Origin of the sequence: Streptomyces violaceoruber, from assembly GCF_033406955.1 — a bacterium.
Classification (GTDB): Bacteria; Actinomycetota; Actinomycetes; order Streptomycetales; family Streptomycetaceae; genus Streptomyces; species Streptomyces violaceoruber.
This window is the reverse complement of sequence record NZ_CP137734.1, coordinates 224,662-1,139,156: the sequence shown is the minus strand read 5'-3', so window position 1 is coordinate 1,139,156 and position 914,495 is coordinate 224,662. Positions and strand designations below refer to the sequence as shown.

General features: G+C 72.6%; 794 protein-coding genes, 3 tRNA genes, 22 pseudogenes and 1 riboswitch (2 of these 820 only partly in view). Of the genes and pseudogenes, 411 read left to right on the top strand and 408 right to left on the bottom strand.

Going from position 1 to position 914,495, the window contains the following annotated elements:
• The 4 genes from R2E43_RS05270 to R2E43_RS05255 form a co-directional block, all read right to left on the bottom strand.
• Positions 1–1,863: the 5' portion of a type I restriction endonuclease subunit R gene (locus R2E43_RS05270; RefSeq protein ID WP_332055958.1), read on the bottom strand. Its footprint begins 1,320 nt before the window's first position; only the first 1,863 of its 3,183 coding nucleotides appear in the window; the start codon lies at positions 1,861–1,863; its stop codon lies off the left edge, out of view.
• On the bottom strand, positions 1,860–3,188 hold the full coding sequence (locus R2E43_RS05265; RefSeq protein ID WP_332055957.1) for a restriction endonuclease subunit S: 1,329 nt from the start codon (positions 3,186–3,188) through the stop codon (positions 1,860–1,862). The genes R2E43_RS05270 and R2E43_RS05265 overlap by 4 nt, the downstream gene beginning before the upstream one ends.
• Positions 3,185–5,176, bottom strand: a complete 1,992-nt coding sequence (locus tag R2E43_RS05260; RefSeq protein WP_332055956.1) for a type I restriction-modification system subunit M — start codon at positions 5,174–5,176, stop codon at positions 3,185–3,187. Before R2E43_RS05260 ends, R2E43_RS05265 begins: the two co-directional genes overlap by 4 nt.
• Before the next feature lie 161 nt (positions 5,177–5,337).
• A complete protein-coding gene (locus R2E43_RS05255) occupies positions 5,338–7,515 on the bottom strand; it encodes an N-6 DNA methylase (protein ID WP_332055955.1) in 2,178 nt (725 codons plus the stop codon).
• Between the two features lie 197 nt (positions 7,516–7,712).
• On the opposite strand from R2E43_RS05255, the gene R2E43_RS05250 reads away from it, so the two are divergent.
• From R2E43_RS05250 to R2E43_RS05230, 5 genes are all read left to right on the top strand, one after another.
• Positions 7,713–8,939 carry a DNA sulfur modification protein DndB gene (locus tag R2E43_RS05250; RefSeq protein WP_332055954.1) on the top strand — a complete coding sequence of 409 codons (1,227 nt, stop codon included), beginning with the start codon at positions 7,713–7,715 and terminating at the stop codon, positions 8,937–8,939.
• Between the two features lie 114 nt (positions 8,940–9,053).
• A complete protein-coding gene (locus R2E43_RS05245) occupies positions 9,054–9,680 on the top strand; it encodes a hypothetical protein (protein ID WP_319128707.1) in 627 nt (208 codons plus the stop codon).
• A 121-nt stretch (positions 9,681–9,801) separates the two neighbouring features.
• Positions 9,802–11,499 (top strand): hypothetical protein, encoded by a 1,698-nt coding sequence (locus R2E43_RS05240; RefSeq protein ID WP_030871770.1) that lies wholly within the window; start codon positions 9,802–9,804, stop codon positions 11,497–11,499.
• 226 nt (positions 11,500–11,725) lie between these two features.
• Positions 11,726–12,271, top strand: a complete 546-nt coding sequence (locus R2E43_RS05235; RefSeq protein ID WP_234328715.1) for a hypothetical protein — start codon at positions 11,726–11,728, stop codon at positions 12,269–12,271.
• Entirely contained in the window at positions 12,268–14,358 is a 2,091-nt protein-coding gene (locus tag R2E43_RS05230; RefSeq protein ID WP_030871776.1) for an Hsp70 family protein, read from the top strand. The genes R2E43_RS05235 and R2E43_RS05230 overlap by 4 nt, the downstream gene beginning before the upstream one ends.
• A 252-nt stretch (positions 14,359–14,610) precedes the next feature.
• On the opposite strand, the gene R2E43_RS05225 is transcribed toward R2E43_RS05230, so the two are convergent.
• Positions 14,611–14,949 (bottom strand): hypothetical protein, encoded by a 339-nt coding sequence (locus tag R2E43_RS05225; protein WP_234328716.1) that lies wholly within the window; start codon positions 14,947–14,949, stop codon positions 14,611–14,613.
• 189 nt (positions 14,950–15,138) lie between these two features.
• On the opposite strand from R2E43_RS05225, the gene R2E43_RS05220 reads away from it, so the two are divergent.
• From R2E43_RS05220 to R2E43_RS05205, 4 genes are all read left to right on the top strand, one after another.
• A complete protein-coding gene (locus R2E43_RS05220; RefSeq protein WP_210984513.1) occupies positions 15,139–15,693 on the top strand; it encodes a GNAT family N-acetyltransferase in 555 nt (184 codons plus the stop codon).
• Positions 15,694–15,801: 108 nt separating this feature from the next.
• A complete protein-coding gene (locus R2E43_RS05215; RefSeq protein ID WP_106518070.1) occupies positions 15,802–17,313 on the top strand; it encodes an ABC transporter substrate-binding protein in 1,512 nt (503 codons plus the stop codon).
• A 3-nt stretch (positions 17,314–17,316) separates the two neighbouring features.
• The gene (locus tag R2E43_RS05210; RefSeq protein WP_106518071.1) at positions 17,317–19,122 is read left to right on the top strand and encodes an ABC transporter permease subunit; all 1,806 of its coding nucleotides are present in this window, start codon (positions 17,317–17,319) and stop codon (positions 19,120–19,122) included.
• Between the two features lies 1 nt (position 19,123).
• On the top strand, positions 19,124–20,434 hold the full coding sequence (locus R2E43_RS05205; protein ID WP_106518072.1) for an MDR family MFS transporter: 1,311 nt from the start codon (positions 19,124–19,126) through the stop codon (positions 20,432–20,434).
• Positions 20,435–20,436: 2 nt separating this feature from the next.
• Here the strand turns inward: R2E43_RS05205 and R2E43_RS05200 are convergent, their stop codons facing one another.
• Positions 20,437–21,231 (bottom strand): CDP-alcohol phosphatidyltransferase family protein, encoded by a 795-nt coding sequence (locus R2E43_RS05200; protein WP_093457410.1) that lies wholly within the window; start codon positions 21,229–21,231, stop codon positions 20,437–20,439.
• Positions 21,232–21,340: 109 nt separating this feature from the next.
• On the opposite strand from R2E43_RS05200, the gene R2E43_RS05195 reads away from it, so the two are divergent.
• From R2E43_RS05195 to R2E43_RS05175, 5 genes and pseudogenes are all read left to right on the top strand, one after another.
• On the top strand, positions 21,341–22,351 hold the full coding sequence (locus R2E43_RS05195) for a zinc-dependent alcohol dehydrogenase (protein WP_030871790.1): 1,011 nt from the start codon (positions 21,341–21,343) through the stop codon (positions 22,349–22,351).
• 114 nt (positions 22,352–22,465) lie between these two features.
• The gene (locus tag R2E43_RS05190; protein WP_011031076.1) at positions 22,466–22,864 is read left to right on the top strand and encodes a 6-pyruvoyl trahydropterin synthase family protein; all 399 of its coding nucleotides are present in this window, start codon (positions 22,466–22,468) and stop codon (positions 22,862–22,864) included.
• A complete protein-coding gene (locus R2E43_RS05185; RefSeq protein WP_030871792.1) occupies positions 22,861–24,093 on the top strand; it encodes a glycosyltransferase family 4 protein in 1,233 nt (410 codons plus the stop codon). The genes R2E43_RS05190 and R2E43_RS05185 overlap by 4 nt, the downstream gene beginning before the upstream one ends.
• 674 nt (positions 24,094–24,767) lie before the next feature.
• Complete coding sequence (locus R2E43_RS05180) at positions 24,768–25,787, top strand: hypothetical protein (protein ID WP_234308204.1); 1,020 nt, start codon at positions 24,768–24,770, stop codon at positions 25,785–25,787.
• Positions 25,760–26,743: pseudogene (locus R2E43_RS05175) on the top strand (lysylphosphatidylglycerol synthase transmembrane domain-containing protein); the annotation flags it as partial. The gene R2E43_RS05180 and the pseudogene R2E43_RS05175, both read left to right, overlap by 28 nt.
• Before the next feature lie 47 nt (positions 26,744–26,790).
• On the opposite strand, the gene R2E43_RS05170 reads toward R2E43_RS05175, so the two are convergent.
• Positions 26,791–27,594 carry a creatininase family protein gene (locus R2E43_RS05170; protein ID WP_016327815.1) on the bottom strand — a complete coding sequence of 268 codons (804 nt, stop codon included), beginning with the start codon at positions 27,592–27,594 and terminating at the stop codon, positions 26,791–26,793.
• A 53-nt stretch (positions 27,595–27,647) separates the two neighbouring features.
• Here R2E43_RS05170 and ribA point away from each other — a divergent pair, with 53 nt between their 5' ends.
• Positions 27,648–28,313 (top strand): GTP cyclohydrolase II, encoded by a 666-nt coding sequence (gene ribA / locus R2E43_RS05165; RefSeq protein WP_003972340.1) that lies wholly within the window; start codon positions 27,648–27,650, stop codon positions 28,311–28,313.
• Positions 28,314–28,343: 30 nt separating this feature from the next.
• On the opposite strand, the gene R2E43_RS05160 is transcribed toward ribA, so the two are convergent.
• The 8 genes from R2E43_RS05160 to tkt all read right to left on the bottom strand — a co-directional run bounded on the left by R2E43_RS05160 (position 28,344) and on the right by tkt (position 39,800).
• The gene (locus R2E43_RS05160) at positions 28,344–29,573 is read right to left on the bottom strand and encodes a serine hydrolase domain-containing protein (RefSeq protein WP_106518500.1); all 1,230 of its coding nucleotides are present in this window, start codon (positions 29,571–29,573) and stop codon (positions 28,344–28,346) included.
• Positions 29,574–29,664: 91 nt separating this feature from the next.
• Entirely contained in the window at positions 29,665–31,188 is a 1,524-nt protein-coding gene (locus tag R2E43_RS05155) for a membrane-associated oxidoreductase (RefSeq protein ID WP_198653167.1), read from the bottom strand.
• Between the two features lie 71 nt (positions 31,189–31,259).
• Complete coding sequence (gene gnd / locus R2E43_RS05150; protein ID WP_003972337.1) at positions 31,260–32,141, bottom strand: phosphogluconate dehydrogenase (NAD(+)-dependent, decarboxylating); 882 nt, start codon at positions 32,139–32,141, stop codon at positions 31,260–31,262.
• A 1-nt stretch (position 32,142) separates the two neighbouring features.
• On the bottom strand, positions 32,143–33,795 hold the full coding sequence (pgi, locus tag R2E43_RS05145) for a glucose-6-phosphate isomerase (RefSeq protein ID WP_106518496.1): 1,653 nt from the start codon (positions 33,793–33,795) through the stop codon (positions 32,143–32,145).
• Complete coding sequence (gene opcA, locus R2E43_RS05140) at positions 33,788–34,723, bottom strand: glucose-6-phosphate dehydrogenase assembly protein OpcA (RefSeq protein ID WP_003972335.1); 936 nt, start codon at positions 34,721–34,723, stop codon at positions 33,788–33,790. The genes pgi and opcA overlap by 8 nt, the downstream gene beginning before the upstream one ends.
• Complete coding sequence (gene zwf, locus R2E43_RS05135; RefSeq protein ID WP_011031084.1) at positions 34,720–36,498, bottom strand: glucose-6-phosphate dehydrogenase; 1,779 nt, start codon at positions 36,496–36,498, stop codon at positions 34,720–34,722. Before zwf ends, opcA begins: the two co-directional genes overlap by 4 nt.
• The gene (gene tal, locus R2E43_RS05130; RefSeq protein ID WP_011031085.1) at positions 36,495–37,640 is read right to left on the bottom strand and encodes a transaldolase; all 1,146 of its coding nucleotides are present in this window, start codon (positions 37,638–37,640) and stop codon (positions 36,495–36,497) included. The genes zwf and tal overlap by 4 nt, the downstream gene beginning before the upstream one ends.
• Before the next feature lie 63 nt (positions 37,641–37,703).
• Positions 37,704–39,800 carry a transketolase gene (tkt, locus tag R2E43_RS05125; RefSeq protein ID WP_030869605.1) on the bottom strand — a complete coding sequence of 699 codons (2,097 nt, stop codon included), beginning with the start codon at positions 39,798–39,800 and terminating at the stop codon, positions 37,704–37,706.
• A gap of 157 nt (positions 39,801–39,957) precedes the next feature.
• Here tkt and R2E43_RS05120 point away from each other — a divergent pair, with 157 nt between their 5' ends.
• Entirely contained in the window at positions 39,958–40,863 is a 906-nt protein-coding gene (locus R2E43_RS05120) for a helix-turn-helix transcriptional regulator (protein ID WP_003972331.1), read from the top strand.
• Between the two features lie 79 nt (positions 40,864–40,942).
• Here R2E43_RS05120 and R2E43_RS05115 read toward each other — a convergent pair whose 3' ends face one another.
• The 5 genes from R2E43_RS05115 to R2E43_RS05095 form a co-directional block, all read right to left on the bottom strand.
• Entirely contained in the window at positions 40,943–42,343 is a 1,401-nt protein-coding gene (locus R2E43_RS05115; protein ID WP_332055953.1) for a glycoside hydrolase family 16 protein, read from the bottom strand.
• Positions 42,344–42,645: 302 nt separating this feature from the next.
• Complete coding sequence (locus tag R2E43_RS05110; protein WP_003972329.1) at positions 42,646–44,763, bottom strand: MMPL family transporter; 2,118 nt, start codon at positions 44,761–44,763, stop codon at positions 42,646–42,648.
• A gap of 146 nt (positions 44,764–44,909) precedes the next feature.
• Positions 44,910–45,578, bottom strand: coding sequence for a response regulator (locus tag R2E43_RS05105; protein ID WP_003972328.1), 669 nt, complete (start codon positions 45,576–45,578; stop codon positions 44,910–44,912).
• A complete protein-coding gene (locus R2E43_RS05100) occupies positions 45,575–46,792 on the bottom strand; it encodes a sensor histidine kinase (RefSeq protein ID WP_016327821.1) in 1,218 nt (405 codons plus the stop codon). Before R2E43_RS05100 ends, R2E43_RS05105 begins: the two co-directional genes overlap by 4 nt.
• A gap of 31 nt (positions 46,793–46,823) precedes the next feature.
• On the bottom strand, positions 46,824–47,618 hold the full coding sequence (locus R2E43_RS05095) for an IclR family transcriptional regulator (RefSeq protein WP_003972326.1): 795 nt from the start codon (positions 47,616–47,618) through the stop codon (positions 46,824–46,826).
• A 126-nt stretch (positions 47,619–47,744) separates the two neighbouring features.
• Between R2E43_RS05095 and R2E43_RS05090 the strand changes: the two genes are divergently transcribed.
• The gene (locus R2E43_RS05090) at positions 47,745–49,082 is read left to right on the top strand and encodes a 6-phospho-beta-glucosidase (RefSeq protein WP_332055952.1); all 1,338 of its coding nucleotides are present in this window, start codon (positions 47,745–47,747) and stop codon (positions 49,080–49,082) included.
• Here R2E43_RS05090 and R2E43_RS05085 read toward each other — a convergent pair.
• On the bottom strand, positions 49,075–50,235 hold the full coding sequence (locus R2E43_RS05085; RefSeq protein ID WP_003972324.1) for an ATP-grasp domain-containing protein: 1,161 nt from the start codon (positions 50,233–50,235) through the stop codon (positions 49,075–49,077). The two genes, R2E43_RS05090 and R2E43_RS05085, sit on opposite strands and share 8 nt — an antisense overlap.
• 282 nt (positions 50,236–50,517) lie before the next feature.
• On the opposite strand from R2E43_RS05085, the gene R2E43_RS05080 reads away from it, so the two are divergent.
• Together R2E43_RS05080 and R2E43_RS05075 are read left to right on the top strand one after the other, a co-directional pair.
• Positions 50,518–51,405, top strand: a complete 888-nt coding sequence (locus tag R2E43_RS05080; RefSeq protein WP_332055951.1) for a metallophosphoesterase family protein — start codon at positions 50,518–50,520, stop codon at positions 51,403–51,405.
• Entirely contained in the window at positions 51,402–52,082 is a 681-nt protein-coding gene (locus R2E43_RS05075) for a 4'-phosphopantetheinyl transferase family protein (protein ID WP_003972322.1), read from the top strand. Before R2E43_RS05080 ends, R2E43_RS05075 begins: the two co-directional genes overlap by 4 nt.
• Positions 52,083–52,100: 18 nt before the next feature.
• Here R2E43_RS05075 and R2E43_RS05070 read toward each other — a convergent pair whose 3' ends face one another.
• Together R2E43_RS05070 and R2E43_RS05065 are read right to left on the bottom strand one after the other, a co-directional pair.
• On the bottom strand, positions 52,101–52,337 hold the full coding sequence (locus R2E43_RS05070) for a hypothetical protein (RefSeq protein ID WP_003972321.1): 237 nt from the start codon (positions 52,335–52,337) through the stop codon (positions 52,101–52,103).
• Positions 52,338–52,432: 95 nt separating this feature from the next.
• Complete coding sequence (locus R2E43_RS05065; protein ID WP_003972320.1) at positions 52,433–53,089, bottom strand: helix-turn-helix domain-containing protein; 657 nt, start codon at positions 53,087–53,089, stop codon at positions 52,433–52,435.
• A gap of 232 nt (positions 53,090–53,321) precedes the next feature.
• Here R2E43_RS05065 and R2E43_RS05060 point away from each other — a divergent pair, with 232 nt between their 5' ends.
• On the top strand, positions 53,322–53,981 hold the full coding sequence (locus R2E43_RS05060; protein WP_016327825.1) for an MmyB family transcriptional regulator: 660 nt from the start codon (positions 53,322–53,324) through the stop codon (positions 53,979–53,981).
• 20 nt (positions 53,982–54,001) lie between these two features.
• Here R2E43_RS05060 and R2E43_RS05055 read toward each other — a convergent pair.
• From R2E43_RS05055 to R2E43_RS05040, 4 genes and pseudogenes are all read right to left on the bottom strand, one after another.
• A pseudogene (locus tag R2E43_RS05055) lies at positions 54,002–54,364 on the bottom strand (ATP-binding cassette domain-containing protein); the annotation flags it as partial.
• Positions 54,365–54,437: 73 nt separating this feature from the next.
• Positions 54,438–55,379 carry a PDR/VanB family oxidoreductase gene (locus R2E43_RS05050; protein WP_332055950.1) on the bottom strand — a complete coding sequence of 314 codons (942 nt, stop codon included), beginning with the start codon at positions 55,377–55,379 and terminating at the stop codon, positions 54,438–54,440.
• A complete protein-coding gene (locus R2E43_RS05045) occupies positions 55,376–55,546 on the bottom strand; it encodes a hypothetical protein (RefSeq protein ID WP_003972316.1) in 171 nt (56 codons plus the stop codon). Before R2E43_RS05045 ends, R2E43_RS05050 begins: the two co-directional genes overlap by 4 nt.
• Entirely contained in the window at positions 55,543–56,622 is a 1,080-nt protein-coding gene (locus tag R2E43_RS05040) for an aromatic ring-hydroxylating dioxygenase subunit alpha (RefSeq protein ID WP_030869613.1), read from the bottom strand. The genes R2E43_RS05045 and R2E43_RS05040 overlap by 4 nt, the downstream gene beginning before the upstream one ends.
• A gap of 225 nt (positions 56,623–56,847) precedes the next feature.
• On the opposite strand from R2E43_RS05040, the gene lanKC reads away from it, so the two are divergent.
• From lanKC to R2E43_RS05020, 4 genes are read left to right on the top strand one after another with little or no spacing between them, the layout of a single operon-like run.
• A complete protein-coding gene (lanKC, locus tag R2E43_RS05035; protein ID WP_003972314.1) occupies positions 56,848–59,562 on the top strand; it encodes a class III lanthionine synthetase LanKC in 2,715 nt (904 codons plus the stop codon).
• 37 nt (positions 59,563–59,599) lie between these two features.
• On the top strand, positions 59,600–59,728 hold the full coding sequence (ramS, locus tag R2E43_RS05030) for a mycelium formation morphogenetic lantipeptide SapB (protein ID WP_003972313.1): 129 nt from the start codon (positions 59,600–59,602) through the stop codon (positions 59,726–59,728).
• A gap of 35 nt (positions 59,729–59,763) precedes the next feature.
• Positions 59,764–61,698, top strand: coding sequence for an ABC transporter ATP-binding protein (locus R2E43_RS05025; RefSeq protein WP_332055949.1), 1,935 nt, complete (start codon positions 59,764–59,766; stop codon positions 61,696–61,698).
• Positions 61,695–63,503 (top strand): ATP-binding cassette domain-containing protein, encoded by a 1,809-nt coding sequence (locus R2E43_RS05020; protein ID WP_332055948.1) that lies wholly within the window; start codon positions 61,695–61,697, stop codon positions 63,501–63,503. The genes R2E43_RS05025 and R2E43_RS05020 overlap by 4 nt, the downstream gene beginning before the upstream one ends.
• 4 nt (positions 63,504–63,507) lie before the next feature.
• Here R2E43_RS05020 and ramR read toward each other — a convergent pair whose 3' ends face one another.
• Positions 63,508–64,116: a two-component system response regulator RamR gene (gene ramR / locus R2E43_RS05015; protein WP_011031103.1), complete on the bottom strand. Its 609-nt coding sequence runs from the start codon at positions 64,114–64,116 to the stop codon at positions 63,508–63,510.
• A 528-nt stretch (positions 64,117–64,644) separates the two neighbouring features.
• Between ramR and R2E43_RS05010 the strand changes: the two genes are divergently transcribed.
• From R2E43_RS05010 to R2E43_RS04995, 4 genes are all read left to right on the top strand, one after another.
• Positions 64,645–65,523, top strand: coding sequence for a DUF4132 domain-containing protein (locus R2E43_RS05010; RefSeq protein WP_011031104.1), 879 nt, complete (start codon positions 64,645–64,647; stop codon positions 65,521–65,523).
• A gap of 40 nt (positions 65,524–65,563) precedes the next feature.
• Positions 65,564–70,600 carry a DNA-binding protein gene (locus R2E43_RS05005; RefSeq protein WP_332055947.1) on the top strand — a complete coding sequence of 1,679 codons (5,037 nt, stop codon included), beginning with the start codon at positions 65,564–65,566 and terminating at the stop codon, positions 70,598–70,600.
• Positions 70,601–70,680: 80 nt separating this feature from the next.
• Positions 70,681–74,196 (top strand): DUF5682 family protein, encoded by a 3,516-nt coding sequence (locus tag R2E43_RS05000; RefSeq protein WP_332055946.1) that lies wholly within the window; start codon positions 70,681–70,683, stop codon positions 74,194–74,196.
• A complete protein-coding gene (locus R2E43_RS04995) occupies positions 74,193–75,950 on the top strand; it encodes an SWIM zinc finger family protein (protein ID WP_332055945.1) in 1,758 nt (585 codons plus the stop codon). The genes R2E43_RS05000 and R2E43_RS04995 overlap by 4 nt, the downstream gene beginning before the upstream one ends.
• A gap of 54 nt (positions 75,951–76,004) precedes the next feature.
• On the opposite strand, the gene R2E43_RS04990 is transcribed toward R2E43_RS04995, so the two are convergent.
• Complete coding sequence (locus R2E43_RS04990; RefSeq protein ID WP_003972305.1) at positions 76,005–77,306, bottom strand: MFS transporter; 1,302 nt, start codon at positions 77,304–77,306, stop codon at positions 76,005–76,007.
• Positions 77,307–77,477: 171 nt separating this feature from the next.
• Here R2E43_RS04990 and R2E43_RS04985 point away from each other — a divergent pair, with 171 nt between their 5' ends.
• Positions 77,478–79,541, top strand: a complete 2,064-nt coding sequence (locus R2E43_RS04985; RefSeq protein WP_332055944.1) for a phosphocholine-specific phospholipase C — start codon at positions 77,478–77,480, stop codon at positions 79,539–79,541.
• A gap of 53 nt (positions 79,542–79,594) precedes the next feature.
• Here the strand turns inward: R2E43_RS04985 and R2E43_RS04980 are convergent, their stop codons facing one another.
• Together R2E43_RS04980 and R2E43_RS04975 are read right to left on the bottom strand one after the other, a co-directional pair.
• Positions 79,595–80,548: a DMT family protein gene (locus tag R2E43_RS04980; protein ID WP_332055943.1), complete on the bottom strand. Its 954-nt coding sequence runs from the start codon at positions 80,546–80,548 to the stop codon at positions 79,595–79,597.
• Positions 80,545–81,360 (bottom strand): phosphatase PAP2 family protein, encoded by an 816-nt coding sequence (locus R2E43_RS04975; protein ID WP_003972302.1) that lies wholly within the window; start codon positions 81,358–81,360, stop codon positions 80,545–80,547. The genes R2E43_RS04980 and R2E43_RS04975 overlap by 4 nt, the downstream gene beginning before the upstream one ends.
• Positions 81,361–81,535: 175 nt before the next feature.
• Here R2E43_RS04975 and R2E43_RS04970 point away from each other — a divergent pair, with 175 nt between their 5' ends.
• The gene (locus tag R2E43_RS04970; RefSeq protein WP_332055942.1) at positions 81,536–82,150 is read left to right on the top strand and encodes a TetR/AcrR family transcriptional regulator; all 615 of its coding nucleotides are present in this window, start codon (positions 81,536–81,538) and stop codon (positions 82,148–82,150) included.
• Positions 82,151–82,318: 168 nt separating this feature from the next.
• Here the strand turns inward: R2E43_RS04970 and R2E43_RS04965 are convergent, their stop codons facing one another.
• Complete coding sequence (locus tag R2E43_RS04965) at positions 82,319–83,362, bottom strand: DUF2510 domain-containing protein (RefSeq protein WP_093457431.1); 1,044 nt, start codon at positions 83,360–83,362, stop codon at positions 82,319–82,321.
• A 275-nt stretch (positions 83,363–83,637) separates the two neighbouring features.
• Here R2E43_RS04965 and R2E43_RS04960 point away from each other — a divergent pair, with 275 nt between their 5' ends.
• Complete coding sequence (locus tag R2E43_RS04960) at positions 83,638–86,319, top strand: ATP-binding protein (RefSeq protein ID WP_030869635.1); 2,682 nt, start codon at positions 83,638–83,640, stop codon at positions 86,317–86,319.
• A 26-nt stretch (positions 86,320–86,345) separates the two neighbouring features.
• Here R2E43_RS04960 and pcaDC read toward each other — a convergent pair whose 3' ends face one another.
• From pcaDC to R2E43_RS04925, 7 genes are read right to left on the bottom strand one after another with little or no spacing between them, the layout of a single operon-like run.
• Positions 86,346–87,464: a bifunctional 3-oxoadipate enol-lactonase/4-carboxymuconolactone decarboxylase PcaDC gene (gene pcaDC / locus R2E43_RS04955; protein WP_030869638.1), complete on the bottom strand. Its 1,119-nt coding sequence runs from the start codon at positions 87,462–87,464 to the stop codon at positions 86,346–86,348.
• Positions 87,465–87,469: 5 nt separating this feature from the next.
• On the bottom strand, positions 87,470–88,834 hold the full coding sequence (gene pcaB / locus R2E43_RS04950) for a 3-carboxy-cis,cis-muconate cycloisomerase (protein WP_030869642.1): 1,365 nt from the start codon (positions 88,832–88,834) through the stop codon (positions 87,470–87,472).
• Positions 88,831–89,436, bottom strand: a complete 606-nt coding sequence (gene pcaG, locus R2E43_RS04945; protein ID WP_011031115.1) for a protocatechuate 3,4-dioxygenase subunit alpha — start codon at positions 89,434–89,436, stop codon at positions 88,831–88,833. The genes pcaB and pcaG overlap by 4 nt, the downstream gene beginning before the upstream one ends.
• A 6-nt stretch (positions 89,437–89,442) precedes the next feature.
• Positions 89,443–90,216 carry a protocatechuate 3,4-dioxygenase subunit beta gene (gene pcaH, locus R2E43_RS04940; RefSeq protein WP_106518634.1) on the bottom strand — a complete coding sequence of 258 codons (774 nt, stop codon included), beginning with the start codon at positions 90,214–90,216 and terminating at the stop codon, positions 89,443–89,445.
• Positions 90,217–90,234: 18 nt separating this feature from the next.
• Positions 90,235–91,437: a thiolase family protein gene (locus tag R2E43_RS04935; RefSeq protein ID WP_030869648.1), complete on the bottom strand. Its 1,203-nt coding sequence runs from the start codon at positions 91,435–91,437 to the stop codon at positions 90,235–90,237.
• Complete coding sequence (locus tag R2E43_RS04930) at positions 91,434–92,087, bottom strand: CoA transferase subunit B (protein ID WP_332055941.1); 654 nt, start codon at positions 92,085–92,087, stop codon at positions 91,434–91,436. The genes R2E43_RS04935 and R2E43_RS04930 overlap by 4 nt, the downstream gene beginning before the upstream one ends.
• Positions 92,087–92,869, bottom strand: a complete 783-nt coding sequence (locus R2E43_RS04925; protein WP_030869654.1) for a CoA transferase subunit A — start codon at positions 92,867–92,869, stop codon at positions 92,087–92,089. The genes R2E43_RS04930 and R2E43_RS04925 overlap by 1 nt, the downstream gene beginning before the upstream one ends.
• A 209-nt stretch (positions 92,870–93,078) precedes the next feature.
• On the opposite strand from R2E43_RS04925, the gene R2E43_RS04920 reads away from it, so the two are divergent.
• Positions 93,079–93,543, top strand: coding sequence for a MarR family winged helix-turn-helix transcriptional regulator (locus tag R2E43_RS04920; RefSeq protein WP_003972291.1), 465 nt, complete (start codon positions 93,079–93,081; stop codon positions 93,541–93,543).
• Between the two features lie 15 nt (positions 93,544–93,558).
• On the opposite strand, the gene R2E43_RS04915 is transcribed toward R2E43_RS04920, so the two are convergent.
• Positions 93,559–94,536, bottom strand: coding sequence for a DUF3048 domain-containing protein (locus R2E43_RS04915; RefSeq protein ID WP_011031120.1), 978 nt, complete (start codon positions 94,534–94,536; stop codon positions 93,559–93,561).
• Positions 94,537–94,746: 210 nt separating this feature from the next.
• Between R2E43_RS04915 and R2E43_RS04910 the strand changes: the two genes are divergently transcribed.
• A complete protein-coding gene (locus tag R2E43_RS04910; RefSeq protein WP_011031121.1) occupies positions 94,747–95,937 on the top strand; it encodes a zinc-dependent alcohol dehydrogenase in 1,191 nt (396 codons plus the stop codon).
• A 15-nt stretch (positions 95,938–95,952) separates the two neighbouring features.
• On the opposite strand, the gene R2E43_RS04905 is transcribed toward R2E43_RS04910, so the two are convergent.
• On the bottom strand, positions 95,953–97,020 hold the full coding sequence (locus R2E43_RS04905; protein ID WP_011031122.1) for an ATP-dependent DNA ligase: 1,068 nt from the start codon (positions 97,018–97,020) through the stop codon (positions 95,953–95,955).
• Positions 97,021–97,094: 74 nt separating this feature from the next.
• Here R2E43_RS04905 and ligD point away from each other — a divergent pair, with 74 nt between their 5' ends.
• Complete coding sequence (gene ligD / locus R2E43_RS04900) at positions 97,095–98,120, top strand: non-homologous end-joining DNA ligase (protein ID WP_003972287.1); 1,026 nt, start codon at positions 97,095–97,097, stop codon at positions 98,118–98,120.
• A 16-nt stretch (positions 98,121–98,136) separates the two neighbouring features.
• On the opposite strand, the gene R2E43_RS04895 is transcribed toward ligD, so the two are convergent.
• Positions 98,137–100,326, bottom strand: coding sequence for an OmpL47-type beta-barrel domain-containing protein (locus R2E43_RS04895; protein ID WP_030869660.1), 2,190 nt, complete (start codon positions 100,324–100,326; stop codon positions 98,137–98,139).
• A gap of 14 nt (positions 100,327–100,340) precedes the next feature.
• Positions 100,341–102,818, bottom strand: a complete 2,478-nt coding sequence (locus R2E43_RS04890; protein WP_003972285.1) for a ThuA domain-containing protein — start codon at positions 102,816–102,818, stop codon at positions 100,341–100,343.
• Positions 102,819–103,018: 200 nt separating this feature from the next.
• On the opposite strand from R2E43_RS04890, the gene R2E43_RS04885 reads away from it, so the two are divergent.
• Positions 103,019–104,050 carry a multicopper oxidase domain-containing protein gene (locus tag R2E43_RS04885; protein WP_003972284.1) on the top strand — a complete coding sequence of 344 codons (1,032 nt, stop codon included), beginning with the start codon at positions 103,019–103,021 and terminating at the stop codon, positions 104,048–104,050.
• Between the two features lie 186 nt (positions 104,051–104,236).
• Positions 104,237–105,298: a LacI family DNA-binding transcriptional regulator gene (locus R2E43_RS04880; protein WP_332055940.1), complete on the top strand. Its 1,062-nt coding sequence runs from the start codon at positions 104,237–104,239 to the stop codon at positions 105,296–105,298.
• Between the two features lie 105 nt (positions 105,299–105,403).
• Here the strand turns inward: R2E43_RS04880 and R2E43_RS04875 are convergent, their stop codons facing one another.
• On the bottom strand, positions 105,404–106,195 hold the full coding sequence (locus R2E43_RS04875; RefSeq protein WP_332055939.1) for a VOC family protein: 792 nt from the start codon (positions 106,193–106,195) through the stop codon (positions 105,404–105,406).
• A gap of 183 nt (positions 106,196–106,378) precedes the next feature.
• Between R2E43_RS04875 and R2E43_RS04870 the strand changes: the two genes are divergently transcribed.
• Positions 106,379–106,624 (top strand): WhiB family transcriptional regulator, encoded by a 246-nt coding sequence (locus R2E43_RS04870; protein WP_011031128.1) that lies wholly within the window; start codon positions 106,379–106,381, stop codon positions 106,622–106,624.
• Positions 106,625–106,684: 60 nt separating this feature from the next.
• Here the strand turns inward: R2E43_RS04870 and R2E43_RS04865 are convergent, their stop codons facing one another.
• Positions 106,685–106,942 carry a hypothetical protein gene (locus R2E43_RS04865; protein WP_030869672.1) on the bottom strand — a complete coding sequence of 86 codons (258 nt, stop codon included), beginning with the start codon at positions 106,940–106,942 and terminating at the stop codon, positions 106,685–106,687.
• Between the two features lie 38 nt (positions 106,943–106,980).
• Here R2E43_RS04865 and R2E43_RS04860 point away from each other — a divergent pair, with 38 nt between their 5' ends.
• Positions 106,981–107,175 carry a hypothetical protein gene (locus R2E43_RS04860; RefSeq protein ID WP_332055938.1) on the top strand — a complete coding sequence of 65 codons (195 nt, stop codon included), beginning with the start codon at positions 106,981–106,983 and terminating at the stop codon, positions 107,173–107,175.
• A gap of 44 nt (positions 107,176–107,219) precedes the next feature.
• Here the strand turns inward: R2E43_RS04860 and R2E43_RS04855 are convergent, their stop codons facing one another.
• From R2E43_RS04855 to R2E43_RS04840, 4 genes are all read right to left on the bottom strand, one after another.
• On the bottom strand, positions 107,220–108,194 hold the full coding sequence (locus R2E43_RS04855; RefSeq protein ID WP_016327843.1) for an acyl-ACP desaturase: 975 nt from the start codon (positions 108,192–108,194) through the stop codon (positions 107,220–107,222).
• 208 nt (positions 108,195–108,402) lie between these two features.
• The gene (ddaH, locus tag R2E43_RS04850) at positions 108,403–109,179 is read right to left on the bottom strand and encodes a dimethylargininase (protein ID WP_003972278.1); all 777 of its coding nucleotides are present in this window, start codon (positions 109,177–109,179) and stop codon (positions 108,403–108,405) included.
• A 116-nt stretch (positions 109,180–109,295) separates the two neighbouring features.
• Positions 109,296–111,554, bottom strand: coding sequence for an excinuclease ABC subunit UvrA (locus R2E43_RS04845; RefSeq protein WP_326647547.1), 2,259 nt, complete (start codon positions 111,552–111,554; stop codon positions 109,296–109,298).
• 10 nt (positions 111,555–111,564) lie between these two features.
• Complete coding sequence (locus tag R2E43_RS04840; protein ID WP_136209052.1) at positions 111,565–113,199, bottom strand: ABC-F family ATP-binding cassette domain-containing protein; 1,635 nt, start codon at positions 113,197–113,199, stop codon at positions 111,565–111,567.
• 299 nt (positions 113,200–113,498) lie between these two features.
• On the opposite strand from R2E43_RS04840, the gene R2E43_RS04835 reads away from it, so the two are divergent.
• The gene (locus R2E43_RS04835) at positions 113,499–114,170 is read left to right on the top strand and encodes a GOLPH3/VPS74 family protein (RefSeq protein ID WP_016327844.1); all 672 of its coding nucleotides are present in this window, start codon (positions 113,499–113,501) and stop codon (positions 114,168–114,170) included.
• Between the two features lie 55 nt (positions 114,171–114,225).
• Here R2E43_RS04835 and ssgD read toward each other — a convergent pair whose 3' ends face one another.
• Entirely contained in the window at positions 114,226–114,642 is a 417-nt protein-coding gene (ssgD, locus tag R2E43_RS04830) for a spore wall synthesis regulator SsgD (protein WP_003972274.1), read from the bottom strand.
• Between the two features lie 284 nt (positions 114,643–114,926).
• Here ssgD and R2E43_RS04825 point away from each other — a divergent pair, with 284 nt between their 5' ends.
• Both R2E43_RS04825 and R2E43_RS04820 read left to right on the top strand, forming a co-directional pair.
• Positions 114,927–116,015, top strand: a complete 1,089-nt coding sequence (locus R2E43_RS04825; protein ID WP_319122325.1) for a WD40/YVTN/BNR-like repeat-containing protein — start codon at positions 114,927–114,929, stop codon at positions 116,013–116,015.
• 72 nt (positions 116,016–116,087) lie between these two features.
• A complete protein-coding gene (locus R2E43_RS04820; protein ID WP_003972272.1) occupies positions 116,088–116,417 on the top strand; it encodes a hypothetical protein in 330 nt (109 codons plus the stop codon).
• Between the two features lie 9 nt (positions 116,418–116,426).
• On the opposite strand, the gene R2E43_RS04815 is transcribed toward R2E43_RS04820, so the two are convergent.
• A complete protein-coding gene (locus tag R2E43_RS04815) occupies positions 116,427–116,723 on the bottom strand; it encodes a YciI family protein (RefSeq protein WP_003972271.1) in 297 nt (98 codons plus the stop codon).
• Between the two features lie 41 nt (positions 116,724–116,764).
• On the opposite strand from R2E43_RS04815, the gene R2E43_RS04810 reads away from it, so the two are divergent.
• A complete protein-coding gene (locus R2E43_RS04810) occupies positions 116,765–117,466 on the top strand; it encodes an endonuclease V (protein ID WP_011031135.1) in 702 nt (233 codons plus the stop codon).
• Here R2E43_RS04810 and R2E43_RS04805 read toward each other — a convergent pair.
• Positions 117,454–117,648, bottom strand: a complete 195-nt coding sequence (locus tag R2E43_RS04805) for a hypothetical protein (protein WP_003972269.1) — start codon at positions 117,646–117,648, stop codon at positions 117,454–117,456. The genes R2E43_RS04810 and R2E43_RS04805 overlap by 13 nt on opposite strands.
• A gap of 168 nt (positions 117,649–117,816) precedes the next feature.
• Between R2E43_RS04805 and mmpA the strand changes: the two genes are divergently transcribed.
• A complete protein-coding gene (mmpA, locus tag R2E43_RS04800) occupies positions 117,817–117,963 on the top strand; it encodes a morphogenic membrane protein MmpA (protein WP_011031137.1) in 147 nt (48 codons plus the stop codon).
• Positions 117,964–118,028: 65 nt separating this feature from the next.
• Here the strand turns inward: mmpA and R2E43_RS04795 are convergent, their stop codons facing one another.
• A complete protein-coding gene (locus tag R2E43_RS04795) occupies positions 118,029–119,219 on the bottom strand; it encodes a saccharopine dehydrogenase family protein (protein ID WP_038534220.1) in 1,191 nt (396 codons plus the stop codon).
• A gap of 207 nt (positions 119,220–119,426) precedes the next feature.
• Here R2E43_RS04795 and R2E43_RS04790 point away from each other — a divergent pair, with 207 nt between their 5' ends.
• The 3 genes from R2E43_RS04790 (at position 119,427) to R2E43_RS04780 (ending at position 124,100) form a co-directional block, all read left to right on the top strand.
• Complete coding sequence (locus R2E43_RS04790; RefSeq protein WP_003972266.1) at positions 119,427–120,623, top strand: CaiB/BaiF CoA transferase family protein; 1,197 nt, start codon at positions 119,427–119,429, stop codon at positions 120,621–120,623.
• Between the two features lie 11 nt (positions 120,624–120,634).
• Entirely contained in the window at positions 120,635–121,849 is a 1,215-nt protein-coding gene (locus tag R2E43_RS04785; RefSeq protein WP_319349350.1) for an acetyl-CoA C-acetyltransferase, read from the top strand.
• 70 nt (positions 121,850–121,919) lie between these two features.
• Entirely contained in the window at positions 121,920–124,100 is a 2,181-nt protein-coding gene (locus tag R2E43_RS04780) for a 3-hydroxyacyl-CoA dehydrogenase NAD-binding domain-containing protein (protein WP_332055937.1), read from the top strand.
• A gap of 9 nt (positions 124,101–124,109) precedes the next feature.
• Here R2E43_RS04780 and R2E43_RS04775 read toward each other — a convergent pair whose 3' ends face one another.
• On the bottom strand, positions 124,110–124,865 hold the full coding sequence (locus R2E43_RS04775; protein WP_003972263.1) for a MerR family transcriptional regulator: 756 nt from the start codon (positions 124,863–124,865) through the stop codon (positions 124,110–124,112).
• Between the two features lie 222 nt (positions 124,866–125,087).
• On the opposite strand from R2E43_RS04775, the gene R2E43_RS04770 reads away from it, so the two are divergent.
• Positions 125,088–126,557 carry an amino acid permease gene (locus tag R2E43_RS04770; RefSeq protein WP_003972262.1) on the top strand — a complete coding sequence of 490 codons (1,470 nt, stop codon included), beginning with the start codon at positions 125,088–125,090 and terminating at the stop codon, positions 126,555–126,557.
• A gap of 42 nt (positions 126,558–126,599) precedes the next feature.
• Complete coding sequence (locus R2E43_RS04765; protein ID WP_332055936.1) at positions 126,600–127,085, top strand: macro domain-containing protein; 486 nt, start codon at positions 126,600–126,602, stop codon at positions 127,083–127,085.
• A gap of 12 nt (positions 127,086–127,097) precedes the next feature.
• Here R2E43_RS04765 and R2E43_RS04760 read toward each other — a convergent pair whose 3' ends face one another.
• Positions 127,098–128,594, bottom strand: a complete 1,497-nt coding sequence (locus tag R2E43_RS04760) for a M1 family metallopeptidase (protein ID WP_319128634.1) — start codon at positions 128,592–128,594, stop codon at positions 127,098–127,100.
• Positions 128,595–129,025: 431 nt separating this feature from the next.
• Between R2E43_RS04760 and R2E43_RS04755 the strand changes: the two genes are divergently transcribed.
• Both R2E43_RS04755 and R2E43_RS04750 read left to right on the top strand, forming a co-directional pair.
• Positions 129,026–130,324: a M14 family zinc carboxypeptidase gene (locus R2E43_RS04755; RefSeq protein ID WP_332055935.1), complete on the top strand. Its 1,299-nt coding sequence runs from the start codon at positions 129,026–129,028 to the stop codon at positions 130,322–130,324.
• An 80-nt stretch (positions 130,325–130,404) separates the two neighbouring features.
• Entirely contained in the window at positions 130,405–132,141 is a 1,737-nt protein-coding gene (locus R2E43_RS04750; protein WP_003972257.1) for a BCCT family transporter, read from the top strand.
• 32 nt (positions 132,142–132,173) lie between these two features.
• Here R2E43_RS04750 and R2E43_RS04745 read toward each other — a convergent pair whose 3' ends face one another.
• Positions 132,174–133,136, bottom strand: coding sequence for an FAD-dependent oxidoreductase (locus R2E43_RS04745; RefSeq protein ID WP_003972256.1), 963 nt, complete (start codon positions 133,134–133,136; stop codon positions 132,174–132,176).
• Between the two features lie 66 nt (positions 133,137–133,202).
• Here R2E43_RS04745 and R2E43_RS04740 point away from each other — a divergent pair, with 66 nt between their 5' ends.
• Both R2E43_RS04740 and R2E43_RS04735 read left to right on the top strand, forming a co-directional pair.
• A complete protein-coding gene (locus R2E43_RS04740) occupies positions 133,203–134,240 on the top strand; it encodes an oxidoreductase (RefSeq protein WP_106518483.1) in 1,038 nt (345 codons plus the stop codon).
• 13 nt (positions 134,241–134,253) lie between these two features.
• Positions 134,254–135,897: an ABC-F family ATP-binding cassette domain-containing protein gene (locus tag R2E43_RS04735; RefSeq protein ID WP_332055934.1), complete on the top strand. Its 1,644-nt coding sequence runs from the start codon at positions 134,254–134,256 to the stop codon at positions 135,895–135,897.
• Between the two features lie 147 nt (positions 135,898–136,044).
• On the opposite strand, the gene R2E43_RS04730 is transcribed toward R2E43_RS04735, so the two are convergent.
• The 3 genes from R2E43_RS04730 to R2E43_RS04720 all read right to left on the bottom strand — a co-directional run bounded on the left by R2E43_RS04730 (position 136,045) and on the right by R2E43_RS04720 (position 139,610).
• Positions 136,045–138,387 carry a Tex family protein gene (locus R2E43_RS04730; RefSeq protein ID WP_016327854.1) on the bottom strand — a complete coding sequence of 781 codons (2,343 nt, stop codon included), beginning with the start codon at positions 138,385–138,387 and terminating at the stop codon, positions 136,045–136,047.
• Between the two features lie 114 nt (positions 138,388–138,501).
• Positions 138,502–138,633, bottom strand: coding sequence for an LPFR motif small protein (locus tag R2E43_RS04725; protein ID WP_010042827.1), 132 nt, complete (start codon positions 138,631–138,633; stop codon positions 138,502–138,504).
• A 107-nt stretch (positions 138,634–138,740) separates the two neighbouring features.
• Positions 138,741–139,610, bottom strand: a complete 870-nt coding sequence (locus R2E43_RS04720; RefSeq protein WP_030872932.1) for an SCO6745 family protein — start codon at positions 139,608–139,610, stop codon at positions 138,741–138,743.
• Between the two features lie 115 nt (positions 139,611–139,725).
• Here R2E43_RS04720 and R2E43_RS04715 point away from each other — a divergent pair, with 115 nt between their 5' ends.
• Both R2E43_RS04715 and R2E43_RS04710 read left to right on the top strand, forming a co-directional pair.
• A complete protein-coding gene (locus R2E43_RS04715) occupies positions 139,726–140,703 on the top strand; it encodes a GlxA family transcriptional regulator (RefSeq protein ID WP_011031151.1) in 978 nt (325 codons plus the stop codon).
• A gap of 49 nt (positions 140,704–140,752) precedes the next feature.
• Positions 140,753–141,388, top strand: a complete 636-nt coding sequence (locus R2E43_RS04710; protein ID WP_011031152.1) for a DJ-1/PfpI family protein — start codon at positions 140,753–140,755, stop codon at positions 141,386–141,388.
• Here R2E43_RS04710 and R2E43_RS04705 read toward each other — a convergent pair.
• Positions 141,375–142,130, bottom strand: a complete 756-nt coding sequence (locus tag R2E43_RS04705) for an enoyl-CoA hydratase/isomerase family protein (RefSeq protein WP_189285456.1) — start codon at positions 142,128–142,130, stop codon at positions 141,375–141,377. The genes R2E43_RS04710 and R2E43_RS04705 overlap by 14 nt on opposite strands.
• Positions 142,131–142,325: 195 nt before the next feature.
• Between R2E43_RS04705 and R2E43_RS04700 the strand changes: the two genes are divergently transcribed.
• Complete coding sequence (locus R2E43_RS04700) at positions 142,326–142,778, top strand: ATP-binding protein (protein ID WP_016327856.1); 453 nt, start codon at positions 142,326–142,328, stop codon at positions 142,776–142,778.
• 66 nt (positions 142,779–142,844) lie between these two features.
• On the opposite strand, the gene idi is transcribed toward R2E43_RS04700, so the two are convergent.
• Both idi and R2E43_RS04690 read right to left on the bottom strand, forming a co-directional pair.
• Positions 142,845–143,438, bottom strand: coding sequence for an isopentenyl-diphosphate Delta-isomerase (gene idi / locus R2E43_RS04695; protein ID WP_003972247.1), 594 nt, complete (start codon positions 143,436–143,438; stop codon positions 142,845–142,847).
• Positions 143,439–143,714: 276 nt separating this feature from the next.
• Positions 143,715–144,653 (bottom strand): cation diffusion facilitator family transporter, encoded by a 939-nt coding sequence (locus tag R2E43_RS04690; RefSeq protein WP_003972246.1) that lies wholly within the window; start codon positions 144,651–144,653, stop codon positions 143,715–143,717.
• A 478-nt stretch (positions 144,654–145,131) separates the two neighbouring features.
• Between R2E43_RS04690 and R2E43_RS04685 the strand changes: the two genes are divergently transcribed.
• The 20 genes from R2E43_RS04685 to R2E43_RS04590 all read left to right on the top strand — a co-directional run bounded on the left by R2E43_RS04685 (position 145,132) and on the right by R2E43_RS04590 (position 166,328).
• On the top strand, positions 145,132–146,949 hold the full coding sequence (locus tag R2E43_RS04685; protein ID WP_003972244.1) for a DUF5941 domain-containing protein: 1,818 nt from the start codon (positions 145,132–145,134) through the stop codon (positions 146,947–146,949).
• Positions 146,946–147,698: a phosphocholine cytidylyltransferase family protein gene (locus R2E43_RS04680; protein WP_011031156.1), complete on the top strand. Its 753-nt coding sequence runs from the start codon at positions 146,946–146,948 to the stop codon at positions 147,696–147,698. The genes R2E43_RS04685 and R2E43_RS04680 overlap by 4 nt, the downstream gene beginning before the upstream one ends.
• Positions 147,686–148,747: an iron-containing alcohol dehydrogenase family protein gene (locus R2E43_RS04675; protein WP_003972242.1), complete on the top strand. Its 1,062-nt coding sequence runs from the start codon at positions 147,686–147,688 to the stop codon at positions 148,745–148,747. The genes R2E43_RS04680 and R2E43_RS04675 overlap by 13 nt, the downstream gene beginning before the upstream one ends.
• The gene (locus tag R2E43_RS04670) at positions 148,725–149,504 is read left to right on the top strand and encodes a CDP-alcohol phosphatidyltransferase family protein (RefSeq protein ID WP_161270333.1); all 780 of its coding nucleotides are present in this window, start codon (positions 148,725–148,727) and stop codon (positions 149,502–149,504) included. Before R2E43_RS04675 ends, R2E43_RS04670 begins: the two co-directional genes overlap by 23 nt.
• An 8-nt stretch (positions 149,505–149,512) precedes the next feature.
• Positions 149,513–150,385, top strand: coding sequence for a glycosyltransferase family 2 protein (locus tag R2E43_RS04665; RefSeq protein WP_011031159.1), 873 nt, complete (start codon positions 149,513–149,515; stop codon positions 150,383–150,385).
• A 98-nt stretch (positions 150,386–150,483) separates the two neighbouring features.
• Positions 150,484–151,413 (top strand): ABC transporter permease, encoded by a 930-nt coding sequence (locus tag R2E43_RS04660; protein ID WP_003972239.1) that lies wholly within the window; start codon positions 150,484–150,486, stop codon positions 151,411–151,413.
• Positions 151,406–152,194 (top strand): ABC transporter ATP-binding protein, encoded by a 789-nt coding sequence (locus tag R2E43_RS04655; RefSeq protein WP_003972238.1) that lies wholly within the window; start codon positions 151,406–151,408, stop codon positions 152,192–152,194. The genes R2E43_RS04660 and R2E43_RS04655 overlap by 8 nt, the downstream gene beginning before the upstream one ends.
• A 359-nt stretch (positions 152,195–152,553) precedes the next feature.
• Entirely contained in the window at positions 152,554–153,483 is a 930-nt protein-coding gene (gene hpnC, locus R2E43_RS04650) for a squalene synthase HpnC (RefSeq protein WP_030872940.1), read from the top strand.
• On the top strand, positions 153,480–154,430 hold the full coding sequence (hpnD, locus tag R2E43_RS04645; protein ID WP_003972236.1) for a presqualene diphosphate synthase HpnD: 951 nt from the start codon (positions 153,480–153,482) through the stop codon (positions 154,428–154,430). The genes hpnC and hpnD overlap by 4 nt, the downstream gene beginning before the upstream one ends.
• Positions 154,430–154,588 carry a DUF6380 family protein gene (locus R2E43_RS04640; protein WP_037898215.1) on the top strand — a complete coding sequence of 53 codons (159 nt, stop codon included), beginning with the start codon at positions 154,430–154,432 and terminating at the stop codon, positions 154,586–154,588. Before hpnD ends, R2E43_RS04640 begins: the two co-directional genes overlap by 1 nt.
• Positions 154,585–156,021, top strand: coding sequence for a hydroxysqualene dehydroxylase HpnE (gene hpnE / locus R2E43_RS04635; RefSeq protein WP_030872942.1), 1,437 nt, complete (start codon positions 154,585–154,587; stop codon positions 156,019–156,021). The genes R2E43_RS04640 and hpnE overlap by 4 nt, the downstream gene beginning before the upstream one ends.
• 68 nt (positions 156,022–156,089) lie before the next feature.
• On the top strand, positions 156,090–157,154 hold the full coding sequence (locus R2E43_RS04630) for a polyprenyl synthetase family protein (protein ID WP_003972234.1): 1,065 nt from the start codon (positions 156,090–156,092) through the stop codon (positions 157,152–157,154).
• Between the two features lie 116 nt (positions 157,155–157,270).
• Positions 157,271–159,313 carry a squalene--hopene cyclase gene (shc, locus tag R2E43_RS04625; protein ID WP_265701386.1) on the top strand — a complete coding sequence of 681 codons (2,043 nt, stop codon included), beginning with the start codon at positions 157,271–157,273 and terminating at the stop codon, positions 159,311–159,313.
• Positions 159,313–159,954 (top strand): lipoprotein, encoded by a 642-nt coding sequence (locus R2E43_RS04620; protein ID WP_003972232.1) that lies wholly within the window; start codon positions 159,313–159,315, stop codon positions 159,952–159,954. Before shc ends, R2E43_RS04620 begins: the two co-directional genes overlap by 1 nt.
• Positions 159,955–159,960: 6 nt before the next feature.
• A complete protein-coding gene (gene hpnH, locus R2E43_RS04615) occupies positions 159,961–160,983 on the top strand; it encodes an adenosyl-hopene transferase HpnH (RefSeq protein WP_030872948.1) in 1,023 nt (340 codons plus the stop codon).
• A 4-nt stretch (positions 160,984–160,987) separates the two neighbouring features.
• Positions 160,988–162,142 (top strand): flavodoxin-dependent (E)-4-hydroxy-3-methylbut-2-enyl-diphosphate synthase, encoded by a 1,155-nt coding sequence (gene ispG, locus R2E43_RS04610; RefSeq protein ID WP_191851372.1) that lies wholly within the window; start codon positions 160,988–160,990, stop codon positions 162,140–162,142.
• 25 nt (positions 162,143–162,167) lie between these two features.
• Positions 162,168–164,138, top strand: a complete 1,971-nt coding sequence (gene dxs / locus R2E43_RS04605) for a 1-deoxy-D-xylulose-5-phosphate synthase (protein WP_030873152.1) — start codon at positions 162,168–162,170, stop codon at positions 164,136–164,138.
• Positions 164,139–165,524, top strand: coding sequence for an aspartate aminotransferase family protein (locus tag R2E43_RS04600; protein ID WP_332055933.1), 1,386 nt, complete (start codon positions 164,139–164,141; stop codon positions 165,522–165,524).
• A 73-nt stretch (positions 165,525–165,597) separates the two neighbouring features.
• Positions 165,598–166,212, top strand: a complete 615-nt coding sequence (locus R2E43_RS04595; protein ID WP_332055932.1) for a helix-turn-helix domain-containing protein — start codon at positions 165,598–165,600, stop codon at positions 166,210–166,212.
• On the top strand, positions 166,209–166,328 hold the full coding sequence (locus R2E43_RS04590; RefSeq protein WP_011031171.1) for a DUF6126 family protein: 120 nt from the start codon (positions 166,209–166,211) through the stop codon (positions 166,326–166,328). Before R2E43_RS04595 ends, R2E43_RS04590 begins: the two co-directional genes overlap by 4 nt.
• 21 nt (positions 166,329–166,349) lie before the next feature.
• Here R2E43_RS04590 and R2E43_RS04585 read toward each other — a convergent pair whose 3' ends face one another.
• The gene (locus R2E43_RS04585) at positions 166,350–167,147 is read right to left on the bottom strand and encodes a tyrosine-protein phosphatase (protein WP_016327864.1); all 798 of its coding nucleotides are present in this window, start codon (positions 167,145–167,147) and stop codon (positions 166,350–166,352) included.
• Between the two features lie 424 nt (positions 167,148–167,571).
• Positions 167,572–167,731: riboswitch (cyclic di-AMP (ydaO/yuaA leader) on the top strand.
• Between the two features lie 2 nt (positions 167,732–167,733).
• Between R2E43_RS04585 and R2E43_RS04580 the strand changes: the two genes are divergently transcribed.
• Complete coding sequence (locus tag R2E43_RS04580; protein ID WP_193487471.1) at positions 167,734–168,672, top strand: M23 family metallopeptidase; 939 nt, start codon at positions 167,734–167,736, stop codon at positions 168,670–168,672.
• Positions 168,673–168,915: 243 nt separating this feature from the next.
• Positions 168,916–169,701 (top strand): SGNH/GDSL hydrolase family protein, encoded by a 786-nt coding sequence (locus tag R2E43_RS04575; protein WP_003972223.1) that lies wholly within the window; start codon positions 168,916–168,918, stop codon positions 169,699–169,701.
• Between the two features lie 102 nt (positions 169,702–169,803).
• Here the strand turns inward: R2E43_RS04575 and R2E43_RS04570 are convergent, their stop codons facing one another.
• Positions 169,804–170,424 carry a TetR/AcrR family transcriptional regulator gene (locus R2E43_RS04570; RefSeq protein WP_106518767.1) on the bottom strand — a complete coding sequence of 207 codons (621 nt, stop codon included), beginning with the start codon at positions 170,422–170,424 and terminating at the stop codon, positions 169,804–169,806.
• A 150-nt stretch (positions 170,425–170,574) separates the two neighbouring features.
• On the opposite strand from R2E43_RS04570, the gene R2E43_RS04565 reads away from it, so the two are divergent.
• On the top strand, positions 170,575–171,768 hold the full coding sequence (locus tag R2E43_RS04565; RefSeq protein ID WP_030873148.1) for an MBL fold metallo-hydrolase: 1,194 nt from the start codon (positions 170,575–170,577) through the stop codon (positions 171,766–171,768).
• Positions 171,769–171,906: 138 nt separating this feature from the next.
• Here R2E43_RS04565 and R2E43_RS04560 read toward each other — a convergent pair whose 3' ends face one another.
• Together R2E43_RS04560 and R2E43_RS04555 are read right to left on the bottom strand one after the other, a co-directional pair.
• Positions 171,907–172,839, bottom strand: coding sequence for an MBL fold metallo-hydrolase (locus R2E43_RS04560; RefSeq protein ID WP_030873145.1), 933 nt, complete (start codon positions 172,837–172,839; stop codon positions 171,907–171,909).
• A gap of 76 nt (positions 172,840–172,915) precedes the next feature.
• A complete protein-coding gene (locus R2E43_RS04555) occupies positions 172,916–173,602 on the bottom strand; it encodes a TetR/AcrR family transcriptional regulator (protein WP_030873143.1) in 687 nt (228 codons plus the stop codon).
• Between the two features lie 458 nt (positions 173,603–174,060).
• Between R2E43_RS04555 and R2E43_RS04550 the strand changes: the two genes are divergently transcribed.
• Complete coding sequence (locus R2E43_RS04550) at positions 174,061–175,266, top strand: oxygenase MpaB family protein (protein WP_189285516.1); 1,206 nt, start codon at positions 174,061–174,063, stop codon at positions 175,264–175,266.
• 25 nt (positions 175,267–175,291) lie between these two features.
• Here the strand turns inward: R2E43_RS04550 and R2E43_RS04545 are convergent, their stop codons facing one another.
• From R2E43_RS04545 to R2E43_RS04530, 4 genes are all read right to left on the bottom strand, one after another.
• Entirely contained in the window at positions 175,292–176,455 is a 1,164-nt protein-coding gene (locus R2E43_RS04545; protein ID WP_332055931.1) for a TetR/AcrR family transcriptional regulator, read from the bottom strand.
• A gap of 160 nt (positions 176,456–176,615) precedes the next feature.
• Positions 176,616–177,707, bottom strand: a complete 1,092-nt coding sequence (locus tag R2E43_RS04540; RefSeq protein ID WP_332055930.1) for an NAD(P)-dependent alcohol dehydrogenase — start codon at positions 177,705–177,707, stop codon at positions 176,616–176,618.
• Positions 177,704–178,171 carry a DUF4334 domain-containing protein gene (locus R2E43_RS04535; RefSeq protein WP_030873137.1) on the bottom strand — a complete coding sequence of 156 codons (468 nt, stop codon included), beginning with the start codon at positions 178,169–178,171 and terminating at the stop codon, positions 177,704–177,706. The genes R2E43_RS04540 and R2E43_RS04535 overlap by 4 nt, the downstream gene beginning before the upstream one ends.
• Before the next feature lie 22 nt (positions 178,172–178,193).
• Complete coding sequence (locus R2E43_RS04530; protein ID WP_030873136.1) at positions 178,194–178,865, bottom strand: TetR/AcrR family transcriptional regulator; 672 nt, start codon at positions 178,863–178,865, stop codon at positions 178,194–178,196.
• Positions 178,866–179,110: 245 nt separating this feature from the next.
• Between R2E43_RS04530 and R2E43_RS04525 the strand changes: the two genes are divergently transcribed.
• The 6 genes from R2E43_RS04525 to R2E43_RS04500 all read left to right on the top strand — a co-directional run bounded on the left by R2E43_RS04525 (position 179,111) and on the right by R2E43_RS04500 (position 187,850).
• Positions 179,111–180,274, top strand: a complete 1,164-nt coding sequence (locus R2E43_RS04525; protein ID WP_332055929.1) for a CaiB/BaiF CoA transferase family protein — start codon at positions 179,111–179,113, stop codon at positions 180,272–180,274.
• On the top strand, positions 180,274–181,299 hold the full coding sequence (locus R2E43_RS04520; protein ID WP_332055928.1) for an LLM class F420-dependent oxidoreductase: 1,026 nt from the start codon (positions 180,274–180,276) through the stop codon (positions 181,297–181,299). The genes R2E43_RS04525 and R2E43_RS04520 overlap by 1 nt, the downstream gene beginning before the upstream one ends.
• Positions 181,296–182,444 (top strand): long-chain specific acyl-CoA dehydrogenase, encoded by a 1,149-nt coding sequence (locus tag R2E43_RS04515; protein ID WP_332055927.1) that lies wholly within the window; start codon positions 181,296–181,298, stop codon positions 182,442–182,444. The genes R2E43_RS04520 and R2E43_RS04515 overlap by 4 nt, the downstream gene beginning before the upstream one ends.
• Positions 182,445–182,516: 72 nt before the next feature.
• A complete protein-coding gene (locus R2E43_RS04510; RefSeq protein WP_332055926.1) occupies positions 182,517–183,731 on the top strand; it encodes an acetyl-CoA C-acetyltransferase in 1,215 nt (404 codons plus the stop codon).
• A gap of 42 nt (positions 183,732–183,773) precedes the next feature.
• A complete protein-coding gene (locus R2E43_RS04505) occupies positions 183,774–185,975 on the top strand; it encodes a 3-hydroxyacyl-CoA dehydrogenase NAD-binding domain-containing protein (protein WP_332055925.1) in 2,202 nt (733 codons plus the stop codon).
• Between the two features lie 36 nt (positions 185,976–186,011).
• On the top strand, positions 186,012–187,850 hold the full coding sequence (locus tag R2E43_RS04500) for an AMP-dependent synthetase/ligase (protein WP_332055924.1): 1,839 nt from the start codon (positions 186,012–186,014) through the stop codon (positions 187,848–187,850).
• An 80-nt stretch (positions 187,851–187,930) separates the two neighbouring features.
• Here the strand turns inward: R2E43_RS04500 and R2E43_RS04495 are convergent, their stop codons facing one another.
• Positions 187,931–189,070 (bottom strand): acyl-CoA dehydrogenase family protein, encoded by a 1,140-nt coding sequence (locus R2E43_RS04495; protein ID WP_016327870.1) that lies wholly within the window; start codon positions 189,068–189,070, stop codon positions 187,931–187,933.
• Positions 189,071–189,143: 73 nt separating this feature from the next.
• Between R2E43_RS04495 and R2E43_RS04490 the strand changes: the two genes are divergently transcribed.
• Complete coding sequence (locus R2E43_RS04490; protein WP_003972206.1) at positions 189,144–189,740, top strand: TetR/AcrR family transcriptional regulator; 597 nt, start codon at positions 189,144–189,146, stop codon at positions 189,738–189,740.
• 23 nt (positions 189,741–189,763) lie between these two features.
• Here R2E43_RS04490 and R2E43_RS04485 read toward each other — a convergent pair whose 3' ends face one another.
• Complete coding sequence (locus R2E43_RS04485) at positions 189,764–191,269, bottom strand: aldehyde dehydrogenase family protein (RefSeq protein ID WP_030873370.1); 1,506 nt, start codon at positions 191,267–191,269, stop codon at positions 189,764–189,766.
• Positions 191,270–192,019: 750 nt separating this feature from the next.
• On the opposite strand from R2E43_RS04485, the gene R2E43_RS04480 reads away from it, so the two are divergent.
• The 19 genes from R2E43_RS04480 (at position 192,020) to mnhG (ending at position 209,422) form a co-directional block, all read left to right on the top strand.
• Complete coding sequence (locus R2E43_RS04480) at positions 192,020–193,942, top strand: sensor histidine kinase (RefSeq protein WP_189284927.1); 1,923 nt, start codon at positions 192,020–192,022, stop codon at positions 193,940–193,942.
• A 131-nt stretch (positions 193,943–194,073) separates the two neighbouring features.
• Positions 194,074–194,508 carry a roadblock/LC7 domain-containing protein gene (locus R2E43_RS04475; RefSeq protein ID WP_003972203.1) on the top strand — a complete coding sequence of 145 codons (435 nt, stop codon included), beginning with the start codon at positions 194,074–194,076 and terminating at the stop codon, positions 194,506–194,508.
• A gap of 2 nt (positions 194,509–194,510) precedes the next feature.
• Positions 194,511–194,885, top strand: coding sequence for a DUF742 domain-containing protein (locus R2E43_RS04470; RefSeq protein ID WP_003972202.1), 375 nt, complete (start codon positions 194,511–194,513; stop codon positions 194,883–194,885).
• Positions 194,863–195,492 (top strand): GTP-binding protein, encoded by a 630-nt coding sequence (locus R2E43_RS04465; RefSeq protein WP_016327875.1) that lies wholly within the window; start codon positions 194,863–194,865, stop codon positions 195,490–195,492. The genes R2E43_RS04470 and R2E43_RS04465 overlap by 23 nt, the downstream gene beginning before the upstream one ends.
• The gene (locus R2E43_RS04460; RefSeq protein ID WP_003972200.1) at positions 195,489–196,064 is read left to right on the top strand and encodes a GAF domain-containing protein; all 576 of its coding nucleotides are present in this window, start codon (positions 195,489–195,491) and stop codon (positions 196,062–196,064) included. Before R2E43_RS04465 ends, R2E43_RS04460 begins: the two co-directional genes overlap by 4 nt.
• 201 nt (positions 196,065–196,265) lie before the next feature.
• A complete protein-coding gene (tdh, locus tag R2E43_RS04455) occupies positions 196,266–197,294 on the top strand; it encodes an L-threonine 3-dehydrogenase (RefSeq protein ID WP_109028734.1) in 1,029 nt (342 codons plus the stop codon).
• A 39-nt stretch (positions 197,295–197,333) separates the two neighbouring features.
• Positions 197,334–198,527, top strand: coding sequence for a glycine C-acetyltransferase (locus tag R2E43_RS04450; protein WP_003972198.1), 1,194 nt, complete (start codon positions 197,334–197,336; stop codon positions 198,525–198,527).
• A 31-nt stretch (positions 198,528–198,558) separates the two neighbouring features.
• Positions 198,559–199,461: a LysR family transcriptional regulator gene (locus R2E43_RS04445; protein WP_003972197.1), complete on the top strand. Its 903-nt coding sequence runs from the start codon at positions 198,559–198,561 to the stop codon at positions 199,459–199,461.
• A 46-nt stretch (positions 199,462–199,507) separates the two neighbouring features.
• On the top strand, positions 199,508–200,086 hold the full coding sequence (locus R2E43_RS04440) for a helix-turn-helix domain-containing protein (protein ID WP_319218245.1): 579 nt from the start codon (positions 199,508–199,510) through the stop codon (positions 200,084–200,086).
• The gene (locus tag R2E43_RS04435; RefSeq protein WP_011031191.1) at positions 200,083–200,628 is read left to right on the top strand and encodes a GNAT family N-acetyltransferase; all 546 of its coding nucleotides are present in this window, start codon (positions 200,083–200,085) and stop codon (positions 200,626–200,628) included. The genes R2E43_RS04440 and R2E43_RS04435 overlap by 4 nt, the downstream gene beginning before the upstream one ends.
• Positions 200,629–200,658: 30 nt before the next feature.
• Positions 200,659–201,018, top strand: a complete 360-nt coding sequence (locus tag R2E43_RS04430) for an MmcQ/YjbR family DNA-binding protein (protein ID WP_332055923.1) — start codon at positions 200,659–200,661, stop codon at positions 201,016–201,018.
• 152 nt (positions 201,019–201,170) lie between these two features.
• Positions 201,171–202,475: an MFS transporter gene (locus R2E43_RS04425; protein ID WP_011031193.1), complete on the top strand. Its 1,305-nt coding sequence runs from the start codon at positions 201,171–201,173 to the stop codon at positions 202,473–202,475.
• A 120-nt stretch (positions 202,476–202,595) separates the two neighbouring features.
• A tRNA-Pro gene (locus R2E43_RS04420) sits at positions 202,596–202,669 on the top strand.
• 116 nt (positions 202,670–202,785) lie between these two features.
• On the top strand, positions 202,786–205,689 hold the full coding sequence (locus R2E43_RS04415; protein ID WP_030870389.1) for a Na+/H+ antiporter subunit A: 2,904 nt from the start codon (positions 202,786–202,788) through the stop codon (positions 205,687–205,689).
• A complete protein-coding gene (locus R2E43_RS04410) occupies positions 205,686–206,450 on the top strand; it encodes a Na(+)/H(+) antiporter subunit C (RefSeq protein WP_003972191.1) in 765 nt (254 codons plus the stop codon). The genes R2E43_RS04415 and R2E43_RS04410 overlap by 4 nt, the downstream gene beginning before the upstream one ends.
• On the top strand, positions 206,447–208,150 hold the full coding sequence (locus R2E43_RS04405) for a Na+/H+ antiporter subunit D (protein ID WP_332055922.1): 1,704 nt from the start codon (positions 206,447–206,449) through the stop codon (positions 208,148–208,150). Before R2E43_RS04410 ends, R2E43_RS04405 begins: the two co-directional genes overlap by 4 nt.
• Positions 208,147–208,746 carry a Na+/H+ antiporter subunit E gene (locus tag R2E43_RS04400; protein WP_003972189.1) on the top strand — a complete coding sequence of 200 codons (600 nt, stop codon included), beginning with the start codon at positions 208,147–208,149 and terminating at the stop codon, positions 208,744–208,746. Before R2E43_RS04405 ends, R2E43_RS04400 begins: the two co-directional genes overlap by 4 nt.
• The gene (locus R2E43_RS04395) at positions 208,743–209,060 is read left to right on the top strand and encodes a monovalent cation/H+ antiporter complex subunit F (protein ID WP_121710336.1); all 318 of its coding nucleotides are present in this window, start codon (positions 208,743–208,745) and stop codon (positions 209,058–209,060) included. The genes R2E43_RS04400 and R2E43_RS04395 overlap by 4 nt, the downstream gene beginning before the upstream one ends.
• A complete protein-coding gene (gene mnhG / locus R2E43_RS04390; protein ID WP_003972187.1) occupies positions 209,057–209,422 on the top strand; it encodes a monovalent cation/H(+) antiporter subunit G in 366 nt (121 codons plus the stop codon). The genes R2E43_RS04395 and mnhG overlap by 4 nt, the downstream gene beginning before the upstream one ends.
• 13 nt (positions 209,423–209,435) lie before the next feature.
• On the opposite strand, the gene R2E43_RS04385 is transcribed toward mnhG, so the two are convergent.
• The 8 genes from R2E43_RS04385 to R2E43_RS04350 all read right to left on the bottom strand — a co-directional run bounded on the left by R2E43_RS04385 (position 209,436) and on the right by R2E43_RS04350 (position 215,907).
• Positions 209,436–209,963, bottom strand: a complete 528-nt coding sequence (locus R2E43_RS04385; RefSeq protein WP_030870383.1) for an NUDIX hydrolase family protein — start codon at positions 209,961–209,963, stop codon at positions 209,436–209,438.
• An 80-nt stretch (positions 209,964–210,043) separates the two neighbouring features.
• A complete protein-coding gene (locus R2E43_RS04380; protein WP_016327880.1) occupies positions 210,044–211,192 on the bottom strand; it encodes an amidohydrolase family protein in 1,149 nt (382 codons plus the stop codon).
• Between the two features lies 1 nt (position 211,193).
• Positions 211,194–212,594, bottom strand: a complete 1,401-nt coding sequence (gene glnA3, locus R2E43_RS04375; protein ID WP_030870379.1) for a gamma-glutamylpolyamine synthetase GlnA3 — start codon at positions 212,592–212,594, stop codon at positions 211,194–211,196.
• A 112-nt stretch (positions 212,595–212,706) separates the two neighbouring features.
• Positions 212,707–213,552: a hypothetical protein gene (locus R2E43_RS04370; RefSeq protein ID WP_193487202.1), complete on the bottom strand. Its 846-nt coding sequence runs from the start codon at positions 213,550–213,552 to the stop codon at positions 212,707–212,709.
• Between the two features lie 216 nt (positions 213,553–213,768).
• Complete coding sequence (locus tag R2E43_RS04365) at positions 213,769–214,419, bottom strand: endonuclease (protein WP_332055921.1); 651 nt, start codon at positions 214,417–214,419, stop codon at positions 213,769–213,771.
• Positions 214,420–214,421: 2 nt separating this feature from the next.
• Positions 214,422–214,754 (bottom strand): DUF3140 domain-containing protein, encoded by a 333-nt coding sequence (locus R2E43_RS04360; protein WP_003972181.1) that lies wholly within the window; start codon positions 214,752–214,754, stop codon positions 214,422–214,424.
• A complete protein-coding gene (locus tag R2E43_RS04355) occupies positions 214,700–215,020 on the bottom strand; it encodes a WhiB family transcriptional regulator (RefSeq protein ID WP_121710801.1) in 321 nt (106 codons plus the stop codon). Before R2E43_RS04355 ends, R2E43_RS04360 begins: the two co-directional genes overlap by 55 nt.
• A gap of 77 nt (positions 215,021–215,097) precedes the next feature.
• On the bottom strand, positions 215,098–215,907 hold the full coding sequence (locus R2E43_RS04350) for an alpha/beta hydrolase (protein WP_011031343.1): 810 nt from the start codon (positions 215,905–215,907) through the stop codon (positions 215,098–215,100).
• Positions 215,908–216,085: 178 nt separating this feature from the next.
• Here R2E43_RS04350 and R2E43_RS04345 point away from each other — a divergent pair, with 178 nt between their 5' ends.
• The 3 genes from R2E43_RS04345 (at position 216,086) to R2E43_RS04335 (ending at position 219,712) form a co-directional block, all read left to right on the top strand.
• The gene (locus tag R2E43_RS04345) at positions 216,086–217,273 is read left to right on the top strand and encodes a thiolase family protein (RefSeq protein ID WP_106518641.1); all 1,188 of its coding nucleotides are present in this window, start codon (positions 216,086–216,088) and stop codon (positions 217,271–217,273) included.
• A 67-nt stretch (positions 217,274–217,340) separates the two neighbouring features.
• Positions 217,341–218,876, top strand: coding sequence for a long-chain-fatty-acid--CoA ligase (locus R2E43_RS04340; protein WP_106518642.1), 1,536 nt, complete (start codon positions 217,341–217,343; stop codon positions 218,874–218,876).
• 62 nt (positions 218,877–218,938) lie between these two features.
• On the top strand, positions 218,939–219,712 hold the full coding sequence (locus tag R2E43_RS04335; protein ID WP_011031344.1) for a sulfite exporter TauE/SafE family protein: 774 nt from the start codon (positions 218,939–218,941) through the stop codon (positions 219,710–219,712).
• Here R2E43_RS04335 and R2E43_RS04330 read toward each other — a convergent pair.
• The 3 genes from R2E43_RS04330 to R2E43_RS04320 all read right to left on the bottom strand — a co-directional run bounded on the left by R2E43_RS04330 (position 219,639) and on the right by R2E43_RS04320 (position 223,224).
• Complete coding sequence (locus R2E43_RS04330; RefSeq protein ID WP_003972175.1) at positions 219,639–221,759, bottom strand: MDR family MFS transporter; 2,121 nt, start codon at positions 221,757–221,759, stop codon at positions 219,639–219,641. The genes R2E43_RS04335 and R2E43_RS04330 overlap by 74 nt on opposite strands.
• 94 nt (positions 221,760–221,853) lie before the next feature.
• Entirely contained in the window at positions 221,854–222,627 is a 774-nt protein-coding gene (cobF, locus tag R2E43_RS04325; RefSeq protein WP_003972174.1) for a precorrin-6A synthase (deacetylating), read from the bottom strand.
• A gap of 57 nt (positions 222,628–222,684) precedes the next feature.
• Complete coding sequence (locus R2E43_RS04320; protein ID WP_003972173.1) at positions 222,685–223,224, bottom strand: DUF309 domain-containing protein; 540 nt, start codon at positions 223,222–223,224, stop codon at positions 222,685–222,687.
• A gap of 100 nt (positions 223,225–223,324) precedes the next feature.
• Between R2E43_RS04320 and R2E43_RS04315 the strand changes: the two genes are divergently transcribed.
• Positions 223,325–223,398, top strand: a tRNA-Pro gene (locus R2E43_RS04315).
• 67 nt (positions 223,399–223,465) lie between these two features.
• Here R2E43_RS04315 and R2E43_RS04310 read toward each other — a convergent pair.
• The 6 genes from R2E43_RS04310 to iolC all read right to left on the bottom strand — a co-directional run bounded on the left by R2E43_RS04310 (position 223,466) and on the right by iolC (position 229,534).
• Positions 223,466–223,888, bottom strand: a complete 423-nt coding sequence (locus R2E43_RS04310) for an ankyrin repeat domain-containing protein (protein ID WP_003972172.1) — start codon at positions 223,886–223,888, stop codon at positions 223,466–223,468.
• 113 nt (positions 223,889–224,001) lie between these two features.
• Positions 224,002–224,787 carry a GntR family transcriptional regulator gene (locus tag R2E43_RS04305; protein WP_003972171.1) on the bottom strand — a complete coding sequence of 262 codons (786 nt, stop codon included), beginning with the start codon at positions 224,785–224,787 and terminating at the stop codon, positions 224,002–224,004.
• Positions 224,788–224,840: 53 nt separating this feature from the next.
• Complete coding sequence (gene iolD / locus R2E43_RS04300; protein WP_332055920.1) at positions 224,841–226,715, bottom strand: 3D-(3,5/4)-trihydroxycyclohexane-1,2-dione acylhydrolase (decyclizing); 1,875 nt, start codon at positions 226,713–226,715, stop codon at positions 224,841–224,843.
• The gene (gene iolB / locus R2E43_RS04295) at positions 226,712–227,608 is read right to left on the bottom strand and encodes a 5-deoxy-glucuronate isomerase (RefSeq protein ID WP_030870349.1); all 897 of its coding nucleotides are present in this window, start codon (positions 227,606–227,608) and stop codon (positions 226,712–226,714) included. Before iolB ends, iolD begins: the two co-directional genes overlap by 4 nt.
• A 53-nt stretch (positions 227,609–227,661) precedes the next feature.
• On the bottom strand, positions 227,662–228,558 hold the full coding sequence (locus tag R2E43_RS04290; protein ID WP_030870346.1) for a Cgl0159 family (beta/alpha)8-fold protein: 897 nt from the start codon (positions 228,556–228,558) through the stop codon (positions 227,662–227,664).
• 13 nt (positions 228,559–228,571) lie between these two features.
• Entirely contained in the window at positions 228,572–229,534 is a 963-nt protein-coding gene (gene iolC, locus R2E43_RS04285; RefSeq protein WP_332055919.1) for a 5-dehydro-2-deoxygluconokinase, read from the bottom strand.
• 253 nt (positions 229,535–229,787) lie between these two features.
• Here iolC and R2E43_RS04280 point away from each other — a divergent pair, with 253 nt between their 5' ends.
• The 5 genes from R2E43_RS04280 to R2E43_RS04260 all read left to right on the top strand — a co-directional run bounded on the left by R2E43_RS04280 (position 229,788) and on the right by R2E43_RS04260 (position 234,343).
• On the top strand, positions 229,788–230,810 hold the full coding sequence (locus tag R2E43_RS04280; protein WP_003972166.1) for a sugar ABC transporter substrate-binding protein: 1,023 nt from the start codon (positions 229,788–229,790) through the stop codon (positions 230,808–230,810).
• On the top strand, positions 230,810–231,886 hold the full coding sequence (locus R2E43_RS04275) for an ABC transporter permease (protein ID WP_193487212.1): 1,077 nt from the start codon (positions 230,810–230,812) through the stop codon (positions 231,884–231,886). Before R2E43_RS04280 ends, R2E43_RS04275 begins: the two co-directional genes overlap by 1 nt.
• 6 nt (positions 231,887–231,892) lie before the next feature.
• Positions 231,893–232,909, top strand: a complete 1,017-nt coding sequence (locus R2E43_RS04270) for an ATP-binding cassette domain-containing protein (RefSeq protein ID WP_332055918.1) — start codon at positions 231,893–231,895, stop codon at positions 232,907–232,909.
• 2 nt (positions 232,910–232,911) lie between these two features.
• Positions 232,912–233,814, top strand: coding sequence for a sugar phosphate isomerase/epimerase family protein (locus tag R2E43_RS04265; protein ID WP_003972163.1), 903 nt, complete (start codon positions 232,912–232,914; stop codon positions 233,812–233,814).
• Positions 233,815–233,929: 115 nt separating this feature from the next.
• Positions 233,930–234,343 (top strand): VOC family protein, encoded by a 414-nt coding sequence (locus R2E43_RS04260; RefSeq protein ID WP_003972162.1) that lies wholly within the window; start codon positions 233,930–233,932, stop codon positions 234,341–234,343.
• A 38-nt stretch (positions 234,344–234,381) separates the two neighbouring features.
• Here R2E43_RS04260 and R2E43_RS04255 read toward each other — a convergent pair whose 3' ends face one another.
• The gene (locus R2E43_RS04255) at positions 234,382–235,386 is read right to left on the bottom strand and encodes a Gfo/Idh/MocA family protein (protein ID WP_003972161.1); all 1,005 of its coding nucleotides are present in this window, start codon (positions 235,384–235,386) and stop codon (positions 234,382–234,384) included.
• Between the two features lie 68 nt (positions 235,387–235,454).
• A complete protein-coding gene (locus tag R2E43_RS04250; RefSeq protein WP_332055917.1) occupies positions 235,455–236,618 on the bottom strand; it encodes a phytanoyl-CoA dioxygenase family protein in 1,164 nt (387 codons plus the stop codon).
• Positions 236,619–236,747: 129 nt separating this feature from the next.
• On the opposite strand from R2E43_RS04250, the gene R2E43_RS04245 reads away from it, so the two are divergent.
• The 3 genes and pseudogenes from R2E43_RS04245 to R2E43_RS04235 all read left to right on the top strand — a co-directional run bounded on the left by R2E43_RS04245 (position 236,748) and on the right by R2E43_RS04235 (position 238,494).
• On the top strand, positions 236,748–237,794 hold the full coding sequence (locus R2E43_RS04245) for a LacI family DNA-binding transcriptional regulator (protein WP_193487220.1): 1,047 nt from the start codon (positions 236,748–236,750) through the stop codon (positions 237,792–237,794).
• A gap of 99 nt (positions 237,795–237,893) precedes the next feature.
• Positions 237,894–238,097, top strand: a pseudogene (locus tag R2E43_RS04240) (TMEM175 family protein); the annotation flags it as partial.
• 247 nt (positions 238,098–238,344) lie between these two features.
• A complete protein-coding gene (locus R2E43_RS04235) occupies positions 238,345–238,494 on the top strand; it encodes a hypothetical protein (protein WP_155562947.1) in 150 nt (49 codons plus the stop codon).
• Here R2E43_RS04235 and R2E43_RS04230 read toward each other — a convergent pair.
• The 3 genes from R2E43_RS04230 to R2E43_RS04220 all read right to left on the bottom strand — a co-directional run bounded on the left by R2E43_RS04230 (position 238,472) and on the right by R2E43_RS04220 (position 241,324).
• Positions 238,472–239,635: a Gfo/Idh/MocA family protein gene (locus R2E43_RS04230; RefSeq protein ID WP_003972157.1), complete on the bottom strand. Its 1,164-nt coding sequence runs from the start codon at positions 239,633–239,635 to the stop codon at positions 238,472–238,474. The two genes, R2E43_RS04235 and R2E43_RS04230, sit on opposite strands and share 23 nt — an antisense overlap.
• A 116-nt stretch (positions 239,636–239,751) precedes the next feature.
• A complete protein-coding gene (locus R2E43_RS04225) occupies positions 239,752–240,105 on the bottom strand; it encodes a cupin domain-containing protein (protein ID WP_109028770.1) in 354 nt (117 codons plus the stop codon).
• 241 nt (positions 240,106–240,346) lie between these two features.
• Positions 240,347–241,324, bottom strand: a complete 978-nt coding sequence (locus R2E43_RS04220) for a bile acid:sodium symporter family protein (protein ID WP_003972155.1) — start codon at positions 241,322–241,324, stop codon at positions 240,347–240,349.
• A gap of 475 nt (positions 241,325–241,799) precedes the next feature.
• Here R2E43_RS04220 and R2E43_RS04215 point away from each other — a divergent pair, with 475 nt between their 5' ends.
• Both R2E43_RS04215 and R2E43_RS04210 read left to right on the top strand, forming a co-directional pair.
• A complete protein-coding gene (locus R2E43_RS04215) occupies positions 241,800–241,958 on the top strand; it encodes a hypothetical protein (protein WP_332055916.1) in 159 nt (52 codons plus the stop codon).
• Between the two features lie 118 nt (positions 241,959–242,076).
• Positions 242,077–242,150: transfer RNA gene (locus tag R2E43_RS04210), tRNA-Pro, on the top strand.
• A gap of 521 nt (positions 242,151–242,671) precedes the next feature.
• Here the strand turns inward: R2E43_RS04210 and absR1 are convergent.
• Complete coding sequence (gene absR1 / locus R2E43_RS04200) at positions 242,672–243,751, bottom strand: beta-glucuronidase AbsR1 (protein ID WP_011031363.1); 1,080 nt, start codon at positions 243,749–243,751, stop codon at positions 242,672–242,674.
• Between the two features lie 72 nt (positions 243,752–243,823).
• Here absR1 and R2E43_RS04195 point away from each other — a divergent pair, with 72 nt between their 5' ends.
• Positions 243,824–245,650 carry a LuxR family transcriptional regulator AbsR2 gene (locus tag R2E43_RS04195; protein ID WP_193487224.1) on the top strand — a complete coding sequence of 609 codons (1,827 nt, stop codon included), beginning with the start codon at positions 243,824–243,826 and terminating at the stop codon, positions 245,648–245,650.
• Positions 245,651–245,698: 48 nt separating this feature from the next.
• Here R2E43_RS04195 and R2E43_RS04190 read toward each other — a convergent pair whose 3' ends face one another.
• The gene (locus tag R2E43_RS04190; protein ID WP_408649136.1) at positions 245,699–248,887 is read right to left on the bottom strand and encodes a CHAT domain-containing protein; all 3,189 of its coding nucleotides are present in this window, start codon (positions 248,885–248,887) and stop codon (positions 245,699–245,701) included.
• A gap of 216 nt (positions 248,888–249,103) precedes the next feature.
• On the opposite strand from R2E43_RS04190, the gene R2E43_RS04185 reads away from it, so the two are divergent.
• Genes R2E43_RS04185 through R2E43_RS04175 form a run of 3 tightly spaced genes read left to right on the top strand, consistent with a single transcriptional unit; the run spans position 249,104 to position 251,681 of the window.
• Positions 249,104–250,537 carry a S8/S53 family peptidase gene (locus R2E43_RS04185; protein ID WP_003972149.1) on the top strand — a complete coding sequence of 478 codons (1,434 nt, stop codon included), beginning with the start codon at positions 249,104–249,106 and terminating at the stop codon, positions 250,535–250,537.
• Positions 250,538–250,545: 8 nt separating this feature from the next.
• Positions 250,546–251,184, top strand: coding sequence for an RNA polymerase sigma factor (locus R2E43_RS04180; protein WP_173668836.1), 639 nt, complete (start codon positions 250,546–250,548; stop codon positions 251,182–251,184).
• Positions 251,181–251,681, top strand: a complete 501-nt coding sequence (locus R2E43_RS04175) for a hypothetical protein (protein ID WP_093457515.1) — start codon at positions 251,181–251,183, stop codon at positions 251,679–251,681. Before R2E43_RS04180 ends, R2E43_RS04175 begins: the two co-directional genes overlap by 4 nt.
• 34 nt (positions 251,682–251,715) lie before the next feature.
• On the opposite strand, the gene R2E43_RS04170 is transcribed toward R2E43_RS04175, so the two are convergent.
• The 6 genes from R2E43_RS04170 to R2E43_RS04145 form a co-directional block, all read right to left on the bottom strand.
• A complete protein-coding gene (locus R2E43_RS04170) occupies positions 251,716–252,939 on the bottom strand; it encodes a cytochrome P450 (RefSeq protein ID WP_093457516.1) in 1,224 nt (407 codons plus the stop codon).
• Positions 252,940–253,018: 79 nt separating this feature from the next.
• Entirely contained in the window at positions 253,019–253,816 is a 798-nt protein-coding gene (locus tag R2E43_RS04165) for an N-formylglutamate amidohydrolase (RefSeq protein ID WP_011031368.1), read from the bottom strand.
• A gap of 99 nt (positions 253,817–253,915) precedes the next feature.
• Positions 253,916–256,135 (bottom strand): NADP-dependent isocitrate dehydrogenase, encoded by a 2,220-nt coding sequence (locus R2E43_RS04160; protein WP_003972144.1) that lies wholly within the window; start codon positions 256,133–256,135, stop codon positions 253,916–253,918.
• Positions 256,136–256,237: 102 nt separating this feature from the next.
• On the bottom strand, positions 256,238–257,299 hold the full coding sequence (locus R2E43_RS04155; protein WP_011031370.1) for a mechanosensitive ion channel family protein: 1,062 nt from the start codon (positions 257,297–257,299) through the stop codon (positions 256,238–256,240).
• Between the two features lie 172 nt (positions 257,300–257,471).
• A complete protein-coding gene (locus tag R2E43_RS04150) occupies positions 257,472–258,986 on the bottom strand; it encodes an amino acid permease (RefSeq protein ID WP_011031371.1) in 1,515 nt (504 codons plus the stop codon).
• Between the two features lie 31 nt (positions 258,987–259,017).
• Complete coding sequence (locus R2E43_RS04145) at positions 259,018–260,028, bottom strand: hypothetical protein (protein ID WP_003972141.1); 1,011 nt, start codon at positions 260,026–260,028, stop codon at positions 259,018–259,020.
• A gap of 272 nt (positions 260,029–260,300) precedes the next feature.
• On the opposite strand from R2E43_RS04145, the gene R2E43_RS04140 reads away from it, so the two are divergent.
• Genes R2E43_RS04140 through R2E43_RS04130 form a run of 3 tightly spaced genes read left to right on the top strand, consistent with a single transcriptional unit; the run spans position 260,301 to position 264,387 of the window.
• Positions 260,301–261,740: an FGGY family carbohydrate kinase gene (locus tag R2E43_RS04140; protein ID WP_011031372.1), complete on the top strand. Its 1,440-nt coding sequence runs from the start codon at positions 260,301–260,303 to the stop codon at positions 261,738–261,740.
• On the top strand, positions 261,737–263,140 hold the full coding sequence (locus R2E43_RS04135) for an NAD(P)/FAD-dependent oxidoreductase (protein WP_011031373.1): 1,404 nt from the start codon (positions 261,737–261,739) through the stop codon (positions 263,138–263,140). The genes R2E43_RS04140 and R2E43_RS04135 overlap by 4 nt, the downstream gene beginning before the upstream one ends.
• Positions 263,137–264,387, top strand: coding sequence for an NAD(P)/FAD-dependent oxidoreductase (locus tag R2E43_RS04130; RefSeq protein WP_319122185.1), 1,251 nt, complete (start codon positions 263,137–263,139; stop codon positions 264,385–264,387). Before R2E43_RS04135 ends, R2E43_RS04130 begins: the two co-directional genes overlap by 4 nt.
• Before the next feature lie 16 nt (positions 264,388–264,403).
• Here the strand turns inward: R2E43_RS04130 and R2E43_RS04125 are convergent, their stop codons facing one another.
• Positions 264,404–265,303, bottom strand: coding sequence for a lysylphosphatidylglycerol synthase transmembrane domain-containing protein (locus tag R2E43_RS04125; RefSeq protein WP_265700929.1), 900 nt, complete (start codon positions 265,301–265,303; stop codon positions 264,404–264,406).
• A gap of 213 nt (positions 265,304–265,516) precedes the next feature.
• Between R2E43_RS04125 and R2E43_RS04120 the strand changes: the two genes are divergently transcribed.
• Entirely contained in the window at positions 265,517–267,391 is a 1,875-nt protein-coding gene (locus R2E43_RS04120; RefSeq protein WP_030870296.1) for an ABC transporter ATP-binding protein, read from the top strand.
• Positions 267,392–267,458: 67 nt separating this feature from the next.
• On the opposite strand, the gene R2E43_RS04115 is transcribed toward R2E43_RS04120, so the two are convergent.
• The 9 genes from R2E43_RS04115 to R2E43_RS04075 all read right to left on the bottom strand — a co-directional run bounded on the left by R2E43_RS04115 (position 267,459) and on the right by R2E43_RS04075 (position 282,198).
• Positions 267,459–269,240 carry an ATP-binding SpoIIE family protein phosphatase gene (locus tag R2E43_RS04115; RefSeq protein WP_030870294.1) on the bottom strand — a complete coding sequence of 594 codons (1,782 nt, stop codon included), beginning with the start codon at positions 269,238–269,240 and terminating at the stop codon, positions 267,459–267,461.
• A gap of 112 nt (positions 269,241–269,352) precedes the next feature.
• Positions 269,353–270,957: a glycoside hydrolase family 13 protein gene (locus R2E43_RS04110; protein WP_003972134.1), complete on the bottom strand. Its 1,605-nt coding sequence runs from the start codon at positions 270,955–270,957 to the stop codon at positions 269,353–269,355.
• Between the two features lie 144 nt (positions 270,958–271,101).
• Positions 271,102–271,977 carry a carbohydrate ABC transporter permease gene (locus R2E43_RS04105; protein WP_003972133.1) on the bottom strand — a complete coding sequence of 292 codons (876 nt, stop codon included), beginning with the start codon at positions 271,975–271,977 and terminating at the stop codon, positions 271,102–271,104.
• Between the two features lie 18 nt (positions 271,978–271,995).
• On the bottom strand, positions 271,996–272,955 hold the full coding sequence (locus R2E43_RS04100) for a carbohydrate ABC transporter permease (protein WP_003972132.1): 960 nt from the start codon (positions 272,953–272,955) through the stop codon (positions 271,996–271,998).
• 67 nt (positions 272,956–273,022) lie between these two features.
• Complete coding sequence (locus R2E43_RS04095; protein ID WP_003972131.1) at positions 273,023–274,438, bottom strand: extracellular solute-binding protein; 1,416 nt, start codon at positions 274,436–274,438, stop codon at positions 273,023–273,025.
• 151 nt (positions 274,439–274,589) lie between these two features.
• On the bottom strand, positions 274,590–275,603 hold the full coding sequence (locus tag R2E43_RS04090) for a LacI family DNA-binding transcriptional regulator (protein WP_332055914.1): 1,014 nt from the start codon (positions 275,601–275,603) through the stop codon (positions 274,590–274,592).
• A gap of 92 nt (positions 275,604–275,695) precedes the next feature.
• Positions 275,696–279,985 (bottom strand): discoidin domain-containing protein, encoded by a 4,290-nt coding sequence (locus tag R2E43_RS04085; RefSeq protein WP_193487683.1) that lies wholly within the window; start codon positions 279,983–279,985, stop codon positions 275,696–275,698.
• A gap of 258 nt (positions 279,986–280,243) precedes the next feature.
• Entirely contained in the window at positions 280,244–281,254 is a 1,011-nt protein-coding gene (locus tag R2E43_RS04080; protein WP_003972128.1) for a LacI family DNA-binding transcriptional regulator, read from the bottom strand.
• A gap of 38 nt (positions 281,255–281,292) precedes the next feature.
• The gene (locus tag R2E43_RS04075) at positions 281,293–282,198 is read right to left on the bottom strand and encodes an endonuclease/exonuclease/phosphatase family protein (protein WP_003972127.1); all 906 of its coding nucleotides are present in this window, start codon (positions 282,196–282,198) and stop codon (positions 281,293–281,295) included.
• A gap of 781 nt (positions 282,199–282,979) precedes the next feature.
• Between R2E43_RS04075 and R2E43_RS04070 the strand changes: the two genes are divergently transcribed.
• Positions 282,980–284,473: a competence protein CoiA gene (locus R2E43_RS04070; protein ID WP_259334428.1), complete on the top strand. Its 1,494-nt coding sequence runs from the start codon at positions 282,980–282,982 to the stop codon at positions 284,471–284,473.
• Between the two features lie 155 nt (positions 284,474–284,628).
• Here R2E43_RS04070 and R2E43_RS04065 read toward each other — a convergent pair whose 3' ends face one another.
• A complete protein-coding gene (locus R2E43_RS04065) occupies positions 284,629–287,610 on the bottom strand; it encodes a carbohydrate binding domain-containing protein (protein ID WP_332055913.1) in 2,982 nt (993 codons plus the stop codon).
• Between the two features lie 380 nt (positions 287,611–287,990).
• Between R2E43_RS04065 and R2E43_RS04060 the strand changes: the two genes are divergently transcribed.
• The 5 genes from R2E43_RS04060 (at position 287,991) to R2E43_RS04040 (ending at position 293,971) form a co-directional block, all read left to right on the top strand.
• Complete coding sequence (locus tag R2E43_RS04060) at positions 287,991–289,712, top strand: carbohydrate-binding module family 20 domain-containing protein (RefSeq protein ID WP_030865627.1); 1,722 nt, start codon at positions 287,991–287,993, stop codon at positions 289,710–289,712.
• Positions 289,713–289,893: 181 nt separating this feature from the next.
• Positions 289,894–291,009, top strand: coding sequence for a C40 family peptidase (locus R2E43_RS04055; RefSeq protein WP_136207415.1), 1,116 nt, complete (start codon positions 289,894–289,896; stop codon positions 291,007–291,009).
• Between the two features lie 4 nt (positions 291,010–291,013).
• Entirely contained in the window at positions 291,014–291,946 is a 933-nt protein-coding gene (locus tag R2E43_RS04050) for a hypothetical protein (RefSeq protein WP_319706158.1), read from the top strand.
• A gap of 162 nt (positions 291,947–292,108) precedes the next feature.
• Positions 292,109–293,362: a hypothetical protein gene (locus R2E43_RS04045; RefSeq protein ID WP_136207453.1), complete on the top strand. Its 1,254-nt coding sequence runs from the start codon at positions 292,109–292,111 to the stop codon at positions 293,360–293,362.
• A 42-nt stretch (positions 293,363–293,404) separates the two neighbouring features.
• Positions 293,405–293,971, top strand: a complete 567-nt coding sequence (locus R2E43_RS04040) for a GNAT family N-acetyltransferase (RefSeq protein WP_003972120.1) — start codon at positions 293,405–293,407, stop codon at positions 293,969–293,971.
• Between the two features lie 124 nt (positions 293,972–294,095).
• On the opposite strand, the gene R2E43_RS04035 is transcribed toward R2E43_RS04040, so the two are convergent.
• Positions 294,096–295,013 carry a LysR family transcriptional regulator gene (locus tag R2E43_RS04035; protein ID WP_003972119.1) on the bottom strand — a complete coding sequence of 306 codons (918 nt, stop codon included), beginning with the start codon at positions 295,011–295,013 and terminating at the stop codon, positions 294,096–294,098.
• A 71-nt stretch (positions 295,014–295,084) separates the two neighbouring features.
• Between R2E43_RS04035 and R2E43_RS04030 the strand changes: the two genes are divergently transcribed.
• Positions 295,085–295,528 (top strand): tautomerase family protein, encoded by a 444-nt coding sequence (locus tag R2E43_RS04030; RefSeq protein WP_003972118.1) that lies wholly within the window; start codon positions 295,085–295,087, stop codon positions 295,526–295,528.
• A 157-nt stretch (positions 295,529–295,685) separates the two neighbouring features.
• Here R2E43_RS04030 and R2E43_RS04025 read toward each other — a convergent pair whose 3' ends face one another.
• Entirely contained in the window at positions 295,686–296,735 is a 1,050-nt protein-coding gene (locus tag R2E43_RS04025; RefSeq protein WP_063739097.1) for a LacI family DNA-binding transcriptional regulator, read from the bottom strand.
• Positions 296,736–296,873: 138 nt separating this feature from the next.
• Here R2E43_RS04025 and R2E43_RS04020 point away from each other — a divergent pair, with 138 nt between their 5' ends.
• Genes R2E43_RS04020 through R2E43_RS04005 form a run of 4 tightly spaced genes read left to right on the top strand, consistent with a single transcriptional unit; the run spans position 296,874 to position 302,350 of the window.
• Entirely contained in the window at positions 296,874–298,178 is a 1,305-nt protein-coding gene (locus R2E43_RS04020; protein ID WP_003972116.1) for an ABC transporter substrate-binding protein, read from the top strand.
• Positions 298,179–298,188: 10 nt separating this feature from the next.
• Positions 298,189–299,145 (top strand): carbohydrate ABC transporter permease, encoded by a 957-nt coding sequence (locus R2E43_RS04015; protein WP_003972115.1) that lies wholly within the window; start codon positions 298,189–298,191, stop codon positions 299,143–299,145.
• Complete coding sequence (locus tag R2E43_RS04010) at positions 299,142–299,960, top strand: carbohydrate ABC transporter permease (RefSeq protein ID WP_003972114.1); 819 nt, start codon at positions 299,142–299,144, stop codon at positions 299,958–299,960. Before R2E43_RS04015 ends, R2E43_RS04010 begins: the two co-directional genes overlap by 4 nt.
• Positions 299,957–302,350, top strand: coding sequence for a beta-xylosidase/alpha-l-arabinosidase (locus R2E43_RS04005; RefSeq protein WP_093457525.1), 2,394 nt, complete (start codon positions 299,957–299,959; stop codon positions 302,348–302,350). The genes R2E43_RS04010 and R2E43_RS04005 overlap by 4 nt, the downstream gene beginning before the upstream one ends.
• Before the next feature lie 53 nt (positions 302,351–302,403).
• On the opposite strand, the gene R2E43_RS04000 is transcribed toward R2E43_RS04005, so the two are convergent.
• Positions 302,404–302,976, bottom strand: a complete 573-nt coding sequence (locus tag R2E43_RS04000; RefSeq protein ID WP_161270375.1) for a dihydrofolate reductase family protein — start codon at positions 302,974–302,976, stop codon at positions 302,404–302,406.
• A gap of 65 nt (positions 302,977–303,041) precedes the next feature.
• Positions 303,042–304,688: a PucR family transcriptional regulator gene (locus R2E43_RS03995; RefSeq protein ID WP_161270376.1), complete on the bottom strand. Its 1,647-nt coding sequence runs from the start codon at positions 304,686–304,688 to the stop codon at positions 303,042–303,044.
• Positions 304,689–304,839: 151 nt separating this feature from the next.
• Between R2E43_RS03995 and R2E43_RS03990 the strand changes: the two genes are divergently transcribed.
• From R2E43_RS03990 to R2E43_RS03975, 4 genes are all read left to right on the top strand, one after another.
• Positions 304,840–306,108: an aspartate aminotransferase family protein gene (locus R2E43_RS03990; protein ID WP_003972111.1), complete on the top strand. Its 1,269-nt coding sequence runs from the start codon at positions 304,840–304,842 to the stop codon at positions 306,106–306,108.
• A 67-nt stretch (positions 306,109–306,175) separates the two neighbouring features.
• A complete protein-coding gene (locus R2E43_RS03985; RefSeq protein ID WP_011031393.1) occupies positions 306,176–307,615 on the top strand; it encodes an NAD-dependent succinate-semialdehyde dehydrogenase in 1,440 nt (479 codons plus the stop codon).
• 57 nt (positions 307,616–307,672) lie between these two features.
• A complete protein-coding gene (argG, locus tag R2E43_RS03980; protein WP_003972108.1) occupies positions 307,673–309,118 on the top strand; it encodes an argininosuccinate synthase in 1,446 nt (481 codons plus the stop codon).
• A gap of 394 nt (positions 309,119–309,512) precedes the next feature.
• A complete protein-coding gene (locus R2E43_RS03975) occupies positions 309,513–312,908 on the top strand; it encodes a CARDB domain-containing protein (protein ID WP_332055912.1) in 3,396 nt (1,131 codons plus the stop codon).
• 36 nt (positions 312,909–312,944) lie between these two features.
• Here R2E43_RS03975 and R2E43_RS03970 read toward each other — a convergent pair whose 3' ends face one another.
• From R2E43_RS03970 to R2E43_RS03955, 3 genes and pseudogenes are all read right to left on the bottom strand, one after another.
• Complete coding sequence (locus R2E43_RS03970) at positions 312,945–315,227, bottom strand: PI-PLC domain-containing protein (protein WP_011031395.1); 2,283 nt, start codon at positions 315,225–315,227, stop codon at positions 312,945–312,947.
• 59 nt (positions 315,228–315,286) lie between these two features.
• Positions 315,287–315,565 (bottom strand): annotated as a pseudogene (locus R2E43_RS03965) (oligopeptide/dipeptide ABC transporter ATP-binding protein); the annotation flags it as partial.
• Positions 315,566–315,752: 187 nt separating this feature from the next.
• Positions 315,753–317,198: a glyceraldehyde-3-phosphate dehydrogenase gene (locus tag R2E43_RS03955; protein WP_003972104.1), complete on the bottom strand. Its 1,446-nt coding sequence runs from the start codon at positions 317,196–317,198 to the stop codon at positions 315,753–315,755.
• Positions 317,199–317,409: 211 nt separating this feature from the next.
• Between R2E43_RS03955 and R2E43_RS03950 the strand changes: the two genes are divergently transcribed.
• The gene (locus R2E43_RS03950; protein ID WP_003972103.1) at positions 317,410–317,820 is read left to right on the top strand and encodes an SseB family protein; all 411 of its coding nucleotides are present in this window, start codon (positions 317,410–317,412) and stop codon (positions 317,818–317,820) included.
• A gap of 33 nt (positions 317,821–317,853) precedes the next feature.
• Here the strand turns inward: R2E43_RS03950 and R2E43_RS03945 are convergent, their stop codons facing one another.
• Entirely contained in the window at positions 317,854–318,261 is a 408-nt protein-coding gene (locus R2E43_RS03945) for a MarR family winged helix-turn-helix transcriptional regulator (RefSeq protein ID WP_003972102.1), read from the bottom strand.
• A 129-nt stretch (positions 318,262–318,390) separates the two neighbouring features.
• Between R2E43_RS03945 and R2E43_RS03940 the strand changes: the two genes are divergently transcribed.
• From R2E43_RS03940 to R2E43_RS03920, 5 genes are all read left to right on the top strand, one after another.
• Complete coding sequence (locus R2E43_RS03940; RefSeq protein WP_016327912.1) at positions 318,391–318,678, top strand: helix-turn-helix domain-containing protein; 288 nt, start codon at positions 318,391–318,393, stop codon at positions 318,676–318,678.
• A 212-nt stretch (positions 318,679–318,890) separates the two neighbouring features.
• Entirely contained in the window at positions 318,891–319,355 is a 465-nt protein-coding gene (gene crcB, locus R2E43_RS03935; RefSeq protein WP_011031398.1) for a fluoride efflux transporter CrcB, read from the top strand.
• Complete coding sequence (locus tag R2E43_RS03930) at positions 319,352–319,696, top strand: DUF190 domain-containing protein (RefSeq protein ID WP_319706176.1); 345 nt, start codon at positions 319,352–319,354, stop codon at positions 319,694–319,696. Before crcB (R2E43_RS03935) ends, R2E43_RS03930 begins: the two co-directional genes overlap by 4 nt.
• Entirely contained in the window at positions 319,693–320,067 is a 375-nt protein-coding gene (gene crcB, locus R2E43_RS03925; protein WP_121714964.1) for a fluoride efflux transporter CrcB, read from the top strand. The genes R2E43_RS03930 and crcB (R2E43_RS03925) overlap by 4 nt, the downstream gene beginning before the upstream one ends.
• A 39-nt stretch (positions 320,068–320,106) precedes the next feature.
• Positions 320,107–320,943 (top strand): undecaprenyl-diphosphate phosphatase, encoded by an 837-nt coding sequence (locus tag R2E43_RS03920; protein ID WP_003972097.1) that lies wholly within the window; start codon positions 320,107–320,109, stop codon positions 320,941–320,943.
• A 22-nt stretch (positions 320,944–320,965) separates the two neighbouring features.
• Here the strand turns inward: R2E43_RS03920 and R2E43_RS03915 are convergent, their stop codons facing one another.
• Positions 320,966–322,024 carry a fatty acid desaturase family protein gene (locus R2E43_RS03915; protein WP_319706180.1) on the bottom strand — a complete coding sequence of 353 codons (1,059 nt, stop codon included), beginning with the start codon at positions 322,022–322,024 and terminating at the stop codon, positions 320,966–320,968.
• 135 nt (positions 322,025–322,159) lie between these two features.
• On the opposite strand from R2E43_RS03915, the gene R2E43_RS03910 reads away from it, so the two are divergent.
• On the top strand, positions 322,160–323,092 hold the full coding sequence (locus R2E43_RS03910) for a glutaminase (RefSeq protein WP_003972095.1): 933 nt from the start codon (positions 322,160–322,162) through the stop codon (positions 323,090–323,092).
• A 31-nt stretch (positions 323,093–323,123) separates the two neighbouring features.
• On the opposite strand, the gene R2E43_RS03905 is transcribed toward R2E43_RS03910, so the two are convergent.
• Together R2E43_RS03905 and rho are read right to left on the bottom strand one after the other, a co-directional pair.
• Positions 323,124–324,299 carry a D-alanyl-D-alanine carboxypeptidase family protein gene (locus R2E43_RS03905; RefSeq protein WP_162483876.1) on the bottom strand — a complete coding sequence of 392 codons (1,176 nt, stop codon included), beginning with the start codon at positions 324,297–324,299 and terminating at the stop codon, positions 323,124–323,126.
• Positions 324,300–324,423: 124 nt separating this feature from the next.
• On the bottom strand, positions 324,424–325,671 hold the full coding sequence (rho, locus tag R2E43_RS03900) for a transcription termination factor Rho (RefSeq protein ID WP_332055911.1): 1,248 nt from the start codon (positions 325,669–325,671) through the stop codon (positions 324,424–324,426).
• Positions 325,672–325,924: 253 nt separating this feature from the next.
• On the opposite strand from rho, the gene R2E43_RS03895 reads away from it, so the two are divergent.
• Complete coding sequence (locus R2E43_RS03895) at positions 325,925–326,752, top strand: methyltransferase domain-containing protein (protein WP_332057104.1); 828 nt, start codon at positions 325,925–325,927, stop codon at positions 326,750–326,752.
• Here R2E43_RS03895 and R2E43_RS03890 read toward each other — a convergent pair.
• Positions 326,668–327,087 carry a nuclear transport factor 2 family protein gene (locus R2E43_RS03890; RefSeq protein WP_003972091.1) on the bottom strand — a complete coding sequence of 140 codons (420 nt, stop codon included), beginning with the start codon at positions 327,085–327,087 and terminating at the stop codon, positions 326,668–326,670. The two genes, R2E43_RS03895 and R2E43_RS03890, sit on opposite strands and share 85 nt — an antisense overlap.
• 80 nt (positions 327,088–327,167) lie before the next feature.
• Between R2E43_RS03890 and R2E43_RS03885 the strand changes: the two genes are divergently transcribed.
• Together R2E43_RS03885 and R2E43_RS03880 are read left to right on the top strand one after the other, a co-directional pair.
• Positions 327,168–327,755: a PadR family transcriptional regulator gene (locus tag R2E43_RS03885; protein WP_011031405.1), complete on the top strand. Its 588-nt coding sequence runs from the start codon at positions 327,168–327,170 to the stop codon at positions 327,753–327,755.
• 4 nt (positions 327,756–327,759) lie between these two features.
• Positions 327,760–328,485 (top strand): class I SAM-dependent methyltransferase, encoded by a 726-nt coding sequence (locus R2E43_RS03880; RefSeq protein WP_030865670.1) that lies wholly within the window; start codon positions 327,760–327,762, stop codon positions 328,483–328,485.
• Positions 328,486–328,494: 9 nt separating this feature from the next.
• Here the strand turns inward: R2E43_RS03880 and R2E43_RS03875 are convergent, their stop codons facing one another.
• From R2E43_RS03875 to R2E43_RS03850, 6 genes are all read right to left on the bottom strand, one after another.
• Positions 328,495–329,256, bottom strand: coding sequence for a GntR family transcriptional regulator (locus R2E43_RS03875; protein WP_003972088.1), 762 nt, complete (start codon positions 329,254–329,256; stop codon positions 328,495–328,497).
• Between the two features lie 124 nt (positions 329,257–329,380).
• Complete coding sequence (locus tag R2E43_RS03870; protein ID WP_003972087.1) at positions 329,381–330,349, bottom strand: acetylxylan esterase; 969 nt, start codon at positions 330,347–330,349, stop codon at positions 329,381–329,383.
• 117 nt (positions 330,350–330,466) lie between these two features.
• Complete coding sequence (locus R2E43_RS03865; RefSeq protein WP_003972086.1) at positions 330,467–331,051, bottom strand: Rv1733c family protein; 585 nt, start codon at positions 331,049–331,051, stop codon at positions 330,467–330,469.
• A gap of 152 nt (positions 331,052–331,203) precedes the next feature.
• Positions 331,204–331,986 (bottom strand): ferredoxin reductase, encoded by a 783-nt coding sequence (locus tag R2E43_RS03860; protein ID WP_374105162.1) that lies wholly within the window; start codon positions 331,984–331,986, stop codon positions 331,204–331,206.
• The gene (locus R2E43_RS03855) at positions 331,979–332,584 is read right to left on the bottom strand and encodes a sulfite oxidase-like oxidoreductase (protein WP_011031407.1); all 606 of its coding nucleotides are present in this window, start codon (positions 332,582–332,584) and stop codon (positions 331,979–331,981) included. Before R2E43_RS03855 ends, R2E43_RS03860 begins: the two co-directional genes overlap by 8 nt.
• A gap of 50 nt (positions 332,585–332,634) precedes the next feature.
• On the bottom strand, positions 332,635–333,171 hold the full coding sequence (locus tag R2E43_RS03850; protein WP_191850826.1) for a MarR family winged helix-turn-helix transcriptional regulator: 537 nt from the start codon (positions 333,169–333,171) through the stop codon (positions 332,635–332,637).
• A gap of 261 nt (positions 333,172–333,432) precedes the next feature.
• On the opposite strand from R2E43_RS03850, the gene R2E43_RS03845 reads away from it, so the two are divergent.
• Complete coding sequence (locus tag R2E43_RS03845) at positions 333,433–334,275, top strand: putative protein N(5)-glutamine methyltransferase (protein WP_189284613.1); 843 nt, start codon at positions 333,433–333,435, stop codon at positions 334,273–334,275.
• On the opposite strand, the gene R2E43_RS03840 is transcribed toward R2E43_RS03845, so the two are convergent.
• The gene (locus R2E43_RS03840) at positions 334,265–336,373 is read right to left on the bottom strand and encodes a SpoIIE family protein phosphatase (RefSeq protein ID WP_332055910.1); all 2,109 of its coding nucleotides are present in this window, start codon (positions 336,371–336,373) and stop codon (positions 334,265–334,267) included. The two genes, R2E43_RS03845 and R2E43_RS03840, sit on opposite strands and share 11 nt — an antisense overlap.
• Before the next feature lie 276 nt (positions 336,374–336,649).
• On the opposite strand from R2E43_RS03840, the gene R2E43_RS03835 reads away from it, so the two are divergent.
• From R2E43_RS03835 to R2E43_RS03820, 4 genes are all read left to right on the top strand, one after another.
• Positions 336,650–337,546 carry a hypothetical protein gene (locus R2E43_RS03835; protein WP_003972080.1) on the top strand — a complete coding sequence of 299 codons (897 nt, stop codon included), beginning with the start codon at positions 336,650–336,652 and terminating at the stop codon, positions 337,544–337,546.
• 92 nt (positions 337,547–337,638) lie between these two features.
• Positions 337,639–338,010, top strand: a complete 372-nt coding sequence (locus R2E43_RS03830; protein WP_003972079.1) for a hypothetical protein — start codon at positions 337,639–337,641, stop codon at positions 338,008–338,010.
• Between the two features lie 110 nt (positions 338,011–338,120).
• Positions 338,121–340,136, top strand: coding sequence for an NADPH-dependent 2,4-dienoyl-CoA reductase (locus tag R2E43_RS03825; protein ID WP_332055909.1), 2,016 nt, complete (start codon positions 338,121–338,123; stop codon positions 340,134–340,136).
• Positions 340,137–340,200: 64 nt separating this feature from the next.
• Entirely contained in the window at positions 340,201–340,752 is a 552-nt protein-coding gene (locus R2E43_RS03820) for a PadR family transcriptional regulator (RefSeq protein ID WP_265700894.1), read from the top strand.
• 20 nt (positions 340,753–340,772) lie between these two features.
• Here R2E43_RS03820 and R2E43_RS03815 read toward each other — a convergent pair whose 3' ends face one another.
• Both R2E43_RS03815 and R2E43_RS03810 read right to left on the bottom strand, forming a co-directional pair.
• Positions 340,773–341,324, bottom strand: a complete 552-nt coding sequence (locus tag R2E43_RS03815) for a hypothetical protein (RefSeq protein WP_030865689.1) — start codon at positions 341,322–341,324, stop codon at positions 340,773–340,775.
• Between the two features lie 186 nt (positions 341,325–341,510).
• Complete coding sequence (locus tag R2E43_RS03810; RefSeq protein ID WP_011031414.1) at positions 341,511–342,494, bottom strand: fibronectin type III domain-containing protein; 984 nt, start codon at positions 342,492–342,494, stop codon at positions 341,511–341,513.
• Between the two features lie 400 nt (positions 342,495–342,894).
• Between R2E43_RS03810 and R2E43_RS03805 the strand changes: the two genes are divergently transcribed.
• Positions 342,895–343,755 carry a glycoside hydrolase family 75 protein gene (locus R2E43_RS03805; protein WP_265700893.1) on the top strand — a complete coding sequence of 287 codons (861 nt, stop codon included), beginning with the start codon at positions 342,895–342,897 and terminating at the stop codon, positions 343,753–343,755.
• A 57-nt stretch (positions 343,756–343,812) separates the two neighbouring features.
• On the opposite strand, the gene R2E43_RS03800 is transcribed toward R2E43_RS03805, so the two are convergent.
• The 3 genes from R2E43_RS03800 to dhaK are packed head-to-tail and all read right to left on the bottom strand — an operon-like array spanning position 343,813 to position 345,857.
• A complete protein-coding gene (locus tag R2E43_RS03800) occupies positions 343,813–344,223 on the bottom strand; it encodes a PTS-dependent dihydroxyacetone kinase phosphotransferase subunit DhaM (protein ID WP_193487008.1) in 411 nt (136 codons plus the stop codon).
• A complete protein-coding gene (gene dhaL, locus R2E43_RS03795) occupies positions 344,216–344,815 on the bottom strand; it encodes a dihydroxyacetone kinase subunit DhaL (RefSeq protein WP_003972072.1) in 600 nt (199 codons plus the stop codon). The genes R2E43_RS03800 and dhaL overlap by 8 nt, the downstream gene beginning before the upstream one ends.
• Positions 344,816–344,864: 49 nt before the next feature.
• Complete coding sequence (gene dhaK / locus R2E43_RS03790; RefSeq protein WP_003972071.1) at positions 344,865–345,857, bottom strand: dihydroxyacetone kinase subunit DhaK; 993 nt, start codon at positions 345,855–345,857, stop codon at positions 344,865–344,867.
• Between the two features lie 299 nt (positions 345,858–346,156).
• On the opposite strand from dhaK, the pseudogene R2E43_RS03785 reads away from it, so the two are divergent.
• The 4 genes and pseudogenes from R2E43_RS03785 to R2E43_RS03770 all read left to right on the top strand — a co-directional run.
• Positions 346,157–346,351, top strand: a pseudogene (locus tag R2E43_RS03785) (IS5/IS1182 family transposase); the annotation flags it as partial.
• Positions 346,352–346,500: 149 nt separating this feature from the next.
• Positions 346,501–346,656, top strand: a complete 156-nt coding sequence (locus R2E43_RS03780) for a hypothetical protein (RefSeq protein WP_326647232.1) — start codon at positions 346,501–346,503, stop codon at positions 346,654–346,656.
• A 118-nt stretch (positions 346,657–346,774) separates the two neighbouring features.
• Positions 346,775–347,467, top strand: a complete 693-nt coding sequence (locus R2E43_RS03775) for a response regulator transcription factor (RefSeq protein WP_136207431.1) — start codon at positions 346,775–346,777, stop codon at positions 347,465–347,467.
• On the top strand, positions 347,464–348,915 hold the full coding sequence (locus R2E43_RS03770; RefSeq protein ID WP_030865700.1) for a HAMP domain-containing sensor histidine kinase: 1,452 nt from the start codon (positions 347,464–347,466) through the stop codon (positions 348,913–348,915). The genes R2E43_RS03775 and R2E43_RS03770 overlap by 4 nt, the downstream gene beginning before the upstream one ends.
• A gap of 216 nt (positions 348,916–349,131) precedes the next feature.
• Here R2E43_RS03770 and R2E43_RS03765 read toward each other — a convergent pair whose 3' ends face one another.
• Both R2E43_RS03765 and R2E43_RS03760 read right to left on the bottom strand, forming a co-directional pair.
• Positions 349,132–351,282 (bottom strand): MMPL family transporter, encoded by a 2,151-nt coding sequence (locus tag R2E43_RS03765; protein ID WP_037666039.1) that lies wholly within the window; start codon positions 351,280–351,282, stop codon positions 349,132–349,134.
• Positions 351,283–351,742: 460 nt separating this feature from the next.
• Positions 351,743–352,098, bottom strand: a pseudogene (locus R2E43_RS03760) (transposase); the annotation flags it as partial.
• Positions 352,099–352,216: 118 nt separating this feature from the next.
• Here R2E43_RS03760 and R2E43_RS03755 point away from each other — a divergent pair.
• A pseudogene (locus R2E43_RS03755) lies at positions 352,217–352,594 on the top strand (transposase); the annotation flags it as partial.
• Positions 352,595–352,666: 72 nt separating this feature from the next.
• On the opposite strand, the pseudogene R2E43_RS03750 reads toward R2E43_RS03755, so the two are convergent.
• From R2E43_RS03750 to R2E43_RS03740, 3 genes and pseudogenes are all read right to left on the bottom strand, one after another.
• Positions 352,667–353,579 (bottom strand): annotated as a pseudogene (locus R2E43_RS03750) (transposase family protein).
• Positions 353,580–353,717: 138 nt separating this feature from the next.
• A complete protein-coding gene (locus R2E43_RS03745) occupies positions 353,718–354,905 on the bottom strand; it encodes a phospholipase D-like domain-containing protein (RefSeq protein ID WP_030865710.1) in 1,188 nt (395 codons plus the stop codon).
• Positions 354,906–355,677: 772 nt separating this feature from the next.
• Positions 355,678–355,782, bottom strand: a pseudogene (locus tag R2E43_RS03740) (IS5 family transposase); the annotation flags it as partial.
• A 2-nt stretch (positions 355,783–355,784) separates the two neighbouring features.
• Here R2E43_RS03740 and R2E43_RS03735 point away from each other — a divergent pair.
• Together R2E43_RS03735 and R2E43_RS03730 are read left to right on the top strand one after the other, a co-directional pair.
• A pseudogene (locus R2E43_RS03735) lies at positions 355,785–356,074 on the top strand (hypothetical protein); the annotation flags it as partial.
• Positions 356,075–356,095: 21 nt separating this feature from the next.
• A complete protein-coding gene (locus R2E43_RS03730; protein WP_326647225.1) occupies positions 356,096–356,356 on the top strand; it encodes a hypothetical protein in 261 nt (86 codons plus the stop codon).
• 172 nt (positions 356,357–356,528) lie between these two features.
• On the opposite strand, the gene R2E43_RS03725 is transcribed toward R2E43_RS03730, so the two are convergent.
• From R2E43_RS03725 to R2E43_RS03705, 5 genes are all read right to left on the bottom strand, one after another.
• A complete protein-coding gene (locus R2E43_RS03725; RefSeq protein WP_003972058.1) occupies positions 356,529–356,876 on the bottom strand; it encodes a MerR family transcriptional regulator in 348 nt (115 codons plus the stop codon).
• A gap of 22 nt (positions 356,877–356,898) precedes the next feature.
• A complete protein-coding gene (locus tag R2E43_RS03720; protein ID WP_093457540.1) occupies positions 356,899–357,837 on the bottom strand; it encodes an aldo/keto reductase in 939 nt (312 codons plus the stop codon).
• 465 nt (positions 357,838–358,302) lie between these two features.
• On the bottom strand, positions 358,303–358,980 hold the full coding sequence (locus R2E43_RS03715) for a response regulator (RefSeq protein WP_003972056.1): 678 nt from the start codon (positions 358,978–358,980) through the stop codon (positions 358,303–358,305).
• Positions 358,977–360,170, bottom strand: a complete 1,194-nt coding sequence (locus R2E43_RS03710; RefSeq protein ID WP_332055908.1) for a sensor histidine kinase — start codon at positions 360,168–360,170, stop codon at positions 358,977–358,979. The genes R2E43_RS03715 and R2E43_RS03710 overlap by 4 nt, the downstream gene beginning before the upstream one ends.
• Positions 360,171–360,263: 93 nt before the next feature.
• A complete protein-coding gene (locus R2E43_RS03705) occupies positions 360,264–362,510 on the bottom strand; it encodes an MMPL family transporter (RefSeq protein WP_030865718.1) in 2,247 nt (748 codons plus the stop codon).
• Between the two features lie 644 nt (positions 362,511–363,154).
• On the opposite strand from R2E43_RS03705, the gene R2E43_RS03700 reads away from it, so the two are divergent.
• The 3 genes from R2E43_RS03700 (at position 363,155) to R2E43_RS03690 (ending at position 367,563) form a co-directional block, all read left to right on the top strand.
• On the top strand, positions 363,155–364,057 hold the full coding sequence (locus R2E43_RS03700; RefSeq protein WP_136207435.1) for a ribosome-inactivating protein: 903 nt from the start codon (positions 363,155–363,157) through the stop codon (positions 364,055–364,057).
• Positions 364,058–364,422: 365 nt separating this feature from the next.
• On the top strand, positions 364,423–364,551 hold the full coding sequence (locus R2E43_RS03695; RefSeq protein WP_332055907.1) for a hypothetical protein: 129 nt from the start codon (positions 364,423–364,425) through the stop codon (positions 364,549–364,551).
• 213 nt (positions 364,552–364,764) lie between these two features.
• Positions 364,765–367,563 carry an AAA family ATPase gene (locus R2E43_RS03690; RefSeq protein WP_332055906.1) on the top strand — a complete coding sequence of 933 codons (2,799 nt, stop codon included), beginning with the start codon at positions 364,765–364,767 and terminating at the stop codon, positions 367,561–367,563.
• A gap of 111 nt (positions 367,564–367,674) precedes the next feature.
• Here R2E43_RS03690 and R2E43_RS03685 read toward each other — a convergent pair whose 3' ends face one another.
• Together R2E43_RS03685 and R2E43_RS03680 are read right to left on the bottom strand one after the other, a co-directional pair.
• A complete protein-coding gene (locus tag R2E43_RS03685) occupies positions 367,675–368,886 on the bottom strand; it encodes a globin domain-containing protein (RefSeq protein WP_003972049.1) in 1,212 nt (403 codons plus the stop codon).
• Positions 368,887–369,049: 163 nt separating this feature from the next.
• On the bottom strand, positions 369,050–370,006 hold the full coding sequence (locus R2E43_RS03680) for an alpha/beta fold hydrolase (protein WP_003972048.1): 957 nt from the start codon (positions 370,004–370,006) through the stop codon (positions 369,050–369,052).
• A 238-nt stretch (positions 370,007–370,244) separates the two neighbouring features.
• Here R2E43_RS03680 and R2E43_RS03675 point away from each other — a divergent pair, with 238 nt between their 5' ends.
• On the top strand, positions 370,245–370,589 hold the full coding sequence (locus R2E43_RS03675; protein ID WP_003972047.1) for a hypothetical protein: 345 nt from the start codon (positions 370,245–370,247) through the stop codon (positions 370,587–370,589).
• A gap of 28 nt (positions 370,590–370,617) precedes the next feature.
• On the opposite strand, the gene R2E43_RS03670 is transcribed toward R2E43_RS03675, so the two are convergent.
• The 3 genes from R2E43_RS03670 to R2E43_RS03660 form a co-directional block, all read right to left on the bottom strand.
• Positions 370,618–371,103, bottom strand: a complete 486-nt coding sequence (locus tag R2E43_RS03670) for a MarR family winged helix-turn-helix transcriptional regulator (protein WP_016327941.1) — start codon at positions 371,101–371,103, stop codon at positions 370,618–370,620.
• 397 nt (positions 371,104–371,500) lie between these two features.
• Positions 371,501–372,004: a hypothetical protein gene (locus tag R2E43_RS03665; protein WP_030865733.1), complete on the bottom strand. Its 504-nt coding sequence runs from the start codon at positions 372,002–372,004 to the stop codon at positions 371,501–371,503.
• Positions 372,005–372,189: 185 nt separating this feature from the next.
• Positions 372,190–373,092 carry a sigma-70 family RNA polymerase sigma factor family protein gene (locus R2E43_RS03660; RefSeq protein WP_011031429.1) on the bottom strand — a complete coding sequence of 301 codons (903 nt, stop codon included), beginning with the start codon at positions 373,090–373,092 and terminating at the stop codon, positions 372,190–372,192.
• A 257-nt stretch (positions 373,093–373,349) separates the two neighbouring features.
• Here R2E43_RS03660 and R2E43_RS03655 point away from each other — a divergent pair, with 257 nt between their 5' ends.
• Both R2E43_RS03655 and R2E43_RS03650 read left to right on the top strand, forming a co-directional pair.
• A complete protein-coding gene (locus R2E43_RS03655; protein WP_037897433.1) occupies positions 373,350–374,132 on the top strand; it encodes an alpha/beta fold hydrolase in 783 nt (260 codons plus the stop codon).
• A gap of 96 nt (positions 374,133–374,228) precedes the next feature.
• Positions 374,229–375,584, top strand: coding sequence for an NAD(P)/FAD-dependent oxidoreductase (locus R2E43_RS03650; protein ID WP_030865738.1), 1,356 nt, complete (start codon positions 374,229–374,231; stop codon positions 375,582–375,584).
• A 43-nt stretch (positions 375,585–375,627) separates the two neighbouring features.
• Here the strand turns inward: R2E43_RS03650 and R2E43_RS03645 are convergent, their stop codons facing one another.
• A complete protein-coding gene (locus R2E43_RS03645) occupies positions 375,628–376,182 on the bottom strand; it encodes a hypothetical protein (RefSeq protein WP_136207442.1) in 555 nt (184 codons plus the stop codon).
• 194 nt (positions 376,183–376,376) lie between these two features.
• Positions 376,377–376,628, bottom strand: coding sequence for a hypothetical protein (locus tag R2E43_RS03640; RefSeq protein WP_016327943.1), 252 nt, complete (start codon positions 376,626–376,628; stop codon positions 376,377–376,379).
• Between the two features lie 477 nt (positions 376,629–377,105).
• Here R2E43_RS03640 and R2E43_RS03635 point away from each other — a divergent pair, with 477 nt between their 5' ends.
• A complete protein-coding gene (locus R2E43_RS03635; RefSeq protein WP_136207443.1) occupies positions 377,106–377,984 on the top strand; it encodes a sigma-70 family RNA polymerase sigma factor family protein in 879 nt (292 codons plus the stop codon).
• A 42-nt stretch (positions 377,985–378,026) separates the two neighbouring features.
• On the opposite strand, the gene R2E43_RS03630 is transcribed toward R2E43_RS03635, so the two are convergent.
• Positions 378,027–378,953, bottom strand: a complete 927-nt coding sequence (locus tag R2E43_RS03630; RefSeq protein WP_016327944.1) for an RNA polymerase sigma-70 factor — start codon at positions 378,951–378,953, stop codon at positions 378,027–378,029.
• A 381-nt stretch (positions 378,954–379,334) separates the two neighbouring features.
• Between R2E43_RS03630 and R2E43_RS03625 the strand changes: the two genes are divergently transcribed.
• Positions 379,335–379,601 (top strand): WhiB family transcriptional regulator, encoded by a 267-nt coding sequence (locus R2E43_RS03625; protein ID WP_003972036.1) that lies wholly within the window; start codon positions 379,335–379,337, stop codon positions 379,599–379,601.
• Positions 379,602–379,723: 122 nt separating this feature from the next.
• Here R2E43_RS03625 and R2E43_RS03620 read toward each other — a convergent pair whose 3' ends face one another.
• From R2E43_RS03620 to R2E43_RS03610, 3 genes are all read right to left on the bottom strand, one after another.
• Complete coding sequence (locus R2E43_RS03620; protein ID WP_016327945.1) at positions 379,724–380,320, bottom strand: YceI family protein; 597 nt, start codon at positions 380,318–380,320, stop codon at positions 379,724–379,726.
• 108 nt (positions 380,321–380,428) lie between these two features.
• Positions 380,429–381,175 carry an SDR family oxidoreductase gene (locus R2E43_RS03615; RefSeq protein WP_093457546.1) on the bottom strand — a complete coding sequence of 249 codons (747 nt, stop codon included), beginning with the start codon at positions 381,173–381,175 and terminating at the stop codon, positions 380,429–380,431.
• A gap of 154 nt (positions 381,176–381,329) precedes the next feature.
• The gene (locus tag R2E43_RS03610; protein WP_319706202.1) at positions 381,330–383,060 is read right to left on the bottom strand and encodes an FAD-binding protein; all 1,731 of its coding nucleotides are present in this window, start codon (positions 383,058–383,060) and stop codon (positions 381,330–381,332) included.
• Between the two features lie 173 nt (positions 383,061–383,233).
• On the opposite strand from R2E43_RS03610, the pseudogene fdxA reads away from it, so the two are divergent.
• Positions 383,234–383,545 (top strand): annotated as a pseudogene (gene fdxA / locus R2E43_RS03605) (ferredoxin); the annotation flags it as partial.
• A 105-nt stretch (positions 383,546–383,650) separates the two neighbouring features.
• On the opposite strand, the gene R2E43_RS03600 reads toward fdxA, so the two are convergent.
• Positions 383,651–384,148: an Ohr family peroxiredoxin gene (locus R2E43_RS03600; RefSeq protein ID WP_003972032.1), complete on the bottom strand. Its 498-nt coding sequence runs from the start codon at positions 384,146–384,148 to the stop codon at positions 383,651–383,653.
• Positions 384,149–384,270: 122 nt separating this feature from the next.
• On the bottom strand, positions 384,271–385,167 hold the full coding sequence (locus R2E43_RS03595; RefSeq protein WP_003972031.1) for an RNA polymerase sigma-70 factor: 897 nt from the start codon (positions 385,165–385,167) through the stop codon (positions 384,271–384,273).
• A gap of 230 nt (positions 385,168–385,397) precedes the next feature.
• Here R2E43_RS03595 and R2E43_RS03590 point away from each other — a divergent pair, with 230 nt between their 5' ends.
• On the top strand, positions 385,398–386,033 hold the full coding sequence (locus R2E43_RS03590; RefSeq protein ID WP_332055905.1) for a DUF5134 domain-containing protein: 636 nt from the start codon (positions 385,398–385,400) through the stop codon (positions 386,031–386,033).
• 6 nt (positions 386,034–386,039) lie between these two features.
• Here the strand turns inward: R2E43_RS03590 and R2E43_RS03585 are convergent, their stop codons facing one another.
• The 5 genes from R2E43_RS03585 to R2E43_RS03565 all read right to left on the bottom strand — a co-directional run bounded on the left by R2E43_RS03585 (position 386,040) and on the right by R2E43_RS03565 (position 391,537).
• Entirely contained in the window at positions 386,040–387,431 is a 1,392-nt protein-coding gene (locus tag R2E43_RS03585; RefSeq protein WP_319706205.1) for an aldehyde dehydrogenase family protein, read from the bottom strand.
• Complete coding sequence (locus R2E43_RS03580) at positions 387,431–388,531, bottom strand: acyl-CoA synthetase family protein (RefSeq protein WP_093457548.1); 1,101 nt, start codon at positions 388,529–388,531, stop codon at positions 387,431–387,433. Before R2E43_RS03580 ends, R2E43_RS03585 begins: the two co-directional genes overlap by 1 nt.
• Positions 388,532–388,622: 91 nt before the next feature.
• The gene (locus R2E43_RS03575; protein WP_011031443.1) at positions 388,623–389,366 is read right to left on the bottom strand and encodes a PIG-L deacetylase family protein; all 744 of its coding nucleotides are present in this window, start codon (positions 389,364–389,366) and stop codon (positions 388,623–388,625) included.
• Positions 389,363–390,625, bottom strand: a complete 1,263-nt coding sequence (locus R2E43_RS03570; RefSeq protein ID WP_003972026.1) for an NAD(P)/FAD-dependent oxidoreductase — start codon at positions 390,623–390,625, stop codon at positions 389,363–389,365. The genes R2E43_RS03575 and R2E43_RS03570 overlap by 4 nt, the downstream gene beginning before the upstream one ends.
• Before the next feature lie 147 nt (positions 390,626–390,772).
• Positions 390,773–391,537: a class I SAM-dependent methyltransferase gene (locus tag R2E43_RS03565; RefSeq protein WP_030865767.1), complete on the bottom strand. Its 765-nt coding sequence runs from the start codon at positions 391,535–391,537 to the stop codon at positions 390,773–390,775.
• 179 nt (positions 391,538–391,716) lie between these two features.
• On the opposite strand from R2E43_RS03565, the gene R2E43_RS03560 reads away from it, so the two are divergent.
• From R2E43_RS03560 to R2E43_RS03545, 4 genes are all read left to right on the top strand, one after another.
• Positions 391,717–392,655 (top strand): 2-hydroxyacid dehydrogenase, encoded by a 939-nt coding sequence (locus R2E43_RS03560; protein ID WP_332055904.1) that lies wholly within the window; start codon positions 391,717–391,719, stop codon positions 392,653–392,655.
• A 337-nt stretch (positions 392,656–392,992) separates the two neighbouring features.
• Entirely contained in the window at positions 392,993–394,612 is a 1,620-nt protein-coding gene (gene qcrB / locus R2E43_RS03555) for a cytochrome bc1 complex cytochrome b subunit (protein ID WP_193487032.1), read from the top strand.
• A 137-nt stretch (positions 394,613–394,749) separates the two neighbouring features.
• On the top strand, positions 394,750–395,595 hold the full coding sequence (locus R2E43_RS03550; RefSeq protein ID WP_332055903.1) for an alpha/beta fold hydrolase: 846 nt from the start codon (positions 394,750–394,752) through the stop codon (positions 395,593–395,595).
• Between the two features lie 105 nt (positions 395,596–395,700).
• Positions 395,701–396,192, top strand: coding sequence for a GNAT family N-acetyltransferase (locus tag R2E43_RS03545; protein WP_332055902.1), 492 nt, complete (start codon positions 395,701–395,703; stop codon positions 396,190–396,192).
• 90 nt (positions 396,193–396,282) lie between these two features.
• Here the strand turns inward: R2E43_RS03545 and R2E43_RS03540 are convergent, their stop codons facing one another.
• The 3 genes from R2E43_RS03540 to R2E43_RS03530 all read right to left on the bottom strand — a co-directional run bounded on the left by R2E43_RS03540 (position 396,283) and on the right by R2E43_RS03530 (position 401,196).
• Positions 396,283–397,542: a 2-oxo acid dehydrogenase subunit E2 gene (locus R2E43_RS03540; protein WP_332055901.1), complete on the bottom strand. Its 1,260-nt coding sequence runs from the start codon at positions 397,540–397,542 to the stop codon at positions 396,283–396,285.
• A gap of 109 nt (positions 397,543–397,651) precedes the next feature.
• On the bottom strand, positions 397,652–400,339 hold the full coding sequence (aceE, locus tag R2E43_RS03535) for a pyruvate dehydrogenase (acetyl-transferring), homodimeric type (RefSeq protein WP_332055900.1): 2,688 nt from the start codon (positions 400,337–400,339) through the stop codon (positions 397,652–397,654).
• Positions 400,340–400,455: 116 nt separating this feature from the next.
• A complete protein-coding gene (locus R2E43_RS03530; protein ID WP_003972018.1) occupies positions 400,456–401,196 on the bottom strand; it encodes an SDR family oxidoreductase in 741 nt (246 codons plus the stop codon).
• Between the two features lie 278 nt (positions 401,197–401,474).
• Here R2E43_RS03530 and R2E43_RS03525 point away from each other — a divergent pair, with 278 nt between their 5' ends.
• Positions 401,475–401,927, top strand: a complete 453-nt coding sequence (locus R2E43_RS03525) for a cupin domain-containing protein (protein ID WP_003972017.1) — start codon at positions 401,475–401,477, stop codon at positions 401,925–401,927.
• Positions 401,928–402,046: 119 nt separating this feature from the next.
• Here the strand turns inward: R2E43_RS03525 and R2E43_RS03520 are convergent, their stop codons facing one another.
• The 3 genes from R2E43_RS03520 to R2E43_RS03510 all read right to left on the bottom strand — a co-directional run bounded on the left by R2E43_RS03520 (position 402,047) and on the right by R2E43_RS03510 (position 404,702).
• Positions 402,047–402,535: a cupin domain-containing protein gene (locus R2E43_RS03520; protein ID WP_193487040.1), complete on the bottom strand. Its 489-nt coding sequence runs from the start codon at positions 402,533–402,535 to the stop codon at positions 402,047–402,049.
• Between the two features lie 45 nt (positions 402,536–402,580).
• The gene (locus R2E43_RS03515) at positions 402,581–404,116 is read right to left on the bottom strand and encodes an MFS transporter (protein WP_332055899.1); all 1,536 of its coding nucleotides are present in this window, start codon (positions 404,114–404,116) and stop codon (positions 402,581–402,583) included.
• A gap of 115 nt (positions 404,117–404,231) precedes the next feature.
• Entirely contained in the window at positions 404,232–404,702 is a 471-nt protein-coding gene (locus tag R2E43_RS03510; RefSeq protein WP_003972014.1) for a carboxymuconolactone decarboxylase family protein, read from the bottom strand.
• Positions 404,703–405,004: 302 nt separating this feature from the next.
• Between R2E43_RS03510 and R2E43_RS03505 the strand changes: the two genes are divergently transcribed.
• From R2E43_RS03505 to R2E43_RS03485, 5 genes are all read left to right on the top strand, one after another.
• Positions 405,005–405,793, top strand: coding sequence for a DUF427 domain-containing protein (locus R2E43_RS03505; RefSeq protein WP_011031449.1), 789 nt, complete (start codon positions 405,005–405,007; stop codon positions 405,791–405,793).
• A 100-nt stretch (positions 405,794–405,893) separates the two neighbouring features.
• Entirely contained in the window at positions 405,894–406,844 is a 951-nt protein-coding gene (locus R2E43_RS03500) for an alpha/beta hydrolase (protein ID WP_003972012.1), read from the top strand.
• A gap of 18 nt (positions 406,845–406,862) precedes the next feature.
• Positions 406,863–407,582, top strand: coding sequence for an alpha/beta fold hydrolase (locus R2E43_RS03495; protein ID WP_003972011.1), 720 nt, complete (start codon positions 406,863–406,865; stop codon positions 407,580–407,582).
• Between the two features lie 105 nt (positions 407,583–407,687).
• Positions 407,688–408,029: a hypothetical protein gene (locus R2E43_RS03490; protein WP_011031450.1), complete on the top strand. Its 342-nt coding sequence runs from the start codon at positions 407,688–407,690 to the stop codon at positions 408,027–408,029.
• 234 nt (positions 408,030–408,263) lie between these two features.
• The gene (locus R2E43_RS03485; RefSeq protein ID WP_011031451.1) at positions 408,264–411,035 is read left to right on the top strand and encodes a helix-turn-helix transcriptional regulator; all 2,772 of its coding nucleotides are present in this window, start codon (positions 408,264–408,266) and stop codon (positions 411,033–411,035) included.
• A 20-nt stretch (positions 411,036–411,055) separates the two neighbouring features.
• Here the strand turns inward: R2E43_RS03485 and R2E43_RS03480 are convergent, their stop codons facing one another.
• Positions 411,056–411,463, bottom strand: coding sequence for an OsmC family protein (locus R2E43_RS03480; protein ID WP_332055898.1), 408 nt, complete (start codon positions 411,461–411,463; stop codon positions 411,056–411,058).
• A 186-nt stretch (positions 411,464–411,649) separates the two neighbouring features.
• On the opposite strand from R2E43_RS03480, the gene R2E43_RS03475 reads away from it, so the two are divergent.
• On the top strand, positions 411,650–412,393 hold the full coding sequence (locus tag R2E43_RS03475) for an SDR family oxidoreductase (RefSeq protein ID WP_093457556.1): 744 nt from the start codon (positions 411,650–411,652) through the stop codon (positions 412,391–412,393).
• Between the two features lie 24 nt (positions 412,394–412,417).
• Here R2E43_RS03475 and R2E43_RS03470 read toward each other — a convergent pair whose 3' ends face one another.
• Positions 412,418–415,159 (bottom strand): helix-turn-helix transcriptional regulator, encoded by a 2,742-nt coding sequence (locus R2E43_RS03470; protein WP_332057103.1) that lies wholly within the window; start codon positions 415,157–415,159, stop codon positions 412,418–412,420.
• Between the two features lie 206 nt (positions 415,160–415,365).
• Between R2E43_RS03470 and R2E43_RS03465 the strand changes: the two genes are divergently transcribed.
• The 3 genes from R2E43_RS03465 (at position 415,366) to R2E43_RS03455 (ending at position 418,198) form a co-directional block, all read left to right on the top strand.
• Positions 415,366–415,698: a hypothetical protein gene (locus R2E43_RS03465; RefSeq protein WP_003972005.1), complete on the top strand. Its 333-nt coding sequence runs from the start codon at positions 415,366–415,368 to the stop codon at positions 415,696–415,698.
• 106 nt (positions 415,699–415,804) lie between these two features.
• Positions 415,805–417,271 carry an aldehyde dehydrogenase family protein gene (locus R2E43_RS03460; RefSeq protein ID WP_332055897.1) on the top strand — a complete coding sequence of 489 codons (1,467 nt, stop codon included), beginning with the start codon at positions 415,805–415,807 and terminating at the stop codon, positions 417,269–417,271.
• Positions 417,272–417,367: 96 nt separating this feature from the next.
• Entirely contained in the window at positions 417,368–418,198 is an 831-nt protein-coding gene (locus tag R2E43_RS03455; RefSeq protein ID WP_003972003.1) for a helix-turn-helix transcriptional regulator, read from the top strand.
• Between the two features lie 27 nt (positions 418,199–418,225).
• Here the strand turns inward: R2E43_RS03455 and R2E43_RS03450 are convergent, their stop codons facing one another.
• Positions 418,226–418,834: a malonic semialdehyde reductase gene (locus R2E43_RS03450; protein ID WP_003972002.1), complete on the bottom strand. Its 609-nt coding sequence runs from the start codon at positions 418,832–418,834 to the stop codon at positions 418,226–418,228.
• A gap of 112 nt (positions 418,835–418,946) precedes the next feature.
• Here R2E43_RS03450 and R2E43_RS03445 point away from each other — a divergent pair, with 112 nt between their 5' ends.
• The 7 genes from R2E43_RS03445 (at position 418,947) to R2E43_RS03410 (ending at position 426,208) form a co-directional block, all read left to right on the top strand.
• Positions 418,947–419,348, top strand: coding sequence for a winged helix-turn-helix transcriptional regulator (locus R2E43_RS03445; RefSeq protein WP_011031457.1), 402 nt, complete (start codon positions 418,947–418,949; stop codon positions 419,346–419,348).
• A 200-nt stretch (positions 419,349–419,548) separates the two neighbouring features.
• Positions 419,549–422,362: a helix-turn-helix transcriptional regulator gene (locus tag R2E43_RS03440; RefSeq protein ID WP_011031458.1), complete on the top strand. Its 2,814-nt coding sequence runs from the start codon at positions 419,549–419,551 to the stop codon at positions 422,360–422,362.
• A 131-nt stretch (positions 422,363–422,493) separates the two neighbouring features.
• Positions 422,494–423,231 carry a sigma-70 family RNA polymerase sigma factor gene (locus R2E43_RS03435; protein ID WP_332055896.1) on the top strand — a complete coding sequence of 246 codons (738 nt, stop codon included), beginning with the start codon at positions 422,494–422,496 and terminating at the stop codon, positions 423,229–423,231.
• 210 nt (positions 423,232–423,441) lie between these two features.
• Positions 423,442–423,924 (top strand): MarR family winged helix-turn-helix transcriptional regulator, encoded by a 483-nt coding sequence (locus tag R2E43_RS03430; RefSeq protein ID WP_332055895.1) that lies wholly within the window; start codon positions 423,442–423,444, stop codon positions 423,922–423,924.
• Positions 423,925–423,933: 9 nt separating this feature from the next.
• A complete protein-coding gene (locus tag R2E43_RS03425) occupies positions 423,934–424,284 on the top strand; it encodes an ArsR/SmtB family transcription factor (protein ID WP_093457561.1) in 351 nt (116 codons plus the stop codon).
• 240 nt (positions 424,285–424,524) lie between these two features.
• Positions 424,525–425,292: an SDR family NAD(P)-dependent oxidoreductase gene (locus tag R2E43_RS03420; protein ID WP_003971996.1), complete on the top strand. Its 768-nt coding sequence runs from the start codon at positions 424,525–424,527 to the stop codon at positions 425,290–425,292.
• 460 nt (positions 425,293–425,752) lie between these two features.
• Positions 425,753–426,208 carry a VOC family protein gene (locus tag R2E43_RS03410; RefSeq protein WP_003971994.1) on the top strand — a complete coding sequence of 152 codons (456 nt, stop codon included), beginning with the start codon at positions 425,753–425,755 and terminating at the stop codon, positions 426,206–426,208.
• 139 nt (positions 426,209–426,347) lie between these two features.
• Here the strand turns inward: R2E43_RS03410 and R2E43_RS38965 are convergent, their stop codons facing one another.
• From R2E43_RS38965 to R2E43_RS03395, 3 genes are all read right to left on the bottom strand, one after another.
• On the bottom strand, positions 426,348–426,500 hold the full coding sequence (locus tag R2E43_RS38965; protein ID WP_408649109.1) for a hypothetical protein: 153 nt from the start codon (positions 426,498–426,500) through the stop codon (positions 426,348–426,350).
• An 86-nt stretch (positions 426,501–426,586) separates the two neighbouring features.
• Positions 426,587–426,793 (bottom strand): hypothetical protein, encoded by a 207-nt coding sequence (locus R2E43_RS03400; protein ID WP_332055894.1) that lies wholly within the window; start codon positions 426,791–426,793, stop codon positions 426,587–426,589.
• Between the two features lie 349 nt (positions 426,794–427,142).
• Entirely contained in the window at positions 427,143–427,610 is a 468-nt protein-coding gene (locus R2E43_RS03395; RefSeq protein WP_189284593.1) for an RrF2 family transcriptional regulator, read from the bottom strand.
• Between the two features lie 140 nt (positions 427,611–427,750).
• Between R2E43_RS03395 and R2E43_RS03390 the strand changes: the two genes are divergently transcribed.
• Together R2E43_RS03390 and R2E43_RS03385 are read left to right on the top strand one after the other, a co-directional pair.
• On the top strand, positions 427,751–428,983 hold the full coding sequence (locus R2E43_RS03390; RefSeq protein WP_332055893.1) for an NAD(P)/FAD-dependent oxidoreductase: 1,233 nt from the start codon (positions 427,751–427,753) through the stop codon (positions 428,981–428,983).
• 121 nt (positions 428,984–429,104) lie between these two features.
• On the top strand, positions 429,105–429,935 hold the full coding sequence (locus tag R2E43_RS03385) for a siderophore-interacting protein (RefSeq protein ID WP_332055892.1): 831 nt from the start codon (positions 429,105–429,107) through the stop codon (positions 429,933–429,935).
• A 59-nt stretch (positions 429,936–429,994) separates the two neighbouring features.
• Here R2E43_RS03385 and R2E43_RS03380 read toward each other — a convergent pair whose 3' ends face one another.
• Positions 429,995–430,831, bottom strand: a complete 837-nt coding sequence (locus R2E43_RS03380) for a GNAT family N-acetyltransferase (protein WP_193487048.1) — start codon at positions 430,829–430,831, stop codon at positions 429,995–429,997.
• A gap of 198 nt (positions 430,832–431,029) precedes the next feature.
• Here R2E43_RS03380 and R2E43_RS03375 point away from each other — a divergent pair, with 198 nt between their 5' ends.
• The 3 genes from R2E43_RS03375 (at position 431,030) to R2E43_RS03365 (ending at position 434,256) form a co-directional block, all read left to right on the top strand.
• Complete coding sequence (locus tag R2E43_RS03375) at positions 431,030–431,833, top strand: SDR family oxidoreductase (RefSeq protein WP_332055891.1); 804 nt, start codon at positions 431,030–431,032, stop codon at positions 431,831–431,833.
• Between the two features lie 36 nt (positions 431,834–431,869).
• On the top strand, positions 431,870–432,694 hold the full coding sequence (locus R2E43_RS03370) for a hypothetical protein (protein WP_332055890.1): 825 nt from the start codon (positions 431,870–431,872) through the stop codon (positions 432,692–432,694).
• Between the two features lie 143 nt (positions 432,695–432,837).
• The gene (locus tag R2E43_RS03365) at positions 432,838–434,256 is read left to right on the top strand and encodes a sugar porter family MFS transporter (protein ID WP_003971990.1); all 1,419 of its coding nucleotides are present in this window, start codon (positions 432,838–432,840) and stop codon (positions 434,254–434,256) included.
• A 63-nt stretch (positions 434,257–434,319) separates the two neighbouring features.
• Here the strand turns inward: R2E43_RS03365 and ilvC are convergent, their stop codons facing one another.
• Positions 434,320–435,318: a ketol-acid reductoisomerase gene (ilvC, locus tag R2E43_RS03360; protein ID WP_093457566.1), complete on the bottom strand. Its 999-nt coding sequence runs from the start codon at positions 435,316–435,318 to the stop codon at positions 434,320–434,322.
• Between the two features lie 332 nt (positions 435,319–435,650).
• On the opposite strand from ilvC, the gene R2E43_RS03355 reads away from it, so the two are divergent.
• The gene (locus tag R2E43_RS03355) at positions 435,651–436,718 is read left to right on the top strand and encodes a ferritin-like domain-containing protein (protein WP_191851358.1); all 1,068 of its coding nucleotides are present in this window, start codon (positions 435,651–435,653) and stop codon (positions 436,716–436,718) included.
• Positions 436,719–436,824: 106 nt separating this feature from the next.
• Here R2E43_RS03355 and R2E43_RS03350 read toward each other — a convergent pair whose 3' ends face one another.
• Together R2E43_RS03350 and R2E43_RS03345 are read right to left on the bottom strand one after the other, a co-directional pair.
• A complete protein-coding gene (locus R2E43_RS03350; RefSeq protein ID WP_319710009.1) occupies positions 436,825–437,370 on the bottom strand; it encodes a universal stress protein in 546 nt (181 codons plus the stop codon).
• Positions 437,367–438,671 carry a CynX/NimT family MFS transporter gene (locus tag R2E43_RS03345; protein ID WP_093458004.1) on the bottom strand — a complete coding sequence of 435 codons (1,305 nt, stop codon included), beginning with the start codon at positions 438,669–438,671 and terminating at the stop codon, positions 437,367–437,369. Before R2E43_RS03345 ends, R2E43_RS03350 begins: the two co-directional genes overlap by 4 nt.
• A gap of 262 nt (positions 438,672–438,933) precedes the next feature.
• Here R2E43_RS03345 and R2E43_RS03340 point away from each other — a divergent pair, with 262 nt between their 5' ends.
• The 3 genes and pseudogenes from R2E43_RS03340 to R2E43_RS03330 all read left to right on the top strand — a co-directional run bounded on the left by R2E43_RS03340 (position 438,934) and on the right by R2E43_RS03330 (position 444,446).
• On the top strand, positions 438,934–439,371 hold the full coding sequence (locus R2E43_RS03340) for a cupin domain-containing protein (protein WP_003971985.1): 438 nt from the start codon (positions 438,934–438,936) through the stop codon (positions 439,369–439,371).
• A 129-nt stretch (positions 439,372–439,500) separates the two neighbouring features.
• Positions 439,501–442,442: pseudogene (locus tag R2E43_RS03335) on the top strand (SpoIIE family protein phosphatase).
• A 66-nt stretch (positions 442,443–442,508) separates the two neighbouring features.
• The gene (locus R2E43_RS03330) at positions 442,509–444,446 is read left to right on the top strand and encodes an FUSC family protein (RefSeq protein ID WP_011031470.1); all 1,938 of its coding nucleotides are present in this window, start codon (positions 442,509–442,511) and stop codon (positions 444,444–444,446) included.
• Positions 444,447–444,459: 13 nt separating this feature from the next.
• On the opposite strand, the gene R2E43_RS03325 is transcribed toward R2E43_RS03330, so the two are convergent.
• The 8 genes from R2E43_RS03325 to R2E43_RS03290 all read right to left on the bottom strand — a co-directional run bounded on the left by R2E43_RS03325 (position 444,460) and on the right by R2E43_RS03290 (position 453,107).
• A complete protein-coding gene (locus tag R2E43_RS03325; protein ID WP_011031471.1) occupies positions 444,460–445,293 on the bottom strand; it encodes an amidohydrolase family protein in 834 nt (277 codons plus the stop codon).
• 9 nt (positions 445,294–445,302) lie between these two features.
• On the bottom strand, positions 445,303–446,085 hold the full coding sequence (locus R2E43_RS03320; protein WP_011031472.1) for an SDR family NAD(P)-dependent oxidoreductase: 783 nt from the start codon (positions 446,083–446,085) through the stop codon (positions 445,303–445,305).
• A 98-nt stretch (positions 446,086–446,183) separates the two neighbouring features.
• Positions 446,184–447,125 (bottom strand): aldo/keto reductase, encoded by a 942-nt coding sequence (locus R2E43_RS03315; protein ID WP_161270380.1) that lies wholly within the window; start codon positions 447,123–447,125, stop codon positions 446,184–446,186.
• Positions 447,104–447,922: an RraA family protein gene (locus tag R2E43_RS03310; RefSeq protein WP_016327967.1), complete on the bottom strand. Its 819-nt coding sequence runs from the start codon at positions 447,920–447,922 to the stop codon at positions 447,104–447,106. Before R2E43_RS03310 ends, R2E43_RS03315 begins: the two co-directional genes overlap by 22 nt.
• Positions 447,919–449,937: a hypothetical protein gene (locus R2E43_RS03305; RefSeq protein WP_332055889.1), complete on the bottom strand. Its 2,019-nt coding sequence runs from the start codon at positions 449,935–449,937 to the stop codon at positions 447,919–447,921. Before R2E43_RS03305 ends, R2E43_RS03310 begins: the two co-directional genes overlap by 4 nt.
• Position 449,938: 1 nt before the next feature.
• A complete protein-coding gene (locus R2E43_RS03300) occupies positions 449,939–450,715 on the bottom strand; it encodes a carbohydrate ABC transporter permease (protein WP_247704255.1) in 777 nt (258 codons plus the stop codon).
• Between the two features lie 185 nt (positions 450,716–450,900).
• Positions 450,901–451,833 (bottom strand): carbohydrate ABC transporter permease, encoded by a 933-nt coding sequence (locus R2E43_RS03295; RefSeq protein WP_210985234.1) that lies wholly within the window; start codon positions 451,831–451,833, stop codon positions 450,901–450,903.
• Complete coding sequence (locus tag R2E43_RS03290; protein WP_332055888.1) at positions 451,830–453,107, bottom strand: ABC transporter substrate-binding protein; 1,278 nt, start codon at positions 453,105–453,107, stop codon at positions 451,830–451,832. Before R2E43_RS03290 ends, R2E43_RS03295 begins: the two co-directional genes overlap by 4 nt.
• A 135-nt stretch (positions 453,108–453,242) precedes the next feature.
• On the opposite strand from R2E43_RS03290, the gene R2E43_RS03285 reads away from it, so the two are divergent.
• Entirely contained in the window at positions 453,243–453,911 is a 669-nt protein-coding gene (locus tag R2E43_RS03285; protein WP_332055887.1) for a GntR family transcriptional regulator, read from the top strand.
• Between the two features lie 525 nt (positions 453,912–454,436).
• A complete protein-coding gene (locus R2E43_RS03280) occupies positions 454,437–456,797 on the top strand; it encodes a carbohydrate-binding protein (protein ID WP_332055886.1) in 2,361 nt (786 codons plus the stop codon).
• Between the two features lie 43 nt (positions 456,798–456,840).
• Here the strand turns inward: R2E43_RS03280 and R2E43_RS03275 are convergent, their stop codons facing one another.
• The gene (locus tag R2E43_RS03275) at positions 456,841–457,272 is read right to left on the bottom strand and encodes a VOC family protein (RefSeq protein ID WP_003971972.1); all 432 of its coding nucleotides are present in this window, start codon (positions 457,270–457,272) and stop codon (positions 456,841–456,843) included.
• Between the two features lie 319 nt (positions 457,273–457,591).
• Here R2E43_RS03275 and R2E43_RS03270 point away from each other — a divergent pair, with 319 nt between their 5' ends.
• Positions 457,592–457,828, top strand: a complete 237-nt coding sequence (locus tag R2E43_RS03270; RefSeq protein ID WP_003971971.1) for a hypothetical protein — start codon at positions 457,592–457,594, stop codon at positions 457,826–457,828.
• A 305-nt stretch (positions 457,829–458,133) separates the two neighbouring features.
• Positions 458,134–460,860: an ATP-binding protein gene (locus R2E43_RS03265; protein WP_030871862.1), complete on the top strand. Its 2,727-nt coding sequence runs from the start codon at positions 458,134–458,136 to the stop codon at positions 460,858–460,860.
• Here the strand turns inward: R2E43_RS03265 and R2E43_RS03260 are convergent.
• Complete coding sequence (locus R2E43_RS03260) at positions 460,790–461,077, bottom strand: twin-arginine translocation signal domain-containing protein (protein ID WP_259334456.1); 288 nt, start codon at positions 461,075–461,077, stop codon at positions 460,790–460,792. The genes R2E43_RS03265 and R2E43_RS03260 overlap by 71 nt on opposite strands.
• A 314-nt stretch (positions 461,078–461,391) precedes the next feature.
• On the opposite strand from R2E43_RS03260, the gene R2E43_RS03255 reads away from it, so the two are divergent.
• Positions 461,392–461,862 (top strand): SsgA family sporulation/cell division regulator, encoded by a 471-nt coding sequence (locus R2E43_RS03255; protein WP_030871865.1) that lies wholly within the window; start codon positions 461,392–461,394, stop codon positions 461,860–461,862.
• A 39-nt stretch (positions 461,863–461,901) separates the two neighbouring features.
• Here R2E43_RS03255 and R2E43_RS03250 read toward each other — a convergent pair whose 3' ends face one another.
• Positions 461,902–465,663, bottom strand: coding sequence for a S8 family serine peptidase (locus R2E43_RS03250; RefSeq protein WP_259334455.1), 3,762 nt, complete (start codon positions 465,661–465,663; stop codon positions 461,902–461,904).
• A 720-nt stretch (positions 465,664–466,383) separates the two neighbouring features.
• On the opposite strand from R2E43_RS03250, the gene R2E43_RS03245 reads away from it, so the two are divergent.
• Positions 466,384–466,899 carry a helix-turn-helix transcriptional regulator gene (locus tag R2E43_RS03245; protein WP_238363764.1) on the top strand — a complete coding sequence of 172 codons (516 nt, stop codon included), beginning with the start codon at positions 466,384–466,386 and terminating at the stop codon, positions 466,897–466,899.
• A 478-nt stretch (positions 466,900–467,377) separates the two neighbouring features.
• On the opposite strand, the gene R2E43_RS03240 is transcribed toward R2E43_RS03245, so the two are convergent.
• Together R2E43_RS03240 and R2E43_RS03235 are read right to left on the bottom strand one after the other, a co-directional pair.
• A complete protein-coding gene (locus tag R2E43_RS03240) occupies positions 467,378–469,306 on the bottom strand; it encodes an N-acetylmuramoyl-L-alanine amidase (RefSeq protein ID WP_011031484.1) in 1,929 nt (642 codons plus the stop codon).
• A 184-nt stretch (positions 469,307–469,490) separates the two neighbouring features.
• Entirely contained in the window at positions 469,491–469,844 is a 354-nt protein-coding gene (locus tag R2E43_RS03235) for an antibiotic biosynthesis monooxygenase family protein (RefSeq protein ID WP_030871872.1), read from the bottom strand.
• Positions 469,845–470,037: 193 nt separating this feature from the next.
• Here R2E43_RS03235 and R2E43_RS03230 point away from each other — a divergent pair, with 193 nt between their 5' ends.
• The 6 genes from R2E43_RS03230 (at position 470,038) to R2E43_RS03205 (ending at position 475,061) form a co-directional block, all read left to right on the top strand.
• The gene (locus tag R2E43_RS03230) at positions 470,038–470,823 is read left to right on the top strand and encodes an ABC transporter ATP-binding protein (RefSeq protein WP_011031486.1); all 786 of its coding nucleotides are present in this window, start codon (positions 470,038–470,040) and stop codon (positions 470,821–470,823) included.
• Positions 470,820–471,533, top strand: coding sequence for an ABC transporter ATP-binding protein (locus R2E43_RS03225; protein WP_030871874.1), 714 nt, complete (start codon positions 470,820–470,822; stop codon positions 471,531–471,533). The genes R2E43_RS03230 and R2E43_RS03225 overlap by 4 nt, the downstream gene beginning before the upstream one ends.
• A 47-nt stretch (positions 471,534–471,580) precedes the next feature.
• A complete protein-coding gene (locus tag R2E43_RS03220; RefSeq protein WP_016327979.1) occupies positions 471,581–472,453 on the top strand; it encodes a branched-chain amino acid ABC transporter permease in 873 nt (290 codons plus the stop codon).
• Positions 472,450–473,505: a branched-chain amino acid ABC transporter permease gene (locus R2E43_RS03215; RefSeq protein ID WP_016327980.1), complete on the top strand. Its 1,056-nt coding sequence runs from the start codon at positions 472,450–472,452 to the stop codon at positions 473,503–473,505. The genes R2E43_RS03220 and R2E43_RS03215 overlap by 4 nt, the downstream gene beginning before the upstream one ends.
• Positions 473,502–474,692, top strand: a complete 1,191-nt coding sequence (locus R2E43_RS03210) for an ABC transporter substrate-binding protein (RefSeq protein WP_332055885.1) — start codon at positions 473,502–473,504, stop codon at positions 474,690–474,692. The genes R2E43_RS03215 and R2E43_RS03210 overlap by 4 nt, the downstream gene beginning before the upstream one ends.
• 147 nt (positions 474,693–474,839) lie before the next feature.
• Positions 474,840–475,061: a hypothetical protein gene (locus tag R2E43_RS03205; protein WP_231909024.1), complete on the top strand. Its 222-nt coding sequence runs from the start codon at positions 474,840–474,842 to the stop codon at positions 475,059–475,061.
• Between the two features lie 31 nt (positions 475,062–475,092).
• Here the strand turns inward: R2E43_RS03205 and R2E43_RS03200 are convergent, their stop codons facing one another.
• The 3 genes from R2E43_RS03200 to R2E43_RS03190 all read right to left on the bottom strand — a co-directional run bounded on the left by R2E43_RS03200 (position 475,093) and on the right by R2E43_RS03190 (position 481,566).
• The gene (locus R2E43_RS03200; protein ID WP_332055884.1) at positions 475,093–477,102 is read right to left on the bottom strand and encodes a CASTOR/POLLUX-related putative ion channel; all 2,010 of its coding nucleotides are present in this window, start codon (positions 477,100–477,102) and stop codon (positions 475,093–475,095) included.
• A 180-nt stretch (positions 477,103–477,282) separates the two neighbouring features.
• Positions 477,283–481,002, bottom strand: coding sequence for a S8 family serine peptidase (locus tag R2E43_RS03195; protein ID WP_332055883.1), 3,720 nt, complete (start codon positions 481,000–481,002; stop codon positions 477,283–477,285).
• Between the two features lie 300 nt (positions 481,003–481,302).
• Positions 481,303–481,566 (bottom strand): DUF2630 family protein, encoded by a 264-nt coding sequence (locus tag R2E43_RS03190; RefSeq protein WP_011031494.1) that lies wholly within the window; start codon positions 481,564–481,566, stop codon positions 481,303–481,305.
• Positions 481,567–481,881: 315 nt separating this feature from the next.
• Between R2E43_RS03190 and R2E43_RS03185 the strand changes: the two genes are divergently transcribed.
• Positions 481,882–482,769: an aromatic prenyltransferase gene (locus R2E43_RS03185; RefSeq protein WP_011031495.1), complete on the top strand. Its 888-nt coding sequence runs from the start codon at positions 481,882–481,884 to the stop codon at positions 482,767–482,769.
• Between the two features lie 203 nt (positions 482,770–482,972).
• On the opposite strand, the gene R2E43_RS03180 is transcribed toward R2E43_RS03185, so the two are convergent.
• A complete protein-coding gene (locus R2E43_RS03180) occupies positions 482,973–483,719 on the bottom strand; it encodes an SDR family oxidoreductase (protein WP_161270382.1) in 747 nt (248 codons plus the stop codon).
• A 384-nt stretch (positions 483,720–484,103) separates the two neighbouring features.
• Between R2E43_RS03180 and R2E43_RS03175 the strand changes: the two genes are divergently transcribed.
• The 4 genes from R2E43_RS03175 (at position 484,104) to R2E43_RS38960 (ending at position 487,331) form a co-directional block, all read left to right on the top strand.
• Complete coding sequence (locus tag R2E43_RS03175; protein ID WP_332055882.1) at positions 484,104–484,706, top strand: sigma factor-like helix-turn-helix DNA-binding protein; 603 nt, start codon at positions 484,104–484,106, stop codon at positions 484,704–484,706.
• A 216-nt stretch (positions 484,707–484,922) separates the two neighbouring features.
• On the top strand, positions 484,923–485,873 hold the full coding sequence (locus R2E43_RS03170; protein WP_332055881.1) for a Dyp-type peroxidase: 951 nt from the start codon (positions 484,923–484,925) through the stop codon (positions 485,871–485,873).
• A gap of 374 nt (positions 485,874–486,247) precedes the next feature.
• Positions 486,248–487,063 (top strand): SDR family oxidoreductase, encoded by an 816-nt coding sequence (locus R2E43_RS03165; RefSeq protein WP_030871888.1) that lies wholly within the window; start codon positions 486,248–486,250, stop codon positions 487,061–487,063.
• A 94-nt stretch (positions 487,064–487,157) separates the two neighbouring features.
• Entirely contained in the window at positions 487,158–487,331 is a 174-nt protein-coding gene (locus tag R2E43_RS38960) for a hypothetical protein (protein ID WP_189284443.1), read from the top strand.
• A 311-nt stretch (positions 487,332–487,642) separates the two neighbouring features.
• On the opposite strand, the gene R2E43_RS03155 is transcribed toward R2E43_RS38960, so the two are convergent.
• The 5 genes from R2E43_RS03155 to R2E43_RS03135 form a co-directional block, all read right to left on the bottom strand.
• The gene (locus R2E43_RS03155; RefSeq protein WP_003971950.1) at positions 487,643–487,909 is read right to left on the bottom strand and encodes a YrhB domain-containing protein; all 267 of its coding nucleotides are present in this window, start codon (positions 487,907–487,909) and stop codon (positions 487,643–487,645) included.
• Between the two features lie 379 nt (positions 487,910–488,288).
• Positions 488,289–489,077, bottom strand: coding sequence for a potassium channel family protein (locus R2E43_RS03150; RefSeq protein WP_161270384.1), 789 nt, complete (start codon positions 489,075–489,077; stop codon positions 488,289–488,291).
• A 259-nt stretch (positions 489,078–489,336) separates the two neighbouring features.
• Entirely contained in the window at positions 489,337–490,875 is a 1,539-nt protein-coding gene (locus R2E43_RS03145) for an alanine/glycine:cation symporter family protein (protein ID WP_030871896.1), read from the bottom strand.
• Positions 490,876–491,204: 329 nt separating this feature from the next.
• Entirely contained in the window at positions 491,205–491,576 is a 372-nt protein-coding gene (locus R2E43_RS03140) for a hypothetical protein (RefSeq protein ID WP_246551162.1), read from the bottom strand.
• Between the two features lie 532 nt (positions 491,577–492,108).
• Entirely contained in the window at positions 492,109–492,654 is a 546-nt protein-coding gene (locus R2E43_RS03135) for a nitroreductase family deazaflavin-dependent oxidoreductase (protein ID WP_030871901.1), read from the bottom strand.
• Between the two features lie 125 nt (positions 492,655–492,779).
• Between R2E43_RS03135 and R2E43_RS03130 the strand changes: the two genes are divergently transcribed.
• The 4 genes from R2E43_RS03130 (at position 492,780) to R2E43_RS03115 (ending at position 495,613) form a co-directional block, all read left to right on the top strand.
• Complete coding sequence (locus R2E43_RS03130; RefSeq protein WP_003971943.1) at positions 492,780–493,286, top strand: MarR family winged helix-turn-helix transcriptional regulator; 507 nt, start codon at positions 492,780–492,782, stop codon at positions 493,284–493,286.
• A 145-nt stretch (positions 493,287–493,431) separates the two neighbouring features.
• Positions 493,432–494,109: a hypothetical protein gene (locus R2E43_RS03125; protein WP_231909028.1), complete on the top strand. Its 678-nt coding sequence runs from the start codon at positions 493,432–493,434 to the stop codon at positions 494,107–494,109.
• 171 nt (positions 494,110–494,280) lie between these two features.
• Positions 494,281–494,985 (top strand): DUF4396 domain-containing protein, encoded by a 705-nt coding sequence (locus R2E43_RS03120; RefSeq protein ID WP_161270385.1) that lies wholly within the window; start codon positions 494,281–494,283, stop codon positions 494,983–494,985.
• A 484-nt stretch (positions 494,986–495,469) separates the two neighbouring features.
• Entirely contained in the window at positions 495,470–495,613 is a 144-nt protein-coding gene (locus tag R2E43_RS03115; protein ID WP_016327988.1) for a hypothetical protein, read from the top strand.
• A 70-nt stretch (positions 495,614–495,683) separates the two neighbouring features.
• Here R2E43_RS03115 and R2E43_RS03110 read toward each other — a convergent pair whose 3' ends face one another.
• Positions 495,684–495,854 carry a hypothetical protein gene (locus tag R2E43_RS03110; protein ID WP_173943994.1) on the bottom strand — a complete coding sequence of 57 codons (171 nt, stop codon included), beginning with the start codon at positions 495,852–495,854 and terminating at the stop codon, positions 495,684–495,686.
• Positions 495,855–496,034: 180 nt separating this feature from the next.
• Between R2E43_RS03110 and R2E43_RS03105 the strand changes: the two genes are divergently transcribed.
• The 4 genes from R2E43_RS03105 (at position 496,035) to R2E43_RS03090 (ending at position 499,981) form a co-directional block, all read left to right on the top strand.
• Positions 496,035–496,895 (top strand): alpha/beta fold hydrolase, encoded by an 861-nt coding sequence (locus tag R2E43_RS03105; RefSeq protein ID WP_003971940.1) that lies wholly within the window; start codon positions 496,035–496,037, stop codon positions 496,893–496,895.
• Between the two features lie 142 nt (positions 496,896–497,037).
• Positions 497,038–498,144 (top strand): hypothetical protein, encoded by a 1,107-nt coding sequence (locus R2E43_RS03100; RefSeq protein WP_332055880.1) that lies wholly within the window; start codon positions 497,038–497,040, stop codon positions 498,142–498,144.
• Positions 498,145–498,190: 46 nt separating this feature from the next.
• The gene (locus R2E43_RS03095) at positions 498,191–499,051 is read left to right on the top strand and encodes a DUF3592 domain-containing protein (RefSeq protein WP_003971938.1); all 861 of its coding nucleotides are present in this window, start codon (positions 498,191–498,193) and stop codon (positions 499,049–499,051) included.
• 468 nt (positions 499,052–499,519) lie between these two features.
• On the top strand, positions 499,520–499,981 hold the full coding sequence (locus R2E43_RS03090; RefSeq protein WP_003971936.1) for an SRPBCC family protein: 462 nt from the start codon (positions 499,520–499,522) through the stop codon (positions 499,979–499,981).
• 200 nt (positions 499,982–500,181) lie between these two features.
• Here the strand turns inward: R2E43_RS03090 and R2E43_RS03085 are convergent, their stop codons facing one another.
• Entirely contained in the window at positions 500,182–501,921 is a 1,740-nt protein-coding gene (locus R2E43_RS03085; RefSeq protein WP_332055879.1) for a lectin, read from the bottom strand.
• A gap of 18 nt (positions 501,922–501,939) precedes the next feature.
• Positions 501,940–504,756, bottom strand: coding sequence for a PQQ-dependent sugar dehydrogenase (locus tag R2E43_RS03080; RefSeq protein WP_332057102.1), 2,817 nt, complete (start codon positions 504,754–504,756; stop codon positions 501,940–501,942).
• A 737-nt stretch (positions 504,757–505,493) separates the two neighbouring features.
• Between R2E43_RS03080 and rsgA the strand changes: the two are divergent.
• Positions 505,494–506,488: pseudogene (gene rsgA, locus R2E43_RS03075) on the top strand (ribosome small subunit-dependent GTPase A).
• A gap of 17 nt (positions 506,489–506,505) precedes the next feature.
• Positions 506,506–507,252 carry an SAM-dependent methyltransferase gene (locus R2E43_RS03070; protein WP_319119736.1) on the top strand — a complete coding sequence of 249 codons (747 nt, stop codon included), beginning with the start codon at positions 506,506–506,508 and terminating at the stop codon, positions 507,250–507,252.
• A gap of 167 nt (positions 507,253–507,419) precedes the next feature.
• Here R2E43_RS03070 and R2E43_RS03065 read toward each other — a convergent pair whose 3' ends face one another.
• Positions 507,420–508,487 (bottom strand): DUF3533 domain-containing protein, encoded by a 1,068-nt coding sequence (locus R2E43_RS03065; RefSeq protein ID WP_332055878.1) that lies wholly within the window; start codon positions 508,485–508,487, stop codon positions 507,420–507,422.
• A 227-nt stretch (positions 508,488–508,714) separates the two neighbouring features.
• Complete coding sequence (locus R2E43_RS03060) at positions 508,715–509,275, bottom strand: GrpB family protein (protein ID WP_016327990.1); 561 nt, start codon at positions 509,273–509,275, stop codon at positions 508,715–508,717.
• A 375-nt stretch (positions 509,276–509,650) separates the two neighbouring features.
• Here R2E43_RS03060 and R2E43_RS03055 point away from each other — a divergent pair, with 375 nt between their 5' ends.
• The 3 genes from R2E43_RS03055 (at position 509,651) to R2E43_RS03045 (ending at position 512,634) form a co-directional block, all read left to right on the top strand.
• Positions 509,651–510,757 carry a FecCD family ABC transporter permease gene (locus R2E43_RS03055; RefSeq protein WP_332055877.1) on the top strand — a complete coding sequence of 369 codons (1,107 nt, stop codon included), beginning with the start codon at positions 509,651–509,653 and terminating at the stop codon, positions 510,755–510,757.
• The gene (locus R2E43_RS03050) at positions 510,757–511,530 is read left to right on the top strand and encodes an ABC transporter ATP-binding protein (protein ID WP_016327992.1); all 774 of its coding nucleotides are present in this window, start codon (positions 510,757–510,759) and stop codon (positions 511,528–511,530) included. Before R2E43_RS03055 ends, R2E43_RS03050 begins: the two co-directional genes overlap by 1 nt.
• Positions 511,531–511,596: 66 nt before the next feature.
• Positions 511,597–512,634, top strand: coding sequence for an ABC transporter substrate-binding protein (locus R2E43_RS03045; RefSeq protein WP_193487056.1), 1,038 nt, complete (start codon positions 511,597–511,599; stop codon positions 512,632–512,634).
• Between the two features lie 68 nt (positions 512,635–512,702).
• Here the strand turns inward: R2E43_RS03045 and R2E43_RS03040 are convergent, their stop codons facing one another.
• The 4 genes from R2E43_RS03040 to R2E43_RS03025 form a co-directional block, all read right to left on the bottom strand.
• Positions 512,703–513,329 carry a histidine phosphatase family protein gene (locus tag R2E43_RS03040; RefSeq protein ID WP_003971926.1) on the bottom strand — a complete coding sequence of 209 codons (627 nt, stop codon included), beginning with the start codon at positions 513,327–513,329 and terminating at the stop codon, positions 512,703–512,705.
• Positions 513,330–513,431: 102 nt separating this feature from the next.
• Positions 513,432–515,591, bottom strand: a complete 2,160-nt coding sequence (locus R2E43_RS03035; protein WP_003971925.1) for an ATP-binding SpoIIE family protein phosphatase — start codon at positions 515,589–515,591, stop codon at positions 513,432–513,434.
• Positions 515,592–515,794: 203 nt separating this feature from the next.
• Positions 515,795–516,964, bottom strand: coding sequence for a type III polyketide synthase (locus tag R2E43_RS03030; protein ID WP_003971924.1), 1,170 nt, complete (start codon positions 516,962–516,964; stop codon positions 515,795–515,797).
• A gap of 343 nt (positions 516,965–517,307) precedes the next feature.
• A complete protein-coding gene (locus R2E43_RS03025; protein WP_332055876.1) occupies positions 517,308–518,018 on the bottom strand; it encodes a TetR/AcrR family transcriptional regulator in 711 nt (236 codons plus the stop codon).
• 146 nt (positions 518,019–518,164) lie between these two features.
• Here R2E43_RS03025 and R2E43_RS03020 point away from each other — a divergent pair, with 146 nt between their 5' ends.
• Positions 518,165–519,286 (top strand): FAD-dependent oxidoreductase, encoded by a 1,122-nt coding sequence (locus tag R2E43_RS03020; protein WP_003971922.1) that lies wholly within the window; start codon positions 518,165–518,167, stop codon positions 519,284–519,286.
• 141 nt (positions 519,287–519,427) lie between these two features.
• On the opposite strand, the gene R2E43_RS03015 is transcribed toward R2E43_RS03020, so the two are convergent.
• The gene (locus R2E43_RS03015) at positions 519,428–519,883 is read right to left on the bottom strand and encodes a DoxX family protein (protein WP_016327993.1); all 456 of its coding nucleotides are present in this window, start codon (positions 519,881–519,883) and stop codon (positions 519,428–519,430) included.
• Between the two features lie 309 nt (positions 519,884–520,192).
• On the opposite strand from R2E43_RS03015, the gene R2E43_RS03010 reads away from it, so the two are divergent.
• The 3 genes from R2E43_RS03010 to R2E43_RS03000 all read left to right on the top strand — a co-directional run bounded on the left by R2E43_RS03010 (position 520,193) and on the right by R2E43_RS03000 (position 522,511).
• Positions 520,193–520,921: a lytic polysaccharide monooxygenase gene (locus R2E43_RS03010; RefSeq protein WP_332055875.1), complete on the top strand. Its 729-nt coding sequence runs from the start codon at positions 520,193–520,195 to the stop codon at positions 520,919–520,921.
• A 130-nt stretch (positions 520,922–521,051) separates the two neighbouring features.
• The gene (locus R2E43_RS03005; protein WP_030866894.1) at positions 521,052–521,483 is read left to right on the top strand and encodes an NfeD family protein; all 432 of its coding nucleotides are present in this window, start codon (positions 521,052–521,054) and stop codon (positions 521,481–521,483) included.
• A gap of 2 nt (positions 521,484–521,485) precedes the next feature.
• A complete protein-coding gene (locus R2E43_RS03000) occupies positions 521,486–522,511 on the top strand; it encodes an SPFH domain-containing protein (protein WP_030866892.1) in 1,026 nt (341 codons plus the stop codon).
• Between the two features lie 3 nt (positions 522,512–522,514).
• Here the strand turns inward: R2E43_RS03000 and R2E43_RS02995 are convergent, their stop codons facing one another.
• Together R2E43_RS02995 and R2E43_RS02990 are read right to left on the bottom strand one after the other, a co-directional pair.
• A complete protein-coding gene (locus tag R2E43_RS02995; protein ID WP_332055874.1) occupies positions 522,515–524,092 on the bottom strand; it encodes a carbohydrate-binding protein in 1,578 nt (525 codons plus the stop codon).
• Positions 524,093–524,250: 158 nt separating this feature from the next.
• Positions 524,251–525,204: a DUF3152 domain-containing protein gene (locus R2E43_RS02990; protein ID WP_259334434.1), complete on the bottom strand. Its 954-nt coding sequence runs from the start codon at positions 525,202–525,204 to the stop codon at positions 524,251–524,253.
• Between the two features lie 113 nt (positions 525,205–525,317).
• Between R2E43_RS02990 and R2E43_RS02985 the strand changes: the two genes are divergently transcribed.
• From R2E43_RS02985 to R2E43_RS02960, 6 genes are all read left to right on the top strand, one after another.
• Positions 525,318–526,007 (top strand): response regulator transcription factor, encoded by a 690-nt coding sequence (locus R2E43_RS02985; protein ID WP_003971915.1) that lies wholly within the window; start codon positions 525,318–525,320, stop codon positions 526,005–526,007.
• Between the two features lie 26 nt (positions 526,008–526,033).
• Entirely contained in the window at positions 526,034–527,515 is a 1,482-nt protein-coding gene (locus tag R2E43_RS02980; protein WP_332057101.1) for an ATP-binding protein, read from the top strand.
• Positions 527,512–528,147, top strand: a complete 636-nt coding sequence (locus R2E43_RS02975) for a hypothetical protein (protein WP_093457590.1) — start codon at positions 527,512–527,514, stop codon at positions 528,145–528,147. Before R2E43_RS02980 ends, R2E43_RS02975 begins: the two co-directional genes overlap by 4 nt.
• A 146-nt stretch (positions 528,148–528,293) precedes the next feature.
• Complete coding sequence (locus R2E43_RS02970; protein ID WP_332055873.1) at positions 528,294–531,098, top strand: alpha/beta hydrolase; 2,805 nt, start codon at positions 528,294–528,296, stop codon at positions 531,096–531,098.
• Between the two features lie 142 nt (positions 531,099–531,240).
• Positions 531,241–532,917, top strand: a complete 1,677-nt coding sequence (gene ctaD / locus R2E43_RS02965) for an aa3-type cytochrome oxidase subunit I (protein ID WP_016327999.1) — start codon at positions 531,241–531,243, stop codon at positions 532,915–532,917.
• Positions 532,914–533,324 carry a cytochrome c oxidase subunit 4 gene (locus tag R2E43_RS02960; RefSeq protein WP_003971910.1) on the top strand — a complete coding sequence of 137 codons (411 nt, stop codon included), beginning with the start codon at positions 532,914–532,916 and terminating at the stop codon, positions 533,322–533,324. The genes ctaD and R2E43_RS02960 overlap by 4 nt, the downstream gene beginning before the upstream one ends.
• On the opposite strand, the gene qcrB (R2E43_RS39100) is transcribed toward R2E43_RS02960, so the two are convergent.
• Positions 533,300–534,970 (bottom strand): cytochrome bc1 complex cytochrome b subunit, encoded by a 1,671-nt coding sequence (gene qcrB, locus R2E43_RS39100; protein ID WP_016328000.1) that lies wholly within the window; start codon positions 534,968–534,970, stop codon positions 533,300–533,302. The genes R2E43_RS02960 and qcrB (R2E43_RS39100) overlap by 25 nt on opposite strands.
• A 74-nt stretch (positions 534,971–535,044) precedes the next feature.
• The gene (locus R2E43_RS02950) at positions 535,045–535,404 is read right to left on the bottom strand and encodes a DUF6479 family protein (RefSeq protein ID WP_011031532.1); all 360 of its coding nucleotides are present in this window, start codon (positions 535,402–535,404) and stop codon (positions 535,045–535,047) included.
• Between the two features lie 159 nt (positions 535,405–535,563).
• Between R2E43_RS02950 and R2E43_RS02945 the strand changes: the two genes are divergently transcribed.
• The 5 genes from R2E43_RS02945 to R2E43_RS02925 all read left to right on the top strand — a co-directional run bounded on the left by R2E43_RS02945 (position 535,564) and on the right by R2E43_RS02925 (position 541,032).
• Positions 535,564–535,941, top strand: coding sequence for a four-helix bundle copper-binding protein (locus R2E43_RS02945; protein WP_003971908.1), 378 nt, complete (start codon positions 535,564–535,566; stop codon positions 535,939–535,941).
• 40 nt (positions 535,942–535,981) lie between these two features.
• A complete protein-coding gene (locus R2E43_RS02940) occupies positions 535,982–536,884 on the top strand; it encodes an oxygenase MpaB family protein (RefSeq protein WP_003971907.1) in 903 nt (300 codons plus the stop codon).
• 21 nt (positions 536,885–536,905) lie between these two features.
• Complete coding sequence (locus R2E43_RS02935) at positions 536,906–539,143, top strand: serine/threonine-protein kinase (protein WP_332055872.1); 2,238 nt, start codon at positions 536,906–536,908, stop codon at positions 539,141–539,143.
• 60 nt (positions 539,144–539,203) lie between these two features.
• Positions 539,204–540,775, top strand: a complete 1,572-nt coding sequence (locus R2E43_RS02930; protein WP_168715301.1) for a phytoene desaturase family protein — start codon at positions 539,204–539,206, stop codon at positions 540,773–540,775.
• 83 nt (positions 540,776–540,858) lie between these two features.
• The gene (locus tag R2E43_RS02925) at positions 540,859–541,032 is read left to right on the top strand and encodes a hypothetical protein (RefSeq protein ID WP_189284427.1); all 174 of its coding nucleotides are present in this window, start codon (positions 540,859–540,861) and stop codon (positions 541,030–541,032) included.
• Between the two features lie 39 nt (positions 541,033–541,071).
• On the opposite strand, the gene R2E43_RS02920 is transcribed toward R2E43_RS02925, so the two are convergent.
• A complete protein-coding gene (locus R2E43_RS02920) occupies positions 541,072–542,847 on the bottom strand; it encodes a serine hydrolase domain-containing protein (RefSeq protein WP_003971902.1) in 1,776 nt (591 codons plus the stop codon).
• A 173-nt stretch (positions 542,848–543,020) separates the two neighbouring features.
• Here R2E43_RS02920 and R2E43_RS02915 point away from each other — a divergent pair, with 173 nt between their 5' ends.
• From R2E43_RS02915 to R2E43_RS02890, 6 genes and pseudogenes are all read left to right on the top strand, one after another.
• Positions 543,021–544,538, top strand: coding sequence for an acyl-CoA synthetase (locus R2E43_RS02915; RefSeq protein WP_332055871.1), 1,518 nt, complete (start codon positions 543,021–543,023; stop codon positions 544,536–544,538).
• Between the two features lie 69 nt (positions 544,539–544,607).
• Positions 544,608–545,514 (top strand): annotated as a pseudogene (locus tag R2E43_RS38945) (alpha/beta fold hydrolase).
• Positions 545,515–545,550: 36 nt separating this feature from the next.
• Positions 545,551–545,793, top strand: a complete 243-nt coding sequence (locus R2E43_RS02905; protein ID WP_003971899.1) for a DUF397 domain-containing protein — start codon at positions 545,551–545,553, stop codon at positions 545,791–545,793.
• Between the two features lie 84 nt (positions 545,794–545,877).
• Entirely contained in the window at positions 545,878–546,780 is a 903-nt protein-coding gene (locus R2E43_RS02900; RefSeq protein WP_003971898.1) for a universal stress protein, read from the top strand.
• A gap of 36 nt (positions 546,781–546,816) precedes the next feature.
• Complete coding sequence (locus R2E43_RS02895; protein ID WP_206309201.1) at positions 546,817–547,419, top strand: ABATE domain-containing protein; 603 nt, start codon at positions 546,817–546,819, stop codon at positions 547,417–547,419.
• 58 nt (positions 547,420–547,477) lie between these two features.
• Positions 547,478–547,975 (top strand): hypothetical protein, encoded by a 498-nt coding sequence (locus R2E43_RS02890; protein WP_003971896.1) that lies wholly within the window; start codon positions 547,478–547,480, stop codon positions 547,973–547,975.
• A gap of 21 nt (positions 547,976–547,996) precedes the next feature.
• Here R2E43_RS02890 and R2E43_RS02885 read toward each other — a convergent pair whose 3' ends face one another.
• Entirely contained in the window at positions 547,997–549,916 is a 1,920-nt protein-coding gene (locus R2E43_RS02885; RefSeq protein ID WP_011031541.1) for an N-acetylmuramoyl-L-alanine amidase, read from the bottom strand.
• A gap of 310 nt (positions 549,917–550,226) precedes the next feature.
• Positions 550,227–551,369: an aminoglycoside phosphotransferase family protein gene (locus tag R2E43_RS02880; protein WP_003971893.1), complete on the bottom strand. Its 1,143-nt coding sequence runs from the start codon at positions 551,367–551,369 to the stop codon at positions 550,227–550,229.
• Between the two features lie 296 nt (positions 551,370–551,665).
• Here R2E43_RS02880 and R2E43_RS02875 point away from each other — a divergent pair, with 296 nt between their 5' ends.
• On the top strand, positions 551,666–553,174 hold the full coding sequence (locus tag R2E43_RS02875; RefSeq protein WP_030866863.1) for a DNA-binding protein NsdB: 1,509 nt from the start codon (positions 551,666–551,668) through the stop codon (positions 553,172–553,174).
• 19 nt (positions 553,175–553,193) lie between these two features.
• Here R2E43_RS02875 and R2E43_RS02870 read toward each other — a convergent pair whose 3' ends face one another.
• From R2E43_RS02870 to R2E43_RS02855, 4 genes are all read right to left on the bottom strand, one after another.
• Positions 553,194–554,510: a PAS domain-containing protein gene (locus tag R2E43_RS02870; RefSeq protein ID WP_319119767.1), complete on the bottom strand. Its 1,317-nt coding sequence runs from the start codon at positions 554,508–554,510 to the stop codon at positions 553,194–553,196.
• A gap of 272 nt (positions 554,511–554,782) precedes the next feature.
• Complete coding sequence (locus R2E43_RS02865) at positions 554,783–555,811, bottom strand: Gfo/Idh/MocA family protein (protein ID WP_106517228.1); 1,029 nt, start codon at positions 555,809–555,811, stop codon at positions 554,783–554,785.
• A gap of 123 nt (positions 555,812–555,934) precedes the next feature.
• Positions 555,935–557,029, bottom strand: a complete 1,095-nt coding sequence (locus R2E43_RS02860; protein WP_210985030.1) for a baeRF3 domain-containing protein — start codon at positions 557,027–557,029, stop codon at positions 555,935–555,937.
• 81 nt (positions 557,030–557,110) lie between these two features.
• On the bottom strand, positions 557,111–558,760 hold the full coding sequence (locus tag R2E43_RS02855) for an alpha/beta hydrolase (RefSeq protein WP_319709922.1): 1,650 nt from the start codon (positions 558,758–558,760) through the stop codon (positions 557,111–557,113).
• 233 nt (positions 558,761–558,993) lie between these two features.
• Between R2E43_RS02855 and chpB the strand changes: the two genes are divergently transcribed.
• Positions 558,994–559,707, top strand: a complete 714-nt coding sequence (chpB, locus tag R2E43_RS02850) for an LAXTG-anchored chaplin ChpB (RefSeq protein WP_332055870.1) — start codon at positions 558,994–558,996, stop codon at positions 559,705–559,707.
• Between the two features lie 47 nt (positions 559,708–559,754).
• Here chpB and R2E43_RS02845 read toward each other — a convergent pair whose 3' ends face one another.
• Complete coding sequence (locus tag R2E43_RS02845) at positions 559,755–560,240, bottom strand: nucleoside deaminase (RefSeq protein ID WP_003971886.1); 486 nt, start codon at positions 560,238–560,240, stop codon at positions 559,755–559,757.
• Between the two features lie 142 nt (positions 560,241–560,382).
• Here R2E43_RS02845 and R2E43_RS02840 point away from each other — a divergent pair, with 142 nt between their 5' ends.
• Positions 560,383–561,342, top strand: a complete 960-nt coding sequence (locus R2E43_RS02840) for an SDR family oxidoreductase (protein WP_003971885.1) — start codon at positions 560,383–560,385, stop codon at positions 561,340–561,342.
• An 11-nt stretch (positions 561,343–561,353) separates the two neighbouring features.
• Here R2E43_RS02840 and R2E43_RS02835 read toward each other — a convergent pair whose 3' ends face one another.
• Both R2E43_RS02835 and R2E43_RS02830 read right to left on the bottom strand, forming a co-directional pair.
• Entirely contained in the window at positions 561,354–561,623 is a 270-nt protein-coding gene (locus tag R2E43_RS02835) for a GlsB/YeaQ/YmgE family stress response membrane protein (RefSeq protein WP_332055869.1), read from the bottom strand.
• A gap of 136 nt (positions 561,624–561,759) precedes the next feature.
• Positions 561,760–562,203, bottom strand: coding sequence for an SPW repeat protein (locus R2E43_RS02830; protein WP_003971883.1), 444 nt, complete (start codon positions 562,201–562,203; stop codon positions 561,760–561,762).
• A gap of 291 nt (positions 562,204–562,494) precedes the next feature.
• Between R2E43_RS02830 and R2E43_RS02825 the strand changes: the two genes are divergently transcribed.
• The 3 genes from R2E43_RS02825 (at position 562,495) to R2E43_RS02815 (ending at position 564,650) form a co-directional block, all read left to right on the top strand.
• Entirely contained in the window at positions 562,495–562,659 is a 165-nt protein-coding gene (locus tag R2E43_RS02825; protein ID WP_016328011.1) for a hypothetical protein, read from the top strand.
• A gap of 172 nt (positions 562,660–562,831) precedes the next feature.
• Entirely contained in the window at positions 562,832–563,722 is an 891-nt protein-coding gene (locus R2E43_RS02820; protein WP_332055868.1) for a glycoside hydrolase family 19 protein, read from the top strand.
• Positions 563,723–563,750: 28 nt separating this feature from the next.
• Positions 563,751–564,650, top strand: a complete 900-nt coding sequence (locus tag R2E43_RS02815; protein ID WP_189284423.1) for an aldo/keto reductase — start codon at positions 563,751–563,753, stop codon at positions 564,648–564,650.
• Positions 564,651–565,026: 376 nt separating this feature from the next.
• Here the strand turns inward: R2E43_RS02815 and R2E43_RS02810 are convergent, their stop codons facing one another.
• Positions 565,027–565,533: a GNAT family N-acetyltransferase gene (locus R2E43_RS02810; RefSeq protein ID WP_332055867.1), complete on the bottom strand. Its 507-nt coding sequence runs from the start codon at positions 565,531–565,533 to the stop codon at positions 565,027–565,029.
• Positions 565,534–565,622: 89 nt separating this feature from the next.
• Positions 565,623–566,348, bottom strand: coding sequence for an SDR family NAD(P)-dependent oxidoreductase (locus tag R2E43_RS02805; protein ID WP_037666015.1), 726 nt, complete (start codon positions 566,346–566,348; stop codon positions 565,623–565,625).
• 245 nt (positions 566,349–566,593) lie between these two features.
• Here R2E43_RS02805 and R2E43_RS02800 point away from each other — a divergent pair, with 245 nt between their 5' ends.
• Both R2E43_RS02800 and R2E43_RS02795 read left to right on the top strand, forming a co-directional pair.
• The gene (locus R2E43_RS02800) at positions 566,594–566,989 is read left to right on the top strand and encodes a VOC family protein (RefSeq protein WP_011031553.1); all 396 of its coding nucleotides are present in this window, start codon (positions 566,594–566,596) and stop codon (positions 566,987–566,989) included.
• 34 nt (positions 566,990–567,023) lie between these two features.
• Positions 567,024–568,103, top strand: coding sequence for an adenosine deaminase (locus R2E43_RS02795; protein WP_003971875.1), 1,080 nt, complete (start codon positions 567,024–567,026; stop codon positions 568,101–568,103).
• On the opposite strand, the gene R2E43_RS02790 is transcribed toward R2E43_RS02795, so the two are convergent.
• Together R2E43_RS02790 and R2E43_RS02785 are read right to left on the bottom strand one after the other, a co-directional pair.
• Positions 568,085–568,600, bottom strand: coding sequence for a mycothiol transferase (locus R2E43_RS02790; RefSeq protein WP_003971874.1), 516 nt, complete (start codon positions 568,598–568,600; stop codon positions 568,085–568,087). The genes R2E43_RS02795 and R2E43_RS02790 overlap by 19 nt on opposite strands.
• 40 nt (positions 568,601–568,640) lie before the next feature.
• A complete protein-coding gene (locus tag R2E43_RS02785) occupies positions 568,641–569,525 on the bottom strand; it encodes a LysR family transcriptional regulator (RefSeq protein WP_003971873.1) in 885 nt (294 codons plus the stop codon).
• Between the two features lie 128 nt (positions 569,526–569,653).
• Here R2E43_RS02785 and mgrA (R2E43_RS02780) point away from each other — a divergent pair, with 128 nt between their 5' ends.
• Positions 569,654–570,646 (top strand): L-glyceraldehyde 3-phosphate reductase, encoded by a 993-nt coding sequence (gene mgrA / locus R2E43_RS02780; RefSeq protein WP_016328015.1) that lies wholly within the window; start codon positions 569,654–569,656, stop codon positions 570,644–570,646.
• 81 nt (positions 570,647–570,727) lie between these two features.
• On the opposite strand, the gene R2E43_RS02775 is transcribed toward mgrA (R2E43_RS02780), so the two are convergent.
• The gene (locus R2E43_RS02775) at positions 570,728–571,111 is read right to left on the bottom strand and encodes a nuclear transport factor 2 family protein (protein WP_011031557.1); all 384 of its coding nucleotides are present in this window, start codon (positions 571,109–571,111) and stop codon (positions 570,728–570,730) included.
• A 334-nt stretch (positions 571,112–571,445) separates the two neighbouring features.
• Between R2E43_RS02775 and R2E43_RS02770 the strand changes: the two genes are divergently transcribed.
• On the top strand, positions 571,446–571,856 hold the full coding sequence (locus R2E43_RS02770; RefSeq protein ID WP_003971870.1) for a hypothetical protein: 411 nt from the start codon (positions 571,446–571,448) through the stop codon (positions 571,854–571,856).
• A 25-nt stretch (positions 571,857–571,881) separates the two neighbouring features.
• On the opposite strand, the gene R2E43_RS02765 is transcribed toward R2E43_RS02770, so the two are convergent.
• The 3 genes from R2E43_RS02765 to R2E43_RS02755 form a co-directional block, all read right to left on the bottom strand.
• Positions 571,882–573,084 (bottom strand): streptophobe family protein, encoded by a 1,203-nt coding sequence (locus R2E43_RS02765; protein WP_003971869.1) that lies wholly within the window; start codon positions 573,082–573,084, stop codon positions 571,882–571,884.
• 224 nt (positions 573,085–573,308) lie between these two features.
• The gene (locus tag R2E43_RS02760) at positions 573,309–573,728 is read right to left on the bottom strand and encodes a PRC-barrel domain-containing protein (protein WP_016328016.1); all 420 of its coding nucleotides are present in this window, start codon (positions 573,726–573,728) and stop codon (positions 573,309–573,311) included.
• Positions 573,725–574,309: a PRC-barrel domain-containing protein gene (locus R2E43_RS02755; protein ID WP_003971867.1), complete on the bottom strand. Its 585-nt coding sequence runs from the start codon at positions 574,307–574,309 to the stop codon at positions 573,725–573,727. Before R2E43_RS02755 ends, R2E43_RS02760 begins: the two co-directional genes overlap by 4 nt.
• 169 nt (positions 574,310–574,478) lie before the next feature.
• Between R2E43_RS02755 and R2E43_RS02750 the strand changes: the two genes are divergently transcribed.
• A complete protein-coding gene (locus tag R2E43_RS02750; protein WP_003971866.1) occupies positions 574,479–574,934 on the top strand; it encodes an ATP-binding protein in 456 nt (151 codons plus the stop codon).
• 24 nt (positions 574,935–574,958) lie between these two features.
• Here R2E43_RS02750 and R2E43_RS02745 read toward each other — a convergent pair whose 3' ends face one another.
• Positions 574,959–575,846, bottom strand: coding sequence for an RNA polymerase sigma factor SigF (locus tag R2E43_RS02745; RefSeq protein ID WP_003971865.1), 888 nt, complete (start codon positions 575,844–575,846; stop codon positions 574,959–574,961).
• A 207-nt stretch (positions 575,847–576,053) separates the two neighbouring features.
• On the opposite strand from R2E43_RS02745, the gene R2E43_RS02740 reads away from it, so the two are divergent.
• Complete coding sequence (locus R2E43_RS02740; RefSeq protein ID WP_038534195.1) at positions 576,054–576,500, top strand: helix-turn-helix domain-containing protein; 447 nt, start codon at positions 576,054–576,056, stop codon at positions 576,498–576,500.
• A 51-nt stretch (positions 576,501–576,551) separates the two neighbouring features.
• Here the strand turns inward: R2E43_RS02740 and R2E43_RS02735 are convergent, their stop codons facing one another.
• Positions 576,552–577,154, bottom strand: coding sequence for a ClpP family protease (locus R2E43_RS02735; protein WP_003971863.1), 603 nt, complete (start codon positions 577,152–577,154; stop codon positions 576,552–576,554).
• A 1-nt stretch (position 577,155) separates the two neighbouring features.
• A complete protein-coding gene (locus R2E43_RS02730; RefSeq protein WP_003971862.1) occupies positions 577,156–577,809 on the bottom strand; it encodes an ATP-dependent Clp protease proteolytic subunit in 654 nt (217 codons plus the stop codon).
• Positions 577,810–578,027: 218 nt separating this feature from the next.
• Here R2E43_RS02730 and R2E43_RS02725 point away from each other — a divergent pair, with 218 nt between their 5' ends.
• From R2E43_RS02725 to R2E43_RS02705, 5 genes are all read left to right on the top strand, one after another.
• On the top strand, positions 578,028–578,510 hold the full coding sequence (locus R2E43_RS02725) for a VOC family protein (RefSeq protein WP_030866830.1): 483 nt from the start codon (positions 578,028–578,030) through the stop codon (positions 578,508–578,510).
• 139 nt (positions 578,511–578,649) lie between these two features.
• Positions 578,650–579,447, top strand: a complete 798-nt coding sequence (locus R2E43_RS02720) for a VOC family protein (protein ID WP_319214971.1) — start codon at positions 578,650–578,652, stop codon at positions 579,445–579,447.
• Positions 579,448–579,478: 31 nt separating this feature from the next.
• Positions 579,479–580,186, top strand: a complete 708-nt coding sequence (locus tag R2E43_RS02715) for a ribonuclease H family protein (protein WP_121715748.1) — start codon at positions 579,479–579,481, stop codon at positions 580,184–580,186.
• A gap of 108 nt (positions 580,187–580,294) precedes the next feature.
• Positions 580,295–581,554 (top strand): FAD-dependent monooxygenase, encoded by a 1,260-nt coding sequence (locus tag R2E43_RS02710; protein WP_408649108.1) that lies wholly within the window; start codon positions 580,295–580,297, stop codon positions 581,552–581,554.
• A 12-nt stretch (positions 581,555–581,566) separates the two neighbouring features.
• On the top strand, positions 581,567–582,550 hold the full coding sequence (locus R2E43_RS02705) for an aldo/keto reductase (RefSeq protein ID WP_003971857.1): 984 nt from the start codon (positions 581,567–581,569) through the stop codon (positions 582,548–582,550).
• 27 nt (positions 582,551–582,577) lie between these two features.
• Here the strand turns inward: R2E43_RS02705 and R2E43_RS02700 are convergent, their stop codons facing one another.
• Complete coding sequence (locus R2E43_RS02700; RefSeq protein ID WP_003971856.1) at positions 582,578–582,931, bottom strand: hypothetical protein; 354 nt, start codon at positions 582,929–582,931, stop codon at positions 582,578–582,580.
• Positions 582,932–583,163: 232 nt separating this feature from the next.
• Between R2E43_RS02700 and R2E43_RS02695 the strand changes: the two genes are divergently transcribed.
• Entirely contained in the window at positions 583,164–583,589 is a 426-nt protein-coding gene (locus tag R2E43_RS02695) for a DUF6328 family protein (RefSeq protein WP_202494010.1), read from the top strand.
• 88 nt (positions 583,590–583,677) lie between these two features.
• Here R2E43_RS02695 and R2E43_RS02690 read toward each other — a convergent pair whose 3' ends face one another.
• The 10 genes and pseudogenes from R2E43_RS02690 to R2E43_RS02645 form a co-directional block, all read right to left on the bottom strand.
• Positions 583,678–584,106, bottom strand: a complete 429-nt coding sequence (locus R2E43_RS02690) for an SsgA family sporulation/cell division regulator (protein ID WP_332055865.1) — start codon at positions 584,104–584,106, stop codon at positions 583,678–583,680.
• Between the two features lie 93 nt (positions 584,107–584,199).
• Entirely contained in the window at positions 584,200–585,177 is a 978-nt protein-coding gene (locus R2E43_RS02685) for an LLM class F420-dependent oxidoreductase (RefSeq protein WP_003971853.1), read from the bottom strand.
• A gap of 56 nt (positions 585,178–585,233) precedes the next feature.
• A complete protein-coding gene (locus R2E43_RS02680) occupies positions 585,234–586,856 on the bottom strand; it encodes a serine/threonine-protein kinase (RefSeq protein ID WP_191851001.1) in 1,623 nt (540 codons plus the stop codon).
• Positions 586,857–586,997: 141 nt separating this feature from the next.
• Entirely contained in the window at positions 586,998–587,957 is a 960-nt protein-coding gene (locus R2E43_RS02675) for a threonine/serine dehydratase (protein ID WP_003971850.1), read from the bottom strand.
• 25 nt (positions 587,958–587,982) lie between these two features.
• Positions 587,983–588,660, bottom strand: coding sequence for an AIM24 family protein (locus R2E43_RS02670; protein ID WP_003971849.1), 678 nt, complete (start codon positions 588,658–588,660; stop codon positions 587,983–587,985).
• Between the two features lie 11 nt (positions 588,661–588,671).
• Entirely contained in the window at positions 588,672–589,976 is a 1,305-nt protein-coding gene (locus tag R2E43_RS02665; RefSeq protein ID WP_003971848.1) for a CAP domain-containing protein, read from the bottom strand.
• A gap of 91 nt (positions 589,977–590,067) precedes the next feature.
• Positions 590,068–593,034 carry an ATP-binding protein gene (locus R2E43_RS02660; RefSeq protein WP_093457607.1) on the bottom strand — a complete coding sequence of 989 codons (2,967 nt, stop codon included), beginning with the start codon at positions 593,032–593,034 and terminating at the stop codon, positions 590,068–590,070.
• Positions 593,035–593,100: 66 nt separating this feature from the next.
• Positions 593,101–593,454, bottom strand: a complete 354-nt coding sequence (locus R2E43_RS02655; RefSeq protein ID WP_030866816.1) for a UBP-type zinc finger domain-containing protein — start codon at positions 593,452–593,454, stop codon at positions 593,101–593,103.
• Positions 593,455–593,582: 128 nt separating this feature from the next.
• Positions 593,583–593,927, bottom strand: a pseudogene (locus R2E43_RS38940) (ATP-binding protein); the annotation flags it as partial.
• A 1,013-nt stretch (positions 593,928–594,940) separates the two neighbouring features.
• Positions 594,941–596,612, bottom strand: a pseudogene (locus R2E43_RS02645) (FAD-dependent oxidoreductase).
• 210 nt (positions 596,613–596,822) lie between these two features.
• Here R2E43_RS02645 and R2E43_RS02640 point away from each other — a divergent pair.
• On the top strand, positions 596,823–597,695 hold the full coding sequence (locus tag R2E43_RS02640; protein WP_030866806.1) for a universal stress protein: 873 nt from the start codon (positions 596,823–596,825) through the stop codon (positions 597,693–597,695).
• A 16-nt stretch (positions 597,696–597,711) separates the two neighbouring features.
• On the opposite strand, the gene R2E43_RS02635 is transcribed toward R2E43_RS02640, so the two are convergent.
• From R2E43_RS02635 to R2E43_RS02625, 3 genes are all read right to left on the bottom strand, one after another.
• Positions 597,712–598,944, bottom strand: coding sequence for a DUF4032 domain-containing protein (locus tag R2E43_RS02635; RefSeq protein WP_003971841.1), 1,233 nt, complete (start codon positions 598,942–598,944; stop codon positions 597,712–597,714).
• Positions 598,945–598,953: 9 nt separating this feature from the next.
• On the bottom strand, positions 598,954–599,700 hold the full coding sequence (locus R2E43_RS02630) for an MBL fold metallo-hydrolase (RefSeq protein ID WP_193487095.1): 747 nt from the start codon (positions 599,698–599,700) through the stop codon (positions 598,954–598,956).
• A gap of 78 nt (positions 599,701–599,778) precedes the next feature.
• Positions 599,779–600,411, bottom strand: coding sequence for an alpha-ketoglutarate-dependent dioxygenase AlkB (locus R2E43_RS02625; protein ID WP_332055864.1), 633 nt, complete (start codon positions 600,409–600,411; stop codon positions 599,779–599,781).
• 151 nt (positions 600,412–600,562) lie between these two features.
• Between R2E43_RS02625 and R2E43_RS02620 the strand changes: the two genes are divergently transcribed.
• Positions 600,563–601,186: a TetR/AcrR family transcriptional regulator gene (locus R2E43_RS02620; RefSeq protein WP_332055863.1), complete on the top strand. Its 624-nt coding sequence runs from the start codon at positions 600,563–600,565 to the stop codon at positions 601,184–601,186.
• Between the two features lie 39 nt (positions 601,187–601,225).
• On the top strand, positions 601,226–602,899 hold the full coding sequence (locus R2E43_RS02615; RefSeq protein WP_332055862.1) for an FAD-binding dehydrogenase: 1,674 nt from the start codon (positions 601,226–601,228) through the stop codon (positions 602,897–602,899).
• 33 nt (positions 602,900–602,932) lie between these two features.
• Here the strand turns inward: R2E43_RS02615 and R2E43_RS02610 are convergent, their stop codons facing one another.
• The 3 genes from R2E43_RS02610 to R2E43_RS02600 form a co-directional block, all read right to left on the bottom strand.
• A complete protein-coding gene (locus R2E43_RS02610) occupies positions 602,933–603,286 on the bottom strand; it encodes a DUF488 domain-containing protein (protein WP_319130475.1) in 354 nt (117 codons plus the stop codon).
• Positions 603,287–603,347: 61 nt separating this feature from the next.
• Entirely contained in the window at positions 603,348–603,599 is a 252-nt protein-coding gene (locus R2E43_RS02605; protein ID WP_003971835.1) for a WhiB family transcriptional regulator, read from the bottom strand.
• Between the two features lie 124 nt (positions 603,600–603,723).
• The gene (locus R2E43_RS02600; RefSeq protein ID WP_106518609.1) at positions 603,724–604,626 is read right to left on the bottom strand and encodes a LysR family transcriptional regulator ArgP; all 903 of its coding nucleotides are present in this window, start codon (positions 604,624–604,626) and stop codon (positions 603,724–603,726) included.
• Between the two features lie 77 nt (positions 604,627–604,703).
• Between R2E43_RS02600 and R2E43_RS02595 the strand changes: the two genes are divergently transcribed.
• Together R2E43_RS02595 and R2E43_RS02590 are read left to right on the top strand one after the other, a co-directional pair.
• The gene (locus R2E43_RS02595; protein ID WP_332055861.1) at positions 604,704–605,318 is read left to right on the top strand and encodes a LysE/ArgO family amino acid transporter; all 615 of its coding nucleotides are present in this window, start codon (positions 604,704–604,706) and stop codon (positions 605,316–605,318) included.
• A gap of 97 nt (positions 605,319–605,415) precedes the next feature.
• Positions 605,416–606,726 carry an MFS transporter gene (locus R2E43_RS02590; RefSeq protein ID WP_161270393.1) on the top strand — a complete coding sequence of 437 codons (1,311 nt, stop codon included), beginning with the start codon at positions 605,416–605,418 and terminating at the stop codon, positions 606,724–606,726.
• 7 nt (positions 606,727–606,733) lie between these two features.
• On the opposite strand, the gene R2E43_RS02585 is transcribed toward R2E43_RS02590, so the two are convergent.
• From R2E43_RS02585 to R2E43_RS02575, 3 genes are all read right to left on the bottom strand, one after another.
• Positions 606,734–607,189 (bottom strand): cyclic nucleotide-binding domain-containing protein, encoded by a 456-nt coding sequence (locus R2E43_RS02585; protein WP_003971831.1) that lies wholly within the window; start codon positions 607,187–607,189, stop codon positions 606,734–606,736.
• A gap of 354 nt (positions 607,190–607,543) precedes the next feature.
• Complete coding sequence (locus tag R2E43_RS02580; protein ID WP_003971830.1) at positions 607,544–609,022, bottom strand: aminotransferase class I/II-fold pyridoxal phosphate-dependent enzyme; 1,479 nt, start codon at positions 609,020–609,022, stop codon at positions 607,544–607,546.
• Positions 609,023–609,051: 29 nt separating this feature from the next.
• Positions 609,052–609,285, bottom strand: coding sequence for a hypothetical protein (locus tag R2E43_RS02575; protein ID WP_003971829.1), 234 nt, complete (start codon positions 609,283–609,285; stop codon positions 609,052–609,054).
• 164 nt (positions 609,286–609,449) lie between these two features.
• Here R2E43_RS02575 and R2E43_RS02570 point away from each other — a divergent pair, with 164 nt between their 5' ends.
• The 5 genes from R2E43_RS02570 (at position 609,450) to R2E43_RS02550 (ending at position 612,626) form a co-directional block, all read left to right on the top strand.
• Positions 609,450–609,908 (top strand): ATP-binding protein, encoded by a 459-nt coding sequence (locus R2E43_RS02570; RefSeq protein ID WP_003971828.1) that lies wholly within the window; start codon positions 609,450–609,452, stop codon positions 609,906–609,908.
• A gap of 192 nt (positions 609,909–610,100) precedes the next feature.
• Positions 610,101–610,964 (top strand): SigB/SigF/SigG family RNA polymerase sigma factor, encoded by an 864-nt coding sequence (locus tag R2E43_RS02565; RefSeq protein ID WP_106518610.1) that lies wholly within the window; start codon positions 610,101–610,103, stop codon positions 610,962–610,964.
• Between the two features lie 56 nt (positions 610,965–611,020).
• Entirely contained in the window at positions 611,021–611,260 is a 240-nt protein-coding gene (locus tag R2E43_RS02560) for a DUF5133 domain-containing protein (RefSeq protein WP_093457613.1), read from the top strand.
• 60 nt (positions 611,261–611,320) lie between these two features.
• On the top strand, positions 611,321–612,163 hold the full coding sequence (locus R2E43_RS02555) for a DUF1206 domain-containing protein (RefSeq protein WP_093457614.1): 843 nt from the start codon (positions 611,321–611,323) through the stop codon (positions 612,161–612,163).
• 28 nt (positions 612,164–612,191) lie between these two features.
• Positions 612,192–612,626 (top strand): hypothetical protein, encoded by a 435-nt coding sequence (locus R2E43_RS02550; protein WP_003971824.1) that lies wholly within the window; start codon positions 612,192–612,194, stop codon positions 612,624–612,626.
• Between the two features lie 23 nt (positions 612,627–612,649).
• Here R2E43_RS02550 and R2E43_RS02545 read toward each other — a convergent pair whose 3' ends face one another.
• The 12 genes from R2E43_RS02545 to R2E43_RS02490 all read right to left on the bottom strand — a co-directional run bounded on the left by R2E43_RS02545 (position 612,650) and on the right by R2E43_RS02490 (position 631,073).
• Entirely contained in the window at positions 612,650–614,896 is a 2,247-nt protein-coding gene (locus R2E43_RS02545; RefSeq protein ID WP_030866780.1) for an FUSC family protein, read from the bottom strand.
• A 134-nt stretch (positions 614,897–615,030) separates the two neighbouring features.
• Positions 615,031–616,407, bottom strand: a complete 1,377-nt coding sequence (locus tag R2E43_RS02540) for an NAD(P)/FAD-dependent oxidoreductase (RefSeq protein ID WP_030866777.1) — start codon at positions 616,405–616,407, stop codon at positions 615,031–615,033.
• A gap of 208 nt (positions 616,408–616,615) precedes the next feature.
• Positions 616,616–618,358, bottom strand: coding sequence for a PP2C family protein-serine/threonine phosphatase (locus tag R2E43_RS02535; protein WP_106518611.1), 1,743 nt, complete (start codon positions 618,356–618,358; stop codon positions 616,616–616,618).
• Positions 618,355–619,419 (bottom strand): SpoIIE family protein phosphatase, encoded by a 1,065-nt coding sequence (locus tag R2E43_RS02530; protein WP_011031587.1) that lies wholly within the window; start codon positions 619,417–619,419, stop codon positions 618,355–618,357. The genes R2E43_RS02535 and R2E43_RS02530 overlap by 4 nt, the downstream gene beginning before the upstream one ends.
• Entirely contained in the window at positions 619,419–619,859 is a 441-nt protein-coding gene (locus tag R2E43_RS02525) for an anti-sigma regulatory factor (protein WP_003971819.1), read from the bottom strand. The genes R2E43_RS02530 and R2E43_RS02525 overlap by 1 nt, the downstream gene beginning before the upstream one ends.
• A complete protein-coding gene (locus R2E43_RS02520) occupies positions 619,859–620,290 on the bottom strand; it encodes an STAS domain-containing protein (RefSeq protein ID WP_106518612.1) in 432 nt (143 codons plus the stop codon). Before R2E43_RS02520 ends, R2E43_RS02525 begins: the two co-directional genes overlap by 1 nt.
• Complete coding sequence (locus R2E43_RS02515; protein ID WP_003971817.1) at positions 620,287–621,186, bottom strand: STAS domain-containing protein; 900 nt, start codon at positions 621,184–621,186, stop codon at positions 620,287–620,289. Before R2E43_RS02515 ends, R2E43_RS02520 begins: the two co-directional genes overlap by 4 nt.
• Before the next feature lie 160 nt (positions 621,187–621,346).
• Positions 621,347–621,739: an STAS domain-containing protein gene (locus R2E43_RS02510; protein WP_003971816.1), complete on the bottom strand. Its 393-nt coding sequence runs from the start codon at positions 621,737–621,739 to the stop codon at positions 621,347–621,349.
• A 117-nt stretch (positions 621,740–621,856) separates the two neighbouring features.
• Positions 621,857–624,331 carry a SpoIIE family protein phosphatase gene (locus R2E43_RS02505; protein ID WP_011031588.1) on the bottom strand — a complete coding sequence of 825 codons (2,475 nt, stop codon included), beginning with the start codon at positions 624,329–624,331 and terminating at the stop codon, positions 621,857–621,859.
• Entirely contained in the window at positions 624,328–628,323 is a 3,996-nt protein-coding gene (locus tag R2E43_RS02500) for a HAMP domain-containing protein (RefSeq protein WP_079021084.1), read from the bottom strand. Before R2E43_RS02500 ends, R2E43_RS02505 begins: the two co-directional genes overlap by 4 nt.
• A gap of 270 nt (positions 628,324–628,593) precedes the next feature.
• Positions 628,594–629,028 (bottom strand): ATP-binding protein, encoded by a 435-nt coding sequence (locus R2E43_RS02495; RefSeq protein WP_003971813.1) that lies wholly within the window; start codon positions 629,026–629,028, stop codon positions 628,594–628,596.
• 134 nt (positions 629,029–629,162) lie between these two features.
• The gene (locus R2E43_RS02490; RefSeq protein ID WP_332055860.1) at positions 629,163–631,073 is read right to left on the bottom strand and encodes an AMP-dependent synthetase/ligase; all 1,911 of its coding nucleotides are present in this window, start codon (positions 631,071–631,073) and stop codon (positions 629,163–629,165) included.
• A 154-nt stretch (positions 631,074–631,227) separates the two neighbouring features.
• On the opposite strand from R2E43_RS02490, the gene R2E43_RS02485 reads away from it, so the two are divergent.
• Positions 631,228–631,464: a DUF6480 family protein gene (locus tag R2E43_RS02485; RefSeq protein WP_003971811.1), complete on the top strand. Its 237-nt coding sequence runs from the start codon at positions 631,228–631,230 to the stop codon at positions 631,462–631,464.
• Between the two features lie 25 nt (positions 631,465–631,489).
• Here R2E43_RS02485 and R2E43_RS02480 read toward each other — a convergent pair whose 3' ends face one another.
• The 6 genes from R2E43_RS02480 to R2E43_RS02455 form a co-directional block, all read right to left on the bottom strand.
• The gene (locus R2E43_RS02480) at positions 631,490–632,581 is read right to left on the bottom strand and encodes a glutamate--cysteine ligase (protein ID WP_003971810.1); all 1,092 of its coding nucleotides are present in this window, start codon (positions 632,579–632,581) and stop codon (positions 631,490–631,492) included.
• Between the two features lie 72 nt (positions 632,582–632,653).
• Positions 632,654–634,879, bottom strand: coding sequence for a 1,4-alpha-glucan branching enzyme (gene glgB, locus R2E43_RS02475; RefSeq protein WP_332055859.1), 2,226 nt, complete (start codon positions 634,877–634,879; stop codon positions 632,654–632,656).
• 3 nt (positions 634,880–634,882) lie between these two features.
• Positions 634,883–636,244 (bottom strand): maltokinase N-terminal cap-like domain-containing protein, encoded by a 1,362-nt coding sequence (locus tag R2E43_RS02470; RefSeq protein WP_011031593.1) that lies wholly within the window; start codon positions 636,242–636,244, stop codon positions 634,883–634,885.
• Positions 636,245–636,272: 28 nt separating this feature from the next.
• Complete coding sequence (gene treS, locus R2E43_RS02465) at positions 636,273–637,991, bottom strand: maltose alpha-D-glucosyltransferase (protein ID WP_003971807.1); 1,719 nt, start codon at positions 637,989–637,991, stop codon at positions 636,273–636,275.
• Positions 637,988–640,000: an alpha-1,4-glucan--maltose-1-phosphate maltosyltransferase gene (locus tag R2E43_RS02460; protein WP_332055858.1), complete on the bottom strand. Its 2,013-nt coding sequence runs from the start codon at positions 639,998–640,000 to the stop codon at positions 637,988–637,990. The genes treS and R2E43_RS02460 overlap by 4 nt, the downstream gene beginning before the upstream one ends.
• Before the next feature lie 61 nt (positions 640,001–640,061).
• Positions 640,062–640,334 carry a DUF5133 domain-containing protein gene (locus tag R2E43_RS02455; protein WP_003971805.1) on the bottom strand — a complete coding sequence of 91 codons (273 nt, stop codon included), beginning with the start codon at positions 640,332–640,334 and terminating at the stop codon, positions 640,062–640,064.
• A gap of 292 nt (positions 640,335–640,626) precedes the next feature.
• Between R2E43_RS02455 and R2E43_RS02450 the strand changes: the two genes are divergently transcribed.
• Both R2E43_RS02450 and glgX read left to right on the top strand, forming a co-directional pair.
• Complete coding sequence (locus R2E43_RS02450; protein ID WP_003971804.1) at positions 640,627–641,142, top strand: hypothetical protein; 516 nt, start codon at positions 640,627–640,629, stop codon at positions 641,140–641,142.
• A complete protein-coding gene (glgX, locus tag R2E43_RS02445; protein ID WP_003971803.1) occupies positions 641,139–643,286 on the top strand; it encodes a glycogen debranching protein GlgX in 2,148 nt (715 codons plus the stop codon). Before R2E43_RS02450 ends, glgX begins: the two co-directional genes overlap by 4 nt.
• 10 nt (positions 643,287–643,296) lie before the next feature.
• Here glgX and R2E43_RS02440 read toward each other — a convergent pair whose 3' ends face one another.
• Positions 643,297–644,097, bottom strand: coding sequence for a VOC family protein (locus R2E43_RS02440; RefSeq protein WP_030868693.1), 801 nt, complete (start codon positions 644,095–644,097; stop codon positions 643,297–643,299).
• Between the two features lie 119 nt (positions 644,098–644,216).
• Between R2E43_RS02440 and R2E43_RS02435 the strand changes: the two genes are divergently transcribed.
• Positions 644,217–644,588, top strand: a complete 372-nt coding sequence (locus tag R2E43_RS02435) for an ANTAR domain-containing protein (RefSeq protein WP_030868695.1) — start codon at positions 644,217–644,219, stop codon at positions 644,586–644,588.
• Here R2E43_RS02435 and R2E43_RS02430 read toward each other — a convergent pair.
• On the bottom strand, positions 644,536–645,327 hold the full coding sequence (locus R2E43_RS02430; RefSeq protein ID WP_011031598.1) for a SigB/SigF/SigG family RNA polymerase sigma factor: 792 nt from the start codon (positions 645,325–645,327) through the stop codon (positions 644,536–644,538). The two genes, R2E43_RS02435 and R2E43_RS02430, sit on opposite strands and share 53 nt — an antisense overlap.
• A 303-nt stretch (positions 645,328–645,630) precedes the next feature.
• On the opposite strand from R2E43_RS02430, the gene R2E43_RS02425 reads away from it, so the two are divergent.
• Complete coding sequence (locus R2E43_RS02425) at positions 645,631–646,155, top strand: hypothetical protein (RefSeq protein ID WP_030868699.1); 525 nt, start codon at positions 645,631–645,633, stop codon at positions 646,153–646,155.
• A gap of 19 nt (positions 646,156–646,174) precedes the next feature.
• On the opposite strand, the gene hemC is transcribed toward R2E43_RS02425, so the two are convergent.
• The 4 genes from hemC to R2E43_RS02405 all read right to left on the bottom strand — a co-directional run bounded on the left by hemC (position 646,175) and on the right by R2E43_RS02405 (position 650,633).
• Entirely contained in the window at positions 646,175–647,116 is a 942-nt protein-coding gene (hemC, locus tag R2E43_RS02420) for a hydroxymethylbilane synthase (RefSeq protein ID WP_198653240.1), read from the bottom strand.
• A gap of 67 nt (positions 647,117–647,183) precedes the next feature.
• Positions 647,184–647,960: an NPP1 family protein gene (locus R2E43_RS02415; RefSeq protein WP_319119789.1), complete on the bottom strand. Its 777-nt coding sequence runs from the start codon at positions 647,958–647,960 to the stop codon at positions 647,184–647,186.
• A 141-nt stretch (positions 647,961–648,101) separates the two neighbouring features.
• Complete coding sequence (locus R2E43_RS02410) at positions 648,102–649,082, bottom strand: ATP-dependent DNA ligase (RefSeq protein ID WP_003971796.1); 981 nt, start codon at positions 649,080–649,082, stop codon at positions 648,102–648,104.
• A gap of 96 nt (positions 649,083–649,178) precedes the next feature.
• A complete protein-coding gene (locus R2E43_RS02405; RefSeq protein ID WP_011031600.1) occupies positions 649,179–650,633 on the bottom strand; it encodes an MFS transporter in 1,455 nt (484 codons plus the stop codon).
• A 245-nt stretch (positions 650,634–650,878) separates the two neighbouring features.
• On the opposite strand from R2E43_RS02405, the gene R2E43_RS02400 reads away from it, so the two are divergent.
• Positions 650,879–651,550, top strand: coding sequence for a TetR/AcrR family transcriptional regulator (locus R2E43_RS02400; RefSeq protein ID WP_191850862.1), 672 nt, complete (start codon positions 650,879–650,881; stop codon positions 651,548–651,550).
• A gap of 642 nt (positions 651,551–652,192) precedes the next feature.
• On the opposite strand, the gene R2E43_RS02395 is transcribed toward R2E43_RS02400, so the two are convergent.
• Positions 652,193–653,398 carry an MFS transporter gene (locus R2E43_RS02395; protein WP_332055857.1) on the bottom strand — a complete coding sequence of 402 codons (1,206 nt, stop codon included), beginning with the start codon at positions 653,396–653,398 and terminating at the stop codon, positions 652,193–652,195.
• A gap of 123 nt (positions 653,399–653,521) precedes the next feature.
• Here R2E43_RS02395 and R2E43_RS02390 point away from each other — a divergent pair, with 123 nt between their 5' ends.
• From R2E43_RS02390 to R2E43_RS02375, 4 genes are all read left to right on the top strand, one after another.
• Positions 653,522–654,352 carry a helix-turn-helix transcriptional regulator gene (locus tag R2E43_RS02390; protein ID WP_332057100.1) on the top strand — a complete coding sequence of 277 codons (831 nt, stop codon included), beginning with the start codon at positions 653,522–653,524 and terminating at the stop codon, positions 654,350–654,352.
• 32 nt (positions 654,353–654,384) lie between these two features.
• Positions 654,385–654,765: a DoxX family protein gene (locus R2E43_RS02385; protein ID WP_003971791.1), complete on the top strand. Its 381-nt coding sequence runs from the start codon at positions 654,385–654,387 to the stop codon at positions 654,763–654,765.
• Positions 654,762–655,229, top strand: a complete 468-nt coding sequence (locus R2E43_RS02380; RefSeq protein WP_003971790.1) for a peroxiredoxin — start codon at positions 654,762–654,764, stop codon at positions 655,227–655,229. Before R2E43_RS02385 ends, R2E43_RS02380 begins: the two co-directional genes overlap by 4 nt.
• Positions 655,230–655,290: 61 nt before the next feature.
• Positions 655,291–657,663 (top strand): SpoIIE family protein phosphatase, encoded by a 2,373-nt coding sequence (locus R2E43_RS02375; RefSeq protein ID WP_332055856.1) that lies wholly within the window; start codon positions 655,291–655,293, stop codon positions 657,661–657,663.
• A 32-nt stretch (positions 657,664–657,695) separates the two neighbouring features.
• Here R2E43_RS02375 and R2E43_RS02370 read toward each other — a convergent pair whose 3' ends face one another.
• Both R2E43_RS02370 and R2E43_RS02365 read right to left on the bottom strand, forming a co-directional pair.
• A complete protein-coding gene (locus R2E43_RS02370) occupies positions 657,696–658,337 on the bottom strand; it encodes a DNA polymerase ligase N-terminal domain-containing protein (protein ID WP_016328044.1) in 642 nt (213 codons plus the stop codon).
• A 56-nt stretch (positions 658,338–658,393) separates the two neighbouring features.
• A complete protein-coding gene (locus R2E43_RS02365) occupies positions 658,394–659,224 on the bottom strand; it encodes an aldo/keto reductase (protein ID WP_003971787.1) in 831 nt (276 codons plus the stop codon).
• A 112-nt stretch (positions 659,225–659,336) separates the two neighbouring features.
• On the opposite strand from R2E43_RS02365, the gene R2E43_RS02360 reads away from it, so the two are divergent.
• A complete protein-coding gene (locus R2E43_RS02360) occupies positions 659,337–660,335 on the top strand; it encodes a TauD/TfdA dioxygenase family protein (RefSeq protein WP_319705956.1) in 999 nt (332 codons plus the stop codon).
• 30 nt (positions 660,336–660,365) lie between these two features.
• Here R2E43_RS02360 and R2E43_RS02355 read toward each other — a convergent pair whose 3' ends face one another.
• From R2E43_RS02355 to R2E43_RS02345, 3 genes are all read right to left on the bottom strand, one after another.
• Positions 660,366–661,868, bottom strand: a complete 1,503-nt coding sequence (locus tag R2E43_RS02355) for a metallophosphoesterase family protein (protein WP_319705955.1) — start codon at positions 661,866–661,868, stop codon at positions 660,366–660,368.
• A 91-nt stretch (positions 661,869–661,959) separates the two neighbouring features.
• Complete coding sequence (locus R2E43_RS02350) at positions 661,960–662,715, bottom strand: dienelactone hydrolase family protein (RefSeq protein WP_003971784.1); 756 nt, start codon at positions 662,713–662,715, stop codon at positions 661,960–661,962.
• A 49-nt stretch (positions 662,716–662,764) separates the two neighbouring features.
• Positions 662,765–663,385 (bottom strand): L-threonylcarbamoyladenylate synthase, encoded by a 621-nt coding sequence (locus R2E43_RS02345; RefSeq protein WP_016328048.1) that lies wholly within the window; start codon positions 663,383–663,385, stop codon positions 662,765–662,767.
• Positions 663,386–663,532: 147 nt separating this feature from the next.
• Between R2E43_RS02345 and R2E43_RS02340 the strand changes: the two genes are divergently transcribed.
• A complete protein-coding gene (locus tag R2E43_RS02340) occupies positions 663,533–665,062 on the top strand; it encodes a helix-turn-helix domain-containing protein (RefSeq protein WP_189285167.1) in 1,530 nt (509 codons plus the stop codon).
• Between the two features lie 154 nt (positions 665,063–665,216).
• On the opposite strand, the gene R2E43_RS02335 is transcribed toward R2E43_RS02340, so the two are convergent.
• The 3 genes from R2E43_RS02335 to R2E43_RS02325 form a co-directional block, all read right to left on the bottom strand.
• The gene (locus tag R2E43_RS02335; RefSeq protein ID WP_003971781.1) at positions 665,217–666,257 is read right to left on the bottom strand and encodes an NAD(P)-dependent alcohol dehydrogenase; all 1,041 of its coding nucleotides are present in this window, start codon (positions 666,255–666,257) and stop codon (positions 665,217–665,219) included.
• Between the two features lie 68 nt (positions 666,258–666,325).
• Complete coding sequence (locus R2E43_RS02330; RefSeq protein WP_003971780.1) at positions 666,326–667,117, bottom strand: SDR family NAD(P)-dependent oxidoreductase; 792 nt, start codon at positions 667,115–667,117, stop codon at positions 666,326–666,328.
• 10 nt (positions 667,118–667,127) lie between these two features.
• Positions 667,128–667,793, bottom strand: coding sequence for a TetR/AcrR family transcriptional regulator (locus tag R2E43_RS02325; RefSeq protein WP_003971779.1), 666 nt, complete (start codon positions 667,791–667,793; stop codon positions 667,128–667,130).
• Positions 667,794–667,937: 144 nt separating this feature from the next.
• Here R2E43_RS02325 and R2E43_RS02320 point away from each other — a divergent pair, with 144 nt between their 5' ends.
• Both R2E43_RS02320 and R2E43_RS02315 read left to right on the top strand, forming a co-directional pair.
• The gene (locus tag R2E43_RS02320) at positions 667,938–668,261 is read left to right on the top strand and encodes a hypothetical protein (RefSeq protein WP_003971778.1); all 324 of its coding nucleotides are present in this window, start codon (positions 667,938–667,940) and stop codon (positions 668,259–668,261) included.
• A gap of 85 nt (positions 668,262–668,346) precedes the next feature.
• Positions 668,347–669,114: a maleylpyruvate isomerase family mycothiol-dependent enzyme gene (locus tag R2E43_RS02315; RefSeq protein ID WP_332055855.1), complete on the top strand. Its 768-nt coding sequence runs from the start codon at positions 668,347–668,349 to the stop codon at positions 669,112–669,114.
• A 33-nt stretch (positions 669,115–669,147) separates the two neighbouring features.
• Here R2E43_RS02315 and R2E43_RS02310 read toward each other — a convergent pair whose 3' ends face one another.
• Positions 669,148–670,518 (bottom strand): SLC13 family permease, encoded by a 1,371-nt coding sequence (locus tag R2E43_RS02310; protein WP_332055854.1) that lies wholly within the window; start codon positions 670,516–670,518, stop codon positions 669,148–669,150.
• Between the two features lie 242 nt (positions 670,519–670,760).
• On the opposite strand from R2E43_RS02310, the gene R2E43_RS02305 reads away from it, so the two are divergent.
• Positions 670,761–671,288, top strand: a complete 528-nt coding sequence (locus tag R2E43_RS02305; RefSeq protein ID WP_003971774.1) for a hypothetical protein — start codon at positions 670,761–670,763, stop codon at positions 671,286–671,288.
• 47 nt (positions 671,289–671,335) lie between these two features.
• Here R2E43_RS02305 and R2E43_RS02300 read toward each other — a convergent pair whose 3' ends face one another.
• The gene (locus tag R2E43_RS02300) at positions 671,336–672,649 is read right to left on the bottom strand and encodes an MFS transporter (protein WP_332055853.1); all 1,314 of its coding nucleotides are present in this window, start codon (positions 672,647–672,649) and stop codon (positions 671,336–671,338) included.
• A gap of 370 nt (positions 672,650–673,019) precedes the next feature.
• Here R2E43_RS02300 and R2E43_RS02295 point away from each other — a divergent pair, with 370 nt between their 5' ends.
• Positions 673,020–674,060, top strand: a complete 1,041-nt coding sequence (locus tag R2E43_RS02295; RefSeq protein ID WP_016328051.1) for an NAD-dependent epimerase/dehydratase family protein — start codon at positions 673,020–673,022, stop codon at positions 674,058–674,060.
• Positions 674,061–674,183: 123 nt separating this feature from the next.
• Here R2E43_RS02295 and R2E43_RS02290 read toward each other — a convergent pair whose 3' ends face one another.
• The 4 genes from R2E43_RS02290 to R2E43_RS02275 form a co-directional block, all read right to left on the bottom strand.
• On the bottom strand, positions 674,184–674,747 hold the full coding sequence (locus R2E43_RS02290; protein WP_003971771.1) for a hemerythrin domain-containing protein: 564 nt from the start codon (positions 674,745–674,747) through the stop codon (positions 674,184–674,186).
• A gap of 80 nt (positions 674,748–674,827) precedes the next feature.
• Complete coding sequence (locus R2E43_RS02285) at positions 674,828–675,361, bottom strand: DoxX family protein (RefSeq protein ID WP_011031617.1); 534 nt, start codon at positions 675,359–675,361, stop codon at positions 674,828–674,830.
• 155 nt (positions 675,362–675,516) lie between these two features.
• Positions 675,517–676,008, bottom strand: coding sequence for a hypothetical protein (locus R2E43_RS02280; RefSeq protein ID WP_093457633.1), 492 nt, complete (start codon positions 676,006–676,008; stop codon positions 675,517–675,519).
• The gene (locus R2E43_RS02275) at positions 676,005–678,497 is read right to left on the bottom strand and encodes a nitrate reductase (RefSeq protein ID WP_319705952.1); all 2,493 of its coding nucleotides are present in this window, start codon (positions 678,495–678,497) and stop codon (positions 676,005–676,007) included. The genes R2E43_RS02280 and R2E43_RS02275 overlap by 4 nt, the downstream gene beginning before the upstream one ends.
• Positions 678,498–678,606: 109 nt before the next feature.
• On the opposite strand from R2E43_RS02275, the gene R2E43_RS02270 reads away from it, so the two are divergent.
• Positions 678,607–679,350, top strand: coding sequence for a GNAT family N-acetyltransferase (locus R2E43_RS02270; protein WP_332055852.1), 744 nt, complete (start codon positions 678,607–678,609; stop codon positions 679,348–679,350).
• Between the two features lie 32 nt (positions 679,351–679,382).
• On the opposite strand, the gene R2E43_RS02265 is transcribed toward R2E43_RS02270, so the two are convergent.
• Genes R2E43_RS02265 through R2E43_RS02255 form a run of 3 tightly spaced genes read right to left on the bottom strand, consistent with a single transcriptional unit; the run spans position 679,383 to position 681,072 of the window.
• Positions 679,383–680,111, bottom strand: coding sequence for a metallophosphoesterase family protein (locus tag R2E43_RS02265; RefSeq protein WP_093457636.1), 729 nt, complete (start codon positions 680,109–680,111; stop codon positions 679,383–679,385).
• Entirely contained in the window at positions 680,108–680,365 is a 258-nt protein-coding gene (locus R2E43_RS02260) for a BON domain-containing protein (RefSeq protein WP_003971765.1), read from the bottom strand. The genes R2E43_RS02265 and R2E43_RS02260 overlap by 4 nt, the downstream gene beginning before the upstream one ends.
• Positions 680,362–681,072 (bottom strand): nucleotidyltransferase family protein, encoded by a 711-nt coding sequence (locus R2E43_RS02255; protein WP_030868774.1) that lies wholly within the window; start codon positions 681,070–681,072, stop codon positions 680,362–680,364. Before R2E43_RS02255 ends, R2E43_RS02260 begins: the two co-directional genes overlap by 4 nt.
• 147 nt (positions 681,073–681,219) lie before the next feature.
• Between R2E43_RS02255 and R2E43_RS02250 the strand changes: the two genes are divergently transcribed.
• Complete coding sequence (locus R2E43_RS02250; RefSeq protein ID WP_003971763.1) at positions 681,220–681,531, top strand: hypothetical protein; 312 nt, start codon at positions 681,220–681,222, stop codon at positions 681,529–681,531.
• A gap of 37 nt (positions 681,532–681,568) precedes the next feature.
• On the opposite strand, the gene R2E43_RS02245 is transcribed toward R2E43_RS02250, so the two are convergent.
• Complete coding sequence (locus R2E43_RS02245) at positions 681,569–682,882, bottom strand: PP2C family protein-serine/threonine phosphatase (protein WP_011031624.1); 1,314 nt, start codon at positions 682,880–682,882, stop codon at positions 681,569–681,571.
• A 35-nt stretch (positions 682,883–682,917) separates the two neighbouring features.
• On the opposite strand from R2E43_RS02245, the gene R2E43_RS02240 reads away from it, so the two are divergent.
• The 3 genes from R2E43_RS02240 (at position 682,918) to R2E43_RS02225 (ending at position 687,486) form a co-directional block, all read left to right on the top strand.
• Positions 682,918–683,331, top strand: coding sequence for an SRPBCC family protein (locus tag R2E43_RS02240; protein WP_003971761.1), 414 nt, complete (start codon positions 682,918–682,920; stop codon positions 683,329–683,331).
• Between the two features lie 2,215 nt (positions 683,332–685,546).
• Positions 685,547–686,887, top strand: coding sequence for a cation:proton antiporter (locus tag R2E43_RS02230; protein ID WP_210983960.1), 1,341 nt, complete (start codon positions 685,547–685,549; stop codon positions 686,885–686,887).
• 155 nt (positions 686,888–687,042) lie between these two features.
• Entirely contained in the window at positions 687,043–687,486 is a 444-nt protein-coding gene (locus tag R2E43_RS02225; protein ID WP_011031627.1) for a hypothetical protein, read from the top strand.
• A gap of 201 nt (positions 687,487–687,687) precedes the next feature.
• On the opposite strand, the gene R2E43_RS02220 is transcribed toward R2E43_RS02225, so the two are convergent.
• The gene (locus R2E43_RS02220; protein ID WP_332055851.1) at positions 687,688–688,860 is read right to left on the bottom strand and encodes a S1 family peptidase; all 1,173 of its coding nucleotides are present in this window, start codon (positions 688,858–688,860) and stop codon (positions 687,688–687,690) included.
• Positions 688,861–689,123: 263 nt separating this feature from the next.
• On the opposite strand from R2E43_RS02220, the gene R2E43_RS02215 reads away from it, so the two are divergent.
• The 3 genes from R2E43_RS02215 to R2E43_RS02205 are packed head-to-tail and all read left to right on the top strand — an operon-like array spanning position 689,124 to position 692,164.
• The gene (locus tag R2E43_RS02215; RefSeq protein WP_332055850.1) at positions 689,124–689,630 is read left to right on the top strand and encodes an SRPBCC family protein; all 507 of its coding nucleotides are present in this window, start codon (positions 689,124–689,126) and stop codon (positions 689,628–689,630) included.
• Positions 689,623–691,242, top strand: coding sequence for a phytoene desaturase family protein (locus R2E43_RS02210; RefSeq protein WP_332055849.1), 1,620 nt, complete (start codon positions 689,623–689,625; stop codon positions 691,240–691,242). Before R2E43_RS02215 ends, R2E43_RS02210 begins: the two co-directional genes overlap by 8 nt.
• A 43-nt stretch (positions 691,243–691,285) precedes the next feature.
• Positions 691,286–692,164, top strand: coding sequence for an SDR family oxidoreductase (locus R2E43_RS02205; protein ID WP_189285160.1), 879 nt, complete (start codon positions 691,286–691,288; stop codon positions 692,162–692,164).
• 47 nt (positions 692,165–692,211) lie between these two features.
• Here R2E43_RS02205 and R2E43_RS02200 read toward each other — a convergent pair.
• Positions 692,212–692,637, bottom strand: a pseudogene (locus tag R2E43_RS02200) (FAD-dependent oxidoreductase); the annotation flags it as partial.
• A gap of 46 nt (positions 692,638–692,683) precedes the next feature.
• A pseudogene (locus tag R2E43_RS02195) lies at positions 692,684–692,848 on the bottom strand (lycopene cyclase family protein); the annotation flags it as partial.
• A gap of 376 nt (positions 692,849–693,224) precedes the next feature.
• Here R2E43_RS02195 and R2E43_RS02190 point away from each other — a divergent pair.
• The 3 genes and pseudogenes from R2E43_RS02190 to R2E43_RS02180 form a co-directional block, all read left to right on the top strand.
• A pseudogene (locus R2E43_RS02190) lies at positions 693,225–693,521 on the top strand (FAD-dependent oxidoreductase); the annotation flags it as partial.
• 38 nt (positions 693,522–693,559) lie between these two features.
• Positions 693,560–693,652, top strand: coding sequence for a hypothetical protein (locus tag R2E43_RS02185; RefSeq protein ID WP_374105118.1), 93 nt, complete (start codon positions 693,560–693,562; stop codon positions 693,650–693,652).
• A gap of 16 nt (positions 693,653–693,668) precedes the next feature.
• A complete protein-coding gene (locus R2E43_RS02180; RefSeq protein ID WP_003971750.1) occupies positions 693,669–694,160 on the top strand; it encodes an MSMEG_6728 family protein in 492 nt (163 codons plus the stop codon).
• Positions 694,161–694,165: 5 nt separating this feature from the next.
• Here R2E43_RS02180 and R2E43_RS02175 read toward each other — a convergent pair whose 3' ends face one another.
• Positions 694,166–694,888: a hypothetical protein gene (locus R2E43_RS02175; protein WP_381994701.1), complete on the bottom strand. Its 723-nt coding sequence runs from the start codon at positions 694,886–694,888 to the stop codon at positions 694,166–694,168.
• A gap of 243 nt (positions 694,889–695,131) precedes the next feature.
• On the opposite strand from R2E43_RS02175, the gene R2E43_RS02170 reads away from it, so the two are divergent.
• Positions 695,132–696,070: a DMT family transporter gene (locus tag R2E43_RS02170; RefSeq protein ID WP_093458010.1), complete on the top strand. Its 939-nt coding sequence runs from the start codon at positions 695,132–695,134 to the stop codon at positions 696,068–696,070.
• Here R2E43_RS02170 and R2E43_RS02165 read toward each other — a convergent pair.
• From R2E43_RS02165 to R2E43_RS02135, 7 genes are all read right to left on the bottom strand, one after another.
• Positions 696,034–697,521, bottom strand: a complete 1,488-nt coding sequence (locus tag R2E43_RS02165) for an MFS transporter (protein WP_136207915.1) — start codon at positions 697,519–697,521, stop codon at positions 696,034–696,036. The two genes, R2E43_RS02170 and R2E43_RS02165, sit on opposite strands and share 37 nt — an antisense overlap.
• A gap of 137 nt (positions 697,522–697,658) precedes the next feature.
• Complete coding sequence (locus tag R2E43_RS02160) at positions 697,659–698,996, bottom strand: lipase family protein (RefSeq protein ID WP_011031634.1); 1,338 nt, start codon at positions 698,994–698,996, stop codon at positions 697,659–697,661.
• 221 nt (positions 698,997–699,217) lie between these two features.
• Positions 699,218–701,302 carry a siderophore ABC transporter permease CdtC gene (cdtC, locus tag R2E43_RS02155; RefSeq protein ID WP_332055847.1) on the bottom strand — a complete coding sequence of 695 codons (2,085 nt, stop codon included), beginning with the start codon at positions 701,300–701,302 and terminating at the stop codon, positions 699,218–699,220.
• Between the two features lie 7 nt (positions 701,303–701,309).
• Complete coding sequence (gene cdtB / locus R2E43_RS02150; RefSeq protein ID WP_003971744.1) at positions 701,310–702,293, bottom strand: siderophore ABC transporter substrate-binding protein CdtB; 984 nt, start codon at positions 702,291–702,293, stop codon at positions 701,310–701,312.
• The gene (gene cdtA, locus R2E43_RS02145; protein ID WP_003971743.1) at positions 702,290–703,168 is read right to left on the bottom strand and encodes a siderophore ABC transporter ATP-binding protein CdtA; all 879 of its coding nucleotides are present in this window, start codon (positions 703,166–703,168) and stop codon (positions 702,290–702,292) included. The genes cdtB and cdtA overlap by 4 nt, the downstream gene beginning before the upstream one ends.
• A gap of 103 nt (positions 703,169–703,271) precedes the next feature.
• Positions 703,272–703,853: an MSMEG_1061 family FMN-dependent PPOX-type flavoprotein gene (locus R2E43_RS02140; RefSeq protein ID WP_003971742.1), complete on the bottom strand. Its 582-nt coding sequence runs from the start codon at positions 703,851–703,853 to the stop codon at positions 703,272–703,274.
• A gap of 85 nt (positions 703,854–703,938) precedes the next feature.
• Entirely contained in the window at positions 703,939–705,111 is a 1,173-nt protein-coding gene (locus R2E43_RS02135; protein WP_193485915.1) for a spore photoproduct lyase family protein, read from the bottom strand.
• 155 nt (positions 705,112–705,266) lie between these two features.
• On the opposite strand from R2E43_RS02135, the gene R2E43_RS02130 reads away from it, so the two are divergent.
• On the top strand, positions 705,267–705,452 hold the full coding sequence (locus R2E43_RS02130) for a hypothetical protein (RefSeq protein WP_003971740.1): 186 nt from the start codon (positions 705,267–705,269) through the stop codon (positions 705,450–705,452).
• A 33-nt stretch (positions 705,453–705,485) separates the two neighbouring features.
• Here R2E43_RS02130 and R2E43_RS02125 read toward each other — a convergent pair whose 3' ends face one another.
• The 7 genes from R2E43_RS02125 to R2E43_RS02095 all read right to left on the bottom strand — a co-directional run bounded on the left by R2E43_RS02125 (position 705,486) and on the right by R2E43_RS02095 (position 714,707).
• Positions 705,486–706,277, bottom strand: a complete 792-nt coding sequence (locus R2E43_RS02125; RefSeq protein ID WP_003971739.1) for an SAM-dependent methyltransferase — start codon at positions 706,275–706,277, stop codon at positions 705,486–705,488.
• 112 nt (positions 706,278–706,389) lie between these two features.
• Positions 706,390–707,037, bottom strand: a complete 648-nt coding sequence (locus R2E43_RS02120) for a sugar O-acetyltransferase (protein ID WP_003971738.1) — start codon at positions 707,035–707,037, stop codon at positions 706,390–706,392.
• Positions 707,038–707,130: 93 nt separating this feature from the next.
• Complete coding sequence (locus R2E43_RS02115; protein WP_332055846.1) at positions 707,131–709,194, bottom strand: glycoside hydrolase; 2,064 nt, start codon at positions 709,192–709,194, stop codon at positions 707,131–707,133.
• A 127-nt stretch (positions 709,195–709,321) separates the two neighbouring features.
• Positions 709,322–711,367, bottom strand: coding sequence for a beta-galactosidase (locus R2E43_RS02110; protein ID WP_332055845.1), 2,046 nt, complete (start codon positions 711,365–711,367; stop codon positions 709,322–709,324).
• A 26-nt stretch (positions 711,368–711,393) separates the two neighbouring features.
• A complete protein-coding gene (locus R2E43_RS02105; protein ID WP_037897675.1) occupies positions 711,394–712,749 on the bottom strand; it encodes an ABC transporter substrate-binding protein in 1,356 nt (451 codons plus the stop codon).
• Positions 712,750–712,822: 73 nt separating this feature from the next.
• Positions 712,823–713,773 (bottom strand): carbohydrate ABC transporter permease, encoded by a 951-nt coding sequence (locus R2E43_RS02100; RefSeq protein WP_011031642.1) that lies wholly within the window; start codon positions 713,771–713,773, stop codon positions 712,823–712,825.
• 7 nt (positions 713,774–713,780) lie between these two features.
• Complete coding sequence (locus R2E43_RS02095) at positions 713,781–714,707, bottom strand: carbohydrate ABC transporter permease (protein WP_003971733.1); 927 nt, start codon at positions 714,705–714,707, stop codon at positions 713,781–713,783.
• A gap of 192 nt (positions 714,708–714,899) precedes the next feature.
• Between R2E43_RS02095 and R2E43_RS02090 the strand changes: the two genes are divergently transcribed.
• From R2E43_RS02090 to R2E43_RS02080, 3 genes are all read left to right on the top strand, one after another.
• The gene (locus R2E43_RS02090) at positions 714,900–715,958 is read left to right on the top strand and encodes a LacI family DNA-binding transcriptional regulator (RefSeq protein WP_003971732.1); all 1,059 of its coding nucleotides are present in this window, start codon (positions 714,900–714,902) and stop codon (positions 715,956–715,958) included.
• A gap of 108 nt (positions 715,959–716,066) precedes the next feature.
• The gene (locus R2E43_RS02085; protein WP_003971731.1) at positions 716,067–717,869 is read left to right on the top strand and encodes a thiamine pyrophosphate-requiring protein; all 1,803 of its coding nucleotides are present in this window, start codon (positions 716,067–716,069) and stop codon (positions 717,867–717,869) included.
• Positions 717,866–718,909: an SDR family oxidoreductase gene (locus tag R2E43_RS02080; protein WP_332055844.1), complete on the top strand. Its 1,044-nt coding sequence runs from the start codon at positions 717,866–717,868 to the stop codon at positions 718,907–718,909. Before R2E43_RS02085 ends, R2E43_RS02080 begins: the two co-directional genes overlap by 4 nt.
• Positions 718,910–718,912: 3 nt before the next feature.
• Here R2E43_RS02080 and R2E43_RS02075 read toward each other — a convergent pair whose 3' ends face one another.
• Positions 718,913–719,719 carry a hypothetical protein gene (locus R2E43_RS02075; protein ID WP_003971729.1) on the bottom strand — a complete coding sequence of 269 codons (807 nt, stop codon included), beginning with the start codon at positions 719,717–719,719 and terminating at the stop codon, positions 718,913–718,915.
• A gap of 153 nt (positions 719,720–719,872) precedes the next feature.
• On the opposite strand from R2E43_RS02075, the gene R2E43_RS02070 reads away from it, so the two are divergent.
• Positions 719,873–721,030 carry an enolase C-terminal domain-like protein gene (locus tag R2E43_RS02070; protein WP_030868827.1) on the top strand — a complete coding sequence of 386 codons (1,158 nt, stop codon included), beginning with the start codon at positions 719,873–719,875 and terminating at the stop codon, positions 721,028–721,030.
• 19 nt (positions 721,031–721,049) lie between these two features.
• Here R2E43_RS02070 and R2E43_RS02065 read toward each other — a convergent pair whose 3' ends face one another.
• The 8 genes from R2E43_RS02065 to R2E43_RS02030 form a co-directional block, all read right to left on the bottom strand.
• Positions 721,050–721,454, bottom strand: coding sequence for a hypothetical protein (locus R2E43_RS02065; protein ID WP_003971727.1), 405 nt, complete (start codon positions 721,452–721,454; stop codon positions 721,050–721,052).
• A gap of 98 nt (positions 721,455–721,552) precedes the next feature.
• A complete protein-coding gene (locus tag R2E43_RS02060; RefSeq protein WP_003971726.1) occupies positions 721,553–722,776 on the bottom strand; it encodes a cytochrome P450 family protein in 1,224 nt (407 codons plus the stop codon).
• Positions 722,773–724,014, bottom strand: a complete 1,242-nt coding sequence (locus tag R2E43_RS02055; RefSeq protein WP_003971725.1) for a cytochrome P450 — start codon at positions 724,012–724,014, stop codon at positions 722,773–722,775. Before R2E43_RS02055 ends, R2E43_RS02060 begins: the two co-directional genes overlap by 4 nt.
• Entirely contained in the window at positions 724,011–724,652 is a 642-nt protein-coding gene (locus R2E43_RS02050) for a GTP-binding protein (RefSeq protein ID WP_016328072.1), read from the bottom strand. Before R2E43_RS02050 ends, R2E43_RS02055 begins: the two co-directional genes overlap by 4 nt.
• Positions 724,633–724,980 carry a DUF742 domain-containing protein gene (locus R2E43_RS02045; protein WP_003971723.1) on the bottom strand — a complete coding sequence of 116 codons (348 nt, stop codon included), beginning with the start codon at positions 724,978–724,980 and terminating at the stop codon, positions 724,633–724,635. Before R2E43_RS02045 ends, R2E43_RS02050 begins: the two co-directional genes overlap by 20 nt.
• The gene (locus tag R2E43_RS02040) at positions 724,977–725,384 is read right to left on the bottom strand and encodes a roadblock/LC7 domain-containing protein (RefSeq protein WP_003971722.1); all 408 of its coding nucleotides are present in this window, start codon (positions 725,382–725,384) and stop codon (positions 724,977–724,979) included. Before R2E43_RS02040 ends, R2E43_RS02045 begins: the two co-directional genes overlap by 4 nt.
• Positions 725,381–726,991 carry an ATP-binding protein gene (locus R2E43_RS02035; RefSeq protein ID WP_332055843.1) on the bottom strand — a complete coding sequence of 537 codons (1,611 nt, stop codon included), beginning with the start codon at positions 726,989–726,991 and terminating at the stop codon, positions 725,381–725,383. Before R2E43_RS02035 ends, R2E43_RS02040 begins: the two co-directional genes overlap by 4 nt.
• 137 nt (positions 726,992–727,128) lie before the next feature.
• The gene (locus R2E43_RS02030) at positions 727,129–727,839 is read right to left on the bottom strand and encodes a GAF and ANTAR domain-containing protein (RefSeq protein WP_016328073.1); all 711 of its coding nucleotides are present in this window, start codon (positions 727,837–727,839) and stop codon (positions 727,129–727,131) included.
• A 113-nt stretch (positions 727,840–727,952) separates the two neighbouring features.
• Between R2E43_RS02030 and R2E43_RS02025 the strand changes: the two genes are divergently transcribed.
• Both R2E43_RS02025 and R2E43_RS02020 read left to right on the top strand, forming a co-directional pair.
• Positions 727,953–728,405 (top strand): MarR family winged helix-turn-helix transcriptional regulator, encoded by a 453-nt coding sequence (locus R2E43_RS02025; RefSeq protein WP_332055842.1) that lies wholly within the window; start codon positions 727,953–727,955, stop codon positions 728,403–728,405.
• A complete protein-coding gene (locus tag R2E43_RS02020) occupies positions 728,402–730,135 on the top strand; it encodes an MFS transporter (protein ID WP_332055841.1) in 1,734 nt (577 codons plus the stop codon). The genes R2E43_RS02025 and R2E43_RS02020 overlap by 4 nt, the downstream gene beginning before the upstream one ends.
• 89 nt (positions 730,136–730,224) lie before the next feature.
• Here R2E43_RS02020 and R2E43_RS02015 read toward each other — a convergent pair whose 3' ends face one another.
• Positions 730,225–730,662, bottom strand: coding sequence for a hypothetical protein (locus tag R2E43_RS02015; RefSeq protein WP_011031656.1), 438 nt, complete (start codon positions 730,660–730,662; stop codon positions 730,225–730,227).
• A 149-nt stretch (positions 730,663–730,811) separates the two neighbouring features.
• Here R2E43_RS02015 and nsrR point away from each other — a divergent pair, with 149 nt between their 5' ends.
• Both nsrR and R2E43_RS02005 read left to right on the top strand, forming a co-directional pair.
• On the top strand, positions 730,812–731,258 hold the full coding sequence (gene nsrR / locus R2E43_RS02010) for a nitric oxide-sensing transcriptional repressor NsrR (RefSeq protein ID WP_003971716.1): 447 nt from the start codon (positions 730,812–730,814) through the stop codon (positions 731,256–731,258).
• Positions 731,259–731,331: 73 nt separating this feature from the next.
• Positions 731,332–732,528: a globin domain-containing protein gene (locus R2E43_RS02005; protein WP_003971715.1), complete on the top strand. Its 1,197-nt coding sequence runs from the start codon at positions 731,332–731,334 to the stop codon at positions 732,526–732,528.
• A 48-nt stretch (positions 732,529–732,576) separates the two neighbouring features.
• Here R2E43_RS02005 and R2E43_RS02000 read toward each other — a convergent pair whose 3' ends face one another.
• Positions 732,577–732,927 carry a hypothetical protein gene (locus R2E43_RS02000; protein ID WP_093457652.1) on the bottom strand — a complete coding sequence of 117 codons (351 nt, stop codon included), beginning with the start codon at positions 732,925–732,927 and terminating at the stop codon, positions 732,577–732,579.
• Between the two features lie 175 nt (positions 732,928–733,102).
• Here R2E43_RS02000 and R2E43_RS01995 point away from each other — a divergent pair, with 175 nt between their 5' ends.
• Positions 733,103–733,789, top strand: coding sequence for an adenosylcobinamide amidohydrolase (locus R2E43_RS01995; RefSeq protein WP_038534191.1), 687 nt, complete (start codon positions 733,103–733,105; stop codon positions 733,787–733,789).
• A 19-nt stretch (positions 733,790–733,808) separates the two neighbouring features.
• Here R2E43_RS01995 and R2E43_RS01990 read toward each other — a convergent pair whose 3' ends face one another.
• A complete protein-coding gene (locus R2E43_RS01990) occupies positions 733,809–734,069 on the bottom strand; it encodes a hypothetical protein (RefSeq protein ID WP_011031659.1) in 261 nt (86 codons plus the stop codon).
• A gap of 133 nt (positions 734,070–734,202) precedes the next feature.
• Positions 734,203–734,886: a snapalysin gene (gene snpA / locus R2E43_RS01985; RefSeq protein ID WP_003971712.1), complete on the bottom strand. Its 684-nt coding sequence runs from the start codon at positions 734,884–734,886 to the stop codon at positions 734,203–734,205.
• 217 nt (positions 734,887–735,103) lie between these two features.
• On the opposite strand from snpA, the gene R2E43_RS01980 reads away from it, so the two are divergent.
• Together R2E43_RS01980 and R2E43_RS01975 are read left to right on the top strand one after the other, a co-directional pair.
• Positions 735,104–736,090 carry a LysR family transcriptional regulator gene (locus tag R2E43_RS01980; protein ID WP_011031660.1) on the top strand — a complete coding sequence of 329 codons (987 nt, stop codon included), beginning with the start codon at positions 735,104–735,106 and terminating at the stop codon, positions 736,088–736,090.
• A 107-nt stretch (positions 736,091–736,197) separates the two neighbouring features.
• Positions 736,198–736,959 carry a PepSY domain-containing protein gene (locus tag R2E43_RS01975; protein ID WP_011031661.1) on the top strand — a complete coding sequence of 254 codons (762 nt, stop codon included), beginning with the start codon at positions 736,198–736,200 and terminating at the stop codon, positions 736,957–736,959.
• 73 nt (positions 736,960–737,032) lie between these two features.
• Here the strand turns inward: R2E43_RS01975 and R2E43_RS01970 are convergent, their stop codons facing one another.
• The 3 genes from R2E43_RS01970 to mdlC form a co-directional block, all read right to left on the bottom strand.
• The gene (locus R2E43_RS01970) at positions 737,033–738,301 is read right to left on the bottom strand and encodes an MFS transporter (protein WP_011031662.1); all 1,269 of its coding nucleotides are present in this window, start codon (positions 738,299–738,301) and stop codon (positions 737,033–737,035) included.
• A gap of 90 nt (positions 738,302–738,391) precedes the next feature.
• Positions 738,392–739,846: a benzaldehyde dehydrogenase gene (locus tag R2E43_RS01965; RefSeq protein ID WP_030868849.1), complete on the bottom strand. Its 1,455-nt coding sequence runs from the start codon at positions 739,844–739,846 to the stop codon at positions 738,392–738,394.
• A 46-nt stretch (positions 739,847–739,892) separates the two neighbouring features.
• Positions 739,893–741,473 (bottom strand): benzoylformate decarboxylase, encoded by a 1,581-nt coding sequence (gene mdlC, locus R2E43_RS01960; protein ID WP_189284000.1) that lies wholly within the window; start codon positions 741,471–741,473, stop codon positions 739,893–739,895.
• 94 nt (positions 741,474–741,567) lie between these two features.
• Here mdlC and R2E43_RS01955 point away from each other — a divergent pair, with 94 nt between their 5' ends.
• Complete coding sequence (locus R2E43_RS01955) at positions 741,568–742,503, top strand: LysR family transcriptional regulator (protein WP_011031665.1); 936 nt, start codon at positions 741,568–741,570, stop codon at positions 742,501–742,503.
• Positions 742,504–742,513: 10 nt separating this feature from the next.
• On the top strand, positions 742,514–743,254 hold the full coding sequence (locus R2E43_RS01950; protein ID WP_189284001.1) for a Type 1 glutamine amidotransferase-like domain-containing protein: 741 nt from the start codon (positions 742,514–742,516) through the stop codon (positions 743,252–743,254).
• A gap of 41 nt (positions 743,255–743,295) precedes the next feature.
• On the opposite strand, the gene R2E43_RS01945 is transcribed toward R2E43_RS01950, so the two are convergent.
• On the bottom strand, positions 743,296–744,240 hold the full coding sequence (locus R2E43_RS01945) for an alpha/beta fold hydrolase (RefSeq protein ID WP_189284002.1): 945 nt from the start codon (positions 744,238–744,240) through the stop codon (positions 743,296–743,298).
• A gap of 89 nt (positions 744,241–744,329) precedes the next feature.
• Between R2E43_RS01945 and R2E43_RS01940 the strand changes: the two genes are divergently transcribed.
• The 3 genes from R2E43_RS01940 (at position 744,330) to pgm (ending at position 747,271) form a co-directional block, all read left to right on the top strand.
• A complete protein-coding gene (locus R2E43_RS01940; protein ID WP_189284003.1) occupies positions 744,330–744,920 on the top strand; it encodes a TetR/AcrR family transcriptional regulator in 591 nt (196 codons plus the stop codon).
• A gap of 193 nt (positions 744,921–745,113) precedes the next feature.
• Entirely contained in the window at positions 745,114–745,542 is a 429-nt protein-coding gene (locus R2E43_RS01935; protein ID WP_202492592.1) for a hypothetical protein, read from the top strand.
• An 88-nt stretch (positions 745,543–745,630) separates the two neighbouring features.
• The gene (pgm, locus tag R2E43_RS01930; RefSeq protein ID WP_003971701.1) at positions 745,631–747,271 is read left to right on the top strand and encodes a phosphoglucomutase (alpha-D-glucose-1,6-bisphosphate-dependent); all 1,641 of its coding nucleotides are present in this window, start codon (positions 745,631–745,633) and stop codon (positions 747,269–747,271) included.
• Between the two features lie 39 nt (positions 747,272–747,310).
• Here pgm and R2E43_RS01925 read toward each other — a convergent pair whose 3' ends face one another.
• Positions 747,311–748,507 carry a cytochrome P450 gene (locus R2E43_RS01925; RefSeq protein WP_332055840.1) on the bottom strand — a complete coding sequence of 399 codons (1,197 nt, stop codon included), beginning with the start codon at positions 748,505–748,507 and terminating at the stop codon, positions 747,311–747,313.
• Positions 748,508–748,744: 237 nt separating this feature from the next.
• Here R2E43_RS01925 and R2E43_RS01920 point away from each other — a divergent pair, with 237 nt between their 5' ends.
• Both R2E43_RS01920 and R2E43_RS01915 read left to right on the top strand, forming a co-directional pair.
• Positions 748,745–749,482 (top strand): SAM-dependent methyltransferase, encoded by a 738-nt coding sequence (locus R2E43_RS01920; protein WP_189284006.1) that lies wholly within the window; start codon positions 748,745–748,747, stop codon positions 749,480–749,482.
• 101 nt (positions 749,483–749,583) lie between these two features.
• Positions 749,584–750,024 (top strand): ATP-binding protein, encoded by a 441-nt coding sequence (locus R2E43_RS01915; protein WP_003971698.1) that lies wholly within the window; start codon positions 749,584–749,586, stop codon positions 750,022–750,024.
• 444 nt (positions 750,025–750,468) lie between these two features.
• Here R2E43_RS01915 and R2E43_RS01910 read toward each other — a convergent pair whose 3' ends face one another.
• Positions 750,469–751,020 carry a GNAT family N-acetyltransferase gene (locus R2E43_RS01910; RefSeq protein WP_189284007.1) on the bottom strand — a complete coding sequence of 184 codons (552 nt, stop codon included), beginning with the start codon at positions 751,018–751,020 and terminating at the stop codon, positions 750,469–750,471.
• Positions 751,021–751,164: 144 nt separating this feature from the next.
• Between R2E43_RS01910 and R2E43_RS01905 the strand changes: the two genes are divergently transcribed.
• From R2E43_RS01905 to R2E43_RS01890, 4 genes are all read left to right on the top strand, one after another.
• Positions 751,165–753,099, top strand: a complete 1,935-nt coding sequence (locus R2E43_RS01905; RefSeq protein ID WP_332055839.1) for a SpoIIE family protein phosphatase — start codon at positions 751,165–751,167, stop codon at positions 753,097–753,099.
• A 262-nt stretch (positions 753,100–753,361) separates the two neighbouring features.
• Positions 753,362–753,922 carry a hypothetical protein gene (locus R2E43_RS01900; RefSeq protein ID WP_332055838.1) on the top strand — a complete coding sequence of 187 codons (561 nt, stop codon included), beginning with the start codon at positions 753,362–753,364 and terminating at the stop codon, positions 753,920–753,922.
• Between the two features lie 125 nt (positions 753,923–754,047).
• The gene (locus tag R2E43_RS01895; protein WP_161270400.1) at positions 754,048–754,728 is read left to right on the top strand and encodes a class F sortase; all 681 of its coding nucleotides are present in this window, start codon (positions 754,048–754,050) and stop codon (positions 754,726–754,728) included.
• A gap of 151 nt (positions 754,729–754,879) precedes the next feature.
• Complete coding sequence (locus R2E43_RS01890; RefSeq protein WP_003971691.1) at positions 754,880–756,076, top strand: SchA/CurD-like domain-containing protein; 1,197 nt, start codon at positions 754,880–754,882, stop codon at positions 756,074–756,076.
• An 80-nt stretch (positions 756,077–756,156) separates the two neighbouring features.
• On the opposite strand, the gene R2E43_RS01885 is transcribed toward R2E43_RS01890, so the two are convergent.
• Together R2E43_RS01885 and R2E43_RS01880 are read right to left on the bottom strand one after the other, a co-directional pair.
• Complete coding sequence (locus tag R2E43_RS01885; RefSeq protein WP_003971690.1) at positions 756,157–757,185, bottom strand: methyltransferase; 1,029 nt, start codon at positions 757,183–757,185, stop codon at positions 756,157–756,159.
• Positions 757,186–757,249: 64 nt separating this feature from the next.
• A complete protein-coding gene (locus R2E43_RS01880; RefSeq protein WP_003971689.1) occupies positions 757,250–758,320 on the bottom strand; it encodes a right-handed parallel beta-helix repeat-containing protein in 1,071 nt (356 codons plus the stop codon).
• Between the two features lie 143 nt (positions 758,321–758,463).
• On the opposite strand from R2E43_RS01880, the gene R2E43_RS01875 reads away from it, so the two are divergent.
• Positions 758,464–759,258, top strand: coding sequence for a restriction endonuclease (locus R2E43_RS01875; RefSeq protein ID WP_011031675.1), 795 nt, complete (start codon positions 758,464–758,466; stop codon positions 759,256–759,258).
• A 74-nt stretch (positions 759,259–759,332) separates the two neighbouring features.
• Entirely contained in the window at positions 759,333–759,869 is a 537-nt protein-coding gene (locus R2E43_RS01870; protein ID WP_003971687.1) for an isochorismatase family cysteine hydrolase, read from the top strand.
• Between the two features lie 41 nt (positions 759,870–759,910).
• Here the strand turns inward: R2E43_RS01870 and R2E43_RS01865 are convergent, their stop codons facing one another.
• The gene (locus R2E43_RS01865) at positions 759,911–760,402 is read right to left on the bottom strand and encodes a DUF5949 family protein (protein ID WP_003971686.1); all 492 of its coding nucleotides are present in this window, start codon (positions 760,400–760,402) and stop codon (positions 759,911–759,913) included.
• A gap of 228 nt (positions 760,403–760,630) precedes the next feature.
• Here R2E43_RS01865 and R2E43_RS01860 point away from each other — a divergent pair, with 228 nt between their 5' ends.
• Both R2E43_RS01860 and rpfE read left to right on the top strand, forming a co-directional pair.
• A complete protein-coding gene (locus R2E43_RS01860) occupies positions 760,631–760,960 on the top strand; it encodes a hypothetical protein (RefSeq protein WP_332055837.1) in 330 nt (109 codons plus the stop codon).
• Positions 760,961–761,055: 95 nt separating this feature from the next.
• Positions 761,056–761,421: a resuscitation-promoting factor protein RpfE gene (gene rpfE / locus R2E43_RS01855; protein ID WP_003971684.1), complete on the top strand. Its 366-nt coding sequence runs from the start codon at positions 761,056–761,058 to the stop codon at positions 761,419–761,421.
• A 196-nt stretch (positions 761,422–761,617) separates the two neighbouring features.
• Here the strand turns inward: rpfE and R2E43_RS01850 are convergent, their stop codons facing one another.
• The gene (locus R2E43_RS01850) at positions 761,618–762,457 is read right to left on the bottom strand and encodes an ABC transporter ATP-binding protein (protein ID WP_329429518.1); all 840 of its coding nucleotides are present in this window, start codon (positions 762,455–762,457) and stop codon (positions 761,618–761,620) included.
• A 206-nt stretch (positions 762,458–762,663) separates the two neighbouring features.
• On the opposite strand from R2E43_RS01850, the gene R2E43_RS01845 reads away from it, so the two are divergent.
• The gene (locus tag R2E43_RS01845; RefSeq protein ID WP_003971682.1) at positions 762,664–763,734 is read left to right on the top strand and encodes a lipoprotein; all 1,071 of its coding nucleotides are present in this window, start codon (positions 762,664–762,666) and stop codon (positions 763,732–763,734) included.
• A gap of 40 nt (positions 763,735–763,774) precedes the next feature.
• Here R2E43_RS01845 and R2E43_RS01840 read toward each other — a convergent pair whose 3' ends face one another.
• On the bottom strand, positions 763,775–764,503 hold the full coding sequence (locus R2E43_RS01840; protein WP_016328090.1) for a S1 family peptidase: 729 nt from the start codon (positions 764,501–764,503) through the stop codon (positions 763,775–763,777).
• A 169-nt stretch (positions 764,504–764,672) separates the two neighbouring features.
• Positions 764,673–765,425: a sulfite exporter TauE/SafE family protein gene (locus tag R2E43_RS01835; RefSeq protein ID WP_173943926.1), complete on the bottom strand. Its 753-nt coding sequence runs from the start codon at positions 765,423–765,425 to the stop codon at positions 764,673–764,675.
• Positions 765,426–765,757: 332 nt separating this feature from the next.
• On the opposite strand from R2E43_RS01835, the gene R2E43_RS01830 reads away from it, so the two are divergent.
• From R2E43_RS01830 to R2E43_RS01810, 5 genes are all read left to right on the top strand, one after another.
• Positions 765,758–766,960 carry an ATP-binding protein gene (locus tag R2E43_RS01830; protein WP_011031678.1) on the top strand — a complete coding sequence of 401 codons (1,203 nt, stop codon included), beginning with the start codon at positions 765,758–765,760 and terminating at the stop codon, positions 766,958–766,960.
• Entirely contained in the window at positions 766,957–767,358 is a 402-nt protein-coding gene (locus tag R2E43_RS01825) for a roadblock/LC7 domain-containing protein (RefSeq protein ID WP_003971678.1), read from the top strand. Before R2E43_RS01830 ends, R2E43_RS01825 begins: the two co-directional genes overlap by 4 nt.
• On the top strand, positions 767,355–767,732 hold the full coding sequence (locus R2E43_RS01820) for a DUF742 domain-containing protein (protein ID WP_003971677.1): 378 nt from the start codon (positions 767,355–767,357) through the stop codon (positions 767,730–767,732). Before R2E43_RS01825 ends, R2E43_RS01820 begins: the two co-directional genes overlap by 4 nt.
• Positions 767,707–768,300: a GTP-binding protein gene (locus tag R2E43_RS01815; protein WP_003971676.1), complete on the top strand. Its 594-nt coding sequence runs from the start codon at positions 767,707–767,709 to the stop codon at positions 768,298–768,300. Before R2E43_RS01820 ends, R2E43_RS01815 begins: the two co-directional genes overlap by 26 nt.
• A 264-nt stretch (positions 768,301–768,564) precedes the next feature.
• A complete protein-coding gene (locus tag R2E43_RS01810) occupies positions 768,565–769,692 on the top strand; it encodes a tryptophan dimethylallyltransferase family protein (protein ID WP_326647006.1) in 1,128 nt (375 codons plus the stop codon).
• Positions 769,693–769,794: 102 nt separating this feature from the next.
• Here the strand turns inward: R2E43_RS01810 and R2E43_RS01805 are convergent, their stop codons facing one another.
• From R2E43_RS01805 to paaI, 3 genes are all read right to left on the bottom strand, one after another.
• Positions 769,795–771,093, bottom strand: coding sequence for a flavin-containing monooxygenase (locus tag R2E43_RS01805; protein WP_326647005.1), 1,299 nt, complete (start codon positions 771,091–771,093; stop codon positions 769,795–769,797).
• A gap of 111 nt (positions 771,094–771,204) precedes the next feature.
• On the bottom strand, positions 771,205–772,551 hold the full coding sequence (gene paaK, locus R2E43_RS01800) for a phenylacetate--CoA ligase PaaK (RefSeq protein WP_136208965.1): 1,347 nt from the start codon (positions 772,549–772,551) through the stop codon (positions 771,205–771,207).
• Positions 772,548–773,060 carry a hydroxyphenylacetyl-CoA thioesterase PaaI gene (gene paaI, locus R2E43_RS01795; protein ID WP_011031682.1) on the bottom strand — a complete coding sequence of 171 codons (513 nt, stop codon included), beginning with the start codon at positions 773,058–773,060 and terminating at the stop codon, positions 772,548–772,550. The genes paaK and paaI overlap by 4 nt, the downstream gene beginning before the upstream one ends.
• 164 nt (positions 773,061–773,224) lie before the next feature.
• Between paaI and paaA the strand changes: the two genes are divergently transcribed.
• From paaA to paaE, 5 genes are read left to right on the top strand one after another with little or no spacing between them, the layout of a single operon-like run.
• Complete coding sequence (paaA, locus tag R2E43_RS01790) at positions 773,225–774,211, top strand: 1,2-phenylacetyl-CoA epoxidase subunit PaaA (protein WP_011031683.1); 987 nt, start codon at positions 773,225–773,227, stop codon at positions 774,209–774,211.
• Positions 774,208–774,519: a 1,2-phenylacetyl-CoA epoxidase subunit PaaB gene (gene paaB, locus R2E43_RS01785; protein WP_003971670.1), complete on the top strand. Its 312-nt coding sequence runs from the start codon at positions 774,208–774,210 to the stop codon at positions 774,517–774,519. The genes paaA and paaB overlap by 4 nt, the downstream gene beginning before the upstream one ends.
• Positions 774,520–774,528: 9 nt before the next feature.
• Positions 774,529–775,356 (top strand): 1,2-phenylacetyl-CoA epoxidase subunit PaaC, encoded by an 828-nt coding sequence (paaC, locus tag R2E43_RS01780; protein WP_011031684.1) that lies wholly within the window; start codon positions 774,529–774,531, stop codon positions 775,354–775,356.
• Positions 775,350–775,865, top strand: coding sequence for a 1,2-phenylacetyl-CoA epoxidase subunit PaaD (gene paaD, locus R2E43_RS01775; protein ID WP_030868899.1), 516 nt, complete (start codon positions 775,350–775,352; stop codon positions 775,863–775,865). The genes paaC and paaD overlap by 7 nt, the downstream gene beginning before the upstream one ends.
• Positions 775,865–776,971 carry a 1,2-phenylacetyl-CoA epoxidase subunit PaaE gene (paaE, locus tag R2E43_RS01770; RefSeq protein WP_003971667.1) on the top strand — a complete coding sequence of 369 codons (1,107 nt, stop codon included), beginning with the start codon at positions 775,865–775,867 and terminating at the stop codon, positions 776,969–776,971. Before paaD ends, paaE begins: the two co-directional genes overlap by 1 nt.
• Positions 776,972–777,179: 208 nt before the next feature.
• Here paaE and R2E43_RS01765 read toward each other — a convergent pair whose 3' ends face one another.
• Positions 777,180–778,397, bottom strand: a complete 1,218-nt coding sequence (locus tag R2E43_RS01765) for an alginate lyase family protein (RefSeq protein ID WP_265701374.1) — start codon at positions 778,395–778,397, stop codon at positions 777,180–777,182.
• 256 nt (positions 778,398–778,653) lie between these two features.
• On the opposite strand from R2E43_RS01765, the gene R2E43_RS01760 reads away from it, so the two are divergent.
• Positions 778,654–780,147, top strand: a complete 1,494-nt coding sequence (locus R2E43_RS01760) for an alpha/beta hydrolase family protein (protein ID WP_093457667.1) — start codon at positions 778,654–778,656, stop codon at positions 780,145–780,147.
• On the opposite strand, the gene R2E43_RS01755 is transcribed toward R2E43_RS01760, so the two are convergent.
• Both R2E43_RS01755 and R2E43_RS01750 read right to left on the bottom strand, forming a co-directional pair.
• Positions 780,144–781,046 (bottom strand): aminoglycoside phosphotransferase family protein, encoded by a 903-nt coding sequence (locus tag R2E43_RS01755; RefSeq protein ID WP_136208964.1) that lies wholly within the window; start codon positions 781,044–781,046, stop codon positions 780,144–780,146. The two genes, R2E43_RS01760 and R2E43_RS01755, sit on opposite strands and share 4 nt — an antisense overlap.
• Before the next feature lie 33 nt (positions 781,047–781,079).
• Entirely contained in the window at positions 781,080–782,243 is a 1,164-nt protein-coding gene (locus tag R2E43_RS01750; protein ID WP_093457668.1) for an MFS transporter, read from the bottom strand.
• A gap of 38 nt (positions 782,244–782,281) precedes the next feature.
• On the opposite strand from R2E43_RS01750, the gene R2E43_RS01745 reads away from it, so the two are divergent.
• A complete protein-coding gene (locus tag R2E43_RS01745) occupies positions 782,282–782,905 on the top strand; it encodes a CGNR zinc finger domain-containing protein (RefSeq protein WP_093457669.1) in 624 nt (207 codons plus the stop codon).
• Here the strand turns inward: R2E43_RS01745 and R2E43_RS01740 are convergent, their stop codons facing one another.
• A complete protein-coding gene (locus tag R2E43_RS01740; protein ID WP_106518345.1) occupies positions 782,906–783,481 on the bottom strand; it encodes a tellurite resistance TerB family protein in 576 nt (191 codons plus the stop codon).
• A gap of 179 nt (positions 783,482–783,660) precedes the next feature.
• Between R2E43_RS01740 and R2E43_RS01735 the strand changes: the two genes are divergently transcribed.
• The gene (locus R2E43_RS01735) at positions 783,661–784,074 is read left to right on the top strand and encodes a GtrA family protein (RefSeq protein WP_231909031.1); all 414 of its coding nucleotides are present in this window, start codon (positions 783,661–783,663) and stop codon (positions 784,072–784,074) included.
• A gap of 170 nt (positions 784,075–784,244) precedes the next feature.
• On the top strand, positions 784,245–784,652 hold the full coding sequence (locus tag R2E43_RS01730) for a RidA family protein (RefSeq protein WP_332055836.1): 408 nt from the start codon (positions 784,245–784,247) through the stop codon (positions 784,650–784,652).
• A 6-nt stretch (positions 784,653–784,658) separates the two neighbouring features.
• Here the strand turns inward: R2E43_RS01730 and R2E43_RS01725 are convergent, their stop codons facing one another.
• The 5 genes from R2E43_RS01725 to R2E43_RS01705 form a co-directional block, all read right to left on the bottom strand.
• Entirely contained in the window at positions 784,659–785,552 is an 894-nt protein-coding gene (locus R2E43_RS01725; protein ID WP_038535503.1) for a Gfo/Idh/MocA family protein, read from the bottom strand.
• Positions 785,553–785,623: 71 nt separating this feature from the next.
• Positions 785,624–786,826 carry an ROK family transcriptional regulator gene (locus tag R2E43_RS01720; protein WP_166680904.1) on the bottom strand — a complete coding sequence of 401 codons (1,203 nt, stop codon included), beginning with the start codon at positions 786,824–786,826 and terminating at the stop codon, positions 785,624–785,626.
• Positions 786,827–786,844: 18 nt separating this feature from the next.
• On the bottom strand, positions 786,845–787,729 hold the full coding sequence (locus tag R2E43_RS01715; protein ID WP_332055835.1) for a carbohydrate ABC transporter permease: 885 nt from the start codon (positions 787,727–787,729) through the stop codon (positions 786,845–786,847).
• Complete coding sequence (locus tag R2E43_RS01710; protein ID WP_319119816.1) at positions 787,726–788,757, bottom strand: carbohydrate ABC transporter permease; 1,032 nt, start codon at positions 788,755–788,757, stop codon at positions 787,726–787,728. The genes R2E43_RS01715 and R2E43_RS01710 overlap by 4 nt, the downstream gene beginning before the upstream one ends.
• Positions 788,758–788,790: 33 nt before the next feature.
• A complete protein-coding gene (locus R2E43_RS01705; protein ID WP_191850333.1) occupies positions 788,791–790,194 on the bottom strand; it encodes an ABC transporter substrate-binding protein in 1,404 nt (467 codons plus the stop codon).
• Between the two features lie 233 nt (positions 790,195–790,427).
• On the opposite strand from R2E43_RS01705, the gene R2E43_RS01700 reads away from it, so the two are divergent.
• Genes R2E43_RS01700 through R2E43_RS01685 form a run of 4 tightly spaced genes read left to right on the top strand, consistent with a single transcriptional unit; the run spans position 790,428 to position 795,596 of the window.
• Positions 790,428–791,474, top strand: coding sequence for a zinc-dependent alcohol dehydrogenase (locus R2E43_RS01700; RefSeq protein ID WP_161270609.1), 1,047 nt, complete (start codon positions 790,428–790,430; stop codon positions 791,472–791,474).
• 26 nt (positions 791,475–791,500) lie between these two features.
• Complete coding sequence (locus tag R2E43_RS01695; protein ID WP_030868926.1) at positions 791,501–792,301, top strand: sugar phosphate isomerase/epimerase family protein; 801 nt, start codon at positions 791,501–791,503, stop codon at positions 792,299–792,301.
• A complete protein-coding gene (locus tag R2E43_RS01690; protein WP_332055834.1) occupies positions 792,298–793,662 on the top strand; it encodes an MGH1-like glycoside hydrolase domain-containing protein in 1,365 nt (454 codons plus the stop codon). The genes R2E43_RS01695 and R2E43_RS01690 overlap by 4 nt, the downstream gene beginning before the upstream one ends.
• Positions 793,659–795,596 (top strand): amylo-alpha-1,6-glucosidase, encoded by a 1,938-nt coding sequence (locus R2E43_RS01685; protein WP_332055833.1) that lies wholly within the window; start codon positions 793,659–793,661, stop codon positions 795,594–795,596. The genes R2E43_RS01690 and R2E43_RS01685 overlap by 4 nt, the downstream gene beginning before the upstream one ends.
• A gap of 5 nt (positions 795,597–795,601) precedes the next feature.
• On the opposite strand, the gene R2E43_RS01680 is transcribed toward R2E43_RS01685, so the two are convergent.
• The gene (locus R2E43_RS01680) at positions 795,602–796,042 is read right to left on the bottom strand and encodes a hypothetical protein (RefSeq protein ID WP_332055832.1); all 441 of its coding nucleotides are present in this window, start codon (positions 796,040–796,042) and stop codon (positions 795,602–795,604) included.
• A 138-nt stretch (positions 796,043–796,180) separates the two neighbouring features.
• Here R2E43_RS01680 and R2E43_RS01675 point away from each other — a divergent pair.
• Positions 796,181–797,013 (top strand): annotated as a pseudogene (locus R2E43_RS01675) (N-acetyltransferase family protein).
• Between the two features lie 7 nt (positions 797,014–797,020).
• Here the strand turns inward: R2E43_RS01675 and R2E43_RS01670 are convergent.
• Positions 797,021–797,818, bottom strand: coding sequence for a sulfite exporter TauE/SafE family protein (locus R2E43_RS01670; RefSeq protein ID WP_332055831.1), 798 nt, complete (start codon positions 797,816–797,818; stop codon positions 797,021–797,023).
• A gap of 93 nt (positions 797,819–797,911) precedes the next feature.
• On the opposite strand from R2E43_RS01670, the gene R2E43_RS01665 reads away from it, so the two are divergent.
• Entirely contained in the window at positions 797,912–798,691 is a 780-nt protein-coding gene (locus R2E43_RS01665; RefSeq protein ID WP_011031705.1) for an AraC family transcriptional regulator, read from the top strand.
• 190 nt (positions 798,692–798,881) lie between these two features.
• Here the strand turns inward: R2E43_RS01665 and R2E43_RS01660 are convergent, their stop codons facing one another.
• The 3 genes from R2E43_RS01660 to R2E43_RS01650 form a co-directional block, all read right to left on the bottom strand.
• A complete protein-coding gene (locus R2E43_RS01660) occupies positions 798,882–799,532 on the bottom strand; it encodes a GntR family transcriptional regulator (protein ID WP_011031706.1) in 651 nt (216 codons plus the stop codon).
• 124 nt (positions 799,533–799,656) lie between these two features.
• Positions 799,657–800,382, bottom strand: coding sequence for an aspartate/glutamate racemase family protein (locus R2E43_RS01655; RefSeq protein ID WP_003971646.1), 726 nt, complete (start codon positions 800,380–800,382; stop codon positions 799,657–799,659).
• Between the two features lie 97 nt (positions 800,383–800,479).
• Positions 800,480–801,967 carry an NCS1 family nucleobase:cation symporter-1 gene (locus R2E43_RS01650; RefSeq protein WP_003971645.1) on the bottom strand — a complete coding sequence of 496 codons (1,488 nt, stop codon included), beginning with the start codon at positions 801,965–801,967 and terminating at the stop codon, positions 800,480–800,482.
• A 216-nt stretch (positions 801,968–802,183) separates the two neighbouring features.
• Between R2E43_RS01650 and R2E43_RS01645 the strand changes: the two genes are divergently transcribed.
• A complete protein-coding gene (locus tag R2E43_RS01645; protein WP_332055830.1) occupies positions 802,184–803,659 on the top strand; it encodes a family 43 glycosylhydrolase in 1,476 nt (491 codons plus the stop codon).
• A 3-nt stretch (positions 803,660–803,662) separates the two neighbouring features.
• Here R2E43_RS01645 and R2E43_RS01640 read toward each other — a convergent pair whose 3' ends face one another.
• Positions 803,663–804,703, bottom strand: a complete 1,041-nt coding sequence (locus R2E43_RS01640; protein ID WP_106517555.1) for a LacI family DNA-binding transcriptional regulator — start codon at positions 804,701–804,703, stop codon at positions 803,663–803,665.
• A 154-nt stretch (positions 804,704–804,857) separates the two neighbouring features.
• On the opposite strand from R2E43_RS01640, the gene R2E43_RS01635 reads away from it, so the two are divergent.
• The 4 genes from R2E43_RS01635 to R2E43_RS01620 all read left to right on the top strand — a co-directional run bounded on the left by R2E43_RS01635 (position 804,858) and on the right by R2E43_RS01620 (position 809,982).
• Positions 804,858–806,231, top strand: coding sequence for an extracellular solute-binding protein (locus R2E43_RS01635; protein ID WP_030868941.1), 1,374 nt, complete (start codon positions 804,858–804,860; stop codon positions 806,229–806,231).
• 21 nt (positions 806,232–806,252) lie between these two features.
• A complete protein-coding gene (locus tag R2E43_RS01630) occupies positions 806,253–807,194 on the top strand; it encodes a carbohydrate ABC transporter permease (RefSeq protein ID WP_030868942.1) in 942 nt (313 codons plus the stop codon).
• Between the two features lie 2 nt (positions 807,195–807,196).
• Positions 807,197–808,096: a carbohydrate ABC transporter permease gene (locus R2E43_RS01625; RefSeq protein ID WP_011031710.1), complete on the top strand. Its 900-nt coding sequence runs from the start codon at positions 807,197–807,199 to the stop codon at positions 808,094–808,096.
• A gap of 65 nt (positions 808,097–808,161) precedes the next feature.
• Positions 808,162–809,982 carry a glycoside hydrolase family 2 protein gene (locus R2E43_RS01620; RefSeq protein WP_003971639.1) on the top strand — a complete coding sequence of 607 codons (1,821 nt, stop codon included), beginning with the start codon at positions 808,162–808,164 and terminating at the stop codon, positions 809,980–809,982.
• A 52-nt stretch (positions 809,983–810,034) separates the two neighbouring features.
• Here R2E43_RS01620 and R2E43_RS01615 read toward each other — a convergent pair whose 3' ends face one another.
• The 7 genes from R2E43_RS01615 to R2E43_RS01585 form a co-directional block, all read right to left on the bottom strand.
• On the bottom strand, positions 810,035–810,982 hold the full coding sequence (locus tag R2E43_RS01615; RefSeq protein WP_332055829.1) for a TauD/TfdA dioxygenase family protein: 948 nt from the start codon (positions 810,980–810,982) through the stop codon (positions 810,035–810,037).
• A 312-nt stretch (positions 810,983–811,294) separates the two neighbouring features.
• Positions 811,295–812,128, bottom strand: a complete 834-nt coding sequence (locus tag R2E43_RS01610) for a class II glutamine amidotransferase (RefSeq protein ID WP_003971637.1) — start codon at positions 812,126–812,128, stop codon at positions 811,295–811,297.
• Positions 812,129–812,167: 39 nt separating this feature from the next.
• A complete protein-coding gene (locus R2E43_RS01605; protein ID WP_193485955.1) occupies positions 812,168–813,646 on the bottom strand; it encodes a glutamate-cysteine ligase family protein in 1,479 nt (492 codons plus the stop codon).
• A gap of 151 nt (positions 813,647–813,797) precedes the next feature.
• On the bottom strand, positions 813,798–814,295 hold the full coding sequence (locus tag R2E43_RS01600; protein WP_003971635.1) for a peptidylprolyl isomerase: 498 nt from the start codon (positions 814,293–814,295) through the stop codon (positions 813,798–813,800).
• Between the two features lie 49 nt (positions 814,296–814,344).
• Positions 814,345–815,343, bottom strand: a complete 999-nt coding sequence (gene gap / locus R2E43_RS01595; protein WP_003971634.1) for a type I glyceraldehyde-3-phosphate dehydrogenase — start codon at positions 815,341–815,343, stop codon at positions 814,345–814,347.
• A 136-nt stretch (positions 815,344–815,479) separates the two neighbouring features.
• Positions 815,480–816,436, bottom strand: a complete 957-nt coding sequence (locus tag R2E43_RS01590; RefSeq protein ID WP_011031713.1) for a GlxA family transcriptional regulator — start codon at positions 816,434–816,436, stop codon at positions 815,480–815,482.
• Positions 816,437–816,467: 31 nt separating this feature from the next.
• Positions 816,468–817,355 carry an SGNH/GDSL hydrolase family protein gene (locus R2E43_RS01585; protein ID WP_189284024.1) on the bottom strand — a complete coding sequence of 296 codons (888 nt, stop codon included), beginning with the start codon at positions 817,353–817,355 and terminating at the stop codon, positions 816,468–816,470.
• Positions 817,356–817,536: 181 nt separating this feature from the next.
• Here R2E43_RS01585 and R2E43_RS01580 point away from each other — a divergent pair, with 181 nt between their 5' ends.
• The 4 genes from R2E43_RS01580 (at position 817,537) to R2E43_RS01565 (ending at position 822,503) form a co-directional block, all read left to right on the top strand.
• Entirely contained in the window at positions 817,537–818,037 is a 501-nt protein-coding gene (locus tag R2E43_RS01580) for a DUF2975 domain-containing protein (protein WP_003971631.1), read from the top strand.
• A 298-nt stretch (positions 818,038–818,335) separates the two neighbouring features.
• A complete protein-coding gene (locus R2E43_RS01575; RefSeq protein WP_231909032.1) occupies positions 818,336–818,944 on the top strand; it encodes a DUF4303 domain-containing protein in 609 nt (202 codons plus the stop codon).
• Positions 818,945–818,958: 14 nt separating this feature from the next.
• Positions 818,959–820,875 carry a molecular chaperone HtpG gene (htpG, locus tag R2E43_RS01570; RefSeq protein WP_003971629.1) on the top strand — a complete coding sequence of 639 codons (1,917 nt, stop codon included), beginning with the start codon at positions 818,959–818,961 and terminating at the stop codon, positions 820,873–820,875.
• Positions 820,876–821,204: 329 nt separating this feature from the next.
• A complete protein-coding gene (locus tag R2E43_RS01565) occupies positions 821,205–822,503 on the top strand; it encodes a YeeE/YedE family protein (protein ID WP_332055828.1) in 1,299 nt (432 codons plus the stop codon).
• 66 nt (positions 822,504–822,569) lie between these two features.
• Here the strand turns inward: R2E43_RS01565 and R2E43_RS01560 are convergent, their stop codons facing one another.
• The 5 genes from R2E43_RS01560 to ligA form a co-directional block, all read right to left on the bottom strand.
• A complete protein-coding gene (locus R2E43_RS01560; RefSeq protein ID WP_011031717.1) occupies positions 822,570–823,127 on the bottom strand; it encodes a TetR/AcrR family transcriptional regulator in 558 nt (185 codons plus the stop codon).
• 10 nt (positions 823,128–823,137) lie between these two features.
• A complete protein-coding gene (locus R2E43_RS01555; protein WP_319119820.1) occupies positions 823,138–823,719 on the bottom strand; it encodes a sugar O-acetyltransferase in 582 nt (193 codons plus the stop codon).
• 71 nt (positions 823,720–823,790) lie between these two features.
• Positions 823,791–825,005, bottom strand: coding sequence for an MFS transporter (locus R2E43_RS01550; RefSeq protein ID WP_332055827.1), 1,215 nt, complete (start codon positions 825,003–825,005; stop codon positions 823,791–823,793).
• A gap of 68 nt (positions 825,006–825,073) precedes the next feature.
• On the bottom strand, positions 825,074–826,189 hold the full coding sequence (locus tag R2E43_RS01545; protein ID WP_332055826.1) for a serine hydrolase domain-containing protein: 1,116 nt from the start codon (positions 826,187–826,189) through the stop codon (positions 825,074–825,076).
• 186 nt (positions 826,190–826,375) lie between these two features.
• On the bottom strand, positions 826,376–828,466 hold the full coding sequence (ligA, locus tag R2E43_RS01540) for an NAD-dependent DNA ligase LigA (protein WP_332055825.1): 2,091 nt from the start codon (positions 828,464–828,466) through the stop codon (positions 826,376–826,378).
• A gap of 124 nt (positions 828,467–828,590) precedes the next feature.
• Between ligA and R2E43_RS01535 the strand changes: the two genes are divergently transcribed.
• The 4 genes from R2E43_RS01535 to R2E43_RS01520 all read left to right on the top strand — a co-directional run bounded on the left by R2E43_RS01535 (position 828,591) and on the right by R2E43_RS01520 (position 835,288).
• Positions 828,591–831,104 (top strand): ATP-dependent Clp protease ATP-binding subunit, encoded by a 2,514-nt coding sequence (locus R2E43_RS01535; RefSeq protein WP_332055824.1) that lies wholly within the window; start codon positions 828,591–828,593, stop codon positions 831,102–831,104.
• Positions 831,101–831,619: an SRPBCC family protein gene (locus tag R2E43_RS01530; RefSeq protein ID WP_003971620.1), complete on the top strand. Its 519-nt coding sequence runs from the start codon at positions 831,101–831,103 to the stop codon at positions 831,617–831,619. The genes R2E43_RS01535 and R2E43_RS01530 overlap by 4 nt, the downstream gene beginning before the upstream one ends.
• A 63-nt stretch (positions 831,620–831,682) precedes the next feature.
• Positions 831,683–833,977, top strand: a complete 2,295-nt coding sequence (locus R2E43_RS01525; RefSeq protein ID WP_003971619.1) for an FdhF/YdeP family oxidoreductase — start codon at positions 831,683–831,685, stop codon at positions 833,975–833,977.
• Positions 833,978–834,076: 99 nt separating this feature from the next.
• Positions 834,077–835,288, top strand: a complete 1,212-nt coding sequence (locus R2E43_RS01520) for a Cmx/CmrA family chloramphenicol efflux MFS transporter (RefSeq protein WP_093457679.1) — start codon at positions 834,077–834,079, stop codon at positions 835,286–835,288.
• Between the two features lie 15 nt (positions 835,289–835,303).
• Here R2E43_RS01520 and R2E43_RS01515 read toward each other — a convergent pair whose 3' ends face one another.
• Positions 835,304–836,305, bottom strand: coding sequence for a helix-turn-helix transcriptional regulator (locus R2E43_RS01515; protein WP_332055823.1), 1,002 nt, complete (start codon positions 836,303–836,305; stop codon positions 835,304–835,306).
• Between the two features lie 132 nt (positions 836,306–836,437).
• On the opposite strand from R2E43_RS01515, the gene R2E43_RS01510 reads away from it, so the two are divergent.
• Both R2E43_RS01510 and R2E43_RS01505 read left to right on the top strand, forming a co-directional pair.
• Positions 836,438–836,860 (top strand): VOC family protein, encoded by a 423-nt coding sequence (locus R2E43_RS01510; RefSeq protein ID WP_332055822.1) that lies wholly within the window; start codon positions 836,438–836,440, stop codon positions 836,858–836,860.
• Positions 836,857–837,957: a winged helix DNA-binding domain-containing protein gene (locus R2E43_RS01505; protein ID WP_191850314.1), complete on the top strand. Its 1,101-nt coding sequence runs from the start codon at positions 836,857–836,859 to the stop codon at positions 837,955–837,957. The genes R2E43_RS01510 and R2E43_RS01505 overlap by 4 nt, the downstream gene beginning before the upstream one ends.
• 42 nt (positions 837,958–837,999) lie before the next feature.
• Here R2E43_RS01505 and R2E43_RS01500 read toward each other — a convergent pair whose 3' ends face one another.
• From R2E43_RS01500 to R2E43_RS01490, 3 genes are all read right to left on the bottom strand, one after another.
• Entirely contained in the window at positions 838,000–839,076 is a 1,077-nt protein-coding gene (locus R2E43_RS01500) for a MerR family transcriptional regulator (protein WP_332057099.1), read from the bottom strand.
• Positions 839,077–839,153: 77 nt separating this feature from the next.
• Positions 839,154–840,410 carry an acyltransferase family protein gene (locus tag R2E43_RS01495; protein ID WP_332055821.1) on the bottom strand — a complete coding sequence of 419 codons (1,257 nt, stop codon included), beginning with the start codon at positions 840,408–840,410 and terminating at the stop codon, positions 839,154–839,156.
• 103 nt (positions 840,411–840,513) lie between these two features.
• Complete coding sequence (locus R2E43_RS01490; RefSeq protein WP_003971613.1) at positions 840,514–841,353, bottom strand: SGNH/GDSL hydrolase family protein; 840 nt, start codon at positions 841,351–841,353, stop codon at positions 840,514–840,516.
• Positions 841,354–841,528: 175 nt separating this feature from the next.
• On the opposite strand from R2E43_RS01490, the gene R2E43_RS01485 reads away from it, so the two are divergent.
• The 4 genes from R2E43_RS01485 (at position 841,529) to R2E43_RS01470 (ending at position 846,761) form a co-directional block, all read left to right on the top strand.
• Positions 841,529–842,230 (top strand): response regulator transcription factor, encoded by a 702-nt coding sequence (locus R2E43_RS01485; protein WP_003971612.1) that lies wholly within the window; start codon positions 841,529–841,531, stop codon positions 842,228–842,230.
• Positions 842,227–843,741, top strand: coding sequence for a sensor histidine kinase (locus R2E43_RS01480; RefSeq protein ID WP_030864292.1), 1,515 nt, complete (start codon positions 842,227–842,229; stop codon positions 843,739–843,741). Before R2E43_RS01485 ends, R2E43_RS01480 begins: the two co-directional genes overlap by 4 nt.
• Complete coding sequence (locus tag R2E43_RS01475) at positions 843,738–844,301, top strand: GerMN domain-containing protein (protein WP_189284029.1); 564 nt, start codon at positions 843,738–843,740, stop codon at positions 844,299–844,301. Before R2E43_RS01480 ends, R2E43_RS01475 begins: the two co-directional genes overlap by 4 nt.
• Before the next feature lie 240 nt (positions 844,302–844,541).
• Positions 844,542–846,761: an MMPL family transporter gene (locus R2E43_RS01470; protein WP_332055820.1), complete on the top strand. Its 2,220-nt coding sequence runs from the start codon at positions 844,542–844,544 to the stop codon at positions 846,759–846,761.
• Between the two features lie 56 nt (positions 846,762–846,817).
• Here R2E43_RS01470 and R2E43_RS01465 read toward each other — a convergent pair whose 3' ends face one another.
• On the bottom strand, positions 846,818–848,131 hold the full coding sequence (locus R2E43_RS01465; protein ID WP_003971608.1) for an aspartate aminotransferase family protein: 1,314 nt from the start codon (positions 848,129–848,131) through the stop codon (positions 846,818–846,820).
• Between the two features lie 107 nt (positions 848,132–848,238).
• On the opposite strand from R2E43_RS01465, the gene R2E43_RS01460 reads away from it, so the two are divergent.
• Complete coding sequence (locus R2E43_RS01460; protein WP_016328117.1) at positions 848,239–849,186, top strand: LysR family transcriptional regulator; 948 nt, start codon at positions 848,239–848,241, stop codon at positions 849,184–849,186.
• A gap of 13 nt (positions 849,187–849,199) precedes the next feature.
• On the opposite strand, the gene R2E43_RS01455 is transcribed toward R2E43_RS01460, so the two are convergent.
• The 4 genes from R2E43_RS01455 to R2E43_RS01440 all read right to left on the bottom strand — a co-directional run bounded on the left by R2E43_RS01455 (position 849,200) and on the right by R2E43_RS01440 (position 854,394).
• Positions 849,200–849,934: a TetR/AcrR family transcriptional regulator gene (locus R2E43_RS01455; protein ID WP_319119829.1), complete on the bottom strand. Its 735-nt coding sequence runs from the start codon at positions 849,932–849,934 to the stop codon at positions 849,200–849,202.
• Between the two features lie 148 nt (positions 849,935–850,082).
• Positions 850,083–850,754, bottom strand: a complete 672-nt coding sequence (locus tag R2E43_RS01450; RefSeq protein ID WP_011031734.1) for a CBS domain-containing protein — start codon at positions 850,752–850,754, stop codon at positions 850,083–850,085.
• A complete protein-coding gene (locus R2E43_RS01445; protein WP_030864300.1) occupies positions 850,754–852,913 on the bottom strand; it encodes a SpoIIE family protein phosphatase in 2,160 nt (719 codons plus the stop codon). The genes R2E43_RS01450 and R2E43_RS01445 overlap by 1 nt, the downstream gene beginning before the upstream one ends.
• Positions 852,914–853,035: 122 nt before the next feature.
• Positions 853,036–854,394 (bottom strand): family 43 glycosylhydrolase, encoded by a 1,359-nt coding sequence (locus tag R2E43_RS01440; protein ID WP_030864301.1) that lies wholly within the window; start codon positions 854,392–854,394, stop codon positions 853,036–853,038.
• A gap of 236 nt (positions 854,395–854,630) precedes the next feature.
• Between R2E43_RS01440 and R2E43_RS01435 the strand changes: the two genes are divergently transcribed.
• From R2E43_RS01435 to R2E43_RS01410, 6 genes and pseudogenes are all read left to right on the top strand, one after another.
• Entirely contained in the window at positions 854,631–855,896 is a 1,266-nt protein-coding gene (locus tag R2E43_RS01435; protein WP_319218319.1) for an ROK family transcriptional regulator, read from the top strand.
• 94 nt (positions 855,897–855,990) lie between these two features.
• Positions 855,991–856,794: an ABC transporter permease gene (locus R2E43_RS01430; protein ID WP_003971601.1), complete on the top strand. Its 804-nt coding sequence runs from the start codon at positions 855,991–855,993 to the stop codon at positions 856,792–856,794.
• Positions 856,791–857,602: pseudogene (locus R2E43_RS01425) on the top strand (ABC transporter ATP-binding protein). The gene R2E43_RS01430 and the pseudogene R2E43_RS01425 overlap by 4 nt, the downstream one beginning before the upstream one ends.
• A gap of 20 nt (positions 857,603–857,622) precedes the next feature.
• On the top strand, positions 857,623–858,621 hold the full coding sequence (locus R2E43_RS01420; RefSeq protein ID WP_003971599.1) for an aliphatic sulfonate ABC transporter substrate-binding protein: 999 nt from the start codon (positions 857,623–857,625) through the stop codon (positions 858,619–858,621).
• Between the two features lie 56 nt (positions 858,622–858,677).
• A complete protein-coding gene (locus tag R2E43_RS01415) occupies positions 858,678–860,219 on the top strand; it encodes a sulfatase-like hydrolase/transferase (protein ID WP_193486027.1) in 1,542 nt (513 codons plus the stop codon).
• A 32-nt stretch (positions 860,220–860,251) separates the two neighbouring features.
• On the top strand, positions 860,252–861,241 hold the full coding sequence (locus R2E43_RS01410) for a formylglycine-generating enzyme family protein (RefSeq protein ID WP_003971597.1): 990 nt from the start codon (positions 860,252–860,254) through the stop codon (positions 861,239–861,241).
• Here the strand turns inward: R2E43_RS01410 and R2E43_RS01405 are convergent.
• The 4 genes from R2E43_RS01405 to R2E43_RS01390 form a co-directional block, all read right to left on the bottom strand.
• A complete protein-coding gene (locus R2E43_RS01405; protein WP_003971596.1) occupies positions 861,216–861,560 on the bottom strand; it encodes a hypothetical protein in 345 nt (114 codons plus the stop codon). The genes R2E43_RS01410 and R2E43_RS01405 overlap by 26 nt on opposite strands.
• Before the next feature lie 123 nt (positions 861,561–861,683).
• Positions 861,684–862,502, bottom strand: coding sequence for a glycerophosphodiester phosphodiesterase (locus R2E43_RS01400; protein WP_016328123.1), 819 nt, complete (start codon positions 862,500–862,502; stop codon positions 861,684–861,686).
• 205 nt (positions 862,503–862,707) lie between these two features.
• Positions 862,708–862,911, bottom strand: coding sequence for a hypothetical protein (locus tag R2E43_RS01395; protein ID WP_003971594.1), 204 nt, complete (start codon positions 862,909–862,911; stop codon positions 862,708–862,710).
• A gap of 65 nt (positions 862,912–862,976) precedes the next feature.
• Complete coding sequence (locus R2E43_RS01390) at positions 862,977–863,594, bottom strand: TetR/AcrR family transcriptional regulator (protein ID WP_332055819.1); 618 nt, start codon at positions 863,592–863,594, stop codon at positions 862,977–862,979.
• A gap of 99 nt (positions 863,595–863,693) precedes the next feature.
• On the opposite strand from R2E43_RS01390, the gene R2E43_RS01385 reads away from it, so the two are divergent.
• Positions 863,694–864,656, top strand: a complete 963-nt coding sequence (locus tag R2E43_RS01385) for a zinc-binding dehydrogenase (protein WP_038534186.1) — start codon at positions 863,694–863,696, stop codon at positions 864,654–864,656.
• 283 nt (positions 864,657–864,939) lie between these two features.
• Here the strand turns inward: R2E43_RS01385 and R2E43_RS01380 are convergent, their stop codons facing one another.
• Positions 864,940–865,953: a LacI family DNA-binding transcriptional regulator gene (locus tag R2E43_RS01380; protein ID WP_332055818.1), complete on the bottom strand. Its 1,014-nt coding sequence runs from the start codon at positions 865,951–865,953 to the stop codon at positions 864,940–864,942.
• A gap of 336 nt (positions 865,954–866,289) precedes the next feature.
• On the opposite strand from R2E43_RS01380, the gene R2E43_RS01375 reads away from it, so the two are divergent.
• The 4 genes from R2E43_RS01375 (at position 866,290) to R2E43_RS01360 (ending at position 871,122) form a co-directional block, all read left to right on the top strand.
• The gene (locus R2E43_RS01375) at positions 866,290–867,600 is read left to right on the top strand and encodes an ABC transporter substrate-binding protein (protein ID WP_003971589.1); all 1,311 of its coding nucleotides are present in this window, start codon (positions 866,290–866,292) and stop codon (positions 867,598–867,600) included.
• Between the two features lie 104 nt (positions 867,601–867,704).
• The gene (locus R2E43_RS01370; protein WP_003971588.1) at positions 867,705–868,700 is read left to right on the top strand and encodes a carbohydrate ABC transporter permease; all 996 of its coding nucleotides are present in this window, start codon (positions 867,705–867,707) and stop codon (positions 868,698–868,700) included.
• 12 nt (positions 868,701–868,712) lie between these two features.
• The gene (locus tag R2E43_RS01365) at positions 868,713–869,636 is read left to right on the top strand and encodes a carbohydrate ABC transporter permease (protein ID WP_003971587.1); all 924 of its coding nucleotides are present in this window, start codon (positions 868,713–868,715) and stop codon (positions 869,634–869,636) included.
• Positions 869,637–869,682: 46 nt separating this feature from the next.
• Positions 869,683–871,122: a GH1 family beta-glucosidase gene (locus R2E43_RS01360; protein ID WP_003971586.1), complete on the top strand. Its 1,440-nt coding sequence runs from the start codon at positions 869,683–869,685 to the stop codon at positions 871,120–871,122.
• A 113-nt stretch (positions 871,123–871,235) separates the two neighbouring features.
• Here R2E43_RS01360 and R2E43_RS01355 read toward each other — a convergent pair whose 3' ends face one another.
• The 4 genes from R2E43_RS01355 to R2E43_RS01340 all read right to left on the bottom strand — a co-directional run bounded on the left by R2E43_RS01355 (position 871,236) and on the right by R2E43_RS01340 (position 875,001).
• Positions 871,236–872,432: a glycoside hydrolase family 64 protein gene (locus tag R2E43_RS01355; protein ID WP_093457691.1), complete on the bottom strand. Its 1,197-nt coding sequence runs from the start codon at positions 872,430–872,432 to the stop codon at positions 871,236–871,238.
• Positions 872,433–872,568: 136 nt separating this feature from the next.
• A complete protein-coding gene (locus R2E43_RS01350) occupies positions 872,569–873,102 on the bottom strand; it encodes a nucleotide triphosphate diphosphatase NUDT15 (protein WP_189284037.1) in 534 nt (177 codons plus the stop codon).
• A 4-nt stretch (positions 873,103–873,106) separates the two neighbouring features.
• Positions 873,107–874,168 (bottom strand): serine hydrolase domain-containing protein, encoded by a 1,062-nt coding sequence (locus R2E43_RS01345; protein ID WP_189284038.1) that lies wholly within the window; start codon positions 874,166–874,168, stop codon positions 873,107–873,109.
• The gene (locus tag R2E43_RS01340) at positions 874,165–875,001 is read right to left on the bottom strand and encodes an IclR family transcriptional regulator (RefSeq protein ID WP_332055817.1); all 837 of its coding nucleotides are present in this window, start codon (positions 874,999–875,001) and stop codon (positions 874,165–874,167) included. The genes R2E43_RS01345 and R2E43_RS01340 overlap by 4 nt, the downstream gene beginning before the upstream one ends.
• Positions 875,002–875,055: 54 nt before the next feature.
• On the opposite strand from R2E43_RS01340, the gene R2E43_RS01335 reads away from it, so the two are divergent.
• From R2E43_RS01335 to R2E43_RS01315, 5 genes are read left to right on the top strand one after another with little or no spacing between them, the layout of a single operon-like run.
• Positions 875,056–876,633, top strand: a complete 1,578-nt coding sequence (locus R2E43_RS01335; RefSeq protein WP_016328128.1) for an ABC transporter substrate-binding protein — start codon at positions 875,056–875,058, stop codon at positions 876,631–876,633.
• Positions 876,630–877,622: an ABC transporter permease gene (locus tag R2E43_RS01330; RefSeq protein ID WP_011031749.1), complete on the top strand. Its 993-nt coding sequence runs from the start codon at positions 876,630–876,632 to the stop codon at positions 877,620–877,622. Before R2E43_RS01335 ends, R2E43_RS01330 begins: the two co-directional genes overlap by 4 nt.
• Positions 877,619–878,533 carry an ABC transporter permease gene (locus R2E43_RS01325; protein ID WP_016328129.1) on the top strand — a complete coding sequence of 305 codons (915 nt, stop codon included), beginning with the start codon at positions 877,619–877,621 and terminating at the stop codon, positions 878,531–878,533. Before R2E43_RS01330 ends, R2E43_RS01325 begins: the two co-directional genes overlap by 4 nt.
• A complete protein-coding gene (locus tag R2E43_RS01320; protein WP_093457693.1) occupies positions 878,530–879,396 on the top strand; it encodes an ATP-binding cassette domain-containing protein in 867 nt (288 codons plus the stop codon). Before R2E43_RS01325 ends, R2E43_RS01320 begins: the two co-directional genes overlap by 4 nt.
• Complete coding sequence (locus R2E43_RS01315; protein ID WP_408649107.1) at positions 879,393–880,343, top strand: ATP-binding cassette domain-containing protein; 951 nt, start codon at positions 879,393–879,395, stop codon at positions 880,341–880,343. The genes R2E43_RS01320 and R2E43_RS01315 overlap by 4 nt, the downstream gene beginning before the upstream one ends.
• Before the next feature lie 11 nt (positions 880,344–880,354).
• Here R2E43_RS01315 and R2E43_RS01310 read toward each other — a convergent pair whose 3' ends face one another.
• Positions 880,355–881,314, bottom strand: a complete 960-nt coding sequence (locus R2E43_RS01310) for an ROK family protein (protein WP_011031753.1) — start codon at positions 881,312–881,314, stop codon at positions 880,355–880,357.
• A gap of 41 nt (positions 881,315–881,355) precedes the next feature.
• On the opposite strand from R2E43_RS01310, the gene R2E43_RS01305 reads away from it, so the two are divergent.
• From R2E43_RS01305 to R2E43_RS01290, 4 genes are all read left to right on the top strand, one after another.
• The gene (locus R2E43_RS01305; protein WP_011031754.1) at positions 881,356–882,147 is read left to right on the top strand and encodes a creatininase family protein; all 792 of its coding nucleotides are present in this window, start codon (positions 881,356–881,358) and stop codon (positions 882,145–882,147) included.
• A 23-nt stretch (positions 882,148–882,170) separates the two neighbouring features.
• Entirely contained in the window at positions 882,171–883,298 is a 1,128-nt protein-coding gene (locus R2E43_RS01300; RefSeq protein WP_011031755.1) for a mandelate racemase/muconate lactonizing enzyme family protein, read from the top strand.
• Positions 883,295–883,708 carry a RidA family protein gene (locus R2E43_RS01295; RefSeq protein ID WP_189284041.1) on the top strand — a complete coding sequence of 138 codons (414 nt, stop codon included), beginning with the start codon at positions 883,295–883,297 and terminating at the stop codon, positions 883,706–883,708. The genes R2E43_RS01300 and R2E43_RS01295 overlap by 4 nt, the downstream gene beginning before the upstream one ends.
• Before the next feature lie 91 nt (positions 883,709–883,799).
• Entirely contained in the window at positions 883,800–886,796 is a 2,997-nt protein-coding gene (locus tag R2E43_RS01290; protein ID WP_332055816.1) for an FAD-binding and (Fe-S)-binding domain-containing protein, read from the top strand.
• On the opposite strand, the gene R2E43_RS01285 is transcribed toward R2E43_RS01290, so the two are convergent.
• Positions 886,793–887,137, bottom strand: a complete 345-nt coding sequence (locus R2E43_RS01285; protein ID WP_003971571.1) for an STAS domain-containing protein — start codon at positions 887,135–887,137, stop codon at positions 886,793–886,795. The genes R2E43_RS01290 and R2E43_RS01285 overlap by 4 nt on opposite strands.
• Positions 887,138–887,336: 199 nt before the next feature.
• On the opposite strand from R2E43_RS01285, the gene R2E43_RS01280 reads away from it, so the two are divergent.
• Complete coding sequence (locus tag R2E43_RS01280) at positions 887,337–887,483, top strand: hypothetical protein (protein WP_093457697.1); 147 nt, start codon at positions 887,337–887,339, stop codon at positions 887,481–887,483.
• Positions 887,484–887,572: 89 nt separating this feature from the next.
• Here the strand turns inward: R2E43_RS01280 and R2E43_RS01275 are convergent.
• A pseudogene (locus tag R2E43_RS01275) lies at positions 887,573–888,424 on the bottom strand (glycoside hydrolase family 16 protein); the annotation flags it as partial.
• 99 nt (positions 888,425–888,523) lie between these two features.
• Positions 888,524–889,717 (bottom strand): glycoside hydrolase family 64 protein, encoded by a 1,194-nt coding sequence (locus tag R2E43_RS01270; RefSeq protein ID WP_332055815.1) that lies wholly within the window; start codon positions 889,715–889,717, stop codon positions 888,524–888,526.
• A 253-nt stretch (positions 889,718–889,970) separates the two neighbouring features.
• On the opposite strand from R2E43_RS01270, the gene R2E43_RS01265 reads away from it, so the two are divergent.
• Positions 889,971–891,080: a glycoside hydrolase family 43 protein gene (locus R2E43_RS01265; protein ID WP_326646857.1), complete on the top strand. Its 1,110-nt coding sequence runs from the start codon at positions 889,971–889,973 to the stop codon at positions 891,078–891,080.
• A 43-nt stretch (positions 891,081–891,123) separates the two neighbouring features.
• Here R2E43_RS01265 and R2E43_RS01260 read toward each other — a convergent pair whose 3' ends face one another.
• Positions 891,124–891,600, bottom strand: a complete 477-nt coding sequence (locus tag R2E43_RS01260; protein WP_162495308.1) for a hypothetical protein — start codon at positions 891,598–891,600, stop codon at positions 891,124–891,126.
• Between the two features lie 272 nt (positions 891,601–891,872).
• On the opposite strand from R2E43_RS01260, the gene R2E43_RS01255 reads away from it, so the two are divergent.
• Positions 891,873–892,748: a helix-turn-helix domain-containing protein gene (locus R2E43_RS01255; RefSeq protein ID WP_003971565.1), complete on the top strand. Its 876-nt coding sequence runs from the start codon at positions 891,873–891,875 to the stop codon at positions 892,746–892,748.
• 44 nt (positions 892,749–892,792) lie between these two features.
• Positions 892,793–893,608: an SAM-dependent methyltransferase gene (locus R2E43_RS01250; RefSeq protein WP_003971564.1), complete on the top strand. Its 816-nt coding sequence runs from the start codon at positions 892,793–892,795 to the stop codon at positions 893,606–893,608.
• 97 nt (positions 893,609–893,705) lie between these two features.
• Here the strand turns inward: R2E43_RS01250 and R2E43_RS01245 are convergent, their stop codons facing one another.
• On the bottom strand, positions 893,706–895,376 hold the full coding sequence (locus R2E43_RS01245) for a vWA domain-containing protein (RefSeq protein WP_191850291.1): 1,671 nt from the start codon (positions 895,374–895,376) through the stop codon (positions 893,706–893,708).
• 20 nt (positions 895,377–895,396) lie between these two features.
• Positions 895,397–896,614: an AAA family ATPase gene (locus tag R2E43_RS01240; RefSeq protein ID WP_332055814.1), complete on the bottom strand. Its 1,218-nt coding sequence runs from the start codon at positions 896,612–896,614 to the stop codon at positions 895,397–895,399.
• Between the two features lie 136 nt (positions 896,615–896,750).
• Here R2E43_RS01240 and R2E43_RS01235 point away from each other — a divergent pair, with 136 nt between their 5' ends.
• Positions 896,751–898,625, top strand: a complete 1,875-nt coding sequence (locus R2E43_RS01235) for a glycoside hydrolase family 9 protein (protein ID WP_162495309.1) — start codon at positions 896,751–896,753, stop codon at positions 898,623–898,625.
• A 34-nt stretch (positions 898,626–898,659) separates the two neighbouring features.
• Here R2E43_RS01235 and R2E43_RS01230 read toward each other — a convergent pair whose 3' ends face one another.
• The gene (locus R2E43_RS01230) at positions 898,660–899,232 is read right to left on the bottom strand and encodes a TetR/AcrR family transcriptional regulator (protein ID WP_011031763.1); all 573 of its coding nucleotides are present in this window, start codon (positions 899,230–899,232) and stop codon (positions 898,660–898,662) included.
• 60 nt (positions 899,233–899,292) lie between these two features.
• Positions 899,293–899,658 (bottom strand): MerR family transcriptional regulator, encoded by a 366-nt coding sequence (locus R2E43_RS01225; RefSeq protein WP_016328136.1) that lies wholly within the window; start codon positions 899,656–899,658, stop codon positions 899,293–899,295.
• A gap of 116 nt (positions 899,659–899,774) precedes the next feature.
• On the opposite strand from R2E43_RS01225, the gene R2E43_RS01220 reads away from it, so the two are divergent.
• Both R2E43_RS01220 and R2E43_RS01215 read left to right on the top strand, forming a co-directional pair.
• The gene (locus tag R2E43_RS01220; RefSeq protein WP_003971557.1) at positions 899,775–900,848 is read left to right on the top strand and encodes an alkene reductase; all 1,074 of its coding nucleotides are present in this window, start codon (positions 899,775–899,777) and stop codon (positions 900,846–900,848) included.
• Between the two features lie 104 nt (positions 900,849–900,952).
• Complete coding sequence (locus R2E43_RS01215) at positions 900,953–902,320, top strand: phosphatase PAP2 family protein (RefSeq protein ID WP_003971556.1); 1,368 nt, start codon at positions 900,953–900,955, stop codon at positions 902,318–902,320.
• Between the two features lie 70 nt (positions 902,321–902,390).
• Here the strand turns inward: R2E43_RS01215 and R2E43_RS01210 are convergent, their stop codons facing one another.
• The 4 genes from R2E43_RS01210 to R2E43_RS01195 all read right to left on the bottom strand — a co-directional run bounded on the left by R2E43_RS01210 (position 902,391) and on the right by R2E43_RS01195 (position 907,447).
• Positions 902,391–903,311: an SDR family oxidoreductase gene (locus tag R2E43_RS01210; RefSeq protein WP_003971555.1), complete on the bottom strand. Its 921-nt coding sequence runs from the start codon at positions 903,309–903,311 to the stop codon at positions 902,391–902,393.
• A gap of 147 nt (positions 903,312–903,458) precedes the next feature.
• Positions 903,459–904,208, bottom strand: a complete 750-nt coding sequence (locus tag R2E43_RS01205; RefSeq protein WP_030864375.1) for a hypothetical protein — start codon at positions 904,206–904,208, stop codon at positions 903,459–903,461.
• Between the two features lie 264 nt (positions 904,209–904,472).
• Positions 904,473–905,993, bottom strand: coding sequence for a catalase (locus R2E43_RS01200; RefSeq protein ID WP_093457702.1), 1,521 nt, complete (start codon positions 905,991–905,993; stop codon positions 904,473–904,475).
• Between the two features lie 491 nt (positions 905,994–906,484).
• Positions 906,485–907,447 (bottom strand): LysR substrate-binding domain-containing protein, encoded by a 963-nt coding sequence (locus tag R2E43_RS01195; RefSeq protein ID WP_136207621.1) that lies wholly within the window; start codon positions 907,445–907,447, stop codon positions 906,485–906,487.
• Positions 907,448–907,559: 112 nt separating this feature from the next.
• On the opposite strand from R2E43_RS01195, the gene R2E43_RS01190 reads away from it, so the two are divergent.
• The 3 genes from R2E43_RS01190 (at position 907,560) to mgrA (R2E43_RS01180) (ending at position 910,101) form a co-directional block, all read left to right on the top strand.
• On the top strand, positions 907,560–908,453 hold the full coding sequence (locus R2E43_RS01190; protein ID WP_011031766.1) for an NAD(P)H-binding protein: 894 nt from the start codon (positions 907,560–907,562) through the stop codon (positions 908,451–908,453).
• A gap of 71 nt (positions 908,454–908,524) precedes the next feature.
• On the top strand, positions 908,525–908,890 hold the full coding sequence (locus R2E43_RS01185) for a darcynin (protein ID WP_003971550.1): 366 nt from the start codon (positions 908,525–908,527) through the stop codon (positions 908,888–908,890).
• A 164-nt stretch (positions 908,891–909,054) separates the two neighbouring features.
• Positions 909,055–910,101 (top strand): L-glyceraldehyde 3-phosphate reductase, encoded by a 1,047-nt coding sequence (gene mgrA, locus R2E43_RS01180; RefSeq protein ID WP_003971549.1) that lies wholly within the window; start codon positions 909,055–909,057, stop codon positions 910,099–910,101.
• A 23-nt stretch (positions 910,102–910,124) separates the two neighbouring features.
• Here the strand turns inward: mgrA (R2E43_RS01180) and R2E43_RS01175 are convergent, their stop codons facing one another.
• From R2E43_RS01175 to R2E43_RS01165, 3 genes are read right to left on the bottom strand one after another with little or no spacing between them, the layout of a single operon-like run.
• Positions 910,125–911,300, bottom strand: coding sequence for an anhydro-N-acetylmuramic acid kinase (locus R2E43_RS01175; protein ID WP_016328138.1), 1,176 nt, complete (start codon positions 911,298–911,300; stop codon positions 910,125–910,127).
• A gap of 37 nt (positions 911,301–911,337) precedes the next feature.
• The gene (locus R2E43_RS01170) at positions 911,338–912,909 is read right to left on the bottom strand and encodes a sodium:solute symporter (protein WP_003971547.1); all 1,572 of its coding nucleotides are present in this window, start codon (positions 912,907–912,909) and stop codon (positions 911,338–911,340) included.
• A gap of 8 nt (positions 912,910–912,917) precedes the next feature.
• Positions 912,918–913,904: an N-acetylglucosamine kinase gene (locus tag R2E43_RS01165; protein ID WP_332055813.1), complete on the bottom strand. Its 987-nt coding sequence runs from the start codon at positions 913,902–913,904 to the stop codon at positions 912,918–912,920.
• A gap of 207 nt (positions 913,905–914,111) precedes the next feature.
• On the opposite strand from R2E43_RS01165, the gene R2E43_RS01160 reads away from it, so the two are divergent.
• Positions 914,112–914,495, top strand: the 5' end (the start) of a protein-coding gene (locus tag R2E43_RS01160; RefSeq protein ID WP_011031770.1) for a MurR/RpiR family transcriptional regulator. The gene runs 552 nt beyond the window's last position; the window shows 384 of its 936 coding nt (coding positions 1–384); the start codon lies at positions 914,112–914,114; its stop codon lies off the right edge, out of view.

Below are 914,495 nucleotides of genomic sequence, written 5' to 3'. Positions count from 1 at the left end.
GGAAGCCGTGACCACCATGGCCTTGGCCCGGCCGCCGAGCCGGCCGCGGGTGTGGGCGACGAAGTGCTCGACGATCACCTGGGCGTGCTGGGACACCGTGTGCTCGTGCATGAGCGCGAACCGGGCGAGCAGGCTGTTCGCCTTGGAGGGGTCGACCTCCTTCTCGTCGCGGTTGAGGTTCGCGAGCTTCCAGTACGTGTTGTACGTGACGTAGTTGCGCAGTGGGTCGAGGATGAAGCCTTCCTCGATGGCCTGGCGCATGGAGTAGGTGTGGAAGGGCCGGTAGACGGTCTTGCCGTTCTCCACACCTTCCGTGCCGAAGAGTTCGAGGGTCTTGGATTTGGGCGTGGCGGTGAAGGCGAAGTAGGAGAGGTTGGCGGCGTGCGAGCGCTCGACCGCCTTCGCCTTCAGCTTGTCGTCCACGGTGACCGTGGTCGCGCCCTCGTCGTCCGAGTCGGAGTCCAGGCCGAGGTCACGCAGGGCGGACTTCACGGCGGTGGCGGCGTCGCCGGACTGCGACGAGTGTGCCTCGTCGACGATGATCGCGAAACGGGTGCCCTTGATCTCGGTGGGATTGCGCTTGATGTAGTCCAGCAGGGCCGGGAACGAGTGCAGGGTAACGGTGACGATCTTCCCGGAGTCCCGGGAGAGGGCGCGGGCGAGCTGTTCGCTCTTCGCGCCGTGCTTCTCGTCGACCTTGACGACCAGGCCGTCGGTCTGGCTGAAGCTGCCGACGGTCTCCCGGAGCTGGGCGTCCAGGTTGCGTCGGTCCGTGATGACGATGACCTTGTCGAAGACGGGTTCGCCGGGCTTGATGCGACCCTCAGCCAGGGCGTCGGGTGGGAGAACAGCCGGGTCCATGCGTGCGTGCAGGTCGCTGAGGCGGTGGGCCAGCCAGCCGATGGTGTTCGACTTGCCGGAACCGGCGGAGGCCATGACCAGGTAGTTCTGGCCGGCGCCGTGGACGGAGGCGTGCGCGGTGAGCTTCCGGACCACGTCCCACTGGTGGAACCGGGGGAAGATCGTCTTCTTGGTGACACCGCCGCCGGGCGTCTTCTCCTTCTGCTGGTGCACGTAGCGCTGGAGGAGGTCGAGCCAGTTGTCCCGCTGCCAGACCTCTTCCCAGAGGTAGGAGGTGGCGTACTTGCCGTGCTCCATGGGCGCCGGGTTGCCGGCGCCGCCGGGCTGGCCGGGGCCGTTCGAGCCGGTGTTGAACGGCAGGAACTGGGTGCTTTTGCCGCGCAGCTGCGTGGTGACGAAGACCAGGTCCGGGTCGACGGCGAAGTTGGCGATGACACGCCGCGTGAAGATCAGCTCGGTCGGGTCCCGGTCCGTCCGGTACTGCTCCTTGGCTTGCTCGACGCCCTGCCCGGTGAGCGGGTTCTTCAACTCGGCGGTGGCGACGGGGATGCCGTTGAGGAACAGGGTCAGGTCGAGCCGATGACCCCAGTCGGCCTGCTTGGTGGCGTAGGGCAGTTCGCGGACGACGGTGAGGCGGTTGGCCCGGTAGCCGTTGAGTACGGAGTCGGCGGAGATGAGGTTGGGCTTGAAGTAGGCGACCCGGAGGCGGACTCCGCGGTCCTTCACGCCGTTCCGGAGGACGTGGAGCAGCCCGTCCTCGGCGATGGCCCGGTCGAGGCGTTGAGTGAAACCGCGCTGGGCCTCGTTGGTGTCGTTGCCATAGACGGCGAGCAGTTCGTACCACTCATCAGACTGTGTGGCCCCGATGAAGGTGAACAACTCGTTGGTGTCCAGGCCGAGGTCGGTTTGGTAGTCCTCCGGGTTTGCCTCCCGCCACCCCCGCTCGCAGAGGGCGGCAACGATGGCAGCCCCGAAGGACGACTCGTCGTGCACGGGGCTCATGCGGAGACTCCTTCGGTCACGTTGCGCCCGCTGGCGGCGGATACGTCGAACTGGCCCGTTACGGCGGCGGTGATTAGGGTTTGACGGCGTTCTGCGGCAAGCTCACAGGCTGTAGAGATCTTGGTGTCCAAGTCGTCGAAAGTCGCCTGGTTTTGGTTTATCCGCGAGGCGATTGCTTCCTGGATGTGAACCTGTGGGATCGGGACAGGTGTGTTCGCCAAGAGTGGGACGCTAATATTTGGCTGTGCACTTCCCCAGCTCACGAGCTTGAAATATTCTCGGCCGACCCTGGAATTGAGAAATTGGCAGAAGTATTCGGCCGAAAATCCCTCCTTTGGTGTCGTGATTAGCTGGGTGAAGGTTTGCGAGCGATCCATTTTTTGTGGAACCACTGCACTAATGCCTGCATTGCCCGTTCTTACGGTGAGGATGTCGCCAGCCCGCACATATTTCGACTTATTTCGTTCGGCGAACCAGGGTTCGATGTAAAGGAGGTCGTCCAACTCCAGGCGATTCGGTCGAATGTTCATCGACCGAATCAGCGGTGAGCCCGTTGTTGCGTAGGCGTGAGTTGCTGCTTCGGCAATGCCGACGTCAATCCGCGTCGCCGCGTGCTTGAGTCTGCCGATGTGGAAACTCGAGGGGAACGGGGCGCCGCCACTGGATGGCGGTACGCTCTCAGTTTCGTTGCCGTGCAACAGGAGAGACTCGGTGATGCTCTGGTGTTTCTCGCGTAGCTTGCATTGTAGTTTCGTGTATAGGCTCACATAATGGTCGATTTTCGCGGTCTCGATGTCGAGAAATTCAGCGATGCGGAGTTGCTCCGACAATTGCGGCAGTGGAACTGGCGCGTCTGCGAGTCGATCCCGGTTTAGCTCGATCTGATTGGTGGCCCCTACGACCAGCGCGGAATAGACGTACTCCTGGAAGGGCTTCGAAGTGAGCCAGTAGTAGGCGTATCGAGGATTCAATTGCTCGCGTCTAGTGCGGGCAAGTGTTACGTGACTGTCAGCCATACAGGGCAGACCATCCGGCGATCCTGTGAAGTATCCGACGCGACCAAGGGTGCCCGTTCCAGTCGAGTTGATAAGGAGGTCGTCTGGGTGCAGATGGCCCTTCAGGGTGGATGGGATTCCATGGAAGTCGTGAAAGCGTGTACGTTCCCAGTTGATTCCACCGGGTTGATTCGAGGCCTGGCTGACCGCCCGCACAGGTCCTGCATCGGCGTAGTTAGGTGCCGAGCCGCGGTTGAGTGCTGCGGTTACGTGCTTCAGGCGAGTGGCTGACCATTGCGGGGGAAGTGCAATGCCTAGGACAGTGCTCATTCTGTCACCCCTCCCAAAATTCCCTGAATCTCTTCCTGAAGAGCTTTCAACTCGGCATCGATCTCGGCCAACGGCCGTGGTGGTTCGTACACATAGAAGTGCCGCGTGAACGGAATCTCGTACCCGATCTTCGTCTTGCTGTGGTCAACCCACGCATCCGGCGCATACGGGTGGACCTCCCGCGCCAGGTACTCCTCGACATCCTCACCCAGCGGCACGTTCTCGTAGTCCCGCAGCTCCGAGTCCGGTTCGGGCTCGCCCTTGACGAGCTGTACCTCGCCCTCCAGGTCCCGTACCCCGACAACCTCACGCAGCGCCTTATTGAACGGTGCCCCCGTCGGCCACGTCCCGCCGGCCTGCACCACCGCGTCCTTCAGGGCGAGCCAAGCCTCCTGCTTCGTGTCCCAGCTTGTGTCCATCAGGGATTTGAAGGCGTCCGCGAGAGCCGCGGCCTGCGGCAGCTTCTGGATCGGTTTGGACGCCTCCAGTGCCGCCAGGGTCTCCTCCGTCACCTCGAAGCGCAGCTTCAGCGGGCGTTCCACCGTGATGCGCTGGTAGCCGAAGTCCTCGTTGCGGAAGACCTTCACCTTGTCGTGCAGCGGGTGCTCCGTGTTGTCCGCCGCGGCCAGCGCCTCGCCGTACAGTTTGACCACCGTCGCGATGTGGTCCGAGCCCAGCTGCTTGCGCTTGTCGCCGAGCGACTTCCGCATCTTCTGCCACTGGTCGCGCGCGTCCAGCAGTACGACCTTGCCCTTGTGGTCCGGGCTCTTCCTGTTCGTCAGGATCCAGAAGTACGTCGAGATGCCGGTGTTGTAGAAGAGCTGGTCCGGCAGGGCGACGATGCCCTCCAGCCAGTCGTTCTCCAGGATCCAGCGGCGGATCTCCGACTCACCCGAGCCGGCCGCACCCGTGAACAGCGGCGAGCCGTTGAAGACGATCGCCAGACGCGATCCGCCTCCGCCGTTCACATCCACCGGCTTCATCTTGGAGATCATGTGCTGGAGGAACAGCAGAGAGCCGTCGTTGATACGCGGGAGACCCGCACCGAAGCGGCCGGCCTCGCCCAGCGCCTTGTGCTCGTGCTCGACCTCGTCCTTGACCTTCTTCCACTCCACCCCGAACGGGGGGTTGGCCAGCATGTAGTCGAAGGTCTTGCGGGCGTGGCCGTCGTCGGAGAAGGAATTGCCGAAAGCGATGTTCTCCGGATCCTGGCCCTTGATCATGAGGTCGGACCGGCAGATCGCCCACGACTCGGGGTTCAGTTCCTGCCCGTACACCTCCACCGTGGCGTCCTTGTTGAACTCGGTGATCAGGTCGTCCATCGCCGAGAGCATGCCGCCCGTGCCACACGCCGGGTCGAGGACCGTACGCACCGCGCCCGGAAGCTGGAGCGCGTCGCCGTCCGGGGCGACCAGCAGCCGCACCATGAGTTGGATGACCTCGCGGGGCGTGAAGTGCTCACCGGCCGTCTCGTTGGACTGCTCGGCGAAGCGGCGGATCAGTTCCTCGAAGATGTAGCCCATGTTGTGGTTGGGCACGACCTCGGGACGCAGGTCCAGGTCCGTGAACTTGCCGATGACCTTGTAGAGGAGTCCGGCGCTGTCGAGCCGCTTGATCTGCTGGGCGAACTCGAAGCGCTCCAGCACGCCCTGCGCGTTGTCCGAGAAGGCCCCCACGTACACCTGGAGGTTCATCGCCGCGCTCTGCGGATCTTCCGCGATCTTCTTCAACGTCAGGCGGGACCTGTTGTAGAAGGAGTGGCCCGAGGCCCGTCGCAGGAAGCGGTCCGGGTCGATGCCGCTGTCCTTGTGCTGTTCCGCGATCTCCGCGACCTTCTCGCGGGTCGGCGCCAGCACGCACTCCAGTCGCCGCAGCACCGTGAACGGCAGGATGACCTTGCCGTAGTCGGACTGCTTGTAGTCCCCCCGCAGGAGGTCGGCGACGGACCACGCGTGGTTCGCCAACTCCGTGTGCTTGCTGCTGTTCAACTGGATCCCCGGATTCCTTCCGAAATTTCCCAACCCCACCGCCCGAGCCGAGCCGCGTTGAGCGGTCGCTGGAGCGGTCTGCCAATTGTGGTCTATGTGTGAAGGCCTGCGTGCCGAATGGGACGAATCGCCACCAGGCCGCGTACCTCCGGCCGCCTGACTCAGCCGTCTCCCGGCGTTGGCAGCAACTGTCCGCCCGTGAGTCCGCTTACCAGCAATCGTGCCGTCTCCTCCGCCAGCCGCGTCGCCCGCTGAGCCTCCGCACGGAGTCCGTGCACGTGCCGGAACGCCTCCCCGTACCGCCGCTGCTCCTCCAGTGGCAGCAGGGGCACGCGCAGTCGGCCCGGGTTGACGGTAAGGGTCGTGCTGCCCGTCGACGCGCCCGCGATGTTCTCCTCCGCCCCCAGGAACCCGGCGAGGAACCAGGCGTCCAAGCGTGCCGGGTCGGGGCGAAAGAGGTGGACGTGCGGGCCGGGCAGAGCGCCGGCGTCTCCCTCGCCCGCGACTCGGGCCATGGCGCCGTCCGCGCTCGCGACCGCCCGCACGAGGACGTCCCCCACGGCGATCACGGGCGACGTGTCGTCGTACAGCTCCGTCGGCTCTCCCGTGGGCCCCGACCCGGTCGCGATGTCCGAGCCGGTGAGTACCGCCCGCGCCCCCTGGGGCCCGCTCTCACCGCTTACGGCGTGTGCCCGTGTGCGTGCGCTGTCCGGTACCGGGCGAAGCAGAGTGAGTGCTCCACCCCGCGAGAGGTCAGAGGCCGTCGCCGTCCGCCACTCCCGGGCGTCGGCGCCCGCGGCGCTCCACCCTTCGCGACCGGCGGTCCGCGCGAGGGCCTTCGCGGCCTTCACCAGGTCCTGGCGCGTGGCATCCACCTCGGTCGACAGCTTCGCCGGATCGACCTCCGCCCGTGACGCCCGCACCAGCCGCGCGGGGGTCAGGTCCACCACGTCGTCCAACAGGTCCACCACGCCGACCGCGTGAGCGACACCCGGCTCGCCCTCGAAGGCGTCCGGGTCCGCCGTGAACGCCTCCCACGCCTCCAGCGCCCGCGCTGTTACCGCCGCCCAGTCCACGGACGTCGACCGGCCGGTACCCCGCGTCCGCGACAGCGCTGTCGCCGCACCGCGCCCGGTCGCCGTCGTCGGCGTCTCCGCCGCCGTGTCCACGAACAGCACGGACTTGCGCGCCGCGCCCCCCGGCTCGGGGCGCCGCAACACCCACACCTGAAGGCCCACGTGCAGCGGCACCGACGCGCCGACCGGCAACGCGATCACCGCGCGCAGGGCTCCGCTGCGTACGAGTTCCGCGCGTACGCGCCGCCCTGACGCTCGCCCGGCCGTGGCCGGGGGCAGCAGCAGGACCGCGTAGCCGCCCGGCACCAGGTGGGCGAGCGCGTGCTGTACCCAGGCCAGTTCCGACTCCGCGCGGGCCGGGACGCCGTACGCCCAGCGCGGGTCGTAGGCCAGTTCGTCGTGTCCCCAGTCCCGGATGCCGTAGGGCGGGTTGGACAGTACGGCGTCGGCGAGCAGGTCCGGGAAGGCGTCCGCGCGGAGGCTGTCCCCGGCTCGGACGGTGACCGTGGCATCCGGTGCGGTCAGCACTAGGCTGACGGCGCTGCGGCGGGCCTGAACGGGCAACACGTCCTGGCCGTACAACGCGCGAGCGCCGTGCCGGGAGGCCGCCGCGAGGAGGGAACCGCTGCCGCAGGTCGGGTCGAGGACGCTGGACGGAGTCCCGGGGAGCAGTTGGGCGATGAGGTCCGCGAGCGGCCCGGGCGTTCGGTAGGCGCCACTCGCCGCACTGTCCTCCAACTCCCACTCCGCGAGGACGCCCAGTGTGGCCTGGCCGCCTGACTCGCGTACACACGCGTACAGCGCGCGGAGAACCGGGGCGTCCTTGGCCGTGAAGCGGACGGCCCCGTCACCCGATCCCGGGACGGCCTCGGCGACGGCCGCTCTGTCGCGCTCGGCCTCGGAAGCGAGGTCCGCGTCGGACAGGCCGGCGGTCGCCGCCAGCTCGGCGGGGGAGCGGCGGGCTGCTGCGAGAACGAGGAGCAGTAGCTCGGCGGAGTCGCCCGTGGCGCCGCTGCCGGTACGTCCGTGCAGGCGGAGCATCGTCCGGAGTTCCTCCGCCGGACTCGCGGCGGAGGCGTGGCCGCGCGCGGCCAGCCACGCGCGCACCGCCTCCAGGTCGTACAGCGGGCTGCTCTCCGTACCTCCGGAGGGCTCGGGGAAGTCGTCGTGCCGGCGGCGCCAGTTGCTGACGGTGGCGCGCGTGACTCCGGCGATGCGGGAAATCTCGGCTGCCGTCACCTGCGCGGTGGGCTGCTGGGGCATGGCGGTTCCTGGACCTCTCGGTAGCTGACAGTCAACAACCTACAGCACGCGTCAAGCCCGCATGTGTGATTGACATCGCTTTCGCTGTACTGCTTATCTGGTCATGCTTCCGGCGCGGACGGTGTCGATACCGCCGCGCCTACCAGACCGCTCGACCGCTCCAGATGCCGTGCAGGCATCGCCTCAGGGGGAGACCCATGCGCCTGACCATGCCGACCGCCGTCGTCGAGGGCACCCAGCTCACCGTCATGCCGTTCCGCGACGACGCCGTCGTGGGGACGATGGCGGTGCCCGCACTCGTCCAGCTGGTGCCCTCGCCCCGCGCCGAGGAGGATCCGCGCAAGCTAAAGGCGGCGTCGGGCCTGGTGCGTCGGCACGCCGAGCTGCGCGCCACCGTGCAGCGCACGCTGAAGTCCTCGCAGAAGGGCAAGAACGTCCGTCCGTACGCCGAGTACATCGCCGCCGGTATCAAGGGCGAGCTCGGAGCCGCCTGGTCGACGCCGCCGATCACCCTGTGGCACGCTGGACCGCTCGCCGCGCTCAGCGAGGAACTCGTTTTCGGTACCGGTCTGCGTACCTTGACCGTCGCCCCGGGCACGATGGTCGTCGCCATCGACGGCGAGACCCAGACCACGGCCTGGCACGACCTCTACGACGACCCGGAGGCGTACGGACTGACGTATCCGCAGCTCTCGCGCGTGCGCATCCCCTTCGAGCTGTACGTCGACCTGGCCCCGGCGGACGCGCGGCAGATCTTCTACGACCGCAACGTGCAGGGTGTCGCCGTGGCGAAGAACCTCGCCATGTCCATGGACCAGCGGGACTTCGGTACCCGCCTCGCCCATCTGGTCGCCGACTCCGTACGGATCGACGTCGCGGGTCAGCGGGTGCCGTTCGCCCGGCTCGTGAACGTCAGCAAGCGGCAGCTGTCCACCGGTGACCGTGAGGTCGTCACCCTCTCCGCGTTGCGTGCACTCGTCGTCACCACCCTCTACGGGCGGGGCGGGCTCGCACGTTCCGCCGAGTCCGTGCACGAGGACGAGTTGCCGGCGGGCGCCCGCCCCGAGCAGGTGGAGGCCGCAGTCGTACCCATCCTCGGCGACTTGATCGTCCGTCACGCCCGCGAGTTCGCGGAGCGCGGCGCCATCACCGCGCCCGCAGTCCTCGCGGGGCTCGGCATCGCCGTGCACCCCACCATGCCCTGGAGCGAGTCGGGGGCCGTGTTCCGCATGGACGACCTGCTCCGGCTCCTCGACGGCATCCGCTGGGAGCGCGAGGCGAAGTACTGGGACGGCGTCGCCGCCAAGACCGGGACCTCCGGCCGCCTCAACTTCAGCGGCGGGGTCAAGGACTCCGGCGGTCGCGTCGCCGACGCGATCCTCTACCCGGCCACTGAGGCGGGGCGCCAGATCCGCGGTCTCTGAGCCGCATCGACGCCTCACCCCGGCCGCTGCCTGCGAGCGGAACCGACAGCACGAACCTCAGAGCGCCGGTGCGGCACGACGACCCGCCTGTGCGCAGAGGAAACGGAGCGAGACATGAATGACCACAAGCCCAACCCGGGCCTCGGGCCCGACAGCGGCCCCACGACTCAGCCGACCATCGGACCGTACGGCGGCGGACGGCCACACTTCCCGTCGATGCCACCGCACACCCCGGTCGTGCAGCCCAACTCCCGCAACCGGGCGTGGCTGAAGTACGGCGCCGTCGCCCTCGTCTCCCTGCTCGTCGGAGTCGGCATGGGCGCGAGCGGTGACACGGGCAGCGAGGCCGAGGCAGCCGCAGACACGAAGGCCGGCCCTCGCCCGACGACCACGGTCACGGAGACGGCACCGGCCGCCGAGGCCGAACCCGCGCCCACGGTGACCGAGACCGTGACGGAGACGGTGACCGCCAAGCCGAAGAAGACGAAGGAGCCGGGGCCGGCGACCACCTTCTCGGGAGACGGCGAGTATCTCGTCGGCGAGGACATCAAGGCCGGCACGTACAAGACGGCTGGGCCCGAGGACGAGTGGGGCTGCTACTGGGAGCGGGCTAAGGACGCCAGCGGCGAGTTCGGCTCGATCATCGCCAACAACAACCTTGAGGGCACCGGCCGGGTGACCCTCAACAAGGGCGAGTACTTCAAGACCAACCGGTGCCAGGAGTGGAAGCGGGTCGGCTAAGGCAGGCAGGGCCCGCCCTGGGTGACACGCGGCCTTGGCGGGCAGGCCACCTGCGGATATGGATTCCGGGGGAGGGGTAGGTGAAGTTTCTGTGCGCGGCTACTCTGTCGGCGTGTACGACATGACGGACCCGGTCGCCGCCCGCCGAGCGGCGATAGCCGCCGAGAAGGAGCGCCTGGCGAGAGCGCGGGAGCGCCGCGGCCGCGAGCCCGCCGGAGCGAACGGCTTCGCGCAACGGAAGTGGCGTTGGCTCGGTGTCAACGGCGGTGAGGCCGTCGAGGCCGTGCTGGCGATGCTGCGTGACATCGTCGAGGTGCCCGCACTGACGGACGATCAACGCGACACGTTGACCCGGGCTGTCGCCGGGACGCCCGACCGTGAGGCGCTGCTTCCTGCGGTCCGTGCGGGACTCACGGCTCTGAAGCCGGAAGACGTCCTCGGGCACCTGCGTGTTCTGTGGGCCGCCGAGGTGCGCTGGCTCAACGCGCCCGGATCGGAGCGGTGCCGGATCCTGTGCTCGACCGCGCCCGGCCTCGAGTTGGTCGGCACCAGGTCCCGTGCGGTGTCGGGCGGGCCCGCGTTCTCCCTGTTCGCCACCGCCGCCACCCGGGGCGCGATCCCCGTACCGAATGCGGTCCTGGCCCAAGTCCTTCCCTGGGCGCCGCTGTCGGTCCTCGACGATCTCGTGGACCACGGTGGTCTGATGGCCGAGGACGAACCCTGGCAGGCGCGTGACGGTAACGAAGCGCTCTATCTGCGCGCACGCCTGGCCCCCAAGTCGGTCGACCCGCACGAGGCCGAGCGGCTCGGATGGCACGGCATGCTGCGCCGACGGGCGTTCCTGGCGGACGAGACCATCGTGCGGCAGGAACCCGAGGACGTCTGGGACCTGTTGTACGACGTGGTCAGGGATCTTCAGCTGCCGTCCCTGGACGCCCTGGACGCGGCGCTGCCACGCGCCCAGCAGATCGAGTTGCGCGACCTCAGGTCCGGTGCGTTCGTCGGGCAGTGGGACGGCGACACCGTCCGCGACGAAGGACTGTGGAAGCTGATGGCCGCACTGTGGCGGCCGACCGCGCCCGTCGACCCGCGACGCAGCGACTTCTATGCGCTGGTCGCGCTCAACCGGGCGTACGACCTGCTGATGTCCGGCGATCTGGAAGAGGCCGGCCGCCAGGCCGACTCCTTCGTGAGGGAACGGACGAACGGCCCGTCACTGCCCACCGGCCTCATGGACGAGGCGTACACCGTAGCCGCGTACCTCGCCGCCGTCACCTCGACCGATGTCGAGAACGACAGGGTCGCGAGGGAACAGCTGGCCCTCGCGGAGACCTACGCGCAGAAGGCAGCGGTGAACGGCGATCCCGTCGCCGAACGCAACCTCGCGCACGTGCGCACCTGGAGGGGCACCACGAAGAACAAGCGGGGGGAGATGGCGAACCCCTTCATCGAACTCGGTCTCGACCATGGAGCGCAAGGCTGGGAACGGCACTGCCGAGACCTCTTCCGTCAGTACGAGCACGAGGGCGACCAGACGGCGCAGGCCCGACTCAACCGGGCGGAGGGCCGCATCCACGATGCCGAGCGGCACGAGGCCGGATACGACGTCTTCTTCCAGGTGCCTCTCGACCGCGCCCGCTACGAGTTGCCCAACGCGGTGCCCAGGCGACTCGTGCCGCCGCTGAAGCCGATGCCACGCCGCACCACCCTCACCAGTGGCGCGGACCTCGAGTCCATCCGGGCGCTCGCGGCCGTCGAACTGCTCGACGACTTCCGCAGCACCGCACCCCACCTCGACCGTCACGGTCCCACCCGTTGACGGCCCTTTCCGACAGAACGCACGACGGTGAGCGAGGCGCAACCAGTCCATGGCCGGGAACAGGAAGACCACGGAACGCCGTGGTGAGAAGAGAGTCAAGCTCCCCAAGAACGAGCGTGCTCATCGCCCCTGCCCGCACTGTGGGCAGATACAGCCGGGCAGCAACCACACGGATGCGCCGCACAAACCCAGCGGACTAATGCGCCGCAGGGCGAAGCGGCAACAGTTGTCCGAGCAGTCCGCTGCGGTGGATGTCCAGGAAAAGCCCGTGGAGCCGGAGCCGACCGACGCCGAGCGGTCCACCGACGTGAACGACCGGACAGCGCCCGCAGTGCTGGAGCCCGTCGACGCCAAGACGCTCATCCAGGGAGTGGTCGAACGGATCCCCGCTGCTCTGGCGGCCGCGACCGTCGGTGACGCCGTCCCGGCCACCGGGCTCAACGTGGCTGTGCGCAAAGCGGTCTTGGACGAGTTCCGGACGCGTACCCAGTTCGCCGGGCGGCTCGCGGAGATCGACGCACTGCTGTGGGCCCAGCCGGACCATGGCGGTGAGCTCGTCAACGGCTCCCTGGAAGACCATTTGCGACAATTGCGTCTTCGCAGGGTGACCGAGCCGGAGGAGGAGGGGCAGTTCGTCGTCACGGAGGGTGAGGGGGATCGCTTCGAAGTCCTGCGTCCGGCCTACGTGGACGAATTGACCGGCAAGGTTCTGCTGTCCGGGCACCTGCGGAGGGTTCCCGCGGGTGACAGCTTTGTGGGGGAAGAAGAGTGACGACCGGCATCGACTTCGGCACCACCAACTCGGTTGCCGCCCAGTGGAACGGCGAGTACGTCGAAATCCTTGAACTCGGTGGCCAGGGACTTGATGCGGACTGGGAGCGACCCGGCTTCGAGAAGCTCTACCCGTCGGTGGTGGGCACCAGTTCCCTCCGCACAGGGGCCTTGTTCGGCTGGGAAGCCAAACTGCGGTCAGAGGAGGCCGTCGAGGCGTGCAAGCGGCTGCTGCGCGACGAACCACTCGTGACGGTCGGCGGTCGGCGATTCGCCGCCACTACGGCTGCCGCCGGCGTGTTCCGTTCGATGGCCACCGCCGCCGAGGAAGAAGCCGCGACGGAGATCGGTGAGGCCGTGATCACCGTGCCGGCGAACGCCACGGGAGCGGCTCGCTTCCGTACTCGCGAGGCGGCGCGGGCGGCGGGCATCGCCGTCAAGACACTGCTCAACGAGCCCACGGCCGCCGCCATCGCCTACGCGCACACCATGGAGGAGGACGGAGAGTTCCTCGTCTTCGACTGGGGCGGCGGAACCATGGACGCCACCCTGCTGTTGCACGACGACGGATTCTTCGACGAGAAGGCCAGCCGTGGCGTCAACATGCTCGGCGGCCTGGAGATCGACGCGCGACTGCGCCGCATGGTGCTCGACCGGGCACCCGCGCGCAGGACCTGGTCGGAGTCCGAACAGCGGCAGTTCGCCCTCGACATCGAGCGCAACAAGATCCTCCTGTCGACCCAGGAGTCCGTGCGCATCACGACTCCGGACGGCATCGCCGTGGAGATCGGCCAAGACGAGTTCTCCGCCGCGATTCAGGACCTCATCAGCCGGGCTCTGGACCCGGTCGAGGAGTGCCTCGACCAGGCGCGTATCGATCCGAGCGAGCTCAAGGCCGTGCTGATGATCGGCGGAAGCAGCCAGATCCCCGCCGTGCGCGACGCTGTGGCGGAAGCGTTGGACTGCGAACTCGTCGGCGCGGACCTCTGCCACCCGATGACGGCGGTCGCCGAGGGCGCCGCGATCTGCGCGGCCGCCATGGACGGAGAGCTGAAGAGCATCATCCGCGTCGTCAACACACACGCTCTGGGCACCATCACCAAGGACCAGCACGGAAAGCGAGAGTTCAGCTCGCTGATCGATCGCAACCAGCGCCTCCCGCAGCAGCGGAAGAAGTCCTACCAGCCGTCCAGGGACGGCGTGTCCAAACTGACCGTCGAGGTGTGGGAAGGCGACCCCGACCGCCCCGTCGACCACCCAGACAACGTCAAACTTACCGAACTCGTCCTCACCTACCCGCCGCAGCACTCGCGGGCGGCCGAGGACGGCGCGTTCGACCTGGAGTACACCTACAGCAAGGAGGGTCTGCTGACGGTGAAGGCCACGCTCCAGAAGACGGGGCACCCCGTCCTCGACGGAGAGGTGAGGGTCTTCGGTGACAGTGCCGTCTCGCCGGAGATCAAGAACGAGTTGCAGAAGCTCTTCTCGCTGCGCACGACCGGGCGGGAGGCGCCCAGGCCGACGCATCCACAGCCGGTGGTGGCACACGGGGCCGAGGGGCGGGCCGGCAGTGCAGTGGCAAGCAGGCCGACGCCTGCTTCGCTGCCCAAGTCCGTCACGGCCGGCAGGAAACCTGCTGCGGCCCTGGTCGTGGACGGCTCGAATCTCGCGTGGAACGGCCGCCCGCCTCGTTCCGCAGGCGGGCGACCGAGCTTCCAGGCCCTGCAGGCCGCCATCAAGTCGCTTCGGTTCAAGAACTCCGAACGGGACATCCATGTCGTCGTCGATGCCACCCTCCGGCACGATGTCGTGCCGGAGGAACGACCGCTGGTGGAGGAGGCGATCGCCGCCGGCACCGTGGTGCAGCCCCCGGCGGGCACGGAAGGCCGTGGCGACGCCCTGGTGATCAGCATCGCGGACGAGATCGGCGGAGTGATCGTCTCCAACGACAATTTCGCACCCTTCCAGAAGGCCAACCCCTGGCTCCTGGACGACGGCCGGGTGCTGGGCGCCACACACTCCCAGGGACTCTGGGTCTTCAACAGACGCAGGCCCAATGCTGCCGTCCCTGCAGGACGTCGCCGCTGATACCAGTTTCTCCGGTGGTCGGAGGTGTCACCCTTCAGTCCGCCCGTACAACTCTGTAGCGGACGGGCCAGTCCTCCACCTTCATTAATAGGCCTTCGCTCGCGAGGTCCCGCAGGATCCTGCGGGTGTGCTTCGGATGGGCATCGTGTCCTGTGTCGCGTAGGGCACGGAGTCCGCGCTCGGTGTCCCAGAGCCCGCCGAACGTACGTACCGCCTTCTCGAGGTCGGCGCGCTGGCTGGTGCAGTCTTCCGTCACCGTGTCGCTCCTCCGGCCTGCTCGGCGGTGGCGGCGGTCGAGTGCGCCTTCTTCGTGTGGTTGGCGATGCTCGCCGGTGCGCCGACGTAGTCACAGGATCCGCATTTTCGCCACGCTCCCTCGGACACGGCTCGTGCGCTCACCGAGTGGCCGGGGCCGTACCCGTGGCCGTGCAGCAACTGAGCCACGGACGAGCCGTATTCGACCGCGAGGAGGGCCGCCTCGGCCACTTTGTCGTGGCCCGGTGCGAAGAAGGAACCGGGGCCGGTCTTCTTGGCGCAGCCGCACCAGCAGGTGCCGGTGGGAGTGAGGTGGGGAAGGGGATTCGTCGTCATGGCGTCACCGTAGATCAGTGAAGAAGATGTACCCGGTCCCTTGAGTTTTTTTAACCTCAGCTCCGGTGCGTTGCTTCCGGAACCGGGTCAAGGGCGAGGGCGCCGCTGCAAGCGCGACCACGGGGGGCGCGTTGTGCCACAGTCCCCCTACCTGACCAGCACCGAGTCGCTACTGCATATGATGTGCAAGTGCGCACCACCGACTACACCATCAGGACCGCCACCTCCGCCGACGTGCCCCCCGCCCGAGCCGTCATGCTCGACACCGTCTACCGGGATTTCCGCACCGGCTACGTCCCCCGCTGGCACGGCGACGTCATCGACCCGGCCGGGGCCTATCTGACCCCCGCCCGGCACACCCTCCTCGTCGCTGTCGCCGCCGACGGCGAGGTCGTGGGCACCGGGGCCCTCGACTCCCGGGGGCCCGTGCACCCCCCGAACCCCCCGCACGTCGCCGAGCGGTTCCCCTCGGGAGTGACCGCGCAGCTGCGGCGGATCTACGTTCGGCCCGAGCATCGTCGGCGCGGGCTGGCGCGGAGGCTCGTCGACGAGCTGCTGGCGTTCGCCGTCGCCGACGGGGGGTATCGGGCCGTCTATCTGCACACCGACCCCGCCGTCACCGGAGCTGAGCCCTTCTGGCGGTCGTTGGCCAAGGTGGTGCACGACGAGCGGGAGGATGCCGGGGGCGGGCAGGGGATCGTGCACTTCGAGGTGCCCATGGCGGGATGGCGCGGGGCCAGGTAGGCGTGAAAATCGTTTCCATGTAGGCTCCCCGTGCGCTGCCGCACACCCGCCCGACACCCGACGCCCGAAATCCAGGTGCCCGCACCTGACTTGATCGATCCGAGGACCATGCGCTCCCACCGCCGCCCCCGGCTGCTCGCCCCGTTCCTGCTCGTGCCGCTGATGGCCGGCTGCTTCGCCTCCGGAGGGGGCGACGACTCCGCGTCCGGTGACGGTGGCGACGGCGACGGCGCCCGTCTCCGCGTCGCCCTCGCCTTCCCGCCCGCCGAGAACCTGTCCCCGTACGGCGCCGACGCCACCCTGCTCAGCCGGCTCGGGGTCACCGAGGGGCTCACCTCGCTGGACGCCAACGGGTCCGCGGCGCCCGCGCTTGCCGAGTCCTGGCGGCGGGACGGGGACAGGACCTGGGAGTTCACCCTCCGCGACGCCACCTTCCAGGACGGTGGGGAAGTGACCCCCGCCGCCGTGGCCGCGTCCCTCACGCACGCCACCGACGCCGAGCCCGCGCCCGCCGCCCTCGCCGGTGTCACCCTCAGCGCCGAGGCGGGCGGTGACCGGGTCGTCCGCATCACCACGGCCGAGCCCGACCCCGTGCTGCCGCTGCGGCTCTCCAGCCCCAGCCTCGCGATCCTGTCCAAGGGTGCCTACGGGAAGGGCAGCCGTGTCGACCCCGTCGGTCACGCCACCGGGCCCTTCGAGCTGACCAAGGTCAACGGCGCCACCTCCGCCTCCCTCGACCGGTTCGACGACTACTGGGGCGGCCGCGCCCAGGCCTCCGGCATCGACGCGCGCTTCATCGCCGACGGCACCGCCCGTGCCAACGCCCTGCGGACCGGGGAGCTGGACATCGCCGAGGCGGTTCCCGTCGCCCAGGCCGCCTCGCTGGACGAGAAGACCCGGCGCGACACCGCCACCACCCGGACCACCAGCCTGCTCCTCAACGCCTCCTCCGGGACCTTCGAGGACGCCGGGCTGCGGGCCGCCGCGCGGGACGCGCTCGACGCCTCCGTGTTCGCCAAGGACGTGTACGAGGGGTACGGAGATCCCGGTGCCGGTGTCTACGGGCCCGCCGTGACCTGGGCGGAAGGGAAGCGGACCGCGCCCGTCGGGCGGGCGTCGGCCAAGAAGCCCGGGCACGTTGACACCGTCAACCTCGCCACCTACGACAACCGGCCCGAGCTGCCCGAGGTCGCCCAGGTGGTCAAGCAGCAGCTGGAGAAGGCCGGGTTCACCGTCAAGCTCACCGTGCGGGAGTACTCGCGGCTCGAAGGGGACGCGCTGGACGGGAAGTTCGACGCCTTCGTGCTTGCCCGCAACACGCTCCTCGACACCGGTGACCCCGTCGCCGTCCTCGCCAGCGACTACACCTGCGACGGCGGTTTCAACATCGCCCAGCTGTGCGACAAGGGCGTCGACCGTGCCGTCGCCGACGCGGAGAAGATCGCCGACACCGCGAAGCGCCAGGACGCCGCCATGGCCGCCGAGGCACGCATCCTCGGCAGTGACGCCGTTGTGCCGCTCGTGCACCAGCGCATCATCACCGGCGTCGCCGGCTCCGTACAGGGCGTCGTCCTCGATCCGTACGAGCGCGCGCTCGTCGGCACCGGCACCCGGCGCTGAACCATGTGGCAGCGGGTGGCCGGCGCCGGGTGGCGGATCCTCCTCGCGGTCGGGCTCGTGTGCGGGGTCGGGCTGCTGCCCTGGCTCACCCGCACCGACCCCGCGTACACCGTCCTCAAGGCGCGGTCCGCCGAGCGCGAGCCCACGCCCGAGGTGCTCGCCGACATCCGGCGGCAGCTCGGGATCGACGGCGGGCCCCTGGACGTCCTCACCGGCTGGCTGGGCGGGCTCGTGCGCGGGGACGCCGGGCGGTCGTGGATCTCCGGCGCGGACGTCCTGCCCGACGTCACGCGGGCGCTCGGTGTCTCGCTGCTGCTCATGGGTGTCGCGCTGCTCGTCGCCGTGCTCACCGCCGGGCTGATCTGCGCGCGCACCCTGCGGCTCGGCGCCCGGCGGCGGCTCGGCGGGCGGCGCGGGGGCGGGAGCCTGTCCGCCGTACTCGCCTCGCTGCCCGAGTTCCTCGTCGCCTCCGTGCTCGCCACCGTCGTCGGGGTGCAGCTGGGGTGGCTGCCCGCGCTGGGGTGGTACGGCCCCCAGTGGACGCTGCTGCCCGCGCTCGCCCTCGGGCTGCCCGCGGGCGCCGTGCTGGGGCGGCTGCTCGACGATCTGCTGCCCGGTGCCTTCGGGGAGCCGTGGGCGCTGGCCGCCGCGGCCCGTGGGCTGACCGGGCGGTCCATCGCCCGCCAGGCATTGCGGCGGTGCGTGCCCGCGCTGCTGCCCAACTTCGGGCTGTTCGTCGTCGGGCTGACGGGTGGGGCCGTCGCCGTCGAGCAGGTGTTCGACATTCCGGGGCTCGGGCGCACCACCCTTCAGGCCGCCCTCGCGCAGGACCTGCCCGTCCTCCAGTCCGGGACCCTCGCCCTCGTCCTGCTGGCCGGGCTCGCGACCGGCGCCACCCGCGTCGCCGCCCGGCTGCTCACCGGGCCCGCGCTGCGCGACGGCGCCCTGTCCTCGCTGCACCGGCCCGCCCCGCCCGCCGGGGGACTGCTGCCGCTTCTCTACGGTGCCCTGCTGCTCGCCGTCGTCGGGTTCGGGCTCACCCGTGATCCGCTCGCCCTCGACACGGGGCAGCGGCTGCGGGCCCCCTCCCTCGACCATCCCTTCGGCACCGACGCCCTCGGGCGCGACCTGCTCGCCCGGGTCGGCCACGGGGCCCTGGACACGCTGGCCCTTGCCGCCGCCATCAGTGCCGCCGCCCTGCTCGCCGGCGTACTGCTCGGGCTCGTGCCCCGGGTCTCCGCGCCCCTCGTCGACACCGTCAACTCCGTACCGCCGGTGCTCGTCGCGCTGCTCGTCACCGCCGTCGCCGGGAGCGGCGCGGCCACCCCCGCGCTCGCCGTGGGCGCCGTCGCCTGGGCGCCGCTCGCCGCGCACACCTCCTCCCTGCTGCGGCAGGAGCGCGCCACGCTGCACATCACCGCCACCAAGGGACTGGGCGCGGGGCCGGTCCATCTGCTGCGGCACGAGTTGCTGCCCGCCGTGGTGCCGCCGGTCCTCCGGCACGCCCTGCTGCGGCTGCCCGGTGTCGCCCTCGCCCTCGCCTCGCTCGGCTTCCTCGGCCTCGGCGCCCAGCCGCCGTCCCCCGAGTGGGGGCTGCTCCTCGCCGAGAACCAGCCCTACGCCGAGCGCGCCCCCTGGGCCGTCCTCGCCCCCGCCGCCGTACTCGCCCTGCTCGGCGCGCTGGCCGTCAGCGCCGCGGGCGGGCTGCGCCGACGGCCCACAAGATCGTCCCCTCGGCAGACCGACGCGGCCGGGCAGCGGCCGGTGGCGGAGGCGGAGCGGGAACCGGCCGGATTCGGAGCCCGGTGACATGACCTCCACACCCGCCCCCGCCGGCGGGCGGGCCGGCCAGGTGCCCGGCCGTCGTACCGCCCCGTTCGCCACGCTCTCCCCGCTGCTCCGGCTGCTCATCCTCACCCAGCTCGCCTTCAACATCGGCTTCTTCGCCGTACTGCCCTTCCTCGCCGAGCATCTGGGGCAGTCCGTCGGCATGGCGGGGTGGCTGGTCGGGTTCGTGCTCGGGCTGCGGACCTTCAGCCAGCAGGGGCTGTTCGTGGTCGGCGGGGCGCTCGCCGACCGGTACGGCATCCGGCCCGTCGTGCTCGCCGGGTGCGTGCTGCGGATCGGCGGTTTCGCGTGGCTCGGTTTCGCCGAGCGGACCTGGGCCGTCGTGAGTGCCGTACTGCTGATCGGGTTCGCCGCCGCGCTCTTCTCACCGGCCGTCGAGTCCGAGGTCGCCCGGCAGGCCGTCGGGTGGGAGGAGGAAGGGGGCGGGGACCGGACGCGGGTGCTGGCGCTGTTCACCGTCGCCGGGCAGGCCGGTGCCTTCGTCGGGCCGCTGCTTGGAGCGCTGCTGCTCGCCGTCGACTTCCGTACGGCCTGCCTCGCCGGGGCCGGGGTCTTCGTGCTGGTCCTCGCCGGGCACGCGTGGCTGCTGCCGCAGCGCGTTCCCGGGCGGGCCCAGGTCCGGATGAAGGGCGGCGCCCGGCTCGTGCTGCGCAACCGGCGCTTCCTCGCGCTGTGCTGCGCCTACGGCGCCTACCTCCTCGCCTACAACCAGCTCTACCTGGCCCTGCCCGCCGAGGTGGAACGGGCCGCCGGTTCGCAGGCGCCGCTGGCGTGGCTGTTCGCGCTGTCGTCGCTGCTGGTGGTGACCGCGCAGTTGCCGGTGACCCGGTGGGCGGGGGAGCGGCTGGCGCGGCGCCGGTCGATGGTGACGGGGCTGGTGCTGATCGCCGTCGGGTTCGCCGTCGTCGGCCTCGCACGGCCCGCGGGGTGGACGGGGACGGGTGGGCTGCTGCCCGCCGCCGGGTTCGTCGTCCTGCTCACCCTCGGGCAGATGCTCGTCGCGCCCGTCGCCCGCGCCTGGGTGCCGGACCTCGCCGAGGACGGGCGGCTCGGGCTGTACACCGGGGCGCTGTCCTCGGTCTCCGGGCTGATCGTGCTGGCCGGCAGCTCCGCGACCGGCCTCCTGCTGGACACCGGCCTGCCGGTCGCCGTGCCATGGCTGGTGCTGGCCGCCGTACCGCTGGTGGCGGCGGCGACGCTGCCCCGGTGGCCGCACCGGGGCGCCGGAGCCACCGCACCAACCCCCTCCACGGCCGGGTCGGGTCGGTCCTGAGCTCACTGCGCGACGAGTTCCCGCACCGCCGTGACCGGCGCCGCGGGAACCCGGGACCGCCGCCACAGCCACCGCACGTCCCGCCCGAACGACCACACCAGCAGGCCCAGTGCCACCGCCACCACCCCGGCGTTCCCCGGGCGCGGCAGCAGCTCCGCACCCGCGAGGAGCAGCAGGACGCCCTGGAGCGCGGCCACCGTCTTGCGGGCCGTGCTCGGCGGCAGCGGGGCCGTCAGCCACGGCCACGCCCGGGCCGCGGCCACGAACACGTACCGCATGCCGCCGATCAGCAGCACCCACGGGCCCAGATCCAGCGCGACGTACACGCTGAGCACCAGGATCAGGAACGCGTCGACCTCCATGTCGAAGCGCGCGCCCAGCGGTGTCGACGTGCCGGTGCGGCGGGCGACCCTGCCGTCCACGCCGTCCAGGATCAGGGCCACGGCCGTCAGGCCGACGAGGAGGGAGAGGGGCGGCGCGCTGCGGAAGGAGTCCGCGACCAGGGCGGTGACCCCGCCGACCAGGGTGGCCCGGCCGAGGGTGACCCGGTTGGCCGGGCCGAACGACGGCAGCCGGGAGCGGTGCAGGGCCCGGGAGAGCACCGCCCAGCTCGCGAACGCGAACGCCAGGCCGGTCAGCCAGCCCGCCGTGCCCATGCCGATCGCGGTGCCGAGCAGCGCCAGGAGCAGGATCTGCGCGCCCGCGCCGACCGCCGTCTCCTGCTGAACGGACCTCGCGGGACAGGCGTCGTACGCGTCGTACCCGTCGTCCGTGTGGTTCAGGTTGATCAGGGCCACCGAACATCCTCCGGCCGTGTGACAGAGTCGATCAAGGCCGCTACCTTGTGCGCGGCTTGTGCATCCCTCGGTACGTGAGTGGCTTCCCGATCGTTCAGGAGGACTTCCGATGGCACGCATGGCACGTGCGTTCTGGCTCGAAGCGCCGGGGCGGGGCGCGATCCGCGAGGTGGAGCTGCCGGTACCGGGCGCGGACGAGGTGCTCGTGCGCGCCCTCTTCAGCGGGGTCAGCCGTGGCACCGAGACCCTCGTCTTCGGCGGGCGGGTGCCGGAGAACCAGTACACGGCGATGCGCGCGCCGTTCCAGGAGGGCGACTTCCCCGGGCCGGTGAAGTACGGCTACCTCGGCGTCGGCGTGGTGGAGGAGGGGCCGGAGCGGCTCGTCGGGCGCACCGTGTTCTGTCTCCACCCGCACCAGACCCGGTACGTCGTCCCCGCCGCGGCCGTGACGCCGGTACCGCCCTCGGTGCCCGCCGGGCGGGCCGTACTCGCCGGCACCGTCGAGACCGCCGTCAACGCCCTGTGGGACGCGGCGCCGCTGATCGGCGACCGGGTCAGCGTGGTCGGCGGAGGCATGGTCGGCTGCTCGGTCGCCGCCCTGCTGGCCCGATTCCCGGGCGTGCGCGTGGAGTTGGTCGACGCCGACCCGGCCCGGGCGGAGGTCGCCGAGGCGCTCGGTGCCGGATTCGCGTCCCCGGACGACGCCGCGGGTGATCGAGACCTCGTCGTGCACGCCAGCGCGACGGAAGCCGGGCTCGCCCGGTCGCTGGAACTGCTGCGGCCCGAGGGCACCGTCGTCGAACTGAGCTGGTACGGCGACCGGCGCGTCGCCCTGCCGCTGGGCGAGGCCTTCCACTCCCGGCGCCTGACCCTGCGCGGCAGCCAGGTCGGCACCGTCTCCCCGGCCCGCGCCACCACCCGCACCTACGCCGACCGGCTCGCCCTCGCCCTCGAACTGCTCGCCGACCCGGCGCTCGACGCGCTCGTCACCGGTGAATCCGCCTTCGCCGAACTGCCGGAGCTGATGCCGCGGCTGGCCTCCGGCGCGCTCCCCGCCCTGTGCCACCGGATCCGCTACGACGAGGAGGACACCGGCACGGACGCCCGCAGCGGCGCCTGACCTTGCGGGAAGACGTACGGATCACTGAACAGGGGAAGGCATCCAGCCGTAATAGACGGCACCCGCGCAGCGATCGGCGGGGGATCAGACGCGCCACACCTGGAGGGTCGTCCGTTGTTCAGCATCACCGTCCGCGATCACATCATGATCGCCCACAGCTTCCGCGGCGACGTCTTCGGGCCCGCGCAACGCCTGCACGGAGCGACGTTCCTGGTGGACGCCACCTTCCGGCGCGAGCAGCTGGACGAGGACAACATCGTCGTCGACATCGGTCTGGCCACCCAGGAGCTGGGTGCCGTCGTGGGGGCACTGAACTACCGCAACCTCGACAACGAACCCGACTTCGCCGGCGTCAACACCTCCACGGAGTTCCTGGCCAAGGTCATCGCCGACCGGCTCGCCGAGCGCGTGCACAAGGGCGCGCTCGGCGAGGGCGCCAGGGGCCTGGCCGGGCTCACCGTCACCCTGCACGAGTCGCACGTCGCCTGGGCGAGTTACGAGCGTGCGCTGTGACCGGCACGACCGCCGCGGGGCGGACCCGGCTCGCCCACGTCCCCGCCCAGCTGCCGGGGACGGCCCAGGCCCAGGCCCAGGCCCCGGCCTCGATCCCGGTCCCGGTCCCTAGGAACGGGGGGATCGTCCCCATGTCCCTGCGAGCGGTGCACTTCGTCATGCCGGGCGGCGTCGACGACCCGGCCGCGCCCAGTGGCGGCAACGCCTACGACCGGCGGGTACGGCTCGACCTGCCCGGCTTCGGCTGGCGGGTGCGGGGGCTGCCCGTGCCAGGCGACTGGCCCCGGCCGGACGACGCGGCCCGCGCGGAACTCGCCCGCGTCCTGCGGCGGTTGCCGGACGGCGCGGTCGTCCTCCTCGACGGTCTGGTGGCCTGCGGGGTGCCGGAGGTCGTCGTCCCGGAGGCCGAACGGCTGCGCATGGCCGTCCTCGTCCATCTCCCGCTCGGCGACGAGACCGGCCTCGACCCCGCCGTGGCGGCCGGACTGGACGCCCGCGAGCGCACGGTGCTGCGTGCCGTCCCGGCCGTCGTCGCCACCAGCGACTGGGCGGTGCGCCGCCTCGTCTCCCACCACGGCCTCGACCCGGGCCGGGTCCACGTCGCCGCTCCCGGCGCCGACATCGCGCCCCTCGCGCCCGGCACCGACGGCGTCTCGAAGCTGGTCTGCGTCGCCGCGGTCACCCCGCGCAAGGGCCAGCACCGGCTGGTGGAGGCGCTGGCGGCCGTGTCCGACCTGCCGTGGAGCTGCGTGTGCGTCGGCGGGCTCGCACAGGACCCGGAGTACGCCGACCGGCTGCGGTCGCTGATCGCGCGGCACGGTCTCCAGGAGCGGCTGGTGCTCGCCGGACCGCGGGCCGGCGCCGACCTGGACGCCACCTACGCCGCCGCCGACCTGATGGTCCTCACCTCGTACGCCGAGACGTACGGCATGGCGGTGACCGAGGCCCTCGCCCGCGGCATCCCCGTGCTGGCCACGGACGTCGGCGGCCTGCCGGAGGCGGTCGGACGCGCGCCCGACGGGGGCGTGCCCGGCATCCTCGTCCCGCCGGAGGACCCCGTCGCCCTCGCCGCGGAGCTGCGCGGCTGGTTCGGCGAGCCGGACGTACGACGGCGGCTCAAGGCCGCCGCCCGTGGTCGCCGCGCCGCCCTGAACGGCTGGGCGAGCACGGCCCAGAGCCTGGCCGGCGTACTGCACCGGCTGCCGGGCGAACCGAGGAGGGCCGCATGAACACGAGCAGGCCCGCCCCACCGACCGAACGCACCGTCCCGTCACCGGCCGAGAGCGCCGTCCCGGCATCGACGGAGAGCGCCGTGCTGGCACTGACCGAGAGCGCCGTCCTGGCACGGACCGAACGCGCCGCCCCGTCACGGACCGAACGCGCCGTCCCGTCACCGGCCGAGAGCGCCGTCCCGGCATCGACGGAGAGCGCCGTCCTGGCACCGACGGAGAGCGCCGTCCTGGCACCGACCGAACGCGCCGCCCCGTCACGGACCGATAGCGCCGTCCCGGCACCGACCGATAGCGCCGTCCCGGCACGGACCGGAGGCGCCGTCGCGGCACCGGCCGAAAGCGTCGGTCCGTCACCGGCCGGAGGCACCGGTCCGGTCCGGCTCGGCCCCCCGGACGCCACCGGTTCCCGGATCGCCGTCGTCCCCGTCTCGGGCCCGGCCCGCTCGGACGCCGGACGCCCTGTGGAGCGGCCCGCCTCCGGCCTCGGGGGCGGCCCGGGCGAGGGCTGGACGGTCCCGTCCGCCGACCGACTCGAGGGCGGAGCCGCCCGTCCCGCGACGCAGCGGCCGGGCGATGCCGACGAGCGGACGGAGGACCGCGCCGAGCAGCCCTCCGCCGGGCCGGTCGCCGAGGGGCAGGGGCCGTTCGGCGCCGGGCGGTCCTCTGCCGGGCTGGCCGCCGACGGTACAGGGCGGTCTGCCGCCGGGGGGTTCTCCGACGGGCCGGTCGCCGACGGGCAGGGGCGGTTCGGCGCCGGGCGGCCCTCCGCCGGGTCGGTCGCCGACGGCCTCGAGCAGTCCTCCGGCGAGCGTGCCACCGTCCGTCTGCGCGGAGCGCCGGTGCGCGAGCACCCCGCGGAGCCCCCGCGCTACGCCCCCGAGTGGCTGCGGCTGCGCGAGCCCGCCGATGCCGCCGCGCGGGCGCACGACCTGCTTGACCCGCTGCGGATCAGGCTCGCCGGCCTGCCGGGGCGGGCGGACGGACTGGTGGTGCACGACCTGGGCTGCGGCACCGGGTCGATGGGGCGCTGGCTGGCCCCGCTGCTCGACGGTGCCCAGCACTGGGTGCTGCACGACCGCGACCCCTACCTCCTGCACTTCGCGGCCGCCGGCGCCCCGCACACCGCCGCCGACGGCAGCCGGGTCACCGTCGAGACGCGGCGCGGGGATCTCGCCCACCTCACCCCGGACGCCCTGAACGGCGCCGGGTTGGTGACGGCGTCCGCGCTGCTCGACGTCCTCACCACCGAGGAGGTCGGCAAGCTCGCCGCTGCCTGTACGGCGGCCGGCTGCCCGGCGCTGCTGACCCTCTCCGTCGCCGGACGCGTCGACCTCACCCCGGGCCACCCCCTGGACACCGAGATCACCGAGGCGTTCAACGACCACCAGCGGCGCACCGGCATGCTCGGTCCGGACGCCGTCACCGTCGCCACCGAGGCCTTCGCCGGGCACGGCGCCACCGTACGGGCCCAGCCCAGTGACTGGCGGCTGGGACCCGGCGAGGCCGGACTCACCGCCCAGTGGCTGCGGGGCTGGGTCGGTGCGGCCGTCGAACAGCGTCCGGAACTGCGGGCGCGGGCGGACCGGTACCTGGAGGAGCGCCTCGCGGCCTGCGCGGCCGGGGAGTTGCGTGTCGTCGTCCACCACACCGACCTGCTGGCGCTGTGCCGGCCGACGGGCGGGGCCCCGTGAGCGCACCGACGCTGCCGACGGTGTCGACCGTACCGGCGGCGGTACTGCCGACGCCGGTGCGCCCGCACGCCCCGACCGGCGTCGCGGCTCCCCGCCGCCGCGCCCTGCGCGCCCACCTCGGCACGCTCGCCGGCACCGCCGTCCTCGCCGTGCTCCTGTGGCGGCTGGGGACCGGCGCCTTCCTGGACGGGCTGCGCCGGATCGACGGGCCCGCCGTGCTGGCGGCCCTCGGGATCGGACTGGTCACCACGGTGTTCAGTGCCTGGCGTTGGGCCCTGGTCGCCCGCGGGCTGCGCATCCGGCTGCCGCTCGCGGCGGCGGTCGCCGACTACTACCGCGCCCTGTTCCTCAACGCGGCCCTGCCCGGCGGCGTCCTCGGCGACGTGCACCGCGCGGTGCGGCACGGGCGGAGCACCGGGGACCTGCGGCGGGGTGTGCGGGCCGTCGTCCTCGAACGGGTCGCCGGGCAGCTCGCGTTGATCGGGGCCGGGGCGGGCGTACTGCTCACGATGCCGTCCCCGGTGCGCGCCGAGGTACGCCACCTGGCCCCCCTCGTGGCCCTGGCCCTGGCCGGCGCGCTCGCCGTCGTCCTCGCCCTGCGCTGGAACCGGGCCCCCGCACGCCGGGGCCGGGCCGTGCGGACGGCGCTGGGTGAGGCACGGCACGGGCTGCTGTCCCGGCGGAACCTGCCGGGCATCGCCCTCTCCTCCGCCATCGTGCTCGCCGGACACCTCACGATGTTCGTGCTCGCCGCCCGGGTCGCCGGCAGCGCGGCCTCCGTCGCCGTGCTGACGCCGTTGGCCGTGCTGGCGCTGCTCGCCATGGGGCTGCCGCTGAACGTCGGCGGCTGGGGTCCCCGGGAGGGCGTCACCGCGTGGGCGTTCGGCGCGGCGGGGCTCGGCGCGGGCACCGGGCTGGGCGTGGCGGTGGTGTACGGCGTGCTCAGCCTCGTGGCGAGCCTGCCCGGCGTCGTCGTCCTCGTCGGACGCCGGTACGCCGCGCGCTACCCGCGCTCGCCGTCGGAGCCGTCGGAGGCCTCGGAGTCGTCGGAGCCCTCGGACGTGGACGGCGTCCCCGCCGTCTCGGCCGTCAGCAGTGCGACATATTCCCCGAAGGAATCCGCCAGGCTTTCCAGCAGTTCCTTCCCCTTTTCCGCCGATCCCAGTGAAGGACGCCCGATGACACCGGAATCGGTGTAGGCGGACATACCGAGGGAGAGCAGATGACGCCGGTCGTCCGCGACGAAATCGGCGGCCTCGTAACCGGGCCTGACCAATTCGGGATGCTTGTGCAGAAGAATGGAGGTCTCGATTTCCCCCGCGTGCATGTCGGTGAGCAGCGAGGTGACCACCCCCGCCCGCCGACGCGCCGTCTCCCAGTCCTCCGCGGCCGGGAACAGCGCCATCCGCTCACCGCGTGCCGAGGACTCCTGAACGACGTTGCCCAGCACGTAGTTGCCGCCGTGCCCGTTGACCACGACCAGTGCCCCGACGCCCGAGCGGCGCAGGGAGTCCGCTATGTCGCGCACCACCGCGTGCAGGGTCACGGCGGAGATGCTGACGGTCCCCGGCCAGTCCGCGTGCTCGTGCGAGCAGCCGATCGTCACCGGCGGCAGCAGGTGCACCGGGTACGCGTCGGCCACCGCCCGGGCGACGGCACAGGCGACGAGGGTGTCGGTCGCCAGCGGCAGATACGGGCCGTGCTGCTCGAAACTCCCGACCGGCAGCACCGCGACCTGTCGCGGAAGTCCCGAGCCCCGTTCGCGCACATCGTCGCTCGTGTCCGCCGGCACCAGTGAAACATCCATTCCGGCACGGCCTTTCATCTCGGTTGAGCAAACTGTTGAGGAACGCGAGAATCATGACAGAAAAAATCGGTGTACTCGGCAAGAAGACGACCCAGCGCACGGACGTGGAGCGGATCGTGGTGACGCCGCTTCCCACCGTGTACGGGGAATTCCGGGCGTTCGGCTATTTCGACCACGAACGCGGCGACGAGCAAGTGGCCCTCGTGCACGGCGACCTCGGCGCCGAAGACGTGCTCACCCGGCTCCACTCGGAATGCCTGACCGGCGACGCCTTCGGCTCCCAGCACTGCGAGTGCGGCGCCCAACTCGCCAGCGCACTCCGGCAGGTGGCCGACGCGGGCAGCGGCGTCGTGGTCTACCTGCGCGGGCACGAGGGGCGCGGCATCGGCCTGCTCGCCAAACTGCGCGCGATGGCGTTGCAGGCGGAGGGCCTGGACACGGTGGAGGCGAACCTCGCCCTCGGCCTGCCGGTGGACGCCCGGGACTACGGCGTCGCCGCGCGAATCCTCGACGACCTCGGGGTGCGGTCGGTGCGGCTGATGTCCAACAACCCGCGCAAGCGCGAGGCGTTGGTGCGGTACGGCATCCGGGTCGCCGAGCAGGTGCCGCTGCTGATACCGCCGTGCGAGTCGAACATCACCTACCTGCGCACCAAGCGGGAGCGGCTCGACCACCACCTGCCGCACCTGGACGCCGCGATGGCGCACGTCTCGTCCTGACCGCGAGGAGTCGGACACCGCCGGGCCGGATCAGTCCGTGAGGGCCTCGTGCACGAGCCGCTTCAGGTCCGGGTAGACCGCGTGCGAGGACCTCGGCCGCACCTGGGTCATGAACTGCACCGTCAGATCACGGCCCGGGTCGACCCAGAAGGTGGTCGTCGCCACCCCGCTCCAGCCGTAGGTGCCGAGCCCGGAGGGCGAGCGCGTGCGGCTCGGGTCGGTCACCACGGAGACGCCGAGACCGAAGCCGACGCCGTCGTTGCCCGGTTCGTCGTGCGCCGGGCGGCTGCCGAAGGACCGCAGGTCGGCGTCGCCCGGAAGGTGGTTGCGGGTCATCAGGTCCACCGTCGCCGGGGCGAGCAGCCGGACCCCGTCGAGTTCGCCGCGGCGCCGCAGCAGTTCCGCGAACCGGTGCACGTCGTAGGCGGAAGAGGCGAGGCCGCCGCTGCCCGACAGGAACCGCGGCCGGCCCCGCAGCGGCAGCCCGGGCACCGGCGCGATGCCGCCGTCCTCCGTCTCGCCGTACAGCTCGGCCAGGCGGCCCGCCTGCGCGTCGGTGACGTGGAACCCGGTGTCCGTCATACCGAGCGGTCCGAAGATCCGCTCGGCGCAGAACACGTCGAGGGGCTGCCCGGACACCACTTCCACCAGCCGCCCCAGTACGTTGCTGGCCACGGAGTAGTTCCACTCGGTGCCCGGATCGAACTGCAGGGGCAGGCTCGCGTACAGGTCCACCGTCTCGGCCAGGTCGGCACCCGGCCGCACCGAGGACTCCACCCCGGCCGCCCGGTACAGCGCGTCCACGGGGTGGGTGCGGTAGAAGCCGAACGTCAGCCCCGCGGTGTGGGTCATCAGGTGCCGGACCCGCACCGGACCGGTGGCGGGGCGGGTGACGACGTTCTCGCCGGTCCCGCCGACGTACACCCGCGGCTCGGCGAAGGCCGGCAGGTACCGGTCGACGGGGTCGTCCAGCGCCAGCCGGCCCTCTTCCACCAGGGTCAGCACCGCCACGGACGTGACGGGCTTGGTCATGGAGTAGATCCGCCACAGCGTGTCGGCCGTCACCGGGAGTCCGGCCGCGACGTCCCGCAGTCCGTGCACGGTCAGATGGGCGACGCGGCCGCCGCGCGCGACGGCCACCAGGAACCCGGGCAGCCGGCCCTCGTCGACCTGCCGGGCGAAGTGCAGGTCGAGCCGGGCCAGCGCCCCGGGGTCCAGCCCGGCCGCGCCCGCCTCGACCTCCTGCCGCAGGGGTGGCATCGCCATCGCTCTCCTTGATCGTTCGTTCGGGACGCGTCCGGCATACCCCGTACCCGCCCGCTCCGAACTCCCGGCCCCTTTACGGAGATCCTCACTGGCGGCTGACGGTGCGGGTCAGGCCGGTGATCACCGTCGTGGCCAGGATCCAGCCGGTGATGACCAGGACGTAGGAGAGCGTCTGATAGCCGCCCTGGGGCGAGAACGCGCTCTCCTGACCGAAGGAGATCACCGGCAGCAGCAGGTCCAGCGTGTAGAAGACCGGGTTGAAGCCGGGGGCCTCCTGCGGCTTGAGCGGCGGCGGGTGGTGCAGCCCGTAGACGACCGAGCCGACCGCGAGCAGCGACAGCAGCCAGCCGCCCGCACGCAGCGGACGGAAGCCGTACCCGACCGCGATGTCCTGGAGGTGCCCCCACAGGCGGCCGTACCAGGGCAGGGTGCGCCGGCGCCGCCGCTGCTTGGCGAGCTGTACGAGGCGGGCCGCGTCGTCGTCACCGATGCGCCGGTAGGCGGCGGTCAGCTGCTCGTAGGTGAAGGGGAGGTAGCTGTCGCCCTTCTCCAGCATCGGCAGCCGACGCTCGGCGGGTTCGTGCGGGATGAGCGACGTGTACGTGAGGTCGTTGAGCTGGACCCAGGCAGGCACCACCTCAGGTTGGAGGAACAGCACGTCCACCTGGGCGCGGCGCAGGTTGAGCGCCCCCTGCACCGCCGGGCCCTCCCGCAGCCAGAGTTCGCCGATCACGCAACTGCTGGCACGCAGTGCGGTGTTCCCGGCGTTGGCCAGCCGGGCGTGCGACAGGTCCAGCCGGCCGGGTATCCGGGCACCGCGCAGCTCCAGCCGGCCCCGGACGTCCGCGCGCCGCAGCAGCACGTCGGCCTCGGTGGCGAGCGTCTCGGCGTGGACGGCGGTGCCGCCGGGCCGGTCCAGCACCGCGTCGTTGAGGTTGACCGTGCCGGCCACCCGGGCGCCGGTGAGCCGGACCTCGCCAGCCGTGCGCAGCCCCGGCGCCCACAGGTCGGCGCCGAGCACCGCCTGGTTCAGCTGGAGCACCGGCCCCTCGGTGTCCGGCGCCTCGATGCGGGTGCTCTCCAGGTACAGGCTGCCGGTGACCTCCGCCCCCGCGAGCCGCACCGTACCGCTGAACCGGGCCCGGGTCAGCCGCAGTACGCCCTCCACCCGGACCGCGTGCGAGATCAGCCCGGGCAGCACGGACTCGCTCAGGTTCAGCTCGCGCAGCCGGGCCCCGTAGAACCTCGGGGCCTCGTCGAAGTGGCAGTTCCGCAGCCGCACGGGGTGGTCGACCGTCGCGTACTGCACATCCAACCGCCCGGTGACACGGGCACCGGCCAGGCTGAGCGCCGCCACCCGGCCGTCCTCCCGTGGGCCGTCCAGGAGCAGGGACCGCAGCACGCTCGCGCGCACGGTCCGCTCGGGCCCCCAGGTATCGCCGCGAGCGGGGTCGTCGGAGTCCGCGCCGGAAGGGTCCGCGCCGCCGGAAGGGTCCGTGGCGGACGAGCCCGGGGCGGGAGGGTGCGTGGCACGGAAGTCCACGTCGGTGCCCGAGGCGAACGCCCGCCAAAGACGGGACTCGGCCGGTGTCAGGTCGTTGATCTCCATCAGGGAGGGACTCTGACCCGAACCGGCCGAGCACGTCAACGCGCTTTCCGGACCGCCCACTTCCCGGGCGGCTACTTCTTGGCCGACTCCACGGCGTGGCCACCGAACTGGTTGCGCAGCGCGGCGACCATCTTCATCTGCGGCGAGTCCTCCTGGCGGGACGCGAACCGCGCGAAGAGGGAGGCCGTGATCGCGGGCAGCGGCACGGCGTTGTCGATCGCCGCCTCCACGGTCCAGCGGCCCTCGCCCGAGTCGTCGGCGTAGCCGCGCAGCTTCTCCAGGTGGTGGTCGTCGTCGAGGGCGTTGACGGCCAGGTCCAGGAGCCAGGACCGGATGACGGTGCCCTCCTGCCAGGAGCGGAAGACCTCGCGGACGTTGTCCACGGAGTCGACCTTCTCCAGCAGCTCCCAGCCCTCGGCGTAGGCCTGCATCATGGCGTACTCGATGCCGTTGTGGACCATCTTGGAGAAGTGCCCGGCGCCGACCTTGCCCGCGTGGACGTAGCCGTAGGGGCCGTCGGGCTTGAGTGCGTCGAAGACCGGCTTCAGGTCGTCGACGGTCTCCTTGTCGCCGCCGACCATCAGGGCATAGCCGTTCTTCAGTCCCCACACGCCGCCCGAGACGCCCGCGTCGACGAAGTTGATGCCGCGCTTGCCCAGTTCCTCGGCGTGCTTCTCGTCGTCCGTCCAGCGGGAGTTGCCGCCGTCGATGACGGTGTCACCGGGCTTGAGCAGCGTCGCCAGCTGGTCGATGACGTGCTGGGTGGCGCCGCCGGCCGGGACCATCACCCAGACCGCGCGCGGCCGCTCCAGCCGGTCCACCAGCTCGACCAGGCTGTCGACGTCGGCCCGGTCGGGATTGGTGTCGTATCCGACGACGGTGTGGCCGGCGTTGCGCAGTCGCTCGCGCATGTTGCCGCCCATCTTGCCGAGACCCACAAGACCGATCTGCATGTCAGTGCACTTCCTTCAGTTCACGGTAGGCGGCCACCAGCGCGGCCGTGGACGGATCGAGGCCGGGCACGTCCGCGCCCTCGGTGAGGGCCGGTTCGACGCGCTTGGCGAGCACCTTGCCGAGTTCGACGCCCCACTGGTCGAAGGAGTCGATGTTCCAGATCGCGCCCTGGACGAAGACCTTGTGCTCGTACAGGGCGATGAGCTGGCCGAGGACGGAGGGGGTCAGTTCGGCGGCCAGGACGGTCGTGGTGGGGTGGTTGCCGCGGAAGGTCTTGTGCGGGACCAGTTCCTCGGGCACTCCCTCGGCGCGTACCTCGTCCGGGGTCTTGCCGAAGGCGAGGGCCTGGGTCTGGGCGAAGAAGTTGGCCATCAGCAGGTCGTGCTGGGCCTTCAGCTCCTCGCTCAGCTCGTCCACGGGCCGGGCGAAGCCGATGAAGTCCGCCGGGATCAGCTTCGTACCCTGGTGGATCAACTGGTAGTAGGCGTGCTGCCCGTTGGTGCCCGGCGTGCCCCACACCACCGGCCCGGTCTGCCACTGCACGGGCTTGCCCTCGCGGTCGACGGACTTGCCGTTGGACTCCATGTCCAGCTGCTGGAGGTACGCGGTGAACTTCGACAGGTAGTGCGAGTACGGCAGTACCGCGTGTGACTGCGCACCCAGGAAGTCGCCGTACCAGACGCCCAGCAGGCCGAGGAGCAGCGGCGCGTTGGCCGGGGCCTCGGCGTTGCGGAAGTGCTCGTCGACGATGCGGAAGCCGTCGAGCATCTCCCGGAAGCGGTCCGGGCCGATGGCGATCATCAGGGAGAGGCCGATGGCCGAGTCGAAGGAGTAGCGGCCGCCGACCCAGTCCCAGAACTCGAACATGTTGGCCGTGTCGATGCCGAAGTCCGCGACCTTCTCGGCGTTGGTCGACAGGGCCACGAAGTGCTTCGCGACCGCCTTCTCGTCACCCCCGAGGCCGGCCAGCAGCCACGAGCGGGCGGAGGTGGCGTTGGTGATCGTCTCGATGGTGGTGAAGGTCTTGGAGGCGATGATGAACAGCGTCTCGGCCGGGTCCAGGTCCCGGACCGCCTCGTGCAGGTCGGCGCCGTCCACGTTGGACACGAAGCGGAGGGTGAGGGAGCGGTCGGTGAAGGCCCGCAGGGCCTCGTAGGCCATCGCCGGACCGAGGTCGGAGCCGCCGATGCCGATGTTGACGACGTTCCTGATGCGCCTGCCGGTGTGGCCGGTCCACTCGCCGGAGCGGACCCGGTCGGCGAAGCCGGCCATCTTGTCCAGCACGGCGTGCACCTTGGGGACGACGTTCTCGCCGTCGACCTCGATCACCGCGTCCCGCGGCGCCCGCAGCGCGGTGTGCAGGACCGCCCGGTCCTCGGTGATGTTGATGCGCTCACCGCGGAACATCGCGTCGCGCAGCCCGGACACGCCGGTCGCGGCGGCCAGCTCCTGGAGCAGGGCCAGCGTCTCGTCGGTGACCAGGTGCTTCGAGTAGTCGATGCGCAGGTCTCCCACGCGCACGACGTAGCGCTCCGCCCGCCCGGGGTCCTGGGCGAACAGCTCGCGCAGGTCCGGGTGGGGCAGCGTGCCCTTGGCGTGGTCCGCGAGCGCGGTCCACTCGGGCCGCTGGTTGAGCTTCGGGGTGTCAGACATGGACAGGGGTCTCCTTGCCGGCCTTGCCGCGCAGGGCGACGGCGTACATCTCGTCGGCGTCGAGGCGCCTGAGCTCCTCGGCGATGAGTTCGGAGGTGGGGCGCACCTTCAGGGCGACGGAGCGCGAGGGCTGACCCGGCAGGGTCATCGTGGCGAGCGGGCCCTCCGGCCGGTCGACGACGATCTCGCCGTTCGCCGTGCCGAGGCGGACCGCCGTCACCACCGGGCCGTCGGTGACCACGCGGTCCACGCGGACACCGAGGCGGGCCTCCATCCAGCGGGCCAGCAGCTCGGCGGCCGGGTTGTCCGCCTCGGCCTCCACGACCGCGGAGGTCACCGGTACCCGGGCCTGGTCCAGGGCCGCGGCGAGCATCGAGCGCCACAGCGTCAGCCGGGTCCAGGCCAGGTCGGTGTCGCCGGGCGCGTAGGCGCGGACCCGGCGCTCCAGGACCTCCATCGGCCTCTCGACCGTGTAGAGGTCGGTGATCCGGCGCTGGGCCAGCGCGCCCAGCGGGTCCTTCGCGGGGTTGTCCGGCGCCTCGACCGGCCACCACACGACGACCGGCGCGTCCGGCAGCAGCAGCGGCAGCACCACCGAGTCGGCGTGCTCGGACACCTCGCCGTACGTGCGCAGGACGACCGTCTCGCCGGTCCCGGCCTCGGAGCCGACCCGGACCTCGGCGTCGAGGTGCGAGCGGGTGCGGTCGCGCAGATTGCGGGGGTGGCGCTTGATGACGACGAGGGTGCGCGAGGGGTGCTCGTGCGAGGCCTCCTCGGCGGCCTTGGTCGCGTCGTAGGCGTTCTCCTCGTCCGTGACGATGACCAGCGTGAGCACCATGCCCACGGCCGGGGTGCCGATGGCCCGGCGGCCCTGCACCAGCGCCTTGTTGATCTTGCTTGCCGTGGTGTCGGTCAGGTCGATCCTCATGGCCTGCGCCAGCTCCGTCCGTCTCGTGCGAGCATCTCGTCCGCTTCCCGCGGTCCCCAGCCGCCCGACGCGTACTGCGCGGGCTTGTCGTGCGAGGCCCAGTACTCCTCGATCGGGTCGAGGATCCGCCAGGACTCTTCCACCTCCTGGTGGCGCGGGAACAGGTTGGCGTCACCCAGAAGGACGTCCAGGATCAGCCGTTCGTACGCCTCCGGGCTGGACTCGGTGAAGGACTCGCCGTACGCGAAGTCCATCGACACGTCCCGGATCTCCATCGACGTGCCCGGCACCTTGGAGCCGAAGCGCACCGTCATGCCCTCGTCGGGCTGGACGCGGATGACGATGGCGTTCTCGCCCAGCTCCTCCGTCGCCGTGGAGTCGAAGGGGGAGTGCGGGGCCCGCTGGAAGACGACCGCGATCTCGGTGACCCGGCGGCCCAGGCGCTTGCCGGTGCGCAGGTAGAAGGGCACCCCGGCCCAGCGGCGGTTGTCGATGCCGAGCTTGATCGCCGCGTAGGTGTCGGTGGTGGAGGCCGGGTCGATGCCCTCCTCCTCCAGGTAGCCGGGCACCTGCGCGCCGCCCTGCCAGCCGCCCGCGTACTGCCCGCGCACGGTGTGCTCGCCCAGGTCGTCGGGCAGCCGCACCGCCCGCAGCACCTTCAGCTTCTCGGTGAGCAGCGACCGCGCGTCGAAGGCGGCCGGCTCCTCCATGGCGGTCAGCGCCATCAGCTGGAGCAGATGGTTCTGGATGACGTCGCGGGCGGCGCCGATGCCGTCGTAGTAGCCCGCCCGGCCGCCGATGCCGATGTCCTCGGCCATCGTGATCTGCACGTGGTCCACGTAGGACCGGTTCCAGATCGGCTCGTACATCTGGTTGGCGAAGCGCAGCGCCAGGATGTTCTGGACCGTCTCCTTGCCCAGGTAGTGGTCGATGCGGAAGACCTGCTCCGGGTCGAACACCTCGTGCACCAGCGCGTTCAGGTCGCGGGCGCTGTCCAGGTCGTGGCCGAACGGCTTCTCGATCACCGCACGGCGCCAGGAGCCCGCGGGCGCGTCGGTCAGCCCGTGCTTCTTGAGCTGCTGGACGACCTTCGGGAAGAACTTCGGCGGCACGGAGAGGTAGAAGGCGTAGTTGCCGCTGGTGCCGCGGGACGCGTCCAGCTCCTCGACGGCCTTGCGCAGCTGTTCGAACGCGTTGTCGTCGTCGAAGTCGCCGGGGATGAAGCGCATGCCCTCGGAGAGCTGCTGCCAGACCTCCTCGCGGAACGGCGTGCGCGCGTGCTCCCTGACCGCGTCGTGCACGACCTCGGCGAAGTCCTGGTCCTCCCAGTCCCGGCGGGCGAAGCCGACCAGCGAGAAGCCGGGCGGCAGCAGGCCGCGGTTGGCCAGGTCGTACACGGCGGGCATCAGCTTCTTGCGGGACAGGTCGCCGGTGACGCCGAAGATGACCAGCCCGGACGGGCCCGCGATGCGGGGGAGACGGCGGTCCTGGGGATCGCGCAGCGGGTTGCTCCAGTCGAGCGGTGCCACCGGCTCGACGCCCTCCCCGGCCGCGCCCTTGCCCTTCGCCTCCTTGGCGGCGCGGTTCGTCGCGGACTTCTTCGCGCCGCGGGGAGCCTTCGCCCGGCCGGACGCCTTCGCCGCCTCGGCGGCGCGGGCCTCCTCGGCCTCCTCCGCGTGCAGCGGCCCCGCCGCCTCCTGGGCCGTCCGGGTCTCCTTGGCTTCCTTCGTCGCCTTGGTCTCCTGGGGCGCCCCAGCGGGAAGCTCCTCGCTCATTCCCCGTCAACTCCCTTGCTGTCGAGGGACTTCGTCACGGCGGCGAGCAGCTCCTGCCAGGCCGCCTCGAACTTCGCCACGCCCTCCTGCTCCAACTGCTCCACCACCTCGTCGTACGACACGCCGAGCCGCTCCACGGCCGCGAGATCGGCGCGGGCCTGGGCGTACCCGCCGGTGACCGTGTCGCCCCGTACGTCGCCGTGATCGGCGGCGGCGTCCAGGGTGGCCTCCGGCATCGTGTTCACGGTGCCGGGGGCGACCAGCTCCTCCACGTACAGGGTGTCCCGGAATGCCGGGTCCTTCACACCGGTGGACGCCCACAGGGGGCGCTGGGCGTTCGCGCGGGCCCCCGCGAGGGCGGTGAAGCGGTCGCCCGCGAAGACGTTCTCGTACGCCTCGTAGGCCAGTCGTGCGTTGGCCAGTGCCGCCCGGCCGCGCAGGCCGAGCGCCTCTTCGGTGCCCAGCAGGGACAGGCGCTTGTCGATCTCGCTGTCGACGCGGGAGACGAAGAAGGACGCGACCGAGTGGATGCCGGCCAGGTCGATCCCGGCCGCCTGCGCCTTCTCCAGGCCGGCGAGGTAGGCGTCCATGACCTCGCGGTAGCGCTCCAGGGAGAAGATCAGCGTGACGTTCACACTGATGCCGGCGCCGATGACCTCGGTGATGGCCGGGAGACCGGCCTTCGTCGCCGGGATCTTGATCATCACGTTGGGACGGTCGACCAGCCAGGACAGCTGGCGGGCCTCGGCGACCGTCGCCGCCGTGTCGTGGGCCAGGCGCGGGTCGACCTCGATGGAGACGCGGCCGTCGCGCCCGCCGGAGGCGTCGTACACCCCGCGCAGCACGTCGGCGGCGGCGCGGACATCGGCGGTGGTCATCATGCGCACCGCCTCGTCGACGGTGACGCCCCGGGTCGCCAGGTCGGCGAGCTGCTCCTCGTAGCCCTCGCCGGAGCCTATGGCGGCCTGGAAGATCGACGGGTTGGTGGTGACTCCGACGACGTTCTTCGTCCTGATCAGCTCGGCGAGGTTGCCGGACTCGATCCGCCGCCGCGACAGGTCGTCGAGCCAGACGGACACGCCCTGGTCGGCCAGGCGCTGCAGTGCTCCCGCGGTGGCGGTTGCTTCGGTCACAGTGATCATCTTCTCTTTCTGCCCTCGGATCGAGGTCGAAACGGGTCCGGACCGGGATGGGATCCGGTGGGGTCAGCCGCGGGCGGCGGCCAGGGAGTCCCGGGCGGCGGCGGCCACGTGCCCGGCGGTGAAGCCGAACTCGCTGAACAGGGTCTTCGCGTCGGCGGAGGCGCCGAAGTGCTCCAGGGAGACGATGCGGCCCGCGTCCCCGACGAACCGGTGCCAGGTCAGGCCGATCCCGGCCTCCACGGCCACCCGGGCCCGCACGGACGGCGGCAGCACGCTCTCGCGGTACGCGCGGGGCTGCTCCTCGAACCACTCCACGGACGGCATCGACACCACGCGCGTGGCGGTGCCCTCGGCCTCGAGCGTCTCCCGCGCGGCCATCGCGAGCTGCACCTCGGAGCCGGTGGCGATCAGGACGACGTCCGGGGCGCCGGTGGACGCGTCGGCGAGGACGTACCCGCCGCGCGCCGCGTCCGGGTTCGGCGCGTAGGTCGGTACGCCCTGGCGGGTGAGGGCGAGGCCGTGCGGCGCCGGGTGGGTGGAGTGGCGGCGCAGGATCTCGGCCCACACGGTCGCGGTCTCGTTGGCGTCGGCGGGGCGGACGACGTTGAGGCCGGGGATCGCGCGCAGCGAGGCCAGGTGTTCGACCGGCTGGTGGGTGGGCCCGTCCTCACCGAGGCCGATGGAGTCGTGCGTCCACACGTACGTCACCGGCAGCTGCATCAGCGCGGACATGCGCACCGCGTTGCGCATGTAGTCGGAGAAGACCAGGAAGGTGCCGCCGTAGATCCGGGTGTTGCCGTGCAGGGCGATGCCGTTCATCTCCGCGGCCATGGAGAACTCGCGGATGCCGAAGTGCACGGTGCGGCCGTACGGGTCGGCGCCGGGGAGCGGGTTGCCCCCGGGCAGGAAGGACGACGTCTTGTCGATCGTCGTGTTGTTCGAGCCGGCCAGGTCTGCGGAGCCGCCCCACAGTTCGGGCAGCACCGGGCCGAGCGCCTGGAGGACCTTGCCGGACGCGGCCCGGGTGGCGACCGCCTTGCCGGTCTCGAACACCGGCAGGGCGTCCTCCCAGCCCTCGGGCAGCCGGCCCGCGACCACGCGGTCGAACAGCGCCGCGCGCTCGGGGGCGGCGTCGCGCCAGGCGGCGATCCGCTTGTCCCAGGCGGCGTGCGCCTCGGCGCCCCGGTCCAGGGCCCGGCGGGTGTGGGCGAGGACCTCGTCGGCGACCTCGAAGGACCGCTCCGGGTCGAAGCCGAGGACGCGCTTGGTGGCGGCGATCTCGTCCGCGCCGAGGGCGGAGCCGTGGGAGGCCTCGGTGTTCTGGGCGTTCGGGGCGGGCCAGGCGATGATCGTGCGCATGGCGATGATGGAGGGGCGGCCGGTCTCGGCCTTCGCCGCCGTCAGCGCCGCGTGCAGCGCGCGCACGTCCACGTCGCCGCTCTCGGCGGGCTCGACGCGCTGTGTGTGCCAGCCGTACGCCTCGTAGCGCTTCAGCACGTCCTCGGAGAACGCGGTCACGGTGTCGCCCTCGATCGAGATGTGGTTGTCGTCGTAGAGGAAGACCAGATTGCCGAGCTTTTGGTGACCGGCGAGCGACGACGCCTCCGCGGAGACGCCCTCCTGGAGGTCGCCGTCGCTGACGATCGCCCAGATGGTGTGGTCGAAGGGCGACTCGCCCTCGGGGGCCCCGGGGTCGAACAGGCCGCGCTCGTAGCGGGCCGCCATCGCCATGCCCACCGCGTTGGCCACACCCTGGCCCAGCGGCCCCGTGGTGGTCTCCACGCCGGCCGTGTGCCCGTACTCGGGGTGGCCCGGCGTCCTGGAGCCGTGCGTGCGGAAGGCCTTGAGGTCGTCCAGCTCCACCTCGTACCCGGCGAGGAAGAGCTGGGTGTAGAGGGTCAGCGAGGTGTGGCCGGGGGAGAGGACGAAGCGGTCACGGCCGGTCCACTCGGGATCGGCGGGGTCGTGCCGCATCACCTTCTGAAAGATCGTGTAGGCGGCCGGGGCGAGGGCCATGGCCGTACCCGGGTGACCGTTGCCCACCTTCTGCACGGCGTCGGCCGCCAGGATCCGGGCGGTGTCCACGGCACGCCGGTCGAGTTCGGTCCATTCGAAGCGGTCCGCGCCGTCCACTGTCTGCTTGCTCGACTGCGTGCTCATCTTCAAGAAATCCTCGATCGGAGCGAAGTAGCTGGTCTGACGCGTTCAAACTTAAAAGTCTGACTTTTGAGAGTGAAGGTCGTGGTGTGTCAGCCTGTGGTGAAACTGGGACATGCCCCGGCCGCGGGGCACACGGGCGGGACGGTACGAGGCGGACATGGCGGACGAAAGAAGCCAAGACGGCGGCGACGGGATCAGAACGTTCCCCTTCCCGGTCGATCTCAGCCTCCTCGGAGTGGGCATGCAGGTCGGTCCCATGGGCGCCGGCCGCACCTGGCACGCGCAGGCGCCGCTGCACCGCGTGCACCGCATCGACTTCCACATCGTCATGCTCTTCACCGGCGGACCGGTCCGTCACATGATCGACTTCGCCGAGTACGAGGCGTCGGCCGGCGACCTGCTGTGGATCCGTCCCGGCCAGGTCCACCGCTTCGCGCCGGAGGGCGAGTACCGCGGAACGGTGCTCACCATGCAGCCCGGCTTCCTGCCCCGCGCCACCGTGGAGGCCACCGGCCTCTACCGCTACGACCTGCCGCCCCTGCTCCACCCCGACGAGGCGCGGCTCGCCGGACTGACGGCGGCGCTCGAGCAGTTGCGGCGCGAGTACGAGGACGCGACCACGCTCCCGCTGAGCCTGCACACGGCCGTACTGCGGCACACGCTCTCCGCGTTCCTGCTGCGCCTCGCCCACCTCGCGGCCGGTTCCGCGAGGGCGGCGCGTCAGGGGCGGGCGGAGGCGCCGGGGGACAGCACCTTCGTCCTCTTCCGGGACGCGGTCGAGCGGGGCTTCGCCACCAACCACAGCGTCAGCGCCTACGCCGACGCGCTCGGCTACTCCCGCCGCACCCTGGTGCGCGCGGTGCGCGCCGCCACCGGTGAGACGCCCAAGGGTTTCATCGACAAGCGCGTCGTCCTGGAGGCCAAGCGGCTGCTCGCCCACACCGAGATGCCGATCGGGCGGGTCGGCGCGGCGGTCGGTTTCCCGGACGCGGCGAACTTCTCCAAGTTCTTCCAGCAGCACACCGACCAGACGCCGGCCGCCTTCCGGGCGGAGCTGCGCTGAGCAACGCCGCACGGCGCGACGAAGGGGCCCCACGGTGCGTGGGGCCCCTTCGCCTCTCCTGCGGGGGGTCGGTCGCCGCTCAGTGGCCGAAGCCGAACCAGTTCACGTTGACGAAGTCGGCGCTCTGGCCGCTGGTGAAGGTCAGGTAGACGTCGTGGGTGCCGGTCACCGAAGCGATGTTCGCCGGGATCGTCCGCCACGACTGCCAGCCGCCCGTGTTGCCCACGGCGAAGCTGCCGACCGGCGTGCTGGTACGGCTGTCCAGGCGCACCTCGACCAGACCGCTGACGCCGGCTGCGGCACCGCTCGCCACCCGCGCCTTGAACTGGGTCGCCGCGCTCGAACCGAACTCGACGCCCTTGTGCTGCACCCAGTCGCCGTTCGCGAGGGCGCCGAGATTGCTGCCGCCGCCCGAGTCCGAGGTGCCCTCGGTCATCGTGCCGGACTGGGCGTCGTACGACTCCGCCTCGATGGCGCCGTACGCGTCGCGGTCACCCCCGGTCGGGGGCGGCGTGGTACCGCTCCCACCGGCCGACAGCACCTGGACGTAGTCCACGAGCATGGAGTGGCCGGGCTGGGTGCCGCCGTCCGGGCCGCCGCCGAAGGCGTCCGGGAAGCCGCCGCCCATGGCGACGTTCAGGATGATGAAGTAGCCGTGGTTGGTGGCGTTCGCCCAGGTCGTCGCGTCGACCTGGTTGGCGCGGACGGTGTGGAAGTTGTTGCCGTCGACGGAGAAGCGGATCTCCTCGACGCTCGTCGAGCGGTCCCACTCCACCCGGTAGGTGTGGAAGCCCGCCTGGCAGGTGGCGCCGGGACACGGGGTGTTGCCGCCGATGCCGCTGGTCTCGTTGCAGGGGCCGCCGGGCGAGGTGCCGCAGTGCAGCGTGGACCAGACCGTGTTGAGGCCCTGGGTGTTCTCCATGATGTCGATCTCGCCGACACCGGGCCAGTTCCAGTAGTTGCCGCGGTAGGGCGCGCCGAGCATCCAGAACGCCGGCCAGTAGCCCTTGGCGGCGGCCCCGGTGACGTTCGGGACCTGGATACGGGCCTCCACGCGCAGCTTGCCCCCGGCCGGGGGCTCGAAGTCGGCGCGCTTGGTCTCGATGCGGCCCGAGGTCCAGTTGCCGGCGCCGTCGCGCTGCGGGGTGATGCGCAGGTTGCCGCCGCCGTCCAGTGAGACGTTGCTCGGGGACGACGTCATCGTCTCGATCTCGCCGGTACCCCAGTTGGCCGGGCCGCCGGGGTACGAGGTGCCGGTGTCGTACTGCCAGTTCGCGGTGTTCACACCGGAGCCGGCCGCGCCGTCGAAGTCGTCGGCGAAGACCTGCGTCCAGCCGGACGGGGGCGGCGGAACGGCCGCGCCCGCCGACGGGCCCGTGACGGTCGCCGCCGCCGCGGCCAGGCCGAGCGTGCCGACGACGGCCACCAGCGCCCGGCGCAGCGGCCGGCGTCTGGGCGGGTTGCCGGATGTCTGACTCATGTGGGGGTCGCCTCTCGATGCGGGAGTGGGAAGCGCTACGCCCCGAGCGCGCTCCGCGGGGAGACTTCTGAGAGCGCTCTCAGAGTGCGGCCAATGTGCTCCGGGACGCCGCCGCCGTCAAGAGGTGAAGCCGAGAAAGTCCTTGCGGGGCCGGGGAGTTCAGCCCGTGAACGTCGTGAACGTCACGAAAGCGCCGGGTGGGACGGACGTGCCCCGACCGTGGTTCCTCCCCACCCCCGTCGGGGAGGAACCACGGACCGGCCGGGCCGCGCGCCCGGCGTTTCGGTGGCGCGCCCGGCGTCTCAGCGCGCCGCGGGCTGCGGCGGGGCCGGAGCGGGGCCGGGGGCCTCCTCGCGCACCCCGAACCTCTCGTGCGCCCGGCGCAGCGGCTTCGGAGCCCACCAGGCGTGACGGCCCAGCAGCGCCATCGTGGCCGGCACCAGCAGCATCCGGACGACGGTGGCGTCGATCAGCACCGCCAGGGTCAGGCCGAGCCCGATCTGCAGGATCGGCGAGAAGCCGCCCGTCATGAAGGCGCCGAACACCACCGCGAGGAGCAGCGCGGCGCAGGTCACCACCCGGCCGGACCGGCGCAGGCCGGTCACCACGGCCTCCCGGTCGTCGCCGGTCCGCTCCCGGGCCTCGCGCATCCGGGCCAGGATGAACAACTCGTAGTCCATGGCCAGTCCGAAGGCGATGGCGATGATCAGCGGTGGCGCCGTCAGGCTCAGCGCGCCCAGCCCCTCGGCGCCGATCGGCCCGGCCAGATGACCGTCCTGGAACACCCAGACCACCGCACCGAGCGCGGCCCCGAGGCTGAGCAGCGTCGTCGCGACGGTGCGCAGCGGCAGCAGCACCGACCCGGTGAACGCGAACAGCAGCACGAAGATCCCCGTCAGTACGGTCAGCGCCGCCCAGGGCGCCCGGTCGGCGAGCATCTGCCGGAAGTCGACCAGTTGGGCGGCGCTGCCGGTGACCTGGACGGGCGCGTCGCCGCGCAGTTCCCGTACCCGTTCGACCAGTTCGGTGGCCGCCGGACCGTCGGCCGCTCCGCCCGCCGGCAGTTCGAGCACGGTGGTGCCGCCGGGCAGGTCACGGACGGTGGTGCCCCCAGCGATCGCGCCGATCCGGTCGGCCGTCGCGGTGTCGGTGCCGGGCCGCAGGACCACCGTGACAGGTGAGACGCCGGTGCCCGGCGGGAAGTGCGCCTCGATCGCGTCGTACAACTGCCGTGCCTCGGTGCTCTTCGGCAGCTGCCGCGCGTCCCCGAGGTTGATGGACATGCCGGTGACGGGCAGCGCCACGACCAGCAGCGCCGGGACGGCCACTGCCAGGACGGCCACCCGCCGCCGGGCGGCGAAGCGGGCGAGGCGGGCGAAGAGCCGCCCCTCCTCCTCCGGCCGCGCCTTCGCCGGGGGGATCCGGCCGCCGAACCGGGTCAGCAGCGCGGGCAGCAGCGTCAGCGCCGCCAGCATGTCGACGACGACCACCGCGGCCACCGCGAGCCCCATGCTGCGCAGGAACGTGCTCGGGAAGACCAGCAGCCCGGCCAGGCTCACGGCCACCGTCAGTCCGGAGAACAGCACGGTCCGCCCGGCCGCCGCCACCGTGCGGTGCACGGCCTCCACCACGTCCGGGATGTGCCGCCGCTCCTCGCGGAAGCGGACCAGCATCAGCAGGGCGTAGTCCACGGCGAGGCCGAGCCCCAGCATCGTCGTGACCTGGATCGCGTACACGGAGATGTCGGTGACATGGCTGAAGCCGAACAGCGCCAGGAACGCGCCCGCGATCCCCGCGACCGCCACCAGCAGCGGCAGCCCGGCCGCACGCAGCCCCCCGAACACGACGAGCAGCAGGACCAGCACGACCGGCAGCGAGATCAACTCCGCGTTCTTCACGTCCTCCTGGGCACGCTCGCCGAGCTGCTGTCCCAGCAGCGGCCCGCCGCTGACGTGGACCCCGGACACCGCGCTCCCGTCGATCCCGTGCAGCCGGTCGGCCGCGTCGTCCACCGCCGCCTCCTCGGCGTCGTCGTCGAGACCGCCCTCCAGGGTGACGGAGACGACCAGGGCCCGTCCGTCCTCGGCGACCGTGCCGGGCGTGGCGTACGGGTCGGGGACCTCGGCGACGCCCGCGACCTCCCGCAGGTCGGCCACGGCCCGCCGCACCTCGGCCCGTACCGCGGGGTCCGTGACGGCGGCGGCCTCGACCACGCCGGTGATCGAGTCGCCCGCCGGATCGAGGCCGTCCAGGTGTTCGGCGGCGACCTGCGACTCGGTGCCCGGGACGTCGGGCACGTCGTCGGAGAGCCTCCCGAAGACGCCCGTGCCGAGGCCGAAGCCGAGCAGCAGGAACAGGCCCCACAGGAGCATCACGGTCAAAGGGCGGCGGGTCGCCGCCCGGGCGAGTGTGGACAGCACGGTCCCTCCCGGCGATCGGACTCGGTCTGATGTCGTCGCCACCAGAGTCGGGGCCGCCGGGGGTCCGCCGGATCGCCGGAGAGAGCGGTTTGCCGACTCGCCCGCACGGGGGAGAGCGGTCGCCGCCTCACCCGTCAGGGGGAGCGTCACGGGGAGCCGGGAGCCACCAGACCGGTCTCGTAGGCGCAGATCACCGCCTGGACCCGGTCACGGAGACCGAGCTTGCCCAGCACGTTGCTGACATGCGTCTTGACGGTGTGCTCGCTCACGAACAGGGTCGTGGCGATCTCGGAGTTGGACAGCCCCCGCGCCAGCAGCCGCAGCGTCTCCACCTCGCGCGCGGTCAGTGCCTCCAGGCGCTGAGGGGTGACGTCGGCCGCCGCCTCCTCGCGCCGGCGCCGCACGATGTCCGCGACCAGCCGGCGCGTCACCGCCGGGGCCAGCAGCGAGTCACCGGCCGCGACCACCCGCACCGCGTGCACCAGGTCGTCCCGGCGCACGTCCTTGAGCAGGAAGCCGCTGGCGCCCGCGTACAGCGCCTCGTACACGTACTCGTCCAGGTCGAAGGTGGTCAGCATGACGACCTTGCAGGCGGAGCGCGCACACACCCGCCGGGCCGCGTCCAGGCCGTCCATGACGGGCATGCGGATGTCCAGGAGCAGGACGTCCGGCGCGTACCGCTCGACCGCGGCGACCGCCTCCGCGCCGTCCCCGGCCTCCGCGACCACCTCGATGTCCGGCTGCGCCTCCAGGATCATGCTGAACCCGCTGCGCACCAGCTCCTGGTCGTCGGCGACCACCACCCGGACGCTCACCCGAGGGCCGTCCGCCGGACGGCCGCGACGGGCAGGCGTACGACGACCCGGAAACCGCCGTCCGGTCCGCCGCCGGTGACGGCCTCGCCCCCGCAGGCCGCGGCCCGCTCCCGGATGCCGATCAGCCCGTGCCCGCCACCGCCCGTCCCGTCACCCGGGGCCGGACCCCGCCCGTCGTCCGTCACCGTCAGGGTCACCCCGTCCTCCGCCCAGTCGAGCCCGACCACCGCGCAGGAAGCGTACGCGTGCTTGACCGTGTTGGTGAGGGCCTCCTGCACGATGCGGTAGCCGGCCACCTCGGTGTCCGGAGGAAGCGCGCCCGGTTCGCCCGTCGTCCTCAACTCCACCCGCAGTCCCGCCGATTCGCCGACCCGGCGGACCAGCCCCGGCAGCGCGGTCAGGCCCGGCTGGGGCAGCCGCCGCGGCCCCGGCTCGCGTTCCTCCTCCTTCAGTACCCCGAGAATGCGCCGCAGTTGGGTCATCGCGTCCCGTCCGGCCGTCGCGATCGCGTCGAACGCGGCCTCCGCACGCGCCGGATCACTGCGCACGACGACCGGTCCGGCCTCGGCCTGCACCACCATCAGGCTGACCGCGTGCGCCAGGATGTCGTGCATGTCGCGGGCGATGCGGGCGCGTTCCTGCGCCGTGGCCCGCGCGGTGTCGGCCGCCCGCTCGCGCTCCAGGTGCCGCGCCCGGTCCTCCAGTTCGGCGGTGTAGGCGCGCTGGGTGCGGGTGAGCGAGCCGAGCGCGTACGCGCACACGATGCTCAGCAGCTGGAAGGCGTACTCGAAGGGCTCGGCGTCCTCCTTGTGGCTGATGGTGGCGGCGACCCCGACCAGCCAGCCCGCCAGCATCACCCGCCGCTGCCAGGGCCGGGCCAGGGCGGCCAGCGTGTAGAGGACGACGAAGCCGCCGTACATCAGGTCGGGCGGCGGCGCGTGGTGCACCGCCTGGGCCGGGGTGGCCACGGACACGGCACAGGCGGTCGCGAACGGCGCCGCGCGCCGCCACACCAGCGGCACGGCGGTCCCGGCCCCGAGCAGCCAGCCCCGCCAGGACAGCGGATCGTCCCCCTCGTCGGGGAACAGCCACTGCAGCGAGACGGCGAACAGCACCAGCGCGGCGACGGCGGCGTCCACCGCGTACGGGCTGGCCGTACGCAGCCGGGCGAGGACGGGGGCGAGCGGGGAGGACAGCGGGGACCGGGCGGACATGGCGGCTCCTGGGGCACGGGCCGTCCCAGTATCAGGAGGAGTACGGGGGCCCGTCCTCACCGGTGCGAGGGATATTCGGGCGCCAGCCCAGGGCCCGGGAGATGCCGCGGGCCGCCAGCCGGACCGCCGGGACCAGCGCCGGCACCTGCGCGCCGGCGTGCGGCACGACGACCGACACGGCAGCGGTCACGGTGCCGTCCGGGCCGTGCACCGGGGCGGCCACCGAGAGGGCGTCGTCGGTGATCTGCCGGTCGCTCACCGCCGCTCCGGTGCGCCGCACCTCGGCCAGCACCCGGCGCAGGCGTACCGGGTCGGTGATCGTGTACGGGGTGAAGGAGGCGAGCGGACCGGTGCGGTACGCCTCCTGGAACTCCGGTTCGCCGTGCGCGAGCAGGGCGAGCCCGACCCCGGTGGCGTGCAGCGGCCAGCGGGCACCGACGCGGATGTGCACGCCGATGGACGACCGCGCCGCCAGCCACTCGATGTAGACGACCTCGCCGCCGTCCCGCACCGCCAGCTGCACGTTCTCGTGGGTCGCCTCGTACAGGTCCTCCAGATACGGCCACGCCACCTGCCGCAGCGCGAGACCGCGCGGGGCGAGCGCGGCGATCTCCCACAACCGCAGGCCCACGTGGTAGACGCCCGCACCGTCCCGCTCCAGCGCGCCCCACCGGGTCAGGGCGCCCACCAGCCGGTGTGCCGTGGTCAGGCTCAGCCCGGCCCGGCGGCTGATGTCCGTCAGGGACAGGGCCGGGTGCGCGTGGTCGAACGCGGCGAGCACGGCGAGCAGCCGGTCGGGGGCGGTGGGGGTGGCAGGGGCGGTCACCGGGCCGAGGGTAGGGGCCCGCCCGCCCCCTGGACAGAGGAAAGGGGAGGTGCACGCGCGGAGGCACCGGCCGTGCCATGATCGGCGCCGGACGGAAGTGCGGCCGGGCGACGGAAGGGTGCCAACGTGAGGCTGACGATGCTGGGCGGCGGCGGGTTCCGCGTACCGCTCGTGTACGGGGCGCTCCTCGGGGACCGCGGCGAGGGACGCGTGAGCGACGTCGTCCTGCACGACCTGGACCCGGCCCGGCTGACGGCGGTGACCCGGGTACTGGCCGAACAGGCGGCCGGGGTGCCCGACGCGCCGACGGTGACCGCGACGACCGACCTCGACGAGGCGCTGCGCGGCGCCGACTTCGTGTTCTCCGCGATCCGCGTCGGCGGCCTCCAGGGACGCGCCGACGACGAACGGGTGGCGCTCGCCGAGGGCGTCCTCGGCCAGGAGACGGTCGGCGCGGGCGGCATCGCCTACGGGCTGCGGACCGTCCCGGTCGCCGTCGACATCGCCCGCCGGGTGGCCCGGCTGGCACCGGACGCCTGGGTCATCAACTTCACCAACCCGGCGGGCCTGGTCACCGAGGCCATGTCCCGGCACCTCGGCGACCGGGTCATCGGCATCTGCGACTCGCCGGTCGGCCTCGGCCGCCGCGTCGCCCGCGTGCTGGGCGCCGACCCGGACCGCGCCTTCGTCGACTACGTCGGCCTCAACCACCTCGGCTGGCTGCGCGGCCTGCGCGTCGGTGGACGCGACGAGCTGCCGCGGCTGCTGGCCGACCCGGCGCTGCTCGGTTCCTTCGAGGAGGGCCGGCTCTTCGGCGCCGAGTGGCTGCGCTCCCTCGGCGCCGTCCCCAACGAGTACCTGCACTACTACTACTTCAACCGGGAGACCGTCCGCGCCTACCAGGAGGCCGGCCTCACCCGGGGCGCGTTCCTGCGCGACCAGCAGGCCCGCTTCTACGACGAGATGCGCCGCCCCGACGCCCCGGCCCTCGCCACCTGGGACCGCACCCGCGCCGAACGCGAGGCCACGTACATGGCCGAGAACCGCGAGACGGCGGGCGCGGGCGAACGCGAGGCCGAGGACCTGTCCGGCGGCTACGAGAAGGTGGCGCTGGCGCTGATGCGCGCCGTCGCCCGTGACGAACGCGCCACCCTGATCCTCAACGTCCGCAACCGCGGCACGCTCTCCGTCCTCGACGCCGACGCGGTGATCGAGGTCCCCTGCCTGGTCGACGCGAACGGCGCCCACCCGATGGCGGTCGATCCGCTGCCGGACCACGCCACCGGCCTGGTCCGCGCGGTCAAGGGCGTCGAGCGCGACGTCCTGGCCGCGGCCGGGTCCGGCTCCCGCGCGGCCGCGGTCCGTGCCTTCGCCCTGCACCCCCTCGTCGACTCGGTCGACGTCGCCCGCCGCCTCGTCGACGGCTACCGGGCGGTGCACCCGGGACTGGCCTACCTCAGGTGAGCCCCACGGGGGCGGACGACGCCGGTGCCGCCGCCCTCTCTGCCGGTGCCGGTGCCGCTGCCGCTGCCGGTGCGGGGGCCGGTGCCGGTGTCGTCGCGGCCGGGAGGTCCGCGCGCTGGTGCGGCAAGGTCACCGGGCGCAGCGGACGCGGTCCCGACACCACCGCGTAGTCCTGACCCAGGAACGGCGGCTCCAGCTCGCCCGGGTCGTCGCCGAGGGCCAGCCGGACCGCCGCCCACGGCACGTTGACCCCGCACAGCGCCAACTGGTGCAGTCCGCCCGCCGGGCGGGTGTTGACGTCCATCAGGACGGGCCGGTCGCCGTACATCCTGAACTGCACGTTGGACAGGTGGTGCAGCCCGAACGTCTCGGCGATCCGCCGTGCCGGTGTCAGCCACTGCTCGTGCAGGGTGAACCCGCGGCGGCGGCCGTTCTTGGTGCGGCCCACGGCGAGGCGGACCCGGTTGTCCGGCCCGGTGAGGCAGTCCACCGAGACCTCCGGCTGCTCCAGGCGCGGCATCACCAGCCAGTCCACGGGCTCCTCGGCCGCCCGCAGCGCCTCGACGACCAGGGGCAGCGGCACTGACGGGCTCGGGAAGCCGTTGAGGTGGGTCAGGGAGAAGGGGTCCCGGGTGACCATCCGGAAGCCCACGCCGCCCGCGCCGGAGGCCGGCTTGAAGCACGCCCGGTGGCCGCCCGCCTCCAGTTCCTCCACCGCGAGGACCAGTTCGTCGGCCGTGCGCACCCGCCACCACGGCGGCACCGGCACGCCGATCGCGCGGACCGCCTCGTAGGCGATCACCTTGTCCCGGAAGACGGCCACCGCCTCGGGCGGCGGCGCGAGCAGCGCCGTACCCAGCGCCTCGAACTCGGCGCGGTGGGCCACGATCGCGGACTGGTGCAGCCGGGGCACGAACACGTCGATGCCGCGCCGCGCGCACTGGGCCAGGGCGTACTCGACGTAACCGGCCGGGGAGAGCCCCTCGGGCTCCGGTTCCGCGGTGTCCGCGGCGGCCAGCACGGGGGAGTCCGGGTCACCGTGCGTGGCATGGATCTCGACGGCCCGGTCGGCGGGATTTCTCCGCAGCTGATCCATGAAGAAGACGTTCTCCGCGTACGTGCGGTTGAGCCAGACGCGTACGGGAGAAGCCATGCAAGCCGCCTTCCAGGGTTCGCGGGCAGGGCGAAGCGGGCCGTGCCCGGCCAGGGGTTTGGAGGGACACCGAGCCGCTCTGCGCGAAAGGAGAGTCGTGGCGGGGTGTTGGGGCGATCATAGGGGTACGCGCGGCCCCCAGCGCAACGAGCGTCACACGGATGCCCCGGCCCGGCCGTGCGGCGGCCCCCGGGACAGTCGCACGGTCGGGCCGGGTCGCCTTGTGACCCGCCCGGGGATGTGATCTCGTGGCGTCGAACGTGTGTCTGGAAGGGGTGGGGGATGACGACGAGGGCCGGGGCTCCGGGGAAGCTGTGGGCCATCAGCGATCTGCACGTCGGATACGAGGAGAACCGGGCCCTGGTCGAGCGGACGCGCCCCGAGTCCGACGACGACTGGCTGCTGGTGGCCGGCGACGTGGCGGAGACCGTCGCCGACATCCGCTGGGCCCTCGGCATCCTCGCGGACCGCTTCCGCCGGGTCGTCTGGGCCCCCGGCAACCACGAACTGTGGACACATCCCAAGGACGCGGTCGACCTGCGCGGCGTCGCCCGCTACGAGCACCTCGTCGAGATGTGCCGGGAACTGGGCGTGACCACCCCCGAGGACCCGTACCCGGTGTGGGAGGGCGCGGGCGGCCCCGCGGTCGTCGCGCCGCTCTTCCTGCTCTACGACTACTCGTTCCTGCCCGCGGGGTGTGCGACCAAGGCCGAGGGACTGGAGTACGCCCAGGGCACCGGCGTCGTGTGCAGTGACGAGTACCTGCTGCACCCCGACCCCTATCCCAGCCGCGAGGACTGGTGCCGGGCGCGGGTCGCCGAGACCGAGCGCCGGCTCGCCGCGATCCCCGCGGACCTGCCCATGATCCCGGTCAACCACTACCCGCTGCACCGGCACCCCACCGACGTCCTGTGGTACCCGGAGTTCGCCATGTGGTGCGGCACCTCGCTGACCGCCGACTGGCACCGCAGGTTCCGGGTGGAGACCATGGTCTACGGGCATCTGCACATCCCGCGCACCACCTGGCACGAGGGGGTCCGCTTCGAGGAGGTCTCGGTGGGCTATCCCCGCGAGTGGCGCAAGCGGCCCGGGCCGCCGGGGCAACTGCGCCGCATCCTGCCGTCGACGCGGGCGTCCGCGGCACCGTCGCACCAGGAGGTGACCCGTTGATCGAGGAACTGCTGCCCGGCACGGTCGTCGCCGTGGAGGCCTTCGGCCAGGACGACGCCGGTCACCTGCCCCTGTATCCGGAGGAGGAGGAACTCGTCGCGCGTGCGGTCGCCAAGCGGCGCCGTGAGTTCACCGTGGTGCGGTCCTGCGCCCGCCGGGCCATGGAGAAGCTCGGCGTGCCGGCGCAGCCCGTGCTGACCGGCGAGCGCGGGGCTCCGCGCTGGCCCGAGGGGATCGCCGGCAGCATGACCCACTGCGACGGCTACGGCGCCGCCGCCCTGGTCCGCCTGACCGACCTGGCCTCGCTGGGCATCGACGCCGAACCCGACGGGCCGCTCCCGGACGGCGTCCTGGAGAGCATCGCCCTGCCCGCCGAGGTGGCCCTGCTGCGGCGGCTGGGCGGCGCGCGGCCCGGCGTCCACTGGGACCGGTTGCTGTTCAGCGCCAAGGAGTCGGTCTACAAGGCGTGGTACCCCCTCACCGGGCAGTGGCTGGACTTCGCCGAGGCGGACATCGAGATCCGCGTGGACCCGGCCGACCCGCGCCGCGGCACCCTGCATGCCGCCCTCCTGGTGCCGGGACCGACCGTGGACGGCAGGCGCCTGAGCCGCTTCGACGGCCGCTGGAGCGCCCGGGACGGCCTGGTCACCACGGCGGTCACGGTCCCGCGCACCTGAACTGCGCCCGTCCGCCGGTCAGGTGGGCGGGCACCAGTCCCGCAGCAGCCGGAAGAACGCCTCCTCGTTCCCCGTCAGTCCCGCGGCCCGCAGCGCCTGCTCCGCCTCGGCCAGCACGGAGGGCGGGACGACGGGCGGGCGGGGAGAGTCGCCCGGGCCCGTCCCGGTGTCGAAACCCGCCCGCACGGTGTGCAGGAGCCGCAGATAGGCCTGGACGGCGGTGCGTTCGCGGTCGGTCAGTACGGCGGTGGTCATCGGTCGGCTCTCCCCACAACGACGTCAGCGGTCACGCGCCCCCGCACGGCGGCGGCACCCTCCCAGCTTGCCGTCCACCACTGACAATCCCGGCCTCACGACTCGGGCCGCTTGACGCTTTCCAGGAGCATGTCCAGCCACTCGGCGACCTTGTCGCGGTGCTGGTCGGTGGGCAGTTGCGCGGCCCGCCAGGCGATGCCGCGCACGCCGTGGTCCTGGAGCAGCCGCTCCAACGGGTCGTCGGCGGGGGCCGCCGCCTGCCGCTCCCGGTCGGCGAGCTGCTGGAGCAGCTCCTGCTCGGTGCGCTGGAGGGCGCCCGCGAGCGCCTCGGGGTCCTCGGCGGTGAGGAAGCCGGCGTGCACCCGGAAGAAGCGCTGGATGGCGTCGCAGTGCTCCATGGTGGGGCGCCGGTCGCCGTTGATGAGCGCACCGGCCTGCTGCCGCGACATCCCGGCGCCGTCGGCTATCTCCTGCTGGGTGTACTTGCGGCCGTTCGGCTTCAGCCGGGTGCGGCGCAGCAGGTCCAGGCGCTGCACGAACCTGGTCTGCACGTCGGCCCCGCCCGTCGGCCGGCCCCCGAGCAGGGCCCCGACGACGGACTCGGGGACGCCGGAGGCGGCGGACAGCCGGCCCACGTCGAAGACCTCGGCGTGCGGTACGTCGAGCCGGTCCGCGAGGGCGCCGACCCGGGCGACGACGGCGGCCAGCGTGGTGGTCGGCTTGGCGCCCGGACCTTCGAAGCCACCCGTCACCGACAGCTCTCCTACGTCTCTCACAGGCCTCACAGGCTTCTCACAAGCGGTTGCCGTGAACTTCCCGGAGAGTAGCCTGCCGCTCGAACTCACATCCAGGCATCGCCACAACTGTGGCCTATTTCAGCCGTCAACAGGCACGAAATGCCACGATAGTTGACACGCCTCGCGTCGGGGCGACAGGATGCGGACGCCGCGAGAAGGCCGCATAGGCAAGAGGGGTGACCTCCCGATGGCATTTCAGGCAGGTGGGCAGCGGCCGGCGCCGCGGCCCGCCCCCGCGACCCCCGAGGCCCAGGCCTATCTCCAGGACTACACCGCCCTCCTGGAGGCCGTCCCCTTCCCCTCTCTCGTCGTCGACCACCGCTGGGACGTGGTGCTGGCCAACGGCGCCTTCCGGACACTCTTCCAGGGCGCCGGACCGCACCCGACGGCCATGCCGGACGACAACTTCCTCCGGTTCGTCCTCTTCCACCCGGACGCCGCCACGGTCCTCGGCGAGCACGAGTCGAGCTGGTGCCTGCCCATGCTGGCGCACTTCGCCGCCACCCTGGAGCGGTACGGCCACGACCCCGGACTCCAGGCCGTCCGCCGGGACATCGCCCAGGACCCGATCATGGAGGCTGCCTACCGCCAGGGCCTGCCGCACTGGATCCGCGCCGTCGGAGCGCGGGCCGTCGAACACGACGGTGCCGTGCGGCCGCTGCACCACCCGGACCCGCGCCGCGGCACCACCGAGTGCCGGGTCGTGGTCGAAACGCCCGCGTCGCTCCAGGAGCTGGGCTACACGCGGTTGACGCTGGTCCTCAGGGAGCCGCGCCGCGCCGCCCACCGGGCGCCACGTGCCCGCCACACACCCGCCCACCTGAGAGTCGTCCCCGCCGCCGAGTGACGGGTGGTCAGTGCGGGGGGTGGGGCGGCGGACAGTACGATCACCCGTTCGCCCAGGTGGACGGCCTCGTCGATGTCATGGGTGACGAACAGGACCGTGATGCCCCGCTCCCGCCACAGCACCCGGACCAGGTCCCCGAGGCCGGCGCGGGTCTGCGCGTCGACCGCCGTGAAGGGTTCGGCCATCAGCAGCACCTCGGGTTCGTACGCCCGCGCCCGCGCGATGGCCACCCGCTGCTGCATGCCCCCGGACAACTGCCACGGGTGGGCCCCGGCGGCGTCCGCGAGCCCGACCGGCGCGAGCGCCTCCGCGACCAGCTCCCCGCACCGCTCCCTGCTCAACGCCGCGTGCTTCAGCAGAAGTTCGACGTGCCGGCAGGTCCGGGGCGCGGCCCTGGTCCACGCCCGTGCCGAGATGGGCCGTTGAGGTTTCAACCGAGCAGGTGCCGCCGTCGAGTCACAGGTCCAGCACGAGCCGTCGGCCCCGGCACCGTGACACGCAGATGAGCATGGTCTCCCCGGCGGCCCGCTCCTCCTCGGTGAGCACCGAGTCCCGGTGGTCCGGCTCGCCCTCGACGACCTCCGTCTCACAGGTCCCGCAGGTCCCCTCCGTGCAGGAGTAGAGCACCTCGACGCCCGTCTCGCGGACCGCGTCCAGGACCGATGTGCCGGGCGGGACGGCGACCGTACGGCCACTGCGCGCGAGGACGACCTCGAACTCCGGCCCCGCCGGGGCCTGCACGGCAGCCTCCTTCGGGCGGAACCGCTCCACACGCAGGCTCCCGGCCGGGCAGCGCGCCTCGACCGCGTCCAGCAGCCCGCCGGGCCCGCAGCAGTAGACAAGGGTGCCCGGGGCCACGTCGTCCAGCACGGACGCGAGGTCGAGCAGCCCCGACTCGTCCTCCGGGACGATCCTCACCCGGTCGCCGTACCGCTCCAGCTCCTTCGTGAACGCCATCCCGGCCCGGGTCCGCCCGCCGTACAGCAGGCTCCACTCGGCGCCCGCCTCCTCGGCGGCGGCCAGCATCGGCAGGACCGGGGTGATGCCGATACCGCCGGCGACGAAGCGGTAGCGGGGTGCCCGCTCCAGCCGGAAGTTGTTGCGCGGGCCGCGCACCCGGACCTTGTCCCCGGCCCGCAACTCTTCGTGGACGTAGGCCGAGCCGCCCCGCCCGGCCTTCTCGCGCAGTACCGCGACCCGCCACACCGCCCGGTCGCCCGGGTCGCCGCACAGCGAGTACTGACGCTCCAGACCGGGGCCGAGGACGACGTCGACGTGGGCGCCGGGCTCCCAGACCGGGAGCGGTTCGTCCCACGGATGGCGCAGGGTGAGCACCAGCACGCCGTCGGCCGCGGTCTCCCGGCGGCCGACGACGAGTTCGGCTTCGTAGCGGGTCATGAACCGTCCCCGGGCAGGTCGTGTCCTCGCGGGTGCGCGAGCATCCAGTCCCACATCGCGACCGGGTCCTCGGCGGTGTGCTCGGCGCCGCAGTGGCAGGTGCCGTGCAGCACGTCGGTGCCGGGGAACCAGGCGATGCGGTAGATCTCGCCGGTACGCCCGCTCACCGGGCCACCCGCGGCCCGGTCCCGGCGCCCTCGCCCTCCTCGACCAGGCGGGCCAGGATGCGGCGGGCGGCCAGGCCCCCGGTGTCGATGTTGATGCTCAGCTCCTGGTAGCCGGCGCGCTCGCCGCCGAGCGTGCGCTGGAGCAGGTTGAGCGCGTCGACGTCCTGCATGACGACCGTGCGGTTGCTCTTGTACAGGAACTCGGTGACCTCGGCGTCGTCCGTCGCCCAGTCCCGGGAGACCGCCCAGAAGTCGTACACCTTCCCGTCGCCGGACGGCGTGATGGCGTAGGTGATCTCGGTGTGGAAGCCCTCCGGATCACCGCCGTCGGGCGCGGGCAGGGTCCCGGTCGGCGCGACCCTGCTGTGCAGCACGTACAGGCAGGGCGCGTGGTACTCGATGTCCTGCCAGCGGTCGATGCGCCCGACGATGCCCGTCGACCTGGCGTAGAACGGCGGGCATTCGGCGTCGTCCATGTGCCGGCTCACCCGGACGATGCCCGCGCCCTCGTCGACCTCGGTGGTGATCGGCGTCTCGGCGACCTCGGGCGTGCCGATGTGACCGCCGTGCAGATAGGTCTCGTGGGAGAGGTCGAGCAGGTTGTCGACCAGCAGCCCGTAGTCCGCGTCGATCGGCTCCATGCCCCGGACCGTGACCCAGCCCGGCGCGTCCAGGTGCCGGGCCCGCGGCACCGCCTCGGGGTCGGCCAGCGCCGGGTCGCCGATCCACACCCACACCAGGGAGTCCCGCTCGGCCACCGGGTAGGAGGCGACGCGGGCGGTGCGCGGGACGCGCTTCTGGCCCGGCACGTACACGCAGGTGCCGGTCGTGTCGTAGGTGAACCCGTGGTACCCGCACACGATCCGGTCCCCGTCCAGCCGGGTGGGCGCCTCCGAGAGCGGATAGCGGCGGTGCACACAGCGGTCGTGCAGGACCACCGGGCCGCCGTCCTCCTCGGCGCGGTAGAGCACGAGCGGTTCGCCGAGGACCGTGCGCCCCAGCAACTCGCGCCCCACCTCGTGACTGTAGGCGGCGACGTACCACTGGTTCCTGGCGAAGGCGGTCATGTGCGGCATGCGCGGCTCCCGTCGTCCTCGACGTCGTGTGGTCACACCATCGCCACGCCGTCCCGCCCCGGCAACAGCCCTTCCGCCACGCGGAATTCTCCCGCTCCGGGAGTCCCGCCGCCGCGAAGTTACTTGTGCGTTCCGCACCTCGGAGTGGTGACAGCCGCAACTGTCCGAGGCGGTACGCCGCGTGACAGCGTCGTCTCCGTCAGCCACCGGTGGGAGGGAGCAGGCGTGAACAAGGGCTACGCCGTGTACTGCGACGCGGACCCGTACTTCTACGATGCCCCGCACCGCACCGCCGACCGTACCGGGGCCGCGCGTTCCCGGTACGCCGCCGCCTCCGCGCCGGTACCGGAGGGGTGGCAGCGCCACGAGAGCGGGGACTGGCTCGCGCTGCGTCCGGCCGACGCCGACCTGCCCGCCCAGGGGTGGAAGATCCATGTCTCCGCCTGCCTCGACAACGCGGAGTCCGTGCTCGACCGGGTGTGGCGGCACTGCGTCGACGGCGGTACGGCCTTCAAGTTCGTGCCCAGCCGCTATCTGCTGCACCAGCGCAACGCCAAGTACGCGGACCGGGCCGGCAGCGGCAAGTTCGTCACCGTGTACCCGGCGGACGAGGCGGAGTTCGAACGGCTCGTGGGAGAGCTGTCCGAACTGCTGGCCGGCGAGCCCGGACCGCACATCCTGAGCGACCTGCGGATCGGCGACGGGCCCGTGCACGTCCGCTACGGCGGCTTCACCCGGCGCGACTGCTACGACGCGGACGGGGAACTGCGGCCGGCCGTGTCAGGACCCGACGGTGTGCTGGTGCCCGACCTGCGCGGTCCGGTCTTCCGCATCCCGGAGTGGGTCGACCCGCCCGCCTTCCTGCGCCCGCACCTCGACGCCCGCTCCGCGGTGACCGTGACCGGCATGCCGTACACCGTCGAGTCGGCGCTGCACTTCTCCAACGGCGGCGGCGTCTACCTCGCCCGCGACACCCGCACCGGTGCGCGGGTCGTCCTCAAGGAGGCCCGTCCGCACGCCGGACTGGCGGCCGACGGCGCCGACGCCGTGACCCGGCTGCACCGTGAACGCCGGGCGCTGGAGCGGCTGTCGGGGCTCGCCTGCACGCCGGAGGTGCTCGACCACCGCACGGTCGGGGAGCACCACTTCCTCGTCCTGGAGCACATCGACGGCAAGCCGCTCAACACGTTCTTCGCCCGCCGGCACCCGCTCATCGAGGCCGACCCGGGCGAGCGGAGACTGGCCGAGTACACCGACTGGGCCCTCGACGTCCACGCGCGGGTGGAACGCGCCGTCGCGGAGGTCCACGCCCGGGGTGTGGTCTTCAACGACCTGCACCTGTTCAACATCATGGTCCGGGACGACGACAGCGTCGCCCTGCTGGACTTCGAGGCCGCCCACCACGTCGACGAGGCGGGACGGCAGATCGTGGCGAACCCGGGGTTCGTGGCGCCTCCCGACCGGCGCGGGGTGGCCGTGGACCGGTACGCGCTGGCGTGTCTGCGGATCGCGCTGTTCCTCCCGCTCACCAGTCTGCTGGCCGTCGACCGGCACAAGGCGGCACACCTCGCGGAGGTGGTGGCGGAGCAGTTCCCGGTGGACCGGGCGTTCCTGGACGCGGCGGTCGACGAGATCACGCGCGTCGACGGGAGCACCCGCGTCGACGGGAGCACGCGCGCCGACGAGACCACGCGCGCCGACGAGACCACGCGCCTCGACGTGACCACGCGCGTCCATGGGGCCCCGGACGCGGCGCGGCGGCCCGCCGGTCCGGTGGCGCCCGTCCGGCCGGACGACTGGCCGCGCAGCCGGGACTCCATGGCGGCGGCGATCCGCGCCTCCGCGACGCCCTCCCGCACGGACCGCCTCTTCCCCGGTGACATCGCGCAGTTCGCCACGGCGGGCGGCGGGCTGGCCTTCGCCCACGGTGCGGCGGGGGTGCTGTACGCCCTGGCCGAGAGCGGGGCCGGACGGGACGAGGACGGCGAGCAGTGGCTGCTGGAGCGGACCAAGCGACCGCCGTCGGGCATGCCGCTCGGTTTCCACGACGGGCTCGCCGGACTCGCCTGGACCCTGGAGCGCCTCGGCCACCGCGACCGCGCCCTCGACCTCGCCGAACTCCTCCTCGACCAGCCGCTCGACCACCTGGGCCCGGACCTGCACGGCGGCACCGCCGGTCTCGGCCTGGCCCTGGAGTCGCTGGCCGCCACCACCGGTCAGGCCGCGCTCCACTCGGCGGCGCTGCACTGCGCCGAACTGGCCGCCGACGGGTTGCCGGGCGGGAGCGTGCCGGCCGACCGCGTCAGCCGCGGCCGCGCCCGAGCCGGGCTGCTGTACGGCGGCGCGGGGCGGGCCCTGCTCTTCCTCCGGCTCTTCGAACGCACCCGGGACTCCGCCCTCCTCGACCTCGCCCGCGACGCGCTGCGCCAGGACCTCGCCCGCTGCGTCCGCGGCGCGGGCGGCGCGCTGCAGGTCGACGAGGGCTGGCGCACCATGCCCTACCTGGGTGCCGGCAGTGTGGGCATCGGCATGGTGCTGGACGACTACCTGGCGCACCGGGCGGACGAGGAGTTCGCACGGGCCGCGAACGAGATCGTGGCCGCGGCCCAGGCGATGTTCTACGCCCAGCCCGGGCTCTACCGGGGCGTGGCCGGAATGGTCCTGCACCTGGGCCGCACCACGGCCACGGCGCCCGGTACGGGACCGCGGGCCGTACGGCGCCAACTGGACGCCCTGTCCTGGCACGCCATGTCCTACCGCGACCGGCTCGCCTTCCCCGGCGAGCAGATGATGCGCCTGTCCATGGACCTCTCCACCGGAACGGCCGGATGCCTGCTCGCCGTCGCCTCCGTCCTCGGCGACGCGCCCGCCGGACTGCCGTTCCTGCCGCCGCCGCGCCGAAGCGGCGGCCCCCTGACTCGGCCCCACCAGGAGCCGTGAGAAAAGCACACCCCTTGCCGAACGAAAGGAATGCGTCATGAACCTGTTCGACCTGCAGTCGATGGAGACCCCCAAGGAAGAGGCCATGGGGGACGTCGAGACCGGCAGCCGCGCGAGCCTCCTGCTCTGCGGCGACAGCAGCCTGAGCATCACCACCTGTAACTGACACAGGGGTTGACGGCCACGGCGACGTGGTGAGTCATGTCGCCGGCCGCGGGCGCCCCGGGTTCCGGCCCGGGGCGCCGACGCCTGCCGGCGCTCGACGTACGGAGGTTCTCGCCGGTGCGAAAGAGCAGGCCCGTGCCGCCGCGGGCGCCGGGGCGCGCCCTGGAAGTCCTGGTCCTGCTGTGCTCGGTCGCGGCGGCCGTGGCGGCGGTGGCCCAGCCCCTGGCCCTCGGCCGCACCCTGGATCTGCTCCTGCGCGACGGCGACGCCGGATGGTGGCTCCCGCTGAGCGCCGCACTGCTCCTGGGTGAACTGCTGCTGGACAGCGCGACCTCGCTGTTCACCGGCCGCTGCAACGCCACCTGGACGGCGTCCGTCCGCACCCGCGCCCTGCGTGGACTGCTGCGCACCGCCCCCGAGCACGCGCGGCCGTACCCGCCGGGCGACATCGGGACCCGCCTGACCCTCAACGCCGCCGACGCGGGCGGCGCTCCGGCGGCCCGCGCGGCGCTGGCCGCCTCACTGATCACCCCGCTGGGCGCCCTGGTGGCGCTGGCGCTCGTCGACGTGTGGGTGGCGCTCTGCGTGCTGACCGGTCTGCCCGCCCTGGCGCTGCTGCTGCGCTCCTTCGCCCGCGACACCGGCGCCACGGTCGCCGCCTACCAGCGCACCCAGTCCCTGATCGCCTCCCGGCTGCTGGAAGCCCTGGAGGGCGCGGACACGATCGGTGCCGCGGGAACCGGCGAACGGGAGCGGGCCCGTGTCCTGGCACCGCTGGCGGAACTGGCCGCCCAGGGCCGGCACATGTGGGCGCTGCACGGACGGGCGCTCGGCCGGAGCGGTGTCCTGGTCCCGCTGCTGACGCTGGCCGCCACCGCCGTCGGCGGGCTGCGGCTGGCGGCCGGCGAACTGAGCGTGGGGGACCTGCTCGCCGTCGGCCGGTACGCGCAGCTCACGGCCGGCGTCGGCGCGGCGGCGTCCCTCCTCGGGGCGATCGTCCGGGCCCGCGAGGCACGGCGCCGGACCCGGGAGCTGGAACGGATGCCCGCGACGGCGTACGGCACGCGGCGGCTGCCTCCAAACGGTCCGGGAGAGCTGCGACTGTGCGGGGTGCGCGTGCTGCGCGGCGGCAGGGAGGTGCTGCGCGCCGACGGCGTGCGGGTACCGGGCGGCAGCACGGTCGCGGTGGTCGGCCGCAGTGGGGCGGGCAAGTCCGTCCTGGCGGCCGTCGCGGGACGGCTGATCGACCCCGACGAGGGGCACGTCCTGCTGGACGGCGTCCGGCTCGACCGCTTGACGCACGAGGCGCTGCGCACCGAGGTGGCATACGCCTTCGAACGGCCCGTACTGGGGGAGGGCACGATCGCGGAGGCGGTCGCCGACGGGGCACGGCGGTCGTCGCGTGAGCGGGTACGCCAAGCCGCCCGGGCGGCGGGCGCCGACGGCTTCGTACGCCGGTTGCCGCACGGCTACGACACCCCGCTGCCGCGGGCACCACTCTCGGGCGGGGAGCACCAGCGGCTCGGACTGGCGCGGGCCTTCGCGCACGCCGGGCGGCTGCTGGTGCTGGACGACGCCACGTCCAGTCTGGACACCGCCACGGAGCACGAGGTGGACCTGGCGCTGCGTCGCTCGGTGCGGCCGGGGACCAGGCTCGTGGTGGCGCACCGCCCGTCGGTCGCGGACCGGGCCGACCTGGTGCTCTGGCTGGAGGACGGGCAGGTGCGCGCCGTCGGAACCCATCGCGAGCTGTGGCACACGGCGGGGTACCGGGAGGTCTTCGGCGCAGGCGCAGGCGCAGGCGCAGGAGCGGGAGCAGGAGCCGGAGCGGATGCCGGTGCCGGTGCTGATGCCGGTCCCGGTCCCGGTCCCGGTTCCGCTCCCGGTCCCGGTTCCGGTGCCGCCACCGCCGTCGGCGGCAGTGGCCCGGGGCCCGTACGCCGTCCGGAGCCCGAAGAGGCGCGCCCGTGACGTCCACGGAGGCCGGGGCGCTGCGCCGCCTCGCACCGCCGGCCCGCCGCTTCCTCGCCCACCGCAAGGGGGTGCTGATACGGCTCGCGCTCTGGTCGCTGGCCGAGTCGGGGCAGGCCTTCCTGGTCGGCCACGCGGTCGCGCGCTCCGTCGACGAGGGGTTCCTCGCCGGTGATCCGCGCCGGGGACTGCTGTGGCTCGGGGTCGCGCTGGTCGCCGTACTGTCCGGCGCCCGGGTCGTCCGGGGCGTGTTCGCGCAGCTCGCCGGGGTGACGGAGCCGCTGCGCGACGGCCTGGTGCGGCATGCGGTCGACCGGTCCATGGCCCGGGCGGCACCGGGCGGCCCCGGCGGGACGGACCGCGCGGCCGTCTCGCGGCTGACGAACCAGGTGGAGATCGCCCGGGACAGCTTCGCCGGTCTCGTCCTCACCCTGCGGTCCTTCGTCTTCACCGCCGCCGGCGCACTGCTCGGCCTGCTGTCCCTGCACCCGGCCCTGCTCGTGGTGGTGCTGCCCCCGCTGGCGGCCGGGCTCGCGCTGTTCCTGGTCACGCTGCGGCCCATGGCGGCCGCCCAGCGCCGGGCCCTGGCGGCCGACGAGGCGTTGGGCGAGCACGCGGCGAGCGCGCGTGCGGCGTTGCGGGACCTCGCCGCCTGCGGGACCGGGCCCGGGGCGGAGCGGCACGGCGCGGACCTGGTCGCCGACGCCGCCGCGGCGGCCCGGACGCTGGCCGGATGGGCGGCGGTGCGCACGGCGGCGCTCGGCGTCGCGGGCCACCTGCCCGTGCTCGCGCTGCTGGTGGCGGTGGAGTGGCTGCGCGGGCGCGGGGTGAGCGTGGGGGCGCTGCTGGGCGCGTTCACCTACCTCGTCCAGTCCCTGCTGCCCGCCCTGCACACCCTGATGACCGCACTGGGCGCGGCCGGGTCCCGGCTGCTGGTCGTCCTCGACCGGATCCTCGGCCCGGAGCCGGAGCCGGAGCCGGAGCCGGAGCCGGAGTTGGGGTCGGGGCTGGAGCCAGAGTCAGAGCCAGAGCCAGAGTCGGGGCCGAGCACCGCGAGCGCACCGGCGGCGGCATTCGCGGTGCACACCGCCGCGGCCCCGGCGGTGGAGCTGCGGTCCGTCACCCTGTCCTACGGCGTCCGGGCCGAGCCCGTACTCGACGCGCTCGACCTGCGCGTCGCGCCGGGTGAACACCTCGCCGTCGTGGGACCGAGCGGCATCGGGAAGTCCACCCTCACCCGCCTCGTCGCGGGAACGCTCGCGCCGAGCCGTGGCGAGGTACGCGTGGCCGGCCGCGTGGTGACGGGGCGCCCCGCCGCCGAGCTCGCCGCACTCCGGGTGCTGGTCCCGCAGGACGCCTACGTGTTCTCCGGCACCGTCGGCGACAACCTCGCCTACCTGCGGACGGACCCGAGCCCGGCCGAACTCGACGCCGCGGTCGAGGCATTCGGTCTCGCACCTCTGGTCGAGCGGCTGGGCGGGCTGGACGCCACGGTGCGCCCCGCCGAGCTCTCGCCGGGGGAGCGGCAACTGGTCGCGCTGGTCCGCGCGTACCTGTCGCCCGCCCCCCTGCTGCTGCTCGACGAGGCCACCTGCCATCTCGATCCGGCCTCCGAGGCCCGCGCGGAGAAGGCCCTCGCCGGGCGGTCCGGGACCCTGGTCGTGGTGGCGCACCGGCTGTCCTCGGCCGTCCGTGCGGACCGGACCCTGGTGCTGGACGGCATACGGGCGCAGAGCGGAACGCACGCCGAACTGCTGGGCCGTTCGCCTCTCTACCGGGACCTGACGGGACACTGGAACTCGTGACGGGTCAGGTCCAGCCGGCGCTCTGCACGATGCGGATCGCGTCGACGCGGTTGCGGGCACCCACCTTCCGGACCGCCGTGGCCATGTAGTTGCGGACCGTCCCCCGGGACAGGTGCAGGCGCGCCGCGATCTCGGCGATCGGCGCCCCCTGGGAAGCCAGGGTCAGCACGCCCAGTTCCCTCGTGGTCAGCGGCATCTCCGCACCCTTCAGCAGGGCCACGGTGAGCGTCTCGTCCAGGAAGCGTTCGCCCCGGGCGACCGTGTGCACGGCGGTGATCAGCCGGTGGGCCGGGGCGTTCTTGTCGACCAGCCCGAGGGCGCCCCCGTCGAACGCCCGGCGCAGCACTCCCGGCCGCTTGGCGGTCGCCAGGACCACGAGCCGGTCCCCGTACCGGGCCCGCAGGCGTCCGGCTCCCGCGTCTTCCGGCCCCGTCAGGCACTCTCCGTCCACGACACAGACGTCGGCGGGCAATGCCGCACTCAGCTCCGGACCGTCGGCGTCGAGGCAGTGCGAGGACACGTCCAGCGTGTCGTCGGATCTGAGCAGTTGCACCAGTGCCGACCGCAGCAGCTTCTCGTCGTGCACCACGGCAATACGAACCATCTCCCCCACCCCTTGTCAGCGGCGGCCCCGTTCGGGCCACCGGGCTCCGCGCGCCCCCGCGCCCTCGGGCCATGTGCCCCCATCCGGGACGGCGGAACACGACACGTACGCACGTGCGAACCGCATCGGAGGCAATTCGCCGTCGTCAGGGCCTTGTCGGGGGACGGCCGAGACGGGTGCGGCAGCGAAGAAGGGCGAATAACACACCAATCCGCGGACGGCTTCGGCCCGTGCGTGAACCGACGGGAGTCCGCCGTCTTCGCGTCGCGGCCCCTGGCGTCCTGGCCAGGGCGGGTTCCGCTGCCCGGGGCCGGCCGCGCCCGCCGCCCGGGCCCGACCGGCCGACGGTCCGGGCGACACCGGGCCCGGCCGAAAAGCGCCGCTGTCCAATGTGGCGCGAAAGGCACCGCGCGATCGGCTCCCGTGGCTGTCGGTGGGTGCCCCTAGTCTTTGGCCAACGCCACAGCGGAGCGTGCCGATTCAGGGGCCCCGTGTGCTGTGCCGTGTGTTCCTAGTAGTGGGAGAGGCGAAGAGCTGATGGGTTGGCTGGCAGCGGGCGACACCTACGAAGTCGCCCTGGTGGAGGGCCGGGTGGTGGCGCGGTCCGCGTCCGCGAAGTCCCCGGCGGAGGGCAGGCGGGAACGAACGCTGCCCGCGGAGATACGGGAGCGCCCCGAGGTGGTCGAACTCCAGCGCTTCGCCGAGTGGCTGGACCGGCACGCCGCCGAATGCGTGGCGCAGGTCGACAACTGGATGGTGTCCTCGCTCCCGGTGCCCACCGCGCTGCTCGCGCAGGTCTGGCCCGACGAGGCGTGGCAGACGGCCCTGCGGGACATCGTCGTGGTCGGCGAGGGCCCCGACGAGGTCGGCTTCCTGCGCGACGCGGACGAGTCGCAGGGACTGCGGGTGGTGAACCTGGACGGGGAGACCGTCCGCCTGACCTCCCGCACGGTGACCATGCCGCACCCGGTCCTCCTCCCCGACCTGGAGGAACTGCGTACCTTCGCCGCCGAGTCGGGCGTGGTGCAGGGCGTGGAGCAGATCCACCGGGCCACCTGGCCGGCGCCCGGGGACTCCGACGGCGGCGACACCGACGTGGTCACCGAGTTCGCGGGTGCCGAGTACCGCTCGTGGTTCCACCTGTCCGCCCGCGCCACGTCCCTCGGTTACCGGATCTCCGGGAGCCGCGTCGTCGACCGCATCCGGGACGCCGGTCGCGTCTTCACCGCCTCCGTCGGCATGAGCGACCCCTATACGGAGGAGAAGGCCTGGACCGGCGGCCTGAGCTGGAGCCACGGGGACGGGTACCGGAGTCTTCCGCTGCACGAGGTCGGCCCCGTCGCCTATTCCGAGGGCATGCGCATGGCGGCGGCCCTGCACGCCGGCCGCACCGTGCCCACGGACGGCGCCGAGTGAACGCCACCGCGATACGCACACCCACGAAAGGCACGCGATCATGAGCGACGGCACGACACGGCACGGGGCGGCGGAAGAGGTGGCGGAGCTGCTGCGCTCCGGAGCCGTGTTGCCGCCCGGCACCACCGGGGGAGGCGACCGCGCCGTGCCCGTGTTCACCCGGGCCTACCGGCATCCGGGGCTGGACGACCGGATCGTCGTACGTCTGACGCCCGCCGACCCGTCCGGCACGGAACCCGCCGCGGGAGACCCGGCGGGCGGGGACGGTGGCGGATTCCTCGGGCTGCTGCCCGTGGGCGAGCCGGTCGAGGTCGGCGTCGGACAGCACCGGGCCATGGGCTTCCCCGAGTGGGTGCTGGTCCGCCACCCCACCGACGGCCACCTCGCGATGTCCCTGGTCGAGGAGATGAACAAGGTCGCCAGGACGGTGCGCTCCCGGGCGAAGAGGGCCCGCGCCACCTACGAGTCGATCGGCGCCCGCCTCGCGGGTTCCGTGCCGCACTTCCTGCCCACCTTCTACGAGGAGGCCGGCCGGGTGTTCCTGGCCGCCGGCGAGAAGGCCTACGCCTCGCAGATGTTCGTCAACGCGCGCAAGGCCGAGACGGCCCACGCCCTGCCGTTCGACGAGGCCCGCATGGACGCGGTGTTCCTGGAGTTCGCCCTCGCCGACGCCATGCCGACCAAGGTGCTCTCCAGTTACGCCAAGGGACTCTCGTCCCGGGTGCCGGCCGCCACCGCCTACCGGCACCTGCGCGGGCTCTTCGTCCGGCTCGCCGCGCACGGTGTGGCCCCGTCGAGCCCCGGCGCGGGTGACCTGCGAAAGCTGGCGAAGGCCGTCGCGGGCAGGAACGCTCTCGCCGAGGAGATGGCGTACCTGCGCGAGGTGCTGCCGCTGCCCGGCACCCGCAAGGCACCACCCGGCTGGTGGAAGGCCCACCGGGCCGCCCTGCTGGAACTGAGCCGGCGCGAACCCGCCGCCCGCGGCACCCTGCTCGGACTGCTCCCCTCGGAGTGGGAGCACGAGGAGCTGGGGCAGTGGCTCGACCTGCTGGACAAGACCGGCGCCACCGAGGGACTGTGCGACGCCACGCTGCCCGCCGAGGCCCGGTCACCCGACGGCACCGCCGGCTGGACCCGCAGGTTCCTCGCCCTGTGCCGCACCCACGAGCGGTACCTCGCGCCGTCCGAGCTGTACCCCCTCGTGGACCGCATGGCCGGTGCCCTGCGCGCCGAACTGAACGACGAGAACGCTACGTTGCGGCCCCCGGTCGGCGACGTCGACCTTCTCGACCAGCTCCTCGCCCTGGACGTCCCGGTCGGCGACCCCGAGGCCCGCCCGTGGCTCAACCTCCAGGACTGGGCGGCCCGCGACGGACGGCGCGACCTCCTCGCCCTGGCGGCCGACACCCGCTTCCGAGAAGTCTTCCGGAGCGGCTGCCCCACCTACGAGCGCGAGGGCATCGACAAGCGCACCGTGGCCCGGCTGGCCGAGTCGCCGGGCGGCCGCCCGATGCTCGCCGAGTGGGTGGCCGGGGTCAGCCGCGGCTACCTCATCTGCGGACTGGGCGACTTCACCCTCAACAGCGGCCCGTTCCAGACGCTGAACTGGCTGCCGGGCGAGATCCTGGCGACCGCCGAGCAGGAGGTGCGGGACGCGCTGGGCACCGGCATGGCGCCCGTGCTGGGCCGCGCCCTGCGGAACGGCCTGCTCGACGAACTGGGCTGGCCCGCCTGGGACGAGGCGATCGGCTCGTCCGCGTCCCCGGAGCAGGCCCGGGCGACACAGGTGGCGGAGGCCTGGCCGCACCTCGTCGTCCTTCAGGGCACGCACGCGCGGGTGCTCGGCGCGCAGGGCACGGTCCTCAGCCACCAGCTCCGCCTCCCGGACGAGCGGGGCCCGGGCAGCCCCGACGTCCGGTACGTGGACGGCGCACTGCTCGTCTCCTGGTACGTGTCCGCCACATCCACCTCGTACGGCTACTGGTACCACCCCGACACGGGCGTCTCGCCGACCACGGAACTCACCGGCGACGTCCGTTCCTGCTACGCCTGCCACGCGGACGGCAGCGGCGGGACGAACGGCATGCCGCCCGCCTCACTCCCGCTCCCCGGGGGCGGCAGGACCACCGGCCACGGCGTGCTGCGACCCGGGGACACCCACGTTCCGTGGCGGCGCCGGGTGATCGGCGACGGCACCTCGCACTGGGTCTGGATCGACGACTGGTCCCGCGAGAAGAACAGCACCTGGCACGCCTACGAGCCGGCCGACGACACGGCGGGGGAGCGCGACGGCCCGGACTGGTTCGCCGAAGGGCTGCGCGCCGCACCGGAGGGCAGCACTCTCGGCGCCTGCTGGCTGCTGCCCGCCCCGTCCGCCGAACCGGGCCCGGTGTGCGCCCCGGTGGACGGGCTGCTCGGCTGGCGGGTGATCATCGGGCCCGACGGCTCGCGGCACGGACAGGACCTGGCCGGCCACTCGGTCGTCGTACCGCGGCGCGTGGGCGGGAGCCCGGAGAACGCGCTGGTCTTCCCAGGCACCGACCGGGCCGTCACCGTGATGCGATGGTCGAGCGACCTCCAACTGCGGGACTCCGACCAGGCGGTGCTCGCCCACTTCAACCGTGATCAGACAGCCGGTCCCTTCTCCGCGGGCACCCCCCTGCTGCCGCCCCTGCGCTACTGGCACCTGCTCCGGCCCCGCGACCCGCAGGGCTCCGCGGCGCTCCGCCGGGTCGGCGACGACGTCGCGGCGGAGCTGCTGGCGGCGGCCGTCGCCGAGACGACCGGAGACGGGGCGGCGGACCGGGACGCGGTGCTCGGCCCCGTCCGCACGCTCTTCCCGGAGGTCGGCGACGAGGCGCTGCTCCGGGGCATCACCGGCGTGGCGCGCTACGCCGCCGAGCAGCAGCGCGTCCTGGACGGGCTGCTCGCCCGGCTGGACTCGGCGGTCCGGGGCGTCGTCCCGGAGGAACCGCGGCCCGCACTCGGCGACCGCCTGCTCGCCTCCGCGCTGAACGGCGTCGGCCTGACCGAACGCGACGCACGCTGGTACTACGACTTCCAGCACAGCCTCTTCGAGCTTCCGCAGCTCCTCGCCCGGTCGATGAAGGGCCTGGCCGAACCGGCTCCCGCGGGCATCTTTCACCTGTCGCTCGCCAAGCAGGAGCCGTTGGAGCACCTCAACGGGCTGGCCCTGCCCGAGTTGCCCGCCGTACTGGCGCTCCGGGCGGCCTCGGAAGCCACCGAGGAGGAACACCGGCAGGCCCTGGACACCTTCCTCGGCGAACTGGACGCGCACGGGCTGACGGAACTGGACCCCGGCCACTGGCGCCGGGTGCACCTGGCCTTCGACCCCGACACCTTCGACGGACCGGGCGACACACACGGCTACAGGAGAGGGACGGTGCTCAACCTGGAGGGCGGCGCGTTCCTCGTCTTCCCCGACGACTGGTACCAGTTCGTCCGCGAGTACGGACCCCACGAGGTCAAGGGCAAGCACTACGGGGCGGCCTACCACGACCCGTCCGGCCGCTTCGAGACGCCGGCCCCCTACACGCCGGTGTCCGAGGAGCCGTTCGTCCCGGAGCCGACCAGGGCGCCCGGCTGGGTCGCCGCCTTCCGTGCCGAACTGGCCGAGCGCGGCCCGGTGCCCTGGCGCCCCGAGGCCGCCGAGGAGTTCGCCCGGCTCACCGGCGTCACCCCGACCACGGCCCGGCTGGTGCTCGCCGGCATGCCGCAGACCGACGACAAGCGCGCGAACGTGCCCTCCGCGACCCTGAAGGTCATCGGGGTGAAGTCGGCCGACGCCCGTGTGTCCAAGGACGAACTGAGATCGCTCGACAGCGCCGCCCTGCGGGCCGTGGTGGCGGCACTGCTGCCCACCGAACCGTCCCGGCTCTGGACGCACGGCCCCGACACCGCCCGCGCGGCCGAGGTCTGGAACGAGCGGCTGGGCAGACGCACCCCGCTGCCCGAAGACGTGCTGCACGACGCCGTCCGCACCGTCGAACCCGTCGGCTGGGCACCCGCCGACGCCCTGCGGGGCTTCGTGCACCTGGCCACCGAGCCCCGCCTGACGACGGACCTGACCTGGAGCTTCGGCCGCTACTACCTGGAGACCGCCGAGCAGACCCCCCGCTTCGACAGCTCGGTCCTCAAGGGGTCGGTGGCCCTGGCCGCGTGGCTCGCACACCGGCTCCCGTCCGGCGACCCGCTGCGGGCCACCCTGCCGGGCGTACTGACCGCACTGCGCGAGCGACTGGCCCACCCCGGCCTGCTGCTCGCCCTCGACCGGCGCGGGATCGACTGGGAGGCGTTCCGGCGGGCCGCCTCGGACCCCGCGGAGACCGGCGACGACTTCGAACGCCACGGCGCGGTCGTCCTGGGCACCGAGCGGACGGAACCGCTCCCCGCCATCCGGCCGGCGCTGCTGGACGCCGCCGGTCACGACCCCCACCTCGCGGCGCTGTACACCGGTGAGCGGCCGAACGCCCAGGAAACGGCCCTGCGCCTGGTCCACGACCGGCCGTTCGCCGAACTGCTCGCCGACCCCGGCGACCCCCTGGCCGGCGAGCGCGACGCGGACGGGCTGTGGTGGCCCCAGGACCCCGCCCGCTCCGTGCCCGACCTGGTCGGCGAGGCCGCCAAGCGGTACGGCATCGGCGAGGACGCCGCCGTCCTCTACCTGATGCTGCTCGCCATGCCGGACCCCACCGATCGCAACACCGCACGCTGGACCGGCTGGGGCGGGCAGCGCGGCGGCACCGCCCGGCTGCGTGCCGCCCGGGCCGAACTCGCCGCCACCGACCTCGTGGTCGAGGGCAGCCGTTCCAAGGCAGGACGGTCCCTGTTCCTGCCCGGCGGCTGGACCCGGCCGGGCAACCCGCACCTGCCGCTGGAGCGGTGGAAGCTGCCGATGTACGACCTGCTGGAGGGGGAGGCGCCCGTCCTGGGAGTCGTCGTGCCCACCCGGCCCGTACCGGCGGTGTACCGGGAGGCCTGGCAGCGCGTCCAGGACGGGGACGCGCCGCGCCTGGAGGAACTGGAGGTGCCGCGGCCGGGCAGGCGCCGCCGCTGACGTCCGCCACTGGCGGGGACGGCCGTCGGGCGGCCGTCCCCCCGCCTCCCGCCCCCCCGCACACCCACGCACCTGGACCCATGACCGCACGCAAAGAGACCGCCACCGAGGTGGTGGTGCCTACGGCTCGCACGCGGCCGTACCTCATCGGCATACGTCACCACAGCCCCGCGCTGGCGATCGCCGTCCCCCGGTTGCTGGACGCCGCGGACGCCGAGGTCGTCTGCGTGGAACTGCCGTCCGACTTCCAGCCCTGGCTGCCGTACCTCGCCGATCCGCGGACCGTGGCGCCGGTGGCCCTGAGCGGTGCCCACGGGGACGGCCGGCTGGGGCTCTACCCGCTCGCCGACTTCTCGCCGGAGCTGGCGGCGATCCGCTGGGCGCGGGAACGGGGCGCGGAGGTGGTCTGCTGCGATCTGCCGCTGGCGGACCCGGCGTGGTTGTGCGGACCGCCGGACGGAATCACGGCCGACGCCGACGAGTTGTGGGACCGCACCGTCGAGGCACTGGCGCCGGGCAGCGCTCCCGAGGCCGTGCGCCGCGCCGCCCTCGCCTTCGGGCGGGCACTGCGCGACGACAGCGCCGCCCACGCCGGGATCGGTGCCGGTGACCTCGCCCGCGAGGCACACATGCGCCGGATCCTCGCCGCCCGGGGGCAGCGCCGGGTCGCGGCGGTGATCGGCGCCTTCCACGTGCCCGGACTGTCCGACGAGGACGCCCCGGGGACGGTGGCGGAGACCGCGCCGGACGCGGGGCAGAGTTCCCCGGTCGTCACGTCCCTCGTGCCGTACGCCTTCGCCCAGCTGGACCCCGGCTCCGGATACCCCGCCGGCATCCGCGCCCCGCGCTGGCGGCAGGCGGTGCTCGACGCCGGCGGCGACCCCGGACGCGTCCGTGCCGCCGCCGCCCGGTTCCTCACCGAAGTGTGCCGGGAGATCCGCGCGTCCGGCGACACGGCGGGCACCGGTGAGGCCGTCGAGGCCCTGCGGCTGGCCGGCGACCTCGGCACCCTGCGCGGTCTGCCCGCACCGGGCCGCCGGGAACTGGTGGAGGCGGTCACGTCCGTACTCGGCCGGGGCCAGGCCCTCGACCGGGAGCTGGGCGCCGTCCTGGTAGGCACGGAACGCGGCCGCCTCGCGCCCGGCACCCCCCGCTCCGGCCTCGGACCATGGGTGGAGGCCGAACTGGCCGCGCTGCGGCTGCCCGGCCCGGCCGACCCGGGCGGCCGGGACCTCCGGCTCACGCCGCTGTGCTCCACGCTCGACGCCCGGCGCGAGATCCTGCTCCAGCGCCTGAAGGAGTGCGGGGTGGGCTACGCGGAGCCCGTCGAGGTGACCGGGGCCGGGGAGGGCAGCGCGCTCACCACCCGGTGGCGGGCCGCGTGGACCCCGTCGGTCGCCGCCCGCCTCGACCTCGTCGGCGTGCGCGGGGTGACCGCCGCCCAGGCGGCCGACGGCACCCTCCGGGAGAACCACCGCAGGGCGGCCGAGGCAGGGCGGGTCACCTCCGCCCGGGTCGTCGCCCTCCTGGGGGCCGCGGCCCGGTGCGCCCTCACGGACCTGCTCCACGACGGCCTCACCGAGGCCGAGCGCGTCCTGCCGGGCGCCGCCGCACTGCCCGAACTCCTCGCTGCCCTGGACCTGTTGGATTCCGTCCGCCGACGGCACCTGCCCGGCACCACCGAAACCGTCCGGATCCGGGCGGCGCGGCTCGCCGGCCTCCTGCTGGACGCCGCCGTCCGCCTCCTGCCCGGGCTCGCGGGCAGCGACGAGACCCGGGACGCCGTCGCGGTCGTCACCCTCGCCGTCCGCAGCGCCGCGGACCGGCTCGGCCTGCGGCTGGACGGCGAGCTGTACGCGCTCTCCCGCCGTGGCTCCCCGCTCCTCCAGGGCGCCGCCCAGGCCGCCCGGGTACTGCTGGACCTCGACGGCTCGGACCTGCTCGGGACGAGGCTCGCCGGCTGGGTGGACACGGCGACCGGGCCCGACGGACGGCGACGGCTGGAGCGCCGGCTCACCGGGGTGCTGGTCGCGGCCGGATTCCTGATCGAGTCCGCGTCCACCGCCCTCGGCCCGCTGTTCGAGCGCGTGGAGACCATGAGCGACCGCGGCTTCCTCGACCGGCTGTACGCCCTGCGCGGCGGCTTCCGGGCGCTCACCCCGCAGGGACGGAGCCGTGTCCTCGCGGCCGTCTCCGACCGCCTGGGCGACCGGCCCGACCTGCGGCTCCCGGCGCCGGCCGAGCTGGTCGGCCGGTGGGCCGCCGCCGACGGGGAGGGCTTGGCCCTGCTCGCGGAGCTGGGCCTGGCGGACCTGACGAGTACCCCGGCGGCGAAGGACGCCGGGGCGACGTCGGCTCCCGCGCCGCGGACGGAACCCTCCGGCGCCGAGGCCCCGCACGGAGCCGGCGCCCCGCGGCTCGGGCCCGCGGACCGCTGGCGGCTGCTGCTCGGCCGCGACACCGCGGGACTCCCCGCGGCCCTGCGGCCGTACGCCCGGGCACTCGACGAACTCTTCGACCGGGAGGGCGAGGAGGCGGACGAGGAGAGCCGGGAGACGAACGAGGGCGGCGACGGCGGCGAGCCGGAACCCGGCGCGGGCGGGACCTCCGAAGGCAGCGACGACGACCTGACCGGCGGCGCAGCGCGGAGCTTTCCCAGCGTCCGGCACTGGGCCGAGGACCTCCGGACGCTGTTCGGCGCGGAGATCCGGCAGGAAGTCCTCGAACGTGCCGTCGCCGACGGCCGTACGGACGTCATCGCCCTGCTCGACCCGGCCTCCGTACGGCCCTCCGTGGAACTGCTGTCCGCCGTACTGACCCTGGCCAGGGGAATGCCCGAGCAGCGGGTGGCGAGCCTGCGGCCGCTCGTGAAGCGGCTGGTCGAGGAACTCACCAAGGAACTCGCCACCCGCCTGCGCCCCACCCTGACGGGCCTGACCACCCCGCGCCCCACCCGCCGCCCCGGCGGCCCCCTCGACCTGCCCCGCACGCTGCGGGCCAACCTCGCGCACATCCGCCGCCGGGAGGACGGGCGGGTCGAAGTCGTCCCCGAGCGGCCGGTGTTCAGGACCCGGACCGCACGGCGGAACGACTGGCGGCTGATCCTGGTCGTCGACGTCTCCGCCTCCATGGAGACCTCGGTGGTCTGGTCGGCGCTCACCGCCGCGATCCTGGGCGGAGCGCCCACGCTCTCCACCCACTTCCTCACCTTCAGCACCCAGGTCGCGGACCTCACCGGCCTGGTCGCCGACCCCCTCTCACTGCTGCTCGAGGTGAAGGTCGGCGGCGGGACGCACATCGCGGCCGGTCTCGCCCACGCCCGCTCCCTGGTGACGGTGCCCGACCGGACCCTGGTGGTGGTCGTCAGCGACTTCGAGGAGGGTGCCGCGGTCGAGGGACTGCTGGCCGAGGTCGGGGCCCTGGTATCCGCCGGCGTCCGGCTGCTGGGCTGCGCCGCGCCGGCCCACGGGGGAACATCCCGCTACTCCGTGCCCGTCACCCGCCGACTCGTGGCCGCCGGAATGCCGGTGGCCGCCCTCGGCCCGCTCTCGCTCGCCCGCTGGGTCGGCGCGCAGGTCCGTGGAGCCGCCCGATGACCCGTTCCCGCCCGGGCACCGCCCCCTCGCTCCCGCCGGTCGCGCCGGAGGTGTTCGCCGCCGCGGTCGAAGGCCTGTCCACCCGGTTGCGCCGCAGACTCGACGCGGCCGTCGAGTCGCTGGCCGCCACCTCCGCCGACGCCGCCGAGGACGGCACGTACGGCATCCGCTGCGGCGAGGACGCGCTGGTCACCCTGGCCCCCGGCCCGTCCGGCACGATCACCTCACCGGACCAGGCCCGCTGCACCTGCCTCCTGTCCCCGCGCTGCCTGCACCGCGCCGCCGCCCTGGGCGCCGCCCCGGTCGCGGACCCGGCCCCGCCGGCCGGGACGGCTTTGCCCACCGCACCGGTCGCCCTTCCCGCGCGAGGGCCCTCCGCCGGGCAGGTCCGCGCCGCCGAGGGGTTGTGGACGGCGGCCGCGGCCGTCCTGGCGGCCGGGATCACCGCGGCGGGCGCGGTCGCGCGGGCCGAGTTGCTCCGGGCCGCGCACACCGCACGCCTGGCCGGCCTGCACCGTGCGGAGGGCGCGGCCCTCGACGTCGTACGCCACCTGCGCGACGCGCGCGACCCGCAGGGTGCCCACCGGGTCCAGCGGCCCGCCGGGCCGGTCGCCGCCCTGCGGGAGCTCCTCCTCGTCACCCACCGCCTGAAGGCGGCCGACCCCGACCCCGGCCTGATCGGCGCCGCCCACCACCACCACCGCCCCGACGGGCCGCTGCGCCTCCACGGCGTCTGCCGGGAACCGGTCGTCGGACCCGGTGCCCTGGGCGGTGTCCTGACCCATCTCGTCGACGACGCCGGCCGCTGGTACACCCTCCGCGACGTCGCACCGGGGGGACCGGAGCGAGCCCGCCGCGCCGGCACCGCCCACGTCGCCCTCCGGTCCTTCCTGAGCGATCACGAACGGCTGTCCCGCGGCGGTCTGGTCGTCACCGGGGCCGTCGTCGCCCCGGACGGCCGCCTGCTCGCGGAGTCCGGCGTCCGGGCCACGTTCGCCGCCGGACGCCCCTGGGCCGGTTTCGCGCCCGCGGCCGCCGCCGACCGGACCGGGGACGCCCCGCCGCTGACCGGGTGCGACGTGGAGATCGTCGCCGCCGACGGCGAAGGGGTGCTGGCCCGGATCGACACCGGCGACGGTCCGGGGCCGGCCGTCCGGCTGGCCCCGGCCCACCGGCATCCCGCCCTCGCGCACACCGCGAACCTCCGGCGCCTGGGCGCGTGCCCGGGGCTGCGGGTACGGGTGCTCGGACGCGTCGACCCCGACCGGGTCACGACCCTGCGCCCACTGGCCGTCGGTCCGGTTCCCGGCGCCGGGGCGGCGACCCTGCGCCTCCCGGACGAGTGGCGGGACCGCGCCGACCTCGGCTACGACCGGCTGTGCGACGCCCACTTCCCGGCAGCGGCTCCCGGTCCGCCCCCGCGCGCCGCTGCCGACGCCAGTCCGGTCGACTCGCCGCTCCGGCGCGTGCGCGACCTGGTCGAACTGGCGGTCACCGGCGGACGGCGCGCCGCCGCGGAACCCGCGCGCGACGGCGACCGCGGCGCCCACGCCGCCGTGCTGCGCCGCGGCGGGTTCGCCACCGGCGCGGACCTGTACGCCGCGCTCGGCGCGGTGGCCGCCCGCCGTCCCCGGGACGCCTTCGGCCGCCCGGCCGGGGACGACCTGGACCGGTACGCGGCCCAGTGGCTGGCCACCGCCGTCTACCTCAACGGCACGGAGGCGGCCCTGCGGCGCGGCCTCTGGCACCGGTGAGCCGGAGCCCCGGCGGGAAGGCCCGGCGGGAGAGTCCGGCGCGAAGGTCCGGTGTCAGCGCCGCAGTTCCTTGTGCGCCGTCTCCGGCAGCCGCAGGTACACCAGCGAGGACAGCAGGCACAGCACGGCGACGTACCAGGGGAAGATCCCGGAGTGGCCCAGATCCTTGAAGAGCGTGCCCACGTACGGTGCCGTGCCGCCGAACAGCGCCACCGTGAGCGAGTAGGGGAAGCCGATCCCGGCCGCCCGCACCCGGGGCGGGAAGACCTCGGCGTTGACGGCGGCGCTGATGGAGGTGAAGCCGGTCAGCAGGACCATCCCGGCGCACTGCACGAGCAGCAGGACCGCGAAGGAGTCGCGCAGGGAGTGCAGCAGCGGCACGCTCAGCAGGGCGAAGCCCACGCCGAAGAAGAGCAGCAGCGGACGGCGCCCGAACCGGTCGGAGAGCAGTCCGCCGAGCGGCTGGAGCAGCCCGAAGAAGGCCAGCGAGATCGTCCCGGCGAGCAGCGCGTCCGACTTGGCCACGCCCGCGTTCAGTTCGGCGTACGTCGGCAGGTACGACGTCCAGGTGTAGTAGGCGATCGTGCCGCCCGCCGTGATGCCGCAGATCAGCAGGGACTCGCGCGGATGACGGCGCAGTGCCTCGAAGAGGGCCGGACGCGGCGCCCGTTGCTGCTCGGTGCTGCGGGTCTCCTGAGCGCCCTGCCGGATCCAGAAACCGACCAGGCTGAGGACGGCGCCGAACACGAAGGGGAGCCGCCACCCCCAGCCGTTCATCCGGTCCTCGCTCAGCGTGTCCACCAGCAGCGTCGCGATCCCGGACGCCACCAGCTGCCCCGCCGTGGTCGAGACGTACTGGAAGCTGGAGAACAGGCCGCGCCGCCCCGGCCCCGCCGACTCCACCAGGAAGGTCGTCGAGGCCGCGAACTCGCCGCCCACCGACAGTCCCTGGAGCAGCCGCGCCAGGACCAGGACCACCGGGGCCAGCACCCCGGCCGCCGCGTACGTCGGGGTCAGCCCGACCAGCAGACTGCTGCCGCCCATCAGCAGGATGGTGACCGTCAGCGCGGCCCGCCGCCCCCGCCGGTCCGCGATCGCGCCCATCAGCAGCCCGCCGACGGGCCGCATGAAGAAGCCCACCGCGAACACGGCGAACGTCGACAGCAGTGGCACCAGCGAGTTGTCCGCGCCCTTCGGGAAGACCTGGTCCGCGATGTAGGTCGCCAGGAAGGTGTAGGCGTACCAGTCGTACCACTCCACCGCGTTGCCCACCGAGGCGGCGAGGAGCTGGCGTACGGGCCGTCGGGTCGGGGGCGCCGGTGCTTCCGTGTCCATGCCTGTCATGATCGCGACCATCCCCGCGCGGGAGGCCCGGCACACCTCGCGTACCGGTGACTTTCACACCAGCGCCACCGGACCCTTCCCTGACGTTTGCTGCTCCTGGAACACTCCTTTCGCGCGCAATCCGTCATCACCCGGCACCGTCCGACCGGTTGAACCCCCCAAGACGAGAGGTCCCTCACCCCCATGGCCGAAGTGAACCGGCGCAGATTCCTCCAACTGGCGGGCGCCACCACGGCGTTCAGTGCCCTGTCCGCGAGCATCGACCGGGCCGCGGCACTCCCGGCGAACCACCGATCGGGGTCGATCGAGGACGTCGAGCACATCGTCGTCCTGATGCAGGAGAACCGTTCCTTCGACCACTACTTCGGCACACTGCGCGGGGTCCGCGGCTTCGGCGACCCGCATCCGGTGCGACTGGGCGACGGCAGGTCGGTGTGGCACCAGCGCAAGGGCGACGGCACCGAGGTACTGCCCTTCCACCCGGAGGCCGACGACCTCGGTATGCAGTTCCTCGAAGGGCTCCCGCACGGCTGGTCCGACGGCCAGGACGCCTACCACGACGCCAAGTACGACCGCTGGCTGCCCGCCAAGGGCACCACCACCATGGCGTACCTGACCCGCGAGGACATCCCCTTCCACTACGCGCTCGCCGACACCTTCACCGTCTGCGACGCCTACCACTGCTCCTTCATCGGCTCCACCGACCCCAACCGCTACTACCTGTGGTCGGGGCACACGGGCAACGACGGCGCGGGCGGCGGCCCGGTCCTCGGCAACGACGAACTCGGCTACGACTGGACGACGTACCCCGAGCGCCTGGAGGCGGCCGGGGTCTCCTGGAAGATCTACCAGGACGTCGGCGACGGCCTCGACGCGGCCGGCCACTGGGGCTGGATCGACGACGCCTACCGGGGCAACTACGGCGACAACTCCCTGCTGTACTTCAACAAGTACCGGAACGCGAAGCCCGGCGACCCGCTGTACGACAAGGCCCGCACCGGCACCGACGCGAAGCGCGGCGAGGGCTACTTCGACCGGCTCCGTGCCGACGTCAAGGCGGGCAAGCTGCCGGAGATCTCCTGGATAGCCGCCCCGGAGGCATTCTCCGAGCACTCCAACTGGCCGTCGAACTACGGCGCCTGGTACATCTCCCAGGTCCTGGACGCGCTCACCTCCAACCCGAAGGTGTGGGCGAAGACCGCCCTGTTCATCACGTACGACGAGAACGACGGCTTCTTCGACCACGTGGTGCCGCCGCTGCCGCCGAAGTCCGCCGCGCAGGGCCGGTCCACCGTCGACGTCTCCCTGGACGTCTTCGAGGGCAGCGCCAAGCACCGCGAGGGCTTCTACGGGCTCGGCCCGCGCGTGCCCATGCTGGTCGTCTCGCCGTGGAGCAAGGGCGGCTTCGTCTGCTCCGAGACCTTCGACCACACCTCGGTCATCCGCTTCATGGAACGCCGCTTCGGCGTCCACGAGCCGAACATCTCACCCTGGCGGCGCGCCGTCTGCGGCGACCTGACCTCCGCCTTCGACTTCTCCCGCACGGACAGCCGCCCGGCCCGGCTGCCGGACACCGACGCCTACGAGCCGCCGGACCGCGAACGCCACCCCGACTACCGTCCGACGCCGCCCGCGGACCCCGGCATGCCCCGGCAGGAACGCGGGACACGCCCCACCCGGCCGCTGCGCTACGCCCCGCACGTCGACGGCGCCGTGGACACGGCGGCCGGGAAGTTCACGCTGGCCTTCGCCTCCGGGCCCCGGGCCGGTGCCGCCTTCCTCGTCACCTCCGGCAACCGCACCGACGGCCCCTGGACGTACACCACCGAGGCCGGCAAGGACATCGCGGACACCTGGAACTCGGCCTACTCCGGCGGCTCCTACGACCTGACCGTGCACGGCCCGGCCGGCTTCCTGCGGGTCTTCCGGGGTGCCAACGAGGTCGCCGGAGCCGCCGGGCCCGAGGTCACCGCACGGCACCGCGGCGACGACCTCCGGCTGACCCTCACCCACACCGGGACCGGCACCGTTCGGCTCCGGATCGCGAACGCCCACGACGGCCGCAGCCGGTCCGTCACCGTCCGCCCCGGCGCCACCGTGCACCACACCGTCGGCCTCGCGCGCAGCCGGCGCTGGTACGACGTGACGGTCACCTCCGAGACCGACCCGGCCTTCCTGCGCCGCTTCGCCGGGCACGTGGAGAACGGCCGGCCGGGGACCAGCGACCCGGCGATCGTCACGGACTGAGCCGGCGACCATCCACCCGTCAGCCGCGTGAACAACCCTGCGAGTCGATACACCTAGAGCCGCGTGAGGTGCCCCGGCCCCGGCTGCCGGGGCACCACTCCGGGCCCCGCCGGTGCCGGTCCCGTCGGGTCCGTCTCCGTACCCGCGAGCCCCGGACCCGCGAGCACCGGCGCGGCCGTCTCCGGCCGGTCGGGGGCCGCCCGGCTCAGCTGGAGCACTCCCCAGGCGGCCAGCGCCGCACCGGTCAGCGCGAGGAGCACGCCGCCAGCGCCGCCCCGGAGCCGTTCCCCGAGCAGGGAGAGCCCGATCACCGCGGCGGCCACCGGATTGGCCAGGGTCACCACCGCCAGCGGGGCGCCGAGACCCCCGCGGTACGCCGTCTGGGACAGCAGCAGTCCGCCGGTCGCGAAGGCGGCCACCAGCACGGCCACGCCGATCACCTGGACGCTCAGCAGCGGACCCGAGCGGTCGGTGACGGCGACCGTGACGGTCTGGGTGAGCGCCGAGGCCACGCCGGACGCGATCCCGGACGCCGTCGCGTGCCGCAGCCCCGGCCGGGCGCCGGGCCGCGACAGCACGCCGATCAGCGCCGCCGTCGCGCCGGACACCGTCAGCGCCTCCGGCACGCTCAGCACGTCGTCCGGGGCGGGCCCCGAGGCGGTGAGCAGCAGCGCGCCGAGGCCCAGCAGCGTCAGCCCGGTGCCCCGCCACTCGATCGCGCTCACCCGCCGGCCCGCCAGCCGCGCCCCCAGCGGCACCGCCGCGACCAGGGTGAGCGCACCGAGCGGCTGGACCACGGTGAGGGGGCCGTACTTGAGCGCCACCACGTGCAGCAGTGCCGCCGAGGCGTTGAGCGCGACCGCCCACCACCAGGCGCCGGAGGCCAGCATCCGCAGGACACCGGCGCCGGAGGCGCGTGAGGCCAGCCGCTCCTGGGCGACGGCCGCCGCGGCGTAGGCGCAGGCGGACACGAGCGACAGCAGTACGGCGACCAGGGCGGCGTTCACCGGCCCGCCCCGACCAGCTCGGGCCGCTCGGCCGACGACCGGCGCCGGACCTCGGTCCGCCGGTGGGGGAGGGCGCACCGCGGCCGTCCGGGCCGCTCGGGCAGCCGCAGCACGGCGAGCGCGAGGCCGAGCAGGGCCGTGGCCACGATCACGTCGAGCCAGTAGTGGTTCGCGGTGCCCACGATGACCAGCAGCGTGACCAGCGGATGCAGCAGCCACAGCCAGCGCCAGCGGGTCCGCGTCGCGACGATCAGACCGATCGCCAGCATCAGGGCCCAGCCGAAGTGCAGCGAGGGCATCGCCGCGAACTGGTTCGACAACGTGTCGGTGCGCGGCGGCCCGTACACCGAGGGCCCGAAGAGCCGGGCCGTGTCGATCAGGCCGGTGGCGGCCAGCATGCGCGGCGGGGCGAGCGGAAAGAGGAGGTGCAGCACCAGCGCGGCGCCGGTCACGGCGGCCAGCACCCGGCGGGCCCAGAGGTAGTGCGCGGGCCGTCGCAGGTAGAGCCAGACCAGGAAGGCCACGGTGGCCGGGAAGTGGACCGCGGCGTAGTACGTGTTCGCGACGTGTATCAGCGTGTCGCCGTGCAGCAGCAGGGACTGGACCGCGCCCTCGTCGGGCAGCCGGAGCACCCGCTCCCAGTCCCACACGTGGTGGGCGTTGCGGAACGCCTCGGCGGTTTCTCCCGTCGCCAGCCGGCGGCCGAACTTGTAGACGAGGAAGAGCCCGGCCACGAGCAGGAGCTCACGGACGAGTGGTGGGCGCGCGGGCGTGTCCGGCCCCGCTTGTGCAGGCTCGCTGCGGGCATTCATCCCCCGGCCCCTTCGCTGACGGTGGTGCGTGTGGCTGTTCGGGTACGGGGGCGTGTGACGGTTCTCATCGATACGGCCTCGTTCCGATACGCCAGTGTACCGATACGGTGGTGTACCGGTACACTGGCGTATCGATAGACAAACGACACACGGGAAACGGGAAGGAGCGGGGCCGATGACGTCGCAGGACGCGGACCGACCGGAAGTGGCCGGCACCTCGCGCCGCTCCAAGATCACGCCGGAGCGTGAGCAGGAGTTCTTCGACGCCGTGCTCGACCAGCTCCGCTCCTGCGGGTACGACGCCGTCACCATGGAGGGCATCGCCGCCAGCACCCGGTGCAGCAAGTCCACGCTCTACCGGCAGTGGAAGACCAAGCCCCAGTTCGTGGCCGCCGCGCTGCGCTCCAACCGCCGGGTGCGCTTCACCGACATCGACACCGGTTCGCTCGCCGAGGACCTGCGCCAGGTGGCCGCGGCCGCGGGCGAGGGGGCGGGCAAGGACACCGGGCTGCTCCAGGCGCTCGGTCACGCGGTCATGGAGGATCCGGAGCTCAAGTGCGCGCTGCGCGAGGCGCTCGTCGAGCCGGAGATCGCCGCGCTGCGGGCGATCCTCGCGCGCGGTGTGGCCCGCGGAGAGGTGCCGGCCGGCCATCCGGCGCTGGAGTACGTGCCGGCCCAGCTCTTCGGCATGCTGCGGATGCGGCCCGTCCTGGAGGGCGAGCAGGCGGACGCGGCCTACCTCGTCCGGTTCGTGGAGGCCGTCGTGCTGCCGGCGCTCGGCCTCCCCTGAGACTCAGGCCGCCGTCCACGGGATGACTGGACGGTGGCCTGCCCGCGCCGCACCGTGGGGACGGGGGCGGCGCGCACCCCCGGCCGGGCGGGGCACCCTTTGAGCGGAAGGGCGCCCCACCCGGCCGGCAGTCTTTCCGCGGTACCCCTGAAGGCGCCGCCGGGCCGGTCAGACGTCCTGGCCGTTGCCCCCGCCGCCGCCCGAGGTGTCCACCTCGATGCCCTTGGTGATCTCGTCGATGACCGTCTGCTTCTGGTCGGTGTCGACACCGAAGCGGACGACGACGATGCGCTTGGAGTCGGCGGGCGAGGGGAAGGCCAGCGACTCGACGAAGCCGTCGGAACCCTTGGCGGTGACCGCCTTCCAGCGGACCAGGTAGCCCTTCTGCCCGGCGACCGTGACCGCCTCGGAGGCCAGCTCCTCGTGCGAGGTGATCCCGCCGTAGGACTCGCCGCCGTAGGATTCCTCGGCGTTCGCCTCGATGTCGGCCTTCGCGACCTCCTCCGCGGTGTCGCCCTCGGTCTTCAGGAGCACGGCGGGGGCCGAGTAGGCGCCGCCCTTCGTGCACGACTTGGAGGTGTCGCCGGGGCACTTGTAGGCGTCCTCCGACGTCACCTGAGCACCGACCTGCAACTCCTGCCCCGACCAGCCGTCCGGGATGGGCAGGCTGATCCCGCTGAGCGCGTCCGTCACCGAGCCGCTGTCGATCGTCGGCGGCTCCGACCGGTCCGGGGAGTCCGGCGCGGGCGACCGGCCGTCCTCGCCGCCCCCGCCCCCGCCGCCGCCCGAGTCGCCGAAGGGGTCGTTCCGGTCGTCCGGACCGCGCCGGTCCTGCTGCGCGGCGCCCGCGTCGTCGCCGCCCGAGCCGTCGTCGGTCAGCGCGTACACGCCGACCCCGATGCCGGCCAGCACCGCCACGGCCGCCGCGACGGCTATGCCGGCGCGCAGCCGCCGCCGTCGCGCGGACGGGGGCTGGACGGGTATGCCCGGATAGCCCGGGTGCACGGGGTAGGGACCGGCCGCGGTGTCCTGCACCGGTGGCTGGACCGGCGGTTGCCCCGGCGGCTGCGCGGGGGGAGCCCATGCGGCGGCCCCGCCCGCGGGGCGCACCCGGTCGGTCCACGCCGTGCCGTCCCACCAGCGTTCGGTGGCGGGACCGTCATTCTTCTGTCCGGGGTCCGGGTACCACCCGGGAGGAGTCGCCTGCGTCATGTGCCCACCGTATGAGGCGTCGGTGAAAGCCGGATGAGAGGCCCGGCCGACATCCCGGCCGCACCCCGTCCTCGGGACGGCCCGGCGCCCCGCGCCGCGCGAGGTTGACGGGCTCCCGGCCGCACCGCCGCTGATGACGGGCCCGGTCCGTCGTTCACGCTTTACCGCATGTCACCCGTCACGGCAACTGGTCGGCGGAGCGCCCACCACTTGCGCGATCGGAGGGCTAGGCTCAGGCTCTGTACGTCATTCGGGCGACTCGGGGAGGTAGCGGGATGACGGAGGTACGGCGGGCGGGCGCCGTCCCGGCCTCCCTCTGGGAGCGCGACGAGGAAGTCGCCACCATCACGCGTGCGGTGGACACCCTGTGCGCGGACCGCTCGTCCCCCGGCACCCTGCTGGAGGCCCGCGGCGAGGCCGGGGTCGGCAAGACGGCGCTGCTCGCCGAGACCCGCCGGATCGCCGAGGCCCGGGGCTGCACCGTCTGGTCGGCACGCGGCGGCGAGACCCTCAGGTCCGTCCCCTTCAACGTGGTGCGCCAACTGCTCCAGCCCGCCCTGGTGTCCATGCTGCCCGAGGAGGCCCGCGAGTACCTCGGCGACTGGTACGACATCGCGGGTCCCGCCCTCGGCATAGCGGACCCCGGTGAGCGGCAGGCCGACCCGCGGGGCGTGTGCGACGGCCTGGTCGCCGCCGTACGCCGGCTCGCCCGCCGGGAATGGCCGCTGGTGCTGCTGATCGACGACGCCCACTGGGCCGACCAGGAGACCCTGCGCTGGCTCGCCGCGCTCGCCGAACGGCTCGACGAGACCTCCGTCCTGGTCGTCATCGCCCGCCGCCCCGGCGACGTCAGCGGGGACAGCGCCCGTCACCTGGAGGCGGCCACCGCCGTCGGCCGGCCCCTCGCCCCGCTCAACGCCCTCACCCCCGAGGCGACGGCCGGACTCACCCGCGCCACGCTGGGCGCCCACGCCGAGGCCGCGTTCTGCCGCGAGGTGTGGGCCGTCACCGGCGGCAACCCCTACGAGACCGTCGAACTCCTCGCGAAGGTCCAGGACAGCGAATTGCAGCCCGTCGAGGCGGAGGCCGCCGAACTGCGCGACCTGAACCGCTCCGCCCGCGGCGGCGGTCTCGTCGCCCGCCTGGAGCAACTCGGCGTCGACTCCACCCGGTTCGCCTGGGCCGCGGCCATCCTCGGCGGCGGCATCACCGTCGACATGGTGGCCAGGCTCGCCACCCTGGACCGCGCCGACGCCGCCCGCTGCGCCGAGCTGCTCCGGGGCGCCCGGATCCTGGCCGTGCCCGACGCCACCGCCGGACAACCGTCCGCGGGCGACCTGGAGTTCGTGCATCCGCTGATCGCCACCGCCGTCTACAACTCCATCCCCGACGCGCTGCGCACGGCGATGCACGGCATAGCGGCCCAGCTGGTCACCGACTCCGGGCTCGGTGCGGCGGCAGCCTCCCGCCATCTGCTGAAGGTGCACCCCGACGACGACCAGGAAGTCGTGGCCCAGCTGCGCGAGGCCGCCCGCGAGCACCTCGCCGTCGGAGCCCCCGACGCGGCCCGGCGCTGCCTCGAACGGGCACTGCGGGAACCGCCGTTGCCCGAGTCCCACGCACGCGTGCTGTTCGAACTGGGCTGCGCCACCCTCCTCACCGCGCCCGCCACCACCATCGGTCACCTGCGCACCGCGCTCGCCATGCCCGGACTGGAGGGCGAGCAGCGGGTGGACGCCGTCTTCCGGCTCTCCCAGGCACTGCTCCACAACGACCAGCTGGAGGAGGCCGTCCGCACCGTCGAGGCGGAGGCCGCCCGCAACCCCGACCCCTCCGCGCGCCTGCGGCTCCAGGCGGCCCAGTACATGTGGGAGGGCATCCACGCGGGCGAGACCTCCTCGCCGCACCGCTCCGCGCGCCTGGCCGAACTCGCCGCCACCTGCACCGGCCGCGACAACGCCGAGCGCGCCCTGCTCATCCTGCGCGGCTTCGACGCCATGACCCACGGCGAGAGCGCCGAGGAGGTCGTCGAACTGTGCGACCGCGCCCTCGTCAACGGCCGCCTGGCTCCCGGACTCGGCTGGACCGACACCGAGTGGGGCCTGGAACTGCCGATGATGCTGGCCAGCTCCTACGCCTACGCCGACCGGCTCGACCGCGCCGAGGCACTGTTCACCGAGGCCCTGCGCGCCTACGAGAGTGCCGGCTGGAGCGGCGGCCACCTCTCCCTCGCGCACGCCTACGTCGGCCTCGGCCACCGCAGGAGGGGCCGCCTGAGGGATGCCGAGCAGTCGCTGCGCGAGTCCCTGCGCATCGCCGAACGCGTCGGCCGCGGACTGCCGCTGTACTGGTCGGCGACCTGCAACCTGATCGACACCCTGCTCGCCCGCGGCCATGTCGAGGAGGCCCGGACCGTCGCCGAGCAGTACGGCTTCGCACCGCCGTACCCGTCGACGATCGTGCTGCCCGACCCCCGCCCGGTGCGTGCCCGGCTGCTGCTCGCCACCGGCCGCACCAAGGAGGGGATCAACGAACTGGAGGCCGCCGAGAAGGCCGCCGCCGCGCGCGGCCGGCACAACCCGGTGGTCGTCCCCTGGGCGACCGAACTGGCCCGGGCGCTGGCCGGCGAGGACCCCGGCCGCGCCGCCCGACTGGCCACCGACGCCCGCCGCCAGGCCGAGCGCTTCGGCACGGACACCGCGATAGGAGAGGCCCTGCGCTGTGCCGCCGCACTGGAGACCGGCCAGCGCGCGGTCCGGCTCGCCGCCCAGGCTGCCACCTACCTGGAGGCATCGCCCTGCCAGTACGAGCACGCCGCCGCCCGCGTGGAGTACGGCATCGCGGCCCGCTCGGCGGCCGAGCTGAACCGGGGACTGGCGCTGGCCGAGTCCTGCGGCGCCGACGGCCTCGCGGCCCGCGCCCGCGAGGCTCTGGCGGTGGTCGGCCGGGCGGGCTGAGGTCCCTCGGGGCGCGCCGAGGGGATTCACTCCGCGGTGCCGTCCGCCTCCTCGGCCAGCACCCGCTGGGCCGTCGCGAACGCCGAGTTCGCGGCCGGGACCCCGCAGTACACCGCGGTCTGGAGCAGTACCGCGCCGATCTCGTCCGGCGTCAGCCCGTTGCGGCGCGCCGCCCGCACATGCATGGCCAGCTCCTCGTAGTGGCCGTGCGCGACCAGCGCCGTCAGCGTGACCATGCTGCGCTCGCGGCGCGAGAGCGTCTCGTCGGTCCAGATCTCGCCCCACGCGTAGCGCGAGATGAAGTCCTGGAAACGGGCGGTGAACGGCGACTGCCGCGCCTGCGCCCGGTCCACGTGCGCGTCGCCCAGCACCTCGCGCCGCACCGCCATGCCCCGCCGGGCCGCGCCGTCGAAGTGCGCCCGCAGCGCCGTCAGCACCGCCTCGGGCCGCTCGGCCGGCGCCAGGTGCGAGGCACCCGGGATCTCGGTCAGCGTCGCACCCGGCACCGCGTCGGCGATCTCCCGCAGGTGCGAGGGAGGCGTGGCCGGGTCCTCGCGCCCCGCGACCAGCAGGGTCGGCGCGGAGATCTCACCGACCCGCTCCCGCAGGTCGAAGGCGGCCAGCGCGTCGCAACAGGCCGCGTACGCACCGGGATCGGCCTCCCGGTGGTCCCGGACCAGCCGCGGCACGGTGAACCCCGGCACGAACCACCGGGCGTCCGCGCTGTCCGCGAGCCGTGCCAGCCCCTCCGTGCGCACCTGCGCGGCCCGCTCCTCCCACGGCTTCGCGCCGTTGAAGTGCGCCGACGAGCAGACGACCGCCAGGGACGACACGCGCTCCGGGTGGTGCACGGCCAGATGCAGGCCCACCGCGCCGCCCAGGGACACCCCGGCGTGGGCGAACCGCTCCACCCCGAGCGAGTCGGCGAGGGCCAGCACCAGATCGGCCAGGTCCCCGACGGTGGCGCCGGGCCCGATCAGGTCGGCCCGCGAACCTCCGTGCCCCGGCAGGTCCCAGCGGATCACCCGGTGCCGGACGGACAGTTCGGGCGCCACCGCGTCCCACAGCGCGTACGAGGTGCCCAGCGAGGGGCCGAGCAGCAGCGGGGGAGCGGAAGCGGGGCCTTCGGACAGGTGGTTGAGCATGGTCGTCAACGTCGCTCCAGAGCACGGTCGGTGAGGGTGGCGGCGGCGCCCGTGTAGCGAGCGGGGTCGGTCGGGCCGGCCAGGTCGAGACCCCGCAACTCCGGCACCTCGGCCAGGAGTTCACCAAGGTTCCGGTCCTCGGCGTAGGCGCGCGCCGCCAGTTCGGTGAGCAGTTCCCGGGCACGGGCCCGGCCGAGCACCGGCGCCAGCTCGGCCGAGAGCCGCTCCGAGACGATCAGCCCGTGGGTGAGCCCGAGGTGCGCCCGCATCGCGTCCGGGCGCACCCGCAGCCCCTCGGCCAGCTCCGCGGCATCGCGGGCGGCACCCCCGGTCAGCCGCAGCAGGTCCCGCAGCGGCTCCCACTCCGCGTGCCAGGCCCCGGCCGGCCGCTCGTCCTCGGCGGCCAGCGAGCCGTACAGCGTGGCCGCGAGCTGCGGTGCGCGCCGGGCCGCCGCCGCGATCAGCGTGGACCGGACCGGGTTGGCCTTGTGCGGCATCGCCGAGGAACCGCCCCCGCCGCCCTCGGCGACCTCGCCGGTCTCGGTGCGCGACAGCGTCAGCACGTCCACGGCGATCTTCCCGAGCGCCCCGGCGGTGAAGGCGAGGGTCCCGGCCAGGTCGGCGATCGGAGTGCGCAGCGTGTGCCAGGGCAGTACGGGTGCCCGCAGCCCCAGTTCACCGGCGTAGGCGGCGGGCAGCGCGGTCGGGTCCGTCGCGCCGTACGCCTCGAAGGCGGCCAGGGTGCCCGCCGCGCCGCCGAGCTGGGCGGGCAGGGCGTCCCGCACCGCCGTGATCCGGTCCCGCGCGTCCAGCACCAGCGCGCGCCATCCGGCCGCCTTGAGCCCGAAGACGGTCGGCACGGCGTGCTGGGTCAGGGTCCGGCCCGGCATCGGCGTGTCCCGGTGCTCGGCGGCCAGCCGGGCCAGCGCCCGTTCCGTGCGGGCGAGATCGGGCAGCAGCAGGTCCAGGGTGCGGGCGGCGACCAGCATCGTCGCCGTGTCCAGGATGTCCTGGCTGGTCGCGCCCCGGTGCACGTACGGCCCGTACGGCTCGCCGACCGCCTTCGTCAGGTCGGCCACCAGGGGGATGACCGGGTTCCCGCCGTCCCGGGCGCGCTCGGCGAGCGAGCGCGCGTCGAAGGCGGCCGGGTCGGCGGCGACCGCGCCCACCGCGTCCGCCGCCTCGGCCGGGGCGAGCCCCAGCGCGGCCTGGGCGCGGGTCAGCGCCGCCTCCGCGTCGAGCAGGGCCCGCAGATACGCGCGGTCACCGGTCGCGGAGGCGGCCGGCGAGCCCGTCCACCCGGGGGCGAGCAGGCCCGTGTCGGCGTCGGGTTCGCTCCCGGCGGGGTCGGGGACGGCAGGTGATGTCACTGAAACTCCAGGAAGACCGTCTCGCCCTCGCCCTGAAGGCGGATGTTGAAACGGTACGTCCCGTGGCCCTCGTCCCCGGCGACCAGCGTGTCGCGGCGCTCGGCCGGCACCCGGGCCAGCAGCGGGTCGGCCGCCAGTACCGCCTCGTCGCCCGGCAGGTAGATCCGGGTGAACAGGTGCACCAGCAGCCCGCGCGCGAACACGCACACGCTGACGTACGGCGCACTCCGCCCCCGCGCGCCCGGCCGCAGCGTCCGCGCGTACCAGTGGCCGTTCGCGTCGGTCTGGATGCGTCCGAAGCCGGTGAACTCCACGCCGTTGCGGCCCAGGAAGCCGCCGGAGGCGGGATCGCGCCGCATCGAACCGTCGGCGGTGGGGACAGCGCCCCCGGGGTCCGGGCCCCACAGCTCCAGGAGGGCGTCGGGCAGCGGGTTGCCCTCGCCGTCGTACACGTACCCGTGCACGGTGACCGTGTCGGGGTGCCCGGCGGGCGCGATGTCCTCGCCGCCTCGGAAGGGCAGGGCGTACCCGTAGAAGGGGCCGACCGTGTGCGACGGGGTGGGCAGCACCTGCTCCGGGCTGCCGGTGTCGGTCTTCGTCATGGCGGGTCAGCGTCCTTCTTCGATCCAGGTGGCGTTCGGGCCGTCGAGCACGATGTCCCAGTGGTAGCCGAGCGAGAACTCCGGCACGGACAGGCTGTGGTCGTAGGTCGCGATCAGCCGCTGCCGCGCGGCGTCGTCCGTCACCGACTGCAGGATCGGGTCGTACGGGAACAGCGGGTCGTTCGGGAAGTACATCTGCGTGACCAGGCGCTGGGTGAACGCCGAGCCGAACACCGAGAAGTGGATGTGCGCCGGGCGCCAGGCGTTGACATGGTTGCGCCACGGGTAGGGGCCGGGCTGGACGGTGGTGAAGCGGTAGCGGCCTTCGTCGTCGGAGAGGGTGCGGCCCACGCCGGTGAAGTTCGGGTCCAGCGGCGCGTCGTGCTGCTCGCGCTGGTGGGCGTAGCGCCCGGCCGAGTTGGCCTGCCAGATCTCCACGAGCTGCCCGCGGACCGGTTTCCCGTCGCGGTCCAGGAGACGGCCCGAGACGGTGATGCGCTCGCCGACCGGCTCACCGGTGTGCTGCCGGGTCAGGTCGTTGTCGACGTCGGTGATGTCCCGCTCCCCGAAGGCGGGCGAGGCCAGCTCCACCAGCTCCGGGTCCTTGGTGACGTCGATGGTGATCGGCGGCTGCTTCGGGTGGCGCAGCACCGAGGAGCGGTACGGGGCGTAGTCGCGGCGCGGGTGGTGCTCGACGGGCGCGCCGTCGGCGACCCGCTTCCCGTAGGCGGCGTGCTCGGCCGCGATCTCCGCGTCGATGTCGTGCTGGGTGAGAGTCATGGGAGTTCCCGTGGGTGACTAGCGGTCGAGGACCAGGGCGAGGCCCTGGCCGACGCCGATGCAGAGGGTGGCGACGCCGGTGCCGGAGCCCTTGCGGGCGAGCTGGTGGGCGACGGTGCCGGCGAGGCGGGCGCCGGACGCGCCGAGCGGGTGGCCGAGGGCGATGGCGCCGCCCTGCGGGTTGAGGACGGCGGGGTCGAAATCGGGCCACTCGGCGACGCAGCCCAGCACCTGGGCGGCGAAGGCCTCGTTGAGTTCGAGCACGTCCAGGTCGGCGAAGTCCCGTCCGGCCCGGGCGAGCGCACGGTTCACGGCCTCCACGGGGGCGAGACCGAAGTACTGCGGGTCGGTCGCCGAGACCCCGGTGGCCGAGACCCGGGCGAGCGGCTCGCGTCCGGTGGCCTTCAGTCCCTCCTCGTCGACCAGGAGCAGCGCGGCGGCGCCGTCGTTGAGCGGCGAGGCGTTCCCCGCGGTCACGGTGCCGTCGGTCTTCCTGAAGGACGGCTTGAGCTTGGCCATCGCTTCCAGGGAGGCGTCCGGGCGGACGCACTCGTCGGCGGCGAAGTCGACCGGGCCGCCCTTGCGGCGCGGTACCGGCACGGGCGCCAGCTCGGCGTCGAACAGGCCGTCGGCCTGGGCGCGGGCGGCCTTGCGGTGGGAGGCGAGGGCGTACTCGTCCTGCTGCTCGCGGGTGATCCCGTGCTTGTCCGCGATCAGCTCCGCCGACTCGCCGAGCGGGATCGTCCACTGCGGGTCCATCGCCGGGTTGACCATGCGCCAGCCCAGGGTGGTCGAGTACATCTCGGTGTGCCCGGCGGGGAAGGGCCGGTCCGGCTTGGGCAGCACGTACGGGGCCCGGGTCATCGACTCCACGCCGCCCGCGAGTGCGACCGAGGCGTCGCCGACCGCGATGGCACGGGCGGCCTGGATCACCGCTTCGAGGCCGGAGGCGCACAGCCGGTTCACGGTGACGCCGGGGACGGTGGTGGGCAGGCCGGCCAGCAGGGCGGCCATGCGGGCGACGTTGCGGTTCTCCTCGCCGGCGCCGTTGGCGTTGCCGAAGTACACGTCGTCGATCCGGGACGGGTCCAGGCCGGGCGTACGGCCCAGGAGTTCACGGATCGCGTGCGCGGCCAGGTCGTCCGGGCGTACGCCCGACAGGCCTCCGTTGTACTTGCCGAACGGGGTGCGCACCGCGTCGACGAGGTAGACGTCCTTCACTTCAGCCCCTCCGCGCTCTTCGCGACGACGAGCTCGGCATCGGTCCTGGCGACGACCTCGTCGACGCTCACGCCCGGTGCGGTCTCCACCAGGACCAGGCCGTCGCCGGTGACGTCCAGGACGCCGAGGTCGGTGATGATCCGGTCCACGCACGCCTTGCCGGTCAGCGGCAGCCCGCACTCCTCGAGGATCTTCGGCGAGCCGTCCTTAGCGGTGTGGGTCATGACCACGATGACGGTGCGGGCGCCGTGGACCAGGTCCATCGCCCCGCCGATCCCGGTGATCATCTTGCCCGGGATCGCCCAGTTCGCGAGGTCGCCGGAGGCGGAGACCTGCATCGCGCCGAGCACCGCCACGTCGATGTGCCCGCCCCGGATCATGCCGAAGGACAGGGCCGAGTCGAAGAAGGCGGCGCCCGGCCGTACCGTGACCGTCTCCTTGCCCGCGTTGATCAGGTCGGGGTCCACCTCGGCGTCGGTGGGGTACCGGCCGGTGCCCAGGATGCCGTTCTCCGACTCCAGGGTGACCTCGACGCCGTCGGGGAGGTAGTTCGGGATCAGGGTGGGCAGGCCGATGCCGAGGTTGACGTACTGGCCGTCCTCCAGCTCCAGCGCCGCCCGCGCGGCCATCTGCTCACGCGTCCAGGACATCAGGAAGTCACCGTCCCTCGCGCCGGAGGCGCGGAAATCGTACGCCGCTCTATCTTCTTGTCGGTGGCCTGCTCGGGGGTGAGGGCCACCACCCGCTGGACGAAGATCCCCGGCAGGTGCACCGCGTCCGGGTCGATCGCGCCGGGCTCGACCAGCTCCTCCACCTCGGCGATCGTCACCCGGCCGGCCGTCGCGGCCAGCGGGTTGAAGTTCCGGGAGGACTTGGCGAAGACCAGGTTGCCGTGCCGGTCGCCCTTCGCCGCGCGGACCAGCGCGAAGTCCGTGCGGATGCCGCGCTCCAGCACGTACTGGGTCCCGTCGAACTCGCGGACCTCCTTGGGCGGCGAGGCCAGCGCGACCCCGCCCGACCCGTCGTACCGCCACGGCAGCCCGCCGTCGGCCACCTGGGTGCCGACCCCGGCGGGCGTGTAGAAGGCGGGGATGCCCGCGCCGCCGGCCCGCAGCCGCTCGGCCAGCGTGCCCTGGGGGATCATCTCCACCTCCAGTTCCCCGCCGAGGTACTGGCGCGCGAACTCCTTGTTCGCGCCGATGTAGGACCCGGTCACCCGGGCGATGCGCCCGGCGGCCAGCAGGACGGCCAGCCCGGACTCCATCGCCCCGCAGTTGTTGGAGACCACCGACAGGCCGCCGGTCCCGCGCTCGTACAGCGCCCGGATCAGCACGTTCGGCACACCGCTCAGCCCGAAGCCGCCCACCGCGAGCGACGCGCCGTCGGCCACGTCGGCCACCGCCGCACCGGCCGTGGCCACCACCTTGTCCATCCGAGGAGCCCCATCTCTGCCGCGTGCCCCGGAAGCAGATAGTCAGGGCACTGAGTATTTCAGCGAGGTTGCCCACACGCTGCCACCGGTCGGCCGGGGCGTCAAGACCCGCAAAAGTCCGAGGCAGATCGCGTGAGGCGTTCCCGGATGCCGGTGCTCGATGCCATGTATCGTCAGTGCACCTACGAAAGTGACCACCGGGAGTGCACATGGCAGCGGTCGATCTGGCCACCCACCCCGGCCATCTGGCCCGGCGGCTGCAGCAGGCGCACTACCTGCTGTGGAACACGATGGTCTCCGAGGAGACCACCTCGCCGCAGTACGCCGTCCTCAACGCCCTCGTCGCCGAGCCGGGGCTCGACCAGCGCACCGTGGGGGAGCGGGTGGGCCTGGACCGGTCCACCATCGCGGAGGTGGTCAGCCGGCTCGGCCGCCGCGGGCTGCTCGACAAGGTCCGCGACCCGCAGGACGGCCGCCGGTCCCTGCTCCGGCTCACCGACGAGGGCCTGCGCGTCCACCGCAGGCTGGGCGTGCGCATCGCCCGGATGAACCAGGTGTTCCTGGCCCCGCTCGCCGCCGACGAGCAGGCGGTGTTCTTCGACCTGATCCGCCGGGTCGCGGACGCCGCGGAGGGGCTCCGCAACCCGGCCGAGCCGGCGGTGGCACCGGGCTGACCGGGGGTTTCCCGGTCAGGAGCGCCCGGCGAAGACGACCCACACCTGGCCCTCGGCGAAGTTCAGCGGCTTGCCGTCCCCGGTGGTGTAGGTCGTGCCGTCCTCGGCCGCCCCGCGCTTCCAGGTCGCGTCGTACACGCGCCCGTCGCGCAGCACCTCCGCCTCCCCCGAGCCCACCGACTCGACGTAGGGCGAATTGCTGCCGCGGAAGTCGCGGAAGTCCGACTCGCGCACCCTCACGTGCTGCACCACGACCGTGGCCGGTGCCAGCCGCCCGCCGTCGGCCGTGCGGGCCGGGCTGCCGTCCATGGAGACCAGCCACCGGTCCCGGCTGTCGGACCAGGTGAAGGCGAAGCTCGCCGAGGGGTAGCGCACCGTGTGCGAGGATTCCGCCCGGCCGCCCGCGGGAGCCTTGCCGTAGGTGAACCCGGTGGTGAGGGCCGCGGCCCCCGACGGCTTCCCCAGCAGTTCGTCCGGTCGCAGGTAGAGGTTGTGCGGGGCCTGCCGGTCCCCGGCGCGGACGTAGGCGTCGGAATCCTCGCTCGCCGGCTCCGCGCGCAGCGGCGCCTTGTCGATGATCGGCAGCAGTTTGCTCTGCGCCCCGGAGAACGCCAGCACCGGCCGGTCGAACTGGCCGAGCAGCTCCAGGTCGGACTCGCGGGCGCTGCGTACCGGCCCCACCGACTCGGGCAGCTCGGTGGCGTAGATCGCCATCAGCCGGCTCAGTCCCGCCTCCACGGGCTCGGCGTAGACGACGTCCGCGTCCTCCAGGCCCGTCTGCGGGCGGGCCGCGCGCACGTTGTCCACCTTCACGGCGAGCACCGGTCCGGAAGCGGGAGCGGCGCTGTGCGACCGCTCCGGTACCGGCGCGGTCGACGCCCGCCCGTCGTCCTGCGCACCGGGCCCCGCCGTGCAGCCCGCCGCGCCCAGCGAGACCGCCACCGCCGCCGTCAGCAGTGCGGCGCACCGCCCCCTGCGTGTTCCTCTTCGCATCCCGGCCATCCGTCCACCCATCCCTTGTCATTGATTGTGCGCTTCTTGAAGGATTTAGTGCCATACCTGAATGAATCCGATACGGCACACGGAACGGGGCAGATAATCCGCTGTTCGGCCGAAAAGACCGCCGGGTTCGGCGACGGGAGCCCCGGGGTACCCGGCGTGAACGCAGAACCGACGCGCACGGCGACGGAGGGAGCGCGGGCGATGAAGGCAGTGACGTGGCAGGGCAAGCGGGACGTGCGGGTGGAGGAGGTGCCCGACCCGAAGATCCAGGAGCCGACGGACGCCGTCATCCGCGTCACGTCCTCCGGTCTGTGCGGCTCCGACCTGCACCTTTACGAGGTGCTCACGCCGTTCATGACACCGGGCGACATCCTCGGCCACGAGCCGATGGGCATCGTCGAGGAGGTCGGTCCGGAGGTGACCAACCTGAAGCCCGGCGACCGGGTGGTGGTGCCGTTCCAGATCGCGTGCGGCCACTGCTACATGTGCGACACCGGGCTGCCGACCCAGTGCGAGACCACCCAGGTCACCGGCGAGGGCATGGGCGCCCCGCTGTTCGGCTACACCCGTCTGTACGGCGCGATCCCCGGCGGCCAGGCCGAGTACCTGCGCGTGCCCCAGGCCCAGTTCGGCCCGATCAAGGTGCCCGAGGGCCCGGCCGACGACCGCTTCGTCTACCTCTCCGACGTGCTGCCCACCGCCTGGCAGGCGGTCGAGTACGCCGCCGTCCCGCAGGGCGGCAGCCTCGCCGTGCTGGGCCTCGGCCCGATCGGCGACATGGCGTGCCGGATCGCCCGCCTCAAGGGGATCGACAAGGTGTTCGGCGTGGATCTCGTGCCGGAGCGGCTGGAGCGGGCCCGCGAGCGGGGCGTGGAGACGTTCGACCTGCGGTCCTTCGACAACGAGAAGGAACTCGTCTCGGCGATCCAGGACCGGACGGGCGGTCGCGGCCCCGACGCCGTGATCGACGCGGTCGGCACCGAGGCGCACGGCGGCGCCGTGGCCAAGCTGGTGCAGCAGACCGCCGCGGTGCTGCCCCGGGCCATCGGCGGGCCCCTGGCGGAGCGGTTCAGCATCGACCGGCTCGCCGCCCTCTACACCGCGATCGACCTGGTGCGCCGCGGCGGCACCATCTCGCTGTCCGGCGTGTACGGCGGCATGGCCGACCCCATGCCGATGCTCACCATGTTCGACAAGCAGATCCAGCTGCGCATGGGCCAGGCCAACGTACGCCGCTGGAGCGACGAGATCGTCCCGTACCTGACCGACGACGACCCGCTCGGCGTGGACGGCTTCGCCACCCACCGGATGCCGCTGGCGGACGCGCCGCACGCGTACGAGATGTTCCAGAAGAAGCAGGACGGCGCGGTCAAGGTCCTGATGCAGCCGTAGGGTCCACCGCGCGCGTCAGGGCCCGCCGAGGATCTCCGCCAGGTCGTAGCGGACCGGCTCCTCCAGCTGCGCGTAGGTGCAGCTCTCGGGGGTCCGGTCCGGGCGCCAGCGGCGGAAGCGGGCCGTGTGCCTGAAGCGCGCCCCGTTCTCCATGTGGTCGTACGCCACCTCGACCACCCGCTCGGGACGCAGCGGCACCCAGGACAGGTCCTTCTTGCCCGACCAGCGGCTCGGCGCGCCGGGCAGCCGCGCCGACTCGTGCGCCGCCTCCTCGGCCCAGGCGGCCCACGGATGCCCCCGGGCGTCGTCCATGCGCAGCGGTTCCAGCTCCGCCACCAGCTCGGCCCGGCGCTTCATCGTGAAGGCGGCACTCACCCCCACGTGCTGGAGCAGCCCCCGGTCGTCGTACAGACCGAGCAGCAGCGAGCCGACCACGGGCCCGCTCTTGTGGAAGCGGTACCCGGCGACGACGACGTCCGCCGTCCGCTCGTGCTTGATCTTGTACATGGCCCGCTCGTCCTGCCGGTAGCGCAGATCGAGCGGCTTGGCGACGACGCCGTCGAGCCCCGCCCCCTCGTACTGCTCGAACCACCGCCGGGCCACCTCGATGTCGTCCGTCGCCGGCGCCACGTGCACCGGCGGCGTCACCCCCGACAGCGCCCGCACCAGCAGCGCCCGCCGGTCGGCCAGCCCCACGTCGAGCAGGGACGCGTCGTCCAGCGCCAGCAGGTCGAAGGCCACCAGCGAGGCCGGCGTGCGCTCCGCGAGGGTCCGCACCCGGGAGTCGGCCGGATGGATCCGCTCGGTGAGCGCGTCGAAGTCCAGGTGACCGTCCCGCGCGATGACGATCTCCCCGTCCACCACGCACCGCTCGGGCAGCCGCTCCCGCACCGCCACCACCAGCTCCGGGAAATACCTGGTCAGCGGCTTGCCCGTACGGCTCCCCAGCTCCACCTCGTCCCCGTCGCGGTACACGATCGCACGGAAGCCGTCCCACTTGGCCTCGTAGTGCATCCCCGGCGGGATCTTCGCCACGGACTTGGCGAGCATCGGCTTCACGGGCGGCATGACGGGGAGGTCCATGGTCCGATTCTGTACGCCGTCGCCCCGGGACGCCTGATGTGCGAGGCTCCCGCGCTGCGCCTACCGTGGCTCGCATGGCGGAAGCGGTGGAACTGGAGGCGGGCGGGCGGAGCGTGCGGCTGTCCAGCCCGGGGAAGGTGTTCTTTCCGGAGCACGGGTACACCAAGCTGGACGTGGCACGGTACTACCAGGCCGTCGCCCCCGGCGTCCTGCGTGCCCTGCGCGAGAGGCCCACCACCCTGCAGCGGTACCCGGACGGCATCACCGGCGAGTGGTTCTACCAGAAGCGCGCGCCCAAGGGGATGCCCGACTGGATCCCGACCGCGCACATCACCTTCCCCAGCGGGCGCAGCGCCGACGAGATGTGCCCCACCGAGGAGGCGGCCGTGCTGTGGGCCGCCCAGTACGGCACCCTCACCTTCCATCCCTGGCCGGTGCGCCGGGACGATGTCGACCACCCCGACGAACTGCGCATCGACCTCGATCCGCAGCCCGGGACGGATTACGACGACGCCGCCCGCGCCGCCCACGAACTGCGCGCGGTGCTGGAGGAGTTCGGCGGGCTGCGGGGCTGGCCCAAGACGTCCGGCGGGCGCGGCATCCACGTCTTCGTGCCGATCGAGCCGCGCTGGACCTTCACCCAGGTGCGGCGCGCCGCGATCGCCGTCGGCCGCGAGATGGAACGGCGGATGCCCGAGCGGGTCACCATCAAGTGGTGGAAGGAGGAGCGCGGCGAGCGCATCTTCATCGACTACAACCAGACCGCCCGCGACCGCACCATCGCCTCCGCCTACTCCGTGCGGCCGCGCCCGAACGCGCCCGTCTCCGCCCCGCTGACCTGGGACGAGGTGGGTGTCGCGCACCCGCGGGACTTCGACATCACGACCATGCCCGCGCGCTTCGCCGAACTCGGCGACGTGCACGCGGGCATGGACGACACGAGGTACTCCCTCGACGCGCTGCTGGAGCTGGCGACGAAGGACGAGCACGACCACGGGCTCGGTGATCTGCCCTACCCGCCCGAGTATCCGAAGATGCCGGGCGAGCCGAGCCGGGTCCAGCCCAGCCGGGCCAGGAAGAAGGCTCCCGGCCCGGACTGAGCCACGACGCGGACCCCTAGAGGTCCTTGATCCGGACGTCGCGGTACGAGATCACGTCCGACGTGCTGTGCACCTGCAGTCCGACGTAGCCGGAGGCGAACCGCCGCCCGTCCGTGCCCGGGTCGTCCGAGCGCTCGGGGTAGAAGGTCTGCCCGCCGAAGTTGTCGAACTCGTTGATCAGCACACCGTTGCGGTAGATCGAGTAGTGCTGGTCCACCACCCGGATCTCGTAGTCGTTCCAGGTGCCCTTCTCGGTGACGCCCGCGCCGGCCAGGCCGACCCGGTCGAAGCCGTAGACGGAACCGGACTTGTACATGTCGCCGGTCGGGCTGTCGAACGCCTGGATCTCGTGCCCGTACTTGATGGCGACCCACTCCGGACGCGACTCCTCCGGGTGGTCGTGCACCTGCGGGAAGCGCACGAAGACGCCGCCGTTGGTGTTCGCGGTGCCCGCCGCGTCGTCACGCCACTGGAGCTTCAGCGAGAAGTCGCCGTACTTGCGCTCGGGGAACCACAGCATGCCCATGCCGGGCGTGCTGGTGCTGGACGTGATCGACCCGTCCGGGTTCAGCCCGAACGAACCGCCGCCCACCTGCTCCCACTTGGCGAAGGACTCCTGGCTGCCGTCGAGGATCGTGCGGTAGCCCTCGGTCTGGCCGGGCTGACCGATCTTCGACTGCTTGGCGGCCTTGTTGATCGCCCGGTACTCCCGCTTGTCGACGACGCCCTCGTCCAGGAGACCGTCCATGACCTCACGGACGTGCTTGAGGAACAGCGCCTGGGACGTCCACTCCTTCTCGTCCTCGATCATCTCGTTGATCCGGCACCGGTTGTTGGTGACCCGGTTCGGCACCCCCGAGTCGACCGTGCCGACGATCACCGTCTGGCGCTCGTCGTACTCCGGGCAGGGCGGCGGCGGCACCTGGCCCGACACCACCGTGAAGTCCACGGTCAGCGGCTCGGAGGTGTTGCCCGCCTTGTCGCTCGCCCGGTACGCCACGGTGTGCCGGCCCACGCGGTCCACGATCACCGGGTCGGTGTACGCCAGGTAGGGCCCGGCGTCCAGCGAGTACTCCACACCGGCGACGCCGGAACCGCCCTCGTCCGCGGCGTTCACGGTCACCTTCGCGCTGCCGACGTAGGCGCCGTCGGAGTTCTTGGTGCCGTCCACGGTCGCGCCGGTCACCGGCGGGGTGGTGTCCTGCGGGGGAGCGGCGGCCACGGTGAAGGCGACGCTCTTCTCCGCGGCGACGTTGCCCGCCTTGTCGGTGGCCCGGTAGCGCACGGTGTGCTCGCCGACCTCGTGCACCATGACCGGCGCCGTGTACGCCGTCCAGGCGCCGTCGCCGACCGCGTACTCGATGGTGTTGACGCCGGAACCGGTGTCGGAGGCGGTGACGGTCACCGTCGCCATGTCGATGTAGGCGCCCTCGGCGTTCTTCTCACCGCTGACCGTCGCCGAGGTCTCCGGCGCGGTCGTGTCGTCGGTGTCGGGCGCGGCCACGGCGAACGTGACGCTCTTCTCCTCGGCGGCGTTGCCCGCCTTGTCGAACGCCCGGTAGCGCACCGTGTGCTCGCCGACCTGGTCGACGACGACCGGCGTGGTGTACGGCTGCCAGGCGCCGTCGGCACCGAGCGCGTACTCGATCCGCTCCACGCCCGAGCCGCCCTCGTCGGTGGCGGCGATGCTCACGGTCGCGGAACCGACGTACGCGCCGTCGGCGTTCTGCGTGCCGCCCACCTCGGCCGAGGTGGCGGGCGCCGTGGTGTCCTCGCCGCCACCGCCCTCGGTGACCACGAGCACGCCCGTCATCTGGCCGTGGCCCGGGATCGTGCAGTGGTACATGTACGTGCCCGGGGTGAGGGTGACCTCGGCGGTGTGCTTGCCGCCCTCGGCGTCGTTCGGGTTGGCCAGGATGTTCAGCTGGACGTCCTGGTTGTACGCGGGATCGCTGGTCATGAACGTCAGCGTGTGCGGCATGCCGGTGGTGTTGCCGGTGGCCTCACTGTTCTCGAAGACGATCGTGGCCGGACCGGCCACCGCCGTCTCCGGCGCCGACGCGTACTTGGTGATGTCGTCGCCGGCCGTCCAGGTGAGCACCTGGTCGGCGGCGGCCGCGGCGGGTGCCTTTGCGGGCTGCCCGGAGGCGGACGTCGCCTGCAGTCCGAGCACCATCAGCAGGCCGGCCAGCAGCGCGGCCCACATTCTTCGTTGGCGTATCACTCGGTCCCCCTCGCCAGCTGGTTGGCGGCCGGCGTCGGGCCGCCGCCCTCGTAGGTGACCCGCCACAGGGCCGACTTGGAGTCCGAGGTGAAGAAGCCGCGGCCGTAGTCCAGGACGTACAGCGCGCCGTCCGGGCCGAACTTCCAGCCCATCAGGTTCTTGATGCCGTCGTTGCCGACCGGCACGATCTTCTTCAGGGACTCCGAGTGCACCGGCAGACCGCCGTCGCCCTGCGTCTTCGGGTCCATCAGCACCGCGTTGCGCGGCTGGTCGGCGTCGTAGAAGTCACCGACGAACCACTTGCCGTCCCAGTACGCGGGCCACTTGGTGTCACTGGTGCTGTCGGCGTCGTAGCGGTACAGCGGGCCGTTCATCGCGGCCTGGCCGCCGCCCTTGAGCCAGGGCAGCCGGTAGGTGGCCTCGTCCTGCTTGTACGACGGGATGCCGTTCTCGTCGCGCGGGTAGTCGGGGCCGCCGCCCTGCGGCGAGTACCAGATGTTGTTGCCGGTCACCGGCGGCAGGTTGACCAGGCCGTCGTTGTTCGGCGACTCGTTCTTCGGGTGGTCGCAGTCGTACCAGCCCAGCGGCTTCGAGGGGTCCGGCAGGTTCCGGTCCCGGTACGGCTGCTTGTTGCCCATGCAGTACGGCCAGCCGCGGTTGCTCGCCTTGGTGATGGTGGCGAACGTGTCGTACTTGGCCGGACCCCACGTCGGCGACGGGGCGCCGGCGTCCGGGCCGACCCATCCCGCGTACAGGGTGTCGGTCTTCTTGTCGACGGAGATGCGCGCCGGGTTGCGGACGCCCATCACGTAGATCTCGCCCCGCGTCTTGCCGCCGCCCTCGGCGGTCTCCTTGCCGGTGAAGAGGTTGCCCTCCGGGAGCGTGTACGTCCCGTCCGGCTCCGGGTGGATGCGCAGGATCTTGCCGTTGAGGTTGTTGGTGTTGCCGGCCGTGCGGCGCGCGTCGGCGAAGGACACGCCCTTGAAGTTGGGCTGCGGGTTGTTTCCGGAGTAACCGTCGCTGAAACCACTGGAGTTGTTGTCACCGGTGGCGATGTACAGGTTCCCCTTGGAGTCCCAGGCCATCCCGCCGCCCGCGTGGCAGCAGCTGTGGATCTGCACCGGCCACTTCAGCAGCACCTTCTCGCTGCCCAGGTCCAGCTTGTTGGTCGCCCGGTCGAGGGTGAAGCGGGAGACCCGCCGCTCGGCCATGTGGGTGTCCCGGTTGATCTGGGAGTGCGGGGTGTAGTGCAGGTACACCCACCCGTTCTCCTCGAACCGAGGGTCCAGTTCGATGCCGAGCAGGCCCTCCTCGACCTTGGTCAGCTCGTCGCCGCCGCCCTTGTTGCCGAAGACGGTCAGCGCACCGGCGAGGGTGACCTTGTCGGTCTTCGGGTCCCAGACGTGGATCTCACCCGTGCCCTTGCCGACGTTCGGGTCGTTCCAGTCGGTCACGACGGGGTGGGAGGAGTCCGTGCCACCGCGGCCGATGTAGAAGACGCGGCCGTCGGGGGCGGTGACCAGGCCGTGCGGTTCGCCGATCTGGTCGTTCTGGCCGGGCTGGTTGGGGTCGGTGAGCCGCTCGGCCTTGTAGTTGGCGTTGATGGTCGCCTTGCAGTCGGCCTGCGACAGCCGGGTCGTCCACATCAGGGCGCCGCGCAGATGGGTACGGAAGTCGGTCTCGTCGTACGACGACACCGTGCCGCCCATGCCGGTGTAGAACGACCGGCCGCCGTCGTAGTCCCGGCACCAGCTGACCGGGTGGTCGGCCCCGTTGGCACTCGTCCCGGGCGCGTACGTCGACTCGCGCACCCGGGCCACGGTGTGGACCTCACCCGACGGGTTCTTCTGCCAGTTCAGCCACTCGTCGGGGCGCTTCCACTCCAACGGCAGGTCCTTGGTGGCCGGATGCCGCCGGTCACCGACCTCGACGGTGGCCCGCTGGACCTTGGCCGGACTGCCAGCGGCCGGACGGGCGCCGACCAGACCGGTGAACCAGTCCGAGTACGGCTCCGCGCGGGCCGCGTCGTGGACGCCGACGAACCCGCCGCCGGCCTCCATGTACGCTTCCAGACCCGCCTCCTGAGCAGGAGTCAGGACGTCGCCGCCGCCGGTCAGGAACACGACCGCGTTGAAGCGGCCGAGCTTCTTGTCGTTGGTGAAGACGTTGGCGTTGTCCGTGGCCTCGACCTTGAACTGCTCCTTGGCAGGCCCGGAGAGACCGATCCGCTCGATGGCCGAGATGCCGGCGTTCACGACCGGTGACTCGTCCCCGGCCGCGGCGGAACCGTAGAAGATCAGCACCCGTACATTGGCGCCGCCGGGCGGCGACTTGATCGACATCGTTGTCAGGGATGGGTCCGGCGCCGGACGGGCACTGGCGGCAGGGCCGGCCAGCAGTCCCGCGGCGACGAAAGCGGCGGTGGCGCACGCCGCCCACCCTTTTCTTCTCGCGCTCAACCCTCTTAAGGGCATGGGCACCTCCTCGGTCACGGCAGCAGCGCCAAGGAAGCTAGACCTCTTTGCGCGGTACGCCAATAGGTATGACCGCAATCGAACGAACTTTGTCCTGAGTGTGGATAAACACGGCGGCAGCCGGTACGGTCCCACAGGCTCATCACAGCCAATCAGGTCCTGGGTCTGCGCACATTCCGTATCGGCGTGGGGAGTTCGGCATGGACAGGCGAGGCTTCAACCGACGGGTACTGCTGGGCGGCGCGGCCGCCGCGACATCGTTGTCCATCGCTCCGGAGGTCGCGGGCGCCGCCCCCGCGGCCAAGGGGATCACCGCGAGGACGGCACCGGCCGGGGGCGAGGTGAGACACCTCAAGATGTACGCCGAGAAGCTGGCGGACGGTCAGATGGGCTACGGCTTCGAGAAGGGCAAGGCGTCGGTCCCCGGCCCGCTGATCGAGGTCAACGAGGGCGACACGCTGCACATCGAGTTCACCAACACGATGGACGTGCGGGCCAGCCTGCACGTGCACGGCCTGGACTACGAGATCTCCAGCGACGGCACCGCGATGAACAAGAGCGACGTCGAGCCCGGCGGCACCCGCACCTACACCTGGCGCACCCACAAACCGGGCCGCCGCGACGACGGCACCTGGCGGCCGGGCAGCGCGGGCTACTGGCACTACCACGACCACGTCGTCGGCACCGAACACGGCACCGGAGGCATCCGCAACGGCCTGTACGGCCCGGTGATCGTGCGCCGCAAGGGGGACGTGCTGCCGGACGCCACGCACACGATCGTCTTCAACGACATGACCATCAACAACCGCAAGCCGCACACCGGCCCCGACTTCGAGGCCACCGTGGGCGACCGCGTGGAGATCGTCATGATCACGCACGGGGAGTACTACCACACCTTCCACATGCACGGTCACCGCTGGGCGGACAACCGGACCGGCATCCTCACCGGCCCCGACGACCCGTCCCGGGTCATCGACAACAAGATCACCGGCCCGGCCGACTCCTTCGGCTTCCAGATCATCGCGGGGGAGGGGGTGGGCGCCGGGGCGTGGATGTACCACTGCCACGTCCAGAGCCACTCCGACATGGGCATGGTGGGGCTGTTCCTGGTGAAGAAGCCGGACGGCACGATCCCCGGGTACGAACCGCACGAGCACGGCGGGGCGACCGCGAAGAGCGGCGAGAGCGGGGAGCCGACGGGCGGGGCGGCCGCACACGAACACGAGCACTGAGCCGGGGCCGGCCGGCGCCGCCACCGGCGCCGCCGGTCAGCTGTCGTGGACCGTTCTTCTGTACATACGCCCATGCTGACGACCGCACCCGCCCGCGCACAAGAACGTTTTCGGTCCCCGGAGCGCCCCCTCCCGCGCCGCGGCCTGCCGCTATCCTGAGCCGCAGTCGCCGAGGAGGAGCCGCACGTGACCGAGACCGGGCCGCGCCCCACGCTCGAGGCCGTGGCCGAGCGCGCCGGGGTCTCGCGGGCCACCGTGTCCCGTGTGGTCAACGGTGCCCACGGGGTGCGGGACGCGCTGGCCGAGCGGGTGCGGCGCGCGGTGGAGGAACTCGGATACGTGCCCAACCACGCCGCCCGCTCACTGGTGACCAGACGGCACCAGGCCGTCGCCGTCGTCGCCGCGGAACCGGAGACACGGGTCTTCGCCGACCCCTACTTCGCCCAGCAACTGCGCGGCATCAGCAAGGAACTGACGGCCCACGACAACCAGCTCGTGCTGCTGCTCACCGAGGGCCGCGAGGACCACGCCCGTGTCGGGCGCTACCTGGCCGGCGGGCACGTCGACGGTGCCCTCGTCTTCTCCCTGCACCTGCACGACCCGCTGCCCGGCCTGGTCCGCAGCGCCGGGGTGCCGACCGTCTTCGGCGGGCGCCCCGACTGGGACGACGGGCGGGACGACGTGGTCTACGTGGACAGCGACAACCGCGGCGGCGCGCGCTCGGCCGTCCACCACCTGGCCGGGCTCGGCCGCACCCGCATTGCGCACATCACCGGCCCGCTCGACCAGACCTCGGCCGCCGACCGGCTCGCGGGCTTCCGTGACGTCCGCCCCGGTGCCGGCCCGGGGCTGGTCGCGCGGGGGGACTTCACCTCGGGCGGCGGGGAGCGGGCGATGCGGGTACTGCTCGACCGGTGCCCCGGCCTGGACGCCGTGTTCGCGGCCAACGACCTCACCGCGGCGGGCGCCCTGCGGGTGCTGCGCGAACGCGGGCGGCGGGTGCCGGACGACGTGGCCGTGGTGGGCTTCGACGACATGCTGCCCGTCGCCGAACAGACCGACCCGCCGCTGACCACCGTCCGCCAGGACATCGAGGGCATGGGCCGGCTGATGGCCCGCCTGCTGCTGCGCGGCCTGGACCGCGGAGCCGCCGCCGACGCCACCGACTTCGACGCCGCGCGGACACCGACCGCCGCCCCGCCCGGCGTGGTCCTGCCGACGACCCTGGTCCACCGGTCCACGGCGTGAGCCGGTCCCACACCCCCTGAGGCCGGACACCGGTCTCGCCCCGGACTCGAGTGCGCCCGGGTGACGGGCCCGAGGTGACTGCGAGCGGCCGGACGCGCCCCGTGCCTACCCCTGGCGGGGCGCCGGCCTGAGTACCGCGAACCGGGCGCCGTACGGGTCGGCCAGGCGGGCTACGCGGCCGACGCCCTCGATGTCCGTCGCGGGCATCCGCACCGTGCCGCCCAGCTCCGTGGTCCGGGCGACCGCGGTGTCCGCGTCGTCCACCGCGAAGTACGGCAGCCATCCGGCGTCGGCGTCCGTGTCCGCCGGATCCTCGGCGAGCGGGACGAGACCGCCGAACATGGCGTCCTCGCCCTCCCCGGCCGGGTTGACGCAGGTGTAGGAGCCGCCGGGGAAGGAGACGCCGGAGGTTTCCAGGCCCAGCACCGCACGGTAGTAGGCGGCGGCTGCCGCGATGTCCGCGGTGTGCAGCTCGACCCAGCACAGCGCGCCGCTCTCGCCGGTCACGTCCAGGCCGGCGCGCTGCCCCGGCTGCCAGATGCCGAACGGCAGCCCGGCCCGGTCGGCGAGGATCGTCATGGTGCCCTGGTCCATGACGTCCATCGGCTGCACGAGGACACCGCCGTGCGCCTCCCCGGAGGCCTGGGCGGCGGCCCGGGCGTCCGGCGCCTGGAAGTACACGGTCCAGGACGGCGGGCCCTGCTCCTCGGTCGTGCCCATGCCGTCGGCCACGATCCGGCCGTCCAGCTCGAAGAAGCCGTAGCCGCCGGCCTCCGGCCCGGCCGACCGGAACCGCCAGCCGAAGAGGCCGCCGTAGAAGGAGGTGGCGCCGTCGAGATCGGACGTGCCGACGTCGAGCCAGTTCGGAGCGCCGGTGACGAAACGGGTCGTGAGCATGGTTCGCCCTCCTCGCAAGGGTCCCGTTGCCTGCACTGACGAGTCTTCCACCGACCCCCGCTCACCGCTTCCGCGCGCCGCCGTGCGCGGCGGAGGACCATCTGATCTGCTGGGGGTGCCCGGACGCGCGGCGTTGATGCCGCGTTGAGCGAACGTTTTTCGCTTCCCGGCAGGCTGCTGCGCATGCACACCGAGACGACAGCGGCGCCCGACCTCAGCTGGCAGGAGGAGGCGTTGTGCGCGCAGACCGGGGGCGACTTCTTCTTCCCCGAGCCCGGCAGCTCCGTACGGGACGCGAAGCGCATCTGCGCCCTGTGCCCGATCCGCTCGACCTGCCTGGAGTTCGCGCTGAGCAACGACGAGCGCTTCGGCGTCTGGGGCGGCCTGTCGGAGAAGGAACGGCTGGCGCTGCGGCGCACCATCCCCTGAGCGCGGCCCGGTAACGCGCTGTGCCGCACCCGTCGCGCCGGGCAGAACCCCGGCAGGTCTTCAGCCGCCGCACAGCACCGGACCGAGAGCCTGCCGCACGCCCTCGATCCGCTCCCGTCCGCCGCCCGCGCCACCGAGTGGATCGCGGGCCGGATCGCTGATCCCGACCCGTACGTGCGCGGCCACGCCCTGCGACCGGCTGCCGGCCGCCACCCTGTGCCCGGACGCCGACGGCCGCGCCCGGGCCGGGCCGCTGCTGGTCCGCAACGCCGCCCGCTCGGGCGACCCGGCCGCCGTCACCGCCGTACTGGCGGACATGGCACGGCTGCGCGACGAGCAGGACCCGGTGCGGCGCGGTGTGCCGCGCTGCGGGCGGCGTCGCGGCCGCGCTGCTCACCGAGGCGCCCGCCGAGCCTCTGGCCGTCACCGCAGCGCTCGGCGAGTGCGAGGACTGGCCCGCGCCGTGGCGGGAGCTGCCGCGCGCCCCGCGCCGCCACCCGGTCCCCGGCGTGCGCGGCGCGGCACCGGGGGAGATTACGGCCCACGAGTGACGCCGGCCGGGGCGCGGGGCCGGGGAGGCTGGGCCCGGGGGCGGTCAGCCCGCCGCGCGGGCCGCCATCCGGGCCTTGCGCGCCGCCAGCTTCTCGTCGAACTTGGCGGCCTCGGCGTCCAGGCCGCCCATGTACAGCCCCAGTTCCTCCTGGGCCGCCTGCCCCTCGGGACCGAGGCCGTCGATCTCCATGACCTTCAGGAAGCGCAGCACGGGCTGGATCACGTCGTCGTGGTGGATGCGCAGGTTGTAGACCTCGCCGATCGCCATCTGCGCGGCGGCCCGCTCGAAGCCGGGCATGCCGTGACCGGGCATCCGGAAGTCGACGACCACGTCCCGGACCGCCTGCATCGTCAGGTCGGGTGCCAGTTCGAAGGCCGCCTTGAGCAGGTTCCGGTAGAAGACCATGTGCAGGTTCTCGTCGGTCGCGATGCGGGCCAGCATGCGGTCGCAGACCGGGTCGCCGGACTGGTGGCCCGTGTTGCGGTGCGAGATGCGGGTGGCCAGCTCCTGGAAGGCCACGTACGCCACCGAGTGCAGCATCGAGTGCCGGTTGTCCGACTCGAAGCCCTCACTCATGTGGGCCATGCGGAACTGCTCCAGCTTGTCCGGGTCGACCGCGCGCGAGGCGAGGAGGTAGTCCCGCATCACGATGCCGTGGCGGCCCTCCTCGGCGGTCCAGCGGTGCACCCAGGTGCCCCAGGCGCCGTCGCGGCCGAAGAGGCTGGCGATCTCGTGGTGGTAGCTGGGGAGGTTGTCCTCCGTCAGCAGGTTCACCACCAGGGCGATCCGGCCGATCTCGGTGACCTTGGACTGCTCCTTCCCCCAGGCCTCGCCGTCCTCGAAGATCCCCGGGAAGTTCCGCGCCTCGGTCCACGGCACGTACTCGTGCGGCATCCAGTCCTTGGCGACCTTCAGATGCCGGTTGAGTTCCTGCTCGACCACTTCCTCCAGCGCGTACAGCAGCCGGGCGTCGGTCCATTCTGCGGAAGTGCCGAGGTGCGGGGAGACGATCGTCACGAATAACTCCATGGGGACGTACGACAGTGCGGTGCGACCGGCGAGCGGTGCCGGGAACCTACGGGATCGTAGGCTACGAAACCGTAGGTTACGAGACCGTAGGTTAAACGCACTGTAAAGGTCGCTGATCAGCCACCGTCCGGCGGTACCCGACACGGGCCCCGAGACCCGCAGGTCCGGGGCCGGGCGCACGCCCTGCGCACCGTGCTCAGTCGTACAGCTCGCGCAGCCTGACCGAGAGGCACGTCACACAGCCCTCCAGCTTCTCGAACTCCCCGATGTCGACGAGCACCGGCTCGTGACCGAGATCGGCGAGCAGCTCCGCCGTCTTGGGCGCGCTCGCCGCCATCAGCAGCCTGCTCCCGCCGAGCAGCACCACGTGCGCCCCCGACTCCTCCGGCACCGGCAGGAAACGGGGGAACAGCGAGGGCACGTCCGTCAGCGGGATGTGCCCGATCACCGTCCCGTCCGGCAGCGCGGTGACCGCCGACTTCAGATGCAGCACCTTGCTCACGGGCACGGCGACGACCCGGGCGCCCAGCGGCTCGAACGCCGCCCGCAGCTGCTGGACACCGGCCGCGTTGGTCCGGCCGCCGCGTCCCACGTAGATCGTGTCGCCGATCTTCAGGACGTCGCCGCCGTCCAGGGTGCCCGGCTCCCACACCCAGTTCACCGAGCAGCCGAGCCGGGCCACGGCCTCCTCGACGCCGGCCGTCTCCGCGCGCCGCGACTCGGCGCCGGGCCGCGTGATCAGCGCGACGTTGCGGAACACGACGACGGCGTCCTCGACGAAGACCGAGTCCGGACAGTCGTCGGCCGGGTCCACCTCCAGCGTCTCCCAGCCGTGTGCTCCGAGGGCCTCGACGTAGGCGTCCCACTGTTCGAGGGCCAGGCCGTGATCGACCTTCTCCCGCTCGACGTGTGTCACCAGTCCTTCGGCGAGCCTGGGGCTGGGGCGGCGGACGAGGGCCTTCTTGCTGGGCACGCGGGGCCTTTCGTGTCGGCGCGGATCGGCGGGTGTCGACGTCGGCTGTCCGGCGCCGTGACCCGGCGCCGGTTCGCGCCATCATGCAGCGGCGGCCCGCGCCTGCGGAACCCCCGTCAGCGCCTCGTAGCCCTCCTGAGATGCTCGGCGGTGCTGGAGCGGCGGGCCGCGAGCAGTTCGCGCGGGGTGCCCTCGAAGATCACCCGGCCTCCGTCCCGCCCGCCGTCCGGGCCGAGGTCGATCACCCGGTCGGCGTGCGCCACCACGTCCAGGTTGTGCTCGACGACCACGACCGTGTTGCCGGCGTCCACGAGGCGGTCAAGCAGGGCGAGCAGCCCCTCGACGTCCGACATGTGCAGACCGGTGGTCGGCTCGTCCAGGACGTAGACCGCGCCCGTGCGGTGCAGCCGGGTCGCCAGCTTGATCCGCTGCCGCTCGCCGCCGGAGAGCGTGGACAGCGGCTGCCCGAGGGTGAGGTAGGTGAGGCCGACGTCGCGCAGGGCACGCAGCCGACGGCGTACGCCGGGGTCGGAGAAGAAGCCGAGGGCCTGGCCGGCGGTCATCGCGAGCACGTCGGCGACCGACCGGCCGTCGACCGTCAGCCGCAGCACCTCCTCCCGGAAGCGGCGCCCCTCGCAGTCGTGGCAGGCGGTCGTGACCGGGTCCATGAAGGCGAGGTCGGTGTGGATGATCCCGCGCCCCTCGCAGGTGCCGCAGGCCCCCGCCGAGTTGAAGCTGAAGAAGCCCGGCTCGGCACCGGTCTGCCGCGCGAAGACCTTCCGCACCGTGTCCATGATCCCGAGATACGTCGCCGGGGTGGAGCGGGCGGAGATGCCGATGGCCGACTGGTCGACGACCACGGCGTCCGGATGGGCCCCGGTCAGCTCCGCGACCAGCGTGCTCTTGCCCGACCCGGCGACCCCGGTGACCGCGGTGAGCACCCCGGTGGGGAACGCCACCGTCACCTCCCGCAGGTTGTGCCGCTCGGCGCCCTTGACCCACAGCTCGCCGGTGGGCGCCCGCACCGTGTCCTTCACCGCCGTACGCCGCCCCAGGCACCGCCCGGTGAGCGTGTCCGACGCGGCCAGCCCGGCCGGCGTCCCCTCGAACACCACCCGGCCGCCGTCGGCACCGGCCCGCGGGCCCATGTCGACGACGTGGTCGGCCAGCGCGATGACGTCCGGGTCGTGCTCGACCACCAGCACGGTGTTGCCCTTGTCGCGCAGCCGCAGCAGCAGGTCGCCGAGGCGCCCGACGTCACGCGGGTGCAGTCCGACGCTTGGCTCGTCGAAGATGTACGTCATCCCGGTCAGGCTGGAACCGAGGTGCCGCACGGTCTTCAGCCGCTGCCCCTCGCCGCCGGACAGCGTGGCGGTCTCCCGGTCCAGGCTGAGATAGCCGAGCCCGATCGCCTCCACCCGCTCCAGCGCGGCCACCGCGGCGCCGGCGACGGGCAGGGCCACCGGGTCGTCGATCCCCCTCAGTACGGCGATCAGGTCGGTGATCTGCATCCGCGAGCAGTCGGCGATGGAGTGCCCGTCGATCCGGGAGGCGAGCGCGGCCGCGTTCAGCCGGGCCCCGCCGCAGTCGGGGCAGCGGGCCTCGACCAGGAAGCCGCGCACGAGATCCCGGGTCCGCTCGCTCATGCCGGACAGGTCCCGCTTGAGGTACAGCCGTTCGAACCGGTCGGCGAGCCCCTCGTACTCGGTGCTCCACGTCCCGCCCGAGCCGCTCACGGTGACCTTGCTGCCGGGCCGCCCGCGCATCAGGAAGGCGCGCTCGGCCGCCGTGAAGTCGCCGACCGGCTTGCCGGTGTCCAGCTCCTCGGTGTTGGTGTAGGTCTGCCCCTGCCAGGTCCCGGCCGCGAACGGCGGGAAACGGACCGCCCCGTCCGCCAGCGACCTGGCCGGGTCCAGGATCCGGTCCCAGTCGGGCTGCACCCGGCGGCCCAGGCCGTCGCAGCCGGGGCACATGCCCGACGGGTCGTTGAACGAGTACGCCGTCGCCCCTCCCGCGCCGGGGGTGCCGTGCCGGGAGAACAGCACCCGCAGCACCGAGTGGATGTCGGTCATCGTGCCGACCGTGGAGCGGGAGTGGCCGCCGACCGGCCGCTGGTCGACGACGATCGCGGGGGTCAGGCCCTCCAGGGCGTCCGCGTGCGGCCGCTCGTACTTGGGCAGCCGGTTGCGCACGAACCAGGTGAACGTCTCGTTCAGCTGGCGCCGCGACTCCACCGCGATGGTGTCGAACACGACCGACGACTTCCCCGACCCCGAGACGCCGGTGAAGACGGTCAGCCGGCCCTTCGGGATGCGGAGCGTGACGTCCTGGAGGTTGTTCTCCCTGGCCCCGGTGATGCTGATGAACTCGCTCATCCAGCGGACGCTAGGCGGAATACCCGACAGCTTCCGGCGTGATTTCCCGCAGTTCTCCCTCCTCCAGCAGCAGCCAGCGCGTGATGCCCAGCGACTCCAGGAACGGCAGGTCGTGGCTGGCCACGAGCAGCGCCCCCTCGTACGCCTCCAGCGCGCCGGTGAGCTGCCGCACGCTCGCCATGTCCAGGTTGTTGGTCGGCTCGTCCAGCATCAGCAGCTGCGGCGCGGGCTCGGCCAGCATCAGCGCCGCCAGCGCCGCCCGGAAGCGTTCGCCGCCGGACAGCGTGGCCGCCTGCTGGTCGGCGCGGGCGCCCCGGAACAGGAAGCGCGCCAGCAGGGCCCGGATCCGGTTGTTGGTGGCGCCGGGCGCGAACCGGGCCACGTTCTCCGCGACGGTCAGGCCGTCGTCCAGGACGTCCAGACGCTGTGGCAGGAACCGCAGCGGCACGTGCGCCGTCGCCTCGCCCGCCACCGGCGCCAGCTCCCCGGCGACGGTGCGCAGCAGCGTGGTCTTGCCCGCGCCGTTGCGCCCCAGCAGCGCGATCCGTTCCGGACCGTGCAGATCGAGACCGCCCGCCACCCGGGCGCCGTACGCCAGCTCCAGCGCCCGCAGGGTCAGCACGGTCCGGCCCGGCGGTACGGCCGTGTACGGCAGGTCGACGCGGATCTCGTCGTCGTCCCGCACGGCCTCCACCGCGTCGTCGAGCCGCTCCTTCGCCCCGGCGAGCTTCTCCTCGTGCATGATGCGGTACTTGCCGGCCGACTGCTGGGCCGTCCGGGCCCGCAGCTTCATCACCGCACGGGGCTCGCGCTTGGTGTCGTACATCTTCTGCCCGTAGCGCCTGCGCCGGGCCAGGACGACCTGGGCGTCGGCCAGTTCGCGCTTCTGCCTGCGCAGGTCCGACTCGGCGACCCGCACCATGCGCTCGGCCGCCTCCTGCTCCACGGCCAGCGCCTCCTCGTACGCCGTGAGGTTGCCGCCGTACCAGGTGACCGAGCCGGCCCGCAGGTCGGCGATCTGGTCGACCCGGTCCAGCAGCTCGCGGTCGTGGCTGACCACGACCATCACCCCAGGCCAGGACTCGACGGCCGCGTACAGCCGTCTGCGGGCGTACACGTCGAGGTTGTTGGTGGGCTCGTCCAGGAGCAGCACGTCGGGCCGGCGCAGCAGCAGCGCGGCCAGCCGCAGCAGCACCGACTCGCCGCCGGACACCTCGCCGACGGTGCGGTCGAGGCCGATGTGGCCCAGGCCCAGCTCGCCGAGCGTGGCCAGCGCGCGTTCCTCGACGTCCCAGTCGTCGCCGACGGTCTCGAAGTGCTCCTCGCGCACGTCACCCGCCTCGATGGCGTGCAGCGCGGCCCGCCGGCCGTCGATGCCGAGCGCCTCGTCGACCCGCAGCGCGGTGTCGAGCGTGACGTTCTGCGGCAGGTAGCCCACCTGGCCGGCCACCCGGACGGTGCCGTCGGCCGGGGTGAGCCGTCCGGCGATCAGCTTCAACAGGGTGGACTTCCCGGCGCCGTTGAGGCCGACGAGGCCGGTCCTGCCGGGGCCGAAGGCGACGTCGAGTCCGTCGAAGACCTCCGTGCCGTCGGGCCAGGCGAAGGACAGGGACGTACAGGTGAGAGAAGTGGGGGAAGTAGACATACGGGTCTCCGCGGTTGCTCGAAGCGGTCAGGGGCAAACGCGTATCGAGACACCGGAAGCGGGTGACCGCCGTCGGACGAGGGGAGAGCACGAAGGAAGCCCTGCTCCGTCAGAGGCTGGGACGGCTCGAACGCCGAGGTCGCACGCGATGTACCCACGTGGGATACGTGGGACGCGGTGTCTCAGGACCTCAGACGAGCAACGTCCTTCTCCAATCGGCGGCAACAGAAGCGATGTCGAACCTAGATACGACCCGGTTGGCCTGTCAACGCATTTACGCGGAACCCGAGGAGGCCCCCGTGCCCAACGGCTCGCTCTCACTGCCCGCCCGGCTCTGCCTGCTGGCCTGGGACCCCGAGCGGTCCTCTGCGGCCGAGACCGCCCGCGTCCACCACCTGGTGCGCGCCGGTGCGCTCACCGAACTGGCCCAGCGCGGGCTGCTCACCGACGACGAGGGCATCGCGACCCCCGCCGACCTGGACTCCCGCACCGGGGACGCGGTCCTCGACGGCCTCCTTGAACTCGTCCGCGAGTCGCTGCCGCACCGGTGGCGCACCTGGGTGCGGCTGCACGCCCGGGTCACCTTCGACGCCGTGCGGGAGCAACTGGTGGCCGAGGGGTACCTGCGGGCGGAGAAGAAGCGCGTGCTCGGCGTGTTCCCGTCCGTGGAGTACGTGCTCGCGCGGGGCGCCGCGGCGCGGGCGCTGCGCGAGGAGGCACGCCGTGTCCTCCGGGGCCCGCAGCCGGCCGGGGAGGTCTCCGAGCGGGACGCGGCCCTGGCCGCACTGGCGGCCGCCGCCGGACTGGGTGTCCCGGAAGGCACGGTGACCGGAGTGCGCGCACAGGACCGGATCACGGAACTGGCCCGGCGGTGCGCGAGCGCGGCACCCGGCATGCGGAAGGTCGTGAGCGAGGTGTGGGACGCGGTGAGCGACGAGGGCGCGCGGGCACCGGCGTCCGCGCGCGGCTGAGCGGCGTCCGTCACCGCGGGAGCCGGAAGCCGGGAGCGGGGGAGGCGGGAGCCGGTCAGCAGCTCCCGCGCATCAGCTCCGCCAGGTCGTGGTCCAGGTCCAGCTGGAGGTGCTCGAGACCCACCGGCACCAGCTCGCCGGCGGCCTGGAGGAACCGGCGCAGCTCGCCCGAGCGGACGTGGATCACCGCGGTGCCCTCGGGCGCGTGGAACTCCAGGACGGTGCGGTCGTACGCGTACGGGCGCACCCGGACGTCGCCGTGGCCGTTCGGCTCCTGCATCCCGGCGATGAGCAGCTCGCGGGAGAAGGTCCAGCAGACCTCCACGCCCTCGAGGGTGGCCGGGGCCGGGAAGGTCATGCGGACGGCGAACGGGTCGGCGCGGTCGTAGTGCAGGGTGGCGGGAATGCTCGGCATACGCGGCGCGGCGGCGACGAGACGCGCCTCGACGGACTGCTCGATGACGGTGGACAACGCCTTGCTCCCTCGTGACGACTGGACGGGCTTCGCGGGTGGTGCGGGCCGGGCACTGGAAGAGACGTCGGAATCAGCCCATCCGTGCACACGACGAGCGAGTGACCTCTGTCACCGCGTTCATGCCCGGGAGCTCCCAGGAGTGACACGCCTCTCCTCTCGTGCTCCGCAGGGCACTTGCGGCGCGCCCGCACCGCGAGCGCGAGCGGTCGCGGCCCTCTGGACGGCGCGCGGGCCGTGGGCTAGCTTCGCCCGCCATGAGGCGCTTGGGAAGCACGCGACGCATGGGACGGCCCGTTCGAGCCGGCGGCAGACGTACGGGGCGGGTGGCGCTCGCCGGGGCGGTCTGCGCGGCGGCGCTGGCCGCGCTGACCGCCGTACCCGCCCAGGCGCACCAGCGGCCGCAGTGGGACGTGCAGGACACCGGCGTCTTCGACGTCCGGTTCCGGGGGCTCGCCGCCGTCAGCCGGCACACCGCCTGGGTGGCCGGCACCGGGGGGACGGTCCTGCGCACCACCGACGGCGGCGACACCTGGCGCGACGTCTCCCCGCCGGGCGCAGGTGAGCTGGAGTTCCGGGACATCGAGGCCTTCGACGCCCGCCGGGCCGTGGTCCTGGCCATCGGCGAGGGCGAGGCGTCCCGGATCTACCGCACCGACGACGGCGGGGCGACCTGGACCGAGTCCTTCCGCAACACCGACGCCCGGGCCTTCTACGACTGCCTGACCTTCTTCGACCGCCGTCACGGCCTCGCCATGAGCGACCCGGTGGACGGGAAGTTCCGCATCCTGTCGACCGGCGACGGGGGCCGCTCCTGGAAGGTGCTGCCCGACGCGGGAATGCCGGCCGCGCAGCAGGGCGAGGCCGGGTTCGCGGCGAGCGGCCAGTGCCTGGTCTCCGCCGGGCCGAGCGATGTGTGGCTGGCCACCGGCGGGGCCGCACGCGCGCGCGTGCTGCACTCCGCCGACCGCGGGCGCACCTGGACGGCCACCGACGCCCCGGTCCCGGCCGGCGACCCGGCCCGCGGTGTCTTCGCCCTCGCCTTCCGCGACGCCGCCCACGGTCTCGCCGTGGGCGGCGACTACCGCCCCGGGCAGGCCTCCCCGCGGGCCGCCGCCCGGTCCTCCGACGCCGGCCGCAGCTGGCGGCCCGCCGACCGGCCTCCGCCCGCCTACCGCTCCGGCGTCGCCTGGCTCCCGCACAGCCGCTCCGCCGCCCTCGCCGTCGGTCCCACCGGCACCGACCTCACCACGGACGGCGGCCGCACCTGGCGGACGGTCGACACCGGCTCCTACGACACCGTGGACTGCACCCCGGACCTGGGCTGTTGGGCCGCGGGCGAGCAGGGCCGGGTCGCCCGGCTGGAGCGCTGACACCGGGCGGGCCGGGGTGATTGTCCGTAACGTGGGTAACCGTTCGCTGAACGTGAGAGGAAGTGAGCGGACATGCCGAGCGGTTCCAGCCCCAAGCGGGAGCGGCAGTACGAGCACATCAAGAAGAGCGCGAAGGACCGCGGCGAGAGCACCGGCCGCGCCGAGGAGATCGCGGCGCGGACGGTGAACAAGGAACGCGCGCAGTCCGGCGAGTCGAAGACCGCCAGCCGCACCTCGACACAGGACAAGTCGCCGAGCAAGCGCGGCGGCCAGCGGTCCGGGAACCGTCAGGGACCCCAGGGGCCCACCTACGACCAGCTGTACCAGGAGGCCAAGCGCCGTGACGTCCACGGTCGTTCGAACATGAACAAGGGCGAGCTGCGCCAGGCACTGGGCAAGTGAGCCGCGCCGCTACCCGAGCGTCTCCCGGTAGCGCTCCAGTCCGGGCGCCGTCTTCGTGGCGACGAACTCGGTGACGCGGTACGCGCACACACCGGCCCTGACGAACGGGTCGCCCGCGGTGATCTCCTCGATCCGCGCACGGTCCCCCGCGACGGCGAGGATCACCCCGCCCTCGCGGGGCTCCTTGCGCCCGGACGCCAGGAACACGCCCTGCTCGTACAGTCCGTCGAGCCAGGCCACGTGGTCGGGCAGCAGCGCGTCGACGGCTTCGAGCGGGGCGGTGTAGGACAGCTCCAGTACGAACATGATCGCGAGCCTACTCGGGCTCCCGTAGGCTTGCGGCCACCATGACGACCGTGAGCGTGCAGATCCCCGCCGGCTGGCCCGCGACCGAGGAACGGGCCCGGGCGGTCCAGGACGAACTGCGCGCCCGCGTGGTGCTCGACGAGCCCGGCCCGCCCCCCGGCACCGGCCGGGTGACCGGCGTGGACGTCGCCTACGACGACGAACGCGACGTCGTCGCGGCGGCGGCCGTCGTACTGGACGCCGGGACCCTCGCCGTGGTCGCCGAGGCCACGGCCGTCGGCCGGATCTCCTTCCCGTACGTGCCCGGCCTGCTCGCCTTCCGGGAGATCCCGACCGTGCTCGCCGCACTGGAAGCGCTGCCCTGCCCGCCCGGCCTGGTCGTGTGCGACGGGTACGGCCTGGCCCACCCGCGCCGCTTCGGCCTCGCCAGCCACCTGGGCGTCCTCACCGGCCTGCCCACGATCGGCGTGGCCAAGAACCCGTTCACCTTCACCCACGACGACCCCGACACCCCGCGCGGCAGCACGTCCCCGCTGCTCGCCGGTGCCGAGGAGGTCGGGCGGGCGGTGCGCACCCGCGACGGCGTGAAGCCGGTCTTCGTCTCGGTCGGGCACCGGGTGGGCCTCGGCAACGCCTGCGCCCACACCCTGGCCCTGACGCCCGCCTACCGGCTGCCGGAGACCACCCGCAGGGCCGACGCCCTGTGCCGCGCGGCCCTGCGGGACGCCGCCTACCGGGCCTGATCCTCGACGCTCCAGCGGCCCACCTCCCGGTACGCCGAGTCGTAGATCTCGGAACCGTCGCCGGGCCGCAGCGCGTAGTGCTTCAGGTTGCCGCCCCAGTACCGCAGGATCCGCTGCAACTCGCCCGCGGGGTCCTCGGCGAGCGCGCCCTCGTCCATGGTGACTTCGAGAAGGAACTTCATGCCTTCAAGGGTTTCATTGAACTCCTTTTTGGCACTTGGCCGCACATCACGCCCGGTGGCCCGGAGAGAGGCGCCGTGAAAGTCTCAAATCGGCGGATTCGAACACCCAGCGGGATCTGAGTATCCGTACGGATGTGCCATCCCCGCGGTCCCGGCAGGGTGGACGGCATGACGACACACCGTGCACCCAAGTACCCGGCCCGGTCCGGCCGCCCCGTCGAGCGGTCCGTGGTCGCGGGTCTCGTGCTGGCGGTGGGCGCGGGTCTGGCCTGGATCGGCGGGATGATCTACACGATCGCCGGGTGGTCCGGGTAGGTCCCGGACCCCGGAGCGGGTAGGTCCCGGACCCCGGAGCGCCGTACGGCGCCCCGGGCGGCCCGTCAGCGGGCCGCGGCCACCCGGAAGCCGATGCCCGCCGCCCGCAGCCGCTCGGTCAGCGCGTCGCCCATCGCCACGGCCGTGGTCACCTGCCCGGCCGTCGGCGGCAGGGCGTCCAGGGCGAGACAGAGCGCCGCCTCGGCGAACATCTTGGCCGTCTCGTCGTACCCGGGGTCGCCGCCCGCGACCTCGGTGAACACCTGGCGGCCGCCTCCCTCGCCCACGAAGCGGACCGAGAACCAGCTCTTCGCCCGCCGCTCGGCGCTCGGTCCCTCGCCCGGCGCAAGCCGACCGGACAGCCAGCGCCGCGCGGGCGGCACCTGGGCGGCCGCCACCAGCGCACCCACGGCGGCCACCCCGCCCACCGCGACGGGCAGCCGCCGTACGGCCGCGTAGTGGCGGTAGCGGAAGTCCGGGCCGTAGCGATCCAGGGCCTTCGCGGAGCGGCGCACGATCTGCGCGTCCACCGTCGGCAGCGGCAGCGCCCACGCCCCCACCTCCCCGGCGAACCGCGGCGCCCCGGTCGGGGTCACCACGCGGCGGCCCACCAGCCGGGGCTCGTGCCGCCGGCGTTCCAGCGCGGCAGCCCGCAGCGCGCGCCCGCGCGCGAACTGGCCCAGGGCGGAGGCGAACGTACCGCCCGAGAACGTGGCGCCGACCCGCACGAAGCCGTCCACCCTCAGCGGCACGCCCTCCGGCAGCTGCCGCACGGTGAAGTACACGCCGAGGTCGTGCGGGACGGAGTCGAAACCGCAGGCGTGCACCAGGCGGGCGCCGGTCTCCCGCGCGCGGGTGTCGTGGCGGACGTACGCCAGGTCGACGAACTCGGGCTCCCCGGTGAGGTCGAGGTAGTCCGTACCGGCGTCGGCGCAGGCGGCGACCAGCGCGTCGCCGTAACGGACGTACGGGCCGACAGTCGTGGCCACCACGCGCGCGTGCCCGGCGAGTTCGCGCAACGAGTCCGGATCGGACACGTCCGCGAGCAGCACGCCGACGTCCGCCGCGGTGTCCGCCGCGGCGGCCAGCCGGTCGCGCAGGCGGCGCAGCTTCTCCCCGTCGCGGCCGGCGACCGCCCAGCGCAGGCCGTCCGGCGCGTGTGCGGCGAGGTACTGCGCGGTCAGTTCGCCGACGAATCCCGTCGCCCCGAACAACACGATGTCGTACGGCCGGTCGGCCGTCTTCAGCCTGCTCATGACATCCCTCCGTCACCCGTCGGCAACCCCTGGGTCCGCAGCACGCGCCGTTGCCGGTGGCTGAGGCTAGCGTGAGGATCGCGCGGCCCGGCGAGGAGCCTGCACCATAATTGGCTAAGCGCTTGCTCGCCCGGGTCTTGTGCCCAGTGGAACACGTTCTTAGCATCACTGGTGTTACATCGGTTGTGTCACAGAGCTGGGGGCTGCATGCCGGAAGCGAAGACGCCGACGCGGACGCCGGGCACCGAGGGCCCGCTCGCCGGTGTGCGCGTGGTCGAGCTGGCCGGTATCGGTCCCGGACCCTTCGCCGCCATGCTCCTGGCGGACCTGGGCGCCGACGTCGTGCGCGTCGACCGTCCCGGCGGGCCGGGCCTCGGGATCGACCCCGCCCACGACGTCACCAACCGGAACAAGCGCTCCGTGGTCGTCGACCTCAAGGCACCGGACGGCCCGGCCCGGGTCCTCGACCTCGCCGAACGCGCCGACGTCCTGATCGAGGGCTACCGCCCCGGCGTCGCCGAACGGCTCGGCGTCGGTCCCCGGGACTGCCACGCCCGCAACCCGCGCCTCGTCTACGGCCGGATGACCGGCTGGGGCCAGGAAGGCCCGCTCGCCCGGCGCGCCGGGCACGACATCGGGTACATCGCGCTCACCGGCACCCTGGGCATGACCGGCGCCCCCGACGTGCCCCCGGCGGCCCCCGCCAACCTGCTCGGCGACTACGCGGGCGGCTCCCTCTACCTGGTCGTCGGCATCCTCGCCGCCCTGCACCACGCGCGCGAGGACGGCACCGGGCAGGTCGTGGACGCCGCCATCGTCGACGGCACCGCCCACCTCTCGGCGATGATCCACGGCATGCTGGCCGCCGGCGCCTGGCAGGACCGGCGCGGCGCCAACCTCCTCGACGGCGGCTGCCCCTTCTACGGCACCTACGAGACCGCCGACGGCCGGTACATGGCGGTCGGCGCGCTCGAACCGCAGTTCTACGCCGAGTTCATGCGGCTGCTCGGCATCCCCGACCTGGCACCGGCCCGCGACGACCCGGCCCGCTGGCCCGAGCTGCGCGCGGCCGTCGCCGCCCGTTTCAAGTCCCGTACCCGCGACGAGTGGACGGCCGTCTTCGCCGACTCCGACGCCTGTACGGCCCCGGTCCTGTCGCTGCGCGAGGCCCCGCATCACCCGCACCTCGCCGCCCGCTCCACCTTCACCGAGCACGACGGCATCACCCAGCCGGCCCCCGCACCCCGCTTCTCCGCGACCCCCACCACCGTCCGCACCGGCCCCGCCCTGCCCGGCGCCGACACCGAGGCCGTGGTCCGCGACTGGGGGCTGCCCCGCGCCTGGGGCGGCCCGGCCCCGGCCTCCCTCCCGAACCCGAACCCCGCAGTGCACAACCCTCAGTGAAAGGCCTGCCAGTGAGCACCGAAGCGTATGTGTACGACGCGATCCGCACCCCGCGCGGACGCGGCAAGGCGAACGGCGCCCTGCACGGCACGAAGCCCGTCGACCTGGTCGTCGGTCTCATCCAGGAGATCCGCGCCCGGTTCCCCGGCTTGGATCCGGCCGCCGTGGACGACATCGTGCTCGGTGTCGTCGGTCCGGTCGGCGACCAGGGCTCGGACATCGCCCGCATCGCGGCGATCGCGGCCGGGTTGCCGGACACGGTGGCCGGGGTGCAGGAGAACCGCTTCTGTGCCTCGGGCCTGGAGGCCGTCAACATGGCCGCCATGAAGGTGCGCTCCGGGTGGGAGGACCTGGTCCTCGCGGGCGGCGTCGAGTCCATGTCCCGCGTCCCGATGGCCTCGGACGGCGGCGCCTGGTTCAACGACCCGATGACCAACCTCGCCACCAACTTCGTCCCGCAGGGCATCGGCGCCGACCTGATCGCGACCATCGAGGGCTTCTCGCGCCGTGACGTGGACGAGTACGCGGCGCTGTCCCAGGAGCGCGCGGCGACCGCCTGGAAGGAGGGCCGCTTCGAGCGGTCCGTCGTGCCGGTGAAGGACCGCGCCGGTCTCACCGTCCTCGACCACGACGAGCACCCGCGCCCCGGCACCACCGCCGACTCCCTCGCGGGGCTGAAGCCGTCCTTCGCGGACATCGGTGAGCTGGGCGGGTTCGACGCGGTGGCGCTGCAGAAGTACCACTGGGTGGAGAGGATCGACCACGTTCACCACGCGGGCAACTCCTCCGGCATCGTCGACGGCGCCTCCCTGGTCGCCGTCGGCTCCGAGGAGGTCGGTGACCGCTACGGTCTGCGGCCGCGCGCCCGGATCGTCTCCGCCGCCGTCTCCGGTTCCGAGCCCACCATCATGCTCACCGGCCCCGCCCCGGCCACCCGCAAGGCGCTGGCCAGGGCCGGGCTGAGCATTGAAGACATCGACCTGGTCGAGATCAACGAGGCGTTCGCGGCGGTGGTCCTGCGCTTCGTGAAGGACATGGGCCTGTCGCTGGACAAGGTCAACGTCAACGGCGGGGCGATCGCGCTCGGTCACCCCCTCGGCGCCACCGGCGCGATGATCCTCGGCACCCTCGTCGACGAACTGGAGCGCCAGGACAAGCGCTACGGCCTCGCCACCCTGTGCGTGGGCGGCGGCATGGGCATCGCCACCATCGTCGAGCGCATCTGAACCCCTCCCGACGGATACGACGGCCACGACGGCCACGACGGCCACGACGGATCACCTGGAGCACACCCTCATGAGCACCGAGCCCACCACCATCCGCTGGGAGCAGGACGACACCGGTGTCGTCACCCTCGTCCTCGACGACCCCGACCAGTCCGCGAACACCATGAACCAGGCGTTCCGCGACTCCCTGGCGGCGGTCACCGACCGCCTGGAGGCCGAGAAGGACTCGATTCGCGGCGTCATCGTCACCTCCGCCAAGAAGACCTTCTTCGCGGGCGGCGACCTGCGCGACCTCATCCGCGTCACCCCGGAGACCGCGCAGGACCTCTTCGACGGCGGCATGGCCATCAAGCGGAACCTGCGCCGCATCGAGACCCTCGGCAAGCCCGTCGTCGCCGCCCTGAACGGCGCGGCCCTCGGCGGCGGCTACGAGATCGCGCTGGCCTGCCACCACCGCGTCGCCCTGGACGCCCCCGGCTCCAAGATCGGCTGCCCCGAGGTCACCCTCGGCCTGCTCCCCGGAGGCGGCGGAGTCGTCCGCACCGTCCGGATGCTCGGCATCACCGATGCCCTGCTGAAGGTCCTCCTCCAGGGCACCCAGTACAACCCGCGCCGCGCCCAGGAGAACGGCCTGGTCGACGAGGTCGCCGACAGCCGCGAGGACATGCTCGCCAAGGCCCGCGCCTTCATCGACGCCCACCCGGAGTCCGCCCAGCCCTGGGACCGGCCCGGCTACCGCATCCCCGGCGGCACCCCGTCCCACCCGAAGTTCGCGGCCAACCTGCCCGCCTTCCCCGCCAACCTGCGCAAGCAGACGAACGGCGCCCCCTACCCGGCGCCGCGCAACATCATGGCCGCCGCCGTCGAGGGCTCCCAGGTCGACTTCGAGACCGCCCAGGTCATCGAGGCCCGCTACTTCGTCGAACTGGCCGCCGGGCAGACCTCGAAGAACATGATCCAGGCGTTCTTCTTCGACCTGCAGGCGGTCAATTCCGGTGCCAACCGTCCGAAGGGTGTCGAGCCGGGGAAGGTCGCCAAGGTGGCCGTGCTGGGCGCGGGGATGATGGGTGCGGGTATCGCCTACTCGTGTGCGCGTGCGGGCATCGACGTGGTGCTGAAGGACGTCTCCCTGGAGTCGGCGCTCAAGGGCAAGGCGTATTCGGAGAAGCTGTGCGCCAAGGCCGTCGCGAAGGGCCGTACGAGTCAGGAGAAGGCGGACGCGCTGCTGGCGCGGATCACGCCGACGGCCGAGGCGGCCGATCTGGCGGGGTGTGACGCGGTGATCGAGGCGGTGTTCGAGGACACTTCGCTCAAGCACAAGGTGTTCCAGGAGATCGAGCACGTCGTCGCCCCCGACGCGCTGCTGTGCTCGAACACCTCCACGCTGCCGATCACGGCGCTGGCCGAGGGGGTGGAGCGGCAGGGCGACTTCATCGGGCTGCACTTCTTCTCACCCGTGGACAGGATGCCGCTGGTGGAGATCATCAAGGGCGAGCGGACCGGGGACGAGGCCCTGGCCCGGGCGTTCGACCTGGTCCGGCAGATCGGCAAGACGCCGATCGTGGTCAACGACTCGCGGGGCTTCTTCACCTCCCGGGTCATCGGCCACTTCATCAACGAGGGTGTGGCGATGGTGGGGGAGGGCATCGAGCCCGCCTCGGTGGAGCAGGCGGCGGCCCAGGCGGGTTACCCGGCCAAGGTGCTGTCCCTGATGGACGAGCTGACCCTCACCCTCCCCCGCAAGATCCGCGAGGAGACGAAGCGGGCGGTGGAGGAGGCGGGCGGCACCTGGGCGGCGCATCCCGCCGAGGCGCTCATCGACCGCATGGTCGACGAGTTCGGCCGCCCGGGACGCTCCGGAGGTGCCGGGTTCTACGAGTACGGCGAGGACGGCAGGCGGGCCGGGCTGTGGCCGGGGCTGCGCGAGCACTTCACGAAGCCGGGACACGAGATCCCGTTCGCCGACATGCAGGAGCGGATGCTGTTCTCGGAGGCGCTGGACACCGTCCGGCTCCTGGAGGAGGGGGTGCTGACCTCCGTCGCCGACGCCAACATCGGCTCGATCTTCGGCATCGGCTTCCCCGGCTGGACCGGCGGCGTCCTCCAGTACATCAACGGATACGACGGCGGCGTGCCGGGCTTCGTCGCCCGCGCCCGCGAGCTGGCCGACCGCTACGGCGAGCGCTTCACCCCGCCCGCCCTGCTGGTGGAGAAGGCGGACAACGGGGAGGTCTTCACGGACGGCCGCTGAGTCGCGGGATCATTCACCGGCCTCCTTGTCGAGCCACTCCCGCAGCTCCTCGCGCAGCGACCGCTGGAACGTGGTCAGCAGCGCCTGCACCACCAGCGGGTGCATGTGGGCGGAGAGCGACCGCACCTCCGGCGCCTCCCGTTCGGCGACCGCGTCGCGCAGCAGCCGCGACAGGTCGCGCGCGGCGGCGCGGGAGTGCTCCAGGAGGGCGGTGCGGGCCGCGAGCACCGTCTCGGGGGAGAAGGGCACGTCGAGCAGCTCGACGCCGAGTCGGAGCAGCCCGACGTCCACCCGGTAGGCGTCGCCGTCGGGCACCACGACGTCCATCGCCCCCAGCCGGTCCACCTCCTCGTCGGTGAGCGGCCGCCCCGCCCGCCTGCCCAGCTCCTCGCGGGTGACCCGCTCCACCGCCTCCGGCGCCCAGGAGGCCACCACCGCGCGGTGGAGCGCCAGGTCGTGGGGGCTCAGGTCGTCCGGCAGCCGCTTGAGATACCGCTCGATGGCGGCCAGCGTCATGCCCTGGTGCTGCAACTCCTCGATCAGCGCCAGTCGCGCCAGGTGCTCCCGGCCGTAGTGCCCCACCCGGCGGGGACCGAGCACCGGCGGCGGCAGCAGTCCTCTGGTGCCGTAGAAGCGGACCGTGCGCACCGTGACGCCGGCCCGCGCGGCCAGCTCGTCGATCGTCAGGGTCGGCTCCGCGGTGTCGGTCGTCGTCATATGCAGCAGTATCGCTGTCTCACCAACGCTGTGAAACCTCTCGCGCATCTCTCGCGCACCCGTCGCACGTCTCTTGACCGACCCGTGCGGACCATCGGCGGATCTTGTGAGAAGTCACGCTGTGTGACATGAACCACCGCATGCCCACGCAGCGTCGTGGGAAGGTGCCGTCTTGGTCTGTGCCGCGTCATTGGGTGGTGCGGGCCCGAGACACACGTACGGACGACTCGGGCGCACCCCGCCCGAGCGCACCAGAGAGTGGAACCACCCGTGAGCAAGGACGCCGTCGACACGGCACAGGTCGCCGCCCATCCCCAGGCGACCGGGACCATCCCCGCGGACGCGGGCGACGCCGGTTACAGCAAGGACCTCAAGGCCCGTCACGTCAACATGATCGCCATCGGCGGCGCGATCGGCACCGGCCTCTTCCTCGGCGCCGGCGGGCGGCTGCGCGACGCCGGACCGGCGCTCGCCATCGCCTACCTCGTCGCCGGCGTCTTCGCCTTCTTCGTCGTCAAGGCACTGGGCGAGCTGGTGCTGTACCGGCCCTCCTCCGGATCCTTCGTGTCGTACGCGCGCGAGTTCCTCGGTGAGAAGGGCGCCTACGTCGCCGGCTGGATGTACTTCCTGAACTGGTCCACGACCGGCATCGCCGACATCACCGCGATCGCGCTGTACACGCACTACTGGAGCATGTTCACGAGCATCCCCCAATGGGTGCTCGCCCTCGTCGCCCTCGCGGTGGTCCTGGCCGTGAACCTGATCTCGGTGAAGATCTTCGGCGAGATGGAGTTCTGGTTCGCGATCGTCAAGGTCGCCACCCTCGTCGGCTTCATGCTGATCGGAATCTTCCTGCTCGCCACCCAGCACGAGGTGAGCGGGCAGACCCCGGGCATGGGCATGATCACCGACCACGGCGGCATCCTCCCGCACGGTGTGATGCCCGTGGTCCTCGTCATGCAGGGCGTGATCTTCTCCTACGCGGCCCTCGAACTGGTCGGCGTCGCCGCCGGCGAGACCGCCGAGCCGCACAAGATCGTTCCTCGTGCGGTGAACTCGATCATGTGGCGGGTGGCCCTGTTCTACGTCGGCTCGGTCGTGCTCCTGGCCCTGCTGCTGCCGAGTTCGCTCTACTCGGGCGACGAGAGCCCCTTCGTCACGGTGCTGTCGGGGATCGGTGTGCCGGCCGCCGGTGACGTGATGAACCTCGTCGTCCTCACCGCCGCGATGTCGTCGCTGAACTCCGGCCTGTACTCCACCGGCCGCATCCTGCGTTCCATGGCGATGGCCGGCTCCGCGCCGAGGTTCACCGGCGTGATGAGCCGCAGTCAGGTCCCCTACGGCGGCATCCTGCTGACCTGCGCGGTCTGCGTCCTCGGTGTCGGACTGAACTACCTGGTGCCGAGCAAGGCCTTCGAGATCGTGCTGAACGTCGCCTCGCTGGGCATCATCAGCACGTGGGTGATCATCATGATCTGCCACCTGGTGTTCGTCCGCCGGGCGCGTGCGGGCCTGGTCGAACGGCCGGGCTTCCGGCTGCCCGGCAGCCCCGTCACGGAGATCGTCACCATCGCCTTCCTGCTGGCGGTCGTCGGCCTGATGTGGAACGACGAGGAGGTCGGCCGCAAGACCGTGCTGCTGGTGCCCGTGATCGCGGTGATGCTGGTGGCCGGCTGGTTCGGCGTCCGGCGCCGGGTCGCGCACCAGGCCGGGCAGGAACGGCCGGCGCCGAGGCAGTAGCGACCCGGGGCCACTGTCAGTGGTGGCCCGTACGGTGGCGTCATGTCGGAGATCAGCTATGTCCGGGGTGACGCCACCGCGCCGTCGGTCAAGGGCGTCAAGATGATCGCCCACGTGTGCAACGACCTCGGGGGCTGGGGCAAGGGCTTCGTCCTGGCCGTCTCCCGCCGCTGGCCGCAGCCGGAGGCGGCCTATCGCGCCTGGCACCGCGACCGCGCGGCCAACGACTTCGGTCTCGGCGCGGTCCAGTTCGTTCAGGTCGAGCCGTACGTGTGGGTGGCCAACATGATCGGCCAGCACGGCATGAGAACCGGCAGCAAGGGCGTCCCCGTGCGCTACGAGGCCATCGGCACCGCGCTCGGCCGCGTCGCTGACAGGGCGGCCGAGCTGGACGCGTCCGTGCACATGCCCCGCATAGGCTGCGGCCTGGCCGGCGGCACGTGGTCCCGCGTGGAGCCGCTCATATCCGACCGCCTCACCCGGCGCGGCATCCCCGTGACCGTCTACGACCACGGGGACACCGCCTAGGCCGTCCGCGGCTCAGTGCTCGTGCACGTCGTTCGTCGCGGCGATCTTCCGCCAGGAACGGGGCTGCACGGGCGGCGTCGCGGGGGCCTTCGCGAGGGACCGGGTGCCCGCCGCCGGGGCGTCCGGCTTCGACGGCTGGAACAGCCAGGTGTCGAACAGCGCGGCCAGCGGCTTGCCCGACACCTCCTCGGCGTACCGCTGGAAGTCGGCGACGGACGCGTTGCCGTGGGCGTACTTCGCGGGCCAGCCCTTCAGCACGGTGAAGAAGGCGTCGTCCCCGATCGCGTTGCGCAGCACCTGCACGGCCAGCGCGCCCCGGTCGTAGACGGCGCCGTCGAACTGGTTCTCCGGACCCGGGTCACCGGGCTTCACCGTCCAGAACGCGTCGTCGGCCGGGTGCGAGGCGTACGTGTAGTCGGCCAGTTCCTGCGCCGTGCCCTCGCCCTCGTGCTCGGACCACAGCCACTGGGCGTACCGCGCGAAGCCCTCGTTGATCCAGATGTCCTTCCAGCCGCGCACCGAGACCAGGTCGCCGTACCACTGGTGGGCCAGCTCGTGCACGACGACGGACACGTTCGACCCGTTCGCGAACTGCCGAGGGCTGTAGAACGGCCGGGTCTGCGTCTCCAGCGCGTACCCGGTGGTGGTGTTCGGCACGTAGCCGCCGAGCGCGTTGAACGGATACGGCCCGAAGTACTCGCTCAGCCAGTCCGCGACCTCCCCGGTCCGCTCCACGCTGGCCCGCGCCGCGCCGTCGTTCGCGCCCAGGTCCCTGCTGTAGGCGTTGACAACCGGGATGCCGCCCTCGGTGGTGCCGGTGCTGAGGTCGAACCTCCCCACCGCCAGCGTGGCGAGGTACGTGGCCTGCGGCTGGTCCGAGCGCCAGTTCCAGCGTGTCCAGCCGAGCCGTGAACTCGTCGACTGGAGGGTGCCGTTGGAGATCGCCTGGGTGCCGTCCGGCACCTGCACCGACACGTCGTAGGTGGCCTTGTCGAGCGGGTGGTCGTTGCTGGGGAACCACCAGGCCGCGGCCTCGGGCTCGTTCGCGGCGATCCCGCCGTCCGGGGTGCGGTGCCAACTGGTGAAGCCGAACGCCTGCTTCGAGGACGGCACACCGCTGTAGCGGACGACGACGGTGAGGGGCGACCCCTTGTCCAGCGGCTTCTTCGGAGTGATCTCCAGCTCCTGCTCGCCCGAGGTCGTGAACGATGCCTTGGCGCCGTTCACCCGCACCTCGCCGACGTCCAGCAGGAAGTCGAGGTTGAACCGCGACAGGTCGGCGGTGGTGCGGGCCAGGATCGTCGCCGTCCCCTCCAGCCGGTCCGTGGCCGGCTGGTACTTCAGGCGCAGGTCGTAGTGCGAGACGTCGTATCCGCCGTTGCCGTAGGCCGGGTAGTAGGGGTCGCCGATGCCCGGAGCGCCGGGGGAGTGGGCCGCCGCCGACGCCGGGATCGCCAGCATGAGAGAGGCGGCGCCCAGTGCGCCCGGCACGATGAATCTGCGGTGCACGAAAGCTCCAAGTCGTAGGGGCACGAGATCCGTTCGGAATCCGTTCGGAGCCTATTCAGCCCCTGGGCGCACCGTCATGTCCACGGCCACTCCTGTCACACGATCGCCATCCGGCCGTCATGGGCCGCCCTCGGCCCTCTTATGCGCGGGGGTGGACCGATGTACCGTCCGCGCATGCCGATACGCATGCGCCTCACCCTCCGGAGACCGCCCGCGACGGCGGCCCCGGCCCACCTGTCCGCCGTGCGCGTCGACCGGAGCCCCCTCGGCCCCTGCGCCGACACGCCGACACCCCCGCCGGCCCGATCGCGCACGCCGGCCCGCGTACCGTTCGTCGGCGGCACCGCCGCGACCAGGGCCACCGCCGGTACAGGGACCGCCGCTCCGGCACCCGCGCCGCACCCCACGCACCGCGTCCCGAAGGGAGGCCGATGAACCGCCTGCGCACCCTCACCGCGACCACCGCGTCCCTCGCCGCGTCCCTCCTGGTCCCGTCCCTCCTCACCGCACCCGCCCACGCCGACGGCTCCGCACCCCGTGCGCCCCGCACCGGGTTCGAGCGCACCCACGGCGCCCGCTGGACCACCCAGCCGGAGGAACAGGCACTCCTGTCCGCCGCCGACCGGGCGAGCGACCGCGTCGCCCTGGACCGCATCGGCACCACGAAGCAGAACCGCCCCCTCCAGCTCGTGACCATCGGCAGGCCCTCCGCCGCCAACAAGGTCCTCCTCGTGTGCAGCCAGCACGGCGACGAACCCTCCGGCCGCGAGGCCTGCCTGACCACCGTGCGGGACCTCGCGTACGCCACCGACCGCGCGACCCGGCGGTTCCTGGACCGCACCGCCGTGCTGGTGGTGCCCACCGCCAACCCCGACGGCCGGGCCGCCGACACCCGCGGCAACGGCGACGGCGTCGACGTCAACCGCGACCACCTCGCGCTGGCGACGGCCGAAGCCCGTGCCCTGGCCGCCGTCGTCCGCGACGAGCGCCCCGACGTCATCTACGACCTGCACGAGTACGGCGCCACACCCCCGTACTACGACAAGGACCTCTTCGACCTCTGGCCCCGCAACCTCAACACCCGCACGCCGGTCCACGACGAGGCCCGAACCCTGTCCGGCGCGTACGTCCGCCCCGCCGCCGAACACGCCGGGTACTCGACGGGCACGTACGGCATCTGGACCGATCCCGAGACCGGCGACCCCGTCAAGCAGACCGCCGGCGACGGCCAGGAACGCATCCTGCGCAACATGTCCGGCGTGAAACACGCGGTCGGCCTGCTCATCGAGAGCCGTGTCGACGCCCTCACCGACGCCGAGCGTGACGCCCCGGCCCTCAACCACCGGCGCCGGGTGGACTCCCAGCTCGCCGCCCTGGACGGCATGTTCCGCTTCGCGGACGAGCGGCGCGGACGCGTCGAGGCCGCCACGGGCGCCGCCCGCCGCGCGGGCCTGTCCGATACCGGACCCGTCTACCTGGGCGGTGCCGACAACGACCCGGCCGAGGGCTCCGAGGTGATCCAGGACCCGCCCTGCGGCTACCGGCTGACCGCTGCCCAGTACCGGGACGTCGGGGACGAACTCGCTCTGCACGGTGTACGAGTGCGCCCGACCGGGGAGAAGGGCGCCTACGTACCGCTGCGCCAGTCACAGCGTGCCCTGGTGCCACTGCTCCTGGACGAGCGCGCGACGTACCACGTGACCGCGGGTGAACCGGACACCCGCTGCTGAGGGGGTGACTTCCGCGTCTTACGTGGTAAGGGCGTAGCGGTGGAGTATTTTCGGCCTGATCGACTGGAAAGGTGCCACCTGTGACGCAGGACCGACCAAGCGACAAGGAAGAGCACGACAGAGGCACGCTTCCGGGTTCGGAAGCGGGCCTTCCGGGGCAGGAGCACCGGCCCCGGACCGACCGCGTCGTCTTCGGCGTCACGGCCGTCCTGACCCTGGCGTTCGTCATCTGGGGCGCCGCCGCCACCGACTCGCTGGAGGACGTCTCCAGCAGCATGCTCGGTGGCCTGCTGCACAACGGCGGCTGGGCGTTCACGCTGGCCGCCTCCGGCTTCGTGGTCTTCGCCCTCTGGCTGGCGGCCAGCCGCTACGGCCGCATCCACCTGGGGGCCGAGGGCGAGGAACCCGAGTTCCGGACCGTGTCCTGGGTCGCCATGATGTTCAGCGCGGGCATGGGCATCGGCCTGATGTTCTACGGCGTCAGCGAGCCACTGGCGCACTACACCACGCCCCCGCCCGGCACCAGCCCGGCCGACTCCGGCGACCGCATGGCCACGGCCATGGCCACCACCCTGTTCCACTGGACCCTCCACCCGTGGGCGATCTACGCGGTGGTCGGCCTCGGCATCGCCTACAGCACCTTCCGCAGGCGCCGCAGGCAGACCATAAGCGCGGTGTTCACCCCGCTCATCGGCGAGAAGCACGCCAACGGCGCCGGCGGCCGGGTCATCGACATCCTCGCCATCATCGCGACGATCTTCGGCTCCGCGGCCTCGCTCGGCCTCGGCGCGCTCCAGATCGGCTCCGGCATGGAGAAGCTCGACTGGATGGACAAGGTCAGCACCGGCCTCCTCGTCGGCATCATCGCGGTGCTCACGGTGGCGTTCGTGGCCTCCGCGATCTCCGGCGTCGAGAAGGGCATCCAGTGGCTGTCCAACACCAACATGGTGCTGGCCCTGGTGCTCGCCGTGTTCGTGTTCATCGCGGGCCCGACGATCCTCATCCTCGACCTGCTGCCGACCTCGGTCTTCGCCTACCTCGGCGACCTGCCCCAGATGGCCGGCCGCACCGAGATCAGCGGCGGCAAGGGGGTGGCGGACTGGCTGGGCAGCTGGACCGTCTTCTACTGGGCGTGGTGGATCTCCTGGACGCCCTTCGTCGGCATGTTCATCGCCCGCATCAGCCGCGGCCGGACGATCCGTCAGTTCATCGGCGGCGTCATCCTGGTGCCCAGCACGGTCAGCCTGATCTGGTTCGCCATCTTCGGCGGCTCGGCGATGCGGCTTCAGGAGCAGAACCGGCTGGGCGACGACTCGACCCCCGAGGGCCAGCTCTTCGGCGTGCTCCAGGAGTACCCCATCGCCACCGCCACCAGCCTGCTGGTGATGATCCTCGTCGGCATCTTCTTCGTCTCCGGGGCCGACGCGGCATCCATCGTGATGGGCACGCTCTCGCAGAAGGGCGCGCTCGAACCCAGCCGCTGGGTGGTGGTCGTCTGGGGCGTGGTGACCGGCGCGGTCGCGGCCATCATGCTGCTGATCGGCAGCGGTGAGGCGGACGCGCTCACCGGTCTGCAGAACCTCACGATCCTCGCGGCGGCGCCCTTCGTCATCGTGATGATCTTCATGTGCGTCGCCCTCATGCGCGACCTGCGCCGCGACCCGCTCATGGTGCGCGGCGAGATGGCCAACGAAGCCGTCGAACTGGCCGTCATCGAGGGCCACAAGCAGTACGAGGGCGACTTCGAGATCCGGATCGGCCCCGGCCCCGGCACAGACGTGGAGGGCGACCCGATCGGCAAGCACCACAAGGACTGACCCCCGCGGTCCGGCCGACCGGGACACCGGCGTCAGGAGGCGAGCCGGGCCGCCTCCTGAGCGCAGCCCCAGGCCACGGTGACGCCCGCGCCGCCGTGACCGTAGTTGTGCACCAGCCGACGCCCGTCCGGCAGCGTCCCGCGCTCCAGCCGGACCGCGTCCCGGGCCGGCCGCAGCCCCACCAGGTGCGCGAGCACCCGCGCCCCGGCGATCTCGGGACGCAGGGCCGCGCACCGTCGCACGATGGCCGCCGCGACCGCCGGGTCCGGCTCGGTCGACCAGGCGTCCTCCTCGGCCGTGCCGCCCAGCAGGAGCCGTCCCGGCTGCGGAAGGAAGTACGTCGTCTCCCCGGAGTCCGCGTCGGCCGCGACCAGCCAGTTGTGGATGCCTGGGTTCTCCACGACGACCAGCTGCCCGCGCACCGGCCGTACCGCCGGGTCCGGCACCAGCTCCCGGGCGCCCAGGCCGGTGCAGTTGACCACCACCGGCGCGTCCGCCTCGGCCAGATCGGTCACCGCGCGGTCCTCCACCGTGCCGCCCGCGGCCAGCAGCCGCTCCCGCAGCCACGGCAGATGGGTCGACATGTCGATGAGCGGCAGCCGCGCCCACAACCCCGTCCCGGCGTACTCGGCGGCGCTCGCCGCGCGCAGCCCCGGCAGCCGGGCCGCGGCCCACCCGTCCACCTCGTCCAGGCCGGTCTCGCCGAGCACCCCTTCGAGCATGCGTACGCCGGTCTGCCCGGGCCGTGCCGCCAGCTCCTCGTACACGTCCAGGGAACGCAGCGCCCAGGCCTGGGCCAGCGCGACCGGCTCGATCCGGTACGGCCACCACAGCCCGCCCGCTACCACCGAGGTGGTCCGCTCCGCGGGCTCCCGGGTCCACAGCCGCACCCGTCTGCCCCGCTCGGCGAGGACGACGGCCGTCGTCAGCCCGATCACCCCGCCGCCGACCACGACGACTTCGCCATCCCGCTCGTCATCCAGTTCGGTTTCCACACCAGGACGTTAACCGAACGCCCGACGGCGTGCTCCAAGAGGCCCGGCCGAGGGAATACTCACCGCATGGCTGCCGAGTACGCGACCTTCGGTCTGGCCCCGGCGACGCGCGCCGGCGGAGTCCACGCCGACGGCGACTTCCAGGTCCACCGCGACTTCATGGACTTCGTCGTCGACGGGCGCCCCCTCCTGTTCCGGCTCTCCGATCTGGACGCCGTCTCCCCGCTCGCCTCCGACGTACCGCCCGCCATCTTCACCGCGCAGGTCCGCGGCCTGCTCCTGGAGGCCGACGCGCCCCTGCCCGGCGGCCGGTACGTCATCTACGGCTGCCCCGAGTGCGCCGACCTGGCCTGCGGCGCGGTGACCGCCGTGATCCTGCGGGACGGCGACGACTTCGTCTGGCGGGACTTCGCCTGGCAGACCGCCGAACACGCCGACCTGGAGCTGAACGCCTACCCCGGCATCGGCCCCTACCGCTTCTCCGGCGCCGAGTACCGCGCGGCCCTCGCCGGCCTGCTCGACGGCTCCGCGCACCCCGCCCGCCGGGTCCTGCTCATCGGCGCCCGCGTCGCCCTGCTCGCCAGGCTCGCCGCGGCGCTGCGCACCATCGGCATCGGCGCCGACATCACCCAGGACGCCCGCGACGTCCCGGCGGACGAACTGCGGACCTACGACGCCGTCGCCTTCGGCCGCGCGGTCACCGGGGAACAGCGCGCCTCGGTGGGCCGCGCCTTCGCGGACGCCGGGGTGGACGTGGCCCACGTCGACGGCCTCGCCCCGATCGTCCCGGTGCTGGTCGCCCAGATCGAGCACGCCCTGGCCCGGGGCCCGGCCGAGGGCCGCCGCCTGACCCGCCTCACGGCGAGCGCAGCGGGCGCCGAGGTCGAGGTCACCTCGCCCTGCCGGGTGCGACTCACCGCGTACCGCCTCGACCGCCTCCACCGCACGCACGTCCGCGAGGTCTTCGACGGCGTACTCGAACCGGGCGCCCACCGCGTCGCCCTGGAGGCGGGTGCGGTGAAGGGGGAGGCCTTCGTGGTGGCGCGGACGCCGGGAAGCGTGCTGGTGACGGCGGTGACCCGGGGCGTGCCGGGCCGCGGCTAACATCTACGGTCTGATGACTGCCACCCTCGTCGCCAAGAACCTCGCCGCCGGCCACGGCGACCGCTCCCTGTTCACCGGGCTCGACCTCGTCGTCGCACCCGGCGACGTCATCGGTCTGGTCGGAGCCAACGGCGCGGGGAAGTCCACCCTCCTGCGGATGCTCGCCGGGCTGACCAACCCGGAGGAGGGGGAGCTGCGCCTGTCCCCGCCCACCGCCACCGTCGGCCACCTCCCGCAGGAGCCGGAGCGCCGCCCCGGCGAGAGCGTGCGGGAGTTCCTGGCCCGCCGCACCGGCGTCACCGACGCCCAGCGCGCCATGGACGAGGCCACCCAGGCCCTGGTCGACGGCGCCCCGGGAGCCGACGACGCCTACGCCACCGCCCTGGAGCGCTGGCTGGGCCTCGGCGGCGCCGACCTCGACGACCGAGCGGAGGAGACCGCCGACGCGCTGGGCCTGACCGTCGACCTGGACCAGCCGATGACGTCCCTGTCCGGCGGCCAGGCGGCCCGCGCCGGTCTCGCCTCCCTCCTCCTCTCCCGCTACGACGTCTTCCTGCTCGACGAGCCGACCAACGACCTCGACCTGGACGGCCTGGAGCGCCTCGAACGCTTCGTGACCGGCCTGCGCGTCGGCACCGTCGTCGTCAGCCACGACCGCGAGTTCCTCACCCGCACCGTCACCAAGGTCCTCGAACTCGACCTCGCCCAGCGGCAGATCAACCTCTACGGCGGCGGCTACGAGGCGTACCTGGAGGAACGCGAGGTGGCCCGCCGGCACGCCCGCGACGAGTACGAGGAGTACGCCGACAAGCGGGCCTCCCTCCAGGACCGGGCCCAGACGCAGCGCGCCTGGATGGACAAGGGCGTCAAGAACGCCCGGCGCAAGGCGGGCAACGACAACGACAAGATCGGCCGCAAGTTCCGCAGCGAGGCCAGCGAGAAGCAGGCCGCGAAGGCCCGCCAGACCCAGCGCATGATCGAGCGCCTGGACGTCGTCGAGGAACCGCGCAAGGAATGGGACCTGCGCATGGAGATCGCCTCGGCGCCCCGCTCGGGCGCGGTCGTGGCCACCCTGCGCGACGCCGAGGTGCGGCGCGGCGACTTCGTGCTCGGTCCGGTCTCCGTGCAGATCGACTGGGCGGACCGGGTGGCGGTGACGGGAGCCAACGGCGCGGGCAAGTCCACGCTCCTCGGCGCCCTCCTGGGCCGCGTCCCCCTCGACGCGGGGCACGCGGCGCTCGGCTCCGGCGTCCTGCTCGGCGAGGTCGACCAGGCCCGCAAGCTGTTCCACGGCTCCGAGATGCTGCTCGACGCCTTCCGTGCGGCTGTCCCGGACGTGGAACCGGCGGAGATCCGCACCCTCCTGGCCAAGTTCGCCCTGAAGGCCGACCACGTCGTCCGCCCGGCGTCGACCCTCTCACCCGGCGAACGCACCAGGGCCGCGCTCGCCCTCCTCCAGGGCAGAGGCGTCAACCTCCTGGTCCTGGACGAGCCGACCAACCACCTCGACCTCCCCGCCATCGAACAGCTCGAGTCGGCCCTGGACGCCTACGAAGGCACCCTCCTCCTGATCACCCACGACCGCCGCATGCTGAACGCGGTCAAGGTCACCCGCCGCCTGGAGGTGACGAACGGCAAGGTGGTGGAACGTACGTAGCCGCTCGCCCCCCGGCAACTGCGGGCGGTCGCGCCGCTGGGGTGGGCGGTGGGGGCACCTCCCGCTCCAGCGAAGCCGGGAGTGGGGGAGGCACCTCGCACCGCCGGGCTGCGCACCCACCCTCGCCCCGCCCCCGGCGCCGGGCGCCTACGCCAACCCGGCCCGCCGCAACGCGTCCGCCATCGCTCCGTTGGACGCGGCAGGCGCCGACGAAGGCCGCCCCTTACCGCCCCCGGAACCACCCTGCCGCTGCTGCCTCTGCCGGGGAGGCCTCGCCCCACGCTCCTTCTTCGGCTCCCCCTGCGGAGCGGCTTCGTCGTCCAACCGCAACGTCAACGAGATCCGCTTCCGCGGAATGTCGACGTCCATCACCTTCACCTTCACGATGTCCCCGGGCTTCACCACGTCCCGCGGATCCTTCACGAACGTCCTCGACATCGCGGACACGTGCACGAGCCCGTCCTGGTGCACACCGACGTCCACGAACGCCCCGAACGCGGCGACGTTCGTGACGACACCCTCCAGCACCATCCCGGACGACAGGTCGGAGATCTTCTCCACGCCCTCCTTGAAGGTGGCCGTCTTGAAGGCGGGCCGAGGGTCGCGCCCCGGCTTCTCCAGCTCCCGCAGAATGTCCGTGACCGTCGGCAGACCGAACGTCTCGTCCACGAACCGGTCCGGCTTCAGCGACCGCAGCACCGACGTGTTGCCGATCAGGCCGCTCACCTCCTGCCCGGCGGTCTTCACCATCCGCCGCACCACGGGGTACGCCTCCGGGTGCACGCTGGACGCGTCCAGCGGGTCGTCGCCGCCCCGGATCCGCAGGAAGCCCGCACACTGCTCGTACGCCTTGGGCCCGAGCCGGGACACCTTCTTCAGCGCGGTCCGCGAGGAGAACGGTCCGTTCGCGTCGCGGTGCGCCACGATGTTCTCCGCGAGCCCGGAGGTGATGCCGGAGACCCGGGCGAGCAACGGCGCGGAGGCCGTGTTGACGTCCACCCCCACGCCGTTCACACAGTCCTCGACCACCGCGTCCAGCGAGCGGGACAGCTTCACCTCGGAGAGGTCGTGCTGGTACTGGCCGACGCCGATCGACTTCGGGTCGATCTTCACCAGCTCGGCCAGCGGGTCCTGCAGCCGCCGGGCGATCGACACCGCGCCGCGCAGCGAGACGTCCATGTCCGGCAGCTCCTGGGAGGCGAAGGCGGAGGCCGAGTACACGGAGGCGCCCGCCTCGGACACCATCACCTTGGTCAGCTTCAACTCGGGGTGCTTGGTGATGAGCTCACCGGCGAGCTTGTCGGTCTCGCGGGAGGCCGTGCCGTTGCCGATGGCGATCAGGTCGACCGTGTGCTCCTTCGCCAGCCGCGCGAGCTTGGCGATCGCCTCGTCCCACCGGTTGGCCGGGACGTGCGGGTGGATCACGTCGGTGGCCACGACCTTGCCGGTCGCGTCGACCACGGCGACCTTCACACCGGTGCGGAAGCCGGGGTCGAGGCCGAGCGTCGCCCGGGTGCCCGCCGGTGCGGCCAGCAGCAGGTCGCGGAGGTTGGCGGCGAAGACGTTCACCGCCTCGTCCTCGGCGGCCGTGCGCAGCCGCAGCCGCAGGTCGATGCCCAGGTGCACCAGGATGCGGGTGCGCCAGGCCCAGCGGACGGTGTCGCGCAGCCACTTGTCCGCGGGCCGGCCGCGGTCCGCGATCCCGAAGCGGCTCGCGACGATCGCCTCGTACGACGACGGGCCCTCGGTGGCCTCCTCGGGCTCCAGGACGAGGTCGAGCACGTCCTCCTTCTCGCCGCGCAGCATCGCGAGCACGCGGTGCGAGGGCAGGTCGGTGAACGGCTCGGCGAAGTCGAAGTAGTCGGCGAACTTGGCGCCCGCCTCCTCCTTGCCGTCCTTGACCTTGGCCGCGAGCCGCCCGCGCGTCCACATCCGTTCGCGCAGCTCGCCGATCAGGTCGGCGTCCTCCGAGAACTTCTCCGTGAGGATCGAGCGCGCCCCGTCCAGGGCCGCCTGCGGGTCGGGCACGCCCTTGTCGGCGTCGACGAACGCGGCCGCCGCGGCCGACGGGACCGCCGACGCGTCGGCGAGCAGGCCCTCGGCCAGCGGCTCCAGACCCGCCTCGCGCGCGATCTGCGCCTTTGTCCGCCGCTTCGGCTTGAACGGCAGGTAGATGTCCTCCAGGCGCGCCTTGGTCTCCGCCGCGCGGATGCGCGCCGCCAGCTCCTCGGTGAGCTTGCCCTGCTCGCGGACCGAGTCGAGGATCGCCGCGCGCCGCTCCTCCAGCTCCCGCAGATAGCGCAGCCGCTCCTCGAGCGTGCGCAGCTGCGCGTCGTCGAGCATCTCGGTCGCTTCCTTGCGGTAGCGGGCGATGAAGGGCACCGTCGAGCCGCCGTCGAGCAGCTCGACCGCGGCCTTCACCTGCCGCTCCCGTACGCCGAGCTCGTCGGCGATCCTGCTTTCGATGGACCCTACGTCCGGTGTCGTCACGATCCCGTACCGCCTTCTCACTGAGGTTGCGCGGCAATTGTGGCAGGTGACACCGACAATCGGGGATCAGGGCGCCGTCCGGGCCGGTCGCGCGACCGACGCGAAGGGCCCGGGTCAGACCCTGCGGCTCCGGGTGGAGGACGAGGCCCCGCCGAAGAGCCGGGCCAGGGCCCGGAAGGGAAGCGTCACCACGGTGGCGATCGCTCCACCGATCTGGCGCAGAACGTCTGCGATGGCACGGAACACGTGAAGCCCCTTTCGTCTCCCGGCCGACCCGGCCGGGAGACTTACGGGTACCTCGGTCGCGGCCTCGCATGCCTGTCCGTACACTCCGTCCGAGCCCGGGCGTGTCGTCAGCGCCTGGCGAGCAGATCCGCCGGGAAGGCGCCCGCACCGAGCGCCGTTCGCGCGAAGCCCGACGCGAGTTCCGTCAGGCGCGCCACGTCCTCCGCGCCCAGGTGCGCGTACGGGGCCGTGTCCAGCCGGTCCGTCTCCCGCTCGATGCCCTCGCGCAGGGCCGTGCCCTCCTCGGTCAGCCCGCCGGCCGCGTCGACCAGCCCGCGCTCGCGCAGTCGGCCCGCGGCCGCGTCCCACTCCTCCTGGGTCCAGCCCCGGGTGGTGAAGATCCACTTCGGTGCCATGCCCTTGCCGGTCGCCGTGTGCGTCACCAGCGCTTCCAGGCCGTCCAGACCCGCGGTCATCAGCGTGGCGAGGTGACCGTCGCCGCGGTGCTCGCGCAGCAGCGTCGCCGCGTGCCAGAGCGCCAGGTGCGGCGCGTCGGGCGCCGGCAGGTCGGCGTGGGCCGAGTAGAGCGGGCGGCCACTGCGCGTGCAGCCCTCGGCGGCGCGCAGGGCCAGCTCGGCCGCCTCCGCCATCCCGGCCGACGCCACGGCCTCCTCGCCCAGCAGCCGGCGCAGCGTCGCGTCGACGGCGCGCAGCCGGGCCGCCAGGGCCTGCTCCGGCGTGACCTTCTCCCACACGGCGGGCACGTGCCGGGCGACGAGTTCGTGCTTGTAGTTGTAGAACGCCGCCGTCACGGCACCGGCGCCGACCGGACCCAGCGCGGCGGCGCGGGCCGCGAAGTTGACGGCCGGGGCCTCCGTGACCCCGAGGCCGCCCAGTTCCCGGCCCAGGTCGGGGGAGAAGTAGTGCGTCGAGTGCAGTGAGTTGAGCGCGTTGTGGCAGCGGCGGCCCGCGCGTGCGTCGATGGCGGCAGTTGTCATGCCACGCACGTTACCAACCGCTCAGTACGTTGCTTCCGGTCTGCGGGACGCATGGCAGGAAAGGAGGGGTTCTCGTCATTGCGGCCGTACGGCGGCCGGGCGAAGAATCGACGGCATGGCGCGACGAACCGGCCGAACGGGCCGAACCGTTCTGGTCCTCCTCTTCGACGGGGTCCAGAGCCTCGATGTCACCGGTCCCGTGGAGGTCTTCGCGGGCGCCGAGCAGCACACGCCGGGGACCTACCGCATCCGCACGGCGTCGCTGGACGGTGCTCCCGTGCGCACTTCCAGCGGTCTGCACCTCGTACCCGACCAGGCGCTCGGCACCGGGCCGCAGCCGGACACCCTGGTGGTCCCCGGCGGCCGGGGCACCCGCAACCCCGACCCGCGCCTGACCGAGTGGCTGCGCCGGCACGGAACGGGCGCCCGGCGCCTGGTCTCCGTCTGCACCGGGGCGATCCTGCTGGCCCGGGCGGGACTGCTGGACGGCCGCCGCGTCACCACCCACTGGGCCTACAGCGACCGGCTCGCCCGGGACCACCCGGCCGTGGAGGTGGACCCTGATCCGATCTACATCCGGGACGGGAACGTGGCCACGTCGGCCGGTGTCACCTCCGGCATCGACCTCGCGCTCGCGCTGGTGGAGGAGGACCTGGGCCGGGACGTCGCGCTGACCGTCGCCCGGCACCTGGTGGTGTTCCTGCGCCGGCCCGGGAACCAGGCCCAGTTCAGCGCCCAGCTCGCCGCCCAGACCGCCCGACGCGAGCCGCTGCGGGAGCTGCAGCACTGGATCACCGAGCACCCCGGCGACGACCTGAGCGTCGAGTCCCTCGCCGCCCGCGCCAGCCTCTCCCCGCGCCACTTCGCCCGCGCCTTCCAGGCGGAGACCGGCACGACGCCGGGCCGCTACGTCGACCGGGTCCGTCTGGAGCACGCCCGCCGGCTCCTGGAGGACACCGGCGACGGAGTCGAGGAGGTCTCCCGCGCCAGCGGCTACGGCACGCCGGAGGCCATGCGCCGTGCCTTCGTCAAGGCGCTCGGCACCTCACCGGCGGAGTACCGCCGCCGGTTCCGGCCCGCGCCGGTCTCCTGACGCACCGGGACACCCACCCGCCGCACCACCGAACCGAAAGAGGCAGCACGTGCGCACAGCCATCGTTCTCTTCGACCGCTTCACCGCCCTCGACGCCGTGGGCCCGTACGAGACCATGAGCCGCATTCCGGGCGCCGAGACCGTGTTCGTCGCCGAGCGGACCGGGCCGGTCCGCAACGACACGGGGAGCCTGGCGCTCACCGCCGACCGGACCCTGGCGGACGTGCCGGACCCGGACGTGGTCGTCGTGCCGGGCGGCCCCGGGCAGGACGCGCAGATGGGCAACGAGACCCTGCTGGACTGGCTCCGCGCCGCCGACGCCGCCAGTACCTGGACCACCTCGGTCTGCTCCGGCTCGCTGCTGCTCGCCGCCGCGGGACTGCTGAGCGGCCGCCGCGCCACCTCGCACTGGCTGGCCCTGGACCTCCTGAAGCAGTACGGCGCCGAGCCGACCGGGGAGCGCGTCGTCACCGACGGCAAGTACGTCACCGCGGCCGGCGTCTCCTCGGGCATCGACATGGGCCTCACCCTGGTCGGCCGGATCGCCGGCGACGAGCACGCCCAGGCGGTCCAGTTGCTCACCGAGTACGACCCGCAGCCGCCCTACGACGCCGGGTCCCCGGACAAGGCGCCCGCGTACCTCGTCGAGGAGTTCCGCACGCGGAACCGGTTCATCCTGAACTAGGCCCGTTCCAGCCGAATCGCGGCTGCCTGCGCTCCAGGAAGGCGGCGACCCCCTCCGCGGTGTCGCCGCTGCCCCGCGCCTGGGCGGCCCAGTGGGCGTCCCGGTCCGTGCGTCCGGCGGCGAACTCCTTCGCCGCGGCCTGCGTCAGCAGGGAACGCGACACCAGCACCCGGGTGAACTCCGCCACCCGCTTGCCGAGCCCGCCCTCCGGCAGCACCTCGTCCACCAGGCCGGTGCGCAGTGCCCGCGCGGCGTCGATCAACTCGCCGCCGAACAGCAGGTACTTCGCGGTGGCGGGCCCGGTCAGGGCCACCAGCCGCCGGGTCGCGGAGGCCGGATACACGACCCCCAGCTTGGCCGGGGTCACGCCGAACAGCGCCGTCTCCTCGGCGAACCGCAGGTCGCACGCCGCCGCCAACTGCGCCCCGCCGCCCACGCAGTGTCCCCTGATCGCCGCGAGCGTCGGTCTGGGAAACGCGGCGAGGGCCTCCTCGGCCCGCACCGCCAGACCCTGCGCCTCCTCGGCCGACTCGCGCAGGGCCGAGATGTCGGCCCCGGCGCAGAACGTCGCGCCCTCGCCGGTGAGCACCAGCGCCCGCACCCCGGGATCGGCGGCCAGGCCGTCGAGGACGCGGGGCAGCGCCCGCCACATCGCGGTCGTCATGGCGTTGCGCTTGGCCGGGTGGTGGACGACGACGGTGGCGACCGAGTCGGCGACCCGGTGCAGCAGCTGCGGCTCCATGGACCGGATGCTATCCACCGGCCTCTCCGCTTCGAGCGGCCGGGCGGGCGGGACAGGAACGGTCGCGTCTCATGCGCCAACGGTCAGAAACCGCTCGATACATGCTGACTTGTGTTCAGTCCGTGGGGGCGGCGCGGCGCGTTACCAACACTCAGGGGTGTGGTGACAATCGAGCCCAGGGGTGGCGACCGGACGATGGACGAGACCGGGCCCGCCGGGCCGCTGCCGTACGAAGGCGTCTGGCGGTTCACCGCCCCCGCCGTGGACGCCTCGGTCCCGCAGGCCCGGCACGCCGTGCGCGACCTGCTGGTGCGCCAGGGCGTGCCGGTCTCCGACGACGTGACGCAGACCCTGCTGCTGATCGTCTCGGAACTGGTCACGAACGCGGTCCGGCACGCGGCGGTGCTCTCCCCGGTGCTCGCCGTGGAGGTCGCCGTCGGGCCCGAGTGGGTGCGGGTGGCCGTGGAGGACGACCACCCCTACCGCCCTACCGCCCTGGAGACCGACCACGGCCGCACCGGTGGGCGCGGCCTGCTCCTGGTCCGCGAGACGACCCGCGAGGCGGGCGGGGCCTGCGACGTGGCCCACACCGCGAGCGGCGGCAAGGTGATCTGGGCGGCCCTGCCGCTCAAGCACGCCCCGCGCTAGACGCGGCGGGTCCGGCAGCACCCCCGGGCCCGGCAGCAGGCGGCGGGCCCGGCGCCGGGACGTCCCTCACCAGCCCGCGGACGTGCCCGTCAGTTCGCGGACGGCCGGCCGGGCCGCGTCCAGCACCGTCATGAACCACGCCGAGAAGGTGTCCTGCGCGTGCCGCTCGGTCAGCTCGGCCGGGGACACGAAGGCAGTCCCCGCCACTTCCTCCGGGTCCGGGCGCAGCTCGGCCTGCACCAGACCGACGAAGAGGTGGTTGTACTCCTGCTCGACCAGCCCGGAGGCCGGGTCGGGATGGTTGTAGCGCACCGTGCCGGCCTCGGCGAGCAGGGAGGGCGACACCCCCAGCTCCTCGAACGTCCGCCGGGCCGCCGCCGCGAACGGCGCCTCGCCGGGGTAGGGGTGACCGCAGCAGGTGTTGGACCACACGCCGGGGGAGTGGTACTTGCCCAGCGCCCGCTGCTGGATCAGCAGCCGCCCCCGCTCGTCGAAGAGGAACACGGAGAAGGCGCGGTGCAGCCGCCCCGGCGGCTGGTGCGCGGAGAGCTTCTCCGCGGTGCCGATCGTCACGCCGTTCTCGTCGACCAGTTCCAGCAAAATGGCTTCTGCGGTGCCGTTCGACGAGCTGGGCGTCGCGGTGGCAGGAGTGATCGGCATACCCATCCTTCACATCGGTCCTCGCGCCCCAAGTGTGCCGTACGAATCCGGCACTCTCGGCACTTCCCGGCACACCCGCATGTCCCGCCTGCCCGTGCGGGCACCGGGGGCGGCCGGTCGGACACCGAGCAGGGGTCCGAGGGGGCACCGTTCCCGAGGGCGCGCCCCGGGAATCGTCCGGTCCGCGTCTCCTCCAGTGGTGCGGCGGCGGAACGGAGCGTTCAGCGGCGCGTTCCGGTGCGTGCGCGCCCCCGGGCCGTCCGCCGCGTCACGGGCTCAGCGGCACAGTCGCGCCTCGTGCTCCGCGTGACCGCTGGGCTCCAGCTGGAACGTGCAGTGCTCCACGTCGAAGTGGTCGCCCAGACAGCCCTGCAACTCGTGGAGCATCTTCTCGTGGCCGATCGCGCTCAGCGCTTCGCCGTCCACCACCACGTGCGCCGACAGCACGGGCATGCCGGAGGTGATGGTCCAGGCGTGCAGGTCGTGCACGTCCTCGACCCCGTCGAGGGCCAGTATGTGGGCGCGCACCTCCGCGATGTCCACGCCCTTGGGAGCCGCCTCGAGCAGCACGTCCAGGGTCTCGCGCAGCAACCGCAAGGTTCGCGGCACGATCATCAGACCGATCAGCAGCGACGCGATCGGGTCGGCGGGCTGCCAGCCGGTGGCCAGGATCACCAGCGCCGAGACGATCACCGCCAGGGAGCCCAGCGCGTCGGCCGCCACCTCCAGGAAGGCGCCCCGCACGTTCAGGCTCTCCTTCTGGCCGCGCATCAGCAGCGACAGCGACACCATGTTCGCCACCAGACCGATCGCGCCGAAGACGACGGTCGGGCCGGCCGCGGTGTCGGCCGGCGTGACGAACCGGTCGATCGCCTCGTACAGGACGTAACCGCCGACCCCGAGCAGCAGCAGGCAGTTGGCCAGGGCGGCGAGGATCTCGGCGCGGGCGTAGCCGAAGGTGCGCCGGTCGCTCGGCGGTCGGCTCGCGAAGTGCACGGCCAGCAGGGCCATGCCGAGGCCCAGGGCATCGGTCGCCATGTGCGCGGCGTCGGCGATCAGGGCGAGGGAGTCGGCGACCAGACCGCCGACGATCTCGACGACCATGACGGTGAGGGTGATCGACAGCGCCACGCGCAGCCTGCCCCGGTACGCGGCGGTCGCCGTCCCGCCGGCGTGCCCCCCGTGCGCGTGCCCGTGGTCGTGCCCAGCCCCCATGAGAAAGCCGCCTCCTCGTGTGTACCGGCGTCCGGCGACCCGGCGCCCGGATGCCAGTCAACTACGGGTAGGGGGTATCGGGCAACGCGGCACTGAACACCGTTGTCATGTGCCCTGACCTGCGGAAACGTTTCGCAGGTCAGAGTGTTGCGAGGATGCGGAGGGTGCGGCTTCCGCCGTCAGGGGGGACCGGTCCGACGGGGCTCGTCCTGACCCTGTGCGAACAACGGCGGACACTGTGCGATGTCCGCGATGCCCGGTCTGGGGGCGCGGTTTGTCGGGCGGGCCCCGAATCCACGATGATGATCGCGGCAAAGGCGGGAGCAAGTGGCGTCGACCGACCGTCAAACGGGCGGTGAACACGGCGTTCCCGGCATCCGATACCCTCTGCCGACATGCCGCCCGGGTGCCCCAGGCACGGGCGTCCCACCATGCACAGGCCCGGCGTCCAGGCGCCGGCACCAGGGAGTGAGTTCGGTTGCCGACCGCCATCCTCACCGGTCAGCCGGTCCCGGGTTCGTCGATCGAGAGCGAGCTGCGGTCCCTGGGCTTCGACGTGCACCTCGCGGCCGGGGCCGCGGAGACCGAGACCCTCCTCGCCCGGGTCCCCGGCGAGGAGCGGGTCGCCGTCGTCGACGCTCGTTTCGTGGGCCACCCGCACGCGCTGCGCCTCGGCCTCACCGACCCCCGCTTCCCGCTCGCCGCGATCCCGGGCGCGGTGACCGCCCAGCCGGCCGCCCGCCAGACGCTGACCCGCGCGATGGCCCGCGAGAATTCCACGGGCGGCGGCACCGCCGTGGACGTCGACAGCCTCGCCGACCGGATCACCGCCGCCCTCGACGCCGACGGCGCCGGGGTGCACCGGCCCGAACTCGGCAGCCTCGTGGCCGCCGTTCCCGCCGACCCGCAGGCCCGCAACGAGGCGCGGCAGGCCGTCGCCGCCGTCGACGACGAGGCCGTACGCCTGAAGTCGGCGGTCAAGGCCCGCGACGGCTTCGTCACCACCCACTTCATCAGCCCCTACTCCCGCTACATCGCCCGCTGGTGCGCGCGCCGCGGCCTGACCCCCAACCAGGTCACCACCGCCTCGCTGATCACCGCGCTCATAGCGGCCGGCTGCGCGGCCACCGGCACCCGCGGCGGCTTCGTCGCCGCCGGCGTCCTGCTCATCGCCTCCTTCGTCCTCGACTGCACCGACGGACAGCTCGCCCGGTACTCCCTCCAGTACTCCACGCTCGGTGCCTGGCTCGACGCCACCTTCGACCGGGCCAAGGAGTACGCCTACTACGCGGGCCTCGCCCTCGGAGCGGCCCGCGGCGGCGACGACGTGTGGGCCCTGGCCCTCGGCGCGATGGTGCTCCAGACCTGCCGGCACGTCGTCGACTTCTCCTTCAACGAGGCCAATCACGACGCCTCGGCCAACACCAGCCCCACCGCCGCCCTCTCCGACAAGCTCGACAGCGTCGGCTGGACGGTGTGGCTGCGCCGCATGATCGTGCTGCCCATCGGCGAACGCTGGGCCATGATCGCCGTCCTGACCGCGCTCACCACGCCCCGGATCACCTTCTACGCGCTGCTGATCGGCTGCGCGTTCGCCGCGACGTACACCACCGCGGGCCGTGTCCTGCGCTCGCTGACCCGCAAGGCCACCCGCACCGACCGGGCCGCGAAGGCGCTGGCCGACCTGGCCGACTCCGGTCCGCTCGCCGAGGCCGGCGCCAAGGGCCTGCGCACCGCCGCCCGCCGGCTGCCCGGCTTCGCCACCCCCGCCGTCGCCCTCCTCGGCGGTGCCGCCGTCGTCGCCACCGCCGCGCTCACCGACTTCGGCGGTCCCTGGCCGCTCGTCGCCGCGCTCGGGTACGTGCTGACCTCCGCGCTCGCCGTCGCCCGCCCCCTCAAGGGCGCCCTCGACTGGCTGGTCCCCCCGTTCTTCCGGGCCGCCGAGTACCTCACCGTCCTGTTCCTGGCCGCGAAGGCCGACGTGAACGGGGCCCTTCCGGCGGCTTTCGGGCTGGTGGCCGCGGTCGCCTACCATCACTACGACACGGTCTACCGCATCCGTGGCGACGCGGGCGCACCGCCGCAGTGGCTGGTGCGGACGGTCGGGGGGCACGAGGGCCGCACGCTGGTGATCACCCTGCTGGCCGTGCTCCTTACCGCCGCACAGTTCAAGGTCGCGCTCACGGTCCTCGCCGTGGTTGTGGCACTCGTGGTGCTCGTCGAGAGCATCCGCTTCTGGGTCGCCGCCCACCAGGTCGGCGCACCCGCCGTACACGACGAAGGAGAACCCGCATGATCGGCCTCGTGCTGGCGGCCGGCGCCGGACGCCGTCTGCGCCCCTACACCGACACCCTGCCCAAGGCACTGGTCCCGGTCGGCCCCGAGGGCGCGGAGGACAGCATCACGGTCCTCGACCTGACGCTGGCGAACTTCGCCGAGGTCGGTCTGACGGAGGTCGGGATCATCGTCGGCTACCGCAAGGAGGCCGTGTACGACCGTCAGGCGGAGCTGGAGCAGAAGTACGGCGTCAAGCTCACCCTCATCGACAACGACAAGGCCGAGGAGTGGAACAACGCCTACTCCCTGTGGTGCGGCCGTGACGCCCTCAAGGACGGCGTGATCCTCGCCAACGGCGACACCGTGCACCCGGTCTCCGTCGAGAAGACCCTGCTCGCCGCCCGTGGCGACGGCAAGAAGATCATCCTCGCCCTCGACACGGTGAAGAACCTCGCCGACGAGGAGATGAAGGTCGTCGTCGACCCCGACAAGGGCGTGCAGCGCATCACCAAGCTGATGGACCCGGCCGACGCGACCGGCGAGTACATCGGCGTCACCCTCATCGAGGGCGAGGCCGCCGCGGAGCTGGCCGACGCGCTGAAGACCACCTTCGAGCGCGACCCGCAGCTCTACTACGAGGACGGCTACCAGGAGCTGGTCAACCGCGGCTTCAAGGTCGACGTGGCGCCGATCGGCGACGTCAAGTGGGTCGAGATCGACAACCACGACGACCTCGCCAAGGGCAGGGAGATCGCGTGCCAGTACTGACGAGGCTCATCCCGTCGCCGGTCGTCGTGGACATCCGCGCGGGTGCCCTCGACGACCTGGGATGCGTACTCGCCGACGAGCGCATCTCCCACTCGGGCAAGCTCGCCGTCGCCGTCAGCGGCGGCTCCGGCGCCCGGCTGCGCGACCGCGTCGCCCCGTCCCTGCCCGGCGCCGACTGGTTCGAGGTCGGCGGCGGCACCCTGGACGACGCGATCAAGCTGGCCGGCGCCATGAAGGGCGGCCACTACGACGCGGTCGTCGGCCTCGGCGGCGGCAAGATCATCGACTGCGCCAAGTTCGCGGCCGCGCGCATCGGCCTTCCGCTGGTCGCCGTGCCCACCAACCTCGCGCACGACGGGCTGTGCTCCCCGGTCGCCACCCTCGACAACGACGCGGGCCGCGGCTCCTACGGTGTGCCGAACCCGATCGCCGTCGTCATCGACCTGGACGTCATCCGCGCGGCACCGGCCCGCTTCGTACGCGCCGGCATCGGCGACGCCGTCTCCAACGTCTCCGCGATCGCGGACTGGGAGCTGGCCAACCGGGTCAAGGGCGAGAAGATCGACGGCCTGGCCGCCGCGATGGCCCGCCAGGCCGGCGAGGCCGTCCTGCGCCACCCCGGCGGCATCGGCGACAACGACTTCCTCCAGGTGCTGGCCGAGGCGCTGGTGCTCAGCGGCATCGCCATGTCGGTCTCCGGCGACTCGCGGCCCTCCTCGGGCGCCTGCCACGAGATCAACCACGCCTTCGACCTCCTCTTCCCCGAGCGCGCGGCCGCCCACGGCGAGCAGTGCGGCCTGGGCGCGGCCTTCGCGATGTACCTGCGCGGGGCCCACGAGGAGTCCGCCAACATGGCCCGGGTCCTGCGGCGGCACGGGCTGCCGGTGCTGCCCGAGGAGATCGGGTTCACTCCCGAGGAGTTCTTCCGGGCCGTGGAGTTCGCACCCCAGACGCGGCCCGGCCGCTACACGATCCTCGAGCACCTCGACCTCACCACCGACCAGATCAAGGACCTGTACGCCGACTATGTCAAGGCCATCGGTAGCTGAACTACGCCCGGTCGTCCATCCCGCGGGAGTCAAGGACCGGCGCAGCGGTGAGCACTGGGCGGGACGCCTCTACATGCGCGAGGTCTCGCTGCGGATCGACCGCTATCTGGTGAACACCAGGATCACGCCCAACCAGCTCACGTACCTGATGACCGTCTGCGGCGTGCTGGCGGCCCCGGCGCTGCTCGTGCCGGGCATCTGGGGCGCCGTGCTCGGCGTGGTCGCGGTCCAGCTGTACCTGCTCCTCGACTGCGTGGACGGCGAGATCGCGCGCTGGCGCAAGCAGTACTCGCTCGGCGGGGTCTACCTGGACCGCGTCGGCGCCTACCTGACCGACGCCGCGGTCCTGGTCGGCCTCGGCCTGCGCGCCGCCGACATCTGGGGCACCGGCCGGATCGACTGGCTGTGGGCCTTCCTCGGCACCCTGGCCGCGCTCGGCGCGATCCTGATCAAGGCGGAGACGGACCTGGTGGGCGTCGCCCGGCACCAGAACGGGATGCCGCCGGTCAAGGAGGCCGCCTCCGAGATCCGCTCCTCCGGCATGGCGCTGGCCCGCCGGGCCGCCGGTGCGCTCAAGTTCCACCGGCTGATCCTCGGCATCGAGGCGACCCTGCTGATCCTGGTCCTCGCGATCGTCGACCAGGCGCGCGGCGACCTGTTCTTCACCCGCCTCGGCACCGCCGTGCTCGCCGGCATCGCGCTGCTGCAGACCCTGCTGCACCTGGTGTCCATCCTCGCCTCCAGCAGGCTGAAGTGAGCGCGCCCGTGAAGGTCGGCGCCGTCGTCATCACGATGGGCAACCGCCCCGAGGAGCTGCGCGCCCTGCTCGACTCGGTCGCGAAGCAGGACGGCGACCCGGTCCAGGTGGTCGTGGTCGGCAACGGCTCGCCCGTCCCGGAGGTGCCCGAAGGCGTGCGCACCGTCGAGCTGCCCGAGAACCTGGGCATCCCCGGCGGCCGCAACGTCGGCATCGAGGCCTTCGGCCCCGGCGGCAGCGACGTCGACATCCTGCTCTTCCTCGACGACGACGGACTGCTCGCCCGCACCGACACCGCCGAGCTGTGCCGCGAGGCGTTCGCGGCCGACGACGAGCTGGGCATCATCAGCTTCCGCATCGCCGACCCGGACACCGGCGAGACCCAGCGCCGGCACGTCCCGCGGCTGCGCGCCTCCGACCCGATGCGCTCCTCCCGGGTCACCACCTTCCTCGGCGGCGCCAACGCGGTGCGCACCCGCGTCCTCACCCAGGTCGGCGGGCTGCCGGACGCCTTCTTCTACGCCCACGAGGAGACCGACCTGGCCTGGCGGGCCCTCGACGCGGGCTGGATGATCGACTACCGGTCCGACATGGTGCTGAACCACCCCACGACCGCGCCGTCCCGGCACGCGGTCTACCACCGCATGGTCGCCCGCAACCGCGTCTGGCTCGCCCGCCGCAACCTCCCCGCGCTGCTGGTCCCGGTCTACCTCGGCGTCTGGATGGCCCTCACGCTGCTGCGCCGGCCGTCGCGACCCGCGCTGAAGGCGTGGTTCGGCGGCTTCCGCGAGGGCTGGGCCACCCCGTGCGGTCCCCGTCGGCCCATGCGGTGGCGTACGGTGTGGCGCCTGACCCGGCTGGGCCGGCCCCCGGTGATCTGACAAGCTCGTACCCGAGAGTGTTCCGGCCCCGAACGGGGCCACCAGGTCCATGCCAGGCCCGCGAGGCCGAGCATTTTCGAAGACGAAAGTTTCCACCAGTGAGTGAGACAACGCACGACGGCACGGTCGCCATGACCAAGCCCGTGTCGCCCGACGAGGGCCTCACACCGGCCCGGCTCGCCGCCAAGTACGGGCTGTCCGTGAGCGGCGCCCGACCGAGCCTCAAGGAGTACGTCCGCCAGCTCTGGGGGCGGCGGCACTTCATCCTCGCCTTCTCCCAGGCGAAGCTGACCGCCCAGTACAGCCAGGCCAAGCTCGGCCAGCTGTGGCAGGTGGCCACGCCGCTGCTGAACGCGCTCGTCTACTTCCTGATCTTCGGCCTGATCCTCGACGCGGGCCGGGGCATGGAGAAGGACGTCTACATCCCGTTCCTGGTGACCGGTGTGTTCGTCTTCACCTTCACCCAGTCCTCGGCGATGGCGGGCGTGCGCGCCATCGCCGGCAACCTCGGGCTGGTGCGGGCGCTGCACTTCCCGCGGGCCTCGCTGCCCGTCTCCTTCGCCCTCCAGCAGCTCCAGCAGCTGCTGGCCTCGATGATCGTGCTGTTCCTGGTGGTCGTCGGCTTCGGCAGCTACCCCTCGCTGTCCTGGCTGCTGGTCCTCCCGGTGCTGGTCCTGCAGTTCCTGTTCAACACGGGTCTCGCGCTGGTCGTCGCCCGGATGGGGGCCAAGACGCCGGACCTGGCCCAGCTGATGCCGTTCATCATGCGCACCTGGATGTACGCCTCGGGCGTGATGTTCTCCATCCCGATCATGCTGAAGGACAAGCCGGACTGGATCGCCGACGTGCTCCAGTGGAACCCGGCCGCCGTCTACATGGACCTGATGCGCTTCGCGCTGATCGACGGGTACGGCTCCGAGAACCTGCCGCCGCACGTGTGGGCGGTCGCACTCGGCTGGGCCGTGGTCCTCGCCGTGGGCGGCTTCGTGTACTTCTGGAAGGCGGAGGAGAGGTACGGCCGTGGCTGAACAGCAGCAGGACCAGCGGGTGCCGACGGTCATCGCGGACGAGGTGCACATCGTCTACCGCGTCAACGGCGCCAAGACCGGCAAGGGCAGCGCGACAGCCGCCCTGAGCCGCATACTCAAGAAGGGTTCCGACGACGCGAAGCGGGGCGTGCGCAAGGTGCACGCCGTGCGCGGCGTCTCCTTCACCGCCTACCGGGGCGAGGCCATCGGCCTGATCGGCTCCAACGGCTCCGGGAAGTCGACCCTGCTGCGCGCCATCGCCGGGCTGCTGCCCGCCGAGCGCGGCAAGGTCTACACGGACGGGCAGCCCTCCCTGCTCGGCGTGAACGCGGCCCTGATGAACGACCTGACCGGCGAGCGGAACGTCATCCTCGGCGGCCTGGCCATGGGCATGTCCCGCGAGCAGATCAAGGAGCGCTACCAGGAGATCGTCGACTTCTCCGGGATCAACGAGAAGGGCGACTTCATCACCCTGCCGATGCGCACGTACTCCTCCGGCATGGCCGCCCGGCTGCGGTTCTCCATCGCCGCCGCCAAGGACCACGACGTCCTGATGATCGACGAGGCGCTGGCCACCGGCGACCGCAAGTTCCAGACCCGCTCCGAGGAGCGCATCCGGGAGCTGAAGAAGCAGGCCGGCACCATCTTCCTGGTCAGCCACAACAACAAGTCCATCCGTGACACCTGCAACCGGGTCCTGTGGCTGGAGCGCGGCGAGCTGCGCATGGACGGCCCGACCGACGAGGTGCTCAAGGAGTACGAGAAGTTCACGGGCAAGTAGCCCGACACGCCAGGGCCTCGCCGGAACTGTTCCGGCGAGGCCCCGCGTCTGCAAAGGAAGCGTCAACTCCTGGCGTTCTCAGGAATCTTGAAGTCAATCGGTGTGTTGTTGTGATGCGCTGTGCACCCCGACGCACGCCCGTGAGTTGTACAACGTAAGCTGTACCGGTCCCGAAACGCGGCACATGGGGCGATAATGCCCGACACCCTGGAGCGGGCCTGCCGCGCGGGTGGCGGGGCGGCGTGTCCGAAATAGTGTGTATTGGGTCGGCAGTGTAGAACGGGAGATGTGACGGCAATGGCGACGGAAACTCCCCAGCTCCGCGAAGCGTGCGCCGTCCCCGCCCAGGGCAGCCCGCGATGACGGTCACCGACACGGCGCACGCCGTCGACCCGGAGCGCGGCACCCTCGCCAAGGCCGCCGACGAGAACTTCCCCGTCGCCCCCTTCTTCCTGCCCCGCGCCTGGCGCACCGACCTCATGGCCGTCTACGGCTTCGCCCGTCTCGTCGACGACATCGGCGACGGCGACCTCGCCCCGGGCGGAGCGGACGCCCGTCTGCTCGGCGTCCCCGAGGACCGCGCCGACGACCGACTGCTGATGCTGGACGCCTTCGAGGCGGACCTGCGTCGTGTCTTCGACGGCTCCGACGGCTCCGACGGCTCCGACGGTGCGCCCCGCCACCCGCTGCTGCGCCGTCTGGTGCCCACCGTGCGCCGCCGCGCGCTGACCCCCGAGCCCTTCCTCGGCCTGATCGCCGCCAACCGGCAGGACCAGATGGTCGCACGGTACGAGACCTACGACGACCTCCTCGCCTACTGCGAGCTGTCCGCCAACCCCGTCGGCCGTCTCGTCCTCGCCGTCACCGGCACCTCGACCCCCGAACGGATCCGCCGCTCCGACGAGATCTGCACCGCCCTGCAGATCGTCGAGCACCTCCAGGACGTCGCCGAGGACCTCGGACGGGACCGGATCTACCTGCCCGCCGAGGACATGAAGCGCTTCCACGTCCAGGCGGCGGACCTCGCCGCGCCCAGCGCGAACGCCTCCGTGCGCGCGCTGATCGCCTACGAGGCCGCCCGCGCCCGCGACCTGCTGAATGAAGGCGCCCCCCTGGTGGGTAGCGTCCACGGCAGGCTGCGACTGCTCCTGGCGGGCTTCGTGGCGGGTGGCAGGGCGGCGCTGAACGCGATCGCCGCGGCGGATCACGACGTACTTCCCGGCCCGCCCAAGTCAGGCAAGGTCCACTTGCTGCGCGAGGCGGGCGTGGTCCTGCGAGGAGAGGGGTGATCGGGTCCGTGGAGTCGTCAGCGAACATGCCGGCACCGGTGCTCGCCGCCTACAGCTACTGCGAGGCCGTCACCGGTCAGCAGGCACGCAACTTCGCCTACGGCATCCGGCTGCTGCCCACGCCCAAGCGGCGGGCGATGTCCGCGCTGTACGCGTTCTCGCGCCGGGTCGACGACATCGGCGACGGAGTGCTGGCGGACGACGTCAAGGTCACCCGGCTGGACGAGACCCGGGCCGTGCTCGCCCGGATCCAGGACGGCGCGGTCGAGGAGGACGACACCGACCCGGTCGCCGTCGCCCTCGCCGACGCGGCCCGGCGGTTTCCCATCCCGCTCGGCGGCCTCGACGAGCTGATCGACGGCGTCCAGATGGACCTGCGCGGCGAGACCTACGAGACCTGGGACGACCTGAAGGTCTACTGCCGCTGCGTGGCGGGCGCCATCGGACGCCTCTCGCTCGGCGTCTTCGGCACCGAACCGGGGGCGCGCGGCGCCGAGCGCGCGCCCGAGTACGCCGACACGCTCGGGCTCGCGCTGCAGCTCACCAACATCCTGCGCGACGTCCGGGAGGACGCCGAGGGCGGGCGCACCTACCTGCCCGCCGACGACCTCGCCAAGTTCGGCTGCGCGGCCGGATTCAACGGCCCGACACCACCCGAGGGCTCCGACTTCGCGGGCCTCGTGCACTTCGAAGTGCGTCGGGCCCGCGCCCTTTTCGCCGAGGGCTACCGGCTGCTGCCCATGCTCGACCGGCGCAGCGGCGCCTGCGTGGCCGCCATGGCCGGCATCTACCGCCGTCTCCTGGACCGCATCGAGCGCGACCCCGAGGCCGTACTGCGCGGCCGGGTCTCCCTGCCGGGACGCGAGAAGGCGTACGTCGCCGTGCGCGGCCTGTCCGGCCTCGACGCCCGGCACGTCACCCGGCGGACCGTCAGGAGGCGCGCCTGATGGACACACCGGGCACACTCGACACCCGGGACCCGTACGAAACCGGCGGCGGGCAGTGGCGGGCAACCCTGCGCTGGCGGTCGGCGTCCCTGACTGAGACGGTCAGCCGTACGCCGTTCAAACACCGCGGCGGCCGGACAGGGAAGGGCGCACCATGACGCAGGGCAAGGGCACGCGCGAGGGCGGAGTGCTCGCGGACGTCTCGGCCCTCGGCCCCGGCGGGCATGCCGTCGTGGTCGGCGGCGGACTCGCGGGGGTCACCACCGCGCTGGCACTGGCGGACGCCGGTGTGCGCGTCACCCTGCTCGAAGGACGCCCCCGGCTCGGCGGGCTCGCCTTCTCCTTCCAGCGCGGCGACCTCACCGTCGACAACGGCCAGCACGTGTACCTGCGCTGCTGCACCGCCTACCGGTGGTTCCTCGACCGGATCGGCGGAGCCGCGCTCGCACCGGTGCAGGAACGTCTCGACGTGCCCGTGGTCGACCTGGCGAGGACCGAGGGTAACCGGCTCGGCAGACTGCGGCGCGACGCGCTGCCCGTCCCCCTGCATCTGGGGCGCAGCCTCGCGACCTACCCGCACCTCTCCCTCGCCGAGCGCGCCTCGGTGGGACGCGCCGCGCTCGCGCTCAAGGGGCTCGACCTCGCCGATCCGAGCCTGGACACCCAGGACTTCGGCAGCTGGCTGACCGCGCACGGTCAGTCGGCGCGTGCCGTCGAGGCCCTGTGGGACCTGGTCGGGGTCGCCACCCTCAACGCGGTCGCGGGCGACGCCTCGCTGGGGCTCGCCGCGATGGTGTTCAAGACCGGTCTGCTGTCCGACCCGGGAGCGGCCGACATCGGGTGGGCCCGTGTCCCGCTGGGCGAACTGCACGACCGGCTGGCCCGCAAGGCGCTCGACTCCGCGGGCGTCCGTACCGAGGTCCGTACACGCGTCACCTCCGTCTCCGTAAACGAGAACGGCGGCTGGAGCGTTCAGGTTCCCGGCGAGACGCTCGAAGCGGACGCCGTCGTCCTCGCCGTACCCCAGCGCGAGGCCCACGACCTGCTGCCGGACGGTGCGCTGGACGCCCCGGAAAATCTTCTGCGGATCGGCACCGCGCCGATCCTCAACATCCACGTGATCTACGACCGCAAGGTGCTCGCCACGCCGTTCCTCACGGCCCTCGGCACCCCGGTCCAGTGGGTGTTCGACCGCACCGAGGCCTCCGGGCTGAAGGAGGGTCAGTACCTGGCGCTGTCCCAGTCGACCGCGCAGAACGACATCGACGAGCCCGTGGCCGTGCTGCGCGAGCGGTACCTGCCCGAACTGGAGCGGCTGCTGCCGCGCACCCGGGGTGCCGAGGTGAAGGACTTCTTCGTGACCAGGGAGCGCACCGCCACGTTCGCCCCCGCCCCCGGCGTCGGGCGCCTCAGGCCCGGCGCCCGCACCAAGGCACCCGGCCTCTACCTGGCCGGAGCGTGGACCGCCACCGGGTGGCCCGCGACCATGGAGAGTGCGGTTCGCAGCGGTGTCGGTGCGGCGGCCGCCGCGCTCGGCGCCCTGGGCCGGTCCCGCGGCCTCCTTCCCGATTTCTTCGAGGAGGCGGCGTGAAAGCCGATCCGCGCGGGACCGGCTCCCGCACTCCCGGCACCGCAACTGGAGGAAAGACTGTGCCCACTGTGCCCCCGGCCCCGACGGCCGATCGACGGACCACGGTGGACGTGACCGCGCTTCTGGAGCGCGGCCGGACCCTGGCCACGCCGGTCCTGCGGGCGGCGGTCGACCGCCTGGCCCCTCCCATGGACACCGTCGCCGCCTACCACTTCGGCTGGATCGACGCCCAGGGCAACCCCGCGGACGGCGACGGCGGCAAGGCCGTCCGCCCCGCGCTCGCCGTGCTCTCCGCCGAGGTCACCGGCGCCGCCCCCGAGGTCGGTGTGCCCGGCGCGGTGGCCGTGGAACTGGTGCACAACTTCTCCCTCCTGCACGACGACCTGATGGACGGCGACGAGCAGCGCCGCCACCGCGACACCGTCTGGAAGGTGCACGGCCCCGCCCAGGCCATCCTGGTCGGCGACGCCCTGTTCGCCCTCGCCAACGAGGTGCTGCTCGAACTGGGCACCGTCGAGGCCGGGCGGGCCACCCGCCGCCTGACCAAGGCCAGCCGCTCCCTGATCGACGGTCAGGCCCAGGACATCTCCTACGAGCACCGCGACCGCGTCAGCGTCGAGGAGTGCCTGGAGATGGAGGGCAACAAGACCGGTGCCCTGCTCGCCTGCGCCAGCTCCATCGGCGCGGTGCTCGGCGGCGCCGACGAACGCACCGCCGACACCCTGGAGAAGTACGGCTACCACCTCGGTCTCGCCTTCCAGGCCGTCGACGACCTGCTCGGCATCTGGGGCGACCCGGACGCCACCGGCAAGCAGACCTGGAGCGACCTGCGCCAGCGCAAGAAGTCGCTGCCGGTCGTCGCCGCCCTCGCGGCCGGCGGGGCCGCCTCCGAGCGGCTCGGCGAGATCCTCACGGCCGACGCCAAGGCCAGCGACTTCGCGAACTTCTCCGAGGAGGAGTTCGCGGCCCGCGCCGCCCTCATCGAGGAAGCGGGCGGGCGGGAGTGGACCGCCGACGAGGCGCGTCGCCAGCACACCATCGCCATCGAAGCCCTCGACGCCGTCGACATGCCCGACCGGGTGCGGGACCGGTTCACGGCCCTCGCGGACTTCGTCGTCGTACGAAAGAGATGATCATTATCGGTCGAATAGCCCTCGCGTAGTCGCCGGCCGGTGTCGTGGAGACACGAGCACCGGCCGACGGCGGACCCAGCAGACGCACCACATGCACACTGCACGAAGGGGAAGCCATGACAGCGACGACCGACGGAAGCACCGGAGCCTCCCTGCGGCCCCTGGCAGCCTCGGCCAGCGACACCGACATCACGATCCCCGCCGCGGCGGCCGGGGTACCCGAAGCCGCCGCCCGCGCCACCCGGCGTGCCACCGACTTCCTGCTCGCCAAGCAGGACGCCGAGGGCTGGTGGAAGGGCGACCTCGAGACGAACGTCACGATGGACGCCGAGGACCTGCTCCTGCGTCAGTTCCTGGGCATCCAGGACGAGGAGACCACCCTCGCCGCCGCGCTGTTCATCCGCGGCGAGCAGCGCGAGGACGGCACCTGGGCCACCTTCTACGGCGGCCCCGGCGAACTGTCCACGACCATCGAGGCCTACGTCGCCCTCCGCCTGGCCGGCGACTCACCCGAAGCGCCCCACATGGCGCGGGCCGCGGAGTGGATCAGGTCCCGCGGCGGCATCGCCTCCGCCCGGGTCTTCACCCGGATCTGGCTGGCCCTGTTCGGCTGGTGGAAGTGGGACGACCTGCCCGAACTCCCGCCGGAGCTGATCTACTTCCCCACCTGGGTCCCGCTCAACATCTACGACTTCGGCTGCTGGGCCCGGCAGACCATCGTGCCGCTCACCATCGTCTCCGCGAAGCGGCCGGTGCGTCCCGCGCCGTTCCCGCTGGACGAACTGCACACCGACCCGGCCCGCCCCAACCCGCCACGCCCCCTGGCACCCGTGGCCAGCTGGGACGGCGCCTTCCAGCGCATCGACAAGGCCCTGCACGCCTACCGCAAGGTCGCCCCGCGCCGGCTGCGCCGGGCCGCGATGAACAGCGCCGCCCGCTGGATCATCGAGCGGCAGGAGAACGACGGCTGCTGGGGCGGCATCCAGCCGCCTGCGGTCTACTCGGTCATCGCCCTCTACCTGCTCGGCTACGACCTCGAACACCCCGTGATGCGCGCGGGACTGGAGTCGCTGGACCGTTTCGCCGTCTGGCGCGAGGACGGCGCCCGGATGATCGAGGCCTGCCAGTCCCCGGTGTGGGACACCTGCCTGGCCACCATCGCGCTGGCCGACGCGGGCGTGCCCGAGGACCACCCGCAGCTGGTGAAGGCCTCGGACTGGATGCTCGGCGAACAGATCGTGCGCCCCGGCGACTGGTCGGTGAAGCGCCCCGGACTCCCGCCCGGCGGCTGGGCGTTCGAGTTCCACAACGACAACTACCCCGACATCGACGACACCGCCGAGGTGGTCCTCGCCCTGCGCCGGGTCAGGCACCACGACCCGGAACGGGTGGAGAAGGCGATCGGGCGCGGGGTGCGCTGGAACCTCGGCATGCAGTCGAAGAACGGCGCCTGGGGCGCCTTCGACGTCGACAACACCAGCGCCTTCCCCAACCGGCTGCCGTTCTGCGACTTCGGCGAGGTCATCGACCCGCCGTCCGCGGACGTCACCGCGCACGTCGTCGAGATGCTCGCCGTCGAGGGCCTCGCCCACGACCCGCGCACCCGCCGCGGCATCCAGTGGCTGCTCGACGCCCAGGAGACGGACGGTTCGTGGTTCGGCCGCTGGGGCGTCAACTACGTCTACGGCACCGGTTCCGTGATCCCCGCGCTGACCGCGGCCGGACTGCCCACCTCGCACCCGGCCATCCGCCGGGCGGTGCGCTGGCTGGAGTCCGTCCAGAACGAGGACGGCGGCTGGGGCGAGGACCTGCGCTCCTACCGCTACGTCCGGGAGTGGAGCGGCCGGGGCGCCTCGACCGCCTCGCAGACCGGCTGGGCGCTGATGGCCCTGCTGGCGGCAGGGGAGCGGGACTCCAAAGCCGTGGAGCGCGGCGTCGCATGGCTCGCGGCCACCCAGCGGGAGGACGGCTCCTGGGACGAGCCCTACTTCACGGGCACCGGCTTCCCGTGGGACTTCTCCATCAACTACAACCTCTACCGCCAGGTCTTCCCGCTCACCGCTCTCGGCCGGTACGTCCACGGGGAGCCCTTCGCCAAGAAGCCCCGCGCGGCCGACGCCCCCGCCGAAGCCGCCCCGGCCGAGGTGAAGGGCAGCTGATGACCCCGCAGACCGGCCCGTCCCCGCTGCTGATCGCCTGCGCGCTCGGCATCGAGCACCTCGCCCTGCGCACCGGCGACCGCGCCGGCGCCGGCGGGCCGGTCACCGTCCTGCGCACCGGCATGGGTCCCAGGGCGGCCGAACGCTCGGTCACCCGGGTCCTCGCCGACCCGGCGCTCGAGGGCGCCGCCGTGCTCGCCACGGGCTTCTGCGCCGGACTCTCGCCCGGCATGCACCCCGGTGACCTGGTCGTCGCCGAGGAGACCCGGGACCCGCGCTCCACCGTCCCCTGCGTCGCGACCGACCGGCTCGTCAAGGAACTCGCGCGAGCCGTCCCCGGGCGCACCGTCCACACCGGGCCGCTGACCGGCTCGGACCACGTCGTCCGCGGCCCCGAACGCGCCGACCTGCTCGCGACCGGCGCGATCGCCGTGGACATGGAGTCCGCGGCCACGCTCCTGAGCGCCGTCCGCACGGGCCCGCGCCCGGTTGCGGCCGTCCGAGTGGTCGTGGACGCTCCAGAACACGAACTCGTCCGGATCGGCACCGTGCGCGGTGGAATATCGGCCTTCCGTGTTCTTCGATCCGTTCTTCCCGCATTTTTCGAATGGCACCGTTCTTTGTTGCTTCCCCGGAGGTGAGCCCAGATGGCCATGCCGCTGCGCCAGTCCATCAAGGTCGCTACATACCTGGCCGAACAGAAGATTCGCCGACGGGACAAGTTCCCGCTCATCGTGGAGCTGGAACCGCTCTTCGCCTGCAACCTGGCGTGCGAGGGATGCGGCAAGATCCAGCACCCCGCCGGTGTGCTCAAGCAGCGCATGCCGGTCGCACAGGCCGTCGGGGCGGTGCTGGAATCGGGCGCGCCGATGGTCTCCATCGCCGGCGGCGAGCCCCTGATGCACCCGCAGATCGACGAGATCGTCCGGCAGTTGGTGGCCAAGCGGAAGTACGTCTTCCTCTGCACCAACGCCATGCTCATGCGCAAGAAGATGGACAAGTTCAAGCCCTCGCCGTACTTCGCCTTCGCGGTGCACATCGACGGACTGCGCGAGCGGCACGACGAGTCCGTGGCGAAGGAGGGCGTGTTCGACGAGGCCGTGGAGGCCATCAAGGAGGCCAAGCGGCGCGGCTTCCGGGTGACCACCAACTCGACCTTCTTCAACACCGACACCCCGCAGACCATCGTCGAGGTGCTCAACTTCCTCAACGACGACCTCAAGGTCGACGAGATGATGATCTCGCCCGCCTACGCCTACGAGAAGGCACCCGACCAGGAGCACTTCCTGGGCGTGGAGCAGACCCGCGAGCTGTTCAAGAAGGCCTTCTCGGGCGGCAACCGGGCCCGCTGGCGGCTCAACCACTCCCCGCTGTTCCTCGACTTCCTCGAGGGCAAGGTCGACTTCCCGTGCACCGCGTGGGCGATCCCGAACTACTCCCTCTTCGGCTGGCAGCGCCCCTGCTACCTGATGAGCGACGGCTACGTCCCGACGTACCGGGAGCTGATCGAGGAGACCGACTGGGACAAGTACGGCCGCGGCAAGGACCCGCGCTGCGACAACTGCATGGCGCACTGCGGCTACGAGCCCACCGCCGTCCTGGCCACCATGGGCTCGCTCAAGGAGTCCCTGCGCGCCATGCGGGAGACGGTCTCCGGGAACCGGGAGTGACGTCGTGACCGCCATCCCCTTGGGGCTCCCCGGGGTACCGGTCCGGCCGATCGCCGAGCGGCGCGTGTCGCGGCGGATCCAGGTCGGGCCGGTGGCGGTCGGGGGCGGGGCTCCGGTGTCGGTGCAGTCGATGACGACCACCCGTACGTCCGACATCGGGGCCACGCTCCAGCAGATCGCCGAGCTGACGGCGTCGGGCTGCCAGATCGTCCGGGTGGCCTGCCCCACCCAGGACGACGCCGACGCGCTGCCCGTCATCGCGAGGAAGTCGCAGATCCCGGTGATCGCGGACATCCACTTCCAGCCCAAGTACGTCTTCGCCGCGATCGAGGCCGGCTGCGCGGCGGTCCGGGTGAACCCGGGCAACATCAAGCAGTTCGACGACAAGGTCAAGGAGATCGCCAAGGCGGCGAAGGACCACGGCACGCCCATCCGCATCGGTGTGAACGCCGGCTCCCTCGACCGCCGCCTGCTCCAGAAGTACGGCAGGGCGACCCCCGAGGCCCTCGCCGAGTCCGCCCTCTGGGAGGCGTCGCTCTTCGAGGAGCACGACTTCCGCGACATCAAGATCTCGGTCAAGCACAACGACCCGGTCGTCATGGTCGAGGCCTACCGCCAGCTCGCCGCCCAGTGCGACTACCCGCTGCACCTGGGGGTGACGGAGGCCGGGCCCGCGTTCCAGGGCACCATCAAGTCCGCCGTCGCCTTCGGCGCGCTGCTCTCGCAGGGCATCGGCGACACCATCCGGGTGTCGCTCAGCGCCCCGCCGGTCGAGGAGATCAAGGTCGGCATCCAGATCCTCCAGTCGCTGGGGCTGAGGGAACGCCGGCTGGAGATCGTCTCCTGCCCGTCCTGCGGCCGCGCCCAGGTCGACGTCTACAAGCTGGCCGAGGAGGTCACCGCCGGGCTGGAGGGCATGGAGGTGCCGCTGCGCGTGGCCGTCATGGGCTGCGTCGTCAACGGCCCCGGTGAGGCCCGCGAGGCGGACCTCGGCGTCGCCTCCGGCAACGGCAAGGGGCAGATCTTCGTCAAGGGCGAGGTCGTCAAGACCGTGCCCGAGTCGAAGATCGTGGAGACCCTCATCGAGGAGGCGATGAGGATCGCGGAGCAGATGGAGAAGGACGGCGCCTCGGGGGCGCCGGCCGTCACCGTGAGCTGAAACGCGGACCGAAGGGGGCCCGAGCGTGACGATTCTGGAGAACATCCGGGGACCACGCGACCTGAAGGCGCTGTCCGAGGCGGAACTCGGTGAACTGTCCGACGAGATACGTGACTTCCTGGTGCACGCGGTCGCCCGCACCGGCGGTCACCTCGGACCCAACCTCGGCGTGGTGGAACTCACCGTCGCCCTGCACCGGGTCTTCGAGTCGCCGGACGACCGCATCCTGTGGGACACCGGCCATCAGAGCTATGTGCACAAACTCCTGACCGGACGTCAGGACTTCTCCAAGCTGCGGAGCAAGGGCGGCCTGTCCGGCTACCCCTCGCGCGAGGAGTCCGCGCACGACGTCATCGAGAACAGCCACGCCTCCACCGTCCTCGGCTGGGCCGACGGCCTCGCCAAGGCCCGCCAGGTGCAGGGGGAGCGCAGCCACGTCGTCGCCGTCATCGGTGACGGCGCGCTCACCGGCGGCATGGCCTGGGAGGCGCTGAACAACATCGCGGCGGCCAGGGACCGGCCACTGATCATCGTCGTCAACGACAACGAACGCTCGTACGCGCCGACCATCGGCGGCCTCGCCAACCACCTGGCGACCCTGCGCACCACCGACGGCTACGAGCGGGCCCTGGCCTGGGGCAAGGACGTGCTCCAGCGCACGCCCGTGGTGGGCCACACCGTCTACGAGGCCCTGCACGGCGCCAAGAAGGGCTTCAAGGACGCCTTCGCCCCGCAGGGGCTCTTCGAGGACCTGGGACTGAAGTACCTCGGTCCGATCGACGGGCACGACATCGGCGCCGTCGAGTCGGCGCTCCGCCGCGCGAAGCGCTTCCACGGCCCGGTGCTCGTGCACTGCCTCACCGAGAAGGGCCGCGGCTACGAGCCCGCCCTGCGCGACGAGGAGGACCACTTCCACACGGTCGGCGTGATGGACCCGCTCACCTGCGAGCCGCTCGGCCCGGCGGGCGGGCCGTCCTGGACCTCCGTGTTCGGTGAGGAGATCGTCCGGATCGGCGAGGAGCGCGCGGACGTGGTGGCGATCACCGCGGCCATGCTGCACCCGGTCGGTCTCGCCCCTTTCGCCGAACGGTTCCCCGACCGGGTCTGGGACGTCGGCATCGCCGAGCAGCACGCCGCCGTCTCCGCCGCCGGCCTCGCCACCGGCGGACTGCACCCGGTCGTCGCCGTCTACGCCACCTTCCTCAACCGCGCCTTCGACCAGCTCCTGATGGACGTGGCCCTGCACCGCTGCGGCGTCACCTTCGTCCTGGACCGGGCCGGCGTCACCGGCGTCGACGGCGCCTCGCACAACGGCATGTGGGACATGTCCGTCCTCCAGGTCGTCCCCGGACTGCGGATCGCCGCCCCGCGCGACGCCGACCAGCTGCGCGCCCAGCTGCGCGAGGCGGTCGCCGTGGACGACGCGCCGACGCTGCTGCGCTTCCCGAAGGAGTCCGTCGGCCCCGCCGTACCCGCCGTCGACCGGATCGGCGGCCTGGACGTCCTGCACGCCGCCAACCGGTCCGAGGTGCTGCTCGTGGCGGTGGGCGTGATGGCACCCGTCTGCCTCGGGGCCGCCGAACTCCTCGAGGCCCGCGGCATCGGCTGCACCGTCGTCGACCCGCGCTGGGTCAAGCCGGTCGACCCGGCGCTCGCACCGCTCGCGGCCCGGCACCGGCTGGTCGCCGTGGTCGAGGACAACAGCCGGGCCGCCGGGGTCGGTTCCGCGGTGGCGCTGGCGCTCGGCGACGCCGAGGTCGACGTCCCCGTGCGCCGCTTCGGCATCCCCGAGCAGTTCCTCGCGCACGCCAAGCGCGCCGAGGTGCTCGCGGACATCGGCCTCACCCCGGTCGACGTCGCCGGGCGGATCGCCGCGAGTCTGGCCCTCGCCGAGCCGGCCGGGGACCGGGCGGGTGGACCGGCAGTGGAACAGCCCGGCGACGGACGGATGTCCGGCGACGGACGGATCGTCATGCCAGCGCAAGGAGAGAACTGAATGACCAAGGAGTTCGACCTCGCCGCGCTCTTGGCCGAGCGCGGGGCCGAGCGGTACGAGCTGCACGCCAGGCACCTCAACCACCAGCTGCCGCGCATGCTGCACACCATCGGCTTCGACAAGGTCTACGAGCGGGCCGAGGGCGCGCACTTCTGGGACGCGGACGGCAACGACTACCTGGACATGCTCGCCGGGTTCGCGGTGATGGGCCTGGGCCGCCACCACCCGGTCGTCCGCAAGGCGCTGCACGACGTGCTCGACGCCTCGCTCGCCGACCTGACCCGCTTCGACTGCCCGCTGCTGCCGGGCCTGCTGGCCGAGAAGCTGCTCTCCTACAGCCCGCACCTGGACCGCGTCTTCTTCGGCAACAGCGGCACCGAGGCCGTCGAGACCGCGCTGAAGTTCGCCCGGTACGCGACCGGCAGACAGCGGATCCTGTACTGCCCGCACGCCTTCCACGGACTGACGGCCGGCTCCCTCTCCGTCAACGGAGAGGACGGCTTCCGCAAGGGCTTCGCACCGCTGCTGCCCGACACCGCCGTCCCGCTCGGCGACCTCGACGCCCTGGCGCGGGAGCTGAAGAAGGGCGACGTGGCCGCCCTGATCGTGGAGCCGGTCCAGGGCAAGGGCGTGCACGAGGCCCCGCCCGGCTACCTGCTCGCCGCGCAGGAGCTGCTGCACCGGCACAAGGCGCTGCTGATCGCCGACGAGGTGCAGACGGGCCTCGGCCGGACCGGCAAGTTCTACGCCTACCAGCACTCGGACGGGGTGGAGCCCGACCTGGTCTGCGTGGCCAAGGCGCTGTCCGGCGGATACGTCCCGGTGGGGGCCACCCTGGGCAAGGACTGGATCTTCCAGAAGGTGTACTCCTCGATGGACCGCGTGCAGGTCCACTCGGCGAGCTTCGGGTCCAACGCACAGGCCATGGCCGCCGGGCTCGCGGTGCTGTCGGTGATGGAGAACGAGGAGATCGTCGCGAACGCCGCGGCGGTGGGGGAGCGGCTGAAGTCCCGGCTTGCGGAGCTGGTGGACCGCTACGAGCTGCTCGCCGACGTCCGGGGCCGCGGACTGATGATCGGCATCGAGTTCGGCCGGCCCAGGTCCCTGAAGCTGCGCAGCCGCTGGACGATGCTACAGGCGGCGCGGAAGGGACTGTTCGCGCAGATGGTGGTCGTGCCGCTGCTGCAACGGCACCGGATCCTGACCCAGGTGTCCGGCGACCACCTGGAGGTGATCAAGCTGATCCCGCCGCTGATCGTCGACACCGACGACGCCGACCGGTTCGTCGACGCCTTCACGGAGGTGATGGAGGACGCGCACCATGGCGGTGGCCTGATGTGGGACTTCGGGAAGACCCTGGTCAAGCAGGCGGTGGCCAACCGCTGAGCGCACCCTCCGGGTCTTTTGCCTCTGAGGCAAGGAATTTGCCTGGCGGGCAAGATTCGGGCTGAATGGAGGCATGAGCTCCTCCGAGACCGGCCCCGCCGAGGGGGCGGTCGCCGCCGTCGCGCCCCAGCTGCGTGAGCTGCGGCGGCGGGCCGCCCTCACCCTGGAGGCCGCCGCCCGCGCCGCAGGGCTCTCGCCCGCCCACCTCTCCCGCCTGGAGACCGGGCAGCGCCAGCCCTCGCTGCCGATGCTGCTCTCCCTCGCCCGGGTCTACGGTACGACCGTCGCCGAGCTGCTGGGCGAGTCGGCCGCGGACCGGGACGCCGTCGTGCGCGCCGCCGACATGGAACCCACCGCCGCGGGCGGCTGGACGTACTGGCGGGCCGGAGCGCCGGGCTGCGGCATGCAGGCCCTGCGCGTCCAGGTTCCGTACGGCTCCCAGGGCGACGTCGTGCGGGTGCACCCCGGCGAGGAGTGGCTGCACGTCCTGCGGGGCCGGCTGCGACTGCGCCTCGGGGACACCGAGCACCGGCTCACCGCGGGGGACAGCGCCCACTTCGACTCGATGACCCCGCACCGGATCGCCGCGCAGGACCCCGACGGGGTCGAGCTGCTGTTCGTCCACACCCTGCTGCAGAGCCCGACGGCCGCCCTGTGCCTCGGCCCGACCCCTGGAGAGACGCCATGAGCACCATGCAGGAGAAGTTCCCGCGCGCCCTGTGGGTGCGGCTGATCGTCTACATCGCCCTGGGGCACGTCTTCGGCGGCTTCCTCTACCTGCTGTTCGAGGTGGGCGCCAAGTAGCGCCGGGCGCGGGCGGGTGGGTCAGTCCAGCATCCGCTCGCGCAGCCGCTCCCGGGTCGCGGGAGTGAGGCGCAGGCCCTGCTCCAGATAGGCGTCGACGCCGCCCCACGTCTCCTCGACGGTCTCGAAGGCCGCCGCCAGGTACTCGGCGCGCGCGTCGAACAGAGGGCTGAGCAGCTCCATGACCTCGGGGGAGTAGGCCGAGGCCGCGGAACCGCTGCGGCGCACCTTGTAGCGGCGGTGCGCGGCGTTCGACTTCAGGTAGTCCTCGACGACGGCCTCGCGCTCGACACCCAGGGCGAGCAGCGTGACGGCGATCGACAGGCCCGCGCGGTCCTTTCCGGCGGCGCAGTGCATCAGGGCCGGGACGCTGTCCTCGGCGAGCGCGTGCAGGATGCGGGAGTGCTCCGCGGTGCGCTCCGTGACGATCGCGCGGTAGGAGCCGATCATCCGGTCCGCGGCCTTGCCGTCGGCCAGGATCTCGCGCAGCTGGTCGAGGTCGCCGTCACGGACCATCTTCCAGAACTCGGCGCCGTCGGCCGGGTCGCTCAGCGGCAGGTTCACATTGCGCACGCCCGGCAGGTCGACGTCCGGGCCCTCGAGCTTCTGGTCGGCCGCGTTGCGGAAGTCGAAGATCGTGTGCAGGCCCAGCGAGGCCAGGAACGCGGCGTCCTCCCCGGTGGCGTGAGCCAGGTGACCGCTGCGGAACAGCACCCCCTGCCGCACCCGCCGCCCGTCCACGGTCGGCAGTCCGCCCACGTCCCGGAAGTTGCGCACGCCGGTCAGCTCGGGTTCGGTCGACGGGACCTGCTGCGTCACGGGGGCTCCTCCCACTCCGCCCCGCCGCCGCTGCTCGCCGGCGGGCTCCACCCGACGATACGGCATCACCCGGGCGCGAAATGGAGCCCCGAGGGATATTCCGGGCCGATTAGAGCCTTCTGTCCGAATTGGTGGCTTAATAACAACTGGCCCTGAAATGGCGGAGGGTGAAGGTGAGGCGCGTGAGCAGCGTCATATCCGTGACCGTGCGTTGCCCGTCATGTTCACGTAATTCAACTGTTTCTCAAGGGGCTTTAAGCAAAAGCGCGCGACGGAAATCGACGCAGGGTTACCGGATATTCCCGTAAAGGATCAATCGGAACACCTGCCGGGGGAACCCTTCGCTTGTCCCTGTGCGTCTTGGTCCCTTACGTTCACCACCGATCCGGACGGACGCCTAATCCTGCCGCCGACCGGAGCCCGCACTCATCGACCACCCGTACACGGCAGGAGCGGGGGACCCACAGGTAGAACTGCCTGTTCCGGTTCCCGGAACGGCTTGGGGTAAAGCCGCGCTCCGGCGCGGCCGGGCATCTCCAGCCCGCACCCGACAGCTCACCTCGCAGGCGCCGGAGAGGAATTCACCATGCCCGCGAAGGGTAAGCACCGCCGTACCAGGGCCATGCGCCTGACCCGCACCATCGCCGTCGCCGGGACCGGTGGCGCCGCGCTCGCGCTCCCGCTGATGGGTGCCGCCGCCGCCAACGCCGCTCCCGCGCACTCCGTTTCCGAGCAGGCCGTGCAGTCCGTTCCGGCGTCCGCCAAGAAGGCCGCCGCCGAGAAGAACTCCGACTCGCGCACCTACACCGTGAAGAGCGGCGACTACCTCTCGAAGATCGCCGACGAGCAGGACGTCGACGGCGGCTGGAAGAAGCTCTACGCGGACAACCGCGAGGCCGTCGGTTCCGACCCGTCGCTGATCCACCCCGGTCTCAAGCTCTCGATCGACGGCCAGGCCGCCAAGCCGTCGGCGCCGTCCTCCGCGCAGTCGCAGAAGCCCGCGCAGAAGTCCGCCGAGAAGCCTGCGGAGAAGACCGCCGCGAAGCCGGCCCAGAAGTCGACGGACGCCGAGAAGGCCTCCTCCTCGGACACCGGCAGCCAGTCCACGGGCACCACCAGCGGCTACACCTCCCCCGTCGCGGGCGGCACCGTCGGCACCCCGTACCACCAGTCCGGCAGCATGTGGTCCAGCGGCTACCACACCGGCACCGACTTCGTCGTCCCGACCGGCACCTCCCTCAAGGCCGTCGGCGCGGGCACCGTCGTCTCCGCCGGCTGGGGCGGCGCGTACGGCAACCAGGTCGTCATCCAGCTCGCCGACGGCCACTACGCCCAGTACGCCCACCTCTCCTCGCTCTCCGTCTCCACCGGTCAGTCGGTGACGGCGGGTCAGCAGGTCGGCCTCTCGGGTGCCACCGGCAACGTGACCGGCCCGCACCTGCACTTCGAGATCCGCACCACGCCGGACTACGGCTCGGACATCGACCCGCTGGCGTTCCTGCGCTCGCACGGCGTCTCCGTCTGACGACCGGTTCCGCGCGGCCCCCGCGCACCGAAGGCCGGACCCCGATCCCCGGGTCCGGCCTTCGGCGTGTCCGGACCCGGTGCGCGCGCCGTACAGGCCCCTCGCCGTATTCCGGAATTGACGAATACTTTAGGCGTGGCCTTTCTCACCGCCCGTCAATCCCTTCCTACGGTCGCGTAGGTCACATTCCAAGGTGAATCATGGGCCGATGTGGCAGACGATTCGAAGAGTGACAGCAGAGCAGTGATCGGGTCGTACGTGGCGGTGGGGGACAGCTTCACCGAGGGCGTCGGCGACCCCGGCCCCGACGGGGCGTTCGTCGGCTGGGCCGACCGGCTCGCCGTACTGCTCGCGGACCGGCGCCCCGAGGGCGACTTCACGTACACGAACCTCGCCGTGCGCGGCAGGCTCCTCGACCAGATCGTGGCGGAACAGGTCCCGCGGGTCGTCGGACTCGCGCCCGACCTCGTCTCGTTCGCGGCGGGCGGCAACGACATCATCCGGCCCGGCACCGATCCCGACGAGGTCGCCGAGCGGTTCGAGCTGGCGGTGGCCGCGCTGACCGCCGCGGCCGGAACCGTCCTGGTAACCACCGGGTTCGACACCCGGGGGGTACCCGTCCTCAAGCACCTGCGCGGCAAGATCGCCACGTACAACGGGCACGTCCGCGCCATCGCCGACCGCTACGGCTGCCCGGTCCTCGACCTGTGGTCGCTGCGGAGCGTCCAGGACCGCAGGGCGTGGGACGCCGACCGGCTGCACCTGTCGCCGGAGGGGCACACCCGGGTGGCGCTGCGCGCGGGGCAGGCCCTGGGCCTGCGCGTCCCGGCCGACCCTGACCAGCCCTGGCCGCCCCTGCCGCCGCGCGGCACGCTCGACGTCCGGCGCGACGACGTGCACTGGGCGCGCGAGTACCTGGTGCCGTGGATCGGGCGCCGGCTGCGGGGCGAGTCGTCGGGCGACCACGTGACGGCCAAGGGGACGCTGTCGCCGGACGCCATCAAGACGCGGATCGCCGCGGTGGCCTGACGCGGAGGCCGGTGCGGTCCCGGCGCACCGGCGGGCCGGCGTCCCGAGGGGCCGGTATCCCGAGGGGCCGGTGTCCGGGACGGGCCGGCGTCCGGACGGGCGCTAGCGCCGCGTCGGTGTCAACGCCGCCCGCTCCAGGCCCAGTTCCCGGGCCAGGGCGTCGTCCACCCACTCCTGCGCCCGGGCCCGCGACACCGTGCCCGTGTACGAGGTGAGCTGCACCGCCAGCCCGTCCAGCAACGCCGTCAGCCGCAGGGCCGCGGCGTCCGGCTCGGCGCAGGAGAACTCACCGGCGGCCACGCCCTCGGCGATGACCTCGGCGATCGCCGCCTTCCACTGGCGGTCCAGCTCGCGGGTGACCTCCCGCAGCGCGGGCTCGCGCGGCGCCGCCGCCCAGCCCTCGATCCACAGCCGCCAGCCCTTGGCCGGCCCGGTCGGCGCGTACCACCGCACGGCCGCCCGCAGCCGGCGCAGCGCCGACGTGCGACGGGCGAGCAGCCCCCGCAGCTGGGCGAGGTCGTCCTCGGCGGCACGCGTGAACGCGGCGGCGACCAGGCGCTCCTTCGTGGAGAAGTGGTAGAGCACCAGGGCGTTGCTGACGCCGAGCGCCGCGGCCACGTCGGCGATCCGCAACGCCGCCACGCCCCGCGCCGATATCTGCTCGATGGCGGCGCCCAGCAGCTCCTCGCGCCGCTCCGCCACGCTCAACCGCACTCTCCCCACGCACGTCACCCTATACAGGCGCCACGACGTGCGCCGACGCCCTGCCCGGTCGCTGCGGACCGGGGAACACGGATGTCACATCCGTCGTTCGAGGTGGCGTAGGACGAGACGACCATAATGAGAGCCTGAACCACTCCACCTGGAGGTACCGTGGCCGCTTTCCGTTCCCCGAGTCCCGGGTTCAGCGTGCCCCGGCCCGCGGCCTTCGGCGCCGACCCGAGCGGTGAGCGCATGGCGCGCATCCGCAGATCGCCGCACTTCCGCGACGGCGTCTTCCAGAACCCCGGAGGCACGGCACGGACCCGGCCCTCCGGATCGGCCGCCGAATTCGCCAAGATCTACTTCAACAAGGAGGCGCGGCTGCGCCGGTCCCCGCAGGGACCGGTCCCGGTACACGCCACCACCCTGGCCGACCTCGCCCGGCCGCCCGCCACCGGGCTCCGGCTGACCTGGATGGGCCACTCCAGCGTGCTCGCCGAGATCGACGGGCAGCGCGTGCTCTTCGACCCGGTGTGGGGCGAGCGCTGCTCCCCCTTCCCCTTCGCCGGCCCCAAGCGCCTGCATCCGGTCCCGCTGCCACTGGCCGCCCTGGGCCCGGTCGACGTGGTCGTCATCTCCCACGACCACTACGACCACCTGGACATGCCCACCATCAAGGCACTGGCCGGCACGGACACCGTGTTCGCCGTGCCGCTCGGCGTCGGCGGCCACCTCGAACACTGGGGTGTCTCCCCCGACCGGCTGCGCGAGCTGGACTGGCACGAGTCGACGCGCGTCGGCGGCCTCACCCTCACCGCCACCCCGGCCCGGCACTTCTGCGGGCGCGGGCTGCGCAACACCCAGCACACCCTCTGGGCGTCCTGGGTCGTCGCCGGTGCCGAGCACCGCGTGTACCACAGCGGTGACACCGGCTACTTCGACGGATTCCGCGACATCGGCGCCGCGCACGGCCCCTTCGACGCCACGATGATCCAGCTCGGGGCGTACGCCGAGTTCTGGCCGGACATCCACATGACGCCCGAGGAGGGCGTCCGTGCCCACCTCGACCTCCAGGGCGGCGGTCCGCACGGCGCCCTGCTGCCGATCCACTGGGGCACCTTCAACCTGGCGCCGCACGCGTGGGCGGAGCCGGGGGAGTGGACGAAGGACGCGGCCGAGGAGGCCGGTCAGCCGGTGGCGTTCCCGCGGCCGGGGGAGCCGTTCGAGCCGGCGGGGGAGCTGCCGGGGGAGGCGTGGTGGCGGGCGGTCTCCCAGCCGATCGCCCACCCGTGGCGGCGCCTCGAGACCGCTCGCAGTGCGGCCGGGAAGAGCAGGAGCGAGCTCGGGCTCGCGGGCGAGGGCTGACACCGGCCGGGGACGAGCCGGGGAGATGCTCCGGCGCTGGAGTGTCTCCCGGAGCGTGTTACGGAGAAGGACCAAGCTGCCGCCTACCGCCCCTCCGCGTCGCCGCCGGGTCGGGGCGGACCTGGTTGCCCGCCGGGTTCAGCCGCGCGGGAACGCGGCCCATTCGCTGATGGCGAAGCCGTCACCGTCCTGCCGGACTTCGGCGGCTCCGTGGCCGGGCCAGTGGGCCGGGACGACGAGTTCACGCAGCTCGGCAGCGCGGGAGAGGTAGGAGGTGCGGGTCTTGGCCGCGAGCTGGAGGTCGTCGCAGAAGCAACTGTTCCATCCGGGGTTGAGGACTTGGACGGGACTGTGCACCATGTCCCCGACGAAGACGGCGCGGTCCGTGCCCGATCGCAGCGTGACGACGGACGATCCCGGAGTGTGGCCCGGTGCGGCCTCCAGCCGCAGGTTGCCGTCGATGCGGTGGTCGTCCTCCCACAGCACCGCCTGTCCGGCCCGGTGGACGGGGGCGATGCTGTCGTTGTAGACGAGCTTGCTGCCCTCCCAGCGGACGCGTTCGTGCTCGTCGCGTGGTGCCCGGCCGCGGCGGGCGCCTTCCGGGTCGAAGTACAGGTCGTCGGGGCGGGGTATCAGGTAGACGGCGTTGGGGAAGGTGGGGACCCATGCGCCGTCGCGCAACTCGGTGTTCCAGCCGACGTGGTCGTAGTGGATGTGCGTGTTGACAACGACGTCGACGTCTTCGGGTGCGACGCCGACCGCGTTCAGGCGGGCGAGGAAGTCCGTCTTCAGCCCCGCGAACTGCGGAATCTGCGGGCGCTCCCGGTCGTTCCCGATGCCGGTGTCCACCAGAACGGTCTTGCCCTCGCTGCGCAGGACCCAGGTCTGGACGTGGCAGCGGTAGGCATCATCGGCCGGAGTCCAGAAGTCCGGCTCGAGCCACCCCCGGTTACGACGCCATGTCTCCTCGTCGCTGTCCGGAATGATGAAGCGGGCGGTGCGGATGGGGCCGGACCACTCGATGACGCGTGCGATCTCGACGTCGCCGAGGGTAATGGTGTCTGCGGTCATTGCAGGTCCTTGAGCGTGGGTGGGACGGGTCGGGCACGGAATCGGACACCGGTGCCACGGTCGCGCGGCGGGCTGGTCAGACGGACTGCCCAGGCCCGTCTGCCGCGGGTGCGTAGCGGGCCAGGAAGGTGAGTACCGCTTCCTCGATCACCACCTCCGGCGGTGCCTGACCGGCAACCTCCTCCTCGAAGGCCATGACCCTCGGCCAGACGAGGAACTCCTGGACGAGCCCCATGAACTGACGTGCTGCCAGATGAGTGTCCGGGCATCGAAGCAGGCCTCGGCGGACCAGGCTGTCGAGGCAGTCGGCGAACGTGACCACGACCGGCCCCTTCCCCAGCCGGTAGAACTCGTCCGCGATCCATGGCAGGCGTGCGGATTCGGTCACCACGAGCTGGGCGAAACGGATCTGGTCGGTCTCGGTGGCGAAGTGTTGGAGCGACTGGGCGAACCCTCGCAGGACCTCCTCGGCGCTCGCGTCGGGCCCGCACTCGGCGATGTCCCGGCCCGGGCCGGCGAACGCCGACCAATGGTGGCGGACCATCTCCCGGAAGACCGTCTCCTTCGAACCGAACCGGTTGTAGACGGTCTGCCGTGAGACTCCGGCGCGCGCGGCGATCCGCTCCAGGTTGACACCGTCGTAGCGGTCGGCCAGGAAGAGTTCCTTCGCCGCCGCGAGGATCTTCTGCTCGGAGGCCGAGCCACGTCCGGCGGGCTCCTTGCGCCGGGTCTTCGGCCGGTCCGCGTTCAGCTGCTCGGACATGCCATCTCATCCCTCGCTCGTATCCACATCGCCATGACCGGTCGGGGCGTCGCCGCGCCGCCGTCGTACGGCCCTCGGGGTGTCTTGAGGTAGGCGTCGTCCGATCCTCCCCGAGTCGGAATCTAGACTTTACAGTACAGTCTAATTAGATGGTCGGCAAGCCATGTCGCTGTCCATGTCCGACCGCATTCGCGAGACCTTCCCGTCTGCGCCGCGTCGGCGCACCCCGCCCGGCACGGGCCCCTGCCGCGGATCGGGCCGCGCCCGTCGAACCGCCCCCATGCCTGTGACGCGGCCCCGACGAACCCTCCGTCACGCCCATTGCTCACGCCTTCCCGCCTCGCTATGTTAATGAGAAATCACATCACTCGGCAGGACTCGAAGTGTGGTGGTCACTCAACTGACGTGCGAGAACGGCTCACTGAACCGTCTGACCCCCAGGGAAGCGGGTTAAGTCAATGGAGAATCTCAGCAGGCGAGGAGTCCTGTCGCTCGGTGTCGCGCTCGGGCTCGTGGGCGTGGCGGACGGCGCGAAGGCGTGGGCGTGGCCGTCGGCGGACTCGGTGGCCGGCGCCGGCACGGGCGCCGATCCGGAGTACGTGTGGGACAGCGCGACGGACCCCCTGATGGCCGCGCTGCTCGAGAACGGCAGCGTTCCGTCGATCAACACCGCGATGGCCGGGTGGGTGAACAACGCCGACCCGCTGCCCGGCGGATTCCCGGCGGAGCTCACCGCGCATCTGCGGCAGGTCAACCGGCTGCCGTCCTGGGCCGACCGGACCAAGCTGACCCGCGCGGCCGACTTCAACCGGCGCCGGGACACGTACCTGTTCATGCTGTACGGCCTCGGCGGCGGCATCATGAGCACCGTCATCCCGCGCGAGGCCAGGAGCGTCTACTGGTCGGCGGGCGGCGCCGACATGCAGGACCGCGCCGCCAAGACGTTCACCTTCGGCTACGACCTGTCCCAGCTGAAGGCGTTCGAGCCGACCGGGCAGTTCGTCGTCACCGCCAACAAGACCCGGCTGGTGCACGCCGCCGTCCGGCACCTGCTGCCGCGGTCGCCGCACTGGACGTCCGGCGCGGACCAGGACATCCCGATCAGTGCCGCCGACATCCTGGTCACCTTCCACAGCCTGGGAACCTACGTGCGCAGCAAGCTGATCGAGTGGAAGGTCCCGTTCCCGGCCGCGGACCAGGAGGCGTTCCTGCACTCCTGGCAGGTCGCCCTCCACCTGCTGGGGGTGCCGGACGAGTACATCCCCAAGACCTGGGCGGCCGCGGAGGCGCAGTCCGCGCAGGTGCTGACCCCGATCCTCGCCCCGACGACCGAGGGCATCAAGCTCGCCGAGGAGCTGCTCGGCCTGACCGCGCAGATCGACCTCGGCGTCACCCGCGGGTTCCTGAACGAGTTCGTGCGCTACGTCCTCAGCGACGAGGTCGGCGACTGGCTGGGGTTGCGGCGCGACCCGGTGGCGGCGGCCCTGGTCCGCACCGCGTGGCCCGCGTACATCAAGTTCCGGGAGGGACTGTCGCCGATCATGCCCGGCACCTTCTACCTGGTCGACCAGTTCGTGCGCGCCCTGGCCATGCTGTTCCTCAACAAGGGCTCCTCCGGGGCCACCACCCCGATCACCATCCCCACCGGCAACAGGCCGGGCTGACCCACCGGCCCGCCCGGCCGCCCGCTCACAGGCCCAGGGCCGCCACGACCAGCGCGGTCACGGCGCCACGGTGGTCGGGGCCGTCCCGCCAGCGCAGGCTGCGGCCGGCCTCGACCACCACCCCGAACCCCGCGTGCACCAGCACCCGGGCCTGACGCGGGTCGAGTTCCGGACGGGCCAGCCGCAACTGCTGCTCCCAGACGGCGATGTGCTCCCGCTGCGCGTGGATCAGGGGCCGCCGCAGATCCGCGGGCAACCCGGCCAACTCGGCCTCGGCGACGCTGTTGAGCGCGGTGTACTCGAAGCTGTAGGCCACGTAGGTGGCCGCCAGCGCGGCCACGGCCTCGTGCGGGCCGGTCACCTCGCGCAGGCTCCGCTCCACTCCCTGGGCCAGCAGACCCGCCGCCTGGAGGCACGCCGCCGCCAGGATGTCGACCTTGCCGGAGTAGTGGCGGTAGAGCGCCGACGGGGCCAGCCCCACCTCCCGCGCGATCTGGCCGTTGGTGACGTTGGCGAACCCGTCCCGCGCGAACAGCGGCACGGCGGCGGCGAGGATCTCCGCCCGCCGGGTGCGCGGCACCGGCTGGGCGGGCAGTTCTACCGGGCGGACGCCGTCGCCCGCCGCGGCCGGGCCGGCGGCGGCCACGCGCAGCGCCGACGCCGACAACAGGCTCTCCGCCCGGCGCGCGGCGATCGAGGTGCGGTGCATCGTGACGGAACCGATCGCCCCCAGGGCGGCCACGGCCCGCAGCCGCTCGTCGGCCGGCGGGTACTCCCGCCGCACCGCCTCGTCGACCCGCCCGACGATCCGCCCGAACTTCGCCCGCAGGCGCCTGCGGTCCTCACGGTTGAGGTAGCGGGCCTCCCACCGGTACACGCCCCCCGACGCCCGGTACGCGACCGTGACCCCGGCGACGGCGTCGAGCACATCCGTCAGGGGCGCCCCGGGCGGCACCTCGTCGAGCGCGGCCACCAGCCCCTGGGCCATGACGTCGGCACACTCGGCGAAGAGCGCGTACTTGTTCGGGAAGTGCCGGTACAGGGCCGCCGCGGTGATGCCGACGCCCGCGGCGATCTCCTCCATGGACGCCCGGTGGTAGCCGCGTTCGCTGAAGACCCGGCCCGCCGCCTCGACGATGAGCTGCCTGCGGTTGCGGGGCCGGGCGGCCGTGGTCGGATCGGTGGTCACGGCCGGACGGGCGGATGCGGATGCGGGGGCGGGACCATGCGCTTCAGTCAACCACACCTCTCCCGGGCCGCCCCGGCCTTCCCGGCACCTGGTCCGCAGGTCCGCCGCGGCCCCGGCGCCCGTCCCCCGGCGCCCGTCCCCCCGGTCGGCCGTGCCGCCCTCAGGAGAAGGTGAGGACCGGCTTCACCGCGCTTCCGTCGCGCATGGCGGCGACGGCGGCGCCGATCTCCTCGAAGGCGAAGGTGGTGACCAACCGGTCCACCGGAAAGAGCCCCCGCCGGTGCAGGGCGATCAGCTCCGGGACGAAGCGGGCGGGGTCGGAGTCGCCCTCCATCACCCCGTGCAGGCGGACCCCCTTGGTCATCAGGCGCGTCATGTCGAACGTCACCTCACCGCCGAGGCCGAGGAGGGCGAGCGCACCGCGTGGACGCAGCGCCGCGACGGCCCGGTCGAGCATCCCGGGCCGGCCCGTGGTGTCCACCACGTGGTGCGCCCCGCCGTCGGTGAGCTGCCGCACCGCCGCGACGAGAGCGTCGTCCGGCGGCAGGGCGGCCCTGGCCCCGAGTGCGCGGGCCAGGTCCCGCCGGGAGGCGACCGGATCGACGGCCAGCACCGGGTCGCAGCCCACGGCCACCGCGGCCATCAGCGCGCTCAGCCCCACCCCGCCGGCCCCGAGCACCACGAGCGAGGTGCCCGGCTCGGGGCGCAGCCGGTTGAGCACCGTCCCCGCCCCCGTCTGACCTCCGCACCCCAGGGGCGCCGCGAGCGTCGCGGGCAGGTCGGCGGGCACCCTGACCACGCCGCGCTCGTGGACCACGGCGTACGTGGCGAAGCTGGACTGTCCGAAGAAGCCGCCGTGCAGCGGGGCGCCGTCCAGGCGGAGCGGGGTGCTGCCGTCCCCGCGCCCGCCGGAGAGGTTGAGGTCCCGCGCCGCGTCGCAGTACGCGGGATGCCCCGCGGTGCACTGCCCGCACCCGCCGCAGCTGGCGAAGGTGAGGCAGACGGTGTCCCCCGGCACGAGACCGGTCACCTCCGCGCCCACCGCCTCGACCCGGCCGGCGCCCTCGTGGCCGAAGACCATGGGGGTCAGCCGCCGGGGCCAGCCGGCCTGGATGCCCAGATCCGTGTGGCACACCCCGGCCGCGGTCATCCTGACCAGCACCTCGCGCGGACGCGGGTCCTCCAGCTCCACCTCCAGGACGGTGAACGGGGCGCCCGGCTCCCGGACGACCGCGGCACGGGCACGCCTCACGCGCGCTCCAGGAAGAAGTAGTAGTAAGGACCCTCGGCGGGCACGCCCTTGGCGTTCATGATGCCCATGAGGGTGGTGTCGTCCACCCGCTTGAAGTGGTCGAGGACCGGCCGGCCGTCGTAGACCATCGTGGCCGTCGACTCGCCGCGGAACTCCACCGTCCACAGGCTGGCCTCGCCCTTGCCCAGTTCCACGTCGGAGTACAGCTCGCCCGCCGAGTCCCGGCACATCAGCGGCTTGGCGTCGTGCACCGAGGCGAAGGTCTTGCCGTACCAGCCCGCCTTCGCCAGCTCGCCGTTGAGCGGGTGGCCGGTGTCGAACTCGCCGCCCTTCCATTCGCCGAGGATCTCCTCGGGCCGGACGGTGTCCAGTACGGCCCACACCTCGTCCAGCGCGGCCGCCTCCACCCGGCCCTTCGTCTCGCGCAGCGTCTGGAAGCGGGTACGGGCCTGGAGCTGGTCCATGAGGGGCGTCCTCTCGTCGATGTCATCGGGAGCCGTACGGTGCCGGGGCCCGCGGCGCGGGGGCGGGCAGTTGGTGCCCCACGGTGCCCAGGCTCAGCAGGACGTGGCGTTCGGCGACCTGTTCCGCGGTGAGGGGCCCGTCGGGGCGGAACCAGTTGGCGACGCCCTGGCACATGATCAGGACCGCGCGCACGGCGTCGGCCGGGATGTCGGTGGTGAACACGCCCTCGGCGCGCCCGGCTTCGACCGTGTCGAGCAGCATGTGCTGGAGGTAGTCGCGCAGGGCCACGTAACGCGCCCGGTTGGCCGGCTCCAGGCTGCGTATCTCGGTGTCCAGGAACGCCAGCGACCTCCGGTGGGCCATGTAGAGCACGATCGACTCGACCATGCCGCAGAACCGCGCCAGCGGAGCGGGCCCCGCCTCCGCGGCCGCCGCCCGGCAACGGTCCAGGACGTCCTTGATGGACGTCTCCAGCAAGGTGGCCAGCAGGGCCTGCTTGTTCTCGTAGTGGTAGTACAGCGCGGGCACGGTGACGCCGACCCGGCCGGCGATGTTGCGGACCGAAGTGCCGTGGTAGCCGTGCTCGTTGAAGGCCTCCATGGCGTGAACCAGGATCGGGTGCAGATCCAGCGGTCCGTAGGAACGCCAGTGCCGCGCCGTGGCCGTGCTGTCCTGGCTCTGCTCGGTGCTCAACAACGTCTCCTCGGAATCAGTGCCTTCCCCGGGAGCTTAGCGATCGATAAGCGATCGCGGGAGAGGAGCGGCGGATCCACGGGGCAAGTGTGCGACTCCGCCCCCTTCGGCCGTCAAGTACCGGGCGAAGTCCTGTGGTTCAGGGCGTTGACCGATCGACGGGACGCTTCTACGTTCTTAGCGAACGCTCAGTAAGGTCCCGGTCGTGCGGTGGCGAGTCCCCCCGCGCCCCGAGAGAGGAACCCATGAGCCACCGCCCCCCTGATCCCCCCGCCCGGGCCTGCGCCGGTCCGCTGGACGGCGTGCGCGTTCTCGAGCTGGCCGGTATCGGACCCGGCCCGTTCGCCGCGATGCTGCTCGGCGACCTCGGCGCCGACGTGGTGCGCGTCGACCGCCCCGCCCCCGGCCCCCTCGCCGGCGACCCCGCCCACGACGTGACCAACCGCAACAAGCGCTCGGTCCTGGTCGACCTCAAGTCACCCGGCGGACCGGAGACCGTACGGGCCCTGGCCGCACGCGCCGACATCCTGGTGGAGGGATACCGCCCCGGGGTCGCGGAGCGGCTCGGGGTCGGCCCCGAGGAGTGCATGGCCGCCAACCCCGCCCTGGTGTACGGCCGGATGACCGGCTGGGGCCAGCGGGGGCCGCTCGCGCCCCGGGCCGGACACGACATCGGCTACATCGCCACGGCCGGCGCCCTCTCCATGCTCGGGGCACCGGACGGACCGCCCGCCGTCCCCGCCAACCTGCTCGGCGACTACGCGGGCGGCTCCCTCTACCTCACCACCGGCGTCCTGGCCGCGCTGCTCACCGCCCGCACCACCGGCCGCGGCCAGGTGGTGGACGCGGCCATCGTCGACGGCACGGCCCACCTCACCGCGCTCTTCTGGGGCATGCTCGCCGCGGGGACCTGGCGCGAGGACCGCGGGACCAACCTCCTCGACGGAGGCTGCCCGTACTACCGCGTGTACGAGACCGGCGACGGCGGCTGGATGGCGGTCGGCGCCCTGGAACCGCCCTTCTACACCACCTTCGTCACCCTGCTGGGCCTGTCCGGGGACGCCCTGCCGGACCGCTCCGACCCGCGCAACTGGCCCGAGCTCCAAGCCCTGTTCACCGCACGCTTCAAGACCGCCTCCCGGGAGGAGTGGACGGCCGTCTTCGAGGGCACCGACGCGTGCGTGGCCCCCGTCCTCTCCCTGCGAGAGGCGGCGGACCATCCGCACCTGACCGGCCGCGGCACCTACACCGAGGCGCACGGCGTCACCCAGCCCGCACCCGCGCCCCGCTTCTCCGCCACCCCCGGCACCCTGCGCCTGCCGCCCGCCGTACCCGGCGCGCACACCGCCGACGTGGCCCGGGACTGGGGCCTGCCCCACCTGATCGAACCCCCGAAGGACCGCAGCTGATGGAACTGTCCTCACCGCTGAAGTACACGGGCGACCCGCGGACGGCCGTGGACCGGGCGGCCGCCCTGGAGTCCGCCGGACTCGACGCCGTCTGGGTGGCCGAGGCGTACGGCTTCGACTCACCGACGATCATGGGATACCTGGCCGCCAGGACCGAGCGCATGCGCATCGGTTCGGCCGTCCTGAACGTCTACTCGCGCAGCCCCGCCCTGATCGCCCAGACCGCCGCCGGACTCGACGCCCTCACCGGCGGCCGGGCCCTCCTCGGCATCGGCGCCTCCGGGCCGCAGGTCGTCGAGGGCTGGCACGGCCGCCGCTACGACCGCCCGCTGGGCCGCACCCGCGAGGTCATCGAGCTGTCGCGGCGGATCTGGCGACGCGAGGTGATCGAGCACCGCGGCATCACCGATCTGCCCCTGCCACCCGAGAAGGGCGGCACGCTCGGCAAACCCCTCAAGCTGCTCACCCACCCGGTGCGCGACACCATCCCCGTGTACGTCGCCGCACTCGGCCCGGCCAACGTCCGGATGACCGCCGAACTGGCCGACGGCTGGCTGCCGTTCCTCTACGCGCCGGAACACGCCGCGCAGGTGTGGGGTCCGTCCCTGGCCGAGGGCGCCGCCAAGCGCGATCCCGCGCTCGGACCGCTGGCGGTCGTGGCGGGCGGCCTGCTCGCCGTCGACGACGACGCCGAAGCGGTCCACGACCTGATGCGCCCCACCGTCGCCCTGTACGTAGGCGGCATGGGCGCCCCGGGCCGCAACTTCTACCACGACCTGATCTGCTCCTACGGCTACGAGGCCGCCGCGGCCGCCATCCAGGAGCACTACCTCGCGGGCCGCAGGAAGGAGGCGGAGACCGCCGTCCCCGCCGAACTGCTGGCGCGGATCTGCCTGGCCGGCCCCGAGGGCCACGTCCGCGAACGCGTCGAGGCGTTCCGCGAGTCGGGCGTGACGATGCTCAACGTCACGCCCGTCGGAGCGGACCCCGCCCGGCTGATCGAGCGAGTGAGGGGATGGCTGTGACCTTCCGACGAGACCTGTACGGCCCCGATCACGAGGCCTTCCGCGACACCGTGCGCGCCTTCCTCGCCAAGGAGGTGGCGCCGCACCACCAACGCTGGGAACGCAACGGCGTCGTCGACCGCGAAGTCTGGTACTCGGCGGGCCGCCAGGGCCTGCTGGGTCCGGCCGTCGACCAGGAGTACGGCGGTGGTGGCAGCGACGACTTCCGCTACAGCGCCGTCCTCATCGAGGAGTTCGCCCGCGCCGGAGCCTCCGGACTGGCCCTGAGCCTGCACAACGACATCGTCGGCCCGTACCTCACCCGGCTCGCCACCGAGGAACAGAAGCGGCGCTGGCTGCCCGGCTTCGTCTCCGGCGACATCGTCACCGCCATCGCCATGACCGAACCCGGAGCCGGTTCCGACCTCCAGGGCATCCGCACCACGGCCACCGACCGCGGCGACCACTACCTGCTCAACGGCTCGAAGACCTTCATCTCCAACGGCATCCTCGCCGACCTCGTCGTGGTGGTCGCCCGCACCACGCCCGAGGGCGGCAGTGCCGGGCAGAGCCTGCTCGTCGTCGAACGCGGCGCGGACGGCTTCGAACGAGGCCGCAACCTCGCCAAGATCGGCCAGCAGGCCCAGGACACCGCCGAGCTGTTCTTCAACGACGTACGCGTCCCCAAGGAGAACCTGCTCGGCGAGGAGAACCGCGCCTTCACCTACCTGATGGGCAACCTCGCCCAGGAGCGTCTGGCCATCGCGGTCGGCGCCGCGGCGGCGACCGAGGAGATCCTCGACATCACCACGCGCTACGTGAAGGAGCGCGAGGCCTTCGGCCGGCCGCTGGCCAAACTCCAGCACGTCCGCTTCGAGATCGCCGAGATGGCCACCGAGGCGGCGGTCACCCGCACCTTCCTGGACCGCTGTGTCACCGAGCACGTCGCGGGCCGGCTCGATCCCGTGCACGCCTCGATGGCCAAGTGGTGGGCCACCGAACTCCAGAAGCGGGTCGCCGACCGCTGTCTGCAGCTGCACGGCGGCTACGGCTACATGAGCGAGTACCGGGTGGCGCGGGCGTTCCTCGACGGGCGCATCCAGACCATCTACGGCGGCACCACCGAGATCATGAAGGAGATCATCGGCCGCTCCCTCCTGGGTTGAGCCGCCGACCGTCCCCACCGTTGCCCGCGCCGCGACCGCGGGCCGCCACACACCCACTGGGAGGCCCCCGAGGTGAGCACCGAAGCGTACGTGTACGACGCGATCCGCACCCCGCGCGGACGCGGCAAGGCGAACGGCGCCCTGCACGGCACGAAGTCCGTCGACCTGGTCGTCGGTCTCATCCGGGAGATCCGCGCCCGGTTCCCGGGTCTGGACTCGGCGGCGGTGGACGACATCGTGCTCGGTGTCGTCGGCCCGGTCGGCGACCAGGGCTCGGACATCGCCCGCATCGCGGCGATCGCGGCCGGGTTGCCGGACACGGTGGCCGGTGTGCAGGAGAACCGCTTCTGTGCCTCGGGCCTGGAAGCCGTCAACATGGCGGCTGTGAAGGTGCGCTCCGGGTGGGAGGACCTGGTCCTCGCGGGCGGCGTCGAGTCCATGTCCCGCGTCCCGATGGGCAGCGACGGCGGGGCCTGGGCGCTGGACCCGCGCACCAACCACGACACCGGCTTCGTCCCGCAGGGGATCGGCGCCGACCTGATCGCGACCATCGAGGGCTTCTCGTGCCGCGATGTGGACGAGTACGCGGCGCTGTCCCAGGAGCGCGCGGCGACCGCGTGGAAGGACGGGCGCTTCGACCGGTCGGTCGTCCCCGTCGTGGACCGGAGCGGGCTGGTGGTCCTGGACCGGGACGAGCACATGCGGCCCGGCACCACCGCCGAGAGCCTGGCCGGGCTGAAGCCGTCCTTCGCGGACATCGGTGAGCTGGGCGGGTTCGACGCGGTGGCGCTGCAGAAGTACCACTGGGTGGAGAGGATCGACCACGTTCACCACGCGGGCAACTCCTCCGGCATCGCCGACGGCGCCTCCCTGGTCGCCGTCGGTTCCGAGGAGGTCGGTGACCGCTACGGTCTGCGGCCGCGCGCCCGGATCGTCTCCGCCGCCGTATCGGGTGCCGACCCGACCATCATGCTCACCGGCCCCGCCCCGGCCACCCGCAAGGCGCTGGCCAGGGCCGGGCTGAGCATCGAGGACATCGACCTGGTCGAGATCAACGAGGCGTTCGCGGCGGTGGTCCTGCGCTTCGTGAAGGACATGGGCCTGTCGCTGGACAAGGTCAACGTCAACGGCGGGGCGATCGCGCTCGGTCACCCCCTTGGCGCCACCGGCGCGATGATCCTCGGCACCCTCGTCGACGAACTGGAGCGCCAGGACAAGCGCTACGGCCTCGCCACCCTGTGCGTGGGCGGCGGCATGGGCATCGCCACCATCGTCGAGCGCGTCTGACCCGTGCTGCCGCCGCCCGAGACCTCACTGGAGACATCAGTCATGGACACCACCGCACGGCCCTCCACCATCCGCTGGGAGGAGTCCGAGGACGGCGTCGTCACCCTCGTCCTGGACGATCCGGGCCAGTCCGCCAACACCATGAACGCCGCGTTCATCGACTCGCTCGACGCCGTCGCGCAGCGGCTCGTGGAACGCCGTGACGACATCCGCGGCGTCGTCGTCACCTCGGCCAAGAGGAGCTTCTTCGCCGGCGGCGACCTGCGCGACCTGATCTCCGTCACCCCGGCGACCGCACAGCAGTCCTTCGAGGCGGGCATGCGCGTCAAGCGCTCGCTGCGCGCCCTGGAGACCCTGGGCAGGCCCGTCGTCGCCGCGATCAACGGCGCCGCCCTCGGCGGCGGTTACGAGATCGCGTTGGCCTGCCACCACCGCGTGGTCCTCGACACCCCGGCCGCCCGGGTGGGGCTCCCCGAAGTCACCCTGGGCCTGTTGCCGGGCGGCGGGGGAGTGACCCGCACCGTCCGGATGTTCGGCGTCGTGGACGCGCTGCGGACCGTCCTCCTGGAGGGCACCCAGTACGGGCCGGTCGACGCCCTGGAAGCCGGACTGGTCGACGAGGTCGCCGCCGACCCGGACGAACTCCTCGCCAAGGCACGGGCGTTCGTGGCCGCCCATCCGGAGTCCGCCCAGCCCTGGGACCGGCCCGGCCACCGCATCCCCGGCGGTACGCCCTCGCACCCGAAGCTCGCCGCCCAGCTCTCCGCCCTTCCCGCGCTGCTCAGGAAGCGGACCGGTGGCGCCCCGGGCCCGGCCCCGCGCAACATCCTCGCCGCGGCCGTGGAGACGGCCCAGGTCGACCTGGACACGGCCTTCGTCGTGGAGGCCCGGTACCTGACGGAACTCGTCACCGGTCAGACCACCAAGAACATGATCCAGGCGTTCTTCTTCGACCTGCAGGCGGTCAATTCCGGTGCCAACCGTCCGAAGGGTGTCGAGCCGGGGAAGGTCGCCAAGGTGGCCGTGCTGGGTGCGGGGATGATGGGTGCGGGTATCGCCTACTCGTGTGCGCGTGCGGGCATCGACGTGGTGCTGAAGGACGTCTCCCTGGAGTCGGCGCTCAAGGGCAAGGCGTATTCGGAGAAGCTGTGCGCCAAGGCCGTCGCGAAGGGCCGTACGAGTCAGGAGAAGGCGGACGCGCTGCTGGCGCGGATCACGCCGACGGCCGAGGCGGCCGATCTGGCGGGGTGTGACGCGGTGATCGAGGCGGTGTTCGAGGACACTTCGCTCAAGCACAAGGTGTTCCAGGAGATCGAGCACGTCGTCGCCCCCGACGCGCTGCTGTGCTCGAACACCTCCACGCTGCCGATCACGGCGCTGGCCGAGGGGGTGGAGCGGCAGGGCGACTTCATCGGGCTGCACTTCTTCTCACCCGTGGACAGGATGCCGCTGGTGGAGATCATCAAGGGCGAGCGGACCGGGGACGAGGCCCTGGCCCGGGCGTTCGACCTGGTCCGGCAGATCGGCAAGACGCCGATCGTGGTCAACGACTCGCGGGGCTTCTTCACCTCCCGGGTCATCGGCCACTTCATCAACGAGGGTGTGGCGATGGTGGGGGAGGGCATCGAGCCCGCCTCGGTGGAGCAGGCGGCGGCCCAGGCGGGTTACCCGGCCAAGGTGCTGTCCCTGATGGACGAGCTGACCCTCACCCTCCCCCGCAAGATCCGCGAGGAGACGAAGCGGGCCGTCCAGGAGGCCGGGAGGACTTGGGAGCCGCACCCCGTGGACCACATCGTCGACCGCATGATCGACGAGTTCGAGCGCCCCGGACGCAGTGGCGGCGCCGGGTTCTACGAGTACGGCGAGGACGGCAGGCGGGCCGGGCTGTGGCCGGGGCTGCGTGAGCACTTCACGAAGCCGGGGTACGAGATCCCGTTCGCCGACATGCGGGAGAGGATGCTGTTCTCGGAGGCGCTGGACACCGTCCGGCTCCTGGAGGAGGGGGTGCTGACCTCCGTCGCCGACGCCAACATCGGCTCGATCTTCGGCATCGGCTTCCCCGGCTGGACCGGCGGCGTCCTCCAGTACATCAACGGATACGACGGCGGCGCCGGGGCAGGTGCGGGCCTGCCCGGTTTCGTCGCCCGCGCCCGCGAGCTGGCCGACCGCTACGGCGAGCGCTTCACCCCGCCTCCGCTGCTGCTGCGCAAGGCGGAACGCGGTGAGACCTTCGCGGACTTCTGACTCCGGCGTTTCCCACCCACCCGCAAGGAGGCCCCGATGACTCCAGAGCCCCGTACTGCCGGCGAACCGCCCGACGCGTCGGCCCGGCGCACGCTCCCGCGGCTGCTGGCCCGCAACGCCCGTGACCACCCGCGACTGCCCGCTCTGTCCTGGCAGCCGCCGGAGGGAGACGGGAACGGCGACTGGACGACGCTCACCTGGGCGGAGATCCACGAGCACACCGAGCGCCTTGCCGCCGGTTACGCGGGACTCGGCGTCGGCCGCGGCGACCATGTGCTGATGATGATGGCCAACCGGCCCGAGCACTGGCTGTCCGACCTGGCGCTGGTCCGCCTCGGTGCGGTCCCGGTCAGCGTCTACGGCACCGCGGCCCCCGAGCAGATCACCCACATCGCCCGCAACTGCCGGGCTCGGGTCGCGGTGGTGGAGGGGGCGGACCAGGCCCAGCTGTGGGAGCCGCTCCTGACCGACGCCGATACGCCGCTGGAGCGGCTGGTGCTCGCCGAGCCCGGCGCCGAGGGCGGCCACGTCCAGTACGCCGCGCTCCTGCGGGAGCCGGCAGCGGAGCGGTTCGCCGAGGAACTGGACGCCGCCCGCCCCGAGGACCCGCTGACCGTCGTCTACACCTCCGGCACCACGGGCGAGCCCAAGGGCGTAGTTTTGACCCACCGCCAGGTGCTGGCCAACGCCCTCGCGCTGGACGCGGTGGTGGAGCTGCCGCCGCACGTGGAGCACATCTGCTACCTGCCGTTCGCCCACATCGCGGAGCGGATGCTCGGCATCTACCTGCCCTGTCACCGGGCCTCGCACGTCTACCTCTGCGCCGACCCCGCCGCCGTGGGCACGGTCGTGCGCAAGGTGCGTCCCGCGCAGTTCTTCGGCGTGCCGCGAATCTGGGAGAAGCTGTGCGCCGCCGTGCGGGCCGTCCTCTCCCTGATGCCGGCCGAGCAGCGGGAGGTCATCGACGCGGCGTCCGCGGTGGCCCGCGAGCACGTCGGGTACCGCGAGCGGGGCGAGTCGCCGCCCGCCGAGCTGGAGGAGCGCTACGCCCGTGCCCGCGAGGAGGTCCTGTTGCCGCTGCTGGCGGCGGGCGGGCTCGACCGGGTGACCTGGGCGGCCAGCGCCTCGGCGCCGATGCCCGTCGACGTGGTCCACTTCTGGGCCGGGTTCGGTGTCGTGATCATGGATGCCTGGGGGCTGACCGAGACCACCGGCGTGGCCACCACCAACAGCCCCCGCACCGGATTCCGCATCGGTTCGGTGGGACGCCCCGTGGAGTCCGTCGAGGTCCGGCTCGCCGCGGACGGCGAGATCGAGGTGCGGGGCGAGTCCGTCTTCTCCGGCTACCTCAGGCCGGACGGATCGGTGCGCTCGGCCCTGGACGCCGACGGCTGGCTGGCCACCGGCGACATCGGGCGGACGGACGACGACGGCTACCTCTGGCTCACCGACCGGAAGAAGGAGATGATCATCACCTCGACCGGCAAGAACGTCTCTCCGGCCCTGGTGGAGAACGCGCTCAAGGAACACCCGCTGATCGGTCAGGCCCTGGTCCACGGAGACCGGCGCTCCTACCTGGTCGCCCTGCTGGTGCTGGACGCGGAGGCCGCCCCGGCCTGGGCCGCGGCCCACGGCGTCGTGGCGGACGGCACGGTGGCCGGGCTGGTGGCGCACCCGGCCGTGCGGGCCGAGGTGGACCGGGCGGTGGCCGCCGCCAACTCCCGGCTCAGCCGTACCGAGCAGGTGAAGCGGTACGAGCTGCTGGCCGGGGAATGGGGCCCGGCGACCGGCGAGCTGACACCCTCGCTGAAGATGCGGCGCCGGGTGATCCGGGACAAGTACGCCGAGGCGCTGGCCGGGCTGTACGGGGACTGAGCACGGACTCGGCTGCCGGGACCGACGGCGCCGCCCGCCCCCCCACCGGGGCGGGCGGCGCCGCTCGTTCACCGGCCGGCTCAGAGGCCGTACGTCTTGCCGATCACGTCCCGCTGGATCTCGCTGGTTCCGCCGTAGACCGTGGAGACGACCGCGGCCCGCAGGTGGCGCTCCATGTCGAACTCGGTCGTGTAGCCGTAGCCGCCCATCATCTGCATGCCCTCCAGGGCCGCCCGCTTGGCGACCTCCGTGGCCTTCAGCTTGGCCATCGACGCCTCCCTCGGGAACAGGCGGTCGGGCTGGGCATCGCAGTCCAGGGCCACCTCGCGCACCAGCAGCCGGGTGCACTCGATCTCGGTGGCGAGGTCGGCCACCCGGTGCCGCAGCGCCTGGAAGGACCCGACGGGACGGCCGAACTGCTCGCGCTCGCGGACGTAGCCGAGCGCGTCGTCGAAGGCGCGGCGGGCCAGGCCCAGCATGTTCGAGGCGAGGAAGAGCCGCTCGTGGTTGAGCCCGGCCATCAGCTGCCGCCAGCCGTCGTCGACCTGTCCCACCACGGCGTCGGCGGGCAGCCGGACGCCGGTCAGGAACACGTCGTTGACCTCTCGGCCGCCCATGGTGTCGATGCCCCGCACCTCCACGCCCGGGGTGTCGGCGGGCAGGTGGAACATGGTCAGTCCGCCGTGCTTGTCCTCGCCGGTGCGGGCCACCAGCAGGATGCTCCGCGCGCAGTGGGCGTTGGATATCCAGGTCTTCTGCCCGTCGATCAGCCACGTCCCGTCGGCCGCCCGCCGGGCCCGGCAGCGCAGCGCGCCGACGTCCGAACCTGCCTCCGGCTCGGACATGGCGATGGACAGGACGTCGCCGCGCACGACGCCGGACAGCACCTCGTGCCGCTGCTTTTCGGTGCCGAACCGCTCGTAGGCCTTGGCGGCGATGACGGTGGTGATGAAACCGCCGGCCGGGACCATGCCGTAAGAGGTCTCCTCCAGGAAGAGGCAGGCGTCGGCCAGCCCGCCGCCGGCACCTCCGTACTCCTCGGGCAGGCACACTCCGAGCCAGCCCAGTTCGGCGAGCCTGCCGTACAGCCCGGGGTGGTGCGCCCCGCGGCCGTCGCCCGTCAGCGCGTCGCGCTGCTGCCGGGTGCCGCACTCGCGCTTGGCGAAGTCTGCGACGGCCGCGACGAACGCGGACTGCTCTTCGGTGAGACGACTTCCCATCAGGTCCTCCAGAATTCGTGTGACAAAGTGGTGGCAGTTGTTTCTCGATCGCCCGGGACGGAGGTGCCGCTTCGTGACCACGGCCGCGAAGACCGAGACGGAGGACCCGACGGCGCGACGCATCCTCGACGCGGCGCTGGAGCAGTTCACCGTCTTCGGCCTGCGCCGTTCCTCCATGGACGACGTCGCCAAACGGGCCGGTGTCTCCCGCGTCACCGTCTACCGGCGCTTCGGGACCAAGGACGCGCTGGTCGAGCAGACCCTGCTGCGCGAGAACAGCCGGTTCTTCCAGCGACTGGACCAAGCGGTGGCCGCGCTGCCGACCATGGAGGAACGGGTCGTCGAGGGGTTCGTGGTCGCCCTGCGCCACACCCGCGCCCACCCCCTCTTCGGAGGACTGCTGCGGCTGGAGCCCGAGGTGGTGCTGCCGTACCTGACCGTGCACGGCGGGTCCTCGCTCGCCGCCACCGTCGACTACCTGACGGGCCACCTGCGCCGGGCGCAGCAGGCCGAGGGCCGGCCCGGCGACGACCCGCGGCCCGTCGCCGAACTCATGGTGCGGGTGGCCGTCTCCTTCCTGCTCAACCCGGCCAGCTGCATCGAGATGGACGACGAGGACCAGGCCCGCGCCTTCGCCCGCCGTTACCTGGCCCCGCTCCTCAACGCCTGAACGGTCGTGCACCGGCCGGCGGTTCAGTGCCGCAGGTGCAGTGACCGGGCCAGCCGCACCGCACGCTCCCGGGCGGCGGCCGACACCTCGAAGGAGGTCAGTGCGATCGGCGGGGCGAAGCGCTGCACGGTCGTCGACTGCACCGCCGTGAACGCCCGCAGCCCCTCCGCACCGTGGATCCGCCCGAACCCGGAGTCCCGCGAGCCGCCGAACGGCAGCGCCGGCACGGCCGCGAAACCCAGCACCGAGTTCACCGACACCGCCCCCGCGTGCAGCCGGGCCGCGATCGCGGCCCCGGTGCGCCGGCTGCCGCAGAACACCGCGGCCCCCAGGGCGTACCGGGAGTCGTTGGCGCGGGCCACCGCCTCGTCCACGTCGGCCACCGCGTCGACGGCGACGACCGGGCCGAAGGTCTCCTCCGTCATCGCCGCCGAGTCCGCCGGCGCGCCGGTCAGCACGACGGGCGCGACGTAGGGCGCCCGGACCGACTCGGGGCCGCCCAGCAGGGCCCGCGCGCCCGACGACACCGCCTCGGTCACATGCCGTGCCACGGTCTCCAGCTGGCCCGGCAGGGTCATCGGACCGTAGTGCGCGTCCCCGCCGGAGCCGGGCCGCAGCGCGCCGGCGCGCCGCACCACCCGCTCGCACAGCGCCTCGTGGACCTCGCGCACGGCGTAGACGCGCTCCACTCCCGCGCAGGTCTGCCCGGCGTTGCCGAACGCGCCCCACACGATCGCGTCTGCGGCGGCGTCCAGGTCCGCGTCCGCGGTGACGATCACGGCGTCCTTGCCGCCGCACTCGGCGAGGAACGGGGTCAGCGTCTCGGCGCAGACCTCCATCACCTTGCGCGCCGTCCCGGGCGACCCGGTGAACGCCAGCTTGTCGACCCCGGAGCGGACCAGCGCCTCCCCGGTGGCCGCGGCACCGGTGACGACGGTGAACAGCCCGGCGTGCGCGGGCACCGCCTCGTCGAACAGTGCGGCGAGCAGGAGACCGGTGGCCGGGGTCAGTTCGGACGGCTTGAGGACCACCGCGTTGCCCGCCGCCAGGGCGTACCCGACGGAGCCCATCGGGGTGTAGCAGGGGTAGTTCCACGGGCCGATCACGCCGACCACCCCCAGCGGCCGGTGCACCAGCGAGGCCCGTTGGTGGACCGTGAACAGCCCGGTGCGCACCCGCCGCCGGCGCAGCACGCGGTCGGCGTTGCGCGCGGCCCACCCGAGGTGCTCCAGAGTGAGGACGACCTCCAGTCCGGCGTCACCGGCCGGCTTGCCGGTCTCCTCGGCGACGGTCCGGGCGACGGTGCCCAACTCGCGGGCGAGCAGCCGTTTCCAGCGCAGCAATCGCTCCCGGCGCCGGGCCGCGGGCAGCGCGGCCCAGCCCTCCTGCGCCCGCCGGGCCCGCGCCACGGCCCGGGCGACCTCCTCGGGGCCGTCGACCGGATGCTCGGCGAGAGGTTCGCCGGTCGCCGGGGAGCGGGTGGTGAACGTCGTGGCACGGGGTGCGGCGTCCGGGGTGGTGTCGGTCATCGGGCCCCCAGCGAGTCGAAGATATAAAATCCATATACTTGTTTCACGGGGGCGTGGGGGCGTCAATGGGTTCGTCGATACTCGCCGGGCCGCATCGCGGCCGACGAGAACCTGGGCATGGTGCACGTATGTGCGCCCCGCAGGTACAACTCCGTCTCCCGGGAGGAAGCCGCCGTGACGTCCACCGCCTGGTTCGCGCCCTGACAGAACGGCCCGGCGCCAGGCGCACCGGCGCGGCGGGTCGTCGTGAGCGTCGCCCAGTTCGCCCCCGACCGGCCCTGGGTGGCGGTCGGTGTCGGCCTGGCCGGGCTCGCCCTGCGCAGGAACTTGCGGCACGTCGAGGGGGCGTTCGGGCTCTGGCTGTGGACCACACCCGGCCTGCTGCGGCCCCGCTCAGGCTCCGTGCCCCTGTGGCGCCACGCGGACGACCCGGCACGCGGACCGCTTCGACCCGGAGGCCGCGCGGCGGGCCGCGCGGTCCCTGATCGCGCGACGGGGTACCTCCGGCTCCCCGTAGACCGTCACCGACGGTGACCGTTTCTGATCGAGTCCGACTGCTTCGCGGCCATGCCGGAACGGTTGCGTATCCGGCTTATCGGTCTGTCGTACGAGGCCTCATACCAGAGCGGGACGTTGTCCGAGGGACTTTGGCAACTGCCCACCGCACATGAGGGGCAGCCGACTACTGTCAGTGTCCGTCGGGCGACGTAGGGCCGACGGACCAGTACACGGACCAGTACGAGGACACCGATGTCTCACCTCCGCGCCCCGGCCGCGCGAGCAGACCGCCGCGAGGGCGGACGGCACGGCCGGCCGGCCCCGCGTACCACCACCGCGCTGCCCGAGACCCACATACGGCCCCAACTCCTGAGGCTCGCCGTCCTGCCACCGGTCGCGGTCGCCCTCAGCGCCTGCGCGGTCGTCCTCTTCACCGTCCGGTCCACCGGCATCCGGCCCGGCCCCGTCCTGTGGGCCGTACTCGCCGGGGCGCTCTCGGTGACCGTCGCGGCCGTCGTCATCGCGGCCGTCGCCGCCGACCGCGCCGCGCGGTCCGTGCACGACCGTGTCGGCGCACTGCGCCGCAACACCGCGCGCCAGGAGGGCGACCTGCGCGCCGTCGTGGAGGCGCTGCGCCGGGGCGAGTCCCCGGCCCCGCGCACCCCGCGCGGCGGACCGCCGGACGACGCCGACGACTTCGAACTGCTCGCCGCCGACCTCTCCCGCGCCCACGACGGCGCCGTCACCGCCGTCGTCCGCGCCGCCCAGCTCTCCAGCCAGGCGGGCAGCGAACAGAAGCTCGAGGTCTTCGTCAACCTCGCGCGGCGCCTGCAGTCCCTGGTGCACCGGGAGATCTCCATCCTGGACGAGCTGGAGAACGAGATCGAGGACCCCGACCTCCTCAAGGGCCTCTTCCACGTCGACCACCTCGCCACCCGCATCCGGCGCCACGCCGAGAACCTCGCGGTGCTCGGCGGTGCCGTCTCCCGCCGCCAGTGGAGCAACCCGGTCGACATGACCGAGGTGCTGCGCTCGGCCATCGCCGAGGTCGAGCAGTACTCCCGGGTCCGGCTGGTCCCGCCGATCGACGGCACCCTGCGCGGCCACGCGGTCGCCGACGTCATCCACCTGCTGGCCGAACTCGTCGAGAACGCCACCCTGTTCTCCGCGCCGCAGACCCAGGTGCTGATGCGCGCCAACCTCGTCACCTCGGGCCTCGCCGTCGAGGTCGAGGACCGCGGACTGGGCATGCCCGTCGGTGAGCAGGACCGCATGAACGCCCTGCTCGCCGACCCCGACCAGGTCAACGTCGCCCGCCTGCTCGCGGACGGGCGCATCGGACTGTTCGTCGTCTCCCAGCTCGCCAAGCGGCACGGGATCACCGTGCGGCTCCAGACCAACATCTACGGCGGCGTCCAGGCCGTCCTGGTCGTGCCGCAGGCGCTGCTGGGCACCGAGCCGGGTGCGCTGCCCGGGAGTGCCGCCCACCCGGCCACGGTCACCCCTGCCGGACCGGTGACCGCGGCGTCGCCCCGGCAGCAGCCGCGGGCCGTGCCGCCCGCGGTGCCGCAGGCTCCGGAGGTGTCCGCCACGGCGCACGTACCGTCGCTGGACGCACGGGACTTCGGCGCCCCGGCCTTCGACACGTCGGCTCCGGGAGCACCCGCTCCGGCAGTACCCGCTCCGGTTGTACCGGCTCCCGTTGTACCGGCTCCGGTTGTCCCGGCCCCCGTCCCGCCCGGGCCCGCCCCCGTCCCCGCATCCGAGGCGCCCGGCCCGGTCGAGGCCCGCAGGGGCGTCGGTGAACCCGTGCCGCTGCCCGTGCGCGGCACGCACCGGAACCGCGCCACCCCGGCCGCCGCCGTGCCCGGAGTACGGCCCGAGGACCGGGGCGTCCTCGCCGAACACGCGAACACCCCGCCCGTCCCGCGGCTCAGCGCGGTGCGCGGCACCATGGGGAAGCCCCAACTGCCGCGCCGCCGTGCCCAGGAGCACATCGTGCCCCAGTTGCGCGGCGGCCCCGCGCCCCGCCAGGACCCCGAGCCGTACACCGGGCACGACCCGGGCCTGATGGCGGCCTTCCAGCGCGGCGTCGGCCTCGCGGAGGCCCAGCAGCACAGCGAACCAGCGCCCCTGACACCGGCCCAGGGCGACCCGGGCGGGACGGCCGAATGACGACCCCCACCCCCACGACGACCCCCGCCTCCCCGCACGCCCCCGCCCTCACGACCACTACCCCCGCGACCACCCCCACCCCCCTGACCCGCGCTCCCGCAGACCTTCGTACCCCAAGGAGTCGATCCACCATGGCGAGCGATGCGCCGACCGGCCAAGTGTCCGACCTCGACTGGCTGATGAGCGGCCTCGTCCAGCGCGTGCCGCACACCAGCAGCGCGGTGCTCCTGTCCGCCGACGGACTGGTGAAGTCCGTCCACGGACTCGACGCCGACAGCGCCGACCACATGGCGGCCCTGGCCTCCGGCCTGTACTCCCTCGGCCGCAGCGCCGGCGTCCGCTTCGGCGACGGCGGGGACGTGCGGCAGGTCGTCGTCGAACTCGCCTCGACCCTGCTCTTCGTCACCACCGCGGGCTCCGGCACCTGCCTCGCCGTGCTGGCCGGCCGCGAGGCCGACGCGGCCGTCCTCGGCTACGAGATGGCGATGCTCGTCAAGAGCGTCCGCCCCTACCTGGTCACCGCGCCCCGGCAGCACACCGCCGAACCCCCGGCGATGAGGCCTTGACGGTGGCCGCGGCCGGCGACGGGCCCTGGCTCGACGACGCCGCCGGACGGCTGGTGCGCCCTTTCACCGTCAGCAACGGCCGTACCCGGCCCACCGTCGCGCTCGACCTGATGTCCCAGGTCATGGCCACCGGGGCGACCCCCCTCGGCTACCTCGGACCCGAGCACACACAGGCACTCGACCTGTGCCGGGCGCCCCTCCCGGTCGCCGAACTCGCCGCCCACCTGCGGCTTCCGGTGGCGGTCACCAAGGTGCTGCTCTCGGACCTCGTCGACTGCGGCGCGCTGACCACCAAACCCCCCGCCGCGTTCCACCACCACCCCACGGACCGGGCCCTTCTGGAGGCAGTGCTCGATGGACTACGACGACAGCTCTGACCACACGCACGGCGAAGGCGCCGACCCGTTCCCCACCGCCCTGAAGATCCTCGTGGCGGGCGGATTCGGCGTCGGCAAGACGACCTTCGTCGGCGCGGTCAGCGAGATCGCGCCGCTGAGCACGGAGGAACTGCTCACCACGGTCAGCGCCGCGACCGACAACCTCGACGGAATCGAGAACAAACTCGAAACGACCGTGGCCATGGACTTCGGCCGGCTCACCCTCGACCCCGAACACGTCCTGTACCTGTTCGGGACACCGGGCCAGGAACGCTTCTGGTTCATGTGGGACGAACTGTGCGAGGGCGCCCTCGGGGCGGTGATCATCGCGGACACCCGCCGTCTGGAGGAGTCCTTCGCCGCCGTCGACTTCTTCGAGGAACGCGGACTCGGCTTCGTCGTCGCGATCAACGAGTTCGACGGCTCCTACCGCTACGACCCCGAGGAGGTGCGCGCGGCCATGGACCTGCACCCCGAGATCCCGATCGTGCGCTGCGACGCCCGGATCTCCAGCTCCGGCGTACAGACGCTGCTCACCCTCGTACGCCACCTCATCGCCCACACCCCGGCCCCGACGTCCGGGTCCGGCGCCGGAGTCCGCCCATGAGCTACGACCCGCCGCGCCCGGCCGGACGTCTGCTGCTCACCCCCGAGGACCGGGAGGCCCCCACCCGGGTACGGCGGCTGCGCCGGCTCGGCCTGGCGGAACGAGCCGACCCGGCCCTCGACGCCTTCGCCGCCCACCTCGCGGCCCTCGCCGAGGCGCCGTACGCGATGGTCAACTTCCTGGTGGAGGGCGGGCAGTTCTTCGCCGGACTGCGGGTGCCGGAGGTCCCGCCGGTGACGCGGGGCGACGGGACCAGCCCCGAGTTCGGCCGGGTCCAGCCGCGCGACCACGGCTTCTGCCCCCACGTGGTGGTCCGGCGCAAGGCGCTGGTCCTGGAGGACGTGCGCGACTACCCGCGCTTCGCGGGCAACCCCGTCGTCGACGCGTTCGGCATCCGCTCCTACCTGGGCGCCCCGCTCATCGACAGCACCGGGACGGTGCTGGGCACCGTGTCCGCCGCGGACGTACAGCCCCGGACCTGGGGGACCGCGGGCCTGGCCACGATCAAGACGACGGCGGCCGACCTCGTACGGCGCATCGAACGCAGCGCGGAGGACGGGCTCCCGCTGTGAGCGGCGGCAGGCTCCCCGCCGGGCGCACGCGGACCCTCGCCGGGTGCGTGAAGGAAAGCTGCGGCCGGGCTTAAGAAAGGCTCGATGGACCGGGGACGGTGCCGTACGGCAGATTGCTGTGCGATTACCCTCCCCTCCCCGGACGCGGGCCGCTTCGGCATGCCCACGGCCGGGACCTCACCCCCGTCAGGAGCCGTAGCGTTGAAGGCGCTGGTCAAGGAGAAGGCGGAGCCCGGGCTGTGGCTCGCGGACGTCCCGGAGCCCACCATCGGGTCCGGTGACGTCCTCATCAAGGTGCTGCGCACCGGCATCTGCGGCACCGACCTGCACATCCGGGCTTGGGACGGCTGGGCGCAGCAGGCCATCCGCACCCCGCTCGTCGTCGGCCACGAGTTCGTCGGCGAGGTCGTCGACACCGGGCGCGACGTCACCGACATCAAGGCCGGCGACCGGGTCAGCGGCGAGGGCCACCTGGTCTGCGGCAAGTGCCGCAACTGCCTGGCCGGCCGGCGCCACCTGTGCCGCGCCACCGTCGGCCTCGGCGTCGGCCGGGACGGGGCGTTCGCCGAGTACGTGGCCCTGCCCGCATCCAACGTCTGGGTGCACCGCGTCCCCGTCGACCTCGACGTCGCCGCGATCTTCGACCCGTTCGGCAACGCCGTGCACACCGCGCTGTCCTTCCCGCTGGTCGGCGAGGACGTCCTCATCACCGGCGCCGGACCGATCGGCCTGATGGCCGCCGCCGTGGCCCGGCACGCCGGCGCCCGCAACGTCGTCATCACGGACGTGAGCGAGGAGCGGCTGGAACTGGCCCGCAAGGTCGGCGTCAGCCTCGCCCTGAACGTCTCGGACGCCACCATCGCCGACGGACAGCGCGAACTGGGCCTGCGCGAGGGCTTCGACATCGGCCTGGAGATGTCCGGCCGTCCCGAGGCCATGCGCGACATGATCGCCAACATGACGCACGGCGGCCGGATCGCCATGCTCGGCCTGCCCGCCGAGGAGTTCCCGGTCGACTGGGCCCGCGTCGTCACCTCCATGATCACCGTCAAGGGCATCTACGGCCGCGAGATGTTCGAGACCTGGTACGCCATGTCCGTGCTGCTCGAAGGCGGCCTCGACCTCGCCCCCGTGATCACCGGCCGCTACTCCCACCGCGACTTCGAGGCCGCGTTCGCCGACGCGGCGAGCGGCCGCGGCGGCAAGGTCATCCTCGACTGGACCGCGTAAGCCACCCCCGCAACTCCCGTATCCCCAGGAGCCTTAGAGATGTTCGACTCCGTGCGCGACGACCTGCGCGCCACCCTCGACGAGATCCGCGCCGCCGGCCTGCACAAGCCCGAGCGCGTCATCGGCACCCCGCAGTCCGCGACCGTCAACGTCACCGCGGGCGGCCGCCCCGGCGAGGTCCTCAACTTCTGCGCCAACAACTACCTCGGTCTCGCCGACCACCCCGAGGTCGTCGCCGCCGCCCACGAGGCGCTGGACCGCTGGGGCTACGGCATGGCGTCCGTGCGCTTCATCTGCGGCACCCAGGAGGTGCACAAGGAACTGGAGGCCCGGCTCTCCGCGTTCCTCGGCCAGGAGGACACGATCCTCTACTCCTCCTGCTTCGACGCCAACGGCGGCGTCTTCGAGACCCTGCTGGGCCCCGAGGACGCGGTGATCTCCGACGCCCTCAACCACGCCTCCATCATCGACGGCATCCGGCTGTCCAAGGCCAAGCGGCTGCGCTACGCCAACCGCGACATGGCCGACCTGGAGGCGCAGCTCAAGGCCGCCGGCGAGGCCCGCCGCAAGCTGATCGTCACCGACGGCGTCTTCTCCATGGACGGCTACGTCGCCCCGCTCGACGAGATCTGCGACCTCGCCGACCGCTACGACGCCATGGTCATGGTCGACGACTCGCACGCCGTCGGCTTCGTCGGCCCCGGCGGCCGCGGCACCCCCGAGCTGCACGGCGTCATGGACCGCGTCGACATCATCACCGGCACCCTCGGCAAGGCGCTCGGCGGCGCGTCCGGCGGCTACGTCGCGGCCCGCGCCGAGATCGTCGCCCTGCTGCGCCAGCGCTCCAGGCCGTACCTCTTCTCCAACACCCTCGCCCCGGTGATCGCCGCCGCCTCCCTCAAGGTGCTCGACCTGCTGGAGTCGGCCGACGACCTGCGCGTCCGGCTCGCCGAGAACACCGCGCTGTTCCGCCGCCGGATGACGGACGAGGGCTTCGACATCCTCCCCGGCGACCACGCCATCGCGCCCGTCATGATCGGCGACGCGACGAAGGCGGGCCGCATGGCGGAGCTGCTCCTGGAGCGCGGCGTGTACGTGATCGGCTTCTCCTACCCGGTCGTCCCGCAGGACAAGGCCCGCATCCGCGTCCAGCTGTCCGCCGCCCACTCCACGGACGACGTCAACCGCGCGGTGGACGCCTTCGTGGCCGCCCGGGAGCAGCTCGCGGCCTGAAAAGCCCCGGTGACCTGAGAGAATCGATCCCATGATCGAGGCGCGGCGGCTGCACATCCTGCGAGCGGTGGCGGACCACCGCACCGTGACGGCGGCCGCCGCCGCGCTCTACCTCACCCCGTCCGCGGTCTCCCAGCAGCTGGCCGCCCTGGAGCAGGAGACCGGGCACCGCCTGGTCGAGCGCGGCGCCAAGGGCGTACGGCTGACCCCGGCCGGCGAGATCCTGCTCAGCCACACCAACGCCGTCCTCGCCCAGCTGGAGCGGGCCGAGGCCGAGCTGGCCGCCTACGGCTCGGGCGAGGCGGGTACGGTCACGGTCGCCTCCTTCGCGACCGGCATCGCCCTCGTCGTCGCGCCCGCCCTGGCCCGCCTCGCCGAGTCGGCCCCCGGCATCCGGGTCCGCGTCCAGGACGCCGAGGGCGACGCCAGCCTGCCGATGGTCCTCGACCGGCAGGTCGACGTCGCGGTCGCCGTCGAGTACCGCGGGGCGCCGCCCGCCGACGACCCGCGCCTGACCCACGTCTCGCTGTACGCCGAGCCCTTCGACGCGGTCGTCCCGGTCGCCCACCGTCTCGCCGACGCCGACGAGGTGCCGCTCGCGGAGCTGGCCAAGGACACCTGGATCGGCCCCTACCCGGGCAACCCTTGCCACGACGTGGTCGTGCTGGCCTGTGAGAGCGCCGGGTTCCAGCCCCGCCTCGAACACTCCTCGGACGACTTCCGCGCGGTGGTGTCCCTCGCCGCGGCCGACGCCGGGGTGGCGCTCGTCCCGCGCTCGGCGCTGCTCGGCACCGACCTGACCGGCGTGGTCGTCCGCCCGGTCGACGGGGTGGCGCCCACCCGCCGCGTCTTCGCGGCCGTACGGCGGGGAGCGGAGGACCACCCGCTGATCCGCCCGGTCCTCGACGCACTCGGCGACGCGGCCCGGGCGTGAGCCTTCCGTAACACGGGCGTCTCATCAACGGGATAGCGTCCCGGATATGAGAGAAGACGACGTCGTCGCGGACCCGGTGGACGCCCGGCTCGCCGCCCGGCTGGCCGAACTGCGGGCCGAACGCGGCTGGTCGCTGGGAGAGCTGGCGGAGCGCAGCGGGGTGAGCCGGTCCACGCTGTCCCGGGCCGAGCGGGCCGAGACCAGCCCCACCGCCGCCGTACTCAACCGCCTGTGCGCGGTCTACGGACGGACCATGTCCCGGCTGCTCAGCGAGGTCGAGGCGGAACCCGCGCTGCTGGTGCGGGCCGCCGAGCAACCCGTGTGGGAGGACCGTCCCGCCGGGTTCGTACGCCGCTCGGTGTCCCCGCCGCACCCGGGACTGCGCGGCGAACTCGTCGAGGGACGGCTCGCGGCGGGCGCCGACATCGCCTACGACCGGCCGCCGGTGCCCGGCCTGGAGCAGCACGTCTGGCTCCTGGAAGGGGCCCTGGAGATCACGGCGCAGGACGTGGAGCACCACCTCGCCGCCGGTGACTGCCTGCGGATGCGCGTGTGGGGGCCGACGCGGTTCCGGTGCCCCGGGCCCGGCGGTGCCCGCTACGCGCTGGCGGTGGTGCTGCAGTGAACGTGGACCGGGTCGACGAGCACGGGGTGACGGCGCTGCTGGACGGCCTGGCCGGTCTGCTGGCCGACACCGTCGCGGGCGGCGCCTCCGTAGGCTTCCTCGCCCCGCTCACTCACGCGGAGGCCGCGCACTGGTGGCGGGGGCGGGCCGCCGCCGTGGCCGCCGGGCAGCTCGCCGTCTGGGTGGCGCGGGAGGGGGAGCGGGTGACCGGGACGGTGAGCCTCGCCCTGCCGGACAAGCCCAACAGCCGCCACCGCGCGGAGCTGGTCAAGCTCATGGTGTCCCGCTCGGTCCGCGGCCGGGGAGTGGGCCGCCGGCTGCTGGCCACCGCCGAGGAGGCGGCCGCGGCGGCCGGGATCACCCTGCTCCACCTGGACACCGAGACCGGCAGCCCGGCCGAGCACCTGTACCGGTCCGCCGGGTGGACCCGAGCCGGCACGATCCCGGACTACGCGGCGGACCCGGGCGGGGAACTGCGGCCGACGACGCTCTACTTCAAGCAGGTCGGGGAGCGGGTGGGCGCCCACGCCGCCGCCGGGTGATTGTCGGTGGCGGCGGCTACCGTGCCTGTCATGCCGGACGCAGAAGACGTACGCCGTATCGCCCTGTCCCTGCCGGACACGACGGAGAAGACCGCCTGGAGCATGCCCACCTTCCGGGTCGCGGGGAAGATGTTCGCCACGCTGCCCGAGGACGAGACCTCGCTCGCGGTGCGCTGCCCGAAGGAGGAGCGCGACGAACTGGTGCTGGCCGAGCCGGACAAGTTCTGGATCGCCGCGCACGAGGCCCAGTTCGCCTGGGTGCGGGCCAGGCTCGCCGCCCTGGAGGTCGAGGACGAGCTGCGCGACATCCTCGCCGACTCCTGGCGCCAGGCGGCCCCAACCAGGCTGCTGGAGGCCCACCCCCGGCTGGGGCTGCCCGCCGGGGGCTGAAAACCCCTCGGGCGTTGTCAGTGCCCCGTGGCATGATCCGAAGACGTGCGTGACAGCCGGGACCGGAGGGGGGTTCCGGCTGCCGGACGCACGGTGCCACGGGAGGGCAGGCGGGCGCAGGGGTGGGGCGCAAGGGGAGGGGAGAGCACGGGATGGCCGGTACGTCATTGCGGCCGACGGCGGCGCGAGCCGTCTGGTCGCGGGACTTCGCGCTGTTCTTCGCCGCCCGGGCCGTGGCCCGCCTCGGCGACACCATGCTGCCCGTCGCGCTCGCCGCCGGACTGCTCCAGCACGGGTACGGGGCGGGCGCGGTCGGTCTCGCCATGGCCGCGACGGCCGCCGCCTTCGCCGGTCTGGTCGTCTTCGGCGGAGTCCTCGCCGACCGCTTCAGCACCCGCAAGCTCATGATCGGCGCCGACCTGGTACGGCTCGGCACCCAGGCCCTGGCCGCCGCGCTCTTCTTCTCCGGGCACGTCGTGCTCTGGCAGATCTGCGCCATCGGCTTCGCCAACGGCGTCGCGGGCGCCGTCTTCCAGCCCGGCGTCGCCAGCACCGTGCCCCGGCTCGCCTCCGACGTCCAGGGAGCCAACGGCGCGATACGCGTCGCCGAGTCCGCCGCCCAGCTCGCCGGACCCGCCGTGGCCGGCCTCCTGGTCGGCTTCGCCTCACCGGGCGGTGTCTTCGCCGCGCACGCCACCACCTACGCGGTCAGCGCCCTGTGCCTGCTGCTGCTCCGGCTGCCCCCGCCCGCGCCGGGGAGCCGGGCGGTCTCCGGCCGCGGGAGCAAGGCCTTCCGCGCCGACCTGGTCCAGGGGTGGCGGGAGTTCCTCGCGCGCCGGTGGCTGTGGAACGTCATAGCCGTCTGGTGCGTCTACATGATCGCCGTCTGGGGTCCGACCGTGCCGCTGGTCGCCACCGAGGTGGTGGGGGAGCACGGCCCCCGCGCCTACGGACTGGTCAACTCCGCCCTGGGCGCGGGAACCGTCGTGGGCGGCCTCCTCGCCCTGCGGCTGCGGCCGGTGCGCATGCTCCGGGCCGGCGCGATCGCCCTCGTCGGCTTCGCCGCCTTCCCCGCGAGCGTCGGCGCCGGGCTCGGCGTCCCCGCCATGGCGGCCGGCGCCGCCGTCGCCGGGGCCGGCATGTCCTTCTGGGGCGTGATGTGGGCGACCAGCGTGCAGACCCAGGTCCCGCCGGACGTCCTCAACCGCATCCACGCCTACGACGTGGCGGGCTCGCTGGCGATGATGCCGGTCGGCCAGGCGCTCGCGGGTCCGGCCGCCGCCGCCCTCGGCGCCGACCGGGTACTGCTCGTCGCGGGGGTCACCAGCTTCGCCGTGTGCGCCGCCCTGCTCCTGATACCGGCGGTGCGCGGACTGGTGCGGGTGGACGCGGCCGCCGCGGGCTCGAGCGGGACCGCGGCCGCCGCGGCCGAGCCGTCCCGCGCGCAGAAGTGCTGACGTCACCGGAGCGGGCGCCGGCGGACCGCGCCCCGGAAAAGCGGTGCGCGACCACCGGCCCGAGTGCGGTATGGTTTTCCTGCGCGTTCGGCCGGGGGAAACCCCAGGTCAGGCGGGTAACGGGACGTGGCGCAGCTTGGTAGCGCACTTGACTGGGGGTCAAGGGGTCGCAGGTTCAAATCCTGTCGTCCCGACTGGAGACAGTCGTTGATCGAGGGGCGGTTTCGGAGAGATCCGAAACCGCCCCTCGATTGTTCTCCCTGCGGCGTGCCTGGACGCTCAGGCGAGATGCCCGATATATCACTGTCGGGTGTCCGCGCTCATCCTCTGCCACTTCGCGCTCGCGCTGTTCGCCGCGCCGTTGGTGAGATGGTGCGGGACCCGAGCCTTCCTCGTGCTGGCCCTGCCGCCCGCCGCGGCGACCGCCTGGGCCGCCACCCGGTGGAGCACGACGGCCGCGGGCGGCGCCGACACCGCCGTGTGGCGCTGGCTGCCCACCTACCACGTGGACTGGGCGCTGCGGCTGGACGCCCTCGCCGAACTCATGGTGCTGCTCGCCGCGGGCGTGGGCACGCTCGTGCTGGTCTACTGCGCCTCCTACTTCGACGACCGCTCCCGACAGCTCGGCAGGTTCGCCGGAAACCTCCTCGCCTTCACCGGGGCCATGCTCGGGCTCGTCCTCGCCGACGACCTCGTCCTGCTCTACATCTTCTGGGAACTGACGACCGTCTTCTCCTACCTGCTGATCGGCCAGACCAGCGACCACAAGCGGAACCGGCGCAGCGCCCTGCAGGCCCTGACGGTCACCGCGCTCGGCGGACTGACCATGCTCGTCGGCTTCCTGCTCCTGGGGCACGAGGCGGGCACCTACCGCGTCTCGGCGATCCTGGCCGACCCGCCGGCCCCGTCGGCCGCGCTGTCCACGGCGGTCGTGCTGATCCTCGTCGGCGCCCTGTCCAAGTCCGCGATCTGGCCCTTCAGCCTCTGGCTGCCCAACGCCATGGCCGCACCCACCCCCGTCAGCGCCTACCTGCACGCCGCCGCGATGGTCAAGGCCGGCGTGTACCTCGTCGCCCGGCTCGCCCCCGCCTTCGCCGACGTCACGCCCTGGCGCCCGCTCCTGCTCGTCCTCGGTTCGGTCACGATGCTGCTCGGCGGCTGGCGGGCGCTGCGGCTGCACGACCTGAAACTCGTCCTCGCCTACGGCACCGTCAGCCAGCTCGGCCTCCTCACCGTCCTCACCGGCGCGGGCCGCCACGACACCGGCCTCGCCGCCACCGCCATGATCCTCGGCCACGCCCTGTTCAAGGCGCCGCTCTTCCTGGTCACCGGCATCGTGGACCACGCCACCGGCACCCGCGACCTGCGCAAGCTCTCCGGACTCGGCCGCCGGCTGCCCGCCGTGTGCGCCGTCGCCGTGCTCGCCGGAGCGTCCATGGCCGCCGTGCCGCCCCTGCTCGGCTTCAGTGCCAAGGAGGCCGCCTTCCAGGCGCTCCTGGACGGGAGCACCGGTGACCGCTGGGCCCTGGCCGCGGCCGTCGTGGGCTCGGCCCTGACCACCGCCTACACCCTGCGCTACCTGTGGGGCGCCTTCGCCCGCAAGCCCGGCCTCCCCGACACCACCGCGCACCCCGTCCCGGCGGCCTTCCTCGCGCCGCCCGCCGTGCTCGCCCTCGCCTGCCTCGTCCTCGGCCCCGGAGTGTCCTGGCTCCAGGGACTGCTGGGCACCTACGCCGGGCAGTTCCCCGCGCCCGCCCACCCGTACCACCTGGCGCTGTGGCACGGGGCGGGCCTCGCCCTCGGCCTGTCCGGCGCCGCCTGGGCGGGCGGCGTCCTGCTCTTCCTCGCCGCGAGCCCCGTCACCCGGGCCGGTCAGCGGCTCGCCTGGCGTTCCGCGGACCTCGTCTTCGGACGGATGCTGCTCGCCCTGGAGCGCACCGCCCTCCAGTGCACCGGATTCGTGCAGCGCGGCTCGCTGTCGGTGTACCTCGTCACGACCATGAGCGTCGTCCTCGCCGGACAGATCGCCGTGCTCGTCGCGGACGAACCCTGGACGGACGTGCCCGCCCCGCGCCTGTGGGACCACCCCGCCCAGGCCGCCGTCGCCCTGCTGACCTGCGCGGCGGCCCTGCTGTGCCTGGGCGTGCGGCGCCGGATGAAGGCCGTCGTCTTCGCCGGTCTCACCGGATACGGCACCGCGCTGCTCTTCGTCGCCCAGGGCGCGCCCGACCTCGCACTCACCCAGTTCTGCGTGGAGACCGTCTCGATGATCGTCTTCGTGCTGGTGCTGCGCCGGATGCCGGTGCGCTTCGAGGAGAACTTCAGCCGGTGGCGGCGCCTGCTGCGGATGCCGGTTGCCCTCGCGGGCGGCGCCGCCGTCGCCGTCGTCGTCTGGATCATGGCGGGGCACCGCCGGGCCGACAGCGCGGGAGCGGCGATGGTCGAGGAGACCGCGCACCACGGCCTGAAGGACGTCGTCGCGACGATCCTCGTCGACCTGCGGGCCTGGGACACCATGGGGGAGTCCGCGGTGCTCGCCGCCGCCGCGATCGGCGTCACCAGCCTCATCTACCTGCACCGCCGCGCCGACGGCGCCGAACAGCCCGTACTGCCGCTGCCCGGGGACCACCCGCACGCCGGACTGCGCACCGCCTGGCGGGCGAGCCGCTACGAGTCGGCAGGGCTGCCCACCGGCGACGAGGGCGGACCCGAGCGGACCTGGCTCGCCGCCAGCGCCACCCTCGCCCCCGAGCGCCGCTCCCTCGTCCTGGAGGTGGTCGCCCGCCTCATCTTCCACCCCGTCCTCGTCCTCTCCGTCTACCTGCTGCTGTGCGCGGAGAACCTGCCGGGCGGCGGCTTCGTCGCGGGCCTGACCGCGGGCGTCGCCTTCATCGCCCGCTACCTCGCCGGCGGCCGCCACGAACTCGCCGACGCCGTGCCCTTCAAACCCGGCGTGTTCACCGGTCTCGGCCTGTTCCTGTCCACCGGGGTCGCGCTCGGCGGCCTCGGCGAGGGCACCGTGCTGCACGGCTGGACCTGGCACGGCCACCTGCCCGTGTGGGGCGACGCCCACCTGTCCACCGCCGTCCTCTTCGACTGCGGGGTCTACCTGCTGGTGCTCGGCGTGGTCCTGGACATCGTGCGGGCCCTCGGCGCCCGCATCGACCGCCAGATCGAACGGGCCGCCCCGCGCCCGGAGGCGGGCCGCGCATGACCGTGAGCCTGTCCCTGCTGGTGGCCGCCGCCGTCCTCAACGCCGTCGGCGCCACCCTGCTGCTGACCCGGTCCCTGACCCGGATCCTGCTCGGCGCCGTTGTCCTCGGCAACGGCGTCAACCTGCTGGTCCTGGCCGCCACCGGCAGCGCGGGCGAGGCACCCCTGCTCTACCCGCACATCATCCGCAACCGCGTCACCGACCCGCTGCCCCAGGCCATCGCCCTGACCGCGATCGTCATCACCCTGGCCACCACCGCCTTCCTGCTCGCCATGGCCTACCGCAGCCACCAGGTCACCGGTTCCGACGAGATCAGCGACGACACCGAGGACCGGCTGGTCGCCCTGCGCGCCGAGTTCCTCGACCGGCGCGGCGAACTGCGCGACCGCTACCGCGAGGCCCGCGCCGGGGACGGCGGCGCCGACGCCGAGCAGCGCGCCCGCTACCGGGCCGCCCGCAGACGGCTGCGCCGACGGGTCCGCGAGGAACGCGCCTACCAGGCCCGCGCCAACGACGTCTCCGGGAATCTCTGGAACGACATCCTCGGCGCCGACCCCGAGGACTACCGGGAGGGCCGCGAGCTGGGCTCCACCGATGCCGCGGGCCGCCCCGCGCCGGCCCCCGCACGGGTCGCCGGACCCTCCAACGACCCCGAGGAGACCGGCCGCGAGCCCGACTCGCTCCCCGGCGAGGACTCCTGCCACCCGCCGCCCGACCAGCCCGACGACCCGGGCGGCGCCGGCACGGAAGGAACCGGATGAACGCGCTCGTTCCGCTCCCCGTTGTGCTCCCCCTGTGCGTCACCGGCCTGAAGCTGGCCATCGGGCCCCGGCTGCACCGGTTCCAGCGCTTCATCAGCATCGCCGTGCTCGGCGCGGTGCTGGTGCTCTCCGTGGTGCTCATGGTGTCCGCCGACCGCCACGGCCCGCTCAGCGTGCACCTCGGCGACTTCGCACCGCCGGTCGGCATCACCCTGGTCGCCGACCGCCTGGCGGGCCTGATGCTCACCGTCTCCAGCGCCGTCACCCTGCTCGTCCTCGTGTACTCGCTGGGCCAGGGCATGGCCGACCGCGACGACCAGGCGCCGGTCGGCGTGTTCCACCCCGCCTACCTCATCCTCGTGGCGGGCGTCTCCTGCACCTTCCTCGCCGGCGACCTCGTCAACCTCTACGTCGGCTTCGAGATCATGCTCGTCGCCAGCTTCGTCCTGCTCACCATCGGCGGCACCGCGACCCGCATCCGGGCCGGATCGACATACGTGATCATCTCGCTGTTCTCCTCCGTGCTCTTCCTGGTCGCCATCGCCATGACCTACGCGGTCGCGGGCACCGTGAACCTCGCCCAACTCGCCGAGCGGCTCCAGGAGGTGCCGCCCGGCGTGCGCACGCTGCTGGAGGCGATGCTGCTGACCGTCTTCGCGATCAAGGCGGCGGTGTTCCCGCTCGCCGCCTGGCTGCCCGACTCCTATCCCACCGCGCCCGCGCCCGTCACCGCGGTCTTCGCCGGACTGCTGACCAAGGTCGGCGTGTACTCGATGCTGCGCACCCAGACCCTGCTCTTCCCCGGCCACCGCCTGGGCGACCTGCTGATGCTCGCCGCGCTCGCCTCCATGGTCGTCGGCATCCTCGGCGCCGTCGCCCAGACCGACCTGAAGCGGGTGCTGTCCTTCACGCTCATCAGCCACATCGGCTACATGGTCTTCGGCATCGCCCTCGCGGGCGGCGGCGGGATCAGTGGCGCGATCGTGTACGTGGCCCACCACATCACCGTGCAGACCACCCTGTTCCTCGTCGCCGGACTCATCGAGCGGCGCGACGGCACCACGGAACTCACCCGCCTCGGCGGCCTGGCCAGGACGGCGCCGCTGCTCGCCGTGCTGTTCTTCGTGCCCGCCATGAACCTCGCGGGCATCCCGCCGCTGTCCGGATTCATCGGCAAGCTCGGCCTGATGCGCGCGGGCGTCGCCGACGGCGGCGGCTGGGCCTGGGCCCTCGTCGCCGGATCCGCCGCGACCAGCCTGCTCACCCTCTACGTCATGGCGAAGGTCTGGAACCTCGCGTTCTGGCGCGACGCACCGCCCGGGGCCGAGGAGGAGGGCGTCGTGCTGGAGTCGGCCGAGGACGACGACACGGACGACGAGACGGGTGACGACGAGGAGGGGAGGGCACCCGGCTCCGCAGAGACGCCCGGCTCCGGAGAGGCGTCCGGCTCCGGCAGGCCGGCCGAAGCCGGGAGCGGGCTGCCGGTGCCCGCGGGCGCCGTCGTCTCCGCGGGCTTCCTCGGGCAGTCCATCACCACCACCAAGCACCTGCCCTGGCCCATGCTGGTGGCCACCGGGGCCGCCGTCGCCCTCGGCCTGTCCTACACCGTCCTCGGCGGCCCCCTCACCACCTTCACCCAGGCCGCCGCCACCGAGCTCCTCGCCCGTACCCCCTACATCGAGGCGGTGCTCGGCCGGTGAGCAACCTCTTCCGCGACCGTTCCCCCTACAGCTGGTCCTTCCGGGTCGGCCGCGGCCGGCGCGTGCTCGACCTGCCGCTCGTCGGCTGGCTCACCGTCATCTGGCTCCTGCTGTGGGGCACCCCGTCCTGGGCCAACCTCGTCAACGGCGTCCTCGTCGCGGTCTGCCTGTGCCTGGCCTTCCCGCTGCCCGCCGTGGACATCGGCCTCCGGCTGCACCCCCTGGGCGTGCTGCGCCTCGCGGCCTACCTGCTGTTCGACATGTTCTCGTCCAGCGTCGAGGTCACCCGGCAGATCTTCGCCAAGGGCCCCTACCACGCCGCGGTCGTCGCCGTCCCGCTGCGAGTGCGCAGCGACCTCATGCTCACGGCCACCGCGGTCGCCGTCTCCAACGTCCCGGGCGGCTCCGTCATCGAGGTGCGCCGGTCGACGGCCACCCTGTTCCTGCACGTCCTGGACGCGGGCAACCCCGGCGAGATCGAGGGCGCCCAGCGGCAGGTGTGGCGCATGGAGGAACTCGTCGCCCGCGCCTTCGGCACCGCCGAGGACATCGCCGACGCCGCCCGCCCCGTACCGGAAGGTGACCTCCCGACGTGACCACCCTGCACACCGTCGAAGACGCCCTGCTCGTCGCCGCGCTCGCGATGATCCTCGTCGCCGGCGCACTGCTGCTGTACCGCATCTGGTACGGCCCCTCGATGCTGGACCGCGCCGTCGCCCTGGACGTGGCCGCGGCGCTCATCATCGCCGGCATCGGCGTCAAGGCCGCCCACGACCGCGACTCCTTCTACTTCCCCGTGATGCTGGTGCTCGCCTTCCTCGGCTTCACCGGCTCGGTGGGCATCGCCCGCTTCATCGCCGTGCGCGACCGGCCCGCCGTGCGCCCGGACGGCAGGCAGGACCACCGGTGAACGCCTGGGCCGAGGCCGCCGACCTGGCCGGGACCGTCCTGCTGCTCCTCGGCTGCCTGCAGTGCCTCCTCGGTGTGATCGGGATGGTCCGCTTCCCCGACGTGCTCTCCCGCAGCCACGCCGCCACCAAACCGCAGACCCTCGGGATGCTCCTCGTCCTCACCGGGGTGGCGCTGCGGCTGCGCCACGGCACCGACGTGGGCACCCTCGCGCTCATCGCCTTCTTCCAGTTCCTCACCAGTCCGGTCGCCTCCCACCTGGTGGCCCGCTCCGCCTACCGCACCGGGCAGACGGGGTCCCGGGGCCTGCTCAGGGACGATCTGGACCCGCAGTTGAGCGACGGGGACCGGCGCGAGGAGTAGCAGCGGGGAGCGCTCAGCCCACGCAGCCCACGTGCGCCAGCGCCTGCTTCAGCAGCACTCCGTGCCCGCCCGGCATCTCGCTGCGCACCGCCTCGGACAGCGCCTCGCGCGGATCGAACCAGACCAGGTCCAGCGCGTCCTGGCGCGGCCGGCAGTCACCCGTCACCGGCACGACGTAGGCGAGCGAGACCGCGTGCTGCCGGGGGTCGTGGTACGGCGTGACACCGTGCGTCGGGAAGTACTCGGCCACCGTGAACGGCTGGAGCGAGGGCGGCACCCGGGGCAGCGCCACCGGGCCGAGGTCCTTCTCCAGATGGCGCAGCAGCGCGTCCCGGACCCGCTCGTGGTGCAGCACCCGCCCGGAGACCAGCGTCCGGCTGACCGTCCCGTCGGGCCCGATGCGCAGGAGCAGGCCGACGCTGGTGACTTCGCCGCTGTCGTCCACCCGTACGGGCACGGCCTCGACGTACAGGATCGGCATGCGGGCGCGTGCCATTTCGAGTTCGTCGCTCGTCAGCCAGCCCGGCGTGGTTTCGGTCATGTCAGACATCGCTTGATCATACTTTCAGCCGTTCGTGCTTCCCGGGCGGCGCTCCGGGACTGTGACCCGTCCCACGCCGCTCAGCCGTCGTCCGCCGGGCCGCCGGGCAGCCGGTAGACCCGCCGGGCATTGTCCCGTCCGACCCAGCGGACCAGGCGCAACGCGTCCGGGAGGGACAGCTCGTCGGCGTCCAGCCGCTCCTGCAGCAGACCGGCCAGTCCCTGCCGGAAGGCCAGCGCACCCAGGTGGTGGAACTCGGCCAGTCCATAGGCGTCGGAGCTGTGGAGCAGCTTGCGGAACGGCGTGATCTCCAGTGCCTCCGCGAGGACCGCGCCCGCCCGCGCGGGCCCGACGTGGTGCAGGGTGAGCCCCACGTCGAGGTACACCCGCTCGAAGACCGCGCAGAGATAGGCGGCCTGACGCTGGTACGGCCAGCAGTGCAGCAGCAGGACCGGGATGGTGCCGGCGGTCAGGTGCAGCCAGTCCGTCAGCAGGGTGGGGTCCGCCCGGTGCAGGCGGATGTCGCTGTCGCCGAACCCGGCGTGGAGTTGCAGCGGCCGGCCGAGGTCCACGGCGGTCCACAGCAGGTGCCGCACGAGCACCGGGTCGTCGAGCCGGCCGCCGCCGCGCGCCAGCCAGCGTCGGGCGGCCTCGGTCACCTCGGCGGGCGAGGGACGGGCCGGGTCCAGGCCGAACCCGGTGCGGTAGGCCGCCACCGACTTGACGGCCACCACACCCGGCCGCCGTACCGCCTCCCACGCGGCCGTGCGGAACGCGCGCGCGTACGCGTCCGGTTCGACACCGCCGGCCGCCACGGCCTCCGCGACGCCCTCCAGCCGGACCACCTCGTAGGCCCTCGCGCCGGCGGCCTCGGCCAGCTCGGCCGGTGCGGTCACGCGGTGCGGGGCGTACCCCGTGTCCACGCAGAACGCGCCGGTGCGCGCGGCCCGCAGGAACCGCCGGTTGACCTCGGCGGCGCCCAGCTCGGACCGCCGGGCCAGGTACACACCGGCGGGGGAGTGGCGCGGCAGACCCAGCAGGGGCGCGCAGTGCCGGCGTACGGCGAGGCCGACGGGGCTGTCGAAGGGGGAGACGCCGGGCCACGCCTCGCCCTCCGTGAGCAGGGCCTCGAAACCCGCGCGGTCCAGGTCGTCGGTGACGGCGCCGTGGCAGTGGTGGTCCACCAGCTCCAGCGCGGCCAGCCGCTCGGCCACGGGTCCGGCGGCCATCTCAGTACTTCCAGCGGTACGCCGCCGCCACACCGTCGTCGTCCAGCCCCTCGACCGACCCCGCCTCGCCCAGCCGCACGGCGATCACCGCGTCGGCCAGCACCGGACCCAGCGCCTCGCGCAGTACGCCGTCGGTCCGGAAGGCGGCCACCGACTCCGTGAGCGTGACCGGCAGCCGCCGCACGCCCCGGGCGGCGGCCGCGGCGGGATCGAGCCGGGCCGGGTCGCCGGTGATCTCCTCGGGCAGCGGAGCGGACGAGGCCAGCCCGTCCAGTCCGGCCGCGATCACCGAGGCGAGGGCGAGGTACGGGTTGGCGGCGAGGTCGACCGGCTTCACCTCCAGGTTCGCCGCGCGGTCGCGGATCCCGGCGGTGCCGGTCACGATCCGCAGCGCGGCCTCGCGGGTCTCCCGGCCCCAGGCGGTGAACACCCCGGCCCACTGCGAGGGCCGCAGCCGCAGTCGGCTCGCCGGGCTCGGCGCGGTCAGCGCCGTGAGCGCCGGGAGGTGGCCGAGCACCCCGGCCACGAAGGACTCCGCCTCGGCGGTCATCCCGTAGCGGGCGGTCCCGCCCGCGTGCAGGTTCGTCCCGTCGCGCCAGGCGGAGAGGTGGAGATGCCCGCCGTTGCCGACACCCTGTCCGAGGACGGCAGGGGCGAAGGAGACGCGCAGCCCGTGCCGAGCCGAGACCGCCCGGATCGTCTGCCGCACGAGCACGCTGTGGTCGGCCGCCGCCACCGGGCCGAGCGCCCCCACCGAGACCTCGAACTGCCCCGCCGCGTACTCGGGATGGAACTGCTCCACGTCCACACCCTGCGCCGCCAGCGCCGCCAGCAGGTCGGCGGCGCAGTCGCTCAGCTCCACCTGCCGGGCCGCGCCGTACGCCGGTCCGGACACCGCCGGGACGAACGCGTCGCCGTCCGCGTCGCCCCGGCCCACGACCCACTCCACCTCGACGGCGGCCCTGAAGGTGATGCCGTGCCGCTCGGCCGCCCCGGCCACGATCCGGCGCAGCACGGTGCGCCCGCACGCCGGGTGCGGGGCGCCCTCCTGCGTGATCCGGTCCACCGGCGCCCACGCCCAGCCGGGCTGTGCCGCGAGCACGGTCAGCCGGTCGAGGTCGGGGTAGAGGCGCAGGTCGCCGTCGGGGGAGCCGAGGACGTCCGTGCCGACGATCGAGTCGTCGGCCAGGAAGGTGTCGAACACCGGGGACATGCCGACGCCCCAGGCCGTGGCCGCGGCGAGCTTCGCGGTGGGCACGGTCTTCACCCGGGCGATCCCGGCGGTGTCGACGTACGCCAGCACCACGCCGTGCACGCCCTGCCCGGTCAGCTCGCCGCTCAGCGCGGTGGCCCGCTCGACCTCGCCGGGGCGCCCGCCGGGCACGGGGTCGCTCTCGCTCACGTGTCGGCTCCTTCGCGCGTGCGCCGTCCGTCGCACACCATTGTGCCGTCCGGTGATCACCCTGTCCGGGTTTCGCCGGATGTGCGCACGACGCGGTGAAGGCCGCCCGGGGTCAGTCCATGGTGGTCGGCTGCGGCGAGGGGGTCCCGCCGTCCAGGACGGTCTTGAGGCGCTCGGTGCCCTGGCGCACCGCCTGTTCGACCGAGTCCGCCTGCCCGCCGTCGAGGCCCCCGCCCATGACGGTGACGGCGGAGGTGTCGACGCGCACCGCGGCGACGTCCAGGGTGAGCGTGGCGGGGCCGCCGTCGGCGTCCCCCTGGACGCTCACCCGCAGCCCCGCGCGGGCGTCGCCCACCTCGGGCACCGATGCCTCGGTCACCTGGACCGTGCGCTTGGCACCCCCGGCGCCGGTGGCGGTGAACTCGTCACAGGTGTCCGGAAGGGTCCGCAGCCACTTCATCCGGGCGTCCAGACCCCCGCGGTCGTACCCGGCGACCTGCTCCAGCAGGCGGGAGTCGCCCTGCTCGAAGCCGGTGAGCGCCGAGGGCCCCGACGGGTCGCCCAGCAGGCCGTCGCCGTAGAGGGCGTCCAGCAGCGCCTGGCAGTCGGTCGCGCTGGACTTCGCGGTGAGGAAGTCCGCCACGTCCACCTCGCCGACGAGCAGCCGGTCGCGCCACTTGTCCGCGTCCTGGACCTGGTTCCAGCCTCCCTCCAGGTCGGCCTCGGTGAGCAGGGCGGCCTTGGCGCCGGCCTCGGTGAGGGTGGCGGGGGAGGCGCTGGGGGAGCCGGTCGGGGTCCGCTTCGCGGCGTCGGGCCGGGCGACCCCGGCCTGTTCGGCGGCGGTGTCCGAGGCGCTCTGCGACCCGCCGCCGTCCGAACAGGCCGCGGTGGTGAGCAGCGCGCCCGCCGCCAGGGCGGAGGCCAGGAGACGGACGGGGTGGGACGGACGACGGCTCATCGCGGGATGCCTCCTGGGACGGGAAACGGTGTCCTCAGCGCATCACCGGGGCCGGGGCCGCACCAGCGCACGGGCCTGATCGGGTGACCGGCGCCGCCGGGCGCCGGGAGCGGGCGGGACCCTGCCGGGCGGGAGTGGGCGGGACCCTGCCGGGCGGAGCGGGCCGGACCCCGCCGGGTGCCGGGAGTGGGCCGGGTCCCGCCGGGTCCGGCGCACTCAGCCGACGCGGTCGAGGGTGTCCTCGGCCACCTCCTTGTCCACCGCCGCCCGCACCAGGGCGGCCGCCAGGACAGCGGGTTCCGTCTTCCCGGCCAGGGCGAGGAGCCGGTCCCGGTCCCCGGGCAGATCGAGTCGCTCCGCGCCCCGGAGGGCCTTGCGGTCCAGAAGGGGACCCGTCTCCGGCCAGACCAGCTGGGCCTCCCGCAGGAAGATGTCCGCGCCGGTCGGACCCACTCCGGGGAACTCCTGGAGCAGACGCCGCAGCTCGGAGACGTCGCCGTCCGCCTCGTCGCGGAGCCGGCGCAGGTCGCCGCCCCACCGCTCGGTCAGCAGTTCGGCGGCCTCGCCGAGCTGGGTGGCGGTGCGCTCGTCGTAGCGCCGGTAGCCGCCCCGCCCGAGCGCGTCCACCCGCTGCTGCCAGGTGGCCCCGGCCATGCGGCGCGGGTCGCGCAGTCCCGCCTCGCTCAGGGCGCGGGCGGCGGCGACCGCGATGGAGGCGCTGATCCGGGCGCTGAGCAGGTGCGCGAGGACCAGCAGCCGGTACAGCGGCTGCGGGGTGTCCTTCAACCGGATGCCGGCCTCTTCGGCGTACGTCTGCCCGTGCGCGTCGACGAGTTCGCGCACGGTCCGCCGTTGGTCGCGGCCCACGGCTACGGCTTCAGCGGGTCGTGACCGACCGTCATGAGCCGGTGCCGCAGGCGGGTGTCCTCGGCCGCGGGCTCGTTCTCCAGGTCGGTCTGCGAGGTCACGGTGTCCACGACCTTGCGCATGGCGCGCAGGTCGTCCCCGGTCAGGTCGGTGCGCCGCTTCTGCAGGATCGCGAGGACGTGCTGTCCCAGCGGCGGCCCGGCGTCGTCCGGCAGCGGCTCGGTCAGCTCGCCGGAGTCGCGCACCCGGAGCCAGTCCGCGAGTTCCGCGGAGGTCATGTTCACCACGCGGTGGAAGTCCTCCCACAGCGCGTCGAGTTCGAGGGCGTCGGCCATGAGGTGTCCCTCATTTCGTCGTGCGTACGTGCGTACTGCGTGGTCAGCCGGAGCAGCGCGACGCGCTCCGCCTCGTCGGTGCCGCCCCACACGCCCGACGTCTGCCCCGATTCCAGGGCGAAGGCCAGGCACTCGGGGGTCACCGGGCATCTGGCGCAGACGCGTTTGGCGGCCGCCGTGTCCCGCAGGGCGGGTCCGGCGGTGCCCACCGGGAAGAACAGATCGGGGTCCTCATCCACGCAGGCGGCGCGGCGCAACCACTCCATGCGGGCGCGGGTGCCCAAGCGGAGCGGGGGACAAACGCCCGGCGGACCCCGGCACCCGACACCGGGGGCCCGCCGCCTCAGCGGGCGAGCACGCCGTCCAGGAAGCGCGTGACGTCCGCGAAGACCTCCGCCCGGTTCGTCTCGTTGAAGACCTCGTGCCGGGCGCCCGGGTAGATCCGCACGGTCAGGTCGCCGCCGCTCAGCGGTTCCACGCCGACGCGGCTGCCGGGCAGCGGCACCAGCCGGTCGTCGTCCCCGTGCACCCACAGCAGCGGCAGCGGGCCGACGTCGCCGCCCTCGGCCACGGTCTCCAGCGTCCGCACGAACGCCCGGAGCGTCGGCCGCTTCATCGGCCCGTGCCAGACCAGCGGATCGGCCGCGTAGGCCGCTCCCACCGCCGGGTCGCGGGAGAGCGAGGCCGGGCTGATCGGGGTGTCGGGGATTTCCTCCAGGGCGAGCAGCCGGCGCGGCAGCTCCCAGTCGCCGATGACGGGTCCCGACAGCACCAGCGCCGTCAGCTCGCCCGGGTGGCGCTGGGCGTAGCGGGAGGCGATCAGGCCGCCCATGGAGTGGCCGACCATGACGACCGGCAGGCCGGGGTGGCCGGCGCGGGCGAGGTCCGCCACGGCGTGTACGTCGGTGACCACGTCCTCGAAGTCCTCGACGACCACCCGCTCGCCGTCCGAGCGTCCGTGCCCGGTGTGGTCCGGCGCGTAGACGGCCGCGCCGTGGCCGGTCAGGACGCCGGCCACCTCCTCGTAGCGCCCGGTGTGCTCGCCGTATCCGTGGACCAGCAGCGCCACGTAGCGGGGGCGCACGGCGGGCCACTCGCGGACGGCGATCCGCCCCCGGGTTCCGGTCAGCGTGTGCTCGCGGGCCTCGGCCATGGCTCCTCCGGCTGCGTCGGTGACGTTCGTCCGGAGGATCTTCCCAGGACACTGTCCGGCGGTCTATAGTCCAAAACTAGCAGTGCTAATTAAGGCTAGTGCTCATCAAGGTTCGTGGTGGTCGACGCGGCGGCGGTGCGCCGTCCGGTGACCGCGCGACGACGGTCAGGAGTCCCTCGTGCGTCCCGTCCACTTCGCGGCCGCCCGCCGCACCCCGATCGGCAAGCTGCGCGGCGCGCTGTCCACCGTGCGGCCGGACGACCTCGCCGCCGCCGTGCTCCGCGGCCTGGTCGCCGACGTGCCCGCGCTGGACCCGGCCCGGGTCGACGACGTGTACTGGGGCGCCGCCAACCAGGCGGGCGAGGACAACCGCAACGTCGCCCGCATGGCCGCGCTGCTCGCGGGCCTGCCCGAGACCGTGCCCGGCGCCACCGTCAACCGGCTGTGCGCCTCCGGCCTCGAAGCCGTCACCACCGCCGCACGCACCATCGCCGCGGGCGAGGCCGACATCGTCCTCGCGGGCGGCTCCGAGTCCATGAGCCGCGCCCCCTTCGTGCTGCCCCGCCCCGACGAGGCGCTGCCGCACCGCATCGAGACCGCCGACACCCGGCTCGGCTGGCGCCTGGTCAACCCGGCGATGAAGGACCTGCACGGCCTGCTCGCCATGGGGGAGACGGCCGAGGAGGTCGCCGAGCGGTACGGCGTCCCGCGCGAGCGTCAGGACGCGTTCGCCCTGCGCAGCCACCGCCTGGCCGCCGAGGCCCGGAAGAACGGCCGCTTCGACGACGAGATCCTCCCCGTCGAGCGCCCCGACGGCGTGGTCGTCGACACCGACGAGTGCGTCCGCGAGGACACCTCCCTGGAGAAGCTGGGCCGCCTCAAGCCCGTCTTCCGCCCCGGCGGCACGGTCACCGCGGGCAACGCCTCCCCGATGAACGACGGCGCCGCGGGCCTCCTCCTGGTCAGCGAGGAGGCGCTGAACGACCTCGGCCTGGAGTCGCTGGGCCGCTACGTCGCGGGCGGCTCGGCCGGCGTCCACCCCGACGTCATGGGCATCGGCCCGGTCCCCGCCACCCGCAAGGTGCTGGCCCGGGCGGGCTGGAGCATCGGCGACATCACCGAGGCCGAGTTCAACGAGGCGTTCGCCGCCCAGGCCCTCGCCTGCGTCGACCGACTCGGCATCGACCCCGACCTGGTCAACCCGACCGGCGGCGCCATCGCGCTGGGCCACCCGCTCGGCTGCTCGGGCGCCCGCATCCTCACCACCCTGCTCCACCGCATGCGCCGTACGGGGGCCGGCCGCGGGCTGGCCACGATGTGCGTCGGCGTGGGGCAGGGCAGCGCGGTCCTCGTCGAACGTCACTAGGTCCCACCTCGGCCACAGAGCCGCCACCCTCCTGCAGAGCCGCAGCAAGGAAACGGAGCAACACCCCATGGCAACCCTCTCCGTCGCCGCCGTCCTCGCCGAGAACGCCCGGCGCCGTCCCGACAAGGAGGCGCTGGTCGAGGGCGACCTGCGGCTGACCTTCGCCGAGGTGTGGCGGCGGGCCCTCGCCCGGGCCGGCGCCCTCGTCGGCCTGGACGTCCGGCCGGGGGACCGGGTGGCGCTGATGGCACCGAACACCGCCGACTTCCCCGTCGCCTACTACGCCGCCGCCGCGGCCGGCGCCGTGGTGGTGCCGGTGCACCTGCTGCTGTCCCCGGCCGAGGTCGAGCACGTCCTGCGCGACAGCGGTGCCACCCTGCTGCTGTGCCATCCGGCCCAGGCGGAGACCGGAGCAGCCGCCGCGCGGCAGGCGGGTGTACGGACGATCACGCTCGGCGAGGAGTTCGACCGGCTCGCCGCCGACGCCGAGCCCCTGCCCTCGTACGTCACCCGGGACGCCGACGACCCGGCCGTCGTCTTCTACACCAGCGGCACGACCGGAGTGCCCAAGGGCGCCGTGCTCAGCCACTTCAACCTGGTGATGAACGCGACGGTCAACGCCTTCGACGCCAACGACATCCGGCCCGACGACGTGGCGCTCGGCGCGCTGCCCCTCTTCCACGCCTTCGGCCAGACCGTCTCCCTCAACTCCACCTGGCGGGCGGGCGCGACCCTCGTCCTGCTGCCGCGCTTCGACGCGGCGCGCGCGATCGAGCTGATGGTGAAGGAGGGCGTCAACACCTTCCACGGGGTGCCGACCATGTTCGTCGCCCTCGCCGCCGCGGCGGCCGGGGCCGCGGCCCTGCCGGAGCTGCGGGTGTGCATCTCCGGCGGTGCCTCGCTGCCGGTGGCCGTCCTCGAACGGTTCGAGGAGGCCTTCGGGGCGAAGATCTACGAGGGGTACGGGCTGTCGGAGACCTCTCCGGCGGCGGCCGTGAACCAGCCGGTGTTCGGCGCCAGGCCGGGCACCATCGGCCACCCGCTGTGGGGCGTCGACGTGGAGATCGCCCGCGCCGAGGTCGAGAACGCCGTGGAACTGCTGCCGCCCGGGGAACTGGGCGAGGTCGTCGTCCGCGGCCACAACGTCTTCTCCGGCTACCTCGGCCGCCCCGAGGCCACCGCTCAGGCGCTCGTCGACGGCTGGTTCCGCACCGGCGACCTGGGAACCAAGGACGAGGACGGGTTCCTGAGGATCGTCGACCGGAAGAAGGACGTCATCATCCGGGGCGGCTACAACGTCTATCCGCGGGAGGTCGAGGAGGTGCTGATGCGCCACCCCGGCATCGCCCAGGTCGCCGTCATCGGGCTCCCGGACGAACTCCACGGCGAGGAGGTCTGCGCCGTGGTCGTGCGCGCCCCCGGCACGACGCCCGACGCGGTGCCGGACGCCGCCGGGGTCACCGAGTGGTCCAAGCAGCACCTCGGGCGGCACAAGTACCCGCGCCGGGTGGAGTTCACGGACGAGCTGCCGCTCGGGCCGAGCATGAAGGTGCTGAAGCGCGAGCTGAGGGCGGTGTACACCGACCACCGGGGACCACGCTAAGGATCAATGGGCGAGACGGTGCTTACGACGCAGGTGGGGTGCGCATAGCATCGGACCCCGCAATGGACACCATGACGCTCTGGCACCTCACCGGCTGGGAATTCGCCGCCCTCGCCTTCGCGGCCCTGCTCGTCGGCTTCTCCAAGACCGCGGTGAGCGGGGCCAACACGGTCAGCCTCGCGATCTTCGCGGCCGTCCTGCCCGCCCGCGCCTCCACCGGCATCCTGCTGCCGGTGCTGATCGCCGGGGACGTCCTGGCCGTCCTCACCTACCGGCGCCACGCGCACTGGCCCACCCTGTGGCGGCTGTTCCCGGCGGTCGGCGTGGGCGTGGTCGTCGGTACCCTGTTCCTGGTGTGGGCCGACGACGCGGTCGTACGCACGTCGATCGGCGTGATCCTGCTGTTCATGGCCGCAGTGACGGTGTGGCGTCGGCGGCGGGCCGACGCCGACGGGCAGCCGGACGAGGTCACCTCGCGCACCGGCCGCGTGAAGGCCCGTTCGTACGGCGTCCTGGGCGGGTTCACCACGATGGTCGCCAACGCGGGCGGCCCGGTGATGTCGATGTACCTGCTCTCCGCGGGCTTCCGCAAACTCGGCTTCCTGGGCACGTCGGCGTTCTTCTTCCTGATCGTCAACGTCTCCAAGCTGCCTTTCAGCGCGGGGCTCGGCCTGATCGACGGCCACTCGCTGTTGCTGGACGCCGCGCTGGTCGTGTTCGTGGTGCCCGGCGCGTTCCTCGGCAAGTGGGCCGTGGACCGGATCAACCAACGCCTGTTCGAGCGTCTGGTGATCGCGGCGACGATCGTGGGCGGTCTTCAGCTCCTGCTTGCCTGACGCGCTGCGGGAGACCGCTGCTGAGGTCCTCCACCAGCAGGCGCTTGGCGATGGCGTCGACGGCGGCGCGCAGCTCCGTGTCCGTGGGGCGCCCGATGTCCCGCTCCACCCGGTCCTCCAGCCAGGTCGCCCACGCCCGGCCGATCACCAGCGCCTCGCGGGCGCCCGCGTCGGTGTGGGAGAGCAGGGAGCCGTGCCGGGTCAGGAACCCTTCCTCCACCATCCGGTCGAAGACCGGCAGCAGCACCTCCGGCGGCAGCCGTCGGCGGGCGGCGATCAGGCCGAGGCTGGCGTGCCCGACCAGCCGCGTGAACAGGTCCACCTGCATCACCGCCCAGGCGCCGGCGACATCCAGCCGGGTGTCGCTGTCCGCGACGATCCGGCGCGCCGTGTCCAGCTCCGTACCGCCGATGATCTTTCCGACGGAGGCCTCCAGCGTCCGCCTGCTGCTGGCGTCGTGCGGCGAGGCGAAGCCCTCGCCCATGTCCGTGGAACCGGCGCGGGCGCTGTCGCGCAGCTGGACCTGCTTGAGGAACAGCGCGACCAGGAAGCCCAGGGCCGCGACCGGCACGGTCCACAGGAACACGGTCTGGATGGTGTCCGCGTACGCGCCGACGATCGGCGCCGACGCCGGGGGCGGCAGCCGGTGCACCCCCTCCGGACTGGTCGAGGCCCCGGCGATCACCGAGGGGTCGGCGGCCCCGGTGCGGGCGGCCGCCGCGACGCCGTCGCGCAGGTTGGGGCCGAGCGCGTTGGCGTAGATCGTGCCGAACACCGCGGTGCCGAAGGAACTGCCCAGCGTACGGAAGAAGGTGACGCCGGAGGTCGCGGTGCCCAGGTCGGAGTACTCGACCGTGTTCTGCACGGCGATGGTCAGCACCTGCATGGACAGCCCGATGCCCGTGCCCAGCACGAACATGTACAGCGACTCCAGTCCCGCGCCCGTGTCCGGACCCATCAGCGACATCAGGTACAGGCCGACGCCCATCACCAGCGTGCCCGCGATGGGGAACAGCCGGTAGCGCCCCGTCTTGCTGACCACGTTGCCGCTGAACACCGAGGCGATCAGCAGCCCCGCCACCATCGGCAGCGTCCGCACCCCGGAGACGGTGGCCGAATCCCCGTCGACGTACTGCAGATACGTCGGCAGATACGTCAGCGCGCCCAGCATGGCGAAGCCCACGATGAAGCTGAGGATCGAGCAGACGGTGAACACCGGGTTGGCGAACAGCCGCATCGGCAGCATCGGTTCGGCCGCCCGGGTCTCCACCCAGCAGAACAGGCCGAGTGCGATCAGCCCGCCCGCGAACAGGCCGATGATCACGGCCGAGCCCCACGCGTACTCGTTGCCGCCCCAGCTCGTCGCCAGGATCAGCGCGCTGGCGCCGACCGCGACCAGCGCGATGCCCAGGTAGTCGATGACGGGACGGGCGGCCGACTTCACCACCGGGATGGTGCGGGCGGCGGCGATCACCACGACGACCGCGATGGGCACGTTGACGTAGAAGGCCCAGCGCCAGGACAGGTGGTCGGTGAACAGCCCGCCGAGCAGCGGACCGATGACCGTCGCGACCCCGAACACCGCGCCGATCGCGCCCTGGTACTTACCCCGCTCCCGCAGCGGGATGACGTCCGCGATCAGCGCCATCGCCGTCACCATCAGGCCGCCCGCGCCGACGCCCTGCACCGCCCGCCAGAGGATCAGCAGCGGCATGTTGGTCGCGAGCCCGCACAGGAACGAGCCGGTGATGAACACGACCGCAGACACCTGGAAGACGACCTTGCGGCCGAACAGGTCGCCGAACTTGCCGACCAGCACCGTCGCCACGGTCTCCGCGAGCAGGTACGAGGTCACCACCCACGACATGTGCTCGGCGCCGCCCAGGTCCGACACGATGGTGGGCAGCGCGGTGCCCACGATCGTCTGGTCCAGGGCCGCGAGCAGCATGCCGAGCATGATCGTGACGAAGACGACGTTGCGGCGCCGCCGGTCCAGCACGGGCGGCTGGGTGGCGACGGTCCGTGGCGATTCCTCGGCGACTGTCACACGGTCACGATCACACCGGTGCACGGGCCACGCATGCGGGGACGGTCCGCCCGGGTGCGCCCGGGAGCACGGTCGGAAGGCGGCCCGGCCCGGGTCAGCGGTCGCCGGGATTGCGCCGCAGCAGGTAGGTGTCCATGATCCAGCCCTTGCGCTCCCGGGCCTCCGCGCGCAGCCGCTCGATGCGGGGCGCGGCCTCGGCGATCGGGCCGGAGTCGAGTATCTCGTCCGGGGTGCCCAGGTAGGCGCCCCAGTAGATGTCGATGTCCTGGTCCGCGTACCGCCGGAAGGCCTGGTGGGCGTCCAGCATCACGACGACGTCGTCCGCGTCCTCGGGAAACCCCTCGGCCAGTCGCCGCCCCGTGGTGATCTGCACCGGGCGCGCCACCCGGTTCAGCCCCGTCCGGTGCCGGGCGACCAGCGAGGAGACGCTGCTGATGCCGGGCACGACGTCGTACTCGAAGGCGACCGAGCCGCGCTCCAGGATCTCCTCCAGGATGCCCAGCGTGCTGTCGTACAGCGCGGGGTCGCCCCAGACCAGGAACGCGCCGGTCTCGTCCTCGCCCAGTTCCTCGGCGATCAGCCGCTCGTAGATACCGGCCCGGGCACTGCGCCAGTCCCCGACGGCGGGGGAGTACGCCGCGCCGCCCGCGCTCCGGTCCCGCTCGGGATCGCGCGCCTCGACGACCCGGTAGGTCCCCTCCGGTACGTGCGCCTCCAGCATGTCCCTGCGCAGCCGCACCAGGTCGGACTTCGCCTCGCCCTTGTCCAGGACGAAGAACACGTCCGTGCCGCGCAGCGCCCTGACGGCCTGGAGCGTCAGCTGCTCGGGGTCGCCCGCGCCGATACCGATCACATGAATTGTCCGCACGCCACGAGTCTGCCGTACGCCACCGACCGTGCCCCGGCCGGGCCGCCCCGGCCGGGTTCAGCCCCGGAGCCGGGGCGCCCGCGCCGCCGCGTCCACGGAACCGCCGCCCTCCACCTCGCCGGCCAGCTCCCGGGCCCACCCGGCGACCGCGCCCAGATCCATCCCGTACGGCCGCTCCCGCCCGGCCTCCGACGCCGCCCACGCCGTGACGGCACCCGCCCCGCGCCGCAGCAGCCTCGCTCCACCGGTGGCGTTGCCGCGCGCCGAGTGCGTGAGCCCGACGGCGAGCTGGGCCATGCCCCGCCACAGCTCCCGCTCCTCCTCGGGCCCCGCCTTCCAGGCGTCCTCGAAGACCTCGTGCGCGTGGAACGGCTTCCCGTCGTCCAGCAGCCGCTGCGCCTCGGCGACGGTCGCCTCCGGCGCCCGTACGACGCCCTCGGGCTGGCGCGGCACGCCGTTCGCGCCGTACGGCAGCGGGCGTCCGAGCCCGTCCCGCGGCCGGGCGTTGCGAGCCCGGCCCTCGTCGTCCCGGTCCCGCCCCTCCACCGGGCGGTCGGAGGCGGTGCTGTCCACGGGGTTGTCGGCAGGGCTGTCCATACGACCGATTGTCCCTCTCCTGTGCCCGCTTAGGCGTGGCCCGGTCCGTGGGGTAAAGTGCTGTTCGCGTGATCGCGCGGTACACCGCGCGTGACGGCACCGGGACGTGGCGCAGCTTGGTAGCGCACTTGACTGGGGGTCAAGGGGTCGCAGGTTCAAATCCTGTCGTCCCGACGGTGCGAAGGGCCTTCACGGACGCGAGTCCGTGAAGGCCCTTCTTCGTGTCGTCCCCTCCCGGGGGTCAGTCCCGCGGCCGTGCCCCCGCGGCGATGAGCAGGTCCGCCGTCTCCTGGTGCGGTCCGTTGGACGCCCAGTCCAGCGGCGCCCAGCCGGTGCCGTGGTCCTCGCGCAGGTTCGGGTCGGCTCCGTACTCGAGGAGCGCGCGGACGGTCTCGGTGTGTCCCCAGCAGGCCGCCCCGCACAGCGGTGTGCCCTCCGAGCCGATCCCGCTCTCCGTGTCCGGCCGGGCACCGGCCGCGAGCAGTACGCGGACGATGGCGGTGTCCCCGTTCACGGACGCCAGGTACAGCGGGGTGCTCCCGGCCGGGTCCGCCGTCTCGGCGGGCACTCCGGCCCGCAGCGCGGCCCGCACCCGCGCCGGCTCGCCGACGAGCGCGGCGTCGACTAGACGACGGGACAGTTTCTTGTGCTTTCGCCTGTTCACACGAGCCGAGGCTACTGAGTGCTCGGCTTGAAGCGCACTTCGAAATCAAGACCCGCGCCCCCGCCCGCGCGCCCGTCCGGACGCGGTCCACCGGGTCCGGCGCGGTGAACCGCTCAGTTCCTGACCAGCAGTTGGAAGTCGAACGCGTAGCGGGAGGCGCGGTAGACGTGCGTCCCGTACTCGACCGGCCGCCCGGTGTCGTCGTACGCGATGCGCCGCATGGTGAGCAGCGCGGCGCCCTCCCGCTCGCCGAGGCGCTCGGCCTCCTCGCGGGAGGCGATGCGGGCGCCGACGGTCTGGCGGGCGCTGTGCAGGGTGATGCCGCGGGCGCGCATCATCCGGTACAGGCCGGTCGACTCCAGCCGGGCGTCGTCGAGTTCCAGCAGGCCCGCCGGAAGGTGGTTGCACAGCATCGCCACCGGTTGTCCGTGGGTGAGGCGCAGCCGCTCCAGGACGGTCACCCCGGTGCCCTCCGTTACGCCGAGGGCCGCCGCGACCTCGGCGGTGGCCGGGACATCCTCGTTGCGCACCACCCGGGTCCCGGGATCCTGTCCGGCGGCCTCCAGGTCGTCGTAGAGGCTGCTCAGCTCCAGCGGGCGCCTGACCTGGCTGTGCACCACCTGGGTGCCGACCCCGCGCCGCCGTACCAGCAGCCCCTTGTCGACCAGCGACTGGATGGCCTGCCGGACCGTCGGCCGGGACAGACCGAGGCGGACGGAGAGGTCGACCTCGTTGCCCAGCAGGTTCCCCGGTGCGAGGACGCCGTGCTCGATCGCCGCCTCCAACTGCCGGGCCAGCTGGTAGTAGAGCGGCACCGGACTGCTCCGGTCCAGGGCGAAGTCCAGGGTGCCGATCGCGGGCGGGGTCACGGCACGTGCGGGGTCGCCGGTCTTCGCCATGGACGTACCTCCCTTGCGTAGGGGACTGACTGGGTGGCGGGGCGCCGGTGGGGTCAGAGGTGGCGGCGGCGGTCGGCGACCGCGCGCTCGTAGGCCGCACGCGCGTCCGTGGCCGCCTCGCGGGCCGACACCTCGGCCACCGGCACGTCCCACCAGGCCTGGGCGGGGAGTGCGGCCGACGGGGGCGCCGTCTCGACGTATACGCAGGTCGGGCGGGAGGCCGCGCGGGCGGTCGAGAGCGCCTCGCGCAACTCCCGCACCGTCTTGGCGCGCAGCACGTCCATGCCGAGGCTGGCCGCGTTGGCGGCGAGGTCGACGGGGAGCGGGGCGCCGGTGAAGGAGCCGTCGGCGACGCGGTGGCGGTAGTCGGTGCCGAAGCGCTCGGCGCCGACCGACTCGGACAGGCCGCCGATGGACGCGTAGCCGTGGTTCTGGACCAGGACCAGCTTCACCGGCAGGTTCTCCTGCACCGCCGTGACGATCTCGGTCGGGTTCATCAGGTACGTGCCGTCGCCCACCAGGGCCCACACGGGGGTGCCGGGCGCGGCCTGCTGGACGCCGAGCGCGGCCGGGATCTCGTAGCCCATGCAGGAGTAGCCGTACTCCAGGTGGTACTGGCGCGGGGAGCGGGCCCGCCAGAGCTTGTGCAGGTCGCCGGGGAGCGAGCCGGCCGCGTTGATCACCACGTCCTCGTCGCCGACCACCGCGTCGAGCGCGCCCAGCACCTGGGTCTGGGTCGGCACCGCGCCGTCGTCGTCGGCGCGGAACGCCGCCTCGACCGCCTCGGCCCAACGGGCCTTCCCGGTGCGGTACTCCGTCTCGTACGCCGCGTCCACCCGGTGTCCGGACAACGCCTCCGTCAGCGCGGTGAGCCCCGACCGCGCGTCGCACACCAGGGTGCCGCCGGCGAGCTTGTGGGCGTCGAAGGCGGTGATGTTGAGGTTCAGGAAGCGGACGTCCGGGTGCTGGAAGAGGGTGCCGGAGGCGGTGGTGAAGTCCGAGTAGCGGGTGCCGACGCCGATCACCAGGTCCGCGGTGCGGGCGAGGGCGTCGCTCACCGCGGTGCCGGTGTGGCCGATGCCGCCGAGATCCGCCGGGTGGTCGTGGCGCAGCGCGCCCTTGCCGGCCTGGGTGGAGGCGACCGGGATGCCGGTGGCGTCCACGAGTGCCCTGAGAGCCTCTTCCGCCTCGCTGTGGTGCACACCGCCGCCCGCGACGATCAGTGGGCGGGCGGCGGCCCGGACCGCCCGGACCGCCTCGATCAGCTCCGCCGGGTCGGGAGCCGGGCGGCGTACCCGCCACACGCGGTCGGCGAAGAACTCCTCGGGCCAGTCGTACGCCTGTGCCTGCACGTCCTGGGGCAGTGCGAGGGTGACCGCGCCGGTCTCCGCCGGGTCGCCCAGTACGCGCATCGCCTGGAGCGCGGAGGCGACGAGGGCCTCGGGGCGGGTGATCCGGTCGAAGTACCGGGACACCGGCCGCAGGGCGTCGTTGACGGACACGTCGGCCTCGACCGGGTGCTCCAGCTGCTGGAGGAGCGGGTCGGCGGCGTGCGAGGCGAAGTAGTCGCCGGGAAGGAGCAGGACCGGCAGGCGGTTGACCGTGGCGAGGGCGGCCCCGGTGACCAGGTTGGTGGCGCCGGGGCCGATGGAGGTCGTCACCGCCTGTGCGGACAGGCGGTTGAGCTGCCGGGCGTGGCCGACGGCCGCGTGCACCATGGCCTGTTCGCTACGGCCCTGGTGGTACGGCATCATCTCGCGGTACTCCACGAGCGCCTGGCCGATACCCGCCACGTTGCCGTGGCCGAAGATCCCCCAGGTGCCCGTGACCAGGCGGTGCCGCACGCCGTCGCGCTCGGTGTACTGCGCGGCCAGGAAGCGCACCAGGGCCTGGGCGGTGGTCAGTCGGCGGGTGGCGGCGGCGCTCATGCGGACCTCTCCGGTGCGGTGTAGAGGGGGAGTCGGGGGTCGACCGCCTGGCCGGGCCAGGTGTCCCGGATCCAGGCGTGGTCGGGGTGGTCGCAGATCAGCCAGGCGCGTTCGGCCTCCGGACCCGCCATGACGTTCAGGTAGTACATGTGGTGGCCGGGGACCGCCATCGACGGCCCGTGCCAGCCGTCGGGGATCAGCACGACGTCCCCGTCGCGCACTTCGGCGAGGACGTCGGTCCCCTGCCCCTGCCCGGACGGTGAGACGCGCTGGTAGCCGAGGCCTGGGGTGCCGTCGTGGGCCGCGAACTCGAAGTAGTAGATCTCCTCCAGCACCGACTCCTCGCCGGGGCGGTGCTCGTCGTGCTTGTGCGGCGGGAAGGACGACCAGTTGCCGCCCGGGGTGAGCACCTCGACCGCGATCAGTTTGTCGCACTCGAACACGCCCGCCGCACCGAAGTTGTTGACCTGCCGCGAGCAGTTCCCGCTGCCGCGCAGTTCCACCGGCACGGAGGACGCCGGGCCGTAGCGGGCGGGCAGCCGGCGGGTGCAGCGGGCGCCGGTCAGCGCGAACCGGCCGCCGCCGGTGGAGGTCAGGGTCGCGCGGGCGTCGCGCGGGACGTACGCGAAGTCCGTGACACCGCTGAACACGCTGTCCCGGCCGTCGAGTTCGAAGGTCTCCCGGCCGAAGTCGTCGGCGGTCGCGACCGTGCAGCCACCGCTCAGCGGCAGCACGATCCACTCGCTCCCGCCGCTGTCGAAGGTGTGGCTGCCGCCGGGCGGCAGGTGTACCACGCGCAGGCCGGAGTAGCCCCAGCCCGCGCTCTCGGGCGTCACGTCCACGGCGTACGGGCCGTCGGCCGCCGCCCTGCCCGCGGGAAGGTGATACGTCATCGTCCGCTCCTCCGCCTCTCCTCGGTCCCCACAGTCGGGCACGGCGGCCCCGGTCACAGCAGTCCCACGGCCGTGTCCACCGCCTCTTCCACGCTGCCCCCGGCCGGGTAGAGCAGCGAGCGGCCGACCACCATGCCCTGCACGGTGGGCAGCCGCAGCGCCTTGCGCCAGCGTTCGTAGGCCGCGGTCTGGTCCGCCGGGGAGCCCCCTATGTCGCCGCCGAGCAGGACCGCGGGCAGTGTGGAGGTCTCCAGGACCTCGGCCATGTCGTCCGGGTTCCGGGTGACGGGCAGTTTCAGCCAGGTGTAGGCGGAGGTGCCGCCGAGACCGGAGGCGATGGCGACGGAGCGGGTCACGGCCTCGGCCGACAGGTCGTTGCGGACCCGCCCGTCGATCCGGCGGGAGATGAACGGCTCGACGAACAACGGCAGTTCGCGTGCGGCCATGGCGTCCACCGCCCGAGCGCTGGCCTCCATCGTGGTCAGCGAGCCGGGGTCGTCGTAGTCGATGCGCAGCAGCAGCTTGCCCGCGTCGAAGCGCAGCCGGGCGATGTCCTCGGCGCGGTGGCCGGTGAAGCGGTCGTCCATCTCGAAGGCGGCGCCCGCGAGTCCGCCGCGGTTCATCGAGCCCATGACGACCTTGTTCTCCAGCACGCCGAGCAGCAGCAGGTCCTCCAGCACGTCCGCGGTGGCGAGCACCCCGTCGACGCCGGGCCGGGACAGCGCGGTGCACAGGCGTTCCAGCAGGTCGGCCCGGTTGGCCATGGCGAGCCGGCGGTCGCCGACGCCGAGCGCGCCGCGCGCCGGGTGGTCGGCGGCCACGATCATCAGGCGGCCGGAGTCGCCGATCAGCGGTCGGCGTACCCGGCGGGCCGCGGCCTCGGCGATCGCCTCCGGGTGCCGGGCGCGGACCGTGGTGAGGTCCGGGATGCTGGAGATGCTGAGGGACAAGGCGTTGCTCCGTTCAGGGAGTGGCTCGCGCGAGGAGGTCGTCGACCTCCGCCTCGGTGGGCATCGCGGAGGAACAGGCGAGACGGGAGGCGACGAGGGCGCCGGCCGCGTTGGCGTACCGCATGATCCGCTCCAGCTCCCAGCCGGAGAGCAGACCGTGGCACAGGGAGCCGCCGAACGCGTCGCCCGCGCCGAGGCCGTTGACCACCTCGACCGGGACCGGCGGCACCTCGGCCGACCGGCCGTCGCGGTGCACGGCGAGGACGCCCTTGGGGCCCTGCTTGACGACGGCCAGCTCCACGCCGGCCGCCAGCAACGCCTCCGCGCAGGCGCGGGGTTCGCGCACGCCCGTGGCGATCTCGCACTCGTCCAGGTTGCCGACCGCGACGGTCGCGTGCGCGAGCGCCTCGGCGTAGTACGGACGGGCCTGGTCGGGGTCGGCCCAGAACATGGGGCGCCAGTCCAGGTCGAAGACCGTGGTGCCGGACTTCGCGCGGTGGGCGAGGGCGGCCAGCGTCGCCGTGCGGCTCGGTTCCTCGCTCAGTCCGGTGCCGGTCATCCAGAAGATCGAGGCCGCGCGGATCGCGTCCAGGTCCAGCTCCTCCGGGTGGATCTCCAGGTCCGGGGCCTTGGGCCGGCGGTAGAAGTAGAGCGGGAAGTCGTCCGGCGGGAAGATCTCGCAGAACGTCACCGGCGTCGGGTACGCGGCGACCGGGGTGACCCAGCGGTCGTCGACGCCGAACTCCTTCAGCGCGTCGTGCAGATAGCCGCCGAAGGGGTCGTCGCCCGTGCGGGTGATGACCGCCGTGGCGCGGCCGAGCCGGGCGGCCGCGACCGCGACGTTGGAGGCCGAACCGCCGAGAAACTTGCCGAAGGTCTCAACCTCCGCCAGGGGTACGCCCGTCTGCAGAGGATAGAGATCGACCCCGATGCGACCCATCGTGATCAGATCGAAACGCGGGACTGACTCGGCCATGTGCGACGCTCCTTTGGCTGGGCGGGGGCCTGCCGCCTCCCAAGGTGTATGACTCCTGGACGACGCTGTCAATACTTTGTACTTACATTCGGACCTGCGAGTGAAATGATGTCTTGACAAAGTATTGACAGTGGGCGTCCCAAGGACTTGTATCCGGTCCCAGCGCAGCAACAGCCATTCTTCTCGGGTCTGGCACTCGGGTCTGGCACACGGCTCTCCCGTCGCACAGTCGCACAGTGAGGTGCAGGAAAAGATGGACCGCTCTTCGCACGCCCGCTCCCGCAGATTCGCCCCTGCCGTGGCCCTCGCCGCCGCCGCGGCCCTGACCCTCGCCGGCTGCTCCAGCAGCTCGGGCGGGAAGAAGGCCGACGAGGACAGCGACTCGGGCGCCTCCGCGGGCAAGGCGAACACCCCCCGCATGACGGTCGCCCTGGTGACCCACCAGGCCCCCGGCGACACCTTCTGGGACATCGTCCGCAAGGGCGCCCAGGCCGCCGCCGACAAGGACAACGTCAAGCTCGTCTACTCCGCCGACCCGAACGCGGGCAACCAGGCCAACCTGGTGCAGAACGCGATCGACCAGAAGGTCGACGGCATCGCCGTCACCCTCGCCAAGCCGGACGCCCTGCGGAGCGTCCTCGACAAGGCGGAGAAGGCCGGCATACCCGTGGTCGGGCTCAACTCCGGTCTGGCGGACTGGAAGAAGCTCGGCCTGATGGAGTTCTTCGGCCAGGACGAGAGCGTGGCCGGCGAGGCGCTCGGCAAGCGGCTCAACGAGGACGGGGCCAAGAAGGCCGTCTGCGTCATCCACGAGCAGGGCAACGTCGGCCTGACCCAGCGCTGCGACGGCGTGAAGAAGACCTTCGAGGGGTCCATCGAGAACCTCTACGTCAACGGCACCGACATGCCCTCGGTGAAGTCGACCGTCACCGCCAAGCTCAAGCAGGACGGCGGCATCGACCACCTGATCACGCTCGGCGCCCCCTTCGCCATGACCGCCGTGCAGTCGGTGGACGAGTCCGGCAGCAAGGCCAAGGTCGCCACCTTCGACCTCAACAAGGAACTGACCGGCGCCATCGAGAAGGGCGACATCGAGTTCGCCGTCGACCAGCAGCCCTACCTCCAGGGCTACCTCGCGGTCGACGGGCTGTGGCTCTACAAGAACAACGGCAACTACAGCGGCGGCGGTGAGCAGCCGGTGCTGACCGGACCGGCCTTCGTCGACAAGACCAACGTCAAGGCCGTCGCCGAGTTCGCCTCGAAGGGCACCCGGTGATGAGCATGGCCCAACAGGCTGAGCCGGCGGTGACCACACCGCCGGCCCCCGGCCCCAAGCAGACCGACGGGCGCACCCGTGAGCGCTCCATGGCGCTGCGGGTGCTCGCCCGGCCCGAGGTCGGGGTCTTCCTCGGCGCCGTCGCCGTGTTCGTCTTCTTCCTGATCGCCGCGCCCACCCTCCGCGACGGCGGCTCCATGGCGACGGTGCTGTACCAGTCGTCCACCATCGGCATCATGGCGCTGCCCGTCGCCCTGCTGATGATCGGCGGCGAGTTCGACCTGTCCGCCGGTGTCGCCGTGGTCACCTCGGCGCTCACCGCGGGCATGCTCAGCTACCAGCTGACCATGAACGTCTGGATGGGCGTGGTCGTCGCCCTCGTGGCCTCGCTCGCCGTCGGCGCCTTCAACGGCTGGGTGCTGGTGAAGACCGGCCTGCCGAGCTTCCTGGTGACGCTGGCCACCTTCCTGGTCCTCCAGGGCGTCAACCTCGCCGTCACCAAGCTCGTCACCGGCAACGTCGCCACCGACGACATCAGCGACATGGACGGCTTCGACCAGGCCAAGGCCCTGTTCGCCTCGTCCTTCGACGTCGGCGGCGTCGAGGTGAAGATCACGGTCGTGTGGTGGCTGGTCTTCGCCGCCCTGGCCACCTGGGTCCTGCTGCGCACCAAGTACGGCAACTGGATCTTCGCCGTCGGCGGCAGCCAGGAGTCCGCCCGCGCGGTCGGCGTACCGGTCACCTTCACCAAGATCACGCTGTTCATGCTGGTCGGCTTCGGCGCCTGGTTCGTCGGCATGCACCAGCTGTTCTCCTTCAACACCGTGCAGTCGGGTGAGGGCGTCGGCCAGGAGCTGATCTACATCGCCGCGGCCGTCATCGGCGGCTGCCTGCTCACCGGCGGCTACGGCTCCGCCATCGGCCCCGTCTTCGGCGCCTTCATGTTCGGCATGGTGAACCAGGGCATCGTCTTCGCGGGCTGGAACCCCGACTGGTTCAAGGCCTTCCTCGGCGTGATGCTCCTCGGCGCCGTCCTCATCAACCTGTACGTCCGCCGCGCCGCGACCCGGAGGTGATCGGAAATGACCAGCAAGACCCCCGCAGCCCCCGGCACCCACGGCGCCGTCCTGGCCGACCCCGCACCCGAGCAGGACCACCCGCTCGTCGAACTGCGCCGGGCCGGCAAGTCCTACGGCAACATCCGCGCCCTGCACGGCGTCGACCTCGCCGTACACCCCGGCCGGGTGACCTGCGTACTCGGTGACAACGGTGCCGGCAAGTCCACCCTCATCAAGATCATCTCCGGGCTGCACCAGCACACCGAGGGCGAGTTCCTCGTCGACGGCGACGCCGTGCGCTTCGGCACCCCGCGCGACGCGCTGGCCCGCGGCATCGCCACGGTCTACCAGGACCTCGCCACGATCCCGCTGATGCCGGTGTGGCGGAACTTCTTCCTCGGCTCCGAGATGACCAAGGGCCCCTGGCCCGTGCGCCGCCTCGACATCGACCGCATGAAGCGGACCGCCGACGAGGAACTGCGCAACATGGGCATCGTCCTGGACGACCTCGAACAGCCCATCGGCACCCTCTCCGGCGGCCAGCGCCAGTGCGTCGCCATCGCCCGCGCCGTCTACTTCGGTGCCCGCGTCCTCATCCTCGACGAGCCCACCGCCGCGCTCGGTGTCAAGCAGTCCGGCGTGGTCCTCAAGTACATCGCCGCCGCCCGCGAGCGCGGACTCGGCGTCATCTTCATCACCCACAACCCCCACCACGCCTACATGGTCGGCGACCACTTCAGCGTGCTGCGCCTGGGCACCCTCGAACTGAGCGCGGCCCGCGCCGACATCACCCTCGAGGCGCTCACCAACCACATGGCGGGCGGCGCCGAACTGGCCGCTCTCAAGCACGAGCTGGCGCAGGTCGGCGGCGTCGACGTGCAGGCGCTCCCCGACGACGCGGGGACTGCGGCGAAGACCGCCGCACCCGATACTGCAGACAGGACCGACGCCGCATCCGACGCCGCCGCATCCGACGCGGCGGAGTCCGACGCCGCCGCGTCCGACAGCACCGCATCCGGCACCGCCGAAGGGAAGGCCTGAGCATGCCCTCTGCCCTCGACCGCATCCGCGTCGGCTCGGCCCCCGACTCCTGGGGCGTCTGGTTCCCCGACGACCCCCGGCAGGTGCCGTGGGAACGGTTCCTGGACGAGGTCACCGAGGCCGGCTACGACTGGATCGAGCTGGGCCCCTACGGCTACCTCCCCACCGATCCGGCCCGGCTCACCGAGGAGGTGACCCAGCGAGGCCTCAAGGTCTCGGCGGGCACCATCTTCTGCGGGCTGCACCGCGGTCCCGCCGAGTGGGACGCCACCTGGGAGCAGGTCGGCCGCGTCGCCGCCCTGACACAGGCCATGGACGCGAAGCACCTCGTCGTCATCCCGTCCTTCTGGCGCGACGACAAGACCGCCGAGATCCTCGAGCCGCCGGAGCTGACCGGCGAGCAGTGGGGCCACCTCACTCGCGGCATGGAACGCCTGGGCCGCGAGGTGCGGGACACCTACGGCCTGGACATCGTCGTCCACCCGCACGCCGACACCCACATCGACACCGAGGAGCACGTCGAGCGCTTCCTCGACGCCACCGACTCCGACCTGGTGAACCTCTGCCTGGACACCGGTCACTACGCCTACTGCGGCGGCGACAGCGTCAAGCTGATCGAGACCTACGGCGAGCGCATCGGCTACCTCCACCTCAAGCAGGTCGACCCGGACATCCTCGCCGGGGTGCGCGAGGGCGGGGTGCCGTTCGGCCCGGCCGTGCAGCGCGGCGTGATGTGCGAGCCGCCCGGCGGCGTGCCGGAGCTGGGCCCGGTACTCACGGCGGCCCAGGAACTCGGCGTGGACCTGTTCGCCATCGTCGAGCAGGACATGTACCCCTGCGAGCCGGACAAGCCGCTGCCCATCGCGGTTCGCACCCGGAAGTTCCTGCGCTCCTGCGGCGCCTGAGACCGGCCGCACCGGCGGGGGAGCGTCCCGCCGGTGCCCCGCTCGGCGGGCCGTTGTCAGTGGCGCGCGCTAGCGTGCCCAGCACTGACATTTCGTCCCGTTCCGGGAGGCACCCATGTCCTCGCGTCTCAACCCCTACCTCAGCTTCGACGGCGACGCCCGACAGGCGATGGAGTTCTACGGGCAGGTGTTCGGCGGCACACCGGCGCTGAACACCTTCGGCTCGGCCGGCATGCCGGACCCCGCGTACACCGACAAGATCATGCACGGCATGCTGGAGACGCCGAGCGGCTTCACCCTGATGGGCGCCGACACCCCGCCCGGGATGGAGTACACGCCGGGGAACACCTTCGCGGTGAGTCTCAGCGGCGACGACGCGACCGAGCTGCGCGGCTACTGGGAGAAGCTGTCCGCCGGCGGTTCCGTCGCCGTGCCCCTGGAGAAGCAGATGTGGGGCGACGTCTTCGGCATGTGCACGGACCGCTTCGGCGTCACCTGGATGGTGAACATCAGCGAGCCGGCGAGCTGACCGGGCAGCCCGCCGACCGTGAACCCGCCCCGCCCCGCTCAGCCGCGCCGCACCTCGGCGATCGTCACCGGCCGGTGCTCGTGCAGCGACAGCGTGCACGCCTCGGCGATCCAGCCCGCCTCCAGCGCGTCCTCGACCGTGCAGGGCGAGGGGCGGGCACCGGCGACGACCTCGGTGAACGCGGTCAGCTCCGCACGGTAGGCGGCCGTGAAGCGGTCCATGAAGAAGTCGTGCGGAGTACCGGCCGGGAACGTCACGCCCGGCTCGACCGAGCGCAGCGGCAGCCTGTCCTCCAGTCCGACGGCGATCGAGTCGTCGAAGCCGTGGATCTCCATGCGGACGTCGTACCCGCGGGCGTTGTGGCGGCTGTTGGAGACCACGGCGACGGTGCCGTCGTCCAGGGTGAGCACCGCGCCGGTGGTGTCCGCGTCGCCCGCCTCCCTGATGTAGTCGGCACCGCGGTTGCCGCCGACGGCGTAGACCTCGCTCACCTCCCGGCCCGTCACCCAGCGGATCGAGTCGAAGTCGTGCACCGAGCAGTCCCGGAAGATGCCCCCGGAGGCGGCGACGTACGCGGCGGGCGGTGGGGCCGGGTCCAGCGTCGTCGACCGTACGGTGTGCAGCGGTCCCAGCTCACCGCTCCGCACGGCGGCCCGCGCCGCGGCGAACCCGGTGTCGAAGCGGCGCTGATAGCCGATCTGGACCGGCACGTCACGGCCCGCGAGCGCCTTGAGCACCTCCACGCCCTCCGCCATGGTGCGGGCGACGGGCTTCTCGCAGAAGACGGGCACACCGGCCTCGACGGCGGCCAGGATCAGGTCCGGGTGGGCGACGGTCGCCGCCGCGATCACCACACCGTCCACACCGGCGGCGAGCACGGCCTCCGGCGAGTCCGCGACCTCGGCGCCGAACCGCTCGGCGGCGGCCTTCGCGGCGTCCGCGAACGGGTCGGCGACGACGAGCGAGCCGACGGAGTCGAGTCCGGCGAGGGTCTCGGCGTGGAAGGCGCCGATGCGGCCGAGGCCGAGGATTCCGATACGCATGTGCTGTGCTGCTCCTTGCTCGGGGTGTGGGGTGTCCGTGCCGGGGCCCGTGCCCCGTACGCCCCCGTTCACCGGCTCTCTCGTCGTGCCCGGCCCGCCCGCAGTTGTGCGCGGAGCGCCTGAGGCGTCCACTCCTCGCGCAGCGCCCGCCGTACGACGTCCGCCTGCGAGGGCGGGGCCAGGCCGTCGACCGGCGGGTCGCGGTCGAGGTTGGTGGGGAAGGGGTACCCCTCCGCGCTCGCGGCGACCACCTGCTCCAGCCATCGCTCGCCCACGCCCGCCGCCTTCCGCCGCAGCAGCACGGGGTAGACGGCGTTCACCACCGCCTCCCGGTCCACGGTCTCCATGGCCCGGCCGAACGCGGAGGAGACCTGCAGCAGGTTGGCCATGCGGCGGATGCCCGCGGAGCGGTTGGTGCCCGCCGCGTGGAACAGCGCGGGGCTGAAGAAGACCGCGTCGCCCTTGGCCAGCGGCAACTGCACGTGACGCGCCTCGAAGTAGGCCCGGAACTCCGGCAGCCGCCAGGCCAGGTAGCCGGGCTCGTACTTCTGGGAGTGCGGCAGGTACATCGTGGGCCCCGACTCCACGGGCATGTCGCAGTGCGCGACGGCGCCCTGGAGGGTGAGCACCGGGGACAGCCGGTGCACGTGCGCCGGGTAGGCGGCGGCGGCCCGGTCCGAGAGGAAGCCCAGGTGGTAGTCGCGGTGCACGGTCTGGGCGGCGCCGCCCGGGTTGACCACGTTGATCTGGGAGGTGACCTGGTAGCCGGGGCCGAGCCAGGCGCGGGCGACCAGGGCCAGGGCGTCGTTGGCGTAGTAGTCGGCGAACGCCTCCGCATCGCGCAGGGCCGCCTTCTCCAGGGCGTTCCACACCCGGTCGTTGGCCCCCGGCGCGGCGAAGTGGTCACCGGCGGCGGCCCCGGAGGCGCGCTGTTCGGCGATCAGCGCGTCGAACACCGCGGTGGCCCGGTCGACCACCGCCGGGTCCGGAAAGGCGCCCTTGAGGACGACCAGGCCGGGGCCGTCGGCGAGGGCGTGGACGAGTTCGGCCGCCGTACCCGCGTCGTCGCGCAGTTGCCCGGCGTCGTACACGGGCACGTGCTGCTCCACGGCGGCGGCCCGCGGGTAGGCGGCCGGGTCGGTCGGCTGCTCGACCAGCTCGCGGAAGGCGTCGAGGTCGCAGTCGGCTGCGGACAGCCGGGAGCGGTGGGCGGGGACGGGCGCTGCGGGCATCGTCGTCCTTTCGCTGACAGGGGCGACGCGGTGCTGCCATTCTTGTCCTGACAAACGCGTCGAACAACCAGCAGCGGGCCATCAAAAACCCGTCAGGCGCGCCGTGCGGACCAAGCCGAGGAGCCGGTCATGGGGCACCCCTTCCCGATCCGGGAGATCGCCCGGCAGGCGGGCCTGAGCGAGGCCACCGTCGACCGGGTGCTCAACGGCCGCGGCGGCGTGCGGGAGAGCACCGCGTACGAGGTCCGACGGGCCATCGCCGACCTGGACCGCCAGCGCACCCAGGTCCGGCTGGTCGGCCGCACGTTCATGTGCGACATCGTGATGCAGGCGCCGGAGCGCTTCACCACCGCCGTGCGGGCCGCGCTGGAGGCCGAACTGCCCGCCCTGCACCCGGCCGTGGTGCGCTGCCGGTTCCACTTCCGCGAGACGGGCCCGGCCGGGGAGCTGACCGCGACCCTGGACCGGATCGCCCGGCGCGGCTCCCAGGGGGTGATCCTGAAGGCCCCCGACGTCCCCGAGGTGACCGCCGCCGTCGGCCGGCTGACCGCCGCGGGCGTCCCCGTCGTCACCCTGGCGACGGACCTGCCCGCGAGCCCCCGGGTGGCCTACGTCGGCATCGACGACCGGGCCGCGGGCGCGACCGCCGCCTACCTCATGGGCGAGTGGCTGGGCGATCGCCCCGGCAACGTGCTCACCAGCCTCAGCAGCGGCTTCTTCCGCAACGAGGAGGAGCGCGAGATGGGCTTCCGCGGCGTCATGCGGGCCAGGCAACCCGGCCGTGCCCTCGTCGAGATCGCCGAGGGGCAGGGCCTGGACGCCACCCAGTACGACCTGGTGCGGGCCGCGCTAGAACGCGACCCGGACATCCGGGCGGTCTACTCGATGGGCGGCGGCAACATCGCCACCCTGCGCGCCTTCGAGGACCTCGGCCGCCCCTGCGACGTGTTCGTCGCCCACGACCTCGACCAGGACAACACCCGGCTGCTGCGCGAGCGGCGCCTGTCCGTCGTCCTCCACCACGACCTGCGCCAGGACCTGCGCGAGGCCTGCCGCCACGTGATGCGCGCCCACGGCGCACTGCCGCCCGCCGGTCCGGCGCGACCCTCGCCGATCCAGGTCGTCACCCCGCACAACATGCCGCCCGACGTGCCCTTCGACACCGCGACCGGGTGACGCGCGCCGCCGCCCCTACCGGGTGACGCGGCCGTCCACGTCGCCGCTCGTACACGCGGGCGCACGTGGAAACCGACTCCGGCCGGCGGTCCCGAGCGGGTGGTGGCGCCGGCCGACGGCGTCTTCGCGATCGCGATCACCCTGCTCGTCCTGGACTTCTCCGTGCCCAGCGGTCTGGACTCCTCGGCCTGCCACGCGGCTCTGCGGGATCTCGTGCCCAACCTGGGTGCGTACGTGCTCAGTCTGCTGGGGCTCGGGCCCTTCCGGCGCGAGCACCGCCGCATCCTCGGCCTCGTCGAGCGGGTCGACGGCCAGGTGATCACGCTGTCCCTGGCCGGCCCGGGCGTCGCGGCACTCGTTCCCTTCCCGGCCAAGCTCATCTCCGAGTACGGGACGAGCCGGTCTCCGTCGCGGTCCACGCGGCGGCGATCGCCGCCCCGGGCGCCTCCCACGTGGCCCTGCTCGCCGTGCTGGTCACCCGCCCCGGCGGTGCAGCGGCACGGCCCCCGAGGAAGGCTTCCTGCTCTTCGGCCCGGACACGGCGACGACGGTGGTCTTCGCACGGGGCGTCCCGCTCGCCCTGGCCGTCGGTCCCGCGGCGCTGTGGAGCCGGCTCGTCCTGGTCCCGGTCCAGGCCTTGCCGGGCCGGTGGGCGATGCGGGCCCGCCGCGGCGCCGTCACCCGGGCTGCCCGGGACTGACCCAGGTGCCGCGCTCCGCCGACCGCGACATGGCCTCCAGTACGGCCGCACTGTGCACGGCGTCCGACAGGGTGGCGCCGTACGGGGTGCCCTCCGCGATCGAGCGCAGGAAGCGGTGGGCCTCCACCACCTTCAGGTCGTCGTACCCCATGGCGTTCGCGGCCCCCGGCTGGAACGCGGCGAACTCGCCGTCCCCGGGGCCGACGTACACGGTGCTCACGGGCTGGTCCTGGTACTCCGTGCCGCGGCTGACGCGCAGCTCGTTCATGCGGCGGAAGTCCCAGAACACCGCGCCCGTGGTGCCGTGCACCTCGAAGCCGTAGTTGTTCTGCTCGCCGACGGAGACCCGGCAGGCCTCCAGGACACCGCGGGCGCCGGAGGCGAAACGCAGCAGGCAGCTGACGTAGTCCTCGTTCTCGACCGGGCCCGGCTCGCCGCCCGTGGCCCGGGCATGACCGGCGGTGGCGGCGGCGGGGCGGGCCCGCTCCGGCACGAAGACCGCCGTGTCGGCGGTCAGCGAGGCGATGTCGCCGAGCAGGAACCGAGCCAGGTCCGCGCCGTGCGAGGCCAGGTCGCCGAGCACCCCGCTGCCGCCGCGCTCCCGCTCGTAACGCCAGGTCAGCGCACCCTCCGGATGCGCCGCGTAGTCGCTGAAGAAGCGGAGGCGGGCATGGGTGACGGTGCCGATCTCCCCGGCCGCGATCAGGCGGTGGGCGGTCTCCACGGCCGGGGCGTTGCGGTAGTTGAAGCCGACCGCGCCCTGCACACCGGCCCCGGACACGGCGTCCGCCACCGCCCGCGCATCGTCGGACGACAGGCCGACCGGCTTCTCCACCCAGATGTGCTTGCCCGCCCCGGCCATCGCGACGGCGATCTCGCGGTGCAGGAAATTGGGGGCCGTGATGCTCACCGCGTGCACCCGCGGGTCCGCCGCCACCTCGCGCCAGTCCCGGGTCGTCGAGGCGAACCCGAACTGCGCGGCGGCCTCCTCGGCCCGCCCCGGCACCTCCTCGGCGACCGTCACCAGCTCCGGGCGCAGCGCCAGGTGCGGATAGTGGTGGCGGACCCGGGCGTACGCCTGGGTGTGCACCCGGCCCATCCAGCCGAAACCGACGACGGCGACACCGAGTGCCTCGACCATGAGCGCCCCTCTTCGGATCTGTCCGTGATCTGTCCTGCGTGATCTGTCCGAGGCCACCCTGGGCGGGCGTCGGCATCATGTCAACCTTTTGACAGGACAAAGACCGGGGACCCGGCTCACGGACGCCCGAGGTCGATCGCGTACGCCTTGCGCAGCGTCTCGTGCACCGTCCACGTCGTACGGTCGCCCTCGCGCAGCACGGCCAGGTCGCCCGGTCCGACCGTGAGGGTCGGACCGCCCGCCACCTCGATGGTGGCCGAGCCGCTGAGCACGACGAACATCTCGTCCGCCTCCGTGTCGGTGACCACGCCGGGGGTGATCTGCCAGACCCCGCGCACCCGGCGGCCGTCCGGCGACTCCCAGACCACCCTGCCGGTCACCTCGGGCGTGCCGGACACGATCTGGCCGGGGTCGAGCGGCTCGGGTTCGAGCTCGGCGTCGGGGACGTGTACAACGAAGCTGTGGGTCATGGCGCGACGGTAGCCGGGCCGCGCGGGGCGCCGGGGGAGACAGGGTGTGGGGTATCCGGCCCGGCCGGCCGACACTTCGTCGCGGCCGAAGGCGGCCGAAGAACGCGAACAGAATTCCCCAAGGGGGCGCGGGGCTCTGACATCGTGCGGCTCCGCCGCGCGGGTGCGACCAGCCACGACGCACCCGCGGCCGGCCACCGCCTCTGGCGAAACGGCGCTGCCCCGCTCAGCCGACCGCAGGTCACCGCCCCCGGCGCGACAGCCACGCGGCCACCACCGCGCCGGACACGTTGTGCCACACGGAGAAGACCGCCGCGGGCAGCGCCGCCAGGGGGCTGAAGTGGGCGGTGGCCAGCGACGCGGCGAGGCCGGAGTTCTGCATGCCGACCTCGAAGGCCATGGCACGGCTGCCGGGCTCGCCCAGCCGCCCGAGACGTCCCGCCCCGTAACCGAGGGCCAGGCCGAGCCCGTTGTGCAGCACGACGGCGACGAACACCAGCCCCGCGGCCGACTTGATGGCGTCCGCGCTGCCCGCCACGACGACCGCCACGATCACGGAGATCGTCAGCGCGGACAGCCAGGGCAGCGCGGGCAGCGCCCGCTGCACGTACCGCCCCGCGAGCAGCCGTACGACGACGCCCGCGAGGACCGGCAGCAGCACCGTCTTGAGGATGTCGGTGACCATGGACCCGGCGTCCACCGGCAGGTACTCGCCGGCCAGCAGCAGTGTCAGCGGCGGGGTGACAAGCGGCGCGACCAGCGTGGAGACGGTCGCGACGGAGACGGACAGCGCGACGTCGCCGCGGGCCAGGTAGGTCACCACGTTGGAGGCCGTACCGCTGGGCGCGCAGCCCACCAGGATGACGCCGGCGGCGAGCTGCGGCGGCAGGTCGAGCAGGTGGGCGATCGCCCAGCCGAGCCCCGGCATGATGACGTAGTGCGCGACGAGCCCGAGCGCCACCGCCCAGGGGCGCTTCACGACTCCGCGGAAGTCCTCCGGGGTCATCGTGATGCCCATGCAGAACATCACGACGCCCAGCAGGTACGGCACCGCCTCGCTCCACCCGGTGAAACTGCCGGGGAGCAGCAGGCCGAGGGCGCCGGCCAGGAGGACGAGGACCGGGAAGACGGTCACGGCACGCCGCGCGGAGCGGTCGCCGGTGGCGTCGGCACCGAGGTGTTCGTCGTGTTCGTTGTTCGCAGTACTTTCGGTTCGCACCGTGCGAGGTAACGCCTGGTGGGCGGCGTGACGCAAAGGTGTCTCGCGATGTGATCATCCCATCCGCACCGCCGCCGACAGATGCTCCACCGTCCGGCCCGTCTCGGTGAACGTCCGCGTCACGTGGCCCGAGGAGCACACCCACGGGAGGCGCAGCGGCGTGTCCGCCACGTCGCGGAACAGGTGGGGAACGCCCGCTGCCGGACAACGCCGGCGTCACCGCGGACGGCACGCCCACCACCGGCCCCTCGCTCGCCGTCCTGCCGCTCCCGCTCGGCGGTGCCAAGGGATCCGGCATGTCCCTGGCCCTCGAACTGCCGACCAGCGTCCTGGTCGGCGCCAGAACGCCCTGCCGATCGCCCGCGACCCGGCCGCCTTCGGGACTGAGCCCCGGTCCGGGGGCGGGGGCGGCGGGAGCACCGCGGACTTCACGGCCGCCGTCGACGAGACCCTCGGCACCCTGAAGGGCCCGCCGTTGGCGCACGGCGCCGACGGGGTGTACTACCCCGGCGAACGCAGCACCGCCCGCGACGTGGAACGCGTCGCCGACGGGGTACCGGTGGCACCGAAGGTGTGGCGCGACCTCACCGAGCGGGCGGCGCCGTCCGGGATCAGGCCGCCCGGGACCGGGTAGCGCGCCCCCTCCACGTCGCCGGCCGCCCCGGAGGGGAGGGGCCGGCCGGCGACTCCGCCCCGCCGCGCGCATGGGGTAGGCTTGACCAGCGCGATCACGGCGAACCCGGATCGCGCACCGGGACGTGGCGCAGCTTGGTAGCGCACTTGACTGGGGGTCAAGGGGTCGCAGGTTCAAATCCTGTCGTCCCGACGGTTGCGAAGGGTCTTCGCGGGCGAAAGCTCGCGGGGACCCCTTTCTCTTGGCCTCCCCGGCCTCTTCGCGGTGGGCGGACACCTACTTGACGCCTCTTCGGCGCCGCAACCGCCTCCCCTCTCACCCGGCCACGACGACTGTCCGGGCAACGCCGTCGCGCACCGCCTTCTCGGCCTGGACGAAATCTGTCCGGCGACCCTCCTGGCACCGCGCCCCGACTGCCCCGACGGCGGGTACTCCGCCCTGCGGCCGCCGTACGCCGGCCCCGCGGCGCTGCCCGGCGTGCCGGGCCTCCTGGAGCGGCGCCCGACCGCCCGCCCGGCCTTCGGCCGCCACCTCGCGGGCCGTCCCGCCCGACGGGACGAGCGATCCGGAAATCGCCGTGCCCGCCGCCCCCCAGCGGCGGACACGGCGTGTGCCGCGGCGCGCGTCGCCCTCCCCCGAAGGCGGCGCGCGCCGCGACCGGCCCCCGGCGCCGGTCTGTGGCCACGGCGCACGGGTGCTTGTGAGCCGCGCGGTCACCAGTACATGACCGCCGTCTCGCCCGCACCCCACGAGGAGTACAGGCGCACCCGGACGACATAGCGGCGGCCCTTGACGAAACGGGCCCTGATCGTGGCGTTGAGGGGGGTTCCCCCGTCGTCCTGTCCGGCGAAGTAGCGGGGCACACCGTCCCGCTCCTCGAAGACGACGACGACGGCGTCGCTGTCACCGAAGGTGCCCACGGTGTACTCGCGGGTCTCCGGCGGATCCACACGGAAGTCGGCCTGCTCACCGGGCCCGAGCCCCAGCGGCACCGAGCGGAACGGCACCAGCGGACCGGGCCGGCCGGTGGGCGGGTACCAGCGCAGGGCGAACTCCTTGTCGGCGGCGGAGAGCGTACCGGGCGGACGCAGGCCGGAACGGTAGTGCTCGGGCTCCAGTATCAGGCCCGAGGAGAACGGGTACTCCATGATCGACTGCGGGTCCCAGACCGGGCCGTTGGCCTCGTCGCCGTCGAGCTTGCGCAGGATGTTGTGGAAGGTCCGCTCCCGGCTCCAGTGGTTGGGCGGGCCCGCCAGCTCGGCGTAGACGGCCTCGTCGTCCCACAGGATGCCCGCGAACGGGCTCTGGTGCTCGTGCAGCATGCCGAGCGCGTGCCCGATCTGGTGCAGGGCCGTCGCGCGCTCGCCCGGCGCGGTCAGGTCCCAGCCGAAGTTCATCGTACGGTCGTTCAGACCGACCCCGAGCGCGTCCTTGCCCACCGCCGACCAGGACCCGTCGCCGGGCTGGAAGCCGATGCGCAGCTCCGCCTCCGACCGGTCGCGGACCTCTTCGAGGCCGAGCCCGATGCCCAGGTCGCGCCACTCCCGGAAGCAGTCGCGCACCACGTCCCGCTGCTCCTCGGTCCCCGCCCACGAACCCCGCCGCGGCCGTCCGGTGCCCGGCATCGGGACGACCGAGGCGTCGGTGTCCCCGCCGAGGAAGCAGTAGTGCAGCACGGTGGCGTTGGCCCACATCCGCTGCCCGCCGACGAGCGCGGCGACGCGCTCGGCGGCCAGCCCCGGCGGAAGCACCGGGGCAGGCTGCCGCGCGAGCGAGCAGTAGCGTGCGGTCATGGGCATCAGGGTGCCGTCCGGGCCGGTCCCGGCGCCTGAGTCGGGGGGTACTCAAGTCACCCTGTATCAGGGATGAGTATGCCGACTCATGTTGCCGTGACGACTTCTCTGCGGGACGCGAAGAGGCTGGAGACCCCCTGGCCGTTCACCGGGCGGGCGGACGAACTGGAGCTGGTGCGCGGGTCCGTGGCGGCCGGACGGGGCGGCCTCGTGGTGACGGGTCCGGCGGGCGCGGGCAAGACCAGGCTGGTGACGGAGGCCGTACGCGGCACCGACCGCGCCCGTGCCGCCGGGACGCCCGAGACCCGGGACGTCCCCTTCGCAGCCTTCGCCCACCTGCTGCCCGAGGGGATCACCCTGCACCGCGCGGTACACCTCCTGTCCGGCGTACGGCTGCTGCTGGTCGACGACGCGCACCTGCTCGACTCCGCGTCGGCCGCCCTCGTGCACCAGCTCGCCGTGCACGGCCGTACCCGCCTCCTGGTCGTCGCCACCGACGGCGCCTCCGTACCGGACGCCGTGTCCCGGCTGTGGTCCGGTGAGCTGCTGCCGCGCCTCGCCCTGGAACCGCTGCCCCGCGAGGAGACCGCCGAACTGCTCGCGGCCGGCGCGGACACTTCCCTGGAGCCGCTCACCGTCGACCGGTTGCACCGCCTGTGCCGGGGAGACCTGCGGCTGCTGCGCCACCTGCTGGCCGCCGTCCGCGAGAGCGGCCTGCTCGTGCCGGTGCCGGACACGGACCAGTGGGCGTGGCGCGGACCGGTGCCGATCACCCCGGCGGTCCGCGAGCGCACCGCTCAGGTACTCGACCGCCCCCGCACCGAGGAGCGGGAGACGCTCGAACGGCTCGCCTTCGCCGAGCCCCTGCCCCTGGACCTGGACCCGGACGCGCTCGACATACGGATCCTGGAGAACCTGGAGGCCGAAGGCCTGGTCACCGTCGACGACCACGGCGCCGGGCGCCTCGCGCACCCCCTGCACGGACCGGTGCTGCGCGCCGCCGCGGGCCGACTGCGGGCCCGGCGCCTGGCCGTCCGCACCGCGGACCGGACCGGTCCCGCCCTGGAGGCGGAGCGGGCCGCCCTCGCCCTGCGCGTCGAGCAGGCCGACGTACGGCCGGTCGAGGCGCCCGTGGGGGAGTGGCTGGCCGCCGAGGGTGTGCCGCTGCCGGCCGGGTACGCGGCGCTGCGGGCCCGGTTCGCCCGGTTGGGCGGGGGGCTGCGCGACGCCGCGGCCTGGGCCCGCGAGGGCCTGCGGACCCACCCCGACGACCCGGACTGCCGTACCGAACTCGCACTGGCCACCGCGCAGTCGGGCGACGGGGCGCGGGGTGGCCAGGAGGCCGCCGTCGCCTGGGCCGCCGCCGCGCGCGGCGACCTCGACGAGGCGGTCCGGACGGCCGGCCGGGGCGACCCGTACGACGCCGTCCGGCTCGGTGCGCCCGAGCGCGCGGTCGGCCGGCTGACCGGCGTCTTCGCCGCGCACGCCGACGCCCTCGCGCGCGCGGACGGACCCGCGCTCGACCGGGTCGCCGACGAGTTGGAGCGGCGCGGATTCCTGTTGTTCGCGGCCGAGGCGAGCGCCCAGGCGGTCCCCGTCCACCGCGATCCGCGGGCCGCCCGCACCGCGCGGACCCGGGCCGCCGCCCTCGCCCGACGCTGCCAGGGCGCCCGCACCCCCGCGCTGTCCGGACTGGTGCTCGGCGAACTCACCGCCCGGCAGCGGCAGATCGTCACGCTCGCCGCCGCGGGCCTGAGCAACCGGCAGATCGCGGAGCGGCTGACCCTCTCCGTCCGCACCGTCGGCAACCACCTCTACGGCGCCTACACCCGCCTCGGTGCGGGCGACCGCGGCGCCCTGCCGTGGCTCATGGAACTGCCCGAGCCCCAACCCGCCTGACCCGGCGGCCGGGCACCGGGCGGGCTCAGGCCGCCCCGAACGGCGGGCTCAGGCCGCCCCGAACGCCGTGAAGGCCCATCCCGTCGCCTGGTGCACCGCGTCGCCCGGCAGCGCGGCCCGCGCGTCGCGCAGCGCCTCCGCCAGGGACAGGCCGGCCTCCAGCCCCTTGTGCAACGCGAGCATCAGGGGAACCACCGCGGCGTCGTTGACCGGCGCGGTGCACGCCACCACCCCGGCCGTGCCCAACGGCAGCAGCGCGGTGACCAGGCCGAGCAACTCGTCGGCGCCGACCGACGCGAAGCGCGCGGTGTCGCAGCAGGGCAGGATGATCCGGTACGGGCTGCGGTCCAGCCGCTCGAAGTCGTGCACGATGAGCGGCCCGTCGGCCATCCGCAGCGACGAGAACAACGGACTGTCCGCGCGGAAGGTCCCGTGCGCCGCGATGTGCGCCAACGCGGCCCCGTCCAGTTCCCGCAACACGCCGGGCACCCGTGCGTCGTCGCCCTCCAGCACGACGGTTCGGCCCCGCTCGGCGGCGCCGGCCCCGGGGGCGCCGGGTCGCGCCTGCCGGGCGGCGCCGGCCACCCGGCCGACGACCTCCCCGTCGACGCCTGCGCCGACGCCGTCGACAACCAGCGAAGCCCGTCCCCCGCCGCCGTCCGCCGCGGTCGGCTCCCCCCGTCCCCCACGCTCCCACCCACCTCGCGGCGGCACCGCGAGCACCCCGGCGGGCCGCCCGTGTTCGCCGCGGTGGGGCCCGCCCTGCGACGGCACCCGGCGCGTTCCGGTCGACGGTGCGTGTTCGCCGCGGTCCGGCGCGGCCTGCGACGGCACCGAAGGCGCACCGGCCGCCCGTGGGTGCTCCCCGCGACCCGGTCCGTCCGACGCCGGTACTCGGTGCGGCCCGGCCGGTTCGCCGGGCCCACCGCGGTCCGGTGCGGCGGGTGATGGGCCTTGGCGCGGCCCGGCCGGTTCGCCGTTGTTCCCCGGGCGCCGCTCGCCCCGCGGCGGCACCGAAGGCGTGCCGGCAGGCTCCGCGTGTCCACCGCGCTCCCGTCCGCCCCCCGGTGGCGGCCGGTGCGCCCCGGCCGGGGGCCCGGGCGACGGGCTCCCCGCCCCGTTGCTCCCCGGCCGCGCCCCCGCGTACCGCTCGGAGAGTTCCGGCACCTCGGCGCCGCCGCTCGCCAGGCCGGGGCCGCGGACCAGTACCTGGCGGCCGCCGGGCGGGGGAGCGGTGTCCCTCGCGCGCAGCCAGCTGCTCGCCGACGGCGACACGCTGAGAACGCGGTCCCGCAGGACCGGCAGCAGCGCCCACGGCACCCGGTGCAGCCGGCCCGGCGGGACCACGACGACCGGGCCCGAGCCGAGGTGGGCCGCGGCGGGCCCCAGCAGCAACTGCTGGAGGCGCGCGCCCGCCGCCTCCACCAGCGGCAGCCGGGCCTCAGCACCCGGATGGGCCAGCCGCCGCAACCCGGCCTGCACGTGCTCCGCCTCCACCTCCGCCTCGGCCAGCAGCCCGGCCTCGAAGCGCCGTACCCGGCCCTGCCCGCACAGCAGCACGTGCACGCGCCCGTCGAGCACCGCCAGCTCCACCAGCCGCACCTCGTCGCCCAGCCGCCGCAGCAGCCGCCCCACGTCGAACCGGTCGCCGTCGCCGGGCGCCTCGCCCCGCATGTGCAGAGTGCGGGAGCGGATCTCCCGCTCCAGGCGCCGCTGTTCGCGCTCCAGCGCGGGTGCGGGCCGGCCGCCGTCCGTGCGGGCCTCCTCCGCGCGGGCCGCGAGTTCCCGGAACGCCGTCATGGCGGTCAGCAGCACCGGATCGGCCGGCGGCCGGGTCGGCGGCGCCGACAGCACCGTCGCCCGCCAGCGCTCGCTCCAGCCCAGCAGCCGCCGCGGCCCGCCCGAGACCAGCGACGCCCGCTGCGCCAGCGCCGCCAGCTCCGCGCCCTGCGCGGTGGCCCGGGCCCGCAGCTCCGAGGCGCCCAGCGTCATCCGGTGGTCGTCGAGGACGTCCAGACCGCGCCGGCAGGCCTCCAGGACGCCCCGCGCCGACCCCGCCGCCCGCGCCCGCAGCGCCTGCGCCGCCCAGCCCGTCATCCGCGCCAGCGGCGGCCCGCCGTGCCGGCTGCGCGCGGCCACCGCCAGATGCCGTTCCGCGTCCGCGGTCCAGCCGAGGTCCAGCGCGATCCGGCCCGCCAGCAGCGAGGCCTCCGGCGCGGCCGGGGCCCCGAAGGCCGCCAGCCGCTCCGCCACCGCCGCCGCGTCCGCGACCAGCCGGCCCGATCCGCGCCCCGTGGCGACCCGAGCCTCGATCAGCACCAGCCGGGCGTGCGTCTCGTACCAGGTGCGCCGCTGCCCGGCGAACAGCCGCACCGCGACGGCCGCGCGCGCCAGCGCGGTCTGCGGCTCGCCCGCCAGCCGGGCCGCCCGCGCGGCCACCAGCAGCAACTCCGCCTTGCGGGTGGACTGCCCGCCGATCCCGTCCAGCGCCGCCACGGCCCCGTCCGCCTCCGCCAGCGCCTCGGTGGCGAGCCCCGCCGCCATCAGCACCTCGCAGCGCCGGATGGTCAGCATGAACGTCGGCGTGCCCAGCTTCCCGTACCGCTCCTCCGCCTCGTCCAGGAGCCGCAGCGCCGCCGGAACGTCACCCGAACGGAAGGCCGCCAGACCCCGGCTCTCCACCGCGTCGGCCTTGTCGTGCTCCTGGCCCGTGGTGTCCCACAGCGCCTCCGCCGCGGTGAAGTCGGCGTCCGCCCGCTCCACCGATCCCAGTGCCAGGTGCACGGTCGCCCGCAGCGTCAGCGCCCGCGCCGTCCAGATCACGTCCTCCGCCTGCCGCAGCACCGGGATCGCCCGCCGTACGTCCTCCAGCGCCTCCCCGTGCCGGCCGAGGACCCACCACACGTACGCCCGCCGGAACAGCACCCGCGCGCGCGTGTGACCGCTCCCGCGCGCCACGCCCCGCTCGAACGCCTCCAGCCCCGCCCGCGTACGCCCGGCGTGCACCAGCGCGACCCCGAGCGTGGCCAGGACGTCCGCCTCCCGCTCGGCCGAGTCCGCGCGCGCGGCGAGGTCGCGGGCGCGCCGCAGATGGGCCAGGGCGCGCCGGGTGTCGCCGAAGTCCCGCTGCCAGATGCCGATCACCTGATGGGCGACCGAGGCGTGCAGCGGCGAGGGATCGGCGCCGAGCAACTCCTCCGCCCGCGTCAGCGCTTCGCCCGGGGCGGCGAACACCATCGGCAGCAGGTCGAGAACCGAGTCGTTTCGCGCTGTCACCCCACGGATGGTAGTGCTCCGGAACCACGCCACACAGGTTCGAGTCTGTATCAATCGGCCACCCCGGGACTCTGATTGACGACCGCTGCCACCACCGTGGTCACATCCGGGGGCACACCCGCGGTCACGCCCGGGCCCCGGCCGTCGTCACCGCCACCGCCACAGTGGAGGACAAGAATGGCACCACAGCGATTCCGCGAGCAGTTCGACCAGATCCAGCGCTCGATGCCGGACGTCCCGCTGGCGATGGGCCCGGACGACTCGGCCGAGTTCTTCTACGAGAAGGGCGTCGTCCTCGCCCGTGACGGCGAGGAGGCCCGGCTCGTCGAGGACACCGTGCGCGACCACTTCACCACGATGGCCGGGCTCGCACCGGACCACGTGCGCCGGGCGAGCCCCGAGTCCAACCGCACCGGCATCACCCGCATCCAGGTCGCCGACCCCGGGGAGGGTGCCCGCGACGGCGACCCCACCGTCGCCCACGCCCTGCGCTCCCTCAGGACGATGGAGGGCCGCGCGGGCCGCCGGCTGATCAGCCGCAACCACGTCGTCTCCATCGCCGTCAACGCCTGCCCCGGCGACGAGCCCGTGCCCGTCCCGCTGAGCGAGCCGCCCAACCCGGCCGCCGACGGGACGCCGTACGACGCCGGGACCGCCGTCGGCGTCCTCGTCATCGACACCGGCCTCATGCACGACTACCGGTCCTACCCGCTGCTGGCCCACACCGACGGCGACGCCCAGATCAGGGAGTGCGACGACGACGGAGTCCTGTGCCAGTACGTCGGGCACGGCACCTTCATCGCCGGGCTGGTCGCCGCCGTCGCGCCCAACACCGACGTGACCGTCAGCAACACCCTCAACGACGCGGGCGCGATCCTCGAGTCGGAGCTGGGCGAGAAGCTCTTCGAGGCCGTCGACAGCGGCGGCTGGCCCGAGGTCCTCAGCCTCTCCGCAGGCACCTCCAACGGCCGCACCGACGGCCTGCTCGGCGTCCACGCCTTCATGGAGGAACTCCGCGACCAGCGCACCCTGCTGGTCGCCGCCGCGGGCAACAACGCCAGCGCCACGCCCTTCTGGCCCGCCGCCTACGCCACCCTGCCCGGCTGGGAGGACTCGGTGCTCTCGATCGGGGCGCTGCGCTCCGACGGCGAGTTCGGCGCCTGCTTCAGCAACCACGGCGGCTGGGTGCGGGCCTACGCCCCCGGCGAGCGCCTCACCAGCGCCCTCACCGGCTTCGGGACACCCGTGCCGTACGTCTACCAGCACTCCACCTACGACGCCTGCCGGTTCGGCTTCACCTATGCCTGCACCTGCCAGTACCCCCGGCACAACGGGGTGCTGAGCGAGCCGGGCGAGGCGCCCGCCAAGCCGGACCAGGTGATGTTCGAGGGGCACGCGCAGTGGAGCGGCACCTCCTTCGCCACCCCCGTGGTCGCGGGGCTGGTCGCCTCCCGGATGACGGCGCACAAGGAGACCGACCCGCGCGCGGCCGGCCGGCAACTCCTCGCGGCCAACACCGAGTACGCGGAGGTGCGCGGGGCGCACGTGCCCGCGCTGCTGCCGCCCACCTGGCGCCCGGTCCCCGTCGACCCGTCGGAAGGCGGGTCGTGAACGGCCTGCTGGCGGTCGGAACCATCCACTCCACGGCGTACGATGTCAGGTCGTACACGAGGGGTGGGACCGTGGACCGTGCAGATGTCGGGGCGCTCGTCCAGTCGGCGGCCGACGGGGACGCGGCGGCCTGGAAGTCACTGGTGGACGGACTCGGCCCGCTGGTGTGGTCCGTGGCCAGGTCGCACGGGCTGTCCGACGCCGACGCGCACGAGGTGTACCAGACCGCCTGGTTCCGCTTCGCCCAGCACCTGGGGCGGATCCGGGAACCGGAGAAGACCGGCTCCTGGCTGGCGAGCACGGCACGGCACGAGTGCCTGAAGCTGCTCAAGGCCTCCAAGCGGTGGACGCCGACCGACGATCCACAGCTGCTCGACCGGCCGAGCGAGGAGCGTACGCCGGAGGAGTCGGTGCTCGACTCCGAGGAGGCCGCCGCGCAGACCGAGCGCGTACGGCTGCTGTGGCAGGAGTTCGAGGAACTGGGCGAGCGGTGCCGCCAGTTGCTGCGGGTGCTGATCTCCTCGCCGCCGCCCAGTTATCAGGAGGTGTCCGCCGCGCTGGGTATCGCGGTGGGCAGCATCGGCCCGATGCGCCAGCGCTGTCTGCGCCGGCTGCGGGCCCGGCTGGAGGCACGGGGGACGAAATGAGCGATCTCAACGACGACCGCGACGAGCATGACGACCGCGACGAGCGCGACGAGCGCGACGGAGAGCTGCACGACGGTCTGCTGGAGGAGGAGCTGCGGCAGGCCGCCGCGATCCTGGACCCGGTCCCGGCCGAGCTGCGGCGGACCGCCGTCGACGCCTTCGTCCTGCACGACCTGGACGCCCGCGTCGCCGAGCTGACCTTCGACTCGCTGGTGGACGGCATCCCCGTCAGGGGGGAGACGGACCCCCCGCGGATGCTGACCTTCCAGTCGGACGGTGTGACCGTCGACGTCGAGGTGACCGCCGAGGGCCTGATCGGCCAGCTGCTGCCGCCGGGCCCGGCCGGGATCGAGGTGCTGAGCGGCCCGCGGGAGCACGCCCGGCTGACGGCCGACGACATGGGCCGGTTCACCGGCGAGGCCCCGCCCGCCGGTCCGTTCGCGCTGCGGCTGCGGACCGGCCGGGAGGTGGTCGTGACGGAGTGGCTGCGAGCCTGACGCGTGCCGTCCGCCCGGCGCGGGGTGTGCGGGGCTACCAGGTGCAGGGCAGCGTGCGCGGACCCCTGATCATGGTCTTGCGGCGCCAGGCCACCTGCTCGGCCGGGACCGCGAGCCGCAGCCCCGGCAGCCGCTCCAGGAGCGTGTCGACCAGCAGCTCGGTCTGCATCCGGGCGAGCACGGCGCCGGTGCAGAAGTGGTGCCCGTTGCCGTACGCCAGGTGCGGGTTGGGGTCGCGGTCCAGGTCGATGCGGTCCGGGTCGGGGAAGACGTCCGGATCGCGGTTGGCGGCCAGGTACGAGACGTACACCGGCTCACCGGCGGCGATGCGCGTCCCGTGCACCTCGACGTCCTCCAGGGCGATGCGGGCGAGGCCCACCGACGTGCGGTGCGAGATCCAGCGCAGCAGCTCGTCCAGCGCCGTGCCGCGCGCCCCGGGCCGCTCGCGCATCCGGGCCATCAGCTCGCGGCGGGTGAGCAGCAGGTACAGCATCTGGCCGACGTTGTGCGTGACGGCCTCGCCGCCGATCTGCAGCGGCCCCGCCAGCCCGACGGCCTCCGTCTCGCCGACCTCGCCGCGGCCCACGGCGGCCCCGAGCATCGAGTACACGTCGCCGCCCTCGCTGCCGGCCCGGGCGCGCACGGTCTCGGTGATCCACCCGTACAGGCCCTGTTTGGCCCGCTCGGCGGCCTCGGCACCGCCGGAGGTCGAGATGATCTGCCGGGTCCAGGAGTGCACACGCTCCCGGTCGGCGGCCGGCACGCCCATCACCTCGCTGACGACGGCGATCGGGAAGGGCTCCAGGACCCGCTCGACCAGGTCGGCCGGTGGCCCCTCGGCGAGGATCCCGTCCACGAGACCGTCCAGGATCTCCTGCGCCCGGGGCCGCAGCCGCTTCGTGGCGCCGACCGTGAACGCGCCCGCGACCGCGCGCCGCAGCCGGTTGTGGTCGGGCTGGTCGGCGAAGGCGAGCGAGCCGGGCCGCGGCTTGAAGTGCGGGGCGAGACGCGTGATCTGACGTTGCGTCACCTCGGCCCGGCCGAAGCGCGGATCGTTGGTGATCGCCTTCACGTCGTCGTACCGCGTCGCCAGCCAGGCCCAGCCCTCGCCGTGCGGGAGCCGGACGCGGGTCAGCGGCCCCTCGCGCATCAGCTCGGCGAGGACCGGGTCGAACTCCGGGCCGTCCAGGTCGAGGGCGGGCCAGTCCCGCACCGGGGGTGGCGACTGGCCGGTGAGCGTGGTGGTCTCCTGCGTCATCCCCCCACCCTCGCCGCGCCCCCGCCCGGCTGTCGCGCGGGAGTGCTCCAGCCGGTGGGACCGGAGCGGCCGGTCGTCCTCAGCCGGACACGGCGTCGACGAGCGCCGCCAGCGACCCGGCGAGCCGGGACAGCCCCGGCCCGGCCGGACCGCCCGGCTCCGTCATGTAGGTGTCCCGGCGGATCTCCACCATCAGCGCACCGACCTCGCTCCGCGTGCCGTAGAAGTCCAGCGGTACGTACGTCCCGCTGAACGGGCTGTCCAGGCCGGTCTCCCCGCAGGGGGCGAACGCCTCCCGGGCCGCGGCGAGCAGCCCGGGCGGCGTGTGGAAGGCGTCGGTGCCCAGGCAGACGGGCGGGCGCGGGCCCCCGCCGTGCAGTTCGTAGGGGAGCGGCTGGGCCGGGTAGGAGTGCACGTCGACGATCACGGCCCGTCCGGTGGCCGCGAGCCGGTCGGCCACCGCCTCGGTCATGGCCCGCGCGTACGGCCGGAAGTACCGCTCGATCAGCGGCCCGGGGTCCGTGTCCGCACGGCGCAGCTCCTCGCGGTGCGACGTCCGCGTGTACACGGCGCCCATCCCGACGGCGGCCATCTCCTCCCGTTCGTCAGGGAACCGCTCCGGGTCGACCACCAGCCGCGACACCCGGTTCACGAACCGCCAGGGCGTGAGGCCGGCCAGCCCGGCGGCCCGCCCGGCGATCTCCGCGGTGTGCGAGTCGGTCATGTGGTCCAGCTCCCGCTCCAGCTCGGCGTCGGACAGGACGATGCCGCTGCGCACGCCGGCCGGGATCTCGCGGGAGGAGTGCGGGACGTGCAGGATCACCGGGGACGCGGCCGCGCCCGGGACGAGTGCGAACGAGGCGGGGGCGTCGGTCATGAGGAGTGCTCCGGAGGTCGGGGGACGGCAGACAGACGGACACCCCGCCTCCGCCGAACGGAAACGGGGTGCCCGTGGGGTGCGCGGGGCTCCCGAGGATCAGGCGAGGGACGCCAGCGCCTCGTTCCAGGTGGTCGACGGGCGCATGATCTTGGCGGCCTTGGCCGGGTCGGGCTGGTAGTAGCCGCCGATCTCGGCCGGCTTGCCCTGGACGGCGTTCAGCTCCTCGACGATCTTCTGCTCGCTCGCGGTGAGCGTCTCGGCGAGCGGGGCGAAGGCCTTGGCCAGGTCCGCGTCGTCGGTCTGCTTCGCCAGCTCCTGCGCCCAGTACAGGGACAGGTAGAAGTGGCTGCCGCGGTTGTCGATGCCGCCGACGCGGCGGGTCGGGGACTTGTCCTCGTTGAGGAACGTCGCCGTGGCGCGGTCGAGGGTGTCGGCGAGGACCTTGGCCTTGCCGTTGCCCGTGGCCTCGGCGTACTTCTCCAGGGACGGCACCAGGGCGAAGAACTCACCGAGCGAGTCCCAGCGCAGGTAGTCCTCCTTGACCAGCTGCTGCACGTGCTTCGGGGCCGAACCGCCGGCACCGGTCTCGAAGAGGCCGCCGCCCGCCATCAGCGGGACGACCGACAGCATCTTGGCGCTGGTGCCCAGCTCCAGGATCGGGAACAGGTCGGTCAGGTAGTCGCGCAGCACGTTGCCGGTGACCGAGATGGTGTTCTCGCCGCGGCGGATGCGCTCCACCGACAGCTTGGTCGCCTCGACCGGGTCGAGGATCCGGATGTCCAGGCCCTCGGTGTCGTGCTCCGTCAGGTACTGCTTGACCTTGGCGATCAGGTTGGCGTCGTGGGCGCGGCCCTCGTCCAGCCAGAAGACGGCCGGGTCGCCGGTGGCGCGGGCGCGGGTGACGGCCAGCTTCACCCAGTCGCGGATCGGCGCGTCCTTGGTCTGGCAGGCGCGGAAGATGTCACCGGCGGAGACCGTCTGCTCCAGCACCGCGTTGCCCGCGGCGTCGACCAGGCGGACGGTGCCCGTGGTGGGGATCTCGAAGGTCTTGTCGTGGCTGCCGTACTCCTCGGCCTTCTGCGCCATGAGGCCGACGTTCGGGACCGAACCCATGGTGGAGGGGTCGTAGGCGCCGTTGGCGCGGCAGTCCTCGATGACGGCCTGGTACACACCGGCGTACGAGGAGTCCGGGATCACGGCGAGGGCGTCGTGCTCGCCGCCGTCCGCGCCCCACATGTGACCGGAGGTGCGGATCATGGCCGGCATGGACGCGTCGATGATGACGTCCGAGGGCACGTGCAGGTTGGTGATGCCCTTGTCGGAGTCGACCATGGCCAGCTCCGGGCCCTCGGCCAGCTCGGCGTCGAAGGACGCCTTGATCTCGGCGCCCTCGGGCAGGGACTCCAGGCCCTTGTAGATGCCGCCCAGGCCGTCGTTCGGGGTGAGGCCGGCCTTGGCGAGCACGTCGCCGTACTGGGCGAAGGTCTTCGGGAAGAAGGCGCGGACCACGTGGCCGAAGATGATCGGGTCGGAGACCTTCATCATCGTGGCCTTCAGGTGCACCGAGTAGAGGATGCCCTCGGCCTTGGCGCGGGCGACCTGCGCGGTGAGGAACTCGCGCAGGGCGGCGACGCGCAGCACGGAGGCGTCGACGACCTCGTCCTTCTTCACCGGCACCGACTCGCGCAGCACGGTGGTGGTGCCGTCGTCGCCGACCAGCTCGATCCGCAGGGTGCCGTCCTCGGCGATCACCGCGGACTTCTCGGTGGAGCGGAAGTCGTTCTCGCCCATGGTCGCCACGTTGGTCTTGGACTCGCCGGTCCAGGCGCCCATGCGGTGCGGGTGGGTCTTGGCGTAGTTCTTCACCGACGCCGGGGCGCGCCGGTCGGAGTTGCCCTCGCGCAGGACCGGGTTGACCGCGGAGCCCTTGACCTTGTCGTAGCGGGCGCGGATGTCGCGCTCCTCGTCGGTCTTCGGGTCGTCCGGGTAGGCCGGCAGCGCGTAGCCCTGGCCCTGCAGCTCGGCGACGGCGGCCTTGAGCTGCGGGATGGACGCCGAGATGTTCGGCAGCTTGATGATGTTGGCGGCGGGCGTCTTGGCCAGCTCGCCCAGCTCCGCGAGGGCGTCCGGGATGCGCTGGTCCTCGGTGAGGTACTCCGGGAACAGGGCGATGATGCGGCCGGCCAGCGAGATGTCGCGGGTCTCGACCGCGACACCCGCCTGCGAGGCGTACGCCCGGACCACCGGCAGGAACGAATACGTCGCCAGGGCCGGGGCCTCGTCAGTGTGTGTATAGATGATGGTCGAGTCAGTCACCGGGTGCTCCGCTCCACGTCTGCAACATTGCTCGACATCAAGATATCTCGTGACCGTCCCCGGCTCGACAGGGGTCGCACCCAGATTCCGGCCACGCCGCGCTCAGGGGAGCGGGACGACGTCCTCGCCCGCCCGCTGCTGCGGCAGGACCACGGCCCCCTGCTGGAGCGCGACCGTCCGGGCGGGCGACGGGATCCGGATGCCCTCCGCGCGGTAGCGCCGGTGCAGCCGCTTGATGAACTCGTGCTTGATCCGGTACTGGTCGCTGAACTCGCCCACGCCGAGGATCACCGTGAAACCGATCCGCGAGTCGCCGAAGGTGTGGAAGCGGATCGCCGGCTCGTGGTCCGGCACCGCGCCGCTGACCTCCGCCATCACCTCGGCGATCACCTCGGTCGTCACCCGCTCCACGTGGTCCAGGTCACTGTCGTAGGAGACGCCGACCTGGACCAGCACGGTCAGCCGCTGTTCGGGCCTCATGAAGTTGGTCATGTTCGACTTCGCGAGCTGTCCGTTCGGGATCACCACCAGGTTGTTGGACAGCTCGCGCACGGTGGTCTGGCGCCAGTTGATGTCCTCGACGTAGCCCTCCTCGCCGCTGCTGAGCTGGATGTAGTCGCCCGGCTGCACGGTCTTGGAAGCGAGGATGTGGATGCCCGCGAAGAGGTTGGCCAGCGTGTCCTGGAGGGCCAGCGCCACCGCCAGACCGCCCACGCCCAGGGCGGTCAGCATCGGCGCGATGGAGACGCCCAGCGTCTGCAGCATCACCAGGAAGCCGATGGCCAGCACCAGGATCCGGGTGATGTTGACGAAGATCGTGGCCGACCCGGCGACCCCGGAGCGCGAGGTCGTCACCGTCCGCACCAGACCGGCGACCACCCGGGCCGCCGTCACCGTCGCCACGAAGATCAGCAGCACCGTCAGCACCTGGTTGACGCCGTGCTGCACCGCCCGGGTCAGCGGCAGCGCCGCCGCCGCACCGGCCACCCCGGCCGCGACCGCCGCCCACGGCGCCACCGTGCGCAGCGCGGCCACGATCACGTCGTCGCCGCCCCAGCGGGTGCGCCCGGCATGGCCCGCCAGCCAGCGCAGCAGCATCCGCAGCAGGAACGCCCCCAGCAGACCCGCCCCCAGCGCGATGCCGGCGGGCAGCAGATGGTCCATGGTCAGGTCCTCGGTCACCGGCCGCCTCCAACGGAATGCCTACGGAACGCCTACGGGATGTCGGGTACGTGCGATCAGACCGAACCGCAAGACAGTTCGACCGGCGCGAGGGCTCATCCTGCCGTATCCCGGGCGGTGTTCCGTACCGTGCCGAGGCGCGGAACGGGGCGTTTCAGACGATGCCCTCGGCGAGTTCCGCCTGCTCACGGTCGTCGCCGTAGGCGGCGGTCGTCGGCGTGCCGTACGAACGGCGGGCGACGAACCACCACACCGTGGCCAATACCAGTACGACGACCAGGGCCACGACGGCGTAGTTCATCGTGTCGGCCGTCACCGGGGACGACTGGGGGAGGCAGAACAGCACGGTGACCAACGCCACCCACACCACCGCGACCCACCCGACCGGCCTGCTCCACCGGCCCAGGTTCCAGGGCCCCGGCGTGAACCGGTCGCCGGCCCGCAGCCGCAGCAGCACCGGGATCGCGTACGCCGGGGTGATGCCGATGACGTTGATGGCGGTCACCGCGCCGTACGCCGTGGCGGAGTACAGGGACGGCAGCGCCAGCAGACAGGCCACCGCCACCGACAGCCACACCGCGGCGACCGGGGTCTGGGTGCGGGCGGACACCTTGCGCCACAGCGACGAGCCGGGCAGGGCGCCGTCCCGGCTGAACGCGAACACCATCCGGCTGGCGGCGGCCACCTCGGCGTTGCCGCAGAACAACTGCGCCACGATCACCACGAGGAGCAGCGCGCTCGCGCCGTCCGTGCCCAGCCCGTCGAGGAGGATCTGCGCGGGCGGCACCCCGGTCGCGGTGTCGCGCGTCGCGTCGTAGTCCTGGATGGCGAAGGTCAGTCCCGCCAGCAGCACGAAGCCCGCCAGCCACGACACCCAGATGGCCCGCACGATGCCGCGTGCCGCCGACACCGAGGCGTTCGAGGTCTCCTCGGACAGGTGGGCGGAGGCGTCGTAGCCGGAGAAGGTGTACTGCGCGAGCAGCAGGCCGATCGCGGCCACGTACAGCGGGTTCTCCCAGCCGGTGTCGTTGACGAACTCGGTGAAGACGAAGGACGGCGACTGGTGGTGGTCGGGGACGATCACCAGCGCGCCGACGATCAGCGCGACCCCGGCCAGGTGCCACCACACGCTGATGGAGTTGAGCACGCTGACCAGCCGCACGCCGAAGAGGTTGAGGGTGGCGTGCAGCAGCAGGATCACGACGAAGATCAGCATCGTCTTCTCCGGCGTCGGTTCGAAGCCCCACTGCAGGTTCAGGAACGCGCCCGTGAACAGTGCGGCCCCGTAGTCGATCCCGGCGATCGCGCCGAGCAGTCCCAGCAGGTTCAGCCAGCCGGTGTACCAGCCCCAGCGGCGGCCACCGAGCCGGTCGGCCATGTAGTACAGCGCGCCCGACGTCGGATACGCGCTGGTCACCTCCGCCAGCGCCATCCCGACGCACAGCACGAACAGGCCGACGCCCGCCCAGCCCCACAGCATCACGGCGGGGCCGCCGGTGCCCATGCCGAAGCCGTACAGGGTCATGCAGCCGGAGAGGATCGAGATCACCGAGAAGCTGATCGCGAAGTTGCCGAAGCCGCCCATGCGGCGGGCCAGCACCGGCCGGTAGCCGAGTTCGCGCAGGCGCTGTTCCTCGTCGGTGGCGGACGGTTCCAAGGGGCGGGACATGGCAAACCTCCGGGGACGCAAGGGTGGGGGGTCAGGGGCGCCGTCGGCCGTGGCCGCGGCCACGGGCGGCCGAACGGCTGCGCGTGCGGGCCTGGAGGAACACCTCCACCGCCCGCCCGGCCGAACCGTCGCCCGGGGCCCGGCAGGCCCAGGGCAGCGGCGTCCAGTAGGGGCCGAGCGCGTCGAACACCTGGTTCGCCTCCCGGAACCGGAGGGCGCCCCACAGGGCGTGGGCCAGGTGGTTCAGGTCCGGCAGGGAGCGCTCGTCCAGCGGGGAGAGCGTGAACCAGGAGTCGAAGGCCTGCCGGGCCTCGCGGGTGGCGTCCTCCGCCACCCAGTGCAGATCCAGTGCCGCCTCCCGCGCGCCCGAACGGCGGTAGCGCTCCACCCGCACGTACAGCGGCAGTACGTGCAGCGCCGAGCCCGGGGGCGCCGAGCCCGCCGCCCAGTGCGCGAACCCCGCCGCCCGGGCAAGGCGGTCGGAGCCGCCGCGCGGATGGAAGAACTGCAGCATGCGGTGGTGGGCCTCCCGGTTGTACGGGTCGCGCTTGCCGGCCTCGGCGAGCAGCCCCCACGGTCCCGGCGGCAGCATCGGCTCCGGCGGCGCCATCCGGTGCTCCTCCCAGCGCGGGCCCTCGTCCAGCCGGGCCAGCGCCAGCAGGCACACCCACGGCACCGGGTCGTGGGGCGCGGCCCGCGTCGCCGCGTCGCAGGCGTGCCAGGCCTGGAGCCACAGCTCGCGCGTGCGGGGGTGGGCCTCGCGGTGCGCCCGCAGCGCACGCTCCACGACCACCCGGGCGTGCATGACCGCGCCCGCCACACTGTGCGGCTCCTCGGCGAGCCAGGCCCGCACCACGTCCGTACCGGCCGCGGAGGCGGCCAGCACCTGGGTGCGCCGCGTCCACTGCGACCAGGTGCCGGTCTGCTCCAGCAGGATGCGCATCGACATCCAGCGCCCGGCCCGCACCTCCTGGAGGGCGGAGCGCAGCGCCGTGTCGTGGCCGGCGGGGTCGTAGGCGGGCTGTGCTCCGTCTCTGGCCATCACACGCCCGCTGCGACGAGCGGAACGGACCGTACGGCAGCATGGCGTGACAAACAGCCCTCCCCGGGGGCGGTGGTGCGGTGGTCGAGCGGTCGGCGCACACTATAGAGGCGGAGGTTCCGCCTCTGTTCGCTTTTGCCACAGCGGCGCAAAAACGTTGCCACCAGGGCTAACTGACTGACCGTCAGTCACTCTTGACGCGGTGTGTCCGTGCGGGCAGGCTGGCGCGCAGTGATCGCCGAGACCGTCGGCGCGGGAGCCGGGAGGTGTCGATGCCGGACGCGGTACTCGCCGTCGACCAGGGCACGTCCGGCACCAAGGCGCTGGTGATCTGCCCCGAACGGGGCGTCGTCGGCACCGGATTCGCCGAGGTCCGGCCCCGCTACCTGCCCGGCGGCCTGGTCGAGGTGGACCCGGAGGAGCTGTACGGCTCGGTGGTCGACGCCGGGCACCGGGCGCTCGCCGACGCCGGCGAGCCGGTCACCGCGCTGGGCCTGGCCAACCAGGGCGAGACGGTGCTCGCCTGGGACCCGGACACCGGCCGTCCGCTCACCGACGCACTGGTCTGGCAGGACCGCAGGGCGGCATCCCTCTGTGCCGAACTCGGCGACCACGCGGACGAACTGCGCCACCTCACCGGCCTGCCCCTGGACCCGTACTTCGCCGCACCGAAAATGGCCTGGATACGACGGCACCTCACCCGCGAGGGACAGGTCACCACCTCCGACAGCTGGCTGGTCCACCGCCTCACCGGCGCCCACGTCACGGACGCCGCGACCGCCTCCCGCACCCAGCTCCTCGACCTCGACCGCGTCGAGTGGTCGCCGCGCGCCCTGGAGCTGTACGGCCTGACCGGCGAACGGCTCCCGGCCGTCGTGGACAACGCCGCCCACGTCGGCACGGTGCGGGCCTTCGGGCCCGAACTCCCGCTCACCGGACTCGCCGTCGACCAGCAGGCCGCGCTGCTCGCCCAGCGCGTCACCGAACCCGGCACCGCCAAGTGCACCTACGGCACCGGCGCCTTCCTCCTCGCCCACACCGGCGGCACACCGCGCCGGGGCGCCTCGGGCCTGGCCGCCTGCGTCGCCTGGCGGCTCGGCGGCCGCGCCGACCACTGCCTGGACGGCCAGGTGTACACCGCCGCCTCCGCCGTACGCTGGCTCACCGGCCTCGGCGTCATCACCGGCGCCGCCGACCTCGACCCCGTGGGCGCCACGGTGCCCGACACCGGCGGCGTCACCTTCGTCCCGGCACTGGCCGGGCTGGCCGCCCCCTGGTGGCGCGGCGACCTGCGCGGCTCGCTCACCGGCCTCGGCCTGGACACCGCCCCCGGGCACCTGGTGCGCGCCCTGTGCGAGGGCCTCGCCGCCCAGGTCGCCGAACTCGCCGACGCCGCCGCGGCCGACCTCGGCACCCCGCTGACGGTCCTGCGCGTCGACGGCGGCCTCACCCGCTCCGCGCTCCTCATGCAGACCCAGGCCGACCTGCTGCAACGCCCCGTCGAGGTGTCCGCGCTGCCCGACGCCACCGCGCTCGGCGTCGGCACCCTCGCCCGGCTCGGCGCGGACCCCGCCCGCACCCTCGCCGAGGTGCTCCCCGGCGCCGGACCCACCACCGTGTACGAGCCCCGCATCACCACCGACGAGGCCACCGAGCGCCGCACCCGCTTCCGCGGGGCGGTCACCGCGCTGCTCGCCGGGGGCCCCGCGTGAGCGTCACCCGGTCGGGGGCGCCGCCCGTCGAGCCGTACGACGTGGCGATCGTCGGCGCCGGGGTCGTCGGGTGTGCGATCGCCCGGCGGCTCGCACACCACCCGGGGCTGCGCGTCGCCCTCGTCGAGGCGCAGGACGACGTGGGGCAGGGCACCTCCAAGGCGAACACCGCCATCCTGCACACCGGGTTCGACGCCGTGCCCGGCTCGCTGGAGGCCCGGCTCGTGCGCGAGGGCTCCCGCGAACTCGCCGCGTACGCGGCCGAGTCGGGCATCCCCGTCGAACGCGTCGGCGCCCTGCTCGTCGCCTGGGACGAGGAGCAGCTCGCGGCGCTGCCCCGCCTCGCCGAGAAGGCCCGCCGCAACGAGTACCACGACACCCGCGTCCTCGGCGCCGCCGACCTCTACGCCCGCGAGCCCCGCCTCGGCCCCGGCGCGCTCGGCGCCCTGCACGTACCCGGCGAGAGCATCATCTGCTCGTGGACGACGACCCTCGCATACGCCACCCAGGCGGTCCGTGCCGGAGTCGACCTGTACCTCGAAGCGCCCATCACGCACGCCGGTCACGCGGACGGCGTCCACCGGCTCGACACCCCGCGCGGCCCCCTGCACGCCCGGCGGCTCGTCAACGCGGCCGGACTGCACGCCGACACCCTCGACCGGAGCCTGGGCCACGACGACTTCACCGTCACCCCGCGCCGGGGACAGCTCGTCGTCCACGACACGTTCGCCCGCGCCCTGGTCCGCCACATCCTGCTGCCCGTCCCCACCGCCCTCGGCAAAGGCGTCCTGGTCGCCCCCACCGTCTACGGCAACGTCCTGCTCGGCCCCACCGCGGAGGACCTGGACGACAAGGGCGACACCGGCTCGACGGCCGAGGGGCTGCGGCGCCTGCGCGAACAGGGCCGCCGTATCCTCCCCGCCCTGCTGGAGGAGGAGGTCACCGCCGTCTACGCGGGCCTGCGCGCCGCCACCGGGCACGACGACTACCGGATCGCCGCCCACCCCGGCCAGGGCTACGTCACCGTCGGCGGCATCCGTTCCACCGGCCTCACCGCCTCCCTCGCCATCGCCGCGCACGTCACCGGCCTCCTCGCGGACACCGGCCTCGACCTCGGCGCCCGGCGCCCGCTCGAACCGGTCCGCATGCCGAACCTCGGCGAGGCCTTCCCCCGTCCCCACCAGCGCCCCGACCTGGTGGCCGCCGACCCGGAGTACGGCACCCTGGTCTGCCACTGCGAACGCGTCTCCCGCGGCGAGATCCGCGACGCCCTCGCCGGGCCGGTCCCACCCCGGTCCCTGGACGGACTGCGCCGCCGCACCCGGGCCCGGGCGGGCCGCTGCCAGGGCTTCTACTGCGGGGCGGCGGTACGGGCGTTGTTCGAGGAGGCGCAAGGGTGACCAGCCGACAGGCCGACGTCCTGGTGGTGGGAGCCGGGCCCGCCGGACTCACGGCCGCCGCCCGGCTCGCGCGGACCGGCGCACGCGTCGTGCTCCTGGAGCGCGAGCAGTCGCCCGGGGGAGTCCCCAGGCACTGCGCGCACCGCGGCTTCGGCGACCGGCCGCACGCCCTGACCGGCCCCGCCCACGCCCGCCTCCTCGCCGACGCGGCCGCCCGCGCCGGAGCCGACCTGCGCACCGGCGTCACCGCCCTGGACTGGGCGGGCCCGCGCGCCCTCACCACCGTGGGCCCCCGGGGCGCCGAAACCCTCGCCGCCCGCGCGGTGGTCCTGGCCACCGGCGCCCGCGAACGCCCCCGCGCCGCCCGCCTCGTCCCCGGCACCCGCCCCGCCGGCGTGTACACCACCGGCGAACTCCAGCAGGCGGTCCACCTGTACGGGCAGCACATCGGCACCCGCGCGGTGATCGTCGGCGCCGAGGGCGTCTCCCACGCCGCCGCCGACACCGTGCGGGCGGCCGGAGCGGACGTCCTCGCGCTGGTCACGGAGCTGCCCCGGGCCCCCGCCGCCCCCGCGTGGGCCCTGGCGGCCCGGCTGCGGCACCGCACCCCCGTCCTCACCGGCACCAAGGTCACCGAACTCCTCGGCCGCGGGCGCCTGTCGGGCGTGCGGGTACGTCACCGCGACGGCCGCTCCACCGTGCTGGCCTGCGACACCGTCGTGTTCACCGGCGACTTCGTCCCCGACCACGAACTCGCCCGGCGCGGCGCGCTGACCCTGGACCCCGGCACCCGCGGCCCCGCCGTGGACGGTGCCCTGCGCACCTCACGGCCCGGCGTCTTCGCGGTCGGCAGCGTGCTGCACGCCGTCGAGAGCGCGGCCACGGCGGCCCGCGAGGGCGCGCACGCCGCGACCGCCGTACGCCGGTGGCTCCAGGACGGCACGGACCCGGGGGACCCGTACTGGCCCGGCGGCGTCCCCCTCCTCGCCGGCCCGCCGCTGCTGCGCATCGCCCCCAACCGCGTCACCCCGGACGACCGCCTCCCCTACCTCCTGCGCACCGCGGTCCCGCTGCCCCACCCCGCCCTGTACGTCACCCAGGACGGCCGCCCCCTGCACCGCGAGCGGGTCCACCTCGGCACCGCCGTCCCGCACCGCCCGCTGAAGCTCACGGCACGCTGGACGCACCGGGTCGACCCGCGCGGCGGGCCGGTCCACGTCACGGTCGGCCGACCGCACCCGGGATGACCTCCCGGGCCGCCGCTCAGATCACCCGCATCCGCACCAGCGCCGCCAGGGTCAGTGCCCCCGGCAGCAGTGGCAGCCACACCGTCAGCAGCCGGAACGCGAGTACCACCGCCGTGGCCACGGCCGCCGGCCCGCCCGCCGCCACCAGCGCCACGACCAGCGCCGCCTCGACCGAACCGATGCCGCCCGGCGTGGGCACCAGCGCCACCGCGACCGTCGCCGCGAGGTACGCCACGGCCATGTGCCCGGCGGGCAGCGTCAGTCCCAGCGACCGGCCCACCAGCACCAGGGCCGAGGCCTGCAACGCGGGGAAGGCCAGTGCGCCGCCCCACAGCGCCAGCGCGCGAGCCGGCCGGGCGTGCACCGACCGCGCCTCGCCCAGTGCCGTCCGCAGGAAGGAGAGCAGCGCCGCGCGCAGCCGCGGCAGCAGCGCCAGTACCACCGCCGCCATGACCGGGACCGCGCCCGCGACCACCAGCAGCGGCCCGACGGCCCCCTCGGGCAGCAGGGTGCCCAGCCGCAGCGCGCCGGGGAACGCGATCAGCAGGGCGCCCAGTACGGCGAGGCGGCCGACGCTCTCCGCCAGCAGGTAGAGCGCGAGCGCCGCCGAGGAACGGGCCAGCGGCAGCCCGCACACCGTCATGAACCGCAGGTTCACCGCGCTCGCGCCCAGGCCCGTCGGCAGCAGGTGGTTGGCCGCGCCGGCCGCGAACTGGGTGGCCAGCAGCCGCCGCGCGGGCAGCCGCTCCACCACCGCGCCCTGCCGGGTGCAGGCGGCGGCGACCCAGGTCAGACAGGTCGCGCCGGCCGCGGCCAGCAGCCAGGGCCACCGGGCCGTGGCGAGCTGGCCGAAGCCGTCGGCCAGCACGGACCGGTGCCGTACCGCGACCACGCCCACCAGGAGCAGCGGGAGCACACACAGGACCCTCCGGACCGGGACACGGAGCAGAAGTGGCTTCTCGGAGGCGCGAACCGCAGTCGTCACAGCACAAGACATTCCCCCAGGAGCGCCAACTACGGGTGACCGGCGCGCGGAATCCGGCTTACGGACCGCGGACCGTGCCGCCCTGACGGAGCGTGCCGCCTTGACCTCAAGGTTGGTCGAGGTTCTACGGTCATCGGCATGAGTATGGAGACCACGGCGTGGACGCAGCTGTACAGCGTCATGAACGCCAAAGACGAGCGCCGCCCCTTCGCCCGTGCCACGCTGCGCCGCATCGGCGCGTTCGCCCGCCCGCACCGCCGCCGCATCGTCCGTTTCGTGCTGCTCGGGGTGGCGACCGCACTGCTCGCCGTCGCCACCCCCGTCCTGGCCGGAAAGGTCGTCGACGCGATCGTGTCGGACGGCGACGAGGGCACGGTCGTGCGCCTCGCCCTGCTCATCGCGCTCATCGCCGTCGCGGAGGCGGTGCTCGGCATCTTCTCCCGCAGGCTCTCGGCGACGCTCGGGGAGGGACTCATCCTCGATCTGCGGACGGCCGTGTTCGATCATGTGCAGCGCATGCCGGTCGCGTTCTTCACGCGTACTCGTACGGGAGCGCTCGTCTCCCGTCTCAACAACGACGTCATCGGCGCCCAGCGCGCCTTCAGCAACACCCTTTCCGGCGTGGTCAGCAACGTGGTCACCCTGCTGCTCACCCTCGCGGTGATGCTGACCCTGTCCTGGCAGATCACCCTGCTCGCCCTGGTGCTGCTCCCGGTGTTCGTGCTCCCCGCCCGGCGCATGGGCCGCCGCATGGCCCGCATGCAGCGCGAGGCCGCCGCCCTCAACGCCGCCATGGGCACCCGGATGACCGAGCGCTTCTCCGCACCCGGCGCCACCCTGATCAAGCTGTTCGGCCGCCCCGAGGAGGAGTCCGCCGAGTTCGCCGACCGGGCCCGCCGCGTCGCCGACATCGGCGTGCGCACCGCCACCGCCCAGGCCGCCTTCATCACCGCGCTCACCCTGGTCTCCGCGCTCGCCCTGGCCCTCGTCTACGGCCTCGGCGGTTTCTTCGCCCTGCGCGGCACCCTGGACGCGGGCGCCGTCGTGGCGCTGGCCCTGCTGCTGACCCGCCTGTACGCCCCGCTCACCGCGCTCGCCGGAGCCCGGGTGGAGGTCATGAGCGCCCTCGTCAGCTTCGAGCGGGTTTTCGAGGTGCTGGACCTGGCCCCGCTCATCGACGAGAAGCCCGACGCCCGCCCGGTCCCCGACGGCCCCGTGGCCGTCGAGTTCGACGACGTCCGCTTCGGCTACCCGTCCGCCGACAAGGTGTCCCTCGCCTCCCTCGAAGAGGTGGCCACCCTGGACACCCGCGGCGGCGAAGAGGTCCTGCACGGCCTCTCCTTCCGCGCGGAACCGGGCCAGACCATCGCGCTGGTCGGATCGTCCGGCGCCGGCAAGTCCACCATCGCCCAGCTGCTGCCGCGCCTGTACGACACCGACGGCGGCACCGTCCGCGTCGGCGGCGTCGACGTGCGCGAGCTGAGCGCGCGGTCGCTGCGCGACACCGTCGGCATGGTCACCCAGGACGGCCACCTCTTCCACGACACCGTCCGGGCCAACCTGCTCCTCGCCCGGCCGGACGCCACCGAGGACGACCTCTGGGAGGCGCTGCGCCGCGCCCGCCTGGCCGACCTCGTACGGTCCCTGCCGGACGGGCTCGACACCGTGGTCGGCGAGCGCGGCTACCGGCTCTCCGGCGGCGAACGCCAGCGCATGACCATCGCCCGGCTGCTGTTGGCCCGCCAGCGCGTCGTCATCCTCGACGAGGCCACCGCCCACCTCGACAACACGTCCGAGGCGGCCGTCCAGGAAGCCCTCACCGAAGCCCTCCAGGGCCGGACCGCCGTGGTGATCGCGCACCGGCTGTCCACGGTCCGGGCGGCCGACCGCATCCTGGTCGTCGAAGCCGGCCGCATCGTGGAGAGCGGCACCCACGAGGAACTCCTCGCGGTCGACGGCCGCTACGCCCAACTGCACCGCACCCAGTTCGAGCGCCCGGCCCTCGACAAGGCCGCGTAGGGGCGGCCGCAGGTACCCGACGGACGGGGTGCCGCTACGGGCCGGGTGTGCCGAGACGGGCCGGGTGCTACGAGGGGCCGGGCGCCCCGGCCCGCACCGGCAGGTCCTGCTCGGCCCAGACCACCTTCCCGTCGGGCGTGCGGCACGACCCCCAGCGCCGGCACATCATGTTGATCAGCTGGAGACCGCGCCCGCTCTCGTCGCTCACGTCCGCGTGCTGGATCTGCGGCAGGTCGGGTCCGGAGTCGGAGACCTCCACGGACAGCCGCTCGTGCCGCAGCAACCGCAGCTCCCCGGGGGCGTTCCCGTACCGCAGGGCGTTGCCGACCAGCTCGCTGACCACCAGCTCCGTGGTGTCGACCAGCTCCTGAAGGCCCCACCGCTCCAACTGCTCGCGCACCGCCGTGCGGGCCTGCCCGGCGGCCTTGCCGTCCGGCGGCAGCGCCCGCACGTACACGTCGCACTCCGGACCGAGCGGCCGGGCCAGGGCGGCCAGTACGATCGCGTCGTCCGACCGGTCGCCGCCGACCCGCTCGGCCACCGCCCGGCACTCGGTGCCGTCCTCGGGAACGCCGCCGCCCACCACCTCGCGCAGCCGCTCCAGCTGGGTGCCCAGATCCGCCGTGCGCGACCTGATCAGCCCGTCCGTGTACAGCGTCAGCCGGCTCAGCTCGGGCACCGGCCGCTCGACCGGGTCGTACGGGATCACCCCCGTCCCCAGCGGCGCCCCCGCGGGCACGTCCAGGAACGACACCGCGCCGTCCGGCCCGGTCAGCAGCGGCGGCGGGTGCCCGGCACTGGCGATGCGGAAGGTGTTGCCGTACGGGTCGTAGACCGCGCACAGACAGGTGGCGACCTGGTCCTCCTCCAGGTCGCGGGCGGCCAGGTCGAGCCGGGCCAGCAGCCGCTCGGGCGCGATGTCCAGCGCCATCAGGGTCCGGGCCACCGTGCGCAGCCGCCCCATGGTCGCCGCGGCGGCCAGCCCGCGCCCCATCACGTCGCCCACCATGAGCGCGGTGCGGCCGCTGGGCAGCGCGACCACGTCGAACCAGTCGCCGCCCACCGCGGCCGGATCGGCGGCCGGGTCGTAGCACGAGGTCACGGCCAGACCCGGAGTGCTCGGGCTGGACCGGGGGAGCAGCGCCCGTTGCAGGGTGACCACGTGGTCGCGCTCGCGCCCGTAGAGGCGGGCGTTGTCGATGCAGACGGCCGCCTTGGAGGCCAGCTCCATGGCCAGCGCCACGTCGGTCCGGTTGAACGGCGCCCGATGCCCGGCCCGGACGAAGTCGGCGAGCCCCAGCAGCACCCCGCGGGCGATCAGCGGCACCGCCAGGTAGGAGTGGACGCCCGCCCGGCGCATGATGTCCGACGACTCGCGCGAGGGGGCGATCACGGCGAAGTCGGCGCGCGTCATCCGGGACACCAGCACCGGCCGGCGGGTGGTGAGGCACCGCTGCCCCAGCCGGTCGGCGGTGTGCACCGACAGCTCGCCGACGGGATCGGGCGCCAGATTCAGGCCCTCGACCTCCGACACCGCCATGGCCCTGAGCCGCGGTGCCCCGCCGCCCGATACCCGGTCGCCCTCCTGGAACCGCAGCACCGAGTCCAGCAGGTCCACGGCGGCACCGTCGGCCAGCTCGGGCACGGTGAAGTCGGCCAGCTCCTCCGCCGTGCGCCGCACGTCCAGCGTGGTGCCGATGCTCAGGTCCGCGGCGTTCAGCCAGGCCAGGCGGCGGCGGGCGCCGAGCGCCTCCGACATCGACCGCAGCGCGCCCCGTGCCGCCCGGTGCCCGCTCACCAGGGGATTCGGGGGGCGGCGCAGCCCGCCCAGCCACGCTCGTTCCCGCACGCGTCGCCTCCTCCCACGGCCTCCTGTCCTGATTCTGCCCTGCCGCGGGACGACCGGCGACGGCGGACCCCCTTCGGCGTCGAGCCGGCAGGGGGTGCCGCCCGGTGACGGCTCAGGCGCGCAGCCACACCGCCGTGTCCGCCGGCAGCCGGCCCGCCTCGTCCAGCGGCCCGCTGACGAGCAGGACGGCGCTGTGCGCGGGCAGCTCGACCGGCGCCGCGGACAGGTTGACGACGCACACCGGACCGCCCGCGCGCCGGAACGCGAGGACACCGTCCGGCGCGGGCAGCCAGTCCAGGCCGCCGTCGCCGAACCCCGCCGTGGACCGTCGCAGGCCGAGGGCCCGGCGGTAGAGCGAGAGCATCGACTCCGGGTCCGCGCCCTGGCGGTCCGCCGCGTACGCCGCCCAGCCCTCCGGCTGCGGCAGCCAGGGCTCCGTCTCCGAGCCGAACCCGCAGTACGGCGCGTCGGCGGCCCATGGAAGCGGCACGCGGCAGCCGTCCCGGCCCGGATCGACGCCTCCGGAGCGGAAGTGCATCGGGTCCTGGATCCGGTCGCGCGGGATGTCCGCCTCGGGCAGGCCGAGTTCCTCCCCCTGGTAGAGGTAGACGGAGCCGGGCAGCGCCAGCGTCAGCAGCGCCGCGGCCCGCGCCCGCCGGGTGCCCAGGACCAGGTCGGTCGGGGTGCCGAAGGCCTTCTTCGCGAAGTCGAAGCCGGTGTCCGCACGGCCGTACCGGGTCACCGTGCGGGTCACGTCGTGGTTGCAGAGCACCCAGGTGGCCGGGGCGCCGACCGGGGCGTGCTCGGCCAGGGTGTCGTCGATGGTGCGACGCAGCCGGTCCGCCTCCCACGGGCAGGACAGGAAGTTGAAGTTGAAGGCCGTGTGCAGTTCGTCGGGCCGCAGATAGCGCGCGAAGCGCTCGGCGTCGGGCAGCCACACCTCACCGACGAAGACACCCCCGTACTCGTCCGCCACCTTGCGCCAGGAGCGGTAGATGTCGTGCAGCTCGTCCTGGTCGATGTACGGGTGCGGGTCGACGCCCTCCACGAAGTCCGCGAGCGCGGGGTCCTTCGCGAGCAGCGCGGCGGAGTCGATGCGTACGCCCGCCACCCCGCGCTCGAACCAGAAGCGCAGCACCTCCTCGTGCTCCCGGCGCACCTCGGGGTGGGCCCAGTTGAGGTCGGGCTGCTCCGGGGTGAACAGGTGCAGGTACCACTCGCCGTCCGGGACCCGGGTCCAGGTGCGGCCGGAGAACTGGGAGGGCCAGTCGTTGGGCGGCAGCTCGCCGTCGGCACCGCGGCCGGGGCGGAAGTGGAACCGCTCCCGCTCCGCGCTGCCCGGCCCGGCCTCCAGCGCGGCCCGGAACCAGGCGTGCCGGTCGGAGACGTGGTTGGGCACGATGTCGACGATGGTGCGGATGCCCAGCTCCCGCGCCTCGGCGATCAGCTTCTCGGCCTCGCCCAGGGTGCCGAAGGCGGGGTCGATGGTGCGGTAGTCGGCGACGTCGTAGCCGCCGTCCACGAGCGGGGAGACGTACCAGGGGGTGAACCAGACGGCGTCCACGCCGAGTTCGGCGAGGTAGGGCAGTCTCGCCCTCACGCCCGCGAGGTCACCGGTGCCGTCGCCGTCGCCGTCGGCGAAACTGCGGGGGTACACCTGGTAGATGACGGCGTCGCGCCACCAGTCTTCGGCGCGGTGCGAGTTGGGGGCTGCCACGTGACGGTCCTTTCGGGCAGGGTGGATCTTCGCCGCCGGCCCGGACAGAGCGGGGCGTCGGACAGGCCGGCGGCGAAGGTTGACGGGACGAGCCGGGAGGGAGGGGAGGAAGGGCGGGCGGCGGGCGCCCCGGCCCCGGAGCCCTCAGCCCTTGAGCCCTCCGGCGGTGAGTCCGCTCATGATGTTGCGCTGGAAGATCAGGAAGATGACGAGCGTCGGCAGCGAGGCCATGGTGAGCGCCGCGATCAGCACGTTCACGGGCACCCCGTTGGACAGGGAGTAGATACCGACGTTCAAGGTCTGCTTGGACGGGTCGGGCAGGGTCAGCATGGGCCAGAGGAAGTCCTTCCAGACGCCCACGATCGCGAAGATGGACACCACACCGAGGATCGGCCGCGAGATCGGCAGCACGATCGAACGGAGCGTGCGCATCGGTGAGGCACCGTCCATGGAAGCGGCGTCGAGGAGCTCCCGCGGGATCGAGTCGAAGAACCGCTTCAGCAGGAAGATGTTGAAGGCGTTGGTCACCGACGGCAGCCAGATCGCCCACGGCGTGTTCAGCAGGTTGCGCTCGAAGATCGGCACGTCGAGCACCGTCAGGTACTGCGGCACCACCAGCACGGTCGCCGGGATCATCAGCGTCGCCAGCATCAGACCCAGGATGGCCTTGCCGAAGACCGGCCGGAGCTTGGACAGCGAGTAGGCCGCCGCCACGTCGAACACCAGCTGGAAGGCGAGCGCGCCGAACGCGTAGAACAGGGTGTTCCCCAGCAGACTCGCCAGGTCCATGACGTTCCAGGCCTGCGAGTAGTTGTCGGGCTGGAAGGACTCGGGAACCAGGGTCGGCGGGGTCTGCACGACCTCCTGGGTGTCCTTGAACCCGCTGGAGACCATCCAGTACATCGGGCCGAGGAAGACCACGGTGAACAGGGCGACGACGAGGCCGAAGACCACCCAGTACAGCGCCTTGCCGCGCGGGCGGGCGAGCTGGGCCGGTGAGATGAGTGTGCGTGTGGACATCGGTGGTTTCCCCCGGCTCTACTCGTCCTCGGCGCGGCTGAGCTTCACGTACGCCGCCGAGAACCCGGCCAGCAGTACGAGGAGCAGCAGACCGAGGGCCGCCGCGGCACCGTAGTTGTTGAAGTTGAAGGCGTACTGGTAGATGAGGTAGACGACCGTGGTCGTCGAACCCTCGGGGCCGGCGCCGCCGGTGAGCAGGAAGGGCTCCACGAAGACCTGCATGGTGGCGATGATCTGCATCAGCAGCATCAGCGAGAGAATGAGCCGGGTCTGCGGGATCGTCACGTGCCAGATCTTGCGCAGCAGCCCGGCTCCGTCCAGCTCCGCCGCCTCGTACAGCTCGCCCGGGATGCCCTGGAGCGCGGCCAGGTAGATGAGGGCCGCGCCGCCCATGTTCATCCACGTCGACGCGATGACCACCGAGAGCATGGAGAGGTCGGGGTCCTGAAGCCACTGCTGCTCGGGCAGTCCGAAGAACCCGAACACCTCGTTGAGCATGCCGTAGCCGGGGTCGTACAAATACTTGAACAGCAGCACCGAGGCGACCGGGGGCAGCATCACCGGCAGGTAGACGAGCAGCCGGAGGTACCCCTTGCCGTGCCGCAGTTCGTTGATGACGATCGCGACGACGAACGGCACCGCGAAGCCGAGCACCAGGGCCAGCACGGTGAACAGCGCGGTGTTGCGCCACGCCTGCCAGAAGGCCGGGTCGTTGAAGACCGTCTCCAGGTTCTCCAGGCCGACCCAGGAGACCTCGCCCTGGTCCGTCTTCTGGAAGGCGAGGAAGAACTCCCGGACCATCGGGTACCAGGAGAAGAACGCGAAGCAGAGAACCGCTCCGATCAGGAAGCCGTGCGCGGTGAGGTTGCGCTTCAGGCTCCTGCCGAACGCCCCGCCGCGCTGGGGCGGGCCGTCCACCGGCGGCTGGGCGTGGCGGGCACTGGCCGCCTTGCTCGGGGTCAGGCTGGGGGCCGACATCGTCGCTCCTTGGGGCTGATCTCATGGGCCCCGGGGGGCGGTGCGGCCCGCCCCCCGAGGGAGCCGGTCACTGCGTGGCCAGAACCTGGTTGACCTGCTGCTCCGCGGTGGAGAGCAGCTTGTCGACGTCGGCGTCCTCGTTGGTGAGGAGGCCGGACATCACGTTGTCCAGGACCTTGTAGACCTCCTGGGCCTTCGGCGGCTCGGCCAGGCCCGGGACCGGGTTGTCCATGAACGACTTGAAGTTCTCGACCGGCATGGTGGCGTGCTCCAGGCGGGCCGCGTCGTCCTTCTTCTTCGACTCGTTCAGCCAGAAGTTGGGCTGCGGGAGGCCCACCGGCAGCTTGTCGGTCTTCTTGCGGGCCCAGTTGAACTGCCCCTCGCCGACGGTGAGGTTCTGGAAGTTCAGCCAGGCGACGCCGGCCTTGATCTTGTCGGGAGAGATCCCCTTCTTGATCATGTAGTTGTTGCCGCCGGCCAGGGTGTTCTTCGCGCCCGGGATCGGGCCCATGCCGAAGTTCTCGTAGTCGGCGCCGAGCTGCTGCACCATGTACGTGATGTCGTCGGGCGCGGCGAGGAACATGCCCAGCTTGTCGGTGGCGATCTGCTTCTGGAGGTCGCCCCACTTGAGCAGCTGGGTCTTGCCCATGCTCTCGTCCTCCCAGCGCATGGCGTGGAGGTTCTCGGCGACCTCCTTGCCCACCTCGTTGTTGAAGGTCGCCTTCTTGCCGCTCTCGTCCACGACGTCGGAGCCGCGGCTGTACATCTGGGCGGTGAAGTGCCAGCCGCCGGTGTTGCCCGCGCTGTACTCGCCGAAGCCGGCGATGCCGTCGCCCAGGCCGGCGATCTTCTTGGCGGCGGTGCGGACCTCGTCCCAGGTGCGCGGCGGGGAGTCCGGGTCGAGCCCGGCCTGCTCGAAGAGCTTTCGGTTGATCAGCAGGCCCATCGTGTAGTTGCTCGTGGGCAGGCCGTAGAGCTTGTTCTCGTGCTTGAGCGAGCCGAGGACGTTCGGGTCGATGTCCCCCAGCGCCGGGACGGTCTTGTCGTTGACGTAGGCCGTGATGTCCTCGGCACCGTCGTTGTCCAGCACCTGGGGCAGGTCGGTGAAGTACGTGTAGAAGACGTCGGGCTGGGACTTGGCCTTGAGCATCGCGGTGAAGCGCGGCGGCTCCAGACACTGGCCCGGGGTGGAGCGCCCCTCGATGGTGACGTTGGGGTAGGTCTTGTTGAACTCCTTGACGTCCTCCTGCCACTCCTTCAGCTCGGCCGCCTTCGCCTTCGGCGGCATGCAGTCGATGGTGATCGTCACCTTGGTCTTCGGGTCCAGCGGAGCGGCCGGGTCGGAGGACCCGCTGCCGCCTTCGGAACCGCCGCCGTCGTCACTGCTGCTCGTGCCGCAGGCGGCGAGAGCGGTCAGGGTGAGGGCGGAGACGAGCGTGATGGCGCCGGCACGGCGAGTACGGCGGAACCGAGCACTTCTCATGGGTGGTCCCCTTCGGGCATGAACGTGGAAGGCGCCCCACCGCCGATGCGTTGTGGGGCGCCGCTCACTCAACCACCGTGAACAAGTGGGCGCAATATCTCGCGCTGATTTCGTAAATGTTTGACAGGGCATGGAAGATGCCCGGTTCCCGCTACCGGGTGGAAACCTGGGCGGTGGAGCCGCGCACGACCAGTTCCGGCTCGAAGAGCAGCTCCCTGTGGGGGACTTCGGTGCCCTGGATTTGTGCGCAGAGGAGGTCGACGGCGGCGCGTCCCATGGCTTCGATGGGTTGGCGGACGGTGGTGAGGGGTGGTTCGGTGCAGGTCATGAAGGCGCTGTCGTCGTAGCCGACGACGGAGACGTCGTGGGGTACGCGGTGTCCGCGGCGGCGGGCGGCGCGGACGGCGCCGAGGGCGAGGGGGTCGCTGGCGCAGATGATGCCGGTGATGCCGCGGTCCAGGAGGCGGGTGGCGGCGGCCTGGCCGCCCTCCAGGGAGAACATGGCCCGTTCCACGTGGGCGTCGGGCAGGGTGCCGTTGGAGGCCTGTGCGGCCTCGCGGGCGGCCGTCAGCTTCCGCCGGGACGGGATGTGGTCGGAGGGGCCGAGGACGAGACCGATCCGCTCGTGGCCCAGTGACGTCAGGTGCCGCCAGGACTGCTCGACGGCGACGGCGTCGGCGCAGGCGATGCAGGGAAAGCCGAGGTCGGGTATGGAGGCGTTGACGAGCACCACGGGGATGTTGCGCTCGGCGAGCAGCCGGTAGTGGTCGTGCGGGGCGTCCGCCTGCGCGAACAGACCGCCGCCGGCGAAGACGACCCCGGAGACCTGTTGTTGGAGCAGCAGCTCGACGTAGTCGGCCTCGGAGACGCCGCCCTTGGTCTGGGTGCACAGCACCGGTGTGAGGCCCTGCTGGGCGAGGGCGCCGCCGATGACCTCGGCGAACGCGGGGAAGATCGGGTTCTGCAGCTCGGGCAGGACCAGGCCGACCAGGCGGGCGCGCTCGCCGCGCAGCTGGGTGGGCCGCTCGTAGCCCAGGACGTCCAGCGCGCTGAGCACGGACTGCCGGGTCGTCTCGGAGACCCCCGGTTTGCCGTTGAGCACCCGGCTGACCGTGGCCTCGCTGACCCCAACCTTCTTCGCCACCTGAGCAAGTCGTCGCGTCACAAACGCAAGACTAGCGCAAGTCTCGCAAGAGACTTGCGCCAGTCAGTGGCCTGTCCGACAACAGTCGTTGCCGATCCCCGTACGGGCCGGTCCTACGGATTGCGGATGATCTTGAACGTCGACGTGGTGTTGCGGATGTCGACGGCGTTGTCGCCGAGTGCCAGTCCGTTGAAGGTGACCTCACCGACCGCCGGTCCCTGCCCGCTCTCGGGCATCTCGTTGGCCCACAGGCCGAAGCCGGACTTGGCGTCGAACTCGTCACCGCTCTTGTGCGCGCCCGTGACGGAGACGTCGGTGAAGACCGTGTCCTTGATCGGGAACTGCGGCTGACCTCCCACGTAGTTCGTCTGGAACATGATGCCGCTGTAGGTCGGGTCGACGATGTCGACGTTGTTGACCCTGATGCCCTGGAACACCTTGGACGCCGAGAACACCCAGATGCCCGGGAAGGTCTGCCCGCCCCAGAAGTGCCCGCCGGCCCGGACGATCGAGACGTTCTCGAAGGTCGTCGGATCGGTGCCGAACCCGTTCATCGGGTAGCCGAAGTCCAGTGAGCTGATGGTGATGCCCGAGTAGACCAGGGTGTCCGCGATGTGGATGTTGCGGAAGGTGTTGTTGTAGCCGCCGTAGACGGCCAGGCCCGCCGCACGCCAGGTCAGCGTGGTCGTGAGGTTCTCGTACAGGTTGTTCTTCATGTCCGCGCCGCCCGCGTCGATCGCCGAGAAGAGCGCGAAGCTGTCGTCGCCGGTCGCCCGGGCGTCGTTGTTGGAGACGAGGTTGTCGGTCGAGCCGTTGGTCATGTTGATGCCGTCGGCGAACATGTTGCGGATCCGGGAGTTCCTGATCGTCATCCGGTCGGTGTTGGCGCCCCAGTACAGGCACACCATGTGCTCGTTCCAGATGTTGTCGATCACGATGTCCGAGGTGTTGGAGAAGTCGAACACCTTGCCCGGCCCGTCGATGCGGCTCGTGTAGTTGCCGAAGTAGGCGAAGTTCGCGAACGTCGAACCCTTCGCGCTCGCCTCGGCACGGAACCCGATGTCGGTGTTGTCCTGCGTCGTGGGCGCGTGGAACTTCGTGAACCAGGGACCGGCGCCGACCACCTTCACCGCCTTGCCGTACACCTGGAACTTGCTCGACGTCTGGTAGTCGCCGGGCGGCAGGTACACACCCACCAGCTTGCCCGAGGTGTCCATGCGGACCTTGTCCAGCGCGTTCTGCACGTCCTGGTGGGTGAACCCGGCCGGCACGGCGTACGCCGCCGGATCGGGGTTCGCCGTCGCCGAGACCTGCTCCAGGTTGACGAAGTCGATCGCGTAGTCGGAGGTGTTCGCCGCGTCCTTCTGCAGCCGGATCGTGCTGCCCGCCGGGACCGTCTCGCCCAGCATGATGTGCGCCTCGTCGTAGATGTGCCGCGGGGCGCCCGCACCGGGGGAGTTGCCCGGCGACGCCTCGGCGCCGTACAGCCAGGCGTACTTCGACGTCAGCGGCAGCGCCTTCTTCATGACGCCGTCGACGTACACGTCGAGCGTGGCGTCGATGCCGCCGCCGCCCGGCGCGTCCGGGATGGAGAAGCGGGTCACCAGGGTGTTCGTGTCCGCCTTGGTGGTGAACTCGACGTACTCGCCGGTCCTGTCGAGGTGGACGGCCTTGCGCCCGGACGCCTCGCCCGCGATGTCACCGATGGTCCGGTTGGGCCCCACCACCGTGGCACCGCCGCCGACCGTCCCGTCCTCCGCCTCGTACATGTCGTACGGCATGTTCGCGCCGCGTCCGACGAACAGCGGCTGCGTGGAGGTGTTGTTCTCCCGCTTGACCGGCAGCTCGTTCGCGTCGTCGGCGACCGTCACCTTCAGCGAGTACGAGCCGTTGGCCGCCTTCCAGGTGCCGAGGCTCACGGCCGGGGCCGTCGAGCCGGCGGCGATGACACCGGAGTGCGTGCCGGTGAGGGTCTTGACGGTGTCGCCCTTGGAGTCGACAAGTGCGAGCGTCACCGGGTGGCCGCCGCCCGCCGAGTCCTGGGTGCCCTGGTTCCTCAGCGCGACCCTGAACGTCACGTCGTCACCGGCGGCCGGACTGGACGGCGAGGTGGTGACGGCGGCGGCGACCAGGTCGGAGCTCTGGACCGGCTTGACGACCAGCGGATCGGGCCGGGTGTAGGTGTTGTTGGTCTCGTTCTGCTCGATGATCTCGTTCGCCTCGTCGGCGACCGCGCTCAGTTCGTACGAACCGGCCTCGCGGGCCCCGAGGGACGCGCTGACCGTGCGCTGCGCACCCGCCTCCAGGGCGGGGACGTCGGCGGTGGCGACCTTGGTGTCACCCAGCCGGACGGCGACCTTGCCGGCCGGAGCGTCGGCGGCACCGCTGTTGCGCACGGTGGCGGACACCGTGATCTCGTCCGACTCGACGGGGGAGCCGGGCGACGTGGTCAGCCCGGTCACCTCGAGATCCGGGTTGGGCGCCGGGGTGCCGATGACCTGGAACTCGGCGACCTGCCCGGCGGTCGCCCCGGTGTTGGAGGTGACCTTCAGCTGGACGTCCGCGGCCCGTTCGCCGACGGGTATCGTCACGCTGTTGCCGCCGCTCGCGGGATCGAAGACGTAGTCCCTGGCGGCCACCAGGGAGGTGAGGCCGGACGCGTCCTGGGCGCGGCCGAGCACCTCGATGTGCTGGGTGCGCCTGGACCAGCCGGCGTCGGGGTTGAGCTTGAGGACGACGCTGTCGACGTCCGCGTTCGCGCCCAGCTTCAGGGTCAGTGTGTTCGGGTAGCCGCCCGCCGCCCCCTCCCAGTAGGTCGAGGTGCTGTTGTCGTTGGCGTTCTCGGCGACGTAGGTGTGGATGTGGGACGAGGCGGTGATCGGCTTGCCGACGGCCAGGTTCGAGCCGTCCATGGTGCCGCCCCGGAACACGGAGTTGCTGTCGCCCGACTCGTTGCCCGCCGCGTCCTTCGCCCGCACGAAGTAGGTCACGTTCGCCGACGCGGGCTGGGTGTCGGTGTAGGTGGTGACGTTCCCCGCGACGCTCTTGCGGAGCTTGTTGTCGGCGTAGACGTCGTACCCGGTGACGCCCCTGTCGTCGGTTGAGGCGGTCCACGTCAGTTTGACCTGACCGGGGACCGGTTCGGTGAGGGCGAGGTTCGAGGGCGCGGTGGGTGCCTGCGTGTCGCCGGTGTCGGCGCGGCGGGTGACCGAGTTGCTGTCGCCCGACTGGTTGCCGGCCGCGTCCTTGGCGCGCACGTGGTAGGTGACCGTCGTGCCGGCCGGCCTGGTGTCCGTGTACGTGGTGACGTCACCCGCGACCGAGGTCAGCAGATCGCCGTTGGCGTAGACGTCGTACCCCGTGACGGCGGTGTCGTCCGAGGACTCGTTCCAGGTGAGCCTGATCTGCCCGGTGGCGGGCTCGGTGAACGCGAGGTTCGCCGGAGTCGTGGGCGCCTGCGTGTCACCCGTCTCCGGGCCGTAGACCTCCAGCTCGGAGATCTGGGCGGCGGGCTGGCCGGTGTTGGCCGTGACCAGGACCCGGACGTAGCGCGCGGTGGCCGCGTCGAAGGTGACCGTGGCCGACTGGCCGCCCGCCGCGTCGAACGTGTAGGCCTTCGCGGCGGTCAGGTCGGTGAAGTCCGATCCGTTGTCACTGGCCTGGATCTTCAGCGTCTGGCTGCGGGTCGGCCAGCCGTCCGGCAGCCGCAGGACGACGCGGTTCACCCGGCGTGCGGAGCCGAGGTCGGCCTGGAGCCACTGCGGCAGGGCGTTGTTGGCGCTCTCCCAGTAGGTGGCCTTGTTGCCGTCGTTGCCGTTGCCGGGGGTGTACGCGCCCGTGGAACTGCTCGCCGTCAGCCGCCGGCCGGCGGCCAGGTTCACGGACGACTCCCCGGCCGCGTGCACCTCCAGCTCGGACAGCTGGGCCGCCTGCCACCCGGTGTTCGCCGTGATGTCCACCCGCACGAACCGGGTCTGGGTGGCGGGGAAGGCGATGGTGACCGTGTTGCCCGACCCCGGGTCGAAGGCGTAGGTGGCGGACGTCTTGAGCGTGCTGAAGCCCGTACCGTCGGCGCTGCCCTGGACGGAGAGCGTCTGATCGCGGCTCTCCCAGCCGGCGGGCAGTCTCAGGACGACCTCGTCGATCCGCTCGGTGGCACCGAGGTCGGTCTGGACCCACTGGGGCAGGCTGCCGCCGCCGCTCTGCCAGTACGTGCCCTGGTTGCCGTCGGTGATGTTGGCGGCGCCGTACTCACCGTGCGAGCTGCTCGCCGCGGTGGCGTCTCCCACGGCGATGTTGGGGCCACCGGCTGCCGTGGCCGACAGCAGCGGTCCTCCCAACGCCAGAAGACTGGTCGCGACCACGGTGCACAGGGCCCGCGATCTCCAGTTCCGGTTTCTCATCTGTCCCCACATCAGGTAGACACTCAATGTTCTCTGACATTTACGCGGAGCGCTCGCAGAGTTGCAGAGAAATGTTGAGTCGTCTACAGGATGGGCAGCGTGAAGTGGCCGTGCGGCAGGGCCCGGTGGTGTCGGTGAGGGCCGGAGAGGCGTTCGAGCATCCTCGGATCAGCGGCTTTCACGCGCTACGTCGGGTAGCCGCAAACCACTGCCATTTCCCGCAAGGAACTTGCGGTCGAGAAGGGGAACGGGGAGCCGTCAGCGGGCGGCCGGCTGGGCCGTGGAGCCCCGGACCACGAGTTCCGGTTCGAAGAGCAGCTCGCCGTGGGGGACTTCGGTGCCCTGGATTTGTGCGCAGAGGAGGTCGACGGCGGCGCGTCCCATGGCTTCGATGGGTTGGCGGACGGTGGTGAGGGGTGGTTCGGTGCAGGTCATGAAGGCGCTGTCGTCGTAGCCGACGACGGAGACGTCGTGGGGTACGCGGTGTCCGCGGCGGCGGGCGGCGCGGACGGCGCCGAGGGCGAGGGGGTCGCTGGCGCAGATGATGCCGGTGATGCCGCGGTCCAGGAGGCGGGTGGCGGCGGCCTGGCCGCCCTCCAGGGAGAACATGGCCCGCTCGACGAACTCCTCGGGCAGCTCCGCGCCGGCGGCCCGGGCCGCCTCGCGGGCGGCGGCCAGCTTCCGGCGCGAGGGGATGTGGTCGGAGGGGCCGAGCACCAGGCCGATGCGCTCGTGGCCCAGCGACGCCAGGTGCCGCCAGGACTGCTCGACGGCGACGGCGTCGTCGCAGGCGATGCACGGGAAGTCGAGGTTCTCGATCGACGCGTTGATGAGCACCACGGGGATGTTGCGCTCGGCGAGCAGCCGGTAGTGGTCGTGCGGGGCGTCCGCCTGCGCGAACAGTCCGCCCGCGAACACCACTCCGGAAACCTGCTGTTGGAGCAGCAGCTCGACGTAGTCGGCCTCGGAGACGCCGCCCTTGGTCTGGGTGCACAGCACCGGGGTCAGCCCCTGCTGGGCGAGCGCGCCGCCGATGACCTCGGCGAACGCGGGGAAGATCGGGTTCTGCAACTCGGGCAGGACCAGGCCGACCAGGCGGGCGCGCTCGCCGCGCAGCTGGGTGGGCCGCTCGTAGCCCAGGACGTCCAGCGCGCTCAGTACGGACTGCCGGGTCGTCTCGGAGACCCCCGGTTTGCCGTTGAGCACCCGGCTGACCGTGGCCTCGCTGACCCCAACCTTCTTCGCCACCTGAGCAAGTCGTCGCGTCACAGACGAAAGGCTAACGCAAACACCGCAAGCGGCTTGCTTCAGTGCCAGGAGACCTGGGCGACGACGGGAAGGTGATCGCTGCCGGTGGCGGGCAGGGTGCGCAGGGCGCCGACGGTCCCGGCGCGGGCCATCACCTGGTCGATCCGGGCCAGCGGCAGACCGGCGGGAAAGCTGAAGGCGAGGCCCCGCCCGGCCACGTTCAGCGAGTCGGTCAGGGGACGCAGCGCCCGGTCGTCGACCGTGCCGTTGAGATCGCCCAGCAGAACCACCCGCCGCAGCTCCTCCGCATCGAGGGCGTCGCCCAGCAGACCGGCGCTCTCGTCCCGCCGGGACGACGCGAGACCGCCCGCCCCCACCCGGACCGACGGCAGGTGCGCGACATAGACGGCGACTTCGCCCCGCGGCGTGTGCGCCACGGTCCGCAGCCCGCGCTCCCACTCCTCCTCGATGCCCCGCGGCTTGATGTCCAGGGGGCGTGAACCGGAGAGCGGGTACTTCGACCAGAGCCCGACGGTGCCCCGGACCGTCCGGTACGGATAGTCGGGGGCGAGGGTCTTCGCGTAGACCTCCAGCGCCGGCGGCACCAGCTCCTCCAGGGCGACCAGGTCGGGCCCGGCACGGACCAGCGCACGCGCCGTGCCCTCGGGGTCGGTGTTCTCGTCGCTGACGTTGTGCTGCACCACCACCAGGTCGTCGGCGCCGGGCTCCGGCGCGGGCAGGAGCAGCCCGCCGAACAGGTACGTCCAGGCGGCCACCGGCAGCAGCAGCGCCACCAGCGCGAGCGCCGAGCGGCGCACCAGCGCCAGGACGAGCAGCACCACGACGACCACGCCGAGCCACGGCAGGAAGGACTCCAGCAGACTGCCCAAGCCGCCCACGCGGTTCGGCACCGAACGGTGGAACGAGAGCAGCAGAGCGGTGCACACCGCCACCCCGGCGAGCACCCGTCCGCGCCCGCGCGTCCAGCTCGCCCGACCCGGCCCATTCGTCCGCCGAGTCCAACCCGGCCGTCTCACCCACCGTCGCGTCGTCTTCACCACCGAAGCCGCACCACGGCCCACCCGCTCCACCATCGTTTCCCGTCCACTCGTCCTTGCCCCACAGGACGATCCACTGCACTGGTCAGGTTCCCTGGAAAGTCGATCATCGGGCCCGCACCCGGGCGCGTTCTCCTTCATGAGCAGTACGACAAGAGCGGGATGACGTGATCGGCCCGCTCTCCCCGGCTTTTCCTCCCACTGTCAGTGTCAGTCCGTACGCTCGGCAGCGCGGAGGGGAAAGACACGCGAGCGCGGGAGACCGGCGTGGCAGCGGCCGAGCGTGTACACCTGCCTCAGCGCGCACACCTTGAACTGCCGGGCCCGGCCCTGCACGAGATCGGCGAACAACGTTTCCTTGGGCCTGCATACGGCCCCCTCCGGTCCTCGATCGTCCGCCGCCGATTTCGTGCACCGAGTCGACACGTGTGCCGTGCATTGACGTCGAACGCGGTGGGGCCGCGTTGGGGTTCTGTCGGCGATGACATGGATACCACTGGCCCCGGAGCGGGCTCTGCCGGGGGATGGCCGTGACTGGGCGTCCTCCGAACAGCAGCTGGAACGGGGGGCAGCTTGTGAAGTGAATGTGCGGATTACATACTGATGTCGAAATGATCAGTGCGACGCTGCCCCCGACGGGTGCGGACAGTTTCCGGGGGAAGCAGTGAGTGGGCCGGACAGCAGACTCGTGCAGACCGCGGTGATCGGGAGCCCGAACTCGGGACGCGCCATAATTCTGCCGACCGATGCTGACGAACTGCTGCGGTGGCGCCGCGGTCACCGTGCCTCCACATACTGGTGCGGGACGCAGCTCGGCGGCTGTGGCAACGAGCTTTCCGACCGCCTGTACCGGGACAAGGTCTGCCACTTCGCGCACCGGCCCCACACCTCCTGCCACCGCACGGCCACGGGAGCCAGCAGTGCCGACCACCTCTTCATCAAGGACGACCTCGTCGCCTGGACCGGCAGACTCGGGATCAGAGGACGTGCCACCTCACGCGATCTCGGGTCCGGACCCGGCGACGCTGTCGACTTCCGTGCCGGGAAGGGCGGACAGCAGCACGTACGCTTCCAGTTCAGCAAGCTCTCCCACGCCGAGTGGACCAGCACACGTGATCGGCTGACGGGTGAGGCGACCACCCTCGACTGGGTCTTCGGGCCGAGCACCGTGCAACCGGAAACCGTGGAAGCACTGTGCGACGAGTACGGATATCTGTTTCGATTCCGCTTCGAGACACACGGCGCGGCGCGGCACATCCGCCTCCGGGCGGAGGACCCCCGCAACAGCACCGAATGGGTGCCACTCCGGGCCTGCGCCATGACTCCCGAGGGGCTGCGCGTGCCAGGAGCCGAGCTGCGACGCCGTACATCAGGCTCGCGACCTCTCGATGTGGCAGGTGTCGCGGCGGCGCCGAGGTCGCGCGACGACCAGGTCCGGGCGCTGAGGGGGGCGCTGATCAGCGCCGCACGCTTCCGCGCCCGGCCCACCTGGGAGGTGCTGTGCCGCACGGCTGGTGGTGACTTGCTGAAGGTTTCCTCGCAGGACCGGGTCGGCCTGCTCCTCGCCGTTGAACAAGCGGGTGAAGAGGGCGCACCGCTACTGTCGGCCCTTCTGAGAACCGGCGCGGGCGAACCGCCGCCCTATATCCGGGAAGTCGTCGCCGCTGCCGGAGGCGGGGCACCGGCCACGGCACAGGTGTTGAAGCGCTGGTGTCAGCGGGAGACCGACCGGGCTTTCGCCGTGTACGGAATGCCGTCCCGCACCGCTCCGGCGCGTCTGGCGCTCACCACCGACGGACGGATCGCCGCACAGACGGCCGAGCCGGCGACCCGGCGAACCATCGTCCATGTCGAGGCCCGCGCCTCGGCTCTGGAGGTCACACCGCTCTCTGAGGCTCTGCGCGGTGCACGGACGAGGCAGGACGGAAGGCTCGTGGTGGGTCTTCTCGAACAAGCGGAGGACTCGATAGTCACCCTGCCGAAACCCGAACGCACCAAGTTGCTGCGGGAGATGAGGACGGCACGCGACTGGCTGAACAGCGGGGTGACGAAGCGCAGGCGGAAGCGCCAGGCGCCGGCGAATCGGGCGGGGAAGGCGCGGGCGAAGAAGAAGGGCGGCACACTGAGGGACGCCCGTCCGCTGCCGGGCCTTGAGGAGAAGCCCAAGAAGAGGAAGTCGTAGTAGGAAGCCACGCGCTGCTGGGCAGCCGGCAGGAGACTGCGGCGCACCCACCGAGCCCGTCACCGGAACGCGGCGACGTCCTGAGCAACCGTGCAGCGCGACGTGCGGGGCCGACGGCGAACGCTGCCGGCCCCACGTCGGAGGCTTCCGGCGGCCTACTTCAGATACGGACCGTCCGCTCCGATCTTCCCCGGACCGTTCAGGACATACACCCGCAGGTTGCCCTTGCCGGGTGCGGCGACGGTGAGGCGGCCGTCGGTGACGGTGCGGGTGTCGCCGGTGACCGCGTCCCGGTAGGTGCCGTTGGGGATGCCGTCGTAGGCGGCGCCGCCCGAGACGGTGACGAGGGCGAAGCTGTCCGTGCCGCCGTCGGTGTAGCGCCGTTTGAAGGCCATGTCCCCGGTGACGCCGTCCGTGGAGTACTGGCCCATCTGGAGGGCGGGGACGGCCCGGCGGATCTGGTTGAGCCGCTGTACGTGCTTGACCAGGGGCTGTGCCAGTGTCGTGGCGACGGCGCCGGTGGCCGAGTCGACCCGGGAGAAGTCGGAGGCCGTCACGTCGCCGGCGAGGTGGTCGCCGTAGTAGGCGCGACCGGTCGTGGCGAGGGGGCAGGTGGGGCCGCAGTCGATCTTCCTGCCCTTCTGGAACTCGATCTCCGAGCCGTAGTAGAGGGTCGGGATGCCGCGGAAGGTCCACATCAGCGACATGTTCTCGGCCCAGGCGTCGGTGCCGCCGGAAAAGCGCTCGCTGCTCTTGTTCGGGCCGTAGTCGTGGCTGTCGACGTAGACGACGTTGTACGTGGCGTCGTTGTAGCTGTCGTCGGAGTCCTTGCCGTTGTGGAAGGCGTTGCTCGCGTCACCGAAGTTCATGTGCATGCGCATGTCGATGACGTTCATGCCGGAGAAGCGGCTGTGGTCCGGGACGTGGTAGCTGTTGCCCTCCAGGAAGGCGTTGGCCGACGTGGGCTGGTTGCCCGTGCCCTGCTGCTGCTCGTACTCGTACATCTCCAGGGCCGCCTTCGCGTCGTCGGCGCTGTACTCCTTGCGCTCCTTCCACGTGTAGAACTGCGCCGAGTGGTTGACCGAGCCGCGGTTCCACTTGTCGTTGACGAAGGCCGCCACCTCGCCGAAGACGAAGAAGTTCTTCGCGGCCTCGGCGCCGTGCTGCTGGGCGACGCGCTCCTGGATCGCCGGCAGGAAGCGTCGGTTCCAGGTGGTGCGCGGAATGTGCACGGCCGTGTCGACGCGGAAGCCGTCGACGCCCATGTCGATGTACTTGTCGTAGGCGCCGATGAGGTAGTTCTGCACCTGGGGGTTCTCGGTGTTGAAGTCGGCGAGGTCCTCGTGCAGCCAGCAGGAACGGGAGTCCTCGCCCTCCCAGTTGCCGATCCAGCAGTTGTGGTAGAGCGCCTTGGGGAACATGCCGGACGTCGGGCTGGGCCACTGGCAGTCGTAGAGGGTGTAGCCCTCGGGGCTCTTGGCGCCGGTGGGTCTGCCCCAGTTCACGCAGGTGTTGCCGGTCGGCTCGGCGGTGGACCACAGGTCGCCGTTGTAGTACGACTTGCCGCTCTTGGGCTCGACGGTCAGGCCGTCGTACTCGAAGCCGGGCTGCTTCTCGTCGTAGTACCAGCTCCACTGGGAGTCGCGCACCCCGTAGACGGTCGGGGTGAACAGGCCCCTGGCGCCCCACCGGGAGGAGTGGTTGTAGACGACGTCCTGGTAGATCTTCATGCCCTTGGCGTGGGCGGCGTCGATGAGGTCCTGGTAGGAGGCGCCGGCGGACTCCAGGCGCGGGTCGACCTTGTAGAAGTCGTAGCCGTGGTAGCCGTGGTAGTCGTAGTCCGAGCGGTTGAGGACCACGGGGGTGATCCACACGGCGGAGAAGCCGAGGCCCTTGATGTAGTCGAGCTTGTTCACCAGGCCCTTGAAGTCGCCCCGGAACATGGGGTCGTCGTTCGCCGCGTTGCCGGACTTCTCGTGCTGGCTGCCGCCCCGGTTGTTGGTGGCGTCGCCGTCGTTGAAGCGGGCGGTGAGGACGAAGTAGATCGGGTCCTTGCGGGGATCGGTGGCCAGGGGCCTGCCCGCCGCGGGCGCCGGCGGTCTCCTGCCGGTGGTGGCGATCGCGGCGGCCGAGGCCGCGGAGACGTTGCCCGCGGCGTCGGTCGCCCTGACGGTGTAGGTGTAGGTGGTCCTCTCCTCCAGGCCGGTGTCGGAGAAGACGGTGGAGCCGACGTCGCTCACGACTTCCCCGCCGGTGCCGCCGCTGCGGGTCACCTGGTACTTGGCGACGCCCGTGTCGTCGGTGGACGGCTCCCAGGTCAGCACGACGGACACGCCGTCGGCCCGCGCGCTCACCCCGGCGGGGACGGTCGGCGCCGCCGTGTCGGGCACCTCCTCGGCGCACGGGTCGTCGGCGTCGGCGGTGACCGTGTTGTCGGCGACGGTCGTGACGCCGGCCGGCAGGGTGTAGTCGGCGCCCTTGTTGTTGTCCCACACCCCGTTGCCGTTGTTGAAGGCGGCCGTCAACGAGGTGGCCGCGCCCAGGTCGACGTCCTTCTTCCACCAGCCCGCGCAGGCGGCCCGCATGCCGACGCCGGGGACGGCGGTCCAGGAGCCGCCGGCGGGCCGGTAGTGGATGTTGGCGGTGGTCCAGCCGAGGGTACGGGTGGAGTAGTAGACGGTGGCCCGGTTGCCGTCCCCCGGCGTCGGGCCGGGATCCTGCCCCCCGGCGCAGGGGTCGGAGTGCGCGACCACGCCGTCCTTGACCGTGAGGGCTCCGGTGCCGAGGGCGTAGTTCTCGCCCCCGTTGTTGTCCCAGGTGCCCGAGCCGTTGTTGAAGGTGGCCCGCAGCCCCTCGGCGCTGCCCAGGGGGACCGTCCTCTTCACCCAGTCCGTGCACGCGGCCTCCATCGCCACGCCGGGGACCTCGGTCCAGGAGCCGCCGTCGGATGCGTAGTGCAGGTTGTACCGGTCCCAGTTCTTCGTCTTCGTGTAGTAGAAGACGGTCGCCGTGTTCCCGGGCTCGGCTGCCGCCGCGGCGGGGTCCGCGGCGGGGGAGGCGGCGGGTGGGGCGGGCACCGCTGACAGGACGGCGGCGACGGCGACGGCGACAGTCAACGGCCGGCCGAGCCATCGCATACGGATGCGTTCGATGCGCCTCGTACGTCTTGTACGTCCCGTGTGTCTCATGTGTCTTGTGTGTCTCATGCGTTGTCTCCGGGGAGGGGGCGAAGCAGCGGGCGGACGATCGAACGCGAGGGGTTTGAAAGGGTGAACGGAAAGTTGCAGAAATCTCTTACGGCAGCCGGAAGGTACCCGTACGCGGCGGGGTCGTAAAGAGGTCGCGCTTCAACTTTCCGGTGTGCGGGAGGGGTTGACCGTGGTTGAAGGCCGCCCTTACGGTCACGACCGCAACCGCTTGCAGAATTCTTGCTGCAACGCACTGCAAGTACCTGCCGGCTCCCCAGAACCCGTCGGCACCGCACCCGGGACACCCGCACCCTCACACGGGAGACTCCATGCACGGGAACACCAGCCCAGCGCGAAGAATCACCGCCACCGCGCTCGCCCTCACCGCCGGCGTGGCCGGCAGCCTCCTCGCCACCGCGGCACCGGCCCAGGCGTCCCCACCCGGAGACAAGGACGTCACCGCGGTGATGTTCGAGTGGAAGTTCACCTCCGTCGCCCAGGCCTGCACCGACACCCTCGGCCCGGCCGGCTACGGCTACGTCCAGGTCTCACCGCCCCAGGAGCACATCCAGGGCGGACAGTGGTGGACCTCGTACCAGCCGGTGAGCTACCGGATCGCGGGCCGCCTCGGTGACCGCGCCCAGTTCAAGAGCATGGTCGACACCTGCCACGCCGCCGGGGTGAAGGTCGTGGCCGACTCGGTCGTCAACCACATGTCGGCCGGCAACGGCACGGGCACCGGCGGCTCGTCCTACACCAAGTACGACTATCCCGGCCTCTACTCGTCGAACGACCTCGACAACTGCACCTCGCAGATCAACAACTACGGCGACCGCTTCAACGTCCAGGAGTGCGAACTGGTCGGCCTCGCGGACCTGGACACCGGCGAGGACTACGTACGGGGGAAGATCGCCGGCTACCTCAACGACCTGCTCTCCCTCGGCGTCGACGGCTTCCGCATCGACGCGGCCAAGCACATGGCCGCCGCCGACCTGGCCGCCATCAAGTCCAGGCTCAGCAACCCGAACGTCTACTGGAAGCACGAGGCGATCTACGGCGCGGGCGAGGCCGTGTCCCCGACCGAGTACGTCGGCAGCGGCGACGTACAGGAGTTCCGCTACGCACGCGACCTCAAGCGCGTCTTCAACGGCGAGAACCTCGCGTACCTGAAGAACTTCGGCGAGGCCTGGGGCCACCTGCCCTCGGACGAGGCCGCCGTCTTCGTCACCAACCACGACACCGAGCGCAACGGCGAGACCCTCACCTACAAGGACGGCGCCACCTACACCCTGGCGCACGTCTTCATGCTGGCCTGGCCGTACGGCAGCCCCGACGTCCACTCCGGCTACGAGTTCACCGACCACGACGCCGGCCCGCCGAACGGCGGTCAGGTGAACGCCTGCTACAGCGACGGATGGAAGTGCCAGCACGCCTGGCGCGAGATCTCCTCCATGGTCGCTTTCCGCAACACCGCACGCGGCCAGGGGGTGACCGACTGGTGGGACAACGGCGGCGACCAGATCGCCTTCGGCCGCGGCTCCAAGGCGTACGTCGCCATCAACCACGAGGGCACCTCGCTGACCCGTACGTTCCAGACGTCGCTGCCCGCGGGGGACTACTGCGACGTCCAGACGGGCAAGGGTGTCACGGTCGACGGGGCAGGCCGGTTCACCGCCACCCTGGGCGCCGGCACGGCCGTGGCCCTGCACGTCGGCGCCCGCACCTGTGACGGCGGCGATCCCGGCGACCCCGACCCGGTGTCCTCCGGCGTGTCCTTCGCGGTCGACGCCACCACCAGCTGGGGCCAGAACATCTACGTGACCGGCAACCGGCCGGAACTGGGCAACTGGAACCCGGGCGGCGCCCTTCAACTCGACCCGGCCGCCTACCCGGTGTGGAAGCGGGACGTCGAACTCCCCGAGGGCACGACCTTCGAGTACAAGTACCTCCGCAAGGACGACGCGGGCAACGTGACCTGGGAGAGCGGTGCCAACCGCACCGCGACGGTGAACACCACGAAGACCACTCTCAACGACACCTGGCGCAACTGAGTACCGCACGGTGAACAGTTGCGTGTGAGCAAGCCGACACACGTGGGGAGACCGGGGTGGGCCGTTCGGGGGAAGGTAGTGTGTTCAAGGCCCGAACGGCCCACCGCGCGACCCGCGGTGGCGACCGCGGCGGCAGCCGTCCGTCCGGTCCGCCCGCACGCGACCTCTGAGAGTGGAGTTCATGAACGTGTCGACCGGCGGCAGACGGATATGGAGCCGGGGGGCCACAGCGGCCCTCGCCTGCGCGATCATCCTGTTGCCCGGCCCCGGTTACGCGGCCCCGGGCGACCCCGATCCGCACACCGACAAGTCGATCGAGGACATCCGCGACGAACTGGACGGCCTCTACCGCGAGGCGGAGGTGGCCACCGAGGCCTACAACGCCGCGAACGAGAAGGCGGCCAAGCAGGAGAAGCGGCTGACGACCCTCCGCAAGGACCTCACCCGTACCGAGAAGCGGGTGGAGGACCTGCGCGACCTCGCCGGCGCGGCCGCCCGGACCCAGTACCGCGGGGGCGACCTCGCCGCCACCGGCATCCAGCTGCTGCTCGGGGACCACCCGGAACAGGCCCTCGACGAGGCGTCCCAGGCCCGCCAGGCCATGCGCGGCCTGGTCAACGTCTCCGAAACCCAGAAGACCGCGCGCGAGGCCCTGAGCGAGCAGACCGAGGCCGCCTCGAAGGAGCTGCGGGAGCTGAAGAGCAGCCGAGCGGACAAGGCCGCGGCGAAGCAGAAGATCGAGAAGAAGATCGCCTCCGCCGAGCGGATCGAGGCCGGACTCGAGGAGGAACAGACCCGCAGGCTGGCCGCGTTGGAGAGGCAGCGCTCCCGGGAGGCCGAGGCCAGGTGGACGGAGTCCGGCGGCTCCTCCGCCGGCTCGGCCGGCGGCTCGGCCGGCAAGGGCAAGGGCAAGGGGCGCGCGCCGGGCGGCGGGACGCAGGTGAGCGGAGCGGCCGGGAAGGCCGTGGGCTTCGCGATGGCGCAGATCGGCAAACCGTACGTGTGGGGCGCGGTGGGCCCGTCCTCGTACGACTGCTCCGGACTCACCTCCGCGGCCTGGGCGGCGGCCGGCCACCCCATTCCCCGGACCTCCCAGGCACAGTGGGGCGGCCTGACCCGCGTCAGCCTGTCCTCGGCCCGTCCCGGAGACCTGATCATCTACTACAACGACGCCACCCACGTGGGCATGTACATCGGCGGCGGACAGATCGTCCACGCACCGCGGCCCGGCCGCGACATCACCACCGCGCCGGCCGCCTCCATGCCCGTCCTCGGCGTCGTACGACCCGGAGCCTGACCGGATGACCCACTCGCTGACCCCCCGTGACGAGGGGAACCTGCCCGCGCCGGCCGCCCCGCCGCTGATCCGCCTCGACGCCTACGTGGCCGAGGACGGGTCGACGGTGGTCAACGGCCACCTGCTGGAGATGGGCGGCATGCGACCGCCCAACGAGGCGGTCCTCGACGCCGTCGCCATGTTCGCCCGCACCCTGGGCGCCCCGGTCGCGGCCACGGTCATCGACCGCACCGTGCAACAGGTGGCGCGCCTGCGGGTCCACCCCGACGGCTCCAGCCGGACCATCGCAGACGAGGACGACCTGCCGCCCGGGCGGGAGCGCACCGCCGCCGAGGAGGAGGCGTTCCCGCCGCTCGCCCGCGTCGAACGCATCATCCAGCACGCGCAGCGCGAGGAGCTGCACGCCGCGTTCGTCCTCGCCAGCGCACTGCGGGAACACCTGACCCTGCGCCGCGGCGCCGAGGACGAACTCGCCCTGGAAGCACGGGCGATCGAGGCCTACCTCGCCTACCTGCGCGGCGATCACATGCTCTCCACCGTCCTCGCGCTGACCGTCGCCCGCATCCGCTGCCGCACCGACCTGAACCGGGCCGCCCCCGACGTGGCCCGGGCCACCGCGGCATGGCAACGGCTGTGGGACGAGGGCCAGGTGGCCACCCGGGGGCAGGAACTGCTGCACATGTGGGAGCGGCTGTCCGCGGCCGGCCTGCTCCAGGAAGCGTCCCACCACGCCATGGCCCAGGCCGTGCGGACCCGGCTGGAACAAGGTGGCCGTTCCGTACCGCCGCAGTCCGGGCCCGCGGCGGCGGCCCTGCCCGCGGGCAGCGGCCCGGACCCCACCGCCGTCGCTCCCGAGGACAAGCCCCTCAAGCCCGCCCGGCGCGGTCTGCGCCGCTTCACCCGACGGGCCGGCCGGGCGCCCGGACAGTCCTCCTGAGGACAGGGCCGCCCGCCTGGAGGCGAAACCATGTCCATCATGACAGCTCGGAGACGCATTTCGTAGGACGGACGGCACAACCCGCCCGCCTTCCACGGCACTTGGGCGGGGCCGACAATCGTCGTCATGCCCAAGCCCACAGAGGTCGATCAGGACAGCGTCGTGCGCGCGCGGAACATCCTCCTCGCGTCCGGACGACGCACGCCACGCGAGGAGGTCGACGCCTGCCGGGTGCTCGCGCGCGTCAGCCCCGCGGCGTATCTGCCGCGGCTGGCCCGCGCGCTGCGGCATCTCAGCTACGACCGCGTGTACCGGGACCGCCCCGAGGACCGACTCGCCCTGTGCGAGGAGGCGGTGGCCGCCGCACGCGCCCTCGATCCGGCCCACCCCAAGTACGCCGAGGTCGTGTACGACGCCTTCGACGGCTGTCAGCGCGCGCTGTACACCCTCGGCCGCCGGGACGAAGGCCTCGCCGTGCGGGCCGAGATGCTCGCGGTCGGGCGGACGCGGGCCGAGTCGTCCGGCGACGGGGAGGTGTGGGGACTGTCCCCGTGGGCCATCGGACTCCTGGAGGAGGGCCGTTACGCCGAGGCCGCGGACGTGCTGTCGGAGTCCGTGGCCCGCGGACGCCGGCGCGGCCCGCGGGAGGGCGAACTCGCCTGGACGTTCTTGCAGTGGACCGCCGCCCTCGACGGCGCGGGCCGGACCGACGAGGCGCTGACCGCCATGGCGGAACTGGCCACCATGGAGGCGGCCGAGGCCGAGAACGGCGGAGGGCCGCGGGCCTGCCGGCTCTACGTGCTGATCCGGTACGCGCAGATGCTCGACGACGCCCTCCGGCACGCCGACGCGACGGCGGTCCGTCAACAGGCGCTCGCCCTGTTCGAGGAACTGGCCGTCCACGGTCAGGAGGAGGCGAGAAGGTGGAGCGGATACCAGGCCTCGTTCTGGGCCGTCCTGTTCTTCATGTCCGTCGCCGGCAGCGAGCGACCGGCGGCCGGACAACTCCGCCCGCCCGTCGGCACCGGCGTCCACCACTGGTCGCCCGGCGTCAGGGAGCGGTACTTCGGGACCCGTGAGACTCTCCGGGCCGACGTGGACCGAATCGAGCACCGCGCGGCGGACGGCCCGGACGGCCCGGACGGCCCGGACGGCCCGGACCGTCTGGCGGAACAGATCCGGCTGCACCGGATGCTCACCGTGCGCTGGGCCCTCTCCTGGGAGTGCCGCACGGCGCGCGTGCGCGAACTGTTCGACGAGGGTGTGGCCCTGGCCCGGCGCCTGCGCCGACAGGACGCCGTGGCCGGGGACAGAGCCCTGGCCGTGGCCCTGACGAGCAGAGCCACCTTTCAGGTTGCTGCCAAGGAGTTCACCGCGGCCCTCGACGACTTCCGGCAGATTCCGGAACTCCACTGAGGGCCTCTTCAAGCAGCCGGTCGGGTGGGCCAGGATGCAGTCATGACAAAGGGATCACTTTCCGGGCTTCCACGAGAGAACATCGAACTGCCGGACGGCTCGGTACTGCGACGGCGCTCCCTGGTCTCCGACGACGCGTTCATCGACGCGGTCGCCGCCGACGTCGGGCATCTCGGTGAGTGGCTTCGCTGGGCCCGGCATCCGCCCACCCGCGAGGAGACCGAGAGGTTCCGTGCCGAGCAGGACGCGGACTGGGACGCCGGGCGGTCCTTCGTCTACGTGCTGACCCCGCCGGACCGTCACGACCAGGTGCTCGGCGGGGGCGCGATGTTCCCGAACGGCGAGGTGGGCGTCCTGGAGATCGGCTACTGGGTCTGCTCCCCGGCCACCGGCCGCGGACTCGCCACCCGGGCCGCGGCCGCGCTGACCGAGGAGGGCCTGGGGCTCCCCGGCGTCAAGGCCATGGAGATCCACTGCGACCGGGCCAATGCCCGAAGCGCCGCGATACCGCCCCGGATCGGGTACCGGTTGCTCCGCATCGAAGCGGACGAGCCGCAGACCGCCGCGGAGGCCGGACGGAGCATGGTCTGGCGCCACGACGGCGCCTGACCCCGGCGTCGGGGTCCTCGGCCAGATAGGCGGCGACCCGGTACACGGGCCGATGCGGCCTTCGCCCCGGGACTGGCCGAGATCACGGCCCTGCCGGCAGGCATGAGGCCCGGTCGGCCCTGTGTCAGTCGGCCAGGTCGGCGGCGCGCCGTCGCAGGGCGTTGACCAGTGCCGCGGCCGGAGCCGTGAGCCGGCCGGGCAGCGACACCAGGTCGATGCGCCGTACTTCCTCCGCGACGCCCGTGACGTCGACGAAGCGGACGCCGCGCGGGATCACGGGCAGCAGCGCCGGGGAGGCCGTGGTAACGCCCGCTCCGGCCGCGACCAGGTGGAGTTTGGTCAGCCAGTCGCGGGCGGTGTGCGCGACGCGGGGCCGGCCGGGCAGCCCCGGCCAGACGCCGAGCAGCGGCTCGTCCGTGCTGCCGGGACCCGCGATCCAGGGCTGCGCGGCGATGTCCTCGACGTCCGCGGTGCCGTGTTCGGCGAAGCGGCTGCCGGCCGCAACGGCCAGGGCCAGACGCGTTTCCAGCAGGGGTTCGACGTGCAGGGGAGGGTCGTCCGTGTCGGGCGAGCGGTGCGGGGGCCGGGAGGTCAGGAGCGCCAGGTCGAGGGTGCCGCTGCGCAGCGCGCGCACCAGCGCGGGAGTGCTCCCCTCCCGCGTCGTCACCCGCGGGCGGGAGCCTTCCCGGCGCAGTGCCGACAGGGCGTCGGCCACGAGCACCGCGCCGGCGGCGGGAAAGTACCCCAGCCGTACCCGGCCGGTGGCGTCCCGCACTCCGCGCAGTTCCCGGTCGGCCGCCTCCAGGGCGTCCAGCGCGGCGACGGCGTGGCGCAGCAGGGCGCGGCCCGCGCCGGTCGGCCGTACACCGCCGGGGAAGCGGTCGAACAGGCGGGCCCCCGTCGCCTGTTCCAGCGCGGCCATCTGACGGGAGACCGCCGACTGCGTGTAGCCGAGGCTGTGCGCGGCCGCGGTGAAGGTGCCGCGCTCGGCCACCTCACGCAGCACCCGCAGCCCGGCCAGCGTCACATCTCCCATGCCCATGAGCACACAGCATATCCGGCATGCCAAACATTCGCTGTCGGAATGCCCCCCGGACTCCTAGCGTCGGCGTCATGCCTCTGATCACCGTTTCCCTGCGGCAGGGAACCACGCCCCAGTACCGTCGCCTCGTCTCCGAGGCCCTGCACAAGTCCATGGTCGACGTGCTGAAGATTCCGCAGGACGACCAGTTCCACGTCTTCCACGAGGTCACGGACGACAACTTCGTCATGCAGCCGGTCGTGTTCGGCCTGCGGCGCACCTCGCGCACCCTGTTCATCCAGTTGTCGTTCAACCGGCGCGGCGTGGAGCAGAAGGCACGACTGTTCCGGGCGATCGTCGCCAACCTCAGGCTGTACGCGGACGTCCCCGAGGAGGACGTCATGCTGGTGGCCTTCGAGACGGCCAGGGAGAACTGGTGGGCCGCCGGCCGCGTCGTCGACCCCGCCACCGGCTACGACGAGCGCATGACCGACGTGCCCGCCCTGCCCGATGTGTCCGAGGAGCCCGGCCGGTAGGAGCCGTCCCGGCCCCTCGCCAGGCGTCCGCGCGGCTCCTCGTCATGGGTCCGTGCGGCTCCTCGCCAGGCGTCCGCGCGGCTCCTCGTCATGGGTCCGTGCGGCTCCTCGCCAGGCGTCCGTGCGGCTCCTCGTCACGGGTCCGCGCGGACCCTCGTCAGGCGTCCGCGCCGCCGGGCGCCGCCGCGGACCCGCCCGGCGGCGCCGTGCTCTGCCGTACGACGAGATGGGTCGCCAGCTCGATGCGCCGGCCGGCCCGGCCGGGCTCGTCCGGCCGGAAGAGCATGCGGGTGGCCTCCTCGGCCATGTGCCGCAGCGGCTGGTGGACGGTGGTCAGCGGCGGGCTCGACCACTGGGCCAGTGGCACGTCGTCGTAGCCGACGACCGAGAGGTCCTGAGGGACCCTCAGGCCCCTGACGCGGGCCGCCTCCAGTACCCCGAGCGCCTGGAGGTCGCTGCCCGCGAAGACCGCCGTCGGCCGGCCGGGACCCGCGAGCAGGTCCATGCCGTGCTCGAAGCCGCTCTCCACGCTGTAGTCGCCGTACCGCACCAGGGCAGGGTCGATCGGCAGGCCCGCCATCGTCATCGCCGAGCGGTAGCCGTCGAGCCGGGCCAGTGAGCACAGCATGTCCTCGAACCCCGTGATGATCGCGACGCGTTCGTGTCCGTGGTCGGTGAGGTGGCGGGTGGCCGCCAGGCCCCCGGCCCAGTTGGCCGAGCCGACCGACGGGACGTCGGGGTCCGGGTCACCGGCCGGGTCGACGATGACGAAGGGGATGTTCCAGGACCGCAGCCGCTGCTTGACCTCCGCGGGCAGCGAGGAGAACACCAGCACGACGCCCAGCGGCCTGCGTCGGAGCACGCCTTCGATCCAGTCCGGCGCGGGTGCGTGCCGGGTGCCGCTGCGGGTGAGTACGACCTCGGTCCGGTTGGCCTTGGCGACGTCCTCCACGCCCCGGACCAGCTCCATCGCCCAGACGCTGTCCAGCTCGTGGAAGACGAGTTCGACCAGCGGCGAGCGCGGCGGGCTCGCGTTGCGGCGACGGTAGCCGTGCACCTCGAGAAGCCGCTCCACCCTGGCCCTGGTGGTGCTGGAGACATCCGAACGACCGTTGAGGACCTTCGAAACTGTCGGGGCAGAGACCCCCGCCTCTTTCGCCACCTCGGCCAGGGTCACCCGGGCGCCCACCTCAACTTCATCGTGCATGCAGGAAGGATAGGCCATGCGATCGATAACGTTTTGAGTCGGCAGCCGCACGGCCATTGACCAGAAATCCGGTCTCACTTTACTGTCCGACCAGCATGGACTTTCGGTGATGGTGCCGAAACTTTCGAAAGGCGAACGATGAAGACACGTGCGCGCTTGCCCAGACTGGTCGCCACCGGTGCGACGCTCGCCCTGGCGCTGAGCCTGTCGGCCTGCGGTGACGGGGACGGCGGGGCGTCGTCGGACGACGGCAAGATCCATGTCCTGGTCTACGGGGACGCCAGCAACAAGATCGAACAGCAGATCGTCGACACCTTCAACAAGACCTCCGACGTCAAGGCGGTCCTCGACACCATCCCCGGTGCCGACTACCAGACGAAGCTCCAGACGATCATCAACACCCCGCAGGCCCCGGACATCTTCTACAACTGGGGCGGCGGCAGCATCAAGCCGTTCGTCAAGGCGGACCTGCTGCTGCCGCTCGACGACTTCATCAAGAAGGACCCGGGCCTCAAGGACAACTTCCTGCCGTCCGTCTTCAACAGCGCCGTCGTCGACGGAAAGCCGTACGGCATACCGATGCGCGGCACCCAGCCGGTCCTGCTCTTCCACAACAAGAAGGTCCTCGAGGACGCGGGCGTCCAGCCGCCCAAGACCTGGGACGAACTGCTCGCCGCGGTGGGCAAGCTCAAGGACGCGGGTGTCACGCCGATCGCGCTCGGCGGCGGCGACGTGTGGCCGACCCAGATGTGGTTCCAGTACCTCTACGACCGCATCGCCGGTCCGGAGCTGTTCGCGAAGGCCATCGGCGGCGACAAGAGCGCCTGGGAGAGCGCGGACAGCAAGAAGGCCCTGGACATGATCAGCGAGCTGGTCGACTCCGGCGCCTTCGGCAAGAACTACGACTCCGTCAAGTACACCAACGGCGGCTCGGTCCAGCTGGTGGCCTCGGGCAAGGCCGGCTTCGAGCTGATGGGCTCCTGGTACTACTCCCAGCAGCTCACGGACCACAAGGAGTTCGCCGAGAAGGACCTCGGCTACACCGCCTTCCCGACCGTCGAGGGCGGCAAGGGCGACCCGGGCAACGTCGCCGGCAACCCCAACAACTACTACTCGGTGATGAAGAAGACCAAGCACCCCGAGGCCGCCGCCGAGTTCCTGAAGCTCATGTACTCCGACGAGTTCGTCAAGGCCCACCTCGACATCGGCAACCTGCCGACCACGACCAACACCGACAAGTTCATCGACGACTCGGCCACCCCCGAGTACACGCGCTTCCAGTACGACCTCGTCTCCGACGCCCCGAACTTCCAGCTGTCCTGGGACCAGGCGTACCCGCAGAAGGCCAGCTCGGACATGCACAAGGCCATCCAGCAGTTCTTCAACGGACAGCTCGACACGGACGGCTTCATCAAGGCCATGCAGGCCCTCCCGACCGAGTGACGAACGGCTCATGACCACACACCTCACGAGCGCTCGGCCCGCCGCCGGATCCCGCAAGGAGTCCCGGCGGCGGCCGCCCGCCCCGTCCACGACGACGGTGGGCCGCCCCAGCTTTGCCTGGGCGGTGCCCGCCGCACTGTTCTTCGCCCTCTTCGCGATCGTCCCGCTGATCATGGTGGCGGTGCTGTCCTTCATGAGCTGGGACGGGATCAGCTCGCCCGAGTTCGTCGGCACGGACAACTGGTCGCGTCTCGCCGACGACCCGGTGATGCTCAAGAGCATCTGGCTGACCCTGCTGCTCACCGTGCTCGGCGTGGTCCTGCAGACCCCGCTGAGCATCCTGCTCGGCGTCTGGGCCGCCGGTCACCAGCGCAACCGGGCCGTCCTGTCGGTCATCTACTTCATCCCCCTGCTGCTGTCCGCGACGGCCGTGTCCGTGCTCTGGCGGGCACTGCTCGACCCGAACTTCGGCATCCCGGCGGAGGCGACCTGGCTCTTCGGTGACGGCAACCTGTTCGGTGAACAGACCACCGCCATCGGGGTGCTGGCGTTCGTCAGCACCTGGCAGTTCACGCCGTTCCACACGCTGATCTACCAGGGCGCCGCCCGCGCGGTCCCGCAGGTGCTGTACCAGGCCGCGGAGATCGACGGGGCGGGCCGCTACCGGCAGTTCTTCCACATCACCCTGCCGCAGCTGCGCACCTCCATGATCACCTCGATGATCCTGATGATCGTCGGCGGCCTGACCACGTTCGAGACCGTCCTCATCCTGACGCAGGGCGGTCCCGGCACCGACACCACCATCAGCGCCTACTACATGTACGACAAGGCCTTCAAGAGCTTCGACTACGGCATCGGCTCCGCGATCGCCCTGGCCCTGGTCGTCGCGGCCACGATCATCTCGCTGATCGTCGTCCGGGTCTCCGGCTACGACAAGATGCGCAGCTCCATGGAGGGTGTGTCATGAGGCGCCGACCCAACTACCTGGCCGGCGCCGGCTCGCTCGTCTGGCTCGTCCTGGTCGGCCTGCCGCTGTACGTGATGCTCGCCGCGACCCTGCGCACCCGCCAGGACTACGCCGAGAACGGCCCCGTCTCCCTCCCGGACAGCTTCACGCTGGACAACTTCACCGGCGCCTTCGACTCCGGCTTCGGCCAGTACTTCTTCAACACGCTCGTCGTCACCGCCTGCGTGATCGGCATCGTGCTGCTGCTGGTGCCGCCGCTCGCCTACGCCATCGTCCGCAGCCGCGGCAGGGCCACGTCGGCGATCTTCCGGCTGTTCCTGCTCGGCCTCGCCATCCCGGCCCAGGCCGTGATCGTGCCGATGTTCTACCTGATCAGCGAGGCCGGGCTGTACGACAACCTGCTCGGCGTCATCCTGCCCACGGCCGCGTTCTGCCTGCCGATGTCCGCGCTCATCCTCAGCGGCTCCATGCGCGACATCTCCCCGGAGCTGTACGAGGCCATGGCGATGGACGGCGCGAGCCCCCGGCGCATGTTCTTCCAGCTCGTCATGCCGCTGTCCCGCGGGGGACTGTCCACCATCGTGGTGTTCTCCGCGCTCCAGGCGTGGAACGGCTTCCTGTTCCCGCTGGTCCTGACCCAGTCCGACTCCACCAAGGTGGTCACCCTGGGTCTGTACAACTTCCAGACCGCGCACGGGATCGACATCCCCGGTCTGCTGGGAGCCGTGGTGCTGTCCATGGTGCCCATCCTGCTCGTCTACCTGTTCGCCCGTCGTGCCCTGGTCCAGGGGCTGATGGGTGTCGGAGGAAAGTGACTGCCGACGTGGCTGTAGAGACCACCCCCGAAATCCCCCTCTGGAACGACCCCAACCACCCCGTCGCCACCAGGGTCGACGCGCTCGTCGCCGCGATGACCCTGGAGGAGAAGATCGCCCAGCTGTACGGAGTGTGGGTGGGTGCCTCCGACCAGGGCGGCGAAGTCGCCCCCCATCAGCACGACATGGAGGAGGCCGTCGACCTCGACGCGCTCGTGCCCGCCGGGCTCGGTCAGCTCACCCGGCCCTTCGGCACCGTCCCGGTCGACCCCGCGCTCGGCGCGCTCTCGCTCATGCGCACGCAGGCCCGCATCACCTCGGCCGGCCGCTTCGGCATCCCCGCCGTCGCCCATGAGGAGTGCCTGGCCGGCTTCGCCGCCTGGGGCGCCACGGCCTACCCCGTCCCGCTGTCCTGGGGCGCCACCTTCGACCCGGACGCGGTGCGCCGGATGGCCGCCGCCATCGGCCGCGACATGCGGTCCGTCGGCATCCACCAGGGCCTCGCCCCCGTGCTCGACGTGGTCCGCGACGCCCGCTGGGGCAGGGTGGAGGAGACCATCGGCGAGGACCCCTACCTCGTCGGCACCATCGGTACCGCGTACGTGCAGGGCCTGGAGTCCGCCGGCATCGTCGCCACCCTCAAGCACTTCGTGGGCTACTCCGCCTCCCGCGCCGGCCGCAACCTCGCTCCCTCCTCCGTGGGCACCCGCGAGCGGGCCGACGTCCTGCTCCCGCCGTTCGAGATGGCCGTCCGCGAGGGCGGCTCCCGCTCCGTGATGTCCGCCTACACCGACATCGACGGCGTGCCCGCAGCGGCCGACGAGGCGCTGCTGACCGGGCTGCTGCGCGACACCTGGGGCTTCGAGGGAACGGTCGTCGCCGACTACTTCGGCATCGCCTTCCTCAAGACGCTGCACGGCATCACCGCCGACTGGGCCGACGCCGCCGGAGCCGCGCTGAAGGCGGGCCTCGACGTCGAGCTGCCCACCGTCAAGACCTTCGGGACCCCGCTCGTCGATGCGGTCACCGACGGCCGGGTGCCCGAGGCCCTCATCGACCGGGCGCTGCGCCGCGTCCTGGGACAGAAGGCGGAGCTCGGACTGCTCGACCCGGACTGGAGCCCGGTTCCGCCCGCGCTCGACGGAGTGGACCTCTCGGACCCGGAGGCGCTGCGCGGCCGGATCGACCTGGACCGGCCCGAGAACCGGGAACTGGCCCGCGAGATCGCCGAGAAGGCGGTCGTCCTGCTCACCAACGACGGCACCCTGCCGCTCGCCCGGCCCCGCCGCATCGCACTGATCGGCCCCAACGCCGCCGAGGCCACCGCCGTACTCGGCTGCTACTCCTTCCCGCGCCACGTCGGGGTGCAGCACCCGGAGGTCCCGGTCGGCCTCGACCTGCCCACCCTGTACGACACCCTGACCGCCGAGTTCCCCGACGCCGACATCACCCTCGCCCGCGGCACCGGCGTCGACGACGGCGAGGTGTCCGGCATCGGCGAGGCGGTGGACGCGGCCCGGGCCGCGGACGTCGTCGTCGCCGTACTGGGCGACCGCGCGGGCCTGTTCGGCCGGGGCACCAGCGGCGAGGGCTGCGACGCCGAGTCCCTCACCCTGCCCGGCGCCCAGCAGCGGCTCCTCGACGCGCTGCTCGACTCCGGCACCCCGGTGGTCACCGTGCTGCTCGCCGGACGGCCCTACGCACTCGGCCGCGCCATCGCCGAGTCCGCCGCGATCGTGCAGTCGTTCTTCCCCGGTGAGGAGGGCACCGCGGCGCTCGCCGGCGTGCTCAGCGGACGCACCAGCCCCACCGGCAGGCTGCCCGTCAGCGTGCCCGGCAGCGCGGGTGCCCAGCCGACCACCTACCTCGGGGCGCGGCTCGCCCAGGCCAGCGAGGTGTCCAACATCGACCCGACACCGGCCTTCGGCTTCGGGCACGGGCTCACGTACACCACGTTCGCCTGGAGCGACCTGGTGGCGCACACCAAGGAGGCGCCGACCGACGGTGCGTTCTCGCTGGAGCTGACCGTCCGCAACACCGGCGAACGGCACGGCACCGAGGTGGTGCAGCTCTACCTGCACGACCCGGTCGCCTCCGTCGTCCAGCCGGTGCAGCGCCTCATCGGCTACACGCGGGTGCCGCTGGCCCCCGGCGAGGCCCGCCGGGTGCGCGTCGAGGTCCCAGCCGACCTCGCCTCCTTCACCGGCCGCGACGGCCGCCGGATCGTCGAACCGGGCGACCTGGAGCTGCGGTTCGCCGCGTCCAGCACCGAGCCGCGGCTGACGGCGACGGTCGCGCTCACCGGACCGGAACGGCGGGTCGACCACACCCGGCGGCTGCACGCCGTCTTCGCGCAGGAGACCGTGGAAGGCGCGGTCGAGGGCGCCTGAGCGGCCCATGGACGGCGAGCGGTGGTCCCCGCGACCACCGCTCGCCGGGCGGTTCAGCGGACGACGTCGAAGACGTTCTTCTGGATGCCGTTGGCGTACACCTCGTGCTCGACGAGCCTCAGCTTCCGGGCGTCCTTGTCCGAGTCGCTGAACAGCCGCTTGCCCGCGCCGAGCAGCAGCGGGAAGACCAGCAGGTGGTAGCGGTCGATCAGACCGGCGTCCGACAGGCTCCGGTTCAGGGCGGCGCTGCCGTGGACGATGATCGGACCGCCCTCGCCCTCCTTCAGCGCGGCGACCTCGTCGAGCGAGCGCAGGATCGTCGTCTCGCCCCAGTTCGTGACCAGGTCGTCCTCGGCGAGGGTGGTGGAGACGACGTACTTCGGCATCGCCCGGTACCCGGGGAACTCCGCCATGTCCGGCCACACCGGGCTGAAGGCCTCGTAGCTGACCCGGCCGAGGAGCAGCGCCGAGGCCTCTTCCTGCTCCCGGCCCTTGATCTCGTACGCCTCGGGGAGGAAGTCCACCAGCTTGACGGTCCAGCCGGTGTTCCGGTAGCCGGGCTCGCCGCCCGGGGCCTCCACGACACCGTCGAGCGAGACGAAGGCGGTGCTGATCAGAGTACGCATGCGAGGTTCCCCAACGTGGTCGTGTGCGGTCGGTCCACCCTTACGACCGGTGGCCGGCGGAAAACTCATCGGTCGCGGTCGCCGGGGTGCGGGCGGGCCCGCAGCGCGTCGACGGCGTGCAGGGCCGCGTGGAGTTCGGTGCGCTGCTCGCCGGACTCCAGGTCGCGGCCGAGCAGCCGCTCGATGGTGCGCAGCCGCTGGTAGACGGTCTCCCGGGACAGACCCGCCGAGCGGGCGGCGACCGTCTTGTTGCCCGCCGCGTCCAGATAGCCCCGCAAGGTCGCCACGAGATCGGTGCCGTGCCGGGCGTCGTGGTCGAGGAGCGGGCCCAGCTGCCGCTCCGCGTAGTCCTGGACGCGGAGGTCGTCGCGCAGCGCGAACAGCAGGCCGCGCAGGCCGATGTCGGACCGCTCGTGGAAGGAGCGGCCGGAAGGGAGCGGCAGGCCGGGTGCGGTGGCCTCGGCCACCCGGGCCGCCTCGCGGAACGACCGGGCCACGTCGGCGAGGTCGCCGGCCGGTGAGCCGGCGCACACCGTCGCACCCGGGGCCGCGTCCAGGGCGGTGCGGCTCACCTGCTCCACGGCCTCGCGCCACGGCCGGGACGGGCGCAGCGCCAGCAGCACTCCGAGCCGGGTGGGGGAGAGCAGACCGACCAGGACCTGCGCCCCCGTGGCGGTCAGTTCCCCGCAGAGCCGTGTCTCGGCCGCCCCGGTGTCCTCCTGGGCGGGCAGGTCCGCCAGGACGGCGACGAAGCGGGCGTGTTCCGCGGGCAGCCCGAGGGCCGCGACCCGGGCCCGCGCGTCCCCGGGAGCGCGGTGACGCTGCTCCACCAGGTCGCGCAGGACGTTGCGGTGGGCGGTGCGTTCCCAGGGCGTGGGGCGGGTGAGACGGGCGATGGTGAGCGCCATCGCGGTCCGCTCCAGCACCGTGACGTCCTCGGGGCCGAAGGCGCGGCCGGACGGCACGGCGGGCAGCATGACCACCCGGCCCCACCGCTCGCCCTGGTACTCCACGGGGGCCGTGAGCCACTCCTCGGGGCCCGAGACTCCCGCGCGGTCGGTGACCGGCGTGGTGCGTGAGCGCCGTTCCCAGTCCGTGAGCGCGGCCCCGGCCGTGGACCCCGGGGCCTCGCAGACCAGCGCCCGGTGCACCAGGTCCTCCAGCACGACCGTGCGGCCGCTCATCCCGGCCGCGGCGCGCAGCACCTCCTCCGGGCCCGCGCCGCGCAGGGTGAGGGCGGTGAACGCCTCGTGGACGCCCTGCGTCCTGCGCATCGCCTCCGCCTGGTGGCCGAGGATCAGGGTGTGGACCACCTGGGTGACCTCCAGGAAGTTGACGTCCCTGGCCAGCGTGACGAGCGGCAGACCGCGCGCACGGCAGGCCCCCACCAGGGCGTCGGGCGGCCGGTGATAGCGGCGGACCAGCTCGATGACCAGGGCGGCGGCACCGACGGCGGCGAGTTCGTCGACGTAGCGGCGCACCCCGGCGGGGTCGTCGGGCAGGGGCATGCCGGTGGTGAGGACGAGTTCGCCGCCCTTGAGGAAGGAGGCGGGGTCCGTCAGTTCGGTGATGTGGACCCAGCGGACCGGACGGTCCACGTGCTCCTCGCCGGCGACCACCCGCGGCTCGCCCCCCGCCAGCACCGGCAGCGCCAGCACGTCGGCCACGGTGGGCGACCGGCCCGCCGGGCCCGGCTCCCGGTTCTCGCTCACGGTGCCTCCCTCGGTACTCACGTTACGCCGAACGCCTGACACATCGTCCGGACACGCTGCCCCGGCCGGACAGATCACGCGTTGCTGCGCCCGCCGGGGCGGGAAGGCTCGGGGGACCGCAGGAGACCGACGAGCAGGCCGGGAGACGAGCATGACCGCACTGTCGCCGCACCTTCGCCAGGCCACCCCCGTGGTGGCGGTCCGGGGCGAGGGGGTCCACATCGAGGGCGAGGACGGCCGCCGCTATCTGGACTTCACCGCCGGTATCGGCGTCACCAGCACCGGCCACTGCCACCCCCGGGTCGTGGCCGCCGCCCAGGAGCAGGTCGCCACCCTGGTCCACGGGCAGTACACCACCGTCATGCACCCGCCGCTGCGGCGCCTGGTCGACAAGCTCGGCGAGGTGCTGCCGCAGAGCCTGGACAGCCTCTTCTTCACCAACTCCGGCAGCGAGGCGGTCGAGGCCGCGCTGCGCCTGGCCCGCCAGGCCACCGGACGGCCCAACGTGCTGGTCTGCCACGGCGGCTTCCACGGCCGTACGGTGGCCGCCGCCTCCATGACCACCTCCGGCACCCGCTTCCGGTCCGGGTTCTCACCGCTGATGAGCGGCGTGGTCGTCACCCCCTTCCCGACGGCCTTCCGCTACGGCTGGGACGAGGAGACCGCCACCCGCTTCGCGCTCCAGGAGCTGGACTACACCCTCCAGACGATCTCCTCGCCCGCCGACACCGCCGCCGTCATCGTGGAACCGGTCCTGGGCGAGGGCGGGTACGTGCCCGCGAACCGCGCCTTCGTCGAGGGCCTGCGCGAGCGCGCCGACCGGCACGGCTTCCTGCTCATCCTGGACGAGGTGCAGACCGGCGTGGGCCGCACCGGCCGGTTCTGGGGCCACGAGCACTTCGGTGTCGCCCCCGACATCCTGGTCACCGCCAAGGGCCTCGCCAGCGGCTTCCCGCTCTCCGCCATCGCCGCCCCCGAGGAGCTGATGCGCAAGGCCTGGGCGGGCTCGCAGGGCGGGACGTACGGCGCCAACGCGGTCGCGTGCGCGGCGGCCTGCGCCACGCTGGACGTCGTGCGCGACGAGAAGCTCGTCGAGAACGCCGAGGCGATGGGCGCCCGGCTGCGCCACGGCCTGGAGGCGGTGGCGTCCCGGAACCCGGCCGTCGGCGACGTACGCGGCATGGGACTGATGCTGGCCAGCGAGTTCGTCACCGCCGACGGCGAGCCGGACCCGGAGACCGCCGCCCGGGTGCAGCGGGCCGCCGTCGACGAGGGACTGCTCCTGCTGCTGTGCGGGGCGTGGAACCAGGTGGTGCGCATGATCCCGGCCCTGGTGATCGACGAGACGGCCGTCGACGAGGGCCTGAGGGCGTGGGCCGCCGCCGTCGAGGCCGGTACGTCGGGAGCGGCGGGACGATGACGGCCGCCGCGCACCGCTCCACGACCCGCCCCGCGGGGACAACGCACCGGCGCTCAGGAGGAACCCCATGACCGACACCCCCACGCAGCTCTTCCTCGGCGGTGCCTGGGCGGACGCCGCGGACGGCGCCGTCATGCCCGTGGACGACCCGGCGACCGGCGAGATCCTGGCCCACGTCGCCGACGCGGGACCCAAGGACGCCCGGCTCGCCGAGGAGGCGGCGGTCCAGGCGCAGGAGGAGTGGGCCCGGGCGGCGCCGAGGGCGCGCAGCGAGATCCTGCGCCGCGCCTACGAGATCGTCCTGGAGCGCACGGACGCGCTGGCCCGCCTGATGACCTCCGAGATGGGCAAGCCGCTGGCCGAGGCCCGGGGCGAGGTGGCCTACGCGGCGGAGTTCTTCCGCTGGTTCTCCGAGGAGGCCGTCCGGATCGACGGCGGCCACGGCGTCCTGCCCGACGGACGCAACCGCATGCTGCTGTCCCGGCGCCCGGTGGGCCCCTGTCTGCTGATCACCCCGTGGAACTTCCCGCTCGCCATGGGCACCCGCAAGATCGGCCCCGCGGTCGCGGCCGGCTGCACGATGGTGCTCAAACCGGCCCCGCAGACCCCGCTCTCCAGCCTGGCCCTGGCCGCGATCCTCAAGGAGGCGGGTCTGCCCGACGGGGTGCTGAACGTCGTCACGACCTCGCGGGCGGGGGAGGTGTGCGAACCGCTGCTGCGCGGCGGGCGCATCCGCAAGCTGTCCTTCACCGGTTCGACGGCCGTGGGGCGGCTGCTCCTGGCACAGTGCGCGGACACCGTCGTGCGGACCTCGATGGAGCTGGGCGGCAACGCGCCGTTCGTGGTCTTCGACGACGCGGACCTCGACGCGGCCGTGGACGGCGCGATGGTCGCCAAGATGCGCAACATGGGCGAGGCGTGCACCGCCGCCAACCGCTTCTTCGTGCACCGCTCGGTGGCGGGGGAGTTCGCCGACCGGCTGGCCCGCCGGATGGGCGCGCTGGTGGTGGGCCCCGGCACCGGCGACGGCGTCGACGTGGGACCGCTCATCGACGCCGCCGGGCGGGCCAAGGTCGAGGAGCTGGTCGCCGACGCGGTGGAGCGCGGCGCGCGGGTACTCGTCGGCGGCACCACGCCCGAGGGCCCCGGCTGCTTCTACCCGCCCACGGTACTCACCGACGTCGCACCGGAGAGCCGCCTGATGGCGACGGAGATCTTCGGCCCGGTCGCCGCGATCCTCACCTTCGACGACGAGGACGAGGTGGTCCGCCGGGCCAACGACACCCCCTGGGGGCTCGTCGGCTACGTCTTCACCGAGGGCCTGGACCGCGCCCTGCGGGTCAGCGAGCGCCTGGACGTCGGCATGGTCGGACTCAACACCGGCCTGGTCTCCAATCCCGCCGCGCCCTTCGGAGGCGTCAAGCAGTCGGGGCTCGGCCGGGAGGGCGGCCGGGTCGGGATCGAGGAGTTCCTGGAGTACCAGTACGTGGCGCTGCCGACCGGGTGACGTGGCGACGCCGGAAGAGGCTTTGCATGGTCATGCGTAATGATGCATACTCTTCCTATGTCCAAGGTCCTCACCTCCCTCCCCACCGGCGAGCGCGTCGGTATCGCCTTCTCGGGCGGCCTCGACACCTCGGTCGCGGTCGCGTGGATGCGTGACAAGGGCGCCGTCCCCTGCACGTACACCGCCGACATCGGCCAGTACGACGAGCCCGACATCGCCTCGGTGCCCGACCGTGCCAAGACGTACGGCGCCGAGGTCGCGCGCCTGGTCGACTGCCGCGCGGCGCTGGTCGAGGAGGGGCTGGCCGCGCTCACCTGCGGGGCGTTCCACATCCGCTCGGGCGGGCGGGCGTACTTCAACACCACGCCGCTGGGCCGCGCCGTCACGGGCACCCTCCTCGTCCGGGCCATGCTCGAGGACGACGTCCAGATCTGGGGCGACGGCTCCACGTTCAAGGGCAACGACATCGAGCGGTTCTACCGGTACGGCCTGCTCGCCAACCCGCAGCTGAGGATCTACAAGCCCTGGCTGGACGCGGACTTCGTGACGGAGCTCGGCGGGCGCAAGGAGATGTCGGAGTGGCTGGTCGCCCACGACCTTCCCTACCGGGACTCCACGGAGAAGGCGTACTCCACCGACGCCAACATCTGGGGCGCCACTCACGAGGCCAAGACGCTGGAGCACCTCGACACCGGCGTGGAGACCGTGGAGCCCATCATGGGCGTGCGGTTCTGGGACCCGTCGGTCGAGATCGCGCCCGAGGACGTGACCATCGGCTTCGACCAGGGCCGCCCGGTGACGATCAACGGCAAGGAGTTCGCCTCCGCGGTCGACCTGGTCATGGAGGCCAACGCCGTCGGCGGCCGGCACGGCATGGGCATGTCCGACCAGATCGAGAACCGGATCATCGAGGCCAAGAGCCGCGGCATCTACGAGGCGCCCGGCATGGCCCTGCTGCACGCCGCCTACGAGCGCCTGGTCAACGCCATCCACAACGAGGACACCCTCGCCCAGTACCACACCGAGGGGCGGCGCCTGGGCCGGCTGATGTACGAGGGCCGCTGGCTGGACCCGCAGTCCCTGATGATCCGCGAGTCGCTGCAGCGCTGGGTCGGCTCCGCGGTCACCGGCGAGGTCACCCTCCGGCTGCGGCGCGGCGAGGACTACTCGATCCTCGACACCACCGGCCCGGCCTTCAGCTACCACCCGGACAAGCTCTCCATGGAGCGCACCGAGGACTCCGCGTTCGGCCCGGTGGACCGGATCGGCCAGCTGACCATGCGCAACCTGGACATCGCCGACTCCCGCGCCAAGCTGGAGCAGTACGCCGGTCTCGGTCTCATCGGCACCGCCAACCCCGCCATCGGCGCCGCCCAGGCCGCCGCGACCGGGCTGATCGGCGCCATGCCGGAGGGTGGCGCGCAGGCCATCGCCTCCCGCGGCGAGGTCTCCGCCGACGACGAGCTGCTGGACCGCGCCGCGATGGAGTCCGGCACGGACTGATCCATCCGCCCCCGCGACCGGGGGCCCCGCACCGGCAAGGGCCGGCTCGACACCCGAGGGTGTCGAGCCGGCCCTTCTGCGTGCCCCGTCCGTTGCTCCACCTCGTGCATGACTTGCGTGACTTGCCGACTTGGAACGGTCTGTTCACCGCCCGCGGTTCCGTTGTTGCCAGTTCACGTGCTGCGCAAGCCTGTCGCAAGCAACGCAAGTCGTTTACGTGCCAATTCCCGCCCCAACCGCGACCGTTGACAAACCGGTGACGCGCTAGAAACCTGATGACGCACTTTCCGCAAAGAATCGACTGTCCTGCTCAATTGGCGCGCAGATTCGGTGCTTCCCCCCAACTGCCGGGCCGTCGCGCACTCCCCGACTCCCCACGGAACAGAGGACCCCCATGAGACGGAGATCTCTCGGCCGGCGGACGCTCACGGGCGCCGCCGTCGCCGGGCTGATGACCCTCGGGCTGCTGCCACTGCCCCTCGCCGCCACCGCGCAGGCCGCGACGCCGCCGGTGACGGCCGCCGCCGACGTCAATCTGGCCCTCGGCCGCCCCGCCAAGGCAGGCGGCTCGCACGGCGCCTACCCGGCCGGCAACGCCACCGACGGGCAGCAGGCCACCTACTGGGAAGGGCCGGCCGGCACCTTCCCCGAGTGGCTCCAGGTCGATCTCGGCACCGCCCGCGACGTCGACCGGGTGGTCCTCAAACTGCCCGCCGGCTGGGAGAACCGGACCCAGACGCTCTCCCTGCGGGGCAGCACCGACGGCGCCACGTTCCACAGCCTCGACGCCTCCGACGGACGGGCGTTCGGCCCGGAGCGGGCGGGCACCGTGGCCATCGACCTCGACACGCCCGCCGAGGCCCGCTACGTCCGCGTCGACATCACCGGCAACACCGGCTGGACCGCGGCGCAACTGGCCGAGGTCGAGGTGTACGGGGACGACGTCGACACCGGCCCGCCGCCCACCGGCACCAACCTCGCCCGCAACAAGCCCGCCGAAGCCACCTCCACGACCCAGAACTACGTCGCCGCCAACGCCACCGACGACTCCACCGCCACGTACTGGGAGGCCGCCGGCAACCCGGCCGACCTCACCGTCAGGCTCGGCGCCGACGCCGACGTCAGCGGTGTCGTCGTCAAGCTCAATCCGGACCCGGTGTGGTCCGCCCGCACCCAGAGCATCCAGGTGTTCGGACGGGCCCAGGGCGAGGCCGACTTCACCTCGCTGCGCGACCGCGCCGACTACGCCTTCAGCCCGGGCCAGGACAACGCGGTGACCATCCCGGTCAGCGGCCGGGTCTCCGACGTACGGCTCCGGTTCTTCTCCAACACCGGCGCCCCCGGCGGCCAGGTCGCCGAGTTCCAGGTCCTCGGCAGCGCCGCACCCGCGCCCGACCTCACCGTCACCGGCCTCGACTGGTCGCCCGCCGCGCCCAGCGAGCGCGACGAGGTCACCGTGAACGCCACGGTCCGCAACGCCGGCACCGCGGCCTCGGCCGCGACCACCACCGAGGTCACCGTCGAGGGGCAGGCGGCCGGCAGCGCCGCGGTCCCCGCGCTCGACCCCGGCGAGTCCGCCGAGGTCGCCGTCTCCACCGGCACCCACGCGGCCGGCAGCTACGCGGTCGCCGCCGTGGCCGACCCGAAGGACACCGTCGCCGAACTGGACGACACCAACAACAGCCGCTCCGCCACCGACCGCCTCGTCGTCGACCGGGCGCCCGGCCCCGACCTCGAAGTGCGCTCCATCACCACCAACCCGGCCAACCCGGCGGTGGGCGCCGAGGTCTCCTTCACCGTCGCCGTGCACAACCGCGGCACCGGCGCCGTCGAGGCGGGCTCGGTGACCCGGGTCCAGGCCGGCTCCACCACCCTGGACGGCACCACCGGGCAGGTCGCGGCAGGCGCCACGGTGAACGTGCCGGTCAGCGGCACCTGGAAGGCGACGAGCGGCGGGGTCACCCTCACCGCCACCGCCGACGCCACCGCCCGCATCGCCGAGACCAACGAGAACAACAACGTGCTCGCCAAGTCCCTCGTCGTCGGACGCGGCGCCGCCGTGCCGTACACCGAGTACGAGGCGGAGGACGGCCGGTACGACGGCACCCTGCTCAGCACCGACGCCAAGCGGACCTTCGGGCACACCGACTTCGGCACCGAGTCCTCGGGCCGCAAGTCGGTACGACTCGACTCGACCGGCGAGTACGTCGAGTTCACCTCCACCACGCCCACCAACTCCATCGTGGTGCGCAACTCCGTCCCCGACGCCCCCGGCGGCGGCGGAGCCGAGGCCACCATCAGCCTCTACGCCGACGGCGAGTTCGTGCAGAAGCTCAACCTGTCGTCCAAGCACAGCTGGCTCTACGGCAGCACCGACGACCCGGAAGGCCTCACCAACCGGCCCGGCGGCGACGCCCGGCGCCTCTTCGACGAGTCCCACGCGCTCCTCGACCGGACCTTCCCGCTGGGCACCGAGTTCCGCCTCCAGCGCGACTCCGGCGACTCGGCCGCCTTCTACGTCATCGACCTGATCGACCTGGAGCAGGTCGCGCCCGCCAAGGCCAAGCCCGCCGAGTGCACCTCCATCACCGAGTACGGGGCCGTCCCGGGCGACGGGCTCGACGACACCGACGCCATCCAGCGCGCCGTCACCGACGACCAGAACGGCAGGATCGACTGCGTCTGGATCCCGGCCGGCCAGTGGCGCCAGGAGCAGAAGATCCTCACCGACGACCCGCTCGACCGAGGCCAGTACAACCAGGTCGGCATCAGCAACGTCACCGTCCGCGGCGCCGGCATGTGGCACTCCCAGCTCTACACCCTGACCCCGCCGCAGGAGGCCGGCGGCATCAACCACCCGCACGAGGGCAACTTCGGCTTCGACATCGACGGCAACACGCAGATCTCCGACCTCGCCATCTTTGGCTCCGGCACCATCCGCGGCGGCGACGGCAACGCGGAGGGCGGCGTCGGACTCAACGGCCGCTTCGGCAAGGACACCAAGATCAGCAACGTGTGGATCGAGCACGCCAACGTCGGTGTCTGGGTCGGCCGCGACTACTCGAACATCCCCGAACTGTGGGGCCCCGCCGACGGCCTGGAGTTCACCGGCATGCGCATCCGCGACACCTATGCGGACGGCATCAACTTCTCCAACGGCACCCGCAACTCCACCGTCTACAACTCCTCCTTCCGCACCACCGGCGACGACTCGCTCGCGGTCTGGGCCAACAAGTACGTGAAGGACCCGTCCGTGGACATCGGCCACGACAACCACTTCCGCAACAACACGATCCAGCTGCCGTGGCGGGCCAACGGCATCGCGGTGTACGGCGGTTACGGCAACACCATCGAGAACAACGTCGTCTCCGACACCATGAACTACCCCGGCATCATGCTCGCCACCGACCACGACCCGCTGCCCTTCTCCGGGCAGACCCTCATCGCGGGCAACGCCCTGCACCGCACCGGCGGCGCGTTCTGGGGCGAGGCGCAGGAGTTCGGCGCCATCACCCTCTTCGCACAGGGCCAGGACATCCCGGGCGTGACCATCCGGGACACCGAGATCCTCGACTCGACCTACGACGGCATCCAGTTCAAGACGGGCGGCGGCGCGATGCCGGACGTGAAGATCCAGAACGTCCGCATCGACAAGTCGAACAACGGCTCCGGCATCCTCGCGATGGGCGGCGCCCGCGGCAGCGCGACCCTGACCGACGTCACGATCACCAACTCGGCCAAGGAGGACGTACGGATCGAACCCGGCTCCCAGTTCAAGATCAACCAGTAGCCGGGCCGGCCGGGACCGGCCGACAGGAGCGGCCGGTCACCGGGAAACCGCCCGGCGGCGCGGAGCACCACCGCGCCGCCGGGCTTCCGCCGCGCCCGGGATCCGGCCGGGGGTGCGCTCGACCGGGACGCGGGGGCCGTCCTCGACGCGTTCGGCGTTGAGCTCGTTCACCGCGCCCAGCGCGTCGCCGATCGTCGCGTAGTCCACCGCGATGAAGTTGACCGGTCTGCCGCGCTGCCGTTCACAGTTGTGCGCCCGCTCCAGCACCCGCTGCCGCGAGTTGACGACCCCGGCGTCCAGCCGCAGCCCGCCGCCCGCCGTGACGAAGTGGTTCAGCAGGAACAGCCGCTTGTCCGAACCGCCCCGGTTGGGCAGGCACGACATCTCGTCCGGGCTGCGGAAGGCGAAGGGCGTCTCCATGCCGTACCGGTACAGGTTCCGGTACCAGGGCGCGGGTCCGTCCGCCTTCTCCGCGAAGACGACCAGCCGCCGGCCGCTGTCGATCATGTCCCCGAGCTTCGGCCACGGACGGTCCGGGTCCCGGTCCGGCTCGTACAGCAGGTCCGAGAGACCGGCCCGTTCGAAGGCGTCCTGCGTCGTCACCGCGTCCACGCCGTCCTGGAGGATCAGCGTGACGATCTCCGTCGGGTTGTCGCGCAGCCACTCGCCGATCTGCCGCAGCGTCGGCTCCAGTTCGATGGCCCCGGCGCCGCACACCGAGTGGCACAGCCACAGGCCCGGATGGGGTGGGTTCACCCGTTGCAGGATCGCGGTCAGCCGACGGCGCTCGGCGGGGGAGAAGTCCGAGGTGCTCAGCCGCTCCGCGACCTCCTCGGGCCGCTCCCAGCGGTGGGTGTCGAGCAGCAGGACCCGCGACCCGGCGCCCAGCTGACCGACGATGTCCGGGTCCTGGAGGGGACCGATGAACCGGTCCGCGGTCGTCGCCATCGCGTTGTGCGACGCGAGCTGGGCGATCTCGTCGTAGCGGGCGTCGCACAGCTCGGCACTGCCCTGGCAGATCCGCGGCGAGGAGCCGCTGATCGCCACCGGCGCCAGCATGGTCCCGACGAGGGCGACGGCGGTGACCGTGAAAGTCAGCGCCGGAACGTGCCGCGGATCGGTGAGGACCGGCACGCTGGGCCGGGTCTGCCAGACCCAGCCGACGGTGATCAGCAGCGCGCCCGCGGCGAGCAGGATCACCGCGACGACGACGGCGGTGGTCAGCAGCCGGTCGAGCGCGGCGGCCTGCACGTCGGCGAGCAGCCCCGTGGCCGCGGGCGGCCAGGACGGCGGAGTGCCGAACAGCGTGTCGCCCAGCGTGAGCCGCAGCACGAGCACGGTGAGCGCCATGAGTGAGGCGGCGGCAGCCGGCACCCAGCCCAGCGGAATCAGCCGGCGCTTGGCGGGCGACGGCCGCAGGAACCACAGCAGGGTGAGCGCGGCGGCGCACAGCACGGCCGCCGCCGGTTCCACCACCTCCTGGAAGAGCCGGGTGACCTTGCGCGCACGGTCCAGCGGAGCCAGCGCCTCGGTCCCGGGCTCGACGTCGACGCTCACCACCCACGTGCCCTGCTTCGCCTCCCGCAACATCTCCTCGGCGGCGTCCCGGACCTGGTCGGTCAGGGCCACCGGGGCGATCGCGGCCAGGGCGGAGGCCACGTCGCCCCGGTCCAGGGCCGTCAACACGGTCGATCTGACGCCGTCGCGCGCCGCGCCGTCCGGCACCAGCCGCATCAGCGCGTCCGTGGCCGCGTCCGCCTGGCTGTGGGAGAGCGGCAGCGTCGGCAGCTCGTCCAGCGGAGCCTCACCGGCCACCACCCGCGCCACCAGCTCGCTCAGGTGCTGCACGAAAGCCTGGAAGTCGGGTTCGGACCGCTTCTGCAGCGCCGCGACGGCATCACCGAAGTACGCCTGGCTGAGCCGTTCGACGTTCGCGACGACGGGCTCCAGGTCGACCGTGATCCGCAGCCGCTCGCGGTCGCCCTCCAGATAGTGGACCATTTCCGCGATCTGCCCCTGGCCCATGGTCCGCAGCGTCTCGGGCGGGACCACCACCTTGAGGTTCGAGGTGATGGTCGACTGCGGAACGGGCAGCCGCTCCAGCAGGTCGCTGGTGAACGGCGTACTGCGCGGGTCCACCAGCACCTCGTCGTAGAAGCGCTGGTAGGCGTGCTCGTCCTCCAGTACCTGGCCGTAGAACCCGGGGTCCAGCACCGTACTGCGGACGACGGCCGCCGCGGCCAGGACGGTGAGGCTCAGCACGGCCACGCACCAGACCAGCACCTCGACCCAGGGCGAGCGCCGAACCAGTGCTTTCATGGAACCATTCTCGTATCAGCCGGCCGTAGTGCCGCACGGCGCCCGGACGGGGCGTGCCCTCACACGCATGCCCCGGCCCGGGCTGGCCGATACCCGTCAGCCTGCGCCTCCGCTGCCGCCGGGAAGACGGTGGCGCAGGCGTCGTCCGCCTTCCAGCAGCGGGTGCGGAACGGGCAGCCGGACGGCGGGCGGGTGGCCGAGGGCACCGGGCCGTGCGGCACGATCCGCCCGGGGCGTTCCGGCAGGCTCAGCGTCGCGGAGAGCGGCGCCTCGGCGTACGGGTGCCGGGAGGCGCCGGAGACCTCGGCGGCCCCGCCCTCCTCGACCACGCGGCCCAGGTCGGCGCTCGCCGCCCCGGTGATCGCCGAGGGCCGTGTCGCTACGCCCGAGCAGGCCGCCCGGGCGCTCGCCGCGGGTGCGCACAGCGTCGTCGTCGGCTGAACCGGCGCGCACGAGGGGCGGTGGGAACCCGTGTCCCACCGCCCCTCGCGCGCTCGCGCCCCGCGTCGCCCCGACCGGACCGGATCAGACCGCCGGAGCCGGGTACGTGGGGTACTCCACCCCGGAGACGTGCTGCACGACGCGGACGACCTGGCAGGAATAGCCGAACTCGTTGTCGTACCAGAGGTAGAGGATCGCGTTGTCGCCCTCGACCTTCAGCGCGCCCGCGTCCACGATCGAGGCGTGGCGCGAGCCGATGAAGTCGCTGGAGACGGCGTCGGGCGCGCCGATGAAGTCGATCTGGCGCTTGAGCGGCGAGGTCAGCGACACCTCGCGCAGGTGGTCCACGACCTCCTCGCGGCTCGCCTCGCGGGCCAGCTGGAGGTTGAGGATGGCGATCGACACGTCCGGTACGGGCACCCGGATCGAGCTGCCGGTGATCCGCGCCTTCAGGTCGGGCAGTGCCTTGGCGACCGCGGAGGCGGCGCCGGTCTCCGTGATGACCATGTTCAGCGGCGCGCTGCGGCCACGACGGTCCGACTTGTGGTAATTGTCCAGCAGGTTCTGGTCGTTGGTGAAGGAGTGCACCGTCTCCACGTGACCGCGCAGCACGCCGTACTCGTCCTCCATCGCCTTCAGCGGCGGGACGATCGCGTTGGTGGTGCAGGACGCGCAGGACAGGATCCGCTCGTCCGGCTTGATGGTGTCGTGGTTGACGCCGTGGACGATGTTCGGGACGTCGCCCTTGCCCGGAGCGGTCAGCACGACCTTGTCGATGCCCGGACGCAGGTGCTTCGACAGGCCCTCGCGGTCGCGCCACTTGCCGGTGTTGTCGATGAGGATGGCGTCCTTGATGCCGTACGCCGTGTAGTCGACCTGGGCCGGGTCGTCCGCGTAGATCACCTTGATGGCGTTGCCGTTGGCGAGGATCGTGCTGTTGTCCTCGTCGACGGTGATCGTGCCCTGGAACTGGCCGTGCACGGAGTCGCGGCGCAGCAGCGAGGCACGCTTGACGAGATCCTGCTCCCCGCCGCCCCGGACGACGATGGCACGCAGCCGGAGCCCGTTGCCCGACCCGGCCTTCTCGATGAGCAGGCGGGCGACGAGCCGGCCGATGCGGCCGAAGCCGTACAGGACGACGTCGCGCCCCTCGCGCCGGTCGATCTTGTTGGCGCCGGTGGCCCCGGCGACGGCCTCGGCCGTGAACTCCTCGACCGACAGACCGCGGTCGTCGGTCCGGTAGGTCGCGGCGAGCATGCCGATGTCGATCTGCGAGGGACCGAGGTCCAGCGCGGTGAGCGCGCGCAGGAAGGGCATCGTCTCGGTGACCGACAGCTCCGCCCCGGCGATCTGGCGGGCGAAGCGGTGGGTCTTGAGGATGCTGACCACCGACTTGTTCACCAGGGAACGGCTGTGCAGCAGGATCGTGACGTCCTGCTCCCGGTGCAGCTTCCCGATCATCGGGATCATCGATTCCGCGGTCTCTTCGCGGTGCTTCCAGTTGGTGAACGAGTCGTCGTTGACAGTCACGTCTCTATCTTTCGAGCTAGGCGGCGCTCATATGCTAACCCCACCGCGTTACTGATCGATCAAGTGGGCCCCTTGCTGATCAGATGAGTACGGGATCGTGCGCGTGGCTCGAACAGGGTTGCGCCGTGGGTGACCGGGTACGCGAGGCTGGACCGCGTCCGCGCCGATCGTCCGTGCGGGCCGCAACGCCGCCGCTACCAGGGAAAATGCCATGGAGACACCTGCGAACGACCACCCCGTGACACCCGCGCAGCGGGCACTGGACACGCTCGCCGAGACCACCGAGACCGCCGACAACACGGCGGCGCTCGACACGCTCGCGAGCAGTGACGTCCTCGTGCCGGTGCCCGACGACGCGAACGACCAGGACGCCGCCGACCCCGGGATGCTGGCCCTGCCGGTCCTGGAGCAGCAGGGCGGGGGCCAGGTGGTGCCCGTGTTCACCTCGGAAGTGGAGATGGCCGACCTGCTGCCGTACGTCTCCCGCTACCGCATGGTGCCGCTGGGCGCCCTCGCCGCGCAGTGGCCGGCCGACGACCTGTCACTGTCCATCGACGCCGGCTCGGAGCACCGCCTCACCCTCACCTCGGACGGTGTGCGCACCCTGCTGGCCCGCACCTGAGGCCGAGGCCGGGGCGAAGGCCCGCGCCCCCGGTCAGGGGCGGGGGCCTTCGTCGTCGCCGAGCGTGCGGGCCAGCGCGGCCCGCTGCAGCGGCAGTATCTCCGCGTGCAGCTCCCGGCCCCTGGAGGTCGGCGTGACGTACACGCCGCGCCGGTCCTCCGCGCACATGGAGCGCCGGACCAGCCCGTCCTTCTCCAGCCGGGCGATGAGCCGGGACAGCGCGCTCTGACTGAGGTGGACCCGGCCGACCAGGTTCTGCACCCGGCACCGGTCGCCGTCGTCGGGCGCCCCCGTCACGAGGAGGTCGAGCACCTCGAAGTCGCTCGCGCCCAGCCCGTGCGGGTGCAGGGCCCGGTCGATCTCGCACATCGTGCGTGCGTGCACCGACAGGATGTCCCGCCACCGTTCCTCGAGCGGCGCACCGGCCGTCCTGGCTCCCATGACTGAACGGTAGCACCGGAACCGATATTGGTTGAATGTGCAAATGGCCCGGTTGCCGGACAACCGGGGTCCGGCCGCGGGAAGGTGGAGGGACACGGTACGGGCGGGCCCGCACGGAGGGAGGACGAGATGCTGAGGACCCCCGTGCACGGCACGCGTCTCGACATCCTGGAGTGGCTGAAGGACCCGGCCGCGCACTTCCCGCCGCAGCGTCACGCCGACCCCGCGGAGCACGGTGTCCACGCGGGCCCCGTCGCCGCCAGGCTGGGCGTCTCCCGCCGGGTCGCCGAGACCCACCTCGGGCTGCTCACCCGTCTCGGCCTGCTGCGCGCCACCCGGATCCGCCGCCGCACCTACTACCGGCGCGACGAGGTGCGGATCGCCGAGGTGGCCCGGATGTTCGAGAAGGGATGGTAGGCGCGGACGCCTCCCGCCGGGACCGGAGCGCCCTCCCGGAGTGACCCGGACGCCGCCCCGGCGTTACGCTGAGCATCAGCCGCGGCCCGCAGGGGCGCGGCGCGGCGGTGGGGCCCGCCGTACCCCAACCGCGGCTCGGACGCCGCCAACGGTCCCTACTTGACTAGCGCAGGAGGGCATCCCCCTGCCCGGCGAGTAGGAGACGTACGACCATGACAGTCCCGAGGACCGGGCGCCCCGGCGGCATCCGGGCCGCCGCCCCGAGCCGGTCCGGATGGCGCACCCAGGCACCCGTCGTCGCGGTCGTGGCCCTGGGCGGGGGCACCGGAGCCGCCGCCCGCTACGCGGCCTCCCTCTGGTGGCCGACACCGGCCGGGGGCTTCCCCTGGACGACCTTCGGGGTCAACGCCGTGGGCTGTGCCGTGATCGGCGTGTTCATGGTGGTCATCACCGAGGTCCGGCCCGCCCACCGTCTGGTCCGGCCCTTCTTCGGCACCGGTGTGCTCGGCGGCTTCACCACCTTCTCCACCTACGCCGTCGACAGCCGGTCCCTGTTCGCCGACGGCCGGCTCCCCACCGGCCTGGCCTACCTCGCCGCGACCCCGCTCGCGGCACTCACGGCGGTGTGGCTCGCCGCATGGGCGGCCCGCCGGGTCCTGAAGTGGAGGCAGTCATGACGAGGCTGACCGGCAGCGCCCTGCGCCTGACCGTGTACGTCGGCGAGAACGACACCTGGCACCACCGCCCCCTGTACTCGGAGATCGTCCACCGCGCCCACGCCGCGGGCCTCGCCGGTGCCAGCGTCTTCCGCGGCGTCGAGGGCTTCGGTGCCTCCTCGATCGTCCACACCACCCGGCTGCTGTCCCTGAGCGAGGACCTGCCGGTGGCCGTCGTCGTCGTCGACACCGAGGAGCGGGTACGGGGCTTCCTGCCGCTGCTCGACGAACTCGTCACCGAGGGCCTGGTCACCCTCAACCCGTGCGAGGTCGTCAGGTACGAGGGCCGGAGGCCGTCGTGAACTGGCTGCTGGTCGTCGCGGGCGGCATGATCGGCGCCCCGCTGCGCTACCTCACCGACCGCGCCGTGCAGTCCCGGCACGACTCCGTCTTCCCCTGGGGCACCTTCACGGTGAACGTGATCGGCAGCGTCGTCCTCGGCCTGCTGACCGGCGCCGCCCTGGCCGGAGCGGTCGGCTCCGACCTGCGGCTGCTGCTGGGCACCGGCCTGTGCGGCGCCCTCACCACCTACTCGACCTTCTCCTACGAGACGCTCCGGCTGACCGAGACCGGCGCGCGCCTGCACGCCGCGGTGAACGTGGGGGGAAGCGTGGCGGCCGGCCTCGCGGCGGCGTTCGCGGGGGTGACTCTGGCCGACGCGCTCTGGACCTGACGCCGGGCACACAGCTTGGTGTAGTAGGAACTGGATGCCATGAGCGCCATCAGCATCGGTCAGGCCGTCGTCCTCGGAGCCGTCGAGGGGGTGACCGAGTTCCTGCCCGTCTCCTCCACCGGACACCTCAAGATCGTCGAGGGGCTGATGGGCATCCCGGTCGACGACGACGCCGTCATCGGTTTCTCCGCGGTCATCCAGGTCGGCGCGATCGCCGCCGTGCTCGTCTACTTCTCCAAGGACATCATGCGGATCGTCTCCGCCTGGGGCCGCGGGCTGCGCGACCGCGAGGAGCGGTACCACCACGACTACAGGTTCGCCTGGTGGGTCATCTACGCCACCATCCCCATCGTCCTCGTCGGCCTGGCCGCCAAGCCCCTGATCAAGGGCCCGCTCGCCTCGCTGTGGGTGGTGGCGGGCTCGCTGATCGTCGGCAGTGGCGTGATGTGGTGGGCCGACCGCACCGGCCGGCACAAGCGGGGCGAGGACGACACGTCCTTCAAGGACGCCATGCTGGTCGGCGGCTCACAGATCCTCGCCCTGCTCTTCCCGGGCTTCTCCCGTTCCGGCGCCACCATGTCCACCGCGCTGATGCTCGACCTGGACCGGGTCGCCGCCACCCGGCTGTCCTTCTTCCTCGGCATCCCGGCCCTGACCGGAGCCGGGCTCTACGAGCTGAAGGACGCCCTGGGCACGGGAGCGGGTGCCGCGCCCCTGGCGGTCGGCACCCTCGTCTCCTTCGTGGTGGCCTACGCCTCCATCGCCTGGCTGCTGAAGTTCGTCGCCAAGCACACCTTCAACTCGTTCGTCGTCTACCGGATCGCGGTCGGCGTCCTGCTGTTCGGGCTGCTGGGCACCGGCGTGCTGCACAGCTGACCGCCGCGCAGCCGACCGCTGCTCAGCGAGCGGCGCGCAGCGGCTCCCCAACGCTCCTCATGTGCCGCAGGGCCTCGCGGTGCGAGGCCAGCAGCCCCGTCTGGTGGTAGGGCACGCCCAACTCGGCGCAGTACGCCTCGGTGATGGCCTGGGCCCGGCCGAGGGCGGGGGTCGGCATACTGGGGAACAGGTGGTGCTCGATCTGGTAGTTGAGGCCGCCCATGAAGGCGTCGACGAGCGCACCGCCCCGCACGTTGCGGGAGGTCAGGACCTGACGGCGCAGGAAGTCCAGCCGCATGCCCTCCTCGATCATCGGCATGCCCTTGTGGTTGGGGGCGAAGACCGAGCCCAGGTAGATCCCGAACAGTCCCTGGTGGACGGCGAGGAAGACGAGCGCCTTGCCCGGGGAGAGGACCGTGAACAGGCCGCCGAAGTACACGGCGAAGTGGGCGACGAGCAGCGTGCCCTCCAGGACCGGCCGTTTCACGGCCCGGCTGCCGAGCGCCTTGAAGCTGTTGAAGCTCAGGTTCAGGCCCTCCAGCGTCAGCAGCGGGAAGAACAGGGCCGCCTGGTGCCTGCCGACGAACCGCGGCAGCCCGGTCGCCCGGCTCGCCTGACCCCGCGACCACACCAGGATGTCGGGGGAGACGTCCGGGTCCTTCTCCTCGTGATTCGGGTTCGCGTGGTGGCGGGTGTGCTTGTTCATCCACCAGCCGTAGCTCATGCCGAGCAGCAGGTTGGCCGTCAGCAGACCGCCCGCCTCGCTGGGGCGCCGGCGCGTGAAGACCTGCCGGTGGGCGAGGTCGTGGGCGGCCAGTCCGAGCTGGCCGAAGACGACGGCGAGGGCGACCGCGACGAACAGCTGGCTCCAGCTGTCCCCCAGGGCGACGAACGCGGCGACACCGCCGGCGAGCGCGAGGGCGACGGCGCCGAAGCGGACCGTGTAGTACAGCGGGCGACGCCGGAGCAGCCCCGCGCCGGCTATTCGCCGGGAGAGTTCGGAAAAGTCGCTTCCCCTTTCGCGATCCTTCTCCTGTGCGGGCGTGGGCAGGCTCTCGATGAGCACCGTTGGGTTGGCCATGCGCCACAGTATGTGGGCTGGCCTTCGGCGGGGGGATGACGGCTACCCCCGAAGTGGGGGTGAGGCCAGCACCACCCCGGTGCGGGGGTCCACCCACCGCGGGCCTCCCGCCGCCCGGGCCGGCCCGGAGGGAGAATGGCGATCATGAGCACACCGACGACCTTCCGGCCGGTCCTGGAGCGCATCGCCGAGGAGATCGAGCGGACCCCGGGCAGCGGCCGGCCCGCCGACTACATCCCCGCCCTCGCCGCCCGCGACCCGCGCCGCTTCGGCATGGCCGTCGCTGAGCTGGACGGCACGGTCTACGGGGTGGGGGACTGGCGGGAGCCGTTCTCCGCGCAGTCCCTCACCAAGGTCTTCACCCTCGCCCTCGACCTGGCCAGGGAGGGCGACGCCCTGTGGGAGCACGTGGGCCGCGAGCCGTCCGGCAACCCGTTCAACTCCCTGGTGCAGCTGGAGTACGAGAACGGCATCCCGCGCAACCCGTTCATCAACGCGGGCGCCCTCGTCGTCACCGACCGGCTGCACACCCGCACCGGCGACGCGGCCGGCGAACTGCTCGCCTTCCTGCGCGCCGAGAGCGGCAACCCGGACCTCGGTCACGACGAGGAGGTCGCCGCCTCCGAGGCCGCGCACGGCGACCGGAATGCCGCGCTGGCGCACTTCATGGCGTCCTACGGCAACATCGACAACCCCGTCCCGGTGCTCCTGGACCAGTACTTCCGCCAGTGCTCCGTCGCCGCGTCCTGCGCCGACCTGGCCCTGGCCACCGGCTTCCTGGCCCGGCACGGCATCCGTGCGGACGGCACCCGGCTGCTCAGCCGCAGCCGGGCCAAGCAGATCAACGCGGTGATGCTGACCTGCGGGACCTACGACGCGGCCGGCGACTTCGCGCACCGGGTGGGTCTGCCGGGCAAGAGCGGGGTCGGCGGCGGCATCATCGCGGTGGTGCCGGGGCACTGCACGCTGTGCGTGTGGGGCCCCGGCCTGGACGAGCGGGGCAACTCGGTGGCCGGGGTGGCGGCCTTGGACCGCTTCACGACGCTCACGGGGCTGTCGGTGTTCTGAACGTGCGTGGCGCTCCCGTCGGCTGCCGTCGTCAACTGCCGTCGTCCCGGACGAGCTTGATCCGCAGGGCGAGCGCCATGACGCCCGCGCCGAGCCCCGCGACACCGAGGATCGCGCCCGTCTCCGGCCAACCCGGCACGTCCTCGGCCGGCTTCGCCGCGCTCACCGCCGCGGGTACGGCCTGCGGTCCCTGCCGGGGCCGGTGGTCCTCGGGGTCCAGTGAGCCCACCGGGTCGACCTCGCCGGCCGCCTCGAAGCCCCAGTCGAGCAGTGCCCGGGCCTCCTCGTAGACGGCGTGGCCGCCGCCCTCCTGCGGGTTCATCACCGTGACGACCAGGGTCCGTCCGTCGCGGCGGGCGGCGGCGATGAGCGTGTTGCCCGCGTTGCTGGTGTAGCCGTTCTTCACCCCGATCAGCCCCGGGTACGGCTGCACGCCGTCGGCCCCGGTGAGCAGCCGGTTGGTGTTCATGATCCCGTACGAGCTCCCGTCGCGGCCGGGGAACATCGCGTCGACCTTGGCGCAGTACCGCGCGAAGTCGGGACGCCGCAGCCCTTCCCGGCCGAAGACGGCCAGGTCGTACGCGGAGGAGACCTGGCCCGGGGCGTCGTACCCGTCGGGCGAGCGGACGTGGGTGTCGCGGGCGCCGAGGGCGCGGGCCTCGGCCTGCATCCGGGCCGCCGTGGCGCTCCACCCGCCGGTGAGCGAGGCGAGCACGTGCACGGCGTCGTTCCCGGAGTTGAGGAAGACGCCGTTCCACAGGTCGGAGACGCGGTACGTCTGGCCCTCGACGACACCGACCAGGCTGCTGCCCGGACCGATGCCGGACAGGTCCTCGGGGCCCACCTCGTGCCGGATGCCGCCCGGCAGCGCGGGCAGCACCGTGAGCGCGAACAGCGTCTTGAGGGTGCTGGCCGGGGGCAGCTCGCGGTGGGCGTCGTTCGCCGCCAGCACGTCGCCCGTACCGGCGTCGGCCACGACCCAGGACAGGGCGGAGACTTCGGGAACCCGGGGCGCCGCGGGGTGCGGCCGGACCTGCGTGCCGGAGCGGTACAGCGGCGACGACCGGGGCGCCGCCGCATCGCCGGGCGGACCGGGGTCCGGCCGCCCCGCGCGGGCGGCCGCGGTGGCGGGCACGAGCGTCAGCAGTCCTGCCGCGCAGAGCATGCAGGTGGCTCGAACCGCCCGGGATGAGAATCCGATAGTCATACCGCAAACGTAGGAACGGCCCCTCACGTCGCCACGCTGACCGGGCCGGGTCCGCCCCGCAAACACCCGGATGCCGTAGCGCGGGGCAGACGGAGGTGCCGGCCGGTGCCGTCGGCGAGAGGTGTCAGCCCGCGGGCAGCGTCGGCTGGACCTGTCGCAGGAACGTGGCGTTGTCCGGCGTCCGGCGCAGCCGCTCCAGCAGGGTCTCCAGGCCGGACTGCCCGTCCCGGGCCACCAGGGCCCGCCGCAGCCCGCGCAGGGCGGTCGTCTCGGCACCGGACAGCAGCAGCTCCTCGCGCCGGGTGCCCGAGCCGACCGGTTCGACGGCCGGGAAGACCCGGCGGGAGGCCGGCTCCCGGCTCAGCCGCAGTTCCATGTTGCCGGTGCTCTTCAGCTCCTCGAAGTAGAAGTCGTCGGCACGCGAGCCGGTCTCGACCAGGGCGGTGGCGAGGATGGTGAGGGAACCGCCCTCCTCCGCCTTGCGGGCCGCGCCGAAGAACCGCTTGGGACCCAGCAGCGCCCCGGCGTCGACGCCGCCGCTGAGCGTGCGGCCGCCGGAGGAGGCGGCGTTGTTGTGCGCCCTGCACAGCCGGGTGAGGGAGTCGAGGAGGATGACGACGTCCTCGCCGGCCTCGACGAGCCGCTTGGCCCGCTCGATCACCAGCTCGGCGAGCGCGATGTGCTGCCTGGCGCTCCGGTCGAAGGTCGAGGAGTAGACCTCGCCGCGTACCGAGCGCCGCATGTCGGTGACCTCCTCGGGGCGTTCGTCGAGCAGCACCACCATCAGGCGGGCCTCGGGGTGGTTGCCGGCCACCGCGGCGGCGAACTGCTGGAGGAGGACGGTCTTGCCGGTCTTCGGCGGGGCGACGATCAGTCCGCGCTGGCCCTTGCCGACCGGGGCGAGCAGATCGACGACGCGTCCGGCGAGACCGGCCGCCGGGTGTTCGAGCCGCAGCCGCTCGTGCGGGTGCAGCGGGGTCAGGTCGGCGAAGTGCGGCCGGCTCCGCCGGTCGGGCGTACGCCCGTTGACGCGGACGACGTCGGTCAGGGTGCGCCGGTCGCCGCACACCCCCTCGACGAGGTCGCCCCTGCGCAGCCCGTGCCGGCGGATCAGTGCGGGGGAGAGGGCCGGGTCGGCCGGCTCGGGCTGGAGGTTCCTGCCGCGCAGGCGCCCCTTGCCGCCCGTTTCGATGTCGAGGACACCGCTCGCGATGTCGGCCGGGGCGTGCTGTACAGGGGGGTGCTCGAGTGTGGTGGTCATGTGGTCGGTCCTTTCGAGGACACGGGCATGGGACATGCGCAAGGAAGGGAAGAGCCGCGCGAGGGGTCGGACGACACGCCTCCGGACGGCGGGGAACAGCACCTCGGACACGGCGGGAACGGGGCCCCGCTCACGAGGTTGTGCTGAGAAGCGGACGTGCCGGTCGCATCAGGACGAGCAGATCCGCGAACCGAAGGGAAACTGGCACCGGCGCCCGATCGAGGGGCGTACACGAGTGCTGAAAGCACTGTACCACGGTGCCCAGCCCCGGCACGTGCTGAAGGTGACGGGGGGCCTCGGGGGTCGTCACGGGACCTCGGAGCCGATCCGCCCGGTGATGCGCCGCCGGTGCTCCGGGCACTGGGTGACGTCGTCGTACTCGCGGTCCAGGCCGCCCTCGATCGGCTCCAAGGAGGCCTCGGCCGCCGCGATTCTCGACCGGAGCTCCTCGGCCTCGGCCCGGGAGCGGTGGCCGGAGGGCGAGTTCCGGAAGGCGGGAGCGGAGGAACTGCCCTTCGCCGAGGGAAGCGTGCGAGGCTACCGCGCGGAGACGGTCTTCCGCGTACTCCAGGAACCGGAACGCGCGGTGGCGGAGGCGCGACGGATCCTCTGTCCGGGCGGCCGGATCGTCCTGGCCGGTCGGGACCGGGACGCCATCATGATCGACTCGGGCGACCCGCAGCTCACCCGCGCGATCCTGCCCGCCCGCGCCGACCTCCTGAGCACGCCCGCGCCGGCATCCAGTACCCGGGCCTGCTCCTGGTCGGCGGCTTCGACGATGTCACGGTCGAGTTCGACGATGTCACGGTCGAGGTCCACACCCTCGTGTTCACCGACCCCGCGACGCCGTCGCTGCTCGCGAGGCTCGCCGAGCCGGCCTGCGCGGGCGGCGCCGTCGACCGCGACCGCGCGGACCGGTGGCTCGCGGAGCAGCGCCGACGCGGGCCGCTTCCTCGTCGCCATCCCGTTCTTCGTGGCCTCTGCTTCCGCCCGGGCGCCGTGCCTCCCCCGCCTCCCGTGCGGTGCGTCCAGTCGGCCACGACGACTGGGCCCCGCGGGTCCCGTGCGAGGCTCGGCCCGCCGGACCCCGCGGGTCCCGTTCCGGGTTCAGTCCGCCGAAGCCGCCCGGGCGTCCTGCCTCTCCTGTGCTTCCTCCGCGATCCGCTCGAACTGCGCGGCCATGGCCGCCTGAAGGGCCTGGGCTCCCGAGAGCGGGCGCACCATCACCGTCAGTTCGGCGATGCGGCCGGACGCGTCCAGGTGCAGGAAGTCGCAGCCGCTGATCTCGCGGTCGCCCACCCGCGCCGCGAAGAGCAGGGCGTGGTCGCGGCCGTCCGCCTCGCCGATGACCCGTTCGTAGCGGAAGTCCTCGAAGACGCGCTCGACCGCGCGCAGGATCGCCGCCGTGACCGCCTTGCCCCGGTAGGGCTTGAAGACGACGGGGCTGGAGAAGACCACGTCGTCGGCCAGCAGTGCTTCGACGGCGTCCATGTCGTGTGCCTCCACCGCCGCGCGGAATGCCCGCATCGCCACTCCTTCATACTCAACTCTTTGAATAGGTGTGGAGTAGAGTAGTCGGCCTGGACCCCGCTTGCTAGCGTGTCGACATGTCTCTCAAGTACGCCGTCCTGGCCGCCCTGCTCGAGGGCGAGGCCTCGGGCTACGAGCTGTCCAAGGTGTTCGACGTGTCGCTCGCCAACTTCTGGCCCGCCACGCCGCAGCAGCTCTACCGGGAGCTGGAGCGCCTCGCGGGCGACGGACTCATCGAGGCGCGGACCGTGCCGCAGGAGCGCAGGCCCACCAAGCGGCTGTTCTCGCTCACCGAGGCGGGCCGGGAGCAGCTCGGCGTCTTCGCCGCCGCGCCGACCCGGCGGCCCACCGCCATCCGCGACGAGTTCCTGATCAAGATGCAGGCCATGGACGGCGTCGACCCGGCGGCGGTCCGCGCGCTGGTCGAGGAGCGCAGGGCCTGGGCGCTGGGCAAACTCGCCCGCTACGAGCGGGTGCGGGAACGCCTCCTGGACGGCCGCACCGAGGAGGAACACCTGCGGGACGCCGACCGTGTCGGGCCCTACCTCACCCTGGCCGCCGGCATCACGTTCGAGCGGGAGAACGCCCGCTGGTGCGAGCGCGTACTCGCCGTGCTCGACGAGCGCCGCGCTCCCGCGGGGCCCGCCGGACAGCCCCTAGGCTGACCGGATGTTCAGCTCCGAAGGCCCCACCCTGCGCGAACTCGCCGTCCAGGCACTGTCCTCGGTCGAGCGGGGCTACGACCTGCTCGCCCCGAAGTTCGACCACACGCCGTACCGGACGCCCGACCGGGTGCTGGACGCCGTGGCCCGCGGGCTGGAGCCGCTGGGACCCTTCGCCGCCGGGCTCGACCTGTGCTGCGGCACCGGCGCGGGCGTCGAGGTGCTGGCCCGGGTGTGCCAACGGGACGTGACCGGGGTGGACTTCAGCGCGGGCATGCTGGAGGTCGCGCGCCGGCGCACCCTGCCCCCGGGCCCGGAGGTCTCCTGGGTGCGCGCGGACGCCCGCGCCCTGCCCTTCGGCCCCGCCTTCGACCTCGTGGTGAGCTTCGGGGCGTTCGGGCACTTCCTGCCCCGCGAACTGCCGGGCCTGTTCGGCCAGGTGCGCTCCGTGCTCCGGCCGGACGGCTGCTTCGCCTTCCCCGTCGCAGCCCCGCCCAGGCCCGGCTCCCCGGGGTACTGGACGCTGCTCGGCTTCGACGCCGCGATGCGGGTGCGCAACGCGCTGTGGCGGCCGCCGTTCGTCATGTACTACCGGACGTTCCGGCTCGGGGCCGTGGGCCGCGAGCTGTCGCGGGCCGGCTTCCGGACGGACCTGCACGCCCTGCCCGAGTTCGGACGCCGCCCCGACGGCAGCCCGCGGGCCCGGCTGGTCGTCGCCCGGCGGCTCCCGTAGGACGACGGGTCAGCCGGCCGCCGGCAGCGTGAACTCGTAGACCAGGGCGTCCTGCCGGGTGTCCACCAGGAGGTCGGTGATCTCCAGCGGTCGCGCGTACTGGTCGTGCACCCGCCGCACGACCCGGACCGACGCGGTGTCGGGCTGGAGCGTGATGGTGTCCCGGTGGTGCAGCGTCAGGCCCGCGCGGCGCATCCAGTCGTAGGCCCGCCGCAACTGCGCGCAGGCGATCCCGTCGGCCCGGTCGCGGTAGCGGGCCAGTTCCTCGACCTCGGCCAGCGCCACCGCGGAAAACGATGTCACCGCGGTCCGCCTGCCGTTGCCCGCGGCCGTCGCCGACGTGTAGTGGTGCATCAGGGTCGGCCGGCCCGGCACCAGCCCCAGCGCCGCGGCGTGCTCCGGCGGCGGCGTCCCCCAGACGACGGTGGCCCGGTCGCCGGTGCGCGGCTCCGCCGCCCGGGCGCCGACCGGGAAGACCAGGGGTGCCGCGCTTCCGGCCGGCGGCCCCGGCAGGGCGACGTGGCTGCCCCGCCGGTCGGTGGTGAGCAGACCGTCGCGGCGCAGCACGTCCAGGGCCTGCCGCACGGTCTCCCGGCTGACGCCGAAGTGCTCCGCCAGCCGGCGCTCGCCGGGCAGCCGTTCACCCGGGGGGACGGTCCCGTCGCGCAACTCGCCGAGCAGTTGGTCCGCCACCCGCCGGTACAGGGGCGGCGGGGCGTCGGCGGGTGCCGGATCGGCGGGGGACGGGTCGTGCGGGGTGGTGCGGGCCATGCCGCGCCTCCTGTTGATGACGTACGGTAGCCGCGCGGGCTCGGTGCGCCACCAGGATTACCATTGGTCTAAACCAGCTGGGAAGTCCGGTCCGCCGGTTCGGCCGAAACACCACCCACGGACCTCAGGCGTGGCGGCTCAGCCAGCGCAGCTTCGCGGCCTCCTGGTACGGCCCCCCGCCCTCGTGATCGTTGAAGTCGTACACCTCGATCGTCTTGTCCTCGTGCGTCCAGGCGTTGAACGCGGCGAAAACGGTCGACGGCGGGCAGGTCTGGTCCTCCAGGGCGGCCGAGAACAGGGCCGGGGCCCGCCCTCGCGCCGCGAAGTGCACGCCGTCGAAGTACGACAGCGTGCGCAGCGCGTCCCCGGACCGGCCGCGGTGGGTCTTCAGGTACAGGCCGACCTCGCGGTAGGGATGCCGGTCGGTGAGCGTGGTGGCGCGCGGGAAGTCGCACAGGAACGGCACGTCCGGCGCGACGGCGGCCAGGTCTCGCACCAGGCCGCCGACCGCTATCGTGATGCCGCCGCCCTGGCTCGCGCCCAGCGCGACCGTGCGGGAGGGGTCGGTCAGCGGGTGGGAGCGGGCCGCCTCGACGGCGCGCACGGCGTCGGTGAAGACCCGGCGGTAGTAGTAGTTCTCCGGAGCGTCCAGACCGCGGGTCATGAACCCCGGGTACGCGGGCGTACCGCCGACGGGGTCCGCGGTGCCGCCACCGCCGCCCCAGGCGCTGCCCTGGCCCCGGGTGTCCATCACGAAGTGGGCCCGGCCGGTGGACGCCCACAGCAGGTGCTCGTGCGGCAGCCCGCGCCCGCCGCCGTACCCGACGAACTCCACGACCAGCGGCAGCGGCTCGGCGGCCGCGGCCGGCAGGGTCAGCCAGGCCTTCACCGGGTGACCGCCGAAGCCGGCGAACGTCACGTCGTACACCCGCACCGTGGACAGTCCCGTGTCGACGGGTTCGAAGCGGGCGTCCAGATCGTGCTCGCGGGCCTCGGCGAGCGTCTTGCTCCAGAACGCGTCGAAGTCCTCGGGCTCGGCCGACGCGCTGCGGTAGGTGTGGAGTTCGTCGAGCGGGAGGTCGAACAGGGCCATCGAGAACCGCCTTTGCGGGGAGACGCGGCAGACCGTACGGATGATCACACGGTACGTGAGCGGCTCGCGGAAACGCCAGGTCCGGCCGCCCTCCGGTACCGCGCGGGCGGGGCGCCGTCAGGCCCGCCGGTGGGTCCACTGCGGCTCCGTGAGCGCCCAGTCGCGGTCCCACTCCGCCATGCGGTGACGCATGGCCACCGCGCGTACGGCGCGATGCGCGAGGAGCACCGTGAGCACCGTCCCGATGGTGGTGAACGAGCCGATGGTGGCGCTGTGCTGCCAGATCTCGGCACTGTCCGACGGCGGGGGCACGCTCTGGCCGCGGGAGTCCAGCCACACGTCGACGGTGTCACCGTGCCGGGTGTCGGCCGGCACCCGCGCCGTGGTGCTCTTCTCCGTGCCGTCCGGTGCCTTCCAGTGGACGGTCGCACGGTACGTGTGCTGTCCGCCGAGCTCTCCGGTCGACAGGGTGCCGGGGGTGCGGTCCACCACCGTGGCACGGACGTGGTGCCGCTCGGCCCGCTGCTCCGCCACGATCGCCTGCGCCTGCCCGTGGCCCCACCACGCGGTGGCGGCACCGAGCGCCGGCGCGGCCACGAACAGCAGGAGGGCGACGAGCACCTTGGTCCACGCCTCGACGACGTCCGACCGGCGCCGCAGCGGATTGCGCCGCCAGTGCCGGCCGCGTATCCGGGTTCGCATGTCGACCTCCCCGCGATCACCGCGACCGGAGGAACGGACGGACGGCCGTCGAGCGCGGGGGCCGCCGCGCCTTCGTGTCGCGCCACGTGTGCGAGTGCCCGCACTGGACTGGTACCCACTCCTGCGGGCCTCGCTCACGAACCGGGCGGGGATCAGCCGAAGCGTTCGATCCGGATCCGGTCCACCGGCTGGCCGGCCGCCACCAGCAGCCGCGACGCGTGCTCCGCGAACGCGTTCGACCCGCACACGTAGGCCTCCCATCCGCCGGCGGGCGGCTCGGCGAGGAGCGGCGCCACATGCGCGGACGCCAGCCGGCCCACGGGCGCCCCGGCCGGCGCCGTGCGGGTGAACACGGGCGTCGTCTCCGCGCCGAACTCATCGGCGTAGATCAGCTCCCCGGGGCCGCGCGCGGACACGAGGAGCCGCAGCGGCACGGTGAGCCCCCGCGCCCGGTGGTGCCGCACCATCGACATCAGCGGTACGACCCCGGACCCGGCGCCCAGCAGCAGGGCGGGCCGGTCGCCCGGCCAGGCGAAGAATCCGCTGAGCGGGCCGCGCACCTCGATCTCGTCGCCGGGCCGCGCCACCGTGTGGAACCAGCCGGACACCTCCCCGTCGGGCACCCGGTCCAGGGTCAGCTCGATGTGCCCGGAGTCGTCCGGTGCGGACGCCAGCGAGTAGTGGCGCTGCGCCCGGTAGCCGTCCTCGGCGGTGAGCCGCAGCATCAGGTGCTGGCCGGGCAGGTGGCCCGCCCAGCCGGGCACGGCGAAGCGGAAGGTCGACGCGCGGGGCGTCTCGCGGCGGATCCCGGTGAGCGTGGCCGTCTGCCACGTCCCGGCCACCCGGCCGTTCACCTCGATGCGCCCGGGCACGGCGAACCGTGCCGGGGGAGCGGGGGCTCCCGCCCCCGTCGTGTGCGTGGCCGTCTCAGTCACCGGAGTACCGCTGCTCCTCCCAGGGATTGCCGCGGGCGTGGTAGCCGTTCTGCTCCCAGAAGCCCGGCTCGTCGTGGTCGAGCAGCTCGAGCCCCGCGATCCACTTCACGCTCTTCCAGAAGTACAGGTGCGGGACCACCAGCCGCGCCGGACCGCCGTGCTCGGGGGCCAGCGGCTGCCCGTCGTACTCCCACACGATCCAGGCCCGCCCGCCGGTCAGGTCCGCGAGCGGCAGGTTCGCGGTGTAGCCGGTGTGCGCGTGGGCGACGGCGTGCGTGGCCGACGGCAGCGGACCCGCCGCGTCCAGGAAGGCGTCCAGCGACACGCCCCCGAACCGCACCCCGAACTTCGACCAGCCGGTGACGCAGTGGATGTCGCCCGCGTACCCGGAGGCCGGCAGCAGGCGTGCCCCGGCCAGGTCCCAGGTGCGGGGCTCGGCCACCAGACCGCCCACGCGGAAGGTCCAGTCGGCGGGCGCGATCTCGGGAGTGACCTCGGCGGACAGCACGGGCCAGTCGTCGCCCGCGTCGTACTGACCGGGCGGCAGTCCCGGCCGGGCGGCGCGCGGACGCCCGGTGAAGCCTCGGGTGGTGTTCATGGGGTGGGGCCTTTCGGGCCGTCGGGGCGGGCTGCCCGCGGCCGGCGTGATCAGTGCGTACTCGTCCAACCGTACGTGTCCGCAGCCCCTGCCCGGTCCCGCTCCGCGCCCGGGGCCGCGTCCGGCCACGCGTTGTACCGCTCCAGATACGCGGCGAAACGGAGCAGCTCCTCCTCGGGCCAGTCGGCGAGCCGCTCGCGGAAGGCCGCCCGCCGCCGCTCGGTGACCCGGTCCAGGACGTCCCGTCCGGACTCGGTCAGATGCAGGACCTGGACGCGGTGGTCGTCCGGGTCGACGCGCCGCTCGATCAGTCCGGCGCGCTCCAGCGCGGACACCTGGCGGCTGACGGTGGACTTGTCCAGGGCGTAGTGGGCGGCCAGGTCCGTGGCCCGGCGGCCGTCCCGCTCCTCCAGATGCCCGAGCAGCGTGTACGACACCAGGGACAACTCGGGGTGCATACGGCCCGCCGAGGCGCGGGCCCGGCGGGCGAAGACCGTCATCTCGCGCTGGATGGTCTCCACGGCCGCGTCCGCGGGGCATCCGCCGGGAACGACGGTCGTCTCGTCCGGTGTCTCGGCAGCCGTCACAGCTCCTCCTCCGCGTTGCTGGTTGCACAGTACAACTTTGACGAGGAGGTCCCGGGAGTCAACCACCTGCGGGACCCCTCGGGATCTGATCATTGGGGTAGTGTGTCCGTCGGCCGCGGACCGCCCCGGCCGTCGGACGACTGGGAGGTGAGACCGATTACCGCTGCGTCGGCCCGGGTGCTCTCACCTCACGGCAGTGCGGTCACCGGAGACGAGTGACCGCGAGAGCGCCCTTCGGTTCCCGAAAGGCTCTCGGCTTCCATGCCTCCCACTTTCCCCGCTTCGCCCACCCCGGCGTCCTCACCCGCCCCCTCCGCGCTCTTCTCGGCGTCCCTCCCGTCGCGTGACGCCGTCGTGGCCGCGCTGCGCGCCGCCGGCTGCGTCTTCGCCGAGGACGAGGCCGCGCTCATCCTGACCACCGCCCGCACCGCCGCCGACCTCACCGCACTGGTCGGCCGCCGCGTCGGCGGCCTGCCCCTGGAACTCGTCCTGGGCTGGGCCGAGTTCCGCGGCCTGCGCATCGCGGTCGCGCCCGGTGTCTTCGTGCCCCGCCGCCGGACCGAGTTCCTGGTCTCCGAGGCCCTGGCCCACGCACCGCACGCGAACGTCGTCGTGGACCTGTGCTGCGGGTCCGGGGCCGTCGGAGCGGCACTGGCGGCCGCCCTGGACCGGCCCGAGGTGCATGCCGCGGACGTCGATCCGGTTGCCGTGCGCTGCGCCCGCGGCAACCTGGCGGACGCGGGCGGCCGGGTGTACGCCGGTGACCTGTTCGACGCGCTGCCCGACGCCCTGCGCGGCCGGGTGGACATCCTCGCGGCCAACGTGCCGTACGTGCCCACCGGCGAGGTCGCCCTGCTGCCCGCCGAGGCCCGCGACCACGAACCGCTGGTCGCCCTCGACGGCGGCACCGACGGCCTCGACGTGCTGCGCAGGGTCGCGGCCGCGGCGCCCGGCTGGCTCGCCCCGGGCGGCTGCCTGCTGGTCGAGACGAGCGAACGCCAGGCACCCGACGCCGTCGGCGCCTTCACCCGGGCAGGTCTGGCCACCCGCCTCGCGGTCTGCGAGGAGCTGTACGCCCATGTGGTGATCGGCGTCAGGGACTGAGCGTCCCGCCGCCGCGCCGCGCCGGTGGTGTGGCCCGGGCGATCAGCAGGGCCACGTCGTCGGAGTTCTCCGGCTCGTGCAGGGTGCGCAGCAGCAGGTCGCAGACCTCCTCCAGCGGGCGGTCCGGGCCCTCCAGCAGGGCGAGGAGCGCGGCCAGCCGCTCGTCCAGCGGATGCCTGCGCGTCTCGACCAGGCCGTCGGTGTAGAACACCAGCCGGTCGCCCGGCTCCAGGCCGACCTCGGTGGTGGAGAAGGCGACGCCGCCCACCCCGAGCGGCACCCCGGTGGGCAGGTCGAGCAGCTCGGGCGGCCGGCCGGCCCGCAGCCGGACCGGGGGCAGATGCCCGGCGTTGGCGATCAGGCACCGCCGCCGGTGCGGGTCGTGGACGGCGTACAGGCAGGTGGCGATGGCCTGGTCCAGGCCCGCCGTGGTCCGCTCCAGGTGCCCGAGCAACTGTGCGGGGTCCAGCTCCAGGGCGGCCAGGGTGTTCGTCGCGGTGCGCAGCCGCCCCATGGAGGCCGCCGCCGCGATGCCGCTGCCCATCACGTCGCCCACCACGAGCGCGGTCCTGCCGCCCGCCAGCTCGATCACGTCGAACCAGTCGCCGCCGACCTCGCTGGTGCCCCCGGCCGGCTGGTACCGGGAGGCGACCTCGAGGCCGCCGGTCACCGGCGGATGGCTCGGCAGCAGGCTGCGCTGGAGGGTGAGGGCGGTGTCGCGGGCGTTCTGGTACCAGCGGGCGTTGTCGATCTGCAGCGCCGCCCGCGCGGCCAGCTCCCGGGCCAGCAGCAGGTCGTCCTCGTCGAACGGCAGGGGGTTGGAGATCCGCTTCAGGTCGAGGGCGCCGAGCACCTCGCCCCGCGCGATCAGCGGCACGGCCAGGTACGAGTGGACGCCCGCCCGGCGCAGCAGCTCGGCCGCCTCCGGCGAGCGGGCGATGCGTCCCAGGTCCTTGCGCGTCACCCGGGACACCAGCACCGGCCGGGCGGTGCGCACGCACTCGGTGACCAGGCGGTCCGGTGCGTACCGGGCGACGCCGCCGGGCGGGTCGGCGGCCCGCAGGGCGTCCCGGGCCCCGTCGTCCGCGCGAACGGCCAGCGCCCTGATCACCGCCGGTTCGGCCGGACCCAGGGTGCTGCGCCGGCCCTCCACCACGGCGTCCAGCAGATCCACGGCGGCGACGTCCGCGAGGCCGGGCACCGCCACGTCGGCCAGCTCGTACGCGGTGCGGTCCAGCCGCAGCGTGGTGCCGATCCGCGCCGAGGCGTCCGCCACGGCGGCGAGCCGGCGCCGCGCGCCCTCGGCCTCGGCGGCCGTCCGGTACTGCTCGGTCACGTCGACGATCGAGACGGCCACCCCCAGCACGGCGCCCAGGGCGTCCTCCAGCCGGTACAGCGACACCGACCAGGCGTGCTCCTCGTCCGGGTCGGCGGGCGTCCGCCCGGTCGCGGGCAGGTCGACCACCGGGCGCCCGGTCTCCAGCACCCCGCGCGCCGCCGCCTCCAACGGGTCGGCGTCCACCTGCGGCAGCAGTTCGCGGACCGTCCGGCCGAGGTGCTCCTCGGCGGGGATGCCGTTGAGCCGCTCCAGGGCCGGGTTGACCGAGACGTACCGCAGGTCGGTGTCCAGGACGGCCAGCCCTATCGGGGACTGCATGATCACCCTCGTGGACAGGGCCACGTCCCGCTCCAGCCGGCGGACCGTCGACTGGTCGGCCGCGAGCCCCAGGGCGTAGACGTCCCCGCGGTCGTCGACGAGCCGCATGTTGCGGAACTCGACCAGCCGGGTGCTGCCGTCCTTGTGCCGGACGGGGAAGGCGCCCGCCCAGCTCCGGCCGGTCTTCATGACGTCCCCGAACAGTCTCACGACCAGGTCGAGATGGCGTTCGTGGACCATGATGCGGGCGGCGTACTGACCCAGCGCCTCCGGTGCGGACCAGCCGAACAGTTCCTCGGCCTGCGGGCTCCACAGGACGATCCGGCCCTCGGTGTCCAGCACGATCGAGGCCACGTTCAGCAGGTCGAGCAGCCCACTGGGCCGCACGGGTCCGCGCGGCGACGGCTCGCCCTCGAACCCGGCAGACCCCGCTGCACCCATCCCACGCCCCGCCTTCACCGTCCGACGCGGCACGCCCGTCGCTGCCGGCCCCCTGTTCTACCGCGTTCCACCGCGTGAAGGGCCGGTACGGCCGGGGCTCCGCCGTCCCCTCCCAGCATCTCCCCGCAGGCCGGGGACCGCCGCACGAAGCGCCGGGGACCGCCGTACGAAGGCGTCCGGAGTTGGTCTGTACATGACTCTATGGACGGTCCAGACTGTGCGCCGAGTGTCTCCCGCCCGCCCGTGCCGCCCGGCCACCCCCACCGAGGAGCCCCCATGCCCCTGCGCGCCCGGCAACGTTGTCACACCGCCCTGACCGGACTCGCCGTCCTCGCCCTCTCCGTCGGCCTCGCGGGTCCGGCACGGGCGGACGCCCCGGCCCCCGCCGCCCGGACCGCCGACACCTGGACCGAGGTGGGCTCCGACCGTGCCGACCCGCTCACCGAGAGCCAGGGCCTGGCCTCGGTCGAGGTCCCGGCCGGCAGCCCGAACCGCTACACCGGGATCGGCACCATCCCGTTCGGCCTCAGCACCCGCGGCTGGAACCACGTCGGCGACCCGGACGCGTCCTACGACGGCCACTACGTCGAGCCGTACCAGCGCGACGACGGGAACACGAAGATGTTCCGCGTGCAGGCCCCGGACGGGAGCTGGGCGGAGTACGTGCACACGCTGAGTCCCGGGGAGGCGCTGAACAACTCGTGGTCCGCCGTCTCGCCCGACGGGCAGTGGATGCTGGCGGGGGAGTGGGGCACCATGAACCGGCTGCTGGTCTTCCCGAACCCGGGCGTCAACCCCGCCACCTCGCCCTCGGCCAACCTCCCGCAGGCGGCCACCGTCCACCTGGACCACGCCGTGCGCGACGTCCAGGGCTGCGACTTCCTGGACGCCACCACGCTGCTGTGCTCCTCCGACGACCCGGAGGGCGCGCTCTTCGGCATCACCAAGCCGCTCCTGCGGATCGACCTGTCGGCGGCGCCGGACGGCACCGCCGATGTCACCGGACACGTCACCGCGCTGCGGCAGCTGCCCCTGCGCAGCGCCTGCTCGGGCGGCTTCGAGGCGGAGGGCGTCGACTACGACCGGCGTACCGGCACCCTGCGCGTGATCGTCGTGTCGCCGGGCTTCTGCGTGCTGACGGACAGCAAGACGTACCGGTTCACCCGGGGCTGACCCGGCCCCTTCGCGCCGGGCCGCCGGTGGTGCTTTTCTGGTGGTATCGGCGAGAGCGGTTTCGGTCACGACCACGAGAGGGAGCGATCACGATGGACGGTGAGCGACTGCATCCGGAGTCCGTCTCGGTGGAGCTCAGCGGATGCAGCAAGGAGGACGCCCGGACCGTGTTCGACACCCTGTGCGCGTGCTACTCCTCCGACCGGCACGCGGGCGACGTGACCCGGGAGTACGACGAGGTGCGTCCGACCGTGTGGCTCGGCACCTTCGACGTGGCCGACGCCCGCGGGGGCGAGTGCGGCCCCGCCCGGCTCGGGGCGTCCGTGGAGGCCGACGCGCAGGGCGGCTACTGGGCGATCGAGAGGCTGCGCACCACCCTGGACTCCCTGTTCACCGTGCGCGACCTGAGCCAGGCCTCCGGGGACCAGGAGCGGGAACTGCACGTACGGCTCGAAAGCCGCTGACGGAGCCCTCCGGCGCCGGTGTGGCGTGCGCCGCGTCTTTGTGCAACTAGTTGCACAAAGACGCGGCGGTCCTCTACAACAGAGGCACCACACCCCGCACGGAGGGCCCGATGAGCCGTTACCCGCACCTGCTGAGCCCGCTCGACCTGGGCTTCACCACGCTCCCCAACCGGGTCCTGATGGGCTCCATGCACGTCGGCCTGGAAGAGGCCGAGCGCGGTTTCGAGCGCATGGCCGCCTTCTACGCCGCCCGGGCCCGCGGGGGAGTCGGTCTGATCGTCACCGGCGGCATCGCCCCCAACGACGAGGGCCGCCCGTACGAGGGCGGCGCCAGGCTCACCACCGGGGCGGAGGCGGAGCAGCACCGCGTCGTCACCGACGCCGTGCACCGCGAGGGCGGCCGCATCGCCCTCCAGATCCTGCACTTCGGCCGCTACGCCTACCACGCCGACCTGGTCGCCCCGAGTGCGCTCCAGGCCCCGATCAGCCCGCACGTCCCGCGCGAGCTGACCGACGCCGAGGTGGAGCGCACCATCGACGACTACGTCCGCACCGCCCGCCTCGCCCGCGAGGCCGGATACGACGGCGTCGAGATCATGGGCTCCGAGGGCTACCTGATCAACGAGTTCATCGCCGCCCGCACCAACCACCGCGGCGACCGCTGGGGCGGCTCGTACGAGAACCGGATGCGTTTCCCCGTCGAGATCGTCCGCCGGGTGCGCGAGGCGGTCGGCGCGGACTTCATCGTCGTCTACCGCCTGTCCATGCTCGACCTGGTGCCGGGCGGCTCCACCCTGGACGAGGTGATCACCCTCGCCAAGGCCGTCGAGGCCGCCGGAGCCACGATCATCAACACCGGCATCGGCTGGCACGAGGCCCGCATCCCCACCATCGCCACCTCCGTGCCCCGCGGCGCCTACACCTGGGTGACCAAACGCCTCATGGGCGAGGTCTCGGTCCCGCTCGTCACCACCAACCGCATCAACACCCCCGAGGTCGCCGAGGCGCTGCTCGCCGAGGGCACCGCCGACATGGTCTCGATGGCCCGCCCCATGCTCGCCGACCCGGACTTCGTCGCCAAGGCCGCGGCCGGCCGCGCCGAGGCCATCAACACCTGCATCGGCTGCAACCAGGCCTGCCTGGACCACACCTTCAGCGGGCAGATCACCTCCTGCCTGGTCAACCCGCGCGCCTGCCACGAGACCGAGCTGGTCCTGGCCCCGACCCGGCGGCGCAAGCGCGTCGCCGTCGTCGGCGCCGGACCGGCCGGACTGGCCTGCGCGGTGAGCGCCGCCGAACGCGGCCACGAGGTCACCCTGTTCGACGCGGCGAGCGAGATCGGCGGACAGCTCAACGTCGCCCGCAAGGTCCCCGGCAAGCAGGAGTTCGACGAGACGCTGCGCTACTTCCGCACGCAGCTCGCGGCGCACGGCGTCGACGTACGCCTGAACACCCGCGTCGGCGTCGCCGACCTCACCGGCCACGACGAGGTCGTCGTCGCCACCGGCGTCACCCCGCGCACGCCCGACATCCCCGGCGTCGACCACCCCTCCGTCGTCGGCTACCTCGACGTCCTGCGCGACGCCGCCCCCGTCGGCGAGCGCGTCGCGATCCTCGGCGCGGGCGGCATCGGCTTCGACGTCGCCGAGTACCTCACCGACGGCGGCGACAAGGCCCACGAGGACCCGGAGACGTACTTCCGCCTCTGGGGCGTCGACACCGACTACCGCGCCCCCGGCGGCCTCGCCGCGCCCGAGCGCCCCGCACCGCCGCGCACCGTCCACCTGCTCCAGCGCAAGACCAGCAAGGTCGGCGCCGGGCTCGGCAAGACCACCGGCTGGATCCACCGCACCGAGCTGAGGCACCGAGGCGTCACCATGGTCCCGGGCGTGCGCTACGACCGGATCGACGACGCCGGGCTGCACATCACCGTCGGCGACGAGTCCACCGTGCTGGAGGTCGACACCGTCGTCCTGTGCACCGGCCAGGAGCCCAGCCGCGGCCTGTACGACGACCTGGTCGCCGCCGGACACCGCGCGCACCTCATCGGCGGCGCCGACGTGGCCGCCGAACTGGACGCCAAACGCGCCGTCAAACAGGGCACCGAGCTGGCGGCGGCGCTGTAGGAGAGGTACCGACGGAGGGCGGGAGGAGCGCGGGCGGAGGACGGGCCGTCCCTAGGATGAGGCCATGTCACTCCCGCACGCGATCCTCACCGCCCTGGTCGAAAAGCCGTCGTCCGGGCTGGAGCTGACCCGCCGGTTCGACAGGTCGATCGGCTACTTCTGGTCGGCGACGCACCAGCAGATCTACCGCGAGCTGGGAAAACTGGAGGCGCAGGGACTGATCCGGGCGCTGCCCGACCAGCAGCCGGCCCGCGGCCAGAAGAAGTCCTACGAGGTCCTGCCCGCGGGCCGCGCCGAACTGTCCCGCTGGGCCGCAACCCCGCAGGACCCCAAGCCGCTGCGGGACACGATGCTGCTGCGGCTGCGCGCGGCCGCCGTGGTCGGCACCGCCGGCGTCGAGGCGGACCTGCGACGCCATCTGGAGCTGCACGAGCGGCAGTTGGCCGAATACGAGGAGATCGAGCGGCGCGACTTCCCGCCCGGCCGGGACAGCCCCGAGGACCGGCTGCGGCACCTGGTGCTGCGGGCCGGCATCGACCTGGAGACGTTCTGGACCCAGTGGCTCGTGCACGCGCTGGCCGAGTTCGCCGAACTGCCCGGCGACGAACCGGCCTGACGGCCTTCCCTGGTGCCCGCTCAGAACCGGTACGGCTTCGAGCGGCGGCGCAGGAACCAGGCTCCGGCGATGACGCCGGCCCCCACCAGCGCGCCGCCCGCCACCAGGGTGGCCGTGCCGTAGTCCTGGACCGCACCGCCGAGCCCGCCCATGACGCCGCCGGGCGAGGCGGACGGGGTGGGAGTGGCCGCGCGGCTGGGCGAGGGGGAGGGGGCCGAGGAGACGATGACCGTCTGGGTGCCCGCCGTGCTGTTGTTGGAGCACATGACGATCACCGTGTACGTGCCCGGCGAGATCCCCGACCAGGCCGCGGACTGGCCCGAAGCGCTGCCGGACAGCGCCACCTGACGCCCCTGGGCGAAGTCCCGCTGGCTGCTGGTGAGCAGGGAGGCGGTGCCCCAACTGCCGTTGAGCTGGGCGCAGGCCGTGGTGGTGACCGACACCGTGGTCCCGGTGGTGCTCACGGAGATCCCCGGTCCGGCCGGGGCCGGCGCGGCGGCCAGGGCGACGGGCAGCACGGTGGCGGCCGCCAGGGTGGCGCCGGAGCGGAGAAGCGGCGATGAGATGCGCATGTGGACTGCCCTCCGGCGGCACGGTCGGCGGTACATCCCTTGCGCCGCCGGGGTCGGGAACGCCCGTGCCCCCTCTGGCAGCCAACAGGGCGCCGACCGTGCCCGCATGCGGAGCGCGACCGCCCAGGTGACGGCCTCCCCGAGCGGGGCGTCCCCGAGCGGGACTTCCCCGAGCCGGGCCGCACGTCAGCCGTCGGCCCCCAATGTCACCTTCCGTTCCGCCGAGAGGCCGCCCCAGGTCCCGTCGGCCAGCCGCGCCCGGATCCGCACCCGGTGCACGACCCCGGCCTCGCGGCCGGCGTAGAAGCTGTACTCGGCGCGGTCGCGCGGTGCGTCGGCGCCGTAGACCAGCGAGGTCGCCGCACGGCCGTCCAGGTGGATCCGGTACTCGGTCACCGGTGTCTCGGTGCGCGGCGGGACCCAGGAGAGGTCCAGGTAGTAGGCCCCGTCGGCCCGGTGGGAGGCGGCGCGCAGGTCCGTGGGCGCGGTGGCGTGTCCGTCGTCGGTGCCCGGCGTGGTGAGCCGGACGGCGGCGCCCGCGGGGGAGACGTTGTCGGCGGCGTCCCTGGCCCGCACGGTGAACGCGTAGCGGGTGCCCGCCCGCAGTCCGGTCACCACGGCCGCCGTCTGGTTGCCGCCGACGCTGTGCACCTTGGCGTCGCCCTGGTAGACGTCGTAGGACACCACACCGCGGTCGTCCTTCGCCGCCGACCAGGTGAGCTGCACCGCCCGGCTGCCCGCCGCCCGGCCGCGGACGTCTCCCGGGCGGGTCGGTGCCAGGTCGTCGGCCACCGCCGCGGGAGTGGTCGCCCGCACCTCCCGGCTGGGCGGCCCGAGCCGGCCCTCGGCGTCCCGTGCCCGCACGGTGAAGACGTACGCCGTCGAGGGGCGCAACCGGGTGACGTCCACCATCCGCTCGGCCTTCGGCACCTCCTTCACCAGCGTGCCGCCGCGGTACACCTCGTAGGTCCGCACGTCGTCGACCGCGTTCCACATCACGTGCACGGTCGTCGCGCTGCCGGCCTCGGCCGTGACGCCCGTGGGCACCGCGGGCAGCCCGCCGCCTTCACCGTCCCCACCCGGGCCCCAGCCGCAGGAGGTGAGCAGGAGGAGCGTCCCGCAGAGCAGGGCGCACCGGCGCGGGAGAGAGGGAACGGGAACCTCGCGCACGGCTCAGCCTCCCCTGCGGCGCCGATTCGACGGCGGTGGACTGTAAAGGTCCGGACCAATATGACCCCCGTGACGCGATCACATCAAGAGGGCCGTGGGTGACGACCACTCGGAAGGGTTACGTATGCTGAGTCACCGCACGGCCGAACTCCCCGCCGCTTCGGGGAAGTTCGGGCCGGTGGCGCGTGGACCGCTGTCGTCGCCGTCCCGCGCCGGCGCGGGCGGACGGGCGGGCCGGAGCCGGAACAGGCCCGGCCCGCCCGCCCCCGGTCCCGCACCCCCGACGCACCGGGCACACGGCGGGCGTGCGCCGTCTGGCCCTGCGCAAGGTGGTCGCGCGGGCGTTTCGGGGACAGATGAGGCCGAGTGTCCGTCCATGCCCCCGAGGAGAGGCCACATCGTGCGTGTCCAGTCGCTGACACTGGTCGCGGCCAGCGCCGCCCTGCTCGCCCCCACGACGTTCCCCGGCGCTCCGCCCCCACCGCTTCCCGAGCCGCCGGCGCAGCTTCTGCTGCCCGGTGCGCCGGACCGGCCAGGGCCCCTGCGCGCGGACCGGTCCGGAGTCAGGATCGGCCCCGTACCGCACGTCCCGGCCGGGCAGCCCGCGCCCCACGTGCGGCAGCGGACGGACTCCGGCCCGGAGGCCGGGCCCCGTGCGCAGCGGGACGCGAGCGGGAGCCCCGTCCGCGCCGCCGACCTGCTGGCCCGGGTGCGGGACTGCGACCCCGTCTCGCGCGGGCGCTACCGCAGCGACGCCGGAGCACCGGCGGACATCCCGGTCTGCGGCACCAAGGAGGCCATGTACTGGAAGGCCGACCTGGACGTCGACTGCGACGGCCGGCCCGGCGACCGGTGCAACAGCGGCACCGACCCGCACTTCAGCCCCGCCACCGCGTACACCGGATCCGACGGCCGCCCGCTGGACGCCGAACGCCTGCCCTACGTCGTCGTGCCCGGGCCCAGCGACACCTGGGACCACCGCGAGGACGGCGTACGCGGCGGATCGCTCGCGGCCCTCGTCCACGGGGACCGGGTGCGGTACGCGGTCGTCGGCGACGTCGGCCCGAGCGACCTCATCGGCGAGGCCTCCTACGCCGCCGCACGCTCCCTCGGCATCCCGGCGGACCCCGAAGGCGGCGGCGTGGCCTCCGACGTGACCTACATCGTCTTCAAGGGCAGCCAGGTCGAACCCATCGACGACACGGCCGCGGCCGAGAAGGCGGGGGAGCGGCTGGCACGGCGGTTCGTGGACGGGGGCTGAGCAGGCGGCCGGGGCCTCCCGCCCAGACCCTCCCGGGCCTCGGGCCTCCCGGTGCCTTCAGACCTTCCGGTAGGAGTACGCCTCCGCGGCCGCCGCCTCCACGGCCGCGAGGTCGGCGCCCGTCGACGCCGTGACGACCGCCGCCACCGCGCCCTCGACGAAGGGCGCGTCCACCAGACGGGTGTTCTCGGGCAGTTCGTCACCCTCGGCGAGCAGCGCCTTGACGGTGAGCACCGCACTGCCCAGGTCGGTGAGGACGGCGACCCCGGCGCCCCGGTCCACCGACGCGGCGGCGGCCGCGACCAGTTCCGAACTGGTGCCGAACTCGCCGGACGCGGTGCCGCCCGCCGGTGCGACGGCCACCGCCCCGGCACCGCCCGACAGAGCCTTCGCCAGCTCCGCCACCGACGCGGCGACCGCGGCGCTGTGCGACACGAGCACGATCCCCACCAGCTTCCCGTCACTCACCGGCCGTCTCCTCCAGCGCCACGAAGAGCAGCGCGGACGAGGTCGCCCCCGGGTCCTGGTGCCCGATGCTGCGCTCGCCCAGATAGCTCGCCCTGCCCTTGCGGGCCTGCAACGGCGTGGTCGCCTCGGCCCCCTCGACGGCCGCCGTGCGGGCCGCCGCGAACGAGTCGCCCAGGGCCTCCACGGCGGGCACCAGGGCGTCGACCATCGTCTTGTCGCCCGGGGCCGCACCGCCGAGCGTGCGGACCGCGTCCACGCCCGCCCGCAGGGCCTCGGCCAGCTGATCCGCGCTCACCTCGGGGGAGTCCCCGAGCGCCTTGCCGGTACGGCGCAGCAGCGTCCCGTACAGCGGCCCCGAGGCACCGCCGACCGTGGAGATGAGCTGCCGCCCGGCGAGGATCAGGACGGCGCCGGGAGTGTCGGGCGCCTCCTTCTCCAGCGTGGCGGCCACCGCCGTGAAGCCGCGCTGGAGATTGCTGCCGTGGTCGGCATCGCCGATGGGCGAGTCGAGGGCGGTGAGGCGGTCCGCCTCGCGGTCGACCAGCACGGTGGCCGCCGTCATCCAACGGCGGAAGAAATCGGCGTCGAGCACAGGATCTCCTTGCCTGGTAGGTACGTCGCGATTCTTCCCCCGTCGGCCGTCACATGCCCCACCGCAGACCCGGGGTACTGACCGGCGCGTCCCACAGCCCGAGCAGCTCCTCGTCGATCTCGCACAGGGTGACCGAGGCGCCGGCCATGTCGAGGGAGGTGACGTAGTTGCCGACGAGGGTGCGGGCGACGGCCACGCCGCGCTCGCCGAGCACCCGCTGCACCTCGGCGTTGAAGCCGTACAGCTCGAGGAGCGGCGTCGCGCCCATGCCGTTGACCAGGACCAGGACGGGGTTGCGCGGGCCGAGGTCGGTCAGCACCGCGTCCACGGCGGCCTCGGCGATCTCGCCGGAGGTCATCATCGGCCGCCGCTCCCGGCCGGGCTCCCCGTGGATGCCGATGCCCAGCTCCAGCTCCCCGGACGGGAGGTCGAAGGTGGGGCTGCCCTTGGCCGGCGTCGTGACGGCGCTCAGCGCCACCCCGAAACTGCGCGAGCTCTCGTTGACCCGGCGGGCGATCGCCTCCACCTGCTCCAGGGGCCGCCCCTCCCGCGCCGCCGCCCCGGCGATCTTCTCGACGAACAGGGTCGCCCCCGTGCCGCGCCGCCCGGCCGTGTAGAGGCTGTCCGTCACCGCCACATCGTCGTTGACCAGCACCTTCGCGACCTGGATGCCCTCGTCCTCGGCCAGCTCGGCGGCCATGTCGAAGTTGAGCACGTCACCGGTGTAGTTCTTGACGACGAAGAGCACCCCGGCCCCGCTGTTCACGGCCGCCGCGGCCCGCACCATCTGGTCCGGCACCGGCGAGGTGAACACCTCGCCCGGACAGGCGGCCGTCAGCATCCCGGGGCCCACGAACCCGCCGTGCAGCGGCTCGTGCCCGGAGCCGCCCCCCGACACCAGGGCCACCTCCCCGGACACGGGGGCGTCCCGCCGCACGATCACCCGGTTCTCGACGTCCACGGTCAACTCGGGATGGGCGGCGGCCATACCGCGCAGCGCATCCGCGACGACGGTCTCGGGGACGTTGATGAGCATCCTCAAGGGTATCTCCTAGGCAGATTAGCAGTTGGGCTTCTGAGCTGTTTCTTCGCTGGTCAGAGTAGGAGTGGATGGTTCGTGATCTTGGCGGTCCGTGCCGGTCGTATGCGGGTTCTGGCAGTACTGATGCTGACTCAATGCTGACTTTGGTGACGTGTCGTCGGGTCTTCGCAGCAAGCCGACTACAGACCTGCGTGAGTCCTCCAGGGGCAGTATCGACCTTGCGAACGCGAAGGTCACGCGAGACGGCGACTGTAGAGGCCAGGGAGTACCGATCTGGCAGATAGGCCCAGCAGGCCAGCCGGCGGCAGCGCGGACAGGTGGGAGGCAGACCACCGGCCTTCGACCGCGAGGCATACAAGCAGCGCAACACCGTCGAGCGGTGCATCAACCGCCTGAAGCAGTGGCGCGGCATCGCCACCCGCTACGAGAAGACCGCGACCGTCCATCTCGCCGGACTCCACATCGTCGGCATCTTCTTCTGGTCCGCCCGCTGACCCAAACGAAACCGCCTAGGGCGGCGCGGGAGGGCAACTCGGACCTCATACCGGCCCCAGCGGCTGGCGGGCACCGTCATCGGCGTGGTGTGCGGCTACGGCCTCGCCGCCCTGGATTACGGAAACGGCCCCGTACTCCTGCTCCTGCTGTGCATGTTCGGGATCTTCCACACCCCGCCGCGTTCGCCGCCGCATACCTGCTGAGCCCCGAACTGGAGGCGGACATGCCGGGCTTCGACGTCAGCGACATCATCGCCGTCGAGGACCTACTGCTTGATCCGGTCGCCGGGTCTCCCCTGGGCTGAGAGTCACGCGCCTCGGTATCCGTAAGAGCGGTCCCTCCCCAGCGATGTCTAATCCTGGTCTCAGGTTGATCGGGGACAATGAGCGGCAAAAACATTGACCGGAAGGGGGCGGGCCGGCGTGCGAATCATGATCGCGGACGACGACGCGGCCATCCGTGCGTCACTGGAGCGGGTGCTCCAGGTCGAGGGTTACGACACCAGCACCGTCGCCAACGGTTTCGCCGTGCTCGACGAGGTCGGTGGGGCCGACGGTGACACTCTGGATCTGCTGCTTCTCGACGTGATGATGCCCCGCCTCGGCGGGTTGGAGACCTGCCGGCGATTGCGGGCCGCGGGCCGGGATCTGCCGGTGCTGATGCTGACCGCCCGTGACCAGGTCTCCGACCGGGTCACGGGGCTGGACGCAGGTGCCGACGACTACCTGCCCAAGCCGTTCGCCACCGAGGAGTTGCTGGCCCGGGTGCGGGCCCTGCTGCGCCGGCGCACGCCGGCCGACGAGGAGTCGCACATCCTGTCGTTCTCCGACGTCCGGCTCGACTCCGACAGGTTCGAGGCGTGGCGGGGCAGGCGGCCACTGCACCTGACCCGGACCGAGTTCTCCCTCCTGGAGGTCCTCTTGTGCAACGCGACCCGGGTCTTGACCCGCGACGCGCTGTTCGAGGCGATCTGGGGCTTCGGTGTGAGCTCCACCGCCAACAATCTTCAGGTTTACGTGAGCTATCTGCGCCGCAAGATGGAGGCGGAGGGTGAACCGCGATTGATCTACACCGTGCGTGGCCTGGGATACACGTTGCGGGAGACCCCTCCGTGAGCAGAACCGCCGGCCGGGGGCCGCGCCGGCTGATTCGATGGTGGCGTCGGCGGTCCCTGCGGGCGAGGCTGACGGTGATCGCGGCGACGGCCATCGCGGTCAGTGTGTTCGTGGCCTTCCAGGTGGCCAGCGAGCTGTTGGCCTGGCAGCTGCGGGACACAGTCGAGGAACAGCTGCGCGCCGATGCCCGCGTCCTGGCGGCGAACGCGGAGCGCGCCGGTCCGGCGCGGGTTGAGTTGCCGCCGTATCCCGGATCCGGCCGGCTGGTGCGGGTCATCCTGCCCGACGGCTCGATCCGGACGCCGGCCGGCCAACCCGTGCTGCCTCCGGTCAGCGAGAACGCCGGGCGCGTGGCGCGGGGCACGTCGGCCGACCTGTTGGAGTCGAACGGCGGCGACGAAGAAGGCTACGCCATCTACACACTGCGGGCGGGCGACGGCGCGGTCCAGGTGGCCCGCGCCGTGGACGACGGTCCGGTCAACCAGTTCGGGTTCGGCATGCTGCTGATCGGTCTGCTCTGCGTGGCCGGCGGCGCACTTGTCGGGCGGACTGTGGCGCGGACCGGGCTGGCACCGATCGACCGGCTGACCTCCGCCGCGGTACGTGTCGCGCACACCCGCGAGCTCGACGCCGACATCCCGGACGAGGGCGGTGGGGAGATCCGGCGGCTGATCCAGTCGATCAACGACATGCTCGCCGCGCTCCGAGACTCCCGGCAGGCCCAGCGGCTGCTCGCCGAGGACGCCGCCCACGAGCTCAAGACCCCGCTCACCAGCCTGCGCCTCAACGTCGAGCTGCTGATCCGGCTCGATCGGCGCGGCACCCTGGACAGCGCACTGCCGGCGGAGAGCCGCACCCGGCTGCTCAACGATCTCGGCGCCCAGGTGGCCGAGTTGAGCACCCTGGTCGCCGAGCTGACCGACCTGGCGCGCGGTGACGTCAGCGACGAGAGCACCGAGGTGCTCGACTTCGCCGATGTGGTGGCGGCCGCCGCGACCCGGGCGGAATCCCGCATGCCCGACATCGAGGTCGCGCTCGACGTCACCTCCGTGTGGGTGAACGGGCGCCCCGCTGCGCTCGAGCGAGCGGTGCTCAACCTCATCGACAACGCCGGCAAGTGGTCCCCCGCCGACCAGCCGGTCCAGGTCCGGCTTCGTACAGAGGGGGAGTCGGTGGTGCTCGAGGTCGACGACGGCGGGCCGGGTATCGACGCCGCCGACATACCGCGGCTGTTCGACCGGTTCTACCGTGCCGACAGCGCCCGGGGATTGCCAGGATCCGGTCTGGGGCTGTCGATCGTGCAGCGGGTCGTCGACGCCCACGCCGGCAGGGCCACCGTCGCCCGCTCCGCACGCGGTGGCGCGCTGCTTCGGGTCGTCCTGCCGGCCGCGGCCTCGCCCACCCCTATCGCGCGGCCCACCACAGGGGAGGACACCGCGACGTCCTGACCCGCCCCGGCGGCGCGGCGCGGGACAAGGGACGGTGGCCCTCGGCCATGCCCCCCTTGCCCTCCCCGCGGCACCTCACCGGTGCAGGACACCGCGATGCGCCGGCCTCAGCCCCGGCGCGTGGCGCAGACCAGAGGACGGCGACCGTCGGGCCCACGAAAAGGATCCGGGACGAGGCCTGGAGCCGCGTCCCGGATCTCGTCCGTGCCGGCGCGCTCACCGTTGCAGCGCGGACTCCTCCTTGCCGGCGAGCGGCTGTCGACCGTCCGGCAGCTCCGCCGCTGGACGGGACAACCGGCTCGGCCACCACATCCGCCGACCGATTAGCAAGGTGAGGGCGGGCACCAGGACCGACCGCACCAGCAGGGCATCGAGCAGCACGCCGAAGGCCACCAGGAAGCCGACCTCGACCAGCATCACCAGCGGAAGTGTGACGAGGACCCCGAATGTGGCCGCCAGGACCAGGCCTGCCGAGGTGATGACGCCACCGGTGGCCGAGAGGGCTTTGAGCATGCCCTCTCTGGCACCTAGGCGCATGGTCTCCTGCCGGGCTCTGCTGGCCAGGAAGATGTTGTAGTCGACGCCGAGCGCCACCAGGAACAGGAACGCCAGCAGCGGCACCGAATAGTCGACACCCTTGAACCCAAGGATCGTGTCGAAGACGAACACGCTGCCGCCGAAGGCCGCGGCGAATGAGACGACCACGGTGGCCATCAGGACCAGCGGGGCCAGGACCGCGCGCAGCAGCAGCCCGAGGATGATCAGGACGACGACGAGCACCAGCGGGATCACCAGCTTCTCGTCACGCCTGGTGGTCACCTCGGTGTCGAGGTTCTCCGCGCTCGGCCCGCCGACGATCGCCTCCGCCCCGCTCACCATGTGCACGGCGGTGCGCACCCGCTTGATCGTGTCGTACTCCGCGGCGGTGTCCGGCGCGTCCTTCGGGAACACGGAGATGTTGGCCCAGCCACCGACGGTCTCCTCCGGGACGGCCAAGGCCACGCCGCGGGTGTCCTCTACGACGTCGAGCACTTTCTCCTGCTGCGCCGGACGCGTGAAGACCGTCAGCGGCTGGCCGCCGAGCTCCGGGAAGTGCTCGCGCAGAACGGTGAAGCCGGTGACCGACTCCGGCACGGACAGGAACTGGTCCTGTTCCCGCAAGGCGGTAGTGTTGCCCGCCAGCCCCAGGGCGAGCACGCCGAGGACTCCGAACGAGCCGAGCGTCGCCACCCACCGGCGGCGGTTGATGGCGGTGCCGAGCCGTCCCCACAGCCCCGGCTTCTCCTCCACGGCCGTGCTGAACCGCGGGACGGCCGGCCAGAAGATCCGCCTGCCGAGCACCACGAGCACCGCCGGGAACAGCGTCAGCATGGCCACCAGCGCGCACAGGATGCCGGCCGCACCGATCGGACCCAACCCACTGGTGCTGTTCAGGTCCGCGACGAGCAGACACAGCAGACCCGAGACGACGGTGGCCGCGGACGCGACGATGGCCGGCGCCGCGCCACGCAGCGCGTGGACCATCGCGCCCCGGACGTTCTCATGGTGGTGCAGTGCCTCTCGATATCGGGCGATGAGCAACAGCGCGTAGTCCGTTCCCACGCCGAACACCAAAATCGTCAGCAGCGCCGAGTTCTGGTCGTTGACCACGATGCCGAAGCCCTTGACGAGCAGGTATACGGTCCCCATCGAGGTCAGTGCGGCCGCACCGACGGCCACCAGCGGGATGATCCACAACACCGGGCTGCGATAGGTAAGGATCAGCAGGAGCGTGACGACGGCGATGGTGGTGAGGAGGACCTGCTCGTCTATGCCGTCGAAAACGGCATCCATGTCACCGTCGATCGCGCCCGGTCCCGTCACCTCGAGTTCCAGCCCGGAGGGGCGGTCCTTCGCGGCGTCACGCAACGGGCCGACGAGCTCCTCCGGTGGGCCGTAGACCGAGCTCACATCGAGGGTGAAGGTCATCGCCTTGCGGTCGGTGGAAAGGCTCGTCGGTGAGCCTTCGTCGTCCTCGTCGCCCGCCTCCGTCGTCTTCGCCGGGTATCGCTTGGCAAGGGTGTCGTAGTGACGCTGAACCGCCGTGCGGTCGGCGGCCGTCAGCCCCTCGGCCCGGTGGTACACGAAGACGAACGTGCTGTCCTCACCACCGGGGAGACTGTCGTCCAGCGCCGCCACCTTGGTGGACTCGGCACCGGCCGGCAGCGTGTCCACGGCGCTGTCGGTGGTGACCGAACTCAACTTCCCGCTCAGCGGCACCATGCCCGCAGCCAGCACCAGCCACAGGCCTATCACCAACCATGGCACCCACCGGCCTGCCAAGCGACCGGCCGGCGCTTTCCCGGACGGCGCTGCATTGACTGCCATCACTAGCCTCCTACATGCGAATTGCATCCCTTTTGCGGATGCGCACTTCCTACTGAGCGAACCTGAGACGACCGTTAATGCGCTGCTCAGGCCGGTTGGCAGAACCATGTGCCCAGCGCACGCACCGTGTGATGGCGTGGGACTGCTACACGGACAGGTGATGCCAGACCTGGTTTGCTGCGAGGCGGCCCGGAGTGCCCAAGCGGGTAGCCGAAGAAGTTCCACCAAGAACGTCGTGCGGGTCACGCGCAGCCGCGAGCCGGCGTCTCGCCAGAACAGATCGCCGCCGCCTTCGGCGTCCACCGATCACGCTGTCCAGGTGGCTGCCGCGCGCCACGCAGAGGAGGGCGCCGGGTGCGGTATCCGTCGCAGGCGAACCTGTCGTCATGATGATGTACCCGCTCGTCCGCGAGATGGCCACCACCACAGCCCCTCACCGGGTGCCGGTGGCGGTGACGTGGTCCACGGGGCTCGGACCTGTGTGTTCGCCCCCCTTCTGGCCCTGACATGGGCGGTGTCGAGGACGGCGCGGGTGACGTCGATGAGGCCGGCGTCGTCGAGACGGTGCAGCACGGCTTCGTGGAGGCGGCCCCGGACGCCAGCTCTCGACCAGATCAGGAACCGGCGGTGGGCGGTCGACTTCGATGTGCCGAAACAGGGCGGCAAAGCGTGCCAGGCGCAGCCACTGACCAACACGTAGATGATGGCCGCGAAGAGCGTCTCGTCAGGCGTGTCCTGCGTCCCGCCGCCCCGCGGCCGCACCTTCGACGGAGGGATCAGCGGCTTCGCGGTCTCCCACAGGCCGTCCGGAACAATCCAACTTCACGTACCCCGCCCTATGCCGGGTTCAACGACGTCTCACCACGTAAAACACGGTCCAATACTGCAACGGTGTCTGTCGTGACTGTTGGCCAGGTCGGTCGTTGGTGTGGTTATGGGTGGGGACCTTGCTGATGTCGGATCGTGGGCGGGTGAACTGGCTTCTCTGCATGAGCGGTTCGTGCACCGCTTCAACAGGTCGGAGCCGCGCGAGTCAGCTCTTGCCTACATGCGGGGACTGATTGCTCCGCTGGAGCGCAAGAACGGCTGGACGCTGGCCGAGGAGGTCGGTCGTGGCGGCCCGGACCGGATCCAAGCGGATGCTGAACCGGATCGAGTGGGACGCGGACGAGGTCCTGGACGACGTCCGCGACTACGTCGTGGAACACCTAGGCGACCGAGACGCCGTGCTCATCGTCGACGACACCGGCTTCCTGAAGAAGGCCTGCGGTCGGCCGGGGTGCAAAGGCAGTACTCCGGAACCGCCGGCCAGACACCGTTGCAGTAATAACGAGTTGGTGCGTGACAGCGGGTGCGGCGTGTTCGGCCTTGCCGTGGCCGGTTGTCAGGCGTTGGCGGTGCGGTCGGAGACGGGGCCGGCGATGGCGCGGTAAGTGTCGGGCAGGCGGTCGCGGCGGTGGGTCCAGCGGGTCAGTTGCTTCCAGCGTTTGTGATCGGCAAGAGCGTGTTCGACGGTGATGCGGTCGGAGGAGTGCCCGTGGCGGTCCCGTTCCCACTGCTCGACCCTGCCGGGCAGTGCTCCCGGCCGCGGTTTTCTGGGCGGTGTGATGGCTTGGCCACGGTGGTCGCGGCTCAGGCCGAGATAGCCGTCGTCCAGGAGGACCTCGACGTCGGGGAAGTGCCGGAAGCAGACGGCGATGCCTTCGTTGCGTGCGGCCGTCGCGTCGTGCATACGCCCAGGTCGCAGGGCATCGGTCCATAACGTGCGGCCGCGCCGGTCGGCAACCACGGTGGCCTTCATCGTGTTCTGCTTCTTCTTGCCCGAGACGAAGGCACGGCGTCCGCCGAGGCCGGCCGGTGGCCGGCGGACCTGGATCTCGGTGGCGTCCAGACGCAGCTCGACGCCTTCAGCCTGGGCATAGGCAAACACATCCGTCAGCGTCCGCAGCCGCAGGCCGGGACGGTCGGGAACCGCGCACCCCCGCTCCGCCAGGAGCGCGCGCCCTTCTCCGATCGCCCGGGTGACCGTGGACCGGTCGACGCCGAACAGCAGGCCCAGCACTGAGCGCGGCAGGTCGTGCCTCAGATGGATCAGCGTGGCCACCAGCCTGTCGACGAACACCAACTGATGGCTGGCGCCGGCACCCGCGGCCCGCTTCCTGGCCCCGCCCCGCGTCACATGGCGACGACCTTCGACCCCGGCCTGCCAAGGCTCGGCCAACTCTTCGACCAGACAAGCAAGATGAGACCGAGAGCCCCGTGAACCGCCGATGCGCCAGCACTGCCCGATTGACCATGATCGCCACAGCGGGATCATGCCATCCGCCTGGCACGACACCTCACCCGCTATCACGCACCAACTCGTAGGCCACGCCCACCCCCGAGTCCGGGCGCTTCACTCACAGTTGGGTTCCGCGTGGGCCCGCGCTGTCAGTTCACAGGAACCGGCGCAGGGGCAGGACGGCCGTCTCCCGGAGGCGTCGCAGGGGGGCGCGGCGCTTCCAGTGGGTCGGCTCGATGGCGGTGCTGCGTTCCAGGTCGGCGTCGAAGTCCCGGTCCAGGCCGTTGGTGAACTCCTGGTCCAGGACGGCGAGCATGATCTCCTCGTCGTGGTCCATGGAGCGCCGGTTGAAGTTGGTGGACCCGATCAGGGCGGCCAGACCGTCCACGGTGATGATCTTGGCGTGCATCATGGTCGGCTGGTACTCGCGAATTGACACCCCGGCGTCCAGCAAACGGGTGTAGTGGTACTGGCCGGCCAGTTGGCAGGCCCGCTGGTCCGTATGCGGGCCGGGGAGCAGGATCTCCACCGTGACACCGCGCCGGGCGGTGGCGCAGAGCAGGTCGATGAAGTATGTATCCGGGGCGAAGTAGGCGGTCGCCAGGCGGAAGCGGTGCTCCGCGGAGGTGAGCATGACGCGGATGAGGGTCTGCATGTCCTGCCAACCGAAGCTGGCCGAACCGCGCACCACCTGGACGATGGATGTGCCGGGCTGGGTGTGATCGGAGAACCGGTCCCGGTCGTCGTACAACTCGTCGTGGCACTCGGCCCAGTTCTGGGCGAAGGCGGCGGCGACGCCGTCCACGGCCGGGCCGCGCACCTGGACGTGGGTGTCGCGCCACTCGCCGGGGCCGCGGGCGTCGCCGCACCACTCCTCGGCGATGCCGACGCCTCCGGTGAAGGCAGTGTGCTCGTCAATGACGAGGGCCTTGCGGTGGCAGCGGTGGTTCTGCTTGAACGGCGACAGCCACAGCGGTTTACGGAACCAGGCGATCTGTACTCCCGCGGCCTCCATAGCGTCCAGCAGGTCCTGTTCGATCTCCTTGGCGCCGAAGCCGTCCAGCAGCAGCCGGACCCGTACTCCCGACCGGGCCCGGTCGGCGAGAGCGGCGGCGAAGTCGCGGGCTATCTGCCCGCGCCAGTACACGAACGTCATCATGTCGATCGTGTGCTCGGCCGCCCGGATCGCCCCCAGCATGGCGGGGAAGATCTCGTCGCCGTTGCGCAGCGCGACGAGTTCGTTCCCCTCGGTGGCGGCGACACCGATCAGCCTTTCCAAACGGCGGCGCAGCCGTTGGATGCTGACCCGGTCGGCACCGGGAGTCGGTTCAACGACGGTCATGCCTGGTCCTTACGGGGAGAGCGGTTGCCCCGACGCGTCCTGCCGAGCACCGTCGGGCGCCGGGATTCTATCCCGGTACCCACCCGCACCGGCTGGCACCGACGGAGTCCCGTGCCGGTGATCACCTGACCTTGTTTCCTTCGCCCGTCGCTTCCAAGTCCGGACGGCGCTGCCGCGAGTGGCACGCTGATCGTCCAAGCAGGCACGGAAGCCGAGGAAGGCGCCCGTCAGCGTGACGCCGAGTTGCTGGTTCCATTGATCGAGTGTGGTGTCGTGGGCGGGGGGCGACGCGCACGGCGTAGGCATCGGAGACGAGAGCGGAGACGGGGCCGTAGGCGCTGCGAACGACGTCCACCGCGGCGGCCCAAGGCTCTTCGTCGCTCACGTCGGTCGGGTGGAAGATCGCCTCATTGCCGGCGTCCCGGATGGCGCGGGCCGTGCGCTCCCCGTACGTGTTGGGAAGGGATCCTGGAGAGAACTCGAACGGGTATGGCACGTCAGCGCCCAGGACATTGAGCACGGCCCGCTGGTAGACGCCGTACTCCTGGGGAGTCCGGCGAGGCGGGAGCGGAAGCGGCGGCCACACTGCGATGGGGGCGACCTTGGACGGCTTCGGGACGGGCAGCTCCGCATCCCGCTCGGCGACGCCCTCGCGGGCAAGCGTCGCGGCGTCATGGCCTCGAAGCCGGGCGCGGTGCGCACGTCGATGTTCAGATCGCACCGGTCGGGATAACGGAGAAGTCCTGCTTAGAGGTCGTTTTCTCCCGTTGTTTCATCCCGAAATCATCTGTTTGGTCTGCGGTGCCGGGTCGCGCCAGGAGATGGTGTTCTCGCCGGTGAGGCGGCGGGCCATGAGGTCGGTCATGGCGATGTGGATTTGCACACCTCCTCGCCCCGCTCGCCGCGTACGCGTGGTGGAGCCGCCCTACGAGGCGGTGCCGCTGAGCGAGGCGTTGTGATGGCACCCGGTCCACACCCACGACGCGGCCCACATCTGGCTGCGCGAGACCGCCGCCCGCTCGCGGAGGGCGTCATCCACGGGACGGATGGAAACCATACGTAACGTGAATGACGGTGGGGGTGGGCAGGGCCGCCCAGTAAGACGCATGCTCGGACGGGGTCCGTCGGTGCGTTCGCGCTCGACGTCTCTCTCCGACAGCCGGAGATGATCACCAGACTTCGACCGCGACATGGAACTAGGCAAGGAAACCTCCGCCAATTCCGGCTGGCGAACCGCCCTGCGTAAATACACGGAGATGGATGAGCGCGGCTGCTTCAACGCCGACCCACTGGACACCACGTACGAGGAAACGCTCGACCAGGTGGCAACGGGCCGAGCCGTGGGAGTCGTTCAGGTCGCGAGCGTACTGTCCGAACCACGTGCCGCTGCCCCCGAGCTGCCACGGCCGCTGAGAGAGCATCTGATCCAGGCAGTTGGTGTTCTGGGATGATGGTGTGACGGGTGACGTCAGCGGTCGTGGCACCGGGTGTGAATGCTCACCTCCACGGTCACGACCTGAAGGCAGCCTGCCCGCACCAGCCAGACGATCACTTGCCCGGCCAAGGATCCGAGCCATCGAGGGCGATGGGTAGGGCACGAGCTGAGTGCGGAGCCCCCGGCGCTCAGCTGTAGTAGGCGATCTTGTCGTCGAGGACCTCCATGGCCCGGCACAGTGCCGCCACCCGCTGTTCCAGGGCGGTACGGCGCTCGCGAAGGAAGGCGACCCGGTCCTGCGGAGAGTGCTCGCCGCGCAGGATGGCGACGAACCCCCGCAGGTCCGCGATGCCGAGGCCGGCCTCGCGGAAGCACGTGACCAGGCCGATCCAGAAGACGTCTTCCTCCGTGTACTCCCGGCGCCCGCCGGTGGAACGCCGGACAGGGCCGATGAGCCCTTCGCGCTCGTAGTAGCGCAGCGTGTCGATGGAGACGCCGGTGCGGTCGGCGGCCGCGGCCGGGGTGAGGGTGGTCATGGGACTCCTTTTGTGACCGCCGCTACCGCGCCTCGGCGAAGCGCGCCAGGTGCTCGTCGCCGAGCCGCACACGGCGTGCGGCGAGTGCCTCCTCGATCTGCTCCACCCGGCTCACGCCGACGATGGGGTCGATCCCCCGGCGCATCAGCCATGCGAGGACGACCTGGTTCCTCGTGGCCGCCAGCTCGCCGGCCACGTCGTCCAGGACCGAGAGCACCCGGGTGGTACCGGGATGATCATAAGTCTGCGGAAGCGGCTTGTCCGCGCGCACGTAGGAACCCCACATCAGCGAGCTGTACGACCACATGGTGAGCCCTTCCGATTGCGCGAGGTCCAGGTCCTCGTCAGCGAGCAGGCGATGGCCGCTCTCCGCCAGGGGGGTGAGCGGGCGTGGCTGAACGAGTGAGTGGCGCAGTTGCAGGGCGGTCCACGGTTCAACGCCCTGCTCCCGGGCGAGTGACCGGGCGCGCTCGACGCGCCAGGCAGCATGATTCGCAGCCCCGACCCGTAGAGCCACTCCCTTCGCGACCAGCTCGCCGAAGGCGCCGACCGTCTCCTCCAGCGGCACGGTGCGGTCCTCGGCGTGAGCCCAGAGGAGATCGACGTGATCGATTCCGAGACGGCCCAGGCTCTCCTCCACGCCGGCGTGGACGGCGCGGGCGGAAAGCCCTTCGGCACTTGCCGGCCAGGAATGCGGGACAAGCGGGTTCTGCCGGACCTTCGTCGCGATCCGCACCGCGTCGCGCGCGCTCGGTCGCGCCCGCAGCCACTCGCCGATGAGGCGCTCGCTGGCGCCGCCGACGCCACTTGGGTCGGTCCAGAAGGAGTAGCAGTTCGCGGTGTCGAGCCAGACGCCGCCGCCGGCGACGAAGGAGTCGAGGATCGCGAAGGCTTGGCCGGGGTCGACGCGGGTGCCGAAGTCCATCGTTCCAAGGACGATCTGGGGGTCTGTGATGTTCATGTCCCCATGCTCGGATCTGGAGCGCGCTCCAGGTCAAGTGTGGTTGTCGGGGAGGGTTCGAGCCCTGGCCTGCGGGGCCGAGCGCCGCGTGCAACGGGCTCGCGTGACGAGGCCCGCATGGACGGCCATCCCGGGCGAGCGGTCCGCCGCACAGGTCACGCACCGTCGCAGGGTGGCTCGTCACCGGCTTCATGTCGTCCAGTCCGTCGACACGACCTCCTCGCTCGCACCGTCCAGCAGCCGGTGCGAGCCGACCAATGCCTTCGCGCGTTCTCGTCGACCAAGAGGTCGGTTCACGGCAGACTGAATCGCGGCCCACGCGTCGGCGTCATTGCCGCTCATCACGACAGCCGATCCACGTCAGTGGTGGTCTGCCGGCATGACGCTTGTCTGCGAGCAAGGTTCAGTATCCCGAGTGTTCACCCTCGCGGCCCGGGCGGCCGCCCCCTTCGCGTCGATCTCGTGTCAACTGCCGAGGTTGGGTCGGACAAGGCCGCTCTGGTAGGCGATCACGACCAGTTGGGCACGGTCGCGGGCGTTGAGCTTCGTCATCGCACGGGAGACGTGGCTGCGCACGGTCAGGGGACTGACGACCAGGTGGTCGGCGATCTCCTGGTTCGACTTGCCCAGCGCGGCCAGCGCCATGACCTCCCGTTCCCGCTCGGTGAGCAGGGCGAGACGCTCCGGCGCGGCGAGGGGCACGTCGTCGGTCGGTGAGGCCAGGAAGCGGGTGATCAATGCCCGGGTGGCCGTAGGCGAGAGCAGGGAGTCTCCCGCCGCCACGGTACGGATGCCTGCCAGCAGGACATCGGGGCCGACGTCCTTGCCGAGGAACCCGCTGGCCCCGGACCGGAGTGCGAGGGCGACGTTCTCGTCGTCCTCGAACGTGGTGAGGATCAGGACCCGGGTGCCCGACAGGTCCGTGCGGGCGCAGATGCCGGCCGTGGCCGCCAGTCCGTCGGTGCCGGGCATGCGAATGTCCATGAGGACGACGTCAGGACGGTGCTCGAGAGTGAGTGCCACAGCTTCCTGCCCGTCGGCTGCCTCAGCCACGACGGTCATATGGGGGTCGGAGTCGATGAGGATGCGGAAGGTGGCGCGGAGCAGCGCCTGGTCGTCTGCGAGCAGAACGCGGATGGTCATGAGGTGCTTTCCTCGGAGCGGGGAAGGGGGAGGGAGCAGGCGACTTCGAATCCGCCTCCGGGCCGTGGGCCGGCGTGAAAGGTTCCGCCCGCTGACAGAGCCCGCTCGCGCATGCCGAGCAGCCCGAAGCCACGACCACGGCCGTGGATGTCCGCAGCGGATGTGGGACGTGAGCCGATGTCGTTGGTGACGGTGAGTGTGAGGTAGTGGGGGGTGTAGATCAGCCGTACCCGTGCGGAGGGTGTGGCAGCGTGCTTTGTCACGTTGGTAAGCGCCTCTTGGACGATCCGGTAGGCCGTGAGGTTCAGGCCGGGCGTGAGCGCGTGTGGTCGTCCCTCGGTGGTGATGGTGACGTCGAGACCCGCGGACGCGCATGTCTCGACCAGGCGTGGCAATTGTTCGAGGCCCGGCGCGGGAGCCAGTTCCTTGGCGTCGGTCTCCTGACGCAGCAGCCCGACGGTGGCCTTGAGCTCGCGAAGCGCAGAGGCGGTTACGTCCGGCAACTTCTCGATCATGACGATGGCCTGGTCGGGGTGGGTCCGGGCCAGATGTGCGGCGGTGCCGGCCTGGGCGTTGGCCAGCGCGAGATGATGGGCGACCACGTCGTGCAGCTCCCGGGCGATGCGCATGCGCTCGTGGATCACCCGTCGCCGCGCCTCCTCGTCCCGCTCCTGGGCAGCATGCTCCGCGCGGGCCATGGCGTACTCGCGGCGGACGCGCACGTAGCTCCCGAAGAGGGCGGCCATCAGGACCCAGGCCGCCGGATTGACCAAGCCGATGATCCACTCGTGCGCGTCCGTGACGACGAAGCCGGTGCAGGCGATCCCGGCCGCGGCCGCGAGAGCGCTGGACCAGGTGGTCCTGCGATCGGGACGCAGACTCACGGTGTACTGCGCGACCAGCATCGGCCCCATGAGCAGCGGCGTCAGGAGGTACCCCAGAAACCCCTCCGCGATGACGCAACCCGTGGTCACCAGGAGGACCAGAAGAGGGCGGCTGCGGCGGCGAAGCAGTGCCGCGCAGGCGAGGACGGACAGTGCGAGGCCGGGCCAGAATTCGACCGGCTCCTCGACGGCGACGGCCCGGGTGAGGATGACGCCGCCCAGGGTGAAGGCGAGCAGCAGACCCATGGTCAGGGTCTCGACCGTGTGGGGGCGGTCCGTGATGCGGTTCCGCCATCGTGCACTCATCGTCATACTCCGAGGTGAGACTGCCGGTTCAGGGTGACAGACGCGCCGCGGCACCGTCGAACGGAACCGCGGCGCGTATGACTGCACTCTGTGTCAGAGAGTGCGGGCCGGCTCCTGAGCGTGCTCTTCGACGTCGACCGAAGCGGAGGGACGCGTCTGTGAGGTGAGAGCCGTGCCTTCGACATCGACCCTGGGAAGCACCCTGTCGAGCCACCGGGGCAGCCACCAGGCCTTCTCGCCCAGGAGGGCGAGCACGGCGGGCACCAGGGCCATACGGACCACGAAGGCGTCGAAGAGGACGGCGACGGCGAGGCCGAACCCGATCGTCTTGATCATGGACTCGCCGGAACCGATGAAGCCGGAGAAGACCGCCATCATGATCACGGCCGCGGCGGCGACCACGCGGGCGCTGTGCCGGAAGCCGGTCACGACGGCTTGGCCGGGGCGCTCACCGTGGACGTACGCCTCGCGCATGCGGGCGACGAGGAAGACCTCGTAGTCCATCGCCAGGCCGAACACGATGCCCACCAGGAAGATCGGCATGAGACTCATGATCGGGCCGGTCTGCTCCACACCCAGCAGCTCGGCGCCCCAGCCCCACTGGAAGACCGCGACGACCGTACCGAGCGAGGCGAGTACCGACAGCAGGAACCCCAGGGCCGCCTTGACGGGGACAAGGATCGAGCGGAAGACGATCAGAAGCAGCAGCAGGGACAAGAGGACGATGACGGCCAGGTAGGGCACCAGGGCGTCCTGCAGTGCCTGTGCGACGTCGATGTTCATCGCGGTGCTGCCGGTGACCTCGAAGGTCGCGCCCGTGTCCGCCTCCAGACCGGGACGCTCCGCCCGGATGATCTGGACGATCTCCTTCGTGGCCTCCGTGTTGGGGCCGGTGGCCGGGACAGCGGAGAACAGTGCGGTGTCCCCGGCCTCGTTGAACTGCGGGGGCGTGACGGACACAACGCCGTCAGTGTCCTTGATCTGCTCGGCCATTGTTGCTGCGGCCGCCTGAGGGTCCGTGGCGTCCTTGACGTCGGCGACGACGGTCAGTGGTCCGTTGAAGCCCGCCCCGAAGCCGTCGGCCAGCGCGTCGTAGGCCCGCCGCTCCGTTGTCGACGTGGGCTTCGCCTCGTCACCGGGCATGCCCATCTCCAAGTGGGTGGCGGGCAGCGCCAGGACCCCCAGAACCGCCACACCCAGGACGAGAACCGCCACCGGCCGCCTCATCACAAAGCGGGCCCAACGTGTGCCGCCGTTGTCGGGGGTCTCGGAGTGGTGCTTGGCGTTGCCGTCCCGCTTGTCCGCCTCGCGGAACTTGCGGACCCTGCGGGAGAGGACGGCGTTCGGCCACATGCCGAGCAGCGCGGGGACCAGGGTCAGGGCGACCAGGACCGCGATGGCGACCGCTCCGGCGGCGCACAGGCCCATCTTGGTCAGCATCGGCACGCCGATCACCGTCAAGCCGACGAGCGCGATGATCACCGTCAGACCGGCGAAGACCACGGCGGAGCCGGCCGTGCCGACCGCCAGGCCCGCCGCTTCCCGCGGGGCGTGCCCGTTCGCGCGTTCCTCGCGGTAGCGGGAGACCACGAAGAGGGCGTAGTCGATGCCGACCGCGAGTCCGAGCATCGAGGCGAGAGTGCCGGTGGTCATGGTCAGCCCCAGGGTGCTGCCAAGAGCGAGGATCGCGCACATGCTGACACCGACGCCGATGACGGCGGTGAGCAGCGGCAGCCCGGCCGCGGCCAGGGACCCGAAGGTGATCAGCAGGACGACGGCGGCGAGGGCGATGCCGATGGCCTCGGCCGAGCCTCCCGCGGCGGGCTGTGAGGCGAGAGCGGTGCCGCCCACCTCTACCGTGAGCCCCGATCCGCGGGCCTGGTCGACGGCCTTCTCGAGGCCGTCCTTGCTGGCGTCGGTCAGGTCGTCGGCCTTGACCTTGTAGTTGACCGTGGCGTACGCGGTCGAGGCGTCCTTGCTGACCGCGTCGGCCTTGAAGGGGTCGACGGCGCTGTCCACCTGGGCGCCCTCGGCGACCGTGGACACCAGCTCGTCGACGGCCATGCGGTAGTCGCCGGCCGTCACCTTCTCCCCGTCGGGAGCGATGAAGACCACGCGTGCGTTCGCACCGTTGGCGTCCGAACCGGGGAATCGCTCACCGATCAGGTCGAACGCCTTTTGGGCCTCGATGCCGGGCATGAACGACGTGCCGTCGTCACCGGCGGCCGGCGCCTTGGCGGCGCCGAGACCGACACCACCGAGGACCACCACCCACAACAAGGTCACGAGCCAGCGCCGCCGGAAGGCGGTCCGGCCCAGTCGGTACAGGAAGGTAGCCACGAGAAAGGTCTCTCCAAGGTCTGTGCTCAGGTAGGTACCAAGGCTGCCGTTGTGCCGGCTGCTGGAGCATCGTGCCGGTGCTGTGACCTGGTCCTCATGGCTGGGCAGCAGGGAGGGGGCCGTTCTCGTGCGGAACGACGATGCTGTTCTCCTACCTGAGGATGATCCCGGGGCGGTGCAGTCTGCGAGCCCTGGATCCCACCGTCCACGTTCAAGGCATCGATCGCTCCGCGTGAGGACGAGCCCGGCCGGGCAGGTCTCGGTACCGACGATGACGCGGTCAGGGAAGAGGTCCTGGTCCAGGGCGCAGCGGGACTCGCCGTAATTCATACCGGCGACGTCGAGTGCCGCGAACGACTTCTCCGGGGATCTCGTTGCCAAGGCTGCAGAAGACGACGCTCGGATGGTCGAGGTCCTCGGCGGCCATCGCCTCGAGGTCGCGTTCCCACCACTCGGGGAAGTGGGCGGAGTAGTCGAAGTCGCTCCGCAGGTCCTTCCCGGTGGCGGCCAGGTCCTGGGGGCGGTGACGTGTTTCTGGCGAGCCTGCCAGTCACATCGGGTGGGCCTACGCGGTCTCTACCGATGAGCAACAAGTCTTCGGCACTCCGACGATGCCGATCAGATAGGTCCGAGAGGAAGCACAAGTGCTGTCAATCAACGGTGAGCGCAGCTTCGCGCTGCGTTCAGCAGTCGCCACGCTCGCAGCTCTCATGATCCTATTAGGGTTGAACGTCCCCAGAGCTGCAGCCGATACGCCCAACAGGCAGACAACATACATTGATTTCCACATCGACCCGGAAATCGACAACGTCCCTCACTACAGGTCTGTCGTACAGCAACTTCGCAGGGGCGCCGGCCACCTCATCCACGGCAACAACATCTACGAGACCATGGGGCAGGGCCAGAATGCCGGGCTCGTAGCTCTCAACCTCTACAACGCCGACTGGGTTCACCAGACGACCTTGTACTTCAACGCGTCGAATCTCTACCTTGTGGGCTTCAAGTCCCGGACCGGGCAGGCGTATCTCTTCTCGGATGCATCTGCCAATGCCAGAGAGGAAGTCGGACGAGAGGTTCGGGGAGCCCCTGTGACGACCCTGCCTTTCGCGGGGTCCTACACCAGCCTCGTGAACACCCTGCCCGGAGCGGAGACGGAACCGACCACGATCGGCATCTACGCCATCCAGACGAACATGGAAGCTCTGGCCAGGACCCCGAACCCCGCGGCGGCCACGGGCGCCTACCGAGGAAGCATTGCGCGGGCCATGCTCATCATGATCGGCGCATTCGCGGAGGCGGCACGGTTCCCCATGTTCCGTGATCATTTCGAAGCAGCTTTCCGCCGCTTCGCCAACCCGAGCGTCGTCGTGACTCCGACAATGCAGGCGTTGCGGACCGCTTGGGGTCAAATGTCCCGCTGGGTCCAGCAGTTGGTCAGCGGACCACCGCCAACCCCAGCCGTCTTCGGCAGCGGGGTCTACTTCTTCGTCCTGGCCAGCTGGGAAGACGTGGACAAATACCTCCGCGCAATCAACGGGCAAAGGTGAGGATGGGACCAACCAGCGGCGTGATCGTCACCGGTTCTCGCGCCTTCGTCCTCCTCGTGGGCGCATTGCCGTACGACAGCCATGTGTCGTACGGCACGGCGAGCACCTATTGTACAGACACCCGGATTCCCTTTGCTTCTTGAACAGCCGCTCCGTTTACCCGGCCGGCGGTTCGCCAGTGAAGGGGGGGCGGAAACGGTTGATTCCGTCCCCTCTTCGTCAATCCGATCAGCACCGGTTCCCGCCCTGCCGCCGAAGCCGCCGGGTCCGCCGAGCGCAAGGCCCATCTGTCCACGCCACCCGCAGCCCGGGCTTCGGTGAGCTTCCGCAGGCCGGCGGCCTTGTGGACGTCAAGCTTGTCCCGGATGAGCACGATCGGGCTGCTGGTGGGCGGCGATCCTCCCGCGCAGGGCCACACCTCCCTGCCCCGCCCTGCGACCGCCTCGTCGTCCCGCTCGATCGCGCATCGGGCCGGGGCCTGGGGCCGTCGGTGAGGGCGGTGCGGGCGGTGCGGGCGGGAGGGCACGGTACAGCTCTTTGTCACGGTGACCGAACCCGTCGACATCACTCTTCGATTCCAGGAACTGAGCCATGTCCTCTCTTCGGTGACACGCCCGCTGAGACGGACGGTCGATGCCCACCGCGCACGGCACCGCGACGCTCGGCGGATCAGGTCGACGCTCCGATAGAATGCGTGGACGAATGACATGGCGGAGCGGTACTTCCCGGCGAAGGCGGACATGGTGCCTGACATCGCGCCCTTGCGGGGACGACACGTCGAGTTGGCGGAACTGGAAGCGCTGGTGAGCCGTGCCCGAGGCGGCCGCGCCGGTGCACTGGTCGTCTCCGGTGAGGCCGGTGTCGGCAAGACGGCGCTCCTGGACCACCTCACGGCACGGGCCGCCGCACACGTCCGCACCGAGCGCGTCGTCGCCTCCCAGTCCGAGATGGAACTTGCCTACGCCGGCCTCCAGCAGCTCTGCAGACACATGATGGGTTCCGCCGCCCGGTTGCCGGCCCCGCAGCAGGAAGCGATCGAGGTGGCGTTCGGCCTGCGCAGCGCGGCCGCGCCGAGCCCGTTCCTCGTGGGACTGGCCCTGCTGGGGCTGCTGACCGAGGCCGCCGAGGAGCAGGCACTGCTGTGCGTCGTCGACGACGCACAGTGGCTCGACCAGGCGTCCGCGCGTGCCCTCGCCTTCGCGGCCCGGCGTCTGGACGCGGAGGGCATCGCCCTGGTGCTCGCCATGCGGCAGCCCGACCCGGTGTTCGCGGGCCTGCCCCACATGATCCTCGAAGGGCTCGGTCACGAGGACGCGTGTGAACTCCTGCGCCTGGCCGTACCCGGTGGTCTCGACCTGCGGGTCCGCGACCAGTTGATCGCGGAGGCCCGCGGCAATCCCCTCGCCCTGCGTGAACTGCCCCGGGCCCTGAGCCCGGCCCAGATCGCCGGCGGTTTCACCCTGACGGGTTCCCTGCCGCTGGAAAGTCGCATCGAGCAGAGCCTGGTCGTCCAGCTCGCCCCGCTGCCCGCACCGGCGCGCCTCCTGCTGCTGCTGGCGGCCGCCGAACCCACCGGCGACCCGGGGCTGCTGTGGCGTGCCAGCGCGGTGCTGGGACTGGGGCCGGAAGCCTTCGACGCGGCCAAGGACGCCGAGGCGTTCGTCGTCGGCACCCGTGTCGGCTTCCGCCATCCGCTGGTGCGGTCGGCCGTGTACCGGGCGGCGTCACCGGGGGACCGGCGTCGCGTCCACGCCGCTCTCGCGGACGTCACCAGCGCCGAGCACGACCCGGACCGCCGGGCCTGGCACCGGGCCAGCGCGACCCTGCAACCGGACGAGGAGGTCGCCGCCGACCTGGAGAAGTCCGCCGTGCGTGCGCGAACCCGCGGCGGAGCGGCGGCCGCCGGCGCGTTTCTGGAGCGGGCGGCGGAGCTCACGCCCTCGCCGTTCCACCGCGGGCAGCGACTCATCGCGGCCGCCGAGGCCAAGCACGACGCGGGCGCGTCGGACGCGGCCCTGCGCCTGCTCGGGTCCGCCCGCGTCCTTCCCCTCACCGCGCTGCAGGAGGCGCTCGTGGTGCGGCTGCGCGCGCGGGCCGGATACGCGCTACGGCGTGACCGCGGCGGGGCGCAGCACCTGCTCGACGCGGCACGGGGACTCGAAGGGCTCGACCCGGTCCTCGCCCGCGACACCTACATCGAGGCGCTCGCGGCGGCGACCTACGGCGGCAGGCTCGGTGACGCCGAGCAGGTGACCGCCGTCGCGCACGCGATCCTCGGCGCCACGTCCGCCGCCGACGAGACCGACCGGGCGCGGGACCTGATCCTGCGCGGGCAGGCGCTGCTCGCCACCGAAGGGCAGACGGCGGCGCTTCCCACCCTGCGACGGGCGCAGCGCGCCTTCCTCGAGCAGGCGCCGGACTCCCTCGAACTGCACTGGATGTGGTTCGCCTCCCGCGCCGCCCAGGACCTGTGGGACCCCGCCGGCCTGCGTGCGCTCGCCGACCGGCAGGTCGAACTCGCCCGTGCCGAAGGCGTCGTCACCGTACTGCCGATCGCCCTGAGCCTGCTGATGCTCGTGCGGATGACCGACGGCGACCTGGACGGGGCGGAAGCCTCCTGCGACGAGATCGACGCCATCAAGGAGGTCACCGGCAATCCGCTGCCGCCGTACGGACGGCTCCTCCTCGCCGCCTACCGGGGGCAGGCCGACCAGGCGGAGCGCCTGGCCGAGCGGGTCCGGGCCGACGGGCTCGCCCGCGGCGAGGGACACGCGCTGAGCGCGGCCAACTTCTCCGAGGCGGTCCTCTACAACGGCCTGGGCCGCTTCGCCGAGGCGGTGGCCAGCGGCCGGCGCGAACTGCCGTACACCCGCGAACTGAACCTCGCGATGCGCACACTGCTCGAACTGGTGGAAGCGGCCGCACACACCGGCGAGCGCACCCTCGCCGAGCAGGCACTGGAACAGCTGGCCGGCGTCACACGGCCGGTGGGCACCAGCTACGCGCTGGCCGTCCTGGCGATGGCCGAGGCGCAACTGCGGGCGGGGGACGACGCCGAGCGGCTCTTCCTCGACGCGATAAAGCGCTTCGAGCACGAGCGGATCCCGATCTGGGTGGGGCGTTGCCGCCTGCTGTACGGCGAGGCACTCAACCGCCAGGGACGGCCCGCCGAAGCGCGCGAACAGCTCCGCGCCGCCCACCGGGTGCTGTCGGCCCGCGGACTGAACGGATTCGCCCAGCGCGCCGCGGACGAACTGCGCGCGAGCGGCGAGACCCTGCGGGTCCACACCCGGGGGTCGGCGGCGCGGCTCACCGAACAGGAACTGAACGTGGCGCGCCTGGCCCGCGAGGGACTGACGAACCGGGAGATCGGCGCCCGCCTGTTCATCAGCGCGCACACCGTCGAGTACCACCTGCGCAAGGTCTTCGTGAAGCTCGGCATCAAGCGGCGCACCGAGCTGAAGCCCGCCCTCGCCGGACTCACCGCGACCGCGTCGAGCGCATGAACCCCCGAGGGCGGGCGCCGGACTCCGCTCCCGCTTCCGTACGCGGGCGACGGCCGGCGCCCCGCGCAGCCGACCGACGCCCGCCCGCTCACTGCCGGGCGGCCGGCGCTGCTACTTGCTGAGCCACAGATCGGGGCCGAACACCTCGTAGTGGATGGCCCTGGGGCTCAGCCCGTGGGCGAGCAGGTCGGTGCGGACGGCCTTCATGAAGGACAGCGGCCCGCACAGGAACGCGGTGGTGCCGGGGACCGGGGACAGGCCCGTGAGGTCGGCCCAGCCCTCGTTGACGTGGTCCGCCGAGGCGTCCGGGTGGTCCGCGGTGTCCTCGTACCACAGGTGCAGCGAGGCGTGGGGCAGCCGCTCGACGAGCGCGGTGAGTTCGAGCCGGTGCGCGTGGAGAGCGGGGGAGCGGTCGGCGTGGACGACGGTCACCGGACGGTCGGGCGCCGCGGTGGCCAGATGCTCCAGCATGGCGAGCATGGGGGTGACACCGATGCCCGCGGAGGCCAGCAGGAGCGGACCGTCGCCCTCGGGCAGCAGGAGGTCACCGAAGGGCAGGGACACCCGCAGGACGTCACCGGGGCGGGCGTGGGTGTGCAGCCACGTGGAGACCTCCCCGTCCGGCACCTGCCCGTCCAGGGAGCGCTCGCGCTTCACGGTGAAGCGCCAGGTCCCGCCGCCGGGAGCGCTGGAGAGGCTGTACTGCCGTATCTGGTGTGCTCCGTCCGGCAGTTCGGCCCGCACGCTGACGTACTGGCCGGGGACGAAGGGGCGGGTGGGTGAGCCGTCGGCGGGACGCAGGACGAAGGAGGCCGTGTCCGGGGTCTCCTCGTGGCGTTCGACGATCTCCATGCTCTGCCACACGGAGCCGTCCTCGACGTCGGACCGGGCGTACAGACGCGCCTCCATGGCGATGAGGGCGTTCGCCATGAGCCAGTACACCTCGTCCCAGGCGGCCGCCACCGCCGGGGTCACGGCGTCGCCGAGGACCTCCGCGACGGCCGCGAGGAGGTGGCGGCCGACGAGGGTGTACTGGTCGGACGTGATGCCCAGTGACGCGTGCTTGTTCGCGATGCGGCCGAGTACGGCGTCGGGGCGCTCGTCCGGGTGCTTCACGAGCGCGGTCGCGAAGGCGGCGACGGCACCGGCCAGTGCCTCGCGCTGGACGCCGCTGGCCTGGTTCGCGCGGTTGAACAGGTCGCGCAGGAGCTCGGGACGCTCCTCGAACATGCGGCGGTAGAACAGGTCGGTGATCGTGCCGAGCGAGGCTCCGACGGTGGGGAGCGTGTCGCGGACGATCTGGGCCGACTGACTGGAGAGCATGCCTACTCCGAACTGGGATCTCAGATGCTTGTTTTCCGACGTGCCACGGACCGTCTGTGCGGCCCGTCTTCTCAGTGAGACCGGACAGCGGCCGGACTTGTGACGCGATGTCAGGAACCGGCCGCTGACGGACGACGGGTAAGCCGGAGACCGGGCGCCGGAGCTATGGGTTCCGGGGTCCGCGGACGACTCCCTGGGCTTGGAGGAACGCGAGGACGCAGGCGTCGAACCGGGCGGGCTGTTCGAGGTGCGCGAGATGCCCGGCCTCCTCCAGGACCGTCAACTCGGCCTTGAACAGGCCCTCGTGCAGCAGCGCGGCCCATCGTGGCCCGCAGATGAAGTCGTGACGGCCCGCCAGGACCAGGGCCGGTGGGGTGAGGAGAGGCAGTTCGTCCCGTACGTCGAAGGGAGGTTCCTCCCCGAGGGAGGGGGACGCGTACATGCGCAGCGTCCGACGAGCGGGCGCGAACTCGGCTTCTCTGCCCCAGTAGTCGTGGAGATAGGCCGGCATCAGTGTGCGCAGGACGGCGGTGGCGCCGTCGTCGTCCAGCAGACCGAGACGCGTGGTGAGGGTGGCGGCGTAGTCCGCGACCTCCGGATGGTCCTGGACGTGGTCCTTCACGAACCGTTCCATGGCGGCGACTGCCGCCGACCAGAACTCCTCGTCCGCGACCGGTGAGGTGTCGTAGAGAACGAGGGCGGTGACCTGTGCGGGATGGTCGAGGGCGTACCGCTGGGCCACGAAACCACCGTGGGAGTGACCGAGCAGGGCGAACCGTGGCACGTTCAGGTGCTGGACCACGGCGTGCAGGAAGTGCGCGTACGTGGCCACGGTGTAGTCGCGCGGATCCGGGAGCCGACCGGAGTCGCCCGTGCCGACCGGTTCGACGTAGACCATGGTCAGGGAGTCCTCGAGACCGGGCATGCGCAGGTACTCCCAGCCGATGCCCGGTCCGCCCGAATGGGCGAGGCACACGGGGCCCGAGCCTGCGACGTGGTAGCGCAGTGCGACGCGGGCCGGACCGTGTGGAACGGTGATCGTGTGTGTGCCGGGAGACAGGGGGGCGGAGGGATCTTCGGGTGTGCGCGGGAGAGTCCCCGGCCGATGCGTGTGCTTCACGCCGTCCCATGATCCGTGAGAGGCGGAAACCCCGCAAGGAAGAACACAACGAGTAATCACACTGTTATGCACTGCGTCTAGGCCGAGTGGTGCCTCCCCGGCCCCTCTCTCGCGAGCGAGAGATACGATGGTGTGACACGATCTGCCGCACGCCCGGGCGCCACCACGGTGGCCTCCCGCGAGGCGGTGGCCGCGGCGTCGTGGGCATGAGGCGGCACACCGATGGCTGGAGCACACCATGGATGCGAAGGACGAGGCCGAGCGCGGCCTGACGGTCATTCAGGACTACCTGTACTGGGACTCCCACCGCCGGGCCGCTCACCACCGCGCGGCGGAGTTCGCCGCACACGTGCCCGGACTCAGCGAAGAACAGAAGACCGACCTGGAGTGGTGGTACGTCGAGGAGCAGATCAGGGTCTCCCGCGCCATCGCCCATCACCTCACCGAGCAGATCACGATGGTGGAGGCGCGGCACACCAGACGCTACGCCCGGCTGCGCCGGATGTCCCGCGTGGCGCTGGCCGTACTCGCGGCGACCGTGATGGTTCTGCTCGTCGCCCTCGTCCTGGTGGCGGCGGGCTGAGCGGCTCGGTCCCGCCGCGTCCGCCGGCTCACTCCGACGCCTCGAGGACGAGCAGCAGTTTGCGCAACGCGCCGACGACGACGACCCGCTCCCGCGCGTCGAGCACGGACAGCAGCTCACGCTCCACAGCCAGGTGGCCCTCCAGCCGGCGGTCGAACTCCTCCCGCCCCTGCACCGTCAGGCTGACCAGCGAGCGCCGCCGGTCGTCGGGCGACGCGGTCCGGACGATCCAGCCGTCACGCTCCAGCCGGTTGAGGCGGCCGCTGAGACCGGCCGAGGAGACCACGAGGTGCCGCATCAGTTGCCCCGGCGTCAGGGCGTGCCCGGGGGCCGCCCGGCGCAGGGTCTGCAGCAGGTCGAAGTCCCCGACGTTGGTGATGGTCCTGCCGGGCTGACGGCGCAGCCGCTCCTCGAACAGTTCCTCGGCCAGGCGGGCCGCGCGCAGCAGTCGCGCGAGTACCTCGCTGGAGGAGACGTCCACGCCCGGCCGGCGTTCCTCCCACTGACGCAGCATGGCATCCACACTGTCCCCACGATCCGGGCACGGTTGGACCGCGGGCCGCGGCGCGGACTCCTCCGCTGAGGGGGAGAGGTTCGGAGACACGCACGGGTCGTTCACGACTACCAGTATGAAGCGCCGGAAGCGCCTTCTCGTCCAGCCGGTGAGACACTCGCACGCACACTGTTATGGAGCACGAAGGAGACGGCTACGACGGTGTCTTCGGAGCGTGTGAAAGTGAGGTAGACTCTGCACAGTGTTCACGGCGTTGGGTTGGACACCCCACACACGGCGCCGGGAACGCCCCCTGCCACTTAGAGCCTGGCGGGGGTACTGTGCCCCGGGCGCCCACCGATCCCCCGCGAGTCGGCGTCCGGGGCCAGTCTCGTTTGGCCGCAGGGAACTGCCGGGATCATCCGGCGCGGTAGAGGCCTCGACCGCTGCGCCGGACCCGCGAGGTGCCGACGAGCCGGTCGAGCGTGCTGCGGACGGCGTTGATGCTGCCGCTGTCGGTGGCCCGCCCCAAGGCCACCGCCACGTCCCGGGCACGCACGTCGGCGTCGCCGACCTCCGCGAAGTACTCCAGGATCTGTTCGGTCAGCCTGCCGTACGTGCGCTCCGTGCCGGCTCTCGGCCGGGTCGCGGCCCGCGCGGGACCTGGGACGCGGCGCCGGGCAGCGCTGCCGGTGGTCTCGCGAGCGGTCTCGGGTCCGGCCTCGGAGGCCGGGGCCGCCGAGGGGGACGCCATGACGACCTCCAGCGCGCCCAGTGCCCGTTGAACGGTGTCGAGATGAGCGACGACGGCGGCCAGTTCCCTCTCCAGCGCCCGCCTCTGCAGCTCCAGACGGCTGAGATCGGCCTGGAGGCTCTCAGCCGTCACTTCGATGTCGCGTGTCGAGCGAGATGCCGGAACCATGTTTTCCTTCAAGGAGTGCTGGAACGTCGTCATCGGGTGGGTCCCATGGTCACCGTGATGAAGATGTGGTGGCGATGTGATGGAAGTCCACCTGACAATTGTTGCCACTGACACGTGGAAAGCGCAACGGGTGAGCGCACAGTGGGCACCGAGTCGCCGGCCGGTGGCGCCTTCCGGCGGCCTCCTCACACGTGCCCGACCGCTCCGTGTCCGTCGGCGGGCGGGTGGGGGCGATTCCACCCGCGCAGCTTGTCGGGGTTCAGCACGGCCCACACGTGTGTGACGCGCTGGTCGGTGATGTCGAAGCTGATCACGGCGGCGACCCGGTCGTGGTGGCGCACGACGATCGCGGTGCGACCGTTGGCCGCCTGGAGGTGGAGGACGGTGCGGGGGCGCGGGGCGAGGAGCGTGAGGAGGGTCCGGGCGACGTGCTGGTCGCCGTGCACCGGCCTGGTCAGAGCACGGATCTTGCCTCCGCCGTCGAAGAACGCGATGGCGTGCCGGGACAGCAGGGACACCAAGTGCCGGGCGTCGTTGAGCACGCAGGCCTGCCGGACGGCGCGGACGATCCTGTCGTGCTGGTCCGACGGGGTGGGACGCGCGCCGTCGGCACGCAGGCTGCGGCGGGCGCTCTCGGCCAGCTCGGCGCACTCGTGCGGGGTCCGCCCGACGATGTCGGCGACCGTCCGAGGGGGCATGGCGAAGACGTCGTTGAGCACGAAGACCGCCCGTTCGGAAGGGGAGAGGGCGTCCAGGGCGCTGAGCAGGACGTCGCTGACCTCCTTCGACAGTGCCCGGTCGGGCTCGGTGCCGATGCCGTCGCCCGCCCCGCCAGGGCCCGGCGGTCGGCGTGCGGGTGCGGACAGGCGCGCCAGACAGATGGTGCCCGTGTTCCTGGTCAGCCAGACACGCGGATCGCTGATGCCCGACCGCTCGGCGTCGGTCAGGCCGTACCACCGCCGGTAGGTCTCGGTGACGGCCTCTTCGGCCGTCGTCCCGGCGCCCAGCATCCAGCGAGCGACGTCGATCAGATGCTGTCGCTCGTCCAGCAGCTCCGCGAGCGGTGTCGTGTCACCGGTTCCACCCATGAGGTGTCCTTCCTCTACCGGCACCACAACGCCACCACCGCGGTCGGCTGGCCGTGCCCTCGGCAGAGCAGACCGCACAAGCGCGGATCATGTGACAACAGGAGACCGCGACAGAGGCGGAAACGGAGTCGGAAACGGAGGCGGAGGCGCGACGGAAACGGAGGCGGAGGCGTGGCATGGGCGGAGGTGGAGGGGCAGAGGCGGAGGTGGAGGGGGCGGTGAGACGAAAGGACGATACAACCGTGTGACACCATGAGATGTCGCCGACCGCACGCGACCTCGTCCCACCGACGAAAGGGTTCACCATGCCCGCGATCCTGATCCACGGCGTTCCCGACACCCACCATGTGTGGGACGGTGTGCGCCGTCATCTGACCAGATCCGACGTGGAAGCCTGGGACCTGCCCGGCTTCGGCGCCGAGCGCCCCGCCGGCTTCGGTTCCACCAAGGAGGAGTACGTCGACTGGCTCGTGCGGCGACTGGAGCGGGTCGGTGAGCCGGTGGACCTGGTCGGGCACGACTGGGGTTGCATCCTCACCCTCCGCGTCGCCTCCCTGCGCCCCGACCTCGTCCGCACCTGGGCCGGAGGCAACGGGCCGGTCAACGCCGGGTACGTATGGCATCCGCTGGCCAGGATCTGGCAGGACCGGATCCAGGGCGACCGGTACATGGCCGAACTGCGTGCCGAGCCCTTCGCCGAGGAGGTGGCGGCCGGCTTCGACGTACCCCTCCACCTGGCCAGGGAGATGGCGAGCCGTGTGGACGAGCCGATGAAGGACGCGGTGCTCAGGCTGTACAGGTCGGCGCTCACCATGGGAGCGGAGTGGGAGCCGGAGCTGTCCGCGGTGTCCGCGCCGTGCGTCGTCTTCTGGGGAGCCCGGGACCCCGCCTGCCAGATCGAGTTCGGGCGCCGGCTGGGTGACTCCCTGCATTCCAGTGAGGTGGTCGAGATGGACTGCAACCACTGGCCGGTGCTCCAGCGCCCGGCGGAGGTCGCGGAGATCCTCGAGAAGCACTGGAGCGCGCACGCCGACGTGTGACGGCCGGGCGCAGACGCCGGGACCGGTCCCGGCGCTGTCACACGGGGCGGTGCCGGCCGGTCTTGAAGGGTGAAACCAAGAGAAACAGAGGACACCGTGCGTGAGATCCTGATCGTGGGCGGCGGTTACGCGGGCTTCTACACCGCGTGGGGCCTGGAGAAGAAGTTGCGGCGGGACGAGGCCCGGGTCACCGTCGTCGACCCGCGCCCCTACATGACGTACCAGCCGTTCCTGCCCGAGGTGGTCGCCGGGTCGGTGGAGGCCCGTCATGCCGCGGTCTCGCTCCGGCGGCACCTGCACCGCACCCGCCTGATCGCGGGTTCGGTCACCGAGATCCGCGACAGCGCGCACACGGCGACGGTCCGGCCGCAGTCCGGGCCGGCGTTCGACCTCCACTACGACATACTGGTGATGACCGCGGGAGCCGTCACACGCACCTTCCCGATCCCGGGACTGAGCGACCAGGCGTACGGGCTCAAGCACGTCGAGGAGGCCGTGGCGATCCGCGACCGGCTGCTCACCTCCTTCGACCGCGCGGCGACCCTGCCCCACGGGCCCGAACGCCGTCGGCTGCTCACCGCCACCGTCGTCGGCGGCGGCTTCTCCGGGGTCGAGGGTTTCGGTGAACTGCTGAGCCTGGCCTCCGCGTTGCTCAAGCACTATCCTGAGATCGGGGCGGAGGAACTCGCCTTCCACCTGGTCGAGGCACGGGGGCGCATCCTGCCCGAGGTCACCGACGGGCCGGGCGAGTGGGTGGTGCGCTCGCTGGAGAAGCGGGGTGCGCGGGTGCATCTGAACACCCAGCTCGTCTCCGCGAAGGACGGTCGCGTGGTGCTGTCGGACGGATCGGAGTACGACTCGGAGCTGCTCGTGTGGACGGCGGGCAACGCCGCCAACCCGATCGTGCACAACCACACCGACCTCCCCGTCGACGCCCGAGGTCTGCTGATGGTGCGCGCGGATCTCCGCGTCGGGACGGAGAGCGAGGTCGTGGCGGACGTGTGGGCGGCCGGTGACGACGCCTCCGTGCCCGATCTCGCCGCCGGCCGGCCGGACGCCCGCACGGTGCCCAACGCCCAGCACGCCGTCCGTCAGGGCAAGCTGCTGGCGAGGAACATCCTGGCGTCACTGCGCGGTCGGCCCGCCAAGGACTACGTGCACCACAGTCTCGGCGTGGTGGCCACCCTCGGGCTGGGCCGTGGCATCTTCCAGTACCGGCGTCTGGTCATCAAGGGATTCCCGGCGTGGCTGATGCACCGTGGCTACCACGTGCTGGCCATACCGAGCTGGGAGCGCAAGGCACGGGTGTTCGCCGTCTGGGTGACCGCCGCTTTCTTCGGCCGCGACGTCATCTCCCTCGCCTCGGTCCAGCACCCGCGGGAGGCCTTCGTCTCCAGCGGTGACCCACGGCGAGGCGAGAAGTCCGCGGACGCGGACGCCGTCGCCGGATGACTCCCCACGGGCCCCGTGGACCCCGGGGACACCGCAGGGCGGCTCAGCGCTTGGCGGCGCGGTACAGACCGCGGCCCACCCGGCGGACACGGGACTGGCCGACCAGACGGTCGAGCGTGCTCCGGACCGCGTTGATGCTGCCGCTGTCGGTGTCGCGGCCCAGTGCGGACGCCACATCCCTGGCACGGACATCGGTGTTCCCGGCGTCCGCGAAGTAGGCCAGGATCTGTTCGGTCAGCTTGCCGTACGACTTCGAGCCGTCGGCGTCACCGGCGCCGGAGGCGTCCTCCGTGCGGTCCTCGTCACCGTCACCGGCACCGTCCTCCGCCTCGTCGGCGGACGGCACGGGGGCGGGTGCCACCGTCGCCGGCGCCTCCGCGACCACGTCCGCCGGACGGGCCGCGGGGGCCGGGGGAACGGACTCCGGCATGAGGGCCTGCAGGGCACTGAGGGCCCGCTGCACGGAGCCGAAGTGAGCGGTGACCGCGGCCAGTTCCCGCTCCAGTGCCTGCTTCTGGATCTCCAGCCGCGCCAGGTCCTCCTGGAGGCCCTCGGCGGTGATCTCGATGTTGCGAGCCTTGGGGGTCACGGAGACCATGCGTTCCTCTCGTTCTCACCCCTCGTTCCGGCGGGGCCGCCCGATGCGGGCTCCGTCACTCGGCCCGGCACCGGGGGCAGGATACCCGTACTGCCGGGAAACGGCCCACGTCGGGCGGCGAGCGCGGCGGAGCGGAGGCGCGACGACCACGGTGTCCGTCGCGACGCGCCACCGGGCCCGCTCGTCCCGCTGTGTCAGGCACGGCCCCGCTTCGAGCGGTCGGGCCCGGTGCCGCTCTTCCGCTCCTCGGGCGTCTCGCCGTCGGTGGGTCCGGTCGCCGGGCGCTGCAGTCGCCGCAGGGTCTCGGAGACCGCGTCGATGCGTGCGTCCACCGAGTCGATCGCCTCTCGGAGCAGGCTCAACCGCCCTTCGAGCAGGGCGGCCTCGGCCGCCAGCGACGCGGTGGCGGCGGCCGGATCGGTCTGCCGGTCAGTGCTTCGGGACATCCCTCGTCCTTCCTCGGCTCGTGCCGTCGGCTCGTGAACCGTCGACATCGCATTGACCGGACAGTGACGAGCGCTGTGACAGCCCGGTGCGAGGCCCGCGCGTCACCGCGGTGCGCAGCCGGACCCGGGGCGGCCGGCGGGTCGGACGACGCAGGATCCCGCGGCTGCGGCACGCGTCAGGTGGGGCCCGCCGAATCCTTCCCGGAAGCGGGTGTGCGAGGGGCCGTCACGGGTAGGAGGGTGGCAGGGCCCGCCCGTGCGACACGACACGCTGTACTGCCTCGGACGCAACGTCGGACAGAGTGTGACCGTGTGAAGGCGTGCGGTGTTGTGTGGGCCGGGAGATTTCCGCACGGCCCGGGGACATGGATGCGGCCGTTGCGGTGCCCCGGGTAACGTGGCGATGCGCGCGATGCGGGAACCGCATGCGGGAGACGAGTCGTCACAAGGACGGGTCGTTCAGGAGGAGGAGACGGTATGGAGCCGGTGGTTGACACCATGCCGATCGGGGAGCTGCTCGACGAGCGGCGGCACCTGCTGGACGTCGCGCACTGGATGCTGGGCAGCGGCATCGTCGCCGAGCACGTCATCGACGAGGCGTACCGGGAGTGGTACGCGCTCTCCGAGCACCAACGGGACCGCATAGGCGCCCCGCGGGCCTGGCTGACCCGCGTCGTGGGCAGCATCTCCCTGGCACGGCTGGCCCCGTCCTATCCGGGCCGGGACCCCCAGGGTCCCGAGGGGAGCAGTGGAGCGTCCGGTCCGGCTCTGGAGGACGATCTCGACGCGCTGTGGGCCGAGGCGTTGGACGCGCTCACCCCCGCCGAGCGAGCGGCCCTCCTACTCAACGAGGCCCTCGGCGGCGCGGCCGGAGCACCCGTGGGCACCGCGGGACCGGCACGCCGGGACCGGCCGGGACCGGTGGACACCGAACCGTTGGACCGAGCCCGGCACAGCCTCCGGGTCAGGGCCGCCCGCCCCACGCCACCGTGCGTCGAGGACGCACTGGTCGACGCCGTACGGCAGGCGTGCGCCGACGAGGACGCGGACCGGCTGGCCACGCTGCTGGACCCCGACGCCGTCGCGTTCTACGACGGCGGAGGCAAGGTCCGCACACTGACACGGCCCGTCGTCGGCGGCCCACGGGTCGCCCGGAGTCTCCTGACCCTGCTGGCCCGGCACCCGCGCACCACTGTGCACACCCGTCCCGTCAACGGGCGCACGGGTCTCGTCGCACGCTACGACGGCCAGGTCGCCGCCGTGATCTGCCTCGACCTGGCCGGCTCACGCGTCGTACAGGTGTGGGCCGTCCTCAATCCCGACAAGTTGCGCTCCTGGAACCGCCCTCGCGCCTGACCTGTCCCGTCCCGCGTCCGACACAGCGCGTCAGCGGCCCGCTCAGACGCAGAGGGCCGCCACGGACCGGTGACGGGTGCGGGACTGCAGGAAAGCGGCGATCTTGGCCGGGTTGAAGACCCACATCACCTGGTGAATGCCGCGGGACGTGGCCGCGACCGTCATGAAGGTGGCGGGCCGGCCGTCCCGGTGGATCAGGATTCCGCCGCGTCCGTTGGCCTCGACCGGTTCCGCCTCGACCGTGGGCCAGAACCGCGGGTGCGCGGTGGACAGGTTCGCCACGCGGGCACGGCCCAGGACGGGCACCCGAGCCGCTCCCCTGATGCCGTTGCCGTCGGACAGACTGACCGCGTTCGGGGTGAGCAGCGCCTCCAGTCCGGCGACGTCGCCCTGCCGGGCTGCGGCCACGAACGTCTGGAGCAGCGTCCGGTGCTCGGCCGCGTCGACGCTGTCCCGCTGGTCCTCGGTGAGGTGTTTGCGGGCCCGGCTCACGATCTTGCGGACGTTGACGGGGCTGAGGCCCAGGATGCGCGCGATGTCGGGGTAGGCGTAGTCGAAGGCCTCCCTCAGGACGTAGGCGGCGCGCTCGGTCGGCGAGAGCCTCTGCAGCACCAGGAGCAGGGCGAGTTCCAGTGCCTCCGCCCGCTCGGCACCGACCTCCGGGTCGTTGCTGGTGTCGACGGGCTCCGGCAGCCACGGACCGATGTAGGTCTCGCGGCGGACGCGGGCGGACTGGGCCACGTTGATGGCCAGCCGGGTGGTGGTGCTCGACAGGAACGCCACGGGGCTGATCACGAGGGTGCGGTCGGTGCGCTGCCAGCGCAGCCACACTTCCTGGACGACGTCCTCGGCCTCCACCGCACTGCCCAGCACGCGGTAGGCGATGCCGAAGAGGCGGGGCCGGAGTTCGACGAAGACGGAAACGGCCTCGCTCAGGTCGCCTGCCACGGGGGTCGCCTCTGGATGCATGATCCCGGGTCTCCGTTTCTCTGGTGCCGGTGTGTGCGGAGGCGGTCGGACGACTCTTCGTCGTGACCGCCGGAGCGCTGGCCCGGCGTACTGGGGGATCGGCAGGGCGCGGTGCTCACCTTCGCTCCGGACGACCGGCGGCGCCGGCGTTTCGTTACACCTTTGCGCGGACTTCTTCTACGTATCTTGCGGACCGGCGCACGGCCCTGCCCGGAGGCGGTCTCGCCGCGCCGGCACACGGCACGGCGGGATGTCACATTCGCACCGACCGTCCGGTCTTCCAGGGAAAGCGACGCTGCGCAATCCGAGTTATTCCCGCAATACCTTGTTCGACGAGCCACCCCCCGAACCGGTATCCGTTTCTCATACAGGAGACAATTCATGGACTGGCGTGTAAGGGGCCTCTGCCTGACCGAGGACCCGGATCTCTTCTTCCCGATCGGCGGTCTCAACAGTGGGCCGGCGGCGATACAGACGGACGAGGCGAAAGCGGTCTGCCGTCATTGCCCCGTCACCCGGCAGTGCCTGGCCTGGGCCGTCGATGTCGGGCCGGTCGAGGGGATCTGGGGAGGCACCACGGAAGGGGAGCGCCGCGCCCTGCGACGGCGCGCGGTGCGCGCGTCGCGCGCGACGGAGAGCGCCGCCTGAGCGGCCGGACGACGCGCGGACGCAGGCCGGAGACCGATGCGGTGCGTCGGCCGGAGACCGATGCGGGTGGGCGGGGATGCTCCACAGCCGGAGCCACCACCGCCCACCCGCATCGGTGTCCGTCAGGCCGCCGCCTCCTGCTCCGTCCGTATGGCCGAGATGTCCAGGGTCAGCGTCACCTTGTCGCTGATGAGCACACCCCCCGTGTCGAGCGGTGTGTTCCAGGCCAGCCCCCAGTCCGAACGCCGCAGGGTGGCGGAGCCCGCGAAGCCGACTCGGTGGTTGCCGAAGGCGTCGTCACCGGCCCCGCCGAAGACGACGTCGATGTCCAGGGGCAGTTCGATGTCCTTGATGCGCAGGCTGCCCGTGAGGCGGAACTCGTCGTCGCCGAGCGGGATGATGCCGGCGGAGTGGAAGGTCATCAGGGGAAACGTCGCGGAGTCGAAGAAGTCGGGCCCCGCGAGGTGGGCGTCGCGGTCCGCCGCGCCCGTGTCCATGCTGTCGGTCTGGACACTCACGTACGCCTTGGAACGGGTCGGGTCGGCGCCGTCCAGTACGAGCAGGCCTTCGAACCGGTCGAACCGGCCGCGCACATTGGTGATCATGGCGTGCCGGACGGAGAAGCCGATCGTGCTGTGGACCGGGTCGATGGTGTAGGCACCGGTCACGGCCGGGTGCGCCCCGAGGACCGGGGGAGTGGCGTTGTCGCGTTGGATCATGATGGTGGGTCGGCTTTCTGTGACGAGAGGGGCCTGCCGAGCCGCGGTGCGGACGACAGGCCCCCTGTGGTGGGTGCGGGCCCCGCTCAGGGACCCGCACCCGACGACTCAGCGCTGCTGCGCGAGCCAGTCGGCGAACCGGGTCTCGGCGATGTGCGCGTCCGGGCCGGGGAGCAGCGTGGTCTCCTGCAGCTCCGCGCCGAAGTACGGTGCGTGCACGTCGGTCACGACCTGGCGCGGGTCCTTCTTGGCGGCCAGCCCCTTGCGGATCAGCTCGTCGAGCTGGAACTCCTCGGGGCCGGCGACCTCCACCACCCCGCCCACCGGGGTGCCGACCGCGGTACGGCCGACGGCGGCGGCCACGTCGTCGGAGAAGACGGGCTGGATCTTGACCGGGGCCAGCCGGACGGTGTCACCGTCGGTCGCCGCCTCGGCGATGCCCTTCATGAACTCGAAGAACTGCGTGGCGTGCACGATCGAGTACGGGATGCCCGAGTCCTTGATCAGACCCTCCTGCGCCTGCTTGGCGCGGAAGTAGCCGCTGTCCTGGAGCCGCTCGGTGCCGACCACGGAGAGCGCCACGTGGTGGGTCACACCGGCGTTCGCCTCCGCCTTGAGGAGGTTGGTGGTGGCGGTGCGGAAGAACTCCATGACGGCGTCGTCCTCGAAGGAGGGCGAGTTGGAGACGTCGATCACGACGGAGGCGCCGGTCAGGACCTCGGCCAGGCCCTCGCCCGTGAGCGTGTTGACACCGGTGTTGGGAGCGGCCGGCACCGCCTCGTGACCGTGCTCGTTGAGCTTGGCGACCAGCTTGGAACCGATCAGTCCGGTACCGCCGATGACTACGATCTTCATGTGAATATCCTTTCGAGATGTGCGTTTTCGCCTGCACCAGACAAGACCGAATGCTCACCCGCTCTGTGACAAGGCGAACCGATTCATCGGTGTTCTGGCGTTTCTGGCGCTGCCGGAGTTCAGGTGTTCTGGCTTTCCGGTGATCGGAAGCCTGTTACTCGACGAGCTTTCCGTCGGTGGACACGTCCGACATGAGGGACGCGATCTCGTCCGGGACATCGGGAATGCGCTCGTGGGTGATTCCGGTCGTCGGCGACCAGACCAGGTTGACGCGGAAAGCGGGGTCCATGTCGGGGAAGTCGCTGCGGTTGTGGCAACCACGGGTCTCCCGGCGTTCCAGAGCCGCTTCGAGGGTGGCGCGGGCCGCCAGGGCGGCCGACTTGAGGTCGAAGGCGTGGGCGAGGTCCTGGAAGCCGGCGATGTCGGGATGGACGCCGACGTTCCGCATGCGCTTCTCGACGGTGTCCAGCTCCGCCAGGCCGGCGCGCAGGCCCTCTTCGTCCCGGACGACGCCGGCGTGCTCGGTCATGGTGTTGCGGATCGCGCGCTGGAGCGCCCGCACGTTCTCGGGGCCGTCCGCGGCCAGCAGCTCGTCGACCTCGGCGCGTGCCTCGGCCACGGCGGTCGCGGACCGGGGCTGCGCGGTGAGGGACTCCGAGTAGGCCGCCGCGGCCCGGCCGGTGATACGGCCGTAGACGAGGAGTTCGATCAGGCTGTTGCCGCCGAGGCGGTTGGCGCCGTGCAGACCGCTGGCGGCCTCGCCGATGGCGTACAGACCGCGGACGTCGGTGCTGTGGTCCTCGGGACGGACCCAGACGCCGCCCATCGAGTAGTGGGCCGTCGGGGCCACCTCGATGGGTTCACGGGTGATGTCGAGCATCTGCAGGTCGAGGAGCGTCTGGTAGACCCGGGGCAGCCGGTTCATGATCGTCTGGCGGGGCAGGTGGGAGACGTCGAGCCAGACCCCGCCGTTCGCGGTGCCCCGGCCCTCCTTGATCTCGGTGTACGAGGCGAGGGCCACCCGGTCGCGCGTGGACAGTTCCATGCGCTCGGGGTCGTAGCGGTTCATGTACCGCTCGCCGAGGGCGTTGCGCAGGATGCCGCCCTCACCGCGGGCGGCCTCGCTGACCAGGGTGCCCGCGGCGTTCTCCGGTTCGATGATGCCGGACGGGTGGAACTGCACCAGCTCGGGGTCGCGCAGGCGGGCGCCGGCCTCGACGGCCAGGCGGAAGGAGTCGCCGGTGTTCTCGTCCCGGCGTGACGAGGTGCGCCGCCAGATGCGCGTGTGCCCGCCGGCCGCGAGGATCACGGCGTCCGCGTGGACGAGGTGGCGGGTGCCGTTGGTCAGGTCGAAGCCGTAGGCCCCGAAGACGGCACCGTCGTGGACCAGCAGACGCGTGATGTAGACGCTGTCGAGTACCGGGATGTCCAGCTGGACCGCGCGCCGGATCAGGGTGCGCTGGATCTCCAGGCCGGTGTAGTCGCCGGCGAAGGCGGTACGGCGGAACTTGTGGGCGCCGAAGAAGCGCTGCGAGATCCGGCCGTCCCCTTCACGGGCGAAGGCCATGCCGTATCGCTCCAGGTCGTCGATGCCCAGGGCCGCGCCCTGGGTGACGATCTCCGCCGTACGGGGGTCGCCGAGCAGATAGCTCTCCTTGAGGGTGTCCGCGGCGTGCTGCTGCCAGGAGTCCTCGGGGTCCATCGTGGCCAGGGCCGCGTTGATGCCGCCGGCCGCCAGGGACGTGTGGGTGTCCTCCTTGGGACGCTTGCCGACGGCGATGACGTCGACGCCGGCCTCGGCCAGCTCGATCGCCGCCCGCAGGCCGGAACCGCCGGTACCGATCACCAGCACCGTGGTGGAAAGACGTTGTTCGGTGAGAGGCACGCTTGCTCCCGTCGCTCTGGGTGGTCACTGACTAGGACCGCGTCGGGCGGCGGTTTGTGACATCGGCGGCGCGCGCGTGTCACACCGTGCCGGGGTCCCCGGTCATCTGGACGAACCTGACGACCGTGCGGCAAGGCGCCGGGGATGTCCGACGGCCGAAGAGGAGAAGACGGATGACGTACGTCATCGCACAGCCCTGCGTCGACATCAAGGACCGGGCGTGTGTCACCGAATGCCCCGTGGACTGCATCTACGAGGGCGCGCGCACGCTCTACATCAACCCGGCGGAGTGCGTCGACTGCCATGCGTGCGAGCCCGTCTGCCCCGTCGAGGCGATCTTCCACGAGGACGATCTGCCGCGGCACTGGGCGCACTACCTCGACGTCAACGCGGAGTACTTCGACGAGGTGGCTTCCCCGTCGCGCGCACGGCGTGACGCGGTCGGCGACCACCCGGCGGTCGAGGCACTGCCCCCGCAGAGCGGGCCGCACAAGAAGGAGATCTCCTTCTTCACCGTCCGCAAGGAGGAAGCGGCCGACGCGGATCTGTGGTTCCCCTCCTGACCGGCCGCCGCCACCGAGCGTGCCCGGTCAGGAGGCGAGTGTGATGGTCGTGGGCGTCCCTCTCCACGCCATGCGCGCGTAGGGGCACAACGCGTCGGCCTTCCCGATCAGCTCGTCGGCCGTCGCGGGATCGACACCGGGCCACCGCACCACCAGATCGACGCGCAGCAGATAGCCGCCGTCCTCCGGGTCCCGGCCGAAGGCGACGGTCGCCACGACGGAGATCGCCGCGGGGTCCAGCGCCTCCTGGCGGGCCAGCAGGCTGAGCGCGCCGTGGAAGCAGGCGGCGAAACCGGCCGCGAAGAGCTGCTCGGGGTTGGTTCCCCGACCGTCACCGCCCAGCTCGGCCGGCATCCGCAGATCGAGGTCCAAGGCCCCGTCGGCCGAGCGTGCGTGGCCGGAGGCCCGCCCGTGCGAGGCCGCACCACCGTGGACGGTCACCGTGGTGGTGTAGATGGGCGAGAACTCCTCCCCGTCGAAATCCTTCTCGGTCGACAGGGTGGGCAACTTGATCCGCTCGGTCACGGCATGGCTCCGGTGTCGTCGTGGTACGCGGTCCCGGCAGACGTCCGGGACGACTGGATGACCGGCGAGCGACCGTTGTTGTGACGCCTGCCCGTCGGCGGCCGAGGCCCCCCGACCGCAGGTCAGTCCCGCAGGGAAGCCACGTAGGGCGCCAGTTTGGCCGGGTTCATCACCCACATGAGCCGGTCGATGCCGTCCGCCGAGATGTCGGCGGTCAGCAGGGCGACGGCCTCCTCGCCGGAGAGGACCAGGACGGCCGGCCGTCCGTTCGCCTCGACCCACCGGACCTGCGACTGCGGCCAGAAGCGCGGAGCGAAGGCCACGAGGTAGCGCGAGACGTGCGGCAGCCCGATGACCGGGATCCTGGACGCGCCGCGGATCCCGTTGCCGTCCGTGTAACTGACGACGTCGGCGGTGAGCACGTCCTCCAGGCCCGACAGGTCGCCCGTCCGCGCCGCGGAGAGGAAGACCTCCAGCAGCCGCCGATGGGCCGTCGGGGTAACGGCCTCCTTGCGTTCGGCGGCCAGGTGCTTGCGGCCCCGGCTCACCAGTTGGCGGGTGTTGGCCTCACTGGTCTCCAGGATCTCGGCGATCCGCCCGTAGGGGTAGTCGAACGCCTCCCGGAGCACGTAGGCGGTGCGCTCCACGGGGTTCAGCTTCTCCAGGAGCAGCAGGACCGCCATCTCCAAGGCCTCGGCCCGCTCGGCGCCCAGGTGCGGATCCTGCGTGGTGTCGACGGGCTCGGGAAGCCACGGTCCGACGTAGGACTCCCGGCGCACCCGCGCGGACTGGGCCACGTTGATCGCCAGCCTCGTGGCGACGGTGGTCAGGAAGGCGGTCGGTTCATGCACCTTCGAACGGTCGGTGCTCTGCCACCGCAGCCAGGTCTCCTGCACGATGTCCTCGGCCTCCGCCGCACTGCCCAGGACCCGGTACGCGATACCGAAGAGCTGCGGGCGCGCCGAGAGGAAGTCCTTCGTCGCCTGGTCAAGGGTGCCGGGTGGGGCGCCAGCGTGCATGGAACATCCCTTCTGGCTTCGTGCACCCCATGCTACAAGCGGGCGTGGAGGGGCGCGTCGGCGGAGGGGCGCACGCCCGCGCATGGATCCCACAGGTGGCACACGGTGGCAACGGGTCACCGTCGGACACGCACGGTCGTCGGCGCCCGGCCCTCGCGGCCGTGCCTGTCACGGATCGATCGCGCACCCGGTCAGGACAGCGAACCGCCAGGGACCGGAAGGGGCACACCGTGTCGGACAGGACGCCGGCTCTCGATGCCGTGCACGGCATGCTGACGCTGTTGTTCGCCGCAGTGGCCCTGCACATGCTGTGGCACGCTGTCCGGTCACCGGGTGCGGGCCGCCGTGACCGCGTGGACCTCGTCCTGCACTGCGCCATGGCGGCGGCCATGGCGGCGATGCCCTGGAGTCCCGGCCCGCCCCTGTCCGGCCGGGCCGCCACGGTGTTCTTCGCCGCCGCCGCGCTGTGGTTCCTGCTGACCGCCCGTACCGCGGCGGTGTTCACCGGCCGGCTGACGCCCGCCGTCGGCATGGCGGCGATGGCCTGGATGTCGCGGCCCCCGTCCGGCGCCGTCCCGGTCTCCGCCGCCGCCCGGGAGACCGTGGCCGCCGCGGGCGTCCCGGCCGCGCACCACACCGCGGCCCACGGCCATGCCGCCGACGCCTCGACGACGGCGACCCTGGTCACCGTCGTGCTGACGGTGTATCTCCTCGGCTGCGCCCTGCGGTCGTTGACGCGCCCCATGCCCGCCCTGCGGACCGCCGCGGACCACGCGCACCGCGCCGCCGCCGCGAACCCGTACGGGCACGTGCGCGACGGCGCGATGGCGCTGGGGACGGCCGTGATGCTGCTGCTGCCCCACTGACCGCCGTCACTCGATCCCGACCACGGCCTTGCCGCGCATCAGGAAGTCCGACAGATAGCCGTCGTGGGGCACTCCCGGAGCCATCCAGTACGTCGGGTGGTCACCGGCGTACACGTTGGCGATGGAGGGTTCCGCCACCAGCGTGTCGAGCAGCGCACGGTCACGGGAGAGGACCGAGAGCACGAGTGTCCCGCGCAGCGGGGCGATTCCGTCCGTGCGGCTCCAGGGCGCCACCCACACGCAGGGGAAGGGGAGTTCGGTCCCCAGCTGCGGGGCGCCTGCGTCGGCGACCTGGTGGACGGCCGGCCGCAGGACGGCGCTCCCGTCCCCGAGGTCGTCGACGACGCCGTCACCGCCGAGCCAGGGGCGGGTCCCCGCCGCCACCGACCTCAGATAGGAGTCGACGGCCAGGGCCCGGTCCAGCGGGCACACCGGGAGAACCGCCCGGGTGTCCTGGGGCGGCAGACCGGGCAGTCGGGACAGGCGCGCCGCGAGGGCCTCCGCGAGCGGTGCCGGGTCGCCCTCGACGAGGACGGCGGTGGCGTTGACGCACGCGGTGCCGGCCTCGTCGGCGACGGAGGCGACGATCGTGTCCAGGTGCTCCCGCCAGTCCGTGTCCGCCGTGACGAGGATCTTCGTCCGGCCGGGCCCCTGGGGCAGCACACGGGCGTCGTGGGCGTATTCGGCGACGACGTCGTCACCGCCGTACACCACCGCGCGGTCGGCGCCGCGGATCAGCGTCCGCGCGGTCCGGTGGTCCGTGGGCAGCAGCGCCAGCCGGTCCTGGCCGACGCCCGCCCGGTGCAGCGCGCCGACCAGGCGGTGCGGGGTGAACGGCTCGCGCCGCGACGGCCGCACGGCCACGCGGTAGCCGAGGGCCAGCGCCTCCAGCCACAGCCGGTGGACCCCCGGGTGATTGCCGGAGGCGTTGACGGCGAACACCTCGTCCCGGCGGGCCCACACCGCGTGCCCGGCCCCGAGAGAGGGGTCCGGGCGCTCCCGGACCGTGCCGCGCGGCCTGCCCTGCTCGGCGGAGGCCCGGGCGCGGGCGACGAACCTCGCCGTGCCGCGGGTCGCGTCGCGCACCACGGTCAGCGGGGTACCGGAGGTCCGGCTGACCAGGTACTCGTACTCGCGCACGCCCAGCCCGCCGACGGTGCCGGTGGCGAACTCCTCGGCGGCCGCTGCCAGCAGCGCGTCCAGGCCGTCCGCCGGGACCGGCCCGGCCTTGCGCAATGCGGCCAGCGCCCGGTCGACGTACACCGGCGGCACCAGGCTCAGCCGCGCCACCTCGGCACCGGACACATCCGTCACGGTGTCCGGGACACGGGTGCGGTAGGGACCGCGGGGGCCGAGGGCGTCCAGATACACCGGCTCGGCGACATCGGCGGGGGCCATCAGTACACGCCCTCGATCACGGTCTCGCCCTTCACCGTGGGCACCGGCGCCACGTCCGCCACGGCGTCGCCCGCGTGAGCGCCGGCGGGCCGGACGCGCACGGCCGTGTCGCGCTCGGCGTTGTGGGGGATGAGCATCGACTTGCTGACGTGGCTGACGATCACCTGGCCGCGCTCGCCGACCGCGACGGGTTCCCCGGTGGCGGGGTCGACGACCGACAGGAACACGTACGGCGACACCGGGTCGAAGACGCAGGGCTGCGAGGCGTCGAGACCGGCGCGTTCGAGCAGCGCGGTGAGCATCATGGTGTTGCCGTACATGCCGATCAGCGGCACCTCGGGGAAGACCTCGGTGGCCAGCAGATGACGGGTGTCGGGGTCCATGTGGGTGCCGCCCCAGACGATGGCCCGGACCGAACCGTTGATCCGTTCCAGGAGGTCCTCCTCGCGGGCGAAGCGCTCCAGCAGGGGGGTGGTGGCGGCCAGCACACCGATGTCCTGGGTCAGCAGGATCCGCCGGCACTGTTCGACGAGGTGGTCGGTGTAGGACTCGACCTCGTCGCCGCGGCCGGTGGCGATCAGCTTCCGCACCCACCGGGGGTCCATGTCGATGCTCAGTCCCGGGCCGCCGAGCGAGGCCGCCGCCCGTTGCAGCACGTCCCCCACCAGATGCGGACCGGTCGGCGCCACGGTCAGCCACTGGGCACCGACGGGCAGCCCGTGCTCCCGCAGCCGCCTGTCGACCTGTGCCGTGCTGTGCCGCATCCAGTCGTCGAGCTGGACGACCCGCTTGGGCGCCCCGGTCGTCCCGCCGCTGTCGAAGACGTTGAGCAGCCGGGCGCCGCCGCCGTAACCCCGGGGGATCAGGTCCGCCACCGGGACCTGCCGCAGTTCGTCGCTCAGGTCGGGGAAGAGCGCCAGATCGTCCACGCCCTTGACGTCCCGCCGCGGATCGAAGGCGAGCCGTTCGGCCCGGTCCAGCCAGTAGCGGGAGCCGGTCTCCGGGTCGAAGTGCCAGCGCACGGCGGCGCGCACGAACTCGTCCGGATCCACGCCGTCGGACGGTCCGGCGTCCAGGACGGCGGGGGAGTCGTACATCATGAGGGGTCCTTCCTCGACACGGGCACCGGCCCGTGCGGATGGGGGGAGTCGCGACGGCGGCGAGAGGCGTAGGGGGCCCGTGGGCGCCCGGTCATCGGCTGAACAGTTCGAAGGCGACGGCGGGAGCGCCGTCGAACCGTGCGCGGTGGACGCCGGTGCTCTCGCCCAGGAAGCGGCGCGCGTACGTCTCGGGGTCCTCCGCGGTCAGGGCTTCGAGGTAGGTCCGGTGCCGCAGCAGGGACCGGACGCCCTGTTCGAAGCCCGGCTCGGCGGACACGGCGTGGGACGGCGTCGGTGAGTTGGCGACGGCCACCCAGCGGACACCGTTCCAGGGCACCAGCCCCTGTTCGGCCAGTTCCGGGAAGATCCAGCGGTTGCCCGCGTCCGCCGCCGCGTCCAGCACGGCGCGCCCCACCGCCACGTGGTCCGGGGTGTTCCAGGCCCCGGCGGCCCAGGTGTCCCGGTGGTTCAGTGTGATCACCAGCTCGGGCCGGTGACGCCGTACGGCGGCGGCGATGTCGCGGCGCAGGGAGGCGCCGTACTCGATCACACCGTCCCGGTGGTCCAGGAACTCCACCGCGCGGACGCCGACCGCCGCGGCGGCGGCCCGCTGTTCCGCCTCCCGCAGGGGGCCGGCCCGTCCGGGATCCAGGGTGTCGATGCCGGCCTCACCGCGGGTGGCGAGCAGGTACGCGACGTCCTTGCCGTCGGCGACCCAGGAGGCCACGGCCGCCGAGCACCCGTACTCGAGGTCGTCGGGGTGGGCCACCACGGCCAGGGCCCGCCGCCAGTCGTCCGGCATCGAGCGCAGCGGCGCGGGAGCGCTGTCGGTCACGCCTGGTCTCCCGTCGGCCGCGCGTGCGGGGGAAGCAGGCTCTCCAGCGGGACCGAGGGGTCGGCCAGGGCGGCGTCGTCCGTCTCCGCGCCCGACTCGATCAGGGCGCGGATCGTCCCGATCACGTCCCACAGGTTGACGCTCATCCCCGCCAGCACCCGGTCGCCGGACATCCAGAACGCCAGGAACCGCCGCTCCTCGCGCGACCCGCGGAAGACGACGCGGTCGTAGCCGCCCGGTTCGGCGTACCCGGTGTACTCCATGCCGAGGTCGTACTGGTCGGTGTAGAAGTACGGCAGCCGGTCGTACACCGCGTCCTGGCCGAGCATGCTCAGCGCGGCGGTACGGGGCTGGTGCAGCGCGTTGGCCCAGTGCTCCACGCGCAGGTGCCGGCCGAGCCGGGGGTGGTAGGCGTTGGCGACGTCACCGGCGGCGTGGACCCCGGCGGCGGAGGTCCGCAGACGGGCGTCCGTCACGATGCCGTTGCGCACGTCGAGGCCCGCCTCCTCGGCCAGGCGGACGTTGGGCGTGATGCCCACCCCCACGACCACGGCGTCCGCGGGCAGGTGGGTGCCGTCGGCGAGCCGGACCCCGTCGACGCGGCCCCCGGTGCCGGTGACGGCCTCGATCCGGGCATGGGGACGCAGGTCCACACCGTGGTCCCGGTGCAGACCGGCGAAGACCTCGGCCGCCTCCCGGCCCAGGACCTTCAGCAGGGGCAGCTCACCGCGCTCCAGCACGGTCACCTCCGCGCCGGCCGCCCGGGCCGCCGCCGCCGTCTCCAGCCCGATCCAGCCGCCGCCGACCACCACGATCCGGGCGCCTTCGGTGAACGCCTCCTTGAGGCGCTCGCTGTCGCCCACGCGCCGCAGGTACAGCACGCCCTCCAGGTCCGCGCCCGGCACCGACAGGCGGCGCGGCGAGGAACCGGTGGCCAGCAGCAGACCGGCGTAGGGCACGCGACGGCCGTCGTCCAGCGTCACCGCCCGGCCACGCGCGTCGACGGACGTCACGCTCGTGCCGAGGAGCAGATCGACGTCGTGCTCCCGGTACCAGCTCTCGGGGTGCACGTGGATGGACTCGCGGTCCTCCTTGCCCAGCAGGTACCCCTTGGACAGCGGCGGCCGGATGTACGGTCGTTCCCGCTCGTCCCCGATCACGAGAAGCGGCCCGTCGTGGCCGTGCTCGCGCAGTTCCTCCGCGGCCTTGCCGGCGGCCAGGCCGCCCCCGACGATCACGAACGTCTTCGCACGCGGCATGAGATTCCCGTTCCAGTCTGTGAGGCGCACACGGACCGAGTGGTCCGGTCATCCTTCAGACCGGGCGACGACACGCGTTGTGACACCGTGGCACGGGCCTACCCGGCCCCGTGCTCCGGGAGTTCGCCGCCCGCCCCGCCCGCCGGTTCACCGGCGGGCCGGCCGCGTCACGGCCAGAACACGCGGATCGCCGTGCCCCGGCGTCGGGACGAAGCCGTGCCGTGCCAGGTCGTCGATGAGCCGCGTGCGCGAGGCGGGCCACATCCAGAAGGACTCCGTGTGCTCCCGCAGCACATGTCGTCCGCTGCGCACCCAGTAGTCGACACGGGTGCGGATGCGGTATCCCGCCGCGGACATCGTCATGCGTCCGCCGTACACGTGTGCGCCCACCCGCTGCTCCGGCAGGCGGCGCACGACGTCGCGCGGGGGCAGCAGCGCGGGCGGCGGTTCCAGGAGGAGCGTGCCCCCGGGGGCCAGGGCCGTGTGGATCGCGGGCCACAGCGCGTCCCGCGCGGCCGGGGGGAGACAGGCGACCGTGTTGTGGCACACGGCCACGTCCGCGGCCGCGTACAGCGCCGCCTCGTCCAGGGCGTACGGGTGCACGGTCACCCGCTCGCGCTGACGCGCGGGCAGGGTGGCGAGGCGGGTGAGCAGGGACGTGCGCATGGCGCGGGCCGGCTCCACCGCGTGCACGTCGGCCGCGGACTCGGCCAGGCTCATCAGCGTGACCCGGCCGGTCCCGGCACCGATGTCCAGCACACCGAGACGGGCCCGCGCGACATGCCGGCCGTAGAGGTCGCGGACGCGTGCCGCGTCCCGGTCGGCCTGAAGGATGTCGTAGAACTCGGCGGTCACGGCGTAGGAGTCCTGGTCCGGCCGGGACACCGGTGCTCCGGTGATGACGGGGTGCATGTCCAGCTAGACAACGTGTGAGCCGGGCCTGTGACAGCGACTGCCCCGCGAGGGGCAGGTCCCGAGCGGGTCCGAGGTGAGGCCCGTCACGGAGGCGGGCTGTCACAAGTGCGTGGCACACGCAGTCAGTTGTCTGGTTCCGACTCGCGGAACCCGGAGGGAAAGCAGAACACGCCGTCATGACCGTGAGAACCCCGCAGGTATGGCTGCCCGCCCAGTTCGCCGAACTCACCGACCTGCCGCCGGGACTGGAGTACGTCCGCTGGGACGGCCGTTCGGCCTTCCCGTCGGACCCGGCGGAGGTGGAGTTCTACGCCCCGCCGCTGACCAAGGACATCGATGTCATCGGCAGTCCCCTGCCCCGCATGACACGGCTGCGTGCGGTGCAGGCCCTGAGTTCCGGCACGGACGAACTGCGCGCGGAGCTGGACCGGCTGCCTCGCCCGGTGACCCTGTGCAACGCGGGCGCGGCCCCCGCACCGAGCACCGCCGAACTGGCCCTGACCCTGATCCTCGCCTCGCTGCGCGGCATACCGGAGTCGGTCCGCGCCCAGGACGGCGGCGCGTGGAGACCGGAGGTCTTCCCGTCCCTGTACGGGCGGTCCGTGCTCGTTGTCGGCTACGGCGCCGTCGGCTCCGCGCTGGAGGAGCTCCTGGTGCCCTTCGGATGCGCGGTGACCCGTGTCGCCGGCGCGGACCGGGACGCGCCCCGGGGCCCCGTCCGCTCCGCCGCACACCTGCCCCGGCTCGTGAGCGACGCCGATGTCGTCGTGCTGTCCACCCCGCTGACCCCGCAGACCCGTCAGCTCTTCGACGCGGGCATGCTGGCCCGCATGAAGGACGGCGCCCTGCTCGTCAACGTGGCACGCGGGGCCGTCGTCGACACCGACGCGCTGCTCAAGGAGACCCACGAGGGCCGGCTGCGGGCCGCGCTCGACGTGACCGACCCCGAGCCGCTCCCGCCGGGGCATCCGCTGCGGGAGACACCCGGCGTGCTGATCACGCCGCACGTCGGCGCGTTCACGTCGTCCCTCTGGCCCCGCCTCGAACAGCTCATCCGGCACCAGCTGAGCCGTTTCGCCGCAGGTGAGGAGCTGGAGAACATCGTGTCCCGCTGACGCCCGGGCCCGGTCGGGAGCCACGCCGGGGCCGTCCACCGCCGGCCTGCCCGGGGGCACCGCGCATGTCACACCCGCACCGGCTCGCCGGTCATGGTGACGACAGCGGTACACGAATCATGCCGAACAGCACAGCGTCGGACGAGTCGGATTCGTCGGCCATACGGGTGCCGACGGTCTTCCCGGCGGGCGATCCGCGGGGGCGTCCCCCCACCCCCCACCACGGCCGCGCGGCGGTCGGAGGTCCTCGCGCCGGGCCAGTGCCGCGGATCCACGGCGGAGCCCGCCACCGCGGCGCCGGTGAGCCGCGGGTGACGCAGAAACGAAGGGTGAAGAGATGGGCCACGACAGCCGGCCGGTGGAGCCGGAGCAGGAGCGCACGGGGGACAGGCTCGCCCGATGGGCGGACAGCCGGCTGGGCCGCCGCCCCGTCGCGCGCTCCGTCCGGCGCCTGGTCTTCCCCGACCACTGGTCGTTGATGCTCGGTGAGATCGCGCTCTACAGTTTCGTGATCCTGCTGATCACCGGTGTCTATCTGAGCCTCTACTTCCACCCTTCCTCCGAACTCGTGGTCTACCAGGGCGACTACGCCCCCTTGCGCGGGCAGTTGGTGTCCGAGGCCTTCGACTCGACCCTGCACATCTCCTTCGACGTACGCGGCGGCCTGCTCGTCCGCCAGGCCCACCACTGGGCGGCCCTGGTCTTCGTCGCCGCCCTCCTCGCCCACATGCTGCGGGTCTTCTTCACCGGCGCGTTCCGCAAGCCGCGGGAGCTGAACTGGGTGCTGGGGTTCGGACTGCTCGTCCTGGCGATGTTCGGGGGTCTGACCGGCTACGACCTGCCGGGCGACCTGCTGTCCGGCACCGGCCTCCAGGTCGTGAACGGCACGATCCTGTCGATCCCCGTCGTCGGGACCTATCTGTCGTTCTTCCTCTTCGGCGGTGAGTTCCCCGGCGACGACCTGATCGCCCGCTTCAACACCCTGCACGTCCTGGTCATCCCCGTGCTCATGGTCGTCCTCATCGCCGGCTACGCGGTCCTGGCCCTGCGCCACCGGCCCGCGCAGTACCCCGGACCCGGCCGTACCCGCGACAACGTCGTCGGTCTTCCGGCCAAGGTGTACGCCGTGAAGGCCGCGGGCTACTTCTTCTTCGTGGCCGGCGTGATCTTCTTCATGGCCGCCGTCGCCGAGATCAACCCCGTCTGGGACTACGGCCCCTTCCGTCCCGACCAGGTCTCCGCCGGGTCACAGCCCGACTGGTACATGGGCGTCGCCGACGGACTGCTGCGCGTCATGCCCGGCTGGGAGATGGACTTCTGGGGCCACACCCTGGCGCTGGACAACCTGCTGCCGCTGCTGGCCGGGACGCTGCTCTTCCTGGCCATGGGGGCCTATCCGTTCCTGGAAGCCTGGGTGACGGACGACGACAGCGAGCACCACCTGCTGGACCGTCCCCGCAACCGCCCGGTACGCACCGCCCTCGGCGTGGCCTGGCTCAGCGTCTACGCGGTGGCCCTGATCGGTGCCGCCAACGACATCATCGCCACCCGCCTGCACATGTCCGTCAACGACGTGACCTGGGCCGTCCGCGTCGGCCTCTTCGTCGTCCCGGTCCTGGCCTTCGTCGTCACCAAGCGCGTGGCGCTGGCACTGCAGCGCAAGGACCGCGACCTGGTGCTGCACGGCCGCGAGACCGGCGTCATCAAACGCCTGCCGCACGGCGAGTACGTCGAGGTCCACGAGCCCCTCGACCCGGCCCGACTGCACACGCTGACCTCGCACGAGCAGCACCGGCCCCTGGACGCCGTACCCCCGCGCGACGGGGACGGCGCCGTGGTCCGCGGCACACAGCGCCTGCGCACCGGGCTCAGCGGCTTCCTCTACGGCCCCGGCACGCAGATTCCCAAGCCCACGGCGACCGAGCACGAAGAGATCACCGGTCGGCACGGGTCCTGAACCGAGAGGCGACGCACACGGGCGGAGACCATTTTCACACCATGTCACGCATGTGGTGGGTCTCCGGTCTCAAAGGTGAAAACGCGACACAACGTGCCGCACACACCGATCACGATCCCGCCCGAAAGGCATGCGACATGAACCGCACCTCCCGCACAAGCCGGACCCACACGACGATGACCGTCCTGGCCGGCGCCGGTGTCGCCGCCGGCCTGCTCGCCACCACGATCGCCCCGGCCTCCGCCGACAAGGGCGGCCCCGCCGACCGCGGCGACAAACCCACCGTCGTCCTGGTCCACGGTGCGTTCGCCGACTCCACGAGCTGGAACGGCGTCATCGACAAGCTCCGGCACGACGGCTACCCGGTCGTCGCCGTCGCCAACCCGCTGCGCTCCCTGAGCGGCGACTCCGCCTACCTCAAGGACGTCCTGGCCGGAATCGACGGCCCCGTGGTGCTCGCCGGTCACTCCTACGGCGGTTCGGTCATCAGCAACGCCGCCACCGGCAACAAGAACGTCAAGGCGCTGGTGTACCTCGCCGCCTTCCTCCCGGCGAAGGGCGAGAGCGCGGTCGACCTGTCCGGGCGGTTCCCCGGCAGCACCCTCGGCGATGCGCTGCGCCCCGTGCCGGTGATGAACGCCGACGGCTCCGCCGGCACCGACCTCTACATCCAGAACGACAAGTTCCGCCAGCAGTTCGCGGCCGACGTGCCGCGCAACAAGACCGACCTCATGACCGTCACCCAACGACCGGTCACCGAGGCGGCCCTGGGCGAGGGAGCGGCCGAACCGGCCTGGAAGACCATTCCCTCCTGGGTCCTGGTCGCCACCCAGGACCGCAACATCCCGGCTGCGGCCCAGGAGTTCATGGCCCGGCGGGCCGGTGCCCACACCACGGAGGTGCGGTCGTCCCACGCGGTCAGCGTCTCGCAGCCGGGAAAGGTCACCGGCGTCATCGAGGACGCCGCCCGTTCGGTGCGCTGAGAGCGCACCGGTGATCGAAGGGCCGGTGGTTCGCCACCGGCCCTTTCCCGACCCCGCGCCGTGTGCGTGTCGCGCACCGGTTCCCGGCCGCCCAAGGACGGACTCATGCGCCGCGAACCGCGGATCATCCCGATAGGCCCCGGCCAGCTCACCCGCACCGTGGCGATGCACCGCCGCTGCTCGCCGCAGACCCTGTGGAGCCGCTACCACCGGGCGATGGCCGACCCCCGCACGTATGTGCCCACTCTGCTGTCCCGCCCCGGATCGGTACACCTGGCGGCCCTGGGCGCCACCGGCCGCATCGTCGCCGTGGGCCACCTGATGCCGGATCACACGGCCGCCGAGGCGGCGCTGCTGGTCGAGGACTCCTGGCAGGGCCGCGGACTCGGGACCCGCCTGCTCCAGCACCTGGGCGAGCACGCGCGGGCCGGCGGCTGGACGACGCTCTACGGCCTCTTCCTGGCCGGCGACGAGCGGATCGACGCCATGCTGCGCCACGCGCCCGTTCCGGTACAGCGCACGGAGGAGGGCGGCGCCGTCACCGCACGGGTCCTGGTCCACGACTTGACGGCCCACGCGTCCGTATCCCGTCAGTGACGCGTGCGGGCACCCTCACACACCGCGTCCGCGGCCTCCGCCGCCAAGGGAAAAGCCGGTGCGGGCATCGCCCGCACCGGCTTTCCTCGTTCACGCAGCGGCGTCGGGGTACAGGTCGTCCTCGAACGCCGCCGACTCCAGGAGCGCCTTGACCGCCGTCAGGTAGCGGGCCGCGTCCGCGCCGTCCACCAGCCGGTGGTCGTACGACAGCGACAGGTGCACCAGGTCCCGGACGCCGATGACCTCCTCTTCACCGACGCGCACGACCCCCGGCCTCCTGACCGTGGCGCCCACGCCGAGGATCGCGGCCTGGTTCGGCGGCACGATGACGGTGTCGAACAGGGCGCCGCGCGAACCGGTGTTGGAGATCGTGAAGGTCGCGCCCGACACGTCGTCCGGGGTCAGGTGACCACCGCGGGCCCGGTCGGCGAGGTCGTGGACGGCCCGGGCGAGCCCGGCGACGGTGAGGTCACCGGCCGCCTTGACGACCGGGGTCATCAGACCGGCCTCCGTGTCGACCGCGATCCCGATGTTCTCGCTGTCGAAGTAGGTGATGGTCCCCTCGTCCTCGTTGATCCGGGCGTTGACCACCGGATGCGCCTTCAGCGCCTGGGCGGCTGCCTTGACGAAGAAGGGCATGGGGGAGAGCTTGAGGCCCTCCCGGGCCAGGAACCCGTCCTTGGCCCGGTTCCGCAGGCGCATGAGCCGGGTGACGTCGGCCTCGACCGTCGAGGTGAGCTGCGCCTGCTCCAACAGCGCCTTCTTGAGGTTGTTGCCGATGGCCCGGCGGATACGGGTCATCGCGACCGTGCGGCCGCGGAGCGAGGAGGCGTCCTCCGCCGGGGCGGCGCGCACCGGCGCGGGCGCGGGCGCCGGTGCCTGCGGAGTCGTGGGTGCCGGCGCCGGCGCGGGGGGAGCCGGAACGGCGGACGCGGCAGGCGGCACGAAAGGCTCGGCCGGAGCCGGAGCCGGAGCCGGAGCCGGAGCCGGAGCCGGAGTGGGAGCCGGCGCCGATGCTGTGGGTGTGGGTGTGGGTGTGGGTGTGGGTGTGGGTGTGGGTGCGGGTGCGGGTGCCGGTGCGGCCGGGGCCGCTGGGGCCGCCGGGGCCGTGTCCGGTGCGCCGATGATGCCGAGGCCGGCACCGACCTCGACGGTCTCGTCCTCGGCGGCGAGGATCTCCAGCAGGACGCCCGCGGCAGGGGAGGGAATCTCGGTGTCCACCTTGTCGGTCGACACCTCCAGCAAGGGCTCGTCGGCCTCGACGCGGTCACCGACCTGCTTCAGCCAGCGGGTCACGGTGCCCTCGGTGACGGACTCGCCGAGAGCCGGCAGGGTCACGGAAACGGTCATGATGACGTTCAACTCCTCACGGAACGACGGGGCGCCTGGCCCGGCCGGACCTGTCGTGCACGGCCCGCGTCGGACGACACGGGCGGTAGGGGTCGCCTCCTACGGCGGTTCAGCGGCCGAGGCCGTACTGCGCGCGGGCCCGCGCGACGGTCTCCGGCGGGACCTGGCCCGCACGGGCCAGACGGTCCAGCGCGGTCACCACGATCGACTCGGCGTCCACCCGGAAGTAGCGGCGCACGTCCTCACGGGTGTCGGACAGCCCGAAACCGTCGGTTCCCAGGGAGTAGTAGTCCTGCTCGACCCACTGGCTGATCTGGTCGGGCACCTGCCGCATCCAGTCGCTGACGGCCAGCACCGGCCCCGGCGCCCCGGACAGGGCCCGAGTGACGAAGGGGGTGCGTTCCTCGCCCCGCGTCCGGGCGTCGTCGGCACGCATCGCGTCCCGGCGCAGCTCCGTCCAGGACGTCACCGACCACACGTCGGCGTGCACGCCCCAGTCGGAGGCGAGCAGCTCCTGTGCGCGCAGGACCCAGTGGATCGCCGTACCGGAGGCGAGCAGCTGGAGCCGGGGCCCGGCCGCGGGCGCCTCGGCGGGCCGGAACCGGTAGATGCCCCGGACGATGCCCTCCTCGATGCCGGGAACCGGCGGCATGGCGGGCTGGTGCTTGGGCTCGTTGTACACGGTCAGGTAGTAGAAGACGTTCTCGGGCCGCTCGCCGTACATGCGGCGCAGACCGTCCCGGACGATGACCGCGATCTCGTAGGCGAACGCCGGGTCGTAGCTGACGGCCGCCGGATTGGTGGCGGCGAGCAGGTGCGAGTGGCCGTCCCCGTGCTGGAGGCCCTCGCCGGTCATCGTCGTGCGCCCGGCGGTGCCGCCGACCACGAAGCCGCGGCCCATCTGGTCGCCGAGCGCCCAGAACTGGTCGCCGGTCCGCTGGAAACCGAACATGGCGTAGAAGATGTAGAAGGGGATCATGGGTTCGCCGTGCGTGGCGTACGACGTCGCGGCGGCGGCGAACTCGGCGACGGAACCGGCCTCGGTGATGCCCTCGATGAGCAGCTGCCCGGTCGTGCTCTCCAGGTAGTGGAGCAGTTGGTCCGCGTCGACCGGGTCGTAGGTCTGGCCCTGCGGCGAGTAGATGCCGGCGGTGGGGAACATCGACTCCATGCCGAAGGTGCGGGCCTCGTCGGGGACGATCGGCACCCAGCGGGCCCCGCTGCGCGGGTCGCGCATGAGGTCCTTGACCAGCCGGACCAGTGCCATCGTGGTGGCCATCTCCTGGTGGCCGGACCCCTTCTCCAGGTCCTCGAAGGGCTTGGCGGGCGGTTCCGGCAGCGGCTTGGCGACCACCCGGCGCACGGGCGCGGGCCCGCCCAGCGCGGCCCGGCGTTCGTGCAGGTAACGCACCTCGGGCGAGTCCTGCCCTGGGTGCCAGAACGGCACCTGGTCGCCGGCCAGCGCGCTGTCGGGGATGGGCAGCTCCAGCAGGTCGCGCATGGCACGGAACTGCTCCATCGTGAGCTTCTTCATCTGGTGGTTGGCGTTGCGCGACTCGAACGCCGGGCCCAGCGTGTGGCCCTTCACCGTCTGGGCGAGGACCACCGTCGGGGCGCCCCGGTGCTCGACGGCGGCCCGGTAGGCGGCGTACACCTTCAACGGCTCGTGTCCGCCCCGCGAGTTCTCGAACAGCTCGACCACCCGCGCGTCGCTCAGGGAGGCGGAGAGCGCCGACAGGGCGTCACCCGTGAAGAAGTGCTTGCGTATGTAGGCCGCGTCCCGCGCGGCGAGCGTCTGCATCTGGGCGTCGGGCACCTCGCCCAGGCGCCGTACCAGGTCGCCGGTGGTGTCCTGCGCCAGCAGCGGGTCCCAGGCCTCGCCCCAGAGCGTCTTGACCACGTTCCAGCCCGCGCCCCGGAACCGTGCCTCCAGTTCCTGCACGATCTTCGAGTTGGACCGTACCGGGCCGTCCAGGCGCTGGAGGTTGCAGTTGATGACGAAGGTGAGGTTGTCCAGGTTCTCGCGGGAGGCCAGGGTCAGGGCGGCCGTCGACTCCGGTTCGTCCATCTCCCCGTCGCCCAGGAACGCCCACACCCGTGAGGTGGAGGTGTCCTTGATGCCGCGGGCGTGCAGATAGCGGTTGAAGCGGGCCTGGTAGACGGCGCTGAGGGGGCCCAGTCCCATGGAGACCGTCGGGAACTCCCACAGCCACGGCAGCCGCCGGGGGTGCGGATAGGACGGCAGTCCATGACCGCCGGCCTCCCGGCGGAAGGAGTCCAGCTGGCTCTCGCTCAGCCGCCCCTCCAGGAAGACCCGGGCGTAGATGCCGGGGGAGGCGTGTCCCTGGACGAAGAGCTGGTCGCCGGAGCCGTCGGCGTCCTTGCCCCGGAAGAAGTGGTGGAAGCCGATCTCGTAGAGCCAGGCCGCCGACGCGTAGGTGGAGATGTGACCGCCCAGTCCGAGGCGCGCGCCGCGGGTGACCATCGCCGCCGCGTTCCACCGGTTGAGCGCGGTGATCCTGGACTCCATCTCCAGATCACCGTCGAACTCCGGCTGCGCGGCGGCGGGGACGGTGTTGATGTAGTCGGAGTGCAGCAGCCCCGGCAGGGACATGCCCGTACTCGCGGCGAACTCGTGCACCCGCCGCATCAGGTACACCGCCCGTTCCGGCCCCGCGTTGCGCACGACGGCGTCGAGGGAGGCCCGCCACTCGGCGGTCTCCTCGCGGTCGCGGTCGGGCAGTTGGTCCAGCTCACTGATCACAGGGTTCTCGGTCGGCCGGGAGGGATCACTCATGGCAGCCTTCTTTTCACGGCGTGGTGTCGGCGACACCGGCCGCGGACACGGTGGGTGTCGCGGCGCGACAGGTCTGAGGGGGAGATCCGGGCGACGGGCTGCGCCGCCCGGCGGGGTCAGCGGCTCTTGAGCCACTGGGTGAACGTGTGATGGCCCAGCCGGGCGTCCGGCCCGGGAAGCAGGTCCCGCTCCTCGAGCACCGCGCCGAAGAACGGGGCCAGCGAGTCGGTGATCACCGGGCCGGGCCGGCCGAGGAAGTTGAGCACTTCGGCCGTGAGGTCCTCCAGCCGGAGCTCCTCGGGCCCGGCTGTCTCGACCACGCCGAACTGGGGGAGCCCGACAGCGACATGGGCGACGGCCGCGGCGACGTCGTCCGCCGAGACGGGCCGCAGCGACAGCGGCGGCACGTGCACGCCGTCGGGCCGGGTGCCGGCCGCGGCGGCGGCCTCCACGGACTCGTGGAACGGTGTGGCGCGCACCACCGAGTACGGCACGGTGGTGTGGCGTGCCAAGTCCTCCTGCGCCGCCTTGGCCCGGAAGTAGCCCGACCCGATCCGGTCGGCGCCCACCACCGACAGCGCCACGTAGTGTTCGACGTCCGCGGCGGCGGCCGCCTTGAGGACGTTGCCCGTCGCGGTGGTGAAGAACGCGGTGCTGGTCTCCTGCCGCCGGGAGGGCGCGTCGGTGACGTCCACGACCACTTCGGCGCCGCGCAGCGCCCGGTCCAGGCCTTGGCCGGTGCTGACGTCGACTCCTTCCCCGCGCGAGACGGGGACGACCTCCACCCCGTGGTCCCGGAGCCGCGCGACGGTCCGGGAACCGATCAGTCCGGTGGCACCTGCAACGACGACTCTCATCTGCGTCTCCTCCGTCGGGGGCCGATGACCCCGCTGGGTGTTCCGGGCGGACGGTGGCGGATGCCGAAGTGCCAACGTGCCCGTCTCACCTAGACAGAACGCGAGTCCTTCGTGTGACACCGTGCGGCCGGGGCTCGGCCCCCGACCGGCGTGGCGCGGTGTCACAGACGCGCACGGTGTCCGGTCAGGAGGGCGAGCGGTCATCACGACCGGAGACGACCCCGTGACGGCGGACGATGTGCCGCCCGTCACGGCGAAACCACGGAAGGTGCGACTCGATGTCGGAGAATGCACAGCACGCCCACCACGGACACGGAACCGGCGACGCGGACGGTCCCAGCTGGACCCGCGCGGCGAAGATGATCCAGGACGCCTCGCCGGTCGTCGTCCCCGAGGGCGCCTCGGCGATGACCATCCACGTCGAGTGGGAGCCCGGTGACCCCGGCACCCCGCCGCACCGCCACTCCGGCCCGGCGTTCGGTTACGTCATCAAGGGCGCCGTCCGCTTCGAACTGGAGGGTGAGCCCGAGCGTGTGGTCGAGGCCGGCGGTACCTTCTGGGAGCCGGGCGGCGACGCCATCCACTACCAGGACGGCAACGCGCTCAGCGACGAGAAGACGGAGTTCGTCGTCACGATGATGTGCGCGCCCGGCAAGCCCATGCTCGAACTGGTCGACGAGGCGGAGCTGAAGGAGCGCGCCCACCTGCGCGCACCCCGGCCCACCGCCTGACCCTCGGTCGGGCACTCGCGACGGGGCCCCGCACCCGTGACACCGGCCAGGCCGGGAGGTCACGGATGCGGGGCCCCGTCGTTGTGCGGTTTCCATGGCTCCCGCTCCTGCCCCTGCTCCTACTCCACGAAGTACGAGTCGTGCCGGTCGAAGAACGCGGCACGCTCCTCCTCGGAAGCGTGCCCCAGCTGGGAGACCTGCTCGAAGTACTCCTCGCGCGGGGCGCCCGGGGTGAACAGCAGCAGCATGTCGGCCGGTGCGTCGGAGTCGTTGCGGAAGGCGTGCAGCCCGCCCTGGGGGACGTGCAGGAAGTCACCCTTGCGGGCGTCGACCCACCGCACACCGTCGAAGACGCGCACGGTCCCGTCCAGGATGAAGAAGGACTCCGAGATCCGCTTGTGGAAATGGGTCTTCGGGCCGCCCGCCCGGGGCCGCATCTCGACCCGGTACAGCCCGAACTCGCCCCGTGTGGTGGCCGTGGTGGCCAGATAGTGGGTGGCGTCCTTTCCGGTACCGCTCTCACCCAGGTTCGGCGGTGTGGTGGCCGGCCGGAAGACGGCGCTGACCTCGCCGTCCTCACCCCAGTACTTCTGCTCCGGGTACGACATGTCTGGTTCCTTTCGAACGGCCGGCGCTGTGCCGGGCGCCGGTTGTCATTTGACGGCTTGACGATGGGCGAAGCGGGACGCCAGCGGCGGTTCCGTCAGCCAGCCGTGGATGTGCCCGTGCGCCGGACGAGGGCCGGTGGCGGACCGCCGCAGCGTGCCGAAAGCGACCGACGCGCCGACGGCGAGCAGGACCGCGCACAGCGGCATGGCCCGGCCGAACGAGGCGTCGAAGGCCGCGTCCGACCGGTAGGCTTCCGGGCCCATCCCGACCAGCAGCGGGAGCGCCGCGACGGACACCAGTCCCGCCGCCCGGGCCGCGGCGTTGTTGATGCCGCTGGCCAGCCCGGCGTTCGAGGCGTCGACCGAGGCGAGCAGGGTCACGGTCAGGGGGGCGACCATGACGACCATGCCGGCGCCCATCACCAGGAGGGCCGGGAGGACGTCCTGGACGTAGGACGCGCCCGGACCGACCCGCAGCATCAGCAGCATCCCCGCTCCGCACACCAGCGGGCCGACGGTGAGCGGGGCCCGTGGCCCCAGGCGCTGGGCGAGCGTCCCGGCGTGGGACGAGAACAGCAGCATCAGCACGGTGTTCGGCAGCATCGCCGCCCCGGCGGCCAGCGCCGAGTACCCGACGACGATCTGCAGTTGCAGCGCGGTCAGGAAGAAGAACCCGCCCGTCCCCGCGTAGATGCACAGGGTGATCACGTTGACGGCGGTGAACTGCCGGGAGGAGAAGATCGCCAGCGGCATCATGGGATCGCCGCTGCGCCGTTCGACGCGGAGGAACACGGCCCCCGCGACGACACCGCCGACGGCCACGGCGACGGCCAGGGCCCCGCCGTCGCGCGCCTCCGTCAACGCGTAGGTGACCAGCGCCAGGGCCACAGCTCCGAGCACGGCGCCCGGAACGTCGAAGCCGACCCCGCGCCGGGCGGTCGCGCCGGCCGTGGCGCCTGCTTCCTTGCGTGGCGCGCCTACGGACTCCGGCACATGGCGCAGGGCGACGGGGACGCACAGCAGCGCCGGGACGGCGCTCAGCACGAAGGTCCAGCGCCAGCCGGGCCCGTCCACCAGCCACCCACCCACAAAGGGCCCCAGGGCGGCGCCGATACCGCCGAATCCGGACCACAGGCCGATCGCGCGCGGCCGGTCGTCCGGATGGAAGGAGGCCTCGATGATCGCCAGTGAACCGGGCGTGAGCAGCGCGCCGCCGACACCCTGCAGGGCCCGGGCGGCGATGAGCGTGGTGGTGTCCGGAGCCAGGGCGCACAGCAGCGAGGCGACCGCGAACCACACCAGGCCCAGGACGAAGATGCGACGCCGCCCGAACCGGTCACCCAGGGAACCGCCCAGCAGGATGAGTCCCGCCAGGGTCAGCATGTAGGCGTTCACCGTCCACTGGAGGACGCCGAGATCTGCGTCGAAGTCCTGTCCGATGCGTGGGAGCGCGATGTTGGTGACGGTCGAGCCGAGCAGTACGACGCCCGAGCCCAGGACGGTGGCCAGCAGGGTCCACCGCCCCCGGGCGCCGGCGATGCGGAGGGGAGCGGTGCTCTCGGGAGCGGGGGAGTGGGTCATGTCGAGTCCTGGGGTCGCGTTGCCCGAGCGGTCCGTCGCCTGCTCGGGGGTCGGGGTGAGCAGGCGACGGACGGTACGCGTCCGGCCGAGCTGCCGCCCGGCCGGAGCGGCTGCGTCAGCCGAACATGCCGGGCTTGTAACCACCCGCGGGCTGCTGGTTGATGACGTTGATCCGGTTGTAGGCGTTGATCACGGCGATCAGCGAGATCAGCGCGGCGAGCTGGTCCTCGTCGTAGTGCTTCGCGGCCTCGGCCCACACCTCGTCCGAGACACCGCCGGAGGCGTCCGCGATGCGGGTCCCCTCCTCGGTCACCGCCAGGGCCGCGCGCTCGGCGTCGGAGAAGACCGTGGCCTCGCGCCACACGGCGACCAGGTTCAGGCGCTGCTGGTCCTCGCCCGCAGCGGCGGCGTCCTTGGTGTGCATGTCCGTGCAGAAGCCGCAGCCGTTGATCTGACTGGCCCGGATCTTGACCAGTTCCTGAGTGGCGACCGGCAGAGCAGCCTGGACCGCCGCTCCGGCCGAGTTCAGGTGCTTCATGACCTTGCCCGCGAGGGCATTGCCGAAGTAGTTGATGCGCGCGTCCATGACGTATCTCCTCTAGGGGGAACGGTTACGGACCATTGACCGGGTGCCCGCGCGTTCTGTGACAACCGATTCCGCCCGCGCGCACGGCACCTTCCGTTCCCCGGCCTCGGAGTCCGCAAGGCATGACACATCCCTGGGCACACCGTGTGAAGAATGGCGCACCACAGCCCGCATACGGTGTGGTCACCGGGTGCGGGCGATAGCATCGAACGCGTGGACCGGGCCGTCGGCCCGAGTCGGCGCCGTCTTCCCGGGCACCGGGCACGGCGAGCGCACCATCAGCGAAACCCAAGGTGATCACCATGGCTACCGAGAGCGTCCTGCACCCGAGTCTCATCGTCCCGATCGGACACGTTGAGCCCGTACCCCGCCGTATCCGGGGGCTGGTCGGGGGGCGTGTCGCCTTCGACACCCGCCGAGCGCTGTACGTGTGGGAGTGGCAGGCGTACCCGCAGTTCAGCATCCCGGTCGAGGACCTGGTGGAGGGTGTGCTCGACGACGACAAGCACACCGAGCAACTCGGTGCCGGGCCCGCTCACCGCCACACGCTGAGGGTCGGCCCGGAGGTCCGTGCGGGGGCGGCCTGGGTCTGGGGGGAGGGCTCCCCCGAAGCCCTGCGTGACACGGTGCGTTTCGAATGGGAGGCGCTGGACGCCTGGTTCGAGGAGGACGAGCCGGTCTTCGTCCATCCGCGGAGCCCGTACTCGCGCGTGGACGCGCTGCGTTCGCGCAGCACCGTCCGAGTAGAGGTGGACGGCGTCGTGCTGGCTGAGGCCTCCGGATGCGTGAAGCTGTTCGAGACCGGTCTGCCGACCCGGTACTACCTCGACCCCATGAACATCGACTGGACCCGGCTGCGGCACTCCGACACGGTGACCCGGTGCCCCTACAAGGGAACGACGAGCGACTACTGGTCGTTCGACGGCGAAACCGGCGCCCACGAGGACATCGCCTGGACGTACGACTTCCCGACCATCCACGCCAACCGCATCGCCGGGCTGACCGCGTTCTACAACGAGCACGTCGATCTGTACGTCGACGGCTTCCTGCTGCCGAAGCCGGTGGATCCCACCCAGGTGGCCGCCGACTAGCGAAGCCGTCGTGGGGGCTCGACACGTCACACATCGGCTCCTCACGCGGTCTCATGAGGTGGAAAGCCATCCAAAAGCCTCATCACCGCAAGGAGCGACCATGAGCGACATCGTTCTCGAACCCGCCGCGCAGGACTTCGCCGACGCCACCGCCAAGCCGCCGTTGCTGTACGAACTCGGTGTCGAGGGAGCCCGCAAGCTGCTCGACGACGTCCAGTCCGGTCCGGTGGAGAAGCCGGACGTGGACGAGAAGTGGATCACCGTGCCCGTCGAGGTCGGCGACGTGCGGGTGCGCATCGTCAAGCCCGCCGGCACCACCGGCGTGCTGCCCGTCGTCCTCTACGTGCACGGCGGCGGCTGGATCCTCGGGAACGCCGGCACCCACGACCGTCTGGTGCGGGAGCTGGCCGTGGGCGCGGAGGCGGCCGTGGTCTTCGTCGAGTACGACCGCTCCCCGGAGGCGAAGTACCCCGTCGCCATCGAGCAGGCCTACGCCACCGCGCAGTGGGTCACCACCAAGGGCGCCGAGGAAGGCCTGGACGGCTCCCGCATGGTCGTCGCCGGTGACTCCGTCGGCGGCAACATGAGCGCCGCCCTCACCCACATGGCCAAGCGGCGCGGTGACGTGACCTTCCTGCACCAGTCCCTCTACTACCCCGTCACCGACGCCGGGCAGGACACCGAGAGCTACCGGCTCTTCGCGCACGGACCGCACCTGACCGCGAAGGCCATGGAGTGGTTCTGGAACGCCTACGCCCCCGATCCGGCGGAGCGGGACCAGATCACGGCCTCGCCGCTGCGCGCCACCCCGGAGGACCTCCAGGGGCTGCCGCCGGCGTTCGTCGTGGTCGACGAGAACGACGTGCTGCGCGACGAGGGCGAGGCCTACGCCCGCAAGCTGATCCAGGCCGGGGTGCCGACCACGAGCGTCCGCTACAACGCCAGCCTGCACGACTTCATGATGCTGAACCCGGTCCGCGGAACGCAGGCCTCCACCGCGGCGATCGAGCAGGCGATCCACGTTCTGCGCAGTGCCCTCGGCACCGACTGATCCGGAAGGGCCACTCTCATGAGCGCACAGAAACCGACCATCGTCCTCGTGCACGGCGCGTTCGCGGACTCGTCCAGCTGGAACGGCGTCGTCCGGAAACTCCGGTCGCACGACTACCCGGTGGTGGCCGCGAGCAATCCGCTGCGCGGGCTGACCGAGGACAGCGCGTACGTCAGACAGCTCCTGGAGTCCATCGACGGGCCCGTGGTCCTCGTCGGGCACTCCTACGGCGGCTCGGTCATCAGCAACGCCGCGACGGGACTCGGCCACGTCAAGGCTCTCGTGTTCGTCGCGGCGTTCCTGCCGGACGAGGGCGAGAGCGCGGTCGACCTGTCCGGCAAGTTCCCGGGCAGCACCCTCGGGGAGACGCTCCGCCCGGTGCCGGTCACGCTCCCCGGCGGCGGCCGGGCCGCGGACCTCTACATCGAGCAGAGCAGGTTCCACCAGCAGTTCGCCGCCGACGTCCCGGAGGAGACCACGGCGGTCATGGCGGCCACCCAGAGGCCCGTGGCCGACGCCGCGCTGGCGGAGGGCGCCTCGGCCCCGGCCTGGAAGGACATCCCGTCCTGGGTCCTCGTGGCCGCCGAGGACCGTAACATCCCGGCCCAGGTGCAGACGTACATGGCCGAGCGCGCGAAGGCCACGGTGGTGCACGTCACCGCTTCCCACGCGGTCAGCGTGTCGCGTCCGGGCGACGTCGCCCGGCTGATCAACGAGGCGGCGCAGGCGACCGGCTGAGCGGCGGTGGGCCGCCACCGCCCCCGGGGGGACCGGCGGCCCACCGGCACCGCGCCCACCGCGGCGCCGCGTCACGACCCGACCGGAGTGACACGGGAGTACCTCATGGACACGAGCAAGCAGGCCGCTCGCGGGCTGGCCGACATACAGGCGTTTCTGTACCGCGAGGCGCACCTCAGTGCCGCGCGTCGGCGGGTGTCCGCCTTCGCGGCGAGGGCCGACGGGCTGACCCACGGGCAGCGGATGGACCTGGAGCGGTGGTATCTGGAGGAACAGAAGTACGTCGCCCGCATGGTGACCGAGCACATCGAGGAGCGCATCGGCGCGGCCGAGGCGGCACACCGACTCCGGTTCGGCCGCTGGCTGCGAGGCACGATGATCGCCATGACCGCGATCGGTCTGACGATCTTCGTGTGCACGGCGGTCGTCGTGGGATCGATGACCTGATCGACCGACGCCGCACCGGACCACCGCGGGATCCGTAGCGGCGGCTTCCGGCCAGTGCGCCCCGGCCGGAACGCGATGCCGGGAAGACGCGCACGCGGCAGAAGGCGGAGAGGGCGCAGGCGGGGGCATCAGGACCCCGGTTGCCGAGCACCTGCGCGCGAGCCTCGGCAATCAGTTTCAGACAGGCCTACGGAAAGTGAAACGCCGGGGTATCGTGACAGCCGGGAGGCTGCCATGGTGAGGGACGGCGCAGGGACCGAGCTCATCGGGCGGCAGGACGAGTGCAAGGTCCTCGACGACCTCCTCGCGCAGGCCAGAGCGGGCCGCAGCGGAGTACTGGTGGTACGCGGTGAGGCGGGCATCGGCAAGACCGAGCTGCTGAACCACCTGCTCGATGGGGCCACCGGGTGCCGCGTGGTCAGAGCGGTCGGCGTGCAGTCCGAGATGGAGCTCTCCTACGCCGGGCTGCACCAGCTCTGCGCACCTCTGCTCTCCCACTTGGAGAGTCTCCCCGAGCCGCAGCGCAACGCCTTGCGCACGGCTTTCGGAATGCAGGTCGGGGACGCTCCCGACCGATTCCTGGTCGGCCTGGCCACGTTGAGCCTCCTCGCCGCCGCCGTCGGTGACGAGCCGTTGCTGTGCATGGTCGACGACGCGCAGTGGCTGGACCGCGTCTCCGCCCAGACGCTGGAGTTCGTCGCCCGACGGCTGCTCGCCGAACCTGTCCTGCTGGTCCTGGCCGTCCGCGAATCCGGCTCGCGCGAGGTGCTCGCAGACCTTCCGGAGCTGGCCGTGCGCGGACTCGGCGAGCGCGAGTCCCGCGAGCTCCTCGACTCGGTCGTCACCGGCCCGCTCGACCAGCGGGTACGGGACCGCATCGTCGCCGAGACGCGAGGCAACCCGCTGGCCCTGGTGGAGCTGCCGCGCGGCCTGACCCTCCTGGAGATGGCCGGGGGATTCGGCGTACCGGAGAGCCGCCCCCTGTCCGGCCGGATCGAGGCGGGTTTCCTCCGCCGCATCCGGTCCCTCTCCGCGCAGACGCAGCAGTTGCTCCTCATCGCCGCCACCGAACCGGTCGGTGACGTGTCCCTGCTGCGGAGCGCCGCCGAACGCCTCGGCATCGACGTGGACCGCGCCGCGACCGAAGCCGAGGCGTCGGGTCTGATGACCCTCGGCACCTGGGTCCGCTTCCGCCACCCACTGGTGCGCTCCGCGGCGTACCGCGCCGTCGGGCTCGAGGAACGCCGGCGCGTGCACGCGGCCCTGGCCGAGTCGATCGACGCCACGCTCTATCCCGAACGCCGTGTCTGGCACCTCGCCAGTGCGGCGACGGGCCCGGACGAGAACGTCGCCGCCGAACTGGAGGGCTCCGCCGGGCGAGCGCACGCGCGCGGTGGTGTCGCCGCGGCGGCGGCCTTCCTGGACCGAGCCACCGCGTTGACCCCCGATCCGGTGCGCCGCGGCGCCAGGGCACTGGCCGCGGCGCGGGCGAAGTACCAGGCGGGCGCTTACGACACCGCGAGGGAACTGGTCGACGCGGCGGAGCTGAGTCATCTCGACGAGGCCGGAGCCGGCCGCGCGACCCTGCTGCGCGGGCAGATCATGTCGGCGGCCAAGAGCGCCAGCGCCGGACTGCCGCTGCTGCTCGAAGCGGCGAAGCGGCTCCAGCCGTTCGACCCCGCACTCGCCGACCAGACGTACCGGGACGCGATCTACGCGGCCCTGACCGCGGGCCGGCTGGCCACGGGCGGGGTCCGTGACGTCGCCGACGCGGTGCTCAGCACGCCGGGCCACACCGGCACCGAGAGCCGGGAGACCCGCCTCCTGACCGGTCTCGCCCGGGTGGTGACCGAGGGCTACGCGGCGGGCGCGCCGGTCCTCCTGGACGCCGTGGCGGCGTTCCGGGAAGGGGAGTTCTCTGCGGAGGACGGCCTGGGCTGGCTGCCCTTCGCGTGCCGCATGGCGCACAACACCTGGGACTTCGCCGCCTGGTCCGAGCTGTCGGCGCGGCTGGTCGACCTCGCCCGCGAGAACGGAGCGCTCGCCGTGCTGCCCTCGGCCCTCCTGCTGCGCCTGTCGAACCGGGTGTTCGCCGGCGACCTGCGCGGGGCGGCCTCCCTGACCGTGGAGGCGAGCGCGATCGGCGAAGCCACGGGCAGCAGCTTCTTCGCCCACTACGGCGCACTCGTCCTGGAGCCCTTCCGAGGGCGGGAGCCGGCCACCCGGCAAGCGATCGAGACCCTCACCCAGGACCGCCTCCTGCGCGGGGAGGGCAAGGTGACGACGGCCACCCAATGGGCCGCCGCCGTCCTCTACAACGGTCTCGGCAGGTACGAGGAGGCCTACGCCGCGGCCGAGCGGGGCTGTGAGAACCCGCAGGAGATGGGCCTGTCCCTCCAGTCCCGGGTCGAACTCGTCGAAGCGGCCGTGCGCCTCGGGCGTACCGAGAGGGCCGCCGAGGCCGTACGCACGATTGAGGAGATGGCCCAGGTCAGCGGCACCCCCTGGGCGCTCGGCACCTCCGCCGCCGCGCGCGCCCTGGTGAGCGAGGGAGAGACGGCCGACGCCCTGCACCGGGAAGCGATCGAGCGGCTCGACACGGCCGGGGTCCGGATGGACAGCGCCCGGGCACGGCTTCGGCACGGTGAGTGGCTGCGCCTGGAACGGCGCCGGGCGCAGGCGCGTACCCGCCTGAGCGAGGCGCACGAGATGCTCGACGCCGCCGGGGCCGAGGCGTTCGCGGAACGCGCCCGACGTGAGTTGAAGGCCGTAGGCGTCAAGGTGCGCGGCCGGGCCACGGCGGAGACCGCGGTGCTCACCGCGAAGGAGGTCGAGATCGCCCGGCTCGTGCAGGGAGGCTTCACCAACCCGGAGATCGGCGCGCGGCTCTTCCTCAGCCCGCACACGGTCGAATGGCATCTGCGCAAGGTCTTCGTGAAACTCGGCGTCTCTTCCCGCAAGGAGATCGACTCGGTGCGGTTGGAGGCGATGGCGACCGCGCCCTGACCCGCCGGGCGAAGGCCGGCTCAGACGTGCGACGCCTCCGGTTCCGCCAGCAGCGCGGGCACCGTGACGATCTTCGCCTCCCGGGTCAGTAGGCGGTGGACGGGACAGCGCCCGGCCGCCGTCAGCAACTGCTCCCGCTGAGCCGGCTCCAGGTCGCCGGTCAGCCCGACGTTCTTGACGATCTCACCCTGCTTCCCGAACCGCACGGCCACGTCGATCCGCTCCAGTGGCCACTCGTGCCGGTCCGCCAGAGCCCGCACGGCCATGGAGGTGCAGGACCCCAGCGCGGCCAGCACCAGCTCGCCCGGGGTGGGGCCCTCGTCGGCGCCGATGGGCTCGGGCTCGTCGGCGGTCAGGTGGTGCGTGCCGATCGAGACGGAACGGGTGAGCCGGACGCCTTCGGCGACGGTCACGATGCGCGTGGTCATGGGTCTTCCTCTCGGCCGGGGTACGGGGACCGGGCGGAGCCCGACAGATCCCTCTTCCGCAATGACCGAGCGGTGCGGGCGCCTGTGACAGTTCGGCCGGTGAGGGGGGTGGGGTGTCACAGACGGGGCGCGTGTCCTGTCACCAGGATGTAGCGCACGAACCAAGTCGGCGGGAAGAGGCAGCACATGCGGGTGGCCGTGGCCGGAGGAACCGGTCTGGTGGGGAAATACGTGGTCGCCGAGTTGCGGGCCGCCGGGCACACACCGGTGGTCCTCGCCCGTTCGCACGGCGTGGACCTCACCACCGGCGCGGGTCTGGCCGGGAAACTGTCCGGCGCCGACGCGGTGATCGACGTGGCGAACATCGTCACCACGAGAAGGAAGACCGCCGTCGACTTCTTCTCCCGCACGACCGGCCACCTGATCGCCGCCGCGCGCGCCGGCGGGGTCGCGCATCTGGTCACCCTGTCGATCGTCGGCAGCGACGAGGTCGACTTCGGTTACTACTTCGGCAAGCGCGCCCAGGAGGAACTGGTCCGCGACGGAGCCGTGCCGTGGACGGTGGTGCGCGCCACCCAGTTCTTCGAGTTCCCGGAACCGCTGCTGAACAGCGTGTCACCGGTGGTCGTGGTGCCGAGAATGCTGACCCGGCCCGTCGCCGCCCAGGACGTCGCCCAGACGCTCGTCGAGCACGCCGTCGAGGGCCCGGCGGGCATGGCACCCGAGATCGCGGGACCCGACCAGCTGGACATGGTGGACATGGCGCGTCGCATCGCGCGTGCGCGGGGCCGCCGCCGCCTCGTCGTGCCGGTGACGCTCCCGGGCAAGGTCGGCAAGGCCATGACCACGGGCGGCCTGCTGCCGCGCGGGGAGTACCTGCGCGGCCGCCGGACGTTCGACGCCCACCTCGCGTCCCTGCGGGCGGCCTGACCGCCCCCGGTCAGGCGGTGCCACTCACAGGACCGTGCTCAGGAGGCGCCGGGAGGTGATGCCCAACTTGGCGTACACCTTCCGCAGATGCCATTCCACGGTGTGCGGGCTCAGGAACAACTGGGCGCCGATCTCGGAGTTGGTGAGCCCGTCCCGGGCCAGGCGGGCGATCTGGCTCTCCTGAGACGTGAGCGCCGCCACGGCGCCGGCGTCGCGACGGGTCACCGTCTCACCGGTGGCCCGCAGTTCGCGGACGGCGCGTTCGGCGAACGCCTGCGCGCCGAACCGGGTGAACAGGGCGTGGGCCATCCGCAGCTGCGTTCGGGCGTCGGCGCGGCGGCCCTCCCGCCGGAGCCACTCCCCGTACAGCAGACGCGCCCGGGCCGTCTCCATGGCGGCCTGGGTGCGGCCGAGTCGCTCGATAGCCTCCCGGTACAACTCGTCGGCCGCCGATCCGTCACCGAGCAGGGCACGGCAGCGCAGCTGGACGCCCAGTGCCCAGTCCGTGGCAGCGGCGCCGGTGTCCCGGGTCAGCCGGACCAGTGCCGCCTCGGCCACGTCGAGGTGGCCGCTGCGCGCCCCGGCCTCCACCACCTCCACCAGTCCCCAGCCGGCCGCGACCAGGTCCTGCGGGTGTGCGCTCGCCCGACGGGCGGCTTCGAGCGCCTCCTCGTACCGGCCCAGGCCGTTGAGGAGCAGGGCCTGCGCCCGGCTCGCGACGGCCACCCCGATGCCCTCACCGCGGCCGAGGGCCTCCTCCGTGCCGGCCTTGATCAACGGTGCGGCCTCGCTCGCGTGGCCCTGCCAGGCGGCGAGCGTCATCGTGCCGTACGGCGAGAAGCCGCCGCCGACCGCCTCCTGGACCCGGCCGGTCTCCGCGATGAGCAGCGCCGCCGCGTCCAGTTCACCGGCGGTCGTGTGGACGACCACCCGCGAATTGAGCGCCAGCGGCAACTCGGTCAGCGCGCCGACCGCACGGGCGGTGCGCACATGGCGGGTGACCAGTTCCGTCCAGGCCTCGTGGTCCCACATGTCGGCCGCCAGTGCCGAAGCCACCCACGACCAGCGCAGTACCTCGTCGGGCTCGGTCTCCCGGCGGAACGTGCGTACCGCCTCGCGCGAGAAGGTGACCGCGTCGCGATACCCGTCGAGGAAACGGGTGGTGAGCGCGTCCAGCAGCAGATCGGCGTTGCGCGGCGGTCCTGTGCGGGGCGGGGCCGTCCCGCGCGCGGCCGCCGCCACCTCGCGCACGAGCGCCTCCGACGTGAGACGTCCGGCGAACATGGCGGCCGACAGGGCGTCCAGGAACGTCTCGCGGGCCAGACCCGCATCGAGCGGGACCAGGCGCCGCGCGGTGGCCAACAGCCTGGGGAGCATGTCGTCCACGCGGCTGGAGGTGAAGGAGATCCGGGCCTCGACGAGATCCGCACGGGCCCGGCCGAGTTCGTCGAGCGGGCCGGCCCGTGCCAGCTCCAGCAGGTCGCGCGCCGCGGCGGGCGCACCGGCACGCAGCTTCGCCTGGGCCGCGGCGAGGGCGCGCGTCGCCTTGCGCCGCGGGTGCGGCGTCAGCACGGCCGCGTGGGCGAGGAACGCGGCCGCCGCGGCGGTGCCGCCCCGCGCCCGCGCCCGTCCGGCCGACGACTCCAGCTCCGCGGCGATGACCTCGTCCGGCCGGACCGTGGCCCGCGCGAGGTGCCAGGCACGGCGGTCGGGGTCGACGCCGGGGTCCGTCGCTTCGGCCAGCACGCGGTGCACCTCCCGCAGCTCCGCGAGCCCGGCCGACCGGTAGATCGCGGAGCGCAGCAGCGGATGCCGGAAACGCACCAGCGTGCCGACGTCGAGCAGGCCCGCCGTCACCGCCGGCTCCACCGCGTCCGGGGCGACGCCCAGCCGCTCGACGGCGCTCCGGAGCAGCGACACGTCACCGACCGGCTCGGCGGCGGCCACCAGCAGCAGGCGCTGCGTCGGCTCCGGGAGCGAGCGGACCCGCGCGAGGTAGCTCCGCTCGATACGGCTGGTCACCCTTCCGGGACCGTGCGGAGCGGGCCCCTCGACCGCTTCCGCGTCGACGCGGCCGTGGGGGAGTTCCAGCAGCGCCAGGGGGTTGCCGCGGGCCTCGGCGAGGACGCGGTCGCGGACCCGCTCGTCCATCGGGCCGTCGGCGCTCGCGTCCAGCAGCGCGCGGGCGTCGGTGTCGTCCAGCCCGTGCAGCGTCAGCTCGGGCAGGCCGGCCAGGTCGTCGCGTCCCCGCTGCTCACGGGTGGCGAAGATCAGGGCCAGCGGTTCGGCGAGCATTCTTCGCGCCACGAAGGCCAGCGTCTGCGCGGAGACCCGGTCGAGCCACTGGGCGTCGTCCACGAGGCAGAACAGCGGTCGCCGGGCGGCCACGTCGGTGAGCAGCCCGAGCACGGCCAGACCGACCAGGAACCTGTCCGGTGGCGGCCCCGTGCTCACCCCGAACGCCGTGGCCAGTGCTTCCGCCTGCGGCGGCGGGAGGGAGCCGGTGTGCCCGAGGAAGGGAGCGCACAATTGGTGGAGTCCCGCGAACGGAAGCTCCATCTCCGACTCGGCACCGGCTCCCCGGGCGACCCGGTGCGCGGTGACGCGTGCCGCCAGGTGATCCAGAAGGGTGGACTTCCCGATGCCGGCGTCGCCGCGCAGCACCAGCACCGCGCTGCGACCTGCCTCCACCTCCGAGACCAGCCCGTCCAGCACGTCGTATTCACGGCGCCGGCCACGCAGCCGCTCAGGACCGTCCCCGCTCACGCTGCCCCCCACACGCGGCGAGCATAACAACACGGCGTGCGTCCGGGGCAGGGGCCGCTGCCGCGGCCGTCGTCGGCGGCGGCTGTCACAGAACGGGGAGCCGTCTCATCAAGAGGGCAGAACGCCTTCTTTCCCGTACTCGCGCCGGTGTCCCGGCTCCGGACCCGTCCGGCCCGGCATCGCAGGCCGAGAGGAGACGACCCCACATGCTGACCGCGAGGGACCGTTCCAGCCCTTCGGGCACCACGGAGACAGGAACCCACGGGTACGTCCAGCACGAGAAATGGCTGATCGGCGTGCCGTTCCGAACCACCGCTTCCCGCGTGGTCCGGTTGTACTACGTGGTGGGTGGGGCCGGTGACGTCTCCCGGGCAGTGGGCGTCGCCCTGGCGCGCGCCAACAGCGCCCGGGAGAGGCAGGCGCGGGGCGGCGGGTCCGTCGCGGCGGAGGACCTGGAGGTCCGCAGGATCACACTGGACGCACTCGGGCGCACGGGTCTGGACGGCCCCGGCGACCGGTCGGCGGCGCCGTCGTGGTGAGGGCCGGGAGCGGCGGGCGGCGCCTCGCGCCGCGGCCGCGACGTCCGACGGCAGTGCCACGCGCGCACGGTCCTGTGACCCGGATCATGGGCACGGGAGGGCATGGATGTCCCGCGCCGCGCGGTGTTCGCTGGGCGACATGAACGAAAGCCCCAGGACTCCTTTCCCGACTCCTTCCCACTGGATCGACGGCCGTGCCGTCACCGGCTCCGGACCACTGATCGACGTGGTGAACCCCGCCGACGAATCGGTCATCGCCCACCTGCACGAGGCCACCGCCGACGACGTGGACATGGCAGTCGACGCCGCGGTCGCCGCCATCCCCGGATGGGCCGCGACGCCCCCGCGGCACCGGGCGGACGTCATGCGACGCCTGGTCGAGGGCCTGCAGAAGCGGAGTGAGGAACTGGCGGCCACCATCACCCTGGAGATGGGCGCCCCCATCGCCTTCTCCCGGCAGGCGCAGGTCGGATTCCCGGTCGCGTCCACCCTGGCCGCGATCGCCGCGGCCGAACGGTTCGAGTGGAGTGAGAGGGTCGAGAACTCGCTCGTCGTCCGCGAGCCCGTCGGAGTGGTGGGCGCCATCACCCCGTGGAACTTCCCGCTCCAGCAGCTGGTGACGAAGGTGGTCCCGGCGATGCTGGCGGGCAACACCGTCGTCCTCAAGCCCTCGGAGCTGTCTCCCCTCAGCGCCCGGATGTTCGCGGAGATCGCCACGGAGGCCGGGCTGCCGAACGGCGTGTTCAACGTGGTGCAGGGAACCGGTCCGGTCGTCGGTGAGGCCTTGTCCCGCCACCCGAAGATCGACATGATCTCCTTCACCGGATCCACCCGCGCCGGCAAGAGCGTCTCCAGTGCCGCCTCCGTCACGGTGAAGCGGGTCGCACTCGAACTGGGCGGCAAGGCGGCCCACATCGTCCTCCCCGAGGCCGACCTCGACTCGGCCGTCGCCCGCGGACTCGCCTTCGCCTGGGCCAACGCCGGCCAGGCCTGCGGGGCCTACGTGCGCATGCTCGTGCCGGAGGACCTTCAGACGGCCGTGGTCGACAGGCTCCGGACCGCCGCCCAGGAGTACGTGGTCGGTGACCCCGCCGACGAGGCCACCCGGATCGGACCACTCGCCTCGGAGACCCAGCGCCGACGCGTCGACGACTACATCCGGCGCGGCATCGCCGACGGCGCCACCCTCGTGACGGGCGGCCCCGGCCGACCCGAGGGGTTCGAGACCGGCGCCTACGTCAGGCCCACGATCTTCTCCGACGTCGCACCGGAGTCGGTCATCGCCCAGGAGGAGATCTTCGGCCCCGTCCTCGTCGTCATCCCCTACACCGACGACGAACACGCCGTCGAGATCGCCAACGGCACGGTCTACGGCCTCAACGCCGCGGTGACCGGGGACGAGGACCATGCCATGGCGATCGCCGTGCGCCTGCGTGTCGGCCAGGTCGACGTCAACGGCGGCCGGCACAACTTCCAGGCGCCGTTCGGCGGATACAAGCAGTCCGGCAACGGCCGGGAGATGGGCCGTGCGGGCCTCGAGGAGTTCCTGGAGACCAAGGCGATCACAAGCTGACGCACCACGCCACCGTGTCCGCGCAACACACTGTTCGCCGGGAATGACGCACCCCGGACACGACGTTCACGTCGTTGACCCACCGAAGGGACGACCATGGCAGACCGCGCGGCGCTGGCCGCTTTCCTGCGGGCACGCCGCGAGGCTCTGCAACCCGAGGACGTCGGGCTGCCCCGCGGCCGCCGCAGGCGTACCGGAGGACTGCGCCGGGAGGAGGTCGCGGCCCTGTGCGACATGTCGGTGGACTACTACAGCCGGCTGGAGCAGCCGCGGGGCCCGCACCCCTCGGAGCAGATGCTCACCTCGATGGCCCGCGGCCTGCGCCTGTCACTGGAGGAACGCGATCTCCTCTTCCAGCTCGCCGGTCACGCCCTGCCGCGCCGTGCGCGACGCGGCGATCATGTCGCCCCCGGGACGATGCGCATCCTGGACCGCCTGGAGGACACTCCCGCCCAGGTGATGAACCACCTGGGCGAGACGCTGAGCCAGACACGTCCCGCGATGGCCCTGCTGGGCGACCAGACGGCCTACACGGGACTGGCCCGCAGTTCCCACTACCGCTGGTTCACGGACCCCGCCGCCCGTCTGGTCCACCCCGCGAGCGATCACGCCGAGCAGAGCCGTCTCATGGTGGCCGACCTCCACAGCGCCTACTCCCGCGACGGGGGCGACTCCGGTGCCGCCGCGCTCGTGGACGCGCTGAACCGGGAGAGTCCGGAGTTCGCCGGCCTGTGGCGGCAACGCCCCGTGCTGGGACCGTACTGCGCCTCCAAGCGCTTCGTGCACCCACAGGTCGGGACACTCGAACTGCACTGCCAGACACTGATCGATCCCGACCACGGCCAGCGGCTCGTCGTCTACACCGCGACACCCGGGACGGAGAGCCACACCAACCTCCGACTGCTGTCCTTGCTGCCGGTCTCGTGACGGTGCGGCTCCCACGCCCGCCGGGGGTCAGGCCCAGTCGAGGGCGTGCTCGTGGGCCAGGCGCGGCATGCGGTCGAACGCCGGGGGTCCGGCCGGGTGCCCGATGTTGACCACGAGGATGGAGTGCCAGTCGCTGTCGGCGAAGAACTCCTTGTCGATCCCGGCCGGGTCGAAGCCGGCCATCGGACCCGCGGCCAGGCCGAGGGCGCGGACGGCGAGGATGAAGTATCCGGCCTGAAGCGGTCCGTTGAACGAGGTGATGGCCTCGCGCTGGGCGGGCTCGCCCTCGAAGTACTCCTTCATCTCCGGGCGGACGGGCAGGACGTGCGGGAGGTGCTCGTGGAAGCGGTGGTCCACGGCGAGGACCGCGACGACCGGGGCCGAGGCCGACTTCGGCCGGTTTCCTTCGTCGAGGTGCGGCAGCAGGCGCTCCTTGCCCTCGGCCGTACGGACGTACAGGACGCGCATCGGCTGGGTGTTCGCGGCGGTCGGTGCCCAGCGGGCGAGCTCCCAGATGCCGGTGAGCGTCGCGTCGTCGACCGGAGTGTCGGCGAAGGAGTACGCGGTACGGGCGTCGGTGAAGAGCGCGGCGCCGGCCTCGGCGGGGATGCGGGGGAGAGGTCCGGAAACGGACATGGGGATGCTCCTGGCTCGTTGTGCTCGTTATGTGGGAGTAACTACGATAAGCCTGGTCACTAGGAAAAACAGAGCGACCTTCGGCAGAGTAGCACCCGGTTACCCTGAGGGCATGGAGAAGGCGAAGGGCACTCGATCGGCCGACGCGGACGGCGCGGGGGCGGAGCAGCACCATCCGGCGGCTTGTGACGGTGCGCTGAGCAAGGCGTTCAGCTTCCTCGGCAAGCGGTGGAACGGCGTCATCCTGGCCACCCTCCAGCACGGACCCCTGGGCTTCGCCGAGTTGCGGCGCGCGGTGGAGGGCATCAGTGACTCGGTCCTCTCGGAACGGCTTTCCGAGCTGTCCGCCGCCGGTCTCGCGCACCGCGAGGTGGAGCCCGGCCCACCCGTCACGGTGCGCTACCGCCTCACTCCGGACGGGACGGCTCTGATGCCCATCCTGAGCGAGCTGGCCGGCTGGGCGTCCCGGCACCTCCCGGACACGCCGACCGCTCGGCGCGGCGGCCGTGGTTAGACGTCGCCGACTCGGTCGTACGAGAGGACCGACCGGCTTGCGGGGGCCCGTGTGACAACCTTGGCACCATCTCTCATGTGGAGTGTGTCACAAGGTATGGACACAAGGTGTGCTCTGTGCTCCGGGTATGGTGAAAGGGATTCCTCCCGGCACTCGATGCGGGAGTTCGCTGTCCCCGGAGCACCTGAGGAGCCACGCGCATGATCGCCAGCCCGCTTCCGGACCTGGTCGGCCGGCACCGAGAGTGCGAGGCACTCGACGATCTACTGGCAGACCTGCGTGAAGGCGGGTCCCGTGTGCTGGTGATCCGTGGCGAAGCGGGCATCGGGAAGACGGTGCTTCTGGAGTACCTGGCCGCGCAGGCGTCACGGGCGAAGGTGACCCGGGCGCAGGGCATCGAGGCGGACATGGAGCTGCCCTACGCGAGCCTGCACCAACTGTGCGCGCCGTTCCTCGACCAGCTGGACGGCTTGCCGGCACCCCAACGGGAAGCCCTGCGCGTGGCGTTCGGCATGGCGGCCGGTGATCCGCCCGACCGCTTCCTGGTCGGCCTCGCCGTGCTCACGCTGCTCACCCGCGCCTCGGAGGCGCGCCCGGTGCTCGTCCTGATCGACGACGCGCAGTGGCTGGACCAGGTCTCCCTGCAGACGCTGGAGTTCGTCGCGAGGAGACTGCTCGCCGAGGCGGTCGCGATGGTGTTCGCGGTGCGCGACCCCGAAGGGCAGGAGGCGCTGACCGGTCTGCCGGCCATGCGCATCGGCGGCCTCGACGCCACGGCCGCGGGGGAACTCCTGGAAACCGCCGTCGGCGGGCGACTGGAGAAGCGGATCCGGGACCGGTTCGTGGCCGAGATGCACGGCAATCCGCTCGCTCTGCTGGAGTTCTCCCGAGGCCGCAGTGCCGCCGAACTGGCCTACGGCCTGGACTCGTCCGGTCACCCGATCGTCCAGGGCCCGGTCGCGAGCCGGGTCGAGCGGGACTTCGCCCAGCGGCTCGGGTCGCTGCCGGAGGCGACGCGGACACTGCTGCTGATCGCCGCGGCCGAACCGGTCGGTGACGCGAGGCTGTTGGCCCGCGCGGCCGCCACGCTCAAGATCACCCCCTTCGCCGCCCCGGCCAAGGTCGCCGGCCTGATCGAGCTGGGCGAGTCCGTCCGGTTCCGGCATCCGCTGGTCCGTTCGGCGGTCTACCACCAAGCCGCCCCCGAAGCACGCCGATCGGTGCACCGGGCCCTGGCCGCCGCCACGGACCCGGTCCTGGACCCCGACCGGCGCGCCTGGCACGCCGCCGAGGCCGCGAACGGACCGGACGAGGAGGTCGCCGCTGGACTGGAGCGCGCGGCCGGCCGCGCGCGGCAACGCGGCGGCATCGCGGCCGAGGCGGTACTGCTGGAACGCGCCGCCGAGGTGACACCGGACCGCCGGTCGCGAGGGCGCCGCGCCCTGGCGGCAGCGGAGGCGCACTTCTCGGCCGCTGCGCCCGACCGGGCCACGGAGCTGGCCACCGTGGCCGAACTGTGCCCCCTGAGCCCGCTGGACCGCGCCCGCCTGGCGCGGCTGCGGGCCAGGATCCTCTTCGCCCGCAGCCGCAGCGACGAGGCGGCGCCGCTGCTCCTCGACGCGGCCGCGCAGTTCACCGCCGCCGGTTCGCCGCTGGCGCGGGAGACGTACCTGGAGGCGATCAGCGCCACCATCTTCGCGGGCCGCGTACACGGCCCCGCCGGGGCCCGCGCCGCCGCGATCGCCGCCCGCGCGTCCGGCGCACCCCCTTCCGGCTCCGAGGCCGCCGACCTGCTCCTGGACGGTGTGGCCGCGCTCCTCACGGACGGCTACGAGACCGGTGTGCCGGCGCTGCGCGGCGCCCTGGAACTGCTGGCCACCGAAGAACTGCCCACCCGGGAGGCCACCGTGCGGTGGCTCCTGCTCGTACCGGTGGCGCTGGAGGCGTTCATCCACTACGCCTGGGACCTGCACGCGTGGGACACCTTGTCCAATCGCGCGGTGCGCCTGGCCCGTGACATCGGCGCGCTCGGCGCACTGCCGCCGGCCCTCGTCTACGCCGGTGGAGTGCACATCCACTACGGTGACTTCGCCGAGGCGGACAGGATGATCGACGAGGCCGACGCCCTGGCCGCCGCGACCGGTCACGCGCCGCACAAGTACGCCACGCTGGTCCTGGCCGCCTGGCGGGGCGAGGCGGACGTCGCCTCCGGGATCATCGAGGAGGCCAGGCAGCGGGCCGACCAGCGGGGCGAGGTGTCCCTGCTGGGCGCCATGGGCTACATCCAGGGAGTGCTGTACAACGGCCTGGCACGGTACGAGGAGGCCCTGGAGGCCGCGCGTACCGGCATCGAGCACGACGGGTTCAACTTCGCCGGTCTGTCACTGATCGAGCACATCGAGGCCGCCACCCGGTGCGGTGAGCTGGACCAGGCCAGGGCCTCACTGGCCCGGCTGGTCGATCTCACCCGCGCGGCCGACTCCGGCTGGGCCGGCGGCGCCGCGGCCCGTAGCCGGGCCCTCCTCGCCGACGGCGAGGAGGCCGACCGTCTCTACCGTGCGGCGATCGTGGAGTTCGAGCGCGGCGGCGTCACCGTGGAGGTGGCCCGAAGCCATCTGCTGTACGGCGAGTGGCTGCGCCGCACCCACCAGCGATCGCTGGCCCGCGAGCACCTGCGTACGGCTCACGAGATGTTCGACGGCATGCGGGCGCACGCCTTCGCCGAGCGGGCCCGCCGTGAGCTGCTCGCCACCGGGGAGCACGTCCGGGTGCGGGAGGCCGCGGTGACCAGCGCGCTCACCCCTCAGGAGTCACAGGTGGCCACGCTCGCCGCCGGCGGCATGACGAACGCGAAGATCGGCGCGGAGCTGTTCATCAGCCCGCACACCGTGGAGTGGCACCTGCGCAAGGTGTACACGAAGCTCGGGATCAATTCCCGCCGCGCGTTGCCCGGTGCCCTGGCGAGCACCCCGCCCCCGGGCCGGGACGACGAGGGCTTGGTGCGTGCGGGCTGAGTCCGTAGGCCCCGGGGCCCCGGGGCCCCACGGACTCGACTACGGACAACAAGGGCGCGATGAGGGGTGCCGCGGACGGAGGGTGGACCCATCGCCCCTGAAGGGGCGCCCGTTCACCCGAAGGAGTCCCGATGTCCGCGCCCAGCCCGGAGACCACCACGCCGGCCGGCACCCCGGCCGCCCGGCCTGCCGAGGGGGACCTGGACACCGCCCTCCACGTCTTCCTGGCCCAACGCAACCGGCTGTTCCGGATCGCCTACCGGATCGTCGGGGACGCCGCGGGAGCCGAGGACGTGGTCCAGGAGGCGTGGGTGCGCTGGCAGCTCACCGACCGCGCGGAGGTCAAGAACCCGGTCGCCTTCCTGACCACGACCACGACCCGCCTGGCCATCAACGTCATCCAGTCCGGGCGGCGCCGGCACGAGACGCCGTCCGAACCGCGTTTCGCCGACCTCGGTGACCTCGCCTCGTCCGACGACCCGATGCTCTGCGCCGAGCGGACCGCGGCGATCGAGTCGGCCCTGGCCCTCCTCATGGCCAGGCTGACGCCGGACCGGCTGGCCGCCTATGTGCTGCGCAAGGGCTTCGACTACACCTATACGGAGCTCGCGAAGCTGCTGCGGATCAGCGCCCCGAACGCACGCGTGGTGGTCCACCGCGCCCAGGCCCGACTCGACAGCGAGCGCGAGCGGCCGATCCCCGTCGAGTCGCACCGTCGTCTCGTCACCGCGTTCCGGACCGCCGCCGACACCGGCGACCTCGACGGTCTCGTACGGCTGCTCGTCCCCGAGGAGCGGGTGCGCCGCTTGGCGCAGCCGTCCCGCAGACCGGTCGGCCCGGCGCACGTCCCGGCCCGTCAGGCCGCGTGAGGGCGAGCGGCGAAGCGGGCCCCATCCGGCCGCGGCGGGTGAGTGCGCGCCGCCGGACCTCGCCCGGCCCCCTGTTGTCACATCCGAGGCAGCCGTCTTGTCTCCCTTGTGCGGGCAAGCGGGTGCGGCTCACCTGCCGCGCCCCCGAGCCGGGAGACCGCCCCGGCACCGAGCAGTAGGACGCCGGGGACAGCAGGGAGGTCACCATCCATGAGCGACGATGCCAGGTTGATCACGCAGTGGAACAGGCTGACCCGGGTCCACCGTCGGATCGAAGCCCGTATGGAACGACACCTGCACCGGCAGCTGGGCCTGGGCGTGAGCGAGTTCTACGCCCTCCGCACGTTGAACGAGGGGGTGGCAGCCGGTACGGGACTGCTCTATCTGAGCGACCTGGCCAACGGGACGGGGCTGAGCCAGTCCGCCACCAGCCGCCTGGTCACACGCCTGCAGGAACGCGGCCTGATCACCACGCACACCGCGTCCGACGACCGCCGGAGCATCGAGATCGAGCTCACCGCCGTCGCGCACGACGTGTTGCGGCTGGGATCGCCCCTGCTGAGCCAGGCGGTCGAGGAGGTCGTGCGCCAGCTCCACGTCGAGGAGACGGACAAGGACCTGCTCCGCTACCTGCGTGGAGGAGGGAGCGACGGTGCGGACACCCATGTTCGACAGACGCCGAACGTTCGGTAGCATGGCCGTATGCCGGACCACCACGCGTCACCCGCGGACAGCGCGATCTCCCTGCCTCGCCTTCTCGGGGTGCTCAGCGATCCGACGCGGTTGGGCATCGTCCGGATCCTGTCCGACGGCGCCGAGCGAGGGTGGGGGCAGTTCAGTGCTCCCGTCGCCAAGTCCACGCTCAGCCATCACCTCAAGATGCTGCGTGAGGCGGGCGTGACCCAGACCCGCCAGGAGGGCACGCGCTGCTTCGTGAAGCTGCGCGGTGACGCCCTGGAGACCCGCTTCCCCGGCCTGCTGCCGGCGCTGCTCTCCGCCGCGGGCACCGACCATGTCGGAGAGCACGTCACCGAGCGGGACGAGCAGGCGTGACCGCGTAAAGCACTCCGTGCCGCACGGATAGCGGTCGAATCTCTGCCTGCATTGTCATGTCCATGATTGTCTGGCGTGGCGCGGGTCGCGTCACGGGCGGCTTCTGGGCGTCCGGTCGGCGCGTCCGGTCGGCGTCGACGCCCTTCGTGCGCAATCACCGCCGTCGCCGCCCCATTTGACGACCTCGTCGGCGCTGCCCATAGTGTTCTATGTACATCGAACATCGAACAAGGAGCCTTGATGTCCCCGAACCAGTCCCACGAGACGTTCTCCGGTCACGTTGTGATCGTCACCGGCGCGGGAACCGGCATCGGCCGAGCCACCGCCGTGGCCTTCGCCGAGTCGGGTGCGCACGTCCTCGCCGTGGGCCGCCGCGAGGCGCTCCTGAAGGAGACCGCCGCGGCCCACTCCCATATCGACGTCCTGGCCATCGACATCTGCGGTGACGAGGCGCCCGGCAAGGTGGTGGACGCCGCCGTGGAGCGGTGGGGACGCCTCGACCACCTGATCAACAACGCCGGTGCGACAGCGGTGATGCCGCTGGCCGAGGCCGAGAAGCAGACGATCGTCGATCTGCTGGCGCTCAACGTCGTCGCGCCCAGTCTTCTGGCGCGCGAAGCCCTGCCGCACCTGCGCCGGACCTCGGGGTCGATCATCAACCTCTCCAGCACCTACGGGCACCGCCCGATGGCGGGGGGTGCGCACTACTCGGCGACCAAGGCCGCCGTCGAGCAGATGACGCGGAGCTGGGCACTGGAGCTGGCCGACGAGGGTGTCCGTGTCAACTCGGTCGCTCCCGGCCCCACCCGCACCGACGTCATGCTGCACGCCGGTCTGACGCCGGAGGCGGCCAACGACATGTACGCCTATGAGCGCGACCGCATCCCGACCCACCACATCGCGCACGCGGACGAGGTGGCTCACTGGATCCTCCGTATGGCGGACCCGGCCGGACGCCATGCCACCGGTCAGGTGATCACCGTCGACGGCGGCCTGGAACTCATCTGACGAACGGCGCGTCCGGTCGGCTCCGGGCACGAGGCGGTACCGGGTTCCCGGTCCACCGGCGGCGCGTCGTCGCCGACGGTTGCGGGAGACGATGAGCATGGTTTTGGTGAACGCGGACCGCACGCAGTCCTACGGCCTCGGTCTCCGGGGCAGGGTGCTCTCCTGCGGCGTGAAGGTCTACGGTCACACCGGCACACTGTGCAGGGCTACTGGATGGTGAACGCGTCCAACAACGGCACCGTCAACACCGTCCTCGCCGGGCACACCGGAAAGACACCGGCGCGCAGGACCGGTGCCTCCCTCCGGCGAGGGCGATCACCGGTGTCACGAACGGCCCCCCGGTCCGGTCACATGTCGCAGGCGCACGCGGGTGCGACAACGGCACCCGCGTGGACGCCGACGGGCCGGACGTCCGGAGCCGACCCGTGACAGCTCGGGCTCATGAAGGGACGACGGGTCGATGACACCACCAGGGAAGCTGCCCGCACCGCAACACGGCCTCCTGCTCACGCACTTCCTCACGGTGCGCGACGTCGCCGTCTCCCGGCGCTTCTACGCCGATGTCTTCGGCGGAGAGGTGGTGATGGCGGAGAACCCGGCGATGGTGAAGGTCGCCAACAGCTGGATCATCATGAATCCCGGTGGCGGCCCCACCCCCGACAAGCCGGGGGTCACGCTGGAGCCGCCCCGAAGCGGTGAGCGCGTGTCCAGCTTCCTCAACGTGCGGGTGGCCGACCTGCCCGCCTTCTACGCGCACGCGGTCGCCCAGGGCGCGGACTTCCTCACCGAACCCGTCGATCGCGGTGCCGAGCTGCGCTGCTACCTGCGCGACCCCGACGGCTACCTCATTGAGGTGGGCCAGTCCACCGGCCTGCTGCGGGGCATCCAGGCGGAAGCCCCCGCCGAGTCCGGTTGAGGCCCGCGGACCGGCGAAGTCCGCCGGCGCGGGTCGTTCACGGCCCGCTCCCGGCGGACTTCGCCGGCCGGCCGGGAGCGGTGCGGGTTCGGCGCCGGGGACGACGGTGTTCGTCAGGGTCCGAGGGAGGAGCAGGCGGTCATCTCTCGAAGGTCCGGCTCATGCTGGACAGCGGGTCCTCACCGACCTTCTCGCCGTTGACCTCGGCCGTCCGCGCCGGGCCCAGGACCCCGTCGGCGTTCCGGTACGGCTTCGGCTCGTCCGCGGTGACGGGTACGGACCGCGGTGTCAAGGCCAGGGTGAGTCGCTGACCGCCGTCGTGCTCGAGGGTGAGTGTTCAAGCGCCTGGTGGGTTCGCGACCGGCCGAACCGTCTCCCTCAGGTCTGTGCGGTGCCGGCGTGTGACCGGCCCTGTGAGAGACGGTAGGAGTCCGGCAGGTCCCGCACCACGACCGACAGGTCAACCGCGTCCATGCCTGCTTCACTCAGGTGAGCGGCGATGAGTTCCAGCACGCCTTCGGACAGGTGTGCCTTCACCGCCGAAGACCTTCCGTGCAGGAGGGCGACTTCGACGTGCATCACCATTCCGCCTCCGTACGTCTCGACCGGGCTCATCGAGGTCTTGGACACACCCCTGGAGCCACTCCGGCCGACCACGAGCGCATTGAGAGCCGTCACCAGGTCCGAGTGGTCGAGGGCGTCGGTGATCCGTGGCGAGAGGGTGATGTGGACGTGCGGCACGGCACTCCTTCCGGTGCTTGGTTGCTTTGGGCGCCGATTTGTTCGGAGTGCTGTCCCCGCGTCCTTCGCCGTACAGGGCCGCGCCGAGTCGGTGATCGGCCGGGCGCGAGGTCCGAACCGCTCGGCCCGGTGCCGTGGACAGGGGAGAGGCGGCCCACGAGGCGCCGGTGCGCCGTGGTGGTCCCGGTGCCGGTCAGCTCAGCGCCGTGCGAACCGCCCCGGTCACCTCGGGCCGCCGCTCCAGCTCGGCATGCACCTCGGCCAGTGTCTGGCCGGCCAGCGCCTGACGCCAGGCGTCCTCGGCGCGCACCATGGCCATCTTGACCGGACAGGGCTCCGTGGGCGCCGGGGCGATCTCTCCCACGCGGCCGCAGCACCGGATCTCGGCGCAGTGAAAGATGCGGGCGTCACCCTCGATCGCCTCGACCACGTCCAGCAGCGTGATCCGGTCCAGCGGCCTGGCGAGCTGGAACCCGCCGCGCGCACCGGGAACGGAGGTCAGCAGTCCGGCCTTCACCAAGGCCTGCAACTGCTTGTTGAGGTACGTGGACGACAGGCCGTGCACGGCGGCCAGCTGCGCGTTCCCGACGGGACCGCCGCCGGTCATGTGGAGGTTCAGCAGTGTGTGGAGGGCCCACTCGACGCCCTTGCTCATACGCATGATGTGGCCAGTTTAAGTCCTGGCCGGCCGGTCGAGTGCGACGGAGAACGAACGTTGACAAATTATATCCAGGATATTTAATGTCCAGGTAGTGGGTTTCGACGAAGCCCTCGTGACACGCCTGAGAGGACATGCACGACATGACACACATCCTGGTGATCGGTGGCGGATTCGCCGGCGTCTGGAGCGCCGCCGGAGCGGTCAGGGCCGCGCGCGCGGCGGGCCGGGCGGGTGACGACATCCGCGTGACGCTCATCAGCGCAGGGGACGACCTGGTGATGCGGCCGCGGCTGTACGAGGAGGATCCGGGCTCGATGCGCGTCCCGCTGGACCGGGTCCTCGGCCCCATCGGGGTGCGCCGGCTCGCCGCGACGGTCACGGCCATCGACACCGACGCCCGTACCGTCCGCGCCGTCACCCGGTTCGGCGAGGAAACGGAGCTGGACTACGACAAGCTGGTCCTGGCCACGGGGAGCCGGCTCGTGCGAGCGCCCTTCCCGGGCGCGGAGCACCTCTTCGACGTCGACACGCTGCCCGCGGCGACCGTACTCGACCACCACCTGCGGCGGCTGCCGGAGCGGGCGCTGTCCGCCGGCCGTCACACCGTTGTCGTGGTCGGCGCCGGGTTCACCGGGCTGGAGGTCGCCACGGCCATGGGCGAGCGACTGCGCGCCATCGCGGGACCGCACGACGCGCACGACGAGGTCCGCGTCGTCCTCGTCGACCGGGCCGACGTTCTCGGCCCCGAGCTGGGAGCCGGACCCCGCCCCTACATCGAGTCGGCCGTCGAGGCCCTGGGTGTCGAGCTGCGGCTGGGCCGCACCGTGGAGTCCGTCACCGCCGACCAGGTCGTCCTCTCCGACGGCGAGGTCATCCCCACGTCCACCGTCGTGTGGACCGGCGGTACCGTCGCCAGCCCGCTGACGGCCCAGATCCCGGGCGAACGCGACCGCCTGGGCCGCCTCGCCGTCGACGAACACCTCCGGGTCAAGAACGTTCCGCACGTCTACGCGGCCGGTGACACGGCCGCCGCACAGGCCGAGGACGAGCACTTCGCGATGCAGAGCTGCCAGCACGCGCAGCCCATGGGCAAGTTCGCCGGGCACAACGTTGTGGCGGACGTCCTGGGCAGCGATGTCCGCCCGTTCGAGCCCGACCCGTACACCACGTGCCTGGACCTGGGCCCCGAGTACGCCGTCGAGACCATCGGATGGGACCGGACCATCGATCTGACCGGAGAGGAGGCCAAGACGCGCAAGAGGAACATCAACGCCCGCTGGATCTATCCCTCCGTCGACGACGCGGAGGCCATCCTCGCCCACGCCGGACGCTTCGCCAACGGCGCCAACAAGCAGACCGCCGAGGTCCGCTAGTCCGTCCGGCAGGAACCGACGACGCACCCTCGCCCGGCGGGGCGGCACGCAGACGCCGTCCGCCCCGCCGGGCATCCGCACCAATCACCGCCTCTCAGAACCGGCGAAAGGAGGGGGAGACATGGCAGTCCCCTCGACACCGACTCGTGGCCCCGTCGGTCTGACCGGCCGCCCCGCCCGGCTCTTCTCGGTCCGCGTCGCGCGCAACAGGAAACTCACCCCGCACATGATCAGGGTGACTCTGAGGGGCGAGTCCCTCATCGAATTCGTGGGCGACGGCCCGGACCAGCGCATCAAGCTCCTCATGCCCCGCCATCCGTCTCAAAGCCTCGACGCGCTGCACGGCCTGACCCCGAGACAGATGCGTGAACTGCCGGACGCGGAACGCCCCGTCATGCGGACCTACACCATCAGGAGCCATGACCCGTCGACCGGCGAAGTGGAGATCGACTTCGCACTGCACACGCCGGTGGGGCCCGCCACCCGGTGGGCGATCGACGCGGTTCCCGGACAGCCGGCCGCCTTCTTCGGTTCCGTCGCCGCCTACGACCCGCCCACCGACACCGGGTGGCAACTCGTCGTCGGCGACGACACCGCCCTGCCCGCGGTCGCGGCCATTCTCGAATCGCCTTCCGCACCGGCGACCACCCATGCCTACGTCAGCGTGACCGATGCCTCCGCGGAGCTGCCCCTGACCACCCGCGTCGGTACGACGGTCACCTGGCTCCCCCGGGACGGCGGCAGCGGATCCGGCGACGACGACCACGGTGCGTCGCTCGTCTCCGCCGTCCGCCGCGCCAGTCTTCCGGCCGGGCCGGGATACGTGTGGCTCGCCACGGAACAGTCGGTCGCGCGGGACATACGCGCGCATCTCGTCCACGAGCGTGGTATGGACCGGGAACGCGTGTATTTCTCGGGATACTGGAGCCGGGGCAAGGCCGAGGGCGAGTGAGCCCCACCGCTCGGCCCGTGACCGCAGGCCGAGCGGTGGATCGGCGTGATCGTCCTGGTTCAGTCCGGGAAGTCGAAGAGACGGTACCGGTACGCCGCCGTGAAGCCGAACCGTCGGTACAACGGCTCCCCGGCGGGGCTGGCCACGAGCGCGGCGAAGTGCATCCCGCGCTCTCGGCCCACGCGGAGCGCGGCGGACGTCAACGCCGTCGCGACCCCCTGCCGGCGCAGCTCCGCGGCCACGTGCACGAGGAAGATCCCGGCCACGGAATGCGCGGTGATCAGCACGGTCGTCCCGACCACTCGGCCGTCCAGCACCGCGGCCAGCCGGACTATGTCCGCGTTGTCCCCACGCTGCGACTCGGCGCGTACCATCCCGGCCTCCGGCCCCGGGCCGATACCCATGGACGTCCGGTAGGTCCGTACGAGTTCCCGCAGGCGCCCGCCGTCCCGCACCGGCTCCACACGCAGGCCGGACCGGGTACGTGCGTCGTCGTCCGGCCGGTCGTGCCCGGCGACCGGGGCGCCGAGCGGCCGCACCATCACCGGCATCACCGTGAGCTGCCGTCCACCGTGGTGCCTCAGGACATCCGCGGTCTCCTCGGGGCTGTCCGGCCCCACCCACCACCACCAGGGAACCCCCGCCAGCTCCCTGCGGACGGCCGCCACGTCCGTCCCGGCCGTCGACCGTACGCGCACCACGCCGTTGAACTGCGGGGCGGCCAGGCCGCTGCGAAAGAGGTCGACACCGAGGTCCGGGCGGTCCGCGGCGCCCCATCCCATGAGGTACTGGCGGAAGTTGGCGAACACGGACGCCATGGCTGGGGAGGCCGCCACGCCGTCCTGGAGCCGCACTGCGTCGTGCGACGTTCCGGCCGCGCCGGTCGAATCCACCATTGACACTGTCCCCTTCGCTTCACATCGTGATGCCGTCCCGCTCAGTGTGAGCCATCGCCGACCGGGGGCGTTCTCCGTGTCACACATCGGCCGCCCGTCCGGTCAAACGCTCAGCCGATCGCCGGTGGACGCACCGACACCGTCCCGTGGCTGCTCGCACGGTCCGGTCGGTGGCACAAGGCCAGGAGGGTCAGTCGTATGAAGGTCGTGGTGGTCGACGGTGGAGGTCTCATGGGCGTCGAGACCGCGCTCTGCGTCAGGGACCACGGACACGAGGTCGCCCTCGTCCAGGCCCCCGGCGACCCGCACGCGCCCCTCTCCGACGAGGTCGCCGAGGCGCTGCGGGGCTGCTCCGTGCTCGTCGACCTCGCCCATCAGCCGTCCGTCGACATCGGCACCCTCGCGGAGGACCACGGTCTGGTCGTGGACGAGGCGGCCCTGGTGGACTCCTGGGCCGGATCCACCGGCGCACTCCTCAGAGCAGGGGCCGCCGCCGGCGTCCGTCACCATGTGTGCCTCTCCGTCGTCGGCGTGGACCGTATCGGCCGTGAGGGGGTGTTCCGGGCGCTCAGGAACCGAGAGGCCATGGTCCGGCGGTCCGGGATCCCGTACTCCATCCTTCGCGCCACACAGACCTTCGACGCGGCGGAGGACATCGCGACAGCGGCCACCGAGGACTGGATCGTGTGGGTTCCGCCCGCCGAGGTGCGCCCGGTCTCCCTCACCGACGTGGCGACGCTGCTCGCGCACACCGCCGTGACGCGGCCTGTGAACGGAGTACGTGAGATCGCGGGTCCCGAGCAGTTCCGGCTGGACGCGTTCGTGCGCACGGCCCTGCTGACGGAGGCGGAGTACCGGCAGGTCCGTACTGACGCCCTCAGCCCCTTCTACGGCGCGCGGCTCCGGCCCCGGGACCTGCTGCCGGGCCCCGACGCCTTCATCGCGCGAACCACCTACCGGGAATGGTTCACCGGCCGGCCCGCGCCGGACACCACCTCCTGACCCCGACGACACGAACGGCACGAGAGAGAACCGCTGATGACGACCCTCAACCTCACGCTGCTCGGCGCGCTCCGCGAGATCACGGCCGCCGAACTGCCTCCCGTCACCTCCGCCCACAGCGGTCGGCCCCTGCGCCGGTACGCCCTGCAACTGCACGTACCCGACGAGCGGCACCAGGAGCTGGACGCCGAACTCAGGGCGGCCGCCACGCCGGACGGAGACCACCTGCAAGGGAGCGACGCGGCGTGGCGCGTCTCGGAGGGCTGGACCGCATCCTCCCAGGGCCGCCGGCCCGAGATCTACGTCTACCGGATCGAGATCCAGGAGGTCGAGATCCTGTATGCCGAAGCCCTCGAGGTCGGGGGAGTGCGCATCGTCCCGGGCATGTACAGGGAACGGGCCGACGAGGACACCATCACGGTGACGGTCGTCGCGGAACTGAGCGGTGAGGACGACGAGCACCTGGAGGAACTCCTCGGGGAGCCCGGTGCCTGGTACGACGTCACGCGCCGGGGCATCAGCGACACGCCGGTGCGCATGCGCTTCGGACGTTGTGTGTGGCAGCGGACCGAGGAAGGGGGCCGGCGTCATCACCTGGAACTCGTCGGCGACGAGGGCAGCCCCGAAACGGCACCCTCTGCGCTGGACCTCGCAGCCCGGCCGCGGCTGGACCGGGCCCTGGAACAGGTCGCGGCGCACACCGACGCCCTGTCCCGGCTCCTTGAGGAACTGAGCGCCGGGGGAGTACTGAGCGAGGGCGCGGTCAAGGCCGTCGAAGCGGCCGCCGCCCCGCGCCCGCTGACCCCGCGGGAGCAGCGTGAGCTGTCCCGTACCGATCGACTGAGCGACTACTGGAGCTGAGTCCGTCCTTCGGGAGACTGGCGCCGATACACTTCGCGCAAAGCGGAGCATATGTGTCACATCGGTCGGGCGAAGACGGTCTTTAGGGACGAGAGTTCGCCCATACCGTCCCGGCAGCGTTGCCGGTAGTCCGAGGAGTACACGTGGCCAGCACATCGCAGGCGCCCAGTCCAGGAGCCGGGACGGCTCATCCCGATCATCTCGGGCACGTCATCTTCATCGCGGCGGCGGCCGCGATGGGCGGTTTCCTGTTCGGTTACGACAGTTCCGTGATCAACGGTGCGGTCGAGGCGATCCGGGACCGCTACGACGTCGGTTCCGCGGTGCTGGCGCAGGTCATCGCCGTGGCTCTGATCGGCTGTGCCATCGGTGCCGCGACCGCGGGCCGTATCGCGGACCGTATCGGCCGTATCCGGTGCATGCAGATCGCCGCGGTCCTGTTCACGGTGAGCGCCGTCGGCTCCGCGCTGCCCTTCGCGCTGTGGGACCTGGCCATGTGGCGGATCATCGGCGGCTTCGCGATCGGCATGGCCTCGGTGATCGGCCCCGCCTACATCGCCGAGGTGTCCCCGCCCGCCTACCGCGGCCGGCTCGGTTCCTTCCAGCAGGCCGCGATCGTCATCGGTATCGCCGTCTCCCAGCTGGTCAACTGGGGTCTGCTGAACGCCGCCGGCGGTGACCAGCGCGGCGAGCTGATGGGCCTGGAGGCCTGGCAGGTCATGCTCGGCGTCATGGTGATCCCGGCCGTCCTGTACGGCCTGCTGTCCTTCGCCATCCCCGAGTCCCCCCGCTTCCTGATCTCGGTGGGCAAGCGCGAGCGCGCCAAGAAGATCCTCGAGGAGGTCGAGGGCAAGGACGTGGACTTCGACGCCCGCGTCACCGAGATCGAGCACGCCATGCACCGCGAGGAGAAGTCCTCCTTCAAGGACCTCCTCGGCGGCAGCTTCTTCTTCAAGCCGATCGTGTGGATCGGTATCGGCCTGTCGGTCTTCCAGCAGTTCGTCGGCATCAACGTCGCGTTCTACTACTCCTCGACGCTGTGGCAGTCGGTCGGCGTCGACCCCGCCGACTCGTTCTTCTACTCGTTCACGACGTCGATCATCAACATCGTCGGCACCGTGATCGCGATGATCTTCGTGGACCGCGTCGGCCGCAAGCCGCTCGCCCTGATCGGTTCCGTCGGCATGGTGATCGGGCTGGCGCTGGAGGCCTGGGCCTTCTCCTTCGACCTGGTCGACGGGAAACTACCGGCCACCCAGGGCTGGGTCGCCCTGATCGCCGCCCACGTCTTCGTCCTCTTCTTCGCCCTGTCGTGGGGTGTGGTCGTGTGGGTCTTCCTCGGCGAGATGTTCCCCAACCGGATCCGCGCCGCCGCGCTGGGCGTGGCCGCCTCCGCGCAGTGGATCGCCAACTGGGCCATCACCGCGAGCTTCCCGTCACTGGCCGACTGGAACCTCTCCGGCACCTACGTGATCTACACGATCTTCGCCGCCCTCTCCATCCCCTTCGTCCTCAAGTTCGTGAAGGAGACCAAGGGCAAGGCCCTGGAGGAAATGGGCTGACCCGGACCGACCAGCAGGCCGGTGGGCGCGCCGCCGTGGCGCGCCCACCGGCCTGCCCGGATGTCACGCCTCTTCGTCGACCCAGCTCATGAGCTTGCGCAGCTCCTTGCCGGTGGTCTCCAGGAGGTGCTCGGAGTCCTGCTTCTTGTACTCGTTGTACTTCTTCAGACCGCCGTGGTACTCGTCCATCCAGTTCTTGGCGAAGGTGCCGTCCTGGATCTCGGCGAGGACCTTCCTCATCTCGGCCTTGGTGACGTCGGTGATGATCCGCGGGCCGGTGACGTAGTCGCCCCACTCGGCGGTCTCGGAGATCGACCAGCGCATCTTCTCCAGGCCGCCCTCGTACATGAGGTCCACGATCAGCTTCAGCTCGTGCAGGCACTCGAAGTAGGCGATCTCCGGCTGGTAACCGGCCTCGGTCAGCGTCTCGAAGCCCGCCTTCACCAGCGCGGTGACACCGCCGGCGAGGACGGCCTGCTCGCCGAAGAGGTCGGTCTCGGTCTCCTCAGTGAAGGTCGTCCTGATGACGCCGGCGCGGGTGCCGCCGATGCCCTTCGCGTACGACAGGGCCAGCGCGAAGGCGTTGCCCGTGGCGTCCTGCTCTACGGCCACGAGACAGGGCACGCCGCGGCCCTCCTCGTACTGACGGCGCACCAGGTGGCCCGGGCCCTTGGGGGCGACCATGCAGACGTCCACGCCGGCCGGGGGCTTGACGAAGCCGTAGCGGATGTTCAGACCGTGACCGAAGAACAGCGCGTCGCCGTCCTTCAGGTTGTCCTTGATGTCCTTCTCGTAGACGTCACCCTGGATGGGGTCGGGGATGAGCACCATGATGACGTCGGCCTCGGCGGCGGCCTCGGCCACCGGCACGACGCGCAGGCCCTGCTCCTCGGCCTTGGCCTTGGACTTGGAGCCCTCGTGCAGACCGACGCGCACGTCGACACCGGAGTCGCGCAGCGACAGGGCGTGGGCGTGGCCCTGGCTGCCGTACCCGATGACCGCGACCTTGCGGCCCTGGATGATGGACAGGTCGGCGTCGGCGTCGTAGAACAACTCAGCCATGAGACACACCTTTCGGAGAACTCCCCGAGCGGGGACGGAGGAACAGGCCCAGAAGGGCCCGGGCCACAGACTTGACCAGCGGAACGAGGCCGGAACCGGGGCACGGCCACCCGCCGGCCGACGAACATGACACTATCTCACGTGCACAGTGCATCGGAATGAGCAGGTGACGTGTCCGAAACAGTGTGAACGACCTGCGGAGTTCGGGTCCGTGTCACAGATGTCCGGCTTCGCCGGTCAGAGCAGTGACCCCAACGGCGTGCCCGTTCCGTCGGCTTCCGCGATGCCCGGCGGCCGGGGCCCCTTGCGCTACGACACCGAAATGAGCCCCCATGTCTCAGGACCAGACCGACACGCTCGACCCCGCATCGGCGGCCGGCATCGCGACGCTGGACGATCTGCGCAGGCACCTGCAGTGGGCCATCGAGGTCGAACACTCCACGCTGCCCCCCTATCTGACAGCCCTCTACTCCCTGGACCCGGAGCGGAACGCGGACGCCGTACAGCTCATCAGCGGTGTCTTCGTCGAGGAGATGATCCACCTCGCGCTGGCGGCCAACCTGCTCAACGCGGTCGGCGGCCGGCCTGTCCTCGACGCCCCCCACCTGCTGCCGCCCCACCCACGGACGATGCCGCACGCCGACCCGTCCATCGAGCTGTCCCTCCTGCCGTTCGGCCAGGAGGCGCTCAGGCTGTTCCTGCGCCTGGAACAGCCGGCCCGTCCCGGCGACCCGGCCGAGGGCGATCACTACGAGACGATCGGCCAGTTCTACGACGCGATCGAGAGGGGCCTGCGGCACCTGTGCGCCGAACTGGGCGAGGACCAGGTCTTCGTCGGGGACCCGGCCCGTCAGGTCGCCGGCGGCCCGTTCGTCCACACGGCGGGGCACCTCGCTCCGGTCACCGACCTCAGCTCGGCGCTCGCCGCCCTGGAGGAGATCGTCGAGCAGGGTGAGGGTGCCGCCCGTGCCGAGGTCTGGGACGGGGACAAGGACATGTTCCACCCCGGGACCCGGGCCGTCTCCCACTACTACCGCTTCCAGGAACTCGCGCTGGGCCGGCGCTACCAGACCGGTGACACGCCCGACTCCGGTCCCACCGGCGAGGCGGTGACCGTCGACGAGGCCGGCATCCGCCCCGTACGGCCCAACCCGCGGTTGGCCGACCACCCCGAGGGCAGCGCGATCCGAGCCGCCCAGGAAGTGTTCAACCAGACCTACTGCAAGACACTCGAGATGCTGGAGCAGGCGTTCAACGGCAACCCGGCGATGCTGGGGATGTCCGTGGGCACCATGTACGCGCTCAAGGCACAGGCGCAGGGTCTGATGGCCCTCCAGGACGACGACGGCCAGGCCGCGGGCCCGACGTTCGAGTACGTGGCACCCGAGGACCGGTCCTAGCCCACCCGTCCGTCCCGACGAGGTCTTCGTCCCCGACCGACGCGCGACCGGTACTGCTCGGTCGCGCGTCGGCGTGCACGGGGTGCCGGACGGCTGGGGCCGGGCCCTACCGGTCTGTCACCGGCGGTTCGGCCGGATCGTTCCCGTCGCCCTCCGGCACCAGGAGTACGGCGGTGCGCCCCGTGTGGACGACGGCGTCGCTCACCCGGGGGTCCCACAGCGCGCCGAACATGTCGCGGCGGTGCGGTGTCAGTACCAGAAGGTCCGCCTTCCACGCGGCCGCGGTCTCGGAGATCACGCCGGCGATCTGCGTGGTGAGCGCATGGACCATGACTCCTTCGGCCGGGACCCCGCTCCGGCGCAGCACTCCGACCGCTTCGTCGAGCACGGACTCCGCCTCCGAGTCGTCCTCCAGGGGAACGACAGCGGCAAGCGTGGCAGCGGACGCGGCGACGTGCAGCACCCGGACCCTGGCACCCGTCAGCCGGGCCATCGCGGCGGCCGAGTGAACGGTGGTCAGACGGGTGGGGCTGGAATCGACAGCAACGAGTATGCGTTCGAACATGATCTTCTTCCTCTTCGTGCACGACCGCGGGAGCGCGGCCGTGCGGGCGGTGCCACTGGTCCTTCGCGGCGCTTGCGCCCCCGTCAACGGTGGGCGAGTTCGTCCTCGACGACGCGGTCGCGGCCCGCCGCGTATCCGACGGCCATCTGCGGTACGAGCAGCGCGCTCATCACCGCGATCGGCAGACCCCAGCCGCCACTGTGTGCGTAGAGCGTTCCGATGAGGATCGGTCCCGGGATCGCCAGCAGGTACCCCACGCTCTGGGCGAAGGCCGACAGTTGGGCCACGCCCGTGCTGGTCCTGGCCCGCAGACTCACCATCGTCAGCGCGAGGGGGAACGTGCAGTTGGCGACGCCCAGGATGAGGGCCCACGCCCAGGCGCCGCCCACCGGGGCGAAGTACAGCCCGGCGTAACCGACGAGTCCCGCCACACCCAGGACCAGGACGACCGGGCCCTGGTGCGGACGGCGCGCCGCCATCCGTGGAATGGCGAACGCGAGGGGGACACCCACCGCCATGGTGACGGCCAGCAGCAGCCCCGCGGTGCCGGCGGGCAGGCCCGCGTCGCGGTAGATCTGAGGCAGCCAGCCCATGGTGATGTAGGCACCGGTCGACTGGAGCCCCATGAAGACCGCGAGCGCCCAGGCCGTGCGGCTCCGTGACACGCGGGGTACGGGGTGGTCCGCCGTCGGCCCCCCGGCCGACCGGACCGCGCCGGAGGAAGTGGCCGGCTCGCCCTTTCGGACGAAGGGCAGCCAGGGCAGGACGGCCACCACCGCGAGAGCGCCCCAGACCGCGAGGCCGAGTCGCCAGTCACCTCCCAGGGCACTCGTCACCGGCACGGTCACTCCGGCGGCGACGGCCGTGCCGAGCGAGAGGGCCATCGAGTAGAGACCCGTCATGGCGCCGACCCTGTCGGGGAAGTAGCGCTTGACGACGACCGGCATCAGGACGTTGCTGAGGGCGATGCCCATGAGCGCGAGAGCGCTCGCGGTCAGGAACCCGGGCACCGAACCGACCCAGGGACGCACGAGCAGGCCCAGGGCGACGGCTGCCATGCCCAGAGCCACCACGCGGGCGGGGCCGAGGCGCCGGGCGAGCCGCGGAGCGGCGACACCGAACACGGAGAAGCACAGGGCGGGAACGGAAGTGAGCACACCGGCGACGGCCGCGCCCATGTGGAGTCCGTGCCGCACTTCCTCCAGCAGCGGGCCGAGGCTGGTGACGGCGGGCCGCAGGTTGCACGCGGTCAGGACCAGTCCGGCGACGAGCAGTTGGTCGCGCCACCGCCCGGAGCGGCCCGTGACGCGATCCTCGGAGAGGTTCGTGGACGTGTCGATGCCGTCGCGGTCGTCTGGACCGCGCACTTGTTCTTCCTCACTGCGCATGACCAGCATCGTAGAATGATGGGATGTTTGAGGACGTCCCTCGGGCACACTGTGAGGTGTGATGTTGCTCATGGAATGACGGGATGCCTCCACTCGCGGTGACACTATCCCGCCGTGCGGGCGCCCGCTGACGTGTTTTCGACGAGCTCGTGACGCGATCACACTGTTCACGGACGGGCACAGTAGTAATACAGTGTGTCGTGTGAACTGGTCGTCGGCATCCCGCGGCCGGTCAACCACTCATCTCCCGAAGGGAATCACCATGCGCACCACGTTGCGTGCAGCAGCGGTAGGAACCGCGCTCGTCGGACTCTCGCTGACCCCGGGCATCGCCCAGGCCACGCCCGGCGGGCCCGGCGTCAGCGGCACGATCCTGGCGCAGTGGACCGAGGGCGGACGGGACTACGTACTCCGTGAGATCACCATCCCCGCCGGTCAGGCGACCGGATGGCACTACCACGACGGCACCCTGTTCGCCTACGTCAAGCAGGGCACGCTCAGCCACTTCGACAGCAACTGCGCCTCGGACGGCGTGTACAAGAAGGGCAGCTTCCTGAAGGAGCCGGCGGGCGCGGACCACGTGCACATCGGTGAGAACCGCGGTGCGGACGACGTCGTCCTGGACGTCCTGTACGTCATGCCGCACGGTGCGCCGCTGTCCGAGGACGCTCCCGCGCCGGGCTGCGACCTGCCCGAGTAGGCTCCCGGCCCCGGAAGTAAACTCTTCCGCGAAACAACCGTGTTGACGACCGACGGACGCTGGTCGACCGGTAGGTGTGACATCCGCTCCAAAGTCAACAATCTTCGAAGAAGCGGTAAGATTTAGGCCATGAACGCACGGCTTGCGTTGCTCAGTGGCGTGGGGCCAGGTGCGACGGAGAGTGAGATCTTCAGGCTGGCGCTCCAGCACGTCGTGGGTGAGCTGGGCGGCCTGGGGGGAATGATCCATCTCCGCGGCCCCATGTCCGCGCTGCGGCTGGTCTCGGCCGTAGGTCTGCCGTCGGTCGTCACGCTTCCCTGGGAGATCATCGATCAGGAGGGCCAACTGGCCCCCGCCCGCGCCCTCTACGTGGGCAGCGGCGTCTGGTCGCCTGCCGGCACCGAGACCCCCATGACCACGAAGGGGCCGGTTCAGGGCAGTGGCCTGGCCGCCGTTCCGCTGACCGGCAGGGATCGCAGCATCGGAGCGCTCTCCGTCGTCATGAGCGACGGCGGAGCGCCCACGCCACAGCAGTGGGACTTCCTGAGGGCCGTGTCCGCCTGGACCGAGGAGCGCATGGCCCAGGCGCCGCCGGCCGCCGGGCCGGCGCACACCGAGCTGAGCGGCGAGCGGCTGAGCCACGCTCTTCACGAGGTCAGCGTCGGCTCATGGGAGTGGGACATCCGCACCGGGCGTCTCGCCTGGGACGAGGCGGCCCTGGAAGTGTTCGGCACCAGAGCCGCGGACTTCGTCGGGAAGATCGAGAACTGGATGAAGAACATTCATCCGGACGACCTGGCACCGACTCTCAGCACGGCGGAGCGCGCGATCCGGGATCACACGGTGTACGAGGCGGAGTACCGTGTCCGCCGCCTGGACGGCACCTACGGCTGGGTCCGGGTGCGCGGCAGGGCGACGTACGACGAACACGGTGAACCCGTCCGGCTGGTCGGCGTCGGCTGGGAGAACGACGAGTCCCGGTCCGCCCGTGACGCGCTCAGCCGCGCCCTGCGCCACATGAGCGACGGATTTCTGGCGTTCGACGACGAGTGGCGGATCATCTTCGCCAATCGCGAAGCGGAGCGCGTGCTGGGCTCCCCGGAGGACGAACTGCTCGGCCGGGTCCCGTGGGCCCTGCCCGCGACGCGGCGGATACCGGGCATGGAGAGCCGGCTCCGCAGCGCCGTCGACATGGACGAGCCCGCCAGCTTCGACGTGCGCATGCCCGAGGGCCGCCGGTATCACCTGCGCCTTGTCCCCGGCCCGGGCGGCCTGACGCTCTACATCACCGACGTCACGCAGAAGCGGCGCCTCCAGGAGGAGCGGCAGGCCGCCGAGCGCGTCGCGTCCGAGCGCGCCGCGCATGTCGCGAAGCTGACCGCCGCGCTCGCCAAGGCCACGACCTCGCGCGACGTCGTGGACGCCCTCGCCCCACGGGTACTGGCACCGTTCGCGGCCGTAGGGCTGCTGGTGCAGACGGTGGAAGGCGAGTCACTGCACACGGTGGGCGCGGTCGGTTACGACGACGGATTCCCCAGCAGTGCCGAGGGTCTGTCCCGGACGTCGCGCGGCCCGCGCTGGGCCGTCGTAGCGTCCGGTACCCCGCTCTTCCTGTCCTCCGTGGGGGAACCGTCGCGCACTCACCCGACGCCCCCGAGCCGCCGGTGCGCCCGGGCCACGAGTCCTGGGCGTTCCTGCCGCTGACGGCCTCGGGCGTCACGTTCGGCGTCTGCGTCCTGGCCTTCGACCGCCCCCGGCTGCTCACCGACGACGAACGCACCCTGCTGACCACCATCACCGCACTCGTGGCCCAGTCCCTGGAACGGGCGAGGCTCTACGATGCCGAGCACACCCGGTCCCGCGAACTCCAGCGCGGGCTCCTCCCGCGGGATCTGCCCTCCGTCTCGGCGTGCACCGCGGCGGCCCGTTACCTCCCCGCGGGACAGGGCATGGACGTGGGGGGCGACTGGTACGACATCATTCCGCTCTCGGGCGGGCAGGTCGCCCTCGTGGTGGGCGACGTGATGGGGCACGGTCTGCCGGAGGCGGCGACGATGGGCCGGCTGCGTACCGCGGTCCACACCCTCGCCGACCTCGAACTGCCCCCCGACGAGATCATGAGCCATCTCAACGACATCGTCGGCGGCATGGACGAGGAGTCCTACGTCACCTGCCTGTACGCGCTCTACGACCCCACCACACGCGTCTGCTCCATCGCGCGTGCGGGCCACCCTCCACCCGCGCTCGTGCTGCCGGACGGCAGTGTCCAGTTCCCCGAGCCGGCACCCGACCCGCCCCTCGGAGCGGCAGAACCGCCGTTCGAGACGGTGGAGTTGACCGTACCGGAGGGCAGCCTCCTCGTGCTCTACACCGACGGGCTGGTGGAGTCGTCCGCCCGCGAGATGGACCAGGGCATGCGGACACTCGCCGGTCTGCTGACCACCGCGTACGGTGCCGCGGCGGGTGAGGGCGGCGCGCGCCTCGATCTGGAACACCTCTGTGACACCCTGACGGCCGGTCTGCTCCCCGCCGACCAGCAGGCGGCCGACGACGCGGCCCTGCTCGTGGCCCGACTGCACGCCACGCCCGAAGAGAAGATGGCCCGGTGGCCGCTCGGTGACGACCCCAAGACCGCCGGCCTGGCGCGACAGCACGTCCGTGAGCAACTCGCCGCATGGGGGATGGACCATCTGATCCCCGCCACCGAGCTGATCGTCAGCGAACTCGTGGGCAACGTCGTCCGGCACGCCAAGGGCCCCATCGTCCTGCGACTCCTGTACGACACGGAGTTGATCTGCGAGGTGTACGACGGCAGCCTGACCATGCCGCGCATTCGCCGGGCGACGGACACCGACGAGGGAGGCCGCGGACTGCAACTGATCACGGCCCTCTCCCGGCGCTGGGGGACGCGCTACACCGCGAACGGGAAGTGCATCTGGACCGAGCAGGATCTCGCCGGCGCCGAGAACCCCCGCGACGATCCCTCCGAAGCCCTGGCACGGATGTTCCCGGTCGTCGGGGACTTCGCCGGGGATCTGGACGCGCTCCCCTTCGGGGATCAGGAGCCGTGACGGAACACCCTGACTTGCCGGAGCCGGGTGTGCCGGGCCGGCTCGAACCTGCCGGACAATAGCCGCATGGAACGAGCACGTTCCGGGCGTCCGGCTCCTCCCGACTGGCTCGTCCGGAATCTTGAAGCCCACCCCGCACCCATGAACCGCGCGGCCATGGCCCGCGCGTCCGTGGCCCTGTCCCTGCCGCTGGCGGTCGGGATCGCCGCAGGGCACCCCGCCTACGGTGCGGTGGCGGCACTGGGTGCTCTCAACGGTGTGATCGGGGACACCGCCGACGCCTACCGACTGCGCGTGCTCAACATCGCCGTTCCCCAGGTGGCCGGAGCGGCCGGCGTCGTGGTGGGCTCACTCGTCTACGACAGTGGCTGGGTCACGGTCGCCACCCTCACGGCCGTCGCCCTGATGTCCGGAATGATCTCCACGATCGGTACGGTCGCCTCGTCCTCCGGACTGCTGCTGCTCCTCAACGCGGTGATCGGTGCGGGACTTCCGCTCCCCGGCGACTGGTGGACCGCACCGGTCCTGTTGAGTCTCGGCGGGCTCGGGGTGCTCGTACTGGCGCTGCTGGCCTGGCCCCTGCGAGCCGGCCTCGCGGAGCGCGCGTCGGTCGCGGCGGCCTACCGCTCCGTCGCCGAGTTGCTCGCCCATGGCACCGACCCCGACCGGTACGGCGCCGCGCGCACCGAGGTCACCCACGCACTCAACCACGCCTACGACCTTCTCCTCGCCCGTCGAGCCCGCCATCACGCCCGCAGTCGGGAACTGACCCGCCTGGTGACCCAGTTGAACGCCATCAACCCCGTGGCCGAGGCGGCGCCCACCCTCCTCCTCGCCTCCCGGGCCCTGCCACCGGAGGTGCCCGACGCGGTACGGCTCCTGGCCGACGACATCGAGGCGGGCCGCACGGAGCCCAGGCGACCGGCCCTGCCCGCCCCCACCACCGACGCCGGACGCGCCGTCGAACACGCGCTGCAGCACGCTGCCGAGGTGGTGGCCGACCCCGACGTCGACCCGTGGGGCCTGGACTACCGCACCAGCGGACCGACCCGGCTGAGGGTACGCACGGCACGCGCGGTGCGCGAAGCGTCCCTGTCCGCCGGCTCCTGGCGGTACGGGCTCCGCCTCGCCCTGTGCATCGCCCTCGCGCAGGGATTCGTGTCGCTGGTCCCGGTGCCGCGCTCCTACTGGATCGCTCTCACCGTGACCTTCGTCCTCAAGCCCGACTACGGGTCGGTGTTCTCCCGGGCGGTGCTGCGGGCCACGGGCACCGTCGCCGGACTCCTGCTGGCGGCGGCGGTGCTGGCGGGTGTGCCGCACGGCTGGTGGGACGTGCCCGTCCTGGCGGGCCTGGCGGTGTTGATTCCGGCTCTGTCGCCACGCGGGTACGGCTACCAGACCGCGGCGATCACCCCGGTGATCCTCCTCCTGTCGGACGTCCTCAACCGGGACGGCACGGATCTCCTGCTGCCCCGCCTGCTCGACTCGCTGCTGGGCTGCGCGATCGTGGTCGTCGCGGGGTACCTCCTGTGGCCCGAGAGCTGGGGCACCCGAGTCGGCCACCGACTGGCCCAAGCCGTCACGGACACGGCTGCCTACGTGGACGCCGCCTTCGGTGCAGGTGTCGACCCGTCCGACCGCACCCGTATGCGCCGCCGCCTCTACCGGGATCTCTCCACCGTTCGCACCGAGTTCCAGCGGGCCCTGACCGAGCCACCGCCCACGGGCCGTCGGGCGGCGGCCTGGTGGCCACTGGTCATCGCCGTCGAGCGCATCGTGGACGCGACCACCGCAGCCCGCGTCAGCGTTCATCACGGTGCGCCGTCCCCGTCCGCGGCCGAGACCCGGCAGGTGTCCCGGCAGTTGCGTGAGCTGGCGGAGCATCTTCGGGAACCCGAGGGCACGACGACGCTGCCCCGCCACCCGACCAGTCCCGCGAACAGTGTTCTGGACCCGGTGCGCCACGAGGTCGCGGCAGCCAGATCACTCGCCGGACCTCGTTGACCGACGCCGGCGGTCAGGCGCCGATGCCGTACCAGCGGGCGGCCGTGGTGCCGAAGACCGCCTCGCGTTCCTCCGTCCCGAGACCCGCGGTGAGGGTCTCGGCGAGCGCGAGCACCTCGTCGTACCCGGCCGCCAGCAGGCACACCGGCCAGTCCGAGCCGTACATGAGACGCCGCGGACCCAGGGCGGACAGCAGCACGTCGGTGAACGGACGCAGTGCGCGGACCGGATCCCCGGTGGTGCGGGTCACCAGACCGGACAGCTTGACGGCGACGTTGGGGCAGACCGACAGAGCTGCCATGTGCCCCGCCCAGACGGCGAACGCGTCCGGGTCGGTCACCGGGTTGCCCGCGTGGTCCAGGACGAAGCGGACCTCGGGCAGTTCCCGTACCGCGCGTACCGCGGCATGCAGTTGGTCCGGGCGGACGAGCAGGTCGTGGACGAGGCCCGCGTCGGCGGCCGCCCGCAGCCCGCGGCGGACCTCGGACCGGTCGAGCCAGTCCGGGTCCGCCTCGTCCGTCACCGGGTGCCGCAGGCCCACCAGGGCCCGGCCGCCGGGGCCCTCGCGCAGCGCGGCGAGGCGGTCGGCGAGGGCCGGGCCGGTGAGGTCGGCCCAGCCGACGACCGCCCTCGTGTGCGGGTCGTCGGCGGCCAGGGCCAGCAGTTCCGCCGTCTCCTGGGCCACGGCACACGTCTGCACCACGACGGTGGCGTCGATCGCGTTCCGCAGCAGGGCCGGGCGCAGGTCGTCGGCCGTGTAGGTGCGGTGCAGGACCGGACTGCCGCGGGTCCACGGCAGGTCGCGGACGGCCAGGTCCCACACATGATGATGGGCGTCGACGCGCACGGAGCCGGCTCACCCCTCCTTGCGCAGCCGCAGGCCGTCCATGCCGCCGTCCACGGCCAGGCACGTGCCCGTGGTGGACCCGGCGGCCGGCGAGGCGAGGTAGGCGATCGCGGCGGCGACCTCGTCGGCGGCGACCAGGCGGCCGTGCGGCTGCCGGGCCGCCAGGGCGGTGTACTCGGCGGCGGGATCGGCGGCCCGGTCCAGCAGCCGGCCGATCCAGGGCGTGTCCGCGGTCCCGGGGTTGACCGCGTTGACCCGGATGCCCTCCGGCAGCAGGTCGGCGGCCATGGCCCGGGTCATCGCCACCACGGCGCCCTTGCCGGCCGAGTACAGCACCCGCTGGGGCAGCCCGGCGGTGGCGGCGATGGAACCGACGTTGACGACCGCCGCGTGCCGGGAGGCCCGCAGGGCGGGCAGCGCGGCCCGGGTGACCCGGACCATGCCGACGACGTTGGTGTCCAGGACGCGGTGCCACTCCTCGTCGGAGTTGTCCTCGACGCCGCCCTGCGCCCCGATCCCCGCGTTGTTGACCACGATGTCGAGTCCGCCGAGCCGGGAGACCGCCGCGTCGACGGCGGCCACCACCGAGGCGTCGTCGCGTATGTCCGCGCGCAGGGCCGCCGCGAAGCCGGCGGGCTGCGGTTCGGACAGGTCCAGGACGGCCACGCGGGCGCCCTGGGCGGTGAGCAGCCGGGCGGTGGCCAGGCCGATCCCGGAGGCGCCGCCGGTGACCAGCGCGGTGAGACCGGCGAAGGGCAGCGCGCCGGACAGTGCGGAACCGGTCGTTGTCATATGTGCTCTCTCCCCATGGTCTTCGGTCGGTCCTGGCCCTGGCCCTGGCCCTGGCCCTGGCCCTGGCCCTGTGTCCACCTGTGGCCCGGCGCCCGCTGTCACGGCACCGGGACGGCCGGGTCGAGCAGGTGCGCCTCGCGCAGCTCCGCCCACATTGCGGCCGGGATCGGCTGACCGGCCAGCTCGAGATTGCCCGTCACCTCCTGCGGCGACGCGGCGCCCACGACGACGGACACCACGGCCGGGTGTCCGAACGGGAACTGCTGGGCCGCGGCCCGCAGCGGCACCCCGTACCGTGCGCAGACGTCGTCGAGCGCCAGCGCCCGCCGCAGCACGTCGTCCGGTACCGGGTGGTAGTGGTACGGCGCGCCGGGCCGGGGGTCCGCCAGCAGCCCGGAGTTGAACACGCCTGCGGCGATCACCCCGACGCCCCGTTCGGCGCACAGGGGCAGCAGGCCGGCCAGCGCGGGCTGCTCCAGCAGGGTGTAGCGGCCGGCGATCAGCACCACGTCCAGGTCGGTGCGCCGCACCAGCTCCGCCAGCGGCGCGCTGTGGTTCATCCCGGCGCCGACGGCGCCGACGACTCCCTCGTCCCGCAGGCGCAGCAGCGCGGGCACGGCATGCCGTACCGCCTCGTCGAGATGGTCCTCGGGATCGTGCACGTGCACGACGTCGAACCGGTCGACACCGAGACGTTCCATGCTGCCTTCGAGGCTGCGCAGGACGTCGTCGCGGCCGAACGCGTGCCGGGGCTCGGCGCCTTCGGCGATCTGCCAGCCGACCTTGGTGGACAGCTGGAACCGGGCGCGGTCCACGGTGGCCAGCGCCCTGCCGACGCGTCGCTCGGACAGGCCGTCGCCGTACAGCGGAGCCGTGTCGATCAGCGTGGCCCCGCCGTCGACGGCGGCGTGCACGGTGGCCGCGGCGACGTCCGGATCCACCTCGTGGTAGAGATCGCCGATCGGCGCGCACCCGAGGCCGAAGCGGGGCAGGGCGAGCCGTCGGCCGTCGGCCGGGGTCACCGCTTCGAGGCGCGCCACTGCTCGTACTCCTCCCTGCTGTCGGGGCTCAGGGGGTAGTAGTCCGACAGCCGTGCGCCCTGGTCGATGCGCATCCGGCTGAACTCCTCCCACTGCTCGTGGTCAAAGGCGCTGTCGACGATCTCCTGCGCCTTGGACACCGGGACCACCACCGCGCCGTCGTCGTCCGCGACGACGAGGTCGCCGGGCAGGGTGAGGACACCGCCCGCCGCCACCGGCACGTCGTAGGCCCAGGGGAACAGCTCGGACTGGGAGGCGTAGTGCGGGGTGGTGCCGGTGCACCAGATAGGGACGCCGAGTTCGCGGACGCGGGGCGCGTCCCGGATACGCCCGTCGACGACGATGCCGGCGCCGCCCTTGCGCTTGAAGTAACGCACCAGCATGTCGCCGAGGCAGCCGGTGAAGGCGCTGCCGTAGGCCTGGACGACGAGGACGTCGCCGGGCTGGACCTCCTCGAGGACCGCCCACAGGGCCGTGCTGCGCTCGACGTACTCCTGGGCCAGGCCGCTGGCGACGTCCTCGCGCTGCGGCATGAACTGGAGGGTGCGGGCCGGGCCCGTCACCTTGTTGCCGAGGTCCAGGGCGGTGGGACCGGACAGATAGCTGCGGCGGATGCCGAGTTCGTGGAGCTTGGCACAGGCGGTGGCGGAGCTGACCCGGTTCAGGCTCCGCACCAGCTCGCCGTCGGGGCGCTCCCAGGGCTCACCGTGCACGGGCAGGTCCCACACGGGCTTGGCGTCGGCCGCGGCGGCGCCGTCGGCCTCGTGGCCCGCGGGACGGGGGAGTGACATGGTCATCGGGCTCTCCGGAAGGTCGTGGGGGATATGTGGTGGGCGAAGGGGCGGGCGTTGAGCCGCATGTCCAGCCGTAGCCGGATGCGGCGCCCCGGGGGCAAGACGAGGTGCAGGCCGTTGTCGTCGACCGGTACCGAGTGCTCGGTCTCGGGGCCGGCCGGCAGGTGGTAGTCGTGGGAGTCGCCGGGATAGTGCTCGCCGCCGCCGGTCCAGTGGGCCTCGGTGATCAGGTGCTCGCCGAAGCCGCCCGCGAGCAGCCGCAGTCGGCGTGTGTGCACCGTACTGAGGTTGACCAACTGCACGGTGGTGCCGGTGGAGTCGAGGTGTTCGACGAGGGCGGCGACGTCCCGGGGGAGCCCGGGGCGGGCGGCGTCCAGGTCGTCGTAGCGCACCCGGGCGAGCGGCAGACCGCCGTTGTAGAGAGTCTGCGGTGCTCCGGTCGTCAGCTGGGTGAGGACCTCGGTGACCACCGGGTTCACCCGCTGCCACTTGTGCAGGTCGGCGCTGTCGGCGTCGGCGTCCTCGGCCGTCATCAGGGCGGTGCGGTGGGCGACCTGGGCGAGGGCCATGCGCAGGGCACGCTCGGGGTAGCCGGGGTTGTCGCCGTCGAGATAGGCGAGCCACGGCGCCTCGTGCCCGGCCTCCTCCTTGTCGCGGAAGGCGTGCACCTCCCGCCAGTCGTAGCCGGAGTGTTCGCGGACCCGGTCCAGACGGGCGCGGTCCTCGTCGCGCATGCCGAACCACCACAGCCAGGTCCAGTAGGCGACCTGGGCGGGTTGGTGGTCGAACCATCCCTCGGGGCCGACACGGGTGGGCAGCGCGTTGACGGTGCGTCCCGCACCCAGGCCGAGGGCGTGGGCCCAGCCGGGGCGGCGGGTCGCGCCGGTGTCGTACGGCATGGCGGTGCGGCGCTGCTCCCAGACCTGGTCCAGGGGCCGCCGGGCGAGGTCCAGCCGGGCGTCGGCGCGGCCGAGCATGCCGGCACTGATGGCTCCGACCAGCGTCGCCGCCCCGATCGAGTGCACGCCGTGCGGCCAGGTCCAGCCGTAGTGGCCGCCGTACCAGCGGCCCCCGTGGTCCTCGCCGACCTCGCCGGAGGGTCCGACGTTGTCGGGCATGGCGCCGACGGCGGCCGCGCGCTCGCGCCAGGCGTCGACGTATTCCAGGACCCAGTCCGCCAGGCGCGGGTCGTGGTCGTACAGCCAGGCGTTGACGACGAGAGCGGTGGCGGCCAGGTCGACGGCGGTGTCGCCGCGGCCGAGCCGATCGCGCATCGCGTGGCCCATCCGCACGGCGTTGTCCTCGTCGGCCAGGTCGTCCCAGGAGGTGATGCCGGGGACGTCGCGCAGGGGCAGACCATAGGGGCGCATGCCCCGCTGCTCGTGCCCGAACCGGTCGTCCCACTGCGGGCCGAGGCCGGTCCGGGGGCCGTCCGAGCCGTTGTGCGGGGAGCGCAGGGTCCTGGTGGCGGGGTCGTAGTTACCGGTCGCGCTGCCCGGGAGGTACTGCTCGGCGAAGCGCCGGGCCCGGTCGCGGAAGCGCTGGTCGGCGGGGTCGGCGGCGCAGATGCCGTAGAACATCAGCAGGGCCTCGCCCTGGTGGAACCAGTCGTAGCCGCGCTCGAACTCGTCCCGGTACAGGCCCAGTTCGGTGAGCTGTGCGGTGACTCCTTCCCAGTGGCGCTTGACCGCGGGCAGCAGGTCGTCGGCGCCGCCCAGGCGATAGAGGGCGGGCCAGTTGAAGAACGCCTCGTAGAAGTCGTCGGCGCCGTCCCGGTCGGGAATGGCGCCGGAGAAGCGCAGCCGGCCGTCGGGTTCGGTGTAGCGATCGCCGAACAGCCGCCAGGCTGAGTCGAGTTCGTCGAAAAGGTGGCGTTGCAGCACGGCCCAGGCGGGCGGCGGCCCGGTGGGCAGGGTGGCGGTGATCTCGACGGGGCGGGCTTCGGGGGCCGTGCCGCCGGACGGCGGAGTCCCGACGGAGTTCGCCCCGGTGGCGGGGATGTCGTGTCGTGCGCTCATGTCAGCCCTTCAGGGCGCCGGAGGTCAGGCCGCTGATGATGTGCCGCTGCATGATCGCGAAGAAGGCGAGTGCCGGCGCGACGGCGAGGAGCAGGTTGGGGAAGACCACGGCGTAGTGCGTCGAGTACTTGCCGACCGCGGCGTACACCCCGGTGGTGACCGTGTAGAGGCCGCTGCCGGGGCCGAGAATGATCTGCGGGTTGGCGAAGTCGTTCCACACACTGAGGCTGTGCAGGATCACGGCGGTGGCGACCATGGGACGCATCAGCGGCAGCACGACGAGCTGGAAGGTCCGCAGCCGGCCCAGGCCGTCCACGGACGCGGCCTGGTCCAGCTCCCTGGGGATGGTCCGGATGTAGGCGCTGTACAGGAACACCGACACGGGCAGGGTCAGCGCCGTCTCGAAGAGCACGAAGCCGGGGACGGTGCCCATCAGTCCGAGGTACTTGAGGACGTAGACCACCGGGATCAGCAGCACCTGGCTGGGGACGAACGTACCGGCGACGAACAGCAGCAGCAGCGCCGTGTGCCAGCGGGTGGTGCCGCGGGCGATCACGTACGACACCGGGGCCGACACCAGCAGGGACAGGACGTTGACGAGCAGCACGAACAACAGGGTGATCCCGTAGGCCCGTACGACGTCGAAGTCCGGGTTGGCGAACGCGTCGCGCAGCGGCCGCAGGCTCAGCCGGGTCAGCGGCAGGCCGAACGGGGAGTCGCGGATGTCCTGCTCCGACTTGAAGGCGTTGACGACCAGCAGCCACAGCGGGATCACCATGAACGAAGCGGACACGAGGAGCAGGGGCAGCCGCCACAGCGAGGTTCCCGCTACGGTGCCGCTCGCGCGCCGTCGCGTCCGCGGGGCGGGCGCCGGGCGCCGCGGTCGCCGGTTCGGAGCAGTGGCGGGGGCCACTGGGCCGATGACGGGCCGGCGGGGGCTGGTGGTGGGTTCGGCGGGCATGGTCAGGCCCCCGCTCTCTCGTCGGCGCGGCGCCGCAGGAAGGTGATCGCCAGCGCGGCGATGCCGGTCACCAGCGTCAGCACCATCGACTGGGCGGAGCCGTATCCCAGGGCGTTGTTCTGGAACGACTGGGCCAGGATCAGGTAGGCGGCGGTCTGGGTGGAGCCCGCGGGGCCTCCTCCGGTCAGGGAGAGGACCAGGTCGTAGGAGCGCAGCAGGGTCACCAGGGTCAGCACGACGTTGACGGTGACGACCGGCGCGATCATCGGCAGGGTCACACTGCGCAGGATCCGCCACCGGCCGGCGCCGTCGATCCGGGCGGCTTCGAGCAGCGAGGCGGGGACGGTGTGCAGTCCGGCGATGTACAGCACGAGGGTGAATCCGAAGCCGGACCACACCACGACCCCGATCAGGCTCGCCAGCGCCCAGCCGGGCTGGGACAGGAACGGCAGTCCGGCGTGCCCGGCGGCGCGCAGCACGCTGTTGACCGCGCCGTTGGTGGACAGCAGCGCCGACCAGAGGAAGCCGATGATCAGCGCACTGATGACGTACGGGTAGAAGAAGACGGTCCGCAGCACGGTGTTGGTGCGGCCGGGGGCGGAGATGGCGAGGGCCAGGGCGAGTCCCACGGCGTTGACGGCGAGGGTGCCGATCACCGCCAGCAGCACCGTGATCCAGGCCGCCTGCCGGACCTCCGGATCGTCCAGGAGGGCGCGGTAGTGGTCGAGCCCGACCATCGCGGGGTGTGCCGTGTAGCCGTCCCAGTCGGTGAGACTGAGATAGCCGGACAGCACCAGGGGCACGACCATCATGACGAGGAAGAGCGCGACCGCGGGAGCGGTCATGAGCAGCCCCGTCAGCCGGTCCCGGCCGCGGGCGGTGGCGAACAGGTCGCGCACGGCCCGCGCCGGCCGGGAAGTGGTGGGCAGACTCATTTCGTGTGCGCCTTCAGCCAGGTGTCCACGTTCTTCAGCCCGTCGGCGGCGTCGCCGCCCGTGTAGAGGCTCTGCACCTGCTTGTTCTGCTCGGCCTCGAAGCCGGTCGGCATCTGGTACTCGCCGCTGCCGGCGATGGCCTGGTGGTTGGGGGACTTGTCGAGGAGCGCCTGCACCTCGTCGGCCAGCGGGGAGAGCTTGTAGGGGTACCCGGTGCGGAACGAGGAGTCCTGCTTGAGCTGGCCGGCCACGGCGGCGCGGTCGGTGGTCAGGAACTGGACGAGTTTCTCCGAGGCCTTCTGGTGCTCGCCGGCCTTGAAGATGCGGTAGTTGGCCCCGGGGGTCACCGAGAGCCTCGGGGTGGAGGCGTCGTTGAGCTGGGGCGAGGCGAAGACGCCGACCTCGAAGTCCTTCTTCGCCTGTGCCTCGGCGGCCACGAACCAGCAGCCCATCGGGTACATCGCGGCCTTGCCGGACAGGAACTCGGTCTCCGCGTCGGCGTACTTGGTGCCCAGGGCCTGCTTGTCCAGATAGCCCTCGTCCAGCCAGTCCTTGTACAGGTCCATGGCCGGGCCGAGGTCGGTGCCGAGGGAACGCCTGCCGTCGGAGGCCTGCTTGAACCAGTCGGGCTCGCCGGTGGTGACCGTCGGTGCGAAGAGCATCATGACCTGCGCCTGCGTGACCCACTCCCCGGCCGTCTGCATGGGCAGGTACCGGGCGGACTTGAGCTTCCGCATCGCCGTCGTCAGCTCCCGCATGGTGGCGGGCGGCTTGGTGATGCCGGCCTTCTCGAAGGCCTTCTTGTTGTAGAAGACGAGGGACTGCACCTGCTGTCCGATCGCCACGTCGTACAAATGGCCGTCCAGTCGCTGGGCGTCCGCCATGGGCGCGTCGGCCGCCCAGCCCAGGTCGGACAGGTCCCTGAGATAGGGGAGGACCTTGTCGTTGTGCGAGCCCTCGACGACGTCGGGGGCGTTGCCCGCCGCCAGCAGCTGTTGCAGTGTGCTGTCCACGGAGCCGTCGGCGGCCGTGGGCGAGTCGATCTGTACCTTGATTCCGGGGTTGGCCTTCTCGAAGGGAGCGACCAGCTCCCGCCAGTACCCCTTGGTCAGGTTCGGTGTGATGTTCACCAGCATCCGTACGGTGCCGGTGGCACCCGAGTCCGGGTCGGCGGCCGAGTCCGCCTCGAACCCGCCGCTGCCGCCGCACGCGGTGGTCAGGGCCAGGCCCAACAGGATGCCTACCGCAGCGTTGATGGATCTTCTCCGGGCCATGTCGCCCTCCCTATCGATTATGTTCTATCGATAGGCGATATGATGACTCCTGTTACGCGGTTGTCAAGAGTCTGCAACCCACAGACACACGATCATCGATAAGATGCGAAGACGTTCTACGAACAGGGGGCCGTCATGGCGGGCGTCGGTGAGCCGCTGACCCGGGTACTGCTGTCCGACCAGGTGTACACCCGGGTGCGGGGTCTCATCGTCAACGGGGACCTCAAAGCCGGCGACCGGCTGGTCGAAGCCGAGATCGCCCGTGATCTCGGGGTCAGCCAGGCGCCCGTACGGGAAGCCGTCAAGCGGCTGGTGCACGAGGGCCTGGCCGACCACATCCCGCGGCGGGGCAGCTTCGTGGCCGACGTGTCCTCGCAGGACGCCGACGCCGCGCGGGCGGTGCGGGTCATCATCGAGGAGTTCGCGGCCCGCGCGGTCGCCGAGCGCGCCGAACCGGAGTCCGTCGAGGCGTTGCGCGGCAAGGTGCAGGACATGCGGGAAGCGGCCGAGGCCGGCGACATCGGACGCTTCCGGGACGCCGACATCGCCTTCCACCGGATCCTGTGCGAAGCGAGTGCCAACCCGTTCCTGTCCCGCATCTGGAGCCTGATGGAGCCGAGCCTGCGTGCGCTGCGCGTGGTCTCCGATCCCATGTTCACCGGTGACTGGGCCGAGATGGCAGTCCAGCACGGCGTCCTTCTGGAGACCCTGGAGTCGGCCGACGCCGACCGTGCGGCCGCCGCGTTCGCCGCGCACGCCCGGGGGGACGAGGGCGTTCTGGGTCACGATCACGGCCACGGCTGAGCGGAGCGTGTACGCGGGGCGCCTTCCGGCCCGGCCCGACCCGGTCGCGGGCCGGTCGTGAGCCGGTCGTGGGCCCGTCGGTCCGAAGAGATCTGAGCCGCCCCGCGCTGTCCGCCGTCTCTCTCCCCGCCCCGGCCTGCCCCGTCGACCCGACTGGCGGGCCCTCTCACGGGGACGGTCCATGGCCCGCTGATCGGCCCGCCGGTCCAGGACGGTCCCGGCGCCCCCGGCGTTCGTACCGCTCCCTGCGGTTCGTGCCCCTCTGGCGGTCCCTGACCCTCCGTCCGTCGCCGACGGCCGGCCGCCCCTGGGCTCCAAGTCGTGCGCGGCCTCCACCTTCCTTGTCACCGCGGTCCGCCCGGCCTCCGCCGCGGCGACGGGTGTCACTCACGCCGCGCCGTGCCCCGCTGCGTCGTCCGCGCCGCACACCCCTCACAGACCCACGCCTCCGACGCCTTACGCGATCGCGTCCCGGGACCTATATTGATCGCCGACTCGCGATTATCGATAGGCGATGGGAGAGCCATGTACTGGAGACGTAGTGCTCTGGTCATCGGAACCGCTGCCGCGACGGTGCTCACCGCACTGACGGCCGCCGTTCCGGTATCGGCACACACGAAGGGCACCACGCGCTATGTGAGCGTCACCGGTTCCGACGCGAACCGCGGTACCAAGCAGTCCCCGTTCAGCACCGTGCAGCAGTGCGCCGATGTCGCACAGGCCGGCGACACCTGTGTGATCGCCGCCGGAACCTACCGGGAGACCCTGACGCCGCCGCGCGACGGCACGGCGTCCGCCCGGATCACGTTCCGCGCCGCCCCCGGTGCGCGCGTCGTCCTCGACGGCAGTGCCCCGGTCGACGGATGGGCGCAGGTCAGCGCCTTGGACCTGTCGGCACTACAGGCCGCCGACCCGACACTGAGCGGCTCGGACTTCGCCACGGCCGCCACGGCCGGGAAGATATACCGGACCGACCTCACCCTGAACCCCGCCCTGCCCGGCAACCAGCTCTTCGTCGACGGCACGATGCTGGGGGAGGCCCAGTGGCCCTACCCGGGCACCGAACCGACGCGCCCCGACTACAACTCCGCGGACGCCGGCACCGACGACACGTTGTACGACGACGCCCTGACCCAGCCCGTCGGGTACTGGAAGGGGGCCCGCCTGACCTCGCACAACTGGTTCGTCAGCCAGACGGGCACCGTCACCTCGTCCGCGGTCGGCTCCGTGACCGCCTCCGGGCTGGCCTCCTCCTGCGTCGGCCTCAGCCCCAACCAGCAGAACCTCTACTCGCTCACCGGCAAGCTCCAGGCGTTCAGCCATGCCGGCCAGTGGTACTACGACGCCGACGCGCAGCGGCTCTACATGTGGATGCCGGACGGTGCGAGCCCGACGGGGCACACCGTCGAGGCCAAGCAGCGCAATGTCGCCGTCGACCTGTCCGGGCGCTCCTACGTGTCCGTCGTCGGCCTCGGTGTCCGGGCCGCCACGGTGGCCACCTCGTCCACCTCCACGCACAACGTGCTGGACGGCATCGACGCCAGCTACGTGTCCCACTACATGGACCTGAAGGTCGACCCGGGCAAGGTCACGCCCGCCGACCCCTGCGACGTGCTGACGGCGGGTGAGACCACCAGCGGAATCCTCCTGAAGGGCACCGCCAACACCCTGCGCAACAGCAGGATCGACTACAGCGCCGGAAACGGGGTGCTGCTGGCCGGTTCTGGCAACACGGTGACCAACAACCTCATCACCCGCGTCGACTACCGCGGCAGCTACGCCGCCGGGATCAACGTCCTCGGCAGCGACCAGACGATCACGCACAACACCGTGACCAACAGCGGCCGCAGCAACATCAACATCGACAACAAGGTCGCCGGGACCACGGCCTCCGGCCACGAGATCGCCTACAACGACCTGTCCGACTACGGCAACCTGGTCGTGGACGTCGGCGCGATCTACATCTGCTGCCAGGTGAACCTGGCCGGCACCGAGATCCACCACAACGAGCTCCACGACGCCGCGCTGTTCGCGGCCAGCGCACCCGCGCCCGGCGTGTACCTGGACCTGTCCACGTACAACGCCACGGTCTACGACAACGTGGCGTGGAACCGGACGACGTACGGCGTCGTCCTGATCAACCCCAACGGCGGCACGACCAGCGGCAACCGCGTCCACAACAACACCAGCGGAACCGACCGCAAGTCGGTCAGCCTCTTCCCGGGCACCTACTCGGACACGGAGGTGGCCAACAACATCGGCGACGCCGACACCATGGCCGGAGTGTCCTCCACCCACAACCTGCCCATGGCCGACGGTCCGCAGTTCACGGACCCCGCGCACCACGACTACACCCTCGGCTCCTCCTCACCGGCACGCAACTACGGCCTGGTGCGGCCCCCGGCCACGGACGGCTACACCGACCCGCAGCCCAGCGCCGGCGCCTACCAGTACGGTGCGACACCGTGGCAGGCCGGAGTGGCCGTGCAGCGTACGACGGTCCAGGCCGAGTCGTACGCGGAGGGCAGCGGCGTCGCCACGCACGCCGCGGGAACCGGATCGGTCCTCGGCGGCTTCGACGGCGGCGACTGGGTCCGCTACGACGACGTGGACTTCGGCACCGGCCGGAATCTCCTGGTCGCGAGCATCGGCAGCGAGCGGCCGTACGCGGGCGGCCGGTTCGAGGTGCGGCTCGACTCGGCCACCGGCCCGGTCGTCGGCACGGTGCGGGTGGAGAACACGGGCGGCTGGGACACGTACCTGGACCAGACGTTCACGATCACGCCGACCAGCGGCACGCACGACGTCTACCTCAAGGCTCTCGGCACCGCTCCGGGCGTCGCGAACATCGATCACTTCTCGGTGGAGAAGGTGATCCCCCAGTAGCGCGCCGAGGGCGGGGCCCACGAACGAGACGCACGACGAGGCCCTACGGGTTGGGCACCTCCTGAAGGACCCAGCCATTGCCGTCCGGGTCGGAGAAGTCCGCGTACGTGCAGTAGTTGCGGCGCTGAGGGTCGGGTCCGCGGAGCCACTTCTCGCCCGTGCAGCGGTGGAAGATGTCGCTGGTGTCGTGATAGATCTCGCCCACCTCCACACCCCGGCCGACCAGCTCGTCGCGGGCCTCGAAGATGTCCGAGACGACGAGGTGGAGGCCCTTGGACGACCCGGGGGCGGCCAGGGTGACGCCGGTGCCGAAGAGCACCGAGCAGGGCGAACCCGGGGGTGTCATGTGGACGACCCGGTAGGTCTCGTCCGTGACGTGGTCGGCGTCCAGGCGGAACCCGACCGCCTCGTAGAAGGCCTTCGCCCGGTCGACGTCGGAGACGGGCAGCACCAGGACTTCCAGTTTGAGATCCACTTGTCGTCACTCTCTTACGTCTCACCGTGGAACGGTGCCATCGGATCAGGCGGTATAACCCGCGCTTTCGAGTGCGTGGTCGCCATCGGCCACCATCACACGGTGTCGCAGGATACCGCCCCGACCTGCGGCAGACGAACCGATGGTGGAGGCGTCCTGCGGGGCCGAGGTACCGAATCGGCCACTCGTGGCTGGTAACCCGTGCAACGCAAGAGATGAGCTTGCCGGCCTGTTGATCAATGTGACACGGTGTCACATGTTGTTCCTGCGTCGTCGCATGCCACCGGCGCCGCACTGCCGAGGAAAGGGAAAGTCACACATGCCATCTCTGGGCTGGAAGAAGAAACTCGTCTCCGCGAGCCTCGTCGCGCTGGGTGCGACGGGCGTCACGCTCGGGGGAGCCGCAGCCGCGCACGCCGACACCATGATCGGGCTCTACGACACGCAGGCTCAGTGCCTCGCGGTCAAGGTCGTCTACCAGAGCGGCGACCCGGGCGGCAGCTACTACTGCGACAACGACCACGAGGCCGGCGTCTGGTACCTCTGGAAGCGGTAGCCGCTTCGGTTCACACCGTGACGCCGTCGGCCCACCGACCCGGTCGGTGGGCCGACGGCGTCCCTCGCTTACGACCCCGTGCGCAGGAGTCGTGGGCAGAGAGTCATCAGGCAGTCATTCGACTGTTGACTGAGCCGGACCCGTCTCAACGGAAGAGGTCAGGGGCAGGTAAAATCCGGAACCGTGGCCGATATCAGAGGTGTGCAGCAGACGCTGAGCCCGATACGAAGAGAAACGGCGGCTGAACGGCCGACCTCGATGCGCCTGAGGGGCGCTTCGTCCGGACCGGCATCGGTGCCCACGGCATGATCGGTCGGGACGAGGAGCTGGAGGTCCTGCACGGCCTGCTATCGAGCACGGTGGCAGGCAAGGGCGGCGCTCTGCTGGTCCGCGGAGACCCCGGGGTCGGCAAATCCTCCGTGCTGCGCACGTTCGGTTCTCATGCCTCGGACCAGGGGGTCCGAGTCCTTCGCACCTCCGGCGTCGAGACCGAACAGTGGCTGCCGTTCGCCGCGCTGCACCTGCTGCTCCAACCGGTTCTCGGCGGAGCCGAGACGTTGCCGGCCCCCTACCGGAAGGCCCTCGGCGGAGCCTTCGGGGCCAGCGATGGGGAACCCGAGATCTACCGGGTCGGGATGGCGGTGCTCGAGCTGCTCGCCGACGCCGCCGACCGCCAGCCCCTCCTGCTGCTCGTCGATGATCTCCAATGGGTCGACTCGTCGAGCCGTGACGTGCTCGGATTCGTGGCCCGGCGTACCCGGGACCTCCCCATCCTCATGATCGGCGCGGCAAGAACCTCGTCACCGGGCACATACACCCTGGGCACTCACGCCGAACTCGTTCTGGAGCCCCTCTCCCCGTCGGCGGCGGCCGAACTGCTCGACGCCGACGCCCCGGGCCTGGCCGACGCGGTGCGGGCCCGCATCCTGCAGCGCGCCGCCGGCAACCCTCTCGCGCTCGTCGAACTGCCGAGGGCGGCGCAGGGCATCTCGCCCCCGCTCGACGATCTGCCCCTGACCCAGCGACTGGAGACCGCGTTCGCCTCCCGCACCGACTCGCTCACCCGCGAGTGCAGGACGTTCCTCCTGGTCCTTGCCGCGGAGCCCACCGCACCACTGAACCAGCTCCTCGACGTGGCAAGCCGTCTCGCGGGCTCGGAAGTGACCGTGTACGCCCTGCAGGAGGCCGTCGACGCCGGACTGGTGGTTCTGACCGGTCGCACACCCGAGTTCCGGCATCCCCTGATGCGCTCCGCGATCTACACGCGGGCCACCGTCGCCGACCGGCTGTCCACCCACCGGGCCCTGGCCGAGACGCTGGAGGGATCACCTGGGCGGCGGCTCGTCCACCTCGCAGCGGCCACACTCGGGCCGGACGACGACCTGGCCGGCCAACTGGAGCGCTTCGCGGACGACGCCCAGAAGCGGGGCCAACTGGCCGCGGCCGTACCGGCCCTGCGCCAGGCCGGCGAGCTGGTGCACGACCCACGCCGTCAGACCGGTCTGCTGGTCCGTGCGGCCGAGCTGGCCAGCGAGATCAACGACCGTGTCCAGGCCCAGATCCTGCTGAACAGAGCCGACCTGGCGGAGCCGGGCCCCACGGAGCGGGCCCGCCTCATGCTGGTCTCCGACAAGGCCGCGTTCGAGCCCGATGAGCCGCAACGCCGCATCCAGGACATGATCGACGCGGCAGCGGGGGCGTTCGACGTCGGCAGTACGAGCGTCGCCGAGAACCTGCTGTGGCGTGCCGCCGCCCGATGCTTCTTCCAGGACGGCGACGCCCGCGTGCGTGCCCAGGCCGCCGCCGAACTGGACCGGTGGAAGCCCGACCCGGACGCCCCCCACGTCCTGACGGTGCGGGCCTATACGGAGCCGTACCGCCGTGGGACCGACCTGATCGCACGGCTCGAGAAGCTCAGGCCGGACCGCGAGGACGGCCGGCTGCTGCACTACCTCGGCAGCGGTTCGATGGCCATCGGTGACGTGGGCCGTGCCACTCGCTACCTGGCCCAGGCGGCGTCCGTGTGGCGTTCGCAGGGCCGTCTCGGGCTGCTCGCGCGATCCCTGGCGGGATCCTGGCCACGTCTCTACCTCGGGCAGTTGGCCCAGGCCCGGGAAGAGTCCGCGGAAGGGATCGCGCTCGCCGAGGAGACCGGGGAGTGGATCGTGTGGCTCGGCCTCAAGGCCACGTCGGCGCTCACGGCGGTGCTGCGGGGGGAGCGCGAAGCCGCGGCTCGGAGCGTCCGGGAGCTGAGAGCGCACAGCCTCTTCCCCGTCATGCCCTTCGCGAGCGTCATGGCGCAGCAGGTCGACGGTCTCCTCGCCCTGTTCGACAGCCGCGCCGTGGAGGCGTACGACGCTCTCGCGCGTGCGTTCGACAAGACCGACCCGCACTACCACTCGACCAGTCGTTGGCTGCTCGTCCCGGACCTGGTGGACGCGGCGGCGGCCGCGGGCCGGAACGAACAGGCGCGAGAGCTGCTGGTCGAGCTGCCGGAGCTGGCCGACCGGCTGCCCTCGGAAATGATGATCGTCGCCCGCACCTACAGTGCGGCAGTCCTCGCTCCGGACGACACCGCCGAGGACTGCTACGACTCCGCGCTGTCCGCTCTGCCGGACACGTGGCCGCTGGCGCGGGCCCGACTTCATCTGCAGCACGGCCGGCGGCTGCGCCGACAGCGTCGGAACGTGGATGCGCGCAAGCCCCTGCGGCTCGCACGGGACGAGTTCGACCGCGTCGGTGCGCAGCCCTGGGCGGACATGGCACGTGAGCAATTGCGGGCCGCGGGGGAGTCGGACGGACGTCGACGCCCGAGCAAGGGCGAGAGTCTGACGGTCCAGGAACGGCAGATCGCCGAGTTGGCCTCGCAGGGGCTGAGCAACCGGGAGATCGGCCAGCGCCTGTTCATCTCGCACCGGACCGTCGGAGCCCACCTGTACCGGATCTATCCACGCCTGGGCATCACCAGCCGCGGCAGGCTCTCCGCGGCGCTGGCCGCGCTCGGAGACGACCAGCCGACCTCGGGCGGGTGAACTCCTCCTCCGTAGCGCCCATCAGCTGCGCCACCTCGGCACGCACCTGGTCCACGGCCACCGTGTAGGCGTTCTCCGGATTCACGACGGAACGGTCGACATCCCACAGCGACGGAAGACCCCGGGTGTCCGCGTGGGCCTGACCGGACATGACCGGCAACGCGCCCGCCGTGCCCGCCGTCGCGGCGGCCGAGACCATGAACGTACGTCGATTCACTGCTCTCCCCTGGAAGCGGTCGCGGAACACCGCGCGTGTGCGTCACATGTTTCGAGCGGCCGCATCGGGCACGATCGGCGTGTGGCCCACATGCCGTCACACTAGCCGTAGGTGCCACTGTCCTGCCACCCTGAGAGGGACTGTTGTGGTACTTGCCGCCAGTGATCTGTCCGCGCCACGGCCTGGTGTGCCACGCCGCTCCTCTCCAGCGGGTCTCCCTGTGTGTCCGACCGTCAACCGACGGATGAACTTCCGGCTGTCCGGGACCACAGTGACTGTGATCCCCTATCGCTCAACTGGAAGGAATGGCCGTCATGAGTGGTGACCACCACGGTGTGCAGGCACAACACTCGGCCGCACACGCTCTCCTCCCTCTCTCCCTGTGCCTCAGCCAGCTGACGGGTGCTCTCGAGTGGGAGGACGTTCCGGCGGAGTTCCGTTACGATCCCGACCACCCCCTCCTCGTCACGATCCGCTTCGCCCCCGAGGGCGCCCCACCGGTCACCTGGCATGTCGGCCGTGACCTGCTGCACGAGGGCCTGCGCACCACGAGCGGCCTGGGGGACGTCCAGGTGTGGGCCGACACCCCCACCGACCGGGAGACCGCGTGGCTCCAGGTCAACGCACACGGTGACATAGCCATCTTCAGCCTGCCCGTCCCGGAACTGGAGGAGTGGCTCGACCGCACGTACCTGCACGTCCCGGCCGGAACGGAGTCGTCGCGGCTCGGAACCGACGCCTTCCTCTCCAAGCTGTTCGACGAACCCGAGGCCTCGTCCCGATGACCCCGGGACACGTGACCGGAGATGTCCACCACCCGGCGCTCAGCGCAGGCCGAAGGCGCGGATCAGGGTCTGGCCGACGCCGTTGCCCTCGGTGTCCTTCGCCGTCGTCCGCAAGCTCGCGTACCGCGCCCTGCCCGGTGCGTCGAGCCGTGCCGTCCAGCCGTCCGCCGACTTCCGCAGCGCCGTCCGGTGCCAGGTGGCGCCGTCGTCGTACGACACCTCCACGGTCGCCGTGCGGATCGCGCCGGCTCCCGCCGCGCCCTCGAGGTGCGAGGCCGTGACGATCAGCTCCGTGCGCCGGTGGGCGCGGCCCGACAGATCGACGGCCACCGCGTAGTCGAGCTGCACCAGGGGCAGCGGTGTGAGACGGGTGGGATCCGTGGTGGCCGAGGTGAAGTCCCAGACGGTGCGGGTACGGGTCGAGTACGGGCGGTCCGGGAGGTTCCGGCTGCCTTCCAGCACGAGCCGGTAGGGCTTCGGACCGGGCGACAGACCCCCGACCATGACGATCCGTTCGTTGACGTCCTCGCCGAGCAGTTCGCCGCCCTGGTAGAGCGAGATCCTGGACGTGTCGCCGTCCGCCCAGACGACGCCCGCGTGCCCGCCGGAGTCGCCCCACGCGGTCATGACGGAGGTGCTGATGTTGTCACCGGCCCGGAAGGGGCCCTGCCCACTGGTGCCGTTGTCGCTGAGCAGGCGCGGGTGCTGGATCGGGGCGAACCAGGTCTCCCGTGTGGTGCTGCGCGGCTCGTACGAGCGCGCCACGCCCCGCTGGCCCAGGTCGGGCCTGGAGGCGAAGGACACCCACCGGACGTCGTCGTCCGCGGTGACCCACGAGGTGAGTTCACCCTGGGCCCGGACCTGGGTGGGCACGATGCCCAGCGGCTGGCCGAGGAGGGAGATGTCCTGGCGGTACTCGACCGCCCGGCCCTGGGACGTGTCGCGGAACGTGTCGTCGACGCGGGCCAGTTCCCCGGGGGCGGGGCGGTAGGACGGGTCCCGGGGAACCGCGCCGTCGTGGTGGCGGACCAGATCGTAGGCGTAGCGGGGGACGGGGTGGGAGACGACCCGGAGCGTGGTCGTGCCGGCCCCGCGGAACCGGGCCAGCAGCCGCGCGCTGTCGTCGGTGCCCAGCGACGCCACGGGCAGCGGGGCGGCCTCCGGCAGGTCGGCCCAGGGGTCGAACTTCCCGTACCCGTCGTTGAGGATCAGGAGCTGACGGGCCCCGGCCTTCTCCGCCGCGGCGGCCTGGTCCGTCGGGGCCACGGTGTCGCTGCGCCGGACGACCGCGACGCGGTCCCGGACCTCGGCCCCGCGGAACTCGGTCGCGGAGCCGTCACCCGCCCAGACGGCCCGGTAGGCACGCGTGCCCTCGGGCAGTTGGGGCGACCGGCTCTGGACCGTGACGTCGTCGAAGGCCTGCGAGCCCGCGGAGAACGTCAGCGGAGGCTGGAGCTGCCGCCAGCGGGTCGCGAAGGTGTACGAGCCCGTCCGCACCTCCGGCGTGGGCGTGACCCACAGACTGTCGTAGCGCCAGTACTCGGCCACGTAGCTGTCCATGAAGGGGAACAGTCCGGTGTTGCCGCGGTACTGGTCGATCCGCAGGAACTGGTTGGCCGTGGCCCGTGGAGTGACGGCGGCGGCCTTGCGCAGGTCGTCGGCGTCGAAGGCGACCGTGCGGTCCGCGTCGAGGACGACCTCGGGTGCGGTGAACATCGCGAAGCCCAGCGTGTGCGTGCCGTCGACGCCGGGCACGGCGGAGTTCATCCACACCGAGTAGGTGCTCGGGGACAACCGGAGGTCCAGGCGGCCCGAGGCGTCCACGGAGTAGACCTTCGGCGCGGTGTTGCGCTCGACGTCCTTGAGGATCACGGTTCCGGACAGCGGCTTGTCGTGGTGGTCCTTCGCCGTGAGCGCCAGGGTCGCCCGACGGCCCTCCTTGTTCACCCCGACCGGGGTGCGGGCCAGCACGGCTCCGTCGGCGCCGGTGGCGACCAGGCGGGTGGCGTAGGCGCCGTTGTCCTCGGCCGCGTCGAGATGTGTGATCACGCCGACCGAAGCGGTGCCGTGGGCGGGCACGGTCACCTGTGCCTCCGACAGGGTGAACAGGCCCTCGGGCAGCTCGGCGGGGCTCAGCGCGAGATCCAGCGCGACCGGCGCGGGGCCGGAGTTGGTGTAGGTGACGTCCCGGCGGACGGTCTGGCCCGGAGTGTACGGGTAGTGCGCCTGCGCGAACGCGTCACCGGATGCCAGCAGCGTCGAGCGCACCGCGGCGGCCACGTCCACCCGACCGCTGCCCGCGTCGAACGGGCTGAACCGCTGGGTGCCGGCGGTGGTGCCGACCAGCGCCTCCTTGAGCCGCTGGCCCGTCCAGTCGGGGTGCTCGGCGGCCAACAGGGCCGCGGCGCCCGCCACGTGCGGCGTGGCCATCGAGGTGCCGGACAGGGACTGGTAGGCGCCCTCGCCCTCCGGCGCGTACCGCGAGCGCGCGGCGAGAACGCCCACACCCGGTGCGGTCAGGTCCGGCTTGACGGCGTTGTCGCCCACGCGGGGGCCGCGGCTGGAGAAGTCCGCGAGCTGGTCGACGCCCTTGCCCGGACCGTTCACCGCACCCACCGTCAGCGCCGCGTCGGCGGCAGCGGGCGTGCCCACGGTGTACGCCTCCGGACCGGAGTTGCCCGCGGCGACGACGAACAGCGCTCCGGTCTCCGCACTGAGCCGGTTCACCGCCTCGCTGAGCGGGTCGGTGCCATCGGTGGGGGAGTCGCCCAGACTCATGCTGACGATCTTCGCGTGCTGGTCGCGGACCGCCCACTCCATGCCGGCGAGGACCCAGGAGTCCTGACCACTTCCGCTGTTGTCGAGGACCTTGCCGATGTGCAGCGACGCGCCCGGGGCGACACCCTTCTCGACCCCGCCGGACGCGGCACCCGTCCCGGCCACGGTGGACGCCACATGGGTGCCGTGACCGTTCCGGTCGGTGACGTCCTGGTCCGGCACGAAACTCGCGGTGGCGGCGATGCGCCCGGCGAAGTCCGGGTGGCCCGCGTCGACGCCGGTGTCCAGGACGGCGACGCCCACGCCCTCACCGGTGTTCCCGCCCGACCAGACATCCGGGGCGCCGATCTGCGCCGTCGTGTCCGACAGCGTGGCCCGCACCTTGCCGTCCAGCCACACCTTGGCGATGCCGCCGGCCAGCCGGCCCCCGGAGGTGGCCGACCGGGCCGCCGAGCCGCCGGCCGCCGCGTCCCCGGTACCGGTGAGCGAGGTCCAGAAGTCCGCCGCACGGGAGTGCTCCGCGGAGATGGCGGCGCCCCGGATACTGCTGAGCGCCCGGGTCCGCCGGGCACCCTCGGGCGTCCTCGCGCCGAGCGAGCGGGCCGCCGTGTCGGTGTAGGTGACGATGAGCGGCAGTTCATCGGCGCGCGCGTCGTCGTACCCGTCCTCGAGCAGCTCCGTGACGTTGAAGAGCCGCTCGTCCAGGGCTCCCGACCCGAGGTACGGGACGGCCGCGTCGGGATAGACGTACGTGTCGGAGCCCACCGTCATCACATGCGCGCCGCCGCTCCGGCCATGGGGATCGGTCACCGACAGCACGGTCTCGGCCCCGTCCTCGCCGGTCACGGTGACCCTGTCGCCGGTGATCAGCGTCAGGACCCGGGTCGGCCCCGCCGCAGCGGTGGGCGGCGCTGGGGGCACCGTCCCCGGGAGCGCCGAGGCGGCGGGAGCCGTCGCGGTGAGCACCAACAGGGCGGCGATGCCGACGGTCAGCCCGCGTCCGCGGGACCAGGGGATGGGCAAAGAGACCTCACCGACTAGATGTGCAGGGATCGATCGAAGTCAGCCATCCCGCTCGCGAGGCTGTAAAGGCACCTCTCTGGCCTCTCTGTGCCATGTCACCATGTGGACACGATGCAAAAGGTGCATCGTCCCGCAAGCGCGACACACTGCACCGTGTGTAATACCAGTGTTCCGGCGTACGGTACGCAAGGCGCACCGGATCTTCAGCGCCACGTGGGGTCAGGGTGGGAGAGCGATGGCGGAAGCCGATGCGCCGATGGCGCTGGTCGGACTCGACGCGGACACGGAGGCCGTCTACCGCGAGCTGCTCACACGTGGTGGCGGGACCGCCGACAGCCTCGTCACGGCATTCGGGCTGAACCGGTCCCAGGCAGTGGCCCAGCTCGACCGCCTGCACCGCAGCGGACTGCTCAGCCGTCGCTCCTCCGGCGAGTACCAGACCGTGGATCCGCGACACGCGCTCGCCGCCCTGGTGGAGTCGCGTACCCGGCAACTGGCGGCCGTGCGCGACGCCGCCAGCTCACTCGGTGAACTCTTCGACGAGGCACGGAGGTCGGGCACTCCCCAGCCGGACACCCGGACCATCAGCGGCGCGGAGGAGGTCGGGGACTGCTACTACCGGCTCAAACAGGCCGCCCGGCGCGAGATCTGCGAGCTGCACGCCCGCCCTACCTGCTGGCTCCCAACGAGCCGCTGGACGAGGCCGCGATCCGCCGCGGGGTGCGGGTACGGGCCGTCTACGCCGCCGCCAGCTTCGACGACGACGGTGGCTGGCAGGACCTCGGCAGCCTGGTCTCCCGTGGCGAGGAGGCCCGAGTGGTGCCCGCGCTGCCCGTCAAGCTCGTCCTGGTCGACCGCTCGGTGGCCATGGTGTCGCTGACCCTGGAAGGAGGCAGCACCGACTGCCTCTACACCGAGGCGCCGCCCCTGATCGAGGTGTTGTCCGAACTCTTCGACCGTTACTGGGCCGCCGCCGCCCGTCTGAGCGCGGCGGACACCTCGGCGGCACCGGCACCGGACAGAGCCGGTCCGGTCGGCGGCGCGCGGCGGCCGACCGAGGAGGAGCGCCAGCTGCTGGCCCTCTTCGCCGCCGGTGTCAAGGACGACGCCATCGCCCGCCAGTTCGGCGTCTCGACCCGGACCCTGCGCCGCCGGATCCAGAACCTGTACGCGGAACTGGGCACCACCAACCGGTTCGGTGCCGGCGTGGCGGCAGCCCGCCGCAACTGGCTGTGAGCGGCCGGACGCGAGACCTCTTCCGGCCGCGTCGTCCGGCACACACACCTGGGGCCCCACGTCGAGGTGCGTGACACCGACCGGTCGCTGACGCTCGGCTGCACCGGGCTGCGGCAGACCCGGCTCAGGACACCCCCGACCCAGTCAAGTCCCCTACGCCGGACCGGACTCCAGCCGGTCGTTCGCGGACGGCACACCCCCGATCAACGACACCACGACGGTCGGGACCGGCTACGACAGCCTGTGGGCCCTGCGCACCGGCAAGCCCTCGGACGGCGACCTCCTGGACACCGTCCGTTCACGCCCCGGACCCCGACCGGGCGCCGTCCGGAGGGGGAGCGGTGTCCGGCAGCGGAACGCCCGCGGCCGGGTGACCTTCGAGGAAGGCCACCCGACCGCGGGCGGGAGCGTAGCCCGGATCGGGACGACGCCGGAAAGGGAGGTCACGTCGCCGCTGACGACGGCGACGTGCCGACGGTCAGACGCCGCCGTTCTCCCAGTGGTGCGTCGCCGTGGTCGCGGTGACACCGTTCGCGTAGACGAGTGCGACGCGGTGGTTGTACTGCACGGTGTACATCTTCTTCCCGCCGATGACGACCGCTCCGCTGGACGGGAAGTAGTCGTCGGTGGCCGAGGCGTCCTGGGTGGCCACGTACGCCTGTCCGGCCGGGATGGAGTACATGCTCAGCGGGGCCTGCGTGGAGGCGCCGAGACCGGCCGGATACTCGGCCTTGTCGGGATAGCTGGAGCCGTAGAGTGCCACCGGCGTGCTCCCGGCGGGCTTGATGATCTTCACACCGTACCGGACACGGGTGTTGGTGCCGCCCGGGTTGTGGAACCACACCTTGGCCCCGCTGAACCAGACGGCGGTCCAGTCCTCCCGCACCTCGGCCACCACGAACTGCTGACCGGCCTGTGCCGTGCTGCCCCAGTCGTTCACCCGGTCGGTACCCGCGGCGGTGCCGTGGATCGCCTGGTCGCCGAAGAGCGGGGCGGTCTCGTCGGGGGCGGTGCGCAGGTAGACGAAGTTGGCCTGCTGCTGCCGTTCGGTGCAGGTGGGCGTCTGCCCGGTGGGGTCGTCGGAGGGGCACACCTGGAAGGTCTGCACGTTCTCCGTGAACGAGGGCGTGATCGCCACGACCTCGCCCGGCTGCGGCACCTCGGGCAGACCGCTGACCGGCGCCCCGAGCAGGCTCATGAAGTGGTTCCAGTCCCACGCGTAGCCGGGGTCCCAGTGCATGCCGGCGACCAGCGCCGAGTTCGGCCCGGCAACGTTGTCATGGCCTATGACGTGCTGCCGGTCCAGCGGTACGCCGAAGCGCTCGGCCAGGTATTTCACCAGGTCGGCCGTGGCCTGGTACTGCGACTCCGTGTACCAGGCGGCGCCGTGGGCGGCGAAGCCTTCGTGCTCGATCCCGATGGAGTGCAGGTTGGTCGAGTAGTTTCCGGCGTGGAAGGCGATGTCCTTGGTCGGGACCATCTGGGTGACCGCACCGGACGACGACATGACGTAGTGGGTCGAGGCGGGGTTCGTGGGGTTGGCCAGACCCGCGACACCGGCGTCGTAGGTGGACTCCAGGTCGTGGATGACGATCGTGTCGATGCGGATGCCGTTCGTGGGCCGGTCGGCCACCTGCCCGCCGACCGGAGAGCCGGCGACGAAGGTGCAGTCGACGGTCGCGGGGCATTCGACAGCGGCCGCCGTGGACGCCTTCTTCAGGTGCAGTGCGTCGATCTGCCGCCGGTCGGGGGTGACCGAGGGGCCGGCAGCAAGGCGCAGGCGCTGGCCGTCCGGGGTCGTGGCCGAGGCACCGCCCCGCATCGTGCGGAAGACGCGGTCGGCGAAGCTCGCCGCCGCCTTCTCCTGCTTGGCCTGGCTGTAGCGGGCCACGGCCCCGTACCACTCGCCGGGGTCCGTGGGCGTCGCACCGACCAGGTCCCGCTCGTACGAGGCCAGCAGCGCTGCGCCGCCCCGGATGTTCGCGGCGTCGTCCTCGCGCAGGTCCCGCGCCGACAGTCCGGTCAGCTCCGCGGCCTGGCGCAGTGTGTGGAGGGCGGGGTCGGCGGCGAGGGTCTCGACGTCGGCCCGGCCGGCGGCACCGGCACCGCCGCCGGCCAGCATGGCGGGGGTGACGTCGGTGAGGTTCATCGGCCCGTAGCCGCCGTCGGTGCTCGGCAGACCGCCGTGTCCGTCCCACGCCGATTCCTGGTGGGACAGGGCGAGCAGGACGGCGGGCGGGATGTGGTACTCGTCCGCCGCGGCGAGCAGGGCCTCCTGGCGTTTGTCCGAGGCGTCACTCGCCGTGTCGGCCTGTGCCGCGCCCGACATGGCCAACAGGCCACCCGCGACGAGTGCGCCCACCGTGACACCGACGGGCAGAGCGGCTGCCCTTCGTGACTTGTGCAAGCTGATGCTCCTTATGAAGAAGTAACGGGCATCGAGGCACGCCGACCGGCGGCCGTGGCAGGCCGTCGGCGCAGGGCAACTCGATGCGAGGATGACTATAGGGCGAAGCTGCTTGTAGGTGCCACGAGAATCCGCACGGTTCAACACCGTGTGTTGTGACAGTGACGTGACGGTCGGGTCTGCGTCAGGAAGGACGGAACTCGACGACGACGCGATAGCTCGCCGGCTCCGACGTGATGTGGAGTTCCGGGTCGTCGAACAGGCGCTTGAGAGCGGCGTGCCACTCCTGATTGCCCGTGGCCCGGTCGAGTTCGGTGCCCGAGGACCACTCGGCGACATGAACGAACCGCGTCTCCGGGGCGTCGGCCAGGGGGCGGTGCAGCCGGGAGCGGATGAATCCGGGCTGCGTCGACATGATCCGGGCGTTCTCCTGGTACGCCTCGGTGAAGTAGTCGGCCTCCTCCGACGGCACGGTGTAGGTCTTGATGAGGACGACCGGATCGGCGGTGTGCGTCTTCGAGTTCAGTGAGTCGGTCATGTCCATTCGACAAGCGACGGCTCGCCCCTGTGACGAGCGGTCGAAACCCTCTCAACAGGGATCTTCCTGCCGAGGTGTCACAACCACTGCGCGCCAACGGTCTTAGTGGTGACCAATAGCGCCGCTCTCGGCGCGAGTTGAGGTCTGACCCATCTGGTGGTCAACAGACTTGTAGGAGAACAGTGCCAGCCATATGCGCCGCCCGAGGCGGCCGGTGACCACGTCGGTCGAGGTGTCCGCACTCACGGTGCGCTACGGCGGGGTGAAGGCCGTGGACGACTTCACCCTCTCCCACTCCAGCGGTGGCGTGATCGGGCTGATCGGCCCCAACGGTGCAGGAAAGACAACCTTGTTGAACGCTCTCTCCGGGGTGACACCTCCGACATCCGGAACCATTCGCGTGAACGGCCGCGATCTGACCGGAGCCGGCCCCGTGCGCACCGCCCGCCTGGGGGTGACCAGGACCTTCCAGAACCTTCAGATCTTCGGCTCGCTGACCGTGCTGCAGAACGTCATGCTGCCGCGCACCGCTCGAAGTGTGCACCTCTCCCTGGGCCACGTCCTGGGTCTGGCCGGCTCCAGGAAGCGGGTCGAGGCCGAGCGCCGCACGGCCGGTGAGCTGCTGGACAGGGTAGGGCTCGGGCCCTACGCACACCTCCCCGCGGAGAGCCTGGCCTACGGACTCCAGCGCCGGGTGGAGATCGCGAGGGCGCTGGCGGGAGACCCCGCACTGCTGCTCCTGGACGAACCTCTCGCAGGCCTCGCGCGCGCGGAAAGCGCCGGTCTGACGGCACTGTTCACGGACATCGCGGCGGAAGGTGTGACCGTACTGATGGTCGAGCACGATGTCGCCGGTGTCTTCGCGGTGTCGGACCGGGTGCTGGTCCTGGACCATGGCCGGCTGCTGGCGGACGGCACATCCGAGCAGATCGCGGCCGACCCCGTGGTGCGCGCCGCATACCTGGGTGAGGAGACGTGAGCGAACTGCTGCGGGCCACCGGGCTGGTGTCCGGATACGGCCGGATCGAGGCCCTGCACGGAGTGGACGTCTCGGTGGATGCCGGGCAGGCCGTGACCGTGATCGGACCCAACGGTGCCGGAAAGTCCACGCTGTTGCGCACCCTGGCGGGCCTGTCCCGTCCCTGGCGGGGGACCGTCGAGTTCGACGGCACGGACGTCACCCGTTGGCCGGCGGAGCAGCGGGCGCGAGCGGGGCTGGTGCTCGTTCCCGAGGGCCGTCACGTGTTCGCCGGGCTCACCGTCGAGGAGAACCTGCGGCTGGGCGGCTACGCGGCGGACCGGGCCGCGGCCGGACTGGACGCGGTCTACGACCTCTTCCCGGCACTCGTCGCCCGCCGACGGCAGCCCGCGGGCACTCTGTCGGGCGGCGAGCAGCAGATGGTGGCCATCGGCCGAGGCCTGATGAGCCGACCGAGACTGCTGCTGCTGGACGAGCCGTCGCTGGGGCTCGCCCCGCAGGCGGTCCGGCTGGTGACCGACGCACTGGTGGAACTGGCCGTGCGTGGCACGACGCTGGTCCTGGTCGAGCAGAGCGCGAGCGTCGCCTTCCGGGTGGCACAGCGCGGACACCTCATGGAGCGGGGAGAACTCGTGGCATCGGGACCCGTCGGCCGACTGAGCGAGGACCCCAGGGTCGTCCGGGCCTACTTGGGAGGGCCCGTCGGATGAACGCTCCCGCACCGCAGTCACTCAGGATCGGAATCCGGTAGCCACGCATGTCGCAGTTCTTCGACTTCACCCTCTCCGGACTCGGAGCCGGCACCACCTACGCACTGGTCGGGCTTGGGGTCGCCCTGGTGTACCAAGTCACCGGCGTGATCAACTTCGCGCAGGGCGACTTCGTCATGCTCGGCGGGCTGGGCTGCGCGGTGCTGCACGAGGCGGGCACGCCCCTGTGGGCGGCGGCCCTGACCGCGATCGCCGCCACCGCCGCCGTCGGTGCCCTGCTGGATCTCGTCGTCGCCCGACGAGCCCGGGACGCCGACGGCGAACGGCTCATCATCTTGACGATCGGCGCCTCGGTGACCCTTGAGGGCGCGGCGCTCCTCGTGTTCGGCCCCGACTCCCACTTCGTCCCGTCCTTCTCCGAGGGCCGCGCGTTCGAGGTGTTCGGCGCCCATGTGGTCCGCCAGTACGTGTGGTGCGGGGTGGCCACCGGGGTGGCGGTCCTGCTGATGTGGCTGTTCCTCACCAGAACCCTGTGGGGCACCGCGATGCGCGCCACGGCCATGGAGCCGGAGGCGGTCCGCCTCGTGGGTGTCTCGCCGGCCCGGATGAGCCTGCTGGCGTTCACCCTGGCCGCGGCGCTCGGCGCGCTCGCCGGAGTGTTCCTGGCTCCGCTCCAGCCGCCGGACGCGTCCGTGGGCGTCCCCTTCGGGCTCAAGGGCTTCACCGCGGCGGTCATCGGCGGACTCGTCTCCCCGGCGGGCGCCGTGGCCGGCGGGCTGCTGGTCGGACTGGTGGAGGCGTTCGCCACCGGATATCTCAGCAGCGAGTACAAGGACACGCTCACCTACGGGCTGCTGCTCGCGGTGCTGCTGCTGCGGCCCACCGGGCTGCTGCGCCGGGCGTCGGTGGTGCGGGTATGAACGTGTCGCACCGGGCACGCGCCCTGGTCGGCTCCCGTGCCGCCGGGTACGCCGTCTTCGTCGTACTGCTGCTGACGGTCCCCGCCGTCTTCACGAGGGTGCCCTTCTACACGATGTCGGTCGCCGTGCTGATGTGTCTGCAGGCCACGGCGGCCCTGGGCCTCGTTCCGCTGGTCGGCCGGGCCGGTCAGATCTCCCTCGGGCAGGCCGCCTTCTTCGCCGTCGGCGGGTACACCTCCGCGATCCTCACCGGCAGATGGCACGTCAACGCCCTGCTCGCGCTGACCGCCGGGGCCGCGCTGGCCATGGCCGTGGCCTATGTCGTGGGGCTGTTCATCTTCCGGGCGCAGGGCCAGTACCTGGCGCTGGCGACCCTGTCGTTCGGTCTGGTGGTCAGCTCCCTGGCCAATCAACTGCCGCTGACCGGCGCCTCGAACGGCCTCGCGGGCATTCCGTCGCTGGCGCCGTTCGGTGTGGAGCTGGACACCGACCTGTCGGTCTACTACCTCGTGGCCGGCGTGCTGCTGGTCGCCGTGCTGTCCGTGGACGCGCTGCTGCGGTCCCCCGCAGGGGACGCGCTGAGCGCGCTGGGCGACAGCCCCGTGGCGACGGAGGCCGCCGGGGTGTCGGCCGCCGCGCTGCGCCGGGGCGCGTTGGCGCTCGCGGCCGGGCTCGCCTCGGTCGCGGGCAGTCTGTACGCCCATTGGTCGTCCTTCATGGACTCCGGTCAGGCAGGACTCCTCAACTCCGTGCAACTGCTCGTCATCGCCTCGGTCGGGGGACTGCGCACCCCGTGGGGCGCGCCGCTCGGTGCGCTGGTGATCGTCACGTTCTCCGAGGCGTCCAAGGACTTGATCCCGAAGGTGTTCCCGTCCGCTACCGGGAATTTCGACATCATCGTCTACGGGATCGCGTTGATAGCCGTGCTGCTGTTCCTGCCCCGAGGGGTGGGTGGCGTGACGGCGGTCCGCAGAGAGCGGTCGGTTCGGAAGCGGCAGGACGGTCCTGCCCCCGCCACGACGGCTCGTACTCAGGAAAGAGGGACACAGTGATCCGTACAGGTACCTCGTTGGCGCTGACCGGCGCGATCCTCGTCGGCGCCTTGGGGCTCACCGGCTGCGCCGCGTCCGAGGAGGACGACGGGACCGGCGGGCGGTCGAAGGGTCGAGACATCGCGATCGGCGCCAGCCTGGAGTTGTCGGGGCCGACACAGAGCATCGGCACGGCGTACAAGAAGGCCCTCGAACTCCAGGTGGACTCGATCAACGAGCAGGGCGGAGTGCTGGGCGGACGCAAGCTCCGGCTGATCGTCAAGGACAACCAGACCAAGCCCGCGCAGAACATCACCAACGTCAACGACCTGATCAACAACGATCATGTCGTGGCGGTGATCACGGGTGGTTGCTCGGCGTGCACCGTCCCGGTCACCAGCATCGTGGAGAAGCGCAAGGTGCCACTGATCTCGCTGGCCTCGGCAACGGCGATCACCGACCCGGTGGCGGAACGTCAGTACACCTTCAAGATCTCGCCCAACCCCGCCCAGGACGCCGAAGTGCTGCTGGCCGATCTGAAGAAGAAGGGGGTGAAGAGTGTCGGCCTGCTCAACGTCGACAACCCCTACGGGCAGGAGGGCCGGGCCGCGGTCCTGGCCCAGGCGAAGAAGGCCGGCATCGAGGTCACCGGCACGCAGCAGTTCGGCCAGGAGGACAAGGACATGAGCGTCCAGGCGAAACGCCTGGTCGACGACCGACCCGAGGCCGTGGTGGTCTGGGCGGTCATGCCGGTTGCCGGGATCATCGCCAAGAACCTTCGGGACGCGGAATTCGACGGTGGTGTCTATCTGGATGCCGGCGCCGGTGCGGAACTCTTCGTCAAGGGTGCTCAAGGAGCCGCGGAGGGCGTCCACATGGTCTTCCCCCGCGTCCTGGCGATCGGTGACGTCACCTCGGGCGGTGACAGCGTGCGGAACCAGAAGCAGTGGGTGGCGCGCTACACGGACCGGTACCAGGACTACTCCGGGTTCGCCTCCTTCGCGGCCGACGCCGCCCTGATGCTGCGCGACGCCATCGCCAAGTCGGGCAGCACGGACGGTGCCGAGCTGCGCGACACGATCGAGACGATCGGATTCGACGGAGTGTCCGGCCCGATCCGGAACTCGGCGAAGGAGCACTCCGGTCTCCAGCCGGAGTCGCTCGGCGTACTCGTGGTACGTGACGGCGACTGGCATCTGGCGAACTGACGGGCGGCTGAGGGCCACCCGTGGTTTTCGGCCTTCCTTGCCAAGGCGAGGAGACGACGCCGGATGACGGGCAGACGAACAGTCATGGTGGACACACAACTTCGGCACAGGGAACGGACTCGGCAGGAATCCCGTGCGCGAGGAACCATGGCGATCTGGCGGTGGGCCAGGTGGGCGGCTCTCTTCCTCGCCGTCGGCTGGGCGCTGAACTCGGTCGTGAAGCTGGTCGAGGGTGCGCAGGGACGCGAGCTGTGGTGGCCGTTGCTCAGTACCGTCATCTGGGCAGCGGTGACCGTGCACGGTTTCGCGACCTACCGGCGGATCAGGACCAGGACACTGCCGGCCCTCACCCGCCGGACAGCGGCCTGACCGCTGCCCGGAGCACGGCCACGTCATGACCTCATTCGGGAGCGGGGCCGCGCGCAGGTCTGTCTTCCGTGCCCCGCCGGGCTTCCGGGAGCATGTCCGGACGCGTCGGCAGCTCGTCGGATGCGGTACCTGGGCGGCGGGCACCCGCGTCCGGCGGGGTCACGACCAGGATCTCGTCCGAGGAAGTCCAGACACGTCGTTCCGCTTTGCCAGGGGCGAGGCGCACGTCGGCCTCCCGGCGCGGGGTGCGTGCGTCGTGCGCCCGGTACCCGATCACGCACTCCCCACGCGTGAGGGCGGACGCCACCACGGTGGCGAAGGACGCGACCCGTCCGGGGAGTACGTAGTGGGAGGCCGGGCGCAGGGCCAGGGCGCCACCCCGTGCGGCGAAGAGCTCCTCGAACACGGCGGCCATGCCGGTGTTCTGCGCGATCCTGGTCATGACCAGGGAGGTCAGCTCGCCGCGCACGACAGCGTCCCACTCCGGGCCCAGCGGGGCCAGTGCCAGGCTGCGGTGGTCGGTCAGTTCGGCGACGACGGGCAGGGCCCGTCCCGTCTCCTCCTCGACGGCCCTCAGGTTCAGCAGCGTGAGCAGCAGCTGGTCGTCGGGCCGGGCCCGGTGCGGACCCGCGTCCGGTGCGAGCGCGATCACGCTGTCGTAGCCGAACAGGTCGAGCGCGCGCAGCGTGTCGGGTCGGGTCGGCTCCCCGACGTGGTACGTCACGGCGACCCGTTCGTCGTCGGTGGGGCCCACGGCCCCCGCGGTCACCGGTCCGTCGTCGGCACCGCTGACGACGTGCAGGTGCGAGCCCGGCTGGGCGGTGCGGCAGAGCAACTCCATGACCAGTGGAGCGCGACGGTTCCACCCCAGCAGCAGCGTCTTCGAGAAGGACCGCTGCCGGTCGGGCCGGTCCGCCATGACGGTGGGATCCACAGCGGTGCCCTCCCGCTTCGCGACGGGCGGCCGGTCGTCCCGCGCGACGACGATCAAACGGTCCCCGGGGCCACATCGCGCGCCGGACGCCGGTGTGAGCAAAGCACGACCGTCGGCCGCCAGGTACCCGACGGCACAGGCCTCCTCGTACCGCGACGAGATCTCGGCGAACGTCAGCCCCAGGGCGTCCGGCGCATGGACCACGTGGAACTCGGCGCCCGTGAGATCGAGAAGGTCCCGCAACGCCCGTACCAGGCCGGGGTGCCGGGCGGCCTGGACGAGCAGCCGCGCCGCGGTGGACTCGACGTCCAGGACGAAGCCCCGCGGTCCGGCAGCGAGCCGGGCCGCGGTCAGGAACCGCTCGTCGCGCACGGCGGCCACCACCGGCGGGCCCGCCCCGGCGCCGAGCAGGGCTCGCAGGGCCAACAGCACCCGGACCACTTCCGCGTCGTCGGCGTCGTCGTCGCCCGGCAGCACCAGGACGCAGTGCGCCGCGGCAGGAGTGAGCAGCGCGAGGGCAGCGGGGTCGATCGGGGCGCCGGTACGGCAGACGACGCGTACTCCGCGAGTCACTCCCAGCGCCGCGTTCAGGTCCGAGGCCATCACGGCGGAGTCGCGATCGGCGAGCACCGCGACGGCCCCCCGCACCCTGCCGACCTGGCTGATGACCATCTCACCGACCACGGTGAAGACCTGGTCGGACCAGCCGAGCACCACCGCGTGCCCCTTCTCCAGCACCCTGGACCGACCCCGGCGCAGTTCTTCCAGGCGGTCACCCAGCCCGGTCGTGATCACACCCACCAGGGTGGAGACACACAGCAGGGCGATCAGTCCGAGGAACACCGACAGGAGCATCCGGAGCGGCGCACCGGTCACCCCGCCGAGGCGAAGGGTCTCGGCGCTCGTACGCCACACCGCCACGAGCCGTTCCGTCAGGGAGCGGGGTGCCCGCGGGTCGGTCCACACCAGGAGGGTGCTGACGGGAACGACGATCGCCAGACAGCAGGCGGCCAGCCAGCCGAGCAGTGCCCCGGTGCTTCGGGCCAGTGTCCGGTCGAAGGCATAACGCGCTCGGTGTCGCCATGAAACCGCCCGCCGACGCCCCATATGTGTACCCCCTACTGCCCCGCGCACCGCGTGAGCCATCAGCGGAAGAGTGCTGATGCGAGAGCCGCGACACACCGTGCCACGGGGATATTCACCCGTTAGGGAATGGCACGGCGGGCTACGGCCACGGGCAGCGCTGCCCGGAGCCGCAGCCCGTTGTCCTGCCGGGGTGACGTCGGGTCAGCGGAGGCCGAAGGCCCGGGTGACCGTCTGGTGGATGGTGTTGCCGAGGGTGTCCCGCGCACTGGCGCGCACCGTGACGAACTCCGCCCTGCTCGGGGCATCGAGGCGGAACCCGCCGTCCCCGGTGCGGGCGGCGCGGTGCCAGGTGCGGCCGTCGTCGTAGGACAGCTCCAGGGCGGGTGCGCCGAGGCGGCCGACGGGCGCGGAGTCGGGCAGGTGCGCGGCCGTCACGGTCACCGTGGTGTGCCGCTTGGCGCGGCCGGCGCCGTCGACGTCGACACGGTAGTCGAGCTGCACGAGCGGCAGCACGGTCCTGGCCTCCGGGTCGGCGGCGGCAGCGGAGACGAAGTCCCACTGGGTCCGGGTCGCCGAGGAGTACGGCGTGAACGGCGCCTCGCGCTCACCGGTGACGACGAGCCGGTAGGGCAGCTTCCCGGGTCCCGGAGCCTTGCCCTCGACGAGTGAGAAGACTCCCTCCCCGAGGGTCGTGCCGCCCTGGGACAGGGTCATGTGCTGCGTGGTCGTACCGGTGTCGTCCTGGCTGAGGCCGATGTGGTCCCGGCTGCCCCAGGCGGGGACGTCGATGGCCATCGAGTCACCGATGCGCAGGGGCGAACGGTACGCGTCGTTGAGGTGGGGTCGTTCGACGGGCCCGAACCACTCCTCCGACTGGCGGCTGCCGGGCCGGTAGGCCGTCTTGGCGCCGATCTCGTAGATCACGCCTCCCGCGTACGCCTCCTGGTTCCAGCGGTAGTCACCGGTGGAGACCCAGTCGGTACGGGTGCCGCTGACGGGCTCGGGCTGCGGGCCTCCGAAGGTCCAGCCGCTGCCAGGGACCCAGTCGTAGCGGAACTCCCCGCCGGACCCGCCGGGCAGCGGGCTGTCGAAGGCCACGTCGACCCGGGCCAGGGAGCGGGAGTCCGCCCGGGAGGTCATCCGGGTAGGGATCTCGTTGTGCCAGCTCGCCAGGAGGTCGTACACGTCGGGGCTGACCGGTCGGGAGGTCACGGTGACCCGCGCACCGCGTACCTTCGCCTGGGCGGCGAGCTTCTCGCCCTCGTCGGTGCTCAGCAGCGCGACGTCGAGGGCCACGGGCGGCCCGAAGGGCTCGCCGTAGCCGCGCAGGGCACGGCCGTCCTCGTTGTTGACCACCAGAAGCAGTGTGGCCCCCGCGGCCACGGCGTTGGCCGCCTGGACGCCGTCGGCGACATCGTCGTCGCGGCGTACCACCACCGCCTTGCCGCGGGCGTCGAGCCGGGCGTACTCGGCGGCGGCGCCGTCGCCCGCGAAGACCAACGGCAGTGTGCGCGTGCCCTTCGGCAGTGCGGTGACACCGCCCTGGCGCAGGACGTCCGTGAAGTCCGTGGTCCGGGTGGACACCGTCAGCGCGGGCTGCTCCTTGCGCCAGCGGGCGTTGACGAGGAAGTCGCCGTGGGTCACCTTGTGGGTGGTCGGCTGCGCCCACAGGCTGTCGTACGCGGTCTGCGTCTCCAAGCCCGTCCGGTACGTCGTCCCTCCCATGGAGCGCTGGTAGTCCAGCCGCTGGTAGGTCGCCTCGGTCCGCTGGGGCACCGTCGTCTCGATGCGCTCGACCCGGCTCGCGTCGAAGGTGACCGCGGTGTCCTCCGTCAGCCGGACCTCGGGGTCCCCGAGCAGCGCCATGCCCCACGAATGGGGGCCGTGGACGCCGGGGACGGTCTTGAAGGCGAGGGCCGAGTAGGTGTCCTCGGGCAGGTACAGCTCGGCTGTGCCGCTGTCCCCGACGAGGACGGGGAGCGACTCGGAGTCCCCCGACTTCAGCAGGTCGAACACGCCCGGCACGGGGTTGCCGTCCGCGTCCTTGAAGTGCACCGTCAGCTTGTGCCGGACCGGACCCGCGGACACCGCGGTGTGCGCCACGTTCCGCGCGTCGGCGTCCGTCGCGAGGATCTGGCCGCTGTAGGCGCGGCCACCGGCCGAGCCCGAGCCGTCGATCGTCAGCGTGACATCGGCGGTGCCGTGCGCCGGGACGGTGACGCGGGAGGCGGACAGCCGGAACATCCCCTCGGGCGCGTGCGTCGCCGCGACCGACAGCTCCAGGGTGACCGCGGTGCCGGTGGTGTTCGTGTACGCCACCGGGCGCCGCACGGGGCCCGGTGAGCTGCCCGGGGCGTAGGCGGTCGCCGAGGCGTACACCCCGGCGCGCACCGCGGCGTCGACGTCCACCCGGCCGCTGCCGGCCTGGAACGCGTCGTACCGCGGAGTGCGGTGCGAACTGCTGGCGAGGACGTCCTTCAGGGCGCTGCCGCTGAGGTCGGGACGTGCGGCGGCGAGCAGAGCGGCGGCGCCGGCGACGTGCGGCGTGGCCATCGAGGTGCCGCTCAGGCTCTGGTACGTACCGTTGCCGCCCGCGGCGAAGGAGGAGTTGGCGGCGAGGATGCCGACTCCGGGGGCGGTGATCTCCGGCTTCAGCGCGCCGTCGACCCGGGGGCCCTGGCTGGAGAACGGGGCCAGCGTGTCGGTGGCGTCGACCGCGCCCACGGTCAGCGCGGAGGTGGCCACACCAGGGGCGCCGATGCTGCCGGCCTCGCCCCCGTTGCCCGCGGCGACGACGAACAGCGCGCCGGTCTGGGCGCTGAGCCGGTCCACGGCCCGGCTCATCGGATCGCTGCCGTCGGACTGCTCACCGGAGCCCAGGCTCATGTTGACGATCTTCGCGTGGCGTTCGACAGTGGCCCACTCCATGGCGGCCAGCGTCCAGGAGATCTGCCCGCGCCCGGAGTTGTCCAGCACCTTGCCGATACTCAGCCGTGCTCCGGGCGCCACCCCCTTCTCCTTGCCGGCGGAGGCCGCACCGGTGCCGGCGATGGTGGACGCCACGTGGGTGCCGTGCCCGTCGCGGTCGTCGGTGTTCTCGTCCGGTACGAAGCTCTGCCGCGCCGCTATCCGGTCGGCGAGGTCCGGGTGCCCGGCGTCGACGCCGGTGTCGAGCACGGCGACCTCCACGCCCTGCCCGGTGTTGCCGCCGGCCCAGGCCCTCGGGGCGCCGATCTGTGCGGTGCTGTCGGCCAGGTCGGCCTCGACCGGGGCGTCGAGCCAGATGTGTGCGACCCCGCCGCGGAAGGCGGCGTCGGTACCTGAATCCCGGACGCCGCCGCCTGCCGGGCCCTCCCCGGTGACGGAACGCCAGAACTCGGCGGCTCGCGCCCGGTCGGCGCTGAGCGCGGCGCCCTGCACACTGGCGAGGTCGCGCACCTTGCGGGCGCCGTCGGGGACAGCGGCCGTACGGTGCGCCGCCGCGTTCCGGTACGACACGATCAGCGGGAGCCGCTCGCGGGAGGCGTCGTCGTACCCGTCCCCGATCAGGCCGGTGACGTTGAACAGTTCGCGGTCGAGGCTGCCCTTGGCGACGAAGGGCAGCGCGGACTCCGGATACACGAACAGGTCACCGTCCGCCTCGGTGAGACGCGCCCACGCGGGCTTTCCGTCGGCGTCCCGGACGGTGACCGTCCCACCGGCTCCGCCCGAGCCCTGACGGGTGGTCACCACGTCTCCGGTGATCAGTGTCACCGTGTGTTCCCCGGTGGGGACGCCGGTGGAGGAGGGCGCCTCGTGCGCGGCGAGTGCGGGTGCGGAGCTGGGCCCCGCCACGGCCTGTACGCTGAACGGTCCCGTGAACACGAGCACCGAGACGGCGGCAACTGCCGTCGCGCTCCAGCATCTTGGGTGTTGCTTCAAGTGTCTGTATCTCCTGCGGTCGCGCCGGACAGGGACGATCGTCCCCGGGCACTTCAAAGTTCACCGAACGAACGATCGGCCTCTCTGAAGCGCGGTGAGCATACGGCCACCCCGCACACCGTGTGAAGGGCTCCCGCCTCCTGTCACACGACGCCGTTCACCGCTCACCGACCGCTGGACACCGTGGAGCGCGGCACCGTCCGTGGGCGGCCACGCACAGCGGTCGCCGAGACGTCATTCGACGAGCGCGCCTGAGCCCCCGGACACCTCCCTGTGCCGGCCGCGACAGCCGGCTCCGCTTCAGGAGAGGTAGTCCTCAACCTGTGAGGCGGGCCGAACGTGCACAATGTCGGGGTCCTGACCTGCGGCGACCCGCGCCTTTCGCTGCCGGAGCAGGTCCCAGCACCGGTCCAGCTCGACCTCAAGACGCGCCAGACGAGCGTGTTCGGCCGACTCGTCGATCACCTGCTCGGCAAGCTGCTCCCGCAGGTCCTTCTCCTGACGGATCATGTCGTTGATGCGACCGAGGATCTGTCCCTCGGTGTCGGCTTCGGAGCCGGTCATGATTCTCCCTGAACGATGGGTTGCCGCTGTAGGTGCGGCCGACAAGCCAGTCGGTCGCACTCTTCATTGTCATGGACGGGGGGCAAATGTAGCGCGTGACATTCTTCTCGCCGTGAACCCGAAGGGTGCGGCTCAGACAGTGTGAAGAAATCCAGTATGGTGTGGTGGCCGAGTGGCCCGGATGAGGCTCAAGTCACACTGTGTCAGACTGGTGGATGCCAGGGCGGCCCCGGACGCGCGACTGTCGCGTTCACGGACCACGAGCGAGTCATGTGCACAAGCACCCCTATGTGATCCGGAAGAAGCTGGAGAGCAATGCCTACTGGTAGAACGACGGATCTGGCTCTGTTCCTTTCCGACCTCGAGGCGTACGCGAAGCTTGCCGAGGTCACCTTCGACAAACGAGCCGTCGAGCAGGTGGTCGACGTCTTCGCGGAGCAGTTCGCCACGGGAACCATCACGGTCCGCACCACGACACACGAAGCGGCCAACCGCAGTGTGAACTTCCGTTACATGTACCCGGATTCGCCCCATGATCCGGTCGAGATCGCCCGAGCACACGGACTTCTTCCCGACGCCGATCCCGCCGTCATGTCGCTGCTCGCGGAGGTCACCGAGAAGATCCCGCTGTGGTGGGGGCTGGACGCGTCGGTGGGACACGGCGTACAGAAGGTCTGGGCGTTCTTCGAGCAGCCCCTGGAATTCGGTGAGATCGCCTCGCTCGAAAACACACCACATTCCCTGCGTGACCATCGTGAACGTTTCGGCGAGGCTCGTATCGACCGATTCGCGATCATGGGTTTCGATTTCCGCGACAACACGACGAACCTCTACTCCGAGATGGTCAGTCCCGGCTATTTCGAACAGGAGGAAGTGGCCAGGATGATCCGGGACGTGGGTTCTCTCCCGCCGGACAACGAGGAGATCGAGCGCTGCCGGGGAGCGATCAACGTCTATTACACGTTCGACTGGAACTCCCCGCAGGCCCGCAGGCTGTGCTTCGCCGTCCCGTCGAGGGACGGCGAGTTCCCCTCCCACCTGCACCCGCTCGCCGCCCGCTTCGCCGCCGAGGCTCCGGTGCAGGCCGAGCGGCGGGAGCTGATCTTCAACCCCACCTTCGGCGCCCGCGGGAGTTACCTGAAGATGGAGGCGGACTACACCGGTGATGCGGCGTCCCGGGTCTTCGGCTACTGGAACCGCTGATCGCCCCTCGCACGCATCCATCGCAGGCACGGCCCCTCGGAAGCAACGTTCCGTGGGGCCGTGCTTGCCGGTCGGTGCCGGCACCGGCCGGCCCGAGATCCCGCCGGTTCCCGGAACGCGGGACTAGCGGGTGTTGTTCGGATCCTGCCGGGGTCGCCACAAGGCACCGTCGGCCGCGGCCGGCCTGATCCGAACGACACCCCCTAGCGCTGCCCTGCTGCCCACTCGTCGAAGTGGGTCTCCGCGATGCGGGCGTCGGCGCCGGGGAGCAGATCCGACTCCTGAAGTGCGGCACCCCAGTAGAGACCGTTCGGGTCCGTCACGACCGTTCGGGTGTCGTCCCGCACCGCGAGGCCCTTGCGGATGAAGTCCTCCAGCCGGAACACGTCGGGACCCGCGACCTCGACCGTGCCGTTGACGGGCGCGCCGACGGCCGTACGACCCACGGCCGCGGCCACGTCACCCGAGAAGATGGGCTGGATCTTGATGGGGGCCACGGTCACGGTGTCACCCTCCGTCGCCGAGTCCGCCAGGGACTTCGCGAACTCGAAGAACTGCGTGGCGTGCACGATGGAGTACGGAATCCCGGAGTCCTTGATCATGTCCTCCTGGGCCTGCTTGGCCTGGAAGTAGCCGCTCCCCTGGAGACGGTCGGTCCCCACGACGGAGAGCGCCACGTGGTGGCCGACACCGGCCTCCGCCTCGGCCTTCAGGAGGTTGGACGTCGAGACGCGGAAGAACTCCTTGACCGCGTCGTCGGCGAACGACGGAGAGTTCGACACGTCGACGACGACCGAGGCGCCTCGCAGTACCTCTGCCAGGCCCTCGCCCGTCATCGTGTTGACGCCGGTGTTCGGGGAGGCCGGGACCGCCTCGTGCCCGTGCTCGCCGAGCCTGGTGACGACCTGCGAGCCGATGAGCCCGGTTCCGCCGACTACTACAACCTTCATCGGACGCCCTTTCAGAGAGTTCTCCCGGAGCGGCACCCGACGCCGCGACCGAGCGGTCTTCACGTAACCAAAGACCGGGCGGGAGCGCCACCTGTGACAGGCGGCGTAGCGGGGGATCTGTTTCCCGCCACCTTTCCTTCATTCCTCCACGTGCGATCCACATGCGGGTCCCTTCACCGGAGAATGACTGCGGAATGACTGCCGACCCGCTCAATGGCCCCGACCGCCTCCGACGGCGGCGTAGGTTCGGTCCATGAAGTACCACGACGTCTGAACGAGGCCCCTGTTCGGCCACTCGTCTCGGGAAGGAAACGTGGAGTGATGGGCGCCAAGAGGGTTGGGCAACACGACAGTGGGGACGGGCGGGGACGTGCGCAGCCCTCGGTGTCGGACGGTGAGCCGCCCACCGGACCACCCGGTCGGACGGAGGACGTCTTCGCCCGGCACGGGCCACGACTGTTCAGGATCGCGTACGGCATGCTCGGCAGCACCACGCGGGCTGAGGACGTCGTGCGGGACGTCCGGCTGCGCTGGCAGGCCACCGACCGTGCGGTGGTGGCTGATCCACAGGCGTACCTGACCACGGCCACGACCCGATTGTCGATCCGCGCCGCGCTCTCCGCCAGGACGCGACGCGCGTCGTACATCGGCCCCTGGCTGCCCGAGCCCCTGGACACCGGCAACGGGGGCGCGACCGGCGCCGAGGGCACGAAGCCGGTCGCGTTCGACGTGCTGCTCATGCTCGAGCGGCTGGACCTCGCGGAACGGGCGGCCTTCGTGCTGCGGGAGACACTGTCCTCCCCCTACGCCGAGATCGCTGCCGTCCTCGGCGTCGACGAGGCCCAGGCCCGGCACCTGGTGCACCGGGCGCGACGGCACCTCGCCACGGACCTCGCCACGGACCGCGTCGCGGACCGGCAAGGCCGCGAGGACACCGCCGGTCAGAAGCGCGGGGGCGACGGGGCCGAGGACTACGAGGCCGCATGACCGGGCCGGCGCTCGCCGGCCCTCCGCGACGTCGTGCCTCCGCGACGTGCCTCCCGCCGGTTCCGTGCCGACGTGGCTGACGCGGACGCGCCGGCCCGGGTGCCGTCGGGGACCCGTGCGCACCGCAATTGGTTGTGCGATGCCCGGCATCACCCACCCACACTGATGTGACATGGTGTGTGGAGGTACGAGTCGGTCGTGGGAGGATGTTCGTTCATGGGCGGAGAAGTCGAGGAACCGGAGCCCCAGATGGTTCTGTCCCCTCTGACCAGTGCGGCGATCTTCCTCGTCGTCACGATCGACAGCGGCGGGGAGGACACCGTCCGGGACCTGCTGTCGGATGTCGCCTCGCTGGAGCGAGCCGTCGGGTTCCGCGCGCAGCCCGACGGCAGGCTGAGCTGCGTCACCGGCATCGGTTCCGAGGCATGGGACCGTCTGTTCTCGGGGGCGCGTCCGGCCGGGCTGCATCCCTTCCAGGAGCTGGACGGCCCGGTGCACCGGGCCGTCGCCACCCCGGGTGACCTGCTCTTCCACATCAGGGCCTCACGGCTGGACCTGTGCTTCGCACTCGCCACCGAGATCATGGGCCGGCTGCGCGGAGCGGTCACCCCTCAGGACGAGGTGCACGGTTTCAAGTACTTCGACGAGCGCGACATGCTCGGTTTCGTCGACGGCACGGAGAACCCGACGGGAGCCGCCGCGCGCAGGGCCGTCCTCGTCGGTGCCGAGGATCCGGCCTTCGCGGGCGGGAGCTACGCCGTCGTACAGAAGTACCTGCACGACATCGACGCGTGGGAAGGGCTCTCCGTCGAGGCCCAGGAGCGGGTGATCGGCCGCCGCAAGATGACCGACGTGGAGCTGTCCGACGACATGAAGCCGGCCGACTCGCACGTCGCCCTCACCAGTGTCACCGGTCCGGACGGCAGCGATCTGGAGATCCTGCGGGACAACATGCCCTTCGGGTCGGTGGGCCGCGAGGAGTTCGGTACGTACTTCATCGGCTACGCCCGCACCCCCGAGGTGACGGAGACGATGCTGGAGCGGATGTTTCTCGGCACCGCTTCGGCACCGCACGACCGCATCCTGGACTTCTCCACCGCCGTCACCGGCTCGCTGTTCTTCACGCCGGCGGCGGACTTCCTGGAGGACCTCCCCGCTCGGCCCTGAGCACCGAGCGACCCGACCCGGGCACACCCTCACGGGGCCCTCAAGGGGAGCACCTTCACGCTCGCGGCAGCTGCGGGGGCGGCGGCTTGCGGTGGAGCCGGGCGGTGGTTCCCCGGAGCCGTTTCAAGGACTTCCCGTCCGGACCACGGCCTGCCCGCTGCCCGGACCACCTCTGGAACTCGCTCTGTCCTTACGAACAACTCGCACCCGACCCGTATCCCTCCTCGCGGCGACCGTGCTGTCGCGGAGCTTCGCCCGGTTCAAAGTCCACAGTGACTTTCGGCAGGTCGTAGGGCATCTCCTTGCGTCCTCAGAGCAGGGCCGCTCGGGGCGAGCACTCCGAATGGGGCGGGGGTCGTCTACCGTGGCATGCCATGACTGTCCTTGTTGTCGGAGGCAGCGGGTTCCTGGGCACCGAGCTGGTCCGCCAGGCATCTGCCGCTGGGCATCGCGTCGCCGCGACCTTCGCGACCAGGCCGTGCGATGGACCCGAGGCCACGTGGCACGAGGTGGACCTGCGGGACGGCGCCCGTGTCGAAGAGGTCGTTGCCTCGCTCGCCCCCTGCGTGGTCATCAACGCGAGCAGCGGCAGCGCCGACTGGGCCGTCACGGCCGAAGGCTCCGTCCGCCTGGCGATGACCGCGGTGAAGTACGCCTGCCGCCTCGTTCACGTCAGCAGCGACGCCGTGTTCTCCGGCAGCCGAGTCCACTACGACGAGTCCTGCCTCCCCGATCCTGTCACTCCGTACGGGGCAGCGAAGGCAGCGGCGGAGACGGGCATCCGGCTACTGGCTCCGGCCGCCGTCATCGCCCGTACCTCTCTGATCATCGGCGGCATCCAGTCCGAGCATGTCCGCCTCGTGCACGATCTCGCGACCGGCTCCCGAACCGGCGCGCTGTTCACCGACGACGTCCGCTGTCCCGTGCATGTCGGAGACCTCGCCGCCGCGCTGCTGGAGTTGGCCTTCACTGGCGCGTGCGGCGTACACCACCTTGCGGGCAAGGATGCCGTGAGTCGTCACGGCCTGGGTGTGCTGATCGCTCAGCGGGACGGGCTGGATGCCTCCCGGTTGCCGGAGGGCCTCCGCGCCGGCACGTCGCTTTCCGGTGCACTCGACGTCCGCCTCGACAGCCGGGCCACCCGGGCGAAGCTGCGTACGAGAGTGCGCGGTGTCCACGAGTTCCTCTGAGGCGCAGTCGCACCGGCGGCGGAGGCTCATCGCGTGTCGCCGGGTGACTCGGTTCTCGGCTCTCCACGGCGTCGGACAGGAGCGCGTCCGGGGCGTGGCCGGCGGCGTCAGCTTCCGCCGCGATGGTCGTGGCCAGGGCGTACCAGCCGGGCTCGGCGGGGATCTGCTCGGCCAGGCTCGGCAGCGTCTCGCGCAGAAGCGCCGGCTGCCGCTGGAGCGTCGGCAGGCTCAGGCGTCGGCCGCGCCGGCAGAGTCGCCGCAGGCCTGACTGGCCCGGGGGAGACGCCGCTTACGTCCGCCGCCGCCAAATCGGGGACGGAAAACGCTCGTCGCCGTCTGCATTGCCTTCTCGATCATCGCTCACAGCAGCACCGACGTGTCCATCGCGAGAGTCTTCGACGTCGAGGGCCTGACCGGCATTCCCGGGCCTGCGAGCAACGCGCAGACGCGGGAGTCGAGCGAGGACGACGGGCGCGTCCGCTGGTCGTGAACCCGGAGTGCCCCGGTGGATGCGCGAGGCGTCGCCCCGCCCGCCGGCCCCGTCCTCATGCGGCACACCAGAGGTGTGGCCCCAGTTGGTCAGAAGAGGTCGAGCCGGGCGGATTCGGTTGCTCCCAGCATGCGGCACTCCCCGGTTTCCCCGTCGACGCGGAGGTAGCCCGTGCCGATTGCCATGTCCCGGAGGTCTCCGGTGCGGAGGTAGGCCACCGATTGGCAGTCGAAATAGTAGGCGGTGCCCACCCGCGTGCGCTCTCCCTCGACGAGCGCGAAGGTCATGCCCTCGTGGCTGACCTCCTGGTCCAGGAACTGCCTGGCCAGCCTGGTCGCCTCTGCCATGTCCAGCATCAGTCCGTCCTCAGGTGGGAGGAGTTGCGCCACGTTGAGAGATCGGCGCGACCCGACCGGCCATCCAGAAACGCCACGTCTCCCTGGTGAGCCGAGGCGGCCGTGCCCGGAGCCGCCAGGTGTGGAACGGCGCAGGGCCGCACCCATCGTCGTTCACCTTCCCACTTTCAAGGAGGGTCGCACAGAGCGTTCCGTACCACCACGAAACGTTCTGCCAGCTGCTTCCTTCCTGTACGTGGGCGGCCACCCGCCACGACAGAGGGCAAGGCGCCACCGGCCGACCGGACCCGGGACGGCGGTCACCATACCGGGTCCACATGTTTCCCCTCGGCCCCCGCACGGCGGACGCGGTGCGTCCTCCCACGGACGCCCGGGGCGTTCAGTCGTGCTCCCGTGTCGGAGCCGGGAGAACGTTCAGCTCGGACGGCGCTCCTTGCGGGGCCCGCAGCGTCGCCACCTGAGCCCGCAGCGCCCGGACCTCCTCCGTCAGCGCCTCGATGGCCGCCGTCTGCCGCCGTTCCTCCGCATCGTCCCTCTCGAAGCGGGAGATGAACCAGGCCGCGATGTTCGCGGTGACCACACCGAGCAGCGCGATCCCGGACAGCATCAGCCCGATCGCCAGCAGCCGGCCGAGGCCCGTCGTCGGCGCCATGTCGCCGTATCCGACGGTCGTCATCGTCGTGAAGGCCCACCAGAGTGCGTCCCCCAGCGTCTGGATGGACGCCCCTGGCCTGCCGCGTTCCACCTCCAGCACCGCCAGCGCCCCGAACACCAGCAGCCCGAGACACGACCCCGCGACGTACGTCGTCACCCTGACCTGTGAGGCCATCCGTGCCCGCTGCCCCGCGAGCAGCAGCATCGACACCAGCTTGAGCAGCCTGAGCGGACGCAGCAGCGGCAGCAGGACCGCCAGCAGCGCCAGCGGATGGCTCCGCACGAACCGCAGCCGGTCCTCGCTCAACCACAGACGTACGGCATAGTCGATCGCGAAGGCAGCCCACACCACCCAGTTCGCGACATGGCAGGCGAACAGCAACTGCTCCGGGGCATCGGGCATGACCACCGGCAGGGCATAGGCGACGGCGAAGAGTACGGCGAGCGCCAGCAGCGGCCCCTGGGTGCGCCGCTCCCAGAGATCAGTGGTGTTCGTGTCAGGCATGCGGGCCATGGTAGAAAGCCGGCGCCGCGACCGGGCCGCCGTACCCCTCACCGCCAAGACGGTACCCGCGCGCGGTAGTCGGATCATCTCGGGGCAGGCCGCGGCGAGCCGGGCGAGGAGGGGCGTGTCCTTGCCCCGGAGGGGGGCGGGGCATCCCTCGGACCTCGGACGGACTTGCCGTCGGCGTGGGCACGTTGAACGGGCCCGTGCTCACCCAGGCGCGGGGTGGGCACGGGCCCGTTCCTGAGGAGCCGGGCCGTGTGAGCGGTCAGACGGTGGTCTTCACCGGCTCCTGGTCGTCGTCCCCCTTGCCGGGGTTCTGGTCCGCGTCGCGGGCGCGGACGAATTCGAGGAAGGTCCGCAGTTCGCGCTTGACGACGGGGGCGAGGAGGTAGAGGCCGATGATGTTGATGACGGCGAGGGTGAAGAGGAAGGCGTCGGCCATGTCGATCAGGGTCTGCAGGGTGAGCAGTGAACCGGCGACGGCGAAGACGGTGTAGACCACCTTGTAGGTCACCTCGCTGGCGCGGCTGCGGCCGAAGAGGTAGGTCCAGGACTTGAGGCCGTAGTAGCCCCAGGTCAGCACCGTGGATACGGCGAACAGCAGCACGGCGACGGTGAGGATGTACGGGAACCAGGGCAGGACCGTCTCGAAGGCGTCGGAGGTGATCGTGACGCCGCCGATGTCCTCGCCCGCCCGGGCCTCGCCCCAGCTGGCCGGGTTGGCGATGACGATGGTCAGGGCGGTCATGGTGCAGACGACCACGGTGTCGATGAAGGGCTCGAGCAGAGCGACCAGGCCCTCGCTGGCGGGGTGCTTGGTCCTGACCGCGGAGTGGGCGATCGGGGCGGAGCCCAGACCGGCCTCGTTGGAGAAGGCGGCCCGCTTGAAACCGATGATCAGTGCGCCGAGGACGCCGCCGGCGACGCCTTCGGGGTTGAACGCGCCCTCGACGATGGAGGTGACGGCGTCGGGGACGGCGGTGATGTTGACCAGGATCACGATCAGGCACGCGACGATGTAGATGCCGGCCATGGCGGGCACGAGCCTGCTGGTGACGTTGGCGATGGAGCGGATGCCGCCGAGGAGGACGATGCCGACGAGGGCGGCGATCAGGATGCCGAAGAAGAGGGCCCCGGCGGAGGAGCCCAGTGCGCCGTCCTCGCCGCCGGTGACCGAGACCAGCTGGGCGTAGGACTGGTTGACCTGGAAGAGGTTGCCGCCGAAGAGGCCGAAGAACAGGATGAGGAAGGACGCGAGCACCGCGAGGACCTTGCCGAGGGTTTTGCCGTTCTTGCCGAAGCGTTCGGTCAGGCCCTTGGGGAGGTAGTGCATGGGGCCGCCGGAGACGGTGCCGTCGGGGTGCACTTCGCGGTACTTCACACCGAGGGTGACCTCGACGAACTTGGTGGCCATGCCGAGCAGGCCGCACAGGATCATCCAGAAGGTGGCGCCGGGGCCGCCGATGGAGACGGCGACGGCGACACCGGCGATGTTGCCGAGGCCGACGGTGCCGGAGACGGCCGCGGTCAGCGCCTGGAAGTGGTTGACCTCGCCCGTCGACCCCTCCTCGTCGTACTTGCCGCGCACCACGTCGACGGCGAGTCTGAACTTGCGGAGCTGGACGAGGCCGAACCAGCCGGTGAAGACGAGGCCGGCGACGACGAGCCAGGCGACGATGAGCGGCAGGTCGGTCCCGCCGACGGGGACGGTGTAGAAGACGACTTCTCCCAGCCACTTGGCTATGGGCTCGAAGAATCCGCTGACTGCTTCGTCGACGGACTGGGTGACGGAGTCGAGTGACACGGTGGTTACCTCGGTGACGCTGGTCGGGCGGGTGGGGATCTCGCCTGGTTGAGCGGTCTCTGGGCGAACGTCGTTGTCCGGTGAGCGGACCCGGGGTGCACGGTGCGGTGTCGGACCGTGACCAGGTCGGGCTTGAGCGGTGAACAGGTCGGCAACAGGTCGGCTCTTCGCGGTCGGTGGCCGGCCGATCCACCTGCGAAGTTGCGCTGTTGTACCACGTCTTTGCCGAACCTTTAGTGATGTATCTCACGTCACCGCTCGTGACCAGGGCATGTCCCGACAGGTGAGACCCGACCGTTATACGGACGCGGGAAGCCTGCCGTATGCACCTATGTGGACGTGGGAAGGCTGCCGTATGCACGTAGGCGGACGCGGTCGAATGCGTTCCGGTGCGACTCGCGGCGGGCGGTCTCTTGGTGCCGTACGGCGAGGCGCTGAGCGCGTTCGTAGCCCTCCGCGAACGCGTCGACCGTCCAATGGAGGGCGGCGAGGGCCGAATTCGTGGGTGAGGAGAACCGGGGCCAGATGACCGGCGCGGCGGCCAGGTGATCGCTGACCGGCAGGCGCAGCCCGTGCCCGGCGTCCGCCGCCCGTTCGCCGAGCGCGCGCCTGGAGTCGCGTTCGTCCCGGGTCGGCCGACGCCCGGTGGAGGCGGCCTCCGTCAGGAACTGCTCGTCGCCGACCAGGTAGTCGTTGGTCAACTCCCTGTCCCCACCGCCCCCGAGGCAGTCGTGTTGCTCGCGGTGCACCTCCCGTCCGCGTCGTGTCCCGCCCGGAGCTTGGCGAACGGGGTGGGCCGAATGGGCACCGCGTGCGAGTCCTGTGGCCGCTCTACGCCGCGTCCGCCGACGGCGAGGACGTGGGAGCAGGGCTCGTTGACTCGACAACGGCACTGGACGTCCGGGGCGGTGAGGTGTCCTCGGGGCCTGTCGGCAGGCCCGGCGGCTCTTCGGGGAGGCAGGTGAAGAGCCCCAGCAGAACGGCGAGCGCGGCCGCGCCCGCCAGGATGCGCCCGAGGCGACGTATTCGCCCGCGTGCATCAAGGTGGCGCCATGGGTGCTCGGCCGGTGCGTCGTCGCGGTCCCAGGCGTCGCCGACACGGCCGTTCCTCTCCGGATGCCCCGTCCGTTCCCGGGCGGACGGCTCCCGCGGTGCCGACCGGGCGATGGCTTCCTCGCTGTCGGTGAGGAATCGTGTCCACACCGACTCGGGGGTGGGGTTCGGCACTGTCGCTCACTTCCGGGGAGTCGGTGTGTCACGGCCGGCGCGGCGCGGCGCGTCCGGTGGACAGGTGTCTGCCTCGAGGCGGACGAAGGGGATCGCGCGCCCGGCCTCGCGCAGGGCCGATTCGGAGCCGTCGGCGGGCAGACCCAGGTGCGCGCACAGCCGACGGGCGGTGCGCGGGTGGCGCCGCCCGTAGTCCGTCATGATGTCGGCGCCCTCGTCCGAAGCGAGGAAACGGGCGGTGACGGCGTGGTGGCGGTTGCCGAACTGCACGACCGTCTTCGGCTGGGCACGCAGGTTGCGGTACCAGTCGGAGCGCGGACCGAAGCCGGAGGCGACCGTCCAGCAGCGGTACGGCGCCTCGTACGCCACGACTTCGAGAACCGCCCGGCGGTCGCTTCCACTGACCCGGCCCACATGGTGCAGCAGCAGAAACCGTCTGCCGAGCAGGGGCCCCAGTCCGGCCCGGAACAGAAGGATGGGCGCGCGAGCGGCCAGCCGGCGCCAGCCGGCCGGAACGCGTGGTCTGGCGGGGTCCGCTTCGTCAGGTGTCATGCTCGCCTTCCAGAGGGTGGGCGGTGTCCACTCCCCGCCTCGACGGGGCGGAAGACCCACGTACGATCACTTCGGCAGCCAAAATTTTGCACAGTCTAAATGAAGGATCCGGGTAGAAAAGACCCATGGTGGAGCGCGAGTCCCGGGAGGGGACCATGGACGACGTCGATGCCGTCACGCGGCAGGTACTGACCGCCTCCCGGCTGCTGGTGGCGGTCTCCGCCCGTTCCCTGTCCGCCGTCGAGGACCGGGTCACGCTGCCGCAGTTCCGGATGCTGGTCGTCCTCTCCACTCGGGGCGCCACCAAACTTGTCGCTCTCGCCGACCTCCTCCACGTCGCCCCCTCGACGGCCATGCGCATGGTGGACCGGCTCATCGCCGCAGGGCTGGCGGACCGCCAGGTCAATCCCGACAACCGGCGGGAGACACTGCTGCGGCTCACGGCGGAGGGGCGCCGCACGGTCGAGGACGTCACGGCCCGGCGGCGTACGGAGATCGCCGCCATCGTCGAGCGTCTCCTCCCGGAGAAGCGGCGCGTGCTGATCGACGCCCTGGCCGCCTTCAACGAGGCGGGCGCGGAGCCTCCCGCCCCGGACGCCGACACCGAGCCGTCCCCTCTCGGCTGGGAATGACGACACCGTACTCTGGTTTGCACAATGCAATGAAATGAAGGAACGGGTCCCATGCCCGTTGCGGGTGCGAGGGGGCCCACGTATGAGCAGAGGGCGCCGGGGCCCGTCCACGGGCGGGCCTCACGCGGCGGCTCACGTGCGTGCAATGGTCTGGGGCCCGGCGGAGTTCACGGGCCTGCCGCCCCGGTGGTTGATCGGCGAGGGCCTCTTCGCCGGAGTCCTCGGATCAGGGCTGATCGTGGGCGCCGGGGTCTTCGGCGCCTGGACCGGCGAGTCCGCTTTCGCCGCGGGCGAGGTGGGTCTGGCGTGCGCGCTGGGCCTCGTCCTCCACCTGCTCCTGGTACGCGCCGGCCGGGCCATGGTGGGGATCGTCGCCGTCCTGGCCGTGGGCCTCGCGCTGCACACGCCTCAGGCCGCCGTCGGCGTGGTCCTCACGGCCCGGGGGCAGGAACGGTCCGTGGTCGTGACGTCCGTCCGGGCGAGTGAGGAGGCGTCAGGGGCCAGGGGGCGCTACTTCTGCTCGGTGGAAGGCCGTGACGGAGCGCCCTCCACGGCCCGGATCTGGCGGGGGTGCACCCGGTCCGTCCGACCGGGGGACTCGCTCGCTCTGGTCTACGACCCGAAAGGCCTGGTCCCTCCGCGCGGCGTCGAGGGCGCCACGAGCATCGTGGACGCGCTGAGGAGTCTGGCCGGCTGGGTCGTCGGCCTGGTCGTCGCCTGCGTCACCGCGGTGGTGCGGTCCTTCCGTCTGCTCGACCGCCCGGTCGCCTCCGGCTCCGCTCATCCCGGTGGCCGGGGTGCGACTCATCAGGGGCGTCCGTGAACGGGCGGCGGCGCCGGGCGACGAGTTCCTCGAAGGGCCACTCTGCGAGCCCCGCTCCGATGTGGGGCGTCCGGGCCACGCCACTGGTCAAGCGTCTCTGTGCTGACCGGCTCGCTCCGGGGTACCTGGCCCCCGATCACTGACGACCTCGACGAGCGGGCAGGTGAACGGATGGAGCGGCACGTGCAGCCGGCGGACTGGATCGAGGTGGTGGGCTGGTTCAGTCTCGCCGTGGCCTTCGCCAGTGCGCTCGTCATCCTGGTCGACATCGTTCTCGGCGGCCACCGCCAGAAGATGTGGATCATGAATCTGGTGTATCCAGTCACCGCCCTGTACTGGGGGCCGGTCGCCCTGTGGTTCTACTTCACGCGCGGCCGGCGCACCTCGAAGCCGGTGGTCGAGAAGGAGGGCATGCCCGACTCCGACAAGCTGCCCCGGTGGGACGTGCAGTCGAAGGCCATCAGCCACTGCGGCGCCGGCTGCACTCTCGGGGACATCGGTGCCGAGTGGCTCGTGTACGCGGCCTCACTCACGCTCGCCGGCACGGCCCTTTACGCCGACTTCGCTCTGGATTTCGCCTTCGCCTGGGTCCTGGGCATCCTCTTCCAGTACTTCACCATCGTACCGATGCGCAACATCGGCCGGCTCAAGGGCGTCTGGGCGGCCGTGAAGGCCGACACCCTGTCCATCGTGGCCTTCCAGATCGGCCTCTTCCTCGGCATGTGGCTCTACCAGGAGGTCATCTTCTCGCCCGGCCTGCCGAAGACCAGTGCCGCCTACTGGATGATGATGCAACTCTCCATGATTCTCGGCTTCTTCACGGCCTGGCCGGTCAATGCCTGGCTGGTGCGGATCGGCTGGAAGGAGAAGATGTAACCCCGGGGAGCGCGCCTGGGCAGCAGCACGGTGCTGAAGGCAGGGCGGAGCAGCCCGAGTCGGTCGCACTTCGATGGTTGGCGGCGGTAGACCCGGGATGTTCCGGCTGCGGCCTGTTCGTTGCCGGACTCCGGCAACGAACTATGCCTGATTGTGCTGCACTTCGCCCATGGACCTCTGATGCGGGAGTTCGGGAGCATCAGGTGATCAGGTGCGAGAGGGGTCGAGGGAGCGCTCCCACTCGCACCGTCACCACCGCTGACAGGGGGAGTGCTTGATGCTCGGACACAGACAGGCCAACGGTCGGTTCGTGTCTCGTGGTCGCACGCGGCGCACCACGGGTGAGTCCCGCATGGGAAGTGGCCTCTGGGCGTGTCCCGAGCCTCCAGGGATGGAGCAGGGCAGGTCCGCTCCCATCGTCGTTCACACGCCAACCATTCCGGAAGGCGGCCGCGCCATCTCCGTGCAGGGCAGGGCGGTTGGCGTGGCACACGATGCCCAGGACGTCATTCTGCTGGTGCGCCGGCACGGTGTGGAGCTGGAGCGCGAGGATCTGGACCGCAGTCCCCTCGTCGAGTGGCGGGGAGGCGACTCTGCGGCTTGGAAACTGTCCGACGCCTCGCCCTGAGTTCGGCTTCGGGGCCGAGGCGGAGGCCGGCCCGTCCATGATGAGGACACCGTCTGCCTGTGACGTCGAGCTACGCCAGTGGGTGCGGGTTAGGCCGACTTTCCGCCTCCCCGCCGGACAGTTCGACGGCGCCGCGGAACATGCGGGTCGGCAGGCTGCGCAGGCCGTCGGGGAGTTCGGCGATGACGGGGCCGGCGACGGCGTGGTCGACCGAAGGCCTCAGGTCGTCGTCGGTCTTCACCGGCGGGTAGTACGAGGACGGCACGTTCGCACCGGGACTCCCCGCTACGACAGCGGGCCGGGAACGGGCCGACCGGACGGATGCGACCGCGCCACCGTCCGGACGAGTGCCGGGGCTCGTCCCGGGCAGTCGGGACGGCGGGGCAACTCGGACCGCGCCCCGGAGGGAGAGGGGTGTCCCGTGTTCGAGGAGTTCGCCACCAGGACGGTGCGCACCGGTGAGGCGTCCGTCTTCGTCCGGTACGGGGGCGAGGGCCCGCCTCTCCTGTTGTTGCACGGCCATCCGCGGACGTCGGCGACCTGGCACCGGGTCGCGCCCGTTCTGGTCCGGCGCGGCTTCACGGTCGTCTGCCCCGACCTGCGTGGTTACGGACGTTCGCGTGGCCCGGAGCCCGCCGCCGACCACGCCCCGCACTCCAAGCGTGCCGTCGCCGGGGACATGGCCGGAGTCATGCAGGCGCTCGGGCACCGTCGCTTCGGGCTCGTCGGGCACGACCGCGGGGCCGCCGTGGCGCTCCGGCTGGTGCTGGACCACCCCTCCGCGGTGACCCGGGTGGCGTTCCTGGACGGCCTGCCTCTGAGCGAGCACCTGACCCGTGCGGACGCCCGCTTCGCCACCGCCTGGTGGCACTGGTTCTTCTTCGCCCAGCCGGAGATCCCCGAACGCGTCATCAACGCCGATCCCGACGCGTGGTACCGCGGCGACCCGGAAGCCATGGGGCAGGAGAACCACGACGAGTGGCGGGCCGCCACCCGACGTCCGGACGTCGTCCGCGCGATGCTGGAGGACTACCGAGCCGGGCTCACCGTGGACCGCCGGCACGAGGAGGCGGACCGCGCCCGGGGCGCACGGATCGACTGCCCCGTCCTGGTCCTGTGGTCCCTGCGGGACGACCTGGAGGACCTGTACGGCGACCCGCGCGCCATCTGGCGCGACTGGGCCGACGACGTCCGGGGCCACGGCATCGACGCGGGCCATCACGTGGCCGAGGAAGCCCCGGGCCCGCTCTCCGCCGCCCTGGGCGACTTCTTCACCGACTGACCTTCCTGCCGCGCCGGACCGGGAGTACGACACGGGCCGACCGGTACGACCACCTTCGCTGACACAGTCGTATCCGGCAGGCCCGAGAGCGGGATGTCCGAGTAGCTGCCGGCCCTCACCCGGGCCCGGCACAATCACCCGTATGACGATCGCCACGGGCGCGCCGCCCACGCGCAACACCCCCGCTGCCGTCGCCTCGGGGTTCCTCATGGGCGGTGTGATCGGGGCGTCGCCGGCCGCTCTCGTCGTCGGCGCGGTCATCGAGAACGCCCCGCTGTTCGTCCTGGGGATCGTGCTGCCCGCGGTCTACGGCCTCCTCTTCTTCCTCGCCGGCGCACCGCGTCGGGCCCGGGAGGCGGCGGTCGCTCCCCGCACCGCGCTCGCGCTGGTCGAAAGCCGGGAAGCGGTCGGGGGCGAGGCGACGAGCGACGTGGCGGTGCGGTTCGAGCTGACGGTCGCGCCGGACGACGTACCGGTGTACCGCGCAGCGTTCACGCAGCACGTCAACGTCGTCGACCTGGCCGACTACCGGCCGGGCGGCGTCGTGGTGGCCCAGTACCCGCCGGACCGGCCGTGGCGGGTGAGGATCGTGAAGCGGCCGACTCCGGAGTGGGAGGAGCGGGCTGCCGGGGCCCGCGTCGACTCCGCGCCCGGCCCCGCCCTGGTGAGCGAGACCCCCGAGGGCAGTGCCGTCGGCATCGTCAGGCTGCTCGCCCTGCTGCTCGCCCTGCTGCTCGCCGCGGGCGGCGTGGTTCTGCTGTTCCGCGCCGACCTGTTCGACCAGAACGCCTCCGCACCGCCGCCCTCCGTCGCCGGGCCGCCCGTCTCCTCCTCGTCGTCGACCACGGTGGTGTCGTCGGCGTCCGGCACGGTCACCCTCGGCCCGAACCAGTCGTTCCTCGACCAGGGTGAACTACGCGGGGCGGTCACCTCGCTTCTCAAGGGAGCGGACACGCGCGCGGTGCTCACCGTCGTCGTGCGGGAACGCCTGCTGTCGATCGTGTACGCGCCCACCGGCGCGCAGGCTTCGACGTTCGACCCGGACTCCCTGCCCTACGACCGTTTCCCCGCACTGGTGAGGGAGGCGAGGACCAGCCTGGGGGCCGGTTCCCCGCAGACGTGGCAGATCACCGTCGAGCGACTCACCGGCTCCCTCACCGTCAGGGTCGGTGTGACGGGAGCCGAAGGAGGTGCCTCGCTGGAGGCGGACGCGCGGGGCAAGGTGGTGCGGCGCACTCCGGCGCACTGACGGGCGCCGCGTCGGCAGCATCGAGAAGGAAGACGAGGGAAGGCACGTGGGCCTGCAGGGATACCTGGCGCTGTGGTGCGGGGCGTTCGGCTCCTTCGCGCTGATCGGCTACGTCCGGTCGCTGGCCGGGGTGACACGGGCGCAGCGGGCGGTGAGGGTCATGGGGCGGATCGAGCGGGTGCGCGAGCCCAGGCACGGAAGCTCGCAGCACGACGGGATACCCGTGGTCGTCTCCTTCCAGGACCCGTCCAGCGGGGAGGAGTTCACCGTGACGAACGACGGTGAGCACGGGGAAAGGATCACGGCGGCCTGGACGTCCCGGGAGATCGGTGTCCGTTATCCGCGCGGGAGACCGCATGCCTACCAATTCGCCGGTGACCTGTGGGCGGGGCGACGCGGGCTCGGGTGGCCGAACTTCGCGCTCTTCCTGATCTACGTCGGGCTGGTCGTCTTCGCGGCTGTCGACTGGGCCTGGCCGTGGGCGCTGATCGGCTTCGGTGGGCCCTGGACCGGGTCCGTCGCGTGGTACCTGCCGCAGAGCGAACGCGCGGTGAGCCGCCGTCTGGACGGGCTGGCCTCCCGGCCCCCGGTTCAGGGCCGGGTCATCGCCGTGCTCACGGACACCAGTACGGACGAGGACGGTCACACCAGTACCGGTCACACGCCGGTCATCACCTTCACCACCCACGAGGGCACCGCCGTCACCGCCTATTGCACCGACGGGCTGCCTGACCCCGCGAAGTCCCACGGCCGCACCGTCACGGTCCACTACACGCCCGACGACCCCGCCGTTTTCACCACCGACCTCGCGGCAGACCACCGATCCCGTTCACTCGACACTGCCTTCGGTGTCGCGGCGCTGCTCATCGGAGTGGCCGCGGTCGTCGTGGGAGCGGTGCTGCTGTGACGCCCGACGAGCGCCGTGCACGGAGGTGACGTCCCCGCGCGGACGCACCTCCCCGTCCGGTGCGGTGTGCGGTGCCCCCGCGGCCACCACTCCGACCTCGGGGCGGGTCGCGGCGAACAGGGACGGCCGGGCCGCGCCTTCGGGGGAGCCCGCCACGGCCCTCGATCTCAAGGAGCACCGACGGGTCAGCGTGCCTTGCCGCGCTGCTCCGCGCCGTGCCGTCGCGCGGTGGGTTGGTGCCGTCCGGGGACGCCGGTGACATCGGGAGCGAACAGACGCCGTGGACAGCCCGGTTCCGCAGCCCGGCGGACATCCGCACGGCCTGGATCGTGTGGCCCTGGCACGGGCCATGTCGACGGAGTGACGTTATACGGGCGGTGCTCGGGTACTCGCCTCTTCGTGCCCAGGGGCTCCGGCCGGACGCCGGTCCCTGGCGGCAACGATCGCGACAGAGAGGGAAGTTCTCAGATGAGCACGGTCAAGGAAGCGGTGGACGTCGAGGTTCCCGTGCACACCGCCTACAACCAGTGGACCCAGTTCGAGGAGTTCCCGCATTTCATGGAGGGGGTCGAGGAGGTCAGGCAGCTCGACGAGCGGCACAACCACTGGACCACCCAGGTCAGCGGTGTGAAGCGCGAGTTCGACACCGAGATCGTCGACCAGCTCCCCGACGAGCGCATCACCTGGCGTACCACCACGGGTGACACCAACCAGAAGGGCACGGTCCGCTTTCAGCGCCTGGACGACACGCACACCCGGGTCGAACTCGTCATGGACGTCGATCCCACCGGCGTCGCGGAGAAGACCGGCGACATGCTGGGAGTCATCGACCGGCGGGTGAAGGGCGACATGCAGCGCTTCAAGGAGTACATCGAGAAGCGCGGCGGCGAGTCCGGAGCCTGGCGCGGGCGCATCAGGCCGGGTGAGTGACCTCGCCACCGCCCCGCGCCCCGGCTCCGCACCGGCCGAGCGGCCACCGCGTCCGCGCGCAGGAGCCGCACGAACCGGTGACGGGGCCACCCCATGGCGAGGTGGCTCCGCACGGACCCGTACGGGAGGCGCCGGAGGAGGCGGTCCGGGGGCGACACCGCCCCCGGACCGCCTCCTCCCGTCATCTCACCGCCGGCAGGCTAGGGCAGGGTCCATTTCTGGTTGGGTCCGGTGTGGCAGGTCCACAGGTGGACGGGGGTGCCGTCGTTCCAGGTGCCGCCGGACGCGTCGAGGCATTTGCCGGACTGGGGGTTGCGGACGGTGCCGTCGGGCTGGGGGTTCCATTTCTGGGCGCCGCTGCCGTTGCAGGTCCACAGCTGGATCCTGGTGCCGTCGGCGGTGCCGCCGCCGGAGACGTCCAGGCACTTGTTCAGTGCTGTGAAGGAGCCGTCGTCGGTGAGGGTCCAGTTCTGGGCGCCGGTGCCGTTGCAGGTCCAGATCTGGATCCCGGTGCCGTCGGCGGTCTGCGCGCCGTCGACGTCCAGGCACTTGCCTCCCACCCCCTTCACCTCACCGGAGCGCTGCCCCGGCGTACCGCCGCCCGACTGCTTGACCCGGACGTCGCGGAACGACACCTCGTCACCGTCACCGTGATTCTGGATGCCGATGTGACCCTGTCGGAGGCTGCGCGCAGGGTCCGTGTTGGTGAAGTCGTTGATCTTGCGGCCGTTGAGGAACAGCTCCAGCCGCTCCCCGGTGACCCGCACCTCGTACGTGTTCCACTCGCCCGGCGGGTTGAGCGCCGCGTCGCGCGCGGCGACGTCGGCCGACTGGAAGCCGTAGACGGAGCCGGTGGTGCGGTCGGGGGTGTCGGTGGCGTCGATCTGGATCTCGTAGCCGTTGTCGACCGCCGACCAGGGGTCGTCGGAGGCCGGGAAGCCCACGGAGACCCCCGAGTTGTCGTCCCCGCTCGCCCGCCAGTCCAGCTTCAGTGAGTAGTCGCCGGTGAACTCCTCGGCCTGGTACCAGTACATGCCGAGGCCGCCGTGGGACGTGAGCGTGCCGTCGGCGAGAGTGAAACCGCCGGGGCCCGCCTGCTTCCAGCCGCTGGTGCCGGTGCCGTCGAAGAGGGAACGGTAGCCCGTCTCCGGGCGGCAGTCGGCATCCGTCATGCCCGCCGCCCACCGGATGCCGCCGAGCAGGTGCCGGCGGAAGGCGGGGTCGGTGTAGGACTCGTCGGTGTGACCGCCACCGGTGTAGAAGGCACGGCCGCCCTCGTAGTCCTTGCACCAGGCGATCGGGTGGTCGCCGTTCATGTTCCCGCCCGAGTAACTGGACTCGTCGAGCGAGGCCAGCACGTGCGCGGTGGAGCGGGGGTTGGCGCGGTAGTTGTACCACTCGTCGGTGCGCTGCCAGGTGTCGCCGAGGTGGGCGGTGGCGTCGTGCGCCCGGTCCTCGACCCGGACCGTGGCCTGTTGGACGGCCGGATGGGAGTGGAACAGCGCTCCGGCCAGCCCCTCGTAGAAGGGCCAGTCGTACTCGGTGTCGGCGGCGGCGTGGATGCCGACGTATCCGCCACCGTCCTCGATGTACTGCTCCATGGCACTCTGCTGGGCGTCGTTCAGTACGTCGCCCGTGGTGGACAGGAACACGACCGCCTCGTACGGGGCGAGGTTGGCGCTGGTGAACTTCTGGGCGTCCTCCGTCGCATCGACGGTGAAGTTGTTCGCGGTGCCGAGGTCACGCAGGGCCGTGATGCCGTCGTCGATGGAGGAGTGGCGGAATCCCGCCGTCTTGGAGAAGACGAGGACCTCGTAGGCCGGGTCGGCCACCGCCGCGTCGAGCGGCTGGACCGGTGGGGCGGCCGCCCAGGACTGTGGTGCCACGCAGAGCAGGGCGCCTGCGAGCAGGCCGAACGCAGCTCTTGGCTTCTTGCGCATGGGTGTCGCCTCCTTCGGTTACGGCAGGGTCCACTTCTGGTTGGGTCCGGTGTGGCAGGTCCACAGGTGGACGGGGGTGCCGTCGTTCCAGGTGCCGCCGGACGCGTCGAGGCATTTGCCGGACTGGGGGTTGCGGACGGTGCCGTCGGGCTGGGGGTTCCATTTCTGGGCGCCGCTGCCGTTGCAGGTCCACAGCTGGATCCTGGTGCCGTCGGCGGTGCCGCCGCCGGAGACGTCCAGGCACTTGTTCAGTGCTGTGAAGGAGCCGTCGTCGGCGAGGGTCCAGTTCTGGGCGCCGGTGCCGTTGCAGGTCCAGATCTGGATCCCGGTGCCGTCGGCGGTCTGCGCGCCGTCGACGTCCAGGCACTTGCCTCCCACCCCCTTCACCTCACCGGAGCGTTGCCCCGGCGTACCGCTGTCGGTGGTGGTGAAGGAGAACTCGTCCACGTCGAAGAGCGCCCCTGAGCCGCCCTTGAACACCAGGTACAGGGCGGTGGAGCCGCCCGGCTGGTTGCCGAGGGAGGTGGTGACGTCCTGGAACGTCTCCCAGCCACCGGTCACCGGCACGGTCGCGGTGCCCAGCAGGGTGCCGGCCGGTGAGCCCGCCCGTACCTCGATGGTGCCGCCGCTGCCGGCCGAGGAGACCCGAGCGGTGAAGGCGGTCGCGTTGTCCAGCGCGTACGGCTCGACGGAGATCCAGTCGCCGTTCTCGATGTTGCCGACCGTCCTGCCGCCGTGCGCGGGGGAGTGGGAGATGACCTGGACCCCGGAGGAGTCGCCGTAGTGCTCGCCCTGCCGGTGGGAGGGCTGGGTGATGTGCTGGTCGTGGGTGGTGAGAGCCGGCTGGCCGTTCGCGCCCCGGTCGGTGTACTCGGCGTCGATCACGCCGAAGATGTTGGCGTTCGGGTCGTGTTCGCCGTCGGCCAGTGTCTGCAGGGTGCCGGAGCACCCGGTGGCCGAAGTCTGCGGGTGACCGTGGCTGTCGTGGCCGACGATGAAGGTGACCTCGACCTTGGAGCAGTCGACGCTGCCGTCCTCCGGGTCGCTCACCGTCACCTTGAAGGGGATCGCGTCGCCGAAGTCGTGAATCCGCCCGTCGGCCGGCAGGTCCAGTCTGACCTGGGGCGCCGTGTTGCCGACCGTGACGAGTACGGAGGCCGAGCCGGACTTGCCGGTGGAGTCGGTCACCGTGAGCGTCGCCGTGTACTGGCCGTTGGCGTTGTAGGTGTGCGACGGGTCGGCCTGGCGGGAGGTGCTTCCGTCGCCGAAGTCCCAGGAGTGGCCGAGCGCGTCGCCGTCCGCGTCCGAGCTGCCCGCGGAGGAGAACGACACCGTCAGCGGCGCCTGGCCCGAGGTCACGCTCGCCGCTGCCTGGGCGACCGGGGCGCGGCCGCCGGTGACGTGTTCGATGCGGTACAGGGCGGAGTTCTGGTCGCCGTTGAAGTAGCCGGTGCCGTAGTCCAGCACGTACAGCGCGCCGTCCGGGCCGAAGGCCATGTCCATCACCTGGGTGCCGCTCCAGGGGAAGGCGTTGATGGACTGCACGGTCCCGTCGCCACCGGTCTCGATCCGCTTGATCCAGCGGCGTCCGAACTCACCGGCGAAGAAGTCGCCGTCGAATTCCTGCGGGAACTTCACCGCGGACGCGGACGCGGCGTCGTAGCGGTAGACCGGGCCGCCCATCGGCGACTCGGAGCCGCTGCCGAACTCCGGTACGGACCCGCCGTCGTAGGGGATCCAGGCCGGCTGGGCGGGCGGGAGATCGGACAGGCCGGTGTTGCGGGGCGAGGCGTTCTTCGGTGCCGAGCAGTTGAACTTCGCGCCCGAGGTGCCGGCGGCGAAGTCGTAGTCCGTGTAGGCGTCGTTGGCGCCCGTGCAGTACGGCCAGCCGAAGTTGCCCGCTTTGGTGATGCGGTTGAACTCGACCTGACCGGCTGGGCCGCGCGAGGCGCCCGCGGTACCGGCGTCCGGGCCGTAGTCCCCGAGGTAGACGATGCCGGTGGCCTTGTCCACGCTCATCCGGAACGGGTTGCGAAAGCCCATCGCGTAGATCTCCGGGCGGGTCCTGGCCGTGCCCGGGGCGAAGAGGTTGCCGGCCGGTACGGAGTACGAGCCGTCCGCGTTGACCTTGATGCGCAGTACCTTGCCGCGCAGGTCGTTGGTGTTCCCCGCCGAACGCTGGGCGTCGTAGGCGGGGTTGCGGGAGGCACGCTCGTCGATCGGGGTGTAGCCGTCGGAGGCGAACGGGTTGGAGTCGTCGCCGGTCGACAGGTACAGGTTGCCGGCCGCGTCGAAGTCGATGTCGCCGCCGACATGGCAGCAGATGCCGCGCGAGGCGGGCACGTCGAGGATCTTCTTCTCGCTGCCGAGGTCCAGGGTGCCGTCGGCCTTCAGCACGAACCGGGAGAGCCGGTTGACGCCGTCGAACGGGGTGAAGTCCGAAGCCTGCCCGTCGGAAGGCGCGTCACCCGCGGGTGTGCCGAGCTTGGGGGCGTAGTAGAGGTAGACGTACCGGTTGGACGAGAAGCCGGGGTCCGCCGCGACGCCCTGGAGACCCTCCTCGTCGTGGCTGTAGACGTCCAGTTTCCCCGCGACCGTGGTGGTGCCCGCCGCGTCGGTGATCCTGAGAGTGCCGTCCCTGGAGGTGTGCAGCACCGAACGGTCGGGCAGCACCGCCAGGGTCATCGGCTCACCGGTCTCCGCCACCCCTTTGGCGAGGGTGACCTGCTGGAAGTCCTCGGGTGCCGCGGCCGCCGCGAGCGGAGCGCCGGCCGGCTCCGCGGCACCCGCCGGCGTCGCCGGCAGGAAGCAGCCGACGGCACACACCGCGGCCAGCGTCAGGGAGCGGATCCGTCGTGGTCTCGACGGACGGGGTCTTAACGGTGTCGTGCGCACAGGTGTCTCCCAGGAGTGGGGGTGTGGGCAGGCCGAGTCGTCCTGCGGGGGAGTACAGGCGCGCGCCGTCGCGCCGTGAAGTCACCGGTCATCGCGAACGTGACCGGTACACCTCAAGGAAGTTAGCGGCCTTCGTCGACGGACGTAACCCCTTCCGTGCGAGGACCCTCGCCTTTTTCCTTGCCGCGGACAAAGTGTCCATCGTTGGGCGTAGTCATCTCGGGCACCACCACCGGATCCAGGGCCCGGGTCGCGCGTCGGGCGAACCGCCACAGGTGTCCGGCGGGCGCTGTCCGTGACCTGCGTCTCGACCGTGCCGCCCGAGTGGCGCCGACGTGCACAACGGCTGTTACCGTAAGCGCCGGAGCGGTGATCGGCCCGCTCCCGGAGATCCAAGGAGGTGTGTTGATGACTGTCGTGGAGACCATCGCCGTGTGCGGTGCCCAGATCATCCTCACCTCCCGGGCTTCGTCCTGACCTGCGCCTGCCTACCTCCCTCGTAGGAGTTCTCCGGCAAGCCCCGTCCGACGGGCCCCTGTTCAAGGGTCTCCACCTTGTTTCACCAACCCACTTCCCATGCATCCGATCTCTCTCTTCGCGAGCGCGTCCCGACGCCCGCCGACTACGGCCGGGACACCGAACGTGAGCGCTCCTTCACCCCGTCGCGGGCCGACGGACTGATTCCCGGCCGCGTCGTGCGGGCCGAGCGCGGCCGGTGCGACGTCGTCACCGAGACCGGGTTCGTCCGCGCGACGGCCACCCCCTCGTCCGGCACCGGTGACCGCTTGGCGCCGTGCACCGGTGACTGGGTGGCCGTCCGGCCGGCCGGTACGACCACCGACGCCACGCTCGTGGCGGCGGTGCTGGAACGCCGGACCGCCGTGGTGCGCTCCACCTCCTCGCGCACCTCCCGGGCGCAGGTACTGGCCGCGAACGTCGACACGGTGGCGGTGGCCGTCTCCCTCGCCGATCCGCTCGGGCACGGACGCATCGAGCGGATGTTCTCCCTGGCCTGGGACAGCGGTGCCGCACCTGTGGTGGTGCTCACCAAGGCCGACCGGTGCCCCGATCCCGCCTCCGCGGCGGCCGAGGTGGCCGAGGTGGCCCCGGGTGTCGCGGTGCTGGTCACCGGCGCCGCCACCGGCGAGGGCCTGGATGTCCTCACCGCGGTCCTGTCGGGCACGGTCGTCCTGCTCGGGCCCTCGGGCGCGGGCAAGTCCTCCGTCGGCAACCGCCTGCTCGGCGGGGACCTCCTGGCCACCGGCGCGGTACGCGACAGCGACGGCAAGGGCCGGCACACCACCGCCTGGCGGGAGCTGCTGCCGCTGCCCCATGGCGGGGTCCTGCCGGACACCCCGGCCTGCGCGGCGTCGGCCTGCACGACGCCGATGACGGCCTGGACAGGACCTTCGCCGAGATCACCGGTCTGGCGGGGCAGTGCCGCTTCGCGGACTGCGCCCACAGCACCGAACCGGGCTGCGCCGTCCTGGCCGCCGTCGAGGACGGCCGCCTCACCCGGCGGCGCCTGGACAGCTACCACCGGCTGCAGCGTGAGAACACCCATGCGGCCGCACGCGGCGACGCCCGTCTGCGGGCCGAGCTGGAACGGCCGATGAAGCAGATCGCGCGCCAGGTGCGCGCCCTCAAGCAGTCCCCCGGCTTCAAGGCATGACGAACAGGAATCCCCTCATGGACCTTCCACGCATCTTCACCATCCGCGAGAGCGGCCACCGCATCCACAACCCGCTCACCCCCGACAAGTTCGCCACGCTCGGCGCGTCACTCCGCCTCCCCGCCGGGACCCGGGTGCTCGACCTGGCCAGTGGCTCGGGCGAGATGCTGTGCACCTGGGCACGTGACCTGGGCTTCACGGGCACGGGGGTGGACATCGGCTCGCTCTTCACCGAGCAGGCCCGGGCCCGCGCCGCCGAACTCGGCGTCGCCGACCGGGTCGACTTCATCCACGGCGACGCCGCCGGACATGTCGCGGACCGGCCCGTCGATCTGGCCGCTTGCGTCGGTGCCACCTGGATCGGCGACGGCGTCGCCGGAACGATCGAACTCCTCGAGCGCAGCCTGCGCCCCGGCGGCCTGATGCTGATCGGCGAGCCCTTCTGGAGGCAGACGCCTCCGGACGAGGTGACCGTCCAGGGGTGCCACGCCACCTCCACCGCCGACTTCCTGGTACTCCACGGCCTCATCGAGCACTTCCAGGACCTCGGATACGACGTGGTGGAGATGATGCTGGCCGATCAGGACAGCTGGGACCGCTACGCCGCCGCCCAGTGGCTCAGCATGCGCCGCTGGCTCGACGAGAACCCGGACGACGAAATGGCCCCCCAGGTACGGGAGGAACTAAGCCTCGAGCCCGCCCGTTACGCCCGCTACGGCCGTGAGTACCTCGGCTGGGGGGTCTTCGCCCTCATGAAGCGCTGACCCGCACGGGACACGTCCTGGCGTGATCCGTCGCAGGAGGGACGCCGGCCCTGAGAGGGAGTGAGGAAAGACCCGGTCAGGGCCGGTTTCCCGGTTCACCGTCCCCCTGCGGACGCCCAGAGTCCCGAGCGCCGACTACGGTGCACACGTAGTGACGGGCCGACACGTCATCGGGCCGGGGCCGTCGTCGCGACGGCCCGCGGGCGACGTCGGGCGCGGAGCGCGGCCGCGAGGACCGCCACGACGACACCGCCGAACGCCCAGGCGCCGAGGATCCAGAGCGCGCCGGTGATGGCGTGGCCGTCGAAGTAGACGGTGTTGCGCACCACGGTCGTACCGGCCCCCGGGGGCAGCGCCTGGCCGATCGCGGCCCAGAACGGCGGCAGCAGCGAGGCCGGGTACACCCCGCCCGAGCTGGGGTTGCCCAGCACCGTGAAGATCAGGATGGTGAGTCCGAGGCCGATGGTGCCCGCGACTGACTGGAGGGCGACGCCCACCGCGCCGGAGGCGAACACCACGAGGGTGCCGATCCCGACCAGCTCCCAGAACGCGCCGGGCAGGCAGTCCAGCACCAGGCCGACGACGACTGCCCCGCCGATCCCCGATACGAAGGCGTACGGGATCATCGCCGCCAGCCGGACGAAGGTGCGGTGCAGGGTGGGCCGTTTGGAACCGGCTGCCATGTTCAGGGCGGAGGCGGCGAGGTAGCCGCCGATGGTCCAGCTCAGGACGAGGTAGAAGGAGGAGAGCCCGCGCGAGTCGCCCGCCGACGGGGGGCGCAGGTCCCGCACCTGGATCTCCCGGTCCTGTGTCCGGGCGACGTCCTGGAGCACCGCGGTGGCCGCGGTCGTGGCCGACGGGCCGCCCGCCGAGGCGACGAGCAGCGTGTCGAGGCGTGCGTCCGGGGCCACGAGAAGGGCCGCGTCGGTACGCCGGTCCAGCAGCCGCGCCCGTGCCTCCGCGGCATCCGCGACGGCGGTCACCCGCAGGGGGTCGCCGGGCAGGGCGTCGAGCCGCGCCGCCAGGTCTCCACGCATCTCGGGGGGTGCCACCAGCGTGATGGGCACGTCGTGCGGCCTGGGGGCGTGGAAGGCGCCCATGTACGAGAGCGCGAAGCCCAGTTGAAGGAGCAGCACGCCGAGCATGATGAGCGCCGCCCGCAAAGTGATGGCATCGCGCAGCTCCTCCCGAGCACCGCCCTCGACCGCCGCCGGCCCACCCGTCGCACCCGTCACCCGACCTCCACTTCGATCGTGTCCGCTCCTCCGTACGGCGCATCCTCGCCCGCCCACGGCACGCACCACGGCGAAGACACACGCCTCGTGCCCCGTTCGGACGTGTGACGGAGTGCTCCACCTGGCGCTGTTCCCCACCGGTCGCGCGGAGCGTCAGCCCTCGCTGCCGAAGATGTGGTCGTACGGCCGTTGCGTCGGGAGCCCGCTCCCGCGACGCCGCTCCCGCGTCATCGGCGAGCCGCTCCGGCTCGGGACTTGATCGCGAGGATGACGTCGCTCTTGGCGTCGGAGTAGTCGTTCATGTCGTTCCACGGCTGCTCGAACAGGGCTCGTTTGACATTCTCGTACAGGGCGCGATCGTCCGCGTCCGCGCGCAGGTGGTCACGGAAGAGGAGGTACTCGTGCACCGCCGCGGCCCCTCTCTCGTAGACGTGCACATGCACGTCGCGACCGGGTGTGCGCACGAGTCGATGTCCTGGCTCGCGAACCCGCAGTTCGTACCCGGCCGCCAACAGTGCGTCGAGGTAGTCCTCCTCCGCCGTGATGTCGGCCACCGCGACGACGATGTCCACGATCGGCTTGGCGGCCAGACCCGGAACCGAAGTGGAGCCGATGTGCTCGACATCGACGTCGGCCCCCAACGCGTCGAGGATCCGACGCCGGTGACGCAGGTAGGTCTCCGCCCACCGGGCGTCGTAGTCGCTGAGCCCGATCTCGAGCGCTTCCGGCCCACCGATGATCTCGACCGTAGTGACGTCCGGCCGACGTCGCCCACTGCTGTTCGTCATCAATACGTCCCTCACGTCTCGCGCCGGTTCACGGTCTCTGCTCTCCATCATCGGTCCGGCCGTCCGTCGGCGGCAGCCCGGGCAGTCCGGACATCCCGCGCGACGGAAGCCGCGGAGTCCGGGTGCGGTTCCTGCCCGCAGGAGGTGACGAGGTACGCTGCGAAGCGCCTCGTGGGGGAAGTCCGGTCGAAGTCCGGCGCTGACCCGCAACGGTAGGCGGAGCCCCGCAAGGGGTCCCGTAAGCCCGATTACCCGCGGTGGTGAAGCCCCTGTCAATCGCCGTGGACTGCGAGAGGTGCTGTGCAGGGCGCCCAGCGTCCGGGCCTGCTCCTTCGATCACGCAGGCGCACGGCCCGAGGCGAAAGCGAAACGCCTGTGGCCACGCTCCGCGACCGGATACCCGCCGCCCCACCGGACCGTACGGGGAACAGCGGGCCCCCACCGGCCAGGCGCGCCTCACTTCCCCTGCTTGTGGCAGGGCTGTGCGTCGCGCTTCCCGTCTCGCTGGCCTGCGGGGCGTGCATCGGCGCGTCGGGGCTCTCCTGGAGCGAGGCCCTGCACCACCTCTGGGCGGGCCTGACCGGAGGGACCATAGACGCGGACGACGTCGCCGCCTACACGATCGTCTGGGAACTCCGGTTCCCCCGAGCCGTGCTCGCGGCCGTCGTCGGCGCCGGTCTGGCGTCCGTCGGCGTCGCCGTTCAGGCCATGGTCCGCAACGCGCTGGCGGACCCGTTCGTCCTCGGCATCTCCTCCGGTGCCGCCGTCGGGGCCAACGCCGTACTCATCTTCGGGGCCTTCGGCGCACTCGGTCTCTGGGCGCTGTCCACGGCGGCGTTCCTCTCCGCGCTCGCGGCCATGGTGCTGGTGTACGCGGTCGCCCGGACCCCGCGGGGCCTGACCCCGCTCCGGCTGCTGCTGACCGGTACCGCGATGTACTACGGCTTCTCGGCCGTCACCACCTTCATGGTGTTCGCCGCCGAGCACGGCGAAGCGGCGCGGTCCGCCATGATGTGGCTGCTGGGCAGCCTGGGCGGGGCGAACTGGTCCTCCGTACCGATCGCCGCGGGCGCGGTCCTCGGCGGCCTCCTCCATCTCGGCTGGTCGGCCCGGCGCCTGAACGCCCTCGCGATGGGCGACGAGACCGCCGCCGCGCTGGGTGTGGACCCCGGGCGGCTGCGCAAGGAACTGTTCCTCACCGCCTCGGCCGTCACGGGTGCGGTGGTCGCGGTCAGCGGGGCGATCGGCTTCGTCGGCCTGATGGTCCCGCACGCGGCCCGGATGCTGGTCGGCGCGGACCACCGCCGGCTGCTGGCCGTGGCGCCCCTGGGCGGAGCCGTCCTGCTGGTCTGGGTCGACATCCTGTCCCGCGTGGTGCTCGCCCCCGCCGAACTGCCGCTGGGCGTCCTGACGGCGGCGATCGGCGTGCCCTGCTTCGTCCTGCTGATGCGCCGCCGTACCTACACCTTCGGAGGCGTGTGATGCGGGTCGAGGTCGACGGACTCACGGTGGAGATGTCCGGCGCGCGGGTGCTCGACGACGTGTCGCTGCACGCGGACAGCGGCGGGTTCGTCGGGCTCGTCGGGCCCAACGGGAGCGGCAAGTCGACCCTGTTGCGCTGTGTGTACCGGGCGCTGCGCCCCACGGCCGGAGTCGTCCGGCTCGGCGGTGACGAGCTGCCGTCCCTGAGCCCGCGGGAGAGCGCACGCCGGCTCGCCGCCCTGCCGCAGGAAGCGGCGGCGGAGTTCGACTTCACGGTGGCCGAGGTCGTGGCCATGGGCAGACTGCCGCACCAGGGGGCGGCCGCCCGGACCTCCGACGAGGACCGGCACGTCTGCGCCGCCGCCCTGGAAGGAGTCGGGGCGGACCATCTGACCGGCCGCGGCTTCCTCACCCTCTCCGGCGGGGAGAGGCAACGGGTCCTGATCGCCCGCGCACTCGCCCAGCAGCCGCGGATCCTCGTCCTGGACGAGCCCACCAACCACCTGGACATCGCCCAGCAGTTGGAGGTCCTGTCCCTGGTGCGGGCCAGTGGGCCGACCGTGCTCGCCGCCCTGCACGACCTCAACCTCGCCGCGCTCCACTGCGATCGCCTGCACGTCGTCGACGCCGGACGGATCGTCGCCTCCGGCGCCCCGCACGACGTGCTCACGGCCGAGCTGCTGGCCGACGTCTTCAAAGTCCGGGCGCACCGCGTCGCCCATCCGGAGACCGGCGCGATCCAACTGCTCTTCGACCGCTTGCCGGTTCGGTAGCGCGCCCGGCCCGTTCGCACCGCCCCGTCCACTCGGCCCCGCCCGCCCTCGAAGGAGTCCCCCAGCATGCCCCACCGCGCACGCCCCGCCGCCCTGGCCCTGGCCCTCGCCCCCGTACTCGCCTTCGCCGTCTCCGGCTGCGGGGCGGACGTCTCGCCGGAGGCGGGGGAGGGGGCGGGCGCCCGGGCGTCGTCCGGCGGCCACTACCCGGTGACGGTCGAGAACTGCGGCGAGAAGCTGACGTTCGAGAAGGCTCCGCGGCGGGTGGTCACCAACGACGTGGGAATCACCGAGATCATGTTCGCCCTCGGCCTCGAGGACCACATGGCCGGATACGTCATGCCCGACGACAAGGGCGACCTCACGAAGGTGCCGTGGAAGGACGGCTACCGGAAGACCACCTGGCTGTCGAAGGAGCGCATCAACAAGGAACTGGTCCTGGACGCCCGTGCCGACCTGGTCTTCGCGGGCTGGAACTACGGCTTCAGCGAGGGAGACGGATTCACGCCTCAGGCGCTGCGCCGCGTGGGCATCGACTCGTACCTGCTCAGTGAGTCGTGCCGCAACGGGCAGGGCAAGGCCCGCGGCGTGATGCCCCCTCTCGACGCGCTGTACACGGACCTGCGCAACCTGGGGAAGGTCTTCGACGTCGAGGACCGGGCCGAGACCCTCGTCGCCCGGTTCCGCGACCAGGTCGCCCAGGCGCAGGCGAAGGCACCCAAGGGCGCCGACCGGCCCCGCGTGTTCCTCTACGACAGCGGCGAGGACAAGCCGCTCACCTCCGGGGCCTACGCCGGGCCCCACGACATCATCACCAAGGCCGGCGGCGACCACGTCATGAAGGACCTGAAGGACAGCTGGACCACCGTGGGCTGGGAGACGGTCGTCGCCCGTGACCCCGAGGTCATCGTGATCAACGACTACGGGGACACCACCGCCGAGCAGAAGCGCCGCTTCCTGACGTCCTACAAGCCGCTCGCCAACGTCTCCGCCGTCAAGAACGACCGGATCTTCACCCTCGACTACGTCGACCTCGTCGAGAGCCCGCGCAACCCCGCCGCCATCGGCTCGCTGGCGGCCTACCTGGGCGGCCTCGGCTCCTGAGCGCCGGCCGGTGCGACGGCGCTCCGGCCGGTGCGACGGCGCTCCGGCCCGTACGCGGATTCCGTTCGTCAGACGTGCAGTTCGGCGGGAAAGCCCGTCCAGCGCAGCTCGGCGGGCAGGTGCCGCATGTCGTTGGAGAGGAGGACGGAGGCTGCCCGGCCGGGCGCGTAACGGATGACCGTGAGCGAGGCGTTGCAGTGGTTGAGGCCGAGCCACCGCCACTTCGGCGCGTGCATGGCGTCCCGGACCAGCCAGGCGATGAGGAAGTTGTGGGTGACGACCAGTTCGTGCCGGTCCCGGGCGCCGTCCGTCACCGCCCCCGTGAAAAGACGCAGCGCCTGACGGGCGAGCTCCGGGCCGCGCTCGCGTTCCTCGTCGGTGGCACCGGCGAGGAAGCGGAGGTGGAGATCGGCCGACTCGGCCGGCAGCTCGGCCCGTTCGGGCAGGTGGGGCACGTAGTCACCGGCGGCTTCCGAGACGCGCGGAGTGACGCCCTTCAGCTCGTCGGCGATCAGGCGTGCGGTCTGTACCGCCCGCGGCAGCGGGCCGTGGTGGACGGCATCGAAGGGGATGTCGCTCAGGCGCCGGCCGAGCAGGGCGGCCTGGCGCCGGCCGGCGTCCGTCAGCCCGCTCTCGTCCGGTACGGCCTCACCGTGCCGGGCGAGGTAGAGGTAGCGGGTGGCTGTGCCGGTCATCTCGGACTCCTCGGGGCGGACGGGCGATCTTGTACCCCGACGGACGTCGGCCCCCGCGCCCCGGTTCCGCGTACGCCGCGAAAGGACGGACCCGCGGCCGCGTCAGCGCACGACCTCGGCCCAGACCACCTTGCCGGTGTCCGTCCACCGCACGCCCCACCGGGTGGTGAGCCGGTGCACCACGTGCAGGCCGCGGCCCCCGTCGTCGAGGAGCCCGCCCCGGCCCAGCCGCGGTCTGCCGTTGCCGGTGTCGCCGACCTCGCACAGCAGGCCGGGACCGGCCCTGATCAGCCGCACCGTGATGGGGCCGCCGGCGAACCGGACCGCGTTGGTGACCAGCTCGCTGACCAGCAGCAGCACGCTGTCCCGGGTGCTGTCCCTGGTGCGCCACTGCCGCAGCAGCGCGGAGACCAGCGCGCGGGCCCGGGCGGCCGCGTCGTCGCGGGCGGGCAGCCGCCAGGTCGCGGTGTCCCCCTTGCGGTAGCCGATCGTGCGTGCGATGAGCAGGGTCACGTCGTCGCGCTGGTGCGCCGGCATCACGTCGGAGACCACCCGGCGCGCGGCCTGCTGCAGCGAGTCCCACGGATGCACGCCGGACACGGCGTCCGCCAGCCTGGCGATGCCCTCGTCGATCGGCACGGCCGGGTCCTCGACCAGGCCGTCGGTGTAGAGGGCGAGCAGGGAGCCCGGAGGCGCGACGAAGGTGTGCACGCCGTACGGCTCGCGCAGCGCGAACTCGGTACCCAGGCCGGGATGCGGACGGACCGGGAGCGGGCCGGCGCGCCCGTCCGGCGACACCAGGATCGGGGGCAGGTGGCCCGCGCTGGACAAAGTCACCCGGTGGCTGACGGGGTCGTAGACGGCGATGCAGCAGGTCGACCCGAGCGCGCTGTAACCGGCCGCCAGCCCGGACTCCGCGTCGTCCAGCAGCGTCACGGTCTCGTCCAGGTGCTCGAGCACCTCGTCGGGGGCCAGCCCCGCGGACAGCAGCGCCCGGGCCTCCATGCTCAGCTGGCCCATGGTGGCCGCGGCGCCCAGGCCGTGCCCGACGACGTCGCCGACGACCAGCGCGGTACGGCCGTCCGGCAGCGGGAAGCTGTTCACCCAGTCTCCCCCGACGCCCGCGCTGTCGGGTGTGGCGGGCTGGTAGACGCTGGCGGTCTGGACGGTGCCACCGGCGGAGCGCGGCAGCAGCCGCCGCTGCAGGGCCAGCACCTGTGTGTGCTCGCGCTGGTGCTGGCGGGCCAGGTCCACATGGTGGGAGGTTCTGGCCACCAGCTCCTGGAGGTCGAACAGCTCACTGTCGGCGAACGGGCGGTCCGCCCGCCGCCACACCTCCGCCACGCCCAGGACGACGGGCGGATCACCTTCCAGGACCAGCGGTACGCACGCCACGCCGGCGGACCGGTCGCCGGGCACCAGAGCACGGACCAGCCGCGGGCTGCCGAGCACCCGCTCGATCGCCTCCCGGTCCGGGATAACGATGGACTGCGGGGCGTCGGCGCGCCGTATCGCCTGCGACAGCAGGCGACTCGCGTCGCTGGGAAGGTCCTCGCCCAGGGTCACGTACCCCTCGGGCCAGGCCCGGTCCGGCACCAGGGCCGCCCGCCGCAGCCGGATGCGGCCCTGCGCCCGCTCGGTGACCCCCTCGCCCGTCCACACGGCGAAGTCGAGGTCGACGGCTGCCACGTCTCCCCAGGCCAGCAGGGACTCCGCCAGGGACTGCGCCGTTTCGCCGATGTCCAGCGAGGTGCCGATCGCCGTCTCGGCGGCGTACAGGTGCAGCCTCCTGGCCATCGCGATCACGGAGACGGTCAGGCCCTCCCGGGGCGCGGCCGCGGGCAGGATGCTCATCGACACGACCAGCTCCGACCCGTCGCCGCGCCGCAGACGCTGGACCCGGGCGACGTGTGCCTCACCGGTGTCCAGAACCTGCCGCAGCCGCCGGGTGACCGTCGGTACGTCCCCCGGGGGCAGGAGATCGACGAACGGGCTGCCGACCGCGGCGTCCAGTCCCGCGAAGACGGGGGCCTCGAGATTGCGGTGGGTGACTCTCAGCTCCCGGTCCAGATTGACCGCGCCGAGGATCTGCTCCTGCCGGCCCACCGGCGGACGGTCGTGCTCCGGCCGGTGTCCGCCCGAGTCGTCCCGCGATTCGGCAGGACCGGCCGCCGCGGCTCCGCCACGCGGGATGTACCGGCCCAGAGCGCTGCTGACCAGGTCGAACGGCGACGAGGACGAAGGGGAGGGTGTGGAGTCCATGCGGCTCCCTCAGCTCGCTCGCCAACCCCGGCACAGTGCCGGGGCCGTACCCGAACCCGTGGCGGAAGAGCCCCCGAGGATCCCGACCGCACACCCCATTCAATAACACGCGCGGACGCTTCGCCCACATCAGCGGAACGCGCGGTGAACACGGAGAGTGGCGGGGTGGCCCCGGAGTGCCCCGGAGTGCCCCGGAGTGCCTCCTACAGCCACTCCCCTTCCAGAGCGGTGGCGGTCAGGCCCGGGGCGGCCGCGTACAGGACGGCACGGCTGCCCGCCTTCTGCCCGGCGTCGTGCGCCCGGCGCAGGATGTCGAACACGGCGGCGCCGCCGCGGTTGCCGCTGGTGTAGCTGTCCCGGCTGTACGCCAGGAGCCCCGAGGGCCACTCGTCGGGCATCGTCTGCTCCATGTACTCCAGCACCCGGGTCCCGCCGGGGTGCGCGAGCAGGACGTCGGGGTGCCAGGAGGAGGGGTCGTCCTCGTAGCGGACGCGGAGCCACTCCCACATCGCGGTGACCGTTTCCTGCACCGCCCGCGGCCCGCGCCGGTCCATCACGAAGTGGGTGCCGTCCGCCCTCGTCTCCAGGCGGTGCAGGTCCCGCGTGCCCGGCAGGGTGTGGTGCCAGGCGGCGTCCAGCCGGAGCACCGACTCGGGCCTCGGGCGGCCCGTGACCACCGCCGCGACCGCGGTGTCCGCGAACAGCAGCCGGACGATCAGGGACTCCAGGGTGTCGTCGGCGGGCTGGTAGGTGGTGCTCAGCGCCTCGGAGATCACGACCAGGACCACCCGGTCCGGGTCCGCCGCCACGAGGTCGGCGGCCAGTGCCAGGGAACGGGTCCCGGCCACGCAGGCCCACTGGGTGGCGGGCAGGAGCATGGTGTCGCCGCGCAGCGGGAGCCGGTTGGCCAGGGCGACGTCCAGTCCGGGCAGGGCCGGGGTGGTGGAGTTGCTGGTGATCAGGCAGTCGACGTCCGCGACGTCCAGCCCGGCGATCTGCAGGGCACCACGTGCCGCGCGCTCCCCGTAGGCCTGCACGGCCTCCCAGGCCGGGGCGGTGCGCTCCTGGACGGTCTGCGACGCGGGCACCGCCTTCAGGGCGGCGATCGCGCGGTTCGCGTCCTGCTCGGTGAACCCGTCGCGGACCAGCGCCTCCCGTGCGGCCCCGAGGTCGCCGCCACCGCCGGGCGCGACGGCGGCCTCCAGGGGGAGCATCCAGCCGCGGCTCTCGATGCCCGTACTGGCCGCGATGCCGTCGATCCGCGGTGCCCACGGAGCGTGCGGGTGCCGGCCGCGTACCTCCTCGACGATCTCTCGGGTCTCGACGGAGTGCTCGCCGTGTATCACGGCGGGAGCGCACAGGTATGCGGCCACGATCGGCACCTTTCTACGGCGTCTGCTGCGGAGCAGGTGAGGAAGGGGAACGGGTGAGGAAGGGGAAGGGGCGAGGAAGGGGAAGGGGCGAGGGCGGGGAGCGGGCGACGAAGGGGAACGGGTGAGGGCGGGGAAGGGCCACGTGTGCTGTGGCGGGGCTCACGTCGGTACGCCGTGGCCAAGTCGGCGGCGGCACGCGCCACTTCGCCCGGCACCGTTCACTCCGAGCATGGCGGCGAAAGGGGCATTTGCGCAGTGACCCATGCAACTTGGGCGGCCATGGGATGCGTGAGACGGCGCACACGCCGAAGGCCGCCCGAAGGCGGTCGGCCGGGACCGGGTGCTACCGGCCGGGCCGGTGAAGTGCCGTGATGCCGGTCAGGACGAGGGTGATCCCGGCCAGGAACTGCTCGCGGTCGTCATGGCCGCGGACCTGGTCCGCCACGGCCCGGGTGAACGGGTACGCGTCCGGGTCGAGCCCCTCCCACGCCGTCGAGACGGTGTCCAGGAACTCGTCCCGGTCCACGTCGGCCCCCACCGGGCCGGCGCTCGCGGAGTTCGCGGCGTTCTGGCCGGCGGCGCCGAGGATGTAGTGCATGAGCGCCGAGGACGCCGTGAACCAGTGGGCCTCGGGCACGCCCATCGCCTGGACCTGGCGGCCGAGACTCTCGAAGATCCGCGGTGCCACCGTCCCCCAGGGTGTGCGGGACAGCTGCGTCGCGAGCTGCGTGGCCAGCCACGGGTGTGCTTCGGTCGCGTCCCACAGGCCCAGTGCGACGGCGCGCACCGCGTCCTGGGGCGAGTCGGCGGCGCCGGTGGGTCCGGCGGTCACCGCGGCGGTGACGACCGCGTCCGTGGCGGCGCCGAGCAGCTCGGCCTTCCCCGTGATGTGCCAGTAGATCGCCCCGGGGCCGGTCGCGAGGCGATCGGCCAGGGCGCGAAAGGTGAGGCCGCGCTCTCCCACCGTGTCGAGGAGCTCGACGGCGGCCCCGACGATGCGCTCCCGCGAGAGGGGTTCCTGCCGCCGTTCCGGGCGGCGCGACCTGGATGCCATGCGCTCATCCTAGACCGCTTGGAACGCCGTTCCAGCTTGACAGGGACTGGAACGACGTTCCACCCTGGGCGTGCTGGAACGCCGTTCCAGGGCACGTCGGTCCTGCCGGGTCTCCGCCCCGGGACCGCCATCAGGAGGGAAGCACCATGACCACGCACGTCACGATCGTCGGCGCCGGACTCGGCGGTCTCACGCTCGCCCGCGTCCTGCACGTCCACGGCATCCCGGCCACCGTCCACGAGGCCGAGGCCTCCGCCAAGGCACGCGCGCAGGGCGGGATGCTCGACATCCACGACAGCAACGGCCAACCCGCTCTCCGGGCCGCGGGGCTCGCCGAGGAGTTCCGCGGGCTCGTCCTGGAGGGCCGGCAGGCCTCGCGGGCCCTCGCGCCGGACGGGACGGTCCTGTTCGAGGAGGGCGACGACGGCACGGGCGGGCGCCCCGAGGTGATGCGCGGCGAACTGCGGCGGATGCTGCTCGACTCACTGCCGGCCGGCACCGTCCGCTGGGGCCGCAAGGTGCGTGCCGCCCGCCCCCTCGGCGACGGCCGCCACGAGGTGGCGTTCGCCGACGGCACCTCCGTCGTCACGAACCTCCTGGTCGGCGCGGACGGCGCGTGGTCCCGGGTGCGGCCGCTGCTCTCCGACGCCGCACCCGAGTACGTCGGCATGTCGTTCGTCGAGACCTACCTTTTCGACGCCGACACCAGGCACCCGGCCACGGCGAAGGCGGTCGGCGACGGTGCGATGTTCGCGCTCGCGCCGGGAAAGGCGATCCAGGCCCACCGGGAGAGCGGCGGAACCCTGCACGCCTACGTGGCCCTGCGCAGGCCGCGCGAGTGGTTCGACGGCATCGGTCTCCCCGGAGCGGCGGGCGCCGCGCGGCTGGCGCGGGAGTTCGCCGGATGGGCACCGGAGTTGACCGCGCTGATCACCGAAGCCGACACCGCGCCGGTCCTGCGCCCCCTGTACACCCTCCCCGCCGCCCACCGGTGGGAGCGTGTGCCGGGAGTGACCCTGCTCGGCGACGCCGCCCACCTCATGCCCCCGTCCGGCGAAGGGGCCAACCTGGCCATGTACGACGGCGCGGAACTCGGCACGGCCCTCGCCGCGCACTCCGGCGACGTGGAGGCCGCGCTCACCGCGTACGAGCGGGACCTGTTCCCGCGCAGCGCGGCGGAGGCCGCCGACGCGTCCCGGCTGCACGCGCTGATGTTCGGTGACGACGCACCGCACGGCCTGATCAGGATGTTCACCGGCCAGGAGTAGGCGGGTGAGCGGCGAGCGGGGACGCCGCCGGCACTGGCCGCGCTACTGGAACGGCCGGCACCGCGGGTGACGGTCTGAGGCGTTCGCGCTCCGGGCGGAGCGGGGGCGTGCCGTCCGTCGGCGGGGACGGCACGCCCCCGCTCAGACGGACGTCGGCGTGTCCGAAGGCAGTGTCCGGGTGACCGGGCGGCCGCCGTCACCCCGACGGGGGCGGATGCGGGAGGCCAGGCTCCAGCGGCCCGGTCCGAGGGCGGCGAGCAGGAGGAAGGACCAGCAGAACATGGCCGCCGACTCCCCGCCGTTCTCGATGGGGAAGAGCCCGTCGGGCTGGTGCTCGACGAAGTAGGCGTACGCCATGGACCCGGAGCACAGGACGGCCGCCGTGCGGGTCGCGAGACCGCACAGCACCAGCGTGCCGCCGACCAGTTGCACCACTGCGGCCCACCAGCCGGGCCATGCGGCGAAGCCCGGGGCGGGCCCGTGCGGACCGCCCAGGACGTCGAACAGGGTGGCGGCTCCGTGGCAGGCGAACAGCAGGCCTACGACGATGCGGAAGAGCGCGATCACGTGCTCCCTGCGTTTTTCCAGCGCTTCCAACGGTGGTGCTCCTCTCTTGCGCAACGACCGCCGGGGAACCGGGCGGCCGGTGGGGATGGTGCGCAGTGCGGGGCGGGGTCGACGGCGTCCCGAGGGAGGGGGGAGACGCGCAACCCATTCGACTTTTAACCATCGCGGGATCCTTGTCTAGACCAATAGCGCAACGAGTTGCGCACGAGGGCCGCCGCGTCAAATGCGCACCGCCGCTTGTCGGTTGATGTTGCGCGAACCCTTGACCGGACCGGCTCCGTCGCTATGGTCTAGACCTGAAGTCGTCAGGTCTAGACCTGTATCCGAAAGGGGCACGACATGCGCACCAAGAGACGGGTGGCCTTCGCGGTCGGGGCGCTGGTCGCTCCGTTGCTCGCCATCAGCCTCCCGGCGAGCACGGCGAGCGCGCACGGGTGGGTGACCTCGCCCGGCAGCCGGCAGGACCAGTGCGCCGCGGGGATCGTCGACTGCGGTCAGATCAAGTACGAGCCCCAGAGCGTCGAGGGCCCGAAGGGCCTGAGCAGTTGCAGCGGCGGAAACAGCCAGTTCGCCGAACTCGACGACGACGGCAAGGGCTGGCGCGTCACGCCGGTCGGCACCACGCACACCTTCACCTGGCACCACACGGCACGCCACGCCACGGCCAACTGGCAGTACTTCATCGGCAGCCAGAAGATCGCCGAATTCGACGGCCACCGAGCGCAGCCCGCCCCGGACGTGAGCCACCAGGTGAACTTCGGCGGCTTCACCGGCCGCCAGAAGGTACTGGCCGTGTGGAACGTGGCGGACACCGGCAACGCCTTCTACTCCTGCATCGACGTCAACATCGGCGGCAGCGGTGGGGGCGACGGGGGCGGCGGCGGCGACGGCGACCCGGGAGCCTGCGACGCGCCCGGGTGGAGCGCCGGCAGTGTCTACAGCGGCGGCGACACCGTCTCCTTCGGCGGCCACACCTGGCGCGCCAAGTGGTGGGTGACCGGCGAGGAGCCCGGCACCACCGGCGAATGGGGCGTCTGGGAAGACCTCGGAGCCTGCGCGGCCGCGTGATCGCGACGGGGCGGCGCGCCCCGCTCACGGCGCGCGCCGGCCCCCCGGTGCCCTGACGCCGGCCGGTGACGAACGGGTCCGCTTTTCCGGAAAGCCGGTAAAATAATTCCAAAGCGGAAAGGTGGCCGTGATGGATCCGTGGCTGATCTGGCTGATCGTTTCGGCGGTCCTGGTCCTGGCGGAGATCTTCACCCTGACCGCCGCGCTCGGAATGCTGGGAGTGGCCGCGCTGATCACCGCCGGATCCGCGGCGGCCGGCCTTTCCACGCCTTTTCAATTTCTCGTGTTCACGGTCGTCTCCGCCGTCACCCTCTTCTTCCTGCGCCCGGTCGCGCTGCGCCACCTCGTCCAGCCCCAGACGCAGCGGTTCGGGGTGGACGCTCTGGTCGGCCAGGCCGCCTACGTCGTCTCCGACGTGACCGGAAGGGAAGGCAGGGTCCGTATCGGCGGCGAGGAATGGACGGCCCGTTCCTACGACGAGACGCTGGTGATTCCCCGGGGTGCGACCGTCGACGTCCTGGAGATCAGCGGTTCCACCGCATTCGTCTATCCCCGGGAGTGACCATGGAAGCCTCGGCGTTCCTCATCGCCGGTGTGATCGTCGCGCTTCTCGCCGTTTTCACCGTGGTGCGGGCGGTGCGCATCGTGCCGCAGGCCCGTGCCCGAAACGTCGAACGGCTCGGCCGTTACCACCGCACGCTGAAACCCGGACTCAGCGTGGTCATCCCGTACATCGACCGGGTCTATCCGGTGATCGACCTGCGCGAGCAGGTGGTCTCCTTCAAGCCCCAGCCGGTCATCACCGAGGACAATCTGGTCGTCGAGATCGACACCGTGCTGTATTTCCAGGTCACGGACCCACGCGCGGCCTTCTACGAGATCGCGAACTTCCTCCAGGCGGTCGAGCAGCTCACCGTCACCACCCTGCGCAATGTCGTGGGATCCATGGACCTGGAGAAGACGCTCACCTCGCGCGACACCATCAACAGCCAATTGCGCGGGGTTCTCGACGAGGCCACCGGAAAATGGGGGCTGCGGGTGAACCGGGTGGAGATCAAGGCGATCGACCCGCCGCAGTCCATCAAGGACGCCATGCAGAAGCAGATGCGGGCCGAGCGGGACAAGCGGGCCGCGATCCTCGGCGCGGAGGGCCAGCGCCAGTCGCAGATCCTCACGGCCGAGGGTGACAAGCAGGCCGCCGTCCTGCGCGCCGAGGGCAACCGCACCGCCGAGATCCTCAAGGCGGAGGGGCAGTCCCGGGCCATCGACGAGGTCTTCCAGGCCGTGCACCGCAACGACCCCGACCCCAAGCTGCTGGCCTACCAGTACCTCCAGGTGCTGCCGCAGCTGGCGCAGGGCTCCGGCAGTACGTTCTGGGTCATCCCCAGCGAGGTCACCTCCGCGCTCCAGGGAGTCTCCCGCGCCTTCACCGAAGCGCTTCCGCAGTCGCCGGCCACCCGGGAGAGCCCGTCGGACGACGGGGCCGCCCAGGCGGCCAGCGACACGGCGCAGGCCGCGGAGGCCGCCGCGCAGGCCCTCGCCGACGCGGCCAGGGCCAACGGCGTGCCTCCCGAGGGTCACGCGGCGTGACGGCTACGGAATGACCCGGTTGCCGCCGAAGGTCACCACGAGCGTGCCGTCCGAGTCGAAGGACCAGTCGAGGGCGCCCGCGTACGCGGCGCACCGGGAGCCGTTCGAGCCGGTCCAGAACTGGTTCGACCCGTCGGCGTCGCCCACGGTCTTGTCGTTCGACCCGTCGTCGGCGCGGCACGAGGTGTTGTTCCGGAACACCGAAGTTCCCTTGTCGAAGGAGAAGTTGCGCTCGGCGTTGTCGATGCTCACGTTGTCCGAGATCGTCATCGTGCCCGGGTTCGAGTTGTAGGTGAACCCGTGCTTGCCGTTCCGGTAGGCGATGCTGCGGCGCACCACGTGGTCGACCTCGATGTCCTCGCCGCCGAGCTTGTAGCCGTTGCGGTCACCGCTGGAGTTCTGCGTGCCGTCGGAGAGGGTGCCGTTCTCGTAGGCCAGGGAGTCCTCGATGGTGACCGCGCCGATCGCGCCCGTCTCGGACTTGGTGTAGAGGTCCCAGCCGTCGTCGATGTTGTTGTGGGACACGGCGTCGCGGAAGACGTTGCCCGGGCCGACGGTGAGCTTGGCGGCGAAGCCGTCGGCGTCCTCGCCGTCGGAGTCGGCGTTGTCGTGCGACTCGGCGCTCAGGATCAGGTTGTTGGACGGCCACTGGTCGCGGGGGGTGTCCGAGGTCGTCCGCGAGAGCTGCAACCCGGTGTCGCGGTTGAAGCGCGTCACCGTGCGCTCGAACACGTTGTCGCTGCCGCCGACGAAGATGCCGTTGTCCCCGGCGTGTTCGACGACGATCCCCTTGACGTGCCAGTACGACCCGTTGACCGCGAGCCCCCGGTTCGAGGAACTCTCCGACTGGGCCGAGAAGTTCAGCACCGGCGTCTCGCCCGGGTAGGCGGTCAGCTCGGTGCGGTCGCCCGAGGTGCCGTCGTTGCCCTGCGGGACGGTGACCGTCTGCGCGTACCGGTAGGTGCCGCCGCGCAGGTAGATCGTCCCGCCGGGGGAGACCCGGTCGATCGCCGAGGTGAGGGTGGTCGGGTCGGACTCCGTCCCGGACGCGCCGTCGCTGCCGCCCGGCGACACGTACAGCGCGGAGCCGGACGGCGGCGTGGTGTCGTCGCCGGTCACCTCGGCGTCGACGTAGTCGACGTTGGGCAGTCCGGCGGACGAGGTGGGGCTGAGCCTGACGGTGTTGTTCCCGGCGCGCACCGGCACCGTGACGGTCTTCGTCGCCCAGGTGTCCCAGGCGCCGGTGGTCTCGAACGAGGCCGAGGCGACACTCGAACCGTTCACCATGATGTTCGCAGCTCGTGCGCCGTCGGTGCCGTTCGCGAAGCGCACGTTCAGCGTCGCGGTGCCCGCGGCGGGCGCGCTCACCGTGAACTGCGCGTAGGCGCCGACCGCGTTGGTGCCGTTGCAGAAACCGCTGCCGGAGTAGCCGGACCAGTCGGAGTCGATGGTGCCGGTACAGACCGCCGACGCGGTTTCGGCCTCGTAGCGGGCGGCCGCGGCCTGCGCGGACGTGCCGGACAGAGCGACGAGCGTGCCGCCCAGCAGGGCGACGCTCGCGATGACGGGTCTCACTTGCATCGTGTCTCCAGGGGGGTTGGGTCCGACCAGGACTCGGTGGGAGGATCGACTGGAGAAAGCGCTTTCCCGGGTCTTCCCGTCGGACACTAGAGACTTGCCGTGGACGCGTCAACGGTCTGGTATGTGATTTCCGTTCACGACTATGAATTCGGTCGCGCTCAGCCCACAGCGGGCCCCGTGACGGGCCGCCCGTCGGCGTCGTAGGGCCAGACATTGGTCCGGCAGCCGTGCAGCCCCTTGATCTGCTGCATCATCACCGGCGCCGGACGCCCCGCCCCGGGGCAGCCCTCGTGGCCGTGGCCGAGGAAGTGCCCGACCTCGTGGTTGATGATCAGCGCCCGGTACGACGTCACGTCGTCCGCGTAGTACTGCGTGGCCAGGAGCCACCGCTTGAGGTTGACCATGACGTCCTGGCCCACGTTGCAGTTGACCTCGCCGCCGGTGTCCAGGCCGTACTGGCCGCAGATGTCGTCCACCGTCCCCGCCGTGGCGAGCCGTACCCGGAAGTCGGACGCGCCGCCGGACACCCGTCGGAACCCCACCTTCCCGTCGGCCGTCCAGCCTCGCTCGTCGGCCAGGATGCGCTCGACCTCGGCCGCGACGTCCGGTGCCGAGATGCCGATGCCGTCCTCGACCTGCACCACGTAGGTGAGCGTGCGCCCGCTCCCGCCGACCCGGGCACCGTTTCCGTCCGCGGTGGCGAACGTCCCGGGCCCGGACGACGGAATCGAGCCGGGGTCCGGCTTCTCGTCCTGCCCTTTCCCCTTCCCCTCGTCCTTCCCGCCCTTCTCGTCCGTCTCGCCCTTCCCGCCCTTCTCCTTCGCCGGTGAGGCGGTCGGCTCCTCCTTCGGCGCGTCCCCCGTCCCGCCGGCCCCGTGCGACCCGGGATCCTCGGTCACGGAGGACGCACCGGCCGTGTCGGTGGAGCTGCCGGAGTGGTCCGAGGCTCCCCTGAGGGCCAGCCCGCCGGCGAGCACCAGGACGGCCCCGGCCGCGAGCCCCGGCCACAGCAGGCGGGACCGAGTACCCCGTCGGCGGCGGGAGCGGCCGCCGCGGCGTCGGCGGCCCGCGGCGGAGGACGGTGGGGGAGTCGGTCGGCGGCGCTCATTCATGATCACAAAGCCTGCCCCGGGCGTGTGATCGTCCGTGGACCGCTTTTGGACCGCTGTGTAACAGCCGTCACCCGCCCGTGGTCCGCCACCCGCGCACACGCATACTGAGGTCCATGCCACGGGTCCTGATCATCGAAGACGACCGCGCCGTCCGGGACGGCGTGCGACTGGCCCTGCGCCGACAGGGACACGAGGTCGCCGCCGCCGCGACCGGGGAGGACGGACTGGAGCAGCTCCGGTCCTTCCGGCCCGACGCCGTGGTCCTCGACCTGATGCTGCCGGGCATGTCGGGCCTGGAGGTGTGCCGCCGCATACGCGCCCACGACCAGGTGCCGATCATCATGGCCACCGCCCGCGGCGACGACACCGACATCGTCGTCGGACTGGAAGCCGGAGCCGACGACTACGTCGTCAAACCGGTCCGCGCCCGCATCCTGGACGCCCGCATACGCGCCGTGCTGCGCCGCGTGGGCGGCACGGCGGACGACCAGGGCACACCGCGCACCGAACACCACGGCGACCTGGTCATCGACCGGGCCGGGCTGACCGTCACCCACCAGGGACGGCCGGTCGCCCTCGGCCCCTCCGAGCTGCGGCTGCTGCTCACCCTGTCCGCCTCGGCCGGGCAGGTGTTCAGCCGCCAGCAGCTCCTGGAGGCCGTGTGGGAGCACAACTACCACGGGGACGCGCGGCTCGTGGACGCCTGCGTCAAGCGACTGCGGTCCAAGATCGGTGAGTCGCCGGGCAGCCCGCGCTACGTCCACACCGTGCGCGGCTTCGGCTACCGGTTCGGACCCCGGTGAGAGCTCCCCGGGTGCTGCGCGCACTGATGGGGCTGCGCCTGCGGCTGGTGGTGACCTTCACCCTCGTCGCCGTCGTGGCCACGGTGACCACCGGCGCACTGACCTTCCGTGAGGCACGGACCGGCGTCCTGCAGCAGAGCCAGGACACGGTGATCGAGGAATTCCGGCACCGCGTCAACACCCTCGTCCCCAACTACCGGTTCCCGCCCGACGCGGCCGGCCTGAACTCGTTCGCCAACGACGTGTCCAGGGGCGGGCGGTCCCAGCAGTGGCGGGTCCTGGTGGCCTACCGGGAGAAGAGCGCCACGTCCCTCCCCGGGGATTCGTTCGGGGAACTGTCCCCGGCGATGCGCGAGTCCGTGCGCTCCCGCCGGGCCACCGTGTTCCAGCGGGTCTCGCACGACGGCCACTCCGCCCTCGTCGTCGGCATGCCCGTCACCTTCTCCGGCCTGTACAGCACCGAGCGGCAGGCCTCCGGTCTCGAGGTCTACCTCACCGTGCCGCAGCAGGAGGAGCAGGGCTATGTCGACGCGCTGGTCACCGCGATCGAACGCGCCACCGTGCCCGCCCTGGTGCTGGCCGTCCTGATCGCCCTCCTGGCCGCCCGCGGTGTCCTGCGTCCGGTGCGGGCGCTGCGCCGGGCGACCCGGAGCATCGCCGAGGGCCGGCTGGACACCAGGCTCGCGGTGCAGGGCTCCGACGAACTCGCCGATCTCTCCCGCACCTTCAACGAGACCGCCGCGGCGCTGGAGGGCTCGGTGGCCGAACTGCGGCGCATGGAGGCCGGTGCCCGCCGCTTCGCCGCGGACGTCTCCCACGAACTGCGCACCCCGCTGGCGGCGATGTCGGCGGTCACCGACGTGCTGGACGAGGACGCGGCCGGGCTGGACGAGGACACCGCGACGGCCGTACGCCTGATCAGCACGGAGACCACGAAGCTGGCCGCGCTCGTGGACGACCTGATGGAGATCTCCCGCTTCGACGCGGGCGCGGCCGCCCTGCACCTGGACGAGATCGATCTCGCCGAGTCCCTGCGCCGCACGCTCGCCACCCGCGGCTGGCAGGACACCGTGGAGACCGGCCTGCCGGCGCCGGGAGAGCTGCGCGGCCGCGTCGACCCGCGCCGCCTCGACGTGATCGTGGCGAACCTCGTCGCCAACGCCCTCCGGCACGGCGCGCCCCCGGTCCGTCTGAACCTGCACGCCGAGGACGACCCCCGGGCCGGAAGACGGGCGGTCGTCACCGTCCGCGACGGCGGGGACGGCATACCCGAGGCTGTCCTGCCGCACGTCTTCGACCGCTTCTACAAGTCGGCCGACGCCCGCGCCCGGAGCGAGGGCAGCGGCCTCGGGCTGTCCATCGCCACGGAGAACGTACGCCTGCACGGCGGCACCGTCCGGGCGGCCAACCACCCGGAGGGCGGCGCCGTCTTCACGGTCGTCCTGCCGCTGCGCCCGGACGACACGGAGGACCGGACACCACCCCCGGCGAAGGAGGACCGCCCGTGAAACCGTCCGTGCGCGCCTACTCGCTGCTGATCGCGGCGCTGCTCCCGCTCTCCGCCTGCGGCATACCCGAGACCGGAGTCGTCGAGGCGGGCGAACCCGCCACCGGCGTCCTGGATCCGGGCGTCACGTCCGCGCCCTCGCAGTCCGTGCCCGAGGCGGTGCCCCTGGTCAAGGTCCCGCTCTACTTCGTCGAGGACGGGTCCCTGGTCGCGGTGGACCGCACGGTGCCGGGCCCGACCGACCTCGGCAGCAGCGTGCTCATGCTGTTCAAGGGACCGGACGACCGGGAGCGCGGGAAGGGGCTGACGACCGAACTGCCGCCCGCGGCCGAGGCCCCCACCATCCGCACCGACGGCACCGGGGTCACCGTCCAGCTGCCGCGCAGCGCCGGGATCCTCAGCGACACGGCCGTCGACCAGCTGGCCTGCACGGTCGCCGTCGCCCGGCTGCGGCAGGACCCCGCGCTGGGCAGGGCGCAGGTGACCGTGGAGCAGCCCGGTGGCCGGCTGGCCGGCCGCTCCAGCGACGACTGCCCGTTCGGCGGCGCCCGCGAGACCCCGGGGGACCCGGGGGCCGCCGAGAGCACGGCGACCCCCGGCACCGGCGGAAGCGCCGCAGGGACCGGCGGCTGACGGCCGGCGGCACCGACGGCACCGGCGGTTGACGGCCGGCGGCGCACAGGCAACCCGAAGGATCTCCATCCCCTCCTCCAACCGGGGGCGCCCGTACGGGTGTTGTCCCGGACCGAGGTACCACCGAGGTGTTGAGGAGCGGATTCTTGATACGTGCCCGAACGCTGTGGGCCGCCGCGACGGCGGCCCTGACCCTGGTGGGCGCCGCGCCCGCCGCGGCCCAGGCCGCGCCGGAACCGCCAGGCGGCCCGGCATCCGTACGGGCGGTGCCGAACGCCGCCGCCGACCTGCCGCCCGGCTGGCGGATCACCGGCACCGGCGGGGCGAGATCCCTGGAGTGGCGCTCCCCGCGGGCCGTGCCGCCCGGCGACGCACGGGTGGAGTTCCACACCGCCGGCCGCCTCCTCGGCGTACCGGAACCGGACCGCGACGGCAGGACCTTCCGCTTACCGCTGGACGAGACGCGGCCGGGCGCACCGCAAGGGCTGACCGACCTCCAGGTCCGCGCCGCGGGCCGCCGGCTGGACCAGGACCCGGGAGCCGCCGCCCGGCAGCGCCGCCCCTCCCAGGCACCGCCGGCGAAACTCCCGCCCCAACTCCCCGCCGGCACCGTCGACCCGGGCCGGCCCGGCCGGTTCGCCACCGCCACCGGCGAGTACACGCTCGACCCGGTACGACTGCCCGGCCTGTCCGCCCCGGTCGAGATGCGCGGCGTGGTCGTCGCACCGAAGGGAGCGACCGGCAAACGCCCCCTCGCGCTCTTCCTGCACGGCCGCCACGCCACCTGCTACGTCCCCGGCCAGGGCGAGGAGGCCGTCACCATCGACTGGCCCTGCGCCGACGGCGCCCGGCCCATCCCCAGCCACCGCGGCTACCTCCAGGACCAGGAACTGCTGGCATCCCAGGGCTATGTGACCGTCTCGATCTCCGCCAACGGCATCAACGGCCAGGACGGCGACCTCGAGGACGGCGGCGCCCAGGCCCGCTCGTCACTGGTGCGCTCGCACCTGGCCCGCTGGGCCGACTGGGCCGCCAGGACCTCCACCGCCCCGGCCGCCGTACGCCGGGGCCCGAAGGCCGACCTCTCCCGCGTCCTGCTGGTCGGCCACTCCCGAGGCGGCGAAGGCGTCGACCGCGCGGCCATGGACAGCCTGTACCCGCCGCCCGCGGACCAGGACGGCCACCCGGGGCGGGCCCGCTGGAACATCCGCGGCACCGTGCTCATCGGTCCCACCGCCTTCGGCCAGAACCCGGTGCCCGACGTGCCGTCCCTGACGATCCTGCCGGGCTGCGACGGCGACGTCTCCGACCTCCAGGGGCAGCTGTACGTCGACGGCACCCGAGGCGTGAGCCGGGGCCGCGCGCTGCACAGCGCGGTCCGCGTCACGGGCGCCAACCACAACTACTTCAACACCGAGTGGACGCCCGGCCAGGCCCAGGCACCCGCCTCCGACGACTTCTGGGAGGACCCCGAGGACCCCGACCCGGTCTGCTCGGTGGACAGCCCCACCCGGCTCACCGCCGAACAGCAGCACCGGGCGGGCGCGACGTACATCGCCGCCGCCGCGCGGCTGTTCGTCGCCGGTGACGACCGGGTGCGCGAGCTGGTCGACGGCACCGGCCGCCGCGCCCCCTCGGCCGACCCGGCCCGGGTGCTGACCCACGCGGTCGGCGCCGGCCGCGGCGCCGGATTCCTGCCGGACGCCGGCGTGCAGGTGACCGGCGGCGGACGCCTGTGCTCCGCGGTCGACCCCGACCCGGGCGTCGCCTGCCTCGGCGAGGACGCGCACGGCTCCTCACCGCACTTCGCGTACTGGCAGCCGGACCGCGAGACCGGCCGCGGCGCGATCGCCCTGGACTGGTCCGCGCCCGGCACCGCGGCCCGGGTCCGTCCCGGCGCACCCGTCTCCCTGAACGGCGCACGGAGCCTCGCCCTGCGCGTCATCGTGCCGCCGGGCAGCACCGGCACCCGGCTCGACGTGGCCGTCACGGACGACGCCGGCCGGCGTGCCACCCTCGGAGCCGTCCGCGCCGACGGCCTGCCGGGCAGCGAACGCACCGCCTCCTACTGGGCGCAGGAACTGCGCGTACCGCTCACCGCCGCCACCCGCGCCGGCGTCGACCTGCGCCGCGTCGCCGCGCTGGAACTGACGCCCCGTTCCCGCGCCGGCAAGGCCTGGCTGATGGACGCCTACGCCTGGCACCCCGGCACGCCCCAGGTGCGGCCGGCCCCGCTGGCCCGTGTCGACGTCGGCCGGACGACGGTCGAGGAGGGCGACTCCGGCTCGCGCACCTACCACGTCCCGGTGCGGGTCTCGGGCAAGGGCACCGGAACGGTCCGGATGTACGTCATGGAAGGGTTCGGCACGGTGGTCGAGGAGCGCCTGGTCACCGTACGCTCCGGCCGCCCCTTCGTCGACGTGCCCGTCGAGGTGACGGGCAACAGGCGCTACGGCGGTGACTCGAACCACGACCTGCTGGTCAAGGCGGTACACGGCTCGGTCGTCGGCTCCTACGCCGGCGGCGTGACGGTCGCGGAGGACGACCCGATGCCGAAGATCGACGTCACACCCCTCGCGGACGAGGTCACCGAGGGGCAGCCGCTGCGCTGGCGGGTCTCGCTCTCCGAACCCGCCGACGTGGACCTGAGCACCGTGCTGGTACCGGTCCCCGACGACACCCGTCCCGAGCTGTCCACCAAGGACGTCGACCACGACTGGCTCCTCGAGAGGGTGGGCGAGGTCCCGGAGGAAGAGGTCCCGCTCTCCCGGCTGGACTACTTCGCGCTCTGGGTCTCCGTCCCGCCCGGTGAGACGGAGACCGAGGTGACCGTGCCCACCGTCGGCGACGAGATCGCGGAGCCCACCGAGTACGTCGGCCTCCAGAACACCGACGACGCGGGCGAACCGCGGGGCCCGGTGCTGACCGGCACCGTGCTCGACGCCTCGTAACCCGATCGCCGCGCGCGGGCGCGGACCCGGCACCGTCCGGTCCGCGCCCGCGTGCGCCAGGTGGCCCATCCGCCGGACGCCCCGCGCCGGCCTCGGCGTGGTCGTGGGCCTGAGCCCACGGCGCCTGGGTACTCTCCGCCGCATGGCGGTGGACAGAAGGACGAAGTCGCCGCGCCGGACCCCGGCTCGGCAGCGGACCAACCGCACGCTGGGCCGGGCGCTGGTGCGGTGGGCCACGACGACCGATCACAAGGTGATCGGCCATCTCTACCTCGCGACGTCGTTCGGCTTCTTCCTCCTCGGCGGCGTCCTCGCCATGCTGATGCGCAGTGAACTCGCCCGTCCGGGGCTGCAGTTGTTCAGCAACGAGCAGTACAACCAGCTGTTCACCGTGCACGGCACCATCATGATGCTGCTGTTCGCGACCCCGCTGTTCGCCGGGTTCACCAACGTCATCATGCCCCTGCAGATCGGCGCCCCCGACCTGGCCTTCCCCCGGCTGAACGCGCTGTCGTACTGGATGTACCTGTTCGGCGGACTCATGGTGGTGTCGGGCTTCCTGACGCCCGGGGGAGCGGCCTCGTTCGGCTGGTTCGCCTACGCGCCGCTGAACAGCGCGACCTTCAGCCCGGGCCCCGGCGGCGACCTGTGGACGATGGGCCTGGTGGTGAGCGGCGTGTCGACCACGCTCAGCGCCGTCAACTTCATCTCCACCATCATCTGCCTGCGCGCCCCCGGCATGACCATGTTCCGGATGCCGATCTTCACCTGGAACATCCTGTTCACATCGATCCTGGTGCTGCCCGCCTTCCCCGTGCTCACCGCCGCGCTGCTGATGCTCGAGGCCGACCGCAAGTTCGGCGCGCACGTCTTCGACGCGGCCAACGGCGGGGCCCTGCTGTGGCAGCACCTGTTCTGGTTCTTCGGTCATCCCGAGGTGTACATCGTCGCGCTGCCGTTCTTCGGCATCGTCACCGAGATCATCCCGGTCTTCAGCCGCAAGCCGATCTTCGGCTACGTCAGCCTGGTCGGCGCCACCATCGCCATCACCTTTCTCTCCGCGGTGGTGTGGGCCCACCACATGTTCGCCACCGGCGCCGTGCTGCTCCCCTTCTTCTCCCTCATGTCGTTCCTCATCGCCGTGCCGACCGGGGTGAAGTTCTTCAACTGGATCGGCACGATGATCCGCGGCTCACTCTCCTTCGAGACACCCATGCTGTGGGCCTGCGGCTTCCTGGTGACCTTCCTGCTCGGCGGCATGAGCGGCGTCCTCATCGCCTCCCCGCCCCTGGACTTCCACCTGACGGACTCGTACTTCATCGTCGCCCACCTGCACTACGTGCTGTTCGGCACGGTCGTCTTCGCGATGTTCGCCGGCTTCTACTTCTGGTGGCCGAAGTTCACCGGCAAACTGCTCGACGAACGCCTCGGCAAGATCCACTTCTGGACTCTCTTCGTCGGCTTCCAGACCACCTTCCTCGTCCAGCACTGGCTCGGCGAGCAGGGCATGCCGCGCCGCTACGCCGACTACCTGGCCGCGGACGGCTTCACCACCCTGAACACCATCAGCTCCATCGGCGCCTTCCTCCTCGGGCTGTCCACACTGCCGTTCCTCTACAACGTGTGGCGCACCCACCAGTACGGCGAGAAGGTCGGGCGGGACGACCCCTGGGGCTACGGCCGCTCCCTCGAATGGGCCACCAGCAGCCCGCCGCCGCGCCACAACTTCACGTCCCTGCCCCGGATCCGCTCCGAGTCCCCGGCGTTCGACCTCCACCACCCCGACGTCACCCGACACGATCAGAGGCATGTGCAGTGAGGACCGAATCCCGTCTGTTCACCGGTGTGGCGGTCTTCTTCGGCGCCGAGGCGGCCCTCTACGGCTGGTGGTCCCGTGAGCCCGCCGGCACCGCCGCCCTCGTCCTCGCCTTCCTCATGGCCTCGCTCGTCGCGTTCTTCCTGCGCGTGCAGTACCGCAGGCGCGGGCTGCGGGCGCAGGACCGCGGCGAGGGCGAGGTCGTCGACACCGCGGGTCCGCTCGACTTCTTCCCCCCGCGCAGCGCCTGGCCGATCACGATCGCGCTGGCCGCCGTGGTGCTCGCGCTCGGCATCGTCTTCGGGCTGTGGCTGGCGCTGATCGGCTTCGGGCTGCTCACCATGGGAGTCTGCGGACTGGTCTTCCAGTACGCCGACCGGGGCGTTCAGCGCTCCGGCTCGCCCGAGTAGGCGTCCCGTTCCACCGCCTCCGCCGACGCCTCCGTCTGCGCCACCGACTCCCGTTCCGGCTCCGGCTCCGGCTCCACGTCCTCGACGTCGACCCGGTCGCCGTAGTACCACTCGCTGAGCGTCGCCCGCAGCCGGCCCACGTGCGGGGCGTCGCCCTCCTTGGGGGACGGCGCGAGCGGTGCGGGCTGCCTGCGCGCCCGCAGCACGTGGCGCTCCTCGGGATCGAGGGGCCCGTGGCTCTCGGCGTAGCCGCCCGCCAGGGTCTGGTGCACCTCGCCCGTCTCCTCGCCCTCGGTCAGCCGCTCGCGGTCGTGCTCCTGCAGTGCCAGGCAGACGCGTTTGGTCACGACGAAGGCCAGCGGGGGCGCCAGCACCAGGGACACGCGGAAGATCCACGTGAGCAGGTTCAGTGAGACGTGGAAGGTGTGGGCGAGGATGTCGTTGCCGCCAGCCAGGAGCAGGACCGCGTAGAAGACGATCGCGGCGACACCCAGCCCGGTGCGCACCGGCTTGTCCCGGGGCCGGTCGCACAGGTGGTGCTCCTCGTGGTCGCCCGTCACCCAGCGCTCGAAGAACGGGTAGGCGTACAGCACCGCGAACAGGGCGCCCGGCAGCAGGACCGCCGGCACCAGCACGTTCCACATGACGGTGTGGCCCGCCACCGCCGTCTCGAACGGCGGCATCAGCCGCAGCGAGCCCTCCAGGAACCCGACGTACCAGTCCGGCTGCGAGCCGGTGGAGACGATGTCGGGCCGGTACGGGCCGTACGTCCAGATCGGGTTGATCTCGGCCACCGCCGCCAGCACGACAAGGACCCCGAAGACCATGAGGAACAGGCCGGTGGAGTTCGTCATGAACTGCGGGAACATCGGCTTGCCCACCGCGTTGCGGTTGGTGCGGCCGCGGCCCGCCCACTGGGTGTGCTTCAGGTAGAACACCAGGATCAGATGGAGCGTGACCAGCGCGACCAGCAGCGCGGGAACCAGCAGGATGTGCAACGAGTACAGCCGCGGCACGATGTCGTGGCCGGGATACTCGCCGCCGAACACGAACATGCTGATGTACGTCCCCACCACCGGGATGGACAGCATGATCCCCTGCGCGATGCGCAGCCCCGTCCCGGACAGCAGGTCGTCCGGCAGCGAATAGCCCGCGAAGCCCTCGGCGAGCGCCAGCACGAAGAGCGTGAGGCCGATCAGCCAGTTGACCTCACGCGGTCGGCGGAACGCGCCGGTGAAGAAAACTCGCAGCAGATGCACCCCGATGGCGGACAGGAACACCAAGGAGGCCCAGTGGTGCGCCTGCCGAATCAGTAGCCCGCCGCGCACGTCGAAACTGATGTCCAGAGTCGATCGGTAGGCCTCCGACATGCTCACCCCCAGCAGGGGCTCGTACGAGCCGTCGTAGACGACCTCCGTCATGGAGGGCTTGAAGAACAGGGTCAGCCAGACCCCGGTCAGCAACAGCACGACGAAGCTGTACAGGGCGATCTCACCCAGCAGGAACGACCAGTGCTCGGGAAAGGCCTTGCGCAGCAGCCCCCCGCCCTCGGAGACGGGGAGCCGTCCGTCGGCCCAGTTGACGGTGTGTTCGGCCGCGTGGCGGGCCCGCGCACCGGCGCGGGCCCTTCTCCTCTGCAACAGCACGGCGCATGGGTTCCCCACCGCCCGTGCCGGAAACTACTCAGCGGCCACGCACCGTCACCCTTCGGCTTGCCGGATCAGCGTCCGCCCGGGCCGCCGCTGCCGAAGGATCCGCTGCTGCCCTCGTCCCAGCGGGGGCGCTCCTGGTCGGAGGCGGTACGGCTGCCCTGGTGCCCCATCTCGTGCGGCAGCGTGCGTTCGTCGCTCCGCGGCATCTCGTCGGGCTCCCGGCGCTCCCTCTCCTCGTGGACGGGACCGCCGTCGGGCACACGGGGCTGCTCCTCGGGACGGGGCGGCGGCGGCTCCCGGCGCTTTTGCCGACTGCCGAAGGCGAACGCGCCGATCAGCACGGCCACCACCACGACGGCCGCGACGATCAGCCAGACGGCGAGCGCGCCGGAGCCGCCCGCGGCCAGGTCCATCCATGCGTTGGTCATGGAGCGCGGGTACCCGCGGCCCGCGTGACGAACCCGCTCACCGCCACCGCGACGCCCGCGTCCCCGAAGAGCCGGCCTCTCCGATCGGCAACGGCCCGGAACCCTTGGAAACACCGGGTCCGGCCGTTTGGCGCCGCGGCCGGCGGCAACCCGCTCGGTGTGACATCGACGACGACTTCCCAGCAGGAACTGTTCCGCTTCCTCGAGGACCGCTTCGCGTGCGCGCAGGCGTGCACCGAGTGCGCCCGGGCCTGCGCCCTGCGGGCGAGCCTCGTGGACCCGGACGGGACCGAGAACCAGGAACTCGTGCGGCGCAGGGGCATCATGTGCGCGGAGGTGTGCGACGCGACCTGCCGGGTGCTGTCCGAGCAGAACCAGGTGGACGAGGCCGCCATCCGCGCCCAGCTGGAGTGGTGCCGCCAGGTGTGCCTGGAGAGCGCGCACGTCTTCGACGACCACCCGGGTGCCGAGGAGAGCGCACAGGCCTGCCGCGACTGCGCCCGCGCCTGCGGGGAGTTCCTGGCCACCCTGCGCTGAGGCCCTGGGAACGGGTCCCGCACCGCGTTAGCCTGCCCGTATGGCGGCGACACGGACCAACGGCGACCCGGGACTGTTCGGCCCGGATTCCGTGACCTGGCAGGCGCACGGCGACCCGATGATGTGGGTGGCCGGCATCCGCGCCCTCTACCTCCAGGCCCTGCATCCGCGCGCGGTGCGCGGGGTGATGCAGAACAGCGACTTCCGGCGCGACGCGTGGGGCCGGCTGATGCGCACCGCGGGCTTCGTCGGCACCACCACGTACGGCACCACCGAGGCCGCCGAGCGGGCCGGGGCCCGGGTCAGGAAGATCCACAGCATGCTCGGCGCCACCGACCCCGACACGGGCGAGCGCTACGGCGTCGACGAACCCGCCCTGCTGCTGTGGGTGCACTGCGCCGAGATCGGCTCCTACCTCCACGTCCTGCGCCGCTCCGGATTCCCGCTCACCGACGCCCACGCCGACCGCTACCTCGCCGAACACCGGCACAGCGCCCGTCTCGTCGGCCTCGACCCCGCCTCCGTACCCGCGAACCGGGCCGAGCTGGCCGCCTACTTCGCGCGGGTACGGCCCGAACTGGCCGCGGGAGCGGACGCGCACGAGGTGGACGACTTCCTGCTCCGCCCGCCCACGCACCCCCTCCTGGTCCCGGCCCGCGGGCTGCTGTGGCGGCGGGTCGCCCGTCTTGCGTACGACTCCCTACCGCCGTACGCGCACGAGCTCTACGGCAGATCCGCACCCCCGCCCGCCACCGTCACCCGCCGGCTGCGCGCCACGGGCACCCTGCTGCGCCTTGTCCCCGCACGTCTGCGCTGGCAGCTGCCGCCCAAACACATCCTGCGCGCCATGGCACGGCTCGGCCCGGGCGTGCGCCCGGCGCCATACAAAATCGGACGACAAGCGGCCATACTGGACCGGCCAGGGGAGGGCGCGGCGGACTGAACCACGGGGGCGGGCGAAGTCATGGGGGACGGCACGCTGATCCAGGGCCGGTACCGGCTGCTCGAGAGAATCGGGCGCGGCGGCATGGGCGAGGTGTGGCGGGCGCGGGACGAGTCACTGGGCCGCCGCATAGCCGTCAAGTGCCTCAAACCACTGGGCACGCAGCACGACCACTCCTTCACCCGCGTCCTGCGGGAGAGATTCCGGCGCGAGGCCCGGGTGGCCGCCGCGCTCCAGCACCGCGGGGTGACCGTCGTCCACGACTTCGGCGAGTGGGACGGCGTGCTCTTCCTGGTCATGGAGTTGCTGGAGGGCAACGACCTGAGCCGGCTCCTGGAGGACAACAAGGGCCATCCGCTGCCCGTCGCGGACGTCGTCGACATCGCCGAGCAGGTCGCCTCCGCGCTCGCCTACACACACGAGCAGGGCATCGTGCACCGCGACCTCAAGCCGGCGAACATCGTGCGGACCGCCGACGGCACCGTGAAGATCTGCGACTTCGGCATCGCCCGGCTGGGTCACGACGCGGGCTTCACCGCCCGGCTGACCGGCACCGGCATCGCCATGGGCACCCCGCACTACATGTCGCCGGAGCAGATCGGCGGGGACGAGGTCGACCGGCGCAGCGACCTGTACTCCCTGGGCTGCGTGCTCTACGAGATGGCCACCGGCGTCCCGCCGTTCGACCTCGGCGACGCCTGGGCGATCCTCGTCGGCCACCGCGACACCGAGCCCGAACCGCCCCGCACCCACCGCGCCGAGCTGCCCCGGTACCTGGACCGGATCATCCTGGACCTGCTGGCCAAGCGGCCCGAGCAGCGCCCGGACGACGCCGGCGAGCTGGGCCGCCGGATCACCGCCGGACGCACCGCACCGGAGCGGGTGCCGGCCCTCGCGACAGCCCGGCCGCGGACGCCGCGGCAGGTCGGCGGCCGCGCCGTGCTGCCGTCCTGGACCCACGGCATGACCACCGGTCACAAGGCCACCGGCCCCGGCCCGCGCGCCACACCCCCGGACCCCGGGGCGGGCCTGTCCGGCGAGTGGATCCCGCGGCCCACCGGCGACGGGACCGACGGCGGCCGGACCGTCGGGCCCGCCCCGGACGAATGGCCCGAGCCGGCGTCCGAGGCCGCCGCCGGGCTGGCCGAGCGCCACAACGCGGCACTGAGCCTGGGCCGCCTCGGCCGCTGGGAGGAGGCGGGCCGGGAGCACCGCGCGGTCGCGGCCGAACGCGAGCACCTGCTCGGCCCCGACCACCCCGACACGCTCGCCAGCCGCTACGAGGCCGCCTTCACACTGGGGCGCACCGGCCGGGCCGCCGACGCGCTGCGCGCCTACAAGGGTGTCGCCCAGGCCCGGATCAGGACGCTGGGCGCCGACCACGCCGACACCCTCGCCGTCCGCCAGGAGATGGCCTACACCCTGGGCCGGCTGGGCCGCCACACCGACGCCCACCAGGTGTACACGTCGGTGCTGACCGCCCGTGAGCGGACCATGGGCGCCGACCATCCCGACACCCTGCGCTGCTGGCACAACCTGGCCTTCAACCTGGGCCGGCTCGGCCGCACCGATGACGCCCACCGGATGGCCCGCGAGGTGGCCGCGGCCCGGGCCCGGGTGCTCGGCCCCGGCCACCCCGACACCCTCGTCACCCGCTACGAGGTGGCCTACGAACTCGGGCGGCTCGACCGCTGGCAGGAGGCTCTGGCGACCTACCGCGAGGTCGCCGCCGCCCGCGCGCGAGCCCTCGGCCCCGACCACCCCGACACCTTCGCCGCCCGCTACGAGACCGGCGTCGCCCTCGGCCGCCTCGGCCGCTGCGCCGAAGCGCTGACCGCCTACGAGGCACTGATCGCCGACCGCGCCCGCGCCCAGGGTGCCGATCACCCCGAGACCCTGCGCGCCCGGCACGGCCGGGGCGTCAACCTCGGCAGGCTGGGCCGCTGGGGGGAGGCACTGGAGGAGGCCCGCGCGGTGTGCGCGGCCCGCGGCCGGGTGCTGGGCCCCGACCATCCCGACACCCTGGTCAGCCACCGCGAGGTCGCCGTCGCCCTGGGCTGGCTGGGCCGCTGGGCCGCCGCCCTCACCGAGTACCGTCTGGTCGCCGCCGCCCGCGAACGGGTCCTGGGCCCGGACCGGCCCGACACCCTTGTGGCCCGCGACGACGAGGCCCACTGCCTGGAACAGCTCGGCCGCGCGGCCGAGGCCGCGGAGCTGTACCGCAGGGTCGCGGCACTGCGCTCGGTGGCCGCCCGCTGACCGGGGACGGTGCCCGACGGCGGGCTGGCCGCCCCGGATCGGGCCGTGCTACCAAGAGCCATGACGCCCCCGCCCAGCACTTCCCGCACCTACGACGCCGTCATCGTCGGCGGCGGCCACAACGGCCTGGTCGCCGCCGCCTACCTGGCCCGGGCCGGCCGCTCCGTGCTGGTCCTCGAACGGCTGGACCACACCGGCGGAGCGGCCGTGTCCACCAAGCCGTTCGCCGGGGTCGACGCACGGCTGTCGCGCTACTCGTACCTGGTCAGCCTGCTGCCCAAGAAGATCGTCAGGGACCTCGGCCTGGACTTCCGGGTGCGTGCGCGCACCGTCTCCTCGTACACGCCCGTCGAGCGCGCCGGGCGGCCCACCGGGCTCCTCGTCGGCGGGGGCGAGCGCCGCACCCGCGAGTCGTTCGCCCGGCTCACCGGCTCGCAGCGGGAGTACGACGCCTGGCAGCGCTTCTACGCCATGACCGGCCACGTGGCCCAACGGGTCTTCCCCACCCTCACCGAACCGCTGCCCACCCGGGACGAACTGCGCCGCCGGGTCGACGACGAGACGGCCTGGCGGGCCCTGTTCGAGGAGCCGGTCGGCGTCGCGATCGAGGAACACTTCGACGACGACCTGGTGCGGGGCGTGGCCCTCACCGACGCGCTGATCGGCACCTTCGCCGACGCCCACGACCCCTCCCTGGCCCAGAACCGCTGCTTCCTCTACCACGTGATCGGCGGCGGCACCGGAGCCTGGGACGTGCCCGTCGGCGGCATGGGCGCGCTCACCGACGCGCTGGCCGACGCCGCCCGCGCCGCGGGTGCCGTGCTCGCCACCGGCCACGAGGCGGTCCGGATCGACGCGGACGGGCACAGCGCCGAGGTGACCTTCCGCTCGGCCGACGGCGAGGGCGTCGCCGCCGCCCGCCACGTCCTGGTGAACGCCTCCCCGCGCGAACTGGCGGCGCTCACGGGGGACGCCCCGCCCGCACCGGCCGAGGGCGCCCAGCTCAAGGTGAACATGCTGCTGACCAGGCTGCCGCGACTGCGCGACCCGGACGCCGACCCGCGCGAGGCCTTCGCCGGGACCTTCCACATCGCCGAGGGCTACGAGCAACTGGCCGCCGCGCACGCCCGGGCGGCCGCCGGTGAACTGCCCGCCGCCCCGCCCTCGGAGATCTACTGCCACTCGCTGACCGACCCCACGATCCTCGGCCCCGGCCCGGCCGCGAAGGGCATGCACACCCTCACCCTGTTCGGCCTGCACACGCCCGCCCGCCTCTTCGCCCGGGACAACGACGCCGTACGCGCGGAACTGCTCAAGTCGACCCTCGCCCAGCTCGACGCCCACCTGGCCGAGCCCCTCGCCGACTGCCTGGCGACCGACGCCGACGGACGGCCCTGCATCGAGGCCAGATCGCCCCTCGACCTGGAACGCGACCTGGGCCTGCCCGGCGGCAACATCTTCCACCGCGAGCTGTCCTGGCCCCACGCCCAGGAGGGCACCGGCCACTGGGGCGTGGAGACCGGCCGGGCACGCGTCCTGCTGTGCGGCGCGGGCGCCGTGCGCGGGGGAGGGGTGAGCGGGGTGCCGGGGCACAACGCGGCGATGGCGGTGCTGGACGGGACCACGGGCTGACGGACACATGCGCGGGGTGGGGCCGGGTGCGGCGACATAACAGACATCACGCACTCGGCGCCCCCATACCGAAGGAGCCTGCCATGGCGGACCTCGGCCCTGCCGACCAGCAGAAGGCCGACGACAAGGCCGTGAGCCGTCTCGACGGTCCGAAGGAGAACGGCTTCGACGGTCCGAAGGAGAACGGCTTCGACGGTCCGAAGGAGAACGGCTTCGACGGTCCGGACGAGGTGCAGAAGGCCGTCTTCAAGGACTGACGGGCGCCCGGCCCTCCAGGAAACGGTCCCGGGCCCCTTCTAGTCGGCCGACGCCGTCCACCCCTCGGCCACGACGCGTGCCGCGTCCGCCGGACGCGCGTCGTGGAACAGGACCTCGCCGGCCGCGTCCGCGCGCAGGCCGTCGACGTACGCCCCGCGGCCCACGTACAGCCGGTCGGTCGTGTAGCGCCAGCGCAGCATCAGCCCGTGCGCGGCCGGGAGGCCGGCGCTCAGCCGGTGCCAGACGCGTCCCGACCAGCCGGTGGCCGAGCCGGCCGGATGGTCGCGGGGTGCATCGCCGCGGCGTGCGGTGGTGAACGGGACCGGCCGCCATCCCGCGCCGCCGTCGGTCGAGGCCTCCAGGACCAGCACGTCCGAGCCGGGCTCGGTGTCCCACCACAGCGCGCAGCGCAGTCGGGCGCGGCCGGCCGACGTGTCCAGGGCGGGCAGCGTGAGCGTTGCCGTGGCGGAACCCGCCGTCCCCGAGAACCACGCCGTGCGCCCGTGTGCCGGACGGACCGGCACCGCCCGCGCCAGGTTGGTGCCCGCCGCCACCCGGGGAGCCGAGCCGGAACGCCAACCGCGCACCGGGTGGACGGAGTTGCCGAGGACGACGAGGAAGGAGTCGGTCGTCGGGTCGAGCACCAGCGAGGTGCCCGTGAAACCGGTGTGCCCGGCCGTGCGCGGCGTGGCCATCGCGCCCATGTACCAGTGCTGGTACAGCTCGAAGCCCAGGCCGTGCTCGTCGCCCGGGAAGTCGGTGTTGAAGTCCGTGAACATCAGCTCCACGGACTCCGGCCGCAGGATCCGCGCCCGCCCGTAGGACCCGCCGTTGAGCAGGGTCCGACCGAGGACCGCGAGGTCCCACGCGCAGGAGAACACCCCCGCGTGTCCGGCGACGCCGCCCAGGCTGAAGGCGTTCTCGTCGTGCACCTCGCCCCACACCAGCCCCCGGTCCAGACCGGACCAGGGCTTGCGGGCGTCCTCGGTGGCCGCGATCCCGGGCCGCCAGGAGGCGGGCGGGTTGTAGCGGGTGCGGGTGAGGCCCAGCGGCTTTGTGATCTCCTCGCGCAGCAGGACGTCCAGGGTGCGGCCCGTGACCTCCTCCAGCACCAGCTGGAGCGAGATCATGTTGAGGTCCGAGTACAGGTACGCCGTGCCGGGCGCGCTGACGGGTGCCTCGTCGTAGACGAGTTGGACCTTCTCCTCGTACGTGGGCGCGCTGTACAGCGGGATCCACGCCCGGAAACCCGAGGTGTGGGTCAGTAGATGACGGATCGTCACGTCCTGCTTGCCCGCCCGGCCGAAGTCCGGCAGGTACGAGGCGACCGGCGTCGCCAGCTCCAGCGCGCCCCGTTCCAGCTGCTGCACGGCGAGGATCGAGGTGAACAGCTTGGAGATCGACGCGAGGTCGAACACCGTGCCCCCGGTCATCGGGATCTGCTCGTCCGGCGGGAACTCGACGCCGGTGTCCGTCGCCTCGTCGTAGGCCCGGTAGCGCACCGCCATGCCGATCGGTTCGTGCAGCGCCACCGTGCCGCCCCGGCCGGCGAGCAGCACGGCGCCCGCGTACCACGGGTGCTCGGGGGACGGGCCGAGGAACGCCTCGGCATCGGTGACGAGCCGGCGCAGATGGCCGGGGAGGAGCCCGGCGCGTTCGGCGGAGCCGTGCCGCAGGGTGGGACGGCGGCCCCGGTCGGAGACGGCCTCGGCCGGCCCGGCCGCGAACGGGGCGATGGCCAGCGCACCCCCCAGGGCCAGGGCGCCGGCGCCCAGTTGACGCCGACTGAATCCGTTCGTCGCCTGACCGGCCATCGAAGAGCCTCCCGCCACCGAAGCTGAAAGTATCTTTCCCGGGTCGCCGTGCGGAGTGAAACTTTCCTGTCAGCGACGGGCCGTGTCAATGGGGCGGACCGAGCGGACGCCAGGAGCCGGCGGACCGGCGCACACCGCTTGACCCGCCCCCGCGACCGGCCGAGGATCAGGTCATGACGCCCGGACACGGCAGCACCGGCAGCACTGGCAGCACTGTTGACGGGGTGCTGCGCCGTAGCGCCCGACGCACTCCGGCACGCGTCGCGGTGGAGTACCGCGACCGTTCCTGGACGTACGCGGAACTCGACACCGCGGTCTCCCGCGCGGCGAGCGTCCTGCTGGGCGAGGGACTGTCCCCGGGCGACCGGGTCGCCGCCTACGGCCACAACTCCGACGCCTACCTGATCGCGTTCCTGGCCTGCGCCCGCGCGGGCCTGGTGCACGTCCCGGCCAACCAGAACCTCACCGGCGAGGACCTCGCCCACATCGTCGGCCAGTCCGGCAGCACCCTGGTCCTCACCGACCCCGGCCTCGCCGCCCGGCTCCCCGGCACGACCCGCACCCTGCCGCTGCGCGACACCGACGACTCGCTCCTGGCCCGCCTCGCGGCGACGCCCCCGTACGACGGCCCCGAGCCCGGCGCCGAGGACCTGGTGCAGCTCCTGTACACCTCGGGCACCACCGCGCTGCCCAAGGGCGCGATGATGCCCCACCGGGCGCTGGTGCACGAGTACCTGAGCGCCATCACCGCGCTGGACCTCGGCGCCGGCGACCGCCCCGTGCACGCGCTCCCGCTCTACCACTCGGCCCAGACCCACGTCTTCCTGCTGCCCTACCTCGCCGTCGGCGCGACCAACGTCATCCTGGACGCGCCCGACGGCGACCGGCTCTTCGACCTGATCGAAGCGGGCCGCGTGGACAGCCTGTTCGCGCCGCCCACCGTGTGGATCGGCCTCGCGAACCGCGCCGACTTCGCCACCCGCGACCTGACCGGCCTGCGCAAGGCCTACTACGGCGCGTCCATCATGCCGGTGCCCGTTCTGGAGCGACTGCGCGCACGCCTGCCGCACCTCGCCTTCTACAACTGCTTCGGCCAGAGCGAGATCGGCCCGCTCGCCACCGTGCTCGGCCCGGACGAGCACGAGGGCCGCATGGACTCCTGCGGCCGCCCCGTCCTCTTCGTCGACGCCCGTGTGGTCGACGAGGACGGCAAGGACGTCCCCGACGGCACGCCCGGCGAAGTCGTCTACCGCTCCCCGCAGCTGTGCGACGGCTACTGGGACCGGCCCGAGGAGACCGAGGCCGCCTTCCGCGACGGCTGGTTCCACTCCGGCGACCTCGCCGTCCGGGACGCCGACGGCTACTACACCATCGTCGACCGGGTGAAGGACGTCATCAACTCCGGGGGCGTACTGGTCGCCTCCCGCCAGGTCGAGGACGCCCTCTACACGCACGACGCCGTCGCCGAGGCGGCCGTGATCGCCCTGCCCGACGAACGGTGGATCGAGGCCGTCACGGCCGTCGTCGTCCCCCGCTCGGAGGTCACCGAGGACGAGCTGATCGCCCACACCCGCGAGCGACTCACCGCCTTCAAGGCGCCCAAACGCGTCCTGTTCGTGGACGCCCTGCCGCGCAACGCCAGCGGGAAGATCCTCAAGAGGGAACTGCGGGACCGCTTCGCCGGTGCCTGACCTCCGGGGCCGGGTCCCACCACCGCGTTGCGCGACAGGGCGGCGGCCGGTGAGGATCGGCGCCACGCCATGCAGACCTTCACCGCCCACGACGGGACCCGCCTCGCCTTCCACGTACGGGGCGAGGGGGACCCGCTGGTCGTGCTGCCGGGCGGACCCATGCGCGCGTCCGGCCACCTCGGCGACCTGGGCGGCCTCGCCGCACACCGCCGGCTGCTCCTCCTCGACCTGCGCGGCACCGGAGGCTCCGCCGTCCCGCAGGCCCCGGCGACATACCGCTGCGACCGGCTCGTGGACGACGTGGAGGCACTGCGCGAGCACCTCGGCCTGGAAAGCATGGACCTCCTCGCGCACTCGGCCGGAGGCAGCCTCGCGATGCTGTACGCCGCCCGCCGCCCGGAACGGGTGTCACGGCTCGTCCTGGTCACCGCCACCCCCCTGGGCCCCGGACATGCCGGCGACGCCCGAGGACCGGCTCCGGGCGGCGCTCCTGCGCGCGGACGAGTCGTGGTTCGAGGAGGCCATCGGGCCCTTCCGGGCCTGGCTCGCCGGGACCGGCGAGGTCGATCCGGTGTTCGCACCCTTCTTCTTCGGCCGCTGGGACGACACGGCCCGCGAGCACGACGCGGGCGCCGACGAGGAGAGCAACGACGGGGCGGGCGACGTCTTCCTCTCCCCGGACGCCTTCGACCCGCCCGCCACCAGGGCCGCGCTCGCCCGCTGCCCCGCCCCGGTGCTCGTCCTCGCCGGTGAGCGCGACGGCGGCCCCGGCCCGGAGCCGGCGCGCCGCTGCGCCGACGTCTTCCCGCGCGCCGAGCCGGCCGTCCAGCCCGGTGCCGGGCACTACCCGTGGCTGGACGACCCGCGCTGGTTCGCCCACCGGATCGCCGCGTTCCTCGGACCGAACCGATCTCCCTCGCATCCCCTCGCAAGGCACTTCCCACGTGGCCTGTCGGCGGCCGAACCCGGTCGCTAGGCTGGCCGCGGACGACGAAACGGGAGGAGCACGGACGTGGCCGAGAGCACCACCCACCAGCGCCCGCTCAGGGGCTGGGACAAGCCGGAGCTGGATCTCAGCAACGCGCAGTGGCAGTCCAGCAGCCGAGGCCTGGGGGATGTCCAGATCGCCTTTGTCGAGGGATTCATCGCCATGCGGAACAGCGGCAGCCCGCAGAGCCCCTCCCTGATCTTCACCCCGGCGGAATGGGGCGCGTTCGTGTCCGGAGCGCGGGAAGGGGAGTTCGACCTCACGTAGGACACCGCGGGGTGCGCCGACCGGCCGAACCGGGGTGTTCGGTCCGCCGCCGGGGGGAAGTCCGTACTCCGGAGGTGAGGACCCATGAGCACCCTGCCGGTCATCGCGGCGGTCGACGGTTCGGACGACGGCCTGCGCGCCCTGGACTGGGCGCTCGACGCCGCCCACCGGCGCGGGGCACCCCTGCGGGTGGTGCACGTGCGCCAGTACGCCGCCTGGGCCCAGACCGACGTCCTGGTCGCGGGCCCGCCGGACACCGCCGAGGACCCCGCGCTCGACCAGGCACGGGCGCACCTTCAGGGACGGGCCTTCGCGGTGCCGACGGAGTACGTGGGCATGGAAGGCGTTCCGGGCGCCCTGCTGCCGGAACTGGGCGCGGACGCCCAGCTGCTCGTCCTCGGCTCCCGGGGCCGGGGCGGCTTCGCCGGGCTGCTGCTGGGCTCCAACGGCATGGCCGCCGCCCGCGACGCGCAGTGCCCGGTGGTCGTGGTGCCCCGGCCCGGACGCGAGGTCCACGGCGAGGCACCGGCCGAACCCGGCCCCCGGGTGGTGGTCGGCCTGCACGTGGACAGTCCCGACGACGCCACCCTGTCCTTCGCCTTCACCGAGGCCGAGCTGCGCGGCGCCCGCCTCCAGGTGGTCGCGGCCTACCCGTGGCCGGTGCAGACCTGGGCCGCCGCGGGCCAGATGATGCCCCTGGTGATCGACGAGGTCTCCATCGAGAGCGAGACCCGGGTCCTGGCCGACGGCCTGCTCGCCCCCTACCGCGGACGCCACCCCGACGTCCGGGCCGACACCCACGCGGTGCCCGGCGACGCCGCCGGAAACCTGGTCGCGTCCTCCAAGGACGCCGACCTGATCGTCGTCGGCCGGCACCGCCGGCGCCTGCTGGCCCCCGCCCGGATGATGGGCTCGGTCACCCACGCCGTACTGCTGCACGCCGCCGCCCCGATCGCGGTGGTGCCGCCCGCTCCCCCGCAGGAGTGACACCCCGCCGGACCCGGCGTGCCTATCATCGGCCGCATGCAGGACTCGCCCAGCAGGGACACCCGGATCGCGCTCGACCTGGCGCTGACCCTCAGGCACGACGGGCAGGGCGGCGTCGCCGACGAACTGGCCGACCCGGCCGGGCTCACCGCCTGGGCCGGGGCACACCCCGGCGTGGTGCCGGACGCCGAGGTCTTCGAGGCCGACGCGTCCACCCTGGCCGCCGTACGCGACGTACGGGCCGCCGCCCGCGCCCTCTTCGCCCGCGCCGTGCGCCCCGGCGAGCCGAGCCCCGCCGACGCCGCCCGGCTGCTGCCCGTGCCCCAGGCCCTGCGGCTCCTGAACGAGGCCGCCGCCCGCACCCCGACGGTCCCCGTCCTCGCCTGGGCCGACGCCGCCGAGCCCGTCGTGCGCGCCGCCCCCGCGCAGGGCGTACGGGCCGACCTCGCGGCCGCCCTCGCCCAGGCCGTGATCGGCTTCCTCGCGGGTCCCGACCTGAAACGGCTGCGGGCCTGCCACGCGCCGCGCTGCGTGCGCTACTTCCTCAAGGAGCACCCCCGGCAGGAGTGGTGCAAGCCCTCCTGCGGCAACCGGGCCAGGGTGGCCCGCCACCAGGACCGGCAGCGGCGGACCGGGTAGCCCGGCCGGGCCGCTGCCCGCACGCCGTTCCCGGCCCCCGGCCACGTACCATGGCGGCATGTCGTTCCTCCGCCGCCGCAGCGCCACGCCCGCCGGGCCCGACTTCGACGTACTGGCCATGGACCCGGGCGACTGGCCCGGCAATCTCGGCGCCGGTCTGCTGCCCGCGCCCGACGGCAGCTGTCAGGGCGTCTTCCTGCGCTACGACCTGTTCGGCGGCCGCGGCCCCGCGATGATCATCGGCAACCTCCCGGACGGCTCACCGGCCCGCGAGGTCCCCGAGGGAGAGATCCCCTTCGAGGTGGCCCAGCTGCTGCTCGCGCTGGAGAACGACGAGGAGATCACGGTCGTCGGCGCCGAGGACGTCCCCGTGATGCAGGGCGACAACCTGCTCATCGTGCGCCGCCTCAAGCTCTCCGAGAGCCGGATCTCCTGCGTCCAGTTCGACCGCAGCGACGGCGTCCTGGTGACCATCGCCGCCTGGGACCGCCCCATCACCGACGACCTGTACGCCCTGCTGAAGCCGCTCCCGGCGGAGCTTTTCCAGCAGGGCTGAGACCCGGCTCCCGGCAGCGGGCTACCGGGCCGCGGAGACCGTCACGTCGGCGGCGCGCACATACGCGACCCGGTGGCCGTACTGGATCTCGTAGTACTGGTCCTTGCCCGTCACCACCCGGTGGGACGCCTCGTCGAAGGTGACCGCGTAGTAGTACTCGCCGGGCACCTTCTCACCGACCACGTACTTCTGTCCCGCGGGCAGCGTGTACGGCAGCGGTGACACCGCCTGGGCGGGCACGCCCGCCGGGTAGGCGGCCTTCTCCGGGTACGCGCGCCCGTACACCGGGACGTTCGCCAGGCCCTTCCTCGGAGTGATCACGCGTCCCGAGGCGGGTACCGCGGCTGGGCTCTTCCCGGGGTTGTGGAACCACGCCTTCTGCCCCAGGTACCAGATGGCCGTCCAGTCGCCCCAGCGGTCGGCCACCGCGTACTGCTGGCCCGTGGAGACCCGGGAGGACAGGTCGTTCACCCCGGTCGTGGGGGTGGTGCCGAGGCCGACGTCCCTGATCAGCGGCGCGTTCACGTCGTGGTCGGAGTACAGCCGGACCTCACTGGAGCCGTGCGGCGCGCAGGGCTCGCCCGCCGTCTCGCAACCGGTGTACCCGGGGCGGTTGGCGTCGTAGTCGGGGCGGATCGTCACCAGGGAGGACTTCTTCCCGGCGGTCGGCTGGATGGGCCGGCCGAGCAGCTGGAAGTAGTGCCGCCAGTCCCAGTACGGGCCCGGGTCGGTGTGCATGCCCGGGATGGTCGCCGTCGTGGTGCCGGGCACGTTGTCGTGGCCGAGGACGTGCTGCCGGTCCAGCGGGATGTCGTACTTCTTCGCCAGGTACTTCACCAGCCGCGCCGACGACCGGTACATCGCCTCCGTGTACCAGGCGTCCGGCTCCGCCAGGAAACCCTCGTGCTCCAGACCGATCGACTTCGCGTTGACGTACCAGTTCCCCGCGTGCCAGGCGACGTCCTTCGCCTTCACATGCTGGGCGATGTGGCCGTCGGTGGAGCGCAACGTGTAGTTCCAGGACACATAGGTGGGGTCCTGGACCATGTTGAGGACCCCGTTCCAGGTGCCCTCCGTGTCGTGCACGACGATGTAGCGGATCCGCTGGGAGGCCGGCCGGGTGCCCAGGTCGTGGTTGCCGTAGTCGCCGTCGCCGAACTCCTCGTACGGGGCCGGGACCCACTCGCAGGACACCGACCTCGGGCACTCCGTGCCGGCGGCCGAGGCGGCGCGCAGGCCCGCGCCGTCCAGCCGTGAGACGTCCGGCGCCACGCCGGGGCGGGCGGCCAGCGAGACCCGCTGGCCGGCGTCCGTGGTGCGCCGCTCACCCGTACGGATGACCTCGTAGACGTCGTCCGCGTACGCCGCCGCCGTCGCGGAGTCCTCCGCGCCGGAGAAACGGGCCACCGCCGCGTACCAGTCCGCCGGGTCCGCGCTCAGCGGCTCACCCAGGTCGCGCTGCGCGGCGGCGAGCAGTGCCGCACCGCCGGCCACGTTCGCGGCCGGGTCCGTGCGCAGCGCCTCGGGGCTCATTCCGGTCAGCTCGGCGGCTCTCGGCAGCGTGGTCAGCCGGGCCGGTAGGTCGTCGGACGGTGTGGTGGCACCGCCGGCCGGGTGCAGCGCGGCGCGCGCGTCGTCGCCGCGCGGGTCCTCCGAGCCCCCGCCGTGGTGCGACGCCCCGGCCAGGGCCGTACGGGCGTCGGTGAGGTGCAGCGGGCCGTAGCCGCCGGTCACGCTCGGCGCGCCGCCGTGCGCGTCCCAGCGGGACTGGAGGTAGGAGACGCCGAGCAGAACGCTCTGCGGCACGTGGTACTCGGCCGCCGCGGTGGCGAACGCCCGCTGGAGTCGGTCCGGGGCGGGTGGCGCGGCCGTGGGAGCGGCGGCCGACGGGGCCGCGCCGAGCAGTGGCAGCAGCAGTGCCGCGGTGGCCAGGGCGGGCACGACGGGGGATCCTCGCAAAACGGCCTCCTGTGACGGTCGGGCGTGGGGGGACGTGACGGACGTGCGGGGCCGGGCTGGGTCAGTCGTACCCGGCGGTCCGACGATCCGTCAATCATGCCGTCATGGCGGTGATTTCCCACGTCAGCAAGGGGTTCGGCGAGTTTCGTGGCGACGGCCCGCGGGCCTGCGGGGCGTCAGTGGCGTACACCTGTGGCCCCGGCGCACACCCGGGCGGACGGACACGAAAAGCGCGGTGCGCCCCCCGGTCGGAGGGGCACACCGCGCACCGTCGTCCTCTCGCGCCGTCCCGTCAGCGCGTGCCGACCGCCGCCCGCACGGCCCGCCGGGCCAGCTGGCAGTCGTCGTGCAACCGGCGCAGCAGCAGCCGCTGTTCCTCGCCGGTCGGCGCGGCACCCGGATGGGCCGGTCCCGTCGCCGCCCCGACCGGGTCGTGCATCGAACGCTGCACGGCCGTCTCGTACGTACGGATCTCCCTGGTCAGTACGAGCATCAGGTTCACCAGAAACGCGTCGCGCGCGGCCGTGCCCGTCGACTGGGCGATCTGGCTGATCTGACGGCGGGCCACCGGAGCGTCCCCGAGGACCGCCCACAGCGTGGCCAGGTCGTAGCCCGGCAGGTACCAGCCCGCGTGCTCCCAGTCCACCAGCACCGGACCGGCCGGGGACATGAGGACGTTGGACAGCAGCGCGTCACCGTGGCAGAACTGGCCCATGCCCTGGCGCCCGCCCGCGTGGGCGATGCCGTGCAGCAGCTTCTGCAGGTCGCCCAGGTCCCGGTCGGTGAGCAGCCCCAGCTCGTGGTAGCGGGAGATGCGGGCCGCGTAGTCCAGTGGGGCGTCGAAGGTGCCGGCCGGGGGCCGCCAGGCGTTCAGCCGGCAGACCGCTCCGATCGCCGCCCTGATGTCCGCCCGCGGCGGGGCCTCCAGGGGATGCCGTTGCAGCGCCGCCACCCTTCCGGGCATCCGCTCGATGACCAGCGTGCCGTTGTCCGGATCCGCCGCGATCAGCCTCGGCACCCGCACCGGAGGGCGCTGCCGGACGAACGAGCGGTATGCCCCTATCTCGTGCCGGCTGCGTTCCGCCCAGGCGGGGGAGTGGTCCACTAAGCACTTGGCCACCGCCGTGCTGCGCCCGGTCGTTCCGACCAGGAGCACGGAGCGTCCGCTGCGCCGCAGCACCTGCACGGGGGAGAACTCGGGGCAGATCCGGTGCACGGCGGCGATCGCCGTGCGCAGTTGGGCCCCCTGGGGGCCGGACAGGTCGATTCTCCCGCTGAGCGGCTGGGTGCCGGGCCCCGCGCCGAGCCGCGCCCTGCCGGCCCCGAGCACCGGGGCCGCCGGACGCGCTGGGGCGAGATAGGGGCCGCCGCCCGCCGTCGGGCGGGGGTGCAGCGCGCGCTGCGGGGCGGACACGGAGGACGATGCTGCGTACATGGGCGAGACAGATCCCTTCGTGTGCCTGCTGTGCCTGCCTGAAGAGGGGTGCCGGTCCGGTCCGTTCGATACCGGGGGCGGCACGTCTTCCGAAAGCCGTCGCGCCGCCCGACCGGCCGCCGGGGGCCACCCTGGGGAGTACCCCCGCGGCGACCGGGTCGGGGTGGCGCATTCCTACCTGACACCCGGCCGCCCGTGGCACACCATCTGGCGCACCCTGGCGAACGGTGGCGAATAGTCGCCCGGCAACCCGCACGGGGCTACTGTCAACTCAGCCGAGAACCTGGGGGCTTGTAGTGAGCAAAGAACCCAACACCCGTCTGTCGGACCTGTTCGGCCTGGCCGGCTGGTCCAAGGGCGAGCTCGCGAGGCTGGTCAACCGGCAGGCGGCGGCCATGGGCCACCCCCAGCTGGCGACCGACACCTCGCGGGTGCGGCGGTGGATCGACATGGGAGAGATCCCGCGCGATCCGGTGCCGCGGGTGCTGGCGGCTCTGTTCACCGAGCGTCTCGGCCGTGTCGTGACCATCGAGGACCTCGGTCTGGTCCGGCACGGGCGTGCGGGGAAACGGCCACACGACGGGAGCGAAGAGCATCCCGACGGCGTGCCGTGGGCGCCCGAGCGGACTGCGGCGGTCCTCACCGAATTCACGGGAATGGACCTCATGCTCAACCGACGCGGCTTGGTGGGCGCGGGCGCCGCGCTCGCCGCGGGCTCCGCACTCAGCAGCGCCATGCACGACTGGCTGCACACCGACCCGGCCCTCGCGGCCGATGCCCCCGACCTCCACCAACCCCTGCACGCCGACCCCGCCGGGTTCGACCGCTACGAGGCCGCCCCCATCGGGTCGCAGGAAGTGGAGGAACTGGAGCGCTCGGTCGAGGTGTTCCGTGCCTGGGACGCCGCCCGGGGCGGCGGCCTCCAGCGCAAGGCCGTGGTGGGCCAGCTCAACGAGGTGGGCGGCATGCTCGCCTACCACCACCCACCCCATCTCCAGCGGCGCCTGTGGGGCGTCGCCGCCAACCTCGCCGTCCTCGCGGGCTGGATGTCGCACGACGTCGGCCTGGAACCCACGGCCCAGAAGTACTTCGTCATCGCCGCGCACGCCGCGCGCGAGGGCGGCGACCGGCCGCGGGCGGGCGAGGCCCTGTCCCGGGCGGCCCGCCAGATGGTGCACCTGGGCAAGCCCGACGAGGCCCTGGACCTCATGAAGCTCGCCCAGTCCGGCTCCGGCGAGCAGGTACTGCCGCGCACCAAGGCCATGCTGTACACCATCGAGGCCTGGGCCCAGGCCTCCATGGGCAAGGGCCAGGCGATGCGCCGCACCCTGGGACGGGCCGAGGACCTCTTCGTCTCCGACAAGGCGGACGTGCCGCCCCCGGACTGGATGCAGACGTTCAAGGAGGAGGACCTGTACGGCATGCAGGCCCTCGCCTACCGGACGCTCGCCGAGTTCGAACCGGGGGCCGCCGCGCACGCCCAGCACTACGCGGACAAGGCCCTGGCCCTCAGGATCGACGGCCGGCAGCGGTCGAAGATCTTCGACTACCTGTCCATGGCCTCCGCCTGCTTCATCGCCGACGACCCCGAACAGGCTGACCGGTACGCGCGCCTGGCCCTGGTGTCGATGGGCTCGAACTCCTCCCAGCGGACCTGGGACCGGCTGCGCCAGATGTACCGGCTCACCGCCGAGTACGCCGGTTACCCGAAGATCCAGGAGCTGCGGGAGGAGATCAAGCTGGCGCTGCCCAAGGGCAAGGCACCCAGGGGGAAGGGGCCGGGCGGCACCGTCGCGCCGGCGTAGGCGCGCCGCGCTCGCGGACCTAGGGCGTCACCCGGGCGATCAGAACGCAGGCGTCCTGACGACCCGGAAACCCGTCCAGCTCCCGTGTCACCAGCCGTACACCGTCCCCGGCCGAATCCGCCGCGGTCAGGCGGGGGGCCAGGGTGAGGAGGTGCTCCACGGCCTCCGGTTCGATTGCCCCGGTGTGCAGCAGGAGCAGGTCGCCCGCTTCGAGGGTCGCCTCGGCCTCTCCCGACGGTCCGTCCTGTCCCGCTGGCCCGTCCGGTCCGGACAGCGCACGCCCCGTTCCGCCGCGGAAGAGCAGCGGGGCGGGGCCCGAGGCGTGCGCCCACGTCAGGGTGTGGGTGTCCGGCCGGTAGCCGCAGTACACGGCGCCGTCCACCGGCGCCAGGGCGGTGGCCCGGAGCAGTTCGGCGAGCCGGTCCCGCAGTCGTCCCGGCCGGGTGCCGGCCAGTGCCAGGCCGCGCAGGGCGCCGATCAGCACCGCCGGGCCGTACGCATCGGCCTCCGGGAGTCCGAAGTCGCCCACGGTGAGCAGGGTTTCGCCGTCGGCGCCGAGCGGACACGCGTCGTACCACCCGCCCTCCCGGGACCGCCGGCCCGTCGCGGACGTCGGCGGGAGGTGCGCCGCGGCCAGGTCCAGGCCTGGCCGGCCCTCGTCCGGGAAGCGCAGGAGACCGTGCCAGGGCGGCGCCGGACGGCGCCGGAGCGAGTCACGGGTCTCGCTCACCGCCCGCTGACTGCGGCGCAGTTCGCCGACGTCCCGCAGCACCGCCCACATCGATGCGGTGCTGCCGTCGGCGTCGAGGACGGGCTCGCCCATCATGTGCACGGTGCGTACGCTCCCGTCGGGGCGCACCACGCGGAACTCTCCGTCGATGGGCCGGCCGTCGACGAGGCAGTCCGTGACCATCGCGGTGAGCTTCGGGCGGTCCTCGGTGAGTACCAGGGACGGGAGTTCGTCGAGGCTGAGCGGGACGGACGCCGGGTCGCGGCCCAGGATGTGGAAGAGTTCCGCGGACCACTCGGCCTCGTCGGTCAGCAGGTTCCACTCCGCGCTGCCGACCCGGCTGAGCAGCGAACCGGCGCGCGGCGCGGGTGCCGGGCCGTCCCGGAGCTGAGCCAGATGCGCGTCGAGGTCGGTGAGTTGGTGCAGTGCCAGGTCGTACAGGGCGCGCTGCCAGCGCCCCCGGGGGTCCGTCGTGTCGTCCTGGCTGTCCCGCCGCACCGCGTCCACGTCGCCCCGCAGCCGCCGGGTCTGCGATATGAGCGCCTCGACCGAGCCCTGTCCCGGTGACTGGGCGGCCGGGTGGTCCGCGGAGAGATGGGACGACATGACGCACTCCGATGTGCTGACGGTACGACCGAGGTGGAACCGGGGCCGGCGGAAGGGCCGTTACGACTGTTGCACAGCCCGCCATGCCTCGTAAGGGATTCGGCGACACACGATACGGTGGTGCTTCCGGCATATGCCACAGTCTTCCCCGGGTGACTCGGGTACGTGTTCGGCGTACTCCGCGTGCGGGTGAAGTCGTAGACCTCCTACGGGACTTGAGGTGGAGCGGGGCTCGGAGGCGTCGTCGCCCTGGTGTTCGGTGGACTCTTGTTCTATGCCCGGTCGTGAAGGGACGGACGTGGTGCCATGTCGACGGGTGTGCGCACGCCCGTGTCCAGCGCCCGCACCCCGGCCTCGGCGACCGCGGCGGCCGCGTACCCGTCCCAGGTGCCCGGCCCGGTGACCAGGCCGCGGCGGGTGGCGTCGACCCAGCTCTGCACCTCGCGGTCGTAGGCGTCCGCGAACCGCACCAGGTAGTCCTGCGGCACCTCCTCCCGCGCGCCGCCCGCCGCCGTGACCATCATGGTGTGCGCCGCACCGATCCGGGCGCTGCCCGCCTCGCAGACGGCTTCGCAGCGCACCTCGTAGCCGAAGCCGCAGTTGACGAAGACCTCCACGTCCACCACGGCGCCGCCCTCGGTCTCGAAGAGCACGAGCTGCGGATCGAGCAGGCCCTCGGGCGCACCCGCCGAGGGACGCGGACGCAGCACGGTCACCGCGCTCAGCTCCTGGCCGAGCAGCCAGCGGGCCGCGTCGATCTCGTGCGAGACGGAACTGTTGATCAGCATCGCCGAGGTGAAGTGCGGGGGCGAGGAGACGTTGCGGTGCACGCAGTGCAGCATCAGCGGCCGGCCCAGCCGCCCGCCGTCCAGGAGGGACTTCAACTGCCGGTACTCGGCGTCGTACCGCCGCATGAACCCGATCTGCGCCAGCCTCCTGCCGAGGCGTGCCTCGGCCTCCACCACGCGCAGCGCGCCCGCGGAGTCCGGCACCATCGGCTTCTCGCACAGCACCGGCAGCCCCCGGGCGAAGGCGGCCAGCAAAGCCTCCTCGTGCGCCTCGCCGGGCGAGGCGATCAGGACGGCCTCGACACCCGGCGCGTCCAGCGCGGCCTCGACGTCCGTGTGGACGGTGATCCTGCCGGTGCCGCCGATCCCGCCCACGGCCTCCTTCGCCCGCTCGGCGTCGGGGTCCGCCACCGCGGCGACCCGGGCGCCGCTCACCACCTGGTCGACGCGTCGTATGTGGTCGGCACCCATGTGCCCCGCACCCAGGACCGCCACACCCAGAAGTTCACTCACGCCGCGCCCGCTCCTTCGTCGTCCGCCGCGCACCCGCCGGCAGCGGGTACGTGTACGGCGAACAGGCTTTCACGCGCGTCAAGAGGCCGGGGGCGGGCCGGTCCGCGGGTGCGGCGGCCGGCGTCAGTAGCGGAGTACCCCCGCGATGCCGTCCACGTCCCCGAGCGCGCCGTCCGGCACGAAACGGACGTCGGCGCCGGTCTCCAGGCACTGTTCGACGATCTCGTCCACGATGTCCTCCCGGGCGTCGAGGTCGCCGTCGTCGGCCGGGAGCAGATGCTCGCCGTCGTCGCGCATCGTCACCTTGAAGTTCTCCTCGACGGCCAGCAGCCGGACACGGCCCGTGTGGGCGCTCTCCCACAGCTCGTCGACCCCGGCCGCGAAGTCCTTGCGGCCGCGGGCCGCGTCCAGCTCCCTGGCCACCGCCTCGACCGATCCGCGCGCCTCCTTCTCGAGCAGGGGCCGCACCGCCTGCCACACCGCCTCGGCGGTGCCGTGCGCGAGCCCGCCGTGCGGGACGAGCACCGCGTCCGAGGCGAGCGCGCCCGCCTCCTCGAACAGGGACAGGGCGGGCTCGGGGCCGGTGACGTACAGCGGCCGGGGGTGGGCGCGCAGGATCCTGCCCATCGCGGCGTCGGTGTCGCGCAGGAACCTGCGGGTGCCCTCGTCGCGGAAGGTGCTCGGCGCGTCGCCGATCCGCTCCTGGCGTTCGGGGTCGAAGTCCTCCGCCGGGCGGTCGAGCGGGAAGCCGCCGAGGTGTTCCTCCACGACGCGGCCCGCGCCGCCGCTCCACAGCTTGACGCGGTCGGCGGCGACCGACAGGACCCAGAACGGCCGCTCGGCCGCCTGCGCGGCGACGAGGTTGCGGGTCAGGAAGGTGTCCGAGAGAACCACGCGCTCGGGCACCGAACGGCTGAGCGTCCAGACCTGGTGCTCACCCGGGGCGGCGAAGATCGCCAGACCGTCCTCGGCGTACGTCAGGTCGATCTCGGCCAGCGCCCGGTCCAGCTCTAGGGACACCTCCGCGCGCCGGTCACGGCTGACCGCCGGATCCTCCTCCAGCTGCTTCTTGGCCGCGGCGACCGCGTTGCGCAGCCGGACCCGGTCCTGGGCGTTGTCCGGCTCGCGGCGGTGCGTCGGCGTCAGTACGGACACGGCCGGATACGGGCGGGGGCGCCGCAGTCCGGCGAGGGTGGCGGGACTCAGATCGTGCTCCATGTCAACACGATATGCTCCACGCATATATAAGGCATATCGGGCATGCGGGGCGGACCATGGCTCGGTCCGGCCCGTCGCCGCTCAGCCGGACCCGTCGCCGGTGGACTCGGGACCGCAGGAGCTGCCGTCGGGCGGCAGGGAGCCGTACAGCAGGAAGTCGTCGACCTTGCGGTGCACGCACTTGGACGACGCGTAGCCGGTGTGCCCCTCGCCCCGGTTGTCCAGGACCACGGCGGAGGGGCCGAGCCGGTCCGCCGTCTCCGTCGTCCAGCGGTACGGCGTGGCCGGGTCGCCGCGGGTGCCGACCAGGAGCATCCTCGCGGTGTCGAGGTCCTTCACGTCGTCCCGGATGTAGTCCGTTCCCCTGGGCCTGCCGTAGCACATGAGCACCTGGGTGAGCCGGTACCGGCCGAAGACCGGCGAGACGTCCTCGTACCGGGCGCGCAGCCGGTCGAGGGACGCGGTGACCTGGGCGGCGGTGGGGCGGTCGGGGTCGTCGGCGCAGTTGATCGCCATCAGGGCGGCCGGAAGGTTGTCCATGGGGACGTCCTCCTCGTCCGTGAGGCCGGCCGTCCTGTCGCCCCGGACCGGCGCACGGACCGCGGCCCGGACCGGGAAGGTGACGCCGCCCGACGAGAAGCCCTCCAGGCCGCGGGTGTCACCGTCCTCGAGCAACTGCGCGAGTGCCCGCTCCAGCGAGGGCCACAACTCCCGGCTGTACAGGGCCTGGCCGATCGCGCCGACCATGTCCTGCCCGGTGAAGGGCTCGCCGAACGCCGACGGCACCGGGTCGGAGTCGAGGGAGGCGACGAGCCGCTCGACCTGGTCCCGGGCGTCCCGGGCGTCCTGGCCGAACGGGCAGGCGACGTCCTCGACGCACCAGTCGAGGAAGTTCTCCAGCGCGGTCTGCTGCCCCCGCGCCCCGGCCAGCCCCTGTTCGGCCAGCGGTTCCGTCAGCGTGTCCACGCCGTCCAGGACCATCCGGCCGACCTTGTCCGGGAACCGCGCCGCGTAGACCGCCCCCAACCGGGTCCCGTACGAGAAGCCCAGGTAGTTGAGCCGGTCGTCGCCGAGGGCCCGGCGCATCACGTCCATGTCGCGGGCCGCGTCGACCGTGCCTATGTGGGGCAGCACGGGGCCGGAGTACTTGGCGCACTCGGCCGCCGCATCCCGCAGTCGTTCCAGCACGCCCTCGGGGTCGGTCATCCCCCCGTCCCCGTCCGTCGCCTCCATGATCTTCAGGGTGGCCGGTCCGCAGGAGACCGGGGAGGACCGGCCGACGCCGCGCGGGTCGAAGGTCACCACGTCGTAGCCGTTGGTGAGGTGCATGAACTCCTTGCCGCCCAGGGCGAGTTCGTTGATGCCGGAGCCGCCGGGGCCGCCGAAGTTCAGCAGGACCGAGCCCCGCGAGTCGCCGGTCGCCCGGTACCGGGCCAGGGCCACGTCGAGGGTTCCGCCGCGGGGCCGCGAGTAATCGAGGGGGACGGTGACCTTGCCGCACTGCAGGTCCTTCGGCATCTCCGTGCCCTCGCACGCCGTCCACTCGACCCGCTGGTCGTAGAACCGGGACAGGCCCGATCCGGTGTCCCGCGTGGTCGCGGTGGTCGCGGTGGTCGCGGTGGTCGCGCCGCTCGCGGCGGCGGGCAGCCCCGCACCCAGCAGGGCCAGGCCGAGCGCTCCGGTCACCGCGCAGCGCCGGACCGAGGGCCGAGTCTCCAGCTTGGCCTGCATCGATGCCTCCCGGGCGCCCCGTCGCGGACCGGTGGTCGGCGCCCTCGCTCACCATAAGCGGGCCGCGCACCCGGCGCCTCCGGGCGGCAACGCACGGGGCCGTGCGCCGCTTGTTCGATGAACCGCCCACTCGATGGGGTGAAAGACCGATAAGCCATAACTCGGATGGTGCGCCCGCGTTTTAGACGGTGCGGGCGACTGCCCGTGACCATGTCTGGAAGGCAGGGAGCCTCATGAGAAGGGTTACCCGAAACGGTGTGCTCGCCGTCGCCGCCTCAGGCGCGCTGGCCGTGACGATGCCGGCGTACGCGGCGTTCGCGTCCGACGGGGCCGGCGCCGAGGGATCCGCGGCCGGTTCGCCCGGGCTGATCTCCGGCAACACCGTGCAGCTCCCGGTGGACGTGCCGGTCGACGTGTGCGGCAACACCGTGAACGTGGTGGGGCTCCTCAACCCGGCCACGGGCAACGGCTGCGCCGACTCCGGCGAGCCGGGGGCGTCGCACCAGGCGGCGGGAGCCTCGGGCGGTACGTCCGGCAGCGCGACCGAGGCGACGTCCGGCGGTGCGGCCGCCGAAGGAAGCGGAAAGGATTCGCCCGGCGTGCTCTCCGGCAACGGGGTACAGCTGCCGGTGCACCTCCCGGTGAACGTCAGCGGCAACAGCGTCAACGTGGTCGGCATCGGCAACCCGGCCGTCGGCAACGAGTCGACGAACGACTCCGGCGACCACCCGGAGCCCGTACGGCCCCCGGCGGAGCCGGAGCCGTCCGCCCCGGAGGAGGAGCGCGCCGGGCCCGGGCCGTCGGCGCACGCCGCCCCGCCCCGGGAAGAGGTGTCCCTCGCCCACACCGGGACGGACCGCACCCTGCCCACCCTCGCGGGTGGCGCCGCGCTCGTGCTGGGCGGAACCGTCCTCTACCGGCGCTTCCGGCCGGGCTCCGGGGACTGACCGCGTCGACCGGGGGCACCCGCGCCGTCAGGGCGGGTGCCCCCGGCTCAGGCGCGGCCCGCGTAAAAGCGCCGGTGCAGGGCGTGGATCTCCCGCGTGAGCTGCGGCACCGGGCCCTCCACGGTCACGCCGGGCGCCACCTCCCGCACCGGGAGCGGCCGCACCGGTGCCGCCGGTACGCCCAACTCCTCCAGCCAGCCCGCCAGTTGCTCCGACGAGGCGACGTAGACGATGCGCCCCAGGCCCACCCACGCGTGTGCGGCCGCGCACATCGGGCAGTGCTCGCCGGACGTGTACACGGTGGCCGCGGCCCGTTCGTCGGGAGTCAGGCGGGCGGCGGACCAGCGCGCGAGCTCGAACTCCGGGTGACGGGTCCGGTCGCCGGAGGCCACCCGGTTGTGGTCCTCGGCCAGTACCGAGCCGTCCGCGCCCACCAGCACCGATCCGAACGGCTCGTCGCCGGCCTCCAGCGCCTGGGCCGCCAGCTCCACACAACGGCGCAGGTGTGGCAGTTCGGTGTCCTTCACGACCATGGCGCACCGCCCTCCTCGTGACGTGATCTTTTCCGGCCAGCCTATGTCGCCCCGGCTCGACCATCTTGCTATCCATAATCGCTGGCGTTAGAGTCTCTAACGGAAGCAAGTACCCGTAGCGATTCAAGGCAAGAGGAGCGTCATGTCCGCCGCCACCCCGCAGCCGCCCGCCCCGCACGTCGTCCTGGGATCAGGTCCCGCCGGCACCGCGCTCGCCCGTGAGCTGGTGCGCCGGGGTCACCCCGTCCGCCTGGTGGACCGCAGGGCCGCCGGTCCCGCCGTCGAGGGCGTCGAGCGGTTCCCCGCCGACGTGGGCACGGCCGACGGTGCCCGTGCCGCCATACGCGACGCGGCCGTCGTGTACCACTGCGTCAACGTCGCCTACCACCTCCAGGTGGAGGTGATGCCCCGGGTCCAGGAGGCGGTCCTGGCCGCCGTCGAGGAGAGCGGCGCCCGGCTGGTGGTGCTCGACACGGTCTACCCGTACGGCGAGACCGGGGGAGCGGTGATGACCGAGGACAGCCCCTGGAAGGCCACCAGCCGCAAGGGCCGGATGCGTGCCGAACTGGACGAGCGGTACCTCGCCGCCCACCGGTCCGGCCGGGCCCGCGTGGTCCTCGGCCGCAGTGCCGACTTCGTCGGGCCCGGCGTGCTCAACTCGTCCCTGGGTGCGGCCGTCTTCCCCGGCGCCCTCACCGGCGGGGACGTCGTGGCCATGGGGAACATCGATCTGCCGCACAGCTACACCGGCATCGAGGACGTGGCGGCCGCTCTCGCCACCCTCGGCGAGCGTCCCGACGGGGACGGCCGTGTCTGGCACCTGCCGACCGCGCCCGCCGTCAGCACGCGCGAGATCCATGCGCTGATCGAGAAGCGCGTGGGCCGCCCGCTGAACGTCGTGGTCCTGGAACGGCCCCGCCCCTTCGGCCCCTTCGACGAACAGCTGATGGCCGAGTACGAGGAGATGTTCTACCAGCACACGGAGGCGCAGATCATGGACTCCGGTGCCTTCGAGCGGTTCTTCGAGGCGGCTCCGACGCCGCTGGCGGACACCCTGGACGCGACCGTCACCTGGTACGAGGCGTGGCTCCGCAGCAGGTGACGGTCAGGCCCTCAACGGCCCGGGCGCGACCGGGGCCGGTCCAGCGCGGCCACGCCGACCGCGGCCAGGCCGATCTGGATGAGCCACTCGACCCAGTCGACGCCGTCCGTGTCGGCCACGTCGAACGCCGAGGCGACCCACGATCCGACGAGCGCGGCCACGATGCCGACGAGGATCGTCCACACGACGCCGATGCGCTGCCGGCCGGGCACGACCAGCCGGCCCAGCACGCCGATGACGACGCCGATGACGATGGCGCTGACAATGCCGTCGATCTCCATCTCCACCCCTCTCCGCCGAGACCCCCGCAGGGATGCGTCTGCCCGCTGCGGGCGGGTGCAGTCCGTCGGAGGCGGCACGGGCGACGGGCCGGCCCGCGGGTGCGGGACCGGCCCGTGCCGCTTCCTTCCGGTGCGTCTAGGGCCTGCGTGGGGCGCTCCGCGCCGCCGTACCGGCGCAGACCATGCCCAGGAGCAGGGCCAGGGCGCCGATGACGATGTTGTTCCAGATGACACCGGCGTCCGGACTCGAGCCCACGATCCAGGGCGAAATGATCATCCAGACTCCGATCGCGCACATGGCCCAGCTGAGGCCGTACATGCGCTCCGGGGCGCGGGTGAACCCGAGGGCCAGCAGACCGATGGCGACGCCCACGATCAGGTTGTGGGCCACCAGGGAGGGCTGGCTGGTGGTGAAGTGGAGTATCCACGGGGACACGGCACAGTAGAGGCCGAGCAGGAACACCGGCCCGTCCACGAGTGCCACGTCGCGGCCACCGAGCACGCGCGCGTAGCGCGCCTGCATTTCCGGGGCGTCCGGGTGGCTGGTGATGTCACCTCGGGAGTGCGAGACGTTGGCCATGAGTCGTCTCCTTTGACTTGCAGGGCCGACCGCTTCGAATGCGGTGTGCGGTAGCGCCGCATAAGTGCATTCTGCTCTTATTTCTCCCTTATGTGTAGTGGTGAGGGCAGGGGATCTCCCGACGCCGCATCGGTCGGGCGCCCCCCTGTGCGTGCCGCTCCACGCCGCCCGGTCCCGCCGCTCCGCGCCGCCCGACCCGGCCGCGGCGCCCACCCGTCGCCCGGCGTTCCGCCGCGTCCGCCGTCCCGAAAAGAGAACCCTGGCGGCCGGCCGACCGCCCAGGGCCACGAGATGGTCCCACTCGACGTCCGCGTCCTCCCCGTACAGGCGCTGCTCGGCGCGGACCTCGGGCACCCCGCGATCACCGAGTCCGCCGGACTGTTCGCCCGTCCCGACGTCGTCGCCGGGGCGCCCGTCCGCAAGGCGTCGTACTCCGGTGCCCTGAACGCAAGTTGAACTGGTCTACACCCTTGACTGGTACAGACCAAAGCGGTTGAGTATGCCTCCACACCCCCCTCCACGGCCGCCCCCACGCCGTGGCCGGTCCGACCGGCACGTGCGCACAGGTTCCGCGCCCCACCCTGCCCCTGTACGGGAGCGGCCGTGCTCCGCAGAAGGAGACAGACCTGTGTCGAGGCGCCGTATATCCGCCGTGGTGACCGCTCTCGCCCTCGCCGGCGCAGTGCCGTTGCTCATGCCCGCCAACGCGGCCTCCGCCGCCTCGTGTTCGAGCTACCCCGCCTGGTCGGCCGACGCGAACTACAACACCGGCGACATCGTCCGCTACACCGACGGCAAGGCCTACATCGCCGAGCACGCCAACCCGGGCTACGACCCGCTCATCAGCACCTGGTACTGGGACCCGTACGCCTGTGACGGCGGTTCGCAGACGCCGGTCGGCAACTTCGTGGTCAGCGAGGCCCAGTTCAACCAGATGTTCCCGGGCCGGAACTCCTTCTACACCTACAGCGGCCTGACCGCCGCGCTCAGCGCCTACCCCGGCTTCGCCAACACCGGCAGCGACACCACCAAGAAGCAGGAGGCCGCGGCCTTCCTCGCCAACGTCAGCCACGAGACCGGCGGCCTGGTGTACATCGTCGAGCAGAACACCGCCAACTACCCGCACTACTGCGACTGGAACCAGCCCTACGGCTGCCCGGCGGGCCAGGCCGCCTACTACGGGCGGGGACCGATCCAGCTCAGCTGGAACTTCAACTACAAGGCCGCGGGCGACGCGCTCGGCATCGACCTGCTGGGCAACCCCTGGCTGGTGCAGAACGACGCGGCCGTAGCCTGGAAGACCGGCCTGTGGTACTGGAACACCCAGTCCGGGCCCGGCACCATGACCCCGCACAACGCGATGGTCAACGGCGCCGGCTTCGGCCAGACCATCCGCTCCATCAACGGCTCGCTGGAGTGCGACGGGAAGAACCCCGCCCAGGTCCAGAGCCGCGTCACCAAGTACCAGCAGTTCGCCCAGATCCTCGGCGTCTCCCCGGGCGGCAACCTGTACTGCTGACGCCGCCCGGGTGTGCGAAACTCCGCCGATGACCTCGGAAACGATCACCGCGGAGTCCGCCGGCACCTGGCACCTCGGCGACCTGCCCGTCCGCCGCGTCGGCTTCGGCGCGATGCGGCTGACGGGCAGCGCCGCCTTCCACCTCGGCACTCCGAGCGACCGCGCACGCTCCCTCGCGGTACTGCGCCGGGCCGTCGAACTCGGCGTCAACCACATCGACACCGCCGCCTTCTACTTCTCCTCCCTGCGCTCCGCCAACGAACTGATCAACAGCGCGCTCGCCCCCTACGCCGACGACCTGGTGATCGCCACCAAGGTCGGCCCGTACCGCGACTGGTCGGGGGAGTGGGGCACCTCCGCCCGCCCCGAGGACCTGCGCGCCCACGTCGAGGAGAACCTGCGCCAGCTCGGCCGCGACCACCTCGACGTCGTCTACCTGCGCCGCATGCGCCAGGACTCGGTGGCCGAGCACTTCGGCGCCCTGGCCGAACTGCGCGCGGCGGGACTGATCCGCCACCTCGGCCTCTCCGGCGTGGAGCCCCGGCACCTCGCCGAGGCGCAGGCCATCGCCCCGGTGGTGAGCGTCCAGAACCGGTACGGTCTCGGCTTCCACGACCCCGCCACCGACGCGCTCCTCGCCCAGTGCCGCGCCCAGGGCATCGCCTTCGTGCCGTTCTACGCCATCGCGGGCGAGGCCGGGCCGCGAGGTGCCGGCACCGACCACGAGGAGGAGGTGCGCGCGGTGGCCCGGGCGCACGGGGCGAGCTCCGCGCAGGTCAGGATCGCCTGGACCCTGCACCAGGGCCCGCATGTGCTGGCCGTCCCCGGCACCGGCGACCCGGACCACCTCGCGGAGAACGTCGCCGCGGGCGCGCTGCGCCTCACCGGCGCGGACCTGGCGCGGCTCGACGGAGCGCGTACGGGCTGACCGACGCACTGCCAGGCCGTGACAGCGAGAGCCCGGGGCCCTCCTCCAGGCGCAGCGTGCGGATGAGGAACACCGGACCCAGGCTCTCCACCATGGATCACTGAGGTGTTGGCCGTGCCGTTGAACGCGACGGAGTCGCGCAGTACGGGATCACGGGTGACGTGGCCGAGCCCCTCACGGATCTGCGACCCCACCTCGCTGACCGTCTGACTACCCCACGGCAGCAGAAGTCACGATGGCGCCGGACGGAGGGGCGAGATCCCTCAGCTTCGGTCATCGGGCGATCACGTCTCCGGACCGCCCCTCTCGGGCAGCCTTCCCGCGAAGGCGAGGAGGAGGCAATCGGTCACCAAGTCCCGCGGCGGTACGGCAGAAGCTACTGAACCGTCGGGATGCCCGGCAGGGCGAGGTAGTCCGACCAGGAGATCTCGCGGCCGATGAAGCGCGGCCGCTCGAAGGGCCAGTCGGCGGCGATCCACTGCGGTACCAGCGCGTCGAGGGCCCGCTCGACCGTGCTGTCCACCAGCTCGTCCACCACCCACCAGGAGATGTCGCCGTCCGCGCCGGCCCTCTCCGGTGGGTCGATGTAGACGCAGCCGAGCAGAGCCGTCTCCGCCGTGTCGAACAGCGCGTAATTGAAGGACTGGTGTGCGGCGATCTCCTTCTCGTGCCGCAACAGGTCGGCCCGGTCCGCCTCGTAGGTCATGGTGGCCGCGGGCCAGCCCCAGGCCGGGCCGTAGACGGTCCACAGCCGCTCGCGCGAACCCATCACCGCCGGATAGTCGAGCGGGGTGTCCGTCTCCCGGATCGGCCGCAGGTGGTGATCACCGCCCGGCAGCGGTACCAGGACGGGATGGACGAAGTCATCGGGTAGCCAGCTCACGCGGCCCGACGGTAGCAGCGCGCGGCCGTCCGGTCCCCGGATTTTCCGTCGGACCTCCGCACCAGAAGGACGGGAGCGACGGTTGGGCGTCATGCCAGTCCGCCAGTCGCCCGCAGGTTCTGGCCTGTGATCCACCCGCCGCCCGGACCCACGAGGAACGCGACGACATCGGCCACGTCGGACGGCTGCCCCAGCCGGCCGAGCGGCGTCATGCCGACGACCGCTTGGAGAGCCTCCGGGGGGTTGGTTCCACGGAGCAGGTCGGTATCGGTCGCGCCGGGCGAGACGGTGTTGACCGTGATGCCCCGCGGCCCGAGCTCCCGGGCGGCGACCGCGGTCAGTTGCTCGATCGCGCCCTTGCTGGCAGCGTACGGCCCGATGCCCGGCACGGGCCGTACGGTGTTCAGGGTGGAGATGTTCACGATCCGCCCGCCGTCGCGCATCCGCCTGGCCGCGTAGCGCATCGTCAAGAAGACCGACCTGGTGTTGGCCGCCAGCACGCCGTCGAACACCTCCGCCTCGGTCTCGGCGAGGGGGGCCGGAGTGAAGGACGTCGCCGCGTTGTTGACCAGGATGTCCACGCTGCCGAGATGCGCTTCGGCGTCCTCCATCAGCCGCTCGGCGGCATCCGGTTCCCTCAGGTCGAGCCGCATCGCTCGGACCTCGCCGCCGTTCGCCCGGACCGTGCGGACGACGTCGGCTGCGGCTTCCTCGCCGGTGGAGTAGTTGAAGACCACGTCCGCCCCGTCGCTGCACAGGCGTTCGACGATCGCCCGGCCGATTCCCCGGGACCCGCCCGTCACCACGGCAGTCATGTCTTCGAGCACTGTTCCTCCATGTCGGAGAGGAGATCACGTCGGATCTCGAACCTACCGATGCCGCTGCCTCTGATCGACGGCTTTCGCCGTGCGATACGGACGACGGCCGCACCCCGTGCGCCGACCGACCATGATCGATCTCAACGGCGCTTCCTGCGCCGCACTCGCGCGCAACCGAACTTGGCGTCCGGGGGGTTTTACGTATAACCTCTCCCGTCAATCGCCCGTCCCGGAAGGTGCCGATGACACGCATCGCCCTGGTCGCCCTCGTCGTCGACGACTACGACGAGGCGATCCGCTTCTACACCGAGGCCCTCGGCTTCCGCCTCGCCGAGGACACGCCCCGGCCCGACGGCTCCCGCTGGGTCGTCGTCGAGCCCGGCGGCCCGGACGCGGGCACCGCTCTGCTGCTGGCCCGCGCCAAGGGTGAGGCCCAGCGGGCCCGGGTCGGCGACCAGACGGGCGGGCGCGTCGGATTCTTCCTGCACACCGACGACTTCGCCCGCGACCACGCCCGCATGACCGCGGCGGGCGTGACCTTCCTGGAGGAGCCCCGGCACGAGCCCTACGGCTCGGTCGCCGTCTTCCAGGACCTGTACGGCAATCGCTGGGACCTGCTCCAGCCCGTCGCCCCCTGATCGTCCCCTCAGAACCGTCGAGGAACCTCCGCACATGTCATCTACGCGCATAGACACCGAGACCCTCCGCCGCCTCCCCAAGGCGGTCCTGCACGACCACCTCGACGGCGGCCTGCGTCCCGCCACCGTCGTCGAGCTGGCGCGGAGCGTCGGCCACACCCTGCCCACCACCGACCCCGACGAGCTGGCCGCCTGGTACTACGAGGCCGCCAACTCCGGTGACCTGGTGCGCTACATCGCCACCTTCGAGCACACCCTCGCCGTGATGCAGAACCGCGAGGGGCTGCTGCGCACCGCCGAGGAGTACGTCCTGGACCTCGCCGCCGACGGCGTCGTCTACGGCGAGGTCCGCTACGCCCCCGAGCTGAACACCAGGGGCGGACTGTCGATGAGGGAGGTCGTGGAGACCGTCCAGGAGGGTCTCGCCGCCGGCATGGCCAAGGCGGCCGCCGCCGGGACGCCGGTCCGGGTCGGCACCCTGCTCTGCGGCATGCGGATGTTCGACCGGGTCCGCGAGGCCGCCGACCTCGCCGTCGCCTTCCGGGACGCAGGGGTCGTCGGCTTCGACATCGCCGGGGCCGAGGACGGCTTCCCGCCCGCCGACCACCTCGACGCCTTCGAGCACCTGCGTCGCGAGAACGTGCCCTTCACCATCCACGCCGGGGAGGCGCACGGGCTGCCCAGCATCCACCAGGCCCTCCAGGTGTGCGGCGCCCAGCGCATTGGCCACGGCGTGCGCATCACCGACGACATCCCGGACCTCGCGGCGGGCAAGCTCGGCCGGCTCGCCGCCTGGGTGCGCGACCGGCGCATCGCCCTGGAGATGTGCCCGACCTCCAACCTCCAGACCGGTGCCGCGACCTCGATCGCCGAGCACCCGATCACCGCGCTCAAGGACCTCGGCTTCCGCGTCACCCTCAACACCGACAACCGCCTCGTGTCCGGCACGACGATGACCCGCGAGATGTCCCTGCTGGTCGAGCAGGCGGGCTGGAGCGTCGAGGACCTGCGCACGGTCACGGTGAACGCCCTGAAGAGCGCCTTCGTCCCCTTCGACGAGCGCACCGCCCTCATCGAGGACGTGGTCCTGCCGGCCTACGCCTCCGCGCTCTGAACGAGCCCGCGCACATAGGCGGCCTGTCCGACGTGCTGGAGATCGTCGGACAGGACGCTGACCAGCCGCACGGCGAGCGTGACCGGCGGATCCCAGTTGTCGTCGACGACCCGCTCCAGGTCCTTCGCGGTCAGGGAACGCAGGGCCGTGAGCGTCTGCTCGTGCACGGCGTCGTAGTAGCCGGTCAGCAGCTCGCCCGAGTCGACCCGCACCTTCGCGACCTCGGCTGGGCTGTGGCCGTACCCGGTGTCGCGGCGGGGCAGGCCCAGGCCGAAGCGTTTCTCCCACTCGCCGGTGAGCCACACCTGGTCGAGCCCGAAGGCGTCGGCGACGTGGTCGTCCTGGACGCGGGTGAGGTGCCAGACCAGCCAGGCGACGGAGTTGGCGCCGGCGGCGGGGCGGGCGTTCAGGCCGTCGGGGTCCAGGCCCTCGACGGCGGCGTGGACTTCTTCCTGGATGCGGCCGTAGCCCTCGATGAGGATGTCCTTCGCATGCATGCGTCCACCATCGCGCAGTCCGCCCGCCCGCGCCCCCCGTTCACGCGCTTCCCGTCTCCAGCAACCCCATCAGCGCCCGCGCCGCCGGGCTGGTCGCCCGCGCGGACGGGAGCAGCGCGATGGTCTCGTACTCCGTGCCGTCGGCGTCCTTGAGCGGCAGCGAGGTGAGGGCGGCCCGCTTGTGGCGGAAGTGCCGCGGCACGACCGCGATGCCGAGGTTCTCGTCGATCAGGTCGAGCAGCCCGTGCACGTCGTTCACCTCCAGCGGCACGGTCCGCCGCACGCCCGCCGCGGCGAAGACGGCGTCGGTCACGCGGCGCGGACCCCAGTCGGGGTGGAAGTCGACGAACACCTCGTCGGCCAGGTCGTGCGGGGTGAGCACCGCGCCGTCCGCCGCCAGCCGGTGGTCCGGGTGGCACAGCACCGTCATCGGCTCGCCCGCCAGTGACACCGAGCGCAACTGGTCCGTGTCCGCCTGGGTGCGGTACGCGAAGGCCAGGTCGAGCCGCCCCGCGGCGACCTCCTCGGCCAGCTCCCCGGAGCCCGCCTGCCGCAGCCGGATCTCCACGTCCGGGTGGCCGCGCCGGAACGCGGCCAGCAGCCGGGCCACCGGCACCCCGGCGATGCACTGCTCGGCGCCCAGCGACAGCGTCCCGCGCAGCACCCCCTGCACCGCGGCGACCGCCTCGTGCGCCGAGCGCACCTGGGCGAGGATCCGCCGGGCCTCCTCCAGCAGCGCCCGCCCGGCCTCCGTCAGCGTCACCCGGCGGGTGGTACGCACGAACAGCGGCGCCCGCAGCTCCCGCTCCAGCGCCCGGATCGACGCCGACAGCCCGGACTGGGACACCAGCAGCCGTTCCGCCGCGCGGGTGAAGTGCTGGTCCTCGGCGACCGCCACGAAATGCTGGAGATGACGCAGTTCCATGACTCAGAAGCCTAACCGCGCAATCCCATCGGATTCTTCTGTTGGACCACTGCACGCAGGTCACGCGAGAGTGGAGGACGGTTCCACCCAAGCCCCGTACCTCGGGGGCCAACCCCTCTGGAGTCGCGTTGTACACCGCACACCCCGACCGCTACGCGGAGATGCCCTACCGGCGCACCGGACGCAGCGGCCTGAAGCTCCCCGCGCTCTCGCTCGGCCTGTGGCACAACTTCGGCCCGGACCGCCCCGTCGAGAACCAGCGCGCCATCCTGCGCCGCGCCTTCGACCTGGGCGTCACCCACTTCGACCTCGCCAACAACTACGGTCCGCCCCCCGGCTCCGCCGAGTCCGCGCTCGGCGAGGCCCTCAAGGCCGACTTCGCGCCGTACCGCGACGAGCTGGTGATCTCCACCAAGGCCGGCTATCTGATGTGGCCCGGACCGTACGGCGAGTGGGGCTCGCGCAAGTCCTTGCTGTCGTCCCTGGACCAGAGCCTGTCACGGATGGGCCTGGAGTACGTCGACGTCTTCTACTCGCACCGCCCCGACCCGAAGACTCCGCTGGAGGAGACGATGGGCGCCCTGCACACGGCGGTGCAGCAGGGCAAGGCGCTCTACGTCGGCGTCTCCAACTACTCGCCGGAGCAGACCCGCGAGGCCGCCCGCATCCTCGCCGAGCTGGGCACGCCGTTGCTGATCCACCAGCCGCGCTACTCCATGCTCGACCGCCGCCCCGAGACCGGCGGACTGCTGGACGCCCTCGACGAACTGGAAGTCGGCTCCATCGCCTACTCCCCGCTGGAGCAGGGCCTGCTGACCGGCCGCTACCTCAACGGCATCCCGGAGGACTCGCGGGCCGCGAGCGACAGCCCCTTCCTGAACTCCGACGCGGTCACCGAGGAACTGGTCGGCAAGCTGCGCGGCCTGAACGAGATCGCCGGGTCCCGCGGCCAGTCACTGGCCCAGCTCGCCCTCGCCTGGGTGCTGCGGCAGGGCAGGGTGACCTCGGCCCTGGTCGGCGCGAGCAGCCCGCGGCAGCTGGAGGACAGCGTCGCGGCCATCGGGAACCTGGATTTCGACGCGGACGAACTGGCCCGTATCGACAAGATCGTCCAGGGCTAGGCGGCGACCGGACGCGACGCGCACGGCGGTTCCGGAGGCGTACGGCGCCTCCGGAACCGCCGTCTTCGCGTCGTCCGGTGCTCACGCCCCGGCGGGCACCCGGTCCAGGAAGCCGAACACCGACCGGATGCGGTCCTCGCCGTCCAGGGTGATCACGTCGAACCCGGCCACCGGCGCCAGGCCCTCCTCGGCGTCGCTCACCAGCTCCCAGGAGAAGCGCGCCGTGTCGTGGTGCCCGTCGACCGGGCCCGCCAGCCGGAAGGAGAAACCGGGGAACTGCTCGTGCGCCGCCACGATCACGGCGGCGATCCGCTCGTGGCCGCGCACGTCGGCCAGGGGGTCGGTGTAGCCGCCGTCCTCCGTCCAGGCCGCGGCGACCGCCTTGGCCACCGCGTCCGGACCCGCGTTCCAGGCCTCGAAGTAGCGGGCGACGGCGTCCTCGTAACGGCGGGTGGGTGCGGACATGGCGATCAGCCTCCAATGAGGTGGGCGTGCTGGTCAGGAGCCGGGTCCCGGTCCCGGTGACCCGGTACGACCACCCTGCCCGCGCCCGCCGCCACCGTCGATTACCCCCGGGGTCATGGCAGGCGGCGCGGAGGCGGCGCGGCATTTCGGCCAACCGGCGCCGCGAATATGCCAGGAGACTGGCCGGAAATTCATGGTGACAGTGGTTCAGTAGTGAACATACTCACCACTAGGGCCTTTCACACCATGCGACAGCGCCCTCACGCACAGCACACGAGCCGCACGGACGTCATGCCGGACCGGCAGGCGGGCTGAGTGACGGGGGAGGGTAGCAGTGCACGACGAGTTCCTGTGCCATGTCACCGCCTACGGTGTCTGTGACGGTCGGCGCATCGGCGTCCCCCTGGGCACCTACCGGGCCCCCACCCTCGCGCTGGCCCTGTGGTGGCTGCGCGACCGGGCGATGTGGATCGCCGAGCGGCTGGATCCGCAGCCCGACACCCCCCACTTACCGCGCGGCGCCCTGACTCCCGTCGCCGACGACGCGCCCGACGTGCCGCTCAGGCTGCGCGCCTGGTGCGCCGACGACGTACAGCAGGAGCTGGTCGCCGACGAACTCGCCGCGGGGAATCTGGTACGCCTCGCGACCAGTGACGAGACCACCGAGTACGAACTGATGGCCGAGTCCGTGGACGCGCTGCGGATGCAGCGGGCCGCGCCGCCCCTGGTCGTCCCCGTCGCCTGAACCCCGGCCCCCCGGCCGGCACCCGTCAGTGCCGGACCCGACGGGACCGCCCGCCCGCCCACCGGGCGAGCAACGCGCCCAGGAACCCGGCGACCAGCCCCCACAGCAGCGCGAGACCCACCGCACCCCACAGACGCGGCCGCAGGAACACCTGCCCGGCCAGCCCGCCGCCCAGGTCGCCGATGCCGAGCACCGACAGCCCGTAGTGGGCGGAGACCCGGCCGACCATGCCGATCATGAGGACAGTGAGCGCCAGGGCGACGGCCAGGCGCACGGCGTGCAGCCAGGCGGGGAGCCGGGCCGAAGAGCGGGACGCCATGAGGAAACCGGCCGACAGGACCAGGACGGCCGCGGCGACCAGGAGCCACCACATCCGCCCGTCGCGCTCGGCGAGCGTGCCCACGTTCACGGTCGAGACGTCCGGCGTGCGCAGCACCTCGTCGAGCACCCGGGGCATCGGGAGCCCGAACGGCCCCTCCACCCGCCCGTTCCAGGTGGCCCCGAGGCCGATCGTGAGCGCGGGCCAGGCCAGGTTCGGCAGCCCGAGCAGCAGCACGGCGAAGGTGTCCGCCGGACGGTCCCGCGTCGCGGCCACGACCAGCGCGACGACGACGCCCACGACCACGTACGCCAGCAGCAGCGCGACCATCGCGTATGCGGCCGGCCGCACCGACGTCCGCAGCCCCGGCAGCCGCCCGGGCAGCGGCGCCCGGTGCGAGACCAGCAGGGCGAGGACGAGCACCCCCGCCAGCCACAGCAGTCCGAAGAGGACGGTCAGCGGCAGGTCCGTGGTGAAACCGACGGTCGGGCGCACGCCGAACAGGTCGCCGAGGTCGCTCAGCAGACCCTCACCGAGGGAGACCTCGAACGTCTGCCGCGCCGCGAACCCCGCCCCGAGGAGGGCGAGCAGCCACAGGACGGCGATCCGCCCCGCCCAGCCGGCCAGTTCCCGCGCGCCGACGACGGCCCGGTGGCGCAGCGGCCGCAGGAAGCCCCGGGCGATCACCAGCGCGCCGGTCAGGGTGACGGACAGCGGCATCACGGTCAGACCCGCGTCGGTGGCCGCCAGCTCACCCGCGTCGCCGGACATCTCCACCGCACCGCCCACGGAGGTGACGAACGTCGCCACGACGACCCGGGGGAAGGCGCGGTCGGGCAGGTCCGCGGCACCGGCGGCCCACAGCCCGAGCGCCGCCACGCCCCCCATGCCGACCAGCCCGGCCAGCACCGTACCCAGGGCCTGCGCCCAGCCGTGCCGGGCGACCGCCCGGCCGGGAGACCCGGAAGGCCCGGGAGATCCGGGAGGAGGCCCGGGGGGCAGGGGAGGTACTGCGGGGGTTCGCGGACTCACGCTGCCACGCTAAGCAGCCCCCGCCGGGCACGCCCGCCGACAGAGCCGTACGCGTCGGACGGCGGCTTCGGCCCCGGCCCCGGCCACGGACCGGCCGGGGTTCAGACCGCCCGCACGACCAGGGCGTAGTCGCCGAGACCCAGCAGACGGCCGGGCGGCAGCTCGCCGCGGGTGGTGAAGAGCGCGAGGAGGCGGGCGCTCAGGGTGTCGAACGCGACGTCCAGCACCGTGCCCCGCTCGGTTCCCGTCTCGGTGAGGATCCGGCGGCCCAGCAGCTCGTGGTCGTGGTGGGGCGGCACCGGTTCGAGGGCGGCGGACCGTACCCGCACCGCGCCCGGTCCGACGGTGTGCACGGCGTCCCAGGGCAGCGCGGTCTCCCTCCGGAACCGGCCGCCGCGCCACCGGACATGGCTGACGGTGCCGGAGACGACGTCGACGTCCAGGGACGTGACGGTGCCGAGCGGCGCGGTGCCCTCCTGCGGTATCACCGGCAGCCCGCACACCTCCGTGAAGAGCATCACGGCAGCGACTCCTGCCACGGGCCGGGCACACCGCCGACCAGGGCGGCGAAGCCGGGCAGGTCGTCGGCGACGTGCCGGACCGCGCCGTCGGGAAGCACCAGGGCCCGGCCGCTGAAGGCGAGCGTCCGGCCGCGCGGCACGTACACCCGGCGCCGGTGCCGGGTGGGACCCGGCACGAACCGCCGGCTCGCCGCCACCCGGAAGCCGACCACCCGGCCGCCGGTGCCGCCCTCCACCACGACGTCGAGCACCGTGCCGATCTCCGTCCCCGCCTCGGTCAGCACCCTCGCCCCCCGCAACCGGGCCCGGAGGTTCTGCTGGTGCGCCGTCATCGCCGCCGCGTTCACCAGGCCCCGCCGGTCCCGGATCATCACCGCGTCATGGCCCAGCGCGTACACGGCCGACCACGGCAGGCCCTCCTTGAGCGGGCCGGACAGCAGGCCCCGTCCCGTCAGGGTGAAACCGGTGATCCGCTCCGCGGCGGCATCGCATACGGTGTCCTTGACGTGGGCGACCGCATCGCCGCCGAGGGTGACCACCGGCCGGGTGGTGAGGCTTCGCGCGGCCATCAGTTCGTCCATCGCACACCCTTCCCCCGTCCAGATCGCACACCCTTCTCGACACCACGGGTTCCCCGGACCACTGTGACGATGCCCGCACTGCGAAGAGACGTGGACTGCGACGCGCGACTCGGGGTACGAGGACAGGTGCAGCAGCGTCCGGCCAGTCCGGCTTCCGAGAGAGAAACGCATGACCGAGTACCTGGACGGGGCAGTGATACCGACTGGTTTCGACGTACCCGTTGAACCGCTGAGGCGGGCGGCACACTACTCCGGTGAGCCGGGATGCATAGCGCAGGCACGTTCCTTCGCCTCGCTCTTCCTCGACCAGCTGAGGACCGAGTGGTGCGCCACGATCGGCCCCCGCGCCGACGGGGCGGTGCTCCTCGTGGTGAGCGAGCTGGTCACCAACGCGGACCGGCACAGCAGGGGGCCGTACATCCTGGAGCTGGAGGGCACGGGCGCCTCGGTGGCGGTGACCGTGTACGACAGCAGCGGCGCGGTGCCGGAGCGCTTCCCCCGCGACCCCGAACGCATCGGGCAGCACGGCCTGGAGATCGTGCACGCCCTGGTGGAGACGGTCGTCGTCGAACGCGTGCCGGTCGGCAAACGGGTACGCGCGGTGGTGCCCCTCACCGAAGGCTGACGGGCACCACCGCGCGGCAGGGGCTCAGGCGCAGCCGAGTTCGCCCAGCATGCCCTCGCGCAGCCGGGTGATGATCCGCTTGATCAGCCGGGACACGTGCATCTGCGAGCAGCCGAGCCGTTCGCCGATCTCCGCCTGGGTGGCCTCCTCCACGAACCGCAGGTGGATGATCTGCCGGTCCCGCTCGCTCAGCTCGGCCATCAGCGGGGCCAGCGAATGGAAGTCCTCGACGAGCCGCAGCCCGTCCTCCTCCACACCGATGAAGTCGGCCAGCACCGACTCGCCGTTCTCGGGTCCGTCACCGGTCAGCGCGGCGTCCAGCGAGGAGGAGTTGTAGCCGTTCGACGCGATCTGGCCCTCGATCACCTGGTCCTCGCCGATGTTCATCAGCGTGGCGAGTTCGGCGACCGTGGGCTCGCGGTCCAGGCGGGTGGAGAGCTCCTCGCGGGCCCTGGCCAGCTCCACGCGCAGCTCCTGGAGCCGGCGCGGGACGTGCACCGCCCAGGTGGTGTCCCGGAAGAAGCGCTTGATCTCGCCGACGATGTAGGGCAGCGCGAAGGACGTGAACTCGACCTCGCGCGACAACTCGAAGCGGTCGATGGCCTTGATCAGGCCGATCATGCCGGTCTGGACGATGTCCTCCATGTCGTTGCCGCGACCGCGGAATCGGCCCGCGGCGAACCGCACGAGCGACATGTTCATCTCGATCAGCGTGTTGCGCGCGAACTGGTACTCGGCCGTGCCCTCCTCGAGTTCCGTCAGACGCCGGAAGAACTGGCGGGACAACTGGCGCGCGTCGCGCGGTGCCACGCTGCGGGGGTCCACGACGTCCCGCGCTGATCCCTCGCCCGTTCCGCTCCCGGCGGTCTTCCCGGCAACCTGCGCTTGCGGACGGACCACGGCGGTCTGCATTGCCTCTCCCACGAAAGTCACGGCTCTCCCTAGGTTTTTCGCGCTTGCGGGTACCCGGGTCGCGGCGGCTCATGCCTCCCATTTCCGAGCAGCCTAGTCCCGCCGACGGTCCGCGGCATCCGGGCCGCTTCGGCGAGCGCCGCGGATTCTCCTGAGGGCGGAACGCCGCACCCTTACGGGACGCGGCCGAAACCCTAGGCTGAGGAGGTGACCAGCCACGTGCCGAACGAAGCCCGCGTCATTCCGCTGCGCCCGCAGGCCACGCGTCCGCAGGCCGCGCGCCCGCAGGCCACGCGCCCGGGGGCGCGGCCCGCCGCCTCACCGGTTCCCCCGGAGCGAAGGCCGCCCGCCGCGCGAGAGCCCCTGTGGCGCGACCTGGTCGGAGACGTCCTGCGGCGTGAACGCCTGGAGCAGGAGCGCACGCTGAAGGAGGTCGCCGAGGCCGCCCGGATCTCCATGCCCTACCTCTCGGAGGTGGAGCGCGGCCGCAAGGAGGCGTCCTCCGAAGTACTGGCCGCCGCCGCGGGCGCCCTCGGACTGGGCCTGGGCGACCTGCTCGCCCGCGCGCAGGGCGAGCTGATCCGGCACACCGGCCCGGGGGCGGGCCGCGGGGCGTCCGGCGCGCGGTTCGACGGGATGTGCCTGGCCGCCTGAGGACGCGTACGGGCCGGCGCCCCCGCACCGCGGGGACGCCGGCCTGGCAGCTCAGACCCTCGTCAGGCGCCGCGCGAGCACCTCGTCGGCCAGCCCGTAGGCCACCGCCTCCTGGGCGGTGAACACCTTGTCGCGGTCCATGTCCGCGCGCAGCGTCGCGACGTCGTGGTGCGTGTGGCGGGCCAGCACCTCCTCCACCTGGGAGCGGATGCGCACCATCTCCTTGGCCTGGAGTGCCAGGTCGGACACCGTGCCCTGGCGGCCGCCGCTGGCCGGCTGCCCCAGCAGGACCCGCGCGTGTTCGAGCACGAACCGCCGCCCGGGGTCCCCGCCCGCCAGCAGCACGGCCGCCGTGGACGCCGCCTGCCCGACACAGAACGTCGAGATCGGCGCCTGCACGAAGGTCATCGTGTCGTAGATCGCCATCAGCGACGTGAACGAGCCGCCGGGAGAGTTGATGTAGACGGCGATCTCGCTCTCGGGGGCCGACGACTCCAGGTGCAGGAGCTGTGCGATCACGACGTTGGCCACGCCGTCGTCGATCTCGGTCCCCAGGAAGATGATCCGCTCGGACAGCAGCCGGCTGAACACGTCGTAGGACCGTTCGCCCTGCGGGGTCCGCTCGACGACGTTCGGAATCGTGTAGCTCCCCATGTCACAGTCCCATCCGTCGCCTGGTGGCGGCCGGGCGCACGTCCGCGAGGGACTGCACGACCTGGTCCACCATTCCGTACTCCCTGGCCTCCTCGGCCGTGAACCAGCGGTCGCGGTCGCCGTCCCGGGAGATGGTCTCGGGGCTCTGACCGGTGTGCTCGGCGGTGATCCGCTCGATGGTCCGCTTGGTGAAATCCAGGTTGTCCGCCTGGATCTCGATGTCGGCGGTGGTGCCGCCGATGCCCGCCGAGGGCTGGTGCATCATGATCCGCGCGTTCGGCAGCGCGTAGCGCTTGCCCGCGGTGCCGACGCTCAGCAGGAACTGCCCCATGCTGGCGGCGAAGCCCATGGCGAGCGTCGAGACGTCGTTGGGGATCAGCCGCATGGTGTCGTAGATGGCGAGCCCCGCGTGCACGGAGCCGCCGGGGCTGTTGACGTACAGGCTGATGTCGGTGCGCGGGTCCTGTGCGGACAGGATCAGCAGCTGCGCGCAGACCCGGTTCGCGGAGACCTCGTCGACCTGCGTGCCGAGGAGCACGATCCGCTGGTCGAGTAGCTGCTCGGCGAGCCGGTCGTCGAACCGGGTCGCGGGGGTGTCGCCCTCCTCGGCCCTGGGCGTTCGGGCCGGGGCGGGGCCGGCGGTGAATGGAGACATCGGCGCTCCTTGTCGAGTCGTGGCCGGTCGTGGCCGGTCGTGCGGAGGTGGTGCGGGGTGTGCGGCCGAACGGCGCCGCGGTTTTTCCACTCTCGGCCCGCCGGGGCCCGGACAGGGGACTTCTCTGCCCGCGGCAGATTCGCCACCGGCAGAGCGATGAGTTCCGCGGTCCGCGCCGGTCGACAGTGGTGACCGTGTTCCGCTCCCTGGAGGTACTCATGAGCACCGACGGATTCACCACCTGCCTGTGGTTCGACGGCGACGCCGAGGACGCCGCCCACTTCTACGTCTCCGTCTTCAAGAACTCCGGCATCGGCGCCGTCACCCGCTACCCCGAGGGAGCTCCGCAGCCCGCCGGCTCGGTGCTCACCGTCGAGTTCACCGCCAACGGCCAGAAGTTCGTGGGCCTCAACGGCGGCCCGCAGTTCACGTTCAACGAGGCGATCTCCTTCCAGATCACCTGCGAGGACCAGGACGAGGTCGACCACTACTGGACCAGGCTCACCGAGGGCGGCGGCGAGGACGGGCCCTGCGGCTGGCTCAAGGACCGGTTCGGCGTGTCCTGGCAGGTCGTCCCGCGCCGGCTCGAGGAGATGTTCCGCGACCCCGACCCCGCCAGGGTGGCGCGGGCCAACAAGGCCATGATGTCGATGCGCAAGCTCGACATCGCCGCACTGGAGCAGGCGTACGCCGGGGAGTGACGCGCCGCCGGCGCGCAGGGCGGGGACGTGACGGCCGGCGTGAGGAACCGGACCGGACCGGACCGGACCGGACCGGGCCCGGGTCATCCCGTTCCCCCCCCGCAGTCCGAACCACTTGTCCGTACAGGAGGCGGCAGTCATGGCCGTGCAACCCCAAGGGGCCCCTTGCTGGGCCGACGCGATGTTCACCGACGTCGAGGGAGCCAAGAGCTTCTACGGCGACGTCCTCGGCTGGACCTTCGGCGAGTCGTCGACGGAGTTCGGCAACTACACCCAGTGCTACGCGGACGGCAAGGCGGTGGCCGCCGTGGTCCCGCCCCCGCCCGGTCACGAGGACCAGTCCCAGTGGTGCCTCTACTTCGCCTCCCCGGACGCGGCGGCGACCGCGGGGCGGATCCGCGAGGCCGGCGGCGAGCTGCTGCTGGAGCCGATGAAGGTCGGCGACTTCGGCACCATGTGTCTGGCCCGCGACCCGAGCGGGGTGGTCTTCGGAGTCTGGCAGGGCGACGAGCACGAGGGCTTCGAGGCGACGGCCGTCCCCGGCGCGTACTGCTGGGCCGAGGTCTTCACCCGCGAGCCCGCGAAGTCGGACGCCTTCTTCCCCGCGGTCTTCTCCTACCGGGCCCGGCAGATGCAGGACGACCAGGTGGACTTCCGCCTCTTCGACCTCGGCGACGACCCCGTCCTGGGCCGCATGGCCATGACGGAGGACTTCCCGCCCGAGGTCCCGCCCCACATCAACGTCTACTTCACCGTCGGCGACTGCGACGCGGCCGTGGCCCGCGCCACCGAGCGGGGCGGCATCCTGCGGTTCGGCCCGGTCACGACCCCCTTCGGCCGGTTCGCGGCGCTGAGCGACCCGCAGGGCGCGAGCTTCTCGGTGATCGACATCACGACCACCGAGGGGGAGATGCCCGAGGTCACGGACGTCTCCTGAGCCCTGTCCGGACACCCCGCCGGGCCATGGCATGATCGAGCGCATGCGTGAACGTGCAGTGGCCGCGTGCGACGGGGCTTCGAAGGGAAACCCGGGTCCGGCCGGCTGGGCCTGGGTGGTCGCCGACGCGTCGGAGAACCCGGTCCGCTGGGAGGCCGGCCCGCTGGGCAAGGCCACCAACAACATCGCCGAACTGACGGCGCTGGAGCGCCTGCTGGCGTCGACCGACCCCGACGTGCCGCTCGAGGTCCGGATGGACTCGCAGTACGCCATGAAGGCCGTCACCACCTGGCTGCCCGGCTGGAAGCGCAACGGCTGGAAGACGGCCGCCGGCAAGCCGGTCGCCAACCAGGAGCTGGTCGTGCGCATCGACGAGCTGCTCGACGGCCGCTCCGTCGAGTTCCGCTACGTACCCGCCCACCAGGTGGACGGCGACCGGCTCAACGACTTCGCCGACCGTGCCGCCAGCCAGGCGGCCGTCGTCCAGGAAGCCGCGGGCAGCGCCCTCGGCTCGCCCGAGCCACCGCCCGCGCCGGACGTCCCGGCGGCCCGCAGGGCACCGCGCCGGGGGTCGTCCGGTGCGGCACGAAAGGGCGGCGGCGGCTCCTCGGCCCGCACCATCAAGGCGAAGTTCCCCGGACGCTGCCTGTGCGGCCGCCCGTACGCGGCCGGCGAGCCCATCGCCAAGAACGACCAGGGCTGGGGCCACCCGGAGTGCCGCACGGTGGCCGCCGGATGACCCCGACGACCCCCACGGCCGTGTAGCCCCCGTCTGCGCCCCCCGCCTTGTTACTCTGCGGTCCCGAATGACCGTAATGACCGTGATGAGTGCATACCAGGGGTGTGTGTGAAGGTCGCCTGCGTCGGCGGTGGGCCCGCCGGACTGTATCTGTCGATCCTGCTGAAGCGGCAGGACCCGGCCCACGACGTCACCGTGTACGAACGCGATCCGGAGGGCTCCACCTACGGCTGGGGCGTCACCTACTGGCGCGGACTGCTCGACCGGCTCCGCGAGCGTGACCCCGGCTCCGCGCGCGCCGTCGAGGAGCACTCCGTGCGCTGGCGGGACGGTGTCGCCCACGTCGGCGGCCTGGCCACCCGGCACCACGGCGACGAGGGCTTCGGCATCGGCCGTCACCGGCTCCTCGCGATCCTCGCCGCCCGCGCCCGCGAACTGGGCGTGCGCCTGGAGTTCGAGCACCCGGTCACCGGCGCGAACCCGCCCGCCGCCGACCTCGTGGTGGCGGCCGACGGGGCGGGCAGCGCCCTGCGCACCCACCACGCCGACCACTTCGGCACCGAGATCACCGGCGGCCGCGACCACTACGTGTGGCTCGGCACCACCAAGGTCTTCGACGCCTTCACCTTCGCCTTCGTCGAGACCGACCACGGCTGGATCTGGGCGTACGGCTACGGCTTCGGCCCCGAGGGCAGCACCTGCGTCGTCGAGTGCGCGCCCGGGACCTGGACCGGCCTCGGCCTGGACCGCGCCGACGAGGCCGAGGCACTGGTCCTGCTGGAGAAGCTCTTCGCCGACGTCCTGGACGGGCACCCGCTCAGCGCGCGCTCCTCCGGCCGGGCCAGTGCCGCCTGGCCCGTGTTCCGCACCCTCACCAACCGCACCTGGTCGCGGGACAACCTCGTCCTGCTCGGCGACGCCGCCCACACCACGCACTACTCCATCGGCGCCGGCACCACGCTCGCCCTGGAGGACGCCATGGCCCTGGCCACCGCCCTGCGTGAGCGGGACACCCTCCCGGACGCCCTCGCCCACTACGAACGCGAACGCCGGGCGGCCCTGCTGCCGGTGCAGAGCGCGGCCCGGCTCAGCGCCCAGTGGTACGAGAACCTGCCCCGCTACATCCACCTGCCGCCGGAACAGATGTTCGCCCTGCTCGGCCAGCGCCACTCGCCGCTGCTGCCGCACCTGCCGCCCCGGCTGTACTACCGGATCGACCGGGCGGCCGGCCGGCTGGAGACCCTGCGCCGGGTCAAGCGCCGGCTGGGGCCCGTGATCGCGCGCACCGTCCAGGCGCGCAGACTCGCCGCCGGCGACGGACGGGCCCGCTCCGGGCGTCCCGACGCGGTGCCCGCGCACCGCGGATGACAGACTGACGCCATGGACGAGCGCACTTTCGGCAGGTCGGATCAGCACGCGTCGGTCATCGGCCTCGGCACCTGGCAACTGGGCGCCGACTGGGGAGACGTCGACGACAACGAAGCCCTCGCGGTGCTGGAGGCGGCGGCCGAGTCGGGGGTGACCTTCTTCGACACGGCCGACGTCTACGGCGACGGCCGCAGCGAGCAGACCATCGCGACCTTCCTGGCGAGCAGGCCCGACCTGCACGTCCTGGTCGCCACCAAGATGGGCCGCCGGGTCGACCAGATCCCGCAGAACTACGTCCTGGACAACTTCCGGGAGTGGAACGACCGTTCCCGCCGCAACCTCGGCGTCGACCGCCTCGACCTGGTGCAGCTGCACTGCCCGCCGACGCCCGTCTACTCCAGCGACGAGGTGTTCGACGCCCTGGACACCCTCGTCGAGGAGGAGCGCGTCGCCGCGTACGGCGTGAGCGTCGAGACGTGCGAGGAGGCGCTCACCGCGATCGCCCGGCCGAACGTGGCCAGCGTCCAGATCATCCTCAACCCGTTCCGCATGAAGCCCCTGCGCGAGGTCCTGCCCGCCGCCCGCGAGGCCGGCGTCGGCATCATCGCCCGGGTGCCGCTGGCGTCCGGCCTGCTGACCGGCAAGTACACCAAGGACACCGTCTTCGCGGCCAACGACCACCGCACCTTCAACCGGCACGGCGAGGCCTTCGACCAGGGCGAGACCTTCTCCGGCGTCGACTTCGCCACCGGGGTGGAGGCCGCCGCCGAGTTCGCGGCGCTCGCGCCCGAGGGGTACACCCCGGCCCAGCTGGCGCTGCGCTGGATCGTCCAGCAGCCCGGCGTGACGAGCGTGATCCCGGGCGCCCGTTCGCCCGAGCAGGCCCGCGCCAACACGGACGCCGCCCGGCTGCCGGAGCTGTCCGAGGACACCCTGGCCGCGATCCGCGACCTATACGACCGGCGCGTCAAGGACCAGGTCGAGGGCCGCTGGTAGGCGGACGACGGGTGAGCGGTCCCGGCCTCACGGCACCAGGAGCAACTGCCGCTCCCGCTCCTGGTCGCCCGAGGCCGCTCCCTCGTTCCGGGCGGTGAAGGCGCGGGACAGCGTCTCGCTCGCCGCCTCCACGGCCTGCGGCGTGCCCTGGACGGTGACCGTCACCGGTGCGGACAGCGCGCCGCCCGGCGCGGGCGCCGAGGACGCGTCCGGGGTGTGCCGGGCGTCCGCGGCGTCGAAGGTCGCGGTGTGCACCGTCGCCCCCTCGTCCGCGGGCCGGCCGTCGGGAGCGCCGAAGACGCCCTCCAGTGCGCGGACGATCGCCCGCGCGTCGTCGATGCCGCCGCCGTCGAGTGTCACGGTGAGCCGAGTGTCGGACATCCTTAGCCTTCCTTGCCGCGCCTGGGTCGTTCCCGGCCCGTGTAACCGCCCCCCGATCACCCAAACCGGGCGTCACCGCCCCGGCCCGGCGCCTGAGTGGGGGGATCCCGGGAACAGGGAAGAGGACGCAGGCGACGGTCACCGGGAGGACGACGTGAGGGACGCGGAAGCGGCTGAGGGCTCGGGCCGGCGCAGGGGCCGCAACGAGACCGAGGAGGAGCGGGCCGACCGGATGTGGACCGAGCTGATCCAGGAGGTCCGCGTCGCGCAGATGGGCGTGCAGATCCTTTTCGGCTTCCTGCTCACGGTCGTCTTCCAGCCGAAGTACGACACCCTCTCGGACACCGATCAGATGATCTACCTGATCACGGTGGTCCTCGGCGCCGTGACGACCGGCGCCCTGATCGGCCCGGTGTCCCTGCACCGGCTCGTCTCCGGACGCCGGGTGAAACCCCAGGCGGTGCGGTGGGCGTCCCGGCTGACCGTGCTCGGTCTCGTGCTGCTGCTCGCCACGACGGCCTGCTCGCTCCTGCTGATCCTGCGGGTCGCGACCCACGACGGCTTCGTGCCCTACCTCGTCACCGGCGTGGTGCTCTGGTACCTGCTGTGCTGGTTCGGGATCCCGCTGTGGACCCGGCACCGTCACACGGCACGCTGAGGCGCCCGGACCCCAGGGCAGGGTGTCCGAGCCCCCGCCCACTGGGCGCGGGGCCCGGCCGACCCGGGGCCCGGCCGGCCCGGGCGGTTCAGCCCTCGGCGGTCAGTTCGGCGAGGAAGTCGTCGACGCGTACCTCTTCCCGCCCCGGCCGGACCACCGCGTGGGTCTCGCGCAGGAAGGCCTCGACGGCCGCGGCCCACACGAACACCACCGCGCGGTGGCGCTCCCCGTCGGCCCGGCCGTCGCCCAGCAGCTCGATGCGCAGCTCGTCCCACATGCCGCGCGACTCCGGCCGCAGCCGCACGTCGCCCACGCCCACCGGCCGGGTGAGCCCCTCGGCGACCATCTCCCGGTCCAGCGTCCAGCGGGCGAGCACCCGGCCGTCGTGGCTGAAGACCACCGTGAGGGCGAAGGGGTCCGCCGCGTTGTACGCGAGGTGCGCGAGCACCGGGAACCGGTCGGCGGTGCCGCCCGCCTGGAGCTGCACGACCAGGGTCTTGTGCACGACGGTGTTCACGGGGGCCTCCAGCAGGACGGACGTAGAGCCCTCTAGTACCCCGCCCACCGGCAAGATGCTCAGTCGTCCGGGTGATTCGCCCGTCCCCGGGTTTCAGTCGCGCCCGAACGCCTCCCGCAGGGCGGGCAGCAAGGTCTTCTCCGACCAGTCCAGGAAGGCGGGTTGCGACTCACCGCCGATCTGCACCAGGGCGACCTCGGTGAACCCGGCGTCGACGTAGGGGCGTACGGCCGCCACGAAGGCGTCCGGGTCGTCGCCGCAGGGGATGGACTCGGCGACGTCGTCCGGCGTCACGAACTGGGTGGCCGCCTCGAAGGCGTCCGGGTGCGGCAGTTCGGAGTTGACCTTCCAGCCGCTGCCGAACCAGCGGAACTGGGCGTGGGCCCGCTTGATCGCCGTGTCCCGGTCGGGGTCGTAGGAGACGGGAAGCTGGCCCACTCGGGGCTTGCCCCCGCCGCCGTGCCGGTCGAAGGCCTCCAGCAGTTCCGGCTTCGGCTCGGTGGCGATCACCAGGTCGGCGAACTCGCCCGCCAGCTCGCAGGAACGCTCGCCGGAGACGGCGATGCCGATGGGGGGCGCGCTCTCGGGCAGGTCCCACAGCCGGGCCGACTCCACGTCGAAGTGGGTGCCGCGACGGTTCACATGCCCGCCACCGAACAGCGCGCGGATGATCTCCACGGCCTCCCGGAGCATCTCGTGCCGCACGTCGACGGACGGCCAGCCGCCGCCCACCACGTGTTCGTTGAGGTTCTCGCCCGAGCCGAGACCCAGCCGGAACCGGCCCTGCGACAGCAGTTGCAGCGTCGCCGCCTTCTGCGCCACCACCGCCGGGTGGTAGCGGAACGTCGGACAGGTCACGTACGTCATCAGCGGGATGCGCGAGGTCGCCTGCGCCGCGGCGCCCAGCACGCTCCAGGCGTAGGACGAGTGGCCCTGCGCACGCAGCCAGGGGAAGTAGTGGTCCGAGGTCACCGAGAAGTCGAAACCCACCTCCTCGGCCCGCACCAGATGGCCGACGAGTTCCCGCGGGCCGGCCTGCTCGGTCATCATCGTGTACCCGATGTGTGCCATGACGGCCGGGTCCCCGCCCGGCTCGAGGGAAAACAGGTGTAAACGGGCGGAAGGGGTCAGGCCGCGCCGTCCCGGAAGGTGCCGAGGAACGCGGCGAGCGCCCGCTCGTTGGCGCTGTCGTCCCAGTCGCCGGCCGGCGTCGTCCAGCGCAGCGAGAAGCTGCGCCCGCCGCCGAGCAGGAAACCGCGGCCGAAGGTACGGAGCCGGGTGCCGTCGTCCCGGACCAGCCACTCCATGTCGGCCGCCGCGCGCCCCCGGTAGGTGGTCGCGCGGATCTCGCCGATCCGCCGGTAGCCGTCCGAGCGGGCGAGGCCCGGCTCGACGTCGTCGCGCCAGACCACCACCGGGTCCGCGCCCGCACGCCTGCTGTAGGTGACGGCGAGCGTCCGGCGGTCGCCGCTCGCGCCGAAGACCACCCGGTACGCGCCACCCGGCGCACTCGCGGTGTCCAGGCGCCGCCAGCCCTCGGGAAGGGCGACGGAGAAGCCCTCCGGCGCGTCGTAGCGGCGGAATCCGGCCGGAGCGCGGACGCCCGGCTTCGACGGCGAGGCGCTCGCGCTCGGCCGGCCGGCGGGGGAGGAGGGGGAGACGGGGGAGGCTGCGGCGGGCGCGGAGCCGGTGGGCGGGGCGGCGGACGCCGAGGGGCGCTGCCGGGCGCCCGCGGCGGCGCCGCCGCCCCTGCCGGGCAGCCCGTCGGTGACGGCGAGGACCGCGAGGACGGCGACCGCGACCGTCACGACGGCCAGCGCGGTCCCGGCGGCCACGGTCCGCCGCGACCGGGCGCGGCCCGCCGTCCGGGCGGCCGCGTATCCGCCGCGCACCCCGGGCCCGGTGGTCACCTCGGTCACGGCGGTGCCGGGGTCCTCGGCCAGCGCCCGGGCGAGGGCCGCGCGCACCACCGGCCGGGTCGGCCGCTCCCGGGAGTTCTTGCGCAGCAGTCCCGTCACGGCCTGGGCGAGCGGACCGGCGCGCACCGGGGTGCGCAGCGGCAGCCGGTCCACCCCCTTCAGCGTCGCCTCGGGCCGGCCACGGTCACGGAACGGCGGACGGCCCTCGACCATCGTGTAGAGGATCGCGCCCAGCGTCCACAGGTCGGCCGCGGGCCCGATCCGCTCGTCGCGGGCCTGCTCCGGCGAGGCGTACGCGGGGGCGGTCAGCCGCGGGGCGAGGGTGGCGCCGGCCAGTCCGAAGCCGGTGACGAGGACGGACCCCTCCTCGCGCACGAACACCTGCCCCGGGCTCAGCTCGCCGTGCGTCACCCCGTGGGTGTGCGCCGCCTCCAGCACCGCGAGCAGTTCCAGACCGACGCGCGCCGCCCGGGCCCAGCCGAACGCGCCCCGACGGTCGAGGAGGTCACCGAGCGGCACACCGGCGACCCACTCGGTGACCGTCCACAGCATGCCGTCCGCGACCACCGCGTCCAGCACCGGGGCGATCCGCCCGGGGCACAGCGACGCCATGGTCTCGCCGGTACGGATCACCCGGCCCGGGGCCCTGCGGGCGGCCTCGCCCGCCCGGCCCTCCGGCAGCTCGATCCGCGTCACCAGGCACGGGCGGCCGGTCGTGGCGTCCTCCCCGGACCAGCAGACCCGGTTGGTCTCGCGCTGGACGACCTCGAACAGGCGGTAGCGTCCGGCGACCAGCTCGTGTGTGGAGACGTGGTCCCTGCCCATGGCCATCCCTCGCTCGCACCGCCGGTTCTTCGCTCGACCAGAGGTACGTCGGGGGCACCGGGGTGCGTTCAGCGGCCGCGCGTCCCGGCCCCGTTTCTGACCCTTCTTCAAGAACCGGGGCTGTCCGGGGCAGGCCCCGGCCCGACGTCAGCGCAGGCCGAAACGGTCCGCCCACACCGCCATGTCGCCCACCGTGGCGTTGCCCCCGCACACCACGAGCCCGATGCGGGCTTCGTCCCCCACCCGCTCCACCACTCGCCGGGCCGCCGGGAGCAGACAGCCGGCGGCCGGCTCGGTCCACACCTTGGCGTGCTCGGCGAGCGCCAGCGAACCCCGCACCGCCTCCCGGTCCGGCACCACGAGCACCTCGGTGACCAGCTCCGCCACATGGTCGTACGTCAGCCGGGAGACGGACGGCGCGCTGAGCGTGGTGACGACCGACGACAGGGGCACCGTGAGCGGCCCGCCCGCCGCGAGCGCCCGCGACATGGCCTCGGCGCCCTCGGTCTCCACGCCCCAGACCCGTACCCCGGGCCGCAGTGCCCGCAGCGCCGCCGCCACGCCCGCGACGAGCCCCCCGCCCCCGATGCTGACCAGCACGTCGGTGAGGTCGGAGGCGTCCTCGGCGAACTCCAGTCCCACGGTGCCCTGCCCGGCGACCACCACGGGGTCGTCGAAGGGGTGGACCAGGGTCAGCCCCTCCTCCCGGAGCCGGGTGACCAGCGCGAAGGCACTGTCCATGCCGTCGGTGAGCCGCACCAGCGCGCCCGCCTCCTCGGCGATCTCCACGGAACGGGCCGGCGCCGTGTGCGGCATGACCACCGTGGCCTTCACGTCCAGGGCGGCGGCCATCACCGCCACCGCGATGCCGTGGTTGCCGCCGCTGACCGCGACGACGCCCGCGGCCCGCTCGGCCTCGGTCAGGGACAGCAGTTTCGCCGTGGCCCCGCGCGCCTTGAACGAACCAGTGCGCTGGAGCAGCTCCAGCTTCGCGGTGACCGGGACGCCGAGCAGCGCGGACAGGCCCGGGCTCGGCACGGTCGGCGTGCGTACGACATGTCCGGCGATCCGCTCGGCGGCGGCTTCGATCTCCGTGATCGCGATCAAGGCAGTCTTCCTTCCGGGGGAGGGCTCAGTGCTGCTGCGGCTTCTGCGGGGTGGCCTCGCTCGGCCGTACCACGACGAAGCCCTCGCCCTGGAGCACCAGTTGCACGGCCTCGCCGGAACCGCCGCGCAGCATCGAGCCGATCGACTGCGAACGGTGCAGGGAGGTTGCGAGCCCCGCGGACCAGCCGACGACCGCGTCCGTGTCGACGTGGACCGGGTACTGCTGCGAGACCGGGATGACCAGCGGATTGCCCTCGCACACCAGGCCCAGCCTGCCCTGTCCGGTGAAGACGCTGTTGAACAGTCCGCCCCCGGCGATGCCCGAGCCCTTGACGGTGGCGATGCGGTACGACAACGACGCGTCGAAGCACAGGACGTTGCGGCCGTTGACGGTGAACTCGTCACCCGGCTCCACCTCGACGACGAAACAGTTCTGGGCCTCGTTCGCGAACCAGGCCTCGCCCTGTCCGCGCACCGCCATCAGCGGCAGCCCCTCCCCGGTGACCGCGCGCTTGAGCATGCCGCCCACACCCTGGCCCTTGCGCTCGAACTGGAGATTGCCCCGGTAGGCGATCATCGCACCCTGCCGGGCGAGCATCTCGCCGTTCACGGCGTAACGGATGCACTTGGAGTTCTCGACGGTCATGCCCGGCGCCGTGGCGGGCTGCACCATGTGCTCGCTGGAAAAGAGGTCACCCTTCATGGGGTCATCCTTCAGCCACCGAGGAGTTGCGTCCAGTACGTGCCCGCCCGGCCGCCGCCGGCCAGACCGACGCCGATGTGGGTGAAGCCGGCCTCGAGGATGTTGGCGCGGTGTCCCGGGCTGTTCATCCAGCCCTCCACCACCTCGGCGGGGGAGCGCTGGCCGCAGGCGATGTTCTCACCGACCGAGCGCCGGTCCGCGCCCGCGGCGGCCGCCCGGTCCCACGGCTTGCCGCCGTCGGGGTCGGTGTGCGAGTAGAAGTCGCGGGTCACCATGTCCGCGCTGTGCGCCTGTGCCGCCGCGGTCAGCCGGGCGTCGACGGCCAGGGCGGGCAGCCCGGCCCCGGCCCGCTCCCGGTTGGTGAGCCCGACGACCTCCGCCGTCGTGCGGGCCAGGCCGTCCGGTGTGAGCGGCACGGCCCACAGCGCCGTCCAGTACGTGTCGCCCGAGGGCCCGCCGGTGACGCAGGCCCACCCGGCGTGCGTGAAGGCGGTGTCGTGCAGGGTGCGCCGGGTGCGCTCGGCGCGCAGGCAGTACGCGACGAACTCGGCGGGCGTGCGCGGGCCCGACACCAGGTGCTCACCGACCGTGAGGTACGCGAACCCGGCCGAGACGACGCGCTGGTGGACCGAGACGCCGTCCCGGGTCTCGATGCTCAGCGTGCCCGCGGCGGCCATGGCGGCGGCGTGCGCGCGGGCCGCCGAGCGGAGCCGGGGATCGGGCCGTACGGCGGGTGAACCAGCGGCGGCACGGGCGGAGTTGACCAGGCCGAGGAACCCGTCGGGGTCGGCGCCGGGCGTGAGTGGTTCCGGTGCCGTGGCCGGCTCCGGCGGCGCGTCGTCGGTCACCTCCACGCCGAAGTCCCGGGCGAGACCGGCGAGTCCGTCCGCGTACCCCTGACCCAGGGCGCGCACCTTCCAGCCCTCGCCGCGCCGGTAGAACTCCACGAGCAGCAGCACGGTCTCCCGCCCGGGGCGCGCGGGGGTGAACCGGGCGACGGTCCGGCCGCGGGCGTCGGTGACGAGGACCGTGGGGGAGGGGAGCGCGCCGAGCGGGGTGCCGGGGTCCGACGGACCGACCGCCACCGTCACGCGGGCGGCGCCCCGCCGCAGCCGCGCCGGATCGACGGTGAGCGTGTCGTCCCGCAGCATCGCGCCGGGTGCCTCCGGCTGGTTGTAGAAGACGAAGTCCGCGTCGCCGCCGACCTTGCCGCCCTCGTCCGTGACGAGCGCCGACACGTCGAAGCCGCCGGGCACCCGTACGCTCACGGGGCCGCCCGGCAGGGGGACGTTGCCCCCGGGGACCAAGTCGCTCATCGTGCCGTCCTGTGTCGTGGTGCGCGCTCCGGACGTGGATGTCGGTGCCGGGTCAACGTCCGCCGGGCGGCCGGGGTTCCCCTTGCCCGACTCAGTGCGACGACGTCGGCTCCGGGGCGACCAGGCCCTGCCGGTGGGCGACCGCGACCGCCTCCGTGCGGCTGGCCGCGTTCAGCTTGGCGAGGATGTTGGACACGTGGACGCTGGCCGTCTTGGCGCTGATGAACAGCTCCTCCCCGATCCGGCGGTTGCTGTGCCCCAGCGCGAGCAGCCGCAGGACGTCCTGCTCGCGGGCGGTCAGCACCGCGGCGCCCGCCCCGGCCCGGGCCGGGCCCGCGAGCCGGCCGCGGCGGACCAGGTCGTCGACCCGCTCGCGCAGCACCGTCGCGCCGAGCCGGTCGGCCTCCCGGCGAACGCCGCCCGCCTCGGTGGCCGCCTCCTCGCGGCGGTCGGCCGCCAGCAGGGCGTCGGCCAGCCGCAGCCTGCACCGCGCCCGTTCGTAGGTGTCGCCGTACGTGAACGCGGCCACCGCCCTCTCCCAGGCCGCCGGGTCCGGCGCGGCGCCGGCGACCCGGGACCACTCGGCCTCCGCGCGCGCCAGCCACGCCTGGCCCTCCGGGCCCTGCGGCATGTCGTCGTAGCCGTGCCCGGCGGACCAGCGGGCGTCGGCCAGCAGCTCGGCCGCCGTGTCCGACCAGCGGGCCACCCCGGCGTCGTCCCCGGCCCGGCGCAGCTCGGTCACGGTGTCGGCGACGGCCGACAGCGCGAGGGTGGCAAGCCGCAGGGTCACGGTGGGCCGGGTGCCCGCCTCGGTGAGCGTCTCGACGCTGGAGCGCATCCACCGCACGGCGTCCTCCGCGTCCCCGCGCAGCGCCGCCGCGTCGGTCAGCACGACGCCCGCGACCATCCGCGCCATCCAGTCGAACGGCCCGTTCAGCAGGGCCCGCGCCCGGTCGGCCACCCCCGAGTCGCCGCGCGCCAGTGCCACGTACAGCCCCGGCCCGAGGGCGTGACCGTCCACGGCCGAGCGCTCCCCGGCGTGCTCGGCGGACTCGCGCAGCACCTCGTCCCAGTGGCCCAGCGTGTACTGCACGAGCAGCCGCAGATACCGCATCTCCCGCGGGTACGGCGAGGACAGCAGCCCGGAGCGGCGGGCCCGGTCCAGTCCCTCGGACGCCCAGGGCAGGCACTCCTCCAGGTCTCCGGACTCGAAGCAGCCGATGGCGAGGTTGAACAGCGCCCGCAGCTCCACGGGCGCGTTGCCCGCCCGCCGCGCCAGCTCGCGTGCCTCCAGGAGCCGCTCCCGGCCCTCGGGGGTGGAGCGGTTGCCGCCCTCCAGGCTCGTCAGCGAGATCAGCAGATCGGCGCGGGCGTCGGTGACCGCCAGCTCCTCGGCGGCCCGCAGCGCCCGGCGTGCCACCCGCAGCGCCGTCTCGTTCTCCCCGACCTGACGGGCTGCCGTCACATGCGTGGCCGCCGCCCACACCCAGGTCGACGAGGGCGGTTCGGCGGGGATCAGGCCCAGCGCCTCGCTGCTGTAGGCGTACGCGGACTCCAGGTTGTCGACGCTCAGCAGATTGCCGGCCAGGGTGTAGCGGACGCGGGCGGCCAGCTCCAGGTCCGCGTCCTGGCCGAGGCCGGCCAGCGCGGAGCGGGTGAGGGAGACCGCGCGGTGCAGCTCACCGGCGTGCACGGCGGCCGCGGAGGCGCGCAGCGTCAGCGTCACCGCGTCCGGTCCGGCGGGGCGCGCGGCGGCGTCGACGGCCGTCCACAGGTCGAGCGCCGCCTCGACGTGCCGCAGCTCCTCGGCGGGCGCGCCGACCCGCTGGGCGTGGTCGGCGGCCTCCAGGGAGGCGGCGAGCGCCTCGGGCAGGTCGTGGCTCTCGCGGTAGTGGTGCGCACGCTCGGCCGCGCTGTCGGACCGGCGGTCGGGACCGGCGAGCAGCCGGGCGAACGCGCCGTGCAGCCGGGCCCGTTCACCGGGCAGCAGGTCGGCGTAGACCGCCTCCCGGGCGAGGGCGTGCCGGAAGGAGTAGGCGCCCCCGTCGCCGGAGACCAGCAACTGCCGCTCCACCGCCTCGCGCAGCGCCGACTCCAGCTCCTCCTCGGGCAGCCCGACGGCGTCCCGCAGCAGGTCGTGACCCACCCGGCGGCCCGCCACGGCCGCGGTGCGCAGCACCTGCTGAGCGGTCTCGGACAGCTGCTCGAACCGGATGAGCAGGACGTCGGCCAGCCCGCTCGGGACGCCCCCGGCCGGCGCGTCCGTGGCGGCGACCAGTTCCTCGGCGTAGAAGGCGTTGCCCTCGGCCCGCTCCACGATCCGGCGCACGGTGCTGTCCGGCAGCCGCCGCTCCCGCAGCGAGCGCACCAGCCGGGCCACGTCGGAGTCCGGCAGCGGCCGCAGCTCCAGCCGCTCCACGCCGGGCAGGCGCACCAGTTCGGCCAGCAGCGGGCGCAGCGGATGGCGGCGGTGCAGGTCGTCCGCCCGGTACGAGGCGAACAGCGCGAGCCGGTGGCCCGGGGCCCCGCCCGCCGGACGCTGGAGAACCCCCCGGCCGAGCAGGAACCTCAGCAGGTCCCGGGAGGACTGGTCGGCCCAGTGCAGGTCCTCCAGGACCAGCAGCAGCGGTGCGACGTCCGCCAGTTCGGTCAGAAGGGCGGCCACGCCCTCGAAGAGCCTGAGGCGCGAGGGCGCGGCGTCGGTCCCGTCGTCCGGCCCGCCGCCGAGCAGCCGGTCGGCCACGGGATGCCCGGCCAGTACGGCGGCGAAGCGCTCGTCGGCGGCGAGCACGCCGAGGATCTCGGTGAACGGCAGATACGGCAGGCCCACGTCGCCCAGGTCCACGCAGTGACCGGTGAGCACGGTCGTCCCGGCCGCGGCGGCCCGTCCGGCGGCCTCGTGCAGCGTCCGGGTCTTGCCGACCCCGGCGTCCCCGGCGACGAGGACCGCGCGGGCCTCACCGGCGCGGGCGCGTTCCAGTACGCCGGTGAGACGCGCGAGTTCGTCCTCGCGGCCGACGAGCGGGCTGGTGAGTGAGGTCTGCGGCACGCCGCCCATCCTGACACGCGGGTCCGGCAGCGGGCTTCCCGGTTTCAGGGGCCCGGCCGCCGGCGCGCCGCCGGGTCAGCGGTGGAGCGTGCTCGCCCAGTCGGCCGGGACCCGGCCCGCCGGGCCCGGGGACGGCTGGTCGGCCGGGTGGCTGCCGGGCGGGGCGAGTTCCGGACCCGACTCGCGCACCTCGCTGGTCGCGTAGTCCCAGTACCACTCCTCGCCCGGCTCGAAGCTCTGCACCACCGGGTGGCCGGTGGACCGGTAGTGGCTGGTCGCGTGCTGTCCCGGCGAGCTGTCGCAGCAGCCGACGTGGCCGCAGCTCGCACAGCGCCGCAGGTGGAACCACCAGCCGTCGGCCGCGTCGCACTCGACGCACCCGGTGCCGCTCGGCGGGACGGTGGGATCGATTCCGGTGTCGCTGGTCATACCGGCTCCTCGGTGGGATCGGTGGGATCGGTGGGATCGGTCGGGTCGGCAGGGTCGGGTTCCGCGGCGGTGAGCGGCAGGAGGACCTGGAACCGGGTGTCGCCCGGCACGGACTCGACCTGGAGGCTGCCGTGGTGCTTGTCGACCACGATCCGCCAGGAGATGTCCAGCCCGAGCCCGGTGCCCTCGCCCACCGGCTTGGTGGTGAAGAACGGGTCGAAGATGCGCTCCCGGATCTCCGGGTCGATCCCGGTGCCGGTGTCGCGGAACTCCACCAGCAGCCGGTCGTGGTGCAGCGCCGTCCGCACGGTCAGCGTCCCCTCGCCGCCCGCGTCGTTCACCGCGGCGACGGCGTTGTCGATCAGGTTGGTCCACACCTGGTTCAGCTCCGCCGGATAGGCCGGGACCCGCGGCACCGTGCGTTCGTACTCCTTGACGACCTCGATCCGCGGGCCGATCTTCCCGGAGAGCATCAGCAGGGTGCTGTCGAGGAGTTCGTGGACGTCGACCGTCCGGTAGGGCGCCCGGTCGAGCTGCGCGTACTGCTTGGCCGCGTCCACCAGGTGGGAGATGCGGGCGGTGGAGTCCGCGATCTCGTTCATCAGCAGCTCGGTCTCGACCGTGTAGTTGAGCCAGCCCACCGCTCCCGGCAGGATCTCCTCGTCCACGGCCGCCGCGACCTGTTCGAGCCACTCGGTGTCCAGACCGGCCTGCACGAAGGTCGGCGCGAGCTGCCAGCCGTGCTCGATGCCGTGGTCCTCGAGCCAGTCGCCGAGGTCGTCCTCCCGGTCGGCGGCCTCCAGCGGGCTGAGCGAAGGTGCCTTGGCCACCCGCTCCGCCGTGCGCTCCTGGATCTCGATGAGCCCCGCGAGCGCCTCGCGGGAGAACGGGCCCTCGGCGATCACCGCGAGCTTGTGCCGCATCTTCGCCACCCGCTCCCGCAGCGTCGAGGTGGCCCGTACCGCGGCCGCCGCCGGGTTGTTCAGCTCGTGCGTGAGACCGGCGGACAGCGACCCCAGCGCCAGCAGCCGTTCGCGCTGGCCGATGGCGCGCTGGGTGTTCTTGGAGCCGAAGAACAGCCCCTCCAGCAGGTGCACCGCCATCGGGAACCACTCCCGCATCACGGCCGCGAAGGTGTCGGCCGGGAGCACGAAGAACCGCGTCGGCTCGGTGACCCGCATGGAGTTGTTGTAGACCTGCGGCACCCGGTCGCCGACGTACGCCTGCATCGCGCCCGCGTACACCCCGGGCTGCGAGGTGCGGTTGGTCTCCACGTCGTCCGCGCCGACCCGGCGGGACAGCACGACCGTCCCCGCCAGCATCACGTAGAAGCAGGTGGCGTCCTCGCCCTCGGCGTACACCGGGCCCGGGTCGAACAGCTCCACCCGGCCCTCGGCGCACAGCCGGCCCAGCTGCTCGGGCGTCAGCTTCTCGAACAGGAACAGCTTCCCGATCTCCTCGGGGCTGCACGGCATCGGCCGGCCGCTCACGACTGCTCCAGGTACCGGTGGACGAGCATCACGGCCATGGCTCCCTCTCCTACGGCGGAAGCGACCCGCTTGGCGGACTCCGCGCGGGCGTCGCCCGCCACGAACACGCCCGGGACGCTGGTCTCCAGGTGGTACGGCGGCCGGTCCAGCTCCCAGCCGGCCGGCGGCCGCCCGTCGGGGGTCAGATCGGGCCCGGCGAGGATGAACCCGCGCTCGTCCCGCAGCACCGTGCCGTCCAGCCAGTCGGTCAGCGGGGCCGCGCCGATGAACACGAACAGCCACTGCGCGTCGACGAGTTCGGTGGCGCCGCTTGCCGCGTCGCGCAGCGTCAGGCGCTCCAGGTGGCCGTCCCCGTGCGCGCCCTCGACGAGGGTGCCGCAGCGCACCCGGATGTTGGGCGTCTCCTCGATCTGCTGGATCAGGTAGTACGACATCGACGCCTCCAGGGAGCCGCCGCGCACCAGCAGGGTCACCGACTTGGCGCCCCGGGCCAGGTACATCGCCGCCTGTCCGGCCGAGTTGGCACCGCCCACGATGTACACGTCGTGGCCCTGGCAGGAGGCCGCCTCGGTCAGCGCCGAGCCGTAGAACACCCCGCAGCCGGCCAGGTCCTCGGTGCCCGGTGCGGTCAGCTGCCGGTAGGACACGCCGGTCGCCAGGATGACGCTGTGCGCGGCGATCGCCGAGCCGTCGGAGAACCGCACGACGCGCGCCGCGCCGTTCGCCTCCAGGCCGGTCACCTCGCGCGCGGTGAGGATCTCGGCGCCGAACCTCGCCGCCTGCCGCCGGGCCCGCTCGGTCAGCTGCCCGCCGGAGACGCCGTCGGGGAAGCCGAGGTAGTTCTCGATGCGGGAGCTCTGCCCGGCCTGCCCGCCGGTCGCCGACCGCTCCACCAGCACCGTGCGCAGCCCCTCCGCCGTACACGGCCGCGCCGAGCCCGGCCGGGCCGCCGCCGATCACCACCAGGTCGTAGAAGTCCGAGGTGGGCGTGGTCGCCAGGCCCACCCGGGCCGCCAGCTCGGGCGCCTCCGGCTCCACCAGCGGGGTCCCGTCCGGCGTGATCACCACCGGCAGCCGCTGCCCGTCCTGCCCGGCCGCCGACAGCAGCCGCCGCCCCTCCGGCTCGTCCGAGGAGTACCAGCGGTAGGGCACCTGGTTGCGGGCCAGGAACTCCCGGACCTCCGAGGACCGCGCCGACCAGCGGTGTCCGACGACCTTGGTGCTGGGCACCGGACGGTGGTCGCCGGCGCGCCAGGCCTGGAGCAGGTCGTCCAGGACCGGGTAGAGCTTCTCCTCCGGCGGGTCCCAGGGCTTGAGCAGGTAGTGGTCCAGATCGACCACGTTGATCGCGTCGATCGCCGCGTTGGTGTCCGCGTACGCCGTCAGCAGCACCCGCCGGGCGCCCGGGTAGACGTCCAGGGCCTGTTCGAGGAACTCGATGCCGTTCATCTGCGGCATCCGGTAGTCGGCCAGGATCACGGCCACCAGGTCGCCGCGGAGTTTGAGTTCCCGCAGCGCGTCGAGGGCGGACTCGCCGGACTCCGCGCGCACGATCCGGTACGTCGCGCCGTAGCGCCGCCGCAGGTCGCGGGCGACGGCGCGGGACACCCCCGGATCGTCGTCCACGGTCATGATGACGGTCCGTGTCTCCCCGTCGGCCTGTGCCATACGTCCCCCACGTCGAGCGGCCGGGTTCACGGCACGGCGTCCCCGTCACCGCACCGGCCTGCGGCCATCGTATGTTCGATCGCGGGTCCTCGCGCGGGCGGCGGGGACGGGCCGCCGGCGTCCGTCCGCTCCCCCCGCGCGGCCGTGCGGACGGCTTGGGGAAGACTGGGCTCCGAGAACGACGTTCCCGCGACTCAGGGAGGGACCCGCATGACGCGCCCGATCACGGCAGGCTCGGACGGTTCGGAGGAGAGCCTGGCCGCACTGGCCTGGGCGGCGAGGGAGGCGGTGCGCCGCGGCGCACCGCTGCACGTCGTGCACGCCTGGCGGTTCCAGGGGCAGGGCGTGGCCGGCGCGGTGGACCGGGAGACGCAGGAGGGGTGGGCGCGGGACGCCCTCGCCCGGGCGGTCGGCACCGTCGCCGAGCGCCATCCCGGTCTCACGGTGACCACCGACGTCCGCGAGGGCGACGCGGTCGCGGCCCTGCTCGCCGCCGCGGCCGGTGCCGAGACACTGGTCCTCGGCTCGCGCGGCCACGGCGCGGTCGTCGGCTTCCTGCTCGGCTCGGTCGGCCAGCAGGTGATCGCCGAGGCGACCCGGCCCGTCGTCCTCGTCCGGGCCGGTGACGAGGCCACCGCCGAGGCCGGAGGCCGCGAGGTCGTCGTGGGCCAGCAGGGCGAGCCGGAGGACAGCGCCGACGTCATCGGGTTCGCGTTCGAGGCGGCCGCCGCGCGAGGCGCCACCGTGCGCGCCGTGCGGGCCTGGGCCCTGCCGACGGTCTTCACCTACAGCCCCGGCTCGATGGCCCTCGCGGACGAGGCCGGAGGCCTGGAGCAGTACGAGCGCAAGGCGCTCGGCGAGGCGCTCGCCCCGTGGCGCGAGCGCTTCCCCGACGTTCCGGTGGTGGAGCACGTGGAGATGGGCAGCGCGGGCCAGGTCCTGCTGACGGTGTCCGCCGACGCCCAGCTGATGGTCGTCGGCCGCCGCGCCCGCCGTACGGCCGTCGGCGCCCGGATCGGCTCCGTGGCGCACGGCGTGCTGCACCACGCGGAGTGCCCGGTGGCGGTGGTCCCGCACAGGTGAGCGGCCGCCGCGCCGCTCAGTCGGCCGTGGGCTGCAGGGTCTCCCGGGCCCTGGGCAGGATGTTGACGAGGTAGTCCTCGACGGCCGTGTCCAGGCCGATGTCGTGCTGGGCCCGCTCGGAGAGGTACCAGCGGTGCTCCAGCAGCTCGTGGTAGATCTCCGCCGGGTCCATCGCGCCGCGCAGCTCCACCGGCACGGCGCGCACGGTGGGCCGGAAGACCTCGCGCACCCAGCGGTGGGCGAGGACCTCCGGGCGGGCGCCGAGGGGGTCGCCCGGGGCGTAGTCGTCCTGGGTGGCCATCCAGCTCTCCAGATCGTTGAGCAACCGCCTGGCCTGGTTCTCCTCGGCGTCCAGGCCGGTCAGGCGCAGCAGCTGGCGCTGGTGGTGGCCGGCGTCGACGACCTTGGGCACGAAGGAGACCGTGTCGCCGTTGGAGGCGTGCTCGATCTGCATCTCGGCGACGTCGAAACCGAGGTCGTTCAGACGCCGGATGCGGCGCTCGATGTAGTGGTACTTGCCCGCCGGATACACGGAGGTGCGGGTCAGCTCCTGCCACAGGCTCCGGTAGCGGGCGCAGATCTCGGTGCCGAACTCGACCGGGTCGACGGAGGGGTGCAGCGCCCCCGAGGCCTCCAGGTCGAGCAGTTCGCCGCTGATGTTCACCCGGGCGAGGTCGAGGTCGTAGTCGCGCTGCCCGTCGCTGAGCCGCGGGTGCAGGTCGCCGGTCTCGGCGTCGACCAGGTAGGCGGCGTAGGCGCCCGCGTCGCGCCGGAAGAGCGTGTTGGACAACGAGCAGTCCCCCCACGCGAACCCGGCCAGGTGCAGCCGGACCAGCAGCACCGCGAGGGCGTCCATCAGACGGTGCATGGTCGCCGGGCGCAGCGTCGTCTCGAACATCGACCGGTACGGCAGCGAGCCACCCAGGTGCCGGGTGACCAGCACCGGCTCCAGCGCCTCACCGGCGGCGTCCAAGCGGCCGGTGACCACGGCCAGCGCGTCCACCGCCGGGATGGCGAGCCGGTCCAGGTCGCGCAGCAGCTGGTACTCGCGCAGCGCGGGCCTCTCGGCCAGCTCCTTGACGGCGATCACCTCGTCCCCGGCGCGCGCGTAACGGACCACGTGCCGGGAGATGCCGCGGGGCAGGGGCACGAGGTACTCCTCGGGCCACTGCTCCAGCGGCAGCTGCCAGGGCAGTTCGAGCAGGAGCGCGGGATGCTCCGGATTGGTGGCGCTGATCTGCAAGGCCATGCCCCGACTCTAGAACGCCCGTTCCCGGGCCAGGTCCGCGGCGTCCTTCACCGGCCCCCGGTGGACCGGACCGTGGCCCGGCAGCAGCACCTCGCCCTCCAGACCGGCGATGACGTCGAGCGAGGCGACCGCGCCCGCCCGGTCGTGGTGGAACAGGTCGGGCAGCAGCTGCGGTCCCTCGATCCGGGAGATGGCGTGGCCGCTCACCAGCGCGTCGCCGGAGATCACCACCCCGGCGTCGGGCAGGTGGTAGACGCAGTGTCCGTCGGTGTGCCCGGGGGTGTGCACCGGCACGGGCCGGCCCGGGAGGTCCAGGGCGCCGTCCGCCGGGAAGGCCGCGGGCGCGGTCACCGGGTGCTGCTCGGTGCCGCCGGTGCGCAGCACGTGCCGCATCCACGGCAGTACGCCGGGCCGCCAGGCGTTGCGCAGCACCGTGCCCACCGACACCTGCTGGAGGAAGTCGCGCCGGGCGTGCGGCACCTCGGCCTCGTGCAGCAGGACCGGGGTGCCGTGGGTGGTGCGCAGGTACTCGGCCGAGCCCAGGTGGTCGTTGTGGGCGTGGGTGATCAGCACGGCCGCCACCGCCTCGGGCGAACTCCCGACGGCGGCCAGGGAGTCGAGCAGCGCCCGGCGGTCGCCGGGGTATCCGGTGTCGACGAGGGTCACCGCGTCGCCGTCGGTGAGGATGACCCAGTTGGTGTTGCCGCCGTGCACCAGGTAGGTGCCGTCGGCCACTTGCCGTACGTCCGCGTTCATGGTCTCCCGCGTTCCAGGTCGGTGGTCCCCCGCGCGGGACAGCCAACCAGAAACCGGGCGCGGGCGGTCGCCCGGCCCTCAGCGCACGCCGTTCGGGCGGAACTGGACGCTGATGCGGGGCCCGGCGGCGCGGGTGCTCTTGGGGATGCAGTGCTCCCAGGTGCGCTGGCAGGAGCCGCCCATCACGATCAGGTCGCCGTGGCCCAGCGGGCGGCGCACCGTCTCGCCGCCCCCGCCCGCCGGGCGCAGCAGCAGGTCCCGGGGCGCGCCCACCGAGAGGATGGCGACCATCGTGTCCTGGCGCGCGCCGCGGCCGATCCGGTCTCCGTGCCAGGCGACGCTGTCCCGGCCGTCGCGGTAGTGGCACAGGCCCGCGGTCGTGAACGGCTCGCCCAGCTCCTCGGCGTAGTGGGCCGACAGGGCGTCGCGCGCCTCGGCCAGCAGCGGGTGCGGGAGGGCGTCGCCCGCGCCGTAGAACGCCAGCAGCCGGGGTACGTCGACGACGCGCTCGTACATCTCGCGCCGTTCCGCGCGCCAGGGGACCTCGGCGGCCAGCCGCTCGAACAGCGCGTCGGCGCCGCTCAGCCACCCGGGGAGCAGGTCGATCCAGGCTCCCGGGCCGAGGCGGGTGCGGCGCAGACCGTCGAGCGGGCCCAGCCGGACCTCGTCGGTCTGGTCGAAGAGCGAGCCCTGGAGGTGGTGCGTGGTCATGGGGCCAGCGTACTCCTCATTCGAAAGTCTGTTCTATACGTGGCGTCGCCGTTGTTCGTCGTCGTTCGCCGTCGGTCCGTGACTGCCGGCTCTTTCGATACGCCGGTGTATCCGATACATTCCCGTATCGAACCGAGCGAAGGGTCCGGACATGACGGCGAAGGCGACCACCGGGCGGGTGACCAGGAGGCGCGTGCGCACCCGTGCGAACCTCCTGGACGCCGCGTTCGCGGTGTTCGCCGCCAAGGGCTTCGGACGGGTGTCGATCGAGGAGGTCTGCGAGTCCGCCGGGTACAGCCGGGGCGCCTTCTACTCCAACTTCGACAGCCTCGACGAGCTGTTCTTCGCCCTCTACGAGCAACGGGCCGACCTGATCGCCGAGCAGGTGACCACCGCCCTCGCCGCCGACGGCCCCGGCCTGGACGTGCCCGCCGCCGTGGAGCGCGTCACCGAGGTGCTGCTCCTGGACCGGGACTGGCTCCTGGTGAAGACCGACTTCCTGGTGCACGCCGCCCGCGACCCGGCGGTCGCCCGGACCCTGCTGGAGCACCGGGCCCGCCTCAGGCGGGCGATCGCCGACCGGCTCGCCCGGGCCCACGGACACACCGCCCTGCCCGCGGTGCTCGGCGACGCCGACGAAGCCGCACACGCCGTGGTCGCCGCGTACGACGGGGTCACCACCCAACTGCTCCTGGACCGGGACGTCGCCGGTGCCCGGGTCTGGCTGGGACAGCTGCTCACCGCGCTGCTCACCGACGGCAGCACGCGCCACTGACCACAGGGTCACCGACACCAACAGGAAGGGACGGTCGCCATGGATGCCGACGTCATCGTGGTCGGAGCGGGTCTGGCGGGCCTGGTCGCGGCCCACGAGCTGACCAGCCGGGGCCGGAGGGTCGCGCTGGTCGACCAGGAGAACGCGGCCAACCTCGGCGGGCAGGCCTTCTGGTCCTTCGGCGGCCTCTTCCTCGTCGACTCCCCGGAGCAGCGGCGGCTCGGCGTCAAGGACTCCCTCGACCTGGCCTGGAACGACTGGCAGGGCAGCGCCGGATTCGACCGGACCGAGGACGAGGACTCCTGGGCGGTGCGCTGGGCACGGGCGTACGTCGAGTGGGCGGCGGGGGAGAAGCGGTCCTGGCTGGCCGGGCACGGCATCACCTTCCTGCCCACTGTCGGCTGGGCCGAGCGCGGCGACCTCAGGGCGGGCGGCCACGGCAACTCCGTGCCCCGCTTCCACATCGCCTGGGGCACCGGCACGGGGGTCGTCGAGCCCTTCGTGCGGTACGCGAAGCAGGCCGCGCGCGACGGACTGCTCACCTTCCACCACCGCCACCGCGTCGACCACCTGGTCGTCGAGGACGGCACGGCGCGCGGGGTACGCGGCACGGTGCTCGCCCCGGACGACTCACCGCGCGGCGTCGCCTCCAGCCGCGACGCGGCCGGAGAGTTCGAACTCGCCGCCCAGGCCGTGATCGTCACCTCCGGCGGCATCGGCGCCGACCACGACATCGTCCGCCGCCACTGGCCCGAGCGCCTGGGCACCCCGCCCGCCGAGATGGTCACCGGCGTCCCCGCCTACGTCGACGGACGGATGCTCGGCATCAGCGCCGAGGCGGGCGCCCGCCTGGTCAACCGGGACCGGATGTGGCACTACACCGAGGGCGTGCGCAACTGGGACCCGATCTGGCCCGGCCACGGCATCCGCATCCTGCCCGGACCGTCGTCCATGTGGTTCGACGCGCTCGGCCGCCGGCTGCCCGAGCCGTACCTGCCCGGCTACGACACCCTGGGCACCCTGCGCCATCTGCGTACGGCCGAGGGGCTCGCGGAACACGGCCACTCCTGGTTCGTCCTCACCCGGAAGATCATCGAGAAGGAGTTCGCGCTCTCCGGCTCCGAGCAGAACCCCGACATCACCGCCAAGGACCGCGCCGGCTTCCTGCGCGAACGCGTACTGGGCAAGGGGGCACCGGGTCCGGTGGGCGCGTTCCTGCGCCACGGCGCGGACTTCGTCACCGCGCCGGACCTGGAGCAACTGGTGGAGAAGATGAACCGGTTGACCGACAAACCGCTCCTGGACGCCGCCGCGCTCCGGCGCCAGATCGAGGCCCGCGACCTCCAACTGGCCAACCCGTACGCCAAGGACGCCCAGGTGCAGGGCATCCGCAACGCCCGCCGCTACATCGGCGACCGCCTCGGCCGGGTCGCCACCCCGCACCGCCTCCTCGCCCCGGCGGCCGGCCCGCTGATCGGCGTCAAACTGCACATCCTCACCCGCAAGACCCTCGGCGGCATCCAGACCGACCTCGACTCCCGCGCCCTGGGTGCCGACGGCACCCCGGTCGAGGGCCTGTACGCGGCCGGTGAGGTGGCCGGCTTCGGCGGGGGAGGGGTGCACGGGTACAACGCGCTGGAGGGCACCTTCCTCGGTGGCTGCCTCTTCTCCGGGCGGGCGGCGGGCCGGGCCGCGGCCCGGCAGACCGCCTGAGCGGCGGACCCGCCGGCCGACCGCTGCGCGCCCTCACATCTCGTCGAGGATGCGGAGCAGCACGGCGGCGTGGCTCTCGCCGGGCGACCTGGCCGCGGTCAGCAGCGTCACGTCGCCCGCCTCGGCCAGCTCCCGTACCCGGTCGAGGAGTTCACTCGCCTCGGGGGCGCTCAGCTCCGCTTCGTACCGGCGCGCGAACTCCTCGTACGAGCCCTCGCCCGCGTGGTACCAGCGGCGCAGCCCGGCCGACGGGGTGAGCCCCTTGGGCCACTCGTCCACCCGCGCCGCGTCCTTCGACACGCCCCGGGGCCACAGCCGGTCGACGAGGACGCGCACGCCGTCGTCCGGCTCCACCGGGTCGTAGACCCGGCGCACCCGCGCGTTCACGGCGGTCCTCCCACGGCCGACGGGGCCCGCGCCGCACTGCCTCCGGCGTGGGCGGCGAGGGTCAGCCGGACCTCCGGCGCGCGGCCTCGCGCCGCTTGAGCGCCCGGCGTTCCAGCTCGCTGGTGCCGCCCCAGACGCCGAGGGTCTGCCCGGTGTCGAGCGCCCAGCGCAGACACTGCTCCTGGACCGGGCAGGTCCGGCAGACCGCCTTGGCCTGCTCGGTCTGCAGAGCGGCCGGACCGGTGGTGCCGATCGGGAAGAAGAGGTCGGGGTCCTCCGTCCGGCATGCGGCGTGCTCGCGCCAGTTGTCCATCAAAGTCACCTGCGATCGGTATCGTTCGCGCCTCGTCCATGGCTTACTCCGTTGCGGGTGACCTGTCGACCGCGGGGCGAAACCGGCGTGCTGCTCGTGAGTTGCCGTGTCCGTCGCCGTGCGCCTACCGGCGCAGCGCGTCCGCGGCCGCCGTCACCACCGCGTCCGCCACCGTGGCCAGCGCCGGGGAGTCGAGCTTCCACTGCTGCCAGTACAGCGTGACGTCCACCGCGAGGTCCGGCGCGAAGGTGACGAGCCGGCCGGTGCGCAGCAGGGGTTCGGCCTGCGGCTGCGGGACCATGCCCCAGCCCAGCCCGGCGGCGACCGCCTCCACGAAGCCCTCCGAGGTCGGCACGTAGTGCCGTGCGGCGCCGGCGCCACCGTGACCGAGCCGGCGCGCGAAGGAGTCCTGGAAGTCGTCCCGCCGGTCGAAGACCACCACCGGGGCGCCGGCGACCGTCTCCCGCAGCGGGGCGTCCAGATGCCGGGTGGCGAACTCGGGGGCGGCGCAGGGGAGATAGCGCATCCGGCCCAGCGTCCGGACCGTGCAGCCGGGCACCGGTTCCGGCGACGACGTCACCGCCGCCATCACCACGCCCTCCCGCAGCAGCGTCGCCGTGTGGCCCTCGTCCTCCCGGCGCAGTTCGAAGCAGAGTGCGGGCTCCCGCGGGATGCGGGTGAGGGCGGGCAGGAACCAGGTCGCCAGCGAGTCGGCGTTCACCGCCACCGTCACCCGGGTCGGCTCGCCCTCCCCCCGCAGACCCAGCTCGGCCGAGGCGTCCCGCTCCAGCCGCGCCACCTGGCGGGCCAGCCGCACCAGCACGGCGCCGGAATCGGTCGCCCGCACCGGCTTGGTGCGCAGCAGCAGCACCCGGCCGGTGCGCTGCTCCAGTGCCTTCACCCGCTGGCTGACCGCGGACGGCGTCACGTGCAGGGCGGCGGCGGCCGCGTCGAAGGTGCCCTCGTCCACGACGGCCAGCAGGGTGCGCACCTGGTCCAGCGGCAGATCAGCCAAGGTCGGCGTCATGTCGTCATCACACTGGCTAATGATACGTAAGAATCTTTAGCTGTACGTCCGGTGATCGTCCGCTTAGCGTCGGGGGTATGAACAACGCCCTCACGGCGGCCGCCGCCGGTTTCGGCACCGGCCTCTCGCTCATCGTCGCCATCGGCGCCCAGAACGCCTTCGTCCTGCGGCAGGGGGTCCGCCGTGACGCGGTGCTCGCCGTGGTCGGCATCTGCGCGCTGTCCGACGTCGTGCTCATCGCCCTGGGCGTCGGCGGGGTCGGCGCCGTGGTGGTGGCGTGGCCGGGCGCGCTGACCGCCGTCGGCTGGATCGGCGGCGCGTTCCTGCTCTGCTACGGAGCCCTGGCGGCCCGGCGGGTGTTCCGGCCGTCCGGGGCGCTGCGGGCGGACGGCGCCGCCGCGGGCTCGCGCCGCCGGGCCGTGCTCACCTGCCTGGCGCTGACCTGGCTCAACCCGCACGTCTACCTCGACACCGTGTTCCTGCTGGGCTCCGTCGCCGCCGACCGGGGGCCGCTGCGCTGGACCTTCGGCCTCGGAGCCGCCGCCGCCAGCCTGGTCTGGTTCGCCGCGCTCGGCTTCGGCGCCCGCTACCTCGGCCGCTTCCTGTCCCGGCCCGTCGCCTGGCGGGTCCTCGACGGACTGGTGGCCGCCACCATGATCGTCCTCGGCGTCTCCCTCGTCGCCGGGGCCTGAGCGGGCCGGATCCGGCCGCACGCGTTCCGGCGCGCTCGAACGAAGCTGCGATAGTGATCCCCGCAACCGAAAGATGTACCGAGCATGTAGGAAGCGCGTGGACACCAGCGAGAGCAGCAGCCAGAGCGGCACCGGACCGGACGCGAAGGCCGCGGCGCCGGACGGGACGCGGCAGCGCGGATGGCGCCGCTGGGCCATGGACACCCGGCCCCTGCGCCGCCCGGCCTACCGCAGGCTGTGGTCCTCGACCGTCGTCACGGCCGTCGGCAGCCAGCTCACCGCGGTCGCCGTGCCCAAGCAGATCTACGACATCACCGGCTCCTCGGCCTGGGTCGGCGCCGCGAGCCTCGCCGGGCTGCTGCCGCTCATCGTCTTCGCCCTGTGGGGCGGCGCGGTGGCCGACACCGTGGACCGCCGCAAGCTGCTGCTGATCACCAACACCGGCATCGCGGTGACCTCGCTGCTCTTCTGGATACAGGCGGTCACCGGCATGGCGTCGGTGGCCGCGCTGATGCTGCTGCTCGCGCTGCAACAGGCCTTCTGGGGCCTCAACGCCCCGGCCCGCAACGCCTCCATCGCCCGCCTGGTGCCCGAGGACGAACTGCCCGCCGCCAACGCCCTCGGCTCGACCGTCATGCAGACCGGGCAGGTGGTCGGTCCGCTGCTCGCCGGTGCGCTGATCCCGGTGATCGGACTGCCCGAGCTGTACCTGATCGACGCGCTGGCCCTGTGCGTCACCGTGTGGGCGGTCTACAAGCTCCCCGCGCTGCCGCCGCTGGCGGGCACGGCGGTCCGGCGCGCGGGCGTGCGCGAGGTGGTGGCCGGCTTCCGCTACATCGCCCGGCACAAGGTGCTGCTGCTGTCCTTCCTCGCCGACATCGTCGCCATGGTGTTCGGCATGCCCCGCGCCCTGTTCCCGCAGCTCGCCGCCGAGACGTACGCCCCGTACGGCGAAGGGCTCGCGCTCGGTCTGCTGTTCGCGGCGATCCCCATCGGCGCGGTGGCCGGCGGACTGTTCTCCGGCACCTTCTCGCGGGCCCGCCGGCACGGCTGGATGGTGATCGGCGCGGTCGTCGTCTGGGGGGCCGCCATCACCGGCTTCGGGCTCAGCGGCAGTCTGTGGCTCGCGGTCGCCTTCCTGGTCGTGGCCGGTGTCGCCGACATGGTCTCCATGGTCTTCCGCGGGGCGATCCTGCTGTCCGCCGCCACCGACGAGATGCGCGGGCGCATGCAGGGCGTGTTCACCGTCGTCGTGGCGGGCGGCCCGCGACTGGCCGACGTCCTGCACGGCGGCGCGGGCTCCGCCGCCGGCGCCCGGGAGGCCGTGGCCGGCGGCGGTCTGCTCGTCGTGGCCGTGATGCTGGCCCTGGCCGTCGCGATGCCCGCGCTGCGCCGCTACCGCGTCTGACCGCGGTTCACAGGGAGCCGCGCCCGTGCAGGGCGTAGTGCTCCATGAGCCGGCCCCGGGTGGACTCCAGCCGGTGCGCGAGGATCTCCGCGACCGACCGCACCAGCACGATGCCCAGCTGCGGGTCCCGCTCGCACAGGTCGAGCACCGAGGCCGCCTCGAACTCGTAGGCGCGCACCGGGCTGAACGCCTCGGCGCCGAAGTCCCACTCGTAGGGCGGGAACAGCCAGGACCAGCCGAGCAGGTCGCCCACGCCGAGGCTGGCGACCGTGACCCGTTGCAGGGAGGTCACCTGCTGGGTCAGGGAGACCGCGCCGGAGCGGATGACCCAGAAGCGGTCCGCCCTGCCCCCCGCTTCGAAGATCCGGTCGTCCTCCGGGAAGGAGACCTCCTGGGCCAGCTCCATGAGCCGCGCGCGCTGGGGGAGGGGGAGGGCGTTCAGCAGTTTGATCGCTTTGGTCATGGCACGGGGCTCCTCGCCGGCGATTCGGTTCCGGGGCTTTCCCTATGCCCATTTCAGTCTCTGTCGCCGAGCTGAGCACCTCGGCGGACGGCGGGATCCCGTACGGATTCCGTGCCGGAACCGGGGACGGGGGCGCGAGGGCATGAAAAAGCCCTGGCCGGACGGGGGAGGCCGGCCAGGGCCGTAAGCGGTGACCGCGGAGGACATTTCGATCGACTCCGTCGCCACGTATGGATGAACGCTAAACCATCTCTGGGTGTTCCGCGAAACCGGCACCGGGACACGTGACCCGTTTCACTCACCCGGCACCCCGTCGTCTCGCTCACCGGGCTCCGCTCACGCCCCGTGCTCCGCTCACGCACCGTGCTCCGCGACGACCCTGACCGTCTCCAGCGCCGGATCGGTCGGGTCGGGGAGGTACATCCCCGCCTCCAGGCCACTGCGCAGATAGCGCAGGACCGGCTCGGCCAGCCGCTCGCCCGGCAGCACGGCCGGAATGCCGGGCGGATACGGAGTGATCATCTCCGCCGCGACCCGGCCGGCGGCCCGGTCCAGGGGCACGTCCTCGGTGGGGCCGAAGAACGCGTCCCGGGGCAGGCACACCTGAGGCATCCGCAGCTCGGCCGGCGACGGCACCTCGACGCCCGGAGCGGATCCCAGGCCGGGGGCGGCGAGGGCGAGGTCCTTGAGGGCGGTGAGCAGTTCGCCGGCGGTCCCCCGGTCGTCGCCGTGGGTGATCTGCGCGCCGATGCGGCGGTGGTCGGTGAGGTGGGCGACCACACCGCGGTGCTCCCGCAGCCAGTCCGCCGCCCGGAAGCCCGAGACACCGAGCCCTTCGAGGTCGATGACGACCGGCAGCGGATCGAAACCGTGGGCCAGCCCGGGACCGCAGAAGTCCTCGCGGTCGTTGACGTGCATGCCGTCGATCTCCTCGACGGCCGCCCGGACACCGGCCGCCAGCTCCAGCGCGCCGCCCATCAGCTCCTGCCCGCCGAGCGCCATCTGGCGGCGCCACCCGTCGAGACCGGCGAAGATCAGCACCGACGGGCTGGTGGTGCTCAGCAGGTCGGCGCGCATACCGAGCAGCTTGGGCGGCACCAGGTCGCCGCGCAGGTGGAACACCGAGCCCTGTTCGAGACCGCTGCCCATCTTGTGGATGCTGGTCACGCAGATGTCGGCCCCCGCGTCCATCGCCCAGGACGGCAGATCCGGGTGGAAGGGCAGATGCGCCCCCCAAGCCTCGTCGACGATCAGCGGCAGCGAGCGCCCGTGGCACACCTCGGCGACGGCCCGGAGATCGGCGCTCGCCCCGTACGGCGTCGGGCTGGTGATCAGGGCACCCTTGGCGTCGGGATGCGCCCCGAACGCCTCCTCGAACGACTCGGCGGACGGCGGATGGGCCAGATGCCGTTCCGCGTCCCAGCGCGGTTCGACCCACACCGGCTCGATGCCGGACAGGATCAGCCCCGAGACCACGGACTTGTGGGCGTCCCGGCCGATCAGCAGCTTCTCGTGCGGCCCCGCCACCGCCAGCATCGCCGCCTTCACCGACAGGGAGCTCCCGCACGTCGTGAAGAAGGTGTGATCGGCGTGCACGGCGTCCGCCATCAGCTCCTGGGCGCGCTGCAGCACCCGTCCCCGGGTGAGCCGGTCGTCGAGTCCGGCCGTCGCCAGCACGTCCCCGTGGAACACGGCGTCACCCAGCACCTCGCGCACCGCGGGGTCCGCCCCGCGCGCCTGCTTGTGTCCGGGCGGCGTGAACGACAGCCGTCCCGCACGGCGGTATTCGACGAGGGCTTCCAGGACCGGTGCTCGGCGGTGATCGACTGTCATGCCGACCCGGTTTCCCGCCCGGCGCCCCGTCAATCCGCCGGGGACCGCCGGTCCGCGTTCCGGCCCGGAGTCAGCACCTCGTCCAGCACGCGCAGCACCGCCTCGTACGCCACCGTCCGTACGGCGGCCTCCCGGGCGCCCTCCGGGTCGGTCGACCGCAGCGCCTCGCTGCGCGCCCGCCAGCTCCGCCCCTCCTCCAGCGCACAGGCCCTCGCGCGGTGCATCCGGCGCAGTAGTTCGTCCGCGTCCACAACATCCGTCATGCACTCCGCGTACCCCCGCAGGGCGCCCGGATGGCTCGTGGGCCGCACGGAGGACCGGAGGTTTGCCCCTACCGGCAGAGGTCAGCCGAAAGTGACGGGCCCAAGGGCGCGCGCAGCGCCGGACCGGGCCGTCCGACCGACCGACCAGGGAGCGGAGCCGACCGATGCGTGACAGGGACACGATTCAACCCGTCGTCGAGCAGCGCGGCGGGGACACGGGCCGCCGGTACCGGCCGTGCCGACCCGCCGACGCGCGCGCGGCGGTGGAACGCGCCGTCACCGAGTGCCGCGGCGCCGGCGGGCGGGCGTCGTGCGACCCGTGTGCCCTGTCGGACGCCGTGCTCGTCGCCTCGGAGCTGACCACCAACGCCATCCTGCACGGCGGCGGCATCACCGACTTCCAGGTCGACGTCGTGGGGCCGGGCGTGCGACCGGGCGTGCGCCTCTCGGTGTGCGATCGCAGCCACGACCTGCCGGTGGCGGTGCCGGCCACGGACGACCGGGGCCGTCGGCGCCTCGGCGGCCGGGGCTGGCCGATCGTCTGCCGGCTGGCCCGCGAGGTGCGGGTGGCAGATCTTCCCTCGGGCGGCAAGTGCATCACCGTGGTCGTTCCGCTGTCCTGATGACTTTTCGAAAAGCGGAGTTTGTACCACCGGGCCGGGGGCAGTCGCAGATTCGTGCTTCGGACCGGAGGCGCAGCAGCGGGAGCGGCAGGGCTGCTTCGGTGCCCCGGCTGTGCCGGGGACGACACCCGGACAGCGCCGACGCCGTTCCCGTGGAAAGTCCCTGAGACCACCGTTCAGGAGCGGATCCGCATGCTCATAGAAACGCCCACCATCCGTCCCGGTACCACCCAGCCCGCCCACCCCTCGACCGCCCCCGCACGCCGCCGCCACGACGACGCCCCCGACACCATGGTCCTCTTCGGGCGCCTGGCGGGGCTGGCGGACGGACCCGAACGCGACGCCGTCCGCGACGAACTCGTCACGGCATGGCTGCCCATGGCCCACCGCATCGCCGGGCGGTTCCGGGACCGCGGGGAGTCCATCGAGGACCTCCGCCAGGTCGCGGCGCTCGGCCTGGTCAAGGCCATCGACCGCTTCGACCCCGAGCGGGGGGCCTTCGAGAGCTACGCCGTGCCCACCATCACCGGCGAGGTCAAGCGCCACTTCCGCGACCGGATGTGGGCCCTGAGGGTGCCCCGCCGGGTCCAGGAACTGCGCAACAAGGTGCGCGTCGCCCGCCGGGAACTCGCCCAGAGCCCGGGCAGTCCCGAACCCTCGGTGGCCGCCCTCGCCGCCCACACCGGGCTGAGCGAGGACGAGGTCGGCGCCGGGATGGAGGCGCTGGAAAGCTTCAGCACCCTCTCGCTGGACGCCGAACTGTCGGCGGGCGACGACGGCTACAGCCTCGCGGACACCCTCGGCGCCGCCGACACCTCGTACGACACGGTGATCGACCGCGAGTCCGCCAAGGAGGGCCTGCGCAGGCTGCCCGAACGGGAGCGCGCCATCCTCTACATGCGCTTCTTCGAGGACATGACGCAGAGCCGGATCGCCGACTGCCTGGGCATCTCGCAGATGCACGTCTCGCGGCTCATCAGCCGCAGCTGCGCCCGCGTCCGCGACGAGGCGATGGGGCAGCGTACGGCCCGCCCCGGCCACCCGGCGCGGACCTGATGGCGGACACAAGGATCACAGGGGACACAGCAGGTGACAGGGAGGGGACGGGGCGGATGCTGATGCCGCACCCCGCGGTGCTGCGCAGACTCCTCAAGGAGTACGAGGCCGCCGCGGTGAACGAGCCCGCCGACGCGACGGGCGAACCGGGTCCGCGGACCCGGGACCTGGCATACACGCTGTGCGTGTCGACCGGCACGCGTGACGTACGGCGGGCCCTGGAGACGGCCCGGCGCCACCTCGCGGCCGCGCCGGAGCCGGTGGCCGGCGCCGCCCACGCGGCCGTGGCGGACTGAGACGGGAAACGGCCGGACGCACGACGGCACCACCGCGTGCGAAGTCGGGGAGGGGACCACATGAACGCAGGACTCGCGGGCGGCCTGGCACGTACCGGGCGGGGCCGCGCCCGGCGGGCGGCGAACGGATCGGCGGCCGAGGGGGCGGCCCGGGCGGGACTGGCCGCCCGCGGGGTCATCTACCTGCTGGTCGGAATCCTCGCCCTGCAGATCGCCTTCGGCGGCGGGAACCGGCAGGCGGACCGGGGCGGCGCCCTGGCCGAGCTGTCGGACCGGCCCTTCGGCGCGGTGCTGCTGTGGGCGCTGGGCGCCGGGCTTGTCGGCATGGCCCTGTGGCGGCTGTCCGAGGCGGCCTTCGGAGTCACCGGCAAGGACGGGCACAAGGCGAAGAAGCGCCTGCCCGCCGCGGCCCGCTGCGTCTTCTACGCGTTCGTCGCCTACTCCGTCCTGGCCTTCGCGGCCGGATCGGGCGGCGGCGGCTCCAGCGACCGGCAGTCCCGGGACGTCACGGCCAGGGTGATGGAGATGCCCGCCGGCCGGTGGCTCGTGGGCGCCGCGGGTGTCGCGATCGTCGTCGCCGGGGTGGTGATCGGCGTACAGGCGCTGCGCCGCACCTATCGCAAGAAGATGAAGCTCGGCGGACTGAGCCCCCGCACCCGGCTGCTGGTCGACGTCACCGGCGTCGGCGGCGGGACGGCCCGCGGCATCGTGTTCGCCGCGGCGGGCGCCTTCGCCGTACGGGCCGCACTCGCCTACGAACCCGACCGGGCGAAGGGACTGGACGACACCCTCCGTTCCTTCGCCCGCACCCCGCTCGGGCCCTGGCTCCTGGCCTTGGTCGCCGCGGGGCTGGTGCTGTTCGGCGTCTTCTCGTTCGTCCTCGCCCGCCTGCGGAGGGTCTGAGCCGCCCGGCACGGGGAACACGGGGCGAATGAACGAACACGAGATTCCTCCGCCGGACGGACGTCCCGTGGACGTCTACCTCGACCTGCTGCGCGTGCGCATGGCCAGCGACGACTACCAGCTGCTGCTCAGCGTGGTGGAACCGGTCCTCCAGGCGATCGACGAGCAGCAGATGCCGACCATCGACTTCTCGCTGGACGGGGACAGCGCCGAGGCGCTGCCCCAGGAGATCAGGGACGAGGCCGCCCTGGTCATCGCCACCGCCGTCACCGGACGCCTCGACAACGAGGTCGTCGAGATCAGCACCGACGAGACCGGCCCGGTCCGGGTCGTCACCGACGCGACCACCGCCTCCGACCCCGAACGACTCGGTGAGATCGCCGACTACCTCAAGGAACGCCACCAGCAGAACGAAGAGCTGCGCGGCATCGCCGAGGCGAGCGGTCTGCCCAGCGACTTCTGACCCTCACCACCCGGGCGGGACCGTCACCGCTGCGGCGCCCCGACGGACACGCCCAGCGGCCGGGCGAGGCCGACCACCGCCTCGTCCAGCCGCTCCAGGTGCCGCAGCACCCGGCCCGTGATGCGGCCGTACCGCGGCACTCCGGCGGCGTCCGGCTCCAGCAGCGAGGCGATGCTCGGCCCGGTCTCCACCTGCGTCCCGGCGTTCTCGTCCGCGACGTGGGCGGCGATCGCCTCGATGTTGCGCACCGTGCGCCGCACCGCGCCGCGCAGCCGCGGGTCGGCCGCGATCGACGGATGGGTGGGCAGCAGCTCGGCCGTCGCCGCCAGCGACCGCGCGTGATAGGCACAGGTCTCCAGCAGGGCCACCACGTACTGGGCCGTGTCCCGCCGGGCCCGCAGCGGCGTGATCGGATGGGTCAGCGGCTGGGTGGCGGCCCGCAGGTCGCCCAGCGCCTGGTCCAGCTCCCGCGCGGTGTCCAGCAGGTCCGCCTCGGGCCCGCCGCTGAGCTGGTCGACGGCACCCTCCGTGACGTCGGTGAGCCGCTCCAGCACCGTGCCGAGGAGGTCGTTCGTCCGCCGGTCGGTGCGTATCGGCAGCACCAGCGCCGCCGCCACGATCCCGCAGGCCGCGCCGAGCGCCGTCTCCTCCACCCGCAGCAGCAGCACCGACATGCTGTACGTGTGCAGCAGTGTGTACAGCAGCCCGAGCATCGCGGTGACGAAGAACGACATCAGCGTGTAGGACAGCGGCGCCGTGTAGAACATCGCGAAGATCAGCACCAGTACCAGCCCGAACGCGGTCCAGGTGTGGTTGCCCACCAGACCGGCCAGCACGATGCCCGCCACCACGCCCAGCACCGTGCCGAGCAGCCGGCGGTATCCCTTGACCAGGATCTCGCCGGTGGAGGCGGTGTTGATGAAGACGATCCAGCAGGTGAGCACCGCCCAGTACCAGCGCTGCGAGGACAGGAACTCGCCGCCGACGATCGCCAGCGAGGACCCCACGGCCACCTGTACCGCGGCGCGCGTGGTGGGCCGCCGCAGCCCGGTCGGCTCCTCCTTCTCGGCCGCCTCCTCACCGGCGTCGATGGCCGCGTCCTCGGCGTCCAGCTCCTCCCGGGAACGTGCGGTGGCCGGTGAGTCGTCGGACTCGTCCTGCGGCCCGTCCAGCGCGATCCTCAGACCCATGACCGCGCGCGCCGTCTCACCGACGCCGCGGAACACGTCCTGGACGGCCGCGGTCGCCTCGGGCAGGTTCTCCTCGTCGCGGTAACCGAGCAGCCGGTTGCGCAGGTGGGACAGGGCCGTACCGCGCGCCTCCGCGGGCGGCCGCAGCACCAGGGTCCGCAGCGCCGTCAGATCGCGGCGCAGCAGCTCGGTGGCCTCGCCCGGTGCGGGTGAGTGGCCCACCGCGGGAGCGGGCGCACCCGGCAGATGCAGCGTGAGGGTGTCGGCCCGCTCGGCGCTGCGCGCGGTCAGCAGCAGCAGACCGAGGCGCTCGGCGGCGATCTCGGCGTCCGCGATGCGCCGCTGCACCAGGCGTGCCGTGGACGCGTCGGGTGTGCCCTCGTCCAGCCGGGACTGGATCAGCAGGGCCGTCTCGTGCAGGCGCGCGGTGCCCTCGCGCAGGCGCTCCAGCGTCTTGTCGATGTCGTCGGGACCGGCGTCCAGCAACTCGATCTGCGTGGCGATCAGCTGGGCCAGCCGGGCCCGGAAGGCCTGCCGCAGCAGACCGAGGATGCGCGCGGGCGTCGCCGGGACCACCCCGAAGCGCACCACCGCGCTGGACGCGAACGCCACGGCGACGGCGGCCCACAGCCCGGGCAGCCCGGACACCTTGCCGCCGACGAACAGCGACACGAAGTAGACCTGGAAGCCGATCAGCCCGAGCGCGGTGCCCCGGTCGCCGAACCGGCGGACGAAGACCGCCGAGAAGATCAGGACGACGAAGAAGGCGTCGCCCACGACCACCCACGAAGCGAGCAGCGTGCTCAGCGAGACCGAGGCCAGGGCGACGGGCAGCCCCAGCGCCAGCGTGACCGCCTGCGGGCCCGGTTCCTTCTCCCGGATGGCGAAGGTCGCGACCATCGCCGCCATGGCACCCGCGACCAGATGCTTGACGTCCACGCCGAACACGGCGAGCACGCCCAGCGTCAGCGCGATGGCGCCCACCGTCCGCAAACCCGCCGTCAGCCGCAACAGACCCGGGTCGGACGCGGCGACGCGGTCGCGCAGCCGTGTCCGCGCCGAGCGTCCCGCTGCCTTCACGCCGCCGTACACTCTCCCGATTCACAGCCGGCCCTCACAGCCGGTTCCAGCCACGTCCCGGCCGGTTCACGCCGAGATCCACTTCTCAGCATGTCATGCCCCGGTCCGTCACGGGAGGTGGGGGCGGGCCCGGGTCACGGCTTCGCCCGGTCCGCCTCCGCGACCCGCTCCCGCACCTGCTCCGGTGTCAGATACGCGTCGGTGTACTCGAAGTCCTTCAGCTTGGCGGGCTTGCGGGCCTGGAAACCGGTGCGGACGAAATCGTCGCCGGCGACCGCGTTGAGCGCCCAGTTGGCCGCCACCCGGGCCTTGGCCACGCCCGTGCGCAGCGCCGACCAGTGGTAGCCGCGGGCCACCGCCTGCGCGGGCAGGCCCGTCAGTTCGACCCCGAGCGGCTTGGAGACCGCGTCGGCGCCGCCGAGGTCGACGACGAGGCCCAGGTCCTTGTGGACGTACGGCCGCATCGGCTGGTTGCGCAGGGTGGCGATGAGGTTCTCGGCGACGTGCCGCCCCTGCCGCTGCGCGTGCTGGGCGGTGGGCGGGCAGACGGCACCCTCCTGGCCCTTGGCGAGGTCGGGCACGGCCGCGGAGTCGCCCAGCGCGAACACCCCGTCGTGGTTCGGCAGGCACATCTCGGCGGTGACCGCGAGCCGCCCCTTGACCGTCTCCGCGCCCAGCGTCGCCATCAGCGGGCTCGCCACCACGCCCGCCGTCCAGATCAGCGTGCGGGTGGGCACCACCCGGCCGTCCGTGAAGGTGACCTCCTCGGGCGCGGCCTTGGCGATGGACACGCCCAGGGAGATGTCGATGCCGCGCCGGGTCAGGATCTGCTGTGCGTCGCGGCCGAGCTTCTCGCCCAGCTCCGGCATCAGCTTCGGCGCGATGTCGATCAGGTGCCACTTGATCAGCGCCGGGTCCAGCCGGTTGTAGCGCTTGACGGCCGCGTGCGTCAGCCGCTGCAGGCACGCCGCGGTCTCGGTGCCCGCGTAACCGCCGCCCACCACCACGAACTGCAGCCGGGAGGCCCGCTCCACGGGGTCCTGGCTGGCGTCGGCGAGGTCCAGCTGGGAGATGACGTGGTCGCGGATGTACGCGGCCTCCGCCAGGGTCTTCATGCCGAACGCGTTGTCGGTGAGCCCCGGGATGTCGAAGGTGCGGGTGATGCTGCCGGGCGCCAGCACGATGTAGTCGTAGGGCTCGTTGACGATCCGGTCGGTGATGGTGCGCACCACGCAGACCTTCGCCTCGAGGTCCACCCCGATGGCGCCGCCCGGAATGATGCGGGTCCGGTAGCGGCTGCTGCGGCGCAGGGAGAGCGCGATCGACTGGGGCGTGAGCACCCCGGCGGCGACGTGCGGCAGCAGGGGCAGGTAGAGCTGGTAGGAGAACGGCGTCACCAGGGTGACGTCGGCCTCGTCGGGGGAGAGCCGCCGCTCCAGACGACGGACGCACTCCACGCCGGCGAAACCTGCGCCGACCACCAGGATCCTGGGTCGTGTCACGGTGTTCATCCCTTTCTGCGGCTCCGGGGCGGTCTGCCGCGAACGCCATTCGCCTGCCCGTGGATCGCCGCTTCGCACCTCGTCCATGCCACCGCGCCCGCACCGCTTCGGCCAGCCGGGTGCGGCAGGCAGGCGACATGTCCTGATCACCACCATGCCCCGCCCGGGCCCGCGGCGCACCGGGCAGGAGCGAACCGCGCGGAACTTTTCCCCGGGATCAGCCCGTACCGCGCAGGTGACACAGCAGCAGACACACGTCGTCGTCCCGTTCGGAGTCACTGAGCATCGGACGCAGGATCCCGTCGGCCGAGCCCTCCAGGTCCGTGTCCAGCTCCGCCGGACCGAACGACCCGAGCGCGTCCGCCAGCCGCGCGATGCCCGGGTCTATGCCGCGGGCGCGGCGCTCCACCAGACCGTCCGTGTACAGCGCGAGCGTCGAACCGGGCGCCATCGGAACCGTGTGGTCCGCGATCTCCTGGCGCATCGGGATGCCGAGCATCGCACCGGGCTTGGCGTCCAGGGTGCGGACCCCTCCGTCCGGGGTACGCAGCACCGGCGGCGGATGCCCCGCGGCCGCCCACGTCACCGTCGGGTCGTCGGGGTGGAAGCGTGCGATGACCGCGGTGGCGAACAGGTCGGGCTGCAGGTGGTGCAGGAAGGTGTGCAGCCGGGTCAGCAGCTGCCCGGGGCTGCCCCCGTCGACCGCGTACGCGCGCAGGGCGGTGCGCAGCTGGCTCATCATCACGGCCGCCCGCAGCCCGTGCCCGGTGACGTCCCCGACCACGGCGATGACACCGCCGTCGGGCTGCCGGAAGGCGTCGTACCAGTCGCCGCCGATGTTCAGCCCGTGGGTGGCCGGAAGATAGCGCGCGGCCAGGGCGAGCCCGGGCGGGGCCGGCAGCTCGGTCAGCAGGGCCCGTTGAAGCGTCTCGGCGATGTCGCGGTTGTGCTGGTAGCGCTGGGCGTGGTCGATCGCGATGCTGGCCCGCCGGGTCAGCTCCACCAGCATCACGGCGTCGTCCGGGTCCCAGCGGTCCCCGGGCGGGGACAGGGTCACCACGCCCAGCGGAGCCTGCCGCGTCGGCAGCGGAATGCACAGCAGGGGCCGGTCCGGAGCCAGTGCCGAGGGCGGCTGGTCGTCGACGCCGGGCAGCCCGCCGGGATGCGCGGCGGCGTACTGCGGGCGGCCGGTGCGTGCGGCGACCACCGCGGCGGCCGCGTGGGCGGGGCCCGGCCGGTCGCCGTCCTGGTCGAACAGCCAGATGTCCACACCGGTCGCGTACTCCGGCACCAGCAGCTCCGGCAGCCTGCGCACGATCTCGTGATGGTCGAGCGACGCCGTCAGCACCGCGCTCGCGTCCGCGAGGAACGTCAGCCTGCGCCGGGCGTGCTCCGCCTCCGTACGCGCCTTGCGCTCGGCGGCGAACGCCTCGCGCTGGGCCCGCCCGGCGGCGTCCAGTTCGGCGTGCAGCGCCACCACGCCCTGGTTCGTCTGCTGGAGCTCCTCCCGGTGGAAGTCGACCAGGCCCTCCTGCTCGGTGAGCCGCTCCAGGACCAGCGCCGTGTCCTCGTCGGCACCCAGCAGGGCCTGAGCCAGCTCCACCGGGTCGTCCGCCACGGCGCCCGCGTCGGCGATGGCGCCGACGTCGTCCGCCTCGGGGCACGGCACCGTCACCCGCCACGGCGGCTGACCGGCGGCAGCGGCCTCGGCCGACGGCGTCACCACGGCGTGCAGCACGCGCTCCGCGGCCTGCGGAGCGGGCCGGGAGACCGTCCCCGTCTCCAGGGCGAGCCGCCAGGTGCCGCCCTTGGTCAGGCACAGCCGCAGCTGTGCGCCGAGGGAGGCCGTCAGCCGCGCGCGTTCCACGGGCGGCACGCCGAAGGCCGTCGCCAGACGTGCGGCGGCGACGCGTGCCACCGCCGCGTCGGTGACGTCGCTGATCTGCCAGGTACGGGTCATGGGCCATCCGGCGGGGTCGGGGCCAGCACGGCGACGGCGGTGTCGTCCCGCACGGGCCGCGCCGAGCTGCTGGCGTCGCGGATCGTGACGGCGGCGGTCACCGCCGGGTCGGTCGTGGTGCGGCAGGTGTCGGACGTCGGCGACCACCGGCTCGGCAGCCCGTCGCTGTGCAGGACCAGCACCCGGTCGTCCGCCCAGGCCGCCTGCTCCTCGCGCAGCGTGGTGGGCCGGTGGGTGCCGACGATGCCGGGCCGCGACACCAGGTGCCGCCAGGTGCCGCCCTCGCACAGCCGCGCCCCGATGTTGCCGACGCCGGCGAACCGGAGCACCGAGGCCCGCGTGTCGACCTGGGCCACCGCGACGGCGGCGCCGCGGGTGCCGGACAGCGCCCGGTCCAGTCGCCGCACCGCCTCGCCGGGCGCCAGGTGGGCCGAGGCGCGCAGTGCCTCCACGGCGGCGGTCGAGGCACGGGCGGCCTCCGGGCCGTGGCCCAGACCGTCGGCCAGCATCAGCGTGACGAGGTCCCTGTCCCGGACCCAGGCCCAGGCGTCGCCCGAGTACTCCGCACCGCCGAACGGGACGTTCACCGCGCCGGCCCGCAACCGAGCCGCCGGACCGGAATCGGCGGCGCGGGCCTCGGGCACGCCGATCCGGGCGACCACCACCGTGCCCCGGCCGGGTGCACTGTGCAGGTCGAAGTCGTCGGCGACGCGCGCGCAGGTGCCGAGGCCCGCACCGAGGGAGCCGGTCGTGGTGGTGAAACCGTCGCGCAGCGCGGCGGAGACGTCGGCCATCCCCGGGCCGTGGTCGACCGTCGCGATCTGCACGCGCGGCCTCGGCTCCCGGTCGGCCGCGAGGACGGGAGGGGCGACCACGTCGACGACGACCCGGCCGCCCCCGGCGTGCTTGAGCAGGTTGGTGGCCAGCTCGGTCGCCACCAGCGCCGCCGCCGACGTCCGCTGCTCGTCGAGACCGGCCACGGCCGCCGCGTGCTCGGCGGCCACCCGGGCGTCCCGCACCCGGGTCGAGTCGTGCACCGGGACGTCCCACACGCGGGGCATCAGGACTCCTCACGCGGGCGCGGCGGCCGGCCCACCCAGGACGTCACCCGCACGGTCGTGCCGGAGCCCGGGGCGCTCTCGATCGCGAACTCGTGCACCAGGCGCCGCGCGCCGCCCAGCCCCATGCCGAGGCCGTCGCCGGACGTGAACCCGTCGCTGAGCGCCTGCTCCACGTCCGGGATGCCGGGCCCCTCGTCGCTGAAGGTCAGCCGCAGCCCGTGCGTGGTCCCCTCCAGGATCGACTCCGTCTCCATGGTGCCGCCACCGCCGTACACGAGCGTGTTGCGGGCCAGCTCACTGGCCGCCGTGACCAGCTTGGTCTGGTCCACCAGGCCGAAGCCGAGCTGGGCGGCGGCCTGGCGCACATGCTGTCGCACCCATACCAGATCCATGTCCGAACGGATCGGCAGGCGGGCCTGGGAGCCCGCGGCGGTGTGCATCACTGACTCTCCTGGCGCAGGCCGCCGAAGCGGGACGACGGGGCCTGCTGCCGGAGGAGCTCCATGGCCACCTCGGTACTGAGCGCGGTGTGCACGCCCGGCAGCGTCAGCCCCAGCTCGACCAGGGTGATGGCCACCGCGGGCCGCATCCCGACCAGCACCGTCCGCGCCGCCAGCAGACCGGTCTGCCCGGCGGTCTCGGCCAGGATCCGGCCGAGGAAGGAGTCGACGATCTCCACGCCGGAGACGTCGATGACCACGCCGGTGGCGCCGCTGCGCACGATGGTCTCGGCCAGATCCTCCTGGAGCTGCTGCGCCGTGCTGTCGTGCAAGTCCCCCTGAAGGGTGACCAGCAGGACCTCACCGAGCCGGAGCACCGGTACATGACCTGTCGCCGGAGCCCCGTGGGGCCCGGGAAACGCCTGGCTCACCGCGCGACCGCGCCGTTCGCGTGGGGCGTCACGATGCCGACCCCGAGCTGGTGCAGCACGTACCCCAGCGCGTCGGCGAGGCTCGCCCGGGTGACGACCGTGCCCAGATCCAGACCGAGGTGGACCATGGTCTGCGCGATCGCGGGCCGGATGCCGGAGACGATGCACTCGGCGCCCATGAGCCGGGCCGCCGCGACCGTCTTCATCAGATGCTGAGCCACCAGCGAGTCGACGGTCGGCACGCCGGTGATGTCCAGGATCGCGTAGCGCGCCTGCTGCTCCACGATGGACTCCAGCAGGGTCTCCATCACCACCTGGCTGCGCGCGCTGTCCAGCGTGCCGATCAGCGGAACGGCCACGATGCCGTCCCACAGCTTGATGACCGGCGTGGCCACCTCCAGCAACTGCAGCCGCTGGCGGTCGATGAGCGCCTGCCCCTCACTGAGCGCCGTCTGCATCACCACGACCCGCAGGGTGCCCATCAGGACGTTCAGGGCGGTGACACAGTCCCGGACGTGTTCGGCCGGGGCCTGGTCGGGCAGGGCGGCCACCAGCAGGTTCTCGACGGGCGGACGCAGCGCGGCCAGCTCGCTCGACACCTGCGCGGTGCTCAGCCCGGCGCGCGAGCGGGCCGCGCCCATCCGGGCCAACTGCTCGCGCACCGCCGTGAATCCGGCCGCGTCCGGGTCCTCGACCCGCGCCGCGTCCGCGACTTGGTCCAGCGCGTCCACGACGGCCTTGGCCGCCTCGACCGCCTCGTCGCGCGAGACGGTGAACACGGCCCGGAACAAGGGCTCGTCCGCCCATCGCTGGGCGATCTGCTCACGATGGCGCCGCAGAAAGTCCCTGACCTCGCGCGTCGGCGCTCCCGCCGTTCCCTCCGCCTGTTCCGGCACCTGTCCCACTCCTCATCCGCGTTGCGCCGAACCCCACCCCGACCGGGACGGTGGGCCGGCGACGTGACCCAGCCGGTCGACAACTCTAACCACCCGCCGACCTGGCGCGTCACCCGCTTCCGCACGACCGGTGCGGGGCAGGACGCGGACGCGCGGCGGCTCAGGCGTCGGGAACCCGCGGACCCTCCGGCTGGGCGTCCACCCGGGCCAGGGCCTCGTCGAGGTTCGCCGAGACCGGCACCGTGATGCTCACCCCCGTCAGGTCCAGGACGCGCAGCACCGCGGGGACCGGCGAGATGATGTGCACGCTGCCCGGCAGCTCGCGGGCCTCCTGGTAGACCCGCAGGATGATGTTCATGCCGGACGAGTCCATGAACGGGACCGCCGACAGATCCAGCAGGAAGTGCCTGCGGCCGTGGTGGAGCTGGTTGGCCAGATGGTGCTGGAACTCGGTTGCCGTGTCGACGTCCAGGTAACCCTCCACCTTGAGCAGCGCGACATCCTCCCGCGGCAGCGTCACCTCGACGGACAGCGGGTTCTGGGCTATGGGCACGTGTACCTCCAACAACGCGGCGGCGCGGCGGGCCGTCGTGTGGCCCGCCGCGCCGCCCGGATACCCCCGGATCCCGACTCCACACCTGCCGGCCGGGTCCGTTCGCCCCGCCGTGCCTCACCCCACCCGGATGCCCACCAGACACGTGTCGTCGTCCGTGTCCGACCTGCTGTAAGTGAGCAGCCGGTCCAGATGCTGGTCCAGGGTGTTCGGCGTCGGACGCACCGTGCTCAGCAGCTGGGCCAGCGCCTCCTCCACCGGCCGGTCACGGCGTTCGATCAGACCGTCGGTGTACATCAGCAGCGTGTCCCCGGCGGCCAGCTCCGCCTCCGCCTCCTCGTACGCCGCCTCCGCCACCGCCCCCAGCAGCATCCCCCTGACCAGGGGCAGCGGCTCCGCCTCCGGGCCCCGCACCAGCACCGGCGGCAGGTGGCCCGCCCTGGCCCAGCGCAGCGTGCGCCGGGCCGGGTCGTACAGGCCGCACACCGCCGTGGCGGTGACCCCGCCCGTCAGGTGGTGCGCCACGATGTTCAGCCAGGACAGCAGCTGTCCGGGACCGGCCCCGGTCACCGCGAGACCGCGCAGCGCGTTGCGCAGGACCACCATGCTGGTCGCCGCCTCTATCCCGTGCCCGGCGACGTCCCCCACGCACAGCAGCACAAGACCGCTCGGCAGCATCACCGCGTCGTACCAGTCGCCGCCCACGAGCTGCTCCGTCTCCGCGGGCCGGTACCGGACGGCCACCTGGAGGTCCGGCACCCGCAGCGGGGTCTGGGCGGGCGGCATGATGGCGTGCTGCAACTGCAGGGTGAGCCGGGCGCGTTCGACGGCCTGCTGCTCGGTGTGGGCCAGCTGGTCGCGGGTCGCGGCGAGCGCCACCTCCGTCCAGTGCTGGGCCGAGATGTCCTGGCAGGCGCCCCGGACCAGGAGCAGGCGGTCGTCGGTGTCCAGGACCGGCTCGGCCACCACCCGCACGTGCCGGGTCACCCCGTCGGGCCGCCGCAGCCGGAACGCCGCCGACGCCGGGCGCCGGTGGTGCAGCAGCGTGCGCAGGAACCGCCCGATGGCCACGGCGTCGTCCGGGTGGGCGTGGGCGGCCAGCTCCTCCAGCGGCACCGGCGTGCTCGTGTGCGGGCGCCCGTACAGGTCGAACAGCTGCCCGTTCCAGGTGATCTCGCCGGTCAGCAGGTTCTCCTCGAAACCGCCGATGCGGCCGAGCCGCTGGGCGTGCTGGAGGAGGCTGGCCAGCCGGGCCGTCTCGTCCTCGATGCGCCAGATGAGCAGCACGGCGTTGCCGTGCCGGCTGATGCTGATGTCCGCGACCGCCGCCAGCGGCACCTGGTCCACCAGCGCGGTCAGGTTCAGATGCCGGGCGCGGAACGGCTCGCCCGTGGCGTACACGCGCTCCACGTTCTGGAACAGCTCGCTGTCCCCGGCCGCCATCGGATAGGCCTCGAGCAGCAGCGCACCGCCCACGACGGCACGCGGCCGTCCGGCCGGATCCATGAAGCGCTTGTTCACGTGCTGGATGCGGAAGTCCGCCAGCTGCCCCGCCGCGTCCAGGTGCGGCACCAGCACCAGGGCGGGGTCGTGCAGCCCGTCGGCCAGGTCCATCAGCTCCACCGCGTCCGGGATGACCCGCGGCTCCTGCCCGGGCTCGCGCGGCGGCGTGTACGACTCCAGGGTGTGCGCGCACAGCTCCGCCAGGGCCTCGACCTGACGGACCACCTGCGGGGGCTGCGGGGCCAGCGGCACCGGCCAGACGATCTCCAGCACGCCGTGGATGCGCCCCCCGGTACCGGCGGGCACGGCGACCCTGCCGCCCTCCGGGTACTGGTGCCGGCCCACGCTGGGCAGCCCCGTCCCGGCGAGGGACGCGAACCACTGCCCCGAGCGCTCCGTCAGTCCGCGCCGGGCCGCCGTCGCCACGTCCGGCGGCACATAGCGCCAGCGGGCCGCCTCGGCGGGCGGGAACCCGGCGCTTCCCACCAGGGTGAGGGACCCGTCGTACCCGGCCGACCAGATGGCCACCGCCACCGCGCCGAGCGGGCGCAGCGCCTGCTCCAGCAGCGCGTCGGCGACGGCCTGGGTGTCGTCCGCGGCCAGCGCGCCGCTCTCGGCGGCCCGCAGGCGTACGGCGGCCGACTCGGCCACCGCCTGTGCGCCCTGCGTCCCCGTCGTGCTGTCCCCGCGCTCCGTGCCGCGCGCACCGTCTGCGGGGACGGTGGCCCGCACGGCGGCGGTCGCCGCGAGAAACGCCTCCGTCACCTCCGACATGCGGTCGCGGGCGGCCTGGTTGATCACGTCGACCGCGAACTCCAGCGGCGTCGCCCGGGACTGCTCGGCCAGCTCGGCGAGCTGCCGGGCGGCCTCGGCCGGACCGCAGCCCAGCCGCGCGACCAGGACGCCCTTGGCCAGCTCGATCAGCGCCCGGCCCTCGGCCTCCGCCTGGGCGGCCCGCACCTCGCGGCTGAGCCGGTCGACCGTGGCCGCCAGCCTGCCCACGGGGGACAGCGGGGTCAGGTCGACCGGGTCGGACACGTCCCGCCGGAGGGCACCGGCCGGATCGCCGGGCTGCTCGGGGGTGCTCATGCGGGCAGCCACCGGCGGACGCAGGCGATCAGGTCCTGGGTGTCGACGGGTTTGGTGACGTAGTCGCTGGCCCCCGAGGCCAGGCTCTTCTCCCGGTCGCCGGGCATGGCCTTCGCCGTGACCGCGATGATCGGCAGCTCGGCGTACCGCGGGATGCGGCGGATCTCGGCCGTCGCCGTGTAGCCGTCCATCTCCGGCATCATCACGTCCATCAGGACCAGCGCGACCTCCGGGTGGTCCACCAGCGCCTCGATGCCCCGGCGGCCGTTCTCCGCGTGCAGCACCCGGAAGCCGTGCAGCTCCAGGATCCCGCTGAGCGCGAAGAGGTTGCGCGCGTCGTCGTCGACGACGAGGACGGTGCGCCCGGCGGGCGGCCCCTGGCCGGCCCGCGGGTCCGGACGCGGCGGCTCCTCCGGCCGCACCAGGGACAGCACGTCCCCGGGTTCCTCGGCGGCCAGATGCAGGGCGATGCGCTCGCGCAGCTCGTCGAGGCCGGCCAGGAACTCCAGGGTCCCGCCGGCCGCGCGCGAGCGCAGGTCCTCCGCCACGGCGGCGTCCGCCCGGTGACCGCTGTGCACGAGCACCGGCACGCTCGCCAGCGCCGAGTCGCCCCGCAACGCCCGCAGGAAGCGGGACGCCTCGCCGTCCGGCATGCCCAGCTCCAGGACGACGCAGTGGCACGGCTCGGCGGCCAGCGCTCCGGCGGCCTCCTCGGCGCCCACCGCCGTGATGACGTCGAGCGGGGGCCGGTCGCCCGCGTCGTCCCGCCCGTGCGTCAGGTCGGCGACCACGCTCTCCGCGACGAGGGTCAGCAGACCGCGCGGACGCTCCTCCACGACGAGCAGGCGCCGGGGCCGCCGGCGGTGGCCGCCGGTCAGCTCGGCCACCGGTGCCGGACGGTCGAGGACGTCGGACGACGCGTCGGCCGTGAGGTGCTCGGGAGCGCGGGCCAGCAGGTCCTCGAAGTCGGGCCGGGCCACCGGCAGGTAGAGCGTGAAGGTGCTGCCCCGGTCGGGCGTGCTGTCCACGGTGACGGCGCCGCCGAGGAGCTGGGCGATCTCCCGCGTGATGGACAGGCCGAGCCCGGTGCCGCCGTACTTGCGGCTCGTCGTGCCGTCCGCCTGCTGGAAGGCGCCGAAGATAGACTCCAGGTTCTGCTCGGGGATGCCGATCCCCGTGTCCTTGACCCGGAAGGCCACCACGGGACCGCCCCGCACCACGCCCCCGGGCACCTCGTCGTCGGGTGCCGGTTCGACGGCCAGCTCCACGCCGCCCCGCTCGGTGAACTTCACCGCGTTCGACAGCAGGTTGCGCAGCACCTGCCGCAGCCGGGAGTCGTCGGTCAGCAGGTCCGCCGGTGCTCCGGGGGCCGTCACGACCGTGAACTCCAGCCCCTTCTGGCTCGTCATGGGCCGGAAGGTGGCCTCGACGTACTCGATGAGCTGGCGCAGGGTCACGCGCTCGGGGGAGACGTCCATCTTCCCGGCCTCGACCTTCGACAGGTCCAGAATGTCGTTGATCAGCTGCAGCAGGTCCGAACCGGCCGAGTGGATGATGCCCGCGTACTCGACCTGCTTCGGGGTGAGGTTGCGCGAGGGGTTCTGGGCGAGCAACTGGGCCAGGATGAGCAGGCTGTTGAGCGGGGTGCGCAGCTCGTGGCTCATGTTGGCCAGGAACTCCGACTTGTACTTCGAGGCCAGCGACAGCTGCTGGGCGCGTGCCTCCAGCTCCTGCCTCGCCTGCTCGATCTGCAGGTTCTTCGCCTCGATGTCCCGGTTCTGCGCCGCGAGCAGGGACGCCTTGTCCTCCAGCTCCGCGTTGGAGTGCTGCAACTCCTCCTGCTGGGTCTGCAGCTCCGCGGAGCGGGCCTGGAGCTCGCCGGTCAGCCGCTGCGACTCGGCGAGGAGTTCGTCGGTACGGGCGTTGGCCACGATCGTGTTGACGTTGACGCCGATGGTCTCCATCAGCATTTCCAGGAAGTCCCGGTTGATCTGGCTGAAGGCGGCGACCGAGGCCAGCTCGATGACCCCGAGGACCTGCCCCTCGACCACGATGGGCAGCAGCACCAGCGCGGCCGGGACCACTTCGCCGAGCCCCGAGGAGATGGTCAGGTAGCCCGGCGGAAGCTCGTTCACCATGATGGTGCGCCGGCTGCGCGCGGCCTGGCCGACCAGGGTGCGGCCGAAGGCGATACGGGTGGGTCTGGCCGTGTCCTCCGGGTAGCCGTAGGAGCCGACGAGCCGCAGCTCCGGACCGTCGTCCCCGTCCTCGGCCAGGTAGAAGGCGCCGTACTGGGCCGACACCAGCGGCACCAGCTCGTCCATGATCAGCTCGGCGACGACCGGCAGGTCCCGGTGCCCCTGCATCAGGCCGGAGATGCGGGCGAGGTTGGTCTTGAGCCAGTCCTGCTCCTGGTTGGCCCGCGTGGTCTCGCGCAGGGACTCCACCATGGCGTTGATGTTGTCCCCCAGCTCGGCGACCTCGCCGGACGCCTCCACGGTGACCGAGCGGGTCAGGTCGCCCTCGGCGACGGCGGAGGTGACCTCGGCGATCGCGCGGACCTGGCGGGTGAGGTTGCCGGCCAGTTCGTTGACGTTCTCCGTGAGGCGCTTCCAGGTGCCGGAGACGCCCTCCACCTCGGCCTGGCCGCCGAGCCGGCCCTCGGTGCCGACCTCGCGGGCCACGCGGGTGACCTCGTCGGCGAAGGCGGAGAGCTGGTCGACCATGGTGTTGATGGTCGTCTTGAGTTCGAGGATCTCGCCGCGGGCGTCGACGTCGATCTTCTTGGACAGGTCGCCCCGGGCCACCGCGGTCGTCACCAGGGCGATGTTGCGCACCTGGTTGGTGAGGTTGTTGGCCATCGAGTTGACGTTGTCGGTGAGGTCCTTCCAGGTCCCGGCGACGTTCGGCACGTTCGCCTGGCCGCCGAGCCGCCCGTCGGTGCCGACCTCGCGGGCGACCCGGGTGACCTCGTCGGCGAACGCCGACAGCGTGTCGACCATGGTGTTGATCACGTCGGCCAGCGCCGCGACCTCGCCCTCGGCGTCCACGGTGATCCGCTGCGACAGGTCGCCCCGGGCCACGGCGGTGGCCACCTGGGCGATGGAGCGGACCTGACCGGTCAGGTTCGACGCCATCACGTTGACGTTGTCGGTGAGGTCCTTCCAGGTCCCCGACACCCCGCGCACCCGGGCCTGCCCGCCCAGGTTCCCGGCCGTGCCGACCTCGCGGGCGACGCGGGTGACCTCGTCGGCGAAGGCGGAGAGCTGGTCGACCATGGTGTTGATGGTGTTCTTCAGCTCCAGGATCTCGCCGCGGGCGTCCACGGTGATCTTCTGGGAGAGGTCGCCCTTGGCCACGGCGGTGGCCACCTGGGCGACGTTGCGGACCTGGTTGGTCAGGTTGCCCGCCATGAAGTTCACCGAGTCGGTGAGGTCGCGCCAGGTGCCCCGGACGCCCTGGACGTCGGCCTGGCCGCCGAGCCGTCCGTCGGTGCCGACCTCGCGGGCGACGCGGGTGACCTCGTCGGCGAAGGCGGAGAGCTGGTCGACCATCGTGTTGATGGTGTTCTTCAGTTCCAGGATCTCGCCGCGGGCGTCCACGTCGATCTTCTGGGAGAGGTCCCCCCTGGCGACCGCCGTGGCCACCTGCGCGATGTCGCGGACCTGACTGGTGAGGTTGCCCGCCATGGCGTTGACCGAGTCCGTCAGATCGGCCCAGGTGCCCGAGACCCCCGGCACCCGCGCCTGCCCGCCCAGGGCGCCCTCCGTGCCGACCTCGCGGGAGACCCGCGTCACCTCGGAGGTGAACACGGACAACTGGTCCACCATGCCGTTGAAGACCTTGGCGATGTCACCCATCAGCCCGTCCGCGTCGTCCGGCAGACGGGTGCCGAAGTCGCCGTCCCGCACGGCCGTCAGGCCGGCCAGGAGACGGCGCAACTCCTGATCGCCCGGAACCGCGTCGACCGGTCCCGCGCTGTCGCTGGTCATGCGCACCCTCGTTCCGCTCCCCGGGGTCCTCGCGGCGAGGACCCACCACCCCCTGCCGGACCGTTCGGGCGGCCCGGCCTCCCGTGCCCGCGTTCGCGCAGTTCACGGATTCGTCCCCAGGAGAAAAATACGCCAGAGGCTAACCCAGGTCCCCGGCGCGGACAAAGCGATGTGTCACCCGGCCGAACGCCTGCCCCCGTACGGGTCACGCCCGGCCCGTGCGGGGCGCCGTCCACGACGACGACGGGGCGGTGCCCCGGCGGCCGCCCGTCACCAGGGCAGGAAGACGTGGATGTCCTTGCCCCGCTCCCCGGTGACGACGCTCACCTGGTCGGACAGGGTGTGGATCAGGTGCCAGCCGATGCCGCCGCCGCCCTTGCTCGGATGGAAGGGGCGCGGCGCCGGCTCCGTCGTGTTGGTGTCGTGCATCACCACGTGCACGCCGTCGAAGGTCCGCCGCAGCCGCAGTTGGAACGGCCCCGGAGCGTACTGCACGGCGTTGGCCGCCAGCTCCGTGACGACGAGGAGGATGTCGTCCCAGTGCTCGGGCGCCGCGGGCGGCGCCGCACGGGCGAGGTCGTGGAGGAACTCCTCCGCGACCAGCCGCGCACCGGTCACGTTGTGCAACTCCCCGGTGAAGCTGGCGGTGCGGTTCGTGATCTCCTCGGAAGCCAGTGTCCTGTCCCAACGCGACTCGGCTGCCATTGCGCCTTCCCGGCCCGGCACGGGCCGGGCGTCGTTCCTTCCTTCTCCTTCGCATCCCCTTCGTCTGTAAGTTCCCGTGCGGGCCGAACCTAGTCGCGCCGGTGTGCCGGGCCGGGGACGGGCCGGGCGCCGGTTCAGCGGAGGAACACGTTGTCCGCGTCCTCCCAGCCGGCCGGCTCCTGGGGCGGCGCTGTCGTCGGCCGGCGGTGGGACCGCGCCTCGTACATGGCGTCGATCTCCAGGGAGTAGGTCCGTACGATCTCGTCCCGCCGGAGCTTCATCGACGGGGTGAGCAGCCCGCCCGCCACGTCGAAGGGGTGCGGAAGGACCCGGAAGACCCGGATGGACTCCGAGCGCGACACCGCGCTGTTGGCCGCGGCCACGGCCCGTGCGACCTCCTCCCGCAGCGCGTTCTCCTCCCGTGCCTCCCGGGCCGGAGCGTCGCCGGGCAGGGCCAGGGACGCCCGCCAGTGCGTCAGGAACTCCGGGTCGAGCGTGATCAGCGCACCGACGCAGGGCCGGTTGTCGCCGACCAGCACCGCCTGGTGGACCAGCGGGTGCATCCGCAGCCGCTGCTCCAGGGCGGCCGGGGCCACGCTCTTGCCGCCGCTGGTGATGATCACGTCCTTCTTGCGGCCGGTGATCGCCAGGTAGTTCTCGGCGTCCAGGTGCCCGAGGTCGCCGGTGGCCAGCCAGCCGCCGCGCAGCACCTCGCGGGTGGCGGTCCCGTCGCCGACGTACCCCTTGAACAGCGACGGCCCGCGTACCAGGATCTCCCCGTCGTCGGCCACCCGGACCTCCATGCCCGGCAGCGGCTGCCCGACGGTGCCCGACTTCTCCCGGCCCAGTGGCTGCATCGTCAGCCCGCCGCTGGTCTCCGTCAGCCCGTAGCCGTCGTGGACGTAGACACCGATGCCCTCGTAGAAGAGGGAGAGCTCGCGGCTGAGCGGCGAACCGCCCGACGTGGCCCGGGTCACCCGGCCGCCCAGCGCGGAGCGCAGCCGCCGGTACACCGTCCGCTCGTACAGGGCGTGCTGGAGGCGCAGGTCGAGTCCGGGCCCGGTTCCCCGGCCCAGGCGCCGCCGCTCCAGCGCCGTGGCGAAGTCGCGCGCCGTGGCCGCGGCCCGCTCGAACAGGGCACCGTGTCCCGCCTGCTGGGCGGTGCGCAGGAAGTTCTTGTAGATCTTCTCCAGGACCGACGGGACGGCGTACAGATACGTCGGCCGGAAGGAGCGCAGGGCCGAGGAGAGCGCCTCCCCGGTCAGCGCCGGCTCGTGGGCCATCAGGAACCCGCCGCGGACGCAGAGGTTCTGGATCATCAGCCCGTACACGTGCGAGAAGGGCAGGTAGGCGAGGACCGCGCCCTGCTCTCCCGGCGGCGCCACCGTGTGACCCCAGCCGGCGAGCAGCGTGTCGCACGGGGCGGCCAGGCCGCGGTGGCTCAGCGCACAGCCCAGCGCGCGGCCGGAGGTGCCCGAGGTGTAGGCCACCACGGCCGTGGCGTCCGGCAGCACGATGCGGCGCATGGAGTCGACCGTGGCGGACGGGAGGAACGCGCCGCGCGCCACCAGCGTGTCCAGCGCGCCCGCGTCCAGCTGCCAGACGTGGCGCAGCGCGGGCAGCGACGCGCACACCGAGCCGACGGTCATCACGTTCTGCTCGTCCTCGACCAGCACGCCCACGCAGCCCGCGTCCCGCAGGATCCACTCGACCTGGTCGCGCGAGGAGGTCGGGTAGATCGGCACCACCTCGGCGCCCACCGTCCACAGGGCGTAGCTGAAGACCGTCCACTCGTACCGGGTGCGGGCCAGGATCGCCACCCGGTCGCCCGGCGATATCCCGCTCGCGATCAGGCCCTTGGCCAGGTCGACCACCGTGTCGCGGAACTCCACCGCGGTCACCTCGTCCCACGCCGTGGAGCCGGGGCCGCGGCGCCGGGCGAGCATCGGCAGGGTCGGCGTGCGGGCGGCCGTCTCGAAGAGGCTGTCGGCGAGCGAGCCGGTCAGCGGCGGGACGGTCCGGGGAGCGAGTGCGGGGTCGTGCATGCGCCGGCTCCTGACGTGTACGGACGGTGACGTCGCCGACGAACACCGTGGTCGACGGTGCTCGGAGGCTAGCCCAGCCGCAGGCGGCGGGGGACCCGGACGGCAGAAGTGTTCCCACCCGGTGATCTCGGCCCGATCGGGGGACTCGGGGGCCATGAGCTATGTGAATCCGGATCCCGACCCCCGACTCAGTACCGGCCTGGAGCCGGGCGGCGGCGTGCCGCCCGGGGAGACCCCGCCGGCGGAGAGCAGCATGCCCGAGGCAGGCCCGCAGGACCTGCTCAGCAATCCGGCCAAGGGCTGGGCCAAGGGGCCGATGGCCCTGATCCTCGCGGTCGTGGTGATCTTCGCGGTGGGGCTGCTGGGCTACGCCCTCGCCCTGATCTACTGATGTCCCGGACCGCCTGAGGACGGGCTCAGGCCGCCTGAGTGCGGCGCACGCACGCGGCGACGACCTCCCGCAGGCTGCCCGTGCGGGCCAGCAGCTCGCGCTGGACCCGGGCGCCGTTGCCGTGCCGCAGCAACCTCTCGACACCCTCGCGGACCCGTTCCAGGTCGCCCGCGGCCGCGAGGGCCTCCCCGGCATGCTCCAGCAGGTCCCGTACGACCGTCTCGGCCGGCATCCGCCGCATCGTCGCCGGGTGGAGCAGCTCGCTCGTCAGCCCGGACCGGGCGGCCCGCCAGGCCGCGAGGCGGAGCAGGCTCACACTGTGCTCGGCCGGTTCCGCGCCCGCGCGCCACTCCCGCGCCGCCGTGTCGACCAGCGCGCGGGCGAGCGCGGCCAGGACGACCGCGGTGGAGGCGTCCAGGCAGACGTCGGCGACCCGGAACTCGACCGTCGGATACCGCTGGGAGAGCCGGACGTCGAAGTAGACCATCCCGTCGTCCAGGACCGTCCCGGTGGCGAGCATGTCCGCGACCCTGCGGTGGTAGCGCTCGGCCGAGCCGAACAGCTCCGTGGGACCGGCCGACGGCCAGCGCTGCCAGACCCGGCTGCGGTAGCTGCTGTACGAGGAGTCCCGGCCCTGCCAGAACGGCGAGTTCGCGCTCAGCGCGGCCAGCACCGGCAGCCAGGGCCGCACCCGGTCGATCACCGCGACGCCCTCCTCGTCGGAGTCGACCGAGACGTGCACGTGACACCCCAGGACCAGCTGCTCGTGGACCACGACGCCGTACTGCTCGGCCATCCACTCGTAGCGCCGGTTCACGCCGATGGAGGGCGTCACCGGCAGCGGTGAGGTGGCGAGCGCGGCGACCGCGCACCCGATCCCCCCGGCGTGCCGCCCGGCCTCCTCGCGGCAGCGGACGATCTCGGCGTGCAGCCGCTCCATGTCCGCCTGCGGATGCGTGGCGAACTCGAGCATCTGCTCGTGCAGTTCCTTCTCGAAGACGTCCTGCTCCGAGTCGTCGAGGAAGGCCCGGGCGAGTACGGCGGCGGACAGCGCCCGCGGCTCACCGGTCGCGGGATCGACCAGGAGGAGCTCCTCCTCCACTCCGACGGTGCGCACGTGATGCCGCCTCTCTGTGGGCCGGTGTCACCGACCGACTGCCCCGGACAGCCGGTCGGACACCTGGCAGGCTCACAGGGCGTACGGCATCAGCCACACCGTCGCCAGCGGGGGCAGCGTGATCCGGATGCTCCCGTCCTCCGGCTTCACCGGGTCCGGGTTGCCCACGCCGCCGCCGCCGTACTCCTCGGCGTCGGTGTTGAGCACCTCCTGCCAGGCGACGGCCTCGTCGCCGACGGCGAGCGCGTACTCGTGCCGGACGACCGGGGAGAAGTTGGACACCGCCAGCAGCGGAGTGCCGTCCGTGCCGTACCGCAGGAACGCGAAGACGTTGTCCTCGGCCGCGTCCACCGAGACCCACCGGAAGCCGGCCGGGTCGGTGTCGCGCTGCCACAGGGCCGGAGTGCGCGTGTAGCGGGTGTTGAGCTCGCGGACCAGGTCCTGCACCCCGCGGTGGTCGCCCGCCGAGTGGTACCCCTCGTCGAGGAGCCACCACTCGGGCCCCTGCTTCTCCGACCACTCGGCGCCCTGCGCGAACTCCTGCCCCATGAACAGCAGTTGCTTGCCGGGGTGGGCCCACATGAAGCCCAGGTACGCGCGCACGTTCGCCCGCCGCTGCCACCAGTCGCCGGGCATCTTCGACACCAGCGCCTGCTTGCCGTGCACCACCTCGTCGTGGGAGATCGGCAGCACGTAGTTCTCGCTGTACGCGTACACCATCGAGAAGGTCATCTCGTGGTGGTGGTACCTGCGGTGCACCGGCTCGTGGGCGACGTACTCCAGCGAGTCGTGCATCCAGCCCATGTTCCACTTCAGGCCGAAGCCGAGCCCGCCGGTGTCGGTCGGCCGGGTCACCCCGCCCCACGCGGTCGACTCCTCGGCGATGGTCACCACGCCGGGGCAGCGCCGGTAGACGGTCGCGTTCATCTCCTGGAGGAAGGCCATGGCCGCCAGGTCCTCCCGGCCGCCGTACTGGTTGGGCTCCCACTGGCCGGAGTCGCGCGAGTAGTCCAGGTAGAGCATCGAGGCGACCGCGTCCACCCGCAGCCCGTCGATGTGGAACTCCTCGCACCAGTACACGGCGTTCGCCACGAGGAAGTTGCGCACCTCGGTCCGCGCGAAGTCGAAGGTGTACGTGCCCCAGTCCGGGTGCTCCGCGCGCCGGGAGTCCCCGGGCTCGTACAGCGGGTCGCCGTCGAAGCGGCCCAGTGCCCAGTCGTCCTTCGGGAAGTGCGCCGGCACCCAGTCCATGATGACGCCGATTCCGGCCCGGTGCAGCGCGTCGACCAGGAAGCGGAAGTCGTCCGGCGAGCCGAGGCGCGCGGTCGGCGCGTAGAAGCCGGTGACCTGGTAGCCCCAGGACGGCCCGTAGGGGTGCTCCGCGACCGGCATCAGCTCGACGTGGGTGAAGCCCAGGTCCTTGACGTAGGCGGGCAGCTCCTCGGCCAGCTCGCGGTAGGTCAGGCCCGGCCGCCAGGACGGCAGGTGCACCTCGTACACCGAGAACGGCGCCCCGTGCACGGGCGTGTCGGCGCGGGTCCGCATCCACTGGGCGTCGCCCCACTCGTAGCGCGAGGCGGTCACCACGGACGCGGTGTTCGGCGGCTCCTCGGCCGCGCGGGCCATCGGGTCGGCCTTCAGGAACCGGTGGCCGTACCGCGAGTGGATCTCGAACTTGTACCGGGTGCCCTCGCCGACGCCCGGCAGGAACAGCTCCCAGACCCCGGACGAACCCAGCGAACGCATCGGGAACGCGGTGCCGTCCCAGTGCGTGAAGTCGGTGGCGACCCGCACGCCCTGGGCGTTCGGCGCCCACACCGTGAACCGGGTGCCGGTGACCCCCTCGTGCGTCATCGGCTCGGCGCCGAGGGCCTGCCACAGCTGCTCGTGCCGGCCCTCGCCGATCAGGTGCAGGTCCAGCTCGCCGAGGGCGGGCAGGAAGCGGTACGGGTCGTGCGTCTCCTGCGTCTCGCCCTGCTCGTAGGCCACCACCAGCGTGTACGCCGGGATCCCGGCGAGCGGCAGCACACCGGAGAACAGGCCGTCCTCCTCCGACGCCAGGGTGTGGCGCTCGCCGTCCACGACCACACCCACCTCGCGGGCGAAGGGGCGCAGCACCCGGAAGGCGATGCCGCCGGGCACCGGATGGGCGCCCAGCAGGGAGTGCGGGTCGTGGTGGGCGCCCGCCAGCAGGCGCCCCCGGTCGGTGGGGTCCAGGGGCGGCGCGGTCGCGCACGCACCGGGTGCGGGCGGGACGGGACCGGACGGCTCGGGGATCGAGGTGTCGCGGAGGGCCACGGGTCAGTCTCCTCTCACGGCGAGTCGTTCGATCGCCGCCATGGGTACGGGAAGCCAGTCGGGGCGGTGCCGGGCCTCGTACAGCACCTCATACACGGCACGGTCGGTCTCGTAGGCGCGCAGCAGGCCGTGCTTCTTACGGGGGTCCCACCCGGCGCGGGCGGCGTAGCCCGCGCAGAACGCCTCCCGGCAGCGGCGCGCCCACTCCGGGCGCCACGGGCGGCGCTGCCGGGCGGCGTAGTCGAAGGACCGCAGCATCCCCGCGATGTCCCGCACGGGGGAGTGGGCGCTGCGCCGCTCGGCCAGCGGACGCGAGGGCTCGCCCTCGAAGTCGATGACGAACCAGTCGCGGCCGGCCCGCAGCACCTGCCCCAGGTGCAGGTCGCCGTGGATGCGCTGGGCGGGCGGTCCCCAGTCGCAGGTCGACAGGGCCGCGAAGGCCGCCCGCAGACCCGGGACGAAGGGCTGCAGCGCCGGTACGCAGTGCGCCGCCGCGGTCAGCCGCTCGGTCATCGCGGCCGCCGTACGGCCGTTCTCGCCGGGTGCGCCGACCGGGAAGGCGGAGGCCAGCGCGAGGTGCACGTCACCCATCGCCTGCCCCAGCTCGTGGGCCTGCACGGTGAACTCGTCCCCGGCGGCCAGCGCGTTCAGGGAGAGGGTCCAGCCGTCGGAGGCGCCGTGCAGGAAGGGCTGGAGCACGCCGAGGGTCGCCCCGTACGGATGGGTCGTGCGCATCCAGGCCACCGGCGCCGGTACCCGGCCGCAGCCCTGCCGGGCCAGCGCGTCCGGCACCTCCAGGTCGGGGTTGACGCCGGGCTGGATGCGGCGGAACAGCTTCAGGATGAACTCGTCGCCGTAGATCAGCGAGGAGTTGGACTGCTCGGCGTCCAGCAGCCGCGGCGCGAGACCGCCGGGCACCGGCCGCGCGGGGTCGGCCTCGAAGCGCAGGGGGCCCGCCTTCCCCGGGTGCCGGAACCGTTCCAGGAGCAGCTGGGCGGTCCGGGGGTCGTGCAGCGCGTCGTAGACCGTCCGACCCGCCAGCGGCCCGTCCTGCACCTGTCCGATGATGGCCCGGCCCAGCCGCGGCGACGGCTGCTCGCGCACGCCGAGCAGCAACTGGTAGCAGTCCCCGGCCGGCGGAGCACCGCCGGGGGAGGGCACGGAGCCCTGCCCGGTGTGCACCAGGAGGTGCAGACAGCCCGGGAACAGCTCGGTCATCGACAGCAGACCCAGCTCGGCCACGGGCCGGTCCTTGCCCGCGAACCAGCGCTGGCGCGGCAGCCACTGGCGCAGCAACTCGCCGAGCGACGACATCGGCTCGGCGAGCTGCCCGCGTCTCGTGCGCAGGGGTGCGGTCTTCGGCATGGTGACGCGTCCTTTCCTCGGCCCACGCTCAAGCGCGGCGGCCGATGCGGGATGCGACTCGGGTGAGCCGGAACCAGTAGAAGCCGTGGCCCCCGAGGGTCAGCAGGTACGGCAGTTCGCCGATGGCGGGGAAGCGGACCCCGCCGAACAGCTCGACCGGATGGCGTCCGGCGAACTCGCGCAGATCCAGCTCGGTGGGCTGGGCGAACCGTGCGAAGTTGTTCACGCACAGCACCAGGTCGTCCTCGTACTCCCGCAGGAAGGCGAGCACCGCCGGGTTGGAGGAGGGCAGTTCGGTGTAGGTGCCGAGGCCGAAGGCCGGGTTCTGCTTGCGGATCTCGATCATGCGCCGGGTCCAGTGCAGCAGGGAGGAGGGCGAGGCCATGGACGCCTCGACGTTCGTCACCTGGTAGCCGTAGACCGGGTCCATGATCGCGGGCAGGTAGAGGCGGCCCGGGTCACAGGTCGAGAAGCCGGCGTTGCGGTCGGGCGTCCACTGCATGGGGGTGCGCACGGCGTCGCGGTCGCCGAGCCAGATGTTGTCGCCCATGCCGATCTCGTCGCCGTAGTAGAGGATCGGGGATCCCGGGAGGGCGAGCAGCAGGGCGGTGAACAGCTCGATCTGGTCGCGGTCGTTGTCCAGCAGGGTGGCCAGCCGCCGGCGGATGCCGATGTTGGCGCGCATGCGCGGGTCCTTGGCGTACTCCGCGTACATGTAGTCGCGTTCCTCGTCGGTGACCATCTCCAGGGTCAGCTCGTCGTGGTTGCGCAGGAAGATGCCCCACTGGCAGCCGGACGGGATCGCGGGGGTCTTGGCGAGGATTTCGGAGACCGGGTAGCGGGACTCGCGGCGCACGGCCATGAAGATGCGGGGCATGACGGGGAAGTGGAAGGCCATGTGGCACTCGTCGCCGCCCGTGGAGTAGTCGCCGAAGTAGTCGACCACGTCCTCCGGCCACTGGTTGGCCTCGGCCAGCAGTACGGTGTCCGGGTACTGTGCGTCGATCTCGCGGCGCACCCGCTTGAGGAACGCGTGGGAGGCGGGCAGGTTCTCGCAGTTGGTGCCCTCCTCGGCGTACAGGTAGGGCACGGCGTCGAGACGGTAGCCGTCCACGCCCAGGTCCAGCCAGAACTTCAGGGCGGCGAGCATCTCCTCCTGCACGGCCGGGTTCTCGTAGTTGAGGTCCGGCTGGTGGGAGAAGAACCGGTGCCAGTAGTACTGGCCGCGGACCGGGTCGTAGGTCCAGTTGGAGGCCTCGGTGTCGACGAAGATGATGCGGGCGTCGGCGTACCGGGTGTCGTCGTCGGCCCAGACGTAGTAGTCGCCGTAGGGGCCGTCCGGGTTCTTGCGGGACTCCTGGAACCACGGGTGCTGGTCGCTGGTGTGGTTCATGACGAAGTCGATGATCACGCGCATGCCGCGCTGGTGCGCCGCGTCCACGAACTCCACGAAGTCGGCCAGGTCGCCGAACTCCGGCAGCACGGCGGTGTAATCGGAGACGTCGTAACCGCCGTCGCGCAGCGGTGACTTGAAGAAGGGCGGGAGCCACAGGCAGTCCACGCCGAGCCATTGCAGGTAGTCCAGCTTGGCGGTCAGGCCCTTGAGGTCGCCGACGCCGTCGCCGTTGCTGTCCTGGAAGGAGCGGACGAGGACCTCGTAGAAGACGGCTCGTTTGAACCAGTCCGGGTGCCGGTCCCCCGCGGGGGTGTCCTCGAAGGTGTCCGGTACGGGCTCGTTGACGGTCATGAGGCTCCTGACCCTCCGTTCTGCGGCGCGGCGGCGGCGGCGGACGGACGCCTGACGTGGAAGACGTGGGCGGGAGCCCGGCCGGGCTCGAGCCGCACGTAGTTCGCCCGGCCCCAGTGGTAGGTCCGGCCGGTGAGTTCGTCGTGGACCGGCACGGAGTCGTGCCAGTCCAGGCCGAGCTGCGGCATGTCGAGCGAGATCGTGGCCTCCTGGGTGCGATGCGGATCGAGGTTGGCGACCACCAGGACGACGTCGGAGCCCACGCGCTTGCTGTACGCGATGAGCGCGTCGTTGTCGGTGTGATGGAAGCGGAGGTTCCTGAGCCGGTGCAGCGCGGGGTGCTCGCGCCGGATGGTGTTGAGGCGGGTGACGAGGGGGGCGATGGTGGTGCCCTCGCGGGCGGCGCGGGTCCAGTCGCGGGGTTTGAGCTGGTACTTCTCGCTGTCGAGGTATTCCTCGCTGCCCTCGCGCAGGGGGGTGTTCTCGCAGAGTTCGTAGCCGCTGTAGATGCCCCAGGTGGGGGAGAGGGTGGCGGCGAGGACGGCGCGGACCTCGAAGGCGGGGCGGCCGCCGTGCTGGAGGTAGGCGTGCAGGATGTCGGGGGTGTTGGCGAAGAAGTTGGGCCGCATGTAGGAGGCGGCCTCCCCCGACAGTTCGGTGAGGTACTCGGTCAGTTCCTGCTTGGTGTTGCGCCAGGTGAAGTAGGTGTAGGACTGCTGGAAGCCGATCTGGGCGAGGGTGGCCATCATGGCGGGGCGGGTGAAGGCCTCGGCCAGGAAGATGACGTCGGGGTCCGTGCCGTTGATGTCGGCGATGACGCGTTCCCAGAAGGCGACGGGTTTGGTGTGGGGGTTGTCGACGCGGAAGATGCGCACGCCGTGGTCCATCCAGTGGCGCAGGATGCGGACGGTTTCGGTGGCGAGGCCGTCGGGGTCGGCGTCGAAGGCGATGGGGTAGATGTCCTGGTATTTCTTGGGCGGGTTCTCGGCGTGGGCGATGGTGCCGTCGGGGCGGTGGTGGAACCACTCGGGGTGTTTGTGGACCCAGGGGTGGTCGGGGGAGCACTGGAGGGCGAAGTCGAGGGCGATCTCCAGGCCGTGTCGGGCGGCTTCGGTGACGAAGTGGTCGAAGTCGTCGAGGGTGCCCAGGGCGGGGTGGATGCTGTCGTGGCCGCCTTCGGGGGAGCCGATGGCCCAGGGGACGCCGACGTCGTCACCGGTGGCGGAGAGGGTGTTGTTGCGGCCTTTGCGGTGGGTGGTGCCGATGGGGTGGATCGGGGGGAGGTAGACGACGTCGAAGCCCATGGCGGCGATGGCGGGCAGCCGGCGGGCGGCGGTGCGGAAGGTGCCGTGCGGGGTGTGGGGGGTGCCTTCGGAGCGGGGGAAGAACTCGTACCAGGCGCCGTAGAGGGCGCGTTCGCGTTCGACGAGCAGGGGGAGGGGGTCGGAGGAGGTGACCAGGTCCCGCAGCGGGTGGCGGGCCAGGACCGCGTCCACCTGAGGCGTCAACGCCGCCGCCAGGCGGGTGGCCACGGGCAGCGTGTCGTCGAGCAGGGCCGTGGCGGCGGCCAGCAGCACGTCCCGCCCGGAGTCCTTCGGCACTCCCGCGGCGGCCCGCCGGTACAGCTCGGACCCCTCCTCCAGCACGAGGCCGGCGTCGATGCCGGCCGGGACCTTGATCCGTGCGGCGTGCCGCCAGGTGGCGACCGGGTCGCTCCACGCCTCCACCCGGTAGGTCCAGTTGCCGGGCGCCCCTGGGGTGACGGTGGCGCCCCAGCGGTCGCTGCCCGGGGCCAGCTCCCGCATCGGCGTCCAGGGGCCCGGCCGGCCCTCCGGGTCCTTGAGCACGACGTTGGCGGCCACCGCGTCGTGCCCCTCACGGAACACGGTGGCGGTGACCTCGAACGTCTCTCCCGTCACCGCCTTCGCCGGACGCCTGCCGTACTCCACCACCGGCTGGACGTCCCGGACCGGGATACGTCCGATCCCCACGGTCGCGCTCATCCGCATCTCACCTCCGCCGTGCTCGTGGCCGGGCGCGGGCCCGGCCCATTGGGTTGGGCCGTTCGGGTCAGGCGGCGCCGGAGGGGGCCCTGTGCCCCGACGGGGCGAGCCGTTCCGGCTGTTCCTGCGCATGGGTGACCAGGCTCGTCCGCAGATACCGTTCGGCCGCGTCCGCCGCCTCGCGTGCGCACCGCTTCCCCATCAGCACGCAGAGGGTGTATCCGGAGTCCTCGAAGGTGGTCCGGACGGTGACGTCCGTGGGGGACGCCAGCATCGAGCGTTCCCAGGCGCGGTAATGCCGCAGCTGCCGGGCGACTTCGCTCTTCGCGGGGAGCAGCATGGCCGGTCACCTTCCGGACGGTCCGGGGGTACGGACGATCGGGTTCTGGACGGTCGAGTTCTTCACACATGGTGCATGGACGGTCACGCCCCGTCTTGTTGGATCTTCAACTGCTTTGCGTCACCCATTCCCGCCCGGATTCCGGCCCCGAACTGCTCGTGTTGCACGAATGGACTACCGCTCCCACTCTGGAGTGACTCAGAAGCGATCAGCGCTCACGCTTCGTGATCGGGGAGCCCGTCCCCCAAGGGACGAGGAGGAGCGAGAGCCTTCGCGGTGAGGAGCCACGACGATGAAGACCGCAGTGCCCTGCTACTACCACCTCGACGTGGAAGTGAGCCCGGAACGGGTCGGACAGGTCAGGCGCATCCTGGCCGCTCACCTCCGGTTCTGGAACCTGGAGAACCTCGTCGAACCCGTGTGCTCGGGCGCCGAGATGCTGCTGCTGGCGATCGACGAGCACGCGAGCGACAAGAACACGTCGATCGAGATGTGGTGGAACCACCAGCACCTCATCACGGCCGTAGGGGGCAACGACCACGCGCTCCGTCCCGACCAGGACCTGCGCACCTGTCTGCAGCACCTCGCGGCCAACAGCGACGGCTGGGGCTGCTGCGCCACCGACACCGGGGCGAAGGTCATCTGGTTCTCGCGCCGCGCCCGCGCCGGCGAACGCGTCCCGCTGGTCGCGACGGATCCCGAGCCGATCACCCAGGAGGGGCTGGAAGTGCCGCGAGAGATCATGCCGGTGGCCCGGGTGGCCGGCCGGGCACGTACGTCCGACGGCGTTCTGGAGGAGGCCCGGTGACCCGCGCCAGGCCGAACTGGAAGGGGTCGCCCGTGTGGAGCGGGCACCCCTATCCCCTGGGGGCCGCGTACGACGGGCAGGGCACCAACTTCGCCCTGTTCAGCGAGGTCGCCGAGCGGGTCGACCTCGTGCTCGTCGACGACGACGGCAACCACAGCACCGTCCCGCTGCCCGACGTCGACGGCTTCGTGTGGCACTGCTACCTGCCCGGCGTCGGCCCGGGGCAGCGCTACGGCTACCGGGTCCACGGCCCGTGGGCCCCGGCCGTCGGCCACCGCTGCAACCCGGCGAAGCTGCTCCTCGACCCCTATACGCGGGCCGTGGACGGGCTGGTGGACAACCACGCCTCCCTCTTCGAGCGGGCCAGGGGCAAGGCCGACCCGGGCGACAGCGCCGGGCACACCATGCTCGGCGTCGTCACCGACCCCTTCTTCGACTGGGGCGACGACCGGCCGCCCCGGCGCCCGTACTCGGAGAGCGTCATCTACGAGGCCCACGTCCGCGGCCTCAGCCGCACCCACCCCGACGTGCCCGAGGAACTGCGCGGCACCTACGCGGGGCTCGCGCACCCGGCGGTCGTGGACCACCTGACGTCCCTCGGCGTGACGGCCGTGGAGCTGATGCCGGTGCACCAGTTCGTCCACGACGGGGTGCTCCTGGACCGGGGGCTGTCCAACTACTGGGGCTACAACACCATCGGCTTCTTCGCGCCGCACAACGGCTACGCCGCCCTCGGCACCCGCGGCCAGCAGGTCAGCGAGTTCAAGTCGATGGTCAAGACCCTGCACGAGGCCGGCCTCGAAGTGATCCTCGACGTGGTCTACAACCACACCGCCGAGGGCAACGAGCGGGGCCCCACCCTCTCCTTCCGCGGCATCGACAACGCCTCGTACTACCGCCTGGTGGACGGCGACTGGCAGCACTACTACGACACCACCGGTACCGGCAACAGCCTGCTGATGCGCCACCCCTACGTGCTCCAGCTCATCATGGACTCGCTGCGGTACTGGGTCACCGAGATGCACGTCGACGGCTTCCGCTTCGACCTCGCGGCCACCCTGGCCCGGCAGTTCCACGAGGTGGACCGGCTGTCCGCGTTCTTCGACCTCATCCAGCAGGACCCGGTGATCAGCCGGGTCAAGCTGATCGCCGAACCCTGGGACGTCGGCGAGGGCGGCTACCAGGTGGGCAACTTCCCGCAGCTGTGGTCGGAGTGGAACGGCAAGTACCGAGACGCCGTACGGGACTTCTGGCGCGCCGAGGACCACTCGCTCGGCGAGTTCGCCTCCCGGCTGACCGGCTCCTCCGACCTGTACCAGCACAGCCGCCGCCGCCCCCGCGCCAGCGTCAACTTCGTCACCGCGCACGACGGCTTCACGCTGCGCGACCTCGTCTCGTACAACGACAAGCACAACGAGGCCAACGGCGAGGACAACCGGGACGGCGAGAGCCACAACCGGTCCTGGAACTGCGGCGCGGAGGGCGGCACCAAGGACCCGGCCGTCCGGGAGCTGCGCGGCCGCCAGCAGCGCAACTTCCTGGCCACCCTCCTGCTCTCCCAGGGCATCCCGATGATCTGCCACGGCGACGAACTGGGCCGCACCCAGCGGGGCAACAACAACGCCTACTGCCAGGACAACGAGATCTCCTGGATCGACTGGCGGCTCGACGGGGAGCAGCGCGCGCTGCTGGACTTCGCCCGGCGCCTGATCGCGCTGCGCGCCGACCATCCCGTACTGCGCCGGCGCCGCTTCTTCCACGGGGAGACCCTCACCCACGCCGACCAGCCGCTGCCCGACCTGGTCTGGCTGCTGCCCGACGCGCGGGAGATGACCGACGACGACTGGCAGCGCTCCGACGCGCACACCGTCGGCGTCTTCCTCAACGGCGACGCCATCGCCGAGCCCGACCCCCGCGGCCGGCCCGTGGTCGACGACTCCTTCCTGCTGCTGCTCAACAGCCACTGGGAGCCGGCCGACTTCCGGCTGCCCGACGCCGGCTACGGCGAACGCTGGACGGCCCTGGTCGACACCGCCGACCCGGACGGCGTCCCCGACGAGGCCGAGCACAAGGCGGGCACCCGGCTGACCGTGGAGCAGCGCAGCCTCGTGCTGCTCTCCCGGCCCTCCCGCACCGGCCGGTGAGCCGGTGAGATCAGCTGCCGAGGCGGCGCGCGGTCACCGTGAACTGCGCGCCGTCGGCGTCCCGGAGCACCGCCTCGTCCGCACCCAGGGACAGCACACTGCCGCCGTGCCGCTCCGCGGCGCGGGCGCAGGCCGTGACGTCCTCGACCGCGAAGTGGACCTGCCAGTGCGGCCGGACGGCCGGGTCGGGAGCCGCTCCCAGCGCTCCCGACTCGATGCGGGCCACGACCTCGCCCTCGTGGCGCAGGACCACCTCGTCGCCCTCGTACCGGACCTCGCAGCCCTGCCCGGACGCCCACTCGAAGATCTCGCCGTAGAAGATCGCTGCGTCGAAGGCGTCACGGGTGTGCAGCCGGATGAAGGCGGGACGCTTGGTGCGCCAGGCGTCCCAGTCCGAGAACAGTTCGCCCTCCCAGATGCCGAACGTCGCGCCGTCCCGGTCGGCGAGCAGGGCCGCCCGCCCCGGCGGCAGGGAGATCGGGCCGACCGCGGCGGTACCGCCGCGCTCCTGCGCCCGCGACACGGCCTCGTCCGCGCTGCGCACGGCGAAGTAGGGCGTCCAGGCCACCGCCATCTGCCACATCGCGGCGACGGCGGCGATCCCGGCGACCGGCACCCCGTCGGCCAGGGCGATCCGGAACGGCTCGCCCAGCCGGACGGGCCGCCACCGCCAGCCCAGCACGGCGGAGTAGAAGTCCTCGGTGGCCTTCAGATCACGGCTGGTGAGACTCACCCAGCAGGGGGCCCCGTACACGGAGTGCGTGGACAGGAGGCTCTCCCCGCGGGTGGAGGAGGTCGTGTCGTGGTTCATGGCAGTCGCGTCCTGGTCTCGTCCACCGGCAGTCACCGGCTCCACACCAGTGTCCGGCCGGGAGTGCGGCGGGCGCCTGGCGAGTACCCCGCACATGGCGCCGAAACGGAGGCCCCGAGGTGACCGTGCCCCCCACCGACGTGCGCCCGGACCCCGGGCCGGACTCCGACCCGGACCAGATCTTCCGGCTGCAGGAGCAGGTGCGGCAGCTCAAGGAGGCGGTCGTCTCGCACGCCGTCGTCGATCAGGCCATAGGGGTGGTCATCGCCCTCGGCGGGGTGACGCCGGACGAGGGGTGGATCGTCCTGAAGGAAGTTTCCCAGCATACGAACATCAAACTCCGCAATGTGGCGGAAGCGATACTCATCTGGGGGCGCACCGGAGTGATACCGCCGGACATCCTGACCGCCCTGGAGGACCGCCTGGGGCGGCCCGGGCTCAGCGGGCCTCCGCCAGGATCTCCTCACGTATCCGGTCGAAGCAGCCGGTGAGCAGCCGGGAGACGTGCATCTGCGAGATGCCGAGCTGCTGGGCGATGCGGCTCTGGGTCATCCCTCCGAAGAAGCGCAGGTAGAGGATGGTGCGTTCGCGCTCGGGCAGTGCCTCCAGGCAGGGCCGGACGGCCACCCGGTCCACCACCGCGTCGAAGGCGGGATCGGGGCCGCCCAGCGCGTCGCCGAGGGCGTACCCGTCGGTGCCGGGCATCTCCGCCTCCAGCGACAGGGCCGAGAAGCACTCCAGGGCCTCCATGCCGGTGCGCACCTCGGCGGTGGTCAGCTGCGCGTGCTCGGCGATCTCCTCGACGGTCGGGGCACGCCCCGGCGTGGTCTGCGCCAGTTCCTTCGCCGACTTGCGGACCCGGTTGCGCAGGTCCTGGATCCGGCGGGGTACGTGCAGCGTCCACATGTGGTCGCGGAAATGCCGTTTGATCTCACCGGTCACGGTCGGCACCGCGTACGCCTCGAAGGCGTGGCCGCGCTCCGGGTCGTAGTGGTCGACGGCCTTGACCAGGCCTAGGGCCGCCACCTGATAGAGATCCTCCAGGTTCTCGCCGCGGCCCCGGAAGCGGACGGCGATCCGCTCGGCCATGGGCAGCCAGACCCGGATCAGATCGTCCCGCAGCGCCTTGCGCTCCGGTCCCTCGGGCAGCCCGGCGAGCCGTTCGAACGCCGCGGCCGTGTCGGGAGCGTCGTCGTGCGGGTGGGGCTGGGTTCTGCCGGCGACACGCATCACGCGCACCTCCCTCAGCAGGGGTGCTGGCAAGTCCTCGTATATATGGATACTGAGCGCGAATCCCCCGGACGGCCACTCGAACGGCTGCCTGCCGGTGACCGGTGCGGCCGCCCCGTCGCGGGACGTGATGTGCGGCACGCTCCCGGTGATCGCGCGCACCGGCGTCGGCGGATCGTCGCTGGGCAGCGCTTGATCACCGATCAAAAAGGACGAAGCCCCTGGCCACGGCGCATTCCGCTCATTTGACAGTGTGCTGAGCGTACGGATAGGAAGCAGCGTCGAGAGGTCGAGAGGGGCACCGTGTACGAGCCGAACGTGGTCGGGGACTGGCAGGAGTACGACGAGCACCCCGGCCTGCGGGTCCGCGTCCACCGTCTTGAGCCGGCCGAGCCGCCGCGGGGCCGCGACGACGCCGCCGAGGGGCTGACGTACTTCCGGGTCCGGGTGACCGTCGAGAACCGGGGCGTACGGCACCTCGGCATCCACCTGGAGGACGGCCAGATCGACGTGCGGATCGGCCCCGACGGGGAGAGCGCCTTCCTCGACTGGCGCAACTCCCAGTTCATCGAGGGCTTCGACGTCTACCCGCTGCGCCGGGCCACCGCCGTGCTCTACGCGGCCGGCCCGGAGGCGAGCCTGAGCCAGGTCGACGTCCAGGTGCAGCTGAGGGTGGATGAGGAGTGGGCCGACCGCCGGCTGTGGAGCGGCGCCCCCGGACTGCCCGACGGCGCCGGCGCCGCCCCGTGCGGCGGGGTGCGGGACGAGGGCCTCGTACACCAGGTGAGCGCGTACCTGCGGGGCCAGTCGGAGGAGGGCACCGCCTGACCCGCCGGGCGGCCGCCGCTCAGTGCGCGATGCCGTCGATGATCTCCCGGGCGCCCTGCCGCAGCAGGGCCACCGCGACCGACGTGCCCAGGGTCGCCGGGTCGAGGCGGCCGGCCCACTCGTGCGCGTTCAGCCGGACCTTGCCGTCGGGGGTGAACACGCAGGCCCGCAACGAGAGTTCACCGCTCCGGTCCACCTGTGCGTGCCCGGCGATCGGGCTGTTGCAGTGCCCCTGCAGGACGTGCAGGAACATCCGCTCCGCCGTGGCCTCCCGGTGCGTGCGGGGGTCGCCGAGTGCGCTGACCGCCTCGATCAGCGCACGGTCGCCCTCGCGGCACTGCAGGGCGAGGATGCCCGCGCCGATCGGCGGCGTCATCGTCTCGGTGGACAGGACCTCGCTGATCACGTCGGTCCGGCCGATGCGCTCCAGCCCGGAGACGGCGAGCAGCAGCGCGTCCGCCTCGCCCGCGGCCAGCTTCGCCAGCCGCCGGTTGGCGTTGCCGCGGAAGGGGACGCACCGCAGGTGCGGGTGGGTGGCGGCCAGCTGGGCGACACGGCGCACGGAGGACGTGCCGACCCGCGTCCCGTCCGGCAGCTCGTCCAGCGTGAGCCCGTCCGGGTGGACGAGCGCGTCCCGCACGTCGTCCCGCTTCAGGAACGCGGCGAAGACCGTACCGGCGGGCAGCGGCCGGTCGGCGGGCACGTCCTTGACGCAGTGCACCGCGAGATCGGCCTCGCCCGACAGCAGGGCGGCGTCGACCTCCTTGGTGAACGCGCCCTTGCCCTCCACCTGGGACAGGTCACCGAGCCACTTGTCGCCGGTGGTCCGCACCGGTACGACCTCGGTGCGGACGCCGGGGTGGAGGGCGGCCAACTCGGCCCGGACGCGCTCGACCTGAGCCAGTGCCATGGGGGAGTCGCGGGAGACGATGCGGATGAGTTCGGGGGCGGACATGCGCACACGATAGTGCTCCGGGGGCGCCCGGGCCGACCGCTTCGCCCGACCGGCCCACTGTCCGCCCCCGGGGTCAGGCGTTCGGGTCGAAGGGGATGCCGGCGGGCTTGGCGGCGGCCAGGTGGGAGGCGAAGCTGCCGTCCTTGAGGCCGAAGTTGGCGCTGCCGAAGTCGTAGCCGCTCAGTTTCTCGCGCAGGCCCGCCGGATAGCCGTTCCAGCCCACCAGGGCCGGGTACTGCCAGGCGCCCTTGTGGTTCTCCGGGGGCTCGTCGCCCGCGGTCGCCGGGCGGAAGCAGTGGGTGCCGATGCCGTCCTTGTGGTAGACGATCTTCGGGTGGGTGCCGTCGAAGCGGACGGCGGAGCGCTCGTGCACGCTGAACGAGCCGTGGTTCGAGGTCGACACGTACTGCACGGTGCCCTCCCTCACCCACACCACCACGTGCTCCCAGTCGTGCCGGTGGCCGCCGAGGCTCGTCCCGGGCAGGGCCTGGTCCTTCTCGAAGTAGAGGCCGTAGATGTAGGCGCACCAGTCGCCGTCGCACTTGGCACGCGCGTAGCCGTTGGTGTTGTCCAGGTCGGAGGCGTCCCGGCAGTTGCCGTTGAGCGCCCCGGTCGGGTTCAGTCCGCCGTTGACCGCTCCGTCGGCGCCGATGGCCGGGGTGGGATAGCAGCCGTCGGTGTCGTAGTCGTAGGCGGGCTGGTACATCCGCTCCAGGCCGTCGGCGTTGCCGGGCAGCCCCGGCGGCGGGGCGGCGAAGGCGGTGGCGGGAAAGGCGACGACGAGGGCGAGGGCACCGAGCGGTACGGTGAGCCATCTCCGGCGGGGCGTCGTGGGGGTACGCGGGGACATCGTGTCCTCCTCGGGCTGGCGCAGCCCAACGGCTGTGGGGGGAAGGGGAGTTCAGGGTCCCCTCTTTTCCCTCCCGCGCCAAGGGCGCACGGGCGTCCCCGCGGTGAAGGCGAGCCCAACACCTGACCCGCAGTCACACTCTCACGCCAGGTCGTCCGGCAGGTCCGCGGCCGACTCCTCGGGTGCCAGGTCCGGACGGAGCCTGAGCCAGGACGGCTGGCGCAGCATGCCCTCCCGGGTGCGGGTGCTGTAGCGGACCTCGCCGACCAGCCGGGGCACGACCCAGCGCGCCCCCGGCACCCGCGGCACCGGGTCGAAGGGGCAGACGTCACTGGCCGCGGCCGCCAGCAGCGCGGCCAGCTCGGTGCGCTCGCCCGCGCTCCAGCCGGTGCCGACCCCGCCGACGTAGCGCAGCCGGCCAGCGGCGCGCTGGCCGACCAGGACGGCGCCCGGGAGACCGCCGAGCCGCCCCTTGCCGGGCAGCCAGCCGCCCACCACGACGTCCTCGCTGCGCATGTTGCGGATCTTGATCCAGGCCCGGGAGCGGACCCCGGGCTCGTACACCGAGTCCAGCCGCTTGCACACCAGCCCCTCCAGGCCGTGCTCGCGGGTGGCCCGCAGGGCCTGTGCGCCGTGCCCGACCAGCGCGGCCGGGGTCGACCACGACGGCCCGTTCAGCCCGAGGTCCGTGAGCCGCTCACGGCGGCCGGTGTAGGGCAGGCGCAGCAGGGAGCGGCCCGCCAGGTGCAGGGCGTCGAAGAGCACCAGGTGGACGGGGACCTTCGCCGCCCGGTGCGCCGCCCGGGCCGGGGTGTGCGCGAGGCCCATCCGGGACTGGAGCAACTGGAAATCGGCACGGCCCTGTTCGTCCAGGGCCAGCACCTCCCCGTCCAGTACGGCGGGGGTCCCGCCGAGCGCGGTGGCGAGCGGAGCCAGTTCCGGATAGGCGGCGGTGATGTCCTGGCCGGAGCGGGCACGCAGCAGGACGCTTCCGTCGCCGGGCAGGTAGACCACCACCCGCTGTCCGTCCTGCTTGGTCTCGTAGGCCCAGCGCGTGTCCTGCCCGGCGGGCGGCAGGGTGCCGGGGGTGGCGAGCATCGGAGGGATCGGCGGCAGCTCCACGGGTCAGTACTCGACCCGCCGGGGCGCCGTCACGCGCGTTGCCCGCCAGGTTCGCCTGAACGGCGCCGGACCCGGGCGGGACCGGCGCCGTCGCCGTCAGCGGACGGAGGCGGGCTCCGACGCGGCACCGTCGGCCGGAACCGGGCCCGCCGGGGTGCCGGCCGGGCGGTGCCGGGGGATGAAGGACGCGAGGGCGGTGGCCAGCAGGGCCGCGCCCGCGCCGATGGCCATGACCACCTTGAACGCGTTCTCGGACGGCAGGGCGAAGCCGCCGAGGTCGATGGTCATCTGGGCCAGGATCACACCGGCGATGGCACTGGCGACCGACGTGCCGAGCGACCGCATCAGGGTGTTGAGGCTGTTCGCGGCGGCCGTCTCGCTCGGCGGCACCGCACCCATGATCAGCGACGGCATGGCGCCGTAGGCGAAGCCGATGCCCGCGCTGATGACGCAGGAGACCAGGACCAGGTGCCAGACCTCGGCCATCAGCACGATGTTCAGGCCGTAGCCGGCCGCCACGATCAGGGCGCCGATCATCAGCGTCACCTTCGGTCCCCTGGACTTGGAGACCTTCGCGGAGACCGGGGCGAACGCCATCATCACCAAACCGGACGGCGCCATCACCAGACCCGTGGTCAGCAGCGAGCGGCCGAGTCCGTAACCGGTGGCCTCGGGCAACTGCAGCAGCTGCGGAAGGACGAGGGACATCGCGAACATCGAGAAGCCGATGGCGACGGACGCCAGGTTGGTGAACAGCACCTGGCGGCGGGCGGTGGTGCGCAGGTCCACCAGGGGCTCCGGGGTGTGCAGCTCCCACCAGCCCCAGACCAGCAGGATCACCACGGCCGCCGCGAACAGGCCCAGGGTGGTGCCCGAGGTCCAGCCCCAGTCGCCGCCCTTGGAGATGGCCAGCAGCAGGCTCGCGAGGCCGGCGGCCATGCCGATGCCGCCGAGCAGGTCGAAGCGGCCGCCGGTGCGTACCGCCGACTCGGGTACGAGTGTCAGCACGAGCACCAGGGACACCGCTCCGAGCGTGCCGGAGAGCCAGAACAGCATGTGCCAGTCGAGCTTGTCCGCGATCAGCGCGGCGGCGGGCAGGCCGAGCGCGCCGCCGACGCCGAGGGAGGCGCTCATCACCGCGGTGGCACCGGCCAGCCGCTCGACGGGCAGTTCGTCGCGCATGATGCTGATGCCGAGCGGGATCACGGCGGCCGACAGGCCCTGCAGGGCGCGGCCGACGACCATCGGGACCAGCGCGTCGCTCAGGCCGCAGACCGCCGAACCGGCGATCAGCAGCACCAGGCTGAGCAGCAGCATCCGCCGCTTGCCGAACATGTCGCCGAGCCGGCCGACGACCGGAGTGGCCACCGCGGAGGCGAGCAGCGTGGCGGTCACCGCCCAGGCCGCGTCCGAGGCCGACGCGTCCAGGAGCTTCGGCAGCTCCGGGATGATCGGGATGACCAGGGTCTGCATCAGAGCGACGACGATCCCGGCCAGGGCCAGTACCGCCACCACGGCGTTCGGCCGTGGTGAGGCGGGGGAAGCGGGCATGGAAGAGCCTTTCGAGCGATGAGTTCCCCGACGGGCGGGAGAAACCGGAATGCGAACCTTTAAGTCAGTCGCTTGAAGTATCCTACGGGGTGTGCGGAGCGAACGCCCGTCCGGGCCGGTCGGCGATGTCCCGCCGCCGCGCCGTAGGCTTTCGTGAGAACCCGCCGTACGTCGGCGGACCTGCGACGACTCGAGGGACTGGTCGTCGCGGGCGGTGCGGAGAGAGTCCCGGCGCGGTGGTGATCATGGCGGGCAAAGCGGTCCGGACGGAACAGGTCAGCGCGACCCGGCAGCTGATCCTGACCACCGCTGAGCGGCTGTTCGCCGAGCACGGGGTGTACGCGGTCTCCAACCGCCAGGTCAGCGAGGCCGCCGGGCAGGGCAACAACGCCGCGGTCGGCTACCACTTCGGCACCAAGACGGACCTCGTCCGGGCCATCGCACAGCGCCACTCGGAGCGGGTCGAGGAGCTGCGCGCCCGGCAACTCGCCGCCCTCGGCGACTCGCCCGACCTGCGCGACTGGGTGGACTGCCTGGTCCGTCCCCAGTTCGACCACCTGGCGGCGCTGGGCAGCCCCACCTGGTACGCGCGGTTCTGCGCCCAGGTCATGACCGACCCGGCGCTGCGGCAGATCATGACCGAGGAGTCCCGCGCCTCCGTCTCCCTGCGGGCGATCATCGTGGGGCGCAACCGGTGCATGCCCGCGCTGCCGGACGAAGTCCGCGCGGAGCGGGGCGACATGGCCCGGCACCTCATCGTGCACACGGCGGAGGAGCGCGAGCGGGCCCTGGCGGAGAACCGCCCGACCCCGCGCGCCAGCTGGCAGGACGCGGCCGACGGCCTCGTCGACGCGATCGTGGGCATGTGGCTGGCGCCCGTCACGCCCCGGGGCGGGGTGACGGGCGTCGGCAGGTGAAGAGGTGCGGTCAACCGGATGAGGCGGATCCGGGTCACGGTGTCCTCGGCGGCGCCCCGGCGCGGCGTCGCCCCGGCGCGGCGTCGCCCCGGCGCGGCGTCGCCCCGGGCGACGGTGGCGACCGGGACGACGGACGGCGCCTGCCTCGCCGCCTGCCGCGCGCGGAGCGCCGGGGTTCGCGGCTGCGAGGGGGCGGCGCGGTGGGCCGGCCGGTCGAAGCCCGTCGCACGTCGGCGTCGCACGTCGGCGTCGGACGTCGGCGTTGCTCACCGCACTTCGGCGTCGTGTGCCGTCCGTGACCCGAGGGCGGGCGGTGTCGGGGGCGGGGCCGGCTCGCGCGGGCCGCACTGGAGCAGCCTGCCCACGGCGGGCAGCGCCACCGCACGGCTGTGAGGGGCGGCGCGGTGGGCCGGCCGGTCGAAGCCCGTCGCACGTCGGCGTCGCACTTCGGCGTCGCGTGTCGTCCGTGACCCGAGGGCGGGCGGTGTCGGGGGCGGGGCCGGCTCGCGCGGGCCGCACTGGAGCAGCCTGCCCACGGCAGGCAGCGCCACCGCGCGGCTGTGAGGAGCGGCGCGGTGGGCCGGCCGGTCGACAGCCCGTCGGACGTCGGCGTCGCACGTCGGCGTCGGACGTCGGCGTTGCTCACCGCACGTCGGCGTCGTGTGCCGTCCGTGACCCGAGGGCAGGCGGGGCCGGGGGCGGGGCCGGCTCGCGCAGGCCGTACAGGAGCAGCCTGCCCACGGCGGGCAGCGCCACCAGCGGCAGCAGGGCCGTCCCCAGCGAGGACGCGTCGGCCAGTGCGCCCAGTGCCGGGGCGGCGAGCCCGCCGACGCTCACCGCGAGGCCCAGAGTCACCCCGCTCGCCGTCCCCACCCGGCGCGGCAGATAGTCCTGGCCCAGCGTGATGTGCAGGGAGAACGGCACGTACAGCCCCGCCGACGTCAGGGCGACGAACAGGTACACCGGGGGACCGGGCACGAGGACGACCCCGGCCACCGCGAGGACCGTCAGGACGTACGACCGCCGCACCACCCTCAGCCGCCCGTACCGGTCCGCGAGCCGGCCCCCGGCGACGGTGCCCACCGCGCCGCCCAGGTAGAGCACGAACAGCGCCGCCGTCCCCGCCGCGCTGCCGCCGCCCACCCGCTCCCGCACGTACAGCGCCACGAACGTGCTCAGGCCGGCGAACACGACGGAACGGCACACGACGGCGCCGGTGAGCCGCAGGAAGGACGCCCAGTCGTCGCTCCCCGCCGCCACCGCCGTACGGCCGCCCGCCGCCCGCGCCGCCCGCGCCGCCCCGGCCGAACGCACCGCCACCCCGCACAGCACGGCCCCCGCCACCGCGGGCAGCGCCAGCAGCCAGGACGCACCGAGGCCCCCGCCCCCGACGACGGCCCACACCAGCGGCGGGGCCAGCGCGAAGCCGACGTTGCCGCCCAGGGAGAACCACCCCATCGCCGTATGGCTGCCCCCTGCCGCCGCCCGCGCCGCCCGTGCCGCCTCCGGGTGGTACGCGGCGATCCCCACACCGCCCGCCGCGACGGCCGCGAGGGTGAGCGGGTAGGAGTCGGTGACGCCCCCGAGGGCGACGCCCGCCCCGGCGGTCAGCGTGCTCGACGGCAGCAGCCACGGCAGCGCCCGCCGGTCGGTGAGGGCCCCGAACAGTGGCTGCACCAGCGACGACAGCAACGAGGCGGCGAGGACGACGCCCGAGGCGGCGGCGTAGCCGTACGCCCGCTCGGCGACGAAGTACGGCACCAGGGCGGCCACGCTGCCCTGGTAGACGTCGACGCAGGCGTGGCCGAAGGACAGCAGGACGAGGGGCCGGTCGCGAGTGGGAGTCACCCGTCGATCGTCACGCGTACCGGGACTGGCCCGCTTTCGATAACCTGCCGGATTGTGTCGAACATCCGCCACACGAACATCCGCCACACGAACGTCGGTCAACCCGGCCTCCGCCAACCGGACATCCGTCAACCGGGCATCCGTCAACCGGGCATCCGTGAATCGGCCATCCGTCAACCGGACGTCCGCCACACCCCGGTCGCCCCGACCCGCTCCCAGCGGCTGGACGCCGGGCAGCGGATCGACGCCCACCGGCACGACGAGCACCAGATCGTCCACGCCGGGTCCGGCGTCGTAGCCGTCACCACCGAGTCCGGCACCTGGTTCGCGCCGGGGACGCGCGCCATCTGGATCCCGGCCGGCACCGTGCACGCCCACCGCGCCCACGGCCGACTCGACCTGCACCTGGTCGGCCTGCCCGCCGACGCCAACCCGCTCGGCCTGGACAGCCCCGCCGTCCTCGCCGTCGGCCCGCTGCTGCGCGAACTGATCGTCGCCTACACCCTCGACCCCCGCGACACGGGCCCGGAACGCGGCCGCCTCCTGGCCGTGCTGTGCGACCAGTTGCGCGCCTCGCCGCAGCAGCCCCTGCGCCTGCCCACCCCCAGGGACCCCCGGCTGGCCGAGGTCTGCGCGCTGGTCCACGCCGACCCCGCGGACACCCGCACCCTCGCCGCCCTCGGTGCCGCCACCGGCACCGCGGAACGCACCCTCAGCCGGCTCTTCCGCCGCGAGTTCGGCATGACCTTCCCCCAGTGGCGCACCCAGTCCCGCCTCTACCACGCCCTGCGCATGCTCGCCGACGACCTGCCCGTGACCACCGTCGCCCACCGTTGCGGCTGGTCCTCCGCCAGCGCGTTCATCGACGTCTTCCGGCGTGCGTTCGGCTGTACGCCCGGAACCCACAACCGCCGGGTGGGAACCGCTCACCCCCCGGTTCTTACCGTCGAGTAATATCGCCCGGCAGGCCCCCATGAGGAGGAACCGTGTCACGGTCCGAACGCTCACCCCTGCTGCTCGCCGGCCTGCTGGCCACCGCGGGTGTCGCCCATTTCGCCCAGCCCCGCCCGTTCGACGCCACCGTCCCGCGCTCCCTGCCGGGCTCTCCCCGGGCCTGGACGTACGCCAGCGGCGTCGCCGAGCTCGCGCTGGCCGCCGGACTCGCCGTGCCGCGCACCCGCAGGGCCGCCGCGCTGAGTGCCGCGGCCTTCTTCGTCGGGGTGTTCCCCGCCAACGTCAAGATGGCCTGGGACTGGCGGCACCGCCCCGCCCCGCAGCAGGCCGCCGCCCTCGGACGGCTGCCCGTGCAGGTGCCGCTCGTACTGTGGGCCCGCGCCGTCGCCCAGAGCACCGGGAGCCGGTCATGAGCGCGCTTCCCGCCGTGGGCGACACCGTCGAGGACTTCACGCTGCCGGACGAGACCGGCACCCCGCGCCGCCTGTCCGAACTGCTCGCCGACGGCCCGGTCGTCCTCTTCTTCTACCCCGCCGCCCTGACCACCGGCTGCACCGCGGAGGCCTGTCACTTCCGCGACCTCGCCGCCGAGTTCGCCGCGGTCGGCGCCCGGCCCGTCGGCGTCAGCGGCGACCCCGTCGAACGCCAGCAGGAGTTCGCCGGGCGCCACACCCTGGGCATGCCGCTGCTGTCCGACACCGACGGTGCGGTCCGCGAGCGGTTCGGGGTGAAGCGGGGCTTCAGCCTGGCTCCCACCAAGCGGGTCACCTTCGTCGTCGGGCAGGACCGCACCCTGCTGGAGGTCGTCCGCAGCGAGATCAGGATGAACACGCACGCCGACCGCGCCCTCGCCGCGCTCCGCGCTCACCGACCGTGACGGGGCCACCCGCGCCCCGCCCCGGTTGATACCGCATCGTCCTGGGATGATCCTGGACGGCATGGAGGATTCCTCCGCCGCGATGACCGTCGACGCCCGCGGACTGGTGACGGGCTGGAGCGACGGTGCGCGGCGGCTCACCGGACACGCGGCCGAGGAGGTCGTCGGACGCCCCGCGCGGGACCTGCTCGCGCGGGGCGCACCCACCCGCCCCCTGTCCCGCGCCGACCCGGCGGGCACCGCCCTGTCCGGCACCGTCGTGGTCCGCCACCGGGACGGCCGCCCGGTGAGCCTCGGGCTGCGGATCCGCCCCCTGCGGGGCGCCGACGGCGCTCCCGGCGGCTACCTGGCCACCGCCGACGTGCCCGGCGGCCCGGCGCCCGCCCTGATCGACGACGCCGTACGGCAGGCCTCCCTGTCCATGTCCGTCCTCGACCCCGAGCTGCGCTTCGTACACGTCAACGACACCGCGTGCCGGATGATGGGCAGGCCCGCCGAGGAACTGCTCGGCCGCAGCCTGTCCGACACGCTGGCCGACTTCGAAGGTGACCCCCGGAGCTTCCTGCACCACCTGCGGGTGGCGGCCGACCGGGGACGGCCCGTCCAGTACGAGAGCTATGCCCCGGCGCCCGCGGGCAGCTGCCTGCACGCCTGGACCGTGGAGATCTGGCCGGTCCACGATGCCTCCGGCACGCTCACCGCCGTCGCCATGGCGGCGCTGGAGAGCACCGAGCAGCACCGGGCCCGGGAGCGGCTGGCCCTGTTGAACGCGGCCGGGGCGGTCGGCAGCACCCTCGACGTCGTCCGCACCGCCGAGGAACTGGTCGGGCTCCTCGTACCCCGGTTCGCCGGTTTCGCCAGCGTCGACCTGCTCGACTGGGTGCTCGGCACCGACGAGCCCCTCGCCGTGCCGCCCGGCTCCGGGGAACTGCGCCGGGTGGCCCACGTCTCCGCCACCGAGGGCTTCCCCACCCCCGCCGTGCACCTCGGCGGGCAGGAGATCCACCCGTCCGACAGCCCGCCCGTCCGGGCGGTACGGGAGGGCCGCGTCGTCCTCAGCGGCCCCGGCGACCCGGACTTCGACCGGTGGATGCGCACCCGAGAGGCCGAGACCCCGCACAACCGCCCGTTCCGCGAAGCCGTCTGCTCGACCCTGTCCGTCCCCCTGCGTGCCCGCGGCACCACCCTGGGCGTCGTGCTGGCCGCCCGGACCGCGCCCCGGGAGCCGTACGCCGCGGAGGACGCCGTACTCGCCGAGGAACTGGTCTCCCGGGCAGCCGTCTCCATGGACAACGCCCGCCGCTTCGCCCGCGAGCGCTCCACGGCCCTGGCGATCCAGCACAGCCTGCTCCCCAGGGACCTGCCCGGCCAGGCCGCGGTCGAGGTGGCCCACCGCTACCTCCCCTCCGCGTCCGCGGCGGGCATCGGCGGCGACTGGTTCGACGTCATCCCGCTCTCCGGCACCCGCGTCGGCCTCGTCGTCGGCGACGTCGTGGGCCACGGCATCCCGTCGACGGCGACCATGGGCCGCCTGTGCACGGCCGTCCGCACCCTCGCCGACGTCGATCTGCCCCCGGACGAGCTCCTCACCCACCTCGACGACCTCGTCTCCCACCTCGCGGCCGGCGGCGCGTACGACGGCGGCGGCACGGAGGTCGCCGAACTGGGAGCCACCTGCCTGTACGCCGTGTACGACCCCGTCTCCCGCCGACTGGCCCTGGCCGCCGCCGGTCACCCGGCACCCGCCGTCCTCCTCCCGGACGGCACCACCCGCCTCGTCGACATGACCGCCGGGCCGCCGCTCGGCGTCGGCGGACTGCCCTTCGAGGCGACGGAGCTGGAGCTGCCGGAGGGCTCCGTCGTCGCCCTCTACACCGACGGACTGGTCGAGGACCGGGACCGCGACGTCGACCACGCCACCACGGAACTGTGCCGGGCGCTGGCCGCCCCCGCGACCTCCCTGGAGGCACTGTGCGACGGCGTCCTCAAGGCCGTGCTGCCCGAGGAGCCCGGTGACGACGTCGCGCTCCTGCTGGCCCGCACCCGCGCGCTGGGCGAGGACCGGGTGCGCACCTGGGACGTCCCTCCCGACCCCGCCGGAGTGGCGGCCGCCAGGCGGTCCGTCGGCGAACAGCTGACGGCCTGGGGGCTGGACGACACGGCCTTCGTCACCGAACTCGTGGTCAGCGAACTGGTCACCAACGCGATCCGCTACGGCGAGCCGCCCATCCAGTTGCGCCTCATCCGCCACACCGCGCTCATCTGCGAGGTCTCCGACGCCAGCTCCACCTCGCCCCACCTGCGCCGCGCCCACGCCTTCGACGAGGGCGGCCGGGGCCTGCTCCTGGTCGCCCAGCTCACCCAGCGCTGGGGCAGCCGCCAGACGGACACCGGCAAGACCATCTGGGCCGAACAGCCCCTGCCCCCGGAGTGAACCGGCCGTGCGGCCCCTGCTCCGGCCCGCCCCTACTCCTCGCCGTGCTCCGCGGCCACCCGCGCCAGCGTCCGGCCGGTGCGCGCGGACCGGGCCCGCCGGGGATCGGGGGTGCCGTGCCCGCGCCCGCCGCCGGCCGTCTTGACCAGCAGCCACGCCGCGTCCGCGCCGGCGTCGCCGTCCGGGCCGCCGCGGAACCGGGTCAGCGCGTACTCGCCGCGCAGCTTCGCGCCGTGCAGCCGGAACCGGGCGTGCCCGTGCGCGAGCGACTCGGCGAAGTCGACGGGCCGTCCCCGCCGGTCGTGGCTCAGCGGGTCGTAGGTGCCGTGGTCCCACACGATGACCGTGCCGCCCCCGTACTCACCCGCCGGGATCACGCCCTCGAACTCCTCGTACTCCAGCGGATGGTCCTCCGTCGGCACCGCGAGCCGCTTGTCGCGCGGGTCGGCCGACGGCCCCTTCGGCACGGACCAGGACTTCAGCACGTCGGCCACCTGCAGGCGGAAGTCGAAGTGCAGGGTGCTCGCGTCGTGGATCTGCACGACGAAGCGCGGTGGCCCGTCCCCACCCGGGGCTCCGCCCTCGCCGGGCGCCCCCGGCCCCGCGGGCTCCCCGGTGCGGCCGAAGTCCCGTTTGCCGTGGTAGTCCCGCAGCCCGTCGTCCTCACCGTCCACCTGCCGCTCCTTCCCGGGAGCCCTCGATCCTCACCGGCCCGGGCCGGGTACCCCGCTCAGAACTCCTCGTGCACCTCCGGGTCGCCGCCGATCCGCCGGTGGACGCGGTCCGCCACCGCGCGCAGCTGCTCGGCGTCCAGTTCGAAGCCGAAGACGTCCAGGTTCGCCCGCTGCCGCGCCGGGTCGGCGGACTTCGGGATCGGCACCGCGCCCAGCTGGGTGTGCCAGCGCAGGACCGCCTGGGCGGGCGTCACACCGTGCGCCGCGGCGACCGCGGCGACGGCGGGGTCGTCCAGCAGGTCGCTGCCCCGGCCCAGCGGGCTCCAGCTCTCGGTGCGGATGCCCTTGCGCTCGTGGTAGGCGCGCAGCTCGTCCTGCGGGAGGAGCGGGTGCAGCTCGATCTGGTTGACGGACGGCAGGACGCCCGTCTCCCGCTCCAGCCGCTCGATGTGCTCCGCCGTGAAGTTGGAGACGCCCACCGAACGTACGAGGCCGTCCTCGCGCAGCTTGACCATGGCCTTCCAGGAGTCGACGTACTTGTCCACGCGCGGCAGCGGCCAGTGGATCAGGTACAGGTCGACGTACTCCAGACCGAGACGGGCGCGGGACTCCTCGAAGGAGGCGAGCGTCTCCTCGTAGCCGTGGTGCCGGCCGGGCAGCTTGGTCGTCACGACGATCTCCTCGCGGGGGAGACCGGCGGAGGCGACCCCGCGGCCGACGCCGGTCTCGTTGCGGTAGTTCGTCGCCGTGTCGATCAGGCGGTACCCCGTCTCCAGGGCGGCGCGGACCGCCCGTTCGGCCTCCTCGTCCTTCATCGGCCAGGTGCCCAGGCCCAGGGCGGGGAGGCTGGTGCCGTCGTTGAGCGTGTACGCGGGAATGCTGATCACCGTGGGACCTTCCCTCGACTGTGCGCGGCGGTGTGCCGCCCGTCCAGCCTCGCCCAGGCAGCGACCGGTGATCAACCGGACGGCGCGGCGGAGGGTCTGCCACGATCTCCGCATGACGACGGACAGCGCGAAGGACAGCGCGAGGGACAGCGCCAGGGACACGGCAACGGACGGGAGGACGGGAATCGAGGTGGAACCGGTCGCCGGACACATCGGCGCCGAGATCCGCGGCGTCGACCTGGCGGCGGGCCTCGACGCCGCACAGGTCGCGGCGGTGCGGTCGGCGGTACTGCGCTGGAAGGTGGTGTTCTTCCGCGACCAGCGCCTCGACCACGCCGGGCACGTCGCGTTCGCCCGTCTCTTCGGCGAGCCGGTCGTCCTGCCCCGGCGCGGCAAGGCCTCCCCGGCCGGCTTCCCGGAGATCGAGACGACCGCCGACCGGCTGGAGCTGGGCGAGCGCTTCGGGATGGAGCACGACGAGTGGCTGCGGCGCCGGCGCCACACACTGCTGCGCGGCTGGCACTGCGACCACGGCGCCCGCGTCGACCCGCCGGCCGCGACCGTCCTGCGCGCCGAGACGGTACCCCCCTACGGCGGCGACACCACCTGGGCGAACCTCGCCGCCGCCTACGCCGGACTGTCCGCCCCGCTGCGCGCCTTCGTCGACACCCTGCGCGCCGAACACCGCCTCGGCGTCGGCTACCAGCCCCGGCCCGGCGACGACGCGTACGTCCGGCACCTTCTGCACCACCAGACCGCGACGGTGCACCCGCTGGTCCGGGTCCACCCGGAGACGGGGGAGCGGGTGCTGTTCGTCAACGGCTACTACGTCGAGCAGATCGCCGGGCTCTCCCGCCCGGAGAGCGCGGCGATCCTGGAACTCCTCGTCGAGCAGGCCACCCGCCCCGAGTACACGGTCCGCTTCCGCTGGGAGCCCGGCAGCGTCGCCTTCTGGGACAACCGGGCCACCATCCACCTCGCCCCCGGCGACCACGCCCACCTCGACCACCCCCGGACCATGCACCGGGTGATGCTGACCGGCGACGTACCCGTGGGCGTCGACGGCACCCCCTCGGAGCCGGTCGTCGGCAGCGAGGCGGGCCGCTGGTGAGGCGGCTGCGGCCTGCGGGGGGCCCGCCGGTCACCCGAGCGGGATCGTCACCTCGTCCTCGACCGGCGGGTCCACCTCCTGCGCCCGGTTCCCCGTGGCGGCGTAACAGCGCAGCCTGACCGCCTCCGGCGTCACGTCCAGACGCAGGAAGCACTTGAAGAAGGGCGGGCTGTACGTCGCCGACCCCGGCGAGAACACCGACGTGTAGATCTTGCGCACGGGCAGCCGGAACCGCTTGCGGCGCTCGGGCCGCCGCGCGGTGCCGAGCAGCCCGGCCACGATCCGGGTGCGCCGGGTGACCCGCGCGCCGTCCCCCGGCGCGCGGCCGGTGCGGATGCCGAGGCGTTCGGCGATCACGGCCGTCGCCTCGGCCTCCGTGAGGGTGAACAGGCGCCGCATCCGCAGCCGGCGGCCGTACAGCGCGCTGTAGAAGGCCAGCGAGTCGCCGCGCAGCGGATAGGAGCGGAAGTCGTCCTCGGTGACGCCGGCCACCGAGACGCGCGGGATGGTGTGCGTGGCGTGCATGAACGCACCCCCGCCGCCCGCCACGACGTACTGCACGGTGCGGCCGTCCACGTCGACCGGGTAGCGCTGGTAGTTGTGGATGTCGCCGCCGATCGCCGCGACGTAGTGGTGGGCCGGGTCGCGCACGATGTCGTCGACCGTGCCGCCGCCCTCGATCTCGCACGGGTGGTGCTCGCCGTCCACGTACAGGGGCGAGCCGGTGACCAGGATCTTCGGCCGGTCTCCCGCCGACACCTCGCGCAGCCAGGCACCCTGCTCGGCGTCGACGGTGCCCAGCAGACCGGTGTCGATGCCGACGATCCTGACCGGACCGGCGTCGACGGCCCAGTACGGTCCCGGCTGAGCGGCCTGCTGGGAGGGCGCCGGGCGCAGCTCGCGCGCCTCGGTCAGTCGGGCACCGTCCTCCGGACGCGGCCGGTGCCACAACAGGGACCGCAGCCACGCGCGGGAGAACCGGCGCGGCGCGGCCTCCGGGGCGAGGGGCGGGGCGTCGTCGCAGAAGACCCGCATGAAGCCGCCCAGGTCCTCGTACCAGTCGTGGTTCCCCGGTATCGCGTATATGGGCGCCCGGTAGTCGCGGTAGGGGCGGAAGAACTTCGTGCCGTAGTCGTCGGCGCTGCCCACCGGGTAGATCACGTCGCTCGCGAGGACCGCGAACCGGGTGTCCCGGCCGGCCTCCAACAACCCGGGCACGACGGCGTACTGGGGATCGTCGCCCTCGCCCGTGTCACCGATGACCAGGAAGGAGAACCGGTCGGGGTCGTCCCGCCCGATCACCTTGTCGGCCGGTGCGCCGGCCGCCGCCCGCTGCGCCACCCAGCGGGAGCGGGTCCGGCCCGTGGGGTCCCCGAACCAGGAGGCCAGCACGCCGTTGCGGGCGGCCCACAGCGTTCTCGGGCTCAGCCAGGACAGCTTCTCGGTGCGCCCCGGCATGAGCGCTCGGTAGGCGCCGGGCTCGGCGGAGCCCCAGCCGGCGCCTTCGGCTGAATCGCGTGAGGAGTTGGACACCCGGGCACGGTAACAACGCCCGTACCCGGGGCCGGACGTGGGGAGGCACGCCAACTCCCGCCCAGGACGGGCCGTTTCGGGGCGTCCGGGGTCAGAACGTCCGCTTCAGGAGGTCGAGCAGGGCCGTCCAGTGCCGCTCGGTCGCCTCCGGGTCGTAGGCCGAGGTGTCGGCCTGCGTGTAGCCGTGGTGGGCGCCGGCGTAGACCTCGCAGCGGTGCCGGACACCGGCCGCCGTCAGGGCCGCCGACAGGCGCTCCTGCTGCTCGGCGTCCATTCCCGGATCCTGGTCCGCGTGGGCGAAGTACGCCTCGGCGGTGATGTCCCCGGCCACCAGGTGCGGGCTGTGCGGCCCGTCCGTCGCCAGGTTGGCGCCGTGGAACCCGGCGACCGCGGCGACCCGGTCCGGATACGTCCCCGCGGTGCGCAGGGCGAGCGCGGCGCCCATGCAGTAGCCGACGAGCGCGACCGGACCGTCGGCCGCCTCCGGACGGCCGGCCAGCAGGCGCAGGTAGGCGTCGGCGTCCCGCATCGCCAGGTCCGGGGTCAGCGACCGCATGATCGGCCCGAGCCGTTCGAAGATCTCCGGCCGCGCCCGCGGGTCGATGAACCCGGGCAGCTCCACGACGGGAGTCCGTCCACTGCGGTAGAAGACGTTCGGCACCAGGACGGTGTACCCGGCACCGGCCAGCCGGTCGGCCATCGACCGCAGGCTCGGACGCAGCCCGAAGGCGTCCATGTACAGCAGGACCGCGGGATGCGGTCCCCCGTCGGCCGGACGGGTCAGATAGGCGTCGGCGGTGCCGTCGCCGGTGGGGATGTCGAGGGCCGTTCCCGCTGTGGCGGTCATGGTGTGGCCTGCCTCTCTCTGTTCGTGCGGTCGGGCGGCGGACGTCTCGCTACTCGAACCGGGTCGTGTCGCCCGCGCCGTGCCGCACGATCTCCGCCTCGCCGCCGGAGAAGTCGACGACCGTGGTGGGCTCGGTGCCGCAGTCCCCGGAGTCGACGACCGCGTCCAGCACGTGGTCGAGCCGGTCCTTGATCTCCCAGCCCTGCGTCATCGGCTCCTCCTCGTCGGGCAGCAACAGCGTGCTGGACAGCAGCGGTTCACCGAGCTCGGCGAGCAGGGCCTGGGTGACGACGTGGTCGGGGATGCGCACGCCCACCGTCTTCTTCTTCGGGTGCTGGAGCGCGCGCGGCACCTCCCTCGTCGCGGGCAGGATGAAGGTGTAGCTGCCGGGCGTCGAGGCCTTGATCGCCCGGAACACGTCGTTGTCGATCTGCACGAACTGCCCGAGCTGCGCGAAGTCCTGGCAGACGAGGGTGAAGTGGTGCCGGTTGTCCAGCTGCCGGATCGACCGGATGCGGTCGATCCCGTCGCGGCTGCCCAGTCGGCAGCCCAGTGCGTAGCAGGAGTCCGTCGGATACGCGATCAGCGCGCCGGAGCGGACGCTGTCGGCGACCTGGGCGATGCTGCGCGGCTGGGGGTTGTCGGGGTGCACGTCGAAGTACTTCGCCATTCACCGAGCTTATGCCCGCTCGCCCGCTCCGCCCGACAGGCTCCGGCGCGGCCCCGCCGCCGACGCCGGAGGGGTCCCGTGCGCGGAGCCATGAGGTAACGTCCCGAACCTGGGCCGGGGACGGGGCGAGACGAGGAGAAGGCCGACGTGGCGGGCCGACAGGACGGCGGACGGCAGCGGACGTCCGGGGCCGGTGAGCCCGCGGGATGGGCGCAGGAACTGCTCGACCACCTGCGGCCGGCCGGCCGCGATCTGAACCGGGTCGTGGCGTGGCTCGCGGGCATCGCGCGGGCGGCCGTCGCGCTGCAGGACGACACCGGCCGGCTGCTGGCCGGCACCCGGGTCCCGCTGGACGACGTCCTGGTCGCCGACCTCACCTCCGGCCGGATCGCGTCCGCCGCCCTGGAGGACCGGGGCCGCCATCTGCGGCTGGTGCGCGTGGAACGGTCCCGTCCGGCACCGGCCACCGTCCTCGCGGTCGCCCGCGAGGAGCCCTTCGACCGGCGCGTCTCCGACATCGTCACGCACGCCGCCCAGGTGCTGGAGCTGCTGCTGGCCGGCCACGAGTCGACCGCGGCCGGACACCGGCTGCGGCGGGCCACCTCCGACCTGCGCCTGGCCATTCTGCAACTGCTGATGGTGGAGGACACCGTCTCCGCCCGCCGCGTGGCCGCCGGACTCTGGCCCGGCCTCCTCGACACCGACACGGCCTGCGTCTACGTCGTGGAGAGCAGCCCCGCCGAACGGGACCGCCTCGCCGAGGAGTGCTTGTCGGCGACGGGGGAACGGGCGCTGGTCGTGCGGTGCCCGGCGGTCGACGGACACGTCATCGTGCTCGCCCCGCGCGACACGGCCGGGCAGGAACTGCGCACGCTCGTCGGCCGCCGCCCCGGCGTGTTCGTCGGCGGCAGCGCCCGGCAGGGCCTGGCCCGCACCGCGGCCGCCTACGGACAGGCCGTCAGCGCCCTGGCCGTGGCCCGGTTCCGCCCGGAGAAGGCGGCCCTGTACGCCGAGCGGACCCGCCCCGAGCGGCTGATGGACCCGGCGGCGCTGCACGACTGGACGGCGGACGTGCTGAGCCCGCTGGACAGGCTGTCGCACCACACCCGCGCCGAACTGATCGCCACCACCCGGCTCGGTCTGGAGTTCACCGCCGTCAACGCGGCGAAGGTCCTCGGCGTCAGCCGCAACACGGTCCGCGCCCGCATGGACCGGGTCGAGTCGCTGCTGCGCACGGACTTCGCCGACCTGACCGTCCGGGCCGCCGTCCACCTGGCCCTGAACGCCCAGGTGGGCCTCGCCGAACCTCCGCCGGGCGCCGGCGCACGGGCAGGCGCCGCCCGGCTCACCGACCTGCTGGCCGGGCCCGCGCTGCGCACCTGGGCCGTCGACCTGCTCGGCCGCCTCGACCCGGACGGCCGGGACCTGCGGCGCACCCTGCGCACCTGGATCGCCGCGGGCGGCAACGCCGAGCGTGCCGCCCAGCAGCTCGGCATGCACGCGCAGACCGTCCGCGAGCACGTCCGCAGCGCCGAACCCGTCCTCGAACGCCAGTTGCTCGCCGCGGGCAGCGACCTGTACGAGGTCGTGCTGGCCCACCTGGCGGCCGGTGACCTCGGCCAGCCGCTCCTGCACGGGACGAAACCGGGCCATCCGGACTCACCTGTGCACGAGTGAGTGCTCCGGGCCCGGCAGCGGGCACCGGCACGATTCACAACGGCGGACCCGTCCACGTAGGTTCGACGGGACGGGGGCACGACCGGAACGGGGGACCGGTCGCGCCCCCTCGGCCGTCCGGCGGAACATGCCGCGGCCGCGGGGTCCGGGCCGGTCAGCCGTGGGGCAGGATCACCGCGCGGCCGTTGACCCTGCCCTCGTGCAGCCGCTCGTAGGCGAGCGGGGCGTCGTCCAGGGAGTACGTCTCGGTGTGCACCGACACGGCACCGGAGCGGGCCAGGTTCAGCACCTCGATCAGCTCGCTGCGGCTGCCCCAGTAGGGGGCGTTGACCGACACCTCGAACGGCAGCATGCCGAAGCCGACGGGCAGCGATCCGCCGCCGATGCCGACCAGGGTGACATCGCCCTCGACGGCCGCGACGGCTCCGGCGGTCTGCACGGTGGGCGCCACGCCGACGAAGTCGAACACGGCCTCGGCACCGAGACCGCCGGTGATCTCGCGCACCGCGTCCGCGGCCTTCGCGTCCGAGAGCACCGCCTCGTGCGCGCCCACCGCACGGGCGAGGCGCAGCTTCTCCTCGCTGACGTCCAGGGCGACCACCCGGGCGGACGTCAGGGCGCGCAGCAGCTGGATGGCGACGTGGCCGAGACCACCGGTGCCGATGACCACCGCGGTGGAGCCGGGGACCAGCTTGGGCAGCGACCGCTTGATCGCGTGGTACGGCGTCAGTCCGGCGTCGGTGAGCGGCACCGCCGCGACCGGGTCGAGCCCGTCCAGCGGGACCAGGTGCCGGGGGTCGTCGATCAGCAGGTACTCGGCCATGGACCCCGGACGCCCGAGCCCCGGCGGCCGGATGCCCAGCTCGTCGGCGCGCAGGCAGTAGTTCTCCTTGCCCTCCGCGCACTTGGCGCAGGTGCCGCAGCCCCAGGGCCCGTACACGGCGACCGCGTCGCCCTCGGCGAGCCCCGTCACCCCGGCGCCGAGCGCGGCCACGGTGCCGACGCCCTCGTGGCCGAGGGTGAGCGGCAGCTCGTACGGGAAGCCCTCGGCGGGCCAGCTCATCACCGCGATGTCGGAGTGGCAGACTCCGGCCGCGGTCACCTTCAACAGCACCTGGCCGGGGCCCGGCTCCGGGTCCGGGACGGTGACGACCTCGGGCGGGGCGCCGATGGTGCGGTACTGCAGTGCCTTCATGATCGAACTCCTTTGTTCTCTTCCCCCGGACTTCCCCCGGACTTCCCCCTCGGACGGGTGAGTGCCGGTCAGACGGCGGTGTAGGCGCCGTCGACCAGGTGATAGCTGCCCGCGACGAAGGACGCGCGGTCGGACAGCAGGAAGGCGATCAGCTCCGCGACCTCCTCCGAGCGCCCGAGGCGGCCGGCCGGGTGCAGGGCGACCAGCCCCTTGTAGGCGGCCTCGTCCATGGTCTTGAGCAGGGGGGTGTCGATGAAGCCCGGACCGACCGCGTTGATCCGGATGCCGCGGGCGGCGTACTCGGCGGCGGCCGCCTTCGTCAGCCCGACCACGCCGTGCTTGGCGGCGACGTAGGCGGGGGAGCCGGCGAAGCCGACCGAGCCGAGGATGGAGGCGACGTTCACGATCGAGCCGCCCTTGCCGGCCGCCTCGATGGCGGGCAGTTCGTAGCGCATCGAGTAGAAGACGCCGTCGAGGTTGGTGCGCACGACGCGCTGGTAGGCCGCCACGTCGTACTCGCCGGTCGGGGCGCTGGGGCCGCCGATGCCGGCGTTGTTGACGGCGAGGTCCAGCGAGCCGAACGTGTCGACGGCGAACCCGACGGCCGCCTCGACGGACTCCGGACGGGTGACGTCCAGCTCGACCGCGGCGGCCTCGACGCCACCGGCCCGCAGCTCGGCGGCGGCCTTCTCGGCGCCCTCGGCGTTGAAGTCGGCGACGACGACCCGGGCGCCGCCGGCGCCGAGCCGGCGGGCGGTGGCCAGGCCGATGCCGGAGGCGGCACCGGTGACGAGGGCGGTACGGCCGGCGAACTCGGCGGCGTACCCGGTGGTGGCGGGGGTGGTTCCGGTGGTGCTCATGGTGCTGTTCTCACTCTTCGGTGGTGCTTTCGGGGGTCGCGGCCGCGGCCTCCGAGGTCAGGGCGTCGTAGGCCTGCTCCACGAGGGCGGCGAGGTCTGCGGCTGCCGAGTCCCCCTCACCGCCGCGCGCCCACAGGCGCAGGGCGGCGATCAGGACCCCGGCGGCGGCGTCGACGACGGCGGCCGGGCGCACGTCCCGGACGTCGTCGCTGCCGAGCCGGGCGGCGACGATGCGGATCGACTCCTCCTGGGCGTCGACCCGGATGCGCTGGTAGGCGGCGAACAGCTCGGGCTCGGTGTCGGCCAGGGCCAGCAGGCGGCGCATCCGGGGACGCACGTGCCAGGCCGGGTCCTCCCGGTCGGCCAGCCACTCCCGGACGGCCCTGCGATAGGCCAGCAGGGGCGGCTCCCCGGCGGGGCGGGAGCGCAGCAGCGCGTTGATCCGGTCGCCGTCCCGGCGGACGAAGTCGAGCGCCGCGTCCTCCTTGCCGGCGAAGTGCCGGCTGAACGTGCGGCGCGTGACGTCCGCGCGCTCGGCGATCGCCTCCACCGTGGTCGCCGCCGGCCCGTGCTCCAGGATCAGGTCGCAGGCGGCGGTGGCCAGCGCGTCGCGGGTCTGCCGCGCCTTGCGCTGCCGCCGGTCCTCGGTGGCGGGGGAGGGCTTCGTTGCCGTCATGTCTTCGAGCGTACACCTGAAAATGTCCCAGTGGGACATGTGACCCGTTGGGACATGAGCGCCCGGGGTGCCGCTGCCGCCGACCCGGTGAAAAGCGCCCGGTGTGCCGATCGAAGAGCCCCGGCACGGGGGAGCAGTGGGACTATGACCAGTTCAGCGTTTCATCGCACCATCGTTCTGCCCGCCCCCGTGTGCCGGCAGGCCGCACAGCACCTCGAGCAGGCCGTGCACAAGGCCATCGACGGTGCCGCCACACCGTGGCGCGCCTTCCGCGGGGCCGACGGCGACGACTTCGCCTTCTCCGTCCCGGTCGTCGAGCAGGCCGCGGGCTGCCTGCTGGTGCTGGCCGCCGAGAGCGCCCAGAGCCTGCGGCCCTCCGCGCTGCGCGCCCTGATCTCCGTGGCGCTGCACCTGCGGGACGCCGCCGAAGCGGTCCGGCGCCCCGCGGTCCCCAGCCCGGCGTGGTGAGCGCGGGCCGGGCGCGGCGGCGCGGGGACGCGGGGAAGGCGAAAACGGCGTGCCCCGGGCCTGAGCGTGTGTTTGGCTCGGCGGCATGGAGTTCACCCGCTTCCTCGACTGCCTCGCGACCGACCACGACCGGCTCCGGGACGTCGTCGAGACCGACCCCGACGCCCCGGTGCCCACCTGCCCCGGCTGGACCGTCGCCGATCTGACCCGTCACGTCGGCGAGGTCTACCTGCACAAGGCCGCCGCCATGTGCGACGGGGCCGAGCCCGAGCCCTGGCCGCCCGAGGAGTTCGCCGACGAGGCACCGACAAAGCTGCTCGACCGGGGCTACGCCGCGCTGCGCGCCGAGTTCGCCGCCCGCGCCCCCGAGGACCCGGCCGGCACCTGGTACGGGCCCGACCAGAGCGTCGGCTTCTGGATCCGGCGGATGGCGCAGGAGACCGTCGTCCACCGCATCGACGCCGAACTCGCCACCGGACGGCCCGTCGACGCCGTACCCGACGACCTCGCCGTGGACGGCGTCGACGAACTGCTGAAGGTCTTCGCCGCGTACTCGGTGGCGGAGTGGGGCGACTACTTCACCGAGATCCTGGACGGCTCGCCGGGGCGCACGTTCCTGGTGCGGGCCAGCGACCACGCCGCCTGGCGGGTGCGGACCGGACCGGGCGAGTTCACCGTCACGGACGGCGCGGGCGACGGCACGGCCGACGCGACGCTGAGCGGCCCGCCGGAGAGTGTGCTGCGGTCGCTGTGGAACCGGGCGGGCGCCGACGGGGACCGCGGTGTGACCGTCGAGGGCGACCTCGGGGCCCTGGCGGAGCTGCGGAGCTGCATCGTCGTGGCGACCCAGTGAGCGGATGTCCCGGGGGCGGCGGTGCCGCGGGCGTCAGGCCCCGACGAGGCGCAGCGCCCCCCACAGGGCCACCGTCGACGCGGCGACCGTGGCCGGTACGGTGAGCAGCCCCAGCGCGGTGAACCGGCCCAGCTCCACCTCGATGCCGTGCCGGTGCAGGATGCGCCGCCACAGCAGGGTCGCCAGCGAGCCGACGTAGGTCAGATTGGGGCCCAGGTTCACCCCGATCAGCACGGCGAGGACCTGGGCCGGCCCGGCGGGCGCGGCCAGCGGGAGCAGGGCGAGTACGGCGGGCAGGTTGTTGACGACGTTGGCCAGCACCGCGGCGACCGCCGCCACCCCGAGCAGCGCCGGCAGCGAGTCCCCGTCCGGCAGCAGCCGCCCCAGCCCGGTCGCCGACGCGCCCGCCAGCACCCCCTGCACCACGATGCCGAGGGCGAGTACGAACAGGCAGAACAGCGGCGCGGCGGCGCCCGCCATCTCCCGGGGCGTGACATGGCGGCGGGCCAGCGCCCGTGCCCCGAGCACCAGCACGCCGCCCAGCGCGGCCCAGGCGGGGTCCACCCCGGCCGGCGAGGCCACCGCGAACCCGGCCAGGGTCAGGGCCACGACGACCACGGTGAAACGGGGCACGGCGGGCGCGGGCGGCGCGGACGCCACGCCCGGCTCGGCACCGGGGGCGCCGCCCCGAGCCTTCGCGGGAGCGGGTCCGGCGGGACCGGCGGGACCGGTGGGACCGGTGGTGGGATCGGAGGGACCGGGGGCGACGGACACGGAGCCGACGCGGGCGGGGGCCGCGGACACCGGCTCGGCCAGGTCCGTGCGGAAGAAGCGGCGGAACACGGCGTACTCGACGGCGATCGCGGCCAGCCAGGGCAGCGCCATCAGCGCGGCGAACCGGGTGAAGGACAGCCCACTCGCCGTGAACGCCAGCAGGTTGGTCAGGTTGGAGACCGGCAGGAGCAGCGAGGCGGAGTTCGCCAGATGCGCGGTCGCGTACACGTGCGGGCGGGCCCGCGCACCGGCCCGGGAGGCGGTGGCCAGGACCACGGGGGTGAGCAGTACGGCGGTCGCGTCCAGACTGAGCACGGCCGTGACCGCACAGGCCACGGCGAAGACCCCGGTCAGCAGCCGCCGCGGACTGCCGCCGCACCTGCGGGCCACGGCGGCGCCGACGGCCTCGAACAGGCCCTCCTTGGCGCACAGGTACGCCAGCATCAGCACGAGTGCGAGGAAGACGACGACCGGCAGCAGCGTACGGGTCTGCTCCCACGCCCGGTGCGGGGAGACCATGCCGAGCGCCACGACCAGCACGGCGGCGGGCACGGCGGCCACCGCCTCCGGCAGCCCCCGGGGGCGCAGCACGGCGAAGGCCAGGACGCCCAGCAGCAGGACGACGGGCACGGCCTCGGAGAGGACGGTGGTACTCAGGACTGCTCCTCCACACCGGTGAGCCGGGCGGGACTTCGCTGACCGGCGAACGCGCTCCAGGATCGCATCCCCCGGGCGGGCACGGATCCGTACGACATGGTGTGGCCGAGGCCACGCCCCGGGCGGGGGCCGGGCCATGTCCCCCGCGGTGCGCCGCGGGCTACCGTTTCCGCGGACCCGTGTTCCCCACGACGAGCAGTTCGGACGGCCCGGCAGTGCACACAGATCTCTCCCCCGTCATCGCGGCGACCGCACAGTGGCTCACCCGCGCCTACCCGGCGTCCGGCGGCGCCCTGGCCGACGCCCTGTGCGAGGCGCAGGCCCGGCAGGCCGTGACGGTCGCGGCCCGGCTGCGGTATCCGACCCCGATGGACGTGGCGCTGCTGGGCGTGGCGGGCCCCGGAGGCTCCGCCCGGCTCGACCGGATCACGGGAGCCGACGGCGCGACGCCCACCGACCCGGACGCGGACGCCTGGCGGACCTGGGTGGACGAGGTCGTCGCCAGCTGGGCGGCCTGCCTGCTGAGCGACCCGGCGCTCGCCGGGCCGGCCGTGGCCGCGCTGGCCGAGGGCGGCCCCTCGGCCGGGACGCCGGCGGAGTTCCGCCGCCTGCTCGCACCCGGCGACGCCGACCGCCGGGCGGCGGCCCTGCTGCGCCACCCGGACCTCGTCGCCCCCGTCGCCGTCCTGCACCACGCCGGGCTCCTGGCCCGGCTGGACCCGGGCCGGGCCCTCGTCGCCTGATCCGCGGCGCGACGGGCGCGGACGTCCGCGCGGAGCCGGGCGTGCCCTCAGGCAGCCGTCTCCAGGTTCGCCACCGGGGACACCCTCGGCACCGCCGCCCGGCGTTCGCGCAGGAGGTGGCCCGCGCCGATCGTGCCGGCGATGACCAACCCACCGGCGATCAGGGCGCCGCGGGCACCGGCCAGCTCCATCAGGAGGCCCAGGGCGGGCGGCCCGCCCAGGCCCCACACCGTGCCGATGCTGCCCCACACCCCCAGCACCCGGCCCCGCATGTGCGCGGGCGGGTCGGTCTGGAGCACCGCCGTACCGGCGGTGTCGGAGACGGACTCCACGACGGCCATGGGGAGCACCATCACCAGCAGGACGGCCAGCGACGGCGACAGCCCCGCCACCACCTGCAACAGCCCGCCCGCCGCGGCCAGCGCGCCCACCACCCGCACCGAGGGGCGCCGCAGCCGGGCACCCAGGACGGCGCCGACGATGCCGCCGACCGCCAGCACCGTGGACACGGTGCCGAAGGACCCGGCGCCGCCCGCGAGCGGCCCGGTGACCAGTACGGCCAGGGTCAGCTGGTAGTTGCGCCCGAAGACCGCGCTGACCCCGGTGACACCGGCCAGCGTCAGCAGCCGGGGGCGGCGCGCGAAGAAGGCCAGCCCCTCGCGCACGCTCATGGTGTCCTGCGCGCCGCGTTCCTCCGCCGCCCCGGCGTGCCTGATCGCACCCCGGGCGGGGCGCAGGAAGGGGATGACCGAGGCCACGAACAGGAACGACAGCCCGTTGGCGGCGTACGCGGCGGCCGTACCGAGGAAGCCGACCGTCACACCGGCGAGCGCGGCCCCCGTGAGCCGGCCCGCCTGGTGCACCAGGGCGCCCACCCCGATCGCGGAGGGCACGTCCTCGCGCGGGACGAGGTCGTTGCCCAGCAGGGAGCACGCCGGGCCGTCGACCGTGGCGATGACGCCGGTGACGGCGGCCAGCACCATCAGGGAGCCCATGTCGAGCCGGTCGAGCGCCACCATGAGCGCGGTCACGAACGCGACCGCTCCGAGCAGTGCCTGGCTGACCGCGGCGGTCAGTTTGCGCGGCCAGCGGTCGACGGCCGCGCCGCCGAACACACTGATCAGCAGCGCGGGCGCGGCCTGGACGGACATCGACAGACCGGTCGCCGCGGCGGAGCCGGTGATCTGCAGGACCAGCAGGTTCTGCACGGTGAGCTGCATCCACGTACCGGCGTTCGAGACGAAGTTCGCGACCGACCACCAGCGCATGCTGCGATGTCTCAGGGACCGCCACGGCGACCGGGACGGCTCGGACGGCGGGGCGGCAGGGGACGGCGGGGCGGAGACGGGGGAAGAAGACACAGTGCGCCACTCGAAGGCGGGTCGCGGGACCCGTAGGGGAAACGGACGGGAACGAGCAGGCCGGCTGCGCTGCGCGGCTGTTCCACCGGTCCGGACACGGCGCCGACCATCGTGGCAGAAGGGACCGGCGAGTCGTCGCCGGTGCGGGCCCCCGCCCGCGGCCCGGACGGACCAACCGCCTCTGCCGCTGCCGCATTTGAGTCCACGAGTGTGCTTGATCACAGCAGTCCGCGGCGGGCGGCGCACCACCCGCGGTCCGTGACCGCGGTCACGCACCCTCGTCCCGGTGGCGGGCGCCGGAGCATGTGAGCGCCCCGGCGGGGCACTCGGCGCACGCTGTTCAGCGCTCCGAGGGAGAAAGGTCGTCCTCATGATGCCCATGGCGGCGTTCAGCCCACGGGGGGAGTCCCGCACGCCCTGGGGCCGCGTCCTGGTGACCGGCGGTGCCGGATTCCTCGGCTCGCACCTGTGCACCCGGCTGCTCGACGCGGGGGCCGAGGTCGACTGCCTGGACAACCTCTCCACGGGGCGGGCCGAGAAGGTGGCCCACCTGGCGGGCCGCCCCGGCTTCCGCTTCCTGGAACGGGACATCTCCGCACCCGGCTGCGCGGACGCGCTCACCGGCCCCTACGACCTGGTCCTGCACCTGGCGGGCCCCGCGTCCCCGGCCGCCCGGCCGGACCGGCCCGTCGAAGCCCTCGACGCGGGCAGCCTGGGCACCCGTACCGCGCTGTCCGTCGCCGGCCGGGACGGCGCCCGGTTCCTCCTCGCCTCCTCGCCCCCGGCCGGCCCCGGCACCCGCGGCGACGCCCCGGACGACGCCGACCCGGTCGGCCCGCACCGTGCCTGCGCCGAGGCCGTCCGGTTCGCCGAGGCCCTGGTCGCCGCACACGCGGGCGCCAACGGCTCGAACGCCGGGATCGTCCGGCTGTTCGACGGCTACGGACCCGGTATGCGGACGGACGGCGCGGGCACACCGGCCGCGCTGATCGAAGCGGCCCTGACCGGCCGGCCGGTCACCGTCCCCGGGGACGGCAGCGGGACGTACCCCCTGTGCTACGTCGACGACATGGTCGACGGCGTACTCCTGGTCGCGGCCGGACGGTCGGTGCGGCCCGTGGACATCGGCGGCGACGAGGAGCCCACCGCCGCGGAGATCGCCCGCCTGGTGATCGAGCTGACCGGCTCCGACTCGCCGCTGGCCTTCGTCGAGGACGCCGGGGACGGGCGGCCGCGGCCCCGGCCGGTCACCGGCTTCGCCCGCGAGATCTTCGGCTGGCTGCCGAGTGTGACCTGGCAGGACGGTCTGGAGCGCACCGTCGCCGCCTTCCGCGACCGGCCCGACCCGGTGCCGACGGCGACCCGGGAGCCGGCGGGGGAACGGATGGGGGAGTGGTGGGCGCAGGGGTGAGCCTGCCGTCACCCGGCACGTGCGGCCGTCACCCGGCGCCTGCGAGGACCCCGTCAGGCATGCGTGCGAAGGGTCCCGCCGCGGCGGGACCCTTCGCACGCATGCCTGACGGCGGCCGCTCGGTCAGCCGGACCTGCCCCGCCCCGACAGCGCGTCCCGCACCCGGTCGACCATGCCCGCGCCGGGGGCGAGGAGCTTGTCCATCGGAGGCTTGTCCGGGGCCGCCGGATGCGGCCGGGTCGGCGCCGTCTTCTTCGCCCGGCGGACCTTCTCGCCCAACTCGTCCAGGGCGTCCGCGGGGCACGCCTCGCGCAGCCTCGGGAACAGGTTGCCCTCCTCGTCGGCGACGTGCTCACGGATCTCGCTCATCAGCTTGCCGATCAACCGGTCGAACTCGGCGTCGTCCGCCGCGCAGCCCTCCAGGTCCTTCATGATCTGCTCGGCCCCGGCGTGGTCCTCGAGCTCCTTGTCCGCGAGGGCGCCGCCGCCCGGCACGTGCTCCCGGACGGCCGGGTACAGATACGCCTCCTCCGCCACCGAGTGCCGGACCAGCTCGATCGTGGCCTGATCGGCGTACAGCTTGCGGTCCTTGTGACCGGGCGGCAGCGCCTCGATTTTGCCGAAGAGCTCCTCGACCTCACGGTGATCGGTCGTCAGCTCGTCGATGACGTTTCCTCCGTGTCCCATGTTCCACCTCCAAGAGGGTCGTGGCAGGACTCACCGCCACGGGCCTCGGGTCCCCCCGCAGGAGGCCGGTTAACGCCCGGTCAGGCCCCGAGCCTGGCCCGGACACCGCCCGCCCGTGCCGCGGGGCCGGCCGCGGCCCGGACCGAGCGGTGCACCAGGTGGGCGTCGTGCCGGAGGTCATGGGCGGCGTGCCGGCCGCGCCACAGCAACGAGGGGGCGCTGCCCGTGTCGTCGGCCGCGATCAGCAGCCCGCCCATCATGGACAGGTTCTTGAGGAAGTGGATGCGCTGCTGGGCGCGGTCGGACGGGTCCTCCGCCTCCCAGTACCGGTGCGCCGCCAGCGTGGTGGGGACCAGCGTCACGGCGAGGGCCAGCGCGGCGAGCCGCGGACAGCGGCCGAGGCCCAGCATGATCCCGCCGACCACGTGCACGGCGCCGTTGAGCCGTACGAGTTGCTCGGTGCTGTCGGGCAGCACCGGCACGCGGTCGGCCACCGGCCGCACGACCGGCTCGGCCGCCGGTGCCACGTCCTGGGGCCTGCGCAGCGACTGCAGGCCGCCCGCGACGAACATCGAGGCGAGCATCGGCCGGCCGGCCAGACGCAGAAGACTCATGACGCTGTCTCGCTCTCTTGGAGGGGGTACCGACGGGAACACCAGCGGGGTGGCGCCCCACTGGGATCATCAGGTGCCACGGCCCGCCGCCGCCATTCGGCGTCCGGCGGCGCACCGGCGGTGCCGGGCACCGCACCGGGCGGGCAAGGCGCAGCTCAGAGGCTGGTGAGGATCTGCGGGGCCAGGTTCTTGATCATGGTGTTGGTCCAGCGCATCTGGCGCAGTGTCCGCGGGTGGCAGGAGGAGGCGAGCGTCAGCAGTGCGCTGTCCCGCGACGCCTGGGCGGCCTGGGCAAGCATCTCCCAGTGCAGCGAGTTCTCCGCCGCGAGGACATGCAGTTCCCGCAGGTCGCGCAGGAGGAGCAGGCCCGGCTCCGGCCGGTGCGCGACCGCCTCGGACGCCTTCTCGCGCAGGGTCGCGAAGACGCCGTCCGCGGAGTGGCGCGGCGGCTCGCCCAGCTTCGCGCCGCGCTCCGCGGCGGTCTCGGCGAGCCGCCGCATGTGCTCGCGGGACCAGCGGGCGAGGTCGGTGGCGACATGGTGGACCTCGTGCTCGGTGCGGTGCCGCTCGGCCACGGTCACCAGGTCGTGTGCCAGGTGCCGTTCGCCGCGGTGCAGCGTACGCAGGGTCAGGTCGATGCCGTTCACCGGGCGCCTTCCTCGTGGCCGTGCGGGAACTCGGTGGGTTCCCGCTCCGTCGTGCGCGCCGCCGGTCCGCCCGAGGTGGGCGGTGCGGCACCGGCGGTGACCGGTGCGGACGCGGTGGTGGTCGGCGCCGGGGAGGGCCGTCCGCCCCCGCGCTCCACGAGGGTGAGCGCGGCGGCGGCCGTCTTGAACAGCGGCTGCTTGGAGGCCGGGTCCCAGTCGGTGACCGTGGTCTCGTTCGCGGCCCGCCCGGGGGTGTCCGGGCTCGGCCCCGACCCGCCCGCGGTGTCCCAGTAGCCGTAGTGGAACGGCACGAACAGCAGCCCTGTCCGGATGCCGGTCACCCGCAGCCGCCCGCGCAGGGAGCCGCGCCTGCTGGTGACCTCCACCAGGTCGCCCTCGCCCAGGCCGAGCCGCTCCGCGTCCCCGGCGGAGACCTCCACCCACACGTCGGGGGCGGCGTCGTTGAGCTGGGGCGCGCGCCCCGTCTTCGTGCGGGTGTGGAAGTGGTAGAGCGTCCGCCCCGTCGTCAGCTGGAACGGGTACTCCTCGTCCGGCTCCTCGTGCGGCGGCAGATAGGCGGCGGCCTTGAGCATCGCCCTGCCGTCGGGGTTGAGGGAGCGGTACTCCACGACCTCCTGCGAGGCCCCGGTCTCCAGGTCCTTGCCGTAGCTCTCGCACACGTCCGGGTGGGCCCAGCCGAAGCCGTCCGTGTAGAGCCGTGCCGTCCCCTCGGGGGCCCGGTCGTCGCAGGGCCACTGGATGCCGCTCGTGTCGCGGAGCTTGGCGTAGGACAGGCCCGTGTAGTCGCACGGGCGGCCCGCGCTGCACCGCTTCCACGCCTCGAACGCCGACTCGGGGCCGTCCCAGGGGATCAGCGGCCCGCCGTCCTTGTCCCGGAAGTCCATGCGCCGCGCGTAGTCCAGGAAGATGTCCAGATCGGGCCTGGCCTCACCGGGCGGCTCCACCGCCTTGCGGGACAGGTGCACCGTGCGGTCCGCGTTGGTGAGCGCGCCGGTCTTCTCGCCCCAGGTCGCGGCGGGCAGCACCACGTCGGCCAGCCGTGCCGTCTCCGTCAGGTAGAGGTCCTGTACGACCGTGAACAGCCGCTCCTGCGACAGGATCGAGCGGATGCGCGGCAGTTCGGGCATCGAGACGGCGGGGTTGGTTCCGCTGATCCACAGCATCCGCAGCGAGCCCTGCTCGGCGTACCGGAAGATCTGCATCGCGTGGGTCGGCGGCGCGAAGTGCGGGATGGTCTCCGGCTCGACGTTCCACACCCGGGCCAGGTCGGCCACGTGGGCGTCGTTCTGCCAGTTGCGGAAGCCCGGCAGGTCGCCGTTGGCCCCGCACTCGCGGGTGTTCTGGGCGGTGGGCTGGCCGTTCATCTGAAGGAGTCCGGCACCGGGCCGGCCCAGCATCCCGCGGATCAGGTGCAGGTTGTTGACCTGCACGGCGGCGGCGGTCGCCTGGTGGGACTGGTAGACACCCTGGAGGACCGTGGAGACCAACGCCTCGGCGGTGCCGACGAGTTCGGCCGCCTCCTCGATCCGGGCGGCGGGCACGTCGCAGATCTCCGCCGCCCACTTGGGCGTGCAGTCGGCGACCCGGGCGGCCAGTTCCCCGAAGCCGACGGTGTGCGCGTCGATGAAGTCCCGGTCGATCCGCTCGTGCCGGATCGTCTCGTGCAGCAGCGCGTTGAGCAGGGCGACGTTGGTGCCGCTGCGGGGCGCGAGGTGTACGGCGGCGTGTTCGGCGACGCGGGTGGGGCGCGGGTCCACACAGAGCAGCCGCGGTGGGTCTGCGCCCTCCAGGCGGTCGAGGAGCCGCATCCACTGCACGGGCTGGGTCTCGGCGATGTTGTGGCCGAACAGCGCGATCACGTCGGCGTGGTCGAAGTCGTCGTAACTGCCGGGCTGCCCGTCACAGCCGAAGCTTTCCTTCAACGCCTCCGCGGCCGTGGACGTGCACAGCCGGGTGTTGCCGTCGAGGTGGTTGGTGCCGATGCCGGCCCGGGCCAGGACCGCGAGGGTGTAGTACTCCTCCAGGAACAGCTGACCGCTCGTGTAGAACCCGATCGAGCCCGGCCCGCGCGAGTCCAGCAGTTCGCGCGAGCGGGCGGCCACCAGGTCCATCGCGGTGTCCCAGTCCGTCTCCACCAACTGCCCGTCCCGCCGCACCAGCGGCCGGGTCAGCCGGTCACGGGAGGCGTTGGCCTGCCAGCCGAACAGGTCCTTCGGGCCGAGCCGTCCCCGGTTGACCCGGTCCACGTCCCGGCCCCGTACGCCCACCATGCGGCCGTCGGCCACCGCGATGTCCATGGCGTCGCCGTCCGAGTGCAGGATCGACGCGGACTGCACCCACCGCTGCACCGCCTCGGGCTCCACCCCTTCGGCGAGGAACGTGTCCACCCGGGCCGGCCAGGTCTCGTGCCGCCCGTAGGGCACCCGTGCGCCCCACGGCCGCGCGATCCGGTCCGTCGCATCCTCCATCGCCGGCCTCCCGCCCACGTACGTCACACTGCCGGCCGCCGGGTACCCGGGCGCCACCGATCGAAGCGAACCACTTGTGGGAGCGCTCCCAGGCGGGCAGCATGCCGAGGTGACAGCGACTGCCTCGGTACGCCCCTACCGCCCCGCCGACGCCCCGGCCCTCGACGACATCTGCATCCGGACCGCGCACAACGGCCGGGACAGCCGGCCCGTGTACGCGGACCCCGCCGTCCTGCCTGCCATCTTCGCCGCGCCCTACGTCCACCTGGACCCCGGCCTGGCCTTCGTGCTGGACGACGGGCGGGGCCGCGCGGTCGGCTACATCCTCGGCACGGCGGACACCGCGCGCTTCGCCGCCGAGTTCCGGGCGACGTGGCTGCCGAGGGTCGCCGACCGGTACCCGGCGCCGCAGGGGCCGCCCGGCACCCGGACCCCGGACGAGGTCATGGCCGGACTGCTGCACGACCCGGAGCGCATGGTCGTCCCGGAACTGGCGGCCTACCCCGCCCATCTGCACATCGACCTGCTGCCCGACTGGCAGGGGCGGGGCCACGGCCGGACCCTGATGCGGACGTTGTGGCGGGCCCTGCGCGAACGCGGCGTCCCCGCCGTCCACCTGGTCATGGCGACGGCCAACACCCCGGCCAGGGCCTTCTACGACCGCCTCGGCTTCCACGAGGTCCCGGCTTCCGGTCTCGACCCCGCGGAGGTCACCTGCCTGGGACGCACGACGCAGGACACGGAGGACATGGAGGGCGCGCAGGGCGCGGAGGACACGCACGACACAGAGAACACGCGGGGCACGGAGGACACGCACGACACAGAGAACACGCGGGGCACGGAACGGACCTGACGGCCGGACGGGCGGGCGGTCAGCGCCCGTTGTCAGTCCCCGTCCAGCCGGTAGACGTTGAAGGCCCGGCGGATGACCGGCTGCGCCACGTTGCGCACCCGGACTCCGCCCGCCGTCATCCCGTGCTCCGTGCCCAGGTGGGCGTGTCCGTGGACGGCCAGGTCGGCGCCGGCCGTGTCGATCGCCTCCGCCAGGAGGTAGCTGCCGAGGAACGGATGGATCTCCGGCGGCTCCCCGGCGAGCGTGTCCGCGACGGGGGAGAAGTGCGTCAGCGCCACCCGCGCCGCGCAGTCCTCCTCGGCCAGCTGCTTCAGCGCGGCGTGCAGGCTGTCCGCCGAACGGCGGGTGGTCCGCACGAACTCCTTCATCACCGGCTCACCGAACTCACCGGCGCTGCGCCCCACGAACCCGCCGCCGAAGCCCTTGGTCCCGGCGATCCCCACCCGGCCCCCGGCGCACTCCACGACGGTCGCCTCGCCCTCCAGCACGGTCACCCCGGCGTCCCGAAGGATCGCGGTGACCTTCTCGGGCCGTTCGTCGTGGTGGTCGTGGTTCCCGAGGACCGCCACCACCGGCACCGGCAGGTCCCGCACCTCCCGGGCGACCACCCGTGCCTCCCGAGGGGTGCCGTGCCGGGTGAGGTCCCCGGCCAGCAGCAGCACATCGGCACAGTCGGGCAGGGTTTCGAAGGCCGGCCGCAGCAGCCCCTCGCTGTCGGGTCCCATGTGGATGTCCCCGACGGCGGCGACCCGGATCGTCACAGCTCCTCCGCCTGGTCGGGGCGGGTGGTCCGAGCCACCACGACGTCGGCGTGCACGGTCAGCCCGGCCAGCTCCTCACGGGCCAGGCGCAGCACGGTCTCGCGGCACTGCGCCGAGGGCACCGTGCCGGTCAGCGCGACCGCCCCGGCCCGGACCTCGGCACGTACGCCGAGCTCACCCAGTTCCTCCGCGGCGAGCCGGTCCTGGAGGTGCGCCACCCGGTATTCGACGTTCTGGACGCCTGGGTCGCTCATCGCTGGTCCTCCTTCGAGGCGGTGGCCGGCGGACCGGCCGGAGGGATGATCTCCAGCCGTTCGAGAACGAAGAAGAACGCGGCGGGCATCGGATCGTCGCCGCAGTCGCGCCGCAGTGCCGCCCAGTCGATCTTCTCGCGCAGGGTGCGGGCGATCGGCAGTACCGCACCGAAGTCGCAGTGGTGCTCCGAGAAGGCGGCCAGCAGACCGCGCAGCAGGTCGGTCGGCGACAGGACCGGCATCAGGACCGAGTCGACCGACAGATCCCGGGCCCGGTCCAGCAGAGCCGTCGTGACCGGCTCGTGCGCCAGCTCGAAGATCAGGTCGACCTGCTGCCCCAGGCAGTCCGCCTTGAGCAGCCAGTCCTCGGGCGGCGTGTACACCGTCAGCCCCGCCTCCCGCAGCGTCGCGGCGACGGCGTCGGCGTCCTCGGGACGGATGCAGAAGTCGACGTCGTGCTGAAGGTTCTGGGTGCCGCCGTGCGCGTACACGGCGACACTGCCGGCCAGCGCGAACGGGTGCTCCGCCTTCTTCAGGGTCGAGCCCACCTGCTTGGCGGCCTGGAGGATCGCCTGGTTGCGGTCGAGCGGGAGATCCTCGTGGGGTGCCTCACGGCGGGGTGCGGGGCCGCGGTCCCCGTCGGCCGGGCGCAGCTCGGAGACGCCGGCCCGTCGGCCGGTTGCCTGATCGTCTGCGGGCTGCCTCATCGTTGTCCCCTTCCCGGGCTGTCGCCGTCGACGGAACGGACCGGACCGGCCCTCCCCTTCTCGCCGGGCGGGTACCCGGCGCCGTACCGACGACACCGCGGCAGGTGCCGGTGTGAGGCGCGCGGGGATCGCGGGCACTCGGCCGGCATGAGCGACGAGCGGATGCGACAGCGGACCGGCTCCGCCGACCGCCGGACCGTAGAACGGCTGGTGGCGGCCTGGCTGGCCGAGACCGAGCGGCACGATCCCGAGGCCGCCGGCGAGGCCCGGGACGGATGGGAACGGGACGCGCTGTCCGACCGGTCCGCCCAGGACCTGGCCACCTGGGTCACCGCCAGGGTCACGGACACCGGCTTCACCGAGGACGAGGGCCCCTACGTTGCGGGCCCCGTGCGGATCACCCCGGCGGACAAGGACACCGTGCACGCCTGGCTGCGCGCCCGCGGGCACGCCGTGTGAGGCGGACACCGGTGCCGCCGGTGCCGTCTGTGCCGCCTCACGATGGCGGTCGCCACTCGAACATCAGCAGCGTCGCGTCGTCCCGCAGCCGCCCCTCCTGCATGGCCAGGATGGAGTGGATCAGCCGGCGCAAGGACTCCGGCGCCAGCTCACCCCCGGCCGTGGCCCGGATGACGTAGTCGGCGAAGCGTTCGAGGCCCAGCAGCTTGGCCTCCCGGGTCCGGGCCTCCACGACACCGTCGGTGTACATCAGCACCCGGTCCCCGGGCTCCAGCGAGATCTCGTGCGTCCGGCGCGCGTGCGGGCTGAGCAGGGACGGCATGCCCATGGGCGGGTCGGCGTCGCGCTCCATCGCGTCGATGACCAGCCGCTGGTCGCGGATCAGAATGGGCGCGGGGTGACCGCAGTTGGCCCAGCGCAGCACGCCGGTGACCAGGTCGAGCTGCGCGATGACCGAGGTGCAGAACTTGTCCGGGAGCCAGCTGGACAGCGCCTCGTCCACGCTGCGCACCAGCTCGGGCAGGTCCGCGCCGGTGCGCCGGGCGTTGCGGCAGGCCGCCAGCGAGACCGTAGTGGTCAGTCCGGAGGCCAGGTCGTGTCCCATCGCGTCCAGGACGGCCACGTGCAGCGTGGTCTCCGTCAGCGCGTGGTCGAAGGCGTCGCCGCCGATCTCGTAGGCGGGTTCCAGCACGGCCGTCGACACGACGTTGCCGTTGCCGATGGTGCGCGGTGGCAGCAGGGCGCGGAGCATCTCGGCGGGCAGCGTCATGCGCTCGGTGCGGGTGCGCCGTACGAAGGAGTCCTCGTAGAGCCGCTTGGACGTGATCACCATGGCGAGCAGCGAGGCGAGCGCCCGGCCGCGGGTCAGCGAGGAGGCGGTGAGGGCCGTCTCGCACAGGGCCAGCACGCCGAGCCGCTCCGCGCCGTCCAGCAGCGGGAACCAGGCGGTGATGCCGCCGCCCGTTCCGGACTCCTCCACCCGCAGCGACTGGGTGCGGTACGCCCACCCCGCCGGCGAACCGTCGACCGGCACCGACGGGGCCACGGCCGTCTGGGGCACCAGGTGGCGCTGCTGGAGGTCGACGAGGTAGACGACGGCGTGCCGCAGTCCCAGGGCCTTGACGCACCGGGCGGTGGCGGTGCGCAGGTCCAGGGTGAGGTGGGCCGGATCGGCGAGGAAGCTGCGCAGCCCGGCGTCGTCCGAGTCCGACGTGGACACCTCGTCTCCTCCCGTCGAGAGCCCGCCGCGGCGGGAACGATGCCCCGCAGCCTGGCACCGCCCGTCCCACCCCGCCCGTCGTGCCGTCCGACCGGGTGGCGCTTCGGTCCCGCCGGAAGGGGCACGCGTCACCTCGTACGACCCCGAGCGCCGAGGAGTGGTGCCGCATGACCGAGTACGAGCGTTCCCGCACCATGCCCGCCCAGCCCGAGCAGGTCTTCGACCAGGCCGCGAACGTGGGACAGCTGGCGACCTGGCTGCCCCGGGACCTGCACGTGGAGCCGGAGGAACCGCCCGCCGTCACCGTGCACGAGGACCGCACCGACCAGGACACCTCGGCGCTGCTGAGCGCCCGGCCCGAGCAGCTGCGGCTCGAGTGGGGCACCCGCGAACAGGGCAGCTACGCCGGCTGGCTGCAGGTCGCCGGGCTCGACAGCGGGGCCAGCGAGGTCACGGTGCACCTGTCGTTCTTCGACGACACCCACGACCCGGGCCGGCGGACGGTCGCCGAGGCCCTCGACGGCAGCCTGCGGCGGCTGGAGGAACAGGTGAGGCTGCGCACCGACAACGCGGCCGGCTGAGGAGGACGAGGCGCCCCTCGGCGGTCGGGAACGCCGGCGATCCTCTCGCCGTCCCTCGGCCGGAGGCTGTTCACCCGGGCGACGTCGCTGACCGAGCACTCCCGCACGGCAGTCCACCGGTCGTTTGCCGCCGACGGCCGGGTCGTTCACGTACTGCCCCGCTTCCGGCAGACGGCGTCCAGCCAGTAGGCGGAGCGCACCGCGAGCACGTCGGAGTCGGTGGCGGGCTCCCGGCGGAGGCGGACGTCCGCCCCCCGGACGCAGACGCCGGTCGGCGCCGGGTCCCCGCCACCCGGCGCGGCCGGCGCGGTGACGGGGCGAAGCGTCGGTGACGACCGGGACGCCGGTGTCCCTGACCACTCTCAGGGCGGCCCGCGACCCGGAGACCTCCCACGGGCGGCCCGGGTGTCCGTCCGCGGCGCCGGGGCATCCACCCCGCCGTGGACGCTCACCACCGCCCGCCGATGGACCGCACCCCGGCACTGCTCGTCGAGGGGTACGTCTGGCTGCCGAACCGCATGCGCGACGGCACCGGCTCCGTGCCGCGCACCCGGCTGCTCGGCAGGCCCGCGCCGGCCGTGCGGGGACCGGAAGCCGTGCGCTTCTTCTACGAGGAGTCGCACGTCCACCGCCACGGCGCCGTCCCGGCACCCGTGCTGGACACCCTGTTCGGGCAAGGTCCGCCGCTTCTACCCGTTCGCCCCGTTCCTCGGCGGCCGGACCGCGACGGAGCCGACCAGGCACGGCGAGTCCGTCCCGGCGGGCGGGATCCCGCTGCGCGACGGCTACGGGCAGAACGACGAGGAACTGTGGGGCGACCGTACGCCTTCCGGCCGGAGCGGTTCCTGCACCGGCCACCCGCCCCGACGAACTGGTCCCGCAGGGCGGCGGCGCCCCCGCGGCCGGTCACCGCTGCCCGGCGAGCGCGTCACCGTCGGCCTCCCTGGAGTCCCTGGCGGTGCGGTTGGCGCGCCCGGACTGCACGGTCCCCGCGCAGGAGCTGCGCATCCCGCTGCGCCGCATCCCCACCCGACCCCGCAGCGGCTTCGTCGTCACCGGCGTGCGCGCGTCCTGACCAGGCGTCAGAGGACGCGTGGACGGCGCGTCACACGGCCACCCGTGCAGGGCCGGTTGGCTGATCGTTTGCAGCCCTGCGGGTGTGCGTCCGCCTCGGGCGGCCGAAGTGGCCGTCACCCGAATGGACCCCGAACGCTACTGGTCGCGGCCGAACCGGTGTCTCCTGGAGTGTGTCAGCGGCGTCCAGGCTGGGAGGCCGATCATGTACGAAATGTGCGTGGGCCCGGAGAAGGCGGGCGGAGCGTTGGTGTGGCACGTACTGTCCAAACAGGCCGCGGCCACACTCTGCGGACAGCAGCTCCGTGAACGTATAGAGGCATCCGACGGTGAACGGGCGCGTCACTGCCCGGACTGCATGGCTTCGTTCGAGAAGTTGATGGCAACCACACCGTGCTGACGGACCGTCCGCAAGCCGTCCGCCCCGCCGCATCCCGCGGCGGGGCGGACGGCGTTCCCGGGGCGGCGTGATCGTCGGCGGGAACCCGGAGCGGGAGCGCGGTCCCTGACGATCACTCGGTTGGTGCAGTGTCGTGACGGGGAGCCGGGGAAGTCGCCGGTCATGCCCCGGCGCGCGTCGTCCTCCCGCACCCGGGGCGGCAGGAGGCGCCGCGGCCGGGATCCCCGAGTCGGCCGCGGCGCATCCTCCTCGGGCCGCCGAGCGGCCTCCCCCGCGGGCGCGATGGGTGTCGGCCGCCGGACCATTTGGGTGTCGTCCCCGATGGCCGCGCGGTGGCCCGGCGTGTGACCGTGGACCGGCGTCGCGCCCCGGCGGTCCTTGCGGGTGCCGGGGGAGGGCGTGGGCCGGCGGCTGGTGCCGCCCGTTCAGGGGCGTTGCCGCGTGGTCCGTTCCGGATCTGCGGTGCGCACCCGGGTGCCGGGGGCGGTGTCGCGGCGCGGATGCCCCGGGCGGCGTGCCCGCCCGCATGCCCCGGTGTCGGTATGCCCGTATGCCCGTATGCCCGTATGTCTGTCTGCCCGTTCGGCCGTCGGTCCGGCTCCCCGCCCGGCCGCCTGCTGGTCCGTCCGCTCGTCCGCTCGTCCGCTCGTCCGATGACGCATCCCCGAAGAAGGAGAACCCGCATCCATCCCCGTCTAGTGAAGCCCTCCCGAACCTCCGCGCGGTCGAAGGCGGTGACCCGTGGGACACGCTGACACCCTGCTCGCCATGGGCGGCGCCTTCGTCGCCGCCGCGTTCCTCGCCCGCCTCGGCGGGAGGATCGGACTTCCGACGATCCCTCTGTTCATGCTCGCCGGCATCCTGCTCGGCCCTCACACACCGGGCTTCGTCCTGGTCGAGGACGCGCACGACTTCGAGATGCTCTCCGCACTCGGACTGGTGCTGCTCCTCTTCTACCTCGGGCTGGAGTTCCACCTCGACGACCTCAAGAGCGGTGGCAAACGGCTCCTCACCGCCGGGGGCATCTACCTGCTCCTGAACGTGGGCGCCGGACTCGGCTTCGGGTTCGTCCTCGGATGGGGGGTGCGCGAAGCCCTGGTGCTGGCGGGTGTGCTCGGCATCTCCTCGTCCGCGATCGTCACCAAGATCCTCATCGACCTGGGCCGGATCGGCCGCCCGGAGACCCGCCTGATCCTCGGTGTCATCGTCGTCGAGGACATCTTCCTCGCGCTGTACCTGGCCGCCCTGCAACCGGTGATCTCCGGCGCGCACGGCGTCGCCGACACGGCCCTCCAGGCAGGCAAGGCCTTCGGCTTCCTGCTGGTACTGGCGGCCGCGGCCCGCTACGGCACCCGGCTCGTGGGGCGACTGATCCACACGCGGGACAACGAACTGCTCGTCATCAGCTTCCTCGGTGCCGCGGTGCTCGTCGCCGGTGTCTCCGAAGTCCTGGGCGTCGCCGACGCCATCGGCGCCTTCATGGTCGGTCTGATCCTCGCCGGCACGCCCTCGGGGCCGCGGATCCGCGAACTGGTGCACCCGCTGCGCGACGCCTTCGCGGCCATCTTCTTCTTCGCCTTCGGGCTCGCCATCGACCCCGGCGACCTCGCCTCCGTCGCCGGTCCGGTGGCCGCGGCGGCGGCCCTGACCGTCGTCATGAACATCGTCGCCGGGCTGTGCGTCGCCCGGGTCTACCACTACGGTTCCGAACCGGCCGCGGAGATCGCCACCACCCTCGTCGCCCGCGGGGAGTTCGCGCTGATCCTGGCCGCCATGGCCGCGGGCGCCGGACTCGACGCCCGGCTCGCTCCCTTCATCGCCGGATACGTGCTCGTGCTCGCCGTCCTCGGCCCCATCGTCGCGGGACGTGCGCACGTCCTCGCCGCCGCGCTGCGAGCCGTCGGCGGACTCCTGCCGGGGACGAGGGCACCGGTCGCGGCGGCGGACGGCGGGGCCGGCGGCGCGGAGACGGAAGACGCAGACGACGGCCGTCCGGAGCCGGGCCCGGTGCCGGTACCGGCCCAGGCCTCTCCCGCGTTCGGGTCGTCGTCCTCCCCGGAGCACACGGAGGCGGGGCACTAGCCGGGACGCGAAGGGTCACGCATCGAGGCCCGCGGGCGTGGCCGGTCCTCGCTCAGGGCGGCACGGCGGCCCGGCTTGCGGTGGGACAATCTGCCCACAGGGTCGTTGTCCGACGCCGGGGTCGGACGCGTCCGGGACCGGAAGGAGCCGTCAGCATGATCGAGTGGGTGCCTCTGGGCAGCGGTGCCAGACCCGTTCCCCGCCCGGTCGCGGATCCCCTGGTGTGGGCGGGCGCGTTCGGCGGTGCCCTCCTCCTGGTCGGGCTGCTCAACGGCATCGTGGGCGCGGGGCGTCCGGGACTCGCCCTGGTCGCCCTCTCCCTGCTGGCGGCCCTGCTCGGCCTCTGCGCCCGGTTCACGGCCGCACCGGGAACGGCCGTGTTGTGCTGGCTCTCCCTCAACGGCTTCGCCATACCGCCGGCCGGCACGCTCACCTGGACCGGCCGGCGGGACGCGTTCTGGCTGGCCTGCCTGCTCGGCGCGGCCCTCGTCGGCACGGCGCTGGCCCGGCTGGTCCACGCGCGGGCCGCCTACCGTCGGCTGACCACGGCAACCGGCCTGGACGTGCCGGAGCCCGGGACCGGACCCGGCGACGTCTGAGCCCACCGGCACGTGGGGGGCCCGCGGAACCCCGGACACAGGTGTCAGGAGAGGGGCGGACCGCGGACACACCGGCGGCCCGGAGACGCACGGACGACGGACCGCGGCCACCGGCGGCCGGGAAGGGACGGACCGCGGACACCGGCGGCCGGGAAGGGACGGACCGCGGACACCGGCCCGCCCCTCCCCACCGCCGTCCGGTCAGGCCGTGTGCAGGGTCAGGCCGTAGCGGTTGAGGATCTCGTTGACCGGCTGGAACCAGGTCTCCCCGCCGCTCGAGCAGTTGCCCCAGCCGCCCGAGGTGACGCCCTGCGCCTGGTCACCGCTGATGAAGGAGCCGCCGGAGTCGCCGCCCTCGGCGCACACGCTGGTCTTGGTCAGCTGGTGCACCACCGAGCCGTCGCTGTAGTTGACCGTCTCGTTGTGGGCGAGCACGGTGCCGCAGTGCCAGTGCGTGGTCGACCCGGAGCGGCAGATCGAGGCACCGACGGGTGCCACGTTCGAGCCGCGCACGAGCTGGTCGGAGACGGTGCCCCAGCCCAGCACGACCGGCACCGTCCACCAGCCGCTGCCCACGCTGACCCACGCGTAGTCGTTGTCGGGGAAGGACGAGCCCTGGAAGGTGCCGATGTAGGAGCGGTCCCAGCCGCTGACCCCGGCGCCGGCCCGGCCGCAGTGCCCGGCGGTGACGAACCCGCCGTGCACCGAGAAGCCGATGGAGCAGCGGACGTTGCCGGTGTAGTAGGGGTCACCGCCGACGGTGCCCGCCGCGAAGGTCTGCGGGGCCGACGGCACCGTCCGCACCGTGACCGGCGCGGTCGCGCGGGCCTGCTTCAGGAAGCTCTGGACATCGTTGTCAGCGCGCTCGCCCGCGACCACGTCCACGACGACCTTGTTGGTGGCCCGGTCGGCGCGCCAGCTGCTCACTCCGGCCGGTGCGTCGAGACGGTCGACGCGCGCCTTGGCCGCGTCGAGCTGCTGTGCGCTGTGCTCCACGGTGCGGACCTGCGCGCCGGTGGCGCGGACCGCCCGCAGGGCCGAGGGTGTCGCGTCCGAGGTGACGGCCACCGTCAGCCGCCCGGCGTCCGCGTCGAACCACGAACCGCCGAAGGCCTTTCCGGCCGCCCGGCGTGCCGCGGTCTCGATGCCGGTGGCTTCGCGTTCGGCCGCGAGCCGGTCCTCGGCCTCGGCCCGGGTGAGGCCGAAGTCCCGCTGCATCGCGTCCAGCAGACCGGCGGAGGCCGGCTGCTCGGAGGAGGAGGGGGAGTGCGCGGGGGCGTCGGCCGCCGAGGCCGGCAGGGTGCCGACCGCGGTGAGGCTGCCGAGCACGAGGAGTCCGGCCAGGCCGAGGTGCCTGAGTCTGCTGCGTCTCACGGGAGTTGCCCTTCGTCGTTCCAGCAAGGTGGGGGTGGAACAGATGGCATGGAACAACCGCGGTTTGAGAGCGCTCTCATCGGGTCGCTTCGAGCTTAGCCAGCTGTTGTCATCAGGTCCATGCCAATGCACGGCCTTTCCGTGCCGCCGGTCCGGCGCCACGGCGACACGTTCCCTCCGGTTGGCCGGGCGCCGACGGGGCACTCAGTGCTGCGTCCTCACGATGACGGCCGCGCCGCGGCCACTGGACGTGGGAGGTACGCGTGGCGATTCGGCACAGGCTCATCCAGGCGACACCGGACGCGGTCTGGGACGTCCTCGCGGACGGCGACCTGTACGTGGAATGGGTCGTGGGACCCTCCCAGGTCACCCCGAGGGCCGGACAGTGGCCGCAGGTCGGCGCGACGATCGCGTACGAGGTGCGGCTCGGGCCGCTGCGGCTCAACAACGAGTCGGTGGTCAGACGCTGCGTGCCGGGCTCGGAGCTGGAGCTGGAGGCGAAGGCGGGCAGGCTCGGCACCGCCCGGATCGCCGTCGAGCTGCGCCCCTGGGGCGAGCAGTGCCTGGTGATCGTGGACGAACACCCCCTGCGCGGGCCGGGTGGTCTGCTGCACAACGTCGGCGTCGAGGCGCTGATCCAGGTGCGGCACCGGGCCATGCTCGCCAGGCTCGCGAAACTGTGCGAGTCCACGGCCGGTGAGCGGTGCCGTCCCGACCCCTCGGACACGACGGGGTCCGTGGAGTACCGGCCGGGGACCGGCCGTGCCTGACGCCGTCGTGGTCGGGGCCGGACCCAACGGGCTGGTGGCGGCGAACCTGCTGGCCGACGCCGGCTGGAGCGTGACGGTCCTGGAGGAGCAGCCCGAGCCGGGCGGCGCGGTGCGGCACGACGGCGAGGTCGCCCCCGGCTTCGTCAACGACCTGTTCAGCTCCTTCTACCCGCTCGCCGCCGCCTCCCCGGTCCTCGGCGGACTGCGGCTGGAGGCGCACGGGCTGCGCTGGGCGCACGCGCCCCACGTGCTGGCCCACCCCCTGACCGACGGGACCTGCGCCGTCCTCGACCGCGACGTCGCGACCACCGCCGCCTCCCTCGACGCCTTCGCCCTCGGGGACGGCGCCGCCTGGGAGCGGCTGCACGCCGTGTGGGACCGCTACCGGGCCGACATCCTGGACGCCCTGTTCACCCCCTTCCCACCGGTGCGCGCCACCGCCCGGCTGGCCCTGCGGCTGCGCGGCGCGGGCGGACTCCGGCTCGCCCGCACCCTGGTGCTGCCGGTGCGCCGCATGGGCGAGGAGGAGTTCCGCGGCGAGGGCGGCAGACTCCTCCTGGCCGGCAATGCCCTGCACGCCGACCTCGCCCCCGAGGCGGCCGGCAGCGGCGGCTTCGGCTGGCTGATGTCGATGCTCGGACAGACCTACGGCTTCCCCGTGCCGGTCGGCGGTTCCGGCGCCCTCACCGAGGCCCTGGTCCACCGGCTGCGCGCCCGGGGCGGCACACTGCACTGCGGCCGGCGCGTCGAACGGGTCCTGGTCCGCGACCGGCGCGCCGTCGGCGTGCGCACCGCCGACGGGGAGACGGTCACCGCCCGCCGCGCCGTCCTCGCGAACGTCTCCGTGCCGGCCCTCTACGGCCGGCTCGTCGCCCCCGCGGACCTGCCGGACCAGGTCCTCACCGACCTGCGGCGCTTCCAGTGGGACTTCGCCACCTTCAAGGTGGACTGGGCGCTGGACGGGCCCGTGCCCTGGCAGTGCGAGGCGGCGGCGCGGGCCGGCACCGTGCACCTGTCCGACGGCCTCGACGAACTGACCCGGTTCGCCGCCCAGATCGCCATGCGGCAGGTCCCCGACCGTCCCTTCTCGCTGTTCGGCCAGATGACCACCACGGACCCGACCCGCTCACCGCGCGGCACGGAGTCCGCCTGGGCCTACACCCACGTCCCCCACCACATCCGCGCCGACGCGGGCGAGGAGGGCATCACCGGCACCTGGGACACCGGGGAGCGGGAACTGATGGCCGACCGGGTCGAACGCCAGGTGGAACGCTTCGCGCCCGGCTTCCGGGCTCTGATACGAGCCCGCCGCGTGCTCGCCCCGCCGACGCTCCAGGCCCTGGACGCCAACCTGGAGGGCGGCGCCATCAACGGCGGCACCACCGCCATGCACCAGCAACTCGTCTTCCGGCCCGTGCCCGGCACCGGGCGGCCCGAGACCCCGGTGGCCGGTCTCTTCCTCGCCTCCGCGGGCGCCCACCCCGGGGGCGGCGTGCACGGGGCGCCCGGCGCCAACGCCGCGCGCGCCGCACTGCGCCAGCACCGGTTCGCGGGCCTCGCCCGGATCCAGCGGGCCCTGACCCGGCGGGACCGGGCGGGTGACCGGCACTGACCGTCGCGACCGTACGCCAAGTACCCGAGGAAAGGGCCGACCGGTGACAGACAGTCCCCTCCAGAACCGCACCGTCGTGGTGACCGGCGCCGCGCGCGGACTCGGCGCCGCCCTGGCCCGCGCCTGCGCACTCCGCGGCGCCCGGATCGCGCTGCTCGGTCTCGAGAAGCCCCGACTGGACGCCCTCGCGGCGGACCTGCCGACCCCGGCGCTCGCCGTCGAGGCCGACGTCACCGACCCCGCCGCGCTGGCCGACGCGGCCGCTGAGACGCGCCGGCGCCTGGGGAGACCGTCGGTCGTGGTGGCGAACGCCGGGGTCGCGCACGGCGGACCCTTCGCCACGTCGGACCCCGCCGAGTGGGGCCGTGTCGTCGACGTGAACCTGACCGGCAGCGCCCACACGGCCCGCGCCTTCCTGCCGGACCTGCTCGACACCGCGGGCTACCACCTCCAGATCGCCTCGCTGGCCTCGCTGGGTGCCGCGCCCATGATGAGCGCCTACTGCGCCTCCAAGGCGGGCGTGGAGGCCTTCGCCCACTCGCTGCGCGCCGAAGTGGCCCACCGCGGCGTCGCCGTGGGCATCGCCTACCTCAACTGGATCGACACCGACATGATCCGCGACGCCGACCGCCATCCGGTCCTGCGCGAACTGCGCGCCCACATGCCGCCCCCGGCCCGCCGCACCTTTTCGGCGGACGACGTCGCCGCCCGGCTGGTCCGCGCGCTGGAGCGCCGCCGTACCGCCGTGTACGTGCCGGGCTGGCTGCGCCTGGTGCAGCTGGGGCGCGCGTCACTGCCGCCCGTGGTGGCACGGCTGTCCCGCCGCGAACTGCCCCGTCTGGAGGCCGAGGAGGAACTGGGACCCACCGGTCCGCTCGGCGCGGGCGGCCGGGCCGGCCACGCGGCGGGAACACGTACGTAGCCACCGGGGGCGGCCGGCGCGATGCCGGGGCAGCGCGTCCCGAACCGTCGCGCCAGGGCACGCAGCGGCGCGGAGCGGCCCCCGCCGGACACCGTCCACAGCGTCTCGTTCCGCACGCCCCACGGCTCCAGCAGGGCGTTGGCGGCGAGGAACCCGGACGTCGCCGCGAGCTGCATCAGAGCCACCGGCAGATCCGTGCGGACCAGGTCCCCGGCGACGACGAGGGCCGGGTCGGGAGTGCGGACCGTGGGACGGTCGCGGTAGCCACCGACGGTGAACAGCGGGCAGTTCGCCCGCCACTCGTGCCGTGCGGCGACCACCCGGGCCCGACGGGTCTCCGGATACACCCGGTGCAACGCGTCGACGAGCCGCTTCTCCTCGACCTCCCGGACCGCCGTCGGCGGCACGGCGTAGGCGTGAAGTTCGACGACACAGCCGCCGGTGCGCGCCGCCCAGCGGGCCGCCTCGCCCTCCCCCGTGCACCCGCAGCCACTCCCACGAGGCGGTCGTCGCCGGGTCGAAGCGGCCGGGCCCGGCCTCCCAGAAGCACCAGGTGCGACGCGGCGGGCGCAGCGGCCCCGGCGGCGGATCGACCAGGACGAGGGAGGACACCGCACGGGGCGACGCCCGCGCCGGGAGTCGGTGCGCCAAGGAGAGGTCGGCCGCCCCCGCCCCGACGACCACGATGTCCGCGTCGAGCACACCCGCCTCCTTCCCGTCGGTCCGCCCGCCGGTCCGATCCGGTGCGGCGGAGTAGTCCGCCCGTCGCCGCCCGCGGCCGTACGGCGCGCTGAACGGCGCGACGAGGGCGCCCGGCCGGGGCGGCGGCACCGTCGGACGGGTGACCGCCGGACGGGCCACTGCCGGAGGGCGGACTGCCGGAGGGGCGGCCGCCGGACGGGTGACTGCCGGACGGGAACCGGCCCCTGCGGCGTCGTACCGGAAGCGAAGGGGGAAGGCATGACCAGACCCCACGAGAGGACCCCGTGATGCGCCCCGGCACGGTCGACGACGACGGCACCCACCGGACGGGCCGGCCGCGCGCGGTCCGGGGCGTGCGATGACGCGGACGGTGCCCGGGCGCACGGACCACGTCGTGGTCGTCGGGGCCGGGCTCGCCGGGCTGTCCGCCGCCCTGCACCTGCTGGGCGCGGAACGGCGGGTGACCGTCGTGGAACGCGAACCGCTGCCCGGCGGCCCGGCCGGACGGCGTGAGCTCGGCGGCTACCACCTCGACACCGGCCCGACCGTGCCGACCATGCCGGACCTGGCCGACGAGGCCTTCGCGGCCGTCGGAGAGCGGCTGCGCGACCGCGTCGAACTGCTGCCCCTGCACCCCGCCTACCGAGCCTGCTTCCCCTGGCCCGTCGCCTCGCGCCGGCCCTGCGCCCGCTGATGCGCGCCGCCGCCGGCCGCCTGCGGCGCGACGACCTCGCCTACGCCGAACGCCGTGGACACCTGCGCGTCCGCGGCCTCTTCCCCGGCTGAACGGAGCGGCACCCGCATGCAGACCTTCCTCCCCCACCCCGGTTTCCGGGACTCGGCGCTTGCCCTCGACCGGCGTCGCCTGGGCAAGCAGCGCGTGGAGGCGCTCCAGGTGCTGCGCGGACTCACCGTCCCCGGCTACGGCTGGCGCCGGCACCCGGCGGTGCGGATGTGGACCGGCTACGAGGAGGCACTGGTCCGCTACGGCCTCGACGTCTGCCGGGTCTGGCGCGAGCACGGTCACCAGGACAGCTGCGCGGCCTCGCTGGTCGCCGGACTCGCCGAGGTCCGTCCGGGCGAACCGGTGCGCGACCAGGAGGAGCTGTCGGCCGCCGGGGAGTTGCCGCCCTGGCTCGGCGACGAGGCCTTCCACCGCAGTCACCGCTCGGCCCTGGTGCGCAAGGAACCGGAGGTGTACGCCGAACTGTTCCCGGGGGTCCCGGACGACCTGCCCTATGTATGGCCGAGTTCGGACCGGGAGCGTGGGGAGGCAGACGGCGGCAGGTCCTAGGGCGGTCAGGTCTGCTGTTCGCCGGCGAGTTCCTTCATGTCGACCGTCTCGTCGGCCGGCGGCTGCTGCGGGTCCACCGTCTTGCCGTACTCGCTGAACGTGACGCCGCCGGGGTTCTTGCCGCCCTCGGTGGTGGTCTTCAGGATGTACGGCTCGCCCTCGGTGGCGACGTAGAGGGTGAGCTTCTCGCCGCCGGAGGCGTCCTTGGTCAGTTTCAGGGCCTCCTCGCCGTTCACCTCCGTCGTGGAGCCGCGCTTCATGCCCCGGCGCTCGGACTCGTCCTCGTCCATGGCGGCGATGAAGCCCTGCTTGTCGCAGACCCCGGCGGTCGAGGCGTCGTTCGCCGGCATCCTGACCCACTTGTCCTGGAGCTTCGGTGCCATCTTCCGGGCCGCGTCGGGCTGCTGCTCGAGGGCGGTCCGCCAGTACTGCTCGTCGCCGCGCAGGTAGAGGGTCGCGTCGGTGTGCCGCACGTCGGCCCTGGTCTCGCCGGCGCCGATGGTGCCCTGGCAGTTCTTCTCCTGATCGACCGAGACGTCGATGGTGACGGTGCTGCCGTCCTCCAACCGGGTGTCGCCCTTCACGTGCACGGACTTCGCCTGCCGGGTGGCCTCGACGGCCTTCGCGGCGATGTCGTCGGCGCTCTGCCCCTCGAACGGCTTGCCCTCGTCACCCGAATCGCCGCCGCAGCCGGCCAGTAGGGCGACGGACACGCTCGCGGTCGCCACAGCGGTTGCCACTTTGCCGGTACGCACCGGAAAGTCCTCCCCAAGTCTGTTCATAACCGTCAAATCCCTTGCTGTCCCGATGTGTTGTCATCGGAACCCTTCGACTACCCGCGATCGACGGGACATGCACGTGATGGAGAATCCGTGACGGGCGGGTGAGCGGTCCCCGGTGTGGATTGGTCCCCGACAGCGCACGCGAAGTGGACCCCGTGACGGGCCGCCACGCTCTCTAGCGTCGTGGCCATGAACGCCACCACCACGCGCGGCTCCCTGCTCGCCGCGCTCGCATGCGTCCTCGTCGGAGGGTCCTTCACCGCCAACAGCCTGCTCGGCGACTACCCGTACGCGGGCGGCCAGTTCCTGCGCTACGGCCTGGCCTTCCTGCTGCTCGTCCCGTTGGCCGGGCCCGGTGCGGCGACCCGGCTGCGCGCCCTCGGCGCCGCCCGGTGGCTGCGCCTGGCGCTGCTGGCGGCCGTGGGCATGGTCGGCTTCAACCTGGCCGTACTCGCCGCGGAGCGCACGGCGGAGCCCGCGGTACCCGGCGTCTTCGTGGGCTGCGCGCCCGTGGTCGTCGCCGTCCTGGTCCCCCTCCTGGAGGGGCGCCGTCCGCAGCGGATCGTCCTGTACGGCGCGTTGTTCGTGGCCGTGGGCGCCTTCACGGTCCAGGGCTGGGGGCGCACCGACGGCGCGGGCATCGCCTTCTCCGTGTGCGCCCTGGTCGGCGAGGTCGGCTTCGCGGTGCTGGCGGTGCCCGTCCTGCGGCCGCTGGGCCCGCGGCTGCTGTCCACCGTGGTGTGCGGCGTCGCGGCGGCCGAGTCGGCGCTGGCCGGTGTCCTGGCCGACGGGACCGGGTGGCTGCGCCGGCCCGACGCGGTGGAGGCGGGCGCGCTGCTGTGGCAGGCGGTGGTGGTCACCGTCGTCGGGTTCGTGTGCTGGTACATGGGCATGCAGCGGATCGGCGCCGAGCGCGCCACTCTGTTCTCCGGGCTGATCCCGGTCGCCGCCGCGTGCACGGCACCGCTCGTCGGCACCGGCTCCTACGGCGCCGCCCAGGCGGTGGGCAGCGCCCTGGTCTTCGCCGGGGTCGCCGTGGGGTCGGGCGCCGCACTCCCGTCCGCGCGCGCACGACGGTCCGCGGCGGAGCGTCAGACGGCGCCCGAGCGGTCCTTGGAGAAGCTGTAGAGGGCCTTCGAGGTCGTGATGAGTTCGCGCTGTTCCTGCCGGGAGCCGACCATGGGCTGCGAACCGTGCAGCGGCACCTGGGCGCTCTCGGGCAGGAACTTCACGGTCACCAGGCCGACGGCGCCCGCGACCATCAGGTAGTAGGCGGGCACCAGTTCGTCGCCGGTGATGCTGACCAGTGCCTCGGCGACCAGCGGTGTGGTGCCGCCGAAGGCCGCGACGGCGAAGTTGAAGCCGATGGCCATGGCGGCGTAGCGCACGGCGGTCGGGAACAGCGCCGGCAGGGTGGCGGCGCTCGGCGCGGCGAAGCAGGCCAGCAGGGTGGACAGCAGCAGGACCCCGGCCACCGGCGCCCAGACACCGTCCGCCCTCAGCAGCAGGAAGGCCGGGACGGCGAGCACGATCATCGCCGCCGCGCCGGTGGCGTAGAGCGGGCGGCGGCCGACGTGGTCGCTGAGCCGGCCCAGGAAGGTGATCAGCAGCACGATCCACACCATGCCGATCAGCACCAGCACGTCCGCGAAGCCGCTGGAGCGGTCCAGGGTCTCCGTCTGGTACGTCGGCAGGTAGCCGGTCACCATGTAGTTGGTGACGTTGTAGAGCAGTACCAGGCCCATGCACACCAGCAGCGGGCGCCAGTGCTCGCGCACGATGGTCTTGAACTCGCTGCCCGCCGACTCCTGTGCGAGGCCCTTCTCGTGCTCGTCGAGCTGCTGCTGGAAGGCGGGCGACTCCTCCAGCTTGAGCCGCATGTACAGGCCGATGACACCGAGCGGCCCGGCGATCAGGAACGGCAGCCGCCAGCCCCAGTGCAGCATCTGGGCGTCGGTCAGCGCCAGGTTCAGGACGGTGACCAGCGCCGAACCGAGGGCGTAGCCGACGAAGGTGCCGAAGTCGAGCCAGCTGGAGAGGAAGCCGCGCCGCCGGTCGGGTGAGTACTCGGCGACGAAGGTGGTGGCGCCGCCGTACTCGCCGCCCGTGGAGAAGCCCTGGACCATTCGGGCGAGCAGCAGCAGGATCGGGGCGGCGATGCCGATGGTGGCGTAGCTGGGGATGAGGCCGATGGAGAAGGTGCCGAGAGCCATCATGATCATGGTGGTGGCGAGCACCTTCTGCCGTCCGACGCGGTCCCCGAGCGGCCCGAAGACCAGACCGCCGAGCGGGCGTACGACGAAGGCCGCGGCGAAGGTGGCGAAGGAGGAGATGACCTGGGCGGCAGGGGAGGCGCCGGGGAAGAACACCTTTCCGATGGTGGCGGCCAGATAGCTGTAGACGCCGAAGTCGAACCACTCCATGCAGTTGCCGAGCGCCGAGGCCCCGACCGCGCGCTTGAGCAGCGGTGCCTCGACGACCTGGACGTCGTCCTCGCCGAAGGCCCGCCTGGTACGCCGGAGCCGGCGGGTCAGCTCCTCGCGCACCTGCTGCGGCAGGTGCGCGATCGTGCTCGGCATCTTCGCCCCGTCCGGGGGGCCGGACCCGCCGTCGGGCTTCGCCTCCACCACGCCGTCGCCTCTCCGTCGCTCCGCCACGGTTCGCCTGAGCGAATTCTGTGCAGGAACCCGGGGTCGGCGCATGCCGGGGACAGGGCTCAGGGCTGTACCGGCATGCTCCAGCAGTTGGAGCCGGCGGGCTCGCCGGAGAGCCGGTCGGTGAGCCAGGCGATGGCGTTGCCCTGGTCGGCGAGCAACGGGGCGAAGTGGTTGAGCAGGCCGCTGCCCACGCCCGGGATCAGCACCGGCACGTAGGTCACCTTCCCGCCCTTGCCGCACCAGTCGACGGCCAGTCGGCGGGCCTGGCCGTGGGGGACCAGGTCGTCGCTGACGCCCGTGGCCACGCGCACCGGACTGCCGGGCGCGGTCGAGCCGATGCGCTGCTCGGCGAGGAAGCTCTGCAGCGCGGGTTCGGCGCGGATGACGTCGCTGATGGACTGGCCGGTCCTCGTCCAGTCCGTGCTGCTGTCGCCGCCGTACCCGAAGAGCGCGTCGCCCACGCACATGGTCGACAGGTCCTTCAGCGCCTCCTGCCCCGCCTCGTTGATGTACCGGTCGGCGATGGGCCGCAGGGCGGGCTCGGTCTGCAGGAAGCCGTTGAGCGACCAGCCCAGGGCGCCCGCCAGGTCGCTGCCGTCGATCGCCTTCGTCACCTCGGTGAGGTCGGCGGGCGGGGCCCCGGCGTAGGTGCCCGCCAGCTGGACGTCCGGGGCGTAGGAGGGCTGGAGCTCGGCCGCTGCCGCCGTGGCACCGCCGCCCTGGCTGTACCCGAACAGACCCACCCGGGAGTCCGAGGTGACCGACGCCGAGTCGAGCGAGCGTGCGGCGCGTACGGCGTCCAGCACGGCGTGGGCCCCGTCGACGCGGTTGACGTAGGTGTGCAGCCGGTCGGTGGTGCCGAGGCCGACGTAGTCGGTGACGACGACGGCGACGCCGCGCAGCAGCAGCCGGTAGACCGACAGGTCCTCGTAACCGACCGAGACCGTCTGGCCGTTGAGCTGCAACGGGTGCTCCAGGGCCATCGAGGCGGCGCACTGGTCGCCCTGCCCCATGGTGCCGGGCGCGACGGCGACCAGGGGGCGGGGCCCGTCGCCGCGCCACTTCGCGGCCGGTTCGACGTAGGCGCCGGTCACGGCGACGGCTTCGCCGTTCGCGTCGGTGGACTTGTACATCAGCCGGGTGGCCCGGCCGGGGAGGGGGCCGTCGATGCCCGGCAGGCTCAGCGCCAGGGGGAGCGGTTCATGGCGGATCAGGGTGCCGTCGGCCGCGGGGAGTTCGGACGGCGGGGTGTAGAAGGCGGGGATCTCGACGCCGCGGGACGTCGTGGCCGTCGAGTCGCCGGCCGGGCCGTCGGCCGCCGCGGCCGGGACGGCCTGGGCACCGAGGGCGAGCGCGGCGGTGATCGCCGCGGCGAGCATGCGGGGACGTGGGGGCATGGCGAACCTCCTGGGGAAGGGCCGGATCCGGTCGTCCGCGGTCCCGTGGGGCCGGGGCCGTGGTCGCGCTGCTCCTGGGGGGTTACGGGACCGTAACCGGACAGGGGTTACCACGGGTAGCACCTGACTCATTACGGTTCAGTAACTTGACGTCGCGTCTAACAAGAGCCGGGCCGGATGCCCGACGGACCGGTCGCGGCCCGGCACTTCCCCCGCCGTACCTAGCGACGGCTCCGTACCAGCAGGTACAGGAAGTACGGCGTCCCGATCACCGCTGTCATGAGCCCGGCGCCGAGCTGGGCCGGGGCGATGACCGTGCGGCCGAGGAGGTCGGCGGCGCAGACCAGCGTGGCGCCGAGGAGGATCGCGACCGGCACCACCCGCACGTGCCGACGGCCCACCAGGGCGCGGGCCGCGTGCGGCGCCACCAGCCCGACGAACCCGATGGTGCCCGCGCAGGCCACCGCGGTCGCGCTGAGGACGACGCTCAGCACCAGGAAGCCGAGGCGCCCGGGTGCCAGCCGCAGGCCGAGCAGCCGCGGCGTGTCCTCGTCCAGCGAGATCAGGTCCAGCTCGGTGCGCCGGGCGACCGCGACACCGATGCCGACCAGCAGCGCCAGCGCGACCGGCACCACGTCCGGCATGGTCCGCCCGTAGGTCGAACCCGACAGCCAGGTCAGCGCCTTGTTGGCGTTGAACGGGTCGGTGAGCACGATCAGCAGGCTGATCAGCGCCGCCGTCCCGGAGGCCACGCCGATGCCGACGAGGACCAGCCGGTTCTGCCGGAAGCCGCCCCGCGCGGCGAGCCCGAAGACGAGGACGGCGCTGACCGCGGACCCCGCGAACGCGGCTCCCGCCACGCCCCACGTTCCGGCGGCCGGCACGGTGGTCACCAGGATCACCGCACCCAGGGCGCCGCCGCCGGTCACCCCGAGGACGTTCGGTTCGGCGAGCGGGTTGCGGGTGACGGCCTGCACGAGCGTGCCGGCCAGCGCGAGCGCCGCGCCCGCGCCCAGCGCGGCGAGCACCCGCGGCACCCGGGTGTCCAGCACGAAGGAGACGGTCCGGCCGGCCCGGCCCTGGGCCCAGTTGGCGACGTCGCCGAGCAGCAGCTTGGTGTCGCCCACCAGCACGGCGGCGATCACGAGCCCGACCAGGACCACGACCAGGACGGCGACCGTGGCCAGGAACACCGCCCGGCCCGGGATCCGCAGCCGGTCCGGCGCCCCGGCCCCGGCGGTGTCCCGCACGCGCAGCGCCATGGTGACCAGGAACACGGCGCCGACCAGGCTCGTGACGACGCCCGTGGGCACGGCCACCGAGCGGTCGTCCGCGATCAACGCCCGCAGCAGCACGTCCGAACCGAGCACCAGGGCCGCGCCGGTGAGCGCCGCCGCGGGCATGGCCGTACGGGAGCGGCTGAAGCCGCGGAAGCGGCGGGCGAGCGGGCGCACCAGGGCGGGTGCGCACAGGCCGACGAAGCCGATCGGTCCGGCGAGCGTGACCGCGGCGGCGGAGAGCAGCGCCGCGAGCACGACGACCGTGAGACGGGTCGCCCGCACCGGGACGCCGAGACCGCGCGCCGCGTCGTCGCCGAGGGCCAGCGCGTCCACCCGGCGGGCCGTCAGCAGCAGGCCGGCCACGCCGGCCAGGGCGATCGGCAGCATCTGCAGGACGCCGTCGAAGCCGTTCTGGGCGATGCTGCCCTGGTTCCACTCGTACAGGCCCTTCGTCTGCTCCGGGAAGAGCAGCAGAAGTGCCTGCGTCATGGAGTGCAGACCCAGCATCAGCGCGGTGCCGGCCAGCACCAGCCGGACGGTGCCCGTGCCGAGGCCGGACAGTCCGAGCACGACGGCCGCCGCCGCCAGGCCGCCCACGAAGGCGATGCCGGACGAGGCGAGCATCGGCAGCGAGACGCCGGTGGCGCCGGCCAGCCCGAGCGCCAGATAGGAACCCGCGTTCACCGCGAGGGTGTCGGGCGAGGCCAGCACGTTGCGGCTGACCGCCTGGAGCACCGCGCCGGCCATGCCGAGCACGGCGCCGACCAGGAGCCCCGCGGTCATCCGGGGCAGCCGGGAGGCGACGACGACGGACGCGTCGTCGGGGTCCGCCCGCCTGGTCAGGGCCTTGAAGACCTCGGAGGGTCCGACGGCGGCGGTGCCCTGGGTGATGTCGACGACGGCGAGGACGGCGACCAGCAGGACGATTCCGGCCGTCACCGCGGCCGCGCCCGACCGGGACGACGGGACCGTCGACGGACGGGCCGCGGTGGGCTCGGTGGCGGGTTCGGTCGTGGTGACGGCCATGGCCCCGCTACTTCGTCAGCGCGCCGACGACGGCGTCGATGTACGCCTCCATCGACCCGGGACCGCCGAACATCCAGATGCCGTCGTCGAGGCGGTGCACGTCCCCGGCCTTCACGAACGGCAGGGACTTCCACACCGGGTTCTTGGCCAGCTCACCGGTGAAGGGAGTGGCGCTGGGGTCGTCGTCGTTGCCGATGTAGGCGAACTGGGTGTCCTCGGGGAGCTTGGTCAGGCCCTCGACGTCGGTGGCGCCGAGACCGTAGGCCTCGTCGCCCTTCACCGTCCAGGCGTTCTTCAGACCGACGGCCTCGTTGACCTCGCCGATGAGCGAGGTCGCGGTGTAGGGGCGGATCGAGACCTGGTTGGAGGCGACGTAGCCGTCCGCGAAGGCGATGTCCTTGCCGGCCATCCCGGCGTCGGCCAGGGCCTTCTTGCCCTCGGCGACCTTGGTCTCGAAGCCCTCGCGCAGCGACTTCGCCCGGTCCGTGGTGCCGGTGGCCTCGGCGATGAGGTCGACGTTCTCCAGCATCCGGTCGATCTGGCCGGTGCCGTCGGCGGACTTCACCTCGATCACCGGCGCGACCTCGCGCAGCTGCTTCACGGCGGCCGGGGCGAGGTCCGTGGTGGCGACGATGAGGTCCGGGGCGAGGGAGGCGACGGTGTCCATGCTCGGCTCGCCGCGGGTGCCGATGTCCTTGGGCTCGTTCTTGAGCGGAACGGCGCTGTCCCAGGTCTTGTAGCCCTTGACGTCCGCGACGCCGACCGGGTCCACCCCGAGCGAGACGAGGCTCTCGACGACGTTCCACTCGGTGGCGACGACCTTGGTGGCCGGCCCGTCGAGCTTCACCTCGGTGCCCTTGCCGTCCTTGAGCGTGATCGCCTCGGAGGCCTTCTTCTCCGCCTTGTCGGCGGCGGGTTCGGTGGTGCCGCAGGCGGCCAGGGTGAGCGCCGCGGCGGTGGTGGCGGCCGCGGTGAGCAGGAGGCGTCTCATGAGGTGGTGCCGAGCCTTTCGGGAGTTCGTGTGCGGGGGGTGCGTATGTGGTGGCGGCCGATCGGGCGGGTGCGCAGCCGGCCGGTCAGGGGGTCGGTGTCGACGTCGATCCGGATGCCGTAGACGGCGGTGAGCCGCTCCGGCGTCAGCACGTCCTCGGGCGGGCCGTCGGCGACGATCCGGCCCGCTTCGAGGAGCGTGATCCGGTCGGCGACGGCCGCCGCCTGGTCGAGGTCGTGCAGGACGACACCGACGGCGATGCCGTGGTCGTCCGCCAGATCGCGGATCAGGTCGAGGAGTTCGACCTGGTAGCGCAGGTCCAGGTAGGTCGTGGGTTCGTCCAGGAGCAGTACGCCGGTCTCCTGGGCGAGACAGCTCGCGAGCCACACCCGCTGCAACTGCCCGCCGGAGAGGTGGTCCGCGCCGCGGTCGGCGAGGCCGTCGACGCCGGTGAGCGCGAGCGCCCGCTCGACGGCGGCGGGGCCGTCCGGATCGGGCCGTCCCCAGCGGCCCCGGTACGGGTAGCGGCCGAACTCGACGACGTCCCGCACGGTCAGCCCGCCGGGCGTCGGACGGCCCTGCGTCAGCAGGGCGACGTACCGCGAGAACTCACGGGACGTCAGCGCCAGCCCGTCGGTGGCGCCGTCCAGGCTGAGCGTGGCACTGCGGGCCCGCTGCAGCCGGGCGACGGTCCGCAGCAGCGTCGACTTCCCACTGCCGTTCGGGCCCACCAGGACGGTCACTTCGCCGGGCCTGAGCCTGACCCCCGCGTCGTGCACGACATCGACTCCGTCGTACGCGACGGTCACGCCCGTGGCCGAAAGCTCGTGTCCGCGCAGGCGCGGGGTACCGGCTGCGTCTTCACCTGATCTCACGCAGTGAAGGTTAGCCTAACCTAAAAAGTGCTGATAGAGGCGGGGGTCACAGGGGCTGCGCGGGCGCTGCCCCGCCCCCCGTCGCGGCGGCGAGGCGAAGGACTCAACTCGCTTGCGCGGAACCGGAGTTCCACAGTCCTGCCCGGTTCAGGGACATCGGGCAGTGGAGGTAGATCTCGTCGATCTCCAGGAGCAGGGCGAGGTCCGGACGCCGTCCGCCGCGCGCCATCGCGTCGAAGAAGGGGGCGTCGGTGAGGATGCGGGCCCGGCCGTTGACCCGGAGCACCTCCTTGCCGCCGGGGATCAGGTAGAGCAGACCGGCGTGCGGATTGTCGAGGACGTTGTGGAAGCTGTCCCCGCGTCGGTTGCCCGCCCGGTCCGGCAGGGCGAGGGTGCGGGAGTCGAGGACGTGGGTGAAGCCGGGTACGTCGCCGCGCGGCGACACGTCGCAGTTGCCGCCCGCGTCGGAGGTCGCCAGGAGGCAGAAGGGGGAGCGGGCCAGGATGTCCCGGTCGTCGTCCGTGAGCCGGTCGTGCACCTTGTCGATGACGAGGGGCCAGGGTTCGCCCAGCAGCTCACGCAGGTGCGCGCGCGAGTCGAGTTCGACCCAGCCCTCCTCGGTGGCGGTGGCGGTGGCGGTGGCGGCGTCCGGCCGGTCTCCGGTCGTGACGGTCGTGTGCGGCAAGGCCGGCTCCCAAGTGTGCTCGCGGAACTGCCGGAAGCGCTGCCTCCGGCGGTTGTTGCACACGCAACAATATCGGGGGCCGCGCTCAGAAGGCGTAACGGATCCGCAGCCAGGGCGCGTGGGCGGCGACCAGCGCCCGGAGCCGGGCCACCGCTCCGGCCTTGACGTCCGCCCGGTAGCGCACGTTGAGCGCACCGTTCTCCGAGCGCTTGGCCTGCTGGACCTCCGGCCGCCACAGCACCTCCTCGGCGCGGGGGTGCCAGCCCAGGTTGACCTCGTGCAGGCCCAGGTTGTGGGTCAGCATGATCACCTCGGCGGCGGCCTGCCGCTTGACCCGGTCGGGCAGGACGTCGTCGAGCTGCCGCAGCAACTGGGCCCAGGCCTCCTCCCAGCCCGGCCGCAGCACGACGGGGGAGAGGTTGAAGTGCACCTCGTAACCGGCCTCCAGGAAGTCGCCGGCCGCGGCGATGCGCTCGGCGACGGGCGAGGTGCGCACGTCCAGCAGCCGGGAGTCGTCCGGCGGCATCAGGGAGAAGCGGACCCGGGTCCGGCCGCGCGGGTCCAGGGCGAGCAGGTCGGGATTGACGAACTTCGTCGCGAAGGAGGCCTTGGCCGTCGGCCACTGCCGGAAGGCGCGCACCAGGTCCGCGGTGTTGTCGCAGATCAGAGCGTCCACCGAGCAGTCGCCGTTCTCACCGATGTCGTAGACCCAGGCCTCGGTGTCGCACTGGTTCGGCTCGCGCTTGGGCCCCTGCCGGGCGATGTGCCGGCCGAGGTGGGCGACGATCCGCTCGATGTTGGTGAAGACGGTGACGGGGTTGGCGTACCCCTTGCGGCGCGGCACGTAGCAGTAGGCACAGGCCATCGCGCAGCCGTTGGAGGCGCCCGGCGCGATCCAGTCCGCGGAGCGGCCGTTGGGCCGGGTGGCCAGCGTCTTGCGCTCGCCCAGGACGAGCGTCTCGCCCTTCACGCGCACCCAGCGCTCGACGTTGCCCTCGTTGCCGTGCAGCCCCGGGATGCCCCAGTGGGAGTCCACCTCGACCACCCGGGCGTCCGGGAACCGGGCGAGGATCTGCCGGCCGCGCGGGGAGGCGGCCGCCGCCGGCTCGGCGTGGATCTCCCGCACCGGCAGCAGCCGGCGGGCGGCCGCGGAGTCCCGGAAGCGCGGTCCGGCGACGGGCGGCGGACCGGGCGTGAGGGCGTCCAGGCCGAACAGCGTGCCGAAGCCGTCGTCCGGCGCGGTGGACGGGTCGTGCATGAGGGCTCCGGGGCGGGGTGCGGGAGGGACCGGGCGGTTTCGCCGCGGTCCGCTCCTCCACTGTACGGAGCGCGCGGTGCCCTCCGCCGTGTCACGCGGCCCGTCGGGGGCATACGCGAGACACGGCGCCGCTCCGGCGCCGCCGATCCGAAGGGATGTACACCGTGCTCGCCATCATCGCGGCGGTTCTGTTCCTCATCGCCTGGCTGATCAACGCGGCGGAGGTCTCGACCAACGACGTCTTCACCGCCACCAACGTCATGCTCATCGGTCTCGCCCTGCTGGCCCTGCACGTCGCCGGTGTCGGCAGCGGCTGGGCGCCGCGCGGGCGCCGCCGCTGAGCCCCCGCTGAGCACCCGCGCCCTCGCCACCCGTCAGGGGATGCGCGCCACGCCCGCGTAGATGCCGCTCGCCTCGGGCGCGGGCGGCTCCAGGCCCTCGCCGTACCACTCGGTGGCCGTGACCAGGCCGGGCGGCACCAGTTCCAGACCGTCGAAGAAGCGGGCGACCTCCGCCCGGGTGCGGAAGCCGAGACGGATGCCGCCCTTGGCGTACTGGGCGATCACCTGCTCCGCCAGCTCGGGGAAGAGGTCGAGCGCGGCGTGCGAGAGGACCAGGTGGCTGCCCGCGGGGAGGGTCTCGACCAGACCCCGGACGATTCCGTGGGCGTCCTGGTCGTCGGGGACGAAGTGCATCAGGGCGATCAGCGACAGTGCGATCGGCCGGTCGAAGTCCAGGATCCCGCGGGCGTGCCGCACGATCTCCCCGGGCTCGCGGACATCGGCCTGGATGTAGTCCGTGGCCCCCTCGGGACTGCTGACCAGCAGGGCCTCCGCGTGCCGCAGCACGATCGGGTCGTTGTCGGCGTAGACGACCCGGGCCGCCGGCACCGTCCGCTGGACGATCTGGTGCAGGTTCGGCTCGGTCGGGATGCCCGTGCCGATGTCCAGGAACTGGTCGATGCCCCGCGCGGCGAGGTGTGCGACCGCGCGGTTCATGAACGCGCGGTTCTGCCGCGCCGCGTCCCGCGCCTCGGGCGGCAGGGTCTCGCCCACCGCCTCGTCGACCGGGTAGTTGTCCTTGCCGCCCAGCAGCCAGTCGTAGACCCGCGCGGGGTGGGCCCGGCCGGTGTCGATCTGGGGAGGCTGGGTGTGGTCCGTGGTCATGGCAGGCTCCGTGGTCCGGGAGGTGACGCTCGCCGCAGTTTTCGATCATCGTACTGCGGAGCCGCCGTGCCATGTGCCGTACGGGGGCCACAAGTTCCGATCCCCGGGTCGGTCACCCCGGCCCCGGCCCGGGCCCCAGAGTGCGGGGCGGACGGTAGCTCCACTCGCGGTCGGCGTCGGTGATCTCGCGCAGCACCCGCGCCGGCGTCCCGGCCACGACCGTCATCGGCGGCACGTGGGCCGTCACCACACTGCCCGCGCCGACCACCGAACCCCGGCCGACGGTCACCCCGGGCATGATCAGGGCGCCGGCCCCGATCCACACGTCGTCCTCGATGCGCACCGGCGCCGAGAACTGGGTGCCGTCCCTGCGCAGGTCCGGGTGGACCGGATGCCCGGTGGTGCTGACCGTCACGTGCGGGGCGAACATCACCCGGTCGCCGACGAAGACCTCGACGTCGTCGACGAGGGTGAGGCCGAAGTTGGCGTACACGTCGTCGCCCAGGTGCACCCGGTTGCCGTAGGCCACGTGCAGCGGCGGCTCGATCCACACCCCCGTGCCGAGTGCGGCGAGCATCTCCTTCAGGAGCGCCCGGCGGCCCTCCTCGTCCCGTGCGCCGGTCCGGTTGTAGGCGTCGGCCAGCTCCTTGCCGCGCAGCCGCTCCTCCGCCAGGGCCGCCAGCCCCGGGGCGCCGTCCGAGTACAGCTCACGGGCCGCCATCCTGCGGCGGACCTCGCGTTCACGGGGGTCGGTGGTCATGCGGTCTCCTCGCGTCCGTACGGGGTGGGCCGGCGCTCCCGTCCGCAGCGCCGGTGGGCGTGCGGACGGGAGTGCCGGCGACCGGGGAGGGGTTCAGCCGGCGGACACGTCCGTCAGTGTCCAGCGCTGGTTGGCACCGGAGTTGGGCGGCCAGGTCGTGACGGCGGCACCGTCGTGGGTCGCCTGGCCGCCCACTTCGAGCAGGCGCCCGGTGCCCGAGTTGACCAGGGTCCAGGTGCCGTCGCCGGTGCTTGAAGCGAGCCACTCGGCGGCCCGGTCCCGCCTGCCCGTGTCGGGCTCGGCCACCGGGACGTCGTCGCGCACGGCGAGGCGCGTGCCGTCCTCGGGCCGGGTGAAGACGTAGCGGTCGCGCACGCCGCCGTCGTGGCGCACCGCGCTCAGCCGCCACTGCCGGGCGCTCGCGTCGGTGCCGGTGCCGGTGCCGGTGCCGGTGCCGGTGCCGAGGACCAGGTTCGTGCCGTCCGCGGCCACGGTGACGGCCTTGCCGCTCTGTACGCCGGTCAGCGTGTAGGTGTGGCCCTTGCGCAGCCCGGCGGCGTCCTTCGCGACGCCCGAGACCCCCTTGATCGCGAAGGAGGTGACGGACTGGGCGGGCACGGTGAAGGTGGCCGTGCGGTCGCTCACCCTGATCGGGGACTGCTTCTCCAGCTTGCCGTCGGCGCTGGTCACGACCGGGGTGACAGTGGCCCGGCGGCTCACGTCGCGGAACTTGGACAGGTCGAGGGTGACCGTGCGGGCCTCGGTGCCGCGGTTGACGTGGACGACCGAGGCGCCCTTGCCGTCGCGGGTGACGGCGGCGGCGCTGGAGGTGTCGTCCGTCTGGATCAGCCGGTCGCCGGGCTTGATGAAGTGGGTGAAGTTGCGGGCGGTGTCGAACTTGGTGTTGGTCCGGATCGGGCAGGTCTCCAGGGTGTCCTGGGCCGTGCAGTCGAACGGGAGCTGGATGCTGCCCCAGTTGCCGCCCTTCGCGGACTCGCCGCCCGGCTTCATGTTGTCGTAGTCCTCGACGGGCTGCCAGAACACCCAGGCGCGGGGCTCCAGTTCCCGCAGGTCGTCGACGATCTGCTGGGCGAGGCCGAGGCCGGGCCGCATGTCCGCGAAGTCCTGGCCGTCGCCCCAGTCGCCGCCCACCTCGCTCATCCACAGGGGTTTGTCCGCGGCCTTGGCGAGGTCCCGCACGGTGGTGCGCTGCCCGGTGCCGTAGGTGTGGACGTTCATCTGCCCGACGAGGGCGCGGTCGGCCGCGGAGTAGGCGCTCCAGTTCTTGGCGAAGGTCCCCGGGTTGGTCTCGTCCATGGCCGAGACGTCCGCCTTGACCTTCGCCTTCCTCAGCGCGGGGGCGAGGGCCCGGAGCACCTTGCGCTGCAGCTCGGGGCCCATGTGGGCGCCCTCCTGCCGGCCGCCGACGGGTTCGCCGTCCGCGCCGAGTTGTGTACCCCAGTAAGGAGTGTTGGGCTCGTTGAAGGGGTCTACGGTGTCGACCTCGATGCCCTCGGCCTTCTCCAGCCGCCTGGTCGCCCCGGCGACGTAGGCGGCGAAGTCGTCGACCGACTCGGGCTTCAGCTGGTCGGCGGAGGAGTCGAAGCCGCCGGAGACGTAACCGCTGACGGTCATGAACCAGGGCGGGGAGTTGCTGAACGTCTCCCAGTGGTCGATGTCGTCCTTGATCCGCTCGACCCACCAGCGCTGGGTGGCGTCGGCGTCCTCGTTCCAGTCGGCCGGGTCGTCGGCGCTCCACCAGTCGGTGTCCTCGCGCGTGGTGCCCTCGGGCGCCTGCCACCAGCCCTCGACCGCCCCGCCGGCCCGCAGGTAGTCCTTGACGTCCCGCGCGTTGCCGCCGCCGATGTTGTAACGGGCGATGTTGAGACCGAGGCCGTCGTCGCCGAACAGCAGGCGGGCCAGCTTCTCGCGGATCTCGGGCGGGTAGTCGCCGGTGGCGTTGGCGAACCAGACCAGGCTGGTGCCCCAGCCCTCGAACTCCTCCTGCTGGTACGAGGGATCCGGTCGCACGGTGACGGAGGCGGGGGCGGCGGCCGGTTCGGCCTGCGCGGGGACGCCGAGCAGGGCGGCCCCGGTGGTCAGAGCGGTCAGGACCGCGGCGCCGAGGAGGCGTCTGCTGCGGGTACGGCGTGCCATCGTGTGCTCCCAACGGAAAGGTGTGGTCGCTGCGGTGGCCCCCGCCGCCCGGTCCGGGGCAGCGGGGGGCGGCCCCGGAGCGGGCCGTGCCCGCTCCGGGGAGCATGGGATGGTGCGGGGAGGGTGCCTAGGGGGTGGGCGTGCGCAGGACGGCGACCCCCCGGCCCGCCAGGACGACGGCGCCCTCGTCACCGGTGTCGCCCACCAGGACGTCTCCGGTGAGCCCGGGGACGGTCACGGCCTCGTCGGTCCGGTTGACCAGGAACAGGAACCGTCCCCCGGCGCCCCGGCGCACGGTGGCCTCGACCCGGCCCCGCACCGAGGCGGGCAGCTCGCTGGTCACCCCGGCCGGCTCCAGCAGCCTCGGCAGCAGGGCGGCGAGCCCGTCGGCGCCGAGCCGGGTGGAGACGTAGGCGGCCGAGCCGCGGCCCGCCGGACGCCGGGTGACGGCGGGGTGGCCCGCATGGGTGCCGGTGCGGTAGCGCGCCAGGACCTCGGTCTCCGGCGCGGTCACGGTGATCTGGTCGGTCCACAGGTCTCCGCTGCCCGCGCCGTCCAGCTCCACGCTCTGCCCGGCGGGCAGCGGACCGAACTCCTCGACGCGGATGCCGAGCAGGTCTCGCAGCGCGCCCGGATAGCCGCCCAGCCAGACGTGGTCGTTCTCGTCCACGATGCCCGAGAAGTACGTGGTGACCAGGTGCCCGCCCTGCTCGGCGTAGCGCGTGAGGTCCTTGGCCAGTTCGGCCGGGACCAGGTGCAGCACCGGCGCGATCAGCACCCGGTGGCGGCTCAGGTCGGCGCCGGTGGTGACGACGTCGGCGCGCACGCCCAGGGAGAGCAGCGCCGAGTACCAGTCGAGCGCCTCCTGGTGGTAGTCGAGCAGCGAGGTGGGGTGCGAGTCCTGCTCGCTGGCCCACCGGGACTCCCAGTCGAAGAGGATGCCGACCTCGGCGGGCTCCCGCTCGCTCCCGGCGACCGGCGCGAGCGTCTTCAGGGTGTCGCCGAGCGCGGTGACCGCGCGGAACAGGTCGCTGTCCGCACCGGCGTGCGGGACCATCGCCGAGTGGTACTTCTCGGCGCCGGCCGCCGACTGGCGCCACTGGAAGAAGCAGACCGCGTCGGCGCCGTGCGCCACGTGCGTCAGCGAGTCCCGGGCCATCTCGCCCGGCCGTTTGGCCAGGTTGACCGGCTGCCAGTTCACCGCGCTGGTGGAGTGCTCCATCAGGAACCACGGGCGGCCGCCCGCGATGCCGCTGGTGAGGTTCGCCGAGAACGACAGCTCGTCGCGGGCCTGGGGGTGCGGGACGACGTAGTGGTCGTTGGCGACGAAGTCGACCTCGCCGGCCCAGTCCGCGTAGTTCATGCCCTTGGTGCCGGGCATCACCATGAAGTTGGTGGTGACCGGGACGTCCGGCGTCAGCTCCCGCAGCAGGTCCCGCTCCGCGCGCAGGTGGTCCTTGAGCGCGTCCGAGGAGAAGCGCTTGAAGTCCAGCTGCTGGGTCGGGTTCGGGTGCGAGGCGGCGAGCCTGGGCGGCAGGACCTCCGCCCAGTCGCCGTAGCGCTGCGACCAGAACGCCGTGCCCCAGGCGTGGTTGAGGGCGTCCGTGGTGCCGTACCGCGCGCGCAGCCAGTCCCGGAAGGCGCGGGCGGCGTCGTCGGAGTAGTCGTAGACGTTGTGGCAGCCCAGCTCGTTGTTGACGTGCCAGGCGACGAGCGCCGGGTGGTCGGCGTAGCGGGTGGCCAGCTTCCGCACCAGGCGCAGGGCGTGCTCCCGGAAGACGGGCGAGGTCGGGCGCCAGTGCTGACGTGCTCCCGGCCACAGCGTCTCGCCCCGGTCGGTGACCGGGAGGATCTCCGGGTGCGCGGTGGTCAGCCAGGGCGGCGGGGACGCGGTGGCCGTCGCCAGGTCGACGCCGACCCCGTGCTCGTGCAGCAGGTCCATCACCTCGTCGAGCCAGGCGAAGTCCCAGGTGTCCGGGCCCGGCTGGATGCGGGCCCAGGAGAAGATGCCGAGCGACACGATGTTGACCCCGGCCTCCCGCATCAGCCGTACGTCCTCCTCCCACACCTCCCGGGGCCACTGCTCGGGGTTGTAGTCGGCGCCGTAGGCGAGACGCGGGGCGGGCGCACCGTCCGCCCCGCGGTGCAGGCGGGAGTGGAGGGTGGAGATCATGGCGGTCCTTCCGGTGGGGGCGTGCGCTACTTCTCGACGGTGAAGCCCTGCTCCTCGCCGTACTTGACCGAGGCCTCCTGCCAGGACTCCAGGCCCTCGGCCAGCGTGGTGCCGGAGACGTAGGCCTTGCCGACGGTGTCGTTGAAGACGGAGTTCGCGTAGACCTGGTAGGGCAGGTACGACCAGTCGTCGGGGACGTCCGCGGCCGACTCGGCGAAGATCTTGTTGGCCTTCTGGCCGCCGAAGTACGGGAACGCCGTGTCCTGGAACCTGGTGGACTGGAGGTCGGCGGTGGTCGCCGGGAAGGCACCGTTCTTCAGCCGGGTCTGCACGCCGTCACCCGCGTTCGCGTACTCGACGAAGGCGTAGGCCAGCGCCTCGTTCTTGCCCAGTTCCGGGAGGGCGAGCGCGCTGCCGCCGTTCTCGGCGCTGACCTTGTCGCCCGCCTTCCACTGGGGCATCGGGGCGACGCGCCAGTCGCCGGAGGCGGACTTCGCGCCGGACTCCAGGTTGGCGGGCATCCAGGCACCGGTCGCCAGCGTCGCGATACTGCCGTCACCGAGGCCCTTGTACCACTCGTCGGTCCAGGCGGGGACCGAGGCGAGCAGCTTCTCGTCGATGAGCTGCTGCCAGGTGCCGGTGAACGTCTTGGCGCCCTGGTCGGAGAAGTCGATCTTCACCTTGGTGCCGTCGACCGTGTAGGGGCGCGAGCCGGCCTGCCAGAGCATGCTGGTGGCGAATCCGGCGTCGCCGTTGTCGGCGGTGATGTACGCCTTCGGGTCGGCCTTGTGCAGGTCGCGGGCGGCGTCCAGGTACTCGGCCCAGGTGGTGGGCACCTTGATGTCGTACTTGTCGAAGACCTTCTTGTTGTAGAACAGCGCCATCGGACCGGAGTCCATCGGCAGCGCGTAGACGCCGTCCGAACCGGCCTTCACCCCGTTCCACGGGCCGGGGGAGAACTGGGCGGAGAGCTTGTCGGCGCCGAAGGACTTGAGGTCGGTGAGCTGCTTGGTCAGGGCGTACTGGCCCATCGCGTAGTACTCGATCTGCGCGACGTCCGGGACGCCCTTCTTCGCCGAGATGGCGTTCTGCAGCGCCGTGTACTGGTCCTTGTTGGTCCCCGCGTTGACCAGGTCGACCTTGACGCCCGGGTGCTCCTTCTCGAAGTCGGTGGCCACCTGCTTGAGCGTGGGCTCCCAGGCCCACACCGTGATGGTGCCGCCCTCCTTGAGGGCCGCCTGTATGTCCGCCTCGGAGACGGCCTTCTGGCCCGACCCCCCGTCGTCGGAGTCGCCGCAGGCGGTCGCCCCCAGGGCGAGGGCGCAGACGAGGACCGTGCCGCGCAGGAGGCGGCGCGAGTGCTTGGTCAGGTGTGTGGGCATGGGTGTGCTTCCACTTCTTCGTGGCCGGAACCGGCACCGTTGAGGGTTGGCGGGGTTGTGGGTCGGGGGAGGGCTACTCCTTGACGCTTCCGGCGGCGAGACCGGACTGCCAGTACTTCTGGAGCAGCAGGAACGCGGCGATCAGCGGCAGGATGGTGATGAGCGACCCGGTGACGACGAGGTTGAAGACGGCCTCGCCGCCCGCGGTCGCGGCCTGCTGGTTCCAGCTGTTGAGCCCGAGGGTCAGCGGGTACCAGTCGGGGTCCTTGAGCATGACCAGCGGCAGGAAGTAGTTGTTCCAGGTCGCGACCATGGTGAACAGCAGGACGGTGACGATGCCGGGCGCCAGCAGCGGCAGCGCGACCCGGAAGAAGGTGCGCAGCTCGCCCGCACCGTCGATGCGGGCGGCCTCCATCAGCTCGGTCGGGATGGCCTCGGTCGCGAACACCCACATCAGATAGAGGCCGAACGGCGAGATCAGGGACGGGATGATCACCGCCCAGGGGGTGTTGGTGAGGCCCATCTTGCTGAACATCAGGAAGGTCGGCACGGCCAGCGCCGTCCCCGGCACGGCCACCGCGCCGATGACGACGGCGAAGACGGACCGCCGGCCCGGGAAGTCGAACTTGGCCAGCGCGTAACCGCCGAGCACGGCGAGGAAGGTGGCGCCGCCCGCGCCCAGCCCCACGTACAGCAGGGTGTTGAGCAGCCAGCGGGTGAAGACGCCGTCGTCGTAGGTGAACGTCTCGGTGATGTTGTCCCACAGCGCGAAGTCGCCGTCGAACCAGAGACCGGCGGAACGGGACAGCCCCTCCTGCGTCTTGGTGGCGCTGACGGCCAGCCAGACCAGCGGAACCAGGCTGTACAGCAGGACGAGCGAGGTGAGCACGGTCAGCAGCACGCTGCGCCGGGGCCGGTCGGCTGAGTGCCGGCGCCGGGGCGTACGCAGCCGCGGGGCGGGGCGGGAGGTGTCGGACGGCGGGGGCGCGGAACGGTCCGAGGCGGTGGCGACGGGGCTGGTCATCGCTGCTTCACACTCCCTTGCGCATGCCGCGCAGCTGCACGGCGTAGGCGACGACCATGGTGATCAGCCCCATGACGATGGCGACCGTCGCGGAGTAGTTGTGCTGCTGCCCGTTGAAGGACAGCGCGTACGTGTAGTAGTTCGGCGTGTAGTCGGTGGTGATCGCGTTGCGCGCCAGGGGCTGGAGGATGCTGGGCTCGTTGAAGAGCTGGAAGCTGCCGATGATCGAGAAGATGGTGGCGATCACCAGGGCCCCGCGGATGGCCGGGAGCTTGATGGCGGTGATCACGCGGATCTGCCCGGCGCCGTCGATCTGGGCCGCCTCGTACAGCGAGTGCGGCACGACGCGCAGTGCCGAGTAGAAGATCAGCATGTTGTAGCCGACGAACTCCCAGGTCACGATGTTGCCGATGGAGGCGAGCACCAGGTCGGGGGAGAGCGGGTCGGGCAGCGACACGCCCAGCGCGCCGTTGATGTCCCCGACCAGGCCGAAGCGGGTGCCGTACATGAAGCCCCACATCAGGGTGGCCACCACGGCGGGCACGGCGTACGGCAGGAAGATGGAGATGCGGAAGAAGTCCCGGCCGTAGAGGCGGCCGCTGTCCAGCGCGAGGGCCACGAGCAGCGCGATGCCGAGCATGATCGGCACCTGTACGGCGAGGAAGAGCGAGACCCGGCCGAGCGAGGCCCAGAACCGGTCGTCCTTCAGCGCCTCGGCGTAGTTGTCGAGGCCGACGAAGGTGGTCCCGCCGATCAGCTGTTCGCGGAAGAGACTGAGGTAGACCGAGTACGCGATGGGCGCGAGGAACACCAGGGCGAAGACGGCCACGAAGGGGCCGAGGAACCCCCACCCCGTCCAGGAGCGGCGGTCCCGCCTCACCGGGGGCGGGGCCGGCCGCGGCTCGGCGGCGGCCGGCGGTTGCAGCGTCGTCATGTCGTTCCTCGCTCGTCCACGTCCTGGAGCTTCGTCTGATGTTTACGTAAACATGGCGCACCGCGAAAGAGCGGCGAGCTGTTATGTTTACGTAAACATCTGATGGCGGCATGTCTACACTGCCCCGATGACGACGGTCAAGGGTCCTCGCGCACCCGGACCCGACAGCGACAGAGAGGCGGCTGACGGCGAGTGAGCACGGCTGAGGAAGTCCCGACGAGCGCACCCGCGCCACCCCGGCGCGGCCGGGACCGCACGGCCTCCATGGCGGACGTGGCCCGGCTGGCCGGAGTCTCCTCGCAGACCGTCTCCCGCGTCTCCAACGGCTACGCGGGCGTCACCGAGGAGACCCGGCAGCAGGTGCTGGCGGCCATGAAGGAGCTGGGCTACCGGCCCAACAGCGCGGCCCGGGCGCTCAAGCGCGGCGAGTTCCGCACCATCGGGGTCATCACCTTCACGCTGGCCACCACCGGCAACGTGCGCACCCTGGAGGCCATCGCGACCTCCGCGGCGAGCGAGGGGTACGCGGTGACGCTGCTGCCGGTCGCCGTCCCCACCCAGGACGAGGTGCGCGGCGCGTTCTCGCGGCTGGAGGAGCTGGCCGTCGACGCGGTCATCGTCATCATGGAGGTCCACCTCCTGGACGCCGCCTCCCTCAAACTGCCGCCGCACGTCCAGGTCGTCGTGGTCGACTCCGACGCCGGCGACACCTACACCGTCGTCGACACCGACCAGGCCGGCGGCAGCCGCGCCGCCGTGCGCCACCTGCTGGACCTCGGGCACGACACGGTGTGGCACCTCGGCGGCCCCGAGGGCTCCTTCGCCGCCCAGCGCCGCACCGACGCCTGGCGGCGCACGCTCACCGAGGCCGGCCGCACCCCGCCGCCGCTCGTCCGGGGCGACTGGTCGGCGGAGTCCGGCTACCGGGCCGGCCTGGAACTCGCCGCCCGCGAGGACTGCACCGCCGTCTTCGCGGCCAACGACCAGATGGCCCTCGGCCTGCTGCGCGCCCTGCACGAACGCGGCCGGCGCGTGCCCGAGGACGTCAGCGTCATCGGCTTCGACGACATCGCCGAGGCCGGTTCCTTCCTGCCCCCGCTGACCACCGTCCACCAGGACTTCGCCGAGGTCGGGCGGCTGTGCGTGCGGGCCGTGCTGCGCAAGATGCGCGCGGTGGGTCCGCAACAGGGCACGACGCTGGTGCCGACCCGGCTGGTGACCCGGGCGAGCACGGCGCCGCCGCCCGGGTAGCCGGTCGGGGGACGGGAGCGGGCGAAGGGGACGGACGGCCGGTTTGGGAGCGGCCGGGCGGGAAACCCCACAAGCCGACCGTCGTCCCCCCACGTCCGGGAGAGCTCCATGACCCAAGTCGCCGACTATGTGCTCCAGCGCCTGTCCGAGTGGGGCGTCCAGCGGGTGTACGGCTATCCGGGCGACGGCATCAACGGTCTGCTCGGCGCGTTCGACCGGGCCGACGGCGACCCGGAGTTCGTCCAGGCCAGGCACGAGGAGATGGCGGCGTTCATGGCCTGCGGTCACGCCAAGTTCACCGGCGAGGTGGGCTGTTGCGTCGCCACGTCGGGACCGGGTGCCGTGCACCTCCTCAACGGCCTGTACGACGCCAAGCTCGACCACCAGCCGGTCGTGGCGGTGGTGGGCCAGCAGAAGCGGCTGTCGCTGGGCACCCACTACCAGCAGGAGATCGCCCTCGACCAGCTGTTCGCGGACGTCTCCGAGTACTGCCAGATGGTCGTGCACCCCGGCCAGGCCCGGCACGTCATCGACCGGGCCTTCAAGACCGCGCTGACCACCCGGGGCGTCGCCACCATCATCATCCCCAACGACATCCAGGAGGAGGAGGCCCAGCCCTCCCCGCCCAGGGAGCACGGGTCCGTCTTCTCCAGCGTCGGCTGGAGCCGACCGCGGGTGCTGCCCGACCTCGACGAGCTGCGCAAGGCCGCCGACGTGCTCAACGCGGGCAACAAGGTCGCCATGCTCGTCGGCCAGGGCGCGGCGAACGCGGAGGCCGAGGTGAAGGAGGTCGCCGAACTGCTCGGCGCCGGAGTCGCCAAGGCGCTGCTCGGCCGCCAGGTCCTGCCCGACGACCTGCCCTACGTCACCGGCCCCATCGGCCTGCTGGGCAGCAAGGCCAGCGACAACATGATCCAGGGCTGCGACACCCTGCTGATGGTCGGCAGCAGCTTCCCATACTCGGAGTGGCTGCCGGAGGAGGGGCAGGCCCGGGGCGTGGAGATCGACATCGACGGACGCATGATCGGCATCCGCTACCCCATGGACGCCCACCTCGTCGGCGACTCCAGGGAGACCCTGCGCGCCCTGATCCCGATGCTCCAGCGCAAGGAGGACCGCGGCTGGCGGGAGAAGATCGAGAAGGACGTCCGGGAGTGGCACGACCTGTGCGACCGCTGGGCGGGCGAGCACTTCGGCAAGACCATCAACCCCCAGGCCGTCGCCGCCGAACTCTCCCCGCGGCTGCCGGACGACGTCATCCTGACGGCCGACTCCGGCTCGGGCACCAACTGGTGGGCCCGGCACCTCCTGCTGCGCGACGGCATGCAGGCCTCGCTCTCCGGCACCCTGGCCACGATGGGCCCGGGGACGCCGTACGCCATCGCGGCGCGGTTCGCGTACCCCGATCGGCCGGTGATCGCCTTCATCGGGGACGGCGCGTTCCAGATGAACGGCATGAACGAGATGATCACCGTCAAGCGCTATCTGGACCGTCTGTCCGGGTCGGCGCCGCTCATCTTCTGCGTCTTCAACAACCAGGACCTCAACCAGGTCACCTGGGAGCAGCGCGCCATGGCCGGCGACCCCAAGTACCCGGGCTCCCAGGAGATCCCCGACGTCCCCTACGCCGCCTACGCCGAACTCCTCGGCCTCAAGGGCATCGTCTGCGCCGACCCCAAGAAGGTTGGCTCCGCCTGGGACGAGGCGCTCGCCGCCGACCGGCCCGTGGTCCTGGAGTTCAAGGTCGACGCGGAGATCGCGCCGATCCCGCCGCACATCATGAAGGACCAGGGCAAGAAGGCCATCAAGGCGGCGCTGCACGACCCGGAGCTGACCGGGATCGCCACCAAGGGCGTACGCCAGAAGCTCACCGAGTACGCCGAGCACCTCCCCGGCCGGGGCAAGAAGTGAGCCGCGCCGGACACCGGGGGACGAACGGCAGCGAGGTCGTCGTCGTCACCGGCGCGACCGGCGGCGTGGGCCGGGCCACCGCCCTGGCCTTCGGCGCCCGCGGGGCCGCGGTGGCCCTGATCGCGCGGGGCGAGTACGCACTCGAACGTGCGGCCGAGGAGGTACGCGCGGCCGGCGGGCGCGCGCTGCCGCTGGTCGTGGACGTCGCCGACGCGGAGGCCGTGGACGCGGTGGCCTCCCGCGTCGAGGAGGAACTCGGCCCCATCGACGTATGGGTGAACGCCGCGTTCTCGACCGTCTTCGCGCCCGTGCCGGAGATCCGGCCCGAGGAGCTGAGGCGGGCCACCGAGGTGACCTACTTCGGCTTCGTCCACGGCACCCAGGCCGCCCTGCGGCGCATGACACCGCGCGACCGCGGCACCATCGTCCAGGTCGGCTCGGCCCTGGCCGAGCGCAGCGTCCCGCTCCAGGCCGTCTACTGCGGGGCCAAGCACGCCATCCAGGGGTTCACCGAGTCGCTGCGCTGCGAGCTGCTGCACGACCGCAGCGGGGTGCGGGTGACCATGGTGCAGATGCCCGGGCTCAACACGCCCCAGTTCAGCTGGGTCCTCACCCGGCTGCCCCGCCATCCGCGCCCGGTGGCACCCGTCTACCAGCCCGAGGTCGCCGCCCGGGCCGTGCTGCACGCCGCGGACCATCCCGAGCGGCGCATGTACTGGGTCGGCGGCTCCACCGTCGCCACCCTGCTGGGCCAGAAGCTCGCCCCGGGACTCCTCGACCGCTATCTGGCGCGCACCGGCTACGACGGGCAGCAGACGGACCGGCCCGTCGATCCGTCGCGGCCCGCCAACCTCTGGAAGCCACCGGACGACACCGCACCGGACGACTACGGCGCACACGGCATCTTCGACGACGAGGCCCATCCGCGCAGCGTCCAGTTCTGGATCTCCCGCAACCGCCGCCCGCTGGCCCTGGCCACGGCCGTGACCGGGGCGGTCGCCGCCACCCTGGCCGGGAGCCTGCGCCGACGCGCGGGCTGACCGTCAGTCCGGCGGTCTCCGGTCGATGTTCCGCGCCCACCAGTGGTGCTCGCAGAACCAGTGCCCGACCATCGCGCCGCCGAAGACGACGAACCCGACCCCGATCAGCCAGGACTCCACCACCAGCACGATGCCGACCGTGCCGTAGCTGAAGGCGTTGTCGAGGATGAGCGGGGTGAAGAAGAGGTACGAGAAGCCGCGCAGGCCGATCAGGCCCACCATCGTGGCGAACGCTCCCGGCAGCAGGTCGCGCCAGCGGACCTGGCCGCCCAGCAGGAAGTGCTGGCCCCACCAGAAGAACAGCATGCCGCTGGCGGTCGACAGCGCGATCCGCGCCGAACCGTGCAGCGCGGTCCGCGTCTGCACCTCCTGGTAGAGGTAGGCGGTCAGCATGATCACCCAGGTCATCTGGCGCCAGATCCGGTGCCACGGCCCGGCGGGCAGTTCCCAGATGCGCTCGTAGCCGTTCTGGACGCTCGCCGCGAAGGACACGCCGAACACGCCGAGCAGGATTCCGCCCCACACGCTCGTCGTGCCGACGACCTTGGTCGGCGGACTGATGATGTCGGTCAGCACCTTGGCCGACCGCCCGGAGAGTCCCATGCCGTCGGCCAGCCACGAGGCGAAGCCCCCGCGCCCCAGCGGGTCGGCCGCCGCCACCACGATCAGCAGCGGTGCCAGCGTGACCAGGGCGAGGGTGGCGAAGCCCATGGCCCTGTGCATCAGCTCCAGGTCCCGGCCGCGCCGGACCAGGGAGGACGCGGCCAGCCAGTCCCACACACGGTGGAACGGCCGCCACAACCGGTTCACGGGTGCTCCTCGGGCGTCCTTTCGATGGCTCGCGACGGGAGACTGAGTGACCCGGCCCGCGCCCCGACAAACGTCGGTTGACCCGGACGGCCCGCGCATGGACCGGGCGGCGCGGGGAACCGGGCCCCGGTACGCGAAGGCGAGGAGTACGCGATGACGTCGCCGACCGGCCAGGACACACCGGCACTGGACGAGTGCGTGGTCGACGCGGTCGACGTGCACGCCTTCGAGGTCCCCACCGACGGACCCGAGGGCCGCGAGCAGGACGGCACCCTGGAGTGGGACGCCACGACCCTGGTCCTGGTCCGGGTGCACGCCGGCGGCCGCACCGGCCTCGGTTACACCTACGGGGACGTGTCGGTGGCGTCCTTCGTGCACTCCGTGCTCGGACCCGCCGTCAAGGGCCGGCCGGTCTCCTCGCCGCCCGCGCTGTGGGAGCGGATGGGGGCGCGGATGCGCAACGCCGGCCGTCCCGGCGTCGGGGCGATGGCCCTGTCCGCCGTCGACGTGGCGCTGTGGGACCTCAAGGCACGACTCCTGGGTCTGCCACTGGTCCACCTGCTCCCGGCCCACCACGACCGGGTGCCCGTCTACGGCAGCGGCGGCTTCACCAACTATCCCCTGGACCGCCTCACCGACCAGCTCGCCGGATGGGTCCGGCAGGGCATCGGGCGCGTGAAGCTGAAGACCTCGCGGGACCCGGAGGCCGACCCGCGGCGCCTGACCGCCGTACGCCGGGCGGTCGGCGACGCGCCCGAGCTGTTCACCGACGCCAACGGGGCGCTCGGCCGCAAGGAGGCCCTGTACTGGGCGCACCGCTTCCACGACGAGTGGGACGTGCGCTGGTTCGAGGAGCCGGTCGCGTCCGCCGACCTGGAGGGGCTGCGGATGCTGCGCGAGCGGGGCCCGGCGAGGCTGGAGATCACCGCGGGGGAGTACGCCTTCACCGCGCAGGACTTCGCCAACCTCACCGAGGGACCGGCCGTCGACTGCCTCCAGGCCGACGTCACCCGGTGCGGCGGCGTCACCGGTGTGCTGGAGGTCGCGGGGCTCTCCGCCGCCCGGCACCTCGACCTGTCGGCGCACTGCGCGCCCGCGGTGTCCGCCCACGCCTTCTGCGCCGTGCGCCGGCTGCGGCACCTGGAGTACTTCCACGACCACGTGCGCGTCGAGCGGCTGCTCTTCGACGGCGTCCCGTCGCCCGAGGGCGGGGCCCTGCGCCCCGACACCTCGCGGCCCGGCCTCGGCCTGGAGGTCAGGTGGGCCGACGCGGAGCCCTACCGGGTGCACGGAGTCCGGCCGCCGCGCTGACCCCGCCGGATCGCCGGCGTCAGGGGTCGCTGCGCTGCTGGGCCTCCCGCATGCGCTCGTTGTGCCAGGCGACGGCCGCACGGATCTGGGGCTCCTGGAGGCCCGTCCGGCAGCCGAGCTGGTCCATGGAGAGGGCCGGCGGGCCGGTGGTCAGGGCCCGGGTCAGCTTGGCCGCCCACAGCTCCTCGTCCACGAACGGCCGGTGCGCGTACCCGTCCTTGATCACGTCGAAGTGGTCGTCCGAGCACGCGGTGATGAGCCGCAGCCCGTCGAACCACTCGTTGGTGGCGTGCACCGCGGAGGAGTCCGGCACGTAGCCCGTCACCGACTCGTCCTCGGGGAAGACCCTGGCGCACAGGTCGCACAGCTCCATGGGGACCGGCCTGGCGGCCCGGCGGTCCTTCCTGCCCTTGCGCTTCCACATGGCGACTCCCGGGGATCGGTGTCCGGAATGCCGGAGTTACCCGCGGGGCGGGATGCAAACGCCCCGCGGGTGAGGGACCGGGCCGCGGCCGGACGGGGTCAGGCCAGCCTGACCGGCAGTTCGAACAGGTCGTTCTGCGTGACCACCGGCTTGTTGCGCAGCTCCGCGGCCGGCACCGCCAGGTCCAGGCGCGGGAAGCGGGCGTACAGGGCAGGGAGCGCCACCCCCGCCTCCATCCGGGACAGGGCCGCACCGGGGCACACGTGCGGGCCGTGGCCGAAGGAGATGTGCCGGTTCCCGGACGTGCGGGTGATGTCGAACCGGTCCGCCGTCGGACCGTGGGCGTGCTCGTCGCGGCCCAGCGCGCCGTACGAGACGATGAGCGCGTCCCCGGCGGGTATCACCCGGTCGCCGACCGGGACGTCCTCGGCCGCGAACCGGATCAGGACGTGCGAGGTCGGGGTCGAGAAGCGCAGTGTCTCCTCGATCACCGCGGACCACTCCGCCTCGCCGGAGAGCACCAGCGCCCGCTGCTCGGGATGGGTGGACAGGTTGACCACGGCGTTCACGATGAGCGAGATCGTCGTCTCGTGACCGGCGGCCACCATCAGCTGGAGGGTCGAGACGATCTCCGCGTCGGTGAGGTGGTCGCCGTCCTCGGACGCCTGGATCAGCGCGCTCGTCAGGTCGTCGCCCGGCGCGGCGCGTTTCGCGGCGACCGTGTCGGCCATGATCGAGGCCAGCTCGGTGAGGGTCGCCACGACCTCCTCGGGCGGGGTCTGCGTCGAGAAGAACTTCTCGAACAGCACCTTCAGACGCGGCAGCCGCGCCTCCTCGATGCCCATCAGGTCGGCGACGACGTACATCGGCAGCGGATAGGCGAAGGCCGCCTTGAGATCCACGACGCCGCCGTCGGCGGGCAGTTCGTCGAGCAGGCGGTCGGTCAGCTCGGTGATCCGCCCCCGCATGTGCTCCACCCGGCGCACCGTGAGCGCCTGCGCCACCAGGGTGCGCAGCCGGCGGTGCTCGGCGCCGTCCACCGTGAGCATCGAGCGGCCCGGGTTGGCCAGCCCGATCAGCGGCCAGTCGGCGGGGATCTCGCCGCGCCGCCAGGCGCCCCACACGTTGATGTCCTTGACCAGCCGCGGGTCCGTGAGCAGGGCCTTGGCCTCCGCGTGGTGGGTGACCGCCCAGACGGGCACGCCGCCCGGCAGCTCCACGGCGGCGAGCGGTCCGGCCGCACGCAGCCGGGCGCTCTCGCCGTCCAGGTCGGTGACGAACGGGTCCAGCGGGATCCGGGCTTCTTCGGTGCCGGTCGTCATGCTGACGTGCCTCCCAGGGCAGTGGTCGGGGTGAACCGCACGGGCAACTCGGTCAGCCCCCGCAGCCAGGGCGAGGGGCGACGGGTGAGGGACCCGGCGGGCACCGCCAGGTCGATGTCCGGCAGCCGGTCGAGCACGACCTCGATGCCGGTGCGCGCGATCACCTCGGCGACCTCCTGCGCGGGGAACGGGCAGCGGTGCTCGCCGTGGCCGAAGGAGAAGTGCGCGTTGTTGCCGCCGGTGAGCGCGGAGCCGTCGGTGCGGACCTGCGGGTCGGAGTTGGCGCCCTGAAGCCCGAGCAGCACCAGGTCGCCGGCCCGGATGCGGCGCCCGCCGAGCTGGGTGTCCCGGGCGGCCCAGCGGCCGGCCACGTTCTGCGTGGGCGTGTCCTCCCACAGCACCTCGTTCATGGCCTCGGCGACACTGTTGCGTCCGCCGAAGAGGGAAGCGGCGAAGCGGTCGTCGGTCAGCATCAGGCGCAGCGAGTTGCCGATCCAGTCCGCCGTCGGCTGGTGGCCCGCGGCCATCATCACCATCAGGTCCTGGGCGACCTCCTCCTCGGTGAAGCCGCTCTCGTCGGCCAGCATCCGGGAGGCGACGTCGTCGGCGGGCGCCGCCTTCCGGTCCGCCAGCAGCCGTGCCATGGAGGTGGCGAGGTGCGTCTGGCCCGCCAGGGCCCGCTCCCTGCCGTCGATCATGTCGTTGAGCGCGGTGACCAGTGCCGGACCCTGCTCGTCGGAGAACCCGTACAGCCGGGCCAGGACCCGGACCGGCAGCAGCATCGCGTAGTCGCCGACGAGGTCGGCCTCGCCCTTCGCGCACAGCCGGTCGACGAGTTCGTCGGCGAACCGCTCGGCGTGACCGCGCAGCAGGTGCGGGTCGACGGCCTCCAGCGCGTCGCTGATCATGGCGGCGCGCTCGCGGTGCCGCTCGCCGACCGTGTACAGGATCGACGGCTGCCTGCGGCCGATCATCGGCAGCAGCGGCCAGTCGTCCGGGATGTTCTCCCACTGGTTCCACAGGTCCGAATCCCGGCTGAACAGCACCGGATCGCCGGTCACCTGGTGCAGCTCGCGGTACCCGAGCACCAGCCAGGCCGGTACGTCGCCGTCCAGCACGACCGGTGTGACGGCGCCGTGCTCGCGCCGCATCTGCCGGTACAGCAGGGCGGGATCGGTCTGGAAGCGGGGGCCGCCGAGCGGCACGGCGCCCGGGACGTCGTGGGCGTCGGTGCTCACGCGAACTCCTGTCGGGGCCGGGCGGCGGGACCGGCGTAGTGGGCCTGGAGATGTTCGACCAGTGTGATCAGCACCTGCTTGCTGGACTCCCGGGACCTGGCGTCGCAGGAGACCAGCGGCACCCGCGGATCCAGGTCGAGGGCCTCGCGGACCGCCTCGGGCGGATGCTCCGGGCCGCCGAAGTCGTTGCAGGCCACGATGAACGGCGTGCCGTGGTGCTCCAGGCGGTCGATCGCGTACCAGGAGTCGTCGATGCGCCGGGTGTCCACGAGGACCACCGCGCCGAGCGTGCCCGAGAACAGCCGGTCCCACAGGAACCAGAACCGCTCCTGGCCGGGCGCGCCGAACAGGTACAGCACGTTGCGCGCGTCGAGGCTGATGCGGCCGAAGTCGAAGGCGACGGTCGTCGCGGACTTGCCGCGCACCTCGCTGATGTCGTCGACCGCCTCGCCGGCCTGCGTCATCGTCTCCTCGGTGTTGAGGGGGCGTATCTCGCTGACCGAACGGACCATGGTCGTCTTGCCGACACCGAAGCCGCCCACGACCACGATCTTCAGACCGTTGTCGGCGGCCGCGCCCAGCGGGGTGCGCGCCGGGGCGCTCGCCGGGGTACGGGCGTCAGAGATTGCGGAGTCCAACGAGCACCTGCTCCAGGATGTCGGGATCGGGGACGGCTGCCGTGTACGGATGGCGTGCGCTCACCCGGCCGGCGGCGTGCAGGTCGGAGAGCAGGATCTTGGTGATGCTCACCGGGAGCCGCAGTTCGGCGGCGATCTCCACGACGGCCGTGGGGGCCTCGGTCAGCCTGAGGATCGCCGTGTGCTCGGACTGCATGCCGGGCATCGGCGCGCACTCGGCGACCACGAGGGTGACCAGGTCGAAGGGGTTGTCGGGGCCCGAGCTGCTGCGCCCCTGGGTGACGGTGTACAGCCGGTCGGGCGCGTCGTCCCTGCCGGGGCGGCTCATGACGTGCGCGGCCGCGCGGTGAGGTGCTCGCCGAGCTGCTCGATCAGTTCGCTCATGTGGTGTCCGACGAGCCCCGCGTCCGCGTCCTCGGAGGTGACCACGGCGAGGTGCGCGCCCTCGCCCGCCTCCACGATGAACAGGATCCCGCCGTAGAACTCGGTCATCGCCGAACGCACCCCGCCGCTGCCGTCGCCGAACTCCACGGAGGCACCGTGGGACAGCGACTGGATGCCGGCGGCGATGGCGGCCAGCTGGTCGGCCTGGTCGACGGAGAGTTCCGGGGTGCGGCACAGCTTGAGGCCGTCACGGGAGAGGACGAGCGCGTGCCGCGCGCCCGGCGTGCGCTCCAGGAGGCCCTCGATGAGCCAGGTGAGCTTCTCGTCGGCGGTGGTCGAGCCGGTCATGGAGTGGTGTCGCCTTCCGGGTGCGCGGATGAGTGGGACGGGAGGTCGGGGGCCGTCTCGGCCGGTTCGGCGGCGGCGCCGGTGGTGGCGCCGGTGGTGGTCCGGACGGCCTGGCGGAAGCTGCTGAAGCGGGCGGCGCGGACCTTCGCGTCGTCGGCGGACGGCGTGGCGCGCGGCTCGGCGGACCGGGCGGCGGCGCGGGCGCGTTCGGCGGCGGCGAGGGTGCGGCCCCGACGGCGCTTGGGCAGCAGCTCCTCGGCGGACGGGTCGGGTTCCCGGTCCGGCTTCGGCTCCTGGTCGCGGTCCCGGTCCTGCCCGTGCCGGTCCCGGTCCCGTGGGGCCTGGTCACGGTCATGGTCATGGTCCTGGTCCGCGAGATCGTGGACGGGCGGAGGCTCCGGGGCCGCTTCGGCCGGGGCGGGCTCGGCCGCGGGCGGCTCCGGGGTGTACCGCCGGTCGTCCCGGACCTCCGAAGGCGTCGCCGCCGGGGTCGCCCCCGGCGCGGCGGGGAGGGCGGGACCGCTCAGGATGTCCTGGGGAACGAGCATCAGTACGCCCGTACCGCCGCGCGCGGACGGCCGGAAGGACACCTTCAGCCCGTACTTGGCCGCCAGCCGCCCCACCACGGCCAGGCCCAGCCGGGTGCCGGTCAGGCCGCCGAGCCCCGCCGTCTCACCGGCCACCGCCTGCTGGGCCTGGCGCAGCTGCACCTCGCCCATCACCAGCCCGCTGTCCTCCACGGACACGATCACACCGGCCGGCACCTCCTCCACGTACACGTGGATCTCCGCCGTCGGCGGGGAGAAGTTCGCGGCGTTGTCCAGGAGTTCGGCCAGGGCGTGCATGACGCCCTCGGCGGCGTGCCCGGCCACCGCGGTGTCGCTGCTGGAGTGCACGCGCACGCGCCGGTAGCCGGCGATCCGGCCCATGGCGCCGCGCAGGATGGACTCCATGCCGATCGGACGCGCCCAACGGCGGCCGGAGCGGGCGCCCGTGAGGACGGCGACGGAGTCGGCGAGCCGGCCCGCCTGTGCGGTGCGGTGGTCGAGGTGGAGCAGGTCGGCGAGGACGGCCTCGTCACTGTGCCGCTCCTCCATGGCGCGCAGGTCGGCGAGCATGCCGGTGGCCAGCGCCTGCATCCGGCCGGCCGCGTTGGCGGTCGCGGAGACGGCGGCGGCCCGCTCACCGGTGGCCTGCTTGAGGAGCTCGCCCAGCCGTGCCGTCTCCTCGGTGAGCCGTGCCACCTCCCGGTCCCGCTGCTCGGCGAGCCGCTCCCGCTCGCGCGTGAAGTCGTCGACGAGGGCGTCCCGTTCCCGTTCGGCCGTGGCCGCGGCCCTGGCCCGTTCGGCGTCCGCCTCCGCCCGGGCGGCCGCCAGCAGCCGGCGGGTGGCCCGTTCGGCACGGACCGCGTGCACGGCCGCCGTCAGTGCCGCGCAGAGCAGGATCGCCGCGGCACCGGCGCCGAGTCCGAGCGGAAGGCGTACCGAGGAGGGCGCGGCGGCGACGGCCCCGCCGACGACGAGCGCCGACACGAGGGCGCACGGCAGGGCCACAGAGGCGAGGGCACGGGGAGTGGGGCGGTCGCCGGGGCGGGCGGGCGCGGTCATCAATCGGGTCCTCGCCTGGCCGCCGGAGCGGCCCTCGGGTCGTCCAACGGGGGCGCGTGCGAGCCGAGGGCTGTCACACGGCTCTCAACTGACGATCACTATACGAGGGTTCGTGATCCGAAAGAGCGGAAACTCGTTCATCTTTTGTCCGTTGGCTCGGGCAGGCCGCCCCGTTCGCAGACCTGTGCCGCCACGTTCCGCAGTTTGACGTTGTGGTCCTGCGAGTACCGGCGCAGGGCCGCGAAGGCCTGGTCCTCGGACATGCGGTGCCTGCCCATGAGGATGCCCATCGCTTCCCCGATGGTGTGCCGGGTGCCGATGGCCTCCTGCATCTGGGCGTGGGTCCGGGCGCTGGAGAAGGCGACCGCCGCGTGGGAGGCCAGCAGCCAGCCGGCCGTCTCGTCGGCCTCGGTGAACGCGCCGGGGCGGTAGGAGTACATGTTCAGCGCGCCGAGGTCCTCGTCCTCGGTGAACAGCAGGAAGCCCATCATGCTGCCGAGGTTCAGCTTGCGTGCCTCGGGGACGTACTTGGGCCAGCGCTGCGCCTCGTCGGTGAAGTCGGCGATCCGGAACTGGCGTTCCCCCGTGCCGCTGCGAGCGGCGTCGAAGCACGGGCCCTCTCCGACGCGCCCCTGCAGTGCGTCGCTGTCGATCACCACCTGTTCGGTGGGGGCCAGGGACTGCACCTTGGTGCCCCGCAGGATGAGGATGCCGGCGGCGTCGCAGTCCTCCACCAGTTCCGTGGCCGAGGCGGTGATCCGGTCCAGTGTGTCGTGCAGAGATTCCTGGGACAGCAGATCGCGGGCCAGTGAGGCCATCTGCTGCGCGAAGCGGCGCCAGTCGTCCATGCCGTGTCCTCCCTCGCTCCCGTGCCGAGTGCCCAGCGGTCGCCGGAAGCAACAGGGCGGAGGCGGCCGCGACCTATCTTGTTTCGTGCTACATCTAAATGCATCATGCGCTTATGGACACGTCCCCGGAGGGCCCGGACGACCTGATCGTCGCCGTGGAGCAGATGATCCGCTACGTGCGGCAGAGCGCCCGGACCGGCGGTCTGAGCACCGCGGCCGCCTCGACGTTGGCCAGGCTGAGCCGCGAGGGCCCCCAGCGGCTGACCGAACTGGCCAGGGCCGAGGGCGTCTCCCAGCCGAACATGACCCAGCTCGTCACCCGCCTGGAGCGCGCGGGCCTGGCCCGGCGCACCGCCGACGCGAGCGACGGCCGTGGCGTGCTGGTGGCGGTGACGTCCACCGGCGCCGAGGTCCTGGACCGGCGCCGGGCCGAGCGCGCCCGGGCCCTGCGGCAGCTCATGGAGGACATGACCGGGCCGGAGCGGCAGGCCACCACCACCGCGCTCCTGGCCCTGGCCCGGGTCATCGACAACCGTCAGGACACCTCGGAGGAAGGCCGCGCATGAGTGCACCCCGTGGAAAGGCCGCCAGTCAGGCCGCCAGTCCCTTCCGGCAACCGAAGGCCGTCTGGGCGGTCGCCTTCGCCTGCGTCATCTCGTTCATGGGCATCGGCCTGGTCGACCCGATCCTGCCGGCGCTGGCCGAGAGCCTGGACGCCACCCCCAGCCAGGTCTCCCTGCTGTTCAGCAGCTACCTGATCGTCACCGCCGTCGCCATGCTCGTCGTCGGCTGGGTCTCCAGCCGCATCGGCGCCAAGCGCACCCTGGTCACCGGCCTCGCCGTCATCGTCGTCTTCGCCGCCCTGGCGGGCGCCACCGGCTCCATCAACGGCATCGTCGGCTTCCGGGCCGGCTGGGGACTGGGCAACGCCCTGTTCATCGCCACCTCCCTCGCGGTCATCGTGGCCTCGGCCAGCGGCGGCTTCAGCGGCGCGATCATCCTCTACGAGACCGCCCTGGGGCTCGGTATCGCCGTCGGTCCCCTGCTCGGCGGCGAACTGGGCGGCATCAGCTGGCGCGGCCCCTTCTTCGGCGTCGCCGCCCTGATGGCCGTCGCCCTGATCGCCACTCTCGCCTTCGTCCCCGACCTGCCCAGGCCCGAGAAGGTCACCTCACCGCTCGCCCCGCTGAAGGCCCTGCGCCACCGCGGCCTGCTCACCATGGGCATCATGGCCCTGCTGTACAACTGGGGCTTCTTCACCATGCTCGGCTACGCGCCGTACCCGATGGAGCTGGACGCCCACGAACTCGGCCTGGTCTTCACCGGCTGGGGACTGCTGGTCGCCGCCTTCAGCGTCTTCTTCGCCCCCCGCCTGCAGGCCCGCTACGGCACCGCGCCCGTCCTCTACGCCAACCTGCTCGGCCTCGCCGTCGTCATGGCCGTCATAGCCGCCGGCGTCACCGACCCCACCACCGTGATCGTCGCGGTCGTCGTCAGCGGCGCCTTCATCGGGATCAACAACACCCTCACCACGCAGGCCGTCATGCTCGTCTCGCCGGTGGAGCGCCCCGTGGCCTCCTCCGCGTACGGCTTCCTGCGCTTCATCGGCGGCGGGCTGGCCCCCTACGTCGCCGGCAAGCTCGCCGACGCCACCGATCTGAGCGTCCCCTTCTACCTCGGCGCCGCCACCTTCCTGCTCGCCGTCCCCGTCCTGGCCAGCGGCCACCGGCTGCTGCGCCGGGCCGAGACGGACACCGGCGAGGGCGAGCCCCTGACCCCGGCGCTCACCCCCGTCGGGTCCCCGGCGGCGACCGACGCGCCCCCCGTGGTCGTGGCCGTCGGAGCCCACCGCGAGGCGGCCGCCGTCGTGGACGCCGCGGCCCGCCTCGCCCGTGACACCGCGAGCCCGCTCGAGGTCGTCCACGTACGGCGGACCGCCGTCGTCGAGGAACAGGCCGCCGACACCGAGACCGACGAGCAGGCGAAGGCGGCCGTCACCGCGCACCTCGACCGGCTCGGAGGCATGGGGGTGACCGCCACCGGCCAGATCCTCACCGGCGTCGGCGACCATGCCGCCGCGGGCCGCGCCCTGGCCCGGCACGCCGCCGAGGTGGGGGCCCGCACGGTCGCGGTCGGCCGCTCCCCGCGCGGCCCGCTGGCCCAGTTCGCCGACGGCAGCTTCACCAGCGCCCTCACCCACGCGGCCACCTGCACCGTCGTACTCGTCGACCCCAACGCCGAGCCGCGCCCCCTGACGCCGCGGTCCCTCACGGAGCTGCGTGCCGAGGCACGGTGAGCGGCCCCCGTTCAGGGCGTCGGCTCCAGGCCGGCGCCGCGGGCCCTCGCGCGCGGAGAGCGCCGGCACGCCGGCGTCGCCCGGGTCTGTCAGGCGTCGCCGCCGAGGGACCGTCTCAGCCGGTCGGCGGCCTCCGGCGGCTGGATGCGCATGCCGGGGCGCCGGCGGTGCACGGTCAGGTACGTCACCCCGTCCGGCCCGGCGAGGACGGCCCGGGTCGAGCCGTGCGGCAGCCAGGTCAAAACGCCCGCGCGCAGTGGGTGCTCGCCGTCGCTCGAGTCGAGGCGGGCCGCACCCTCGAGGACGAGGAGCAGGACGTCGAGGTCGGGCTCGGTGTGGGTGTCCACCCGGCCGCCGGCGGGGAGGCGGACGACGTTGGCGTCGAGCTGCCGGCCGGGTTCCGCCAGCTTCCACAGGGCGCCGGCCGGCGCGTCGCCGCCCAGGGACAGGAGCTCCGCCGTGTCGCACAGCACCCGGGGGAGGGGAGGGCCCGCAGTGCCCGGGGAGCCGCCGTCTTCCGCTGCCATCAGGTGCCGCCGTTCCGTGTGCCCGACCGTGCCCGTACGCCGCCCCGTTGAGCGGTCCGTGCCGGGGCGGCCGGTCCAGTGACGCACCGCACAGGCTCAGTACCCCGGGTAAAGGCGAACCTAGCATGCGCATTTGATAGCGTCCTGGTGTGCGGTTGACGAAGTTCACCGACCTGGCGCTGCGTTCGGTCATGCGCCTGGCGGTCGTGAGAGACGGTGACGAACCACTGGCCACCCGAGAGGTGGCCGAGGTCGTGGGGGTGCCGTACACGCACGCGGCGAAGGCCATCACCCGCCTGCAGCACCTGGGTGTGGTGGAGGCGCGACGCGGTCGCGGCGGCGGGTTGACGCTGACCGACCTGGGCCGGCGCGCCTCCGTGGGCTGGCTGGTGCGTGAACTCGAGGGCGAGGCCGAGGTGGTCGACTGCGAGGGCGACAACCCCTGCCCGCTGCGCGGGGCCTGCCGGCTGCGGCGTGCGCTGCGCGACGCCCAGGAGGCGTTCTACGCGGCACTCGACCCGCTGACCGTGACCGACCTGGTGGCCGCACCGACCGGCCCGGTTCTGCTCGGCCTGACGGACCGCCCCTCGGGATGACGGGCGGCGGCCCCCTGAGGCCGTCGAGCCGTGGCCTAAAACACGAATATCATCTACCAATTAAGGAGTCGCTGTGCTCTCCGAACAGTCCGTTCCCGTGGTCCGAGCCACCCTCCCCGCCGTCGGAGCGGCCATCGGTGACATCGCCGCCCTGTTCTACCGCAAGCTCTTCGACGCCCACCCGGAGCTGCTGCGGGACCTGTTCAACCGGGGGAACCAGGCCAACGGCGAGCAGCAGCGGGCCCTGGCGGGCTCGGTCGCCGCGTTCGCCGGCCTGCTGCTGGAGAACCCGGACGAGCGCGCCGACGTGCTGCTCTCCCGTATCTCGCACAAGCACGCCTCGCTCGGCATCACCCCCGACCAGTACACGATCGTCCACCGCCACCTGATGGCCGCCGTCGTCGACGTGCTCGGCGACGCCGTCACTCCCGAGGTGGCCCGGGCCTGGGACGAGGTCTACTGGCTGATGGCCAACGCGCTCATCGCCCTGGAGGCCCGCCTCTACACCGAGAAGGGCGTCGCGGAGGGAGACGTCTGGCGCACCATGGAGATCGTCGACCGGGTCGAGGAGAGCGCCGACGCGGTCTCCCTCGTCCTGGGGTCGGCCGACGGCCGTCCCGTCGTGCCGTTCCGGCCGGGTCAGTACGTCAGCGTCCAGGTCGAACTGGCCGACGGCGCCCGGCAGATCCGCCAGTACAGCCTGTCCGCCGCGCCCGGCCGGTCCGACTGGCGCATCACCGTCAAGCGCGTCCGGGGCGACGGGCAGCCGGACGGCGAGGTCTCCTCCTGGCTGTACGCGAACGCCCGCAAGGGCGACGCGCTCAACGTGTCGCTGCCGGCCGGGGACCTGGCCCTGGCCGAGCACGACGGCCCACTGCTGCTGGTCTCCGCCGGTATCGGCGTCACACCGATGCTCTCGATGCTCGACCACCTGGCCGCCGCCGGCGCCACCCGCCCGGTGACCGTGGTGCACGCCGACCGCACCCCCGACCACCACGCCCACCGGCAGGAGCAGCTCGACCTGATACGCACGCTGCCGGGCGCCCGGCTCCACCTGTGGTACGAGGAGCCCGGCGACCGGGCGCCGGAGGCGTCCACCGGCCGCGCCGACCTGACCGGCCTCGACCTGCCCGCGGACCTCACGGTCTACCTCTGCGGTCCGGTGCCCTTCATGCGCGCGGTCCGCGGCGACCTGCTGCGCCGCGGGGTGCCCGCCGAGGCCATCCACTACGAGGTCTTCGGCCCCGACCTCTGGCTCGGACAGCAGTAGCGCCGGTGGCGGCCGACGGCGCCCGCCGCAAAACTCCGGTACGGGCGGTTAGGCCGCGGCGGTGAACGCGGTGCTGATCGCGGTGTCCACGCGGGCGTGCACCACCAGGTGCGGGCCCGAGGAGTCGGCGTTGGCCTCGAGCAGCCGCCGGACGGGCGCGCTGTGGGTCACGACGGACATCAGGACACCGAGCCGCCCGCACCACTGATGGGCCCGGAGCACCGCGCTGACCGCGGCGTGGCCGCCGGCCCGCTCGGTCAGGACGATGACCACGGGGGTCGGCTGATGGGCGTCGACCAGGTTGGTGATGTGCGTGGTCAGCGTGGCCCGCCCGGCGATACCCGGGTCCTGGTCCACCGTGATGACCAGGACCCCATGCTCCAGGGTGTGGGACAGCATCGCGGCCTCCGATCCGTCGCCTGGTGGCGAAGTTGTGTTCAGTGAAGGTGCCCGGAGCCGGTCCCGCAATGCGCCCGGCGACGGACCGGCCGGCCGGCCGCCGGGACACCGGCCCCGAGTACGATCGTCCGGTCCGCCTCCGACCTGCGCCGATCACCGCTGGGAGCCCCGACCCGTGCCCGCCCTCCTGCCGCCGCCCCGCACCGGGGCCGACCGTCTGCTGGACCCGGACGACCTGATCCGGGTGGAGGACGGCGAACGGCTGCACGCCCTGCTGTGGCGCCCGGGACCGGGCTGGCGGATGGTCAGCAGCGCCGTGCTGGGCGGCGGGACCGGGGAGCGCGCCTGGGTGCTCAACGCCCAGGTCGCCCACGGCTACCGGCGCACCGACCCCGCACGGCACCTGGACGAGCTGGCCCGGGCCGCCGGGGCCCGGGGGCCGGGCGTGGGCCTGATGACGGCCGCCGACGTGTCCGCCCACGGCCGGGCGCGGGACGGCGGGGCCGAGGCCGTGGCGACCGCCGGCATCTCGGTGCGGGGCTGGGCGGCCGCACCTCAGGAGGGCACCGCCGGGGCCGGGCAGCCCGGAACGATCAACATCGTCGCCGCGCTGCCGGTCGCACTCAGCGACGCCGCCCTGGTCAACGCGGTGATGACGGCGACCGAGGCCAAGGTCCAGGCACTGCTGGACGCCGGTCTCGACTGCTCCGGCACCCCCACCGACGCGGTGTGCGTCGCCGCCCGGGCCCCGGTCGGCGAGGCCGAGGTGCACGCCTTCGCGGGACCCAGGTCCGAGTGGGGCGCCCGGCTCGCGCGGGCCGTCCACCGGGCCGTGGGTGCCGCGCTGCCCACGGGCCCGTGACGCGTCCGGGGTCTTGCCGCTACAGCGACGTCCTGCGCCGGACCGCCATCACGCGCACGGTCAGTGCCACCGCGAGCAGCAGCCAGGCCACGGCGCAGTACGCCCACGCCGTCGCGCCCCGCGCGAGATCGATCGCGGTCCACACGGCCCACAGCGCGAGCACCGCGCACGCCGCCGTCCAGGCGATGTCTGCGACGCGAACGCGCAACTGCGTGCGCTGCCTCGTGCCCGGCTCCAGGTCGCCGAGACCGTCGTCGACAGGTGCCTTCCGTTCGTCCACGTCCGACTCCTTCGGGATGCCGCTCTCCAGTGAACTGCGAGTACCCGCAGGAAGGTTGCCCAAGCGGAGGTGGAGGGAGCGCGCACGCGTGCGGGCGGCCCGGCCGGGCCGCCCGCACGGTGGTCCGCGTACGTCAGCGCTGGGAGGCCTTCTCCAGCGCCTTGTCGAGGGCGGCCTGGAAGCCGTAGGCCCACAGCTGGTTCACCCGGCTGCGCTCGGTGGAGTTCGGGTAGGGGTTGGTGCAGGACGGGCCGGGGCCGCCGCCCGACATCAGCTCGCTGCACGGCCCGGAGTAGTGGTCGGGCAGGCCGAGCACGTGCCCGGTCTCGTGGGCGGTCACGCGGGTCGAGTCGTACTGCTGGTTCTGGCGGTAGTCGAGGAAGATGTAGCCGCTGCCGTGCCCGTCCGTGGACGCGTACGAGCCGCGCGAGTCGTTGCCCTCGTAGTACGCGAAGTCCGCGCCGGAACTCGACTCCGCGAGCCGTACGTTGGACACCGAGCTGTTCCAGATCTGGGCGGAGCGGGATATCTGGGAACGGAAGCTCGGCGCGTTGGTGGCGCTGTAGTAGACGGTGACGGCCGCGGCGGCGGACGGGTTGGCGGCGCGCTTCTCGGCGACGGACTTGACGACCGCCTCGAAGAACGCGCGGTTGGCGGCCGCGTCCTCGCCCGAGCCGGCCGAGGGCTGGTAGCCGAGCTGGGCGGCTCTGACCGGCTCCTGGGGCGCCGCGGCCGTCGCGGCGGGGCCGGTGCCGAGCACGGCGGCCGTCAGGCCGAGACCGACCGCGGTGGAAAGAAGGGGCAGGGTGATACGCATCGATGACTCCTTGAGTGGGGGAGTGGGGAGAAGTCGTCACCGGTGAGTGTGGGGCGCCCATGAGCCCGCTGTGATGATGGCAACAGGTGATAGGGCCGGGCTATCACCCACCGCCCGGCCACTCTCGTTCCAGCTTTGACCAGAGTGCAGAACTCGCCCTGATCCGCCGCGTTTTGTTCACCTGGCGCAACCAACTGTTCCGCTTTACGCTCCCTGCATGGAGCTCGAGGTGAGGCACCTACGCGCACTGTGCGCCATCGCCGACGCCGGCAGCCTGCACCGGGCGGCACGCCGACTGGGTGTCGCACAGCCCACGTTGAGCACTCAGTTGACCCGCATCGAACAGGCCCTGGGCGGACCGCTGTTCACCCGGGAGCGCACCGGCTGCCGCCCCACCCCGCTCGGCCGGACGGTGCTCGGCCGGGCCCGTCCGCTGCTGACCGACATGAACACCCTGGTCCGTGAGGCCCGCGCCGCCGCGGCCGGCGGCGACAGCAGGCTGCGGGTCGGCTCCACGGCCAGCCGGGCCCTGGCCGGCTGGCTGCGCCGGCTCAGACGGCCGGGCCTGGAACCGACCCTGCAGATGGACGTCTCCGCCAACGCGCTGCTGCGCCGGGTGACCGACGGGCAGCTCGACGTCGCCTTCGTGCACGAGGTCGAGGGCTGTGCGCTGCACATCCCCGAGGACCTGCGGCTGCGCGTCCTGGTCGAGCGCGAACCGCAGTTCGTCATGCTGCCCGCCGACCACCCCGCGGCCGCCCGGCCCGTCGTCCGCCTCGCCGACCTCGCCGACGACCGGTGGATGGTCGACCCCACCGTCGACGGCGAATGGGACGGCGTGCACCGCATGCTGCGCGCCGTCGGCCTCAACCCCCGGGTGCTGCACGGCGACTACCACACGGCCGCCTCCCTGGTCGCCACCGGCGAGGTCGTCACGGTCTGCCAGCCCAGTTCCCAGTCCCGCCCCGACACGGCGGTGCGGCGCCTGTACGGCGACCCCCTCGGCGTACGCCTGCTGCTGGCCGCCCGCACCCGGGCCGAGCTGGACGCCGTCTTCCCCGCCCTGGAGGACGCGTACTGGGAGGCCGCCCGTCAGTCCACCGCGTACCGGGAGTGGCTGGAAGGGGGCGGGATCCGGACGCTGCCCCGGTGCCCGGTGGCCGCCACGGGAGGCGGCCGGGTGGAGTTCGTGCGGGCGCGCTGAAGGCTCCCGGTCCCGCCGCCCACGGGACGTCGCCCCACCCCGGCCAATAGGGTGATTTTCATACCGGTCCGGTGTGTCTGCGTGACGGAGCGGTTACGGACAGCATCATGAGCTCTGCACGACGACTTCCCCCCTTGCGTTCGCTGGCCGTGGTCGGTGCCCTGGGCGCCTCCGCCCTGCTGCTGACGGCCTGCACCAACGCCGATACGACCCGTTCCAGCGTCGCGGAGGCGGCTCAGACCGAGTCCCCCTCCCCGACCGGCACCGATACCCAGTCCCCGTCCCCCACCGGCTCTCCCTCGATGAACGAGGACCAGACCGAGCGCAAGGACCTCGTCTCCGCGATGAAGGTCACCTGGGACAAGGCCGCCGACACCGCCGTGAAGGAGGTCCCCGAGGGCAAGCTCGTGGACCTCGAACTCAAGCGCGTGAAGGCCGACGCCACCGCGTCGCCGACCGGCTCCCCGACCGGTACGGCGAGCCCCAGCATGCCGAACCCCGCACCCAGCGAGGGCGCCCCGGAGTGGGAGGCCAAGGTCGCCCAGTCCGACGGCACCCTGCACCGCATCGACATCGACGCGGTGAACGGCAAGGTCTTCCGCACCATGGTCGACCCGGACCAGGACCCCGACGACAAGACCCAGGTCACCGAGTGGCTGGACAAGGCCAAGCAGACGCCGGAGCAGGCGGTCAAGGCGGCCACCGCCAAGGCCAAGGGCACCGTCACCCACGTCGAACTCGGCGACAACGACGACCAGCAGGTCGTCTGGGGCGTCGACGTGGTCGACAAGAGCAACTGGAACAAGACCACCGTCACCGTCGACGCGGCCAACGGCAAGGTGCTGGGCCAGAAGGTCGACAAGGACTGAGTCACCCCCTCCGGACAGCGACGGGAGCAGCGGGCCGCGGCCCACTGCTCCCGTTTCTCATGTCCTCAGGGCGTCACCCGGCCGGCGCGGCGGGCGGCGCGGCAGCCGCGGCCCCGGCCGGCTCGGCCCCGCCGCGCGGCAGCGTCAGTACGGCCAGGAAGCCGAGGACCGCCACCGCGGCGAAGAAGTAGAAGCCCCACGGGTGCCCGACCCCCGACGCGACCAGCGCGCCGGTGATCGACGGGCCGACGATCGAGCCGATCCGGCCGATTCCGGACGCCGAGCCGAGCGCGGTGCCGCGCACGGACGCCGGATAGAAGTGCGTCACGTACGCGTAGACGAGCACCATGGCCGAGAAGACGAACACGCCGGTGAAGAAGACCACGACGTTGAGCAGCAGGTCACTCGCCATCTTGACGCTCAGGCACCCCAGCATGAGCACCGAGACGGCGAACCAGACCATGGTGGTGCCCTTGATGCCCCGCCGGTCGGCGACGTACCCGCCCAGGACCAGGCCGACGACGCCGCCGATGTTGAGCACCAGGAGCTGGGTCACGGCCGTCGGCACGGGGTAGCCCGCGTCGTTCATCAGCTTGGGCAGCCAGGTGTTGAGGCCGTAGACCAGCAGCAGGCCCATGAACGAGGCGACCCAGATGCCGATGCCCGCGCGCAGGTAGGCCGGCTTGAGCAGCTCGGTGAACGGCACCCGCTGCGCTCCGTCCCGCCTGGCCCGCTCGAAGGCCGCCGACTCCGGCAGCTTGAACCACTGGATCGCGGCGATCACCAGGCCGACGACGCCGAGCAGATAGAAGAGGATCTCCCAGTTGTCGGTCACCTGGAGGGCCAGCAACGAGGTGATCACCGCACCGGTGTGGTAGCCGGTCATCGTCAGGGTGCTGGCCCGCGCCCGGCGACTGGCCGGCATGTGCTCGGCCATCATCGTGAGCGAGACCGGCATGCAGGCGCCCAGACCCAGACCGGCGAGGAGCCGCAGCGCGGCGAACATCGCGACGGAGTTCGCCAGCGGCACCACGACGGTGAGGACCGAGAAGAGCACGACCGAACCGATGAGCAGGCGACGCCGGCCCAGCCGGTCGGCCAGCGGACCGACGCACACCGCGCCGATGGCGACGCCCACCAGCGAGAGCGTGGCGATGGTGGTCGCGTCGCCCGCGGTCATGCCGAGGTGGTGGGTCTTGAGCAGGGTGGGGATGATGGCGCCGAGGACGACGAGGTCGTAGCCCTCCAGCAGGACGGTGATCCAGCACAGGATCACCGTCCAGGTGCCGCCGACGGCGCGGCCGGTCTGCGCGGGCGTGCCGGACGTGGTGGTGGAAGCCATGGTGACTCTCCCCCCGGGGGACGGGTGTGAGTGAGCGGAGCAGGACCGGCCGGGGCGGCCGGGTGGGACCGGTGCGGGGGACCGGAGGGATCAGAACGGGTAGTCGGCGATGTCGGGGCGGACCGTGAGCCACTGGGTCTCGGTGAACGCCTCGACGTTGGCCGCGGCGCCGCCGAAGCGGGAGCCGGTGCCGGAGGCCTTGACCCCGCCGAAGGGGGCGTTGGGCTCGTCGCTGACCGTCTGCTCGTTGATGTGCACCTTGCCGGAGTCGATCCGGTCGGCGAGCTTCATCGCCGTACCGACGTCGCCGAGGATGCCGACGGAGAGCCCGTACTCGCAGTCGTTGACGATCCGTGCGGCCTCCTCCGCGGTGGCGAAGGAGATGACGGGCGCGACCGGGCCGAAGATCTCCTCGCGCCAGGCCGGCATGTCCGTCGTCAGGCCGGTCAGGACGGTGGCGCGGTAGCCGGCGCCGTCGATCTCGCCGCCCGCGGCGACCTTCGCGCCCGCCGCGACGCTGTCGGTGACGATGCCGTGCACCCGCTCCAGCTGCCGCCGGTCGATGATCGGCCCCAGCGCCACGTCCTCCCGCGCCGGGTCGCCCACCGGCAGCGCTTCGGCCTTGGCGGCGAGCGCGGCGGTGTACTCCTCCACCAGCGACTCGTGCACGATGTGCCGGCCGGTCGTCATGCAGATCTGCCCCTGGTGCAGATACGAGCCGAACGCGCCCGCCGACGCCGCCTTCGCCACGTCCGCGCCGGGCAGCACGACCAGCGCGTTGTTGCCGCCCAGCTCCAGGTGCGCCCGCTTCAGCAGCCGCCCGGCCTGCTCGCCGATGGCCCGCCCGACCGGAGTGGAACCGGTGAACGAGATCACCCGCACCTCGGGCGCCTCCACGACCGCCCGGCCGACCGACCCGTCGCCCGGCAGCAGGTGCAGGACACCGGCCGGAAGCCCCGCCTCCTCGAAGATCCGGGCGATGACGACACCGCCGCTCACCGCGGTGCGCGGGTCCGGCTTCAGCAGCACGGAGTTGCCGAGCGCCAGCGCGGGAGCCACCGAACGCAGGCCGAGGATGAGCGGGAAGTTGAAGGGCGCGATCACGCTGACGACGCCGGCGGGGCGGCGCCGGGCGAGCGACCAGCGGGCGTCCTCCGAGGTGAGCACCTCGCCCTGGGGATGGGTCGGCAGCCCCGCGCACTCGAAGCACTCGCCGATCGCCAGCCCCGCCTCGAAGGCCGCCTTGGACCGCACCGAGCCGGCCTCGCGCACCAGCCAGTCCTCGATCTCGGCGGCGTGCTCGGTGAACAGCTCACCCGCACGGCGCAGCACGGCCGCCCGCCGCTGCGGCGAGGTCGCCGCCCATGTGCGCTGCGCCTCGGCGGCCCGGGCGGCGGCGCGGTTCACGTCCTCGGCCGAGGCCAGGCCCACCGTGCCGAGCCGGTCGCCGGTGGCGGGCTCGGTCACCGGCTGCTCGGTGGGGGAGCCCTGCCAGCCGTCGCTGGAGAACTTCCCGCCCCAGACGGCGCTGTCCAGGAGTGTCATCGTCTTCCCTCTCGTCGTGATCTTCGGTGTGGTGTCGCGAGTCGGTTCAGGAGGGCGTGGTCAGCGCCGTGTCGACCTGGATCAGCCGGGGGTGCTCGGGCGTCTCGGCGAGTGCGGCGCGCAGCTCGGCCACCGAGCCGACGTGCTGGGCGCGGACGCCGTAGCCCTCCGCGATGCGGGTGAAGTCGAGGCCGGGGATGTCGAGTCCCGGCGCGTCCGGCACACCGAGCAGCCCGCCGAACCAGCGCAGCGCCCCGTACGCGCCGTTGCGCAGCAGGACGACGGTGAGCGGGACCCGGTGCTGCGCGGCCGTCCAAAGGGCGGTGATGCCGTAGTTGGCCGAGCCGTCCCCGATCACGCCGACCACCGGCCGTCCGGGCTGCGCCATCGCCACGCCCACCGCGCCGGGCAGCCCGAAACCGAGGCCGCCGGCCGCCGGGAAGTAGTAGGAGCCCTGGCGGCGCAGGTCCGTCTGGCGCCACCACGCCGCGTTGGTCGACGTCGACTCGACGACGTACGCGGTGTCCTCGGGCATCTCCTCGCGCAGCGCGGCGAAGACCTGCTCCGGATGGAGCGCCGGGCCCTCGGCGGTGAGCGGCTCGGGCACCGGCCGGTAGGGACCCGCGGGCCGGTCGGCGGCGCCGAGCGCCTCCAGGAGTACGTCGATGACGGCACCCGGGTCGGCCACCAGTGCCTCGCCCATCGGCGCCCGCGCCGCGGCGGACGCGTCCTCGGTCACCTGGATCAGCCGGGTGCCCTCGGGCAGGTACCGGCCGGGGAGGTGCTCGTGGTAGCGGAAGACCGGCGCGCCCAGCACGAGCACCAGGTCGTGGCCCTCGAAGGCCGCCGAGACCGGCGCGATGCCGGCGGGCAGCACGCCCCGGAACAGCGGATGCCGGTTGGGGAACGGCAGCCGGAACTGCGAGGGCGCCGCCCACACCGGACCGCCCAGCCGCTCGGCCAGCCGCACCGCGTCGTCGAACCGGCCGGCCGAGTCGATGTCGCCGCCCAGCACGAGCACGGGGCGCCGGGCCGAGGCGACCTGCTCCACGAGCCACCGGCGCTGCTCGCCGCCGGGCACCGCGGCCCGCAGCACCCGCCGGTCGAGCACGGCCAGGGCGTTGTCGTCGACGTCGGCCGACCAGTCGTCGTACGGCACGGAGAGGTAGGTCGGCCGGCGCTGGAGCCGCGCCTCGAAGACGGCCTGGGCGAGCGCACGCGGCACGTCCCCGGCACACGCCGGTTCCGCCGCCCAGCCGACCAGCGGCTTCATCAGGGCGGGGGCGTCGACGCTGGCCAGGTTGGCCTCGGGGCCGATGGCGGGGCGCACCTGCTGCCCGGCCACCACCACGAGCGGTGTACGGGAGGCGACGGCGTTCGTCAGGGCGCCCATGGCGTTGCCGGAACCGGAGGCGGCGTGCAGGTTGACCAGCACCGGGCGGCCGGTCGCCTGGGCGTACCCGTCCGCCATCCCGACGACGGCGCCCTCGTGCAGACCGAGGACGTAGCGGAAGCCGTCGGGCAGCCCGGCGAGGAAGGGCAGCTCGTTGGAGCCCGGATTGCCGAAGACGGTGGTGAGCCCCTGGCGCTCCAGGAACTCGTGGGAGACACGACGCACGGATGGCACGGACGTTCCTTTCGAAGTGACGCGGCACACGCTAGGCACGCCGCGACATGGGCACCAATAGATGTTTCGCCACTCCGATATAGAGTCAATCGATATGGGCACCTTCGATCTCAACCTGGCCCGCGTGTTCGTACTGCTCTACGAGACGGGCAGCGTCACGGCCACCGCCGAGACGCTCCACGTCACGCAGCCCACCGTCAGCTACAGCCTGGGCAAGCTGCGGCGGCACTTCGACGACGAGCTGTTCCGCCGCAACGGACGCGGGCTGACCCCCACCGCCGGCGCACGGCGGCTGTACCTGCCGCTCCAGCGCGCGCTGGCCGAGATCGACGGGACGGTCCGCCAGGGCGACCTCTTCGACGCCGGGAGCATGTCGGGCCGGTTCACCATCGCCCTGTCCGACCTCGGTGAGGCGACGCTGCTGCCGAGGCTCGTGGCCACCGCGCGCGAGCGGGCGCCGGGCGTGTCCTTCACCGTCCGCCCCTTCGACGTGGAGGACGCCGAGGGCCAGCTGCGCCGCGGCGACCTCGACGCGTTCGTGGCCACCCCGGTGATCACCTCGCACCTCACCGTGCGCATCCCGCTCTTCCGCGAGCGCTACGTCCTGATGGTCGCGGCCGACCATCCCCGCGTACGCGGCGACGCGGTCACGCCGGAGGACCTCGCCGCCGAGCATCACGCGACGGTGTTCGGACCGAGCGGCCACGTCACGCCCCGGGCACTGCTGGGCGCGCACGGGCTCCTGGAGCGGGTGGCCGTGGACGCCACCCGCTTCTCGATGCTGCCCTACCTGCTGGAGCAGACCGACCTGGTGGCCATCGTCCCCGAGTACGTCGGCGAGGTCTTCACCGCGTCCCACCGGGTGCGCCTGGTGCGGCTGCCGTTCGAGACCGAACCGATCGAGATCGCCCTGTACGCGCGGCACGAGTCCTCGCGCAGCCCGGCCCAGCGCTGGCTCGTGCAGTTCATGGCGGAGGTACTGGGCGAGCAGGTGAGCCCGGCCCAGCTGCCGCCGTCGAGCCGTCGTTAGGATCACCGCCATGACGGCACCGCAGCCCACGATCCTCGCCACCTCGGGCGGCCATCGCGCGGGCGGCCGGACCATGGTGGCCTTCGACGCCCTGGTCCATCACGCGGTGGACCTCTCGGGCGCGCACGGCCGGCGCCCCCGCGTCCTGTACGTGGGCACCGCCATAGGGGACGCCGAGCACGTCACCGCCCGCATGACGGAGGCCGCCCGGGTCGCCGGGTTCGATCTGACGCCGCTGCACCTGTTTCCCATGCCCAACGTCGAGGACGTCGAGGAGACCGTGCTCGCCCAGGACGTCGTCTGGGTCATGGGCGGCTCGGTGGCCAACCTGCTCGCCGTGTGGCGCGTGCACGGCCTCGACCGGGTCATGCGCAAGGCGTGGGAGGCGGGCGTCGTGCTCAGCGGCGTGAGCGCGGGCTCCCTGTGCTGGTTCCGGGGCGGCGCCACCGACTCCTTCGGTCCCGAACTGCGTCCGATCACCGACGCGTTGGACTTCCTGCCGTACGGCAACGGCGTCCACTACGACGTCGACCCGGGCCGCCGTCCCCTGATCCACCGCCTCGTCGCCGACGGCACCCTCCCGACGGCCCACTGCACGGACGACGGGGTCGGCCTCGTCTACCGCGGCACCGAACTGGCCGAGGCGGTCACCGAAGTCCCGGGCAAGGGCGCCTACGTGGTCGTCCGCGACGGCGACACGGCGGTGGAGGAGCGGATCGAGCCGCGGGAGCTGCCCGGCCCGGGCCGCTGACGGGCCGTCGTCCGTGACCGGGCCGTTCGGCGCGTGGCGGACTACTCGGCACGCTCGTGATCGATGAACGCGGTCAGCACCTTCACGGTCGCCTCGGGCTGCTCGTCGGGAATGAAGTGTCCGGCCTGTGGGATCACGGCGCCGGTCGCGTTCGCTGCCCACGGGCCGATGGAGGCGGCCATGTCGGGGATCGAGCCGTGGGAGCCGGAGACTCCCAGGACCGGGACGGTCAGGTGCCCTCGTTCGAGAGCGTCGTGGTTCCTGCGCGCCGATTCCGCGGCGTCGCGGTAGTAGGCGAGAGACGCCGAAAGACCTCCCTCGGCCGCGACGGCGGCGGCGTAATGGTCGATCTCGGCGCCGTCGAAGGTGTCCGGGGACAGAGTCTTGACCTTCAGGAACCAGTCGACGTAGTCACGCTCGCGACCGGTGAGCAGGGTCTCGGGGAGTTCGGGCACCAGGTGGAAGGCGAAGTGCCAGGTCTTCCAGGCCCGGTCGGGATCCGTCGGAATGGAGTCCGGCAGGGTGATTCCGGGGATGCCGGCGTCAAGCAGAGCGACACCGTGCAGGCGCTCTTCGTACTTCAGGGCCAGCGAGAAGGCGACCCAGGCCCCGACGTCGTGGCCGACCAGCCAGTACTTCGGCACGTCGAGCGCGGTCAGCGCGGTCTGGACACGCGAAGCGACGGTGTGCGTGTCGTAGCCCCCTCGGGGGCGCTCGGAGTGGCCCTGCCCCGGCAGATCGATCGCGATCACCCGGAATCGCGCGGCGAGCCCCGGCATCACCTTTCGCCAAGCCCACCAGGTCTGCGGGAACCCGGCGAGCAGGACGACGGTGGGACCGGCCGGCCGGCCGCCTTCCACGGCGTGCAGCCGGATTCCTTCCGCGTCGACCCAGCGGTGGGTGAAACCCGCAAGGTCGTACAGCGGCAACCCGGGGACCGGGTTCTGATCGCAGGAGCTGCTGGGGGCTGTGGCGTCGTCGGTCATGTCCCGAGCCTACTGCATCTTGAACCGATTGGTTCAAGATAGGATGGGCAGGGCCGCAACGACCGGTCCGAGAACGAGGTGCATGCGTGATGGCCGGGAAGAAGCAGTTCGACGTGGACACCGCGCTCGACGCGGCGATGGTCCAGTTCTGGCGGGCCGGATACGCCGACACATCTCTCGACGACCTCTCCAGGACGACCGGATTGAACCGGAGTTCCCTCTACTCCTCGTTCGGTGACAAGGAGTCGCTCTACCTGCGCTGCCTGGACCGCTATGCCGCGCGGTACGGAAGCAGGTACGACCATGCGCTGTCCCGGGCGTCCGAGGAACCGCTCCGGGCGGTACGGGCGTTCTTCGAGGTCACCCTGGAGCGCATCGCCGACCCCGACGTACCCGACGGATGCCTGATCGCCCAGACCGCGATGGCGGCACCGGTGCTCGGCCCCGCCATCGCCGCACGCGCGGTCGAAGCCCTAAGCTTGCAGCGTGCGCGGCTGCGGACCGCCTTGGACGCCGCGCGGTTGGCCGAGGACGAGGCCGACGACTTCGCGGTTCACATGACGGCGGTCAACCAGTCGCTGGCCGTGATGAGCAGGACCGGGGCGAGCCGGCAGCAGCTCCGCACAGTCGTCGACATCAGCATGAGCGCCCTCTCACGCGCCTTGCCCGCCCGGAGCTAGCCCGCCGTTTCGCCCGGCCGCGGCAGCCGTGGGTGCGGAAACCGCGCCACAGGGGTCACCGCCGGTCTTCGGCCCTGCCGCCCCGATGGCCGCCTCGCCCTTCGGTGCGTCAGGACCCCGACGCCCGCGTCCCGTTGGGCGGCCGCGAGGGGCGTTCGTGTTTGCCACCGCGGTGAGGGGCAAGGCGGTGTCCATGAGCGATCCGAACAAGGACACGAACAAGAAGCCCACCAGTACGCGGACCGCCGAGTCCAAGGCGCGCGGCGCCGCCGAGCAGGCGACCGCGCCCGCCGCACGGGCGGGACAGGCCGCCGCGGGCAAGGCGAGTGAGGCCGCGACGACGGCCAAGGCCGGTGCCCAGCGTTCCGTCGACGCCGCCAACGGTGCCGTGCAGACGGCGGCCAAGAGCGTCGCGGCCGGCCGGCAGGCCGTCGTCACCACCTCGGAACAGGTCGCGGCCACGGCGAAGACGGCATGGACGGTGGTCGCCCAGCGCAAGCTCGTCGCCGCCGGCGTGGGCGCCGGCCTCACCGCCCTGAGCGCCGCCTCCTACGCGGTGGGCCGCCGCGCCGGACGGCACGCGCACGGGCCCCTCACCCGCCTCACCGGTGGCCGGATCTGACACCGGACGCCACGCACGGCACCACTCCGCGGACAGGGGAAGATGGGACTCGCGAGCGAAGTCCCGACCTATGCGGAGGAGTGGGCGCATGCAGCACGACCGAGCCGGCCGGCCGGCCGGCCCCGAGGACCTGATCGACGTCGCCAGGCTGGTGACGGCCTACTACGCCCTGCACCCGGACCCCGGCGAGCCCGCCCAGCGCGTGGCCTTCGGTACGTCCGGGCACCGGGGCTCGTCGCTGGTGGCGGCGTTCAACGACGACCACATCGCCGCCACCAGCCAGGCCATCTGCGAGTACCGCTCGGCACAGGGCACCGACGGCCCGCTCTTCCTGGGCGCCGACACCCACGCCCTGTCCGAGCCCGCGAGGGTCACCGCACTGGAGGTGTTCGCCGCCAACGACGTGACCGTGCTCATCGACAGCGCGGACGGCTACACCCCCACCCCGGCGGTCTCCCACGCCATCCTCACCCACAACAGGGGCCGCACCTCGGGCCTCGCCGACGGCGTGGTCGTCACCCCCTCGCACAACCCGCCCGCCGACGGCGGGTTCAAGTACAACCCGCCCAACGGCGGCCCCGCGGGCTCGGACGCCACCTCCTGGATCCAGGACCGGGCCAACGAGATCATCGCGGCCGGACTGAAGGACGTACGGCGCATCCCGTACGCGCGGGCGCTCGCCGCCCCCGGCACCGGCCGCCACGACTTCCTCGACGCCTACGTCCGCGACCTGCCGAGCGTCCTGGACCTCGACGCGATCCGCTCGGCGGGCGTGCGGATCGGCGCGGACCCGCTGGGCGGCGCCTCCGTCGCCTACTGGGGCCGGATCGCCGAGCAGCACCGCCTCGACCTGACGGTGGTCAACCCGCTCGCCGACCCGACCTGGCGGTTCATGACGCTGGACTGGGACGGCAAGATCCGCATGGACTGCTCGTCGCCGCACGCCATGGCCTCCCTCATCCAGGGGCGCGACCGCTTCGACATCGCCACCGGCAACGACGCCGACGCCGACCGGCACGGCATCGTCACCCCGGACGCCGGCCTGATGAACCCCAACCACTACCTCGCCACCGCCATCGCCTACCTCTACGCCCACCGCGCCGACTGGCCGGCCGGCGCGGGCGTGGGCAAGACGCTGGTGTCCTCCGGCATGATCGACCGGGTCGCCGCCGACCTCGGCCGCCGCCTGGTCGAAGTACCCGTGGGCTTCAAGTGGTTCGTGGACGGACTGGTCGACGGCTCCCTCGGCTTCGGCGGCGAGGAGTCCGCGGGGGCGTCGTTCCTGCGCCGGGACGGCTCCGTGTGGACCACCGACAAGGACGGCATCATCCTCGCGCTGCTCGCCTCCGAGATCACCGCCGTCACCGGCAAGACCCCCTCCGAGCACTATGCCGCGCTCACCGCCCGGTTCGGCGACCCCGCCTACGCCCGCATCGACGCTCCCGCCACCCGCGAGGAGAAGGCCCGCCTGGCCAGGCTGTCCCCGGCCCAGGTCACGGCCGACACCCTCGCCGGGGAGCCGGTCACCGCCGTGCTCACCGAGGCACCCGGCAACGGCGCCCCCATCGGCGGCATCAAGGTGACCACCGAGAACGCCTGGTTCGCGGCCCGCCCCTCCGGCACCGAGGACGTCTACAAGATCTACGGCGAGTCCTTCCTCGGCGCGGATCACCTGCGCCAGGTGCAGGACGAGGCCAAGCTCGTCGTCCTCGGCGCCCTGGGCGGCTGACACCGCGGCGCCGACGCCGTACGTCGGTCCCCGGGCCGGTCAGCCGCGGCCGGCCCGGGGGAGCGCCACGGTCAGGTCGCGGATCTCGTAGCCGTCGATGGCCTCCTGGAAGGCGACGCGCGGCCCACCGCTCATCCGGACGCCGTCGAGGGCGAACAGGCGGCTGAGGAACACGTCGGTCTCCAGCAGGGCGATGTGCGCCCCGGGGCACCGGTGCGGCCCGTCGCCGAAGGAGAGCCCCGCGCCGACCGCCCCGGCCCGCTGCGGGCGGACGAGCAGCGGCTCCTCGCCCACGGCCTTCGGGTCCGCGTTGGCGTCGTCCAGGTGGACCTCGACGTACTCGCCGGGGCACACCGTCACCGGCCCGTCGGGGCAGGACAGCTCCACCGGCCCGGTCGCCCGCCTGCGCAGGCTCCCGATGACGGGCTCCAGCCGCAGCAGCTCCTGGAGCACGGCCAGCCGCCCGGTCTCGTCCGCCGACCGGTAGTGGCCGAGCAGCTCGGCGTCCGAGAACAGGTGCCAGGCGGCCAGGCACACGAACTCGCGCGTGGTGACCATGCCCGCCGCGGCGAAGGTCAGGCACTCGCCGAGGATCTCGACGTCCGAGCAGCCCTCCGCGATCAGGTGGGAGATCAGGTCGTCGTGCTCGCGGCGGCGGTGCGCGCGGACGGCGGGGCGCACGTCGGCCAGGTGGATGCGCAGCCAGTTGGTGTTCTGCCGCACCAGCCAGTACAGACCCCGGACACTGGTCAGTCCCGGCTCGCCGAACTCCTCCGGGAAGAACCGCTCCAGCCTGCGGCGGATGCCGGGCCTGCTGTACCGCAGCCCGACGACCTCGCTCACCACGCCGACGGCCAGACCGAAGGCGAGGTCGGAGAGCGGGGCCTCGCCGGCCGAGCGCAGAACGGCCAGCTGCTCCTCGGCGATCCGGACCATCGGCTCGCGGTAGTGCTCGTCCACCCGGCGGGGAGTGAAGTAGCGGGCGGTCTGCCTGCGGTGCTCCCGGTGCTCGGGGCCGTCCCGGTAGAGCACGGGCCGGCGGACGCGCGGCGGGAGCTTCTCCACCGTCTCGATGCCGAGACCGGCCTGTACGGTGCCGGGACCGCGCAGCAGCGCCCGCGCGACGGCGAAATCGTGCACCCGCCAGGTCCCGTCCGCCGCCCGGTCGACCGGGCACGCCGGCCCGGCCCGGCCCCGGTCGGCCTTCCGCGCGGAGACCCGTCCGTCCTGCACCACGTGGCCACCCCCCACTCCGGCCGTGCGGCCCCGGCGGCCACCCGGCTCGACGACGTGGTCACCAGGATCCGCCACCCGCCCGACGCCGGCCAGCCCCGGATTCCGCCGAGTCGGACGGTGCCGCATTCCGCCGAGTCCGGCGGTGCCGCATTCCGCCGGCGTCCGGCCGCACGCGTGCCGGGCGGGCGGCCCGGGAAACCGGGTGCGCCCTCCGGGCCGCCGTGCGAGGCTCCCCCGGTGGACCGTCAGCAGATCTCCCGGCTCGCCCATGCCCACCATCCGATCGCGGCACCGCTCGACGACGACTCGGTACGCCGGCTCCTCGCCCACGCGGTCCCCGGTGACGGCGCACGCGTCCTCGACCTGGGCTGCGGCGGCGCCGAGTGGCTGCTGCGGGCTCTCGCCGGGCATCCACGTCTCACGGCCGAGGGCGTGGACGTCTCCGCGAGCGCGCTCGACCACGCCCGTGGGGCCGCGGCCCGGCTCGGGGTGGCGGACCGTCTGACGCTGCACCATGAGGACGCCGCGCGGTTCGCCGCCCCGCACGGCTTCGACCTGGTCCTCTGCGTCGGCTCCACGCACGCGTTCGGCGGCCTGCCCGCCACCCTCGCCGCCGCACGCGAGCACCTGGCGCCCGGCGGACGTGTCCTGGTCGGCGACGGATTCTGGGAACGCGAGCCGTCCCCCGAGGCCGTCGAGAGCCTCGGTGACCTCGACGACCTGCCGACCACCCTGGACCGGGTCGTCGCGGACGGCTGGACGCCCGTGGGCGGGCACATCAGTACCCGCCGGGAACTCGACGACTACGAGTGGGCCTGGACCGGGGCACTGGCCGCGTGGGCCCTGGACCACCCCGCCGATCCCGACCGCGCGCAGGCGCTGGAGACGGCCACCGCCCACCGTGACGGGTGGCTGCGGGGCTATCGGGACTGCCTGGGCTTCCTCTGCCTGGTCCTGCGTCCGACGGACACCTGAGGCCTGTGCGCCGCACGACTCCGTGGGGCGGGTGATGTTTGCCGGATTCGGGGGTAGACGGGTCGGCGTAGCGGTCAAGGCTCAGGAAGAGGGCGGATCGGATGGATGGGGCTGCCCGTACGGGGGACCGGCTGAAGGACGGCTCGGTCAAGGTTTCGGCGGAGTATCCGGGCATGCCCGGCGACATCGCCAGAGGCCGGGAACTGGCCCGGCGGTTTCTGGCACGCGTGCGCGCGGCGCAGGGTGCGCAGGTGTCCGAACGCACGGTGGAAGTGGTGCAACTGGTGGTCAGCGAACTGCTGACGAACGCGTGCAAATACGCGCCCGGCCCCTCGCTGGTCGATCTCGAACTGGCCGAGGACCGGGTGGAGGTCACGGTGTGGGACAGCGCGCCGGTGCTCCCGGTGCCCGGGCCCGCGGACCCCACCCGGGTCGGCCGGCACGGGCTGGAGATCGTCATGGCCGTCTGCGAGAGCTTCGAGGTGCACCGGGAGCCGGTCGGCAAGCGCATGAGGGCCGCCGTGGGACTCGCGGCGACCTGAACGGCACGGCCGCCCTCGGCCACCCGGCCTGACCCGCCCGGCCCGGCCCCGTCCGGCCTGCCCGTGAGGGTGCGCCCCGCGCGTGGCGGCGGGACCGCCCGGAGGCGACGGTCGCCCGTGCCGGCGGAGGCCCTGCTCTGCGTGGTGGCGCAGCACCTGCCTGTGTGGTGACGGGGCGCCGCTCCGGGCGGTGCGCAGCACCTGCCCGCGCGGTGGCGGGACTGGCTCTCGGCGGTCGCGCGGCAGGCGCGTGCAGGCCGGGCAAGCGCAGGGCGGTGTCGTGAGAGGTGCGTGGGTGGCGGCGGGCCGGAGCTGTCCGGTGGCCCGGCACCCGCCGGTGCGGCGGCGCGTTCCGCTGCGGGCCGTGGCGCGTCACCGGCGTGCGGGGCGGCGGTCCCGTCCCGCGCGGTGACGGGACACCGCCGTCCACCGGCCGGCCCCCCGCTACAGCCCGCCGGGCCGGTGGTCCCTGGACCGGAGGCGGTACACGACGGAGCGGCGCAGGGGGCCCTCGGGGATCTCCGGGTCGTCGAAGTCGTCGGCCGGGTCGTAGGTCATGCCCAGGCGGTCCATCACCGCCCGCGACCGCCGGTTGCCGGCCGCGGTCACCGCGAGGACCTCCGGCAGCCCGAGTTCCTCGAAGGCGTGGGTCACCGCGGCCCGCGCGGCCTCGGTGGCGAAGCCGTTCCCCCAGGCCGGGCGGGCCAGGCGCCAGCCCGCCTCCACCCCGGTGAACGGCATGCCGTCCTCCACGGGATCGAGCCCGGCGAAGCCGATGAACTCGCCGGTGGCGGCGATCTCCACCGCCCACCAGCCCCAGCCCCGCCGGTCGAGGTCGGCCTGGAAGCGGGCCACGGACGCCTCGCTCTGCGCCCGGGTCAGGACCTCGGGGAAGTACTCGCGGACCACCGGATCGGCGTTCATCGCCGCCCACGGGTCCAGGTCGGACGCCCGCCAGCCGCGGAGCACGAGACGATCGGTTCGAAGTTCGGACATCACGTGAACCTACGGGACACCGGCCGGGCCGGGCGACCGGATTATCCACCCGCGACCCTCCCCTCGGCCGCGCGGGCGGAGCGGTTCATCACCGCCCCGCGGGGAACCTGGCGGGACGGACGGCATCGGAAGGCTGTGAGGGTCGTGACATCACGCTGGGCGGGCCACCAGGACGGCGAGGAACCAGGACACGACACGGCCGCCGAGGCGCACCGGGCGGCCGCCGAGGCGCACGGCGTGCCGGAAGACGTGGAGCCCGACTTCTCCCGTGCCGTCCTGCGCGCCCTCGGCACCGGCGTCGTCACCCTCGGCCCCACCGCCCGGATCACCTCGGTGAACCCCTGGGCCGAGCAGCTGCTGGGACGGTCGGAGCAGGAGATGCTCGGGCGCGACGCCCACGACCTCCTGCACCGGTACGCCGACGGCAGCCCCGTACCGCGCGAGCGGTGCGCGCTGCGCCGCCCGCTGCACGGGGCGCCCGCCGAGGAGGGCAGCGACGAGTACTTCCAGCGGGCCGACGGCACCACGGTCCCCGTCATCTGGGCCACCACCCCCCTCGTCCGCGGCGGACGGCAGGAAGGGCTGGTGCTCGTCTTCCACGACTTCAGCCTGCACCGCAGCGCCGCCGAGGAGACCGAGGCGCGGACCACCGCGCTGGAGGCACTCACCGCCCAGCTGCACCTGGTCGCCGAGATCTCCACCGTGCTGGTCCCCACCGAGCGCACCTCCACCACCCTGCGCCGGCTCGTGCGGCTGCTGGTGCCGGAACTGGGCCAGTGGGCGGCGGTCGACGTCTACCCGGGTCAGTCGGACCTGTTGGAACGGGTGGCGGTACGCAGCAGCACCCGGCCGGACCGGGCCAGAGCCCTGCGTGGGCCCATGGCCTCGCTGCCGGACCAGGCCCGCGCCGCGCTCACCCTGCTCATCAACGGCGACCGGCCCGTCCCGCTGAAGGCCGACGACCTGTTCCGGGACCCGGAGCACCCGCTCGCCGCCACCCACCGGGTGCTGTTCGAACGGCTCGGCGGCCACGCGGCAGTCGCCATCCCCCTCCGCACCCGGCAGCGGTCCTACGGCGTCCTGACCGTGGGCCGCGCCGGGGACCGCCCCGCCCACACCGAGGCCGAGGTCGCCCTGCTGGCGGACATCGGCCGCCGGGTGGGACTGGTCCTGGACAACGCCCGGCTCTACCACGAGCAGCGAAACGTCGCCGAGACCATGCAGCGCCAGCTCCTGACCCCGCTTCCCCAGGTCGACCACCTCCGGATGGCCGCCCGCTACTGGCCGGCCGAGAGCGCGATGGAGGTCGGCGGCGACTGGTACGACGCCTTCCTCCTGGGCGACGGCGTGATGGCCCTGGTCATCGGGGACGTCGTCGGACACGACCTGCAGGCCGCCGCCCACATGGCCGAGGTCCGCAACATGCTGCGCGCCCTGGCCTGGGACCACCAGGAGCCGCCCAGCGTGATCATGCGCCGTCTGGACGAGGCAGTGACCAACACCAGCGACGCGCCCATGGCCACCCTCGTCTTCGCGCGGGTCGAAGGGGCCGAGGGCGGCCCCTGGCGGCTGCACTGGGTGAACGCCGGACACCCGCCGCCGCTGCTGATCACGCGGGACGGCGGCACGCGCTTCCTGGAGGGCGGCCACGGCCCGCTCATCGGCATGAGCGCCACCCTGCGCCTCGGCCTGAACTGGCCCGACACCCGCGAGGAACTCCCGCCGGAGAGCATCCTCCTGCTCTACACCGACGGCCTGGTCGAGAGCCGCGACCGTCCCATCGACGTGGGCATGGACCAGCTCCGCCACCATGCCGGCGTACTGGCCCGGCGGGTGGACAGGTGGAGCGTCGACGACTTCTGCGACGAACTGCTCGCGCGCATCGCGCCCCGCGGGGACGACGTCGCCCTGCTCGCCCTGCGGCTGCCCGCCGCCGGCATGGGCGCGCCCGGCGACACCGAGCCGCCCCCGCCGCCCCAGTCCGGACAGAGCGAGGCCGCCCCGGACCGGGCCGCTCCCGGCTCCCTGCGCCAGGAGGCCGAGGTGCGGGACCCGACCCACGTGGACCCGGAGGACTAGCGGACCCCGGGGCCGCGTGGGCGGGGGTGGCGGGTCGCCGGTGGGTGACACCCCGTCCGGGCCGGGCCAACTCCACAGCCGTCCGGACCAGTTCGCGGCCCGGCGGGGAGCGGGCCCGGCACCCGAACGGGCGGCGTGTTCACCCGGCTGAGCGCCTTGAGTGGTGCGAGACGGACGGCGGGCTGACGGTGATTCACGTCGGGGCCGGGTCATCTCAGCTGACGAAGCACCAGCTGCCCGGCCGTGACGGAAGGAACCACAGATGCGTTCTGCTCGGATGCTCCTGACCACGGCGGCGGCCTCGGCCGTCTTCGTCCTCGGTGCTCCCGGCGCCTACGCGGCGGCCGGCGGCGACTGGGACCACGACGACTCTTCGTACAGCAAGGAGCACGACAACGGAAGCAAGCACGACGAGCCGCGCGGCGGCATGCACACCGGCGGCGGCGCGCTGGCCGCGGTGACCGAGGGCGACTGGAACCACGACGACGCGTCCTCCGGCAAGGAGCACGACAACGGAAGCAAGCACGACGAGCCCCGTGGCGGCATGCACACCGGCGGCGGCGCGCTGGCCGCGGTGAACGAGGGCGACTGGGACGGCGGCGGCCGCGAGTCCAAGGAGGGCGGCTCGCAGACCTACCAGCAGGACGAGGGCGAGAGCTCCAGGGGCGGCGGTGAGCACGAGAAGCCGCGCGGCGGGATGCACACCGGCGGTGGCGGACTTGCCACGCCGACCACGACCGCGGGCGGGCTCGCCGTCCTGGCCGTCGCCGCGACCGGCCTGTACGCCGTCCGACGCAAGAAGTCGGCTCACGGAGTGGCGTAAGCCGTGCCGGGCGCCATAGCAGCCGGGCCGCCACCCAGGAACCACGGGGCGGCCCGGCTCGCCCCCGCCCACCCCGCCGCCCCTCGTGTCCGTCCTGCCGCCGTGTCCCAGTGAGGTCGTCCCCGATGTCAGTCACCCCTCCCACCCCCGCCCCGGCCGACGACGAGACGACGACCGGTCAGGGCTCCCGCTCCGGCCTGATGGTGCTGTGCGCCGTGGCCCTGCTGATCCTGGCGGTGAGCCTGGTCGGCGGCAACGACACGTCCGCCGACTCCTCCCGCCCCCCGCTGCCCGCGCATCCCGGCACCACCGCCTCCTCCGCCCCGCCCGCGACCGGCGCGGCCGACTCCGCCCTGCCCCGGTCGAAACCGGTGCGCCTGCTGATCCCGGACATCGCCGTCGACGCCCCCTTCACCGACCTCGCCATCGGCGACAAGGGGCAGCTCCAGCCGCCGCCGGCCGGCGACACCAACCTCGTCGGCTGGTACGCCAAGGGCGTCTCGCCCGGCGAGAAGGGCACCTCGATCATCGCCGGGCACGTGGACACCAAGACGTCGGCCGCCGTCTTCGCCCGCCTCGACCAGCTCGACAAGGGCGACAAGTTCCAGGTCCGGCGCGCGGACGGGCGCAGCGCCACCTTCGTGGTCGACGGCCTGGAGACCTTCGCCAAGGACGAGTTCCCGAGCGACCGCGTCTACGGCGACGCCGACCGGCCCGAGGTGCGACTGATCACCTGCGCGGGCGACTACGACCACAAGGTCAAGGACTACACGGACAACCTGGTCGTCTTCGCGCACCTCGCCTGAGGCCGCGCACCGGGCCGGCCGCGGCGCCGGTCACCCGCGCACCGCACACGGGTCGCGCGACGGCGGGGCACGGCACAGGATCGAGGCAAGCCGGCGTCGCATCACCGCGGCCGACGTTCAGTTCCGCCCCCGCGAAGGAGATGTGCGCAGGATGACCACCACGTCCACCCCCGCTTCCGGACCCCTTTCCTCCGAAGCGCTCGCTTCCGGAGCGATCGCCCCGGAACCGCTGACGCGACAGCTGTCGCACCAGGTCTCCCAGTCCGTGTTCGACGGCTCCCGGCTGCGGGTCGTCCTGCTGGTGGAGGTCTACGACGGAGCCCAGCAGCAGTTCCTCGAGACGTACGAGAACCTGCGCAGCCACGTCGAGTCCGTCCCCGGTCACCTCGGCGAGCAGCTGTGCCAGTCCATCGAGAACCCCTCCCAGTGGCTGATCACCAGCGAGTGGGAGAGCGCGCCGCCGTTCCTGAACTGGGTGAGCAGCGAAGAGCACGTGCGCATGGTCAAGCCGCTGCACAGCTGCGTGCGGGACACCCGCTCGCTCCGCTTCCACGTGGTCCGCGAGACCGGCCACCCGTCGACCGGTGCCGATCCGGCCCGGGGCGGACTGCAGGCCGCGCCCCGCGTCGGCGACGGCGTCATCCGGCACGCGCTCACCTTCACGGTGAAGCCGGGCAGCGAGGAGGCGGTCGGCAAGATCCTCGCCGACTACGCCTCTCCCGAGCCGCAGGTGGACGACACCACGCGGCTGTGCCGTACGTCCCTGTTCCTGCACGGCAACCGCGTGGTACGGGCCATCGAGGTGCGCGGCGACCTGCTCGCGGCCCTGCGGCACGTGGCCGAGCAGCCCGAGGTGCGGGCCGTCGAGGAGGCCATCAACCCGTACCTGGAGCAGGACCGGGACCTCGGCGACCCGGAGTCCGCCCGGGTCTTCTACACGCGGGCGGCGCTGCCCGCCGTCCACCACGTGACGGCGGGGGAGGGGCAGGACGGGGCCCAGCGGCACGCGCTGTCGTACCCGGCCCGTCCGGGCTGCGGCATGCGGCTGGCCCAGCTGCTCGCCGAGCGCGACGAGGCGGCGGCCAGGGATCCGCGCAGCCCGGTGCTGTGCAGCACGATCTTCCAGCGCGACGACGTCGTGGTGCGGCTGGTCGACGTACGCGGGGACCTGCACGAGGGCGATCCCGCGGTGACCCTCGGCCTTCCGGACCCCGGCCGGGTGTCCGAGCTGACGACCCTTCTGGACGGCTTCACCGACGCCGGTTCCCCGACCGGAGGCGGACTCGTGCGTGCTCTGGAGGGTGCCCGGATGGAGCTGGTCACGGACCGGCGCGCGCCGGACGCCTGAACGGCCCCGACCCACGCGTCGGCCGCCGGACCGCGACAGTGCGGTCCGGCGGCCGACGCGCGTGCGGGCCCCGGGTCAGCTCACTTCGGCACGGTGCAGTCGAAGGCGTGCAGGTACGGGTTGACCGGACGGATGTCGTCGATGACGAGGCCCGCGTCGGTCAGCCGGCCGACCATGCTGTCGGTGGTGTGCTTGGCTCCGCCGACGTTGAGGAGCAGCAGCAGGTCCATGGCGGTGCTGAACCGCATCGACGGGGAGTCGTCGACGAGGTTCTCGATGACGACGACCCGGGCCCCGGGGCCGCCGGCCGCCATGACGTTGCGCAGCGCGCGGGCGGTGCTGTCGTCGTCCCACTCCAGGATGTTCTTGATGACGTAGACGTCGGCACGCACCGGGATGGCCTCCCGGCAGTCGCCCGGCACGATGCGGACCCGGTCCGCGAGCGCACCGCCCTCGCGCAGCCGGGGGTCGGCGTTCTCCACCACCCGCGGCAGGTCGAGCAGGGTGCCCCGCATGGCCGGGTACTTCTCCAGCAGGCTCGCCACGACGTGGCCCTGGCCGCCGCCGATGTCGGCGACCGAGGTGCTCGCCGACAGGTCGAGGAGGGCCGCGACGTCCTGGGCCGACTGCCGGCTGGACGTCGTCATGGCACGGTTGAACACTTCGGCCGACTGGGGCGCGTCCTCGTTGAGGTAGGTGAAGAACTCCTTGCCGTACAGGCCCTCGACGACGTTGGAGCCGGTGCGCACCGCCTCGTCGAGCAGGGGCCAGGCGTCCCACGTCCACGGCTCCGTGCACCACAGGGTGATGTTGCGCAGGCTGTGCGGGTCGTCCTCGCGCAGCAGCCGGGACATGTCGGTGTGCGCGAACGTCCCGTTCCGCTGCTCGGTGAAGACGCCGTAGCAGGTCAGGGCGCGCAGCAGGCGGCGCAGCGGCTTGGGTTCGGTCTTCACCGCGGCCGCGAGGTCCTCCACGGCCATGGGGGTGTCGCCGAGCGCGTCGGCGACGCCGAGCCGTGCGGCCGCGCGGAGGGCGGCGGCACATGCCGCGCCGAACACGAGCTCCCTCAGCCGCATGGGCGGGGGTGGGGCAGTCTGTGCGGTCGTCATGCGCCGCTTTCCTTCCTTCTTCGGTCCCTGGGCCTTCTTCGGTCCACGGGTGGTTGCGGCCGGCTCAGCACAGGCCCGCGGGCTTGGAGGCGCCGCAGGTGTTGCCGGTGAAGGTGTTGCTCCTGCCGGTGTCGCCGGTTCCGGCGTTGACCAGGTCGGCGGGGGAGTTCCGGCTCAGCCGGTTGCCGTTGACCTCGTTCTTCGCGTTGGCGGTGCCCACCATGCTGGAGGCCAGGACGATGCCGCCCGACATCGACGACTTGCCCGAGTTGCCCTCGACCGTGTTGTCGGCGACCAGGACCTTCTCGACGCCGGTCAGGACGATGCCGGAACCCTGGAGCGCCTCCAGCCGGTCGGTCTTCGGGCAGGACTTGTTGTTGCGCAGGACGCGGTTGTCGCGCACGACCAGGTCACCGGCCTTGGGCGTGTTCTCGTCGCCGACGACGAAGACGCCCGCGCAGTTGCCGGTGATGTGGTTGCCCGCGACGGCGAGGTTGCGCAGGCGTCGGACGGTGACGCCGATCCGGTTGCCCTCGAGCCGGTTGTGCGCGACGAGGGTGCCCTCGGTGTCGGCGGCGCCCTCCTCGGCCTTGATGTTGTTGGCGAGGAAGATCCCCGCGTCGCCGTTGTCACGGGCGGTGTTGCCGCGGAAGACGCCGTGGACCGACCGCTCCTGGGCGATGCCCCAGACGCCGTTCTTCACCGCGTTCACGTTCCGGACCGTCAGCCCGTCGGTGGCCATGGAGAACACCCCGGTGCGGGTGAACCCGGTCACCGTCAGGTCGGAGACGGTGATGCCCTTGACGTTCTCGTCCTTCGTGCCGATCGCGCAGATGCCGTTGCCGCCCTCGGCGCAGGTGTTGGCGGCGGCCTTCTGGGTGCTGGGCCTGATGACCGTACTGCGGCCCATGCCCCGCAGGGTGAGACGCGGGGTGCTCACCTTCACGCTCTCGCGGTAGGTGCCGGTGGTGACGAGGACGGTGTCGCCCGGCTCGGCGGCGTCCACCGCCTTCTGGATCGATTCCCCGGGGTGGACCAGGTGGGTCCTGGGAACGGAGGACGCCGGGGCCGCGCCGAGCCCCGTTCCGATCATGGCTGCGGTGCACACCAGGTACACGACATGGCATTTCTTCATATTCCGAAAGGTATGCCGGACATATTCCCCGACGGCTCGGATGAGCCATCCGACGGCGTGTCATGAACGGACGCTGAACGGGTGGTTCTTGGGCACAAGGCCTACGTGATCTTCATGTCGGCCACCCGGGAAGGACGACCAACGTGACCGTGCCTGAACGCCATGTCCGAGGCGGACGCGTGAGGCGTCGCTTCGACCTCCGGGCGACGACCGTGACGTTCGGCCTCGCCGCCGTCGCCCTGGTCCTGACGGGATGGGTCGTGCGCATGGCGTTCGACGTGGCGCAGCGGCGGCCGGCCTGGGTCTTCGTCCTGGTACTCGGGGCGGTCGCGGCCGCCCTCCTGAGCCGGCGCGCGCGGAGCCGGGGCGCCGCCGCGCGGGCGGCCCTTCGTACCACGGACGCCCTGGCCGCGGCCACGGCGACGGCACTGGACGAACTGGAGCAGGGCCGCGCGGTGGAAGAGGTGGAGCACGCGTGCCCCGAGGAGGCCACCGCGGTGGTCCGCACCGAGCACGAGGAGCTCAGCCCCGACGAGTTCGAGGAGGCGATAGCGGACCTGTGCCGGCGTGACGGCTGCACCGAGGTCGAGGTGGTGGGCGGAGCGGGCGATCTCGGCGCCGACGTGCTGGCGACGGCTCCCGACGGCCGGCGGGTCGTCATCCAGTGCAAGCGCTACGGCGACGACAACAAGGTCGGCTCCCAGGACCTCCAGCGCTTCGGCGGCACCTGCTTCACCGTGCACGGTGCCGACGTGGCGGTCCTCGTCACCAGCAGCGACTTCACCGCACCGGCCGTCGAGTACGCCGCGTGGTGCGGCATAGTCTGCGTGAACGAGGAGCGGCTGCGCGACTGGTGCGAGGGCGGGGGACCGGCGCCCTGGGAGCGGCTCCTGCCCGAGGGCGACGGGACGGAGCCGCCCGAGCAGGCCACGTGGTGAGAGGGACGGCCCACCGACCCGCGGTAGGCGGGTGGAGAGGGGTTTCACCGCCGTCCAGTGGCAACCTGGGCGGCATGGGCAAGACCGCGCTGATCGTCATCGACATGATCAACACCTACGATCACCAGGACGCCGAGTCCCTGATCCCCGCCGTGGAATCCGTGCTGCCGAACGTGACCGGCCTGCTGGACCGGGCGAGGCGGCAGGGCGTCCCCGTGATCTACGTCAACGACAACTTCGGGGAGTGGCGCTCGCACCACGGCGAGATCCTCGACAAGGCCCTCTCCGGGCCGCACTCCCGGCTCGTCGAGCCGCTGAAGCCCGACGAGTCGTCCCTCTTCGTGGTCAAGGCACGCCACTCGGTGTTCTTCGAGACCCCGCTCACCTATCTGCTCCACCAGCAGGGGATCGACCGGCTCGTGCTGTGCGGGCAGGTGACCGAGCAGTGCGTGCTCTACTCGGCGCTGGACGCCCACATCCGCCATCTGCAGGTCATCGTGCCGCGTGACGCGGTGGCCCACATCCACGCCGATCTGGCGGACGCGGCGCTGCGCATGATGGAGCGGAACATGGGCGCCCGGGTGTGCGACAGCGGCGAGTTGTGGACGTGAGACGGCCCGCCGCCACCCGGCGGCGGGCCGTGTGCCCGACCTCAGCCGCGCAAGCTCCGTACGGACAGGACGACCTGCGCCGCGGAGGAGAGCGTGTCCGCGTCGTTGGCGAAGGCGGCGACCGCCTCGCCGTCGCCCGGCTCGCCCCCGGGCCAGGGGCGGGTGGCGAAGATGAGACAGGCGTACCCCCGCCGGTCGGCCGCCGCCCGCCACTCGGGAGTGGGTACGAACTGGGCGTTGACCCCCGGCATGGTGAGGGCCGCCGCACCCGGTACGACGAGCAGGCCGATCGGCAGGCCGGGCAGGGCGGTGGCGTCGAGGACGGTGTCGCCGCCCACCGCGAGTCCGGAGCGGCTCAACAACCCCTCGACGGCGGCCGGGACCGCCTCCGGGCCGCCCTCCCCGTCGCCCAGCGAACAGGCGAGGAGGAAGGGGACGTCGCCGTCGGGCGTCTCACGACTCCAGGACATGATGACGAGGGTGCCGAGGTCGGCGGTTCGCAGGGGGCGCGGGTCAGCGGAGATCGAGGTCACCGCGAAACCGTAAGCGCGCGCGGCGACGCGCCCGCCCGGCCGTCACCCGACTGGAGGACACCCCGGCCCTTCTTCACACGAACGAGGGGCGACCGGGGCTCTCGCTCGTCCGTGCTGAGACAGCCGTCCGCGGATGTCGTCGAAGTGCCGGCGCACGGCCTCCGCCGCCGCCTCCGCCGCCTCCGCCGCCTTCGCGCCGCCCGCGCGCACGGCCTCGACGGTCCCGGCGTGCATCCGGGCCGGTTCCTCGCCGTCGGCCGCCGCGCCGATCCCCCGCACCTGGGCGCGCACCCGGTGGAAGGCGCGGCCGGTGCGCGCCGCGATCCCGCCCGTCTCGCGCACCTCCGTGTCCATCGTCTCCACCAGTGCGTCCGGCTCGGCCGGGCCTTCGGCGGGGGCTTCGACGTCCCGGGCTGGCTCAACCGGCTCGTCGACAAGGAGGCGGTCCCCGACTGCCTCGCCGCCGAGGCGGCGGTGCCCGACGGCGCGGTGCCCGACGGCGCGGTGCCCGACGGCGCGGTGCCCGACGGCGCGGGGCGCGTGCGGTCGGCGCCGTGAGGCGGTGACGGGCGGGGGAGGGCACGTGCTCCGACTGGCCCAAGGCGCGGTGGCCGGTGGGGCGACCGGTGGTCACCTGGTGTAACAGTCATCTTATGATCTGTAGACGAAATGATCGTCAGAGCGACGTGCGCGGTTCGCGTGGCCGCAGGATCCGCACCGCCGCGGTAACCCTGGTCGCCGCGACCGCACTCGGGGCGACCGGCGAAGCGGTGGCCGCGCCCTCGGCGCCCCTGCGCACCGACTGGGACGCCATCGCCGCGTGCGAGTCCAGCGGCAACTGGCAGGCGAACACCGGCAACGGCTACTACGGCGGCCTGCAGTTCGCACGGTCCAGCTGGATCGCCGCCGGCGGCCTCAAGTACGCCCCGCGCGCGGACCTCGCCACCCGCGGCGAGCAGATCGCCGTGGCGGAACGCCTCGCCCGTCTGCAGGGGATGTCCGCCTGGGGCTGCGCCTGACGGTGCCAAACCGGGCCCCGGCCGCGCCGGGTTGACCGGGGTAGCCCGTGGGTGTGCACTTGCCGCCCCTCACCACCGCGTCCCGTTTCCGCCGAGCCGTGCACGGGCAGTCCCCGGCGGGGGGAGCCGAGCGGCGGCCCCGGACGTCACGTACGCCGATACGTCCGGGGCCGTCCTCGCCCCCGGCACCGTCGTGTCAGCCGCCGGCGACGCGGCGGCCCGAGTAGGCCGACCAACGGCCGTCGCGCCGGGCCACCGTGATGTCCCGGCCGAAGCAGGACGTCAGCAGGGAGCCGGTCAGGACCTCGTCCACCGCACCCCGGGACAGGATCCGGCCCTCGCGCAGCAGCAGGGCGTGGCTGACGGCCGGGGACAGCTCCTCCAGATGGTGCGTGACCGTGACGGTGGCCAGCCGCGGCCTCCTCTCGGCCAGTTGGTGCATCGCCTCGACGAGGTCCTCGCGGGAGGGCAGGTCCAGGGCGTTGAAGGGTTCGTCCAGGAGCAGCAGGGCCGGATCGGCCATCAGCGCCCGGGCGATCAGGACCCGCGCCCGCTGCCCGCCCGAGCAGACCCCGTACGGCCGGTCGGCCAGCTCCTTGACGCCGAGTTCGAGCAGCAGGTCGCGGGCCCGCAGCCGGACCTCCTCGCCGTACGTCCGCCACAGGGGCTGCACGGTGCCGCTGTGGCCGGTGAGCACCACCGCGTGGGCGGTCAGGTCCTGCGGCACCCGCTGGGCGGAGTTGACGTGGCCGATGCGCGCCCGCAGCTCACGGACGTCCACCCGGCCGAGCCGGCTGCCGAGGACCTCGACGGTGCCCGTGGTGGGGTGCATGAGCGCGCCGAGCAGCCGCAGCAGGGTGGTCTTCCCGGCCCCGTTGGCCCCCAGCAGCGCCCAGTGCTCGCCCGGCCGGACCGTCCAGTTGACGCCGTCGAGGATCAACTGGTCCGGTGTGAAGCGGCGCACGCTCACGTCCTGGAGCCGGAGCACGGCGGCCTCGTCCTCGTCGGCCTGGGAGCGGGCTGTCTGGGCGGTCATGCCGTGACTCCTTCACGCGCGGGCACCTCTCGGTCACCGCGAACACTAGATGTACTCACCACGCGCCTGCCCCGGCCGTCCGCTCCCTGGACGGGGGCCGCGGCGCGGGCGGCGGCACTCAGGACGCGGATGAGTTCCCGTACTCATCCGCGGTGCCGGGCACGGCTCATATCGTGGCGCCGTCGGTGGGACACGGAGGGGGAGCCATGGGGCGTCGGTGCACTGCGCGGGGGAGCGGACGGCGGCGGGCGGGGCGCGTCGGCGGGGGGCTCGCGGCGCTCCTGGCCGGGCTGCTGGTCACCGGCTGCGCGGCGTTCGACACCGACGACGACGTCCGGCGGGCCCGGGAACTGGCCGCGGAGTTGTACCCCGGCGAACTCGAGGTCGTGGACGCCCGGATCCTGTTCCCGGAGACCACCGGCTCGGAGGTCACCCTGTCGGTCGAGGACGACCCGGACGCGGCCGTCAGGTTCCGGGTGGACGCCGGCAAGGACCGCTGCGACGGCGGCCCGGACTGCACCGACGCCCTGCGCGAGGCGGTGGACCGGGCCCGGCGGGAGGCCCGGGACCTGCGCGCGATGCGCGAGGCCTTCGACGGCTGCGGGCACCCGGTCCTGGCCGCCGACGAGAAGCTGACGGCCCCGTGGATCGAGGCACGGGTGAGCGACGGGACGCTGGACGAGGTCCTCGCCCGCGCCGGCGCCTGCGCGCAACGCTGGGTCACGGCCCGTGCGGAACAGGGCCCGAAGGAGGTGCCCGGCTGGGTGACCGTCAATTTCGCCGCCCCCGGCACGGCCGAGGACCTCCCGGCCGCGAAGAAGAGGCTGCCCACCGTCCTGCGGCTCACCCACGGCCCGAGGCTCGCCGCCCTGGCCGGCAAGGCGTACTACGTGGCCGCGTACCCGGTCGGCGAGGACGCCGGCCACACCGTCGACGCGGCCTCGGCCCGCCTGCGGATCGTGTCGCCCCTGGAGGAGCGGCAGGCCTTCTCCCGGCGGATCGACGCGTCGGTCCTGCCCGCGCTGCGCGCGACGTACCCGGAGGCCGTGACCAGCGGCGGGGCCGGGATGGGGGTGTGGCGGCTGGAGCCGGGGACCGTCCGCCGCATGCGCGGGTACGTGCTGTTCTGCGAACGGCCGCCCGCGGACGGCGAACGCTGCCCCGGGGACCTGGCCGCTCTGGTGACCTCGGACCCGCGGGGTGGCGACGCCGAGGTCGTCGACGTCCTCACGGACATCCGCGACGAGCGCGGGGTCCTGCGCCTGCCTCCGCAGTGACGGAGGCGGGCGCAGGACCGGCGCCGGAGGACGGGAGGGGTCAGACGCCCGCCACCGACTGGATCCAGGAACGGTAGGCGGTCACGTTGGTGTACGCCGTGGTGGTCTGCCGGTCGCTGGTCGAGGCGACGCCCACCTGCACACCGCCGGCCATCATCGGACCGCCGGAGTCGCCGCCCGCGGTGATGCCGTCGACGGGACGGGCGCATATCGCCTGGCCGTAGTAGGCGTCGTAGCAGCCCTGGGTGACGCTCACGTTGGCCACCTTGAGGTACTGGGACTGGCAGTTGATCTCCGAGCCGCACCGGGAGGTCGCTCCCCAGCCGTAGACCTGCACGCTCTGGCCGACCCGCACCGTGCCCGGCTGACCGAGCCGGGCATAGGTGGCGGAGACGGAGCGGTCGAGCCGGACCAGCGCGAGGTCCGCCGAGGGGCTGGTGACGGTCTGGACGCCGTTCGCCACCGTGCCGCCGGAGCCCTGGTCGAGGCTGCCGATCCGGAAGGCGAGGTTGCCGCCGCTGACGCAGTGCTTGGCGGTGAGGATCCAGGTGGGGGAGATGATGGTCGAGGTGCAGGTCTGCCGGCCGCCCGAGAACAACCGGGCCGCCCAGGGGGCGTTCTGCGCGTAGCCGCCGCCGATGATCGGCTGGGGGCCGCCGTCACCGGGCCGGGGCTCCACCGCCGAGGCGGTAGGGGAGAGGGCGAGGGCGGACAGCAGCGCGGCCATGAGGGCGGCCAGCAGGGCGGGGACGAGTCTCGTTGTTCGCAAGGCTCCTCGATTCCGACGACACGCGCGTGCGCGCGTGCTGATGTGTGGGGGCGCCCACAGCATGTCGGGCCCGGACCCCGGCCGGGCAGTCCCGGCTTCGCATAACGCGGCGTTATGCCCGGTGGACGGGAACGGCCGGGGAGTGCGGCGGCGTTCGGGGCCGGAGCCACTACCGAAGCAGCAGTTGCACGAGGGCCACGGTGCCGACCGTCACGACCAGTATCCGCAGGACCGTGGGGCTGAAGTGGCGGCCCACCTTTGCGCCGACGTAACCGCCGAGGCCCGAGCCGACCGCGAGGAGCCCGACGGCGGTCCACTCGAAGTCCGCGGCGAAGAGGAAGAAGAGCGCGGCCACGGTGTTGACGACGGCGGACAGGACGTTCTTGACCCCGTTGAGCCGTTGCAGGGGTTCGTCCAGGAGCATGCCCATCAGGGAGAGGTAGATGATCCCCTGGGCCGCGGTGAAGTAGCCGCCGTAGACACTGGCCAGCGTCAGGCCGGTGAGGAGCAGCGGACCGCCGTCCCGGCGGGGGGAGGTGCCGGTGCGGGCCCGGCGGCGCTGGACCAGCCTGCCGATCTGCGGCTGGAACGCCACCAGCAGCAGCGCGAGGCCCACCAGGACCGGCACGACGGTCTCGAAGGCGTCGGCGGGCAGGGTCAGCAGGAGAGTGGCGCCCGCGAGGCCGCCCAGCAGCGCTCCGGAGCCGAACTTCAGGACGCGCCCGCGCTGGCCGCGCAGTTCCCTGCGGTAGCCGATGGCCCCGCTGATGGAGCCGGGGATCAGGCCGAGCGCGTTGGAGACGGTGGCGGTGACCGGCGGCAGGCCCGTGGCCAGCAGCACGGGAAAGGTGATGAGCGTTCCGGAGCCGACCACGCTGTTGATGGCGCCGGCCCCGACGCCGGCCGCGAACACCGCGGCCATGGCCTCCGGTGTCACCCCGTGCCGTCCCGAGCCGGACCCGTACTCGGCCGGAAGGTGTCTTGTGCATCTTTCACGGGGCCGACTGTACCCATCACTCGAAACCGGGTGTTTGCCGGTCTCAACCGGTCTTGCCTGGGCGCTTCTTGACGTCAATTCACCTGATCATGCGGTGATACGATCACCGCGTTTGCGGAGCGGGCGGACGGGTGAAAGACGGCATCCCCGACATGAGGGGCAGCCCGGGCAGCTACCCCCGGCGCGGGCACTCCACCGGGCCGCCCGCACGGACGGGAATTCAGCAAGCCGGCTGTCAGTCGCCTGAAGAGAGTCTTATGACGGAATACACAGGGAACCCCTTGCTCTGGGTCGCCCTCGTCGCCCTCGTCGCCGCCGCCGTGCTCATCAGCCGCCAGCGCAAGGCGGCCCGGGCGTTGCGGCAGCAGGTCCAGGGGCTCAGGGATCACTACACCGAGCTGGAGAACGATTACGGGAAATCCGTACAGGCGGCCCAGGAGCGGGCCGAGGACGAGACGAAGACCGTGCTGAAGTCCGCGATGCGGACGCTTCAGGGTCTCGCGGCCGAACAGCAGCTGGTGCTCTCCCGGCTCCAGAACAAGTACGGCGACTCGGCCCTCCTCCAGGACCTGCTGGAGATCGACCACACCAACTCGCAGTTCGGGCGGCGGGCGCAGTCCATCGCCGTGCTGTGCGACGGCTGGCTCGGCGGTCGGCGCGACACCGCCTCGGTCTACGACGTGGTGCGCAGCGCCCAGGGGCGCATCCGCCACTTCCGCCGGGTGGACATCCTCTCCCAGGCCGACTTCGGCATCACCAGCCGGGCCGTCGAACCCGTGGCCCTGGCTCTGGCCGAGCTGCTCGACAACGCCACGAGCTACTCCAGCCCGGACACCGTCGTCGAGATCAACATCCGGACCGTGCCCAAGGGCATCTGCGTCGTGGTCGACGACGCCGGTGTCGGCATGAGCGACGAGGAGCGGGCCCGCGCCGACAAGCTGCTCGCCACCGAGCGGGCCTCGGGCGTGGCGGGGCTCGGCAACCCGCCGCAGTTCGGCTTCGCCGTCATCGGCCTGCTGTGCGAACGATTCGGTTTCGAGGTGTCGGTGGACTCCTCCTCTCCCTACGGAGGTGTACGGGCGGTGGTCCTGCTGCCGCACGAACTGCTCACCGCCATGCCGGAGAAGAAGGCCCCCGCCCCCGCTCCCGCCGCCGCCCCCGCGGCCCGCGGCACGGCCCGGCCGGTCCCGGACGGCGGACCGGAGGCCGCGCTCACCTCCTCCCAGACCGACGGCGACGGTCTGCCCCGGCGCCGCCGCAAGCGGCCGATGGCCATCGTGCCCGGCAGCGCGTCCAACCCCCGCGCCGCGGGCCGCTCCGACTCCGAGCAGGCGAAGGTCATGGGTGCCTTCCAGCGCGGAACGCAGTCCGGCCGGGTCACCGAACCGGACAGCCCGGACAACGCCGGCCGGACGAGCGACACACCTGGTGCAAGCAGCGAAGGACATGAGGTCTCGTGAACGACGATCTGTCATGGATGCTCGACAGCGCCCTGGAGATTCCGGGCGCCCTGCACGCGGTCCTGATATCCGCCGACGGCCTCTTGATGGCCCGGACGCAGGACTTCGACAAGGACGACGCGGACCGGGTCGCGGCCGCCATGAGCGGTGTGCAGTCGCTCAGTCGCACCCTGGCCTTCTTCTGTGAGGACCCCAGCCAGACCTGGCGGCAGACCCTGGTCGAGTTCGACGGCGGCTGGGTCTTCCTGATCTCCGCCGGCGAGGGCGCCTACCTCGGCGTGTCCGCCTCCCCGGAGGTCGACATGGCGGACATCACCTTCCGGATGCAGCAGCTCGTCGCCCAGCTCGGCAAGCGGCTGACGACACCGCCGCGCGAGAACCTGGGCGCCCGCTCATGACCGGCCACGACGGCTGGCAGCCCGAGGCGCCCGAATTAGTGCGGCCGTACGTCATCACCAAGGGCCGCGGCCTGCCCGACGAGGACGACCTCTCCCTCATCACGCTGGTCACCGCCGCCGCCGGGCAGCCGCAGCGGCCGGCCCGGCTGTCCCCCGAGGAGCAGAGCCTGCTCGACCTCTGCTCCGCCGGCTACCTCTCGGTCGCCGAGATCGCCGGGCACACCCACTTCCCGCTGGGCGTCGTAAGGATCCTGCTGGCCTCCCTGATGGAAGGCGGGCACCTCGTGACCCGTCCGCCGGTGGCCCGCGCCCGCCTCGCGGACAAGGAGATACTGGAGGAGGTGCTCAATGGGCTCCGCGCCAAGTTTGGATGAGCGGGACTACGTACGCGACGGAGCGACCCAGACGGCGGTGAAGATCCTCGTCGTCGGGCACTTCGCGGTGGGCAAGACCACCCTCATCGGCTCCATCTCCGAGATCGAGCCGCTGTCCACCGAGGAGACGATGACGCAGGCCGCCGAGTCGGTCGACGACCTCAAGGGGGTCCAGGGCAAGACCACCACCACGGTCGCCATGGACTTCGGGCGCCTGACCATCAGCGACCGCGTCGTGCTCTACCTCTTCGGCACCCCCGGCCAGCAGCGCTTCGTGCAGATGTGGGAGGACATGGCCCGCGGCGCGCTCGGCGCCCTGGTGCTGGTCGACCCGGAGCGGCTGGCGGACTCCTTCCCGGTGATCGACCTCATCGAGCACTACGGACTCGACTACGCCATCGCCGTCAACCACTTCGACGGCGCGCCGCTGCGCGACCAACGGGCGCTGCGCGAGGCGCTCGACCTGCTCGACGACACCCCCGTCGTCACCTGCGACGCCCGTGACGAGAAGTCCTCGGCCGCCGCGCTGACCACGCTCGTCCGCTACTTGCTGGACCGCACCCGTTAGGAGTGGGAAGCAGACGTGAACGCCCACGACACCGCCCCGGTGCTCCGGCCGCGGTGATCCGCGCAACACCTCCCCAACCCGCCCCAATCGCATGAAGATCGAACGGCACGGGTAGTGAGCAACGCGGTACTCAAGTTGCTTACGAGTCAAAGGAGGTGTCGTGGACCACATATCCACGAACGCCGCTCTCCCGGCGCCGAAACCCCCGGTACCCGCCCCCCGAGGCGGGTATCGCTTTGTGCGGCTCCGGCCGGAGGCGGACCGTTGAGGGCCGCGTCGACGGGCGCGGACCCGCAGGGCGCATCCACGCTCGGTTCCTTCACCGGCGGCCAGTTGCGAAGACTCGGCTCGGTCGCCGGTCTGTCCCGCGCCGACGTCGAGACCTACGCACAGGTCCTGACCGACGCATTGGGCCCGGTGGCCCAGCGGCCGCTGAGCCTGGCGCCGCCCACCCGCACCTTCCTGTCGGACGACCACACCCCCGTGGAGTTCTCCCTCTCCTTCCGGCGAGGGGCGGCGCCCGCCATGCGGGTCCTCGTGGAACCGGGCTGCGGTGCGACCAGCCTGGCCGACAACGGCCGTGCCGGTCTTGAGGCGGTCCGCACGATGGCGCGGCGCTGGCACTTCACCACCGACGCCCTCGACGAACTCCTGGACCTGTTCCTGCCGCCCGCTCCGCAGGGCCCCCTCGCCCTGTGGTGCGCCCTGGAACTCAGGCCCGGGGGTGTACCGGGCGTCAAGGTCTATCTGAACCCGGCGGTGGGCGGGGAGGAACGTTCCGCCGCGACGGTGCGCGAGGCCCTGCGCCGGCTCGGGCACCACCAGGCCTTCGACAGCCTCCCCCAGGGCAGTGGATACCCGTTCCTCGCCCTGGACCTCGGGAACTGGACGGAGCCCCGGGCGAAGGTCTACCTGCGCCACGACAACCTCACGGCCGGTCGGGCCGCACGGCTGTCCCGGACGGACTCGGGCCTCGTGCCGACGGCGGTCGAGGGTTTCTTCCGCACCGCCGCGGGTCCCGGCTCCGACGCGGGTGGGCTCGACGGGCGGCCTGCTCAGTCCTGCCACTCCTTCACCGACCCCGGCGCGGAGCGGCCGAGCGGCTTCACCCTGTACATCCCGGTTCGTGACTACGTCCGGCATGACGGGGAGGCCCTGGCGCGGGCGTCCACCGTGCTGCACCACCACGGCATGGACGCCTCCGTGCTCCACCGCGCCCTGGCCGCCCTCACCGAGCGGCGGCCCGAGGACGGGGTGGGCCTGATCGCCTACCTGGCCCTCGCCGGCCAACGGGACCAGCCGCCGCGGGTGACGGCCTACCTCTCCTCGGAGGCCTACACGGTCCGGCCGCCGGTCGTGGAGACCGTCCGCCAACCGCTGTCGGTCGGCTGAACGGAACGTCCGCCGGCGAAACAGGGCCCCCGGCGCGATCCGCCGGGAGCCCTGGGCGCGGTCACGGCCGGGCGTGACCGCCGACCGCGTCGTGCGGGACGGTCACACGGGCAGTGGCTCCCGGAACTCCGCCAGGTAGGGACTCACGTCGACCTGGATCGAGGCGCCGCGAGTGCGGCCGTAACGTTCGACGATGCCGGCCAGGTACGTACTGATCTCCTCGCGCATCTCCTCGGTGCCCGGCAGCGCGGCGGCGCCGTCGACGAGGCGCGCCACCCACTGGGCCTGGGCCTCCACCAGCCGGGTGAGGGCACCCGCGGGCCGCACCAGTCCCACGAAGTACAGACCGGGCCGGTCGGCCGGGACGATCCGCCGGTAGAGCTCGACCGCGCCGTCGGCCGCGACCGGGCAGCCCGGGGGCAGGAAGGGGAAGGTCATGTGGAATCCGGTGCAGTAGACGACCGTGTCGGCGGCCTCGGAGCTGCCGTCCGTGAACACGACCCGGTCGCTCTCGAACGAGGCGATCGCGGGCTTCGGGGTCACCGCACCGTGCCGGATCCGGCTGAGGATCTCGTCCGAGAGGGTCGTCGCGGAGGAGAGGATCGGGTGGTCGGGCTCGGGCAGGCCGTAGTCCGACAGCCTGCCCCGGGCCACCAGCAGGGCCTGCTCCACCCACCTGCGCCGCTCGGCGAAGGGCATCTCGTTCCACCACGGGGCTTCGGCGATCTCGTCGAGGGACATCCCGAAGACCTGCTTGGGCACGATGTGCAGCCCCCGGCGCACCGACAGCAGGGTCCGCTCCGCGTGCCGGGAGAGGTCCGCCGCGATGTCCACCGCGGAGGCCCCGAGGCCCACCACGACGACGCGCCGGCCGGTGAAGTCGCCGCCGTCGCGGTAGTCGAGGGAGTGAAGAATCGTTCCGGCAAAGGAGTCGGCGCCGGCCGGAAGGGGATCGGGCAGGGCCGGGTCGGTGTGGTGCCCCGAGGCGACGACCACCTGCTCGAACCGGCGTGCGGACTGCGCGCCGTCCGCGTCCCGGCTGACGACCGTCCAGCTGCCGTCCGAGTCCTGGCGCACGGACAGCACCTCGGTCCGCAGCTCCACGTGGTCGAGGAGCCCCGCCCACTCGGCGAAGGACCGCAGATAGGCGGCGACCTGGTCGTGCCGGGGATAGAGGGGGTAGTCGGACGGCATCGGGAAGTCCGCGTAACCGGTCAGCTGCCTGGCGGTGTTCAGGTGCAGGGACTGATAGCCCGGACCCCGCTCACCGGCCCCCGGCTGACGCCAGATCCCGCCGACGTCGGGCGCCTTCTCCAGGCAGACGAAGGAGATGCCGCGCTCCTTCAGGGCATGGCCCATCGCCAGCCCCGACAGGCCTGCACCGATCACACACACACGCACGGGATGTCCCCCCAGGATGTACTCAACCTCCCCCGATCATGTCTTTACTGCCCATCCGTTTCTTCTCGCACACCGGCACGACCGGTGAACGGACGTGTCCGTGCTCACGTTTCACGCGCCCCGCTGGTCCCACACCCGGCGGATCTTGCCGAGCGAGCGCTCCAGGGTCTCCGGCTCCACGACCTCCACCTCCACGGTCACGCCCACACCGTCCTTGACGCCCTGGGCGATCGCCCTCGCGGCGGCATCGCGCTGCTCGGGAGCGGCGTCGGGCCGGGCCTCCACCCGCACCGTCATGTGGTCCATGCGGCCGCGTTCGGTGAGCCGCATCTGGAAGTGCGGGGCGACGCCCGGCGTGCGCAGCACGATCTCCTCGACCTGGGTGGGGAAGACGTTCACCCCGCGCAGGATGATCATGTCGTCGCAGCGGCCGGTGACCTTCCGCATCCGGCGGAAGGCGGGGCGCGCGGTGCCCGGCAGCAGGCGGGTCAGGTCGCGCGTGCGGTAGCGGATCACCGGGAGCGCCTCCTTGGTGAGGGAGGTGAAGACGATCTCGCCCTCCTCGCCCCCGGGCAGCACGGCGTCCGTGAGCGGGTCCACGACCTCGGGGTAGAAGTGGTCCTCCCAGATGTGCAGCCCGTCCTTGGTCTCGACGCACTCCTGTGCCACGCCGGGGCCGATCACCTCGGACAGGCCGTAGATGTCGACGGCGTGGATGTCCATGCGCTCCTCGATCTCGCGCCGCATCTCCTCGGTCCACGGCTCGGCGCCGAAGATGCCGACCTGGAGGGAGCTGGTGCGCGGATCGACGCCCTGGCGCTCGAACTCGTCGAGCAGGGTGAGCATGTAGGACGGGGTGACCATGATGATCTCGGGCCGGAAGTCCTGGATGATCTGCACCTGGCGCGCCGTCATGCCGCCGGAGGCCGGGATCACCGTGCAGCCGGCGCGCTCGGCCCCGTAGTGGGCACCGAGACCGCCGGTGAACAGGCCGTAGCCGTAGGAGATGTGGACCTTGTGGCCGGGGCGGCCGCCCGCGGCGCGGATCGAACGGGCTACCACGTCCGCCCACATGGACAGGTCGTTCTCGGTGTACCCGACGACGGTGGCGCGGCCGGTGGTGCCGCTGGAGGCGTGCACGCGCCGCACGTCGGCCATCGGGACGGCGAACATGCCGAAGGGGTAGGTGTCCCGCAGGTCCGCCTTGGTGGTGAAGGGGAACCTGGACAGGTCGGCCAGGCTGCGGCAGTCGTCGGGGGCCACCCCGGCGGCGTCGAACTTCTTGCGGTACAGCTCCACGTTGTCGTAGGCGTGCCGCAGGGTCGCGCGCAGGCGGTCGAGCTGGAGCTCCCGGAGCTGCTCGCGGGACAGGCGCTCGGCGTCGTCCAGCAGGTCGTGGGGGAGGGGCTCGCCCCGTCGGGGTGCCGGGGCCGTCCCGGTCGTCGGCTCGCTGCTCATCGCGACTCCTTCGTCGTGCCCGGCGTCTCGCGCGCCGTGTCCTGCCGCGCGTCGCGGCTGCCTGCGTCGTCCCGCGCACTCCGGTCGCGCCCGTCGTCCCGCACGCTGCGGCTGCGCCCCCGGAACTCCGCGACCACCTCGTCGCCGCGCCGCACGCTCACGTCGTAGATCCCGCTGCGTCCGTACCGGACCCGCTCCTCGGCGCGGGCCACGAGCACGTCGCCCTCGCGGGCCGGGGCGACGAAGACGATGTCGGCGCCGGCCGCCACGGTCACCGGCCCGTGGCTGTTGCAGGCGCAGGCGAAGGCGGTGTCGGCCAGCAGGAAAAGGAACCCTCCGTGGGCGATCCGGTGTCCGTTCACCATCGCCGGGGTCACGGTCATACGGACCAGCGCGGTCCCCTCCCCGTGCTCCACCAGCTCGATCCCGAGCCCCCGGGAGGCCTCGTCCGCGGAGAACATCGCCTCCGTCGGCGTCTGCTCAGTGGCCTGCGACACCGTATCCACCACCTTGTCTCCCGACCGACCATTCGGTTAGCGCGCGGCAAGGCCAAGTAATCCAGCCACGCGGCGGGACTGTCAAGAGTGTGACCGGCGAGGTCCGGCTCTTGCCCGGCGCACGGAAACACGTCACACTGATACCGAACGAATGGTCGGTTGGGAAGCTGGTGACGATGACCACGACACACGCCGCCGAGGCGCCGCCCCCGGACGCGCCGGACGGGCTCCAGGAGCACTTCGACGCGACGATCGCGCGCGACCAGCGCATCGAGCCGCGGGACTGGATGCCCGACGGGTACCGCAAGACGCTGGTACGGCAGATCGCCCAGCACGCGCACTCGGAGATCATCGGCATGCAGCCCGAGGGCGAGTGGATCACCCGGGCCCCGTCGCTGCGCCGCAAGGCGATCCTGTTCGCCAAGGTCCAGGACGAGGCCGGGCACGGGCTGTACCTGTACTCGGCGGCCGAGACGCTCGGCGCGGACCGCGACGACCTCACCGAGCGGCTGATCGAGGGGCGCCAGAAGTACTCGTCGATCTTCAACTACCCGACCCTGAGCTTCGCCGACGTCGGCGTGATCGGCTGGTTCGTGGACGGCGCCGCGATCTGCAACCAGGTGCCGCTGTGCCGCAGCTCCTACGGGCCCTACGCGCGCGCGATGGTGCGCATCTGCAAGGAGGAGTCCTTCCACCAGCGGCAGGGCTACGAGCTGCTGATGACGATGATGCGCGGCACCGACGCCCAGCGCGAGATGGTCCAGGACGCGGTGAACCGCTGGTGGTGGCCGTCCCTGATGATGTTCGGCCCGCCCGACGACGCCTCGCCCAACTCGGCGCGCTCCATGGCCTGGAAGATCAAGCGGCACAGCAACGACGAACTGCGCCGCCGCTTCGTCGACATGACCGTCCCGCAGGCCGAGAAGCTCGGCGTCACCCTGCCCGACCCGGAGCTGCGCTGGAACGAGGAGAGCGGTCACCACGACTTCGGCACCCCCGACTGGGACGAGCTGATGCGCGTCATCAAGGGCGACGGCCCCTGCAACGACCGGCGGATGGAGCGGCGGCGCACCGCCCACGAGGAGGGCGCCTGGGTGCGTGAGGCGGCCACCGCCCACGCCGCCAAACAGGCCGCCCGCGCGGAGAAGGGAGCGGTGGCATGACCCCCGAGACGGCCCGGAAGCCCGACGGGCGGGGCTGGCCGCTGTACGAGGTGTTCGTGCGCGGCAAGCGCGGCCTCAACCACGTCCACGTCGGCTCGCTGCACGCCGCCGACGACGCCATGGCGCTCACCCACGCCCGCGACCTCTACACCCGGCGCAACGAGGGCGTGAGCATCTGGGTGGTGCGCTCCGAGCACATCGCCGCCTCCACCCGGGACGAGAAGGACCCCTTCTTCGCCCCCAGCGCCGACAAGGTCTACCGCCACCCGACCTTCTACGACATCCCCGACGACGTCCCGCACATCTAGGAGCAGGGTATGAGCGACGACCACGTCTACCTCACCCTGGCCGAGGGGCACGAGGACGACACCCGCTGGGCCTACGGCACCGGCTTCGAGGACCCGCTGCACGGCGTCGACACCACCGTGCCCGAGGGCGTCGACGCCACAGCGCTGGCCGCCGAGTGCGTCGCGCTCGCCGACGACGCCCTGGTGAGCGCCCAGCGGCTGGCCGAGTGGGTCACCCGGGCGCCGGAGCTTGAGGAGGAGGTGGCGCTGGCCAACATCGGGCTCGACCTGCTCGGCCAGGCCCGCCTGCTGTACTCGCGCGCCGGTCAGGCCGACGGCACCGGCCGCGGCGAGGACGCGTACGCCTACTTCCGCGATGCCGGCGACTTCCGCAACGTCCGCCTGACCGAACTCCCGGGCGGCGACTTCGCGTTCGCCGTCGTGCGGCTGCTGGTGCTCTCCAGCTGGCGGCTGGCCCACTTCCGGCGGCTGGAGACACACCCCGACCCGGTGCTCGCGGCGGTCGCCGCCAAGGGCGTCAAGGAGCTGACCTACCACCGGCAGTACGCCGCCGAGTGGTGCGTGCGCCTGGGCGACGGCACCGACGAGTCGCACCGCCGGATGCGCGCCGCACTGGACGAGGTCGCCCCGTACCTGGGTGAGCTGCACACGGCGTACGACGTCCGGGACGAGGTCGCCGACGACCTGCGCCAGGTCACGGAGGCCGCCGGGCTGCCCCTGCCCGTGTACCGGCCGCTGCCCGGCTCGGGCCGGGCCGGCGAGCACACCGAACACCTGGCGCCGCTCCTGACCGAGCTGCAGGGCATCGCCCGCGCCCACCCGGAGGCGACATGGTGACCCGGGACCCGGCGCTCGCGGACGCGCGCCGCGCCCGGCACGTCGCCGAGCAGGTGCCCGACCCCGAGCTGCCCATGCTGACCCTCGCCGATCTCGGCGTGCTGCGCGACGTCGAGGTGGACGGGGACGGCACCGTGGTCGCCAGCCTGACCCCCACCTACTCGGGCTGCCCGGCCATGGCCGAGATGCGGGCGGACGTCGCCGCGCGGCTGCGCGCGGCGGGCTACCCGCGTGTGGAGATCCGCACCGTCCTGGACCCGCCCTGGACCAGCGACTGGATCACCGAGTCCGGCCGCGGCAAGCTCGCCGAGCACGGAATCGCCCCGCCCGGCGCCGCACCCCGCGGCCCGGTCTCCCTGGTGCTGTCGCCCACCCGGCCCGCGGTGCCCTGCCCCCGCTGCGGCTCGGCGGACACCGAGGAGACCTCCCGCTTCGCCGCCACGTCCTGCAAGGCGCTGTGGCGCTGCCGGGCCTGCCGCGAGCCGTTCGAGTACGTCAAGGAGATCTGATGGCCCCGACCGCCCCTGTCCCGGCGGCCCCGGTGCGCACCCGCCGCCGGCCCGCCTTCCACCGTCTGCGCGTCGCGGCCGTCGAGCGGCTGTGCGCGGACGCGGCGGCCGTGAGCTTCGAGATCCCCGACGAGCTGGCCGGGGAGTTCGTCTTCGCGCCCGGTCAGTCGCTCACCCTGCGGCGCGAGGTGGACGGCCGGGACGAGCGCCGCTCCTACTCGATCTGCGCACCGGCCGGTTCGGCGCCGCGCATCGGGGTCCGCGTGGTGCCGGGCGGACTGTTCTCGGCGTGGCTGGTCGACGAGGTGCGGCCGGGCGACACCGTCGAGGTGATGGCGCCCACCGGCCTGTTCACACCCGACCTTTCCACCCCCGGCCACCACGTCCTGGTCGCGGCCGGTTCGGGCATCACGCCGATGGTGTCCATCGCCGAGTCGGTGCTCGCCGCCGACGACCGCTCCACCGTCACCCTCTTCTACGGCAACCGCCGCACGGACACCGTGATGTTCGCCGACGAGCTGGCCGACCTGAAGGACCTCCACCCGACCCGCTTCCACCTCGCCCACGTGCTCTCCCGTGAACCCCGGGAGGCCGAGGTGCTCTCCGGCCGCCTGGACGCCGGACGGCTCGCGGCGCTCGTCGGCTCCCTGGTGGACGTGGAGCGGGCAGATCACTGGTGGCTGTGCGGACCGCAGGGCATGGTCGCCGACGCCCAGCAGGTCCTGACCGGCCTCGGCGTCCCGGCCGGGCGCGTCCACCGGGAGCTGTTCTACGCCGACGACGAGCCCGTGCGGGAGGTGCGCCATGAGGAGAGCGGCCCCGAGGGCCCCGTCAGTGAGGTCACGATCACCCTGGACGGCCGCTCGACGACCTCCTCGCTCTCCCGCGAGCGGTCGGTGCTCGACGGGGCCCAGCAGACCCGCCCCGACCTGCCCTTCGCCTGCAAGGGCGGGGTCTGCGGGACCTGCCGGGCGCTCGTCACCGACGGCAGTGTCGACATGCGCCGCAACTACGCGCTCGAAACCGCCGAGGTCGACGCGGGCTACGTCCTGACCTGCCAGTCGTACCCGGTCTCCGAGAAACTGACCGTGGACTACGACAGCTGACCGGGTGACACCCCGCCCGAGGCTAGGGGGTGTCGTTTGGATCTTGCCGGGGTCGCGGGGTCTGGCACGCAGATCTGCGGCGTTGTCGTCGGTTGCCAGGGCTCCGCCCTGTCGCCCTCCTCCGCCTTGCAGCTGCACGCACCAGACCCCGCTCGGGTCGGCCACAAGGCACCGTCGGCCGCGGCCGGCCTGATCCAAACGACACCCCCTAGGCGGGGTTGTCGCCGTGGGTGAGCGTCTCCCAGGCGACGAAGAGGTTGTTCGTGCCCGAGGGGCGGGTGCGCTCGGTCAGGGCCTGGGTGTTGGTCATGGCGAACCCGAGGCGGTTGTGCAGGGCGTTGTAGCCGACCTCGGTCACCGGGCCCAGGCCGAGGTCGGCCTTGCCCCCGCACAGCCAGCTCGGGACGGCCGCGCCCTGCTGGTACTTGGCCTGGAAGCCGAGCGCGTGCCGCAACCGCTCGCCGACGTCGGTGCCGTACAGGTCCTGGCCCTGGATTCGGCTGGTCTCGGCGATGTGCGAGATGGACGAGATGCCGTACCCGGTGTGGGTGAAGTCCCGGCAGGTCTCCTGGGTGAGGCCGGTGACGAAGGTGGACTGGCCCTGCCAGTACTTGACGATCTTGTCCCGGGTGTCGAGGTGCTGGCTCGGCACGGTCTTCGGCAGCTCTCCGTCGGAGTTCAGGTACACGTACGCGGCCGTGCGGGTGCGGAACCTGGCCACGGCCTTGTCGTAGGACGCCCTGTCCTCCAGGAACACGGAGATGCCGACGGCGGCCTCCGTCATCGTCAGCTCCCAGTTGCCGTTGGAGTTGGAGCCGTTGATGATCTCGGGCAGGTAGACGTCGCGGAGCATGGTGGCGAAGCGGCCCGAGTTCGCCCAGGCGCCGCCGTACGTGTACTTGATGATCTCGGCGGCCTTGGGCCAGGACGACCCGGCCCATCCGGTCTGCAGTGGCGCGTTGCTGTTGGTGTGGTCCCGGAGCACGGCGGACCAGGCGTCCATCAGTTCGATGGACTTGCGAGCGTACCTCTCGTCCCGGGTGAAGTACCAGGCCAGCGCGTTGGTGTAGGCCGCGATCGCGTCCTCGCGCTCGTCGGTGCAGCCGTAGTCGGGGTTGGAGTACGAACCGCACTCGACCACCGCGCGGGGCTTCGGGGCGCGGTTCAGGTCCGCGTACCGACTTGCCATCATCTGGTCGAAGGCGCCCTTCCAGGGCTGGGCCCCGGCGTCGACCTTGGCGCGGGCGAAGTCGAGTTGGCCCTGGGAGACGGTGACGCCGGGGTGCGTGAACGCGGCCGGTGCGGCGTCCGCGCTGGGGATGGCCGAGCCGGGCCCGGTCAGCAGGGCGCCGGTGAGTGCGGCGGTGAGGGTGGCGAGGAGGACGGCGCGGGACCGGCGGTGACGGCGCGGGGGAGCAGAGGACATGTGGGGGGTCCATCCGTTCGGGTATGTGAACGTTGAGTGTCGTTCTGAACGTCCGACTGGGCGGTGACGATAGGTAGAGACCAATGGGGCGTCAAGAGGCCACGCAGGAACACGCGGAGTTCCGGGCGGGCCGGGCTCGGCGAACACTATGAACGCAACGGCCGAAGGGGTGGCTCCGGATCCGGGGGATTCCTAACATCCCCGCTCGCAGCGCAACTTCGCGCCGGCCCGCAGCAGCACGTACAGGAGCCGCACCTTGACCACACCCCCCGCTCCCGCGCACGACACCCGGCCCACCCACCGCAGAAGCCGCCCGGCGGTGGTGGCCGCCGCGCTCGCCGCCGTCTTCCTCGGCACCCTCGGCAACGTCTCCGCCGCCCCCGCCCGAGCGGCCGGAGAGCCGCCTGCCGGACAGTCGGCGGCCGGACAGCCGTCGGTGGCCGACTGCCCGCCCGCCCTCGCCGGGAAGGCCACCTGCTACACCGGCCGGGACGCGGGCGGCGCCTACTACACGATGGCCGTGCCCCACCGCTGGAACGGATCCCTCGTGGTGCACGCCCACGGCGGCCCCGACCTCGGCGACGCCTCGGACCCGGCTCGCAGCACCGAGGACCTGGAACGCTGGGCGGTGATGGTCGACCAGGGATACGCCTGGGCCGCCTCCTCCTACCGGCGCGGCGGCTACGGGGCCCGCATGGCGGCCGCCGACACCGAGAACGTGCGCCGCCTGTTCACCGACCGGTTCGGCCGGCCCGAACACACCTACCTGCACGGCCAGTCCTGGGGCGGGAACGTCGCCGCCAAGGCCGCCGAGACCTACGGCCGGCGCCCGGGCGCCTATGACGGGGTGCTGCTGACCAACGGCGTGCTCGGCGGCGGTTCGCGCGGCTACGACTACCGCGTGGACCTGCGGGTGGTCTACCAGTACTACTGCCACAACCACCCGCGCCCGAGCGAGCCGCAGTACCCGCTGTGGCAGGGCCTGCGCCCCGGCTCCACCATGACCACCGCGGGCCTGCGCGCCCGGCTCCAGGAGTGCACGGGCTACGCCTCCGAACCGGCCGACCGGACCCGGGCGCAGCAGCGCAACCTCGACGACATCCTCGCCGTCACCGGCATCCCCGAACGCACCCTGGAATCCCATCTGCGGTTCGCCACCTTCACGTTCCGGGACATCGTGACCAACCGGCTCGGCGGGCGGAACCCCTGGAGCAACCGGGGGGTGCGCTACTCGGGTTCGCACGACGACAAGGCGCTGAACGCGGGCGTCGAGCGCTTCTCGGCCGACCCCACCGCACGGCGCGACCTGTCCTACGACAGCGACCTCACCGGCAGGGTCTCCCTGCCCGTCCTCACCCTGCACGCCGTCGACGACCCGACGGCGTTCGTGGAGCACGAGGCGGCCTACCGCGCCACGCTCCGCGGTGCCGGCCGGGACCAAGACCTCGTCCAGACCTTCACCCGGGAACACGAGCACAGCTCGCTGAGCGACTCCGAGTACGCCGCCTCGATCTCCGCGCTCGACTCCTGGGTACGCACCGGCCGCAGGCCGAACCCGCGCGCGATCGCCGCGTCCTGTGCCGCCTTCGACGCCAGGTACGCGGAGGGCTGCTTCTACGACCCCGGCTTCCACCCCGCCCCGTACGCCGCCCGGGTGCGGCCCCGGCCGGGCGGCCTCTCCTGGCCCGCCATGACGGCCGCGCAGGAGCGGGCGTGGAGCAGGATCGAGGGCGTGGGGATCGCGCCCTAGCCGCTCATGCCCAGTACCGCCCGGATCACATGGCGGGCGTTGCCGGCCATCGCGGGGTTGGTCTTCCGGTAGTACGGCAGGGCGATCAGGGCCTGGGAGAGGGTGCGGCCACGGCCGCGCCGCCAGGTCGCGTCGTCCACGCCGAGGGCCTCGCGGAAGACCTCCCGCGCGCCGGACGGCAGCAGATTCCACGCCGGGAAGAGGTCGCAGGCCGGATCGCCCACCCCCATGCACCCGAAGTCGATCACCGCGGACAGCCTGCCTCCGCTCACCAGCAGGTTGCCCGGCATCAGGTCCGCGTGCAGCCAGCCGGGCGGCCCCTCCCAGGCCGGTGCGCGCAGCGCGTCCTGCCACACGGCGGCCAGCGCGTCGCAGTCGACGTCCTCTTCGGAGAGGGCGCGCAGTTCGTCGAGCGCGGCCCGCGTCGGCGCGTCGAGCGTGGTGAGCGGCCCACCGCGGTACGCCTTCGGCGCGTCGGACGGGGAGATGCCGCGCATCGCCGCCACGAAGGCGGCCAGATCCTCCGCTAGCCGCACGGGATCGGTCAGCGCTCCGGCCTCGGGGTGCTCCCCGGGCAGCCACCGGTAGACCGACCAGGGCCACGGGTACCCGTCGCCAGGCGCGCCTTCCCCGAGCACCTCGGGCACCGGGGTGGGCAGCAGGGGCGACAGCCGCGGCAGCCACGCCCGCTCCGTCGCCACGTCCGCCGCGCCGCCCTCGATCAGCGGCAGCCGTACGACCATGTCCTCGCCCAGCCGGTACATCGCGTTGACCGTGCCCCCGGAGGGGAAGCGTTCCAGGGGCAGGCCCGACCACCGCGGGAACTGCCCGTCGACCAGGCTCCGTACCAGACGGTCGTCGACGCGGCACCGGTCCGGATGCGTCTGCCCTGAACTCATGGCCCTCATCCGACCCTTCGGCGCGGACCGCCGTCAAACGCTTTCCCGGCCGAGCGCCAGTGCCCCGCCCGCCGCCGTCCCCGCCGCCAACGCCAGCGTGCCCGGCAGGGACCAGGCGGCCAGGGGGCCGGCGACGGCCACGCCCAGGGCGAACGCGGTGATCTTGAGGCTCGCCCCGGTGGTGAAGACCTGGCCCCGCAGGTGCTCCGGGGTCTCCCGGTGGCGTACCGCGAAGAGCGCGGTGAGCTGAGGGCCCTCGCCGATGCCGAGGACGAGCACGGCGGCCACCAGCGCCACCGGCCGGCCCGTCGCCGCCAGCAGCAGCGCGCCCGCCTGGACCAGGGCACCCGCCCGGACGACCGTGTCGGGGGCGACGGTGAGCGGGCGCCGTGCGAGAACGGCGTTGGCGGCCAGGGCGGACACCGCCGCGCCGGAGAAGAGCAGGACGCCGCGCCCGGCCGTGCCGAGCCACTGGGCGCCGATGAGCGGGACACAGGCCGCCAGCATGCCCTGGGCGGCGCAGGAGGCGACCGAGGTGAGGGTCGCCCGGGCCAGGAGCGGGCGCCGCAGGACGACCCGGAACCCGGCGGCGAGGGCGCCCGCCACCGGGGCCGACCGGGTGCCCCGGTCACGGACGGGGCCCGCGGGCAACCGCCACGCGGCGGGCACGGCCGCCGTGATCAGTGCCGCGGCGAGTGCGAGCGCCGTGGAGGCTCCCAGCAGCTCTGCCACGCCCCCGGCCAGGGCCGGACCCGCCAGGCTCGCCACGCCGAAGGTCATCGCGTCCAGCGCGTTGGCCCGGGACAGCCGCGCGTCCGCCGCCACGCGGGGGAGTTGGGCGGTCCAGCCCCCCGACAGTGCCGGGCCCAGCAGCCCCGTGAGCACCGCGAGCGGGAGGGTGCAGACCATGGGGAGTCGGCCGAGCCCGGCGAGGATCACCATCAGCCCCGTCGCGTACAGCGCGAGCGCGCCCGCCAGCAGGCGCCCCGGTCGCCCCGCCCGGTCCAGCAGCGCCCCGAGCACTGGTCCGCCGACCGCGGCGGAGACCGTGATGCCCGCCAGCAGTGTCGACGCGTCGGTCGTCGAACCGGTGACGGCGAGGCCCGCCAGCAGCAGCGCCGGTCCGGACATCTCGTCCCCGGCGCGCGCGGCCGTCGCCGCGGTCAGGTAGGAGCGTAGTGAGTAACCCTTCGGCACCGGGAAGACGTTACGGAGGTAACTCAAAACTCCGCAATATGCGTTACATTCGGCTCGTGCCCCTTTCTCACGGCGTCGATGCCGATGCCGACGTCCACGACCCCGACTGGTCCACGAGGCACTCCGTGCTGGCCACGGCGCGGCGCACCGCCGCCCTCGTCAACGTGCTCGCCGCGGGCCCTTCGGATGCCGGCGGAGGTCCGGTCCCCGGCGCGGTCGCCGAGGTGCTGCGTGCCTACGGCGAGAAAGAGCCCCTCGACCTCACCGCCCGTGACGTGGAGGGGATGCGCGAGGCCGCCACCCTGCTGCGGGACGTCTTCGCGGCGGAGTCCGCCGACGCCGCCGCGCACGTCCTGAACCGCCTCCTCGGCGCACACACCGGCCGCCTGCGCCTGACGTCCCACGGGGGCGGAACTCCTTGGCACCCGCACCTCGACCGTGACGACGACGCACCGTGGCCGGAATGGTTCCTCGCCTCGTCCTGCCTGGCGTTGACGGTCCTGGTCTGGGACCACCAACGCCCACCCGGCAGGATCTGCGCCTCCGGCAGCTGCCCGGACGTCTTCATCACCCGGGGCAGCGGTCCGGAGCGCCGCTACTGCTCACGTCGCTGTGCGACGCGGGAGCGGGTCGCGGCGCACCGGCGCCGGGCCGACGGGTGATCAGACGCCGAACTCCGAGGGCGGGATGTTCAGCGCGGTGCACGCCTCGCGGATCGCGTACTGCTCGGACGGCTCGAAGGACCCGTCGGCCCCGGCGACCACCATGCCGGTCTGCACGACCGCACGGGCCTCCGCCGGCTTCTTGGCGGCCTTGGCGATCACCTGGAGGGCCTCGGCCTTCCCCTGCTCGAAGTTGGCGAGGAGCCGGTCCACATGCTGGTTGAACCGCTGGCGGAGCTGGTCCGCCGGGAAGTTCTGCAGCACCTCGTTGGAGACGATCAGCTCCTCCACACGCTGCCGCTCCGCCGGCTCCACCTGGCCGTCCGCGGCGGCCACCAGCGCGCACATGGCCATACTGGCGTCCCGGTAGGCGCCGCTCTTCAGCTCGTTCTTGGCCGAGGCGAGCTGGGACTTGAACATCCCGATCAGCTGAGTCTTGGAACCGCCGGAGGACGAGCCCGGCCTGCCGCCCCCCGCGGGCCCGTGCGACCCCTGGCCGGATCCGCTCGCTCCCCGAGTGCCCTGGGACTGCTGGAACGTCTTGGCCTGGTCCTTGATCTTGTCCCACATCGCCACTCGTGCCACCTCGGCTTCTGTCGCTGTCCATCGGTCTGTCCTCGGCCGCGATTTCCCGCGGTCACCACGATGAACGCGGCCGGGAACCACAGGGTTCCCGATGGGCAAAGAAAAGGCAAAGCACCTGGTGGTGTCGTAGTACGCTGCGCCACCGGGGAGTTCGTCGACGGATCGGATCGGTGGGGCGCGCGGTGTGGTCGCGGGAGGTCGGCTGGTTCGTCGCGATCGGTGTCGCGTCGACCGCGGGCCAGGCGCTCCTCTACTGGGGGCTGCGCCCGTGGTCGCCCCCGGCGGTCGCCAACCTGGTCTCGCTCCTCGTCCTGACGGTGCTGAACACCGAGGCGAACCGGCGGCTGACGTTCCGGCACGCCGCCACGACGCCGGCCCGCGCACACCTCGGAGCGGGCGGCCTCTTCCTGCTCGGCTACCTGGTCACCTCCGGTGCCGTGCTGTGGTTCACGCACCTGCGGCCCGACGCCTCCCCCGCCGCCGAGACCGCGGTCCTCGCCACCACGTCCGTCGCCGTCACCGTCGTACGCTTCGTCGTCCTGCGGCTGGCCGTCTTCCGCACCGCGCGTCAGGACACGCCCTAGGTGCCGAAGCGGCCGCACGAGACCTCCCGGCGTCGTCGGGCGAGCCGCTGAACTGCTTGGTCACCCGCGGGTGCCCCAGTCACTGAAAAGTGCGTTCTTCCATGTCAGCGGTCACTCTCTTACGGTTCCCGGGTAACCACAAGAGAGCAAAGGCAAGGAGAACCGACGTTATGGCCATCACCCTGGTGAACCCCGGCGGGCTGCCCGAGATCGACGTCTACCGACAGGTGTCGATCGCGTCCGGATCGAAGCTGGTCTTCGTCGCCGGGCAGGTCGCCTGGGACGCCGACGGCGTCACGGTCGGCGAGGGAGACCTGGCCGCGCAGACCGAGCAGTGCTACCTCAACGTCGCCACCGCGCTGGCGGCGGTCGGTGCCTCCTTCGCGGACGTGGCCAAGCTGAACGTCCACGTCGCCGACTGGACGCCCGACAAGATGCCCCTGCTGCTGGCGGGCATCGAACGGGCGGCCGCGAAGCTGGGGGTGACCCCGGCCGCACCGGCCACCCTGCTGGGCGTCGCGGCGCTGGACGTGCCCGAGCACCTGGTCGAGGTCGAGGCCACCGCCGTCCTCGGCTGACCCCTCCTAGCCGTGCACGACCCGGTCGAGGAGGCTCTGCAGGTACAGGCCGCGTCCGGCGTCGACCTGCGTCGGCGTACGGGTGCGGACGGCCGTGGCGAAGTCGCGGCGCAGGACGGGCCAGCACTCCTCGTGGTCGAGTCCGGCCGTGTCGTAGACCAGGGGCCGGCCGGCGCCGAAGAGTTCGACGCGGGTCAGTGCGCGGGGGACGGCCACGGAACCGGACAGCGAGGCCTGGCTCACGGCACCGTTCTCGTGCTCGCAGGTCAGCTCCACCCAGCGGCGCGGGTCGCCCGTGGCGCGGACGGCGGCGACCGGGCCGACCGCGGCGTCCAGCAGGTCGAGCAGATGGGGGCCGAGGTCGAGCAGGGCGCCGTGCTCCAGACGCCAGCCGGTGGCGAACTCCCCTCCCAGGAAGGCGCCGTGAAGGTAGCAGGAGCGCGCCCCGACCGCCTCGAAGGAGCGGGCGGCTTCGAGGAAGGCCCGGGTGGCCGGGTGGTAGCGCTTGGTCAGGACGAGCTGGGAGACGACCCCGTGCTCGGCGACCGCGTCGGCCACCCGGCGGGCCGCGGCCAGATCGGGGCCGAGCGGCTTCTCCAGCAGCAGGTCCTTGCCCCGCTTCGCCGCCAGCGGCGCCAGCTCGGCCTGGACGGCGGGCGGCACGGCGAACGCCACGGCCTCGCAGTGGTCCAGCAACTCCTCGAAGTCGGCGGCGACATGAGCGCCGTAGGGTGCGGCGGTCTCGCGGGCGGCCTCGGTACGGCGGGCCCACACCGCGGCGAGCCGGGTCTCCGGCCCGGCGGCGAGCACCCGGGCGTGCATGGCGCGGGCCCACGGGCCGGCACCCACGAGCCCGACCTCGACGGGCCGGTCGGTCCAGGGTGCGGGGTCAGCGGTCACGGCGTTCCTGTCTGCGAAGGTCTCCCGGCGATCGGCCGGGAACGGCGGGAGGCGGTCATGAGGCGAGGCGGTCATGAGGCGAGGCGTTCCAGCCGGGCGTCGGCGCCGGCGGGGGAGTAGAGGTGCTCCACGACCATGGCGGCGGCCCCGACGAGGCCCGCGTGGTCGCCGAGCCGCGAGGTGACGACCTGGAGGTTGGCGGTCGCGCGGGGCATCGCCCGCTGGTAGACCAACTCCCGCACTCCGGTGAGGAAGGGCACCCCGGCCAGCTCTCCGGCGATCATGAGGACCCCGGGATTGAGCAGGGTCACGACGGTCACCAGGACCTCGCCCACCCGCCGTCCCGCCTCGCGGGCCAGCCGGACCGCGTCCGGGTGCCCCTCGTTGAGCAGCCGCCTGACATCGCGTCCGGAGGCGGTGTCGTGGCCGAGGGCGGCCAGTTCCCCGGCGATCGCCCGGCCGCTCGCCACGGCCGCGAGACAGCCGTGGGAGCCGCACATGCACAGCGCGTCGGACCGGTCGTGCAGGCGGATGTGCCCGATGTCGCCCGCCCCGCCGTCGATGCCGCGGTAGAGGCGGTCCCCGATGACGACCCCGGCGCCGATGCCGGTGGACACCTTCAGGAGCACGAAGGAGGCGCAGTCGCGGTGGTTGGCCTGGTGTTCGGCCAGGGCCATGAGGTTGGCGTCGTTGTCCACGAGGACCGGTACGGCCTCGGCGGCCGCCGGGTCCAGGCCCAGGCGGGACGCGTACGCCTCCTGGAGCCGCTCCCGGATGGGGTAGCGGTCCCAGCCGGGCATGATGGGCGGCTCGATCACCTGCCCGGACTCCCAGTCGACCGGACCGGGCACGGACAGGCCGATGCCCGCCACGTGGGACGCCGGGACGCCGGCCGCGGCGATCAGGTCGGGGAACCAGTCGGCCAGCCCTTCCAGGACGCGGTCGGGGCCCGCGCCGACGTCCATCGGACCGGTGTGCTCGGCCAGGATGGTGCCGGCCAGGTCGAGCACCGCGGCGCGGGCGTGCCGGGTCTCCAGGTCGAAGGCGATGACCGAGGCGTGGCCGGGGTCGAAGGCGATCCGGTGCGAGGGGCGTCCGCCGGTGGAGGTGCCGGTGCTGTGGCGCAGCCACCCGGCACGGTTGAGCAGGTCGAGGCGCTGTCCGACGGTGGAGCGGGACAGGCCGGTGGCCTGCTGGAGGTCGGCCCGCGTGTTGGCGCGGCCGCTGCGGATCAGGTGCAGCAGTTCGCCGGCGCTGGCCTGACTTGACGTCATCATGGTGTCCCCCACGGCTCAACTCTTGTCGGCGCCGCTGGTCAGCCCCTCGGTGAGCAGGCGTTCGGCGGCGAAGAACAGAAGTACCACGGGGATCGTGAGCACCACGGAACCGGCCATGAGGACGGTCTTGGGCACCTCGATGCCGTTGGACAGCTGGGCCAGGCCCAGGGACACGGTCCACTGGCCCGGGTCGGCGGCCAGGAACAGCAGCGCGAAGAGGAACTCGTTCCAGGCGATCATGAAGACGTACAGACCCGTCGCCATGAGGGAGGGCAGGGCCAGCGGCAGGATCACCTTGCGCACTGTCTGGAGCCGGGAGCAGCCGTCGAGCGCCGCCGCCTCCTCGATGGAGGCGGGGATGGTGACGAGGTAGTTCTTCAGCATGTAGATCGACACCGGCACGGTCTGCGCGACGTACACGATGGCGAGACCGACCAGGCTGGAGGAGAGGCCGATCTTCGCGAAGATCACGAAGAGCGGCACGGCCAGCAGCGTCGCCGGGAACAGGTAGACGGCCAGGAAGAGGGCGCTGACCTGGCGGTGGCCGAAGAACTTCAGCCGGCTCACCGCATAGGCGCCGGGCACGGCGGCCACCAGGGTCAACACCACCGTGCCGAGGGAGACCAGCGCGGAGTTGAGCAGGAACCTCAGGAAGCCCTGGCCGCCGTCGTCGGTGGAACGCAGCACGTCCCGGTAGGTGGAGAGGGTGAAGTCCTTGGCCGAGATCCACAGCGAGCCGGGGTCGAGCAGCAGCGCGTCGATGGGCTTCAGCGACAGCAGCACCATGTAGTAGAACGGCAGGAGGGTGATCACGGCGAGGAACGCGATGACGATCCAGCGCGCGACGCCGAAGAACCTCTCCTCGAACCGGGCCCGGCTCAGGGCCGTCTTGCCACTCACGCTTCCTCCTGGACCTTGTTGCCGAAGAACTTGAAGTAGAAGCCCAGCAGGATCATCAGCGAGAGGGCCAGGACGAGCGCCTGCGCGGCCGCCGCTCCCACGTCGTAGCGGGCGGTGAGGAAGTCGTAGACGCGCACGGCGGCCACGTCGGTCCCGGCGCCGCCGCCGGTGAGCAGGTAGACGTCGTCGAACTTGTTGAACGTCATGATGAAGCGCAGCACGCACAGCAGCGCGATCACCGGCATCAGCTGCGGCAGCAGCACGTGCCGGAACCGCTGGGTCGGCGTGGCGCCGTCGACCAGCGCGGCCTCCTCCAGCGTGTCGGGCACCGCCTGCAACCGCGCCAGGATGAACAGGAAGGCGAAGGGGAAGTACCGCCAGCACTCGAAGACGATGACCGTCAGCAGCGCCAGCGGGATGTCGAAGTGCAGTCCGAGCAGATCGACCTCGTACTGACGGGTCGACAGGAAGGCGATCGGGTCGTCCCAGCCGAACAGCCGCCGGCCCCAGTCGTTGACGACGCCGTACTGCGGGCTGAGCGCGACCTCCCAGACGAAGGCCACGGCGACGACCGGCGCCACGTACGGCAGCAGCATCGCCGCGCGCAGCAGCCCGCGCCCCCTGAACGGCTTGCGCAGGGCGAGCGCGGCGACCAGGCCGAGGACGACGGAGCCGAGCGTGGCGCCCGCCGTGTACAGCAGGGTGGTGCCGAGGCTGGACCAGAAGCCGGCCGAGTCGAAGACCTGCGAGAAGTTGTCCAGGGACCAGTTGCCGAACAGGCCCATGCCCTGGATGTCGACGAGCCTGGCCTTCTGGAAGGCCAGCAGCACGGTCCACGCGATGGGCAGCACGACCACCACGAGGACGACGAGGAAGGTGGGGGAGACGAACGCGAGTCCCGCGCGGTTGGCGCGCCGGCTCGCGGTGAGCGGGCGGCGGCCCGGGGCGGGGGACCGGTCCCCGGACGGGTCCGTGGACCGGCGGCTGGTGTCCCGGCGCTGCGGCGCGCCGGCGGGGGCTGTGGGCATGAGAGACCTTCGTGATGTGCAGGCGGCGGGCGGCTACTGAAGGGACTTCCTGAGTGCGGCGACCTCTTCGTCGGCGTCGCGCGCCGCCTCGGACGGTGAGCTCTGACCGCTGGTCATGGCGCCGATGGCCTTGGGGACGGGCAGTTCGCCGTTGGTGGCGCCGACGAGTGCTCCCTCGCCCTGGGTGATGCCCCAGCGGCGCATGTTGCTGACCCCGTCGGCGAGCTGGTCCAGCAGGGACGTGGGGAAGACCTCGTCCAGCGGCTTGCGGGTGTCCACGCCGATGTCGCTGTGCCGCCAGGCGTCCAGGTAGCGCTCGGGCTCGGCGGCCGTGCCCTTGCGCACCGGGATCTTGCCCTCGGGTGCCATGCCGAACCAGGACTCGTAGCCGGTGCCCATCATGTACTCGATGAACTCGCGGGACGCCGCCGTCTCGGCCGTCTTGGTGGTGACCCACGACGTGATCTCGCCGAACTGGGCCGCCTCGTCGGCGTCGGGGCCCTGCATGGCGGTGACGATGCCGCTGTGGTCCGACAGGTACCGCGGGTCCTTCGCGCACTGGGGGCAGCTGGGCAGGGCGTCCTTGCGCAGTCCGGCGAGTTCGTCGAGCAGGAACGAGGACCAGATGACCATGGAGGACCGGCCCGCGAAGTAGGTGGCGCGGGTGGAGTCCACGGTCTGGGTGCCCGGGGCGCCGTAGGTGCGGGCCAGCCGGTCGTAGGTGCGGAAGGCCTCCTGGCAGCGCGGGGAGTCGAGGGCGACCTCGTGCCGGTCGTCGACCAGTTGGCAGTCGTTGGCCAGGGCGAGGCTCTCGAAGCTCTGGGAGGTGAAGGCGTCGCTGGGGTCGGTGGCCGCCGAGATGCCGTCGTGGCCCTCGGTGGTGAGCGCCTTGGCGGCGGCCAGCGCCTTCGCGTACGTGGTGGGAGCGGGCAGGCTCTTTTGGCCGAACTGGTCCTTGCGGTAGACCAGCAGCTGGAGCCAGGCGTCGGAGGGCACGCCCAGGCTGGTGCCGCCGTCGGAGGTCAGCTCCAGCGCGTTGGCGTTGAAGGTGTCGCGCCCCAGCCCGTCGACGATCCGCTTCGGGATGTCGGTGTTCAGCAGGCCGTTGCTGTACATCTGCCAGACCTGGCCCATGGGGGCGGCGCCGATGACGTCGGGCAGGGTGCCCGAGGCCGCCGCCGACATGATGAGCTGCGGCATCTGCTTCTCGTCGACCCCGACGAGTTTCACCTTGACGCCGGTCTTCTTCTCGAACCCGTCGATGACCTTCTGCGTCGCGGCGACGCGGTCGGGCAGGTTCTCCTGCGACCAGACCGTGATCTCACGGTCCGGCCTGCCGGGCCCGGTGCTGCTCGCGCAGCCCGAGAGCAGCCCGATTCCCAGGGCTGCCGTGACGCCGACCGCGATCGTCCTCGACCGCAGGGTCCTGATGCGCATTGAGTGTCCTCGTTCCGGCTTACGTCTGCTCGCCACGCATCACAGCATCACTTTTGCTTGTTGACAAGACGTAAGTTGCGGATATTGTCGACGCAACAGCATCAGCAACCCTTCCGGAGCCGTCCGTGTCATCCGTGCCGCCCGTGCCGTCCGTGCCGTCCGTGCCGTCCGTGCCGCCCGTGCCGCCCGTGCCGCCCGTACCGTCGGTGTCGTCCGTGCCGCCCGCGTCGTCCGTGGAGCGCGTCGTCCAGTTCACCGGGCCCCGCCAGGTGGAGGTGGCCGAGCACACCAGGGCCGCGCTGCCACCCGGCCACCTGCGGGTCCGCACCCGCTACTCGGGCATCTCGGCCGGCACCGAGCTGACCGCCTACCGCGGCACCAACCCGTACCTGACCCGGACCTGGGACCCCGGGGCACGCCTCTTCCGCGACGGCGCGCCCGGCATCGAGTACCCGGTGGCCGGCTGGGGCTACTCCGAGGTCGGAGAGGTCGTCGAGGTCTCCCCGGAGCTGGCCGGCACCCCGGGCCTGCCGGTCCCCGGCGACCTGGTGTGGGGCATCTGGGGCCACCGCAGCGAGGGCATCGTCCCCGCCGAGCGCATGGTCGGCCACACCCTGCCGGCCGGTCTGGAACCGCTGGCCGGTGCCTTCGCCCGGGTCGGCGCCATCGCGTACAACGCGGTCCTGGCCGGTGACATCCACCTCGGCGAGGACGTCGCCGTGTTCGGGCAGGGCGTCATCGGCCTGCTCACCACCCGGCTCGCCCGGCTCAGCGGCGCCCGCGTCACCGCCGTCGACGCCCTCGACGGCCGCCTGGAGACCGCGAAGCACTACGGCGCCCGGCACACCCTCAACGCCCGCACCGACGCCGTCGCCGAACGCGTCCGCGAGGCCACCGGCGGCCTCGGCGCCGACCTCGCCATCGAGATCAGCGGCGCCTATCCGGCCCTGCACGAGGCACTGCGCTCGGTCGCGGCCGGGGGCCGGGTGGTGGCCTCCGGCTTCTACCAGGGCGACGGCATCGGCCTGCGCCTCGGCGACGAGTTCCACCACAACCGGGTCCAGCTGATCTGCTCCCAGATCGGCGGCGTCCCGCCCCAGCTGTCGAACCGCTGGAGTGTCGAGCGCCTCCAGCAGACCTTCCTGCGCCTGGTCGCCGAGGGCCAGGTGGACGTCGACTCCCTGGTGAGCCACGTCGTCCCCGTCGCCGACGCGGCCGACGCCTACGTCCTGCTGGACGAGCGGCCCGCCGAGGCGCTGCAGGTCGTCCTGGAATTCTGAGAGCCCCGAAAGGCAGAGGCACCCCCATGCTCAAGACCGCCGTCCAGGAACAACTCCTGCCCGGAGAGACTCTGCAGGCCAAGTGGGACTTCGCCCAGCAGGCCGGCTACGACGCGATCGAACTGCGCGGCAAGGGCGACTTCCACTTCGCCTCCCGGCGAGAGGAACTGCGGCAGGCGCGCAGGGACGGCGTCGTCATGCCCACCGTCTGCGTCGACATGCTGCACTTCCTCGGCGCCTTCGACGAGGACCTGCGCCGCGACGCCGTCGCCCAGATGAAGTCCCAGCTCACCGTGATCGCCGAGATCGGCGGCGTGGGCGCCCAGACCCCCGCCTCGTACGGCATGTTCTCCCGGCGCCTGCCGCCCTTCGAGCCGCCGCGCACCGAGGAGGAGGACCGCGAGGTGCTCCTCGCCGGGCTCACCGAACTCGGCGAGCACGCCCGCCGGGAGGGTGTCACGCTCTTCCTGGAGCCGCTCAACCGCTACGAGGACCACATGGTCAACCGGCTCGACCAGGCCGCCGACCTGATCCGCGCCGTCGGCCTCGACTCGGTCCGGATCGGCATCGACAGCTACCACATGAACATCGAGGAGACCGACCCCGCGGCCGCCGTCGTCGCCCACGCCGACGTCATCGGCCACGCCCAGGTCTCCGACTCCAACCGCTTCCAGCCCGGCGCCGGCCACCTCGACTGGCCCGCCTGGCTCGGCGCCCTGCACACCGTCGGCTACGACGGCCACCTCGCCCTCGAATCCCGGCTGACCGGCGACCCCGTCCAGGCCGTGCGCTCCGTCCCCGCCTTCCTCAAGAGGTCGGGCGCGTGAACTCCCCCCTGGACCTCCTGGACCGGCCCGCGCCCACCGCGCCCGCGGACCTGACCCTGCGGCGCGGTGCGGCGCGGGTCCTCATCGACAACTGGACCGGCGCCTCCACCGTCCCCTCCCGCACCCTCTACCCGCACCAGTGGAGCTGGGACTCCGCCTTCGTCGCCATCGGACTGCGCCACCTCTCGGTGCGCCGCGCCCAGCGGGAACTGGAGTCCCTGCTGGCCGCGCAGTGGGCCGACGGACGCGTGCCCCACATCGTCTTCAACCCCGCCCTGCCGCACGACGCCTACTTCCCGAGCCCCGACTTCTGGCGGTCCTCCACGGCGGGCCGGACGGCAGGCGCCCCCTCGTCCGTCGAGACCTCGGGCATCGTCCAGCCGCCCGTGCACGCCCTGGCCGCCTGGCTGGTCCACCGGGCCGACCCGGCCGAGTCCCGGCGCCGCGGCTTCCTCGCCCGCGTCCGGCCGAGGCTCGCCGCCTGGCACGACTACCTGCTCGGCCGCCGCGACCTCGGCGGGGGCGGCCTCGCGGCCGTCGTCCACCCGTGGGAACCCGGCATGGACAACAGCCCCAGCTGGGACCGGGCCCTGAAGCGGGTCGACCCCAGCCCGCCCGACACCTTCCGGCGCGCCGACCTCGACCACGGCCACCCCGCCGACCGGCCCACCGACCTCGACTACGGCCGGTACGTCCGGCTGGCCACCGAGTACCGGGAGGCCGGCTACGACGACCGCGTCGTACGGCACCGGTTCGCGGTCGAGGACCCGGCCTTCAACGCGCTGCTGATCGTGAGCGAATTCGCCCTGGCCGCCATGGCACACGAACTGGGCCTGCCCGCACGGCGGCACACCGAGCGGGCCGCCGGGCTGACCCGGGCGCTGGTGGACCGGCTCTGGGACGAGCAGGCCGGCCTGTTCCGCGTGCGCGACCTGCACACCGGCGCACCGGTCGACGAGCGGACCGTCAGCGGTCTGATCCCGCTCCTGGTCCCGCGGTTGCCCGAGCACATCGTCCGGCGCCTGCACACCACGCTCACCGGACCGCGCTTCAGCGCCCCGGCCACGCACCTGGTCCCGAGCTACGACCTGACCGGCCACGCCTTCGACCCCACCCGGTACTGGCGCGGACCGGCCTGGTTCAACACCGCCTGGCTGATCGAGCGGGGCCTGCGCACCCACGGCTTCCAGACAGACGCCGAGCGCCTGCGCACCGGCTTCCTCACCGAGGCGGGACGCTCCGGGTTCGCCGAGTACGTCGACCCCGCCACCGGCGCGGCCTGCGGCACCCGGCACTTCTCCTGGACCGCGGCCCTCACGCTCGACCTGCTGAGCACCGACCCGAAGGAGGCCGGATCATGACCGCGGCCGACCTCCGCGTCCAACTCGTGCGCGACGCCACCTTCGTCCGCCTGCACGCCGACGGGGAGATCAGCGGCACCCGCGGATCGGCACCCGACGGGCTGTTCTTCCAGGACGCCCGGCACCTCAGCCGCTGGCACCTCGCCGTCGACGGCACCGCGCCCACCGCGCTGGTGCCCGCCACGCCGGAGACCGACGACACGGCCGCCGGCGTGCTGACCCCCGAGGGCACCCGGGACAACCCGCCCGCGTACACCGTCTTCCGACGGCAGAGCGTCACCGCCGGCACGTTCACCGAACACCTGAGCCTGGTCAGCAACCGCCCCGACGCCCTGACGGCCCGCCTCGACCTCACCGTCGGCGCGGACTTCGCCGACCTCTTCGAACTCCGCGCCGACGACCGGCACTACGCCAAGCCCGGCGCGGAGTACGAGAGCCGCGACACCGCCGACGGAGTGCTCTTCGACTACCGACGAGCAGACTGGCACGCCCGGACGGACATCAGCTGCGAGCCCGCCCCGGACGCGGTGGCCCCCGCACCGGCCCGGGAGGGCGACACCGCCCGGACCCTCACCTGGCACCTGCCCCTCGACGCGCACGGGCGGGCCGACCTGCGGCTGACCGTCCGCGCCCACCCGCACGGACGCACCCCGCCGCCCGTGACCGCTCCCGCCCCCGCCGCCGTACGACACCCTGAGCGGGCAGGCGGCGCGACGGACGACCTGACCCGCACCTGCGAACGCGGTCTCGCCGACATCGACCTGCTGACCATCCCGGTCCCCGGCGTCGACGGCGAGGACGTGCGCGTCCCGGCCGCCGGCATCCCGTGGTTCCTCACCCTGTTCGGCCGCGACTCGCTGCTCACCGCCTACTTCCTGCTGCCGTACCGGCCCGCGACGGCCGCCGCCGTCCTCAGCGCGCTCGCCGCCACCCAGGGCCGGCGGCACGACCCGTTCAGCGGCGAGCAGCCCGGCCGCATCGTCCACGAGACCCGGCACGGCGAACTCGCCCACTTCCGGCAGGTCCCGTACGGCCGGTACTACGGCGCCGTCGACGCCACCCCGCTCTTCCTCGTCCTGCTCCACGCCCACCACGAGGCGACCGGCGACCCGAGCCTGGCCAAGCGCCTGGAACGGCACGCCCGGCGGGCCGTGGACTGGATGCTCACCGACGGCGGCCTGGAGCAGCACGGCTACCTCGTGTACGACCCCGATCCGGGCGGGCTGGTCAACCAGAACTGGAAGGACTCCGCCGGCGCGGTCTGCTTCCGCGACGGAACCCAGGCCGAGGGACCCGTCGCCGTCTGCGAGGCACAGGGGTACGCCTACGACGCACTCCTGCGCACGGCCGAACTCGCCGACGGCGTCTGGCGGGACGAGGCGTACGCCCGCCGGCTGCGCGAGGGCGCCGCCCGGCTGCGGGACCGCTTCACTGCGGACTTCTGGATGCCCGACGCGGACTTCCCCGCCCTGGCGCTGGACGGCGACGGCCGCCAGGTCGACGCGCTGGCCTCGGACGCCGGGCACCTGCTGTGGTCGGGCATCCTCGACCCGGAGCGCTCCCGCCGGGTGGGCCGGCGACTCCTCGAGCCGGACTTCTTCTCCGGCTGGGCGATCCGGACCCTCGCCGCCGGGCAGCGGCCGTACCACCCGCTGTCCTACCACCGGGGCAGTGCCTGGCCGCACGACAACGCGGTCGTCGTCCTGGGCCTGGCCCGGCAGGGCCTGGCGGCGGAGGTGCGCACCGTCGCCGAGGGACTCGTCGCGGCGGCGGCCCACCACGGCCACCGGCTGCCCGAGGTCCTCGCCGGTTATGACCGCGCGGCGACCGCGGCGCCGGTTCCCTACCCGCACTCCTGCTCGCCGCAGGCCTGGGCCGCCGCCACCCCGCTGGCCCTGCGGACGGCGCTGGGGCCGCAACCGCCCGGTTCCTGACCGCGCTACTGCGGCGCCGGCCGGGCGCGGCCCCGGCCCGGGGCCCCGGCGCGGCGGCGGCAGCCCGCGTCGTGCCGCGCGCCGAGCGAGGTCCACCAGCGTTCGCAGCAGTCCTCGGGGAGCGGGACACGGGCCGCCGTGGGACGGCCGCACTCCGGCCCGTGCACGACACCGTCGGAGTGCCGCCAGAACGCGCAGCAGGGCTCCAGCCCGTGCGCGAACGGCTCCGCCTGCCCGGGCCTGGCCAGCAGCTCGGCCCGCCGGGCCAGGGCGACCCGGCGCCGGTGCTCCGCGCCCTCACGGGCGGCACACCAGGCGAACACCGCGGCGACGTACAGCCCGGGCAGGGCGAGCCAGGAGTGGCGGGTGGCCGCGTACACGGCGGCGGCGACAAGGAGCGCGGCGGCGGCACGGCAGGCGCGGGCGGTGCGCAGGCTCGGCGTCACAGGGGACTCCCGTGGGTCGGCGGGGGAGAAGGCCTCTCGGTCACCCGTATGCCCCCGGTTCGCCGTCGTACGTCACTCCGTCGCCTCCGGCGGACAATCCGTTGCGGTCACCCGCCGCCCTGCCCGACTCCGCTCCTCGTGCCCACCGCCGACCTGCGACCGGCCACCCTCGCCGACGCCCCCGCCGTCACCGCCCTCCTCAACGAGATAGACCGGATCGAGATCGGCCGCCCCGAGACCGACCAGCACACCGTCGAAGCCGACCTGACGCACCAGCAGAGGGACCTCACCCAGGACTCGTGGCTCGCCCTCGACGCCGGCCGGCCGGTGGCGTACGGGCTGCTGTGGGACGAGTCCGGCGGGGAGCGGATCGACATCGACCACTACGTGCTGCCCGACCACCGGCGGACCGGGCTGCGCATGCTGATCGCCATGGAGACCCGCGCCCCGGCCCGGGCACGGGCCAACGGCGCGGAGCGAGCCGTGGTGCACCTGCACCTCAACACCCGGCCCACGACCGACACCGCGCTCCTCGCCGAGCGCGGCTGGAGCGTCGTGCGCACCCACCACGTGCTGCGCCGCGCGCTGACCCGGCGGCCGACCTCCCGCCCGAGGCGCCGGCGGGCGTGCGGCTGCGGGCCTGCGCCACGGAGGCGGACCGCGTCCGGGTGCACGAGCTGTACCAGCGGTCGTTCGCCCAGCACTTCGACTTCCAGCCGCGCCCCTACCTGCTGTGGCTCGACGACACCGACGCCGCGGGCCTCGACTGGTCCCTGGTGTGGATCGCCGAGACCGACGACCTGGGCGGGTTCCTCCTGCGGCACGCCTTCGCCCGGTTCGCCGCGCGGGGCCGGGACACCGTGGGCCTCGGCGTCGACACCGCGAACGCGACGGGCGCCCCGCGGCTGCACGGCCGCAACGGCATGACCGTCCACTTCGCGGTCGACACCTGGGAGGCCGTGATCGCCTGACGGTGCCTCACAGCACCATGGCGACCACCACCGCGGCGAGCAGCGCCACGTACGTCCAGGCGTAGAGGCGGTCCGGGATGTGCGGCGGGCGGCGGCGCAGCACCGCGATCACGGGCAGAGCGCCCAGGAGCAGCGCCCCGGCCGCGCGGAGGTCGACGAGACCCACCAGGGCCAGGTGCGGATGGGCGCCGGCGGGGTCCCCGGAACCGCCCAGGAAGACGGCCGCGGCCGGGAGCGCGATCGCCAGGGTCAGCGGGTTGGCCAGCGCGGTCGCCACGTGCATCGTGTGCCCCGCCCGCCGCATCGCGGGGACGGTCATGACGCTGCCCCCCACCCCGAGGAAGGCGGCCACCGCGCCGACCGGTGCGCCGACCGCCGCCGGCAGCGGACGCGGCGTGCCAGGGGCCGCCTCGGTCGGGGCGCGCGGGCGCAGGAAGCCGGGGCGCAGCAGCAGGTCCACGACGGTGAGGGCGACGTACGCGACGAACGCCCAGCGGATCAGCCCCGCCGGGGCGTGGCGCGCGGCGAGCGCCCCGGCCGCGGCGCCGACGCCCAGCAGGACGAGCAGCGGGCCGCCGCCGCGGAGGGCGGCCAGCACCCGGCGCGGTGTGACCGCGGTGGCGAACCCCGCGTTCACCACCATCACCAGGGCCGAGGTGGCCGTCGCCACCCGGATCGCGTCCGCGCCGAGGGCGGAGTCCGTCCACACCACGACCGGGACGGCGACGAAACCGCCGCCGAAGCCGAACAGCACCGTGGTCACACCGGTCAGGAGCCCGATTCCGAGCAGAGCCACAACATCCACGCAGGCCACTCCACCAGCTCGGCGACGTCGCCCGCATCCGATACCCGGCACCATTCCTTCGCGACTCGGCCAGGACGGCCGTAAGGTGACCGGGTGAAGAACGTCCCCCTGGCCGACGTCGACCACGTGGACCGGGCCGTGCTGCCGATCGGCACCGACTACCCGCCCGGACACGTCCTGGACTGGCACGAGCACCGGCGCGCGCAGTTCCTGTACGGCGCGACCGGAGTCATGGTGGTCGACACCGGCGACGGCACCTGGACGGTGCCGCCCGAGCGCGCCGTGCTGATCCCGGCCGCCACCCGGCACCGGGTGCGGATGCTGGGCGTGAGCACCCGCAGCCTGTACATCGAGCCGGACGCCGTCCCGTGGTGGCCCGGCACCTGCACGGTCGTGGACGTGCCGCCGCTGCTGCGCGAACTGCTCCTGACGGCCGTCGAGTTCGAGGCCGACTACAGCCTGTCCGGCCGCGCCGGCAGCGTCGCCGACCTCCTCCTGCACGAGATCGCGGCGCGCGCCCCGCTCCCGTTCCACGTCCGCATCCCCGCCGGTGCCGACCTGGCGGCGCTGTGCCGGGAGTATCTGGCCGCGCCGGACACCGGGGTCACCAACGCCGTGTGGGCGGCGCGGACGAACATGAGCGAGCGCGCCTTCACCCGCCGCTTCCGTGCCGAGACGGGCGACAGTCCCGCCGTCTGGCGGGGCCGCGCCCGGCTGCTGGCGGCCGTGCCGCTGCTGCGGTCCGGTTCGGTCAGCGAGGTCGGCGGCCGGCTCGGCTACGCCTCCCCGGCCGCGTTCACCGCCGCCTTCACCCGGACCTTCGGCATCCCGCCGTCCCGGTTCGCCCAGGGCCACCGGGGGCGGCCCGGCTGAGGGCCTGGGGGGTGTCGTTTGGATCTTGCCGGGGTCGCGGGGTCCGGCACGCACATCTGCGGCGTTGTCGTCGGTTGCCAGGGCTTGGCCCTGTCGCCCTCCTCCGCCTTGCAGCCGCACGCACCAGACCCCGCTCGGGTCGGCCACAAGGCACCGCCGGCCGCGGCCGGCGGGATCCGAACGACACCCCCTAGGAGCGCTCCTGCGCCAGGTGCCCCAGGGCCGCGCTGCGGCTCGTCGACAGATGGTGCAGGACCAGCTCCTGGACGCGGTCCACGTCGCGGGCCGCGATGGCCCGGTAGAGGGCGTCGTGTTCGAGGGCGACGGCCATCAGGTCGTCGTGCTGGCCAAGGAGCCAGCGCAGCCGGCTGCGCAGCACCCGCTCCAGCTCGTTGAGCAGTTCGTTGGCGGCCAGGGAGACGACGGTCTCGTGGAAGTCGGCGGCCGCCCGGCGGGCCCGCACGGCGTCGTCGGCGCGCGCCGCGTCGAGTTCGGCGTCCACCGTCGCGCGCAGCCGCTCCAGCCCCTCCCGCGTGTGCCGCTGGGCGGCGAGCCGGAAACCCAGGGTCTCCAGGCCCGAGCGGACCTCGTCCAGGTCGGCGATGTCGCTCGTGGTGAACTCCCGCACCACCGCCCAGCTCCGTGGCCGCGGCGTCACCAGCCCCTCCGACACCAGCGTCTTCAGGGCCTCGCGGACGGGGAGCCGGCTGACCCCGAGCGACTCGGCCAGCTCCCGTTCGACCAGGCGGCTGCCCGGGACCCGCACGCCGTCGATGATCTCGTCGCGCAACCGCCGCGTGACCCGCTCGGACTCGGGCGTGAAGCCCACTGACGCAGCCATCGCCGTCCTTCGTCTGTCATCCCGTTCCGGCCCGCCGACCGCGCCGTGCGGAGCGGCGGTCGGGCGGCCCGTCAGAATACCCCGGTGCCCGCGGACGGCCCGGGCGGGAGGCAGCGAGGAGCGGTCAGCCCACCCGCGGGGGCCAGTTGACGATCCGCTTGGGACGCGGCCGGGCGTAGGTGCGCACCTTGGACGTGGACAGACCGAGCCGGACCAGGGACTCGGCGACCGTCACGGCGGCGGCGACCCCGTCGACCACGGGGACGCCGGTACGCTCCACCACGCGTTCGGCGAGGCCCGCCATGCCTCCGCAGCCCAGGCAGATCACCTCGGCCCGGTCGTCCTCGACGGCGCGGGCGGCCTGCTCGGTGATGGCGTCCACGGCGGCCTGCTCGTCCCGCTCCAGCTCCAGCACGGCGAGCCCGCTGGCCCGCACCGAGGCGCACCTGGCGCTCAGTCCGGCCACCGCCAGCCGCTCCTCGATCAGGGGGACCGTGCGGTCGAGGGTGGTGACGACGGAGTAGCGGCGGCCCAGGTACTGCGCGGTGCTCGCCGCCGCCTCGGTGATGTCGACGACGGGTACGTCGAGCAGCTCCTGGAGCCCCTCCCGGCCGTGCTCGCCGTAACCGGCCTGGATCACCGCGTCGTACGGCTCCGCATGGGCCCGCACCGCCTCCATCACGGCGACGGCGGCGAGGTAGCTCTCGTAGTTGCCCTCCACGGACTCCGCGCCGAAGGCCGGTGTCAGCGGCACGATCTCGGTGCCCGGAGAGGCGGCGCCGGCCGCCTGCTTGCCGATCGCGTCGGTGATGGACTGCGTGGTGTTGACGTTGACCACGAGGATGCGCATGGGTGGGCCTGGGCCTTCTGCTCGGACGGGCTGATCCGCGGCGGGGCGGGAGGATGGCGATGGCGGTGGCGGTGGCGGTGGCGACTGCGGTGCGGGGCTATTCCGCGGCGACGGCGATGGACTCGCCGTCCACGTCGCGGAACGGGGAGGCGCGGTCCGCGATCAGCGCGTACAGCACGGCGGCGATGATCGCTCCGACGAACCAGGAGAAACCGGCCGCCGCGTGGAAGAAGGGGACGAGCGCGACGACGACGGCGATCGCGGCGGCGGGGGCGAAGGCGGCGACGGCCCGCGGGTTGTAGCCGCGCCGGTAGTGGTACTCGGCGCCCGCGTCCTCGGTGTACAGGGCCGGTACGTTCACGCGCGACCTGCGCAGCAGCCAGTAGTCCGCCATGATCACGCCGAACAGGGGGCCGAGGAGCGCGCCGAGCCCGCCGAGGAAGTAGTTCACGACGACCGGGCTGTTGTAGAGGTTCCAGGGCGTGATCACCAGGCCGAGGGCGGCGCTCACCAGGCCCGCGCGGCGGAAGTCCAGCCGGTGCGGGAAGAGGTTGACCAGGGCGTAGATCGGCGCCACGAAGTTGGCCAGCAGGTTCACCGCCACCGTGAGGGCGATGAGGCACAGCGAGGCGACGGCCAGCAGGAACATGTTGGGGATCGTCCTGACGATGTCCGTCGGACTGGTGATCACGCGCCCGTCGAGGGTGAACTGGGCTCCGCTGAGCACCGCCACGATGACGGCGAAGAAGAGCATGTTCACCGGGATGCCGATCACGTTGCCCCGGACGATGGAGCCGCGACTGCGCGCGGACCGGGTGAAGTCGCAGAAGTTCAGCACGAACGTCCCGTAGATCACCACCCACAGAGCGGCGGCCTGGAGCACCTGGAGCCACATCGCGCCGCCGGTGAGCGGGGCGTCGACGGACACGGAGACCGACCCGTCGGCCCGGACGAACATCCACACCGCGAGGGCGCACATGGTCAGCAGGGTGGTGGGCGCGGCGAAGGCCATGTACCGGCGGATCATCTGCATCCCGTAGCTGACGATGAGCACCTGGAGGGCCCACAGCACCAGGAAGGTGATCCAGCCGAGCGTGGACTGGCCGAGCAGGGAGTTCGTGTCCAGGGAGGCCAGGGAGGGGAACATGGCCACCAGCAGGGCGCTCAGCACGGCGGACGCCAGATAGGTCTGGATACCAAACCAGGCGATGGCCACGGCGCCGCGGACGGCGGCCGGAATCTTGGCCCCCTTGATGCCGAAGGCGATGCGGCTCATGACGGGGAACGGGACGCCGGTCTTGTGGCCCATGAACCCGGAGAGCGTGAGCAGCAGGAAGAGCAGGACCGAGGCGAGCGCGAAGGCCGCGAGGATGCCCCACACGTTCAGCCCGAGGGCGAACAGCCCGATGGCGAAGGCGTAATTGCCGAGGCTGTGCACGTCGTTGGCCCAGAGCGTGAAGACGTTGTAGGCGCCCCAGCGGCGCCCTTCCCGCTTCGTCGGGGCGAGGTCGTACGTGTAGAGGCCGGAACTGGTGGCGGTGTCGCCGGTCCGGTCGGACGAGCGGCGGTCTTCCAGGGCAGTCATACGGGACTCCTGGGATCAGGTGCGGGGAGTTGGAGAGTTTCACAAAGCGGAAGCTGCTTTCCGGTGAACAGAACGTAGTTTTCGCCAAACCGCACCGTCAAGAGGTCTGCCGTAAATGGAATACCATTTTTGGCCCTGTTGACAGTCCCCTGAGCCGTCCCTACCCTGACGCCCCGTCATTACATCGATGTAAAGGCCACGGGAGAGGACCCCCACGTGCTTCCCAGCCCCTCGCACCGTCCCCGCGCCCGCCTCGGTCCGCTCCTCGCCGCCCTCCTGGGGCTGGTCGTGGGCCTGCTGCCCGGGCTCACCGGACCCACCGCCGCGGCGGCGGCCGAGCCCCGCGCCCACACCTTGGCGGCCGGCACCTTCCGCAACCCGCTCAACAGCGGCCCCGACCCCTTCATGACGCACTGGAAGGGCGCCTACTACCTCACCACCACCCAGGGCGGCAGCATCCGGATGTGGCGCTCCCCGTCCCTGGGCACCCTGCTGACCGCGGACCCGGTCACCGTGTGGACCGACACCGACCCGTCCCGCAACCGCAACATCTGGGCCCCGGAGTTCTACCGCTTCGGCGACCGCTGGTACCTCTACTACACGGCCGACGACGGCGTCGACGACCACCACCGGCTGTACGTCCTGGAGTCGGAGCGCGACGACCCCACCGGCCCGTACCACTTCAAGGCCAAGCTCGCCCCGCCCAACCACGCCGACGACTTCGCCATCGACGCGGGCATCCTCCAGCTCGGGGGCCGGCTCTACCTCGCCTACAGCGGCATCAACCAGTACCAGCACAACGGGATCAACATCGCCCCGATGTCCAACCCTTACACCGTCTCCGGGAACGCGGTGGCGATCGACGCGGCGGGCGGCTGCCCCGAGGTGCGCGAGGGGCCCGAGTTCCTCTACCGGGGCGGGCGGGTCTGGATGACGTACTCCACCTGTGACACGGGCAAGCCGGACTACCAGGTCCGGATGATGTCGATGCCGCTGAACGCCGACCCGCTGGTGCCGGGCAACTGGCACCAGCACCAGGGCGCGGTGTTCTCCCGGTCCGACGACCGGGGTGTCTTCGGACCGGGCCACCACGCCTTCTTCACGTCGCCCGACGGGACCGAGGACTGGATCGTCTACCACGCCAAGACCACGTCGGTGAACACCTACACCAACCGCACCACGCGGGCGCAGAGGTTCACCTGGCGGGCCGACGGCACCCCCGACTTCGGCCGTCCGCTCGCCCTGGGCGCCACCCAGAACCTGCCCTCGGGCGACCCCGGCTCGGGCAACTACTGGATCAACGACGACGGCCGCTCCAGCGGCGCCGGGAGCGTCGCCTACTCCGGCGCCTGGAACTCCGGTACCGGCTGCGCCACGCAGTGCTTCTGGAGCGACGACCACTGGAGCGACCGGGCCGGTGCCACGGCCACCTTCGCCTTCACCGGCACCCGGATCGCCCTGCTCTCCGTCAAGGACACCGGCAACGGCTACGCGGGCATCAGCATCGACGGCGGGCCCGAGCAGCGGGTGGACTTCCACGGCGCGATCCGCGTCGGGGAGGCGGTGCAGTACACGAGTCCACGGCTGGCGAACGGCAGGCACACCCTGCGGATCCGGGTCACGGGCGAGCACAACTCCCAGTCCGGGGCGTCCTTCGTGAGCGTCGACCGGGCCGAGGTCTACACGGACTGAGCGTCAGCGCCGCTCGTGGCCCTGCGTGCTCTCCCTCAGGACGAGCCGGTGGGCCACGATGCGGTCCTGCGCCTGTACCCCCGGCACGGCACCGTCCGGCGCCGTCGCCTCCTCGATGCGGTGCTGGAGCAGTTGCACGGCGACCTTGGCCACCGCCGCCTTGTCCGGCGCCACCGTGCTCAGCGTCGGGACGCTGAACCGACCGCCCTCCACGTCGTCGAAGCCGATCACGGCGACGTCCCCGGGCACCGACACCCCGTGCTCGTGCAGGGCGCGCAGCGCACCCAGCGCCAACTGGTCGTTGAGACACAGCAGCGCGTCGGGCCGGGCGCCCTGTGCGAGCGCCCGCGCCACGGCCCGCGCGCCGTCGGGCATCCGGAAGGAGCCGACCGGCAGCAGAGCGGCCGGATCGTAGGCGATGCCCGCCTCCGTCAGGGCGGCACGGTAGCCCCGGGTGCGCGCCTGCGCAGTCCCCAGACCCGAGTCGTCGCGCCCCCCGACGGCGAGAACGGTGCGGCGCCCGAGCCCGATCAGATGGCGGGTCGCCTCGTGTGCGGCGCGCTCGTTGTCGATGGCCACATGGTCGGCGCCCTCCTCCAGCAGCTCCCCGAGCAGCACCGTGGGCGGGAAGCCCGTACGGTCCCGCAGGTCGTCGGCGGTCAGCGCCAGCGGGCTGAGGATGATCCCGTCCACGAAGGTGGAGCCGAACCCGGCCAGCGCCGCCAGCTCGTGGTCGCGGTCCGCCCCGGACTGGTGGATCAGGACCGTCAGGGACCGCTCCTCGGCCTCGCGGATGACATGCCGGGCCAGCTCCGCGAAGTACGGTATGTCCAGTTCCGGGACGACGAGCGCGATGATGCCGGTTCTGCCCTTGCGCAAATGACGGCCGGCCAGATTGACCCGGTAGCCGAGGTGTTCGATGGCCTCGCGCACCACCTGCCTGGTCCGGTCGGAGACATGGGCGTAGTCGTTGATGACATTGGACACCGTCTTCTCCGAAACGCCCGCATGACGTGCGACGTCCTTGATCCTGGGCCGTGCCACCGAGACCTCCCTGCCTCTTTCGCGCTGCCCGAGTCTATGTCCCGGCGCGGGGAGGGCTGCGGCGCAGGTCCACTTCCGTCCAGCTCTTTACAGCCAATGTACATCGATGTAAAAACAAGCCACCGCATGAGCTCCGGCCGTCGAAAGGTCCGCGATGAGTTCCCGTTTGCCCGCCCAGGGGGTGCCGGCCGTGTCCGACCCGGTCCGCCGCCCCAGCCGCCGCCGGATACTGCGTCACGCCATGGCCGGGGCGGGAGCCCTGCTCGCCGCGGGCCCGCTGTCCGGCTGCGCGTCACCGGCCTCGGCCTCCGGGGCGTCCGCGCTGAGCGTCTGGGACCTCTTCCAGGGCGGTGACGGCATGCTCATGGACGACATGATCGAGGCCGTGTCCAAGGGGGCCGGGGGAGCCGAGGGCTTCGAGATCGACCGGACGATCCTGGACTGGGGCCCGTCGTACTACACCAAGCTCGCCATGTCCGCGGCCGGCGGCCGGGCCTCCGACGTGGCCGCCATGCACCTGTCCCGGCTGGCGGGCTACGCCCCCGGCGGCCTGGTGGACGCCTTCGACCTGGACCTGCTCGCCGAGTACGGCGTCACGGAGAAGGACTTCACCCCGGCCGTGTGGGCACGCACGCGGCACGAGGGGACCGTCTACGCGATCCCGCTGGACGTCCACCCCTTCATCGTGTTCTACGACAAGAAGGCCGCGGAGCGGGCCGGACTCCTGGACGCCGCCGGCGAACTGGCTCCCATGGGATCCCCCGAGGCGCTGCTGGAGGCGGGCAAGGCCCTCGCCGAGGCGACCGGCGAGTCGGGCATCCTGTTCGGCCACGTCACCGACACGGCACAGAACTGGCGCCTGTTCGCCGGGCTCTACGCGCAGACCGGCGCCGCCTTCGACCTGCCGGACGGCGGTCCCCCGGAGATCGACGTCGACGCCGCCGTACGCGTCGTCACCCTCATGACGCGGCTCTTCGACGGGAAGACCAACCCCAGCAACCTGGACTACAACGGCGCGCTGGCCGCCTTCAGCAGCGGACGCGGCGGCATGGCGATGCTCGGCGAGTGGGAGCTGCCGACGCTGAAGAAGTCCGGCATGGAGCTGGGCGCCGCGCCGTTCCCGCAGGTCTTCGAGAAGCCGGCCGTCTACACCGACAGCCACAGCTTCGTCCTTCCGCACCAGGACAGCCCCGATCCGGCCCGGCGCCGCGAGGCCCACCGATACGTCGCGCAGATACTCAAGCAGAGCCTCACCTGGGCGAGCGCCGGACACATCCCCGCCTACCAGCCCGTCCTCGCGGAGCCCGAGTACGCGGCACTCGACCCCCAGTCCTCCTACGCCGACGCCGCCGAGGTGGCGGTGCTCGACCCGCCCAACTGGTTCGCGGGCGCCGGTTCCAACTTCCAGAACCGGATGTGCCAGCCGCTCCAGTCGGCGCTGCTGGGCGACACCACCCCCGAGAAGGCGGTGCGGCAGATGGTCCGCGAGGCGGACACCCTGCTGCGGCAGCCCAACCCGGTGGCCTGACCAGCGAAAGGAGTGACCGACGTGACCACCACCGCACCCCTCGGCGCCGAGGAACGGACCGCCCCGCCCGCCGCTGCCCCGGGCGGCCGCCGCTCCGCCCTCGGCCGCATACGCACCGGCAACGGGCTCGTGTTCGTCCTGCCGTTCCTGCTCGTGTTCGGCCTCTTCATGGTGTGGCCGATCGTGCAGGGGCTCTGGATGAGCCTCACCGACAGCTCGCTCGCCCTGCGCGACCCGGGCTTCGTCGGCTTCGACAACTACACCGAGGCGTTCGGCGACCCGGACGTGTGGAGCAGCCTCGGCAACACCGTCTTCTTCACGGGCGTCTCCAGCGTCCCGCTGGTGCTGGTCGCGCTGGCGATGGCCCTGCTGGTGCACAGCGGGCTCGCCGGTCAGTGGGCCTGGCGCCTGTCGTTCTTCGCGCCCTACCTGCTGCCCGTGACCGTCGTGACCATGATCTGGACCTGGCTCTACCAGCCCGAACTGGGCATGGCCAACCAGCTCCTGGACGCCCTCGGCATGGCGCCGGTCGGGTGGCTGTCCGACGAGTCCGTCGCGATGTGGTCGGTGGCCGCCCTCACCGTCTGGTGGACCGTCGGCTTCAACTTCCTGCTCTACCTCGCGGCGCTCCAGTCCCTGCCCACCACCTTCGACGAGGCGGCGGCACTCGACGGAGCCGGCGCCTGGCGCCGCCTGTGGTCCATCACCCTGCCCCAACTGCGCCGGACCACCGGCCTGGTGGCCATGCTCCAGGTGCTGGCCTCCCTGAAGGTCTTCGACCAGATCTACATCCTCACCAAGGGCGGACCCAACGGCTCCACCCGGCCGGTCCTGGAGTACGTCTACGACGTCGGCTTCACCGGCTACCGCCTCGGCTACGCCTCCGCCGTCTCGTACCTCTTCTTCGCCCTGATCGTCCTCGTCTCGCTCGTGCAGCTCCGCCTCTTCCGCCGGGAGGACTGATCGTGTCCGCAACCGCCACCACCCTGAGTACCCGGCGCCGTCCACCCCGCGAAGCGGCCGGCTCACCCCTGCTCCTCGGCCACGGAAGGCTGCCCCGCGTCCTGGCCGGGACCGCGCTCGTCGTCCTCGCCGTCGTCTGGCTGCTGCCGTTCGTGTGGGCCGTCATCACCTCGGTGCAGAGCGAGGAGGACATCAACACCACCGGGCTGTCCCCGTTCAAGGGCGCCTTCACCCTGGACGCCTACCAGCAGATACTGGAACGCGGGAACGTCACCGTCTGGGCCTTCAACAGCTTTCTGATCTCCACCCTGGTCACGCTGATCACCGTGGCGGTCTCCACCCTCGCCGCGTACGGCTTCTCCCGCGGTACCTTCCGCGGCCGCAAGGCGCTGCTCGGCGTCACCGTGGCCGCCATCATGGTCCCGCCGCAGCTGCTCGTCGTGCCGCTGTTCGACCAGATGACCCTGTTCAACCTGGTCGACACCTATGCTGCGGTCATCCTGCCCCAGGTCGTCGCGCCGATGATGGTGTTCATCCTGAAGCGGTTCTTCGACGGCATCCCCAAGGAGCTGGAGGAGGCGGCCCGGATCGACGGCGCCTCCGAGTTCCGGGTCTTCCGGTCGATCGTCCTGCCGCTCGCCCGGCCGATCGTGGCCGCGGTGGCGATCTTCGTCTTCATCGGCGCCTGGAACAACTTCATGTGGCCGTTCATCGTCACCAACGACCCCGACCTGATGACCCTCCCGGTGGGCCTGGCCACCGTGAAGGACGCCTACGGCATCCAGTACGCGCAGTCCATGGCCTCCGCCCTGCTGGCCGCGCTGCCGCTGATCGTGGTCTTCCTCCTCTTCCAGCGCCGCATCGTCAACTCCGTCGCCACCACCGGCCTCGGCGGTTCCTGAACCCTCACAGCTGTACCCACGGGCCGACGTTCGCGCGCCCGGCCCACCGATCGACTGGAGCATGTGTGCCCACTCACTCCGTACCGCGCCCGGAGTACCCGCGACCGCAGTTCACGCGCCGCGACTGGCTCAACCTGAACGGCGCCTGGCAGTTCGAGACCGACCGGGGGGACAGCGGCCTCGAACGCGGTCTGCTCGACCGCGAGCTGCGTGACGAGATCCTCGTCCCCTTCCCGCCCGAGTCCGAGCTGTCCGGCATCGGCGACACCGACTTCCTGGAGGCCGTCTGGTACCGGCGGGCCCTCACCCTGCCCGCCGCCTGGGCCGGCCGCCGCGTCCTGCTGCACTTCGGCGCCGTCGACCACGACACCACCGTGTGGGCCGACGGAAGAGAGGTCGCCCGGCACCGCGGCGGCTTCACGCCCTTCACCGCCGACCTCGGCGACATCGCCGGGGCGGGGGAGGAGGTCGTGATCACCGTCCGGGCCCGCGACCCCAAGTCCGGCCCGCAGGCCCGCGGCAAGCAGGCGATCAAGTACGCCAACCACGACTGCAACTACACCCGCGTGACCGGTATCTGGCAGACCGTGTGGCTGGAGCCCGTCCCCGAGACGCACCTGCGCCGTCCCCGCGTCACCCCCGACCTGGCCGGCTCCGCCTTCCACCTCGAACTGCCCCTGTCCGGCAACCGCCCGGGGTACCGGGTCCGCGCCGTCCTCGGCGACGCCGACGGCGAGGTGAGCCGCGCCGAGGCACGCGCCGACCTCGACCTCGCCCCGCGCCTGCACCTGCCGGTGCCGGACGACCGGCGGCGCGAGTGGGGACCGGAGGACCCGCACCTGTACGACCTGCGGCTCGAACTCCTCGACGCCGCGGGCCAGGTGGTAGACAGCGCCGAGAGCTACGCCGGACTGCGCGCCGTGGGACTGCGCGGCAGGGCCGTCCTGCTCAACGGCCGCCCCGTCTTCCAGCGCCTCGTCCTCGACCAGGGCTGGTACCCGGACGGGCTGATGACCGCCCCCACCGACGAGGCCCTGGTGCGGGACATCGAGTTGGCCATGGCGGCCGGCTTCAACGGGGCCCGGCTGCACCAGAAGGTCTTCGAGGAGCGCTTCCTCCACCACGCCGACCGCCTCGGCTACCTGGTCTGGGGCGAGTTCGGCGACTGGGGCTGCGAGACCGGCGGTTCCTCGGGCGACAACCAGAAGCCCGACGCCTCCTACGTCGCCCAGTGGCTGGAGGCGCTGGAGCGCGACTACTCGCACCCCTCGATCATCGGCTGGTGCCCGCTCAACGAGACCTACCAGAAGCTGCACGACCGGATCACCCAGCTCGACGACGTGACCCGGGCGATGTTCCTGGCCACCAAGGCCATGGACACCACCCGCCCGGTCGTGGACGCCTCCGGCTACGCCCACCGGGTCGCCGAGACGGACATCTACGACTCCCACAACTACGAGCAGGATCCCGCCGCCTTCCGGGAGTTGATGTCCGGCCTCGCCAAGGACGCGCCGTTCGTCAACGCCCACGAGAGCGGTGCCCCCTACTCCCAGCCGTACCGGGGCCAGCCGTACTTCGTCAGCGAGTTCGGCGGCATCTGGTGGGACCCGGAGGCGGCCGCCGCGCAGTCCGGCGAGGACCGCACCGTCTCCTGGGGCTACGGGGAACGCGTCCGCAACGAGGACGAGTTCCACGAGCGGTTCGCCGGCCTCACCGAGGTCCTGCTCGGCGACCGCGACATGTTCGGCTACTGCTACACCCAGTTGACCGACGTCTTCCAGGAGCAGAACGGCATCTACCGCTTCGACCGGGGCGAGAAGCTCGACATCGCCCGGGTCCGCGCCGCCCAGCTGCGCCCGGCGGCCATCGAGGAACCGGAGGCGTAGCCCGCACGGGGGCCGGAGGCGAAGCGCCGCCCCCGGCCCCCGTGCGCGCGGATCAGAAGGGCCGGTCGCCCTCGATGGCGACGCGTTCGGCGATCCGCCGCTCGGACCCGTAGTCACCCACCGCGTAGTGCTGGGTGGCGCGGTTGTCCCAGAAGGCGACGTCGCCGGGCTGCCAGCGCCAGCGCACCTGGTACTCGGGCACGTGCGCCTGCTGGAAGAGGAAACGCAGCAGCCGGTCGCTCTCGTCGCGGTCCACGCCGGTGATACGGGTGGTGAACGAGGCGTTGACGAAGAGCATGCGCCGCCCCGTCTCGGGGTGGGTGCGCACGACGGGGTGCTCCACGGGCGGGAGGAGGTCCTGGTGCGGCAGCAGCCGCTCGGGTCCGTAGAACCGCGCGAAACCGGGGATGAAGTCGTGGACGGCCAGGGCGCCGTCGACGCGCTCCTTCACCTCTCGGGGCAGGTTGTCGTAGGCCGCGGCCATGTCCGCCCACATGGTGTCGCCGCCGAACGGCGGCACCTCGCGCAGTTGCAGCACCGCGCCCAGCGCGGGCCGTTCGCGGAAGGTGACGTCGGTGTGCCACACGTTCTCGTACGTCGGCACGGCCCCGTCGCCCTTGTCGAACCGGACGACGTCGTCGCTGGAACCGGCGGCGAGCAGGGGGTTGGTCTCCAGCGCTCCCCAGTTGCCGGCGAAGTCGCGCTGCTGGTCGGAGGTGAGGTGCGCGCCGCGGAAGAACAGCACCTTCCACTCCAGCAGGGCACGGTTCAACTCCTCGCGCAGCGCGGGCGGAAGCGGGCGGGAGAGGTCGGCCCCACGGATCTCCGCGCCGATGGTGCGGGCCTGCGGGACGACCTCGAAGAGCTCGTAGGGCCGTTCCTCCCAGCCCTTGGGCAGCCGGCGCAGGGTGCGCCGGCCCTCGTACATGCCGTCCCCCGGGATGCGTGCTTCGCGCAGGACGGTGCTCGGACCGGCGGACGTGACGGACGTGACGGACATGGGTGTCCTCCCCTTGTATGACGATGCGCGTGGGACCCGGCCCGGGGACGGCACGAGGCCACGCCGGACGACCGGGGAACGAGGGTGCTACGGGTGCTCCGGGTGGTGGTCCGGAGAGAATGCCGACGGGCTACGACGCGCGGGGCGTCGGGCGGTCGGTACGAAGAAGGCCGTTAGAGGCCGGAACGCTCACAGCCGGTCCGCTCGGGCACGCGGGGACACTCCGCGGTGGTGCCGAACCGGTATGTGGTCATGGGACCGATTGTGTGATCTTTCCGCGCCCGTGTCAATGGGATCACGCGTCAATTGGGATCACGCGGGGACGGGAGCGAACGGAAGCAGATCGTCCCCCTCCGGCTGGACGACGCCGTAGCTGCCCTCGGGCACCTTGTTCCACACGCCGGGCAGGTCGCCGAGGGGTTCCGACACGATCAGACGGGTGCTGTCGGACGCCTCCTTGAGGAAGGGCAGGCCGGGATGCAGCGCGCGCAGGCTCTCCACCCGGCTGCTGTAGTAGAGCGAGCGCGACTGGGCCTGGCTGGAGTATCGGAAGGCCCACAGGCGGTGCCCGTCGGTCACGGCGACCGTCATCTGCAGCGGGAACTCCACGCCGTGTTCGTGTCCGATCTCCTCCACCAGTCCCGCCATCCGGGCCACGGCAGCGGGAGGATCGTCCTCCAGGCCGAGCGTGAGCGCCAGGTAGAACATCATCTCGGAGTCCGTCGATCCCTCGATGTCGAGGAAGAGCCGCGGATCGACGGCCAGTGCGAGGTCCCGGCGCAGCCGGTGGAACTCGGCGATCGCGCCGTTGTGCATCCACATCCACCGGCCGTGGCGGAACGGATGGCAGTTGGTCTGCTGCACCGGGCTGCCCGTCGACGCCCGGATGTGCGCGAAGAACAGGGGCGAGCGGACATGGCTCGCGATCTCCCGCAGGTTGCGGTTGCTCCAGGCCGGCCCGACCTCCCGGACGATGGCGGGGGTCTGCATCTCCGGCCCGAACCAGCCGACGCCGAAGCCGTCCCCGTTGGTCGTCTCGACGCCCATGCGGGCGTGCAGGCTCTGGTCGATGAGCGAGTGCTCGGGCTGGTAGAGCAGGGACTCCAGGAGGACGGGCGTCCCCGAGTAGGCGAGCCATCGGCACATCGCTCCGTCGCCTCCCTGGTGGCCTCCCCGCCCCGGACGTCAGTCCACCGGCCAGGTGTGGACCGGGGCGTTGAGGTGCATGTAGTCCATGTACTGCTGGGTCATCCTGCGCAGCGCCTCGTGGCGGCCGGGCCGCGTGCCGGCGTCGATGTGGTGGAACATCTCCTTCTGCCACACCGCGCCGTTGCGGCCGGTGACGCACCGCTGCTCGATGATGCCGAGCAGCGGCTCCCGCCAGGCCGAGTCCATGCCCGACAGCTCCAGGCCCCGGTGCGCCAGCGGCAGCAGCCGGCGCAGGACCAGTTCGGGCACCGTCACCTCGCCCACGCCGGGCCAGTACAGGTGTGCCTCGATGCCGTGCCGGGCGGCGGTGTGCAGGTTGTCCTCGGCGACCGAGAAGGACATCCGCGACCACACCGGCCGCTCCTCCTCGACCAGGGCGCGGGTGAGGCCGTAGTAGAAGGCGCCGTTGGCGAGGGTGTCGGCGACGGTCGGGCCGGCCGGCAGGACGCGGTTCTCGACGCGCACGTGCGGCTTGTCGTGGGCGACGGCGTAGACGGGCCGGTTCCAGCGGTAGATGGTGCCGTTGTGGAGGGTGAGTTCGCCCAGCTCCGGGATGTCGCCGCGGTCGAGGGTCTCGGCGGGATCCTGCTCGTCGCACAGCGGCAGCAGCGCCGGGAAGTAGCGGAGGTTCTCCTCGAACAGGTCGAAGACGCTGTTGATCCAGCGTTCCCCGAACCACACCCGGGGTCTGACCCCCTGGGCCTTGATCTCCTGCGGCCGGGTGTCGGTGGCCTGTTCGAACAGGGGGATGCGGCTCTCGTGCCACAGCTCCTTGCCGAGCAGGAACGGCGAGTTGGCCGCGAGGGCGACCTGGACACCGGCGACGGCCTGGGCCGCGTTCCAGTAGTCGGGGAACTCCTCCGGGGTGACCTGGAGGTGGAACTGGGTGCTGGTGCAGGCGGCCTCGGGCGTGATCGTGTCCGCGTAGGTCCGCAGGCGGTCGACGCCGTCCACCTCGATGTGCAGGTCCTCGCCCCGGGTGGCGAACACCTGGTCGTTGAGCAGTCGGTAGCGCGGGTTCTCCGACAGGGCCGCCTCGCCCACGTCCGACTGGCGCAGTGTGGGCAGGGTGCCGACCATGATCAGATGGGCGCCGACCGACGCGGCGCGGTCCTCGGCGTGGTTCAGGGCGGCGCGGATCTCGGTCTCCCAGGCGTCGGGGCCGCCCGCCGTGAGCTGCCGGGGCGGGATGTTGATCTCCAGGTTGAACCGGCCCAGCTCGGTGGACCAGGCGGGGTCCGCGATCGCTTCGAGGGCGTCGCTGTTGCGCATCGCCGGTTCGCCCCGGTCGTCGACCAGGTTCAGCTCGATCTCCAGGCCGACCTGGGGCCGCTCGGTCTCGAACCGGGACTCGCGCAGCATCTGCGCGAAGGCCTCCAGGCACTCCTGCATCTTGATCCGGTAGCGGCGGCGGTCCTCGCGGGTGAAGACCAGCGCCGGGACGTCCCGTCCCATCGGTCCTCCCGGGGTTGCCTTCCTCGGACGCTCCTCCACCCCAGCGTCGCACCACCCGGCGCACCCCACCAGACGGGACGGGAACGGGGGTCCACCGCACCGGATGCGGTGGACCCCCGTCGCCTCAGGTCCTCGTAGGGCTGATCAGGCCTTACAGCTTGCCGGACGCGCGCACCTTGATCTCCTTGGAGGTCTTGCCCGCGGGCGAGGAGCCGTAGCCCTCGATCTTGTCGACCACGTCCGTGCCCTCGACGACCTTGCCGAAGACGACGTGCTTGCCGTCCAGCCACGGGGTGGGGACGGTGGTGACGAAGAACTGCGAGCCGTTGGTGTTCGGACCCGCGTTCGCCATGGACAGGAGGTACGGCTCAGTGTGCTTCAGCTGGAAGTTCTCGTCCGCGAACTTCTCGCCGTAGATGCTCTTGCCCCCGGTGCCGTTGCCGTTGGTGAAGTCACCGCCCTGGAGCATGAACTGCGGGATCACACGGTGGAACGGGGAACCGGCGTAGCCGAAGCCGTGCTCGCCGGTGGCCAGCTCCAGGAAGTTCCTGGCGGTCTTGGGGGTGACGTCCTCGAAGAGCTCGAAGACGATGCGGCCCGCATCCTGGCCGTCGATGTCGATGTCGAAGTAAACCTTGGAATTGCTCATCGCACCATTGTGACGGGTGACCCCCGGTGATGCCGAACCGGCTGCCCGTTCAGCGTGTGGCGAGCAGCGCGAGGGTGTCGATCACGCGGTTCGAGAAGCCCCATTCGTTGTCGTACCAGGCGACCACCTTGATGTGGCGTCCTTCCACGCGGGTCAGTGCCGAGTCGAAGATCGACGAGGCCGGGTTGCCCGTGATGTCGGAGGAGACCAGCGGGTCGTCCGAGTACTCCAGCACGCCGGCGAGCGGGCCGTCGGCGGCGGCGCGGTAGGCCGCCAGGACGTCCTCGCGCGTCACGTCGCGCGCGACCGTCGTGTTCAGCTCGACGATCGAGCCCACCGGGACCGGCACGCGGATCGAGTCGCCCGACAGCTTGCCGTCGAGGCCCGGCAGCACCAGGCCGATCGCCTTGGCGGCGCCCGTCGTGGTCGGGACGATGTTCACCCCGGCGGCGCGGGCGCGGCGCGCGTCGCGGTGCGGGCCGTCCTGGAGGTTCTGCTCCTGCGTGTAGGCGTGCACCGTCGTCATGAAGCCGTGCTCGATGCCGGCCAGCTCGTCCAGCACCGCGGCGAGCGGCGCGAGGGCGTTGGTGGTGCAGGAGGCGTTGGAGACGATCGTGTGCGCGGCCGGGTCGTAGGCGTCGGTGTTCACGCCGTACGCGAGCGTCACGTCCGCACCGCTGGACGGCGCGCTGACCAGGACCTTGCGCGCGCCCGCGGTGAGGTGGGCGCGGGCGGCGTCGGCCGAGGTGAAGCGGCCGGTCGCCTCCAGCACGATGTCGACGCCCAGCTCGGCCCAGGGCAGCCGGGCCGGCTCGCGCTCGGCGAGCACCTTGATGCGGTGCCCGTCGACGACCAGGGTGTCACCGTCGACCGTCACCGGGCGGCCGAGCCGGCCGGCCGTCGAGTCGAAGGCGAGCAGACGGGCCAGGGTGGCGGGCTCCGTGAGGTCGTTGACGGCGACGACCTCGAGCTTCGTGTCGCGTTCGAGCAGTGCGCGCAGCACGTTGCGCCCGATGCGGCCGAATCCGTTGATGCCGATGCGAGTCATGAGTGGTGTGTCCCTTCGTTTCGCCACCAGGTCCTTCGCCACCAGGCTCGCGCACGCCGGGAGCGGGTGGCAGCGGCGTGAGTGCCACGGTTCGAAAGGATCACGCCAGGTGCGAGGGCGGCGGCGCGCGGCCCGGCTATTCGCCCCGGGCGAAGGTGCGCCGGTACTCGCTGGGCGTGGTCCCGAGGATGCGCTGGAAGTGCAGCCGCAGGTTGGCGCCGGTGCCCAGGCCCGCCTCGGCGGCGATCTGCTCGACTCCGCGCTCGGAGCGTTCGAGCAGCTCACGGGCCAGGTCGATACGGGCCCGCATGACCCACTGCATCGGGGTGTACCCGGTGTCCTCGACGAAGCGCCGGGAGAGGGTGCGCGCCGACACCGCCGCGTGCCGGGCCAGTGTCTCCAGGGTGAGCGGCTCACCGAGCCGGCGCAGCGCCCACTCGCGGGTGGCGGCGAACCGCTCGCCGAGCGGCTCCGGCACGCTGCGCGGCACGTACTGGGCCTGGCCGCCGCTGCGGTAGGGGGCGGCGACCAGGCGCCGGGCCGCGTGGTTCGACGCGGCCACCCCGAGGTCGCCGCGCAGGATGTGCAGGCACAGGTCGATGCCGGAGGCGGCGCCCGCGGACGTCAGGACACTGCCCTCGTCCACGAAGAGCACGTTCTCGTCGACCCGCACGCCCGGGTGCTTCGCCGCGAGCGCCCGGGTGTAGTGCCAGTGCGTGGTGGCCCGCCTGCCGTCGAGCAGGCCCGTGGCGGCGAGCGCGAACGCGCCGGTGGAGATGGCGGCGAGCCGCGCTCCCCGGTCGTGGGCCGCCGTCAGCGCGTCGAGGACGGTCCGCGGCGGGTCCTCGACGTCGGGGGAGCGGTAACCGGGGAGAAAGACCAGGTCGGCCCACGCCAGGGCGTCGAGGCCGTGGGCGACGTGGTACGACAGGCCGTCACCGCCGGTCACCAGGCCGGGCGCCGCACCGCACACCCGTACCTCGTACGGCATGCTCGCGCGTGTCGTGAAGACCTGCGCCGGAATGCCGACGTCGAGGGGCTTGGCGCCCTCCAGGACGAGGACGGCGGCGCGGCGCAGGCGGGGGGACGGCACGGGAAGAGCGTACGCGGGCGGTGACCGGAGGTCAGTCCAGGCCGAGGACGTCCATCGTGTGCTCGGCCATGCGCCGCTCGCCCAGGGCGTTGGGGTGGACGGGAACGAGGCTGTGCCCGAAGAGCAGCGGTTCGATCCAGCGGGTGCCGGGGGCCTCGCAGGCGTCGTGGCCGTCGGACACCCCGGAGAAGTCCACGTAGGTGGCTCCGGTCTCCTCGGCGGCCCGCCGGACCGCGTCGTTGAGGTGTGCCTGGATGGCCCGCAGGTAGGGCACGTCACCGGCGGCGAGGGGGAGCTTCAGGAAGCAGGACGGGTCGGCGGTGGCCGGGGTGATCCACGGGTAGCCGAGAGCCGCCACCCTGGCGTGTGGAGCCCTGGCGCGGACGCCGAGCAGCGCTTCCTTGAGCGCGGGGTACGTGTTGGCCTCGATCTCGTCGTCGAAGGAGGTGCCGTGCCTGTCCTTGCAGGGGCTGCCCTTGCCGCCGCTGAGGACACCCGCCGTGCCGCAGGCCGTGATGGCGTTGATGAAGGTGCTGTTGTCGTTGCCGCCGATGGTGAGCGTGACCAGGTCCGTGCCGGTGCCGAGCGCGTCCAACTGGGGTGCGACGCCCGGGTACTGGGCCCGCGTGAAGTCGGCGGTCTGCGCGGCGCCGCAGGTGACGTCCGTGAGGCGGGCGCCCGTCGTGTCCGCGATGACGTGGGGGTAGTTGGCCGTCGAGCGCAGACAGAGCAGGTTGGCGGGGTCGACGGGCAGGACGCCGGAGCCGGCGCTGTAGCTGTCGCCGAGGGCGACGTAGTCCAGTGTCGGAGTGGCCTGGGCGGGCGCGGCGTGGGCGGTGGCGTCGGTGAGGCCGAGGGCGAGCGTGCCGACGGCGGCGACTGTCGCGGTCATGACACGGCGAAGGACAGGCTTCGGCATGTGCTCTCTCTTCTTCCGGAGGAGGGCGGCAGCGGGTTACCCGGTGGTTCTACTTTTGAGTAATGTGCAGGGCTGTTGACTCGAAGTCAACGTTGCTGACCGAACTTCTCGCGGAGGACGTGCCTGCCGCCGTTCGACGAAGTCGATTGATTTTCGATCGATTCCCATTGAAGATCGATACATGCACCGTCTTCTCATCGCCGCGCTCCGCGCCGGTATCGCCGCAGCGGTCCTGCTCGGCCTCTTCGGGCAGATCGTCGTCATTCCCACGACGGCGTCCGACGAGGCCGACCGCTTCCCGCCCTACGAACCCTTCGCCGTGCCCTACGCGACGGTGGCCATCCTCGGCGTCGCCTGCGTCCAGGTCGTGCTGTGCGCGGTGTGGATGCTCCTGGACATGGTCGAGCGCGACGCCGTCTTCTCCCGGCGGGCGTTCCGCTGGGTCGACACCGTCATCGGGGCCACGGTCGTGGCCACACTGCTGGCGTTCGGCGTCGCCGTGCACCTGGCCGTCGCGGAGATCCCCTCCCCTGACGACGACGGCATGCAGGTACTCGGCGCACTCGGCGCCGCGGTCGCCTGCGTCGGTGTCGGCGCCGCCCTCGCCATGCTCGTCGTCGTCATGCGCGGCCTCCTGGGCAAGGCGACCGCGCTGCGCAGCGAGCTGGCCGAGGTGGTCTGACACCACCTCGGCCCGCCACGGGGTCCTGCTCCCTGCGGGATGCGACGGAGGTCCGGGCCCTGCGAGTGAGCGGCCCGCCGTCGCCGGCACCTCTCCCGCCTCCTGGTGCGGCGCGTCCCCGCGTGCGTGCCCGACCACGCCGTCGGCGCCCAGTTCCCCGACGTCCGCGGCCTCATCGCACCGGCGGCGTGCCGCTGCACCCGGGAGCGGCCGCGGCGTACCGGTCGCCGCACGGTCAGGGGTTGTCGTCAGGCTTCCCGAGCCTCGACATCCTGCCCGCCCGCCCCGGAGGCCCACCGTGCAACCCACCGAGTCCGAACTGGCCGACGCCGTCCACCGGGCGGCCCGCGCGGCCCTGCTCGACCTGTTCCGCGAACACCCCGACCACCGGTTCTACTACTGCACGCTGGTGACGTCCGGGAAGGGCTACGGGCCCGCGCTGTCCGCCTGGTCGGCCGAGGCCCTGGCCGCCGAGTCGGAGCGGCAGGGATGCGCGCCGCTCGACCTCAAGTGGTCGTACGCCGACTCCCCGTTCTGCTGCTACGGCGAAGCACACCTGGAACCGGTCCGGCCGCTCTTCGATGCCCGGGGCGACCTCTTCGACCTGCCGGACGACGCGGCGGACGCGGAGTTCGAGCAGCGCCTGCGCGCCATGGAGACGGCCGTGGCCCGGCTGGACGCCGAAGGCGTCTTCGGCACCGGCGCCGACCGGCACCGCGTCGTCGCCACCGTCGAGGTGCCGTCCGAGGACGGCAACGACGAGCGGCCCCTGCGGCTGAATCCGCCCGAGGCGCCGGCGGACTGGGCGGTCGAGACGGGCGCGGACGTCGTCGGCCGGCGCCGACGGACGCGCCCTCGCTGTTCTAGAGTTGCCCTCACCAGTGCAGACGACTCTGTGGACCTGTGAGGTACTCACCAGCCATGACGACCGAAACGTTTGAGTTCCAGGTAGAGGCGCGTCAGCTGCTCCAGCTGATGATTCACTCCGTCTACTCGAACAAGGATGTCTTCCTGCGCGAGCTCGTCTCCAACGCCTCCGACGCGCTCGACAAGCTGCGCCTCGCCGCCCTGCGCGACGACGCTCCGGACGCCGACGTGAGCGACCTGCACATCGAGTTGGAGGTCGACAAGGACGCCCGCACCCTGACCGTGCGCGACAACGGCATCGGCATGTCGTACGACGAGGTCACCCGGCTGATCGGCACGATCGCCAACTCGGGCACCGCCAAGTTCCTGGAGGAGCTGCGGGAGGCCAAGGACGCGGCCGGGGCCGACGGTCTCATCGGACAGTTCGGCGTCGGCTTCTACTCGGGCTTCATGGTGGCGGACGAGGTCACCCTGGTCACCCGGCACGCCGGCGAGACCGAGGGCACCCGGTGGACCTCCCGCGGCGAGGGCACGTACACCCTGGAGCGGATCGGCGAAGCCCCGCAGGGCACCGCGGTCACGCTGCACCTAAAGCCGGCCGACGTCGAGAACCAGCTGCACGACTACACCTCCGCGTGGAAGATCAAGGAGATCGTCAAGCGGTACTCGGACTTCATCACCTGGCCGGTCCGCCTGCTGCCGGAGCCCGGCGGCGACGGCAGCGACGGCGAGGGCGCCGAGGCCCGCGAGGCGGAGACGCTCAACTCGATGAAGGCCCTGTGGGCGCGCCCGCGCGACGAGGTGTCCGACGACGAGTACCACGAGCTGTACAAGCACATCGCCCACGACTGGCGCGACCCGCTGGAGACGATCCGGCTCCAGGCGGAGGGCACCTTCGAGTACCAGGCCCTGCTCTTCGTGCCCTCGCACGCCCCGCACGACCTGTTCACCCAGGGCTACCAGCGCGGCGTCCAGCTGTACGTGAAGCGCGTCTTCATCATGGACGACTGCGAGGAGCTGCTGCCGCCGCACCTCCGCTTCGTCAAGGGCGTCGTCGACGCGCAGGACCTCTCGCTCAACGTCTCCCGCGAGATCCTCCAGCAGGACCGCCACATCCGGATGATCCAGCGCCGGCTGACGAAGAAGGTCCTCTCGACGGTCAAGGACCTCAGGACCTCCGCGCCGGACCGCTACGCCACGTTCTGGCGCGAGTTCGGCGCGGTGCTCAAGGAAGGCCTGGTGACCGACTCCGACAACCGGGACGCGATCCTCGCCGCCTGCTCGTTCGCCTCCACCCACGACGCCGAGGAGCCCACCGCGCTCAAGGACTACGTGGAGCGGATGAAGGAGGGGCAGGACGACATCTACTACATGACGGGCGAGTCCCGGCAGGCCATCGAGAACTCCCCGCACATGGAGGCGTTCCGGGCCAAGGGCGTGGAGGTCCTCCTGCTCACCGACGCCGTCGACGAGGTCTGGGTCGACGCGGTGGGGGAGTACGAGGGCAAGACGCTGCGCTCGGTGGCCAAGGGGGAGATCGACCTCTCCGGCACCGAGGCGGACAAGAGCGACGCCGAGAAGGAGAAGCAGGGCGAGGAGTACGCCGGGCTGCTCGGCTGGATGACCGAGCACCTGGGCGAGGAGGTCAAGGAGGTCCGGCTCTCCTCCCGCCTCACCGTCTCCCCGGCGTGTGTCGTCTCCGACGCGGGTGAACTGACGCCCGCCCTGGAGAACATGTACCGGGCGATGGGCCAGGAGGTGCCCGGCGCCAAGCGGATCCTGGAACTCAACCCCGAGCACCAGCTGGTGAAGTCCCTGAACCGGGCCTGGACCGACCGGCAGGACCGCGCCGAGCTGACCGAGACCGCCGAACTGCTGCACGCCCTCGCGGTGCTCGCCGAGGGCGGCCGGCCCAAGGAGCCCGCCCGGTTCGTGCAGCTGATGGCGGACCGCCTGGAGCGCACCCTGTAACCGGCCGGAAGCACTCGGAAGAAAGCCCCGGAAGGAAGCTCCGGAAGGAAGCTCCGGAAGGAAGACCCGGAGAGGCCCGGCAGAGAGAGGCTCCACGCCGTCCGCCATCCGCATGGCGAGACGGCGTGGCGTCCGGAGCCCGCTCCTCCGTATCTTCGTACGCATGTATGCATCGGCTCCGCAGCTGTGCCTCGCGCTCTTCGCGTGCTCGGCGTGGTGCGTCGACGACGGCCTCTGTCGCCGCTGACCCTCCGGACCGGCCGCGCTCCCCGCGCCGCCGGTCCGCCCGCGTCCGCCGTCCCCGTGCACACCACCCCGGAGATCCTTCCGTGACCACCGCATCCCCGGCCGGGCCGTCCCCGGCCGCACCGCCGCGCCCGTCCACCCCGCTGTTCGCCCCCTCGCCCACCTCCTCGGCCCGGCCCGAGGCACCGTCCCTGCCGCCGGTGCGGCGGACGCCGCTCGCCGTGTCCGGGCTGCTGGCCGTCGCCCTGACCGCCTACGTGTGGTCCGCGCACGGCGCCAAGCCGGGCGTGCTGCTCCTGCTCGGCCTCGGTCTGGGCCTCGCCCTCTTCCACTCCCGGTTCGGCTTCACCTCCGCCTGGCGGCAACTGGTCGCCGTCGGCAACGGGACCGGGCTGCGGGCGCACGCCCTGCTCCTCGGCACCACGGCCACCCTGTTCGCGCTCGTCATCGGTACGGAGTCCGGACTGTTCGGCTCCCAGCCCGCGCCGTCCGCCGGACCCATCGGCGTCGGTCTGTTCACCGGTTCGGCGCTCTTCGCGATCGGCATGCAGCTCGGCGGCGCCTGCGCCTCGGGCACCCTGTTCGCGGTCGGCTCGGGGCAGACGTCGATCGTGCTGACCCTGGGCGGCTTCGTGGCGGGCGCCACGCTGGCCGCCTGGCAGTTCGACCTGTGGAAGGACCTCCCGGCCTGGGAGCCCGTCGTGCTGTCCGAGCACCTCGGCTGGTTCGGCTCCTGGGCCGTGACCGTCGCCGCACTGCTCCTCGTGGTGCTGGTCAGCCGACGGATCCAGGCCCGCCGCAACCCGCCGCCGCTGGGCGCCGTGCCCTCGGCCCACCGGGCAGTCGTCCGGGCCGTCCGCGGGTCCTGGCCGCTGGCCGTCGGCGCCCTCGCGCTGGCCCTGCTCGGCGCGGGCGTCCTGCTGGTCTCCGGCGGCGCCTGGGGTGTCACCAGCGCGTTCAGCCTGTGGGGCTCGGAACTGGTCGGCGCGCTCGGCGGCCACCCGGAGAACTGGACCTGGTGGCAGCGGCCCGGCAACGCCGAGATGCTGGCCGGTCCGGTGCTCGCCGACAAGACCAGCCTCACGGACATCGGCATCATGATCGGCGCAGCCGTCGCCGCCTCGCTCGGCGGCACCTGGGCGCTGCACCGGGGCATCCCCTGGCGTACCGCCGTGGCGGCGGTGCTGGGCGGCGTACTGATGGGCATCGGCGCCCGGCTGGCCGGCGGCTGCAACATCGGCGCCTACCTCGCGGGCATCGCCTCGGGAAGCCTCAGCGGCTGGCTGTGGGGGGCCTTCGCGCTGGCCGGCACCTGGGTGGGCCTCAAGCTGCGGCCCCTGTTCGGCCTGGGCAACCCGAAGCCGGGCGACGGCGTCTGCTGACAGGGGAGGCCCGTGCGGCGCGGGGGTCAGGCCCGCGCCGCACGGGCTGCTGGGGGCGCCGCCCTTCTAGGGGGCGGGCCGGTCCGTGGTGGTGATCCGGGCGATGGCCTCCAGGGTGAGGGCGCGGCCGTGCGGCTCACGCGCCAGGGCACGGTGCAGCGTCAGGCCCTCGATGAGGGCGTCCAGCTGGCGGGCGGTGCCGGGGTCGAAGTGCTTCTCCAGGTGGACGCGGCTGCGGCGCATCCACTCGTGGGTCAGCTCCCGGTAGGCCGGTTGCCGCGCGGCGAGCGTGTACAGCTCCTGGGTGAGCACCAGGTCGCGCTGGCTGTCCTCGGACAGCTCGTGCACCAGGTCGGCCACCGCTTCCCGGGCCTCGTCGCGGTCGGCGGCGGCGCCGAGATGCTCGTCGAAGACCGCGACGATGTGGTCGGTGAACCGGCCGAAGGCCTCCCGCAGCAGTTGCTCGATGCCGGTGAAGTGGTACGTCATCGAGCCGAGCGGTACCCCCGCGCGCTGCGCGATCCTCCGGTGGGAGACGCGTGCGATGCCCTCCTCGGCGATCAGGTCGAGGGTGGCGGCGAGGATGCGCTCCCGCCGCTGCGGATCCGTGTGTCCGGTTGCCATGGGAGCAGACTTACACGTTCCGCACCGGCCGGGCAGGGTTGCCGACCGCCACGACGTTCGCCGGTACGTCCCTGGTGACGACGGCACCGGCACCGATGACGGAGTTGTCCCCGATGGTGACGCCCGGCAGCACGATCGCGCCGCCGCCCAGCCAGACGTTGTCGCCGATGACGATCGGGCGGGCGGCCTCCAGCTTGTCCCGCCGCGGTCCGGGCTCCAGGGGGTGCGTGGGGGTGAGCAGCTGGACGTTCGGCCCGATCTGGCAGTCCTCGCCGATGGTGATCGCCGCGACGTCCAGCGCCGTCAGGTTGTAGTTGACGAAGGTGCGCGCGCCGACGGTGATGTTGCTGCCGTAGTCGACGTACAGCGGCGGCCGCACGTGGGCCTCGGCACCCAGGGAGCCGAGCAGTTCGACGAGGAGCGGGCGCGCCGCCTCCGCGTCCTCCGCGTAGGCGGCCTGGTAGCGGGCCGCCAGCCGTACCGCCTGCTGCTGCCTGCGGGCGATCTCGGGGTCGTCGGCGATGTAGAGGTCGCCCGCCTGCATGCGTTCGAGGTTGGTGCGGGAGTCGCCCGCGAAGTGGTCCGTCGGCATGCGTCCGATCCTACCCCCGAAAGCGTACGAACGTACACTCCCATGGGGGTCGCGTCGCCCGGTGGTACGGCTCAGTCGCGCCGGGGCCGGAGCACCCCTGCGCACAGCAGCACGAGGAGCCCCGCGAGCGGCACCACCAGCAGGCCCACCCGCAGGCTCGTCGCGTCGGCGACCAGCCCCACGACCGGCGGCGAGAGCAGGAAGCCGAGCCGCATCAGCCAGGAGACGAGGGTCAGGCCCGACCCGGGCTTGAGGCCGGGCAGTTCGTCGGCCTCGTGCATGGCCGCCGGTACCAGCGTCGCCACCCCGAATCCGGCCGCGGCGAATCCGAGGACCGTGCCGGGCACCGTCGGCACGGCCAGCGCCAGACCCATGCCGATCGCGGCGATCAGGGCGCCGGAGCGGGCCACCGCGCGCTGGCCGAAGCGGTCCACGAGCCGGTCGCCGACGATCCGGCCGACGAACTGCGCGCCGACCAGGGCGACATACCCGGACGCGGCCAGTGCCGCCGTCGCGTGCAGCGAGTCGGAGAGGTAGAGAGTGGCCCAGGACATGCCCGCGTCCTCGACGAGGGTGCCGGCCGTGGCGATGAGGACGAGGGCGGCCAGCACCCAGCCGGTGCGCAGGCTGGCCGCCGGGGCCCGGCTCGGTGGCGGCGCGGAGTCCTCGGCGCCGGTGTCCGCGGCCGGTTCGGCCTCGGTCTCGGGGCCGGGCAGGCAGTAGCGCAGGGCGACGCAGGCCGCGACCGCGAAGACCACGGCGGACAAGAGCAGGTGCGGGCCGCGCGCGACGCCGAGCGCGATCGCCGCGGCGGCCATGGACCCGCCGGTGACGGCGCCGATGGACCAGATGGCGTGGAAGGAGTTGATGACGGAACGTCCGTAACGGCGCTGCACCCGCAGGCCGTGGGCGTTCTGCGCGACATCGGTGAAGGCGTCCGTCGCCCCCGCCAGGAACAGCGCGCCCGCGAACACCACCACCGAGTCGGCGAGTCCGGCGGCGAGGATGCCCACCCCGGTCAGCAGCGTGCCGCCGACCGCGACCCGTGCCGAGCCGAACCGGCGCACCAGGATCCCGGCCGCCAGCCCGGCCGTGACGGCTCCCGCCGGGAACGCCGCCACGGCCAGTCCGTAGGCGGCGTTCCCGATACCGAGGTCCGCCTTGATCTGCGGATAGCGCGGCAGCAGGTTGGCGAACAGGGCCCCGTTGGTGAAGAACAGCACGGCGACGGCCACCCGAGCCCGCCGATCGGCCAGGGCGGGCCGGCGCAGTACGTCAACAGTCATGCGCGGGAGCCTACCCGCCGGGGCGTACGAACGTACACTCCGGGCGATCCCCGGCCGGGGGAGGCTGCTCAGCGCCTCTTGGCGCACAGGGCCGCGTCCACGGTGCCCTGGAGATGACGCAGGCTGTCGCCCTCGGCCGCCCACGTCGTGGTGTAGACGGTCACCGTGCCCCGGCCGCCCGTGGCCCGGCCGCCGCCCACCGAACCGCCGGGCAGGTCGCCGCCGTGGCCCCAGTAGACGCCGCCGCAGCTGAGCGGGATCGAGGCGACGCCGTACCCGTAGCGACTGCCCGCCGGGTAGACGTCGCGGCCGCCGATGTCGGTGGTGTCCCGCGTCATCAGGCGCACCGCCCAGCCGGGCAGCAGGCGGCCGCCGAACAGACCGTCCCAGAAGGCGTTCAGGTCGACGGGGGTGGACACCAGGCCGCCGGACGCACCGAACTCGTACCCGGGCAGCTCGGTCACGTCCACCCTGCCGTCCTGCGGGTGCGCGGGGTGCACGCCGTAGTTCCGGGCGTGCGGGCCGCGCAGGTCCAGCTCGCCGGGCGCGGGCCAGTAGGTGTCGTCCAGGTGCAGCGGGCGCAGGATCGTGCGCTCCACGTACGTGCGGAAGCCGACCCCGGACACCTCGTCGATCACCATGCCGAGGACCAGGTAGTTGGTGTTGGAGTAGCCCCAGTCCGTGCCGGGCTCGAAGACGGGCTCCGCGTCGAGCGCCAGGGCCAGGTACTCCTCGGGCGTCCCCGGCCGGGTCCAGTCCACCAGCGCCGAGTACTCCGGCAGCCCGCTGGTCTGCTTCAGCAACTGCCGTACGGTGAGGGGACTGTCGGCCAGCTGCGGCACGTAGGAGCCCGCGCGGTCCCCGAGGCCCAGCCGGCCGTCCGCCACCAGCCGCAGCACCGCGGTCGCGGTGAACGCCTTGGTGTCGCTGGCGAGCCGGAACCGGCCCCGCTCGCCGGTCATCGCCCGGCCCGATTCCAGGTCGGCGACGCCCGAGGTGCGGGTCGTCCTGCCGTCGTACGCGAGTGCGCCGGGAACGCCGTCGCGTGCGGTGAGCAGGTCCAGTTGACGCTGTACGGCGCCGGGGTGGCCGGGGCGGCCCGGGTGGGCCGCCGCCACGGGCGCGAGCGCACCGGTGAGTGCGGCGGCGAGCAGGACCGCGGCGACGAGGCGCTTGCGGTGCATGTGTCTTCCCCCTGTTCGTGGCCGCCCGACTGCGGCGGGCGGACGGTGTCCGTTCACCGACGACCCTCTCAGGGCCGGGAAGGAAGATCAGTGGGACTGGCCCCCGGCCCGGGGGTGTCACCAACACCCCCGCCACCATCCCCTCGCCCCCCTCGCCACCGTCCTCGTGCAGGCGCGTCCGGTGCCTCAGCTCAGCAGGCCGGCGACGAGCACGGCGAACTCCTCGGGGGTGGCCAGCCGGACGCCGAGCTGTTCCGCCTTGGCCCGCTTCGAACCCGCTCCCTCGCCCGCGACGACCAGTGACGTGTTCTTGGAGACGCTGGAGGAGGAGCGTCCGCCGGCCCGCTCGATGAGTTCGTTCATCTCGTTGCGGCTGAGCCGTTCCAGGTTGCCGGTCATCGCGCCGGTGACGACCACCTTCATGCCCGCCAGCGGCCCGCCGTCACCCGGTGCCTCGGCCGTCGCCCCGTCCGCGCCGTCAGTGTCCGCGGGCCGGGGCGGGGTCGCGCCGGGCTCGGTCATGTTGACACCGGCGGCGGCGAGCCTGTCGATGAGCGGGGCGAGTTCGGCGATCTCCGCGACGACGGAGGGGGCCTTCTCCACCCCGATGCCGTCGACCCGCTGCATGGCCTCGGCGTCGGCGGCGCGTATGTGGTCCATGGTGGCGAAGTACCGGGCGATGCGCCGGGACATGGACCGGCCGGTGCCCCGGACGCCCAGCGCGCACAGCACCCGGGACAGCGGCTGCTCCTTGGCCCGGGCCAGCGCGGCGAGCAGGTTGTCGGTGCTGGTCTCGCCCATCCGCTCCAGGGCGAGCAACTGCTCGCGCCGGAGCAGGAACAGGTCGGCCAGGTCGGCCACGAGCCCGGCCTCGACGAGCTGGACGACCCGGGTGGTGCCCAGCCCCTCGATGTCGAGCTGGTCCCGCCCCGCGGCGTAGGCGAGGGAGGCGACCAGGTGGCAGTTGCGGCCCTGCGCGCACCGCCAGCGCTCCTCGCTCGTGTCGATGTCCGAGCCGCAGCGCGGACACGCCTCGGGGAAGACGATGGGCTGCTCCTCGCCCGTCCGCAGATGTGCGACCGGTGCCTCGATGCGCGGAATGACGTCACCGGCGCGGTGCACCATGACGTGGTCGCCCAGCCGCAGACCGCGACGGGTGATGTCGGCCGGATTGTGCAGCGTGGCGTACGTGATCGTGGAGCCCTCGATGACCACCGGCTCCAGGACCCCGCGCGGCGCGATGATGCCGGTACGGCCGACGTTCCACTCCACCTCGAGCAGCCGGGTGATCTTCTCCACGGCCGGGAGCTTGTACGCGATCGCCCACCGCGGCGCCCGCGAGCCCGACCCGGCGGCCCGCCGGTCCGCGGCGAGGTCCGCCTTGACGACGATCCCGTCGATGCCGAACGGCAGCTCGGCACGGAGTGCGGCGATCTCCTGGACCCGCGCCACCACCTGCTCGGGCGTCCCGACGACCACGTCCGGCACCGCGGTCCCGGCGCTGGTGTGCACGCCGAGCCCGGCCGCCGTCTCCATCAGCTCGCTGTACGGCAGCTCCTCCAGCCGCCCCGCGAGCGCCGCGTCGGTGCCGGGCAGGGCCAGCAGGCCGTAGCCGAAGAAGGTCATCGGCACCGTGTAGGCGCGCTCCTTCGCGCGCAGGGTGCCCGCGGCCGCGTTGCGCGGGTTGGCGAAGGGCTGCCCGCCGTGCCGGATGCGCACCTCGTTGGCGTGCTCGAACTGGGCCGTCGTCATCAGGATCTCGCCCCGCACCTCGACGGTCACCGGCTCCGCCAGCGTCCCGGGCAGCCCCTCCACGGTGCCGATGGCGTGCGAGACGTCCTCGCCGGCCGTGCCGTCGCCCCGCGTGATCAGCCGGGTGAGGCGGCCCTCCCGGTAGCGGGCGGCGACCGCGAGGCCGTCCAGCTTGGGACCCACGCCGAACCGCGTGACCTCGCGGTCGATGCGCCGGGCCAGGGACGCCGTCCAGACGGTGAACTCCTCCGGCGAGAACACGTTGTCCAGGCTGAGCATCGGCACCGTGTGCGGCACGTCCCCCTCGGCCGCGCCGCCGGCGACCTTGCCGGTGGGGGAGTCGGGCAGCACCTCGTCGGGGTGCTCGGCCTCCCACGCGGCGATCCCTCTCGCCAGCCGGTCGTAGGCGTCGTCGTCCAGCGGGGAGGAGCCGCCCGCGTAGTAGGCGGCGGCCGCGTGCGCGGCGTCCTCGACCGCCTGGGCGTAGGCGGTGGCGTCGACGATCACTGCTGCGGGAGTAGTCATGGCCCGAATCATGCCGCCCACCACTGACAACGGGTCCGCGCCGCCGCGCGGCGGCCGCTCCGCTTGCGGAGCCGCCGACATGGGGTTTCGGTTGAAGCGATTCGCCACCGCCCCGGGAGCTGTCATGTCGATGTCGTCGTTCGGATTCGGTGCGTCCGATCCGTTCAGTGATCTGTTCAACCGGTTCTTCGGAACGTCGCCCGCGTCCTCGCCCCCGGCGGTGCAGCGGGTGCCGATCGGCCGGATGCTGACCGAGTCCTCGCAGGAGCTCCTCAACCTGGCGGCACGGCGGTCGCTGGAGGACGGGACGTCCGACCTGGACACGGAGCACCTGTTGTGGGCGGCCACGAAGGTCGAGCCCGCGCGGGGGCTGCTCGCCCGGGCGGGCGCCGACCCCGACGCGCTCGCCTCCCGGATCGCCGAGGTCCTGCCCCGCGAGGCGGGCGAGCCGTCCGCCGAGCCGGGCCTCACCCCGGCCGCCAAGCGCACCCTCGCCACCGCCTACGCCCGCTCCCGGGCCTCCGGCGTCTCCTACATCGGCCCCGAGCACATCCTGGGCGCCCTGCTGGCGGACGGCGACACGGGCGCGGCCCGGCTGCTGGGCGCCCAGGGGCAGGACATCGGCAAGCTGGAGGGGCTCACCGAGCAGGCCGCCCGTCCGGGCGGGGCCCCGGGCGACGACGGCGGGAGACCGGCCACCACGCTGGACGAGTACGGACGGGACCTGACCGACGAGGCGAAGGCCGGGAAGCTCGACCCCGTCGTCGGCCGCGCCGAGGAGATCGAGCAGACCGTCGAGATCCTCTCCCGGCGCTCCAAGAACAATCCGGTGCTGATCGGCGAGCCCGGCGTCGGCAAGACCGCCATCGTGGAGGGACTGGCCCAGCGCATCGTGGCCGGTGAGGTCCCGAACACGCTGAAGGACAAGAGGGTGGTCGCCCTCGACCTGTCCGCCATGGTGGCGGGCGCGCAGTACCGGGGCCAGTTCGAGGAGCGGCTCAAGAAGGTCATCGAGGACGTCCAGCAGGCCCGCGGCGACATCATCCTGTTCATCGACGAACTGCACACCGTCGTCGGCGCCGGAGCGAGCGGCGAGAGCTCCATGGACGCCGGCAACATGCTCAAGCCGGCCCTCGCGCGCGGCGAACTGCACGTGGTGGGCGCCACGACCATCGACGAGTACCGCAAGTACGTCGAGAAGGACGCCGCCCTCGAACGCCGCTTCCAGCCCGTGATGGTCCCCGAGCCCTCGGTCGAGGAGACGGTGCAGATCCTGGAGGGCCTGCGCGACGCCTACGAGGCGCACCACCAGGTCCGCTTCGCCGACGGAGCGCTGACCGCGGCGGCGGAGCTGTCCGACCGCTACGTCAGCGACCGCTTCCTGCCCGACAAGGCGATCGACGTCATGGACCAGGCGGGCGCCCGGGTACGGCTGCGCAGCGCGAGCCGTTCCACCGAGGTCGTCGGCCGCGAGGACCGCATCGCGAAGCTGCGCCGGGAGCAGGAGCAGGCCGTCGCGGCCGAGGACTACGCCCGCGCGGGCGAGCTGAAACGCGAGATCGCCGAGGCGGAGGGCGAACTGGCGGGCATCGAGGAGCGCCGCGAGGGCGTCGTCTCCGTCACCGCCGACGACATCGCGGACGTGATCTCCCGCCGCACCGGCATCCCGGTCTCCCAGCTGACGGCGGGGGAGAAGGAGCGGCTGCTCAGGCTGGAGGAGGAGATGCACGCCCGGATCGTCGGCCAGGACGAGGCGGTCACCGCCGTCTCGCGGGCCGTGCGCCGCAACCGGGCCGGCATGGGCGACCCCGACCGCCCCGTGGGCTCCTTCCTCTTCCTCGGCCCCACCGGTGTCGGCAAGACCGAGCTGGCCAAGACCCTCGCCGAGCTGCTGTTCGGCGAGGAGAACCGCATGATCCGCTTCGACATGAGCGAGTTCCAGGAGAAGCACACGGTCGCCCGGCTCGTCGGCGCGCCCCCGGGCTACGTCGGCTACGAGGAGGCCGGCCAGCTCACCGAGAAGGTCCGCAGGCAGCCCTACAGCGTGGTCCTGTTCGACGAGGTGGAGAAGGCCCACCCCGACGTCTTCAACACGCTGCTGCAGATCCTCGACGACGGCCGCCTCACCGACGGACAGGGACGCACCGTCGACTTCCGGCACTGCGTGGTCATCATGACGTCCAACATCGGCGCCCACCGCATCCTCGACCACAAGGGCGACGTGTCCGACCTCAAGAACGAACTCATGCAGGAGCTGCGGGGCCGGTTCCTGCCGGAGTTCCTCAACCGCATCGACGAGATCATCGTCTTCCACGGCCTCACCGAGGACGACCTCTCGCGGATCGTGGACCACCTGCTGGCGCAGAGCGAACGGCGGGTGCACGCCCAGGGCATGACACTGAAGGTCACCGAGGCGGCCAAGAAGCTGCTGATCGCCCACGGACACCAGCCGGAGTTCGGCGCCCGACCGCTCAGGCGCACCATCCAGGCCGAACTCGACAACCGCGTCGCCGACCTGCTCCTCGGCGGCGAGGCCGACCCCGGCGACACCATCGTCGCCGACGTGGTCGACGACTCCCTGCACTGCACGGTCGACAAGTCCGGCACCGCACGACCCGCGGAGGCGAGCGGCACATGAGCACCGTCGAGGAAACGATCGAGATCGCCGTACCGGTGCGCACCGCGTACGACCAGTGGACCCAGTTCGAGTGCTTCCCGCGGTTCATGACCACCGTCAAGCGCGTCGAACAGGTCAGGCCCGCCGTGACCCTGTGGGTCGTCGGACTCGGCCCCCTCCGCCGGGAGTTCGCGACCGAGATCGTGGACCAGGTGCCCGACTCGCACCTGACCTGGCGCAGCCTCGGGCAGCGCCACGGCCACCGGGGCGAGGTGACGTTCCGGCCGGGCGAAGGGGAGCACACCTCGGTGACCGTGCGGATGTCGGCCGAGCCGCGCGGACTCACGGGCGTACTCGCCCTGGTCCCCGGGGCGGCCGGCCGCGTGGTGCGGCGCGAACTCGCGCACTTCAAGGCGTACGTCGAAGGACACGGGGAGGCGAGCGGCGCCTGGCGGGGAACCATCCGCGACGGCCAGGTGCGGCCGGAGGAGCCGGAGCCGCCGCGCAGCCGGGTGGCGGTCTGGCCCGTGGGCTGAGAGGACCCGGCTCCGTACCCGGGCCCCGTACCCCGAAGACAGCGAACGAGAGGCGATCCCCCGATGAAGAAGCCGCCCAGGGACGAACCCCGGGACGACCTGACCGTCACCCCGCCCAAGACCTGGGCCGCGGGCGTGCCCGCCGTGGTGCACGCACTGGAGTACTCCCTGGCGCAGACGTCCCCGAAGGAAACCGCGGTGGACCTGCTGACCATGAACCAGGTCGACGGAATCGACTGCCCGGGCTGCGCCTGGGCGGACCCCGCACCCGGCCACCGCCACCGCAACGAGTACTGCGAGAACGGCGCCAAGCACATCAACGACGAGGCGACGACACGGCGGATCACCGCGGACTTCTTCCGCGAGCACTCCGTCTTTGACCTGGCCCAGCGCTCCGACCTGTGGCTGAACCAGCAGGGGCGCCTGACCGAGCCGATGGTCAAGCGGCCCGGCTCCGACCACTACGAGCCGATCAGCTGGCGCGACGCCCTCGACCTGCTCGCCGGGGAACTGAAGGCGCTCGACAGCCCCGACGAGGCGGTCTTCTACACCTCGGGCCGGGTCAGCAACGAAGCCGCCTTCGTGCTGCAGCTCTTCGCCCGCGCCTACGGCACCAACAACCTGCCCGACTGCAGCAACATGTGCCACGAGTCGAGCGGCTTCGCCCTGCACGAGACCCTCGGCACCGGCAAGGGCACCGTCAGCCTCGACGACCTCCACCACGCCGACCTCATCTTCCTGGTGGGACAGAACCCCGGCAGCAACCACCCGCGGCAGCTGTCCGCGCTGGAGCAGGCCAAGCGCAACGGCGCCCGCATCGTCGCCGTCAACCCGCTCCCGGAGGCGGGGCTGCTGCGGTTCAGGAACCCGCAGAAGGCCAGTGGGGTGATCGGCCAGGGCGTCCGCATCGCCGACCGGTTCCTGCACATCCGGCCCGGCGGCGACCTCGCCCTGTTCCAGGCACTGAACCGGCTGCTGCTCGAGGCCGAGGACGCCCGGCCCGGCACGGTCCTGGACCACGCGTTCATCCGCGACAGCACCAGCGGCTTCGAGGAGTTCGCCGAGCACGCCCGGCAGGCCTCCTGGGACGACGTGACCGCCACCACCGGTCTGACCCGCGAGGAGATCGAACGGGTCCGCGACGAGGTACTGCGCAGCAAGCGGGTCATCGTCTGCTGGGCGATGGGCATCACCCAGCACAAACACGGCGTGCCCACCATCCGGGAGATCGTCAACTTCCTGCTGCTGCGCGGCAACCTCGGCCGGGCCGGAGCCGGCGCCTGCCCGGTGCGCGGCCACAGCAACGTCCAGGGCGACCGCACCATGGGCATCTGGGAGCAGATGCCGGACTCCTTCCTGGACGCCCTGCGCGACGAGTTCGGCTTCGACCCGCCGCGCGCCCACGGGCTCGACTCGGTCGACTCGATCAAGGCGATGCGGGAGGGCCGGATCAAGGTCTTCCTCGGCGTCGCGGGCAACTTCGTGCGGGCCGCCCCCGACAGCGCGGTCACCGAGGAGGCCATGCGCAACTGCCGCCTGACCGCCCACGTCTCCACCAAGCTCAACGGGTCGCACACCGTCTGCGGGCAGACCGCGCTGATCCTGCCCACCCTCGGCCGGACCGAGCGCGACCACCAGGCGGGCGGCGAGCAGTTCGTCACGGTGGAGAACTCGATGAGCGAGGTGCACACCTCCCGGGGACGGCTCAAGCCGGCCTCGCCCCTGCTGCTCAGCGAGGTCGCCATCCTGTGCCGGCTCGCCCGCCGCACCCTCGGCGCGGGCCCCGGGAACGTGCGCTGGGAGGAGTTCGAGGCCGACTACGGCACGATCCGCGACCGGATCTCCCGGATCGTGCCGGGCCTGTACGACTTCAACCGGCGCGTGGCCCGCCCCGGCGGCATCCGGCTGCCCAATCCCGTCAACGAGGGCGTCTACCGCACCGCCACCGGCAAGGCCGTGTTCACCCGCAACACCTGGAGCGTGCCCGACGTGCCCGAGGGCCACCTGCTGCTGCAGACCCTGCGCTCCCACGACCAGTGGAACACCATCCCCTACACCCTGAACGACCGCTACCGGGGCATCCACGGCAGCCGCCGGGTGGTCATGGTCAACCCGGACGACCTGAGCGCCCTGTCCCTGGCGGGGGGCGACCGGGTCGACGTCGTCGGCGTCTGGCACGACGACACCGAGCGGCGCGCCGAGGGCTTCGAGGTGGTCCCGTACCCCACCGCCCGCGGGTCCGCCGCCGCGTACTACCCGGAGACCCAGGTCCTGGTCCCGCTGGACAGCGTCGCCGACATCAGCAACCAGCCCACCTCCAAGGGCATCGTCGTCCGGCTGGAGCGCGTGACCCCGTAGCCGCATCGTGAGACGGGCCCCGCCGCGGGAATGGCGGGAAGCGGGGCCCCGTTGACACCTGTCATGCCCGACTCTTCCCCACGGTCCACGGCCGGACGCATGCCGCTCGCCGTCTACATCCTCGGCCTGTCCGTCTTCGCCCTCGGCACCAGCGAGTTCATGCTCTCCGGACTGCTGCCGCCCATCGCCGACGACATGGACGTGTCGATCCCGCGAGCCGGGCTGCTGATATCGGCGTTCGCGATCGGCATGGTGGTCGGCGCGCCGCTGCTGGCCGTGGCGACCCTGCGCCTGCCCCGCAAGACCACGCTGGTCGCGCTGATCTCGGTGTTCGGCGTCGGCCAGGTCGCGGGCGCGCTCGCGACGAGCTACGAGGTCCTGTTCGTCTCGCGGGTCGTCAGCGCGCTCGCCTGCGCCGGCTTCTGGGCGGTGGGCGCGGCCGTGGCCATCGCGATGGTGCCGGTGACCGCGCGGGCCCGCGCGATGGCCGTGATGATCGGCGGACTGTCCATAGCCAACGTCCTCGGCGTCCCGGCGGGCGCCTTCCTCGGCGAGCACCTGGGCTGGCGGTCCGCGTTCTGGGCCGTGGGCGGCGCGTCCGCCGTCGCGCTCGTCGGCGTGGTGACCCTCATCCCCCGCATCCCGCTGCCCGAGCGGCGGCCCCGGCTGCGGGGCGAGCTGGCGATCTACCGGGACCGCCAGGTCTGGCTGTCCATCGTCGTGACCGCGCTCGCCGCCGGCGGCGTCTTCTGCGCCTTCTCCTACCTCGCCCCGCTGCTCACCGACGTCGCCGGACTGGCGGACGGATGGGTACCGACCGTGCTGGCGCTGTTCGGCGTCGGCGCGCTCATCGGCACGACGATCGGCGGCCGGGTCGCCGACGCCCACCTGTTCGGCGTACTGCTCTCCGGCATCACCGCCTCGACGGTGCTGCTGGCCGCCCTCGCGCTGTTCGCCTCCAGCCCCGCCGTCGTGATCGTCCTGTCGCTGCTGCTCGGGGTCTCCGCGTTCTACACGGCGCCCGCGCTCAACGCGCGCATGTTCAACGTCGCCGGTGCCGCCCCCACCCTCGCGGGCGCGACGACGACCGCCGCGTTCAACCTGGGCAACACCGGCGGGCCCTGGCTCGGCGGCACGGTGATCGACGCGGACCTCGGCTACGAGGCCACCGCCTGGGCGGGCGGGGCGATGACCCTGGTCGCGATCGCCTTCGTCGCCGTCTCCCTGCGGCTGCACACCCGGTCGCGCGTCGTGACGGGCGGCGGCCCGGCCAGCGAGACCGCGAACCTGGAGCGGGCCCAGCGGGTGTGACCCGGGCCCCGGCGTTCACCGTCGCCGGGGCCGCTTCGCGACGGCCCCGGCACAGCGGTCGGCCAGCCCGGCGAACGCCTCCTCGAGCGCGGGCGGGCCGACCACCTCGATGTCGGCGTCGTAGAGGCAGAAGGCGGCCGCGAGCGAGGGCCACGACCAGGCGCCCATGGTGAGCCGGCAACGGTCGGGACCCAGCTCCTCGACCGTCCCGTCGGCGGCGTGCGGGGACACCGCGGACGCGGGCAGGCGGAGTACGGCCGTGCCGCGGCAGGGCCAGTCCCCGGAGCCGTCCGAGCCGCGGAACCTGCCGGTCAGGAAGGCGGCCACGTCCCCGCCGGGCAGCTCCCGGGGCGTGAAGCGCGGTCCGGTGGGCGTGCGCGGGGTGATCCGGTCGGCGCGGAAGACCCGCCAGTCCTCGCGGTCCAGGTCCCAGGCGACCAGGTACCAGCGCCCACCCCGGGCGACGAGATGGTGCGGCTCCACCCGGCGCGGGGGCGGCGCCTCCTCGGCTGCGGTGGCCGCGGCGCGGGCCGGGGCATGGTCGAAGCGCAGCACCTCGCGTGCCTGGACGGCGGCGCTGAGCGCCATCAGGACCCCGGTGTCCGTCTGGGGCTGCGGCCGGGGCGCGGACCGTGTGACGGAGGTGACCTCGAGGGCGTCGATCCGGTGCCGCAGCCGGGCGGGCATGAGCTGGCGCAGCGTGGTCAGGGCGCGCTCGGCCCCGTCCTCGATCCCGGCGCCGGTGGCCGCGGCGGTCCGCAGCGCGACCGCGAGGGCGACCGCCTGCTCGTCGTCGAAGAGCAGCGGGGGCAACCGCGTCCCGGCGTCCAGGCGGTAGCCGCCGTCGGGGCCCTTCACCGCCCGGACGGGGTAGCCCAGCTCCCGCAGCCGGTCGACGTCGCGGCGCAGCGTGCGCGCGCTGACGTCCAGCCGCTCGGCGAGCACCGCGCCGGGCCAGTCCCGGCGGGCCTGGAGCAGCGAGAGCAGGGACAGCAGCCGGGCCGAGGTCTTCTGCATGACCACCATGCTGGCGCACATAGCGGCCACAACCTGACCGCTACCTGAAGCAGAGTGGGCACCGCGGGGCCGGACCGGTCCCGCGACGGCCCGCACCGCGGGGCCGTCCCCCGTGATGACAAGGAGCCCGTCGTGACCGCCAAAGCCGTGACCCACCTCACCTTCCGCGGCGACGCCCGCGAAGCCCTCACCTTCTACCGGGCCGCGTTCGGCGGGGACCTGACAGTGGTGACGTACAAGGACGCCGGCGACGTCCGGGATCCCGCCGCGGCCGACCAGGTGATGTTCGGCCAGGTGTCCACCGCCGACGGCCCGAGCGTGATGGCCTACGACGTGCCGTCCGACCTGCCCTACCACCAGGGCGAGAACGCGTTCTTCGTCTCCGTCCGGGGTGAGACCACCGAGGAGATCACCGCGTACTGGGAGAGGCTGGCCGAGGACGCGACCGTCCTGCGGCCGCTCGGGGCCGCCCCGTGGGCGCCCCTGTACGGCATGCTGCGGGACCGGTTCGGCGTCACCTGGGTCCTGGACGTCGTGAGCGAGTACAACGCGTGAGCGTGCTCGACGCCCGGTCGCTGAACCGGGCGGCCCTCGCCCGGCAGTTGCTGCTCGACCGCGCGGACCACCCGGTGCTCGGCGCCGTCGCGCACCTCGGCGGCATGCAGGCACAGGAGCCGCAGGAACCGTTCGTCGGGCTGTGGTCGCGGCTGCGCGACTTCGCCCCGCGGGCGCTCGACGACCTGCTGACCGGGCGTCGGGTGGTGCGGACCCACCTGATGCGCCGCACCGTCCATCTCGTCACCGCCGAGGACGTACTGGCCTGGCGGTCGCGCCACGACGCCATGCTGCGCGGACGCGTCCTCGGCACCTACCGCCGCGAGCTCGCCGGGGTCGACCTCGACGAGCTCGCGGCGGCGGGCCGCGCGGTCCTGGCCGACGGCGAGCCCCGCTCGATGGGGGACCTCGCCCGCGCCGTGGCCGCGCGGTGGCCGGACGCGGGACCGCGGCCGCTGGGGGAGCTGCTGGTCGCCGCGCTGATCCCGACGGTGCAGTTGCCGCCGCGCGGACTGTGGCGCACCAGGGCCGGGGTACGCAACGCCCCGGTGGCCGACTGGCTGGGCCGCGAGGTGGACCCGCCGGCCCCGCCGGGCACCGATCCGGTCGGGGAGGAGCTGGTACGGCGCTACCTGGCCGCGTTCGGGCCGGCCGCCTCGGCGGACCTGCGTGCCTGGTGCGGGCTCGCGGGGCTGCCGGCCGCGGTCGCGGCGGTGCGCGGAGAACTGGTCTCCTTCCGCGACGAGCGGGGCCGGGAACTGCTGGACCTGCCCGACGCCCCGCGGCCCGACCCCGGCACCCCGGCACCGGTGCGGTTCCTGCCCGCCTTCGACAACGCGGTCCTCGGCTACCAGGACCGCGGCCGGATCATCGACGACCCGCACCGCGGCCTGTCGGTCACCGGCGCCCGCTTCGTCCTCGTCGACGGGAGGGTCTCGGCGACCTGGACCGTCAAGGACGGCACGGTGACCGTCGCCCCGCTGCGCCGGCTCACCCGGCCGGAGCGCGCCGAGGTCGCCGCGGAGGGGCAGGCCCTCGCGTCCTTCCTCTCCGAGGGCGGGAGCGACCGTGCCACGGTCGGGGCGGCACCGCCCTGAGCGGCCGGGCCGGCCCGCGTGAAGGCTCGGCGCCCGGCGGCGTCACGCCCCGGGCACGACGTCGGCGACGACGCAGCTGACGTTGTCGGGACCGCCGGACCCGTTGGCGAGGGCCACCAGTTCCCGGACGGTCGCCCCGGGCTCACCCGGGGCGGCCAGCACCCGGCGGATCTCCTCGCCCGGCACCACCGCCGACAGGCCGTCGGAGCAGAGCAGGCAGCGGTCCCCGGGCCGGGCGTCCTGCAGACGCATCTCCGCGGTGGCGTCGGCTCCCCGGCCCAGGGCCCGCACCAGCAGCGACCGCTGGGGGTGGGACGCGGCCTCCTCCGGCGTGATGCGGCCCTCGTCGACCATCGACTGCACCACGGTGTGGTCGTGCGTGATCTGGAACAGCTCCCCGTCGCGCAGCAGATACACGCGCGAGTCGCCGATGTGGACGAGGCCCAGCTGCGACCCCGTCCAGAGCATCGCGGTGAGGGTCGTACCGGCCTGCTGCCGCGCGGGACCGGAGCCCACGGCGTCGTGCACGGCCCGCTCGGCCTCCTCCACCGCGTCCGCGAGGACGTTGAGGAGACCGTCCGCCGGGACACCGCCGCTCTCCAGCCGCCGCAGCGACTCGACGGCGGCGGCGCTCGCCGGAGCGCCCTCGTCGCCGAAGCCGTCGGCGACGGCCAGCAGGCGGGAACCGGCGTAGGCGGTGTCCTGGTTGCTCTCGCGGACCAGGCCGGTGTCGGAGGCGGCGGCGTAGCGCATGCCCAGGGCGGGAGGGGTGGCAGACATGGCGGGATCCTTCCGGGTCAGGTGGTCGACGAGGAAGGCGGCCAGGTCCCGTCGGGCGGCGGTCTCGGCCTCGGCCCGTGCCCAGAAGGCACGGACCTCCCCGGCCGCCGCTCCCGCGTCCAGCGAGCACACGTGCCGGATGCGGGCCAACGGCATCCCCAGGCGGCGCAGCCAGGCCACGAGCCGGGCCCGTTGCACCTGTTCCGGGGCGTAGCGGCGGTAGCCGGTGACCGGGTCGACGCGGGCGGGCGGCAGCAGGCCCAGCTCGTCGTAGAGCCGCAGCGCCTTCGGCGACAGCCGGGTCGCCTTCGCGAACGCCCCTATGGTCAGCAACTCCACGTCCACGTGCCCACTCCTCCTCGTACCGGGCGCGTCGCCCGGTGACACCGATGCTGCGGCCTGCCCCGAGGTGAAGGTCAACCGCCGCCCGGCCCGAGACGTGTGACGTCGACCGAGCCCTCCCCGGTTCGCGGCTGGGGGACCGCCGTCCACAGCGCGGCCAGCGCGGCGAAGGCGGCGACGAGGGCGACCGCCCCGGTGCGGCCCTTCGCCCAGCGGGCCCGGAACCGGACCGGGTCCTCCACCAGGACCTTGGAGAGCACGGCGAGCGCCACCGACACGGCGAGCAGCACCGCCGTGCGGGGAGCCCCCTCGAGGCCGAGCCGTTCCTCGCTCAGCAGCAGGTACACGGGCCAGTGCCAGAGATACAGACTGTAGGAGACCGTGCCGAGCCGGCGCAGCGGCGCGGCGGCGAGGAAGCGCCCGGCCGGTGTGCGGGGAGCCCGGGCCAGGCACGCGATGAGCAGGGCGGCGGCCAGGGCGTGGAGGAACAGCCCGCCCCGGAAGACGGAGGGGGAGTTCTGGCCGTCGGCCGTGATCCAGTACGCCCCGATGCCCGCCGCCAGGGCGAGGCTCCACCTGCCCGCCGCGCGTTCGCCGAGGCGGGAGACCAGACGCGCGGCGGGCTCGGTGGCCGCCAGCGCTCCGAGCAGGAGCGAGAAGGCGCGGGTGTCGGTGCCCTCGTAGACCCGGGTGGTGTCGGCCGGCGTGGTGAGGACGACCATCAGGACCAGGGACGCGGCGGCCCCGGCCGCGGCCACGGCGGCCACCCGCCGTCCGCCGCCCCGGCCACGGGCCGTCAGGCAGAGCACCAGCGGCCACACCACGTAGAACTGCTCCTCGACCGCGATGCTCCACAGATGGCTGAAGACCCTGGTGCCGGCCGAGTCCCAGTAGCCGACCCGGTCGGCCACGAAGTGCCAGTTGGCAAGGTTCGCGGCCACCCACGGTCCGTCGTCGAGGGCGTACCGGAGCAGGTTCGGCGGGCCGAGGGCCCACACCAGGAGCAGGGTCCCGGCGAGCACGACCGCGAGCGCCGGCAGCAGCCGCCTCGCGCGCCGGCCCCAGAAGGCGAGCAGGTCGATCCGGCCGTCACGGGCCCGCGCCTCCTTCAGCAGCAGGCCCGTGATGAGGAAGCCGGACAGGACGAGGAAGAGGTCGACGCCGAGGAACCCGCCGTCGAAATGACCGGCGTGGAAGAACAGCACGCCCAGGACGGCGACGCCGCGCAGGCCGTCGAGCGGGGCGATGTGCCGCCGTGACGGCCGCGGCACGGGGGAGGGGGCGGCGCGGGCGCGGCGGTGGGCGGGGGAGGGGGTGGGCGGCAGGGGCATGGGCTGGTCTCCGTCGAAGGGGCGGGGCGGCGAGGGGCCCCCGGCCCGCGACCGCCGCGCGGTGCGCGGGCGTGCGGGTGCGCGGGCCGGGTCCGCCGGGGGACTACGCGCAGCCGAGCCGGCTGTAGACCTTCGCGCCGGTCCAGTCGCCGGTGGCCCACGCGTCGGCGGCGGCCGGGTCGAAGCCGTACCGCTTCTCCAACTGCTCGCCGAACCAGACGGCGAACGCCGCCGAGCCCTGCTGGCAGGAGTGGATGCCGTCCTCGCTGCGCTGCGCCCGCTCGGAAGCGCTGTCGTCGCCCCACAGGGCGGCGGCGTCGAGGAAGCCCGCCGTGTCCGGGTGCTTCTCGGCCACACTCTTCGCGGACCGCGGCGCGGACGCGATCTCCGCCTCGTGCGGCCGGTAGAAGTCGTCGACCTTGAAGGGCGGGGCGGAGACGAGGAGGAGGTCGGCCCCCGCCTCGTTCACCGTTTTCACCAGGCGCTCGTAGGCCGCGCGCTGTTCGGCCGGGGTGCCCCAGTCGTAGGTGGTGACCTGGTAGGCGACGACGTCCGGCGCGAAGGACTTCAGCGTCTTCGGCAGGCCGTCCCAGGTGGGCGCCGCGATCTCGCCGACGACACCGCCGCCGCCGGCGGCGGCCACCGACCTGAACGCGACGCCTCCGGCCTTCATGGCCGCGCCGAGGGCGGGCGCCTGGGCCTCGCCGATGGAGTCGCCCATCCACAGCAGGCGTCGCGGACCGTCGTCCCGCTTCCCGTCGGAGGAGTTCGTCCCGCCGTCCGGGGTGCCGGCCGCCGCGCCGTCGCTCGCGGAGACCTCGACGCCGGTGCCGGAGCCCTGACAGCCGGTCAGGGCAAGTGCCACGGCCGCGGCCACGAGGGCGTGTCCGACGGCGTGGCGGGCGGGCAGCGACCGCCCGCTGGAGTTGATCTCGTTGTCCATGCCTCCAGCACAGGCCACCCGCGCCCGGCCCGGGGAGGGCTGTCATCGTTTCCTCACATGACGCGGAACCAGGCGTCATACGCTTCGAGCACGCTGGCAGCAGACGGCCGCCGCCGGGCCGGGGAAACCGGATCGCGGAAGCCGAGCCGAGGAAACCGGAGAAGAGCGCACCCCCATGGCACGAGTCCTGCTCATCGAAGACGACCCCGCGGTGCAGAGAGGCGTCTCGCTCGCGCTGAAACGCCGGGGGCACGAGGTGGCGGTCGCGGGCAGCGGGGAGACCGGCCTGCTGACGCTGGAGCGGCACCGGCCCGACCTGGTGCTCCTCGACCTGATGCTGCCGAACATGAGCGGTCTGGAGGTGTGCCGCCGGATCCGGGAGAGCAAACGGATCCCGATCATCATCCTCTCGGCGCGGGGCGACGAGATCGACATGGTCGTCGGCCTGGAGGCGGGCGCCGACGACTACATCGTCAAACCGGCGGGCGCCGAGCTGCTGGAGGCGCGGATCAGAGCGGTCCTGCGCCGGGTCGCGCCCGCCCAGGACGGCGGCAGCCGGGATCCGGCCGACGCCGGCCCCGAGCGGCACGCGGACCTCACGGTGGACCGCACCACCCTGGTCGTGGCCAAGCACGGCACCGAGCTGCCCCTGGCCCCCTCGGAACTGAAGCTCCTGCTGTTCCTCACCGCGACCCCCGGGCAGGTGTACTCGCGCCAGCAACTGCTGGAGCAGGTCTGGGAACACTCCTTCTACGGCGACGTCCGCCTCGTCGACGCCTGCGTCATGCGGCTGCGTGCCCGTATCGAGGACGACCCGCGCAAACCGGTGTACGTACAGACCGTGCGCGGCTTCGGCTACCGGTTCGGTCCGCTGTGAGCCGGTCGCGGCCACCGCTGCGGCTCGCCGCGGGCAGACTTCGGCGGCACACGCCCCGCGGTCTGCGGGCCCGGCTGGTCGTCGCCTTTCTCCTGGCCGCCGCCTTCGGCGCCGTGGTCACCGCCGGCTTCACCTTCCACCGGGCCCGCGCGGCCATCCTCGACCGCGCCGCGGAGACCGCCGTCGCGGATCTGCGCAGCCAGCTCGACTCCCTCGCTCCCGACCTGGCCCTCCCGCCCACCACCGAGGACCTGCGCGGGCTCACCGGCCAGATCGACCAGGCCGGCGGGGCTCGGGCCTGGCACGCGTCCGCCTCCTACCGGGGCGGCGAACCGGTCTCGGCCTCCCGGGGCACGCCGCCCGTCCCCGACGAGCTGCGGGAGAGCGTGCGGGACACCGGCCGGGCCGTCCACCAGCGGACCGAACACGACGGCCGCCCGTGGCTGGCGCTCGGCATGCCCGTCGCCTACACCTCCGACGAAGCCGGGAACGGGGACCCGGCCACGGACACGCTCTCCGGGCTGACCGTGTACGCCGTCTTCCCCCTCGACGACGACCGGGCCGACATCGACGCCCTGGTCACCGCCGCCCAGGCCGGTGCCGTCCCCGCGCTCGCCCTCGCCCTCGTCCCGGCCCTGGTGGCGGCGCGCAGCGTCCTGCGGCCCGTCCGACGGCTGCGCCACGGCGCCGAACGCATCGCGGCCGGGGAGCTGGACACGCGCCTGGACACCGCGGGGCACGACGAACTCGCCGACCTGACCCGCTCGTTCAACACCATGGCCGAGACCCTGGAGCAGGACGCCGCCGAACTGCGCCGGCTCGAGGCGGGCGCCCGCCGCTTCGCCGCCGACGTCGCCCACGAACTGCGCACCCCGCTGGCCGCCATGGCCGCGGTCACCGAGGTCCTCGACGAGGACGCCGCCTCGGGTGTGCTGCCCGCCGACACCGAGGACGCCGTCCGGCTGATCAGCGAGGAGGTGCGCACACTGACCCGCATGGTGGAGGACCTCATGGAGGTCTCCCGCTTCGACGCCAAGGCCGCCCCGGTCCACCGGGAGGACGTAGACCTGCGCACCCTTGTGACCAAGACCCTGCAACTGCGCGGCTGGGCCCACGACGAGCGGGTCCGGGCCGACCTGCCCGAACCGGCACCCGTACGCGTCGACCCCCGCCGGATCGACGTCGTCCTCGGCAACCTGGTCGCCAACGCGCTGCACCACGGACGCCCGCCCGTGACGGTGGCGGTCCGCGTGAGCGACGACCGGGTCCGGGTCACCGTCACCGACCGGGGGCCCGGCATCCCGGACGACGCGCTCCCGTACGTCTTCGACCGCTTCTACAAGGCCGACGCGGCACGCCCCCGCTCCGGCGGCAGTGGCCTCGGACTCGCCATCGCCCACGAGAACGCGGCCCTGCACGGCGGCACCCTCGCCGCGGCCAACCGCCCCGGCGGCGGTGCCGTCTTCACCCTCACCCTGCCGCGGGCCGCCTCCTCCCCGGGAACGACATGACATCCCGCCACTTCCCGCATCCGAATCGGGCCGCCCTCGCCCTCGCCGTGCTGCTCGCCGCCGGTACCGCCGGCTGCGGCATCGGGACCACCGGCCCGGTGCAGGCCGGGGCACCCGCCTCCGGCGTCCAGCGGCCGGGCGACGAGGCCGGCACCGTGCGCCTGTACTTCGCCGGCCCCTACGGCACCCGCCCCGTCACCCGGCGGACGGACGCCCCTCTCGCCCCCCAGCAGGCCCTCGACCTGCTCCTCGACGGGCCCACCCCGGCCGAGCGCGAGCGCGGCCTGACCACCCACGTCGAGTCGAGAGCGGCCGGACGGCTCACCGCGACCACGAGCGAAGGCGCCGTCGACGTCGTCGTGCCCCTCCGGGTCAGCGCCGGCGACCTCGACGTGACCGCGGTCAGCCAGCTGGTCTGCACCGCGGCCCACGCCGACGTCCCGGGGGGCCGCCCCGCCGAGCGGGTCGACGTCCGGATCCACGAGAGCGGCACCCGAGCCGCCACGCCCTGGACCCTGCGCTGCGGTGCGGGCGGCAACGCCACGCCCGTCACCGGCTGAGCGGAGTCGGCTGCCCGCGGCAACGAAATGCGGAGTACACCCACCTTCGTGATCTACACCGAGGGGAGAGGAGCACGGCACCCCACTACACCCGACGCAGTACGCCAGTCCAGACCCAGGGTCGGATCAAACGCCGGGAACCCCGGGCGAGCATGGATGTGTACCCCGGTCAGCGCCTCCGCCTTCCCCCCATGTGCCGGGTCCTCGTCCTGCCCGTAACCCGACGGATTGGTCCAAAAGGTGGCTACGTTTCTCTATCGACTCGGCCGGAGGGCGTTCCGGCGCCGCGGCCTGGTCGCCCTGTTGTGGGTGGCCATACTCGTGGGCGCCGGCGTCGCCTCGTCCGCCGCGCCGGCCCCGCCCGAAGACTCCTTCTCCATGCCGGGCACCGAGTCCCAGAAGGCGTTCGACCTGCTCGACGAGCAGTTCCCGGCCGCCAGCGCCGAGGGCGCCACGGCCCGCGTCGTGATCCGTGCCCCCGAGGGCGCGAAGATCTCCGACGCGGCCGGCAAGGACCGGGTGAAGGACCTGGTCGCCGATCTGAAGGCCGGCCCGCAGGTCTCCTCGGTGGACGACCCGTTCGAGGCGAACGCCGTCAGCAAGGACGGCACCACCGCCTACGCCTCGGTGACCTACAAGGTCAACGCGATGGAGCTGACCGACGAGGCCCGCGACTCGCTCACGGCCGCCACCGACGGGGCGCGCGAGGGCGGGTACACGGTCGAGACCGGCGGCGACGCGGTCGTGGCCGAGCAGGAGATGGGCGGCACCGCTGAGCTGATCGGCATCAGCGTCGCCGCGATCGTGCTCCTGCTGACCTTCGGCTCACTGGTCGCGGCGGGCATGCCGCTGCTCTCGGCGATCATCGGTGTCGGCATCGGCATCTCCGCCATCGGGGCGCTCGGCAGCACCCTGGAGCTGTCCGCCACGACCTCCACCCTCGCGATGATGATCGGCCTCGCGGTCGCCATCGACTACGCGCTGTTCATCGTCTCGCGCTACCGGGCGGAGATCTCCGAGGGCCGTGCCCCGGAGGAGGCGGCCGGACGAGCGGTCGGCACCGCGGGCTCCGCGGTCGTCTTCGCCGGACTGACCGTCGTCGTGGCCCTGGCCGGTCTCGCGATCGTCAACATCCCGATCCTCACCAAGATGGGCCTGGCCGCCGCGGGCACCGTCGGCATCGCCGTGCTGATCGCCCTCACCCTCACCCCGGCGCTGCTCGGCTTCGCCGGCAAGAGGGCGCTCAGCCGCAAGGACCGCAAGGCTCCCGCCGGGGCTCGGGCCGCCTCCGGCAAGCCGAAGCTCGGCACCCGGTGGGCCCGCTTCGTACAGCGGCGCCCGGTCACCGTCCTGCTGACCGCGGTCCTCGGCCTCGGCGTGATCGCCGTACCGGCCGCCGGCATGGAGCTGGGCCTGCCCGACGAGGGCAGCTCGGCCCCCGACACCACCCAGCGCAAGGCCTACGACATGCTGTCCGAGTCCTTCGGGGCCGGGTTCAACGGCCCGCTGATGGTCACCGTGGACGCGCGCGGCGCGGACGACCCGAAGGCCGCCGCGGACACCGTGGGCGAGAAGATCACCGGACTGGGCGAGGCCGCGGCCGTCACCCCGGCCAACTTCAACGAGGAGGGCGGCACCGCCGTCCTCACCGTGATGCCCAAGACCGGCCCGAGCGACGTCGCCACCGAGTCGCTGGTGCACGACATCCGCTCGCTGTCCGGCGACATCAGGGCCGACACCGGCGCGACCATGCTGGTCACCGGTGCGACCGCGATGACGATCGACTTCTCGCAGACCCTGGACGACGCGCTGATCCCCTACCTGGCGCTGGTCGTCGGGCTCGCCTTCCTGCTCCTGATGCTGGTGTTCCGCTCGGTCCTCGTCCCGCTGAAGGCGGCCCTGGGCTTCCTGCTCTCGGTGGCCGCGGCGCTCGGCGCGGTGGTCGCGGTGTTCCAGTGGGGCTGGCTCGCCGACGTGTTCGGCGTGGACCAGCCGGGCCCGATCATGTCGATGATGCCGATCTTCATGATCGGCGTGGTCTTCGGCCTCGCCATGGACTACGAGGTCTTCCTCGTCACCCGCATGCGGGAGGCGTACGTCCACGGAGAGTCCGCCGCCGAGTCCGTCACCACGGGCTTCACCCACGGCGGCCGGGTCGTCGCGGCCGCCGCGATCATCATGATCAGCGTCTTCTCCGGCTTCATCCTGGAGAACGACGCCATGATCAAGATGATGGGCTTCGGGCTCGCGATCGCGGTGCTCTTCGACGCCTTCGTGGTCCGCATGGCCATCGTGCCCGCGGTGCTCGCACTGCTCGGCACCAAGGCGTGGTGGCTTCCCAGGTGGCTGGACCGCGTCCTGCCGAACGTCGACGTCGAGGGCGAGAAGCTGCACCGGGAACTCGGCGACACCGCCGCTCCCACGGAGCCCGCCCGCGAGCCGGAGACGGCCGGAGTCTGACCCACGCACACCCGGCCCCGGTGTCCTCGTACCCCGAGGACACCGGGGCCTTCGGGCTACAGGGCGCCGGCGGCGTCGGTGAGTGCCTGGTCGAGGACGGCCACGCCGCGGGCGATCTCGTCGTCGCTCGCGGTCAGCGGGGGCGCGATACGGAAGATCCCGCCCATCCCCGGGAGCTGGACGATGTTCATGTGCAGCCCCAGCTCGAAGCAGCGCCGGGTGACGGCGGCGCCGAGACGGTCCGCGCCGCCCTCGCCCAGCACCTGGTCGCCGACCAGCTCCATGCCCAGCAGCAGCCCCCGGCCCCGGACGTCGCCGACCACCTCGTGGCGGGCGGCGAGCTTGTCGAGGCCCTCCCGCAGCGCCGCGCCGAGCCTGCGGGCGCGCTCGTCCAGCCGGTCGCGGACCAGGACGTCGAGGACGGTGTTGCCCACCGCGGCGGGCAGCGGGTCGTTGACGTGGGTGGTGAAGAACAGGAACCCGCGCTCGTGCGCCCGCTGCTCGATCTCGGCGCTGGTCAGCACGGCGGCCAGCGGCAGCCCCGCGCCCAGCGTCTTGGACAGCGTGAGGATGTCCGGGACGACACCCTCGTGCTCGAAGGCGTACCAGTCGCCGGTCCGGCACAGCCCCGTCTGGGCCTCGTCCAGGATCAGCAGCATCCCGCGCTCGCGGCACTTGTCCGCCAGGGCGGCGAGATAGCCCGGCGGAAGCTCGACGACGCCGCCCGAGGAGAGGATCGGTTCGACCAGGCACGCGGCCAGGCTGCCGACCGACTGGGCGTCGATCATCTCGAAACCCAGGTCCAGCTGGCGGCGCCAGTCCAGCTCGCCGTCCGCGCCGACGACGGAGGGCCGGTAGCGGTCCGGCACGGGCAGCGCGAAGTTGCCCGGCGCGGCGGGGCCGTAGCCCTTGCGTCCGGCACTGTAGGTGGCGTTCGCGGCGGCCTGGGTCATGCCGTGCCAGGACCGGGCGAAGGAGACGATCTCGTGGCGTCCGGTGACGAGCTTCGCCATCCGCACCGCGGCCTCGTTCGCCTCCGCCCCCGTGGTCAGCAGCAGCGCCTTCTCCAGCGGCGCGGGCAGGGTCCCGGCGAGCCGGCGGGCCAGCTCGACGACCGGGCGGCTGAGCATGCCGCTGTGCAGGTGGTCGAGGTGCGCGACCTGCTCGCGCACCGTCGAGACGATCGCCGGATGGGAGTGCCCGAGGATGGCACTCATCTGACCGGACGTGAAGTCCAGCAGCTCACGGCCGCTCTCCGTGAAGACGGAGGTGCCCGCGGCGCGCACGACGACCTCCGGGGAGAAGGGCGCGTGGCCGGAGTAGCGGATCAGGTGGCGCCCCAGGTCGGCGCCGGAAGTCTCGGAAGGCATGCGACCGACGGTAGGGACGGGCCGCTGCGCGTGTCCATCGCACAGATTCGACGGTGCTGTAAGCCAGAACCGTACAGACGGCCGAGGTGCGCCGTACCATCGGCTCCGTGCTCAACTCCGGACGACTGCACCTGCTCAGCCAGCTCGACACGCTCGGTACCGTCCGCGCGGTCGCCGACACCCTGCACCTGAGCGCGTCGACGGTCTCCCAGCAGCTGGCGGTGCTGGAGACCGAGACCCGGTGCCGGCTCATCGAGCGGACCGGGCGGCGGGTGCGGCTGACCCCGGCCGGACTCCTGCTGGCCCGCCGGGCCCGGGAGATCCTCGACCGGATGGCCGACGTCGAGGCCGAACTGCGCGCCCTGAACGACGAGCCCATCGGCACCGTCCGGCTCGCCGTGTTCCAGAGCGCGATCTACAGCCTCGCCGTCCCGGCGGCGAACCGGCTGGCCACCACCCATCCGCACCTGCGCCTGGAACTCGTCGAGATGGAACCGCACGAGAGCGGCCCCGCCCTGCGCTCCGGCGAGGCCGACGTCATCGTCACCACCACCGACTACTCGGGCCTGACGTGGGGCACCGACCTCGACGTCATGTCGCTCGGCAGCGACCCCGTCCTCCTGGTGCTGCCGAACGGCCATCCGCTGGCCGCCCGCGCCGCGGTGGACCTCGCGGCGTGCAAGGAGGAGACCTGGGCCTGCGACCGGCCGCAGTCGTACATGGCCGACCTGACCGTGCGGCTGTGCCGTGAGTCCGGGTTCGAACCCAGGGTCGCCTGCCGCTTCAGCAACTACCTCATGCTGCTGCGGCACGTCGAGACGACCGGTTCGATCGCCCTGCTGCCCGCCCTCGCGGTCACGGCGGACCACGCCGTCGTCACCCGGCGGCTGAGCCCGCCGGTGCACCGCAACGTCGCCGTGGTGGTGCGGCGCGGCGCCCCGCAGCGGGCCGCGGTGAACGCGGTCATCACCGCCCTGCGCGACCACCCCGAGATCGAGGCACTGTCCGCCCCCGCCCCCTCGCGCGAGGGCCGGGAGACAGGCCCGCGCTCCTGAGAGCAGCGCTCGCTCAGGCGGCGGGGATCCGGCGGTGGATGTCCTCCAGCATCATCCGGACCGACGTGCGGAAGACCTCCGCCTGATGGTCGCCCAGGAACGCGGTGTGCCCGAACACCTCCAGGACGACCAGGCCGTGCACGTGCCCCCACGCGCTCAGGAAGAGGGAGGCCGCGGCGGGCGGCAGATCGCCCTGGGCGTGCATGGGCAGCTGTTCCAGATGCTCCCGGTAGGACGGCGAGAGCGCGGGGACCTCGGCCGCGGCGAGCTGCGCCGGGGAGAAGCCGGCGAACAGCTCGCGCTGGAAGATCGCGCCCATCCGGCGGACCGCCTGCGTGGTCGGGCCCTCGGCGGGTGCCGCGTAGTAGCGCAGCGGGGTCCCGTAGAGGAGCTGGAAGTGCTCCGGACGGGCGACGCCCCAGCCTCGGTAGGCCTCGGCCACCGCGACCGGACGGGGTGTGGCGGGGTCCGCGCGCACGCTGTCGGCGGCGGCCTGCAACACGTCGGACAGCTCGCCGTACGCCTTGGTGATGAGGGCGGTGACCAGGGCGTCGCGGTTCGGGAAGTAGTGGTAGAGCGCCTGCACCGTCATGCCGAGGCCGCGGGCGACCGCGCGCAGCGACAGGGCGGCGGGGCCGTGTTCGCCGATGTGCTGCTCGGCGGCGTCGAGTATCTCCCGCGCCGCGGCGGTCCGGCGCCGCTCGCGGAGGGAGACGGGAGCGGTGGTGGTGGGTCGCTCTGTGGGCATGGCCGCGAGCCTAGGGAGCCGTGGACTGATGGTCCATCAAAAGTCGAACACTGTTAGGCAGGTCTCACGCCGCCAAGTGCTCGACCCGTGCCCGCCTCCCCTCCCCGGGGAAGCGGGCACGGGCGGGGCGTTAGCCGACCGGCGGATCTCAGGAACCGACGGCCGCCGGACCCTCGGCGTCGGCCTCGCCGGCCGGTCTGAACTCCACGGCGACGACGCCGTCCACGCTCCGGCAGTGCTCCTCCAGCAGCGGGGCGGACACATGGGCCGGGAGCCGGCCACTGAGCACGACGTGGCCGTGCGCCACGTCCACCTGCACCGACGAGGGAGCCAGGCCCAGCGCCTTGACCAGGGCCTCCTCGATGATCTCGGTGCGGATCGCGCGGTCCGTGCGCAGGAACACCCGCAGCAGGTCGCTTCTGCTGACCACCCCGGCCAGCCGCCCGTCCCCGTCGACGACCAGCAGCCGTTTGATGCGGTGCCGTGCCATCACCCGGGCGGCGTCCACGACGCTCCAGCTCTCCAGGGCGCACAGCGGGGGCGAGGTCATGAGCCCGGCCGCGTCCGTGGCGTCCGCCTTGCCCGCCGAGGCCCGGGACCACTCGGCGTGCTCGGCAGAACCGTCGGGCTCCCCGCCCCACATCTTCTGCAGGAGGTCGGCCTCCGACACCACCCCCACGGGGCGGTTCTCCTCGTCGACCACCGGCACCGCCGTGATGTCGTACTCCAGCAGCAGGTGGGCGATCTCCTTGAACGGTGTGCCCCGCTGCACGCGGACCACGGCGTCGCTCATCAGATCGCGCACCCTCTGGTGTTTCATTAAGGGTCTTCTCCTCCGCTGCCGGCCCGCGTCGACCGGCGTTCGTCCTTCTTGTCCCTGAAAACGATCGATCGGCCCCGGGAGTGCCCCGGCGCCGACGCGCGGGGACCGACGAGGACCAGGGCGATGTCGTCGCCCGGGGTGGGCGCGTGCCGGATGAGAGTGTCGGCCATGGCGTCCAGGTCGCCGGGGTCGCCGTGTTCCACGAGACCGCCGAGGGCCGCGATCGCGTCGTCCAGGTCCACCCCGGGCGCCTCGACCAGCCCGTCGGTGTACAGGACGAGCACGCTGCCCGGCGGCAGTGGGAACTCCAGTGAGGGGTACACGGTGTCCGGCTCGATGCCCAGCAGCAGACCCGGCGGCACCCGCAGGGTCTCGACGCGCCCGTCGGAGTGGCGCACCAGAGGGGGCGGGTGCCCGGCGAGCGCCACACAGGCGCGGTGCGTGGCCAGGTCGATGTGGACGTAGGCGCAGCTGGTGAACAGGCCGGGGTCCAGGTCGGTGAGCAGACGGTTGGTGCGGGCCAGCACGTCGTCGGGGGGCGCCCCCACGGTGGCGTTGGCGTGCACGGCGGTGCGGACCTGCCCCATGAGCGCCGCGGCGTCCACGTTGTGCCCCTGCACGTCGCCGATGGTGACGCTCGCGGTGTGCTCGTCGAGGCGGATGACGTCGTAGAAGTCGCCGCCGATGCCCAGGCCCCGGGAGGCCGGGAGGTAGCGGGCGGCGACGTTCAGACCGGGCACGTCGGGGAGGGTGTGCGGCAGCAGGGCGGACTGCAGGCGGTGGGCGAGGTGGTGCTTGGCGTCGTAGAGGCGGGCGCGGTCCAGGGCCTGCCCGACCAGACCGGCCAGCGACGTGAGGGCGGCCCGTTCGCCGGGCGGGAAGACGTGCGGCCGTCGGTAGGAGAGCAGCAGCGAGCCGATGGGGCGGCCGGAGGCGATCAGCGGCAGCAGGGCCCAGGCGGCCATGCCGTCCTCGTGCGTCATGGCGGGGTAGGCATGGTGGAGTTCCTCGAAGGTCGTCCAGAACCCCGGGACGCCGGTGGCCATGACGTCGACGCCGGGGACGGCCGACGTGAGCGGCGTCCCGTCGAAGCGCCTCAGCAGCTCCGGGCGGTAGCCGCGCTGCCCGACGACCTTCAGGCGGCCGTCCGCCGGGACCATCACCACCATGCCCTGCGCTCCCAGCGCGGGCATCAGCTGGTCGGCGGTCTGCTCCACCACGTCCTGCACGCTGACGGCCTCGGTCAGGGTGGAGGCCAGGTGCATCAGGTGGTACAGCACGGTGGCACGGCTGGGGCCCGAGGCATGTACCGACCGGGACGGGGGCGTGTCCGTGTCCGGACTGCCGGAGGTGATGCGCACGCTCAGTCCGGTGGCGTCCGGGTACAGCTCGAAGGCCAGCCACGTCTTCGGCGGGCGCAGCACCGTGAAGCGCTGCGGCCTGCGGCTGACCAGCGCGGCCCGGTAGCGGTCCTCGACGTGCGGCACGTCCATCCAGGGCAGCGCCTCCCACGGCAGGGCGCCCACCAGCAGGGAGCGGTCGACGCCGAGCAGTTCGGCCGCCCCCGGGGTGACGAAGGTCAGATGCCCCTCCAGGTCCAGCGCGCAGGAGCCGCCGGGCAGGCGGTCCACGAAGGCGGACAGCGCGGTCGCCTCGGCGGGGGAGGGGGTGCGCGGGGCGGCCGGCGGCAGGGTCCGGGGCCGCTCCGGCGGCCGCAGCGGTTCGCCGCGGTCGATGGCCCGCTGCAGGGTGTCACCCAGGCGGCGGCAGCCCGCCCGGATGACGTCCTGTTCCCCGGCGCTCAGCCGCGCCGGGTGGTTCCCGGGCCACAGCAGCACCAGCCCGCCCCTGACGGTGCTGCCCGAGAGGACCGGTGCGGCCGCCAGCCCGAAGTCGTACGGCAGGACGAGCGCCAGCCGCGGATACTCGCGTGCCATCTCCTCCCGGCCGCCCGCCCACACCAGACGGTGCTCGCGGACGGCGTCCGCCACGGGCATCGGATCCCTCAGCCCGACCCGCCGCCACGGTGCGGCCATCTCCTGGGGGACCCCCGTGACCAGGACCTGCCACACGGCGTCCTCGCCCGGCGGCAGTGCGTAGAGGATCCCTCCGAACGCACCGCTCGCCCGCACGACGGCCGCCATGGCGGAGTCCATCAGCCGTCCGCCCGCGTCCGCGCCGACCGGGCCGCCCGACGCCGGCCGCCCCGAACATCACCCATATCTGGACACTACGCCCGTACCGCCGCGACGGCATGTGACGGGACGGGGACCGCCGCTCAGTGCCCGTTGCCGGGTCCCCCGGACCCCCGCTTCACGTACAGCCGGCTGTCCGCCGGGCCGGTCCACTCCAGCCGCACGACACCGGGCACGGCGGACTCCGCGACGCGCGAGGCGTCCGACCAGTAGCCGGCGGCCGGGTTCAGGAAGTACGTCGCCCACAGGCCGCCCCGGTGATCGACGAAGAAGTTGTTGTGACCGGCGCCGACACCCGCCGTGTACCGCTTCGAGTACGGCCCCTCGAACCGGTCGGCCACGGCGACGATCGCGTCGTACTGGTACTGCACGCGCCCGGCGGCGGGTACGTCGTAGGCCTGGCGGACGGTGCCGTCGGCGTTGACCGACGTACGGTCCCAGGCGGCGTGGACGAGGTGGTACTTGCCCCGGTACTTGAACACGTACGCGCCCTCCAGATACGGCTCGGGGGAGTAGGGCGTCTGCCGGAACCGGGGCAGGTCCGTCGTCGTGACGATGTCCTCCATGTCGTCCCGGAACTTCGCGTACAGGTCGTTGTGCAGCACGAGCCACGCGTCGTCGCCCTCGGAGAAGAGGCCGCCGTCGATGTGGTGGTAGGCGCCGGGCTCGATGAACTTCGGACCGCCGATGAACGAGTCGCCGAAGGGCTTGTCCAGGTTGCCCTCGACCAGCCGGTACGGGCCCTCGACGCCGCCCTCGCTCACCAGCATGAACGAGCCGACCTTGCGGGAGTGGTCGCCCATGCACGCGACGAGGTACCAGGTGTCACGGAAGTAGTGCAGCTCCGGCGCCCAGGCCTGGCCCCGCTTGCCGAACTGCTCGTCGTGCCAGTACTCCTGCCAGGGCGCGACGACCGTGCGGCCGGGCCGGTTCTCCCCGGCGAACTCGGGCGACCACACCTTGCCGCGCTCGGCCCCGGGCCGGATGCCGGTGGTGTCGGCCAGCCGCCAGGGGCCGTCGAGGGAGGGGGCCAGCCACACGAAGATGCCGTCGTTCCAGGGGCCGGCGGCTTCCAGCCCGGGCACCCGGGTGGTTCCCGTGGCGACGTAAAGGGGGCGGCCGTCGACGACGAAGCAGTTGACGTAGGTGTCGCGCATCCAGACGGCGCCGCGCTCCTCGTCGCGAGGGCGCAGCTCCAGCGGGAGGACGAACGAGTTGTCCTCGCGCGGCCACAGGTCGGCCCGGGTGTCCGCGGCGCCGTACGGCTCGGGGTCGGGCCAGTTGCGCGGGTGCCGCCGCTCCGCCCCGGCCTGCGGGGAGGCCGTGGGCGCCGCCGCGGGAGCCGCCTGCGCGGCGCCCGCGGGCAGGGCGAACGCCGCTCCCGCACCGGCGGCGCCGGCCAGCAGGGATCGTCGGGGGAGTCCGTACTCGGCATCGGTCATCAGTCGGGTTCTCCTTCGTCGTCCCCGTCCGGGAACCGAGGCGCGGCACACCGGCCGCATGACGGGGGCATGGCGCACAACATGCGAACGCCCGCACATTTACGTCAACAGGGCGGACGAATAATCGCTCCCAGCCCGCAGCTGCGGGGCACGGCCCACCTGGCATGGTGAACACTTCATTGCGTCTTTCTGTCGGAGTGTTGACGGAATAATCGAGCCTCCCTACCTTGACCGGCATGCAGATGCCCAGCGGAGTGCACGCACTGGTCAGGCGGACCCACGAAGAGCGCGTCATGCGTGCGCTGCAGGAGAACGGCGCCATGAGCCGGGGCGAGATCGCCCGGGTCGTGGGCCTGTCCCGCACCACCCTGTCCGAGATCACCGGCAACCTCCTGCAACGCGGTGCCATCGTGGTCGTCGACACCGACGCCTCCCGCCGCGAGGGCAGCGGGCGGCCGGCCGAACGGCTGGCGCTCGACCCGGCGTCGGCGCAGTTCATGGGCGTCGACTTCGGACACCGGCGCGTCCACGTCGTCGTCGCCGACGCCGCGCACGAGATCATGGTCTCCGGCTCCGTCCGGTACGAGGACACCGCGACCTGGCCGACCCGCACGGAACGGGCCCTGGAACTGGTCGACCGGCTCAGCGGCGAGGCCGGGGTCCACTACGGGGCGTTGCAGGGCATCGGCATCGGCGTACCCGGTCCCTACCCGGCTCCGGAGGGGGCGGCCTGGCCGCGCGCCACCCCGGGCACCACGGTGCTGCGCCCGGCACCCGAGGGCGTCGACGTGGCCTTCGCCGAACGCTTCGACGCACCGGTCATCGTCGACAACAACACCCGGCTGGCCGCCCTCGCCGAGGCGATCAGCGGCGCCGACAGCGTCGCCGACCTGGTCTACGTACGCCTGTCGGACGGCGTCGGCGGCGGACTCGTCGTCGGAGGCCAGCTGGTGACGGGTTCGTCCGGGCTGGCCGGCGAGCTGGGACACGTGACCGTGGAACCGGCGGGCCGCCCCTGTCGCTGCGGCAAGCGGGGCTGCCTGGAGACCGTGGCCTCGGTGCCCGGAATCCTCGCCGCCTGCTGGGAGTTCGGCCTGCGCCTGGAGAACCTCGACGACCTCGCCGCCGCCGTGCGCCGCGCCCACCCCGTCGTGGACCGGGTGCTGCGGGAGGCCGCGGGGGCGCTGGGCCGGGTGGTCGGCGCCGCGACCATGATGCTGAACCCGGCGAAGGTGGTCATCGGCGGCGAGATCACCCGGCTGGCGCCCGTCCTCGTGGAACAGGTCGCCGCCACCCTCGCCGCCGAGATCTTCCCGACCGCCTCGGCGGGACCCGCCGTGGCCGCCGCCCGGCTCTCCGACGACGACGGCGCCATCGGCGCGCTCGCCGCGGTCTTCCACAGCTCACCCCTCCTGGCGAGGTATCCCGAAACCGCCGACGTGAAGGGCCGTTCCGATGCACCCCACTCCGCCACCGAAGGAGCCGCCCATGTCCGTCCTTGACAAGCGGAGTGCCGACCAGCGGCGCCCGCGGCCCGAGAAGGGGCCCGGGGCCTCGCCCGAGGCCGAAGCGGGCGACAGCACGGCGGGGGGCGCCGTGGCGGCAGACACCTCGGCGGGCGCCGCCGAGTCCGCGCCGGAGCGCTCCCGTTCCGGCAGGCGCGGGCTGCCCCTCGTCCTGAACGCCGTGTCCGTCGCACTCGGCATCGCCCTCTGGTGGGCCCTCGCCTCCGCCGGTTTCAAGCTGCCGACACCGCCGGAGGTCGTCGACCGCGCCTCCACCCTGATCGGCGACGGAACGCTCGCCGACGACGCCCTCGCCAGCCTGACCCGGGTCCTCATCGGCTTCGGCCTGGGCACGGCCGTGGCCGTCCCGGTGGGCTTCCTGATGGGCTGGTACGGCATCCTGCGCGGACTGATCGAGCCCTGGATCCAGTTCTTCCGCACCATCCCGCCGCTGGCCATCATCCCGCTGGCCGTGGTCGCCATGGGCATCGACGAGACCCCGAAGATCTTCGTCATCTTCCTGGCCGCGTTCCTGGCCTGTGTGATCTCCACCTTCCAGGGCGTGGTGAACGTCGACCGCACCCTGATCAACGCCGCCCGGGTGCTGGGCGCGGGCGACGCCACGATCTTCGCCCGCGTGGTGGTGCCGGCGTCCACCCCCTTCATCCTCGTCGGCATGCGGGTCGGCCTCGGCTCGGCCTGGGCCACCCTGGTCGCCGCGGAGCTGATCGCCGCCCAGGAGGGCCTCGGCTACCGCATGCAGAACGCCCAGCTCTACTACGACCTCCCGACCATCTTCGTCGGGCTCATCTCGATCGGGATCCTCGGTCTCCTCATGGACCGCGTCCTCCTCCTCGCCGAACGCCGGCTCACCCGATGGCAGGAACGCCGATGACCAGCACACCCGCCAAGATCTCCGTCCAGCACGTCACCAAGACCTTCTCACTGGGCAGGGAGACCTTCACCGCCCTGGACGACGTGAGCCTCGACATCGCCAACCACGAGTTCGTCACCGTCGTCGGCCCCTCGGGCTGCGGCAAGAGCACCCTGATGAACATCCTCGCCGGCCTGGAGGCACCCACCTCCGGCCGCGCCCTGGTGGACGGAGCACCCGTCTCGGGGCCCGGACCCGAGCGCGGCGTCATCTTCCAGCAGTACGCCCTCTTCCCCTGGCTGACCGTACGGCAGAACGTCGAGTTCGGTCTCAGGACCACGGGAGTGCCCAAGCGCGAACGCCGCGCCAGGGCCGAGCACTTCATCGAACTGGTCGGCCTGGAACGCTTCGCCGACGCGCTCCCCAAGACCCTCTCCGGCGGCATGCGCCAGCGCTGCGCCATCGCCCGCGCCTACGCCGTCGACCCCTCGATCCTGTGATGGACGAACCCTTCGGCGCGCTCGACGCGCTCACCCGGGTCAAGCTCCAGGAGCAACTGCTGAAGACCTGGAGCCAGGACAGGCGCACGGTCCTGTTCATCACCCACGACGTCGACGAGGCCGTGTTCCTGGCCAACCGCGTCGTCGTGATGGCCGCCCGACCCGGACGCGTCTACGACGTCGTCGACGTCGACCCCGCCATCGAGCGCGACGAGGCCTTCCGGCTCAGCCCCAAGTTCGCCGCACTGCGCAACCGCGTGTGGCGCTCCGTCTACCACCAGGAAGGCCGCACCGCCGCCCTTTCCGGTTCCCACTCCCCGACGCCATGACCCGGAAGGGACCCACCGCGATGTCACCCGTCCTCACCCGCAGAAGCCTCACCACCACCCTCGCCGGCGTGGCCGCCATGGCGCTGCTCGCCGCATGCGGCGGCTCGTCCTCCGGCGGCTCGTCGGACAAGGTGCGCTTCGGATACATCAACGACTTCAACGGCGCCAGCCTGATCGCCATCGCCGAGGCCGAGGGCCTGTGGAAGAAGCACGGGCTGTCCGCCGACGCCAAGGTCTTCACCAACGGGCCGCTCCAGATCCAGGCCCTGGGCACCGACAACCTCGACTTCGGCTACATAGGCCCCGGCGCCATGTGGCTCCCCGCCTCCGGCCAGGCCAAGGTCGTCGCCATCAACACCCTGGGCAACTCCGACCGCGTCCTCGCCCAGCCGGGCATCACCTCGATGCAGCAGCTCAAGGGCAAGACCGTGGCGGTGCCCGAGGGCACCTCCGGCGACATGATCCTCTCCCTCGCACTGGAGAAGGCCGGGATGACCAAGGAGGACCTGAAGGTCGTCCCCATGGACCCGTCCACCATCGTCTCCGCCTTCTCCTCCCAGCAGGTCGACGGCGCCGGCTTCTGGTACCCGGCCGCGGCGACGATCAAGAAGCAGGTCCCCGACCTGGTCGAACTCGCCAAGAACGCCGACTTCGAACAGGACGTCTCCTTCCCCACCGCCTTCGTCGCGGGCAACAAGGTGGTGGCCGACCAGCCGGAGAAGACCAAGAAGGTCCTCGCCGTGCTGCGCGAGGCGATGACCTTCCGCTCGGAGCACACCGACGAGGCGATCAAGCTGACCGCCGACAAGCTGAAGATCCCCGTCGAGCAGGTGAAGGCGGACGCCGCGAACAACAAGGTGCTCAGCGTGGCGGAGCTGGACGAGCTGACCCGGGACGGCACCGTCGTCAAGTGGCTCGAGGGCATGAACGACTACTTCGTCAACGCCGGCAAACTCAAGAAGCCCGCCGACCCCAAGACCTACTACACCGGCGACCTCTTCACGGGAGCGGGCAAGTGACGCGAACGAACGAGCCCGGCGCCCAGCCGGGTCCGCAGACCGGTGGCGAGTCCGGTGTGCAGGCCGGCGCCGAGTCCGGTGCGCAGGCCTGCGACCAGGCCGGGGCGTCCCGGAAGAACATCCTCTTCCTCATGACCGACCAGCACCGCACCGACACGCTCGGCGCCTACGGCAACCCGCTGGCCCACACCCCCGCGCTCGACGAACTGGCCGCCACGGGAACCCGCTTCGACCGCTGGTACACCCCCACCGCCATCTGCACCCCGGCCCGCGCCAGCCTGCTGACCGGCCAGGCACCCTTCCGGCACAAGCTCCTCGCCAACCACGAACGCAACGTCGGCTACCTGGAGGACCTCGCCGAGGACCAGTTCGCCTTCTCCCGGGCGCTGCGCGAACACGGCTACAACTGCGGCCTGTTCGGCAAGTGGCACGCCGGAAACCGCCGCACCGCGGCCGACTACGGCTTCGACGGCCCCGAACTGCCCGGCTGGCACAACCCCGTCGACCACCCGGACTACCTCGCCTACCTCGACGAACGCGGACTGCCGCCGTACGAGATCAGCGACCGGGTCCGCGGCACCCTCCCGAACGGCGGCCCCGGGAACCTGCTCGCCGCCCGTCTGCACCAGCCGGTCGAGGCCACCTTCGAGCACTACCTGGCCACCCGCGCCATCGAGCGGCTGGAGCACTACGCCGCCGACGCGCACGACCGCGACCGGCCCTTCTTCCTGGCCCTGCACTTCTTCGGACCGCACCTGCCGTACATCCTCCCGGACGAGTACTTCGACCTGGTCGACCCCGCGGACGTGGAACTGCCCCGGTCGGTGTCCGAGACCTTCGAGGGCAAACCCCCGGTCCAGCGCAACTACAGCGCGCACTGGACCTTCGACACGATGCCCATCGAGACCACCCGCAAGCTCATCGCCGTCTACTGGGGCTACGTGGCCCTCATCGACCGGCAGATCGGCCGCGTCATGGCGGCCATGGAACGGCTCGGCCTCGTGGACGACACGGCGGTGTTCTTCACCTGCGACCACGGGGAGTTCACCGGCTCGCACCGGCTGCACGACAAGGGCCCCGCGATGTACGAGGACATCTACCGCACACCGGGCCTGCTCCGGGTCCCGGGCGCGCCCGGCGGCCAGGTGCGCGACGAGTTCGTCAGCCTCCTCGACTGCACCGCCACGATCCTCGAACTGGCCGGCCTCGACCCGAAACCCGCCGTCGACTCGCGCAGCCTGCTGCCCCTGGTGCGGGGCGAGACGGTGGAGTGGGACGAGGACATCGTCTGCGAGTTCCACGGCCACCACTTCCCCTACCCCCAGCGCATGCTGCGCGAGGACCGGTACAAACTCGTCGTCAACCCCGACTCCGTCAACGAGCTGTACGACCTGCACACCGACCCGGACGAACTGCAGAACGTCTACTCCCACCCGGAGCAGGCGGAGGTCCGCGGCCGCATGATGCGCCGGCTCTACGACGTCCTGCGCGCACGCGGCGACAACTTCTACCACTGGATGACATCGATGTACGACGTCGGAGAGGTGGGCCACGACCCGACCCTGAGCGGGCTCGACGAGTCCACCTACAAGGCCTAGCAGGCGCACGCACGCGATCGATTCGAGGACCCGTGACCCTTACTCACCGCCCGTGCTGCGCCCCGGCGACGGCACCCGTGGCCGTGGCCGCCCCGTCCCCCGCGGCCGCCGCGGAGCCGGGGCCCGCCGCCCGCCCGCGCTCGACCCGCGGACAGGTGCGCCTGCCCGGCGGTGAGTTCGCGATGGGGGACGCCTTCGGGGAGGGATATCCGGCCGACGGCGAGACACCCGTGCACACGGTGCGCCTGCGGCCCTTCCACATCGACGAGACCGCCGTCACCAACGCCCGGTTCGCCGCCTTCGTCAAGGCGACCGGCCACGTGACCGACGCCGAACGCTTCGGCTCCTCGGCCGTCTTCCACCTGGTCGTCGCCGCCCCGGACGCCGACGTCCTCGGCAACGCCGCCGGCGCCCCCTGGTGGATCAACGTGCGGGGCGCCCACTGGCGCCGCCCCGAGGGCGCCCGCTCCGACATCACCGGCCGGCCGAACCATCCGGTCGTCCACGTCTCCTGGAACGACGCCACCGCCTTCGCGCGGTGGGCCGGCAAGCGCCTGCCCACCGAGGCCGAATGGGAGTACGCCGCCCGCGGGGGACTGGCCGGCCGCCGCTACGCCTGGGGCGACGAGCTGACCCCGGGCGGCCGGTGGCGCTGCAACATCTGGCAGGGCCGCTTCCCGCACGTCAACACGGCCGAGGACGGGCACCTGAGCACCGCACCGGTCAAGTCCTACCGGCCCAACGGCCACGGCCTGTGGAACACCGCGGGCAACGTGTGGGAATGGTGCTCCGACTGGTTCTCGCCCACCTACTACGCCGAATCACCCACCGTCGACCCGCACGGCCCCGGGACCGGGGCGGCACGGGTCCTGCGCGGCGGCTCCTACCTGTGCCACGACTCCTACTGCAACCGCTACCGGGTCGCCGCCCGCTCCTCCAACACCCCGGACTCCTCGTCCGGCAACCTCGGATTCCGCTGCGCCAACGACGCGGGCCTCACGTACGGATCAGCCGCTGAGTGATCTCCCGGTACTGCCGCAGGGCGATCCGGAGTTCCTCGGCATGCGTCTCGGGGTCCTGCTCCCGCCACCTCTCGCGCAGGGCACGACGCCGTTCCGCGAGGGCGCTCGCGAGATGGGCGGCGGCGTCGTCGAAGGCACCCTCCGCCTCCTCCAGCGCCTCGTGCGGAGCGTCGGCGAACGTGTTGATGGCCTTGCGGAGACGGTCCAGGACCGCGTCCCGTTCCGCCGGCGGCAGGAGCGCCTCCGGTGCCGCGGGACGGTGCCCGGTGCGGCGCTGGTCCTGGTCCGAGGGCTGCTGTGCGCGTGTCTGGTCGTACATCGTCGTGTGCCGCTTTCCTGGGTTGCTTGGATCACCGGGTTCCCGCAGCGGCGTGGCGCTGTGCCGTACCGACAGTCAACGCCCGATGGCGATGTGTGTCAAAGCGCCCGTTACCCGTGCCCGCTACCGCCGGGTGAGGTTCTGGGGGTAGTCGGTGATGATGCCGTCGACGCCGAGGGAGGCCATGGTGCGGACGGCGCCGGGCTCGTCGACGGTCCAGACGTTGATGTCCATGCCGAGCCGGTGGACGCGGTCGACGAGGGCCTGGTCGGTGACGGTGTACTGGGGATTGATCTGGTCGGCCCACCGGCTGAGCCGCAGGAGTTCGGTGTCGGTGGGGCGGTCGGCGTCGAGGATGCCGATGGGGACGTGCGGCAGGACGGTGTGGAAGGCGTGCGCGTCGTCGGTCTCGAAGGACTGGACGGCGAGCCGGTGGCGGGCGAGGGCCTGGCGGACGTAGCCGGGCTTGCCGCGCAGCGCGTCGGCCAGGTCGGTGGCGACGGTGGTGCCGTACTGAGCGCAGGGGCTGATCTCGGCGAGCAGCCCGGTGCGGGTGTGCCACAGGTGCCGGACGACCTCGTCGACGGTGACGAGCCGCTCACCCGCGTAGTCCTCGTGGAACCAGGATCCGGCGTCGAGACGGCTCAGTTCGTCCCAGGTGAAGTCGGAGACGCGGTAGCGGGGACGGCCGGGGTAGAGCTCCTCGATGTCGGTGGTGCGTTCCATGGTGCAGTCGTGGAAGTTGACGAGTCTGCCGTCCTTGGTGCGTTGGACGTCGATCTCGACGAAGTCGGCGCGCTGGCGCACGGCGAGACCGATGGCGGCGGCGGTGTTCTCGGGTGCCGTGCCCGAGGAGCCGCGGTGGGCGATGACGTCGGGGCCGGTCGCGGCCCGTGCGGTCGTCGAGGTCGCCGCCAGGGCCAGACCACTCAGCACGGCCACGACCGCACCGGCGCGCCTCCTGCTCGCACGTCTCACTGGAGCCTCCCGCGTTCGAATGACTGCCTGGAGACTCCCGGACGGTGGTTACGGGAAGCCTGCCGCGGTCTGGCGGGCCCGGAAGGGGCCGGTGGAGGGGGACGCCGAACCGGTCATCGGAGGCGGAGGGGGTGATAGTGCGCAACCGCCCCCTCCCGCCCCGCGCGTTTCACCCGCCGAGGATGCCCTGGGGGAGGAGCGACTGCGCAGAGGTGGCGGGATGCCCCACCTCCAGCGAACCGAGGAGACCGTCCAGGAGCGGACCGCCCGGAACACCGGCGGACGGGCCGGGGACGGGGGCCGCCTCGGCGAGGGGAGCGGAGACCAGCAGAGCGGTGGCCATGACGGAGACACAGGCGAGCTTCTTGATCATGTCCGTCCCAACGAACGGAGGCCCGGGGGGAAACGCTCACCGGACGCGTACTGGGCCAGTCGGGTTCACCCGGGCGCCAGCCGTGGCACCGGGGGAAGCCGCGTATGCTCCGGAGAGGCCCGGAACGCCTGGATCACCAGCGCGGCGAAGCGCCGGGAGGCCGCGACGCGGGCGGCCGTCGACAGGGCGTGGATGCCCCGGTTCGCCATGATCATGAGGATGAGGTCGTCCAGTACGAAATCGGGGCGCAGACCACCGGCTTCCCTGGCCCGACGGGCCAGTTCACCGGCGGACTTCAGCGAGTACGCGCGGGCGGCGGCGAAGTCCATCGCCTCCGGATAGGCCGCCATGAACGCCTCGGTGAAGCCGAGGTGCCGCGCGTGCAGCTCGCAGGTCGTCTCGACGACGAGGCAGAAGCCGGCCCAGGGGTCCGGGTGGGCCAGGCCCTCGTCGACGATCGTGCGGCAGGCCCGCAACTGGTCCGTGAACGCCTCGGTGACCAGCTCCCGCTTGGTCGGGAAGCGCCGGTAGAGCGTGGCCGGCCCGACACCGGCCCGCCGGGCCACCTCCCGCATCGGCACCCGCAGCCCCTCGGTGGCGAACAGCGCGCGGGCCGCGTCGAGGATGCGCTCGCGGTTGTCCCGGGCGTCGGAGCGCAGCGGGTGAGGCAAATGACCGGTCACCACTCTCACTTTAGCGAAGCGGACGGCAGCGTCCGTTAACGTCCCGGCGAGCAGGGCTTCGGTGCGTAGGGCACGGCCTCGGCGAGCAAGGAGTGACGAATGAGGGCAGTGGCGATCCGGACGTTCGGCGGCCCCGAGGGCCTGGAGGTCGTCGACCTTCCCGCCCCCGCGCCCGCCGCGGGACAGGTACTGGTCGCGACCGAGGCGATCGGCGTGAGCGGTGCCGACGTCGCCATCCGCAGCGGTGCGCTCGCCGCCTACGGATTCCGGGAGGGGCACGTGCCCGGCGGCGAGGTGGTGGGCACCGTGACGGCGGTCGGCGCGGGCGTCGACGCCGCCTGGACCGGCCGGCGCGTGTGGGCGCAGACCGGCGCGGGAGGCGGCTACGCCGAACAGGCGACCGCCCCGGCCGACGACATCCTCCCGCTCCCCGCGGGGTTGTCCGCACCGGCCGCGGTGACGCTCGGCAGCGCCGGGGTGGTGGCGCACTTCGGGCTCGCCCACGCCCGCTTCACCGCGGGCGAGCGCGTGCTGGTCCGCGGTGCGGCCGGCAGCATCGGCATCATGGCGGTCCAGCTCGCGGCACGCGCCGGTGCCGCCGCGGTGGCGGTCACCACGTCGTCGGCCGCCCGAGGCGAGCGGCTGCGCGGGCTGGGCGCGACCCATGTCCTGGACCGCTCGGGCGAGGGCGGCGCGGACGCTCCCCGCGCCTTCGACGTCATCGTGGACATCGTCGCCGGAGCCGGCCTGCCCGACTTCTTCACCAGGCTCGCACCGAACGGCAGGATGGTGGTGGTCGGCGCCGTCGCGGGGCAGCCGCCGGCGGACTTCGGCACCCGTCTGATGGCGTCCTTCCAGAAGTCGATGTCGTTCGCCACCTTCAGCGCCGCCACCGTCCCGGAGGCCGGCCTGCGGGCCGTGCGGGCCGATCAGTTCGCCGCCGCGGGCCGCGGGGAGATCGAGACCGTCGTACACGAGGTGCTGCCCCTGGACCAGGCGGCCACGGCGCACCGGAAGATGGACGCGGGCGAGGTCTTCGGACGCATCGTGCTGACCCCGTGACCCCCGCCCCGTGCCGCCGTCCCACCGCCGGCCGCACCCGGCGACCTCGCTCAGTCCGCCCCACGCGGCCAGACGAACACCTCGGTACCCGGTTGGCGCACGGAGAAGCGACCCGACGGCGAGACCTCCCTTGATCCCACCGCGCGGCCGGTACGCCCGCCCCGTGCCGTGCCCGGCGGGCACCCGGTGGCACGTCGCGCAGCCCGCGGCCGCCGGAGCGCCGACAGGTGCCGGGTTCCGGCCGACCGGGAGCCCGGCCCGCTCCCGCGGTGGGCACCCGGGCCTACGACGACTCGCGCACCACCAGCTCCGTCGGCAACGTCATCTGCTGCCGCGGCGCACCGTGCTGCGTGATGTCGGTGAGGATGCGGGCCATGGTGCGCCCCAGCTCCTCCACCGGTTGACGCACCGTCGTCAGCGGCGGGTTGGTGTGGCGGGCCAGGACGGAGTCCTCGAAGCCGACGACGGCGACGTCCCCGGGCACCTGCCGCTTCTGCCGGCGAAGTTCGGCCAGGGCGCCGACCGCCATGAGGTCGGACGCGGCGAAGACGGCGTCCAGGTCCGGGACGCGTTCAAGAAGCAAACGCATGGCGCTCGCGCCGCCCTCCTCGGTGAAGTCGCCCGCCTCGACGAGGAGTTCCTCCGCGGGCACCGCCGCCTCCAGGTGCGCGGCGCGCCAGCCGGCGAGCCGGCTGCGGCCGACGTCCATGTCCAGCGGCCCGGTGATGGTGGCGACCCGGCGCCGTCCGCCGCCCAGCAGATGCCGCACCGCGGCGGCGGCCCCGCCGGCGTTGTCGGAGTTGACGTAGCTCAGCCGCTCGCCCGAGTCGCGGCGGCCGGCGAGCACCGTGGGCAGGCCCATCTCCTCGAGCATGCCGGGCAGCCGGTCCTCGGAGTGCACCGAGACCAGCAGCACGCCGTCCACCCGGCGGGTCGCGACCGACGCGGTCAACTGGTCCCGCTCGGCCTGGTCGCGGACGAGCATGAGCTGCAACTGGGTGCGGCTCTCGGCGAGGGCGCCGCTGACCCCGCGGATGAGCGCGGCGAAGAACGGCTCCGAGCCGAGCCGGCTCTCCGACTCCGGGATCACCAGGGCCACGGCGTTGGTGCGGTTGGTCACCAGGCCGCGGGCGACCGAGTTGGGAACGTAGTTCAGTTCCTTGATCGCCGCAAGCACCCGCTCCCGGGCATCGGCACTGACCAGCTCCGAGCCGTTGACGACACGGGAGACCGTGGTGCGGCCCACGCCGGCGCGGGCGGCGACCGTTTTGATCGTTGGACGGCGGTTGCCGGTCATGTACTCCCCCCTCGGCGGCCGCGGCGGCGCTGTCTGCCGCGGAGTTGACCTGCGGCAATTCTGACAGACGCCGCGGTCGGCGGAGCACCCCCCGGTCTCCGGGAGGCGAACGCGGCGCAGGGGCGGTTGCGACAAGTTGCTTTCAAGTTATTGACAGACCGGTCCCCTTCCCACGAGTCTTCGAGGCGCCGGTGGGAACGTGCCCACCAAAATTGGGCACGTTCCCACCCTTGTTCGAGCCGCTGTCTTTCATCGCTGTAGCCGCTGTAGCCATCGCAGTAGTCATCGCAGAACTCGTCACTCCGATGTGTCAGCGCCGTCGCTAGGAGGAGATCCATGGGCACTCTCGGTTCGTTGCGCAGAAAGGCGGTGGCGACGGCCGCGGCCGTCGGCGCGCTCGCGCTCGTCGTCGGCTGCAGCAGCGGTGACGACTCGGCCACCGGCGGTGGCAAGAAGGACGGCAAGGTCACCATCACCATGGGCATGTACGGGGTGATGGGCATCAAGGAGACCGGCCTTCTCGAGCAGTACGAGAAGGAGAACCCCGACGTCGACATCAAGGCCGAGATCGCCGGTGACGAGCAGACGTACTACACGGCTCTGCAGACCAGGCTCGCCGCGGGCAAGGGCCTGAAGGACATCCAGGGCATCGAGATCGGCCGGGCCAAGGAGATCACCGAGACCCAGGCCGACAAGTTCGCGGACTTCTCCGACGTGCCCGGCACCGACCACTTCCTGCCGTGGAAGGAGTCCCAGATCAGCACCGAGGACGGCAAGGTGCTGGGCCTGGGCACCGACATCGGCCCGATGGCCGTCTGCTACCGCAAGGACTACTTCGAGAAGGCGGGTCTGCCCACCGACCGCGAAGAGGTCGCCAAGCTGTGGGCGGGCGACTGGAAGAAGTACGTCGAGGTCGGCCGTGACTTCAAGAAGGGCTTCAAGGGCGGCGACGTGGCCTACATGGACGCGGCCAGCGGCCTGTTCAACGCCATGGTCTACGGCTACCCGGAGCAGTACTACGACGACAAGGGCGAGCTGATCTACGACTCCAACCCCGCCGTCAAGGAGGCGTGGAACCTCTCCGCCGACGCGGCGGAGGACGGACTGACGGCCAAGCTCCGCCAGTTCCAGCCGGGTTGGGACCCGGGTCTGGCCAACGGCACTTTCGCCACCGCGGTGTGCCCGGCGTGGATGCTCAGCCACATCAGCGAGAAGGCCGGCGACGCGAACAAGGGCAAGTGGGACGTCGCCAAGGCCCCCAAGGGCGCGAACTGGGGCGGCTCCTTCCTCGGCGTGGTCGAGCAGAGCCCGGTGAAGGAGGAGGCCAAGAAGCTCGTCGCCTGGCTGACCGCGCCCGAGCAGCAGGCGCACATCTTCAAGGAGATCGGCAACATCCCCTCCTCCCGCACGGCGCTGGACAGCCCCGAGGTGAAGAACGCCAAGTCCGAGTACTTCAGCGGCGCGCCGATCGGACAGATCTTCGGGGCCGCCGCCCAGGAGATCCCGGACAAGCAGGTTCTCGGCCGCAAGGACGGCACGATCAAGGACACCTTCTCCCAGGGCCTGGCCCTGATCGAGCAGGGTGACGCCAAGCGTGACGAGGCGTGGAAGACCACCGGGGAGCGCATCGAGAAGGCGGTCGGCTGACTCTCCGCTCCCGAGGCCGACCGGGCCCGCCCGCGTCCAGGACAAGGTCCTGGCCGGCGGGCCCGGCGCCCGGCTCACCCAACCGCACTCAGGAAGGAAGTCCGGTGGCCACCTCCACCACCAAGGCCCTGGCCGGGGACGAGCCTCCGCGGCCCTCTCCCCGCCCGGGCGGCGAGGGCACCGCCCGGCGGCGCGGCGCGCTCTGGCACCGGCTCGACATCAAGGGCGCCCCGTACGCGTTCGTCGCGCCGTTCTTCATCGTCTTCGCCGCGTTCAGCTTCTACCCGCTGATCTACACCTCGTGGATCTCCCTGCACGACGTGGAGCTGGCCACCCTCGATGTCATGGAGTGGGTGGCGTTCGACAACTACGTCGAGCTGTGGGGTGATTCGCGGTTCTGGAACGCGGTGCAGAACACGATCACCATCGGCGTCATCTCCACGGTGCCGCAGTTGATGATGGCGCTCGGCATGGCGCACCTGCTCAACTACCGGATGCGCGCCTCGCTGTTCTTCCGGGTCGCCTCCCTGGTCCCGTACGCCACCTCGGTCGCCGCGGCCGCCCTCGTCTTCACCATGATCTTCGAGCGCGACTTCGGCATGATCAACTGGGCGCTCGGCTCGGTCGGGATCGACCCGGTGGACTGGGAGGCCGACAAGTGGCCCGCCCAGGTCGCGATCTCCACCATCGTCATCTGGCGCTGGACCGGCTACAACGCGCTGCTCTACCTGGCCGCGATGCAGGCCATCCCCGCCGACCGCTACGAGGCGGCCTCCCTCGACGGCGCCTCGCGGTGGAAGCAGTTCATCCACGTCACCATTCCCGGGATCCGTTCCACCATCGTCTTCACCATCGTGCTCTCCACGATCGGCGCCACCCAGCTCTTCGGCGAGCCGCTGATCTTCGGGCAGGGGCCCAACGGTGTCACCGGCGGCGCGGACAACCAGTACCAGACGCTGGGCCTGCTCCTGTACGAGGAGGGCTGGAAGAACTACCAGATGGGCCGCTCGGCGACCGTCGCCTGGGCGATGTTCATGCTGCTGGTCCTCGTCTTCGTCGTGCAGCGCGTCATCAAGCGCCTGCGCTCCCGCACGTCCTGACCTGGAGTCGCGATGACCACCCAAAGTCTCCCGGCCCGGACCGACGCCCCGGCCCGGACCTCCGCCGCGAAACCGGCCGGCCGCGGTGGCCGCCGGCTGCTGCGCCAGCGCGCGGGCCGCCAGCACCACGCCGGCCCGCTCGCCTATGTGCTGCTCGCCGTCATGGCGATCCTGTCGATCTTCCCGCTGTACTGGACCATGGTGGCCGCGTCCACCGACAACACCCGGGTCAGCCAGACGCCGCCCCCGTTCCTGCCCGGCCCCAACCTGTTCAGCAACCTCGCCCGGGCCTGGGACGAGGCCGCGATGGGCAAGGCCATGGTCAACAGCCTCATCGTGGCCGGGGTGATCGCCCTGTCCACGGTGCTGTTCGCCACCCTCGCCGGGTTCGCCTTCGCCAAGCTGCGGTTCAAGGGGCGCAACGCCCTGCTCATGCTGGTGATCGGCACCATGATGGTGCCGCCGCAGCTCGCGGTCGTGCCGCTGTTCATGATGATGGCCGACCTGGGCTGGTCGCAGCAGCTGCCCGCCGTCATCTTCCCGACCCTGGTGAGCGCGGTCGGCGTGTTCTTCATGCGGCAGTACCTGACGGAGGCGCTGCCGGACGAGCTCGTCGAGGCCGGACGCGTGGACGGGGCGCACTCGCTGCGGATCTTCTTCAGCATCGTGCTGCCCATCGCGCGGCCCGCGATGGCCGTCCTGTTCATGATCACGTTCGTGCACGCGTGGAACGACTTCTTCTGGCCGTTCGTGGTCCTCGACATGACCAACCCGACGGTCCCCGTCGCGCTCACCCAGCTCAGTGCGGGCTACGTCCGCGACCAGTCGCTGATCATGGCCGGCGCGCTGCTCGGCACCCTGCCGCTGCTGGCGATGTTCGTCGTCTTCGGCCGCCAGATCGTCAGCGGCATCATGGCGGGAGCCGTCAAGGGCTGACCCGCCGCCCCCGCCGTACCCAGCATCCCCATCCGAAAGGACTTACGTGGTCACCGCAGCACACCGGACCGCGTCCGCCCCGGACGCCGCCCGCACCTTCCCCAAGGGCTTCCTCTGGGGCTCCGCCACCGCTTCCTACCAGGTCGAGGGAGCCGCCGCGGAGGACGGCCGCACCCCCTCCATCTGGGACACCTACGCCCGCACCCCCGGCCGGGTCCGCAACGGTGACACCGGTGACGTCGCCACCGACCACTACCACCGCCGGAGCGAGGACGTCGCCCTCATGGCCGAACTCGGCCTGGGCGCCTACCGCTTCTCCCTCGCCTGGCCCCGGATCCAGCCCACCGGCCGCGGCCCCGCCGTGCAGAAGGGCCTGGACTTCTACCGGCGGCTGGTGGACGAGCTGCTGGAGAAGGGCATCCAGCCCGTCGCCACCCTCTACCACTGGGACCTGCCCCAGGAACTGGAGGACGCCGGCGGCTGGCCCGAGCGCGCCACGGCCGAGCGGTTCGCCGAGTACGCGGCCCTTGCCGCCGACGCCCTGGGCGACCGGGTGAAGACCTGGACCACCCTCAACGAGCCCTGGTGCAGTGCCTTCCTCGGCTACGGATCCGGCGTGCACGCGCCGGGCCGCACCGACCCGGTCGCCGCGCTGCGCGCCGCCCACCACCTCAACCTGGCGCACGGCCTGGCCGTCCAGGCGCTGCGCGAACGGGTCCGCGCCGACGCCCAGGTCTCCGTCACCCTCAACATCCACCACGTCCGCCCGCTCACCGGCAGCGAGGGCGACGCCGACGCGGCCCGCCGGATCGACGCCCTGGCCAACCGGGTCTTCACCGGCCCGATGCTGAACGGTGCCTACCCGGAGGACCTGCTGAAGGACACCGCCGAGCTGACCGACTGGTCCTTCGTGCAGGACGGCGACCTGCGCCAGGCCCACCAGCCGCTGGACTTCCTCGGCGTCAACTACTACACGCCCACCGTCGTCTCCGAGACCGACGGCAGCGGCGCCCACACGTCCGACGGGCACGGCAACAGCTCCCACAGCCCCTGGCCGGGAGCCGACCGGGTCGCCTTCCACCAGCCGCCCGGCGACACCACCGCCATGGGCTGGGCCGTCGACCCCACCGGCCTGTACGACCTGCTGCGCCGGCTGTCCGCCGACTTCCCGAGGCTGCCGCTGGTCATCACCGAGAACGGCGCCGCCTTCGACGACTACGCCGATCCCGAGGGGCAGGTCAACGACCCCGCCCGGATCGCCTACGTCCGCGGTCACCTGGCCGCCGTCCACCAGGCCATCCTGGACGGTGCGGACGTGCGCGGCTACTTCCTGTGGTCCCTGCTGGACAACTTCGAGTGGGCGCACGGCTACAGCAAGCGCTTCGGCGCGGTCTACGTCGACTACCCGACCGGCACCCGCATCCCCAAGGCGAGCGCCCGCTGGTACTCCGAGGTCGCCCGCACCGGCGTACTGCCCGGCGCCTGACCGGGCCGGTGCGGTGCCCGACAGCTCGCCCCGCCGGGTGCCGCACCCGTGTTCCGCCCCCGTCCTCCGCCGCGCCGGCCGAGGACGGGGGCGGACGCGTGCCCGCCGCCGGCTCAGTCGAGCGGGGCGAGCGTGAGCCTGGCCTCGGCCGGGTTGCCGTCGTGCACCAGCGACTCGTGGTTGCCGACGTCGTCGAAGGCGAACGCGTACGCCTTCCCGTCGGCCATGCGCTCGTGGATGATCCGGGCGTAGTGGTTGGTCACCGGGTCCCGGTAGAAGTTCGCCGCCGAGGGATCGGGCTGGTTGGGGTTGCTCAGCAGCGTCGAGCGGTTGAAGCCGGCGCACAGCGTGCGCGAGATCGGCCCGCGCACCTGGTCGTTGGGCGCGTCCAGGAGCCGGTGGCAGCCGAAGACGCTGGAGGCGTCCGGCTTCTGGAAGCTGGTGACGACCGCGCCGGAGGTGTTGGTGAAGTTCATGACGTTGCCCGAGACGCGTCCGAAGTACTTGGTGTCCGGACGGTCGCCGAAGGGCGTGACGGTGAGGGTGGTCGACGCGTACTTCTGCCAGACCCGGTTGACGTAGTCGTCCATGACCGACGCGGGCAGCGCCCCGGTCTCCACCCCGTACAGGGGCGCCAGCGCCCGCAGTACGGTGCCGTCGGGCCGGGTCTGGATCAGCCCGCCCCAGCCCGGCTGGGCCCGCAGCGCGTCGAACACCCCGCGGTAGCCACCGGCCTTGAGCTGTCCGGCGCTGGTCACGCCGCCGTCGGCGCGCTGCACGCCGACCGTGTAGGGCGCGGAGAACATGTCGACCTGGGTGCTGTTCAGCCACAGCCCGCCGTCGTTGAGCGTGTACTCGGACCAGTTGAAGAGGATGTTGCGGTTGGGGTCGCTGGGGTTCTGCACGGCGGGCTGGACCAGGCCGCCGGTGGTGAGCCGGAAGTCCAGCTTCTGGCCGTAGGAGAAGTAGATGCGTCCCGACAGCTTCGGGATCCGGATGGTCTTGGTCTGTCCCGCGGCCGGTCCGGGGATGGACGCGTCCGGTGCGGGGGTGGGGGGATTGCCGCCGGCGGGCCAGGCGTGGAAGGTTCCGTTCTCGTCCGCCCAGCCCTGCTGACCGGTCGTCAGCGAGGTGCCCAGGTTGTAGATGTGGACGGCGTCGCCACGAGCGGAGTTGTTGGTGATCTTCAGGGGGATGGTGGCGGGCACCGCGGCGTCCGCGGGCGGTGCGGCGCCGAACGAGAGCAGGGCGCCGGTCAGGCCTGCGGCCGCGGCCACGGCGAGCAGACGGTGTCTGAGTCGGGAGAGCACTCTCCACCTCCGTGCGGGTGTGGGGGAATTGGTCCGTACCGATTCTGAGAGCGCTCTCAGCGTTGCGCCGGGGCGCGTTCATGTCAATGTGTGCGGCGGAAGAACGCGGGGCCGCCTTCCGCCGCCACGGCGAGACCTACCGCGACGCGGCGCGCCCGTCCGGGCTCGTGCGGCCCTTCACGGCGGGACCGGCCACCGCATAGTGCCGCACTCCGTCCGCACCCCGCCGCTGCGCCGCGGGCCACAGGCAGTCCAGGACCGAGGCGGACGGCGGGAACAGCGCGGACGGGACCGACTCGCGGGCGAACCACTCCCAGCGTTCGATCTTGTCGGGCTCGGTGACCCGGGGCGTCCCGGCCGCCCACCCGGTGACGGCCGCCGCCGTCACCCGGGTCAGCCCGCCCACGCCGTCGACGAGCACGGCCAGCACCCGCACCTCCGCGGGGGCCGCCACGAGCCCGGTCTCCTCCGCCAACTCCCGGGCGGCGGCCGTCTCGAAGTCCTCGCCCGCGTCGACCTTGCCGCCGGGCAGCTCCCAGCGTCCGTCGTGGCCGAGCCCCAGCAGCACCCGTCCGGCGGGGTCGAGGACGGCGAGGCCGACACCGGTGAGGCTCTGGGCGGCGGGGCGGGCGCGTTCGGGGCGCTCGGCGCCCGGTGCGGAGGAGTTCACCGGCTCATTCCACACCGTGGCGGCCCCCGGCAGCCACCGGGGGCAGCACGGCGGCCGCGTCGTGGAACGCCCGGCGCAGCGCGACGATCCCGTCACCCGTCCTCGTCGGGTGCACCCGGTTGGTGAGCAGCACGGCATACCGTCGCGTGGCCGGGTCGACCCACAGGCTGGTGCCGGTGAAGCCCGTGTGGCCGTAGGACTCCGGGCCGAACACCTCCCCGGCGGGGGAGCCGACCGGGTCACGGCCCTGCCAGGCCAGAGCGCGGCGCAGCGCCAGGCCGTCCGTGTGGGCGGCCGTCATCAGGGCGAAGGTCTCGGGCCGCAGGAGGCCCCGGCCCCCGGCAGCGAGGGCGGCGCCCAGCCGTTCCATGTCCGCGAGGGTGGAGAACAGCCCCGCGTGCCCGCCGACCCCGCCGAGCACCACCGCGTTCTCGTCGTGGACCTCGCCCACCACCCGGCGGCCGCGCCAGGGGCAGTCCTCGGTGGCCACCGCCCGTGCCCGGCGCCCGGCGTCCGGCCGGAAGACGGTGTCGCGCAGGCCGAGCGGCGCGCACACCAGCCGCTCCACCAGTGCCTCCAGCGGCTCCCCGGCCGCCGCCTCGGCGATCAGGCCGAGGACGATGAAGCCCTGCGAGGAGTACTGCACGCGGGTGCCGGGCTTCGCGGTCAACGGCAGCAGCCGTACCGCCTCCAGCAGCGCCGCACGGGTGGGGTGATCGCGGTACAGCGGCACCTGGCCCGGTATCCCCGAGGTGTGCGCGAGGAGTTGACGCACGGTCAGCTCCGCCTTGTCGCCGTCCCGGTAGTCCGGAAGGTACCCGCCCACGGTGTCGTCGAGGCCGAGCGCGCCGCGTTCGACGAGCGCCATGACCACGAGACCGGCGATCGGCTTGGTGACCGAGGCGAGGTCCCACACGTCGTCGCCGTCCAGCGGCGGTCCGTCCCAGCAACGGGTGCCGGTCCAGCCCCGGTCCAGCGGCCCCTGCGGGCCCCCGACGGACCAGGCGGCGCCGGAGCAGATCCGCTGGTCCCGTCCTTCGGCGAGCAGTTCGGCCAGGGCGCTCACGCCTCCTCGCCTCCCCGGACCGTGTCCACCACGCCGAGTACGGGGGTGCGCGCGCCGAGCCCGGCGGACACCGTGCGCGCGGCGGCCCGCACCATCGGCCCGAACACCTCCACACTGCCGGGGTCGAGGGTGAAGGTCAGTCCCGCGATGCCGATGGCGCCCACGGCCCGGCCCTCCGCGTCCAGCACGGGAGCCGCCACCGACCGCACGTCCGGCTCGTCGTACTCGTCGTCCACGGCGTAGCCGCACACTGCCGCCCGCGCGAGTACCGCCCGCAGCGCGGCCGGGTCGGCGGGCGTGTTCGGCGTGCGCGCCTCCAGGTCCGGTGCGTCCAGGAGCGCCGCGACCTCCTCGGTGGGCAGCGCGGAGAGCATGGCGAGCCCCACGCCGCAGGTGTGGAGCGGTGTCCGGTGGCCGGGCCGGGTGCCCATCCGGTACTCACGGGCCGGCTCCGACTGCTCCAGGTGCACGGCGTCCGACGCGTGGCGCACCGCGTAGAACGCGACATGGCCGGTGCGCCGGCGCAGGTCGGCGAGGGCGGGCCTGGTCAGCTCCAGCACCCGGCTGTCGCTCAGGGCCGCCGCCGCCAGCCCCAGCAGCCGGGGCCCCGGGCGGTAGCTGCCGCCCTCGGCGGGCTCTGCGAAGCCGTACTCCGCCATGGTCCGCAGGTGCCGGTGGACGGTCGGCTTGGTCAGTCCCGTGCGGCGCGCGATCTCTCCGAGCCGGTGAGGTCCGCCGGGCTGGACGAGCGCATCGAGCACCTCCATCGCCTTGTCGACGGGGCCCTTCACGAGTTCCTGGTCGACCGACCGGGTGTTGACCGCTTTCACCATGTCGCTTAGCTTAACCCAACCGCATTCCATCTGACGGAACGGAGGTGTTGTTCAATGGAACGAAATCTTCAGGGGCGCACGGTGGACCGCAGCCGTCCCAGCCGACGCCGGGTCCTGCGGACCGGTGGTCTGCTGCTCGGAGCGCTCAGCGCTCCCGCGCTCCTGAGCGCGTGCGGCACGACCGCCGCCGCGGACCGGGCAGGCAACGTCCTTCGGGTCTCCCAGACGGGCGACCCGAAGACGCTGGACCCGCAGAAGCAGGGCGACATGGTGTCGATGAACGTCCTGATCAACATGTTCGACACCCTCACCACCCGCGGCCGGGACAACCGGCTCCACCCCAGGCTCGCCCTCTCCTGGAAGGCCACCGACGCGCGCACCTGGCGCTTCGTCCTGCGCCCCGGGGTGACCTTCCACAACGGCGAGGTGTGCGACGCACGCGCCGTGGCCTTCAGCATCGAGCGTCTGCTCGACCCGGCGACCAAGTCACCCATCGTCGAGCTGCGCTTCGTCAAGGGCGTCACCGTCGTCGACCGGCTCACCGTCGACATCCACACCACCGTGCACGACCCCATCCTGCCCGCCAAACTCTCCCTGTTCGGCGGCGTCGTCGTACCGCCCCGCCACCTCGCCGACGTGGGCGACGCGGCCTTCGCCGACCACCCCGTCGGCACCGGCCCCTTCACCTTCACGAGCTGGCAGCGCGACCACGAACTGCGGATGCGCGCCTACGACGGCCACTGGAACGGACGCCCGGCCGTCGACGGCCTCGTCTTCAGCCCCGCCCCCAACGCCTCGTCCTCCCTGGCCGCCCTGCAGAGCGGCGGCGTCGACCTCGTCGCCGGACTCACCCCGGACGCCGCCCAGCAGCTCGACGGCTACGGCGGCATCACCATCCACGGCTACACGGGGATCCGCACCGCCTACCTGTCCCTGAACACCCTGGAAAACGGCCCGCTCCAGGACCGCCGGGTACGCCAGGCGCTCAACCACGCGATCGACGTCCCGCTCCTCATCAAGGCCGTGCTCGGCGGCAAGGCCACCGAGACGCCCGCACTCGTCCCGCGCGGCTCCTTCGGCTTCGACCCCACCGTCAAGCCCTTCACCCGCTCCGTGGACACCGCGCGGCGGCTGCTCGCCGAGGCCGGCCACCCGCACGGCTTCTCCACCACGCTCACCGCCTCCAACGTCGACGCCAACGTCGCCGAGGCCCTGTCCGGACTCCTCGCCAGGGCCGGGGTGGACGCCCGCGTCAACCTGCTCGACCCCGGCACCTACTCGGCCCGCCTCACCTCCGACAACCGCGGTGCGCTCGGCCCGATCTACCTCGCGGCCAGCACCGTCTGGACGATGGACGGCGCGAGCATCGTGCAGTCCAACGTGCGCAGCGACCGACGCCAGAGCCGCTGGCACTCCGCCGAGGCCGACCGCCTCATCGACGCCGAGGAACTGTCCGAGGACCCCCGCCGGCGCGAAGCGGCCTTCTCGGACCTGCAACGGCTGATGCGCCGGGAAGCACCCTTCGTCTTCCTCTACCAGATCGACAACATCATCGCCCGCAACGACCGGCCCCGCTGGACGCCGGGAGCCGCGGGCGTCCTCTCGATGGAGAGCGCGGAGGTCTCCCGATGAGCGCCCTCACCCTCGACAAGCCACCCACACCGGCGGCCGCCCCGACCCGCCGCAGGGACCGGACGGGCCCGCTGCGAGGGGTGCTCAAGCGCCTGCTCACCGCCCTGTTCGTGCTGTTCTGCACGGCCACCGTCGCCTTCTTCCTCGTCCGCCTGTCCGGCGACCCGGTGAAGATCCTGCTGCCGCCGGACGCCACGGCCGAACAGGAACGGGTGCTGCGCCACTCGCTGGGCCTGGACCAGTCCCTGTTCGCCCAGTACCTCGACTACCTCCGGGGACTGCTCCACCTCGACTTCGGCGACTCCCTCGTCTACGGCCAGCCCGTGAGCGAGATCCTCGCCGACCGGCTGCCCGCCACGATCGAACTGGCCGCCGCCGCGCTCGCGGTGACCCTCGTCGTCGCGATCCCGGCGGGCATCGTCGCCGCGATGCGCCGCGGCCGGGGCACCGACAAGACCGTGATGACCGGCGTCCTGCTCGGCCAGTCCACCCCGCCGTTCTGGGTCGGCATCCTGCTCATCCTGGTCTTCGCCGTCTGGCTGCGGGCCCTGCCCGCCTCCGGCTACGGCACCCTCGCCAACCTGGTCCTGCCCGCCGTCACCCTCGCCGTGTACTCCGTCGCCGTCGTCGCCCGCCTGCTGCGCTCCTCGCTGATCGACGTCCTGTCCTCCGACCACATCCGCAGCGCCCGCGCCAAGGGATTCGGGCCGCTCCAGGTGGTGCTCAGGCACGGGCTGCGCAACGCCTCGCTGCCGGTGGTGACCGTCGTCGGTCTGGAGGTCGGCAACCTGCTCGGCGGGGCGATCCTCACCGAACGGGTCTTCTCCTGGCCCGGGGTGGGCCAGTTGACCGTCGAGGCGATCTCCAACCGCGACTTCCCGCTCGTCCAGGCCACCGTCCTGTTCTTCGCCGCCACCTTCGTCGTGGTGAACCTGCTCGTCGACCTCTCCTACAGCTTCCTCGACCCGAGGGTGAGGACGTCCCGATGACCGTCATGTCACCGGCCGCGACCGACGTGGCCCCGGACAAGAAGCCGCCCGGCGGCTCCGGATCCGTCGTCCTGCGCGGTCTGCTGCGCAACAAGCTCGCCGTACTGGCCCTCGCCGTGCTCGTACTGCTGCTGCTCGCGGCCCTGTTCGCCCCGCTGATCGCCCCCTACGACCCCAACGCGCAGAACCTCCTGCTGCGGCTGCGACCCCCCGCCTGGCAGGACGGCGGCAGCGGCGCCCACCTCCTCGGCACCGACCAGCTCGGCCGCGACATGCTCTCGCGCGTCGTCCACGGAACCCGGGTCTCCCTGCTCGTCGGCGCCGGCGCCGCGCTGCTCGCCGGCGTCATCGGTACGGTCGTGGGCCTCGCCTCCGGATACTTCGGCGGCTGGGCCGACCGCACCCTCATGCGGCTCGCCGACGTCCAGCTCGCCTTCCCCTCGCTCCTGCTGGCCCTCGCCGTCGTCGGCTTCCTCGGCTCCGGCCTGTGGGTCGTGATCGTGGTGCTCGGCTTCACCGGCTGGGTCTCCTACGCACGCGTCGTGCGCTCCGAGGTGATGTCGCTGCGCACCCGCGACTTCGTCACCGAGGCCCGCGCGATCGGCGTCACCGACGTCACCATCATGCGCCGCCACCTGCTGCCCAACGTGATGGCGCCCCTGGCCACCATCGGCACCCTGCACGTCGCCGCCGCCATCGTCGCCGAGGCCTCCCTCAGCTATCTCGGCCTGGGCGTCCCCAAGGAGACGGTCACCTGGGGCGGCATGCTCGCCGACGGCCAGCTCTACCTGGGCACCTCCTGGTGGGTCGCCGTCTTCCCCGGCATCGCGCTGATGCTGACCTCCCTCGCCATCAACATCACCGGCGACGCCCTGCGGGACGTCGCGGACCCGAAGGCCTACCGCCGATGACCAACGACCGACCGACAACCGGCCCCGGCCTGCCCACGGGGCACGCGCCCCGGCGGCCCGCCGACCGGCAACCGCTCCTCGAGATCGACGGCCTCAGCGTCGACTTCCACCTGGCGGGCTCCGTCGTCCACGCCGTCCGGGACGTCTCCCTCCACGTCCGCGCCGGGGAGACCCTCGCCGTGGTGGGGGAGTCCGGCAGCGGCAAGAGCGCCACCGCGCTCTCCGTCCTGCGTCTCAACCCGAGCCCGCCGTGCGTGTACGCGAGCGGCGAGATCCGCTTCGACGGACGCGACCTGCTGCGGCTGTCCGAGAAGGAACTCGGCCGGGTCCGGGGCCGCGACATCGCCATGGTCTTCCAGGACCCGATGACCTGCCTCGACCCGCTCCAGCGCGTCGGCGCCCAGGTGGCCGAGGTCCTCAGGCACCACACCGGGATGTCCCGCGCCGAGGCCGCGAAGGCCGCGCTGGCGGCCCTCGACGAGGTCGGCATCCCCGACCCGGCCCTGCGCTACCGCCAGTACCCGCACGAACTCTCCGGCGGCCTGCGCCAGCGCGTGATGATCGCGACGGCGCTGGTCGCCCGCCCCCGCGTCCTCATCGCCGACGAGCCGACCACCGCCCTGGACGTCACCGTGCAGCGCCAGATCCTCGACCTGCTGGTCACGCTCCAGCACAAGCACGACATGGGCGTCGTGCTCATCACCCACGACCTCGCGGTCGTCGCGGAGACCGCCGACCGGGTCGTGGTCATGCACCGGGGCAAGGTCGTCGAAACCGGCGACGTCCTCGACGTGTTCGACCGCCCGGCCGACGACTACACCCGCCGGCTCCTGGCGGCCACCCCTCGCCTGGAGGCGGCATGAGCACCGACGCGACCGACACCCCCGCCCCCGCCCCCACGGCCACGCCCATGCCCACGCACGCCGGTCCCCTCCTCGAACTGGACGGCCTGCGCAAGGAGTTCGGCGGGCGGCACCCGAACGTCGCCGTCGACGACGTGTCGCTCGAAGTCCGCGAGGGCGAGACCATGGCCCTGGTCGGCGAGTCCGGCTGCGGCAAGACCACCCTCACCCGGCTGCTCCTCGGACTCCTCGAGCCCACCGCCGGAAGCGTGCGGTTCGACGGACAGGACCTCGCCGCCCTCACCGCCTCCCAACTGCGCGGCGTACGACGGCAGATGCAGGTCGTGCTCCAGGACCCCTACTCCAGCATGAACCCGCGCATGCGCATCACCGACATCGTCGCCGAACCGCTGGTCACCCACGACCCCGAGGCACGCGGACGGCGCGCACGGGCCCGTAACCGGCAGCGGGTCGGGGAACTCCTGGAGGCCGTCGGCCTGGACTCCGGCATCCAGGACCGCTACCCGCACGAGTTCTCCGGCGGCCAGCGCCAGCGCGTCTCGATCGCGCGGGCCCTGGCGCTCCACCCCCGGCTGCTGGTGCTCGACGAGCCGACCAGCGCCCTGGACGTCTCCGTGCAGGCGACCGTCCTCGACCTCCTGGCGGACCTGCAACAGCGGCTGGGCCTCACCTACGTCTTCGTCTCGCACAACCTCGCCGTGGTGGCGCAGGTGGCCGACCGGGTCGCGGTGATGAGCCGGGGGAGCCTGGTCGAGGTCGGCGAGGCGACGGCGGTGCTGCGCACCCCGCGCCACCCCTACACCCGGCAGCTCCTCGACGCCGTACCGGTCCTCGACCCGCGCCGGGGCCGGCGGGCCGCGGCACGCGCGTCCGCCCCGACGGACGGACCGACGGACGACACGACGGACGACACGACGGACGCACCGACGGACGAAGCGAGCCGATGAACAGCCCCGCGCTAGAGGTGCGACAGCACCAGACCCGCCCCGCCGAGCAGCGCCACGTCGTCGACCGCGGCGGTGCCGACCAGCACCCGCGGCTGCTCGGCCCCCGCGAAGGCGACCGCGTCCCGCAGCCGTTCCTCCACCACGGTGCGGAAGCGCTCACCGCCCTCACGGGCCTCACCGTGCAGGATGAACAGACCCGGCGCGAAGAGCTGCTGCACGTTCACCAGCCCCAGGGCGAGGTTGTGCGCGTACTCCTCCACCACCCGCCCGGCGAGCGGGTCCCCGCTGCCGACCAGCTCGGCCAGCGACATTGCCGCCCCGAGCCCCGCGGCCCGCGCCCCGGCCCGCAGCCAGCCGGTCGTGGCCAGGGTCTTCCAGCAGCCCCGGTTCCCGCACGTGCAGCGCTCGCCGCTGGCCGACACGGTCATGTGCGCGCCGCTGCGCCCGCCGGGCGGCGCCATCACCTCACCGTCGTAGAGGACACCCACCCCGAGCACCTCGCCGGTCGAGACCGAGGCGAAGGTGCGCCGCCCCCGGCCCGCGCCGAACCAGCGGTCGCCGAGCACCTGGAGCCGCGCCCGGTGCTCCACCCGGACCCCGACGCCGGTGAGGGCGCCCAGCCGCTCCGTCACGGGAAAGCCGTGCAGCGCGGGCACGTCGTTGACCTCCAGGATCAGGCCCGTGCCGGGGTCCACCAGCCCCGCGGCGGCCACGCCGATCCCCTGGACCTCGTGGGCGGCGAAGACACCGGCCACCCCGGCCAGCGCCCCGTCGATGTCCGCGGGGGTCGCGGTGGCCGCGTCGTACGACACCTCGCTGCGGTCGAGCACCCGGCCGCCCATGGACAGCACGGCCGCCGTGACCCGGCCGGGCACCAGCTCGACGGCTCCCAGCCGGCGCGGTGCCGCGGGAGCGGCCGGTTGCCGCGCGGCCTCGGGGACCAGTCGCAACGGAGAACTTTCGTGGACCATGCGCCGACTCTGCCATGGCCCCGTTTCGGAGAGGTAGCACCGTGAGCCAATCGAGACTGACCGAACTGACCTGGCGGGAGGTGCGCCGGGCCGGCGAGCGGGGCATCGCCCTGCTGCCCATCGGCTCGCAGGAGCAGCACGCCGGCCACCTGCCGATGGGCACCGACACCCTCCTGGTCGAGGAGGTGGTGGACCGGGCACTGGACCTCCTGGACCGCGAGGCCCCCGGGGCATCCGAGGGCACCGGGGCCCCCGTGCCGGAGATCGTGAGGCTGCCCGCGCTGCCCTTCGGGCACAGTCCGCACCACCTGTTCGCGGCGGCCGTCTCGCTCTCCGCGGCGACCCTGGGCGCCGTCCTCGACGACGTCCTCGACTCGCTCGTGACCAGCGGCTACCACCGGATCATGGTCGTCAACGGCCACGGCGGCAACGACGAGATCATGCGGCTCGCGGTGAAGCGGTTCGCGCTGCGCGCCCGGGTCACGGTCGCCGCCTGCTCCTACTGGACCCTCACCGCGGGAGGGGACGACGCCGGGCGGCCGGACGTCACCCCGGGCCACGCCGGCTGGTTCGAGACGTCCCTCATGCTCGCCGCCCACCCCGGCCTGGTGCGCACCCCCGTGCCGGCCCGCACCCCCGTCGAACCGCCCCCACTGTTCGACCGCCCGCCCCACCCCGGCCTGACCGTCGAGCGGCACGGCGAGTGGGAGCGGGTCGACGGATCCACCGACGACGCCTCCGGCGCCGACGCCGACCGGGGCGGGCGGCTCCTGGACGACCGGGCGCGGGGACTGGCCCGCGCGATCCGGGCCTTCGACGCGGCGAGCCGGTGACCCCGATGATGCGAGGAGAAGAAATGAAGATCACCGACGTCGACGTGTGGGTCGTCAACCTCCCACTCGTCAACCCCTTCACCAGTTCCTTCGAGACCAAGACCGGGGAGACCCGTACCGTCGTGCGGGTGCGCACCGACTCGGGCGTCGAGGGCTGGGGCGAGACGATGTGGGGCGCGCCGGTCGCCGCGATCGTGCGCCGGATGGCGCCGGACCTGATCGGAACCAGCCCGTTCGCGCTGGAGGCCTTCCACCGCAAGCAGCACATGGTGCCCTTCTTCTACGGCTACCTCGGCTACGCGGCGATCGCCGCCGTCGACGTCGCCTGCTGGGACGCGATGGGCAAGGCCACCGGCCAGTCCGTCACCGACCTGCTGGGCGGCGCCGTCCGCGACGAGGTCCCGATCACCGCGCTGATCACCCGCGCCGACGCGCCGGGCGCGACCCCGGCCGACCTGCCGAAGGCCATGGCCGAGCACGCGGTGCGGGTCGTCGAGGAGGGCGGTTTCGACGCCGTCAAGCTCAAGGGCACCACGGACTGCGCCGGCGACGTCGCCATCCTGCGCGCGGTCCGCGAGGCGCTGCCCGGCGTGAACCTGCGGGTGGACCCGAACGCCGCCTGGTCGGTCCCCGACTCGGTGCGGGCCGGCATCGCCCTGGAGGAACTCGACCTGGAGTACCTGGAGGACCCCTGCGTCGGCATCGAGGGCATGGCCCAGGTGAAGGCCAAGGTACGCATTCCGCTGTGCACCAACATGTGCGTCGTCCGCTTCGAGGACTTCGCCCCGGCCATGCGCCTGAACGCGGTCGACGTCATCCACGGTGACGTCTACAAGTGGGGCGGCATCGCCGCGACGAAGGCGCTCGCCGCGCACTGCGAGACCTTCGGCCTGGGCATGAACCTGCACAGCGGCGGCGAACTCGGCATCGCCACGGCCGCGCACCTGGCCGTCGTGTCGAGCACACCCGTCCTGTCGCGGGCCATCGACAGCATGTACTACCTGCACGCGGACGACATCATCGAGCCGCTGCACCTGGAGAACGGCCGGCTGCGGGTGCCCTCGGGACCGGGCCTCGGCGTGAGCGTGGACGAGGACAAGCTCCGCCACTACGCGGGCGTCAACGAGCGGGACGGTGACCTGACCGGATGAGCGAGTCGAACGGCAAGCAGGCGGTGCACACGGACGGGGCGCCCCGACCCGCGGGTGCCTACTCCCAGGGCGTGGTGGCGGGCGGGTTCCTGTTCACCGCCGGTTTCGGCCCCCAGGACCCGGTCACGGGCGCCGTACCGAAGGGCGTCGGAGCGCAGACCGCCCAGGTGCTGCGCAACGTCGGCGCGGTCCTGGCCGCGCGGGGCCTGTCCCCGAGGGACGTCGTGAAGGTCACGGCGCACCTGCAGCACCTGAGGCGGGACTTCGCCGCGTACGACGCGGCCTACCGCGAGTTCTTCGAGGAACCCCACCCGGTGCGCACCACGGTCGGGTCCGACCTGATGGACATCCTCGTGGAGATCGACGTGGTGGCCCTGCTGCCGGGCCCGGGCCCGGACCTGCCCGGTTGACCTTCGGTGCCCGCCGGTCCCGCCGGGGCCGGCGGGCACCGCAGTCGTACGCTGATCAGCACCGACCGAGATCGTGTGGGAGTCGAACGTCATGCCCCTGCTGGAGCCCAAGCCGGAAACCCTCCGTCCCGGCACGCCCCGTGTCGCGTCCGCCGACCGGGTGCCCGACGCCGGGGCCACGGGTACCCCCGAGCCGCTGCGTGCCGGCCTGACCGCTCTGCTGGGCCCCGACAAGGTCCTGTGGAAGGTCTCCGACCTGGTGAAGTACGCCTCCGACGCGAGCCCCTACCGGTTCGTGCCGCAGACCGTCGTACTTCCCGAGAGCATCGAGGACGTGGCCGCGGTGCTGGCGTACGCGCGCGACCACGGCCGCCAGGTCGTCTTCCGCGCCGCCGGCACCAGCCTCAACGGCCAGGCCCAGGGCGAGGACATCCTGGTCGACGTGCGACGGCACTTCACCGGCATCGAGGTCCTGGACGACGGCGCGCGGGCCCGCATCCGGCCCGGCACCACGGTCGTGCGGGCCAACGCGACCCTCGCCCGGTACGGCAGGATCCTCGGGCCCGACCCGGCCAGCGCCATCGCCTGCACCGTCGGCGGGGTGGTCGCCAACAACGCCTCCGGCATGACCGCGGGCACCACCCGCAACTCGTACCGCACCCTCGCCTCACTGACCTTCGTGCTGCCCGGCGGCACCGTCGTCGACACGGCCGACCCGCACGCGGACGAGTCCCTGGCGCGGACCGAGCCGGAGCTGTGCGCGGGGCTGCTGGCGCTCAAGGCGGAGATCGAGGCGGATCGGGAGCTCACCGCCCGCATCCGGGCCAAGTACGAGATCAAGAACACCAACGGCTACCGGCTGGACGCCTTCCTGGACGGCGCCACGCCCGTCGAGATCCTGCGTGGTCTCATGGTCGGCTCCGAGGGCACCTTCGGCTTCATCTCCGACGTCGTCTTCGACACCCTGCCGCTGGACCGCAGGGTCTCCAGCGGCCTGCTCTTCTTCCCCTCGCTGACCGCCGCCGCGGCGGCCGTCCCCCTGTTCAACGAGGCCGGGGCCCTCGCCGTCGAGCTGATGGACGGCAACACGCTGCGCGCCTCGGTGAGCGTGCGGGGCGTACCGGCCGACTGGGCCGGTCTGCCGCGGGAGACGGCGGCGCTGCTGGTGGAGTTCCGGGCGCCCGACGAGGCGGGTCAGGCGGCCTTCGAGCGGGCGGCGGCCCGGGTCGTGGAACGCCTCGAACTGGTCGCGCCGGTCGCCTCGGTGACCAACGCGTTCACCCGCGACGCCAAGGTGATCTCCGGCTACTGGAAGGCCCGCAAGGCCTTCGTCACGGCGGTCGGCGGCTCCCGCCCGGCGGGCACCACCCTGATCACGGAGGACTTCGCGGTGCCGCCGTCCCGGCTGGCCGACGCCTGCGAGGACCTGCTCGGCCTCCAGGCGGAGCACGGCTTCGACGCCGCCGTCGCCGGTCACGCCGCCCACGGCAACCTGCACTTCCTGCTCGCCTTCGACGCGTCGAAGCCTTCCGACGTCGACCGGTACGCCGCGTTCATGGACGACTTCTGCCGGATGACCGTGGAGCGGTTCGACGGGTCGCTGAAGGCGGAGCACGCCACCGGACGCAACATCGCGCCCTTCCTGGAGCTGGAATGGGGGCCCCGGGCCACCGAGTTGATGTGGCGGCTCAAGCGGCTGATCGACCCCGAGGGCGTGCTGGCGCCCCGGGTCGTCCTCGACCGGGACCCGAGGGCCCATCTGCGCGGGCTGAAGACCATCCCCGGCATTGAGCCCGTCGCCGACCCCTGCATCGAGTGCGGCTTCTGCGAACCCACCTGCCCCAGCCACGACCTGACGACCACCCCGCGCCAACGCATCGTGCTGCGCCGGGAGATGCTGCGGCAGCCGGACGGCTCGCCGGTGGAGGAACAGCTCCTCGCCTCCTACGGGTACGACGCCGTCGACACCTGCGCGGGCGACTCCACCTGCGCGATCGCCTGCCCGGTCGGCATCGACACCGGCGCCATGATGAAGGACTTCCGCCACCGCAGGCACTCGCCGCGCGAGGAGCGGATCGCCGCACTCACCGCCAAGCGGTTCAAGACCGTCGAGGCGTCGGCCCGCCTCGCGGTCGGCGCGGCCGAGAAGATCGGCGACCGGCTGCTGGCGGCCGCCACCGGCCTGGCCCGCAAGGCCGTACGCCCCGATCTGGTGCCCGAGTGGCTGCCCCAGATCCCGGGCGCCGCCGCCCGCACCGCGCCGCCCACCTCCCGGGCGGGCGCGAGCGCCGTCTACTACCCGGCCTGCGTGAACCGGATCTTCGCCGGGCCGGACGGCGACGGCATCCCCTCGCTCCAGCAGGCCGTGGTCGACGTCTCGGCCCGCGCCGGCCGGCCGGTGTGGATCCCGGACGACGTGGCGGGCACCTGCTGCTCGACGATCTGGCATTCCAAGGGCTACGCGGACGGCAACACCGTGATGGCCAACCGCGTCGTCGAGGCCGCCTGGGCCTGGACCGACGGCGGACGGCTCCCGCTCGTCGTCGACGCCTCCTCCTGCACGCTCGGCATCCAGCACGAGGTCGTCCCGTACCTCACCCACGCCAACCGGGAACTGCACGGGCGCCTGAAGGTGATCGACTCCGTCGTGTGGGCCGCCGAGGAGCTCCTGCCGCGGCTGACGATCCGCCGTACCACCGGTTCGGCCGTGCTGCACCCGACCTGCTCGATGCAGCACCTGGGCGACGTCGACCAGCTCCGCGCGGTCGCCGAGGCGGTCGCCGACGAGGTCGTCGTCCCGGACGACGCCGGGTGCTGCGCCTTCGCCGGGGACCGGGGCATGCTGCACAAGGAGCTGACGGCGTCGGCGACGGCGAAGGAGGCCGCGGAGGTGACCTCGCGCGCCTACGACGCCCACCTGTCCGCCAACCGCATGTGCGAGATCGGCATGGACCGCGCGACCGGCCGTGCGTACCACTCGGTCCTCATCGAGCTGGACCGGGCGACCCGGCCCGACCGCCCGGACCAGCCGGACCGCCCGGACCAGCCGGACCGGCCGACCGGCCCGAGGCGGGCGGCCGGTACCTAGGACGTGCGGCGTGCCTGGTACACCGAGTCGTAGATCGGGAAGACGTGCCGCAGGCCGGTCAGGGCGAAGAGCTGTTTGGTGTTGGCGTCCGTGATGACGAGCTTCAGCTCGCCGTGCACCGACTGGACCCGTTTGAGGGCGCCGACCAGCACGCCAAGGCCCATGGAGTCGATGAACGCCACCGCGCGCAGGTCGACGACGAACCGACGGTGACCGTCCGCGAGCCGCTCGATCATGTACTGCTTGATCACGGGCACGGTGTACACGTCCACCTCTCCGCGGATCTCCACGATGGTCCAGTCCCCGACGGCGCTGTGGTCGATCTCGATGGGAGGTTCCATACGTACTCAACGGCATGCCGTGGGCAGAGGTGGCGCCGCACATTCGTTCTGCATATGCGTGAACGACTGGCCAAAGGATCACCGGGGGTGCTGCCCGCGACATAGGGCTCCGTCGGCTCCCGCCGTGCGGGTTCGGCCATTCGGGCCCATCCTTGAAGCCGGGCCACGAAGCCCACAGACCGACCCACCGGGAGGTCCTGTGATTCTGCTCGCGCTGCTGCTACCAGTCGTGATGATGGCCTTCCTCTTCGCCGCGGACGCGCTCGAGGATCTGATCTTCCCGCCCCCGGCGGCCCCGGCCGAGGACGGCCCGGCCGCGGACATCGCCGAGGCGACGTCCCCCTGACCGGGGTCAGGCCGCCCGGGGACCGCGGTCTCGGGGAGACCGCGGTCCGCTGCGGGTCCCGGGTGGGCCGGGCCCGGGGGTCGTCAGCCGTCGCTCGTGGTCACCTTCACCTCGTCGACCACCAGCTGCTGCGGGAAGGTGGTCGAGCCGTCGGGGTCGCCGGGCCAGTAGCCGCCGACGGCGAGGTTCAGGATGAGGAAGAACGGCTTGTCGAAGACCCACGCCTTGCCGCCCAGGTCGGCCGGTGTACGGGTCTGGTAGACGTTGCCGTCGACCGACCAGGTGATCCGGTCCGGGGCCCAGTCCACGGCGAAGGTGTGGAAGGCGTCGGCGAACGCCTCGCCGTTCGGCAGCGTGTAGGCCGCGCCGATGCCGCCCGAGCCGGAGTATCCGGGGCCGTGGATGGTGCCGTGGACCGTGGACGGCTCGAAGCCGACGTTCTCCATGACGTCGATCTCGCCGGAGTCGGGCCAGCCGACCTCGCCGATGTCCTGGCCCAGCATCCAGAAGGCGGGCCATATGCCCTGCCCGCGCGGGATCTTCATCCGGGCCTCGACGTGGCCGTAGGTCGCGGTGAACTTGCCGGAGGTGTTCAGCCGCGCGGAGGTGTACTCGCACGTGCCGTACCAGCACTGGTAGTTGCCGGGGTTCTCGCGGCGGGCCTCGATGACCAGGTTGCCCCGGCCGTCGAGCTTCGCGTTGTCGGTGCCGGGGGTGTAGTACTGCCGCTCGTGGTTGCTGACGTTGTCGCCGGTCTCGAGCTGCCACTTGGCGGCGTCGACGCCGGATCCGGCGGGTCCGTCGAAGGTGTCGGAGAACGTCACCGCCGCGGCGGTCTCCGGTCCGCGTTCCGCCTGGGCGGGGCTCACCGCGGCGGCCGCGACGAGGGTGGCGGACAGGGTGGCGAGCAGGCAACTGCGGAGCAGTCGTGGGGAGGCCATGTCTCTCCCTTTCGTGGGCCCGCTCCCACGGGGCGGGAGCGGGCGCTGGGGTGGGGGGAAGGTGGTGCGTCGGTTCGGGCGCGGGTGGGGCCGGCCCGGTCAGCCGAAGGACTCCAGCGTGATCGCCGCGTCCTTGGGGTCGCCGTCGTGCACCAGCGACTCGTGGTTGCCGACGTCGTCGAAGGCGAAGGCGTACGCCTGGCCGTCCCGCATCTGCGCGTGCACGAGACGGGCGTAGTGGTTGGTCACGTCGTCCCGGTAGAAGCCGGAGGCGTCGGCGTCGGGCTGCTCGGAGTTGGTGAGCAGCGTGGAGCGGTTGTACGCGGCGCACAGGGTCCGCGAAATGGGGCCGCGCACCTGGTCGTTGGGGGCGTCGAGCTTGTTGTAGCAGCCGAAGACCGAATCGGAGTCCGGCTTCTCGAAGGAGGTCACCACCGCGCCGCTGCCGTCGGTGAAGTCCATCCTGTCGCCGTTCACCCTGCCGAAGAACTTCGTGTCCGGCTGGTCCTTGAACGGCGTCACCGTCAGCGTGTCGGTGGCGTACTTGCTCCAGACACGGTCGATGTAGTCGTCCAGCACGTCGGCGGGCAGGTCGCCGGAGCCGACGCCGTGTCCGGGCGCCAGGACCCGCAGCGGCGAGCCGTCGCCCCGGGTCTGGACCAGCCCTTCCCAGCCGCCGCCCTGCTGGGCGAGCCCGTCGGCGACCGCCTTGTACCCGCCGGGCTTGAGCGAACCGGTCTGCTTCGTGGAACCGTCGCCCGCGGTCAGACCGACGGAGTAGGGGGCCGAGAACATGTCCACCTGGGTGGAGTTGATCCACAGCCCGGAGTCGTTGAGCGTGTACTCGGTCCAGTTGAACAGCGTGTCGTGGTTGGGGTCGTCGGCGTTCTGGACGGCGGGCTGCACGAGGCCGCCGTCGGCGAGCCGGAAGTCGAGCTTCTTGCCGTACGAGAAGTAGACCCGGCCGGAGAACTTCGGAAGCCGAACGGTCTTTGACCCGCCGTTTGCGGGGCCGGCGAACGAGGCGTCGGGCGCCGGGACGGGCGGGGCGCCACCGGCCGGCCAGGCGTGGAAGGCGCCGCTCTCGTCGGCGTACCCCTGCTGCCCCGAGGCGAGTTCGGTGCCGATCACGTAGACGTAGACCTGTTCGGCGCTGCCCGAGTCGTTCTTCAGGGTGAGCGGGATGGTGTCCGGTACCGCCGACGCCGGTTCGGCCGGCCCGACTACGACGGCCACGGCGCCGATCGACGCCGCGACGGCCAGGGACGCCGTCAGCTTGCGTGGGGAAAGCACACGGTCCTCCTTGGTGTGGGGGACTTGCAGCGTTGTAGCCCTTCCCTGTGCATGTCAACTAGTTGAACGAGATCAATCGGAAGAAGGCGCTCCAGGTTCGGAAGGTGAAGCGGGGGGAAGGTGCAACCCGCCGGATGCCGTGCGCGCCGGGGGCGTTGCGGTCTGCTCATTGACATGTCCGCCGTCAATTACGATCCTGGAGCCGCTGCCACCTTCCATCGATGTACACCACGGCCCGTGGAAGCGGAGGGACATGCCGCCCCTGACCGGAAGCCCGCCGAACGGGACCTTCAAGCTCTCCCGCCCAGTTCGCGGCACCGTCGCCGCCCTGGTGTCCGGTGCCCTCGTCGCCCTCCTGCTCCTGGTGACCTCCGCCGGGTCCGCGCAGGCGGACCAGACCGCGCTGCGGGCCGCCGATCCGAGCGTGATCCGGGTCGGTGGCACCTACGTCTCGGTGCAGTCCACCGGGGGCGGCATCGCCGTACGCCAGGCCGCTTCCACGGCCGCGCTGGCGGCGGCGCCCGCCCGCCAGGTCTGGTCGGACGCACGTGGCCGCGGCGAGGTGTGGGCGCCCGAGATCGTCCGGGACGGCGGCCGCTACTACATCTACTTCTCGGCCGGCCGCGGCGCGGCCCACCGGATGTACGTGATCAGCTCCACCGCCGCCGACAGCGGCTACACGGCCGAGAGCCGGCTGGCCCTGCCGGACGACAAGTGGGCCATCGACGGCACCCTGTTCACCTTCGAGGGACAGCGGTGGTTCGTCTGGTCGGGCTGGGCCGGCGACACCGACGTCGAACAGAACCTCTACATCGCGCGGATGACCGGCCCGACCACACCGACCGGGGCGCGGTACGTCATCTCGCAGCCGAGGGAGAGCTGGGAGCGGGTGGTGGGCAACCCGTTCATCAACGAGGGCCCCGAGCCCGTCATGGACCCGAACGGGCAGCTGCACATCGCCTACTCCGCCAACGGCAGCTGGAGCGACCAGTACTGCCTGGCCGACCTGCGGCTGCGGGCCGGCGGCGACCCGACGTACGTGTGGGACTGGTACAAGTCCAACGGCTGCCTCTTCGGGTCCCACCGCGCCACGATGATGGCGGGCTGGGACCCCACCCTGTACGTCGACGGGCCCGGTCACCACAGCTTCGTCCTGCTCGACGGCGACATCGCCACGAGCCCGCCCGCCGGGCCCAGGTTCCCCCTGATGTTCCACGCGGTCGCGAAGGGGACGCCGTACTCGTGGGAGAACCGGCACTGGTACACCGGCACCTTCTGCTGGTGGGGCGGGACCACCTACAGCCGGGCCAACGTCCCGGGCCCCACCAGCGACACCGGCTGGAGTCTCAAGTTCTTCGAATAGGGACCATGCGCGGACCCTGCGCCGGACCGCGGTGCGAACCCGCTCAGGGCGCCAGGGACCAGCGCGGCGCCACTCCGGCGAGCCCGCAGACGAGGAAGTACAGCGGAAGGGGCGCGGTGTAGGGCGAGTCGCCGTCGGGGCCGTGGACCAGCCGCGGGCCGGCCGCCCGGCCGCCGTCCGGCCGCGGCCGGGTCCAGGACGGGTCGCCGACGACGTAGTGGGTGCCGGACGGCCACGCGATCCCGATGTCGGATCCGGAGGGCACGATCCACCACCAGCGCCCCTCGTCGGCGAACACGCAGCCCGCACGGGGAAGACGGGCCAGGATGTGTTCGCCGTGGGACGCCGAGGTGCCCACGGCGTCGTGCCCCAGGTCGGCGCGGAGTCCGGCGGGGAGGCTGAGCGGGGCCGGGCCCGGACGCCGTCGCCGGGGCGGGCGGGCGGCGGCGCCGGACGGGCACGGGCGGTCACGGACGGTGGCTGCGGACGGACGTGGATCACGGGTGTGCTGCAGGTCCATGGGGGGTGGTCCTTTGGCCGCTACGGACGGCAGGAGAACGTTGTCATGCGGGATCGCCTTATGAGTGGGTGTCAGGTCTCCAGCAGGACGGTCCGGGTGCGGGGTCGGGAATCGCAGGGGGCGGTGAAGCCACTGTGTCATCTGTCAACAACCCTGCGCAACCGGCAAGTTGAAATTTGCAGCTGACTGGATGCATGCTCCTGCGGCGGGGCTGAGCCCGTGACAGACTGGCGTGTCCGGGCCCGGGCGCGGGACGGCGAAGGGGAGACGGTGTGACCGCGGAGACCGACTGGGGCGGAGCACCCTCCGTGCTGCGGATGATCCTCGGCAGGCAGCTGGAGGAGCTGCGCACCCGCGCCGGTCTCACCTTCGAGCAGGCCGGTGAGGCGATCGGGGTGAGCCACTCCACGATCCGCCGGCTCGAGGCGGCGAAGGTGGCCCGGCTGCGCCTCCCGGACGTCGAGAAGCTGCTCCAGATCTACGGTGTCCGCGACCAGCAGGAGATCGACACCTTCCTGAAGTCGGCGCGGGAGGCGAACAAGCGCGGCTGGTGGCACACCTACCGCGACGTCATGCCGGACTGGTTCGCGGCATACCTGAGCCTGGAACAGGCCGCCCTGCACATCCGCGCCTACGAGGCCGGGTTCGTGCACGGCCTGCTGCAGACCCCGGCCTACGCGCGGGCCCTGCTGAGCGCCGGCAACCCGCACGCCTCCTCGGTCGACACCGAGCGGCGGGTGGCGCTGCGCATGCGGCGCCAGGAGATCCTCACCCGCTCCTGTCCGCCCCGCCTGTGGGTCGTGATGGACGAAACGGTCCTGCGCTGGCCCGTCGGAGGCACCGAGGTGATGCGGCAGCAGGTGGACCATCTGATCGAGGTGGGCAGGCTGCCCCACGTGACGCTCCAGATCATGCCGTTCGCCGCGGGCCCGCACCCCGCCATGCGGGCCGGCGCGTTCGACCTCTTCCGGTTCCGGGCCCCCGAACTTCCCGACATCGTCTACCTCGGCGGCCTCGTGGGCGCCGTCTACCTGGACAAGGGCGACGACGTGGTGGTCTACCGCGAGGCCCTGGACCGCCTGGGCGCCCAGGCGGTCCCGGCCCGAGGCACCGAGGAACTCCTCGGCGCGCTGCGCAAGGAGCTGTGAGGACTTCCACCCGTACCGCACAACCCCACGGAGAAAGGCGAACGATGTCCGACAGCGGATGGCCGGCCGACCGGATCGACACCGAACACGCGCACTCGGCGCGGATCTACGACTACATCCTGGGAGGGAAGGACTACTACCCCGCCGACCGGGAGGCGGGGGACGCGATGGCCCGGGAATGGCCCGCCCTGCCCGTGCACATGCGCGCCAACCGGGACTGGATGAACCGAGCGGTGCGCTGGCTGGCCGAGGAGGCGGGGATCCGTCAGTTCCTCGACATCGGCACCGGCATCCCCACCTCGCCCAACCTGCACGAGATAGCGCAGTCGGTGGCCCCCGAGGCACGTGTGGTCTACGTGGACAACGACCCCATCGTCCTCACCCTGTCCCAGGGGCTGCTGTCCAGTACGCCCGAGGGCCGGACGACGTACATCGAGGCGGACTTCCAGCATCCCGAGGCCGTTCTCGAATCCGACGAGTTCCGCAAGACACTGGACCTGGGCGAGCCCGTCGCGCTCACCGTGATCGCGATCGTCCACTTCGTCCTGGACGAGGACGACGCGGTCGGCATCGTCCGCCGCCTCCTGGAGCCGCTGCCCGCGGGAAGCTACCTGGCCATGACCATCGGCACCGCCGAGTTCGCCCCCGAGGAGGTGGGCCGGGTCGCGCGCGAGTACGCGGCGCGCGACATGCCGATGCGGCTGCGGACCATCGACGAGGCGCACGAGTTCTTCGAGGGGCTGGAGCTGGTCGCACCGGGCATCGTCCAGGTCCACAAGTGGCATCCGGACGGCACCGGCGAGCAGGGCATCCGGGACGAGGACATCGCGATGTACGGGGCGGTGGCGCGCAAGCCGTGAGGCCCGCAAGCCATGCCGGCCCGTAGGCCGTGACGGTCCGCAAGCCATGCCGGCCCGCCTGCCGCGACGGCCGTGCGGGCCGGGCCGGGCGGCCCGCTCAGATGACGCGGAACAGGTCGGCGGCGGCGTGCACGTCGGTGAAGTCCTCGACGGAACGGAGGTTGTCGCACAGGGCCTCGAGGACCGAGCCGGCCGCCGCGACGCGCGGGGAGCCGACGCCCACGCCGAAGACCCGGAAGCCCAGCCGGCGCTTGGCCTCGTTCCAGCTCCGCATCCACGCCTCGGTGACCCCGCAGTCGTCGTCGGTGAGCATCACGATGTCGCCGCGGGTGCGGGCGGCGTCGTCGAACTCCGCCTCGAGCAGTTCGCCCGCCGCCGACAGGGGCCGCTCGTAACTGGTGCCGCCGCCGAGGAAGGTCTCCGCGAAGTCGAGGGTACGGGCGAGACCGGCGGGCCGGTCGGCCGGGAAACGGAAGACCCGGAGCCGGTCGGCGGCGGAGAACACGATGCCGACGAAGTCCCGTCCCGCGTGGCGGGCCTGGTCCAGCAGGGCCAGCGCGCACGCCTTCGCCCAGGCCTCCCGGGTGATGCCGCCGGGCCCCGCCTCGTACATGGAGTGCGAGGTGTCCACGCAGGCGATGACGGCGCCCCGGCCGGTGGCCTGTTCCCCCTGGCTGTCGTAGAGCATCAGCTCCCCGGCGGCGTAGCGTGCGGCGAACATCGCCCGCAGTTCCGGCAGTCCGAGGTTCGCCAGCTCGGACGGAATGACCCTGGAGAGGTCGTCGCCGAGCGTGACCCCGATCAGCTCCCCGGTGGCGTTCTCCACCTTGCGCGCGCGTTCGCCCTCGGCCATCTGCCGGAAACGGCCGATCAGTTCGGCCCACTCGGCGAGCCGTCCGGTGCGCAGCCGCTCGGCCAGCCGGGCGCGCTCGTCGAACGGCATCCGCTCCAGCTCGCCGGAACCGACACCCCAGGCCCGCATGAGCGCGGTCTCCTCCCGCGCGGCCGCCGCCGACTTCGCCACCGCACCGCGCGCGGCGGCACGGACGCCGGGAACCGCCACGGCGAGCGACCGGGCCGCGTCCGAAGCGGCCCGCCTCCCGGCGGCGTCCGCCTCCCGGACCGCCCGCCGTACGGCGTCGGCCGCCGGGCCCGGCACGGTGCCGTCCTCGCCGGCCTCGTCGGCGGCCTGCCCAAGCGCCTCGGCGACGGCGTCCGCCGCGTCCTCGGCCTCCCGCCGGGCCCGCTCCGCCCGCTCGTCCCGGTCCCGGGCGGGCCGGGAGTCCTCCAGCATCCGGCGCAGCGCGGTGCCCTGGGCGAGTACGGCCATGGCCGCGGCGTACGGGTCGCCGGCCGTCTCCCGGTGCAGCTCGGCGAAGTCCGGTGACTCCAGCAGCGCGGCGACGAGGCGATGGTTGACCAGCCGGGAGGGTTCCAGCTCGGCCGGCTCGCGCAGGCGAGGGGCGGTCTTGTAGGCGGCCAGGAAGACGTCGGTGAGCAGGTCGGCGGTGTGCGCGTGGTGCTCGCCCAGGTCATCCGCGAGCTCGCGCAGCGCGGGCGACTGCTCGTAGGTGTCGCGCCAGGCCATGCGGTCGAAACGGTCCGCGGCCACGGCCCCGGTGTGCCGCGCGGGGGCGGCGGCCGACCGGGCCAGCCACGTTCCGGCGCGGTCCGCCAGCACATCGAGCCGGCTCGCTGTTCCGCCCCCGTGCGGGTCCGGGTCCGCGTCCCCTGCCGTGCCCGTTTCGGTGTCCGTGTCCTCGTCCATGGTGCCGTCCGCCGCGGTGCTCAGAGCTGGGCCCGGACCGTGCTCGCGTCCACCCCGAGGGCCTCGGTGAGCACCCGGGCGCGGACGGCGCGCTGGCGGCCGGTGACCCGGTCGATGGCGGTGGTGGAGCGGCCCGCGCCCACCGCATCCGCACGCAGTCGCTCCAGCCGCTTGCCCGCCATGGCCAGCTGGTTGTGGGCCTTCTTGATGACCCACTCGCTCAGCGCCTCGCGGGACTGCCCGGCCATGGCGTCGAGCTGGGTCTCCAGTTCCTCGATGGTGTCGGCGAGGTCGAGCGCCTCCTTGGCGTCCGGATTGACCAGGTGCAGTACGTCCCGCTCGACCGTCGGACGCTCGGCGGGGGAGTTCCACAGCACGTGGGTCAGCACCGACAGATCGCTCTCCGCGACCGAGGGGCGCCCGTCCAGGTACGCGGACGCCTGGAGCAGGCCCACCGCCTGCCGCCAGCGGCGGTCGGAGGCGATCAGCTCCTTGCGGCGCAGGGCGGCCCGCAGCGTGCACACGGCGTCCACGATCCCGTCGGGCACCTCCACGGCGGGAACGGCCTCGGCCACGGCGTGCCGCAGCTCGGCCAGGTCCACGGTGGTCCGCTTCGGCGCGGCCGGGCGGCTGACGGCGGAGCGGACCAGAGCGGCGAAGTTCGAGGGATCCTCCAGGTACGTGACCTCGATCCGCACCAGGAGCCGGTCGTAGATCGCGGCCGAGTCCTCGCCGTCGGGCAGCTCGTTGCTCGCCGTGATGGCGCCGATGAGGGGGCAGCGGACCGGCTCACCGCCGCTCTCGGGGTGGTAGATCCGCTCGTTGAGGTAGCCCAGCGTCTCGTTCAGCGCCGCCGTGGAGCACTTGAAGATCTCGTCGATGAACGCGACGTGTGCGGTGGTGGCGCGCCCTTCGTAGACCTGGCGGTACTCCCCGCGCGCCAGTGCGGCGACGTCGACGGGCCCGAACATCCTCGTCGGCGCGGTGAACTTGGAGAGCAGGATCTCCCAGTAGGAGGCTCCCACGATCCGGCCCGTGAGTTCCCTGGCCAGCTCGGACTTCGCGGTGCCCGGCGGGCCGAGTATCAGCGAGTGCCGACCGGCCAGCAGCGTCACCAGCAGCGTCCGTACGACGTCGGCCCGTTCGTAGAAGCGGTCCGACAACTCGTCGCCGATCGCCCGGAGCCGCTCGGCCGTGTCCTGGGCGGCCGGTGCCTCCTGCGGGTCCTTCTGGCCCATGGCCGACTCCTCCTGTGGCGGTCCGGGTGGGCTGGCGGATCAGAGCCTATCCCGCACAAACGTCCGCTTCCCCGCCCCGCCCCCGGTCGGCACCTCGGCCCCCGCCGCGGTGGTGTCATCGACCAGACTGTCCGCCATGAACCACTTCCTCTCGCCGTCGGCCCGCTCCGTGTCGGCCGTGACCGCTTCCGTCCTGGCGGCCTGCTGCCTCACCGCGTGCTCCGGGGACGGCGGCGAGGTGCCGGCGGCCATCCGCGTCAACCAGGTCGGTTACGTGGCCGGCGAGAAGAAGTTCGCCTATGTCATGGGCGACCGGGACACGTTGGCGGACGCCGGGTTCGAGGTCCTGGACGAGCACGGCGACACGGCCGGGCAGGGCACCCTCGGGCCCTCCCTAGGCGGCTGGAACGACACGTACACCGCGGTGCGCACCATCGACCTCTCCTCGCTGCGCCGCACCGGCACCTACCGGCTGCGCCTGGTCGGCGCGGGCGGCGAGCCCGAGGTCCGCTTCCGGGTGGCGCCGGCGGGGCGGTTGCTGGACCCGCTGCGCGCGGACGGCGTGCGCTTCTTCGGCACCCAGCGGGACGGCGGGGACGTACTGGCCGACGCGACCGGCCGGGAGCCCTCGCACCTGACCGACGAGCGGGCGCGCGTCTACGAGCCGGCGGGCACCGGCCCGCCGGCCGAGGTCGGCGGGCCCGTTGACGTGTCGGGCGGCTGGTTCGACGCCGGCGACTTCCTGAAGTTCACGCACACGACGTCCTACGTGGTCGCACAGATGCTGACCACCGTCCGCGACACACCGGCGGTGCCCGGACTGCGGGAGGAGGCACGGCACGGTCTGAGCTGGCTGGACAGGATGTGGGACGGGGAGACGGGCACGCTCTACGCACAGGTGGGGCTGGGGTCGGGCGGCCAGGAGGTCCGCGGCGACCACGACGTGTGGCGGCTGCCCGAGCAGGACGACCGGCTCACCGTGCGACCGGGGGACCCGGACTACCTCCTCAAGTACCGGCCCGTCTTCCGCGCCAACGAACCGGGGGAGCCCCTGAGCCCCAACCTGGCGGGCCGGGTGGCCGCGGCCTTCGCCCTCGCCGCGCAGACCGGGGCCGAGGACGATCCGGCACAGGCCCGCGAGTGGCTGGACAAGGCGGCCGCCGTCTACGCGCGGGCGGACACCCGGCCGGACGCCGGGGACCTGGTCACCACCGTGCCCGCGGACTACTACCAGGAGCACTCCTGGCGCGACGACATGGAGTGGGCGGCCGTCGAACTCTCCCGCGGCGCGGACGCCCTGGGCGACGCACGCGCCTCGCGGTGGCGCCGCGAGGCGGTCGGCCGGGCCCGCGCGGCCCTGCGCGAGGAGCGCGGCGGACCCCTGGGTCCCGCCGACGTCAGCGCCCTCGCCCACGCCGACGTACTCACCTCGGCGGACCCCGACGACGACCTCGCGGCCGCCCTGGAGGCGGAACTGGGGCGGCAGGTGGAGACGGGGCGAAAGCGCGCGGCCGAGGACCCCTTCCGCTCGGGCGTCATACCCACCGACTTCGACGCGGTGCCCCACACCTTCGGGCTGCTCGCGACCGCCGAGCTGTACGCGCGCGTCACCGGCGACCACCGGTACGACGACTTCGCCGCCCAGCAGCGGGCCTGGGTCTTCGGGGCCAACGCCTGGGGCACCAGCTTCGTCGTGGGCGCGGGCGACCTCTACCCGCACTGCCTCCAGCACCAGGTCGCCAACCTGGCCATGAGCCGCACCGGCCGCGGCGACATCCTGCGCGGCGCCGTCGTCAACGGGCCCAACGACGCGGACCTGCTGAAGGAGCAGGACGCCTTCGACGGGAGCCGTCCCTGCTCCTTCGCCCCGGAGGGCGGGCCGTGGTCGCGGTACGACGGTCACGGCGCCGGCTACGTCGACGACGTGCGGGCCTGGCAGACGGTGGAACCGGCGGACGACTTCACCTCGACCGCGCTGTACGCACTCTCCCTCACCGCCGCGCGGTCCTGACGCGAAGGGGGCACCGCACGTGCCCGGCGCCGGGTCAGGACGTGGTCGGCCAGGTCCGCAGCAGGACGTCCAGCGCGTCGAGGATCTCCGTCCAGCTCTCCTGCGAGTCGGGGGCGCTGTGGCTGAAGCCGCCCGAGGCCTCCAGCCCGACGAAGCCGCTGAAGACGCTGCCCAACAGCCGCACGGCATGGGTCTGGTGCGGTTCCGCCAGGCGGTATCCGCGCAGGATCGCCCGTGACATCTGGGCGTGCCGCCCCCCGGCACTGGAGGCCGCCGCCTCCGCGTCGAGCGGGAACTGCGTGGCGGCGAAGCGGCCCGGGTGTTCACGGGCGTAGTCGCGGTAGACGTTCGCGAACGCGGTCAGCGCGTCCTTGCCGGCCCGCCCGGCCACCGCCTCGGAGGCCAGGTCGGCCAGCTCCGCCAGGGCGAACAGCGCGATCCCGGTCTTGAGCTCGTGGGCGTTCTTCACATGCGAGTACAGACTCGCCGTGCGGACGCCGAACCGCCGGGCCAGCTCCGTCGGCGTGGTGCGCTCGAAGCCGATCTCGTCGGCCGTCTCGGCCCCAGCCCTGATCAGACCCTCGGTCGTCAGTCCTACCCGAGCCACACCCGTCCTCCGCATCGCTCACCCGGCAGCCGGGCACGATTATGAGCTTGCCTAACATGGTTAGGCAAACTGGGCGTCCCGGTACTCGCGGGCCGCCGTCATCAGGGCATTGAGCGCGTCCCTGGTGCGGACGAGGTCGGCGATGTGCTCGGTCAGCCGGTCCCGCTCCTGCGCCATGCGCTCCAGCGCCGCGTCGGAATGGACCTCGCTGGGCGCGTCCACGCAGGGCAGCAGTTCGGCGATGGTCCGGCTGGACAGGCCCGCGGCGTACAGCCGCTGGAGGAACTGGACCCGCTCGACCTCGTGCTCCGTGTACTGGCGCTGGCCCCCGGCGCTGCGCGTGCTGGCCAGCAGTCCCTGGTCCTCGTAGTAGCGCACCGACCGGACGCTGACTCCGGCCCGCGACGCCACTTCCCCGATCCGCATGACCTGCTCCCTGCTGTGATCCGCGGCACACATACTTGCCTCTGACGTCAGTGTCAGGTTCTAGCGTAGCCGTCGTGCCCGAGATCCGGGCCCGCGGACCACGAAGGAGTCCTGACATGACGTCCCTCTTCGACAGTTACCGGCTGGGCGAACTGACACTGCCCAACCGGATGGTCATGGCCCCGATGTCGCGGGTGCGTGCCGCCGGGGGCGGCCTGGCCACGCCGTCGATGGCCACGTACTACGCCCAGCGCGCCACCGCCGGACTGATCGTCTCCGAGGGAGTGCAGCCGAACGAGGTCGGCCAGTCCAACCCGGGGACCCCGGGGCTGCACACCGACGAGCAGGTGGCCGCGTGGCGCCCCGTCACCGCCGCCGTGCACACCAACGGCGGGCGGATCTTCGCGCAGATCATGCACGGCGGCCGCGTCTCGCACCCCGACACCACGGGCATGCTGCCGGTCGGCCCCTCGGCCGTCCCGGCCGTCGGGGAGGTGTTCACGCCGACCGGGCCGCAGCCCGTGCCGACGCCCCGCGCCCTGGAGACCGCCGAAGTGCCGGAACAGGCCCGGTCCTACGCCGAAGCGGCCCGCCGCGCCGTCGACGCCGGCTTCGACGGCGTCGAGCTGCACGGCGCCAACGGCTACCTCATCTCCCAGTTCCTCTCCACGAACGCGAACCTGCGCACCGACCGCTACGGCGGCCCGGTGGCCCACCGGATCCGCTTCGCCGTCGAGGCCGTGTCCGCGACCGTCGAGGCCGTCGGCGCCGACCGGACCGGTATCCGCCTCTCCCCGGCGGGCACCTTCTGGGGCGTCGAGGAGACCGACGTGCTCGACCTCTACACCGAGCTGCTGACCGAGCTGTCCCGCCTCGGCATCGCCTACGTGCACATCGAGGCCACCGCCGACGAGGAGCTGCTGGTCGCCCTGCGCCGCGTGTGGCCGGGCACGCTCGTCATGAACCCGGTGCTGCCGATGGGACCCAAGCAGACCGGCCGCGAGGACGCCGACCACTGGCTCGGGCTCGGGGCGGACCTCATCAGCTTCGGCCGCGGCTTCATCGCCAACCCGGACCTGGTCGAGCGGCTGCGCACGGGCCTGCCGGTGGCGCCGGTCGACGAGTCCACGTACTACCAGGGCGGTGACGCGGGCTACCTGACCTACCCGGCGTACCAGCACACGGTCTGACGGTGGGCCCGGGGGTCGGCGAGGCGGTGCCGTTAGCATGTTCGAGCTCGTGACGATCCGTACGAGCTACCGATTTGTCCGACCCCTAGCAAACGGGCCAACAAGTGAAGACCACACCGACACGAATACTCTCGCGAAGAGACCTCGGCACCCTGTTCGCCGCGTGGCGCCGGCCGCGGGCCGTGCTGTGGACCGCGGCCGGTGTGGTGACCCTCGGTTTCCTCATCGCGCTGGAGATCGTCGCGCGCCACTACGGCGTGCGGGGCCCGATCACCAACCAGGCGCGGGAGGTGGTCTTCTCCCCGCGCTCCGGGCCCCTGCTGTACGCCGGTCTCGCCCTGACGATGGTGGTGCTCACCTGGCGCCAGCGCCTCGTCGCGGCCGGCGCGGCGATCGGCATCGACGTCGTCTTCCTGCTGATGCGCTGGGCGGTCGGCGCTGACCCGAACTTCGGCAACGGCGCGCTGTGGGTGGTCCTCGGCTGCGCGGTCGTCGCTGTGACGCGTCGCACGGGCAGCGAACGGGCCCTGCTGCTCAAAGGCGCCGGGCTGGGCCTGCTCCTTGTGGCCGGGCACAAGACGGGCGACACCTGGCTGCTCATCACCTCGGAGACCCGCAAGGCGGTGCTCGACCCGTACGTGGCCACCGCCGACCAGGCGCTCGGCAATCCCTCGTGGCTGGTCGGCCGGTTCGTCGACGCCACCGGACCGGTCGGCGGCCACGTGCTCCACCTCGTCTACGGCCAGCTGCCCCTGGCCGCCGCCCTCGTCGGGCTGTACCAACTGCGCCACGTGGCGGTCGAGCGCCGGTTCCCGAGCCACCACCTCGTGCGGACCTTCCTCGTCATCGGGCTGCTCGGGCCCGCCGTCTACATGGTCTTCCCGGTCGTCGGACCGGTCTTCGCCTACGGCGCCGACGGCGGTCAGTGGGCGGTGGCCAACCTGTGGCCTCACACGCTGCCGCCGGCCGGCGCACCGCACGCGATCCCGTTCGACGACATCACCCCGCGCAACTGCATGCCCAGCCTGCACACGGCGTGGGCCACGACGCTGTTCATCCACTCCCGCAAGGGCTCCCGGGGCATGCGGTTCGCGGGCACGTTCTGGCTGGTCGCCACCCTCACCGCGACCCTGGGCTTCGGCTACCACTACGGCGCCGACCTCGTCGCCGGCGTGGTCTTCGCGCTCACGGTCGAGGCCGCGATGCGGGCGTCCGCGCGGGGCTGGGACGGTGCGGCCGTCCGGCTGGTCGCGTACGGCACCACGGTGTTCGCGGTGCTGCTGGTGGCCTACCGGCACCTGCCGGTGGAGATGGCCCGGTACCCCTGGGCCGCCGGGCCGCTGCTTCTCCTCGCGGCGGCCTCCGTGGTCCTCGGGTACCTGCGCACCACCCGGCGGTGGGAGGCGAAGACCCTGCCGGCGCGGCAGCCGGAACCGCCGCGCCCCGCGGAACCGCAGCCCGAGCTGGTCTGAGGCCCGGACCGGGGCCCCTCGCGGCGACCGGGGCCGCGGGAGGCGACCGAGGCCGCGGGAGGCGACCGGGCTACTTGAAGTAGTGGCCCTGCTCCAGGTCCTCGACGAGCCCGGGCTGGACCGGCTCCCACCCCAGCAGCTCGCGGGTCAGGACGCTGGAAGCCGCGCGGTTGGCGGCGAGGGGGCCCGCCAGCCAGCCGAAGTGGGCCTCCGCCTCCGCGGCCGGGACCGACACCACCGGCAGGCCCAGCTGCCGGCCGACCACCTCGGCGAGGTCCCGCACCGGCAGGCCCTCCTCCGCGACGGCGTGCAGCGTCGAGCCCGCGGGGGCCTTCTCCAGCGCGAGGCGGAACAGGCGCGCGGAGTCGAGACGGTGCGCGGCCGACCAGCGGTTGGTGCCGTCGCCGATGTACCCGGAGACGCCCTTGCCGCGGGCGATCCCGATGAGGGCCGGTACGAACCCGTTGTCCCCCTCGCCGTGATTGGTCGGCGCCAGCCGTACCACGGAGGAGCGGACACCGCGGGCGGACAGGGAGACGGTCAGTTCGGCGGTGACGGCCCGGATGTGCTGGGCGTCGCCCCGGGCGGCCGCGGCCCGGTCCGCGTCGTGGCCGTCGTGTTCGGTGGCCACGTGCCCCGGAATCGCGGGCGTTCCGGACGCGATCGTGAACGGCCGGTCGGACCCGGCGAGCGCCTCGCCGATCACCTCGACGGCCCGCCGGTCGGCCTCGCCGGCGCCCTTGAAGTCGCCGGAGAACGCGATGTCGTGCTTGAAGGCCAGGTGGACGACCCCGTCCGAGTCGGCGGCGGCCCGCCGCAGGACGTCGAGGTCGTCCAGGGTGCCCCGGACCACGCCGGCCCCGGCCGCGGTGAGCGCCTCGGCCGAGGCGTCCGAACGGGCGAGCCCCACGACCTGATGTCCGGCCCCGATCAGCTCGGGAACGACGGCTGAGCCGATCCAGCCGGAGGCGCCGGTGACGAAAACACGCATGAGATTCCTCCAGGTATGTCGGTATGCGGCGGCTGCCCGCCCGGGACCGAGCGCGGGTACGGGCGACGAGCGCGGCACCGAGTCCTTCGATGACAGCCGCTGTCATCGAAGGTAACACGCGATGTCAGCGACTGTCATGGTCGACCGTCAGAGGTCGCGCCGCGGTGCCGCGGGACGCATCAGCGCGAGGTCGTCGCCCCAGGAGTCCAGTGTCGCCGCGTGTCCCGCCTCGCGCGCCGCGGCCTCGACCCTGCCGAACAGCTCTCGCTGCACGTCCGTGCCACCGGCCCCGGTGATCCGTCCGAGCGTGGCCAGAAGTTCGCGCCCGTCCCACCCCGTCAGCGGGAACCGGTCCAGTTCCCACTCCAGGTACTTGTTGTAGGGGCGCGGACGGCGGTCGAGGGCGAACAGCAGCTCCAGCAGGAAGCCGATACTGTCCGCCGCGTCGAGCCGCGCGGCGAGCGGATGCCCGTCCCGGGCGTTCTTGAGCGACCGGTAGTGCGAGTTGGCGTAGGCGTCCAGCCGGGCGGCCGCGACCCGCGAGGCCTCCGCGACGCCGAGCCGTCCCTTGGCGGCCACCATCCTCGCGACGCGCCCGCCGAGCCGGTCGAGCAGGACCCGGGCCCGCGCGATCGCGTAGCGCTCCCAGCCGCCGAGCCGGTCGAACTCCGTCACCGTCACGACCACCAGGTCCAGCCGGGCGGAGCGGAAACCGTCGAGTCCGGTCAGGCCGGTGCGCGCCCCGTCGGTGACCACGACGTACACGTCGTGGTCGGAGTGCCGGGTGGGCATGCCGTCGTGGGCGTGGGAACCCTTGAGGACCAGACCGACGACGTCGGGGTCGGCGGTGGCGTGCGCGAGGAACGCCTCATAGGTCATCGGATGCGGTGCGGACACGTGCGGACCTCCGGACTGCTTGACGGGAGACATGCCGAGCCGCCCTCGAAGTCCGGTCGACGAGAGGGCGGTCACTCCGTCCGCGGCGGCCGGGGCCACCGCACCGCAGATCAACGCACGCCCGGATGCTAGCAGCCCGCACTCCGACGAGCCGGTGCCGCGACCTCGGCGGAACCGCCTGCGACGGAGAACTCGCCGGTCATGCGCGACGGGGCGTGCGCCGGTCGGCGCACGCCCCGTCGGAGCGGAGAACAGCGGGAGGACTCAGGCCTTGTCCTGCATGGCCTGCCGGGCCGGATTGCGCTGCTCGGCGGCCTTGAAGTCCTTCTCGCCCGCCTTCGCCCGCACCCCCTTGGCGATGCGGTCGCCGATGGTCCTGTCGATGTTCGACCAGTACGCGAAGGCCCGCTGGAGCACGGGTTCGGTCACCTCGTTGAGGAGGTGGTCCACCACGTTGTCGACCAGCCGGTCCCGGGCCGCGTCGTCCATCACCTCGCGGACCAGGGTGCCCGGCTGCCCCCAGTCGTCGTCCTCGGCGTGGCTGACGTAGGCCGTGCGCGTGATGGACCCGTCCGTCTCCCAGCTGGGCGGCGTGCCGAAGTGCTCGGTGTCGGCGGCGGGGCCGCCCTTGGAGTTCGGCGCGTAGACCGGATCGGTGGTCTTCCGGTACGCCATCGCGCCGTCCTTGGAGTAGGTGCGGACGTCGACGACCGGGGCGTTCACGGGAAGCTGCTGGTAGTTCGCGCCGATCCGGTAGCGGTGGGCGTCGGCGTACGAGAAGAGCCGGGCCAGCAGCATGCGGTCCGGGCTCGGGCCGATGCCCGGGACCAGGTTGTTGGGCTGGAAGGCCGCCTGCTCGATCTCGGCGTGGTTGTCCGTCGGGTTCCGGTCCAGCGTCATGCGGCCGACCGGGATGAGGGGGTAGTCGCCGTGCGGCCACACCTTCGTCAGGTCGAACGGGTTGAACCGGTAGCCCGCGGCTTCCTCGTACGGCATGACCTGCACGTGCAGCGTCCAGCTCGGGAAGTCGCCGTCGCGGATGTGCTCGAAGAGGTCCCGCATGTGGTAGTCCGTGTCGGCCGCCGCCATCTGGTCGGCCTCGTGCTGGGTGAAGTACTCGATGCCCTGGTCGGTCTTGAAGTGGTACTTCACCCAGAAGCGCTCGCCCGACGCGTTGATCCACATGTAGGTGTGGGAGGTGTAGCCGTTCATGTGGCGCCAGGTGCGCGGGATGCCGCGGTCTCCCATGAGCCAGGTGACCTGGTGCGCGGATTCCGGCGAGAGCGTCCAGAAGTCCCACTGCATGTCGTGGTCGCGCAGGTTGCTGTCCGCCCGGCGCTTCTGCGACCGGATGAAGTGCTGGAACTTCATCGGGTCCTTGACGAAGAACACCGGCGTGTTGTTGCCGACCATGTCGTAGTTGCCCTGGCTGGTGTAGAACTTCACCGCGAAGCCCCGCGGGTCGCGCCAGGTGTCCGGGCTGCCGCGCTCGCCGGCGACGGTGGAGAAGCGGGCGACCAGGTCGGTCCGGGTGCCCGGCTGGAAGACGGCCGCCTTGGTGTAGGCGCTCACGTCGTGCGTCACCTCGAAGTGGCCGAAGGCGCCGCTGCCCTTGGCGTGCGGCTGGCGCTCGGGGATGCGCTCCCGGTTGAACTGCGCCATCTGCTCGATGAGGTAGGCGTCCTGGAGGAGGACCGGACCCGCCGGGCCCGCGGTGAGCGAGTGTTCGTCGCTCTCCGCCGGTGCGCCGGAGTCCGTGGTGGTGGCGGGCGGGGTGTCGGTCATGAGACTGCCTTTCGTCGGGGAGTGGCTGACGCCCAGGAGCCGCGCGACTCGAACACGGGGCACGGGACCCCTTTCGCCCTGTCCGGCAGAACGGTCCCGCCGACGCCCGGGCCGTGCCCGGGGCCCCGGCCCGCGTGGTTCCCGCGGCACGTGTGCCCAGGAGCGGCCGCGCCAATCGGGTGCGGGTGTGGGTGCCGGGGCGGGCCGGGCAGGACGGAGGAGGGGGCGGATCCCGTCGGCGCGTCGGCTCGTCGGCCGTGCCGCGTCCCGGCGCCGGGACGCACCGCGTGCTCGCCCATCCGTCCAGGCCTTCCGGAGTGCCGTCGTCCGTATCAGTCTCCGCCGCCGCCCGGCCCCCGCAAGCGGAGCGGGGGCGGGTGCGACCGATGCGGCGGGGTGGCCGGTGCGGCGGGGCGGCCGGTGCGGCGGGGTGGCCGGTGCGGTGGTGGGGAAGACGGATCGGCACCCTGTCCCGCCCGTTCCCTCCCCGACTACCCGCGCCGGGCGGACGGCTCGGCACGCAGCACCCGGCGGACAGCGGCGCGCAGCCAGTGGTGCGCGCCGTCGGCGGTGTGCCGGGGGTGCCAGGCCATGCCGATGGTCACCGGCGGCAGCGGCAGCGGGATGTCGAGGAGGCGCAGTCCGAGGACCCGGGCCTGCTCGGTGAGGGGACTGGGGGAAAAGTCGGCCTCGTCCCGCGCGGCGGGCACCAGCGCGACGACGTCGGTGCGGGCGGCGAGGGACAGTGCGGCCAGATGTCCCGGGAGGACGACGGAGACCCGGCGGCTGAGGCCGTGCTCGGCCAGGGCGGCGTCGACCGGACCGTCGAACCGGCCGCGGCGGCTGACCCCGACGTGCTCGGCGGCGGCGAACCGCGCCGCGGTCAAGGGTCCTTCGGTGAGCGGGTGGCCGGGCCGGACGGCCGCCGTCATCCGCAGGGTGACCAGCTCCTCGACCCGCGTCTCGGGATCCACGTGGTCGATCGCCCCGACCTCCAGGTCCACCCGGCCGTCGCGCAGGGCCGGCCCGGCCTCCAACTCCTCGGCCCGGAACCGCAGCGAGACCCCCGGCGCCTCCTGTCCGGCCAGTGTCAGCAGACCGGCGGCGAGGGCCGCGCCGACCAGGTCGGCGGTCTGGAGGCTGAAGGTGCTGCGCAGCGTGGCCGGGTCGACGCCGGTGGCCGGGGTCAGCAGCGCGCCGAGCCGGCGTACGACCGTGGCGGCCTCGTCCCGCAGGGCCAGTGCCCTCGGGGTCGGCACCATGGTCTGCCCCGCCCGGACCAGCAGGGGGTCCTGGAGGAGCCGGCGGAGGCGGCCGAGGGTGCGGCTCATGGCCGCGGGGGAGGTGCGCATGCGGGCGGCGGCGCGGGTGACGCTCTGCTCGGCCAGCAGGGCGTCGAGCGCCACGGCGAGGTTGGCGTCGATGACCGGCGCGGTCGGATCTGTGCTGTTCACCAGTGTTATTCCGTTCCAGGCAACAATCCCTTGCTGAAGTTCCCATTGTGGCAACGCTTCGTGGCTCCGCAGGATGTGGGCGTACCCGAACGGAACGACCCACGAGGTTTTCATGATCGTCATCACTGCCCCCACCGGGAACATCGGGCGCCGACTGCTGCCCCTGCTCCTGGAGTCCGCCCCCGCCCGGGGCGAGGAACTGCGTGTGATCGTGCGCGATCCCGCACGCCTGGCCGCCCCGGTGCGCGAGCGCGTCGAGGTGGTCACCGGCTCGCACGGCGACCCCGCCGTCGTCGACCGGGCCTTCGACGGCGCCGACGCCGTCTTCTGGCTCGTCCCGCCGGACTCCTCCCGCACCCCGGACGACGCCTACCGGGGCTTCACCCGGCCCGCCGCGCACGCGCTCGTCGCGCACGGCGTCGGCCATGTCGTCGGCGTCTCCGCCCTGGGCCGCGGCACCCCGGTCGCGGCCCGCGCGGGACTCGTCACCGCGTCCCTCGCCGTGGACGACCTCATCGCGGAAACCGGCGTCGCCCACCGGGCCCTGGCCAGCCCGTCGTTCTTCGAGAACCTCCTGGAGGAGGCCGACTCGATCCGGGAGCACGGTTGCTTCACCGACGTCCTCGACGCCGACCGCAAGTCGCCCCTCGTGGCCGTCGCCGACATCGCCTCCGTGGCTGCCGGCCTGTTGCTCGACCGGTCCTGGACCGGCACCGGCAGCGTCCCGGTGCTCGGCCCGCGGGACCTGTCGCCCAACGACCTGGCCCGCATCATGACCGAGCGGCTCGGCCGCCCCGTCCGCTACGAACGCCACACGCTCGACGACCTGCGCTCCACCCTGGTCGGCTACGGCCTCGACAAGGACTTCGTGGACGGCGTCGTCGACATGAAGCGGGCCAAGGACGACGGCCTCGACGCCGGCGTCACCCGCACCCCGGACACGGCCACCCCGACCACCTTCGAGGACTGGGTCGCCCGGACCCTCGGGCCCGTGGTCCTGTCCTGACTCCTCACCCCCACTCTCCACCCACCCCCACCCATCTCACACTCACTCTCACTCCGAAACGGGGAGCAACCATGCCCGAAGAGACGGCCCACACCCCGGTCACCGCTTTCATGCTCGTCAAGACCACACCCGAGTGGCTCGCCCTGACCGTCGAGGAGCGGGTGCACGCCTTCACCACGGAGGTCGTCCCCGTCGTCAGGGCCAGGACCGCCGGCGTCCGGTCACGCTTCTACGACACGGAGTTCTACTCCGCCCGCGTCACCGACGTGTGGGTCTGGGAGGCCGACGACCACCACGCCTACCAGCTCCTCGTCGACGCCCTGCGCGAGACGCCCTTCTGGGACCGGTACTTCGAGGTCGTCGACCTCCTGGTGGGCACGGAGAACGGTTACGCGCGCACCTACGGAGTCGACGCGGTCACCACCCTCTCCACCTGACCGCCGGCGGTCCGCCGGGGGCCGCGACGCCGGGAGGGACGAGTGCGACCAGGTGGATCACGGCGCCGACGACGGTGAGAAACTGACGGCGCCCGCGATCCCGCCGCGGCCGGACGGTCACGCGGCGCGGGCCGCCCGACCCGCTTCCCCACCGGAGAACCCCCATGAACCACGTCGCGGACCCCAGCCGCTACGACGGCAGCATGCACTACCGCCGCACCGGACGCTCCGGGCTCGACCTGCCCGCGCTCTCCCTGGGCTACTGGCACAACTTCGGCGACGACAAGCCGTTCGAGACCCAGCGGCGGATCGCCCTGCGCGCCTTCGACCTCGGCATCACCCACCACGACCTCGCCAACAACTACGGTCCGCCCTACGGGTCGGCCGAGATCAACTTCGGCCGGATCATGCGGCAGGACCTGGCGCCGTACCGCGACGAGCTGGTGGTGTCGACCAAGGCCGGGTGGGACATGTGGCCCGGCCCGTACGGCCAGGGCGGCGGCTCCCGCAAGTACGTGCTCGCCTCGCTCGACCAGTCACTGAAGCGGACGGGTCTGGACTACGTCGACATCTTCTACTCCCACCGCCTGGACGCCTCCACCCCGCTGGAGGAGACCATGACGGCGCTGGACACGGCGGTGCGGCAGGGCAAGGCGCTCTACGTCGGCATCTCCTCCTACGACGCCGAGCGCTCCCGGCAGGCCGCGGCGATCCTCCGCGACCTGGGCACACCGCTGCTGATCCACCAGCCGTCGTACAACATGCTCAACCGGTGGATCGAGACCGAGGGCCTGCTCGACGCGGCCGCCGACGAGGGCTTTGGCGTCATCGGGTTCACCGCGCTGGCCCAGGGGCTGCTCACCGGCCGCTATCTCGACGGCGTGCCCGAGGGGTCCCGCGCCACCCAGGGCAAGTCCTTCGCGACCGGCTGGCTCACCGACGACACCGTCCGGCGGCTGCGCGCCCTGAACGACATCGCCGCCCGCCGGGGCCAGAGCCTGGCGCAGATGGCGCTCGCCTGGGCGCTGCGCGACCCGCGCGTCACCTCGCTGGTGATCGGTGCCTCCCGGCCCGAGCAGCTGGAGGAGAACGTCGCCGCTCTGGCCAACCCGTCCTTCGACGACGACGAACTGGCCGAGATCGACGAGTACGCGGTCGTCGACGGTGACGTCGACCTGTGGCGGCGGGCCCGCACCGGCGACCTCGGCTGAGGCGTCCCCCGCCCCGGAAGTGCTCAGGGCCCGCCGACGACGCGCAGCACCCGGGGCGGCTCGCCGGCCGGCTCGGGCAGCCGCAGGGGCTCCCGCCCGGGCGTGATGCTGCCGAGCAGTGACGCCCGGCGCGCACCCGTCCCCGAGGGGATCGCGCCGGGCAGGCCGTTGACGGTCAGGAAGCCCAGGAGGGCGAAGGCAAGTGCCTCCTTGGCGTCGGACGGCAGCCCGAGCGCGTCGCTGGAACCGAGGTCCACCCCGGGCAGCTCCCCGGCGATCATGCCCATCAGCACGGGGTTGCGCGCGCCACCGCCGGACACGACGAGCCGCGTCACGCCGTGCGCCCGGCAGGCGTCGGCCACCGTGACGGCGGTGAGCCGGGCCAGGGTCGCCAGGACGTCGTCGGGTTCCGCCACGGGCGCCGCCGCGAGCGCCGCCAGCAGATACGGCAGGTGGAACTGCTCCTTGCCGGTGCTCTTCGGAGCCGGCCTGCCGTAGTACGGGTCGTCCAGCAGCACCCGCAGCAGCCCCGGATCGACCCGGCCGGCCCCGGCCCGGCGCCCGTCCTCGTCGAAGGCGGCCGCACCGCCGGTGAAGTGCCGTACGGCGGCGTCCATCAGCGCGTTGGCCGGCCCGGTGTCGAAGGCCAGCGGCTCGGCGCCCGGGGCGACGACGGTGACGTTGGCGATCCCGCCGAGGTTGAGGGCGGCGGGGACGCCGGGCAGCGCCGCCATGGCCAGGACGTCGGTCATGGCCACCAGCGGCGCCCCCTGACCGCCGGCCGCGACGTCCCTGCCGCGCAGGTCGGAGACGACGGGCAGACCGGTCGCCTCGGCGATCCAGGCGGGCTGGCCGAGCTGGAGGGTGCCGCGCACGGCGCCGTCCTCCACCCAGTGGTACAGGGTCTGCCCGTGCGAGACCACCAGATCGGCGGCGCCCCCGCACAGCTCGCGCACCGCCCGCACGGCCACGTCGGCGAAGGCCTGCCCGATGCCGGTGTCGAGCCGGGCCACGGTCCGGACGGTCGCGGCCGCCGGGGGCAGGCTGTCCGCGATCAGGTCCCGCAGCCCGTCCGGGTAGGGGGCGGAGAGATGGCCGAGCGGGCGCATCACCAGGGCCTCGCCCTCCAGTTCGAGGTCCGCGGCGGCCGCCTCGACGGCGTCGTAGGACGTGCCCGACATCAGGCCGATCACACGCACGATGTACTCCTGCGGGGGTTGAGCGGGCGGGACGAGGTCACTTCCGCCCGGCCGTCGTGGTCAGCCGGTCGGGTCCGTCGCCCGGCTCCTCGTCGAGTGCGGTGACCGCCGAGGGCTCCGGGGCCCGGTGGAACAGGCTCAGCACACCGCCGACGAGCAGGGTGATCAGCACGCCGATCGGCACCAGCCACTGGGCCGCGATCGCCTGGGACACCGTGGTCCCGCCGGTGGTGACGTCGATCTTCACGCCGCGCACGATGTACGTCATCACCCCGATGGTGACCAGGAAGGCCACGACGGAGTCGACCTCGTTGGCCCGTTTGACGAGCCGTCCCAGCAGGAAGGCGCCGAGCAGTGCGCCGTAGGTGTAGCCCGCGATGGTCAGGCCCGTCAGGTACACGTTGCCGGTGCTCGCGCTGAACGCGCAGGCGAAGACGGCCATGAGCGTCGCCCACACCAGCGTCATCCAGCGGGCGAGCCTGAGCAGCGCCTCCTCGGAGGGTGTACTGCGGAAGAAGCTGTGGATGATGTCGGCGACCGTCGAGTTCGACATGGAGTTCAGCGCCGAGGACAGCGAGCCCATCGCGGCGCCCAGGATGCCGGCCACCAGCAGGCCCGAGACCACCACGGGCAGCCCGTGCAGGATGAACTCGGGGTAGAGGTTGTCCGAGCTGGACAGGCCCAGCTCGGCGAAGGACCTGCCCTCGTTGTACGACCACAGCAGCGCGCCGACGAGGGAGAACGCGGCGAACTGAACGGTGACGAAGACACCCGAGGCGATCATGGCCTTCTGGCCCTCGCGCAGCGTCCGCGTCGCCAGCACGCGCTGGACGATCAGCTGGTCGGAGCCGTGCGAGGCCATGGCGAAGATGGCGCCGCCGATGATGGCCGTGGGCAGGGCGAACGGGCTGGTGAGGATGTGGGCCAGGTTGAAGTCGGTGTCGAAGAGCTGGAACTTCCCGGCGTCCAGTGCACGTGCGTAGCCGTCACCGCCGACGTGGGCGGAGAGCACGGCCACGGCGAGGACCGCGCCGCCGAGGTAGAGGACCATCTGGATGGCGTCGGTCCAGATGACCGCCTTGATGCCGCCCAGGTACGTGTAGACCACGGTGATGAGGGTGATCACGATGATGATCGCGCGGTAGCTCGCGTGCACCCCGAACTCGTCGAGCAGCAGCTTGATCGGGATGGCGGAGGCGAACAGCCGCACGCCCTCGGCCAGGAGCCGGGTGAACACGAAGGTCACCGAGGCGAGCCCTTGGAGCTTCAGCCCGAACCGGTCGCCCAGGTACTGGTAGGCGCTGACGAAGCCGCCGCGCTTGTAGAGGGGGATCAGCACCGTGGCCACGACGACGCGTCCGACGACGTAGCCCAGGGCGAGTTCGACGTTGCCGAATCCCTGGCCGCTGTAGGCGCCGCCGGGGACGCTGATCACCGTCAGCACACTGGTCTCCGTGGCGACGACGGAGAAGGAGACCGTCCACCACGGCATGTGGCCTTCACCGACGAAGTAGTCCTTCGCCGACTTCTGCCGGCCTGCCTTCCGCAGGCCGATCCAGGCGATCCCGATCAGATAGACCACGATCACCACGAGGTCGAGCTGGCGCACGCTTGCTCCTAGACACTGGCCGGTGGGGTCGCCGGCGTGGGGGAGGGGTTGGCGGTCGTCCGGCGGACGCGGACGACGAGGGAGGTGTGAGGGGTCGCGCGGTCCAGCGCCAGCAGGCGGGCCCCGTCCAGGGGGTCGCCGAGCGCGGACGTGAGCCGCACGGGGAGTCCGGAACCGGTGAGGGCGGCGGTCAGCGGCGCCATCAGGGCCGGGCCGAGACCGGTCAGCCCACCGGTGACGGCCGCCGGCAGCGGCTCGCCGCCCGCGGTGATCCGGCGGGCCGCCGCGAGCGCGGTCTCGGCCAGGTCCGCGGCCGCGTCCCGGACGATCGCCGATGCCACGGCGTCCCCCGCGTCGGCGGCGCGGGCCACCTCGGGGGCGAACGTGGCGGCCGTACGTGCCGGATTGCCGTCCCGTCCGACGGTCGCCGGCAGCCGTTCGAGGTCACCGAAGAGGCCGGCGGCGGCGTCCAGCAGCACGGTGTCCGGGCCCCGCCCGTCGTGGGCGCGCAGGGCCGCGCGCAACCCGGCCGTGCCGATCCGGGCGCCGCTGCCGTCGTCACCGAGCAGCGGGCCCCAGCCGTCGACGCGTGCGTACGTCCCGTCGGCGCCGATGCCGACGGCGACGGCCCCGGTACCGATCGCGAGCACCACCCCCGCCCGGCCGCCGAGCGCGCCGGCGTGGGCGGTGACGGCGTCGCTGGTGACAGCAGCCTCCCGGACGGGCAGATCCTCCAGAAGGGCACCCACCAGGGATCGGGCGGCCGCGGGGGCCGAAGCCGCTCCGGCGGCGCCCACGAGGACGGACTCCGGCCGGGCGCCGCCCGCTTCCCGAAGGAGCGGTTCGACGGCGGCGCGCACGGCCGCACGCGCCGCGGTCACCCCGTCGGGCGCCGCCAGCCCGGGGGCACCGGCCACGGAGTTGACGGCCCGTGACGAGTCGGCGCTGTTCCACAGCATGGCGCGGCAACCGGTCTTCCCGAGATCTACCGCCACTACTGAAGTCATACGGCTTGCCCTTTGCCCGAGTGACCCGGCACGTCGAGAGCCACCAGGTCGTCGGTGACCGGTGCGGATCGCCGTCCGAGTATGGGAACGCCGCCCTCCGGATGTCAATAAGTAACGTCAGGTTGTTCAGTGCGTAACTTTTTGACCCCCTCGGGCCGTCCCATTACCCTGTGCTCACCACTTCCAGGAGGGGCCATGGTCCGCCAGTCCTCGTCCCGCGCGCCGGAGCCGTCCGCCCAGGACGCCCCGCTCGCCGACGTCCTCACGCGCGTCCGCGCCGCCCGGCCCTCCCTGGCCCCCTCGGAGCGGCGGGTGGCCGACGCGGTCCTCGCCGACCCCGGACAGGTCGCGGAACTGTCCATCCACGCGCTGGCGGAGCGGGCGAGCACCTCGGCGGCCACCGTGATGCGGTTCTGCCGCACGATCGGCACGGGCAACTACCCCCAGCTGCGCCTGGCGCTGGCGGCCGCCGCCGCGCGGGAGCACGCGCTGGGCGGCGAGCGGGCGGCGCAGGGCGGCACCGACATCAGTCCGACGGACTCGCTGGACCGGATAGTCAGCAAGATCATCTACAACGAG

What these genes read in the sequence shown, in the direction of transcription:
- R2E43_RS05265 (WP_332055957.1), bottom strand. Translation starts at nt 3,188, where the DNA reads ATGAGCACTGTCCTAGGCATTGCACTTCCCCCGCAATGGTCAGCCACT.
- R2E43_RS05255 (WP_332055955.1), bottom strand. Translation starts at nt 7,515, where the DNA reads ATGCCCCAGCAGCCCACCGCGCAGGTGACGGCAGCCGAGATTTCCCGC.
- R2E43_RS05250 (WP_332055954.1), top strand. Translation starts at nt 7,713, where the DNA reads ATGCGCCTGACCATGCCGACCGCCGTCGTCGAGGGCACCCAGCTCACC.
- R2E43_RS05245 (WP_319128707.1), top strand. Translation starts at nt 9,054, where the DNA reads ATGAATGACCACAAGCCCAACCCGGGCCTCGGGCCCGACAGCGGCCCC.
- R2E43_RS05240 (WP_030871770.1), top strand. Translation starts at nt 9,802, where the DNA reads ATGACGGACCCGGTCGCCGCCCGCCGAGCGGCGATAGCCGCCGAGAAG.
- R2E43_RS05225 (WP_234328716.1), bottom strand. Translation starts at nt 14,949, where the DNA reads ATGACGACGAATCCCCTTCCCCACCTCACTCCCACCGGCACCTGCTGG.
- R2E43_RS05215 (WP_106518070.1), top strand. Translation starts at nt 15,802, where the DNA reads ATGCGCTCCCACCGCCGCCCCCGGCTGCTCGCCCCGTTCCTGCTCGTG.
- R2E43_RS05210 (WP_106518071.1), top strand. Translation starts at nt 17,317, where the DNA reads ATGTGGCAGCGGGTGGCCGGCGCCGGGTGGCGGATCCTCCTCGCGGTC.
- R2E43_RS05205 (WP_106518072.1), top strand. Translation starts at nt 19,124, where the DNA reads ATGACCTCCACACCCGCCCCCGCCGGCGGGCGGGCCGGCCAGGTGCCC.
- R2E43_RS05195 (WP_030871790.1), top strand. Translation starts at nt 21,341, where the DNA reads ATGGCACGCATGGCACGTGCGTTCTGGCTCGAAGCGCCGGGGCGGGGC.
- R2E43_RS05170 (WP_016327815.1), bottom strand. Translation starts at nt 27,594, where the DNA reads ATGGATGTTTCACTGGTGCCGGCGGACACGAGCGACGATGTGCGCGAA.
- ribA (WP_003972340.1), top strand. Translation starts at nt 27,648, where the DNA reads ATGACAGAAAAAATCGGTGTACTCGGCAAGAAGACGACCCAGCGCACG.
- R2E43_RS05160 (WP_106518500.1), bottom strand. Translation starts at nt 29,573, where the DNA reads ATGCCACCCCTGCGGCAGGAGGTCGAGGCGGGCGCGGCCGGGCTGGAC.
- R2E43_RS05155 (WP_198653167.1), bottom strand. Translation starts at nt 31,188, where the DNA reads ATGGAGATCAACGACCTGACACCGGCCGAGTCCCGTCTTTGGCGGGCG.
- gnd (WP_003972337.1), bottom strand. Translation starts at nt 32,141, where the DNA reads ATGCAGATCGGTCTTGTGGGTCTCGGCAAGATGGGCGGCAACATGCGC.
- pgi (WP_106518496.1), bottom strand. Translation starts at nt 33,795, where the DNA reads ATGTCTGACACCCCGAAGCTCAACCAGCGGCCCGAGTGGACCGCGCTC.
- opcA (WP_003972335.1), bottom strand. Translation starts at nt 34,723, where the DNA reads ATGAGGATCGACCTGACCGACACCACGGCAAGCAAGATCAACAAGGCG.
- zwf (WP_011031084.1), bottom strand. Translation starts at nt 36,498, where the DNA reads ATGAGCGAGGAGCTTCCCGCTGGGGCGCCCCAGGAGACCAAGGCGACG.
- tal (WP_011031085.1), bottom strand. Translation starts at nt 37,640, where the DNA reads ATGATCACTGTGACCGAAGCAACCGCCACCGCGGGAGCACTGCAGCGC.
- tkt (WP_030869605.1), bottom strand. Translation starts at nt 39,800, where the DNA reads ATGAGCACGCAGTCGAGCAAGCAGACAGTGGACGGCGCGGACCGCTTC.
- R2E43_RS05120 (WP_003972331.1), top strand. Translation starts at nt 39,958, where the DNA reads ATGGCGGACGAAAGAAGCCAAGACGGCGGCGACGGGATCAGAACGTTC.
- R2E43_RS05115 (WP_332055953.1), bottom strand. Translation starts at nt 42,343, where the DNA reads ATGAGTCAGACATCCGGCAACCCGCCCAGACGCCGGCCGCTGCGCCGG.
- R2E43_RS05100 (WP_016327821.1), bottom strand. Translation starts at nt 46,792, where the DNA reads ATGTCCGCCCGGTCCCCGCTGTCCTCCCCGCTCGCCCCCGTCCTCGCC.
- R2E43_RS05085 (WP_003972324.1), bottom strand. Translation starts at nt 50,235, where the DNA reads ATGGCTTCTCCCGTACGCGTCTGGCTCAACCGCACGTACGCGGAGAAC.
- R2E43_RS05080 (WP_332055951.1), top strand. Translation starts at nt 50,518, where the DNA reads ATGACGACGAGGGCCGGGGCTCCGGGGAAGCTGTGGGCCATCAGCGAT.
- R2E43_RS05070 (WP_003972321.1), bottom strand. Translation starts at nt 52,337, where the DNA reads ATGACCACCGCCGTACTGACCGACCGCGAACGCACCGCCGTCCAGGCC.
- R2E43_RS05060 (WP_016327825.1), top strand. Translation starts at nt 53,322, where the DNA reads ATGGCATTTCAGGCAGGTGGGCAGCGGCCGGCGCCGCGGCCCGCCCCC.
- R2E43_RS05050 (WP_332055950.1), bottom strand. Translation starts at nt 55,379, where the DNA reads ATGACCCGCTACGAAGCCGAACTCGTCGTCGGCCGCCGGGAGACCGCG.
- R2E43_RS05040 (WP_030869613.1), bottom strand. Translation starts at nt 56,622, where the DNA reads ATGCCGCACATGACCGCCTTCGCCAGGAACCAGTGGTACGTCGCCGCC.
- ramS (WP_003972313.1), top strand. Translation starts at nt 59,600, where the DNA reads ATGAACCTGTTCGACCTGCAGTCGATGGAGACCCCCAAGGAAGAGGCC.
- R2E43_RS05025 (WP_332055949.1), top strand. Translation starts at nt 59,764, where the DNA reads ATGTCGCCGGCCGCGGGCGCCCCGGGTTCCGGCCCGGGGCGCCGACGC.
- R2E43_RS05010 (WP_011031104.1), top strand. Translation starts at nt 64,645, where the DNA reads ATGGGTTGGCTGGCAGCGGGCGACACCTACGAAGTCGCCCTGGTGGAG.
- R2E43_RS05005 (WP_332055947.1), top strand. Translation starts at nt 65,564, where the DNA reads ATGAGCGACGGCACGACACGGCACGGGGCGGCGGAAGAGGTGGCGGAG.
- R2E43_RS05000 (WP_332055946.1), top strand. Translation starts at nt 70,681, where the DNA reads ATGACCGCACGCAAAGAGACCGCCACCGAGGTGGTGGTGCCTACGGCT.
- R2E43_RS04995 (WP_332055945.1), top strand. Translation starts at nt 74,193, where the DNA reads ATGACCCGTTCCCGCCCGGGCACCGCCCCCTCGCTCCCGCCGGTCGCG.
- R2E43_RS04990 (WP_003972305.1), bottom strand. Translation starts at nt 77,306, where the DNA reads ATGGTCGCGATCATGACAGGCATGGACACGGAAGCACCGGCGCCCCCG.
- R2E43_RS04985 (WP_332055944.1), top strand. Translation starts at nt 77,478, where the DNA reads ATGGCCGAAGTGAACCGGCGCAGATTCCTCCAACTGGCGGGCGCCACC.
- R2E43_RS04975 (WP_003972302.1), bottom strand. Translation starts at nt 81,360, where the DNA reads ATGAATGCCCGCAGCGAGCCTGCACAAGCGGGGCCGGACACGCCCGCG.
- R2E43_RS04970 (WP_332055942.1), top strand. Translation starts at nt 81,536, where the DNA reads ATGACGTCGCAGGACGCGGACCGACCGGAAGTGGCCGGCACCTCGCGC.
- R2E43_RS04965 (WP_093457431.1), bottom strand. Translation starts at nt 83,362, where the DNA reads ATGACGCAGGCGACTCCTCCCGGGTGGTACCCGGACCCCGGACAGAAG.
- R2E43_RS04960 (WP_030869635.1), top strand. Translation starts at nt 83,638, where the DNA reads ATGACGGAGGTACGGCGGGCGGGCGCCGTCCCGGCCTCCCTCTGGGAG.
- pcaDC (WP_030869638.1), bottom strand. Translation starts at nt 87,464, where the DNA reads ATGCTCAACCACCTGTCCGAAGGCCCCGCTTCCGCTCCCCCGCTGCTG.
- pcaG (WP_011031115.1), bottom strand. Translation starts at nt 89,436, where the DNA reads ATGACGAAGACCGACACCGGCAGCCCGGAGCAGGTGCTGCCCACCCCG.
- pcaH (WP_106518634.1), bottom strand. Translation starts at nt 90,216, where the DNA reads ATGACTCTCACCCAGCACGACATCGACGCGGAGATCGCGGCCGAGCAC.
- R2E43_RS04930 (WP_332055941.1), bottom strand. Translation starts at nt 92,087, where the DNA reads ATGTCCTGGACGCGTGAGCAGATGGCCGCGCGGGCGGCGCTGGAGCTG.
- R2E43_RS04925 (WP_030869654.1), bottom strand. Translation starts at nt 92,869, where the DNA reads ATGGACAAGGTGGTGGCCACGGCCGGTGCGGCGGTGGCCGACGTGGCC.
- R2E43_RS04920 (WP_003972291.1), top strand. Translation starts at nt 93,079, where the DNA reads ATGGCAGCGGTCGATCTGGCCACCCACCCCGGCCATCTGGCCCGGCGG.
- R2E43_RS04915 (WP_011031120.1), bottom strand. Translation starts at nt 94,536, where the DNA reads ATGCGAAGAGGAACACGCAGGGGGCGGTGCGCCGCACTGCTGACGGCG.
- R2E43_RS04910 (WP_011031121.1), top strand. Translation starts at nt 94,747, where the DNA reads ATGAAGGCAGTGACGTGGCAGGGCAAGCGGGACGTGCGGGTGGAGGAG.
- R2E43_RS04905 (WP_011031122.1), bottom strand. Translation starts at nt 97,020, where the DNA reads ATGGACCTCCCCGTCATGCCGCCCGTGAAGCCGATGCTCGCCAAGTCC.
- ligD (WP_003972287.1), top strand. Translation starts at nt 97,095, where the DNA reads ATGGCGGAAGCGGTGGAACTGGAGGCGGGCGGGCGGAGCGTGCGGCTG.
- R2E43_RS04895 (WP_030869660.1), bottom strand. Translation starts at nt 100,326, where the DNA reads ATGTGGGCCGCGCTGCTGGCCGGCCTGCTGATGGTGCTCGGACTGCAG.
- R2E43_RS04890 (WP_003972285.1), bottom strand. Translation starts at nt 102,818, where the DNA reads ATGCCCTTAAGAGGGTTGAGCGCGAGAAGAAAAGGGTGGGCGGCGTGC.
- R2E43_RS04885 (WP_003972284.1), top strand. Translation starts at nt 103,019, where the DNA reads ATGGACAGGCGAGGCTTCAACCGACGGGTACTGCTGGGCGGCGCGGCC.
- R2E43_RS04875 (WP_332055939.1), bottom strand. Translation starts at nt 106,195, where the DNA reads ATGCTCACGACCCGTTTCGTCACCGGCGCTCCGAACTGGCTCGACGTC.
- R2E43_RS04870 (WP_011031128.1), top strand. Translation starts at nt 106,379, where the DNA reads ATGCACACCGAGACGACAGCGGCGCCCGACCTCAGCTGGCAGGAGGAG.
- R2E43_RS04865 (WP_030869672.1), bottom strand. Translation starts at nt 106,942, where the DNA reads ATGTCCGCCAGTACGGCGGTGACGGCGGCCGGGTCGCCCGAGCGGGCG.
- R2E43_RS04845 (WP_326647547.1), bottom strand. Translation starts at nt 111,554, where the DNA reads ATGAGCGAGTTCATCAGCATCACCGGGGCCAGGGAGAACAACCTCCAG.
- R2E43_RS04840 (WP_136209052.1), bottom strand. Translation starts at nt 113,199, where the DNA reads ATGTCTACTTCCCCCACTTCTCTCACCTGTACGTCCCTGTCCTTCGCC.
- R2E43_RS04825 (WP_319122325.1), top strand. Translation starts at nt 114,927, where the DNA reads ATGGGACGGCCCGTTCGAGCCGGCGGCAGACGTACGGGGCGGGTGGCG.
- R2E43_RS04820 (WP_003972272.1), top strand. Translation starts at nt 116,088, where the DNA reads ATGCCGAGCGGTTCCAGCCCCAAGCGGGAGCGGCAGTACGAGCACATC.
- R2E43_RS04815 (WP_003972271.1), bottom strand. Translation starts at nt 116,723, where the DNA reads ATGTTCGTACTGGAGCTGTCCTACACCGCCCCGCTCGAAGCCGTCGAC.
- R2E43_RS04810 (WP_011031135.1), top strand. Translation starts at nt 116,765, where the DNA reads ATGACGACCGTGAGCGTGCAGATCCCCGCCGGCTGGCCCGCGACCGAG.
- R2E43_RS04805 (WP_003972269.1), bottom strand. Translation starts at nt 117,648, where the DNA reads ATGAAGTTCCTTCTCGAAGTCACCATGGACGAGGGCGCGCTCGCCGAG.
- mmpA (WP_011031137.1), top strand. Translation starts at nt 117,817, where the DNA reads ATGACGACACACCGTGCACCCAAGTACCCGGCCCGGTCCGGCCGCCCC.
- R2E43_RS04795 (WP_038534220.1), bottom strand. Translation starts at nt 119,219, where the DNA reads ATGAGCAGGCTGAAGACGGCCGACCGGCCGTACGACATCGTGTTGTTC.
- R2E43_RS04790 (WP_003972266.1), top strand. Translation starts at nt 119,427, where the DNA reads ATGCCGGAAGCGAAGACGCCGACGCGGACGCCGGGCACCGAGGGCCCG.
- R2E43_RS04780 (WP_332055937.1), top strand. Translation starts at nt 121,920, where the DNA reads ATGAGCACCGAGCCCACCACCATCCGCTGGGAGCAGGACGACACCGGT.
- R2E43_RS04775 (WP_003972263.1), bottom strand. Translation starts at nt 124,865, where the DNA reads ATGCGCGAGAGGTTTCACAGCGTTGGTGAGACAGCGATACTGCTGCAT.
- R2E43_RS04765 (WP_332055936.1), top strand. Translation starts at nt 126,600, where the DNA reads ATGTCGGAGATCAGCTATGTCCGGGGTGACGCCACCGCGCCGTCGGTC.
- R2E43_RS04755 (WP_332055935.1), top strand. Translation starts at nt 129,026, where the DNA reads ATGAACCGCCTGCGCACCCTCACCGCGACCACCGCGTCCCTCGCCGCG.
- R2E43_RS04740 (WP_106518483.1), top strand. Translation starts at nt 133,203, where the DNA reads ATGGCTGCCGAGTACGCGACCTTCGGTCTGGCCCCGGCGACGCGCGCC.
- R2E43_RS04735 (WP_332055934.1), top strand. Translation starts at nt 134,254, where the DNA reads ATGACTGCCACCCTCGTCGCCAAGAACCTCGCCGCCGGCCACGGCGAC.
- R2E43_RS04720 (WP_030872932.1), bottom strand. Translation starts at nt 139,610, where the DNA reads ATGACAACTGCCGCCATCGACGCACGCGCGGGCCGCCGCTGCCACAAC.
- R2E43_RS04715 (WP_011031151.1), top strand. Translation starts at nt 139,726, where the DNA reads ATGGCGCGACGAACCGGCCGAACGGGCCGAACCGTTCTGGTCCTCCTC.
- R2E43_RS04705 (WP_189285456.1), bottom strand. Translation starts at nt 142,130, where the DNA reads ATGGAGCCGCAGCTGCTGCACCGGGTCGCCGACTCGGTCGCCACCGTC.
- R2E43_RS04700 (WP_016327856.1), top strand. Translation starts at nt 142,326, where the DNA reads ATGGACGAGACCGGGCCCGCCGGGCCGCTGCCGTACGAAGGCGTCTGG.
- idi (WP_003972247.1), bottom strand. Translation starts at nt 143,438, where the DNA reads ATGCCGATCACTCCTGCCACCGCGACGCCCAGCTCGTCGAACGGCACC.
- R2E43_RS04690 (WP_003972246.1), bottom strand. Translation starts at nt 144,653, where the DNA reads ATGGGGGCTGGGCACGACCACGGGCACGCGCACGGGGGGCACGCCGGC.
- R2E43_RS04680 (WP_011031156.1), top strand. Translation starts at nt 146,946, where the DNA reads ATGATCGGCCTCGTGCTGGCGGCCGGCGCCGGACGCCGTCTGCGCCCC.
- R2E43_RS04670 (WP_161270333.1), top strand. Translation starts at nt 148,725, where the DNA reads ATGTCAAGGCCATCGGTAGCTGAACTACGCCCGGTCGTCCATCCCGCG.
- hpnC (WP_030872940.1), top strand. Translation starts at nt 152,554, where the DNA reads ATGACGGTCACCGACACGGCGCACGCCGTCGACCCGGAGCGCGGCACC.
- R2E43_RS04640 (WP_037898215.1), top strand. Translation starts at nt 154,430, where the DNA reads ATGGACACACCGGGCACACTCGACACCCGGGACCCGTACGAAACCGGC.
- hpnE (WP_030872942.1), top strand. Translation starts at nt 154,585, where the DNA reads ATGACGCAGGGCAAGGGCACGCGCGAGGGCGGAGTGCTCGCGGACGTC.
- shc (WP_265701386.1), top strand. Translation starts at nt 157,271, where the DNA reads ATGACAGCGACGACCGACGGAAGCACCGGAGCCTCCCTGCGGCCCCTG.
- R2E43_RS04620 (WP_003972232.1), top strand. Translation starts at nt 159,313, where the DNA reads ATGACCCCGCAGACCGGCCCGTCCCCGCTGCTGATCGCCTGCGCGCTC.
- hpnH (WP_030872948.1), top strand. Translation starts at nt 159,961, where the DNA reads ATGGCCATGCCGCTGCGCCAGTCCATCAAGGTCGCTACATACCTGGCC.
- R2E43_RS04600 (WP_332055933.1), top strand. Translation starts at nt 164,139, where the DNA reads ATGACCAAGGAGTTCGACCTCGCCGCGCTCTTGGCCGAGCGCGGGGCC.
- R2E43_RS04595 (WP_332055932.1), top strand. Translation starts at nt 165,598, where the DNA reads ATGAGCTCCTCCGAGACCGGCCCCGCCGAGGGGGCGGTCGCCGCCGTC.
- R2E43_RS04590 (WP_011031171.1), top strand. Translation starts at nt 166,209, where the DNA reads ATGAGCACCATGCAGGAGAAGTTCCCGCGCGCCCTGTGGGTGCGGCTG.
- R2E43_RS04580 (WP_193487471.1), top strand. Translation starts at nt 167,734, where the DNA reads ATGCCCGCGAAGGGTAAGCACCGCCGTACCAGGGCCATGCGCCTGACC.
- R2E43_RS04560 (WP_030873145.1), bottom strand. Translation starts at nt 172,839, where the DNA reads ATGACCGCAGACACCATTACCCTCGGCGACGTCGAGATCGCACGCGTC.
- R2E43_RS04555 (WP_030873143.1), bottom strand. Translation starts at nt 173,602, where the DNA reads ATGTCCGAGCAGCTGAACGCGGACCGGCCGAAGACCCGGCGCAAGGAG.
- R2E43_RS04550 (WP_189285516.1), top strand. Translation starts at nt 174,061, where the DNA reads ATGGAGAATCTCAGCAGGCGAGGAGTCCTGTCGCTCGGTGTCGCGCTC.
- R2E43_RS04535 (WP_030873137.1), bottom strand. Translation starts at nt 178,171, where the DNA reads ATGGACCAGCTCCAGGCCCGTACCCGCTTCCAGACGCTGCGCGAGACG.
- R2E43_RS04525 (WP_332055929.1), top strand. Translation starts at nt 179,111, where the DNA reads ATGAGCCACCGCCCCCCTGATCCCCCCGCCCGGGCCTGCGCCGGTCCG.
- R2E43_RS04520 (WP_332055928.1), top strand. Translation starts at nt 180,274, where the DNA reads ATGGAACTGTCCTCACCGCTGAAGTACACGGGCGACCCGCGGACGGCC.
- R2E43_RS04505 (WP_332055925.1), top strand. Translation starts at nt 183,774, where the DNA reads ATGGACACCACCGCACGGCCCTCCACCATCCGCTGGGAGGAGTCCGAG.
- R2E43_RS04500 (WP_332055924.1), top strand. Translation starts at nt 186,012, where the DNA reads ATGACTCCAGAGCCCCGTACTGCCGGCGAACCGCCCGACGCGTCGGCC.
- R2E43_RS04495 (WP_016327870.1), bottom strand. Translation starts at nt 189,070, where the DNA reads ATGGGAAGTCGTCTCACCGAAGAGCAGTCCGCGTTCGTCGCGGCCGTC.
- R2E43_RS04485 (WP_030873370.1), bottom strand. Translation starts at nt 191,269, where the DNA reads ATGACCGACACCACCCCGGACGCCGCACCCCGTGCCACGACGTTCACC.
- R2E43_RS04480 (WP_189284927.1), top strand. Translation starts at nt 192,020, where the DNA reads ATGTCTCACCTCCGCGCCCCGGCCGCGCGAGCAGACCGCCGCGAGGGC.
- R2E43_RS04475 (WP_003972203.1), top strand. Translation starts at nt 194,074, where the DNA reads ATGGCGAGCGATGCGCCGACCGGCCAAGTGTCCGACCTCGACTGGCTG.
- R2E43_RS04465 (WP_016327875.1), top strand. Translation starts at nt 194,863, where the DNA reads ATGGACTACGACGACAGCTCTGACCACACGCACGGCGAAGGCGCCGAC.
- R2E43_RS04460 (WP_003972200.1), top strand. Translation starts at nt 195,489, where the DNA reads ATGAGCTACGACCCGCCGCGCCCGGCCGGACGTCTGCTGCTCACCCCC.
- R2E43_RS04450 (WP_003972198.1), top strand. Translation starts at nt 197,334, where the DNA reads ATGTTCGACTCCGTGCGCGACGACCTGCGCGCCACCCTCGACGAGATC.
- R2E43_RS04445 (WP_003972197.1), top strand. Translation starts at nt 198,559, where the DNA reads ATGATCGAGGCGCGGCGGCTGCACATCCTGCGAGCGGTGGCGGACCAC.
- R2E43_RS04440 (WP_319218245.1), top strand. Translation starts at nt 199,508, where the DNA reads ATGAGAGAAGACGACGTCGTCGCGGACCCGGTGGACGCCCGGCTCGCC.
- R2E43_RS04430 (WP_332055923.1), top strand. Translation starts at nt 200,659, where the DNA reads ATGCCGGACGCAGAAGACGTACGCCGTATCGCCCTGTCCCTGCCGGAC.
- R2E43_RS04425 (WP_011031193.1), top strand. Translation starts at nt 201,171, where the DNA reads ATGGCCGGTACGTCATTGCGGCCGACGGCGGCGCGAGCCGTCTGGTCG.
- R2E43_RS04410 (WP_003972191.1), top strand. Translation starts at nt 205,686, where the DNA reads ATGACCGTGAGCCTGTCCCTGCTGGTGGCCGCCGCCGTCCTCAACGCC.
- R2E43_RS04405 (WP_332055922.1), top strand. Translation starts at nt 206,447, where the DNA reads ATGAACGCGCTCGTTCCGCTCCCCGTTGTGCTCCCCCTGTGCGTCACC.
- R2E43_RS04385 (WP_030870383.1), bottom strand. Translation starts at nt 209,963, where the DNA reads ATGACCGAAACCACGCCGGGCTGGCTGACGAGCGACGAACTCGAAATG.
- R2E43_RS04380 (WP_016327880.1), bottom strand. Translation starts at nt 211,192, where the DNA reads ATGGCCGCCGGACCCGTGGCCGAGCGGCTGGCCGCGCTGGAGCTGGTG.
- R2E43_RS04370 (WP_193487202.1), bottom strand. Translation starts at nt 213,552, where the DNA reads ATGAGCCGTCGTCCGTCCCACCCCGTCCGTCTCCTGGCCTCCGCCCTG.
- R2E43_RS04360 (WP_003972181.1), bottom strand. Translation starts at nt 214,754, where the DNA reads ATGGCCGACGCCCTCGAACTCGACGCGCTGTGGGAGGACTTCCACCGC.
- R2E43_RS04355 (WP_121710801.1), bottom strand. Translation starts at nt 215,020, where the DNA reads ATGGAGTGGTTGCGCCGCGCCGCCTGCGTGGATGAGGACCCCGATCTG.
- R2E43_RS04350 (WP_011031343.1), bottom strand. Translation starts at nt 215,907, where the DNA reads ATGGCCGAGGCCCGCGAGCACACGCTGACCGGAACCCGGGGGCGGATC.
- R2E43_RS04340 (WP_106518642.1), top strand. Translation starts at nt 217,341, where the DNA reads ATGGCAACCCTCTCCGTCGCCGCCGTCCTCGCCGAGAACGCCCGGCGC.
- R2E43_RS04335 (WP_011031344.1), top strand. Translation starts at nt 218,939, where the DNA reads ATGGACACCATGACGCTCTGGCACCTCACCGGCTGGGAATTCGCCGCC.
- R2E43_RS04320 (WP_003972173.1), bottom strand. Translation starts at nt 223,224, where the DNA reads ATGGACAGCCCTGCCGACAACCCCGTGGACAGCACCGCCTCCGACCGC.
- R2E43_RS04305 (WP_003972171.1), bottom strand. Translation starts at nt 224,787, where the DNA reads ATGGCGAAGACCGGCGACCCCGCACGTGCCGTGACCCCGCCCGCGATC.
- iolD (WP_332055920.1), bottom strand. Translation starts at nt 226,715, where the DNA reads ATGAGCGCCGCCGCCACCCGCCGACTGACCACCGCCCAGGCCCTGGTG.
- iolB (WP_030870349.1), bottom strand. Translation starts at nt 227,608, where the DNA reads ATGACGTATCACCTTCCCGCGGGCAGGGCGGCGGCCGACGGCCCGTAC.
- iolC (WP_332055919.1), bottom strand. Translation starts at nt 229,534, where the DNA reads ATGGCCGAGTCAGTCCCGCGTTTCGATCTGATCACGATGGGTCGCATC.
- R2E43_RS04280 (WP_003972166.1), top strand. Translation starts at nt 229,788, where the DNA reads ATGGACCGCTCTTCGCACGCCCGCTCCCGCAGATTCGCCCCTGCCGTG.
- R2E43_RS04275 (WP_193487212.1), top strand. Translation starts at nt 230,810, where the DNA reads ATGAGCATGGCCCAACAGGCTGAGCCGGCGGTGACCACACCGCCGGCC.
- R2E43_RS04270 (WP_332055918.1), top strand. Translation starts at nt 231,893, where the DNA reads ATGACCAGCAAGACCCCCGCAGCCCCCGGCACCCACGGCGCCGTCCTG.
- R2E43_RS04265 (WP_003972163.1), top strand. Translation starts at nt 232,912, where the DNA reads ATGCCCTCTGCCCTCGACCGCATCCGCGTCGGCTCGGCCCCCGACTCC.
- R2E43_RS04260 (WP_003972162.1), top strand. Translation starts at nt 233,930, where the DNA reads ATGTCCTCGCGTCTCAACCCCTACCTCAGCTTCGACGGCGACGCCCGA.
- R2E43_RS04255 (WP_003972161.1), bottom strand. Translation starts at nt 235,386, where the DNA reads ATGCGTATCGGAATCCTCGGCCTCGGCCGCATCGGCGCCTTCCACGCC.
- R2E43_RS04250 (WP_332055917.1), bottom strand. Translation starts at nt 236,618, where the DNA reads ATGCCCGCAGCGCCCGTCCCCGCCCACCGCTCCCGGCTGTCCGCAGCC.
- R2E43_RS04245 (WP_193487220.1), top strand. Translation starts at nt 236,748, where the DNA reads ATGGGGCACCCCTTCCCGATCCGGGAGATCGCCCGGCAGGCGGGCCTG.
- R2E43_RS04230 (WP_003972157.1), bottom strand. Translation starts at nt 239,635, where the DNA reads ATGGTCGAGGCACTCGGTGTCGCCGTCGTCGGTTTCGGCTGGATGGGC.
- R2E43_RS04225 (WP_109028770.1), bottom strand. Translation starts at nt 240,105, where the DNA reads ATGACCCACAGCTTCGTTGTACACGTCCCCGACGCCGAGCTCGAACCC.
- absR1 (WP_011031363.1), bottom strand. Translation starts at nt 243,751, where the DNA reads ATGACCGCACGCTACTGCTCGCTCGCGCGGCAGCCTGCCCCGGTGCTT.
- R2E43_RS04195 (WP_193487224.1), top strand. Translation starts at nt 243,824, where the DNA reads ATGAGTATGCCGACTCATGTTGCCGTGACGACTTCTCTGCGGGACGCG.
- R2E43_RS04190 (WP_408649136.1), bottom strand. Translation starts at nt 248,887, where the DNA reads ATGGTGTTCGCCGCCCCGGGCGAAGCGCTGACGCGGGCGGAGGAGTTG.
- R2E43_RS04185 (WP_003972149.1), top strand. Translation starts at nt 249,104, where the DNA reads ATGGCACCACAGCGATTCCGCGAGCAGTTCGACCAGATCCAGCGCTCG.
- R2E43_RS04175 (WP_093457515.1), top strand. Translation starts at nt 251,181, where the DNA reads ATGAGCGATCTCAACGACGACCGCGACGAGCATGACGACCGCGACGAG.
- R2E43_RS04170 (WP_093457516.1), bottom strand. Translation starts at nt 252,939, where the DNA reads ATGACGCAGGAGACCACCACGCTCACCGGCCAGTCGCCACCCCCGGTG.
- R2E43_RS04165 (WP_011031368.1), bottom strand. Translation starts at nt 253,816, where the DNA reads ATGACCGACGCCCCCGCCTCGTTCGCACTCGTCCCGGGCGCGGCCGCG.
- R2E43_RS04155 (WP_011031370.1), bottom strand. Translation starts at nt 257,299, where the DNA reads ATGGACCATCTGCTGCCCGCCGGCATCGCGCTGGGGGCGGGTCTGCTG.
- R2E43_RS04150 (WP_011031371.1), bottom strand. Translation starts at nt 258,986, where the DNA reads ATGTCCCGCCCCTTGGAACCGTCCGCCACCGACGAGGAACAGCGCCTG.
- R2E43_RS04145 (WP_003972141.1), bottom strand. Translation starts at nt 260,028, where the DNA reads ATGGCCAGAGACGGAGCACAGCCCGCCTACGACCCCGCCGGCCACGAC.
- R2E43_RS04140 (WP_011031372.1), top strand. Translation starts at nt 260,301, where the DNA reads ATGCCGGACGCGGTACTCGCCGTCGACCAGGGCACGTCCGGCACCAAG.
- R2E43_RS04120 (WP_030870296.1), top strand. Translation starts at nt 265,517, where the DNA reads ATGGAGACCACGGCGTGGACGCAGCTGTACAGCGTCATGAACGCCAAA.
- R2E43_RS04105 (WP_003972133.1), bottom strand. Translation starts at nt 271,977, where the DNA reads ATGTCCACACGCACACTCATCTCACCGGCCCAGCTCGCCCGCCCGCGC.
- R2E43_RS04100 (WP_003972132.1), bottom strand. Translation starts at nt 272,955, where the DNA reads ATGTCGGCCCCCAGCCTGACCCCGAGCAAGGCGGCCAGTGCCCGCCAC.
- R2E43_RS04095 (WP_003972131.1), bottom strand. Translation starts at nt 274,438, where the DNA reads ATGAGAAGTGCTCGGTTCCGCCGTACTCGCCGTGCCGGCGCCATCACG.
- R2E43_RS04085 (WP_193487683.1), bottom strand. Translation starts at nt 279,985, where the DNA reads ATGAGAAACCGGAACTGGAGATCGCGGGCCCTGTGCACCGTGGTCGCG.
- R2E43_RS04065 (WP_332055913.1), bottom strand. Translation starts at nt 287,610, where the DNA reads ATGCGATGGCTCGGCCGGCCGTTGACTGTCGCCGTCGCCGTCGCCGCC.
- R2E43_RS04060 (WP_030865627.1), top strand. Translation starts at nt 287,991, where the DNA reads ATGCACGGGAACACCAGCCCAGCGCGAAGAATCACCGCCACCGCGCTC.
- R2E43_RS04055 (WP_136207415.1), top strand. Translation starts at nt 289,894, where the DNA reads ATGAACGTGTCGACCGGCGGCAGACGGATATGGAGCCGGGGGGCCACA.
- R2E43_RS04050 (WP_319706158.1), top strand. Translation starts at nt 291,014, where the DNA reads ATGACCCACTCGCTGACCCCCCGTGACGAGGGGAACCTGCCCGCGCCG.
- R2E43_RS04040 (WP_003972120.1), top strand. Translation starts at nt 293,405, where the DNA reads ATGACAAAGGGATCACTTTCCGGGCTTCCACGAGAGAACATCGAACTG.
- R2E43_RS04035 (WP_003972119.1), bottom strand. Translation starts at nt 295,013, where the DNA reads ATGGGCATGGGAGATGTGACGCTGGCCGGGCTGCGGGTGCTGCGTGAG.
- R2E43_RS04030 (WP_003972118.1), top strand. Translation starts at nt 295,085, where the DNA reads ATGCCTCTGATCACCGTTTCCCTGCGGCAGGGAACCACGCCCCAGTAC.
- R2E43_RS04025 (WP_063739097.1), bottom strand. Translation starts at nt 296,735, where the DNA reads ATGCACGATGAAGTTGAGGTGGGCGCCCGGGTGACCCTGGCCGAGGTG.
- R2E43_RS04020 (WP_003972116.1), top strand. Translation starts at nt 296,874, where the DNA reads ATGAAGACACGTGCGCGCTTGCCCAGACTGGTCGCCACCGGTGCGACG.
- R2E43_RS04015 (WP_003972115.1), top strand. Translation starts at nt 298,189, where the DNA reads ATGACCACACACCTCACGAGCGCTCGGCCCGCCGCCGGATCCCGCAAG.
- R2E43_RS04010 (WP_003972114.1), top strand. Translation starts at nt 299,142, where the DNA reads ATGAGGCGCCGACCCAACTACCTGGCCGGCGCCGGCTCGCTCGTCTGG.
- R2E43_RS04000 (WP_161270375.1), bottom strand. Translation starts at nt 302,976, where the DNA reads ATGCGTACTCTGATCAGCACCGCCTTCGTCTCGCTCGACGGTGTCGTG.
- R2E43_RS03990 (WP_003972111.1), top strand. Translation starts at nt 304,840, where the DNA reads ATGACCGCACTGTCGCCGCACCTTCGCCAGGCCACCCCCGTGGTGGCG.
- R2E43_RS03985 (WP_011031393.1), top strand. Translation starts at nt 306,176, where the DNA reads ATGACCGACACCCCCACGCAGCTCTTCCTCGGCGGTGCCTGGGCGGAC.
- argG (WP_003972108.1), top strand. Translation starts at nt 307,673, where the DNA reads ATGTCCAAGGTCCTCACCTCCCTCCCCACCGGCGAGCGCGTCGGTATC.
- R2E43_RS03975 (WP_332055912.1), top strand. Translation starts at nt 309,513, where the DNA reads ATGAGACGGAGATCTCTCGGCCGGCGGACGCTCACGGGCGCCGCCGTC.
- R2E43_RS03970 (WP_011031395.1), bottom strand. Translation starts at nt 315,227, where the DNA reads ATGAAAGCACTGGTTCGGCGCTCGCCCTGGGTCGAGGTGCTGGTCTGG.
- R2E43_RS03950 (WP_003972103.1), top strand. Translation starts at nt 317,410, where the DNA reads ATGGAGACACCTGCGAACGACCACCCCGTGACACCCGCGCAGCGGGCA.
- R2E43_RS03945 (WP_003972102.1), bottom strand. Translation starts at nt 318,261, where the DNA reads ATGGGAGCCAGGACGGCCGGTGCGCCGCTCGAGGAACGGTGGCGGGAC.
- R2E43_RS03940 (WP_016327912.1), top strand. Translation starts at nt 318,391, where the DNA reads ATGCTGAGGACCCCCGTGCACGGCACGCGTCTCGACATCCTGGAGTGG.
- crcB (WP_011031398.1), top strand. Translation starts at nt 318,891, where the DNA reads ATGACAGTCCCGAGGACCGGGCGCCCCGGCGGCATCCGGGCCGCCGCC.
- R2E43_RS03930 (WP_319706176.1), top strand. Translation starts at nt 319,352, where the DNA reads ATGACGAGGCTGACCGGCAGCGCCCTGCGCCTGACCGTGTACGTCGGC.
- R2E43_RS03920 (WP_003972097.1), top strand. Translation starts at nt 320,107, where the DNA reads ATGAGCGCCATCAGCATCGGTCAGGCCGTCGTCCTCGGAGCCGTCGAG.
- R2E43_RS03915 (WP_319706180.1), bottom strand. Translation starts at nt 322,024, where the DNA reads ATGGCCAACCCAACGGTGCTCATCGAGAGCCTGCCCACGCCCGCACAG.
- R2E43_RS03910 (WP_003972095.1), top strand. Translation starts at nt 322,160, where the DNA reads ATGGCGATCATGAGCACACCGACGACCTTCCGGCCGGTCCTGGAGCGC.
- R2E43_RS03905 (WP_162483876.1), bottom strand. Translation starts at nt 324,299, where the DNA reads ATGACTATCGGATTCTCATCCCGGGCGGTTCGAGCCACCTGCATGCTC.
- R2E43_RS03890 (WP_003972091.1), bottom strand. Translation starts at nt 327,087, where the DNA reads ATGCGGGCATTCCGCGCGGCGGTGGAGGCACACGACATGGACGCCGTC.
- R2E43_RS03885 (WP_011031405.1), top strand. Translation starts at nt 327,168, where the DNA reads ATGTCTCTCAAGTACGCCGTCCTGGCCGCCCTGCTCGAGGGCGAGGCC.
- R2E43_RS03880 (WP_030865670.1), top strand. Translation starts at nt 327,760, where the DNA reads ATGTTCAGCTCCGAAGGCCCCACCCTGCGCGAACTCGCCGTCCAGGCA.
- R2E43_RS03875 (WP_003972088.1), bottom strand. Translation starts at nt 329,256, where the DNA reads ATGGCCCGCACCACCCCGCACGACCCGTCCCCCGCCGATCCGGCACCC.
- R2E43_RS03870 (WP_003972087.1), bottom strand. Translation starts at nt 330,349, where the DNA reads ATGGCCCTGTTCGACCTCCCGCTCGACGAACTCCACACCTACCGCAGC.
- R2E43_RS03865 (WP_003972086.1), bottom strand. Translation starts at nt 331,051, where the DNA reads ATGCGAACCCGGATACGCGGCCGGCACTGGCGGCGCAATCCGCTGCGG.
- R2E43_RS03855 (WP_011031407.1), bottom strand. Translation starts at nt 332,584, where the DNA reads ATGAACACCACCCGAGGCTTCACCGGGCGTCCGCGCGCCGCCCGGCCG.
- R2E43_RS03845 (WP_189284613.1), top strand. Translation starts at nt 333,433, where the DNA reads ATGCCTCCCACTTTCCCCGCTTCGCCCACCCCGGCGTCCTCACCCGCC.
- R2E43_RS03840 (WP_332055910.1), bottom strand. Translation starts at nt 336,373, where the DNA reads ATGGGTGCAGCGGGGTCTGCCGGGTTCGAGGGCGAGCCGTCGCCGCGC.
- R2E43_RS03835 (WP_003972080.1), top strand. Translation starts at nt 336,650, where the DNA reads ATGCCCCTGCGCGCCCGGCAACGTTGTCACACCGCCCTGACCGGACTC.
- R2E43_RS03830 (WP_003972079.1), top strand. Translation starts at nt 337,639, where the DNA reads ATGGACGGTGAGCGACTGCATCCGGAGTCCGTCTCGGTGGAGCTCAGC.
- R2E43_RS03825 (WP_332055909.1), top strand. Translation starts at nt 338,121, where the DNA reads ATGAGCCGTTACCCGCACCTGCTGAGCCCGCTCGACCTGGGCTTCACC.
- R2E43_RS03820 (WP_265700894.1), top strand. Translation starts at nt 340,201, where the DNA reads ATGTCACTCCCGCACGCGATCCTCACCGCCCTGGTCGAAAAGCCGTCG.
- R2E43_RS03815 (WP_030865689.1), bottom strand. Translation starts at nt 341,324, where the DNA reads ATGCGCATCTCATCGCCGCTTCTCCGCTCCGGCGCCACCCTGGCGGCC.
- R2E43_RS03765 (WP_037666039.1), bottom strand. Translation starts at nt 351,282, where the DNA reads ATGGCAGTCAATGCAGCGCCGTCCGGGAAAGCGCCGGCCGGTCGCTTG.
- R2E43_RS03745 (WP_030865710.1), bottom strand. Translation starts at nt 354,905, where the DNA reads ATGACCGTCGTTGAACCGACTCCCGGTGCCGACCGGGTCAGCATCCAA.
- R2E43_RS03730 (WP_326647225.1), top strand. Translation starts at nt 356,096, where the DNA reads ATGGAACTAGGCAAGGAAACCTCCGCCAATTCCGGCTGGCGAACCGCC.
- R2E43_RS03725 (WP_003972058.1), bottom strand. Translation starts at nt 356,876, where the DNA reads ATGACCACCCTCACCCCGGCCGCGGCCGCCGACCGCACCGGCGTCTCC.
- R2E43_RS03720 (WP_093457540.1), bottom strand. Translation starts at nt 357,837, where the DNA reads ATGAACATCACAGACCCCCAGATCGTCCTTGGAACGATGGACTTCGGC.
- R2E43_RS03715 (WP_003972056.1), bottom strand. Translation starts at nt 358,980, where the DNA reads ATGACCATCCGCGTTCTGCTCGCAGACGACCAGGCGCTGCTCCGCGCC.
- R2E43_RS03710 (WP_332055908.1), bottom strand. Translation starts at nt 360,170, where the DNA reads ATGAGTGCACGATGGCGGAACCGCATCACGGACCGCCCCCACACGGTC.
- R2E43_RS03695 (WP_332055907.1), top strand. Translation starts at nt 364,423, where the DNA reads ATGAGCACGATCGGGCTGCTGGTGGGCGGCGATCCTCCCGCGCAGGGC.
- R2E43_RS03690 (WP_332055906.1), top strand. Translation starts at nt 364,765, where the DNA reads ATGGCGGAGCGGTACTTCCCGGCGAAGGCGGACATGGTGCCTGACATC.
- R2E43_RS03685 (WP_003972049.1), bottom strand. Translation starts at nt 368,886, where the DNA reads ATGCTCTCCAGTCAGTCGGCCCAGATCGTCCGCGACACGCTCCCCACC.
- R2E43_RS03675 (WP_003972047.1), top strand. Translation starts at nt 370,245, where the DNA reads ATGGATGCGAAGGACGAGGCCGAGCGCGGCCTGACGGTCATTCAGGAC.
- R2E43_RS03670 (WP_016327941.1), bottom strand. Translation starts at nt 371,103, where the DNA reads ATGCTGCGTCAGTGGGAGGAACGCCGGCCGGGCGTGGACGTCTCCTCC.
- R2E43_RS03665 (WP_030865733.1), bottom strand. Translation starts at nt 372,004, where the DNA reads ATGGTTCCGGCATCTCGCTCGACACGCGACATCGAAGTGACGGCTGAG.
- R2E43_RS03660 (WP_011031429.1), bottom strand. Translation starts at nt 373,092, where the DNA reads ATGGGTGGAACCGGTGACACGACACCGCTCGCGGAGCTGCTGGACGAG.
- R2E43_RS03655 (WP_037897433.1), top strand. Translation starts at nt 373,350, where the DNA reads ATGTCGCCGACCGCACGCGACCTCGTCCCACCGACGAAAGGGTTCACC.
- R2E43_RS03645 (WP_136207442.1), bottom strand. Translation starts at nt 376,182, where the DNA reads ATGGTCTCCGTGACCCCCAAGGCTCGCAACATCGAGATCACCGCCGAG.
- R2E43_RS03640 (WP_016327943.1), bottom strand. Translation starts at nt 376,628, where the DNA reads ATGTCCCGAAGCACTGACCGGCAGACCGATCCGGCCGCCGCCACCGCG.
- R2E43_RS03635 (WP_136207443.1), top strand. Translation starts at nt 377,106, where the DNA reads ATGGAGCCGGTGGTTGACACCATGCCGATCGGGGAGCTGCTCGACGAG.
- R2E43_RS03630 (WP_016327944.1), bottom strand. Translation starts at nt 378,953, where the DNA reads ATGCATCCAGAGGCGACCCCCGTGGCAGGCGACCTGAGCGAGGCCGTT.
- R2E43_RS03625 (WP_003972036.1), top strand. Translation starts at nt 379,335, where the DNA reads ATGGACTGGCGTGTAAGGGGCCTCTGCCTGACCGAGGACCCGGATCTC.
- R2E43_RS03620 (WP_016327945.1), bottom strand. Translation starts at nt 380,320, where the DNA reads ATGATCCAACGCGACAACGCCACTCCCCCGGTCCTCGGGGCGCACCCG.
- R2E43_RS03615 (WP_093457546.1), bottom strand. Translation starts at nt 381,175, where the DNA reads ATGAAGATCGTAGTCATCGGCGGTACCGGACTGATCGGTTCCAAGCTG.
- R2E43_RS03595 (WP_003972031.1), bottom strand. Translation starts at nt 385,167, where the DNA reads ATGCACGCTGGCGCCCCACCCGGCACCCTTGACCAGGCGACGAAGGAC.
- R2E43_RS03585 (WP_319706205.1), bottom strand. Translation starts at nt 387,431, where the DNA reads ATGGCCCCCGCCGATGTCGCCGAGCCGGTGTATCTGGACGCCCTCGGC.
- R2E43_RS03580 (WP_093457548.1), bottom strand. Translation starts at nt 388,531, where the DNA reads ATGATGTACGACTCCCCCGCCGTCCTGGACGCCGGACCGTCCGACGGC.
- R2E43_RS03570 (WP_003972026.1), bottom strand. Translation starts at nt 390,625, where the DNA reads ATGCCGCGTGCGAAGACGTTCGTGATCGTCGGGGGCGGCCTGGCCGCC.
- R2E43_RS03565 (WP_030865767.1), bottom strand. Translation starts at nt 391,537, where the DNA reads ATGCACCCCGTCATCACCGGAGCACCGGTGTCCCGGCCGGACCAGGAC.
- R2E43_RS03560 (WP_332055904.1), top strand. Translation starts at nt 391,717, where the DNA reads ATGACCGTGAGAACCCCGCAGGTATGGCTGCCCGCCCAGTTCGCCGAA.
- qcrB (WP_193487032.1), top strand. Translation starts at nt 392,993, where the DNA reads ATGGGCCACGACAGCCGGCCGGTGGAGCCGGAGCAGGAGCGCACGGGG.
- R2E43_RS03550 (WP_332055903.1), top strand. Translation starts at nt 394,750, where the DNA reads ATGAACCGCACCTCCCGCACAAGCCGGACCCACACGACGATGACCGTC.
- R2E43_RS03545 (WP_332055902.1), top strand. Translation starts at nt 395,701, where the DNA reads ATGCGCCGCGAACCGCGGATCATCCCGATAGGCCCCGGCCAGCTCACC.
- R2E43_RS03540 (WP_332055901.1), bottom strand. Translation starts at nt 397,542, where the DNA reads ATGACCGTTTCCGTGACCCTGCCGGCTCTCGGCGAGTCCGTCACCGAG.
- aceE (WP_332055900.1), bottom strand. Translation starts at nt 400,339, where the DNA reads ATGAGTGATCCCTCCCGGCCGACCGAGAACCCTGTGATCAGTGAGCTG.
- R2E43_RS03530 (WP_003972018.1), bottom strand. Translation starts at nt 401,196, where the DNA reads ATGAGAGTCGTCGTTGCAGGTGCCACCGGACTGATCGGTTCCCGGACC.
- R2E43_RS03525 (WP_003972017.1), top strand. Translation starts at nt 401,475, where the DNA reads ATGTCGGAGAATGCACAGCACGCCCACCACGGACACGGAACCGGCGAC.
- R2E43_RS03520 (WP_193487040.1), bottom strand. Translation starts at nt 402,535, where the DNA reads ATGTCGTACCCGGAGCAGAAGTACTGGGGTGAGGACGGCGAGGTCAGC.
- R2E43_RS03515 (WP_332055899.1), bottom strand. Translation starts at nt 404,116, where the DNA reads ATGACCCACTCCCCCGCTCCCGAGAGCACCGCTCCCCTCCGCATCGCC.
- R2E43_RS03510 (WP_003972014.1), bottom strand. Translation starts at nt 404,702, where the DNA reads ATGGACGCGCGCATCAACTACTTCGGCAATGCCCTCGCGGGCAAGGTC.
- R2E43_RS03505 (WP_011031449.1), top strand. Translation starts at nt 405,005, where the DNA reads ATGGCTACCGAGAGCGTCCTGCACCCGAGTCTCATCGTCCCGATCGGA.
- R2E43_RS03500 (WP_003972012.1), top strand. Translation starts at nt 405,894, where the DNA reads ATGAGCGACATCGTTCTCGAACCCGCCGCGCAGGACTTCGCCGACGCC.
- R2E43_RS03495 (WP_003972011.1), top strand. Translation starts at nt 406,863, where the DNA reads ATGAGCGCACAGAAACCGACCATCGTCCTCGTGCACGGCGCGTTCGCG.
- R2E43_RS03490 (WP_011031450.1), top strand. Translation starts at nt 407,688, where the DNA reads ATGGACACGAGCAAGCAGGCCGCTCGCGGGCTGGCCGACATACAGGCG.
- R2E43_RS03485 (WP_011031451.1), top strand. Translation starts at nt 408,264, where the DNA reads ATGGTGAGGGACGGCGCAGGGACCGAGCTCATCGGGCGGCAGGACGAG.
- R2E43_RS03480 (WP_332055898.1), bottom strand. Translation starts at nt 411,463, where the DNA reads ATGACCACGCGCATCGTGACCGTCGCCGAAGGCGTCCGGCTCACCCGT.
- R2E43_RS03475 (WP_093457556.1), top strand. Translation starts at nt 411,650, where the DNA reads ATGCGGGTGGCCGTGGCCGGAGGAACCGGTCTGGTGGGGAAATACGTG.
- R2E43_RS03465 (WP_003972005.1), top strand. Translation starts at nt 415,366, where the DNA reads ATGCTGACCGCGAGGGACCGTTCCAGCCCTTCGGGCACCACGGAGACA.
- R2E43_RS03460 (WP_332055897.1), top strand. Translation starts at nt 415,805, where the DNA reads ATGTCCCGCGCCGCGCGGTGTTCGCTGGGCGACATGAACGAAAGCCCC.
- R2E43_RS03455 (WP_003972003.1), top strand. Translation starts at nt 417,368, where the DNA reads ATGGCAGACCGCGCGGCGCTGGCCGCTTTCCTGCGGGCACGCCGCGAG.
- R2E43_RS03450 (WP_003972002.1), bottom strand. Translation starts at nt 418,834, where the DNA reads ATGTCCGTTTCCGGACCTCTCCCCCGCATCCCCGCCGAGGCCGGCGCC.
- R2E43_RS03445 (WP_011031457.1), top strand. Translation starts at nt 418,947, where the DNA reads ATGGAGAAGGCGAAGGGCACTCGATCGGCCGACGCGGACGGCGCGGGG.
- R2E43_RS03440 (WP_011031458.1), top strand. Translation starts at nt 419,549, where the DNA reads ATGATCGCCAGCCCGCTTCCGGACCTGGTCGGCCGGCACCGAGAGTGC.
- R2E43_RS03435 (WP_332055896.1), top strand. Translation starts at nt 422,494, where the DNA reads ATGTCCGCGCCCAGCCCGGAGACCACCACGCCGGCCGGCACCCCGGCC.
- R2E43_RS03430 (WP_332055895.1), top strand. Translation starts at nt 423,442, where the DNA reads ATGAGCGACGATGCCAGGTTGATCACGCAGTGGAACAGGCTGACCCGG.
- R2E43_RS03425 (WP_093457561.1), top strand. Translation starts at nt 423,934, where the DNA reads ATGCCGGACCACCACGCGTCACCCGCGGACAGCGCGATCTCCCTGCCT.
- R2E43_RS03420 (WP_003971996.1), top strand. Translation starts at nt 424,525, where the DNA reads ATGTCCCCGAACCAGTCCCACGAGACGTTCTCCGGTCACGTTGTGATC.
- R2E43_RS03410 (WP_003971994.1), top strand. Translation starts at nt 425,753, where the DNA reads ATGACACCACCAGGGAAGCTGCCCGCACCGCAACACGGCCTCCTGCTC.
- R2E43_RS03400 (WP_332055894.1), bottom strand. Translation starts at nt 426,793, where the DNA reads ATGGTGATGCACGTCGAAGTCGCCCTCCTGCACGGAAGGTCTTCGGCG.
- R2E43_RS03395 (WP_189284593.1), bottom strand. Translation starts at nt 427,610, where the DNA reads ATGCGTATGAGCAAGGGCGTCGAGTGGGCCCTCCACACACTGCTGAAC.
- R2E43_RS03390 (WP_332055893.1), top strand. Translation starts at nt 427,751, where the DNA reads ATGACACACATCCTGGTGATCGGTGGCGGATTCGCCGGCGTCTGGAGC.
- R2E43_RS03385 (WP_332055892.1), top strand. Translation starts at nt 429,105, where the DNA reads ATGGCAGTCCCCTCGACACCGACTCGTGGCCCCGTCGGTCTGACCGGC.
- R2E43_RS03380 (WP_193487048.1), bottom strand. Translation starts at nt 430,831, where the DNA reads ATGGTGGATTCGACCGGCGCGGCCGGAACGTCGCACGACGCAGTGCGG.
- R2E43_RS03375 (WP_332055891.1), top strand. Translation starts at nt 431,030, where the DNA reads ATGAAGGTCGTGGTGGTCGACGGTGGAGGTCTCATGGGCGTCGAGACC.
- R2E43_RS03370 (WP_332055890.1), top strand. Translation starts at nt 431,870, where the DNA reads ATGACGACCCTCAACCTCACGCTGCTCGGCGCGCTCCGCGAGATCACG.
- ilvC (WP_093457566.1), bottom strand. Translation starts at nt 435,318, where the DNA reads ATGGCTGAGTTGTTCTACGACGCCGACGCCGACCTGTCCATCATCCAG.
- R2E43_RS03355 (WP_191851358.1), top strand. Translation starts at nt 435,651, where the DNA reads ATGTCTCAGGACCAGACCGACACGCTCGACCCCGCATCGGCGGCCGGC.
- R2E43_RS03345 (WP_093458004.1), bottom strand. Translation starts at nt 438,671, where the DNA reads ATGCGCAGTGAGGAAGAACAAGTGCGCGGTCCAGACGACCGCGACGGC.
- R2E43_RS03340 (WP_003971985.1), top strand. Translation starts at nt 438,934, where the DNA reads ATGCGCACCACGTTGCGTGCAGCAGCGGTAGGAACCGCGCTCGTCGGA.
- R2E43_RS03330 (WP_011031470.1), top strand. Translation starts at nt 442,509, where the DNA reads ATGGAACGAGCACGTTCCGGGCGTCCGGCTCCTCCCGACTGGCTCGTC.
- R2E43_RS03320 (WP_011031472.1), bottom strand. Translation starts at nt 446,085, where the DNA reads ATGACAACGACCGGTTCCGCACTGTCCGGCGCGCTGCCCTTCGCCGGT.
- R2E43_RS03310 (WP_016327967.1), bottom strand. Translation starts at nt 447,922, where the DNA reads ATGACCATGTCACTCCCCCGTCCCGCGGGCCACGAGGCCGACGGCGCC.
- R2E43_RS03305 (WP_332055889.1), bottom strand. Translation starts at nt 449,937, where the DNA reads ATGAGCGCACGACACGACATCCCCGCCACCGGGGCGAACTCCGTCGGG.
- R2E43_RS03300 (WP_247704255.1), bottom strand. Translation starts at nt 450,715, where the DNA reads ATGGTGATCCCGCTGTGGCTGCTGGTCGTCAACGCCTTCAAGTCGGAG.
- R2E43_RS03295 (WP_210985234.1), bottom strand. Translation starts at nt 451,833, where the DNA reads ATGAGTCTGCCCACCACTTCCCGGCCGGCGCGGGCCGTGCGCGACCTG.
- R2E43_RS03290 (WP_332055888.1), bottom strand. Translation starts at nt 453,107, where the DNA reads ATGGCCCGGAGAAGATCCATCAACGCTGCGGTAGGCATCCTGTTGGGC.
- R2E43_RS03285 (WP_332055887.1), top strand. Translation starts at nt 453,243, where the DNA reads ATGGCGGGCGTCGGTGAGCCGCTGACCCGGGTACTGCTGTCCGACCAG.
- R2E43_RS03280 (WP_332055886.1), top strand. Translation starts at nt 454,437, where the DNA reads ATGTACTGGAGACGTAGTGCTCTGGTCATCGGAACCGCTGCCGCGACG.
- R2E43_RS03270 (WP_003971971.1), top strand. Translation starts at nt 457,592, where the DNA reads ATGCCATCTCTGGGCTGGAAGAAGAAACTCGTCTCCGCGAGCCTCGTC.
- R2E43_RS03265 (WP_030871862.1), top strand. Translation starts at nt 458,134, where the DNA reads ATGATCGGTCGGGACGAGGAGCTGGAGGTCCTGCACGGCCTGCTATCG.
- R2E43_RS03255 (WP_030871865.1), top strand. Translation starts at nt 461,392, where the DNA reads ATGAGTGGTGACCACCACGGTGTGCAGGCACAACACTCGGCCGCACAC.
- R2E43_RS03235 (WP_030871872.1), bottom strand. Translation starts at nt 469,844, where the DNA reads ATGACCGACTCACTGAACTCGAAGACGCACACCGCCGATCCGGTCGTC.
- R2E43_RS03230 (WP_011031486.1), top strand. Translation starts at nt 470,038, where the DNA reads ATGCGCCGCCCGAGGCGGCCGGTGACCACGTCGGTCGAGGTGTCCGCA.
- R2E43_RS03220 (WP_016327979.1), top strand. Translation starts at nt 471,581, where the DNA reads ATGTCGCAGTTCTTCGACTTCACCCTCTCCGGACTCGGAGCCGGCACC.
- R2E43_RS03215 (WP_016327980.1), top strand. Translation starts at nt 472,450, where the DNA reads ATGAACGTGTCGCACCGGGCACGCGCCCTGGTCGGCTCCCGTGCCGCC.
- R2E43_RS03205 (WP_231909024.1), top strand. Translation starts at nt 474,840, where the DNA reads ATGGCGATCTGGCGGTGGGCCAGGTGGGCGGCTCTCTTCCTCGCCGTC.
- R2E43_RS03200 (WP_332055884.1), bottom strand. Translation starts at nt 477,102, where the DNA reads ATGGGGCGTCGGCGGGCGGTTTCATGGCGACACCGAGCGCGTTATGCC.
- R2E43_RS03190 (WP_011031494.1), bottom strand. Translation starts at nt 481,566, where the DNA reads ATGACCGGCTCCGAAGCCGACACCGAGGGACAGATCCTCGGTCGCATC.
- R2E43_RS03185 (WP_011031495.1), top strand. Translation starts at nt 481,882, where the DNA reads ATGCCTACTGGTAGAACGACGGATCTGGCTCTGTTCCTTTCCGACCTC.
- R2E43_RS03180 (WP_161270382.1), bottom strand. Translation starts at nt 483,719, where the DNA reads ATGAAGGTTGTAGTAGTCGGCGGAACCGGGCTCATCGGCTCGCAGGTC.
- R2E43_RS03170 (WP_332055881.1), top strand. Translation starts at nt 484,923, where the DNA reads ATGGGCGGAGAAGTCGAGGAACCGGAGCCCCAGATGGTTCTGTCCCCT.
- R2E43_RS03165 (WP_030871888.1), top strand. Translation starts at nt 486,248, where the DNA reads ATGACTGTCCTTGTTGTCGGAGGCAGCGGGTTCCTGGGCACCGAGCTG.
- R2E43_RS03155 (WP_003971950.1), bottom strand. Translation starts at nt 487,909, where the DNA reads ATGCTGGACATGGCAGAGGCGACCAGGCTGGCCAGGCAGTTCCTGGAC.
- R2E43_RS03150 (WP_161270384.1), bottom strand. Translation starts at nt 489,077, where the DNA reads ATGGCCCGCATGCCTGACACGAACACCACTGATCTCTGGGAGCGGCGC.
- R2E43_RS03135 (WP_030871901.1), bottom strand. Translation starts at nt 492,654, where the DNA reads ATGACACCTGACGAAGCGGACCCCGCCAGACCACGCGTTCCGGCCGGC.
- R2E43_RS03130 (WP_003971943.1), top strand. Translation starts at nt 492,780, where the DNA reads ATGGTGGAGCGCGAGTCCCGGGAGGGGACCATGGACGACGTCGATGCC.
- R2E43_RS03125 (WP_231909028.1), top strand. Translation starts at nt 493,432, where the DNA reads ATGGTCTGGGGCCCGGCGGAGTTCACGGGCCTGCCGCCCCGGTGGTTG.
- R2E43_RS03120 (WP_161270385.1), top strand. Translation starts at nt 494,281, where the DNA reads ATGGAGCGGCACGTGCAGCCGGCGGACTGGATCGAGGTGGTGGGCTGG.
- R2E43_RS03100 (WP_332055880.1), top strand. Translation starts at nt 497,038, where the DNA reads ATGACGATCGCCACGGGCGCGCCGCCCACGCGCAACACCCCCGCTGCC.
- R2E43_RS03090 (WP_003971936.1), top strand. Translation starts at nt 499,520, where the DNA reads ATGAGCACGGTCAAGGAAGCGGTGGACGTCGAGGTTCCCGTGCACACC.
- R2E43_RS03085 (WP_332055879.1), bottom strand. Translation starts at nt 501,921, where the DNA reads ATGCGCAAGAAGCCAAGAGCTGCGTTCGGCCTGCTCGCAGGCGCCCTG.
- R2E43_RS03070 (WP_319119736.1), top strand. Translation starts at nt 506,506, where the DNA reads ATGGACCTTCCACGCATCTTCACCATCCGCGAGAGCGGCCACCGCATC.
- R2E43_RS03060 (WP_016327990.1), bottom strand. Translation starts at nt 509,275, where the DNA reads ATGACGAACAGCAGTGGGCGACGTCGGCCGGACGTCACTACGGTCGAG.
- R2E43_RS03050 (WP_016327992.1), top strand. Translation starts at nt 510,757, where the DNA reads ATGCGGGTCGAGGTCGACGGACTCACGGTGGAGATGTCCGGCGCGCGG.
- R2E43_RS03045 (WP_193487056.1), top strand. Translation starts at nt 511,597, where the DNA reads ATGCCCCACCGCGCACGCCCCGCCGCCCTGGCCCTGGCCCTCGCCCCC.
- R2E43_RS03040 (WP_003971926.1), bottom strand. Translation starts at nt 513,329, where the DNA reads ATGACCGGCACAGCCACCCGCTACCTCTACCTCGCCCGGCACGGTGAG.
- R2E43_RS03035 (WP_003971925.1), bottom strand. Translation starts at nt 515,591, where the DNA reads ATGGACTCCACACCCTCCCCTTCGTCCTCGTCGCCGTTCGACCTGGTC.
- R2E43_RS03025 (WP_332055876.1), bottom strand. Translation starts at nt 518,018, where the DNA reads ATGGCATCCAGGTCGCGCCGCCCGGAACGGCGGCAGGAACCCCTCTCG.
- R2E43_RS03020 (WP_003971922.1), top strand. Translation starts at nt 518,165, where the DNA reads ATGACCACGCACGTCACGATCGTCGGCGCCGGACTCGGCGGTCTCACG.
- R2E43_RS03010 (WP_332055875.1), top strand. Translation starts at nt 520,193, where the DNA reads ATGCGCACCAAGAGACGGGTGGCCTTCGCGGTCGGGGCGCTGGTCGCT.
- R2E43_RS03005 (WP_030866894.1), top strand. Translation starts at nt 521,052, where the DNA reads ATGGATCCGTGGCTGATCTGGCTGATCGTTTCGGCGGTCCTGGTCCTG.
- R2E43_RS03000 (WP_030866892.1), top strand. Translation starts at nt 521,486, where the DNA reads ATGGAAGCCTCGGCGTTCCTCATCGCCGGTGTGATCGTCGCGCTTCTC.
- R2E43_RS02995 (WP_332055874.1), bottom strand. Translation starts at nt 524,092, where the DNA reads ATGCAAGTGAGACCCGTCATCGCGAGCGTCGCCCTGCTGGGCGGCACG.
- R2E43_RS02990 (WP_259334434.1), bottom strand. Translation starts at nt 525,204, where the DNA reads ATGAATGAGCGCCGCCGACCGACTCCCCCACCGTCCTCCGCCGCGGGC.
- R2E43_RS02985 (WP_003971915.1), top strand. Translation starts at nt 525,318, where the DNA reads ATGCCACGGGTCCTGATCATCGAAGACGACCGCGCCGTCCGGGACGGC.
- R2E43_RS02980 (WP_332057101.1), top strand. Translation starts at nt 526,034, where the DNA reads ATGGGGCTGCGCCTGCGGCTGGTGGTGACCTTCACCCTCGTCGCCGTC.
- ctaD (WP_016327999.1), top strand. Translation starts at nt 531,241, where the DNA reads ATGGCGGTGGACAGAAGGACGAAGTCGCCGCGCCGGACCCCGGCTCGG.
- R2E43_RS02950 (WP_011031532.1), bottom strand. Translation starts at nt 535,404, where the DNA reads ATGACCAACGCATGGATGGACCTGGCCGCGGGCGGCTCCGGCGCGCTC.
- R2E43_RS02940 (WP_003971907.1), top strand. Translation starts at nt 535,982, where the DNA reads ATGGCGGCGACACGGACCAACGGCGACCCGGGACTGTTCGGCCCGGAT.
- R2E43_RS02935 (WP_332055872.1), top strand. Translation starts at nt 536,906, where the DNA reads ATGGGGGACGGCACGCTGATCCAGGGCCGGTACCGGCTGCTCGAGAGA.
- R2E43_RS02930 (WP_168715301.1), top strand. Translation starts at nt 539,204, where the DNA reads ATGACGCCCCCGCCCAGCACTTCCCGCACCTACGACGCCGTCATCGTC.
- R2E43_RS02925 (WP_189284427.1), top strand. Translation starts at nt 540,859, where the DNA reads ATGGCGGACCTCGGCCCTGCCGACCAGCAGAAGGCCGACGACAAGGCC.
- R2E43_RS02920 (WP_003971902.1), bottom strand. Translation starts at nt 542,847, where the DNA reads ATGGCCGGTCAGGCGACGAACGGATTCAGTCGGCGTCAACTGGGCGCC.
- R2E43_RS02915 (WP_332055871.1), top strand. Translation starts at nt 543,021, where the DNA reads ATGACGCCCGGACACGGCAGCACCGGCAGCACTGGCAGCACTGTTGAC.
- R2E43_RS02900 (WP_003971898.1), top strand. Translation starts at nt 545,878, where the DNA reads ATGAGCACCCTGCCGGTCATCGCGGCGGTCGACGGTTCGGACGACGGC.
- R2E43_RS02895 (WP_206309201.1), top strand. Translation starts at nt 546,817, where the DNA reads ATGCAGGACTCGCCCAGCAGGGACACCCGGATCGCGCTCGACCTGGCG.
- R2E43_RS02890 (WP_003971896.1), top strand. Translation starts at nt 547,478, where the DNA reads ATGTCGTTCCTCCGCCGCCGCAGCGCCACGCCCGCCGGGCCCGACTTC.
- R2E43_RS02880 (WP_003971893.1), bottom strand. Translation starts at nt 551,369, where the DNA reads ATGTACGCAGCATCGTCCTCCGTGTCCGCCCCGCAGCGCGCGCTGCAC.
- R2E43_RS02870 (WP_319119767.1), bottom strand. Translation starts at nt 554,510, where the DNA reads ATGTCGTCCCATCTCTCCGCGGACCACCCGGCCGCCCAGTCACCGGGA.
- R2E43_RS02860 (WP_210985030.1), bottom strand. Translation starts at nt 557,029, where the DNA reads ATGGAGCACGATCTGAGTCCCGCCACCCTCGCCGGACTGCGGCGCCCC.
- R2E43_RS02855 (WP_319709922.1), bottom strand. Translation starts at nt 558,760, where the DNA reads ATGCAGGCCAAGCTGGAGACTCGGCCCTCGGTCCGGCGCTGCGCGGTG.
- chpB (WP_332055870.1), top strand. Translation starts at nt 558,994, where the DNA reads ATGAGAAGGGTTACCCGAAACGGTGTGCTCGCCGTCGCCGCCTCAGGC.
- R2E43_RS02845 (WP_003971886.1), bottom strand. Translation starts at nt 560,240, where the DNA reads ATGGTCGTGAAGGACACCGAACTGCCACACCTGCGCCGTTGTGTGGAG.
- R2E43_RS02840 (WP_003971885.1), top strand. Translation starts at nt 560,383, where the DNA reads ATGTCCGCCGCCACCCCGCAGCCGCCCGCCCCGCACGTCGTCCTGGGA.
- R2E43_RS02835 (WP_332055869.1), bottom strand. Translation starts at nt 561,623, where the DNA reads ATGGAGATCGACGGCATTGTCAGCGCCATCGTCATCGGCGTCGTCATC.
- R2E43_RS02830 (WP_003971883.1), bottom strand. Translation starts at nt 562,203, where the DNA reads ATGGCCAACGTCTCGCACTCCCGAGGTGACATCACCAGCCACCCGGAC.
- R2E43_RS02825 (WP_016328011.1), top strand. Translation starts at nt 562,495, where the DNA reads ATGGTCCCACTCGACGTCCGCGTCCTCCCCGTACAGGCGCTGCTCGGC.
- R2E43_RS02815 (WP_189284423.1), top strand. Translation starts at nt 563,751, where the DNA reads ATGACCTCGGAAACGATCACCGCGGAGTCCGCCGGCACCTGGCACCTC.
- R2E43_RS02805 (WP_037666015.1), bottom strand. Translation starts at nt 566,348, where the DNA reads ATGACTGCCGTGGTGACGGGCGGGTCCCGGGGAATCGGCCGGGCGATC.
- R2E43_RS02800 (WP_011031553.1), top strand. Translation starts at nt 566,594, where the DNA reads ATGACACGCATCGCCCTGGTCGCCCTCGTCGTCGACGACTACGACGAG.
- R2E43_RS02795 (WP_003971875.1), top strand. Translation starts at nt 567,024, where the DNA reads ATGTCATCTACGCGCATAGACACCGAGACCCTCCGCCGCCTCCCCAAG.
- R2E43_RS02790 (WP_003971874.1), bottom strand. Translation starts at nt 568,600, where the DNA reads ATGCATGCGAAGGACATCCTCATCGAGGGCTACGGCCGCATCCAGGAA.
- R2E43_RS02785 (WP_003971873.1), bottom strand. Translation starts at nt 569,525, where the DNA reads ATGGAACTGCGTCATCTCCAGCATTTCGTGGCGGTCGCCGAGGACCAG.
- R2E43_RS02775 (WP_011031557.1), bottom strand. Translation starts at nt 571,111, where the DNA reads ATGTCCGCACCCACCCGCCGTTACGAGGACGCCGTCGCCCGCTACTTC.
- R2E43_RS02755 (WP_003971867.1), bottom strand. Translation starts at nt 574,309, where the DNA reads ATGGACGAACTGATGGCCGCGCGAAGCCTCACCACCCGGCCGGTGGTC.
- R2E43_RS02750 (WP_003971866.1), top strand. Translation starts at nt 574,479, where the DNA reads ATGACCGAGTACCTGGACGGGGCAGTGATACCGACTGGTTTCGACGTA.
- R2E43_RS02745 (WP_003971865.1), bottom strand. Translation starts at nt 575,846, where the DNA reads ATGCAGACCGCCGTGGTCCGTCCGCAAGCGCAGGTTGCCGGGAAGACC.
- R2E43_RS02735 (WP_003971863.1), bottom strand. Translation starts at nt 577,154, where the DNA reads ATGGGGAGCTACACGATTCCGAACGTCGTCGAGCGGACCCCGCAGGGC.
- R2E43_RS02730 (WP_003971862.1), bottom strand. Translation starts at nt 577,809, where the DNA reads ATGTCTCCATTCACCGCCGGCCCCGCCCCGGCCCGAACGCCCAGGGCC.
- R2E43_RS02725 (WP_030866830.1), top strand. Translation starts at nt 578,028, where the DNA reads ATGAGCACCGACGGATTCACCACCTGCCTGTGGTTCGACGGCGACGCC.
- R2E43_RS02720 (WP_319214971.1), top strand. Translation starts at nt 578,650, where the DNA reads ATGGCCGTGCAACCCCAAGGGGCCCCTTGCTGGGCCGACGCGATGTTC.
- R2E43_RS02715 (WP_121715748.1), top strand. Translation starts at nt 579,479, where the DNA reads ATGATCGAGCGCATGCGTGAACGTGCAGTGGCCGCGTGCGACGGGGCT.
- R2E43_RS02705 (WP_003971857.1), top strand. Translation starts at nt 581,567, where the DNA reads ATGGACGAGCGCACTTTCGGCAGGTCGGATCAGCACGCGTCGGTCATC.
- R2E43_RS02700 (WP_003971856.1), bottom strand. Translation starts at nt 582,931, where the DNA reads ATGTCCGACACTCGGCTCACCGTGACACTCGACGGCGGCGGCATCGAC.
- R2E43_RS02695 (WP_202494010.1), top strand. Translation starts at nt 583,164, where the DNA reads ATGTGGACCGAGCTGATCCAGGAGGTCCGCGTCGCGCAGATGGGCGTG.
- R2E43_RS02685 (WP_003971853.1), bottom strand. Translation starts at nt 585,177, where the DNA reads ATGGCACACATCGGGTACACGATGATGACCGAGCAGGCCGGCCCGCGG.
- R2E43_RS02680 (WP_191851001.1), bottom strand. Translation starts at nt 586,856, where the DNA reads ATGGCCATGGGCAGGGACCACGTCTCCACACACGAGCTGGTCGCCGGA.
- R2E43_RS02670 (WP_003971849.1), bottom strand. Translation starts at nt 588,660, where the DNA reads ATGAAGGGTGACCTCTTTTCCAGCGAGCACATGGTGCAGCCCGCCACG.
- R2E43_RS02665 (WP_003971848.1), bottom strand. Translation starts at nt 589,976, where the DNA reads ATGAGCGACTTGGTCCCCGGGGGCAACGTCCCCCTGCCGGGCGGCCCC.
- R2E43_RS02660 (WP_093457607.1), bottom strand. Translation starts at nt 593,034, where the DNA reads ATGGGCGGCGTGCCGCAGACCTCACTCACCAGCCCGCTCGTCGGCCGC.
- R2E43_RS02655 (WP_030866816.1), bottom strand. Translation starts at nt 593,454, where the DNA reads ATGACCAGCGACACCGGAATCGATCCCACCGTCCCGCCGAGCGGCACC.
- R2E43_RS02640 (WP_030866806.1), top strand. Translation starts at nt 596,823, where the DNA reads ATGACGCGCCCGATCACGGCAGGCTCGGACGGTTCGGAGGAGAGCCTG.
- R2E43_RS02635 (WP_003971841.1), bottom strand. Translation starts at nt 598,944, where the DNA reads ATGGCCTTGCAGATCAGCGCCACCAATCCGGAGCATCCCGCGCTCCTG.
- R2E43_RS02630 (WP_193487095.1), bottom strand. Translation starts at nt 599,700, where the DNA reads ATGAACGCGGACGTACGGCAAGTGGCCGACGGCACCTACCTGGTGCAC.
- R2E43_RS02625 (WP_332055864.1), bottom strand. Translation starts at nt 600,411, where the DNA reads ATGACCACGCACCACCTCCAGGGCTCGCTCTTCGACCAGACCGACGAG.
- R2E43_RS02620 (WP_332055863.1), top strand. Translation starts at nt 600,563, where the DNA reads ATGACGGCGAAGGCGACCACCGGGCGGGTGACCAGGAGGCGCGTGCGC.
- R2E43_RS02615 (WP_332055862.1), top strand. Translation starts at nt 601,226, where the DNA reads ATGGATGCCGACGTCATCGTGGTCGGAGCGGGTCTGGCGGGCCTGGTC.
- R2E43_RS02605 (WP_003971835.1), bottom strand. Translation starts at nt 603,599, where the DNA reads ATGGACAACTGGCGCGAGCACGCCGCATGCCGGACGGAGGACCCCGAC.
- R2E43_RS02600 (WP_106518609.1), bottom strand. Translation starts at nt 604,626, where the DNA reads ATGACGCCGACCTTGGCTGATCTGCCGCTGGACCAGGTGCGCACCCTG.
- R2E43_RS02595 (WP_332055861.1), top strand. Translation starts at nt 604,704, where the DNA reads ATGAACAACGCCCTCACGGCGGCCGCCGCCGGTTTCGGCACCGGCCTC.
- R2E43_RS02585 (WP_003971831.1), bottom strand. Translation starts at nt 607,189, where the DNA reads ATGACCAAAGCGATCAAACTGCTGAACGCCCTCCCCCTCCCCCAGCGC.
- R2E43_RS02580 (WP_003971830.1), bottom strand. Translation starts at nt 609,022, where the DNA reads ATGACAGTCGATCACCGCCGAGCACCGGTCCTGGAAGCCCTCGTCGAA.
- R2E43_RS02575 (WP_003971829.1), bottom strand. Translation starts at nt 609,285, where the DNA reads ATGACGGATGTTGTGGACGCGGACGAACTACTGCGCCGGATGCACCGC.
- R2E43_RS02570 (WP_003971828.1), top strand. Translation starts at nt 609,450, where the DNA reads ATGCGTGACAGGGACACGATTCAACCCGTCGTCGAGCAGCGCGGCGGG.
- R2E43_RS02565 (WP_106518610.1), top strand. Translation starts at nt 610,101, where the DNA reads ATGCTCATAGAAACGCCCACCATCCGTCCCGGTACCACCCAGCCCGCC.
- R2E43_RS02560 (WP_093457613.1), top strand. Translation starts at nt 611,021, where the DNA reads ATGCTGATGCCGCACCCCGCGGTGCTGCGCAGACTCCTCAAGGAGTAC.
- R2E43_RS02555 (WP_093457614.1), top strand. Translation starts at nt 611,321, where the DNA reads ATGAACGCAGGACTCGCGGGCGGCCTGGCACGTACCGGGCGGGGCCGC.
- R2E43_RS02550 (WP_003971824.1), top strand. Translation starts at nt 612,192, where the DNA reads ATGAACGAACACGAGATTCCTCCGCCGGACGGACGTCCCGTGGACGTC.
- R2E43_RS02540 (WP_030866777.1), bottom strand. Translation starts at nt 616,407, where the DNA reads ATGAACACCGTGACACGACCCAGGATCCTGGTGGTCGGCGCAGGTTTC.
- R2E43_RS02535 (WP_106518611.1), bottom strand. Translation starts at nt 618,358, where the DNA reads ATGACCCGTACCTGGCAGATCAGCGACGTCACCGACGCGGCGGTGGCA.
- R2E43_RS02530 (WP_011031587.1), bottom strand. Translation starts at nt 619,419, where the DNA reads ATGCCCCGCGTGTGGGACGTCCCGGTGCACGACTCGACCCGGGTGCGG.
- R2E43_RS02525 (WP_003971819.1), bottom strand. Translation starts at nt 619,859, where the DNA reads ATGCACACCGCCGCGGGCTCCCAGGCCCGCCTGCCGATCCGTTCGGAC.
- R2E43_RS02505 (WP_011031588.1), bottom strand. Translation starts at nt 624,331, where the DNA reads ATGAGCACCCCCGAGCAGCCCGGCGATCCGGCCGGTGCCCTCCGGCGG.
- R2E43_RS02500 (WP_079021084.1), bottom strand. Translation starts at nt 628,323, where the DNA reads ATGACCAGCGACAGCGCGGGACCGGTCGACGCGGTTCCGGGCGATCAG.
- R2E43_RS02495 (WP_003971813.1), bottom strand. Translation starts at nt 629,028, where the DNA reads ATGGCAGCCGAGTCGCGTTGGGACAGGACACTGGCTTCCGAGGAGATC.
- R2E43_RS02490 (WP_332055860.1), bottom strand. Translation starts at nt 631,073, where the DNA reads ATGCACGACCCCGCACTCGCTCCCCGGACCGTCCCGCCGCTGACCGGC.
- R2E43_RS02485 (WP_003971811.1), top strand. Translation starts at nt 631,228, where the DNA reads ATGAGCTATGTGAATCCGGATCCCGACCCCCGACTCAGTACCGGCCTG.
- R2E43_RS02470 (WP_011031593.1), bottom strand. Translation starts at nt 636,244, where the DNA reads ATGCCGAAGACCGCACCCCTGCGCACGAGACGCGGGCAGCTCGCCGAG.
- treS (WP_003971807.1), bottom strand. Translation starts at nt 637,991, where the DNA reads ATGACCGTCAACGAGCCCGTACCGGACACCTTCGAGGACACCCCCGCG.
- R2E43_RS02460 (WP_332055858.1), bottom strand. Translation starts at nt 640,000, where the DNA reads ATGCGGATGAGCGCGACCGTGGGGATCGGACGTATCCCGGTCCGGGAC.
- R2E43_RS02455 (WP_003971805.1), bottom strand. Translation starts at nt 640,334, where the DNA reads ATGCTGCTCCCCGCGAAGAGCGAAGTCGCCCGGCAGCTGCGGCATTAC.
- R2E43_RS02450 (WP_003971804.1), top strand. Translation starts at nt 640,627, where the DNA reads ATGAAGACCGCAGTGCCCTGCTACTACCACCTCGACGTGGAAGTGAGC.
- R2E43_RS02440 (WP_030868693.1), bottom strand. Translation starts at nt 644,097, where the DNA reads ATGAACCACGACACGACCTCCTCCACCCGCGGGGAGAGCCTCCTGTCC.
- R2E43_RS02430 (WP_011031598.1), bottom strand. Translation starts at nt 645,327, where the DNA reads ATGCGTGTCGCCGGCAGAACCCAGCCCCACCCGCACGACGACGCTCCC.
- R2E43_RS02415 (WP_319119789.1), bottom strand. Translation starts at nt 647,960, where the DNA reads ATGTCCCCGCGTACCCCCACGACGCCCCGCCGGAGATGGCTCACCGTA.
- R2E43_RS02405 (WP_011031600.1), bottom strand. Translation starts at nt 650,633, where the DNA reads ATGCCCGCTTCCCCCGCCTCACCACGGCCGAACGCCGTGGTGGCGGTA.
- R2E43_RS02400 (WP_191850862.1), top strand. Translation starts at nt 650,879, where the DNA reads ATGGCGGGCAAAGCGGTCCGGACGGAACAGGTCAGCGCGACCCGGCAG.
- R2E43_RS02380 (WP_003971790.1), top strand. Translation starts at nt 654,762, where the DNA reads ATGAGCGCGCTTCCCGCCGTGGGCGACACCGTCGAGGACTTCACGCTG.
- R2E43_RS02375 (WP_332055856.1), top strand. Translation starts at nt 655,291, where the DNA reads ATGGAGGATTCCTCCGCCGCGATGACCGTCGACGCCCGCGGACTGGTG.
- R2E43_RS02360 (WP_319705956.1), top strand. Translation starts at nt 659,337, where the DNA reads ATGACGACGGACAGCGCGAAGGACAGCGCGAGGGACAGCGCCAGGGAC.
- R2E43_RS02350 (WP_003971784.1), bottom strand. Translation starts at nt 662,715, where the DNA reads ATGACCGCCACAGCGGGAACGGCCCTCGACATCCCCACCGGCGACGGC.
- R2E43_RS02345 (WP_016328048.1), bottom strand. Translation starts at nt 663,385, where the DNA reads ATGGCGAAGTACTTCGACGTGCACCCCGACAACCCCCAGCCGCGCAGC.
- R2E43_RS02335 (WP_003971781.1), bottom strand. Translation starts at nt 666,257, where the DNA reads ATGAAGGCACTGCAGTACCGCACCATCGGCGCCCCGCCCGAGGTCGTC.
- R2E43_RS02330 (WP_003971780.1), bottom strand. Translation starts at nt 667,117, where the DNA reads ATGAGCACCACCGGAACCACCCCCGCCACCACCGGGTACGCCGCCGAG.
- R2E43_RS02325 (WP_003971779.1), bottom strand. Translation starts at nt 667,793, where the DNA reads ATGACGGCAACGAAGCCCTCCCCCGCCACCGAGGACCGGCGGCAGCGC.
- R2E43_RS02320 (WP_003971778.1), top strand. Translation starts at nt 667,938, where the DNA reads ATGACCAGTTCAGCGTTTCATCGCACCATCGTTCTGCCCGCCCCCGTG.
- R2E43_RS02315 (WP_332055855.1), top strand. Translation starts at nt 668,347, where the DNA reads ATGGAGTTCACCCGCTTCCTCGACTGCCTCGCGACCGACCACGACCGG.
- R2E43_RS02295 (WP_016328051.1), top strand. Translation starts at nt 673,020, where the DNA reads ATGATGCCCATGGCGGCGTTCAGCCCACGGGGGGAGTCCCGCACGCCC.
- R2E43_RS02290 (WP_003971771.1), bottom strand. Translation starts at nt 674,747, where the DNA reads ATGGGACACGGAGGAAACGTCATCGACGAGCTGACGACCGATCACCGT.
- R2E43_RS02285 (WP_011031617.1), bottom strand. Translation starts at nt 675,361, where the DNA reads ATGAGTCTTCTGCGTCTGGCCGGCCGGCCGATGCTCGCCTCGATGTTC.
- R2E43_RS02275 (WP_319705952.1), bottom strand. Translation starts at nt 678,497, where the DNA reads ATGGAGGATGCGACGGACCGGATCGCGCGGCCGTGGGGCGCACGGGTG.
- R2E43_RS02260 (WP_003971765.1), bottom strand. Translation starts at nt 680,365, where the DNA reads ATGAGCGACCCAGGCGTCCAGAACGTCGAATACCGGGTGGCGCACCTC.
- R2E43_RS02255 (WP_030868774.1), bottom strand. Translation starts at nt 681,072, where the DNA reads ATGAGGCAGCCCGCAGACGATCAGGCAACCGGCCGACGGGCCGGCGTC.
- R2E43_RS02250 (WP_003971763.1), top strand. Translation starts at nt 681,220, where the DNA reads ATGAGCGACGAGCGGATGCGACAGCGGACCGGCTCCGCCGACCGCCGG.
- R2E43_RS02240 (WP_003971761.1), top strand. Translation starts at nt 682,918, where the DNA reads ATGACCGAGTACGAGCGTTCCCGCACCATGCCCGCCCAGCCCGAGCAG.
- R2E43_RS02225 (WP_011031627.1), top strand. Translation starts at nt 687,043, where the DNA reads ATGATCGAGTGGGTGCCTCTGGGCAGCGGTGCCAGACCCGTTCCCCGC.
- R2E43_RS02185 (WP_374105118.1), top strand. Translation starts at nt 693,560, where the DNA reads ATGCGCGCCGCCGCCGGCCGCCTGCGGCGCGACGACCTCGCCTACGCC.
- R2E43_RS02180 (WP_003971750.1), top strand. Translation starts at nt 693,669, where the DNA reads ATGCAGACCTTCCTCCCCCACCCCGGTTTCCGGGACTCGGCGCTTGCC.
- R2E43_RS02170 (WP_093458010.1), top strand. Translation starts at nt 695,132, where the DNA reads ATGAACGCCACCACCACGCGCGGCTCCCTGCTCGCCGCGCTCGCATGC.
- R2E43_RS02165 (WP_136207915.1), bottom strand. Translation starts at nt 697,521, where the DNA reads ATGCCGAGCACGATCGCGCACCTGCCGCAGCAGGTGCGCGAGGAGCTG.
- R2E43_RS02160 (WP_011031634.1), bottom strand. Translation starts at nt 698,996, where the DNA reads ATGCCCCCACGTCCCCGCATGCTCGCCGCGGCGATCACCGCCGCGCTC.
- cdtC (WP_332055847.1), bottom strand. Translation starts at nt 701,302, where the DNA reads ATGGCCGTCACCACGACCGAACCCGCCACCGAGCCCACCGCGGCCCGT.
- cdtB (WP_003971744.1), bottom strand. Translation starts at nt 702,293, where the DNA reads ATGAGACGCCTCCTGCTCACCGCGGCCGCCACCACCGCCGCGGCGCTC.
- R2E43_RS02135 (WP_193485915.1), bottom strand. Translation starts at nt 705,111, where the DNA reads ATGCACGACCCGTCCACCGCGCCGGACGACGGCTTCGGCACGCTGTTC.
- R2E43_RS02130 (WP_003971740.1), top strand. Translation starts at nt 705,267, where the DNA reads ATGTACACCGTGCTCGCCATCATCGCGGCGGTTCTGTTCCTCATCGCC.
- R2E43_RS02125 (WP_003971739.1), bottom strand. Translation starts at nt 706,277, where the DNA reads ATGACCACGGACCACACCCAGCCTCCCCAGATCGACACCGGCCGGGCC.
- R2E43_RS02120 (WP_003971738.1), bottom strand. Translation starts at nt 707,037, where the DNA reads ATGACCACCGACCCCCGTGAACGCGAGGTCCGCCGCAGGATGGCGGCC.
- R2E43_RS02115 (WP_332055846.1), bottom strand. Translation starts at nt 709,194, where the DNA reads ATGGCACGCCGTACCCGCAGCAGACGCCTCCTCGGCGCCGCGGTCCTG.
- R2E43_RS02110 (WP_332055845.1), bottom strand. Translation starts at nt 711,367, where the DNA reads ATGATCTCCACCCTCCACTCCCGCCTGCACCGCGGGGCGGACGGTGCG.
- R2E43_RS02105 (WP_037897675.1), bottom strand. Translation starts at nt 712,749, where the DNA reads ATGCCCACACACCTGACCAAGCACTCGCGCCGCCTCCTGCGCGGCACG.
- R2E43_RS02100 (WP_011031642.1), bottom strand. Translation starts at nt 713,773, where the DNA reads ATGACCAGCCCCGTCGCCACCGCCTCGGACCGTTCCGCGCCCCCGCCG.
- R2E43_RS02095 (WP_003971733.1), bottom strand. Translation starts at nt 714,707, where the DNA reads ATGACGACGCTGCAACCGCCGGCCGCCGCCGAGCCGCGGCCGGCCCCG.
- R2E43_RS02085 (WP_003971731.1), top strand. Translation starts at nt 716,067, where the DNA reads ATGACCCAAGTCGCCGACTATGTGCTCCAGCGCCTGTCCGAGTGGGGC.
- R2E43_RS02070 (WP_030868827.1), top strand. Translation starts at nt 719,873, where the DNA reads ATGACGTCGCCGACCGGCCAGGACACACCGGCACTGGACGAGTGCGTG.
- R2E43_RS02065 (WP_003971727.1), bottom strand. Translation starts at nt 721,454, where the DNA reads ATGTGGAAGCGCAAGGGCAGGAAGGACCGCCGGGCCGCCAGGCCGGTC.
- R2E43_RS02060 (WP_003971726.1), bottom strand. Translation starts at nt 722,776, where the DNA reads ATGACGACCGGCACCGAAGAAGCCCGGATCCCGCTGGACCCGTTCGTC.
- R2E43_RS02045 (WP_003971723.1), bottom strand. Translation starts at nt 724,980, where the DNA reads ATGAGCCGCCCCGGCAGGGACGACGCGCCCGACCGGCTGTACACCGTC.
- R2E43_RS02040 (WP_003971722.1), bottom strand. Translation starts at nt 725,384, where the DNA reads ATGACCGGCTCGACCACCGCCGACGAGAAGCTCACCTGGCTCATCGAG.
- R2E43_RS02035 (WP_332055843.1), bottom strand. Translation starts at nt 726,991, where the DNA reads ATGACCGCGCCCGCCCGCCCCGGCGACCGCCCCACTCCCCGTGCCCTC.
- R2E43_RS02030 (WP_016328073.1), bottom strand. Translation starts at nt 727,839, where the DNA reads ATGGACGACTGGCGCCGCTTCGCGCAGCAGATGGCCTCACTGGCCCGC.
- R2E43_RS02025 (WP_332055842.1), top strand. Translation starts at nt 727,953, where the DNA reads ATGGACACGTCCCCGGAGGGCCCGGACGACCTGATCGTCGCCGTGGAG.
- R2E43_RS02020 (WP_332055841.1), top strand. Translation starts at nt 728,402, where the DNA reads ATGAGTGCACCCCGTGGAAAGGCCGCCAGTCAGGCCGCCAGTCCCTTC.
- R2E43_RS02015 (WP_011031656.1), bottom strand. Translation starts at nt 730,662, where the DNA reads ATGGCAGCGGAAGACGGCGGCTCCCCGGGCACTGCGGGCCCTCCCCTC.
- R2E43_RS02000 (WP_093457652.1), bottom strand. Translation starts at nt 732,927, where the DNA reads ATGCTGTCCCACACCCTGGAGCATGGGGTCCTGGTCATCACGGTGGAC.
- snpA (WP_003971712.1), bottom strand. Translation starts at nt 734,886, where the DNA reads ATGCGTATCACCCTGCCCCTTCTTTCCACCGCGGTCGGTCTCGGCCTG.
- R2E43_RS01980 (WP_011031660.1), top strand. Translation starts at nt 735,104, where the DNA reads ATGGAGCTCGAGGTGAGGCACCTACGCGCACTGTGCGCCATCGCCGAC.
- R2E43_RS01975 (WP_011031661.1), top strand. Translation starts at nt 736,198, where the DNA reads ATGAGCTCTGCACGACGACTTCCCCCCTTGCGTTCGCTGGCCGTGGTC.
- R2E43_RS01970 (WP_011031662.1), bottom strand. Translation starts at nt 738,301, where the DNA reads ATGGCTTCCACCACCACGTCCGGCACGCCCGCGCAGACCGGCCGCGCC.
- R2E43_RS01965 (WP_030868849.1), bottom strand. Translation starts at nt 739,846, where the DNA reads ATGACACTCCTGGACAGCGCCGTCTGGGGCGGGAAGTTCTCCAGCGAC.
- R2E43_RS01955 (WP_011031665.1), top strand. Translation starts at nt 741,568, where the DNA reads ATGGGCACCTTCGATCTCAACCTGGCCCGCGTGTTCGTACTGCTCTAC.
- R2E43_RS01950 (WP_189284001.1), top strand. Translation starts at nt 742,514, where the DNA reads ATGACGGCACCGCAGCCCACGATCCTCGCCACCTCGGGCGGCCATCGC.
- R2E43_RS01945 (WP_189284002.1), bottom strand. Translation starts at nt 744,240, where the DNA reads ATGACCGACGACGCCACAGCCCCCAGCAGCTCCTGCGATCAGAACCCG.
- R2E43_RS01940 (WP_189284003.1), top strand. Translation starts at nt 744,330, where the DNA reads ATGGCCGGGAAGAAGCAGTTCGACGTGGACACCGCGCTCGACGCGGCG.
- R2E43_RS01935 (WP_202492592.1), top strand. Translation starts at nt 745,114, where the DNA reads ATGAGCGATCCGAACAAGGACACGAACAAGAAGCCCACCAGTACGCGG.
- pgm (WP_003971701.1), top strand. Translation starts at nt 745,631, where the DNA reads ATGCAGCACGACCGAGCCGGCCGGCCGGCCGGCCCCGAGGACCTGATC.
- R2E43_RS01915 (WP_003971698.1), top strand. Translation starts at nt 749,584, where the DNA reads ATGGATGGGGCTGCCCGTACGGGGGACCGGCTGAAGGACGGCTCGGTC.
- R2E43_RS01910 (WP_189284007.1), bottom strand. Translation starts at nt 751,020, where the DNA reads ATGTCCGAACTTCGAACCGATCGTCTCGTGCTCCGCGGCTGGCGGGCG.
- R2E43_RS01900 (WP_332055838.1), top strand. Translation starts at nt 753,362, where the DNA reads ATGCGTTCTGCTCGGATGCTCCTGACCACGGCGGCGGCCTCGGCCGTC.
- R2E43_RS01895 (WP_161270400.1), top strand. Translation starts at nt 754,048, where the DNA reads ATGTCAGTCACCCCTCCCACCCCCGCCCCGGCCGACGACGAGACGACG.
- R2E43_RS01890 (WP_003971691.1), top strand. Translation starts at nt 754,880, where the DNA reads ATGACCACCACGTCCACCCCCGCTTCCGGACCCCTTTCCTCCGAAGCG.
- R2E43_RS01885 (WP_003971690.1), bottom strand. Translation starts at nt 757,185, where the DNA reads ATGACGACCGCACAGACTGCCCCACCCCCGCCCATGCGGCTGAGGGAG.
- R2E43_RS01880 (WP_003971689.1), bottom strand. Translation starts at nt 758,320, where the DNA reads ATGAAGAAATGCCATGTCGTGTACCTGGTGTGCACCGCAGCCATGATC.
- R2E43_RS01870 (WP_003971687.1), top strand. Translation starts at nt 759,333, where the DNA reads ATGGGCAAGACCGCGCTGATCGTCATCGACATGATCAACACCTACGAT.
- rpfE (WP_003971684.1), top strand. Translation starts at nt 761,056, where the DNA reads ATGATCTGTAGACGAAATGATCGTCAGAGCGACGTGCGCGGTTCGCGT.
- R2E43_RS01850 (WP_329429518.1), bottom strand. Translation starts at nt 762,457, where the DNA reads ATGACCGCCCAGACAGCCCGCTCCCAGGCCGACGAGGACGAGGCCGCC.
- R2E43_RS01845 (WP_003971682.1), top strand. Translation starts at nt 762,664, where the DNA reads ATGGGGCGTCGGTGCACTGCGCGGGGGAGCGGACGGCGGCGGGCGGGG.
- R2E43_RS01835 (WP_173943926.1), bottom strand. Translation starts at nt 765,425, where the DNA reads ATGGCCGCGGTGTTCGCGGCCGGCGTCGGGGCCGGCGCCATCAACAGC.
- R2E43_RS01830 (WP_011031678.1), top strand. Translation starts at nt 765,758, where the DNA reads ATGACGGAATACACAGGGAACCCCTTGCTCTGGGTCGCCCTCGTCGCC.
- R2E43_RS01820 (WP_003971677.1), top strand. Translation starts at nt 767,355, where the DNA reads ATGACCGGCCACGACGGCTGGCAGCCCGAGGCGCCCGAATTAGTGCGG.
- R2E43_RS01815 (WP_003971676.1), top strand. Translation starts at nt 767,707, where the DNA reads ATGGGCTCCGCGCCAAGTTTGGATGAGCGGGACTACGTACGCGACGGA.
- paaK (WP_136208965.1), bottom strand. Translation starts at nt 772,551, where the DNA reads ATGAGCAGCGAGCCGACGACCGGGACGGCCCCGGCACCCCGACGGGGC.
- paaA (WP_011031683.1), top strand. Translation starts at nt 773,225, where the DNA reads ATGACCACGACACACGCCGCCGAGGCGCCGCCCCCGGACGCGCCGGAC.
- paaB (WP_003971670.1), top strand. Translation starts at nt 774,208, where the DNA reads ATGACCCCCGAGACGGCCCGGAAGCCCGACGGGCGGGGCTGGCCGCTG.
- paaC (WP_011031684.1), top strand. Translation starts at nt 774,529, where the DNA reads ATGAGCGACGACCACGTCTACCTCACCCTGGCCGAGGGGCACGAGGAC.
- paaD (WP_030868899.1), top strand. Translation starts at nt 775,350, where the DNA reads ATGGTGACCCGGGACCCGGCGCTCGCGGACGCGCGCCGCGCCCGGCAC.
- paaE (WP_003971667.1), top strand. Translation starts at nt 775,865, where the DNA reads ATGGCCCCGACCGCCCCTGTCCCGGCGGCCCCGGTGCGCACCCGCCGC.
- R2E43_RS01765 (WP_265701374.1), bottom strand. Translation starts at nt 778,397, where the DNA reads ATGTCCTCTGCTCCCCCGCGCCGTCACCGCCGGTCCCGCGCCGTCCTC.
- R2E43_RS01755 (WP_136208964.1), bottom strand. Translation starts at nt 781,046, where the DNA reads ATGAGTTCAGGGCAGACGCATCCGGACCGGTGCCGCGTCGACGACCGT.
- R2E43_RS01745 (WP_093457669.1), top strand. Translation starts at nt 782,282, where the DNA reads ATGCGTTACATTCGGCTCGTGCCCCTTTCTCACGGCGTCGATGCCGAT.
- R2E43_RS01730 (WP_332055836.1), top strand. Translation starts at nt 784,245, where the DNA reads ATGGCCATCACCCTGGTGAACCCCGGCGGGCTGCCCGAGATCGACGTC.
- R2E43_RS01720 (WP_166680904.1), bottom strand. Translation starts at nt 786,826, where the DNA reads ATGACGTCAAGTCAGGCCAGCGCCGGCGAACTGCTGCACCTGATCCGC.
- R2E43_RS01710 (WP_319119816.1), bottom strand. Translation starts at nt 788,757, where the DNA reads ATGCCCACAGCCCCCGCCGGCGCGCCGCAGCGCCGGGACACCAGCCGC.
- R2E43_RS01705 (WP_191850333.1), bottom strand. Translation starts at nt 790,194, where the DNA reads ATGCGCATCAGGACCCTGCGGTCGAGGACGATCGCGGTCGGCGTCACG.
- R2E43_RS01695 (WP_030868926.1), top strand. Translation starts at nt 791,501, where the DNA reads ATGCTCAAGACCGCCGTCCAGGAACAACTCCTGCCCGGAGAGACTCTG.
- R2E43_RS01685 (WP_332055833.1), top strand. Translation starts at nt 793,659, where the DNA reads ATGACCGCGGCCGACCTCCGCGTCCAACTCGTGCGCGACGCCACCTTC.
- R2E43_RS01660 (WP_011031706.1), bottom strand. Translation starts at nt 799,532, where the DNA reads ATGGCTGCGTCAGTGGGCTTCACGCCCGAGTCCGAGCGGGTCACGCGG.
- R2E43_RS01655 (WP_003971646.1), bottom strand. Translation starts at nt 800,382, where the DNA reads ATGCGCATCCTCGTGGTCAACGTCAACACCACGCAGTCCATCACCGAC.
- R2E43_RS01650 (WP_003971645.1), bottom strand. Translation starts at nt 801,967, where the DNA reads ATGACTGCCCTGGAAGACCGCCGCTCGTCCGACCGGACCGGCGACACC.
- R2E43_RS01635 (WP_030868941.1), top strand. Translation starts at nt 804,858, where the DNA reads ATGAGTTCCCGTTTGCCCGCCCAGGGGGTGCCGGCCGTGTCCGACCCG.
- R2E43_RS01615 (WP_332055829.1), bottom strand. Translation starts at nt 810,982, where the DNA reads ATGTCCGTCACGTCCGTCACGTCCGCCGGTCCGAGCACCGTCCTGCGC.
- R2E43_RS01610 (WP_003971637.1), bottom strand. Translation starts at nt 812,128, where the DNA reads ATGTGCCGATGGCTCGCCTACTCGGGGACGCCCGTCCTCCTGGAGTCC.
- R2E43_RS01605 (WP_193485955.1), bottom strand. Translation starts at nt 813,646, where the DNA reads ATGGGACGGGACGTCCCGGCGCTGGTCTTCACCCGCGAGGACCGCCGC.
- R2E43_RS01600 (WP_003971635.1), bottom strand. Translation starts at nt 814,295, where the DNA reads ATGAGCAATTCCAAGGTTTACTTCGACATCGACATCGACGGCCAGGAT.
- gap (WP_003971634.1), bottom strand. Translation starts at nt 815,343, where the DNA reads ATGACTCGCATCGGCATCAACGGATTCGGCCGCATCGGGCGCAACGTG.
- R2E43_RS01585 (WP_189284024.1), bottom strand. Translation starts at nt 817,355, where the DNA reads ATGCCGAAGCCTGTCCTTCGCCGTGTCATGACCGCGACAGTCGCCGCC.
- R2E43_RS01580 (WP_003971631.1), top strand. Translation starts at nt 817,537, where the DNA reads ATGCACCGTCTTCTCATCGCCGCGCTCCGCGCCGGTATCGCCGCAGCG.
- htpG (WP_003971629.1), top strand. Translation starts at nt 818,959, where the DNA reads ATGACGACCGAAACGTTTGAGTTCCAGGTAGAGGCGCGTCAGCTGCTC.
- R2E43_RS01560 (WP_011031717.1), bottom strand. Translation starts at nt 823,127, where the DNA reads ATGGCAACCGGACACACGGATCCGCAGCGGCGGGAGCGCATCCTCGCC.
- R2E43_RS01555 (WP_319119820.1), bottom strand. Translation starts at nt 823,719, where the DNA reads ATGCCGACGGACCACTTCGCGGGCGACTCCCGCACCAACCTCGAACGC.
- R2E43_RS01550 (WP_332055827.1), bottom strand. Translation starts at nt 825,005, where the DNA reads ATGACTGTTGACGTACTGCGCCGGCCCGCCCTGGCCGATCGGCGGGCT.
- R2E43_RS01545 (WP_332055826.1), bottom strand. Translation starts at nt 826,189, where the DNA reads ATGCACCGCAAGCGCCTCGTCGCCGCGGTCCTGCTCGCCGCCGCACTC.
- ligA (WP_332055825.1), bottom strand. Translation starts at nt 828,466, where the DNA reads ATGACTACTCCCGCAGCAGTGATCGTCGACGCCACCGCCTACGCCCAG.
- R2E43_RS01535 (WP_332055824.1), top strand. Translation starts at nt 828,591, where the DNA reads ATGTCGATGTCGTCGTTCGGATTCGGTGCGTCCGATCCGTTCAGTGAT.
- R2E43_RS01530 (WP_003971620.1), top strand. Translation starts at nt 831,101, where the DNA reads ATGAGCACCGTCGAGGAAACGATCGAGATCGCCGTACCGGTGCGCACC.
- R2E43_RS01525 (WP_003971619.1), top strand. Translation starts at nt 831,683, where the DNA reads ATGAAGAAGCCGCCCAGGGACGAACCCCGGGACGACCTGACCGTCACC.
- R2E43_RS01520 (WP_093457679.1), top strand. Translation starts at nt 834,077, where the DNA reads ATGCCGCTCGCCGTCTACATCCTCGGCCTGTCCGTCTTCGCCCTCGGC.
- R2E43_RS01515 (WP_332055823.1), bottom strand. Translation starts at nt 836,305, where the DNA reads ATGCAGAAGACCTCGGCCCGGCTGCTGTCCCTGCTCTCGCTGCTCCAG.
- R2E43_RS01495 (WP_332055821.1), bottom strand. Translation starts at nt 840,410, where the DNA reads ATGCCCCTGCCGCCCACCCCCTCCCCCGCCCACCGCCGCGCCCGCGCC.
- R2E43_RS01490 (WP_003971613.1), bottom strand. Translation starts at nt 841,353, where the DNA reads ATGGACAACGAGATCAACTCCAGCGGGCGGTCGCTGCCCGCCCGCCAC.
- R2E43_RS01485 (WP_003971612.1), top strand. Translation starts at nt 841,529, where the DNA reads ATGGCACGAGTCCTGCTCATCGAAGACGACCCCGCGGTGCAGAGAGGC.
- R2E43_RS01475 (WP_189284029.1), top strand. Translation starts at nt 843,738, where the DNA reads ATGACATCCCGCCACTTCCCGCATCCGAATCGGGCCGCCCTCGCCCTC.
- R2E43_RS01465 (WP_003971608.1), bottom strand. Translation starts at nt 848,131, where the DNA reads ATGCCTTCCGAGACTTCCGGCGCCGACCTGGGGCGCCACCTGATCCGC.
- R2E43_RS01455 (WP_319119829.1), bottom strand. Translation starts at nt 849,934, where the DNA reads ATGCCCACAGAGCGACCCACCACCACCGCTCCCGTCTCCCTCCGCGAG.
- R2E43_RS01450 (WP_011031734.1), bottom strand. Translation starts at nt 850,754, where the DNA reads ATGAAACACCAGAGGGTGCGCGATCTGATGAGCGACGCCGTGGTCCGC.
- R2E43_RS01445 (WP_030864300.1), bottom strand. Translation starts at nt 852,913, where the DNA reads ATGGACTCCGCCATGGCGGCCGTCGTGCGGGCGAGCGGTGCGTTCGGA.
- R2E43_RS01440 (WP_030864301.1), bottom strand. Translation starts at nt 854,394, where the DNA reads ATGACCGATGCCGAGTACGGACTCCCCCGACGATCCCTGCTGGCCGGC.
- R2E43_RS01435 (WP_319218319.1), top strand. Translation starts at nt 854,631, where the DNA reads ATGCAGATGCCCAGCGGAGTGCACGCACTGGTCAGGCGGACCCACGAA.
- R2E43_RS01420 (WP_003971599.1), top strand. Translation starts at nt 857,623, where the DNA reads ATGTCACCCGTCCTCACCCGCAGAAGCCTCACCACCACCCTCGCCGGC.
- R2E43_RS01405 (WP_003971596.1), bottom strand. Translation starts at nt 861,560, where the DNA reads ATGTACGACCAGACACGCGCACAGCAGCCCTCGGACCAGGACCAGCGC.
- R2E43_RS01395 (WP_003971594.1), bottom strand. Translation starts at nt 862,911, where the DNA reads ATGATCAAGAAGCTCGCCTGTGTCTCCGTCATGGCCACCGCTCTGCTG.
- R2E43_RS01385 (WP_038534186.1), top strand. Translation starts at nt 863,694, where the DNA reads ATGAGGGCAGTGGCGATCCGGACGTTCGGCGGCCCCGAGGGCCTGGAG.
- R2E43_RS01380 (WP_332055818.1), bottom strand. Translation starts at nt 865,953, where the DNA reads ATGACCGGCAACCGCCGTCCAACGATCAAAACGGTCGCCGCCCGCGCC.
- R2E43_RS01375 (WP_003971589.1), top strand. Translation starts at nt 866,290, where the DNA reads ATGGGCACTCTCGGTTCGTTGCGCAGAAAGGCGGTGGCGACGGCCGCG.
- R2E43_RS01365 (WP_003971587.1), top strand. Translation starts at nt 868,713, where the DNA reads ATGACCACCCAAAGTCTCCCGGCCCGGACCGACGCCCCGGCCCGGACC.
- R2E43_RS01340 (WP_332055817.1), bottom strand. Translation starts at nt 875,001, where the DNA reads ATGGTGAAAGCGGTCAACACCCGGTCGGTCGACCAGGAACTCGTGAAG.
- R2E43_RS01335 (WP_016328128.1), top strand. Translation starts at nt 875,056, where the DNA reads ATGGAACGAAATCTTCAGGGGCGCACGGTGGACCGCAGCCGTCCCAGC.
- R2E43_RS01330 (WP_011031749.1), top strand. Translation starts at nt 876,630, where the DNA reads ATGAGCGCCCTCACCCTCGACAAGCCACCCACACCGGCGGCCGCCCCG.
- R2E43_RS01325 (WP_016328129.1), top strand. Translation starts at nt 877,619, where the DNA reads ATGACCGTCATGTCACCGGCCGCGACCGACGTGGCCCCGGACAAGAAG.
- R2E43_RS01320 (WP_093457693.1), top strand. Translation starts at nt 878,530, where the DNA reads ATGACCAACGACCGACCGACAACCGGCCCCGGCCTGCCCACGGGGCAC.
- R2E43_RS01315 (WP_408649107.1), top strand. Translation starts at nt 879,393, where the DNA reads ATGAGCACCGACGCGACCGACACCCCCGCCCCCGCCCCCACGGCCACG.
- R2E43_RS01310 (WP_011031753.1), bottom strand. Translation starts at nt 881,314, where the DNA reads ATGGTCCACGAAAGTTCTCCGTTGCGACTGGTCCCCGAGGCCGCGCGG.
- R2E43_RS01300 (WP_011031755.1), top strand. Translation starts at nt 882,171, where the DNA reads ATGAAGATCACCGACGTCGACGTGTGGGTCGTCAACCTCCCACTCGTC.
- R2E43_RS01295 (WP_189284041.1), top strand. Translation starts at nt 883,295, where the DNA reads ATGAGCGAGTCGAACGGCAAGCAGGCGGTGCACACGGACGGGGCGCCC.
- R2E43_RS01290 (WP_332055816.1), top strand. Translation starts at nt 883,800, where the DNA reads ATGCCCCTGCTGGAGCCCAAGCCGGAAACCCTCCGTCCCGGCACGCCC.
- R2E43_RS01285 (WP_003971571.1), bottom strand. Translation starts at nt 887,137, where the DNA reads ATGGAACCTCCCATCGAGATCGACCACAGCGCCGTCGGGGACTGGACC.
- R2E43_RS01265 (WP_326646857.1), top strand. Translation starts at nt 889,971, where the DNA reads ATGCCGCCCCTGACCGGAAGCCCGCCGAACGGGACCTTCAAGCTCTCC.
- R2E43_RS01260 (WP_162495308.1), bottom strand. Translation starts at nt 891,600, where the DNA reads ATGGACCTGCAGCACACCCGTGATCCACGTCCGTCCGCAGCCACCGTC.
- R2E43_RS01250 (WP_003971564.1), top strand. Translation starts at nt 892,793, where the DNA reads ATGTCCGACAGCGGATGGCCGGCCGACCGGATCGACACCGAACACGCG.
- R2E43_RS01245 (WP_191850291.1), bottom strand. Translation starts at nt 895,376, where the DNA reads ATGGACGAGGACACGGACACCGAAACGGGCACGGCAGGGGACGCGGAC.
- R2E43_RS01240 (WP_332055814.1), bottom strand. Translation starts at nt 896,614, where the DNA reads ATGGGCCAGAAGGACCCGCAGGAGGCACCGGCCGCCCAGGACACGGCC.
- R2E43_RS01235 (WP_162495309.1), top strand. Translation starts at nt 896,751, where the DNA reads ATGAACCACTTCCTCTCGCCGTCGGCCCGCTCCGTGTCGGCCGTGACC.
- R2E43_RS01225 (WP_016328136.1), bottom strand. Translation starts at nt 899,658, where the DNA reads ATGCGGATCGGGGAAGTGGCGTCGCGGGCCGGAGTCAGCGTCCGGTCG.
- R2E43_RS01220 (WP_003971557.1), top strand. Translation starts at nt 899,775, where the DNA reads ATGACGTCCCTCTTCGACAGTTACCGGCTGGGCGAACTGACACTGCCC.
- R2E43_RS01210 (WP_003971555.1), bottom strand. Translation starts at nt 903,311, where the DNA reads ATGCGTGTTTTCGTCACCGGCGCCTCCGGCTGGATCGGCTCAGCCGTC.
- R2E43_RS01200 (WP_093457702.1), bottom strand. Translation starts at nt 905,993, where the DNA reads ATGACCGACACCCCGCCCGCCACCACCACGGACTCCGGCGCACCGGCG.
- R2E43_RS01190 (WP_011031766.1), top strand. Translation starts at nt 907,560, where the DNA reads ATGATCGTCATCACTGCCCCCACCGGGAACATCGGGCGCCGACTGCTG.
- R2E43_RS01185 (WP_003971550.1), top strand. Translation starts at nt 908,525, where the DNA reads ATGCCCGAAGAGACGGCCCACACCCCGGTCACCGCTTTCATGCTCGTC.
- mgrA (WP_003971549.1), top strand. Translation starts at nt 909,055, where the DNA reads ATGAACCACGTCGCGGACCCCAGCCGCTACGACGGCAGCATGCACTAC.